Source organism: Mycobacterium simiae (assembly GCF_010727605.1).
Lineage (GTDB): Bacteria > Actinomycetota > Actinomycetes > Mycobacteriales > Mycobacteriaceae > Mycobacterium > Mycobacterium simiae.
The window spans coordinates 1,316,559-2,239,304 of record NZ_AP022568.1 but is presented as its reverse complement, the minus strand read 5'-3'; the positions used below and the strand labels follow the sequence as shown (position 1 = coordinate 2,239,304).

Sequence of the window (922,746 nt, the reverse complement as noted above, 5' to 3'; positions counted from 1 at the left end):
TTCCACTGAAGCTCGGCTAATTGCGCGGCCGTTTCGACGCCTTGGTGCATGGGCCCGATCGGGTGATGGTCGGGCCGTGTCGGCGTCTGCGCAGGCCTTGGCGACTGGACCGCACACGTGGCGAAAAGGCCAGGAACCACGCACTCAGAACACAGCCAACAGTAAGCTTGCTGATACACAATAATAATCACGGCGAGTAAAAATAGAGGCAGATGACTGCACATCGAACCGACATGGCGGCGGTTCGATGAAGTTTGCCAGCGTCTTTTTCTCAGCGCCAACGCCGGGCGATTTGTGTGCGTCTTTTGCGAATGAAGGACAAGGAAGGCGATCTACCGTGGATAACCAGCTGCTTGCACCGACCAGGGTTCTCAGGGATTACCTCTCCGACTCGAGGGTGTGGGAGGATTTCCTCTCACAGGGCGGATTTGTCGAGCGAGATATAGTCGTCGTGGACCCGTTCAAGGCGGGCACCACCTGGACCCAGCGCATCGTCCAGCAAATTCTGCACAACGGCGAGGACCAAGAGGGTGGTCTGTCGGATACGTCTCCGTGGCTCGACTCCAGCTGGGGGGATCACGCGGGGATGCTCAAAGTGTTGAAGGTGCAGCGCGAAGCCGGGTTGCGGCGGGTGATGAAGTCACATCTGCCCGCGGATGCACTTCCGATCGCGCCCGAGGCCCGATATGTGTTCGTGGGTAGGAACGGCAAGGACATCGGAATAAGCTTTCACAACTATCTATACAATTTCTCCGAGCCGACCATGAAGGAAATCAACAAGATTCACGCCGAGTGGTCAGGTGACCCGACACCTCTTGTTATTCCCGAGGACATGCGGAAGTTCTTCGATTGGTGGCTAGACACTAACGGGTGTGAGTGCTGCGATCTCCTCGACATCGTGGAGTCGTGGTGGGCGCTGCGCGACGCGCCGAACGTCTTGCTCCTGCATTACCAACAGCTGAAAAACAACCTGCCCGGCGAAATCGACCGGCTGGCAAGGTTTTTGTCCATCGATCCGGCTTCGCTTCGCATGGACGCCATCGTCGAGCATTGTTCGTTCGACTATATGAGCGCCAGGGCCGAGAAGATGGCGCCATTTGGCGGTGCTCACATGTCCAGCGCCAAGGCCTTCTTTCACAAGGGGCTCAAGCGCGACCACCGCACCGAGTTGACTCCGGCACAAGTCGAGCGATTCGACCGCGTTGCGCTAGCAAAGCTGGGCGCGGAATGCGCTCACTGGCTTGAGACCGGTCAAATGCCTTCCGCGCGCTAAACACCCAGAACGAGTGGGAGCCAATCAAGGACCCAGGGTCTATGGCTGATCGAGCTCTGGCACCCCGTGCTGACCTTGCCATGGATGGTATAGCGGTGCTCTGCATAGGGGCGATTGCGACCCTAGCGCAAGCGAGCGGCTGGTATTACCTGGCTTTCCCTGGACTCGGGGCGATTTCGCACGATGTATTGACCCGCCCCTGGGGGAAGTGGGCGAGCCAGCCGGTGCGACTGATCCTGACACCGGTGTTGGCGGCCGTTGTGGGTACCGGGATTAGCCGGAAACTGCCCTACCATGCGCTGACCATCATGCTTGTCGTGACGGCGTGTCTGGTTCTGCTCAAAGCACTTAAATCACATATGGTTCCGGCCGTTTCGGCCGGCGTACTGCCGATCGTGTTGGATGTCAAAAACTGGCTCTATCCGGCATCGATCGGGCTCGGGCTGGTTGCTCTGAGCGGCATCTTGTTGCCGTGGCGCAGCTACTATCGCCGCAAATACCATGCGTCCTTGCAGGTTTCGGATGTGGACCTCGACGACGTATTCGAAACACGGCCAACCGGGGGAAAATGGATATTACCCTTTTTCCTGTTTCTCGCGGTGATGGCATCGTGCGCAACGGCGTCCGGGCTTCGCTTGATGTTGATTCCGCCGCTCATTGTGATGGCCTACGAGATGTTCGCCCATCCCACTTCGTGTCCCTGGGCCGGAAAACCGTTGGCTCTTCCAGTCGCGTGTGTTCTCATCTCGGGTGCGGGGTTGGTTGCCGTCAGCGTGCAGCCAATTAATGGCATTGCGGCCGGCTTCGACATGGCGTTCGGCATTGTGGTCCTTCGCGTGTTGAAGATTCACATGCCGCCCGCGCTGGCGGTCGGGCTTCTTCCGCTCGTTATCCATTCGCCCGGGATCAGCTATCCGGTCTGCGTGGGTATCGGCACCGCCGCCTTGACGCTCACCTTCCTGCTCTACCGCCGCTGGGTGCTCGCACCGAGGGCTGGCCGTGGGCAATGCCTCGATCGAGTAAGGAGTTCGCGGTGTCCAATGCGCAATTGACCGCCATTGTCTTCGTTTTACTTCTACTCGTCGGACTGGCTCAGTTGCTGGGGTATCTGTTCATCAAGCTTCGCCAGCCGAAAGTGGTGGGAGAAATCCTTGCCGGAGTCGTCGTTGGCCCCGCGCTGCTCGGTCGGCTGCCCTTCATGGCGCAGATCTTCGAAAACGCCAGGCACCCGGGCCACATCTTGACCTTCGTCTATTGGTTAGGGCTGCTGCTGCTGATGTTTCTCTCCGGCAGCGAGATGCAGCAACTCTTCGGTCGCGGCGAGCGCCGCGCGGTGAGTTGGCTCATCGTGGTAGGTACCGGGACGCCGTTTGTGCTGGGGCTGGCATTCGGGCCGCACCTGGTTAGCTCGAGCATGGCGGGTCCACACGGGAATCGCTTGTCGCTCATCATTATTTTGGCAGTCGGTGTCGCGGTCACGTCGGTACCGGTGGTGTCGAAGATCTTCGCTGACCTGAAGATCCTGCACACCCGATTCGCACGGCTCGTTCTCGGCGTTGCCGTGCTCGAAGACATCGTGCTTTGGCTGGCGTTGGCGGTCGCAACTGCCGTCGCCGGAAAGACGACGCTGCAGCCATGGCAGCTGTTTTCGCACCTATTGGTGACGGTCGCCTATTTCGTAGTCGGGCTCACGATCGCTCCGCGAGTCGTCAAACGCGTCAACACGGCCCGCTGGAACGCATTTGCACAGCAGTCGCCCACCGGCTACGTGATTGCCGTCCTGCTCGCCTACTGCGCGGTCGCCGGAGCGCTCGACGTGAACCTGGTCTTCGCGGCATTCCTGGCCGGCTTCGCGGTCGTGCACCGCAAGCGCAAGATCTTCGCCGACGCAGTCGAGGCGATCAGCAAAGTGTCCTTCGCGTTCTTCATCCCCGTCTATTTCGCGGTCGTCGGCCTGAAGCTCGACCTCGTCCGCGGCGTCTCTTTGCCGATGATCGCCGTCTTCATTGTCGGCACCTGCGCGATCAAAGTGATGTCGGTGTCGCTCGCGGGCCGGCTTGCCGGCTTTCGGGGACTCGAACTGATCAACCTCGGCATCACCACCAACGCCCGTGGCGGGCCGGGCATCGTATTGGCCAGTGTCGCTTTCGACACCGGCATCATCAGCTCGAAGTTCTATACAACGCTGGTGATCGCGGCGGTTCTCACGTCGCAACTCGCCGGTGCCTGGCTCGACTACGTGCTACGTAAAGGCTGGTTACTGTTGCGATCCGACGGTCAAGAAATAGCGCCGAGGCTATCGAACGAAGATCTCTCGGCCGCTTGACGCCTCACGAATTCCAGAGTTGTTGTGGATAGCGAAATTTCGCGAGGTCATCGCGAAGTTCGATCAATGATTGATCTTGACGTCAACCGGCTAGCGGGGCACTTCGGCGGCTGGTCGGCTTCGGCCACTCGCCTTGGCGTGCCACTGCGCGGCCTCAGATCGGCGCAATTGTGTTCAATTGAAATCGCTTTGATGCACAGCAAGTTAGCAGCAGATGCCACTGAGGTGATACAGCCAACTGTGCGACTTTGTCGTCCTGGGGCCTCTGGCTTTCTCGCGGCACACGTCGCGGCCGGCCAACTGCCGTGCAGCAACAAGGTCGACTGGCGGGCGAACGAAGGAATTCATGGGGATCAACTACGAAATATCGACTGCTGCTTTATATCCCACTCGTGACGATGGTCCTCGAGCAATTACTTGACGAACTTCGGCCGTCATCGTGTGCTCCCCGCCCACAGCATGCCCGAACCTGCCGACGGTCCAAAGAGTAGTCGCCGAAGCAGTGTCGGTCGAGACAACACAACGGTGAAGATCGTTGCAAAAGCTATTGTTTGGCGAATCTAAGAAGCAACGATGGATGAAGACTGTCTAAAACTTAGCGTCTATGTGGCCGAGCGACGGCGGACTGGCGACGGATTTGTCTCCGATATGCTGCTCGACTTGTACGAACGGTATCGAGTTGCAAACACCATCGTGCTGCGCGGCATTGGCGGCTTCGGGACCGGACGCCACCTCAGAACCGATGAGTCGCTATCGCTGTCCGAGGACCCGCCCGTCCTGGTGGAAGCCGTCGACACCAGCAGCAAGGTCCGGCCACTGCTCGAGGAGGTACTCGCCATCAAACAGCGAGGCCTGGTTACCTTCGAGCGGGCCCGACTGCTGCGCGAGGACATCGGCCGAGTGGAACTCGCAGACCAGTTGCCTGAGGCCGGCAAATTGACGGTCTACATTGGGCGCAAAGAACGCGTCCACGGCGTCCCCGCTTTCGTCGCGATCTGCGACCTGATGTACCAGTGTGGACTCGCCGGCGCGACGGCATTCCTGGGCGTCGACGGCACCGCAAGCGGTCACCGCCAACGGGCGAGATTCTTCAGTCGCAACCCCGAGGTCCCAATGATGGTTGTTGCGGTCGGCTCGCGCGACCTCATCTGCCGGGTATTGCCCGAACTCGGCAGACTGCTTTATCGGCCAGTGATCACCATCGAACGGGTGCGCGTGTGTAAACGTGACGGTCAACTATTTGAACGTCCCCACGCGTTGCCGGAAACCGATGAAGATGGTCTGCCACTCTGGCAGAAGTTGATGATCTACACGTCCGAATCCGCCCACCACAACCGCGTACCGATTCACCGCGCGTTGATCTACCAGCTTCGCAAACGCAAAACGCCCGACGGTGCGACCGCCCTACGCGGAATCTGGGGCTTCCATGGCGATCACCCGCCCCACGGGGACAGATTCTTCTCCCTGAGCCGCCACGTGCCGGTAGTCACCGTCATCATTGACACCCCGGCCAACATCGCCGAATCCTTCGGGGTAGTCGATGAACTCACGCGAGACCACGGACTGGTAACCAGCGAAATGGTGCCCGCGTTGATGTCCGACGAGGACAACCCACCCGGCGGACCCCCTATCGCCAGGCACCACTATTAGCCACGGTGCACTGCCCGCCCTGGGCGCGTGGAGTCTTTAGCTCTGTCCTCCGGATCACGGACGGATTCGCGCCGGGCTTTCGCCGGCGCCGGATTTATGTATAGCATCATACATAAGCCGAAAGGGGCAGCGATGAAGAGTCCACGCGAGCGGATGGTGGTCTCGGCTGCGCTGTTGATCCGGGAACGCGGCGCCCACGCCACCGCGATCTCCGACGTCCTGCAGCACAGCGGCGCCCCGCGCGGGTCGGCCTATCACTACTTTCCGGGCGGCCGTACCCAATTGCTTTGCGAGGCGGTCGACTACGCCGGTGATCACGTCGGCGCCATCATCGCCGGGGCCGACAGCGGACTTGACCTGCTGGATACGTTGATCGAGAAGTACCGGCGTCAACTGCTCGACAGCAATTTCCGTGCGGGTTGCCCGGTCGTGGCGGTTTCCGTCGAATCCGGCTCCGAGCCCGACGGTGCCCGGGAGCGCGAGGGAATGGCCCCGGTGATCGAGCGCGCCGCCGAGGCGTTCGAGCGTTGGACCAACCAGATCACCGGGCGCTTCATCGCCGACGGCATACCGGCCGAGGCCGCCGCCGAACTGTCGGTGCTGACGACCTCGGCGCTCGAGGGTGCCATCGTGTTGGCCCGGGTGCGCCGCGACGTGGCACCCCTGGACATCATCCATCGTCAGTTGCGCACCTCGCTGCTGACAGCTCTGGGAAGGAAACCCTCCGATGGTTGCTGAGTGGCAGTCCACCGCGTGCGTCCTCTGCGAATGCAACTGCGGCATCGTGGTCCAGGTCGAAGACCGCACACTGGCGCGCATCCGCGGCGACAAGAACCATCCCGCGTCGCAGGGGTACACCTGTAACAAGGCGCTGCGGCTGGACCACTATCAGAACAACCGCGCCCGGCTGACCTCCCCGATGCGCCGGCGCGCCGACGGCAGCTACGAAGAGATCGACTGGGACACCGCGATTGTCGAGATCGCCGAGGGCTTCAAGCACATCCGCGACACCTACGGCGGCGACAAGATCTTCTACTACGGCGGTGGCGGTCAGGGCAATCATCTCGGTGGGGCCTACAGCGGCGCCTTCCTCAAGGCGCTGGGGGCGAAGTACCGGTCAAACGCGTTGGCGCAGGAGAAGACCGGCGAAGCATGGGTCGATGCGCAGCTCTACGGCGGCCATACCCGAGGCGAGTTCGAACACGCCGAAGTGTCGGTGTTCGTCGGGAAGAACCCGTGGATGTCGCAGAGTTTTCCGCGAGCCCGGGTGGTGCTCAACGACATCGCCAAGGACCCGAAGCGGTCGATGATCGTCATCGACCCCGTGGTCACCGACACCGCCAAGATGGCCGACTTCCACCTGCGGGTGCGGCCGGGTACCGACGCCTGGTGCCTGGCGGCCATGGCGGCGGTGCTGGTCCAGGAAAACCTCTGCAACGAAGCATTTCTCGCCGAGCACGTGCACGGCGCCGAGGTGGTGCGCGACGCGCTGCGCGACGTCTCGGTGCGTGACTACGCGATGCACTGTGGAGTGGACGAAGAGCTGCTGCGGTCGGCGGCCCGGCGCATAGGCACCGCCCACAGCGTCGCGGTATTCGAAGACCTCGGCGTTCAGCAGGCACCGAATAGCACACTGTGCTCCTACTTGAACAAGCTGCTCTGGATCTTCACCGGCAACTTTGCGAAAAAGGGTGGCCAACACCTGCATTCGTCGGTCGCTCCGTTGTTCAGTACGGTTTCCGGGCGTAGCCCGGTCACCGGAGCCCCCATCATCGCCGGCCTGGTGCCGTCCAATGTGGTGCCCGAGGAGATCCTCACCGACCACCCGGACCGCTTCCGCGCGATGATCGTCGAAAGCGCCAACCCAGCACATTCGGTAGCCGACTCGGCCGCATGCGAAGAGGCGTTCCGGTCGCTGGAGTTGATGGTCGTCGTCGACGTCGCGATGACCGAGACCGCCCGGCTGGCGCACTACGTGCTGCCCGCGGCGTCCCAGTACGAGAAGGTCGAAGCGACGTTCTTCAATTTCGAGTTCCCGCACAACGGTTTTCACCTGCGCCGACCGCTGCTCGAGCCGCTACCCGGCACGCTGCCCGAGCCGGAGATTTGGGCCCGGCTGGTGCATGCGCTGGGCGTCATCGACGACGCGGACCTGCGCCCGCTGCACGAGGCGGCAGCGCAGGGCCGCGCGGCGTTCGCCGAGGCGTTCCTCAACGCAGTGTCCGCCAGTCCGACGATGGCGCGCCTGGTTCCCTACGTGCTCTACCAGACGCTGGGCCCGACGCTGCCCGACGGGCTGGCCGGCGCGGCCGCGGTGTGGGGGCTGGCTCAGAAGGTCGCGATGACCTACCCCGACGCGATGCGGCGGGCCGGCCACGCCGATGGCAACGCACTGTTCGACGCCATCCTGAACAGCCCGTCAGGAGTCACCTTCACCGCGCACAACTACGAGGATGATTTCGCACTGATCACCCACGCCGACCACAAGATCGCCCTCGAAATCCCGGAAATGCTCGTCGATTTGCGCGCACTCGGCGAAGGGCCGCGCCAATTGACCACATCCGAATTTCCCATCGTGCTCTCGGTGGGAGAGCGCCGCGCCTACACCGCCAACGACATATTCCGTGATCCGTCCTGGCGCAAGCGCGACACGGACGGGGCGCTGCGGGTCAGCGTCGAAGATGCCCAGCATCTCGGGCTCGCCGACGGCTGTCGGGCGCGCATCACCACCGCCGCCGGGAGCGCCGAGGCGACCATCGAAATCACCGAGACGATGCTTCCCGGACATGCGGCCCTGCCCAACGGTTTTGGGCTCGACTACGTCGACGACGACGGACAAACCATCGTGCCAGGCGTGGCGCCAAACACGCTGACATCGACCGTCTGGCGGGACTCCTACGCTGGGACGCCGTGGCACAAGCACGTGCCGGCGCGCATCGAAGCGTTGGTGGGAGTCAGTTCCAGATCCTGACCCTACGCTGCGGTTCCAGGAACAACGCGTCGTCCTCGGTCACCTCGAAGGCTTGGTAGAAGGCGTCGACGTTGCGGACCACGCCGTTGCACCGGAACTCCGGCGGCGAATGCGGATCCACGGCGAGTCGCCGGATCGATTCTGCGGTACGGGATTTGGTGCGCCACACCTGGGCCCACCCGTAAAAGACGCGTTGCACGCCGCTGAGGCCGTCGATCACCGGCGCCTCCTCGCCGTGCAGCGACAGCTGGTAGGCCAGCAGGGCGATGGACAGACCGCCCAGGTCGCCGATGTTCTCGCCGACGGTGAAGGCGCCCTGCACATGCGGCGGACCCTGATGGTCCCGCAACTCGCGGGGGACATAGGCCTCGTACTGCTCGATGAGCGCCTTGGTGCGGGCACCGAACTCCCGACGGTCGTTGTCGGTCCACCAGTCGACCAGGTTCCCGTCACCGTCGTATTTGGCGCCCTGGTCGTCAAACCCATGCCCGATCTCGTGTCCGATCACCGCGCCGATACCGCCATAGTTGGCGGCGTCGTCGGCCTGGGGGTCGAAGAACGGCGGCTGCAAAATGGCTGCGGGAAAGACGATCTCATTCATCCCGGGGTTGTAGTACGCGTTGACGGTCTGCGGCGTCATGAACCATTCGTCACGGTCCACCGGTTGTCCGAGCTTGGCCAGCTCGCGGTCGTGGTTGACCGCGTACCCGCGCCGGTAATTGCCGTACAGGTCGTCGCGGTCGATCACCAACGCCGAGTAGTCACGCCACTTCGCTGGGTAGCCCACCTTGGCGGTGAACTTTTCCAGCTTGGTCAGGGCGCGTTCCCGGGTCTGCGGCGTCATCCAGTCCAGGTTGCTGATGCTGATCCGGTAGGCCTCGCGCAGGTTCGCCACCAGCTCGTCGATGCGGGCCTTGGCGTCCGGCGGGAAATGCCGCTCCACATAGAGCTTTCCGACCGCGTCGCCCATCAGGCTCTCGACCAGGGAGACGCCACGCTTCCAGCGGTCCCGGATCTGCTCGGTTCCGGTCAGCAGCCGGCCGTAAAAGTCGAAGTCGGCCGCAACCAGCGCGTCGGTCAGCCAGGCCGCGCGGGCACGGATCAGCCGCCAGCGTGCCCAGCGCTTCCAGTCCGCCAAATCTTCGTCTCGCCACAGCTCACCGAAAGCAGTGAGGTAATCCGGTTGACGCACAACGACTTCCGAGACAGTGTCGACGGTGCCACCCAGTGCGGCGACCCAGCCGGTCCAGTCGAAGCCGGCGCCCTCAGCCTGCAACTCGGCGAAGGTGCGCAGGTTGTAGCTCAACTCGGCGTCGCGGCGTTTGACCACATCCCAATGCGCGGCGGCCAGCTTTGTCTCCAGCGCCACGATGCGGGCCGCGGTGTCGGCGTGATCTGCCGCGGCCCCGCCGTACACCAGGCTGAACATGCGCGCGATGTGCTGGGGATACGCCGCCAGAATTTCGGCGTGCTGCTCGTCGCGGTAATACGACTCGTCGGGCAACCCGAGGCCGGACTGATTGACGTGCACCAGGTAGCGAGTCGAATTCTTGGCGTCGGTGTCCACGTAGACGGCAACGCCACCGCCCACTCCGGTGCGCTGTAGCGCGCCGACAACGGCGGCTAAAGCCGTCGCATCGGCCGCCGCATCGATGGTCGCGAGCTCGTCAAGCAACGGTTGCAGGCCGCGCCGCTCGACGGCGTCTTCGGCGAGGAAGCTGGCGTACAGGTCGCCGATGCGTTGCTCGTCGGTACCGGGCGCCGAGCTGCGCTGGCTCGCTTCGACGATCAGGTCGCGCACCTGCTCTTCGGCCTGGTCGTAGAGCGTGCGGAAGGCGCCGTCGGTGGCCCGGTCGGGGGGAATCTCGTAGTCGGCCAGCCAGCGACCGTTCACATGACCGAACAGGTCGTCTTGGGGACGGGCATTGTCGTCGAGGTAGCTCAGGTCCAGACCGGAGCGGATAGCCGCATACGTCACCCCGCCATCCTTCCATCTTCCGCGTGGCGCCCGCCCGTTGCGCGGCGACCGGCGGGCCCCGAGGTACCCTCGCGCCCATGCCTGAGGGCGACAAGACCCCGTCGGCGACCGGCGACGACGTCATCGACGAGCGGGACGCCGACGCCGCAAGCCAGACTGAGACCCACGGTCGCGGCGAGCCGTGGTTCACGCCGTACGGCGTGGCCTCGACGGTGCTGGCCGTGCTGTGTGTCGCCGCGGTCGTGCTGATCGCGATCATCTGGTCCGGCCACCGCGACGAGGTGGCCGAACGTGGCTACCTCAGCCGGGTCATGCAAACCGCCGCTGACTGGACCGGGGTGTTGATCAACATGAACAGCACCAACGTCGACGCCAGCCTGCAACGGCTGCACGAAGGTACCGTCGGCGAACTCAACACCGACTTCGATGCGACCGTGCAGCCCTACCGGCAGGTGGTGGAGAAGTTGCAGTCCCAAAGCAGCGGGCGGATCGAGGCGGTCGCGGTCGAGACGGTGCACCGCGACCTGGACAGTCAACCGCAGGGCGCACGGCCTCCGAGAGACATAGTCACCACCAAACTGCCGCCGTTCGCCACCCGATCGGATTCGGTGATGGTGGTGGCAACGTCGGTCAGCGAAAACGTCGGCGGCAAGCCGCAGACCGTGCACTGGAACCTACGGCTCGACGTCTCCAACGTCGACGGCAAACTGCTGATCTCTCACCTGGAGTCGATCCGATGAGAAACCTCTGGCGGCTGCTCGCGTTCGACATTGCGGCCCCGCTGGCCGCGATCGGCGCCCTGTTGATGATCGGGGTCATCCTCGACTGGCCACGGTGGTGGGTGGCGGCCTGCACGGTGCTGCTGGTGCTCATCGCCGAGGGCGTGGCAGTCAATTTCTGGCTGCTGCGCCGCGATTCGGTGGCCGTCGGCACCGACGACGACGCACCGGGGCTGCGCCTGGCCGTGGTGTCGTTGTGCACGATCGCCCTGGTGGCCGCCGTCCTGACCGGATACACCCACTGGACCCGCGCGGACCGCGACTTCCGGGACGATTCCCGCGCGGCGGTGCAGGTCGCCACCGGAATGGCCGAGGCGATGGCGTCGTTCACCCCGGCCGCACCGACCAGCTCGATTGACCGGGCCGCGGCGATGATGGTCCCGGAGCGGGCCGACTCGTTCAAGGAGCAATACCAGAAGTCCAGCGCCGATCTGGCCCAGCGCCACGTCAGCGCCGAGGCGTCGACGCTGGCGGCCGGAATCGAGGCGATCGGTCCCACGGCGGCCAGCGTGGCGGTCATCCTGCGGGTCACCCAGAACGTTGCGGGTAAGGCGCCCAGCCGGGCGGCACCCGCGCTGCGGGTGACGCTGACCAAACGCGGCAGCGACTGGCTGGTGTCCGACGTGTTGCCGATCAACGCCCGATAGCAGGCCGCCCCGACTCAGTCCGAGCCGGGCGGCTCAGCGGACTCCGCAGACTCCGAATTGACCTTCGCGAATCGGTCCGAGAGCCGCCGTATCCGAATCATCAGCGACGCCGACGGGCTGACGCTGCCGTTGAGGTAGCTCGCCAACTCCTCAGGCGCCACCCCGATTCGGGCCGCGAATTCCTGCTCGGCCAGCCCGGACCGCTCGATCAGCAGCCCGACGTGGCGAGCCACCTCCGCGCGTTCGTTGGCCTCCAGGTGGGTGCGGGCGCGCTCGAGCACCTCCCACAGCGCCTTCGAGATGCCATACGGGCGGGTGCCCTCGAGGACCTCTTCAACCTGACGGGCGGTGCGGCCGAACGGATCGCGTTTGAGCGCGGCGGCGATCCGCTTCCAGGTGTCGATGTCGCCGCCTTGCAGCGCCGACCGGATCGCCGCCGTTGGCCACACCTCGACCGGCCGATCGAGGTCGGCAAAGCCACGTTCCGCCGCGGGCTGCTGCTGCGGCGGCGGAACCCGGCGTCGGTCGGCTGCCAACGTCACCTCGCCTCCTCCAGCATTGCGACGGCCACGGCTAGGCAGCGCTGCCGGACCTCATCCCAGTCTGCCTTGGCATCAGGCTCCGCGAGATCGTCGGACAGATCAGCGGGATGCGGATCGGCCAGTTGGCGCACCAACTCGGAGGCTATCCGCTGCTGCTTCGGCGGTTGAGAACGGTAGTACCTGTCCATCCCGGACAGCACCACCGCGGCCGTCTCCGGTTCCAAACTATCGACCATGTCCGCAAATTCGGCGTAATCGCGGCTGCTGTTACGGCACATGATCAGGTAGCCCTTCAGGCGCAGCGTTTCGGCGCCGGTCGGAACCTGAAGCCGGTCGCCGGTCGGCAGCTGCACATTGGTGGTCTCGACCGGGCAGCGGCGGGCGTACTCGGGCCGGTCGGCCGCACCCGCGGAGGTTTCCAGCGCGTCGATGGCGACCGACAACCGCCCCCGCCACAGCGTCACAGGGTGCACGGGTCGATCGGCCCACGGCATCGACCGGGCGATGCCGTTGCGCGACGCCAGGCCGTCGACCAGCTTCTTGGCGCCCGACGCCCCCCGTTGATGACCATTGTTGCCGTTCTTGGCCGCATCGGTGCCGACTGCGACTCCGACACCGTCGTCGGTGAGGTTCACCTGGTGCGGAATCTGCCCCGGGCCCTGCCCGCGGACCCCTCCGGCGCCGTTGGCGGTGCGCCCGCAGCCGGTGAAGGCGAGCGGGTCGGGAACGCAGATCGCGTCGGGGGCCAGGTGCTTGAGCTTGGCGGCGGACTTGAGCACCATCCGCACGTCGGCGCTGGGCGCGGTGAGCGCCGAGATGTCGTCGGGGATGACCACCACGTCGGCGAGGTCGACCTCGGGCAGCGGTCGGTCGAAGTCCACCGACGGCAGCAGCCGGGCCAGCCAGCGGGGCAGCCACCAGTTCCATTGGGCGAACATCGCCATCAGCGCGGGCACCAGCACCAGCCGCACGATGGTGGCGTCGACGGCAATCGCGACCGCGCACGCCACCCCGATCTCGGCGACCAGCGGCATACCGGCGAACGCGAAGCCGATGAACACCGCGATCATGATCAGCGCCGCGCTGGTGATGGTGCGCGCGCTGGTGCTCACGCCGTAGGCCACGGCATCGCGGGTGTTGCCGGTGTGCAAGAAGCGTTCCCGAATGCGGGTCAACAGGAAAATCTCGTAATCCATCGACAACCCGAACGTCATCGCCAGCACCAGCGGCGGGACGGTGCTGTCGATCGATGTGATCTGGATGAAGCCGAGGTCCTTCAGCCAGCCCCACTGGAACACCATCACCAGGCTCCCGTAGGCGGCGGCGACCGAGAGCAGCGTCATCAGCACGCCCTTGAACGCCAGGAACACCGAGTGGATGGAGAGCAACAGCATTGCGAACGCGATGAGGGCGACGAACAGCAACACCCACGGCTCGGTCTTGGAGACCCGGTCGTCGAAATCTTTGATCAACGCCGTCGACCCGCCGACGTCGACGTGCGCGGTGCCCTCGGCGGGCACCTTCGGTAGTTGGGCCCGCATCCAGTCGACGGTGTGCCGGGCGCCCAAGTCCTCGGGATCAACCGACAACACCCCGGACAACAGCGCACTGCTGTTGTCGTCGGCGAACTGCACCGGCCCGACCGAGACGATGTTGGGTGCCTGCGTCATGCGCTGCCGGATGGCGGCCAGCGTCTGGCTGTTCTCGGGCGCGGCGGCGGTGCTGTCGGGAAAGGTCACCAGCACCTGAACCGGGCCAAGCGCACCGGGCCCAAGCGCCTGCGACGCGCCGGCGACCCCGGCACGGATCTCGTGTGAGGAGTCGAACTGCCGCAGCAGGCTGTTGCCCAGCACCATCGACGCCGCGGGCGCGGCCATGGCCAGCAGCACCGACGCCGCCAACACCGACGAGATCCAAGGCCGCCGCATCACCGCCCCGACCCAGCGGTTCCAGAACCGGGACTGCGTGCTTTCCGGCCGTCGTGACCAGTGCAGCAGCGCCGAACGCTTGGCCGCGGCACGCCCGAATGTCCCCAGCACCGCGGGGGTCAGGGTGGTGGAGGTCAGCATCGCGACCGCGACAGCCAGAATCGCGCCGGTCGCCATCGATTTCAGCGCCGGGGTATTGATCAGGTAGATGCCGGTGAGGGACGCGACGACCGTCAGGCCGGACAGCACCACCGCCAGCCCCGAGGTGGCCATCGCGGCGTCGACGGCTTCGCGGTGTTCGCGGCCGGCACGCAGTTCCTCGCGGAACCGCATCAGGATGAACAGCGAATAGTCGACCGCGAGCGCAATGCCGAACATCGACACCGTCGACGTCACGAATACCGACATGGTGATGTACGCCGATAAGAAATAGACCAGGCCCATGGTTACCACGACCGTGCACACACCGAGGGCCAGCGGTATCGCCGCGGCAGCCAGCGAGCCGAACACGGCTAGCAAGACGATCAGGATGATCGGCAGGTTCCATCGTTCGGCCGCCGCAATGTCGTGCTTGGTGTTCGCCGCGGCCGCCGCCGACAGCGCACCCTGCCCGATGACATAGAGGCGCACCCGACCTTCGGAGGTCTGGCCGGGCTGGTCGCCGTTGACGCCGACCCGCTGTCGCAGCCGTTTGGCGATGTCGCTGGTGCCCGAGTTACGGCCGTCGAGGCGCAACGACAGCACGTACGGCCGGTCCGGCTGCGGCGGACGCTGGGTGGGATTGGTTTTCTCCGTGACACCAGGAAATTCGCCGGCGATCTGGCGCAGCTGCGCCACGGCGTTGTTCATGTCCTCGTAGCTGGCGTCTGGCCGCGGGGCGGCCACCAGGGCCAGCGACGCCGCACCCTGGTCGTGATATTGCGACTCGAGTTGGTCGTGGACTTTCAGCGATTGCGAACCGGCCACTTCGAAGCCGCCGCCGGTCAGGTTTCCGGACTGCGTCAGGGCCAAATAGATAGCGGGAACCAATGCGAGCAACCAGCCTGCGAAGACCAACCAGCGGTATCTGCGCAGGCTGCGGCTGAGGCGCATCATGAACTGCTGGATTTCAGGCTCCCCGAGTATCTCGCTTACGCGTGGTGGCGACGATACCGCAGCAGGCTGTGCATTAGGTGGGCTTAGCGAATTCGTGAGCAGGGCAGACGGCTCTGTGGCCAACCCGCAGCCAAGTCGTTGCCAACCGGTGATCTACGGGATCCCGGTCACACCCGCTGGCAGGCCACCCGCCCGGATGGCAGGATGACGCTGGGCCAGGCGGGGTCAGGGGAACCCGCAATCCAACGGCCATTCAACGCAGCAGTTTGCCTGGGACCGTGACGACGACGGCGTGAGCAAACCGGGGCAAACCGTGAGGAGTTTTTCGCATGGGGACACGTATTTGGGCCGGGCGGCGCGGGCTTGTCGCGGGACTGATCGCCGCCGCGGTGCCCGCCGCGGCCGTCGCATTGATGGCCGAGCCACCGGCGAGCGGTGCCAACGACCCCTGCGCGGCCAGCGAAGTCGCCCGCACGATCGGGTCGGTGTCCAAGTCGATGGGTGACTACCTGGATTCGCATCCCGAGACCAACCAGTCCATGACGACCATGTTGCAGCAGCAGGCCGGTCCGCAGTCGGTCACCGGACTCAAGACCTACTTCGAGGGAAACCCCAAGGCGGCCACCGATATGGCGTCGATTGCGCAGCCCCTGACCAACCTGTCGATGCAGTGCAAGCTGCCGATCAGCATTCCGCAGGTGATGGGCGTGATGCAGCAGGCGCAGGGTGCCGCGGGCGTACCGGGCGGGCTGCCGGCCGTGCCCGCGTCGCCGGCCGCCGGTCTGGGAACGGCGCCCGGCGTGACCGCGCCGGCACCGTCCGTCGCGGGCGGCACGCTGCCAGGTCCGTCGCGGCAGAACAATGTTGGTTAAGGGGTTGGTTAAGGCGGCTGGTTAAGGCGGCTGGTTAAGGTGCGTCAGGCTGGCTCGCCGGCGGGCCGCGGTTCGGGCGGGGGTAACGGTCCCTGCAGCGCGGCCTGGTCGACGGTCGCGTCGTCCCAGCGCCGCAGTTGCGGCTCGATCGGGGGCAGCGGCCCGGTCGGCGGGTCGTCGTCGGAGGCGCCCGGATTCTCGGTACGGAACATGAAGAAGAACACCACCCAGCCGACCGCGGACATGAGCAGCCAGCTGATCAGGCGGTAGAGCAGCATGGCCGAGATCGCGTTGGGCAACGACATGCCGCTGGACACCAAGCCGGGCACCAGCACTGCCTCGACCACCAGCAGGCCGCCCGGCATCAGGGGGATCGTGCCGACGGCCCGCGCGGCCGCGTAGGCGACCGTCAACCCGGCCACCGATGCGTGATCACCGGCCGCATACGCGGCGAAGGCCAGGCAGGCCACGTCGGCGACCCAGTTGAACATCGACCAACTGAACGCCACCGCCATGTCGCGTCGGCCCAGGCTCACCGACTCCAGCTGCATCAGGATCTCGCGCCACTTGGCCAGGCCTGTGTCGGCGGGCTTGCCGCGCAGCGAGTTGAACCACGACAACACGCGGGTCCCGATGCCCTCGATCAACTCCGGGCGCGACGCGACGGCCTGGGACAGTAACAGCAACGCGACGAACCCGCCGAGTGTGAACAGCAGCGAGAACGGGTTGTTCTTGGCCCCCAGGAAGAAAGCGCCGCCCAGCCCGAGCAGGGCCAAGCCCACCGCCTGCAGCACACCCGACATCACCAGCTGCCAGGACGCCACCACCGTGGAGGCACCCCAAATGCGTTGCTGCCGAAGCAAAAACGTCGCCGACAGCACGGGACCGCCGGGCAGTGTGGTGCTCAGCGAGTTCGCGGCGTAAAAAGCGGCCTCCGAGCGCAGCTGCTTGACGTGCACCCCGGCGGATCTCAGCAGCGTGCGTTGAATCTGGGCGAAGCTGTGCATCGACGCCGCGGCGGCCAGCACGGCGGCGAACAGCCACCACCAGTTGGCCTGGAACAGGCTGGTCCAGGCCTTGGCCAGCTGATGCCAGCCCAGCGAGATTTCGACGGCCAGCACGATCGCGACCAGTGCGAGCACCACCCAGCGCACCCACCAGTATTTGCCCCGCGTGGTCTCGCGGGTGGGCGCGGGTGACGCGCCGTCGCGAGCGAACGCACCGCCGCCCGGCGGGCGGAGGTTGCGAATAGCGTCGCGGTGTGGCACGCGTTTTAGGGTAACCGCGCAGGTGGTGAGGCCCTCAAGGCGCAACTCCGAGCGTGTCGCCGTCGTGACCGGATCGTGCTGACCCGGGCGTTGGGTTCGCCGCGCCACGTAGGCTGACCGGATGCCGGCAAACACCGACGACGCATCGGTCGAACCCCTTGTCCGCAAGACCGCAGCCTGGGCATGGCGTTTGCTGGTGATCCTGGCCGCGGCGGTGGCGTTCCTCTGGGTAGTGGCAAAACTCGAAATCATCGTCGTCCCCGTGCTGCTGGCCCTGATGCTGAGCGCGTTGCTGGTGCCGTCGGTGGACTGGCTGGATCGGCGCGGGCTGCCGCGTGGCGGCGCGGTCGCGTTGGTGCTGCTGGGCGGCTTCGCCCTACTCGGCGGCATTCTCACCTTCGTCGTCACCCAGTTCGTCGTCGGTTTGCCCGATCTGACCGAGCAGGTCAGCCGCAGCATCGACTCCACCCGACGGTGGCTGATCGAAGGGCCGGCGCACCTGCGCAGCGAACAGATCACCAACGCGGGTAACGCTGCGATTCAGGCGCTGCACAACAATCAGTCGAAACTGACGAGCGGGGCGCTGTCCACCGCCGCCACCATCACCGAGCTGCTCACTGCCGCGGTGCTGGTGCTATTCACCCTCATCTTCTTTCTCTACGGCGGCCGCAACATCTTCGCCTACGTGACCAAGATCTTCCCGGTGGGCGTGCGCGACCGGGTCGTCGAAGCCGGTCGCGCCGGGTACGGCTCGCTGATCGGTTATGTCCGGGCTACCTTCCTGGTGGCGCTCACCGACGCCGCCGGGGTCGGCGCTGGGCTGGCCATCATGGGCGTGCCGCTTGCCCTGCCGCTGGCCTCGCTGGTATTCCTCGGTGCGTTCATCCCGCTGATCGGTGCGGTGATCTCCGGGTTGGTGGCCGTGGTGGTGGCGCTGCTGGCCAAGGGCATCGTGTATGCGCTGCTCACGCTGGGGCTGCTGGTCCTGATCAACCAGATCGAGTCGCATCTGCTGCAGCCGCTGGTAATGGGACGCGCCGTGTCCATCCACCCGCTCGGGGTGGTGCTGGCAATCTCCACCGGAGGTGTGCTGGGCGGAATCGTCGGCGCCTTGCTGGCAGTCCCAACGGTCGCCTTCCTCAACAATGCGATCCAGGTGCTGCTAGCCAGGGATCCGGAGGAGGAAGCCGAACAGCTGGGTGAGGACGACGACGGAAGCATGGTCCAGGCCAAGCCCGACCATCCGGAGCAGAACGCCGAGGACTCGGCGGGCCTATAGCCGCCCCTCGCGACGCAGTAGGTCCTGGGCGGATACTCCGCCGCCGGCGCGGCGCCGCGGACGCGAGTTGTCGCCGTTATCGTCCTGCCCGCGCGCGTTTATCTTCTCGGTGGCTGCGTCGTTGTCGTTGCCTTCGGTCCGCGCGACCGGAAGGGCGGTGGTGGGTTCGGCAGGGTCGCCCTTGGGCTGGTGATTCCCCGGCACCGGCATCGCCCGGGTCTGACCGGCCGACGGCGGCGGCGCGGGCGGTGCCGGTGCGGCCGGAGGACGTGCAGCGGTCTCGGAGTTCCCGGGGGCCGCGAAGCGCGTGGTTTTGGCTTCCGTCGGCTGGACCGGCCGCGGCTGGATGCGAGCGGGATGCCCACCGGCGGGCAGTTCCGTCGCGGGCCGAGGCTCTGACGGGCCCGGGCGGATCGCGCGCGACGGCTCCGGCGGCGCGCCGGGATGCGTCGGGTCGTGCGGCGCGCGAGGTTTGGCCGCCACCAGGCTGGCCGCGACCGGCGGCCGGACCGGCCGGCCGTTGACACCGGTGCGCTTGCGCTCGTCGGGCAGATCGATCTCGCCCAGCCCCAGCTTGTTCTGCAGCCGCCGCGCCCACCGGGGAGCCCACCAGCAGTCGTCGCCCAGCAGCTTCATCACCGAGGGCACCAGGAACATCCGCACCACGGTCGCGTCCAGCAGCAGCGCCGCCGCCAAGCCGAACGCCAGGTACTTCATCATGACCAGGTCGGAGAACATGAACGACCCGGCGACCACCGCCAGCACCAGCGCGGCGGCGGTGATCAACCGCCCGGTGGTCGCGGTACCGATACGGATGGCCTCGGCGGTCGACATGCCGCGTTCGCGGGCCTCGACCATGCGGGATACCAGGAACACCTCGTAGTCGGTGGCCAATCCGAAACCCACCGCGACAACGAGGGCAATGAGCACCACCATCAGTGGCGTCGGCGTGAAGTTCAGCACGTTCGAGAAGTGCCCATCGACGAAGATCCAGGTCAGGATGCCCAGAGTGGAGCCGAGCGTCAGCGCGCTCATCAGTGCCGCCTTGATCGGCAACACCACCGAGCCGAATGCCAGGAACATCAGCAACAGGCTGGCGCTGAGCAACAAGACGAGCATCAGCGGCGCCTTGTCGAACAGGCTATGGATGCTGTCCTGCTCCAGCGCGGGCGTTCCGCCGACCAACAGGGTCAGCCCCTTCGGCGGGTTGACCGCTCGCAGCTCCTGAATCTTCTTCTCGGCGTCGTTCTTGTTGACCAGCCCGTTCTGTATCACCCGGACCGTATCGTCTTTGGGCTGCGTGGTGCCGTTCGGACCGGCGACGCAGGGATTGCCGGCGATCGTCGGGCAAGGCCGCTCCTCCCACGTCTTGTCGGTGAAGCCGGTGATCCCCGCGATCCGGTTGCGGATATCGGCGACCTGCTGGTCGGTGACCTTGGTGTGGTTGTTGCCCTGGATCACCACCGTGAGCTGCTCGGTCCGGTATCCGGGGAACCGCTTGTCGAAGTGCTCCTGCGCCAGGCGCACGGCGTTGTCGGGCGGCAGGTATTTCTCGCTCATGCCACCCAGCGACAGGTTGCCCAGCGGGATGACCAGCAGGATCATCCCGACCGCGATCGGGATGGCGAAGGCCAGCGGCCGCTTCATCACCCAGGTGACCAGCTTGCCCCAGAAACCGGCCTCCACCTCTTCGCGGGTCTTCGTCTTCTGCAGCCGGTCGGCGAGCCAGTTGAGGTAGGCCCGCGAATACTTCCAATTCCGCAGGAAGGGCACGCGGAAGGCGGTCCGCACACCCAACGCGTCCACGTGGCGGCCGAGGATGCCCAGGCAGGCCGGCAGCAAGGTGACGGACAGCAGCGCGGCCAGACCCACGGCGGCGAAAATCGCGTAGGTCAGGGAGTGCACAAAGCCTTGCGGTAGCACCAGCAAGCTGGCGCTGCAGGCAATGATCAGCGCCGCAGAGAACACGACCGTACGTCCGGCCGTCATCACGGTGCGCCGCACGGCGGCCTCGGTGTCGTAGCCCTCGGCGATCTCCTCGCGGAATCGGCTCACGATGAACAGCCCGTAGTCGATGGCGATACCGAAACCGATCAGCGAGACCACCGGCTGGGCGAAGAAGTGCACCGGCCCGAAGATGGCGGCAAACCGGAGGATGCCCAACGCACCGGCGATGCTCAGGCCGCCGACGATGACGGGCAGGCCGGCGGCCACGGCGCCGCCGAACACCAAGAACAGCACCACCGTCACCAGCGGGAGCCCCAAATACTCCAGGAGCTTCTGGTCGCTGGCGATGGTGCCGGTCAGGGCGCTGGCAACGGGTTCCAGGCCGGCAAGTTCGACCTTGCCACCGTCGAGCTTCTGCAGGGCGGGTGCGACGGCCTTGTAGTTGTTGAGGATGGTGTCGTCGTCGTCGCCCTTGAGCGGGATGGTGACGAACGTGTATTTGCGGTCCTCGCTGACCATTCCCTTGATCAACGGGTTGGTGCTATCGGGGGCTGCCAGCCAGCCGGCCCAGCCCACAACCTGGTCGGAATGATCGGTCTTGAGCTTGTTGAGTTCACTGACGACTTGGTCGCGCCAGGCCTGGTCGTCAACCGTCTTGCCGTCGGGGGCGGGCAGGGTGGCCACGATGTGGCTGGTTCGGTCGCGGCCGTAGGTCTGGTCGCCGAGGATCGAGGCTTTGACGGACTGGCTGCCGTCGTCGTAGAAACCGCTTTGCGTGACATGCTTACCCAGGCTCATCCCGAAGATGCCGCCGCCAAGGCACAGAGCCACCATGACCCCGATCACGATGTACCGGTAGCGGTACACGGTTCGACCCCACCAGGCGAACACGTAAGCTCCTTACTGGATCACTATCAGCGACCCGCGCGGCGTCTTTCGGTTTTTCAAGCCAGTGTCACACACGCGCGGTCAGTAACGCGGACAGCGGCCGGAACGGCTGCAGCCACGCTCCCTGCTCGGGCAGCGAATCTAGGCCGATCCGCGGCAACGGTTCCCGGAAAACGCCTTCGATGTCTTCCAGGTCAACGAAGTCCAAGGTATCCGACGCTAGCGCCCAACTTGCGTGTTCGCGAAATCCGATCACTTGGACGGGGGTGCTGCCACCGACCCCGGTGCGTGCGATTTCTTCTAGCGGTTGACGGAAGGCCTGCCCGTCGGCGGAGGCCACCACCAGCGCCGCGAGGCCTTCCCGACGGCGTAGCTCGATGTGCTCGAGCATGTCCCGGTCGACATCGCTGTCCTCGTCGATCTTCGGCTTGGCGAAGACCGCGAAGCCCACGTTACGCAACGCGTCCACCCACGGTCGAACGACGTCGGCGCTGCCCGGGGCGATATTGGTGAACACGGTGGCCTCCGGCTCGACGACCATGCCCGGTCGGCTGGCGCTGACCTCCGCGGTGCGCGCCAGCAACCAGCGACCGAGCGCGTCGAAACGCGGCCGCTCCAGCGCGGTGGGACGGCGGCCCAAGATCGAGCCCAGGCCCATGTCGAGGTTGGGGGCATCCCAGACCAGCAGCACGCGCCGCGGCGACGCGTCGAAGTTGACCACGTCGTCGACTGGCGGCGCCGCCGGCGACGCGGCGGCCGCTGCGGCGGTGGTCGCTTCTTCTGCCAGGCTCATACTCATCGTCTTTTCCAAATGAATTCTGAGACAGAGCTACCCACTTCTTGGGCTTTCATCTCGTACTTGGTCGTCGGGCGGGCGATCGAGATCGGCAGCTCGGTGCCGGGCTCGACGCGACATAGCAGGGGTTCGGCGTCGCCGACCTCGGCCATGTGTTCGGCGTAGCCCGGATGGTCAGTCGCGGCGTGCAGGATGCCGCCGGGGACCAAGCGATCGGCGATCAGCCGCGCCGTCCCCGGCTGCAGGAAACGGCGCTTGTGGTGGCGCGCCTTCGGCCAGGGGTCGGGGAAATACAGCCGGACCCCAGTCAGCGACGCCGGCGCGATCAGATGCTGCAGCACGTCGACACCGTTGCCGCGGATCAACCGGATATTGCCCACCTGCGCGCGATCGATCGCGGACAAGAGCTGGGCCAGGCCCCGCTTGTAGACCTCCACCGCGATGACGTCGACGTCGGGTTCGTCCTGCGCCATCGCCAGCGTCGACGTGCCGCTTCCGCATCCGATCTCGAGCACCAGCGGGGCATGTCGGCCGAACCAGGCGGCGGTATCCAGTGCGGCGAATCCGCGGGGGATGTCGGACAGTCCCAAGGTCGGCCACAACCGATCCCAGGTCTCCCGCTGGGCGTCGGACAGATTGGCACGCCGCGAACGGAAGCTCGTGGTGGGCAGGTAGCCGCGTTCTGGGATGCCCGAAGTGGACGGCTCCGGCGTCGCGGCGTCATCAGTGTCCAGGCCGGATCCCACCTCCACCGGTGCATGGGAACAGGTCCCGACGCCGGGTTGCGCATGCATTTGTCCATCGTGGCCCATGAACGCCCGATGTAGCCGCGCCTGGTCCAGATTGATACCCAACAGTTGCTTTCAACTGGTAACAGATAAACAGTGGCTCGCAACAAGATGACGCAAGTGCCACTATTCGGTGGGGGTCATGGGGTCCGGCAAATAGACCGGCGCCGCCGGCGACCCGGCTGTGCGGCGGAACGCAACACCCGACGCACAGGGCCGGCCGACCGGGTCGAATAGGCAGCGAATAGGGCATCGAACAGGCATCGAATAGGCAAGGACATGAAAATAAGGGGCAACCAGCCTTTCGTCGACGAGCTGGGGCGGTTTGCCGCCGAGTGCGCCGACCCGCGGGTGACCGCGATCGCCGCCAGGGCTGCCACGCCGGTGCGGGTGGCGGTTGTCGGCCGATCGGGGGCAGGCCGTGGCACTGTGACCCGCGCCCTGACGCATGCCGCGCGCGGAATCACGGTGACAGCCTCGCCGGTCGATGCCGACCTGCTCGTTCATGTCCTGGCTGAGGTGGTCAAACCCGAGGACGCCGATGCCATCGCCGCCGCTGGGCAGCCGGTGTTGGCCGTCTTAAACAAGGCCGATTTGGTCGGCTCGTTGTCCGGGAGCGACGGTCGCGGGCCGGTTGCCGCCGCCCGAGATCGCTGTGCGCGTCTCGCCGAGCTTGCCGGCGCGCCCGTCCACCCGATGATTGCGTTGCTGGCCGTTGCCGCTTTCGAGGCACTGAACGACAACACGTCGTGGGCGGCGCTGCAGACTCTGGCCGCCTGCTCCGACGCCGCGACGGGCCTAGACGGCTCATTCGCCGGGTTCATGGCGGCCGACAACACGGTGCCGACCGACGCGCGGTATCGCTTACTGGACAATTTGGACATGTTTGGCACGGCGCTGAGCATCGCGGCCGTGCGCCGGGCCGGCACCCCGGCTCAGGTCCGGTCGCTGCTGCGCCGGGTGAGCGGCGTGGACTCGGTCGTCGCGGCGCTGTCGGCCCGGGCGGCCGAACTGTGTTACCGGCGGGTGCTCGAGGCCGTCGCGGAACTCGAGGCGCTGGCCGTCGAGCACACCGGCATCGGGCAGCGCATCTTCGATTTTCTGTCCTGCGACGACGCGGTGATCGCGAGGATGGCGGCGGCGGTCGAGGCGGCCCAGGCATTCGAGCCGACGGCGCCGACGGAGCCGACGGGGCGGGACGAAAGCTCCCGGCTGCGCCGCGCGTGCGCCGCGGACATCACCCGCGGCTCGCTGCGGCGGTCGGCGCACAGCGGGGAGGCCCGGTGAGCGGCAATACGGTGGCTGAGGTGGACGAGCTGGTCGCGGCGATCGGTCCCGAGCTGGACGCACCCGTAATCATTCGGCGCGACGTGGTGCTGGTGACCGGGCCCTGGATGGCGGGGGTGACGGGGGTGGCCACCGTGCTTCACGAGCGACTGCCGGAGCACACCTTCGTCGAATCAGCGGATCTGCGGCCCGGGGAGGCGCCGAAGGCGGTGGTGTTCGTCGTGTCCGCGGCCGCCCAGCTCACCGACTCGGACTGTGCCCTGCTAGCGGCGGCGGCCGAGCACACCGACGTGGTGATACCTGTGGTGTCCAAGATCGACGTGCACCGCGGCTGGTCCGAGATCCTCACCGCCAACCGTCGGGCCCTGGCCGCACACGCGCCGCGATACGCCCAAGTGCCGTGGGTCGGCGTCGCCGCCGTGCCTGAGCTGGGTGACCAACAGGTGGACGAGCTGGTCGGTACGGTCGCCGCGCAACTCGGCGCCTCCGATGTGGAGCGACGAAACCGGCTGCGGGCCTGGGAATCGCGGCTGCAAACGGTCGCGCGGCGGTTCGACCGCGACGCGGACGGCGCCGGGCGGCGAGCCCGGGTCGACGCGCTGCGTGAAGAGCGCAGCACCGCGGTGCGGGAGCGACGGCAAGCGAAATCCGCGCGGACAATTACGCTGCGCAGTCAGATCCAACAGGCCAAGGTGCAGTTGTCGCACCACGGGCTCAACCGATGCTCCGCGATGCGCGGGGAACTGCAGGAGGAGGCCGCGCGGCTGCCCCGTCGGGGCATGGCCGGGTTCGAGGCGCGGGCGCGCGCCCGCGCCGCCGAGGTGGTCACCGAGGTCGCCGAACACACCACCGCGCACCTCGTCGACCTAGCCGCTGGCGTGGACGTGCCGGTGGAGTTGCCGCCGCCCGCCGCACTGTCCACGGATCTGCCGTCAGTCAACGTGGCGTCGCCGCCGTTGAAATCGCGCCGGCAGGAGACCTGGCTGATGCTGCTGCTGGGCGCCGGTTTCGGGGTGGGCGTCGCCGTCGCGCTCGGGCGGCTGGTGGCCGGGGTGGCGCAGCGGCTCAACTCCGCGGTGGAGGTCGTCGGCGGCATCGCGTGCGTGGCCGTAGGGCTGGCCGTCACCTTCCTGGTGGTTAACCTGCGCGCCCTGCTGCATGACCGGGCCTTACTCGACCGCTGGGCGGGGGACCTGACGTCGTCGCTGCGCTCGGTGGTCGAGGAATTGGTCGCGACCCGCGTGCTGGCCGCCGAGTCGCTGCTGACTACCGGGCTGCTGGCCCAAGAAGAGATCGAGAATGCCCAGGTGGCGGAGCGGGTCGGCGCAATCGACACCGAACTGCGTGAGCATGCCATCGCGGCGGCGCGGGCCGCGGCGGCGCGGGACCGGGAGATGCCGACGATTCAGGCCGCGCTGGACGCGGTGCGTGCAGAACTCGGAGAAGCGGGTATCCCCCAGTGCGACGACCCCGCCGACGACGTCGAGGGGCTCGAAATCGCCAGATCGGCTTCGAGGAGCATTTATGACGGCAATCCCTGACCATTCTCGCGGTTCTGAATCGTTGTTGTGAGAAGGCTTATACCCGCCCAGGCCTTCCCCAGCAAGGGGATCACGATAACCTGTATCTAACGCCACCCTGTCAATATCTGTGTGGGCGACTGCATACGCATTCCCCATCTGCCCGCACCTAACGGAGACGAATTCAGGAGAGTTCGATGACCTCAGCGACCATTCCCGGTCTGGACACAGCACCCACCAATCATCGGGGGCTGCTGACGTGGGTACAGGAGGTCGCCGAGCTGACCCAGCCTGATCGGGTTGTGTTCGCCGACGGCTCCGACGAGGAGTTCAACCGGTTGGCCGCCCACCTGGTCGAGGCCGGCACGTTGAAGAAGCTGAACCAGGAAAAGCGGCCCAACTCTTACCTGGCGCTGTCGGACCCGTCGGACGTGGCGCGGGTGGAGTCCCGCACCTTCATCTGCTCCGAGCGTGAGATCGATGCGGGACCGACCAACAACTGGATGGACCCTGCCGAGATGCGGGCCACCATGACCGAGCTGTACCGCGGCTGCATGCGCGGCCGCACCATGTGGGTGGTGCCCTTCTGCATGGGTCCGTTAGGCGCCGCCGACCCCAAGTTGGGGGTCGAGATCACCGACTCCGAGTACGTCGTCCTGTCGATGAAGGTAATGACCCGGATGGGCACGGCGGCGCTGAAGAAGATGGGTGACGACGGATTCTTCGTCAAGGCGCTGCACTCGGTCGGCGCACCGCTGGACGAGGGTCAGGAAGACGTCCCCTGGCCGTGCAACGACACCAAATACATCACCCACTTCCCGGAGACCCGCGAAATCTGGAGCTACGGCTCGGGCTACGGCGGCAACGCGCTGCTGGGCAAGAAGTGTTACTCGCTGCGGATCGCCTCGGCGATGGCCCATGACGAGGGCTGGCTGGCCGAGCACATGCTGATCCTCAAGCTGATCTCCCCGGAGAACAAGGCCTACTACTTCGCCGCGGCGTTCCCGTCGGCATGCGGCAAGACCAATCTCGCGATGCTGCAGCCGACCGTCCCGGGTTGGCGCGCCGAGACTCTCGGTGACGACATCGCCTGGATGCGATTCGGCAAGGACGGCCGGCTCTACGCGGTCAACCCCGAGTTCGGGTTCTTCGGCGTGGCGCCGGGCACCAACTGGAAGTCCAACCCGAACGCGATGCGCACCATGGAGGCGGGCAACACCGTCTTCACCAACGTGGCACTGACCGACGACGGCGACGTGTGGTGGGAAGGCCTGGAAGGCGACCCACAGCACCTCATCGATTGGAAGGGTCGCGATTGGACGCCCGACAGCGGGGAGAAGGCCGCGCACCCCAACTCGCGCTACTGCACCCCGATGTCGCAGTGCCCCATCCTGGCGCCCGAGTGGGATGATCCGCAGGGCGTGCCGATTTCGGGCATCTTGTTCGGTGCCCGCCGCAAGACCACTGTGCCGCTGGTGACGCAGGCACGCGACTGGCAGCACGGTGTCTTCATGGGCGCAACCATGGGCAGCGAGCAGACCGCGGCCGCCGAGGGCAAGGTCGGCACCGTGCGGCGCGACCCGATGGCCATGTTGCCGTTCCTGGGCTACCACGTCGGTGACTACTTCCAGCACTGGATCGACCTGGGCAAGAACTCTGACGAGTCCAAACTGCCAAAGGTGTTCTTCGTCAACTGGTTCCGTCGCGACGAGGAGGGCGGCTTCTTGTGGCCCGGCTTCGGCGAGAACAGCCGGGTGTTGAAGTGGATCGTCGACCGCATCGAGCACAAGGCCGGCGGCCAGGACACCCCGATCGGAATCGTGCCGAGCGCCGAGGACCTGGACTTGGACGGCCTGGACATCGACGGCGACGTGGTGAACAAGGCGTTGGCGGTCAACCCCGCCGAGTGGCGGGAGGAACTGCCGCTGATCGAGGAGTGGTTCGCCTTTGTCGGCGACAAGCTGCCGACCGGCGTCCGCGACGAGTTCGAGGCTCTCAAGCAGCGGCTCTCCGAAGCGAGCTAGGTAAACATTCGATCGGCGCCGGCGTGCAGCACACGCCGGCGCCGATTTTTTGGCGGTGCTACGCCGTTGGCAAACATGCCGCGTCGGAGTCCGACTCCGTGTTTGGAACCGCATGCATCGGTGTATTAGATAGCAACACACCGATGCTGGGAGGCCGACGATGAAGTCTGTGAAGTCCAAGACATCCGCTGCGCTGGCGATAACGGCTGCGGCAGCGGGCCTCCTGTTCACGGGCTGCTCTCCGTCGAAAGTGATCAACACCGGCGGCGACACCAAGTGCAAAGACTTCACCACCCAGGACGAGAAGAAGCAAAACGACGAAGTCAGCAAAATGCTGAAGGACAAGAGCGGCGCCGACCCGAGCAACATCGAAATCTCCGCGACGCGGCTGTCGGCGCAGACCTACTGCCAGACGGTGGGCAAGCCGGATAGCAAGATTTCCGAGGCCCCGCACGGCTGATTCGTCCTTCGGAGGGCGCCGACCAGCGCTAGTTGCACGCCGGCGCGGCGGTGCCGATCATCGAATCGTGATCGTTGATCGGCGTCGTGCACTGGGCGTAGCCGCGGCAGGGTTGCTTGCATCTAGCTGTCACAGCACAGCGGCGGGTTCACGCGAGCCCGAACCGGCGATTGCCTGGCCTTCGGGTGACACTCTCGGTATCGGCTTGGAGGGTTATCCCTATCCGCACCCGGTGCAATATCTCGACGTCACCCACGTCGCGCAGGCGGCATGGATCGATCGCCAGGCTCCGGAGTGGGAACAGCGGGCGCGGTTGGCGTACATGGATATTGCGCCGGAGAACGGGCAGTCACGGGGCACCGTGCTGTTGCTGCACGGGAAGAACTTCTTCGGTGCGTACTGGAAGGGCGTCATCGCGGCGCTGCGCCACCAGGGTTACCGGACCATCGCTCCCGACCTGGTCGGCTGGGGTAAGTCCACCAAGCCCTCGACGTTGACCGCGGAATCGCTGGTGGCACATCTGCGTTCGCTGCTGGATGCGCTCAAGCTGAATTCTGTTGTTGTCGTTGGTCATTCGACGGGCGGACTGGTGGCCATGCAGATGGCCCGGGCGTTGCCCGAGCGGGTGGCCGCGCTAGTGCTGGAGAACCCGATGGGACTCGAGGACTACCGACACGGCCTGACCCGTCAGGTGGGCCATGACGTTTGGGCCAACGACGAACGGTCTTCAACCGTCGATGAGATCAGGCAGTACATCGCGCATTACTTCGTACACAAGGATCCGCAACTCATCGACCCGTTCGTGGCGGTGCGGACGGCCATCGGACGTTCGCCCGAATTCGAGCGCTGGGTGCAGAGCTCGGCGGCGGCCACCGACATGCTGCTCAACCAGCCTGCCGTCGAATTCGTCGCGTCGTTACCCACCCGCACCCTGTTCGTCTGCGGCTTATCCGACCGGACCTATGTGGGCGCGAAGTACACCGCGCCCAACGACCGAGCGACCAAAGGGAATATCGCCGCGCTGGCCCAGGGATTCGCTGCCAGGATGTCCGCCGCCCGTTTCGTGGGGGTGCCCGACACCGGGCACGTGCCGCATCTGGAATCACCGGAGGCGTTCCTTGCGGCCGTGCTGGAATTTCTGCGCTGAGCCCTCTCGACCGGCCAGTTGACACCCGTCAAATTCGGCGGCGGTACAGTCTTCGCATGCAGATCCGCCCCTACCTCGGCGCCGACAAACCGGCGGTCATCCTCTATCCGTCCGGGACGGTCGTCACCTTCGACGACCTCGAGGCGCGGGCTAATCGGCTGGCGCACCGGTTTCGGCAAGCCGGCCTGCGTGAAGGCGACAGCGTCGCGATCCTGATGGAGAACAACGAGCACATCCACGCCGTGATGTGGGCGGCGCGGCGCAGCGGCCTGTACTACGTGCCGATCAACACCCACCTCACCGCGGCCGAGGCGGCCTACATCATCGACAACAGCAACGCCAAGGCGATCGTCGGCTCGGCGGCGCTGCGCGACGCTCTCGCCGGCCTGGCCGAGCACTTGCCCAACGGTCTGCCCGGGCTGCTGCTGATCGCTGGTCCTGTTTCGGAAGGCGACCTGCCGGGCTGGGAGCGCTACCCGGAATGCGTTGCGAATCAACCAGATACCCCGATCGACGACGAAATCGAGGGTGACCTGTTGCAGTATTCGTCGGGCACCACCGGCCGGCCCAAGGGCATCAAACGTCAACTGCCGCACGTGCCACCGGAAGACGCGCCGGGCATGATGTCCGCCCTGGTCAGTTTCTGGTTAGACCCCGACGCGGTATATCTGAGCCCGGCACCGCTGTATCACACCGCGCCGTCAGTGTGGTCGATGACGATCCAGGCCGGCGGCATCACCACGGTCGTCATGGAGAAGTTCGATGCCGAAGGCACCTTGGACGCGATCCAGCGGCACCGGGTCACCCACGGCCAGTTCGTTCCGGCGATGTTCGTCCGGATGCTGAAACTCCCTCAAAAAGTGCGTGATTCGTACGATCTGTCCAGCCTCAAACGGGTGATGCACGCTGCGGCCCCGTGTCCGGTCGAGATCAAAAAACAGATGATGGATTGGTGGGGGCCGATCATCGACGAGTATTACGCCTCCTCCGAAGCGCACGGTTCGACGTTGATCACCGCCGAGGATTGGCTGGCCCATCCCGGGTCGGTGGGTAAACCGATGGCCGGCGCCGTGCACATTCTCGACGAGAACGGCGACGAGCTGGCACCCGGTCAGGCTGGGGAGATCTACTTCGAAGGCGGACAGTCGTTCGAATACCTCAACGATCCAACGAAAACCGCGTCGTCGCGGTCCAAACAGGGATGGGCCACGGTCGGCGACATCGGATACCTCGACGAGGAGGGATACCTCTACCTCACCGACCGCCGCCACCACATGATCATCTCCGGTGGTGTCAACATTTACCCGCAGGAAGCCGAGAATCTTTTGGTGACGCATCCAAAAGTGTTGGACGCCGCGGTGTTCGGCGTGCCCGATGACGAGATGGGGCAGCGGGTGGTGGCGGTCGTTCAGACGGTGGACCCCGCTGGCGCCACCGAAGAGTTCGGTAACGAGCTGATGGCCTGGCTGCGAGAGCGGCTGGCGCACTTCAAATGTCCGCGCTCGATCGCTTTTGAACCGCAGCTACCCCGCACCGACACCGGCAAGCTCTACAAGAACGCCCTGATCGAGAAGTATTCGGTGTGACCGATGCTGCGGGTGGTCGACCTGTCGAACGCGCCGGAGGCCGGCTCCGCCTTGTTGCCGGGCGTGGTCGTCGGCGTGGGCTCTGCCGGTGAACTCGCTCGAAACCAACCATGGTTGGATGCAGTAACTTTCACGCTGAGCGAGGACGACTGCGCCGACCGCCGAGTAGTCACCGTCGAGTCGGTGCCCGCCGCGCTGAGCGAGCTGCGCACTCGATGCGAACGATGGCCGCACGCCAGCAGCGTCTGTGACGACGTGCTGCGCGCCGTGCCATCCGACGCCGCGACACTGGCCGGGGTGGTGACCGAATCGCTTGCCTACTCGACCTTGCAGGCCGGGCCGGAGTTCGCGCGTTGGCTCGCCGAACGCGGCCAGGCCGCGATGCCCGAGATCGCGGACCCCGTGCTCGCGGAGCGCGACGGCGACACCCTACGGATTCGGTTCAACCGGCCGCACCGGCACAACGCCTTTTCTACCGATGCGCGGGCCGCGCTGCTCGAGGCGTTGACCGTCGCGCAGCTGGACCCGTCGGTGACCGCAATTGTATTGAGTGGCAACGGCCCATCGTTCTGCAGCGGCGGCGATCTCGCCGAATTCGGCAGCTTCGCCGACCCGGCGAGCGCGCACTTGGCCCGCACCCGGCACAGTCCTGCCCTGGTGCTCGATGCGCTCACCGCCCGGCTCGGCCGGTCGTGTCGAGCCGAAGTCCACGGCCGCGTGCTGGGCAGCGGGCTCGAGATGGCCGCGTTCTGCGGATGGATTGAGGCGCGGGAAGATTCAGTGTTCGGATTGCCCGAATTGAGCTTGGGGTTGATCCCGGGCGCGGGCGGTACCGTCAGCGTCACACGCCGGATCGGTCGCTGGCGTACCGCCTATCTGGTGCTGTCCGGCCGCACCATCGGTGCCAATACCGCGCTGGACTGGGGCTTGGTGGACGCGATTGGCGTTGGCACGCAACGGATCGCTCAGTAACCCCCGAACGTGGTGGGGGTGGTCGACGGAATGCTTGACACCGCCACCACGGCGATCACGATGTACAAGATTGCGATGATCGCGTATGCCACGGCGCCGGCGATCGCTCCGATGATCGCCCACTTCTTGGCGTTGTTCGACGCGTCCTGCGCTTCGGCCACCCGGCCTTGTGCCCATAATCCGGACACCTTGTTCGAGTAGACAAGCGAGACAATGCCGAACGGAAGGCAGCACAGCACCGTGCACAGAATCGCCCAGACGAGATAATTATCCGGCTCCTGCTGGCCCGGCCAGCCCGTCGGCTGCTGTCCCGGCCACGGGCCCGGCTGCGGCGGTTGGGGCCAGGCGGCCTGCGGCTGCCCCGGCCATTCCGGTTGCTGCGGTTGGCCTTGCCAGTCCGGTGGTGGTGGTTGGCCCTGCCACTCCGGTGAACCTTCGTACGGCCCTGGGGGATAACTCATGGCAGCTACCTTCCTGGCGGTTCCTGCGGTCCGAACAGGTCACTCCCGCGCCGCTCAGCTGGTGCGCAAGTCAGGCAAATATAGCGCACCCGGAGGTGGTCGAGTGCCGAAACGTCGTTTGCTCAGATGCCGCCACGGGCAACCAACTGCCCGGCAATCACATTGCGCTGGATCTCATTCGTGCCTTCGCCGACGATCATCAGCGGGGCGTCGCGGAAGTAGCGCTCGACGTCGTATTCGGTGGAGTATCCGTATCCGCCGTGGATGCGCACCGCGTTCAGGGCGATTTCCATTGCGACTTCGGAGGCGAACAGTTTGGCCATGCCGGCCTCCATGTCACAACGTTCGCCGCTGTCGTAGCGTTCGGCGGCATAACGGGTGAGCTGGCGGGCAGCGGTGAGTTTGGTGGCCATGTCAGCGAGGTAGTTGCCGACGGCCTGGTGCTTCCAGATCGGCTGGCCGAAGCTTTCCCGTTGCTGCGCATAGGCCAACGCGTCCTCCAGGGCGGCGGTCGCTACGCCCAGGGCCCGCGCGGCCACTTGGATGCGGCCCGTCTCGAGGCCCTTCATCATTTGTGAAAAACCGCTGCCCATCCGGTCGCCCAGGACGGCCGAGGTGGGTGCGACATAGTTGTCGAACGACAGTTCGCAGGATTCGACGCCCTTGTAACCCAGCTTGGGCAGATCCCGCGAGATCGTCAGTCCCGGGCCCTGTTCGACGAGCACGACCGAGATTCCCTTGTGCCGCGGCATGGCGTTCGGGTCGGTCTTGCACAGCAGCGCAATCAGTCCGGCGTGACGCGCATTGCTGATCCAGGTCTTGGCGCCGTTGATCACCAGTGCGCCGGAGCCGTCGGGCAGCGCGGTGGTCGACATGTTCTGTAGGTCGGACCCGCCGCCCGGCTCGGTCAGCGCCATCGTGGCGCGCACTTCCCCGGTGGCCATCCGTGGCAGGTAGGCACGCTTTTGCTGCTCGGTGCCAAACAGCGTGAGCAACTTGGCGACCACGGTGTGCCCACCCATGGCGCCGGCCAGGCTCATCCAGCCGCGGGCCAGCTCCTGGGTGACGCGTACGTACCCCGGCATTGACACCGGGGAGCCGCCGTATTCCTCCGGGATGGCCAGGCCGTAGATGCCGATCCGCTTCATCTGTTCAATCCACGCCTCGGGATAGGTGTTGGCGTGCTCGACCTCGCGGACCGTCGGTTTGACCTCGCGGTCGATGAACGCCCGCACCGTGGCGACCAGCATGTCTTCTTCGTCGTTCACCTTCGATCACCCTCCTGCGTTGACGCTGGCGCCGCGCTTCGACCCGCTTCGACCCGCTTCGCCCGGCTTCGCCGCGCTCGCGATCCCCACGGTTGGCTGGTGGCGACCCGCTTCGCCCGGCTTCGCCGCGCTCGCGATCCCCACGAGGTTGGCTGGTGGCGACCCGCTTCGCCCGGCTTCGCCGCGCTCGCGATCCCCACGAGGTTGGCTGGTGGCGACCCGCTTCGCCCGGCTTCGCCGCGCTCGCGATCCCCACGAAGTTGACCCTCGATCAGACAGCCTGCCAGCATGAGGCGTTGTGACAGGTAACGGGTATGCGGGGATTCGTGAGGGCGGTCCGTACTTTGACGACCTTTCGCCGGGCCAAGTCTTCGACTGGGCGCCTGTGGCGACCCTGTCCGCGGGGTTGGCCGCCGCACACCAGGCGATCGTGGGCGACCGGCTACGGCTGGCTCTGGATGCCGACCTGGCTGCCGCGGTGCTCGCCGCGCCGGCGCCGCTGGCGCATCCGGGTCTGGTTTGCGACGTCGCCGTCGGGCAGAGCACGCTGGTCACCCAGCGGGTCAAGGCCAACCTGTTCTACCGCGGGCTGACGTTTCACCGCTTTCCGCTGATCGGTGACTCGCTCTACACCCGTACCGAAGTTGTTGGGTTGCGCGCTAATTCGGTGAAGGCTGGCCGCGCGCCGACGGGTTTGGCCGCGCTGCGGATGACCACGATCGACCAGGCCGACCGATTGGTGCTCGATTTCCACCGCTGCGCCATGCTGCCCGCGAGTCCCGGCTGGATTCCCGACGACGCGCCCGCTGACGACCTGTCGGGGATCGGCGCCGATGCCGCGCCGCCGGCCTCCGATCCGGTTGCGCAGTGGGACGGTGAGGCATTCCGAAAGCGAGTTCCCGCACCGCATTTCGATGTCGGCATGGCCGGCAGGGTGCTGCACAGCACCGGCGACGTCGTCAGCAACGCGCCCGAATTAGCCAGGCTGACCTTGAATATTGCTGCTGCACACCACGATTGGCGGAGCGGTGGCCGCCGCCTGGTATACGGTGGGCACACCATCGGGTTGGCGCTCGCTCAGGCCAACAGGCTGCTGCCGAATCTGGCGACGGTGTTGGGTTGGGAGTCCTGCGACCACACCGGGCCGGTGTATGAGGGCGACACCCTGTACAGCCTGCTGCAGATCGAATCGGCCGAGGCCACCGCGCAAGGTGGGGTGCTGGGACTGCGGTCGCAGGTCTATGCGGTCAGTGACACTGCCGGTGAGCCCGACCGGCAGGTGCTCGACTGGCGGCTGCGCGCCCTGCACTTCTGAGCGGGAGGACAATGGGGCAGGTGAGGCCCAGGTGAGTGACGCGGCGGCGAAGTGGGGGAGCAGCGGGCTGGCCTACCTGACCGGCCTGCCCGACGGTCCCCCCGACTTCTCCCGCGCCGGCGTGCTGATACGCGCCGAACAGGTCGCCGCAGCCGTTGGCGCCCGCTTGGGTGTTCCCGTCGCGGCGCCCACCCTGCTGGCCGGGCGGGCGGCGCTGCTCGGGTTGACCCGCCGCGGGCGTATCGCCGCGGGCGGTAGTACCTGGCTGCTTGCCACCCGAGACGGCTGGTGTGCGGCGACGTTGTCACGCCCGGACGACATCGCCGCCGTCCCCGCCCTGCTCGAGGTCGACGACATCACCGGCGATCCCTGGCCGATGGTGCAGCGCTGGGCCGCAACACGGGTCACGTCCGCGATCACCGACCGCGCGGAGCTGCTCGACATTCCGGCGGCCGGCCTGGGTGAGGTGTCGGCAGTGGCACCGCGAGCGCGCCGGAACAGCGCCCCCGCCGGCCCCCGCGAATTCGCCGACCTACTGGTGGCCGACCTGTCGTCGATGTGGGCCGGCCCGCTGTGTGGGCAGCTGTTGGCTCGCGCTGGCGCGACCGTCGTCAAGGTCGAAAGCCCACGCCGCCCAGACGGCACGCGGCTGGGCAATCGCGAATTCTTCGACTGGATGAACAATGAAAAGCTGTCCTACTGCCTGGATTTCGATACCCAAGCCGACGAGCTGCGGGCACTGCTGACGGTCGCCGACATCGTCATCGAAGGCTCGCGCCCCGCAGCGCTCGCACGCCGCCGGCTGGGTCCGCAACATATTGCGCCGCGATCGGGTCGAATCTGGTTGCGTATCACCGGATACGGCCCGGAATCCACGCGGCCCGCATTCGGTGACGACGCCGCTGTCGCAGGCGGACTGGTGGGGGCCAGTGTCCAGGGCCCGGTGTTCTGCGGCGACGCCATCGCCGATCCGCTGACCGGGCTGGAAGCCACCGCGGCGGTGGCCGAGTCGCTGTTGCGCGGCGGTGGCGAACTGATTGACGTGACGATGGCGGGCACCGCCGGCGCCTACGCTGCCCTGCCCGTCGCGGAACTCGCCGAAGGTTGGCCAGCCACAGTGCCCCAACCCCCGCCGTCGCAGCGCCGGGCCGCCGACCTGGGTGCCGACAACGATGTCGTCCGCCGCACCGTATCCGAAAGGCACCTGCTGCCATGCTGATTCAGCGGGCCATGCTGCTGGACGGGACGGTGACCGATATCCGGGTCGCTGCACGGATCGAGCAGATCGGCACGGACCTGGCTGTTCGTCACGGCGAGACGGTGCTCGACGCACGCGGTGGAACGGTGCTTCCGGGCCTGCATGACCACCACGTACACCTGCGTTCGGCGGCCTCGGCGATCGATTCGATCCACCTGGGGCCACCGGTGGTACGCGTCAAAGACCAACTGGTGCGAGAACTCTCACGGGCAGCTCCAGGCGCCGACGGCTGGATCCGGGCGGTCGGCTATCACGACAGCGTCGCCGGCGAACTGGATCGGGCGGCGCTCGACGCCGTCCTGCCCGACGTCCCGGTCCGGGTCCAGCACCGCAGCGGCGCCCTGTGGATCCTCAACTCCGCCGCGCTGCGCCTGCTCGACATGGCCGACCATCCCGACGGACGCCTGCGCGCCGCGGACCCGTGGTCGCAGGCGCTAGTGCGCCGGCACACCGACCTCACCGAACTGAGCCGGCGCCTCGTCGCGGTCGGCGTCACCGGCGTCACCGACGCCACCCCCGATCTGGACGCCGACGATATGGTCTCGCTGATGATGGCGCACCGGCATGGCGAGTTCCGGCCCCGGGTCTCGTTTCTGGCGCCAGGCAAGAAGATCCTGCACGACGACCAGCTTGACCTGGAAGCGCTCACCGATTGGATCATCGACCGCCACCGCGACGGACAACCGGTCGCCGTGCACTGCGTGACCGCGTCGCAGCTGGTGGTGACGATCGCGGCCCTGCGCGCGGCTGGCACCCACCCGGGGGACCGCATCGAGCACGCTGCCGTGGTTGACGACGACAATCTGGCCGATCTCGCCGATCTCGGTGTCACCGTGGTGACGCAGCCAAATTTCGTCGCCGAGCGCGGCGACCAGTACCTGGCCGAGATCCCAGTCGCCGACCGGCCCGCGCTGTGGCGGGTCGCGTCGCTGCGCAAAGCCAACGTGCGCGTGGCGTTGTCCACCGACGCGCCGTTCGGTCGCTGCGACCCGTGGGCGGCGATGCACGCCGCGGTGCACCGCACCACCCCCAGCGGCACGGTGCTGGGCATCGACGAACGGATCTCGGCGCCAGCGGCTTTGGAGATGTTTCTCGGATGCGCCGATCGGCCCGCGCGCCCCAGGGCGGTCGAGGTCGGGCAGCCGGGTGATCTATGCGTACTGAGCGAGCCGCCCGCGGTAGCGCTGGCCGAGCTCGACGCCGAACTGGTGTCCGCGACCGTCGTCGGCGGCGCCCTCGCCTACGTGGTTGCCTGACGATCGGCCATCGCGCGCCGCAGCACCTCGCACTGGCGGTCGAAAAAGCACTGCGACACACCGGCTTTCGGTGCCACCCGGTCGAAGCCGTGGAAAGCGCCGGGGATGGTGTCGACCTCACAGGGGACTCCGGCACTGCGCAGGCGTTCGGCATAGGCGAGGTCTTCGTCGTGGAACAGGTCGTGGGTGCCCACTCCGATCCACGCCGGTGCCAGCCCGGCGAGGTCGTCGCGGCGGGCCGGGACGGCGACCAGCGGGTCGGCATCCCCTAGATAGGCCGACCACCCGAACTCGTTGCTGCGGCTGTTCCACAGGCGGTAGTCCGGGTTCTCGGGCGTGCGGGAGCTGCGGTCGTCGAGCATCGGGTAGGACAGCAGCTGGAACAGGGGTGCCACCTCGCCGCGGTCCCGGGCCAGCAACGCCAGGGCGGCGGCAAGGCCGCCACCGGCGCTGGCACCGCCGATCGCAACCCGATGGCGGTCCACCACGGGCAGCCCGGCCAACCAGATCAACACCGAATAGCAGTCCTCGAGAGGGACGGGGTACCGATGTTCGGGCGCGAGCCGGTATTCGACCGACGCGACCGTGATCCCCAGCGCGGTGCTGAAGTCGTGGCACACCCGGTCGTCCTGCTTGGCGCTGCCCACCACGTAGCCGCCGCCATGGATCCACACCAGTGCGGGCGCGGGTTCGGTCACGCCGGTCGGGCGGAACAGCCGAACGCCGGCGCCCGACGCCAGGGTGAGCACCTCGGCGTGCCGCGACGCGCCGGCGTTGCGACGCTCGCGCAGCGCTGTCAGCACCCGAATGGTGGACAGGCTGCGCCGACTGACCAGTTGGCGGGGAGCGATGCGCGCTATGCGGCGCAAATCGGGGTGAACGTCGCTGTTCGGCACCGGCTCAGTATCACCGACCGGGAAAACCGTCCATCGGTGGCATCGCTTGTTGTCAGTCATGCATGGGTCCACGCCGCGCCGTCACCATCAATAGGCTGTCCGAAAACATGGAGGCGAAGTGACCACGCTAGTTCCGCGGTTCGTCGACACCGTCCTGGGCAAAATTCACGTCCAAGTCAGCGCGGGGACGGGGCCGGCGGTGCTGATGTGGCCCAGCCTGTTGATGACGGGCGACTTGTGGTCCGCCCAAGCCGACCGTTTCGGCGCCGACAACCGCTTGGTGCTTATCGATCCGCCCGGTCAAGGCAGCAGTGACCGACTCAACGGCATGTTCACCTTCACCGAGTGTGCGCGCTGCGTGGTCGACCTGATGGACGGCCTCGGCATCGAGAGGGCACACTTCGTCGGCAACTCCTGGGGCGGGATGATCGGCGCCACCTTCGCCGCCCTGCATCCGAACCGGCTCGACCGCGCCGTCTTCATGAATTGCACCGTGTCGAAGGTTGGCCTGGCGCAGCGGATGAAATTCGCCGGCATGCTGCAGCTGGCTCGCATGCTCGGCGGCGTCAAGCCACCGCTGACGCGGCAGGTAATCCGCAATTTCGTCGGTCCGACGACGCTTCGAACCCGGCCGGAGGTAGTCGAGGCGTTGCGCGCGAAAGTCGAAGCCGTCAATATGGATTCGGTCAGCTGGGCGGTGCGCAGCGTGGTTCCCGCCCGCCCCGATCAGCATGTGCTCTGCGCGGGGATTACTGCGCCGGTGCTCGTGGTGGCTGGCGCCGAAGACCCAACCTTTCCGGTGGCCGAAACGCGGGCCATGGCCGACTCCATTCCGGGTGCGTCGTTCACCGTGATTGACGGTGCCGCCCACCTGGTGGCGATGGAGGATCCGGCCCGGGTGAACGAACTGCTCGACCAGTTCCTGTTCGGCGGCACCAGCTGAGCCAGCACCGTGCGCCGTCTCAGATCTCGTGCTGGTTTAGCGGAAACGGACGCTGCGCGTGGTTAACGGGCGCGAGAGCGGGGTATCGGTCGGAGTGATTCAATTGCTGGCGCCCCTTCGGTGTCGGTGCGTGGGCCATGCCGAGGCGCGTCCGGGTTGCCCGGTCGGGCAAGACGCGAGGGACGTGAAATGCTGGGGCATCTCTACGATCGGGCGCTGGGTGGCGAGCGATGTTGGATTCGCCACGACGACGGTGAAATTCGGGCGCTGCCAACGCATCGTTGGCTCGGCGCCCGATGTCGTGCGGACGGCGAACCCGTCGACGCCCTTGACGAGGTGTTCGACGAAGCCGTCACCCAGATGTGCGACGGCCCGACCATCGAGCTGGGGTGTGGGCCGGGTCGGTTGGTCGCGCGCCTATTCGAGCGGGGGATCTTCGCGCTCGGCATCGACCGTTCGGCCACTGCCATCCGGTTGGCCGGCCGGGGTGGGGCACCGGCTTTGCTGTGCGACATCTTCGAGCCGCTGCCGGGCATGGGGCGGTGGCAGACGGTGCTGCTGGTCGACGGCAACGTCGGCCTCGGTGGGGACCCGCGGCGGATTCTTGCGCGGGCGGCGGAGTTGCTGCGGCGCGGTGGGCGCTGTGTCGCCGAGTTTGACGCCGACGCCATCGGAATCCGCACGCGCTGGGTTCGTTTGGAATCCGCCTACGACGTGGGACCGTGGTTCCGATGGGCATCGGTAGGGGTGGACAGCGCCGCGGACCTCGCGGCGCAGGTGGGTCTGACGTTGACGAGCGTCCGGATGATCGGCGACCGGGTGGTGGCCAGCTTGACCGCGTCCTGAGCAGCCTGCCGACGCTGTTTCGCAGCCCACTGCGCGGTCCGTGGTTGACGTCGGTGTTCGGCCTGGTCTTGCTTGTCGTATTGCCGATCATCACAATCACCGGCCTGCTGTCCTACATCGCCTATTCGCCGCAACTCGGTCAGGCAATTCCCGCCGACGTGGGGTGGCTGCGGCTGCCGCTGTTCACCTGGCCCACCCGCCCATCCTGGCTGTACCGGCTGACCCAGGGACTGCACGTGGGGCTGGGACTGGTCATCATCCCGGTGGTGCTGGCCAAGCTGTGGTCGGTGATTCCGCGGCTGTTCGTCTGGCCCCCGGCACGGTCGATCGCCCAGCTGCTGGAGCGGCTGTCGCTGACGATGCTCGTCGGCGGCGTCCTGTTCGAGATCATCACCGGCGTATTGAATATCCAGTACGACTACATCTTCGGCTTCAGCTTCTACACCGCGCACTACTTCGGCGCGTGGGTGTTCATCACTGGCTTCCTGATGCACATCGCGATCAAGCTGCCGCGCATGGTGACCGGGCTGCGGTCGCTGTCGCTGCGCGACGTGTTGCGGACCGGCCGCGCTGGTACCCGGCCCGAACCGCCGGACCCCGACGGTCTGGTGGCCATCAACCCGGCCGAACCCACGATGAGCCGCCGCGGCGCCCTGGGGTTGGTCGGCGGCGGGGTGTTGCTGCTTGCGGTGCTGACGGTTGGGCAGACGCTCGGCGGCGCCACCCGTGGCGCCGCGCTGCTGCTGCCGCGCGGCCGGGGCCGGGGTGACTTCCCGGTCAACAAGACCGCCGCGGCCGCCAACATCGACCCCGAAAGTGTCGGCGCGAGTTGGGCTTTGCGGTTGCGCGGCGGGCCGTCGGAGGTGGTGCTGGATCGAGCCAAGTTGGCCGCACTGCCGCAACACACCGCGCGGTTGCCGATCGCCTGCGTGGAAGGCTGGTCCACCGTGCAGACCTGGAGCGGTGTCCGGCTGGTCGATTTGGCCCGCGTCGCGGGCGTACCGGCACCGCGCTCGGCGCGGGTGATATCGCTGCAACGCGGTGGTGCGTTTGGGCTGGCGACGTTGCAGGCCAACCAGGTTGGCGATCCCGACGCGCTGCTGGCGATGCGGGTGAATGGTGCGGACTTGCCGTTGGACCACGGGTATCCGGCCCGCATCATCGTTCCCGCGCTGCCCGGTGTGCACAACACCAAATGGGTGGGCACCATCGAGTTCGAGGCGTGAGATGCAAAGGCGCGCATCACGTTTCACGCATATCTACGGATCGCATCCGCTGCATCTGCTGACCATGGCGTTCGGTTTCGCGCTGCTCGGTTACATTCTGGCCACCTTCGAGCCGGCAACGCTGTGGAACCCGGACAGCTGGTGGCAATCGATCGTGGTGTGGTTTGCCGCCGCCATCGTGGTCCACGACGTGCTGTTCTTCCCGCTCTACGCGCTGGCCGACCGGATGCTGGCCGTGCGGCTTCGGCGAACGCCGGGACGCGAACAGTCAACCACCCTCGCTCGCAACTACATTCGCGTACCGGCTCTGGGTGCCGGGCTGACCTTGCTGATTTTTCTACCCGGCATCATCGAGCAGGGTGCACCCACCTATCAGGCCGCAACCGGACAAACCCAGCAGCCCTTCCTGGGCCGCTGGCTGCTGCTCACCGCGGTGATGTTCGGTGTCAGCGCGCTGAGCTACGCGATCCGGCTCACCGCGGCACGTCGACGTCCCCCGCCAGCGAAGCGTAATGAGTAGGCAAGAGCGGCACATCCGGTGGTCCAGCAAACTGGTTTCCGCCATCTTCGCGACTTCGACGCAAACGTCAGTTTGTCTCGACAACGTGGGGGTACAGTCCCGTACATGACGGCATGGGTTCCGAGCATGACACCCTGTGTGAAGCGATTGCTGCGGGCCCGGCCCGCTGACTATGCGCTGGCATTAAGCGTCGTGGGGGCGTCGCTACCGGTGGTCGGTAAGCACCTCGAACCTTTGGGCGGCATGACCGCGATGGGTGTCTGGGGCGCGCGACACGCGCCGGAGGCGTTTTCCGCCCTGAAGCGGGATTGGCTGACGCCCGGCATCAACGACACACGCCGTCGGGATCGGGAAAGTACGCACGATGTCTCGGTCGCCGCCTTGCGCGGTCTCGTGTCGGCCGCGGATCTGGAACTCGATTGGCCGGCGGCCGACCGGACGCCGCCCATCTGGGAGGCGTTGCGGCAGCGCCGGTACCTGCACCGGCGGGCGGTCCACTACGGCGACCATCCCGCGCAGGTGCTGGATGTGTGGCGGCTCAAGGATCTGCCCGCCCAGCCCGCGCCGGTGCTGATCTTCGTGCCCGGCGGCGCCTGGGTGCACGGCCGCGCCATGATGCAGGGCACCGCGCTGATGTCGCGGCTGGCGGAGCAGGGTTGGGTGTGCCTGGCGATCGACTACCGAGTGGCGCCCTACCATCGCTGGCCCCGGCACATTACCGACGTCAAGACCGCGATCGCCTGGGCTCGCGCCAACGTCGACAAGTTCGGCGGCGACCGCAATTTCGTTGCGGTGGCGGGCTGTTCGGCGGGCGGGCACCTATCCGCGCTGGCGGGCCTGACACCCGACGACGCGGACTTCGCGCGCAAGTTGCCTGAGGGCGCCGACAGCTCCGCGGACGCGGTGGTCGGCATCTACGGCCGTTACGACTGGGAGGACCGCTCCACTGCGGAACGCGAGCGGTTTGTCGAATTCCTGGAGCGCGTGGTGGTCAAGAAGTCGATCGCGCGGCACCCCGCGCTGTATCGCGCGGCATCGCCGATCGCGCGCGTGCACCGCAACGCGCCACCCTTCCTGGTGATCCACGGCAGCAAAGACACCGTCATTCCCGTCGAGCAGGCGCGCAGCTTCGTCGAACGACTCCGCGCGGTCTCGCATTCGACTGTCGGCTACCTGGAATTGCCCGGGGCTGGCCACGGCTTTGACATGGTCGATGGCGAGCGCGCCGGCGTCGCGGCCCACGCCACTTCGCTGTTTCTCAACCAGGTGTATCGCACCAAAACGCAGATCCGGGCAAAAGAAGTTATCTAGCCACGCCCCTGAGTAAGGTCGCTGCTGAGGGGAAGGGGCCAGCGATGAAACGGCTCAGTGGCTGGGACTCGGTGCTGCTGTACAGCGAGACCCCGAACGTGCACATGCACACCATCAAGGTCGCCGTCGTCGAGATCGACCCCGAGCATCGCGATTTCAACATCGACTCGTTCCGTCAGGTGATCGGTGCCCGGCTCAACAAGCTCGAGCCTTTCACCTACCAGCTCGTCGACATTCCGTGGAAGTTCCATCACCCGATGTGGCGCGAGCATTGCGAGGTGGACCTCGACTACCACATTCGCCCGATGCGACTGCGCGAGCCGGGCGGGCGCCGCGAGCTCGACGACGCGATCGGGCAGATCGCCAGCACCCCACTGGATCGCAGCCGCCCGCTGTGGGAGATGTACTTCATCGAAGGGCTGGCCAATAACCGGGTCGCGGTGGTCGGCAAGATTCACCACGCGCTTGCCGACGGCGTCGCGTCGGCCAACCTGATGGCTCGCGGCATGGACCTGCTGCCGACTCCGGAAGGCGGCCCGCAGATCACCGATCCCGCGCCCACCAAGCCGCAGTTGCTGCGTTCGGCGTTCGCCGACCATCTGCGCCAGTTCGCGAAAGTGCCCGGGACCGTGCGCTACACCGCCCGCGGCATCAACCGGGTACGGCGCAGCTCCCGCAAGCTCTCGCCGGAGCTGACCATGCCATTCACCCCGCCGCCCACCTTCATCAATCACCGGATCACGCCGGAACGGCGGTTCGCGACGGCCAGCCTGGCGCTCGCCGACATCAAGGAGACCGGCAAGCGGTGCGGTGGCACCATCAATGACGTGGTGCTAGCGGTGGCCACCGGCGCGTTGCGCACCCTGCTACTGCGCTACGACGGCACGGCCGAACCGCTACTGGCGTCGGTCCCGGCGAGTTTTGACTTCTCCCCGGAACGGATATCGGGCAACTACTTCACGGGGCTGATGGTCGCCTTGCCGGCCGATCTCGACGATCCGCTGGAGCGGTTGCGCGCCTGCCACGACAACGCCGTCTCCGCCAAGGAAGCCTTCCACCTGGTCGGGCCGGAATTGATCAGTCGCTGGTCGGCCTACATGCCCCCGGCGGCCACCGAATCGTTCTTCCGGTGGGCGTCTAGCCGCGACGGCCAGAACAAGGTGCTTAACCTGCCGATCTCGAACGTTCCCGGGCCGCGCGAGCACGGTCGGGTGGGCAGCGCGCTGGTCACCGAGATCTATTCGGTAGGTCCGTTGACGGCCGGCAGCGGCCTCAACATCACGGTGTGGAGTTACGTCGATCAGCTCAACATTTCGGTGCTCACCGACGGCGCGACGGTTAAAGACCCGCACGAGGTCACCGAGGCCATGGTCGCAGACTTCATCGAATTACGAAGGGCTGCAGGGCTTTCCGAAAAGCTAACGGTCGTCGACGCCGCGATGGCACCGGCGTGAGCGGTCGCCGGGACGCCGCACCGCGGCCTTTGGGTAACGTGACTCTCTCCTGATGCCAATGCCATTTCCGCCAGCAGCTACCATCAGTCGGTAGCAGCCCCTGGCTTGCCCCCTGGTTTGCCACGACTACCGAGGAGATGTGCAGCGCCGTGAGCGGAAACGAAGAAGGCGACGAACCCGAGGTCATCGTCGAACAACGCGGCCGGATCCTGCTCATCACGATCAACCGGCCCAAAGCCAAGAACGCGGTCAATGCGGCGGTGGCCAACGGGCTGGCCGCGGCAGTGGACCAGCTCGACGGCGATCCCGGCTTGTCGGTCGGCATCCTGACCGGCGCGGGCGGTTCGTTCTGCGCGGGCATGGACCTCAAGGCGTTCGCACGCGGGGAACTGCCCATCGTCGAGGGCCGCGGCATGGGATTCACCGAGCGTCCACCGGACAAGCCGCTGATCGCGGCCGTCGAGGGTTACGCCCTGGCGGGCGGCACCGAGCTGGCGCTGGCTACCGACCTGATCGTGGCGTCGAAGGATTCCGCCTTCGGGATCCCCGAGGTCAAGCGCGGGCTGGTCGCCGGCGGCGGGGGACTGCTGCGGCTGCCGCAGCGCATTCCGTCGGCCATCGCGATGGAGCTGGCGCTGACCGGCGACAACCTGAGCGCCGAGCGCGCGCACGCGCTGGGGCTGGTGAACGTACTGGCCGAGCCGGGCGGTGCGCTGGACGCCGCGATCGCGCTGGCCGAAAAAATTGCCGCCAACGGGCCGCTGGCGGTGGCCGCGACCAAGCGGATCATCGTCGAGTCACGCGGCTGGAGTCCCGACACCATGTTCGCCGAGCAGAACAAGCTGCTCGGCCCGGTTTTCGCGTCGAACGACGCCAAGGAAGGCGCGATCGCATTCGCCGAGAAGCGTGCGCCGCAGTGGACCGGCACCTGAATCAGCTGTAATACACTATGTTCGTAGAGTTGGGATTTGGGCGCAAACGGGTTGGGATGCAGAGGGATCGAGTATGAGCATTTCGTTGCTTCTCGAGATGGCTGTATCGGCAAACCCCGATCGCACCGCCGTGGTGTCGGGCGACACCCGGTTGACGACGCAGGAACTCGGCGATCTGGCCGACGGCGGCGCGGGCGTCATCGCCGGATCGGGCGCCCAGCACGTGGCCTACGTCGGGGTCGGCGGCGCCATGCTGCCGGTGTTGATCTTCGCCGCGGCGCGCGCCGGGCTAGCGTTCACCCCGCTCAACTACCGGCTGTCCGCCGAGGGCATCCAGACCCTGATCGAGCGGCTGCCCGAACCCCTGGTCGTCGTCGATCCGCGATATCGGGAGATGCTCGGCGACTCCGTTGGCCGGGTGATGGTCGCCGACGACTTCCTGGCGGCGGCCCGCAGCGCCGAGCCCGCGACCGAGTTTCCCGACCCCGAGTCCGTCGCGATCGTGCTGTTCACCTCGGGCACCACATCGCAGCCCAAGGCGGTCGAACTCTCGCACAGCAATCTCACCAGCTATGTCACCGGAACCGTCGAATTCGATTCCGCGGCCGCCGAAGACGCCGCGTTGATCTGTGTGCCGCCGTATCACATCGCCGGTGTCGGTGCCGCGCTGTCGAACCTGTACGCCGGGCGCAAGATGGTCTACCTGCCCAACTTCGACGCCAACGAGTGGGTGCGGTTGATCAACGCCGAGCATGTCACCACCGCGACGCTGGTGCCCACCATGCTGGACCGGGTCGTCACGGTACTGGAAGCCGGCGGCCAGCAGCTGCCGTCGCTGCGCAACCTGGCCTACGGGGGGTCCAAGGTTGGCCTGCCCCTGGTGCGCCGGGCACTCGAGCTGTTGCCCGGGGTGGGCTTTGTCAACGCCTACGGCCTGACCGAGACGAGTTCGACAATCGCGGTGCTCACCCCCGAAGATCACCGTGCCGCGCTCGCGGCGTCGGAGCCCGCGGCCATCCGGCGGTTGGCGTCGGTGGGGCGCCCGGTGCCCGGCATCGAGATCGAGATTCGCGACGAGCAGGGCAACGCGTTGGGCCCCGGGGCGACCGGCGAGCTCTTCGTGCGCGGCGAGCAGGTCTCCGGCCGCTACACCGGGATCGGCTCGGTCCTTGACGAAAATGGTTGGTTCCCAACCAAAGACATCGCGATGCTGGACGACGAAGGCTACCTGTTCATCGGCGGGCGCAGTGACGACACCATCATCCGCGGCGGCGAGAACATCGCGCCCGCCGAACTGGAAGAAGTGCTGGTCGAGCATCCGCATGTGCGGGACGTCGCCGTGGTGGGGGTCGAAGACCCGCAGTGGGGCCAGGCGATCGTGGCCGTGGTGGTGCCCCGGCCCGGCGCTGAGCCCGACCCCGAAGAATTGCGCGCGCACGTCCGCAAGAGTCTGCGTGGCTCGCGTACCCCGGACCGCGTCGTGTTCCGCGACGAGCTGCCAACCACACCCACGGGCAAGGTGCTGCGCCGGGAAATCATCGAAGACCTAGCCGGGTTGCAGGCCGCCCCGGCCGAGCAGTGAGCAGAGGACGAGAAATCATGGTCAAGAACGGAACCCGCCTCGCCAGCCAGGTGTGTGACACCCAGGTCATCGTGGTCAGGAGCGCCGATAGTCTCGACGACCTGCGCTGCGGTGGGGTGCCGATGGTGCCGATCGGCGGGGCACGCTCGGGCGAGCTGGATCCGGCCTTCGCCGAGGGCACGGTGATGGGCAAGCGGTACGTCGATGACGCCGGCGCCGAGGTGCTGGTGACCAAGCCCGGGGCGGGAAGCCTGAGCATCGGCCAGACTCCGCTGACGCTCAAAGAGGTCAAGCCGCTGCCGGCCAGCGACTGAACCGGCTCGGCCTATGCGCTGTCGCTCCTGCCGGGGATGCCGTTGCGGGTGACGAATTCCCGCGCTTTGATCAGGAATTCGAGCTGCTCGCCGACTTGGCTGAGCGGCCGCACCGAACGGGTCGACCGGGACAGCACGATCGCGCCTTCTAGGGCGGAGATCGACATCACCGCCAGCGAGGCGGCATCGTCGTCGTCGAAGCCGTCCTTGACGAACGCCTGCGTCAAGGCCGTGCACCAGCGGCCGAGGATCGTGCCGGCCTCGGCGGTCAGGTCCTGGTCGGTTTCGTCGGCACTGATGGCCGCGGCGACCACCGGGCAGCCGGCGTGAAAGTCGCCGTCGGTCAGCAGGCGCTCCCACAGCTTGATGAACTCGCTGAGCAGTGCCCGGGCACCGCGGTCGGCGGCCTGGTCGACGGTGCCGGTGATGGAATCGCCGGAGTAGCGCAGCGCCTCGCGCAGAATCTGGTTGCGTCCGTCGGGGAAGTGGTAGTACACCGACCCCCGCGGGGCGCCGCTGCGCGAGAGCACCGCGTCGATGGTGACCCCGGCGGCGCCGCGCTCACGCATCACCTCAGCGGCACTGATCAGCATTTTCGTCCGGGTGCCGCCTCGCTTGGGCGGCGCGGCGCCGGGCGCCAGATCGCTTGTGGTCGGCACTGTCGTACCTCCTGGGGCTGAGCTCATGCAGCGTGCTGGTGCCGCGAGACCGGCCAGTGCATGTTACGCGGATTGAACCACAACGACCGGCGTTTCCGGTCGGGTACCTCGCGGGTGAACTGGTAGCCAGCGACGTTGAGCTCGATGATCCACATGGTTTGTCTCCCGGCCTAGTGCTGCACTCATGCGCCGGGGCCGGCGGCTCATGATTATGCTGAGAATCATATAAGACATGGATCTACCAAGCAACTTGTTAGGGCTACTAAACTCGAAGACCACGGAAAACATGTGACGGACGTCATTTACTCGTGGTGAGTTAAAGCTAAGTAGATCGTAAGGATTATGCTCTATTGCATAATACTGGCTTCTGGGTTTGACTGACGTGATGACACACACGTTTAACAGCGACGGCCCTCAGATCCTTCCCCACCTGGCCACCGTGTCCCTGGAACGCGACGGCCACGTTTTGCTGATCGGCCTGAACCGGGCGGCCAAACGCAACTCGTTCGACCGGGCGATGCTTGCCGATCTCTCCCGCGCCTACGCGCTGCTGGAATCCGACGAGTCGCTGCGCGCGGGCGTGCTGTTCGCCCATGGCGACCACTTCACCGCCGGGCTGGACCTGGTCGACGTCGCGCCGGCCATCGCCGCCGGCGAGTCGCCGCTGCCCGACGACGGCCGGGACCCGTGGCGGTTGGCCGGGACATGGACGACGCCGCTGGTCGCGGCCGCACACGGGTGGTGCATGACGCTAGGCATCGAGCTGCTGCTGGCCGCCGACATCCGGATCGCGGCCACGGGCACCCGCTTCACTCAGCTCGAGGTACGGCGCGGGATCTACCCGTTCGGCGGTGCGACGATCCGGCTTCCCCGCGAGGCCGGTTGGGGCAACGCCATGCGCTGGCTACTGACCGGCGACGAGTTCGATGCCGGCGAGGCGCACCGTATCGGGCTGGTCCAGGAGGTGGCCGACGACCCAGCCGCGGCATTGGCCCGAGCGCGCGACATCGCGCACACCATCGCCGAGCGTGCGGCCCCGCTGGGCGTGCGGGCCACGCTGGAGTCGGCGCATCTAGCGCGTACCCAGGGCGAGGCGGCCGCGATCGAGCGACTACGGCCCGTCATCACCGCACTGTTCGCCAGCCAGGACGCCAGCGAGGGTGTGCAGTCGTTCATCGAACGCCGCGACGCAAAGTTTTCCGGCCACTAGGTGTACTAGCCGCGCAGCGACCCCAGTTCTGCGGTCGCAGGCCGCCGAGTGCCCGGCCAGCCGGGCACTGGAAACCGAGAGTGCGGCCAGCCGGGCGTGGGCGTCAGTACACCTAGCCCTCGGTGGTGTAACCCATCGGCATCAGCACACTCTTTTGCTGCGTGAAGTGCTCGACCCCTTCGGGCCCGTTTTCCCGGCCGATGCCGGAGTTCTTGTACCCGCCGAACGGGCAGCACGGGTCGAACGCGTACCAGTTGATGGCGTAGGTCCCGGTACGGATCTTCTCCGCGATCTCGATGCCCTTCGGGACGTCGCTGGTCCACACGCTGCCGGCCAGGCCGTAGGCCGAGTCATTGGCGATCTTGATCGCATCCTCTTCGCTGTCGAAGGGGATGATGCTCAGCACCGGGCCGAAGATCTCCTCCTGGGCGATCGTCATCTTGTTGTCCACGTCGGCGAACACCGTGGGCTGCACGAAGAAGCCGTTGTCTAGGCCCTCGGGCCGGCCACCGCCGCACACCAGCCGCGCGCCCTCTTCGATGCCCTTGGCGATGTAGCCCTCGACGCGGGCGCGCTGCTTCTCCGAAATCAGCGAGCCGATCTGGGCGGCCGGGTCCGACGGCGGGCCGACCGGCAGCGCTTGCACGAATGCGCTGACCGCATCGACGACTTCGTCGTAGCGCGAGCGTGGCGCCAGGATGCGGGTCTGGCCAACGCAGGCCTGGCCGGTGTTCATGATTCCGGAGAACACCAGCATCGGGACGGCGGATGCGAGATCGACGTCCTCGAGGAGGATGGCCGCCGACTTGCCGCCCAGCTCCAGCGTGCACGGCTTGAGCATCTCCGCGGCACGGCGGCCGATCTCCTTGCCGACGGCCGAGCTGCCGGTGAACGTGAACATGTCGACGTCCGGGTTCGACGTCAGGGCCTGGCCGGTCTCGATACCGCCGGGCACCACCGACAGCACCCCCTCGGGCAGGCCGGCTTCGGCGAAGATGTCCGCCAAAGCGTTTGTGGTCAACGGGGTTTCGGCAGCGGGTTTGAGCACCACCGTGCAGCCCGCCAGCAGGGCGGGACCAAGCTTGTTGACGGCCAGGAACAGCGGCACATTCCACGCGACGATCGCACCCACCACGCCGATCGGCTCGCGGTAGACGATGGTCTGGCCGTACGAGCCGTTGCGGATCTCGCGCCACCTGACCTGGTCGACGGCCGGGCCGGCGAAGAAATTCATCGCGCCCATCGAACCCATCCAGTGCATGGTCTCGATGGTGGTCGGCGGCTGGCCGGTCTCCCCGGCGAGCAGCGCGCTGAGCAGTTCCTTGCGTTCCTCCATCAGCTTCACCGCGTTGGCGATGACCGCCGCGCGCTCCTTCGGCGGCGTCGACGGCCAGGGGCCGCTGTCGAACGCGGCACGGGCTGCGGCGACCGCGGCGTCGACGTCGGCCGCCGCGGCCAGCGGCGCCTTGCCGAAGTACTCGCCGGTGGCCGGACAATGCACCTCGATCACCTCGGAAGTCGAGGGCTCCGTCCATTTGCCGCCGATGAAAAGCTTGTCGTATTCGGTCTTGATGTCGGTCATGTTGCGCCGCTCCTCTTAGCCTTTCGGGTCGAGCTGCCCTGCTTATCGTCCGACGGGCATGGCGCCACCCTACCCAAGGTGGACCAAAACGAGAACATGTTTCATTCTCGGGGTGAAAGGACCAGCAGGAGATTGCTGACCAGGAACTCCCGCAACACTGGCACCGACGTCAGCCACCAGGCCCATCGCGGGTGGTAGCGCGGAAATGCGGCCACCAGCGCGCCGGTGTGCGCGGCCCAACTCAGTCCGTCCGCGGCCGACACCGCGAACAACGACGACCCGTAGTCGTTTTTGGCCCGGTGGCCATGTTTGCGGGCGTAGTAGGCGGCGGCGCGGGCGCCGCCCAGATAGTGCGTCAGGCCCATCTCGTGCCCGCCGAATGGACCCAGCCACACGGTGTAGGACAGCACCACCAACCCGCCCGGCTTGGTGACGCGCAGCATCTCGGCGCCGAGTTGCCAGGGCCGCGGCACGTGTTCGGCGACGTTGGACGACAGGCAGATGTCCACTGAGTCGTCGGCGAACGGCAGCGCCATGCCCGACGCGCGGACGAAGGTCTGCGTCGTCGCGGCCCGACCCGGTCCGGCGGCGTGCATCTCACCAGGGTCGGGTTCGACACCGAGGTAGCGGAGCCCGGCGTCGGCGAAGGCTGCCGCGAAATAGCCCGGTCCGCCCCCGACGTCGAGCACGGTCCGGCCGGTCGGCAGTTCGCCGCGGGCGGCCAACCACAGGTCGCCGACCATCGCCGCGGTATCGGCCGCCAGCGTGCGGTAAAAGCGGGCCGGGTCCGCCTGTTCATAGCGAAACTCCGACAACAGCCGCACCGAACGCGACAACGTCGCCCGGCGCGCAAACACGTCAGTGACCGCCACCGGCCACACCCTACGTCGGGCAACGGCTAGGCTGACGATGATGTCTGGTCTGCGCTCGGTACTGCTGTTGTGCTGGCGCGATACCGGCCATCCTCAGGGCGGCGGCAGCGAAACCTATTTGCAGCGCATCGGCGCGCAACTGGCCGCCTCGGGTGTCGCCGTCACCCTGCGTACGGCCCGCTATCCGGGCTCGCTGCGTCGAGAGCTCGTCGACGGCGTGCAGATCCACCGCGCGGGTGGGCGCTACTCGGTCTACGTGTGGGCGCTGCTGGCACTGGCTGCCGCGCGGCTGCGGCTCGGGCCGCTGCGCGCGGTGCGCCCCGACGTAGTGGTCGACGCGCAAAACGGCCTGCCGTTTTGCGCCCGCCTGCTGTTCGGCCGCCGCGTGGTGGTGCTGGTGCACCACTGCCACCGCGAGCAATGGCCGGTTGCCGGGCCGGTGCTCGGCCGGCTGGGCTGGTTCGTCGAGTCGTGGTTGTCGCCGCGGCTGCACCGGCGCAATCAGTACCTGACCGTGTCGCTGCCGTCGGCGCGCGACCTGGTCGCTCTGGGCGTGGACAACGACCGGATCGCGGTGGTGCGCAACGGGCTGGACGAAGCGCCGGCCGTTTCGTTGTCCGGTCCGTGTTCGTCGGTGCCGCGGGTGGTGGTGCTGTCGCGGCTGGTGCCGCACAAGCAGATCGAGGACGCCCTAGAAACGGTCGCCGAGCTGCGACCGCGGTTCGCCGGCCTGCACCTGGACATCGTCGGTGACGGTTGGTGGCGGCAGCGGCTCGTCGACTACGCGCGCAGCCTCGGTATTTGCGAAGCGGTGACGTTCCACGGCCATGTCGACGACGTGACCAAACATCAGCTGCTGCAACGCGCGTGGGTGCACGTGCTGCCCTCACGGAAAGAGGGCTGGGGGCTGGCCGTCGTCGAGGCCGCGCAGCATCGGGTGCCCACGATCGGCTACCGCTCCTCGGGTGGCCTGGCCGACTCGATCGTCGACGGGGTCACCGGAATCTTGGTTGACGACCGTGCCGAGCTGGTGGACCGCCTCGACGAATTGCTGCGCGAGCCGGTGCTGCGTGAGCAGCTCGGCGTCAAGGCACAGACCCGCAGCGGCGAGTTCTCCTGGACGCAAAGCGCCGAGTCGATGCGCACCGTGCTGGAATCCGTACGGGCCGGCGAATTCCTCAGCGGCATGGTCTGATTCGAACGCCCGGCGCCCCGCCTCGCGAAACTCAGTCCGCTGCGACGTCTGTCGGGGCGTTGTCGTCGCCCTGGTTTACGTGGCGCGGCGCACCGCTGTCGCTTGCCCTGCAGCCGCGACGCCGAACCCCGGCGACCAGCGCACCGCCCCCGCCCCCGATCAGTAGCGCCAGCCACGCCAGGTGCGCGATCACGACGGTGTGCCGCCGGGCCGGCGGCACGCCGGCGCCCACGCCGCCGACGCGATACAGCGTGAGGTGCTCGTCGCGGTAGACCGGCGTGAGCGTGCGCAGCGTGCGCGCCGCAGCTCCGAGGTCACCGGCCGTGTCCGCCTCGACGACCAGCCAGCCCACCCCGGCCGGGGCCAGCGCGGACGCGTCGACACCGGAGAGCAGCAGCTGCTGAATTGCCCGGGCGCGGTGGCCCTCCCCGGGCACCACCTGGCCCGAGATCGCCAAGTCGCCGGTGGACAGCACCTCGGCACGCACCCAGCGGGGCAGCGGATCGAGCACCGGGAACGGGCCCGACCACGCGAAGCGCCGCATCGAGCCGGCGGGCAAGACGGCGACCGGCGCGGGCGCGCTGTTGATCTGGGCTGCGACGGCGGCCCACCCGCTCGGGTAGTGCACCGCGGTGACCTTGCCGCCCACGCCCCAGGCCGCATCGGGCAGTACCGCAATCAGCGCCAGACAGCCGGCCAGCGCCGCGGCGACGTCGGCTGGAGCCGGCAGCCACCGGCGCACCGTCACGACCGCGCCCGCCGCGCCCAGCAGATACCCCGGCATCGCCAGCGCCACCCACTTTTGTCCGTCGCGCAGCACACCGAGGCCGGGCGCGGCGTCGACGACCGCGGCCAGCAAGTGCAGGCCGGAATCGGTGGCCAGAGCGGCCGGAAGCAGCACCGCGGCCACCGCCAGCGCCAGCAGTGGCAGGACGGCGCGGCGGCGAAGCACCGTCGGCAGCCCGGTCGCCACCACGCCCAGGAACACCAGCGTCGACACCGCGGCGAATAGCGTGGCCCGCGAACTGGGCACCGCTTCACTGTTCCAGATCCCGCCCAGGCCGGCCAGGCTGCCCAGCGTGCCCAGCCCGGGTTCGGCGCGCGGGGCGAATGCGACCACCCCAGCCGCCGATTCTGGGGCGGCCAACGACGGTCCGGTCGCCGCGGCCACCAGCCATGGCAGCGCGGCTAGCAACGCCGCGCCCAGTACCGCCGCGGCGCACAGCCACCGCGACCGGCCTGCGCCGGGGCCCACCGCGCAGGCCAGGCCCACGGTGGCGGCGAGCATCAGCCCGGTCGGCGTCAGGCCGGCCAGCGCGATCCAGAACGCCAAGGCGAACCACCCGGTGGATGCGGAGCGCAGCCCCAGCACCGCCGTCGCGACCCAGGGCAGACAGCCGTAGCCGACCAGCAGGCTCCAGTGCCCTTGCAAAAGCCGTTCGGCCACATAGGGATTCCAGATCGCCAGGGTGACCGCGACGAACTGACCCGATAGGCCCGCGCAGGGCAGGGCGGTCGCGACGAGCCGCGCCGCGCCCCAACCCGCCAGCCACAGACCAGCGACGAGCAGTGTCTTGACCACAACGCCGCCGTCGATCAGGTGCGAGGCCAGCGCCACCGCGAAATCCTGCGGCGTCGCCCTCGGCGGCGCCGTCAAGCCCAGAGCGGTGTCCGACAGATAGGAGCGTGGGGTGGACACCGCATCGCGCAACAGCACATACCCAGGGCGCAGCAGCGGTCCGGCCACCAGCAAGCTCAGCAGCAGCGCGTAGGCGGGGACCGACCACCACACCGCTCGGCGCTGTGGTGCGGTCACCGTCGGCCCGACCGGTGGCTAGTCCCGATCGGGTGGACTGGGTTCGGGCGGGCCCGGGTCGGGCTCGCCGGGTAGCGGGTCGGCCGCGGGCGGATCGTCGTGCGATTCCGAGCGCTGGGTGGGCAACTTCTCGGTTTCGGCCTCCGCGCCGGGCACCCGTTCCTCCAGCCCACTGCGGCCGAAGAACTCCTCGTCGCCGCGGTCCAGGCCGGGATCGGTCAGCGCGCTCTCGGTCCGCAGACTGAACGAGGCCAGCACGGCGCCACCGATCAAGGCGATCAGGCCGACCGCGGTGAAGGTGATCGGCAGCACCCGCGACCACAGCGCCAGCCGATCACGCTCGTCGCGGGCCGCGTTGACCTGAGATTCCACGGTGTCCTCGTTGGAGGTGACCTTGTAATCGGTCAGCGTCACCTCCGGCTTGAGGGGATCCCGGGCGTAGTAATGATTGGCGTGCTCGGTCTGCTTGACGATGGTGCCCGAGACGGGGTCGACCCAGAACGTCCGCTGCGCCGCGTAGTAGCGGGTCATGGTGATTTGCTCGGCCGGATCCCCGCCCTGCAGGCCCCACATCGCCGCGGACGCCGTGACCTTGCCGTCTTCGTCGCCGGCGTACAACGAGGGGTACTTCACCGGCGCCACCAGCTTGCCGTCGGCGCTATAGCCGATGTTCTGGGTGAACTTGTAGGCGGTCAGACCGTTGACGTCCTCTTCGGCGTCGTAGTTGACGTCGTACGTCTTCTGCGCGATCGGGTCGAAGTACGGATAAGTCTTCTTCTCGGTGTGAAACGGGAACCGGTACGACAGGCCGTCATGGCGCACCGGGATCGATGTGGGCGGGTTCTCGTCGTTCATGGTGCGCGGCTTCTGCACGGCGCCGCCGGTGTGGGTGTCGTCGGACACCGCCAGCGCGGTCTTGCGGTTGAGGGTGACGGTGTCGACGATCGCCAACAGCAGCCCGCTGTCCTTTTGCTTGTCCGTGCGCCGAAGCGTGCTGCCAACCTGCAGCGTGACGACGTCGGCGTTGGCCGGCGACTCGACGCTGACCTGCTGCTGGGATACCAGCGGCACATTCTGGTTGACGACAATATGGTCCCCGGACAGCGACGCCATGTCGATTGCGGTGCCGGTGCCATCGCTGACCAGCGTGGCGTCGATGTTCAGTGGGATCTTCGCGATCCGGCTGGTCGTGTAGGTCGACAACAGCAGCGCGGCGATCAGCAGGGCGGCCCCGAGTCCGATGATTCCGCATGCGGCGAACCGCAACATAACCGCTCGGTTCACGTTGCCGTGCCCTCCTAAGTGCTCGAGGCAAACCCGTTTGACCCTAACAGCACTACCCAGTTCGGCCGGCAACACAGCGCAGGCAGACTGGGATCGTGACCGATGGCCAGCAGGTGGGCGGAACCCGCAGCTTCCTCCCTGCCGTCGAGGGTATGCGTGCGTGCGCGGCCATGGGCGTCGTCGTCACGCATGTGGCCTTCCAGACCGGGCATTCCAGCGGCGTCGACGGCCGGGTCTTCGGGCGCTTCGACCTCGCGGTGGCGGTGTTTTTCGCGCTGTCCGGCTTTCTGCTGTGGCGAGGCCACGCCGGTTCCGCGCGGGGCCTGGCGCCGCCCCCGCCGACTGGTCACTACTTGCGGTCGCGGGTGGTGCGCATCATGCCGGCCTATCTGGTGGCGGTGGTCGTGATCCTCACCCTGCTGCCCGACGCGGATCACGCCAGCCCGACGGTGTGGCTGGCAAACCTGACGCTCACCCAAATCTACGTGCCGCTGACCCTGACCGGCGGCCTGACCCAGATGTGGAGCCTGTCGGTCGAGGTCACCTTTTATCTGGCGCTGCCGGTGCTGGCGCTGCTTGCTCGACAAGTGCCGGTGCGCGCGCGGGTACCGGTGATCGCGGCGCTGGCCGTGCTCAGCTGGGGTTGGGCCTGGCTGCCGTTGTTCACCGGGCAGTCGGCGTCCGGCAACCCGCTGAACTGGCCGCCGGCATTCTTCTCCTGGTTCGCCGCGGGCATGCTGCTCGCCGAGTGGGTGCACGCCCCGATCGGGCCGATCCATCGGCTGGCGCGGCGGCGGTGGCTGATGGCCGGCATCGTGCTGGTGGGCTTCGCGGTCGCGGCGTCCCCGCTGGCGGGGCCGGAGGGGCTGGCGCCCGGTACGGCGGCGCAGTTCGCGGTGAAGACGTCGATGGGCGCGCTGGTCGCGTTCGCGTTGGTTGCCCCGTTGGTGCTGGACCGCCCCGACACCGAGCACCGGATGTTGGGCAATGTCGTGCTGGTCACCCTGGGCCGCTGGTCCTATGGATTGTTCATCTGGCACCTGGCCGCGCTGGCCATGGTGTTCCCGGTCATCGGGACCTTCCCGTTCACCGGCAACATGCCTACGGTGCTGGTGCTGACGCTCATCTTCGGGTTCGCGATCGCGGCGGTGAGCTACGCCCTGGTCGAGGCGCCGTGCCGGCAAGCCTTGCGTCGGTGGGAAAAGCTCGAGAAGCCGGCCGACAGCGCTCGAGTGCTCGATGCGGAGGCCGACGCGATCGCGCCCTAACCGGTGCGGTCCATCCACTGCTCCAGCGCCTGCGCCGAGGGCAGGCCGATGGCTTGCTCGATCTTGGTGAACAGATCGGTTCCGTACTCGACGGTGGACTTGACGAAGTTTCCCAGCGCCGCGAGGTGGATGCCGTCGCTGAGCAGGTAGGCGCTCTCGCCGACCACGGTGACGCGGTTGGGTTGCGCGGTTTCGCGCACAAAGGCTTTGGGCCAGTGGGTGTCTCGGTTCCAGTCGTTGACCAATTCCATCAGCCGGGCACGCTCGCCGGCGTGGTAGTAGCCGGCCGGGCTGACGGTGATCTCCAGAATGTCGGGCCGCACACCGTTGATCCGCAGGCTGACGTGCAGCTTGCCGCCTTCGATGCTGGACAGCACCAGCAGAAACTCCTGCCCGTCGTCGCTGCAGAAGAACCGCAACCCGCGCGAGCGCAGATATTTTTCGATCAGCTCGGTGCTCAATGGCTCGATCTTCATGGCCCTCTCCAGGACTCCGGTCAGCAATCAACCCAATAGTGGTACGCGGGCCTTGGAGGATTCTTGGTGCCGCCGATCGGTGACGGTCAGCTCGCCTCCGCGGCCGGCAGCCGCTCGATGATCTTGGCCCGCACCGCCGAGCGCCTGGCCTTGCCGGCGTCGTCGCGCAGCGGCGTGTCGACGAACTCGATGAAGTCGGGGGTGGGTGGCACCTTGTATCCCGCGAGGTGCTCGCGCAGAAACTGCTGCACCCCCGCGGCGTCCAGGGTGCAGTGCCCGCTCGTCTGCACCAGGACGTAGGGCACCTGGCCCAGATCACCGTTGTTCGGGTCGGGAACGCCAACGACCAAGCAGGACAACACATCCGGATGCGCCGACAGCGCATTCTCGATCTCCGCGGGATAGACATTACGGCCCCCGACGGTGAACATGTCGACCCGTCGGTCCGACAGATACAGGAATCCGTCGTCATCGAAATAGCCGAGATCGCCCAGCGAATCCCACCCGTCGCGGGTTTTGGCGGCGGCGCCGACGTAGCGGTAGGTCGGCGCGCTGCCGGGGCTGGGCCGCATGTAGATCTCGCCGACCACGCCCGGTGGACACGGGTTACCGTCGTCGTCGAGCACCTTCATCTCACCGGTGACGACCACGCCCACCGAACCGCGGTGCGTCAGCCACTGATCGCCGGAGATGAACGTCAGTGCCTGTAATTCGGTGCCGCCGTAGAGTTCCCACACCTTCTCCGGTCCCAGCAGGTCGATCCAGGCCTGCTTGATGGCGGGCGGGCACGGCGCGGCCAGATGCCAGAACCGCCGGATCGACGACAGGTCATAGGCGTGCGGGTTGGCGTGGTAGACGGGCAGCGTCCGCTGCATGATCGTCGGCACCGTCGTCACGAACGTCACGTGGTGATCGGTGATCAGTTGCAGAAAGCGGTGCGGATCGAACCGGCTCATCAGCACCAGGTGGTGGCGCATCAGCAACGCGACCGTGGCGACGGTGAACCCGGTGTTGTGCGACAGCGGCACCGGCACCAAGGTGATGTCGCCCTCCTGAGCTCCCAACGGATAGCCGATGGCCGACGGTATCCGGCTATCACCGCCGGACTCGATCAGTTTGGGCCGCCCGGTGCTACCACCCGACCCCATCGCCTTCCACACCGGCGACACCGCCTCCGGCAACACGGCGTCGGACAGTGCCCGGTCGGGTATGAAACCGGTTGGCACGCTTGGCAATTCGGGATGATCGCGACCCACCAACAGGGTTGGCGGCCGTAACTGAAGCAGACTCGCCAACTCCGCGGCCGGTAACCGCGCGGACAGCGGCTGGGGTACGGCGCCAAGTTTCCAGCACGCCACGACGGCCTGGATCCACTCGATCGAGTTGGGCAACACCATCGTCACGTAGTCGCCGACGCCCACCCCGCGCTCGGCGTAGGCGCGGGCCAGCCGGTTGGTCGAAGCGTCCAGTTCGGCGCGGGTGAGGGTCAACCCGTCGCAGGTGACGGCAGGCTCGTCGGGAGCGCGAGCGGCCAGCGCCGAAATCTGCGTACCGATCGGCGGAACCGGCTCACCTTCGGCCATCTAGTAGGCGCCCGTTCGCTCGAAGATGCGCCGCGGATTGTCGACCAACATGGTGTGGAGCTGCTCGTCGGTGACGCCGCGCTCCTTAAGCGCCGGGATGACGTCGTTGTGGATATGCAGGTAGTGCCAGTTGGGCGCCAGCTGTGGCACCAGCTCTTCGGGCAGTGCGTCGAAGTAGCAGTTCGCGTCGTGGGACAGCACCATCTTGTCGGCGTGCCCACGCTCGCACATCTGCGCCACGATCTTGACCCGCTCCTCAAACGGCGAGATCACGTCGAGACCAAACCGGTCCATCCCGAGGTAGGAGCCGGCCGCGATCAGCTCCTCGAGGTAGCCGACGTCGGTGCTGTCGCCGGAATGCCCGATGACCACACGGGTCAGGTCGACACCTTCTTCGTCGAAGATCTTCTGCTGGTCCAGGCCGCGGCGTAGGCCCGCGTGAGTGTGCGTGGAGATCGGCACTCCGGTGCGTTTGTGCGCCTGCGCGACCGCGCGCAACACTCGCTCGACGCCGGGGGTGATACCCGGCTCGTCGGTAGCGCACTTGAGTATTCCGGCCTTGACGCCGGTGTCGGCGATGCCCTGCTCGATGTCGCGGACGAACATCTCGGTCATGATCTCCGGGCCGTCGAGCATGCCGCCGGGGCCCTCGTAGTGGAACCGGAACGGCACGTCGTTGTAGGTGTAAATCCCGGTCGCCACAACGATATTCAGCTCGGTGGCGGCCGCGACGCGCGCGATGCGCGGAATGTAGCGGCCCAGGCCGATCACGGTGAGGTCGACGATGGTGTCCACGCCGCGGGCCTTCAGCTCATTGAGCCGCGCGATCGCATCGGCGACCCGTTTTTCTTCGTCGCCCCAAGCCTCGGGGTAATTCTGGGCGATCTCAGTGGTCATGATGAACACGTGCTCGTGCATCAGGGTCACGCCGAGGTCGGCCGTGTCGATAGCACCGCGCGCAGTATTGAGTTCGGACACGTCGCTGATGCTAGGCGCGGGCGGTGGTGCTCCAACAGGGGCAATTACCACGACAATGCAAATTTTCCAGCAATCCCCGCATGACGCCCAGACGCCGGGATTAGTGGCGTACCGTCGGCCGCGACCGGTTCGCCGCCCGATTCTTCTCCCGGAGATACCGCCATGTTGCTCAATCCGAATCGTTTGCAACGCCGCTACCCCGACCGCCGCTCGGCGGAGATCATGGCCGCCACCGTGGACTTCTTCGAGTCCCGCGGCAAGGCGCGACTAAAGGCCGACGATCACGAGCGCCGGTGGTACTCCGAATTCCTGGACCACATCGGCCGGGAACACATCTTCGCGTCCCTGCTCACGCCGTCGGAATACGGCACCTCGGCCGACTTGGCCTGCCGCTGGGACACCTACCGGATCAGTGAGTTCGCCGAGATCGTGGGCTTCTACGGGCTGAACTATTGGTATCCATTCCAAGTCACCGCCCTCGGCCTAGGGCCGATCTGGATGAGCGCCAACGAGGACGCCAAGCGCAAGGCCGCCGCGCAGCTTCAGGCCGGTGAGGTGTTCGGCTTCGGGCTGTCCGAGCAGTCCCACGGCGCGGACGTCTATCAGACCGACATGGTGCTGCGGCCCGACGGTCACGGTGGTTGGACGGCCAACGGCGAGAAGTACTACATCGGCAACGCTAATGTCGCGCGGATGGTGTCGACCTTCGGCAAAATCGCCGGGTCGTCGCCGAAGGACGACGAATACGTCTTCTTCGTCGCGGACTCCCAGCACGATCGCTACGAGCTGATCAAGAACGTGGTGAACTCGCAGAACTTCGTCGCCAACTATGCGCTGCGCGACTATCCGGTCGCCGAATCCGATCTGTTGCACCGCGGCCCGGACGCTTTCCATGCCGCGCTCAACACGGTCAACGTGTGCAAGTACAACCTCGGCTGGGGGGCAGTCGGCATGTGCACCCACGCCATGTACGAGGCGATCACCCACGCGTCCAACCGACATCTATACGGAACGGTCGTCACCGACTTCAGCCACGTGCGCAGGCTGCTCACCGACGCCTACGTGCGGTTGATCGCGATGAAGCTGGTCGCCACCCGGGCCTGCGACTACATGCGCAGCGCGTCGGCCAACGATCGCCGCTATCTGCTGTACAGCCCGCTGACCAAGGCGAAGATCACCAGCGAAGGCGAGCGGGTGATCACCGCACTGTGGGACGTGATCGCCGCGAAGGGTGTCGAGAAGGACACCATCTTCGAGGCCATGGCCCGCGAAATCGGTTTGCTGCCAAGGCTTGAGGGCACCGTGCACATCAACATCGGGTTGCTGGCCAAGTTCATGCCCAACTACCTGTTTGCGCCGAATGCCGACTTGCCGGTGATCGGTCGTCGTGACGACGCGGCCGACGACGCGTTCCTGTTCCGGCAGGGCCCGACGGGGGGATTGGGCAAGGTGCACTTCCACGATTGGCGCGCGCCGTTCGACGGCCATGCCCATCTGCCCAACGTGGCGCTGCTGCGCGATCAGATCGACGTGCTGGCCGACATGCTGGCGAGCGCCACGCCGGATCCCGCGCAGCAGAAGGACATTGACTTCGCATTTGGGGTGGGACAGTTGTTCGCCACGGTGCCCTACGCTCAGCTGATCTTGGAAGAGGCCCCGCTATCCGGGTTGGACCAGGGGGGAGCCGAGGCGCTGATCGACGAGATCTTCGCCGTGCTGGTCCGCGACTTCAACAGCTACGCCGTCGCGCTCGGCGACAAGTCCGCCACCACCGAGGCGCAGGCACGCTTCGCGATGCGGATGATCCGTCGTCCCGTGTTCGACCAGGCGCGCTACGACCAGGTCTGGAAGGAACACATCCAGCCGCTCAACGGCGCCTACCAGATGCGGCCGTAGGCCTCGATGCCGCGCTGTCCCGGCGCGGCATCGAACAGCCGGATGACCTGTGCGATCTCCTCAGTTCTGCCGACGACGGGCCAGCGGTCAAGCACCCACAAATGTTAGCCAGCAGGGCCCGCTTCCACCGTTATTCGGCTTCGCTGAGGCGCCAGGATGGAACCCTTGACTGTGGCGCGCCTCACAGTAAGATGACCAGTGGTCATCGAGGCAAGGAGGCCGGATGCCGACGGTCACATGGGCACGCGTCGACCCCGCTCGTCGCACCGCGATCATCGAGGCGGCCGAGGCCGAGTTCGGAGCGCACGGATTCTCCTCCGGCAGCCTCAACGTCATCGCGCGCCGGGCCGGCGTTGCCAAGGGCAGCTTGTTCCAGTACTTCGCCGACAAGCGCGACCTGTTCTCGTTCATCGCCGACATCGGCAGCCAGCGGGTGCGGGTCTACATGGAAGACCTGATTCACAACCTCGATCCGGACCGGCCGTTCTTCGAGTTCCTCACCGAATTGCTCGACGGCTGGGTCGCCTACTACGCCGAGCATCCGCGAGAACGTGCGCTGCACGCCGCGGCCACGCTCGAGGTTGACACCGACGCCCGCATCAGCGTGCGCAGTGTCATTCACCGCCACTACCTAGAGGTGTTGCGGCCCCTGGTGCACACCGCCCAGGTGCGCGGCGACTTGCGCGCGGACGCCGACACCGACGTGCTGCTGTCGCTGCTGCTGCTGATCTTCCCGCATTTGGCGCTGGCGCCGTATATGCGTGGCCTGGACCCCATCCTCGGGCTCGACGAGCCCAGCCCCGAACAGCCGGCCCTGGCCGTGCGAAGGATTGTCGCGGTCCTAGCCGCCGCCTTCGCCGCGCCGGATTCCTCCCCTACCCCAGCCCTGATGAGATCTGAGGAGGTCACATGAACAGGACACGAGTCGCCTCAATGGCCCAGGGCGGCCTCAACTGGAATAGCTTGCCGCTCAAGCTATTTGCCGGTGGCAACGCCAAGTTCTGGAATCCTGCCGACATCGACTTCTCCCGCGACCGGCAGGACTGGGAACGGCTGACCGCCGACGAGCGCCACTACGCGACCCGATTGTGCGCGGAGTTCATCGCGGGCGAGGAATCAGTCACCCAGGACATCCAGCCATTCATGGCTGCCATGCGGGCCGAGGGCCGGCTGGGCGACGAGATGTACCTGACGCAGTTCGCCTTTGAGGAGGCCAAGCACGTCCAGGTGTTCCGCATGTGGCTGGACGCCGTCGGCGTCACCGACGACCTGCACCCGTACATCGACGACGTCCCGAGCTACCGCGCGATCTTCTACGACGAATTGCCGGAGTGCTTGAGCGCGTTGACCGTTGACCCGTCTCCGGCTGCCCAGGTTCGCGCCTCGGTCACCTACAACCACATGGTCGAGGGGATGCTGGCGCTGACCGGCTACTACCTGTGGCACAAGATCTGCGTGGAACGCGGCATCCTGCCGGGCATGCAGGAGCTGATTCGCCGCATCGGCGACGACGAGCGACGCCACATGGCCTGGGGCACTTTTACCTGCCGGCGGCATGTCGCCGCCGACGACGCCAACTGGGGTGTCTTCGAAGCGCGGATGAACGAGCTAATGCCGCTGGGGCTGCGCCTCATCGAAGAGGGCTTTGCCCTCTATGACCCGATGCCGTTCGGCCTGTCGACGGACGACTCCATGCAGTACGCCTCGGACAAGGGCATGCGCCGGTTTGGCACCATCGCCAGCGCTCGGGGCCGGCCGCTCGAGGAGATCGACCTCGACTATTCACCGCTGCAGCTCGAAGACACCTTCGCCGAGGAGGACGAGCGGGTGCTCGCCGGCGCCTCGGCCTAACCGCGGCGGCCGCTGGGCGCGGCGACGCGCTTATCGCCGAGTGTGAGCCTTAATGCACCGAAACCGCCTCGATTGGTGCGTAGGCCACACGCTCGACGACGCGCGCCTGCGACCGCTGCGCGCTCGACGCCCGCTTACTCGACCTTGTTGGCGCCGGCCGCCGAGCCCTCTTCGGACTCCCCGACCCACACGGTCTTGGCGTTGACGAATGCGCGGATGCCCAGGCCGGCGAGTTCGCGGCCGTAGCCGGACCGTTTGATGCCGCCGAAGCCCAGCTCCGGGTAGGACACCGTCATGCCGTTGATGAAGACCTGGCCGGCCTCGATGTCGTCGATGAAGCGAAGCTGCTCGGCCTCGTCGTTGGTCCAGGCGTTGGAGCCCAATCCGAAGGTGGTGGCGTTGGCGATCTCGATCGCTTCGTCGATGTCCTTGGCCCGGTACATCGAGGCCACCGGGCCGAACACCTCTTCGGTGTAGAGCGCCATGTCCTTGGTGATGTCGGTGACCACGGTCGGCGGATAGAACCAACCCGGCCCGTCGATGGGTTTGCCGCCGAGCCGGATTGTGGCGCCCGCTGCGGCCGCGTCGTCGACCTGCTTGGCGATGTCGTCGCGGCCGGACTCGGTGGCCAGCGGGCCCACGTCGGTGTCCGGGTCGGTCGGGTCTCCGACCTTGAGCCCGGCCATCCGCTCGGTGAACTTGTCGACAAACGCGTCGTAGATGTCGGTGTGAACGATGAACCGCTTCGCGGCGATGCAGGACTGGCCGTTGTTTTGCACGCGCGCGGTGACGGCGGTCTTGGCGGCTTCGTCCAGGTTGGCCGACGGCATCACGATGAACGGGTCGCTGCCGCCGAGTTCGAGCACGGTGGGTTTGATCTCGTCGCCAGCGATCGCTGCGACCGACTGCCCGGCCGGCTCACTGCCGGTCAGGGTGGCGGCCGCGACCCGCGGGTCGCGCAGGATGCGCTCGACCGCGCTGGACGAGACCAGCAGCGTCTGGAAGCAGCCGTCTGGGAAGCCGCCGCGGGCGATGACGTCGGCCAGGTAAAGCGCGGACTGCGGCACGTTGGATGCGTGCTTGAGAATGCCGACGTTGCCGGCCATCAGCGCCGGGGCGGCGAACCGCACTGCCTGCCACAGCGGGAAGTTCCACGGCATGATGGCCAGCACCACACCCAGCGGCTGGTAGCGGGTATAGGCCTTTTTCGCCCCGACCTTGTCCGCCTCGGCCGGCTCGTCGGCCAGCAGCTGCTCGGCCTTCTCGGCGTAGTAGCGAAAACCCTTGGCGCACTTCAGCGCTTCGGCCTTCGCCGACTTCAGGGTCTTGCCCATCTCCAGGGTCATCATCGCCGCGACATCGTCGGCCTCTTTTTCCAGCAGGTCGGCGGTCGCATTCGCCCATTCAGCACGCTGGGCGAAAGTGGTGTTGCGGCGGTAATCCTTGAACCGCGCGTACGCCCGCGCGATCGCCGCGTCGATTTCCTCATCGGTTGCAGGGGTAAAAGTCTTGACTGTCTCGCCGGTGGCCGGGTTGATGGTCGCGATTGACACGCTGACATCCTTCCCTTTTGCTGTTTTTTCCCAAGGGGACTGAAACGTTCAACACCTAGCCTGCCACTATCGTTCCCAGGAGGGAGGTGGCAGATGAGCACTGCGGCTCAGCTGATTGTTAAATGCCTGGAGAACGAGGGGGTTACCGTCGTCTTCGGCATCCCCGGCGAGGAGAACATCCGGTTCATCCAGGCGTTGGCGGCATCCGACATCCGCTACATCCTGACCCGGCACGAGCAGGGCGCGGCCTTCATGGCCGAGATGTACGGCCGGGTGACCGGGCGTGCCGGGGTGGTATCCGCGACGCTGGGCCCCGGTGCCATCAACATGCAGCTCGGTGTCGCCGACGCCACCACCAATAGCACCCCGCTGGTCGCCATCTCGGCGCAGGTCGGACAGGACCGCGAATACAAGGAGTCCCACCAGTACGTCGACCTGGTCTCGATGTACGCGCCGATCACCCGATGGTCGGCCCCGGTGCCGACGGCGCGCGCCATACCGGAGATGGTCCGCAAGGCGTTCAAGGTCGCCGAGACGGAACGGCCGGCCGCCGTCTACCTGGCCGTCCCGGAACATATCGACGAGGACGACGCCGAGTACGAGCTGCGGCCGTTGCCGCGCAACGTCGTGCGCGCCGACGCACCGGCGGCCCGTCAGGTGGCCAGGGCCGTCGACATCCTGCGGACCGCCCAACAGCCGGTGTTGTTGGCCGGGCACGGGGCCGCGCGCAGCGACGCGACGGCAGCGTTGGTGCGTTTCGCCGAGAAACTGGGAATCCGAGTGGCCAACACCTTCCACGGCAAGGGTGTGATGCCCGATGACCACCCGAACAGCATCGGGACGCTGGGTTTCATGCGGCACGACTACGTCAACTTCGGGTTCGACAACGCCGACGTGGTGATCGCCGTCGGCTATGAGTTGCAGGAGTTCGACCCGGTCCGGATCAACCCGCAGGCCGACAAGAAGATCATCCACATTCACCGCTTCCCGGCCGAGGTGGACGCGCACTACTCAGTCGACGTCGGCATCATCGGAGATATCAGCGACTCGCTGAACCAACTGGCCGATGCGCTGTCCGGGTGCAGCTTCGACCGCGCCGAGGTGCCGGGATCGGGCCTGCTGGACGAGGAATTCGCGCGTGGGCAACAAGATTCACGTTATCCGCTGGCGCCGCAGCGGGTCGTCGCCGACACCCGGGCAGCGCTGGGCCGCTCCGACGTGGTGCTGGTCGACACGGGTGCGACCAAGATGTGGATGGCCCGGCTGTATCCGACCTTCGAACGCAACACCTGCCTCATCTCAAATGGACTGTCCACCATGGGTTTCGCGCTGCCCGGCGCGCTGGGCGTGAAGCTGGCGCAACCGGAGGTGAAGGTGCTGGCGGTGGTGGGTGATGGCGCCTTTCTGATGAACTCGCAGGAGATCGAGACGGCCGTGCGCGAGAAGATCCCGTTGGTGGTGCTGGTCTGGGAGGACGGCGGATACGGCCTCATCGAGTGGAAGATGGATCTCGAGCTCGGCGAGCATCACTATGTGCGGTTCGACAACCCCGACATCGTCACGTACGCGGAAAGCTTTGGCGCCAAGGGCTATCGGATCAACAGCGCCGACGAGCTGCTGCCCACGCTGCGGGCGGCACTCGACGACGACGGGGTGTCGCTGATCTGCTGCCCGGTGGACTACTCCGAGAACCTGCGGCTCACGGACCGCCTCGGTGAGCTCGATGAAACCCTGTAGCGCTCAGCGGCTTAGGCCCTGGCCGCCAGCACCTTCCGGTCCTCCTCGGCGAAGGTGTCCTCGAGCTGCAGCGGCGAGTCAAGGTCGATCTCGCCGATCCGGATGACCGCGGGCGCTGGAGATGGTGCCGAACCGCCGCATCCCCTTCTCGGCGGCGTACTGTCGAGACTCGACCAGCTGCAAGCCGAACGGGATGTCGTCGCCGTACATCGCGTAGCTTTCCTCGGTGGCCCGCAGCACCGGCGGGATGAGCTTGTTCATCCGCGTTTCGAACGCCTCCCAGTTGGCGTGTGGCCGTTGCAGATCCGGTGCCAAGAGTGGTACCCGGTCAGCGCCATCATGCCCTCGACCACGTGGTTATAGGTTGCCGATGCGCGCACCTGGGCAGTCGGTGACGGGTCAAATACCTCCTCGAAGGCGAACTGCGTCAGGTATATCTCGTCGCCGAGCCGGCCCTCGGTGCCCATGGACGCCATGAACGGTTCGATGTCGTGGGTGACCGCTTCCTGGCCGGCGACGAACTGCGCGCACAGGCGGATGGCGAAGTCACTTCGTCGTCGGTCAGCTGCTCCCAACCCTGCCGTCGAACGGGAGCCTCGCCAACGGCAGAACGCGCGCAACTTGGTACGCAACGTGTTTGCCTGCTGATCGAAGACTTTGCTGCAAGGCTCGATCTACCAGCTGCGAGCCACGGCCTTTCAAACCCCAGGAATAGTAAGAGTTTTCGGTCTTTCGCCGGGGACGGTGCAGCGCACCTCCTCGCGCCCCACGCAAGCTTGGGCTATCTTCGCGTATACGCCTCGTGAAAGCAGCCGCGTGACAACAGATTTTCATCGCCAGCTTCCACCGATTCCTCCTTCGGTGTGTGCGCATGAGTGAAAGGAGAAGCTGTGGGCGCATTGCCGACTGTCGACCTGACTGGGAATCTGGCCGGTGATCTGCATGGGGTGTTGCGCGAGGCCGCGCGACGGGGCCCGTTGGCCAGAGATGAGATGACCGGCGCCGTTGTCGCGCTGCGCCAGCGCGATGTTGAACTGCTGGTGCGTGACAAGCGGCTCAATGGCATCGGCTTGACGCTGTTCGACATGATGGGCATCACCAGCGGGCCATTACGAGATTGGTACGGCCGGTTGATGTTTACCACCGAGGGCGATTACCACCAGCGGATGCGAACACTCGTCGCGCGTGCCTTTACGCCGCGGGCGGTTGCCGCACTGCAGGACGCCGCGGCCGAGCTGGCCGCCGCAGCGATCGGGTCGGCCAGGCGGAGCGGAGATCTGGTTCCCGCCGGTGCGGCCGTGGCGGCCGGACTGACCTGCCGCCTGCTCGGGGTGCCAGCTACCGATGTCCCCTTGTTCGCGCAGTGGGCGGACGCCCTGAGCCCGGTATTCTTCGTGATGACCCCGGACCAGATCGGCAATGCGACGCGCGCGGTCACAGAGTTGCAGAGCTATGTTCACGACCTCACCCGGCGGCGAAGCGGCGACCCCGGATCCGATCTGATTACCGGCCTGCTCGCTGCCGAGGTCGAAGGAGAACGGCTCACCCATGACGAAACGGTCGTGATGATCTCTAATCTCCTTGTAGCAGCGCATGATACAACGGGTAGCCAAATTCCCTGCAGTATCCTGGTCGCCCTGCGGCACCGCGACCAGCTGGACGGCGTGGCGCAAGATCCGACCCGTCTGTCCGCAGTTGCTGCCGAAACAATGCGGATGGAACCCAGTGTCCCGCTGATTCCGCGCACTGCCGTTGCGTCGATCGAGCTTTACGACACTGTGATCCCCGCCGAGGCGATGGTGTTTCCCTGCATTGCCGCGGCTTGTCGCGACGGGTCGGTATGGGAGGATCCCGATCGGTTCTGCCCCGATCGTTTCAGCCGGCCGGGGACCCCCAGACCGCTGAATTTCGGCGCCGGAACGCACTATTGCCTCGGTACCGCGCTTGCGAAGCTCGCGGTGGAAGAGTGCATACGGGCGGTGTTGGCAGAAGTGCCGCCGTTGTACCTGACCGAGGATCCGAGTGCGATACCGTGGCGACAGGTTCTCGGTCGTAGTCCAGCGCGACTCGTGGTTGGTTCCGAACGGCCGACTGTACGCTGAGGAGCTCAGACATGGACAACACCGGCTATCTCGGCCTGTTCGGGGAACCGGGAGCTGCGCTTGCGGAAACGGCGTGGGTTGCCCACGCGAACAACAACCTGACGCCCAACCTCGCGGCATTGAATGCGCGGTTCCTCGACGGGTCGCGTACCGAGCGCTGGTTGCGCATGTCATACGAACCTGGTGCTGGCGCATATAATTTCGCGCAACTCAGCGGCGGGTCCATGGCCGAGATGCTGGATCAGACGGCAACCCACTGCGGCTCGCTGGCGACGGCCTGCCCCTGTCCGACGCTGAGTATGACGGTGACGATCCTGCGCGCGGGCACGGCGAAAAGCTATGTGGCAACGGGGCGGGTCTTGAAGTTGACGAAGACCAACGCCGTGCTGGGCGCGGACCTCGATGACGATTCCGGTCGCCGAATCGCCACGGTGACCGTGGTATCGCAGCTCATCACCGACCTCAGCCGGCTGACCTAACGCAGTGACATCGGCGGAACGTACTGGCCCACCGGCGTGCGGTGCCACCACGCGCGATCGCGTCGCAACTCCGCCACAGTGGTGAACCGGTACTGGTACAACCGCGCACGCACGTATTGCGGCGGGGAGTCGGGGAAGGGGTTGTGCCGCAACAGTCGCAGCGTGGGGCGGTCGTTGCGCAGCAGCCGCTGCAAAAACGGCGCCAGCCACGGTTGGGCGTAACCCGGCGCGATCGCGGCGAACCACATCAGCCAGTCCAGCCGCAGGTGATACGGCGCCCACTGGCGGGGCAGCCGGTCCACCGCGCCGGGCTTGCCCTTGAACTCGTATTCCTTCCACACGGTCTGCGCGGTGATGCTCGGTTCGTCGGTGCCCTCGATCACCACCTCATAGCGGGACCGACCGATAGTACCGAACGCGCCGTAGGTATTGACAAGATGAAAAGCGTTGAACGACATGTTCATTCGCTGCCGCCGCGACAGCATGTTGCGCACCGGCCAATAGGTCAAAAACAGCATGCCGCCGGCAACGGTGGAGACCAGGACGACGAACCACAACGGTGGCGCCGGCCCCGGTGCGTGTCCGGTTATCGGCAACAGCCGCCTTACCGCGGCATCATCGATGGCGCTGAACGCCAGCACGATCGTCACCCAGTTGAGCCAGGCGAAATTGCCGGACAACACCAGCCACAACTGTGTGACGACGACGATGGCGGCGGCCAGACTGGCTATTGGTTGCGGCGCGAACAGACCGAACGGCACCACGAGTTGGGCAAAGTGGTTGCCAGCCACTTCAATTCGGTGAAGCGGTTTGGGCAGGTGGTGGAAGAACCAACTCAGCGGGCCCGGCATCGGCTGGGTCTCGTGGTGGTAGTACAGGCAGGTCAGATCGCGCCAGCAGGGGTCGCCGCGCATCTTGATCAACCCGGCCCCGAACTCGACCCGGAACAGCAGGAGCCGCCCCAGCCACAGCGTCAGCATCGGCGGCGCGACCCGCTCGTTGCCGAGGAAGATCATCAGAAATCCGGTTTCCAGCAACAAAGATTCCCACCCGAACGAATACCAGACTTGTCCGACGTTGACGATCGACAGGTACAGCAGCCACACCGTCGCCCACAGCGCCATCGCCGCCCACAGCGGGGGCAGATCGGCCGCTCCGAGCACAATCGCCGCCGACAACAGCGCACCGAACCAGCACACAGCCGTGCAGAGCCGGTCCGAATAGTGCAGCTGAAAAATGCTGGGTGTCCGCCAAAACGACTGGCCCGCCAGGTACCTGGGCACGGGCAGCATTCCGTCGGCGCCGATCAACGCCCGGAATTGTCGGGCCGCCGCGACGAATGCGATTAGGTAGATGGCCGCGACCCCGCGTTCCAGCACGAATCTGCTCACCCAGTAGTCGGGTGCAGAAAACCATCCCATCGCAAGCACTCCTCGGACGCCCCGAAATGTCAATCGCCGGGTGGCGCGCCTCGCTGCCTGGGCAGCACGACCACCGACGCGGCGACGGCGGCGATCGAAACCAGCGCGAGTAGCTGCACACTCGCAGCATGCCCGGCATAACCGTCGACCGCGCGCCACGGGTGTCGCGACAGTGCCGCCCCGGCCAAGATCAGGCCGCCGGCAGCCGCCGCGACGGTGGCCCGATCGCGCCACCGTTGCCGGTGCCGCAGTGCGTAACGCAGTCCCAGCGCGCCGCCGACCACGACGACGCCGCCTGCCCCGGCGATCAGCGCCCCGGCCGCCGTCACCGCCACCGCGGCCCAGGGGCCCGGGGACCATGGCGTCGCGGGCGCGTCGTCCGCGCATCCCCGCCGGGTGCGCCACCCCGCCAGCAGAGCCAACAGCGGCAGTAGCGCCAGACCGAAGGCCAACCCAACCCGGTACAGCCCGTTGGAGGGGAAGGTCAACGTGATCGTGCCGGGATCTCCGGGGGGCACCACCCAGCCTTGCTGCCAGCCGTTGACGGCCACCGGCGTCAGTCGGTTCCCGTTCCCAGTGCGGGCCACCCAGCCCGGGTTGATACTTTCGGGGATCACCAGGACCCGGGAGACGGCCGAGGCCGGGGCGCGTACCTCGCGGTGATCGGGGCCCCACCCACCGGTTACCGCCGGTGTCGTCGAAACCCCTGCTGCGTTGGGTAAATCGGCGATGCCGGTGGTCAGCAGTTGGGCCCCGTCGACGACGAACTGAGCGCCGGGGCTGATCAAAAATTCCTGTTGGCCGGTCGGTAGGGCAATTGGGTTGCGATCGCACGGCTCGACGGGGACCGGCGCACCGTCGAGCAACATGGCCGCCGTCGTGCGGATCGAGGTGTGCACGAACCGGCCGGCGACCGCGATGACCGGGCCGTGATCGCAGTCGACGAAGATTTCACGCGACCGGTTGCGGGCCGCGTCGGCGGGGGCGACGGGATTGCCGTCACTGCCGAGCACCGCGATCTCGGCCAGGCCGGGCGGCTTGAGCTGGTCGAAGCCCAACGCGTTGCGGTCGATGATGTCCTGCCAGTCCAGCAGGCTGACGGTGACGGTGTCGGTCACCCGCGGGCGCAACGGCAAGGTCTGCGCCCCCTCGTCATCGCCATGCCGCAGTTCGCGCACCTGCGGGCCGTCGCCAAGGTCGACAGCCACCATCGTTGGCCGAGCGGGCAATGTCGACCGGCCCGGCAGCAGCCGCAGCCCGGTGACCTCGGTGGGGCGCGGCAGCGTCAGCCTCAGGGTGGGGGCCGTCTTGTGCTGCACCACCCGCTGTGGCGCGGTCCAGGCCGTCGCCGGGTCGCCGTCGGTGACGGCGAACGCCGAACCGAGGATGTCGACCGTATCGGAATCGCCCTGGGCGCGAACGGTATTCGGCTCGGCGATCAGGTCGGCCAGCCTGGGGCCCTGCCGCGGCCGGACCCATACCCGTGGTGTCACCGACACCGGTGTGGGCACGGTCAGGGTGCGGCTGAAGTTGACCGGCTCCTCCGGGGCCAACGACATCGACGGCGCGCAGCGCACGCTGCCGGCGGCCGCCGCGCAGCCGGGCCGGCCGAGCAATTCCGAGCCGAGGTCCCAGCCCGCCACCGCCGAGCCCGGCGGCGGCCCGGGCACCCGCACGGTGTGGCGCAGGTCGACCGGGTGCGCGAAGCCCGAGGCGTCGTACTGGGTGATCGACAGGTCGGTGATGCCGAACTGCACGCCGCTGGATCCGTCGTCGGTGCCCGCGGCGGTGATCCGCACCCAGGGCGTCTCGCCATAGGGCAGTGCGGTGGTCAGCGGCGTACCGGCCTGGTCGAACCGCAGCGTGGTGCTGCCCGTGGCGGTGTCGATCACGATGCGGCGGACCTGGGAGCCGACGGCGGTTGCGCTGGGGGTCAGGGTGATGGCGGCGTTGGTCACCGGGTGGTCGAAGGTGACCTGCAGCCACTGCCCGACGGCGGCCTGCAGCGCGTTGGTCACCCACGCGGTGGCCGGATCACCGTCGACCGCAGCGGCGGGAGCGGTCGCCGGTGCGACGTCGGGCATAGCGGTGGAGTCCGAGGACGAACTCGACACGGTGATCCGCCCGCCGTTCCACCCGCCGACGACCGGCGCGGCGCCGGGGACCGGGTAGTCCGGTACCCGATTAAAGGTATGCCGGCTGTCGCCGTCGGCTCGCACGGCCGACGAATGCTCGTCGACCCGGCCGTAGTCGGTCTCGCGCGCCACCGGGGTATCGGTCACGGTCACGGCGGCACCGGCGGGCATCGGAAGACCGGCCGCCCGGGCGTCGGCGGTCATCAGCACCGGCCCCAGTGGCGGCTGGCCGAGCAGCCGGCGCCGCTCGTCGAGGCGTAGCAGCACTTCGGGCCCACCGTCGACGCGGGCCAGCCGATCGGTGTCGGCGAAGTAGGGCGCACCGGGCGCGCCCGGTATCACCACCCGGTAGATCTCCACCGCGGGGTAGCGCGGACGCAGTCCGCTGTCGGTGACGAAGCCGGCCAACGCTCCCGGCCCCACGGGGTCGCCGAACTGCGCCACCTTCTGCAGTCGTGGGGACCCGTCGATGGCGCGGTGCACCAGGATCGGGCGGGCCGACCGTGACGAGTTCGGGTCCAAGTCGTTGCGTACTACGACATATGAAATTCCTTGTCGGGCAAGGGTATCCGCGAGACCCGCGGAGGGTAGTCCGGCGGCGAAGAGTCGCTGCACCGAGTCCAGCGCCCGGATGGTCTGCGGCGGTGTCAACGGAATGGAGTCGCGTACGCCCCACGGGCTGCTGCCAAGCACCTGCAGTGGTTCGTCGTGGGTGGTGCCCCAGATCTGGGTGGCGAACGGGGCCCCGGGGGCCACCAGCACGCGGCCGGGGGCAGACCCGCCGGCCTGAGCAGCGTTGTGCGTGGTGAGCCAGTCAGCGGCCTCCTGCCAATACCGCGGGATGGCGCTGAACGTACCCGGTGGCGTGAGCCGGGCGGTCCAGGCCAGTGAGGTGCCGACGGTCAGCCCGGTCAGCACCACCACCGTCACGGCGACGCGTTTGTCGCGCTCGGGATGGGCGAAGGCGTGCAGCCACTGGGACCGGGGCACGCTGCCCGGAAGCGGCACCCGGCCCAGCAGCTCGGCGACACCGAGCACGATCGGGATGCGGATGACCGATTCCAGCTTGTGCACGTTGCGCAGCGGGGCGCCCGCGGCGTCCAAGAACAGCTGCACCTGGTGGGCTAGCGGCGAGCCCAGCCCGCCCGAGTAGCCGACGGCCATCAAGACCACCCCGACGAGCAGCATCGTCACCAGCCGCCCGCGCGCCGGCATGCGCGGGCTGGCCAGCCCGGCCAGGCCCGCGGCGGCGACCAGGCAGGTCGCCAGGATGGCCGCGGATCCGGTTACCAGCGGGGCCCCCGCGGTCGCGTTGGGCGCCACGAACGGGGTCCAGCTGTCGGTCCCCCGCAGCATCTCGACCAGCGAGGACCACTGCGTCGTCACCCCGGAGGATTCGATGAAATCCAGAAACGGAGGGCTGACGTTGCGCAGGAGCACCAGGGCAACCACCCACCACAGCGTGGCCAATACCAGGCTCAGCGCCCACCACCCGGTGTAGCGCCACCACACCCGGTTTGGCCGGTGACACGCCCACCACAGCACGGCCGGCAGGCATCCGGCCAGGGTGGCGATCGCGTTGACCGCACCCATCAGTGCGACGGCCAGCCCGGCCTGAGCGGCCAGTGTGCGCACCGAGCGATTGCTGGTTGCGCGCCCCCCTGATTGGAGCGCCAGGATCGTGGGCAGCAACACCCAGGGCGCCAGCATGATCGGCAAGGTCTCCGAGGAGATCGACCCGAGTGTGGTCAACACCCGCGGGGACAGCGCGAACGCGGTCGCGCCGATAACCCGCGACGTCGGGCTGCCGATGCCCAGCGTCTCGGCGACCCGCAGCACACCCCAAAAGCCGACCGTGAGCAACAACGCCCACCACAGGCGCTGCGTCATCCAGCCCGGCACGCCGAGCAGATGACCGATCAAGAAGAAGGTGCCGTGCGGAAACAGGTAGCCATAGGCCTGGTTCTGGGTTTGCCCGAACGGGAGTTCGCTGTTCCACAGGTTCGTCGCACGCAGCAGGAAGCGCAGCGGGTTCGCGGTGAGGTCCAGTTTGGTGTCGGGCGAGATCTGCCCCGGCGATTGGGCGAACGTCAACGCCAGGGAGATCGCGCCGACCAAGAACAGCCAGCGGCGGGACAGGGGGGTGCCCGACGAGCCCGCGGGGGATTCCGCGGCCGCTTCCGGTAGTGGCGACCCGCTGCGCCGGGCTAGGTCGCTCTTGCGATCACCACGGCCGCGCTGGCGATCGCCGCTAGCTACGGTTGCCGTATTCGACCCGGTTGAGCACTGACGACTGCGGATCGCCCCCGGGTAGTGGCGGCTTCGTGTCCTGTTGCACCATCAGAGTGACCCCGAAGATCGCGGCCGCGCCCAGCAGCAAACCAACCACCACGCTCGCGGCGGCGGGCGCAATGATCCGGTTCATCGGTTACTCCTTGGGTTTGGTGAGTGTCACGCAGGACTACCCAAAGTCAACCTAGCAGAACGGCCGACGCGCCCCGGCTGACAAGTGCGGCCGAGTGATGCCGCGTCACGGCCAGGGGATGCAATGTCCGTGCCAACACCGCTCGCCGTAGTTGACCAGATACGGACCGGTCGGGCTTCGCGTCGCCGGCGCGGCCGGCGGGTGCGTCATGCCGTGGTCCTGGACGGCCAGCGTCACCCCGACGGTCGCGGCGGCTCCGATCATCAAGCCCGCCACCACTCCGGTGGCAGCGGCCAGCGCAAACCCCGTCATTGCTGGCTCCTCCCTTGCCAGTCATTGGGTCCACGGCCAACCTAACCGCCGCCAGCCGCCATGGCGCGTTATATCGCGGCGCCCGGCGCGCCCCCGAGCAGCGGCCCCGGTGGGCCCGCGCCGCGGCGGCTGCTGGCCGTGACAACATGTCCCGATGGTTTTTTCGCGCACCCTGGCCCTGCTGGCAGCCGTATCGACGCTGGTAGCCGCCTGTGGTCACGACGCCGCCCGGCCGCCGGCGTCGACGACGACCAGCAAGCCCGTCGCTGCGCCGCCCGCACCGCCGGTCTGCGGCGACCCGACGGCCAAGCTGTCCAACCGCGACAAGCTGGCCCAGTTGTTGATGGTGGGCGTGAAGAACGCCGACGACGCCCGCGCGGTGGTCAACGGCTACCACGTCGGCGGGATCTTCATCGGTAGTTGGACGGACCTCAGCATCTTCTCGGGGCCGTTGGCCGACATCGCCGGCAACGCCGGGCCGCTGCCGCTGGCGGTCAGCGTCGACGAAGAAGGCGGCCGGGTGTCGCGACTGAAGTCGCTGATCGGTACCGCGCCGTCCCCGAAGGAGCTGGCGCGCACCCAAACCACCGACCAGGTGCGCGCGCAGGCGGCCGAACGCGGCAAGAAGATGCACGACCTGGGCATCACCGTTGACTTCGCACCGGTCGTCGACGTCACCGACGAGCCCGACGACAGTGTGATCGGGGACCGCTCGTTCGGCGACAACCCCAAGACCGTCACCGAATACGCCGGGGCGTACGCGCAGGGGCTGCGCGACGCGGGGGTGCTGCCGGTGCTCAAGCATTTCCCCGGCCACGGCCATGGCTCCGGTGATTCGCACAAGGGCGGGGTCGTTACGCCGCCGCTGCCCGAGCTGATCAACGACGACCTCGTGCCCTATCGGACGCTGGTGACCAACGCCCCGGTCGCCGTGATGATCGGCCATCTGCAGGTGCCCGGACTGACCACCAACGACGAGCCGGCCAGCCTCAGCCCCGCTGCGGTCAAACTGCTGCGCGACGGCACCGGATACGGCGGCCCGCCGTTCAACGGCCCCGTCTTTAGTGACGACCTGTCGAGCATGGCGGCGATCTCGGACCGCTACGGGGTGGCTGAAGCGGTGCTGCGGACCTTGCAGGCCGGCACCGATATCGCGCTGTGGGTGACCACCGACGAGGTGCCCGCGGTGCTGGATCGACTCGAAAAGGCTTTGGCTGCAGGTGAATTGGCGTTGCCGGCGGTGGACCAGTCGCTGCTGCGGGTGGCCACCATGAAGGGACCCGGCCGGGCATGTGAACACTGACCGGCAGGTCAATCGTTACCCTGGAGTCGGATAAGCGGAGCCCATAGGGCTTGAAGGGGCAGAGCGATGGCAGGTGGTACCAAGCGGCTACCGCGCGCCGTACGGGAACAGCAGATGCTCGACGCCGCAGTGCAGATGTTTTCGGTCAACGGCTACCACGAGACCTCGATGGACACCATCGCCGCCGCGGCGGAGATCTCCAAGCCGATGCTGTACCTGTACTACGGCTCGAAAGAGGACTTGTTCGGGGCGTGCCTGAACCGCGAAATGACCCGCTTCATCGAGGCGGTGCGCGCCGACATCGACTTCACCCAAAGCCCACGGGACTTGTTGCGCAACACGATTGGGTCGTTCTTGCGCTATATCGACGCCAACCGGGCGTCCTGGATCGTGATGTACACCCAGGCGATCAGCTCGCAGGCCTTTGCCCACACCGTCCGAGAGGGCCGCGAGCAGATCATCGAGCTGGTCGCGGGTCTGGTGCGGGAAAACAGCCGCACGCCGCGCACCGATGCCGAGCACCAGATGATGGCGGTCGCGCTGGTGGGCGCCGGTGAGGCGATGGCCAATCGGCTGTCCACCGGCGACATCGACGTCGACGAGGCGGCCGAGCTGATGATCGACTTGTTCTGGCATGGGCTGCGCGGCGTGCCCGAGAAGCAGGAAGCCGGCCCGGCCCAGCGGCCCGCGTCCTAACCGGGGGACCGGCGCGGCCCTCGGGGGCTAGATTCGTGCCGTGCGCCGTTCGCCCGTTCGCTCGTCGGGACGCAACGTCGACTTCTGCTGCGCGGTCGTCATAGTCGGATTGTTGGCCGGGTTGGCCGGGTTGTCGACCACGTTTGTGCTGCGCATCGTTTCGCACTTGACCTACAACTACAGTTTCGGCACCCTGCTGGCCGGAGTGACCGGCAGCAGCCCGGTGCGCCGGGTGTTGGGGCCGATGGTGGGCGCCGCGGTTGCGGGTCTGGGATGGTGGCTGCTGCGCCGCCGGGCCCCGGTGCCGCCCCTGGCCGGAACCATCGCCCGGCAGCAGCCGATTCCGCGGCTGTCGTGGAGTGTCGACGCCATGCTGCAGGTGCTGCTGGTCGGTTCGGGGGCGTCGCTGGGGCGCGAAGGGGCGCCGCGCCAATTTGCGGCGGCGCTCGCCGATTTCGGAACCGGATGGTTACGCCGGCTGGATTCCCGCGACCGAGAGATCCTGCTCGCGTGCGCGGCCGGGGCCGGTCTGGGCGCGGTATATGCCGTGCCGCTGGCCGGGGCGTTGTTCTCCGCCCGCATCATGCTCAACACCTGGCATCCGCGCGCACTGGGCGCCGCGTTTCTCACCTCCAGCCTGGCCGTCGCGATCGGTTCGGCCAGCACCGGCGATCATCCCAACCTGGATTGGCCGATCGGGGAGTCCACTTATCTGCTGACCGCGCACGGGCTGCTGGTGGCCCCGTTCGCCCTCGCGGTGGGCCTCGCGTTCAACCGGCTGATGGCGGCGGCGCGGCCCGCGTGCCAGCCGCGCGGCTGGATGCTGATTCCCGCTCTGGCGGCCGCCGGGCTGGTGATGGGCATCTGCTCGCATTGGCGGCCCGAATTGCCCGGCAACGGCCGCAGCATCCTGACCGTCAGCCTCGCCAGCGGGCTCACGCTGTCGGGGGCGGCGGCGATCCTTGCGCTCAAGCCCTTGCTGACCGCCTTGTTTCTGCGGGCCGGCGGCGCCGGCGGGCTGCTCACGCCGTCGCTGGCCACCGGTGCGGCGACGGGTGTGCTGCTGGTGCTGACGATCAACTGGATAACCGGGACAGACCTGCACGTGCCGGCGGTCTCGCTGGCCGGGGCCGCCGGGGTGCTCGCGGTCACCCAGGGCTCGCCGATCTGGGCCGCGATCTTCGTCTGGGAGCTGGCCCGGCCGCCGCTGTGGCTGTTCTTGGTGTTCCTGATGACCTCGACCGGCGCGCACGCGCTGAACAGGCTGCGCAGGGTCGGGGCGCTCAAGCGCGACGAACGAGTCGGCTGACGCGGCGCCTACAGCGGCTCGAGGCTGCCGGTCAGGTGCGGATAACCCTTGGCGATGTGGCGCAACGACAACTCGAAGCGCTGGTCCTTCTCCTCGATGTATAGGCCCGCGGTCGCCGGCAGGATCACCGGCTTGCCGAACCGGACCGAGTACCGCACCGCATCCGGAAGCCGGGCTTCGATGTTCGCCAATACCGCTGCCGCACTGAACATTCCGTGTGCAATGACGGTCGGGAACCCGAACAACTTGGCGGCTATCGGGTTGGTGTGGATCGGGTTGTGATCACCACCGACGACGGCGTAGCGGCGGATCTGGCCCGGGGTGATGCGCAGCACGGCGCTGGGCGGCGGGAGCTTGGGCTGTTTCTGCGGTGGCGGCTTGGGCTCGTCGGACAGGCTGGTGCGCTGTTGGTGCAGGAACGTCGTCACCTGGTGCCAGGCGGTCTCGTTGCCGACAGTGACGTCGGTGACCAGGTCGACCAACAGGCCCTTGCGGTGCTCACGCAAATTCTCCGCACGCACCCGCACACCGACGGTGTCGGTCACCGCGATCGGCCGATACTGCGTGATGTGGTTCTCGGTGTGTACCGAACCCATTGCGGCAAAAGGGAAGTCGAACCCCGTCACCAAAGACATCAGCGCCGGAAAGGTCAACGCGAACGGATAGGTGAGCGGCACGTTGTTGCCGAAGCGCAGGCCGGTGATGGCGGCGTACTCGGCCACGTTGGTCTGGTCGATCGCCAATTCCTCGACGGTCACCGTCCGGCTAGGTAGCTGGTCGGTCCGGGACACCACGGGTAGCGCCCCGGCGGCCGCGCGCAGCATGTTCCGCAGGCCGCTGGGTTGATTCATCGCGTTCTCCTTGAGCTTCGCCGGTACTGTCAGGCGCCCAACATTGCCTGGCCGCAGACGCGAATAACGTTGCCCGTCACCGCGTTTGACGCCGGACTGGCGAAGTAAGCGATGGTCTCGGCGACGTCGACGGGCTGGCCGCCCTGCAGCAGCGAGTTCATCCGGCGGCCCACCTCGCGAGTGGCGAGCGGGATGGCCGCGGTCATCTGCGTCTCGATGAAGCCCGGCGCCACGGCATTGATCGTGATGCCCTTCTCGTAGAGATCCGGTGCCAGCGCCTGGGTCAGCCCGATCATCCCGGCTTTGGTGGTGGCGTAGTTCGTCTGCCCGCGGTTGCCGGCGATGCCGGCCATCGACGACAGGCCGATCACCCGCCCACCTTCGCCGATGCTGCCGTTGGCGACCAGACCCTCGGTAAGACGTTTCGGGGCGAGCAGATTGACCGCCAAGACAGCATCCCAGCGGGCGTCGTCCATATTCGCCAGCAGCTTGTCCCGGGTGATACCGGCGTTGTTGACCAACACGTCGGCGTGGCCGGCGTAGTGGTCGCGCAGGTGCTCGGTGATCTTGTCGACCGCGTCGGCGGCGGTGACGTCAAGCCACAGCGCGGTGCCCCCGACCCGGCTGGCGGTCTCGGCCAGCGTCTCGGCCGCGGATTCCACGTCGATCGCGACGACGCGGGCACCGTCGCGGGCGAACACCTCGGCGATCGTTGCGCCGATGCCGCGCGCGGCGCCGGTGACGATCGCGACCTTGCCGTCCAGCGGCCGGTCCCAGTCGGCCGGCGGGGTCGAATCGGCGGCCCCCAGGTAGAACACCTGACCGTCGACGTACGCCGACTTCGCCGACAGGATGAACCGCATGGTCGATTCCAGGCCTGTGGCGGCCGGTTTGGCGTCCGGCGACAGGTAGACCAGCGCCACGGTGGAACCGTTGCGCAGCTCCTTGCCCAGCGAGCGGGTGAAGCCTTCCAGCGCGCGTTGCGCGATCCGCTCATCGGTGCTGGCGGCGGCGTCAGGGGTGGTGCCGACCACGACGACGCGCGCGCAATGACCCAGGTTGCGCAATAGCGGCGTGAAGAAGTCGTGCAGCGCCTTGAGGCCGTCCGGCGCGGTGATGCCGGTCGCATCGAACACCAGGCCGCCAAACTTGTCGGCCCAGCGGCCGCCGAGGTTGTTGCCGACCACGTCGTAGTCACCGTCCAGCGCGGCCCGCAGCGGCTCGACGATCCGGCCCGGCTGCTCTTGCGGAGCGCCGATCAGCAAAGATCCCGTTAACGGCGGATCACCGGGCGAGTAGCGGCGCAGATTCTCCGGCTGCGGGACCCCGAGTTGCTTCGCGAGGAAGGATCCGGGGCCCGAGTTGACCACTTGCGAGAACAGGTCGGAGGGACGATTGGGAGCCACTGAGCTGCCTTCCGTTGTCTTTCTGAGTCGAACATGTCGGACAAACCAACGGTATCGAGGACGAACTTACTGCAGAGTAAGAACAGTCGGTAGTATGGGTCCCAACGGCCAATCCCCCAACCTGATAACCGGAGATGAACGTGGCCCCTGCAGGTTCTGAGACAACTGACCAAGCAGCTCAGACGAGCTTGAACTCTCGGCGGCGCGTCGCCGTGCTCGGCGGCAATCGCATCCCCTTCGCACGCTCGGACGGCGCCTACGCCGAAGCGTCCAATCAGGACATGTTCACCGCGGCCCTGGGTGGTCTGGTGGATCGATTCGGGTTGAAGGGCGAGCGCCTCGGCGTGGTCGTCGGCGGCGCGGTGCTCAAGCACAGCCGCGATTTCAATCTGATGCGCGAGTGCGTGCTGGGTTCGCAATTGTCTTCGTACACACCGGCTTTCGACATCCAGCAGGCCTGCGGTACTGGCTTGCAGGCGGCTATCGCGGCCGCCGACGGCATCGCCTCCGGCCGTTACGAAGTCGCCGCCGCGGGCGGGGTGGATACCACGTCCGACCCGCCGATCGGCCTGGGCGACAACCTGCGCCGCCAGCTGCTGAAGTTGCGGCGGTCGAAGTCCAACGTGCAGCGGCTCAAGCTAGTCGGCACGCTGCCCGCCACGCTGGGGATCGAGATCCCGGCGAACAGCGAGCCGCGCACCGGTCTGTCGATGGGCGAACATGCCGCCATCACCGCCAAGCAGATGGGCATCAAGCGAGTAGACCAGGACGAACTCGCGGTGGCCAGCCACCAAAACATGGCCGCCGCCTACGACCGCGGCTTCTTCGACGACCTGGTCACTCCCTTCTTGGGCCTGTACCGGGATGACAATCTGCGCGCCAACGCCAGCGTGGAGAAGCTCGCCACGCTGCGCCCGGTCTTCGGTGTGAAGGCTGGCGACGCGACGATGACGGCGGGCAACTCCACCCCGCTGACCGATGGCGCCTCGGTCGCGCTGTTGTCGACCGAGCAGTGGGCGGCCGATCACTCGCTGCCCGTCCTGGCCTACCTGGTCGACGCGGAGACTGCGGCCGTGGACTACGTCAGCGGACGCGACGGGCTGCTGATGGCGCCGACCTATGCGGTGCCGCGGTTGCTGGCCCGCAACGGCCTGAGCTTGCAGGACTTCGACTTCTACGAGATCCACGAAGCCTTCGCGTCGGTGGTGTTGGCGCACCTGCAGGCGTGGGAGTCCGAGGAGTACTGCAAAGAGCGGTTGGGCCTGGACGCCGCGCTGGGCTCGATCGACCGGTCGAAGCTGAACGTCAACGGTTCGTCGCTGGCCGCCGGGCACCCCTTCGCGGCCACCGGCGGACGAATCCTCGCGCAGGCCGCCAAGCAACTCGCCGAGAAGAAGAACGAGGCAAAGAAGGCCGGGGGCCCGCTGCGCGCGCTGATCTCGATCTGTGCCGCCGGTGGTCAGGGTGTGGCGGCGATTTTGGAAGCGTGACCTGGGCGGATATCCAAGCCAGGCCGCCGAGGTCGTGGTGGGGTCGCCGGATGAAGTTTGTCACAGCTGATTAGTAACGGCGGGGGATGGGTAAACGATGAGCGGATTGTCCCGTGTTGTGGTCTGACCCCCCGACCCCGACGGCAACACGGGGCATCCCTGATTCGACCGCCGGTACCGCAGCTACGGGCGTACGGAATAGGCCGCCGCTGGAGTGAGGGGATCCAGCGGCGGTCTTTTCGTTATCCACCACTCGTTATCCGCCACCCATGCAAAATCCCCCGCTTCGACCTGGAACATGGCAGGACGTGGAAGCGGGGGATTTTGCGTGTTGTTGTCGGTGTTGTTGTCGGAGGCTTAGAAAGCGGCCTCGTCCAGCTCCATGATGTCGTTGTCCAGCGTCTCGATCACCTCGCGGGTGCTGGCGAGTAGCGGCAGGAAGTTCTTCGCGAAGAACGACGCCACCGCGATCTTGCCCTCGTAGAACGACCGCTCGGCACCGCTGGCGCCCGCGTCGAGCGCCGCCACGGCGACCGCCGCCTGGCGCTGCAACAGCCAGCCGATCACCAGGTCACCGACGCTCATCAGGAAGCGCACCGAGCCCAGTCCGACCTTGTAGAGGCTGGTGACGTCTTCCTGCGCGGCCATCAGGTAGCCGGTCAGGGTGGCCGCCATGCTCTGTACGTCGGCGAGCGCCTTGGCCAGGTGCTCGCGCTCGGTCTTCAGCCGCCCGTTGCCGGACTCACTGTCGACGAACTTCTGGATCTGCTCGGAGACGTGGGCCAGGGCCACACCCTTGTCGCGGACGATCTTGCGGAAGAAGAAGTCCTGCGCCTGAATGGCGGTGGTGCCTTCGTACAGCGAGTCGATCTTGGCGTCCCGGATGTACTGCTCGATCGGGTAGTCCTGCAGGAAGCCGGAGCCGCCGTAGGTTTGCAGGCTCTCGGTCAGCTTGGCGTAGGCCTGCTCCGAACCGACACCCTTGACGACGGGCAGCATCAGGTCGTTGACCCTGACAGCCAGCTCGGCGTCCACACCGTGGATCGCCTGGGCGACCGCCGCGTCCTGGTAGGTGGAGGTGAACAGGTACAGCGCGCGCAACCCCTCGGCGTAGGCCTTCTGGGTCATCAGCGACCGGCGCACGTCGGGGTGGTGGGTGATGGTCACCCGGGGTGCGGTCTTGTCGGTCATCTGGGTCATGTCGGCGCCTTGCACCCGCTCCTTGGCGTACGCCAGCGCGTTCAGGTAACCGGTCGACAGCGTCGCGATCGCCTTGGTGCCAACCATCATGCGGGCCTGCTCGATGACCTCAAACATCTGCGCGATACCGTTGTGCACCTCGCCGACCAGCCAACCCTTGGCCGGTACACCGTGCTGACCAAACGACAGCTCGCAGGTCGCGGAGACCTTGAGGCCCATCTTGTGCTCGACGTTCGTGACGAAGGCGCCGTTGCGCTCGCCCAGTTCGCCGGTCTCGAAGTCGAACAGGAACTTCGGCACGAAGAACAGGGACAGCCCCTTGGTACCCGGGCCGGCACCCTCCGGGCGGGCCAGCACCAGGTGGAAGATGTTCTCGAACAGGTCACCCGAGTCGGCCGAGGTGATGAACCTCTTGACGCCCTCGATGTGCCAGGAACCGTCCTCCTGCTGCACTGCCTTGGTGCGGCCGGCACCGACGTCCGAGCCGGCGTCCGGCTCGGTCAGCACCATGGTGGAGCCCCAGCCGCGCTCGGCGGCCAGTACGGCCCACTTCTTCTGCTCCTCGGTGCCGAGGTGGTACAGGATGTTGGCGAATCCGGCGCCGCCGGCATACATCCAGACGGCCGGGTTGGCGCCCAGGATGTGCTCGTGCAGCGCCCACAACAGCGCCTTGGGAGCGGGCACACCACCGAGGGCCTCGTCGAGACCGACCCGGTCCCAACCGCCCTCCTGGACGGCGTGCACGGACTTCTTGAACTCCTCCGGCAACGTCACCGAGTGCGTCTCGGGGTCGAACACCGGGGGATTGCGATCACCCTCGACGAACGACTCCGCGATCGGCCCCTCGGCCAGCCGGCTGATCTCGTTCAACATTTCAGTGGCGGTCTCGACATCGAGGTCGCTGTACTCGCCTTGGCCTAGCGCCTTGTCAACGCCCAGCACCTCGAACAGGTTGAATACCTGGTCGCGGACGTTGCTCTTGTAGTGGCTCACAATTCTCCTCCTCGTTGAGAACGCCACGTGTGGTTGGGTACTTGGGCTAAGTTACCCACCAGTAACACCGCTAAAATATCCCGCAGCGTTAGATCCGCGCAAGGGACTGTGACCCAAATTTCATTGCCTAATTAACCAACCGGTTGGCAAGTGCCTGGTCACGACTTCGACGGCTCGTCTACCTGCGGCGATAATGGATGCGTGACGGGCGACGGAAGCGCGGCCGCGGTGCCGGTGGTGGATTTACGGGCCGATGCCCAGCAGCTGCGGGCACGGCTGCGCGAGGCCGCGCACGAGGTGGGCTTCTTCTACCTGATCGGCCACGGCGTCCGCGAGACGCTGACCGAGCGGCTGCTCGAGGCGGCCCGGAGATTGTTCGCACTGCCCGATACCGATAAGGACGCCATGGCTATGGTGGGCAGCCCGCATTTCCGCGGCTACACCCGATTGGGGGGCGAACGGACGCTCGGCCAGGTGGATTGGCGCGAGCAGATTGATATTGGCCCCGAACGTCCCGCCATCGGCGGGCCCGGCAAGCCCGACTACCTCTGGCTGCAGGGGCCCAACCAATGGCCGGCGGCGTTGCCGGAATTCCCGGCGCTCATCGCGGAGTGGGACGCCGCCCTTTCCCAGGTGGCGCGCGCGCTGCTGCGGCACTGGGCCGCCTCGCTGGGCAGTTCACCGGAGGTGTTCGACGAGGCTTTCGCCGGGACGCCGGCCACCCTGATCAAGGTCATCCGCTATCCCGCCCGCGCGGCCAGCCCGCAGGGGGTGGGGGCGCACCGCGACTCCGGGGTCCTCACCCTGCTGCTCGCCGAGCCAGGCAGCAGGGGCCTACAGGTGCGGCGGCGCCCGCCGCACGACGATTGGGTGGACGTGCCGCCAATGGCTGGCGCGTTCATCGTGAACATCGGCGAGCTCCTGGAAGTTGCGACCAGCGGCTACCTGCGCGCCACCGAACACCGGGTCCGGCTCGACGGGCAAACACGTGAACGCATCTCGGTGCCCTACTTCTTCAATCCCCGGCTCGACGCACAGCTGCCGGTGCTGTCGCTGCCGGGCGAACTGGCCGCGCGCGCCGATCAGTCCTGGAATCCGGCCCGCCAGCCGTCCGACCCGATTTTCGCCGTCTACGGGCGCAACGCCTGGAAAAGCAGGCTGCGCGCCCACCCCGACGTCGCCGAAGCCCACGGATACTCGGCAGGTAATGTCACACGAGCGAATTTGTCGTCGGCGACAAGGGGCGAGTGAAGTCCAGTGAACGCATCGAACAAGCTGACCGCTTCGACACTTCGTGAGGCCTTCGGCCACTTTCCGTCCGGCGTCGTCGCGATCGCCGCGGAAGTTTCCGGTGTCCGTGTGGGGTTGGCAGCCAGCACGTTCGTGCCCGTCTCGTTGGATCCGCCGTTGGTGTCGTTCTGCGTACAGAACACGTCGACCACCTGGCCCAAGCTCAAGGACCTGCCGATGCTGGGCATCAGCGTGCTGGGCGAGGAGCACGACGAGGCCGCGCGCACCCTGGCCGCCAAGACCGGTGACCGGTTCGCCGGGCTGGAGACGGTGTCCACCGGCTCCGGGGCGGTGTTCATCAAGGGCACCGGCCTGTGGCTGGAAAGCGCGATCGAGCAACTGATCCCCGCGGGGGATCACACCATCGTGGTGCTACGGGTCAACGAGGTGACTATTGACGCCGAGGTGGCGCCGATTGTTTTCCACCGCAGCGCATTCCGGCGGCTGACGCCGCACTGACACCGGCTGGCGGCTAGCGCCGGAACAGCTTGTTGCCCAGCCAGACGATCGGGTCGTACTTGCGGTCGGCCACCCGCTCTTTCATCGGGATCAGCGCGTTGTCGGTGATCTTGATGTGTTCGGGGCAGACTTCGGTGCAGCACTTAGTGATGTTGCAGAAGCCCAAACCGTGCTGTTCCTGCGCGTCATTGCGACGGTCCCGGGTATCTAGCGGGTGCATCTCGAGTTCGGCGATGCGCATCAAATAGCGCGGTCCGGCGAACGACTTCTTGTTCTCCTCGTGGTCGCGTACCACATGGCAAACGTTCTGGCACAGGAAGCACTCGATGCACTTGCGGAACTCCTGCGAGCGCTGCACGTCCACCTGGGCCATCCGGTACTCGCCCGGCTGCAGCTCCTTGGGGGGCGCGAAAGACGGGATCTCCCTGGCCTTCTCGTAGTTGAACGAAACATCGGTGACCAGATCGCGGATCACCGGGAAGGTCCGCAGCGGGGTGACGGTCACGGTCTCGTCCTCGGCAAACGACGACATCCGGGTCATGCACATCAGCCGTGGCTTGCCATTGATCTCGGCCGAGCAGGATCCGCATTTGCCCGCTTTGCAGTTCCACCGCACCGCGAGGTCCGGTGTCTGCGTCTGCTGCAGCCGATGGATGATGTCGAGCACCACTTCACCCTCGTTGACCTCGACGGTGAAGTTCTCCAGCGCGCCGCCGGTTTCGTCGCCGCGCCACACCCGCATCGTTGCGTCGTAGCTCATTAGCTCTCCATCCTCGTGGTCCGTCCTGGGTGATCGGCCAGTTCTTCGTCAGTGAAGTACTTTTCGAGCTCCGAGACCTCGAATAGCTCCATGAGGTCCGGCCGCATCGGCACCTGATCTTGGCGGGTGATGGTGATCTCGGGAATGACGTCGTCGCCGTTCACGGCGCGGCACACCAACAGGACCTTGCGCCACGCCGAGTCCATCCCGGGGTGGTCGTCGCGGGTGTGTCCGCCGCGGCTCTCGGTGCGCTCCAGCGCCGCCTTGGCGATGCATTCGCTCACCAGCAGCATGTTGCGCAGATCGATGGCCAGGTTCCAGCCGGGGTTGTACTGCCGGTTCCCCTCGACCTTGATGTTCTTGAACCGCTCGCGGAGTTTGACCAGCCGCTCCAGCGCCTCGGTGATCTCCTCCGCCTTGCGGATGATGCCGACGAGGTCGTTCATCGATTGCTGCAGTTCCAGCTGCAGCGTGTACGGGTTCTCGGGGGTGGAGCCGTCGGCGGGTCCGTCGAAGGGCGCCAGTGCGCGCTGCGCGGCCGCCTCGATGGCGGCCTCGCTGACCGACGGCCGGCTGGCCAGGGCGCGGGCGTAGTCGGCGGCGCCCAGTCCGGCACGCCGCCCGAAGACCAGCAGGTCCGACAGCGAGTTGCCGCCGAGCCGGTTGGAGCCGTGCATGCCGCCGGAGCACTCGCCCGCGGCGAACAGGCCGGCGACGGTGGCCGCGCCGGTGTCCGGGTCGACCTCGACACCGCCCATCACGTAGTGACAGGTGGGTCCGACCTCCATGGGCTCCTTGGTGATGTCGACACCGGCCAACTCCATGAACTGGTGGTACATCGACGGCAATCGCCGCTTGATCTCGTCGGGCGTCAACCGGGAGGCGATGTCCAGATACACGCCGCCGTGCGGGGTACCGCGACCCGATTTGACCTCCGAGTTGATCGCGCGGGCGACCTCATCGCGGGGCAGCAGGTCGGGGGTGCGCCGGGCCGAGTCGTTGTCCTTGAGCCACTGGTCGGCCTCTTGCTCGGACTCGGCGTACTGGCCCTTGAACACCGGTGGGATGTAGTCGAACATGAAGCGCTTGCTGTCGGAGTTCTTCAGCACTCCGCCGTCGCCGCGCACACCCTCGGTGACCAGGATCCCCTTTACACTCGGCGGCCACACCATGCCCGTCGGGTGGAACTGGATGAACTCCATGTTGATCAGTGTCGCGCCGGCGCGCAGCGCCAGGGCGTGGCCGTCGCCGGTGTACTCCCAAGAGTTGGAGGTCACCTTGAAGGACTTGCCGATGCCGCCGGTGGCCAGCACCACCGCGGGCGCCTCGAACACGACGAACCGGCCGCTTTCGCGCCAGTAGCCGAAGGCCCCGGCGATCCGCGCCTCGTCTCCGGAGCCGTCCTTGATCAGCTCGGTGATGGCGCATTCGGCGAAGACCTTGATGCGTGCCTCGTAGTCGCCGAGCTCGGCGAAGTCCTCCTGCTGCAGCGAGACGATTTTCTGCTGCATGGTACGGATCAACTCCAACCCGGTGCGGTCACCGACGTGGGCGAGCCGCGGATAGGTGTGTCCACCGAAGTTGCGCTGGCTGATCTTGCCGTCCTTGAGGCGATCGAACAGCGCGCCGTAGGTCTCCAATTCCCAGACGCGGTCCGGCGCCTCTTTGGCGTGCAGTTCGGCCATTCGCCAGTTGTTGAGGAACTTGCCACCTCGCATGGTGTCGCCGAAGTGGGTCTTCCAGTTGTCCTTGGGGTTGGTGTTGCCCATCGACGCGGCGCAGCCGCCCTCGGCCATCACCGTGTGGGCCTTACCGAACAGCGACTTGGTCACCACGGCGACCCGCAGGCCGCGTTCACGCGCTTCGATGACCGCGCGCAAACCCGCGCCGCCGGCACCGATCACTACGACGTCGTAGGAGTGCCGCTCGACCTCAGCCATAAATCCCTCGCTAGCTAAATTCAGATTTTCTTTGAAATGGCAATTCAGCCAACAAATCTCGGGTCATGAATGGCGCCGCTTGCCACCAGTGCGATGTAGAAATCGGTGATCATCAAGGTGCCCAGCGTGATCCACGCGAACAATTTGTGCCGGGTGTTGATGTTGCTGACCTGAGTCCAGATCCAATACCGCACCGGGTGCTTGGAGAAGTGCTTGAGTCGGCCGCCCGTCACGTGCCGGCACGAGTGGCAGGACAGCGTGTAGATCCACAGCATGATGACGTTGCCGAGCAGGATCAGGTTGCCCAGGCCGAACCCGAATCCGCCGGGTCCCTCGTCGGAGTGGAACGCGACGATCGCGTCGTAGGTGTTGATGATCGAGATAATGCCGGCGATGTAGAAGAAGTACCGGTGGGTGTTCTGGATGATCAGCGGGAACCGAGTCTCGCCGGTGTAGTGGACGCGCGGCTCGGCGACCGCGCAGGCGCTGGGCGACTGCCACACCGTGCGGTAGTAGGCACCACGGTAGTAGTAACAGGTCAGCCGGAAGAGCAGCAGAAACGGCAGCGACAGCGCCGCGTACGGCAGCCACCACACGTCGGGTAGAAACTGCGGCCAGATGTCGCCGGCCTCACCGCAGCCCTTACTGACGCACGGGGAGTAGAACGGCGTCAGGTAGTGGTACTTGGGAACGAAGAAGTAGTCCTGCTGAAACGCCCGCGCCGTCGCGTAGATGATGAACGCGGCGAAGCCGAGGTCGATCCGCAACGGCGACATCCACCAGCGATCGGTGCGCAGGGTGCGTTGCTGGATCCTGGCGCGCGTCGGTGAAAAAACTCCAGACGCAGGACGGTTCGCCGTGGGTGCGCTCATCAAGTGTTCCTCTTCGAACGGGCTGTTGAACGAAGCTGTTGGTCGAAGGGTACACAGAGAGGCCCCCCGAATTTTCGGGGGGCTTGGCTGTCAGGATCGGTTGTGGCCGCCGACGCCCTCGTCGTCGACATCGCGCCAAAAATCGCTGTCGTACTGGGTATCGGGAATGGTGATCTTTTCGCCGGAGTGCTGCACCGTGGCGCGGGCCAAGTCCAATTCGGAAACGTCGGCGTCGAGTAATTCGACATCGCTCATGATCCGATCGGCGTCGATGACGATGCGCCGCATGGCCGGGCTGTCGCCGTAGCGTGACCGCAGGGAGCTCACACACCGACGGAGGCCACCGATGAGATCGTGCAGTTCGGCGAGTTCGGTCGTGGTGGTCAAGGGATCTCTCCTAAGGCTGCGGGTGTCACAAATCACAATGTGTTTCTCGATACTATCCACTGCGCACGAATGGTGCCGGACAGACGACTCGCCGGAAAACATGGAGCAAACACCATGGCAGGGCAGACCACCATCGGGTCGCGCGCGGCCGCGTTCCTGGAATTGCATCGGCCCGGGCACCCCGTGGTCCTCCCGACCGTGTGGGATGCCTGGTCGGCGCGTCTGGCCGCCGAGGCCGGTTTTGCCGCCGTGACCGTCGGCAGCCACCCGCTGGCCGACTCGCTTGGCAAATGTGACAACGAAGGTATGTCGTTCGACGATGTACTCGCCGGGGTCGCGCACATCACCGCGGCGGTCGACGTGCCGGTGTCGGTGGACATCGAATCCGGCTACGGCGAAAACCCCCAACGCCTGATCGACGGTCTGCTCGGCGTCGGCGCCGTGGGCCTCAACATCGAAGACACCGTGCACTCCGAGAATCAACGACTGCGATCCGCCCGTGAGCACGCCGATTTCGTCGGGGCATTGCGGGCGGCGGCCGACGCCGCCGGAGTGCACGTGGTGATCAACGCGCGCACCGACCTGTTCCTGCGTAGGGACGGGGACGACGCGGATCGGGTCGAGCGGGCGATCGCGCGGTTGACCGAGGCCGCGGAGGCCGGCGCCGACGTACTGTACCCGGTGGGCCGCCATGACCCGGAGACCTTGCGGCGGTTGGCAACTGGGCTGCCATTGCCGATCAACGCGATCGCACTACCCGATCGCGACGACCCGGCGTCATTTGGACCGCTGGGCGTCGCTCGGATCAGCTTCGGTCCATTCCTGCAGGCCGCGTTGTCCGCCCGGGCCACCGAATTGCTGGCCCGCTGGGGCTGAGTCCTAAATCGGTTCCAGCATGCGATGCGGTCGGCGCAATGCCTGACTGACCTGATCGTCGCGACCCGGATTGCGGGGGCGCCGCGGCGGATGCGTGATCAGATCGGCGACGTCGGGCGTCTCGCCACATCGACCGCAGCGGCCGTCCTGGTCGATGACGCCGTCGCATTCGGCATGCACATACGTTCGCCGCCTGGGCTTTTCCACGTAGTTCTCGTTGCCCCAGTTGATCATTGACCAGAGCACCGGCCACAGCCGATGGCCCTTGGCCGTCAGGGCGTAGTTGGTGTCGTTCTTGGCCAGCACTCCTTGACCGACCAGTAGTGCCAATCGATCGGACAGCACGGCCTTCGGGATGTCGAGGTGATTGCGGAAGTCGCTGAAGCGCCGGACCCCGAAGAAGGCATCGCGCATGATCAACAAGGTCCAGCGCTCGCCGATGATCTCCAAAGACCGGGCAATGGGGCAGTTTTCGCTCGGATATTCACGGGGCAGCGCCACGGTATCATGCTACCCCCTTGTTGGTTCATTCAATGAACTCTATACTCGGCAGCATCGAGTTCATTCACCGAACTATCGCGCCGGGCGCGACGAGGGCGATCCGAGGAGTGCCATGACAAGTAGCGTGAATACAGCCAAGTACGACGTGGTGTCACACAGCCTGAACCGCATCGACGTCGCTACCGGTGTCGAGTTCGACGAGTTCATCGCTGCCTTCGAAGCGGCCGCGCCGGTCGTCGACCGAGGCGTGCTGGACGAAATCGCCAGCCGGGGCGGCAGCTGGGACGACGTGCTCGCGGCGGCGGCGGCCAACGCGCCACACGACCTGATGGTTTACGCGAAGATCGACGTATTGCCGCTCTTTTCCATCGCCGGCCACACCACTAAAGCCGTGGAGTACTTGCTGGGCAACCACACCATCGCCGAGACAATGTTTCGCTACGACCCGAAAGCTATGCTGTACGCGCCATTACGGTTGCTGATCCACGCCGACGCCGACGGCAACGCGGTGTTCTCGATGGATCAGCCCAGCGCCGCGTTCGGCAGCCTGGGCATCACCGAAGTCACCGCGGTCGGCTACAGCTTGGATCGTAAGGTGGCAAACCTGTTGCGGGTGATCGGAATTGACGCCGACGGGGCGTTCCGCTGACGCATTGGGCGCAGCCGGCGGAGCTGGTGGGCTCCGCCGGCTGATTCGTTGTTCGCCCGGCGCTACTTAGTGATCGCGATGCGCTGCGCCTGCGCTCCGGCGTAGGCACCGGCAACGCGCACTGTTAACACACCGGCGTCGTAAGAGGCCGTGATGGCTTCGCTGGTGACGTGCGCGGGCAACTGGAACGAGCGGCGGAACGAGCCGTAGCGGATTTCCCGCACGGTGCGCCCGGCTTGGTCGTCGGAGTGCTCGTCGCGGTGCTCACCGTGGATGACCAGGCGGCCCCGGTCAAGCTCGACGTGGACGTCCTTCTCGACGTCGACGCCGGGCAGCTCCACGCGTACCACCGCGTCGTCGCCGTCCTTGACGACCTCCGCCGCGGGGCTAAAACCGTTGGTCGTGGGCTGGAACCAGTCGGCTGCCGCGGCCGGCCCGAAAAAATCACGTAGCCACCGGTCGGTGTCCCAGGCCGGACGTGACCACAATGCGAGATTGCTCATGTTCGTCTCCTCTTTGCTTCCTTGTGTTTGGTTGTGAATGTGCTGTGCCCGGCTCCATGCCGGCCGGCTATACGGTCAAACTTGAGCGAGCCTCGCTAAAGTTCCACTCGACCGTTCGCCGCCAGAGAACACAAATCACACAGCAAGTTGTGAGGTGTGAGAGGCCCGTCATACGGGCGACACATTGCGCGATTCCTAGTTAATTTCTTGCCTCTAATCTCGTGGCATGACCCCAACACCCCAGACGCGGGAGCAGTGTGCTGCACGTCACTTGGTGGTGGTCGGGCATGGCATGGTCGGCCACCGATTGGTCGAGGCCCTACGTGCCCGTGACGCCGAGGGTGCTTGGCGTATCACCGTTTTGGCCGAGGAAGCCGATGCCGCCTACGACCGCGTCGGACTGACCTCCTACACCGAAACCTGGGACCGCACGCTGTTGGCCTTGCCCGGCAACGACTACGTCGGCGACGAGCGGGTGCAGCTGCTGCTGAACTCGCGCGTCAGCGAAATCGACCGTGCGACAAAGTCGGTGGTGACTGCCGACGGCCAGCGCTACGACTACGACACGCTGGTCCTGGCGACCGGCTCGTACGCCTTTGTCCCGCCGGTGCCCGGTCACGACCTGCCCACATGCCACGTGTACCGAACCCTGGACGACCTCGACAAGATCCGCGCCGCCGCCGAGGCAGCGCGGGCGGCCGGTCACAATTCGGCGGGAGTGGTGATCGGGGGTGGCCTGCTCGGCCTGGAAGCCGCCAACGCGTTGCGGCAGTTCGGATTGCAGACCCACGTCATCGAGATGATGCCCCGACTGATGGCCCAGCAAATCGACGAGGCCGGGGGAGCGCTGCTGGCCAGGATGGTCGCGGAGCTGGGCATCTCGGTGCATGTCGGCACCGGTACCGAATCGATCGAAATCGTCGAAGGCCCCGACGGTTCGGCGTCGACCCGGGTGCGGCTGACCGACGGCGAGGAAATCGACGCCGGCGCGGTGATCTTCGCCGCCGGGATCCGACCACGCGACGAGCTGGCCGCGGCGGCAGGGCTGACCCTCGGTGAGCGCGGCGGCGTTCTCACCGATCTGTCGTGCCGGACAAGCGATCCCGATATCTATGCCATCGGTGAGGTAGCCGCGATCGACGGACGCTGCTACGGCCTGGTCGGACCGGGCTACACCTCGGCCGAGGTGGTGGTGGACCGGCTACTCGGGGGCACCGCGGAGTTCCCCGAGGCGGATCTGTCCACCAAGCTCAAACTGCTCGGCGTGGACGTCGCAAGCTTCGGCGACGCGATGGGCACCACCGAGAACTGCCTCGAGGTCGCGGTCAACGACGCCGTCAATCGGACCTACGCCAAGCTGGTGCTCTCCGACGACGCCAAGACGTTGCTCGGCGGCGTGCTGGTCGGCGACGCGTCCAACTATGGCGTCTTGCGGCCCATGGTCGGCAGCCAGCTGCCCGGCGACCCGCTCGCCCTGATCGCGCCAGAGCAATCCGGCAGCGGTGCCTCGGCTTTGGGCGTCGGGGCGCTCCCGGACTCCGCGCAGATCTGCTCGTGCAACAACGTGACCAAGGGCGATCTCAAATGTGCCATCGCCGACGGCTGTGGCGACGTTCCGTCGCTGAAGTCGTGCACGGCGGCGGGAACCTCGTGCGGATCCTGTGTGCCCCTGCTCAAGCAGCTGTTGGAAGCCGAGGGCGTCGAACAGTCCAAGGCGCTGTGTGAGCACTTCAGCCAGTCGCGCGCGGAACTCTTCGAGATCATCTCCGCCACCGAGATCCGGACGTTCAGCGGCCTGCTGGAGCGGTTCGGTCGCGGAAAGGGTTGCGACATTTGCAAACCCGTGGTCGCCTCGATCCTCGCCTCGACCGGCTCCGACCACATTCTCGACGGCGAGCAGGCCGCACTGCAGGATTCCAACGATCACTTCCTGGCCAACATCCAGAAGAACGGCAGCTACTCTGTGGTGCCGCGAGTGCCCGGCGGCGACATCAAGCCCGAGCACCTGATCCTGATTGGCCAGATCGCGCAGGACTTCGGGCTTTACACGAAGATCACCGGCGGTCAGCGCATCGACATGTTCGGGGCCCGCGTGGACCAGCTGCCGCAAATCTGGAAACGGCTGGTCGACGGCGGCATGGAGTCCGGCCACGCGTACGGCAAGGCGTTGCGCACGGTGAAAAGCTGCGTCGGCACCGATTGGTGCCGCTACGGGCAGCAGGACTCGGTGCAGCTGGCCATCGACCTGGAACTGCGCTACCGGGGCCTGCGCGCACCGCACAAATTGAAAATGGGCGTCTCGGGCTGCGCCCGGGAGTGCGCCGAGGCGCGTAGCAAGGACGTCGGTGTCATCGCGACCGAAAAGGGTTGGAACCTCTACGTCGGCGGCAACGGCGGCATGACGCCCAAGCACGCCCAGTTGCTGGCCAGCGATCTCGACACCGAGACGCTGGTGCGCTACATCGACCGGTTCCTCATGTACTACATCCGCACCGCGGATCGGCTACAGCGCACCGCGCCGTGGGTCGAATCCCTGGACGGCGGCCTCGATCATGTCCGCGAGGTCGTCTGTGCGGACTCCCTGGGTCTGGCCCAGGAATTCGAGGCCGCAATGGAGCGGCATGTGCAGAACTACGAGTGCGAGTGGAAGGGCGTGCTTGAGGATCCCGACAAGCTCTCGCGGTTTGTCTCTTTCGTCAACGCGCCGGACGCAATCGATTCGACCGTGACATTCACCGAGCACGCCGGCCGCAAAATTCCGGTGTCGATCGGGATGCCGCGGGTCCGTTCCTAGAGGCTGGAGGACAAGAGCGATCATGACACTTCTCAACGACGTTCAGGTGTGGACCACCGCGTGCTCCTACGACCACCTCATCCCGGGACGCGGAGTGGGCGTGCTGCTCGATGACGGCTCGCAGGCGGCGCTGTTCCGTTTGGACGACGGATCCCTGCATGCGATCGGAAACATCGACCCGTTCTCCGGTGCGGCCGTGCTTTCCCGCGGCATCGTCGGTGACCGCGCTGGGCGCGCCACCGTGCAATCGCCAATCCTCAAGCAGGCGTTCGCACTCGAGGACGGTTACTGCCTGGACGACCCGCGGGTGTCGGTGCCCGTGTACCAGGTGCGTCTCACCGACGAGCGACAGGTCCAGATCGGGCGTCTGGCCGGCTAGTCGATCTCGCCGACCAGGTACCGCTGCATCGTCGGCCCAATCGCGTCGACGAGCGCATCCACCGACATGGAGTGCAGCGGCTCGGAGCGCACGCCGTAGCGCATGATGCCGAGGCCGACCAACTGCGAAGCGCACAACGACGCACGCACCGCGGCCTTGTCCGCGCCTAGCATTTTCAGCATCGGACCGAAAATCGGCCCAATGAAGGCACTTTGCACGATCTCCGCGGTCTTCGCCATCCCGGTGGAAGCGATAGCGCTGGCCGCAAAGGGACCGCCGCCGGCGGCGTCCCACGTGGTGATCAGCATGTACAAGGTTCGGCGGCCGACCTGGTTGACCCCACCGGTGATGATGCGATCGATGAATTCCGGTGTGCCGAACGGCAACCGCAGCATCTTCGCTACCGGATCAAGGAGCCCACGCGATGGCTCTTCGCGACGGGGCATGTTGCCAGGATCACCCGTGAGCGATCAAAGATCAAGCTTTACCCGTGTCGGCGCGCCCAGCCGGTAGTGGCGCATCGGGTGCCGGGCCGCCACCGGCACCGCTCGGCGGAACCGGTTCGCGATGAGCCCAGACAGCCGGGGATGCGTCCCCAACGGCCGGCTGACCACGTCGGCACCGGAGTCCTCGAGCCGCTCCTGGAACAGGCCGTCGGCAAGCAGGTAAGAGGCGATCACGACGCGGCGTGCGCCCTCGGCCCGGGCCATCACCACGGCCTGGTGGATATCCGGCTCGCCGGTGGCCGCGAAGCCCAGCGTCACCCGCGATCCAGTCAGCGCGGAGAGCAGCGTGGCGGTGGTGTGCAGGTCGCTGTAGGCGATTGGATCCGATGTACCCGCGGCCCCGATGATCACCGAATCTCCTGGACGCCAACCGGATTGAACTAATTGATCTGCGACAATACGAGCGATCTCGCCGCCTGGCCCCAGCGCCGCGGTGACGACGACATCCGGATGTCCGCTGGCCACGACGTGATTGGGCACGTCGGTGCGCACGTGGTAACCGCGGGATAGGAACGCCGGGACCACGATGGCTCGCTGGCCGCCGGCGGCGGAAAGTACCTCACTGGGGGTGGGCCCCAGGACGTCGACGAAGGCGACGCGCACCGTTTTGCCCAGTAGACCGCTCACCCGCGCGGCCAGATCGCCGATCATCGCAACGCCACCCGGCCGACGGGTCCCGTGCGCGGCGAGGATCAGGCTCACGACACACCTGCCTGCTCATCGATTGCCAGCCGGTAGCCGCGCTTGACGACCGTCGCGACAATGTTCTTGTCGCCCAACGCTGTTCGCAGGCGCAATACCGCGGTGTCCACCGCGTGCGGATCGTTGCTGTTGCCCGGCAGCACCCGTAACAGGTCGCCGCGGGCAACGACGTCACCGGGGCGCTGGGCCAGCGCGCGCAGCACCGCCATCCCCGATCCGGACAGCGATTGCACCGACCCGTCGACGAGGACGCAGTTGCCGCGGATCTCGACCACGTGACCGGCGGCCCGCACGGTCGATGATCCCAACAGCGGAAGCTTCTGGGCGATGTGACGGGCCAAGGCACCCAACCGCATTCGTTCCGGCGCCGAGGTCGGAATTCCCTTGCGGTGCAGTGGCTGCGCCGTCACCGGGCCGACGCACATCGCGTGCACCTCGGTGCGTAGCGCCTCGATCACCTGGCCCTCGATGTTCAAGTCGCGGCTGCGTTCCAGGACCGCCGCCGCGGCGGGCGCCGAGGTAAAGCTGACCGCATCGAATTGCCGGCGGGCGATGCCGGCCACCAGTTGATCGAAGTTGCCGCCCATCGGGGTGGACTTCCACCGATACACCCGGATGGGCACCACGTCGGCACCCGCGGCGCGCAGCCCGCCGATGAATTCCGGGAATGGATCCCACGCATCGGCAGCGCCGTGCAGCTGGACCGCGATCCGCTTGCCGGACACGCCGGACTCGAGAAGGTACCGGAGCAGCTCTTGGGAGGATTCAGATTTGGGCGACCACTCCTCGTGCAGGCCGGCGGCACGCAGAGCGCCGGTCGCCTTCGGACCCCGCGCCAGCACGCGCGCCTTGGACAACGAGGTGATCAGTTGGTTGGCTAGTCCCCAGCCCTCAGCGGCGGCCACCCAGCCGCGGAAGCCGATGCCGGTGTGGGCCACCAAAATATCGGGAGGATTCTCGATGACGGCTTCGGTAGTGCTTTGTAACTCTTCATCTTCGGGCAACGCGATCATATTGATCGCGGCGGCGCTGGAGACTTCGGCGCCTTGCCGGCTCAACAACGCACACAGCTCTTCCGACCGGCGCGAAGACGTCACCGCTACCCGGTAACCGGTGAGCGGTGCCGAGTCGGGCCGGTCCATACGACCTGTGTAGGCTCGCGACGTTTCGGCGGTGTTACCCGGCGATTGCTGACGCATTGCTCGCGTTGCGGTGGTCATCACACTCGCGCCGGTTCGGCGTCGAGGACCGGGTTTTTCGTGCTCGGCGCCCCCGCTGGGCGGCGCACATACACCGCCCAGGTCAGCGTCGCGGCCACAATGTAGGAGGCCAGAAACAACCAGTAGGCCGACGTTTCGGTCCCGCTATGCAGGTAGGACTGGCGCAGCGCCAGGTTGATGGCGACGCCCCCGAGCGCCCCGACCGCCGAGCAGATCCCGATCAGCGATCCGGATTTCGCCCGCGACCAGCGTCGGCGTTCGGCCTCACTGACATCCAGGGAACGGCTGCGCGCCTCGAAGACAGAGGGAATCAATTTGAACACCGATCCATTGCCCATGCCGGACAAGACGAATAGCGCCAGGAAGCCGGCGACGGAGCCGACCAGGGCGATGGATGTGGTGCCGCCGTGGCGATCGTCGATCATGCTGAGGCCCACCAGCAGCCCGGCCGCCGCAATCATGCCGGAGAGGACGCCTAGGGTCACTCTGCTGCCACCGCGGCGGTCCGCCAGCCGGCCACCGTAAATCCGCGACAGCGAACCGAACAGCGGTCCGACGAAGGCGATTTCGGCCGCGTGCAGCGACGCGACGGCAGCGCTTTGGCCGTTGGCCTGAAAGTTCACCTGCAACACCTGGCCGAAGGCGAACGAGAACCCGATCCAGGAGCCGAAGGTGCAGATGTAGAGCAGCGAAATCAACCAGGTGTCGCGTTCGAACAAAATCGAGCGCATGTGGTTGAGCTCGATGCCGTGCTCGAGGTTATCCATGAACAGCGCCGCGGCGATACCGACGACGGCCAGCAAGACCAGGTAGCCGGCGCATACCCAGTAGGGGGCTTGGTGTCCCGCGGTGGCCAGGGCCAGCAAGCCGACCAATTGGATTCCCGCGACGCCAAGGTTTCCGATGCCGGCGTTCAAAGCCAGCGCGGTGCCCTTGAGTCGCTGCGGGTAGAAGGCGTTGACATTGGCCAGCGACGCGGCGTAGTTGCCGCCGCCGAGCCCGGTGAGGGCGGCGCATGCCAGATACGGCCACAACGGTAGCCCGGGGTTGGCCAACAACGCGATGGTGCCCACCGTCGGGATCAGTAACACGAACGCGGAGAACATGGTCCAGTTGCGGCCACCGAATCTTGCGATGCCCAGGGTGTAGAAGATTCGGGCGCAGCCGCCGACCAGGGTTGCGACGGCGCCCAACAGTAGCTTGTCGCTGGCGTCGAAGCCGTACACCGACACCGGCATGAACAGCGCCATCACTGACCACAGGGTCCAGATCGAGAAGGCGACATGATCACACGCGATGGTGCACAGCAGATTGCGGCGGGCGATCTTGTTGTTGCCGGCTTCCCAGGCGACGGAATCCTCGGGATTCCAGTCCGTGATCCGGTGCTTACGGCCCATGCGATCTGTACCTTTCGTGGACGGAGCGGTCGAATCGTCTGCGCGTCAAACAGCTCCACCCAGCACGGGAAGAGCTGCGGTGAGTCTGACTCTGAATGCCTCTGAATCCCGTTGTGGCCGCCCTGAATTGAAAGGCCTGCCGCATGTTCTTCCGATGCTCACATTCCGAGCCGAACTCCGTCAACTCATTTCCGCCTATTTCCCCTGTAAGTTGAATCCTAGTTAACTGGCAAAAACCTGAGCAGCATTTGCTGCCGGAAAGCCACAGCTCAGACCGGGTGCGACAGACGTTAGGGGCAGCCCAAGACGAAGTAGTGAGCGACTGCACACTGGGGCCGTGAAAATCAAAGTGAGGTGCAATACATTTCGCGTCAGAAGAGGCCTTCGTCGTTGAAGTCATCGAATGTCATCGAATTGATATCCCACGTTGTGCTATACGTGAGCCAACGCTGCGGCCTCGGTCGGTGTGACCACCTCGACCGGGCGGCGGATGTACACCGCCCACGTCAGGACCGCGGCCGCGACGTAGCACAACATGAAGGCCCAGAACGCCGACGTCGCGGCGCCGCTGTGCAGATACGACTGGCGCAGCGCCAGGTTGACGCCCACCCCGCCCAGGGCGCCGATCGCGCCGGCCACGCCGATCAGCGCGCCGGACATGGAACGTGACCACTGCCGACGCTGTGCCTCGCCGATCTGCAGCGAGTGGCTGCGCGCCTCGAAGATCGACGGGATCATCTTGTACACCGAGCCGTTGCCGATGCCGGACAAGATGAACAGTGCCACAAATCCGATTACGTATCCGACCATTGTCGCCGGTGGTGTCCTTCCGGACCCGTGGCCGCCGAAAGTGCTTGCGGCGATGAGTATTCCAGCGGCGAGGATCATCGAGCAGAAGACGGCAAGTGTGACCCGGCCACCGCCGATCCGGTCGGCCAGCCTACCGCCGTACACGCGCGACAGTGACCCCAACAGCGGGCCCAGAAAGGCGATCTGCGCGGCGTGCAGCGACGCCTGCGCCGTGTTCTCGCCGCCGGCGATGAAGTTCATCTGCAGCACTTGACCGAACGCGAACGAGAAGCCGATGAATGAGCCGAAGGTACCGATGTAAAGCAGCGCGATCACCCAACTGTGCCGCTCGCGCAGCACCGCCCGCATGGTGTCCATCTCGATCCGGTATTGCGGCAGGTTGTCCATGTACAGTGCCGCGCCAACGCCCGCAATCGCCAGCAGCACAAGATAAATCGCGCACACCCAGTATGGCTGGCGGGCGCCCGCGGCCGCGATCACCAGCAGTCCGACCAATTGGATCAGCGGCACACCGAGGTTGCCGCCGCCGGCGTTGACTGCCAGCGCCCAGCCCTTCAGCCGCTGCGGGTAGAACGCGTTGATGTTCGTCATCGACGACGCAAAATTGCCGCCGCCCAAGCCGGCCAGCGCGGCGCAGATCAGATACGGCCACAGCGGCAGACCGGGATGGGCCAGCAGTCCGATGGTGCCGACGGTCGGGATCAGCAGCACCAGCGCCGAGAACACTGTCCAGTTGCGGCCGCCGAATTTCGCGGTGGCAAAGGTGTACGGGAAGCGCAGGCAGGCACCGACGAATGTTGCGATGGCGCCCAGCAAGAACTTGTCGCTGGCGGAGAAGCCGTACACCGACGCCGGCATGAACAAGACCATCACCGACCAGATCGACCAGATCGAGAAACCGATGTGTTCGGCGAACACCGACCAGATCAGGTTGCGGCGGGCAATCTTGTTGTTGCCGGCTTCCCAGGCCGCGGTGTCTTCGGGGTCCCAGTCCGAAAGGACATGCGAACGGCCCAGCGAGATTTTCATGGGACTCCAATCGTCATCGCTCTTGCGATCACGGTAGGAATCCTTTGTTGCCCGGGCGCTGCCCGCAGTGACCCGGGCGTGAATTTCCGCTCACCCGCCCCGCGGTAGCTATGTGAGGGCGCTCAACCGATGTGTCGCACACCACAAGAGCGTGACCGGCTGCGTCGGCGACTCACCGCGTACTCGACGGTGATGTGACGAATCACCGTGCAAATACGGGTATTTCGATCATACCCGGGCTACCAGACGTCGCCCGCACGCCAATCGCACATCAACTCCGCGGACGTGTCCAGACTCGCGGTGATCGGAAGGACGAACAGCGTTTGGTCGTCGTCCGGGGTGCGCACCCGACCGGTCGGGGTCAGCACCGAGGTGGGACCCTGCCACGGCAACCAGCCGCGCGCCGCGTAGAGGTCGCGGGCCGGCACCGACGAACTCAAGGCGCCCAACTGATAGGCGCCGCGCATCACCTGCTCGACCCCGTCCAGCAGGGCGTGCGCCAGTCCCCGACCGCGGTGGTCCTCACGCACCGCGACCCCTTCGACGTAGCCGCAGCGCAGCGCGGTGCCCTGGTAGAACAGTCGACGTTGCACCACTGAGGCGTGTCCGATGATCGCGCCGTGATCCCAGATCAGGGCGTGCATCCCGCCGAGGGTGTGTTCCCAGTCCTGGTCGCTGAAATCGCCTGCGAACGCATCGGTGACCATCCGGTGGATGCGTTCCCGAGTGTCGTTGTCAAGATCGGCGGTATGGACCAGGCGGGCGGTGTGTACCTGGGTGTGCACACCCCATGTCTACCGTCTTATCGCCGCGCCCGCATCAGGAGAGTGCCGCGCCCGCGTGAGCATGGGCTCCGAACGGGCTGCGCGGCCGCGCCCAGTGCAGCCGCACGTGCTGGCCCGCGCGCACCTGGGCGACCTTGTCGACGTCCTCGTCGATTACCACGCCGATGACGGGGTAGCCGCCCGTGATCGGGTGATCTGGGCCCAGGATTACCGGTAATCCGTTGGGCGGCACCTGGATTGCACCTCGGGTGGTGCCTTCGCTGGGCAGCTGCCGATCCGGGGCACGGTATTGCAGAGGGCGGCCCACCAACCGCATCCCGACCCGGTCACTGCGGTCGGATGCCGTCCAGACAGTGTGCACCAGGACGTCGGGATCGACGAACCAGTCGTCGCGTGGTCCCGGCACGACCAGCAGCTCTACGGTCTCGCCGGTGATGGCCGCCACGGGCGCCTGATCGAGCTCGGGGTACTGGTCGGTGTGCGCGCCGACCGGTACCTGGTCACCGGGTGAGAGCGGCGCGGGGCCGATCGCTGCCATCACGTCGTAGCTTCGCGAGCCGAGCACCGGTTCTACGCAGAAACCGCCGCGCACCGCCAGATAGGTTCGCAAACCCGCGCTCGGAGTGCCCAGCGAAATCACGTCGCCGTCTCGGACGTGGTGAATGCTGTTGGTGCCGAACTTGATTCCGTTGACGGACGGGTCGGTATCGGCGCCAGTCACCGCGATGTCGAGGTCGCCGCCGCGTACCCGGGCGGCGAAACCGCCGAACGTCACTTCGATGGTGGCGCGGTCGTCGGGATTGGCGACCAGCCGGTTGGCCAGCTTGTGCGCGCGGCGGTCGGCGGCGCCGGACCGGCCGACGCCGAGGTGGGCCTGGCCCACCCGGCCCAGGTCCTGGACGACGGCGAGCGGTCCAGTGCGCAGGATTTCCAGAGTGGTCATGTTTCCTCCGCTACGCGGCCCGGAATTGAACCCACATGCCGCGCGTCAGCAATGCGGGATTGGGGCGCTGCAGATCCCACAGCACCACGTCGGTGTGGCCGATGAGACGCCAGCCGCCGGGGGATCGGCGGGGATATATCGCGCCGAACTCGCCGGCCAATGCCACCGATCCGGCGGGCACCGAGGTCCGCGGCTCCGAGCGACGCGGTACGTGCAGCCGCGGGTCACCATCGACCAGATAGGCGAAACCCGGTGCGAAGCCAGTGAATCCGACCCGCCACAACGTTGCCGTGTGGGCATTGATGACCTGTGCGGTCGTCAGCCCGGTAAGGGCGGCGACCTCGGCGAGATCCGGGCCGTCATAGACGACGTCGATGACGATGTCGGCGGAGCGTGCGCCGGCAGGCGGCGAGTCCGGGGCGACCCGGAGTTTGCGGAGCCGGTGGCGGACGACGCCCTGATGGCGCGGGCCGTCGAGTTTCACCAGCACCGTGCGGGCGGCGGGGACGATGTCGAGGACCCCGGGCAGCGCCGCCGCACGCAGTGTGTCCACCCATGCCAATACCTCAGCGGTGCTGTCACATTGGACCAGCAGCGCTTGGTCGCCGTAGTCGAGAACGACATGGCCGTCGAGTTCGGCCGGCGGCTCGGTGGGGAGATCCGTCACGCTCATTACTCGACGGTAACTTCGGTATCGGGGCAGGCGAAAGGGGTCCGGCCGGGATTTTCGAGCACTGCCAGAGGTGCCTTACCGAACGCTCAAAGAGCGGTCCCTAACCGAGGATTCTGCTGATCTGTGGCGGCAGTTGATCGGCGACGACCGGGTAGCTCAGCACCGAGGCGAACGCGATCGCACCGGCCTGATCCTTGGTGGTGAAGACGTGCCGGTTCTGCGCGGTCGCCTGCGATCCCGCTATCTCGGGGTCGGCGAGCAGCGCCTTCTGCTGGTCCGGATTCTCGGTCGTCCAGATGAGCACGTCGGCGGAGTCGAGCACCGCTTTGGTCTGATCACGCGGGATGACCGCGCGGTGACCGGTGACGAAGGGCTTGATGCTGTCGGCGATCACCAACCCCATCTGGTTCAGGAAGTCGGTCGGCCAGCCGGCCGCGGTTGCCACCACCGAGCCCTGAAACAGGCTGCCCTGCAACAACAATGCTTTCTTTGTTTGCCATTGCGGGTGGTTCTGGGCGACGGCGGCGAATTGCTTGTCGACGGCGGCGATGAGCGTTTTCATCTGCTCGGCCTGAAACACTGCGGTGCCGATCGCGATGGCCTGGTCTTTCCACGGCTCGAAGAACGCGTCCCCGCCGGACTGGGCGATCGTGGGAGCAATCTCGGACAGCTTCTGGTAGGTGTCGGCGTCCACTCCGGCGTTGATCGCCACGATCAGGTCAGGCTTGAGGCTTGCGATCTGGTCGACGGGAATTCCGTTGTCGAGGTTCAACATCACCGGTTGCGCCCCGGCGAGTTTGGGTTGGGCCCAGGGCCACACACCGAACGGTTGGTCGCCGAACCAGTTGGTCACCGCAATCGGCACGACGCCGACCGCGAGCAAGTCGTCTTGCTCGGTAAAGCCCGCGCTGACCACCCGCTTGGGCGGTGATTTGATGACGGTCTTGCCGAACAGATGGGTGATCGTCACGCCTTCGGCACTGGGGGAGTTCGACGTCTGGCGGGGCGACGAACACCCCGATAGGGGACCCGCCACCCCGGCTGCTGCGGCGGCAGCGGCCAGCTGCAGCAACCCCCGGCGATTCCATCCCTGTCGCATCGCGTGAGAGTATCGCGTCAGCGACGCTGACCTGCAGCGCCGTGCTGATCTACTGCTCAGTCCGACCGCTAACCCCGCTGAGGTTTCTGCCACGGGCTGTAGTCGGCGATCAGCTCCTCCTGTGCGGGGCGCTGGTCGATCGGCACGTGCTGCAGGTTGATCCGGATCCGGTACCAGATGGAGCTCGGCCCGCGCATCCCGTCGACCAGCACGTCGGCCGGCTGTAACCGCTCGGCCGCGGCGGGATGGCGGGCCCGCCAGGCGTCCAGCGCGGCCATCGCCTCGTCTTTGGTCTTGGTCCGGGCAATCTCGATCAGCGGTTTCGACGACTGACGCCGGCCGTCGGGGCGTTTCCCCGAGCGCCGCGGCGCCTTCTCCGGTGGGCCCAGCTCCTCGGCCAGCATCAGCAGGCGATCCAGCTCCCCGGCGGCGGCGTCCATTCCCGCCCACGGGTCGCCGACAGCGGCGAACCGGTCCGGCACGGTGGCGATTGTGAACGCCTCCGGCCTGCAGTCGGCGACTTCGTCCCAATACAGTGGCGTCGAGACCCGGGCGTCGGGAGTGGCCCGCACCGAGTAGGCCGATGCGACCGTGCGGTCCTTGGCGTTCTGATTGAAGTCGACGAACACGCCCTCGCGTTCCTCTTTCCACCAGCGGCTGGTTGCTGCGTCGGGCGCACGCCGCTCGACCTCGCGCGCCACGGTCTGGGCGGCCAGCCGGACCTGACGGAACTCCCAGCGCGGGACGATCCGGGCGTAGATGTGGAAGCCCCGGGAGCCGGACGTCTTCGGCCAGGCCACCAGGCCGTAGTCCTCGAGCACCTCGCGGGCCACCTGGGCGACCTCGACGATTCGTTGCCATTCGACGCCGGGCATCGGGTCCAAATCCACCCGCAGTTCGTCGGGGTGTTCGAGGTCGTCGGCGAGCACCGGATGCGGATTGAGGTCAATGCATCCCAAGTTGATCGCCCAGGCGAGCCCGGCGGCATCGTGGATGACGGCCTCCGCGGCCGAGGTGCCGCGGGCGTAGTGGAGTTCGGCAACGTCGACCCAGTCCGGACGGTTTGCCGGCGCCCGCTTCTGGAACACCGCCTCGGCGGTGATGCCCTTGACGAAGCGCTTCAAGATCATGGGCCGGCCCGCTACTCCGCGCAACGCCCCTTCGGCGACGGCGAGGTAGTAGTGCACCAGGTCCAGCTTGGTGTACGGCCTGGTCTCGCCACGAGCTGCGAACACCACCCGGTCCGGGTGAGTGATCGTGACATCGTGCCCGGCAACCTCCAATGCCACCGGACCGGTCATGGGATCCATCGTAATTCTGGGAAATTTTCTGGCCTCGATGCGACCCGCGTCACATAGGGTGAGGTTATGCCTAACCTTCCTGGCCTTCCCGGGCAAGCCGTTGCCAAGCTTCAGCAGTATGTGGAACGCGGCTCGGCCGAGTTGCATTACGTGCGCAAGATTTTCGAAGCAGGAGCGTTCCGGCTGGAGCCGCCGCAGAACTACGCTGCGTTGGCCTCCGACATCGTTAAATGGGGCGAGTTCGGCATGCTGCCGGCGCTCAACGCACGCCGCCACCCGAACCGCGCGGCATGCATCGACGAAGAGGGGGAGTTCAGCTACCGCGAGCTAGACGAGGCGGCCCACGCGGTGGCGAACGGCTTACTCGAAATGGGCGTCAAGGGCGGCGACGGTGTGGCGATCCTAGCGCGCAACCACCGCTGGTTCTTGATCGCCAACTATGGTGCCGCCCGCGTCGGCGCCCGCATCATCCTGCTCAACAGCGAATTCTCCGGACCGCAGATCAAAGAGGTGTCCGAGCGCGAGGGCGCCAAGGTGGTCATCTACGACGACGAGTACACCAAGGCGGTCAGCAAAGCCGAGCCGGAGCTGGGCAAGTTGCGGGCACTGGGCGTGAACCCGGACAGCGACGAGCCGTCGGGCAGCACCGACGAGACGCTCGCCGACCTGATCAGTCGCAGCAGCAAGGAGCCCGCTCCCAAGGCCAGTAAGCATGCGTCGATCATCATCTTGACCAGCGGCACCACCGGCACCCCGAAGGGCGCCAACCGCAGTACCCCGCCCACCTTGGCGCCCGTCGGCGGCATCCTGTCGCACGTTCCGTTTAAGGCGAACGAGATCACCTCACTGCCGGCGCCGATGTTTCACGCGCTGGGTTATCTGCACGCCACCATCGCGATGTTCTTGGGCTCGACGCTGGTGCTGCGGCGCAAGTTCAAGCCGCCCCTGGTGCTCGAGGACATCGAGAAGCACAAGGTCACCGCGATGGTCGTGGTGCCGGTGATGCTGTCTCGCATCCTGGACGCCATCGAGAAGATGGACAACAAGCCTGATCTGTCCAGCCTGAAGATCGTGTTCGTGTCCGGGTCTCAGCTGGGCGCCGAGCTGGCCACCCGCGCGCTCAAGGACATCGGCCCCGTCATCTACAACATGTACGGCTCGACGGAGATCGCCTTCGCCACCATTGCGCGGCCGGAGGACCTGCAGAAAAACGCGGCGACGGTCGGACCGGTCGTCAAGGGCGTGAAGGTCAAGATCCTCGACGACAACGGCAACGAATTGCCGCAGGGCGACGTGGGACGCATCTTCGTCGGCAATGCCTTCCCATTCGAGGGCTACACCGGCGGTGGCCACAAGCAGATCATCAACGGCCTGATGTCGTCGGGCGACGTCGGATATTTCGACGAGCAGGGTCTGCTCTACGTCAGTGGCCGGGATGACGAGATGATCGTCTCCGGCGGCGAGAACGTCTTCCCCGCTGAAGTCGAAGACCTGATTAGCGGCCACCCCGACGTCGTGGAGGCGACCGCGATCGGTGTGGAGGACAAGGAGTGGGGCCACCGGCTGCGCGCGTTCGTGGTCAAGAAGAGTGACGCCGACCTGGACGAGGACACCATCAAGCACTATGTGCGTGACCACTTGGCCCGGTACAAGGTGCCGCGGGAAGTGGTCTTCCTCGACGAGCTGCCGCGTAACCCGACCGGCAAGATCCTCAAGCGCGAACTGCGCGAGATGCAGATCGACTAGCGGGCGCTAACGCCGTTCTTGAATGGCCCGGATGATCTGATCCGAGAGCTTGGGATCGGCCAGGAGCTGGTCGATCAGCGCGGTGAGCACCTCCTGCCCCGTGACGCGGGCCACGCCGAGCCGGTCGGCGGCCTCGCGTTGCCAGATGTCGAGGGCGCGGTGGGTGCTGGCGGGCAGGTCCACGGTGCGCCGCGTGCGCTGGATCCGCGGTCCCGACGGATCGGCCTTCGCCCGTGAGCGGGCGTCTGCCGCGTCGTCGACGAGTCGTTGGGGGCGGAGCTGACGGAAACCGGTGATGCGTTCGGTCGGTGCCGCGTCTCCCGGGGGCGTCGAGGCGGATACCCGCGGGCGGAACGCTCCGGCGCTGGGCCCGATGTGGCCGGGGTTGAAGCTCACTGGGCGACCGTCCTCCCGTGGGGGCGCCAATCAGTAGATCAGTGCTTTCGTGGCGCGTTGTCTACTGATTGTCTCACTGCGGCCAGCGTAAGTCGCGTCGCTGCAGAAGGAGGTGTTACCACGCCCGGCGGCTCCGTCCCGGCGATCTGACCGGGCAATCTCAGAGATTAGCTGCGTAAATCTTGGCTCCCGGATACGGGACGGCTGACGCGGCCGCAATTCTGGACCTTGACATTCACCGCTATTCCGTTACGGTGACGATGAGCGAGCGACGATAAGTTCTAGATATCAATGTGGGGCGATTTACTGACATGTCCGGTTACTGAGCTCAGTACTTCAGTAAAGGCCAATTTACCTGCATGTATCCCCGCTTCGTCGGATACTGATCTCAGTAGTTGTGGTAATCATGAATTGTGCGAATTAGTAATTGAGGAAATTTATGGCGACGATACTGAGTTACGAAAATACGTAATGCAGTAAATGTCGAGATTGCCAAGAAATTCACAGCAGGAAATATTGCTATTCCCATTGTTTGCCTAGCAATTTATGCGTAGCGTTCGAGATGTCGGGGAACTGAGGTCTCGGAAGGAGCTCACCACAATGTTGTCACTGCGATCGATGTTGTCACTGCGATCGATGCGCGGCGCGGCCGCTGGGGCGGTCGGCGCCGGTGCGATAGCCGGAGCGATGCTGTTCGGCGGTGTCCCCGTGGCGCAGGCCGCGCCAGCCCCCGCTCCCGCCACAACTTTTGAAGCTGTCGGGCCGCACGGGGGCCTACCGCTGGGCCCCGGTCCCGGCTTGCTTCCGGAACGGCCCGGCGGTCACGGCTGGGGCGGCCATGGTTGGGGTCACGGCGGCTGGGGTCGCGGCGGTGGCTGGGGCCATGGTTGGGGTCACGGCGGCTGGGGCCACGGGTGGGGCCACGGCTGGGGTCATGGTTGGGGCCACGTGTGGCGCCCATGGTGGTGAGCCGCCTCGAGCGTGCGGTCGGTTGGCCTCGTCCTGCCAGAGTTATAGGTCGGCCGATCCGCATTTAGGGGGGGAACCCACGCCGGTCTGACGTGCCGAATACGGCCGCAGACCGGCGTGGCCCCCAATTAAGTCGTCCATGCCGACCCGAGACCGGCCTCGGGTCGGCATGGATCTGTTTACGGGTCGCGGGGCAGGCCCAGGAGTCGCTCGGCAATGATGTTCAGTTGCACTTCCGATGTCCCGCCATAGATGGTGGTGGCCCGGCTGGCCAGCAGGTACTGGCCCCACTTGCCGGGTAGTTCGTCGGGATCGCCGATCGCGGCGTCGGTGCCGAACGAGGAGACCGCGAACTCCGCATAGCCCTGGCCGGTGCGCATGGACAACAGCTTGGAGATCGCCGCGGACGGCATGGCGTCAGCGCCGGCCAGCGTGAGCAGCGTCGACCGCAGATTGAGCACCTTCGCCGCGTGGCCCTCGGCGATCAGCTGCCCCGCCCGATTCTGCGCCACCGGATCGAAATGACCGTCGCGAACGAATTCGACGAACTGGGGGAGGGTCGCAAGAAAATTCGCGTCGCTGCTGCCGATCGAGACCCGTTCGGCGGTCAACGTGTTGCGGCTGACCTCCCAGCCCCGGTTCACCTCGCCGAGCACACAGTCGTCCGGTACGAATACGTCGTCGATGTAGACGGTGTTGAACATCGCGTTGCCGGTGAGCTCACGCAGCGGCTTGACTGTGACCCCCGCACTCTTCATGTCCAGCAGGAAGTAGGTGATGCCGTTGTGCTTCGGGGCGTTCGGGTCGGTGCGGGCCAGCAGCGCACCCCACTGCGAGTACTGCGCGGCGGTGGTCCAGATCTTTTGGCCGGTGATGCGCCAGCCGCCGTCGGCGCGAGTTGCCTTCGTGCTGAGTCCGGCCAGGTCCGATCCGGCGCCCGGCTCGGAAAACAGCTGGCACCAAATCATTTCGCCGCGGAAGGTTGACGGCAGGAACCGCTGCTTTTGCTCCTCGGTGCCGAACGCAACGATCGACGGAATGATCCATGCGGCGATGCCGACCTGGGGCCGCTTGACTCGGCCGCTGGCGAATTCCTGCGCGATGATGATCTGCTCGACGGGGCTGGACGCCCGGCCCCACGGCTTGGGTAGATACGGCAGCACCCAGCCGCCCTCGGCGAGCGCCACCGTCCGTGCTTCGCGCTCCATGGCCTTGAGCGCGGCGACTTCCTGGCGGATGTCGTCGCGCAGCTGCTCGGTCTGCGGGTCTAGGTCGATGTCTACCTGCCGCATCCCGGTGGTCGTCGCCGTGTTGACCACCTTCTGGGGGTAGTCCGAGCGGCGGCCGAAGCAGGCGCTCAGCATCAGCGCGCGGCGGTAGTAGACGTTGGTGTCGTGTTCCCAGGTGAAGCCGATGCCGCCGTGGACCTGAATGCAGTCCTGGGTGCACCGCTGCGCGGCCGCCGGCGCCAGCGTCGCGGCTACCGCCGCGGCGAACTCCACCCCGGATGCGACCACGTCCCAGTCGTTTTGGCTGGCCTCGTCGAGCGACCGCGCCGCGTCCCACACCGCCGCGGTGGCCCGCTCGGTGTCGGCGATCATCTCGGCGCACTTGTGCTTGATGGCTTGGAACTGGCCGATCGGCCGGCCAAACTGCTCGCGGATCTTGGCGTACTCGGCGGCGGTATCGGTCGCCCAGCGCGCCACCCCGATCGCCTCGGCCGAGAGCAGCGTGGACATCAGCGCGTATGCGGTGGTCATGGTCAGGCTGCTCAGCAGCACGTCGTCGCCCACTTCGAGCGCCTCGGCGCGCACGTGCGCGATCGGGCGCAGCGGGTCGAGACTTTGCACCGGCTCAATCTCAACCTGATCGGCGTCCAGCACCACCCATTCGTCACCGCTGTCGATCGCGACGGGGAGCACCAGCACCGATGCCTGCGCCGCGGCCGGCACGGCACGTACCTCGCCGCGGATGACCAGCACGTCACCTTTGCGGGTGGCGGTCAGGCCGGAATCCAACGCATAGGCGCCAATGGCCGCGCCGGACGCCAGCTCGGCCAGCACCTTGGCGTTCGGGTCGTGCGCGGCGATCAGCGCGCTAGCGATCGCCGACGGGACGAACGGACCTGGGACGGCGCCGTAGCCGAACTCGGCCAGCACGATGGCCAGTTCGAGCAGGCCGAAACCCTGGCCGCCCACCGACTCGGGCAGGTGAACGCCCGGCAAGCCTTGTTCGGCGGCCGCCTGCCAGTACGGCGGCGGATTCTCGATCGGGGTCTCCATTGCCGCGTGCAGCACCTCTGACGGCGCAACGCGCGCCACTAGAGATCGCACCGAGTCGGCCAGCTCTTGATGCTCAGGATTTATCGCGATCGGCATTGGTCGCCTTCCCATGCGGACGGGGCTCGTTTCGGCCAAGCACCCCCAATCTAATAACTGGTCGGTTGACTGACCACGGGGGTCACCAGGTGTGCCAAGGGCTCGCCGTCGCGCAGGCGGCGGCAGTTCTGGACCGCCTCGATCAAGTAGCGGCGCATCGTGTCGGCCGTGTACCAGGTGACGTGCGGGGTCAGCACCGCGTTGTCCAGCTCGAACAGCGGGTTGTCCGGCGCCACCGGCTCGTCCTCGAACACGTCGAGGCCTGCGGCGGCCAGCCGCCCGTCCCGCAACGCGGCGACGAGGGCCGTTTCGTTGATGATCGCCCCCCGGGAGGTGTTGACCAGTACCGCCCCGGGTTTCATCACCGCGATCGAATCCTCGTCGAGCAGGTGATGTGTCTTTTCCGTCAACGGCAGGTGCAGCGAGACGATGTCGCTGACGGCGAGCAATTCGCGCAGCGGCAGCCAGCCGGGCTGACCGTCGTCGCGGGTGCTGGTGTGCACCACGGTGGCCCCCATCGACGCGACGATCTCACCGACCCGTTTGGCGATGTTGCCGTAGCCGACCAGTCCGACGGTGCAGCCGCCGATGTCGCGAACGGTCTCGCCGAGTTCTGGATCGAGTGGCCAGCCGCGGCCTTGCCGGGTGGCTCGGTCCAGGGCCGGCAATCGGCGCAATGCCGCGAGCATCAGCAGCACCGTGCCCTCGGCCACCGAGGGCGCGTTGGCGCCGGGCATGTTGGCGACCGCGATGCCGAGCTCGATTGCGGCGTCGACGTCGATGGTGTTTACCCCGGCGCCGAGTTTGTGGACTAGCCGCAGTCGGTCACCGCGTCGTAAATCGCCGTCTGACAACGGTCGTAGTACATGCCAGATGACCTCCGCCTCGGGCAGCTCGCGGTAGAAGGTGGCGTCATCGTCGGCGGCACACCACCGGATGTCGAGCCAATCTGCTTCGCCTGCAAGAAATTCGAGAACTTTGTTGCCGGGTACGAAATGCGCGAGAACTCTCAACGCCACCGCTTGCTGATCCACCTGGCGATGGTATCCGCTTGCTCGGTACGCGCGCCGGGGGTGGCGAAGTAGTGGTCGGTGTCGATCGACGTCTGTGATTTGTCGGTACCGGCGAGCGCGTCGTAGATGCGTTGGGCGTCAGACGGAAACACCCCGGTGTCCGCCTCGGCGTTGATGACCAGTGCGGGACATGTGATGCGATTCAGATGTGGTTCGGCCCGAGTTTGCGCCACCCGCAGGCTCCACATGCTCAGCCAGCTGCGCAGCGTGCAGGCCGCCGCGATGCCCTGCGCGGATCGGTTGGCCTTTGCGGGCACGCCCGCGTAGCAAAGGTTAGGCGTCCGCGTGCTGGGCTCGATGCTGGGATCGACCATGCGGGGATCTGCCCAGGTTCGCATCACGGAGAAGGGGCGATCCGAAAACCCGGCGGCGCGAACACGTTTGAGTTCCGTCTCGACCCAGTCGGTAATGGCGTGGTTACGCGCGAGCTGTGCCGAACGGTAGCGGGCGATGAACTCCGCCGGGTACGGCGGGCCGTTGACCTCGTTGAACAAATCGAGGGCCGGATCGCTGGCAACCGGATCGTTCTCGTCGATGACGGCCGCGTCCATCCAGGCGGTCAGCACCTCCGGCCGGCCCGGATGAGCGGCGGTGGCCACGTAGCCATCCGCGGGCGGCAACTCGGTCAGCCCGGCCGCCGGCCGCATGCCCGGCAGCGGAGTCACATTCGGGTCGACCGCCTGCGACTGGTAAGCGGACATCAATGATCCACCGCCTGAATTCCCCAGTAGCACGACGGTATCCACGCCCTGGACCTCCCGCAGCCAGCGCACCCCGACACCGATGTCGACCAGTGCGTGGTCGAGCAGAAAATTCGTCTCGAAGCCGCGAAATCTGGTGTTCCAGCCCAGGAATCCGACGCCGCGGATGGCCATGTAATCGGCGAGATAGTGCTCGGAGAAATCGATTTGGTAGTGCGTGGCGATCATGGCGACCTTCGGCTTGCGTCCCACCCCGCGGTGGTACAAGCCTTGGCACGGATGTCCACCCGCGCCGGCGCGCCCAGCGGTGGGCGACGGCAGGCCGACGAATTCGCGGATGACTCCTGCGTTGCCGCCGGCGCGCATCACGTCAGCGACCTTCCTTCGTATAGATCGCCCGGTAGTAGATGTTGGCGAGAGTCCGGATGCACGCCTGGTCGTCCAGATCGTCGGCATCGGGCCGGCTGAGTTGGACGTAGCAAAACTGGTTGAACATCGCCACGATCGCCTCGGCGATCAGTCGCGGATCGTCGCCCGCACAGTAACCCTTGCGTTGCGCCCGCCGGACCGTCTCGGCGATGAAAGAGGTTGGGATTTCGCATATTTCCGCCCAATACTGGGCGAAATCATTGTTGACCATGGCCAGCTGGGACACGCTGATCACTTCGGCGAGCCGGTTGCGGTAGGTGTGCCAGTGCGCGCTGGCCGCCTCGTGGGCGCGCTGCCGGTTGGACAGTCCGTGTCCGGTGACCGAACGCGCGCGCTCGTTGGCCTCGTCCCGAAAACGCAGCGCCCATTGGCGGACCATCGCCTCTTTGGAGTCGTAGTAGTTGTAGAAGGAGGCCGCCGAACGGCCCGCCTCCGCGGCGATGTCCGCGATGGTGGTGGCGAGAATCCCTTTGCGTGCGACCACGGTTCGCGCGGCGGCATCGATCGCCGCCTGGGTCCGCCGGCCCCGGTGGGTCGGGAACTCGGCCGGTCGACTGTTGGCATCCGCCGTGATCGACACCTGGACTGCCCCCTAGAGCGAAACTGAATCTGATGTTAGATTCAGTTTTGCATCTGGGCAGGCCCACATTCAACGGGGAGCCGCGACATGATCAAGCCGCACAACGTCAACACGACATTTGAACTCGGCGGGATCAACCATGTTGCGCTGGTGTGTTCCGACATGGCCCGCACCGTTGACTTCTACAGCAATGTTCTGGGCATGCCGCTGATCAAATCGCTCGACTTGCCTGGGGGCACGGGGCAGCACTTCTTTTTCGACGCCGGGAACGGCGACTGCGTCGCATTTTTCTGGTTCGCCGACGCGCCAGAGCGGGTGCCCGGTATCTCCTCACCCGCCGCCATTCCCGGGATCGGGGACATCACCAGCGCGGTGAGCACCATGAACCATCTCGCCTTCCACGTACCGGCCGAGAAGTTCGACGCCTACCGGCAGCGGCTGAAGGACAAGGGTGTGCGGGTCGGCCCGATCCTCAATCACGATGAGAGCGAGATGCAAGTGTCCGCGACGGTGCATCCCGGCGTGTACGTGCGCTCATTCTACTTTCACGACCCCGACGGCATCACGCTGGAATTCGCTTGTTGGGTCAAGGAATTCGACGCGACTGATACGTCGGCTGTGCCGAAGACGGCAGCCGAACGTCGGCCCCGGGAGCACGTCGTAGGCTGACCGCAGGACCGTTGCCGAGCCGGGGGTGCATATTGACCGACGGCATTTTGACCGATGAGCAGATCGCGGCGCTGACTCCGGCGCAGCGAAGAGACCTGATCACCCGGCTGGAGGCGCCGCTGCGCGACGTGATCGATCCGGTGCTGCTGGCGCGCATACGCCGGATCCGTCTGGGTCTGATGATCGGAGGCTCGATCGCGATGATTCCCTGGTTGATCTATCTCGCGATGACGCTGCCGGACAGTTACATTGCGCGCAACTGGGTGCTGACCTGGGTGGGATTCGATGTCCTACTGGTCGGATTCATGGTAGCCACAGCGATTTTGGGCTACTTGCGGCGCCGGATCCTCATGTTGGCGGCCTTCACGTCGGGCGTGCTGTTGATCTGCGACGCGTGGTTTGACCTGATGACGGCGGGACCCGACGACATCTGGCTGTCCTTGGTCACCGCGCTGGGCATCGAGGTGCCGTTGGCGGTCTTCATGATTCGCGGCGCGCAACGCATCATGCGCCTCACGATGATGCGACTGTGGCTCCTGGATCCCGGGACGCGGTTGTGGCAGGTGCCGCTGTTTCCCTGACGCCGTAAAGCCGCGGATGGGCCAGCTCGTCGAGTAGCACCGCCAGCTGATCGACGAGTTGGTCCGGGCCCAGCGAAATATCGCCGGCCAGCCAGGCGCTGATCATCTGACCGACGCCGCCGACCGCGAAGTGCGCGCCCGCCTTCATGCTGTTGTTTGCCGGTACCCGCAGCATGTCGCCGGCATGCTGGCCCAGCAGCATGGCGAACAGGGCGGTGGATTCGGCGCGTTTGCGCACGATCACCGGATCGGCGAGCTGGGTGCTGAACAGTAGCCGGCCGATCCGTGCGTCTCCGGCGATGGTGCGCACGACGTTCGCCATACCGGCGCGGGACTGTTCGGGTATCGGCACCGATGCCACCGCGGCCTGTGTTGTGGCGGCCAGCTCGGCGATCACGGAGTCGAACACGGCGCTAACGAATCCGTCTTTGTCGCTGAAGTTCTCGTAGAAGTAGCGGGGGGTCAGATTCGCCCGGGCGCACACGGCGCGCACTGTCACCGCCGCGGTGTCCTGGTCGCCACCGAGCAGGTCCAGGCCGGCGCTAAGCAGCCGGCTGCGGCGTTCGGACAGTCGAATGGCAGCTTCGACGCCTCGGTAACGACGTTCCGTTGAGGGTTCTGCCATGGTCCCATCTTGACACCGCCGCGATGCCCGGACAATATCAGGAAACAATCGTTATCACATTTTGCGCGAGTCCGAGCGTCGAAAGGTATTGCCATGGCGGTCCACGAGGCGGTGCCCCGGCTCATCCCGCATGTCGAGCGTCCGATGGCCGACGCGCCCAGGCCGTTCCCGGCCCGGCGCCCCCGGCGGGTCGCCGAGGACTACGGGCTGATGGGTGTGGCGCTGCTGGCCGGCCCGGCCAACGTGATCATGGAGTTATCGATCCCCGGCGTCGGCCACGGCGTGGCGGAAAGCCGCGTCGAGAGCGGCCGTATCGACCGTCATCCGATCAAACGAGCACGCACCACGTTCACCTACATCGCGGTCGCCAACGCCGGGACCGATGAGCAGAAGGCTGCCTACCGACGCGCGGTGAACAAATCGCATGCGCAGGTGTACTCCACCCCGGACAGCCCGGTGCAGTACAACGCGTTCGATCCCGAACTGCAGCTGTGGGTGGCGGCGTGCATCTACAAGGGCGGCATCGACATCTATCGCACCTTCGTCGGCGAGATGGAGGATGCGGATGCGGACCGCCTGTACCGCGAGGCCATGTCGCTGGCCACCACGTTGCAGGTGCCGGCGGAGATGTGGCCGGCGGATCGGGCGGCGTTCGACAAATACTGGCAAGAGTCGCTGGAGCAGGTGCACATCGACGACACCGTTCGGGAGTTCCTGTATCCGATCGCGGCCGGACGAATCCGCGGCGTCCGGCTGCCACGCCCACTGCAGCGCCGGCTGGACAGCTTTAACCTGTTGATCACCACCGGCTTTCTGCCGCAACGGTTTCGCGACGAAATGCGGTTGCCCTGGGACGCGGACATGCAACGACGCTTCGACCGGCTGATGGCGGTGTTGGCCGGCGTGAACCGGAGGTTGCCGCGGATCCTCCGTCAGTTCCCGTTCAACTGGATGCTCTGGGATCTGGACCGCCGGATCAAAACGGGACGCCCGTTGGTGTAGGCCTCGCGGGGCTGACCGGGCTGGTGCATGCCCCGGCGCCGCCCTCCCCGCGAGCCCCGGCACCCCGGGGGCGGCAACGCGGATATGGCGACGAGTTCATGGAGATGAATGTCGACGTCGATTCGGACTGGGCAGAGCCGACGACGGCGTCAGATCAGGGTGCCGGGGTGCTGGAGTTCGCCGGCACCTCCCGCCGCAAGCTGCGGCGAGGGGACTGATCACCCTCGCCGGGGACGAACTCGGCGTTGGGGCCGGCCTGCGATGATCCCGGGCACCTGGGACGCCGACGCGACCGACGGGTCGGCGTAAGGTCGGTCGCGTGCGTAGTGAAGGTGATACCTGGGACATCACAACGAGTGTGGGTTCGACCGCGCTGTTCGTAGCGACGGCGCGGGCGCTGGAGGCGCAAAAGCCCCAGCCGCTGGCTGTTGATCCATATGCGGAGATCTTCTGCCGTGCCGTCGGCGGTTCCGCGGCCGATGTGTTGGACGGCACGGATCCCGACCATGCGCTCAAGAGCGCCGACTTCGGCGTCCATTTCGTCAACTTCCAGGCGGCCCGTACGAGGTACTTCGACGAGTATTTCCGCCAAGCCGCCGATGCCGGCGTACGTCAGGTGGTGATCTTGGCAGCCGGTCTGGACTCGCGGGCCTACCGGCTGGACTGGCCCGCCGGGACGACCATCTTCGAGCTGGACCGTCCGCAAGTTCTCGAGTTCAAGCGCGAGGTGCTGACCGCCCATGGCGATCGACCGCGCGCCGAGCGCCGCGAGGTTGCGGTCGACCTACGTGATGATTGGCCGCAAGCGCTGCGGGACAGCGGGTTTGATCCCGCCGAGCCTTCCGCGTGGATCGCCGAGGGGCTGCTGATCTATCTGCCGGCCGCGGCTCAGGAACAGCTGTTCACCGGCATCCACAGCCTGGCCGCTCCCGGCAGCCACGTCGCAGTCGAAGACGGCGCGCCGTTGCCGGACGACGTCTTCGAAGCCTCTCTCGAAGAGGAACGTGCAGCTGTCGCGCAGGGCGAAAAGCGCCTGTTCTACCAACTGGTCTACAACGAACAGCACGCCCCGGCCGCTGAATGGTTCGACCAACACGGATGGAACGCCGTGGGTACCCCGTTAGCCGACTATCTGCGCCGGGTCGGCCGCCCGGTTCCCGGGCCCGAGACCGAAGCGGGCCCGATGATCGCCCGCAACACTCTGGTCAGCGCCGTCCGGGCCTGACCGTCCGTCACCTGCGTGCCGCACCCGGACCGTCCGTCCGGGTGCGGAACTTTTCGGGTGGGGCAGCCGACTACTAACTGCCTGCTTGCGGCGCCGCTGTTCAGCGGAGGCGGTCGCCGCGTCCATCCCGATCGGTGAGGAGTCGCCGCAGTGACCGCGCCGGTGTGGATGGTCAGCTCATTGCTGGCGGGTGCGACACCCCACTTCGAGCTCGGGTTGTCGGGCGGTGTGCCTGCGAATTGCGTCGAATATGGCGCAACCCCTGGGATGGGTGCCCGCGCCGTCGTAACGTCAGGACCTGGGGCGGGGGTCCCGGGTTCCCGAAAGCGATCCGAGCAGAGTTTGCCGAGTGCGAAGGGCCTGCGACGGCTGGCGACGAATGCGTCCGGTGGATACCCGTGGGAAGGGACACGCTTGCATGCGGCGCAGCCGTCCGGCAGGTTGCTAATGAAAACCGTTTTCACTAAGCTCTGGCCGACAAGGCGATGGGGTCAAAGTCGGGACGGAAGTGGTAGCCCGATCGTGGGCCAAACATCGTGGTCAGAGGCATCGTGCGGGCGCTCGGGTGGGCTCCGTCACGGGCCCTGAAACCTCGACAGTTAGCTTATGCAATGCTAACTTCAGCAAATTAAGTTAGGGGAGACTATCTTTATGGAAAACAGCGGCCGTGGAACGCGCTGACAGCGGTGTGCTCGCCGTCCCATCCGGCACTTCCCGGGCGGACACCCGAGTCGACGGTGACGTCGTCAGCCGGTTTGCTACCTGCTGCCGGGCCCTGGGCATTGCGGTCTACCAGCGCCGGCGTCCGGCCGACCTGGCCGCCGCCCGCTCCGGGTTCACGGCCCTGACCCGAATTGCCCATGACCAGTGCGACGCCTGGACCGGCCTCGCCGCCGCCGGGGATACGTCCCCGCGGGTGCTCGAAGCGATCGCGCGCACGGCGGCGACGTCGGGCGTGCTGCAGCGGCAGGTCGACCTGGCCCCCGGCGCGCTGGGCTTCCGCTACGACAGCGGTCTCTACCTTCAATTCCGCGCCGCCGTTCCCGACGATTTCCAACTCGCGTATGCCGCGGCCCTGGCCAACACCGGTCGGTTCGCCGACGCGCACGGGATCGTCGCCCGGCTGGCCGACCGCCGGTCGAACTGGCGTGAGGCGCGCTGGATCTCCGTGGTCATCAATTATCGCGCCGAGCGGTGGTCCGATGTGGTCAAGCTGCTGACGCCGATCGTCAACGACTCCGACCTCGACGAGGCTTATACCCACGCCGCCAAGATCACGCTGGGCACCGCGCTGGCCCGGCTGGGCATGTTCGCCCCGGCGTTGTCATACCTCGAAGAACCCGACGGTCCGGTTCAGGTGGCTGCCGTCGACGGCGCACTGGCCAAGGCGCTTGTGCTGCGTGCGCACGTCGACGAGGAGTCCGCGAGCGAAGTCCTGCAGGACTTGTACGCGGCGCATCCCGACAACGAACAAGTCGAACAGGCGTTGTCCGACACCAGCTTTGGAATCGTGACCACCAACGCGGCCCGTATCGAGGCCCGCACCGATCCGTGGGATCCCGACACGGAGCCCAGCGCGGATGACTTCGTCGACCCCGCCGCCCACGAGCGCAAGGCCGTCCTACTGCACGAGGCCGAACGACAGCTCACGGAGTTCATCGGGCTCGACGAGGTGAAGAACCAGGTGGCCCGGCTGAAGAGTTCGGTCGCCATGGAATTGGTGCGCAAGCAGCGTGGACTACAGGTCGCCCAGCGCGCGCACCACCTGGTGTTCGCCGGTCCGCCCGGGACCGGTAAGACCACGATTGCGCGTGTGGTCGCCAAAATCTATTGCGGCCTTGGTCTTTTGAAGCGTGAGAACATTCGGGAAGTGCACCGCGCCGACCTCATCGGTCAGCACATCGGTGAGACCGAGGCCAAGACCAACGCGATCATCGACAGCGCGTTGGACGGTGTCTTGTTCCTCGACGAGGCGTACGCGCTGGTCGCCACGGGCGCCAAGAACGACTTCGGGTTGGTGGCCATCGATACGCTGCTGGCCCGCATGGAAAACGACCGCGACCGGCTGGTGGTGATCATCGCCGGTTATCGGGCGGATCTAGACAAGTTCCTGGACACCAACGAGGGTCTGCGCTCGCGGTTCACCCGCAACATCACCTTTCCCTCCTACACCTCCCACGAGTTGGTCGAGATCGCGCACAAGATGGCCGAACAGCGCGACAGCGTCTTCGAGCCGGCCGCGCTCGACCACATGGAGGCCTTGTTCACCAAGCTGGCGAACTCCACTACGCCCGATGCCAATGGGGTGGAGCGGCGCTGCCTCGACATTGCCGGCAACGGTCGATTTGTCCGCAACATCGTCGAGCGTGCAGAGGAGGAGCGCGAATTCCGGCTGGACCATTCGGAGCAGGCCGGAACCAGTGCGTTCACCGATGAGGAGCTGATGACGATCACCGACGTAGACGTCAGTAATTCCGTCGAGCCGCTGCTGCGCGGCTTGGGCCTCTCGGTGCCGGCATGACCAACCCCGACCCCCACGACGAACGTCGTTCATTCACCTCTCGCACCCCCGCCAACGACAATCCCGACAAGGTCGTCTACCGCCGCGGTTTCGTCACGCGCCACCAGGTGACCGGGTGGCGCTTTGTGATGCGTCGGATCGCCTCGGGAATCGCGTTGCACGACACCAGAATGCTGGTCGACCCGCTGCGCACGCAGTCGCGCGCGGTGCTGATGGGCGCGGTCATTCTGATCACCGGACTGGCGGGCTGCTTCGTGTTCTCGCTGATCCGGCCCAACGGTCAGGCCGGCAACAATGCGGTGCTCGCCGACCGGGAGACCGCCGCGCTGTATGTACGGGTCGGTGACGAGTTGCACCCGGTGCTGAACCTGACCTCGGCCCGCTTGATCGTCGGCAAACCGGTGAATCCGGTCGCGGTGAAAAGCGCGGAGCTGGATCGCTTTCCGCGCGGCAATCTGGTCGGCATACCAGGGGCGCCGGAACGTATGGTGGCCAACGCATCTCGGGACGCGAATTGGACGGTCTGCGATGCGGTGAGCGAAGCCGCCCAAGGCTCGCACGCCGTGCACAGCACCGGGGTCACGGTGATCGCCGGGATCCCCGACAGCAGCGGCTCCCATGCCGCCGCGGTCGCGCCCGGCCAGGCGATGTTGGTCGAGTTCGCCGGCGAGGCCGGCCCCAGCACCTGGCTGTTGTGGGACGGCAAACGCAGCCGCATCGACCTGGGCAATCACGCGATCACTTCCGCGCTGGGGCTGGGCGCCGAGGCGCCCGCGCCGCGGCCCATCGCGGCAGGCTTGTTCAACGCAATTCCCGAAGCGCCGGCGATCACCGCGCCGGGCATCCCGAACGCGGGCGCCCCGGCGGGCTACGCAGTCCCGGCACCGATCGGCGGCGTCGTGACCTCCTATGCCGTCGATCCGGGCGGCGTGCGCTACTACGCGGTGTTACCCGATGGGCTACAACCCATCTCGCCGGTGCTCGCCGCGATTTTGCGCAACACCAATTCCTACGGTCTGGACCAACCGCCGCGGCTCCCCGCCGACGAGGTGGCCAAGCTACCGGTCTCGCGCATGCTGGACACCACCCGCTTCCCCGACCGCCAGGTCACGCTCGTCGACGCGGCCAAAGACCCCGTCACATGTGCGCACTGGAGCAAGCCGGCTGGGGCGGCCAGCAGTTCGCTGACCCTGCTGGCCGGGTCGGCCCTGCCCGTGCCCGACTCGGTGCGCACGGTGAACTTGATTGGCAGCGGCAACCCGGGCGTCGCCACCCGGGTCGCGCTCGCGCCCGGCACCGGCTACTTCGCGCAAACCGTCGGCGGCGGCACGACCTCTCCGGGCACCGGCTCGCTGTTCTGGATCTCCGACGCCGGCGTGCGCTACGGCATCGACAACGAGGCCGAAGGCGCAATGGCTGGTCGCGGCAAAACCGTTGAGGCCCTTGGTCTTACTCCACCACCCGTTCCCATTCCCTGGTCGATACTGTCGCTATTCGCGGCGGGCCCGACGCTATCCCGAGCCGACGCGTTACTCGCGCACGACGGGTTGGCGCCCGACAGCAGGCCCGGCCGTCCGGTGTCGGCCGAAGGAGCACCCCGATGAGTCGACTGATCTTCGAAGCCCGACGACGGCTGGCACCGCCAAGCGTCCGCCAAGGCACCATCACCATCGAGGCCCCGCCCGAGCTACCCCGGGTGATACCGCCGTCGTTTTTGCGCCGGGCGATGCCCTACGTGCTGGTGATCCTGATCGTCGGCATGATCGTCGCGCTGGTCGCCACCGGCATGCGGGTGATTTCTCCGCAGACGTTGTTCTTCCCGTTCGTGTTGTTGCTGGCGGCCACTGCGCTGTATCGCGGCAACGACAACAAGATGCGCACCGAGGAAGTCGACGCCGAACGCGCCGACTACCTGCGGTACCTGTCGGTGGTCCGGGACAACATCCGGACCCAGGCCGCCGCGCAGCGGGCGGCCGCCGAGTGGTCTCATCCCGAGCCGGCCGCGCTGGCTACGGTGCCCGGATCCCGGCGGCAATGGGAACGCGACCCGCACGACCCCGACTTTTTGGTGGTGCGGGCCGGGCGGCACCACGTGCCGCTGGCCACCGCGGTGCGCGTCCAGGACACTGCCGACGAGATCGACCTCGAGCCGGTGTCGCACAGCGCATTACGCAGCCTGCTCGATACCCAGCGCACCGTCCGCGATGTGCCGACGGGAATCGATCTGACCAAGGTCTCGAGGATCACCGTGCTCGGCGAGCCGGACGAGGTGCGCGCGGCGATACGCGCCTGGGTCGCTCAGGCCGTCACCTGGCACGACCCGACGGTGCTCGGGGTGGCGCTGGCGTCCCGGGACTTGGAGAACGACGACTGGTCGTGGCTGAAGTGGTTGGCGCACATCGACGTTCCCGGTGAAGTGGATGGCGTGGGGCCGGCCCGATTCCTGGCCACCGACCCGGACGAGTTGGCGGCTCTGCTGGGGCCCGTGCTGGCCGATCGTCCCGCCTTCGCCGGAGAGCCGACCGACGCGCTACGCCACCTGCTGATCATCGTCGACGACCCGGACTACGACGTGAATGCCTCGGCGCTCGCGCTGGGACGGGCCGGTGTCACGCTCATCCACCGCGGTGCCACCGCGCCGCACCGCGAACAGTATTCGGATCCGGAGAAGCCGATCCTGCGCGTCAGCCAGGGCTGCGGCGCCCTCCAACGGTGGCAGACCGGCGGCTGGCAGCCCTATGTCGACCACGCGGATTCACTCGACGCCGACCAGGCCGCGCACCTGGCCCGTCAGTTGTCGCGGTGGGATTCCAACCCCACCCACACCGGGCTGCGCTCGGCCGCCACCCGGGGTGCGACATTCACCACGCTGCTGGGTATTCCGGACGCTTCGCAACTCGACGTGCCGACGCTGTGGGCCCCGCGCCCCCGCGACGAGGAACTGCGGGTGCCCATCGGAGTCATGGCGACCGGCGAGCCGCTGTACTTCGACCTCAAAGACGAGGCCGAAGGCGGGATGGGTCCGCACGGCCTAATGATCGGCATGACCGGTTCTGGCAAGTCACAGACCTTGATGTCGATTCTCTTGTCGCTGTTGACAACTCATTCGGCCGACCGGCTGATCGTCATCTATGCCGACTTCAAGGGCGAGGCCGGGGCGGACAGCTTTCGAGATTTCCCGCAGGTCGTCGCGGTCATCTCGAACATGGCCGAGAAGAAGTCGCTGGCCGACCGGTTCGCCGACACGCTGCGCGGTGAGGTGGCACGTCGCGAGACGCTGCTGCGGGAGGCCGGCCGCCGGGTTCAGGGCAGTGCCTTCAACTCGGTGGTCGAATACGAGAACGCTCGGGATTCCGGCGCCCCCGGCGCCGAAGATCTGCCGCCCATCCCGACGCTGTTCGTGGTCGCCGACGAGTTCACGCTGATGTTGGCCGATTACCCGGAGTACGCGGAACTATTCGATTACGTGGCACGTAAGGGCCGCTCGTTCCGCATCCACATCCTGTTCGCATCCCAGACGTTGGACGTCGGCAAGATCAAAGACATCGACAAGAACACCTCCTATCGCATCGGGTTGAAGGTGGCCAGTCCCAGCGTTTCTCGCCAGATCATCGGCGTGGACGACGCATATCACATCGAGGCGGGCAAGGAGCACAAGGGCGTCGGCTTCCTGGTTCCCGCTCCTGGTGCGGCGCCGATCAAGTTCCGCAGCACCTACGTCGACGGCATCTACGAGCCACCGCAAACCGCGAAAACGCTTGTGGTGCATTCCGCTCCGCAACCGAAACTGTTCACGGCGGCACGGGTGGAACCCGATCAGGGCACGGTGATCACCGGAGCGGACGAACCGGAGTTCACCGGTCCGCCGCGCAAGCTGATCGCGACCATCGGCGAGCAGCTGGCCGGTTACGGGCCGCGGGCACCGCAGTTGTGGCTACCCCCGCTGGACGAGCCGATTCCGCTGACGACCGTGCTCGAGCACGCCGGCGTTCCGGATCGGCAATGGCGTTGGCCGCTCGGTGAGATCGACCGTCCGTTTGAGATGCGCCGCGACCCGCTGGTGTTCGATGCCACCTCGGCATCGGGCAACATGGTCATCCACGGTGGCGCCAAATCCGGCAAATCATCTGCGCTGCAAACCTTTATCCTGTCGGCCGCCAGCCTGCACTCGCCGCGTGACGTCACGTTCTACTGCCTGGACTACGGCGGTGGACAGTTGCGCGCACTGGCCGATCTAGCGCACGTGGGCAGTGTCGCGTCGCCGCTGGAGCCGGAGCGGATCCGGCGTACCTTCGGTGAGCTCGAGCAGCTGCTGATCGCCCGGCAGCGGCGCGAGGCGTTCCGGGAAAAGCACGGTGCGACCCACGACGACGGTTTCGGTGAGGTGTTCCTGGTCATCGACAACCTCTACGGGTTCGCCCGGGACAACACCGACCAGTTCAACACGCGTAACCCGTTGCTGGCCAAGGTCACCGAACTCGTCAACGTCGGTCTCGCGTACGGCATCCATGTCATCGTGACCACCCCGAGCTGGCTGGAAGTGCCGCTGGCGATGCGCGACGGGCTCGGGCTGCGACTCGAGCTCAAGCTGCACGACGCGCGGGACAGCAATGTGCGGGTGGTCGGGGCGCTGCGTCGCCCGGCCGAGGCCGTCCCGGTCGACCAGCCGGGTCGTGGTTTGACCATGGCCGCCGAGCACTTCCTGTTCGCGGCACCCGAACTGGGCCGGGTGCCCGAGATCAACGCCCGCTACCCGGGTATGGCCGCCCCGCCGGTTCGCCTGCTGCCGACCAACCTGGCGCCCGACGCGCTCGCACCGCTGTACCGCGGGCCCGAAAAGGTCGTCATCGGTCAGCGCGAAGAAGACCTGGCACCGGTGGTGCTCGACTTCGCCGAGAACCCGCTGCTGATGGTCTTCGGTGACGCCAAGGCCGGCAAAACGACGCTGCTACGCCACATCATTCGCACCATCCGGGAGAACTCCACCGCGGAGCAGGTGGCGTTCACGGTGCTCGACCGGCGGCTGCATCTGGTCGAGGAGCCACTGTTCCCGGACAACGAGTACACCGCCAACATCGACCGGATCATCCCCGCGATGCTCGGGTTGTCCAACATCATCGCGTCCCGGCGGCCGCCGGCCGGATTGTCGCCGGCGGAGTTGGCGCACTGGAGCTTCGAGGGCCACACCCATTACCTGATCATCGACGATGTCGACCAGATACCGGACACGCCGGCGATGAGCGGCCCGTACGTCGGGCAGCGGCCTTGGACCAGCCTGATCCCGGAACTCAGCCAAGCCGCCGATCTGGGTCTACGGGTGATCGTCACAGCGCGGGCCACCGGGTCGGGGCACGCGCTGATGACCAGTCCGTTGCTGCGGCGTTTCAACGACTTGCAGGCCACCACGTTGATGCTGGCGGGCAATCCGCAAGACAGCGGCAAGATCCGGGGGCAACGGTTCGGCCGGTTGCCCGCTGGGCGAGGAATTCTCTTGGGGGACAGCGAAAGTCCGACATACGTGCAGCTGGTCAACCCATTGGTTGGCGAGCCCGTTGTCGGCGGAGCCGACGAAGGTTTCGCACGCTGATGAACGTTGGTGCAAGAGCAACAGCAGGACCACAGAAGGAGGGGTTATGACGTTGCGAGTAGTTCCCGAAGGCCTGGCGGCGACGAGTGCCGCGGTCGAGGCGCTGACGGCACGATTGGCGAGCGCGCATGCGGCCGCCGCTCCGGCGATCACCGCGGTGGTGCCGCCGGCGGCCGATCCGGTGTCGTTGACGACGGCCGCCGGGTTCAGTGCCCAGGGCCAGCTGCACTCGGCGGTGGCGGCTCAGGGCGTGGCGGAACTCGGTCGCGCCGGCGTGGGCGTGGGCGAAGGTGGGGCGAGTTATCTGGCGGGTGACGCCGCGGCGGCCGGCAGCTACGGAGCGGCGGGCGCCTGAGCATGACCGCACCTGTCTGGATGGCGTCTCCGCCGGAGGTGCATTCGGCGCTACTGTCGGCGGGTCCAGGGCCGGGGCCGCTGTTAGCGGCGGCCGGTGCGTGGAACGCGCTGAGCGCTGAATACGCCAATGCGGCAGCCGAACTCGGCGGGCTGCTCGGGGAGGTCCAGGCAGGCGCGTGGGAGGGACCCACCGCCGAACAGTATGCCGCCGCCCACGTGCCGTACCTGGCGTGGCTGACGCAGGCCAGCGCCGACAGCGCGGGGATCGCCGCTCAGCACGAGGTGGTGGCCGCGGCCTATACCGGCGCCTTGGCGGCCATGCCGACGCTGGGCGAGCTGGCCGCCAACCACACCGTTCATGGCGTCTTGGTGGCGACGAACTTCTTTGGCATCAACACGATTCCGATCGCCCTCAACGAAGCCGACTATGCGCGGATGTGGGTGCAGGCCGCGGCGACGATGAGCAGCTACCAGATCGTCTCGGAGACGGCGCTGGGATCGGCGCCGCGGGTGGGGCCGGCACCGGCGGTGCTGCGTCCCGGTGAGCAAGCCAATAATTTCTCCACCCTGGCCGCACCCGACGCCGCGGATTCCGGCAATTGGCTGGACAATCTGCTGAGGCAACTACAGGAATTCTTCCAGGGCTTTGCAGACATGATTCAGCAATTCATGGCGGCCCTGGGGCCGTTCTTGGTGGCCAACGGACCGTTGCTCTTCTTCATCGCCTACGAGGCGTTTTTCATCCCATTCGGCTATACGTTCTGGACTTTGGTATTGGCCGCACCGTTGTTGATCCCGTTGATCATCGGCGTTGGCGCCTATCTCTATTTGCAAAACCCGGAGGCTGCTCCGGACCTACCGGCAGAAGTGCCGGTGACAACGGCACCCGCGTCCGGCGGGTCAGCTATGCCGCCAGTGGCGGCCATGGCGCCGACGGCTCCTACGCCCGCGTCGGCCCCGGCCTCGGCACCGGCTCCGGCGGCCAGCGCGCCGGCCGCTTCGGCACCGGCGCCGGTCGCCGGAACCTTCGGTTACGCGGTGGCCATGGGCGCCGATCCCGAAACCGGTTTCGGTCCGACCCTGGGTGGGCGTGGAGGCGCCAAGGCGCCGGCCGCGACCATCCCGGCGGCCGCCGCGGCGGTGCCGGGGCGGGCGGCCGCGGCGCGCCGGCGCCGACGGGCCGCGATGCGCGATCACAGCGACGAGTACGCCGACATGAACGTCGATGTCGACCCGGACTGGGGCGGTGCCGCCGACGAAGACCAGGAACTCGCCGCCGCGATGGCCTCCGGTAGTGCCGCCGGGCGACTGGGCTTCGCCGGCACCGCGCGCCGACAACGCGATCCGCAGGCGTCGGGGCTGACCAAGCTGGCCGGCGATGACTTCGGCAGCGGCCCACGAATGCCGATGGTGCCGGGCACCTGGGATCACAACGGCGATGGCCCGCCGGATCCCGACGAGGCGGGGAAAGGGGGCCCCGAAAGTTAACAGAGCCGTCAGCCGGCTATCAACCGACAGCCGAAACCGTATGCAGCGCAAGAGAAAGGAAATGTTATGAGTCTTCTGGATGCACACATCCCGCAATTGGTGGCCTCGCAATCGGCGTTCAGCGCCAAGGCGGCGCTGATGCGTAGCACCATCAGCGCGGCCGAGCAGGAAGCGATGGCCGCCCAGGCCTTCCACCAGGGCGAGTCTTCCGCGGCGTTCCAGGCCGCGCACGCCCGGTTCGTGGAGATGGCCGCGCGGGTCAACACCCTGCTGGACATCGCGCAAGCCAACCTCGGCGATGCAGCGGGCACTTATGTGGCCGCCGACGCCGCCGCCGCGTCCGGCTACACCTCGTTCTGACCCGACTCCGACAACCGCGAAAGGGCTTGTGATGTCCCAGATTATGTACAACTACCCGGCGATGCTGGGTCACGCCGCCGACATGTCCGGTTACGCCGGCACCATGCAGGGGCTGGGCGCCGACATCGCGACCGAGCAGGCCGCGCTGCAGAACGCATGGCAGGGCGACACCGGTATGACCTACCAGGTTTGGCAGGCGCAGTGGAACCAGGCCATGGAGGCGTTGGTGCGGTCGTACCAGGCGATGGCCAGCACCCACGAGAACAACACGCTGGCCATGTATGCCCGTGACACGGCCGAGGCCGCCAAGTGGGGCGGCTAATCCTTCCTCGATGAGTGCGGAGCCCAACGCCGTCGAGCTGACGGTCGACAACGCGTGGTTTATCGCGGAAACCATTGGGGCGGGCAGCTTCCCCTGGGTTTTAGCGATCACGACGCCGTACCGCGACGCCGCGGAACGCGACGCCTTCTTCCGCGATCAGAAGGACGAGTTGACCGCGATGGGTCTGCTGTCGCCAGAGGGTCGCGTGCACCCGGCGGTCGCGGACTGGATCAGGGTGGTGTGTTTCCCTGACCGATGGCTCGATTTGCGCTACGTGGGCCCCGGCGCGACCAGCGGTTCCGGCGATTTGCTGCGCGGCATCGTCGCGCGGCGCGCCGGCACCAACGGCAGCGTCGCGAAGATCTCCAGGACCGCCAACACCTGCAAAACCGTGGTCGCGTTGCGCACCGCGCAGTTGGTCACGTTCACCGCAATGAACATCGACGACGCCCGTGCGCTGGTCCCGGTGCTCGGGGCCGGGTTGGTGCAGCGGCCGCCGGCGCAGTTCGCGGAGTTCAGCATGCCCGCACGCGTCGGAGCCCGCGCCGACGAACGGCTGCGCTCGGGCGCCGCACTGACTGAAGTCCTTGACTACCTGGGTATTCCGGAATCAGCACGAGCGGTGGTGGAATCGGTGTTTACCGGCCCACGCGCATATGTCGAAATCGTCGCAGGCTGCAATCGCGACGGTCAACACGCCACCACCGAGGTCGGAATGAGCATCGTCGACACTGCCGCGGGCCGGATTCTGGTCAGCCCGTCCCGCGCGTTCGACGGCGAATGGATCTCGACCTTCGCCCCCGGCGCCCCGTTCGCGATCGCCGTTGCGATCGAACACCTGACCGCCTGCCTGCCCGGCGGCCCTTGGTTCCCCAACCAGCGGCTGTCCCGGGACTTGTCCACCCAGTACGCGTAACCACAACCAGATAGCGAGAAAAACACGATGTTCCAGGCCGATTCGAGGGTCCCGTGACCGCCGTTATGCCGATCGTGCGCGTGGCCATCCTCGCGCACAGCAGGCTGACCGAAGTTGCCTTGCCCGCCGAACTACCGCTGCGCGAAATACTGCCTGCAGTACAGCGATTGGTGGTACCGACGAGCCAGAATGGCGACGGTGGCGACCTCGAGGGCGCGGCGCGTGACGGTGCGGTCGCCCAACTGAGTCTGGCACCGATCGGGGGAGCGCCGTTCAGCCTGGATGCCAGCCTCGACACCGTCGGCGTCGTCGACGGAGATTTGCTTGCATTACAGCCTGTTCCGGTAGGTCCGGCCGCTCCCGGCATCGTCGAGGACATCGCCGACGCCGCGATGATCTTTTCGACTTCCCGGCTCAAGCCTTGGGGCATCGACCACATCCGCCGCGGTGCACTGGCCGCGGCGCTCGTAGTGGGGCTGCTGGCGACGGGCCTGGCTGTCACCTATCGGCTGGCAACCGGAGCGCTGACCGGACTCGTTGCGGTCAGCGTGATCGCGGCGCTGGCGGCGATCGCCGGGTTGTTCGGGACGCTGCGCTCGGAACGCACCGGGATGGCGCTGTCGATGGCTGCGCTGGCGCCCATCGGCGCCGCCCTGGCGTTGGCGGTCCCCGGCAAATTTGGTGCGGCCCAGCTGGTACTGGCGGCGGCCGGTGTCACGGCCTGGTCACTGATCGTGTTGATGGTGCCGAGCACCCAGCGGGAGCGGATTGTCGGATTCTTCACCGCAACCACCGTCGTGGGTGCCGGGGTGCTGCTGGCGGCCGGCGCCGAATTGCTTTGGCAGCTACCGCTACTCACGATCGGCTCGGGCCTGATCGTGATGGCGCTGCTGGTGACCATTCAGGCGGCGCAGCTGTCGGCACTGTGGGCGCGTTTCCCGCTGCCGGTCATCCCGGCTCCCGGCGATCCCACGCCCGCGGCGCCGGACCTGCGGCTCCTCGAGGATCTGCCCCGGCGCGTGCGCATCGGTGATGCCCACCAAAACGGTTTCATCGCCGGTGCCGTGCTGCTCAGCGTCCTCGGATCGATCGCGATCACGCTGCGTCCCGAATCGTTGAGCGGTTGGGGCTGGTATGTGGTGGCGGCCACCGCGGCCACCTCGGTGCTGCGTGCCCGAGTGTGGGATTCGGCCGCGTGCAAGGCCTGGCTGCTGGCCCAGCCTTACCTGGTCGCCGGTGTGCTGCTGGTGTGCTATGCCTCGACCGGGCGGTACCTGGCCGCGCTGGTGGCGGCGGTGGTGCTGGTCGTGCTGGTGCTGGCGTGGACCGTGGTGGCGCTGAACCCGAGTATCGCCGCGCCACAGACGTATTCGTTGCCGGTGCGTCGGTTGCTGGGATTTGCCTCGGCCGGTTTGGATGCGTCGCTGATTCCGGTCATCGCCTACCTCGTCGGCCTCTTCGCGTGGGTGCTCAATCGATGATTCGTGCCGGATCCGCCTGGCTTAGCGCGGCTTTGGTTTTCGTCCCGGTCGTTGTTCCGTGGGCTTGCCCATCGGCGTCGGCGATCACCGCGCCGGTAATCGACCCCGCCACGCCACCTCCCAGCGGCGCGGCGGGACCGGTGCAGCCGATGGAACAGCGCGGGCCCTGCGCGACCTCCGGCGTCATCCCAGGCAGCGATCCCACTGCGGTGACACCTAGCCAGGCGGCGCTCAATCTTGGGGCGGCGTGGCAATTTTCCCGCGGCGAGGGTCAGCTGGTGGCGGTGCTGGACAGCGGCGTGCGGCCGGGACCGCGGTTACCCAACGTCGAGGCCGGCGGTGACTTCGTGGAGGCGACCGACGGCCTGACCGATTGCGACGGGCATGGGACGCTGGTCGCCGGGATCGTCGCCGGTCAACCCTCCGATGAGGACGGCTTCTCAGGTGTCGCGCCCGCGGCCCGCGTGCTGTCGATCCGCACCGGGTCGGGCAAGTACTCGCCGCGGACGCCGGGTGGTGATCCGATGGTGGCTCGGGTGTCCCTCGAGGTTGCGACGTTGGGCCGGGCGATCGTGCACGCGGCCGATCTGGGCGCCCGGGTGATCGACGTTTCCCAAGCGACCTGCGTGCCGGCCGATCGGCCCGTTGACCAGGCCGCGCTGGGGGCCGCGATTCGCTATGCGGCGGTGGACAAGGATGCGGTGATCGTGGCGGCCGCGGGCGACCTCGGGTCGGCGGGTTCGTTTGGCGGTGGAATGTCTTGTGAGGCAAACCCGCTCACCGATCTGGGCAATCCTGCGGATGCACGGAACTGGGCCGGCGTCACGTCGGTCTCGACTCCGTCGTGGTGGCAGCCGTACGTGCTGTCGGCGGCGTCACTGACCCCCGATGGCCAGCCGTCGAGGTACACCATGTCGGGGCCGTGGGTGGGTATCGCCGCGCCGGGCGAAAAGATCGTGTCGGTGAGCAACCGCGACGGCGGGGGCCTCGCCAACGGCCTGCCCAACGAGCACCAGCAATTGAATGCGCTCAGCGGCACCGGCTACGCGGCCGGCTATGTGGCGGGCATCGCGGCGCTGGTACGCAGTAAATACCCGGCGATGTCCGCGACCGAGGTGATCCGCCGGATCACCGCGACCGCGCACAACGGCGCCCGCGCACCGTCGAACCTGGTCGGCGCGGGCAGTGTCGACGCCCTGGCCGCGTTGACCTGGGAACTGCCCGCGCGCAGCGGTGCGGACGCGACGCCGGCGAAGCCGGTCGCCGTCCCTCCGGCACCGGCGCCCAAGGACACCACCCCGCGGACCGTCGCGTTCGCCGGGACTGCCGCGCTGGCAGTGCTCGTCGCGGCGGTGGGCGCCGCGGCGGCGATCGCCGCGCGCCGACGGAAGGAGACCACCCCGTGAGTTCGATCCCGATCCCGGGCAGTGCCCGAATTGCCGTGACCGCCTTGGCCGTATTGCCTGCGGCGCTGGCCTACCCCTGGAACTCGAATCGCGATTACTGGCTGCTCGGCATCGCCGCGGTTGCGGTCGTGGCGATGTTCGGCTGGTGGCGCGGCCTGCATTTCACGACCCTTCTGCGGCGCCGGCTAGCCATCATGGGCCGTCGGTCCAACCCAGCCAACGTCCCGGCCGCCGAATCGGCCGTCACCGCGAAAGCAACCGCTGTGGTGCGGATCGGCGCGCCCACCGCGGCCGATGCGGTGTTTCCGCTGGGGCTCCTGGCAAGCTACCTGGACCGCTACGGAATCCGCGCCGACAAGATCCGTATCACCAGCCGCGACAATGCATCCGAGGATTCCCGTCGTGAGACCTGGGTGGCTATCACCCTGTCGGCCGCCGAGAACCTGGCTGCGCTGCAGGCACGTTCGTCGCGCATCCCGCTGCACGAGACCGCCGAGGTCGCGGCGCGGCGGCTCGCGGACCACCTTCGCGAGATCGGCTGGGAAGCCAATGTGGTCAATGCCGACGACGTGCCGCGCTGGCTGACCGCCAACGCCCGCGAGACCTGGCGGGCCGTGCAGCGGGGCAATTCCGATTACGTTGCGGCGTATCAGGTTGCCGTCGACGACGGACTTCCGGCGACATTCGAGGCCATCCGGTCGTACGGGGCCCGACAGACGTGCACCGCCCTGGAAATCGCCCGCCCCCTTTCCTCGCGTGACCAGCTCACGATCGCCGCGTCGTGCGCTTTCCTGACCGATACGCCACCCGGGCTGGCGCTGCCGGTATCCGGGCTGATCCCGCAGCGCGGCAACCAAGGGCCCGCGCTGGCGGCGCTGGATCTGTTGTCCACCGGACGACTCGACGGTCACACCGACTTGCCCGCCGGCCTGCTGGAGAGTCTGGACTGGCCCACTCCGGAGGCGGGCGCCCATCGGGCAGCGCGGCCCCAGGCGGCTAGTTCAGCATGACGCCGTTCAAGAACTCGGTCATCCGCCGCAGATAATCCAGCTGGCTGACGTGCAGAATGTGGCTGCCGGGAAACCAGTGCAGTGCACAGTGATCCCAGTGGTGCCAGAGCATTTCGGCTTGCCCAGGCGGAGCCATCCGGTCGGCGAGACCGGTGATGATCATCCGCCGGTCGGTCGGCACCAGCGGCTGGTAGTTCAGCGGGCAATGGTAAGCAAGCCCGCCGACGAGTTCCTCGCGGCTGATGTCGGACAACTGCAAGCCAAGGCTCACCAGCGTGTTCGCCGGGAACCACTGCTCGAACATCGTCGACGGGGTGACGACCGGACAGTTGGGAATAACGGCCTCGAGCCGATCCTCGACCGAGGCGACCAGCGCGCAGGTATAGCCGCCCAACGAGATACCGGTGAGCGCAACGCGTTCGACACCGGTGTGGCGCAAATAGTCGACCACGGACCGGAAGTCGTGCACGGCCTGGGCCATTGACTCGGCGAATCCGCTCAGCCCGCCGGCGAAGTAGCCGAAACCGCTGAATGGCGAACACTTTTCGGCACGGGATCCGTGAAAGGGCAACGTATACAACAGCACGTCGTAACCCGCTCGGTAGTACCACGGCATCGAGAAGAAACGCCCGTTGGCCAGATACGACGAACCCATGAAACCGTGGATGACGCATAAGGTCGGCCGTGGTCCGTCGTCGTGGCGCCAGTGCTGGGCACGTGCGACGTTGTTGGAGCCCCACGCGCTCCACCGCTCGCGCATCGCCGGATTGATCGCCGTGAAGCTGCTGGGAAATGAAATGTTTTCGACGGTTCCGCGCGCGATCCAGGTCGCGAGCCGTCCCGCCGGTCGCGACGAGACTTGCGGCAATTCGGTAGGAGCCGGGAACGACATCTGCGAGTCATGCTCGGCGGCCAGTTCGGCATAGAAATTCAGGTTGCCGCGCTCGGTGCCGGTGTCGGAGTGCAACTTGGAAAGCAACGACGTGGCCACCACCACCGGCGCTGCCGTCACCGCCAGCAGCGACGAGACCCAGGTACGCAGTGCTACGTCGCCGACCGCTGATGCGAGGACTACTCTGCGTTGGTGCGGCGTCAACGCCGACAGTGGGGGTAGACCGCCTGCGTTGGGGGGAACGTCGGCACCGGGTACGTCGGGAACGGGGATCGGCGGATCGATGGGATCGGTGTCGGTCGCCACGACTGTCGATGCTATCCGGCCGGGCCGCCGGCCCCAGGGGATTTGACCGGATTGTAGGGGGCACTCGGGGAGCGTAGGGGCACCATACGGTAATACGGTTTTGTCTAGATGGCCGACTAGTGGCGGTGTTGATCAGGAGGACCGACATGTGGGATCCAGATGTCTACCTGGCTTTCGCCGACCATCGCAGCCGCCCGTTTTACGATTTGCTCTCGAGGGTGGGGGCCGAGCGGGCACGCCGGGTGGTCGACCTGGGTTGTGGCCCCGGCAACCTGACGAAGTATCTCGAGAAGCGCTGGCCCGGTGCGGTCGTCGAAGCGCTGGACACCTCACCGGCGATGGTTGCGGCCGCCCGGGAACGAGGCATCGACGCGACCGTCGCCGATTTGCGCGATTGGAAGCCGAAACCCGACACCGACGTGGTGGTCAGCAACGCCGCCCTGCACTGGGTCACCGAGCACGCCGACCTGTTGGTCGGGTGGGCCGGTCAACTGCCGGCCGGTTCCTGGATCGCCGTCCAGATCCCGGGCAATTTCGATACGCCGTCACATGGCGCCGTGCGGGCGGTGGCGCGTCGTGAACACTACGCAAAAGCCTTGCGTGACGTGCCTTTTCGCGTGGGCGCGGTGGTTCAGCCGCCGGCGCACTACGCCAACCTGCTGATGGATGCCGGCTGCAAGGTCGACGCGTGGGAGACTACCTACCTGCACCAACTGACCGGGGAGAACCCCGTGCTGGAGTGGATCACCGGCACGGCGCTGGTGCCGGTGCGGGAACGACTGAACGACGAGGACTGGGAGCAGTTCCGCCAAGAACTCATCCCGCTGCTGGACGACGCCTATCCCGCCCGGGCCGACGGCACGACGATCTTCCCGTTCCGGCGGGTCTTCATCGTCGCCGAGGTCGGCGGGACACATCGCGCCGACGGCTAGCGGACTCACTCATTCTTCGACACCGCGGTCGGCGGCGATCGCCGACCGGCTGGTCGGAGCGGTGTGATGGATCTGCAGGTAAGTCTCGGTGTAGCGCTGTGCGATGCGGGTACCGGCGAAATCCGACGGAATCACGTCGCCGGTGCGCTGACGCCAATCGTTAAGGCGGACAGCAAGATCCGCAGCAACTGCGTCCATGCCGGAGTTGCCGTCGGCCAACAGATTAGTGGTCTCGCTGGGATCGGATCGCAGATCGTAGAGTTCACGCTCCGGCCGCGGCGACGTCACGAACGGGGCGATCGCCAGGCCCGAAGGGCTCTCTTCGATATCCCAGGGCAGGTCCAGCAGCGGTCGAGGCACGTAGTTCTCGATGTAACTGTATTCCTTTGTGCGGATTGCCCGAATCGGGTCGAAGGAGTCGTGGTAGGTCTTCATCGTGTACACCTGCTCGCGCACCGGATCGGCCGCGGTACCCGGCGCGAGCAGCGCGTGCGCGTGCGACAGGCCTTCGACGTCGGCCGGCACCTCCAGGCCCAGCAGCTCCAGCAACGTCGGGACAAGGTCGACGCCGCTGAACAACTCGTCGTAGACCCGCACTGGGACGTCCCGACCGGTCGGCGGGCGGATGAGCATGGCGATACCGGTTCCGGCGTCGTACAGCGTGGATTTTGCGCGGGGAAAGGCCGGACCGTGATCGGTGAAGAACACCAGCCAGGTGCTGGAATCCAGCCCGGTTTCGATCAGCGTGTCCAAAATTCGACCGACAGCCGCGTCGGCGGTGGCGATGGCGCCGTAGAAGTCGGCGACGTCACCGCGCACCTCCGGGGTGTCGGGCAGGTAGCCGGGTACATCGACCGCCGTCGGCTCGGCCGGCTGGTACCGGTCGTGCGGGTAGGGGCGGTGAGTCTCGAAAAAGCCCGCGGTCACCAGGAACGGCTGCTGCCCGCGCTGGCCGTCATCGTCGCGCAGCCATTCCTCGACCCGCTCCACGACGTAGTCGCAGTACGAATTCGACACGTCGAACTCGTCGAAGCCCAGCCGCTTAGGATAGGACGTCTCGTGTTGCATGCCGAAAAGGGCGGAATACCAACCTGATTCGGACAGGATTTGCGGCAGAGTGCGGACGCCGGCCCGGTATTCCCAGCCGTGGTGGGCCAGCCCGACCAGCCCGTTGCTCTGCGGATAGCGGCCGGTGAACAACGACCCCCGCGACGGGGTGCACAACGGCGCGGTGGCGTGGGCCCGGGTGAACAGGATGCTCTCGCTGGCGAGCTGGTCCAATCGCGGGCTGGACACGTCCGGGTGACCGTAGACGCCGAGCTGGCGGCCGAGGTCGTGCCAGTGCACTATCAGGACGTTGTCGCCCGTCATTCGCCTCACCCTCTTCACGCTGGTTGCGACGGCGGCGACGATACCGCAGGTAACTGCGAGGACCCCGAGGGCGTTCGGTCAGACGGAGGGGGCCGGCTGGCCCCAGCGGTTCTCGGAGACGAACTCCGAGAGCGGCCGGGCGTAGGCCCAACCGTCGATCTCCAGCGCCGGGCGATCCGGAAATTCGGGTACCGGACCCACGCACAAAATGGCCACCGGCTCGGCGTCGGTCGGCATGCCCAGCAGCTCGGCCAGGGGCAGCGGGTCGAACAGGGACACCCAGCCGACACCAAGCCCTTCGGCGCGGGCGGCCAACCACAGGTTCTGGATCGCGCAGGACACCGACGCGAGGTCCATCTGTGGCAGGGTGCGGCGGCCGAACACGTGGGCGTCTCGCTTGTCGGCCAGTGCCACCACGAATAGCTCGGCGCACTCCAGAATGCCCTCTACCTTGAGCCGCAGAAACTCCGCGCCCCGCGGCCCCAGCGCCTCGGCGGTACGCGGGCGTTCTTCGTCGACGAGCGCGTGGATACGCCGGCGCACCACGTCGTCGGTGATTCGGATGAACCGCCACGGCTGCATCAACCCGACGCTGGGCGCGGCGTGCGCGGCCTGCAGCAGACGCGCTAAGACTTCCTCGGGCACCGTGCAGCCGGGCACGAAGCGGCGCATGTCGCGGCGTTCGGCGATCACCCGGTAGACGACGCGTCGGTCTTGCGGGCTGAACGCATGTTCGTTCACCACGCCATCGGAGAGCCCGCCGGAGAAGAATGGCATCGGTGTCAAATTTAGCAACGATGCAGACCGGCAAACGCGAGCAAGGGAGCGTGTAGTGAAGTATTCCGACGTGCTCGAACAGCTACCCGTTGACCATGGCCCCGGACGTGTGTACGGGCAACCCTACGAAACCACTGACGGTGTCACGGTGATCCCGGTCGAAAGGCCGCTCGGCATCTTCGTCGTGCACGCCGGTCAGGCGTCGTGGGTGCCGGCCGTCGACAAGAACCGCGTCGCGCTGCTCGGCGCGCTCACCGGTGTGTTGACCGGGGTGATTGCCTGCCTGGCGGTGCTGCGTCAGCCGCCGTGGCCGCGCATCACGATCAGGGACTATAGGTAACGCCGACGGCGCGGACGATGCAGTCCGGCGACATGTGGAACGTCAACGAGCGTGCCGGGAGCCCGCTGAGCACATCCGCGGGAATCTCGGCCTTGTAGAGCAGTGAGAGTTCTCCGCTGAACTTCTCGTCGACCCGCGAAACGTCGGCGTGCACCGCCAAGCCGGCTGACGAGATCTCTGCGGTGGCCGCGCCGCCCGGTGCGCTGTCCCAGCGTGCGTCGACGGTCACGCCGGCCAGCTTGGGCAGCATTGACAACGTAGCCAGTATCCGCTGCCTGGTGAATACCAGCGAACCCGTGTAGTAGGCGACGCTGTGCGGTAATCGCACTCCGGGGATGACGCCGCTGAAGCGTCGGGTCACCGCGACGTAGTCGGCGAGATACAGCAGTCCCTCCGCCTCGACCTGAGCATGCAGGTCCTCGGGGAGCTTGCCGATCCCGAGCAGCTTGCGGACGTAGACGGCCATCACGCCAGTATGACGCGAGCCGCCGAATGGTCCAGCGGTGCGCATCCGACGCGTTGCCCGCCCGGCCCCACTGGTATCGCTAGAGGGCATGACCCATCGAAAACGCGTAGCCCTGTTCGTCGCCGCACTGGCCGTGGCGGTCTACGCCGCGATGTGGGCGGGGTTTCGGGCGCAGTGGGGCTGGCTGCACGGGTTCGACTGGTGGTTGCTGAACGCCGCGCACGACGTTGGTGTCAAGCACCCGGTGTGGGTGCGAGTGTGGGCCGGCATTTCCTTTTGGCTCGGGCCGGACCCGCTGCGGCTGCTGGATGCGGCGGTCGCGGTGCTCGCCTTCGTGAGACGCAACGTGCGTGCAGGGGTGCTGCTGGTGGTGTGCGGTCCGCTGAACGGGTTGGTCACGTTGGCGGCCAAGACCCTGGCGGATCGGCCGCGACCGTCGACGATGTTGGTGGTCGTGCCGCAGAGCTCGTTCCCGTCGGGGCACGCGATGGAGACGATGGCCGCAGTGCTCGCGCTGCTGGCGGTGGTGCTGCCGGCGCTGCACCGGGCCACGGGTGCCGTTGCGATCTCGGTGAGTGCGCTGGTGCTGCTTCTGGTCGGGGTCGCGCGGGTGGCCCTGAATGTGCATCACCCATCCGATGTACTGGCCGGTTGGTGCCTTGGCTACCTGTACGCCCTGCTCTGCCTGATCGTGATACGTCCTAAACCATTGGGAACGCTGGCTTTTCGATAATCACGACGCCGTGACCAAACGGGGGCTGAAGCTTTACTTGACCCTGCGCCGGGGGTCACCTGACGATAGACGGTATGCGCCGACTGCTCGTTTCGCTATGCACCGTGGCGTGTTTGGCGTGGGTCTGCGCCGTGCTTGCGCCGACCGCAGGCGCGGCACCGGTCGGGACCGCCGCGGGCACTCCCTGGTTTGCGAATTCGGTTGGCAATGCCACACAGGTGGTTTCGGTTGTCAGCAGCGGCGGCTCGAACGCCACGATGGACATCTACCAGCGCACCGCGGCAGGCTGGCAGGCACTGCGCACCGGTATCCCGACGCACGTCGGTTCGGCGGGCATGGCGCCGCAGGCCAAGAGCGGGGTGCCGGCCACCCCGATGGGCGTGTACAGCCTTGACGCCGCGTTCGGAACCGCGCCGAATCCCGGCACCGGGCTGCCGTATACCCAGGTGGTCGGACCCAACTACTGGTGGAGCGGCGACGACCACAGCCCGACCTTCAACTCCATGCAGGTCTGCCAGAAGGCGCAGTGCCCGTTCAGCACCGCCGACAGCGAGAACCTGCAGATTCCGCAGTACAAGCATGCGGTGGTGATGGGCGTCAACAAGAACAAGACCCCGGGTGGTGGAGCAGCGTTCTTCTTCCACACCACCGATGGACATCCCACCGAGGGCTGTGTGGCGGTCGATGACGCTCAGCTGGTGTCGATCATGAAATGGCTGCGGCCGGGCGCGGTCATCGCGATCACCAAGTAGTCGCCTCAGCCGGCGTCGTTGATGGCGCGGCCAGGCTTGAGCGTGAAGTTCAACCCTTCCAACGACATTGTGGCGTCGTACGTTCGGTCGTAGCCGGTGCCAGAGATCTTCCAGCCGTCTTGGGTGCGCCGGTAGGTGTCGCGATAGAAGGCCGCGCCGATCAGCATGAAGTTGAACTCCGCGACCATGACGCGGTCCTGCAAATACCAACTGCCCGTTGCGGTGTCGCCGTCGACGACGATGTCCGGATGCGTCACCCGATGTTCGGTGATGACGTTGGGGCCTAGCGATGTCCGCATGTAGTCGACGAGGTCGGCGCGATTGGTGAAGTGCAGTTCGTTGCCGAGGGACGGCCCGTAGTCGGCCTTGATGTCCTCGGCTAGGGTGTTCGCGAAGTCGTCCCAGTGTTTGGTGTCCAGCGCGCGCAGGTACCGGTATTTGACATGTTTGATGGCTTCGATATCGGCCAGATCGTCGAGGGTCATTCCGTCATTGCAGCACACGGGCGACCATGTCGATCAGGGCCCGTCGTTCCAGGCTCCAATCGATGACCGTCCCGGTCGCCATCTGGGCCAACACAACACCGCGAAGAGTGGCCCAAATGACTTCGGCCACGCCAGATTTCGCGGGATCATCGGTGATCAGCGCACCGAGTTGCGCGATCGCGGAGTTCATTTCGAGCAGGTGCCGTCGCGACGACTCGCCCAGTCCGCCGCGGGTCGCCAGCAAGATTTCGAACGCCGCCATCGAGGTCGGACTGCTATAGCAACTCCACGCCGTGTCGATGACGACCTCGATGCGCTGTTGCGCCGGAAGCTCGCTGACGTCCGCCGAGGACAGGCTGTCGATCAACCTGTCCACGCCGTCGTCGACCACGGCCATCAGCAGGCCATTGCGATCGCCGAAGTGGTACTGAATGACACCCCAGGTGACGCCGGCGCGTTCGGCCACATGCTTGGCCGTCGCGGCCGCGAAACCCTCCTCCTGGATGCAGCGGACCGTCTCGTCGATGATCCTCGCGCGGGTGTCGTCACCGCGTTTGCGTGGCGCGCTGGTCCGCCGCGTCGGTGTGACCGAGCGGGCCTGGCCTGCGGTAATGTTCATTGTTGACTTTATAACATAGACAGATCTATTTTTGGGACGTGAGCAGCCCCTCGCGATATGCCCGACTGTCCCGCGACCAGCTCGTCGTTCTCGTCCCCGAACTGCTGCTGATTGGGCAGCTGATCGACCGGTCCGGCATGGCTTGGTGCATCTCGTCATTCGGACGCGAGGAGATGGTGCAGATCGCCATCGAAGAGTGGGCGGGCGCCAGCCCGATCTACACCCGGCGCATGCAGCAGGCGCTGAATTACGTCGGCAACGACGTGCCCACCATCTTCAAGGGCCTGCAACTCGACATCGGCGCCCCGCCGCAATTCATGGACTTCCGCTACACCGTGCACGACCGATGGCACGGCGAGTTCCACCTCGACCACTGCGGCGCCTTACTGGACGTGGAACCGATGGGTGAGAAGTACGTGTTCGGGATGTGCCACACCATCGAGGACCCGACTTTCGACGCCACCGCGGTGGCGACCAACCCCCGGGCACAGGTGCGTCCCATCCACCGTCCCCCGCGAACACCGGCAAATCGCCAGCCGCACTGCGCGTGGACCGTCATCATCGACGAGTCCCATCCCGAGGCGCAGAGCATCCCGGCCCTCGACATCATTAGCCAAACCCGCGCTGCCACATGGGAGCTCGAACCCATCGACCCGTCCGGCGAGGGGCAGAAGGACTACTCCGGCCCGTTGATGTCCGATTTCGACTTCGCTGCCTTCTCACACTCGGCGTTGGTCCGGATGGCCGACGAGGTGTGTCTGCAGATGCACCTGCTGTACCTGTCCTTCGCGATCGCGGTGCGGGCGCGGGCCGCCAGTGACGAAGAAGCCCGCGACGTGTGCACCCGCGGCCTAATCGGCATCGCAGGCTTGGCCGCCGAGCGCATTCACCGCGCGCTCAAGCTTCCGGCCGGCGCCGAGGGGGCGCTGCGAGTCCTCGAATTGCACCCGTTGCTGAACCCGGCGGACTACGTTGTGGCCGAGGCCGAATCGAACACACTGCACGTCCACCGCTCGCCGGCACACGACGACGATGCGTGGATCTCGTTGTGCTCACCAGAATCCGTCCAACCGTTGCAGGCGATCGCCACCGCGGTGGAACCGCACCTCGAAGTTCGAGTTAGCGGGACGGCCACCGACTGGACGGCAGAACTGGTCGAAACCGACGTTGCCGCCGCGGAACTGCCAGAGGTTTCGGTGGTCAGAGTCAGTGGCGGGTCGACGTTTCAGTTCGAACCGAGGCGTTCGCTGCCGCTGACCGTGGTCTGAGACAAGGCTATTTGTCAAGGGGTTTTCGGTACCGCTTCGGTGACGCAACCGCATCGAGCGGATACCAATGGCATTGCGAAGCATCGGCTTTCCGCGTGTCCACGACTATCGTTAACGCTGGCCACCGACCCCTATAGACGAAAGTATTCGCTCTATGTACGACCCACTTGGGTTGTCGATCGGGACCACGAACCTGGTCGCTGTGCGTGACGGAAACCCACCGGTTTCACGTCGCGCTGTCCTGACACTTTATCCACACTGCGCGCCGAAAATCGGTCTGCCGGTGGAGGATCCGGATCTCGTCGAACCCGGCGTGCTGATGAGCGGGTTCGTCGAGCGCATCGGAGATTCGGTGGCCTTGGTGTCTAGCGACGGCTCCGCCCACGACCCTGACCTGTTGACGGTCGAAGCGCTGGACGCGATGGTGGCGGCGGCGGGTGCCGACGCGGCGTCCTCGGAGATCTCGATCGCGGTTCCGTCGTATTGGAAACCGAGTACCGCCCAAGCTTTACGCAATGGGTTACGCACCCATCTGGGTTTCGTTCGAAGCGGTATGGCGCCGCGCCTCGTTTCGGACGCGATTGCGTCGTTGACGGCGGCGAACGCCGAGTTGTGCCTTGCCGCAACGGGAGTCGTAGGATTGCTCGACTTCGGTGGGTCGGGCACGTCAGCGACGCTGATAGATCTTGCAGGCGATTTCAAGCCGCTCAGCGCCACCATGCGCTACACCGACTTCTCCGGTGACGAGATCGACCAGGCACTGATGCTGTGCGTCTTCGAGGAGCTGGGGCACGGCAGCGGCATCGACCCGGCCAGCACCGCCGCGGTCGGCCAGCTGGCCAGGCTCAGGGAACAGTGCCGCGCTGCCAAGGAACAGCTATCGTCCCAGATTGCAACGGAATTCGCGGTCGAGCTGGGCGGCCGACGGGCCACGATGAGGCTCACTCGCGACGAGCTGGGTGACCTGATCCAGGACCGGCTGACCGGACTCATCTACGCCTTTGACGATATGTTGTGCCGGCACCGTAAGGGCTGGAGCGACCTGTGTGCGGTGGTCACCGTCGGCGGTGGGGCCAGCATCCCGCTTGTGAACGAACGGCTTTCGGTGCACAGTCGCCGTCCGGTGGTGTCCCCCTCGCAGCCCGCATTTGCGGCCGCGGCCGGGGCGCTGTTGCTCGCCTCCCGCGGGGAAGACATCGACATCCGCACCCGCACCTCGATCGGACTGCTCGCCGCGTCGTCCGGCGGCGACATCACCGAACTGCCTGCCGGAGACCTGCTGGTGATCGACGAGGAGGCTCTCACCGATCGCGAGTTGGCCTGGTCGCAAACTGAATACCCCGGCGATATCCGGGTGCCATACACCCCCGAGGCATTCGACGAGGACAGCAATCCCGCCGGCTGGTCGATGCGCCTCAACGTGATCGACCCACCCCGGGAACGGCCATGGCGCCGGTTGCGGTTGTCCCAGCTGATTGTCGGGATGTCCGCGTTGGTCGCGATGACGGCGATCGGGGGTGTGGCGTACACGCTGACCGGCATCGAGAATCGGCAGGCACCGCCAATACCGTCGGTGGCTCCCGTTCCACTACCGCCGGTCAGCACCTTGGTGCCGAGCCCGGTCGCGCCGCCGCCGACCGCCGTGCCACCACCGCCGACGGCCGCACCGGTGCCCAGCACGGTCGCGCCCCCGCCCGCGCCCCCGCCCTCGCCGCCGGAGCCGCCTCCCTCACCGGAGCCGCCGCCGGTCGTCGTAACCACCCATCCGCCGCCGGTGTACACCACGCACCGTCCACCGCCGCCCGTGCAGACGACGACGACTCCACCGCCGCCGCCTCCGACCACAACGACGACGACGCCTCCGCCGCCGCCGCCCTCGACGACGACGCCGACCACCACCACGGTGCCCATGACCACGCAATGGATCCACGTGCCGCTGCTGCCGGTGCCAATCCCGATCCAGGTGCCGGCCAGCCAGGTTCCGGCAAACCCGGCCCCGCAGTATCCGGCGCCGGTGCAGCAATATCCCGGCGAGTATCCGGGCGGCGGATATGGGGGTGGCTATCCCGGTGGTGGGTATCCGCAAAACCCGTTCCTGGGTCCCGGTTACTAGCAGCGGAGTTCGGCCGACAGCAAAGTCCGTGGCGAATCACCTCGCGCAGGCGCACACTGGGCAGTAACGCTATGCAAGGAGGCCGCGTGGGCGAGTACGGTGCGTTCGGAATTGATCCCGAAGAATTCGACCGGATGATCCGGGAGGGCAGCCAGGGACTGCGCGACGTGTTCGAACGAGTCGGCAGGTTCGCCGCGGGTCCGGGCGCCCGGACCGGGTGGGCGGCGTTCTTCGACGAGGTGTCCCGCCGCCCCCGCTCGACGCCGGAGACCACCGGTGAGGCCGGTGACGGTGTGTGGGCGATCTACACCGTCGACACCGGCGGTGACGCCCGCGTCGAACAGGTATTTGCGACCGAGCTCGACGCGCTGCGCGCCAATAAGGACAACACCGATCCAAAGCGCAAGGTGCGCTTCCTGCCGTACGGCATCGCGGTCAGCGTGCTCGACGACGACTCGCACCAGCCGGAGTAATTCGCCGATCCCAGTCCGTTCCTTCTAGCAGGGAATACGCCTAGGGTCGAGGCGTGATGGCAGCGGCGTCGGTGTGCCAGGTGTGCGGCTCCCAGCCGCGGCCGGGTGCACGCTTTTGCGATGCCTGCGGTTCGCCGCTGACGCCCAGCGCCGAGCCCGCCGAATACAAGCAAGTGACCGTGCTCTTCGCGGATGTGGTGCGGTCCATGGACATTGCGGCAGCGCTGGGCCCCGAGCGGTTGCGTGAGGTGATGACGGACCTGGTCGATCAATCGGCGACCGTGGTCCAGCGCTACGGCGGCACCGTCGACAAGTTCACCGGCGACGGCATCATGGCGCTTTTCGGTGCGCCAATCACGCTGGAAGATCATGCCTTTCGCGCATGTCTGGCGGCATTGGACATCCAGGACGTGGTCCGCGGCCTGGCGGTCGAGGTGGGCCGCCGAGATGGCGTCGACTTGCGGCTGCGGGTCGGGCTGAACTCCGGGCAAGTGATCGCAGGCGAGGTCGGCGCGACCCACTTCGGGTACACGGCGGTGGGCGAGCAGGTCGGTATGGCCCAGCGGATGGAATCGGTGGCGCCGCCCGGCGGCGTGATGCTCAGCGAGTCGACCGCACGGTTGGTGGAGGACCGGGCCGTGCTGGGCGAGCCGGAAACCGTGCACATCAAGGGATTCGCCACCACCGTGCCGGCCCGGCGACTGCTGGCCGCCGATGGCCAGCACCGCCGCAAGGCGCGGCGCCAGTCCCGGCTGGTGGGCCGCCAGGACGAGAAGGACGCCGTCGCACGACTGCTCGAGCAGGCTCGCGGCGGTGCGGGGACGGTGATCACGGTGACGGGCCGCCCGGGTGTCGGAAAGACCCGATTGGTCCGGGAATCGCTGGGTTTGGCGCGCAGCGTGGGCTTCGAGGTATTCGTCACCTACTGCGAATCCCACACTCGCGAAATCCCGTTTCACGTCATCTCGCGGCTGCTTGGGTCCGTCTTCGGTCTCGGCGGGCTCACGCTCGAGGTGGCGCGGGCACGGGTGCGCGCGGCGATCCCGCAGGCGAGCGCCGAGGATCGCATGCTGCTCGATGACCTGCTCGGTATCCGGGACCCGGACGTCCCCTGCCCGGACATCACCCCGGATGCGCGGCGCCGGCGCCTGGTCGAGCTGATCAAGACCGTGTCGCTGGCCCGTACCGAATCCACCATCTACGTCATCGAGGACGTCCAGTGGATCGACACGGTCAGCGAATCGTTACTGGCCGACTTCGCCGCGGCGATACCCGCGATGCGCGCGATGCTGCTCATCGTCTATCGGCCCGAATACCGCGGGCCGCTGGCCAACATCGCGGGCGCACATCGGATCATGCTTGCCCCGTTGGGTGATTCGCATATCGCCGAGTTACTCAAGGAGCTACTGGGGACCGATCCTTCGGTAGCCGGATTGTCGATGGTGGTCGCGGACCGGGCGGGCGGTCTACCGTTCGCCGCCGAGGAAATCGTGCGCGACCTCGCCGAGCGCGGCATACTCGAGGGCGCGCCAGGCAATTACGTGTGCGTGCGCGAAGTGCGCGAAATCCATGTCCCGGCCAGCCTGCAGGGCATCATCGGGGCGCGCATCGATCGGCTCAGCGCGACGGCGAAGCGCACCCTGCACGCCGCGGCCGTGATCGGTGCGCAGTTCGACACCGAGTTATTGAAGTGTCTGCTGGGCCCGGTCGACCTCACGCCGCTGGTCGAGTCGGCGCTCGTCGAGCAGATCGGCTTCACCCCACACGCCACCTACGCGTTCTGTCACCCGCTGATCCAGGCCGTCGCCTACGAATCTCAATTGAAAGTCGACCGAGCGGAATTGCACCGTCGGGTAGCGGCCATCCTGCAGCGAACCTACGGCGAGTTCACCGGCCAGGAGGCCTCGATCGTCGCCACCCAGTACGCGGCGGCGGGGGACCTGCGTGAGGCCTACGAATGGTACATGCAGGCCGGCGCCTGGTACGGCGCGCGCGATATCCGAGCCGCCCGGGCCAGTTGGCAACAGGCGGCACGGTTCGCCGACCTGCTCCCCGATGATCACCCCGACCGGCTGACCATGCGCATCGCGCCGCGAGCATTGCTGTGCGGCAGCGCATTTCAGGTCGGCGGCACGCCCGGCGACACGGGATTCGACGAGTTGCGGGCGCTCACCACGGCGGCCGGTGACAAAAAATCCCTGGCCGTCGGAATGGCCGGCCACATCACCACATTGACGTTCAATTCCCGGCACCACGAAGCGGCAGGCATGGCCATGGAATTCGCGACGCTCGTCGAATCGATCGGCGACCCGGCGATGATCGCGGGGCTGTTCTACGCCGCGGCCCAAGCCAAGTGGGAGGTCGGCGAAGCGACCGAATGTCTGCAGCTGGCGCAGCGCGTCATCGACGTCGCCCACGGCGATCCGACCATGGGAAACTTCGTCATCGGGTCCCCACTGGCCTGGGCCACCACGCTAAAGGGCGCGGCGGGAATGTTTTTGGGACGGCCGGGCTGGCGCCAGGACCTCGATGAGGGCATCGCGATGGCCCGGACCTTCGACCCGACCACTCACCCGTTCGCGCAGCTGTACAAGTACGCGGCCGCGGTGCAGAACGGCGCGGTGCTGCCGACCGCCGACGATGTGGCGCAGGCGGCCGAATCGCTGGACGTCGCGCAACGCTCCGGCGACAACGCCGCGCTGGCCTACGCGCTGGTGAATCGGGCCACCACGCTGATTCACTGCTCTGACGAGAGCGCGGGCGCGGGCTTCGAGTTTCTTACCAGGGCACGCGAAATGCTCGTCGACGAGAAATTGATCGTCGCGATTCGGCGCATGACCGACATCGAAATCGCTTGCCAATACGCCCGATCCGGCGACCTCGACGGCGCCATCGACCTGGCCGACCGAATTGTGGATGCACAGTTCGAAGCCGGCACCATGATCTTCCGGGCGCCCGCGACCACGGCGCTGGTCGAGGCACTGCTGTCGCGGGGCGGCCCCGACGACATCGACGCGGCGCAGCGCGCGGTGGACCGGCTCGCGGCCGTGGTAACCGAGCCCGACTTCGTGCTGCACGAGATCCCGGTGCTGCGGCTACGCGCGCTGCTGGCCCGCGCCCGCGGCGACCAGACCGGCTATCGCCAGTTTCTGCACGGCTTTCGGGCCAGGGCGGCGCAGGCCGGGTTCGAGGGGTACCTGGCGCAGGCCGACGCGATGGTTGCCGACTAGCCCGGCTCAGCCCTGCGCGACGTCGTTGTCGACTCCGGAGTTGGAGATCTTCGGCGCCCCCGAATGGAACGTCACCCGATTACTCATGCCCGAGGCTTCGATGGTGTCGGCCGAGTCGATCGTGATCACGTTCTTCATACCGGACACCGTCAGGCTGGCGCAGTGGCCGGTGATCACAATCGTGTTGTTGATTCCGCTGACGGTCACCGCGTTGTCGTTACACGCGATCGTCTTGTTCTCGTCGATCCCGGAGACGTCCAGCGGTGCGCCAGGAGCGGCGGTGGCCGATGTGGGCGGGCTCGCGCTGCTGGTGCCCGGGGTGCTGGTCGACGACCTCGGGCTGCGCGTCGTCGTTCGGGGTGCGGTGCTCAGCGGCGCCGTGCTGGGCGTGGTGAGTTCGGAGGAGATGATCGACCGGACCCCGGAAAGTTGGTGCGCGGCAAACGCGGCGATGATTCCGGCGATGGCCAGCACGGTGATCACGATGATGGTGCCCACGATCCACCACACCCGACCGATCGATGACGGCTTGTTCACGGGGCCGGCGTACGGGGCGCCGCCGTAGCCGTACACCGACGGGGGCGGCGGTGGTGGCACCGGACCGGGCGGGGGTGGTGGGTAGCCGGGGCCGCCGGCGGGCGGGCCGCCGAGTTCGGACGCGCGCGCCGTGTCGGCCAGCGGGCGCTCCAGGTCCCGAATGCGCTTTTCCGGGTCGTCCTGCGATTCCATGCACAGATGCTCCCACTGCAAGGCCGCAAATGGGTAGTTTCAGCAACGTGCCCGACATGCTGAATCGTCAGATCCTGTTGCGTCGTCGCCCGACCGGGTTGGTCCAGCCTGAAGACACCGAGCTCACCAGCGGTCCGGCACCCGAACCGGCCGACGGCGAAGCGCTGCTGCGAACCACCTATGTGGGGCTCGACGCGGCGGTCCGGACCTGGCTGAACGACCAACCCAGCTACCTACCACCGGTGCAGCTCGGCGAGGTGATCCGAGCGGCCGGGATCGGCGAGGTGGTGGCGTCGCGGTGTGAGGCCTTCGCCGTCGGCGATGTGGTCACCACGTTGACCGGCTTCCAGGAATACGTGATCGTGCGTGACGACGTGTTCAGCACTCCCATCCCCGGCGCGGACGATCAGCTGGCGATCATGTCGGTGTACGGCCCGACGGGTGCCACCGCCTACTTCGGCATGAGCGACATCGGCAGGCCGAAGGAGGGCGAGACGGTGGTTGTCTCGGCGGCCGCGGGCGCCACCGGGTCTGTGGCCGGGCAGATCGCGAAGATCGCCGGGGCGCGGGTGGTGGGCATCGCGGGTGGGCCGCAGAAGTGCCGTGCGGTGGTTGAGGATTTTGGGTTCGACGCGTGCATCGACTACAAGAACGACGACCTGCCCGCCGCGCTCAAACAGCATTGCCCGCGCCGCGTGGACGTCTACTTCGACAACGTCGGCGGCTGGATCCTCGACGCGGTGCTGGGCCGGCTCGCCTCCAATGCACGCGTCGTGCTCTGCGGCGTCATCTCCAGCTACCTGACCGGGGAGCATCCCGGCCCGGCCAACTACGTCAACCTGTTGTCGAAAACCGCACTGATGCAAGGATTCAACGCGCTCGACCAGTGGGGCCGGTTCGACGAAGCCTTCGGCGCACTGCGCCGGTGGGAAGCCGAAGGCCGGCTCAGACACCGGCAGACCATCTTCTCCGGCATCGAGTCGTGCGTGGCGGCCCTCAACGGCTTGTTCACCGGCGCCAACATCGGCAAGACGTTGGTCGAGATCAGCGAGCCGACGTCGCGCTGATGTTGACGCCGAGATTGCCGTGACGGCTGCCGTCGGGGGGAAGCAGGACCGGCCACGGCAATCTCGGCGCACCCGAGGGCCCTACTCCTCGCCGAGGGTGCGGTGTAGTGCCTTCTTGGCTTCGCGCAGCGCGTCGAGAACCTTGGTCCGTGCCGTGGCGAGCTGCTGTTTCTGCTCGTCGGTGCCCGTCCAGGTGATCGTGCGGGCCAGACCCGCGATCTCGAACAGCTCGCGGCGAATCTTGAAGACGTCACCGAACTGACCCGCGCGGGCCAGGAATGCGTGCGCGGTTTCGCTGCTGATACCCCGCCAGGCCAGCAGGTTCTGGCCGAGTTCGGTCAGCGTGGCCACACCGTTGTCGACCGTCACCACGCCGCGGCCGGCCAGCACACCGATCGCCAGCTCCGCGATGTCGTGCCCAGGCGTGATCGCCCCATCGGTCGCATCAGACACCCGCTGCACGATCTGCGCGGCATCGGCCGGTCCGTCGAGCAACAGCGCCGCGGTGACGAACGCGGCACGCTTCAGCGGCGGCTTCCCGCCATGTCCCCAACCATGCCCGCCCAAGCCGTGCCCACCGCCGAAGCCGTGCCCACCGCAGCCGCCGGGGCCCGGACCGCCGAACCCGGGACCACCGAAACCGCCAAAGCCCGGGCCGCCGAATCCGGGACCACCGAAGCCGGGACCTCCGAAACCGCCAGGGCCACCAAAGAATCCACCACCAAACATCCTTGTTTCCTTTCCGATCAAACCATCAACTTCCTTGATACCACCGACGTCGGCAATGTCAACAAAGTTGATGCTCAAGATGGGGGATGGGATACCGGCAGGGTTGACCCCGCCCGGCAAAGACCCGCCGAAGGTGCGCTGGCCAGTGACTCAGCAGCCAATCCTCGCTCCGACTCACCGCCGAGCAGCAAAGCGAACTCGGACAGCTGTTTAATGCAACAGCCGGTGGCACACCTGGCGGGTGACGTGGAAGCCCAGCGGCATGTCCTTCTGGAAAGACCATGCCGACGGCGCCGCGATCCGGCGAGCATTTCCACGGGGTCCTGCCCCGGGGGAAATGCCCGTGGAGTGGGCGCGGGTCTGCTCATGCGTTGGGTGGAGCGTGCGCCGGGGCGCGGCGCATGGTTTTATAACACCGTTTGCGAGAGTAGGCCGCGGGGGGAACCGTGCCGAGCCGGAAACCCCGGCTTTAGCGATTGGTGGTAGGTGCATATGGATCGGCGCAGCATGATGTTGACGACGGGGCTCGGCATGCTGGCGGCGGTCGCGTCGCTGCCGCTCCCAGAGGCCGCGGCACGCCCGTCGGCGCCCAAGGCGCCGCCCTCGGCCGGCCCGAGCGGGCCGTACATCTTCTCCGACGAGTTCGACGGGCCCGCCGGCTCGCCACCCGACCCGGCAAAGTGGACGATCCAGACCTGGCAAGACGACGTCTTCCCGCCCGTCGACGGCATCTATCGCGACGACCGCCAAAACGTGTTCCAGGATGGCCATTCCAACCTCGTCCTGTGTGCCACACACGATTTCCTGACCAACACCTATTACAGCGGCAAGCTGCGCGGCAATTTCCGCAGCATGATCAATCAGACCTGGGAAGCCAAGATCAAGCTCGACTGCTTGTTCCCCGGGCTGTGGCCGTCGTTCTGGGGGGTCAATGAGGACCCGCTGCCCGACGGTGAGGTCGACATCTTCGAGTGGTACGGCAACGGCAACTGGGCGCCCGGCACCACCGTCCACGCTGCATCCAACGGTAAGACCTGGGAAGGCAAATCGATCCCCGGGTTGGTCGACGGAAACTGGCATACCTGGCGAATGCACTGGGGCGAAGAGGGATTCGAGTTCGCCCGGGACGGCGCCGAGTACTTCAAGGTGCCCAACAAGCCCATTCACGTGCATGGGGGCGCGCCCGACGACTTCCGCTGGCCGTTCAACGCTCCCGGCTACTGGATGACGCCGATGTTCACCCTCGCTGTCGGCGGCGTCGGTGCCGGCGACCCGGCCGCGGGCACCTTCCCGGCGGCCATGCTGGTGGACTACATCCGTATTTGGTGACTAGCGCTCGGCCTTGAACACCTGCACCAGGTTGAACTGCCAGCGTTCGACCAGACGGAAGCCCAGATCGTGCGGGACCGCGAAGGCCGGTGTCACGCCGTAGCGCGGGCCGGGCGGCAGCGCCGATCCCCGTTCGTGGGCGGGCATCGACTCGTCGGCCTGGGTAATGATCCAGACGACGTGACAGTGGCTCAGCGGGGCGGCGACCACTTCGGGAATCAGGTTGGTGTCGAACACAGCTTTGCGGTCGGTGGCCCGTTGCCACAGCGTGAGGTCGATCAGCTTGCGGTAGGCGTCGGGGCGGGCCGCCATCAGTGGGCGCATCGGTGCGGGCATGAACGTGACCGTGTCGTTGACCAGTAGGCAATCACCCGCGGACGCTTGGGCGGTGATCAGATCGGCCACCTGGCTGTAGTCCATTCCGTACTTGGCATACGGGTTACGTTGCACCGTTAGGTAATTCGGTGCGGCAGCAATCGCAAATAGCGCGACCAACGCCGGCGCCACCCACGGTTTGGCGGCCAGCGCGGCGATGCAGACCCCCAGTACCAGAGCCAACGCCGGCGCGGTGAAGCTCAGGTATCGCGGTGTGTAAATCGGATGCACCACCGCCGACCACACCACGATCACCGCGGTGGGCACCAGCAGCCACAGACCCGCCAGGGCGAGCAACTGACGTTCTGCGACAACCAGATTGACCGATGTCCAGCGCCACACCACAACGGCCGCCGCAACCACCAGGGCGGACAACACCGCGAACGGCGGACATCGTTCGAAGTATTGCTGCATGCCTACGTCCTCGATCGTTCGGTGCCCGATCGGTGCAACCCAACTGATTTGGTGCACTTGTCCGGCGGCCACTACCAGAAACGGCGCCACCGCGCAGCTAGTCAGAACCGAGGTGAGGACGAATGGAACCACGGTCATGCGGCGGCGCAGGAAGAGGCAGACGAACATCAGGTACACCGGCAACAGCAGCGCAAGATATACGTCGAGCACTATTGAAATTGCTTGGGCGATACCGTAAAACAGCCAGGTCACGAGGCTGTCTCGCCGCACGGCGTACCCGAACAGCACGGTCAGCCACACCGCGGCTGCCATCGAGACGGCATAGGGGCGTGCTTCGATGCCAGCCCACGTTACGCGTGGCAACACCGCACAGAGCAGCCCGGAGATGATTCCCACAGTGCGAGAAGAGAATTGGTTGCCCAGCACCACCACTCCGGCCGCCGCCAAGCCCACTGCCAGGCCACTCGGGGCGCGGGACCAGAACTCGGTGGGCGGGGCGAGCCGGAACCAGCCGTGCATCAGCAGGTAATACAGGCCGTGCACGGCGTCGACGTTACCCAGCATCTGCCACAGCTGGCCCAGGGACCGGCTGTAGGCGGCCGAGATGGTCGCGGCCTCGTCGTACCAGAACGAGGGACGCGCGGCGCCGGTGAGGCTGATGGTGGTGGCCAGCACTGCGACGATCAGCGGGTCCAGGATGCGACGCCGTGACTCGCTCAACACGCCGCTATGTTGCCAGAACCGGCCCGAGACCCGACGGCCGAACCGGCTCGTGTGCGCCGTTAGTTATTCAGCCACACATGCCAGAAACCGTCGGGGCCGAAGCGGCAGGAGTACTGGGTGTACAGGTGGTCGTTGTGGGTCAGCTCGACGTGCGGTGCATCTGCCAGGCAACCGCTCTCGCTGGAGTAGTTGCCCTCAACCTCGACCTCGTCGGCATGGGCCACACCCACCGCAACGGTCATCAGCCCGCCGAGCGCTAGTAAACCTGCCGCAATAACCCTGCTCATACCCGTTATCCCCCGTCGATCGGTCGGTTGCCAGCGAACTATATCGAGTTGCGCGAAGCTCGGGACCGCATTCGCCAGAGTCGTTCCGAGCGCGGTTATTCGAACGTATGATCGAGCGATGGGTCCGCTCGCGTCGATCGGATACAACGGTCAGCCGGTCCGCAGCCCCTTCCGGGTGGTGCGGCCGGCGATCACGGTGCTCATCGACCTGACGGTGTTGTTCCCGCGCCAGCCGCACCGCTCGGGCAGCTACCAGCCCAACGGCCTGCAGCTGCACAAGGTCGTCGAGGGTCGACTGAGCTGCTGGGGCCTATGCGAGCAGGGCGACTGGTGGGGGCTGGTGACCTACCCGATCACCTACGGATCCAGGCAGCGCAGCGTGACGCACTGGATTCCGGCTTGGACGCTGCGCCGAAAAGGCTAGGCCGTCACCCGTTGTGGCGGCGGCGGTTGCAGACGGCGGCCTTGCACGTAGGTGCCGGCGATGGACGTCTCACGGGTTCTCATCAGCAACCTGAACAGCGTCTGGTCCCGGGCCATCCGGGGGTTGTCGGATCGCACGCCCTGCGTGATCACCGCCCGCAGGCTCGGGGTGCGGTTCGGGTCGATGACGACGAAGTCGGCCTCCTTGCCGACGTCGAAGTTGCCGAACCGCTCCTCCATGTCGAGGGCTCGGGCGCCGCCCAGCGTTCCGAGGAACAGCATCTCGGCCGGATGTATCGACACACCCGCGTCACCCGCTTCACTGACGTGCACCTTGAAAGCCGCTGCCAGCACCTGCGGAATGGGCCACTCGTCGCCGCCACCGAAATCCGTTCCCGCGGCGATGTTTGCCCCGGATTCGACGGTCGCGCGCCACGGCATGGTGCCCGAGCCGAGGAACTGTTGCGACACCGGGCAGTGCGCGATGGAGGTGCCCGTCTGCGACATCCGCTCCAACTCGGCGGCCTCGCAGTGCACAGCGTGCGCCATAATGCTGCGTCGCCCCAGCATGCTCGGCCCGCCGAGCTGTGAGCCGGGCAGGAACCTGCCGTCGTAGGTGTCCAGACAGGACTTGACCTGATAGATCTGTTTGGTCGCGGCGATGTCGCCGGCGCCCGGGCGATTGTCCTCGTTGAGGTGGGTGTGGAAGTACACGCCGCGATCTCGTACCGAATCGTAGAGCTCGCCAAGCTTTTTCAGCGTCTCCGCGGTGACCGCGAGCGCGAATCGCGGGACAAGCGCCACCTGGAGCCGCGCCGTCTTCACATCACCGGTGTCAGCGGCGTGCCACTTGTTGATCTCCGCACGGGCGAGCCGAATCGCGTCGTCTTCCGATGTCAGCAACGGCTTGGCCGCATCCGGCCCGACGGTCTGGATACCGCGACCGCTGACGATCCGCAACCCGCGTCGGGCGGTCTCGGCGAACAGCGCGTCCTGCGCTTCGGGAAACGACGATCCGAATACCAGGGCAGCTGTCGTGCCGCTCGCGATGCGTCGGTCGCAGAACTCGACGGCCGCGCGTCGCGCGAACTTCGCATCGGCGAAGCGGGCTTCCGCGGGATAGATGCAGCTGTTCAGCCAGTCCTGCAGCTGCCCGCCGTGGTAAGCGTCGCCGGCAAAGGTCTGCGGGAAATGAACGTGGGTGTCGACGAAGCCGGGCAGCATAAACCCGGGCCGGTGGTCGGTCACCGGCGTCGACCGGTACTTCAGCGGTACGCCGGCCCGGTCGCCGCAGAACGCGATCTTGCCTTCGTCGTCGACGATGAGCGCGCCCTCCGGGATCGACACCAACGCGTGCGCGGATTCAGATAGCAGCGGCGCACCGGCAAGGTGAAAAATGTGCCCAAGGTGAATCCGAGCCACGCGTTCTTCCCCTAATGTTTTCCTCGCGGGTTGCGCTGCAATCACATACAACCACCCTAGGCAGGTTCAACCGCCCGGACAGCAAGCGCGACGCGTTCGATGGCGCGGCACGGAGGTCGACGAGAGGATTGCTTGCCCGTGGCAGGAAGCTGGAGCTCGCTGTTGACGACGCTCATTCCGTTGGCTCTTGTTATCGCAGTCTCGCCGCTGTCAGTCATCCCGGCGGTGCTCGTTCTGCACGCGCCGCAACCCCGGACCGCCGGGCTGGCATTCCTGGGTGGCTGGGTGATGGGGCTGGTGGTGCAGACCGTGTTGTTCGTCGAAGGTTCCGGTGCGCTCGGCGACATGCACAAATCACCGCCGACGTGGGCGTCCTGGCTGCGGGTGGTGTTGGGCTCGGCGCTGATCCTGTTCGGCATCTACCGCTGGGTGACCCGGCATAATCACACCGAGTCGCCGGCCTGGATGCGTTCGTTCTCCACCATGCGGCCCCGGCGCGCGGCGATCACCGGGCTGGTGTTGACCGTGATCCGACTCGAGGTGCTGCTGATGTGTCTGGCGGCCGGTCTGGCCATCGGCACCAGTCACCACGACGACATCGACAAGCTCTCGGCGGGTGTGGTTTTCGTCGCGGTATCCGCATCGACGGTCGCCATCCCGATCCTGGCCTACGCGGCCGCAGGTCATCATCTGGACGAGTTCCTGGAACGCGTTAAGAACTGGATGGAGAAGAACAACGCCGCGATGCTAGCGGTAATCCTGGTGTTGATCGGCCTGATGGTGTTGCACAACGGAATTCGTGCGCTCTGAGCCGGGTTCGGGCGGTGCCGGCTCACCGGTAACCGCCGTCCGCCAGACCGGCCTCTTCCTCGAGACGGTTTGTCTTACCAAAGACCCTGTCGCGCAGCACTTCCCACAGATAAGCCGTGATCATGCGGAGATGCCCTCGGGCAGCCCACTGTTGGGAATGCAACTCCTCGTGATGCAGCACGCGCTCCAGCGCGAGCACGCTCTGCACCGCCCGGCCGGAACGGTCGGTGTACCACGCGTGGCCGGACTCGACGATCTGACGCAGCCGGCCCGCGGCGTCGCCGTCGACCGGAACGTTGACCAGGAAGATGTCACCCCAGGCGGTACCGCCCTGCTGACTGAACAGCCGCCGCAGCCAATTGCCGCCGACACCCATCAGCATGCCGTTCGGCGTGGTGACCAGCCGCCCGCCACCCCGGTCGATGAACCCGACGTCCTCGTCGTAACTCCACCGGTTGGCGGCCTGCCGGTCCACGATCCGACGGACCTCCTCGGGGTGATACGGCGTTTCGGGGAAATCGGTGGGCTGCCCCGTCGTGCGGCCGTAGCCAGTGCCCGCGTTGATGATGTAGGTCATCAACGTCGCGGCGCGCGCGTCGGCGCCGGTGGTGCCCGGTGCCAGCAGGAAGTACGACTTGCCGTGCGGATCGGTGATCTCGGTCGTGTTCTCCAGCACCCCGAAGCTCTGCGGGGTGATCCCGTGGTCCGCGGCGATCGCGGCGGTCACCGCGGCGGGCAGACCGAGGCGTTCGGCGTTGGACAACCACCGCTCGTGGTAGTCCGGTGCCGCGCGCCTGGTCATAGTGCGTCAATTCTTATCAGTCACGTCGCTAGGGTGGAGCGAATGAACTCCGGGCCCTGGCGACGAGCGCGCGGCATCAAGCAAATCACTCGCGGGCTGGGCACCCTGGATCGCGAACTGTTCGTAGCGGTCGCCGAGGCTCCGACCCCGCTGCTCGACACCGTCATGCCACCGCTGACTCGTGCGGCCGATCACTCCAAGCTGTGGTTTGTGATCGCGGGCGCGCTGCTGGCGACCCGCAAACCCGCGGCGCAGCGTGGGGTGACGCGCGGCCTGGTCACCCTCGGTGTCACGAGCCTGTTTACCAACCAGATCGCCAAGCGGGTCCGCCGGCGTCCGCGCCCGCTGTACGACCAGGTGCCGGTGGTTCGGCGCGCCCGTCGTCGCCCGACGTCGAACTCGTTCCCGTCGGGCCATTCGGCCAGTGCGGCCGCGTTCGCCGTCGGCGTGGGCTTGGAGAATCCCCCGGTAGGCTTCGGGTTGGCGTTGCTGGCCGGGCTGGTCGGCTTGTCGCGCGTGGCCACCGGTGCGCACTATCCCGGGGACGTTCTCGCAGGATTCGGCATCGGCGCGGGGATCGCGGTCCTGGGCGGGCGGCTCGTCCCGCCGATCACCGAAACCGCTCTGCCGCAATCGGAACCGCTGCGTGTCGACGCGCCGGAACGGCCTGACGGCGCCGGCGTGGTCCTGGTCGTCAACCCGGAATCGGGCAGCGGCACCGGAGCCCGCGTCGTGGACGAGGTTCGCGCGGCGCTGCCCAGAGCCGAGATCGTCGAACTCGGTCCCGACGACGACCCCGAACAGGCGATGCGCAGCGCCGCCGCCCGGGCCGAAGTGCTCGCGGTGGGCGGCGGCGACGGTACGGTGTCCACCGCCGCAGCGGTCGCTGTCGACGCGGGCCTGCCGCTGGCCGTTTTTCCGGCCGGAACGCTCAACCACTTCGCCAGAGACATCGGCTGCGACACCGTCGGCAAGACGGTCGAGGCCATCCGGCGCGGTAGCGTCGCTTGCGTTGATTTGGTGTGTCTCAACGAAAGTCGGCTGGTGATCAACACCGCCAGCATCGGCGCCTATCCGACCTTCGTGCAGCAGCGCGAGAAGCTGGAAAAGCGGATCGGCAAACCGCTGGCCGGCTTCTACGCGATGCTGCACACACTGCGCAACGACCGACCGGTATGCATCCGCTACGACAACAAGACCCTGCTGACGTCGCTGTTCTTCCTCGGCAACTCGCTCTACCTGCCCACCGGATTTGCACCGTCGCGGCGTAATCGCATGGATGACGGTCTGATCGACGTGCGCATCCTGGAAACCGGTCGCCGATTCGCCACCGTCCGGATCTTGACCGCGCTCGCCCTAGGGCGGCTGCAACGCAGCCCGCTCTACCACGAACTGCAGGTCCCCGAATTCAGCTTCTCGACCGTGGATGGGCCCACGGTCATCGCCCACGACGGCGAGGTCGGCGAGGAGCACCGCGAGGCCAGCTTCACCGCGAAATACCGCATCCTGCCGGTATTTCGACCGCTGCGCTGAGAAACGTTACCCGCCCGCTTGATCGGCCAGCCGATCGAGCCACTCCGCCAGCAACGCGTTTTCGGCCCCGGTCATGCCGTCGATCCCGTAGCCAACACGGCGGCGACGGTCTCTGCGATTGCCGAGCGGGCCGCGGAGCTGATCGGTGGATGATTTGCCGTCGCGCCGTCAGGGTTCCGCGTCGGCGCCCAGGTACGCGTCGGCCCACGCCCCGATGATGCGGCCAGCCCGATGAGCCTGACCGCGCGCGGTCAACAGATGATCGGAACCTTCCAGCGAGACGAAGCTGCGTGGATGACGAGCGAGGCGGAAGATTTCGCTCGCGTTGTCGATGCCGACCGTGTTGTCGGTCGGGGAATGCAGGATTAGCAGCGGCCGGCGCAAGCTTTTGATCTTGTCACGTAGGTCAGCCGCACGAACGTCCTCGACGAATGCGCGCTTGAGCGTCAGGGTGCGACCACCCACCATCCACTCGGCGCTGCCCTCGATCAGGCAACGGTCGACCACTGCGTCGTAATGCTTTTCGACGTGACTGGGGTCCACCGGTGCCGCCACGGTGACCACCGACCGCACCCCCGGAGCTCGCATCGCCGCGGCGATCACCGCCGCCCCGCCCCACGAGTGCCCGACCAGAATGTCGGGCGGCGTGCCGCGGTCGACCATGAACTGGCAGGCCTTGACGATGTCGTCGACCTTGACGGTGAACGACCCGTCGCCCCAGTCTCCCTCGGATCCGCCCAGGCCCAGCGCGTCGAAGCGCAGCATGCCGATGCCGTCGGAGGCCAGCTGCTTGCAAATCCGGGACGCGGCCGGGCTGTCCTTGCCGAGCGTGAAGCCATGTGCGAACACGCCCCAGCCGCGCACCTCGCCGTCGGGAACCTCGATGGCCCCGGCCAGCGTCGCGCGGGTCGAGCCTTGGAACGCCACGCGGTCGCTCATAGGACGATCTAACTATGCGGCGCCGGTCGGTGCTGCCGAGACGACCGCTCGAGTCATACGGGGTATTGGCCGCCGCGGCCCAGGACTTGCCCATACCGCTGTGACGGCTGGGTGATTTTTACCCTCGTCGCCTAGCCAGCATCGCGATTGCCGGCCGGCCCGTCACCCGATGCCGCAGCGACTGGCCGCTAGGCGTGATTGATCCGGCTGTCCGGCAGTCCGTGGCCGCGCTGAGCGGCATGCGCTTTTCCGTTGCCGCGGCGCAGTATTCGCGCAACTGACTTGTGACGCCGTCGTGACGTCACCATTTGGAAACGGCGCGGTGCGGCGCGCGGCGTGTTCTACACGCGCCACTAACAATGGTGGCGGTCGTCGACGGGCGACTTGGCTACGGCTATGTGGTTCTACCGCGCGAATGAAGGAGTTGGACGTTGATGCCGATCTTCGATCGATTCAACATCGGTGTTGTTGCCTGCGCTGGTTTATGCGGTGCCGCCATAGCGTTGAGCCCGGATGCGGTAGCCGTTCCCTATGTAACCGGGGGCGGGGCATGCCTGTACGGACAGGCAGGTGCGGCCGGCGGGGCCCCCGCCGCCGGTGGACCCGCAGCTGCCGGGGGCGCCGCGGCGGCGCCGTGCGCTGCTCCATTGACCGACATGGCCGGTGTTCCGCTGGTGGTTCCGGGCCCGGGGATTGTCCCGGTTCCGGCGGGTGCGCCGCTGATTGCGCTCGGACCGCCGATACCGCCGGTGCCGGTGGTTCCTCCGTTGCCGTTTGCACCTCCGGTGCCGATCGGTGCTCCGCTGCCGTTGGGGGCGCCCTTGGTCGCCCTGGGTGGTGTCGCCGACGGCTTGCCGGTAGCGCCGCTGATCGACATGGCCGGCGCGAAGGATGCGCCGACGGGCCCTCCGCCGACCGGCGGGCCGGTGGATGGGCAGCCGGTTTCGCCTGGACCCTCGCCGGTGCACGGAAACTAATCCCCGTCTGATCGTTGAAGGCCCGCTGGGTTAATCCCCAGCGGGCCTTCGCTATTGCCTTCCCACAAACACTCGCTCCCACATGTCGGCGAGCCGACGGGAGGGCAGAAACAACTGTGCGGCGGTGGTTTACGACGAGGGCAGTTCGTTCGTGTGCTCGCGCACGACCACCGGATCGCCGACGTTGACCGTGTTGTAGTACCACTCGGCGTCTTCGGGGCTCAGGCTGATGCAGCCATGGCTGACATTGTCCAGTCCGAGTGAATTGACGGCCCACGGTGCTGAATGCACGAAGAGGCCGTGGTTGGTGATGCGGACGGCGTAGTCCACCGTGACCAGGTAGCCGTCGGGATCGTTAACGGGAATGCCGACGCTGCTCGAATCCATCTGTACTGAGCGGTCTTTGGACAGCACGGTGTAGGAGCCGACCGGAGTCGGGTACTCGGGCCGGCCCAACGAGGCGGGCAGCACGCCCGGCTCGCCGAAGTGTGGGCGGTGGTGTGGCGCCGGCAATGACTGCGGTGGTCCGGTCTCGACGCCATCGATGCTGACGGTGAAAGTGTGCTCGGCGATGCTGGCGATACCGATGACGGCCGGGCCGGTCTTGATCTGGGTAGGCTGGCCTTCCACAGTGAGCGCAATTGTGCTGTGCGCCGGCCAGTATCGGTCGGGATTCCACCGCACCGTTTTGCTGTCGAGCCACTCGTACTTGCCAGTCATCGGCGGCGTCGACGCGATCTTCAGGGCCTCCTCGGCCGCCGGCCGGTTGGCCACTGGTGCGCGGAAGGTCACCACCACCGGGTGCGCGATACCGACCGCCTGGGTGCTTGTGGGCGACACCGACGCGATCGGGAACGGCGCAATCGACTGGCTGGCCGCGGCCAGTCTCACCTGCTGCGGCGACGACAGGTTCAGCACGGCGGATCCCGCGACCACAGTCGCGCCGATTCCGATGACAGCAACGGCACACCGAATACCCGCGCGCATGACCTCAATTTCCCTTTAACTGACAGAGTTGCAATAGGAATACTAAATGGACGTTGACCTGCGGAAGCGCAAGGGCGCGTTAGCAATTGGTCAAGTGTCGGTCACGATTTGGCTACGGTCCGCCGGTGTGTCAACGTGATGGCGGGGACGCGGAGCGGAGGAGAACGTCATGCCCGGAGGTGGACTGGCAGGGGTCGGGTTGGCCGGCGTCGCTCTGCTCGGCGCGGTGGTGTTTGCGGCCACGGCGCAGGCGGCCGCGCCTCCGGCACCGGGCATCCAGGTCAGCGACGGAATCACCAAGTGCACGACCGGTTTTGCCGCTCAGGGCGGCGACGGTGGCTACTACCTGTTCACCAGTGGCCATTGCAACCATGGTGCGCCGTTTACCTACGACGACAACGTCCCGCTCGGCACCGTCACCTCCAGCGAGGAAGAGGGCGACCGCCGCGACGCCGCGATCATCCATCTCGACCCGGCCGCCGGCGTGCCGGTCGGTGATGTCGCCGGCCAGCGTGTGCACGGCGTGTTGAGTACGAGCCAGATCAAGCCGGGAATGCCGTTCTGCAAACTCGGTGCGATCACCGGCGAAACGTGCGGCGTGGTCAAAGCCATCGACGGGGAAGTCGCCGAGGTAAACGTGTTCGCCCAGCCGGGTGACAGCGGTGGTCCCGGCTACGTCAAGAACGCGGACGGCAGCGTCACCGCGGCCGGCCTGGTCATGTCGACGTCGTTGGCGGGTGACCCCAACATCACCTACTTCGTCATGGTGCAGCCCCTGCTGAGCCGGTGGGGTGTGCACATCCTGGGCTAACGCCGGGGCCGGGAAACGACGGCTACGACGTCACGACGTTCGTTGCGGCGGCCACTCGGCATCGCCGGTTTGGCTGCGCAGGCGATGGAGGGAATCGGAGCCGCTAGGGCCGCAGCCTCCCAATCAATGGATGCGGGCGCTGCCGCCGAGGCCGATCTCCAGCACGCTTCCGGTGATCACGCCCGGATCGGTGACCAGATAGACGACCCCGCGGCTCACGTCCTCGGGTTGCAGCCAAGGTTGTGGGATCGGGTTGGCTTTCGTCATCCGGCGCACCAAGTCGTCGGGGATGTCGTCGGCGATGTCGTCGTCCCCGGCCGGTTGCACCATCGGGGTCTGCGTCGTGGTGGGGCAGACGACGTTGATCGTGATGCCCTCCTTGGCGACCTCCAAGGCGGCGGACTTGGCCAGGCCGATGACCCCCCACTTGGTGGCGTTGTAGGCGGCCAGCTCGGGGATGCCCATCCGTCCGCCCATCGACGAGGTCACCACGATCCGCCCGAACCGCTGCCGGCGCATCATCGGGATGGCCGCGCGCAGGGTGTGAAACGCGCCGGTCAGGTTGGTGTCGACCAGCTGTTGCCACACCACATCGCTGACGTCTTCCAAAAGCCCGGTGCTGACGATTCCGGCGTTGGCGACCACGATGTCGAGGCTGCCCAAGTCGGCGGCCGTCTGCGTGATCGCGGCGTTGACCGCGGCCGCGTCCCGCACGTCCAGCGTGAGCGGCAGACACCGTCGGCCGAGCTCTTCGACCAGCTTCGTCGTCTCCCGTAAGTCATCCTCGGTGCCCAGCGGATACGTCAGCTCCGCCATCGCGGCCGGAGCATCGGCCACGGCGATGTCGGCTCCCTCGGCGGCCAGGGCCAGGGCATGCGAGCGGCCCTGCCCGCGAGCACCGCCAGTGATAAAGGCAACGCGTCCATCCAAAGCACCCATAGTGGGAAAACTACCAGGGGTAATGCGAGAGTCGTCGGCGAGGTCTGTCATGTGAAAGTGTTTGCCAGGGACTATGTTTCGGTGTCTTGGCAAGGGGCCAACCGGGAAAGGTTTGATGCCTGTGTGCTTGGCGGACCGCGTCCCATCCGGCGGCGCCGAAATATCGTGGCTTCGACGTTTTCCTATGCCTCCGACCTGCGATATTGGCAGCGAGAACATCCGACTAACGGATAAAACATTTTCCTGAAAAAAATGCGCTGGGAAAGTCATGATGTTTCACATGGCTGATAAACCCCTGGCCGATGTGGACGTTGTCGTCGTGGGCGCCGGATTTGCCGGCCTGTACGCGGCGTACCGGGTCCGGCGAGCCGGCTATGCAATGCGCATGTTCGAAGCAGGTGACGATATCGGCGGCACCTGGTACTGGAATCGCTATCCCGGCGCCCGGGTCGACATTCCCAGCGTCGACTACATGTACAGCTTCGATTCGGACTGGGCGCGGGATTGGCAGTGGTCGGAGAAGTACGCCACCCAGCCCGAGATTTTGCGGTATCTCAACCATGTCGCCGACAAGCACGACCTGCGCCGCGACATCCAGTTCGGCACTCGCGTCACTTACGCGCACTGGGACGAGGCCCGCTCCCGTTACCGGGTGCACACCGACCGCGGCGACGACCTGGCCTGCCGGCACCTGGTGATGGCGACGGGCTGCCTGTCAGTGCCCAAGGATCTCGACATCCCCGGCGTCGACAAATTCACCGGCGAGGTCTATTTCACCAGTCGCTGGCCGCGTGAGCCCGTCGACTTCACCGGCAAGCGCGTCGCTGTCGTGGGCACCGGGTCGTCGGGAATCCAAACGATCCCGTTGATCGCGGCCCAAGCCGCGGAGCTGGTGGTCTTCCAGCGCACCCCGTGCTTTTCAATCCCCGCCCACAACGGTCCGATCTCGCCGGACAAGCTCGCCCAATTGGCTGACGACGCCGCCTACCGCCAGGCCGCAAAATATTCATTCGGCGGGGTGCCGGTGGAGCGCACGATCACTCCAGCGTTCTCGGTATCCGCCGACGAACGACAGCAGCGTTACGAACGCGCCTGGCAGCGTGGTGAACTGCTGGAGGTGCTCAACCTGTATTCCGATCTGATGAGTAACCCCTTGGCCAACAAGGACTTTGCCGACTTCCTACACGCCAAGATTCGCGACATTGTGCACGATCCCAAGACGGCCGATGCGCTGTGCCCGAAGACCTACCCGGTCGGTGCAAAACGGCTGTGTCTGGACACCGACTATTACGCCACCTTCAACCTGCCACACGTGCGGCTGGTGGATTTGCAAGAGCAGCCGCTTCTCGGCGTTACTGATACCGGAATAACCACGGCTGCTGAGTCTTTCGACTTCGATGCAATTGTCTTCGCGACCGGCTTCGACGCGATCACCGGTGCCGTCGCGGCGATAGACGTTGTCGGCCGTGACGGCCGGACGCTGAAAGACACGTGGCGGCACGGTCCGTGCACCTACCTCGGCCTCATGGTCGAGGGATTCCCCAACCTGTTTTTGATTGCTGGTCCGCAGAGCCCGTCGGTGCTGTCGAACATGGCGGTCTCGATCGAGCAGCACGTCGATTTCGTCGCCGACGCGCTGGCGTATATGCGGGCGCGCGGCTTCGCCCAGATCGAACCAACCGCGCTCGCCCAGGACGGCTGGATGCAACACACCGACGATGCCGCATCGATAACGCTGTTCCCGCAAGCCAATTCGTGGTATGTGGGCGCCAACATCGCGGGCAAGCCGCGTACCTTCATGGCCTACGCCGCCGGGGTCGACTTCTACCGGGTGGCGTGTGAGGAAGTCGTCGCCCGCGACTACCTGGGGTTCGCCCTATCCGGTCCACAGGGTTCGCACTGCCATGACGGCGTGATTCGCCGTCTGCAGCCCGACGTGCAGATGGTTCTCGAGCAGATGGCTCTGCTGAATCCGCCGCCACTGGAGTCCTTGCCGCCCCAGCAGGCCCGTGCATTCATGAACGAGCTGAACGTCGTCCGGCCGCCGGGTCCGGACGTCGGCGAAATTATCGACGGCACCTTGCCGGGCGCGGCGGGTCCACTGGCCTTCCGGCTGTATCGCCCGGCCGGCCCGGGCCCGCACCCGCTCGTCGTCTACTTCCACGGCGGCGGATGGGTGCTCGGCGACCACATCTCGGACGATCCGATGTGCCGGGACCTATGCGTGCGCAGCGACACGCTCATCGTGTCGGCGAACTACCGGCACGCTCCCGAACACCGCTTTCCCACCGCGGTCGACGACGGCTGGGCGGCGGTGCGGTGGATCGCCGAGCACGCCGAAGACCTCGGCGGTATCCCCGGAGCACTGGTGCTGTCGGGATGGAGCGCCGGCGGCGGCATCGCCGCCGTGGTCTGTCAACTGGCCAGGGACACCGGCTGGCCGCTCATCGCCGGCCAGGCGCTGCTCACTCCGGTCGTCGACACCGACCAGACCCGCGGCTCCTACCTCGAGAATGCCGATGGCTACGGTCTGACCGCGCCGCTGATGCGCTGGTTCTTCGACCATTACGCCGACCTGCAAGTGCGCGCCGACCCTAGAATCGCGCCGCTGCGCGCACCGGATCTGTCGGGCCTGCCGCCAGCGATCATCGTCACCGCAGAGTTCGACCCATTGCGCGACGAGGGCGACGCCTATGCCGAGGCGCTCACGGCGGCAGGGGTTCCCACCCGGCATGTGCGGGCCCGTGGGCACACACACCTGTCGGTGAGCATGGTTGACGTGGTGGTCTCCGGCGCCCCGATCCGGGCTCAGATAGCCGACGCACTACGTGGGTTCTTCGTCGCCGATGCGGTCACAAGCGCGGCGGTGCGGACCGCGGGTTAGCTCGCGCCGACCGCCACCACCGGGTTCCGCTCGGCCATCTCGGCGTCTGCTTTGTGATCGTCGATCCGAAGCAGTCGCTACGGCAAGCGGTGTGGCAGTGGGCGACACGCCCGGGCTATCTACTGCTGGAGCTGCCGCCGCTGCTGGAGCTACCGCTGCTACTTTCGCCGCTGCTAGAACTGCTGCTACTGCTCGAACTGCCGCTGCTGCTCTCGCTGCTACTACTGCTCAAGCTGCCACCGCTTTCGCTGCCGCCGGAGCTACTGCCGCTGAGGGAACCGCCACTGCTCTCGCTGCCGCCGGGGCTGCTGCTGAGGGATCCGCCGCTCGGCTCGCTGCCGGAAGGTGCGCTGCCGCCGGAGCTGCTGCTGAGGGATCCGCCGCTCGGCTCGGCGCCGGAAGGTCCGCTGCCGCTTGGTGTTTCGCTACCGCCCGACGGCGGACCGGCGGAAGGCCCGCTGGCGCCGGTCGGCCCGCTACCGCTGGGGGTCTCACTGCCGGTCGTTGATCCGCCGCTCGTGGGCCCACCGGCGCCGGGGGACGCAACGCCGGTGGGGCCACCGCCGGCCGGGTTTTCACTTCCGCTGGAAGGCCCACTGCCGCTTGGAGTTTGACCCCCAGGCGTCGATCCGCCACCCGGCGCGCTCTGGCCAGGGCCAGTGCCGTTCGAGGGCCCGCCACTGGTTGACCCGCCGGTGGTTGGCCCGCCACTCGAAGTGCCGTGGCCTGCGCCGCCGCCCGTGCCTGGCCCAGGGTGGCTCACGGAGCCGCCGCCGTTTGGATTCTGGCCGCTGCCCTGCGTTCCGCCGCCGCCGGAGCTCGGTGGTGGGCTTTGACCCGCGGGTGGCCGGTGCGGCGGCGACTTCGGCGGGGGGACGTGGATCGGCGGCGACGAATGCGGCGGGTCGTCTACAACGGGCGGACTCGCCGGCGGCGCCGGCACGTGAACCGGCGGCACGGGAGCGGTGTCGATCTGCGGAACGAAAACCGGGACGGGCGCGGCCGGCGCAACGGGGACCGGCGCGGCCGGCACTGCGGGGACCGCGACGGGCGGGGCCGCCGGGACGGCGACGGCTGGTGCCGCGGGCGCCGGAGCCACCGGGCGCGGAGCGACCGAAGCAGGACCCAACGGCGCCGGCGCGACCATCTTCAGCGCCACTTCCGGTGCCGGTAGCAGCGCCTGCTGAACCGGGGCGATGATGCCCTTGATCGGCGCGGGCAACGAACTGACCGTCGTGCGCATGCCGACCGACAGGGCAATCTCCAGAGCCAGCGCGGCGCTGAAACCGGCTATTGCCACCGCCGTTCCGACCAGCAGGGCGGGCCGAGAGCGCGGCTCGACCCCATCGGAAGCATTGATGACGGTGGTGGCGGCATCGGCTTCCTCGTCGGCGACGGCGCTGTAGGCGAGGCCGTCATCGCTTAGCTCGGTGTCGGTGATATGCAAATATCCCGGCAGCGCGGACGCGTCGACCGCGCCCGTGCCGGGGTCTTGGGCGTAGGCCATCGCGGTAGTGGGTGACGCGAGCGCATGCGCCGATGCCAGCGCTGCGCCTCGGGCTAGTGCAGTCTCCGGTTCCTCGGGCATGTTCACCACTAGGGACGTGGCCTCGCCCAAACACCGTCCCATTCCGGTGACGTCCACATCGGCGCCGACCACGAACAGGCCGCCTGGTGGAGTTGGCCAGTCGTCAAGATCGGCCACCAACGCCACAAGTTCCGCCGTGACCATCGGCCCCCACTCGGCGTCCAACGGCTCGGTATGGACGTCGTCGACGGAGCCGTCGGCGGTATCCACCACGGCCAACGTCGCGCTATCGGGTTCCACGAAAAGCACTGCGGTGCGCTCGTAACCCATTGCAGCGCCTACAGATTGGGTCAAGGCGGCTGCGGCCACAAACGCCGAGACCAACATGACGTTCTCGATCTTGTGAGCGGCGAGCGCGTCGCGCAGCACCGCAGCCTCGAGTTGGTCGGTGTACGCCACCCCGATGGAGTCCAGTTCGAGGCCAGCACCGGCCGCATCCGCACGGGTGCACTCGATGGCCGTGATCACGCGATCGGCGGTACTCACGGTGGGGGAGTCATCGGCCACGGTGATCGGAAACTCGTTCTCGTCGATCGTGGGGCCGTCGGCGTTTTCGCCCTGCAACATGACCAGGTGAACCGAGGTTGGCGCTACGGAAACTCCGAGCACAATGTCCATTGCCCATGCCTCCCAGTTACGAGGCCCCCTGGGAACCGATCGTGGCTGGGAAAACTGTGCCCGGACCTTGCGGAAGCTAGGTGGAGGCTATGCGTGTCGGCGGTTAGCGCGTCGGTCGCCGCCTCGCCGCGTCAAGGTTGGGATCGGTAGCAACACCTGCGGTGTGGACTCGCCGGGACGAGGTAAATGACCACCCGAGGGAGTTCCCATGAGGATTGCCGCCACGGCAGTTGCCGCTCTTCTGGTCAGCGCAACGCTGACAGCGAGCACCGCCCATGCAGACACGGTGACCGGTCCGCCGCCGGCCCACGGCTATCCGCTGCAGCCACCGCCCGGTCCCGTTGTCGATCCCGATCCGCTGGTAGCGGTGCAGGACTTTCAGCGCCACATCGCCGATCTGCACGACAATTGGGAGACCCTCAGCCCGGGCGAGCGGAATCAGCGGCTGAAGGCTCTACAACAAGAGGCCCCCATGGTCGAGGCCGAGACTCGAAATTTGCCGCCGGGTCAACAGTTGCAGGTCGAGGGCATGCTCTTGTCGGCGATGTTTCAGCTGACCGACCTTCTTCGGCGGATGCAGTAGCACAGACTCAGCTCGTGGAGCCGATGACGGGAATCGAACCCGCGTATTCAGCTTGGGAAGCTGATGTTCTGCCATTGAACTACATCGGCACTACATCGGCGCGGTCGCCGAGGAAAGGCTAGCACCAAGGTGTGCGGCCAGCTCAGATCCCGCCGCGCGGGGCGAGGGAATGCAGTTATTGCGGCAATTTTAAAATGCCCACATTTATTCTTTCGTGATCATGTCGTAATCTGCTTCCCGTGGGTCGACACCGATTAGCCAGGAAGCGACGCAAGTCGCCAGTAGCCCTGGCAGCGCTGCTGGCGACCACGGCAATCTCTTTCGCGGTGGGCGGTGATGTCGGTCCATTAACGGCCCAAGCGGAAGCCAAACCCGTTATTGACGACGCCGAGCCGAGCCGTTTGGAAATCGTGGCGGCCGAAGCGAACCTGCCGCACGGTGCGGCGGGTCTGGGCGCCGCCGACCGGCAGCCGGCCGCGTCGCGCTACCACGTCCGATCCCGGTTCCTGCCGGTCGGGCTCGCCTCCGAACAGGGCCTGCAAGTTCGAACGATCCTGGTGTCCCGAGCGATCAGTGCGCAGTTCCCCGAGATTCACGAAATCGGCGGCGTGCGGCCGGACGCCCTGCCCTGGCATCCCCTCGGCCTGGCGCTCGACGTGATGATCCCCAACCCCGGCAGTGCCCAGGGCATTGCGCTGGGCAACCAGATCGTCGCGTATGTGCTGGGCAACGCGCATCGGTTCGGTATTCAGGACGCAATTTGGCGCGGCGTCTACTACACGCCCGGGGGCGCCCAACCGAGCCGGCTGGGCCATTTCGACCATGTCCACGTCACGACGACCGGCGGCGGCTACCCTCGGGGTGGCGAGATGTATCTCGCCGATTAATCGCGGGACTACGAGCACACCGCAACGGTTAGGCTCGTCGCGTGCTGCTCTCCGATCGTGACCTCAGGGCCGAAATCACCGCCGGTCGGTTGGGCATCGACCCATTCGACGACACCCTGGTGCAGCCGTCCAGCATCGACGTTCGCCTCGACAGCATGTTCCGGGTGTTCAACAACACCCGCTACACCCACATCGACCCCGCCAAGCAGCAGGACGAGCTGACGACGCTGGTCGAACCCGCCGCTGGGGAACCGTTCGTCTTACACCCGGGTGAATTCGTGCTCGGGTCGACCCTCGAACTATTCACCTTGCCCGAGGACCTCGCCGGGCGTCTGGAAGGCAAGTCGTCGCTGGGCCGGCTGGGACTGCTGACGCACTCGACCGCGGGCTTCATCGACCCGGGGTTCACCGGCCACATCACCCTCGAACTGTCGAACGTCGCGAACCTGCCGATCACCCTGTGGCCTGGGATGAAGATCGGACAGTTGTGCATTCTGCGGTTGACCAGCCCCGCCGAGCACCCGTACGGCAGTTCCCGGGTCGGCTCGAAGTATCAGGGTCAGCGGGGCCCGACACCGTCGCGCTCCTACGAGAACTTCATAAGAACCACATAGCTTCGGCTGGGTATCCGCACAGCCTTCCTGCGCAAGTATGGAGTGGTCCGTGGTTGCATCTCCGCCCGGGCTTAGCTTGCCGCGCAATGCTTTTGGAGTGGTTCGTCTTGGATATCGTGCTCGGGGTGTCAATCGCACCGGCTTCGGTCCAGATGATCGTCGTCGAAGGTGAAAACGCCGACGGAGCCGTCGTCGAAGAGGATGGATTCTCACTCCCCGCGCCCGACGACACCCAGCCCACGGCCGTCCCGGATCGGGTGATCTCGGCAATCTTGGGTACCCGGGAGGGCGCTACCGACGCCGGGCTCGAGCTGTCCTCGATCGGTGTGACATGGACCGACCAGCTGCATGCCGCGGTGCTGCGCGACGCGCTGGCCAGCTACAAGCTCGAAAACGTCATGCTGGTCTCGGCGTTCCTGGCGGCCACGGCATTGGGCCAATCCGTCGGCGGCGCAATGGGTTACGAGAGCACCGCCGTCCTCTTTGTGGAACCCGACACTGCCACGTTGGCCGTCGTCGAGACCGCCGACGGATCCATCACCGACGTCTACAAGGAACAGATCGTCGCCGAGTCGTATGGCGAGGCCACCGCGCAACTCACCGGGATGCTGTCCTGGCTAGACGACCGGGACTTCGCCCCAGGCGGGGTGTTCCTGATCGGCTCGGGTGTCGACCTCGGGCCGATCAAGCTCGCGCTGGACTCGGCGACCGCGCTGACGGTCAGCGCACCCGAGGAACCCGAGACCGCACTGGCCCGGGGCGCCGCACTGGCGTCGGCGAACGCGCCGTTGTTCGCCTCATCGACCGCGGCGCTGGCCTACGCCCAGGATCCGGGCACCGGCACCATTGACCCGCACGCCATGCCCGAATACTTTGGCGTCTCCTATCTTCCCGGTGCCGAATCCGGCGACGAGCTGGCCTACAGCCTGGTGCCGGATGAGGATGCCGATGCACCGACCGTCGTCATCGACCCTCGTGATCTTGGCAATCCGGATGACGAGCAGCCACGCCGCAGGCCGATGCTGCTGGTCGGCAGTGGGATGGCCGTGGTGGCCATCACCGCAGTGGTCGCACTTGAGATTGCCCTGGCGATCGGCATTCGCACGACGGATGTGGCCGTCCAGCCCAGTCCGAACCAGAACCTGATCGTGCCGACCCAGCCCGCACCCGCGGCGCCAGCCGTCGAAGCACAGGCACAGCCCAAGATCAGGCTGGAAACACCTGTCGCGGCACCCAAACCGCTCATCCCACAGGTCGCCGCACCACGGCCGCCGGCCCCGCCTCCCGCGGCTCCTCCGCCGTTGCCCGCGGCTCCTCCCGCGATTGCGGGTCCGCCAGTGCCGGTCGCCGTGCCGGTGCCGGTGCCGGTTCCCGTGCCCCCGATTCGCCTGCCTTCGCCGAGCTGGTTGATGAGCCCGCCGGTGGTTCGAGTGCCGCCGCCCGTGGTGGCGCCCCAACCTGTGGTGCCGCCACAACCCGTGGTGTCGCCACCACCCGTGCTGCCGCGACCACCTGTGCTGCCGCAGCCCCCTGTCCACGTCCCGGACCCGCCTTCGCAAGGGCCCGGCGGTGTTCCGCAGTTGCCGCCGCGTCCGACTCCTCCACAGACGGCTCCCGGTAGCCCCGGTGGTGGCCACCTTCCGCCGCCTGGTTCGGGTTCAGGCGGGGCGAATGGTGGTGGTTCGGGTCAGTTGCCGGGTTCGGGTCCGGGTGGTCCGGGTGGTGGGCACAACCCGCCGCCGGGTACGGGTTCCGGCGGCGGCAGCCGTCCGCCCAGTGGTCCGATTGGTGGCGGTGTCGGCGGCGGCAGTCGTCCGCCGAGTGGTCCGATTGGGGGTGGCGGTCGTCCGCCGAGTGGTCCGATCGGCGGTGGTGGTGCGGGCGGTGGCGGTCATGCGCCCAGTGCTCCGATTGGGGGTGGCGGTCGTCCGCCGAGTGGTCCGATTGGTGGCGGTGTCGGCGGTGGCAGTCGTCCGCCGAGTGGTCCGATCGGTGGCGGTGTGGGCGGCGGGGGTCGTCCGCCGAGTGGTCCGATCGGTGGCGGCCATGCGCCTAGTGGTCCGATTGGTGGCGGCGCCGGCGGCGGTCGTCCTCCTAGCGGCCCGATTGGTGGCGGCCATGCGCCCAGCGGTCCCATCGGCGGCGGCCATGCGCCCAGCGGCCCCATCGGTGGTGGGGGCATTGGTGGCGGAGGCGGTTTCGGTGGCGGCCACAGTGGCGGTGGCATCGGCGGAGGTGGTGGCCACAGTGGCGGTGGCATCGGCGGAGGCGGCGGCCACAGCGGCGGGGGCGGCGGCCACCGCTAGCAATTTTCGGCCGACAGGTACTTACCGCGCCTAACGAACCGCGAGTAGGGTCGAATCATCGGGTCAATTTCGAGCCCGCATTGGTCGTGGCGCGAGGGGGGCCCGGCCAAGGTCACGAACATGCCGCCCGCGCGCACGACCGCCGGGCGGCGAACGAACTCAGGGGGAGTTTCGACGCCGTGGTGGGCATCGTGCTGGGCGTGTCAATGGCGCCAACGAAAGTCCGCATGGTCCTTGTCGAAGGGGAGAACGCCGACGGAGTCGCCGTCGACCAGGACGCCTTCGAGGTAGCGGGCGATGCGGCACCGACGAGCGCGCCCGCTCAGGTGATTTCGGCCATCCTGGGGACGCAAGAAGGCGCCGCCGAAGGCGGATTCCAGCTGCTGTCCACCGGGGTTACCTGGACCGATCGCGTCGAAGCCGCATTGCTGCGCGACGCGTTGATCACCCACAAGATGGAGAACGTCATGCTCGTCTCGGCCTTCATGGCCGCGGCAGCACTGACGCAGGCGGTTGGCGACGCCACCCACTACAGGCGGGCGGCACTGCTTTTCGTTGAGCCGTATACCGCCACACTGGCGGTGGTCGATTCCGCCGACGGCTCGATCTCGGACGTCCGCCGCAGGACCTTGGCGGACGACGAAGACCAGGCGGTGGCGCAACTCGCCGAATTGGTGTCATCCGCCGAGCGGCTGGAAACCGAACCGGAGGCGGTGGTAGTCGTCGGTTCTGGCGTCGACATCCCCCTGATCAAACCGGTGTTGGAGACCGCGACATCCCTGGACCTGGCAGTGCCCGACGAACCGGAGACGGCGCTGGCCCGCGGCGCGGCGTTGGCGTCGGCGAACGCGCCGTTGTTCGCCTCCTCCACCGCGGCGCTGGCTTACGCGCTGGACCCCGGCACCGGCGAGGTGGACCCGTTGGCCCTCGCCGGCCCGTCGCTAGGACCGATCCCCGGGTACCTGCCCGACCACCGGGCGGCTGCCGACCCTATCGCTGAGTTTCGTCCGGGACGACCCAACGTTGCCTACAGCGCAGTGCCCGACGAGGACGACGACCCGCAGACCGTCATGGGCGTCGATGAGTCGGTTCAGCGTCGCAGATCCATCCTGCTGGTGAGCAGCACATTGGCGGTCATCTTCATCGCCGCGGTGGTGGCGCTGGAAATTGCGCTGGCCATCAGCATCAGGCCGACCGTCGCCTTGCGGCCCGACCCCAACGAAAACGTCATCGTCCCAGCACATTCCCCGCATCCGCCGCCCGCGGCGTCAGTCCCGAAACCACGGGTTGCGGCGCCCGCACCGGTTGCCGTGCCTCGTCCCCTGCCGGCTCCGGCCCCCGCGGCTCCGCCGGCGCCGGTGATCGTGCCCCCGGTGATAGCACCGCCGGTAATCGTCCCGCACATCCCGGCGCTGCGGCCTCCTGTGCCGCAGGGCCCGTTCGGTCAAGTGCCCGGACCCCGCGGGCCGGTCGGCGGCGGTCGTGGCCCATTTCACGGGCGCGGTCCGTTCGGTGGCCAGGGCCCCTTTGGTGGTGGTCCGTTCGGTGGCCGCGGTCCGTTCGGTGGGCATGGTCCGTTCGGCGGCCATGGGCCGTTTGGTGGTGGTCCGTTCGGCCGGGGTCCGTTCGGCGGGCATGGACCGTTCGGCGGGCACGGATTCGGCGGGTTCGGCGGCCACGGCTTCGGTGGCTTCGGACACCGATGACCGGTTCGCCCCCGGCGAGGCTCACCGGACGCGCGTAAAATCGGCGGCTGGGGGAATACAGGGTGGGGACCCGCGACGTCTCGAGGTAGCCGGAGCCTGCGATGACGGCGATCCCTACGTCACTGTCGAGCAAACGACAATGGAGGGGCATTGGACACCGTATTGGGTGTGTCGATGGCGCCGACGGCAGTCCGGATGGTGCTGGTCGAAGGTGAAAACGGAGACGGCGCCACTGTCGACGAAGACAACTTCGACGTCGCTTCGGACGACGATGCCGCAACGACCACCGCCGCTAATCAAGTAGTCTCCGCGATCCTGGGGACACAGGAAGGCGCGGCCCAAGGTGGCTACCAGCTGACGTCGACCGGCGTCACCTGGACCGACCCCACCGAAGCGGCCGCGCTGCGTGACGCGCTGGCCGCCCACAAGGTCGAGAACGTCATGCTGGTCTCGGCCTTTTTGGCTGCGGCCGCTCTTGCCCAGGCGGTCGGCAACCAGACCAATTACGCGCAGACCGCGCTGCTGTTCATCGAGCCCGACACCGCGACGCTCGCGCTCGTCGACACCGCCGACGGGTCGATCGCCGACGTACACCGCCAGGCCCTGCCCGACGACGACGACGCGGCTGTCGCCCAGCTGGCGACGATGGTCTCGGAGGCCGAGGCGCTCGAAACGCGCCCGGGCGCGGTGTTCGTCGTCGGCTCCGGTGTCGACATCCCGCTGATCAAGCCGGCCCTGGAGGCCGCGACTACGCTTCCGGTCGCAATGCCCGAGGAGCCGGACACCGCGCTGGCCCGCGGAGCGGCGCTGGCGTCGGCGCACGCGCCACTGTTCTCGTCATCCACTGCGGCGCAGGCCTACGCCCAAGACCCGGGCACCGGCGCGATTGACCCGTTCGCCGTTGCCCCCGGCTACTTCGACACCCCAGATTCCGGCGAGGGAGCACTGGCCTACAGCGCCGTTCCCGACGACTACCCCGACGCCTACACCGGCGAGCACGCCGCAGCCACCACGCTGACCGAGTATCGCGACCGCAGGTCGTTCGGACTGGTCGGTAGCATCGTGGCGGCGATCTTCATCGTGGGGGTTGCGGCCCTCGTGGTGTCGCTGGCGGTCGCAATCCGGCCGACGTCGGGTGTGAAACCGGCTCCGAGCCAGAACATCGTCGCCCCGGCCACACCCGCGCCCGCGGCTCCGGCCCCCGCGGCCCCCGCACCCGAGGCGGCCCCCATTCCGGCACCTGCCCCGGCGCCGCAGGCTCCGGCGCCCGAACCGCAGGCTCCGGCGCCCGAACCGCAGGCGCCCGTTGCCGCTCCGGTGCCCGAGGCTCCCGCGCCCGTCCCGGAAGCGCCGGCCCCGATACCCGAGGCGCCCGCACCGGTCCCGGTGCCGGCGGCACCGCCTCCCGCTCCCGTGGCGCCGATCCCGGTTCCCATCCCGCTGCCGATCCCTCCGGTGATCGGCATCCCCGGTGGGCCGATCGGCCCTGGGCCGGGCGGCGGCAACCCCGGTCGTGGCCTGATCCCCGGCGACCCGGGGCGTGGCGGCGACGGTATCCCCGGCGGCGGTCACGGTGGCGGGTTCCCCGGCGGTGGCGGCTTCCCCGGCGGTGGCGGCTTCCCCGGCGGCGGCCATGGTGGCGGCTTCCCGGGTGGCGGTGGTCACGGTGGTTTCGGCGGCGGTCACGGCGGATTCGGCCGCCGGTAGTTTGCGGCCGCCACCCTGTCACCTCCCGTTTGCCTGCCGCTTAGCGCCGCGATGCAGTCAGCTCATCGCGGCCCCCTAGACACGGTGGTATGCGATGCACCGTCTTCGGCACGGGATACCTGGGTGCCACGCACGCAGTCGGGATGGCGCAGCTCGGACACGAAGTCATCGGCGTCGACGTCGACCCCGGAAAAATCGCCAAGCTCGCCGCGGGGGACATTCCCTTTTATGAGCCCGGGCTGCGAGAACTGCTGACCGAAAACCTGGCGGCAGGGCGGCTGCATTTCACCACCGACTACCACGCGGCGGCCGACTTCGCCGACGTGCATTTCCTGGGTGTCGGCACCCCGCAGAAGAAGGGTGAATACGGCGCCGACCTTTCCCATGTGCACGCCGTCATCGACACCCTGGTGCCGTGCCTGACCAGGCCGGCAGTGCTCGTCGGAAAGTCGACGGTGCCGGTGGGCACAGCCGCGGAGCTGAGTCAACGCGCCGCCGCACTGGCGCCGGCGGGCGTGGACGTCGAGGTGGCATGGAACCCTGAGTTCCTCCGCGAAGGGCGCGCGGTCGCCGACACCCTGGAACCGGACCGCATCGTACTTGGCATCCAACCGGATTCGGTGCGCTCGGAGGCCGTCGTCCGCGAGCTGTATGCCCAGCTCCTCGGCGCCGGCGTGCCGTTTCTGGTCACCGATCTGCAGACAGCGGAATTGGTCAAGGTATCGGCCAACGCCTTTCTGGCAACCAAGATCTCATTCATCAACGCGGTTTCCGAGGTATGCGAGGCCGCGGGTGCCGACGTCACGGTGCTGGCCGACGCGCTGGGCTACGACTCGCGGATCGGGCGCAAATTCCTCAATGCCGGACTGGGCTTCGGCGGCGGCTGCCTGCCCAAGGACATCCGGGCGTTCATGGCTCGGGCGGGTGAACTCGGGGCCAATCAGGCGCTGACGTTTCTGCGCGAAGTGGACAGCATCAATATGCGCAGGCGCACCAAAATGGTCGAGCTGGCCACCACGGCGTGCGGCGGCTCCCTGCTGGGCGCCAACATCGCCGTGCTCGGCGCGGCCTTCAAACCCGAGTCCGACGACGTGCGCGACTCACCCGCGCTCAACGTGGCGGGCCAGCTGCAACTCAACGGCGCCGCGGTCAACGTCTACGACCCGAAAGCCCTGGAAAACGCGCGCCGTCTGTTCCCGACGCTGAATTACGCGGTCTCGGTGACCGATGCGTGCGACGGCGCGGACGCGGTGCTGGTCCTGACCGAGTGGCCGGAGTTCACCAGCCTCGACCCAGACGACCTTGCCGACGCGGTTCGGGCCCGGGTCGTCGTCGACGGCCGGAACTGCCTGGACGCGGCGCGCTGGAGTCAGGCGGGCTGGCGGGTGTTCCGGCTCGGCGCCCGGCGGCCCTAACCGGTGGGGCGAGTAGCCTGATCCCGTGGATTACGCGGCAGCATTTCTAGACGAAAACCGTGCGTTTGCGGCACTTTTCGATGGTGTCGACCAGTCCGTCCCGGTGCTGACGTGCCCGGGCTGGAGTGTCAATCAACTGCTGCGGCATGTCGGCCGCGGCGATCGCTGGGCGGCGCAAATCGTGCGGGACCGTCTCGATCAGCCTCTCGATCTGCGCAGCGTCGAAGGGGGCAAACCGCCGCCGGACCCGGCCGACGCGATCTCCTGGCTGCACGGCGGGGCGCAGCTTCTCGTCGACGCCGTCGAACTGTCCGGCGTCGAGACACCGGTGTGGACGTTTCTGGGGGAGCGTCCGGCAAACTGGTGGATTCGCCGCCGGCTGCACGAAGCGGCGGTGCATCGCGCGGATGCGGCCTTCGCCCTGGGCCGCGACTTTGTCCTCCAACCCGACATCGCGGCCGATGGAATCTCGGAGTTCCTTGACCGCATCTCCGTCCAGGCCGGCGCCAACGGGACCCCGCTGCCGCTCGAGGATGGGCGCACCTTGCATTTGCATGCCACCGATCCCGGGCTCGGCGAAACGGGTGAATGGACGGTCCGTGTGTCGGGCGGGCGCATCACCTGGGCACACGAGCATGGCAAGGGCACGTTGGCCGTGCGCGGCGGCGCCACCGAGCTATTGCTCGCCATGACCCGGCGAACCTCGCTTGCCGCAATCGGCATCGAGACGTTCGGCGACGACGCCGTGTGGCAACACTGGGTGGAGTGCACGCCTCTCTGACAACGCCGGGGAAACCGCGTGCTCGAAATCGGGCACACGGTAACTTGCAGAACATGACCACTTCGGAGATCGCCACCGTGCTGGCGTGGCACGACGCGCTCAATGCCGGTGACACCGAGACCCTGGCAACCCTATCCAGCGACGACATCGACCTGGCCGACGCGCACGGTGCCCAACAAGGTCACGAGGCGCTGCGCAGTTGGGCCAACGCCCAGCGCGCCAGCACAGAGCTCGGGCGGATGTATGTGCACGACGGCATCGTCGTCGCCGAGCTAAAGATCGGTGGTGCCGACGACCCCCGCGCGGACTCCGCCAACGCGCTGGCGTTCCGGGTGGTCCACGATCGCGTCACCTCGGTTTTCCGTCACCAGGACCTGGCGTCGGCGCTGGCGGCTACCGAACTGACCGAGGACGACCTCGTCACCTAAGGCATAGGAGCCATACATGCGCGGAATCATTCTGGCCGGCGGCTCGGGCACGCGTCTGCATCCGATCACGATGGGCATCAGCAAGCAGTTGCTGCCGGTGTACGACAAACCGATGATCTACTACCCGCTGTCCACGCTGATGATGGCCGGAATCTGCGACATCTTGGTGATCACCACCCCGCATGACGCGGATGGCTTTAAGCGACTCCTCGGCGACGGCTCGCAATTCGGAATCAACCTCAGCTACGTCCAGCAAGAAAGACCCGACGGCCTTGCCCAGGCTTTTGTCTTGGGCGCCAAGCACATTGGCAACGACTCGGCGGCCTTGGTGTTGGGCGACAACATCTTTTACGGCCCGGGACTGGGTACCAATTTGAGTCGCTTCCAAAAGGTCAGCGGTGGCGCCATCTTCGCTTACTGGGTGGCCAACCCGTCGGCATACGGTGTCGTCGAATTCGGTGACGACGGGATGGCGCTGTCACTGGAGGAGAAACCTGAAACGCCAAAGTCGAAATACGCGGTTCCGGGCCTGTATTTCTACGACAACGAGGTCGTCGAGATCGCCAAGGGATTAAAGAAATCCGAGCGCGGCGAATACGAAATCACTGAGGTCAATCAGATCTACCTCAACCGCGGTCGGCTCTCGGTCGAGGTGCTGGCCCGCGGCACCGCCTGGCTGGACACCGGCACCTTCGACTCGTTGCTGGACGCCAGCGACTACATCCGCACCTTGGAGCGCCGGCAGGGCCTCAAGGTCGGGGTGCCTGAGGAAATCGCGTGGCGGCAGGGGTGGATCACTGACGAGCAGCTGGCCACCCGAGCCAACACCATGCTCAAGTCCGGATACGGTGGTTATCTGCTGGAGCTGATGGAGCGGGGCTGACGCCCTCCGGCCTGGCCAGCACCGCCGCGATCCCCGTCGTCAGCGGAACCGATAGCGCCAGCGCAATTCCGCCGACCGCCGAGCGCACCAGCTCGATGGCCACGTTCTCGCTGATCAGCACATCGCTCAGCGACCGGTTCGCGACGCTGAACAACAACAGCAACGGCAGCGAGCTGCCGGCGTAGGCCAGCACCAGCGTGTACACCGTGCTGGCGATGTGATCGCGCCCCACCCGGATGGCGCTCAGGAAGATCGCCCGCCGCGACGTGTCGCCACCGAGGTGGGCGAGCTCGAAGACCGTCGACGCCTGCGTCACGGTCACGTCGTTGAGGACACCCAGCGATCCGATGATGAATCCGGCGAGCAACAGTCCGCTGATGGACACACTGCCCAGATACGCGCTGACCGCCGAGTTCTGCTCATCCGACAACCCAGTCAGATGCGCCAATTCAATTGCCGCCCAAGATAATCCGGCAGCCAAGAGCAACGACGACAAGGTGCCCAGCAGGGCGGCGCTGGTGCGCAGGCTGACCCCGTGCGCCAGATAGATGACGACATAGAGGATCGTTGCCGACGCCACCAGGGCCACCGGGACCGCGGGTGCCCCGTCGCGCAAAGCGGGTAGCAGGAACGTCACCAGCACCAGAAACGCGACCACGATGCCTACCAGCGCCAGCAGCCCGCGCCACCGTGCGACGGCCACGATGACCACCGCGAAGGCCAGCGCCAGCCCGACCAGCGACCAGCCCCGCTCGAAGTCGTAGAACGCGTAGCTGGTGGCGCCCTGGTCGTCGACCTGGCGGACGACGCGGATGTGGTCGCCGGCCGCGAATTGCGGCTGACCCGGACCTGGGGAGGACTCCAGCAGCGTCGTCGCGCCCGCATTCGGTCCCGAATCGATCGCGACCAGCGTCTCGACACATCGCCCGCTGCCCGGCACTGCCGGTTGCGGCGCCGTGGTGAGGACCTGATTGGCCGACGGGCTGCCGCAGTCCCCCAGCCCGCTGGAGAGCACGTGTGCCCGTTGCGTGCTCACCGCCCCGCCGGTCGCATTCTGATATGGCATCGGGATGTCGACATGCTGGTGGCTGGGCCACAGCAGCGCCGCGCCAGCGAGCACGGCTATCCCGATCACCACCAACAAGCCGACGACGATCTTCGCGGGCAGCGGCCCGAACGGAGAGGGACCTGACGACAGATTGTGCGAGTGCGAGTGAGTCACCCGGTCCACCGTAGAGGCGGCCGGACCCTGGCTATTGTCGGTAGCTGCTCAGGAAGTTGCCCAGCCGGTCGATCGCCGCCGACAGGTCACGCGCCCAAGGCAGCGTCACAATGCGCAGATGATCCGGCGCCGGCCAGTTGAAGCCGGTGCCCTGGGTTACCAGAATCTTCTCCTGCAGCAACAGATCCAGCACCAGCTGCTCGTCGTCGGCGATGTCGTAGACCTCGGGATCCAACCGCGGGAACGCGTACAGCGCACCGTCGGGTTTGACGCAGGACACCCCGGGAATCTCGTTGAGCTTTGTCCACGCGACGTCGCGTTGCTCGAGCAGTCGCCCGCCGGGTAGCACCAAGTCCTCGATGCTCTGGTAGCCGCCGAGCGCGACCTGAATGGCGTGCTGGGCGGGAACGTTGGGACACAGCCGCATGTTGGCCAGCAGGCTGATTCCCTCAATGAAGCTGCTGGCGTGGTCTTTAGGACCGGTGATGGCCAACCAGCCGGCGCGGTAGCCGGCGACCCGGTAGGCCTTCGATAGACCGTTGAAGGTCAGGCACAAGACATCGTGGGCAAGGGTGGCCAGGCTGATGTGCTTGGCATCGCCGTAGAGGATCTTGTCGTAGATTTCGTCGGCGAGCAGCAGCAGCTGGTGCTTGCGCGCCAGCTCGACCAGCTGGGTGAGGACTTCCCGGCTGTAGACGGCGCCGGTGGGGTTGTTCGGGTTGATGACCACCAACGCCTTGGTGCGCTCGGTGATCTTCGATTCCAGGTCGGCGATATCGGGCTGCCAGCCCTGCGTTTCGTCACACAGGTAGTGCACCGGCGTGCCGCCGGCCAGCGAAGTCGAGGCCGTCCACAGCGGGTAGTCCGGGGAGGGAATCAGCACCTGATCACCGTTGTCCAGCAGGGCCTGCAGGGTCATCGTGATCAGCTCGGATACTCCGTTACCCAGGAAGACGTCGTCGACGTCGAAGCGCGGGAAGTCGTCGACCAATTCGTAGCGTGTGACCACTGCGCGGCGGGCCGGCAGGATGCCCTTCGAATCCGAGTAGCCCTGGGCGTAGGGCAGCGCTTGAATCATGTCCCGCATGATCACGTCCGGCGCCTCGAAACCGAACGGGGCAGGGTTACCGATGTTGAGCTTGAGGATGCGGTGGCCCTCAGCCTCCAGCCGCGCCGCGTGCTGATGCACCGGGCCGCGGATTTCATACAGGACGTCCTGCAGTTTGGACGACTGCGCGAAGGTGCGCTGCCGGTGGTGGCCCGACGCACTGTGTACGGGCACCTGGTGAATGGTCACGTCACCCATGGTGCCACCGTCGTCCACTGATTTTTGCTGATAGAGGCCAATCCGTGATCAGCGCTTACCCGGTGGACGAGCGCCGCGGGCAATGCCGAGCCCCTTGACGGGTGCTGCCGGTGCGGCGTCGTCGGCGGCTTCGGTGGCCGGTTTCGGCTTGGCCTCCGCCGGCTGCTCGGCGGGTGCGGGCGCCTCGGTCTTGGGCTCGGTTTCGGTGCTGGCCTTCGCGTCAGCGGCGCTCGCCTTCTTCGCGCCAGGGCGCCTGGCACCGGCGGCGATGCCCAACCCCTTGACGGGTGCGGCCTGCGCCTTGGGCGCTTCATCAGCCTCGGCAGCCTTGGGTGCGGCGGCTGGGGCGCTCTCCGCCTTGGCCTCGGTGGCCGGTGCCGCGGCAGCCGGAGCCGCCGCGGCTTTCTTGGCGCCGGGCCGCTTGGCGCCGGCGGCCAGCCCCAGGCCCTTGGCCGGCGCAGCCTTGGCCTCCGCGGCAGCTTCCGAGGTGGCTGTTGTCGAGGTCGTCGTTGCCGAGGCGGCGGGCGCTTTCTTGGCGCCCGGCTTCTTGGCGCCGCCGGCGATGCCCAGCCCCTTCGCGGGGGCCGGGGCCACCTTGGCGGCGGGTTTCTCCGGCTCCGCGGCCGCCGGCTCGACGGTCTCAGCTGGGGCCTCGGCGGGCGCTTCCGCCGGCGCTTCCGTGACAGCTTCCGTGGGGGCAGTGGCCTTCGGCGGCGTCGGTTCGGCTTTCGCGGCCCGTTGCTGCGCCACCTTTGCGGCGGCACCCTTTTCCGGCAGCGTCGCCTTGTCGTACTCGAGCGATCCCAGCAAGATCTGGGCGACGTCGAGCACTTCCACCCCGCTGCGGCCGGCCTCTTCCTGCCGGTCGTTGACCCCGTCGGTGACCATCACTCGGCAGAACGGGCAGCCGGTCGCGATTGTCGCGGCGTTGGTGGCCAGCGCCTCGTCGACGCGTTCGTGGTTGATGCGCTTGCCGATGTGTTCTTCCATCCACATGCGTGCACCGCCGGCCCCGCAGCAGAAGCTGCGCTCGGCGTGCCGTGGCATCTCGGTGAGGTTGGCCCCCGCGAAGCCGATCAGCTCGCGCGGCGCCTCGTACACCTTGTTGTGCCGGCCCAGGTAGCACGGGTCGTGGTAGGTGATGTCCTGGGAGACGGGCGTGACCGGCACCAGCTTCTGGTCCCGCACCAACCGGTTGAGCAGCTGGGTGTGGTGCAACACGGTGTAGTTGGCGCCCAGTTGGCGGTACTCCTTGCCGAGGGTGTTGAAGCAGTGCGGGCAGGTGACCACGATCTTGCGGTCGACGGTCTCGACGCCCTCAAACACGCCATCCAAGGTCTCGACGGCCTGCTGGGCCAGCTGCTGGAACAGGAACTCGTTGCCGGAGCGGCGGGCCGAGTCGCCGTTGCAGCTCTCCCCGGTGCCGAGCACCAGATACTTGACCCCGGCGATGGCCAGCAGCTCGGCGACGGCCTTGGTGGTCTTTTTGGCCTTGTCGTCATAGGCGCCGGCGCAGCCGACCCAGAACAGGTACTCGAAGCCGTCGAAGCTGTCGACGTCTTCGCCGTAGACCGGGACGTCGAAATCGACCTCGTCGATCCAGTTGGTCCGGTCGCTGGCGTTCTGGCCCCACGGATTGCCTTTGGTCTCAAGGTTTTTGAACAACACCGAGAGCTCCGAGGGGAACTCCGACTCCATCATCACCTGGTAGCGGCGCATGTCGACGATGTGATCGACATGCTCGATGTCGACCGGGCACTGCTCGACGCAGGCGCCGCACGTCACGCACGACCACAGCACGTCGGGGTCGATCACGCCGCGCTGCTCGGCGGTGCCGACCAGCGGTCGGGTGGCCTGCTCCGGGCCGGAGCCCAGCACGCGGCCGAAGCCGGATTCGGGGACGTGGTGTTCTTCGGCGTGCTTCTCACCGCGCAGTTCTTCGCCGAGTCCGCCCTCCGGCGTGGACTCGAGAGGCGTCTCCTTTTCCCCAAGAATGTAGGGCGCCTTGGCCATCCAGTGGTCGCGCAGGTCCATGATGACGAGCTTGGGCGACAGGGGCTTGCCGGTGTTCCAGGCCGGGCACTGCGACTGGCAGCGTCCGCACTCGGTACAGGTGGCGAAGTCGAGGTTGGCCTTCCAGGTGAAGTCCTCGATCTTGCCGCGCCCGAACACGTCGTCCTCGCCGGGATCCTCGAAGTTGATCGGCTTGCCGCCGGACTCCATCGGAAGCAGCGGGCCGAGGCCGTCGGGCAGACGCTTGAAGGTGACGTTGATCGGCGCCAGGAAGATGTGCAGGTGCTTGGAGTGCAGCACGATCAGCAGGAAGATCAGCGCCACCGCGATGTGGGCGAGCAGCGCGAAGGTCTCCACCCACTCGTTGACCGTCGGCCCCAGCGGATGCATCAGCGCGCCCATCGCGTGGGAGAAGAACGCCCCGTGGCCGTACGGGAAGTTGCCGGTGTTGACCGCGGCGCCGCGGAAAATCGCGTAGCTGAAGATGACCAGGAAGATCATGAACAGGATCAGCCAAGCGCCGCCGGTGTGGGAGCCGTAGAAGCGCGACGAACGACCGTACTCCTTTGGCTCACTGCGCAACCGGATGATGGTGAACGTGGTGATGCCCGCCAGCACCGCCAAAGCGATGAAGTCCTGCAAGAAACCCAGCGCGTTCCAGCGGCCGACGATCGGGATGTGGAAGTTGGGCTGGAACAGCGTGCCGTACGCCTCGATGTAGACCGTGATGAGGATGAAGAATCCCCACATGGTGAAGAAGTGGGCTAGGCCGGGGATCGACCATTTGAGCAGCTTGCGCTGACCGAACACCTCGGAGACCTGCGCCCAGATGCGCGAACCGACGTTGTCAGTACGGCCGCTCGCGGGCTGGCCGGCCATGACCAGCCGATACAGCCACCAGACGCGTTTGAGTGCCAACGACACCACAACCGCGGTCAAGCCCAGGCCTAGCACCAGTCTGATGAGCGTCTGTGTGGTCACAGAAGGTCTCTCCCCACGCCTCGTCACCAAGCGAAAATTCGTTCGATCTTCGCTAGCTCATAGTGACATCTGCGCTGCTACCGTCGCGAGAAAGGTTGCCCTAACTCCCGTCGATGCAGGTCGTTGACCAGCGGCTTAGTCGTTCGGAGCCAGCAACGCACGAATCATAGAGAGCATCTCCGAGCGTGACCCGGCACCCAACCGGCGACGGATCCGCGCCACGTGATGCTCGACCGTCTTCGCCGAGATGAACAGTTGCGCGCCGATGTCGCGGTACGGCATACCCAGCAGCAGGAGTTCGGCAACCTCACGTTCGCGCCGCGACAGCTGGGAACCCGACGGCGGCTGCGCCGGCGAAGTGGCGCCGCGCGATTCGTCGCCCGGTGCCGCAGCGGGGGCGTCCTCCGGTGCGGCACCGCCCTTGAGGTCGCGGCCGAGCTGCAGCATCGCACCGGATACCTTGCCGTCGGGTGTCTGCAGCGCCGCCTGCCCGGCCAGCCGGGTCGCGTCGGAGGTCAGGCCGACCTGCGCGAGCGCCCGGGCCGCCGCCCTGACCTCGTCGACGTCGACCTGATTGGCCAGGACCCGCAGCCAGGTACGACCAGCGCCCGACAGGGCGTGGGCCAGTGGGCTGACTCCAGTGGCCGCGCCGAGGGCCTGACCATGCGGCGCGACCAGCTCCGGCGCGTTGGCGAGGATGCCGGCGTGCACGCCCGCCCAATGCAGCGGCGTTGACCACAGCGCCGGATTGCCGAGCGAATCCAGCAGAGTGAACGCCTGCTCCAGAGCATGGCGCAGCCGTTCGACCTGACGCAGGCGGGCGGCTGCCACCCACAACTCGCCCAACGGCAACAGGGCGAACAAATCGATGGAGTACTCGGCGAGCACTTCGATGCCCGCGTACCAATGCTTGTGCAGCGCACCGGTATCCCCGCTGCGACGAGCGATCGCCGTTTGCAGCGCCGCCGCCCAGAGTGCGTCGCGCCGGTACAGCTCGACGGAACCGGCCGCGGTGACGTCCGCGGCAGCCGAGACCAACTGCCCGTCCTGCATTTTGATCCAGCCTGCCAGCAGCATGTGCCGAGACCGGAACACCGCGTCGCCGTCGGCGCGCACGGCCCGACCGATCACGCTGCGGGCGCGGACCGGATCGCCACCGTGTATCGCGGCCAGGGTGACCAGCCCGGCGGGGCTGTCAGGCATGAAGTCAATGGCGGATTGTGCGGTCGCGATGGCCTGGCCGAGTTTCGCGATCGCTACCGGGTAGGGCCGATCCATGGTCAGCAACAATCCCTCGGCGAGACTGCGTGCGGTCCGGGCGGCCATGGTCGGCAGCCCGGAATCGTTGGGCCGCAGAGCATCACGCGCGGCGGCTAGATCACCGGTAGCGGCGAACACCATCGCGGCAGCCGCACCGACGACGGCGTCCGGTTGCGGGCCCAGCCAGCCGAACAGTTCTGCCGCCTGCCCGGCGTTACCCTCGTGGGTCGCGACGCTGGCCGCGATCCGCACCGCTGCGGCGCGTTCGGCGGCATCGGGCGAGCCGAACAGACCGTCGGCCAATGCGGCGGCGGCCGCGCACGCTCCGCTGCGGGCCAGCGCGTCGGCCACGGGCGCGGCCAGTCCCGCGCCTCCGGCATCCAGTGCCGCCCGGTATAACCTCGCCGCTCTTGATGATTCATGTCGTGCATCTGCTGCCTGCCGAGCGAGGAGGGCCGCCAGCCGATCATCTTGCAGCCCGTGTTCGGCCAGTCGCAGCGCGAGCTGTGGCGACATCGTGGACAGGTCGAGTTGTGAATGCAGCAGCGCGCTTTCGACGTCGCGGTGATGGGCATTGCCGACGATCTGCGCCACGGCGCCGTGTACCTGTTGCAGAAACTCCGGGCTGTGCGACGGTTCGACGAGTCCGCCGGCGCGGACGCGATCCACCAATCGGCGCGCATCGGAGGGCGAATATCGAAGTGCCGCAGCGATATCCGCGGAGCCGAGGTCTTGGCTCAGCGACATGATCAGTAGCGTGTCCAGGTATGGTTCGTCGAGCCGGTTCAACCGCGCGATCAGCGCGAAAGTGGCCGCCTCGGCCGCAGGTCGGGTGCTTTGCACGGTCGCGTGCACTAGGAAGGGAAGTCCCGCGGTGCAGCGCATCAGGTCCTCGGTCACAGTGAGCGGTGTCAATGACAGGCGCGGTCGGTCCCGTTCCATCGCCACGGTCAAGTCGCGCAGCTGCGCCTGGGGCTCGGCGGCCAGCACCACGGTGCAGCGCGGGTCGGTGACGCGTGGGGTCAGGGCGAGCAGTTCGGCCTCGGTGAGCAGATGGGCGTCGTCGATCACCACCGCCGCGTCCGGCGGATCGCCGGGTTGCGGAGGACGCGCGATCACGGTCAGCCCGGCGCCGCGCAGCGCGTCGCGGGCAGCCGCCAGCGCGGTGCTTTTGCCGGTGCCGATGCCGCCGCTGATCAGAACCTTCGCCGGGACGGCGGCCGCGGTGGCCAAGGCATCGCACACTTCGTCGGCAATTGCCGTCACATCCCCGGAACGGGCAGCCGCACTCATCTCGCGCACCCCCTGCATTCGGCACCGCTCGGGTTTTCCCACCATAACCGCATTGGTCCCCATCCCCGGGTAGCCATCCCCGTACGTCCACCGATCCCCTAAGTACCCACCCCCTAATCGGCTCCGATCGCGGGTGGGTTGCGCACCGATCACATCGCCTTGCCGAACCGATAGCATCGTGATCGGTGACCGGGCTTTCCCAGCAGGCGGCGGTGCGGGGATCAGGAGGTGTGCGCGGTGGCAAACTCATTGCTCGATTTCGTCATCTCGCTCGTGCGTGACCCCGACGCCGCGGCGCGCTATGCGGCCAACCCCGCGCAAGCTATTGCCGACGCCCATCTCACCGATGTCACCAGCGCCGATGTCAACAACTTGATCCCTGTGGTCACCGACTCGTTGTCGATGACCGCTGCTGGTGGCCCTGCCGCGGGACAGCCGGCCGCCGAACACGGCAACGTCTGGGCAAGCGGTGCGGCTGCCGCCGCTCTGGATGCGTTCACGCCGCATGCCCCGGCCGCGGCGGTCGACTCACACAGCTGGGACGCCCGAGTGATCCACCAACCAGCCGCCCCGGCGTCCGTCACGCCGGCGCCGGACCCGCGTCCGCTCGGGGCCGACCCCCATGAGCTTTCGCCGCAGTTCACTGGTGTTGCCGAGGCGGATATCCCGGTCGACCATGGCGGCTTACCGCCCGACGAACTGAGTCTGTGGGACCACCCGGTCAACCATCAGCATCCCGGCGACCCTCAGCATCACGACTTCGGTCTGCACGGTTAGGCCCACCCGGACAATCCCCGGTTATCCCTCTGACGTGCTGAAACACGGCTAACTAGGGGGTCAGCCGTGTGTCCCTACGCACCCCCTAATCCCCTAATGGCCCCACCCTACAGATCCCGATGTGGTCCTGGCGCATTACGGGTTCAGTCCCCGATTCGGAAGATTGGGCGGCGTCCATACCGTGTAGGACAGGACGCCGGATATCCGGCGAAGGGAATTTCGAAGGGGAATCGATCATGGACCGACTGATCCAATACATCCTGGATCTGTTCCGCGACCCGGACGCGGCGCGCGCTTTCGTCGCCGGTCCGGGACAGGCGATGACCAATGCCGGCCTGATCAATGTGGCTCCGGCGGAGTTCTCATCCGCGCTGGCCAGCGCCGTCCCAGGCGTGCCGCTTGGGGTGGGCGACCCTGTCGTCGGTTTGCAACAGGTGCTGGCCGACCAGTACGGCTACGACCCGGGCTACGGCTATGACGGCTATGACGGCTATGGGGGTTATGACGGTTACGGCGGCTACGACCCCGGCTACGGCTACGGACCGGGTCTGGTCGGCGCCGTGGCTCAGGACGCAGGCGTCCTGGTCGGTGATGCGGTCGCGCCGGTTGTCGACGGCGCCGGCATCGCTCTAGGCCTCGGGAGCGCGATCGCGGGCAATTTCGGTGCGGGCTTGCTCGGTGCGGTCGACGCCGGACTGTACGGCGGGACATATGGCGGGTTTGGCTGGCAGCCCGGATGGGGCGGGTTCGGCCCGGGCACCGGCGAGTGCGGCCCCGGATTCGGGCCCGGCTGGGGAGGCTTCCGTCCGGGCTGGGGCGAGTTCCGGCCCGGTTGGGGATTCCACGAGCACGGGTGGGGACATCCGCGCCCCGGTTGGGATGGCTTCCGGCCTGGTTGGGATGGCTTCCGGCCCGGTTGGGACGGGTTTCGCCCTGCCGCAGGCGAATTCGGTGCGGGGACCGGTTTCGGTGGAGGTTTCGGTGGGGGCTTCGGCGGCGGTATCGGGTTGGGTGTTGATGTCAATGCCGGCCTGGGGCTTGGGTTCGGCGGCGGCGCCCACACTGGCTTCAGCGCCGGCTTCGGCGCCGGTGGGCTCGCGGGCCTGGGTCTGCAGACGGGATTCGGTGGCCGGGCCGGATTGGGTTTGGGCGTAGAGACCGGCGGTCGTGCCGGTTTCGGCGTCGGTGGCGAGGCCGGCTTTGGTGGCGGCGTCGGGCTGTCCGGGGCCGGCGGTCTCGGTGGCCGGGCGGGTCTTGGCGAGGGCGTTGGTTTGCACGCTGGCGGTGGATTTGAGGGGGGCGCTGCAGTGGGTGGCCGCGCCGGGCTCGGCGGCGAAACCGACGCCGGCTTCGGCGGGGGTGCAGCCCTCGGCGGCCGTGCCGGCGGCGGGTTCGGTGCCGCGGGTCAAGCCGGCGGCGGATTCGGGGCCGACGCGGGCGCGGAGGCCGGTGTCGGGTTTGCCGGTGAGGCGGGTGCTGGTTTCGGAGGCCGCAGTGCGGTCGGGGGCGGTTTCGGTGGTGCCTTTGGCGGTGCGGGCCAGGCCGGTGGCCAGGCGGGCGCCGGGTTAGCCGCGCAGAACGTCGGCAACCTCGGTGGCCAGGTGAATCTCGGTGGCCAGGCGGGCGCCGGGTTCGGCGCAGGCGGTCAAGCGGGCGGCGGTTTCGGTGGTGCTTTCGGTGGCGGGGGCCAGGTCGGTGGCCAGGTGAATGTCGGTGGCCAGGCGGGCGCCGGGTTAGCCGCGCAGAACGTCGGGAACCTCGGTGGCCAGGCGAGTCTCGGTGGCCAGGCGGGCGCCGGGTTCGGCGCAGGCGGTCAAGCGGGCGGCGGTTTCGGTGGTGCTCTTGGCGGTGCGGGTCAGGCCGGTGGCCAGGCGAATCTCGGTGGCCAGGTGGGCGGCGGTTTCGGTGGTGCTCTTGGCGGTGCGGGTCAGGCCGGTGGCCAGGCGAATCTCGGTGGCCAGGTGGGCGGCGGTTTCGGTGGTGCTCTTGGCGGTGCGGGCCAGGCCGGTGGCCAGGCGAATCTCGGGGTGGGAGGTAACGCCGCACTGGGTGCCGGCCCGAGCGGTCAAGCGGGGTTGATCGCTAGCGAAGGCGCTGCGCTGAACGGCGCCGCCACTCCTCATGTGGCCGGCCCGCTCGGCGGCATCGGAGTCGGCGGCCAAGGTGGCGCTGCCGCGGCCGGCGGCGCTGGCCTGGGAATTGGTGGTTCACGCGGGACGGCCGCGTTGAGCGGCGAGGGCGGCTTCGGCGGCCACGCAGCCGCTCCCGCGGCGACCCCAGCGGTTGCCGGCGGCGCCGGACTCGGCGGTCACGCTACCGGTGCCGCGGGCGTCGGCGTTGGCGGTGCGGAACTGGGCGGTCATGCCACCGGTGCCGCGGGCGCAGGCGGCGGATTGCCGGGCGGCGCACCCAACGGGGGCATCGCGGCCGGCGGCGCAGCGCACGGCGGCATCATCGGCCAGGACGGCGCCGCGCTCGGGGGTGGCGGTAGCACCGGTGGAGCTGGTGGGATCGCCGGCGGAATCCCGGGTCACGGCCCGGCCGGGCCCGCCGGACACGGACCCACCGGGCAAGGCCCCATCGGCCAGGGGCCGGCCGGAGCGGGGCCGGTCATTCAGGGCGGCGGCGGCGCCGGCGGCTCGGTCGGCGGGCACACGACGACCCCGGGCGCCGGAGGGGGCCACGGCGGCGCGGGCACACCAGTGATCCACGAGCCCGCGCAGCAGGCTCCGGTGCAGCATTCGCCTGCTCCGATCGAGCATTCGCCGGCTCCGGTGCAGCACTCGCCGGCCCCGATCGAACACGCTCCGGTGCAGCACGCGCCCGCGCCGCACAGCCCGTCGGTGTTCGAGGGCACACCCCACGCGCCCGCACCGATGCACGAGCCCGCGCCGCATCCGGCACCGACGCACATCGGCGGCCCGCACGGCTAACGGGTCGACACGGCCAGACGGCGGGGACCTTTTGATCCCCGCCGTTTCGCGCGCATACGGTTAGCGCAGCTGCGAGAAAGTGGGGAAGCGCGGTGACTCAACCGAATGACCCGCGGCGGGTCGGGGTGATCGTCGAGTTGATCGACCACACCATCGCGATCGCCGAACTCAACGATCGCCATGACCTCGCGGAGCGACTGACCCGCGCCCGCGATCGCATCACCGACCCGCAGATCCGGGTGGTGATCGCCGGGCAGCTCAAACAGGGCAAGAGTCAGTTGCTCAATTCACTGCTCAACCTGCCGGTGGCGCGCGTGGGCGACGACGAGGCCACTGTCGTCATCACAGTTGTCAGCCACGGCGACCCGCCGTCGGCCCGGCTGATCGTCGCCGCGGGACCGCACGGCGAACCCGCCGCGGTGGACATCCCGATCGACGACATCAATACCGACCTGCGGCGTGCGCCGCACGCGAACGGTCGCGAAGTGCTGCGCCTCGAAATCGCCGCGCCCAGCCCGCTGCTGCAAGGTGGCCTGGCGTTCATCGACACACCGGGCGTGGGCGGCCACGGCCAACCGCACCTGTCCGCGACACTGGGGCTGCTGCCCGCCGCGGACGCGCTGATCATGGTCAGCGACACCAGCCAAGAGCTGACCGAACCGGAGATGTGGTTTCTCCGGCAGGCGCACCGCATCTGTCCGGTTGCGATCCTGGCCGCCACCAAAATCGACCTCTACCCGCAGTGGCGCGACATCGTCGCCGCCAACACCGCACACCTGCAACGCGCCGGCGTGCCGATACCGGTCCTGCCGGTCTCGTCGTTGCTGCGCAGCCACGCGGTCACGGGTAACGACGCCGAGCTCAACGAGGAATCCAACTTCCCGGCGATCGTCAAATTTCTCAGCGAGAAGGTGCTCTCCCGTGAGACGGACCGGGTGCGCGACGAAGTCATCCGTGAAATCCGTTCGGCTGCACGGCATTTGACCGTAAGTGTGGGCTCGGAATTCGCCGTCGTCAACGACCCCGGCCAGCGGGACCGGCTCGCCGCGGATTTGGAGCGTCGCAAACGCGACGCGCTCGACGCGCTGGAACAGACCGCGCTGTGGCAACAAGTACTCAACGACGGATTCACCGATCTGAGCAACGATGTCGACCACGACTTGCGGGCCCGTTTCCGCACGCTCACCGAAGACATTGAGCGCCAAATTGATGCCTGCGACCCGACGCAACATTGGGCAGAGATCGGTGCCGACGTGGAAGAAGCCGTCGCCACCGCGGTCGGCGACAACTTCGTGTGGGCCTACCAACGGGCCGAACAGCTGGCTGACGACGTCGCCCGGTCGTTCGCCGCCGCGCAATTGGACGCCGTGATGACACCCGAGCTGAGCGCGCGCGCCATGGGTGAGGACTTCGGCCGGCTCAAGTCGCTGCCCGACCTGGACTCCAAACCGGCCGGCAAGGGCCAGAAATTGGTCAGCGGGCTGCGGGGTTCGTATGGCGGTGTGGTGATGATCGGCATGTTGTCCTCGATAGCCGGGCTGGGCCTGTTCAATCCGTTGTCCGTCGGCGCCGGCCTGATTCTGGGCCGGATGGCGTACAAGGAGGACAAGGAGAACCGGCTGCTGCGGGCGCGCGCCGAGGCCAAGACGAACGTGCGACGGTTCGTCGACGACGTCTCGTTCGTGGTGGGCAAGGAATCGCGCGATCGGCTCAGGGACGTCCACCGCACGCTGCGCGACCACTACCGCGGCATCGCCAACGAGATCTCCCGCTCGCTCAACGAGTCGTTGCAATCCACCATCGCCACTGCGCACGTGGAAGAAGCCGAACGCGAAAACAGGGTTCGTGAACTCGAACGGCAGTTGGATATCTTGAAGCAGGTCACCGACAATGTGGACAAACTGACGCCGCAGGTCACCGTAGGACGGGTGTGAGCACTAGCGATCGAGTCCGTGCAATTCTGGGCGGGACCATCCAGGCCTACCGTGGCGAGCCCGCGTTCCGGCATCGGCCCGATGTTTTCTACGAACTGGATCGCATCGGTGCCCGGCTGAACGAACCGATTCGCATCGCGTTGGCCGGCACGCTCAAGGCCGGAAAGTCGACTCTGCTCAACGCTCTGGTCGGACAAGAGGTCGCACCGACCGACGCCACCGAAGCGACCCGGATCGTCACGTGGTACCGACGCGGGCCGACGCCGAAGGTCACCGCGAACCATTGGGGCGGAAGACGTTCCAACGTTCCAATCGGTCGCGGCGGCGGGCCGCACGGCGGGCTGACGTTCGACTTCAGGATGCTCAACCCCGCCGACGTGGCCGACCTGGACGTGGAATGGCCCGCCGAAGAACTCATCGACACCACCATCGTGGACACCCCGGGAACGTCGTCGCTGACCCGGGAGGCCTCGCAGCGCACGCTGAGACTGCTGGTACCGCCCGACGGCGTGCCGCGGGTCGACGCGGTGGTGTTCCTGTTGCGCACCCTCAACGCGGCAGATGTCGCTCTGCTCAAGCAGATTGGGCACCTCGTCGGCGGATCTGCGGGAGCCTTGGGCATTGTGGGGGTGGCGTCCCGGGCCGACGAGATCGGCGCGGGGCGCATCGATGCGATGCTGTCGGCGGCCGACGTGGCCAAGCGATTCACCCGCGAGATGAACCAGACCGGCATCTGCCAGGCGGTGGTGCCGGTGTCAGGGTTACTGGCGTTGACCGCGCGCACGCTGCGGCAAAGCGAGTTCATTGCGCTGCAGAAGCTGGCCGGCGCCGACAAGGCCGAGCTCAGCAAGGCCATGCTCAGCGTCGACCGCTTTGTCCGGGCCGACAGCCCACTGCCCGTCGATGCGGCAACACGCGCCCAGTTGCTGGACCGGTTCGGCATGTTCGGGCTGCGGATCTCACTTGCGGTGCTGGCCAGCGGAGTCGGCGACGCTGCCGGCCTGGCCGACGAATTGCTGGAGCGCAGTGGGCTTGTCGCCCTGCGTGAGGTCATCGATCAGCAGTTCGCGCAACGATCCGACCTGCTCAAGGCGCATACCGCGCTACTGTCGCTGCGCCGGTTCGTCGAGGTGTTCCCGATTGTCGCGACGCCGTACATCATCGCCGATATCGATCCGCTGCTGGCCGACACCCACGCCTTCGAAGAGCTCCGCCTTCTCGGCCAATTATCTTCTCGCCCAACGACGTTGAACGAAGATGAGATCGCGTCACTGCGCCGCATCATTGGCGGATTTGGCACCCGTGCGGCCAGTCGGCTGGGCCTGAGTGACGACACCGACGCCCACGAAGGGCCGCGGGCCGCTTTCGCTGCGGCGCAACGCTGGCGACGCCGCGCCGAGCACCCGCTCAACGACCCGTTCACCACCAGGGCGTGTCGGGCCGCGGTGCGCAGCGCCGAAGCCATGGTCGCCGACTTCGCGGCGCAGGGATACAACATCCAGCCTTAGAAGCGCCGCCATGGCCAGCGTCGCTCCCGCTCGGTCGGCAGTGGCGGCGTGACGGTGGTGGTCGGCGCGGCCGTCGTGGTCGGTGCCACCGTCGTGGTGGTGGTCGGCGGGTTCGTCGTCGTGGGTTCCGCGGTGGTTGTGGTGGTGACGGGCGCCTCGGTCGTGGTGGTGACCGGAGGCTGGGTGGTTGTCGGTGGTGGGGGCGGGGGCGCCGGGGCCGTCGACGGGGCGGGGCTACTGCTCGGCGGCTCGGTCACGGTCACCGTTTCCGGCGCTGGCGTCGGCTGGCTCGGCGTGGTCGGGGCGGGGCCGACCTCGTCGGGGCCCAGCGTCAACGCGAGCACCACGGCTACCAGCACGGCGACACCCGCACCGGCCAGGCTCAGGACCAGCGCGGTGCGCTTGTACCACGGCAGCTGTTCGCGCTCAGCGGCATACGGCTCGTCGTATTCCATTGCGTCGCGGACGTATTGGCCGCTGTGCTCGGGTCCGGTGTAGGGGACGGGCTCGTCCTCGGCGTCGTCCTCCGACCAGGCCAGCGGGCGCTCCTCTTCGATCCGGGCGCCCGGCAGGAATTGAGTCGCGTCCGCAGGCGCGGCGCCGGCCAGCTGGGTCGGGGTCTCGACCGGCGGACTTGTAGGCGCGCTCCCGGCGTGCTGCTGCCCGAAGGCGGCCGCGCCGATCGCGGCGCTGCATCCCGGGCGGGGCGTGGTGTGGATCGGCACCCCGAGACGCGCGGCCAAGCGGGTGGCGAGCAACGGGATGGCGGCGCCGCCGCCGACCATGGCTACGGCGCCCAGCTTCGCAATGTTGTTGTGCCGCAACATGTCTTCAATACCGGAGCTGAACTCATCCAAGGGGCCGGACAGCAGCTGCTCGAACTGGGTACGGGTCAATTCGACGTCTTCGCCGGTGACCGAGGAAAGCGTGGTCACCGATGCCGTCGACAGGTTTTCCTTGGCGTGGCGGCATTGGTCGAGCAGGCGGGCCAGCGATCCCATCCGCGTCGTACTGGCCAGTCCGCCGCTGCTGTCGATCGGCGTGCCATCGCGCAGATGGTCCAAGATCAGCTGGTCGATCGAGTCGCCGGAGAAATCGCGGTACCGGACCGGCGCGGCGATCTGGGCGAAGCCCGACTCGGCGTCGCTGAGCGTCACCGTGGTGCCGCTGGCACCGAAATCGCACAACGCGATCACGCCGCTGGTCGGAAAACTCGGGTCGGCGCGCAGCGCCGTCAGCGCGGCGGTGGCATCGGAGATCAGTGCCGGTGGCACCCCGTTCGGGGCCAGCCCCGGCTGGGCAAAGAACTCTTCGCGCAGCGCCGCCGACTTGTCCTGCGGCCAATACGCGGGAACCGCGATGGTGACCGGTGTGCCGTAGTCGACGGTGCGCGCCATTGCCTCGAGCGCCTCCACGGTCAGCGCGTCACCGAGGTATTTCGTCCCGTCGGCGGCGACCAGAGGCGTTCGGTCCCCGACCCGTTCGACGAAGCCTCGCATCACCAGGCCGGCTTCGGAGGAGGCCGGATTCTCGTCGGGGAGGCCGACCTCGGATGCCCGGTGGTCGAACAGCGTCAGCACCGATCTGCGAGTCACCGGATCGCTGCCCGCGCGGGCGGCGACAAGGTTGGCCACCCCGATCGACAACCCGAGCGACTCGCTCATTTCGCATACCCCTGTGTTCGTCCTAGTTATGACTGTGGGTTCCCGCGAGTCTAGGTGGGAGTCGGTTTCACAGGCCGGGTGGCAACGTGATCTCGGTCGGCAGGCCGGGCAGCGACGGCAGCGTGATCACCGACGGCAGTTGCGGCAGCGGGTAGGTCTCGCCGGATGGCGTGGTCGTGGTGGTGGTCTGGGGTGTGGTCGAGGGCAGCGTCTCCTCGGTGGAGGCCGTGGGCGCATCCGAGGACGGCGTCGGCTCGGTCGATTGCGACGTTGCCGGGGCCGGCGCGTCCTGCGTCGAGCCACTCGTCGGGGGTCGGGTGCTGGTCACGGTGGTGGGTGTCCTGATGAACGAGTCCTGCGGCGGGGTGCCCGCGGCGAGCTGCATGACGCCCCAGACGATCAGCGCGATCAGCACCGCGATGAGCAGGCCCCAGCCGATCAACGCAATCGGTTTGCGCCAGCCCGGTATCGGATCTTCGGGTTCTGGCGGCGCGCCCTGGTCGTCTTCGTCGTAGTTAATGAAAACGGTGGGGTCGTCGTCGACGAAGTGGTCTGTCGGCGCGTGCCTTGCCATGGCCGCCGAGGGTAGCGGTGCGGTGTTGGCCGAGCTGGGTCCCACACGGGCGGCTTCGGATCGGCCGTCAAAGCTTGACTTAATCGCAACCAACTCGTTAGGGCAGTGCGGGGAGGGTGGTGGGCAGCCACGACGGCCAGTGATGCCGGTGTGTGGGTTGCTGGGTGGGCTGCTGCACGACGCTGCTGGTGGTCGGCGCCGCGGTCGTTGTGGTCGCCGTAGTCGCCGTAGTCGCCGTGGTTGGCGGAGTCGCCGTGGTCGGCGGAGTCGTGGTGGACGTCGTGGGCTGCGGCGTCGTAGTGGTGGTTTTGGGTGTGCTCGTTTCACCCTGATCGGCGACGAGCTCAATGATGCCGAAGATGATCAGCCCGATCAGGATCAGCACCATCAGGCCCCACCCGAGGAGCATCACGGGCCGCCGGTACCAGGCGGTGGGTTCGGTTTCGGCATCGAAGGGATCCGGCGGCTGCGGCCCGAGCTCGTCCGGGTCGGGCGGCGGCCCTGGCTGGTCGAGGGGAGGCGGCTGGTTGCCCCTACCGATGTCCCGGTACCTGGTTGGCTCATTGTTGAAGTCGTCTGGTGGGCGTGCCACGGCACCGATCGTACTGATCCGGGTCAGAACGTGTTGACCTTCTCGACGCTGACAAACATCCCGTGCCCAGTGCGGCTGTTGGTGAACTTGGTGCCTGCTTCGGACGCATCAATGGTCCAACCCTGCGCGTCGTAGGTCTTGTAGTCGATCGTCACGGTGGGGATGGCCCCCAGGTTGCCCAATATCCACTGCACAGCGCCGCCGGAGGTGATGTGGACGCCGTTGGCATGCTCGCCGTCTTGCATCGGTGAGTTGGTGAACGGTGCCTCGCACCCGACGCTGTCCTTATTGATCTGGCAACGGGTCATGCCGGACTTCGTCTCGATGAAGACGTAACCGTTCTGGTCAGCAGGCAGCGGTATGGCCCCGGCCGGTGTGGTCGGACTCGGCGGCGCTGTCGGTGGGACGCCGGAGGGATTCGACGGGGGGGCGGCGCTCGGGCGTGGTGTCGGGAATGCGGGTTCGGTCGGTCCGGTGCCCGGTGCGGCAACCGGCCTGCCCTCGATGACGGCGCTACAACCCGACGTCAGTGCGGGACTGGTCAGCACGGCTGCGAGTAGCAGCGAGCCGCCGGCTAGGCCCCGCCGGGCCGTGTGGGATAACCGCACGCGTCGCTCCCGAAGATCTGAGATGTCAGACGTAGATTACGCATGAGGTGGGCACAGCCGCGGTGGCGACGCGCGTTCGAGATGCCGATGATAACGAACTGTAATCGCCGAATCCGGACACGATCTCCGCAGGCCGAGCCAACTCAGAGGCCCAGCAGCCTCTCGGCGTTGCGGTGGCTGATGCGTGCCCGCTCGTCGTCGCTGAGCGGGAGGCTGTCCAGGAAAGCGCGGGCGGCTTTCATCGACCCGAACGGGTAGTCGGCGGAGAACGCCACCCGGTCGATACCCACCTGCGAGACCAGGTTGGCGTAGGTCGCCTCGTTGTTGAAGTTGGCGAAGGTGTAGGTCAGATTTTTCCGCAGGTACGTGCTGACCGGGTGCTTGAGGCCGGTCAGTTCCGGCCTGAGCGTGTTGTCGAACCGCGGCAGCATGAATGGCAACCCCTCGCCCATGTGCCCGATGATGACCTGCAGGTCGGGGTAGTTGTCGAACACACCGCCGAGAATCATCCGCAGGACGTGGGTGCCGGTGTTGATGTGCCAGCCCCATCCCACGGTCGCCAGCGCGAATGTCACCTCGGGGGTGAACCCGGCGTAGCTGGACTCGATGACGCCCGCCGGCGGGATCGTCGGGTGCAGGTAGATGGGGGCCTTCAGCGCCGCAGCGCGATCGAGGATCGGCTCGAAGAAGGGGTCATCGAGGTAGCGCCCCTGGCTGTGCCCGTTGACGACCGCGCCGAGGAAACCGAGCGTACCCATCGCCCGCTCGAGTTCCTCGGCCGCGGCGTCCGGTGCGCTGACCGGCACGGTCGCGAAACCCGCCAGCCGATCGGGGTAGCGCGCGACCGCGGCGGCGAGTTCGTCATTGCATTCTCGAGCCAGCTCAACGGCTTTCGGGCCGTCCAGCTGCTCGACACCGGGTGCTGCCAGCGACAGCACCGCGAGATCGACTTCCCCCTCGTCCATCGCCGCGATGCGGCTGTCACCGAGTTCGGCGATGGCGTCGATCACGCCCGCGCGGGATGCCAGCCAGCTGCCCGGCCCGCGCAGGAACCCGGCGGTGGCGAAATGCTCTTCAAGTGCGATCGTGCGCACGACGTTCCTAGCCCTCCAAGACCCGGCTGGCGGCGGTCCAGTACGGCAGCTCTTCACGCTTGGCGGCCCACCGGATCGTCTTGGTGTAGCCGTATTCCGACAGCGTCTCTTCGGCGTGCTCGCGGCCGAACCCACTGTGCCCGACGCCACCGAAGCCGGTGCCGATGGCAATCCGGACGTAGTTGTTGACGAACACGGCGCCGGCGCGAATCTGCCGGCTCACCCGCAGCGCGCGGTCGCTGTCCTGGGTGAACACCGCCGCAACCAGACCGAACGGCGTGCTGTTGGCGATTCGCACCGCCTCGCCTTCTTCGGAGAACGGGATCAGCGTGACCACCGGCCCGAAGATCTCCTCGCGGGCGATCCGCATACGTGGAGTCACGTCGGAGAGCACGGTCGGTGCGACGTAGAAGCCGTCCGCCAGCCGCGGGTCCTCGGGCAGCGGCGCCTGCGCGGCGATGCGTGCCCCTTCGGCGACGCCGAGCTTGAGGTAATCCAAGACCTGCTTCTGCTGTGCGCGGGTCACCAGCGGGCCGACGTCGGTCGTCGGGTCGGCCCCGTCACCGACCCGCAGCTTGGTCACCGCCTTGCACAGCTTCGCGGCGAACTGGTCGTAGATCTTGTCCTGCACCAGGATTCGCGATGAGGCCGTGCACGCTTCACCCTGATTGAAGAAGCCACCGTCGATCGCGGCCAGCAGCGCCTCGTGCATGTTGGCGTCTTCGAAGACGATCAGCGGGTTCTTTCCGCCCAGCTCCATCAGCGTCGGAGTGAGGTTGGCCGCCGCGTTGCGCATCACCGCGGCGCCGGTGCGGGGTGAGCCCGTGAACGAAACCTTGCCCACCAGCCGGTGTGCGGCGAGGGCCGCCCCCACTTCCCCCTTCCCGGGCACCGCGTGCACCACCCGGTCGGGAAGCACCGACTGGATCAGCTCCACCATGCGCAGCACCACCGAGGGTGTCTGCTCCGGCGGCTTCAGCACGACGGCGTTACCGACGGCCAGCGCCGGAGCGATCTTGCCCGCGGTGTGGATCGGCGGCCAGTTGAACGGCACGATGGCGGCGATCACCCCGTACGGTTCGAGCGTGGTCACGTCCAACACCGTGCCGTGGTCGCGCGCGCCGTTCGGCATCGATTCGACGATGCTGCCGAAGTACTCGAAGATCGAGATCGCCGCTTCCAGGTCGAACTGGCGGGCCTGAGCGATGGGTTTGCCCATTTCCCGCGACTCGAGCATGGCGAGTTCGTCCGCGTGCGCGCGAACGATCTTGGCCATTTCCCGCAGGTAGCCGCCCCGTTCCCGGGCCGGACGCTGCTTCCAGCGCAAGTGAGCCGCGTGCGCTTTGCGTACCGCCTGGTCCACCTCGTTGGGTCCCGCTCCCTGCACCACGGTGATGGTCCGACCGGTCGCAGGGTTCTCGACGACGAACTGGTCGTCGGTGGAGGGGGAGGACCAACGTGTCCTGGTCCTGGTCAAGGCGGGAGCTTGCAGAGTCATTGGCACGTCCAGCAGGTTGGGGGTCGGGTCAAGTCGACGGGCGGGGCAGCACGCTCGACGAGACTGACGCTACGATCACCTGCTGTATCTGGGCCAACGACATGTTCTGATGGCCGTTAGCACGGGCGGTGATAATAGCTGTGTGGAGCTTCGCCATCTTGAATATTTCCTAGCGGTCGCGGATAACCGGAGCTTCACCGAGGCTGCGAAGAAATTGCACGTCGTTCAATCGGGTGTATCGGCGACGATCAAGGCCCTCGAGCGTGAGCTCGGCGCCGAACTGTTCGTCCGCGGTTCGAGTGGGGTAGAGCTGACCGCGGCCGGCGCGGAGTTGCGGCCCCGCGCCCGCGAGACCCTGGACGCCGCCCGCGCGGCCAAAGACGCGGTCAACGCCACCCGCGGTTCGATTCGGGGCACCGTCACGGTGGGGATATTGACCTCGATCAGCGTGATCGACATGCCCACGGTGCTCGCGGAGCTACACACCCGCCACCCCGGCGTGAACGTGCACCTGCGCGCGGCCAGCGCGGGATCGGCCGGCCTGGCCAGCCAACTCCGCGACGGGGACCTCGACGTGGCCTTCCTGGTCTTCACCGGGCCGCCGCCGGCCGATCTGAACGCCCGGCTGGTCGCCGCGGTTCCGCTGCTGCTGGTCGTACCCGCCGATCACCCGCTCGCACAACGAGATTCGGTGGAGCTAGCGGAGCTGGCCGGAATGGCGTTCGTGGACAGCCCGCCCGGATACGGCACCAGGACCGTGATCGACAATGCGTTCACCGCCGCAGGCGTCGAGCGCACTGTCACGGTGGAGGTCGCCGACCTGGGTACGGCCGCGACCTACATCCGCAACGGGCTGGGCATCGGCTTTTTAAGCTGGACCATCCTGGACGAGATCGACGATTTCGGGTTGGCGACGCTGCGCGTCAGCGACTACGACCTGGAATGGCGGCTGTTCGTCACCACCTCGGCAGCCCGGTCGATCAGTGCGGCAACCCGCGTCGTGCTCGACTTGATCGAAGAAGTCGCGTCCCGCTGACTACCCTGCCAGCGCTGTCTCCCCGGGTCCGATCGGCGCGTGCGCGGCAGCTCCGTAGCCGTAGCGTTCGATGAACTCGCCCCAGCGCTCGGTGACGACGGCGCGCTGTTCGGCCGTCATCCGGTAGCTGTTGGTCCGGTAGGTCGCCTTGTCGGCGAGGTAGCTGCGCAGCCGTGGCAGGTACGACTCGAAGTCGCCCAGTTTCAGGTGCTCGTACAGCCCGCACAGCTGGCCCTCGGGGTCAGCGACCAGATCCTCGTAACGAATTTCGTAAAACCTTGACGGGTCGACGATTTTGCGGCCCTCGTCGAGTTTGCGGTAAAGCTCGACGTAGGTGGACAGCACCTTCTCGTCCAGTCCGTCGAACGTCGGTCGCTGCAGCCCGTGCACGCGGGAGAACGCCTTGAAGAGGTTGACGCTCGACGGGAACACGACATACGGATCCCGGACGATGTGGATGAACTTCGCTTGCGGGAAAATGTCTACCAGCACCTTGATCCGGAAACTGTGCGTCGGACTCTTGAGAACCACGGCTTTGCGCCGCCGGAAGTACACCTGCTGAACGAACCGCAGCAGCGTCCGCTTCCACTTCTCCAGCTCCCGCTCGCTGAGCTGGTCCATGTCCAGATAGTGCGAGTCCTGGGTGGGCCGGTTCGGAAACGCGATGGTCAGGTACGGCGACGGCAGGCCGAGCATGCACCAGGCGAATTCGTCTTCCTGCGGATGCGCCAGGCTCAGGTTCATGTTGTCCATGGCTCGATGCTTCGACGTCAGGAACTCGGCGAACCGGGCGAACCGCTCGGTCAGCAGAAAGTGATGCGGCACGATGCATTCGTAGGTCGTGGGACCGGTATGGCGGTCATCGAGGATCAGCATCTCGTGGAGCATGGTGGTTCCGGTGCGCCAATGTCCGACGATGAAGATCGGTGCCTCGGCGACCGTGGTAGTGGCGACCCGCCGATCGAACACGAGGTGCTGCAGCAGGCTCAGCACGGAGTTGACGACACTGAGAATGGTGTAGAGCAGCACGTAGTGCCAGCGGCTCCAATGCACGGCGAAGCGGTTGCGGATCAGCAGACGCGTCCACGCGGTGATGTTGCAACCGAGCCACAGCGGCGCGGCCCACTCATGCCACCACGTGAGTCGCGATGTCGAGGAGACCGGTTTCATGGTCGAAAGCGTCGGCAAGTGGTCACAGCACTGCCCCTTCTACTGAGAAACTTCGTGGGCACATGTGCAAGACGGTGACCGACCGGGGAGGTTCATCCCCGGGGCGCCAATTCACGAAAATGTCATTGCCCCGACACGGCGCATTTGCGGTTGTCGCCGTTGGCCCAGGTAGCGGCCCGCAGAAAAATGCCGCGCTTGGGAACAAGTCCGATGTATCCGTCGTTAAGCTTGGTGACAAGTTGAGTGACCCAGACTCAATACTGGGTTGACAGGTCGGCGCTCGCAAGGGCAGGCTTGAGCGGGGTTCACTCAGCATAGTGGCACCAAAGAAGCTCTACTCAATCAGGAGGAATCACTATGGCTCGTGCGGTCGGTATCGACCTCGGGACCACCAACTCCGTCGTCGCAGTGCTCGAAGGTGGTGACCCCGTCGTCGTCGCCAACTCCGAAGGCTCGCGGACGACGCCATCCATCGTCGCGTTCGCGCGCAACGGCGAGGTACTCGTCGGACAGCCCGCCAAGAACCAGGCCGTCACCAACGTCGACCGCACCATCCGTTCGGTCAAGCGGCACATGGGCACCGACTGGTCCGTCGAGATCGATGGCAAGAAGTACACCGCTCAGGAGATCAGCGCCCGCACTCTGCAGAAGCTGAAGCGGGACGCCGAGGCGTACCTGGGTGAGGACATCACCGACGCGGTCATCACCGTGCCCGCGTACTTCAACGACGCCCAGCGCCAAGCCACCAAGGAGGCCGGCCAGATCGCCGGTCTGAATGTGTTGCGCATCGTCAACGAACCGACCGCGGCCGCGCTGGCTTACGGTCTGGACAAGGGTGAGAAGGAACAGACCATTCTGGTCTTCGACCTCGGTGGTGGCACGTTCGACGTGTCCCTGCTCGAGATCGGCGAAGGGGTTGTCGAGGTTCGCGCCACCAGTGGTGACAACCACCTCGGTGGAGACGACTGGGACGACCGCATCGTCAACTGGCTGGTCGACAAGTTCAAGGGCACCAGCGGAATTGACCTGACCAAGGACAAGATGGCGATGCAGCGGCTGCGTGAGGCCGCGGAGAAGGCCAAGATCGAGCTCTCCAGCTCGCAGAGCACCTCGATCAACCTGCCGTACATCACCGTCGACGCTGACAAGAACCCGTTGTTCCTCGACGAGCAGCTGACCCGCGCCGAGTTCCAGCGGATCACGCAGGATCTGCTGGACCGTACCCGTCAGCCGTTCCAGTCGGTGATCAAGGACGCCGGTATCTCGGTTTCCGAGATCGACCACGTCGTGCTGGTGGGTGGTTCCACCCGGATGCCGGCGGTCACCGATCTGGTCAAGGAGCTCACCGGTGGTAAAGAGCCCAACAAGGGCGTCAACCCCGACGAGGTCGTGGCTGTGGGTGCCGCGCTGCAGGCTGGTGTGTTGAAGGGTGAGGTGAAAGACGTTCTGCTGCTGGATGTTACGCCGCTGAGCCTCGGTATCGAGACCAAGGGTGGCGTGATGACCAAGCTGATCGAGCGCAACACCACGATCCCGACCAAGCGGTCGGAGACCTTCACCACGGCCGACGACAACCAGCCGTCGGTGCAGATCCAGGTCTATCAGGGTGAGCGCGAAATCGCCTCGCACAACAAGCTGCTCGGCAGCTTCGAGCTGACCGGTATCCCGCCGGCCCCGCGTGGCGTCCCGCAGATCGAGGTCACCTTTGACATCGACGCGAACGGCATCGTCCACGTCACCGCCAAAGACAAGGGCACCGGCAAGGAGAACACGATCAAAATCCAGGAGGGCTCCGGCCTGTCCAAGGAGGAGATCGACCGGATGATCAAGGACGCCGAGGCGCACGCCGAGGAGGACCGCAAGCGCCGCGAGGAGGCCGACGTTCGCAACCAGGCCGAGACGCTGGTCTACCAGACGGAGAAGTTCGTCGCCGAACAGCGTGGCGCCGAGGGCGGGTCGAAGGTCCCCGAGGACACCCTGAACAAGGTGGACGCCGCGGTGGCTGAGGCCAAGACGGCATTGGGTGGCACCGACATCTCCGCGATCAAGGCGGCGATGGAGAAGCTGGGCCAGGAGTCTCAGGCGCTGGGCCAGGCGATCTACGAAGCCACCCAGGCGGCCGGGGCGGAGGCCGGCGGTGCGCAGACTGGCGGTTCATCCGCTTCCGCTGACGATGTCGTGGACGCGGAGGTGGTCGACGACGACCGGGAGGCCAAGTGAGCGAAGGCAATCCGCAGGAACCGGTAACCGTGACCGACAAGCGGCGGATTGATCCCGAGACCGGAGAGGTGCGCGATACCCCTCCCAGCCCTGCCACTGCGGGGCCGGGAGGGGCTCGCCCGGCGGAGTCCGCGACGCACTCTGCCCCGGATGACGGCGCCAGCAAGGTCGCCGAGCTGACCGCTGATCTGCAACGGGTGCAAGCCGATTTTGCCAACTACCGCAAGCGGGCGTTGCGGGATCAGCAAGCCGCGGCGGATCGGGCCAAGGCCAGTGTGATCAGCCAATTGCTGGGTGTGCTCGACGATCTCGACCGCGCCCGCTCGCACGGCGATCTGGAATCGGGTCCGCTGAAGTCGGTGGCCGACAAGCTGATGAGCGCGCTGACCGGGCTCGGTCTCGTCGCGTTCGGTGCCGAAGGCGAAGATTTCGACCCGGTGCTGCACGAGGCCGTCCAGCACGAAGGCGACGGCGGCGAGGGCTCCAAACCAGTAATCGGCACGGTCATGCGTCAGGGCTACAAACTGGGCGAGAACGTTTTACGTCACGCTCTGGTCGGCGTCGTCGACACGATCCCGGATGGCAGCGACGCGGCTGCCGCAGCCAAGCCCGCTGACGCCGAATCGGGCGACACGGGCGATAACGCTGCCGCCGCCGGTGAATAAGGCACAGAATCAGGACAACAACGAGAAAGGTGGAAGGGGGTGACGCGACATGGCCCAGCGTGAATGGGTCGAAAAGGACTTCTACAAGGAGCTGGGCGTCTCCTCCGACGCTAGCCCCGAAGAGATCAAGCGCGCCTATCGCAAGCTAGCGCGTGATCTGCACCCGGATGCCAATCCCGACAATCCCGCCGCCGGTGAACGGTTCAAGGCGGTGTCGGAAGCACACAACGTGCTGTCGGACCCGGCTAAGCGCAAGGAGTACGACGAGACCCGCCGGCTGTTCGCCGGCGGGGGCTTCGGCGGTCGGCGGTTTGACACCGGCGGGTTCGGCGGCTTCAACGCCGGCGGCTATGGCAGTGATGGCGCCGAGTTCAACCTGAACGATCTGTTCGACGCCGCGGGCCGCAGCGGGGGTGCCAACATCGGTGACCTCTTCGGCGGCTTGTTCGGACGCGGGGCGGGCGCGCGGCCCAGCCGCCCCCGACGCGGCAATGATCTGGAGACCGAGACTGAGCTGGATTTCGTCGAGGCCGCCAAGGGCGTCGCGATGCCGTTGCGGCTGACCAGCCCGGCACCGTGCACGAATTGCCATGGCAGCGGCGCACGTCCGGGCACTAGCCCGAAGGTATGTCCCACCTGTAACGGGTCCGGGGTGGTCAGCCGCAACCAGGGGGCGTTCGGATTCTCCGAGCCGTGCACCGACTGCCGGGGCAGCGGCTCGATCATCGAGCACCCCTGCGAAGAGTGCAAGGGCACCGGCGTCACCACCCGCACCCGCACCATCAACGTGCGGATTCCGCCGGGAGTCGAAGACGGGCAACGGATCCGGCTACCCGGGCAGGGTGAGGCCGGACTGCGCGGTGCCCCGTCGGGTGACCTGTACGTGACCGTGCATGTGCGACCGGACAAGGTCTTTTCCCGCGACGGTGACGACCTGACGGTGACGGTGCCGGTTAGTTTCAGCGAATTGGCCTTGGGCTCAACACTTTCCGTGCCCACCCTGGACGGAAAGGTCGGCGTCCGGGTGCCCAAGGGCACTGCTGACGGTCGCATCTTGCGGGTGCGTGGGCGTGGTGTGCCCAAGCGCAGCGGCGGGCATGGTGACTTACTGGTCACCGTGAAAGTTGCTGTGCCGCCGAACCTGGAAGGCGCCGCGCAGGAGGCGTTGGAGGCATACGCGGAAGCCGAGCGGGCAAGCGGTTTCAATCCGCGGGCCGGGTGGGCAGGTAACCGCTGATGGCGAAGAACTCCAAGCGCGACGAGGCGCGGACCTTCTTGATCTCGGTGGCGGCCGAACTCGCCGGCATGCACGCTCAGACGTTGCGGACCTACGACCGCCTGGGGTTGGTGACCCCGAGCCGCACTTCCGGTGGCGGCCGGCGTTATTCACAGCACGACGTGGAATTGCTGCGGGAGGTTCAGCGCCTATCGCAGGACGAAGGCGTCAACCTGGCCGGGATCAAGCGCATCATCGAACTGACCAATCAGGTCGAGGCGCTGCAGTCCCGGGTGAAGGAAATGGCCGAGGAGATCGCGGCGTTGCGGGCCAACCAGCGCCGCGAGGTCGCGGTGGTGCCCAAGAGCACGGCGCTGGTGGTGTGGCAGCCACGCAAGGGCCGCTGACCGTCGGGCCCGCCGATCCGCCTGCCGCTGCGCTGCTTTCGATGAACTGCTCCGTCAGGCGACGCGGATGGAGAACTGGGTGATCGCCTGCTCTGCGGGGCATACGCTTCGGTAGTTGCCGCGGCTGAGCGCATCGGTCGGCGCCGTCATCGGCTCGAAGCACACCACGTCCTCGTGCGTCGGGGCGAAGATCTGAGCCGCCGGATAGCCGTACTCGAAGTGCACCTCGAGCCGACGCCCGCCGCCCGACACCGCAAATACGGCACCGTCGCCGACCTGGTCGTAGGCGTCGTCAAAAGCGTTGTCACCCAATAGTTCCCGCGTGGCTGGCTGGTCCAACGCTTGTCCGGTGGGCAGCCCGCGTTCGTCGAGGCTCAAGTGCCGCAGCGGCGGGGTCTCGATGACCCATTGACTGCGGGCCGCTTCCGGCAGTTGCAGGTAGGGGTGGAAGCCGAAGCACAGCGGGACGGCGGTTTCCCCGGTTGCCCTGACGGTGGTCCGCACCGTCAGCGCCCGTTCGACCAGCCGGACAGACACGGTGAGCACATGCGGGTAGGGAAAACTGGCCAGCAGTCGCTCGTCGGCGCCGAAGTCCACCTCGGCGGTGAGCTCGTCGGTGGACTCGCCGACCACGCGCCACCCCGGGTAGGCGGCCAGGGTGCCGTGAATGGGCAGCCCGTTGGGGTCCGCACGCACGCCGTTCTCGCCCGGCGTCAACTGGACAGCCACATTCTCGGCTGTATAAGTGTTGCCGCCCAAGCGGTTCGCCCAGGGATACAGGATCGGTATGCCCATCGTCTTGCCGGCTTTCAGGTAGCCCTCGAGTCCTCGCCGCTGACCGAGTAGCTCGACGCCGTCGTCGGTCAGGGAGATGCCGATCATGCCGGCGTCGGGCACGAACTGTGCGGCCAGGGTGGAAGTGGGGTCGCGCAGGGTCACCACATGCACGCGGTCAGCCTAGCGGCGATCGCAAGCGCGGCGTAGCCGTGCGCGGCGGGTCGGCGCGGTTGGGTTGGGTGGCGATCGCAAGCGCGGCGTAGCCGTGCGCGGCGGGTCGGCGCGATCCAGACCTAGCGGCTCAACGGATCGTGCTGAATGCGCTCCGCCGGAGCGCCTTTGGCCAGTAGGGCATTCTTGGTGGCTCCAACCATGGCCGGCCCGCCGCAGATCAGGATCTGCCGATCGCCCCATCCCCCGTAGCGGGTCACCACGTCGGGCAGCCGGCCGATTTGGTGGACGTGTAGACCGCGCGGCGGTGTCACGTCGGGATAGTCGGCTGCCCAGGCGGGGTCGTTGTTGTATTCCGACACCGGCGAAACCGACAGCCACGGATTGTGAGCGGCGACCTGCCAGAGGGTGGGCAGGTCGTAGAGCTCACAGCGGTAACGCGCGCCGTAGAACAGGTGCACCCGGGGGTTTTCCGCGTACCGGCACAGGTCCATGATCAGCGTCCGCAGCGGTGCCAGGCCGGTGCTGCCGGCGACCATCAGGACGTCACCGCCGCTGCGGTCGACGTGCATCCCGCCGTGCGGACTGGACAGCCGCCAGCGGTCGCCCGGTCGGGTCTCGTTGACGATCGCGGTGCTCACCAACCCGCCGGGGACTTGGCGGACGTGGAACTCGACCCCGCCGTCGGGTTCGGCGGGAATGGCGGGGCTGAGGAATCGCCAGCGCCGTGGGCATTGCGGAACGTGGACGTTGACGTACTGGCCGGGGTGGTAGGGCATGGGCTGGTCCAGTCGCAGTCGGACGACCGCGAGGTCGCGCGAGACCCGATGGTGTTCGATGACGGTGGCGTCCCACCAAGCGGGGCCCTCCTCGGCGTCGGCGGCGCCACTCATTACCCCGGTGATCAGGTTGAGCGACTGGCAGGCCGCGTCGTCGACGGCGTCGGTCCAGGCATCACCGACCTGCCTGCGCAACGCGGTGAGCAGTGCGACCCGCAGCGACTCGTAATGTGTTGGCAGCACTCCATATTTCCGGTGGTCCCGGCCGAGTTGAGCAAGGAAAGCCACCGGCTCCTGAGCGCGCTGCGCTATCAGTTCGCCGTAGACCCAGTGCAGTGCCTGACCGAAAGCTGCTCGCTGCGCGTCCATTTCGGGTGGAAACAGGTCGCGTAGTGAGACGTCCAGGGCGAACCAGTGGGTGTAAAAGTGGTGCACGAGTTCGGGGCCGGAGTGGTCGGGGTCCAAAGCGTCGCGCAGCACTTGCAGCGCATCGGAGTCCTCTAAGCCCACGGAGCCCGATTGTAAGTCGGCAGCCCCCGCCGCCGTCAGCCCTGACCGACGGTGTTCGAGGTTCCGGTGTTGGCGATCTGGGGGGAACCCCAGTGGTAGGTGACCACGTTGCCGGTGCCCGAGATGCTGATCGCGTCGGCGCTGTCGACCGTGACGTGATTGCCTTTGCCGGCGACGCTGATGCTGGTGCAGTGGCCCGTGACGGTGACCGTGTTGGCCGCCCCGCTGACCGACAGGTAGCCGCCGTTGCACGGCACCGTCCGTGTCCTGCCGGACCCGCTGACCTGCAACGTGCCGGCAGCGGGCACGTTTTCGGCCGGGGTGTCGCCGACGAGGTTGGTCCGGAACCCGGCGGCCGCGAATCCGGCCAGGGTCAGCCAGCCGACCACGATGAGCAGCCAGCAGGCCATACCGACCCACAGCCTGGGCCGCAACGCGCCAATCCAATTGCCGGTCCCGTCGCGGTCGAGGTCGTAAGCAAAGGAGGTCACGCATCGGGCCCGCGCCGGATTGCGCTGGTCGGCCAGGATCACCCCGTCGACGTATTCCCGCCCGTGCATCACCAGCTCGCCGCGCTGACCGTCGAGAGTGAAGAACACTTTTGTCTTGGTGTTGGGACCGCTCCAGCGCAGTCGGGTGACGGTCCATTCCCGCGCCATGGGAAGTCGAGCGTTGAAATGCTGTGCGCGGGAAAGCTTCTCCGTACCGGTGACGGTTGCCACGCGACCCCACTCGAGGAGGCCGAGTCGAACCCGCGCGCCGTAGAGGTGAATGGCGTAAATCCCGGCCAGGGTCGCTACCGCGGCGGCGGCGAAGGCGCTCGGCAGTTGCAGCCACAGCGCGATCGGCGCGATCGCGACCAACAACAGCGTCCAGACGTAGCGCCAGCGAAACGGCAGCGCCTCGGCCAGCCGGAAGGCGGCCGGAATCGGCCGGGGCGGCGGCGCGAGCGCGGAGTCGACGCCTCGCTCGTGCAAAGTTCCTCCAAAAACGTAGACTTGAGCGGAACAGACTCAACCTTGACGACGTTGAACAACGCGACAAGCATTTCCCCTATACCCGAATGGAGGTATCTCGGTTGGCCAGCGACTCTTTTAACCCGACCACCAAGACGCAAGCGGCCCTCACGTCAGCCCTACAAGCGGCCAGCGCTGCCGGTAACCCCGAGATCAGGCCCGCGCATTTGCTGCTGGCGCTGCTGACCCAGAACGACGGAATCGCCGCGCCGCTGTTGGAGGCTGTCGGCGTCCAGCCGGCGACCATCCGCGCCGAAACCGAGCGCCTGGTCGAGCGGCTGCCCCAGGCCAGCGGCGCCAGCTCGCAGCCCCAGCTGTCGCGCGAATCGCTAGCCGCCATCACCACTGCCCAGCAGCTGGCCACCGAGATGGACGACGAGTACGTTTCGACCGAGCACCTGCTGGTGGGGCTGGCGACTGGTGACTCCGATGTCGCCAAGCTGCTCACCGGCCACGGCGCCTCGCCGCAGGCCCTGCGGGAGGCCTTCGTTAAGGTCCGCGGCAGCGCCCGAGTCACCAGCCCGGACCCCGAGGCCACCTATCAGGCGCTGGAGAAGTACTCCACCGACCTGACGGCCCGCGCTCGCGAAGGCAAGCTCGACCCCGTCATCGGACGCGACAACGAGATTCGCCGCGTCGTGCAGGTGCTTTCCCGGCGCACCAAGAACAACCCGGTGCTGATCGGTGAACCCGGCGTCGGCAAGACCGCGATCGTCGAGGGCCTGGCCCAGCGCATCGTGGCCGGCGACGTCCCGGAAAGCCTGCGCGACAAGACCGTCATCGCGCTCGACCTCGGCTCGATGGTGGCCGGCGCCAAGTACCGCGGCGAATTCGAGGAACGGCTCAAGGCCGTGCTCGATGACATCAAGAACTCGGCGGGGCAGATCATCACGTTCATCGACGAGCTGCACACCATCGTCGGCGCCGGCGCCACCGGCGAGGGCGCGATGGACGCCGGCAACATGATCAAGCCCATGCTGGCCCGCGGCGAGCTGCGGCTGGTCGGCGCCACCACCCTCGACGAGTACCGCAAATACATCGAGAAGGACGCCGCCCTGGAACGGCGCTTCCAGCAAGTGCTGGTCGGCGAACCGTCAGTGGAGGACACCGTCGGAATCCTGCGCGGGCTGAAGGACCGCTACGAGGTGCACCACGGCGTACGGATCACTGACTCCGCGTTGGTGGCGGCGGCGACGCTGTCCGACCGCTACATCACCGCCCGGTTCCTGCCGGACAAGGCCATCGACCTGGTCGACGAGGCCGCCAGTCGGCTGAAGATGGAGATCGACTCCCGGCCCGTCGAGATCGACGAGGTCGAGCGGCTGGTGCGCCGCCTCGAAATCGAGGAAATGGCACTGGCCAAGGAGGAGGACGAGGCGTCCAAGGAGCGGCTGGAGAAGCTGCGCTCGGAGCTGGCCGATCAGAAGGAGAAGCTGGCCGAGCTGACCACGCGGTGGCAGAACGAGAAGAACGCCATCGACGTCGTCCGCGAACTCAAGGAACAGCTGGAAGTCTTGCGCGGCGAGTCCGAGCGCGCCGAACGCGACGGCGATCTGGCCAAGGCCGCCGAGCTGCGCTACGGGCGCATCCCGGAGGTGGAGAAGAAGCTCGACGCCGCACTGCCGCAGGCGGAGGCGCGCGAGAACGTGATGCTCAAGGAGGAGGTCGGCCCCGACGACATCGCCGACGTGGTATCCGCCTGGACCGGCATCCCTGCCGGCCGGATGCTCGAGGGCGAGACCGCCAAGCTGCTTCGGATGGAGGAGGAGCTGGGCAAGCGCGTCATTGGGCAGAAGAAGGCGGTGACCGCGGTTTCCGACGCGGTGCGGCGTTCCCGGGCCGGGGTCGCCGACCCGAACCGGCCAACCGGGTCGTTTATGTTCCTCGGTCCGACCGGTGTCGGTAAGACCGAGCTGGCCAAGGCGCTGGCGGAGTTCCTGTTCGACGACGAGCGCGCGATGGTCCGCATCGACATGAGCGAGTACGGCGAGAAGCACTCGGTGGCCCGACTGGTCGGCGCCCCGCCCGGTTACATCGGCTACGACCAGGGCGGTCAGTTGACCGAGGCGGTGCGGCGGCGCCCGTACACGGTGATCCTGTTCGACGAGATCGAGAAGGCACACCCCGATGTATTCGACGTGCTGCTGCAGGTACTCGACGAGGGCCGCCTGACCGACGGGCAGGGCCGCACGGTCGACTTCCGCAACACCATCCTCATCTTGACGTCCAACCTCGGGTCGGGCGGCAGCGAGGAGCAGGTGATGGCGGCGGTGCGCTCGGCGTTCAAGCCCGAGTTCATCAACCGGCTCGACGACGTGATCATCTTCGCCGGCCTCGAACCCGGCGAGTTGGTACAGATCGTCGACATCCAGCTGGCCCAGCTGCAAAAGCGGCTGGCGCAGCGCCGCCTCACGCTGGAGGTGTCGCTGCCGGCCAAACAGTGGCTGGCCCAACGCGGCTTCGACCCCGTGTACGGCGCACGGCCGCTGCGCCGGCTGGTCCAGCAGGCCATCGGCGACCAGCTGGCCAAGCTGTTGCTGTCCGGTGACGTCCACGACGGCGACACCGTCCCGGTCAACGTCAGCCCCGACGGCGACAGCCTGATCCTGGGCTGACGCCGGTAGGACCCTGTCGGCGCCGGTCGCCCAGCTCGAAGTCGCGAGTCTGGGCGCCGGCGTCGATTACTGCTTGGAGTCGTTGCCGCGCGGCCGGGTGCGCGAGCGTCTCGCGGAACAGCTGATCTTCGATACGCAAGCCGGACGCCAGCGCTTCGGTGGCCGCGGTGTCGACCGCGCGCTTGGCGTTGGCGATGGCCGCGTTGGGCGCCGAGGCGATGCGCGCCGCCAGCTTGTCGACGAACCGCCGGAGTTGATCTGGCGGCAGCGCCCGATTCAGGTATCCCCAGGATTCGGCGGTCGCGGCGTCGATGTCGGTGCCGCCGAGGATGACTTCGAGTGCTCGGGCGCGGCCGATCAGCCGGGGCAGCCGCTGCGTGCCGCCGCCGCCGGGGATGATCCCGAGCGCGACCTCGGGATGGCCCAGCACTGTCGCGTCGAGCGCGGCAAAGCGCATGTCGAAGGCCATCGCGAACTCGCAGCCACCGCCTCGGCAGACGCCCTCGATGACCGCGATGGTGGCCGTTGGCAGCGTTCGGACCTGCTCGGTCACGGCGTGGAACAGCGATAGCTCCTGGTGCGGGCCGAGGTCCTCGCCGGTCTGGACAGCGGGCAGGTTCAGGATCAACCCGACATCGGCGTGGGCGATGAAGATTTCCGGGTCGGCGGAATCGACGACCAGCACTCGCACCGCGCCGTCGGCGGCGACCTCGCGCGTCAGCCGGTCGATCTCGTGCAGCAGCGGCGCATCCAGCAAATTGATCGGGGGGTTGTCGATCGTCGCCCGGCAAACACCGTCGGCCACGGCGATGCGAATGAGCTGGTAGCCCTCGTAGACCATGCGGGGAACCCTACGCGGATCAGCAAAGCTTAATGTGGTTGTGACCTGGTCGCATTCTCGGTTCCGGTCCGATAGCAGATACGCTACCTAGGATGGTCCCGCTCTGGTTCACGCTCTCCGCGCTGTGCTTCGTCGGTGCGGTGGTGTTGCTGTACGTCGATATCGATCGACGCCGCGGCCGCAGCAGACGGCGTAGATCATGGGCGCGCTCACACGGGTTCGACTTCGAGCGCGAGTCGACCGAGATCCTCAAGCGCTGGAAGCGCGGGGTGATGTCGACGGTGGGCGATGTGCCAGCCCACAACGTCGTGCTGGGCCAAATCCGCGGGGAGGCGGTGTACATCTTCGATCTCGAGGAAGTCGCCACGGTGATCGCACTGCACCGCAAGGTGGGTACCAACGTGGTCGTTGACCTGCGGCTCAAAGGGCTTAAAGAGCCGCGCGAGAGCGACATCTGGCTGCTCGGCGCGATCGGCCCGCGGATGGTGTACTCGACCAACCTGGACGCGGCCCGCCGGGCCTGCGACCGGCGAATGGTCACCTTCGCGCACACCGCGCCGGATTCCGCCGAGATCATGTGGAACGAACAGAACTGGACGCTGGTCGCGATGCCGGTGTCGAGCACTCGCACCGAGTGGGACGAGGGTCTGCGCACCGTGCGCCAGTTCAACGATTTGTTGCGGGTACTGCCGCCGGCGCCCGCCGAAAGCGACGAGCCGGTCGGGCCTCGCACCGCCGCGCCGAGCCGACCGCTGGCCCCGGCCGGCCGTGCCGAGTTGCCGCCCCGTCGTTCCGCGCAGGACGCGTCCGGGCTACTGAGCTCGGATCCGCAGTCCGCCCGCCGCGCCCCGGAGCCGGGACCCCGCGACGAAGGTCGTACCGAAGCAATCCGGCGACCACCGTCGACCGAGCGCAACGGCCAGCAGGCCCCCAACTTCCACCACTGAATCCTGTTGCGCGGCAACGGTAAACATACAAAGGGTGGATAAGGCCGTGTCCGAGTCTGACCGTGCGGAACTGGCCGATCTGGTGCGACGGCTGTCGGTGGTACACGGTCGCGTCACGCTGTCGTCGGGCAAAGAGGCCGACTATTACGTCGACCTGCGCCGTGCCACCCTGCATCACCGGGCCGGCGCGCTGATCGGTGTGCTGATGCGCGAACTCACCGCGGACTGGGATTTCGCCGTCGTCGGCGGCCTGACCCTAGGCGCGGACCCGGTCGCCACCGCGATCATGCACGCGCCCGGCCGCCCGATCGACGCGTTCGTCGTGCGCAAGTCTGTGAAAGCCCATGGCCTGCAACGTCTTATCGAGGGATCCGACGTGTCGGGGCAGCGGGTGCTGGTGGTCGAGGACACCAGCACCACCGGCGGTTCGGCACTGACTGCGGTGCACGCCGTCCACGATGCAGGCGGCGATGTGGTCGGCGTGGCCACCGTGGTCGACCGTGCCACCGGCGCCGCCGAAGCCATCCAGGCCGAGGGACTGCCGTACCGCAGCGTGTTGGGCCTGGCCGATCTGGGGTTGAGCTAGGACCGTCACCGCTATGCGCACTTTCCTTGCGATAGCAGCCTGTCTGGTGGTCTTCCTGGCCGGCTGCTCCGGCCCCGGCCGTGCCGCGGCGCCCTACGGCGCCCAGGCCGCGCGGCTCGGCGAATCGCTGGCCCTGCTGGGCTGGAATATGGCGGTGTCGAACCTGCGCTGGGGCGGCGACTACGTACTGGTCGACGTCGACGCGTCGCCCACGGATCCGAAGGCGCCGCACACCAAGCCCGAGGACATTCGCTTCGGGCTGTACGGCGCGCTCGCCCACCCGATGGAGTCGGACGGGCTGGGCAGCTGTGACACCGCGATGACGACCGTGCACGATATCCCGTCGCCGCTGAAGTCACCGCCGGGCCGGATGACGGGCACCGTGTGCCTCGGCCCGCTGAAGGACCGCAGCCAGGTGCGCGGCGTGTACAGCTACTCGACCCGGGACCGGATTCCCGACACCTCCGCGGCCTACCCGGCGGCCTTCCCGGTCGGACTGATGCCGACCAACGTCAACGACACCGGACTGGTCGTCAAGACCACCAGCCTGTCGGCTTGGCGGGCCGATGGCACGCCGGTGACCCAGGCGCAGCTCGGCGATCCGGGAGCGTTCACTGGCAACGGCTACATGCTGCTGGGGCTGGATGCCGAGGCCGTCGCGGCGCGCTACCGGGACGACTCCGCCCGCCGCGGCGGCCCGATGATGCTGCTCGCGTCGCCGACACTTCCTGCCCCCGGGCTCAACCCCGCCTGTGCGGTGTACGGCTCGTCGGTGCTCATCTTGCCCGAGGCGTCGCGAGACGCGGTGCACGTCTCCGCGTCGTTGTGCACCCAGGGCGAGATCAATCAGGCTTTGCTCTATGCGACGGTGGCGATCGTGGGGACGCACGCCGGGGTGTGGACCCAGCGATGACCGAACCCGGCCCCACGGAATGGGCAGCCCAACCAGCCGCCGGCGTCGGTCCCTGGCAGGGCGACCTTCCCGATGACCCGCGGTTTGATCCAATGTTGTTGCGCGACGGCGACACTCGCAATGTCGTCGACGCTTACCGGTATTGGACCCGGGAGGCGATCATTGCCGACATCGACGGTCGCCGGCATCCGTTGCACATCGCCATCGAGAACTTCGGCTACGACGCCAACATCGGCTCGGTGGTACGCACGGCCAACGCCTTCGCAGTCGACACCGTGCACATCGTGGGGCGGCGTCGCTGGAATCGCCGCGGTGCCATGGTGACTGACCGCTATCAACGGTTGTGCCATCACGACAGCACCGCGGAATTGATGGAGTTCGCGCGGGCCGCGGGTCTGGGTGTAGTCGCGGTGGACAACGTGCCCGGGGCGGCGCGGCTGGAGGAAACCGCGTTGCCGCGGGACTGCCTGCTGGTGTTCGGGCAGGAGGGGCCGGGCATCACCGACGACATTCGATCGGGCGCGGCGATCACGGTGTCGATCGCCCAGTTCGGTTCGACCCGCAGCATCAACGCCGGCGTCGCCGCGGGAATCGCAATGCACGCCTGGATCCGTCAGCACGCAAACCTCGACCGCGCCTGGTAGCCGCGCCCGCTTTCCCGCGCGTGTGCGTTGACGGCGTTGCGTGTGCGCTCACGGGCCCGACACGCCGAGCGAGGCCGCCGCCGGCACACACTCAAATCCACAGGGGCACAGTCGAACAGGAGTTAGGCGTCAGCTCCACAACGTGACGTGAATTTTCGGGCGGAACCGCGTCACGCCCACCCCCGAACCTCGGATCATCGCCTGAATGCAGCGCGGCGTGGTGATGAAGCGGACCAGTTCGGACACCGCCGGCTGTCGCGCCGCCGGCGCCAGCGTCGCCGCACACCATTCGCCCGAGCGGTCCAGGCCGGCGCCGTTGACGTGCACCAGCCGCCCGGCGGCGAGGTCCTTGGCGACCGCGAAGCCGATGGTCACCGTCACGCCACCGACGCGCTGTACCTCTTCCAGCGCGGCGGCATCGCTTTGGAAGATCCGCTGCTGAGATTCCGGAATTGCCAAGTCGCGCAACATGGTTGCAACCTCACCGTCCACGCTGCCCGCCGACGGCCCCAGCATCCACTGCTGCTGGCGCAGCAGTCCCGGCGACGCAACTCCCACGGCCAGTGGACTATTCGGCGCAACCACCGTGATGATCTGATACTTCAGGAACGGCCGCACAAAGATCGACTCGTCCGGGGCGGCCGAACTTTCGCTGGCCGGACCGATCGCGATGTCAACCGCGCGCGACGAGATCAACTCACGGAACCGCCTAGTCGGATGCACGCTCAACTCCACCGACAGGTCATCCGCCCGCGACGAGAACAACTCGATCAGGCCGGGCGCCGCGTGTTCGGCAAACGTCGTCGACGCCGCGATCCGCAACAGCCGGCGGCCATGCGCCGCCTCGGTGACCTCGATGGCGGTTTGCTGTTGCAGGCCCAGGATTTCCACCGCCCTACTGGCCAGTCGCAGCCCGCCCGGCGTGAAGGCCAGCCCTGCACCGGTTCTGGTGAACAGCGGGTCGTCGAGCTCTTTGCGCAGCGCCGCGACATGCATCGAGATTCCGGCGTCGGAAACACCGAGTTCGGCCGCGGCCGCGTGCACCGAACCCAACCGCACCACGGCCGAATAGGCGCGAAGTTGAGCCGGAGTCATGGCAATCAGCCTACGTGGGGCCTAATTTGAAGGGGTGCGCGACGTCCTTGCCCAATTAGCGTCGATTTGGCGTGCTGGTCACACTGCCGGCCTGGCAACGGTCGTGCGGACATTCCGGTCGGCGCCGCGGCTACCCGGCGCCGCGATGGTGGTCGGACCGGACGGATCGGTGACCGGTTCGGTGTCGGGTGGATGCGTGGAGGGCGCCGTCTACGACACCGCCACCGAAGTGGCGCGGACGGGCACACCGAAGCTGGAACGCTTTGGGGTCAGCGACGACGACGCCTTCGCGGTTGGCCTGACATGCGGCGGCATCATCGATATTTTCGTCGAGGCCGTGTCGCAGGCGAGCTTTCCCGAACTCGGCGCGATCGCCGACGACATCGACGCGCATCGTCCGGTGGCGGTCGCGACCGTGATCGCCCACCCCGACCAGAACTGGATCGGCCGCCGGCTCGTCGTCCGTCCGGACGCCGTGGCGGCGTCGCTGGGATCGGCGCGTGCGGACGCCGCGGTCGCCGACGACGCGCGCGGCCTGCTCGCGCTGGGGCGCAGCGAGGTGCTCACCTACGGACCTGACGGACAGCGGCTCGCCGACGGCATGGAGGTCTTCGTCGCCTGCTACGCCCCGCGGCCGCGGATGTTGGTATTCGGCGCCATCGATTTCGCCGCCGCACTGGCGCAACAGGGTGCCTTCCTCGGGTACCGGGTCACCGTATGTGACGCCCGCGCCGTCTTCGCCACACCGGCCCGCTTCCCGGCGGCCGAAGAGGTCGTCGTCGACTGGCCGCACCGCTACCTTGCCGCGCAGGCCGACGCGGGCGCCATCGACGAGAGCACGGTGATTTGCGTGCTCACCCACGACGCGAAGTTCGATGTCCCGGTCCTCGAGGTGGCGCTGCGCCTGCCGCGCGTCGGCTACGTCGGTGCGATGGGCTCGCGTCGCACACACGACGATCGGATGGCGCGGCTGCGGGCGGTGGGGCTGACCGACGCGGAGCTGAGCCGGCTCGCCAGCCCGATCGGACTGGACCTCGGCGCGCGCACGCCCGAGGAGACCGCCGTCTCGATCGTCGCCGACATCATCGCCAGGAGGTGGGGCGGCGGCGGCCGACCACTGGCTCAGTTGCTCGGCCGCATCCACCACGACGTGCCCGACCCGCAGGTCATCGGGGGCTTCGAGGCGACTTCAACGATCGCTTAACTCGCTATTGACGGGCAGGTCAGAGCGGCCGAAACTGATGTTCCCCCTGCCCAGTGAGGTGCGTCACATGCAAGTACCCGGTCCCTTCGAATACGAGCGCGCCACCAGTGTCGACCACGCCATCGGCCTACTCGATCGGCTGGGCGACGGCGCGCGAGTGGTCGCCGGCGGGCACAGCCTGCTGCCGATGATGAAGCTGCGTATCGCCAACCCCGAGTACCTGGTCGACATCAACGACCTCGCGCTCGAACTCGGCTACGTGATCACCGACCCGACCCTGGTCCGCATCGGCGCGATGACCCGCCATCGCGAGCTGCTGGAGTCGGACACCCTGGCCGCCGTCTGCCCGATCTTCCGCGACGCCGAACGGGTGATCGCCGATCCCGTCGTCCGCAACCGCGGCACGCTGGGCGGCTCACTGTGCCAGGCGGATCCGGCCGAAGACCTCTCTACCGTCTGCGAGGCGTTGGACGCGGTGTGCTTGGCCCGCGGCCCGTCGGGCGAACGCGAGATACCGATCGACGACTTCATTGTCGGCCCGTACGAAACCGCGCTGGCATTCAACGAGATGCTTGTCGAGGTTCGTATCCCATTGCGACACAAGACCTCCAGCGCATACGCGAAGGTGGAACGGCGGGTGGGTGACTGGGCGGTGGCAGCGGCGGGCGCGTCGCTGACCCTCGACGGCGCCACGATCGCCGCGGCGCGCCTGGGTTTGACCGCGGTCAACGTGCAGCGCGAGGCACTGGCCGAAGTCGCGGCGTCGCTGGCGGGACAGCCGGCCACCGACGAGGTCTTCGCCGACGCGGGCCGACGTGCCGCGCAGGCCTGCGACCCGGTGACCGATGTCCGCGGCACCGCCGAGTACAAACGGCATTTGGCGTCCGAATTGACCGTCCGAACATTGCGCACCGCCGCCGAACGCGTGCGGGCAGAGGGGAATTGATCATGCAGGTGAACATGACCGTCAACGGCGAACAGGTCGGTGCCGATGTCGAACCCCGACTGTTACTCGTGCACTTCCTGCGCGATCACCTGCGGCTCACCGGAACCCACTGGGGCTGCGACACCAGCAACTGCGGAACCTGTGTCGTCGACGTCGACGGTGTGCCGGTGAAATCGTGCACCATGCTCGCCGTGATGGCATCTGGCCACAGCGTGCGGACGGTGGAGGGGCTGGCCCAGGCAGACGGCACGCTCGACCCGGTGCAGGAAGGCTTCATGCGCTGCCACGGGCTGCAATGCGGTTTCTGCACACCCGGCATGATGATCACCGCCCGCGCCCTGCTGGACCGCGACCCGAACCCCGACGAGGAGACCATTCGGGAAGCGATCTCCGGGCAGATCTGCCGGTGCACCGGCTACACCACGATCGTGCGGTCCATTCAATGGGCGGCGCAGCACAATACCGAGGCGGCGGCGGAGGCGACGTCATGACCACCATTAAAGACGAGGCATCCAGGCCCCCCTCGCCGGAAGACACCGCCGACAACGACCAAAAGCCTTGTGGCTACGGCCGAATGCTGCGCAAGGAGGATCCGCGGTTCATCCGCGGCCGGGGCCGCTACGTCGACGATGTCGTGCTGCCCGGCATGCTGCACCTGGCGATCCTGCGTTCACCGTACGCGCACGCCAGCATCGTCAACATCGATGTCACTGCGGCCCAAGCACATCCGAAGGTGAAGGCGGTCGTTACCGGGGCGGACCTGGCCGCCAAGGGCCTGGCCTGGATGCCGACGCTGTCCAACGACGTGCAGGCCGTGCTGGCCACCGACAAGGTGCGCTTCCAAGGCCAAGAGGTGGCCTTCGTCGTCGCCGAGGACCGGTATTCGGCGCGCGACGCGCTCGAGCTGATCGACGTCGAATACGAACCACTGGAACCCGTCGTCGACGTCCGCCGGGCGCTGGATCCGTCGGCTCCGGTGATCCGCACCGATCTCGACGGCAAGACCGACAACCACTGCTTCGACTGGGAGACCGGCGATGCGGCCGCTACCGAGGCCGCCTTCGCGAAGGCCGACGTGGTGGTCACGCAGGAGATGGTCTACCCGCGGGTGCACCCGGCGCCGATGGAAACCTGCGGTGCGGTAGCTGATTTGGACCCGGTCAGCGGAAAGCTGACATTGTGGTCCACCACCCAGGCGCCGCACGCACACCGGACGCTGTACGCGTTGGTTGCCGGGCTGCCCGAGCACAAGATACAGGTGATCTCGCCCGACATCGGTGGCGGCTTCGGCAACAAGGTGCCGATCTATCCCGGCTACGTCTGCGCCATCGTCGGCTCGCTGCTGCTGGGAAAGCCGGTGAAGTGGATGGAGGACCGCAGCGAGAACCTCACCTCCACCGGCTTCGCGCGCGACTACATCATGGTCGGCGAGATCGCCGCAACCGCCGACGGCAAGATCCTGGCGATCCGGTCCAATGTGCTGGCCGACCACGGCGCGTTCAACGGAACGGCGGCGCCGGTGAAATACCCGGCCGGGTTCTTCGGGGTGTTCACCGGCAGCTACGACATCGAAGCCGCCTACTGTCACATGACCGCGGTCTACACCAACAAGGCGCCCGGTGGGGTCGCCTATGCGTGTTCGTTCCGGATCACCGAGGCGGTGTATTTCGTCGAGCGCCTGGTCGATTGCCTCGCATTCGACCTGAAGATGGATGCCGCGGAGCTGCGGCTGCGAAACCTGCTGCGGCCCGACCAGTTCCCGTACCGAAGCAAGACCGGCTGGACGTATGACTCGGGCGATTACGAGACCACGATGCGCAAGGCCATGGACATGATCGGCTATGAGGCATTGCGCGAGGAACAGACGCGCAGGCGGCAAAACGGTGAGTTGATGGGAATCGGCATGTCCTTCTTCACCGAGGCCGTGGGCGCCGGTCCCCGCAAGGATATGGACATTCTCGGCCTCGGCATGGCCGACGGATGCGAGCTTCGCGTGCATCCGACGGGCAAAGCGGTGGTGCGGCTTTCGGTGCAGACCCAGGGCCAGGGGCACGAGACGACGTTCGCCCAGATCGTCGCCGAGGAACTCGGCATTCCCCCCGACGACATCGACGTGGTACACGGCGACACCGATCAGACACCGTTCGGGCTGGGCACCTACGGCAGCCGGTCCACGCCGGTGTCCGGGGCGGCGGCCGCGCTGGTGGCCCGCAAGGTTCGCGACAAAGCGAAGATCATCGCCTCGGGCATGCTCGAGGTCTCGGTTGCCGACTTGGAATGGGAGAAGGGCTCGTTCCACGTCAAGGGTGACCCCTCGGCGTCGGTGACGATAGCCGACATCGCGATGCGGGCGCACGGCGCCGCTGATCTGCCGGAGGGTCTCGAAGGCGGTCTGGACGCCCAAATCTGCTACAACCCGGAGAACCTGACCTATCCGTACGGCGCGTATTTCTGTGTGGTGGATATCGATCCGGGCACCGCGGTGGTCAAGGTGCGGCGTTTCCTCGCCGTCGACGACTGCGGCACCAGGATCAACCCGATGATCATCGAGGGCCAGGTGCACGGCGGCATCGTCGACGGCATCGGGATGGCGCTGATGGAAATGATTGCGTTCGACGAGGAAGGCAACTGCCTCGGTGGATCGCTGATGGACTATCTGATCCCGACGGCGATGGAGGTTCCGCACCTGGAAACCGGGCACACCGTCACGCCGTCACCGCATCATCCGATCGGCGCGAAGGGCGTCGGCGAGTCGGCCACCGTCGGGTCGCCGCCGGCCGTGGTCAACGCCGTGGTGGATGCGTTGGCGCCGTATGGGGTTCGGCATGCTGATATGCCACTGACACCGTCGCGGGTCTGGGAGGCCATGCAGGGCCGTGCCAGACCGCCGATTTAGCCGGCACGCGATGACGACCATCGGCGAGCGGGCTGAGCAACTGTTGGCGGCACGCACTCCGTTCGTACGCGCTACGGTGGTGCGCGCTCAACAGCCGACCTCGGCGCATGCCGGCGATGAAGCGATTCTGTTGGCGGACGGCACCATTGAAGGCTTTGTCGGCGGCCAGTGCGCGCAGAACTCCGTTCGCAAGGCCGGATTGGGCGCGCTGCAGGCGGGCGAGAGTGTGTTGCTGCGCGTGCTTCCCGACGGTGATGTGCATTTTCCCGAAGCGCCGGGCGCCTGCGTGGTGGTCAACCCGTGCCTGTCCGGTGGCTCGCTGGAGATTTTCCTGACCCCACAGCTGCCGCCCCCGCTGATCCGGGTTTGCGGAGACACGCCGATCGCCGACGCGCTCGTCCAACTCTGCCAAGTGCTCGGGTACGACGCCCGTCGAGAAATCGAAGGTGTGACAGACCTGTCCGATACCGCCGCGGTGGTGATCGCAAGCCACGGCGGTCCGGAGGCCGAAATCGTCCGCACCGCACTGGACAACGGCGTCGGCTACATCGGTCTGGTGGCCAGCACGGTTCGCGGCGCCGCGATCTTGAACGAGCTCGAACTCGGCGAACCCGAACGAGCCCGGATCCACAGCCCCGTCGGATTACCCATCGGCGCCAAGACTCCCGCCGAGATCGCCGTGTCGATTGCCGCCGAGCTCATCGCCGCAATGCGCGACGGTACCCTGACGCGGGTGAGCGTCCCGAACGGCACCGCCCAGACCGAGGCGGTCGATCCGGTCTGCGGCATGACGGTGCCGATCGGACCAGCCACCGAGCACCTGCAACTGGCGGGGACGGACTACTGGTTCTGCTGCCCACGATGTCGCAGCGCATTTTCCGCGGAACACGGCGGCGCATGACCGCGTCTCACGTCACCGGTATCGTGCTCGCCGCCGGCGGATCCCGCAGGCTGGGCAGGCCCAAACAGCTGCTGCCCTACGGAGACACGACTTTGCTAGGGGCCAGCTTGGGGGTTGCCCGCGACGCCGGATTCGACCAGCTCATCGTCACCCTCGGTGGTGCCGCCGACGCGGTGCGGCAGACGGTGTCACTGGACGGCACCCAGGTGGTGACGGTCGACGATTTCGGCACCGGCTGTTCGTCCTCGTTGGTCGCCGCGCTGGCCCGGGTGGCTCCGGACTCCACCGGAATCGTGCTGCTGCTCGGTGATCAGCCCGGCGTCGATCCGGCCACCATACGTCGAGTGATCCGCGAGGCGCCGACCTCAGACCTACTGGTCTGCCGTTACGCCGACGGTATCGGCCATCCATTCTGGTTCAGCCGCAACATCTTTGGTGACCTGGCCCGGTTGCATGGCGACAAGGGAGTCTGGAAGCTCCTGCATTCGGGGCAGCATCAGGTACGCGAGATTTCGGTGGCTGGGCCTGCGCCGCTCGACGTCGACACCTGGGAGGACTACCACCGACTACTGGAATCGGTGCCGTCATGACGTCGGCGGTGTTCGCCAGTCCCGACGACGTCGTGGCTCAATTCGATGCCCAGGATTACCTCCTCGACCCGGGGACCGCATCGGCGATCTATCTGGCCGTGACGCTGGGCCGGCCGTTGCTGCTGGAGGGCGAGCCGGGTGTGGGCAAGACGACAGCAGCGAAAACCCTTGCCGCGGTGCTGAACACGATTATCGTTCGGCTGCAATGCTATGAGGGGTTGAGCGCGCACGAGGCGCTCTACGACTGGAACTACCAACGGCAGTTGCTGTCCATCCGGTTGGCCGAGGCGCGGGGTACCGGCATCGAGGAAGCCGATCTCTACACCGAAGCCTATCTGGTGGATCGGCCCATCCTGCACTGCGTGCGGCACCCCGGACCCACGCCTCCCGTCTTGCTGATCGATGAAATCGACCGCGCTGATGACGAATTCGAAGCCCTGCTGCTGGAGTTCCTCGGTGAGTCCACGGTGACCGTGCCAGAGCTGGGCACCTTTGTCGCCGAGCGTCCGCCGATCGCGGTGCTCACCTCCAACCGCAGCCGCGATCTGCACGATGCGCTGCGTCGGCGCTGCCTGTATCACTGGATCGACTATCCGGAACCGGATCGAGCGGCCGCGATCGTGCGGCGCACCGTACCCGGCGCGACCGCCCCGTTGATCGAGAGCGCGACCCAGTTCGTCCGGCGGGCACGTGATCTCGACCTGGACAAGCCACCCGGGGTGGCCGAGACCATCGACTGGGTCGCCGCCCTGGTGGCACTCGGCGTTGCCGACCTCGTCGACGACTCCGCCGTCATGACCCTGGGCGCGCTCGCCAAGACGCCCGACGACCGCACGCTGATCCGCGATGCGTTCAGTGAATATCCGCACCTGAGAGGACCCGCAGCATGAAGATCGCCAACCAGTTCACCGTCAGCGCACCGATCGACCAAGCCTGGGATGTGCTGTGCGACTTAGAACAGGTGATCCCGTTGATGCCGGGGGCCCAGCTGATCGGCCATGAGGGCGAGGACTATCTCGGCAAGGTCAAAGTCAAGGTCGGGCCGGTGACAAGTGAATTCAGCGGGAAAGTCCGGTTCGTCGAGCAGGACCGTGATCGGCATCGCGCGGTCATCGACGGCAAGGGCAAAGAAGCCCGCGGCACGGGCAACGCGGCTGCCACGGTCACTGCGCAGCTGCAGGAGGACGGCGGGCGCACCAACGTGGTCGTCGACACCGACTTGAAGATCGTCGGCAAGCTGGCCCAGTTCGGCAGCGGCATGCTGCAGCAGGTTTCGGAGAAATTGCTGGGGCAGTTCGTGGAATCCCTGGAGGCCAAGCTGGCCGCCGAAAAGGACGGTGCGCCAGGGGTTCCCGAGTCGGCGGCGGAGGAACCGATTCCGGCGCGCCTGGCGAGCCCGGCCGCGGGCACCCAGCAGCCGCCCGCCGCCGAGCCTGAACCCATCGATCTGCTGCAGCTGGCCGGTGGCGACCAGCTCAAGAAGTACGCCGGCCCGGCGCTGGCCGCGCTGGTCGCGCTGGTGCTGATCTGGGTGCTGCTGCGGCGGCGTTAGCGGCCCGTGGACACCCCATTGCTGTTGCGGGGCGTCGACCGGGCGGCGCTCGCGGCGGCTCTGGTGGCGCGGCTGCGCGATGCAGGGGTATCGGTGTCCGCCAGCGGTCCGGGCGGCTTCGTGCTGGCGTTGCGCACGCTGGCGCCGGACAACACCTCCGCGCTGTACTGGGCGGCACGGTTGACCCTGGTGAATCGGATGGAGGATCTCGCGGCCTTCGACACGGTGTTCGCCGCTGTGTTCGGATTGGAAGACCTCGGCGACACCCGACGTGCCGATGCACAGTTGCCATTGCCGGGTCCGAAAACGCCGGCGGCCGGCACGCTGCGGCCGAGCGGCGGCGGATCGGGTTCGACCCGGCAGCTGCCCTGGGTGACGCGCAGTGTGGCCGCCGCCGACAGTTGCGGCGAATCGAGTGTGCAGGTGCCGGATGTGTTGCCCAGCCGGATTGAGGCGCTGGCGGACCAGCCGTTCGAGCGGTTCGATGCCGAAGACCTCCGCCTGCTCGGCACCTGGCTGGAAGCGACCGTCGCGCGCTGGCCGCGCCGGCGCAGTCTGCGATTCGAGCCGAGTGCCGCGGGTAAGCGGATCGATCTGCGCGCCACCATCAATGCGTCGCGGGAGACCGGCTGGGAGTCGATGGTCTTGGCACGAACCCGGCCGCGCCGTCGGCCCAGACCGGTCGTCCTGGTCTGCGACGTCAGCCGCTCGATGCAACCCTATGCCGCGGTGTATCTGCATTTGATGCGGGCGGTGTTGCGGCAGAGCGGAACTCGGCCCGAGGTATTTGCATTCTCGACATCGTTGACGCGCCTCACCTCGGTGCTCTCGCACCGCTCGGCCGAGGTCGCGCTGCAGCGGGCCAACGCCAAAGTCAGCGACCGCTACGGTGGCACGTCGATCGGCCGCAGTGTGGCCGGGCTGCTATCCCCGCCGCATGGGAACGCGTTGCGCGGCGCCGTGGTGATCATCGCCTCGGACGGCTGGGACAGCGATCCGCCCGAGGCGCTGGCGCGCGCGATGGAGCGACTGCGTCGTCGCGCCGAGTTGCTGGTGTGGCTGAATCCTCGTGCGGCGCATAGTGACTTCCAGCCGCTCGCCGGGTCGATGGCCGCGGCCCTGCCCTACTGCGACCTGTTTCTTCCCGCGCATTCGCTGACCGCGATACGCCAGCTGCTCCTTGCATTGAGCGACCGCTAACTAGCTCCGCGCCCATCAGCGTTCGGAGTGCGCTCCCGGCGTTCAGTGTGTGCTCCCGGCGGCGACACGCCGGGCGAGGTCGCCGTGAGTGCACCCGCAGATCCCTGAACGCACGGCACCGCCGTCACCGGTCCATTGGGCGGACCAATCGAGTGAAAGCGGGCCACGCAGTCGCGAGGCTGGTGTCATCGAAGTTCGCTCAACCAATGGACCGTCGAGCACAGCATGGCCGGCCATTAGAACGCGTCCGGGCCAAATATGTTGTGCTGCAACGGTCCGCAACACAATGAAGGACACGCCATGACATCGCCAAGCAAGCAGCACCCGGTAGTCTTCATCCACGGCCTGTGGATCCACTCCTCGGCCTGGCAGCCGTGGGTCGATCTGTTCGAGCGGCACGGCTACTCGGCGTCCGCGCCGGGCTGGCCCGGTGACAGCGCGACGGTGCTGGAGACGCGCAAAAACGCTGCGGCGCTCAACAACATCGGGATCCCCGAGATCGTCGACCACTACGCGAACCTGATCCGCTGCTACCGGCAGCGACCGATCGTCGTCGGGCATTCCTTTGGAGGTCTGATCGCGCAGCTGCTGCTCGACTCGGGCCTCGCCGTGGCCGCGGCCGGCATCGACCCGGCGCCCATCAAGGGCGTCAAGGTGGTGCCGCTGGCCCAGGTGCGATCGGGCTTCCCGATTCTGGGCCACCCGAGCACCAAGCGTGGTTCGGTGTCGTTGAACCCCAAGCAGTTCCACTACGCCTTCGGTAACACGTTGAGCCGGGAGGAATCCGACGCACTGCACGCCTCGCTCAGCATTCCGGGGCCGGGGCTGCCGCTGTTCCAGGGCGCATCCGCCAACTTCTCCAGCAACTCACCGGCCAAGGTCGACGTGCTCAATACCAACCGCGGCCCCCTGTTGCTGACGTCCGGAACCGACGACCACACCGTTCCACTCAAGGTCACCCGGGCAGCGTATCGGCTGTACCGGAAAGGCCAGTCGGACACCGAGTTCCACCTCTTCCGCGGCCGCGGACACTCGCTGACCATCGACCACGGCTGGAAAGAGGTTGCCGACGTCGTCCTGCAATGGCTCGCCCGAAAAGGGCTGTGACGCGGGTATCCTGCGCAGATGCGGCTGAGCGCAGAGGAATCCGGCGAGCAGCGCACGGTCAGTGACCGGTTGCTGATGATCATGGACGCCGTCGCCACGTCTCCCGGCGAGGTCGGTCTGTCCGAGTTGGTCAGACTGACCGGCATGAAGAAGGCGACCGTGCACCGGCTGGCCACCGACCTGGTGGCCCACCGGATGCTCGAGCGGGGACCCTACGGATACCGGTTGGGACTGCGTCTGTTCGAACTCGGTGCGCACGTTCCCGCATCACGGCGGCTGCGGACCTGTGCGCGACCGTTCATGACCGACTTGGTGACGGCCACCGGCGAGACCGTGCATCTCGGCGTCCTCGACGGCGCCGAGGTGCTCTGCATCGAGAAGCTCACCGGTCGGCGCAGCGCCCCGTCGTCCACGTCCATCGGGTCGTGGCTGCCGGCGTACTGCACGGCGCTGGGCAAGGTGTTGCTGGCCTTTAGCCATGACTCCGTCGTCGAACCGGCCCTGGCCGAACCGTTGGCGAAGAACACCGGTACCACGATCACCGACTGCGGGCAGTTCCTACGTGAGCTGGCCAGGATCAGGGAGGCCGGCGTGGCCTACGACCGCGAGGAATGGGCCGCCGGGACCGTGTGTGTTGCGGCGCCGATCGTCGTCGAAAGCTACGTCGGACGCGACGGGCACCGCGCAGTAGCCGGCCTGTCGGTCACTGGACCGGCGGACCGTTTGCAGCCCGCCCGGGTGGCCTCGGCGGTGCGGACCGCGGCCCTGACCATCAGCCGTTGCCTCGGCCTTCCGCAACTACGGTAAGTGCTCCCCGGCCGGCGCCGCTGTGCGCAGTCAAACCCCCGGCGGCACAGCCACATTGCGGGTGGTGTCCTTGAGGGCAACACCCGAGCGGCCGAGTTGGCGGGCACCGGCGACCAACGCGGCGGCGACGGCCGCGGCCGCGTCGTAGTCCAGGCCGTCGGGGGGATGGATGTTGGAGATGCAGTTGCGGTCGGCGTCGGTGCACCCCGGCGCCGGCCGGTGGGTCAGATAAATGCCCAAACTGTCGGCGAACGACAACCCGGGGCGTTCCCCGATCAGCACGAGAACCGTTGCGACGCCGAGCGCTTGGCCAATGTGATCGCCCAGCGCGACACGCGCCTGCGTGGCGATGACCGGCGGTGCGATGCGATAGCGGCCGTCGAATTGGCGAACCAGCGCATCGATCGTTCCCGTGGCATGCTCGGCCACCGCCCGGGGCGACAGACCGTCAGCCAGCACGAAACCGATGTCCGCGTTGGTCGTTGGCAACCCCGACAGGTCCGCCGGACTGCGGCCCAAGTCGGGCCGGCGCAAGTACTCGCTGCGCGAGGTTGCCCTGCTGGACACCCGCAGCGGCTCGTCGACACCAATTTCATGCAGCCGCTCGACGAGGCCGTCGACGTCGAGTGGATCGTGCACGGCGTCGCGTGCGGCGGCATGGGCGGCCTGAAATTCCAGCACCCGCCGCGTGGGCAGCGAGTTACCGGCCCGCCCCAGCCCGATACGCGCTTGAGTGGTCGCCCGCAGTGGCGCCCAAATATCGTGGCCCGACGGCAGATTCGGGGCGTTCATCGGCCGGCCGCCAGTGCCCGCAGCGGCGATGTCGCCAGGTCGACGGGCAGGATCCGGCCGTCCGCGTCGGCCATGCCCAGGCCGGCCAGCCAGGTTTCGAATTCGGGTGCGGGCCGCAGCCCCAACGCCTTTCGCGCATACAAAACGTCGTGGAAGGACAGGCTCTGGTACCCGAGCATGATGTCGTCGGCGCCGGGAACGGCGATGACGAATGCGGTGCCCGCCGCTCCCAACAGGGTGAGCAACGTGTCCATGTCGTCCTGGTCAGCCTCGGCGTGGTTGGTGTAGCAGACGTCGACGCCCATCGGCAGCCCGAGCAGCTTCCCGCAGAAGTTGTCCTCCAGCCCGGCGCGGATGATCTGCTTGCCGTCATAGAGATACTCCGGGCCGATGAATCCGACCACCGTGTCGATCAGCAACGGCTCCAGCGCCCGGGCTAGCCCGTAGGCTCGCGCCTCTAACGTCTGCTGGTCGACCGGCTGGTTTCCCACCCCGAGGTGGGCGCCTGCTGACAGCGCCGCACCCTGACCCGTTTCCAGGTACATCACGTTGTCGCCGACGGTGCCGCGGCGCAGCGATCGGGCGGCCGCGTTCGCCTCCTGCAGCATCGCGACGCAGGTGCCGAACGCGGCGTTGGCCCCCTCGGTGCCGGCGATCGACTGGAACACCAGGTCGACGGGCGCGCCGCGGTCGATCAATTCCATCGTGGTGGTGACATGGCACAACACACACGATTGGGTGGGAATCGCGAACCGTTGACGAACGTCGTCGAGCAGGTGCAGCAGCTCGGCGGCCGCCTGCGGCGAATCGGTCGCCGGATTGATACCGATCACCGCGTCGCCACAGCCCATCAGCAGACCGTCGAGCATCGCCGCGGCGATGCCGCGCGGGTCGTCGGTGGGGTGGTTGGGCTGCAGCCGGGTGGCCAGCGTGCCCCGCCGCCCGATGGTGGTGCGGAACGCGGCCGTCGCCGTCGCAGCGGCGGCAACCAGGATCAGGTCCTGGTTGCGCATGATCTTTGACACCGCGGCAACCATTTCCGGTGTGAGACCGGGCGAGATCGCGGCAATCCGGGCCGCGCCGTCGTCGCGGGAGGCCGCGTCCAACAGCCAGTCGCGCAGACCGCCCACCGTCAGGTGCGCGATCGCGCCGAAGGCCGCGCGGTCGTGGCCGTCGATGATCAGCCGGGTGACCTCGTCGGTCTCATACGGCACGACCATCTCGTCGAGAAACGTCGGCAGCGGGATGTCGGCCAGTACCCACGCCGCCGCGGCGCGCTCGGCGTCGGATTCGGCGGCGCACCCGGCGAGCTGGTCCCCGGAGCGCAGCGGCGTGGCCTTGGCCAGCACGTCGACCAGTCCGGTAAACGAATGCGTGGTGCCCGCAATGGTTTGCCGGTAGCGCATATTTCAGTATGAGGTGGACGTCAACTTGGCCAACGGTTGGCCGCCCCGGCGTCGCGTCTGCCGCCACGGTGACGACATGCCGCCCCGGGCCGCCCGGGGCACACCCTCACGTCCGCAACTGCACACGCGGAGCCTCAACAACCATGAGGCAGGATCGGCAGGTATGGATCAGCTATGGGCCAACCGGGCGGCCAGCGCCGAAGCCGCTGTTGCCCAACGGCACCTGAAACGACTCTGGGGGTTGCCCGGCACGCAGCTCGGCGTGGTGGCCTGGCCGCCGACCCGGCGCGACCGGCTCTTCGGCACCTGGCACTACTGGTGGCAGGCGCACCTGCTGGACTGCCTGGTCGACGCGCAGCTGCGTGACCCGCAGCCGCGACGGCACGTCAGTATCAACCGTCAGGTCCGATCCCACCGGCTGCGCAACAACTTTCGCTGGACCAACAGCTACTACGACGACATGGCGTGGCTGGCCATCGCGCTGGAGCGGGCCGCCCGGCTAGCCGGCGTCGAGCGCAGCCGTGCCCTGCCCAAACTCGCCGACCAGTTCGTCAAGGCCTGGGTGCCCGAGGACGGTGGGGGCATCCCGTGGCGCAAAGAGGACCAGTTCTTCAACGCGCCGGCCAATGGACCCGCCGGAATCTTTTTGGCGCGCTACGGGGATCACCTCAAGCGCGCCGAGCAAATGGGCGATTGGATCGACCGCACACTAATCGACCCGCAGACCCATCTGGTGTTCGACGGGATCAAGTCCGGCTCTCTAGTCCGTGCCCAGTACACCTACTGTCAGGGCGTCGTGCTGGGGCTGGAAACCGAGCTCGCCGCCCGCACCGGCGCCGAGGTCCGGGGCCGGCACGCCGCACGGGTGCACCGCCTGGTCGCCGCCGTCAACGAACAGATGGCGCCGGCGGGTGTGCTGAAAGGATCCGGCGGCGGTGATGGCGGGCTGTTCGCCGGCATCACCGCCCGTTACCTCGCGCTGGTGGCCACCGCACTACCGGGTGACTCCGCCGAAGACGCCGTCGCCCGCGACACCGCGCGCTCGATCGTGCTCGCGTCGGCGAATTCCGCGTGGGAGTACCGGCAGACCGTCGACGGACTGCCGGTGTTCGGCGCGTTCTGGGATCGCGACGCCGGGGTGCCGACGGCCGCTGGCGCGCAGGCGCAGTTCGTCGAGGGCGCGGTGAATGCGTCGGAGATTCCGGAGCGGGATCTGTCGGTCCAACTGTCGGGGTGGATGCTGATGGAGGCCGCAGGTAAGGTCACCGCCGAATCCTCGCCGCAGAACAGGAGCACGCCGTGAGCAAAGTCCACCCCGACGCGCAGTCGGCTCTTGGAGACCTGCTGAAGGACGGAATCACCATCGCCGCAGGGGGTTTCGGGCTTTGCGGGATACCCGAGAACTTGATCCAGGCGCTGGTGGACAGCGGCGTCAAGGACCTGACGATCGTCGGAAACAACGCCGGGGTCGACGATTTCGGCATGGGTTTGTTGCTGAAGGGGCGACAGGTCAAGAAAGTCATTGCCTCCTACGTAGGAGAAAACAAGGAATTCGAGCGCCAGGTGCTCGCCGGCGAGCTGGACCTGGTGCTGACCCCGCAAGGCACGCTGGCCGAGAAGCTACGCGCCGGCGGCGCAGGGATTCCGGGCTTCTACACCCGCACCGCGTTCGGCACCCAACTCGCCGAAGGCAAGGACATGCGGGTTTTCGACGGCACCGAATACGTGCTGGAGGAAGGCATTCAGGCCGACGTCGCGATCGTCAAGGCCTGGAAGGGTGACAAGGCGGGCAACCTGATCTATCGGAAGACCGCGCGCAACTTCAACCCCATGATCGCGACCTGCGGCACGGTGACCATCGCCGAGGTGGAAGAACTGGTCGAGGTCGGCGAGCTGGATCCCGACCAGATCCACACCCCCGGCATCTACGTCGACCGCATCATTGAGGGGCCCGGCTACCAGAAGCGGATCGAATTCCGCACCACCAGCGGCGGTGCCGCGGCCAAGAAGGACAGCCCCATCCGCGAACTGATGGCCCAACGCGCCGCCAAGGAGCTGCGCGACGGCTACTACGTGAACCTGGGTATCGGTATTCCGACACTGGTGGCCAATTACATCCCCGACGACATCAACGTCACTCTGCAATCGGAGAACGGCCTGCTCGGCATCGGCGCCTATCCGGCCGAGGACGAGGTCGATCCCGACCTGGTCAACGCCGGCAAGCAGACCATCACCACGCTCAAGGGCTCGAGCTTCTTCAGCAGCGCCGACTCGTTCGCGATGATCCGCGGCGGCCACATCGACCTGTCCATCCTCGGCGGCCTCGAGGTAGCCGAGAACGGCGACCTGGCCAACTGGATGGTCCCGGGCCGGATGGTCAAGGGCCCCGGCGGCGCGATGGACCTGGTGTCGGGTGTGAAGCGGGTAATCGTCGTGATGGATCACACCGCCAAGGACGGTAGCCCGAAGATCCTCAAGCAATGCACGCTGCCGCTGACCGGCAAAGGCGTCGTCGACATGATCATCACCGACCTGTGCGTTTTCGACGTCGACCCGCAACGCGGGCTGACCCTCTCCGAACTGCACCCGGGAGTGACGGTCGCCGACGTCCGCGCCAAGACCGGCTGCGATTTCGTCGTGGCAACCCCGCCCGGCGCCTAGCGGCGTCGCGCCAGGTATCCCCGGGTCGCCGCGATCAGCGCCGGCAGCAGCGACACGAACAGGATGACCAGGATGATCTTTTCCAGGTTCTGGTGCACGAACGGCACGTTGCCCAGGAAGTAGCCGGCCACCGTCACGCCGCCGCCCCACAGCACACCGCCGACGATGTCGAAGCCCAGAAACAGCGGGTAACGCATGTAGGACACCCCGGCGACCACCGGTGTGAACGTCCGCACGAACGGCATGAAGCGGGCGAGGATGATCGCGACCGGTCCGTATTTCTCGAAAAACGCGTGCGAATCGGTCACGTAGTGCTGCTTGAAAAAGCGGGAATCTTCCTTCTTGAACAGCGCCGGACCGATCCGGCGGCCGATGAAATACCCGGTCTGATCGCCCAGCACCGCGACCACGGCCACCGCCGGGGCCAGCACCCAGATGTTGAGCGTTCCGTGCGCGGCCAGCAGGCCACCGGTGAACAGCAAAGACTCGCCGGGCAGCAGGGGAAACAGCAGACCGGTCTCGACGAAGACGATGACCAGGATGGTCGGCAGCACCGCGGAGGCGAACAAGCCTTCGGGCCCAATCCAGAACATCGGATCGATGATGTCGGGCATTACAACCACTCAGCCGTCACGGCGGTGCTCATGACGACCCAACATACCGGGGATACGGGGGGCTGCCCGCCGCGCACGCCGAGTTGCGATACTAAGCCGACTCAGTCTTCAGGAGGAACGTCATGCCCATCGCAACCCCCGAGGTCTACGCCGAGATGCTGGCACGCGCCAAGCAGAACGCCTACGCGTTCCCGGCGATCAACTGCACCTCGTCGGAGACCGTCAACGCCGCGATCAAGGGCTTCGCCGACGCCGGCAGCGACGGCATCATTCAGTTCTCCACCGGCGGCGCGGAGTTTGCTTCCGGCCTGGGCATCAAGGACATGGTGACCGGCGCCGTCGCGTTGGCCAAGTTCACCCGCAGCATCGCGGCCAAGTACCCAATCAATGTCGCGCTGCACACCGACCACTGTCCGAAGGACAAACTGGACACCTACGTCCGCCCGCTGCTGGAAATCTCGGCTCAGCGCGTCGCGGCGGGCAAGGACCCACTGTTCCAGTCGCACATGTGGGACGGCTCGGCGGTGCCGCTCGATGAGAACCTCGTCATCGCCAAGGAGCTGCTCAAGGCGGCGGCCGCGGCCAAGATCATCCTGGAGATCGAGATCGGCGTGGTCGGCGGCGAGGAGGACGGCGTCGCCAACGAGATCAACGACAAGCTCTACACCACTCCCGAGGACTTCGAGCAGACGATCGAGGCCCTCGGCGCCGGTGAGCATGGCAAGTACCTGCTGGCCGCGACCTTCGGCAATGTGCACGGCGTGTACAAGCCCGGCAACGTCAAGTTGCGGCCCGACATCCTGGATGAGGGCCAGAAGGTGGCGTCGGCCAAACTGGGTCTGCCCGACGGGTCGAAGCCGTTCGACTTCGTCTTCCATGGCGGGTCGGGTTCGCTGAAGTCGGAGATCGAGGAGGCGTTGCGCTACGGCGTGGTGAAGATGAACGTCGACACCGATACCCAGTACGCGTTCACCCGCCCGATCGCCGCCCACATGTTCACCAACTACGACGGCGTGCTCAAGGTCGACGGTGAGGTGGGCAACAAGAAGGTCTACGACCCGCGCAGCTACCTCAAGAAGGCCGAGGCGTCGATGACCGAGCGCGTGATCGAGGCGTGCAACGACCTGCACTGCGCAGGAAAGTCGCTCGGCACCTAGCCTTCTGCGTCGCCCTCTGCTGCGCCTTCTGCCGCGGGCGCCCGGCTGGCCGTTCGAGCGTGAAGTTAGCTTCACTCTCGGCGCCCAGCGTGAAGATACCTTCACGCTCGGCGGGGCCGAACGCTCGGCGGGGCCGGGGCATCTCGTTCGGCTGGCCGGGCGCTCGGCAGAAGAAAAGGGAGCGCCTAGCCGCTGGGGGACTGGCAGACCTTCCACTGATCGTCGCGGTACTGCAGGTCGAGGCTTCGCGTCGACCGCAGTTGCGGATCGTAGGCCATGAACGTGGTGACGTTGGCCTCGGCGTGCTGGCCGTTGACCACGATCTGGTCGACGCTGGCGATTACCGGGTATTGCTTGGCCGCCGAAACCCGTTGGTACGTCTCGTCCCAGGAACGTTCGTCGTAGTCGACGTACCCGTCGCGGGTAGTGCCGCAGGTGATGCTGCGTAACTGAGTCAGGTCCCCGCGTTGCACGGCGATGTCGAAGTTGTGGATGGCCTGACGCACCAGGTCTTCCTGTGAGACGTGGGAGTGCTTGCCGCGGGTCAGCAGCACGGTGCCCAGGATTGCGATGGCCGCCAGCGCCAACACAATCACGGTGATCGCCAGTACCCAGCCCCAGTTGAAGTTCCGCGACGCGGGACGCGGCTTGTTCCCGTCACGGCCTGGAATAGCTTGTGGCACAGCAGGTTTCGGAGGAAGTGGGGGTTGTCCCGCCGGGCCGGCCGGCCCGGGTGCGGTGTTGAACACTTCGGTCGCCGGCTCGGGAGTGGTGGCGATAATCGCGGTTTCTTTCGCATCGAAGCCGGGCGCGGTAAACCGGCGTTCGCCCTGTTGCCGGTCCGCATCGGTCTCGGGGTCGCCGGTGGGATCGGGTTTGTCGATCACCACGGTCTCGGTCTCAGGGTCGGGCGGAACGAGCGGGTAGGCCTCGGTGGCGTCCTCTTCGGCCTGTTCTGTGCCCGGGTCCTCACCTGGCGGGGTGGTGCCGCGGTTGGGCTCCGGTGGGTTAGGCATGAGTTGGAGCTTAGCGACCCGCGGGGGGACGGCAGAATGGAACTTATGACACCGATGGGTGATCTTCTGGGACCTGATCCGATCCTGCTGCCGGCCGATAGCGAGGCGGAAGCCGAGCTGGCGGCCAACGAGAAGCCGGGCATCGTCGCCGCGGCGCATCCGGCGGCGTCGGTGGCCTGGGCGGCCCTCGCCGAGGAGGCGCTGGCCGAGGACCGGGCCATCACCGCGTACGCATACGCCCGGACCGGTTACCACCGTGGCCTGGACAAGCTGCGTCGCAACGGCTGGAAGGGCTTCGGGCCGGTGCCGTATTCGCACGAACCCAACCGCGGCTTCCTGCGCTGTGTGGCGGCGTTGGCCCGGGCCGCCGACGCGATCGGCGAGGTCGACGAATACGGACGCTGCCTGGACCTGCTCGACGACTGCGACCCGGCGGCGCGCAAGGAGCTGGGGCTCTAGAGCTCTCAGAACTCCTCGGAGCAACGGCTGTCGCCGTTCTCGACCTGGACGGTGGCGTGCTCGAGTCCGCGTTCGTGCAGTACTTCACGGGCGGCGCCGAGCACCTGGGCGGAATCGGCGGCGCTGGTCAAGTGCACGGTGCACATGTCCTTGCCCGGCGACAACGTCCACACATGCAAATCGTGCACTTCGGTGACACCGTCGACGGCGCGCAGCGCCGCCCGCAACTCCTCGACGTCGATGTGGGCGGGCGATGTCTCGGACAGAATCCGCAGCGCCGCGCTCGCGAGCGCGAACGCGCGGGGCAGCACCCAGATCGCGACCAGCACGGCGACCACGACGTCGGCGTACGGCCAATGCGTCGTGACTGTCACGATGCCGGCGATCAGCACGCCGAGGCTGCCGACGATGTCGGCGACGACCTCCATGTAGGCACCCTTGACCGCGAGGCTGCCGGCGGAGTGTGACCGCAACAGCATCGCCACCACGACGTTGGCGGCCACACCGGTGAGTGCGACCACGATCATCGGGACGCCCGGCACCGTTTCCCCGGTGCCGAGCCGGTCGATCGCTTCGATGAGGATGAACACCGCCACGCCGACCAGCAAGGCCGCGTTGGCCACCGCGGTGAAGACCTCGGCGCGGTGCCAGCCGTAGGTGCGGTTGGGGGAGGTGCTGCCGCGGTTGGCCAGCAATACGGCGGTCAGCCCCATGAACACCGCCACCACGTCGGTCAGCATGTGCCCCGCATCGGCCAGCAGCGCAAGGGAATTGATCACCAGGGAGGTGGTCAGCTCTACCGCGAAGAAGGTCGCCAAAATCCCGGCGGCCATGATCATGCGGGGGATCATGCGAGACGCGGCGGCCCCGTCCGAGGCGGGGGTGTGGCTGTGTCCGGCGCCCATGCCGACCAATATATGCGTGGCAATGCATATATTGCAAGGTCAGAACCAGCGACTCCAGAAGCGGGTCAGCGAGTTTCCGGCGTTGGCGAGCAGATGCGGTATCCCGGACAAGTCGAAGAACCAACCCACGATCCCGAACAGCCACTGGTTGATCACCGGAGCCAGCAGCAGGAACAGCAGGATGAACACGCCGTACTGTTTGGCGGGTGCGACGGCGCGCTGGGTGTCGGGGCTCAGATGCGGTTCCAGGGCGTCGTAGCCGTCCAGCCCCGGGATGGGTAACAGGTTCAGCACCACCGCCATGATTTGCAGGAAGCCAAGGAATGCCGCCCCGGCCCACAGCACCCAGTGGTCCGGGTCGAAGAACAGCCGGGTCAGCGTCAGCAACAGCACCGCCAACACCAGGTTGGCCGCCGGGCCGGCCAGGCTGACCAGCGTGCGGCGCGTCGGCGTCATGAACCACGTGCGCACGTACACCGCGGCGCCGGGCAGGCCGATCCCGCCCAGCGCGATGAACACCATCGGCAGCAGCAGCGACAGACCGGGATGGGCATACCGCCGCGGATCCAAGGTCAGATAGCCGCGAACCGCCTCATCGTGATCGCCGAAGCGCCAGGCCGTCACCGCATGGCCGAATTCGTGCAGGCACAGCGAGACCAGCCAGCCGGCGATCACGAAGATGAACACCCCGGCGTAGGCCATCGGGCGCACAGACGTCCCGGCCAGCCAGGCCAACACCCCGCCGACAGCCGTCAGCGCGATCAGCGCCAAGAAGATGGGGCTGGGTCGCACCGACGCGCGCCCGTGTGAGTCCACCGGTCGAAACTACCGGACCAGCAGCCAGCCTTCGACGTGACGGTAGAACGTCGAGCGGCGCGCGGGACGGGGCGCGGCGACCCCGTCCCGGATCACCGCGACGCCGGTGCTGCCCAGCTGGACGGCGCGTCCGGTGATCCACCGCCGCCAGGGCCGGCGAAGCGACGCCCGCAGGCCCGGCATGGCCAGCGTCGGCTCGACGTCCGCACCGGTGACGTCGCCGTCGAACAGAACCGTGTCGTCGACGACGGCTTCGCCACGCAGGCGTTGCCCGTCGGCCGGTGGCCGCCAGCCGGCCCGGCCCACGATCACGGCGCCGGTCTCGTCGCGCACCAGCGTGACCCGCTGGGCCGTGCCGCGCCGGGCGCGGCGCGCCGCGCGCCGACCCGCCGCCGCACGGTAGATCCGTATCGCCCGGGTGCGGCGCGATGGCACGTAGGCGACCTCGACGTCGAGGCGTTCGGCCCGCAGCAGCCGACTCAGCACGGCAGCCAGGTCGGCGTCGGCACCCACCACGACCAGCCGTCGATACGGCCCGACCGCGGCGTCGATGGTGGCGGTGTCGGCCGCCGAATCGGCCTGATGGATCGGCAGCCCCCGCAGCGAACCGGGCAACCGTCGCTCGCCGAACCGCAGCACCGCCACGCTGGACGTGTCGGCGGCGATATTCATGAGCTCCTCACGAGCGGCTGAGATATGGTTGGTCCCCGGCTGGACCACAATAAGCAGGCGCAAACACGCGGGATTGGGTGGGAGCAAGTCATGCCGGCAATCGTCCTCATCGGCGCCCAATGGGGTGACGAGGGCAAAGGTAAGGCCACTGACCTGCTCGGTGGCCGCGTCCAATGGGTGGTGCGTTATCAAGGCGGCAACAACGCCGGACACACGGTCGTCTTGCCGACTGGGGAGAACTTCGCCCTGCACCTGATCCCGTCGGGAGTGTTGACGCCCGGCGTCACCAACGTCATCGGCAACGGCGTGGTGATCGATCCCGGTGTGCTCCTCGACGAGCTCAAGGGGCTGGAGGATCGCGGTGTCGACACCTCAAGGTTGCTGATCTCCGCCGACGCCCACCTGTTGTTGCCGTACCACGTGGCCATTGACAAGGTGACCGAGCGGTACATGGGCAACAAAAAAATCGGCACCACCGGCCGTGGCATCGGGCCCTGCTACCAAGACAAGATCGCCCGGCAAGGCATCCGGGTCGCCGACGTGCTCGACCCCGAGCTGCTTTCGCACAAGGTCGAGGGCGCCCTGGAGCTCAAAAACCAGATCCTGGTCAAGATCTACAACCGCAAGGCCCTGGATCCGCAGCAGGTGGTCGAGGCGCTGTTGGCGCAGGCCGAGGGGTTCAAGCACCGCATCGCCGACACCCGGTTGCTGCTCAACGCGGCGCTCGAGGCCGGTGAGACCGTGCTGCTGGAGGGCTCGCAGGGCACGCTGCTCGACGTCGATCACGGCACCTATCCCTATGTGACGTCATCGAATCCGACGGCGGGCGGCGCGGCCGTCGGCTCTGGCATCGGTCCCACCCGCATCACCACCGTGCTGGGCATCCTCAAGGCCTACACCACGCGGGTGGGCTCGGGTCCGTTCCCGACCGAGTTGTTCGACGAGAACGGCGAATACCTGTCCAAGACCGGCGGCGAGTTCGGCGTGACGACGGGTCGGAGGCGCCGCTGCGGCTGGTTCGACGCCGTCGTCGCCCGCTACGCCACCCGGGTCAACGGCATCACCGATTACTTCCTGACCAAGCTCGACGTGCTGTCCAGTCTGGAGACCGTGCCGGTATGCGTGGGGTACCGCGTCGACGGGGCCCAGACCAGCGAGATGCCGATGACCCAAAGCGATCTATCCCGCGCCGAACCGATCTACGAAGAGCTGCCCGGCTGGTGGGAGGACATCTCCGCAGCGCGCGAGTTCGACGACCTGCCCGCCAAGGCTCGTGATTACGTGCTGCGCGTGGAAGAGCTTGCTGGAGCACATGTTTCGTGCATCGGGGTGGGGCCGGGCCGCGATCAGACCATCGTGCGACGCGACGTGCTGGCGGCTCGCCGGTGACCGACGCCGACGCACGCGAGCTCGACCCCGAATACGAACACCACGGCGGCTTCCCGGAGTACGGGCCGGCCACGCCGGGACCGGGCTTCGGCCGGTTCGTGGCGACCATGCGCCGGCTGCAGGATCTCGCCGTGTCCGCCGACCCGACCGACGACGTCTGGGACGACGCGGCCGATCGCGCCGCCGCCCTGGTGGATCTGTTGAGCCCATTTCAGGCCGCGGTCGAAGGCCAGGCCCCCGCGGGGCGGACGCCTGATCTGCCCGGCATGGGCAGCTTGCTGCTGCCGCCGTGGACGTTGACCCGCTACCAGCCCGACGGTGTCGAAATGACGGGCGAGTTCACTCGGTTTCACGTCGGCGGCAACTATGCGGTGCACGGGGGAGTGCTGCCGCTGCTGTTCGACCACATGTTTGGGATGGTTTCCCACGCCGCGAACCGGCCGATCAGCCGAACGGCTTTCCTGCACGTCGACTACCGCAAGATCACCCCGATCGACGTTCCGTTGCGGGTGAGCGGGCGGGTCACCAGCACCGAGGGTCGCAAGGCGTTCGTCGCCGCGGAGCTGGTCGACGGCGACGGCGTGCTGCTGGCCGAAGCCAACGGTTTGATGGTGCGTTTGCTGCCTGGCCAGCCCTGACCCGCACGCCACATATCCTTAGCTGGTGACTGACGGCGTAACCGAAGGACCCCGCGCGCCCACCGGCACGCCCCGCGTGCTGCTGCTGGGTTCCGACGAACTCAGCCGGGAACTCGCGATCGCCCTGCGGCGCCTCGGCGCGCAGGTGGATGAACATCCCGACGCCGCGACCGACCTGATCGACCGGTTGCGCCCGGATTTCGTGGTGACCGCCACCCCTGCCGTCTCGCCGGCGACCCTGGAGGCCCTCGAAGGCCGCGCGGGCCAGGGCGCCGTCGAGCTGGTACCCAACGCCCGCACCGTGCGGCTGACAAACGACCGTGAGGCGTTGCGGCGGTTGGCCGCCGATCAGTTGGGCCTACCGACCGCGCCGTTCTGGTTCGTCGGATCGGTCGACGAGCTGCGTGCGGTCGCCGCGCACGGCGGATACCCCATGCTGGTGGAGTCCGTGAGCGGGGCCGGCGAGCGATTCGTCGTGTCCCGTCCCGACGAGATCGACGCCGCGTGGCACCGCGTGGTCGGGCAAGACGAGACGCCGCGCGTGCTGGCCGAAACCGTGGTCGAGGTCGAGGTTTGCGTCACGCTGCTCACAATCCGCACCGCGGGCCCCGGTGGGCCGGTGACCGAGTTCTGTTCACCTATCGGGCATCGCCGCGTCGAGCCCGATGTGCTGGAGTCCTGGCAGCCGCAAAAGATGAGCCCCGCCGCGCTCGATGCGGCCAAGTCGATCGCGGCACGCATCGTCAAGGCGCTGGGTGGCCGCGGCGTCTTCGCCGTCGAGCTGATGATTCACGGCGACGAGGTGTACTTTGCCGACATCAGCGCGGTGCTGCCGCAGAGTGCCTGGGTAACCCTGCGCAGTCAGCGGATTTCGGCGATCGAACAGCAGGCCCGCGCGATCCTGGGGCTGCCGGTGGACGCGCTGATGATCTCACCGGCCGCCGCCCGCTCGATCCGTCCGGCGGACACCGCCGCGCTGAACGCCGCGCTGGCGATCCCGGAAAGCGACCTGCGCGTATTCGATCGCGCGCCGGAACCGCGACGGGGGGTGGCGCTGGCCACCGCACCGGACGTGGCGGCCGCACGAGACCGCGCTCGCGATGCGGCCACAGCGGTCTCCGAGGGCCGCCACTAGACTCAATCGGATGAGCTACGCGGGAGACATCACTCCGCTCGAGGCGTGGAAGTTGCTCAGCGACAACCCTCAGGCGGTCCTGGTCGACGTGCGCACCGAGGCCGAATGGCGCTTCGTCGGAGTGCCGGATTTGTCTAGTTTGGGCCGCGACACGGTCTTCATCGAGTGGAACACCTCGACCGGGCACAACGACAACTTCCTGGCCGAACTGAAGGACAAGCTGCCGGCGGAGTCGGGCCCGGTGGTGTTCCTCTGTCGCTCGGGCAACCGCTCGATCGGTGCGGCCGAGACCGCGACCGAGGCGGGCATCGAACCGTCCTACAACATCCTGGACGGCTTCGAGGGCAATCTCGACGCCCACGGACACCGTGGTGAAACTGGTTGGCGGGCAGTCGGATTGCCGTGGAAGCAGCAATGAGCCAGTCGGTCCGCATTCCGAAGGCACTTCCCGACGGGGTTGGCCAAGCCACCATCGGGGTGCGTGGAGGGCTGCTGCGGTCGGCGTTCGACGAAACCGCCGAGGGGATGTTCTTGACCTCCGGCTACGTCTACCCGTCGGCGGCCGAGGCCGAGCAGGCGTTCACCGGCGATATCGACCGCTTTGTGTACTCGCGCTATGGCAACCCCACCGTGTCGATGTTCGAGGAGCGGCTGCGGCTGATCGAGGGCGCACCGGCGGCCTTCGCCACGGCGAGCGGCATGGCCGCGGTGTTCACTTCGTTGGGCGCGCTGCTGGGCGCCGGCGATCGGTTGGTAGCGTCGCGCAGCCTGTTCGGGTCGTGTTTCGTAGTGTGCAACGAGATCCTGCCGCGCTGGGGTGTGGAGGCCGTCTTCGTCGACGGCGACGACCTGTCCCAGTGGGAGCAGGCGCTGTCGGTCCCCACGCAAGCGGTGTTCTTCGAGACGCCGTCCAACCCGATGCAATCGCTGGTGGATATCGCCGCGGTGACCGAGCTGGCGCACGCCGCGGGCGCAAAAGTGGTGCTGGACAATGTGTTTGCCACCCCGCTGCTGCAGCAAGGTTTGCCGCTCGGGGTGGACGTTGTGGTGTATTCCGGCACCAAGCACATCGACGGCCAGGGCCGGGTGCTCGGTGGCGCCATCCTCGGCGACCGGGAGTACATCGACGGCCCGGTGCAAAAGCTGATGCGGCACACCGGCCCGGCGATGAGCGCATTCAACGCCTGGGTGTTGCTGAAAGGCCTTGAGACGCTGGCGGTTCGGGTGGACTACAGCAACTCGTCGGCGCAGCGGATCGCGGAGTTCCTGGAAGACCAGGCCGGCATCAACTGGGTGAAATACCCGTTCCTGGAATCGCATCCGCAGTTCGACCTGGCCAAGCGGCAGATGCGCGGCGGCGGCACGGTGTTGACCTTCGAACTGGACGGTGGCAAAGACCGGGCATTCGAGGTGCTGGACAAGCTGCAGCTGATCGACATCTCGAACAACCTCGGCGACGCGAAATCGCTTGTCACACATCCGGCTACGACGACGCACCGGGCGATGGGGCCGGACGGACGCGCCGCGATCGGACTCGGTGACGGCGTGGTGCGCATTTCTGTCGGTCTGGAGAACACCGACGACCTGATCGCCGATATCGATCAGGCCCTGAGCTAACTGGCGGCTTGCTTTTCGGCTTGTTCGGCTTGGGTCAGTGCCTCTTGGACTTCCATCCAGCTCTGGGTGACTACCCTGGCGTAGATCATCTGGGTGGTGATGGCCATTTGGCTGCGGCCGTCGCCCAGGAAGGTGATGAACCAGGCGACGACGGTGGTGAACCGGTTCTTGAAGCCGACCAGGTAAAGCAGGTGCAGACCCAGCCAGGCCAGCCAGGCGATGAAGCCGCCGAACTCCAGCTTGCCGACCTGGGCGACGGCGCTGAATCGGGAGATGGTGGCCATGCTGCCCTTGTCGAAATAGCTGAACGGCTTGCGGGTGCCCGGGTCGTCGGTGCCCTTGACGATCTCCTTGATTCGGTCGGTCGCATACCGTGCGCCCTGAATCGCGCCCTGGGCCATCCCGGGCACGCCTGCCACCGACATCAGGTCGCCGATGACGAAAACGTTCGGGTGCCCCTTGACGGTCAGGTCGGGCTCGACGACCACCCGTCCGGCCCGGTCGACCTCGGTGCCGTCGGACTGGTCGGCGATGATCCTGCCCAGTGAGCTGGCCTGCACGCCGGCCGCCCACACCTTGCACGCGCATTCGATGCGGCGCTTGGTGCCGTCCTTTTCCTTGATGGTCAGGCCCATGTAGTCCACGTCGTCGACCATCGCGTTGAGCTGAACTTCGACGCCCATCTTTTCCAGCCGGTTTTGCGCCTTGCGGCCTAGCTTCTCACCCATTGGCGGCAACACCGCGGGCGCGGCGTCGAGCAGGATCACCCGGCAGTCGCGGGGCTCGATGGTGCGGAACGCCTGCTTGAGGGTGCGGTGGGCGAGCTCCATGATCTGTCCTGCCACCTCCACACCGGTGGGGCCGGCGCCGACGACGACGAAGGTCAGGCGCCGTTGCCGCTCGGCCGGGTCGTCGGTGACCTCGGCGGCCTCGAACGCGCCGAGGATCCGGCCGCGCAGCTCCAGGGCGTCGTCGATGGTCTTCATGCCGGGCGCGTAGGTCGCGAACTGGTCGTTGCCGAAGTAGGACTGCTGGGCACCGGCCGCCACGATCAGGCTGTCGAACGGCGTCACGGTCTCCATGCCCATCAGCTTCGACGTCACCGTCCTGGCCTTGAGGTCGATGGCGAAGACCTCGCCCAGCAGCACCTGCACGTTCTTTTGCCGTTGCAGCACCAGCCGGGTGGCCGGGGCGATCTCGCCCTCGGACAAGATTCCGGTGGCGACCTGGTAGAGCAGCGGTTGGAACAGGTGGGTGGTCGTCTTCGAGATGAGGACGACGTCGACGTCGGCGCGCTTGAGCGCTTTGGCCGCATTCAGCCCGCCAAATCCGCTACCGATGATGACGACGCGATGGCGCGACATGATTCTCCTTCAGGTCTGCAGATCCCTCTGGCTTTCTCCGTAGCGCATACCCACCCTATGACGTTGCCTCGCGTGGTGTCGCGCGTTCACGGGTCGGCGTGGACCATCGCGGCCTGTGGTGGCGCAGTTGTCGAGCCCGCAAGCCCGCAATTAGCGGTAGTGTTCCCGACAGCATGAAGCATTTCGTCGTCGCGGGACTGACGGGCGGCCTCGCGGTTGGCGCCGTGGTGACGTGCGCACTGCTGACCTTGGCGGCTCCGGCCAGCGCGGGCTGCCAGTTCGGCGGAATCGCGCTCAGCAAGTGCGACGGACCGGTCCAGCCCGACGGGACCTGGCAGCGGTGCGTCGTGTTTCCGCCCGCCCCGGGACGTGACGGCTCCCCGGTTTATGCGGCTAGCACCAATTGCCAGACGTTGGGGCCCGACCAGCACCCGTCGGGTCCGGCTTTCAACGAACCGCCGACTCACATCGATGACTAGCTGTGCCGGCGAACGCTACGTAGCCGGTCACGGCCAGACGGCTGCGCTGCCCTTGTAGTTGGCGTTCAGCGCGGTGCAGAAGTCGGTGTTCGTGCCGGCGAGCAGAACGATGTAGTCGCCGCCCTTGTTGTTGAAAGTTGGTGGCGGGTAAGCCCAACCGCTGTTGCACATCGACGTGGCACTGCCCAGTGAGGGCCGCCGCCAGTTGGACATCTCGCACGCCTTCATGGCATCGGTGTCCGGGTAGGTGCTCTTGGGGATGACCAGCATCGCGCCTCCCCATTGTCCGTCGTTGCGGCGATAGGCACGCGCTCCGAATCCGGCGTTGTTCTTTTGGCATCCCAGCGCCCGCTGCAGCGCCATGAAGGGAGATGCCAGGTCGCGATCGCTGATATTGGCTGCGGCAGCGATGAATTGAGCCGCGTCCTGCCCGTCGGCTTCTTGCACGTTGGGGTCGTTGAGACTTTTGAGTTGCTGCGACAGTTGCGGTGCGGCGCCCGACCCACCGACGACCGGTCCACTATTGCTGGTGGTCAGCGGCGGCAGCGTGCCGGTGGGATCGGCGACGGCCGTGGGCACCGCCAAGGCGCCCAAGGCCAACGTGCATGCAGCGACGAGGTGAATCCGCATCCTTCGACTCCTTCAGTGAGCTGGGGCGACGACCAACGCGTTGAGCACGTGGCGGGTCTGCAGCCGAATGTATTCCTCGACGGTGTAGTTGGGACCGAAGTGCCAGTGTTTGAGCGCCCAGCCGTGGGCGATCAGCATGATGTCATACACAGTCAAATCGACATCGACGGCGCGGAACACCCCGGCGTCGATGCCCGCCTCGATCGTCGCACGAAGCGGTGCGGCGCTGGCTATTTCGAGTTCCTTGAGTTGCGTGCGTTCGGCCGGGCCCAGGGTGCGGGTTTCCCGATAGGTGAGCACTACGCCGTCGAGGTTTTCGTCGACGATCTCGATGTAGCGCCGGATGCCCGCGGCCAACCGCTCGATCGGGTCCGCGCCGGCGGCGTCCATCACCGGCGTCAGCTGATCGCGAAACACATCCAAGATCCGCACGATCGTCGCCAGTAGCAGATCCTCCTTGCCACCAAAGTACTTGTAGATCAAGCCGACGCTGACCTTGGCCTGGGCGGCCAGGTCCTGCATGGACATCTGGTGGAAACCGGTCTTGCCCATCACGGCAACCGCGGCGTCGAGCACCTGGCGGCGCCGCGAGCTGGCCCGGGCCGCACGCACCGCCTCCTCAACGGGCAGGGAGCCGAAATCGCTGACGTCGGCCGTCATCAGATACCCAGATCCTTGGCGATGATCGTCTTCATGATCTCGTTGGTACCGCCGTAAATCGTCTGGATGCGGGCATCGACGAAGGCACGCGAGACGCTGTACTCCCGCATGTAGCCGTATCCGCCGTGCAGCTGCAGGCAGCGGTCGGCGGTGCGGACCTGCAGGTCGGTCGTCCACCATTTCAGCCGGGCCGCCCGCGCCGCGGTGAGTTCGCCGACCAGATGCTGCGCGAGGCAGTCGTCGAGGAAGGTGCGGGCGATGTCGAGCTCGGTGGCCAGCTCGGCCAGCACGAACTGGTTGTGCTGGAAACTGGCGATCGGTGACCCGAAAGCCTTGCGGGCGCGGACATACTCGAGCGTCTCGGCCAGCACGGCTTCGGCGGCGGCCACCGCTCCCACTCCGAGCGCCAGCCGTTCCTGGGGCAGGTTTGCGACCAGCTGATAAAAGCCGCTGCCCTCCTCGCCGAGCAGATTCTGCACCGGCACCCGCATGTCGGTGAAGGTGAGTTCGCTGGTGTCCTGGGCATGTAACCCGATCTTCTCCAGGTTGCGGCCGCGCTCGAAGCCGGGGGTGTCGGCGTCGACCACGAGCAGCGAGAGTCCCTTGTGCCGATCCGGCGACGTGCGCACCGCGACGACGAACAGGTCCCCGCTTTGTCCGTTGGAGATGAACGTCTTGGCGCCGTTGACGACGTAGCAGTCACCGTCGCGCACCGCGGCGGTGCGGATTCCGGCCAGGTCGCTACCCGTCCCGGGCTCGGTCATCGCGACCGCGAGCACCGTTTCACCGGTCACCACGCCGGGCAGCCAGCGTTGCTGCTGGTCGGGTGTGGTCAGATCGGTGAGGTAAGGCAGCACGATGTCGTTTTGCAGCGTGAACGAGATCGCCTCCGCCGCCGCGCCGGCCCGCTGCAATTCGTCGATCACGATCGCGTTGTATCGGAAGTCGTTGACTCCCGCCCCGCCGAACTGTTCGGGGACCGAAAAGCCAAGCAGCCCAAGCTTTCCTGCCTCGACGAACAGCGAGCGGTCCCACTGGCCGTTGCGTTCCCAGGTTTCGTGTGCGGGGGCCACGCGGTGCTGCACGAAATCGCGGACCAGCTCCCGAAACTGCTGATGTTCGGAGGTGTATTCCAGGCGGGTGGCCATCGGCTCTCCTGTCAGCGGAAGGCGTCGCTACCGGTGAAAGCCTGGCCGAGCACCAGCTGGTGCATTTCCGGGGTGCCCTCATAGGTCAGCACCGATTCCAGGTTCACCATGTGCCGGATGACCGGGTATTCCAGCGATATACCATTGCCGCCCAGGATGGTTCGAGCTGTACGGCAAATCTTGATCGCCTCGCGGGTGTTATTGAGTTTGCCGAAGCTGACCTGCTCGGGGCGCAGCCCGACGGTGTCCTTGAGCCGGCCGAGATGCAGCGAAAGTAGCTGTCCCTTGTGCAGTTCGACGGCCATGTCGACCAATTTGGCTTGGGTCAACTGAAAGCCGGCGATCGGACGGCCGAATTGCGTGCGTTGGGTCGCGTAGTCGAGCGCGGCCTGCCACGCCGTGCGTGCCGCGCCCATCGACCCCCAGATGATGCCGTAGCGGGCCTCGGACAGACACGACAACGGTCCGCGCAGGCCCGTCGCCTCGGGCAGCAGGGCGTCGGCGGGTAGCCGCACATCGTCGAGCACCAACTCGCTGGTGATCGACGCCCGCAGCGACAACTTGTGATGAATCGTGTTGGCGGTGAAGCCCGGGGTGCGGGTGGGAACGACGAAACCTCGAATGCCGTCGTCGGTGTTGGCCCACACCACCGCCACGTCGGCGACCGAACCGTTGGTGATCCACAGCTTGCGGCCGTTGAGCACCCAGTCCGCCCCGTCGCGTCGGGCGTGGGTCTTCATCGCGGCGGGATCGGACCCGACGTCCGGCTCGGTGAGCCCGAAGCAGCCGAGCAGCTCGCCGGTGGCCATCCCGGGCAGCCACTGCTGCTTTTGTTCCTCGGAGCCGAAGTTCCAGATTGCGAACATCGCGAGCGATCCCTGCACCGAGACCATCGACCGAATCCCGGAGTCGGCGGCCTCGAGTTCGGTACATGCCAGGCCGTAGTGCACCGCCGACGCGCCGCCACAGCCGTAGCCGTGCAAGTGCATGCCGAGCAGCCCGAGCTCACCGAATTGCTTGGCGAGTTGGCGGACCGGCAGGTCGCCGATCTCGAACCACTCCGCGACGTAGGGCACGACGTGTTCGGCGCAGAATTTTCTGACGGTGTCGCGCACCGCGATCTCGTCGCCGGCCAGCGACGCGTCGAGGCCAAGCGGGTCGTCTCGGTTGAACGCGGGCGCTTTCTGGGAGCTCATCACCTCAGCCTGCCATCGTTGGGCCGCCGCTGTTGTCCGCGGGGCGAGCTGTTCGTGAACGGGGATTCATTCGGGACGAATCTAGGTTCACCCCGCGGTGGGGGTCAAGAATTCGGCCGCCCGGTAGTCTCGCTGCATGCAGCGGCTGGGGTGGCTGGGCTACTTCTTCACGGATGTGTTCTGTGTCTTGCTGTTCTGCGCCGCGGGACGGCGCAGTCACGACGAAGGCCTCAACATCACCGGCATCGCCACGACGGCCTGGCCGTTTCTCACCGGCACCATCGTCGGGTGGCTGGCAGCGCGGGCCTGGCGACGGCCGACCGCGCTGATCCCCGGCGGGGTGGTGATCTGGCTGTGCACCCTGGTGATCGGCATGCTGTTGCGCAAAGCCAGCGGCGCGGGTGTGGCCACGAGTTTCGTCGTGGTCGCCGCGACCGTGACGGCCGTGTTCTTGTTGGGTTGGCGAGCCGGCGTCGGGCTGAGCCAGCAGCGCCGCTCCGACGACGTCTGAGGCCGGATGGCCCGAACAGCCGACGACACCTGGGGCCCCGATAACGGTGTGGGGCTGACCGCGACATTCGGCGCGGCCATGCGGGCCCTGGCGACCAGCGCGGGTCTGATCAACGACCCCCTCGCCGAGGCGTTGGTGCGCGCCGCGGGTGTGCCGTCGTTGGCCCGGATGGTCGACGACCGGCGATACGCCGACGATGGCGCCCACGATGCCGTCACGAGCGATCTGATCACCCTGCTTGGCGTGCAAACCCGGTTCTTCGACGAGTTCCTCGCCGCCGCCGGGCGCGCCGGCATCCGCCAGGTGGTGATCCTGGCCTCCGGGCTGGACACCCGGCCCTACCGGTTGTGGTGGCCGCCGGGGACGACGGTGTACGAACTCGACCAGCCCGACGTCATCGACTTCAAGACCGCCGTGCTGCAGCACCTGCGCGCCGACCTCAATGCACACCGCCGCGCGGTGGGGGTCGATCTGCGGGCAGATTGGTCGACGGCCCTGCGCCGGGTCGGATACGACGTGAGGCAGCCCACGGCGTGGATCGCGGAAACCTTGCTCGGCGGATTGCTGTCTGCCGACGCGCAGAACCGGTTGCTCAACGACGTCACCGCGGCCAGCGCGGTGGGCAGCCGGTTCGCCGCTGATCACTTACCCGGCTGGGCTGCGTGGGATCGGCTCGGTTTGGACGCGGGCCTGGTCGGACTGACGTTTCGCGATGAATTCCACCCTGTGCCGCAGTATTTGGGCGAACAAGGCTGGCAGACCGACGACCGGGACATCGCCGATCTGTTCGCCATGATCGGAATGGGCGCGCGGTGGACTGGCTCCGACGTCGGGGATGCGATTGCGCCCCGTTACGTCACGGCGACGCGATCGGCCGCGCCGCACGGGGTTGGAATGCATTCGCTCGATAGGTGTTAGAGGTGAGGTGAAGGTGAGTCCGCTCCACTTCGTGCCGGCGACGTTGGACGACGCGCTGGCGCAACCGCTGCTCACGGAGCTGGCGCAGGAGTACGCACAGCGGTACGAGCGCGCCGCGCCAGAGGTGTTGGCCTGGCTGAAGGACAACGCCGCCGACGAATTCGCACCACCGGACGGGGGAATGTTGATAGGTCTGCTGGACGGACGGCCGGTCACCGGCGGCGGCTTTCGCCGACTCGACACCGAAACGGCGGAACTCAAACGCGTCTGGACCGACCGCCAACATCGCCGCCGCGGCTATGCGATGGCCTTGCTGGCGGAGCTCGAAGCCGAAATCGCCGCGCGCGGTTACACGAAGATCTACTTGGTGACCGGTGACCGCCAGCCCGAGGCCGAGGAGCTGTACGCGGCCACCGGCTACACCCGGCTGGATGAACCGCTACCCTCCGAAGCCCCGATCTTGCCGATCGCATTCGAAAAGCGCCTCGCATGACCGCGGCGTTGCACTTGGCCGTCGCGCTAGACGGGTACGGGTGGGACCCGCAGGCCTGGCGGGCAACCCTGGCGGCCCAACCCGACACGCCGCCGGTGCTCAGCGGCGGCTACTGGGCCGGCCTTGCGGCGACCGCCGAGCGCGGGCTGCTCGACTTCCTCACCATCGACGACAGCCTGATGCCCCAGCCGGGGCGTCGTGAGCAGATCGACCCCAGGCGGCTGGCCGGCCGCGGCGACGCGGCGTTGGTCGCGGCCCGCATCGCCCCCGTGACCCGACACATCGGTCTGATGCCGGTGGCGACGGTGACCCATACCGAGCCGTTCCACGTCTCCAAAGCAATTGCCACACTGGACTATGTCTCACACGGTCGGGCGGGTTGGCAGCCGAGAGTCAGCTCGACCGCGCACGAGGCCGCGCTGTTCGGTCGGCGCGACGTCGCCGGGGTCGACCTGTTCGCGGAGGCCGTGGATTACGTCGAGGTGGTGCGCCGATTGTGGGACAGCTGGGAGGACGACGCGATCATCCGCGACGTGGCCACCGGCCGCTACGTCGATGTCGACAAACTGCACTACGTCGACTTCGTCGGCAAGTTCTTCTCGGTGAAAGGCCCGTCGATCACACCCCGTCCGCCGCAAGGCCAGCCGGTGGTGGCCGCCCTGGCCCACCTCGGCCCGGTCTACGAATTCGCCGCGGCCAGTGCCGATCTCGTCTTCATCACGCCGAAGGATGACAGCTCACTGCGCGGTATTCTCGGCGAGGTGGTGGCCGCGGGTGGATCCGGGCTGAAGGTCTTCGCCGACGTGGTCGTGTCGTTCGGCGGCGACGGCGACCCCCGCTCCGACGCGCTGAATTTCACCGGAACACCATCGGATCTGGTGGACCTGCTGGTGGGCTGGCAGCGCCTCGGCATTCACGGCGCCCGGCTGCGGCCGGCCGTCAACGCCATCGATCTGCCGGTGATCGTCGACAAGGTGGTACCGCTGTTGCAGCGGGCCGGCCGCTTCCGCACCGCCTACCAGGAAGGCGAGACGCTGCGCTCTCGGCTCGGCTTACCGGTGGCGCCCAACCGCTATGCGGTGGTGAACCGATGAACGCGCCGCTGTCGGTCCTGGACCTCGCGCCGATCAGCGCGGGCAGCGACGCCGCGACGGCGTTGCGCAACACCATCGAGCTCGCTCAACGCGCCGAGGCGTGGGGCTTTCGACGTTACTGGGTCGCCGAGCATCACTTCGTGGCCGTCGCCAGCGCCGCGCCGGCGGTGTTGATCGGCCAGATCGCGTCCGCTACCAACACCATTCAGGTCGGTGCCGCGGCCGTGCAACTGGGTTACACCACCGCCATCGCGGTCGTCGAGAGCTTCGGAATGCTCGAGGCCTTCTATCCCGGGCGCATCGATCTGGGAGTGGGGCGGTCGGGGCAGCGCCACGCCGAACAACACAAGCCGAAGAAGCCGAGGGAACCCCGGCCGCCGCGGGTGTGGCACGAGGTGGACGGCGTCGTCATCCCAACCCCGTTCGATCTGCGCGGGCGGCTCGACCTCGAGCAGGTACAAGCCACCATGGGACTGCTGCAGCAACCGGAGGCGGTGTCGCCGGACTTCGCCGAGCAGGTCGACGACATCCTGGCGCTGCTCGACGGTACGTACCGCGCGGGCAATTGCGACGTGCATGCGGTGCCGGGGGAAGGAAGCGGATTGCGGCCCTGGGTCTTTGGCAGCACCCGCGGCCAAAGCGCACGCGTGGCCGGGGCGCGGGGGTTACCGTTCGTCGCGAGCTACCACATCACGCCGGCGACCGCCCTGGAAGCGATCGAGGCCTACCGCGACACGTTCGTGCCGTCGGCGGCGCTGCAGCGGCCCTACGTGGTGGTGTCGGCGGATATCGTGGTCGCCGACGACACCGCCACCGCCAAACAGCTGGCCGCCGGGTACGGTCACTGGGTCTATTCGATCCGAACGGGTGTCGGCGCCATGCCCTACCCGAAGCCAGAAGATTGCCCGCCGCTGACCGAAGACCAGCTGGACTTGGTAAAAGACCGGGTCGCAACGCAATTCGTGGGCAACGCGGGCGAGGTCGCCGAACGTTTGCAGGCGTTGCAGCGGGTCACCGGGGCCGACGAGTTGGTCATCACCTCGGTAACCCATCGTCACCAGGACCGGCTGCGCTCGCACGAGTTGATCGCGCGGGAGTGGGGGTTGACCGGGTGAACATCCGAGAAGGTCTGCAGCGCAAGCCGATTCATTTGGCCGCCCACTTTCCGGGCGTCAACAACACGACGGTGTGGACCGATCCCAGCGCGGGCAGCCAGATCGAATTCGACTCCTTCGTCCATCTCGCCCGTACCGCCGAACGCGGATTGTTCGACTTCTTCTTTTTGGCCGAGGGGCTGCGGCTGCGCGAGCATCGCGGGCGCATCTACGATCTGGACGTCGTGGGCCGGCCGGACACGTTCACCGTCTTGGCGGCGCTGGCCGGGGTCACCGACCGGATCGGACTGACCGGAACGATCAATACCACCTTCAACGAACCATTCGAGGTGGCAAGGCAATTCGCCACCCTCGACCACCTGTCCGGTGGCCGGTCGGGCTGGAACATCGTCACTTCCTCGGACGCCTTCACCGGCGCGAACTTCCGTCGCGGCGGTTTCCTGAGTCACGCCGACCGATATCGTCGCGCCGAGGAATTCGTCACCGTCGCCCGCGAATTCTGGGACAGCTGGCAGCCCGGTGCGGTGCTGGCCGATGTCGCCGGCGGAACCTTCGTCGACCCGTCCGGTATCCGCGCGGTCGAACATCAGGGACCGCAGTTCGACGTGCGAGGGTTCGCGACCCTGCCGGCCGGCCCGCAGGGGCACCCGGTCCTGCTACAGGCCGGCGACTCCGACGAGGGCCGCGCGTTCGGCGCGAGGTACGCCGACGCGCTGTTCACTTTGCACGGCTCGCTGTCCGACGGCCAGCGCTACTACGCCGACGTCAAGGGTCGGGCCGCAGCAGCTGGCCGAGACCCAAGCCAGCTCAAGGTTTTTCCAGCCGCGACCTTCGTGCTGGGCGATTCCGACGCCGAGGCGCAGGACAAGGCGCGCCACATTCGCCACCAGCAGGTCAGCGGCGCCACGGCGATTGCGATGCTCGAGCAGGTGTGGGGACGTGAGCTCGCCGACCTCGACCCGGACGGTCCGCTGCCCGAGTTTGATCCGGTCGTCGACAGCGACATCACTCAGGGCCGGGTGCGCCACGTCGACCCCGTCGCGGTCGCCAGCCGCTGGCGCGAGCGCGCCGAGGCGGAGAACCTCTCGATCCGCGAGCTGATCATCGCCGTCACCAGCCGCGAGCAGTTCGTCGGCACGGCGAGTCGAATCGCCGACGAGATCGACGACTACATCCAGGCCGACGCCTGCGACGGGTTCATCCTGGTGCCGCATCTGACACCGCACGGACTCGACGAGTTCGTCGACCGCGTGGTGCCACTACTGCAGGAACGCGGGGCCTACCGCAGTGAGTACGGCGGCGAGACGCTGCGAGATCACCTGGGGCTCAGCGAGATCGCGGCGCGTACATGATCACCGCCACGCCGATCAGGCAGACCAATGCTCCGGCGATATCCCAGCGGTCGGGGCGGAACCCGTCAAAAGCCATGCCCCACAACAGGGAGCCGGCCACGAAGATGCCGCCGTACGCGGCCAGAACCCGACCGAAATGGGAGTCGGGCTGCAAGGTGGCGACGAAGCCGTAGCCGCCGAGGGCGATCATGCCCCAGCCCGCCCAGATCCAGCCGCGGTGCTCGCGGATGCCCTGCCACACCAGCCAGGCGCCGCCGATCTCGAACAGCGCCGCCAACACGAACAGTGAAACCGATTTGGCAACCGTCACCGCACGCCCTTTTCTCGGAAGGCCTTTTTCAGTGCCGCATCGGTGGCTTCGCGGATTGGTCCGCGCCACAGCGGGCCATGGCCGGGCGCCAGCACCTCGGTTTCCAACAGTGCCAGCGCTGACAACGTGCGAATGCAGTCCTGCTGGCTGTAACTGAAAATCGCCGGCAGCAGCTGCGGGCCGTCGTGACGGATCAGCGGATGTCCGGTGATTAACGCATCGCCGCTGACCAACACGCCGTCGACCAGATACGAGCAATGACCGTGGGTGTGGCCGGGGCTGAACACGGGTCGCGGATGTCCCGGCAGGGTCGCGGCGATTTCGGACGTCAACGGCTTGGTCGTCGGGATTCCGTCGCGAACAAGGCCGCCGCTACGCACCACGTGCGCGATCCACACCGCCCACCGCGGCCGCCACATGCGTAGCGCCAGATCGGGGACCGACACCTGCTCGAGGTATTCGCGTTTGGCGTGCCCGACTTCGTCGGCGTGGCAGTAGACCGGCGTGCCGTGCTGGCCGGCAAACCAGATGGCCGTTCCGAGGTGGTCGATGTGGGCGTGCGTCAACAGGATGGCGCGCACCTCGCCGGCGCCGTAACCGAGCTGATTCAGCGAGGACAGCACGGCTTCGCGGTCACCGGGGTAGCCGGCGTCGATCAGTAGCACGCCACTGTCGTCGGTCACCAGCGTCCAATTGACGGCTTCACCCTGGACGAGATGCACGGTATCGGTTACTTGGACGAGTTTGGGTGCCGGTCCCATGCGCGCGAGTCTAAGGCGACCGCGGCCGCGGCAAAGCCGGGCGTGGCGCGTTGCGACGCGGACGTCGCGAGTCGCAGCTGACAACATATGGAGTAGAAAGAAACAGTGGCCGAACTGAAGCTTGGATACAAGGCGTCCGCTGAACAATTTGCTCCGCGCGAGCTCGTCGAACTGGCGGTGGCCGCCGAAGCACACGGCATGGACAGCGCCACGGTCAGCGATCATTTCCAGCCGTGGCGGCACGAGGGCGGGCACGCCCCGTTCTCGCTGGCGTGGATGACCGCTGTCGGCGAGCGCACCAAACGACTGCAGCTGGGGACGTCGGTGCTCACCCCGACGTTCCGCTACAACCCTGCCGTCATTGCCCAGGCGTTTGCCACCATGGGCTGTCTCTACCCGGACCGGATCTTCCTCGGTGTCGGCACCGGCGAATCGCTCAACGAGATTGCCACCGGATATGAGGGCGAATGGCCGGAGTTCAAGGAGCGTTACGCCCGGCTCCGCGAATCGGTGCGGCTGATGCGCGAGCTGTGGCTGGGTGACCGGGTCGACTTCGACGGCGAGTACTACCACACCAAGGGCGCCTCCATCTACGACGTGCCCGAGGGTGGCATCCCCATTTACATCGCGGCGGGCGGCCCGCAGGTCGCCAAGTACGCCGGGCGCGCCGGTGACGGCTTCATCTGTACCTCCGGTAAGGGCGAGGAACTGTACAAAGACAAGCTCATTCCCGCCATGAGGGAGGGCGCGCAGGCGGCGGGTAAGAATCCCGACGACATCGACCGGATGATCGAGATCAAGATCTCCTACGACACCGATCCCGACCTCGCCCTGGAGAACTGCCGATTCTGGGCGCCGCTGTCGTTGACGGCCGAACAGAAGACGAGCATCCACGACCCGCTGGAGATGGAGAAAGCCGCCGACGAGTTGCCGATCGAGCAGGTCGCCAAGCGGTGGATCGTCGCCTCGGACCCCGATGAGGCCGTCGAAAAGGTCGGACAGTACGTGCAATGGGGCCTCAACCACTTGGTGTTCCACGCACCCGGACACGATCAGCGCCGGTTCCTCGAACTCTTTGAAAGGGATCTGGCGCCCAGGTTGCGGCGACTTGCCTGACACCGCGCCGACCGCTTCGGCGATCTACATCGCGGCGCCCGAGCCGGAGACCGGCAAATCGACGATCGCGTTGGGTTTGCTGAATCGGTTGACCGCGACGGTCGCCAAAGTTGGTGTGTTCCGGCCGATTACGCGTGCCTCCGGTGGCAGTGGGTCGCCGCAGGAGCGGGATTACATCCTGGAGCTGCTGCTGACCCGCACCACCGCGGGGCTGTCGTACGAACAGTGCGTCGGCGTCGCCTACCAGGAGATCCACGCCGACATCGATACCGCGATCGCCAGCATCGTCGATGCGTATCACGCCATGGCGCAGGCCTGCGACGCCGTGGTGATTGTCGGCAGCGACTACACCGATGTCACTGCGCCCGCTGAACTTTCGGTCAATGCGCGCATCGCGGTCAATCTCGGTGCCCCCGTGCTGCTGGCGGTGCGCGCAAAAGGGCGCTCGGTCGAGCAGATCGCGACGGTCGTTGAGGTGTCCTTGGCCGAACTGGCCGCGCAGCGCGCACACACCGCTGCGGTGGTGGCCAGCCGGTGCGAACCTGCCGAGATCGGAATGGTCGCGGAGGCGCTGGGGAGATTTGATCCACCCAGCTATGTGCTGCCGGACGAACCCCTGCTCTCCGCGCCGACCGTGGAGGAGCTGCGGCAGGCCGTACGCGGGACGTTAGTCAGCGGTGACGCCGAATTGGGCGGCCGTGAGGTGATGGGCGTGCTGGTGGCCGGCATGACGGCCGACCACGTGCTGGAGCGGCTGCGTGACGGCATGGCGGTGATCACCCCTGGCGACCGCTCCGACGTTGTGCTTGCTGCAGCCAGTGCCCATGCGGCCGAAGGGTTTCCATCACTGTCCTGCATCGTGCTCAACGGTGGATTTCAGCTGCATCCCTCGATCGCGGCGCTGGTCGCCGGGCTGCGGCTGCGGCTGCCGATCATCGGAAACGAGCTGGGTACTTACGACACGGCCAGCGCCGCCTTCCTGGCGCGGGGGCGAGTCACGGCCAACTCGCAGCGAAAGATCGACACCGCGGTGGAATTGCTGGAGCGTCACGTCGATATCGCCGATCTTCTTGCCCAGCTTGCCATTCCAATCCCGACAGTGACCACGCCGCAGATGTTCACGCATCGGCTAACCCAGCAGGCCCGCGCCGACCGCAGACACATCGTGCTGCCCGAGGGCGACGACGACCGGATCCTCAAAGCGGCCGGGCGGGTGCTGAAACGGCGCATCGCCGACTTGACGATCCTGGGCGATGAGGGCCGAATCCGGTTGCGTGCGGCCGAACTCGGCGTCGACCTGCACGATGCGAAGATCATCGACCCGTACGACGAGGACCTGTGCCATCAGTTCGCCGGCCAATACGCGGAGCTGCGCAAGGCCAAAGGCGTCACCATCGAGCGGGCCCTCGAGGTCATGCATGACGTCTCATATTTCGGCACCATGCTGGTCTATAACGGCATGGTCGATGGCATGGTCTCCGGTGCCGCTCACACCACGGCACATACGGTGCGCCCAGCGTTCGAGATCATCAGGACCGTCCCGGACGTCTCGACGGTATCCAGCATTTTCCTGATGTGCCTGCCGGACCGGGTGCTCGCCTACGGCGACTGCGCGATCGTCCCGGACCCCACACCCGAACAGCTCGCCGATATCGCGATCAGCTCGGCGCGCACGGCCGCACGGTTCGGCATCGAGCCGAAGGTGGCGATGCTGTCCTATTCCACCGGGGATTCGGGCAGTGGGGCAGACGTCGACAAGGTCAGGACGGCAACGGAATTGGTCCGTGCGCGGCAGCCGCAGCTGTTGGTTGAGGGGCCGATCCAGTATGACGCCGCCATAGAACCGTCGGTGGCCGCCACCAAGCTGCGCGGCTCGCCGGTAGCCGGTCACGCCACGGTGCTGATTTTTCCCGATCTCAACACGGGCAACAACACGTACAAGGCGGTGCAGCGCAGTGCCGGGGCCATCGCGATCGGACCGGTGTTGCAGGGCCTGCGTAAACCGGTGAACGATTTGTCCCGCGGTGCGCTGGTCGAAGACATCGTCAACACGATTGCCATCACCGCAATTCAGGCGCAGGGCGCCAGCGATGACTGAGCGCGCCAATCGTCCGGTGCTGGTGATCAATTCGGGGTCATCATCGTTGAAGTACCAGCTGGTCGAGCCGGCGTCCGGCGTGGCGCAGGCGGGTGGCGGTATCCAGCAGATCGGTGAACCGTCATCTCGGGTGGCCTCCCACGAGGAGGCATTGCGGCTGGCGTTCGAGCAGATGGCCGAATCCGGGGTCGACTTGAGTTCCGGCGCACTGCTGGCCGTCGGACACCGGGTTGTACACGGGGGCAAGGAGTTCTATCGCCCGACACTCATCGACGATGCGCGGATTGCCGACCTCGAGAAGCTCTCACAGCTCGCTCCGCTGCACAATCCGCCCGCGATTCAGGGCATCAAGGTAGCGCGCAAGCTGCTACCGGACGTCGCCCACGTCGCCGTGTTCGACACGGCGTACTTCCACCACCTGCCGCCCGCTGCCGCGACCTATGCGATGGACCGGGACCTGGCCGAGCGGTATCAGATCCGCCGTTACGGGTTTCACGGCACGTCGCACGAATACGTGAGCGCGCGGGCCGCCGCGTTCCTGCATCAACCGTTGGACGAGCTGAATCAGATTGTCCTGCATCTGGGTAACGGCGCCTCGGCCTCGGCGATCGCCGGGGGCCGGCCGGTGGACACGTCGATGGGGCTGACACCGCTGGAGGGGTTGGTGATGGGCACCCGCAGCGGCGACATCGACCCGGGTGTGATCAGCTACCTGTGGCGCACCGCGCACATGGATGTCGATGCGATCGAGTCGATGCTCAACAATCGCTCGGGGGTGTGGGGCTTGGCCGGTGAGCGTGACTTTCGTAAGTTGCGCGCCATGATCGAATCAAGTGATGCCGCAGCACAATTGGCTTACGACGTGTTCATTCACCGGCTGCGCAAGTACATCGGGGCCTACCTCGCGGTGCTGGGCAGTACCGATGTCATCACCTTCACCGGGGGGATCGGTGAAAACGACGCGACGGTGCGGCGCGACGCGATGGCCGGGCTGGAACGGCTGGGCATCGTCCTCGACGAGGGCCGCAATCTGTCGGCAGGCAGCCGCGCGCAGCGGATCTCTGCCGACGACTCGCCGATCGCCGTGCTGATGGTCCCGACGAACGAAGAACTCGCCATCGCCCGCGACTGCGCGAACCTGCTGGCCGGCTAACCCCGCAGCCCCGCCCAGTCGGCCCGCTGCGCCCGTCGGCCCGTCGAGTGTGTATTCCCGGCGTTGAGTGTGCGTTTGGGGTGGGGTGTGTCGGCGTGTCGGCGCCGCACGCCCACACTCAACGCCGCTGTGCATAACGGAATTCACGGTCGCGTTCGCTGTGCCAGGGTTCCCGTCATGTGGGATCTAAGTCAGCCGTTCATCGGCAGTGAAGCGTTGGCGTCGGGCACCCTGAACCGCCATCAACTGCGCACGCGTTACCGCGCGGTGTTTCCCAACGTGTATCTGTCCAGGCACGTCGAGGCGTCGCTGCAGTCACGCATCCTCGCGGCCTGGCTATGGTCGAAACGGCGCGGAATCGTCGCGGGCGCCGCTGCCGCGGCGTTACACGGCAGCAAGTGGGTCCCCGACGGCGTGCCGGTCGAGCTGTTGCACGCCGGTACCCGTACCCCGCGCGGCATAGTGTCGCGCCGGGATACGGTGCTGGACAACGAGATACAGCTGATCGCAGGGGTACAGGTGACCACGCCGGAGCGAACCGCCTATGACATCGGTCGTCGTGGGGCCATCCGCTCGGCGGTAGTCCGGTTGGATGCCCTCGCGCAAGCAACGGGTGTCAAGGTCGACGACGCACTTCGCGTCGCGAACGATCACCCGCGTTCGCCCGGGCTGCGCCGGCTCGAGTCCGCGCTCGAGCTGGTCGACGCGGGCGCTCAATCGCCGCGCGAAAGCTATCTGCGGTTGTTGCTCATCGATGCCGGCCTGCCCCGACCGCAGACCCAGATACCGGTCGTCGGTGTCGACGGCATGCCGGTGGCCTACCTCGACCTGGGCTGGGAGGACTGCATGGTCGCGGTGGAATACGACGGCGACCACCATCAAACGGACCGACGGCAATATCTAAAGGACATTCGCCGGCTGGAAACCCTCGAGCAGTTGGGCTGGACGATTGTGCGGGTGGTGGCCGAAGACCGGCCCGCCGCGATTGTGTGCCGTGTTCGCGATGCCCTGGCCGCTTCGAGTGTGCAGCAACGGTTTTGAATGTGCACGTGCGGCGGCTCCGCCCGGCGTGTCGCCGCCCAGGACGCACGCCGAACGCCCAGGACGCACACCGCCCATCGCAGGGGGCAGCCAGAAGTTAGAAGGTGCTGGTGGGGCGGACCTTATTGGCCATGTCGACCAGCGTGTAGCGATGCCGTTGCGTGGGCGCCACCCGGGCCAGGCTGCGCAACGACGCCTCGACGCCGAGCCGCAACCCGTGCTCGGTAAACGGGAAGCCGAGAATGTGGTTGGTGCTGGCCTGGTTGTCCTGGAGCCAGTCCATCGCCGCGCCCAGGACCAGCGCACGGATCTGCAGCACCCGCGGCTCGGTGGGCGGCAACGCCTCGACCCGGCGTGCGGCGTCGCGGATCTGCTCCTCGGTGATCTCACTGGTCGACCGGCCCGACAGCAAGGTCACTGCGCTGGTCAGCCGGGCGGTGGTGAAATGTCGCGACGTCGGCGGGACCTCGTCCAGCGTGCGCACCGCACGCATCCGATCTCCCGCTGCCGAAAGGGATCTCGCCAACCCGAACGCCGCCGAGATCACACCGTCGTTGGTGCGCCACACCGTTTCGTAGAACTTGTTCACGTCGACGTTGCCGGCCAGCTCGCCGGTGGCGGCCAGCGCCAGCTTCGGCGCCAGCTCGCCGGGGAAGATGTCGAGCACCTCGGTGAAATGCTTGATCGCGGAATCGTAGTCGCCGGTAAGTAATTCGGCGACGGCGCGGAACCAGACCAGCCGCCAGCGCCACCCCACCCGCTCGGCCAGGTCGTCGAGCTTGCGGGTCGCCTTGGCCACGTCGCCGAGGTCGAGTAGCGCGCGGACCTCCATCAGCGGCAGCTCGACGGACTCCGAGACGTCGATGCCCTCGGCGGCCAGCGATCCATGCCGCGCCGCACGCAACGAGTCCAGCGTCTGCACGGGCTGAGACAGCACGGTGGCCTGCAACACCGGGGCGGCGACGTCGGTCGGATCGACCAGCGGCACCGAGAGCGCGGTCACGATCTCGCGGGCGGTCAGCTTTTCTGAATGCACCTGGCCATCGAGATAGACGTCGGTGTGCGCGACCGACAGATCCACGCCGAAGGTGGACCGGCTGGGACTGAACAACGTCGACAACCCGGGGCGCGGCACGCCGGAATCCTGGGCGACGACCTCGCGCAGCACACCCATCAACTGGGTGGACATCTCCTCGGCCGAGGTGAACCGGCGCCGCGGGTCGGGGTCGATGGCCCGGCGCAGCAGCCGGCCGAACGAGTCATAGGTGGACAGCACCGGATCGTCTTCGGGTAGCCCGTCGACGTAGCGTCCGTTGCGCGTGCGCAGGTTCAGGGTCAACGCAGCCAGCGTGCGTCCCACCGTGTAGATGTCGGTGGCGATGGTCGGCCCGGTGCGCACAATCTCCGGCGCCTGGTAGCCCGGTGTGCCGTAGAGGTAGCCGAACGAGTTCACCCGCGAGACGGCGCCCAGGTCGATCAACTTCAGCTGCTCTTCGGTGAGCATGATGTTCTCCGGCTTGAGGTCGTTGTAGACCAAGCCGATCGAATGCAGATAACTCAACGCGGGCAGGATCTCCAGCAGGTAGGCGATGGCCTCCGCGACGGGCAGCTTCTTGTCCTTCTTGCCCCGCTTGAGCGACCGACCGCCGATGTACTCCATGACGATGTAGCCGACCGGGTCGCCGTGCCGATCGGTGTGCTCGACGAAGTTGAAGATCTGCACAATCTGCGGGTGGACGACCTCGGCCAGGAATTGCCGTTCGGCCATCGCGATCGCCTGCGCCTCCGCGTCACCCGAATGGACCAGGCCTTTGAGCACCACCGGCCGGTCGTTGACGTTGTGGTCGACGGCCAGGTACACCCAGCCCAGCCCGCCGTGCGCGATGCACCCCTTGACCTCGTATTGGTTGGCGACGATGTCTCCGGCGTTCAGTTGCGGCAAGAACGAATACGGGCTGCCGCACGACGGGCACTTGCCCTCCGAAGCGCCCTTACCCTCGGGGCCCGTCCGCCCCACCGGCTTGCCGCAGTTCCAGCAGAATCGTTTGCTCTCCGGCACCACCGGATTGGTCATTAGGGCTTCGAGCGGATCGATGTCGCGCACCCGCGGGATCTCCACCAGCCCGCCACCGAGCTGCCTGGTGGGCGGTAGCACCCGGGTCGCGACGGTCATCCGGTCTTGCGGTTCGGTGTTCAGGCTGCCCAGCGTGATGTGCGGCAGGTCGTCGTCGTCGTCCCAGTCGGGACGAAACAGCGCCTGGGTGGCGTGCACGCGGCCGGTGGTCGCACCGGTCTGTGCGTCCTGGGTGCCGGGATCGGTGTCCTCGGCGTCGTGGTCGGCTTCAGACATCAGTCCACATACCTCGGTACCGGGGGCGCCGGGGCCGGACCCAGCACGGTTAACCACTTGCGGTACAACGTGTTCCAGGTTCCGTCGCGGCGGATGCGCTCCAGGGTGCCGTTGACGAACCGGACGAGTCCCGTGTTGTCTAAAGTGATCCCGATCCCGTAGGGCTGGGTGGCCATGTTCGGTCCGACGATGTGCAGGTAGGGGTCTTCCTCGACCAGACCGGCAAGAATCGAGTCGTCGGTACTCACGGCGTCGATCTCGCGCTGCTGCATGGCGACCAGGCAGTCCGCCCAGTTGACGACCGAGACGACGATCGGCGGCGGGTCGATCTGGCGGATCCGGTGCAACGACGTGGTGCCCCGGGCCACGCAGACCCGCTTGCCGGACAGGTCGCTCACCTTGACGATGGGGGAATCACGCGGAGCCAGGATGCGCTGGTTGGCGTCGAGGTAGACGGTGGAGAAGTTGACCACCTTCCGACGCTCGCAGGTGATGGTCATCGTCTTGACGACGACGTCGACCGCGGACTGCTGCAAGGCGGTGACGCGCTCGTCGGACGACAGGATCCGGTACTCGACATGCGACGGTGCACCGAAGATGTCCCGCGCGATCTCCCCGGCGATATCCACGTCGAAGCCGGTGATCTCGCCGGTGATCGGGTCGCGGAAGCTGAACAGGTTGCTGCCGATGTCGAGGCCGACGATCAACCGGCCGCGGGCGCGAATGTTGGCCACGGCAGCGTCGGCTTCGGCCTTGGTGGCGAAGGGCCGCAGGCTGGCGGTGGCGTCGCAGTCCTCCTGGGCGGCGGCGTCCGGCGGCAGCGGCGGCGCGGGCGGCAGTTGCTGCATGCCGACCGGGGTGGGCGGCGGCAGCGTGGGCGCGGTGGCCACAGTCAGCGATTCGGTGTGCCCACAACCTGCCAGCAACACCGCCGTGCCGAGCGCGGCACACGCCCGGCGGGTCCTGGGCAGGCGGTTCATTATCGATACTCTTTCAGCCGCGGCCACAGGCCCAGCGCGACGGCGATGGCAGCGCCGAGGCTGAGCACCACACCGCCGACCTGGGCGCCGGACAGCCCGCTGCGCGCGTTGACCACGTCGTTGCGCAGATGGGTACGGCTTTGGGTCATGGCCTTGCCCAGCTGATCCTCGAGCTTGTCGAACGCCGGGGTGGAGTCGTCTTCGGCGCTGCCCAGCGCGATCTGGGTGGCAGCACGGTAGTTACCGACCGAGATGTAGGAGTTGATGCGGTCGTTGGCCTGCCGCCACCGGACCAGCAGCTCGTCGGCACCTTGCAGGTCGGCCTTGTCCACGGCGTCGTTGCGGGCCATGTAGTGGTCGATCTGCTCGTGCATGTAGTCGATGCGCTGGTAGAACGACTGCTTGCGAATCTGTTCGTCGCCGCGGCGAATCAGCGACAGCGTTTCGTCGGCGCGGGCTTGCTGGGCGGTGATCGCCACGTTGGTCACGGTCTTCAGCGACGCGGCCGCCGTGTCCTTTGCGCTTCGACTGGCGGTCGTGGAGATTGTCAGCGCGGTTCCAACCCAGACCACCATGACGAGAATACCGAGCGCCCCGACCACCAGGCCGGGGTTGATTCGGCGCCGGGTCCGCCGGGCCAGCCAGCGATGCGAGAACAGACCGAAAGCCACCGTGGTGGCGACAACCAGGATCACCGGGGCCGGAAAATGCGTCGACGCAGTGGTTTCCGTATCCACTCGCTCCGAGGTCGCCCGATACAACTGCGCGGCGTCGGGCAGGATCGTCGACTGCATCAGGCCGGAGGCTTCCGAGAGGTACGACGAGCCCACCGGGTTGCCCTCCCGGTTGTTGGTCCGGGCGATCTCGATCAAGCCGGTATACACGGCCAGCTCGGCGTTGATCTTGCCGAGCAACTGCACCAAGGGTTCGTCGGTTAGCCCGCTCGACGCCCTGGTCACCGCCACCGCTGCATCGGTAATGGCTTGCTCGTAGCGCAGCCGCACCGGCCACGGCTCGGCCTGGGCGATGAACGCGGTGGCCGCGGCGGCGTCGGCCACCGACAGCGTGGTGTACAGCCGGCCGGCCGCGAATGCCAACGGCTCGGTGTGGTTGAGCACGGTGGTCAGCACTTGCTGGCGGTGGTTGATTGTCGTCGACGTCGCGAAGGCGCTCAACACGCCGAGCGCCGCCAGCACGATGCCGATGGTGAGGATACGGCCGGGGGTCGTCGAGATGAACCACCAGCGGGGGTGGGCCGGTTCGCCCGGCGACCGCGACCCCAGCGGCTCGGTCGACGGGTGCGCCAGCTCAACCGTCACGTCTGTTCAGACCTCATCTTTCGGCCACCGGAGTGTGCTGTTTCAACGTGTATAAGCGAATTCTAAGAGCATGTTGGGACAGATGGGGGGAGGCGGACCCAATTTCGATGATTGCCTGCATATCCTGAACGCGTGCAAGGCGACGGTGACGGATGGGTGATATCCGATAGCGGCGCCCACTACTGGGGTCGGTACGGCGCGGCCGGTCTGCTATTGCGGGCGCCCCGACCCGACGGCACCCCGGCGGTGTTGCTGCAACACCGGGCGGTGTGGAGCCATCAGGGCGGGACCTGGGGTTTGCCGGGTGGTGCCCGGGACAGTCACGAGACCCCCGAGGAAACTGCGGTTCGCGAGGCCCACGAGGAGGCGGGTCTGCCGGCTGAGCGCCTGACGGTGCGGGCCACCGTCGTCACCGCCGAGGTCGCCGGTCCCGGCGGTACCCACTGGAGCTACACCACCGTCGTCGCCGATGCCGGCGAGTTGCTGCACACGGTGCCCAACCGGGAGAGCGCCGAAATGCGCTGGGTCGCCGAGGACGATGTGGCTGAGCTGCCGCTGCATCCTGGCTTCGCGGCGAGCTGGCAGCGGCTGCGCACCGCGCAGGCTCGGCTGCCACTGGACCACGCCGACGAACGGCGTCAGCAGCTGCCGCGCACCCTCGAGATCGAAGCCGGCGTCTTCGTGTGGTGCATGCCCGGTGACGCCGCTGAGCCACCCGCGCAGCTGAGCCCGCGGATCAGCTCGCTGCTAGCAGCGCTGACCTGAGCTGTTGGGCCGCCGCCCGCGGGTCTTCGGCCGCGGTGATCGCCCGCACCACCACGATCCGCCTGGCACCGGCCTCCAGCACCTCGGGCAGCCGTTGCGTGTCGATGCCGCCGATCGCGAACCACGGCTTGTCGCTGCCGCGGCCGGAGTCTCGTTGCGCGGCGGCGCGCAGCAGTCCCAGACCGGGTGCGGTCCGGCCGGGTTTGGTGGGCGTCGGCCAGCACGGCCCCACGCAGAAATAGTCGACGTCGCTGTCCATGCCGACTTGGGCCGACGCGACCTGGTCTTCGTCATGGGTGGACAGGCCGATCAGTGTCTCCGGTCCCGCGATGTCACGGGCCACGGCCGGTGGCAGGTCACCCTGACCCAGGTGCAGAACGTCGGCGCCGGCGGCGCGGGCGATGTCGGCGCGATCGTTGACGGCGAACAGGGCGCCGTGCCGGCGGGCCGCGTCGGCGAGGATCTCGCAGGCGGCCAACTCGTCGCGGGCTTCGAGCGGTCCGAACTGCTGCTCGCCGATTGATCCCTTGTCACGCAGTTGAATGATGTCGACTCCGCCGGCCACCGCGGCATCGGCGAACTCGGCCAAATCGCCGCGTTCGCGTCGCGCGTCGGTACACAGATAAAGTCTGGCGGAAGTCAGTCGGGTCAAACGCGGATGCACACCGTGACGCTAGCGCGCTAGCGTAGTACCCGAACAACTAGAGACACGGGAGTCCCGGGTGATCGCGGGGCTGAGAGTGGGCACAACCGGGTCGCCGGACCTGCCCTTACCGTCACACCTGATCCGGATCATGCCGGCGAAGGGAGCTGAGGATGATTTCAGGCGAACACACGCTGGCCGTCATCGGCGGCGGCGTCATCGGGCTGTCGGTGGCGCGACGGGCGGCGCAGGCGGGATGGTCCGTGCGCGTGCACCGCACGGGGGTGCGGGGCGCGTCATGGGTCGCTGGCGGCATGCTGGCGCCGCACAGCGAGGGCTGGCCCGGCGAAGAACACTTGCTGCGCTTGGGTCTGGAGTCGCTGCGGCTGTGGCACGAGGGCGGCTACCTCGATGGGCTGCCGCCAGGCGTGATCACCGCGCGGGAGTCGCTGGTGGTTGCTGTCGACCGGGCCGATGTCGCCGACCTGCGCACGGTCGCGGAGTGGCTGGATGGGCAGGGCCATCCGGTGATCTGGGAATCGGCGGCCCGTGACGTCGAACCGCTGCTGGCGCAAGGCATCCGACACGGTTTTCGGGCGCCCACCGAAATGGCCGTGGACAACCGTGCAGTGGTGGATGCGCTGGAGGCGGACTGTGAGCGTCTCGGCGTCAGGTGGGCGCCGCCGGCCGACGACCTGTCGCGGGTGCAGGGCGACGCGGTGGTGATTGCCAACGGCATCGACGCGCCGACGCTGTGGCCGGGCCTGGCGGTGCACCCGGTCAAGGGCGAGGTGCTGCGGCTGCGTTGGCGAAAGGGTTGTATGCCGCTGCTGCGCAGAGTTGTTCGCGCCCGCGTGCACGGACGCCAGGTCTACGTGGTGCCGCGCCCGGACGGGGTGGTGGTCGGTGCGACGCAGTATGAGCACGGCCGCGACACCGCCCCGGTGGTGTCCGGGGTGCGCGACCTGTTGGACGACGCGTGTGCGGTGGTGCCGGCGCTGGGCGAGTACGAGTTGGCCGAATGCGCGGCGGGGCTGCGCCCGATGACACCGGATAATCTGCCGGTCGTACGACGCCTGGACGACCGCACGCTAGTGGCGGCGGGGCACGGGCGGTCGGGCTTCCTGCTGGCGCCGTGGACCGCCGAACAGATCCTCGCCGAGCTTGCTCCGGTCGGAGCGGCCTCATGATCGTCACGGTCAACGAACAGCCGGTCGAGGTCGACGCGCAGACCACGGTCGCCGGGCTGCTGCAATCGATGGGCTTCCCGGAACGGGGCATCGCTGTGGCAGTGGATGACGCGGTGATTCCGCGATCCAGTTGGACGACAACACTTTCCGATGGTGCTCGGCTTGAGATAGTGACGGCGGTGCAGGGTGGCTGATTCCAAACTGACGATCGCGGACCGCACGTTCGCATCGCGACTGATCATGGGGACCGGGGGAGCGACGAACCTGGCGGTGCTGGAGGCCGCGCTGGTCGCCTCGGGCACTGAGCTGACCACGGTCGCGATGCGCCGCGTCGACGCCGCCGGCGGTACCGGGCTGCTCGATCTGCTCAACCGGCTCAACATCACCCCGCTGCCCAACACCGCGGGGTGCCGCAGCGCCGCCGAAGCGGTGCTCACCGCCCAGCTGGCGCGTGAGGCCCTCGACACCAACTGGGTCAAACTCGAGGTGATCGCCGACGAGCGCACCCTGCTGCCCGACGCGGTCGAATTGGTCCGGGCGGCAGAGCAATTGGTCGACGACGGATTCACCGTGCTGCCGTACACCAACGACGATCCGGCACTGGCTCGCCGCCTCGAAGACACCGGCTGCGCGGCGGTGATGCCGTTGGGCTCGCCGATCGGAACGGGTTTGGGGATCACCAACCCGCACAACATCGAGATGATCGTCGCGCGGGCCGGGATCCCGGTGGTACTCGACGCCGGCATCGGAACCGCAAGTGACGCCGCGCTGGCGATGGAGCTGGGCTGCGACGCCGTGCTCTTGGCCAGCGCCGTGACCCGGGCTGCCGATCCTCCCGCAATGGCCGCCGCCATGGCGGCCGCAGTCACCGCCGGCCACCTGGCCCGAGGCGCCGGACGGATCCCGAAGCGGTTCTGGGCGCAAGCGTCCAGTCCCCAGCGCTGAAACCCCGCCGGCGATGACCGAACCGACGCGGCATCCGGAGAGACCAGCGAAACGATATGTAGCACTTGGCAGTTCGATGGCCGCGGGTCCGGGCATCCGGCCGCAGGCACCGGACGCGCCACGATGGTCGGGCCGATCGGCCCGCAACTATCCGCATCTGGTCGCCGAGCGACTGAACTTCGCGCTGGCCGATGTGACATTCTCCGGCGCGACCACCGCGCACATCCTCGCTGAACGCCAACACGATGCGCCGCCGCAGATCACCGCGCTGGACGGATCGGAAGACTTGGTCACCGTCACGATCGGCGGCAACGACGTCGGTTACGTCCCGCTGCTCATGGCGGCGGCGCTGCCGCGGCCGGCTCGGCGGCTACCCGTGCTGGGCGGCCGGATAGCCGGACTGCTCGACCGTGACGCGCGTGATCGGGAACTGGCGGACGTATTCGACTCGCTGTGCGCGATCGGAAACGCGGTGCGCCACCGCGCTCCCCACGCCCGTGTCTTGTTCGTCGATTACCTGACGATGTTGCCGCCGGCGGGAATCGCCGCACCCCCGCTGTCGGACGCCGATGCCGACATCGGCCGCTACGTCGCCGGCGCCCTGGAAGCGCTCACCGCCCGAGCGGCCACGGCAACTGGTTGCGAGGTGGTCGCGGCGGCCGCCGCGAGCCGAGATCACCACGCCTGGTCGGCCGAGCCTTGGACGACTACACCGGCGAAATTCGTTGTGCCGCTGCCGGGTAGGCCCGCGCCGCTACATCCCAACGCCGCGGGGATGCGCGCGGTCGCCGATCTAGTTATGGACCAGCTGGAACACCTCGGCGGTTAGTTGCCCGGACGGGACACGGTCAGGCGTTGGCCTGCCACCACTTGTACAGCGTCGGGACGTCAGCCTTGGAAAAGACGGACCCCAAGACGTTCTTGCCGTCGACGGTCCACAGCACCAGGCTGACCCCCTTGTAGGTTCCGCATGCCATCTGGCCTCCGGCCTGCTCGGAGCTGCCTTGATGCCAGGGGCCCGGTGCCGAGGTCCCGCTGCCACTGCACGACGCGAGCGTCACGTCTTTGAGGTTGGTGGCGTACGCGCCGCTCAGATCGTTACCGCTTTTGAAGAGCTGGTAGACCGCCGACGCCGGTCCGCTCGAATCGGGGTTTTGCCCGCAGTGCAGCTCCGCAATTTCCGCACCCGTCAATTCTGCCGACTCGCAATTGTTCAGGCCGTAGCCTTTGGCGAGGGAACTGGCCAATGTATTGACGTCGGATGAACTGCCGGTGGTATCCGCCGTCGCGGTTGCGATACCCAGGCAGCAAAGGCCGGTGGCGAAGGTGCCGACCGTCGCGACTCGCAGAGTCTTAGTGAAGTAAGGCATCGTCAACTCCTGAAAATAGTTGAACCGCTCAGCGGGCCGCGCTGACGATATTCGTGTTGTGAGAATGATCGTAGGGATAAACCCTCCGGACGCAACCCATTCCGTCGAATACCATTTACATCGGCATCATTTGGTGGTGGGTCAGCCGTTATTTCGCCACCATTGGTAAAGCGAGGGGACGTCGGCGCCGGCTGCGCGGATCACGCCCAGTACGTTCTTGGCGGCGTTGGTCCAGATGATCTCGGCATGGTTCTGGAAGGTTCCACACGCGACATACCCCGCGCTGGTGGTCGAGCTGCCCTGATGCCACGGCGCGGGGGAGGGCTTGTCCGCGCAATTGCTCAAGGCATCGCCGCCGATGAGGGCATTGAACGAGCTGGTCAAGTCGTCGTCGCCGAACAAGAAATACTTGGCCAGGATCGGTCCGCTCGGGTCGGGGCTCTGCCCGCACTGCAGGTAAGCCAGTGCGCCGCGCGGAACCGGCTGGGCAGTGCAGTTATTGAGCCCGTATCCCTTCGACAACGCCCCGGCCAACGTGTTGATGTCCGCCGCGCTGCCGGCGCTGGGATCCGCCGCCGCGGGTCCGGCTGCCGCCAAACCCGTCACGAGTGCGGCCGTCACCACCTTGGCCAGGTAACCCATTCCTCGACTGTAGGGCGACGGTAGGGCGATCGAAGAGCTTTCGCCCCGGTCATCTAAATCAATCCGTTGGAAATTGTCCTTATAAGCACCTTTTTAACGAGCCCATGGTTGTTGCGGTTTCGGATTCAAACCGCACGTGGACAGCCGAGTTGGTGCGGAATGTCGGTCGCGGCCAACGGGCTGCCACGGCAGTGTGATCAAGCCCGCAGGCCCGGCGAAAAAGGAATTTTTCCGACTTGTCGCCCCCGCGTCTTAGCTCCGGTATGGTAAGCACCGTTTCACGCCAGCTAACTTCTCGGGACTGGAGTATCTATGACTGCTCAACCGCCGCCTCCCGGTTATCCGCCGCAGCAGCCGCCCGCCGGGCAAGCACCGGATAACTACTTGGTGTGGTCGATTTTGGCGACGCTGTTTTGCTGTCTGCCATTGGGCATCGTTGCCATCGTCAAATCCTCTCAGGTGAGCGGGTTGTGGGCACAGGGCCAGTACGCCGAGGCGCAGGCGGCCGCCGATGCCGCCAAGAAGTGGGTGAAGTGGTCGGTCATCGCCGCAGTCGTCGGCGCCGTCCTCTACGCGATCGTGCTGGGAATCATCGCCCTGACCGCCGACACCTCGACATCTGCCGCGCTGGCCGCGATGCGCTGAAAACCGGGCTACGCTCGCGGTTATGCGCCAGGGGCAGGTTTCGGTGGGACTCGGCGCCCCGCTGATGGTCGCCGCGTCCGCCACGCTGGTGTGCGCCGCCATCTGGGTGGGTGATCCGACCACACCGGGTGGGCCGCTGCCGGTATGTCCGACCAAAGCGCTGCTCGGTATTGATTGTCCCGGCTGCGGCAGCATGCGCATGCTGTATTCGCTGCTGCACGGCGACCTGCTGGGCGCCGCCAGGTTCAATGCGTTGGGCCTGGCGGCGGTCGCGCTGCTGGTATGGGCGTATGCGGTGTGGACCTACGGTCGTGTCACGGGCCGGCGAATCCGAAGCTGGCAGCACCAGCGCTGGTCAGCCGCGGTGGTGCTGTCGTTGGTCGCGGTTTGGTTTGTGGTGCGCAACATTCCGTTTGCCCCATTCAGCGGCCTGTATGTCTAAAGCGTCTAACCTTAGGCGCGATGGTCAACAAATCCCGAACGTTGGCGGCGCTGCTTGCCGCGGTCGCCGTCGGCGCGGTGTCCAGCGGCTGCTTCCACCGGTCGGCGACCTCGCAGCCGGCCGGCGATCCGGCGGCGGTCGAGTTCGCGGGGGCGCTGCACAACAAGGTCACCGCCGACGCGATGATGGCGCATCTGACGAAGCTGCAAGACATCGCCAGCGCTAATAACGGTACCCGGGCGGTCGGCACCCCCGGTTACGAAGCCAGCATTGACTACATTGCAACGACGTTGCGCAACAGTGGTTTTGACGTGCAAACCCCAGAGTTTTCGGCGCGCGTCTTTCATGCCGAGAAGCCGACGGTTACGGTCGGTGGCAACACCGTCGAGGCGCGTGCCCTCGAGTACAGCCTGGGCACCGGACCCGACGGGGTGAGCGGACCGCTGCTGGTGGTGTCCGCGGGCAACGGCCTGGGCTGCGCGGCGTCGGACTACGACAACGTGGCCATCAAGGGCGCGGTCGCGCTGGTCGATCGCGGCACCTGCCCGTTCGCCCAGAAAGAGGCGGCCGCGGCACAGCGCGGCGCCGTCGCGATGATCATCGCCGACAACGTCGACGAGGAACACATGGGCGGGACCCTCGGGGCGAACACCGACGTGAAGATCCCCGTCCTGGGCGTGACCAAGTCGCTCGGCATTGCGCTGAAAGCTCGGCCGGGTCCGACCAGTATCAAGCTGGACGCGCACAGCCAGGAATTCAAAGCCCGCAACGTCATCGCACAGACCAAGACGGGATCGACCAACGATGTGGTGATGGCGGGTGCCCACGTCGACAGCGTTCCCGAGGGGCCGGGAATCAACGACAACGGTTCCGGCGTGGCCGCGGTCTTGGAAACCGCCGTGCAACTGGGGAACTCACCGCAGGTGCACAACGCGGTGCGGTTCGGCTTCTGGGGCGCCGAAGAACTGGGCCTGATCGGATCGCGCAACTACGTCGAATCGCTGAACCTCGACGACCTCAAACACATTGCGCTGTACCTGAATTTCGACATGCTGGCCTCCCCGAACCCCGGCTATTTCACCTATGACGGGGACCAGTCCCTGCCGTCCGAGGCCCGGGGCCAGCCGGTGGTGCCCGAAGGCTCGGCCGGCATCGAACGCACGTTCGTCGGCTACCTGAAGTCGGCGGGCAAGGTCGCCCAGGACACCTCCTTCGACGGGCGTTCGGACTACGACGGCTTCACGTTGGCCGGCATTCCGGCGGGCGGGTTGTTCTCCGGCGCGGAGAACAAGAAGTCAGTCGAGCAGGCTAAATTGTGGGGCGGGACGGCCGACGAGCCGTTCGATCCCAACTATCACAAGAAGACCGACACCCTCGACCACATCGACCGCACCGCATTAAGCATCAACGGCGCCGGCGTCGCGTATGTGGTGGCGCTGTATGCCCAGGACCTCAACGGGCGAAACGGAGTTCCCGTCCTCGAGGACCGCACCCGGCACGTGCTCGCAAAGCCATGATCCGCCGGTTGAGCTCGACACTGATATTGATCGGGCTGCTGGCGGGCTGCACGTCGCCACGTTCGGCGCTGCCCGCGGCGGCACCCGATCTGGGTCGTGGCCTGGCCGCGAAGGTCACCGCGGACGGCATGTTCGTTCACCTGCGCGCACTGCAGGACATCGCCAACGCCAACAAGGGCAACCGTGCCGAGGGAACGCCGGGTTACGATGCCAGCGTCGACTACGTCGCAAAGACCCTGCGTGGCAAGGGGTTCGACGTGGCCACGCCCCAGTTCGACCGGCTATACGCGGTGTCGCCGGGCAAGCCGTCGCTGACCATCGCCGGCAGTAACTATTCGGTCGACCAGGCCTCGCTACTGGTCCGGACGCCACCCGGCGGTCTGACCGGCCAGCCGGTGCGCCCCCGGCAACCGTCGGGCTGTGCGGCGGGCGATTATCCGGCCACGCTGCCGGCCGGAGCGATCGCCGTCGTCGACGACGCGCACTGCTCGGTGGTCGACAAGCAGACCAGCGCGAAGGCCAAGGGTGCGGCGGCGTTGATCGTGGTCAGCGCACCCAACGGTCAGGGCGCCCCGCCGACCCTCTTCAACCCCGGCTACTTCAAGCAGTTGACGATGCCCGTGGCCGTAGTTGGCAGCTACGGCGGCAGTGCGCTGGCGCGTAGCACCGCGCCGGTCCACCTGGTGCTCGATGCCGAGAACCTCAAGGTCACCTCACGGAACGTGCTGGCGCAGACCAAGACCGGCTCGACCAAGGACGTCATCGTGGTCGGCGCCCATCTGGACGGACCGCGCACCGGGCCAGGCATCAACGACAACGGATCCGGCGTGGCCGCAGTGCTGGAAACCGCGTTACAGCTGGGCCCGTTGGCGCCGGTGAACAACGCGGTGCGCTTCGTGTTCTGGGGGGCCGACGAGGATGGCCTCAACGGGGTGCTGGACTACGTGTTCGGCCTCAACGAGCAGCAACTCAACGACATCGCGATGTACCTGAACTTCAACCTGCTCGGTTCGCCCAACGCCGGCTTCTTCACCGACGACGGCGATCAATCCGGTCCGCCTGGACAGGGAGTCTCGTTCGGCGATGTGCCCGAAGGGTCGGCCGGCATCGAACGCACCTTGTCCGGTTATCTGAACCTGGCCGGCAAGCGTCCCGCCGATATGCCGTTGGGCATCCGAACCGACTACCACCCTTTCATGATCGCCGGCGTACCGATCGGCGGGATGAGCACCGGTGCGTCGCAGCCGAAAACCACTGTGCAGGCCCGCTTATGGGGTGGCCAGGTCGGAGTGGGGTTCGATCCCAACTTTCAGAGCCCGCGTGACACGATCGACAACGTCAACCGGGAAGCATTGGCCGTCATGGGTTCTGGCGTGGCGTTTGCGGTGGGCAGTTACGCGGAGTCGATCACCGGCGTCAACGGGGTGCCGCCCCACGACAAACGACACCGGACGCGCGTCCCGTAGTGATGTTTGCTGGGTCTTGAAATTCCTGCTCCGCCCGTCATCCAGCGGATCTAGAATGAGAACCCTTTGATGCTGCCGTGCAGCCGGTCGGGATGAGGTGGTCATGATGAACCGCGGACAGAATCGACGTCGGCCCCACGGCGGCTTCGCCCGCAGCGCCCCGCGTTCGCTGCGGGCGGCAATCGCCTGTGTTGCCACGGGGCTCGTGGTCGCCGGTTGTACCACGGTCCTCGAGGGCCGGGCGCTGTCGATGCTCAACGACCCGTTCCACGTGGGGGATCTGCCCGCTACCAACGGCCCCAGCGGACCTCGCCCGAACGGTCCCGCGACCACCGGCACCGTCGTCAACACCGACAACGGTGCGATCGACAAGTTGTCGTTGCTGTCGATCAATGACATCGAGGATTACTGGCAATCGGCGTACAGCCAGTCGTTGAAAGGGACCTTTCTACCCGTCGGCAAGCTAGTCTCCTACGACTCCAACGATCCGGACAGCCCCATCGTCTGTCACAACGAGACCTACAAGCTCGTCAACGCGTTCTTCACGTCCCGCTGCAACCTGATCGCTTGGGACCGCGGCGTGTTCATGCCGGTGGCCCGACGCTATTTCGGCGACATGTCCGTCACCGGTGTGTTGGCGCACGAGTTCGGACATGCTTTGCAGCAGATGGCCAAACTGGTGACGAAAAGGGACCTGACCATTGTTCGTGAACAGCAGGCCGACTGCTTCGCGGGTGTCTACCTCAATTGGGTGGCCTCCGGCAAGTCGCCCCGTTTCACGCTGAGCACCGCCGACGGGCTCGATCACGTACTGGCCGGCATCATCACCACTCGGGACCCGGTGATGGATGCTGACACCGAAAACGATGACGAGCACGGTTCGGCACTGGATCGCGTCAGCGCCTTTCAAATGGGCTTCATTACGGGCGCTTCGGCCTGTGCCGGGATCAACAAGCAGGAGATCGATCAGCGCCGGGGTGATTTGCCGAAGGCGTTGCAAACCGACCCGAACGGCGATCCGGAGACCGGCGAGGTGCCGATCAACCAAGACACCCTTTCGACGTTGATGGAGTTGCTCGGCAAGGTGTTCTCGCCCAAGAACCCACCCACGCTGTCCTTCACGACACAGGGCTGCCCGGACGCCAAGGCCAGCCCGCCAGCGTCGTATTGCCCCGCCACCAACACGATCATGGTGGACCTGCCCGGACTTGCCGCGGTCGGGAAAGTCTCGGACGAGAATGAACACACGCTGCCGCAGGGTGACGACACCGCCCTGTCGATCGTGATGTCGAGATACGCGCTTGCGGTACAGCATGAACGAGGTCTGCCGATGCAAAGCCCGTGGACCGCGCTGCGCACCGCCTGCCTCACCGGGGTCGTGCACCGCAAGATGGCCGAGCCGATCGAGACTCCCTCGCACAAAGAGCTTTTATTGACCGCCGGCGATCTCGATGAGGCGGTCGCCGGTTTGCTCACCAACCACATGGTCGCCAGCGACGCCGACGGGACCAGCGTGCCGGCGGGTTTCACGCGCATCGCCGCCTTCCGGGGTGGGGTGACCGGCAACATCGACGCGTGCTACTCCCGTTATCCGGGCTGAGGCGTAAAGTATGGGCCACTCGAGCCGAGGAGGCGTCCGTGACGGAAGAACCGCCTAGCTACCCGCCACCCCACGATTCGGGTTATCCCCCGCCGAATCAGGGCTATTCGCCGGGACAGGGCTATCCGCCCCCGCCGGGGCCGAGTTACCCTCCGCCGCCCGGCTACCCACCCCCGCAGGGGTCGATCTACCCCCCGGCCGCGGGCACCAACGGCATGGCGATCGCCTCGCTGGTGTGCTCGTTGTTGGGCTGGATCTGCGGTGTCGGCCCCATCTTGGGCATCATCTTCGGCGTTCTTGCGCTCGGCAAGATCAAAGAGACCGGGCAGGGCGGCCGCGGACTGGCCATTGCCGGCATCGCCATCGGCTCGGTGCTGATCGTGTTGTTGACTATCGGCGGGATCCTCCGTGCGTTAGGCGAATTCGAGCACCAAGACCTCGGGGCACCCGCGCCGACGGTGCTCACCGTCGACGCGGTGCCCACGGCATCTCTGGCGCCGGCTCTGGCCGCCTGAAGGATTGGCGCTCAGCCGATCTCGGTGAGACGCGGCAGTAACTCGTCGCCGAAGCGGCGGATATAGCCGACCGGGTCGGGCTCGCCCGGCATGGGACCGACGTTGATCATCTCGATGCCCAGCTCGGCGTAGCCTTCCACCGTTTCCAGGTAGCCGTCCACATCTAGGAATGGGTCAGCAAGAACACTGACGGTTTTGCGGATTTCGCCGGCGTCTCGGCCCACCGCGTCGCAGTGCCGATTGAGTACGTCGATTTTGTGTCGCAGACCGTCAATCTCGGGAACCAGGCTGTTCCAGATGTCGGCATACTGTGCGACCAGCCGCAGCGTCTTCTGCTCACCGTCACCGCCGATCAGGATGGGCGGGCGCCGGATGGGTTGCGGCTCGCAGATGGTCTCGGCCAGCCGGTAGTGCTTGCCCTCGTAGGGCCCGTTGTCCTCGCTCCACATCTGTTTGCAGATTCGCAGCGTCTCCTCGAGCATCTCGAACCGCTCACGTAGTGGGGGATAGGGGATGCCCAGCGCCGCGTGCTCGCGGTCGTACCAGGCGGCACCGAGGCCTAGCAGCGCGCGGCCTTGGGACAGCACATCGAGCGTGGTGACGGTCTTGGCCAGCACACCGGGGTGGCGGTAGGTCACGCCGGTGACCAGTAGCGCCAGATCGATCGTATCCGTTTGCCCGGCAAGGAAACCCAACGACGTGTAGCCCTCGAGGAATGGATCCTCGGCGGGCCGTCCGGTGTTCTCCATCTGGAGAAAATGGTCGGCCAGGGTGAACAGCGTCGCACCCGCGTGCTCGGCCGCTTTGGCGGCGTCGGCCAGCGTCGGCGCCAGCCTTGCCGTGTCGCCGGGCAGAAAATCGATAAAGTGAACGCCTGCTTCCATTGCGATGTATGCCCTTTCACGTTTCTGTCAGTCGTTCAAGGAGGGTCAACGCGGCGATGATGGTGCGACGTTCGGACTCGGAGTAACGGTCCTGTAGGGCGCGTGCCAGCCACTCTTCGCGCACTTGACGGTCGCTCTCGGCGCGCTTACGACCTGCCCTGGTGAGTGAAACCACCTGGCGCCGCCCATCTTCGGGATCGGGTTTGCGCTCGATGAATCCACGTTGGTCCAGGGCGGTCAGGATGGTTGCCATCGATTGCGGCCGTACTCGTTCGGCACCGGCCAGCGCGCTGGCCGATGACGCCCCGTCTTTCCAGAGCCGGGTGAGCACCGCCGTCTGCGACGGGGTCAAGTCGTTGCGGACCTCCACGTCTCTGAGCCGACGTCGTAGGCGGCTGAACACCACTCGGATATCTCGAGCGGCCGTTACGGCGGACTCGGTGATGCCATCCATGCGGCCAGTCTAAATTAGACAGTCAAAACTGTCCAGTTTTAACTGTCTAAATCGCCGGTACGCACCGGGGCGGGTGCCGCGGCAGTCATCGGCACAAAGTGCTGCCGTGGACCGCAACGCTATCGGCCATTCCTGACGGCTATTGCAACAACCGCAGTGCCGCATCGACCGCGAGCGCGGGCACATCGAGGACCTTGGACCGCAGACCGTGTCGCGCACCGGTGATTTCGACGACCTCGACCGGTGCGGCGATCAGCGCCGCGGCGTCGCGGACCTCGGCGGGCGTGCCGAACGGGTCGGCGGTGCCGTGGGCGAACACGGTAGGCACCTGGATGTCAGGCAAGTGTTCGGTGCGTGGACGCTCCGGCTTCCCGGGCGGATGAACCGGGTAGGAGAACAGCGTCAAGACGTCGACGCGCGGCGAGTCCGATTCGGCGACCACCATCGAGGTCTGCCGTCCTCCATAGGAATGCCCGCCGACGATCAACGGACCGTCAGCCAGGCCGCGGCAGACGGTGATCGCCTCGACAATCCCCGCGCGGTCGCCGGCCGCCGAACCCGACGGCGGACCTTTGGGGCGGCGCCGCCGGTAGGGCAGGTTATAGCGGATCGCCAGCCAGCCGCGGCGGGCCCATTCGTCGCAAATCTGCTGTAGCAGTGCCGAATCCCGATCACCTCCGGCACCATGGGTGAGCGCGACGACGCCGCGTGCCACGTCGTCGGGTGGGTGCGCGATGCCCGCGATCGGGTCGAGGTTCATGCGCCCGTCAGCCGGAACAATGGTGAGACAGGGCCGTGGCCCCGGCCGAGCGGGTAAGCGGCGCGCAAGCATTCGGTAACCCAACGCTTGGCGAACGCGACGGCGTCGGGCACAGTGAACCCGTGGGCCAACGCACAGGCGGCCGCGGCGGCCAGCGTGTCACCGCCACCGTGGTCGTTGTGGGTGGCTATCCGCTCCGCGTCGAACTCGTGGAAGTCGGCGCCGTCATACAGCAAGTCGCAGCTGCGGTCCGACGAGCGCAGGTGGCCGCCCTTCACCAGGACCCACTGAGGTCCCAGCGCATGGAGTGCCTTCGCGGCGGCGCGCTGGGAGTCGGCATCCACCACGTCGATGCCGACCAGCAGTCGCACCTCGTCGAGGTTCGGCGTCACCAGCGTGGCCAACGGAAAGAGTTGGCCACGCAGCGAATCCAGCGCCGCCGGAGCCATCAGTGCGTCGCCGTGCATGGACGCCGCGACCGGGTCGACAACCAGCGGGGCCGTTAACCCGAGCCGGCGCCAGGTGGCGGCCACGGTGTCGATGATGCGTGGCGAAGCCAGCATCCCCGTCTTGGCGGCCTGGATCCCGATGTCGGTGACCACCGCTTCGATCTGGCCGGCGACGACGTCTTCGGGAACCTCGTGAAAGGACTTGACGCCCAACGTGTTCTGCACCGTGACCGCAGTGACCGCGATGCAGGCGTGCACGGCCAGCATCGCGATCGTGCGCATGTCGGCCTGGATGCCCGCGCCGCCCCCGGAGTCCGACCCGGCGATCGACAGCACTCGCGCCGGCGTGCTGCCCGGCGGCGGCACAGGTAACCCCGGAGGCGAAAACCTCACTGCGCCAGCGGTAGATACACCCGGTTACCCTGCTCGGCGAACTCGCGAGACTTCTCCGCCATGCCCTCCGACATCGCCGCCTCGATTGCTTCCTCGCTGTCCAGCCCGTGCTTGGCCGCATAGTCGCGGACATCCTGGGTGATGCGCATGGAGCAGAACTTCGGCCCGCACATCGAGCAGAAGTGCGCCGTCTTGGCGGGTTCGGCCGGCAGCGTCTCGTCGTGGTATTCCCGCGCCGTGTCGGGATCCAGGGACAGCGCGAACTGGTCGTTCCACCGGAACTCGAAGCGCGCCTGCGACAACGCGTTGTCACGATCCTGGGCGTGCGGGTGCCCCTTGGCCAGATCCCCTGCATGCGCGGCAATCTTGTAGGCGATCACGCCGTCCTTGACGTCCTTGCGATCCGGCAGCCCCAGGTGCTCCTTGGGCGTCACGTAGCAGAGCATCGCGGTACCGGCCTGGGCGATGATCGCCGCGCCGATCGCCGAGGTGATGTGGTCGTAGGCCGGGGCGATGTCGGTGGCCAGCGGGCCCAGTGTGTAGAACGGCGCTTCCTCGCACCATTCCTCTTCCAGTCGCACGTTCTCCACGATCTTGTGCATCGGAACGTGCCCGGGACCTTCGATCATCACCTGCACGCCATGGGATTTCGCGATCTTCGTCAACTCACCCAGGGTGCGCAGTTCGGCGAACTGGGCGGCGTCGTTGGCGTCGGCGATCGAGCCGGGCCGCAATCCGTCGCCGAGAGAGAAGGTGACGTCATAGCGCGCGAAGATCTCGCAGAGCTCGTCAAAGTTGGTGTACAGGAAGGATTCCTGGTGATGGGCCAGGCACCACGCGGCCATGATCGAACCGCCACGCGACACGATACCGGTGACACGTTTGGCGGTCAGCGGCACATAACGCAGCAGCACACCGGCGTGCACGGTCATGTAGTCCACGCCCTGCTCGCACTGCTCGATCACGGTGTCGCGGTAGAGCTCCCAGGTCAGTTCGGTCGGGTCACCCTTGGTCTTTTCCAACGCCTGGTAGATCGGCACCGTTCCGACCGGCACCGGCGAATTGCGCAGGATCCACTCGCGCGTCTCGTGGATGTTCTTGCCGGTGGACAGGTCCATGATGGTGTCGGCACCCCACCGGGTGGCCCACACCATCTTGTCGACCTCTTCGGCAATCGACGACGTCACCGCCGAGTTCCCGATGTTCGCGTTGACCTTGGTTGCGAACGCCTTGCCGATGATCATCGGCTCGATCTCGGGGTGGTTGTGGTTGGCGGGGATGACCGCACGTCCGCGGGCGACCTCGTCGCGCACCAACTCGGCAGGCATCCCCTCGCGCGCGGCGATGAACGCCATCTCCGCGGTGATCTCACCGGCGCGGGCGCGTTGCAGCTGGGTGCCGCGGTCACGCACCAGCCCCGCCCGCGGTGGCAGCCCGGCCGTCAGATCGATGGTGGCGTTCGGATCGGTGTACGGCCCCGAGGTGTCGTACAAGTCGAAGTCCTCGCCGGTGGACAGGTGCACTCTGCGCAGCGGAACGCGCAGTGTGACTCCATCGGGCCCGTCGATCTCGCGGTAGGCCTTACTGCTGCCCGCGATCGGTCCGGTAGTCACGGACGGTGCAGTGGTTTCTGACAAGGTGTCGGTCACTTTCATCTCCCTACGCCGGCATTATCCGGTCAGGTTCGTACGGTCGACGGCCCCGAGCCGTCCTCTCAGCACACTCGGCGTGCGCTCCCGCGCCTGTTTACTTTTGGTGTGGCTGGATAGCCCGCACCGACGTTACCCCCACCGCGGCCGGATCGCGCCGCACGGGGAGACCCGAGCGGTCCAAATTACGAAAAGATGCCGGGCCCTGCGAGCCGAAAAAGTTGCTGAGTCGCGCATCCCCGGCCGGTGGATCCGTTGCGGTGGGATGATGGGGCGCGTGCAGCAGCCCAAGAAAACGGGCGCCGCGGTCGCCGACGCCGCGCTCCCGTGCCTCAACGTCGGCGGCTTTCGGTTCTGGTTTGACGGCGAACGCTGGGAGTGGTCCGACGAGGTCGCTCGGATGCACGGGTACGAACCCGGCGCGGTGCGCCCGACGACACAACTGATGTTGTCCCACAAGCACCCCGATGACCGTGAGCACGTCCGCGATTTGCTGCACCACGCGTTGCATTCCGGAGGGTCATTTTCGAGCCGACACCGCTTTGTCGACACAGCGGGTGGCGTACACGAGGCGATCGTGGTGGCCGATCGGATTTTGGACGACGCTGGGGCGGTGCTGGGGACCGCGGGCTACTACATCGATCTGACGGCCACTTTCGACGAGGCTCGTCAGGAGAACCGCCAGGAAGGGTTCGACGAAGCGTTGCAGGATCTGTTCGAGCACCGCGCGGCTATCGAGCAGGCCAAGGGCGTGCTGATGGCCGTCTACCGGCTCAGTCCGGAACAGGCTTTCCGGGTTTTGCAGTGGCGCTCACAAGTGACCAACACCAAATTGCGCACCCTGGCCAAGCAACTGGTCGGCGAGGTCAGCACCTTGCCGCCGTTGGCGACGCAGATCCAGGGCGAGTTCGACCATCTGCTGCTGACGATTCACGAGCGCATCCTCACTGAGAGGGGTTAAGCCTCTTCCATCGCCTCGCCGAGCTCCTCGATCAGTTTGTTGTGGTGATTGCTGGCCAGCAGGTGCCCGGTTGCGATGACCAGCGCCACCGGCCAGTCGATCAGTTCGAGCGCGGCCAGTGCGGCCAGACCGCCGTAGTATGCCAGCTGTTCGGGACGCGGGATCTCGGTCTGACCGACCAACGGCAGCTTCACGACGAAGGTTTCGCCTTCGCGGATTTTCTGTACGGCGTCGCGCTGAGATGTCGTGCGCCGCGTTTTCTTTTCCGCCATCATTTGCCTTTCAGTAACGAAGGGTTTGCCAACCCGCCGGGTGACTTGGTCACCGTCGGACCTATGGCGCCCAAGCCGACGACCGACACCCTGGCCGATCCAATCGTTGCGTCACTTGCTTCGGTGCTGAGCGTGCCGTTGTTCGAACTCTATGCATTGCTGTGGCGGGTAGGGATTGTCGAGATCGTGGGACCTGATCACCGGCATCGCAGACCTCCGCGGTTCTCGGCCCGGTCGGCTTCGCGGCCGCACGGACAGTTATGTCCTGACCCGTCCGCACACGTTTCAAAGCGGCCTCGTCGGCCGCAACCCGCGTCGGCGTAGCCGCGTCCAATCAGTTGGTGCTGCGCAAGTCGGTGGCGCCAGCCCGACGGCCGGTCGCCTTCTTTGCCGGCGATTTGGCGGCGGATTTGCGCGGGGTGACCTTTTGCGGGGTCGGCTGGCTAGGCACCGGTGTCAGGCTGGCTTTCGGCGGTGCCCCGTTGCCCCGATTCAACCGGTGCAACACCAGTGCGCCGCCGCCCACCGCCAACAGCACCGGCCAATCGATCAACCCGGTTACCCCGAGCGCACCGATGGCCAACGCGGCCGCCGGCGTCGAGTGACTGCCCGAGTTGATACCGCGTTTGATGCCCTCCGCGGCTCCGGTGACGCCACCGACAATTCCGTTGACTGCCGCACCCCCGACGGCGCCAGCGGCGGCGGTGGTGGCTTCTGCCGCGCGATTGACCGTTTTCCCCACGCTGCGGACTGCCCCGCCAACGACACCCATAATGACTCCCTGGTTTTCCGGTCGCATTCATTGCGGAACGCGTAGCAACATGTATACCCGCCGAACGGGAAGTAAAGGCGGCGACAACAAATTGTTCACGCTTCTAACACGCGAAATGCTGCCACGTTCGAAACGTGCAGACAATGCGTAGCAGCCGCTTTATTCGGGAGCCAGGTCGACCAAAACCGGGGCGTGATCGCTGGGCGCCTTCCCTTTGCGTTCTTCCCGCACGATCTGCGCGTCCACGACCCGGCTGGCCAACGCCGGTGAGGCGAGGATGAAGTCGATGCGCATACCTTGCTTCTTCGGGAACCGCAGTTGGGTGTAGTCCCAATAGGTGTAGACGCCCGGGCCGGGCGTGAAAGGCCGCACCACATCGGCGAATTGCGCGTCGACAATGGCATTGAACGCCCGACGTTCGGGTTCGGAAACGTGCGTGGCACCGACGAAGAATTCGGTGCTCCACACGTCGTCGTCGGTCGGGGCGATGTTCCAGTCGCCGACCAACGCGATCTGGGCGGATGGATCGTCGTGCAACCATGCGGCCGCCGTATCACGCAGGGCAGCAAGCCAATTCAGCTTGTATGTGTAGTGCGGATCGGCCAGTGTGCGGCCGTTGGGCACGTACAGGCTCCACACCCGGACCCCGCCGCAGGTGGCCCCCAAAGCCCGCGCCTCGGCGACGGCCTCCACCTCCGGCTTGCTGCTCCAGGTCGGCTGGCCGTCGAACCCGATCTCAACGTCGTCCAGGCCGATGCGCGATGCAATGGCCACGCCGTTCCATTGATTGAAGCCGACGTGGGCCACCTCGTAGCCCACTTCCAGGAATGGCAGCGCAGGGAATTGACCGTCGGCGCATTTCGTCTCTTGCATGGCGAGCACATCGACGTCGGCGCGACCGAGCCAGTCGATGACGCGGTCGACGCGACTGCGAATTGAGTTGACGTTCCAGGTCGCCAGTCGCACCCGGGGTGAAGCCGGAGGCTGGGAGTCGCCGCTATTAATCGTGCCGTCGGGCATGGCTAGACGCTATCCCAGCCGCGTCGGCGGGGGTCGAAGTAGCGGCGGCCGTGGTGCAGTCGGAAACCCAGACGTTGCGCCAAGCCCGCTGCGACGGTGTCGTTCTCGGCGACTTCGACGAAGCCGCGGGTGGCGCCGCGCCGCGCCCCGGTCGCCAGTGCGGCTTCGCACCGGCGCGCCGCCGACTCGTCGGTGAGCCCCGATACGGAGAGTCCCACCCATCGGATGCCGTCCGGCGCGTCAGCCACCGCCGCATGCTCGGCGTCGTGCGGCGCCGTGTCGTTCGGGATTGGTGGGTTGGCGGCGAGGTCGCGCACCAACACCCGCTCGGCGGCGACGTCCGCCACTCCCGGCGGCAACACCAGCAAGCGGTCGGGGATGGCCAGCCACGGGTCGCGTCCCCGCTGCTCGTACCAGTCGACGATCGCCGGAACCGAGCTGAGCCGGGCGGAAAGCTCAAGGGGCACAGCTGAATTGCGGGTCAGGCTGATGTCGTCACCGGCTCGCAGCAGCCACCCGTCGAGCCAGGCACGTTCACCGCCGCCCCGGGCACTCGCGGCGACGTGCTCGAGCGCGCGGATCGCCGACGTGCGGATTGGCGTATCGGTCAGCACCCGAAGCGCCACCGCATCGTCGGCCGCGAACTCGACGATGGCGCCGGTCTTCGTCTGCAGGCGCACCCTCGGACCGACCGCCACCAGGTGGCCGACCGCGTCCGTCAACGGCGGAATCGATCCGGCGGGACGCCGGTAGCGAACCGTCACCCTGGTGCCGGGGTCCGGCCACGAGATCATCAGTGACCGAACGGATCCGGTCCGTCACCGGGTTTCCAGGACAGCCCGGGCACACCCCAGCCGTGTGATTTGACGGCTCGCTTCGCCGCGCGCGCGTGCCGGCCGATGAGACGGTCCAGGTAGAGGAAGCCATCCAAGTGGCCGGTCTCGTGCTGCAACATCCGGGCGAACAAACCGGTGCCCTCGATGGTGATTGGCATGCCGTCGGCGTCCAGACCGGTGACCCGCGCCCAGGTGGCTCGGCCGGTCGGGAACGACTCGCCCGGAACGGACAGACAACCCTCGTCGTCATCACCAGGGTCGGGCATGGTCTCGGGGATTTCCGAAGTCTCCAGAATCGGATTGATGACCACGCCGCGGCGGCGCTGGGTCGCGCCGCGATCGTCGGGGCAGTCGTAGACGAACAGTCGCAGTCCGTGTCCAATTTGATTGGCGGCCAGACCGACGCCGTGGGCGGCGTCCATCGTGTCGTACATGTCCTTGATCAGTCCGGCCAGATCTGCCGGCAGCGAACCGTCGGCATCGACGTGCACAGGTGTCGTCGAGGTGTGCAAGACGGGATCGCCCACGATGCGAATGGGAACGACGGCCATGGTCGGCTAGCTTAAGCCCGCCGACGATGCGCGCCGCAAGGCGGCGGGTTGAGGAGGGGGGCAATTGGGCAAGCCCGCCGACGATGCGCGCCGCAAGGCGGCGGGTTGAGGAGGGGGGCAATTGGGCAAGCCCGCCGACGATGCGCGCTGCAAGGCGGCGGGTTGAGGAGGGGGGCAATTGGGCAAGCCCGCCGACGATGCGCGCTGCAAGGCGGCGGGTTGAGGAGGGGGGCTGTGGGGGTACCTCCCAGCCGCGAAGTGGCGAGGGGCGCGGGGGAGAAGAGAGGGCCGCGACGCAAGCTATGAAGCCAATCGGCCGACTCGCGGGTCTGGATGACGACTTGAGGGTTCGCGGCGTGATTCAATATTCGCCGAAACATGCCCCTAGGTAAGTCAAGTCATGCGAGCAACAGGGAATTCGGCGGAAGGGTCCAGGGGAAGCGATATGGACAGCGCCATGGCGCGGGCAAATCGATCGGGGGACGATGCTGAGATCGCCGATGGGCTGACCCGACGCGAACACGACATATTGGCCTTTGAACGGCAATGGTGGAAGTTCGCCGGTGTCAAGGAAGACGCGATCAAAGAGCTGTTCTCGATGTCGGCAACCCGGTATTACCAGGTGCTCAACGCGTTGGTGGATCGGCCCGAGGCGCTGGCCGCCGACCCGATGCTGGTGAAACGGCTACGGCGGCTACGTGCCAGCCGGCAGAAGGCGCGCGCCGCCCGGCGCCTCGGCTTCGAGGTGACCTGAGTAGCTACAGTAGGGCTCGATGAAAGAGCGCGTGCCCGACTCGACGGGGCTCCCACTGCGGGCCATGGTGATGGTGCTGCTGTTCCTCGGCGTCATCTTCTTACTGCTCGGTTGGCAGGCGCTGAGCTCGTCGGGTAAGTCCGACGACGACTCGGCCTCGGCTGGCTCGAGCGTGACCAGTTCCGCCAGCGCCACGCCGGCGACCTCGACGAGCCCGAAGCCCGCCACCCAGGCCGAGGTGCACGTGTACAACATCTCCGGCAAGGACGGCGTCGCCGGGCGTACCGCGGACCAACTCAAGGCCGCCGGCTTCAAAGTCGTCGACGTGGGGAACATGTCGCTGCCCGACGTGACGGTGACGACCGTGTACTTCACCGACGCCGAGGGTGAGCACGCCACCGCCGACGCGGTGGGCAAGAACCTGGGGGCCGCCGTCGAACCACGCATCCCCGCCCTTTCCGGTGAGCCGCCCGGCGTCATCGTCGTGGTGACGGGCTGACTCACAGACACGCGCCGGGTTAGGCTTCCGCTATGCCTAAGCCCGCCGGTCACCGCAAGGTCGTTGTCGCCACTCTCTCCGCGGCCAGTGTCGCCGCTGCGTTGAGTGCGTGCTCGTCGCCCCAACACGCGTCCTCGGTGCCGGGCACCACGCCGTCCATCTGGACGGGATCGCCCGCGCCGTCGGGATCCGCGGCGGCCGAGGGTGCCAGCGCCGGCAAGCCGAGTATCACCACCCGCCTGCGCGCGCCGGACGGCACCCAGGTCGCGACCGCAATGTTCGACTTCAGCAACGGCTACGCCACGATCACGATCGCCACGACCGGGGCAGGCGGGATCACGCCAGGCTTCCACGGCGTGCACATCCACAAAGTCGGCAAATGCGAACCTAATTCGGTTGCCCCCACCGGCGGCGCGCCCGGCGACTTCCTGTCTGCCGGCGGTCATTACCAGGCGCCTGGCCACACCACCGAACCCGAAAGCGGCGACCTCACCTCGCTACAGGTGCGCAAGGACGGAACCGGTCAGCTGGTGACCACCACGGACGCTTTCACGATGGAAGACCTGTTGAGCGGTGAAAAGACCGCCATCATCATCCACGCCGGCGCCGATAATTTCGGCAATATCCCACCGGAGCGCTACAACCAGACCCTCGGCGGCACACCGGGTCCCGACTCGATGACGATGAGCACCGGAGACTCCGGCAAGCGAGTTGCGTGCGGTGTCATTGGTGCCGGGTAGCAGGGCCAGCTCGCACATCGGTTTCACCCGCTCGCCGCGGCCAACCCTCGGTGTGGAATGGGAGTTCGCGCTTGTCGACGCGCAGACCCGCGACCTGAGCAACGAGGCCACCGCCGTCATCGCCGAGATCGGCGAAAACCCGCGCGTTCACAAGGAATTACTGCGCAACACGGTCGAGGTGGTCAGCGGCATCTGTGACAGCACGGGACAGGCGATGGAGGATCTGCGCGAAACTTTGGGTCCGGCACGCCAAATCGTGCGTGACCGCGGCATGGAGCTGTTCTGTGCCGGTGCGCACCCGTTCGCCCAGTGGACCACCCAGAAGCTCACCGACGCACCCCGGTATGCCGAGCTGATCAAGCGCACCCAATGGTGGGGCCGGCAGATGCTGATCTGGGGTGTGCATGTGCACGTGGGAATCTCCTCGGCGCACAAGGTGATGCCGATCATGACGTCACTGCTGCAGTACTACCCCCACCTGCTGGCCCTGTCGGCGTCGTCGCCATGGTGGACCGGGGTGGACACCGGCTACGCCAGCAACCGGGCCATGATGTTTCAGCAGTTGCCCACGGCCGGATTGCCGTTCCAGTTTCAGACCTGGGCCGAATTCGAAGGGTTCGTCTACGACCAGAAGAAGACCGGCATCATTGACCACGTCGACGAAGTCCGTTGGGACATCAGGCCTTCGCCGCGGCTGGGCACCATCGAGGTTCGGGTCTGCGACGGGGTTTCCAACCTGCACGAGCTCAGTGCGCTGGTCGCGTTGACGCATTGCCTGGTGGTAGACCTGGACCGCCGTCTGGAAGCCGACGAGTCGCTGCCGACCATGCCGCCGTGGCACAACCAGGAGAACAAGTGGCGCGCGGCGCGCTATGGTCTGGACGCGGTGATCATCCTGGACGCCGACAGCAACGAGCGCCTGGTCACCGAGGATCTCGCCGACGTGCTGACCCGGCTGGAGCCAGTCGCCAAGTCCCTGCACTGCAGCGAGGAACTGGCCGCGGTGGAAGGCATCTGGCGCGACGGCGCCTCCTATCAGCGACAGCGGCGGGTGGCCGAAGAGCACGACGGCGATCTGCGCGCAGTCGTCGACGCGTTGGTAGGCGAGTTGGACATCTAGGTTGGTGTGATGGCGGATCCGGAAACGATTGAGCTGGCGATGTTTCCGCTGGAGGTGGCACTGCTGCCGAATCAGGATCTGCCGCTGCGAATTTTCGAACCGCGCTATGTTGCGCTGGTGCGGCACTGCCTCGACACCGGCGAACCGTTCGGCGTCGTCCTGATCTCCCGCGGCTGGGAGGTCGGTGGTGGTGACGAGCGTTGCGATGTGGGCGTGCTGTGCCGCATCGATGAATGCATCGATGCGGGCGCCGAGCGCTATGCGCTGCGCTGCCGAACCGGCGAACGAATCCGAGTGTGCGAGTGGCTGCCCGACGAGCCCTACCCGAGGGCGTCGGTACGCCGGTGGCCCGATGAGGACGGCGATCCGGTCACCCAGGCCCAGCTTGCCGACGTCGAGGACAAGATGATGGCATTGTTCGAGCGCATCGCCGAGTCGCGCGGCGCCGTGCTGCCGGACCGCGATGTGGTCCTGGGCCCGGGCCACCCCGACGCGGGACAGCGGCTGTTCGCCTTGGCATCTCGCATTCCGATCGGAGTGGCCGACCGCTATGCCGTGCTGTCGGCGCCGTCGGCGACGGCCCGGCTGGCGGCACTGCGCGAGGCGGTCGACACGGTCGCCGAGATGGTGGAGTTCCAGCTGTCGGAATAGCGGTGTGCTTTTATAGGGCATCGATTGGGTGACTGGACGGTTGAGTGAAAGTACATCTGCAGGTCAACGGATCGCCGACGGGCGCCTCGGCGAGTGCAGCCGAAATCGCGGCAACCGGTGCCGATGGGCTGTTCACCTTCGAAGGCCAGCACGACGTCTTCTTTCCGCTGCTCGTCGCCGCCCGGGAGACCAGCCTCGAGCTGATGACCAACGTCGCGATCGCCGGCCCGCGCAGCCCGCTGCACCTGGCCCACGCCGCCTACGACTTGCAGGTCTTCAGCGGTGGCAGGTTCCGGCTCGGGCTGGGTTCGCAGATCAAGGCCCACATCGAAAAGCGTTACGGCAGCACATGGGACCGGCCGGCCGCACGCATGGCCGAGACCATCGCGGCGATCAAAGCGATCTTCGCGGCGTGGGAAGGCCAGGCCGCGTTGAACTTTCGCGGGGAGTTTTATACCCACACCCTGATGGCGCCCAACTTCAATCCGGGCCCCAACCCCTTCGGGCCGCCGCCGGTGCTGATGGGTGCGCTGGGACCGATCATGACGCGCACCGCCGCCGAAGTCGCCGACGGGCTACTCGTCATGCCGTTCAACAGCGCCCGGCACTTCGCCGAACGTACCCTACCCGCCATCGGCGAAGGACTGCGCCGCGCGGGCCGGCCCGCCACCGACTTCGACCTGATCGCCCAGGTCATGGTGGCGGTCGGCAGCACCGAATCCGACCTGAGCGCGGCCGTCAACGGCGTCGCGTCGTTGATCGCGTTCTACGGCTCGACACCGGCGTACCTGCCGGTCCTCGAGGCCGAGGGCTGGGCGGAGCTGCAGCCCGAACTCAACGCGCTGTCCAAACAGGCGCGTTTCTCCGAGATGCGCGCCCTGATCACCGAGGAGATGGTCACCCGCATCGGTATCGTCGGCTCACCCGATGACTGCGCCAAGCAGATCGCCGAACGGTTCGGCGACCACGTCGACGAAATCTGTTGCTATTTTCCGGGATACACGCCGCCGAGCGCCGACATCGCCGCCCTGATCGACGCCTTGCAGCACAGCCCGGCACGCCGATGAGCACCTCGCCAGCCAGTCCCGTACTGGTCGAGGTCGACGGGGGCGTGGCACTACTCACCCTGAACCGGCCCGCTCACCTCAACGCGTACACCGCCGCGATGGGCGACCAGCTGAGCCAGGCCTACCGGGAATGCGACGACGACGATGACGTCCGCGCGATCGTGGTCACCGGGGCAGGCCGGGCCTTCTGCGCCGGTGCCGACTTCGCTGGCGGTGCAACACCATTCGACCGGCCGGACGACGATGCCGCATTCTCGGCCGCGCCGATCGATCCGCCGGCCTTCGAGCTGCGTACACCGGTGATCGCCGCGCTCAATGGACACGCCATCGGCATCGGACTGACCATCGCGCTGCAGGCGGATATCCGTATCGCCGCCCAAGACGCGAAATACGGTGTGGTGCAGGTGCGTCGCGGGGTGATAGCCGACTGCATGGCGCACTGGACGCTGACCCACCTGACCAATCTCGGCGTGGCGGCCGAGGTTTTGCTCACCGGCCGTACGTTCGATGGGGACGAGGCGGTGCGCCTCGGCATTGCCAACCGGGCACTGCCCGCCGCGGATGTGCTCGGTCACGCGCTTGCGCTGGCCGGCGACATCGCGGTCAACGTGGCCCCGATGTCGGCCGCGTTGTCCAAGCGGCTGTTATGGGACAGTGCGATTCGCGGCTACACGCCGTGCCAGGTGGCATCGCTAGAAACCCAGCTGCACCACCGCGTGCTGGGGACGCCCGACTCCCGGGAAGGGACCGCCGCCTTCGTCGAGAAGCGCACGCCGCGGTTCGGCGCCCGGGTGTCCCAGGACTGGACGGACCTGCCGGAGCCGTGAGGCTCAGGCCCGCCGCGCACACAGTTGTTCGGAAAGTTCCCAGAAGTCGGCCGCGCGCTGCTCGTCACATGCGTACGGGGCGACGGCGCGGCTGATCGCGCAGTCCTCGAGGTAGAGCGCACCGCGACCGGCCAGCGCCGGGTTGACCGCGGCCCACGACAAGTCGATTCCCTCGACGACCTGCAGGGCACTGCGACGTTGGCTCACCGGGTCATCGTCACGGCGCGCTCGACCAGCCGCGGGGCCACGATCCGATGCAGCGGCCCGACCATGGCCCACACCGCGCGTGCCCCGCCGTGGCGGTAATGCACGCGAGTGGTGAGCGTGGCGCGCAGGTCGTCCTCGCGGCGCAACGTCAACTCACCGCGCATCAACGGCCCGCTGGTGGTCAGCACGATCTCGTCGTGATCCGAATGCACGATCGGCCAGCCGATGAGTTGTTCGGGGCAGGACGGCGGAGCCGGGCGGAATCTCAGGATGTGCCGGTGAATCCACCGCACGATGCCACCGCCCGGCTGGCTTTTCAGCGCGTCCCGGAACATTTGTTCGGCGGGGCGGTCGTCGCCATACCGGATGGGGACCTCGAAGACGTCCGTGTAGTCCGATGCTGGCTTGCCGCTGTCCAGCGGCTCGGACTGTAATGCTGCCGCAACGTGTTTCAGCGTTGCGCGGGTCACCACCCGGTGCGCGCCGGTGCCGATGACGATGCTCCGATAGATCTTGCCGTGCAGGCCGGGAAAGGCGGCCCACGTCACCGCGCGCAGCCGGGTGCGGCCGTCGGCCTCGGGTTCCAGCTCGAACACCCACCGGTATACCGCGAACGGGTGCCGGCCCTTCAGTGCGAGCCGTTCGGCAGTGCGTGCTTCGTCGAGGACGAAGCCGAGTGGCACGGTGGACGGGTCATGCGGGTCGCGACAGATCACGCGCAGCAGCGCCGACCACGTGTCGGCGCGATCGGCGGCGACGGTTATGGCATGCTCATCGATATAGGGTAATCGTTCCATATAGAAGGACTGTACTAGATCATGGCGCCACCACGGAAGCATGAAACCGACGTGATTCTCGACGCCGCTCGTTCGCTGGTGCTCAACGGCGGACCGCGCGCGGCCAGCGTCGCCGCGATCGCGAAATCCAGTGGTGCACCGGCCGGCACGCTGTATCACCGGTTCGGTAACCGCGACGGCATTCTGGCGGCAGCGTGGCTGCGTGCCTTACAGCGATTCCAGGCCGGGGCGATGGCAGTGGAGTCCCACCCCCCGCGCGAGGCCGCGGTCGCGATGGCGGTATCCGCGATCAGCTTCGCCCGAGCTCAGCCCGAGGACGCGCGGCTGTTGTTGACGATCCGCCCGGGGGACCTGTTCGATGAGGTCCCCGACGCCGAATTTCAGCAGACAGTCGCGGCGATGAACGCCCCGTTGCTCGAGCGGGTCGCTGACCTAGCCCGAAAACTTTACGGCCGCAGAGATTCCCGCAATGTCGACGCCGTCTTGCGCGCGGTCTCCGACCTGCCCTATGCCGTCGTGCGGCGCCACGCCCACGACGATCCGATGCCGTCGTGGCTGGAGGCCGACGTCGCGGCGACGGTGCGGGCGATGCTAGAGAGTTTCGGCAAACGCCCGTAGCGAGTCCACCTGAACGGGGTCCAACGATGGTCGCACCGCCGTGCGGGCAGCCTCGAGGTCGGCGGCGGTCACGTGGGCCGCATCGATCGACCGGCGCATCGCGGTCAGCGCCGCCTCGCGCAGCAGGGCCACGCAGTCGGCAGCGCTGAAGCCGTCGAGTTCGGCCGCGATGTCGTCCAGGTCGACGTCGGCGCTCAGCGGAATGGATTTGGCCGCGGTGCGCAGGATCTCGCGCCGCGCGGCGGCATCGGGTGGTTCCACAAACACCCGGCGCTCCAACCGGCCGGGACGCAGCAGCGCAGGGTCGATCAAGTCGGGCCGGTTGGTGGCACCCAACACGACGACATCGCGCAATGGGTCGATGCCGTCGAGCTCAGTCAGCAGCGCCGCCACCACCCGGTCGGTGACGCCGGAGTCGAAACTCTGCCCGCGCCGCGGCGCGAGTGCATCGACTTCGTCGAGGAACACCAGCGACGGCGCCGAATCCCGTGCGCGGCGGAACAACTCGCGCACCGCCTTCTCCGAGGCGCCCACCCACTTGTCCATCAGCTCCGAACCTTTGACCGCGTGCACACTGAGCTGCCCGGTGCTGGCCAGTGCGCGGACCACGAACGTCTTGCCGCAGCCGGGCGGTCCGTACAGCAGTACGCCGCGCGGCGGATCCACCCCCAGGCGCGCGAACGTGTCGGGATGCTGCAACGGCCACAGCACCGCCTCGGTGAGTGCCTGCTTGGCCTCGGCCATGTCGCCGACGTCGTCGAGTGTCACATTGCCGACCGTCAGCTCCTCGCTGGCCGAGCGGGACAGCGGCCGGATGACGCTGAGCGCACCGACCAAATCGTCCTGGTTCAGCTTGGGGGCCGCTCCGTCGGCGCTGGCCCGCGACGCCGCCCGCAGCGCCGCCTCGCGCACCAGGGCAGCGAGATCAGCGGCCACGAAACCCGGTGTGCGACTGCTGATTTCATCGAGGTCCAGTGCATCCGTCGGGGCGGATTTGAGCAGCGTCTCGAGCAGCGCCTTGCGGGTGGCGCCGTCAGGCAGCGTCAGGCCGAGTTCGCGGTCGCACAGCTCGGGGGACCGCAGGCGCGGATCGACGTGGTCCGGCCGCGCGGAGGTGGCGATCAGCGCCACGCCGTCGGTGGCTACCGCGTTGCGCAACTCGGCCAGGATCAGCGCCGCCACCGGCTCGGCGGTCTCCGGCAGCAGCGCGTCGACGTCGGTGATCAGCAGCACGCCGCCGCCGTTACGCACCGCCGTCACCGCGGCGGCCACTGTCTTGAGCCGGTCCTCGGCTGCCAGCGCACCCGCCTCCGGGCCGTCAAGCTCGACCAGCCGGCGCCCCGCGCACACCGCGCGCACCATCGTCGTCTTGCCGACCCCGGCCGGACCCGACACCAGCACACCCAAATTCGTGGTGGCGCCAAGGGTTTTCAGCAGGTGCGGTTCGTCGAGGGCCAGCTTGAGCCACTCGGCCAGCTTGCCGGCCTGCACTTGCGAACCCCGAAGATCGTCGACATGAATCGCCGGGTCGGCGATGCCGACCCGTTCGGCCCGGGCCGTCGCGACACCGGCGGCCGGCACCACCCCGTCGCCCCAGGTGACCAGGGAGTTGGGCTGCACGCTCACCGGTCCGTCGGGGTCCACACCGGTGACAGTGAGCAGTTCCGAGGTCCAGCTGATTCCGACCGACGCGGCCAGCGCCCGGCTGGCCGCCGACGTTGAGGTGCCGGGGCCGAGGTCGCGCGGCAGCAGCGACACCGCGTCACCCACCGTCATCACCTTGCCGAGCAGCGCCTGCCGCAGCGTCGCCGGGCTGATCGACTGGGTGGCAAGCGTAGAGCCGCTCAGCGTCACCGATCGCGCGCCGTACACCGTGACGGCGCTGACAATCACCGCGGTGCCCTCGCGCAGCCCCGCGTTGGACAACGTCACGTCGTCGAGCAGCACGGTACTGACCGGGATGTCCCGGTCAGCCAGCCCGGCCACTGCGGCAGTGCTGCGCGATCCGGTCAGCGATACCGCATCCCACTCCCGAATGCCAAGAGCCGCAAGGGCATTCGGATGCATCCTGACGACACCGCGGCGCGAGTCGACGGCTGAGGTATTCAGCCGGGCGGTCAGCGTCAGCTGCCCGGGCCGCGCGGCGGTCATGGGAATCGCCCACCGGGCTTACGCAGCCCCAGCCGCGTGACCGACCGCCCGCCGGGTCTGCCGAGGCGGACGATTGGCCGTCGGCTCGGTTGCGCCCGCCTATTGGCACGCCGGACTGCGCGCCGCTGCTCGGGCTTTTCGTCCCACACCTCGGGGTGCGCGGCCAGCCAGCGCTGGTTGCGCACCGCGAAGGGGACGTGACACAGGTAGGCGATGATGATCACCCAGATCAGGACGTAGGGGGCCAGCACCGCCGCCGCCGCGCAGATCGCGAGCAGCGCCAGCAGCGGGGCCGCCCAGTTGGGTGGAACCGCGGCCGCGTGCATCTTGCGCATCGGGATCTTGCTGATCAGCAGGATCGAGGTCCCGGCGATCCAGATGCACAGGAACAGCGGTGCGGACCACCAGCCGTCACCGAACTGCAGCTTGAGCCCAATCAGGCCGATCATCGACACCGCGCCGGCCGGCGCCGGCATCCCGACGAAGAACTCGCGCGCATAGGCCGGCTGGGTCCCGTCGTCCTGCAGCGCGTTGAACCGCGCCAGCCGCAACACCACGCACACGGCATAGAGCAGCACCGCGACCCAGCCCACCGGTGAGGTCGACAGCAGCGTCACGTAGAGCACGATGGCCGGGGTTACCCCGAAGTTCACCGCGTCGGCCAGCGAGTCGATCTCCTCGCCCAGCCGCGACTGGGCGTCCAAGATGCGGGCGACCCGACCGTCCAATCCGTCCAGGATGGCCGCGGCGGCGATCAACGCCATCGCTGCTTTGGGTTGGTGCTCGAGCGCGAACTTGATCGAGGTCAAGCCCGCGCAGATCGACAGCACCGTCATCGCGCTGGGCAGGATTTGCAGATTGACCGCGCGGCCGCGGATCCTGTTGGTCATCGCAGATCCGCCAACACGGTCTCGCCCGCCACGGCGCGCTGGCCGAGGCGGACGATCGGGTTGGTCCCCGCCGGCAGGTAGGTGTCGAGCCGGGAGCCGAACCGGATCAGGCCGTAGGTGTCGCCGATCGACAGCTTGTCCCCCACGCGCGCGTTGCACACAATGCGGCGGGCGACCAGTCCGGCGATCTGGACCGCGACCACTTCGGCGCCGCTGTCGGTTCGGATTCGCACGCTGGTGCGCTCGTTGTCGTGGCTGGCCGAGGGCAGGTCGGCAGATCCGAAGCGGCCCGGTCGGTGCTGCACGGCGAGCACCTCGCCGCTGACCGGGGCGCGCTGTACGTGCGCGTCGAAGACGGACAAGAAGATGCTGACCCGGGGCAGCGGCGCGTCGCCCATGCTCAGCTCCGCCGGCGGCGCCGCCGAGTCGACGAGGCAGACCAAGCCGTCGGCGGGTGCGACGACCACGCCGGGCCGGGTGGGCGGAACCCGCGGCGGGTGCCGGAAAAACGCCGCACATGCACCCGCGGCCAGCAGGCCCGTTCGCCGCGGCCAGCGATGGTTGCGACCGAGGACGGCGAGAGCCAGGCCGACCGAGATGAACGGCAGCCCCGCGGGATGCACCGGCGGAACGGTCTCGCGCAGCAACTCGAACATGTGCCGAGGGCTGACAGTCGGGCCCTGGTAAGACTGGCCGTCGTCATCAACGGAAGGACGGGGGCGTCGTGCCACCCGCGTCATCTTACGGAGCTTCGGCGGCGCGCTGGTTCGTCCCGGGCCACAGCGGGAAAGATTTACTCACACGACCAAGGGGGCCCTGATTTCGATGCACTCGCAAACGCGCGCCCTGCCGGCGGCTCGGCTGCGGCGCGCGAAAATCACCGTCACCGTCGTCTTCACCGCCCATGCGGTGCTCGCCGCGGCCTGGGTCGCCTATATCCCGCTGGTCAAGGCCGAGCTCGACTTGTCCGACGCGGCGCTGGGTTGGGCGCTGTTCGGCACGCCGTTCGGCTCGGTCGCAGCGATGATCTGCTGCCGGTGGGCGCTGCCGCGGTGGGGCAGCCAGCGCTGCGTGCCCGTCACGCTGGTCGGCTACGCCGTTGCCGGCACGACGATTGGGCTGGCCACCTCCGGACGCTCACTATTCCTGGCGCTCGCGGTGTGGGGTGCTTTTCAGGGTGCGCTTGACGTCGCGATGAACACCCAGGCCGCCACCGTCGAACGGCTTGCCGCCGCGCCGATCATGTCGCGCTTCCACGGCATGTGGAGCGTCGGGGGGTTGCTCGGAGCCGGCGCCGGGGCGGCCTGCGTCGGGGCCGGTGTCGGCCTTACCCCGCTGCTGGTGGGCGTGGCGGTGGCGGTTGTGGTCGCCGTGGCACCGTTCATCCGGTACTTGGTCGCCGACCGGGCGGACACCGCCGCCGAAGAGCACGGCGCCCCGCGCTCGGGTCGGTCGCCGGCCGTTGCCGTGCTGGCCGCGGTGGCGTTCGCGTCGTTCCTGACCGAGGGCGCCGCGGCCGATTGGTCGGCGAACTACTCACGCAATGTCCTCGGCACCGGCGCCGGTACGGCCGCGCTGAGTTACGCCGGCTACAGCCTGCTCATGGTGGTCACCCGGTTGGGGGCCACCCGGCTGCAGGCCCGCTTTGCCGCCCGGCGGCTGCTGCCCGCGCTGGCCGTATTCGCGGCGATCGCGATGAGCGTCACGCTGCTGCTGGCCAATCCCGCCGTGACGGTGATCGGTTTCGCCTGCCTCGGCGCGGGGCTGGCGCTGCTGGTGCCCACCGCGTTCAGCGCCGCCTACTCGGTAGGAAACGGGGGCTCCGCGATCGCCGTCGTCGCCGCCAGCGGCTGGCTCGGGTACCTGCTCGGGCCGCCGCTGATCGGTCATCTCGCCCAGTGGTTCGGCCTGTCCACGGCCTTGGTGACGATCCCGGTCATGGTGACCGTCGCCGCGGTCGCGATCCGGTGCAGTACCGCTTTCGACGCCGCGGACGAGTTCCACCGGGCGACTTAGGTCAAGTCCCAGACCGGCAGTTCGGTCCCGGCCTGCACCTCCACCACGTCCTCGGGAATGTCCAACAATCCGTTCGCCGACGCCAGCCACCGCAAATGATGCGACGCCGGGGGACCGTAACTGACCACGCTGCCCGTCTCGGTGTCGAGGATCGCGCGACGGAACTGGCGCTTGCCGGGCGGCGAGGTGAGCGATTCGGCCAGCACCGCGCGACGATGCCTACGGTGTGCATCCGGTAGCCCCATCGCCGTGCGCAGCGCCGGGCGGATGAACACCTCGAAGGACACCAGCGCGCTGACCGGGTTACCGGGCAGAGTGACGATCGTCGTGCCGGCGACCCGACCTACCCCCTGCGGCATGCCCGGTTGCATTGCGACCTTGACGAATTCGACCCCTTCACCGCCTTGCACGCCGTCTGGGCCGAACGCGTCCTTGACGACCTCGTAGGCCCCGGCGCTGACGCCGCCGCTGGTGATGATCAGATCGACCCCGTTATCGCTGGCGTGCTGTTCGAGGAGCGAGCTGAACTGAGTGACGTCGTCCTCGGCGGTCGCGACGGCGACCACCTCCGCGCCCGCCTCCCGGACGGCTCCGGCCAACATGACCGAGTTGGACTCGTAAATCTGCCCGGGTTGCAGCGGCGTGCCGGGGGCCACCAGTTCGCTCCCCGTCGAGATCACCAGCACCCGCTGCCGCGGAATCACCGGCAGCTCCGCCAATCCCAGCGCCGCGGCCAGGCCCAGCACCGCCGGCGTCACGACCTGGCCCTTGCGCAGCACGGTGCTGCCCGCGGCCACGTCTTCGCCGGCGCGTCGGATGTGTTTGCCGGGGAGTGCGCTCTGGTGGATCGTCACCGAATGCAGACCGCCGTCGGTATTCTCCACCGGCACAATGCCCGTCGCACCGGCCGGCACCGGCGCGCCCGTCATGATCCGATGCGCGGTCGCGGGCTGCAGCGTCAACCGATCGGTGCGCCCGGCCGGAATGTCTTCGGCCACCGGCAACACCACCGGGTGCTCCGGTGTGGCGTCCGCGGTGTCCTCGGCACGCACCGCGTAACCGTCCATCGCGGAGTTGTCGAATACCGGCAGCGACATCGGGGCCACCACGTCGGCGGCCAGCACCAGCCCCTGCGCCGCCGACAGCGACGCCGTGCCGGCCGGACGGGCCGTGATCATTGCCGCTACGACGCGCTGATGTTCCTCGACTGACCGCACCCGGCCATTATCGGCCCTGCCGGATTCCGGGCTCGACGCCGGTGAGTACTTGGGGCGGAGTCAGATCCAGTAGTTGTCGTGCCGGACGAACCACGCGCTGCGTTCGTCGTCGGTCATGTCGGCCAGCGCACCGAGGCCCTCGAAGTACGTCTCACGCGGGGCTCCCGGCGCGAACAGCATCAGGATCGACGCCGGTTCGTCGGCCTCGTTGTGAAAGCCGTGGATGCCGCCCGGCGGGACGTAGAGAAAGTCACCCGGGCCGCCGTCGGTCCACTCCGTGCCGTCGTAGAGCTTCATCCTCCCGGAGAGCACGAAGAACGCCTCGGACATGGCTCGGTGAAAGTGCGCCGGCGGACCGCCGCCGGCCGGGGCGATGTCGACCCGGTAGAGGCCGTAGTCGCCGTCGGTGGCCTGCTGGTTTGCCAGGTAGTGATACGCGACGCCGTTGGCGGCGTAGTCCGGGGGCGAGTCGGCTCTTTTCAGCCATGCGCTGACCTCGGGCTGGTCGGCGGTGTAGCGGGGCGGGGGATACGGGGGCACGACCAGGGACATGAGGTCAGTGTCCCCTACTTGCTGTGTGGCTAAGAGTCCGCTGCGGCTGCGCGCGCCCGGGAGACCTCGATCGCGCTGTCAGGCCGGGGCGATTCCTGTGCATATGCTTCGCGTCAGCTGCAGCGCCGGCGGCGGGTTTGGCGGGTGCTCCTACTGCCGGGAAAGGGGTTTCATGGCCGAATTGGGGCTTGGGTCGCGACCCACCATTGTGCTTGTGCACGGAGCCTGGCATGGAAGCTGGGTGTGGGAAATCGTGGTCCCCCGTTTGACGGGGCGGGGCTGGCGAATCCGAACCGTCGAGCTGCCCACCACCGGGGAACGCCCGGGCCGCTTCGGCCTCGCCGAGGATGCCGAAGCCGTCGGCCGATGCATCCTCGACGTGCGTGGTCCGGTCGTCGTGGTGGCCCATTCCTACGCGGGCGTAGTCGTCTCCCAAGGCGCGGCCAATCTGCCCAGCGTGCGGCACCTGGTGTACGTGTGCGCATTCCAGCTCGACGTTGGGGAGTCGCTGCTCGAGGCGGTCGGCGGACAACCACCGCCGTGGTGGGTGATCGACGGCGATGTCATCACGCTCGATGATCCGGGGCTGCAGTTCTTCAACGATCTGGCTCCCGAGGATGCCGCGCGGGCGATCGCCCGACTTCGGCCGTTCAGTTTGAAGCCCGTCACGCAAACCTTGACCGCCGCCGCGTGGCATACCGTCCCCTCGACATACGTCATGTGCGACAACGATGTCGCGTTCGCGACGGGGCAGGAAATCTTTGCTGCCCGAGCCGCCCACGTCCGGCGGTTGCCGTCCGGACATTCCCCGTTTTTCTCCGTGCCACACGAGTTGAGTGACCTCATCGAGGAGGCGGCCACCGGTGCATCAGCATCTTGAAAAGGCTTGTCGCACAACGGCACCAACAGGCCTGCGCGGGCTCTGCCGCCGGACGGTTAGCATCGCGTAGGTGGAGGCCCCCGGCGAGGTGCGTGAACAGGCGCGCGTGCAGCGGCTCGTCGACGCCCAGAACAAGGCCGCCAAGCTGTTCGACGAGATCGACCAGCGCGCCATGATCCGCCCCGGCGTCGGAGAGAAGCAACTATCCGACGAAATCCACGACCTGGCCGCGGCGATGTTCGGCGTCACCCGACACTGGCACCGGCGCATCGTGCGCGCCGGCGAGAACACGCTGCAGCCGTTCAAAGAACATCCGCCGGACCGGGTGATCGCCGCCGACGACATCGTCTTCCTCGATCTCGGACCGATCTTCGAGGAGTGGGAGGCTGACTTCGGTCGCACGTTCGTGCTGGGCAATGATCCCGCCAAACACGCAGTGCGGGAAGCACTTCCGCGGGTATGGCAAGCCGGGCGCGATTATTTCGGCGAGCAACCGAGCGTAACTGGTGCGCAGTTGTACGACCACGTGGTCGGCGTGGCCCGCGCCGCGGGTTTCGAGTGGGGCAGCCCCATCGCCGGCCACCTGGTCGGCGAGTTCCCGCACAAGAAGATCGTCGGCGACGGCGTCCAGTGGTACATCACGCCCGGCTCGAACAAGCCGCTGCGGCGCGACGACGCCGCCGGGCGGCCGTGCCACTGGATCCTGGAGATCCATCTGGTCGACCGCCCGCGCGGTTTTGGCGGGTTCTACGAACAGCTGCTCGACCTCGCCTAGTGCAGCGGGTCGGCATGAACGCGCCTAGTCGAACGGGTACGTCACCCCGGTGAGCTCCTCGGAGACTGTCCACAACCGGCGCTGCGCGTCAACGTCGTGTGACTTGTCGCTGGACGCAACGACTTTGGGATAACCCCGCTGCTCGGCGAAGCCGCCGGGGCCGTAATACTGCGCGCCCAGGACGCCGGGGTCGGTCGCGGCCCGCAGCGTGGGCAACGCGCCCATGGCCGCGCTTTGGAACAAGGGCTCGAGTACCGTCGCCACCAGCTTCAGCGGTGTGGACAGGTTGCGGGTCAACTCGCTGCGCGATCCGCCGGGGTGGGCCGCCGCCGCGATCGTCGTCCCGTGCGGCGCCAGCCGTCGTTGCAATTCGTAGGTGAACATCAGGTTGGCCAGCTTGGCCTGCCCGTACGCGCCGACGCGGCTGTAACTGCGTTCCCACTGCAGGTCGTCGAAGTGGATGTCGGCCTGAATGCGGTGGCCGACGCTGCTGACGGTCACGACACGCGACCCCGCGACCGGCAGCAACCGGTCCAGCAGCAGGCCGGTGAGGGCGAAATGACCGAGGTGGTTGGTGCCGAACTGCAGCTCGAAGCCGTCCTTAGTGATCCCTTTCGGCGTCCACATCACGCCCGCGTTGTTGATCAACAGATCGATGCGGTCATGCGCGGTGCGCAGCGCCTCGGCGGCCGACCGGACCGACGCGAGCGACGCCAGGTCGAGCTCTTGCAGAGCAACATCGGCGCCGGGACTCTGGCGGGTGATCCGGGAGACGGCGTCTTTGCCTTTGTCCAGGTTGCGGACGGCGAGCACCACGTGCGCGCCCCGCTCGGCCAGCGCCAAAGCGGTCTCATAACCCAGGCCGGTGTTGGCACCGGTGATGACGGCGACTCGGCCCGACTGGTCGGGGATGTCTGCTGCGGTCCATTTGGCCATGAAGGCCTCCTTGAACTAGTAGAGTAAACGGGGCGATCGCTCCGGTTGGCTCCAACTATACGGAACGCACGCCCCGGTTTGTCAACCACGAAGGGGTGAACAGATGACGCAGCCCGGACGTCGGCTGCGGGCCGACGCGGCACGCAACCGGGCGCGGCTGTTGGAAGTCGCCTACGACACCTTCGCGGCCGAGGGGCTGTCGGTCCCCATCGACGAGATCGCCCGGCGTGCCGGCGTCGGGGCCGGCACCGTCTACCGGCATTTTCCGACCAAGGAAGCGCTGTTTCAGGCGGTAATCGAGGACCGCATGCAGCGCCTGGTCGATGACGGGCATGCCCTGCTGCAGTCCGTCGGACCCGGCGAGGCACTGTTCGCTTACCTGCGCTCGCTGGTATTGCAGTGGGGCGCGGCGGACCGCGGGTTGGTCGATGCGCTGGCCGGCTTCGGTATCGACATCACCACCGCCGCGCCAGAGGCCGAGGGCGCCTTTCTGGCCATGCTCGACGAGCTGCTGCGGGCGGCGCAGGACGCGGGCACAGCGCGGCCGGATGTCAGCGTGCGAGAGGTGAAGACGATCATGGTCGGATGTCAAGCGATGGAGGCCTATAACTCCGAGTTGGCCGAGCGGGTGACCGATCTCGTCGTGGATGGCTTACGTGCTGGGCGATAGCGGGGTGGGCTTCTTGCACTCGGCATAGGCGAGTGCTAAGAATGACGTTGGCACTCGCGATGGGCGAGTGCTAGGTCGGGACGGTGAGACCAGTCCGGTCGTCCGTCGCGGGCACTGCGCCCGGCCAGCGTAAGTAACGGGGTCGCCCTGGTGACCCGTCATCCCCAATCCGGAGGAATCACTTCGCAATGGCCAAGACAATTGCGTACGACGAAGAGGCCCGTCGCGGCCTCGAGCGGGGCTTGAACAGCCTCGCCGACGCGGTAAAGGTGACGTTGGGTCCCAAGGGCCGCAACGTCGTGCTGGAGAAGAAGTGGGGCGCTCCCACGATCACCAACGATGGTGTGTCCATCGCCAAGGAGATCGAGCTGGAGGACCCCTACGAGAAGATCGGCGCTGAGCTGGTCAAGGAAGTCGCCAAGAAGACCGACGACGTCGCCGGTGACGGCACCACGACGGCCACCGTGCTCGCTCAGGCGCTCGTCAAGGAGGGCCTGCGCAACGTGGCGGCCGGCGCCAACCCGCTGGGCCTCAAGCGCGGCATCGAGAAGGCCGTCGAAAAGGTCACCGAGACGCTGCTGAAGTCGGCCAAGGATGTCGAGACCAAGGACCAGATCGCTGCCACCGCCGCGATTTCCGCGGGCGACCAGTCGATCGGCGACCTGATCGCCGAGGCGATGGACAAGGTCGGCAACGAGGGCGTCATCACCGTCGAGGAGTCCAACACCTTCGGGCTGCAGCTCGAGCTCACCGAGGGTATGCGCTTCGACAAGGGCTACATCTCGGGCTACTTCGTCACCGACGCCGAGCGTCAGGAAGCCGTCCTGGAGGACCCGTTCATCCTGCTGGTCAGCTCCAAGGTGTCGACGGTCAAGGACCTGCTGCCGCTGCTGGAGAAGGTCATCCAGGCCGGCAAGCCGCTGCTGATCATCGCCGAGGACGTCGAGGGCGAGGCGCTGAGCACCCTGGTCGTCAACAAGATCCGTGGCACCTTCAAGTCGGTGGCCGTCAAGGCTCCCGGCTTCGGTGACCGCCGCAAGGCGATGCTGCAGGACATGGCGATCCTCACCGGTGGTCAGGTCATCAGCGAGGAGGTCGGCCTGACCCTGGAGAACGCCGACATCTCGCTGCTCGGCAAGGCCCGCAAGGTCGTCATCACCAAGGACGAGACCACCATCGTCGAGGGCGCCGGTGACACCGACGCCATCGCCGGCCGGGTGGCGCAGATCCGCGCCGAGATCGAGAACAGCGACTCCGACTACGACCGCGAGAAGCTGCAGGAGCGTCTGGCCAAGCTGGCCGGCGGTGTTGCGGTGATCAAGGCCGGGGCCGCCACCGAGGTGGAGCTCAAGGAGCGCAAGCACCGCATCGAGGACGCGGTCCGCAACGCCAAGGCGGCTGTCGAGGAGGGCATCGTCGCCGGTGGTGGCGTGGCCCTGCTGCAGGCGGCTCCCGCCCTGGACGACCTCGGCCTGACCGGCGACGAGGCCACCGGTGCCAACATCGTCCGCGTGGCGCTGTCGGCTCCGCTGAAGCAGATCGCCTTCAACTCCGGGCTGGAGCCCGGCGTTGTCGCCGAGAAGGTCACCAACTCGCCCGCCGGCACCGGCCTGAACGCCGCCACCGGCGAGTACGAGGACCTGCTCAAGGCCGGCGTTGCCGACCCGGTCAAGGTCACCCGTTCGGCGCTGCAGAACGCGGCGTCCATCGCGGGCCTGTTCCTGACCACCGAGGCCGTCGTTGCCGACAAGCCGGAGAAGGCCGCGGCTCCCGCCGGCGACCCGACCGGTGGCATGGGCGGCATGGACTTCTAAGTCCCTAGCGAAAAGCCCGGCCTGCGTCACGCAGGCCGGGCTTTTCGTGTCGCCATCGCGCCGAGTGTGGGGCATAGGTACGTCCACACCCCGAAATCGGTGCACAGGCCCCACAGTCGGCGCATACGCCGCGGGCGCATGGCCGGCGAATATGGCGCCATGGAGGTATTTCTCGGCAGCGAGGCGCTGCGGCGCGGTGCGGTCACCCGCAGCCAATTGCGCACGCGGTACCGGTCGGTATTCCGCGACGTGTACATCGTCAAGGACGCCGAACTCACCGCGGCGGTCAAAGCGCGCGCCGCGTGGCTGTCGACCGGCGCCACGTTGTGCGGCCTGTCCGCCGCCGCGGTGCTCGGCACGAAATGGCTCGACGCGACCGCCTCCGCAGAGATCGTGCGCGACAACCGGCATGGCCAGGCCGGCATCGTGGTGCACGGCTACCAACTGCTCGACGATGAGGTGCGGGCATGCCGTGGCATGCGCCTTACCACCGCGGCCCGAACGGGTTTCGACATCGGTCGTACCCGGCCCGTCGCCAAGTCGGTCCCGATCCTCGACGCGTTGCTCAACGCGACGGGTACCAAACCCGCCGACGTCGGCCTGATCGCCGATCGGCACCCGGGCGCACGCGGTGCCCGCCGGCTGCGGGCTGCTTTGCAGCTCGCCGACGGCGGTGCCGAGTCGCCGCCGGAGACCAGGGTGCGGCTGTTGTTAGTCGGCGCCGGACTGCCGAAACCGCAGACCCAGATCGAATTTCGCGACCTGGGCATCCGCGTGGACATGGGGTGGCGGGAGTGGAAGCTCGCGGTCGAATACGACGGCATCCAGCACTGGGAGAACCGATATCAGCGGTCGTGGGACATCGAGCGCATTGCGCGATTGGAGGCCGCAGGCTGGGCGGTGGTCAGGGTCAGCGCCGAGATGTTGTCCCGGCCGGACGTCATCATCCGGCGCGTGCAGGACAAGCTTCGCGAGCGTGGGGCCTATGGACGAATTGGCGGCCCTTGCCGTGCGTAGGGCCCACACTCGGCGACTCAGGCCGGAAGACTGAACACGACGCAATCGTGCAGGCAGCCCTTGGCCGCCGAGGGCGAGTCGGCATTGCGGTGCAACAGGGCGCGGGTCGGCGCAACCTGCAGCCCGACCGTCTCGCCGTCGGACTCACCGACCTCGGCCTGGCCGTCCACGATCAGTGAATAGCCATCTGGTTCGGCCGGCGGCCACAGCAGGGTGACTTCGCCACGTCGAGCCAGGTTTTCGCGGGTGCGGCCGCCGATCAGTCCGACGTCGAGCGACGACCCGCGCAGCTGTGGCTCCACTGTCACGGTGTGCACGCGGTAGTCGTCGTCGGCGGTGATCAGGTACGCGAACCGGAAATCCGGCAAGGCGGCGGCCAGCCGCTCGAGGTCCACCCGCTTCTTGGTGCGCATACTGTCGAGGATAGGCCGTGCCCGGCCGGCGTCAGCTCGGCAAACCCGCCCCGCCTTCGCCCGGCGTCGCGCTGAAGGCGGCGTTGGCCAGCGCCGGGTTGAGCAGGCCCGGCTGGATGGCGGCCGGGTTGAACCCGGTGCCCGCAGTGGCCGAGTTGAGCAGACCCGCCTGCAAATTGGTCGCGCCCACCCCGCCCGTGACGTAGTGGCCGGAGCCGAGCATGCCCGCATCGGGGCCGCCGTGGCTCACCACACTGACCGGCCCGACCTCCGCGAAGCCCGTACCGGAACTGTCCCAATGCAACAGTCCGCCCGTTTGACTGTCCGCCAGCCACGATCCGACGTGGCCGCCGGTGTGGTCCAGGCCGGCTCCCGCACTCAGGTGCTGCGCCAGATTGCCCGTCCCGGCGTGCGGCGCGAAATTGAGGTCGCCGTTGCTGAACTGCACACCGAGGTTCTGCATTACGTTCTGCCAGGGCGCCAGCTGTTCGGCGGCCGCCGACGCGTCGGCGTGATACCCCGACATCGCAGCCACATCCGTCGCCCACATCTGCTCGTAGGCCGACTCGATGTCCATGATCGTCGGCGCGTTCTGGCCCAGATGGTTCGTCGAGGCCAACGCGCGCACCAGGGCCCGATTGGCCGAGACCACCGCCGGTTGCACCGTCGCCGACAGGGCCGTCTCGAATGCGCCCGCGATGGCCGACGCCTGGCTGGACGTCGCCTCCGCCTGAGCCGCCGCGGCCCGGAGCCAGCTCACGTACTGGGTCGCGACGGCCAGCATCGCCGCCGCCGACGGGCCATGCCAGGCGCCGTTGGCCAAGTCCGTGGCCACAGAGAGAAACGACGACGCGGACGAGGACAGGTTTTCGGCAAGCCCGTCCCACGCCTCCGCAGCAGCATGCAGCGGCGCCGATCCAGGACCGGCGTAGATGAGAGCCGAATTGATCTCTGGCGGCAAACACGCAAAATGCGGGCTCGTCACTGCAATAACTTAACCGGGGCGGGCCTGCCTTCGTGGCGTTATGGGGTGGGCGCGGGCGCGCTTCGGCGGCCGCGCACCAACTTTCCGGGACGGGCGTCGGTGGGTTTCCCATCCTCGGCGATGACTTCACCGGACACGATCGTGGCCACATATCCGTCGGCGGTCTGATCCAGCCGGCGCCCGCCGGCAGGCAGGTCGTAACTGATCACCGGCTTGTGCAACCGCAATCGGTCGTGGTCAATCACATTGAGGTCGGCCTTGTACCCGACGGCGATGCGGCCACGGTCGGCCAGCCCGGCGACGCGAGCCGGAACCGACGTCAGCTCGCGGACGGCCTCAGCCACCGAAAAACGCCCGGACGCCCGATCGCGGGCCCAGTGTGACAGAAAGAACGTCGAATAGCTGGCGTCGCAGATCATCCCGTAGTGCGCCCCGCCGTCGCCGAGGCCCAGCACGACGTCGTCCCGGTGCAGCAGTTGTCCCACGGTGTCGAGCGAGTTGCGTTCCATGTTGCTGGTCGCGACCAGCAGCATGGCCCTGCCGTCGTCGTCGAGCAGCCGGTCGTATGCCTCTTCCATCGGGTCCACCCCCCGCGCCCGGGCGCGAGCCCCAATGCTGTCGGCGGGGTCGGGTTCGTAGTTGGGGTTATCGCCCAGCGGGAAGATCCAATCCCACATCTGCGCGACGTAGAGAATCGGGTGCCCCTCGCCCGGCTTGTCGGCCAGGATGCGGGCGCGGACTTCGGGTTTGCGCATCTCGGCCACCCGCTCGGCCAGCGGCAGATGCGCGATCTGCTGATAGCTGGGGTAGAGCACGAAGGGGTTGGCGGTCAGCTGCAGCCCGATGATCAAGCCGATCGGACGGGGTAGCAGCTGCGCGGTGAATCGGAGCGCTCCCGCATTTTGATTGGCCTTCTCGACCATGTTGATCGCGTCCGGCCAGGTCGGGTCGCCGGCGTTAGCGACGACGAGCGTGAAGGTGACCGGCAGCCCGGCGTCTTCGGCGACGTCGAACACCGTCTGCAGCACCGGCTGGTAACCGCCCGCCGGAATGTCGGGAACGAATTGCAGCAACCCGCCTCCACCATCGACGACGCCCTTGGCGATCTCCGCGATCTCCTCCCGGGCCGCGTCATAACTCGGTATGGGAGAACCACTTTCGGTCTTGTGAATGGTCAGCCGAGACGACGCGAATCCCAGCGCGCCGACCTGGATGGCCTCCTTGGCCAGCGCCCGCATCTTCGCGAGGTCCTCGGCGGTGGCCGGCTCCCGGTCGGCGCCACGCTGGCCCATCACGTAGACCCGCAGCGGTGAGTGAGGCAGGTAGGCGGCCACGTCGATGTCACGCTTGCCCGCCTCGAGTGTGTCGAGGTATTCCGGGAAGGTCTCCCAGCTCCACGGCAGGCCGTCGGTCATCACCACACCGGGGATGTCCTCGACGCCGGCCATCACGTCGACGAGCACGTCGTGGTCTTCCTGGCGGCACGGCGCGAATCCGACGCCGCAGTTGCCCATCACGACCGTGGTCACCCCGTGCGCCGACGACGGTGTCAGGCGGTCCGACCAGATGGACTGCCCGTCATAGTGCGTGTGCAGATCCACGAAACCGGGCGTGACCAATAGGCCGGTCGCGTCGATCTCGCGCTCCGCGGAGGCGCCATCGAGAGGGCCGGCGGTGCCGTCGCGGGCCTCGACGGCGACTATGACCCCGCCGGTTACCCCGACGTCGCCGACAAACGGCTCACCCCCCAGCCCGTCGACGATGGTGCCGTTGCGAATCAGGAGGTCATAGCTCATCTAATCAATCTACGACCGCACCCGTGCTCACGCCACGATCGGTTCACGAAGCGATCGTGGCGGCCTGACGGCGCCGACGCGCGTCGCACCGGCCTCGTAGTGTCGTTGGTATGTCAGATACCGACGCCGCCGCCCGCGAGCTGCTCCGCGATGCGTTCACCCGCTTGATCGAACATGTCGATGAACTCACCGATGGACTGACCGACGAGGTGTCCAACTACCGTCCGACCCCCGAGGCCAACACCATCGCCTGGTTGCTCTGGCACAGCGCTCGGGTGCAGGACATCCAGCTGGCGGACATCGCCGATGTCGAGGAGGTGTGGACCCGCGACGGCTGGGTGGACCGCTTCGGCCTCGACCTGCCGCGACGCGACACCGGCTACGGGCACAGCGCCGCGGACGTCGCCAAGGTGCGCGCATCCGCCGACCTGCTGGCCGGCTATTACCGCGCGGTGCACAAGTTCACCTGCGAGTACGTCGCCACGGTGACTGCGGCGGAGCTGGCTCGCGTCGTCGATACCAATTGGGACCCGCCGGTCACCGCCAGCGCCCGGATAGTCAGCATCATCGACGATTGCGCCCAGCACCTCGGCCAGGCCGCTTACCTGCGGGGCATCGCGCCGTAGATTGGGCCGGTGCGGTTCCTCGCGACGCTGCTGCTGTGGCTGATCACCACGCTGGCGTTGGCGGTCGCGGTGCCGGCGGTATGGGCGCAACGAAATCTGGTCAACGAGGACGGCTACGCCGCGCTGGCCCAGCGCGCGGCGACCGATCCCGCCCTGCAGTCTGCGATGGCCGGCGAACTCACCAGCCGGGCGATGACGCTGATCGCCGAGCACGGCAGCGGACGCTATTTGGTCGATAGCGCGCAAATACGTGATGCCGCTGCCACTTTCACGGCCGGACCCGCGTTCCCGCCGCTGTTCGCGACGGCCAACCGTGCCGCGCACCGCTGGTTGTTCGACCGAGAGGACTCCGGCGACTCCTGGGCCATCGACGTGGCTCCGATGCTCAATGACACTGCGTTCCAACAGATCCTGAGCGATCACAACGTGGACGTCCCCGCGACACTGACCGTCCCACTGACCGCGTCGATACCGCATTCGCTGCGGCAGGGCTCACTGCACCGGGTCGCCCAGTGGGGCCCCTGGGCGAGCCGGGGCGTGGCCGGGCTGTGCGGGGTGTGCGCCCTGCTGATGTTGCTGGCGGCCCGGCGCCGCGGTAAGGCGATGAGCAGCCTCGGTGTCTCGGCGCTGCTCGTCGGCGCGGCCGGCTGGGTGGGCACCGAGGTCGGTACCCGTTACCTCAACGCGGCGCTGGATCGCAGCACGGGCGATGTTCGCCAGATCGCCGACGTGATGGTGCGCCACGCGGAAACGGCTCTGCGCCAATGGCTCAACATGACGCTGGCCGCCGGCGCGGCGCTGGTGGTACTCGGCGTGGTCCTCGCCGTGCTGGGCAGCCTGGTGCAGAAAGCCTCGTGACGAAGCCTCAGCTCAATGGCAGGGCAGCCAGGATGGGTGTGGTCGGCTGCGGGGATCCGGCGCCGGGCTCGAGGGTGAACGCGAGCGTCGTTGACTTTCCGAGGTTGGTCAGGGTCGCCGTGGTCGACGGCGACACCGCCGCGTTGCCCATCGTCCCGGCCGACGTCGGGCCCTTGGCGTCGATCAACCACAGCTGATACACCGAGCCCGGCGACGGCGGCGCCACGTTGTTAAGCACCAGCACACCGGCGTTGCGGTCACGCGAGAACACCACCGTGGCCGTGCCGTTGGCCAGCGGGCGTGACACGGTCTGCACGTCCGGGGCCGCGATCACTTGCTCGGCAACGGAGGGCGGCGACGCGGGGCGCAGCACCGCCTGCACCCCCAACGCCGTCAGCCCCGCCACGATCGCGGCCGCTACCGACACCAATGCGGTTGTGCGCCAACTATGTTCCCGCTTTGCTGGGGTGGCCGCGGCGCGCGCCAGTACGGCCGCCCGCAGCCGCGTCGGCGGTTCGACGCTGGTCGCAGCCGACACGACGGCCATGGTTTCCCGGACGGCGCGAACCTCGTCGGCGAAGGCGGCCGCAACCGGTGCCGGCGCGGCCGCGACTTGCCGGTCGATGTCGGCGCGCTCCGCATCGGACACGGCGTGCAACGCGTACGGCGCGGCCAGTTCGAGCAGCTCGAAGTCATTGGGAGCGGTCATGCCACGTCCAAGCAGTTACGCAGCCCGCGCAGCGCGTCGCGGATGCGGGATTTGATCGTCGACAGGTTGGCCGCCAACCGGTGCGATACCTCGACATAGGTCAGGCCGCCGTAGTAAGCCAGCTCGATGCATTGACGTTGCGCATCGGTCAGCGAGCCCAGGCAGTCGGCGACCCGACGACGTTCGTCACCCGCGATCGCCGAATCGGCGACCACGTCGCTGGCGGTGTCCACAGTGGCCGCGCCGTAACGCGATTCTCGGCGGCTGCCGGCTTGCTCGGAGCGCACCCGGTCGATGGCCCGGCGGTGCGCCATGGTCAGCAGCCAGGACAGTGCGGAGCCCCGGGCGGGGTCGTACTCCGACGCGGAGCGCCACACCTCGAGATAAATCTCCTGGGTGGTCTCCTCGCTGTAGCCGGCGTCGCGCAGTACACGAATCACCAACCCGAACACCCGGCTCTTGGTGAGGTCGTAGACCGCGGCGAATGCCTCGGTGTCCCCGCGCGCTACTTGTCGCAGCAACACGTCCAAGTCGCTGCTCAGTTGCGGCAATCCCGTCATTGTTTAGTAGCCCATCGCTCCCCGTCGCGCCGGCCCGGGCCGCCGTTATCGACGGACCGGTCATCTGACTAGGGCTAAACACCGGGGTCAGCACCACTATTCCGGATCGCGGATGACTACCCGAAAGTGAACGAGAACACCTGCAGACCTTTGCTCACCTGCATGTCGAGTTGATCGCGATGGGCGCCGTCGTCGCCGACGATCTGATGCAGCGTGGGAACACCGCCGATCGGCGTGGTGGTCGTTTGTCCGTCCCGGGTGACGGTGAGGGTGCCGGTACCGCCGACGACGACATAGACGGCCTTGCCCGTGTAGTTGAGCCGAATGGCGGCGTCGTCGCCTTCGGCGGTGGCGCCCTGATCGTCCAGCGTCCACCGGCCACGCAAAGCGAATTTGTCGTTCGGAACTTGCGGCGGGAAGCTGAACGTTGCGGTGCCCGCCGCGTAGCTGCCGTCGCCGCCGTAGTTGCCGGACTTGTCCGGCGCCAGGTAGGTCTCGGGGGTGAGCCTGGTCGTCGGAGTGGTGTCGACGCCGTTCACAGCCCCGGGTAACCGGACATTGGGGTTGGCATCGACCAGTAACTGCCGGATGAACTTCTCGGTGTTGTTGTAGTCGCCCTCACCGAAGCTGGTGTGTCGGATGGTCCCGTTGGCATCGATCAGGTATTCCGCCGGCCAGTACTGATTGTTGAAGGCGTTCCAGGTGGCGTAGTCGTTGTCCAGCGCGATCGGATAGTCGATGTGCAGTCCGGCGGCCCCGCTGGCCACATTTTCGGGAACTCGTTCGAAGGCGTACTCCGGGGTGTGCACCCCGATGACGACCAATCCGCTGTCCCGATACCGGTCGTACCAACCGACCACATGCGGGATGGCGCGCTGGCAATTGATGCACGAGTACGCCCAGAAGTCGATCAGCACCACCTTGCCCCGCAGCGACGCACCGTCCAGCGGCTTGCCGCCCGGGGTATTGAGCCAGCCGGTGATCCCGGTGAGGGCGGGCGCCTGCCCGCACTGCTCGAGGTCGGCAGAACCGTTGCTGCAGTTGGAGATCATGCCGTTGCTCGTCATGCCCTGGTCGAGCTGCAGAATGCTGCCGGCAGTGGTCCGCGGTGCGCTGCTGGGTATCAGCGAGCGCTGGATTTCCTCGGCGCCGAGCCGGTTCTGCATCGCCGTGGTGTAGTCGGGCACGGCGCGCTGCAGCATGGCCGGCAGGTTGAACACCAACGCCACCGCGAGCACGATCATCGTGACGCCGCCGGCGATCTGGACCAGGCGCTGCCGCCGGCGGAAGGCCGCGACGCGTTCGGAGACCTGACGTCCGGCTAGCGCGAAGGCCAACAGCGGCAACGCATTCCCGAGCGCGAACGTTGCGGTCAGCACGACGGTGGAGGGGCCGAGCGACGCCGTGCCGCCGGCGACCACGATCGCGGCCAGTACCGGACCCGCGCAGGGCACATACAACGCTCCCAACGCCAGCCCTAGGCCGAAACCATCTGCGTTGCGGCCGAATTGACGCTGGGGCAGGGCCGCGAACGGCCGCTCGATCAGATGTTGCAGCGGTGGGAAGATCAACCCCAGGCCGATCAGGACCAGCACCACTAGCGCAGCCCACCGGATGGCGTCCTGCGGCAGATGCAACGCCGACAGCAGCGCTGACCCGATCAGCGTGGCCACGCTGAAACTGCACACCAGTCCGGCGATCACCAGATAGGGGCGCATCGCCGAATTCAAGCCGCGAGAGGCGGCCCGGTCGCTGTCCATGCCGGACAGGAAGATCACCGGAAGCACCGGCAGGATGCACGGCGAGATGCCGGTGATCAAGCCGCCGAGAAAACCGATGAGCGCAATGGTGTGCATACAGGTGGTATTCGCAGCCGTGGGGGTTTCGGATGGGATGTCGAAGACTGTGATTTACACGGTAACCGCGTCTGCCGTCCGGGGTAGCGCACGCACGACATCCAGCGTTGCCGGCGGACCGGGAACCGGGCGCGGGCGGGAGCGAACGCGAAGCGGCCACCAGAACCAGCGCCCCAGCAGGGCGGCGATGGCGGGAGTGATGAACGCGCGCACGATCAGCGTGTCGAACAGCAGGCCCAGACCGATGGTCGTGCCCAGTTGGCCGATCACGCGCAGATCGCTGACGACCATGGACGCCATCGTGAAGGCGAACACCAGGCCGGCGTTGGTGACCACCCTGCCGGTACCGCCCATCGAACGGATGATGCCGGTTTTCAGCCCGGCATGGATCTCCTGTCGGAATCGGGACACCAGCAGCAGGTTGTAGTCCGAGCCCACGGCCAGCAACACAATCACCGACATAGCGAGCACCGACCAATGCAGTTGGAAGCCCAGGAGATGCTGCCAGACCAAGACGGACAGGCCGAAGGAAGCGCCGAGGGAAAACGCCACGGTGCCCACGATGACGGCGGCGGCGACGAATGCCCGGGTGAGGATGAGCATGATGACGAAAATGAGGCAGAGCGCACATACTCCGGCGATTATCAGGTCGTAGTTGGCGCCATCGGAAATGTCTTTGAAGACCGCGGCCGTGCCCGCCAGGTAGATCTTGGCATCCTCGAGCGGCGTTCCCTTCAACGACTCCTGCGCCGCCATGCGTATCGCGTCGATGCTCGCGATCCCCGCGGCTGTGGCGGGGTCGCTGCGATGCAAAATGATGAAGCGGGCCGCGTGACCGTTGGGCGACAGGAACGTCCTCATCGCGCGCTGAAAGTTCTTGTTGGAGAACACCTCCGGTGGTAGATAGAACGAGTCGTCGTTCTTGGAGGCGTCAAAAGCATGCCCCATGGCCATCGCGTCTTGGCTCATCTCGTCCATCTGAGCGAAGATCCCGGACATGGTGCTGTGCATGGTCAGGATGGTGGTCCGCATGTTCACCATGGTGCTGATCATCGTGGGTATCTGGGCGAGCAGCTGCGGCATCAACCGGTCCAGATCAGACACGTCACCGGAAAGAGCAGTTAATTTCTCGGTGATCTGGTCGACACCGTCGAGCGCGTTGAACACTGATCCCAGCGACGTGCACAGCGGAATGTCGTAACAGTGCTTGTCCCAGTAGAAGTAGCTGCGGATGGGACGCCAGAAATCTTCGAAATTCGCGATGTTGTCCCGCAATTGGTTGGTGACGTCCACCATTTCGTGGGTGACGCCGTTCATGTCGTGGGTCGCCGTCGCAATCTGGGCGGTAATGGCATACACCCGCTGCATGGCATCGATGGATTGCTGTAGATCGTCGGCTTCCGTCAAGAGGTCGTTCATCCGGTCCCGCTGGTACTTCATGGTTTGCAGCTGGCTGGCGTTTTGCATGCTCAGCTGAAACGGTATCGAGGTATGGTCCATCGTTGTTCCGTCGGGCCTTGTAATGCCTTGTACCCGAGCAATTCCCGGAACCCGGAAGATGCCCTTGGCCAGTCTGTCCAATACCAGTGAGTCGGTAGGGTTGCGCAGATCATGATCCGCCTCGATCAGCAAAATTTCGGGCTTGAGCCGGGCCTGGGAGAAATGGCGGTCGGCCGCCGCGAATCCTTGGTTGGCGGGCAGGGTCGTCGGCAGAAACGCGCGGTCGTTGTAGCTGGCGGTGTACCCGGGCAGCGTGACCAAGCCGATGAGGGCCACCGCGCAGGACGCGGCGAGAATCGGTAGCGGCCAGCGCACCACCACGGTGCCCACCCGTCGCCATCGGCGAGGTTCGATTGCTCTTTTCGGGTCGAACAACCCGAACCGGCTGCCGACGGTCAAGACGGCCGGCCCCAGCGTGAGTGCGACGACGACCGCGACGATCATGCCCACCGCGCAGGGCAGGCCCATGGTGTTGAAATACGGAAGTCGAGCGAAGGCCAGGCAAAAAGTGGCCCCGACAATCGTCAGGCCGGAACCGGCGATCACGTGAGCGGTGCCGCGATAGGTTGTGTAGAAAGCGGTTTCGGGGTCTTCGCCGGACTGCCGGGCCTCTTGGTAGCGTCCGATGAGAAATATCCCGTAGTCGGTTCCGGCGGCGATGGCCAGCGACGTGAGCAGGCTGACCGCGAACGTGGTGAGCCCGATCGAAGTGTTGTGCCCGAGCACCGCGACGGCCGCACGGGCCGCAATTGTTTCGACACCGACCGTCATCAGCAGCAGCACGACGGTGACGATGGAGCGGTAGACGAGCAGCAACACAATGGTAATCACCACGACGCTGGCGACGATCATCTTCAGCATCGACTGGTCGCCGCTTTGATGCATGTCGGTAGCGATCACCGATGCGCCGGTGATCCATACGGTGACGCCGGCCGGTGCGGTCATGCCGTTGACGATCTTGCGGACCGACTCGATGGATTCGCTGGCCAATCGCTCGCCGCGATCTCCGGCGAGATTCACCTCGACGTAGGCGGCTTTACCGTCGTTACTCTGTACGCCCGAGGCGGTTAGCGGATCGCCCCACAAGTCTGGAACGCTTCGCACATATCGGGTTTCGGCGCGCAGCTTAGCGACCAATCGGTCGTAGTACTTGTGGGCGTCGTTCCCGAGGGGGTCCTTGCCCTCGAGCACGATCATCGCCGAATTGTCGGAGTCGCCCTCGTGGAAGACCTTGCCGATGCGCCGCATCGCCTCGTAAGACGGTGCATCGCTGGGGCTCAGGGCGACGGCACGTTCCTGGCCGACCTCTTCGAGGGATGGAACCGAGACGCTCAGGACGACAACCAATGCGACCCAACCCAAGATGATGGGTACCGCAAACCGGTGGATCATCCTGGCCACACGCGGACGCTCTCGTGGCATCGACACGGCGGGATCGACGGCGGCGTGCGCGCTCACGCGGACTTCACCAGGCAGAAGGTATAGGCGTTGACCTCGTGGGAAATGCGCTCGGCTTTGACCTCGCCGTCGATTGTGATCCGGCAGCCGATGCTGTCGCTATTACCTTGCGCGATAAGGTCTCCCAGCGCGCCCGGCTTGGTCATCGTGATGCGCAACGACCACGGTAGCGGCGTCCTATCAAGGCGCTGGGGATCGGAGTTGACGTCGAAATAGCTGATGTCGGCCAGTGTTCCGGTCGTACCGAAAATCTCGTAAACCATCGACTTGGGCTTGAGCAGCTGGGCACCAGCGAGATTGCCACCGGCGTACGACTCCGGCGCCCGCGGGCCGAAGTGACTGTGGACGCGGTACACCACGAGGCCGCCGACGACGAGCACCGTTGTGACGACCAACGGAATCCACAGCCGCGACATGATCCTGAAAATCGCACAACCCCTTCATCGATTGCCGCGACGCAGAGAGCGTCAGAATAGCTAAGGCTTACCTAATAAGCCTCGATCAGTCTAGGGTCGCGGTCCGCGCGCTTCCATTCCGGGTCGCTGTGATGCACGTTACTTTTCCGCGCTAACACCCAGGCCAGTGGCGTGTCGGAAAGAACATACTGTGCGTTATTCAAATCACATGATGTGCGTTACGCTCCGTTCGTGGCGCAACTCACGTTTCAACGCGCCCGCACGGAGGAAAACAAGCGCCGCCGGTCGGCGGCACTCGTGGAGGCCGCGCGCTCGGTGGCACGCGAAACCGGTGTCGCGTCGGTAACGCTAACCGCCGTCGCCGGGCGCGCCGGGATTCACTACTCGGCGGTGCGCCGTTACTTCACCTCACACAAGGAAGTTCTGTTGCATCTGGCCGCCGAAGGTTGGGTGCGATGGTCGGGTGCGGTGTGCGAGGAGCTGGCCGAGCCGGGCCCGATGTCGCCGGCGCGCGTCGCCGAGGCGTTGGCCAGCGGGCTGGCCGCCGACCCGTTGTTCTGTGATCTGCTCGCTAACCTGCACCTGCATCTCGAGCATGAGGTCGAGGTCGAACGAGTCCTCGACATCCGGCAGACGATCTCGGCCGCCGCGCTGGCATTGGCCGACGCCATCGAAGGTGCGCTGCCCGGCCTCGGCCGCTCCGGCGCATTCGACAGCTTGATCGCCGCCTATTCGTTGGCTGCCGCGTTCTGGCAGATCGCCAATCCGCCGCAGCGGCTTGCCGACCAGCCGGGGTCCATCCCGCCCGAGTGGAACATCGATTTTCCCTCCGCTCTTACCCGGGTACTCACTGCCACCTGCATTGGTCTGCTAGCCGAATCGCCCTCAGCGGCCAAGGATTCGGTACGTGCACATCCGGGGCGGTCACCGCACCGCACTGCTGACAGCAATTAGCCCCGGGCTGAGCCGGGGCTAATTCGCGAGGATCAAGGATGAGGATCAAGGATGAGGATCGAGGACTTGATCGAGGACTTGCTTGAGGACTAGGCCCAGTTCCAGACGGACATGTCCCCGGGCGGGTACTGCGTGCAAATGTCGGTGGACTTGGCGACGACGCCCTTGTTGTTGAAGAAGATCTTCATGTGGTTGGGCCAGGCCACCCACAGCGGGTCGGAGACCGGGGCGTAGAAGTTCTCCGAATAGCCGCGGCGGTCCTGCGGCGCCAGGGAGAAGAACCAGTGCGCCTTGTCGATCGTCGCCTGCTGGACGTTCGGGTGGTTGTTGAAGTCGATCATGTACCGCTGGTAGTACACCGGGCTGGTGTCGCGGGTAGCCGCGAGGATCTGCTCGGCGTCGCAGGTCGTGTTGATCATCCGCCGGGGGATGGGGAAGTCTTCCGTGGAGTCGGCGACCGCGGTCTGCGGGAAGGCCACAGCGGCCATAGCGAGGGCAACGGAGACAGCGCCTGCGCGCAGGAAGGAACTGAGCCGAGACATAGCGATAACGGTAGCACTTCAATCGGCGCGCGGGCGAGTCTCGGCCAACTTTTTAGTACGTCTTATTAGCTATCGCCATCAGGGGCGATGACGTGCGACGGATCGGGGCGCAGCTGGGGTGGTGCCTGGCTGTAGTCGCCGAAGGGGCCGTCGCGCCGCTGCACGGCCGCCCGCACCCCCTGAGTTTCGGCGGTGTGGATGAAGTCCAGGGCCTCCGGGGTGTTGCGCATCAGGCCGTCGAGAATGCCGCCCAGCGTCTGGGTGGAAGCCAACCCCATGTTCTCGTAGGCCTGGTTGACGATCAGTTTCTGCGCCTGCAACTGCGACAACGGAATCTGCGCTAGCTCGGCGGCGATCTCGGCGACGCGAGCCTCCAGCCGGTCGAACGGCACCGCCTCGTTGATCAACTCGATCTCGGCGGCCTGCACGCCGGTCAACGGCCGGCCCGTCAGCGAATGCCACTTGGCCTTGGCCAGGCTCAGCCGGTACAGCCACATGCCGGTCAGATAGGCCCCCCACATCCGGCTGTACGGCGTCCCTATCACCGCGTCTTCGCTGGCGACCACGATGTCGGCGCACAGCGCGTAGTCACTGGCGCCGCCGACGCACCAGCCGTGCACTTGGGCAATCACCGGCTTGGATGCCCGCCAGATTGCCATGAACTTCTGCGTCGGTCCGGTCTCGCGGGCGCTGACCATCGCAAAGTCCTTGCCGGGATCCCACTTGCCGCCGGTCATCATGGACTCGCCCCAGTGCTGGAAGCCGCCACCAAAGTCGTAGCCGCCGGAGAAGGCGCGCCCTGCGCCGCGCAGCACGATGACCTTGATCGCCTGGTCCCGCTCGGCCAAGCCGATCGCGGCCTCGATCTCGTCGGGCATCGGCGGGACGATCGTGTTGAGGTGCTCGGGGCGGTTCAGGGTGATGGTGGCGACCGGTCCGGTGGTCCGGTAGAGCAGGGTCTGGAAGCCGGACCCGGTACGCGACGTGGATGCTGGCATGTTCCAAGTGTGAGCCCCACGTGTGGGCTAACGCTCTTCGCCGGGCGGGTCGGGCTCGCGATTCTCCGGACTCGACGCGTAGATCCGATCGCCGATCTTGAGGTAAGGCGTGGTCAGATAGGCCGTCAGCACGACGATGCCGCCGAAGATCAACGTCGTCATCACGCCGTTCGGCCACAGCTGGCCCGTGCCGAACGCGAAGAAGAGGATGCCCAGCGCCGAGGTGCCCCAGTAGAAGTACCGCCCCTTGCGCCGTTCGGCGATGAACCGAAAGCGGGACTGGGCCCAACCGGCGATGATCAGGACCAGTCCCGCCACGACCAAACCGAGTTCGATGATGTCGAGGATCTTCACGCTTGGCCTCCCAGGGTGCGCCACAGGAACGAATAGCTCAGGGCCGCCTTGAACGCGGCCTGCTCGTTGTCGGCCGCGCCGGCATGTCCGCCCTCGATGTTCTCGTACAACCACACCGGGTGGCCGGCCGCCTGCAGCGCGGCCACCATCTTGCGGGCGTGCCCAGGATGCACTCGGTCGTCGCGCGTCGACGTGGTGAACAGCACCGGCGGGTACCGGCGGCTCGCCGAAATGTTCTGGTACGGAGAATATTTGGAGATGAATTCCCAGTCATCCGGGTTGTCCGGGTCACCGTACTCGGCGACCCACGACGCGCCGGCCAGCAACAGGTGGTAGCGCTTCATGTCCAGCAGCGGCACATCGCAGACCAGGGCACCGAACTTCTCCGGATATTTGGTCAGCATGATGCCCATCAGCAGTCCGCCGTTGCTGCCGCCCTGCGCTCCGAGCTGCCCCACCGTCGTGATGCCGCGTGCTACCAGATCGTCTGCCACCGCGGCGAAATCCTCGTCGACCTTGTGCCGGTTCTCCCGCATCGCCTGGGTATGCCAGCCCGGCCCGTATTCGCCGCCGCCGCGGATGTTGGCCATCGCATAGGTGCCGCCACGGGCCAGCCACAGCCGGCCCAACACCCCGCTGTAGCCGGGTGTCCGGGAGGACTCGAAACCCCCGTAGCCGCCAAGCAGGGTGGGCCCGGGCTGGGCGGCGTCTCGCGAACGCACCACGAAATACGGGATCAAGGTTCCGTCCCTGGACGGCACGAAATACTGCTGCACATCCAGGTTCTCGGCGTCGAAAAACGCCGGAGCGGACTTGATCTGCTCGAGTTGGCGGGCATCGGTGCCACGCAACAGCCGCGATGGGGTGTCGAATCCGCTTGAATCCAGGAAGAACTCTTCACCGGTGTCGTCGGCGGCAACGACGACCGTGTTGGTCGCCGGGGGTATCCCGGCAACGACTTCGCGCCGCCACGTTTCGGGCGTGACCATTTCGACCCGGCTGACCACATCGGCCAACGTCACCAGCAAGAGTCGGTCCCGGGTCCACGCGCTCTGATGCAGGCAAGTGTGCTCGTCGGGTTCAAACACGACCCGTAGATCTCTTGTACCGCTGAGGAATTCGTCATACTTGGCGGCCAGCAGGGAGCCGGCTCGGTAGGTGTCGGCGGCAACGGTCCAATCGCTGCGCAACTCGATCAGCAACCACTCACGGTGTACCGACACGCTCGCGTCGGTGGGAACATCGACGCGGAGCAACTCCGAGCCGCGGACTTCGTAGATCTCGGAATTCCAGAAATCGATCGAGCGGCCGGCGAAGCAGCGTTGAAAGCCCGGGGTGCGGTCGACGCTGGCCGACACGCTGACGTCGCTGCGCGTTCCCTCGAAGACGATCTCGGCCTCCTCGACGGGGGTGCCGCGGCGCCACCGTTTGACGATCCGCGGATAACCGGATTCGGTCAGCGAGCCGGGACCGAAGTCGGTGCCCACCAATACCGTGTCCGGATCGGCCCACCCGATGTCGGACTTGGCCTCGGCAAGCGTGAAGCCGTCGGCCCCGGCGTCAATGAACCGCCGTGTTGCCATGTCGAATTCGCGCACGATCACCGCATCCGAGCCGCCGCGCGACAGCTTGACCAGCGCGCGGGTGAACTCCGGGTCGAGCACTGTGGCACCGGCCCACACCCACTTCTGTCCGTCGGCGCGACCCAGGGCGTCCACGTCGATCAGCACGTCCCAGTCGGGCGAGTTGGTGCGGTAGCTGTCCAGCGTGGTGCGCCGCCACAGCCCGCGGGGGTTGCGCGCATCGCGCCAGAAGTTGTACAGGTACTCACCCCGGCGACGGACGTAGGGGATCCGGGCATCGGTGTCGAGAACTTCCCGCGCCTCGGTGCGCATCCGCTCGAAGTCGTCGTCGCAGAACTCGGTCAGGGTGGGTTCGTTGCGTGCCCGTACCCAATCCAGCGCTTTGTCGCCGGTGACATCCTCCAGCCATAGGTAGGGGTCGTCTTGCTCGCGATTCGCGGGTGCGGCAACCTCTGCTGTCATGGAAGCCATTGTGGCCCAGCGGTAGTGTGAGCTGTAGCACAACAGTCGTGCACGAGCCGAACAAGGAGCCGAGAAGATGACCGTTTTCGCACGTCCAGGTGCCGCCGGCGCGCTGATGTCGTACGAGTCGCGGTACGACAATTTCATCGGCGGTCAGTGGGTCGCGCCCGCCCAGGGCCGGTACTTCGAGAACCCGACACCGGTGACCGGCCAAACGTTCTGCGAAGTGGCGCGCTCGGACGAGGCCGACGTCGACAAGGCGCTCGACGCCGCGCACGCGGCCGCCCCCGGCTGGGGCAAGGCCTCCCCGACCGAGCGGGCGGCGGTGCTGAACAAGATCGCCGATCGCATCGAGGCGAACAGGGACGCGTTGGCGGTGGCCGAGGTGTGGGACAACGGCAAGCCGATCCGGGAGGCGCTCGCGGCCGATATCCCGCTGGCCGCCGACCATTTCCGCTACTTCGCCGCAGCGATCCGCGCCCAGGAGGGCTCGCTGTCGCAGATCAACGAGGACACCGTCGCCTATCACTTCCACGAGCCGCTCGGCGTCGTCGGGCAGATCATCCCGTGGAACTTCCCCATCCTGATGGGCGCCTGGAAACTGGCCCCGGCGCTGGCCGCCGGGAACACGGTGGTGCTCAAGCCCGCCGAGCAGACCCCGGCGTCAATCCTGTACCTGATGTCGCTGATCGGCGATGTGATCCCGCCGGGCGTGGTGAACATCGTCAGCGGATTCGGCGTCGAGGCCGGCAAGCCGCTGGCGTCCAGTGACCGGATTGCCAAGGTCTCGTTCACGGGGGAAACCACTACGGGCCGGCTGATCATGCAGTACGCCTCGCAGAACCTGATCCCGGTCACCCTCGAACTCGGCGGAAAGAGCCCGAACATCTTCTTTTCCGACGTGATGGCGGCCAACGACAACTTCCAGGACAAGGCGCTGGAGGGCTTCACCATGTTCGCCCTCAATCAGGGCGAGGTCTGCACCTGCCCGTCGCGCAGCCTGATCCAGTCCGACATTCACGACGAGTTTTTGGAGCTCGCCGCGATCCGCACCAAGGCCGTCCGCCAGGGCGACCCGTTGGACAGCGAGACCATGCTGGGCTCGCAGGCGTCCAACGATCAGCTGGAAAAGATCTTGTCCTACATCGAGATCGGCAAGGGGGAGGGCGCCAAGGTCGTCACCGGCGGTGAGCGCGCGGAGCTCGGCGGCGATTTGTCCGGCGGCTACTACGTGCAGCCCACGATCTTCTCCGGCAACAACAAGATGCGCATCTTCCAGGAAGAGATTTTTGGGCCGGTGGTGGCGGTGACGTCGTTCAGCGACTTCGCCGACGCGATGGGTATCGCCAACGACACCCTCTACGGTCTGGGCGCCGGGGTGTGGAGCCGTGACGGCAACACCGCCTACCGAGCCGGGCGTGAGATCAAGGCTGGCCGGGTGTGGGTGAACTGCTACCACGCCTACCCGCCGCACGCGGCGTTCGGCGGCTACAAGCAGTCCGGATTCGGCCGCGAAACCCACAAGATGGCGCTCGAGCACTACCAGCAGACCAAGAACCTGCTGGTGTCCTACGCGGACAAGGCGCAGGGCTTCTTCTGATGTGCACCGGCGTCGTCGTCACCGCCGCGGCCGCCGATTTGCTGGGCCGGCTCCAAGAGCGGCACGGCCGGGTGATGTTTCACCAGTCCGGTGGCTGCTGCGACGGGTCGTCGCCGATGTGTTACCCGGTTGGCGACTTCGTCGTGGGTGACCGCGACGTCCTGCTCGGGATCCTCGACGTGGGGTCCGAGGGTGTCGAGGTGTGGATTTCGGGCCCGCAGTACCAGGTCTGGAAGCACACCCAGCTGGTCATCGACGTGGTGCCCGGTCGGGGTGGCGGGTTCAGCCTGGAGGCTCCCGAAGGCGTGCGGTTTCTCAGTCGTGGGCGCGTCTTCACCGACGAGGAAAAGGCCCAGCTAGAGACCGAATCGGTGATTACCGGGGCAGGCTACGAGCGGGGTGAGCGCCCCCTGGTTCGCGGTCCGGTGATTGACCCCGTGATTGATGAAGCCGTGCCGGAAACGTGCCCGCCTCGTATTCCGTGACTCAGTAACCTCGATGAGGTGATCCCTTTACCGCGTCCCTGGCTGCTGGCCAGCGCGATGCTGGTAGGCACCGCGGTCGGCCTGCTGGTCGGTGTGGCGCTGACCGTGCTGATTCACACCCCGGTGCGCCCCGATGTGGTGATCGCACTGGTCGTCGGGCTGCCCAGCGTGATGGGGTTGCTGACCATCCTGTTCTCCGGGCGCCGCTGGGTCACGATGCTGGGCACGTTCATCCTGGCGCTGGGTCCCGGCTGGTTCGGGGTGCTGGTGGCCATCGAGGTGACCGCCCATGGCTGACAAGGACGCTGAACAGGGCCCGGCCGGCAACCCAGGCACCGAGCCGTTCGTCCCCGACTTCGACTCCGAGGACACCGGCACGCAAGGATTCGTCCCAGATTTCGACGACACGGGCGCACAGCCGATACCCATCGTCGCCGAGCGTCGGGAAGCCGCGAAGTACACGGCCGAGCCGGACAAACCCGACGTCGCGGCTGCTGCCGAACGGGACGCCGCGCCAACGGAGGTCGAGTCGGTCGGCACGTCGGTGCAGTCGGTCACCGTGCCGGGCCGCTACCAGTACCTGAAGTGGTGGAAGCTGGCGCTGGTGCTCCTCGGCACCTGGGCGGTCACCGCCGAGGTGGGCCTGAGTCTGTTTTATTGGTGGTACCACACCATCGACAAGGCGGCGCCGGTGTTCATGACCCTGGTCTATGTGGTCGCGTGCGTGGTCGGCGCGGTAATGCTGGCGATGGTGCAGGGCAGGCCACTGGTCGCGGCGCTGTCCATCGCGGTGCTGTCCGGGCCGTTCGGTTCGCTGCTCGCCGCGGCGCCGCTGTACGGCTACTACTACTGCGCGCGGGTCGGCCCGCCAGTAAGTCACTGCGTGATCGGCGTCATCCCGTATTGACCGACCGGCCAGGGTAGCCGGGGCCTAGGCGGGCCACGGTGTCGTGCAGCGAGAAGTCGCCGCCCACTAATGTGGGCTCGTGACTTCTCACTATGACGTTGTTGTCCTCGGAGCCGGTCCCGGCGGCTATGTCGCAGCCATCCGCGCCGCGCAGCTGGGCCTGAACACCGCAGTCGTCGAACCGAAGTATTGGGGCGGCGTGTGCCTCAACGTCGGCTGCATCCCATCCAAGGCGCTGCTGCGTAACGCCGAACTCGTGCACATCTTCACCAAGGACGCCAAGACCTTCGGCATGAGCGGCGAGGTGTCCTTCGACTATGGGGTGGCCTTCGATCGCAGCCGCAAGGTGGCCGAGGGTCGCGTCGCCGGCGTGCACTTCCTGATGAAGAAGAACAAGATCACCGAGATCCACGGCTACGGACGGTTCACCGACCCGCACACGCTGTCGGTCGAGCTCAATGACGGTGGCACCGACACCGTCACGTTCGACAACGCCATCATCGCCACGGGCAGCAGTACCCGCCTGGTTCCCGGTACCTCGCTGTCGGAAAACGTGGTCACCTACGAAGAACTGATCATGTCCCGCGAATTGCCGCAGTCGATTGTCATCGCCGGCTGCGGGGCGATCGGCATGGAGTTCGGCTACGTGCTGAAGAACTACGGCGTCGACGTCACCGTCGTCGAGTTCTTGCCGCGGGCGCTGCCCAACGAGGACGCCGAGGTCTCCAAAGAGGTCGAGAAACAGTTCAAGAAACTCGGCGTCAAGATCCTCCTCGGAACCAAGGTGGAATCGATCACCGACGAGGGGTCCGTGGTCCGGGTCGCGGTCAGCAAGGACGGTAAGTCCGAGGAACTCAAGGCCGAAAAGGTGTTGCAGGCCATCGGTTTTGCACCCAACGTGGAGGGCTACGGGCTGGACAAGGCCGGTGTCGCGCTCACCGATCGCCGCGCCATCGGGATCACCGATTACATGCGCACCAACGTCGAGCACATCTACGCGATCGGCGACGTCACCGGCAAGCTGCAGCTCGCGCATGTGGCCGAGGCCCAGGGCGTGGTGGCGGCCGAAACCATCGCCGGCGCAGAGACTTTGGCGCTCGGCGACTACCGAATGTTGCCGCGCGCCACCTTCTGCCAGCCGAATGTCGCGAGCTTCGGGCTCACCGAGGAGCAAGCCCGCGAGGAAGGCTACGACGTCGTGGTGGCCAAATTTCCGTTCACCGCCAACGCCAAAGCACACGGAGTGGGCGATCCCAGTGGCTTCGTCAAGCTGATCGCCGACGCCAAGTACGGCGAGTTGATCGGCGGCCACCTGGTCGGCCACGACGTGTCCGAGCTGCTGCCCGAGCTGACGCTGGCGCAGAAGTGGGATCTGACGGCCACCGAGCTGGCCCGCAACGTGCACACCCACCCGACCATGTCCGAGGCGCTGCAGGAATGCTTCCACGGCCTGATCGGCCACATGATCAACTTCTGAGCCGGTAGATGCTGCGCGGCGAGACCATCCTCGGTGCCCTCGGTGGCGCCGTGACCGGCTATGTGCTGTGGCTGATTGCGATTTCGGTCGTTGGCGACAACGCGACAGCCGGGCACTGGGCCCCGTTGCTGCTGCTGGCGTCGGTGCTGCTGGGCGTCGGGGCCGCGATCTTCGGTTGGCAACTGCGGCGGCGGGGCAAGTACCTGTGGGCGGCGTTCGCGTTCGACTTGCCGATACTGCCGGTGATTTTGACGCTGGCCGTGCTGGTCGACGTGCTCGCCTGAGGTCTTAGCGCGGGTTGTCCAGTTCGATGTTCAGCGCGCTGATCGTTGCCGCGAGTCCGTCGTATTGTGTTGCGAGCAAGCAGAATTCGATCAGACGGCGGCGGTCGAGATGCATGGCCAGCTGTTGCCAGGTGGCGTCGCTGATGGAGCGATTGTTGATCAGTTCGTCGGTCGCGTTGAGCAGCGCCTGCTGACGCGCGCTCAGGATCACGCGGGGGCCGTCACCGGCGGGAGCGTCGGGCCAGGCGAAGATCGCCTCCTGCACCTGCGCGTCCAGACCGAACTGGCGGCCCATCCGCCGATGGTGCTGCAGTTCGTATTCGCTCCCGCGCAAGTGCGCGACGCGCAAGATCACCAATTCGGTGTCGACCCGCGGCAGCCGGCCGCGCAGCAGCCGCCCCCCGTACAGCGACCACGCCCAGAACAGGCCTTGGCGTTGACCGAGCGTGGTGAACAGATGCATCTCCGGCGCGGAGACGGTGCGGGCGGCCAGCTTCGCCAACACCCAGTTGACCGGCCCCAGCCGGCGCAACTTGGTGGACGACGGAATGCGGGCGACCTGGCCCGCATGCTCGCTCACGGCTGCTTCACCAGGTACGGCGACACCGTGCTGCGGTGTTCGTCGAGATCGAGTGCGCGACCGAGCGCCGGGAAGGCCCGCTGCGGACAGTTATCGCGTTCGCAGACACGGCAACCCGCGCCGATGGGGGTGGCCGCAAGGTGGTTGCCGGACAAATCGAGTCCTTCCGAGTAGACGAGCCGGTGCGCGTGCCGCAGTTCGCAGCCCAGCCCGATCGCGAAGGTTTTACCCGGCTGACCATACCGGGCGGCGCGGCGTTCGACGGTACGCGCCACCCACAGGTAGTTGCGGCCGTCGGGCATCTGGGCAATCTGCACCGAGATCTTGCCGGGGTTGGCGAAGGTCTCGTACACATTCCATAACGGGCAGGTCCCGCCGCTCGAGGAGAAGTGAAAACCGGTGGCGGACTGGCGTTTTGACATGTTGCCAGCCCGATCCACCCGAACGAAGGAGAACGGCACCCCTCGCATCGAGGGCCGCTGCATCGTCGAAAGCCGGTGCGCGATGGTCTCGTAGCTCACCGAATAGAACGCCGAGAGCCGTTCGACGTCGTACCGGAAGTTCTCGGCGACGTCGTGGAACTGACCGTAGGGCAGCACTGCGGCCGCGGCGAAGTAGTTCGCCAGACCCAACCGCGCCAACGTGTGCGACTCGGGACTGGTGAACTTGCCGTCCGCGACCATGGTGTCGATCAGGTCGCCGAACTCGAGGTAGGCCAATTCGGCGGCCATCTTGAACACCTGCTGACCCAACGAAAGGTGGTTGCTGATCTCCAGCGTCTTGGTCTTCGCGTCGTAACGGTGCAGCACGGTGTCACCGAGATCGACCCGCCGATTGATGTGCACGCCGTGCACCTCGGTGAGACGGCGGGTCAGCTCGCGGGCCAGGTCGCCCTGGTTGAGCCGAGTGTGGACAGTGAGGTCCTCGGCCGCGGTGTCCAGCTCGTGCAGGTAGTTCTGCCGCTCATAGAAGTAGTCGCGGACCTCTTCGTGCGGCATGGTGATCGAGCCGCTACCGCTGCCGTCGGAATAGCGCTCCTCGGTGGCCGCGGCCAGCTGGGCTGTGGTGAGCCGGTAGCGCCGGTGCAGGTTGACCACCGCGCGGGCCAGTCCGGGATGGGCGTTGACCATGTCGGCGACCTCGGATGGATCGACGTTGATGCCCAAGTCGCGATCCATCGTCACCTCCCGCAACTCGGCGACCAGCCGAGTGTCGTCCTGGGAGGCGAAAAACGTCGCATCCACGCCGAACAGTTCGGTGATGCGCAGCAGCACAGCCACCGTCAGCGGCCGCACGTCGTGTTCGATCTGGTTGAGGTAGCTCGGCGAGATCTCCAGCATTTGGGCCAGGGCGGCCTGGGAGAGCCCGCGCTCGTTGCGCAGTTGGCGAACCCGTGACCCAACGTACGTTTTCGACATTCACCGAGCCTACCTGCGATGCCAAGGCTCACTTAGCAGACTTGGCAAAGCGCTGCGGACCTGGCACGCGTTTGGCGTTTCGGCGTCTCGTTGGCATGATGCGCACGAAGCCCAATGTGAAGGTCAACGGGGGAGCGAAGTCGTGAGCCTGGACAAATCAATGATGCCGGTGCCCGACGGCCACCCCGACGTGTTCGACCGCGAATGGCCGCTGCGCGTCGGCGACATCGACCGCACCGGCCGGCTGCGGCTGGATGCCGCATGCCGGCACATCCAGGACATCGGCCAGGATCAGCTGCGCGAGATGGGCTTCGAGGAAACCCACCCACTGTGGATCGTCCGGCGGACCATGCTCGATTTGCTACAGCCCATCGAGTTCCAGGACATGCTGCGGTGTCGACGGTGGTGTTCGGGCACCTCGAATCGGTGGTGCGAGATGCGGGTGCGCATCGATGGGCGCAAGGGCGGGCTGATCGAGTCGGAGGCCTTCTGGATCAACATCAACCGGGAAACCCAGATGCCGTCGCGCATCTCCGACGACTTCCTCGCCGGGCTGCACAAGACGACGTCGGTGGACCGGCTGCGGTGGCAGGGCTATCTCAAGCCGGGCGGCCGCGACCTGCGAACCGGAGCCGCGGAGATCCACGAGTTCCCGGTCCGGGTGACCGATATCGACCTGTTCGACCACATGAACAACTCGGTGTACTGGAGTGTCATCGAGGACTATCTGGCGTCGCATCTCGCGCTGATGGCCCGGCCGCTGCGCATCACGATCGAGCACGAGGCGCCGGTGGCGCTGGGCGACAAGCTGGAGATCATCTCGCATATCCATCCCGCCGGAACGACCGACCAATTCGGGCCCGGGCTCGTCGATCGGCCTGTTACAACGCTCACATATGCGGTCGGTGACGAGACCAAAGCGGTCGCCGCGCTCTTCAACCTCTAACAGGACAAGCGTCCCGTTAAATTATGGGTTGACCTGCGGATTCTGGTTACTGATCGGTAGCTTCTGAACCGGTTCAGTTACCCCCGATCTTCGCAATCTTCGCAACATCGACGCGACGTCGTGGCCGAAATTGGCAATGAAAATGGGTGGACCTGCATCAACACCCTGTGTCATCGTCGGTTAAGCATACGAGTGAAGTTGAGCCTCAGTCATCGCAAGACGCGCGGTCCCGGCTCAAAAAGAACCATAAGGAGCAAGCCCAATGTCTGATGTTGGCACCCCGAGAAGCGCCGAGCAGATCCAGCACGACTGGGACACCAACCCGCGCTGGAAGGCGATCAGCCGTACCTACACCGCCGAGGACGTGGTGGCCCTGCAGGGCAGCGTCGTCGAGGAGAGCACGCTGGCCCGGCGTGGCGCGGAGGTCCTCTGGAAGCAGCTGCACGAGCTCGAGTTCGTCAACGCGCTGGGCGCGCTGACCGGCAACCAGGCCGTGCAGCAGGTCCGCGCCGGCCTGAAGGCCATCTACCTGTCGGGTTGGCAGGTCGCCGGCGACGCCAACCTGGCCGGCCACACCTACCCCGACCAGAGCCTGTACCCGGCCAACTCGGTGCCGCAGGTGGTGCGCCGGATCAACAACGCGCTGCTGCGTGCCGACCAGATCGCCAAGGTCGAGGGCGACACCTCGGTGGAGAACTGGCTGGCCCCGATTGTCGCCGACGGCGAGGCCGGCTTCGGTGGCGCGCTCAACGTCTATGAGCTGCAGAAGGCGATGATCGCCGCGGGTATCGCCGGTTCGCACTGGGAGGACCAGCTGGCCTCGGAGAAGAAGTGCGGCCACCTGGGCGGCAAGGTGTTGATCCCGACCAGCCAGCACATCCGGACCCTGACCTCGGCGCGCCTGGCCTCCGACGTCGCCGACGTGCCGACCGTGGTCATCTCCCGCACCGACGCCGAGGCGGCGACCCTGATCACGTCCGATGTCGACGAGCGCGACCAGCCGTTCATCACCGGCGAGCGGACCAAGGAGGGCTTCTACCGTGTCCGCAACGGCCTGGAGCCCTCCATCGCGCGTGCCAAGGCCTACGCGCCGTACTCCGACCTGATCTGGATGGAGACCGGCACCCCGGACCTCGAGCTCGCGGCCAAGTTCGCCGAAGGCGTCAAGGCCGAGTTCCCGGACCAGATGCTGGCCTACAACTGCTCGCCGTCGTTCAACTGGAAGAAGCACCTGGACGACGCGACCATCGCGAAGTTCCAGAAGGAGCTGGCCGCGATGGGCTACAAGTTCCAGTTCATCACGCTGGCCGGCTTCCACGCCCTCAACTACGCGATGTTCGATCTGGCCTACGGCTACGCCCGCAACCAGATGAGCGCCTACGTGGAGCTGCAGGAGCGCGAGTTCGACGCCGAGGAGCGCGGCTACACCGCGACCAAGCACCAGCGCGAGGTCGGTGCCGGTTACTTCGACCGCATCGCCACCACGGTCGACCCCACCTCGTCGACGACCGCGCTGGCCGGCTCCACCGAAGAGGGCCAGTTCCACTGACCGTGCGGTAAGCCGGTGACGAGGCGCGGCCGTAGGCTGGCCCGCCGTCATCGAAGGTGCAGCTATTGCGAGATTCCGACCGGATCTTCGCATGGAGTGCACGTTCGGAGCAGTGAAGATCGGCTGAAGTAGCATAGGCCCCGCCCGGCGATCCCGGGCGGGGCCTATTGCGGTCCACGACAACACAATGGAGAAACAGTGAGCGACACAGGTATTGCGCGCGTAGGAGTTGTCGGCGCCGGGCAGATGGGATCCGGGATCGCCGAAGTCTCCGTCCGCGCCGGCGTCGCCGTCACCGTGTACGAGACCACCGACGCCCTCGTCGCCGCGGGGCGAAACCGCATTGTGAAGTCGCTGGAGCGAGGCGTAAGCGCGGGCAAGGTGACCGAGCGCGAGCGGGACCGTGCGCTCAGCCAGCTCACCTTCACCACCGACCTGACAGACCTTGCCGACCGGCAGCTCGTCGTCGAGGCGATCGTCGAGGACGAGGCCGTCAAGGCCACGGTCTTTGCCAAGCTCGACGAGATGATCACCGATCCGGATGCGGTGCTGGCGTCGAATACCTCCAGCATCCCGATCATGAAGCTCGCCGCGGCCACCAAGAATCCGCAGCGGGTGCTGGGCCTGCACTTCTTCAACCCCGTCCCGGTGCTGCCGCTGGTAGAACTGGTCAGCACGCTGGTCACCGACGAGGCAGCCGCGGCGCGCACCGAGGAGTTTGCCAGCGGTGTGCTCGGCAAGCGGGTGGTGCGCTGTTCGGACCGATCCGGGTTCGTCGTCAACGCCCTGCTGGTGCCCTACCTGCTGTCGGCGATCCGGATGGTGGAGTCCGGGTTCGCCACCGTCGAGGACGTGGATAAGGCGGTCGTCGCCGGGCTGTCGCACCCGATGGGGCCGCTGCGGCTATCCGACCTGGTTGGGCTGGACACCCTCAAGCTAATCGCCGACAAGATGTACGAGGAATTCAAGGAGCCGCACTACGGTCCGCCGCCGCTGCTGTTGCGGATGGTCGAGGCCGGCATACTGGGCAAGAAATCCGGCCGGGGCTTCTACACCTACTGAGACACCCGCGCGGCACAACTTCAGTTATGTGGCATTTACTTCGTTTTTTGGATACCATCCTCGCGATCAGTCGAGGGAAGGTAGCCACCCGAGCATGGCGCAGTTAAGACCGTATTACGAAGAATCGCAATCGATTTACGACGTTTCCGACGAATTTTTCGCTCTATTTCTAGACCCGACAATGGGCTACACGTGCGCGTATTTCGAACGCGACGACATGACGCTGGAAGAGGCGCAGAACGCCAAGTTCGACTTGGCCCTGGGCAAGCTCAACCTCGAACCGGGGATGACGCTGCTCGACATCGGGTGCGGCTGGGGCGGCGCGCTAGTGCGCGCGGTGGAGAAGTTCGACGTCAACGTCATCGGAATCACGTTGAGCCGCAACCAGTTCGAGTACAGCAAGAAAAGGTTGTCCACCATCCCGACCGACCGCACCGTGGAGGTGCGGCTGCAGGGCTGGGAGGAATTCGAGGATCGAGTCGACCGTATCGTCACCATCGGGGCGTTCGAAGCGTTCAAGATGGAGCGCTACGCTGCCTTCTTCGACCGGATGTACAACGTCCTGCCCGACGATGGTCGCATGCTGCTGCACACGATTCTGACGTACACCCAGCAGCAGCAGCTCGAGCGGGGCGTGAGCATCACGATGAGCGACGTGCGCTTTATGCGGTTCATCGGCACCGAGATCTTCCCTGGTGGCCAATTGCCCGCGCAGGAGGACATTTTCAAGTTCGGCGAGGCAGCCGGATTTTCGATCGAACGAGTTCAGTTACTGCAAGAGCATTACGCGCGGACGCTGAACATCTGGGCCGCCAATCTCGAGGCCAACAAAGAAAAGGCCATCGCCATCCAATCCAAAGAGGTTTACGACCGTTATATGCACTATTTGACGGGATGCGAGAAGTTCTTCATCAAGGGCATCAGTAATGTGGGGCAATTCACCCTGGTGAAATGACGAGACCCCGGCCGCAATGCCGGGGCCTCGGTCGGTGGCGAAATCGCGCTGGTTACTTTTCCAGCGTGAACTGGTCGACGTCGGTGTACCCCTGGCGGAATAGCTTTGCGCAGCCGGTCAGGTACTTCATGTAGCGGTCGTAGACCTTCTCGGATTGGATCGCGACGGCCGTGTCCCGGTTCGCTTCCAGCGCGGCCGCCCACATGTCCAAGGTTCGGGCGTAGTGCAGCTGCAGCGACTGAATCCGGGTGAGCTTAAATCCGGCGTCGGAAGCGTGCTCTTCGACCAATGCGGGAGTGGGCAGCCAGCCGCCCGGGAAAATCTCGGCCAGGATGAATTGGGTGAAATGAACGACTTCGTGCGTCAACGGTAGACCCTTGGCCCGGGCCTCCTTGAACGACGGACGCACGATGGTGTGCAGCATCATCACGCCGTCGGCCGGCAGTACCGAGTACGCCATCTCGAAAAAGCGTGCCCACCGGGCCCGGCCGAAGTGCTCGAAAGCACCGATTGACACGATCCGGTCGACCGGCTCGTCGAACTTCTCCCAGCCCTCCAACAGCACTCGGCGGGTGCGGTCGGTGTCCAGTTGGTCGAACGACTTCTGCACGTGTTCGGCCTGGTTCTCGGACAGGGTCAGCCCGACGACATTGACGTCGTACTTCTCGATGGCGCGGCGCAGGGTGGCGCCCCAGCCGCAGCCGATGTCGAGGAGCGTCATCCCAGGCTCGAGCCGCAGCTTGGACAATGACAGATCGATCTTGGCGAGCTGAGCCTCTTCGAGTGTCATGTCATCACGCTCGAAGTATGCGCAGCTGTAGGTCTGTGAGGGGTCCAGAAAGAGCCGGAAGAAGTCGTCCGACAGGTCGTAGTGCGCTTGCACGTTGCCGAAGTGGGGCGTGAGCTGCACGGCCATAACGAAAGAAGCCTTTCTGTTTCCCGGAGGTGCGGGGCCGACTGGTCGGGGTTGCCCATGCACCTCCGGCGCATGCCCCTGCATGCTAGCGGTTTCCGCTGGCACATGCCGTATGCTGCGGGCCACACCTAGGGTCACACGGCGCCTGCCAAAAGCACAAAACGGCAGCCTGCCGGGTTGTCTACGAGTCTCGCGGCGGCACGATCGGCGACGGGTGCGGCTCGGCGCGGAATTTCTCCAAGGATCCGCCTACCTCGACGATTCCGCACAACGCGTTCCAGCTGAGCATGGTGAGGTAGTCGATCAGTTCGTCTCGGGTCATGCGCGGGTTGGACATCCACGAGTGAGTGGCCAATTGCACACCGCCGACGATCAGGTAAGACCACGGCTCGGCGCCGCCGGTGTCCATCCCGGCCTGCACCATGCGCCGGCGCATCATCACCGCGATCATCCGGGCGATGATCCGCTCGGAGTCGGCGATCACCTTGCTCTTGCTGGCCGAGCTGTTCGCCATCACGAACCGATACGGCTCCGGCTCGTTGGCCACGGTGTCGACGTAGACGCGGATGACTTCACGGGTCAGGTCGATTCCGTCGAGGTTCGACGTCAATGCCGCGGCCATGTTCGGAATCAGCGTGGTCTGGGCAAACCGCATCATCACGGCCGTCGTCAAGTCATTTTTGTCGACGAAATATCGGTACAAAACCGTTTTGGAAACGCCGATCTCCGCGGCGATCTCATCCATGCTCAAGTAGCGGCCGTGTCTGCGAATCGCGTCGATCGTTCCATCAACCAGCTCGTTGCGACGCTCCACCTTGTGTTGGTGCCAACGCCTCTTACGACCGTCCGTCTTGACGATTACTGCCGGGATTTGCTCTGCCACTATCGACGATTCCCATTCACTAGAACGCTGTCGATAATACGGCGTAGCGGGTACAGATGGCGGACGGGACGGCCATCGGAAACCAGGTCGGCAGCGGCGTCGTAACACGAACTGGCCCAATCGATACATGATGGTGTGGTGGCACATAGACCCTCGTCGAGAGCCGACGCACCGAGCCCTGCCGCGGGTCGGGCGCAGCCGGCCCCGCCACCGGCCCCGCGGACGTCGTTCGCGGAGTCGTTCGCTGGCGCCGATCCGGAGGCGGACGCGCAGCGGCGGGTAGCGCTGCGCCGCATGAAGTTGGTCGCGCTGAGCTTCCTGATCGGCGCCACCGGCGTGTTCCTCGCGTGCCGCTGGGCGCAGGCGCACGGCGGCGTCGGCGCCTGGGTCGGTTACGTCGGCGCGGCCGCGGAAGCGGGGATGGTCGGCGCGCTGGCCGACTGGTTCGCGGTGACGGCGCTGTTCAAGCATCCGTTGGGGATACCGATCCCGCACACCGCGATCATCCGGCGCAAGAAAGACCAGCTCGGCGAGGGGCTGGGCACGTTCGTGCGGGAGAACTTCCTGTCCCCGGAGGTGGTGGAGACCAAGCTGCGCGACGCTCAGGTGCCCGGCCGGCTCGGCAAGTGGTTGTCGGACACCTCCCACGCCGAGCGGGTCGCCGGCGAAACCGCCACCGTGCTCCGCGTGCTCGTCGAATTGCTGCGGGACGAAGATGTCCAGCAGGTGATCGACCGGATGATCGTGCGCCGCATCGCCGAGCCGCAGTGGGGCCCGCCGGCGGGCCGGGTGCTGGCGACGCTGCTCGCCGAGAACCGTCAGGAGGCGCTCATCCAACTACTCGCCGACCGCGCCTTCCAGTGGTCGCTGAACGCGGGCGAAATCATTCAACGGGTGGTGGAACGCGACTCACCGACGTGGTCGCCGCGCTTCGTCGACCACCTTGTCGGGGATCGCATCCATCGCGAACTGATGGACTTCACCGACAAGGTGCGCCGCAACCCCGACCACGAACTGCGCCGTTCGGCAACCCGCTTTCTGTTCGAATTCGCCGACGATCTGCAACACGACCCGGACACCATCGCGCGTGCTGACGCGATCAAAGAGCAGCTGATGGCGCGCGACGAGATCGCCCATGCCGCCGCGACGGCGTGGAAGACGCTGAAGCGGTTGGTGCTCGAGGGCGTCGACGATCCGTCCTCGGCGCTGCGTACTCGCATCGCGGACGCCGTCGTTCGCATCGGTGAGTCGTTACGCGACGACGCCGAGCTTCGCGACAAGGTCGACAACTGGATCGTGCGGGCCGCTCAGCACCTGGTTTCGCAGTATGGCGTCGAGATCACGGCGATCATCACCGACACCATCGAGCGGTGGGACGCCGAGGAGGCAAGCCGCCGCATCGAACTGCATGTGGGCCGCGACCTACAGTTCATTCGCATCAACGGCACCGTGGTGGGCTCGCTGGCCGGGTTGGTGATTTACACGGTCGCGCAGCTCTTTTTCTAGGGGTGCTAACTAGTGCTTGCAAATGCAAGCACATGTCCGTACGCTGCATACCTGTCAAGGTTTGCCCACGGACTAAGGGAGCGCGTAATGCCGCCGGAGGAGACTCTCTCCGCGAAGGTGTCCACTGCGGCCTCCGACATGGCCTCCGACATCGGCAGTTTCATCCGCAGCCAGCGTGAACTCGCCCAGGTGTCGGTGCGGCAACTCGCCGAACTTGCCGGCGTCAGCAACCCCTACCTGAGCCAGGTCGAGCGCGGACTCCGCAAACCGTCCGCAGACGTGCTCAGCCAGATCGCGAAAGCGTTGCGGGTCTCCGCGGAGGTCCTCTATGTGCGGGCCGGAATCCTCGAGCCCAGCGACAAGAGCCAAGTGCGCGACGCCATCATTACCGACACCGCGATCACCGAGCGGCAAAAGCAGATCCTGCTCGATATCTACGCATCCTTTGCCCAGCAAAACGAAGCCACCCACGAGGAGTTTCCCCCCGAATCCGACAGCCAAGAGTGAGCTAGCCGCTCCCGAGCGCAGCGCTCGCGCTGATATCCACTCGATCGTCAACCCGACCCGACCAACCAGGAGGTTCCCGGCAAGTCGCGTGCCACGTCAATACCCGGGTCTTGACTACTCCCCAATGGGGGAGCCGACGCTTGCCCCGACTTCCCAACCGAACTTCACAAACCTCAGCCCGACAACCAACCATGAAAGGAAAAACCATGGCTGACAATCCGAACATCGAAGAACTGCGGGCGCCGTTGCTCGCGGCCCTGGGAGCCGCTGACCTGGCCCTGGCCACCGTGAACGAACTCATCGGCAACCTGCGTGAGCGGGCCGAAGACACCCGCACCGACACCCGCACCCGCGTCGAGGAGAGTCGCGCCCGGATCGCCAAGCTGCAGGAAGACCTGCCCGAGCAGTTCACCGAGCTGCGTGAGCGCTTTACCGCCGAGGAGCTGCGCAAGGCCGCCGAGGGCTACCTGGAGGCCGCGACCACCCGGTACAACGAGCTGGTCGATCGGGGCGAGGCGGCGCTGCAGCGGCTGCGCAGCCAGCGGCCGTTCGAGGAGACCACGGCGCGTGCCGAGGGCTACGTCGACCAGGCCGTCGAGCTGACCCAGGAGGCGCTGGGCACCGTGGCGTCCCAGACCCGCGCGGTCGGCGAGCGTGCCGCCAAGCTGGTCGGCATCGAGCTGCCCCGCAAGGCGGAGGGGGCCTCCAAGGCGGTGGCCAAGAAGGCTCCGGCCAAGAAGGCCCCAGCCAAGAAGGCCCCAGCCAAGAAGGCTCCGGCGAAGAAGGCCGCGGCCAAGAAGGTCACCCAGAAGTAGTTCGAGGTCCGAGTTGCCCTCCGGGGCAACTCGGATTCGACGGACATGACGCAACCCGCATACCCTTGAGCGGTGAGCCAAGCCGTGAATACCGTCATGTGGGTCTTGCAGATCGGCGTCCTGGTCATGACGGTGTACGCGTTCGTACATGCCGCGATGCAGCGGGCTGACGCCTACACCGCCGCGGACAAGTTGACCAAGCCGGTGTGGCTGGTGATTCTGGGCGGGGCCGTCGCGTTGACGTCCATCCTGGGCTTTATTTTCGGGGTGCTCGGGATGGCCATCGCGGCCTGCGCGGCGGGTGTCTATCTGGTCGACGTGCGGCCAAAGCTGCTGGAAATTCAGGGCAAGTCGCGCTGACACGGTGAAGGTCCTGATCGCCGTGCCGGCGGCTGTCGCGTTGCTCGGCGGGGCCCTTGTTGCGGGCTCGCAGCCCGGGGTTGCGTCGGCCCAGCCCGGCGCGATCAGCCCGGCCGATCCCGGCTACCGCCCCCCATTCGTCGACCACACCGAGTGGGCTTCCGAGTGGTCCCAGTCGGCACACCGGACGAGCCTGCGGGTCTTTCCGACGCCGTCCGGGCGGTTGGCCTCGACCCACCCGGGTACCGCGGCCGCCGCCGACGAAGCCTGGTCCGAGGTGGTGACGATGGCGCCGGACGCCGACACCCCCGGCATGCGGGCGCAGTTCATCTGTCATTGGGAGTTCGCCGAGACGGCCCAGCCCGGCAAGACCAGCTGGAATCTCGAGCCGTGGCGCCCCGTCGTCGACGATGCCGAGATGGTCGCGTCCGGCTGCAACCCGGGCGGCCCGGAGGAAGCCCTCTGATGGCCCCTCTGATGGCACTGAGCCGCACACAGTTGGCGGGTCTGGTCGATCACACCTTGCTCAAACCCGAGGCCACCGACGCCGACGTGACCGCTGTGGTCGACGAAGCCGTCGACCTGGGTGTCTACGCGGTGTGTGTCTCGGCGTCGATGGTGCCGGTCGCCGCGGCTACCCCGGGCGTGCGCGTCGCGACGGTGGCCGGCTTCCCGTCGGGCAAGCACACATCGGCGATCAAGGCGCAGGAGGCCGCCGCGGCGGTGGCATCCGGCGCAATCGAAGTCGACATGGTGATCGACGTCGGCGCCGCGCTGGCCGGGCAGCTCGGGGCGGTTCATTCCGACATCGCGACGGTGCGCGCCGCGATACCCGCCGCGGTGCTCAAAGTGATCGTGGAATCGGCTGTCCTGCTGGGTGATTCGGACGGGCGCACGCTTACCGAAGTATGCCGTGTCGCCGAGGACGCCGGCGCCGACTTCGTCAAAACCTCGACCGGATTTCACCCCGCCGGTGGTGCGTCGGTCCGCGCCGTCGCCCTGATGGCCCAAACCGTCGGCGGTCGGCTCGGGGTCAAGGCCAGCGGCGGAATCCGTACCGCGGCCGACGCCGTCGCGATGGTGCAGGCCGGTGCCACCCGCCTGGGGCTGTCCGGCACCCGGGCAGTTCTGGACGGACTCGGCTAGCGGCTCCCCTTACAGGTTCGCGAAGCAGGAGTCGTTGTTGTCCCCGGCGGGGATGGTCGCATTGCGGGTGGAGAAGTGGCTCGTCACCCCGGAGTCGGTCACCTGCACGCTGTCGGCGTGAATTCCCAACGGGTAGTTGGCGGTCAGCTTCTGCGTGTAGCTATCCAACGTCGACTGCACGCTTTCCCGGGGCATGGTGAAGCCGAGCGCGTTGAAGCTCTGGATCTGCAGCTGGATGCCGTTACCGGACACCACCGGCTTGGTCGTGATGTTGTCCAACATCCCCTTGAGCTCGATGGTGCCGTCGCTGGGATGCGTGGTCACGCTGTTGGTGACGAAGGGGCCCAGCACCGGGATGGCGTTCTGCACCGATTGTTTGATGCCGTCGCTGGTCCAGGTGATGGTCGCGTCGAGCGCGCCGATGGTGCCCTTGGAGTTGGCCGTCTTGTCGAGCTTCACGTCTTTGATGCTGATGTCGATCTTCATGGCCTTGGCGTCGCGGATCTGGTTGCCCGCCGTCGACACCGAGATGTTGGTGAAGTGCTTCGTCGCGAGCTGCCACAGCAGCAGCGGCGCGACGCCGAACGACGCCGTCGCCTGATCCTGAACCTCGCACGCGACCGCCTGGGCGACCTTGTTGTTGGCGACGTGGCGCGCGTACAGCTCCCCGCCGATCAGGCTCGCGATCAGCAGCGACACCACGATGACGCAGATCAGGACGATGGCCAGCGGGTCGCGCAGCCGTTTCTTCTTCGTCGCCGGGGCCGGCTCTTCGCTGGGGGCGGCGAGGCTCTGGGTGGGCGGCGCGGGGGGTGGCGGGTAGCCGCCGTGCTGGCTGTCCAAACCGCCCGGGCGCTGGCCCGCAGCTGCTGCCGGTGGGGCGGGCGGTGGCGTGGCACGGGGCGCACTCAACCGCTCGGTCGGGCGTTCAGTCGGTGGGCCGAACGGGGTCTGATTGCCGGGACGCGCCCACGACGACGGGCCCTCGCCGGGTGGTCCTTGCGGGTTCGTCACCCAACCGATTCTGCCCTATCGCCACGAGCAAAGTCCGCTTGGTTGCGCAGCACCGCGATGTTCTCTCGGGCCTTGGCGACCTCGTCGACGTCGATGTCGGCGACCACCAGCTGCGGGTCGGCGCCTGCGGCGGCGATCACTTCGCCGAAGGGAGAGGCCACCAGGCTGCCGCCCACCCCGGTCGGCGCGCTGGACGCGGATCCCGAGTCGGCCAGTGTGTCACCGGGATCGGCCTGGCCGGCCGCGGCGACGTAACTCATCGAGTCCAGCGCGCGGGCGCGGGCCAGTAACGTCCACTGGTCGAGTTTTCCGGGACCAGACCCCCAGGATGCGCAGACGGCTATGAGCTGGGCGCCGCGGCGGGCCAGTTCGGTGTAGAGCTGCGGGAAGCGGATGTCGTAGCAAACGGTCAGGCCCACCCCCACCCCGTCGACCGTGATGACCACCGGTTCCCGGCCGGGCGCGACCGTGCGCGATTCGGTGAAGCCGAACGCGTCGTAGAGATGGATCTTGTCGTAATGGGTGTCCGGCTGGTTGGGGGTGCCCGGCCCGGCCGCGATCAGGGTGTTGGTGACGCGGCCGTCGCCGGAGGGGGTGAACATGCCGGCGACCACCGTGATGCCCGCGTCGGAGGCGATCCGTCGGACACCGTCCGCCCAGGGTCCGTCGATGGACTCGGCGATCGGTTTCAGCGGCACCCCGAACCGGCACATCGTCGCCTCGGGGAACACGACCAGCGCCGCGCCGGCGTCCGCGGCGCGGGAAGTGTAGTCGCGCACCTGCTGCAGATTCGCGGCCGGATCGCTGCCACTGAGCATTTGGGCCAACGCGATTCGCATGTCCGCCAGCTTAGGCGTGGGCACGAAGCGGGCAGATGCCACGCGCATCGAAGTGCGCGGATCACGCGTGATGGGTGATCCATTCGGTGGTGAAGCGTTGCTCCCGGCTCACCAGCTCGGCCAGGTGGGTGCCGATGATCTTCTCCACCTTGCCGCCGATCAGCGGGATCCGGACCTGGATCGTGGCGCGGTAGGTCAGGCGGGCGCCGCCGCCGCCGATCGGGCAGAGCTCGGCGGTCCCGGCCACGTGCACCGGGGTGTCCACGATCGAGCCCTTGATCGACGCCGTGGCGATGCCGTCGCTGACCGCGCCCCATCGTTCTTCGCGCCGGAACAGCAGATCGCCCCGGTGCAACTGGGTGACCATGGCCGGCAAGTTGTCGCTGCGCACGTGCTGCAGCGTCACCACCTCGATGGTGCCGTCGTCCCCGGAGTCGCCGCCGACCCGAAGCGACTCCAGCCGAGCCTCGTCGACCGGGATGTCGGCCAGCCGGGCGTGCCAGTAGGCCGCCGCGGCGAAGGCACGATGCAGCTCCTCGACACTGTCCGCATAGTCGGCGGACAAGTCGAATGAGCGTGGCATAGCAGGTCAGGCTACCGTTACGGGCCATGAAACCGAGCGAGGCCGGATCGCTCTTCGCCGGTGCACACGTCGCCGAGGCGGTGTCGTTGGCCCCGTTGACCACGTTGCGGGTGGGGCCGGTCGCGCGCCGCCTGATCACTTGCACCAGCAGCGAACAGGTCGTCGCGGTTTTGGGCGCGCTGGACGCGGCCAGCGGGGCGGGCGACGCCGGACCGGTGTTGGTGTTTGCCGGCGGATCCAATCTGGTGATCGCCGACGACCTGACTGACCTGACCGCGGTGCGGCTGGACACCCGCGGCATCACCATCGAGGCCAACGTGGTGCGCGCCGAAGCCGGCGCGGTGTGGGACGACGTCGTGGTCGCGGCCATCGAACACGGACTGGGTGGGCTGGAATGCCTCTCCGGCATTCCCGGATCCGCCGGGGCGACCCCGGTGCAGAACGTGGGTGCCTACGGGGCGGAGGTCGCCGACACGATCACCCGGGTCCGGGTGCTGGATCGCCGCACCGGCGCGGCGCGCTGGGTCGCCGGCGCCGAGCTGGGTTTCGGCTATCGCACCAGCGTGTTCAAGCGGACCCCGCAGGTATCGGCCGTGGTTTTGGAGGTGGAGTTCGCGCTGGACGCGTCGGGCCGCAGCGCGCCGTTGCGCTACGGCGAGCTGACCGCGGCGCTCAACGCGACGAGCGGCGACCGGGCCGACCCCCGGGCGGTGCGGGACGCGGTGCTGGCGTTGCGCACCCGCAAGGGCATGGTGCTCGACTCGACCGACCCCGACACCTGGAGCGTGGGCTCGTTTTTCACCAATCCGGTTGTCGCCCCCGCGGTTTACCAATCGCTGGCCGGGCGGGTCGACGGCCCGGTGCCGCACTACCCGGCCCCGGCCGGGGTCAAGCTGGCCGCCGGCTGGCTGGTGGAACACGCGGGCTTCGGCAAGGGCTATCCCGACGACTCGACGGCCCCGTGTCGGTTGTCCACCAAGCACGCGCTTGCTCTGACCAACCGCGGCAACGCCTCCACCGCGGACGTGATCGCGCTGGCCCGCACCATCCGCGACGGCGTGCGCGACGTGTTTGGCATCACACTGGAACCCGAACCTGTGCTGCTCGGTTGCGGGTTGGACAGCTAAATCGCGCCCGGCCGGGCGCTTTCCCTACTTGTCGTGGCGCGGAGGATGTCGCCGCGACCGGTATCTTTTAATGTCGTGAGCACATCCGATGAGCGGCCGCCGATGAACCGGCGGCTGGCCCTGACGGCCCTGGGGCTGGGTGTGTTCGCGCCGAGTGTGCTGGCCGCCTGCAGCGGCACCGCGGCCAAACAGGCGGAGAAGAGCAAAGAGCAGTCGGCGCCGAACCTGAAGTACCAGCCCGCCGACAACGCGACCGATGTGGTTCCCATTGCGCCGATCAGCGTCTCGGTCACCGATGGCTGGTTCCAGAAGGTGGCGTTGACGAACTCGTCGGGCAAGGTCGTCGCCGGGGCATTCAATTCCGACCGCACGGTCTACACCACCACCGAGCCGCTGGGCTACGACACCAGCTATAGCTGGAGCGGGTCGGTCGTCGGCCACGACGGCAAAACTGTCCCGGTCACGGGCAAATTCGCCACGGTCGCGCCGGCCAAGAAGATCGACGGCGGCTTCCAGCTGGCCGACGGGCAGACGGTCGGCGTCGCCGCGCCGATCATCATCCAGTTCGACGCGCCGATCAGCGACAAGGCGGCGGTCGAGAAGGCGCTGACCGTCACCACCAACCCGCCGGTGGAGGGCAGTTGGGCCTGGCTGCCCGACGAGCAGCAGGGCGCCCGCATCCACTACCGCCCCCGCGAGTACTACCCGGCGGGCACGACCGTCAACGTCGACGCCAAGTTCTATGGGCTGCCGTTCGGTGACGGCGCCTACGGCCTGCAGGACATGTCGCTGAAGATCCAGATCGGCCGGCGCCAGGTGGTCAAGGCCGAGGTGTCCTCGCATCGGATGCAGGTCGTCACCGATGCCGGCGTGATCATGGACTTCCCGTGCAGCTACGGCGAGGCCGACAAGGCCCGCAACGTGACCCGCAACGGCATCCACGTGGTCACCGAGAAGTACGCCGACTTCTACATGTCCAACCCCGCGGCCGGCTACAGCCACGTGCACGAACGCTGGGCGGTGCGAATCTCCAACAACGGCGAGTTCATTCACGCCAATCCGGCGAGTTCCGGCGCGCAGGGCAACACCAACGTCACCAATGGCTGCATCAACCTGTCCACCGAGGACGCCGCGCAGTACTACAGCTCGGCGATCTACGGCGATCCGGTCGAGGTGACCGGGAGCTCGATCCAGTTGTCCTATTCCGACGGCGACATCTGGGACTGGGCCGTGGACTGGGACACTTGGGTGGCCATGTCGGCGTTGCCGCCGCCGAGCGCGCATCCGCCGGCCAGCCAGATCCCGGTGACCGCTCCGGTCACCCCGTCGACAGCCCCGAGCCTGTCGGGAACTCCGACCACCACCACCACGACGACGTCGTCGTCCCCTAGCCCCGGCGGTTGAACCGCACGGCGTTGGCCTGATCCCGCGGCCTGAGCACGATCAGGTCCAGGTCGACGTGTGGCGGCCGGGACGCCACGAACCCGATCACCTCCGCGACGTCGGCCGCCGTCAGCGGCGTGATGCCGGCGTACACCGCATCCGCGCGCTGCTGGTCGCCGTCGAAGCGCACCAGTGAAAACTCGGTTTCGACTGCGCCGGGAGCGATTTCGGTGAGCCGCACCGGTTTTCCGAGAAGCTCCCCGCGCAGCGTGCGGTGCACGGCGGCCTGGGCGTGCTTGGCCGACGTGTAGCCGGCGCCGCCGTCGTAGACCTCCAGCGCGGCCCCCGAGGTGACGGTGATGATCAGGCCGTCACCGGAGTCGATCAGCTTGGGCAGCAGCGCGCGGGTGACCCGCAGCGTGCCCAGCACATTGGTCTCCCACATCCAGCGCCAATGCTCGACGTCGGCTTCGGCGACCGGCGCCAGCCCGCGAGCACCGCCGGCATTGTTAACTAGTACGTCGACCCGACCCACTGCCGCTGCCAGCGTTTGCACGGCCACCTCGTCTGTGACGTCGGCCACAATTGCGCTACCGTCGATCTCTTTCGCCAGGGCATTGATTCGGTCCGCGCGTCGCGCCACCGCAACCACATGAAACCCAAGGGCAGCAAGGGATCTCGCGGTTGCTGCACCGATGCCGGAACTGGCGCCGGTGACTACCGCCACCCGTTGATTCGCGTTAGCAACACTCACTGAGCCAACTCTAATAAACGTGCTAAATTCCTGGTGTGCTCCACAGCGCCCAGTTCAACAACACGGCCGCGTGTCTTTGCGCGGCATGTGCGTGTTGTTGCCGCGCACTTTGCCGCGCCTGAACCCAAACACAGGTTGTGGCCAAGACCGGCCATTTGGAACTCGGACAAAGGACGCTCGTGCGCTCGACTTCTCTCACCCACACCCATCATTCGCCCAGCCGCCAGGGCCAGCTGAGGCTGCACCGGCAAATTCTGCCGCCGGCGCTGCACATTTCGGACTCGGCCGCGGCCTCGGTATTCCGGGCGGTCCGGCTGCGCGGCCCGGTCGGCCGCGACGTCATCGCCGGAGTCACCTCGCTCTCCATCGCTACGGTCAACCGCCAGGTCATTGCCCTGCTTGACGCCGGCCTGCTCCGCGAACGCGCCGACCTGGCGGTCTCCGGGGCCATCGGACGCCCGCGCGTACCCGTGGAAATCAACCACGAACCCTTCGTGACGCTGGGCATCCACATCGGTGCCCGAACGACCAGCATCGTGGCGACCGACCTGTTCGGCCGCACGCTCGACACCGTCGAGACCCCGACTCCGCTCAGTCCACCGGCTGCCGCGCTGACAACGCTGGCCGAGAGCGCTACCCGCTACCTGAGGCGCTGGCATCGACGCCGGCCATTGTGGGTGGGTGTGGCTATCGGCGGGACCGTCGACGGTGCCACCGGACACGTCGACCACCCGCGGTTGGGCTGGCGGCAAGCGCCAGTGGGGCCGGTGCTGGCCGACGCGCTGGGCCTGCCGGTATCGGTGGCCTCCCACGTCGACGCCATGGCCGGAGCCGAACTGCTGCTCGGCATGCGGCGATTCGCGCCCAGCTCGCCGACCAGCCTGTACGTCTACGCCCGCGAGACCGTGGGATACGCCCTGGTGATCGGTGGGCGGGTGCACTGCCCCTCCAGCGGCCCCGGCACCATCGCAGGGTTGCCGGCGCACTCCGAGCTCCTTGGCGGCACCGGCCAGCTGGAGTCCACCGTCAGCGATGAGGCCGTCCTGGCGGCGGCTCGCCGGCTCCGCATCCTGCCGGCCGCGCCGGCGGGCCGGCCCAACGGCGCCACCACCGGCATCACCGATCTGATCCGCCTGGCCCGGGCGGGCAACCGGCAGTCGCAGGATCTGCTGGCGGAGCGGGCCCGGGTGCTCGGCGAGGCGGTCGCGTTGCTGCGTGACCTGCTCAACCCCGACGAGCTGGTGGTGGGTGGCCAGGCCTTCACCGAGTATCCGGAGGCGATGGAGCAGGTGGAGTCGGCATTCGCGGCGCGTTCGGTGCTGGCGCCGCGGGACATCCGAGTGACCGCCTTCGGCAACCGGGTGCAGGAGGCCGGGGCCGGCATCGTGTCGCTGGGCGGCCTGTACGTCGACCCGATGGGTGCGATGCGCCGCGCCGGGGTGATCGGATCCCGGGTCCCCGAAATCGTCCCGGAATCGTCCGCCTGACACGGACAGCCGCGCCGCGCGCGTGGGCTGCCGCTCGAGCCGTGCTGTAAAGATGAAAGAGTGCGGCACGACGAGGTCCTCCGAAACAATCCGCGCCGGGTCGCGCTGTTAGCAGTGCACACGTCCCCCCTGGCGCAGCCCGGCACCGGCGACGCCGGCGGGATGAATGTGTACGTGCTGCAAAGTGCATTGCACCTAGCCAGGCGGGGTATCGAGGTCGAAATCTTTACCCGTGCCACCGCCTCGGCCGACCCGCCGGTCGTGGAGGTTGAGCCCGGCGTGCTGGTACGCAACGTGGTGGCGGGGCCGTTCGAGGGCCTGGACAAATACGATCTGCCCACCCAGCTGTGTGCGTTCGCGGCCGGGGTGCTGCGCGCCGAAGCGTCGCATGACGCCGGTTACTACGACATCGTGCACTCGCACTACTGGCTCTCCGGGCAGGTCGGCTGGCTGGCCCGGGACCGGTGGGCGGTGCCGCTGGTGCACACCGCGCACACCCTTGCGGCGGTGAAAAACGCGGCACTGGCCGTCGGCGACTCGCCCGAGCCTCCGCTGCGCGCGGTGGGTGAGCAGCAGGTGGTGGACGAGGCGGACCGGCTGATCGTCAACACCGACGACGAGGCGCAGCAATTAATCTCGATTCACCACGCGAACCCCGAGGCGATCGACGTCGTTCATCCCGGCGTGGACCTGCAGGTGTTCCGCCCCGGTGATCGCCGCGCCGCCCGGGCTGCGCTGGGGTTTGCGCTCGACGAACCGATCGTCGCGTTCGTCGGACGCATCCAACCGCTGAAAGCACCCGACATCGTGCTGCGGGCGGCGGCGAAACTGCCGGGGGTGCGGATCGTGGTCGCCGGTGGGCCGTCGGGCAGCGGTTTAGCAACCCCGGACGGGCTGGTGCGCCTGGCCGGCGACCTCGGCATCACGGATCGGGTGACATTCCTGCCGCCGCAGTCCCGCGAGGCCCTCGCCACCCTGTTTCACGCCGCGAATCTTGTTGCGGTGCCCAGCTATTCGGAGTCGTTCGGTTTGGTCGCCGTGGAGGCGCAGGCCTGTGGCACGCCGGTGGTGGCCGCCGCGGTCGGGGGCTTGCCGGTGGCCGTGCGCGACGGCGTCACCGGCTCGCTGGTGACCGGTCACGACGTCGACGACTGGGCGCAGGCGCTCGACGAAGTGCTGGCCCTGGACGGTACCCCGCGAGGTAAGGCGATGAGCCGGGCCGCCGCGGCGCACGCCGCGACGTTCTCCTGGGAGAACACCACCGACTCGCTGCTGGCCAGTTACCGGCGGGCCATCGGCGATTTCGGCACCGCCCGGCAGCGCCGGGTCAGCGTGACGCTGGATCGTGCGGCGGCGCGCAAACCACGCCGGTGGACTCCGCGCCAGGGGGTCGGCGCATGAGCCGCAGAAGCCGCAGCCACCGCATGTTCGACGAGGCGCCGCGATGCGGCCTGGAGCGGCGCTAGTGACGGCGGCGGTCCAACAGGTGATTGAGCGGGCCCTACAGGCCAGCGATCTGACGTATTCGAAACATCAAGGGGCACATGGGGGTTTGCCCGGCCTGGTCGTGGAGCTGCCCGGCGAGCGCAGGCTCAAGACCAACACCATCTTGAGCATCGGTGAGCACTCGGTGCGCGTCGAGGCGTTCGTGTGCCGAAAGCCCGACGAAAATCACGAGGGCGTCTACCGGTTCCTGTTAAAGCGCAATCGACGGCTCTACGGCGTCGCGTACACACTCGACAACGTCGGCGACATCTATCTGGTGGGGCGGATGTCGCTGGCATCGGTAGACGCCGAGGAGATCGACCGCGTGCTCGGGCAGGTCCTGGAAGCGGTGGACTCGGACTTCAACACCTTGCTGGAACTAGGCTTTCGGTCCTCGATCCAAAAAGAGTGGGACTGGCGCGTCTCGCGGGGGGAGTCGCTGAAGAATCTGGAAGCTTTCACCCACCTGATCGAGGATGACGACCGTTAGTTGATGCGTGAGAGACTGACCGCATGGCTGACACCGCGACGCTGGTATTACTTCGCCACGGCGAGAGCGAATGGAACTCGCTGAACCTGTTCACCGGATGGGTCGACGTCGGCCTCACCGAGAAGGGCCGGGCCGAGGCGGTGCGTAGCGGCGAGCTGCTGACCGAACACAATTTGCTGCCCGACGTGCTGTATACGTCGTTGTTGCGCCGCGCGATCACCACGGCCCACCTGGCGCTGGATACCGCGGATCGGCTATGGATCCCGGTACATCGCAGCTGGCGGCTCAACGAGCGCCACTATGGCGCATTGCAAGGCCTGGACAAGGCCGAAACCAAGGCGCGCTACGGCGACGACCAATTCATGGCCTGGCGGCGCAGTTACGACACTCCGCCGCCGCCCATCGAGAAGGGCAGCAAATACAGCCAGGACGCCGACCCGCGTTATGCCGACATCGGCGGCGGCCCGCTCACCGAATGCCTGGCCGACGTGGTGGTGCGGTTCCTGCCCTACTTCACCGACGTCATCGTCCCGGATCTGCGGGTCGGGCGGACGGTGCTGATCGTCGCGCACGGAAACTCGCTGCGGGCGCTGGTCAAGCACCTCGATCAGATTTCCGACGAACAGATCCCCGGGCTGAACATTCCCACCGGCATTCCGCTGCGCTACGACCTGGACGCCGACCTGCGTCCGGTGGTGCCGGGCGGTACCTATCTCGACCCGGATGCGGCCGCCGCCGGCGCGGCCGCGGTAGCCAACCAGGGTAGCCGGTAGGCTTCGACCAGCGGCATCGCCGACCGCCGGCGTTGCGCGGGAATCACTCGTTAGCCAAACATCGCGTGAACGGCGGTAGAACACCTGTTACGCAAGTTGTGACTTGTCCGATTTTGGCCTCGTTCCGCTAGGGCTGCGTTCACCAGATTTGTAGGATTTCGTTCGTGACCGTGTTCTCGGCGCTGTTGCTGGCCGGGGTCTTGTCAGTGCTTGCGCTGGCCGTTGGTGTGGCGGCCGGCACTCGATTGTCCGCACGGGTGGTGCGCCGCAGGCAGCGAGCGACGACCGAATCGACCGGTATCACCGTCGCAGAGATGCTGCAGCAAATCGTCACGCTGATGCCGTTAGGCGCGGCTGTGGTGGATTCCCATCGCGACGTGGTCTACCTCAACCAACGGGCCAAGGAATTGGGCCTGGTGCGCGACCGCCAGCTCGACGACGAAGCGTGGGACGCGGCGCAGCTGGCGCTCGACGGCGAGGAGATTGAGTTCGATCTGCAACCCGCCAAACGTGCCGCCGCCGGCCGGTCGGGGATTTCGGTACATGGGCAGGCCCGGCTGCTCAGCGAGGAAGACCGCAGGTTCGCGGTGGTCTTTGTGCACGACCAATCCGACTATGCGCGTATGGAGGCGACCAGGCGCGACTTCGTGGCCAATGTCAGCCACGAACTCAAGACCCCGGTCGGTGCCATGGCCCTGCTCGCCGAGGCATTGTTGGCGTCGGCGGACGACTCCGAAACCGTGCGCCGGTTCGCCGAAAAGGTACTCATCGAGGCAAACCGGCTGGGGGACATGGTTGCCGAGCTCATCGAGCTGTCCAGGCTGCAGGGTGCGGAACGGTTGCCCAATGTCACCGCTGTCGACGTCGATACCGTTGTATCCGAAGCGATCGCGCGGCACAAGGTGGCAGCCGACAATGCCAAGATCGAGGTTCGCACCGACGCGCCTACGGGGTTGCGGGTGCTGGGGGACCAAACACTGTTGGTGACGGCGCTGGCCAATTTGGTCTCCAATGCGATCGCCTATTCGCCTGCGGGCTCGCCGGTGTCGATCAGCCGCCGCCGCCGCGGCGACAACATCGAGATTGCGGTCACCGACCGCGGAATCGGGATTGCGTTAGAGGACCAGGAGCGAGTCTTCGAGCGGTTTTTCCGGGGGGACAAGGCGCGTTCGCGAGCCACCGGCGGCAGTGGGCTGGGGTTGGCGATCGTCAAACACGTTGCCGCCAATCACGACGGCAGCATCGGCGTGTGGAGCAAGCCGGGAACCGGGTCGACGTTCACGTTGTCCATCCCGGCTTATCGCGACAGCGCCGGCGACGAAGAACCCGAGCAACCCCGGGCTCGCGAGGCGCGGCCCAGCAGGTCCCAACGAGAGGAAGAACTGAGTCGATGACCCGCGTGCATGACGAGGCAAGGCGAAAAGGTGAGGAGCACCCCCGATGACCAGCGTGCTGATCGTGGAAGACGAGGAGTCGCTGGCCGACCCGCTCGCTTTTCTGCTTCGCAAGGAGGGCTTTGAGGCCACCGTGGTGACCGATGGGCAGGCGGCGCTCGCCGAGTTCGACCGGGCCGGCGCCGACATCGTGCTGCTGGATCTGATGCTGCCCGGCATGTCCGGCACCGACGTGTGTAAGCAGCTGCGGTCGCGCTCCGGCGTGCCGGTGATCATGGTGACAGCCCGCGACAGTGAGATCGACAAGGTGGTCGGCCTGGAGCTGGGCGCCGACGACTACGTGACCAAGCCGTATTCGGCTCGCGAGCTCATCGCGCGGATTCGGGCGGTGCTGCGCCGGGGCGGCGACGACGACTCCGAGATCAGCGACGGCGTTTTGGAGTCCGGGCCGGTGCGGATGGACGTGGAGCGGCACGTGGTGTCGGTCAACGGTGACACAATTACTTTGCCGCTCAAGGAATTTGATCTACTCGAATATCTGATGCGCAACAGTGGCCGGGTGCTCACCCGGGGGCAGCTGATCGATCGGGTCTGGGGCGCTGATTACGTCGGGGACACCAAGACGCTCGACGTCCACGTCAAGCGGCTGCGATCCAAGATCGAAGCCGACCCCGCCAATCCGGTGCACCTGGTGACCGTGCGCGGGCTGGGCTACAAGCTCGAAGGCTAGGCGGCTCAGCGCGCGCCGACCACCTCACCGGCCACCGCCAATGCCAGCGCCATGATCGACAGCTGCGGATTCACCTCCGGGCAGCTGGGCAGGATCGACGCATCGGCCACCCACACACCGTCGACGCCGCGGAGCCGTCCGCACTGATCGACGGGGCAAGCCTGCGGGTCGGCGCCGGCGGCCGCCGTACCGGTCGGGTGAAAGGCGGCCAGGTGCAGGCGTCGCGGGTCGCTGCGGCTCAGCGCCTCACGCAACGCGGGCAGCGACGCCACGGTCATCGCCCCGGGTAAGCCGGTGAGCACCTCAACGGCTCCTGCCGCGAACAAGAGTCGGCCCATGGCCTCGACCGCGATCGTCAGCTTGGCGAGGTCTGCCCGGGCGATGTTGTAGCGCATCACCGGTTGGCCGCGCACCGAGGAAACGGAGCCGACCCCGCGATCGGCGATCATGGCGCCGAACGTCGCGACTTGAGGCGCTCGGTCGAGCCACCTGAGCAGCTGGGCGCCGTACCCGGGGTAGATCATCGAGCCCATGCCGGGTGGTGTCGAGGTGGCTTCGATCAGCACCCCGTCCGACTCGTGAAACTGGTGCACGGCGGCGCTCTGCAGTACGCCGCGCCAGGCTAGGACGTCGTCGTCGAATCGGCCCGCGAGCACCGTCGCGGGATGCAGCGCAAGGTTTCGCCCAAGGCGCGGGTGCGCGCCAAGCCCGCTGCGGCGCAACAGAACCGGTGTTTCGGTAGCGCCGGCCGACACGACGACGGTGTCGGCGAGGATGTCGATCGCGGTGCCGTCGGGTCGACGGGCCCGCACACCGCGGGCGCGACCGTCGTGGTGCAGCACCCGCTCGACGCGGGCCCGCGTAATGATCCGCGCACCCGCGGCGCAGGCCTGCGGCAGCGCATTGAGGTGCACGCCGAACTTGGCGTTGCGCGGGCAGCCGATCGCGCATTGGCAACAGCCCCCGCATCCCGGTGCATTGCGGGGGATGGGCGCGGCGTCCCAGCCCAGTGTTGCCGCGGCGTCCAGCAGTAGGTGTCCGTTGCGGCCCATGATCTGCAGAGGCACCGGCGCAACCTGCAGGGTGCGCTCGACTTCTTCGAGATGCGGGGTCAGCCGGTCCGGGTCGGCCAGGGCGAGACCGTATTGGCCGTACCAGCGACGTTGCACGGAATCCGGTGGGCGGAAACATGTTCCGGAGTTCACCACGGTGGTGCCGCCGACTGCCCGACCGATGGGCGTGATGATGGAGGGGCGGCCCAGCGCGACGGTGGCGCCGGCGCCGCGGTACAGCCCGGCGTAGCGGTCCATCGGGTGCGTGGTGCGGAATTCCGCGACTGTCCACCGGCGTCCCTCCTCGAGGACCACGGTGTCCAGGCCGGCTCGCGCCAGGGTGCGGGCCACCATGGCCCCGCCGGCGCCGGATCCGACGATCACCGCATCGGCGGTGATGACAGAGCGGCTATCGGCCGACGAAATGACCGTCAACGGCGCGTCGGGTCGTGCCGAATCTCGTGCCTGGGCACGCGAAAGTAATTCTGGTGCAAAGGTATCGGCGCCGTTGGCGAGCAACACGATAGCCTTAAAGGCTTCGATGGCGACTCCGGCGTCCAGGCTGAGCCCGCCGAGTCGGTGCAGCACTTGATCGCGCCGGCCGGGGTCGAGGCGCGACAGCGGACGACCGGTGGTGAGGTAGCTCGCCGCGTTCACGCCCAGCAGTCCGGCCCGCACCGCCAGCCGTGTCGTGGCGGGCAACTGGGTGAGATAGCGCTCGACGCGGTCGGCCAGTTGACTCGATGGCGGGCCGCCGTGTTCCTCGGGCAGCAGCGCGCTGCCGAACGCGAACAACGCCGACCGCGCCCGGCTCATAGCAAACGCCCGAGCCGGCGGCCCCATTTGATGAAGAACGGGTAGGTCGCGAAGATGCCTCCGGCCACCGCGTGCAGCTTCCAGCCGGCCGGTTCGGTGGCGACGCCGAAAACCCCGCTGTTCCACATGAAGTCGCGACCGTTGCGGGCACGGAACGGCCGCCACAGCACGCCCAGTCCGGGCACGTTGTGGTACAGCCCGAACGATCCGCCGAAGAAGACCCCGAGCGTGGCGGCTTCGGCGACATCGCGGCGATCCGCTGGCAGTTGCCGCTCGATCAACATCCCGGACACCACCAGTAGGGGCGGGTCTAGAAGAAAGCTCACATCGGGATCCTTTCGTTGATTTCGGGTGCCTCGTGGCCACGCAGCCCCACTTCGGCGTGGCCGGTGCCCAGTGCCGTCCACCGGCGGTCGTCGATCTCGACATAGACGTCAGCCTGCTCGGTGTTGGTGCACACCGCCGCGCCGCCGTCGGGGTCGGTGTAACCCAGGCTCACGCAACGCTGCGGCGGCTGGTCGACGCGGATGAGTACCCGGCTACGGCCGATCCGCCCTTCCAGCTGCCAGTGCTGCAGCCCCAGCGTCGTGCGCATCCGAATCGAGGGCAAAATGCTTGCGGGCCAATCCTTTCCGTCAATTCGGAAGCGGACGAAAGCGAGCGGCGGGAGTCGTCGCAGCCCCGGCTTGTGGGACACCGCGGTGACTACCTCCAGGACATCGCCGCCGCCGAGGTCGGCATGAATCCAGCCCCAGCGTTTGGCATTGCCGTGTCCGTAGATGTGTGCAACGCCGCCGCGCCACCCCTCGATCGGCGCGGCGGCGTCGTCGATGGTCACCGACCCGGTGAAGTCGGCGGTGGGCGCGAGGACGACCTGGGCGCCGGGCAGCAGGTCGCGTTCCCAGACCGGCCGGGGGAATGTCCACAACGGCGCGCCGGTGTCCTTCCAGGACAGGTCCCAGGCCAGCGCCCCGGCCCGTCCGACCAGTGTTTCGGGTGCGACGCGGACACCGGCCGCATCGAACCACGCGCCGGTGGCGGGTTGGACCGGCTCGGGGCCGAAACGCTCGGTGTAGGGGGAGCCGTCGGCCGGAAACCAGGTGGCCCAGCCGTGGGCATAGGGGGCGCGGTCGCCGGTCGGTGCGACCGTCTCGCAATGGATCCACAGTCCCGCGCGGGTCCGCGGGTCCGACAGGGTGGCGTACCAGACCTCCAGCCGGCCTGCCTGCCCCTGCCAGCGTGGGGCCGCCGCCGATCGATCCGCGTCGTCCACAGCCTCGCCTCCACCACATTGTCGGTTCCGTCCACTATATTGGTTGATCCAATGAACCAGTCAAATGTGCTGCAGCCGCCAGACCGCCAACGGGTGGACGAGCAGATCACCGCCTCGATCGCCGACGCCATCCTCGACGGTGCGTTTCCGCCGGGCTCGGCGCTGCCGCCGGAACGCGAGCTGGCCGAGCAGCTCGGCGTCAACCGCACGTCGTTGCGGCAGGGTCTGGCCCGGCTGCAGCAGATGGGCCTGATCGAGGCGCGCCACGGCAGCGGCAATGTGGTGCGCGACCCGCAAGAGCTGACGCATCCGGCGGTGGTCGAGGCGCTGATCCGCAGATTGGGCCCCGAGTTCCTGGTCGAGCTGCTCGAGATCCGCGCCGCGCTCGGCCCGCTGATCGGCCGTTTGGCGGCGCAACGGTCCGGGCCCGAAGGTGACGAGGCGTTACGGGACGCGTTGGCAGCGGTGCGCGACGCCCGCGGCGCCGGGGCACTACAAGCTGCCGACCTGGCCTACTTCCGCGTGCTCATCCACGGCACGCGCAACCGTGCCCTGGGCTTGCTCTACCGCTGGGTGGACGACGCCTTCGGCGGCCGGGAACACGAACTCACCCGCGCCTACGACGATCCGGAACCCGTGCTGGCCGACCTGGGGGAGATCACCGAGGCGGTACTGGCGCGCGACGCCGCCGCGGCTGCCGCGGCCGTCCAGACATACCTGACGGCCAGCGGGCTGCGCATGGTCGCGGCCTACCGCTCGCAGGCCACCTGACGAAACGTTTGGCTACTCGGCGATGCGGGTGGCCGGGTGCACGGCGATCAAGCCTAATTGGCTGCGGCGCTTGCACATTGCCGCCAGTTCGGCGTACGCCTTGGCGCCGAGCAGTTCGGCCAGTTCGTCGGCCAGGCTTTCCCACACCTGCTTGGCCCCGACATGTGCACCCGGGTCACCCGTGCAGTACCAGTGCAAGTCGGCGCCACCGGAACCCCAGCCGCGCCGGTCGTATTCGGTGACCCAGGTCTTGAGGATCTCGGTGCCGTCGGGCCGGGTGATCCACTCCTGGCTGCGCCGGATCGGCAGTTGCCAGCAGACATCGGGTTTCATCGTCAGGGGCGGCACGCCCAACTTGAGCGCCTTGCTGTGCAGCGCGCAGCCGATGCCGCCGGCAAACCCCGGCCGGTTCAAGAAGATGCACGCTTGTTTGTATTTGCGGGTGCGATACGCCGGTTCGCCGTCGTGCTCGTCGAGTTCGAGGTAGCCCTTGCGGCCCAAGCCTTTTTCGCGAAATTGCCAGTCGTCGTCGGTGAGCTGTTTGACGGCGTCGTCCAACCGGGCGCGGTCGTCGTCGTCGGACAAAAAGGCGCCGTGCGAGCAACATCCGTCATCTGGGCGTCCGGCCACCGTGCCGCGGCAGGCCGGCGTGCCGAACACACAGGTCCAGCGGGACAGTAGCCAGGTGAGATCGGCCGCGATGAGGTGCTCGGGGTTGTCCGGATCGAAGAACTCCACCCATTCACGGGCAAAATCCAACTCCACTTCTTGCCCTGGCTGCGGGTGCGAATTCGGCACGGATGCAACGTTAGACCAAAATTCCCGGCGGCAGAGCCGCAGACACTCGCCGCCCTGGACATCGCCGATGTGCTGTTCCTGACCGGGGCGCAACCCGGTCCGTGTCGCTGTCCCGCTAGTTTTGTTTTCGTGCGATTAGGCGTGCTTGACGTGGGCAGCAACACGGTGCATCTGTTGGTGGTCGATGCCCACCGCGGGGGGCACCCGACGCCGATGAGTTCGACGAAGGCCACTCTGCGGTTGGCCGAGGCCACCGATAGCTCCGGCAAGATCACCAAGCGCGGTGCCGAGAAACTGATCTCCACCATCGACGAGTTCGCCAAAATCGCGCTCAGCTCCGGGTGCGCCGAGCTGATGGCGTTTGCCACCTCGGCCGTCCGCGACGCCGAGAACTCCGACGAGGTACTCAGCCGGGTCCGCAAGGAGACCGGTGTCGAGCTGCGGGTACTGACCGGCGTGGACGAGTCGCGGCTGACCTTCCTGGCGGTGCGCCGCTGGTACGGCTGGAGCGCCGGGCGAATCATCAACCTCGACATCGGCGGCGGCTCGTTAGAGCTATCCAGCGGCGTCGACGAGGAACCCGAAGTCGCGCTGTCGCTGCCGCTGGGCGCGGGCCGGTTGACTCGGGAGTGGCTGCCCGACGACCCGCCGGGCCGGCGCCGGGTGGCGATGCTGCGCGACTGGCTGGACGCCGAGCTGGCCGACGCCAGCGTGGCCGTGCTGGAGGCCGGCGGACCCGACCTCGCGGTGGCGACGTCGAAGACGTTCCGGTCGTTGGCGCGGCTCACGGGCGCGGCACCGTCGGCCGCCGGACCACGGGTGAAACGGACACTGACGGCCAACGGCCTCAGGCAACTCATATCTTTCATCTCTAGGATGACCACCGCTGACCGGGCCGAATTGGAAGGAGTGAGCGCCGAGCGCGCACCGCAGATCGTGGCGGGTGCGTTGGTGGCGGAGGCGAGCATGCGAGCGCTGGCGATCGACACGGTGGACATCTGCCCGTGGGCATTACGGGAAGGTCTCATCTTGCGCAAGCTCGACAGCGAAGCCGACGGAACCGCCCTCGTGGAGACCTCGGTGCGCAATGCTGGAGGCCAGGCAGATCGGAACACCAACCGATCGAGAGGCGACAAACCATGACCGGACCAGACTCCGAGACCGAGAGCCCCGGCACTCGGCCGATTTCTGTGGCCGAACTATTGGCCCGGAACGGAACGATTGGCGCCCCGGCGGTCACCCGGCGGCGCCGTCGTCGCCGCGGCGACAGCGACGCGGTCACCGTCGCGGAATTGACCGGCGAGATTCCCGTCATCCGGGACGACGAGCACGCCGACGCCGAACCGGCCGAGGTTGCCGAACGCGAGGCCAAAACCGACGCGCCCGCCGACGACGGAGTGGCTGAGCCGGGCCCCGACGAACAGTCCATGGCCGCGTCGCGCCCGGAAACCGAGCCGCGTTGGCCCAAATCACCCCCGCAGTCCCCGCACCTTGGACCCGAGCGCAGCGCCTATCCACGGCCCGTCCGTCGCGATGCCAAGCCGGCGGCCGAGCGCACCCGTCCGGTGGCGTCGTCGTCCGGAGCCGAGGGCATGAGCCCTGACCCGCTCGAGCAGTACGCCGACATGCCGGTGGATGTCATGGACTCCGATGTGCGCGAGGCCGAGCCTGCGACCGAGGATTCCGCCTACGTGCGGTCCTATCTGCAGGGCTCGGATTCCACTTTGTTCGGGGGGCAGACCCTCGCCGACGAAGTAGCCCGCCGCCGCGGCGACGAGCGGGAGGGAGCCGACGCGGCCGCGCTGGCCGCCGCGGCTGCCGATGAGCCCGCCACCGACGCTGCCGAGGAGGACCAGCCCGTCGCCGAGACCGCACGGTCGGGGCAGTCGGCTGAAGCCTCCAGCCGCCTCGAAGCGCTGTGGCGCGGCAGTCTGATCGTCTTCCAGTCGATCCTGGCCGTCGCGTTCGGTGCGGGACTGTTTATCGCGTTCGACCAACTGTGGCGGTGGAACAGCCTGGTGGCGCTGGTGTTATCGGTGCTGGTCATCCTCGGTCTGGTGGCCGGTGTGCGGGTGGTCCGCAAGACCGAGGACATCGCCAGCACGCTGATCGCGGTCGCGGTCGGGGCGCTGATCACCCTGGGACCGCTGGCCCTGTCCATGCAAACCGGCTAGGCGCCACCGCCCACAGTGCGCCCCGCGATCAAAGTTGGCCTGTCCACGGCGTCGGTCTACCCGCTCAGAGCCGAGGCGGCGTTCGAGTATGCGGCCAGGCTCGGCTACGACGGCGTCGAGTTGATGGTGTGGAGCGAGTCGGTCAGCCAGGACATCGGTGCCGTACTGAAGCTATCCCGGCGCTACCAGGTGCCGGTGCTTTCGGTGCACGCGCCGTGCCTGTTGATTTCGCAACGCGTGTGGGGATCCAACCCGATTCCGAAGCTGGAACGCAGCGTGCGCGCCGCCGAGGAGCTCGGCGCCCAAACCGTCGTCGTGCATCCACCGTTTCGCTGGCAACGGCGTTACGCCGAGGGATTCAGCCAGCAGGTGCGGTCGCTGGAGGCCTCCAGCGACGTGATGGTGGCCGTGGAGAACATGTTCCCGTTCCGGGCGGACCGATTTTTCGGTGCCGACCAATCGCGGGAGCGGATGCGCCGCCGCGGCGGCGGCCCGGGGCCGGCAATCTCGGCGTTCTCGCCGTCCTTCGACCCGCTGGACGGTAACCACGCGCACTACACACTGGACCTGTCGCACACCTCGACCGCGGGCAGCGACGCGCTGGACATGGCGCAGCGGATGGGGACCGGTTTAGTGCATCTGCATCTGTGCGACGGCAGCGGTCGGCCTTCCGACGAGCATCTGGTGCCCGGGCGCGGCACCCAGCCGACAGCGGAGGTGTGCCAGCGGCTGGCCGCCGGTCATTTCGCCGGCCATGTCATCCTCGAGGTGTCCACGTCCAGCGCGCGCTCGGCCAACGAGCGTGAGGCCATGCTTGCCGAGTCGCTGCAATTCGCTCGCACGCATCTGCTGCGATGACCGTGCCGCTACCGCCCAGGAGATCATGACCGCGTTATTCACCGCCGCGATGAGCCTGCGGGAGGCCGAGCCGGGTATTTACCAGGGCGAACTCGACAAGCGCTGGACCATCGGTCCCAAGGTGCATGGCGGCGCGATGCTCGCCCTGTGCGCCAACGCCGCCCGGCACGCCTGTGCCGAGGCCGGCCACGAACCCGTGGCGGTGTCGGCGAGCTTCTTGTGGGCGCCCGACCCGGGGCCGATGCGGTTGGTCACCGCGCTGCGCAAGCGTGGCCGGCGGATCAGCGTCGTCGACGTCGAGCTCGTCCAGGGCGACCGCACCGCCGTCCATGCGGTGGTCAATCTCGGTGCCCCAGAACACTTTTCGTCGAACGGCGCGGCGGCGCCGCTGCTGACGGCGAACCCGGTGGCGGATCTGATGGCGCCGGAACCGCCCGACGACATCGAACCGATCGGTCCGGGCCATCCGCTGGCCGGCCTGGTGCATCTGGGTGAGGGCTGCGACGTGCGGCCGCTGCTGTCCACGATGGGGCCCAGCACCGACGGGCGGCCGCCGGTGCTGCAGATGTGGGCGCGGCCCCGCGGCGTGGCTCCCGACGGGCTTTTCGCGCTGATGTGCGGGGATCTGTCCGCACCGGTGACCTTCGCCGTGGAGCGCACCGGCTGGGCGCCGACGATCCAGCTCACCGCGTTCTTGCGGGCGCTGCCGGCCGATGGCTGGCTGCGCGTGATCTGCACCTGCCTCGAGATCGGGCACGACTGGTTCGACGAAGACCACATCGTCGTCGACAGCTTGGGCCGGCTCGTCGTCCAGTCACGACAGCTCGCCCTGGTGCCCGCGCCGCGGTAACGCGCGCAGGCGCGGTCTGCGATGCTTTCTCCCGTGGCGAGAATCGCGATTATTGGCGGCGGCAGCATGGGCGAGGCGTTGCTCTCGGGTCTGCTGCGAGCGGGGCGGCAAGTCAAGGACTTGGTGGTGGCCGAGCGGGTGTCCGAACGGGCGAAGTACCTCGCCGACACCTACGCGGTTTGGGTGACCTCGTCGCCCGCCGACGCCGCCGAGAACGCGGCGTTCGTCGTGGTCGCGGTGAAGCCCGCCGATGTCGATGCGCTGACGACCGAGCTGTCCAAAGCCGCCGGCGCCGCGGAAGACGGCAGCGGGGAACAGGTCTTCGTCACCGTCGCGGCCGGGGTCACACTCGCCTACTTCGAGTCCAAACTGCCGGCCGGCACGCCGGTGGTGCGGGCGATGCCCAACGCGGCGGCGGTGGTGGGAGCCGGGGTGACCGCCCTGGCCAAGGGCCGGTTCGTCACTGCACCACAGCTCGAGGAGGTCTCGACGCTGTTCGGTGCGGTCGGTGGCGTGCTGACCGTGCCCGAGTCGCAGATGGACGCGGTGACCGCGGTGTCGGGTTCCGGCCCGGCCTATTTCTTCCTGCTGGTCGAGGCGCTGGTGGACGCGGGCGTCGCGGCGGGCCTGAGCCGGGAGGTCGCCACGGACCTGGCGGCGCAAACGATGGCCGGGTCGGCGGCGCTGCTGTTGGAACGGCTGGACCAGGAGTCGGGGGCGGCCAAGGGGGAAGCATTGGGCGGGCAGGCCGACACCACCGCCGCGCGGTTGCGCGCCACCGTGACATCACCTGGCGGTACGACCGCCGCTGCGCTGCGCGAACTCGAACGAGGGGGTTTACGGATTGCCGTCGATGCCGCCGTCCAGGCCGCCAAAAAGCGCTCTGAGCAGCTAAGAATTACATCGGAGTAATTGAAGAATTTTGAACTGATTGTCTCTCACCAGTACCAGTAACCCCACTAGTCCCGCTATTCTCCTTTTTGTATGCCCGTGTGGGTGCCAGCGGAGGGGAAGCCGCTGGCATTGCGCGGGCCTGACACGATTGGGTAGCGATGACGTCTACGAACGGGCCATCGGCGCGAGATTCCGCAGGTAAGGCGGCTTCTGTCGATAGCCAGCAGTCCAGGACACAATTTCTCACCGTCGCCGAGGTGGCGGCCCTGATGCGGGTCTCCAAGATGACGGTCTACCGCTTGGTGCACAACGGTGAGCTGCCGGCGGTGCGCGTGGGCCGGTCGTTCCGGGTCCATGCCAAGGCCGTCCACGACATGCTGGAGACGTCCTACTTCGACGCCGGCTAGTCGCCAGCGCTGCGAGCCGCGTTGCTCGTCGGGCGTTCGACGTCTGACGCGACGCCGGTTTGGTATTGCAGGTGGCCGGTTGGGTAAAGTGTCCGGGTCAAGTCATATAGCGGTCCCGGGTGAGATAGCGGAGTTCATGGGTTCAGTAATCAAGAAGCGGCGCAAGCGTATGTCGAAGAAGAAGCACCGCAAGCTGCTGCGTCGCACGCGGGTGCAACGCAGAAAACTTGGCAAGTAACTTCCGCTTAGCCGCAGTCTTTTTCTCACCGATAGCCACGCGGTATTAGCGCTGCGGGTCGTGTCGGCCGTTAGTCTGTTCGAGTGGATTCGTCGAGCGGGGGCGGCGCCGGAACGGGCGACAACGCGGATGACACCATGCACTACCCCAAAGTGGTGTTGGTGACTGGTGCATGCCGGTTTCTCGGCGGCTACCTGACGGCACGGCTGGCGCAGAATCCGATGATCAAAACCGTCATCGCCGTGGACGCCATTGCGCCGAGTAAGGACATGCTTCGCCGCATGGGGCGGGCCGAGTTCGTCCGTGCCGACATCCGAAACCCCTTCATAGGCAAAGTGATTCGCAACGGGGATGTGGACACCGTGGTGCACGCCGCGGCCGCCTCGTATGCGCCCCGCTCCGGTGGTTCGGCGGCGCTGAAGGAACTCAACGTGATGGGTGCGATGCAGCTTTTCGCGGCCTGTCAGAAAGCGCCCTCGGTCCGACGCGTGGTGCTGAAGTCGACGTCTGAGGTCTACGGGTCGAGCCCGCACGACCCGGTGATGTTCACCGAGGACAGCAGCAGTCGACGTCCGCTGCGCGGCGGCTTCGCCAAGGACTCCCTCGACATCGAGGGCTACGTGCGCGGGCTGGGCCGCCGCCGGCCCGACGTCGCGGTGACGATTTTGCGGCTGGCCAACATGATTGGGCCGGCGATGGACACGACGCTGTCCCGGTATCTGGCCGGGCCGCTGGTGCCGACGATGTTCGGCCGGGACGCGCGGCTGCAGTTGCTGCACGAGCAGGACGCGTTGGGCGCGCTGGAGCGTGCCGCGATGGCCGGCAAGGCCGGCACCTTCAACATCGGTGCCGACGGAGTTCTCATGCTGTCTCAGGCGATTCGTCGCGCGGGCCGGATTCCGTTGCCGGTGCCCGGTTTCGGCGTGTGGGCGCTCGATTCGCTAAGACGGGCTAACCGCTACACTGAGATCGATCGCGAGCAATTCAATTACCTGAGTTATGGCCGCGTGATGGACACCTCCAGGATGCGCTCGGAGCTCGGCTACCAGCCAAAATGGACGACGGCGGAGGCGTTCGATGACTACGTTCGTGGTCGTGGGCTCACTCCCATAATCGACCCTGATCGGGTACGCTCCTTGGAAGGTCGCGCCATAGCCTTAGCACAGCGCTGGGGTAGCCGAAATCCAATTCCATGGAGTGGGGTCAGGTAGATATCGTGGCGGGTGAAACCAGAGCGAATGTCATTCCACTGCATAGCAATAGGGGTCGGGTAGCGGCTCGTCGGAGAGCCGATCAGCGTGCCGAAGCTTCGCGTCAGCATCCGTCGTTGCTGTCGGATCCGCACGGTCGTGCCTCGGCCGAACAGATCGCCGCGGTGGTCCGCGAGATCGACGAGCACCGCCGCGCCGCGGGCACCGGGCCGTCGGCCGACGCGCCACTCAACGAGTTTGCTCAACAAGTCGCCGCGGTTGCCGGCTTCTTTCGTAAGCGGTTGACGGGCGATTACAGCGTCGACGAGTTCGGGTTCGATCCGCATTTCAACAACGCCATCGTTCGTCCGTTGCTGCGCTTCTTTTTCAAGTCGTGGTTCCGGGTCGAGGTGAGCGGCATCGAGAACCTACCCAGTGAGGGCGCCGCGCTGCTGGTGGCCAATCACGCTGGGGTGCTGCCGTTCGACGGCCTGATGCTGTCGGTGGCGGTGCACGACGAGCATCCCGCGCACCGGGACATGCGGCTGCTGGCCGCCGACATGGTGTTCGACCTCCCGCTGATCGGTGAGGCGGCCCGCAAGGCGGGCCACACCATGGCGTGCACGACCGACGCGCACCGGCTGTTGGCCGCGGGGGAACTCACCGCAGTCTTCCCGGAAGGGTACAAGGGGCTGGGCAAGCGCTTCGAGGACCGCTACCGGCTGCAGCGGTTCGGTCGCGGCGGCTTCGTGACGGCGGCGCTGCGGACCAAGGCGCCGATCATCCCGTGCTCGATCATCGGGTCCGAAGAGATCTACCCGATGATCGCCGACGTGAAGTTGCTGGCGCGGCTGTTCGGTCTGCCCTACTTCCCGGTGACCCCGCTGTTCCCATTGGCCGGTCCGGCCGGTCTGGTGCCGTTGCCGTCGAAGTGGCGCATCGCGTTCGGCGAACCGATCTACACCGACGACTATGCGGCGTCGGACGCCGACGACCCGATGGTCACTTTCGAGTTGACCGATCAGGTGCGCGAGACGATCCAGCAGACCCTCTACCGACTGCTCGCCGGGCGGCGCAACATCTTCCTGGGCTGAGGTCTTCGTTTCCGGGCTGGCGACGTTTTCGTTCAGCGGCCGGATAAGCAGAAACGCCCCGAGCCGATGGCCCGGGGCGTTTGCATGCACGACCTATTTGACCAACGTGAACTGGCAGACGTTCGTGTAGCCGTCGCGGAACAAATCGGAGCAGCCCCGCAAGTACTTCAGGTAGATGTCGTAGGTGTCTTGCCCCTTCAGGGCAATCGCCTCTTCCTTATGTGCCTCGAGTGCGTCGGCCCAAGCCGTCAGCGTCGGGACGTAGTTCTTACCGATGAAGTGGTGCCGCTCAATCTTGAAACCCGCATCCGTGGCGTATTTGTCGACCAGGTCGACCTGCGGCAGCTTTCCACCGGGATAGATCTCTTTCAAGATGAAACTGATGAACCGCAGCAGCGTCATGTTCACCTTGAGGCCCATTGCGTTGCCCTCTTCACGGGTGGGGACCACGATCGAGTGCAGCAGCATGCGGCCGTCGTCGGGCAGCAGGTCGTAGTACTTCTTGAAGAAGGTGGCGTACCGCTCGTACCCGGCGTCGCCGGCGCCGTCGGCGAAATGCTCGAACGCACCCAGGGACACGATGCGGTCGATCGGTTCGTCGGGGAACTCCTCCCAGCCCTGGATCCGGACCTCTTTGCGGCGGGGGCTATCCATCTTTTCGAACTCCGCCACGCAGTGGGCGTACTGGTTCTCGCTGAGCGTCAACCCGATGACGTTGACGTCGTACTCGGCCACCGCGTGGCGCATTGTCGAGCCCCAGCCGCTGCCGATGTCAAGCAGCGTCATGCCGGGCTCGAGGTTGAGCTTGTCCAGGGCGAGTTTGCGCTTGGCGTACTGCGCCTCTTCCAATGTCTTGGTGAGGTTGTTGGGGTCCGGGTTCTCGTCGAAGTAACCGCAGCTATACGTCATCGACGGATCAAGCCAGAGTTTGAAGAACTCGTTCGACTTGTCGTAATGGGACCGGACCGCTGCTACCGGTGGCTTCAGCTGGGTGCCACCTGATTCCCCCTGTGACGTCATTGAATCGACCCTACTTTCCGGCAGATATGGATGCAATTGCGGCGACGGTTGCTTCAGCGCCGGCTTCTTGGTGTGCCGCCTCGCCCAGCATCGTGACGGTGCTAGTGATGAGCGGCTTCCCGTCGGCATCCGTGATCTCACTGCGGATCTCCGCGATGACGGTGCCGTGGGACTCGATTACCGAGTCTAGGTAGGTGTCGAAATGCAATCTATCGTGAGCCAGGATCGGGCGGTGAAAGCGGAACTTCTGATCTCGGTGCAGAACCCGGGCAATATTGATCGGGATGCTGAACTTGGTGAAGATGTCCAGCTGCACGCGCCGTCCGGCGATCGCGAGGAAGGTCAGTGGAGCCACCACAGCCGGGTAGCCGGCCGCTGCGGCCGCCTCCTCGCTGAAGTGCGTCGGGTGGTCGTCTTTCACCGCGGCCGCGAACTCGCGGATCTTTTCGCGTCCCACCTCGAAGTAGTCGGGTGCTCGGTAATGGCTACCGATGAGTCCTTCGGCGCCTTCTGGAGTTGTCATGCTTTTGCCGCTCTCCATTCGAATTGTTGCTCAGCGGCGCAGCCTATCAGCGTGATTGCCGCCGAGAGGCCAGCGCAGCCAGTGCACCACCCGCGGCGCCGAGTGCCAGCGCCGAGGGCACCCCGATCCGCGCCGCCTTGCGGGCGGTCCGAAAATCGCGGATCTCCCAGCCTCGTTCGCGAGCCAGGCTGCGCAGCCGCGCGTCGGGATTGATCGCGACCGCGGTGCCGACCAGCGACAGCATCGGCACGTCGTTGTAGCTGTCGGAATAGGCGGTGCAGCGCTTGAGGTTGAGGCCCTCACGGATCGCCAGCGACCGCACGGCGTGCGCTTTACCGGGCCCGTGCAGGATGTCGCCGACCAGCCGGCCGGTGAAGATGCCGTCGACGGACTCGGCGACCGTTCCCAGCGCCCCTGTCAGGCCGAGTCGACGGGCGATGGTCGCGGCGAGCTCGTACGGTGTGGCCGTGATCAGCCACACCTGCTGCCCGGCGTCCAGGTGCATTTGGGTGAGTTCGCGGGTTCCCGCCCAGATCTTGTCGGCGATGATTTCGTCGTAGATCTCCTCACCGAGGGCGACCAGCTCGTCGACCGAGCGGCCTTCGATGAAGGTCAGTGCCTTGCGCCGGCCGGCGGCGACGTCGTTGCTGTTCTCCTTGCCGAGGAGCTGAAACTTGGCCTGCGCGTAGATGAATCCCAGCACGTCGCGGTATGTGAAGTAGTTGCGGGCAGCCAGACCACGTCCGAAGTGCACCGCCGAGGAACCCTGCACCAGCGTGTTGTCCACGTCGAAGAAGGCGGCGGCGGTCAGGTCGATGGGCGGTTGCGGGCGGCCCTCGGTCGATTCCTGCAGGCCTTCGAGGGCGCGGGCCGCGCTGGCATTGGCCGCCACCGACTCCAAGTCGACGCGAACGGCGGGATCTGCGCCGTTGGACCCACCCGACTCAGAGGAAGTCATCGCCACACCTCCAAAATCGCCGTGCCGCCCGGTGGCCGGTTGCCGACCGCTATCAACCCTATCCGCCAGATCAGGCCGGTAGCGTCACACCTCTGGCATGGAGCGATGTCACCACGGATGTTCGCTTGCGTGGGCACATGCACGGATGCGAAACAGCCTGTCGGACACAAGGTTCGGCGCGCTTCGCGTGCATCCGGGCTCATTGCGTAAACGCCGCACGGGGCGAGACGTCCGGTCTATGGCTCGGGGGAACCCCAATATTTTACTGCGTTTGCATTCTCGAGCGCGATCAACGCTTCGCAGCTAATAGCCGCCGATGCGTCGCAAAACAGTTCGTCAATACGAGCGCGGTTATCGCGGAGCCAAGCCGCTGCATCCCGCCTAATTTCATTTCCAGAGAGATATCTCCAGCGGTACGCGTTTAGTAGCCGACTGCGGCTACTTGGTCCATTCAAGCCAGTTGGTGGCGGGCAATACCTAGTGCAAATTTAGCGATTCTTCGGGTCATACTCGGTACCCGAAATGTCGTCCCAAAACTTAGGCGAGATTTCCTTGATCTTATCCTCAGGAGCGATAGCATCCACTTCGCGCTGAAACTGGTCGAATGCTTCTCGTGCGCGTGCCAGCTCTACGTCCGTAGGCGGGCTCACGCCGGCTTCCTCTGGTGTAGAAAAAATTTTCCCGGCGATTTTCTCGCTCATCGTGTAGTCTCCTGCCGTTCGTTCCTGCACTGGCCAAATGTTCTGTCTAGCGCTCAATCATTTCGATAATCGTCCGACCCGTCTGTGGATCGACGGTCTTGCTTACAACGTAGAACTTTGTGCCGGGCGGAAATAAAATCTCCTGCTCGCCGGGATAGGTTGAGAAAGATGATACATCTCGTCCGGTGGTCGAGAAAATTCTGAACTCGGCGTTCCCGGCGAATGCTGGGCCCTCTGCAACGGCACGCAGAGTTGTCGTACTCGTAAAAGCGGGCTCGGTAATCACTTGGCCAGGTAGATACCGGTCGAGCACGTCCGCCGGTACATTCGTGCCGCGAATGACCGGGCCTTCGTAAGGCGGAAGCTTTTCGAGCGCTCGAGTTACCGCGTCAACACGCGCCTGTTGAGATGCGTCCAATACGTCGATCCTAAGAGCGTTATTCAGGTCTCGGTAGCCAAGCCCAGTGTAGTCGCCGAGTGCCGACTGATCGTCCAAGTCAAGGGCGCTAGTCGGTAATGGATTGTTACCGTCGCCGGGTTGGTGGGGCATGCCGTCCGCAGGCGATTTCCCGTCACCCGGCCCGTGCTCGCCTGGTTCGCCGCCGTGGGGCTTGCCGCCATGGGGGAGTGCCTCGCCGGGGGCACCACCACCTGTAGGCAGAGACGGCGCCGATGGCAGATGTGGCGTTGTAGGCAGGTGAGGCGCTGACGGCAGGTGAGGCGCTGACGGCAGGTGAGGCGCGGCGGCCGTCGGCGCGTGGCCCGACACCGGCCCGTGTGGTGCATGCGGGGCTTCACCGGGAACGGCGACCGCTGGTTTGCCCGCTGAATTCGGCGGCGCCGCTGCTGGTTTCGGCGTTTCACCGACCGGCGGCTTGGGCTCGGTGGGGCTGTGCGGCAGTGGCGCACCGGCTGGCGCGGGGCCCGGTTTTGGCGGTGGCGCGGGGCTGCCGGGCTCCGGCGGCTTAACACCGGGCGCCGCAGGCGGCTTAGCGACCTCCGGTGGCTTCACCGCCGGCGGGTCGGGCAGCTTCGGCAGCGGCGGCGCCTTCAGGTCCTTGAGCGCGTCGAGGGCGGTGCGACTCTTGGTGCCAAGCTTGCTGAGCGGCCCGCCGGGCAGGGCCAGCGTGAGACCGTCGAACACCGTCCGGCCGAGGGCGCCGGCCGGGTCGGTTGCCCACTGGTCCCAGTGCGAGACGTCCTTGCCGAGTGTCTTCCACGACTGCAACACCCCGGGCCCACCGTCCGGGCCCAAGCCGACGAGCGGTGCGGCACCAAGGGCCGTGCTGTTGATGTCGTGGAAGTAGCCCATCGGGTCGAGCACCAGCCGCACCTGGCTGATGTCGTAGAGCCCCTTGATGAAACCGCCGGCCTCGGAGGCGAACTCTTTGGTGCCGTGCCCGACTAGGTCGACGAAGTGCCCGACGGCCGTGGTGTGGAGGAACTGATCCCATTGCTTGGCGGCGTAGTTGGCCATCGTGCTGGCGATCGTGGTGGCCTCGGCGAGCGTCGACGCGATCTCGGCTTCCAGCGCCTCGACCTCGGCCCTGAAGTTGTCGATCACCGTGCGGATGTCCTCGGCGATCTTCTTGATCTCGTCTTCGTCTTGGTCGGTCAAAATGTCCCAGACCTCTTTGACCCCGGTCAGGGGATCGCAGATGCGAGACAGCAGATCCAGAATCGCCGCGTGGACCTTGTCGATCTTGGCCGCGTAGCCGTTGAGTTGGGTCGCGACTTGCTGGCACTGCTGCACCACGCCGGTGGTGCTGCTGTAGGCGTCGGCAAATGCGCGGTCAATGGCCGCACCCTCCGGAATCTGTTGTGCGCGAATAACCCCCATCGGGGTGCCGGTTCCGAGGATCTCGCCGATCCCGAATTGCGTGCCCGCCGCATTCCAGGCCGCGGCCGCCGTGCGCAACTTCGCCGAATCGCCGTTGGGCCAGATCATTCCGATGTAGGGGGCCACCCAACCCCAGCCCGCTGGGGCGTCGTCGCTGCTGCCCACCGCGGACGGTGCCGGCCCGGCCGAAACCAATCCCGGCGGCGACGGTGGTGCAAGCGGGGTGCCACCGCCGCCGATGTTGGACATCGCCTCGGCCAGCGCGTAGTTGTGCGCCGACATCCGCACGCCGGCTCCGAGGCTGCCCAATCCGTTTCGGGTCGCCGCCATGGCCTCGATGAGCTTGGCCGCCGCCCTGTCGTAGCTGCGACCGAGCGCCGCGCCGGCGGGATCGTCGCCAGCCATCCCGGCGCATCCCGACAGGACCGACGTCAGCGTCGCCATCACCGCGGCCAATCCGTCGGCGGCCGTGACCACCTCGGTACCCGCTGCGTCGAGAGCCGCCGGGTCGACTCCCAGGGGGGCCATTAGCTCACGACCACATCGCCAGGTTCGTTGCCACCGCGCCGGTGTAGTTGTCGTGGGCCCCGGCGCCCGCCGCCTGCAACTGAGCCAACGCCGCGCGCATCATCGCTTCGCCGCGGGCCCAATGTTGATGCGCTTCCGCGTGCGCCGACGCCGCCTCACCCGACCACGTCGCGTGCAAATTGCTTACCAGAGAGTCGATTTCGGTGATCATGCTCTCGGCATACCGCTGAAAGTCCGCCATCCGCTGCACGGCGTCGGCCAGGGCCTCGGGGTCCACGCGGAACGCATCAGACATCGTGCACCTGCCGGATGGCTTGCGCAGAAACAGCTTCGGTGCGCTGAAAACCTTGACCGGCGTGCGCTACCGCCGCCGCCAGGATCGACAAACCCGCCTCGACCTCGGTTGCCCCGCGATGCCACAGCTGCCACGCCGCGCAGTAGGCGTGCCCCGAGCCGCCCTGCCAGCCACCGAGCATCTCGCCGACCTGCCCGTCCAGCGCGGCCAGCCGCACCCGCAGGTCTTCCGCGCCACCGAGCAGCGCCTGGGCAAAGCCCTGCATCATCGTCGGGTCGACACGCAGATCGTTCTCGCCAGCCATAGCCGCAACTTATTGAGAACCGCGCCCGCCCACAATTCACCCTCAGCCGCCCAGACCGCACCTCGCCGCTGCCACACTGGTGCCATGACCCGCCCGAAGGTGCAGCTGCTGACCCGTCAGGGGTGCACCCTCTGCGCGCGGGCCTACGCGCGGCTGGCCGAGCTGGCCGGCGAACTCGACTTCGACCTCTCCAGCACCGACGTCGACGCCGCGGCGGCGGCCGGCGACCCCGGCCTACGCGCCGAGTTCGGCGACCGGCTGCCGGTCGTCCTGCTGGACGGTCGGGAGCACAGCTATTGGGAGATCGACGAGCCGCGGCTGCGCGCCGACCTCGCCCGTTGACGCCGCGGGCCGGGTGCGTTGTGGTCGCGGACTCAATATTTGGTAGCCCACCGAATAAACGTTTACCGTAGACAGCAGTTTGTTGTCTGGAGTAGCGAGGGAGCTGGCCAGGTGATGCTGCCGTGAGCATCCTGCTCTTCGGGGTTTCGCACCGTAGTGCGCCGGTCTCCGTCCTGGAACAACTCAGTATCGACGAATCCGATCGCAACAAGATCATCGAGCGCGTGCTGCAGTCGCCGCTGGTCACCGAGGCCATGGTGCTCTCGACATGCAATCGGGTCGAGGTCTACGCCGTCGTCGACGCGTTCCACGGCGGTTTGGCGGTCATCGGTCAGGTGCTCTCCGATTACTCCGGCATGTCGATGGCCGACCTCACCAAGTACGCCTATGTGCGCTACAGCGAGGCCGCGGTCGAGCACCTGTTCGCCGTCGCCAGCGGTCTGGACTCCGCGGTGGTCGGCGAGCAGCAGGTGCTGGGTCAGGTACGCCGTGCCTACACCGCCGCCGAGGCGAACCGCACCGTCGGGCGGGTACTGCACGAGTTGGCGCAACGCGCGCTGTCGGTGGGCAAGCGGGTGCATTCCGAAACGGCCATCGACTCCGCCGGCGTCTCGGTGGTCTCGGTCGCCCTGGGCATGGCCGACCGCAAGGTAGGCGGGCTGACCGGCAAGACGGCGGTGGTCGTGGGGGCCGGGTCGATGGGCGCGCTGTCGGCGACCCACCTGATTCGGGCCGGCGTCGACCACATCCTGGTGGTCAACCGATCGTTGGCCCGGGGGCAACGGCTGGTCCGCAAGATCCGCGACGCGGGGGTGCGGGCTCAGGCGCTGACCCTGGACCGGCTGGCCGACGCGCTGGCCGACGCCGACATCGTGGTCAGCTGTACGGGCGCCGTGAGTCCCGTCGTGTCACTGGCCGACGTGCACCACGCGCTGGCCGCCGCGCAGCGCGACGAAGCGCGTCGCCCGCTGCTGATCTGCGACCTGGGCATGCCGCGCGATGTCGACCCTGCCGTGGCCGGGCTGCCCGGCGTGTGGGTCGTCGACGTCGAACGCATTCAACATGAACCCGCCGCGCACGCCGCCGCGGGCGACGTCGACCAGGCACGCCACATCGTGGCCGCCGAGGTGGCCGCCTACCTGGCGGGGCAGCGGATGGCCGAGGTGACCCCGACGGTGACGGCGTTGCGCCAGCGCGCCGCCGACGTCGTCGAAGCCGAACTGCTGCGGCTGGAAAACCGGCTCCCGGGTCTGGAAAGCGCCCAGCGCGAGGAGGTGGCGCGCACCGTCCGCCGGGTGGTCGACAAACTGCTGCACGCGCCCACGGTCCGCATCAAGCAACTCGCCAGCGCTCCCGGCGGCGACAGCTACGCCGAGGCCCTGCGGGAATTGTTCGAACTCGACCAGACCGCCATCGACTCCGTAGCCGCCGTCGCCGCGGGCGAATTGCCAGCAGTGCCAATGGGATTCGACGCCGGCACGCAGCAATCCGCCGAGTAACCGATTGGCGCACGTGATCCGTATCGGCACGCGGGGCAGCCTGTTGGCCACCACCCAGGCTTCCGGCGTCAGGGACGCACTCATCGCCAACGGCCACCCCGCCGAGTTGGTGATCATCAGCACGGCCGGCGACCGGTCGTCGGCTCCCATCGAAACTCTCGGCGTGGGAGCCTTCACCACCGCGCTGCGCGAGGCCATCCAGGATGGCCGCGTCGACGCCGCCGTGCACTCGCATAAGGATTTGCCCACCGCCGACGATCCGAGGTTCACGATCGCGGCGATACCGCCGCGCAACGACCCTCGCGACGCCCTGGTGGCCCGCGACGGAATGGTGCTCGGTGAGTTGCCGGCGGGCGCGCTGGTGGGCACATCGTCCCCGCGACGGGCCGCACAGCTTAGAGCATTGGGTCTCGGTTTGGAAATCCGCCCCCTACGAGGCAACCTAGATACCAGGTTGAACAGGGTAAGCAGTGGTGATCTTGACGCCGTCGTGGTGGCCCGAGCCGGACTGGCTCGACTGGGCCGCCTCGCGGATGTCACCGAGACGCTAGAGCCGGTGCAAATGTTGCCAGCACCGGCTCAGGGTGCGCTCGCCGTCGAATGCCGCGCCGAAGACGGTCGGCTCGCGGCGGTGCTGGCGGAGCTGGACCACGCGGAGACGCGCGCGGCGATCACCGCAGAGCGAGCCTTGTTGGCCGAATTGGAGGCCGGCTGTTCCGCACCGGTGGGGGCGATCGCCGAGGTGGTCGAGTCCATCGATGAGGACGGGCGGGTCTTCGATGAGCTGTCGCTGCGCGGCTGTGTGGCGGCGCTGGACGGGTCCGACGTGATCCGTGCGTCCGGCATCGGCGCCCCCGAGCGGGCCCGAGAACTGGGGCTCTCGGTGGCTGCGGAGCTATTGGAGTTGGGCGCCGGGGAGCTGATTGGCCAAGCGCGGCGCGATCCCGCGCACGAGAACTGAACGACCTCAAAAGGATGACTTGGGAGCGACAATGACGACGCGAGGGCGCAAGCCGAGACCGGGCCGCATCACGTTCGTGGGTTCCGGCCCGGGTGACCCGGGATTGTTGACCACGCGGGCGGCCACCGTGCTGGCCAACGCGGCCTTGGTATTCACCGATCCCGACGTGCCCGAGCCGGTGCTGGCGCTGATCGGTACGGACTTGCCGCCCGTGTCGGGCCCGGCGCCTGCCGACCCGCCGGTGGGGCCCACCGAGGGCTCAACCGATGGCGACGCACCGTCGACCGCACCCGCGGTGCTGTCCGGCGGTGCCGACGTCCGTCCGGCGCTGGGTGAGCCCGCCGAGGTGGCCAAGACGCTGACGGCCGAGGCCCGTGCGGGGGTCGACGTGGTGCGCCTGGTGGCCGGTGATCCGCTGACGCTCGACGCGGTGATCAGCGAGGTGAACGCCGTCGCGCGGACCCACCTGCATGTCGAGATCGTCCCGGGGCTGGCGCCGACCAGCGCGGTGCCGACCTACGCGGGTCTGCCGCTGGGTTCCTCGCACACGGTGGCCGATGTGCGCGACCCGAATGTGGATTGGGAGGCACTGGCGGCGGCTCCCGGACCGTTGATCCTGCAGGCCACCCCGACGCATCTGGCCGAGGCGGCCCGCACCCTGATCGAGCACGAATTGTCCGAGGCGACGCCGTGCGTGGTGACCGCGCAGGGCACCACCTGTCAGCAGCGGTCGGTCGAAACGACGTTGCAGGGGCTGACCGATCCGGCCGTCGTGGCCGGTGCCGGCGACCCGGCCGGCCCGTTGACCGGGCCGCTGGTGGTGACCATCGGCAAGACGGTGAACAGCCGGTCGAAGCTGAACTGGTGGGAGAGTCGAGCCCTGTACGGCTGGACCGTGCTGGTGCCGCGCACCAAGGACCAGGCCGGCGAGATGAGCGAGCGGCTGACGTCCTACGGCGCGCTGCCGGTGGAAGTGCCGACCATCGCCGTCGAACCCCCACGCAGCCCCGCCCAGATGGAGCGTGCCGTCAAGGGACTGGTCGACGGCCGGTTCCAGTGGGTCGTGTTCACCTCGACCAACGCGGTGCGTGCGGTGTGGGAGAAGTTCGGCGAGTTCGGTCTGGACGCCCGCGCATTCTCCGGTGTGAAGATCGCCTGTGTCGGTGAGTCGACGGCTGACCGGGTCCGGGCGTTCGGGATCAGCCCCGAGCTGGTGCCGGCCGGCGAGCAGTCCTCGCTGGGACTGCTCGACGACTTCCCGCCCTACGACAGCATTTTCGACCCGGTCAACCGGGTGCTGCTGCCGCGCGCCGACATCGCCACCGAGACGCTGGCCGAGGGGCTGCGTGAGCGCGGCTGGGAGATCGAGGATGTCACCGCCTACCGGACGGTGCGCGCGGCACCGCCGCCAGCAGCCACCCGTGAAATGATCAAGACGGGCGGCTTCGACGCGGTGTGCTTCACCTCTAGCTCGACGGTGCGCAACCTGGTCGGCATTGCCGGTAAACCTCACGCGCGCACCATCATTGCTTGCATCGGCCCCAAGACCGCGGAGACCGCGGCTGAATTCGGGCTACGGGTGGATGTGCAGCCCGAGACGGCGGCCATTGGCCCGCTGGTCGACGCCCTGGCCGAGCACGCTGCGCGGTTGCGCGCCGAGGGAGCGCTGCCACCGCCACGTAAGAAGAGCCGCAGGCGCTAACCGATGGCGTACCCGCGCCAGCGGCCGCGCCGGCTGCGCTCCACCCCCGCCCTGCGTCGCCTGGTCGCGCAAACGTCTTTGGAGCCAAGGCATCTGGTGCTCCCGATCTTCGTTGCCGACGGCATCGACGAGCCGCGACCGATCCCGTCCATGCCGGGCGTGGTGCAGCACACCCGCGATTCGCTGCGCCACGCCGCCGCCGACGCGGTGGCCGCGGGGGTGGGCGGACTGATGTTGTTCGGTGTGCCGTGCGACGAAGACAAGGATGCCGCCGGTTCGGCGGGCACCGACCCGGACGGCATTCTCAACGTGGCACTTCGCGATCTGGCCAAGGATCTCGGTGACGCGACGGTGTTGATGGCCGACACCTGCCTCGACGAGTTCACCGATCACGGTCACTGCGGCGTGCTCGACGCCCGGGGTCGCGTCGACAATGACGCGACTTTGAGCCGTTACGTGAAACTAGCTGTGGCACAAGCGGAATCCGGTGCCCACGTGGTGGGCCCGAGCGGGATGATGGACGGCCAGGTCGGGGCCATTCGCGACGGCCTGGACGCCGCCGGCTATGCCGACGTGGTGATCCTGGCCTATGCAGCGAAGTTCGCGTCGGCTTTCTACGGCCCGTTCCGGGAAGCGGTGAGCTCGAGCCTGTCCGGCGATCGTCGGACCTACCAACAGGAACCCGGCAATGCCCGCGAAGCGTTGCGCGAGATCGAATTAGATATCGACGAGGGTGCCGACATCATCATGGTCAAACCCGCACTCGGGTATCTCGACGTGCTGGCCGCTGCGGCGGACGTGTCGCCGGTCCCGGTGGCCGCGTACCAAGTGTCGGGCGAATACGCAATGATTTGTGCTGCGGCACAGAATAATTGGATCGACGGACGAGCGGCGGCACTGGAATCGCTGATCAGCATCCGCCGCGCCGGCGCCGACATCGTGCTCAGCTATTGGGCCGCCGACGCGGCGGGTTGGCTTTCCTGACGGCCGCATCGGCGGTAACAATCACGGGATGAGGCTCCAATGACCACAGCCAAAGACGTCAACGCCAGGCCGCTGTTCTACGAACCCGGCGCCAGCTGGCTGTGGGTGCTGTCGGGCCCGGCCGCGGCGGCGGCGATGATCCTGATCGAAGTGTGGAGCGGCGCCCCGATATCGCTGTGGGTGCCGGCCATCTTCTTGGTAATGGTGTCAGCGTTCATCTCGCTGCAGGTGAAGGCCGCGCGGATCCACGTGTCGGTCGAACTGACTCCCGACGCGCTGCGCCAGGGCACCGAGACGCTGCTGGTGCGCGAGATCGTCAAGGTCTTCCCGGAACCGAAGAATCCGGCCAATTCGGACAAGGAACTGGCCAAGTGGCAGACGTCGCGGGCGCTCGGCGAACTGTTCGGCGTCCCCCGTGGCCGGACCGGTATCGGCCTGAAGCTCACCGAGGGGCGCACGGCGCAGGCGTGGGCCAAACGCCACCGCCAACTGCGTGACGCGCTCACCCCACTGGTGCAGGAACGCGTGGAGCCGGCCCGATCGGACGTCGCCGATCTCGACCGACACGACGACGACGGGGCGCAGCTGTGAGCGCCCGCATACGAGCTCTGCTCGAGCTGGGCCTGGCCGGTGTGGCGCTGGTCGGCGTCGGGGTCTGCTGGCTGCACGCGCGCCACACCGTCGCCGTCGCGCCCGTTACCGATGGGCAGCCGTCGACCACGGCGCTGGTGTACAACCCGCAGCTACTGCTGCTGGCCATGCTGTTAGCGATGACCGCTGCGGTGTTGGCCGTCCTCGGGACCGCCCGATTGCGGCGCGCCCGCGCCGCTACGCCGACTTCCTGATCAGCGGCAACGCCAAACGGCGGCGGAAGACCACGGCGTCGGCGAGGTCGCCGAAGGCCTCGGGTACCGAACCCACCGCCGGGAGCACGCACTCGCCGTCGCTGTCGGTCAGCTGCGCGACCACTTCGGGACCCGCGACCAAGGTCCACTGCACCCCAGCCCGGCGGCAGTCCTCGTCGAATGTGGACAGCAGCGACAACCCCGCGCCGGCGAAATGCTCAGTGTCGCTGATGTCCAGGACGACGGGGTTGTCCCCGACGAGGAAACGGCGAAGGCAGGCGCCGACCCGATCGACGTTGGCGGCGTCGACTTCACCTCGGACGGTCACCACCGTCGCGAGGTGCCGGCAGTGGGCGCGGACCTGGGCGCCACCGCAGTCAAGACTGCCGTTTCCCTGTCGAGCCGAAATTGCCATCGTCATCAAGGCCCCCATTTCTGGCGAAGGCCGACACGACGCCGACCGAAGCTAACTCCTACGGTGCCCCCGAAACCTAAGGGGACCGGAAGCCGCCTCTAACTGTTTGCTAAAAAGCTGGCCACCCTGAAGCTGGGCCGGCAACGACGCGGCCACGCCGTCGCCGTGACACCATCGGGACCGCCACGCTGTTAGGCTGCTCTGGCTGCCGGTTGCGAGTCGGGGGGCTTGTGATAGGGCGAAATGCCCGGTCAGCCGGTGAGAAGCGAAAGAAACTGCAGAGTCCACACCCGAAAGAAAGCCCTGTGCCCAGCCGAGAGACCACGGGCGAGATCAAAGGCGAGATCAAGGCCCTGACGGGACTCCGCATCGTCGCCGCCGTGTGGGTCGTGCTGTTTCACTTCCGGCCGATGCTCAGCGACATCTCGCCCGATTTCCGGGAAAGCCTCGCGCCGGTACTCAACTGCGGCGCGCAGGGCGTCGACCTGTTCTTCATCCTCAGCGGGTTCGTGTTGACGTGGAACTACCTGGACCGGATGGGCCGGTCCTGGTCGACGCGGGCCACCCTGCACTTCTTGTGGTTGCGGCTGGCCCGGGTGTGGCCGGTGTACCTGGTGACCCTGCACCTGGCGGCCCTGTTGGTGATCCTGTCGCTGCACGTGGGACACGTCCCGCTGCCCGAAGCCAGCGATCTCACCGCTATCAGCTATGTGCGTCAGGTGTTGCTCGTGCAGTTGTGGTTCGAGCCGTTCTTCGACGGGACCAGCTGGGATGGGCCGGCCTGGTCGATCAGCGCGGAATGGCTGGCCTACCTGCTGTTCGGCGTGCTGGCGCTGGTGGTGTTCCGGATGAAGCTGGCAACCCGGGCGCGGACTCTGATGTGGCTGGCTGTGGCGGCCTCGCTGCCGCCGGTGGTGCTGCTGTTGGCCAGCGGGCACTTTTACACCCCGTGGAGCTGGCTGCCGCGGATCGTGACGCAGTTCGCCGCGGGCGCGCTGGCCTGCGCGGCCGTCCGCCGATTACGGCTGACCGAGCGTGGCCGCCACATCGCCGGCTACGTCTCCCTGCTGCTGGTGGCCGCGGTCGTGGGCGTCCTGTACTGGTTCAGCACCCACCCGATCAGCGGTGTCGTGGAGAACGACAGCGGCGGGGTGGTCGACGTGCTGTTCATTCCGCTGGTGATCACGCTGGCGGTCGGCCTGGGCAGCCTGCCGAGGCTGCTGGCCACCCGGGTGATGGTCTACGGCGGGCAGATCTCGTTCTGCCTGTACATGGTGCACGAGCTGGTGCACACCACGTGGGGATGGGCGGTCGAGCAGTTCGAACTCAAGCCCTGGGAGTCCGACTCGCCCTGGAAGTGGAACATTCTCGGCCTCATCGTGATCGCTCTGACGCTGTCCAGCCTGCTGTACCACGTCGTCGAGGAGCCGGCCCGACGCTGGATGCGCCGGATGGTCGATGTCCGGCCCGCGAATCCGCCGACCGAGTCCGGGGAACCGGCCAAGGTGCGTCCCATCGACGGCGGGCTGGACTCGGTCTCCGCCCGCGCGGTGTGATCACGGCCTCATTTCCCTGACGAATCATGCTGTGCCCCACGACCTCTCGGGGCCGTATTCGGCTGTGGTAGGCGCGTCGCACTGGTAGTTTGTCCTGTGCTGATCGCGTTGCATCACAGCGAAACCGGGGACAGGGGGAGGCACGCGTGAGTCGACTGGCCGCGTTCGCCGTGAATCTCGCCCTGGTGGCCGCGATGATCGGGGCCGTGACGCACCACCCGGGTACGCGCGGCTACGACGTCGTTACGCGGGGCTCGCGGCTTTCCCACATCGCGGTGGTCGGCGACTCCTACACCACCGGCACTGACTTGGGCGGCCTGGGACCGAAGGCATGGACCGCGCTGACCTGGCAGGCACTCACCAAGCGGGGGATGCAGATCGCCCCCGACGTCGCGGCCGAGGGCCGGGCCGGTTACGTCGTGCCCGGCGACCACGGCAGCATCTTCGAAGACCTCACCGCGCGGGTGGCCAAGTCCGAGGATGTGCTGGTGGTGTTCTTCGGCTCCCGCAACGACCAGGGCTCCGATCTCGGCCTACTGGCCGGACGGGTCCGCGACACCTTCACCCTGGCCCGCATCCTGGCTCCGTCAGCGCGATTCCTGGTGATCGGTCCGCCCTGGCCGACCGCCGACGTGCCCGCCGACATCCTGCAGATTCGCGACGTACTGAACTCCGAGGCGCACGCCGCGGGAGCGGCGTTCGCCGACCCGATCAGCGCGCGGTGGTTCGTCGACCGTCCCGACCTGATCGGACCGGACGGGGTGCACCCCAACGACGCTGGACATCGATACATGGCCGACAAGATCGCACCGCTGATTCGCACCCAACTGCTCACCTAGCACAGCAGCGAGATTTTCGCCGACCTGGCCGTCAAAGCATCAGTCGCGCAACGGATTTCGCGTCAACAAAGGCGCTAGTCTTCGGCGTGCCGCTCGTAGTCCCACTGTTCCAGGCGTGCTTGCAGGTGCATCAACCCAATTCCGGCGACTGGCGTAACAGCCGCGATGCAGACCAGCAACAGCGGGGACATTTCAAACCTCCAAAACCCTTTCATTCCTAACACGTTCGGTTTTCCCGTGGGGTTCATTTGCAAAGAAAGTCATCGCAACGTCATCCGTCCGTTATGGCCTGATCGACCAGTGCACCCAGCACCGGTGCGAGCAGTTGTGCGTATTCGGTTGTGACGTGGTTGTCGTCCCGAAACACCAGGGTGTTACCGATGATTACCGGGCAGCGCTGCGCGGTGCAGAACAGGTCGGTGAGGTCGGCATAGTGGCCGCCGTTCCCGGTGGTCGCCGTCCGCTCCGCGGCGATGCCGCCGTCGTTGACCGCGACCGACCGGCCCGGTGCACACGCGGCGGCGTCGTCCAGATGCCCGGACAGGCAGGTGGGCACTGGGGCTTGCGGGTCCGGGGCCGGACCGAGGACCAGCACGGTCGCCCCGGAGCGGCGCAGCTGCCCCACGGTGCGGCCCAATGTGTCGATCCACGCCGGATCGTAGGACGCGAAACCGAAATCGTCGCCGTAGCGCCGACTCATGTCCAACACCACCAGGCGTGGATGTTCGGTGGCTACCCGGGCCAGCACCTGGCCGCGCCACTGTTCGCACTCGGTGTACTCGCGCCCCAGATACGGGCTGTCGATGGGCAGGTCCTGCACCGGACAGGTCACCTTGGCCATCGTCTCCAGTCGCCAATGCCGCTGCTCGGCCACCTGCTGCAGGGCCGGGTTCCACATCGCCGCGTGCGAATCACCAATCAGGGCAACCGTTGTCGGCGAACCGATGTCGCCCGCCGCGCACTCGGCTTGGCCGATGTCGCGCCAGGACCGCACACAGCCGTTGACAAACACGGCGGCCTTGTCGCCCGGTGCCGCGGCGAGCGGCGGGTCCAGGTTGGCTGGTACGGCATGCAGGTCCGCCCCCGCCGCGACGGCACCGCGCACCTGCGCGAAGGCCTGCTGCACGACGGCCTCGCGCGGATCGGCGGCGTGCGGATTGGCTGACGGCAGCGCCAAAATGGTGGCTTTCGAGGCGGCCGGGCCGTGACCGACCGGAACCGGAATTAGCGTCAGCAACACCATGCATGCCGACGCGGTGACCGCGCTGGCGACCCCGGCGACGATCAAACTCGCCTTCGCCGAGCGGCGCAGGGCCGCGGCGAACCGGCCGGGATTCTCCACCAGATGGAAGGTCACCACCGCGAGGCCGGCAGAAACGGCGGTCGCGGCCAACCGGGCCGGTAAGCCGGCCGGGTCGCCCAACAGCTGCGGCATCAGCAACAGCACCGGCCAGTGCCACAAATACCAGGAGTAGGACACCCGCCCGACGGCGCGCATCGACGGCCGGCACAGCAGGCGGCCGACACCTAGGCTGCCGGTCGCGCTTCCGGCCCCGATCACCAGCGCGGTGCCCAACACGGGCAGCAGCGCCGCGGTTCCGGGATAGGGAGTGGCCGGTCCCAGCTGGGTGCAGGTCAGCCCGATCAGCGCCAGGCCGCCCCACCCGACGATCGCCGCCGGCAGCAGCGGCAGCCGCCGCCACTGCTGGATCGACAGCGCCACCAGGCCGCCGGCGGCCAGCTCCCACGCGCGGGTGGGCAGCGAGAAGAACGCCCACGGCGGGGAGGTGCGGGTGCACAGCACAGCCGCCGTCAGCGAGGCGGCGGCGACCGACGCCAGCACCATCGCGTACGGCCACGCCCGCGCCTGGGAATCGGGCCTGGAATCGGGCCTGGAATCGGGATTGGAATCGGGATTGGAATCGGGATTGGCGGCGCGGCGCACCCGACCGACCAGCCAGGCGGTCACGATGATCAGCACCGGCCACACCAGATAGAACTGTTCCTCCACGCCGAGCGACCAGTAGTGCTGGAACGGCGACGGCACGCCCGCGGTCAGGTAATCGGTGCCCTGGATGGCGAACCGGTAGTTGCCGACGTAAAGCGCGCTAGCGATGCCGTCGAGGAAGACGTCGCGCGCTTGCAGCGGCGGCAGCACGGCGGCCGCCACGACAGCGGTCAGCACGGCGACGGTAGCGGCGGCCGGCATCAGGCGGCGGGCGCGGGCACCGTAAAAGCGGCCCAGCGCAACGGTATTTGAGGTGCTGACCTCGCGCCAGAGCAGACCGGTAATGAGGAAGCCGGAGATCACGAAGAAGACGTCGACGCCGATGAAACCGCCACCGGTGCCGGGCACGCCCGCGTGATAGAGCACCACGGCCATCACCGCGACCGCCCGCAAACCCTCGATGTCCGGGCGGAAGCCGCGTCGCGGTATGTGTCGGTTGGGACTACCACCCGCTTCCGGGGGCGGGTTGGCGATGGTTTCCTGCCGGACTGCCATGCCTTTGTTGGGGTGCCTCCGCTAGGTTGCCAGCCAGGAAAGCTCGCCGGGTAATTGCAAACGCCACCACGTCATGTCATGGCCGCCGACCGTGAAGCTTACCGCCGGAGGCGTTTTGAGTTGGCTCACGAATTGGCGTGTCGCCGGATAGAAACGGTCGAATGTGCCGCAGTCCACCCGCAGCGGAATCTGTGACAGCGCGGGCAGACCCATCACGCTGTTCGTCATCCAGTCCTCTTCGCTGTCAAACGCTTTGGGTGCGCAGTCGGCGTAGGAGGTGTACAGCGCCGGGCTGATCGCGCAGATCCCCGCGGTCCGCGACGGCCCCAGCTTGGCGCCCAGGTGCAGGGCTCCGTAGCCGCCCATGGACCAGCCCATGAAGCCCACCCGGGAGGTGTCTAGGCCCATCGATCCCAGCATCGGCAGCAGCTCGTCGAGGACCATCGCGCCGGAGTCGGTGCCGTCGGCCCGCTTGTGCCAGTAGGAGTCGCTGCCGCCGTCGACGCCGACCACTGCGAACGGCGGCTTGCCCTCCTTGACCAGCCGGGCCAGCGCGTCCTCGACACCGCAGTCGAGCATCATGTTCGCGTCGCCGTCCTTGCCGTGCAGCGCGATCACGGGGCGCAGCAATCCGCTCTGCGAGGTGTGACCGGGGGGCAGCGCGATCACCCAGTTGGTCTGCACACCGCCGCGCGCCTTGGAGTTGAACGACCCGGTGAGTCGGCTGGGCAGATTGCTGCTCGCGGTCGACGGTTCGAATGGGGACGGCAACGGCGCCGCTTGGGGTGCGAGCGGGTCCAGCCAGGCGCTCAAAGCCCACGCGCCCGCGGCCGCGACGCTGGCACTGGCGCCCATTCGCAGCACCGCGCGGCGGTTGAGATCAGGCACGACGTGATAATGCCGGCCGCGCCGCACTTTGTTGACCCCGTCGCGAAGTTTGGAAGGGCATTGTGATGCGGCAGTCATCGCGCGGTTACGCACGCCCTCCGCCCGCGCCCGCCGGGTATGCGGATGGAATCTGGCAGGTTTCAACCCTCGCACGCCGCCTCGGGCTTCGGCACGCTGGACCTTTCGTGCACGGCTTGTAAGAGCGAAAGAGGATTTGGATGAGCTTGTCGTTTCACTGGTTTCTGCCGACGTACGGGGATTCCCGAAACCTCGTCGCGGGCGGGCACGGCACCGCGATGCACGGCGACCGGCCCGCGACTCTGCGCTACCTGCACCAGATTTGCGCCGCCGCCGAAGACAACGGTTTCCAGGCCGTACTCACCCCGACCGGATTGTGGTGTGAGGACGCCTGGCTGACGACGGCGACGCTGATCGAGCGCACCGAAACCCTGAAGTTTTTGGTCGCGTTTCGCCCCGGGTTGCTCAGCCCCACCCTGGCCGCCCAGATGGCCGGCACCTTCCAGCGGCACTCACAGGGACGGCTGCTGCTCAACGTCGTCACCGGTGGCGAACCCCACGAGCAGCGGGCGTACGGCGACTTCCTGGACAAGCAAGCGCGATACGCCCGCACCGCCGAGTTCTTGGATGTGGTGCGCCAGCTGTGGACCGCCAAAGAGCCGGTGACGTTCGCCGGTGAGTACATCCACGTCGAGGGCGCGCAGCTCAACAACCCGCCCGACCCGGTGCCCGCGGTGTTCTTCGGCGGCTCGTCCGGATCGGCCGGGCCGGTGGCGGCCAAGTACGCCGACGTCTACCTCACCTGGGGTGAACCGTTGGCGGCGGTCGGCGAGAAGCTGGACTGGATTCGCGGGCTGGCCGCCCAAGCCGGCCCTGCCGGCCGGACGCTGCAGTTCGGTTTGCGCATCCACGTGATCAGCCGGCCCACCGCCGCGGAGGCGTGGGCGGAGGCTGACCGCCTGCTCGCGGCCATCGACCCCGCGGATATCGAGCGGGTACAGAGCAGCCTGGCGCGCAGTGAATCCGAGGGGCAGCGTCGCATGCTGGACCTGCACGGCGGCAAGAGCGGCGAGCTTCTCGTCGCCCCCAACCTGTGGGCCGGTGTCGGCCTGGTACGCGGCGGCGCGGGCACCGCCCTGGTCGGGTCGCACGAAGAGGTGGCCGAGCGGCTGATCGAATACGCCGGCCTCGGCATCGACCACTTCATCCTGTCCGGCTACCCGCACCTGGAAGAGGCGTATTGGTTCGGCGAAGGCGTGCTGCCGCTGCTGGAACGCCGGGGCGTATGGAAGCACCCCAACCGCAAGTCCCAGCCGGCGGCGGCGACGCCGTTCGCGGCCGCGTCGGCGCAGTAGTCGTGGCGACAACCCTGCCCGCTGGGGCCGGAGCGGCGGGCGAGGCCGCAGCGGAGGCCGCCGACGAGTCCGACGAAGACCGCCGTCGGCGCCTGCGCACCGTCGTCGCGGCCAGCCTGCTGGGCACCACCGTCGAGTGGTACGACTTTTTCCTCTACGCGACCGCCGCCGGCCTGGTGTTCAACAAGGTGTTCTTTCCCGACGCCAGTTCTCTGATCGGCACACTGCTGGCGTTTGCGACGTTCGCGGTCGGATTCGTGATGCGGCCCATCGGCGGCCTGGTGTTCGGGCACATCGGGGACCGCATCGGGCGCAAGCGCAGCCTCGCGTTGACCATGCTGATCATGGGTGGGGCGACGGCGCTGATCGGGGCGCTACCGACGGCCGCCCAGATCGGGGCCTGGGCGCCGGTCCTGTTGCTGGCGCTGCGGGTGCTGCAGGGCTTCGCGCTCGGCGGTGAGTGGGGCGGCGCGGTGCTGCTGGCCGTCGAACACAGCCCCGGCGACCGGCGCGGCCGCTACGGCGCCATCCCGCAGGTCGGCCTGGCGCTGGGGCTGGCGTTGGGCACCGGCATCTTCGCGGTTCTGCAGGTGACCCTGGGGCCGGCGCGGTTTCTGGCGTACGGCTGGCGCATCGGCTTCCTGCTCAGCATCGTGCTGGTGGTGATCGGCGTGCTGGTGCGCCTGCGGGTGGACGAGACCCCGGCGTTTCGACAGCTGCGCGACCTGGAGGCCGCGGCCACCGTGCCGATCCGCGACATCGTCCGCGAACCCCGTTCCCGGCGAAACACGGTGCTGGGACTGCTGTCTCGCTGGGCCGAGGGCTCGGCGTTCAACACCTGGGGGGTCTTCGCGATCAGCTATGCCACCGGCGCGCTGGGCTTCAACAAGGTGTCGGTGCTGATCGTGGTGACCATCGCCGCCCTGCTGATGGCGGTGCTGCTGCCGGTGTCGGGAGCGCTGACCGATCGCTACGGCGCCCGCCGGGTGTATCTGGCTGGCGTCGCCCTGTACGGGGTCGCGGCGTTCCCGGCGTTCGCCTTGTTCGGCACCAGGAACCTGCTCTGGTTCGGGCTGGCGATGGTCTTGGTGTTCGGCGTCGTGCACGCGCTGTTCTACGGGGCGCAGGGCACCCTGTACTCGTCGCTGTATCCCACCGGCACCCGTTATACCGGCTTGTCGTTCGTCTACCAGTTCTCCGGGGTGTACGCCTCCGGGGTCACTCCGATGATCCTGACCGCGCTGATCGCGGCCGTCGGCGGTGCGCCGTGGCTGGCGTGCGGGTATCTGGTGGCGACGGCGGTGATCAGCGTGATCGCCACGGCGCTGATCCGCGACGCGGACCTGTACTTCTGACCTAGCGGCCGGTTGCTGCCGAGGGTGAACCCGGCTAGCGTCCGGGGATGTCGCGCACGCCGGGCCCAGCCGCCGAGGCCCAGGACCCGAGCGCGCGGTCGGTGTCCGATCATCAACTGCGCCAAGGACTTTCACAGCGGCAGCTGAGCATGATCGCGCTCGGCGGGGTGATCGGCGCCGGGTTGTTCGTCGGGTCCGGGGTGGTGATCGGCGATACCGGGCCGGCCGCGTTTCTGACCTACGCGCTGTGCGGCGTACTGGTCGTGCTGGTGATGCGGATGCTGGGCGAGATGGCGGCCGCGAACCCGTCGACCGGTTCATTCGCCGACTACGCGGGCGCGGCGCTGGGCGGCTGGGCCGGGTTTTCGGTGGGCTGGCTGTATTGGTACTTCTGGGTGATCGTCGTCGGGTTCGAGGCCGTCGCCGGCGGCAAGGTCCTCAACTACTGGTTCCACGCCCCGCTGTGGGTGTTGTCGCTGTGCCTGATGGTGTTGATGACGGCGACGAATCTGTTCTCGGTGACCTCGTTCGGCGAGTTCGAATTCTGGTTCGCCGGAATCAAAGTCGCGACCATCGCGGTCTTCCTCGGCGTCGGCACGGTGTTCGTGCTCGGGCTGTGGCCCGGCCACGGCGGCGGGTTCGCCAACCTGACCGCCCACGGCGGCTTCTTTTCCAACGGCGTCGGCGCCGTCTTCGCCGCGATCGTCGTGGTGATCTTCTCCATGGTGGGTGCGGAGATCGTCACCGTCGCCGCGGCCGAGAGCCGCGACCCCGTGCGGGCCGTGCAGCGGGCGACCAGGTCGGTGGTCGCACGGATCGGGATTTTCTTCGTCGGTTCGGTGTTCCTGCTCGTCGCGATGCTGCCGTGGAATTCGGTGGAACCGGGCGCCTCGCCGTACGTCGCCGCGTTCAAGCAGCTGGGGCTGCCCGGTGCGGATCAGGTGATGAATGCGGTCGTGCTGACCGCGGTGCTGTCCTGCCTGAACTCCGGCCTCTACACGGCCTCACGCATGCTGTTCGTCCTCGCCGACCGGCACGAGGCGCCGCTGCGGCTGGTCAAACTCAGCCGCCGCGGGGTGCCGCACCTTGCCATCTTGGGCTCGTCGGCGATCGGGTTCCTCTGCGTCATCATGGCGTGGCTGGCGCCGCACACGGTGTTTCTCTTCCTGCTCAACTCCTCGGGCGCAATCATCTTGTTCGTCTACTGGCTGATCGCGCTGTCGCAAATTCTGCTGCGCCGCCGCACCCCGACCGCGCAGCTGCGGGTGAAGATGTGGTTTTTCCCGGTGCTGTCGATCCTCACGCTGGCCGGCATCACCGCGGTGCTGGTGGGAATGGCGTTCGACTCCTCGGCACGCAGCCAGCTGTGGCTGAGTCTGCTGTCGTGGGCAGTGGTGCTGGCGATCTACGTCCTCATCCACCGCCGCCGCCGGGGCCGAGCCGGTTAACCCGTCTTTGTGAAGAGCGCCGCCTGCTCGAACGGCAGCCGGGCGAACACCCTGCGCACCCCGTTGCTCACCTGCGCGGCGGCTTCGTCGCGGCTGACGATCTGCGGGGCGGAAATGCCGAACGTCTTGCCGTGGCGGCGCATCTGCCCGCCGCCCGCCGCCTTGAGGTTCTTCAGCCAGTCCCGGTCGGGACCGTAGGTCAGCAGCACCGCGATTGCGGGCTTGCCGTCGACGGTGGCGTCGAACGCACTCACCGGGGTGCGGAAGTGCTTGCCGGACTTTCGTCCGGTGTGCTCGATGATGGCGTACGCGGGGGCCCAGCCGGCCCACAGCCGTTGAATCGGGTTGGTGACGTGCCGGTTGAACCGGGCCAGCCGCTGCGGAAGTTGCATAATCTCATCCAACTCGTCCGGCGCGGGTGACATCAAGATGCGGCGTCGAGTCTTACACCCTGTAGTTGGTCGCCTCGCTGAGGCTGGAACACTGGTCGCATGGCTAGCAGTGACCAGGCAATCGCCCGCACCCGGGGCGCGGTGACGGCGTCGGCGCAGCTCTTCTCCGACGCATGCGCGGTCATCCCCGGTGGCGTGAACTCGCCGGTGCGGGCCTTCACCGCGGTCGGCGGGACGCCGCGCTTCATCACCGAGGCGAAGGGCTGCTGGCTCACCGACGCCGACGGCAACCGCTACGTCGACCTGGTCTGCTCGTGGGGACCCATGATCCTCGGCCACGCGCACCCGGCCGTGGTCGATGCCGTCACCCGGGCGGCCGCGACGGGATTGTCGTTCGGGGCGCCGACGCCGCGGGAGACCGAGCTGGCCACCGCGATCATCGACCGGGTCGCCCCGGTCGAGCTGCTTCGCTTCGTGAACTCTGGCACCGAGGCCACCATGAGCGCGGTGCGGCTGGCTCGCGGTTTCACCGGCCGGGCCAAGATCATCAAGTTCTCCGGTTGCTACCACGGGCACGTAGACGCGCTGCTCGCCGACGCGGGCTCCGGGGTGGCGACGCTGGGTTTGTGTGACGATGCGTCGCGCCCGGCTCCGCCGGGGTTGCGATCGCCACGGGGTCTGCCGTCTACGCCCGGCGTCACCGGCGCCGCCGCGGCCGACACCATCGTGTTGCCCTACAACAACATTGACACGGTCCGGGAGACCTTCGCCCAGTTCGGCGATCAGATCGCCGCGGTGATCACCGAGGCCAGCCCCGGCAACATGGGTGTCGTCCCGCCGGCACCGGGCTACAACGCGGCGTTGCGTGCGATCACCGCCGAGCACGGCGCGCTGCTGATCATCGACGAAGTGATGACGGGCTTCCGGGTCAGCCGAAGTGGTTGGTACGGAATCGATCCGGTCGCCGCCGACCTGTTCACCTTCGGCAAGGTGATGAGCGGCGGGCTGCCGGCCGCCGCGTTCGGTGGACGGGCCGAGGTGATGGAACGGCTGGCACCGCTGGGGCCGGTGTATCAGGCCGGCACGCTGTCCGGGAACCCCGTCGCGATGGCCGCCGGTCTGGCCACGCTGCGCGCCGCCGATGACGCCGGCTACGCCACGCTGAACGCCAACGCCGACCGACTCGCCGGGCTGTTCACTGAATCGCTGACCAATGCCAGTGTGCCGCACCAGATTTCGCGGGCCGGCAACATGCTCAGTGTGTTCTTCACCGACACCCCGGTCACCGACTTCGCCTCCGCGCGCGCCAGCCAGACCTGGCGTTATCCGCCGTTCTTCCACGCCCTGCTGGACGCGGGCGTGTACCCGCCGTGCAGCGCCTTCGAGGCGTGGTTCGTCTCGACCGCCCTCGACGACACCGCGTTCGAGCGCATCGCGGAGGCGCTGCCCGGCGCCGCCCGCGCGGCCGCCAGCGCCACCGAGGCGAAGTCCTGATGGCCGAACAAACCCGCGTGCACGTGATGCGGCACGGCGAAGTGCACAATCCCGACGGCATCCTCTACGGGCGGCTGCCTGGGTTCCACCTGTCCGAGCGGGGCAGGGCGCAGGCGCAGGCGGTGGCCGACGCGCTGGCCGGGCGCGACATCGTCGCGGTCATCGCCTCCCCCCTGCAGCGGGCCCAGGAGACCGCCGCGCCCATCGCGGACAAGCACGGGCTGACCATCGACACCGATCCCGATCTGATCGAATCGGCGAACTTCTTCGAGGGCCGCCGGGTCAGCCCCGGCGACGGGGCGTGGCGGGACCCGCGGGTGTGGTGGCAGCTGCGCAACCCGCTGCGACCGTCCTGGGGGGAGCCCTACCGTGAGATCGCCGACCGGATGGCGACCGCGGTGGACAAGGCCCGCGCCCGCGGCGCCGGCCACGAAGTGGTGTGCGTCAGCCACCAACTGCCGGTGTGGACGCTGCGGCTGCACCTGACCGGCCGCCGGCTATGGCACGATCCGCGGCGACGCGAATGCGACCTCGCCTCGCTGACCACCCTGGTCTACGAGGGCGACCGGCTGGTGGACGTCGAATACTCCCGACCGGCGCCATGAGCCGACGGTGGCCGGTGCTCGCCGGGGCGGTGTTGGCGATCTCCGGATTGCTGACCGGCTGCTCGGCCGGTCACGACGCCGTCGCCCAGGGCGGCACCTTCGAATTCGTCTCGCCCGGCGGCAAGACCGACATCCGTTACGACCCGCCCGCCAGCCGCGGCCGGCCCGGGCCGCTGTCTGGGCCCGACCTGGCCGACCCGTCGCACACGCTGTCGTTGGATGACCCGATCTTCGCGGGCAACGTCGTCGTCATCAACGTTTGGGGACAGTGGTGCGGACCGTGCCGCGCCGAGGTCACCCAATTGCAGCAGGCCTACGACGCCACCCGGGGCTCCGGGGCGTCGTTTCTGGGCATCGACGTCCGCGACAACAACCGGCAGGCCGCCCTGGACTTCGTCAACGATCGCGCCGTGACCTACCCGTCGATCTACGACCCGGCCATGCGCACACTGATCGCCTTCGGCGGCAAATACCCCACCACCGTCATCCCGTCCACGCTGGTGCTGGATCGGCAACACCGGGTGGCGGCGGTATTTCTGCGCGAGCTGCTGGCCTCCGACCTGCAGCCCGTCGTGCAGGGGTTGACCCGGGAGGCACCGCCGGGCCTGAAGACCTCGGAACAGCCGGGTTCGTCGCGATGACCGGGTTCGCGCACACCGCGGCCGCCGGGCCGTTGCTGCTGGCGCTGGGCGCCTGCGTGCTGGCGGGCCTGGTGTCTTTCGCCTCGCCGTGCGTGGTGCCGCTGGTGCCCGGCTATCTGTCGTATCTGGCCGCGGTGGTAGGTGTCGGCGAGCAGCCGGAACACGGTGTGGTCGAAGCTGTGCCGGCGGGCCGGTGGCGAGTCGCGGGGTCGGCGCTGCTGTTCGTCGCCGGCTTCACCGCGGTGTTCGTGCTGGGGACCGTGGCCGTGCTCGGCATGACGACGACGCTGATCACCAACCAGCTGCTGCTGCAGCGGGTCGGGGGCGTGCTGACCATCGTGATGGGGCTGGTGTTCGTCGGTCTGATCCCGGTCCTGCAGCGCCAGCTCCGGTTCAGCCCGCAGCAGCTGACGACCGTCGCCGGGGCCCCGGTGCTGGGCGCGGTGTTCGCGCTCGGCTGGACGCCGTGCCTGGGGCCGACGCTGACCGGCGTGGTCACCGTGGCCTCGGCGACTGAGGGGGCGAACATCGCTCGCGGGATTCTGCTGGTGATCGCCTACTGCCTGGGGTTGGGCATCCCGTTCGTGCTGCTGGCGTTCGGTTCGGCGCGAGCGGTCGCCGGGCTGGGCTGGCTGCGACGGCACAGCCGAAGCATCCAGGTCTTCGGCGGTGCGCTGCTGATCGCGGTCGGCGTGCTGCTGGTCACCGGGGTGTGGAACGACTTCATCTCCTGGGTACGCGACGCCTTCGTGTCGGACGTGAGGTTGCCGATTTGATCCCGCTGGCACTGGCGTACCTGCGTAACACCTGGCGCGCGTTGACCTCGATGGGCACCGCGTTGGTGCTGCTGTGCCTGCTGGCGCTCGGCGCGATTCCCGGCGCGTTGTTGCCGCAGCGCAGCCTCAACGCCGGCAAGGTCGATGAGTACCTGGCCGCGCATCCGACGATCGGGCCCTGGCTGGATCGGGTGCAGGCCTTCGAGGTGTTCTCCAGCTTCTGGTTCACCGCCATCTACGTGCTGCTGTTCGTCTCGCTGGTCGGCTGCCTGACCCCGCGGATGCTCGAGCATGCCCGCAGCCTGCGGGCCACCCCCGTCGCCGCCCCCCGCAATCTGGCTCGGCTGCCCAAGCACGCCGAGGCGACGCTGACGCGGGCCGACGAGGCTGACCTGAATGCCGTCGCCAACACGATCGCCGGGCGGCTGCACGGTTGGCGCACCGCGATCCGCCACCACGGCGGCACCGAAACGGTCCCCGAAACTGTCCCCGAAACTGTCGAGGTGTCGGCCGAGAAGGGCTACCTGCGCGAGTTCGGCAACATCGTCTTCCATTTCTCGCTGCTGGGCCTGCTGGTCGCGGTGGCCGTCGGCAAGCTGTTCGGTTACGAGGGCAACGTGATCGTCATCGCCGACGGCGGCCCGGGGTTCTGTTCGGCCTCGCCGGCCGCGTTCGACTCGTTCCGCGCCGGCAACACCGTCGACGGTACATCGCTGCATCCAATCTGCTTGCGGGTCAACAATTTTCAGTCGCACTACCTGCCGTCCGGGCAGGCCACGTCGTTTGCGGCCGACATCGACTACCAGGACGGCGCCGACCTGGCCGCGGGCACTTGGCGGCCGTACCGCCTCGAGGTCAACCACCCGCTGCGGGTCGGCGGTGACCGGGTGTACCTGCAGGGGCACGGCTATGCGCCCAGCTTCACCGTCACCTTCCCCGACGGGCAGCAACGGACCTCGACCGTGCAGTGGCGGCCCGACAACCCGCAGACCCTGCTCTCCTCCGGTGTGGTGCGCATCGACCCGCCTGCCGGCAGCTACCCGAGCGCGGCCGAGCGTCGCCAACACGAGATCGCGATCCAGGGGCTGCTGGCACCCACCGAGCAACTGGACGGCACCCTGCTGTCGTCGCGGTTCCCGGCGCTGAACAACCCCGCGGTGGCCATCGACATCTACCGGGGCGACACCGGCCTGGATACCGGGCGCCCGCAGTCGCTGTTCACCCTCGACCACCGGCTGATCGAGCAGGGCCGGCTGACCAAGGAGAAGCGGGTGAACCTGCGTGCCGGCCAACAGGTGCGGCTCGACCAGGGTCCGGCCGCGGGCACCGTCATCCGCTTCGACGGGGCCGTGCCGTTCGTCAACCTGCAGGTCTCCCACGATCCAGGTCAGGTGTGGGTGCTGGTCTTCGCGATCACGATGATGGCCGGCCTGCTGGTGTCACTGCTGGTGCGTCGGCGCCGAATATGGGTCCGCCTGACCGCGGTCCCGGCAGGCGGGGCGGACGTCCCCGCAGCGGCTCCCGGTACGGTGAACGTCGAGCTGGGCGGTTTGGCCCGCACCGACAACTCCGGGTGGGGCGACGAGTTCGAGAAACTCACCGCACGCTTGTTGACCGGCCTCGACTCCGGCGCAGGCCGGGCCGACGACCCAGCGTCCCGAAGGAGCTCTCAGGTGGACGTCACATGAACACGCTGCACGTCAACATCGGCCTGGCGCGCTACTCCGATTGGGCGTTCACCTCGGCGGTGGTGGCGCTGGTGGTCGCGCTGCTGCTGTTGGCGTTCGAGCTGGCTTACGTCGGCGGCCGGCGGGCGGACAGCCGGGCGCGGGTCCTGGCCGGCGGAGTCAGCGCCGACAGTGCCATCCCCGGCATTGTCGACGACGGCTCGGGACGGCCGCTCGACGAACGCGTTGGTCGGGCCGGGCTGGCGGTCGCATACCTCGGCATCGGCCTGCTGTTCATCTGCCTGGTGCTGCGCGGCCTGGCCACCATGCGGGTGCCGTGGGGCAACATGTACGAGTTCATCAACCTCACCTGCCTGTGCGGCTTGATCGCCGGCGCGGTTGTGCTGCGCCGTCCGCAATTTCGGCCGCTGTGGGTGTTCCTGCTGCTGCCGGTGCTGATCCTGCTTACCGTCTCCGGTCGCTGGCTCTACACCAACGCCGCGCCCGTGATGCCGGCCTTGCAGTCCTATTGGCTGCCCATCCACGTCTCGGTGGTCAGTCTGGGCTCCGGCGTCTTTCTGGTCGCCGGTGTCGCCAGCATCCTGTTCTTGCTGCGCACCTCCCCGCTCGGGGAACCGGCCGCCGACGACGAACCCGAGCGTCCCCTGGGCCGGCTGGTGCGGCGGTTGCCCGACGCGCAGACCCTGGACCGCATCGCCTACCGGACCACTATCTTCGCGTTCCCGGTGTTCGGGTTCGGGGTGATCTTCGGGGCCATCTGGGCCGAGGAGGCCTGGGGCCGGTACTGGGGCTGGGACCCCAAGGAAACGGTGTCTTTCATCGCGTGGGTGGTCTACGCGGCATACCTGCACGCCCGGTCGACCGCGGGCTGGCGGGACCGCAAGGCCGCCTGGATCAACGTGGTCGGATTCGTGGCGATGGTCTTCAATCTGTTCTTCGTTAACCTGGTCACCGTGGGCCTGCATTCGTATGCCGGCGTGGGCTGACGATTCTGGAAGCGACACCGCAACGAGGGGGAATGCACGTGTCTGAGCAATCCAATAGCGGCGTGGGGGCGCCCGAACATCCGACGACGGAGCTGTCGCCGCAGGAGTCCGCGCCGCACCCCGGCAACGCGGCGGCCAATCCCGGCGCCGACGCACCGACGCGGGCCTTCGCCGGATTCCGAACCGAGCGTCGGGGCCCCGCGACCGAGCGGCGCGAAGCGCTGCCCGCGCCGCCGCCGGGCGGGATGCCGCCGTGGGATTCCACCCCGGTGACCGGCATCCCGCGCGTCGATCCGACCGCCTACGGCGCGTACTACAACGGTCGGGCCGAGGCTGCGCCCCAAGCGCCCCAAGCCCCGTACCGCCCCGAGCACCTGCCGCACACGCCGTACCCGGAGCTGTCCACCGGCATGCTGCTGCGGCCGATCAAGCCGCCGCCATCGGAAGGCTGGCGCCGGTTGGTCTACGTGCTGTCCGGCCGGACCATCAACCTGGGTGAGAGCCCGCGGGCCGCCCGGCAGAACAACTTGGTGGCGCAGGTCAACCGGCCGCTGCGCGGCTCCTACCGCGTCGCGGTGATCTCGCTGAAGGGCGGCGTCGGCAAGACCACCATCGCGGCCGCGTTGGGCGCCACGTTCGCCGCCATCCGGGGTGACCGGGTGGTGGCCGTCGACGCCAACCCGGACCGCGGCACGCTGAGCCAGAAGATCCCGCTCGAGACCGCCGCCACCGTGCGCCAGTTATTACAGGACGCCGGCACCGTCGAGCGCTACAGCGACGTACGGCGCTACACCTCGAAGGGGCCCAGCGGTCTGGAAATCCTGGCTTCCGACAGCGATCCGGCCGTCTCGAAGGCATTTGACGCCGATGACTACAGCCGGGTCCTGGGCATCCTAGAGCGCTATTACGGTCTGGTGATCACCGACTGTGGACCGGGTTTGCTGCACTCGGCGATGTCGTCGGTGCTGGAGAACGCCGATGCTCTGATCGTGGTGAGTTCGGGCTCGATCGACGGCGCGCGCAGCGCGTCGGCGACGCTGGACTGGCTGGACGCCCACGGCCACGAAACGCTGGTCCGTAACTCGATCGCGGTTATCAACGCGGTGCGGCCGCGCACCGGCAAGGTCGACATGAACAAGGTCGTCGATCATTTCTCGCGGCGCTGCCGCGCGGTGCGGTTGGTGCCCTACGACGCCCATCTCGACGAGGGCGCCGAGATCCATGTCGATCAGTTGCGGCGCGAAACGCGGGAGGCCTTCACCGCGCTGGCTGCCGCTGTGGCAGAAGGCTTTCCGGGAGAACAGCCCAATTTAGGGGTCGCATAGCCGGCATAACCGCGATCAGTACGGGTTGTTGTCGCCGTTTCCCAACCGGCGCAGGAAGTCTGGATCGTCGTCGGGTCCGATGACACGCGTCTTCGGCCGCTGGGCCTGCGATCGCGCCGCGCGCCAGCCAACGTAGATCAGCGTCCCTAAAACCAGGACGACCACCAGGTAGAGCACTAAACACCTCCTTTGAGCGAATATACTCGCGCCGTAGGCTCGTGCTGTGTCAGAAGAGCCGAGCGACAACAGCACTGGGGACAGCGCACCAGATCACGTTCGGGATCGCGTCCTGATCGACGTCTTGCTTTACGCCGGGGCGCGGTTGCTCTTGGCGGTGGTACTGACCGGAGTGATTTATCTCGCGGCGCAATTGTTGGGGGTCACTCCGTTCCCCGTTGTCGTCGCGGCGTTGTTCGCGTTGATCATCGCGATGCCGTTGGGTATCTGGGTCTTCACGCCGCTGCGGCAGCGGGCCACCGCCTCGTTGGCCGTCGCCGGCGAGCGGCGTCGCAGCGAACGTGAACAGCTGCGGGCCCGGTTGCGCGGCGAGGACGCAGCAAAGTCCGGAGACGATTCCGATGCGAACTGAGCTCAGCCGTTGGGCATCCGCACGACCTGTGCGGCGTAGCTGAGCCCCGCACCGTAACCGATCAGCAGCGCGAGATCGCCGGGCTTGGACGCCCCGGTGTCCAGCAGTTCGGCCATCGCCAGCGGTATGGAAGCCGCGGACGTGTTTCCGGTGTGCTCAATGTCGTTGGCGACGATCGCGTCCGCCCGCAGGTCGAGATTTTTGGCCAGCACTTCGTTGATGCGCGCGTTGGCCTGATGCGGGATGAACACGTCGATCTGGTCGGACCTGACGCCCGCGGCGTCCATCGCCTGACGCCCGACTTTGCCCATTTCGAATGCGGCCCAACGGAAGACCGCGCTGCCCTCCAGCCGCAGGAACGGGCGCGGGCCGGTTGGGTTCTCGGTGTAGGCGATCCAGTCGATGTCCTGGCGGATGGCCAACGCTTGCTCGCCGTCGCTGCCCCAGACCGTCGGCCCGATTCCTTGCTCGGCCGTCTGGCCGACCACGACCGCCGCGGCGCCGTCGGCGAAGATGAAGCAGTTGCTGCGGTCGAGCATGTCCACGGTCGGGGAGAGTTTTTCCGAACCGATCACCAGCATCTTGGCGACACTGCCGCCGCGAATCATGTCGGCGGCGACGCCAACCGCATAACCGAAGCCGGCGCAGCCGGCCGAGACGTCGAATGCGGGCACGCCGGCGGTGCCCAGGGCCGACGCGACCGCGGGGGCGCTGGCGGGCGTCTGCAGAAACTGGGTGCTGGTCGCCACGATGACGCCGTCGATGTCGCCGGCCGACAGCTCCGCGCGTGCTAGCGCCTGCCGGCTGGCCTCGATCGCCATCGACGCGACCGATTCGTCGCGGGCGGCGAAGCGGCGCGTCTTGATGCCGGTGCGGCTGTAGATCCATTCATCGGAGGAGTCGATGTTCTGGCACAGCTCCTCGTTGGTGACGACCCGCTCCGGGCGGTATGCGCCGACGCTGAGCAGTCCGATGTTGCTGGGTCCGCTGGCCGCGGCGGCGATCTGCTGCATAACGCTCCTCGCTCGGAGTCATCCCGCTATGGATGTAAGGGGGGCCACATCCGACGCTAACGCTTGTTGTCACAATTCGCGGAGGTCTTCGCGAACGAGGGCCGTGCGTGAGCTTCCCGGCGGCCGCTTTCAGCGGGTGTGCGTGCACGGCGACGACACGCCGAGCGAGCTCACCCGCAGCGCACATTGAACGCCAGGACTGCACACCGAACGCCAGGACCGCACACCGAACGAGGCCGGCTGCGCCTCAGCGCCCCAGCGTCAGCGCCGCTGCGACCGCGACCGCCCACACCAGCATCGTCAGGCCGGTATCACGCAGCACCGGGATGAGCTCTGGACCGCTTCGGCCGGATCGCACCGGCCGGGCCGCGCGCACGGCCAACGGCGTGGCGATCAACCCGACCTCGCACCATGGCGTCGCCAGCATCAGCACCAACGTCAATGCCCCGGCGGTAGCCAGCAGGCCTTGGTAGAACAGCCGAGTGCGGGCGTCGCCGAGACGGACCGCGAGCGTGATCTTCTGCGCCTGCGTGTCGGTCGGGATGTCGCGCAGGTTGTTGGCGACCAGGACCGACGACGACAGCGCGCCCGTCGCCACCGCCAGCGTCAGCCCTACCCAGTCCACCCGCAGCGCCTGGGTGTACTGCGTGCCCAGCACGGCGACCAGGCCGAAGAACACGAACACCGCGACCTCGCCAAAACCGGCGTAGCCGTAGGGGCGCGACCCGCCGGTGTACAACCAGGCGCCGGCGAGGCAGACCACCCCGACCGCGATCAGCCACGGCGCCGACAGCAGCGCCAACGCCAGACCCGACACCGCGCCGACGGCAAGCGCGCACACTGCGGCCGTGAGCACCGATCGCGGCGTGGCCAGCCGCGAGCCGACCAGCCGTGCCGGCCCAGTCCGGACGTCATCGGTGCCCCGAACACCGTCGGAGTAGTCGTTGGCGTAGTTGACGCCGACGGTCAGCGCGAGCGCGACGGCCAACGCCAGCAAGGCTTTCCACCACACGGCGGACTGCAGCCACGCTGCGGCCCCGGTGCCCGCCACCACCGGTGCGACCGCGTTGGGCAGCGTCCGCGGCCGGGCACCTGAGATCCACTGCGCAAAATTGGCCACCAGGGCATCCTGCCCTATGCACCACAATGGGCGGATGCCCGCCGGTGACGAGGTAAAGCGGAGCGATGCGGGGCCACCTCCCGCGTGCGGGGGAGAGGAGCGGCAACACAGATGCTCGCGGTGATCGGCGGCAGTGGCTTCTACACGTTCTTCGATTCCGACGTCCGCGACGTCGCGGTGGACACCCCCTACGGGGCGCCCGCCGCTCCCATCACGCTGGGCACCATCGGCGACCACGAGGTCGCATTCCTGCCGCGGCACGGCGCCCGGCACGAATACTCGGCGCACACCGTGCCCTACCGCGCCAACATGTGGGCGCTGCGCGCCCTGGGCGTCCGACGGATCTTCGCGCCGTGCGCGGTGGGCAGCCTCAAACCCGCCTACGGGCCGGGCACCGTGGTGGTACCCGATCAATTGGTGGATCGCACCAAGGGCCGCGCCGACACCTACTTCGATTCCGGTGCCATCCACGTCGACTTCGCCGACCCGTACTGCCCGACCTTGCGGTCGGCGGCCGCCGGGCTGCCTGACGTGGTCGACGGCGGCACCATGGTGGTGATCCAGGGGCCGCGGTTTTCCACCCGCGCCGAAAGCCAATGGTTCGCCGCGGCAGGTTTCGCGTTGGTCAACATGACCGGGTATCCCGAGGCAGTACTGGCTCGCGAACTCGAAATGTGCTATGCAGCAATCGCTTTGGTGACCGATCTGGACGCCGGTGTCAGCGCCGGCGAGGGGGTGAAGACGGTGGATGTGCTGGTGCAATTCGAGAAGAACATCGAGGCGTTCAAGAAGTTGGTGCGCGACGCGATCGGCCGAGTGGCCACCGAGCGCGGCTGCACGCACTGCCTGGCGCACACCGGGGTGACGCTGCCGATCGAGCTGCCATGAGGGTGCTGCTGACCGGCGCGGCCGGCTTCATCGGCTCGCGGGTCAACGCGGCGCTGCACGCAGCCGGTCACGAGGTGATCGGTGTCGACATGTTGCTGCCGGCCGCCCACGGCCCAAAATCGGTGCTACCGAAGGGATGCCATCGGGTCGACATCCGCGACGGCGAAGCGCTGGCCCCGCTGCTGGACGGCGTCGACCTGGTGTGTCACCAGGCCGCGATGGTGGGCGCCGGCGTCGACGCGGCCGACGCCCCCGCCTACGGCGGCCACAACGACTACGGCACCACGGTGTTGCTGGCGCAGATGTTCGCCGCCGGAGTGCAACGACTGGTGCTGGCGTCGTCGATGGTGGTCTACGGGCAGGGCCGATATCACTGTCCCGCACACGGATTGGTGGAACCGCTGCCGCGGCGGCGGGCGGATCTCGACGCCGGGACGTTCGAGCATCGCTGCCCACTCGGCGGCGAGGAGCTGTCCTGGCGGCTGGTCGACGAGGACGCCGCCCTGCGCCCGCGCAGCCTGTATGCGGCCAGCAAGACGGCCCAGGAACACTACGCCTTGGCCTGGTCGGAGTCGGCGGGCGGCTCGGTGGTGGCGTTGCGCTACCACAATGTCTACGGTCCCGGTATGCCGCGCGACACCCCCTACTCCGGGGTGGCGGCGATCTTTCGGTCCTCGTTGGAAAAGGGAGAATCGCCAAGGGTTTTCGAGGACGGCGGCCAGATGCGCGACTTCGTCCACGTCGACGACGTCGCCGCCGCTAACCTGGCGGCCGTCGCGCACGTGTCGGCGGCGGGTGGGCCCGGCTTCACCGCGGTCAACGTCTGCTCGGGGCGGCCCATCTCGATCCTCGACGTGGCCGCCGCCCTATGCGAGGCGCGCGCGGAGGCGCTGTCCCCGGTGATCACCGGGCAGTATCGCAGCGGCGACGTGCGTCATATTGTCGCTGATCCGGCACGTGCGGCCGAGGTGCTGGGTTTTCGCGCCGCAATCGATCCGCGCGACGGCTTACGGGATTTCGCGTTCGCTGCGCTGCGCTAGCGGGCTAAGACGGGTCCTGCGGGGGCCGGTAGATCTGCGGCTTGCTGAGGGGAATCTGCTGGGTGGCCGAGTCGTCGCCGCGGAAAATCCTTGGGGCGCCGGTCAGTTGCGGTATCACCGTGGTGGGCGATTCGCCGGTGTGAATGCGGGTCGTCGGCGCATCGGCGTTCTGCGCGGCGGCGCGTCGGCGAGCGGCCCGGCGGCGCCGGCGCAGCCGGGTGAAGTGTCCGGTGATGATCGCCGCCGCCAGGATAAACAGCGCCAGCGCGGACAGTGCCACGTCGAACGTGCTGGTGATCTGCTGCGCAAGGTCGTTTCCGTAAACCGGGTGCTGCGTGGCGTTGGGCGGTTCGGCGAACCGCGGCGCCAGCACCACACCCACAATGACCCGCGAAATGCTCAGTGCAGCAACAAGTCCGCATAGCGTCGTGATCGTTCTGGCGGCAACCGAGGCGTCGCGCAGTTTGGTTCGCAGCCACAGCGCCAGCGCCGCGGTGGCCGCGTCGAACACGGCCAGCACCACCGTGTCGTAGCGCGAATAGGGGTAGTTCAGGCTGGTCGCGACGGCGAGGTCGGTGATCCGCATGGCCACCGACCCCAGGCCCCATACGGCGATGAGCAGCAAGCCGGTTCGGGCCGCCGCGCGCCACGCGGTCTCCTCGGCCGACACGGTGCCGGCTCGGGCGAACAGGGTGCGGGGCACGAAAATGGCGGCGACCGCCGCCCAGGCCAGGTAGCCCTCGAATCCGACACCCGCGGTAGAGGTGTTTTGCGCGATGCCGTGGAACGCGTCGATGTCGCGGCCCACGGGCAGGAGCCAGACGATGATGCCGCCCACCAGCGCCGAGGCGCCCAACGCGATCGTCGCCAACCGCGATGCTCGCGTGTTCTGCAGCAGCCATCTGGAAGCGACCAGCACGGCGATCAAGGCCACCAGGCCGTAGACCACCGCCGTCGCGATGACGGCGATGTTCTGGGTTCCGAACCCGGCCGAACTACCCGTGTCGCTCAGCGCGTACTTGATGCGCCAGAACAGGGTGAAACCAACGCTGAGCACCGCGGCCAGCATCGAGGCGTAGCCGATGACGCGCGCCGCCCGGTGGCGGCCGTTCGCGCCGTCGCCGTCCGGAACCGCCCGGCCGTCAGCCGACTGCGCGCTCAGCAGCGCGCCGGCAACGCCGGCCCAGGCGCCCGGGCCGACACCGCCCGGCACGGTCACGGTGCCACCGAAACGGACGGTCTGGACCACGTCGAACCCGACGAACCCGAGCACCAGCAGCAAATAAGGAACGTTGAGCGCGAACCGCAGCCCGCGGCCCGGCGACCCGGAACCGGGCAAAGCGATGGCAATCAGCGACAGCACCGTCACGGCGATCAGCACCGCGAACAGCGTCCCGTTGCTGTCGGGAATCCCGAGACCGAAGTACAGGTTCCACGGCAGCAGCGTCGCGATGACAAGCAGGACGGCGGCGGTCAGGTCGGCCACCACGTTGCGTGTGCCGGGCCGGCCCGCGGTCTGCGGGCCCGGAGCGGGCGCCGCGCCCCTGATGGGGCCGGTCGGCGGCTCGGCGCTGCTCTGGCTCACGGTTCCCCCCGGGTATCGAGGACGGTTACTGGCGGCACACTTTCGCGTCTGTGGCGGGGGAACCCCCTGCCGAGGCGACGTCGTTGCTTACTTGGAAACATAATCTCCGTTCGGGCGGCGCGGGAGTGGCGGAGAACGAGGGTCGCCCGAATGATGGTTACTGCCGACGGTATCGAAGTGTAATGATGCCGGGACATGCTGGTTCCGGGGTGGCCAGCCGAAGGAGAGCACGGATGGACGTCGTTCTGGGGGTTGCCGTCACGGGACCCGTTGCCCGCTTGGCGCTTGTCGGAGCGGGTACAGACGGCAGTGACGTGATCGACCAGTCCGTCGTCGATCTGGCTAACAACCCCGTCGAACAGCTAACAGAGACCGTGGTTGGCACGAATCGGCTGTTAGCGAACGAGAACCACCGATTGGTCGGCACCCGGGTGTGCTGGACCGATCATCCCGCCGCCGACCAGCTGCGCCAGGCGCTGGAGGATTCCGGTGTGCACAACGTTGGGCTGCTGTCGCAGTCGCAGGCGGTCACTGCCCTGATGCGTGCGGCCGGCCGCTCCGGCGGTGTGCTGGTCGTCGACGACAACACGGCGACACTGTCGGTGGTGGGGGAGGGAGACCCGGACGCGCCGCCCACGATGCTGGCTCAGGAGGCGCTCGCCGGTGACGCCGCCGGCACGCTCGACACCATGATGGCCCAGCTCGGCGGGCACCCGGACGCTCCGAGCGACGTGTATCTGGTGGGCGCTGGGCCGGATCTGGCCGGGGTGGCCGGCCAGCTTTCCGATGCGACCACGCGGGTGCGGATTCCCGAGGATCCCACGTTTGCGCTCGCCCGTGGTGCCGCGCTGGCGGCCGCGCCGGTGTCCGGTGATGCCACCGCGATGGCCCCGGCGGCCGCGCTCACCGGCGACGAGACCGCGATGGCCCCGGCGGCCGGGCTCACCGGCGACGAGACCGCGATGGCCCCCGCCGGCTTCGACGACCCCGGCGCAGCGGACCAACAGCTGGCCTATTCGCTGGCCGACGACGCGGACGATCTGCTTCCCGGCGAGTTGGACGAGTTCGACGACTACTACGACGACGATCCGAACGCCGAGACCGGCCCGCTGAAGCTCAGCCGGCGATCGTTGCTGGTGGGCAATGCCGTGGTGGCATTCGCCGTCATCGGCGTCGCGTCGCTGGCGGTCGCCGTGGTCGTCGCCGTGCGGCCGACAGCCAGCCAGCAGCCGGTGATCGGGCACCAGAACGCCGCGCCGGGCAAGTTCATGCCGCTGCTGCCGACGCAGCAGCAGGCGCCGGTGCCCCCGCCCCCGCCGGAGGCGCCGAACGCGGGGTATCAGGGCGGTTTCATTCCAGCCCCGGCCGTTGCGCCGGCCCCCGCCGCGCCCGCCGCGCCCGTTCCGGTCAACCCGGTGGCGCCGGGCCCCGGTCTGGTGCCCAACCCGAATGGGCCGATCCCGATTCCCGTCCCGATCATCGTTCCGTTCCCGGGATGGCGGCCGCAGCCACCGCCCTACGTGCCGCCATACACGCCGCCGACCACACCCACGCTGCCCACGACAACCACCACGCCGACCAACACGCCGACGACTACGCAGAACACGCCGACGACGACGGTAGCGCCGACCACCGCCCCCTCGACGACCGTCCCCTCGACGACGGTTGCGCCGACCACCGTCCCCTCGACGACGGTTGCGCCGAGCACCGTCGCCCCGACGACCGTGGCGCCGAGCACCGTCGCCCCGACGACCGTGGCACCGACGAAACAGCCGACCCAACAACCCACCCAACAGCAGCAGACCGTGGCCCCGAAGCCGCCGACGCAACAGCAGCAAACCGTGGCCCCGAAACCACCGACCGTGCAGCAGACCGCCCCGAAGCCCGTCGTACCGAGGTTGCCGTCCGGTGGGGGCGGTAGTGGCAGCGGCAGCGGCCGCTCCTCGTCCGGATTCTGACCGCGCGGCTACCGGAATGGCTGACGAACTGGTCACGGTGGTGCTGCCGTGCCTGAACGAGGAGGAGTCGCTGCCGGCGGTGCTGGCGGCCATCCCGGCCGGGTATCGGGCGCTGGTCGTCGACAACAACAGCACCGATGACACCGCGCGAGTCGCCGCCGAGTTCGGCGCCGACGTGGTCGCCGAACCGCGCCCCGGGTACGGATCAGCGGTGCATGCCGGCGTGGTCGCCGCGTCGACGCCGATCGTGGCGGTCATCGACGCCGACGGCTCGATGGATCCGGGCGATCTGCCGCGGCTGGTCGCGGCGCTCGAGCAGGGCGCGGAGCTGGCCGTCGGCCGGCGTCGACCCGTCGCCGGTCTGCACTGGCCGTGGGTCGCCCGGGTGGGCACCGTGGTGATGAGTTGGCGACTGCGCACCCGCCATCGCCTGCCGGTCCACGACATTGCACCGATGCGGGTGGCCCGTCGGGACGCCCTGCTGCGGCTGGGGGTGGCCGACCGGCGGTCGGGCTATCCGCTCGAACTGCTGGTGCGCGCCGCGGCCGCCGGCTGGCGCGTGGTCGAACTCGACGTCAGCTACGGCCCCCGCACCGGCGGCAAGTCCAAGGTCAGCGGTTCGCTGCGGGGCAGCATCACCGCCATTCTGGATTTTTGGAAGGTGATTTCGTGACCGATCTTCCGGTGACGCTGCTGGTCGTGGCCAAGGCGCCGCAGCCCGGCTTGGCGAAGACCCGGCTGGCCGCGACGGTCGGCGAGCGGGTCGCCGCCGACATCGCCGCAGCCGCCCTACTGGACACGCTGGACGCGGTGGCCGCCGCCCCGGTTGCGGCCCGGGTCGTCGCGCTCACCGGTGACCTCAATGCGGGGGCCGCCGCGGCGGCGATCCGGCAGCGGCTGTCGTCCTTCCGGGTGATCGGCCAGCGCGGTGCCGGCTTCGCCGAGCGGCTCGCCAACGCGCACCTCGACGCCTCGGACGGCCGCCCGGTGCTGCAGATCGGAATGGACACCCCGCAGGTGACCGCCGACCTGCTGGCCGCCTGCGCGCGACGGCTACTGCGCTCGCCGGCCGTGCTCGGGCTCGCCGACGACGGCGGCTGGTGGGTGCTTGGCGTGCAGGATGCGGCCATGGCCGAATGCCTGCGCACCGTGCCGATGTCGCAACCCGACACCGGCGAACTCACCCGAAAAGCGTTGCGCGACAACGGCATCGACGTCGTCGATGTGCAGCGACTGGCCGACTTCGACGTCGCCGACGACGTGGCCGTGGTGCGACCGGCGTGCCGACCGGCCAGCAGGTTCGCTCGAGTCACCCGAAGCGCCGGACTCTAGCGGCGCGCCGTGAGAAGCACCGCGCGCCCGGCGACTCCGACGACGAATACCGCGAGCCCGGCGACCGCGGATTCCCACGGCAGCGTCGCGACCAGCACCAGACACCCCGCCAGGCCGCAGATGTTCACCGCACGGCGCCGACGCAGCGTGACGGCGGCGGCGTTGGCGATCGCGTAGTAAATCAGCACCCCGAACGACGAGAAACCGATCACCCCACGCAGATCGACCATGCTCACCAGCGCGCAGACCACCACGCCGATCGCGATCTCGGCGTGGTGCGGCACCCGGTGCTCCGGGTGGACGGCGGCCAGCCAGGCGGGCAGGTCGCGATGCCGGGCCATCGCCAGCATGGTGCGCCCGAGCCCGGCGATCAGTGCTAGCAGGGCACCCATGCTGGCCAGCGCGGCACCCGCCGATATCACCGGCACCAGGGCCGGATGGCCGGCCGCCCGGACCGCCTCGGCCAGCGGCGCGGCGGCGCGCGCGAGCCGATCCGGTCCGACGGCCAGCAGCGCGGTGACGCCGACGACCGCATACAGCACCACCGCGATCGCCAGGGCGATGGTAATCGCGCGGGGGATGGTCCGCGCCGGATCGCGGACCTCTTCACCCATCGTCGCGATGCGCGCATACCCGGCGAAGGCAAAGAACATCAGGCCGGCCGATTGCAGCACGCCGTACACGGAGCCGGTCCGCCATGCCCCGCTTAGCTGCGACGGGTCGTGCTTGCCCGCCACGATGCCGACCACGACGGCGGCCAACGCAATCATGGTGCACACCAACAATATTCGGGCCAGCAGTGCGGTCTTGGTGACCCCGCGATAGTTCAGGGTGGTCAGCACCGCCACCGCGGCGACCGCGACCGCGCGCTGCATCCATACCGGCGCCCCGGGCACCGCATACGCGGCGACGGTCAACGCCATGGCCGCGCAGGAGGCCGTCTTGCCAATCACGAATCCCCATCCCGCGATAAAGCCCCACCACGGGCCGAGGCGCTCACGCCCGTAGATGTACGTCCCGCCCGATGTCGGATAAACCGCGGCCAGTTGCGCCGACGACATGGCGTTGCAGTACGCGATGACCGCCGCCAGCCCCAACCCGATCAGCAGGCCGGCGCCGGCCGCCCGCGCGGCGGGCCCGAACGCGGCGAACACGCCGGCGCCGATCATCGAGCCCAGTCCGATCACGACCGCGTCGGTCGTATCGAGCCGACGCGCCAGTTCCGGTTGTTTTGTCATCCCCGCCTACCAGTGCGTGACCATCACGGTGTTCACCAGCAGCGCCCCGGTGGCGTTGACCGCCAGCCACAGCCGGTGTGACCGCACCGGCAGCAGCGCGGGCGCGGCGGTGAGCCAGAGGGTGAACGGCAGCCAGATCCGCTCCACCTCGGCCTTACTGAGCATGCTCAAGTCGGCGCACGCGATGGCCGCCAACATCGCGAGTAGCAGCAGGTGGAACCCACAGCGGCGGCGGACGGCAGCGACGTCGAACACCCGGGTGAGGCCCGCGACACCGCCGAGGCCGATCGCGCACACCACGCAGGCCAGATTAGCCCACCACCAGTAACCAAACGGCCGGTCGTGCGCGATGCCCTGCCAATAGCGTTGCTGCACAAGGGTATAGCCGTCGAACCAGGAAAACCCGGCGACCGCGAACACCACCGCCACCCCGACGGCGGACAGCACGGCCGGGCCCAGCGCCCGCAGCGCCACCCGAAAGTCGTTCGCTGACACCAGCACCGCCACCGCGGCGAAGCCCATCAGTACCAGGCCGTAGCTGAGGAAGATTCCCCAGCCCAGCAGCAGCCCCGCGGCGGCGGCCACCAGCGCGGGAAACCGGACCCTTCGGTGCACCGCCACCGCTAGCAACGCGATGCCCCAGGCGGCGACACCGGCGAAGTAGCCGTCGGCCGAGACCGCCACCCAGATCGCGGTCGGCGCGATCGCGACGAACGGCGCGGCCCGTCGCGCGGTCGGCTCGTCGGCCAGGGCGCGGATGGCGATCAGCATGGCTGCCGCCGCACTGGACCCGGCCAGCAGGCACAGCAGCCCCGCCCAGGCGCCGCCGTGCAGGCCGATGCGGTCCAGCCACACGAACGTCAGCAGCGCGCCGGGTGGGTGTCCGGACACGTGGGTGATCCACGAGTTCGGTTGGTAATCCAGGATCCGGCTGGCAAACGTTCGCACCGCCGCTGGTATGTCGGTGATGCTGGGCACCTGGGTCACATACTCGTCCCGGGTGGTCAACCGGCCCGCGAAGCCGCGTTGCCAGCCGTCGATCATCGCCAGCGCGAACGCCCACCCGCAGGCCATGGCCCAGCTGCCCAACGTCAGTGTTCGCCACGAAAGTCGTTGGGCGACAGCGGGTCCCCACATGACGGCGGCGACGGCGAGCAGTATTGCCGGTATGGTGCCCCAGCTGGCGTGCAGCTCCCAGGCGGCGAACAACGGCTCGGCGACGGCGTGGGTGACGAAGCGTTCCGGGCCGAGGTCCAGCCGCGGCCGGACACCAATGTTCAGCGCGGGCAGCACGACCGCGGTCGCCACCACGACGGCGGCGGCCACGGCGGCCAGCAACTCGCGACGGGCAACCCTCACGGTTGGGGGGCCCGTCGATCGGTGTCGAACCGGCGTACCAACGACATTCGGTCCACCTTGCCGATGCCGCGACGCGGCAGCACGTCGACGATGTGCAGTTCCCGCGGTGCGGCCGTGGCGGCTAGCGTGCGCGTCACCTGTTCGCGCAGCGCGTCCAGCGTCGGCGCCGGGTAACCGTCGCGCACCACGATCGCCGCGACCACCCGCTGACCTAGCCGGTCGTCGGCGACACCGAAGACCGCACAGTCGCCGACGGCCGGGTGGCTGCTCAGCGCGGCTTCGACTGGCTGCGGCAGCACCGTCAATCCGCCCGTGCTGATCGCGTCGTCGGCGCGGCCGAGCACGGTGAGCACACCCCGCTCGTCCAGCGCCCCCACATCCTGGGTGCAAAACCAGCCCGGCTCGGCGAACGGGTCGGGATCGACCGGATTGCGATAGCCGTTGGCCAGTGTCGCGCCGCCGATCACGATGCGTCCGTCCTCTTGCACCCGCACCCGCACGCCGTCCAGCGGAACACCGTCGTAAACGCAACCACCCGCCGTCTCGCTCATCCCGTAGCTGCGCACCACCGCGATCCCCGCGTCGGCCGCGGCATCCAGCACCGGTTGCGGAGCAGGTCCGCCGCCCAGCAGTACCGCGTCCAATTCGGCGAGCGCATCCGCGGCGGCGCGATCATCGAGCGCCTTGGCCAGCTGGGTGGCCACCAGCGACGCGTACCGTCGGCCTGCGCCTAATTTCGCTATGGCGCTTGGCAATTCGGTGACATCGAACCCGGCGGTGACGTCCAGCTCGGCGGGTGTGCAGCCGGCCAGCAGGCTGCGCACCAGCACCTGGATCCCGGCGATGTGATAGGGCGGTAACGCCAGCAACCAGCCACCCGGTCCACCGAGCCGCTCATGGGTGGCCGTGGCGCTGGCCGTCAGGGCCGCGGCACTGAGTAAGGCGCCCTTGGGAATTCCGGTGGTGCCCGACGTTGTCGCGACCAGGGCCACGTCGTCGTCGATGGTTTCGCCGATACCCAAGGCCGCCAGCTCGGCTACCGAATCCGGAGGTGCCGCAACGAAAGCCGGATCCCGGCCGGAGAGCACCCGCTCCAGCGCGGGCAACAGCACTGCGGCGGCGGAGCCGGGTGAGACGCGAAGGGCACGCAGAACGGCTATGCGTGTGCTCCACCGTTGAGTTCGTCGTGCTCGTCGCCGTGTGGATCGTCCAGCGGCCAGCCCTGGGTGGCCAGCCGGGTCCGCACCCGCTCGATGTCCTCCTCGGACGGCAGCTCGTCGGTGAGCTTGCTGATCATCACGCCGATGTCGATCTTGTCGAAGTCGCCCCGCAACATCAGCTCGTTGGCGACGAGCTTGACCTCGTCGTTGGACAAACGGTTAGCCAGCAGTGCCAGCAGAGCAAAGGTATCCGTCGGCGGGACGCCTTCCGGGTAGCCCGCGCGCAACCACGACACAACCGAGCTGAGAAATCGGTTCACCAAGATCAACTCCGCCCAAGGGCTCGGTAGTTGTTATACGTCTACCTGATGCTACTTAAGCTTGGCGCCCAGGAATGGGTAGCCGGTGTGGTGGGCGATGAAATCGCGGGCGATGTAGAGCACCCCGATGATGATCACCGCGACCACCACCGCGTAGATCAGCCAGGCCAACCCCGCCAGCACGGGGTTGCGCGGGGTCGTGGTGCCGTCGGCGGCGGCGCCGCCGGCACCGAGTGCCTGCAGCCGGATGCCGAGCGCGAACAGGCCCGGCAGCGCAGCCCCGGCAAGCATGCTGAAGACCAGGATTTTCAGCGTCGCTTCATAGTTGAACCAGTCGCCCAGGCTGCCCATCACAGCTGCCCCACGCTCACGTCGTCGGAGCTGGCAGCGGACCCCACCTTGGCGTCACCGTCGCCGGGCGGCCGCTTGACGTCCGAACCGTCGAGGCCGGCGGTCAGGTTGCCTTCCCACTCGGCGTTGACGTTGTGGTGGTCGACCTTGGTCCGGCGCGACCGCAGGTAGATCACGGTGGAGACCGCGATCAGCAACCCGAAGCCGACGATGGCGCCGGGGTAGCCGCCGATGAGGTGGACGATCCAGTAGGTGATCGCCCCGACCAGCCCGGCCAGCGGAAGCGTGACCAGCCACGCCACCCCCATCCGGCCGGCCACGCCCCAGCGGACCTCGCCGCCGGGCTTGCCCAACCCGCTGCCCATCACCGATCCGGTGCAGACCTGGGTGGTCGACAGCGCGTAGCCGAAGTGGGCGGAAAGCAGAATGACTGCGGCCGAGGAGGATTCGGCGGCCATGCCCTGCGGCGACTGAATCTCGACCAGGCCCTTGCCCAGCGTGCGGATGATCCGCCAGCCGCCCAGGTAGGTGCCGGTGGCCATGGCCAGCGCGCACGCCACGATGACCCACAGCGGCGGTACCGCCGCGCTCTTGCTGACCGAGCCGTAGGACATCAGGGCCAGGAAGATGATGCCCATCGTCTTTTGGGCGTCGTTGGTGCCGTGCGCCAGCGAAACCAGCGACGCCGACCCGATCTGGCCGCGGCGGAAGCCGGCCTCGGTGCGCTCCCGCCTCAGGCTGCGGGTGATCCGGTACACCAGCCAGGTCGCTACGGCGCCGACCGCGATGGCCAGAAACACCGACACCACCGCCGGGATGATGGCCTTGGACATGACGCCCTTCCAGATCACCCCGTGCGCGCCGACGGCGGCGATGGTGGCGCCGATGATGCCGCCGATCAACGCATGCGACGAGCTGGAGGGGATGCCGAGCAGCCAGGTCAGCAGGTTCCACACGACACCGCCGACCAGGCCCGCGAACACGAGTTCCAGGGTGACCACGCTGGAGTCGATGAGGCCCTTGGCGATCGTGGCCGCGACGGTGGTGGACAGGAACGCGCCGACGAGGTTGAGCGCCGCGGACAGTGCGACAGCTGTTTTGGGCTTGAGGGCACCGCTGGCGATGGACGTCGCCATGGCGTTGGCGGTGTCGTGGAAGCCGTTGGTGAAATCGAAAGCGAGTGCGGTGACGACGACGATCACCAAGAGGAACAGTTGTATGTCCACAGCGCCTGATTCTGGTGGTAGAAGGAATCTATTGTCGAATGCACACGGAGCAAAAACGCAGGTTGGCCACGACTCGTCGACTGATGTTACCTGTCAGTTAACCCGATTTTTCCTGTAGTTCATTTCGGGTGTCGCGGCGCAACGGGTGCTCCGGCGGCACCTCGACGAAGATCAACGTCAGGCCGTCCGGATCGGCCACATGCATCTCTTTCAACCCCCAGGGCTCACGCCGTGCTGCGCGGGCGATTTGCACCCCGCGGCCCGCGAGCTCGGCCTGGGTGGCCTCGAGGTCGCGGACCTGCAACCACAGCGCGCCGGGAAAGACTGCCTGGCCCGGGTCGGGTTCGCTGTATCCTGCCAACTCCAGCAGCGACTGGCCCGCGAAAAAGACTGTGCCAGCGCCATAATCACGCCAAATCGCCAGCCCTATCTTGTCACGGTAGAAGGTTAGCGATCGCTGATAGTCCGACGGGCGCAGCAGCATCCGGCTGGCCAGGATCTCCATACCGTCGTGTCTACCACGCGGGGGCTCAGTTATCGGTTGCTCGGTTGGGCTGCAGGCTCTGGCGTTGCATGACGGCGTTGACCCAGCGGGGCCCGAAGGTGTCCAGGGCCTTGGCCGCGATCGCCATCCGCGGGGCGACGCGCACCGGGCGGGTGCGGGCGGCGGTGATCATCCATGTGGCGGCCTCCTCGGACGTCAACGCCGGCATCCCTTGGTAGGCCTTCGTCGGCGCGATCATCGGGGTGGCGACCAGCGGGTAGTACAGCGTCGTGGAGTGCACGCCGCGCGGGCCCCATTCGGTCTCGACGACCCGGCTGACCATCGACAGCGCAGCCTTGGACGCGTTGTACACCGCGAACAGCGGCGATGCCTCCGACAGCACGCCCCAGGTCGAGACGTTGATGATGTGCCCGTCGCCACGCTCGATCATCCCGGGGGCAAGGCCGCGAATCAGCCGCAACGGCGCGTAATAGTTGAGCACCATGGTCCGCTCGACGTCGTGCCAGCGTTCCAGCGACTCCGCCAGCGGCCGGCGGATGGACCGGCCGGCGTTGTTGATCAAAATGTCGACCCCGCCGAGGCGATTCTGGACGTCGGCCACCAGCGCGTCGATCGCCCCCATGTCGGACAGATCACACGGTATCGCTATCGCGTCGTTGCCCGCGGCGGTGATCCGGTCGGCGAGCGTGTCCAGCAACTCCGCGCGGCGGGCGACCACCACCACCGTGGCCCCGTGCCGGGCGAATTGCTCGGCGGCGGCCTCGCCGATACCGGACGACGCCCCGGTGAGCAGGATGCGCTGGCCGGCGAGCTGGACCGGTTTCATCGCCGGCCGGTTGACCAGAATTTGCGGCGACATGGGTGGTCGCATGGTGGCCAGCACCAACTGATCGGTAAGCCGGCGAAGGGGACTCTTACTCACGGGAGGCGAGTCTAGGTGGGGGCGCTAGAAGTACCGGGGGAATGGGCTCCAGTCCGGGGCGCGCTTCTCCAGGAACGCGTCGCGGCCCTCGACGGCCTCGTCGGTCATGTACGCCAACCGGGTCGCCTCCCCGGCGAACAACTGCTGGCCCACCAGGCCGTCGTCGAGCAGGTTGAACGCGAACTTGAGCATCCGTTGCGCCTGCGGCGACTTGGCATTGATCTCGGCCGCCCACTGGATGGCGACCCGCTCCAGCTCGGCATGGTCGACGACCTCGTTGACCGCACCCATGTGGTGCATCTGCTCGGCGGTGTACGGGCGGCCCAGGAAGAAGATCTCCCGGGCGAACTTCTGGCCGACCTGACGGGCCAAATAGGCGCTACCGTAGCCGCCGTCGAAGCTGCCGACGTCGGCGTCGGTCTGCTTGAAGCGGGCGTGCTCGCGGCTGGCTAGGGTCAGGTCGCACACCACGTGCAGGCTGTGCCCCCCGCCGGCCGCCCAGCCGTTGACCAGGCAGATCACCACCTTGGGCATGAACCGGATCAGCCGCTGCACCTCGAGGATGTGCAGCCGGCCGGCGCGGGCCACGTCGACGGTGTCGGCGGTTTCGCCGCTGGCGTATTGGTACCCGCTGCGCCCGCGGATGCGCTGGTCGCCGCCCGAGCAGAACGCCCACCCGCCATCCTTGGGCGAGGGCCCATTGCCGGTCAGCAGCACCACACCCACATCGGGTGACATCCGCGCGTGGTCGAGCACCCGGTACAACTCGTCAACGGTGTGCGGCCGAAAGGCATTGCGCACCTCCGGGCGGTCGAACGCCACCCGCACCGTGGCGTCGGTGACGTGGCGGTGGTAGGTGATGTCGGTCAGGTCGCCGAAGCCGTCGACGATACGCCACCGTGAAGGGTCAAACGGGTTGTCGGTCAATGGTTTTGAACTCCTAATCCAAGGGATCGAATCGGAATACGGCGCAACGGCCGGCCAGTGCCTCGAACTCTTCGGGCCTTCCGTCCTTAACCAGTCCGGACCGCTTCATGAAGCCGACCCCGGTGGGCACCTCGGTCGGAAACGCCCGCAACAGCGGCTTGGCGTCCTCGGCAGACAGTTCCACCATCCGGACCCGCTCCGTCGTACGCCCGCGCCGCAGCGTGACTTCGCCTGCGGCCCTTACGTTTTTGACCCAGTCCGCGCCGGGGAAGCCACCAACTACGTAGCGCCGGCCGTCGACGGTCATCGGGGTTATCGGGGTGGACCGGGGAACGCCGGAGTTGCGACCGGGCACGGTCAGCACGACCGGGCTTTCACCGCCGAAACTGATACCCAGCTTCGACATCTGGATGAAGAGTTTGTTCGCCGGCTTGAGCCACCACGGGGGTTTGGCGTGCGGCGTCGACCCGTCGGGCGTACCCATGCCTGAAACAGTAGTCAGGTTTGCGGCGCCTCCAAGAAGGGTTCGACACCGTTCACCCATAAATCGGCACCGGGTGTGGTGACGGCGTCCAGGCGGGCGATCGCCTCGGCGCTCAGCGTGACGTCGGCCGCACCGATGTTCTCCTCGAGGTGGGCGATCGACCGGGTGCCGGGAATCAGCAACGTGTTCGGGGTGTGAGCCAGCAACCACGCCAGCCCCACCTGGGCACCGGTGACGCCCAACTCGCCGGCGATCTCCACCACCACCTGGTTGTCGGCGACCTTCGGAAATCCCGGGAACGCCGAGCCGAGCGGGAAGTATGGCACCCAGGCGATGCCCTCGGCGTTGCAGACATCGACCATCTCTTCCTGGGAGCGGTCCAGCAGGCTGTAGGCGTTCTGCACGCAGACGATGCCGGCCGGCAGCGCTCGCCGCAGCACGTCGAACGGCACACTGCTGATGCCGATCCCGCCGATCTTGCCCTCGTCGCGCAGCGCGATCATCTCGGCGAGCTGGTCGTCGAGGCCGACGATCTGGTCGCCCTCGGCGGCCATACCGATCCCGACGTCGAGCCGGCGCAGGTTGACCACCGGCACGCGGTCCAGGCCGAGCTGGCGCAGGTCGTCTTCGACGGCCGCGCGTAGCTCAGCGGGTCGCTGCGCGGGCGCGAGTGGGATGGGTTGCCCGCCGGTGAAGCGGGCGCCGACCTTGCTGACGATGACGAGGTCGTCAGGGTATGGAGCTAGCGCCGCACGGATCCGCCGGTTCACCTCGCCGGGGCCGTAGAACGACGCGGTGTCGATGTGGTTGACGCCGAGTTCGATCGCCCGACGCAGCACCGCGGCCGCGTCGTCTGGCGACGGCTCGAGGAGTTGCATGGCGCCGTAGCCCATGCGGGCGACGGTGGCCGTGCCCAGGCGCCCGGTACCGCCGGGCAGTGGTTTGTCGGTCATGGTGCTCCTTGGTTTGTGACACACTGGAGAAATGCGGAGGACCCTCCGTTTTTGAGCGTAGCAGAACCGGAGGAGCCTCCGCATGGCCGTAAGGTCCGATGCCCGGCGCAACCGCGAGCGGCTGCTGCACGCGGCCGCCGCGGCATTCACCGCGAACGGCGCATCGGCCTCGCTCGAATCGATCGCCCGCGACGCGGGTGTGGGAATCGGAACGCTCTACCGCCATTTCCCCAACCGGGAAGCCCTCGTCGAGGCGGTCTACCAGGCCGAGCTTGCCGAGGTGGCCGCGGCCGCCGGGCAGCTGCTCAAGCGGCATCCGCCCAAAATTGCGCTGCGACGGTGGATGGACCGCTACGCGAGCTTCGTCGCCGCCAAACGCGGCATGGCCGAGTCCTTGCAGGCGATCTTCGCTTCGGGTGCTATTGCCCCCAGCCAGACTCGCGACAGCATCGTCGGCGCCGTCCAGCTGCTGTTACAAGCCGGTGCGGAAGACGCGACGCTGCGCGCCGATGTGCAGGCCGACGACGTGGTGTCCAGCCTAATCGGCATCTTCCTGGTCAGCGGTACGCCGGAGCAGACCGGACGCATGCTCGACCTGCTGGTCGCCGGCGTGACTCGCTGACGCCCACCCGCCGAGCGTGAAGTTATCTTCACGTTCGGGCGCGAGCGTGAAGCTACCTTCACGCTCGCGGGCATTCCCTACCCGACCGAGCGGGCGGCGCCCTCCCAGAACTGGGCGCGGACGGCCTTCTTGTCCGGCTTGCCCAGCCCGGTCAACGGCAGCGATTCGGCGATCACCACTCGCTTCGGCGACTGCACCGAGCCCTTGCGGTCCTTGACCGCGGCCTGAATCTCGGCGGTCATCGCCTCGATGGCGGCCTCGTCGCGCGGCGCGTCGGCGCGCAGCACCACCACCGCGGTGACGGCTTCGCCCCACTTCTCGTCGGGCGCGCCGACCACACACACCTGGGCGACGGCCGGGTGCTCGGCGACGACGTCCTCGACCTCGCGGGGAAACACGTTGAAGCCGCCGGTGACGATCATGTCCTTGACCCGGTCGACGATGAAGTAGAAGCCGTCCTCGTCCTCGCGGGCCATGTCGCCGGTGTGTAGCCAGCCGTCTTTGAACGTCTTCGCCGTCTCCTCGGGCAGGTTCCAATAGCCGCCCGCCAGCAGCGGCCCGCTGACGCAGATCTCGCCCGGCTCGCCTTGCGGCACCGGTTGGCCGTCCTCGCCCAGCAGTGCCACCCGCGCGAACAGTGTCGGACGCCCGCAGGAGGAGAGCCGCTTCTCGTCGTGCTCGCCCTTGGCCAGATAAGTGATGGCCATCGGCGCTTCGGACTGCCCGTAGTTCTGGGCGAAGATCTGGCCGAAGCGGCGGATCGCCTCGGCCAGCCGCACCGGGTTGATCGCTGAGGCGCCGTAGTAGACGGTCTGAAGCGAGGAGAGGTCGCGCGTATGCGAATCGGGATGGTCCATCAGCGCATACAACATCGACGGCACCAGGAAGGTAGCCGTAATGCGCTTCTCCTCAACGGTTTTCAGCACCTCGGCTGGATCGAACTTGGGTAGCACATGCATTTCGCCGCCCTTGATCAGGGTGGGGAGGAAGTACGCCGCTCCCGCGTGCGAGAGCGGGGTGATCATCAAAAACCGCGGGTTCTCCGGCCATTCCCATTCGCTGAGCTGGATCTGGGTCATCGACGAGATCGACTGCGCGGTGCCCATCACGCCCTTGGGCTTACCGGTGGTGCCCCCTGTGTAGGTCAATCCGATGACCTGATCCGGCGGCAGCTCGGCGGCCTCTAGGGGTGCCGGGTCGTACTTGGCCGCCTCGGCCGCCAGGTCGACGACGTGTGCCCGCGCGCCCTGCAGCTGCTCGGGCACCGGGCCGATGGTCAGGATCTGCTGCAGCCCCGGCACTTTGTCCAGCAGGGTCAGCGCGCGTTCGACGAACATCGGGTTGGGGTCGATGATCAGCGAGCTGATCCCGGCGTCGTTGAGCACGTAGGCGTGATCGTCCAGCGACCCCAGCGGGTGCAGCGCGGTGCGCCGGTAGCCGCGGGTCTGGCCCGCGCCGATGATCAGCAACACCTCGGGCCGGTTGAGTGACAGCAGACCGACGGCGACACCGGTGCCGGCGCCGAGCGCCTCGAAGGCCTGGATGTACTGGCTGATGCGCTCGGCCATTTGACCGCCGGTCAGGGTGGTGTCGCCGAGAAATAGGACGGGCTTGGTCTTGTGGCGCTTGAGCGCGCCCACCAACAGATGGCCGTTATGGGTCGGATTGCGCAGCAGGTCGTCCGTCATGGGGCAAGACTAGAACGTGTTGCAATTTTGGTCAGCCGCACCCTCCATAACGCCACGCGCCACTAGCTGGTGGGTGGGCGACCCGCTTCGACCGGCTGCGCCGCTCTCGCGATCGCCACTACGATCCCTCACCATGGGGCAGGCAGATCTCGTCGTTACCGGAACCGTCCTGACCGTCGACCAGGCGAAGCCCACCGCTGAGGCGCTTGCCGTCGCCGATGGCCGCATCGTCGCAGTCGGAACCCGTGCCGAGGTGGCCGTCCTCGCCGGCCCCGACACCCAGACCGTCGATGTCGGCGACGGCTGCGTGATGCCGGGATTCGTTGAGGCACACGGTCATCCGCTGATGGAGGCAGTCGCGTTGTCGGATCGCCTCGTCGACATCCGGCCGGTCACCATGCGCAGCGCCGACGACGTCGTGGCCGCCATCGGTTCCGAGGTGGCGCGGCGCGGATCCGACGGCGCCTACCTCAACGGCTGGGACCCGTTGCTGCAGAACGGTCTTCCGGAGCCGACGCTGAGCTGGCTCGACCACATCGCGCCCGATGGCCCGCTGGTGATCATTCACAACTCCGGGCACAAGGCGTACTTCAACTCGCGCGCCGCCCAGCTTCACGGACTCACCCGCGACACCCCGGACCCGAAGGGCGCCAAGTTCGGTCGCGACGCCGCAGGCGAACTCGACGGCACCGCGGAGGAAACCGGCGCGGTATTCCCGCTGCTGAGCGGTGCCATCGACTTCGCCGACTACCCGCGGATGCTGCTCGCCGAGTGTGCCCGGCTCAACCGCGCCGGCCTGACGACCTGTTCGGAAATGGCCTTCGACCCCGGCTTCCGGCCGATGGTCGAACAGCTGCGCTCGCAGCTCACGGTACGGCTGCGCACCTACGAAATCTCCAACCCGCAGATGCGTACCGACGCCACCCCCGGGCAAGGCGACGACCTGCTGCGCCAGGTCGGCATCAAGATCTGGGTCGACGGCTCGCCCTGGATCGGCAACATCGATCTGTCGTTTCCTTACCTGGACACCGAGGCCACCCGGATCATCGGCGTCGCCCCGGGCTCGTGTGGTTGCGCCAACTACACCGCCGAGCAGCTGCACGAAATCGTCGGGGCGTACTTCCCGCTGGGCTGGCCGATGGCCTGCCACGTACAGGGTGACGCCGGGGTGGACACCATCCTCGACGTCTACGAACAGGCACTGAAAGCCCATCCGCGCGACGACCACCGGCTGCGGCTCGAGCACGTCGGCGCCATCCGGCCCGAACAGCTGCAGCGCGCCGCCGACCTCGGCGTGACCTGCAGCATCTTCGTCGACCAGATCCACTACTGGGGCGACGTCATCGTCGACGGCCTGTTCGGCGAGGAGCGCGGAACCCGTTGGATGCCAGCCGGATCCGCCGTGGCCACCGGAATGCGGATTTCGTTGCACAACGACCCTCCCGTCACGCCGGAGGAGCCGCTGCGCAACATCAGCGTGGCGGTGACCCGCACCGCGCCCAGCGGCCGGGTACTCGGCCCGCAGGAACGGCTGACCGTCGAGCAGGCGATCCGCGCCCAGACCATCGATGCCGCATGGCAGCTGTTCTCCGACGACGTGGTCGGGTCGATCGAGGTCGGCAAGTACGCGGATCTGGTGGTGCTGTCGGCCGACCCGCGCACGGTGCCGCCCGAGCAGATCGCCGATCTTGACGTCTGGGCGACGTATCTGGCCGGGCGCCGGGTCTACGGCCGGTGAGGCCGCCGCCGCTCGACGAACTGCTGGACCGCCTGCACGTGGTGGCGCTGCCGATGCGGGTGCGGTTCCGCGGCATCACCACCCGGGAAGTCGCGCTGATCGAGGGCCCGGCGGGGTGGGGGGAGTTCGGGGCGTTCGTCGAATACCTGCCCCCCGAGGCCGCGCACTGGCTGGCGTCGGGCATCGAGGCCGCCTACCGGCCGCCGCCGCCGGTGCGTCGCGAGCGCATCCCGATCAACGCGACGGTGCCGGCCGTGCCCGCCGACCGGGTCGCCGAGGTGCTCGCCCGCTTTCCCGGGGCCGCGACCGCGAAGGTGAAGGTGGCCGAGCCCGGCCAGACGCTGGCCGACGACGTCGCCCGGGTCAACGCGGTGCGCGCGCTGCTGCCGACGGTGCGGGTAGACGCCAACGGCGGCTGGACGGTGGCGCAGGCCGTGCGGGCCACCGCCGCCCTGACCGCCGACGGGCCGCTGGAATACCTCGAACAGCCCTGCGCCACGGTCGCCGAGCTCGCGCGATTACGCCGGCACCCGCAGATGCCGGATGTGCCGATCGCCGCCGACGAGAGCATCCGCAAGGCCGACGATCCGCTGGCCGTGGTCCGCTCCGGCGCCGCCGACATCGCGGTGCTCAAAGTGGCTCCGCTGGGCGGCATTTCGGCGCTGTTGGACATTGCCGCGCAGATCGACATCCCGGTGGTGATCTCCAGTGCGCTGGACTCGGCGGTCGGCATCGCCACCGGCCTGACCGCGGCGGCCGCCCTGCCGCAGCTGCGGCACGCCTGCGGGCTGGGCACCGGCGGCCTGTTTGTCGAGGATGTCGCCGACGTGGCTGCCCCGGTCGACGGCAACCTGGCCGTCGGACCGGTGACGCCCGACCCGGCGCGGCTGCAGACGCTGGCGGCACCGCCCGCGCGGCGGCAGTGGTGGATCGACCGGGTCACGGCCTGTCATTCGCTCCTTGTACCGTCGTGCGAGTGATCAACCTGGCCTACGACGACCGCGGCAGCGGTGAGCCCGTGGTCTTCATCGCCGGCAGCGGCGGTCCCGGGCGCACCTGGTTGCCGCATCAGGTTCCCGCTTTCGTGTCGGCGGGATATCGCGTGATCACCTTCGACAACCGGGGGATCGGCGCCACCGAGAACGCCGACGGGTTCACCACGCAGACCATGGTCGCCGACACCGCAGCGCTGATCGAATCGCTGAACGCGGCCCCGGCCCGCATCGTCGGGGTGTCGATGGGCGCCTTCATCGCCCAGGAGCTGATGGTGGCCCGGCCCGAGCTGGTGACCGCCGCGGTGCTGATGGCCACCCGCGGCCGATTGGACCGTGCCCGGCAGGGCTTTCATGACGGCGAGGTCCAGCTGCACACGTCGAACATCCAGCTTCCGCCCGCGTATGAGGCGAAAGTGCGGGTGCTGGAAAGCTTTTCGCGCAAGACGATCAACGACGACCTGCTCGTGGCGGACTGGATCACGATGTTCCGGACCTGGCCCGTCAAGCGCACTCCCGGGCTGCGGACTCAGCTGAGCGTCTCGCCGCAGACCAACCGGCTCGCGGCCTACCGTGCCATCACCACACCGGTGTTGGTGATGGGCTTCGCCGACGATGTGATCACACCGCCGCACCTGGGCCGCGAGGTCGCCGACGCCATGCCCAATGGTCGCTACGTACAGATTCCCGACACCGGCCACCTTGGCTTTTTGGAGCGGCCCGAGGCGGTCAACAGCGTGGCGCTGAAGTTCTTTGCCGACGTCAAGACCTAGTTGACCGGGCGGGCTGTGACACCCTGTAGGAGTGAACCCCTCGACGACACAGGCCCGCGTCGTCGTTGACGAGCTGATTCGCGGCGGTGTCCGCGACGTAGTGCTGTGCCCCGGCTCGCGGAACGCGCCGCTGGCGTTCGCGCTGCAGGACGCCGACCGGTCCGGCCGGATCCGGTTGCACGTGCGCATCGACGAGCGCACCGCCGGCTTCTTGGCCATCGGCCTGTCGATCGCCGCCGGCGCGCCGGTCTGCGTCGCGATGACCTCGGGCACCGCCGTCGCCAACCTCGGCCCGGCCGTGGTGGAAGCCAACTATGCGCGGGTACCGCTGATCGTGCTGTCGGCGAACCGGCCCTATGAACTGCTCGGCACCGGGGCTAACCAGACCATGGAGCAGCTCGGTTATTTCGGCACCCAGGTGCGTGCCACGATCAGCCTCGGCCTGGCCGAGGACGCGCCCGAGCGGCTGGACGCACTGAACGCGACCTGGCGCTCGGCCACCTGCCGGGTATTGGCGGCGGCGACCGGTTCGCGCACCGCCAACGCCGGCCCGGTGCAGTTCGACATCCCATTGCGTGAGCCTCTGGTGCCGGATCCTGAGCCGCCTGGCGCCGGCACGCCGCCGGGGCGGCCCGGCGACTTGCCATGGACCTTCACACCCCCGGTGGTCTTCGACCAGCCGCTGGAAATCGACCTGACGCCCGACACCGTCGTCATCGCGGGGCACGGCGCGGGTGTGCATCCCAACCTCGCGCAGTTGCCGACGGTCGCCGAACCGACGGCGCCCCCGGCCGCCAACCCGCTGCACCCGCTGGCCCTGACGCTGCTGCGCCCGAAGCAGGTGATCATGCAGGGCCGTCCGACGCTGCATCGCCCCGTGTCGACGTTGCTGGCCGACCCAAAGGTACCGGCGTACGCGCTGACCACCGGCCCGCGCTGGCCGGACGTCTCGGGGAACTCCCAGGCCACCGGGACCCGGGCGGTGACCATCGGAACGCCGAACCCGGCGTGGCTGCTGCGCTGCTCCGAGATGAACCAGCACGCACTGGCGGCGGTCCGCTGTCAGCTGGCGGCGCACCCGTTGACCACCGGGCTGCACGTGGCCGCGGCCGTGGCCGACGCGCTGCGCCCGGGTGATCAGCTGGTGCTCGGGGCGTCGAATCCGGTGCGAGACGCCGCCCTGGTGGGCTTGTCCGCTCACGGCATCCGGGTGCGATCCAACCGCGGCGTCGCCGGCATCGACGGCACCGTGTCCACCGCCATCGGGGCGGCTCTGGCGTACGAGGACGCCCAGGCGCGCAACGGCACCACTGAGAGCCGGGCCCGCACTGTTGCGCTGATCGGTGACCTCACGTTCGTTCATGACAGTTCCGGACTGCTGATCGGCCCGACCGAACCGACACCCCGGCAGCTGACCATCGTGGTCTCCAACGACAACGGCGGCGGCATCTTCGAACTGCTCGAACAAGGCGACCCGCGATTCTCCGACGTGTCATCGCGGATATTCGGCACCCCGCACGACGTCGACGTCGGAGCGCTGTGCCGGGCCTATCACGTCGACAGTCGCCAGATCGAGGTTGGGGAACTGCACGCGGCGCTGGACGAACCCAGCACCGGGATGCGGGTGCTGGAGGTCAAGGCGGACCGGTCGTCGCTGCGCGGTCTGCATGCCGCCATCAAGGCCGCCTTGTGAAGTCGGCAAAAACATTGCTGCGCATCTTGATCCACGGTCGCAGTGATGTACCCCCGACGAGTCCGGTGCGAATAGCGCTGCGATTCACCAGGATTGCAGTGCTGATCATCGCCGGACTGGTAACACTGCAGTCGGTGTTGCTGGTCGCCGGGGCGTGGCGCAACGACCTTGCGATTCAGCACAACATGGGTGTGGCGCAGGCGGAGGTGCTCAGCGCCGGTCCGCGCCGCTCCACAATTGAATTCGTCACACCGGAGCGGGTGACTTATCGGCCCGAGCTCGGCGTGCTGTATCCGTCCGAATTGGCCACGGGTATGCGGATTTACGTGGAATACAACAAGAATGACCCCAATCTGGTTCGGGTGCAGCACCGCAACGCGGCATTGGCGATCATCCCGGCCGGGTCGATCGCGGTGGTCAGTTGGCTGGTTGCGGTGGTCGTGCTGGTGGTCCTGGCGCTGGTGGACAGGCGTCTGGACCGCCGCGGGGCGGCGCGAGTCGGGGCCAGCGCAGCCGCATAACGGGTACCAGCAAATTTCGTGCCCCGTATGCCGTCCGGCAACCTCGGAGACAGTCGGCGCTGACACGATGACCTTGTGCGCGTTGCGATAGTCGCAGAATCATTTCTGCCGCAGGTCAACGGTGTCAGTAATTCTGTCGTCCGAGTGCTGGAGCATTTGCGCCGAACCGGCCACGAAGCTTTGGTGATCGCCCCCGACACCCCGCCCGGTGAACCTCCCGCCGAGCGGATCCACGACGGCATCCGGGTGCACCGGGTGCCGTCTCGAATGTTCCCCAAGGTGACGACGCTGCCGCTCGGTGTGCCGCGGCCCCGACTGCTCAAGGTGCTGCGCGGCTTCCAGCCCGATGTGATCCACCTGGCGTCACCGGCGTTGCTCGGCTACGGCGGGGTGCGCGCCGCCCGGCTGCTCGGCGTGCCGACGGTGGCCGTCTACCAAACCGACGTACCGGGTTTCGCCGAGAGCTACGGCATCGGTGTCACCACTCGCACGGCGTGGGCGTGGTTCCGGCATCTGCACCGGCTCGCCGACCGTACCCTGGCGCCGTCCACTTCCACAGTGGAATCCCTTGTCGCCCACCGTATCCCGCGGGTATATCACTGGGCTCGCGGGGTCGACATCATGGGGTACGCGCCGTCGGCGCGGGACGAGGCGCTGCGACGGCACTGGTCCCCGGAGGGTAAACCGATCGTCGGTTTCGTGGGCCGGCTGGCGCCGGAGAAGCACGTGGAACGGTTGGCCGGGCTGGCGGCCGCCGGTGACGTGCAAGTGGTGATCGTCGGTGACGGAGTCGACCAACGCAAACTCCAATCGGCAATGCCTTCAGCGGTTTTCACCGGAGCCAAGTATGGGCCGGAGCTCGCTGCCGCGTACGCCAGCATGGACGTCTTCGTGCACACCGGCGAGCACGAGACGTTCTGCCAGGTCGTCCAGGAAGCGCTGGCCTCGGGATTGCCGGTGATTGCGCCGGACGCCGGCGGGCCGCGCGACCTCGTCACCCCCTGGCGCACCGGATTATTGTTGGCAGTCAACGACTTCGAGCGGCGGCTACCCGAATCGGTGGCGCACCTGCTGCAGGAGCGGCCGCGCTACTCACAAGCTGCCCGGCGCAGCGTTCTCGCCCGCACCTGGCCAGCCATCTGTGACGAGTTGCTCGGCCACTACGCGGCCGTACAGTCTCCCGCCGCCAGAGCGCGTAGCGCCCAACGACGCTACGCGCAAGGCGAGTGAGGTCACGGCCCCCGATGCTAACCCTGTGCCAGCTCCGAAATCGGTTGCCACTGCTCCCAGGTGCGTAGCCGGTTCTCGTAGTCGGCCTTCGCCGTCTTCAGTGGCGAGCTGCCGAAGAATACCCGCAGTGGCGGTTGCTCGGCGTCCACGATTTTCAGTATCGCGGCCCCCGACGCATGCGGGTTGCCCGGTGCCGACCAGCGGCTGCGGCGTTCGCTCTCGGCCGTGGCGCGTACCTCGTCGTAGGCGGGCAACGGGTCGGAGTGCTTGGATGACGCGCCGGACCAGTCGGTGTCGTAGCCGGCCGGTTCGATCAGCGTGACGTGCACACCGAACGACGCCACTTCCCGGGCCAACGCTTGGGAGAACCCTTCCAGCGCCCACTTGGAGGCGTGGTAGATACCGAGCTGCGCAAACGCCGTGATACCGCCGATCGACGACACCTGGATGATGTGTCCGCTGCCCTGTTTGCGCAGGTAGGGCAGTGCGGCCTGAGTGATCCACAGCGCACCGAACACGTTGGTCTCGATCTGGTCGCGCGCCTCTTGCTCCGACAGCTCTTCGACGAACCCGAAGTGGCCGTAGCCGGCGTTGTTCACCACGACGTCCAACCGGCCGAAGTGGTCGTAAGCCTGCTTGACGGCCGCGAAGTCGGCGGCACGGTCGGTGACGTCCAGCCGGATCGGAAGCAGGGCGTCGCCGTACTTCGTGGCCAAGTCATCCAGTGTGGCCGTGTCGCGCGCGGTCGCGGCCACCTTGTCGCCCCGCTCCAATGCCGCTGAGGTCCATTCCCGCCCGAAGCCACGTGATGTACCGGTGATAAACCAAACTTTTTCGCTCACGCCGTTATAGAACACCGCTGACTTCCGACCATTCCCGAAGCCGCGAGATTCAGCCGGGTAGCGTCGTTGTCGTGAGTCGAGCGGCCTTGGACAAGAATCCCCGGGAGGTCGCGTCGATGTTCGACGGTGTCGCCCGCCGCTACGACCTGACCAACACGGTGCTGTCGTTGGGGCAAGACCGATATTGGCGGCGAGCCACCCGGTCTGCGCTGCGGATCGGGGCCGGCCACAAGGTGCTCGACCTGGCCGCGGGCACCGCGGTGTCCACCGTCGAACTGGCGAACTCCGGGGCGTGGTGCGTGGCGGCGGATTTCTCGGTCGGGATGCTCGCCGCGGGCGGCGCACGCAAAGTGCCCAAGGTTGCCGGTGATGCCACCAAGTTGCCGTTCGGCGACGGCGTATTCGACGCCGTCACAATCAGTTTCGGTTTGCGCAACGTCGCCGACCCGCAGGCGGGGCTGCGCGAGATGGCCCGGGTCACCCGGCCCGGCGGCCGGCTGGTGGTGTGCGAATTCGCCACGCCCAGCAACGCCGTGTTTGCCACGGCCTACAAGGAATACCTGATGCGGGCGTTACCGCGGGTGGCGCGGGCGGTATCGAGCAATCCCGACGCCTACGTCTATCTGGCCGAGTCGATCAGGGCATGGCCTGACCAGGCGCAGCTGGCCGCGCAGATCGCGGAAGCGGGATGGTCGGGCGTGCGCTGGCGCAACCTGACCGGCGGCATCGTGGCCCTGCATGCGGGCCACAAGCCGCTGCGGTGATCCCTTAGTTCGGGTGGGTACCGGCCGCCTGGACGACGCCGATCTGGTCCGGGCAGTAGTGGTCGACGGCCGCGCCGAGGAACTGGAACGCCTGCCCCTGGCTGGTGCCACGCGGCAGGTTGCGCTGGATGAAGGTGGCCGACTGGTACGCGTCGTGGTCCACACCCCGCCCCAACCGGTCGCAGGTGATCTTGCCCAGCCAGGCGAGCTGGTCCTGCGGCTGGTAGATGCCGAACCCGTTGACGGTTTGCTTGAACGGGGCGTCATAGTCGCTGGGCGGCGACGGCGTCCTCAGTGGCGTCGGGGCCGGAGGCGGCAGCGGCGGCGTCGTCGGGTCGGCCAGTGCCGGCATCGCCAGCGAAATAGCGGCCGCCGCGGTGGCGACGCCTGCAAGCAGCTTGGTTCCCCTCATTAGCCGGACTATACACCGCGGCAACGACTGGGTCTCGGGGATGATCAGTCCCGATGGGCGAGCAACAGCCACGCGCTGACCGACTTCAAACCGTTGGGTTCGTCCCGCAGTCCGACGAACGGCATTTCGGGAACACCGTCCGGCAACTTTGCGTGGATACGGGCCGGCCGGATCTCGTCGACCACCCAGTGGTCGGACACCGCGTCGCGCAGTTCGTCGGCGGTCACCGCATTGATCGGGCCGTCCGGTGCGCCCGCCTTGTCGAAGACGAGCGCGAAGTAGGACGCGCCCGGCGCGGCGGCCCGGCTGATCGATCGCTGATAGCCCTCGCGCGCCTCGACCGGAATGGAGTGGAACAAGGTGCTGTCGACGATGGTGCCGAAACGGCCTTCCGATCCGGGCGGGTACCCGGTGAACGTGCTGATATCGGCGACCTCGAAGGTGGCGTTGGCCAGTCCCCGCCGGGCTGCCTCGCGGCGGGCCAGGTCGATCGCGGTGGGTGACAGGTCCAGGCCCACCGTGGTCATGCCGCGTTCGGCCAGCGCCAGGGAGATGGCGGCCTCCCCGCAGCCCACGTCGAGCACGTCGCCGTGGAACTTGCCCTGCTCGATCAGCGCGGCCAGCTCGGGCTGGGGGGCGCCGATGCTCCAGGGCGGACGCGCGCCGTCGCCGAACTGGGCGGATTCCCCACGGTAGGCCGCTTCGAACTCGAAATCAGTTGGCTGAGTCATGCCATTAGATATATCAAGCGGCCTGATCTATGTCAATGAGGTTGATATAGGTGGGGTGCGTCACTTGGACTCAAAAACCAGTTCAGCTGAACGGGGTTCGCCGATCGATGAACCGGGACAGCCGTCCGGCACCGCGCCAAGCCCGCGCCAACCGATCGGTGTCCTCGTCGGTGACCAGGTTCGCCATCACCCGCACGGCGATGGTCATCAATGTGGTGGAGCGCATGGCGACCGGTCCGGCCGTCGGCAGGAAGCGCTGGAACGTCAGCAGCAGTGCCAGCCGGCGTGCGACGGAGAACCCGCGGCCGTAGTGATCCTGCAGCAGCGACGGCCATAGCCCGGACACGTCGTGGGCGTCCAGCACCTCGGCGGCCAGTCGGCCGGTCTCCAGCCCGTAGTCGATGCCTTCGCCGTTCAGCGGGTTCACGCAGGCGGCAGCGTCGCCGATCAACATCCAGTTCGGCCCGGCGACACCGGAGACCGCGCCGCCCATCGGCAGCAGCGCCGACGAGATGGCCCGCGGTGTACCGGTAAAGCCCCACTCCTGTCGGCGCAGGTCGGTGTAATAGGAGATCAGCGGCCGCAATGCCAGGTCGGCCGGGCGCTTCGACGTCGAAAGCGCTCCCACGCCGATGTTCACCTCGCCGTTGCCGAGCGGGAAGATCCAGCCGTAGCCGGGCAGCACGGCGCCGTCGGGGGAGCGCAGTTCCAGATGCGACGTGAGCCACGGATCTTCGCTGCGCGCGGTGGTCAGATACCCGCGGGCCGCGACGCCGTACACCGTGTCCTGATGCCAGCGGCGGCCCAGCTTGCGGCCCAGTGGCGAGCGGGCCCCGTCGGCCACGATCAGGCGGCGGCAGCGCATCTCGGTGCCGTCGGACAACACCACCGAGGTCACTCGTCTGGACGAGTCATGGTGCACACCAACGGCTTTGGTCCCGAGCAACATTCGGGCGCCGGACTCTTCGGCGACTTTGCGGATGCGGTCGTCCAGCTCGACGCGGGCCACCGCGCTGCCGGTCGACGGGAACGACGGACCGGGCCAGTCGACCTCTAGCTCCCCGCCGAACCCGCTCATCCGCAGGCCGCGGTGCCGGATGCGGGTATCCAGCCAGGCGCCCAGCCCGAGCCGCTCCAATTCGGCGACCGCACGGGGCGTCAGCCCGTCGCCACACGGCTTGTCGCGCGGAAAGCTGGCGGAGTCGACGACCAACACGTCGCGGCCCGCGCGGGCAGCCCATGCGGCCGCCGCTGAACCCGCCGGTCCGGCGCCCACCACCACCAGGTCGGCGCCGGAGGCCTTGGTGTCGGGCGGCGTGTCCACGCCCACCAGTATGTTGGTCGCGTGAGTACTCCGGCGACGGTGGTGGCGGGCATCGACTTCGGCGATGCCACGTTTGCCGCGACGGTGCGCGACGGTGTGGCAAAGATCGAGCGGCTCATGGATACCGAGTTGCGCAGCGCCGACGCGATCATGACCGATTCGCTGATGCACCTTTTCAAGGCGGGCGGTAAGCGGTTTCGGCCGTTGTTCACCGTGTTGTCCGCGCAGATCGGGCCGGACCCGGACGCGGCGGAGGTGACGATCGCAGGTGCGGTCATCGAGCTGGTACATCTGGCGACGCTGTATCACGACGACGTAATGGACGAGGCGGAGGTCCGCCGTGGCGCCCAGACCGCCAACGTGCGCTGGAGCAACAACGTCGCGATCCTGGCCGGTGACTACCTTTTCGCCACGGCCTCACGGCTGGTGTCCCGGCTGGGACCGGAGGCGGTACGACTGATCGCGGAAACGTTCGCGCAGCTGGTGACAGGGCAGATGCGGGAGACCCGCGGCATGGACAAACACGTCCCCGGCGCGGATCCGATCGAGCACTACCTGAAGGTGGTGTACGAGAAGACGGCCTGCCTGATCTCGGCCGCCGGTGAGTTCGGGGCGATGTTCTCTGGCGCCGACGACGATCAGGTGGCGCGGCTGGCCCGGCTCGGCGGCATCGTGGGCACCGCGTTTCAGATCTCCGACGACATCATCGACATCGACAGCGACTCGCACGAGTCGGGCAAGGTGCCCGGCACCGACATTCGCGAAGGCGTGCACACCCTGCCGATGGTCTACGCACTGCAGCAGCCTGGCCCGGACGGCGATCGCCTGCGCGAGCTGCTGTCCGGGCCGGTGGAAGACGACGATGCGGTGACCGAGGCGCTGACGCTGCTGCGCGCGTCGCCGGGCATGGTGCAGGCCAAGGACTTTCTGGCGCAGTACGCGGCCAAGGCCCACCACGAGCTGGGGCTTTTGCCCGATGTGCCGGGCCGGCGGGCGCTGCAGACGCTGGTCGACTTCACGATCAGCCGCCACGGCTAGCTGTCGCGGAACCCGAAGGGCCAGTCCGGTCGTTGGATTGACAAGAGTCAAGCTATGCACAAGGTCTCCACGTCTTTTCAAGGAGGGAACCCGTGACCTGGCATCCACATGCCAACCGGCTGAAGACCTTCCTGCTGTTGGCCGGCATGTCCGCGCTGATCGTGTTCGTGGGTTCGCTGTTCGGTCGGACGGCGATGTTCTTGGCGTTGATGTTCGCCATCGGGATGAACGTCTACACGTACTACAACAGCGACAAGCTGGCCTTGCGGGCGATGCACGCTCAGCCGGTGTCCGAGCTACAGGCGCCGATGATCTACCGGATCGTGCGTGAACTGGCCACCGCCGCGCACCAGCCGATGCCCCGGCTCTACATCAGCGATACCAACGCGCCCAACGCGTTCGCCACCGGGCGCAACCCGCGGAACGCCGCGGTGTGCTGCACGACCGGCATACTGGACATCCTCAACGAGCGCGAGCTACGCGCGGTGCTCGGTCACGAGCTGTCGCACGTCTACAACCGCGACATCCTGATCTCGTGCGTGGCCGGTGCGCTGGCCGGGGTGATCACCGCGTTGGCCAATATGGCGATGTGGGCCGGGATGTTCGGCGGCAACCGCGACGGCGAGAATCCCTTTGCGCTGCTGCTGGTTTCGCTGCTGGGCCCGATCGCCGCGACGGTGGTGCGACTGGCGGTGTCGCGTTCGCGGGAGTACCAGGCCGACGAGTCGGGTGCCGTGTTGACCGGCGACCCGCTGGCGTTGGCGTCGGCGCTGCGCAAGATCTCCGGTGGGGTGCAAGCGGCGCCGCTGCCGCCTGAGCCACAGTTGGCCAGCCAGGCCCATTTGATGATCGCCAACCCGTTCCGAGCGGGTGAGCGGATCGGTTCACTGTTCTCGACGCACCCCCCGATCGAGGACCGGATCCGGCGGCTGGAGGCGATGGCGCGCGGGTAATGCTCCCGCCGCGTGGGCTCAGGGCTTTCCGTGCGCGCTCGCGGCGGGACGTCCCGGCGTGTCGGCGCCCTGAGCCCACTCTCGGCGCCGGCAATGCACGCGCGTTGCACAGCAGTGACCGCGAATTGCCTGGCCGCGCGGACTTATTCGGACCGGACTAGAACCCGGAGCCGTGCACCTCGTGCCCGGGGACTTCGGCGATCAGCCCTCGGTACGCCTCCTCCACCGACGATCCGTGGTTGATCACCGCGTCGACTTCGCGGGCGATCGGCATGTTCAGCCCGAATTCGTTGGCGAATTCCATGATCACGCTGGCGGCCTTGACCCCCTCGGCTACCTGGTTCATCGAGGCGATGATCTCGTCGATCGGCTTGCCGGCGCCGAGCTGCTCACCGACGTGACGGTTGCGGCTGCGCTGGCTGGTACAGGTGACGATCAAATCGCCCAACCCAGCCAGCCCCGGGAACGTTTCGGGGTGTCCGCCCAGCGCCACACCCAGCTTCGTCATCTCACGTAGCGCGCGGGCGATCACCAGCGCCCGGGTGTTTTCCCCGATGCCCAGCGAATAGCCCATCCCTACGGCAATCGCGTAGACGTTTTTCAGCGCGCCGGCCATCTCGACGCCAATCACGTCGTCGGTCGTGTAGACCCGAAACCGCCGGGTGCGGAACAGCCCCGACAGCCGGGTGGCCAGATGCTGGTCCGGCATCGCCAGCACTGCCGCGGCGGCATACCCCTCGCCGACTTCGCGGGCGATGTTGGGGCCGGCCAGGATGCCGGCGGGGTGGCCGGGCAGGACTTCCTCGATGATCTGCGACATGCGCATGTTGGTGCCCTGCTCGAGCCCCTTGACCAGAGAGACCACCGGCACCCACGGCCGCAGTTCCTTACCCAACTCGGCGAGCACGCCGCGGAATCCGTGCGAGGGCACCCCCATCACGACGACGTCGGCACAGTTGGCGGCCTCGGCGAAGTCGGTGGTCGCGCGCAACGTTTCACTCAGCTCGACCTCGCTGCCAAGGTAGCGGGTATTGCGGTGCCGCTCGTTGATGTCGTCGGCTGTCTCGGCCGAACGCACCCATTGCAATGTCGGTCCCCGGCGCGCGCAGATGGACGCCACCGTGGTTCCCCAGGAACCACCGCCAAAGACAACGACTTTGGGTTCACGTGTTTGGGCTGCCATAGCGTCAGCGTATTGCCGTCACCCCGGATTTCGTAGCAGTTTGGGCGGTGCGGTCCACGCCGCGCTAGCCCGCCACTGGAGCTCGGTCGGTGGCATGGCCGAACTTCATCGCCTCGTCGATGCGGTCGAACCGGTAATCGACGGCATCGGCAAGGTAGTTCTGCCGCACATTCCACGGCCGCCTGGTACCCGATTTGGGCAGCTGATGTACCGAACGCTTGACGTAGCCGGCCGCGATGTCCCAAGCCGGTTTCTCGTCCATCGGCTCCCCGCCCAGATGCGGGTAGGCATGGGTGTAGCCGTGAGAAGTCATGTGCTCCAACAGTTTCGCGGTGGCTCGGGCGGTGATGTCGGCGCGCAGCGTCCAGGAGGCGTTCGTGTAGCCGACGCACCAGAACAGATTCGGCACGTCCTCGAGCATGTGCGCCTTGTAGACGAAACGCTCACGGTGGTCGATCTTTTCGCCGTCCACGCTGATCGTGGCACCACCCAGCGCCTGCAGCTGCAGGCCGGTCGCGGTGACGATGATGTCGGCGTCGAGGTGTCCGCCGGACCGCAGCGCGATGCCGGTGGCATCGAAGTGGTCGATCTCGTCGGTGACGACGCCGGCGCGGCCCTGCGTGATCGAGTTGTACAGGTCGGCGTCGGGAATCAGGCACATCCGCTGGTCCCACGGGTTGTATCGCGGTTTGAAGTGGACGTCGACCTCGTAACCCTCGGGCAGGCTATCGATCGCCTTGCGTCGCAGCAGCCACCTGATCGCGCCCGGCAGCTTGCGGGACAAGAAGAAGAACACGGCCTCGGTCAGGGCGCTGTACGTCCGGATGGCGAGATGGGAAGCCCTGCGGGGCAACAGGAACCGCATCACTGCGGCGAATTTGCTGTACTTGGACGCCGCGACCAAGTAGGTCGGGGAACGCTGCAGCATGGTGACCTTGGCGGCCCGGGCCGACAGCGAAGGCAGCAGGGTGACCGCGGTCGCGCCGCTGCCGATCACGACGATCGTCTTACCGGCGTAGTCCAGGTCCTGCGGCCAATGTTGGGGGTGCACGACGGTGCCGCGGAACTGCTCGATGGCCGGGAAGTCCGGGGTGTAGCCCTCGTCGTAGTTGTAGTAGCCGGACGCAAAAAACACGAACCGGCTGCGGTAGATCGTGCTGGTGTCGCCTTGGTCGACGGTGATGGTCCAGGTGTCGGTGGCCGAATCCCAATCCGCGGAACGGACATAGTTGTTGAACCGGATGTGGCGATCGATGCCGTATTTGTGTGCCGTGGCGGCGAGGTACTCACGAATGTGCGCGCCATCGGCGACGCCTTCCTTGCGGGTCCAGGGTTCGAAGGGAAACGACAGCGTGAAGATGCTGCTGTCGGATCGCACGCCGGGATAGCGAAACAGGTCCCACGTGCCGCCGATCTGCTCGCGTCGCTCCAGGACGGCGTAGGTCATGCGCGGATTGCGCTCAGCGATGCGGTAGGCCGCGCCGATGCCGGATATTCCGGCCCCGACGATGACGACGTCGAAGTAACCGGCCTCGGCTGGGGGCTGGCCTATCGCTTCCTGGGGCGTCACGGTCATCGTGAACCTCGCTTGCGGCAACTAGTGACGAGTCTCATGTGGTACTCGTCACTACCTTAGGCACCCCACCGGTTGGTGGGCCAACAGGGCCTCAGCGGTAATTGACGAACTGCAGCGCCACGTCCAGGTCCGAGCTGCGCAGCAGCGCTTGGACGGCCTGCAGGTCGTCCCGTTTTTTGCTAGTGACGCGAATCTCGTCGCCCTGGATCTGAGTTTTGACGGTCTTGGGGCCCTCGTCCCGAATGAGTTTGGTGATCTTCTTGGCGTTTTCGCTGTCGATGCCCTGCTTGAGCGTTCCGGTGACCTTGAAGGTCTTGCCCGAGGCCTGCGGTTCGCCGGCGTCGAAAGCCTTCATCGAGATGTCGCGGCGGATCAGCTTCTCCTTGAACACGTCGACGGCCGCCTTGACGCGCTCCTCGGTGGAGGAAGTCAGCTCGACGGCGTCGTCGCCCTTCCACGCGATCTTGGTGTCGGTGCCGCGAAAGTCGAAGCGGGTGGCCAGTTCCTTGGCTGCCTGGTTGAGCGCGTTGTCCACCTCTTGCCGATCGAACTTGCTGACGATGTCGAACGATGAGTCCGCCATGCGTTCGCCCTCCCTCTTGCTTCTCGCGTTGCTCCTAGCCGTTTGTGAAATGTCTACCCGGTCGTTGTACCCTGCTAGGCGGCAGGTTGCCCGAGCGGCCAATGGGAGCGGACTGTAAATCCGTCGGCTTACGCCTACACTGGTTCGAATCCAGTACCTGCCACCACAGTTCAGGTTCGATATCAACCGCCGGTCTCGGCGACGGCCTTGCCGAGCGCCCGCCTGGCAGCCAGTCGTTCCAGCGCGGCGGGGGATGTCCCGGAATGACGCCTGCTGACGACGGCGAACACCTCGTCCTGCAGCGCCTTGCCCAGCTGGACCGCTGCCGCCCACCGCGCTGAGCACCGCCAGGCGTTGGCCGGGGTGAGTCCGCCACGGTCGACCAGCCCGATCCAGGCGATCACGTTGGGGATCCAGAATCCCGCACGAAAATGATGGTCGGGCCGAGCGCCCTGGCCACGCAGTTGTCGTCGAGCGCGAAGCGCGAGACCATGCCGACGGCCATGCTGCGTTTTGGAAGCACGTTCTCGTCGCGCGCAGCGCATTCGGCAGATTAGGTCCCGCGGACCACGTCAGCCACCCGTCGGCACCTCCGCGAAGCCCGGCACTCCCGCGTCGGCAACGGAGTTGAATCGAATGCGGGTGACGAGGCGCTCGTTGATCTCGTCGATCGCTCGCCGCGGCAGGGCGGTGACATCGAAGTTCTCGCGTATGCGTGCGGGGTTGACGGATCCCGTCAGCACAGCGCTGCCGCGCTGAATTCCCCAGGCCAACAACACTTGTGCGGGAGTCTTTCCGAAGCGACGAGCGATGTCGACGATCAGCGGGTCGTCGAGCAGGCGCGGCTGCAGGGCGTGGCCCAGCGACGCGAACGCCAGCAGGATGATGTCCTGCGCGTTGCACAATTCATGCAGCTCCCACTGCGGGTGGTAGGGATGTGATTCGACCTCCACCACCGCCGGCTTGATTCGGGACGTTTCGAGAATCCGCCGGGTGCCGTCGGCGTCGATATCAGATAGGCCGATCGCTGCGGTAAGTCCTTCGTCGACAAGGTTTTCCATTGCGGCCCAGGTCTGGGGCAGCGTCACTCCGGCGTCGTAAATGACGGCCCCGTGCACATCACGCGGATCTTGGTCATCGCCGGGTCGAAACGCGAAGGGTGTGTGCACCAGGTACAGGTCGACGGCGTCGAGGCCGAGTCGGTTCAGGCTGGCCTGCAGCGCAGGCCGGACCCGTTCCGGGCGGTGGTTGTTGTTCCACAGTTTGGTGGTCACAAACAGGTCGTCACGGCGGACGACGCCCGCGGCGAACAGCTCCTTGAGCGCGGCGCCGACCTCGGCCTCGTTGCGGTACCGCTCGGCGGCGTCGAGGTGGCGGAACCCCACTTCGACCGCCGTCTTGACCGTTTCCCGCGTCTTGCGGTTATCGGAGAGCGATGTGCCGAGCCCGAGCGCCGGCATCTTTCTGCCGTTGTTCAACACGAACTTATGCTGGTATAGCTTCTCGACGTTTTCCATTTCGTGCGACCTCCTTGTTGGTCAAAAACCCTTGGTGTCACCGTGTTTCGCCAGCTGGTCGACGGCCTCGGCGGTCGTCCAGACGGCACTGGCGAGGAATCGGAAGTTCACCAACGCGGCTAGGTAACCGTCGCCTTCGGGTAGGCGGGGACCCGCGGTCGCATCCTTGACGACAGCGACCTCAAAGCCCTGTTCGATGAGCTCACGCAGGTGGCCTTCCACACACAGGTTGGCCGCCATGCCCGCCAGCACCACCTGGCTGATGCCGCGCTTGCGCAGCTGCAGCACGAGGTCGTTGGATTCGGGGCCGACGATCTTGTGCGGAGAGGCGATCACCGTCCGGCCGTCGTGAATGTGGTCGCGGTAGTCGGGCAGAAAATCGGCGCCGGAGTCGGCGAAACCGTCCGTGGTGTAAGCACCCCGGCGTTCGAACATCCCGGCATCGCGCATGAACTGTTCGAGCGGATCGCCGAAGCGCCACTGCCGGTCGGTTGGATAGAAGTAGTGCGGTGACACCACGACGGTGATTCCGGCGTCCTTCGCCGCGTCGAATAGTTCGCCAAGGTGGGCGACGGTGTTGTTGTCGCGGACACTGGCGCCGAACACCGGCCACGAGGCCCCGTCGGGGCTCAGGAAGTCGATCTGCGGGTCGGTGACGACCAGGGCGGCACGGTCGTGATTGAGCACGAAGCTAGGCCGCGGGAGCCCGGGATGCTGCGGTTCGGCGTAGCTGGCTTGGTCTGTCATCGCGGCCTCCAATCGACTGACCACCAATATAGATGACCAGTCGTCTATAAATCAAGGCGCGAACGCTCCGACGTCTCCATCGCATCGAGATCAGCGCAGCAGGGCCGGCACGGTGACGGTCTCAAACCGGTCGTACGGGGCGCGACTGCGGGTCACCTTCCCGCGCAGGGCCGCACCCTCCCATGCCTCGATGAGCAGCGAGGCCAGTTCGGCCGCATCGAGGTCCGACCGGACTCCACCCGAGGTGTCGCCCTGGCCGGCGCTCACGCATGTCGTGAGCGCTGCGTCCCAGCGGCCGAGTATCCGCACGAGCTCGGCGCGCACCCGTTCGCTGGCGCCGCCGAGCTCGAGCGAGAGGTTGCCGACCAGGCAGCCGAGCAGAAATTCGCCTGCCTCGTGTTCGTCAGCGAGGGCGTGGAAGAAGCGAGTGATGCGCTCTTCCGCCGACCCGTCGGAGTCCAGCATTGGCAGCAGCCGTGTTTCGATGTCGGACCAGTAGTGCTCGAGAATCGCTGCGGCGAAGGCTTCTTTGCTGGGGAAGTACGCGTAGAACGAGCCCTTCGGCACCCCGGCAGCGTCGGTGATGTCCTTGACGCCGCTCGCCGCGAAGCCGCGCGCGTGTACCAGGTCCAGCCCGGCCGCCAGCAGTCGGCGGCGTACGTCGGGATTGGGCGGCCGGGGCATGCCGACGATTTTAGTCGACCGGTCGCCTATCTACCACGTATGGCTAGCTACGCGCCCCCGGCCCCTGCACCACCAGGCCCATGCAATTACTGCGGCAGCGGATCCGGTGAATGATCCGTCCGACGGTGTCCCCACGAGAGGAGTACTGGTACCAGACCAGGGCGTCGGCCAGGCCGTCGCATTTGCGACATTTCTCGGTTTCACGTTTGTACATTGGCGTCCTCCATCCTAGGAAAGGGGGAATCGTCCAACGTTGGGCGACTTGCATTCAAAATTACCTCAGCACTATTCGGGGGGCCGTTTCCCGCGCCGAGAGTTATTCAATTTAAAACCGTACGCGACATCCACGCAGCTCAGCCGCAACATAACCGATACATGGCCGTCGGAAAGGCTGGTCGAACCACGGCAATTCCGGTCGCTGCCCCGAGAGCCAGTTCAGAACCAGGGGCCGGGATAATGGCCGTCCTGGTCTTGCACCATAACGATTTCCTTGCACTCACCGCCCGCGGTGGTTTCCCCCCGACAGACCAGCGTCCAACCCGAAATCCGCTCGAAGGGCCGGATGTTCCAATTCGTCGCGACGGGATCGGGCGCCGGCAGCGCCAGCACCGAGAACGTCTGTCCGGCGTTGGTGATGTAGAGGTGGTCGTCGAAGAAGGCCATCTTGGCGATCGGTAGCTTCTTGGCTTCCTCGCGGTCCTTGAGCAGGTCCCAGTGCTGGGTGCGCAGGTTCCAGACGCCGAAACCGAACTGCGAGTCGGCCGAGTCGCGGCCGTCGACGAACAGCTTGCCGTCCGACAAGGTGGCGGCCAACCCGCCGCCGGAGATTCGGTCGGAGTCGCCGAACTTGATCGGGGTCTTGGAGTTCAGGTCCACAAAGATGGTCGACACCGCGGTGGGGGAGTCTCGATGAGTGATCTGTACGAGTCTGTCTGGCCCGTCGGATAATTCGGCATCGACGGTGACGACGTCGTTGTCCTGATAGATCACCTCTCCGGACGGGCGGCGCAGCTCCGCGCCAGATGTCTTGCTGCCCTGGGTGTTTCGGTGAAACGACAGCACGTCCTGCCAAACATGCGCGGGTTCGGGGTCATTCCACGCCGCGGACAAATCGGTGATCGCAAGCAGGACTGTCCGCGGTGGCGATGCGTCGGCATGTCCGTCGGTGTAGGCGTTGAGCCACGCTGCGCCGGACGTCGTTGCGCCCAAACGCCATTGCTTTGAATCGGTGAATTGCAACTCCGGGGTGGGCGGCTGGAGGTCTTTGGTCACCGCCGGCTGCCCGGTCTTGAAGTCGATGGCGTAGCCGGTGGTCTTGTGCACCTCGGGTGCGGGGGGCTGCGCGGTCTTGACCGTGGTGACCACATAGACGACCTTGAGGTCTTCCGCGGTGCCCGACAGCGCGCACATGGCGCCGGTGAGTTGCTCGTCGGTCGGAAGCGCCGGCAGCGCCGGCGCGACATATTGACCGGTTCTGGTGTCGAAGATTTTGGGTCGGATCTCGTCGAACGCGGATTTGCCGGGATGGAAGTCCTCCGGGCAGCCGAAGTAGGCCGTCCCGCCGTAGCTTTTCCAGTCCTTCTGCAGCGGGCCGGTGATCGGCGGCGGGGGCGGCACGGAACTAGTGGTGGTCCCGGCCGCGGAGGCCGTGGAAGTTGATGTGGTCGGCGTCGCAGCGGGGGCGACGCCGTCTCCGAACAGGAGGCCACCACCAGGCACGCGGCGGTTCCGAGCAGGGCGAACCCGGATGCGGACAGACTTCGCCCCTGGAACACGCGCATCAGCAAACCCCCGTTAACTTCGTGTAACCAACGAGCGTAAAGTCGCCCCGCCGCAGCCGCGACTCGTGCGGTTATCGCCGCACGTCGAATTCGATGGGCACGCTCGTCGGCCCGCTCAAGCTCACCATCGGCTTCCACGGCACCGGCCCGACGATGCGCGGATCGACCAGCCGCTGCGACAACACGGTCAGCGCCTCCGCGAGCTCGCGGCGGGCCAGGTTGGCGCCCAGGCAGTAGTGAACGCCCCCACCGAACGTCAGAATCGGCGGAACCCCTTCGCGGGTGATGTCCACCCGGTGCGGCTCGTCGTACACCTCGGGATCGCGGTTGGCCGCGGCGGTGTTCACCAGCACCATAGTGCCGGCGGGAAAGAGGTAGCCGTCGAGCTCGGCATCCTCGACCACCAGCCGCAGCGTTTGACACGCGATCGGCGAATGCCGCATGGTCTCCTCGACCGCGCGCATGGCCAGTTCGGGCCTTTTCCGGAGCAGGTCCCACTGCTCGGTGTGCTCGCACAGGACCTGCACCGAGGCGCCGACCTGGTTGCGGGTGGTGTCCGTACCGGCCAACAGCAGACCGCCGGCCAGCATGCGCAGCTCGGCGGCGTTGAGACGGTCCCCGTCGTCCTCGGCGCGGATCAGGTCGGACAACAGGTCGTCGGTCAGGCTGTGCCGGCGACGGGCGACCATCCCGTCCACGTAATCGTCGAGTTCGGCCCACGCCCGCATGACGCCGGGCTGCAGTTCAGTGATGTCGGCATCGAAACTGAAGGCTTTGAAAATCTCGTCGGCCCACCGCGAGAACTGCTGCCAATCCTGGCGCGGCGCGCCCAACAGTGCACAGATGATCGGGACAGGATAGGGACGCGCGATGTCGGTCACGACGTCGCAGCGCCCGGCATCGGCGACCTGGTCGACGAGCTCGTTCATCAGTGCGGTCATGGTGTCGTGCAGGCGCAAGGTCGCCTTGGGAGTGAATGCCTTGGCGGTCAGGCTTCGCAACCGGTGGTGGGCATCGCCTTCCAGACACAGCAGGCTGTCGACCACCTTGTCCCACAATGGGCCCGACGTGATGCCCTGGACGAGCAGGTTGATGCCGGGCGGAATCTGAAACCGGGTATCCCGCAGGACCGTCCGCACCAGGTGGTAGGAGAGGAGTTCGGGTCCGTACGGCCCCAGTGCGATCGAGGCCTGTCGCTGTGCCGCTTCGATGCGTGGGTAAATCTGCGCGGGAGTTTCGCCGGCCTCGTACTGCAGCGCCGGAAGGTCGGCGTCGAAAACGCTTGGGGGAGCGGTACCGACGGCCATGGCGGTCTCCTTAGCCCGGAATCCGCAGCGCGCGAACGCCGGTAGACAACTTCCAGACAATGTATGGCCATGAGGTACGGGTGTCAACGAGGCGCGACCCGAGACGGGTACCGTCGATCGACGGCCGGTCTTGGGGCGGATGCCTCATGTGTACATCCGCCCGAGGGCCGACACTGTCGGCATGGTGGTTTTCGACGCGGCGTCGCGCGCGGCTCCGGTGGTCCCAAAGCAACCGTGGGACAAGGTGTTAACCGAAGGTCATGCACCCCTGGTCCGGGCCCGGCGGATCTTTCGCTATCTGCCGTCGGCCCCGCGTTGCAAGGTGTGCAACAACCCGTTCGGCGGGCCGGTCGGACGCGCCTTCGCCGCGGCCGGGTTCAGCCCGTCACGCAAGAACCCCAACTTGTGCAGCCGGTGCTGCGACGCGCTTCCCCCCGGTGGTGCCGAGGTCGACGTGGCGGTGCTGTTCGCCGACGTACGCGGTTCCACCGCGCTGGGCCGGTGTCGCGACGCAGCGGAGTTCGCCGGGCTGCTCAACCGGTTCTACGCGGCCGCCACGCAGACTCTGCTTGGCCAGGACGCGGTGATCGACAAGCTGATCGGCGACGAGGTCATGGCGATCTTTGTGCGCGGAATCAGCGGACCGCGGTATCGGCAGCGCGCCGTTCTGGCGGGGATGGAACTGCTCCGCGCCGTTGGCTACGGACGGGCCGAGCGGCCCTGGGTGCAGGTGGGCGTCGCGGTCAACGCGGGGGTCGCCTACGTCGGCAATGTCGGGGAAGCGGTGGTCGATTTCACCGCGCTGGGCGATCCGGTGAACCTGTCGGCCCGGATGCAACAGCAGGCCGCCGCCGGGGAATTGCTCGTCGCGTCTGGAGTGGCCGACGACCTGATGGCCGGGGCGCCACGCCGTCGTTTGCAACTGCGTGGATACGACCGGCCTGTCGAGACGTTTGCCCTGCGGGTATGAATTGCATTGCCTACCAGACCAATTCGTCCCCCGCCGTCAACACATCGGCGCGGCGCAGTTCCGTCAACTCCGGCGCCGGTGGATGCGCTCCTGGTAGATCACGAATGGCGAACCGGTGCCAGCGCGCCGACCGCCAATGGGCATACACCCAAAACGAAGTGTTCGGCTACTTGCCGTGGGGATCGCTGGCGTTGAGGGCCGCGACGACTTTGTCGTAGTCACCGCGCGCCTCGCCGTACCGCAGAAACTTCACACGCTCCACCTGAATCTCGTTGGCGTCCGGATCCTTCTCGAGCAACCCCATGACTTCGTCGAGGAACTCGTCGAGTGGCATCGCGGCATCGTTGTCGCGTTGCCCTGGCATCAGATCCGTTTGCACCGACGGCGGCTGGAGCTCCTTGACCTCGACCGTGGAGCCCGCCAATTGCAGCCGCAGCGATTCACTGAGCATGTGGATCGCGGCCTTCGACGCGTTGTAACTCGGGGTCGCCCGCAGCGGCGCGAAGGCCAGTCCTGATGAGACGGTGACGATGGTGGCGGCCGGCTGCTGCTGCAGATGCTCCACGAACGCGGCGATGAGGCGGATAGGTCCCAGCACATTGGTGGTGATTGTCGATTCGGCGGTCGCGAGGAATGTGTCGGGGCGATGCCAGTCTTCGACCTTCATGATCCCCGCCATGGCGATCAGAACGTTGAGGTCCGGATGGCGCGCCAGTACCTCCTCGGCGGCCGACCGAATGCTTGCGGCGTCGGCGGTATCGATCCGCACCGTGTCGAGCCCGGGATGCTCTGCGGTGATCTGGTCGAGCAATTCGGTTCTGCGGCCCCCGACGATGATGGTGTTGCCCTTTGCCTGCAGGCGCAAGGCCAGCGCCAAGCCAATCCCACTGGTCGAGCCGGGAATGAAGATGGTGTTGCCGGTGATCTCCATGGGCGCGCCTTTCGTCGTGTACCTAGAGCTTGCCGACCGATCGGATGCCGCACCAGTTCTCAGTTCGCTGGCGAGTTGCTCTGCTGGTGGGCCTCGCGTGCGCCGAGGCTGATCGCCGCGGTGATGACCGCCCGGTCGATCTGGCGTAGCGCGTGGATCGCGGTGAGACAACGCGCGGTCGCGGGATGCGGCGGCTGGTCCAGTGGCCGGCCGATGTCGCCGGGATGGCGGGCCAGCGCCTCGGCGGCATCGAGCGCGTCGGTGGTGGAGTCCACCGTCGCGGGGCCGGTCCCCTCGATGGCGGTGAGTAGGGCGTCGATGTTGCGACGAGTCTGCCCGGCGGCCGCGCCGAAGGCTCTGGCCATTCCGGGGGCCATTTCGGGGGCCATTTCGGGGGCCATTTCGGGGGCCATTTCGGCAGCCAGTTCGCGGGCCGCTTCGGCGGGATCGCGGTAGCGCTCACTGCTGCGGGCCAGGCTTCGGCCGTAGCGATCGCATGCGGTGAAGATCCGTAGGCCGCGCCGTATGGTGCGGCGACCAGCCAGCCCCGCCACACCGGCCAGCAATGGCTTGGCGGTAATCCGGAACTGCTGCAAACTCCGGTCGAGCTGGCGTGCTTGCTCGGTGGGGCCGATGGTCTCCTCCCCACCGAACATCGTGGCGGTGGAGATCTCGATCAGCGCGGACAGCGCCTGCAGGAAGGCGCGGGTGTCTTCGCGGATGGCGGTTCTGGTATTCGTCGGCAACACCAGGATGGCCACCGCGACGCCGATCACGGCGCCGATCGCGGTCTCCTCGATCCGCAACATGAGTACGGCGGGAGAGAACTGACCGAGCAAGCCGTACAGCAGCGCCAGCATCGTGGTAATCCAGAACGTCATCAGGCTGTAGGTAACGGTCATGAAGTAGAAGGCGCAAAACAGGCAGACGAAGATGGCCACCAGCGCGGCGGTCTTGTCACCGGCAAACAGGGTGGCGGCCAGCATGCCGCACGGCACGCCGAGTGCCGTGCCCAGCATCCGCTGCCAGCCCTTGGTCAGCGTTTCCCCCCAGGAGTTGGTGCCGGCAAAGATCACGAACGCCGCGATCACCGCCCAAAACCAGCGGGCCGGCGACACCAGCTCGCCGGTCACGATCGCCAACGCCGCGGCGATCGTCACCTGGATCGCCTGTCGAGTGGTCGACGACAGGCCGCCGTCTGGTTGCTTGGCTTGCTCTTCCGGGTCGTGCTCGTGGGGATTGGTCTCCGCGTCGTGTGGGTCGGTTTCGGGCGGTGGGGCGTCGACCGTGGCGCGCTCGACGATGGCCCGGACTTCGGCGGTCGCGTTGGCGGCATTGATGATCGCCAGCGCAAGGCGCCGTACCGCGGTGTCCGCCGGGTGGTCGGCCGAGGTGGGCGGGGACTGCCGGTCGAGGACCACCTGCGCCAGCCCGGCTGCCTGCTGCAGACCGGTGAGCGACGGGATCCGAATCGACCGGGCGAGCTGGGTGAGCGCGTCGACCAATTCGAGGCGGGTGCCGACCGGAATCGCGCCTGGGTCGGTGGCGGCGATGGACGCCGCCTGCCGACCGGCATTGGCGACCCATTCAATGGCCAGTTCGGCGTCGAAGAGCCACGGCGCCAGCTGCTGGCTGGTCACGCCGGGCCACAGCACGGCCGGGTCGGCCTTGTCTTCGATCTGGGTCTGCACCATCAGCGCGGTTTCGTTGAGCCGGATGGTGCGGGCCCGCATGTGGCGCCGTCGCCGTTCGTCGAGGCGGCCGGTCCGAACTGCTTCGGCGGTCGTGTCGACGACGATCGCCATCCGCGCGCGCAGCGCCCGAATGGTGTCCCGCAGGACGCTTTCGGGATCGTCGGGCAGCACATAGGTGCTCATCACATAGGTGCACACCGTGCCCACCACGACGGCGCCGATCATCCACGGCAACTCGGAAACGTTGGCGCGCAGATACAGCGTGAAGAAGTAGGCCATGAACGCGACCATGCCGAGTGCCCGGCCCCGAGGCCCGTACCGGCGGATGTAGACCGCGACGAAGACGACCGCGATAAAGACGGCGTCGGCGGCGATGTAGTGCGGCGCCAGCAGCGTCGCGGCGATGATCGATAGTGCCCCGGGCAGCGGTAGCAAAGCCATTGTGATCCGCTGTCGTCGCGGGTCAGGCTCGTTGACGGAGCGGGCCGCGATCATGGTGATCACCACACCCAGCAGGGCAACGGTCAGCGGCTGGCCGGTTACCCGGGTGAGCACGAACAGCAACGCCAGCGAGCATGCCAGGGCCGCGGTCGTCCGAGTCGCCATCCGAAGCCGCAGCAGGCCCGGATCGGATCCGATCCACCAGTTTCGCGCCCGCTCGTAGCGTGCCCGAACGGCGCCGCCCAGGCCGGCGCTGCCGGGACCAAGATTGTCTCGCCGGCTACCGCCGAGGCTGCGGTCACGGACTTGCCGTCCAGCCGACACTGGCTACCGCCTCTCTTTCGCTCACCCTATGGCCCGGGCCGATCGGGCTCATCTCGGCTTCGGCGTCGAGCCCGAATACCAGGCCACTTGTTGTTAAAATGCCTGTATAGCTGTAACGTAACGACTATGGCAGGGGCCATCTGCGCGGTGTGTCAGGAAAGCTTTTTCGGGCGCTCGGACGCGGTGTACTGCTCTTCCGCATGCCGTCAGAAGGCGCATCGGGCGCGAACCGCCAGACGGATCACGATGCTGCGGCAACGCTCGATGCGGGTGTCCCGGCCGTCGGTGATCACCGCTAGGGAATGTCGATTGCTGCACGACGAGGTTGCGTTGTCCATTCGGCGCGCGCAAGCGCAGATCGACCGGTCGCGCGAACTGTGCCGAGTGTCCGAAGAGCGGCTGCGCCACCGCGTGGCTGGGCCAACCAGCTGGCCTTCGGCGGATTCCGGTGTAGCCCCGACCGCATCGAAGCGTGCACCATGGCTTGGGAACTAGACGGGCAAACCGAGGCCGTAGAGCAGGCCCTCACCGGCGGAGCAGCGGAATCGGTCGGCTGGTTCCGGTTCCACTTCGAAGACCAACGCTGGGAATGGTCCGAGCATGTGCAGCGGCTACACGGCTACGAACCGGGCACGGTGACGCCGACCACCGAGCTCGTGTTGTCCCACAAGCATCCCGCGGACCGCGGCAAGGTGACCGCGACGATCAACGAAATGGTGGCCAATCGACAGGCGTTCAGCACGCGCCACCGCATCGTCGATACCCGTGGTGTGGTCCACCACGTTGTCGTCGTGGGTGACCAGATCTGCGACGACAACGGAGAGGTCATCGGCACCCACGGCTTCTACGTGGACGTCACCCCCCAGACCAAACGGCCTGCCGAGGAGGCGATCACCGCCAAGGTCGCCGCAATCGCGGAGCGGCGCGGTTTGATCGATCAGACCAAAGGCATGTTGATGCTCGTCTATGGCATCGACGACACGGCCGCATTCAATCTGCTCAAATCGCTGTCCCAAGTGCGCAACATCAAGCTGGCGTTGCTGGCCCAGCAGATAGCCCATGACTTCTGCCAGCTGAGCGCACAGGGCATCGCTGCGCGCATCGCATTCGACGAGCTGTTGCTCACCGCGCATGAGCGTCTTTCCGACCCGATCGGGGACTCGCAGAGCACGCCGGCCTGACCGCGGAGCGACCAGGCTAGTCTTCGACATCGTGACGGCGCCGACACGGGCGAAGCTGGCCGACGGCCGCGACCTGTTGTTCTTCGCGCTGCCCGGACACCGTCCGACACCGGTCGCCGATCGCAGACCCCTGCCGCCGCGCCAACCGGACCAGTCGCAGCTGCGGTTTGACCGGGCCACGGGGCAGTGGGTGATCATTGCGGCGTTGCGTCAAGACCGCACCTACAAGCCACCCCCCGACCAGTGCCCACTGTGTCCGGGACCGACCGGCCGCACCAGTGAGATTCCGGCGCCGGACTACGACGTCGTCGTGTTCGAAAATCGCTTTCCCAGCCTGTGTGGCACCGGCCTGCCGGTGGGGGCACCGCCCGGTACCGGTTTCGCCAGCGCGCCCGGGCATGGACGGACCGAGGTGATCTGCTTCTCCAGCAACCACACCGGGTCGTTCGCGCAGCTACCGCTGCCGCATGCCCGGCTGGTCGTCGACGCGTGGCGGCACCGCACCGCCGACCTGATGGCCGCACCGGGCATCGAGCAGGTGTTTTGTTTCGAGAACCGTGGCGAGGAGATCGGGGTGACTCTGACCCATCCGCACGGCCAGATCTACGGCTATCCGTACTTGACGCCCCGCACCGCGGCAATGCTGGCGCAGGCTGACACACATCGAATGCGCAACGGCGACAACCTCTTTGCCAGGCTGTTAGAGCAGGAGGTGGCCGACGGCAGCCGCATCGTCACCCGTAATGAGTTGTTCACGGCGTTCGTGCCGTTCGCGGCGCGCTGGCCGGTCGAGGTCCATATTTACCCAAACAGGTTCGTGCACAACCTCATTGAATTAGACGATGCCGAGCTCAACGCGTTCGCTCAGATTTATCTCGACGTGCTGGGCAGGTTCGACCGGATGTATTCGGCCGATGTCGGTGCCCTGCCCTACATGTCGGCACTGCATCAGTTCGCCGACACCGAGGCTCAGGCCGAGGGGTACTTCCATGTCGAGCTGATGTCGATCCGGCGCGGCGCCACCAAGTTGAAGTACCTGGCGGCCTCCGAATCGGCGATGGACGCGTTCATCAGCGACGTCACACCGGAAAGTGTGGCCGAACGGCTGCGGAGACTGCGGTGACGGTCCGTTACGCCGCCCCGGGACGGATCAACCTGATAGGGGAGCACACCGACTACAACCTCGGGTTCGCACTGCCGATCGCGTTGCCGCAACGGACGGTGGTGACTTTCACACCCGAGGACACCGACGCAATCACGGTGCGCAGCGATCGCGCAGACGGTGTGGTCCGCATCCCGCTGACCACCGTCCCCGGCGAAGTCCCCGACTGGGCAGGATATGTGGCCGGGGTTGTGTGGGCGCTCGGCCGAGCCGGGCACCCGCTGCGGGGCGGCGCGATGTCGATCACCAGCACGGTGGAAATGGGATCGGGCCTGTCGTCGTCGGCGGCGCTGGAATGCGCGGTGTTGGGTGCGCTCACTGCTGCCCTGGGGATTTCTATCGACCGCACCGGGCAGGCGCGGTTGGCCCAGCGCGCCGAGAATGAATACGTCGGTGCGCCAACGGGTTTGCTCGACCAGTTGGCGGCGCTGTACGGGCAGTCCGCGACCGCGCTGCTAATCGACTTTCGCGATGTCACCGTCGAACCGGTCATCTTCGACCCGGACGCGGCCGGGGTTGCGCTGCTGCTGATCGACTCCCGCGCCCGGCACCGGCACGCCGGCGGCCAATACGCCGCGCGGCGCGCGTCGTGCGAGCGGGCGGCGGCGGATCTGTGGGCGTCGTCGCTGCGGGAGGTCCAGGACCGCGGCACCGCGGTGCTGTCCGCGGTCAACGATGCGGTCGACCTCCGGCGCGCACGCCACGTGCTGACCGAGAACCAGCGGGTTCTCGATTTCGTTGCTGCGCTGCGTGCTTCGGACTTCACCGCGGCCGGACGGCTGATGACGGACTCGCACGTGTCCATGCGCGACGACTTCGAGATCACCACCGAGCAGCTCGACCTGATCGTCGACACCGCCGTCGTGGCCGGGGCATTGGGTGCCCGGATGACCGGCGGCGGCTTCGGGGGGTCGGCGATCGCACTGGTGCCTGACGCCCGGACCGAGGCGGTGGCCGCCGCCGTGCGACGGGCGTTGGGTGAGAACGGGTTCGACGAGCCGGCGGTCAGCCGAACCCGAGCGGCCGCGGGCGCGGGACTGCAGGAGCCGGCGATCGGTTAGCCGACCGGGGTCAGCCGGATCGCCGCCAACTGCATCCGATCGACCGCCTCGCCGAATTCATCCATCGTGGGGATGCGCCGGTCGCGGAATTTCAACCCGATCATGGTTTGCGCGCGCCGCACGCCATACGATTCGGCGCACCGGTGATAGAGGTCGGCGACGATGGCGCGGTCGCGGATGAGTTCGCCGTGCATCGCAGTCGTCTTGCCGCCGTAGCTAACCTGCGCGGGGGCGCCATCGCGAAAGTTCTGCTTCCAGGCCGCGCCGGTCAGCGCATACAGTTCGTTGTCGATGAGATGGGCGCTGACCGGAAGTGTGAACGGCCGCCCCGATTTTCGCCCGGTGAAGCTCAACACCATCAGCTGCTTGCGCGCCGGGCCGGCCAGCGGAGTGCGCAGCAGCAAGCCGAGCACCGGGTTGACAAGCTTGAGCAGGGCCGACGGGGGATGGCCGGCCTCGATCGCGTACGGCTGTTCTGCCATGCAAACACGGTACGGCCGCCGGCCGGTTTGGGCGATCTTTTCGCGCTGTAGCTATGGCGCTAGACCATGTCGTTGTCGGTCAGCCAGCGCATCACCGGCCAGCCGATGAACACCGGCAGCCAGCAGGTCAGCACCCGGTAGAGCAGTACCGAGGGAACCCCGACCGCGGCGGGTACACCGAACGCGGCCAGACCACCGATCAGCGCGGCCTCCACCGCCCCCACCCCGCCGGGCGTCGGCGCGGCCGAGGCCAGCGTGCCGCCGACCATCGTCACCACCGTGCAGGTAACGAACGTTGCGCCGCCGCCAAAGGCCTGGACGCTGGCCCACAATGCCAGCGCCGCGCCGAGAGTTGTTCCGGCACAACCGAGCAGGATTAGTCCGAGACGTCTGGGCTCGCGGACCAGTTCGACGAGATCGCCGGTGACCTCCTCCAGTCGCGGACGTACCGCCGTGGACAACCAGCCCCTCAGCTTCGGCACAAACAGGAAGGTGCCGACGATGCCCAGCGCCACACCCGCGATCAGGTACAGGACGGTGGCGCCGGGAACGAAATGCGAGAGGTCCATCGACGCGCCCGCCACGGTGCTGAACAGGACCAGCAACACCAGGTGCATGATCACCTGGACCGACTGCTGCAGCGCCACCGCGGCGGTGGCTCGCATGACCGATAGACCGCCCTTCTGCAGGATCCGGGTGCTCAGCGCCAGCCCGCCCACCCCGGCCGGAGTGGTGGTGGCGGCAAAGGTGTTGGCGACCTGTGCAATCGACAGCTTCCAGAAGTTCACCGTGCCGTCGGTGCAAGCCCACAACGCTGCGGCGGCGCCCACGTAGGTCGACGCCGAAATCACCACACCCAGCAGCGCCCACCACCAGTTCGCCGTTCGCAGTTCAGAAAAGAACGTCGGCACGGTGCTGATGAACGGATACGCGACGTAGACCAGCGCGCCCAGCAGCACCATTTGCACGACTTGGCTGCGGGTGAACCGGGTGATCGTCTGCTTCTCGATTTGATCGGCACCCGTCTGTGATTTGACTTCGCCGCGGGCGGCGGAGATGACGGCGGACGCATCGCCGACCGACTTCCGAACACGTTTGGGCACAGCCGATTTGGTGAGACGTCGCGACGCGGTCAAAATCGCGTCCTTGCCGAACGTGTCGATCGCCGCCCGCACCGCCGCCTTCGCGTCGTACAAGGCAGTCGTGGTCACCAGCAGTTGGGCCAGGTCGGACTGGAGCTGGGCCTCGGTGGCGCCGTACTCGGCATTGCCGAACCCGCCGAACAACACCGTCCCGTCGTCGACGGTGATCTCGTGGCAGCGTAGATCGCCGTGCGAAATCTGATAGTTGTGCAGCTTTCGCAGCGATTCCCACACCCGAACGACGGGCGTCGTCTTCGTGCATTCGTCGAGCGGAATCCCCCGAATCGGCTTGTGCGCGTAGAGAGTCCAGCCACGATCCAGGGCCGCGAAAGCGACCGTCGAGGTGTTGGCCACGCCCACCTCGTTGATCGCGATGGCCATCAGCGCGCGATGTTCCACGGCGCGGCGCATCGAGGCCTGCAGGGGCGCGGTTTCCGCATCGCGCAGCCGCAGCTTGCGCCAGAGCTCGCGCAGCGCGCCGCCGCTGCGCTGGTGCGGCCCATACAGCTCGATCGCGGCCGTCGAATCCGGATCCCCCGAATCCGTCGAGAGCACAATCGGACCGGGCCCGGCGGGGCGGACCACCATCAGCCGCGACACGATGAAGCCGCGCTTGGCCATCGCGCGGACCGCTCCGACGAGCGGTACTTCCAGCGCCGGCGTGCCGACCACCAGCACCACCAGCGCGCCGACAAACCATCCCACCGCCAGCCCAACCAGGGAGCGGGCCGGAACTATGGCGCTGATGACTAGGTGGATCGGCACGAACGCGAGCAGCAACGCCCACCACCAGTGCCGCCAGCGGGCGGGCAGCCACGGGCCGGACACGGTCAGCACCGCGGCCAGCATCGCGATCCAGCGCGGGTCGTCCAGGAATTGAGCGGGCAGCGTGCTCAACCGATCCGAGACGTCGAAGTGCCATCGGGGCGCCGCGAGCCGGTTGCTGCTGATCGACAACGGCAGTGCCGCGAGAAACGCGGCGGCCCCGTAGGCGCCCAAAAGTTTCCACTGTCGAGCGACGATCAAGCCGATCAGGATCATGAACGGCAGCGCCAGAATCGCGAATCCGTACAGCAGATAGACCAGATCGGATTGCGTCGGGGTCAAGACGCCGACAATCCGCGAAATGGATTTCTCCAGCCGAACCCAGCTGGTGCGGGTGACGAGTGAGCCGGTGATGACCGTGGCAAGAAACACGGTCGCCAAAGCCAGCCGCAGGATGTCGTTGGTGCGCCGGTTCACCGGTTGCAGCAAGTTGCCGGAAACGCTGATGTCGCGCCCGTCAACTCGCATGCGAAAGATCCTTCGGGTCGCGGCCGCGGGGTTAGCGGCCCGCCGACAACTTAACCGGATACCTCCCGGTAGGGGGCCACAACCTCGCGAGTCGGCCGCCCGTGGACACAGCTGGCGGACAGCTCGCTCACGTAAGGTCGGCCAGGACGGGGCGCCGACCGGGGAGGAATTGAGCGTGGCCAGAACCGATAACGACAGCTGGGAGATCACCGAAAGCGTGGGGGCGACGGCGTTGGGCGTCGCGGCATCCCGTGCGGCGGAGACCGAAAGCGAAAATCCGCTGATTCGCGATCCGTTCGCGCGGATCTTCCTCGATGCTGCCGGCGACGGCGTATGGAATTGGTATTCCGCGCCGCAGCTGCCTGCCGAGGTGCTTGAAAGCGAACCCCTGCTGGCCCAGCAGATGCAGGCGATGGTCGGTTATATGGCTTCCCGGACGGCCTTTTTCGATTCGTTTTTCCTCGACGCGACGACCTCGGGGATCAAGCAGGCGGTGATCCTCGCGGCTGGCCTGGACGCCCGGTCCTGGCGGCTGCCGTGGCCGGACGGCACGACGGTCTACGAGCTCGACCAGCCCAGGGTGCTGGATTTCAAATCCGCCACGTTGGCCGAACATGGCGCCGAACCTGCCTGTCAGCGGGTCGCGGTGCCGGTGGACTTACGCCACGATTGGCCGACGGCGTTGCGGGAGGCCGGTTTCGACGCCTCGGCGCCCAGTGTCTGGTCGGCGGAGGGTCTCCTCCCTTATCTGCCGGCCGTCGCCCAGGAGTTACTGTTCGAACGTATCCAGGGGCTCACTGTCGTCGGCAGCCGGATCGGTGTCGAGGCGTTGGGACCGAAGTTCCTCGACCCCGAGGCCCGCGCCCGCCGCCGCGCCCGGATGGACCGAGTGCGCGACGTCATCGCGAAGATCGATCCGCGCCGCGAGGTTCCCAGCACCGACGAGTTGTGGTACTTCGAGGAGCGCGAGGACGTGGGCGACTGGTTGGCCCGCCACGACTGGAACGTGACGGTCACCCCCTCGTTGGAACTGATGGCCGGATACGGCCGCTCCGCCGCCGAGGAGGTCGCCGACGACGTTCCCGCGAACTTGTTCGTCGCGGCCCAGCGGGTGGCCTAACGCCGGCCCGCGAAAACCGTTGTGGTGACGAACGACGACCAACGACAGCGAGCAACGACGGGCGACAAGGAGCACGATGGAAACCTGGGACGCGATCTGCGCGCGGCGCAATGTCCGGCAGTACAAACCCGATCCGGTGTCGCAGGACGACCTGAACCGGATAGCCGAGGCCGGATGGCGGGCGCCGTCAGCGAAAAACCGCCAACCATGGGACTTCGTGATCGTCACCGACCCGGGACAGCTGCGGGAGCTGTCCACGGTCTGGCGGGGAGCGGGACACATCGCGTCGGCTCCGGCGGCGATCGTGTTGGTCGTGCCGGTCCCCCCGGACGAACGCAGACTGGTGACCGACAACTATGACGTCGGCCAGGCGACCATGGCGATGATGCTCGCCGCCACCGACCTCGGGATCGGCACCGGTCACTCGTCGGTGGGAGACCAGGAGAAGGCACGCGCGATTCTCGGGGTGCCGGATGATCACCTGGTTGCCTTCATGCTCGGCGTCGGCTATCCGGCCGATCGTCCGCTGGCGCCGGTCCGCAAGCCGGACCGGCGGCCGTTCGGCGAGGTCGTCCATCACGGCCGGTGGTGACGGTCACCGCCGGTCCGGGGTTACAACGCGCCTTGTCACGGTGATCGGGCCGGCGCAGGGCGGATGCCGCATGCTTGACCCATGAACAGAAACGAGATCACCGAACAGATTGTCGTTGCGCGCCTGGCGCGGGGCCTTACCTGGCAGGAGCTGGCCGACGCCATCGACCGGCCGGTGATGTGGACCACCTCGGCGTTGCTGGGGCAGCATCCGATTCCGCCGGAACTGGGCAAGCAGCTGGTCGAAATGCTCGGTCTGGACCAGTCGCTGGTGCCGGTGCTGGCCGCCCCGCCCATGCGCGGGGGGCTTCCCACGGCGGTGCCGACCGACCCGACCATTTACCGCTTCTACGAAGCGCTTCAGGTGTACGGTGGCGCCATCAAAGAACTGATCCACGAGCAGTTCGGCGACGGCATCATGAGCGCCATCAACTTCAGCGTCGACCTGCAGAAGAAGCCGCACCCGTCCGGTGACCGCGTCGTGGTGACCTTCGACGGCAAATACCTTGCCTACGATTGGGTTTCCGCAGAGGAGTAATGGCCAAAGCAAAGCCCGCGGATCTCGTTCTCTCCGGCGGCGGCGTGAAGTTCATCGGTCTGGTGGGCGCCATCGTCGCACTGATGAATGCCGGGTATTCGTTTCCGCGGGTGTCGGGCGTGTCGGCCGGGTCGGTGGTCGGTGCCATCCTGGCCGCCGCATCCAAGGGCGATCAGCTGACCAGCCAGGAGGTCAAGGAGCTCGCCCTCTCGGCGCCGCTGCGCAAATGGCGCGACGCGGGTCGCGTTCCCCTGCTCGGTGCCGCCTGGGGGCTTGTCCGTGACACCAGCATGTTTCGCGGTGACGCCGCCCACGACTGGATTCGCAGCGAGCTGAAGAACCTGGGGGTCACCCACTTCGGGGATCTGGTCCTGGACGAAAACACGTTGCCCGAGGGGCGACGGCACAAGCTGGTGGTGACGGTCGCCGACGTGACCGCGGCCCAGTTGGTGCGGCTGCCCTGGGACTATCGCCGGCTGTACGGGCTGGACCCCGACGACCAGCTGGTCGCCGACGCGGTGCGCGCGTCGATGGCGATCCCATTCTTCTATCCGCCGGTCAAACTGACCGGGGCGACGGGGACGCCGTCGATGCTCGTCGACGGGGGCGTGCTGTCGAACTTTCCGATCGACACGTTCGACCGATTCGACGGAAAGCCGCCGCGCTGGCCGACATTCGGGATCACCGTTCTGCCGCGGCTCAACGAGGGTTTCAGCGCGGTGATGCCCGCACTGAAACCCCTACGGTTGTTCGAGCAGACCGCGTTGCTGGAAAGCCTGCTCACCACCATGCTGACCGGACACGACCAGACCCACCTCAACCAGCCGTGGGTCGCCGCCCGCGCGATCGCGGTCGAGTCCACCGATGTGGGTGTGCTGGACTTCGACATCGGAATCGATCGCCTTGAGGCGCTGTATGAAAAGGGCCACCAGGCGGCGCAGGAATTCCTGGCGACTTGGAATTGGTCGGCCTATCTCAAGCGGTTCCGCTGGGCGGTCTGACGACGGCGAGGCAAGGTGAAGTGACGAGTGCTCGCGATCGTGCCAAACTTCGTGGTGGAGGAGGCGACGGGGAGGTGAGGCGGTTGCTCCGGCAACCGCCATCGCCTCCTCCTTCAGGGGTCTTAGCTGGAAGGCATGCGGCGCGAGTTCTCTGAGCAGCATGGCCCGCTTACAGATCGAACTCGGCCTCGATGCCGTCGATTCCGGCGCGCAGCGCCTTGAGGGTGTCGGCGCGGGCGCGCAATTTCGTTGCGGCATGCGCGTGCTGGTGCAGGCCGGCGAATTCCTGCGCGGCCTCCTCGGCGCGGCTGACCACCATCTCCGGCAACACGATCTCGTCGACAAACCCTGCGGCCAGGGCGGTTTCGCCGAAGAAGGTCTTGGCCAGGCCGGTGGCCTGCTGATACGCCGACGGCGTCAGCCGCAGCTTCATGATCTCTAGGGCCGCGTAGGGGATGGTCATGCCGATCGCCACCTCGTTGGCCTGAATGTTGTAGGCGTGGGCGGCCACCCGGTGGTCGCCGGAGGACAGCAGGAACGACCCCATCGCGATGGCATGTCCGGTGCAGGCGATCACGACCGGTTTCGGGTAGGACAGCAGACGATACGACAATTCGAAGCCGCCGCGCAGCATGTCGATTGCGGGTTGCACCTCGCCGGAAGTCAGGATCTTCAGGTCGAATCCGCCGCTGAACACCCGCTCGTTGCCGGTCAGTACCAGCGCGCCGACGCTGTCGCTGTCGGCCTGGTCGATCGCCTCGTTGATGGCCGCTTGCATGGTGGGACCCAACGCGTTGACTTTGCCATCGTCCATCCTGATGACCGCGATGGCATCCTTGCGGCTGTAGGTGACCGGACCGCTCATGGGTTACTCCTTCGCGACGGGCAGCGAAGTCGATTGAATCAGATCGGCAAACGGTGAGCCCGCGGGGCCGGATGTACCGGGGGCGTCAGACCTGCCGGGCGCGGTGATTGGCGGCATCCGTGCCGGGACCGCCCCAGCGCAGGCCGACATCGGTCGGTGCATCTTGCTGCCGAATGCGCCAGCGGTCCTGAGTTTCGGCCACCGCGTTGTTGATTCGCTCGATCTCGGTGCGGAACACGTCGGCCCGCGTTTCCTTGCTGGCGTAGTGGAAGTACGTCAGCAGGCTGCGGAGCAGTTCCAGCTTCTGTTTCTCCCGCTTGGCGAGATCGTGCGTGGTCATCAATTCGATTCGCTGAACGGGCGGCAGGGCGTCCCAGTCCAGGACGACGTCGGTTTGCAACTGCGGACGTTCGCGCTGCCAGAACCGCCAGCCCCGCGGCGCGTCGGGGCGGTCGAAGTACGTCACCGTCCCGGTGAAGCGAGATTCGATGCCGCCGCCGATTTCGGCGCGGTCAAGCGCCGAATCCCACACCAAACGCCATTCCTGGCCGGGCGCGAGTACCGGTATTTCGCTGGGCAGTTGCAATTCGACGACTTCGGCGTAACCGTCGCTGGAATTCTCGTACTCGGCCACCGTCGGTGGATTCGGGAAAGAAAAACGGACGTTGTAGGCGGCGGTCTTGCCGAAATTCCGGACTACCAGCTCGATCACATGCCAATCCGCGGCATGCGGTTCCATCAGCACGCCGACGTGGGGACGAGATTGCTCGGCGGCCAATTGTCGGCTGCGGCCGAGCTGGTGGTTGATGACGACCAGAGCGATGATGCCGAGCACGATGGCCGCCCAGGCGGCCCACGCCAACCAGGTGCTGGACTCAACGTTGGTGACCCCGTGCCAAGTGCCCTGGATCCACCCGGTTGAACCCATGTGACTCCATCCCTCCGCTCATATGGCAGCGATGTGCACCCGAAATTCTGCTGGCACGGGTGCCGAAGCGCAATGACTCCCGCGCTCAGGGCAGCCCATCCGGCCCTCAGCCGCCCATCAACATTCGCCACTGCTCGAGGCTGGTGGCCCGATACACGTAATTGGAGCGCGTGACCTCGGCCAGCGATGCGCTCGGTTCGACGGAATACCAGTGCCCGGGGAACACCGTCGGATCACCGGGAAGCGCGGCCAGCTGCTGCAGGCTGCGGTACATCTCGTCGGAATCGCCACCCGGAAAGTCGGTGCGCCCGCAGCCCTCCAGGAACAGGGTGTCACCGGCGACCAGCCGTCCGTCGAGGAGAAAACACTGGCTGCCCGGCGTGTGCCCCGGCGTGTGCAGCAGCTCGATCTCGATGTCGCCGATGCTGAGCTTGTCGCCGTGCTCATGGGTGGTCAGGTCGCCTATCGCAATCCCCGTAACTCGCGAAACCCAAAGCGCTTCATGGGTATTCACATGCACCGGCACACTTACCCGCTCCAACAGCTCGGCCAGGCCATTGAGTTCGAAGCCCATCATCGACCCGCCGACATGGTCAGGGTGGTGATGGGTCACCAGGACCCCGGACAAGTGCATGCCGTCGGCCTCCAGCGTGTCGACGAGTTCACCGGCCGCATACGCCGGGTCGACCACAACGCAATCCCCGCTCTGACGGTCTCCGATCAGGTAGGCGAAGTTGCGCATCTGGGTCGCGAACGGGTCGCCGACGGCGAAATCGCGTCCCGCGAGAAGCTGCCGGAAATAGAGTCGGTCCGCTGACGAATCTGGCACCCGCTCAGCCTATGACCCGGTCGATTAGTCGCACATGCCGGGCGCATATCGGCCCGTCAACCGCGTTTCTGGGCAAGATTAGGCGGGTTTGCCGTGGGTATTGTTTGTGCATGCTGAAAAAGGTCGAGATCGAGATCGATGACGATCTGGTCCAGGAGGCAATCCGCCGGTATCACGTGGCAGACGCGCGCGAGGCGATCCATCTTGCGCTGCGCATGCTGCTCGATGGCAACGCGGACGGCGAGCAAGCCGACATCTACGACGAGTTCAGCGACCTCAGCGCCTGGCAACGGCGCCGCAACGGCGACCCGGGGTGACGGTTTGGTGCCGTCGCGCGTGGCGCTGTACCCTCTTTTAGGCCCGAGGCACGACTGATCGCTACGGGTTCCAGGCCCCCTTAGCTCAGTCGGTAGAGCGTTTCCATGGTAAGGAAAAGGTCAACGGTTCGATTCCGTTAGGGGGCTCGGCGGACGCCGAGCAGGCGGGCGGCGCGTACCAGAGGCGATGTAGCTCAGTCGGTTAGAGCGAACGACTCATAATCGTTAGGTCGCCGGTTCGAGTCCGGCCATCGCTACAACACAACAATGTGCATTTGTGAGAGAGAACAGACATGGCTTCCAGTACGGATGTGCGGCCGAAGATCACTTTGGCCTGTGAGGTGTGCAAGCACCGCAACTACATCACGAAGAAGAACCGCCGCAACGATCCGGACCGGCTCGAGCTGAAGAAGTTCTGCCCGAACTGCGGCAAGCACCAGGCGCACCGCGAGACGCGCTAATTTGCTTCGACCGTTATGACGACATTCACCAGGTAGGTTTTGAAGCCGTGCCGTTGACCAAGGACATCGTCGGGATGCACTACCGCTACCCCGACTACTACGAGGTGGAGCGGGAAAAGATCCGCGAGTACGCGACGGCCGTGCAGAACGACGACCCCTCGTTTTTCGACGAAGGGGCGGCCGCCGAGCTTGGGCACAAGGGCCTGCTGGCCCCGCTGACATTTTGCTGTGTGTTCGGCTACCAGGCGCAGTCGGCGTTCTTCAAAAGCGCCAACATCACGGTGCACGACGCGCAAATCGTGCAGGTCGACCAGGTGCTGAAGTACTTCAAACCCATGGTGGCCGGTGACCGTCTCTATTGCGACGTGTACGTCGACTCCATGCGCGTTTCGCACGGGACCCAGATCATCGTGACCAAGAACGTGATCACCGACGAAGCGGGTGACATCGTGCAGGAGACCTACACGACCCTGGCGGGCCGTGCCGGCGAGGATGGAGAAGAGGGATTTTCTGATGCCACTGCGTGAGTTCAGCTCGGTGAAGGTGGGTGACCAGCTTCCGGAGAAGACGTACCCGCTGACGCGCCAGGACCTGGTGAACTACGCGGGGGTGTCCGGCGACCTGAACCCCATCCACTGGGACGACGAGATCGCCAAGGTCGTCGGCCTGGACACTGCGATCGCCCACGGCATGCTGACCATGGGCATCGGTGGCGGCTACGTCACCTCGTGGGTCGGCGACCCGGGCGCGGTCACCGAATACAACGTCCGCTTCACCGCCGTGGTGCCGGTGCCCAACGACGGCAAGGGCGCGGAGCTGGTGTTCAGCGGGCGAGTGAAGTCGTTGGATCCCGAGACTAAGTCGGTGACCATCGCGCTCACCGCCACCACCGGCGGCAAGAAGATCTTCGGACGGGCCATCGCCTCGGCCAAGCTGGCGTAAACGATGGCGCTCAAGACCGATATCCGCGGCATGGTCTGGCGGTATCCGGACTACTTCGTCGTCGGGCGGGAGCAGCTCCGCGAGTTCGCCCGCGCCATCAAGTGCGATCATCCGGCGCACTACGACGAGGCCGCCGCGGCCGAGCTGGGCTATGACGCCATCATCGCCCCGCCGACCCTGGTCACGATCTTTGCCAAGTACGTGCAGCTGGATTTTTTCCGACACGTCGACCTGGGCATGGAGAACCTGGTGATCGTCCAGGTCGAACAGCGGTTCGTGTTCTACCGGCCGATCAAGGCCGGCGACAAGCTGTGGGGTCGGATGGACATCGAGTCCGTCGTCGAGCGTTTCGGGGCCGACATCGTCGTTACCAAGAACATCTGCACCAACGACGAAGGCGAGGTCGTCATGGAGGCCTACACCACGTTGGTGGGTCAATACCGGGAAGAAACGGACGACGAAACCATCAAGCTCAGATGGGACCACGAATCCGGCCAGGTCGTCAGAACCGCGTAATTAGTATCTGACTCCCGTGCCGATGTACACTCGGACCTCGGGGTTTTCCCATTACAGCGCGCTGTCCGTAGGTTCGGCGATCACCGAACGGGGAGCGCGCGTGTCATGTAGGCCCCGGTAGGTAAGCGCAGGTTGGCCTGCCAACCGCGAAGGGGCGTAGCTCAACTGGCAGAGCAGCGGTCTCCAAAACCGCAGGTTGCAGGTTCAAGTCCTGTCGCCCCTGCAGAAGGCAACGAAGATCGTGCCATGCTGGACACAGAACGGCGTGTCCGAAGAGCTCGGCACGAATCAATGAGATAGCTAGCGAACAAAGGAGCATGCGGTGAGCGACGAGGGCCCCGGTATCGGTGCTGCCAACGACGCTGCACGCGACGACGGCGAGACCGACGCCCCCGCGAGCGGCGGTCGGACGGCCGTGGTGACCAAACCGCAGCGCCCGACCGGAAAACGGTCCCGGCAGCGTGTGGTCGATAGCGACGACGGCGAGTCCGCGGACGACGTTGAGGCCGCAGAGGAGTCCACCCAGACAACCTCGGCTAAGAAGTCGGCCAAGAAGGCTGACAAAAAGACCAAGCAGCCGAAGAAGTCCGGGGACCGGACGGCCAATCCCTTCGTTTTCGTCTTCAACTACCTCAAGCAGGTCGTTGCGGAGATGCGGAAGGTGATCTGGCCGAACCGCAAGCAGATGCTCACCTACACCTCGGTGGTGCTGATATTCCTCGCATTCATGGTGGCGCTGGTCGGCCTGTCTGATTTCGGCCTGACCAAGCTGGCCCTGCTGGTGTTCGGCTGAGCTTCGTAAGCGATAGAGAGGACTGAAAACCGTGACTACCTTCGACGGTGACACGTCCGCGGGTGAAGCGGTCGACGCGGAAGAGACGGCCGACGTGTCTGAGGTTTCTGAGGTCTCTGAAGCCTCCAAGGCTTCCGATGGCCCGGACGCCGAGGCCGACGCCGCGCCCGCCGAGCCGGATGAGGAAGTCGACCCGGCCGCCGCCCTGAAGGCCGAGCTGCGCAGCAAGCCCGGCGACTGGTATGTCATCCACTCCTACGCCGGCTACGAGAATAAGGTGAAGGCCAACCTCGAGACCCGGGTGCAGAACCTAGACGTGGGCGACTACATCTTCCAGGTCGAGGTGCCCACCGAAGAGGTGACCGAGATCAAGAACGGCCAGCGCAAGCAGGTCAACCGCAAGGTGCTGCCCGGCTACATCCTGGTGCGTATGGATCTGACCGACGACTCGTGGGCCGCGGTGCGCAACACCCCCGGTGTGACGGGATTCGTCGGGGCGACGTCGCGTCCGTCGGCGCTTCGGCTGGACGACGTGGTGAAGTTCTTGTTGCCGCCGGGTTCAGCAAAGAAACCGGTCAAGGGCGCGGCCGCGGCCGCTACCACCACCGAAACCGGTGGTCTGGAACGCCCGGTGGTCGAGGTGGACTACGAGGTCGGCGAGTCGGTGACGGTCATGGACGGTCCGTTTGCCACGCTGCCGGCCACGATCAACGAGGTCAACGCCGAACAGCAGAAGCTCAAGGTGCTGGTGTCGATCTTCGGCCGCGAAACTCCGGTGGAACTCACCTTTACCCAAGTCTCCAAGATCTAGCCGGCCGGTCCGTTCGCGGCACGGCTGGGCGCATAACCAGGAAGGAACGTAGGAATCTCATGGCCCCGAAGAAGAAGGTCGTTGGGCTGATCAAGCTCCAAATCGTGGCGGGACAGGCGAACCCGGCGCCGCCGGTGGGGCCCGCGCTCGGCCAGCACGGTGTCAACATCATGGAGTTCTGCAAGGCATACAACGCCGCGACGGAAAACCAGCGCGGCAACGTGATCCCGGTGGAGATCACGGTTTACGAGGATCGCAGCTTCACCTTCGCGCTCAAGACACCGCCCGCCGCCAAGCTGCTGCTCAAGGCCGCCGGGGTGGGCAAGGGTTCGGCCGAGCCGCACAAGAACAAGGTCGCCAAGGTGACGTGGGACCAGGTGCGCGAAATCGCCGAGACCAAGAAGACCGACCTCAACGCCAACGACATCGACGCCGCCGCCAAGATCATCGCCGGTACCGCCCGGTCGATGGGCATCACCGTCGAGTAGCCCGGCACAACTTCACCGCCCCAACCGTGGGAGGGCCAGCTTCGGCCCGCTTCGCAACCACGACCCAACACCAGATTGGATGAGTAAGTGAGCAAGAACAGCAAGGCATACCGCGCCGCCGCGGAGAAGGTGGACCGCAACAACCTGTACAGCCCGCTCGAGGCGGCCAGGCTGGCCAAGGAGACGGCATCGACCAAGCAGGACGCGACCGTGGAGGTGGCGATCCGGCTGGGTGTCGATCCACGCAAAGCCGACCAGATGGTCCGCGGCACGGTCAACCTGCCGCACGGCACCGGCAAGACGGCCCGCGTCGCGGTGTTCGCCGTGGGTGACAAGGCCGAGCAGGCGCAGGCCGCCGGCGCCGACATCGTCGGCAGCGACGACCTGATCGAGAAGATTCAGGGCGGCTGGCTGGAATTCGATGCTGCGATCGCGACGCCGGACCAGATGGCTAAGGTCGGTCGTATTGCCCGCGTGCTGGGTCCCCGCGGCCTGATGCCCAACCCCAAGACCGGCACCGTGACTCCCGACGTCGCCAAGGCTGTCTCCGACATCAAGGGCGGCAAGATCAACTTCCGTGTCGACAAGCAGGCCAACCTGCACTTTGTGATCGGCAAGGCATCGTTCGACGAGAAGAACCTCGCCGAGAACTACGGGGCCGCGATCGACGAGGTGCTGCGGCTCAAGCCGTCGTCGTCCAAGGGCCGCTACCTGAAGAAGGTCACCGTGTCGACGACGACGGGCCCGGGGATTCCGGTCGACCCGTCGGTCACCCGCAACTTCACGGAGGAGTAGCGATCCGGCGCCAACGGCGCCGGTGAGCGGATCCGACCATCGGGTTGCCGGGAGTAGCGATCCGGCGTCAACGGCGCCGGTGAGCGGATCCGACCATCGGGTTGCCGGGAGTAGCGATCCGGCGTCAACGGCGCCGGTGAGCGGATCCGACCATCGGGTTGCCGGGAGTAGCGATCCGGCGTCAACGGCGCCGGTGAGCGGATCCGACCATCGGGTTGCCGGGAGTAGCGATCCGGCGTCAACGGCGCCGGTGAGCGGATCCGACCATCGGGTTGCCGGGAGTAGCGATCCGGCGTCAACGGCGCCGGTGAGCGGATCCGACCATCGGGTTGCCAGGAGTAATGCGTCGAGCGTCGACTTGTCGGGTGTTTAGCCGCGAAATCGGCGCCACGACTCGACGTTGGCCGTAGCTAGCCGCCGCACTCGGCGATCCGTCGCCGCAAGAAGTCGCGCCCTGGTTCGGACCCGTTGGACTGCAAAGCTTTTCGATACCAGGTGAGCGCTTCGTCGCGCTGTCCCGCGCGTCGCAGCAAGTCGGCTCGCAATGTCGCGACGAGGTTCGAGCGGCTCAGTCGGGGATCGCGCGCAACCTCGTCCAGTGCGGCAAGCCCGGCCGCGGCGCCGTCCCGGAAGCCGATCGCCAACGCGCGGTTAGCGCCCGCCACCGGCGAACCCGTCAACGCCACCAGTCGGTCGTAGGCCAGGCAGATCGTGGGCCAATCGGTTTGCTCCCACGACGGAGCCGTCGCGTGCAGGGCGGCGATCACCGCCTGGGGCAGATACGGGCCGGCGGAACCTTCGGCTCGGCGCAACCGATCCAGTCCGCGGGCGATCCGGCCCCGGTCCCAACGACGCCGGTCCTGCTCTTCCAGTGGCACCAGCATTCCGTTGTCGTCCATCCGCGTCGCCCGCCTGGAGTCATGCAACAACGTCAACGCGGCCAATGCGTGTGCTTCCTGCTCGTCGGGCATCAAGGCGCACAGCTCACCGGCCAGCCGGACGCCTTCGTCACACAGTTCGTCGCGAATCGCCGAAGTGCCCGCGGTTGACCAATATCCCTCGGTGAAAACCGAGTAGATGCAACCCAATACGTGCGGTGTTCGCTCCGCCAACAGTTCCGCCGGCGGCACCCGTAGCGGGATGTTGGCGTGGCGAATCTTGTTCTTGGCCCGCGTGATTCGTTGACCGATAGCGGCCTCCGTCTGCAGCAGGGCGCGCGCGATCTCGGAAACGGTCAAACCGGACACCAGCCGCAGCGTCAACGCCAGCTGCGATTGCCGGTCCAGTGCCGGATGAGCACAGGTGAACATCATCCGCAGCTCGTCGTCGCGAACCGGATGAGGATCGGTGCGCTCGGTGCGAGCCCTGATGTCGTCCACGAAAGCGGCGAATTCCTTTCCGGGACGGATGGATTCGCGGCGGAGCCGGTCCCGGGCGCGGTTACGTGCGACGGTCGTCAGCCATCCGCCGGGATTGTCGGGCACACCGTCGCGCGGCCAGCTGCGCAGCGCCTCGGCGCAGGCCTCCTGGACGGCGTCCTCGGCGACGGTGAGGTCACCCGACCACCGGGCGAGTGCGGCGACGGCCGGGCCCCATTCCCGGCGGAAGACGCCGTCCAGGTTGGTCATTGCGGGCGGTCAGAGTCCAGAGACTCCAGCGAGTTGGCGCAGCTGCACCGTGGAAGCGGGAATCATCGACGCGATCTTGACGGCCTCGTCGCGGTCCGCGGCGTCGAGCAGGTAGATGCCGGTGGCGATTTCGGCGCCCTCCACGTACGGTCCGTCGGTGATCAGGACTTCCCCGTCGCGTACCCGGACGGTCGTTGCCGTGGTCCGATCGTGCAAAGCGGCCCCACCGATCACCCGCTCGCCGGCGGCCGCATGCAGCTCGGCATGCTTCGCCGCGACCGCCTCCCACTCCGGGGTGCCCGGGGTGTGCGCGGATTCGGGCGGTTCCAGCAGCAACGCGAGCCAGTCGGTGCCGGTGAGGGGCCGCGACGGCGCGATCGAGTGGACCACCGGCCACAGTTCCACCGCGCCGAACTCGGCCAGCGGAATGTCGCGTGCCAGTGCCAGCGCCTCGTCGAGGTTTTCCGCTTCCAGCAGGTAGTAGCCGCAGGCCACCTCGGCGGACTCGGCGAAGGGACCGTCGGTGACCACCGGCGCGTCCGGGCCGCCGCTGATGACCACCGCGTCGGCCGCGGGGACCAGCGCATCTCCGGCCTTGATCGCCGCGCCGGCCTTGGCGTGGAATTCCTGCCAGGCCGCCATCGCGGTCGCTGGATCGTCGGCCGTGCGGTCTTGCTCTCTGCTGATCAACAAGGCGAAGTACTGCATGTCTGGTCACCCTCCTGGTAGTGAGCGAAGCCCCATGCTCCACTCTCTACCTATCCGACGAACGACGTAGCATCGATCCGACAGCGGAGCAGGCTCAGATCGAGGCACCCGGCTTCAGGTAGGTCACCAGGCTGCAGTCCAGCATCTCCTCGGTGAAGTAATGCTCGCAGCCGCGCAGGTACTTCATGTACCGCTGGTAGACCTCTTCGGAGGTGACCTCGATGGCCTTGTCCCGGTTGGACTCCAGGGTGTCACCCCAGATGTGCAGCGTCTTGATGTAGTGTGTACGAAGCGAAAGTGGTTGCGGGACAACGAATCCAGCCTTCTCGCCGTGCTCCACCATCATGCCGGTGGTCGGCAGCCGGCCACCCGGGAAGATCTCGGTGACGATGAACTTGATGAAACGGGCCGTCTCGAAGGTCAGTTTCTTGCCGCGCGCGGCCAGCTCGTAGGGGTGGTAGCTGACACTGCTCTGCACGGTCATCCGACCGTCCTCGGGCATGATGTCGAAACACCGCTTGAAGAAGTCGTCGTAGTTCTCGTGCCCGAAGTGTTCGAACGCCTCGATCGAGACGATGCGGTCGACCGGCTCGCTGAAATCTTCCCAGTTCTGCAGCCGCACCTCGCGCGAGCGGCTGCTGTCGATTTCGGCCAGCACCTGCTCACAGCGGGCGTGTTGGTTCTTGGACAGCGTCAGGCCGATCACGTTGACGTCGAACCGCTCGACCGCCCGCCGCATGGTGGTGCCCCAACCGCAACCGATGTCCAGCAACGTCATGCCCGGCTCGAGGTCGAGTTTTTCCAGGTTGAGGTCGATCTTGGCGTATTGGGCTTGCTCGAGGGTGAGCTCCGGCGGCTCGAAGTACGCGCAGCTGTACGTCCGGGTGGGGTCCTGGAACAGGGCGAAGAAGTCGTCGGACACGTCATAGTGGGCCTGAATGTCCTCAGACCGCGTCCTGATCTTCGTCGAGCCGGTCGGTTGCTCAGCCATTGTCGTCTACTTCTCCTGAATTCGCTGCCTCAAACGCACTGCCCACCATCGGCCCGATGGCCAGCAACCATACTCGATTTAACTGGGCCGCTTAACCGGCCGCTGGGCCACCCGCGCCTCATCCCGCATTGCCCAAGCAACAGAGTCTACTTTCCGGGTCTACTTTTCCAGGTCTACTTTTCCAGGTCTACTTTGCCAACGTGAACTGGTTGCAGTCGACATAGCCCGTCCGGAATGCCCCGGCGCAGCCGGTCAGGAACTTCATGTACCGCTCGTACATTTCCTCGGACTGGATTTCGATCGCCTGGTCCTTGTGCGCGCGCAAGGCCTCGGCCCACAGGTCCAGGGTGTGCGCGAAGTCCGACTGCAGCGACTGGATGTGCGCCACATCGAAATCCGCTCTGGCACAGTGATCCTCGACCTTTTCAATGGACGGTAGCCGGCCCCCGGGGAAGATGTCGGTCAGGATGAATCGGATGAACTTGGCCATCTCGATCGTCACCGGGATGCCGCGCTCGGTCATCTGTGTCGGATGCAACGCGGTGATGGAGTGCAGCAGCATGACACCGTCCGACGGCATGGCGTTATAGGCGAAGTGGAAGAAGTCGTCGTAGCGGTCGAAGCCGAAGTGCTCGAGCGCCTCGATGATGACGATGCGGTCGACGTGCTCGGTGAAGTCGGCCCAGTCGCTCAGCAATGCCCGGTGCGAGCGGCCCGAGTCGATCGTGTCCAGTACCTGCTGACAGTAGGCGTACTGATTCTTGGACAGGGTCAACCCGACGACGTTGACGTCGTACTTCTCGACGGCGCGCTTCATCACCGAACCCCAGCCGCAGCCGATGTCGAGCAGAGTCATCCCCGGCTCCAGGCCCAACTTGTCCAGCGTCATGTCGACCTTGGCGATCTGGGCTTCTTGCAGCGTCATGTTCTCCCGCGGAAAGTACGCGCAGCTGTACGTGCGGGTTGGGTCGACGAACAGGGCGAAGAACTCGTTGGACAGGTCGTAATGTGCTCGGACGTCGTCGATAGTGGATCGGGTGCGTGTGGCGCCCGCTGAACGTCTTGACATTGTGTCCCCCCGAATGGACAGGCGCCCCGGGCGAGGCGGCCATCCGGGGGACCCTACCCGCGGACGGGCGTATCTCTCGCATTTGAGGTGGAGAGCCACTGGGTTTTCTCAATCGGCGGATTTCGCCAGCTATCAGTCTGGCGACCTGATCGCTACTTCTCCAGGGTGAATTGGTTGACGTCGATGTACCCGACGCGGAACGCGTTGGCGCAGCCGGTCAGATACTTCATGTACCGCTCGTAGACCTCTTCGGACTGGATCTCGATGGCCTCGTCGCGGTGCGCTTCGAGCGCGGCCGCCCACAAGTCGAGAGTTCGCGCGTAGTGGGGTTGCAGCGATTGGCGCCGCGTCAGCGTGAAACCGTGCTTCGAGGAGTGCTCCTCCACCTTCTCGATGGACGGCAACCGGCCACCCGGGAAGATCTCGGTGACGATGAACTTGATGAACCGGGCCATCTCGAAGGTCAGCGGTATGCCACGTTCGACGATCTGCGGCCCGGTCAACCCGGTGATCGTGTGTAGCAGCATCACCCCATCGTCCGGCAGGGCGCTGTGGGCCATGGTGAAGAAGTCGTCGTAGCGGTCGTGGCCGAAGTGCTCGAACGCCCCGATGGATACGATGCGGTCGACCGGCTCGTCGAACTCTTCCCATCCGGCCAGCAAAACCCGTGCGCTGCGCGGACTTTCGAGCTGATCGAAGAACTTCTGGACGTGGGCGGCCTGGTTCTTCGACAACGTCAAACCGACCACGTTCACGTCGTACTTCTCGACCGCGCGCCGCATGGTGGCTCCCCATCCGCAGCCGACGTCGAGCAGGGTCATCCCGGGCTGCAGCCCGAGCTTGCCCAGCGCCAGATCGATCTTGGCCAACTGGGCTTCTTCTAGCGTCATGTCGTCGCGCTCGAAGTACGCGCAACTGTAGGTCTGGGTGGGATCCAGGAACAGGCGGAAGAAGTCGTCAGACAGGTCGTAGTGTGCCTGCACGTCCTCGAAGTGCGGAGTCAGTTTGCGAGCCATAACGATGTGCCTTCCTGCCGAAGCGCACCTAAAGATACCCCGCGCGCGGCCGGGGACCGGTGTATCGATCCGGCCGGTGGTACCGGCCCGATCACTTGACCAAGGTGAACTGGTTGACGTCGACGTAACCCTCCCGGAACTTGTCGGCGCAGCCGGTCAGGTACTTCATGTACCGCTCGTAGACCTCTTCGGATTGCAGCGCGACGGCGTCATCCCGGCGCGCTTGCAGCGCCGCGGCCCACAGGTCCAGCGTCCGGGCGTAGTGCGGCTGCAGCGACTGGCGGCGGGTCAGCGTGAAACCCGCCTGATCCGCGTGGTCGGCGACCGTCTGGATCTTGGGTAGCCGGCCGCCCGGGAAGATCTCCCGCTGGATGAAGATGATGAAACGCAGCAGGTCGATCGAGATCGGCAAGCCGCGATCGATGCATTCCTGTTTGGTCAGATCGGTGATCGTGTGCAGCAGCATGACCCCGTCGCTGGGCAACACGTGGTAGGCCATCTTGAAGAAGTCGCCGTAACGCTCAGGGCCGAAGTGCTCGAACGCGCCGATCGACACGATGCGGTCGACGGGCTCGTCGAACTCTTCCCACCCGGCCAGCAGCACCCGCCTGCTGCGGGGGCTTTTGATCGACTCGAACGACTTCTGCACATGCGCTGCTTGGTTTTTCGACAACGTCAGGCCGATCACGTTGACGTCGTATTTCTCGATGGCGCGGCGCATGGTGGCTCCCCAGCCGCACCCGACGTCGAGCAGGGTCATCCCCGGCCGAAGCCCCAGCTTGCCCAGCGACAGATCGATCTTGGCGAGCTGTGCCTCTTCCAGCGTCATGTCATCGCGCTCGAAGTACGCGCAACTGTAGGTCTGACTGGGATCCAGGAACAGCCGATAGAAGTCGTCGGACAGGTCGTAGTGAGCCTGAACGTCGGCGAAGTACGGTTCCAACTTTTGAGCCATGAGTGTTATGCCCTCCCCACCGAACCCACTCACTTGTCCCCCGTGCCCGAGCTGGGCGAATTCATTATCCAGCTTTACCGATTTCACGGAGGGTAAAACGACGCAGTTCAACGCCCCCGATGTGCCGGGCGTGTCGCCTACTTGGTCAACGTGAACTGGGCGACGTTGGAGATGCCCTTGCGGAAGAGGTTCGCGCAGCCGGTCAGGTAGCGCATGAACCGGTCGTAGACTTCTTCGGACTGGATGGCGATGGCGCGTTCGCGGTTGGCTTCCAGGTTCGCCGCCCAGATGTCCAAGGTCCGCGCGTAGTGCGGCTGCAGATACTGAGTGTGCTCGAGGGTGAAGCCGCTGTTGCGGGAGTAGTCGACAATGTCGGGTTCACCGCACATCTGCCCGCCAGGGAAGATCTCCTTCCCGAGGAAGTGCAGGAAACGCAGGTCGGACATCGTGATCGGGATGCCGTGCTCTTTCCAGTAGGACTGCGGGTGCGTGAAGATGCTGTGCATCAGCATCCGGCTGCCCTCGGGCAAGGTTTCGTAAGCCCAATCCCAGAACGCGGGCCAACGCTCCTTCTTGAACGCGTCGAAGGCTTCGAAGCTGATGATCCGGTCGACACGCTCATCGAACTCTTCCCAGCCCTGCAGCCGTGCCTCGGCACGCCGGTTGGTGGGAATGGCGGCCAGTCGGTCCCTGGTGCGCGCGTAGTGGTTTTTGCTGAGGGTGATGCCGATGACGTTGACGTCGTACTTCTCGAGCGCCCGGACAACGGCTCCGCCCCAACCACATCCGACGTCGAGCAGTGTCATGCCCGGCTCCAGATTCAGCTTGCCCAGGCCGAGATCGAGCTTGGCGAGCTGCGCCTCTTCCAGCGTCATATCGTCGCGTTCGAAATACGCACATGTGTAGACCATGTTGGGGTCCAAGAACAACGCGAAGAAGTCGTCCGAAATGTCGTATGTCGCCTGCGACTCTTCGTAATACGGCTTCAGCTTCGCCACTTCCACGTCCTCCCAATATCCAAAGCTACAACGCTGCGAGACCTCGCACGAATCCTGTGTCGACCGGAAATCGCCGGGGCGCCTGCTCGACTCCGGTCTTAGCTTGCTTCGGCAAAGTTGCCCGTCAGAACACCGATGACGGAGTCCCACAGCTGCTGTGGCAGATCATGTCCCATTCCGTCGAATAACACCAATCGGGCCCCGCTTATTGCCCGCGCGATCGCCCGTGCGCCCATGGGGCGCATCAGTTTGTCGGCCCGGCCGTGAATGACAACCGTGGGTGCCACGATGCGGCGATTGTGATGCACCAAACTGCCGCTGCCCAGGATTGCGCTGAATTGTCCGGCGACCCCCTGCGGATAGTAGTTGCGGTCATACCCCTCGGCTGCTTCGGCGCGCACCTGCTCGTCGGGTATGCGGTAGCCGGGGCTGCCGATGATCCGGCTCACCCGGACAGCGTTGTCGAGGATCACGTCGCGTGGCGCGCCCGGCGGGGGACCCTTGATCAGCGACAGCAGCGCGCGTGGCGCCGGCGGCGGCAGGAACGCCGCGTTGTTGCTGGAGAAGATGATCCCGAGGGATCTGGTTCGTTCGGCGAACCGTGCGGCGAAGACTTGCGCGATCATGCCGCCCATTGACGCGCCGACGATGTGCGCCTGGTCGATGCCCAGGTGGTTGAGCACCGCGGCGGCGTCGTCGGCCATGTCCTCGAGCGTGTACGTCGCCTTGCTCGGCAGTCCCAGCCACGACCGCAGCAACCGGGTGAGCAGGGGCTGTCCGACGCTGCGACGCTCGGTCTTGTCGGACAGGCCCACATCCCGGTTGTCGTAACGGATCACACGCAAACCTTGACTGACCAGCTTCTGGCAGAACTCGGTGCGCCACAGCAGCAACTGCGCACCGAGCCCCATGATCAGCAGCACCGGCGGGGCGTCGATATCCCCCATGTCCTCGTAGTAGATCTTCAGATCAGGGCCGTCGGCCGCCGTCGCGGAACTCGCGTAGCCTGTGCGGATCTCCACTGGTCGCCCTTAGACCTCGACGTCGGTGGAATGTTCGCGGCTGACCTCGACCATAAAGTTGGCGAAGTACCCGGTGAGCTGTGGGTCCGACATCATCTGCCACTTCGGGGCAAGCAGCTTCATGTACCGCTCGACGTAGAGGAACTGCTTGCCGATCAGCACCAGCTCGCGCGGTAGTTTGACGTCGTAAGCGTCGGCCAGCGCCGACAGCTGCCGTCCGATGTCGGCGTAGGACATGTCACCTAACGTCTGCATGGTCAGCGGGGTGGCGAATTTCTCCAGGTCCTTGGCGGCCTGGGCCTCGGGCTTCATGGTGCCGACGGCACCCATCAGCACAACAATCTTGCCGGCCGCGGCGTGGTCCTTCTTGACCAGCAGCGCGTATACCAGTTCGCGCAGCAGCCAGCGGGTGCGCGGGTCAATGCGCCCCATGATGCCGAAGTCGAAGAACACGATGCGGCCCTGGTCGTCCACGTACAGGTTGCCCGCGTGCAGGTCCCCGTGGAACAGCCCGTGCCGCAGCCCGCCCTCGAACAGTGAGAACAGCAGCGCCTTGACCAGTTCGGTGCCGTCGAACCCGGCCTTGCGGATCGCGGCGACGTCGTCGATACGAATGCCCTGCACCCGCTCCATCGTCAGCACCCGGTCGCTGGTGAAGTCCCAGTGCACCGTCGGCACCCGGATGTTCTTTCCCAGCGGGGACACGTGCAAATGCGAAACCCACGCTTCCATCGACTGCGCCTCGAGGCGAAAGTTCAGCTCCTCGGCCAAATTAGCGGCGAAATCCGCCACCACGTCCTGCGCCGAGAGCCGACGGCCCAGCTTGGCCAATTCGACCGCTTGGGCGAAACGCTTGAGGATCTGCAGGTCGGCGGCGACGCGGCGGCGGATGCCGGGGCGCTGGATCTTCACGACCACCTTTTCGCCGCTGTGCAGCGTGGCGTAGTGCACCTGGGCGATGGACGCCGACGCGAACGGTGTTTCGTCCCATTCGGCGAACAGGTCGGCCGGGTCAGCGCCCAACTCCTCGACGAACAGCTTGTGTACCTCGTCGGAGTTTGCCGGCGGCACCCGGTCGAGCAGGCCACGGAATTCGCGGGACAGTGATTCGCCGAACGCGCCGGGGCTCGAGGCGATGATCTGTCCGAACTTGACGTACGTGGGGCCCAGGTCGGCGAACGTTTGGGGCAGCTGCTTGATCACTTTGTGTTGCCACGGCCCTTTGCCCGGCAGCTTGGTGAGGACGCGAGCGGCGGAACGAGTGACCTGCCAACCAGTGACGGCGACCCGAGCCGCTTCGAGCGGCAACGGCACCCGGTCCAGCCTGGCCACCTCTCGGTGTTTGGTAGAAGCCATCCCAGCAGTCTGCCAAATTCGAGTACGCAAGAACCAATTCGTCGTTCGGTGAACAGGCGATTTGGTGGCCTCTTGGTGGTGTCCGGCACTCCGTTCAGCCGTTTTCAATCCTTTTTGAATCTTTTTCCCAAGGCGCGACCCAGCCCTCGATCGCCCAGCCTTCAAGCCCGGCGATCAGCTCGTACATGGTGGCTCCGTCGAGGGTTTCCCGAATGATGTCGGCGTGCCCGGCATGCCGTGCCAGTTCGTTGATGACATGCAAGATGACCCAGCGCACCGACCAGGCGTCCTGATCCTGCGGGAAATACGGGACGTCGCGCGGCACGGGTACCGGGGCGTCGAGGTCGGCCGCGTCCACCAGTCGCAGCGACCGCGCGTTCTGTTCGGCGAATGCCCGCAGCAGCCCGTCGAGCGTCTCGTCGGGCCGCATCACGTGTTGGTCGGCGAATTCGCGGGCAATGGCGTCGGGCGGCCGGGTGTCTTTCGGCGGTGCCGTTGGCGCGGCCGCCACCCGGGTCATCCAGCTGCGCTGCATGCGCGTCACGTGCTTGACCAGCCCGCCGATCGACAGCGCGCTGGCCGCTGGCGACGACCGGGCCTGCGCGTCGGTGAGGCCGTAGCAGACCGCGAAATACGAGCTTTGGTGGAAGGCGAGGTATTCGCGCAGGGCGCTGCGCTCGTCGGCCACCGGTGGGGCGAGTGCGGGCATGGGCCGTTCTCCTAACGTCCGGTCAGCTGCAGCTAAAAGGCTCGCAGGCAAGCGATCTCGTCGTCGGTCAGGCCGTCTAGGCGTGGGCGTAGCTGGTGGCTTCGGTGCCAGTCCAGTTGATCGGCCAGGTCCGCGCTGAGGTCCGCCGTTGCACCGAGCTTTCCAGCAAGCGGGAAAGTTTTACAGGTCAGCAACGTAAAGTGCGGGGATGCAGCTGATTTCGGCGAGCTCGACCGAACTGTTCGTCGGGCCGCCGGACACGCCGTCACAACTGGCCAGGGTCGAGGTTTCCGGCGTTGCGGAGCCGACGCCGATACGCATCGACGGGGACGGCCTGAGCGGACAGGCGCTCGCGGCAGTGGGCGCCAAGGTGGTCGAGGTGCCGGTGACGGTGCGGGCGCCGGTGGTCGGTCAACGGCGCGGCGCCCGGGTACACGCCGGCGAGGCGTTCGAATTCGCCTTCGAGTTCGTGGTAGCCGAGCCCGGCTGGACGATGTTCATGGTCAGCCACTTCCACTACGACCCGGTGTGGTGGAACACCCAGGGCGCCTATACCAGCGAGTGGACCGAAGACCCACCCGGCCGGGCGCGGCAGACCAACGGTTTCGAATTGGTGCACGCGCATCTGGAGATGGCCCGCCGCGAGCCCGAGTACAAGTTCGTACTGGCCGAGGTGGATTACCTCAAGCCCTACTGGGACGCCCATCCCGAGGATCGTGCCGACCTGCGCCGATTCCTCGCCGAAGGGCGTGTCGAGGTGATGGGTGGGACGTACAACGAGCCCAACACCAACCTGACCAGCCCGGAGACAACCATTCGAAACCTGGTGCACGGCATTGGGTTTCAGCGTCATGTGCTGGGCGCCGAGCCGGCCACGGCGTGGCAGCTCGACGTGTTCGGCCACGACCCGCAGTTTCCTGGGATGGCCGCCGACGCGGGGCTGACGTCGAGTTCCTGGGCCCGCGGGCCGCACCACCAGTGGGGTCCCGCGCACAGCGCGGCCGGTCTGGGCGGGATGCAGTTCTGTAGCGAATTCGAATGGATTTCCCCGTCCGGCGCAGGCCTGCTCACCCATTACATGCCGGCGCATTATTCGGCGGGCTGGTGGATGGATTCGGCGGCGTCGCTGGATGAGGCCGAGGAGGCCACCCGGGTCCTGTTCGAAGACCTCAAGCAGGTGGCGCTGACCCGCAACGTGCTACTGCCGGTCGGCACGGACTACACCCCGCCGAACAAGTGGGTCACCGCCATCCATCGGGACTGGGCCGCGCGCTACACGTGGCCGCGGTTCGTGTGCGGGCTGCCTCGGGAGTTCTTCGCCGCGGTGCGCGCCGAGCTGGACCTGCGCGGGGCGCTGCCGTCGCCGCAGACCCGCGACATGAACCCGATCTACACCGGCAAAGACGTGTCCTACATCGACACCAAGCAGGCCAACCGGGCCGCCGAGCAGGCGGTGCTCGATGCCGAGCGTTATGCGGTGTTCGCGGCGTTGGTCACCGGCGCCCCCTATCCGCACGCCGCCCTGGCCAAGGCCTGGGTGCAACTGGCCTACGGCGCACACCACGACGCGATCACCGGCTCGGAATCCGACCAGGTCTACCTGGATCTGTTGACAGGCTGGCGCGACGCGTGGGAGTTGGGCCGCGAGATTCGCGACAACTCGCTTTCCGTGCTGTCCGGCGCCGTCGATGCGGCGGCCGGCGACGTGGTGGTGTGGAACTCGCTGACGCAGCGGCGCACGGACGTCGTCACCGCGCGGGTGGATCCGCCGCTGCGGGCCGGGGTGCGAGTGCTGGACAACGACGGTGCGGAGCTGCCCGCGCTGATCGAGCATGACGGGCGTTCGGTCAGCTGGCTGGCCCGCGACGTTGCTTCGCTGGGCTGGCGGGCCTATCGGCTGCAGCCGACCGACAGTGCCACGGGCAGCGCGGGCGGGTGGGAGCCGATGGCGGGGTGCGCGATCGGCAACGCGCACTACCGGCTGACGGTCGATCCTGAGCGCGGCGGAGCGGTGGCCTCGTTGCGCCGCGTTGGTCGCGAGTGGATCGCGCCCGGACAGCTGGGCAACGAGCTCGCCGTCTACCAGGAGTACCCGGCACACCCGGAGCAAGGGGAGGGACCCTGGCATCTGCTGCCCCAGGGGCCGGTGGTGTGTTCGTCGGAATCCGCGGCACGGGTACAGGCCTATTGCGGGCCGCTCGGCCAGCGGCTGGTGGTGCGCGGTCGCATCGGCGAAATACTTTGCTACACACAGACTTTGACACTGTGGGACGGAGTGGGCCGGGTCGACTGCCGCACCACCATCGACGAGTTCACCGGCGCGGACCAGTTGCTGCGGCTGCGCTGGTCGTGCCCGGTGCCGGGCGCCATGCCGGTCAGCGAGGTGGGGGACGCCGTCGTCGGCCGAGGCTTCGCGTTGTTGCACGACGGGTCGTGTTCCGTCGACACCGCGCAGCAGCCGTGGACGCTGGACAATCCGGCCTACAGCTGGTTCGGTCTGTCGTCGGCGGCGCGAATCAGGCTGGGAAACAACAACATCCGGGCGATATCCGTGGCTGAGGTGGTTGTCCCGTCGGAAGCGTCGTCCGCGCCGTTGGCGCGTGAGCTGATGGTTGGGCTGGTGCGTGCCGGCGTCACGGCCACCTGTGGCGACGCCGATAAACCGCGCTACGGCAACCTCGCCGTCGACTCCAACCTGCCCGATGTCCGTATCGCGGTGGGCGGCCCCGACCGCAATGCGTTCACCAACGCGGTGTTGGCCGATTCGCAGTACGCGAACGAACTCGACCGTCAGCTGGCCGCGACGGGCCGGGCCAGGGTGTGGGTGCCCGCCGCCGACGCCTTGCGGCCGTTGGCCGCGGTGTGGGTGCCAGGCGCCGACCTGCGCGCCGAGCGGGCGCTGCCGGTGCTGGTCCTCGCCGGGGTCGACGACGACCGTCTGGCCGCCGAAATCGCCTCTGTGATAGCCGATCTCGAGGACGCCGAAATCGTCGTCAGCCAGCGGAGCGCCTCGGGTACGGAGAACTTCGAGGCTCGCACCGTCGCGCTGTTCAACCGTGGCGTGCCCAGCTTCGCCGTCGAGACCGACGGGACGTTGCATACCGCGCTGTTGCGGTCCTGCACGGGCTGGCCCTCGGGCACCTGGATCGACGATCCGCGCCGCACCGCACCCGACGGCTCCAACTTTCAGCTGCAGCACTGGACGCATCATTTCGACTACGCGCTGGTGTGCGACGACGGCGATTGGCGGCAAGCCGAAATCCCGGCGCGCAGCGCGCAGTTCTCCCATCCGCTGCGCGCGGTGCAGCACGGCGGACGGCGGGGGTCGTGGGCCCCGGCGGGGTCGCTGCTGCACGTCGAACCCGCCGGCGCCGTGCAGCTCGGGGCGCTCAAGGCGGCCGGGAACCCGCTGACCGCCGGCAAGACCGAACCCGTCGATCCCGCCGCGGTAGCCCTGCGGCTGGTGGAGACGACCGGTTCGCGCACCAGGGTCTCGATTGGCTCGACGATCGGCACGTTGGACGTCACCGGCCTCGCCGACCTGCTCGAGAGGCCGCGGGCGGCTGCGCAATCGATCGAGCTGCAGGGCTACCAGGTCGCGACCGTGCTGGCTCGGCTGGACATTTCCAAGACGTTCGATCACGCCGGCGCGCTGGGGCCGGAAGCCGAAGCCGCCCAACCGCTTTACGCCCGCTATTGGCTGCATAATCGTGGCCCCGCGCCGCTGGGCGGGCTCCCGGCCGTCGCCCATTTGCACCCGCAGCGAACGACCGTCTCACCCGGCGGTGTGGCAACGTTGCGGCTCACCGCGGCCAGTGATTGCACCGACGCAAAACTGACCGGCACCGTCGCGCTGCTGAGCCCCGACGGCTGGTCGACGACGCCCACCGAATTGCCGTTCGCGTTGGACCCGGGCGAGCATCGGGAAACCGTTGTATCCCTTGCCGTTCCAATCGATACGGAATCCGGACTGTACCCGGTGCGGGCGCAGCTGCGCATCCGCGGGCGTGACGTGCCGCCGGCGTGGCGCCAGACCGTCGAGGATGTCTGCGTCGTGGAAGTCGATGCAGGCCGACCGACAGAGTTGACTTACCTCATCGACGGGCCCGACGCGATCGCGCTGCGGGCCGGGGAGGTCGGGCGGCTGGCCGTGACGCTGGGCAGTAACGCCGGCGCGGATTTGTCGCTGGAGGCCCATCTGATCAGCCCGTGGGGCACCTGGGGGTGGATCGGGCCGCCTGCGCTCGGCGCGGTGCTGCCCGCCCGCGGCGCCATCGAGCTCGGCTTCGACGTCTGCCCGCCGGCATGGCTGACACCCGGCCGGTGGTGGGCCCTGGTCAGGATCGGTTGCGCCGGCCGGTTGATCTACTCGCCGGCAGTCACGGTGACCGTGACATGAGCGTCCCGTGGGTGGCCACCGTCGCGGGCGCACCCGTGCCGATCGAGGATCTCGACGCGGCCGAGGTGCGGTTGCGCAACGGTCCGCGCGCGGCCGCGCTCCCGGCCCGCGGAACCAGCGAGGGCCGGCAACTGCGGCGGTGGCTGACCCAGCTCTTGGTGACCGAACGCGTCGTCGCCGCCGAGGCCGCGGCGCGGGGATTGACCGGGCAGCACGCGCCGACCGAGCCGCAGGTGCTGCCCGACCTGACCGCCCGGCTGGAGATCGGCAGTGTGGCCGCGGCAGTGCTGGCCGATCCGCGGGCGCGGGCGCTATATGTCGAGGTGACCGGCGCGGTCGAGATCTGCGACGACGACGTCGCCGCCTACCACGCCCGCAATCCGCTGCGGTTCGCCGAGTCGCGCCCCGGCGTCGACGGTTGGCGCGCGCCGCCGCAGGCGGCCCCGCCGCTGGCCCAGGTTCGACCCGCGATCGCCGGACACCTGCTGGGCGCCGGGCGGCGTCGCGCCTTCCGGTTGTGGCTGGACGCACGACGCGCCGAGCTCGTCGAGCTCGCCGCGGGCTACGAACATCCCGGCGACCCCCGCCAACCCGACAACACCCATCGGCACTGAGCGGTCATGCTTACTCTCTGTCTTGACATCGGTGGAACGAAAATCGCTGCGGGCCTTGCTGACTCGAAAGGTGTATTGGTGCACACCATCACCCGTCGCACTCCGCCGGGCGGCTCGGCCGAACAGGTCTGGGACGTCGTCGGCGCCGTGATTGCCGATGCGTTGAGGTCAGCCGGCGGTACCGTCGCCGCCGTGGGGGTTGCGTCGGCCGGGCCGATCGACCTGCGCCGCGGAACCGTCGCCCCGATCAACATCCCCGGCTGGCGAGGTTTTCCGTTGCGGGACCGGGTCGCGGCGGCGGTGCCCGGCGTGCCGGTAAGACTGGGCGGCGACGGTGTCTGCATGGCGCTCGGCGAGCACTGGCACGGCGCCGGCCGCGGTGCGGGCTTTCTGCTGGCCATGGTGGTGTCGACGGGTGTGGGCGGCGGGTTGGTGCTGGGCGGCGCCCCCTACACCGGGCGCAGCGGCAACGCGGGGCACGTCGGTCATGTGGTGGTCGAGCAGCACGGCGAGCCGTGCACCTGCGGTGGCCGCGGCTGCGTCGAGACGGTTGCGGCCGGGCCGGCGCTGGTGCGCTGGGCCCGTGCCCACGGCTGGTCCGCACCGCCCGGGGCCGATGCCGGCGACCTGGCCACCGCGGCGGGGGCCGGTGATGACATCGCGCTGCGGGCGTTCGCGCGCGGTGCCACCGGGCTGGCGGCGATGATCGCCTCGGTGGCGGCGGTGTGCGACCTAGACCTGGTCGTTATCGGCGGAGGCGTGGCCAAATCCGGCCGACTACTCTTCGACCCGCTGCGTACGGCCCTGAACAATTACGTCGGCCTGGACTACCTGACCGGCCTGCGGGTAGTGCCAGCCGTGTTGGGCGCACAGGCCGGGCTGGTCGGCGCGGCCCGGCTGGCGGGCCTCTAGCTAGCGGCCACCCCAGCTCGGCCGTTTTGGTTGAGCAGGGCGTGTCAGGCTATCCTGGTCGCGATCCACCGAAGACCGTCGGTCACCGAGCAATCGGTCGAAGGTCCGGGAACATCCCGGCGGCCCGCGCAGGAGGACGAGGCAGTATCGCCGGCGCGTGCGCCGGCCGTTTTCACGCCCCGTGCCGCTTCCTGCGCCGGGGCGTTCGTCGTTCCTCGGGCGATCGCAGACAACACGTGCAACCGTGACTTTCACCGAGGAGGTATGCATGGCCAAAGCCGACAAGGCCACCGCCGTTGCCGACATCGCCGAGCAATTCAGCGCCTCAACCGCGACCGTGATCACCGAGTACCGCGGGCTGACGGTCGCCAACCTGGCCGAGCTGCGCCGCTCGCTGGCGGGCTCGGCCACCTACACCGTGGCCAAGAACACGCTGATCAAGCGCGCGGCAACGGAGGCCGGCATCGAGGGACTCGACGAGCTCTTCGTCGGCCCGACGGCCATCGCCTTCGTCAGGGGCGAGCCCGTGGACGCCGCCAAAGCCATCAAGACCTTCGCCAGGGAGAACAAGGCGCTGGTCATCAAGGGCGGCTACATGGACGGTCACCCCCTGACGGTGGCCGAGGTCGAGCGCATCGCCGACCTGGATTCGCGCGAGGTGCTGCTGGCCAAGCTGGCCGGCGCCATGAAGGGCAACCTGGCCAAGGCGGCCGGGCTGTTCAACGCGCCGGCTTCGCAGATGGCTCGCCTGGCCGCGGCCCTGCAGGAGAAGAAGGCTTCCGAACCGGCCCCGGCGCCGGCTGCTGAAGCGGCACCCGCCGCAGCAACCGCTTCGGAAGAAGCCGCTTCGGAAGCTCCGGCCGAGACCCCGGCTGACGCCGAATAATCCCAAACCCCCAATCAGGAAGGACCCACACCATGGCAAAAATTTCTACCGACGACCTGCTTGACGCGTTCAAGGAAATGACCCTGCTCGAGCTCTCCGACTTCGTGAAGAAGTTCGAGGAGACCTTCGAGGTCACCGCGGCCGCTCCGGTCGCCGTCGCCGCCGCCGGTGGCGGTGGTGCTGCCGGCGGCGGTGCCGCCGAGGCCGCCGAGGAGCAGTCGGAGTTCGACGTCATCCTCGAGTCCGCCGGCGACAAGAAGATCGGCGTGATCAAGGTGGTTCGCGAGATCGTCTCCGGCTTGGGCCTCAAGGAGGCCAAGGACCTGGTCGACGGTGCTCCCAAGCCGCTGCTGGAGAAGGTCGCCAAGGAAGCCGCCGACGAGGCCAAGAGCAAGCTCGAGGCCGCCGGCGCCACCGTCACCGTCAAGTAGTTCGCTTCGCACGAAACCCCCGGGGACACCTAATAGCAGGAGTCCCGGGGGTTTCGTTGCGCTTAGGCCGCAACCGCGGACTTCAGTGACTGAGCGACGTGCTCCGATGAATCACCCAGTGCGACAAGCAAATTCGAGGTCATGGCGCTGAGAACGGGGGCGACGGCCGAGCCGTCGTCACCGTAGTAGCCGGCGAGTTCGAGCATGACGAACCCGTGGATCAACGCCCAGAACTGCGCCGCGGTGGCCACCACGGCCGCATCGTCGTCCGCCAGCCCGACGGTGATCCGTCCGGCCGCCATGCACCGGTGCACGCCGCGCACCACGTGCGCGAAGCTTTGATAGCGCTCTTCGATTTCGGCCACCGTCAGGGTCAGCACGTTGTGTGCGGGCGCGTTGATGCCGTGTGCGCTAGTGCTGCCGAACATCAGTCGATACATGTGCGGCCGCTCGATCGCGTAGCGGCGGTAGGCGGCGCCGACGCGGAACAGGTCGGCGACCGGATCCTCGGATTGCGGCAGCGTCAGCGCCGCGTCGAACTGGCGCAACCCCTCCTCGGCGACCGCCGCGATCAACGACCGCATGCCGCCGAAATGGGTGTACAGCGACATCGTCGAGGTTCCTGCGGCGCTGGCCACCTTGCGGGTCTGCAGGGCGTCGGGCCCGTCGTTATCGAGCAGGTGCACCGCCGCATGCAGCATTTCGTCGCGAACGCTGCGCTGAATCTCCGAAGTCATCTCGTCAATCTTCTCTCGCAGATCTCTAGCAGATTCTTGCCATTGTCGTAGTGCTGGCGTAGCGTGCAAATAACGCTGAAATATCAATGTTATAGGAGCTCAGCCATGACTTCCACCCAGAGCGCGACAGTCCGCAACCCCTATCTCGAGGACTTCCTGGCTCCGGTGAGCGCCGAGGTGACCGCGACGGACCTGCGCGTCACCGGGCAGATCCCGGAACACCTGAACGGCCGCTACCTGCGCAACGGCCCAAACCCGGCCGCCGAGGTCGACCCGGCGATCTACCACTGGTTCAGCGGCGACGCGATGGTGCACGGCGTCGCGCTGCGCGACGGCAAGGCGTGCTGGTACCGCAACCGATGGGTCCGCACGCCGCCCGTCCGCGCTGCCCTGGGGGAACCGCAGCCCGCGGGACTCAACCCGCGGGCCGGCATGTTGTCGGCGGGACCCAACACCAACGTCCTCACCCATGCGGGGCGAACACTGGCGCTCGTCGAAGGCGGTGGTGCCAACTACGAACTCACCGATGGGCTGGACACGGTCGGGCCGTGCGACTTCGACGGGACGCTGTTCGGTGGGTACACCGCCCATCCGCACCGGGATCCGCACAGCGGCGAGCTGCACGCCGTGTCCTACTCCTTCGGGCGCGGGCGCACCGTGCAGTACTCGGTGATCGACACCGCCGGTCGTGCGCGCCGCACCGTTGACATCGAGGTGACCGGATCGCCGATGATGCACGACTTCTCGCTGACCGATAAATATGTGGTCATTTATGACCTACCGGTGACGTTCGACCCCATGCAGGTGGCGCCGGCCAACGTCCCGCGCTGGCTCAGCGCGCCGGCCCGTTTGGTGGTGGAGTCGGTGCTCGGCCGGGTCCGTATCCCCAGCCCGCTGATGGCGGCGATCAACAACAACCGCCGGCCCATGCATCGAATGCCCTACAGCTGGAAGGACGATTACCCGGCGCGCATCGGGGTGATGCCCCGCGAGTCGCACGGCACCGGCAAGGCCGCCGTGCGGTGGTTCGACATCGAGCCCTGCTACGTCTACCACCCCCTCAACGCTTACTCGGAGCAGCGTGCCGGGGCGGAGGTGCTGGTGCTGGACGTCGTCCGGTACTCGCGGATGTTCGACCGGGATTTGCGCGGACCCGGCGACAGCCGTCCGGTGCTGGACCGCTGGACCATCAATCTGACCACCGGGGCGGTTGCCACCGAGTGCCGCGACGACCGGCCGCAGGAGTTCCCGCGCATCGACGAAAGCGTGTTGGGCAGTCGGCACCGGTTCGGCTATGCCGTGGGCCTTGACGGCGGCTACTTGTCCGGCGGTGCGACCGAGATGACCAGCGCGCTCTACAAGCACGACTACGCGACTGGATCCAGCATGGTTGCTGCGCTCGAGCCGAGCCTTTTGCTCGGCGAGATGTCCTTTGTCCCGAATCCGGCGTCTGCCACGGGCACGCGCGCCGAGGATGACGGCGTGCTGATCGGTTACGGCTATCACCGAGGTCGCGATGAAGGGCAATTACTGTTGCTCGACGCCCAAACGCTCGAGTCGATTGCCACGGTCCATCTGCCCCAGCGCGTACCGATGGGCTTCCACGGCAATTGGGCTCCCACCCCGTGACCCCTTTACCGCCGCTGTGATGACCGTTAGCCTGCGAACAAGGGTGGGGTCTCGAGTCCGCTAATTTTTCGCTCCGGTGCTGTACAACCAGTGCTGTGCGGATAAGAGCGTGCGCTACAGTGACTCAAGCCACACAAAGGGGCAGGTGGCAGCACGTGTCGACGGAAGGATTCCCATGGGCGTCGCTATCGAGGTCAGCGGTCTGACCAAGTCCTTCGGATCCTCCAGGATTTGGGAAGACGTGACCCTGGATATCCCGGCCGGGGAGGTCAGCGTTTTGCTGGGCCCGTCGGGAACCGGTAAATCGGTGTTCTTGAAATCCCTGATCGGCCTCCTTCGTCCGGAGCGTGGCTCGATTGTCATCGACGGCACCGACATCATTGAGTGCTCGGCCAAGGAGCTCTACGAGATTCGGACTCTCTTCGGCGTGCTGTTCCAGGACGGCGCGTTATTCGGGTCGATGAACCTCTATGACAACACCGCTTTCCCGCTGCGCGAGCACACCAAAAAGAAGGAAAGCGAGATCCGTGACATCGTCATGGAGAAGCTGGAGCTGGTCGGTCTCGGCGGAGACGAGAAGAAATTCCCCGGCGAGATCTCCGGTGGTATGCGCAAGCGTGCCGGCCTGGCCCGCGCCCTGGTGCTGGACCCGCAGATCATCCTGTGTGACGAGCCCGACTCCGGTCTGGACCCGGTCCGTACCGCCTACCTGAGCCAGCTGATCCTGGACATCAACGCCCAGATCGACGCGACCATCCTGATCGTCACGCACAACATCAACATCGCGCGCACCGTGCCGGACAACATCGGCATGTTGTTCCGCAAGCACCTGGTCATGTTCGGCCCCCGCGAGGTCCTGCTCACCAGCGACGAGCCCGTTGTGCGCCAGTTCCTCAACGGCCGCCGCATCGGACCGATCGGCATGTCCGAAGAGAAGGACGAGGCGACCATGGCCGAAGAGCAGGCGCTGCTCGACCAGGGCCACCACGCTGGCGGCACCGAAGAGATCGAGGGGGTGCCGCCGCAGATCACGGCGACGCCGGGGATGCCGGAGCGCAAGGGTGTGGCTCGCCGCCAGGCCCGCGTGCGAGAGATGTTGCACACGCTGCCCAAGAAGGCGCAGGCGGCCATCCTCGACGACCTCGAGGGCACCCACCGATACCAGGCGCACGAGTTCGGCGACTAATCCCCACCGCCAGATCGATCCGCCAGATACCGCCGCTGGACGGCTCGGGTTCTCGTCGCGCGCGCCGAAAAGTGCCGGAATCTGGGGCCACGAGATTTCCTCACAACTTGCGGTGCGTTCCTCTTGACGACAAGGGCGTGGACAGGTCAATCTGTTGGGCAGCATGTACCCACGGGACACTCGAGATGCCTGCCAGCGCCGATACTCCCTGAATGGGTAGTTGAGGAATGCGTGCGCCTGCGCTATTGTTGGACGTTGCGCTGGCTACTTCCTGCCCACCCTCACCCGCCACTTGACACCGTGGTCCTTAGCCTGAGCCCCTTCCTGCAGCTCAGCTATTTAGTTGCGCGCGTGAGGATTGGGTAGATCGTTCGCCGGCATAACCGACACAATTCGCGGCGAACAGGTCCGGTGGCCCGGTCCTCGTGAGTCGCACGAGGTGCTGGAAGGATGCATCTTGGCAGATTCTCGCCAGAGCAAGACGGACTCCTCTAGTTCTAACAACTCCGTGCCCGGAGCACCTGACCGAGTTTCTTTCGCCAAGCTCCGCGAACCGCTCGAGGTTCCGGGGCTTCTCGACGTGCAGACCGACTCCTTTGAGTGGTTGATCGGCTCGCCGCGTTGGCGCGAGACCGCCGCCGCTCGCGGCGAGCTCAACCCGGTTGGTGGTCTCGAAGAGGTGTTGTACGAGCTGTCGCCGATCGAGGACTTCTCCGGCTCGATGTCGCTGTCGTTCTCCGACCCCCGCTTCGACGAAGTCAAGGCGCCGGTGGACGAGTGCAAAGACAAGGACATGACGTACGCGGCACCGCTGTTCGTCACGGCCGAGTTCATCAACAACAACACCGGTGAGATCAAGAGCCAGACGGTCTTCATGGGTGATTTCCCGATGATGACCGAAAAGGGCACGTTCATCATCAATGGGACCGAGCGCGTCGTGGTCAGCCAGCTGGTCCGCTCGCCGGGTGTGTACTTCGACGAGACGATCGACAAGTCGACCGAGAAGCTGCTGCACAGCGTCAAGGTGATCCCGAGCCGTGGCGCTTGGCTGGAGTTCGACGTCGACAAGCGCGACACCGTCGGTGTGCGCATCGACCGTAAGCGTCGTCAGCCGGTCACGGTGCTGCTCAAGGCGCTGGGCTGGACGAACGAGCAGATCACGGAGCGGTTCGGCTTCTCCGAGATCATGATGTCGACGCTGGAGAAGGACAACACCGCCGGCACCGATGAGGCGCTGCTGGACATCTATCGCAAGCTGCGTCCGGGCGAGCCGCCGACCAAGGAGTCCGCGCAGACCCTGCTGGAGAACCTGTTCTTCAAGGAGAAGCGCTACGACCTGGCCCGCGTCGGCCGCTACAAGGTCAACAAGAAGCTGGGGCTGCACGCCGGCGAGCCGATCACGTCGTCGACGTTGACCGAGGAAGACGTCGTCGCCACCATCGAGTACCTGGTGCGCCTGCACGAGGGCCAGCCGACGATGACGGTTCCGGGCGGCGTCGAGGTGCCGGTGGAAACCGACGACATCGACCACTTCGGCAATCGGCGGCTGCGCACCGTGGGCGAACTGATCCAGAACCAGATCCGGGTCGGCATGTCGCGCATGGAGCGTGTTGTCCGTGAGCGGATGACCACTCAGGACGTCGAGGCCATCACGCCGCAGACCCTGATCAACATCCGTCCGGTTGTGGCGGCGATCAAGGAGTTCTTCGGCACCAGCCAGCTCTCGCAGTTCATGGACCAGAACAACCCGCTGTCAGGTCTCACCCACAAGCGCCGGTTGTCGGCGCTGGGGCCGGGCGGTCTGTCCCGTGAGCGGGCGGGCCTCGAGGTCCGCGACGTGCACCCGTCGCACTACGGCCGGATGTGTCCGATCGAGACCCCCGAGGGTCCAAACATCGGTCTGATCGGGTCGCTGTCGGTGTACGCGCGGGTCAACCCGTTCGGGTTCATCGAGACGCCGTACCGCAAGGTTGTCGACGGTGTGGTCACCGACGAGATCGAGTACCTGACCGCCGACGAGGAGGACCGCCACGTGGTGGCGCAGGCCAACTCGCCGATTGACGCCGACGGCCGCTTCGAAGAGTCGCGCGTGCTGGTTCGCCGTAAGGCGGGCGAGGTCGAGTACGTGCCGTCGTCCGAGGTGGACTACATGGACGTGTCGCCGCGCCAGATGGTGTCGGTGGCGACCGCGATGATCCCGTTCCTCGAGCACGATGACGCCAACCGTGCCCTGATGGGTGCCAACATGCAGCGCCAGGCGGTTCCGCTGGTACGCAGCGAGGCCCCGCTGGTCGGCACCGGGATGGAGCTGCGCGCCGCGATCGACGCCGGCGACGTCGTCGTCGCCGACAAGTCCGGGGTGATCGAGGAGGTGTCCGCCGACTACATCACCGTGATGGCCGACGACGGCACCCGGCACACCTACCGGATGCGCAAGTTCGCCCGGTCCAACCATGGCACCTGTGCCAACCAGTCGCCGATCGTCGACGCGGGCGACCGCGTCGAGGCCGGCCAGGTCATCGCCGACGGTCCCTGCACCCAAAACGGTGAGATGGCCCTGGGCAAGAACCTGCTGGTGGCGATCATGCCGTGGGAGGGCCACAACTACGAGGACGCGATCATCCTGTCCAACCGGCTGGTTGAAGAGGACGTGCTCACCTCGATCCACATCGAAGAGCACGAGATCGACGCCCGCGACACCAAGCTGGGCGCCGAGGAGATCACCCGGGACATCCCGAACGTCTCCGACGAGGTGCTGGCGGACCTGGACGAGCGGGGCATCGTGCGCATCGGCGCCGAGGTTCGCGACGGCGACATCCTGGTCGGCAAGGTCACCCCGAAGGGTGAGACCGAGCTGACTCCGGAGGAGCGGCTGCTGCGGGCGATCTTCGGCGAGAAGGCCCGCGAAGTCCGCGACACCTCGCTGAAGGTGCCGCACGGCGAGTCCGGCAAGGTGATCGGCATCCGCGTGTTCTCCCGCGAGGACGACGACGAGCTGCCGGCCGGTGTCAACGAGCTAGTCCGGGTCTACGTGGCCCAGAAGCGCAAGATCTCCGATGGTGACAAGCTGGCCGGACGGCACGGCAACAAGGGCGTCATCGGCAAGATCCTGCCGGTCGAGGACATGCCGTTCCTGCCGGACGGCACCCCGGTGGACATCATCCTGAACACCCACGGTGTGCCGCGACGGATGAACATCGGCCAGATCTTGGAAACCCACCTCGGGTGGGTCGCCAAGGCCGGCTGGAACATCGAGGGCACGCCCGACTGGGCGCAGAACCTGCCGGAGCAGTTGCGGCACGCTCAGCCGGACCAGATCGTGTCGACTCCGGTGTTCGACGGCGCCAAGGAGGAGGAACTGCAGGGTCTGCTCGGATCGACGCTGCCCAACCGGGACGGCGACGTGATGGTGGACGCCGACGGCAAGGCGGTGCTGTTCGACGGCCGCAGTGGCGAGCCGTTCCCATACCCGGTGACCGTTGGCTACATGTACATCATGAAGCTGCACCACCTGGTGGACGACAAGATCCACGCTCGCTCCACCGGTCCGTACTCGATGATCACTCAGCAGCCGCTGGGTGGTAAGGCGCAGTTCGGTGGGCAGCGGTTCGGTGAGATGGAGTGCTGGGCCATGCAGGCCTACGGTGCCGCGTACACGCTGCAGGAGTTGTTGACCATCAAGTCAGACGACACCGTCGGTCGGGTCAAGGTGTACGAGGCGATCGTCAAGGGCGAGAACATCCCCGAGCCGGGCATCCCCGAGTCGTTCAAGGTGCTGCTCAAGGAGCTGCAGTCGCTGTGCCTCAACGTCGAGGTGCTCTCTTCCGACGGCGCGGCGATCGAGCTGCGCGAAGGCGAAGACGAGGATCTTGAGCGGGCAGCAGCCAACCTGGGAATCAACTTGTCGCGCAACGAATCTGCGTCCGTCGAGGATCTCGCTTAGCGGACCTGGCATTAAATCGTTACTAAACCCGCAAGGGGAAAGGGAGTTACGTGCTCGACGTCAACTTCTTCGATGAACTCCGTATCGGTTTGGCGACCGCGGAGGACATCAGGCAATGGTCTTACGGCGAGGTCAAGAAGCCGGAGACGATCAACTACCGCACGCTGAAGCCGGAGAAGGACGGCCTGTTCTGCGAGAAGATCTTCGGACCGACTCGCGACTGGGAGTGCTACTGCGGCAAGTACAAGCGCGTGCGCTTCAAGGGCATCATCTGTGAGCGCTGTGGCGTCGAGGTGACTCGCGCCAAGGTGCGTCGCGAGCGGATGGGCCACATCGAGCTGGCCGCGCCGGTCACGCACATCTGGTACTTCAAGGGTGTGCCCAGCCGGTTGGGCTATCTGCTGGATCTGGCGCCGAAGGATCTCGAGAAGATCATCTACTTTGCGGCCTATGTGATCACGTCGGTCGACGAGGAGATGCGGCACAACGAGCTCTCCACGCTCGAGGCCGAAATGGTGGTGGAGCGCAAGGGTGTTGAGGACCAGCGCGACGCCGACCTGGAGGCCCGCGCCCAGAAGCTAGAGGCCGACCTGGCCGAGCTGGAGGCCGAGGGCGCGAAAGCCGATGCGCGACGCAAGGTTCGGGATAGCGGTGAGCGCGAGATGCGTCAGATCCGCGACCGCGCCCAGCGCGAGCTGGACCGGCTGGAGGACATCTGGACGACGTTCACCAAGCTGGCTCCCAAGCAGCTGATCGTCGACGAGAACCTCTACCGCGAGCTGGTCGACCGCTACGGCGAGTACTTCACCGGTGCCATGGGTGCGGAGTCGATCCAGAAGTTGATCGAGAACTTCGACATCGACGCCGAGGCCGAGATCCTGCGGGACGTCATCCGCAATGGCAAGGGGCAGAAGAAGCTTCGTGCATTGAAGCGGCTGAAGGTTGTCGCGGCGTTCCAGCAGTCGGGCAACTCGCCGATGGGCATGGTGCTCGACGCGGTGCCGGTGATCCCGCCGGAGCTGCGCCCGATGGTGCAGCTCGACGGTGGCCGGTTCGCGACCAGCGACCTCAACGACCTGTACCGCCGCGTGATCAACCGCAACAACCGCCTCAAGAGGCTGATCGACCTCGGCGCGCCCGAGATCATCGTCAACAACGAGAAGCGGATGCTGCAGGAGTCCGTCGACGCGCTGTTCGACAACGGCCGTCGCGGCCGTCCGGTCACCGGGCCGGGTAACCGTCCGCTCAAGTCGCTGTCGGATCTGCTCAAGGGTAAGCAGGGCCGATTCCGGCAGAACCTGCTCGGTAAGCGTGTCGACTACTCGGGCCGTTCGGTCATCGTGGTCGGTCCGCAGCTCAAGCTGCATCAGTGCGGTCTGCCCAAGCTGATGGCGCTGGAGCTGTTCAAGCCGTTCGTGATGAAGCGGCTGGTCGACCTCAACCACGCGCAGAACATCAAGAGTGCCAAGCGCATGGTCGAGCGTCAGCGTCCCCAGGTGTGGGACGTGCTCGAAGAGGTCATCGCCGAGCACCCGGTGCTGCTGAACCGCGCACCCACCCTGCACCGCCTCGGTATCCAGGCTTTCGAGCCGATGCTGGTGGAGGGCAAGGCGATTCAGCTGCACCCGCTGGTGTGTGAGGCGTTCAACGCCGACTTCGACGGTGACCAGATGGCCGTGCACCTGCCGCTGAGTGCCGAGGCGCAGGCCGAGGCTCGCATCCTGATGCTGTCGAGTAACAACATCTTGTCGCCCGCATCCGGCCGTCCGCTTGCCATGCCGCGACTGGACATGGTGACCGGTCTGTACTACCTGACCACCGAGGTGGCCGGCGCCCAAGGCGAATACCAGCCGGCGGCCAAGGACCAGCCGGAGGTAGGCGTGTACTCCTCGCCGGCCGAAGCCATCATGGCGTCGGACCGCGGCGTGTTGTCGGTGCGGGCCAAGATCAAGGTGCGGTTGACGCAGCTGCGTCCGCCGGCCGAGATCGAGGCCGAGCTCTTCGGCCAAAACGGTTGGCAGCCAGGCGATGCCTGGATGGCCGAGACGACCCTGGGCCGGGTGCTGTTCAATGAGCTGCTGCCGCTTGGCTACCCGTTCGTGAACAAGCAGATGCACAAGAAGGTGCAGGCCTCGATCATCAACGATCTGGCCGAGCGCTACCCGATGATCGTCGTCGCGCAGACGGTGGACAAGCTGAAGGACGCCGGTTTCTACTGGGCGACCCGCAGCGGTGTCACGGTCTCGATGGCCGACGTGTTGGTGCCGCCGCGCAAGAAGGAGATCCTCGACCACTACGAGGACCGTGCCGACAAGGTCGAAAAGCAGTTCCAGCGTGGTGCTTTGAACCATGACGAGCGCAACGAGGCGCTGGTGGAGATCTGGAAGGAAGCCACCGACGAGGTCGGTAAGGCGCTGCGCGAGCACTACCCCAGCGACAACCCGATCATCACGATCGTCGACTCGGGCGCTACGGGTAACTTCACCCAGACGCGCACGCTGGCCGGCATGAAGGGTCTGGTGACCAACCCGAAGGGTGAGTTCATCCCGCGTCCGGTCAAGTCGTCGTTCCGCGAGGGCCTGACGGTGCTGGAGTACTTCATCAACACCCACGGTGCTCGAAAGGGCTTGGCGGACACCGCGTTGCGTACCGCCGACTCTGGGTACCTGACCCGTCGTCTGGTGGACGTGTCGCAGGACGTCATCGTGCGCGAGCACGACTGCCAGACCGAGCGCGGCATCATCGTCGAGCTGGCCGAGCGTCAGCCCGACGGAAGCCTGATCCGTGACCCGTACATCGAAACATCGGCGTATGCACGGACTTTGGGTGCCGACGCGGTCGACGAGGCGGGCAACGTCGTGGTCGCTCGCGGCGAAGACCTGGGTGACCCGGAGATCGAGGCGCTGCTGGCCGCGGGCATCACATCGGTCAAGGTGCGTTCGGTGCTGACCTGCACCACCGGTACCGGGGTGTGCGCGACCTGCTACGGACGTTCGATGGCGACCGGCAAGCTGGTCGACATCGGTGAGGCCGTCGGCATCGTGGCCGCGCAGTCCATCGGTGAGCCCGGCACGCAGCTGACGATGCGTACCTTCCACCAGGGTGGTGTCGGTGAGGACATCACCGGTGGTCTGCCGCGGGTGCAGGAGCTGTTCGAGGCCCGGGTGCCGCGAGGCAAGGCGCCGATCGCCGACGTCACCGGGCGGGTCCAGCTCGAGGACGGCGAGCGCTTCTACAAGATCACCATCGTTCCCGACGACGGCGGCGAGGAAGTCGTCTACGACAAGCTCTCCAAGCGGCAGCGGCTGCGTGTGTTCAAGCACGAAGACGGTTCCGAACGAGTGCTGTCCGACGGCGACCACGTCGAGGTGGGCCAGCAGTTGATGGAAGGCTCGGCCGACCCGCACGAGGTGTTGCGCGTCCAGGGCCCGCGCGAGGTGCAGATCCACCTGGTCCGCGAGGTCCAGGAGGTTTACCGGGCGCAGGGTGTGTCGATCCACGACAAGCACATCGAGGTGATCGTGCGCCAGATGTTGCGCCGGGTCACCATCATCGATTCGGGCGCCACGGAGTTCCTGCCCGGTTCGCTGATCGACCGTGCGGAGTTCGAGGCGGAGAACCGCCGTGTGGTGGCCGAGGGCGGCGAGCCCGCGGCCGGCCGTCCGGTGCTGATGGGGATCACGAAGGCGAGCCTCGCCACCGACTCGTGGCTGAGTGCGGCGTCGTTCCAGGAGACCACGCGAGTGCTGACCGATGCGGCGATCAACTGCCGCAGCGACAAGCTCAACGGTCTGAAGGAGAACGTGATCATCGGAAAGCTGATCCCGGCCGGTACCGGAATCAACCGGTACCGCAACATCCAGGTGCAGCCGACCGAGGAAGCCCGGGCGGCGGCGTACACGATCCCGTCCTACGAGGATCAGTACTACAGCCCGGACTTCGGGCAGGCCACCGGTGCCGCGGTTCCGCTGGACGACTACGGCTACAGCGACTACCGGTAATTACCGACGGAAAAAGCCCCGGGATTTCCCCGGGGCTTTTTCCGTGCGTTCCACTCGAACTGGACAACGCCACGGTCCCGCGTCGCACCGCCTCACTAGACTGGCCGACGTGCTCATCGGTTCGCATGTCCGCAATGACGACCCGCTGGCCGCCGCGCAAGCCGACGGCGCCGACATCGTGCAGTTCTTCCTCAGCAACCCGCAGAGTTGGAAAAAGCCGAAACCCCGCGACGACGCGCAGGTGCTGAAGGCGTCGACCACACCGCTGTACGTGCACGCGCCGTACCTGATCAACGTCGCCTCGGCCAACAACCGCGTCCGCATCCCGTCGCGCAAGATCTTGCAGGACACCTGCGACGCCGCCGCGGAAATCAACGCGACGGCGGTCATCGTGCACGGCGGCCACGCCGACGACAACGACATGGAGGCCGGCTTCGAGCGGTGGGTCAAGGCACTGGATTATCTGGACACCGACGTCCCGGTGTACCTGGAAAACACCGCCGGCGGCGACCACGCCATGGCGCGCTACTTCGACACCATCGGCAGGTTGTGGGATCACATTGGCGACAAGGGAATTGGCTTTTGCCTGGACACCTGTCACGCCTGGGCCGCCGGTGAGGCGCTGATCGACGCGGTCGACCGGATCAAGGCGCTGACCGGGCGCATCGACTTGGTGCACTGCAACGACTCGCGCGACGCTGCGGGGTCGGGCGCTGACCGGCACGCCAACTTCGGCACCGGCAAAATCGATCCCGACCTGCTGGTGGCGGTGGTCGAGGCCGCCGGCGCGCCGGTGATCTGTGAGACCGCCGACGAAGGACGCAAAGACGACATCGCCTTCCTGCGGGAGCGCGTCACCGGCTGAGCCCGACACACCGGTCGTATTACACCTCTTGTGCGGTTGTTGGAAAACTGTAATATGAGTGGCATGTCAGATACGCATGTCGTCACCAACCAGGTCCCGCCGCTGGAGAACTACAACCCCGCATCCGCCGCCGTGCTCACCGAGGCGCTGATCCGCGAGGGCGGGCAGTGGGGACTCGACGAGGTCAATCAAGTTGGGGCGCTGGCGGGAACCCGCGAGGCACAGCGGTGGGGCGAGCTGGCCGACCGCCATCGGCCCGTGCTGCACACCCACGACAAGTACGGGTACCGCGTCGACGAGGTGGAGTACGACCCGGCTTACCACGAACTGATGCGCGCGGCCATCGCCCACGGGCTGCACGCCGCACCCTGGGCCGACGACCGGCCCGGTGCGCATGTCGTGCGCGCCGCCAAGATGTCGGTGTGGAACATCGAGCCGGGCCACACCTGCCCCATTTCCATGACCTACGCCGTGGTGCCGGCGCTGCGCTACAACCCCGACCTGGCGACTGTGTACGAGCCGCTGCTCACCGGCCGCGAGTACGACCCGGAGCTCAAGCTGGCCACCACGAAAGTCGGCATCACCGCGGGCATGTCGATGACCGAAAAGCAGGGCGGGTCCGACGTGCGCGCCGGCACCACCCAGGCGACGCCCAATTCCGATGGCAGCTACAGCTTGACTGGTCACAAATGGTTCACCTCGGCGCCGATGTGCGACATTTTCTTGGTTCTCGCGCAGGCCCCGGGCGGACTGTCGTGCTTCATGCTGCCGCGGATCCTGCCCGACGGCAGCCGCAACAGGATGTTCCTGCAGCGCCTCAAGGACAAGCTGGGCAACCACGCCAACGCGTCGAGCGAGGTGGAATACGACGGCGCCACCGCCTGGCTGGTGGGCGAGGAGGGTCGCGGCGTGCCGACCATCATCGAGATGGTCAACCTGACCCGGCTGGACTGCACCCTGGGCAGCGCCACCAGCATGCGCACCGGCCTGACCCGAGCGATCCATCACGCCCAGCACCGAAAGGCCTTCGGCGCCTACCTGATTGACCAGCCGCTGATGCGCAACGTGCTGGCGGACCTGGCCGTTGAGGCCGAGGCGGCGACGATCGTCGCGATGCGGATGGCCGGCGCCACCGACAAGGCGTTGCGCGGCGACCAAAGGGAAACGCTGCTGCGCCGCATCGGCCTGGCGGCCAGCAAGTACTGGGTGTGCAAGCGCGCCACGCCGCACGCCGCCGAAGCGCTGGAATGCTTGGGCGGCAACGGCTATGTCGAGGATTCCGGTATGCCACGGCTGTTCCGCGAGGCCCCGCTGATGGGCATCTGGGAAGGCTCCGGCAATGTCAGCGCGCTGGACACCTTGCGTGCCATGGCAACTCGTCCGGAATGCGTCGAGGTGCTGTTTGCCGAACTCGATGAGAGCACCGGTCAGGACCCGCGGTTGCGCCGCCACGTCGACCAGCTGCGCGCAGACCTGAGCGACCTGGACACCATCCAATACCGGGCGCGCAAGGTCGCCGAAGACATCTGCCTAGCGTTGCAGGGTTCGCTGCTGGTCCGTCATGGCCACCCCGCGGTCGCCGAGGCGTTCCTGGCCACCAGGCTGGGCGGTCACTGGGGTGGTGCGTTCGGCACCATGCCGACCGGACTGGATCTGGCGCCCATCCTGGAGCGTTCTCTGGTCAAGGGCTGAGCCGTCACGTGACCCACGCGATCAGGCCGGTCGACTTCGACAACCTCAAGACGATGACCTACGAGGTCACCAGTCGGGTTGCGCGGATCACCTTCAACCGGCCGGAGAAGGGTAACGCGATCGTCGCGGACACTCCGCTCGAGCTCTCCGCACTGGTCGAGCGGGCCGACCTCGATCCCGATGTGCACGTCATCCTCGTGTCCGGTCGCGGCGAAGGGTTTTGCGCGGGATTCGACCTGTCCGCCTACGCCGACGGCACCGGCTCGGCCGGCGGGACCGGCGCCTACGCGGGCAGCGTGCTCGACGGCAAGACCCAGGCGATCAATCATCTGCCAAACCAGCCGTGGGACCCAATGATCGACTATCAGATGATGAGCCGATTCGTGCGCGGGTTCTCCAGCCTGATGCACGCCGACAAGCCGACCGTGGTCAAGATCCACGGGTACTGCGTGGCCGGGGGCACCGACATCGCACTGCATGCCGACCAGGTGATAGCCGCCGCGGACGCCAAGATCGGTTACCCGCCCACTCGGGTATGGGGCGTCCCGGCCGCGGGCCTGTGGGCGCATCGGCTGGGCGACCAACGCGCCAAACGCCTGCTGTTCACGGGTGATTCCATCACCGGCGCGCAGGCCGCCGAATGGGGCCTAGCCGTCGAGGCGCCAGATGCCAAAGATCTCGACGAGCGCACCGAACGGCTGGTGGAGCGGATTGCGGCGGTGCCGGTCAACCAGCTGATCATGGTGAAACTCGCGCTGAATTCCGCTCTGCTGCAACAGGGTGTGGCGACCAGCCGGATGGTCAGCACGGTGTTCGACGGCATCGCCCGCCACACCCCGGAGGGGCACGACTTCGTCGCGGACTCGGTCGAACACGGCTTCCGTGAAGCGGTGCGCCACCGCGACGAGCCGTTCGGCGATCACGGCCGACGTACCTCCGGGGTGTAGGCATGGCCAACATGACGGCCCGCTCGGTGGTGCTCAGTGTCCTGCTAGGCGCTCATCCGGCGTGGGCGACCGCGAGTGACCTGATCAGGCTGACCGCCGATTTCGGCATCAAGGAGACCACCCTGCGGGTTGCGCTGACCCGCATGGTCGGCGCCGGGGATCTGATCCGCTCGGCCGACGGCTACCGCCTCTCGGATCGGCTGCTGGCGCGCCAGCGCCGCCAGGACGAGGCGATGCGGCCCCGGACCCGTCCCTGGCGCGGCGACTGGCATGTCGTGATCGTCACCAGCGTGGGCACCGACGCTCGAACCCGTGCCACGCAGCGAAACAGCATGTACCGCAAGCGTTTCGGAGAATTACGCGAGGGTGTGTGGATGCGGCCGGACAACCTCGACCTCGACCTCGAACCCGATGTCGCCGACCGGGTCCGGGTGCTCACCGCACGCGACGACGCACCCGAGCAGCTGGCCGCCCAGCTGTGGGACTTGCCCGGCTGGGCAGCCGAGGGGCGCCGCCTGCTGGGCGAGATGGCCGACGCCACCGACATTCCGGGGCGTTTCGTGGTGGCCGCCGCGATTGTGCGTCACCTGCTCACCGACCCGATGCTGCCGACCGAACTGCTGCCCGACGACTGGCCGGGTGCGCCGCTGCGCGCCGTCTACCACGACTTCGCGACCAAGCTGCTCGCGCGACGCGATACAACTCAACTCCTGGAGGCGACATGAGTGATGCGGTGCGGGTAGAGCGCGACGGCCCGGTGACGACGGTGATTCTGAGCCGGCCCGAGGCGCGCAACGCGGTGAACGGCCCGACGGCGATCGCGCTGTACACGGCCTTAGCCGATTTCGACCGCGACGATTCCGCCTCGGTGGCGGTGTTGTGGGGCGAGGGCGGAACCTTCTGTGCGGGAGCCGATTTGAAGGCATTCGGCACGCCGCAGGCCAATGAGGTGCACCGGACGGGCCCGGGCCCGATGGGCCCGTCGCGGATGGTGTTGTCCAAGCCGGTGATCGCCGCGGTGAGCGGCTATGCCGTCGCGGGCGGTCTGGAGTTGGCCATCTGGTGCGACCTCCGGGTGGCCGAGGAAGACGCCGTCTTCGGCGTGTTCTGCCGGCGCTGGGGGGTGCCGCTGATCGACGGCGGCACCGTGCGGCTGCCGCGGCTGATCGGCCAGAGCCGGGCGTTGGACCTGATCCTCACCGGCCGGGCGGTCAAGGCCGACGAAGCCTTGGCGATGGGGTTGGCCAATCGGGTGGTTCCGAAAGGTCAAGCGCGACAAGCGGCCGAACAGCTGGCGGCCGAGCTGGCAGCCCTCCCGCAGCAGTGTTTGCGGGCCGATCGGCTGTCGGCGCTGCATCAGTGGGGGCTGCCCGAGTCCGCGGCGCTCGATCAAGAGTTCGCCAGCATCGCCAAGGTTGCCGCGGAAGCCAACGAGGGAGCGGGCCGCTTCGCCGCCGGCGCCGGTCGGCACGGAGCATCGGCGACGTAGCCGGTCAGCTGCCCTTGCTGATGGTGTTGCCGGAGCCGAGGTTGTCCACTTTGGGATCGCCGTCCTTGTAGGTGATGGTGTTGTCCAGGCCCAGCACCGTGATCCGAGTGTCGACCTTGTCGATGGTGATCTTGTTGTTCGCGCCGCCGACGCTCACCGTCGCGCAGGTTCCGGTGACCGTCAGCGTGTTGTTGGAACCGGCCACGTTCAGCGACTTACCGGCGGCGCAGTCGAGTGTGGCCGTGGTGCCCATCGACCCGTAGTTCAGGGTGTTGCCGATTTCGACTGAGGCGGTGGTGCTTTCGCCACTCGGCCCGGTTGTTGTCACGGCCGCACCGGTCGTCGTCGTGGTGGTGGTTGAGGTGCTCTTCGTCGTCGTGCCGCCCGGCGGGTTGGCGGTCGAACTGCAGCCGGCCAGCGCGGCGGCCGCGACGGCCGGCGCCAGGGTGAGCGCCGCGAATCTAATCGAACGGTCGCTGATGTGGACGCGCATGTTCCCTCCTCGCTGCGGCACCTACAGGTCAGGCGGGCACCTGCTGCAGGCGATTGGTCATTCCCAGTTCGCGACCGCGGTCCCACAGGATTGGCGATCCATTGTGAAAGAAGACCGTCTGGTCGTAGCCATACACCGTGATGTCGTGGGTGACGGAGTCGGCGATGACCGTGTTGCCCGACCCCATGACCGTCACCGCCCAGCAGTTGCCCAACGCACTGACGGAATTGCGGGTGCCGTTGACGATCAGCGTCCCGTCGTTGCAGTCGATGGTTTGCTCGCTGCCCTCACCGATGATGTGGGTATCGCCGTTTTTGGCCTGCGCGGTCGGCGGCGGCGCCCCGGGTGCGGCTGTGATCGCGATGACACAGGTTGCAAGCGACCCGGCGGCGGTTCTCCAGCGCATCGCGAGCCCCCTTCGCATCTGCCGGTATCTGCTGGACTGAGCCCGGACTAGTCCGGGATTAGCCTACGTGTATTGGCCTGCGCGATGGCAAATAATTCTGGCCGGGGCCACCCAGGGTCCACCCGGGGGTCAACCGTGACCGGTCCTGATCTGCCCACGTCTATTGGCGGCTCCGTCAACTAGAGTCGTTAGTTGATATTCCCTCATCACCGCGTCGAAGGGCGTCGCCATGGCAGTCCACCCGGAACCACCGTCGGTGGCTGGGCGCGCGCGGACGGCGAGGTCTCCCTCCAGGCCGGCCAAGCTGAGCCGCGATGGCATCGTCGACGGCGCGCTGACGTTTCTGGACCGGGAAGGCTGGGACTCGCTGACCATCAACGCGTTGGCTACGCAATTGGGCACCAAGGGGCCGTCGCTCTACAACCACGTCGACAGCCTGGAAGACCTGCGCCGCGCCGTGCGGATCCGTGTCATCGACGACATCATCACGATGCTCAACCGGGTGGGGGAGGGGCGCTCTCGCGACGATGCGGTGCTGGTCATGGCCGGCGCTTACCGCAGTTATGCCCACCACCATCCCGGGCGGTACTCGGCATTCACCCGGATGCCGCTGGGCGGTGATGACCCCGAATACACCTCGGCCACCCGCGCGGCGGCCGCACCCGTGATCGCCGTGCTGTCCTCCTACGGTCTGGACGGCGAGGAGGCCTTCTATGCAGCGCTCGAGTTCTGGTCCGCGTTGCATGGGTTCGTCCTGCTGGAAATGACAGGTGTGATGGACGACATCGACACCGATGCGCTGTTCACCGACATGGTGTTGCGACTGGCGACGGGGTTGGACCGGCGAAGTACGCAGGCTGGGTCTTGACGCGAATCGGGGCCGAAATAACGGCCGTGCGGGCGGGGGGTGTTCCGGCGGTTGACGGGGTCCCAGACTCGCTTTGACCTGCCAGACCGGCGCCGGGTATTGTGGTAGCTCGTGCCTGGCGGCTTACGGCGCCTGACGTAAGGAAGTGAATGCCGGGCTAATTCGTATGTCCACCACGCATCGGATTTATTCGGTGCTCAGCGCGTGCGACACACCCGGCCGCGGGGTACGTCAGGTTCTCCGGGGCGGGGGATAACTGCAGTACAGAGACTTAAGAAGACCTCGAACACAGAAAGCCGGTAGATGCCAACCATTCAGCAGCTGGTCCGCAAGGGTCGCCGCGACAAGGTCGCCAAGGTCAAGACCGCGGCCCTGAAGGGCAGCCCGCAGCGTCGTGGCGTGTGCACCCGCGTGTACACCACCACCCCGAAGAAGCCGAACTCGGCGCTTCGGAAGGTCGCGCGTGTGAAGCTGACGAGCCAGGTCGAGGTCACCGCCTACATCCCCGGCGAGGGGCACAACCTGCAGGAGCACTCCATGGTGCTGGTGCGTGGCGGCCGGGTGAAGGACCTGCCGGGCGTGCGCTACAAGATCATCCGCGGGTCGCTCGACACCCAGGGTGTCAAAAATCGCAAGCAGGCTCGCAGCCGTTACGGCGCCAAGAAGGAGAAGAGCTAATGCCGCGCAAGGGGCCCGCGCCGAAGCGTCCGCTGGTCAACGACCCGGTCTACGGATCGCAGCTGGTCACCCAGTTGGTAAACAAAGTCCTGCTGCAGGGGAAGAAATCACTGGCTGAGCGCATTGTTTATGGTGCGCTCGAACAGGCCCGCGACAAGACCGGCACGGATCCGGTGATCACGCTCAAGCGGGCATTGGACAACGTCAAACCAGCCCTGGAGGTGCGCAGCCGCCGCGTCGGTGGTGCCACCTACCAGGTGCCCGTCGAGGTGCGGCCGGATCGGTCCACCACCTTGGCGCTGCGTTGGCTGGTCAGCTTCTCGCGGCAGCGCCGGGAGAAGACGATGATCGAGCGGCTGGCGAACGAGATCCTGGATGCCAGCAATGGCCTCGGGGCTTCCGTCAAGCGGCGGGAAGACACCCACAAGATGGCCGAGGCCAACCGCGCCTTTGCGCACTATCGCTGGTAGGGCCCGAAACGGCGCCGACCGGCAGTGCGGCCGGGCGTAACCGACAGCGAACTAACTACGCAATCGAAAGAGTGGGAAGACTTCTGTGGCACAGAAGGACGTGCTGACCGACCTGACCAAGGTCCGCAATATCGGCATCATGGCGCATATCGACGCCGGCAAGACGACGACGACTGAGCGCATCCTCTACTACACCGGCATCAGCTACAAGATCGGTGAGGTGCACGACGGCGCCGCCACCATGGACTGGATGGAGCAGGAGCAGGAGCGGGGTATCACGATCACCTCGGCCGCGACCACCTGCTTCTGGAACGACAACCAGATCAACATCATCGACACGCCCGGGCACGTCGACTTCACCGTCGAGGTGGAGCGCAGCCTGCGCGTGCTCGACGGTGCCGTTGCCGTGTTCGACGGCAAGGAGGGTGTGGAGCCGCAATCCGAGCAGGTGTGGCGCCAGGCCGACAAGTACGACGTCCCGCGCATCTGCTTCGTCAACAAGATGGACAAGATCGGCGCCGACTTCTACTTCTCGGTGAAGACGATGGAAGACCGGTTGGGCGCCAACGTCATCCCGATCCAGCTGCCCGTCGGCTCCGAGGGTGACTTCGAAGGCGTCGTCGACCTCGTCGAGATGAAAGCGAAGGTCTGGAGTGCCGAGGCCAAGCTCGGGGAGAAGTACGACGTTGTCGACATTCCCGCGGAGCTGCAGGAGAAGGCCGAGGAGTACCGCACCAAGCTGCTCGAGGCCGTCGCCGAGACCGACGAGGCGTTGCTGGACAAGTACCTCGGCGGCGAAGAGCTCACGGTCGCCGAGATCAAGGCCGCCATTCGCAAGCTGACCATCAGCTCGGAGGCCTACCCGGTGCTCTGCGGCAGCGCGTTCAAGAACAAGGGCGTGCAGCCGATGCTGGACGCGGTCATCGACTACCTGCCCTCGCCGCTGGACGTGCCGCCGGCCGTCGGCCATGCGCCCGGCAAGGAGGACGTCGAGGTCATCCGCAAGCCGTCGACCGACGAACCGTTCTCGGCGTTGGCTTTCAAGGTCGCCACGCATCCGTTCTTCGGCAAGCTGACCTATGTTCGCGTCTACTCGGGCAAGGTCGACTCCGGCAGCCAGGTGATCAACGCCACCAAGGGCAAGAAGGAGCGGCTGGGCAAGCTGTTCCAGATGCACTCCAACAAGGAGAACCCGGTGGAGACGGCCTCGGCGGGTCACATCTATGCGGTGATCGGCCTGAAGGACACCACCACCGGCGACACCCTGAGCGACCCGAACGACCAGGTCGTGTTGGAGTCCATGACCTTCCCCGACCCGGTCATCGAGGTGGCCATCGAGCCCAAGACGAAGAGCGACCAGGAGAAGCTGTCGCTGTCGATCCAGAAGCTCGCCGAGGAAGACCCGACCTTCAAGGTGCATCTGGACTCCGAGACCGGCCAGACCGTCATCGGCGGGATGGGCGAGCTGCACCTGGACATCCTGGTCGACCGGATGCGCCGCGAGTTCAAGGTCGAGGCCAACGTCGGTAAGCCGCAGGTGGCGTACAAGGAGACCATCAAGCGGTCCGTGCAGAACGTCGAGTTCACCCACAAGAAGCAGACGGGTGGCTCGGGTCAGTTCGCGAAGGTGATCATCAACCTCGAGCCGTTCACCGGTGAAGACGGTGCAACCTACGAGTTCGAGAACAAGGTCACCGGTGGGCGCATCCCCAGGGAGTACATCCCGTCGGTGGACGCGGGTGCCCAGGACGCCATGCAGTACGGCGTGCTGGCCGGCTACCCGCTGGTGAACCTGAAGGTCACCTTGCTCGACGGTGCCTACCACGAGGTTGACTCCTCGGAAATGGCGTTCAAGATCGCAGGTTCACAGGTGCTGAAAAAGGCTGCGCAGCAAGCCCAGCCGGTGATCCTCGAGCCGATCATGGCGGTCGAAGTGACCACACCCGAGGACTACATGGGTGACGTGATCGGTGACCTGAACTCCCGCCGTGGCCAAATCCAGGCCATGGAGGAGCGGGCTGGTGCGCGCGTCGTTCGGGCGCACGTGCCGCTGTCGGAGATGTTCGGCTACGTCGGCGACCTGCGGTCCAAGACTCAAGGCCGGGCGAACTACTCCATGGTGTTCGACTCGTACGCCGAAGTCCCGGCGAACGTGTCGAAGGAGATCATCGCGAAGGCGACGGGCGAGTGAGTGTCAATTCACGAGCTCGGAGGCGAGCAATCGTCGAAAGCGAAGGCGACGGGCGAGTGAGTGTCAATTCACGAGCTCGGAGGCGAGCAATCGTCGAAAGCGAAGGCGACGGGCGAGTGAGCGGTCAACGCCGGCTCACCCGTACCGAGCCAAGCGGTGATCGGTAAGACGCCGGGGAGTAACCTGGCCCGGTCACTACCGCGGCACAGCTGAAAACATCAAAACTGCTTTTCACAAAGCACCAACACAGTCGGAGGACACAACAGTGGCGAAGGCGAAGTTTGAAAGGACCAAGCCCCACGTCAACATCGGGACCATTGGTCACGTTGACCACGGCAAGACCACACTGACCGCGGCGATCACCAAGGTTCTGCACGACAAGTACCCGGACCTGAACGAGTCGCGCGCGTTCGACCAGATCGACAACGCGCCCGAGGAGCGTCAGCGCGGTATCACGATCAACATCTCCCACGTGGAGTACCAGACCGAGAAGCGGCACTACGCACACGTCGACGCCCCGGGGCACGCCGACTACATCAAGAACATGATCACCGGCGCCGCCCAGATGGACGGTGCGATCCTGGTGGTCGCCGCCACCGACGGCCCGATGCCGCAGACGCGTGAGCACGTGCTGCTCGCCCGTCAGGTGGGTGTGCCGTACATCCTGGTCGCCCTGAACAAGGCCGACGCCGTCGACGACGAGGAGCTGCTCGAGCTCGTCGAGCTGGAGGTCCGCGAGCTGCTGGCCGCTCAGGAGTTCGACGAGGAGGCCCCGGTGATCCGGGTGTCGGCGCTGAAGGCGCTCGAGGGCGACGCGAAGTGGGTCGCCTCCGTCGAGGAGCTGATGGACGCGGTTGACGAGTCGATCCCGGACCCGGTCCGCGAGACCGACAAGCCGTTCCTGATGCCGGTCGAGGACGTGTTCACGATCACCGGTCGTGGCACCGTGGTCACCGGCCGTGTCGAGCGCGGCATGATCAACGTCAACGAGGAAGTCGAGATCGTCGGCATCCGCCCGACCAGCACCAAGACCACGGTCACCGGCGTGGAAATGTTCCGCAAGCTGCTCGACCAGGGCCAGGCCGGCGACAACGTCGGTTTGCTGCTGCGTGGTATCAAGCGTGAGGACGTCGAGCGTGGCCAGGTTGTCACCAAGCCCGGCACCACCACCCCGCACACCGAGTTCGAGGGCCAGGTCTACATCCTGTCCAAGGACGAGGGCGGTCGGCACACGCCGTTCTTCAACAACTACCGTCCGCAGTTCTACTTCCGTACCACGGACGTGACTGGGGTGGTGACGTTGCCGGAGGGCACCGAAATGGTAATGCCTGGCGACAACACCAACATCTCGGTCAAGTTGATCCAGCCCGTCGCGATGGACGAGGGTCTGCGATTCGCGATTCGTGAGGGTGGCCGCACCGTCGGCGCCGGCCGGGTCGTCAAGATCAACAAGTAGGGTTACCGGCTCGAGAGTCGACGCAAGGCCCGGACCGCCGTTTTCGGCAGTCCGGGCCTTGTGCATTGGCGACGTGGAAGCTGCATTCCTGATCAGCGAAATTCCGGTAAGATCTGCTTGTCCAGTCTGAAATTGACGGTCGGGGAACTTGACCGTCTGGGCTTGGCCGGGAGGTTCGGATGTCGTACGTGAATGCGACGCCGGAGTATGTGGCGGCCGCGGCATCAGACCTGGCGAAAATCGGCACCGCGATCAATTACGCCAACTCGGCCGCGGCGGGTGCCACCCAAGTGGTTCAGGCCGCCGGTGCGGACGCCGTGTCGACGAGTATTGCGCAGTTGTTCGGCGCGCACGCCCAGGCCTACCAGGCGATCAGCGCCCAGGCGGCGCTGTTCCACGAGCAGTTCGTGCAGCTGATGAGCGGTGGCGCGACGCAGTACGCCGACACCGAGGTGGTCAACGCCGCGCCGCTGCAGGCCGCCGCGCAACCCGTACTGGGCGCGTCCAACGCTGCGACTCACGCGCTGAGCGCGCAGCAACCGTTGATTGGCGCTGCGGCACAAGCGGGTTCGGTGGCGTCGGGGGTACCGGCGGCGGCGGCCGCGCCAGCAGCGGCCGCGGCGCCGAGCGGGGTCGCGGCAAGCGCGGCGCCCGCGGCGGCGACCGTTACCCCGATGGCTGCGACCACGGCGTCGGTCGCGGCTGCTCCGGCCGGTTCGGTTGGCCCGGCCAACTCGGCCAATCCGTCTGGGACCGCGGTGACGCCGGCGCACACCGCCCCGTATGCGCCGGCCGCGACTACGGCGGTGGCATCCGCTGCCCCCGACGCGTCGGGCCCGCTCGGCGCCTCGGCCGCGCCGGTAAGCGCGGAAGCTGCGGGATTGTCGTCGGCCACCATGCTTCCGGCGGCCATGCGGCCGGCATCGAACACTCCGGCCACGCCCTCCCCGGCAAACTCGCCCAAGGAGCAACCACCCGCCCCGCGTCGCTGAGGGCGTCCCTAGCGCCGTTTGCCCCTACCGGGCGCGCGGTGGCGTTAATCTGACACGAACTTCCCAGCAAAGCGAGGAGAAAAACGTGTTAGCGCGCTACCTGAAGACCCAGTTGGTGGTTTTGCTGTGCGGCGGTTTGGTCGGACCGATCTTCCTGGTCGTCTACTTCACCCTCGGCCTGGGCGACTTGCTGCAATGGATGTTCTACGTCGGCCTGCTCATCACGGTGGCCGACGTCCTGATCGCGCTCGCGCTGACCAACTACGGCGCCAAGTCGGCGGCCAAGTCGGCGTTGCTGGAGCAGCACGGCGTGCTGGCCCTTGCGCAGATCACCGGGCTCACCGAAACAGGAACCCGGATCAATGATCAGCCGCTGGTGAAGGTGGACCTGTACATCTCGGGTCCCGGGTTCACGCCGTTCAACACCCAGGACCGGGTAGTCGCCAGCGTGACCAGATTGGGCAACCTCACCGCACGCAAGCTGGTTGTCCTGCTCGACCCGGCCACGCAGGAATACCAAATCGACTGGGAGCGAAGCGCTTTGGTGAACGGGCTGGTGCCCGCCCAGTTTACGGTGGCCGAGGACAACAGGACCTACGATCTCAGCGGGCAGGCCGGCCCGCTGATGGAGATCCTGCAGCTGCTCAAGGCCAACAACATTCCGCTGAACCGAATGGTCGACGTTCGGTCGAACCCGGCGCTGCGCGAACAGATTCACGCCGTGGTACGCCGTGCGGCCGAGCAGGCACCGGCGGCGCAGGGCGCACCGGCCGGTGCAACCTCGGTCGTCACGCCGCCGCAGCCGTCCATCAGCGAGCGACTTCAGCAGCTCGAGACCTTGCGTGCCAGCGGCGCTTTGACCGACGAGGAGTACAACGCCCGGCGCACCCAGATCATCTCGGAGATTTGAGCCGCGGCGTCATCGAGCCGAATGAGAACACCGCAATTCCGCTGCTAGCCTGTGATGCGGCGAAAGGGGCGTGTGTGTCGGGACGCGACGGATCACTACAGGGGCGGGTGGCTTTCATCACCGGCGCCGCCCGAGCGCAAGGTCGCGCGCACGCGGTACGCCTGGCCGCCGCCGGTGCCGACATCATCGCGCTCGACATCTGTGCTCCGGCGTCGAGCACCGTGACGTACACGCCGGCTACACCCGAGGATCTCAACGAGACCGTGCGCCTGGTAGAGGCTGCGGGCCGCAAGGTGCTGGCCCGGGAAGTCGACATCCGTGACGACGCCGCACTACGTCAGTTGGTGGCCGATGGTGTCGAGCAGTTCGGGCGCCTCGACATCCTGGTGGCCAACGCCGGCGTGTTGAGCTGGGGTCGCGTCTGGGAGCTGACCGATGAGCAATGGGACACCGTCATCGGCATCAACCTGACCGGAACTTGGCGCACCCTGCGCGCGGTGGTGCCCGCGATGATCGAGGCGGGCAACGGCGGGTCCATCGTCGTGGTGAGCTCGTCGGCCGGAATAAAGGCCACGCCCGGCAACGGTCACTACTCCGCCAGCAAGCACGGTCTGACCGCTCTGACCAACACCCTGGCGCTCGAGCTCGGCGAATACGACATCCGGGTCAACTCCATCCACCCGTACTCGATCGACACGCCGATGATCGAGCCCGAGGCCATGATGGAGGTCTTTGCCAAGCACCCCAGCTTCGTGCACAGCTTCCCGCCAATGCCTTTGCAGCCCAACGGCTTCATGTCGCCCGACGAGGTTGCCGACGTCGTCGTGTGGCTGGCGGGTGACGGTGCCGGTACGGTCACCGGAGCGCAGATCCCGGTTGATAAGGGCGCCCTAAAGTACTGATCGTGCAGCGTGCTAAGAACTCCACGTGAGCAATAACGGAATCGTGATCGTCGGGGGCGGGCTGGCCGCCGCCCGCACAGCCGAGCAATTGCGTCGATCCGAATACGCCGGACCCGTCACCATCGTCAGCGACGAGGTGCATCTGCCCTACGACCGTCCGCCGTTGTCCAAAGAAGTGCTGCGCAACGAGGTCGACGACGTCGCGCTCAAGCCGCGCGAATTCTACGACGAGAAGAACATCACGCTGCGCCTAGGCGTGGCAGCCACCGCCCTGGACACCACCGCGCAGACGCTCACCCTTTCCGACGGGACCGTGCTGGGCTACGACGAGCTGGTGATCGCGACGGGCCTGATCCCGCGACGCATTCCGGCGTTCCCCGACCTCGAGGGAATCCGCGTGCTGCGCTCGTTCGACGAGAGCCTGGCGCTGCGCGAGCACGCCGGCAAGGCGCAGCACGCCGTCGTGGTCGGCGCGGGCTTCATCGGTTGCGAGGTCGCCGCCAGCCTGCGCGGCCGCGGTGTCGACGTCGTGCTGGTGGAGCCGCAACCGACGCCGCTGGCGTCGGTACTCGGCGAGCAAATCGGCGAACTGGTGACGCGGCTGCATCGCGCCGAGGGTGTGGACGTGCGCACCGGTGTCAGCGTGGCCGAGGTGCGCGGTGTGGACCGGGTCGAGACCGTGGTGCTCACCGACGGCACCGAAATAGCGACCGACCTGGTGGTCGTCGGCATTGGGTCGCGGCCGGCCACGGATTGGCTGGACGGTAGCGGCATCGAGGTGGACGACGGGGTCGTCTGTGACGAGGCCGGCCGCACCAGCGCGCCGAACGTGTGGGCGCTGGGCGACGTGGCTTCCTGGCGCGACGCGACGGGACATCAAGCGCGCGTGGAGCATTGGAGTAACGTCGCCGATCAGGCTCGGGTTGTGGTGCCCGCTATGCTGGGCCAGGACGTGCCCGAGGTGACGGTGGTGCCGTACTTCTGGAGTGACCAGTACGACGTGAAGATCCAGTGCCTGGGCGAGCCGGAAGCAACCGACGTCGTCCATCTGGTCGAGGACGACGGTCGGAAGTTTCTGGCCTACTACGAGCGTGACGGGATGGTGGTCGGCGTGGTTGGTGGCGGGATGCCCGGCAAAGTGATGAAGGCACGCAGCAAGATTGCCGCCGCGGCCCCCATTTCCGAACTGCTGGGCTGACCCGAGATGCCGCGAGTCGCGATACTCGACGACTATGCCGGCGTGGCCCTTGATCTCGCGGACTGGTCCGCGGTGCAGAGCCGGGCCGAGGTCACGGTATTCGACCGGCACCTGTCCGAAGCGGAGGCGGCGGAGGTGTTGCGCCCGTTCGATGTGATCTGTACCGTGCGCGAGCGAATGGCGTTGCCGCGCACGCTGATCGAGCGGCTGCCCAACCTGAAGCTGATCACCATCGTCGGCCGAAGCCTACCGAACCTCGACATGGCCGCCGCGACGGAACACCACGTCCTGGTTGCTCATTCGGACTTCAGCCATCCCCGGTTCGGCCGGGTCCGCGATGCCACGCCGGAATTCGCATGGGGTTTGATGATCGCGACGGTACGCAACCTGGCCGACGAGCATGCGCGGATGCGGCAGGGCGGTTGGCAGAGCAGCGTCGGCGTGACGCTTTCCGGCAAGACGCTCGGGCTGCTCGGTCTGGGCAGGATCGGCAAGCGAATGGCCGAGTACGCGCAGGTGTTCGGTATGGAAGTCGTTGCGTGGAGCCAGAATCTCACCGAGGAGACGGCATCGGCCGCCGGTGTGCGCCGGGTCGAAAAGGCGGCTCTATTCGAATCGTCGGATGTGGTCTCCATCCATGTGGTGCTCTCCGACCGGACGCGGGGTTTGGTCGGCGCGCCCGAACTGGCCCTGATGCGCCCGCACGCCTACCTGATCAACACTTCGAGGGGACCGATCGTCGACGAGGCGGCGCTAATCGCCGCGCTGCAAACCGGGCGCATCGCCGGGGCCGGCATCGACGTCTTCGACGTTGAACCGCCCGACCCCGAGCATCCGCTGCGGCGATTGCGGAATGTCACGCTGTCACCGCACCTCGGCTACGTCACGCGTGAAACGCTGGCCGCTTTCTACGGTGAGAGCATCGAGGCCGTGCTGGCCTGGCTGGACGGGACACCGATTCGGATCGCCAACCCGGAGGCGGCCGCCTAGAATTGGGCGAACCCCGACTATCGCCAATGCACCGGGGCGCCGTGGGCGTGGCACTCGCCCAGCACCGCCGAGTCGCCGCCGGGCCAGCGTCGGGCGCGGACCAGGAACCTGAGCGCACCGTCGGTCCCGCGGGCCGGCTCCATCGTCACGTGGGCGAACGGCGCGGCGGTGTGGGCCCGGGCGCCCAACGCGTCCACCCCGACACGCACGCGGCGGCGTTGCTCCTCGGACAGGTATTGCCAGGTGATCGAGTGCCACAGCACCGTCAAGGTGCTGTCGGCCAGAGTCATGCCGGCGACCGCGTCGGCCGCCGTTTGCCGCACCAACTGCGCCGGTACCGCGCGGGCGACGGCGATCGCGCCGCGCAATCGCGCTAGCCGGGCGGCCTGGTCGGGCCAGACGTAGCTGAGCGCGGTCAGTTCCCCGTCGTCACCGGTGACGTCGACCGGTGCGATGTCGTATCCGTGTCGCGCCACGATCCGCACGTCGCCGGGTGGCGGCAGCTGGTCGTGCCACGCGTCGTCGATGACGACCGGTGACGTGGCCGGCCCCCACTGCCCGCCGCCGTAGCGGTAGTGGTAGCGATCGGCCCGCAAGTTGAGTCCGGCGCTGCATCCAATTTCGAAAAGCCGTATGGGTAGCCGGGTTTGGTGATTCACCCGCAGCAGGGCGCCGATCAGCGCTGCCGAGCGGCCGACCTCGTTGGTCTGCGGCGGATGACCCAGGGCGGCGCGCAGGGTATCCGCATGTTCGCTAGCGATGGCCGTGATCTCGGGCCAGGCCCGGTCAGCGTCCCAGCTGCCGCCGGTGCTGGGGTACCAACGGCGCAACGCCGATGCCCGGCCGTCGAGCACCAGGCGATGCAGACCGCCCAGCAGTCGCAACGGCACCGCCGCGCCGGACGAGTCGTCTTCGTGGCCGGACAGGATCGCCGCGAAGATACCGCCGTGCTCGACGTCGGAGGCCACCAGTTCGAACAGGTCGTCGTACATCGCGGAGCCCGAGGCGCCGCAGAATCGTCCCTGCGATCGCAGCGTGTGCAGCAGATGCTCGTTGGTCATGGTCATATTTCCAGGCTCTCCAGTCCCGCGCCGACGACGTCAAAGGCATTGCCGAGCGCCATGGGCAGGGGAACGGATTCGTCGCGCAGCCAATGCTCGTAGGCCGATAACGCCACCCCGAGCATTGTCCAGGCGACGGTCTGCGGAGCCAGGTCGGTGGTCTTCGCCCCCGAGCGCCGCGCGACGAACTCCGCGATCACCGCACGCCAGCCGGCATACATCGTCATCGAGTATGCCTGCAATTCCGCGGTCTGCAGGATGACGCGCATCCGCTTGCGGTGCCGGAGGGTTTCGGAGTCGTCAAAGGTGTTGAAAGACAACAGGGCATCCCGTAGCGCGGTGCCCAGCGGCACCCGCGGACCGACCGTGTCCAGCAGCTGCCGCAGGTGTGCGAGGTGAACGTCGAACTCCCCCCAGAGGATGGCATTCTTGGACGCGTAATAGCGGAACAACGTTCGTCGCGAGATGCCGGCAGCCTGCGCGACATCGTCGACGCTCACCTCGGCGAATCCTCTGGCGGTGAACAGGTCGATGGCGACGTCGGTGATGTGCTGGGGCGAGGTGGAGCGGCGCCGGCCCACTCGCGGATGCGGAAGCGTCAAACCTGCCCTTCCATTTCGGCACTCGATGCCATATTCTGGCGTCGATTGTGACAACATCGATCACCCTTGTCGATACCCCAGGAGAGGCAACGCATATGGACCGCGAGACCGAGACCGAGACCGAACTCGTCACCGAGACTCTGGTTGAAGAGGTGTCCATCGACGGAATGTGCGGGGTCTACTGACCGTGCCCGCGCCCGCGCAGGCTCGGGCGGCGGAAAGCCGGTTCGACCCTGATCGCGGTTGGCGATTGCACCCGCAGGTCGCGGTTCGACCGGAACCGTTTGGCGCGCTGCTGTATCACTTTGGTACTCGCAAGCTCTCTTTTCTGAAGAACCGCACCATCCTTGCCGTGGTGCAATCGCTGCCCGACCACCCCGATGTCCAGTCGGCGCTGCGTGCCGCCGGCATCGACGACCGCGCGCAGGCACCGTACCTACACGCGCTGAGTGTGCTGGTCGATTCCCGCATGCTGGTGCCCCAGGAGGACCATCTATGACAACGGCGGCCCCGGTACCCCGGCTTGTCGAACAGTTCGAGCACGGGCTGGACGCGCCCATCTGCCTGACGTGGGAGCTCACCTACGCGTGCAACCTGGCTTGCGTGCACTGCCTATCCTCTTCGGGCAAGCGCGATCCACGAGAGTTGTCGACCCGCCAGTGTAAGGACATCATCGACGAGCTGGAACGCATGCAGGTGTTCTACGTAAACATTGGCGGTGGGGAACCCACAGTGCGCCAAGACTTTTGGGAGCTCGTCGACTATGCCACCGAGCACCACGTCGGCGTGAAGTTTTCGACGAACGGGGTCCGCATCACCGCGGACGTCGCCACGCGACTGGCGTCCAGCGATTACGTGGACGTGCAGATCTCACTGGACGGCGCGACGGCCGAGGTCAACGACGCCGTCCGGGGGCCCGGCTCGTTCGCCATGGCGGTGCGTGCCTTGGAGAATCTGGCCGCGGCCGGATTCAAAGACGCCAAGATCTCCGTCGTCGTCACCCGGCACAACGTTGACCAGCTCGATGAATTCGCCGCCCTGGCGAGCCGTTACGGTGCCACGCTGCGAATCACTCGGTTGCGCCCCTCGGGTCGCGGCGCGGACGTCTGGGAAGACCTACACCCGACCGCGGTCCAGCAGGTGCAGCTGTACGACTGGCTGGTCGCCAAGGGGGAGCGGGTGCTCACCGGCGACTCCTTCTTCCATCTGGCGCCGCTGGGGTCCTCCGGCGCGCTGGCCGGTCTGAACATGTGTGGAGCCGGCCGGGTGGTGTGCTTGATCGACCCGGTGGGCGACGTCTACGCTTGCCCGTTCGCGATCCATGACCGGTTCCTGGCCGGAAATGTGTTGGCTGACGGCGGATTCGACAATGTGTGGAAGAATGCTCCACTGTTCCGTGAGTTGCGCGAACCGCAATCGGCGGGTGCCTGTGGCAGTTGCGGGCATTACGACAGCTGCCGCGGTGGCTGCATGGCCGCCAAGTTTTTCACCGGCCTGCCGATGGATGGGCCCGATCCCGAATGTGTGCAGGGGCACAGCGCGGCGGCGCTGGCCCGCGACCGGGAAACACCGCGCCCGCGCGCCGACCACTCGCGTGGGCAGCGAGCCCGCCAACCGGTGCCGTTGACCCTGTCGGTGCGGCCGCCGCAACAGCCGCCGGCACGGCTGTGCAACGAAAGCCCGGTGTAGCAGTGGCCGACGAGTGGTTCGAGACGGTTGCGATTGCGCAGCAGCGCGCCAAGCGGCGTCTGCCGAAATCCGTTTATTCGGCCCTGATTGCGGCAAGCGAAAAGGGAATTACGGTCTCCGACAACGTCGAAGCTTTCGGTGAGCTCGGTTTCGCGCCGCACGTCGTGGGTGCTCTGGAAAAGCGCGAATTGGCGACCACTGTTATGGGGCAAGACATTTCCATGCCGGTGCTGATTTCGCCGACCGGTGTGCAGGCGGTGCACCCGGATGGCGAGGTTGCTGTGGCACGCGCCGCCGCGGCACGGGGAACGGCTATGGGACTGTCCTCGTTTGCCAGCAAGCCGATCGAGGAAGTCATCGCCGCAAACCCCAAGCTGTTCTTCCAGGTGTACTGGCTGGGTGGGCGTGACGCGATCGCGCAACGGGTGGAGCGTGCCCGCGCGGCCGGTGCGGTCGGCCTGATCGTCACCACCGATTGGTCGTTCTCGCACGGACGCGACTGGGGTAGTCCGAAGATCCCCGAAGAGATGAACCTGCGGACCATCTTGAGGTTGTCTCCTGAGGCGGTGTTCAAACCGCGGTGGTTTCTGAAGTGGGCGAAGACCATGCGTCCGCCGACGTTGTCGGTGCCCAACCAGGCCCGCCGCGGCGAACCAGGCCCGCCCTTCTTCGCCGCCTACGGGGAGTGGATGGGCACTCCCCCGCCGACGTGGGACGACATCGCGTGGCTGCGCGAGCTGTGGGGCGGTCCGTTTATGCTCAAGGGAGTCATGCGGGTCGATGACGCGAAAAGGGCTGTAGACGCCGGGGTTTCGGCGATCTCGGTGTCGAATCACGGCGGCAACAATCTGGACGGGACGCCGGCGTCGATCCGCGCGCTGGCCCCGGTGGCGGCGGCAGTCGGCGACCAGATCGAGGTGTTGCTGGATGGCGGGGTTCGGCGCGGCAGCGATGTGGTGAAAGCGGTGGCCCTGGGGGCGCGGGCGGTGATGATCGGCCGTGCCTATCTGTGGGGGCTGGCGGCGAATGGTCAGGCCGGTGTCGAGAACGTGCTCGACGTGCTGCGCGGCGGTATCGACTCGGCGCTCATGGGGCTGGGGCATGCCTCGGTTCACGACCTTGGTCCACACGACATTCTGGTGCCGGACGGCTTCACCCGGGCGCTCGGTGTGCCTGCGGGCGGGCAGGCATAGTCCGAGGGGGCTGACCGGCCAAATGTGGGTAAATCGGGCCGCTTAGCCATCTATCGAGCCGGACCGGCGCGAATTCGCGATTGCCAGCGAAAATCGACGTGTGCGACAATTTTGGTACGCGCGTGGCAACCGTGACGAACGAGGAGACTTTCGGCGCTTCGGTGAACGGGCCAGAAAAAAAATAACTTTGAAGGCACAACAATTGGTGCACGCCAGGTGAATTCGTCCTACCATCACCGAGTGCCCGTACTCGGCGAATTAGGAGCTGCGACGTCGAGCGACCTATTGGGTATCTCGGCGTCGATTTTGATCCCGCTGGGTTCCACCGAGCAACATGGCCCGCACCTGCCGTTGGATACCGATACCCGGATCGCGACAGCGGTCGCCCGGGCAATCGGAGCGGCGTGCGTGGCCGAGCTGAGGCAGGCGTGGTCGGTGGCGCCGGCCATCGCCTACGGCGCCAGCGGCGAGCACCAGAGTTTCCCGGGCACGATCTCCCTCGGCACCGACGCCCTGACCGTGTTGCTCGTCGAGTACGGCCGGTCGGCCTCCTGTTGGGCGCGGCGACTCGTCTTCGTCAACGGTCACGGCGGTAACACCGACGCGTTGCGGTCGGCGGTCGCCACCCTGCGCGCCGAAGGCCGTGACGCCGCCTGGTGCCCCTGCGCCACGGTCGGCGGCGACGCCCACGCCGGTCACACCGAAACCTCGGTGCTGCTGCACATCTCGCCGTCCGACGTGCTGACCGACCGGTGGTTGGCCGGGAACCCCGCGCCGCTACCCGAATTGCTGCCCACGATGCGCAGCGGGGGAGTCGCCGCGGTCAGTCCGGTGGGCGTCTTGGGCGACCCGACCACCGCCACCGCGGTCGAGGGCGAGCGCATCTTCACGGAGATGGTGGCCGGCGGTGTGCGTCGAATCGGGCGCTGGTCGCCCGGGCCGGACGGAATGCTGACATGAGCTCGCCCCGATTACCGGACGGGTTCGCCGTCCAGGTGGACCGCCGCGTGCGGGTGCTCGGCGACGGGTCGGCCCTGCTGGGCGGATCGCCGACTCGGCTGCTCAAGCTCGCGCCGGCCGCCCAGGACATGATCTCTGACGGCCGGCTGAAGGTGCGCGACGAAGTCAGCGCTGCGCTCGCCCGCACCCTCCTGGACGCCACCGTCGCACATCCGCGCCCCGCGGGTGGCCCGTCGCACCGTGACGTCACCGTGGTAATCCCGGTGCGCGACAACGTTTCTGGCGTGCGACGCCTGCTGAACTCGCTGCGTGGCCTGCGGGTGATCGTGGTGGATGACGGTTCCCTGACACCCATTCGCCCCGAAGACTTCGCGGGCACGCACTGCGACATCGAGGTGTTGCACCACCCCCGCAGCCGGGGTCCAGCCGCGGCGCGCAACACCGGCCTGGCGGCGTGCACCACCGACTTTGTGGCGTTCCTGGACTCCGACGTGGCGCCGCGGCGCGGCTGGCTCGAAGCCCTTCTCGGTCACTTCTGCGACCCCACCGTGGCGCTGGTGGCGCCGCGCATCGTGGGCCTGGCGCACAGCGAGAATGTGGTGGCGCGATACGAGGCGGTGCACTCCTCGCTGGACCTCGGGCAGCGCGAGGCGCCGGTGTTGCCGCATAGCACCGTCTCCTACGTCCCGAGCGCGGCGATCATCTGTCGCCGTGCGGCGCTGTGCGAGGTCGGTGGGTTCGACGAGACCATGCAGTCCGGCGAGGACGTCGACCTGTGCTGGCGGCTCATCGAAGCCGGTGCCCGGCTGCGCTACGAGCCGATTGCGCTCGTCGCCCACGACCACCGCACCCAACTGCGGGATTGGCTTGCGCGCAAGGCATTCTACGGTGGTTCTGCGGCGCCGCTGTCGGTGCGCCACCCAGACAAGACGGCCCCGGTGGTGATCTCCGGCTGGGCCTTGATGGCCTGGATACTGATGGCCCTGGGCACCAGCCTGTCCCAGCTGACGTCGATCCTGATCGCGTTGCTGACCGGTCGGCGCATCGCCAACGCCATGCGGGGCACCGAGACCTCGTTCACCGACGTGCTGGTGATCGCGGCGCGCGGCTTGTGGTCGGCCGCCCTGCAGCTCGCTTCGGCCATCTGCCGGCACTACTGGCCGGTGGCACTGGTTGCGGCGATCCTGTCGCGTCACTGTCGGCGCGTCGTGGTGGTCGCGGCGGTAATGGACGGCGTGGTGGACTGGCTCCGCCGCCGGGACGCGACCAGTGACGACGCCGAGCCGATCGGACTGCTGACCTATCTGCTGCTCAAACGCGTCGACGACCTGGCCTACGGGTTGGGGCTGTGGTGGGGCGTGGTGCGTGAGCGCAACCTACGCGCGCTCAAACCGCAGATCCGTAGCTAGCCGCCGCCTTGACCGTGCACAGCGATGTGCTGATCGTCGGCGCCGGAAGTGCCGGATCTGTTGTTGCCGAACAGCTTTCCGCCGATCCCCGCTGCGCGGTGACCGTCCTCGAAGCCGGTCCCGCGCTCGACGATCCGGCGCTGCTGGCGCAGACTACCAACGGGCTGCAGCTACCGATCGGTTCTCGCAGCCCGCTGGTGCAGCGCTATCAGACCAGGCTCACCGATCATCCGGTCCGTGCGGCATCGATCGTGCGCGGTGCGACGATCGGCGGATCCGGAGCAGTCAATGGCGGATATTTCTGTCGTGGCTTGCCACAGGACTTCGACGGGGCCGGCATACCAGGCTGGGCGTGGTCCGACGTCGCCGACCATTTCCGGGCGATCGAGACAGACCTGGACTTCACCGGGCCCGCCCACGGCGACGCAGGACCGATACTTGTTCGCCGGACACACGAAATGACTGGCACCACAGAATGTTTCATCGATGCGGCGCGCGGTGCCGGGTTTTCCTGGATCGCCGATCTCAATGATTGTGGACCGCAGTTGATTCCAGGTGTCGGGGCGGTACCACTCAATATCGTCGACGGGGTGCGGATTGGCTCGGGTGCGGCGTTTCTGCTTCGGGCCCGCGGCAGAGCAAACCTGACCGTGCTGGCCCGAACGCGGGCGCTGCGACTGCGGTTCAACCGGACCGCGGCGGTGGGCGTCGACGCGGTGGGTCCGGACGGTCCCATGACATGCATTGCCGATCGAATCATCTTGTGCGCCGGTGCCATTGAATCGGCGCATCTGCTGATGTTGTCGGGTATCGGAGACGAGGCGATGTTGCGGTCACTCGGCGTGCCGGTGGTGATGCCGCTGCCGGTGGGCGTGTCGTGTAGTGACCACCCCGAATGGGTGCTGCCCACCGACTGGACGGTCGTCGCGGGGCGGCCGGTGCTCGAGGTGGTTCTCAATACCGCCGACGATGTCGAGATCAGGCCGTACACCGGTGGTTTTGTCGCAATGACGGGTGACGGCGCCGCGGGTCATCCCGACTGGCCGCACATCGGCGTGGCGCTGATGCGGCCGCGGGCCCGGGGCCGCGTCCGGCTGGTGTCGGCCGATGCGGCGGTGCCCCCGCGCATTGAGCATCGCTACGACAGCGAGCCCGAGGATGTCGAGGCCCTGCGGCGAGGCAGTGAGTTGGCCCGCGAATTGGCGTGCGCGGCAACCTATGTCGGAGATCCGGTGTGGGCCACCTCGCAACACCTATGTGCCAGCGCACCGATGGGTATCGACGGCGACCCGCGCGCCGTCGTGGACCCGCGGTGCCGGGTGTGGGGGATTGACAATCTTTGGGTGATCGATGGGTCGATCCTGCCCACGGTCACCAGTCGCGGACCGCACGCGAGCATCGTGATGCTCGGGCATCGCGCGGCGCAGTTCATCCACTGACCGGACCCCGGCCGCTAGCCCCGGCGCGCCAGCGCACGGCGCACCGGGCGCAGCTGTTTGCCGTCGCGTCCGGGAGCCCACAGCCCAATCAGAACCGAGATGACGCCCACGATCACCGCCATCACGATCGTCGAGGCATGCATGGCGGTCAGGAACGCGGTCTTGCTAACCTCGGCCAGCTTGGCACCCTGTGGCCCGAGTTGGCCGGCCACCTCGACAGCCTTGGCCAGCGAGTCGGTGGCGGGTCCGCGCACCTGCGCGGGGAAGGTCGCCAATTGCGGTGCCAGCTCGTGTGAATACCGGCCGGCCAGGATCGAACCGGCCACGGCGATACCCAGGGCGCCGCCCATCTCCCGCGAGGTGTCGTTCACCGCGGAAGCGACGCCCTGCTTTTCGTCGGGTACCGCACCCATGATGGCCGACGTCGTCGGCGCCGTACAGATTCCGATTCCGGTTGCCAGAATCAAGGTCGGCCAAGCGAATTGAGGGTATGTGGAATGCAGGGTCAGGCCGGACAGGCACGCGAAGCCGACCGCCATCAGCCCCGTCCCGATGAACAGCACCAGCCGCAAACCAAGTTTGGGCACGTACCAGAACGACAGCGCTGAGAAGATGCCCAGCGGCACCATGAACGGGCCGAACGCAATTGCCGTCGTCAAGGGCGAGTAGCCCATGATCTGCTGCACATACTGCATGCCGATGTAAAAGAAGCCGAACGTCGCGCCGAACAGCACGACGATGGCTGCCACCCCGGTGGCGAAGTTGGGGTCGGCGAACAGCCGAACATCGAGAAGTGGTTGTTTGCAGCGGAATTCGACCACCCCGAACAGCGCGGCGATAATCGCCCCCCCGACCAGCCCGCCCCACACCAGGGGATCGTCCCAGCCTCGGTTGGGGGCCTCCAAGATCGCGGCGACCGCAATCGCTACCGCGACGCCGATCAGGACGGCGCCCACCGAATCGATCCGCGGAGCGGTCCGGTCGCGCGACGGCGCGACGCTGCACGCCAGGGCGAAGATCAGCAGCCCGGCAAGTCCGAGTGACCAGAAAATCGCGTGCCAATCCCAAAATCGCAGCAGCACACCGGAACCGATCAATCCCAACACGCCGCCGGAGCCGGCGGTACCGGCCCAGATGCCGACCGCCTTCATGCGTTGGTCTTTCGGATAGGCCACGGTCAACAGCGATAACGTCGCTGGCATGACGAAGGCAGCACCGATTCCGGCCACCGCACGTCCCGCGATGATCTGGGTGGGGCTATGCAAGATTGCCGGTGTCGCGGAGCCGAGCGCGAATACCGCTAGGCCGGTCAGCAGGGCGCCCCGCCGACCGTACCGGTCGCCGACCGCGCCGGCCGGCAGCAGCAGACAGGCCAGCGCCACGGTGTAGCCGTCGACGATCCAATTCAATTGCGACTGCGTTGCCGAGGTGGCCACCGCGAGATCGCCCAGTGCCGTGTTCAGTGCCGTCATCGATGCGACGACCAGGGCGACACCCATGCAAGCGACCGTCAACGTCCAGCCTCGCGCTCGAGGGCTACCGCCGATACCGACCGCATCAGTACGCTGTTCAGGCCGGACCTGGACAGCGGCGACATCGACCATGAGTTCGCCTCCCTTCGGGGGCGTGCAGAGATTTGAGACCAATAGTCTCGTTGATAGACGGATAGTCTTGGCTCTAAACAGGGAGGTGGGTCACAATCACCGGGGAGAGCACCGACCCTCGGCCCGCGCGGTCCCGGGCTCGTTTGCTGGAGGCCGCAGCGGCGCTGTTGCGCTCCGGGGGTCCCAGTGCGGTGACCGTCGAAGCGGTGACTCGCACCGCCAACGTCGCGCGGGCGACCCTGTATCGCCATTTTCCCAGTGGCAACGATTTGCTGGCCGCGGCGTTCAACAGCCTCATCCCGCCGTCGCCGATGCCGCCGCAGGAGGGTTCGCTGCGGGATCGGCTGGTTGCCATGGTGCTGGAGCAGGCCGACGCCGTGGCGCAGGCACCGGCGGTGATGACCGCGATGTCCTGGCTGGCGCTCGGCCGTGACCTGGAAGGTTTACCGGAGCCTGACCACGCGCGTACCGCCGACAGTCCGGCCATCACCACCCTGCGTGAGCGCATCGCCCAGCAATACGCGGCGCCGTTCGACGCGCTGTTCGACAGCCCGGAAGCCGCCGAGCTTGGCGAGGTGGACCGCTCCCGGGCCATCGCCTTGCTGATCGGTCCGCTGGTACTGGGCCGGCTGTCGACGCTGCCGGACTTCGACTACCGCGAATGTGCTCTCGCGGCGGTCGACGGGTTCCTGCACGTGCAGCGGACCCAGCGGCGCGCCACCGCCGCGAGCATCGAATCCGCGGGCGCCTGAGGGCCAGACCCCGCGCGGTGAATCTCGGCGCCTTTGAGCAGGCGGGTGCACCGATGACGCGGATCTGGCGGTTGTCCGGACGGCTGGGCCGCGCCCGGGTAGTCAGGTGGTGATCTGCGCGAGGGCGGCCAGCTTGTCCAGTTCACGTAGTGCATCGGATTCCGGCAGGGTCGGCAGCAGGAACGCGGCCTCCTCGACGCCGGCGGCGGCGTAGTCGGCCAAAGCGTCGGGATCTGCGGGGGCGCCGAACATCGTGATCGGGATGTCGGGCCGGCCGTTGTCGGTCATGAACTGACGTGCCCGCGCGATCTCGTCGGCAGGCAGCGGAGGAGGCAGCCAACCGTCCCCGACGTCGCAAAGGCGTTGCAGCGCGGCGCGACTGGATCCACCGATGTAGATGGGTGGATTTGGCCGTTGGAGCGGTTTCGGCCAGGAGAAACTCGGACCGAAATCGACGAATTCGCCGTGGAACTCCGCTATGTCGTTAGTCCATATCTGTCGTAGCGCGCGGATCTGCTCGTCGGTCTTAGCGCCCCGGGTCGCGGGATCGACACCGCAGTGCCGCATCTCGTGCCGATTCCAGCCCACGCCGACGCCGACCTTGAGTCGCCCACCGGAGAGCAGGTCGAGGCTGGCGACTTCCTTGGCCGTATAGAACACATCGCGCTGCGCCAACAAGAGCACCCCGGTCATCAACACCAGATCTTGTGTCGCCGTGGCGGCGGCGGTCAACACCACGAAGGGATCCAGGGTGCGGTAGTACTCGCGGCCCGGCGTGCCCGCGTCGGGGAACGGTTCTTCATAGGCGACGGGCATGTGGGAGTGCTCCGGAACGATCAGGGAGCCAAACCCTCGCTCTTCGACCGCCATGGCGAGTGCGCCCGGAGAAATGCTCTCGTCGGTGACGAAGGTAGTGATGGCATGTTTCATGCGCGGACTCGTTTCCCTTCGGGGCGGCTGCTAACGCAGCGAGTAACGAATTGGCAGACGTTTCAGCCCGCCGACGAACGTAGTGGCGAGCAGTTCCGGTTCCCCGTTCAGCTCAATGGATTTCAACCGCGGCAACAGTTCGGTGAAGAACCCATTCAGCTCCATCCGGGCCAGCGCCGCACCCAAGCAGAAGTGAACGCCGTGACCGAATGCCAAGTGCTTGTTCGGCTGTCGCCCGATGTCGAAGCGGAACGGATCGTCGAACACTTCCTCGTCGCGGTTGGCCGAGACGTAGGACAGGTACACCGACTCGCCCTTGGCGATCGGCACGCCGCGCACCACGGTGTCGGCCGTCGCGGTGCGCATGAAGTCCTTCACCGGCGTCACCCAGCGGATCATTTCCTCCGCTGCCAGCGGCATCAGTCCCAAATCCTCGGTCAGTCGCTGACGTTGGTCGGGGTTTTCGATCAGCGCCCGCAGGCCCCCGGCGATCGTCGAACTGGTGGTGTCGTGGCCGGCGGTGGCGACGATCGTGTAATACGACGCGGCGTCGATGTCGGACAAAGGTTCGCCGTCGATTGTGGCGTTGGCGATCGCGGAGGCCAGGTCTTGGGTGGGATGTTCGCGCCGCGACGCGGTGAGCGCGGTGAAGTAGGCGAGTAGATCCTGTATCACCTCCAGGTGCGCTGAGGGCGTACTGCCACGCTGGCGATCGGCGTCGTTGACGCCGAACAGCTCCTGCGTGAGCGCGAGCATGCGGGGGAAGTCCGACTCCGGCAGGCCCAGCAGTGACAGGATCACGTACAGCGGAAAGTTCACGGCGACTTCCTGCACGAAGTCGCATTCGGTGCCCGCGGCCGCCATCTTGTCGACGTAGACCTTGGCCAACTCGGTGACGCGGAGTTGCAGCGCCCGCATCGCCTTGGGTGCGAACCAGTCGGCGCCGATCGCGCGGAACGCGCGGTGGTCCGGGCCGTCCATGTGGATCAGGGTGCGCAGACCCGCGCCGGCGTCCAGTTGGGCGTTGTTTAGGGCATCGGTCTCGGCGGCGACGAGGATCGGCCGGGGCTGGTTGGTGAACAGGTCGTGGGCGCGCTCGATCTCGGTGATGTCGGCGTGCTTGGTGATTGCCCAGAACGGGGAGTAGGGCGGGCGATCGACCAGCGACACCGGCGCGTGTGCGCGTAAGTGGGTCAACGCGGCGTGCAACTGCGCTTCATCGGTGTAGGCCATGGGGTCGGCGAGCGCCTGTGCGGCGGCATCGATAATCGGTGTGTTCACAGCCGCCCCCGTCCGATTTGGCTCGGATCCGAACGTATGTACCCCGCGCCGATCCGCGAAGGACCGCCATCCTCACAGCTGTGTGAAATCCCCTATCGAGCCTGGTAGCCGAATATTGGGTGCGATTCGAACTGGAATTTTGAACCAGCCACGATGTAGGGCATACTGTTCGGGTTGCCTTGAGCCGGGTTTACGCCTGGCCGGGCATGCGACCAGCGCCCAAACGGGCGCGTCCGGTCCCATCCTTGGAGCGACTATTTTGGCCTTCAAAACGGCCGCCCCAAGGCTGTGTGCGGGTGACACGCCCGACCGCGGGGGCCGGTGGACCACGACAGGTAAACAGCGGCGCAGTATCCGGCGCGGCGCTCGTTCGGCCCAGACGGGCCGAGTCGAGTCGGCATGCCGGGGGCACTGGTGACACGGAGACCAAGCCCGATTCATCGGGCTTCAACAGGAGTGAGGGTAGGAGAAGCGTGGCGGGACAGAAGATCCGCATCAGGCTTAAGGCCTACGACCATGAGGCCATCGACGCCTCGGCGCGCAAGATCGTCGAGACCGTCGTCCGTACTGGTGCCAGCGTCGTAGGGCCGGTGCCGCTGCCGACCGAAAAGAATGTGTATTGCGTCATCCGCTCGCCGCACAAGTACAAGGACTCGCGGGAGCACTTCGAGATGCGCACCCACAAGCGGCTGATCGACATTCTTGATCCGACGCCGAAGACCGTTGACGCCTTGATGCGCATCGATCTGCCGGCCAGCGTCGACGTCAACATCCAGTAGGAGATCCAGATCTAATGGCGAGAAAAGGCATTCTGGGTACCAAGCTGGGCATGACGCAGGTGTTCGACGAGAACAACCGGGTCGTGCCGGTGACCGTGGTCAAGGCGGGGCCCAATGTAGTGACGCGCATCCGCACCCCGGAGCGCGACGGATACAGCGCCGTGCAGGTGGCCTACGGCGAGATCAGTCCGCGTAAAGTCACCAAGCCCGTCACAGGCCAGTACGCCGCCGCGGGTATCAACCCCCGCCGTTATCTGGCCGAGTTGCGCCTGGACAACCCGGACGCGGCGGCCGAATACGAGGTCGGCCAGGAACTGACGGCCGAGATCTTCGCCGACGGCGCCTATGTCGACGTCACCGGCACCTCCAAGGGCAAGGGTTTCGCCGGCACCATGAAGCGCCACGGTTTCCGTGGCCAGGGCGCCAGCCACGGCGCTCAGGCGGTGCACCGTCGTCCGGGATCCATCGGCGGCTGCGCGACGCCCGCGCGAGTGTTCAAGGGCACCCGGATGGCGGGCCGGATGGGCAACGACCGTGTCACCGTGCAGAACCTGGTGGTGCACAAGGTCGATGCCGAAAACGGCGTGCTGTTGATCAAGGGTGCGGTCCCCGGACGCACCGGTGGACTCGTTGTGGTCCGCACGGCGATCAAACGAGGTGAGAAGTAATGGCTGCCCTGACAATTCAGGTCAAGACTCCGGACGGCAACGTCGACGGTTCCGTCGAGCTGCCCGCCGAGTTGTTCGATGCACCGGCCAATATCGCGTTGATGCACCAGGTGGTCACGGCGCAGCGGGCCGCGGCTCGCCAGGGCACGCACTCGACCAAGACGCGCGGCGAGGTCAGTGGTGGTGGCCGCAAGCCGTACCGCCAGAAGGGCACCGGCCGCGCCCGGCAGGGTTCGACGCGTGCCCCCCAGTTCACCGGCGGTGGCACCGTGCACGGTCCCAAGCCGCGTGACTACAGCCAGCGCACGCCGAAGAAGATGATCGCGGCGGCGCTGCGCGGGGCGCTGTCCGACCGGGCCCGCAACGGCCGCATCCACGCGGTCACCGAGCTGGTGTCTGGTCAGACCCCGTCGACCAAGAGCGCCAAGGCATTTCTGAGCACGCTGACCGACCGCAAGCAGGTGCTGGTCGTCATCGGCCGCACGGACGAGGCCGGCCAGAAGAGCGTGCGCAACCTGCCCGGCGTGCACATCCTTTCGCCCGATCAGCTCAACACCTATGACGTGTTGCGCTCCGACGACGTGGTGTTCAGCGTTGAGGCGCTGCGCGCTTACATCGCCGCGGCGACGGGCACCGCTGACAACACCGATGTGGAGGTTTCGGCCTGATGGCGACCGTCACTGACCCACGCGACATCATCCTGGCTCCGGTCATCTCGGAGAAGTCTTACGGACTGCTCGACGACAACGTGTACACCTTCGTGGTGCACCCCGATTCGAACAAGACGCAGATCAAGATCGCTATCGAAAAGATCTTCTCCGTCAAGGTCGCATCGGTGAACACCGCGAACCGGCAGGGCAAGCGGAAGCGCACCCGGACCGGTTTCGGCACGCGCAAGAGCACCAAGCGCGCGATCGTCACCCTGGCCCCGGGCAGCAAGCCGATTGATCTGTTCGGAGCACCGGCCCCGTAGCCGAGTGCGAGCGAGAGAAAGATCTGATTAGACATGGCAATTCGCAAATACAAGCCGACGACCCCGGGTCGCCGTGGTGCGAGTGTGTCCGACTTCGCCGAGATCACGCGTACGGAGCCGGAGAAGTCCCTGGTGCGCCCGCTGCACGGTCATGGTGGACGTAACGCGCACGGCCGCATCACCACTCGCCACAAGGGCGGTGGCCACAAGCGCGCATACCGGGTCATCGACTTCCGGCGTAACGACAAGGACGGCGTCAACGCCAAGGTCGCGCACATCGAGTACGACCCAAACCGCACCGCCAACATCGCGCTGTTGCATTTCTTCGACGGCGAGAAGCGTTACATCATTGCCCCGCTTGGTCTTTCGCAGGGCGACGTGGTCGAGTCCGGCGCCAACGCCGACATCAAGCCGGGTAACAACCTGCCGCTGCGCAACATCCCGGCCGGTACGTTGGTGCACGCGGTCGAGTTGCGGCCGGGCGGTGGTGCCAAGATGGCGCGTTCGGCCGGCGCGAGCATTCAGCTGCTCGGAAAAGAGGGCAGCTACGCGTCGCTGCGTATGCCCAGCGGTGAGATCCGCCGCGTCGACGTGCGCTGCCGCGCCACCGTCGGCGAGGTGGGCAACGCCGAGCAGGCGAACATCAACTGGGGCAAGGCCGGTCGCATGCGTTGGAAGGGCAAGCGTCCGACCGTCCGCGGTGTTGTGATGAACCCGGTGGACCACCCGCACGGTGGTGGTGAGGGTAAGACCTCCGGTGGTCGTCACCCGGTCAGCCCGTGGGGTAAGCCCGAGGGCCGCACCCGTCAGCCGAACAAGGCCAGCAACAAGCTCATCGTCCGACGCCGGCGCACCGGCAAGAAGCACGGTCGCTAGGAAGTCGAGGAGTAACAGATGCCACGCAGCCTGAAGAAGGGTCCGTTCGTCGACGACCACCTGCTGAAGAAGGTGGACGCCCAGAACGAGAAGAACACCAAGCAGGTCATCAAGACCTGGTCACGTCGTTCGACGATCATCCCCGATTTCATCGGTCACACCTTCGCGGTGCACGACGGCCGCAAGCACGTCCCGGTGTTCGTCACCGAGGCCATGGTCGGCCACAAGCTCGGTGAGTTCGCGCCGACGCGCACCTTCAAGGGGCACATCAAGGACGATCGGAAGGCCAAACGGCGATGACCTCAACTGAATTTCCATCGGCGACGGCCAAGGCACGGTTCGTGCGGGTGTCGCCGACCAAGGCGCGCCGGGTGATCAACCTGGTCCGGGGCAAGTCGGTCACCGACGCCCTCGACATCTTGCGCTGGGCGCCGCAGGCCGCCAGCGAGCCGGTCGCCAAGGTGATCGCCAGCGCCGCGGCCAACGCGCAGAACAACGACGGCCTGGACCCCTCGACGCTGGTGGTAGCCACGGTCTACGCCGACGAGGGACCGACCGCCAAGCGTATCCGTCCGCGCGCCCAGGGCCGCGCGTTCCGGATTCGCCGGCGCACCAGCCACATCACCGTGGTCGTGGAGAGCCGCCCGAGCAAGGACCAGCAGTCGTCGAAGTCGTCACGGACCCGCCGCGCCGAGGGCAGCAAGGCCGCCGCCAAGGCCCCCGCGAAGAAGGCGGCGACCAAGGCCGGATCTGGTTCGCCGGCCAAGAAAGCGGCCAGCAAGGCACCCGCGAAGAAAGCGGAGCCCAAGACCGAAGCCAAGACGTCTGAGACTGCTGAAGCGAAGGGAGGCTCAGACTAGTGGGCCAGAAGATCAATCCGCACGGCTTCCGGCTGGGGATTACCACTGACTGGAAGTCTCGCTGGTACGCCGATAAGCAGTACGCCGACTACGTCAAGGAAGACGTGTCGATCCGTCGGCTGCTGTCCACCGGTCTGGAGCGCGCCGGGATCGCCGACGTCGAAATCGAGCGCACCCGCGACCGGGTCCGCGTCGACATCCATACCGCGCGTCCGGGTATCGTCATCGGCCGCCGCGGCACCGAGGCGGACCGGATTCGCGCCGACCTGGAGAAGCTGACCGGCAAGCAGGTCCAGCTGAACATCCTCGAGGTCAAAAACCCGGAGTCGCAAGCACAATTGGTGGCACAGGGTGTCGCCGAGCAGCTCAGCAACCGGGTGGCGTTTCGCCGCGCGATGCGCAAGGCCATCCAGTCGGCGATGCGCCAGCCCAACGTCAAGGGCATCCGGGTGCAATGCTCGGGCCGCCTCGGCGGTGCTGAGATGAGCCGCTCGGAGTTCTACCGCGAGGGCCGGGTACCGCTGCACACGCTGCGCGCCGACATCGACTACGGCCTCTACGAGGCCAAGACCACCTTCGGCCGGATCGGTGTGAAGGTGTGGATCTACAAGGGTGACATCGTGGGAGGCAAGCGCGAATTGGCCGCTGCCGCACCCGCGGCCGCCGATCGTCCACGCCGCGAACGGCCGTCGGGCACCCGCCCACGCCGCAGCGGTGCGTCGGGAACCACAGCCACCAGCACCGAGGCCGGCCGCGCGGCAGGCGCCGCGGAGGGCACTGCAGGCACCGAAACCACGGCGACCGCCGCGGCCGAGGGTGCTCCGGCCCCCGAACCGCAGAGCACGGAGAGCTGAATCATGTTGATTCCCCGCAGAGTTAAGCACCGTAAGCAACACCATCCCCGCCAGCGCGGTATTGCCAGCGGCGGCACGGCGGTGAACTTCGGCGACTACGGCATCCAGGCCTTGGAGCACGCCTACGTCACCAACCGGCAGATCGAGTCCGCTCGTATCGCGATCAACCGGCACATCAAGCGTGGCGGCAAGGTGTGGATCAACGTCTTCCCTGACCGTCCGCTGACCAAGAAGCCCGCCGAAACCCGGATGGGTTCGGGTAAGGGTTCCCCGGAGTGGTGGGTCGTGAACGTGAAGCCGGGCCGGGTGCTGTTCGAGCTCAGTTACCCCAACGAGCAGACCGCACGGGAGGCTCTCACCCGGGCCATCCACAAGCTCCCGATCAAGGCACGCATCATCACCCGAGAGGATCAGTTCTGATGGCAGTGGGTATTTCGCCTGGCGAACTGCGCGAGCTTACCGAAGAGGAGCTCACCGACCGCCTGCGTGAATCCAAGGAGGAGCTGTTCAACCTGCGTTTCCAGATGGCGACGGGGCAGCTCAACAACAACCGCCGGCTACGCACGGTGCGTCGCGAGATCGCCCGTGTGTACACCGTGCTGCGTGAACGAGAACTGGGCCTGGCATCTGGTCCCGAGGGTCCCGACGGAAACAAGGAATCGTGATGGCAGAAGCTAAAGCCACCTCGAAGGCCGCGCAGGACGGCGCTTCGAAAGAGAAGGGCCCCAAGCGCACTCCGGCCAACCCGAAGACTCGCGGCCGTCGCAAGACGCGCATCGGCTACGTGGTGAGCGACAAGATGCAGAAGACCATCGTGGTCGAACTGGAAGACCGGACGCGCCACTCGCTGTACGGCAAGATCATCCGGACGACCAAGAAGGTCAAGGCGCACGACGAGGACAGCGTCGCCGGGATCGGTGATCGTGTCGCACTGATGGAGACCCGTCCGATGTCGGCCACCAAGCGGTGGCGGCTCGTCGAGGTACTGGAGAAGGCCAAGTAGTCCCCGAGCATCGAACGCCCGAGACCGGAAGGACTCGGGCGTTTTGCTTTGGCGATCCGAGGGTAACGGCAGGGCGAAAAGAGATCGGAATATTCGTCGCGGCGTTACGCTCGGCGCATGTCTGCTGACGGGCGCGAATTTCAAGGCAAGATCGAGCTGGATATCCGCGATTCGGAGCCGGACTGGGGTCCGTATGCGGCGCCGACGGCTCCGCAGGGCGCGCCGAACATTTTGTATCTGGTGTGGGACGACACCGGCATCGCGACTTGGGACTGCTTTGGTGGTCTGGTGCAGATGCCGGCGATGTCGCGGATCGCCGAGCGTGGCGTTCGGCTGTCCCAGTTTCATACCACCGCGCTGTGTTCCCCGACTCGTGCCTCGCTGTTGACCGGCCGCAACGCCACCACGGTGGGGATGGCCACCATCGAGGAGTTCACCGAGGGATTCCCGAACTGCAACGGCCGCATCCCGACCGATACCGCGCTGATCTCAGAAGTCCTCGCCGAACGCGGCTACAACACCTACTGCGTCGGCAAGTGGCACCTCACCCCACTCGAAGAGTGCAGCATGGCCTCGACGAAGCGGAACTGGCCGACCTCGCGCGGCTTCGAACGGTTCTACGGGTTCACCGGTGGTGAGACCGACCAGTGGTACCCCGACCTGATGTATGACAACCACCCGGTAAATCCGCCCGGTACCCCCGAAGAGGGCTACCACCTGTCAAAAGATCTGGCCGACAAGGCAATTGAGTTCATCCGCGATGCGAAGGTGATCGCGCCGGACAAGCCGTGGTTTAGCTATGTCTGCCCGGGTGCCGGGCACGCACCGCATCACGTTTTCAAGGAGTGGGCCGACAAGTACGCCGGCAAGTTCGACATGGGCTATGAGCGCTACCGCGAGATCGTGCTGGAAAAGCAGAAATCGATGGGGATCGTGCCGCCGCAGACCGAACTGTCGCCGGTGAACCCCTATCTGGACGTGCAAGGTCCCAACGGCGAGCCGTGGCCGCTGCAGGATACGGTGCGGCCCTGGGACTCGTTGAGCGACGAAGAGACGAAATTGTTCGCCCGGATGGCTGAGGTGTTCGCCGGGTTCCTGAGTTACACCGATGCCCAGATCGGGCGGATCCTCGACTATTTGGAGGAGTCCGGCCAGCTGGACAACACCATTGTCGTGGTGATCTCCGACAACGGTGCCAGCGGGGAGGGCGGCCCGAACGGCTCGGTGAACGAGGGCAAGTTCTTCAACGGCTACATCGATACCGTCGAGGAAAGCATGAAGCTCTTCGATCAGCTCGGCGGCCCACAGACCTACAACCACTACCCGATCGGCTGGGCGATGGCGTTCAACACGCCCTACAAGCTCTACAAGCGCTACGCCTCGCACGAGGGCGGCATCGCCGACTCCGCCATCATTTCCTGGCCGAACGGGATCGCGGCGCGTGGCGAGGTTCGCGACAACTATGTCAACGTCTGCGATATCACCCCGACCATCTATGACCTGCTGGACATGACGCCGCCGGAGATGGTCAAGGGAATCGCGCAAAAACCGTTGGACGGCGTGAGTTTCAAAGCGGCTCTTGCCGATCCGAACGCCGACACCGGGAAACGGACCCAGTTCTACACGATGCTGGGCACCCGCGGCATCTGGCACGAAGGATGGTTCGCCAACACCGTGCACGCCGCCAGTCCGGCGGGGTGGTCGAACTTCGACGCCGACCGCTGGGAACTGTTCCACATCGAAGCCGACCGCAGCCAATGCCACGACTTGGCCAGCGAGCACCCGGAGAAGCTGGAAGAGCTCAAGGCGCTGTGGTTTTCCGAAGCCGCCAAGTACAACGGGCTGCCACTGGGCGATCTGAATCTCATGGAGACGTTGACCCGGTTCCGGCCGCACCTGGCGGGGGATCGGAGCAGCTACGTCTACTACCCGGACTGCGCGGACGTCGGGATCGGCGCCGCCGCCGAAATTCGTGGTCGCTCATTCGCCGTGCTGGCCGACGTGACCGTGGACACCACCGGGGCCGAAGGGGTGCTGTTCAAGCAGGGCGGCGCACACGGCGGGCACGTGCTGTTCATCCAGGACGGCCGCTTGCACTACGTCTACAACTTCCTCGGCGAGCGCCAGCAACTGGTCTCGTCTTCCGGCACAGTGCCATTGGGCAGACACCTGTTCGGCGTCAGCTACGCGCGGACCGGGACAGTGCCGAACAGCCACACCCCGCTCGGGGACGTCAAGCTGTTTGTCGACGGCGAGGTGGTCGGCGCGCTGGCGGAGGTGATCACGCACCCGGGCACGTTCGGGCTGGCGGGTGCGGGCATCACCGTCGGCCGCAACGGTGGCTCCGGCGTATCCAGCCGTTACAAGGCGCCTTTCACCTTCACCGGCGGCAACATCGCTGCGGTCACCGTCGACTTGTCCGGTCGGCCTTACATTGACGTGGAAGCAGAACTTGCGCTTGCCTTTTCGCGTGACTGAGCGCGCCGGGCGAACCGCGTCGGGTGCCGCGGGTGTGATGTGCGTTCTGGCATGCGTTGCGGTCGGTTGCGGAAAGCCCGTGGATGGCAAGGACATTCGCACCGATACAGCGTCGTCCACGACGGCGACGGCGACCATCTCGGGCGCACCACGCAGATCCGACCCCGCCGAGCCGGTACCAGGCGTCGAAACCACCCTGCCCGACCACATTCCGCCGAACGCGCTGGTGTGCTTCCCACCGACTGGGCCAAGCGGCCGGATGACCCCCGCTTCGGTGCCGGATCCGGTGGCGCCCAAGCTGACCGTGGCCATCCCCGATGGCTGGAACTCGGCCCCCGGCACCGATGCGGTGGCGTTGACCGCCACGGGCCCCAGCGGCTTATCGCTGCGGGTAACCATCACTGCGACCGACCTCGAACCCGGTGGGGCGTTTCTTCGCTATGGTGCCGATCTGCGCTCCGCTGAGCCAGGCGTGCAGGACACCGTCACCGGGGCGCAGTTCTGCGGCTACAGCAGTCAACTGCTCAGCGGCACTATCGGCGGGCCCGCCGGCGTTGCCTTCGCCGACCGGATCGCCCATATCTGGACCAACACCAAGGTCTACCTGGTGGCCGTCCATGTGCAGGGGCCGGCGGGCGCACCGGGCTTCGATGCGGCGAAATCTACGGCGATGCAGCAATTCGCGGTCGTTATCCCGTGAAATCACCGGCACGACTGTTAGCATCTGGCCGTACCTAAGCAGACAGCAAACTCGTCCAACGTGTGTGGTGGTGTCCGATGACCGTACAAGCTCCGCCGCTGCCGCCGTCGCCGCCCGAGGCGCGGGGACGGCAAATCGCGATCGCCTTCGGGATTCTCGTAGCCATCGTGAGCGTCTACGTGTTGTCCCTGATCGCGGTGCACCTGTTGGCCAAGTCGGCGCCGCCGCTGCCTGCGGTGGACTTCAGCAAGGTCGAGGCTGAGGACAGTGTGGTGCAGGTGAGTCTGAGCGAGCTGAAGACCGTGGCCAATCGACTCACGGTGAATGTGCTTGTGTATCCCAAGGATTCGCTGTACGACAAGAATTTTGGCGTGCTGACCACCGACGCGGCGGTGCGGTTGTACCCCGACAACGATCTTGGTGACCTGCAATACCCGGTCGGAAAGGCCCCGGCACAGGTCTCCACCACGATCGAAGCGCGCGGCGACCCCGGCAATTGGCCGTTCGACACGTACAAGACGCAAGTGATCGCGGCCGATGTGTTCACCGGGACCGGCCCCAACCGCGAAAAGGTACCCGCCCGTGTGGAAGTCACCGGGAAGCTGGACGGCTGGGACGCCAGCGTCACCCGCGTTCACGACCCTGACGACCAGGATCCCAATGTGATGGACAACGTGGTCATCACCCTGCACCGGGCTAAGGGGCCGCTGATCTTCGACGTCGGCGTGATCCTCGTGCTCATCGCCTTGCCGATTTTGGCGTTGTGGGTCGCCATTCCCATGGCTTTGGGCAGGACGTCATTCCTGCCGCCGTTCATCACCTGGTACGGCGCAATGCTGTTCGCGATCGTGCCGCTGCGCAACATCTTGCCGGGCAGCCCGCCCTACGGCTCGTGGATCGATCAGGCCGTCGTGCTGTGGGTGCTGATCGGCCTGGTGACCGCGATGACGATATTCATCACCGCGTGGTGGCGGCATCGAGATCGAAAGTCGCCGAAGAAAACCTGAAGGCGGTCAGGCCGGCACGAGGTTACCCGGCATTCGCTATCGGCGTCGAGGTGATGGCGTCGATTGCGCTGAACACCCGCGACTGGAACTCGGGTGGCAACGGGATATAGCCGTTCCTGTCCAGGTCGGCCTGGCCTGGACCGACGGCGGCCTGCAGGAAGGCCTTCACCGCCTGGCCGACACTGGGGTCGGGGTATTTCGAACAGACGATTTCGTAGGTGACCATCACGATCGGATAGAGGTCGGGCTGGGTGGGGTTGTAAAAGGACGAGGTATCGAGCACCAGGTCGTTGCCCTTGCCGGTGATCTTCGCGTTGGCGATGGTCCTTCCGACGGTGTCGACGCCAATACGTACCGGGCGCAACGATTTCCGGCTCGCGGAGGTCTTGATTTGGGCGGCGAACAGTCCTTCCTGCAGCGCGAACGACAATTCGTTGTAGGAAATCGCGCCCTCGGTGTTCTTCACCTCTGCGGAGGTGCCGATGTTGCCGTACGCGCTGGTGCCGACCCCGCCGTTGAACACTTTGCCGCCGCCGCGGTCCCAGGCACCTGAGGACGCGGCCTGCAGATACGCCTGAAAGTGGGCGCTGGTCCCGGACGGGTCCGCTCGATAGACGACGTGAATGTTTTCCGGGGGCATCGACGCGTTGAGCGCGGTGATGGCGGGATCGTCCCACCGGGTGATGCTGCCGTTGAAGATCCTGGCCAGCGTGGGCGCATCGAGCACCAGCGAATCGATGGCGTTGATGTTGTAGGTGATTGCGATCGGGCCAAAGACCACCGGCAGGTTCCACGCATCGGCACCATTGCAACGCTGTTTGGCCGCCGCGTATTGCTCGTCGGTCAGCGGCAAGTCGGATCCGGCGAAATCGCTCCTGCCCGAGAGGAAGTCGCTGACACCGGAGCCCGACCCGTTAGCGGTGTAGGAAAGGTTTTGGCCCGTGCAAGCGTTCGAGTAAGCGTCGATGAATTTCCGCATGGCATTTGCCTGGGCGGTCGAGCCGCTGGCGGAGATTTGTTGTTTGCCGCCACAATCGACTCTGGATCCATGGGCATAGGGCAGGGCGGTGTGCGATGGGGTGCCGCAGCCCGCGAGTATCAGTGTGCTCGCGGCGAGCACGTGCTTGATGGCGACCCGTCGGTGATGCTTCCCGCGGCGTTTTTTCCTCGGGATTGGGTGGGGCACCCTACCGCCAGATGTCGACACACGTCGACAATTACAGCTATCGCGGCGACCCGTAAAGAAACATCAGGTGAATTGCCGACTTCGAGTGGGCAATCGGAAGCCGACCGGTCGGGAGCTTGCCACCAGGGATTCGCTGGTTCGTCGATCGCCGGCTGCCGCCGCGCGTTAACGCCGACTTGCCGGCAGATGAAAATAGCGCCTCTGGCATGGGATTTCGCCGCGCCGACAGCGCCGAAATTCGTACCATCTGGCCGTGTCGTCCCTATCCGATGGATTTAGCCGGCGAGTTGCTGAGCGGAACCAATGACCACCGAAACAGCGGCGGCCCCGGCGCCACCGAGCCCGGATCGGCGGCGAACGTCGGGAGCCCGTGGTGTCTTTGGCTATCTCAACAGGCACCGGCCGCACATCTCACTCGCCGCGCTCGTTCTGGCCGTTGTCATCGGCGCCTATATCTTTTCGTTGTTCGGCGTCCACTACCTGCAGCGGTCAGCGGGTCCGTTGCCGCCGCTGGATTTGAGCCAAGGTGGCGGCAACGACACGATCGTGCAGTTGCGGCTCGACGACCTCAAAACGACCGGCAATCGACTCAAGGTTGACGTGCTGGTTTATCCGCCGGACTCGTTGTACGACAAGAGATTCGACGTACTCAACACCGACGTCGCGGTCCGCCTGTACCCAACGAGCGACCTCGGCGATCTGCAGTTCCCGGCCGGCAAGGCCGCGGCTCAGGTGGAAACCATTATCGAAGCCCACGGCGATCCCGCCAACTGGCCTTTCGACACCTACACGACCGAGAAGATCTCCGCCGACACCCTTATTGGTTCCGGTGACCGCCGCAAGAAGCTGCCGGCCCGGGTCGAGGTCACCGGCGGGCTGGACGGTTGGGACGTCAAGGTAGAGCGGGTGGACGAGACCAGCGCCGTGAGCTCGCGCGTCCCCGACGACGCTGCGTTGGTCATCACCATGAAGCGCGCCAAGGGCCCGCTGGTGTTCGACCTGTTCATCTGCGTGGTACTGGTCACGCTGCCCACCTTGGCGCTGTTGGTGGCCATCCCGATGGTGCTGGGCAAGAGAAAATTCGTGCCACCGTTCGGTACCTGGTACGCCGCGATGCTGTTCGCGATCGCCCCGCTGCGCAACATCCTGCCCGGCTCGCCGCCGCCGGGATCCTGGATCGACCAGGCGGTAGTGCAATGGGTGCTGATCGCGTTGGTGGTGGCGATGAGCCTGTACATCATTGCTTGGGTCCGGCAGGGCGACGGACTCCCGGATAGCTCGGCTGCTTCGCGGTAACTCGTCGGCACCCCGTGGCATAATCGAACTTATGTTCGAATCGCTGGAATCGGCGGTCGCCGAGTTCGACGAGCTCTTTGAGCGGCGTTACCCGTCGACGACGCCGGAGTCGGCGGCGCTGCTCGAGCGCGTCTCGTGCTTCTCGCGAACCGAGAACCGTTCGGCGGCAGCGCAATTGGCGGCGATCGGGGAGTTGTTCGCTCATCGGTTGTCGCGGTGCGGGGAGTCCGAGGAGTGGGCGGTAGATACCGAGGCGGCCGTGGCCGCCGAGGTGGCGGCCGAGCTGCGGATCAGTCAGGGATTGGCGGCCAGTCGGGTCCGGTATGCGCGGGCACTACGCGAGCGGCTGCCACGCGTGGCGGAGGTATTCGCTGCCGGGGACATCGACTTTCGGATGGTGCAGACGCTGGTGTATCGCACCGACCTGCTCACCGACGCCGACGTGCTGGCGGTCGTGGACGCACAGTTGGCGGCCACGGTGGCGCGCTGGCCCGCGCTGACCCCCGCCCGGTTGGCGGCGCAGGTGGACAAGGTGGTGGCCCGGGCCGACGCGGATGCGGTGCGTCGACGCCGTAACCGCGCGGCGGGCCGGGAGGTGTGGATCGGTGAGATGGGCGACGGCTTGGCCCGCGTCGAGGGCGTGATGTTCGGTCCGGATGCTGCCGCGCTGGATACGCGCCTGGACGCGATGGCGGCCACCGTCTGTGCGCAGGATCCGCGCACCCGCGAGCAGCGCCGGGCGGATGCGTTGGGCGCGCTCGCGGCCGGGGCGGATCGGCTGGGGTGCCGGTGTGGGCGCGCCGAGTGCGCGGCTGGCACCCAGCGCGCGGCCGCTCCGCTGGTCATCCACGTGATCGCCGAGCAGTCCACCGTGTCCGGCCAGGGCGGCGCGCCGGGCTACCAGCTCGGCGCGCAGGGATTGATTCCGGCCGAGCTGGTCGCCGAATTGGCCGCCGCGGCCAAACACGTGCCGCTGATTCACCCCGCCGATGCCGCACCGGAGCCCGGCTATGTGCCCTCGGCGGCGCTGGCTGATTTCGTGCGGTGCCGCGATCTGACCTGCCGCTGGCCGGGCTGCGAGTGCCCGGCGGTGGCCTGCGATATCGACCGCACCGTTCCGTACAGCGCCGGCGGGCCCACGCACGCGAGCAATCTCAAGTGCTATTGCCGCACCCATCATTTGGTGAAAACGTTCTGGGGCTGGGCCGAAAAGCAGCTGCCCGACGGCACCCTGATCCTGACCTCCCCGGCCGGTCGCACCCACGTGACCACGCCGGGCAGCGCCCTGCTGTTCCCCAGCCTGTGCCGGGCCACCGGGGCCATCGCGGCCGCCGAAGTCGACGTGCCGCTGGACTACTGCGCCGACCGCACCGCCATGATGCCCCGCCGGCGTCGGACTCGCTCCCAAGACCGCACCACCCGCGTCGCCGTCGAACGCCGAAAAAATCGAGAGTCCCGCACCGCCCGGCGCGCCCCCGTACCGCACCACCCCGGCCCGGCCCCACCCGAGGGCGACGACGAACCACCGCCCTTCTAGGTGGAGGAATGCTCCATGCCCACATCAGGCCTACACCCGGGCCGTTTTCGGTTCGGCCGCGAATTTGGCGCTGAGCAGCTCGTCACCTAGACTCTAGGGGTTGCCTTGGGCAGACCTCGGCCGGTGTGAGTCGGCCCCGCGTGCCCTTCGGTGACAAAGACCGCGCACGTCAGGTTGGTGGGCTTCGCCTGTTGGAGCCTTGCCGAGGCGTTTCCTGCCGTGCACACGTGAACTCAGTCAGGAGATCGAGTGATTCAGCAGGAATCGCGGCTGAAGGTCGCCGACAACACCGGCGCCAAGGAGATCTTGTGCATCCGGGTGCTCGGTGGTTCGTCGCGACGTTACGCCGGCATCGGTGATGTCATCGTCGCCACCGTGAAAGACGCCATCCCCGGCGGCAACGTCAAGCGGGGTGATGTCGTCAAGGCCGTCGTGGTGCGCACCGTCAAGGAGCGCCGGCGTCCCGACGGCAGCTACATCAAGTTCGACGAGAACGCCGCGGTGATCATCAAGCCAGACAACGACCCGCGTGGAACTCGCATCTTCGGGCCGGTGGGGCGCGAACTGCGCGAGAAGCGATTCATGAAGATCATCTCGCTGGCTCCGGAGGTTTTGTAAATGAAGGTCAAGAAGGACGACACCGTCCTGGTGATCGCGGGTAAGGACAAGGGCGCCAAAGGCAAGGTGCTGAAGGTCTACCCCGACCGCAATCGGGTGCTGGTCGAGGGTGTCAACGCGATCAAGAAGCACACCGCCATTTCGACCAACCAGCGCGGCGCGCGGTCGGGCGGGATTGTCACGCAGGAAGCGCCGATCGACGCCTCCAATGTCATGGTCGTCGACTCCGACGGCAAGCCGACCCGCGTCGGGTACCGGATCGACGAGGAAACCGGCAAGCGCGTCCGCATCTCGAAGCGCAACGGCAAGGACATCTAGCATGACTACCGCAGAAAAGATTCAGCCGCGCCTGAAAGAGCGCTACCGCAACGAGATTCGCGATGCGCTCAACAAGGAGTTCGGCTACCGCAACGTCATGCAGATCCCGACGGTGACCAAGGTCGTCGTCAACATGGGGGTCGGCGACGCCGCTCGCGATGCCAAGCTGATCAACGGCGCCGTCAGCGACTTGGCGCTGATCACCGGGCAGCGACCCGAAATTCGGAAGGCCCGCAAGTCCATCGCGCAGTTCAAGCTGCGCGAGGGCATGCCGATCGGCGCCCGGGTGACGCTGCGTGGCGACCGCATGTGGGAGTTCCTCGACCGGCTGACGTCGATCGCGTTGCCGCGTATTCGTGACTTCCGCGGGCTTTCGCCCAAGCAGTTCGACGGTGTCGGCAACTACACCTTCGGCCTGTCCGAGCAGTCGGTGTTCCACGAGATCGACGTGGACAAGATCGACCGGGTTCGCGGCATGGACATCAACGTCGTCACCTCGGCGACAACCGACGACGAAGGACGAGCGCTGTTGCGGGCCCTCGGCTTTCCGTTCAAGGAGAACTGAGCATGGCAAAGAAGGCACTGGTCAACAAGGCCGCGCGCAAGCCGAAGTTCGCTGTGCGCGGCTACACGCGCTGCAACAAATGTGGCCGCCCGCGCGCGGTCTTCCGCAAATTCGGCCTGTGCCGGATCTGCTTGCGCGAGATGGCGCACGCGGGCGAGCTGCCCGGCGTGCAGAAGAGCAGCTGGTAACAGCCGAGATCCCAGGACCAACCCAGAACAGGTGCGCGACAGGCCCGAACCGGGAACCATCGCGAGGAAGGTTATAGACGCTGTCATGACAATGACGATGCAGAGCGCAGCGATGAAGAGGAGTGGCGCTCGATGACAATGACGGACCCGATCGCAGACTTCTTGACACGTCTGCGCAACGCCAACTCGGCGTACCACGACGAGGTGACCCTGCCTCACTCGAAGATCAAGGCGAACATCGCCCAGATCCTCAAAAGCGAGGGTTACATCAGCGATTTCCGCACCGAAGACGCTCGGGTCGGCAAGTCGCTGGTCGTTCAGCTCAAGTACGGCCCGAGCCGGGAACGCAGCATCGCCGGCCTGCGCCGGGTGTCTAAGCCCGGTCTGCGCGTGTATGCGAAATCCACCAATCTGCCGCGAGTGCTCGGTGGTCTGGGCGTGGCGATCATCTCGACCTCCTCGGGCCTGCTCACCGACCGTCAGGCAGCCAGACAGGGCGTGGGCGGCGAAGTCCTCGCGTACGTGTGGTAGGCGGGGAGAGGTAACGGAAAAGACTATGTCGCGCATTGGTAAGAAGCCGATTCCGGTTCCCGCAGGAGTCGACGTCACGATCGACGGCCAGAAGGTCTCGGTGAAGGGCCCCAAGGGCACCCTCGACCTGACCGTGGCAGAGCCCATCACGGTAGAGCGCAGCGAAGACGGCGCCATCGTGGTCAACCGTCCCAACGACGAGCGGGAAAGCCGTTCGTTGCACGGGCTGTCGCGGACGCTGGTCTCCAACCTGGTCACCGGCGTCACGCAGGGTTACACCACCAAGATGGAAATATTCGGCGTCGGCTACCGGGTACAGCTCAAGGGCTCCAACCTCGAGTTCGCGCTCGGGTACAGCCATCCCGTCGTGATCGAAGCCCCGGAGGGCATCACCTTCGCGGTCGAGACGCCGACGAAGTTCAGTGTCACCGGAATCGACAAGCAAAAGGTCGGCCAGATTTCGGCGAACATCCGTCGTCTGCGCCGCCCGGACCCGTACAAGGGCAAGGGCGTGCGCTACGAGGGTGAGCAGGTCCGCCGCAAGGTCGGAAAGACAGGTAAGTAGTCATGGCGCAAAAGCAAGCTACCGCCGAACGTAAGCCGGTGGGGCAGAGCGTATCTGCAACTCGCCGGGTCTCTCGGCTGCGTCGGCACGCCCGCCTGCGTAAGAAGATCTCGGGCACCCCGCAGCGCCCGCGGTTGGTGGTGAACCGCTCCGCACGGCATATCCACGTCCAACTGGTCAACGACGAGAACGGCACCACGGTGGCCGCCGCTTCGTCGATCGAGGCCGACGTGCGTGGCCTGGACGGGGACAAGAAATCCCGCAGCGTGCGGGTCGGCCAGTTGATCGCCGAGCGCGCAAAGGCCGCCGGCATCGACAGCGTGGTGTTCGACCGTGGCGGATACACCTACGGCGGACGGATCGCGGCCCTGGCGGATGCCGCCCGCGAGAACGGATTGAAATTCTGATGACAACTGGAAGGACCGCATAATGGCGGAGCAGTCCGCTGGAGGCCAAGGCGCTCCGGACAGCCGCGACGGCCGCGATTCCCGCGATTCCCGTGACGGCCGGGGTCGGCGCGACGGCGGCCGTGGCCGCGACCGCGACGGCGACAAGAGCAACTATCTCGAGCGGGTCGTTGCCATCAATCGTGTTTCCAAGGTGGTCAAGGGTGGTCGGCGATTCAGCTTCACCGCCCTGGTCATCGTGGGTGACGGCGCCGGCATGGTCGGCGTCGGCTACGGCAAGGCCAAGGAGGTTCCGGCCGCGATCGCCAAGGGTGTGGAAGAGGCACGTAAGGGCTTCTTCCGGGTCCCGCTGATCGGCGGAACTATCACGCACCCGGTGCAGGGCGAGGCGGCCGCCGGGGTGGTGCTGCTCCGCCCGGCCAGCCCGGGTACCGGTGTGATCGCCGGTGGGGCGGCCCGTGCCGTGCTGGAATGCGCTGGGGTGCACGACATCCTGGCCAAGTCGCTGGGCAGCGACAACGCGATCAACGTGGTGCACGCCACGGTGGCCGCGCTCAAGTTGCTGCAGCGCCCGGAGGAGGTGGCCGCACGCCGCGGTCTGCCGATCGAGGATGTCGCCCCCGCCGGGATGCTCAAGGCACGACGTGAAAGCGAAGCGCTGGCTGCAACTGCCGCGCGCGAGGGAACGGCACAGTAATGAGCCAGTTGAAAATCACCCAGGTGCGCAGCACCATCGGTGCCCGCTGGAAGCAGCGTGAGAGCCTGCGCACCTTGGGCCTGCGACGGATTCGCCATTCGGTGGTTCGCGAGGACAACCCACAGACCCGCGGGCTGATCGCCGTGGTGAGCCACCTCGTCGAGGTGGAGTCGGCGCCTGAAGGGAAAACACAGTGACCATCAAGCTGCACGACCTCAAGCCCGCTCCCGGGTCGAAGACGCCGCGGACCCGCGTCGGTCGCGGCGAGGGATCCAAGGGTAAGACCGCCGGTCGCGGTACCAAGGGCACCAAGGCACGCAAGAACGTGCCGACCACCTTCGAGGGTGGTCAGATGCCGATCCACATGCGGCTGCCCAAGCTCAAGGGATTCAAGAACCGATTCCGCACCGAGTACGAGATCGTCAATGTCGGTGACATCGCCCGGCTGTTCCCCGAAGGCGGTGCCATCGGCATCGCGGAACTGGTCGCCAAGGGTGCGGTCCGCAAGAACTCGTTGGTGAAGGTCCTGGGCGACGGCGACCTGACCGTCAAGGTCGAGGTGTCCGCGCACAAGTTCAGCGGCAGCGCCCGCGAGAAGATCACCGCCGCCGGCGGCTCGGCCACCGAGGTCTCCTAACCTTTTCAGGCGTTCCAGCACGGTATCCGCGCGAATGCGCGCGGGTGCCGTGCTTTCGTCGTATTAGCGCGTAATGCGTTAGCAGGCACCGTTATCGCACCCCGACCTTGACGACGCCGCGGCCATAGGATAGCGTTCGTTATATAACGTTAGTTATCCAATACCCCTCGGGAAAGGTGATCGCAATGGTCAGCACACAAGCGAAGGAGTTCGCCGACTTCTTCGGGGCCCTGAGTGCCCGCTCCGCCAACCCCAACTTCGAGCTGGGCACGGTACGCGACGTCATCGAGACGATGCATGTCGCGACCACCGAGCCCGAGGGCGTCAGCTACGCCGAAGTGGACGCCGGGGGTGTGCAGGCGCTGTGGTGCATTCCCGCCGACAGCGACCCGAATCGGGTGCTGCTGCACAACCACATGGGCGGCACCGTCGTTGCCTCGATGTACTCCGACCGCAAGGCCGCGGCACACATTGCGAAGGCAGCGGGCGCCCGGGCGCTGGTGCTTAACTTCCGGCGGTCACCCGAGCACAAGTTCCCGGCCCAGATCGAAGATGTACGCGCTGCCTACGACTGGCTACTGCAGCAGGGCTATCAGCCGGAAAACATTGCCAGCGTTGGCCATTCGATCGGCGGCAATTTCGCGGTTGGGCTGGCCATCGCACTGCGCGACGAGGGCGCCGCGATGCCGGGGGCGATCGTATCCATATCCCCGTGGGTCGACCTGACGCTGAGCAACGAAACCTACACCAGCAACGGTGAGCGCGATCGACTGCTATCGCGTCCGCTCGCGGAGTTCTTCCGGTCGTGCTGGCTGGATGGCACCGGGGTCAGCCCCAACGACCCGCGGGTGAGTCTGATCGATGCGGACCTCTCTGGCCTGCCGCCGATGGCGGTGTTCTGGGGCAGCGACGAGGTGCTTGCCGGCGAGGACGCGGAGTTCGCCCGTCGCGCCGAGGCCGCCGGCACCGAGGTGCTGGCGCGCGAGGTCGAGGCCGGGCAACACTCCTTCATCATCGGTGCCGGCTGGGTGCCTGAGGTCGACGATGCGATCGCCGAGATCGGCAAGTGGCTGACAACCAAACTCGGACGCTGATCAATTCAGCCGTGGAATAACCTCTGCGGCAAGGCGTTCCATCTGTTCGCGATTCTCCGGCACGTCGAGGCCCAGGGGATTGAGCAGCAGCGTCTGCGCGCCCGCGGCGATCACTTCTTTGAGCCCACGGGCGACGTCGTCGGGTGTGCCCGACACCGGAAAGGTTTCCACGCCGGGCATCTGGCCGTAGAGGCGGCGCAGGCCGTCGAGTACCCGCTCGCGAGCGCGGGCCGCATCGTCGTCGATCATCAGGTAGACGCGTTTCCTGATCGGGAAGTGCGCCGGATCCTTGCCCTGCTCGGCGAGTTCACGACGGACGATGGGGACCGTGGCGGCGAACGCTTCGGTGCTCGACGCGCCTGCGCCCATGTAGGCGTCACCATGGCGCACCGCCCGGGCCAGCGCCTTGGGCGCCATCCCGCCGAACCAGATCGGCGGGTGCGGCCGCTGTATCGGCTTGGGCTGGAACGGTAGGTCGTCGACGTCGCGGAACCGGCCATGGAAGTTCACCGTCGGGTCGTCGGACCACGCCGCCTTCATCAATGTCAGCCCCTCGGTGAAATATGAGATGAAGGTGTCTTTTTCGACACCGAAGGCGGCGAGCGACGGACCGCCGCGACCCGGTGCGACCCCGACGTCGAGCCGGCCGTGGCTAATCCGATCGAGCGTGGTTACCGCGGAGGCCAACTGCAGTGGCTCGTGTTGGGACGTCACCAGCACCGCCACCCCCAGCCGCAGCCGTTCCGTGTACGCCGCGCAGAAGGACAGCAGCTCCAGCGGTGCGAGCAGTGGTGCCCGGCCGATGGTCTGCTCGAGCGTCCAGATTCCCTCGAAGCCGAGTTCCTCGGACCGCTCCACGAAGGAGCGCAGCCCCGCGCGGTCGAAGTCGTGGTAGTCGAACTGGGGGATGGCGATCGAAAAATCCACCCGCTCACCCTACGGGCGTTCATCGGTACGCTGCAGAGCATGTTCGCCTTTTTGCCCTCGCTGCCCGGAGTCGACGACGTACGCGCCCTGGCCGAGCGCGTCGACACCGTCCGCCACCACGGCGTCCCGAACGGCTGCGTGCTCGAACTCAACCTGCGCTCGGTGCCGCCCGAGACATCGGGATTCGACCCGCTGGCACTGGTCACCGGGGCGGAGCGTCCGCTGGCGCTGCGCGAGGCCGTCACCGCCGTCCACCGCGCGGCCGAAGACTCCCGGGTCGCCGGGCTCATCGCGCGTGTGCAGCTCTCGGCCGCCCCGCCCGCGGCGGTCCAGGAGTTGCGCGAGGCAATCGTGGCCTTCAGCGCCGTCAAGCCGTCGCTGGCGTGGGCCGAGACCTACCCGGGCACGCTGTCCTATTACCTTGCCTCGGCTTTCGGCGAGGTCTGGATGCAGCCCTCGGGCAGCGTCGGGCTCATCGGCTTTGCCAGCAACGCCAATTTTCTGCGCACCGCGCTCGACAAGGCGGGCATCGACGCCGAATTTGTGGCCAGGGGTGAATACAAGTCCGCGGCAAACGTTTTCACCGAGCACGGCTTCACCGAGGCCCACCGCGAAGCCGTAACCCGGATGCTGGAGAGCCTGCAAGACCAGGTGTGGCGTGCGATCGCCGAGTCACGCAGCATCGACGTCGCCGCGCTGGACACCCTGGCCGACCGGGCCCCCCTGTTGCGTGAGGACGCCGTGGCTTCCGGCCTGGTCGACCGGATCGGCTTCCGCGACCAGGCTCATACCAGGATCGCGGAATTGGTCGGCGTGGAAGGAGTTTCGGCGGACCACGCCGAGAGCGACCCGGAAAAGCTTGCGCCGCGGCTCACTCTGGCGCGCTACGCCGCTGCGGCCCGGCCTCGGCTGGTGCCACCGGCGCCGTCGCTTCCGGGCCGCCGGTCCAAGCCGACCCTTGCGGTCATCACGCTGCAGGGCCCGATCGTCACCGGGCGCGGCGGGCCGCAGCTGCTGCCGTTCGGTCACTCGGCTGTCGGCGGTGACACCATTGCCGCCGCGCTGCGGGAGGCGGCCGGCGACGACTCGGTCTCGGCGATCGTGCTGCGCATCGACAGCCCCGGCGGATCGGTCACGGCGTCGGAAACCATTTGGCGCGAGGTGGCGCGGGCACGTGAAGGCGGCAAGCCGGTCGTCGCGTCGATGGGTTCGGTGGCGGCGTCCGGGGGTTACTACGCGGCGATGGCCGCCGACGTGATCGTGGCCAACCCGGCCACCATCACCGGCTCGATCGGGGTGATCACCGGCAAGCTGGTGTTCCGCGATCTCAAGGAGCGGCTGGGCATCGTGTCAGATGCGGTGCGCACCAACGCGAATGCCGACGCCTGGTCGACCGATGTGCCGTTCACGGCGCAGCAGCGAGCCGACCGGGAAGCCGAAGCGGACCTGATCTACGCCGATTTCGTCGAACGCGTCGCGCAGGGCCGCAGGCGCAGCACCGAGGACGTCGACGCCGTCGCTCGGGGACGGGTGTGGACAGGCGCCGACGCGCTCGAGCGGGGCCTGGTCGACGAACTCGGTGGCCTGCGTACCGCGGTGCGCCGCGCCAAGATCCTCGCCGGCCTGAACGAGGACGCCGACGTGCGCATCGTCAGCTACCCCGGATCGTCGCTGCTGAACCTGGTGCGGCCGCGGGCGTCCTCCCAGCCGGCCGCCGCGTCGCTGCCGGACGCCCTGGGCGTGTTGATCGGCCGCACGGTCGCCACGATCATGCAAAACCTCGAGGAAGCGGTCAACGGCGCCAGCGTGCTGTGGCTGGGGGAGTCGCGCTTCTAACCGGCCTCTGTTGAACCTGCGTCGGCGAACCGGCCGCTGATGAAGATGATCTCGCCGAGCGGGTCGTCGTGCTCTGGCGGCGGAACGTCGATGCCGTGCTGCTCGAACAGCTCCGTGCGCGTCACGCCCTGGGCCTTCCAGCCTTTGGCGCTCAGGTAGTCGACCACATGGCTGCGCTCCCCGGCGTACACCAGCGATGCCATGTCGATGTCCACCCCGTGGTCCCGGAACGAGTTGGACATCTCCCGGACCTTTTCCGCGTCGAAATCGACTATGCCAGGCACGAATTCGGTGGCTATCGTGCTGCCGGGGGCACTGAGCGAGGTGATGTTGTCGAACAATCGGTCCTGAGCTTCCGGTGGAAGGTAGATCAGCAACCCTTCGGCCAGCCAGGCGGACGGCGCGGCCGGGTCGAATCCAGCGGCCCGCAACGCCGTCGGCCAGTCGGCACGCAGGTCGATCGGGATGGCGCGCCGAGTGGCCGTCGGCTGAGCGCCGATGCCGGCCAAAGTGGTTGTCTTGAACTCGATCACCTGCGGTTGGTCGACTTCGTAGACCACGGTCGACGCGGGCCAGTCCAACCGGTAGGCGCGGGAGTCCAATCCGGAGGCCAAAATCACCACCTGACGCACGCCGCCGGCGACGGCATCGCCCAAGTAGTCGTCGAAGTACCTGGTGCGCACCGCTATTCCGTCGACCATCGCCCGCATGCGGACCGGGGTGACATTCTCGATCGCGGAGAAATCGAGCTCGCCATCCATCATCTTGGTGAAGAAATCCAGGCCCACCGCACGCACCAACGGCGCGGCGAACGGGTCGCTGATCAAACCACGAGGGTCGTTGGACGCCATGGCGCGGCCGGCCGCGACCATGGTTGCGGTGGCGCCCACGCTGGACGCGAGGTCCCAGTTGTCGTCGTGCGCACGGGGCATGAGACGACTTTAACCGGGCGTTATTTCAGGGTTGCGGCGACATAGCTCATGTCGCCGAAGACCGCCGTCAGCTCGTCCTCGGGGAACCGGAATCCGTTGTGCGCGTACAACTCCTTGGTCGAATGCGCCGTCACGTCCCAGTTGTGGGTCGTCAGGTAGTCGACGACGACGTTGCGCTCACCCCGATAGAACAGATCGGACGCATCGAGGTTGAACCCGTAACTTTGCCAGCGTTCGCTGATGCGCCGCAGCCGCTCGTCGGAGAACGCGTTGGGGTCGGACACGTGCTCGGTGGCCAGCCTGCTACCGGGTGCCGACAGCGCCGTGATGTTGTCGAACAACCTGTCCTGCGCCTCGGGCGGCAGGTACGGCAGCAGCCCTTCCGCGCTCCAGGCGGTGGGCCGCGTCACGTCGAAACCGGACTTCCGCAACGCCGCCGGCCAATCGTCGCGCAGGTCGATGCCGATGGTGCGGCGTTCGGCGGTGGGAGCGGCGCCGAGGCCGGCCAGTGTGTCGGTCTTGAACGCGATGACCTGTGGCTGGTCCACCTCGTAGACCACCGTGCCCGCCGGCCAGGCCAAGCGGTAGGCCCGGGTGTCCAGGCCGGATGCCAGGATCACCGCCTGCCGGATGCCCGCCCTCGTCGCGTCGGCGAAGAAGTCATCGAAAAACCTGGTACGAACGGTGATCTGCTCGCTGTGCGCCTTGCGGTTGAGCAGGGCATCGTCTTTGAGGTCCTCGACATCGATGTCGCCGTCGAGGATGCGGACAAACGGTTCGAGCCCGACCGCCCGAACGAGGGGATCGGCCAGCGGATCATCCAGGAGCGGCTCGGGCCCCTGCGAGGCCACCGCGCGGGAGGCGGCCACCATGGTGGCCGTGGCTCCCACGCTGCTGGCCAGGTCCCAGCTGTCGCCCTCGCTCCGTCCGGTCCGGGTGCTCATTTTGCCTTCTTCTGCAGGATGCCGCTGGTGTAGAGCATCTCGCCCATCCGCATGTCGTCGTCCTCGATCGGCGCAAACCCGTTCTCCGCGAACAACTCCTGGATGTTGCTGCTATTCAGCGCCCATCCCCGCTCGGTGAGATAGGGGACCACCTCGTTACGATCGCCGAGGTAAACGAGCCCCGCCATGTCGAGGTCGAAGCCGTGGGCGCGCCAGCGCTCGGCAATGCTCTGCATACGCTCTCGGAGCTTGTCCTCTTCCCCCGGCTCGGGGTTCGGTACGCTCTCGGTTGCCACCCGACTACCCGACGCGCTGAGCGCGGTGATGGTGTCCAGCAGCCGGTCCTGTGCCTCCGGCGGCAGGTAGCCGAGCAGGCCCTCGGCGCTCCATGCCGCGGGCTGGGACGGGTCGAAGCCCGCCATGCGCAGTGCGGTTGGCCAGTCGTCGCGCAGGTCGATGGCAACTACCCGACGATCGGCGGTCGGCTCGACGCCCAGATCGCGTAGGGCCCGGGTCTTGAACTCGATCACCTGCGGTTGGTCCACCTCGTAAACGACCGTGCCGGCGGGCCAGGCCAGCCGGTAGGCGCGGGAATCCAGCCCGGACGCCAGGATCACGACCTGCCGGATCCCGGCTTCGGTCGCGTCGATGAAGAACTCGTCGAAGAACTTGGTGCGCACGGCCATGTTGTCGGCCATGCGCGACATCGCGCCGGCCGATCCGGCGGACCCGTCGTGCACGTCGTTCAGCTCGGCCGGGTCCAGTTCGCCGCTGGCCAGCCGGGAGAGCAGGTCGACGCCGACGGCCTTGACCAACGGTTCCGCGAACGGGTCGCTGATCAGGGGCCGCTCGGCCCGGGTGGCGATCGCGCGCGCCGCGGCGACCATAGTGGCCGTCACCCCGACGCTGGACGCCAGGTCCCAGCTGTCGCCGTCGTATCTGATGGAGCTGGTGGAAGTCATGGGTGCCCCCTGCTGATGTACTTAGCTTAACTTTGCTAATACTTAGTCAATATAACAAGACTCCACCACTGTACGCTTCCCGCTGGCACACCCCGAGTTCACGGAAATCAGCTGGGGCCCGGGCCGCGCAAGGTCGCGATCGACCAGCGCTAAACCGGCCGGGTGGCCTGATAGTAGGTGAGCTGGCCGACGATCCGCTGCCGCGTGGTGGCGAGTTCGGTGCAGTCCAACCCCGCCGAGCGCAGTAATCGGGGTATCCCGTCACCCAGGTTGCCGGCCATGTGGTGGTTGCGCCGGATGAGCCGCGCCAGCACCCCGCCGCTTGCGGTGTGGCCGCCGATGTCGACCAGGTGTAGCCGGCCCCCCGGACGTAGTACCCGAAATATCTCCGCCGCCGCCGCCGGTTTCGCGTCGTCGCTGATGTGATGCAGCATCATTGACGACAGCACCCGGTCGAACTCCGCGTCGGCGTATGGAAGCCGTTCGGCGTAGCCGAGTTCAAAACGGATGCCGGGAATTCGGTCCGCCTTTCGCTGCGCGACCGCCAAGATCCGCGGATCCGGGTCGCACCCGATCACCTCCGCCGCGGGATGCGATCGCTTGACGGTAATCGAGAGATTACCTGTGCCACAGCCGATTTCCAGGACTCGGTGACCGTCGGTGATTTCCGCCTGGGCGACCAGGCGGCGGTAAACGTTGTTGAGGCCCATTAGCCGGGCGATCAGATCATAGGCGGGCAGAAACGCATCGTGACCGGTGGCCGGCAAGTAGTCATGTGGATGATGTTTCGTCATACCAACAATGGTGAACCACTGTCACGCACTATAATTGGCTAATTATCGCCGATAGTAGGACTATCTTTGGCAGTATGGCACAGGTACCTAGGCTGGTCGGCCACCGCGGCGGCGTTCCCGTCTACCGATACCGGACCGATCCGGAGACCGAACCGGTCTCGGTGCAGCGTCATACCGGCGACATCGTCGGGCACGGCCGCCATATCCACGACTTTCCGGCGCTGTGGTACGCCCCGGCGGCGGGCCTGGTGTACGTGGCGGCGCCCGGCGAGGTGCTGGATGCCGGCCAGTTGGCGAACCTGCAGGACGGCATCGCGGTGTTCTTCGACCCCACCGCGCTGGGTGAGGACGCCCGGTCCCCCTGGCCGGCGTGGCGCGGGCACCCACTGCTCTTCCCGTTCCTGCACGGCCATTCGGGTGGAGTCTTGCGCCTACAGATTCCCGCGGAGCGCCAACCCGTGTGGGACAACGCGATCCGGTCGATCGAAGCCGAGCTCACCGCGCGCAGCGAGGGGCATCGGCAGGCGGCCCTGGCATACCTGACCCTGTTGCTGATCGACCTCGCCCGACTGGCCCGGGATGTGGTCGCCGAGCTGCGACGCAGCGGGGAACCACTGTTGGCCGATGTGTTCGACGTGATCGACCGGCGATATGCCGCGGCCCTGTCGTTGCGAGATGTGGCGGCCGCGGTCGGCATGACGCCGGGGCATCTCACCACGGTGGTACGCCGGCGCACCGGGCGCACCGTGCAGGAGTGGATCATCGAGCGTCGCATGACCGAGGCACGCACCCTGCTGGCGGAGACCGACTTGCCGATCGCCGAAATTGCCCGCCGGGTTGGGGTATTCGATCCCGGCTTCTTCAGCCGGCAATTCGCTCGCGTGCACGGCATGTCGCCGCGCACATGGCGGGGTAGCCGGCTGAGCCAGGGTTCCGCCTAGCGCGGCTCTGGCACACTGGCAGCCGTGGGGCACAGCTGTCTGATCGGCATCGACATCGGGACCAGCGCGGTCAAGGCGATACTGATCGATACCGACGGCAACCTGCTTGCCGATTACCTACGCCCGCTGGTGATGTCGCGACCGTCGGCGCGTCACGCCGAACAGGATCCGGCCGCTTGGATGGACGGTGTGCTGGCGGCGCTGACGGAGTTCGCATCGGGGCATGACCTGTCGGGACTCGCGGGGATCGGCATCACTTCGCAGGTGAACACGCATGTCTTCGCCGGATCAGACGGTGCGGCGCTGCTGCCCGCGATCACGTGGCAAGACACCCGCTGCGCGGCCGACGCCGCAACGCTGGCCGCGCACATCGACGCCGAGCAGCAACGAACATGGTTCGGCACACCGGTTCCGATCGACGCGAGTCATGCGTTGTCCAGGTTGGCGCACGTGGCGCGCGTGCATCCCGATGTCTATGCGAAGACGCGATATGTCCTGCTGCCCAAGGACTATTGCGTGATGCGTCTGACCGGGTCAGTCTTCTCCGATGCGATTTCCGCCGTTCGCCTGGCTCGTGGGCAAGGTTATGTAACCGACTTACTAGCCCTGGTGCCACGGGCGCACGACCTATTGCCCGAGCTACGCGACTTTCATTACGTGGCAGGACATGTGCGTCACGGGATGCCTTGCGCCGGAACGCCTGTGGTGGTCGGCACCATGGATGCCTGGGCAGGTATGTTCGGCTCCGGTGTACTGCACGACGGTGCGGCCATGTATCAGAGCGGAACCAGCGAGATCTTGGGCATCATCTCACCGACCGTCAATCCCACGCCGGGGGTGGTGGTGTTCCCCCCGTACGACGACATCGTCCTGCATGCCGCGCCAACCCAGTCGGGAGGTGCTGCGGTGCAATGGGTTTCGCGCCTGCTGAGCGTCCCGACCGGTCGGTTGTCCGCACTTGCGGCCAACACCGAACCGGGACCATCCATCCCGTTGTTCCTGCCGCATCTCGAGGGCGAACGTGCCCCGATCTGGGACGCCGGCTCCCGGGGAGCGTTCGCGGGGATTGATTCCACCGTCGGCGCCGCAGAGACCGCGCGCAGCGTGATGGAAGGGGTTGCCTTCTCGGCGCGGTGGGCTTTTCAGGCACTGCAGCAGTCGTCGAATGTGGTTCTGGCGCAGGCGAACATCAGCGGTGGCGGCTCCCGTTCGGACATCTGGTGTCAAATCCGCGCCGATACGCTCGGCTTTGCCCTCAAGCGCACCGCGGTGTCGGACGCCGCGGTGCTCGGCGCGGCGCTATTGGCCGGCGTGGGGACCGAGGTGGTGGGCTGCGTGGCCGCCGCGGTGCGCGAGTTCGTCAGGTTTGACCGCACTTTCGAGCCGCAGACCGCCCATCGGGACTACTACGACGAAAAGTTCGCACGTTTCCAGTCGCTGTACCGCGCGTTGCGGCCCATCATTTGACGGCTTTGCCGCGCGGTCTTAGAGCTTGTCGACGTCCAGCCACTCATCGACGTCGAATCGGTCGGCCACGGCCCGGATCGTTGCACCACCGTGGCCCGGGTAGTGGGCGGGCACTACGGCGGCACGGGCCGCGGCGGCCTCGGTGAAGACCCGGCGCCGGGTGGCCGCGGCAGCCGGGGCATCCACATCGAAGGCGCACGGGTCGTCGGGGCGGCGGATTTGGAGTGGGCTATGGGTGATGTCGCCCACGAAGACTGCCGGGGCGCCCGCGTCCAGCCACAGCACCGAGGAGCCTGGGGTGTGTCCGGGAGCCGATCGCAGCCGCAGCGACGGGCTGACCTGGTAGTCGTCCGACCATTGGACGAGCTGACCGGCCGCCTCGACGGGCGCCACGCTGTCGGCGAACACCAGCTGATCACCGTGCTGCTGGGCGGCTTGCGCCTCAGTGCGCGGCGACCGCCGCGCCGCCGGGCCGTCGGGGGAGAAGTACCGGTAGTCGGCGGCGGGAGCCAGATATCGCGCATTGGGGAACGTTGGTACCCAAACCCCGTTGTCCAACAGCGTGTTCCAACCGACGTGATCGGAGTGAACGTGGGTGTTGATCACCACATCGACGGCGCCGGGGTCGATGCCCGCCGACGCCCAGGCGGCCAAGAATCCGGTGGCCAGGTGATCCAGCGCCGGGATGTGGGGGCGTTGGCGATCGTTGCCGACGCCGGTGTCCACCACAACGGTCAGCCCGTCCACCTCGATCACCCAGCTCTGCACCGCAATGCGCCACTTGTCGGTGTCGGGGTCGAAGAAGTCGGGCACCAACAGGTCGGCGTGCGCTTGCCAGCCCGACGGCGGGGTGTTGGCGAAAGACCGTGTGCCCAGCTGGAACTGAAACTCCACGATGCGCGTCACCATCGCGCGGCCCAGCTGGACCCGGCTCATAGCGGATTGGCCCGCAGGTAACTGTAGACGCCCGCGAAGTTGTGGTTCACCTCGTCGGGAATCGGCACCGGGCCACCGAGAACCCTGGCGCCCCAAACGATTTGAGCAGTCCGCTCCACCAGTGCGGTGATATGCAGGACCTTGTCGGGTCGGGGCCCTACCGCCACCAGGCCGTGATTGGCGATCAAGGCCGCGCCGCGGTCTTCCAGCGCCCTGACCGCGTTGATACCGACCTCCGGAGTGCCCGACGCCGCATAATCGGTGCACCGGACGTCGCCGCCGCAATAGACCGCGAATTCGTCGATGCAGGCCGGGATCGGCTGACGGGCGACGGCGAACATCGTCGCCCACACCGGATGACTGTGAATGACGCTGCCGATATCGGCGAATGCCTGATAACAAGCCAGGTGCAACTGCATCTCCGAAGACGGCGCCCGCCCCTGCGCCGCGTGCTGTACCGCGCCGTCGGGGTCGACGAGGACCAGATCCTCGATCGCCATGTCGCGGTAGTCGACCGAGGACGGCGTGATGACGATGTTGCCGTCGGGGCGTCGCGCCGAAATGTTGCCGGCGGTTCCCTCGACCAGGCCTCGCCGCAGCATGTCCTTGGCCGCCGCCAGCACCGCGGTCGCCGCGTTGTCGACGGATGTCACGGACGTCATGGGCCGAGCACCTCCGGATTGAGGATATGGGCGGGCGTGTTGCCGGACAGCAACGCCTCCAGATCGTCGGCGACCATCTGTGCCTGCCGGGCCTCAGTGTTCCACGTGGCCCCGCCGATGTGCGGGGTCAGCACCACGTTGGGCATACCGGCCAGCGGGTGATCCGTGGGCAGCCATTCGCCGACGAAGTGGTCGAGTCCGGCCGCGGCGACCTTGCCGCTGCGCAACGCATCGACGAGGGCATCGGTGTCGTGCAGCTGGGCCCGAGCGGTGTTGAGGAAGACCACCCCGTCCCGCATGGCCGCGAACTGCGCGGCGCCGATCATGCCGGCGGTGTCCTCGGTGACCGGCGCGTGCAGCGAGACGACGTCGGACTCGGCCAGCAGGTCATCGAGGTCGTGGTGGGCCTCGTCGTGGTAGGGGTCGTGGGCGACGACCCGCACGCCCAGCCCGGTCAGCCGCCATCGCAGCGCCCGGCCGACCGCGCCCAGGCCCACCAATCCCGCGGTGCGCCCGGCGATTTCCCACCCGCGGAACCGCTGGTAGGGGATGCTGCCGTCGCGAAACATGTTGCCGCTGCGGACATCCGCGTCGGCGGTCACCAGCTGACGGGTAACGGCCAAGAGCAGGGCCACCGTCAACTCGGCCACCGCGTCGGCGTTGCGCGCCGGGGTGTTCAGCACCGGGATGCCTGCGGCGGTGGCCCCGGCGATGTCGACGTTGTTGGGGTCGCCGCGGGTAGCTGCGATCGCCCGCAACCGCCGTGCCAGCACCGGGCCGCGCACCGAGTCACTCTCCACCACAACGATGTCGGCGCCTTCGCTGTCGATCCGCTCGGCCAACTGCTCGGGACTGTAGATCCGCAGCGGGGCCTGGCCCATCTCACTTATCCAGGGGTCATAGACCACGTCGGCCAGCTGCTGCAATTTGGCGAATCCCGGACCGCGTAATGGGGCCGTCACCAGGGCGCGTGGTGGTGTCACGAATGCCAATGCTGGCGTACGGTGACGCCAGTGTCACGTAATGGCGTCACGATCGGCATCGACATCGGCACCACCGCGGTCAAGGCGGTTGCTGCCGACGCCGATGGCCGAGTGACGGCACGGGCGCGCATCCCGCACCAGGTGCGGGTGCCGACGCCCGACCGGCTCGAGCATGACGCCGAGGAGGCATGGCGGCGTGGCACGTTGGCGGCCCTGGACCGACTGCACCGGCTGCTGCCCGGCCCGCAGGTGCGCGCCGTCGCAGTGTCGGCCATGGTGCCCTCGCTGACGGCCGTCGATTCGGCGGGCCGGCCGCTGGCGCCCGGGCTGCTCTACGGCGACGAGCGTGGCCGGGTGGCGGGCGACCAGCCGGTCCCGGCGTTGGGCGAGGCCGCCGAATTTTTGCGCTGGATGGCCGCCGAAGTACCCGGCGCGGCCGGATACTGGCCCGCGCCGGCGGTGGCCAACCATGCCCTGACGGGCGACGCGGTGCTCGACTTCGCCACCGCGGCCACCTCATTCCCGCTGTTCGACGGGACCGGTTGGGACCCGGCGGCCTGCGCCGAGCGCGGCGCCGCCGTCACACAGATGCCGCAAGTGCAGACGATCGGGGCGGCGGCAGGGCAGGTGCGTGGCACCGGTGCAGTGCTGGGGGTGGGCGCGGTCGATGCCCTGTGTGAGCAGATGGTGTCGGGTGCCGATCGAGACGGCGACGCCCTGGTCATGTGCGGCACCACGCTGATCGTGTGGGTGACCGTCCCCGAGGCGCGCCACGTGCCGGGGTTATGGACCATCCCGCACACCACGGCTGGCAAGAGCCTGATCGGCGGCGCCAGCAACGCCGGTGGACTGTTCCTCGGCTGGGTCGATCGCGTCATCGCCCCGGGCACGCCCGGCGCCCTGGATCCACACCGGGTGCCGGTCTGGTCGCCCTACATCCGCGGCGAACGCACCCCCTTCCACGACCCGCACCGGCGGGCCGTCCTCGACGCGGTCGACCTCACCCACGACGGCACCGCGCTGCGCAGGGCCGCCTACGAAGCCTCCGGTTTCGTGGTCCGTCAGCTCATCGAACTCAGCGGTGCGCCGGTCTCGCGCATCGTGGCCACCGGTGGCGGCACCCGCCTGGCGCCATGGATGCAGGCCATCGCCGATGCCACCGGCCGGCCGGTGACGGTATCCGGGGTGCCCGAGGGCGCGGCGCTGGGGGCGGCCTTTCTGGGCCGGATGGCGGCCGGCCTGGAAACGTCGATCATCGACGCCGGCCGCTGGGCCTGCACGGACCGCGTCGTCGACCCCGACCCCGCGTGGGTGGGCTCGGTCGAGGGCCGGTACCGGCGCTTCCTGGCGCTGGGCGAGCAATCATGCCGGCCGCCGCCATGAGATCTGGCGCGCTAATGTCCGCGGCGTTCTAGGCTGGTGCAATGACTGACCAGGATCGCAAAGCCGCCCGCCGAGAGATCGCCGACGCGTTGTTGAAAGCGCTTGAACGCCGGCACGAAATCGCCGATCTGGTGGTGGAGTCGGAGAGCAAGGAAGCCGCGGTCGACGGGATCGTCAAGCTCCTCGACACCTCCCACCTCGCCGCGGAAGCGGTGATGGGGATGTCCTTCGAGCAGCTCACCATCGACTCGCGACGCAAGATTCTTGCCGAACTCGAGGACCTGAACAAGCAGCTGAGTTTCACCCTCGGCGAGCGGCCGGCGAGCTCGGGGGACAACCTCGAGCTACGGCCGTTCTCCGCCACCGCGGACCGCGACCTGTTCGCCGTCCGCACCCAGGACATCGGCTTCGCCGGTGATGGATCGGGCGGGCCCGCAGGCAATCTCGACGACGAGATCCGGGCAGCGCTGCGCCGCGTCGACGACGAGGAGGCCGCCTGGTTCGTCGCCGTGGATTCCGGCGAGAAGGTCGGAATGGTGTTCGGTGAGCTGGTCCGCGGGGAGGTCGACGTCCGCATCTGGATTCACCCCGACCACCGGAAGAAGGGTTACGGCACGGCGGCGCTGCGCAAGTCTCGCTCGGAGCTGGCGTGGTGCTTTCCCGCCGTGCCGTTGGTGGTGCGCGCCCCCGCGGCCAAACCGGCCTGATCGCGGGGTTATCGCAGCACGGCGGTGACGGCGATGCTGTTCTGCAGCGATTCCATGCTCTCCCCCGGCGACACAGACAGACCCGCCTCGGCGAACATGTCGGCGCGGGTACAGGTGGAAACCGTCCAGCCCTGCGCGCTCAGGTAGTCCGCGGCCGGGGTGCGCTCGCCGTAGTAGACGAGTGCCGACACGTCGACATCGAGACCCAACCGACCCCAGCGGTTGGCCATCGCTTTCGCGCGTCGTTCCAACAGCGGCATGCTGCCGTCGCGATGGTATTCGGTCGCCAGCCGGCTGCCCGGCGCGCTGACCGCGGTGATCGCGTCGAAAAGTCGGTCCTGCGCTTCCGGCGGCAGATACATCAGCAGTCCTTCGGCGCTCCACGCCGTGGGCTTGTCCGCGTCGAAGCCGTTGCGGTGCAACGCACTTACCCAATCATCGCGAAGGTCGACGGCAACCGTCCGGCGCTGCGCGGTGGGTTCGGCGCCCAGATTCGCCAGCGTCGTGGTCTTGAATTCGACGACCGCCGGCTGATCGACTTCGTACACGACGGTGCCCGCGGGCCAGGCCAACCGGTAGGCTCGCGAGTCCAGGCCCGCGGCCAAGATGACGGCCTGGCGCACCCCCGCGGCAGCGGCGGTGAGAAAGAAGTCGTCGAAATGGCGCGTTCGCACGGCCATCATGTTGACCATCCGCCGCAGGTTGTATTCCGCTTCCGGGTCGACCTCGGGGTCGATATCGCCACTGTTGTCGGTGATCTCGCCGTCCAGCACGCCGATGAAGAAATCCTTGCCCACCGCGCGGACCAGTGGGTCGGCGAACGGATCGTCGATCAGCGCGTCGGCCCGCTTGCTGGCCAGAGCCCGGGCGGCGGCCACCCAGGTCGCTGTCGCGCCCACGCTCGAGGCCAGGTCCCAGGTGTCTTGGTCGGTGCGCGTCACGATCGACTCCCTAACGTTGCCGTCACATATCTGATGTCACCGAAAGCCGCCGCGGAGGGGTCAGCGGGAAATTCGAAACCGTTGTGCGCGTACATCTCCGGCGTGGTCCGGACCGTGGTTTCCCAGCCCAGCTGGTCGAGGTAGGCCACCACGTCATTGCGTTCGCCGTCGTAGACGAGTTCCGACCAGTTCAGGTCCAGTCCCATGCGGCGCCAACGCTCACTGAGCTCACGGCCTCGCTTGCGCACCCGGTCGGGAATGTCGGGAACGTAGCCGGTGCCGATCCGGCTGCCGGTGCACGACAGCGCGGTGATGTTGTCGAACAGCCGATCCTGGGCGTCCGGCGGCAGATAGCCCAGCAGTCCTTCGGCGATCCACGCGGTCGGTTGGGCTGAGTCGAATCCGTTGGCGCGCAAAGCAGTTGGCCAGTCGTCGCGCAGGTCCACCGCCACCGCCCGGCGCTCCGCTATCGGTGCGGCACCCAGCTCGGCCAATGTCCGGGTCTTGAAATCGATCACTTTCGGCTGGTCGATTTCGTAAAGCACGGTCCCCGGCGGCCACGGCAACCGGTAGCCGCGGGTATCGAGCCCGGACGCGAGGATGACCGCTTGGCGCAGTCCGGCTCCGACGGCCTCGAGGAAGAAGTCGTCGAAGTAGCGCGTTCGCACGGCCATGCCCTCGCTGAGGCGCTGCGGGCTGAAGGCGGGATCATCGTCGGGCGTTTCGAGTTCGCCGTTCATCATGCGGATGAATGCCTGCACGCCGACGGCGTTGACCAGTGGCTCGGCGAACGGATCGTCGATCAGCGGATTGGGGCCTTTGGACGCCATGGCCCGGCGGGCGGCCACCGCGGTGGCGGTGGCTCCCACGCTGGACGCCAAATCCCACGTGTCGCCATCAAATCGCTTGGTATCGCTGCTCTCGGTGGTCATGCGACGGCCCTAACGCAGCGTCGCGGTGACGGAGACGATGTTGCGCAGCTGGGTCTCGCGATCGGACAACTCGCGGCCGTAATCGGTGAACAGTTCGCGCCGGGGCCGGGAGCTCACCTGCCAGCCGTGCTCGGTCAGATACTCCACCACGTTGCTGCGCTCGCCGTCGAAGAACAACCCGGACAGGTCGACGTCGCAGCCCAACTTCGCCCACCGCTGGTTGAACTCCTGGGCCCGTTCGGACATCGTCGTGTCGTTGTCGGGGTGGTATTCGGTGGCCAGCTTGCTGCCCGGGGCGGACAGTGCGGTGATGTTGTCGAACAGCCGGTCCTGCGCCTCGGGCGGCAGGTACATGAGCAGCCCCTCGGCGCTCCACGACGTCGGTTGGCTCACGTCGAATCCGCTGTTGCGCAACGCCGCGGGCCAGTCGTCGCGCAGGTCGACGCTGACGGTGCGCCGGTCGGTGGCCGGCGCGGCACCCAGGCGCGCCATTGTGGCGGTCTTGAACTCGATGACTTGGGGTTGATCGACTTCGTACACCACGCCGCCGTTCGGCCAGGACAACCGGTATGCGCGCGCGTCGAGACCGGCGGCCAGGATCACCGCCTGGCGGATCCCGTCCCGGGCCGCATTGAGGAAGAAGTCATCGAAAAAGCGGGTGCGCACCGCGATCGAGTCCGTCTCCAACTGGAGGTCCCCGTCGCCATCCTCGGGCTCGTCTGCGGCGCTGATCTCACCGTCGACGACGCGCCGGAAGAAGTCGAGCCCGACCGCCCGCACCAGGGGAGCGGCGAACGGGTCGTTGATGATCGGATTCGCGTCGTTGCTGGCCACCGCGCGTGCAGCCGCGACCATGGTTGCCGTGGCGCCGACGCTGGAAGCCAAATCCCAACTGTCTTGATCAGTCCGTGTCATGGTGCACTCTTTCCGTCTGCTGGTTTCCGTCCGCTGGTCGCCGCACGTCGACGCCGCTCTCGACGCTCATATTGATACTTAGCAAATGCAACGAGCCATCAAAACTCTACGCCTCATGGCTGTCGGCTTTCTGAATTTTTTCCGACCCTTTCGGTACTGCCCCAGGCCGCCCATTTAAGGATTCGGTCTCACCAGCTGTTAGTCTCGTACACGATTTGACGCGTGACGCCGTACGTCCTGGCCTGCGGGTGTTGAGCGCGCGTACTGCAGGATGACCCCCGGCCGCGCAGGAGGATAGAGTGCTTTCGGCTTTCATCTCGTCGCTGCGAACAGTCGACTTGAGACGGAAGATTCTTTTCACGCTCGGCATCGTCGTGCTGTATCGCCTGGGCGCCGCACTTCCGTCGCCCGGGGTGAACTTTCCGAACGTTCAGCAGTGCATCAAAGAAGCCAGCGGCGGCGAGGCCGGGCAGATCTATTCGTTGATCAATCTGTTCTCCGGGGGCGCGCTGCTCAAGCTCACGGTGTTCGCGGTGGGCGTCATGCCCTACATCACCGCCAGCATCATCGTGCAGTTGCTCACCGTGGTGATCCCGCGGTTCGAGGAATTGCGCAAGGAGGGTCAGTCCGGCCAGGCCAAGATGACCCAGTACACCCGGTACCTGGCGATCGCGCTGGCCATCCTGCAGGCCACCAGCATCGTGGCGCTGGCGGCCAATGGCGGCCTGCTACAGGGGTGCTCGCTAGACATCATCGCCGATCAGAGCATCTTCACCCTGGTCGTCATCGTGTTGGTGATGACCAGCGGGGCGGCGCTGGTCATGTGGATGGGCGAGCTGATCACCGAGCGCGGCATCGGCAACGGCATGTCCCTGCTCATCTTCGTAGGTATCGCCGCACGCATCCCGGCGGAAGGCAAGACCATTCTGGACAGCCGCGGCGGCATGATCTTCGCCGCCGTCTGTGCGGCCGCGCTGATCATCATCGTCGGCGTCGTGTTCGTCGAGCAGGGCCAGCGCCGGATCCCGGTGCAGTACGCCAAGCGCATGGTGGGTCGACGCATGTACGGCGGCACCTCGACCTACCTGCCGCTCAAGGTCAACCAGGCCGGCGTTATCCCCGTCATCTTCGCCTCGTCGTTGATCTACATCCCGCACCTCATCACGCAGCTGATCCGCAGCGGCAGCGGCGGCGTGGGCAACAGCTGGTGGGACAAATTCGTCGGCACCTATCTGTCCGACCCGAGCGACCCGGTCTACATCGCCATCTACTTCGGCCTGATCATTTTCTTCACGTACTTCTACGTGTCGATCACCTTCAACCCCGACGAGCGTGCCGATGAGATGAAGAAGTTCGGCGGCTTCATCCCTGGCATCCGTCCTGGTAAGCCCACTGCCGACTATCTGCGCTATGTGCTGAGCAGGATCACGCTCCCCGGCTCGATCTACCTCGGGGCGATCGCGGTGCTGCCGAACCTGTTCCTGCAGATCGGGAACGCTGGAGCGGTACAAAACCTGCCATTCGGCGGCACCGCAGTGCTGATCATGATCGGTGTCGGGTTGGATACGGTCAAACAGATCGAGAGTCAGCTCATGCAGCGCAACTACGAAGGGTTCCTTAAGTGAGAGTCGTATTGCTGGGCCCGCCGGGGGCAGGCAAGGGCACGCAGTCGGAGAAGCTCAGCGAGAAGCTCGGGATTCCGCAGATCTCCACCGGGGACCTCTTTCGCAGCAATATCGGGCAGGGCACCAAGCTGGGCCTGGAGGCCAAGCGGTACCTGGACGCCGGCGACTTGGTGCCCTCCGAGCTGACCAATCAGCTCGTCGACGACCGGCTGGACGAACCGGACGTGGCGAACGGTTTCATCCTGGACGGCTACCCGCGCTCGATCGAGCAGGCCAAAGCGCTGCATGAGATGCTGGCCCGCCGCGGCACCGACATCGACGCGGTGCTGGAGTTCCGGGTGTCCGAAGACGAATTGCTGCACCGGCTCAAGGGCCGCGGCCGCGCCGACGACACCGACGAGGTCATCCTCAACCGGATGAAGATCTACCGGGACGAAACCGCCCCGCTGCTCGAGTACTACCGCGACCAGCTCAAGACCGTCGACGCCATCGGTGCGGTGGATGAGGTATTCGCCCGCGCGCTGCGGGCGCTGGGCAAGTAGCGATGAACCCGCTGGCGCGGTTGCGGAGCCGCAAGGTGGTGCCGCAGCGCAGCGCCGGCGAACTCGACGCGATGGCCGCGGCGGGCGCCGTGGTCGCCGCCGCCCTGCAGGCCGTGCAGGCCGCGGCCGCTTCCGGCAGCTCCACGTTGGGGTTGGACCAAATCGCCGAGACGGTGATCCGGGAGGCCGGCGCGACCCCGTCGTTTCTGGGATATCACGGCTATCCGGCGTCGATCTGTGCGTCCGTCAACGACCGGGTGGTGCACGGCATTCCGTCCGCCGCCGAGATCCTCGTGCCCGGTGACCTCGTATCGATCGACTGCGGCGCGATCCTGGACGGCTGGCACGGCGATGCGGCCATCACCTTCGGCGTCGGTGCCCTCGACCCGGCCGACGCGGCGCTGTCCGCGGCGACCAGGGAATCCCTGGAGGCCGGAATCGCGGCGATGATCCCCGGTAACCGGCTGACCGACGTCTCGCACGCCATCGAATTGGGAACCCGGGCGGCCGCGGTGCGGCACGGTCGCAGCTTCGGGATCGTCGAAGGGTACGGCGGTCACGGCATCGGCCGGCAGATGCACATGGACCCGTTCCTGCCCAACGAGGGATCGCCGGGCCGCGGACCGCTGCTCGCCGTCGGGTCGGTGCTGGCCATCGAGCCGATGCTGACCCTGGGGACGGGCAAAACCCGGGTTCTCGACGACGACTGGACGGTCACCACCACCGACGGATCCCGGGCCGCGCATTGGGAGCACACCGTGGCCGTCACCGAGGACGGACCCCGCATCCTCACGCTGCGCTAGACCTCGAACTAAACCGCTACTCAACTCGTGTCTATGGGCAGGAGGTGGTCGAGTGGCACGGGGTGCTGAGACTCGCCCGGCATCGGGTGCCGGGGAGGCTGCGTTGATGAAGGCGCTCTACGACGAGCACGCCGCGGTGCTGTGGCGCTACGCGCTGCGGTTGACCGGCGACCGAAGCCACGCCGAGGATGTCGTCCAGGAAACGTTGCTGCGCGCATGGCAACACCCGGAGGTCGTCGGCGACACGGAGCGGTCGGCGCGTGCCTGGTTGTTCACCGTGGCCCGGAACATGATCATCGACGACCGGCGCAGTGCGCGCTATCGCAACGTGGTCGGCTCGCTCGACGAAGAGGGGGCCCCGGAACAAGCGACGCCCGATGAGGTCAATGCGGCGCTGGACCGGCTGCTGATCGCCGAAGCGATGACGCAATTGTCCGCGGAACACCGGGCCGTCATCGAGCGGTCCTACTACCGCGGATGGACCACGGCGCAGATTGCTGCAGACCTCGAGATAGCCGAGGGAACTGTGAAGTCCCGACTACACTATGCCGTGCGGGCTTTGCGGCTCACTCTGCAGGAACTCGGAGTTACGAGATGACAGTCCCCCCACCCATCTGTGTGGTCATCGGCTCCGAATGCTTAAAGGGTGAATGGAGATGGATGAAATGAAAACGCCGCTACGCGGCTTGGGTCCGCCCGGCGACAACGAGGTCTTTGGTCTGATCATGGGTGATAACCACCGCTACGCGATGTGGGATGCCGCATACGTGCTGGGGTCGTTGTCCTCGGCCGACCGCCGCGAATTCGAGGCGCACATGGCCCAGTGTTCGGCATGCCGGGAGGCCGTCGCCGAGCTCAGTGGGGTGCCGGCCCTGCTGTCACAGCTTGACCGTGAAGAGGTGGCCGCAATGGGCCAGTCCGGAGCCGCCGCAGCGGCGCCGCCGGAGTTGTTGCCGTCGTTGCTGGCGAAGGTGGCTTGGCGGCGGCGCCGCGCCCGAATAATCACCTGGGTGGCATCGTCGGCCGCGGCCGCCGTGCTGGCGGTCGGCGTGTTCCTTGGTTTCCAGGGCATCCAGGGCCACTTCTCGTCGCCGACGCCCACGCAGCCCGTGGCCCAGTCGTCGGAGATGGCGCAGGTGGGTACCACCATGCTGGCGTCGACGGTGCAGTTGTCCAGCCAGCATTGGGGCACTGCCATCAACCTGAAGTGTGTCTGCCTGGCTCCGCCGTATGCGCACCATGACACGCTGGCGATGGTTGTGGTGGGTCGCGACGGCAGCAAGACACGGTTGGCGACCTGGGTGGCCGAACCCGGCCATACCGCGATGCCCGCCGCGAGCATTTCGACACCACTCGAGCAGATCGCTGCCGTGCAGGTGGTGGCGGCCGACAGCGGCGAGGTTCTGCTGGAACGCTCGCTGTAAGCCCCGGCAGGTGAACCACCGGCTCACCTGACTCGTGTCAAAGGCATCGTCTCAATCGAACTTAGGTGAGCAGATGCCTCGGAAGTACCGGGCTGTTGACCACATCGTCGAATATCTCGCGTCGATCGGCGCGAATCATATCTTCGGAGTGGACGGCGCCAACATCGAAGATCTTTACGACGCAGCATATTTCCACGCCGGCGTCACTGCGGTACTGGCCAAGCACGAATTCTCGGCGGCCACCATGGCCGACGGGTACAGCCGCAGCGGCGCCGGCCTGGGGGTGGTCGCCGCGACATCGGGCGGCGGTGCGCTGAATCTTGTAGCGGGCCTTGGCGAGTCGTTCGCCAGCCGGGTACCGGTGCTGGCATTGGTCGGTCAGACACCGACCTCCCTGGACGGTCGGGGCAGCTTCCAAGACACCAGCGGCTGCAACGGCGCCCTTGACGTCCAGGCGGTGTTCTCCGCGGTATCGGTGCACACCGAACGGGTGCTACGGCCGGCCGAGATCGGCGCCGCATTGTCCCGGGCCGTTGCCGCGGCACGCACCGGAGGCCCCGCAGTATTGTTGCTTCCCAAGGATATTCAGCAAGCACAGGTCTGCGCCGGGGCCATGCCAGCAGCCACGACCGCCGACCCGCGGCCGATCGGAAATCCGCATCCGATCGTGGGTTTGCTGCGCGACGCCGGCGGAACGATCACGATCATCGCGGGCGAACAGGTGGCGCGCGACGACGCTCGCGTTGAACTCGAACAGCTGCGCGCGGTCTTGCGTGCCCGGGTCGCGACCGTGCCGGACGCCAAAGATGCCTCGGGCACACCGGGATTCGGCCGGTCGTCGGCGCTCGGGGTGACCGGCGTGATGGGCCACCCGGGCGTCGTCGAAGCGATCGCCGCCAGCGCCGTGTGCCTGGTGGTCGGCACCCGGCTGCCGGTCACCGCCCGGGCCGGTCTCGACGAAGCCTTGGCGGCGGTGCGCACCGTCTCTATCGGCTCCGCGCGGCCGTACATCCCCTGCGCGCACGTGCACACCGAGGATCTGCGCGCCACGTTGCGAATGCTGACCCACGCCCTGTCCGGGAGCGGACGGCCAACGAGTGTAAGGGTTCCCGATGTCGTGCGACACTCGGAGCTGACGCCGCCGACCTGCGTCGGTACCGGTGTGCGCTACCGCGACGCGATGGCGGTGCTCGACGAAGTGCTGCCCGACGGCGCCGACATCGTGGTCGACGCGGGCAACACCGGTGCCTCCGCGGTGCACTACCTGTCGCCGCGGCGCGGCGGCAGGTTCACGGTCGCGTTGGGTATGGGCGGCATGGGCTACAGCTTCGGTGCCGGGATTGGAATGGCATTCGGGCGAGCCAACACCGGCCGATCGGATGGGCGTACCGTCGTGGTCGCCGGTGACGGCGCATTCTTCATGCACGGCATGGAGGTGCATACCGCGGTGCAGTACCGGCTGCCGGTGACCTTCGTGCTGTTCAACAACAACGCGCACGCCATGTGCGTGACGCGCGAGCAGCTGTACTACGACAGCGTGTACAGCTACAACCGTTTCCGACCCAGTCAGCTCGGTGCCGGGCTGGCCGCCATGTTCCCCGGCCTGATGTCGATGGACGTCAGCGACCGCAAAGGCCTCGCCAACGCCGTGCGCACGGCCCTCGAGGTCGACGGGCCGGCGGTGATCAGCGTCGAGTGCGCCGCCGACGAGATCCCGCCGTTCGCACCCTTCCTCACCGGAACGTCCGAATCCGGTGCAGCGAGCCAAATTTCGACGGTTAAGGAGAGATACCCCAATGTCGCTGCCAGCGCTTGAAGATATTCCGGACGTCATCGACGGGGTCACCCGCATCGAAACCTCGCCGCGGGAGAAGGTCACACCGGTGATCATGGACATGATGCGTTCGGTGTACCCGCACGATCAGGTCTTCGGTGAATACTGCACCGTCAACGATTACATCGACTGCCCCCCGGACGAGCTTTACCAGTACCTGTCCGACACCCGCAGCCTCGAGGAGTGGACGTACAGCCTGCGCGGGTTCACCCCGACCGAAGAACCGGGTTTGTGGCTGGCGTACGACCGGCTCGGCTCGGAGACCGAGATCTACACCCGCACCGTCGCCAATCCCGTGGCCCGCACCGTCGATTATCACTGCGCATGGGATCAGGGCAAGCACCTGTGGATGATCTATCTGATGCGCGTCATCGATGCACAGGTGGTGCTGAACAAGCCGGGTTCGGTTGTGCTGTGGACGAATTGCCATCACCCGTTCTACGACAACAATCCTTACCCGGAAACCGCCCCGCCGCAGCGACCGGTGTGGGTGGGCGACTTCTGGGACATGTTCGGAGCCGGACATCTGCTGGAGATGAAGAACCTCAAGGCAATCGCCGAGTACCGCCACCGCAATGGTCTCTCGGTCACCCCCGACTGGATGAAATGAGCACACCATGGGCACACCAAGCGTTAGCCTGATCGACGTCTCCACCTATCTGCCCGGGCCGCCGATCCCCGCGGACTACTACGCTCAGTTCGCCGAAACCGACGACCTTCGGGACAACGTCATGTTCCGGGCGCCGAAGTTCCGTCACCACGTCGGACCGCAGGAAAGCTCCATCGACATGATCGAACGTGCGGTTGCGGGCCTGATCGAACGGCACGGGCACGACGTCGTCGAAGGTGCGGACGTCCTGATCACCCACACGCAGGTGCCCGACATGGCGTTTTACGGGCAGGGCGGCGGCATTGCGCACCGGCTCGGTTTACGGCCGTCGTGGGTACTCGACCTGAACAATGGTGGGTGTGCGGCATTTGTGTTGGCGCTCAACGTGGCTCGTAAGCTACTGGCGTCGGGCGAGGGACGTACGGCGCTGATCGCCGTCGCGCAGAACGCGGCCGGCCAGTTCTTCGACCAGCCCACGATTCGCCGCAAGGCGCAATCGGCGGTCCCCGGCGACGGTGCCGCCGTCGGGTTGGTCACCATCAGCGACCAATCACCGATCCTGGACGTCGAGTGCCGCACCTACGGTGAGTACGCCGGGGAGATGACGCTGTCCTTCGACCCGCCCCGCAAGTGGTGGCAGGCCGGCCCCGGTGAGGGAAGCATCGGTTTCACCGAAAGCAAGATCACCAAGGTGCTGGCCCGCGGGAACCGGCAGGTGCCCGAGGTGGCGCTCGCTGTTTGCGACCGGATCGGCTTGCCCGCCAAGGACATCGACGTGTTGGTCACCAATCAGCCTAACCGGGCGTTCCTGCGGAATTGGCGGGACGCGCTCGAGGTGCCCGCGCAACGTCACGCCGACACGTTTGACGAATGTGGCAACCTGTTCGGCGCCGGCATCCCGATCAACCTCGACCGCGCGATCTGCAACGGCCAGCTCAAGTCCGGCGAGGTGGTGCTGATGGCCGGTTTTGCCCATGCCGGTGATTTCGCCGGCGCCGCGGCGGTGCGGTGGGGTGGCCGAGGGTGATGCGGCCCACCCTGAGTTCGGTTGCCGCCGAGGCTGATGACGTGTTTCCCCACGCGACCGATCCACTTGCCCTGTCGCTGAACGAGAATCCGTTCCCGCCGCTGCCCGCGGTACGGTCGGTGCTGGTGCGGTCGATCGATGCGGCCAACCGCTATCCGGAGTTTCTGCCCGAGCGGTTACGCAGCGTGATCGCGGGCCGCATCGGGGTGCCCGCGGACCAGGTGGTGCTCGGCGCGGGCGCGACGGGAGTGGTGCTGCAAGCCTTGCAGGCGTTGACCGTTCCGGGTGACACGATGGTGATGTCGACACCCACCTTCGACGGCTACCCGATCATCGCGCGGATGGCGCGGCTGAAGGCGGTGAGCGTGCCGCTCGACAAGGGCGGCCACAACCACTTCAACCGGCTGGCCGATGCGGCCGCTACCGCCCGGGTGGTGGTGGTGTGCCGACCGCACAACCCCACCGGGACCCTGGAACCGGTGGCGCACCTGCTGCGGTTCCTGCGCCGAGTACCGCCAGACACCGTCGTGCTGCTCGACGAGGCGTACATCGAGTTCGCCGCGTCAGACCACTGGATCGATATCGCGGCGCTGATACCGCGATTCCCGAACGTGGTGGTGGTACGGACATTCTCCAAGGCATACGGTTTGGCCGGGCTGCGGATCGGCTACGGCGTGGCGGCGCCGCAGCTGGCCGAAATGTTGTGGTCCCAGCAGCTGCCGTTCGGCATCGCGCTGACCAGCCTGCCCGCCGTGGTCGCCTCCTACGATGCCGAAGATGAACTGCAGCAACGCATCCAGTGGATCACCTCGGAGCGGCGTTACCTGCGGATGCGGCTGTCCGCGCTGGGCATCTACACCACCGACGCACACGCGAACTTCATGTATCTGCCGGCGATGGGCCAGCGCTGGAGTGAGACGTTCGCCGGCACCGGGCTGCGGGTGCGCTGCTACCCGGACGGCGGTGCCCGCATCACCGTGGCCAGCCGCGAATCCACGCTGGCGGTGCTGGCCGCGGTGAGCAAATAATCACCGGCCGAAACGAGCAGGTCGCCCCGCTCCGGGCGCAAGTGCGGTAAGAAAAAGCGTGTGGCGGTAGACAAGAAGCGTGACCCGATAGCCGCCGCACGGACCAACTGGGAGCGTGCGGGCTGGGGTGATGTCTCGCAGGGCATGGTCGCGGTGACATCAGTGATGCGTGCACACCAGATCCTGCTGGCCCGGGTGGAGGCGGCGCTACGCCCGTACGATCTGAGCTTCTCGCGTTACGAGCTGTTGCGGCTACTCGCATTCAGCCGGACCGGCGCGCTGCCGATCACCAAGGCCTCCGACCGGCTGCAGGTCCACGTGACCAGCGTGACCCACGCGATCCGCCGGCTCGAGGCCGACGGGCTGGTGCAGCGTGTGCCGCACCCCACCGACGGCCGCACCACGCTGGTGCAGATCACCGAGCTCGGCCGATCCACGGTGGAGGACGCCACCGTCACGCTCAACGAACAGGTATTCGCCGACATCGGCATGGACGTCGACGAGTCGCGGGCCCTGGTCTCCTCGATCGAAACGTTGCGCCGCAACGCCGGCGACTTTTAGCTCTCGGCTCTCACTTGCGCAGCGCCTCGATGACGGCGCTGAAGTCCAAGGCGGCGTGCGAGACATCGGACGCGACGAACTCGGCATAGATTTCGGCGGCGTGCTTGCCCAGCGGGACGGCCGAACCCGTCGAGGACACCGCGTCCATCGCCAGCCCCAGATCCTTGTTCATCAGCGCGGCCGCGAAGCCGGGCCTGAAGGCATGGTTGGCCGGTGAGGCCGGAACCGGGCCCGGCACAGGGCAATTGGTGTGCACGGCCCAGCAGTTGCCGGTTGCCCCGGTGATCACGTCGAATAGCGACTGCGCCGAGAGCCCGAGCTTCTCCGCGAGCACGAACGCCTCGCCGATCGCGATCTGTTGCACCGCCAGCACCATGTTGTTGCAGACCTTGGCGGCCTGCCCGGCCCCGGCGCCACCGCAGTGAATGATCTTGCCCGCCATGGGTTCCAGGACGGGGCGGGCGCGTTGCACCACGTCTTCGTCGCCGCCCACCATGAACGCGAGCGTCCCGGCGACTGCACCCTTCACACCGCCGGAGACCGGGGCGTCCAGCTGGACCACGCCCTGCGACTCGGCCTGCGCGTGTACCTCGCGGGCGTCGTTGACCGAGATGGTGGAGCTGTCGATGAACAACGCGCCCGGACGCGCCGAGGGCAGCACCTCGGCGTAGCAGCGCTTGACCAGATCGCCGTTGGGCAGCATGGTAATGACGACGTCCGCGCCGGTGACTGCATCGCCGGCGCTGTCGAATCCGGTGACGCCGTCGGCGACGGCGGCGGCCAGCGCCGCGGGCACCGGATCGAATCCGCGCACCGCATGGTTGGCGGCGACGAGATTGGCTGCCATCGGTGCGCCCATGTTGCCCAGCCCCAGGAACGCGACCGTCAAATGCTCCGTCATCTCGGCCCTTCTACGCGTCGGCGCGGAACCGGGCGGACTCGGCTCGGCCGATGACCACCCGCATGATTTCGTTGGTCCCTTCCAGGATGCGGTGCACGCGAAGATCTCGAACGATCTTTTCCAGACCGTACTCGCGCAGGTAGCCATAGCCGCCGTGCAATTGCAGGGCCTTGTCCGCGACGTCGAAGCAGGTGTCGGTGACATAGCGTTTTGCCATGGCGCACAGCTCAACCTTGTCCGGGTCGTCGGTGTCCAGCGCATTGGCCGCGCGCCACAACATCAGTCGCGAGGTTTGCAGGCCGGTCGCCATGTCGGCCAGGGCGAAGCGGATGGTGGGCTCGTCGAGCAGTGCTGAGCCGAACGCCTGGCGATCGCGCACATAGGCCCCGGCCTTGTCGAAGGCGGCTTGCGCGCCGCCCAGCGAGCAGGCCGCGATGTTGAGCCGGCCACCGTTGAGGCCGTTCATCGCGATGCCGAATCCCGCCCCTTCGCCCTCGGCGCCGCCGAGCATCGCGCGGGCAGGAACCCGCACGCCCTCCAGAATGACCTGCGCGGTCGGTTGCGCGTGCCAGCCCATCTTCTGCTCGGGTGGGCCGAAACTCAGCCCTGGAGTGCCTTTTTCGACGATGAACGCCGAAATGCCGCGCGGGCCGGGGTTTTCTGGGCCCCCGGTCCTGGCCATCACCACGTAGACGTCCGAGGCGCCCGCTCCGGAGATGAACTGCTTGACACCGTCGAGTACGTAATCGGCGTCTTTTCCCGGACCCTGCTTGACGGCACGGGTGCTCAGCGCGGCGGCGTCGGACCCGGCGCCGGGTTCGGTCAGGCAGTAGCTGGCGATGACCTCCATCGGCGCCAGCCGCGGAATCCATTCCTTGCGTTGCTCAGCGGTACCGAAGGTGTCGATCATCCAGGCACACATGTTGTGGATGGACAGGAACGCCGCGGTGGTGGGATCGGCGATCGCCAGTTGCTCGAAGATCCGGACACCGTCGAGCCGGCGCAGCCCGCTGCCGCCGACGTCTTCGCGGCAGTAGATCGCCGCCATGCCCAGCTCGGCAGCCTCGCGCAAGATGTCGGTCGGGAAATGCGCGTCGGTGTCCCATTCCAGGGCGTACGGGGCAAGGCGTTTGGCGGCGAACGCGGCCGCCGTTTCGGAAATGACCCGTTCCTCGTCGTTGAGGGTGAACATGGGCTAATCCATTGTCGGAATGACGAACTCGGCGCCGTCCTTGATGCCCGATGGCCACCGTGAGGTCACCGTCTTGACCTTGGTGTAGAACTGGATCGAGGCCGGGCCGTGCTGGTTGAGGTCGCCGAATCCGGAGCGTTTCCAACCGCCGAAGGTGTGGTAGGCGACCGGGACCGGGATCGGCACGTTGACGCCGACCATGCCGACCTGTACCCGGGAGACGAAGTCGCGTGCGGCGTCACCGTCGCGGGTGAAGATCGCGACGCCGTTGCCGTATTCGTGTTCGGACGGTAACCGCAGCGCCTCTTCGTAGTCGCGGGCCCGCACGATGCACAACACCGGACCGAAGATCTCGTCGGTGTAGATGGACATGTCGGGGGTGACGTGGTCGAACAGGGTCGGTCCGATGAAGAAGCCGCCCTCGAGATTGGCGTCACCGAAGGTGAGGTCGTCGCTGCGCCGGTCGCGCCCGTCGATCACGATTTCGGCGCCGGCGGCCACACCCTGGTCGATGTAATTGCGCACCCGGGCCACCGCGGCCTCGGTGACCAGCGGACCATAGTCGGCCTTGGGGTCCAAACTGTGTCCCACGCGCAGGTTGTTGATCCGCTCAACGAGCCTGGCGCGCAAGCGTTCCGCGGTTTGCTCGCCGACGGGCACCGCGACGCTGATCGCCATGCAGCGCTCGCCCGCGCTGCCGTAGCCGGCGCCGATCAGCGCGTCGACGGCCTGATCCAGGTCGGCGTCGGGCATCACGATCATGTGGTTCTTGGCACCGCCGAAACACTGTGACCGTTTGTCGTTGGCCGCGGCGGTCGCATAGATGTAGTGGGCGATGTCGGAACTGCCGACGAACCCGACCGCCTGGATGTCGGGGTGGTGCAGGATCGCGTCGACCGCTTCCTTGTCGCCGTGCACGACCTGGAACACACCCGGCGGCAGGCCGGCCTCGCAGAATAGCTCGGCCAGCCGCACCGGGACCGACGGGTCGCGCTCGCTGGGCTTCAACACGAAGGCGTTTCCACAGGCCAACGCGGGACCGGCCTTCCACAACGGGATCATGGCCGGGAAGTTGAACGGGGTGATGCCTGCGACCACGCCCAACGGTTGGCGCAGCGAGTAGACGTCGATGCCCGGGCCGGCGCCCTCGCTGTATTCCCCCTTGAGCAGATGCGGAATCCCGACGGCGAACTCGATGACCTCGATGCCGCGCTGGATGTCGCCGCGCGAATCGGCAACGGTCTTGCCGTGCTCGAGGGACAACAGCTCGGCCAGTTCATCGACATTCTGGTTCACCAGGTCGATGAACTTCATCATCACGCGGGCACGGCGCTGGGGATTCGTTGCAGCCCAACCCGTTTGGGCCTCGACCGCGGAGGCGACCGCGGCGTCGACGTCGGCTGACGACGCCATCGGGACTTTCGCCTGCACCGCACCGGTGCTGGGGTTGAAGACGTCGGCGGTGCGGCCGGATTGGCCGGCGACGCGCTTACCATCGATGAAGTGCGGGATCTGCGTGGTCATGGGTTGCCCTCGGGGTATGTGTTCGCGTAAGCGAGCGGATACTTGGATATCCTAGTAACCGGTTTACTCGGTTGCAAGGTGAGCTGACTGGCGGTGGCGGCGCGGGCTAGCGTTGAGCCCGGTATGCAGAATATCGAGGCGGACTACCTCGTCATCGGCGCGGGTGCCATGGGCATGGCGTTCCTGGACACGCTGGTCACAGAGACTTCAGCGACGCGGGCCCGCGTCGTGGTAGTGGATCGCAACGATGCTCCCGGCGGGCATTGGAATGCCGCCTACCCCTTCGTCAGGTTGCACCAGCCGTCGGCGTTTTACGGTGTCAGCTCGCTTCGGCTGGGCCGCGACACCGTCGACCGCACCGGCTGGAATGAGGGACTCTACGAGCTGGCGAGCGCCGGGGAGGTTCGCGGCTACTACGACCACGTCATGCGTCGGCAGCTGTTGCCGACCGGGCGGGTGGAGTACTTCCCGAACAGCGAATACCTCGGGGCGGGCCGCTTCGTCACGCCGGCCGGCGAGGAGTACACCGTCCGCGTCGCACACCGCATCGTCGACGCGACCTACCTGGGCGTCACCGTGCCCGCAATGCGTCCGCCGCCCTACCCGGTCGCGCCCGGCATCGCCTGCATTCCCCCCAACGACCTGCCCGGCAGCCCCGCCTACGACCGCTACGTCATCGTCGGTGCCGGCAAGACCGGCATCGACACCTGCCTGTGGCTGCTGGGTCGCGGCATCGAGCCGGAACGACTGACCTGGATAATGCCGCGCGATTCCTGGTTATTGGATCGAGCGACCATGCAGCCGGGTCCGATGTTCGCCGACCGCATCAAGGCCGCCTTCATCGCGCAACTGCGGGCCATCCGGGACGCCACGTCGCCCGACGATTTGCTCACCCGCCTCGAAGACGCCGGCACCCTGCTGCGGCTCGATCCGGACGTCCGGCCGACCATGTACCGCTGCGCCACCGTCACCCGCGCCGAACTGGACCAACTGCGGCGCATCGACGACATCGTCCGGTGCGGCCATTTGCTGCGGGTTCAGCGCCGCCAGCTGGTTCTCGAAGGCGGCGTACGGCGGATGGACGACCGCACTCTTTTCCTCGATTGCAGCGCCGATGGTGCCGAAAAGCGCCCTGCCACACCCATTTTCGAAGCCGCCCGGATCACGTTGCAAAGCGTGCGGGGCTGCCAGCAGGTGTTCAGCGCGGCGCTGACCGCTCACGTGGAGGCGGCCTATGCCGATGACGACGTCAGGAATCGGCTGTGTGTAGCGCTGCCGCATCCCGACACCGACTTCGACTGGTTGCATCTGGCGCGGGCCGACTACGCCAACCAACTGCGCTGGTTTGACGATCCGGAACTGACCGCATGGCTGTCCGACTGCCGGTTGGACCTGTTCGGTCAGCTGGTCGGTCAGTTACTTCCGCCCGCCTCGGCGAAACCCCGGGTACGGCAGCGGATGCTGCGCGTCGCGACGTCGGTGTTGACGGCCACCGCCGCGAAGCTCGACGAGCTGATCGGCACCTCAGCCGGCAAACCCTGACCTTCGCTGTAACCCAGGAGGATATTCATTGGGTGGAGGAGGCAGGTGACGCCACACAACCACCCAACCGATGACCCGCCGGGCCCGCGGCCATTGCGTGCGGTGCCCGACAGCCGTCACGATGACGGCTACGCCGACTGGGCGGCGGTGTATCAGGACAACGCGGCCTGGGTGTACCGAACGCTGTTTGCCCGGGTGGGTAATCGGGCCGACGCCGAGGACCTCACCGCCGAGGTGTTCCTGGCCGCGCTGCGGCCGCTGCGGCTGACCGCCAGCGTCGGCGAGGTGCGGTCCTACCTACGGGCCACCGCGCGCACGGTGCTGGCCGCGCATTGGCGCGAGACGATGGGTCGCGAAATCACCTCGATCGAGGACATCGAGCAACCGCCCGACAGTCCGGACGCGATCAGTACCGCCCCGGCGCGGGTGGCCCGGGTGCTGCAAACCCTCCCGGACCGCTATCGTCAGATCTTGGAATTGCGTTTCCTGCAGGGTAATTCGATCAAAGACTCCGCCGTGGAGCTGGGCATCAGCGTTGCCAATGCCAAAGTGCTGCAGCATCGTGCTCTGCGACTGGCGGCGCAGGTCAACGATGGGGGCCCGTCATGAACGCGCGAGGGATGCGCCGCTACGTCGACGATTTGCTGCGGGGCCGCCGCCCCAAATCGTTCGCGCCCGATGATTTCGAAGCCGCCCAGATTCGCACCGCGATCGAGTTGCGTGCGGCCCGCAGCGGTCCCGACGCGGCGGCGTCGCCGCGCCCGGAGTTCCTCGACGACTTGCAACGGCGCCTCGCCGAGCAGCTGGGCGAGACGCCGCAGCGCCCGGCGCCGACGGTGAACACGACGCGCCGTCAGGTCATCGTCGGTACCTCGGCCGCGGCCGCCGCCGCCGTGACGGCAATCTCCATCGATCGCGCGGTGACCGGGAGCGGCACCGAGGGCCCCGCGGTCGCGGCGGAGCTGAAGCCCAACGACGGAAGCTGGCAGCGAGTCGCGGCCAGTGCGGATGTGCCGGACGGCCGCATGCGTGCGTTCGATCTCGGGGCGGTCAGCGGATTCGTCCGTCGCGTCGACGGCCAGGTGCAGGCGGTCTCCGGGGTGTGCACGCATCAGGGATGCCGGTTGTGGTTCGATGCCCCCGACGACCGGTTGCGTTGCCCGTGCCATTCGACGTCGTTTTCTCCCACCGGGGAAGTGCTCACCCATCAACTGCCAATCTCACCAAAACCGCTGCCTAAGTTGATGGTTCGCGAGGCCGACGGTGTCGTCGAGGTGTTCGCGCCGCCGCACCCCGAACAGCCGACCTAAGCGGTGTAACCCCCGGCGCTATCTGTTGGCATGAAGATCGCCACGCTTAGCAAACATTCGGTCGCGGTGGCGACCGTGGGGCTGGTGGTAACGGGGTGCTCGGCTTCCAGGCCCGCCGCCGGTGCGCACGACACCATGCCGATGATGTCCATGTCGGTCACCGCGCCGGCCGCCCCGGTCAGCGGTGACCAGGTCGCCATCGACGGTTTCGCGTTTGTACCCGCCGCGTTGACCGTCAAGGCGGGCACCTCCGTCACCTGGACCAACCGTGACGAAGAACCCCACACGGTGGCCGCCACCGACGGCGCATTCCACTCGCCGGGTATGGGGACGGGGGCCACCTTCACCCACACCTTCGCCACCGCAGGCACTTTCGACTACGTCTGTTCGATCCACCCGATGATGCACGGCACCGTGGTGGTGACCGCGTGAACCGCACTGATGGTCCCGCTCATCCGATGAGCCGGCGTCAGCTGATGCGCCACACGGCATGGTTCGGCGCGGCGGTCGGGTTCGCGGTGGCGGGCGGCGAGGTCATCTCGCACGCCGCCGGAGCCTCGGTTTCCGCGCCGGCGCGCCAGCGGCCAGCGCTGCGCTTCGCTCAGGTCAGCGACAGCCACTTGGGTTTCACGGGTACGGCCAACCCGGACGTGTCCGGGTCCTTCGGCCACGCCATCGACCAGATCAACAACCTGGGCTACACACCCGATTTCGTCATCCACACCGGCGACCTCACCCATCTGTCCACTCCCGAGCAGTTCGACCAGGTGCACCAGATGATGAACGGGCTGCGGACACCACACGTGTTCACCGTGCCCGGAGAGCACGATTCGATCGACGATGCCGGCCAGAAGTACCGGAAGGCCTTCGGTTCGGGGTCGGTAGGGGACGGGTGGTACAGCTTCGATATCGCCGGAGTCCATGTGATTGCGTTGGTCAACACCCTGAACCTGCGCAAGCTCGGTCACCTCGGGGTCGACCAACTGGAGTTCGTTCGCAAAGATGTCGCGGGGCTGTCCGGTGATACGCCGATCATCGTGTTCAGCCACATCCCGTTGTTCGCGATGTACCCGGACTGGGGCTGGGGCACCGACGACGCGACCCAGGCGCTGAGCTACCTGCGTCGGTTCGCGTCCGTGACGTGTATCAACGGGCATGTGCACCAATTGTTCTCCAAGACGGAAGGCAACGTGTCGTTCTACAGCGGGACGACGACCGCCTACCCGCTGCCACATCCCGGCGACGGACCCGCGCCCAAGCCGATCACGCTGCCGGCCGGCAAGCTGCACGACGCACTGGGCATCCGCGAGGTCAGCTACACCAAGGGCGAGACGGCGCTGGCGCTGAAAGAACAGCGGCTGCAATGAACATCGTGATCCGCGCTGGTTATGCGGCGTCCTTGCTGAGCAGCTCCGCCATCCATGGCTACCTGTATATCCATGGTTACCAACATATTCCGACGATCGGTACCGCCTTTCTGGTCCAGGCCAGTGTCGCGTTCGCGTTGGCGCCGCTGATCCTGCTGGGCGGTCCTTGGTGGTTGCGCTGGGCGGCGGCTGGCACCGCCGGCGGATCACTGATCGCCTTCGGGCTCTCCAGGGCAGGCGGGTTTCTCGGCTTCGCCGAGAGTGGTTGGGCCCCTTCGCCTTATGCGGCGATCAGCGTCGGCGCCGAAGTTCTGACGCTGTTGCTGTGGGGATTTGACGGCTACCGCGCTGGTTTCAGGCCGGGCTGGCGGCGAGTTCGGGGCCGCGCCAGCGCCGTCTGAGCCGAGATTTGAACGCCTGTGCCGGCCGTTCGATCAGAAACCAGCTGAGCGCGGCCAGCGGCAGCGTGGTCAGCGTCGCGATGATCGCGAATAGAAGCGGATTCAGATGTCCGAGGCCGCCGATGATCAGCAACTGCTGGATTGGGAACGCGTAAATGTAGGTGCCATAGGACAGATCGGTCGGCAACCTCAGATACTCGTTGTGAGTGAGGGCGCCGGAAACAATGAGAACATACGCCAACGGCAGGGCGCCGACCAGGCGGTAGTCAGGTAGCAGGCTCGAAGCGGCGACCGCCACAACACTGCCCGCGACGAACGACCATCGAGCGGGAATCGCGTCCTTCCACTGGTACATGACGGCACCGGCGGCAAACATGACGGCGAAGCGCGCGATGCACTGCGCATTGCTCCACGTCCCCGGAAATGTCATGGGCGGCAAGGATGCCGCCAGACCTACCGCCAGTGCCAACACCACCACGGACGTCCACCGGCGCCGGCCCAGCCCCACCAGGCCGAGCACGACAACAGCGGCATAGCACAGCACCTCGTAGATCAGGGTCCACAGCGAACCGTTCCACACACCCGGATACGGAATCCCGGTCGGTGTACCACCCACATCGAACTTGAGTAGCGCCACGGCGCTGTTGCCCAGCACGTACTCGAACGGCGCACTCGACATCAGCAGCCCCGCGCCCGATCCGCCCTGCAACGTCACACCAATTGGGGCGATGACAAACGCGGTCACCACCAGGCAGACATACAGGCCGGGCAGGATGCGCAGAGCCCGAGCGACGACATAGTCGCGGACCCGCGGGTTGTTGAGCCAACTCGCGGTGATCAGGAATCCCGAGATCGCGAAGAAGCCGTCGACGCCCAGCCCGAACAGCAATCGCCGCACCGGACCAGACGGCGGCAGCACGCCCGTGAGTGCGAACGAATGCCACAGGATCACTTCGCCGGCCATCGCGAGGCGCAACGCATTTAGCGCGTTGCTGCGCGGATCGAATACCTGCCCGAGCTTCATACCCGTCCGGACTCCTGGCGTTATGCCGTTCTAGTTAATCAGGTCCGGCTGGCGTAGGCGAGTTCGGCGTCGGCAGGCTTGCGTTTGACCTTCCGGTTGAGCCGGACTCGCAGTGATCGCGCGGGCTTTTCGATCAGGAACCAGCTCAGCGCGGCCAGCGGCAGCGTAGCGGCCGTGGCGACGACGAAGAACAACACCGGGTGCAACGCAGCCAAACCGCAGATCACCAGCAATTGCTGGACCGGAAATGCGTAAATGTAGGCGCCGTAAGACAAGTCGGTGCGCAACCGCAGTCGTTCGTGCCGGAGCAGCGAACCCGACACGATGATCGCGTAGGCCAGCGGCAGTGCGCCGATCACCCGGTAATCGGGCAGCAGGCTTGAGGCAACGACAATGAGCACGCTCACCGCCACCAGCGACCAGCGAGCCGGAATGACGTCTCGCCACAGATACATCACCGCGCCGGCCGAAAACATGATCGCGAAGCGAACCGCGAGTTGCAGGTTGGTCCACGGCCCGGGGTAGGTCAGCGGCGGCAACAGGATTGCCGCGACGATCCCCAGTGCCAGCGCCCCGACCGGAAGCCAGCGGCGATTTGCCAGTCCAACCAGGCCGATCCCCGCGACGATGAGATAGCAGAGCACCTCCCACACGAGGGTCCACACCGATCCGTTCCACACCCCGTGCTCCGGAACTCCGCGCGGTGTTCCGGCGATATCCAGCGCCAGCGTCGACAGCAGGGTGCTGTTCTTCACGACGTATTCGATTGGCGCGCTGGAAAACAGCAGCTTCCCGGCATGACCGCCCTGGATGGCCACACCGAGCGGGGCGATCACGAACGCGGTCACTGCCAAGCACGCCCAGAGTCCGGGCAGGATGCGCAGTGCCCGGGCCAGCAGATAGTCACGCAGATTCGGGTCGCGCAGCCAACTGGAGGTGATCAGAAACCCGGAAAGCGCGAAGAACCCGTCGACTCCGGTTGAAAAAAGCAGCTGAAGAATCGGTTTGGCCGACACACCGTGACCCGTGATGGGAAAGGAGTGCCACAGGATCACCTCCGCCGCCAGCAGCAACCGCCACGCGTTCAGCGCATTATGTCGCGGATCGAATGCCCGCCCGAGTGTTATCCGCGTTGCACGCGTGGTTCCCAACCCCATGTGGCGCAATCATATCCGCTGCCGACCGTCGTGCCTGGTGACGCGGAGCTGCACCGCCCGTCGGCCACGCGCGCAGCAACGCCGACGATCACCCGGCGCGGTCGGCTTCGGAGAGCTCAGAGCCCCTCCACTTCCGTTTCAGTCGAGCCTTCAGCGACTGTGAGGGCTTTTCTATCAGAAACCAGCTGAGCGCTGACAGCGGCACCACGGCGGCCGTCGAGAGACCGGCGAAGGCGAACACCGGCAGTGTTGCGAGCCCACAACTTGCCAGCAACTGTTGCATCGGGAACGCGTAAATGTAGACGCCGTAAGACAAGTCCGTCCGCAGCCGCAAGCGCTGTTTGTGAATCATCACCGCGGCGACGACGACGGCGTAGGCCAGGGGCAGCGCCGCAACCACCCGGTAGTCCGGCAGCACCGCGGCAGCGACGACGACGACGACCACACTGACCGCGACGAGCGACCAGCGAGCCGGAATGGCGTCGCGCCACTGATACATCACGGCGCCGGCCGCGAACATGATGGCCGACCGCACCGCGAGCTGCGGGACGGTCCACACGCCCGGGAAGGTCAACGGCGGTACGAACAGTGCCCCGATCACGGCCGCCGCCAAGATCATCGGTGATACCCAGCGCCGATTCGCCAGTCCGGCCAAACCGATGCCGGCCACCGCGAGATAGCACAGCAACTCCCAGATCAGTGACCACAGCGACGCGTTCCAGCCGCCGTCGGCGAACGGAACCCCGACCGGTGTGTCACCGACATTGTGGTGCAGATACGCGACCGCACTGTTTTTCAGCACATACTCGATCGGCGCGGACGATGTCAGCAGCTCCCCGGCCGAACCGCCGTTGACCGCCAGATTGAGCGGGGCGAACACGAATGCGGTGACGATCAGGCAGACGTAGAAACCCGGCAGAATGCGCAGCGCCCGCGCGGTCAGGAAATCGCGGAGTTTCGGGTCGTTGACCCAACTGGCGGTGATGAGGAATCCCGAAATCGCGAAGAACCCGTCGACGCCCACCGAAAAGAGAAGCTGCAGCAGCAGATGTGGCGGCGTGCGGCCGGTGACCGGCCACGAATGGAAAACCATCACCTCGGCAGCCAGCCCCAGCCGAAACAGATTGAGTGCGTTGTTGCGGGGGTCGAACACCTGCGCTAGCTTCATGAGCCCTTATCTGTATTGTCGTGTCCCCCGGGGCGTCGGCCATAGTAGTCGGCGCGATCGAAAAGCCCGCGCCGGTGCGGTCGGCGGCAACACTACGCGGTGCCCGCGATCGGTCGCCTCGGATGCTCGATGACGGGATCGATGACGGTGGCCCCCAGCTTGCCATCCGCTAGAGCGGGCGACGTGTGCTTCAAGCGTGATTTGAGCGACAGCGCGCTTCTCGACCTGGAACCAGCTCAGCGCGGCCAGCGGCAAGGTGGACAGCGCCGCGAGCAAGGTGAACTCAACTGGGGGCAGGAAGCCGGGTCCGCAAATGACGAGCAATTGCTCAGCCGTGATGAGCTGGTCGAATGGGGGGAAGCAACGTACGGCCGGTGAGCGGCCAAGCGTGTTCCCAGATCACGCCCGTCGCCAGAATCAGCCGCCAGGTATTGAGCGCATTGTTTCGGGGATCGAACACTTGCGCGAGTTTCTGACCCAAGTTCAATGGCCCGAACCCCCCGTCGGCCCGTCGGCCCGTCGGCGACCGGCCGCTGGTGGTCAGCCTTGGCCGCGGAGCTCCGCAACGAACTGCTGGGTCTCTTCCCAGCTCGGCAGCAGCCCGGCCGCGCGCACTTCGTCGAAACTCGGTGCGGCGGCGTCGCGGTCGGACAGGCTCGGCGCGGCACCGTCGACCAGCGGCCAGTCGATGCCCAAGGCCGGATCAGTTGCACAGATGGTGTGCTCGCGCCGCGGGTTGTATTCCGCCGAGCACAGGTACACGACCGTCGAGTTGTCCTGCAGCGCAAGAAAACCGTGCCCCAGGCCCTCGGAGAGGTAAATCGTGCGACGGTCCACGTCGTCGAGCAGGACCGAGTCCCACTGCCCGAACGTCGGCGACCCGACCCGGATGTCGACGACCACGTCGAACACCGCACCACGAACGCACGTCACGTACTTGGCCTGGCTGGGCGGCAGCTGGGCGAAGTGCAGACCCCGCAGCACCCCGGCCGCCGACACCGAGCAATTCGCCTGCTGCACATTCAGCGGGTGACCCGCGAAGTCGCGGAACCCGCGGTCGGTGAGCCATTCGAAGAACATGCCGCGGGCGTCGCCGTGAATCTTCGGTGTGATTTCCCAGGCGCCAGGAACTTTGAGTTCGCGAACTTGCACGTCACTGACCCCGTTGTTGGTAGCGCTCTTCGGCGGCGTCTTTTAATGGGCGCCACCAGGATTCGTTGGCCCGATACCAGTCGATGGTTTCGCTCAGTCCCTCTTCGAAATCGGTGTGCTTTGGCGCCCAATGCAATTCGTCGTACAGCAGCGACGGGTCGATCGCGTAGCGCAGGTCGTGGCCGACGCGGTCGGTGACGTGGTCGAAGTCGTCGGGATCGCGTCCCATCAGGGCAAGCAGGGTGCGCAGCACGGTCAGGTTGTCGCGTTCGCCCTCGGCGGAGATCAGGTAGGTCTGGCCGATCTGGCCCTTATCCAGGATCTGCCAGACCGCGCTGTTGTGGTCGTCGACGTGGATCCAGTCGCGGACGTTGGCGCCGGTGCCGTACAGCTTGCACCGCCGGCCGGTGAGCACGTTGGTGATCTGACGCGGGATGAACTTCTCGATGTGCTGATACGGCCCGTAATTGTTGGAGCAATTGGACAGGGTCGCGCGCACCCCGTACGACCGCACCCAGGCCCGGACCAGCATGTCGGCCGCGGCCTTGGTCGCCGAGTAGGGGCTCGACGGGTTGTAGGGCGTGGACTCGGTGAACCGTTGTGGGTCGTCGAGCTCCAGGTCGCCGTAGACCTCGTCGGTGGAGATGTGGTGCAGCCGCACGCGATGGTGGCGCACCGCCTCGAGGATGGTGTAGGTCCCGACCACATTCGTGTGCAGGAACGGCTCGGGATCGTCCAGCGCGTTGTCGACGTGGCTCTCGGCGGCGAAGTGCACGACGGCGTCGGACTCGGCGACCAGCCGGGACACCAGCTCGGCGTTGGTGATGTCGCCCTCGACCAGCGTGATGGCGGTGTCGACGTCGGCCAGCGATTCCCGCCGCCCCGCGTAGGTCAGCGCGTCGAGCACCGTAACGGAAACGTCGGGACGTTCACGTACGGTGCTGTGCACGAAGTTCGCGCCGATGAAACCGGCGCCACCGGTGACCAGCAGCCGCATGGTCAAACCCTAACCGAGGGCCTCGGTCAGCCGGCGGGGGTTAGCCCCAGTGGCCCGGCCAGTTCGCTCAGGGCTGGCAACAACGTCTTCTCGTCACGGCCGCCCAGCACCTGGATCGCCACATGATCGGCGCCGGCCTCGAGGTGCTCGTTGAGGCGTTTGACGATCTGCTCGGGCGTGCCGTAGGCGACCACCGCGTCGATCAGCTTGTCGCTGCCCGGCTTGCGCACGTCGTTCTCGGTGAACCCCAGCCGCAGCCAGTTGTTGACGTAGTTGCTCAGGCCCAGATAGAACTCGACGACCTCACGCCCGGCGGCGCGCGCCTCGTCGCGGTCGGTGGTCAGCACCACCTTGTGCTCCGGCGCCAAGAACACCGAGTTGCCGAGCTGCTCACGCGCCTTGGCGGTGTGCTCCGGCGTGGTCAGGTAGGGATGCGCCCCGGCGCTACGCTCGGCCGAGAGCTGCAACACCTTGGGGCCGAGTGCGGCCAGCACCCGCCGGCTGGTCGGTACCAGCGCCTCGTCGAGGACATCCAGGTAACCGGTCAGCGCGGCGTACGGCTTGAGGTATTCCTGCGTGTGCTCGGGATGGCCGACGCCGATACCGAGCAAAAACCTTCCCGGATGCGCAGTTTCGATGCGGTGAAAGGATTCGGCGACCGGTGCCGCCGGGGCGCTCCAGATGTTGACGATCCCGGTGGCCAGCTGCAGCGTGCTCGAGCGCGCCAGGGCCGGTTCCACCCACGCCAGCTCGGCATCCGGTGATCCGCCCACCCAGGCGGCGCCGTATCCCAGCGCTTCGATCCCGGCAGCGAGTTCGGGCGTGATCGAGCGGGTAGCCAGCCAGGCTCCGTATCGCCCCAGGTCGGGCTTGTGCGTTGCCGCGTCGTTCATCGGGGTTCCCCTCCGCAGTTGGTCACGAACCGTTCAGTCCAAGTGGGCCCGCCAGCGCGGCCAGGGCCGAGATCAGGTTTTCATCTTTGGTGAGGACCTGCACGGGCACATGATCGGCACCCGCGGCGAGGTGCTCTTTGAGCCGCGCCGCGATCGCCTCGGGCGTCCCGTAGGCCACCACCGCGTCAATCAGACGGTCAGAACCCGGCGCGACGACTTCGTCGTCGCCGAAACCCGACCGTTTCCAACTGTTGCGGTAGTTGGCCAGCTTGAAGTACATATCCAACGCTTGGCGTCCGATGGCGCGTGCCTGGTCGGCTCCCTCTTTGTCCGGGGTGGTCAGCACGGCCTTGTGCTCGGGCGCCAAAAACGCGCCGTCGCCGAGCAGCTGGCGCGCCTGGGCGGTGTGCTCGGGGGTGGTCAGGTACGGATGAGCGCCCGCACTGCGCTGCGCCGAAAGTTGCAGCACCCGTGGGCCCAGCGCCGCCACCACCCGGCGATGGGTCGGCACACCGTACTCGTCGAGCCGGTCCAGATAGTCGACCAGCGCGTCGAAGGGCTTGCGGTACTCGCTGATCATTTCGCGGTGACCGACGCCGATGCCCAGCAGGAAGCGCCCCGGATAGGCCTTGTCGATGCGGTGGAACGACTCTGAGACGGCCCCGGCCTCCGCGGTCCAGATGTTCACGATGCCGGTGGCCACCTGCAAGGTACTGGTCGCTTCCAGGATGGGCTCGACCCACGTCAGTTCGGCGGGCGGCGAGCCACCCACCCAGACTGCTCCGTAGCCGAGCGCCTCGATTTCTTTGGCTTGGTGCGGCGTCACCCCACGGCCGAAAACTCCGAACGGGCCGAGGTCGGGTTTGGCTGCGGGCGCGCTGGCATGAGTGTCGGTCATGACGTCTCCAACCCCGCCGGGCGGGGAGGCTATTCCACCTAGGCCGGGCGGCCCCGATTCATTCGGGATCGGCCCCGTCCAAACCGTCGTCCAGCTCGTCGTCCGGGGCGACATCGGCGACGGGCGGTGCCTCAAGCGGCAGCATCACGATGAATCGCGTGTCGCCGGGCACGGATTCCACCCGCAAATCCCCGCGGTGTTTTTTCACGACGATGTTGAACGCGAGGTCCAGCCCCAGTCCGGTGCCCTCGCCGAACGGTTTGGTGGTGAAGAACGGCTCGAAGATCTGTTCCCGGATCTCCGGGGGGATTCCGGGTCCGGTGTCGCAGATCTCGACCCTGGCCATGTTCTCGTTGAAGCGGCAGGTGCGCACCGTCAGTGTGCCGCCGGTATCGCGCATGGCTGCGAGTGCGTTGTCGATGATGTTCGTCCACACCTGGTTGAGATCGGCTGGATAGCAAGGGATTTCCGGAAGCGATTTGTCGAAGTCCTTGACCAGGGTGATGGCCTTGTCGCCGCCGCTGCCGTCCTTGGACAACCGGTCGGCGAACATCACCAGTGTGCTGTAGAGCAGGTCGTGCACATTGGCCACCTGGAACGGGGCCCGATCCATCTGCGAATACTGCTTGGCATCGGCGACCAGCGCCGAAATCCGTTTGCTGGCTTCCAGGATCTGGTTCATCAGCAATTCGCTTTCGATGGTGTAGTTGATCCATCCAATGGCCTGGTCCAGTGAGGTCGACGCGAGTTGCTCGGTGACCGCCGAAATCCGTTCCAGCGCATCGGTATCGATGCCGCCCTCGACGAAAGTCGGCGCAATGTCCCACCCGCCCTCGATGCCGTGGTCCTCCAGCCAGTCGGCGACCGCATCCTCACGGTCCGAGGTCTCCAGCGCGCTCAAATGCTGCCCTGCGGACTTGGCGACCTGTTCGGCAACCCGCTCCTGCAACCGCACCAAGGCGCTGAGCGCCTCGGGGCTCACCGTTCCATCGGCCAGCATTGCCAGTTTGTGCCGCATGTTGGCCACGCGTTCGCGTAGATCCGAGGCGGCCCGCGAGATCGCAGCGGCGGGGTTGTTGAGCTGGTGAGTCAGCCCCGCCGATAGCCGGCCCAGCGCCAGCAGCTTCTCCCGGTTGTCGATGATGCGGCGGGTGCGGTCAGTGCCGACCGCAATCCCGTCGAGCAGGTGTACCGCCATCGGGAATTGGTCCTTCATGAACTGCGCGAACACCGGCGCGTCCATGACGAAGAACCGCGACGGCTTGGTCACGTGGACCGACGCGTCGTAGGTCTTTTGCTCCCCGCCGGTGAACGCGCGCCAGGCGCCGCAGTACACCCCGCGCTGCGAGGTGCGGTTGGTTTCGATGTCCTGGCCGCCGGAGAGCTTGGACATGGTCAGCTCGCCCTCGAGCAGCACGTAGAAACAGGTCGCCGGTTCCCCTTCGACACAGATGGGTCCCGGCTGATAGTCCTGGATGTGCCCGGCGGCGCACAGCACCGCGAGCTGGTCGTCGGTGAGGGCCTCGAACAGAAACAGGCTGCGCAGTTCGTCGGGCTCACACGGGGTGGTGATGGTCATGCGGTGCGGCCCCCTTCTACGACTCAGCCAGGTAGCGGTGGACGAGCATCACCGCCATCGATCCCTCACCGACGGCGGCCGCCACCCGTTTCGCGGATGCGGCGCGGACGTCGCCGGTGGCGAACACACCCGGCACGCTGGTCTCCAGGTGGTGCGGCGGGCGGTCCAGCGTCCAGCCGCACACGTTGCGCAGATCGGGCCCGGTGAGGATGAAACCGTGGTCGTCGCGGGCGAGCACCCCGTCCAGCCAGTCGGTGCGCGGCGCGGCCCCGATGAAGATGAACATCCGGCCGCAGGTGACCTCCTCGGTCACCTCGGTGCGGTTGTTGACCAGCGTCAGCTTTTCCAGGTGGCCGTCGCCGCTGGCGCGCTTGACTTCGGTGCAGGTCAGCACGTTGATCTTGGGGTTGGCCTCGATCTGCTGGATCAGGTAGTAGGACATCGAGGCCTCCAGCGACGGGGCGCGGACGACGATGTTGACCGATTTTGCGGTCCGCGACAAATACATCGCGGCCTGACCGGCCGAGTTGGCGCCGCCGATCACGTACACCTCTTCGCCTTCGCAGTCCGGGGCGACGGAGACGGCGGCGCCGTAATAGACGCCGCAGCCGGTCAGCTCGGTGCAGCCGTCGGCGGCCAGCTGACGGTAGGAGACCCCGGTGGCCAGGATGACCGCGTGCGCGTCGACCGAGCCGCCGTCGGCGAAGCGAACGGTGCGTTTGGCTCCGTTCACCTCGAGCGCGACCGCAGTGCGGGCGGTAATCAGTTCGGCGCCGAACTTCTCGGCCTGCCGCCGCGCGCGCTCGGCCAGCTGCCCGCCCGACACCCCGTCCGGGAAGCCCAGATAGTTCTCGATCCGTGAGCTCTGCCCCGCCTGACCGCCCGTCGCGGTGCGTTCGATGAGCACGGTGCGGAGTCCCTCGGAGGCGCCGTACACCGCGGCGGCCAGACCCGCGGGCCCACCGCCGATCACGATCAGGTCGTAAAACTCCTGCGAGGGCGTGGTGGTCAGGCCCAGCTTGTCGGCCAGTTCGGCGTCGGTCGGTTCCACCAGCGGGTCGCCGCGTTCGGTGACGACGACGGGCAGCCGGCGGCTGTCCGTGCCGGCGGCGTTGAGCAACCGTTCGCCGTCGGGTTCGTCAGCCATGTACCAGGAATAGTGCAGCCCGTTGCGGGCCAGGAAGTCGCGAACCTCCCAGGACCGCGCCGACCACCGATGTCCGATCACCTTGGTGTGCGGGACCGGGTGTTCCGGTGCCGCCCGCCACGCCTCCAGCAGTGCGTCGACGACGGGGTAGAGCTTTTCCTCCGGCGGATCCCACGGCTTGAGCAGGTAGTGATCGAGGTCGACCACGTTGATCGCGTCGATCGCGGCGTGTGTGTCGGCGTAGGCGGTCAGCAGGATCCGCCGCGCCAGCGGGTAGAGGTCCATGGCCTGCTCGAGAAATTCGATGCCGGTCATCTGCGGCATCCGGTAGTCGGCGATCAGCGTCGCGACCGTCTCGCCGCGCAGCTTGAGTTGCTTGAGGACGTCGAGCGCTTCTTGACCCGATTCCGCGCGGACGATCCGGTGCTCCTCGCCGTATTTGCGGCGCAAATCGCGGGCGACCGCTCGGGAGACCGAGGGATCGTCGTCGACGGTCAATATCACGGGTTTGCGCGACAGTGCGGCGCCATCCAGGGGACTTGTCATCGCGCTTCAGTATGCGCTTGCCCGGCGTAGTGTGAAGAGTCGAGATGGCCGCTGTTCAGGGCCGTGATCGCGGATTTTGGTGATGCCGTCAAAACGGGTACCATGGACCGACGGTGCGCCATCCGCGCCGGCTTTTTTGTGTGACCGTTCCCGAGGAATTTCCTGTCACCGGCTCACGTTTGGAAAGTCGGTGTGAATGCTGCGCCGTTGTTGGCGCAGACGAGAACGAAACCAAAAGACGAGGATTTGACGAGTAGTTATGGCCAAGAAGGATGGCGCCATCGAGGTCGAGGGCCGCGTGGTCGAGCCTCTGCCCAATGCGATGTTCCGCATTGAGCTGGAGAACGGTCACAAGGTGCTTGCCCACATCAGCGGCAAGATGCGGCAGCACTACATCCGCATCCTGCCCGAGGACCGGGTGGTCGTGGAGCTTTCGCCCTATGACCTGTCCCGGGGCCGCATTGTGTACCGGTACAAATGACCAATCAACAGACGAGAACAGGATCGAAAAGCCGTGAAGGTCAACCCCAGCGTGAAGCCGATTTGCGACAAGTGCAGGGTGATCCGTCGGCACGGGCGGGTCATGGTGATCTGCTCCGATCCGCGCCACAAGCAGCGTCAGGGCTAGCCCCATTGGCGCCACGGACGTGGCTGCCACAACTTAGTCACAACTGAATTAGTCACAACTGAATGCAGACCTCCCAGCACCACTGAGCGGATACGCCGTTCATCCACGCCCGGACGGAGGCCGGGCCCCGACTGATCGGGAACGGGCTGGGAACAGACCTCCGCTTAGAAAAAGAGGAAACGCCACCTATGGCTCGACTAGTAGGCGTCGATCTGCCGCGGGACAAGCGGATGGAGATCGCGCTGACCTATATCTTCGGCGTCGGCCGGACTCGTTCGAACGAGATTCTGGCAGCGACCGGGATCGACAAGGACCTGCGCACCAGGGACCTGACCGACGACCAGCTGACCCATCTGCGCGACTACATCGAGGCCAACCTCAAGGTCGAGGGTGACCTGCGCCGCGAGGTACAGGCAGACATCCGTCGCAAGATCGAGATCGGCTGCTACCAGGGTCTGCGGCACCGCCGCGGACTGCCGGTGCGTGGCCAGCGCACCAAGACCAATGCGCGCACCCGCAAGGGTCCCAAGCGCACCATCGCCGGCAAGAAGAAGGCCAGGTAATCGCCCATGCCACCAGCCAAGAAGGCAGCCGCGTCGGGCCCCAAGAAGGGGCAGAAGACTCGCAAGCGGGAAAAGAAGAACATCCCGCACGGCGCCGCGCACATCAAGAGCACGTTCAACAACACGATCGTGAGCATCACCGACCCGCAGGGCAACGTCATCGCCTGGGCGTCGTCGGGCCACGTCGGCTTCAAGGGCTCCCGCAAATCGACTCCGTTCGCCGCGCAGCTGGCCGCCGAGAACGCCGCCCGCAAGGCACAGGAGCACGGCGTGCGCAAGGTCGACGTGTTCGTGAAGGGCCCGGGCTCGGGCCGGGAGACCGCGATCCGCTCGCTGCAGGCCGCGGGCCTGGAGGTCGGCGCGATCTCCGACGTCACCCCGCAGCCGCACAACGGCTGCCGGCCGCCGAAGCGCAGAAGGGTCTAGGAGGAGAACCATGGCTCGTTACACCGGACCCATCACCCGCAAGTCGCGCCGGCTGCGCACCGACCTGGTCGGCGGCGACCAGGCGTTCGAGAAGCGCCCCTACCCGCCCGGCCAGCACGGTCGCGCCCGCATCAAGGAAAGCGAATACCTGCTGCAGTTGCAGGAGAAGCAGAAGGCCCGCTTCACCTACGGCGTGATGGAAAAGCAGTTCCGCCGCTACTACGAGGAGGCCGTGCGACAGCCCGGCAAGACCGGTGAGGAGCTGCTGCGCATCCTGGAGAGCCGGCTGGACAACGTCGTGTACCGCGCCGGACTGGCGCGGACCCGCCGGATGGCGCGCCAGCTGGTCACGCACGGGCACTTCACCGTCAACGGCGTGCGCGTCGACGTCCCGAGCTACCGGGTCTCGCAGTACGACATCATCGACGTGCGCGACAACTCGCTGAACACCGTGCCGTTCCAGATCGCGCGCGAGACCGCGGGCGATCGCCCGGTTCCCAGCTGGCTGCAGGTAGTGGGGGAGCGGCAGCGCATCCTGATCCACCAGCTTCCCGAGCGCGCCCAGATCGACGTCCCGCTCACCGAGCAGTTGATCGTCGAGTACTACTCGAAGTAACAGACTTCCGGTGCGGCGGCCGCCGCCACCGGAAACCCTTGCGGCGATCGCAAGCTCGGCCAAGCCGGGCGAAGCGGGTCGACGCGAGAACCAAACGGCATCAAATAGCGGGTGCCGAGAAGGAGAAGAAGAAACACCATGCTGATCTCTCAGCGACCCACACTGTCCGAGGAACTCCTCACCGACAGCCGGTCCCAGTTCGTCATCGAGCCACTGGAGCCGGGATTTGGTTACACCCTGGGCAATTCGCTGCGGCGCACGTTGCTGTCCTCGATCCCCGGCGCGGCCGTCACCAGCATTCGCATCGACGGCGTACTGCACGAGTTCACCACCGTGCCCGGCGTCAAGGAGGATGTCACCGACATCATCCTGAACCTCAAGGGCCTGGTCGTGTCCTCCGAGGAGGACGAGCCGGTGACCATGTACCTGCGCAAGCAGGGTCCGGGTGAGGTCACCGCAGGTGACATCGTGCCGCCCGCGGGGGTCACCGTGCACAACCCGGCCATGCACATCGCGACGCTGAACGACAAGGGCAAGCTCGAGGTCGAGCTCGTCGTCGAGCGCGGCCGCGGCTACGTGCCGGCCGTGCAGAACCGGGCGTCCGGTGCCGAAATCGGCCGTATTCCAGTCGATTCCATCTACTCGCCGGTGCTCAAGGTGACCTACAAGGTGGACGCGACCCGTGTCGAGCAGCGCACCGACTTCGACAAGCTGATCCTGGACGTCGAGACCAAGAGCTCGATCACCCCGCGCGACGCCCTGGCGTCGGCCGGTAAGACCTTGGTCGAATTGTTCGGCTTGGCGCGCGAACTCAACGTCGAGGCCGAAGGTATCGAGATCGGGCCGTCGCCGGCCGAGGCCGACCACATCGCGTCGTTCGCGCTGCCCATCGACGATCTGGACCTGACCGTGCGGTCCTACAACTGCCTCAAGCGCGAGGGTGTGCACACCGTCGGCGAGCTGGTCAGCCGCACCGAATCCGACCTGCTCGACATCCGCAACTTCGGGCAGAAGTCCATCGACGAGGTCAAGGTCAAGCTGCACCAGCTGGGCCTGTCCCTCAAGGACAGCCCGCCGAGCTTCGACCCGTCGGAGGTCGCGGGCTACGACGTCGCCACCGGCACCTGGTCCACCGAGGCTGCCTACGACGACCAGGACTACGCCGAAACCGAACAGCTCTAACCGGGCAATTCAATACGAGTCCGTCCCGGTCCTACCTGATACGGGGGCCGGCCCCACTTAGGAGATAGTCGCAATGCCCAAGCCCACCAAGGGACCTCGCCTCGGCGGGTCGTCGTCGCACCAGAAGGCGCTGCTGGCCAACCTGGCCACGTCGCTGTTCGAGCACGGCCGGATCAAGACGACCGAGCCGAAGGCGAGGGCATTGCGGCCCTACGCAGAGAAGCTGATCACCCACGCCAAAAAGGGCACGCTGCACAACCGTCGCGAGGTCATGAAGAAGATCCGCGACAAGGAGGTCGTGCACACCCTTTTCGCGGAGATCGGGCCGTTCTTCGCCGATCGCGACGGGGGCTACACCCGCATCATCAAGGTCGAGCCGCGCAAGGGCGACAACGCCCCGATGGCGGTGATCGAGCTGGTGCAGGAAAAGACCGTGACGTCGGAGGCGGACCGGGCGCGCCGGGTCAAGGCTTCGAAGACGGCGCCCGCGGCCGAGGCGCCGGTGGCGGCCGCTGCAGCGCCGCAGGCCGCGGTCGAGCCGGCGGCGGCCGAGGGGCCGACGGCCGAGGAAGCCGCGACCGCCGAAACGCCGGAACCTGCCGCCGAGGCCGCGGAACAGGCCGATGAGCCCGAGGCGCAAGCCGCCGACAAGGCCGCCGACGAGGGTGACGAGTCCACCGACAAGTAGCGAAGACGTCCGTCTCCGGCTCGACATCGCCTACGACGGAACCGATTTCGCGGGCTGGGCAACGCAGGCCGGGCAGCGCACTGTCGCCGGTGTGATCGACGAGGCGCTGACGACGGTGTTCCGCACGCCGGTCAAGTTGTGGGCGGCCGGGCGCACCGATACCGGAGTACATGCCACTGGTCAGGTGGCCCATGTCGATGTGCCCGCCGCTGCCCTGCCGAACGCCTACCCCCGATCGCCGCGGCCCGGCGATCCGGAATTCCTGCCGCTGCTGCGTCGCCTCGGTCGCTTCCTGCCCACCGATGTCCGGGTGCTGCAAATCCGCCGCGCCCCGGCGGGTTTCGACGCCCGATTTTCGGCACTGCGGCGCCACTACGAGTACCGGTTGTCGACCGCGCCCTACGGTGTCGAGCCGCATCGAGCGCGCTACCTCACCGCCTGGCCGCGGGAACTCGACGTCGACGCGATGGGCGCCGCGGCGCAGCAGCTCGTCGGATTGCACGACTTCGCGGCCTTCTGCCGGCATCGGCCCGGTGCCACCACTATTCGGGATTTACAGCGGCTGGAGTGGTCCCGGGATGGGCATCTGATCACCGCGCACGTCACCGCCGACGCGTTCTGCTGGCAGATGGTGCGCTCGCTGGTCGGGGCGCTGCTGGCCGTCGGCGAACATCGCCGCACCGGACAGTGGTGTCGTGAATTGCTCGACGCGCCAGCACGATCCAGCGATTTCGCAGCCGCCCCGGCGCAAGGCCTGACATTGGTGGGCGTCGACTATCCGCCCGACGACGAGCTGGCGTCGCGCATTCTGATCACCCGCGACCTGCGCACCCGCTAGCGCCGGCCGGCTCAGTCCAGCAGGTGTTCGGAGCGTTTGTCGGTGGACGCGCACAGCGAACAGACGTAGGCGCCGTGGTTAGGGCAGGCCAGCATGTCGGGGCGCTCGAACGTGTGATTGCAGACGTGACAAGCCAATTCGTCGGCGGCGGGGTTGCCGTGCTCGTCGTAGATGGGCAGGTCGATGCCGTCGTGGGTGCGCCGCAGGTAGTACTTGCCCCGTGTCGCGATAGCCAGCACCGGCGGCATCACCAGCGCGACGACGATGGCCACCAGCGGCGAGTAGGGCCGCAGCGGCTCGCCCAGGCCGCCGAAGAACGCCAGGATCGACAGGCCCGCGGCCAACAGCATCGAGCCGAAGCCGACCGGGTTGATCGCGTACAGCATGCCGCGGCGGAATTCCGGCGCCTTGGGCGAGAGCCCCAGCAGGTACTTGTTGAACACAATGTCGGACGCCACCGACACCACCCAAGCCATACCGCAGTTAGCGTAGAAACCCAGAATGGTGTTGAGGAAGTCAAACATGTTGGCTTCCATCAGGATCAGCGCAATCGTCAGGTTGACGCCGAGGAAGACGACGCGGCCGGGGTAGGTCTTGGTCACGCGAGTGAACGAGTTCGTCCAGGCCAGCGAACCCGAATAGGCGTTAGTCACATTGATTTTCACCTGGCTGAGCACCACCAGGGTCACGGCCAGCGTCAGCGCCAGCCAGTCCGGCATGAAATTGGTGTAGATCTCCTTGAATTGGTGCACCGGCTGATTGGCGATCGACAGCGAACCGGCCAGGTGAAAGATCAAGTACACGGCCAAAAAAAGCCCGACGATCTGTTTGATCGCGCCGAACAGCACCCAGCCGGGGCCGGCCAACAGCACCCAGGTCCACCAGCTGCGGGAGTTCTGCGGGGTGCGGGGCGGCATGAACCGCAGATAGTCGATCTGCTCGGCGATCTGCGCGATCAGCGACAGGCACACCCCCGCAGCCATCAGCGCCGGACCCGCCTGCACGCCGCCGCGGCCCTGCCTGCCGGTGTAGGAGAAGAACTCGCCGACCGATTCGGGATGGCTGGTCACCAGATAGATGAACGGCGCGACCATCAGCAGCAGCCACAACGGCGTGGTCCAAAGTTGAAGCTGGGAAAGCACTTTCATGCCGTAGATCACCAGCGGAAAGATGACCAGCGTGGAGCACGCATACCCGAGCCACAGCGGGATGTGCAGGCCCAGCTGCAGACCCTGCGCCATGATCGAACCCTCGAGCGCGAAGAAGATGAAGGTGAACGTCGCAAAGATCACGTTGGTCACCACGGAGCCGTAGTAGCCGAAGCCGCTGCCGCGGGTGATCAGATCCAGGTCGATGTTGTAGCGCGCGGCGTAGTAGGCCACCGGCAGACCGGTCGCGACGATGACCGCGGCGAAGATCCCGATGCCGCACAGCGCGTTGGCGGTTCCGTAGCTGATGCCGAGGTTGGCACCGATTGCAAAGTCGGCCAGATACGCGATGCCGCCGAGTGCGGAGATCCCCACCACCGCGGTGGACCATCGCCGGTAACTACGGGGCGCAAAGCGCAGGGTGTAATCTTCGAGCGTTTCCCGGGCGGCCGGCGATTTGTCGACGTCGGTCCCGACGGCAGTCGTCACTTATAAAGTGTCCGGTGGCGCCCAGACCACCGCCACTCGGGGAACCTGGGAATTGGCTGTGCGCGAGTGACTTCCGCTACAGCTTGCTGGCCGCGAAGGCGGCGGCCTGATCCACCAGCCCGGAGTCGATGTAGGACGGCTGCAGATGCGAAGCCCACACCGCCTTGCCGGTGCCCGAACAGATCGGGTCGCCGGGCGCGCACTCCTCGATCGTCTTACCGGCGAAGGCGGGGCTGAAGCCGGGGACCGGGCCAAGCACACGCTGGGTGCCGTTGCCGAACAGTGCCACCGCCGCGACGTGTTGGTCCACGCCGGGCGGCAGCGGGTTCTTGAACCCGAAGGACGGCTGTGTGACCGCGACTACCAGGTCGGCGGCCACGGCTCCCAGCGAGTAGCCGCCCAGCACCTCACGGGTGTTCGGACAATGCTTGGCCATGTACTGGACGTGGGCGCTCATGTCGTTGGCGCCCTTGGCCGGATCGACGTCGGCGGGGTAGTTGACTCCGTACACGCCCAGCGGCAGCTGCGTCTTGCTGCGCAGCGAGTTCGCGAAGGCGTCGCCGACCAGCCCGGCGCCGGGCGGTTCCTCGCGGCCGCGGGCGAACACCACCTCGGCGCCCGGACATGCCGGTGCCGCGGAGGCCGCCGGAATCGAAACAACCCCGGGACCGATCATCATCAGCGCCGCGAGCAATGTCTTACCGAACGGACTAACCCCCATGAGCTGATGGTACGCATTCTTCCGCGGAATTAGTGAACGGCCGTGATCACTCCGCGATGCCAGTGTGACCGCACGGTTGCCTGGCTAAATTTTGCCGGCGACGAAATGTGCTGCCTGATTGGTCAATCCGGGCACGTAGCTCAGGTGGGCCTGCCAGGAGTTGCCGGCCGAGCAGATCGGGTCGCCGCGGTTGCACAGGTCGATGATCTTGCCGCCGAATCCCGGGCTGATCGCACTCATCAGTCCGCCGGCGCGTCCCGACGGGTTTCCGAACAGGGCGACCGCGGCGACGTGGTCGGCGGCCGTCGCCGGCAGCGGCTGACGGAAGCCGAGCGCGGATATCGGTGCGGCGGTGACGATGTCGACGACGGCGGCGCCCTGAGAATAGCCGCCGAGTACCAGCTTGGTGCCGGGGCAGTCGCCGGCCATGTGCTGGAGGTGGGCGCTGGCGTCGTTCGCTCCGTCGGCGGCGGCCAAGAAGTCGTCGTTGGCGGGATAGTTGACCCCGTACGCCCCCACGCTGCGCCGTGTCTGGCGGCGCAACGCGTCGATGAAGGCCCCGCCGACCTTCCCCACACCGGGCGGCTCATTGGTGCCGCGGGCAAACACCACTTCGACGCCCGGGCAGGCCGCCACGGCGCGCGGAATCGCCGGAACCCCGAACAGCATTGCGGCCGCCGCGAGCAATGCAGCAGCCGCGAAAAGGGAAATGTTATGTGCCCGTGATCTTTTCACGGCAAGGCTCATGCCGCGATGGTACGGGCTATCGTCGGCGTGTTAGTGAACCGCGGCAACCACGTCGGTCTGCGGTGCGCTGGGGCCGGGGACCGACGGCGCGGGCGAGGGCGGGACGTAGCTCGGCGTTAGCGGGCCCGGCGACTGCGGATTCGGCAGCACGGGGCCCGGCGCCTGGCCGGGAGTCGGCGCTTGGCCGGGCGCTGTCGGCCCGTAACCGGGGGCCTGCGGTCCGCTGCCCGGCAGCGACGGTCCGTAGCCGGGCACCGACTGGCCGGTGCCGAGCAGCCGGGCGGCGACGAACGCGGCGGCCTGCGTGGTGTAGACGGGTACGTAACCCTCGGTGTGGCCGCTCCACTCGTTGCCGGGACCGGCGTGGCAGATCGGATCGTTGGGGTTGCACAGGTCGATGGCCTTGGAGCCGAGCAGCGCGCTCTGGCTGGGCAGCGTGCCGCCGGCACGGTCGGCCACGTCACCGAAAGTGGCGACGGCAGCGATGTTGTTGGCGTACTGCGCGGGCAGGCTGTTGCCCCAGGTGATGCCGCCGATCGGGACACCGGCCACAATGTCCATCACCGACGCGCCTTGGGAGTAGCCGCCCAGCACGATCTTGGTGTTCGGGCACGTCTCCACGCTCTTCTTCACGCGGTCGATGGTGTCGTTGGCGCCGTCCCCGCCATGCAGCTGCAACTTGCTGGCGGCGTAGTTCACGCCGTAAGGCAGGATGTTCAGCCCGGTCTGCTGGCGCAGCGAGTCGACGAAGGCGTCACCGACGCGGCCCAGGCCGGGCGGCTCGTTGGTGCCCCGGGCAAAGATGACCTCGACGTCGGGACAGTCGAAGGCGTGTGCGACCGGGGACGCACTCGGCGTGGCGAGTAGGCCCGCGGCCATGACCAGTGCGGCTGCGCCGCCAGCCACGGTGCGGGGAAAATTCATCCGCCAATGCTACCCAAATTGTGACCTGATCAAACCTGCGCGGCTGTGGATAACCGGCGGCGGGCCCGTCGTCCGGCGCTTTAGCGTGGCGAACGAGGGAGGTCATGACCCAGCAGCCGACAACCTGGGCGCACATCAGCGGTTATCGCTTTCTGCTGCGCCGCCTCGAACGCGCGCTGCTGCGCGGGCAGACGGGCGCCTCCGGCGAACCGCTGCGGTCAGGTACGGCTCCGCTCACGATCGGCGGTGTTCTCGCGCTCATCACGGCAGCCGGTTTTGCATTGCTGGGTGTACTGCAGCCCGAACCGCGGCTCGATCACGCCCGCATTGTCATGGGTAACCACACCGGAGCGCTGTACGTGCGAGTCGGCGACAGCTGGCACCCGGTGCTCAATCTGGCCTCTGCGCGGTTGATCGCCCAAACCGACGCCGACCCGCTGCCGGTGCGCGACGCCGCGATGCGACGCACCAAACGTGGCCCACTGTTAGGGATTCCGGGCGCGCCCGCGTCTCTTGGCGCGCCGCTGTCGGTCGACGACGCCGACTGGGCGATCTGCGACACGGGCGGGGTTACGACGGTCGTGGTCGGGGCGAGCGGGAATACCGCGGCCCGACGCCTGGCCCGGGATCAGGCCGTGCTGGTCAGCGCCGGCACGGGCCCGCCCGCCTACCTGCTCTACAACGGGCAGCGGGCGGTGGTGGACCTCGCGGATACCGCGGTGGTGCGCGCATTGCGGCTGGAGGGGCAGGTGCCGATCGCCGTGTCGCAGGCCTTGTTGAACGCGGTGCCGGAGGTTCCGCCGATCACCATGCCCCACGTTCGGAATGCGGGCAGCCGGGCGGCGAGTCCGTCCGGTTTCCCGGTCGGCAGTGTGTTGCGTCTCACCCGCGGTGACGGTGACGAGTTTTACGCGGTGCTGGACACCGGGGTGCAGCGGATCGGCCAAGTCGCCGCGGATCTGCTGCGTTTCGGCGACTCGCGGGGCAGCGCGCAGATCGCCCGGGTGACGCCGGACGCGCTCCGTGGTGCGCAGATCGTGGACACGCTGCCGGTGGCGACATTCCCCGACCGTGCGCCTCAGTCCGTCGACGCCGGCCTGGGCGGCACCGGCCTCGCCGTGTGCGTGCGGACCCGCCGCACATCGGGCGACTCATCGGGCGAGGTGGTATTCGTCATTGGCCGCGGTGTGCCACTGCCGCCCGGGCAGGCGCCGGTGACGCTCGCGCAAGCCGACGGCACGGGTCCGGCCCTCGACGGCGTCTACCTGCCGCCCGGCCGGACCGCCTACGTCCGCGGCGGCAGCGCCCCGGGGACGCGATACCTCGTCACCGACACGGGCGTGCGGTTCCCAGTCCCTGACGACGACGCGGCACACGATCTCGGTCTGCCGGCACAGCCTGTGGCGGTGCCCTGGCCGATGCTCGCGGTGCTGCCCTGCGGCCCGGAACTGAGCAGGGCGAACGCATCAGTCGCCCGTGACGTGCTCACGGCTCCCCGGTGAGCGACGCCGGCGTTTGGCTGCCCCGAAGAACAGCACGCACAAGGCAGCGATCACGCATAAGGCCGTGCCACGCAGCGCGGTGTCCCGGGACCGCGGATCGGTCGGCCTCGATCCGGTCCGGGGCGGCGCGGCGCCCGGTGCCTGGGCCGGCGCTGGTTTCACGATGTTGCCGGGCGAGCCCGAATCGGAGCTCACGGCCGCGAGGATGTCGACGGCGCCGTTGCCCACCACCGGATTCCAGCCCGTGGGCGGGTGACGTGCGGTCGTTTCGATGCGCTGCATCACCTGCCGTGCCGTCAAGGCCGGAAACCGGGCCCGGATCAGCGCGGCCAGCCCACTGACAACCGGAGCGGCATAACTGGTTCCCGACAGCGGAGCCGACGTCAGCGAAGTGACCCCCTCGCCGACCGCGGCGACATCCACCCACGGGCCCGCCAGGCTGAAGGCCGACGGTGTTCCGTCCGCGCTCACCGACCCGACGGTCAGCACGTAATCGTCGTACCAAGCCGGACTCACCGCGACGGAGCTGGTTTCCCAGTTCGCATCCGGCCGCTGCGGCGGACACTGCCCGGTGCCGCCGGTATTTCCCGCTGCGGCCACGACAACGGCATTTTTGACGTCGACGGCGTACGCCAGCGCAGCGCCCAGGGCCCGGTCGTCAAGCGCGGACGTTGCCGGCACGCACGCCACCGACGAAATGTTGATCACCGAGGCGCCGAGGTCGGCGGCGGTGCGGACGGCGCTCGCCATGGTATTGACGTCGCCCATCCCAACGTGGGACGCATCGTTGGCCGGGGCGAATTTCGCGCTGGACTGCCGGATGCTGATCAGTGTGACGTCGGGTGCTAGGCCGCTGAAGGCATCCACCCTGGAAACGTCTGTCGCGGCAATGATTCCGGCGACCAGAGTTCCGTGTGCGTCGCAATCCTGGGTGCCGTCACCGGTGAACACGTAGTCGCCACCGGGCACCACATCGGGCAGCCGGGGATGTCGCGACACACCGGTGTCGATGACCGCGACGCGTTGGCCCGCCCCGCGGCTGAGCTGCCAGACGCGGGGCAGCTCCAGATCCGCGCGTTGCGTCGGGGGCGGGCCCGGCGCACCGGCCAGCATCGCGCAGACCTCGCGCTGCACCGTCGGCCGCGGCGGCACGGGCCGGGCCGGCTTGGGCAACATCCGGTCGTCGATTCCCGGTGGCGAAACCGCGTGCGCGGAAGGCATTCCCACGGGCCAGCACACGGCGAGCGCGAATGCCGACACGAGCCGCACGACGACCGAGGTGGTCAGCCCCATCGCAGCTGCAAGCCGCGCGCGGTGTCGTAGCATCCGCAGATCCAGCAGGCCAACGGCACCGTCCCGATCAGGACCACACACTCGAACAACTCGACGGCCTTTCGCGCCAGGGGCGACATCGGGCGGTGCGGTGCGACGAACCCGAGATAGCACGCCGCGGCCACTAACAACGCCGTCGCCGCGACTAGCCACGGACCGTGCCCAGATAGCCGAATCATCGTGCACGCGAATGTCGTTGAGATCGTTACCGTCGCACTGACCGCGCAGACCAAAGAGCTCCCGCCGCTGGCGGAATCGGCGCGCAGCAGCAGGAGCACGCCAGCCGCGGTGGCCAATGCGAGGCAGTCAAGCCGTGGCGCGCCGGCCAGCACGGTGACCACGGCGCCGAGCGCCGTAGCCGCCGAGAATGCGGCCCGCAGGCTAGCCAACCACCCGTCGGCGCGCCTCACCGCCAATCTCAATTCGGTGTCCGCAGTCGGCGGGCGGTGCGGTGACAAACCGGCTAAGGCGATCGCGGCACGGCCCGAGGTGGCAAGCAGGCCCAGCGATACCGCCGTAGCCGCGGCGCCGACCGCATGTGTAGGGGCGCCCGTGACCACACCGCCCAACGCCGCGGCGGCAACCACGGCCGAAAAACACGACACCGCGGTCAACGTGACGACGGCACCCGCGACGACGCGCATCGTCAGGACCGCCGCGACCATGCCCGCCGTCGCCGCCAACAGCACGTTGGGGACGCCCGGGGCGCCGGGCACGCCGAGAAGCCCGGCGGTCGCGGCCAACGCGATCCCGATCAGGCTCAGCGTGAGTCCGGCCATCGCATCCCGGTTGGCGCGCTGCGCAATCACCGCGGCGGCGACGGCGATGACGGCGACCAGTGCCGTACTCACCGCGGTCATGCCGTGGAAGCCGAAGGCGTTGCCGTTCAGTGTGTTTGCCACGAGTAGCAGGATCCCCGTTCCGGTGAGTCCGCCGGCGCAGATTGCCACGGTGAGCCGCATCCTCGGCGACGGCGCCGATTTCCCGTTGCACCGCAGCTCTGCCACCGCATCGGCGACGTCGTGGTAACGCACCATGGGTGGCGGCGGCTCAGATGTGGTCAGTACCAAGACATCTCCATCACGGACCCCGTTCTGCAGCAAAGTTTTCGACGGGTCCAGCGCCGCTGCGCCGGGCACGGCCAGCCGGTCGCGTCGGCCGGGGAGCTCGTTGATGCCCTGGGCAGTGAGGATGTCGACGATGGGCGGGACCAGGGCGGCAATCGGCATCGCGGAAGGCAGCGCGACATCCACCACGGCGCTCCCGGCGTGCACGGAAACGCGGCGCAGTCCCGGATCGGATACAGACATCGTCAGCCTTTCCAGTTTCGGATGACGGGAGACTAGCGCGAATCCGGTTTACGTGATTTCGGTTGTGCACAGGTGAATTGCGCGCCATGTGGGTGCTGCCTACGGTCGTCGCGCAGTGGGAGGCCAGCGATGACTCAGGATTTCGTGCCGGCGGTGCGGCAACCGCCGCCGGTTTCGACCGACGACGTCGTCATCGCCGCGCCGCCGGAGCTGTCTAGCCTGCCCACTCGCAGGCTGCTCCTGCGAGTGGTGCCGGTCGGCATGTCCGTCGTGGCGCTCGCGGTCATGGCGGTGAGCTTCTTCTCCGGCTCGACCGTCGCCCACAACCCCGCGTATTTGGTCTTCCCATTGATGATGCTGGTGTCGATGGTGCTGACGGCGATCACGCAAGGCGGCCACGGGCCGGGGCGCCAGCTGGACGCGGCCCGCCACGATTATCTAGAATACCTGCGTGCGCTGCGCGCCACGGTGGCCGAAACCGCTGCGGCGCAACGGGAATCACTGCAATGGAGCCATCCGGGTCCCGCCACGCTATGGACGTTGGTCGGCGGCCCGCGAACGTGGGCGAGGCGGGCGGGAGACGCCGATTTCGCGGTGGTTCGCGTCGGCGTCGGCCCGCGTCCGCTTTCGACGCGGTTGGTAGGCCCCGAGATGCAACCGGGGGGACGGGCGGATCCGGTGACTGTCGCGGCCGCGCACCGCTTCGTGGACACCTACGCGACACTCGCGCAGGCGCCCGTCACCGTGGACTTGACCGCGATCAGGGATCTGACCGTCGCCGGCGATCCGGCCGAAGCCCGCGGATTACTGCGCGCGATGCTGTGTCAGTTGGCGGTGCTGCACCCACCGGACCAACTCTGGATCGTCGGTGTGGTCTGGCCGGGCAACCGGGAGTACTGGGATTGGTTGAAGTGGTTGCCCCACAATGCGCACCCGGGCGCGCACGATGCGGTCGGTGCGCTCCGCATGGTCTACCGGAGCCCAGCCGCGGCGCACGGCGCGCTGGCCCAGGCTGCGCCGCCGGTACGCATAGTGATGATCTACGACGCCATCTACGACGACGAGCAAATCGTCGAATGCCCTGGCGTTGCGGCGTTCCCGACTACCACCGTCATTCAACTCAGACCGGGTCGCGCCGGCTCGCCCGTGACGATCGAGCACAACGGCGTGCCCATCACGGTGTCGGCACCCGACCGGATGGACCCGCTCGACGCGGTGATATGCGCTCGGCGGCTGGCCGGATTCCGGCTTGACGCCGCGGCTTTGCCGACCGCGCGGGCCGGCTGGCCGGACCTGGCCGGCATCGACGACATTGCTCGATTCGACCCACGCGCGCTGTGGGACCGGCAGGACCGAGGCGACAGGCTGCGCGCACCGCTGGGATACACGCTCGACGGAGCGGCCCTCGAGCTGGACATCAAGGAGGCCGCCGAGCACGGCATGGGGCCGCACGGCCTTTGCGTGGGTGCCACCGGGTCCGGGAAGTCGGAGCTGCTGCGTACGGTCGCGCTCGGCATGATGGCCCGCAATCCACCGTCGGTACTCAACCTGTTGCTGGTCGACTTCAAGGGCGGCGCCACATTTCTCGACCTGGCATCGGCACCGCATGTCGCCGCGGTCATCACCAATCTCTCGCAGGACGCACCGCTGGTCGCCCGGATGCGCGATGCACTGGGTGGGGAGATCAACCGTCGACAACAGCTGCTACGCACGGCGGGCTGTGCCAGTGTGGCGGCATACGAGCAGGCCCGCCACACCGGCTCCGGCCGGCCTGCGTTGCCGGCGCTGTTCATCATCGTCGACGAGTTCTCCGAATTATTGAGCCAGCAACCGGATTTCGCCGACACATTCGTCGCGATCGGCCGACTCGGCCGGTCGTTGGGCATGCATCTATTGCTGGCCAGCCAGCGCCTCGATGAGGGCCGGCTGCGGGGATTGGAGGCTCACCTCTCCTACCGCGTGTGCCTGAAGACCCTGTCGGCCAGCGAGTCCCGAATCGTGCTGGGCACCACCGATGCGTACCAGTTGCCGAACACGCCCGGGGTGGGACTGTTGCGGGTGGGAAGCGGTGAGCTGATTGGCTTCCACACCGCATTCGTGTCGGGACCGGCGCAACCGGGCCCGCCTCCGCTGGTCGCCTCCCGTGCTGGGCCGGCATCGGTGCGGGTGTTCACCACGGAAGCGGTTGGTCCGGTGGCGGGGGTCGGCGAACCGGAGGCGGTGCTGCCCAGCGTGCTGCGCGGGGTACTGGACCGGCTGGCCGGGCACGGGCCGTCCGCCCACCAAGTCTGGCTCCCGCCACTGGGTTCGGCGCCGCCGCTGGACGGCCTGCTGCGCGACGCGGGTGGGTTGCGAGTGTCCATCGGAATCATTGACCGGCCGTTCGACCAATGCCGAACACCGCTGACGGTGGACCTGTCCGGCGCCGGGGGCAATGCCGCGATCGTCGGCGCGCCGCGATCCGGCAAATCAACGGCGATGCGGACCCTGATCACGGCGCTGGCCGCCAGCCACGACCCGGGCCAGGTGCAGTTCTATTGCCTGGACTTCGGCGGTGGCGCGCTGACGGTGTTGCGCAGCCTGCCGCACGTGGGCGCCGTCGCCGGCCGGGCCGAAACCCAGCTCGCCGTGCGCATGATCGCCGAACTCGAATCCATCGTGCGCAGCCGCGCGGCGTCGCAACTCGCCTGCGCTGCCCGCGGCCAGATTCGAGTCGGCCATATCTTTCTGGTGGTCGACGGCTGGGCGGGCCTGCGTCATGACTTACCGGCCCTCGAAGAGCCCATCATTGCCCTTGCCGGTCAAGGACTCTCGTTCGGTGTGCACGTGCTGCTCTCGGCGCTGCGCTGGGCAGAGATCAGGCCGGCGCTGAAAGATCAGCTCGGCACCCGCATCGAATTGCGGCTCGGCGATCCCGCTGATTCGGAGATCGATCGCAGGCGTGCACACGAGGTGCCTCGCGACCGACCGGGTCGGGGTCTGTCCCAGGACGGGCTGCACATGGTCATCTCCCCGCCGATCGAGGCAAGCGTGTTTGCGTCCCGTGCGGACGGTCTGGCGGCGCCGTCCATACCGCTGCTGCCCACCCACGTCGACCAAGACGAGGTCCTGCGGCGCGCGGACGCGGCGGCCGTGGCCCAGATCCTGCTCGGTGTCGAAGAGCGTCAGCTGCGTCCGATCGCAGTCGACCTCGAGCGGAATTCGCACCTCGTGATCCTCGGGGAGAACGAATGCGGAAAGACCGCGACATTGCGGACCGTGTGCCGCGAGATCGTTCGGACCGCGACGCCGGAACGGGCGCGGCTGTGCATCGTCGACTATCGGCGCAGCCTGCTCGGCGTGGTCGAGTCGGAACATCTCGACGGCTACGCCATGTCACCGGCGGCGCTGCGGGCACTGCTTCCCGGCTTGCTCGACACATTGCAGCGGCGGATGCCGCCGGAAAAGGTCAGCCCGGCACAGCTGCGGGCGCGATCTTGGTGGTCGGGGCCGGATGTCTACCTCGTGATCGACGACTACGACCTGGTCGCCGCACCGACCGGGAACCCGCTGCTCGACCTGCTCGAATACCTGCCACACGCAAGGGATCTCGGCTTACATGTGATCGTGGCACGGCGCAGCGGGGGTGCGGCACGCGGATTGTTCGAGCCGCTCTTGGCGGGCCTGATCGAATTCGGTTGCGTCGGACTGATGATGAGCGCCGGTCCCGACGACGGCACCCTGTTGGGATCGAGTCGACCGGTGCGGCTGCCCGCCGGGCGGGCCGTGCTGGTTGCTCGCGGCGGCGACGAAGCGGTACTGCAAGTGGGCTGGACGCCGACGCCATGAGCGGGCACCGCACCGTGATCGCGACAGGACCGGGGTCGATCCGTCGATTATGTTGCGCCACAACGACAACCGCGGACTATGGCCACATTGCGTTGACTGCGATCGACGACCGGACGGCGTTGGTGCGAGGACGCGCGGTCCGCGTCGATGACCTGTGGCGTTCTACGCTGCGTTCGCTGCGCTGCGGGGACATCGGGGGGCAAGTGCTTTACCCGTCGTGGTGGCCGTCGGCGCGCATCGATGTGGTGGCGGCGGCCGCGGCGGTCCTGGGCGACGACGTCGAGCTGCGTCCGCGATCGTGGCTACTCGAGCGGGCATCGAGTGCGCGGGCAGCGGTGCTGGTGGAGATCGCCGAGCAGTTGGTGGCCATCACGTTCGGCGCCGTCGTCGCCGTACCGCGCATCGGAGCGCGCGGCGCAGTTGCGGACGAGATCGTACGACGAATCGACGAAATAGGTTCCGTCGCAGCGACAATCCTGATCGATGTGCCCAGTGCGGTGTCCGGTGCGGCGACGCTCGCGGCAATGATCGGCGACCGAGTGCGCCAACACGGCGGCACGCCGGTCGAAATCGACGACGCCGGAATGGCACGGCTGGCGTCGGCGGCGGGCCGCAGGACTCCGGCCGAGTCGCCCCACCCGCCTGCCACCACCGGCACCGGCGCCGGGACCGGCGCTGAGACCGGCCCTGAGACCGGCACTGAGACCGGCACTGAGACCGGCACTGGGACCGGCACTGGGACCGGCACCGTGCGACAGCGGGTTCGGCTGCTGGGCTGGCTGTCCGCCGCGGTGGTGTTGCTGGCGGCGGCCGTGCCGGCGATGACGACCCTCGGGCACCGCGGCGTGGTCACCGAGGATGCGGCGACGGCCGTCCTGGTGGAGGGCCGGGTGGCGGTGAGCGTGCCCGCGGACTGGCTGGTGCAGCGCGTGGTCGCGGGTCCGGGCTCGGCGCGGGTGCAGGTCAGCTCCCCGTCGGACCTTGAAGTGGCGTTGCACATCACTCAGTCGGCGATCGCCGACGCCGCGCTCAGCGCCACCGCCGAGCAGCTGCGGCGTGCGATCGACGCGGAGCCGGCCGGGGTGTTCGTGGACTTCAACCCCGCCGGGATCAGCGCCGGGCGACCCGCGGTCCTGTACCGAGAAGTGCGCGCCAGCCATCACGTGCGGTGGACGGTGCTGGTCGATGGCCCGCTGCGGATCAGCATCGGCTGCCAGAGCAGGCCCGGCGCCGAGTGGGCCGTCGGGCCGGCGTGTGAGCAGGCGGTGCGCACCGCGCACACCCTCGGATGAGGTGGAGCGAAAAATCGTGGGAACCGACCGGCGGCGGGTGGAGTCGTACTGGGTGTCAGCAGAAAGGGGAGAAGGTGGCTACACCGCTGGGCACCAACGCGCTGAGCGCCGACTTTGATTTGATGCGCTCCGTCGCAAGCACGACCGACGCTCGCAATGAGGAGATCCGGGCGATGTTGCAGGCCTTCATCGGCCGGATGAACAGCGTGCCCCCGTCGGTGTGGGGCGGTCTTGCCGCGGCGCGGTTCAAAGAAGTGGTGGATCGCTGGAACGCGGAGTCGCTGCGGCTCTACCGGGTGCTGCACACGATCGCCGAGACGATACGGCACAACGAGGCCGTGCTACAGGAGGCCGGTCAGCAGCATGCCCAGCAGATTGCCGCAGCCGGCGGGAACTTGTGAGGAGCGCTTCGGTGGATCCCGTGCTTGCGTACAACTTCGGCGAAATCGAGCACTCGGTGCGCCAGGAGATTCACACCACGTCAGCGCGCTTCAACGCCGCGCTGGACGAGCTGAGGTCACAGATCGCCCCGCTGCAACAGCTATGGACCCGCGAAGCGGCGGCGGCCTACCAGGCCGAACAGCTGCAATGGCACCAGGCGGCCACCGCGTTGAACGAGATCCTGGCCGACCTGGGCAACGCGGTGCGCGACGGCGCACAAGAGGTGGCCAGCGCCGACCGCAGGGCGGCCGGCCTCTGGGCCAGGTAGCCCAACCATGAGCAACTGTGTGGTCCCGGCGGAAAGGAGAGCTGTCGGGACCACACAGTGATTTTGACCTGCGGGGACGCGGGTCGGTAAGCTGCTCCGTTGGCGTGCGGTACGCCGGGGACTCGGGTCAACGTCGGTCGCCGAGACCAAACCCCAACCGTGTACGTCTGACCGGCACCCGGCTCGAACCGGGATCCGACCCCGAGCTGAAGGGCTCGCAAAGAGAAAGTGGTAAGCGCTGTGCCCACCTACGCGCCCAAGGCGGGTGACACCACGCGGTCGTGGTACGTCATCGACGCCACGGACGTAGTGCTTGGCCGTCTTGCCGTCGCGGCAGCCACCCTGCTGCGCGGTAAGCACAAGCCGACGTTCGCCCCCAATGTCGACGGCGGCGACTACGTCATCGTCATTAACGCCGACAAGGTCGCCCTGTCCGGCGACAAACTGCAGAGCAAGCTGGCCTACAGCCACTCGGGGTATCCCGGCGGTCTGCGCAAGCGCACGATCGGTGAGCTGCTGGAAAAGCACCCCACCCGCGTAGTCGAGAACGCGATCGTCGGCATGCTCCCGCACAACAAGCTCAGCCGCCAGATCCAGCGCAAACTCCACGTCTACGCCGGCCCGCAGCACCCGCACGCGGCGCAGCAGCCGGTTCCGTACGAGATCAAGCAGGTGGCCCAGTGACCGAACCCAACTTGGAAAGCGTTGAGGAAACCAGCGCGGACGCGACCGAGGTGACCGCCGAGGCCGTGACCGACGAGACCCCGGCCGAGCCCCCCGCTCAGGCTTCGGCGGAGGCCCCGGCGGCGCAGCCCAGCGCCCCGATCCTGCTCGATCGGCCCATCCAGACCGTCGGCCGCCGTAAGGAGGCCGTGGTGCGGGTGCGCCTGGTGCCCGGCACCGGCAAGTTCAACCTCAACGGCCGCAGCCTGGAGGACTACTTCCCGAACAAGGTGCACCAGCAGCTGATCAAGGCCCCGCTGGTGACCGTCGACCGAGCCGAGACCTTCGACGTTTACGCGCTGCTGCACGGCGGCGGCCCGTCGGGTCAGGCCGGGGCGCTGCGGCTAGGCATCGCCCGGGCGCTGATCCTGGCCCAGCCCGAGGACCGGCCCCCGCTGAAGAAGGCCGGCTTCCTCACCCGTGACCCGCGTGCCACCGAGCGCAAGAAGTACGGCCTGAAGAAGGCCCGCAAGGCACCGCAGTACAGCAAGCGCTGATCCGCGATCACCTTCTGGCCGCGACCGCGCATCGCCCGCGCGTCTTTCTCCGCCACCTTCGGCGTGTCGTCGCGCAAACATGCGCGGTTGCGGTCACAAAGGTAGATGCACTTTGTGCGCGTGACGTCACTGTGAGAGGTTTGTCCGATGGGTCGACTATTCGGCACCGACGGTGTACGCGGAGTCGCCAATCGCGAACTGACCGCTGAGCTGGCACTTTCGCTGGGCGTCGCCGCCGCGCGACGCCTGGCCGCGCCGGGAAAGCCCGGCCGCCACGTCGCCGTCATCGGCCGCGATCCCCGGGCCAGTGGCGAGATGCTGGAAGCCGCGGTGATCGCCGGCGTCACCAGCCAGGGGGTCGACGCGTTGCGGGTGGGGATCCTGCCCACTCCCGCGGTGGCCTACCTGACCGGCGCCTATGACGCCGACTTCGGCGTGATGATTTCCGCCTCGCACAACCCGATGCCCGACAACGGCATCAAGATCTTCGGCCCCGGCGGCCGCAAGCTCGACGACGACACCGAGGACCAGATCGAACAGCTGGTCGCCGCCGGTCCGGGACTGCGCCCGGTCGGCGCCGCGCTGGGCCGGGTCCTGGACGCCGAGGATGCCGTCGACCGCTACCTGCGCCACGTCGGCAAGGCCAGCACGCAGCCGCTCGACGGCCTGTCCGTGGTCGTGGACTGCGCGCACGGCGCCGCCTTCTCAGCCGCACCCCGCGCCTACCGCGCCGCCGGCGCCCGGGTCATCGCGATCAACGCCGAGCCCAACGGGCTCAACATCAACGACCGTTGCGGCTCCACCCACCTGGACTCGCTGCGCGCCGCGGTGCTGGCGCACGGCGCCGACCTGGGCCTGGCGCACGACGGGGACGCCGACCGTTGCCTGGCGCTGGACGCCAAGGGCGAGCTGGTCGACGGCGACGCCATCATGGTGGTGCTCGCGCTGGCGATGCAGGAGTCCGGCGAGCTGACCTCCAACACCTTGGTCACCACTGTGATGAGCAACCTGGGGTTGCATCAGGCCATGCGGTCGGCGGGCGTCACCGTCCGCACCACCGGCGTCGGTGACCGCTACGTTCTCGAGGAGCTGCGCGCCGGCGACTACAGTCTGGGCGGCGAGCAATCCGGTCATATCGTGATGCCCGCGCTGGGTTCCACCGGCGACGGCATCGTCACCGGGCTGCGGCTGATGACGCGAATGGTGCAGACGGGCCTGCCGCTGGCCGACCTCGCTTCGAAGATGAAGTCGTTCCCGCAGGTGTTGATCAACGTCGAGGTGGCCGACAAGGCTGCGGCGGCGACTGCGCCCGCGGTGCGCACCGCACTCGACGCGGCCGAGGCCGAGCTCGGCGACACCGGACGAATTCTGTTGCGCCCCTCGGGAACCGAGCCGATGATCAGGGTCATGGTGGAGGCACCCGAGGAGGACACCGCGCAACGGCTGGCCAGCCGCGTCGCCGAAGCCGTCAGCGCGCAGGGCTGATCCTTTTCCGCCGGAACCCCGACGCGCCCCGCGGCGTCGGATAAGGCATGGGGATACGAAACGCGGCTTTTGACCGCACCGAAATCGACGTCGCCGCGGTGCACCGGGTCGCGGATCAGATGCGGGCCGCCGCCGAACTGGTCGACCGCGCCGTGTGTGATCACTTGGCGGCGTTGACTTTTAGCGGAGCGACGGCCGGGCGGGCATACACCGCCCGTGGCGATGCCTTGCGGGCCGAATTGGAACGGCTGGCCGCGCAGTTGTCGCAATGGTCGCGGGCCTCGGTCGCCATCGCCGTCGCGCTGCGCTCGGGGGCCGAACGCTACGTCGACGCCGAACGGTATGCCGCGGCGCGGATCGCCTGACGCGTGGCCGACCGATTCGACGTCGTCGGGCGTCTGGCCGAGGGGCGCGTCGCCATCGAGCACACCCAGGCCTACGTGCGCGCCTGCCACGTGCTGGGCTACCAACACCCCGATTTGACCGCGCACCCCGCGCAGCTGCGCGACTGGTTCGACAGCGAGGACGGAATGAATCTGCTTGCGCTGGACCGTGATTGCGGGCAGCTGCGGGCGGCGGGCCAGGCCGTGGGGGAAGGGCTGCGGATTGCCCAGGGCCAGATCGGCGAGTTGACCGCGGCGTGGACGGGCCCCGGCAGCGAGGCCGCGGCGGCGTTCCTGCGTCGGCACTGCGATGCCGCGGCGGCCGTCGCCAACGAAGTGCGGGCCGCCGCGCAGCGGTGCGAATCGCTGCGCGACAACCTGTGGCATCTGCTCGACTCCAAGGTGGGCACCGCCATTGTTATCGACGATCGATCGCGGCTGCAGCGGACGTCGTGGTTGGCCGCCGCGGCGGTGGTGACGTCCGGGACCCCCGAGCGCTCGACCGCCGAAGAGACCGTCCGCGCGCAGCTAATGCCATACGTGGACAACGACATTCGCGGTGACTGGCTGGCGGCGATGCGTTCGTCGTTGACCGCGTTCGGGGCGGCGTACGACATGGTGAACGATCGGATGGCCGCCGCGCCGGCGACGCTGTTCGAATTCCCGGGCGATCTCGGGCCCACCACCTTGCCGTCTGCGCTGCCGCCGAGCGCCCCGCCGCTACCGCCGGGTATTCCGGCCGCGCCGGTGCTGGCGAGTGCCCCGGCCGCGACGCTGCCCGCCGCGACGCTTCCCGGGCCGGCGGCGGCTGCGGACCCGGCCCCGGTGGCGGCCATCCCGGCCGCGCCGACCAGCCCTGTCGCGCCACCGCTGCCCGACCCGGGCGTCGCCTTGGGCGATGCCGGCGGCCTGGGGTCCCCAGGCCTGGGGTCTGCAGGCCTGGGGTCCGCAGGCTCGGGCGGCCTGGGCGATGGCCTGAGCGGCTTGGGGGGTTTGGCGAACCGGATCGTCGATGCGCTGAGTGGTCTGCTCGGTCCGGCTGCCGACGGGTTCGACGACCCGTCGGGTTTCGGCGATGCGGCGGGGAACGACCCGTTCGGCGAGGACGCCGACGAGGAGCCCTTCCAACCCGACGACGAACACGACGAGCCGGACAAGTCGAAAGACGTCGCGGAGCAAGGACCGGCGCCCGATCCCGCACCCGCCGAGCTGCCAGCCGAGCTGCCAGCCGACGCGCCAGCCGACCTGCCAGCCCCGCCGGGCCCGGAGCCCGCTGCGGTCCCGGTGCCACCGGCCGACGCGCCGGCGGTCACGCCCGCGCCAGCGACCGGCGGATCCACCCCCTGCGAGATCGCTGCAGACCAGGTGCCGCAGGCCGGCCAGTGAGACCTCAGGCGTTCCGCAGCTGCAGCACTTCCTCGACGAAGCTGTTGGCTTCACCGGTGTCGCTGGCCGCCGGGCTGACCAGCAGCGTCGTCACACCGGACGCTGCGAAGGCCGCGATGCGCTCCTGCACGAAGCCGCGCGGGCCGATCAGCGACATGCCGCGCACCAGCTCGTCGGGCACCAGGTCGATCGCCTCGCGCTTGCGACCGGCCAGGTACAGCTCCTGGATCGTGTCCGCGACCTCGCCATAGCCGTACCGGGTCGCCAGGTTGTGATAGAAGTTGCGACCCTTGGCGCCCATGCCGCCGATATAGAGGGCAAGTTGCGGCTTCACCCACGCCAGCCGGTCCTCGACGTTGTCGCCGATGGCCAGCGATGCGTGCACCATGACGTCCAGCGGTCCCAGCGCCGGATCCCGCTTGGCGGTACCGGCGGCCAGTGCTTCGCCCCACACGGAGTCGGCCTTCTCGGGCAGGTAGAACACCGGCTGCCAGCCCTCGGCGATTTCGGCGGTCAGTTCGACGTTCTTCGGCCCCAGTGCGGCGATCGTTACCGGAATGCGTTCGCGCACAGGGTGATTGATGAGCTGCAGCGGCTTACCCAAACCCGTCCCGCGGTCGGCGGGCAGCGGCAGCTGGTAGTACTTGCCGTCGTATTGCACCCGCTCGCGGCGCCACACCTTCCGGCAGATGTCCACGATCTCGCGGGTGCGGCCGATCGGCGCGTCGAACTCGACGCCGTGAAAGCCCTCCATCACCTGCGGGCCGGACGTACCGATGCCCAGCCGGAACCGGCCGTCGGACACGAAGTCCAGACCCGCGGCCGTCATCGCCAGCAGCGAGGGCGTGCGGATATAGATGGGAAACACCCCTGAGGCCAGTTCCACGGTGGTCGTCTTGGCGGCCAGGTAGCCGAGCTGGCTGACGGCGTCGAACGAATACGCTTCGGCCACCACGGCGATGTCGATGCCGGCCTTTTCCAGGTCGACAATGCGGTCGACGGCCTCGTGGAAGCCGCCCGAATAGTCCAAAGCGATTCCGATGCGCATGAACGACACTTAATCACGCCGGAACAAGCGCCCCGTGCCGGGGCAGCAACCCTCGGATCTAGCTGTCCGTCAGCTTGTGGAGGTGCCGGTCCAGTACTCGGCGAAGCGCTGACCGTCCGCGGTCAAGCGCAAGATGTCGTTGCCGGTGAAGGAGACCGGCCCCTCGGGGCCGCGGCCTGAACCGACCCATCGGGCGGCGACGAAATCGCCGTCTCGCAGCGGCCCGACTGCAACGCTAAACGTCAAGTCGGACAGCATGTTTCGAGTCTGATCGATGATCTGCTGAAGTTCGTCGGGCCCGTGGACGTCACGGCCGGGCCAGTGACCCACGAAATCCGGGCTGACGATCTCGGCCGCGATCGGTTCACCGGCCCACAGTTCGGCGATCCACCGTTGGTACAGAGAGTTCATCACTTCAATAGTGCGACGATCTTTTCCTCGACGGCAACCGCCGGCTGGGCGGCGTCGACGGCAGCGGTCTTGGGCAGCACCACATCTGGATCGGCGAAGTCGCGGTAGGTCTTGTCGCCGGCCAGTGTGGCGAGCAGATAGCCGGTCAGCAGCGCGCGCACCGTTCGTTGCGTGCGGCGGTGGGGCCCCGGCAGCCCCAGCACCGACGCCAGCCGCCGGCCCTCGCCCAGCCCACCGGCCTTGCCCTTGGCCACGATCCGCAGCGTGGCGCTGACCCAGGCGTGGGAAAGCGCCACAGCATTGGCATTCAACGCCTTCGCATCTCCCGGCGCGGTCAGGATTAGACCCGGCACCGTCAGCGACGCGGCCGGCTCCTCGGCCGGGGGAGCCGTGACGGTCGGAAACACCGCCACCGCCGCGGCCAACGCCGTCGGCATGCCGGCCGCGGCGAACACCGCCGCCGACGCGCCGAACCCGTGGCCGACCACCCCGAGCTTGGCGGGGTGCACGCTGATGTTGCCCGGTCCCAGCCGCACGCCCGCGACGATGTCCAAGGTGGTGCCCAGGTCGGAAGCCAAGTTGAGCACCGACGGCGCCAGGCCCCGCTCGGTGTCGGGCGCCCCCGCCACGATGCCCCACGAGGCCAGATGCTCCAACAGACCCGCGTAGCGGACCGTGCCGCTGAGCCAGTCGTGCCCGAAGGCGATGCCCGGCAAATTCAGGCCGGATTCCGGCGTGTACACCACCCCCGGTAACCCGGCAAACGCCAGATCACCCCGCAAAACCTGGTGCGGTCCCCGGCGGCTGAGGGCGGCGACGAGCTTGCGGATGCGGGCCACCAGACGACGTTAGCGGGGATGGGTCCAGTGAGTCCACGCGGCACCGTCCCAGTACCGCTGTCGGGGCCCGCCGGGATCCGGGTACCAGCCTGGCGGCGGGCCGACCGGGCGAGGCGCGGCGGTCGGCGTCGGGGCCTGCGTGGCCAGCGTCCGGACCTGCCGGATCCCCGTGTAGTTGGACACCAGGGCGATCGGGTTCATCAGCAACAGCGACAGCAGGCCCCACCATCCGGCCAGCAGACAGTGCACCTGCGCATGCCGGTAGGCCTGCTCACACTGTTCGAGCGTGCCGGTGAAGGTGTAGCTGCGCTGGTGCCACAAAATCAGCGCGCCGGTGTGGTGGTGGAGCCGGACGGAGAAGCGGCGGTACGGGTCGGGCGGAGAACCGGTCAATGGCGGCCTTTCGCGCAGGTGGGCGGCCTCACCATACCGGCACCGGCGGGCGTGTGCTCAGGTCGACATTCGAGTCAAAACCCGCCGTCAAGGCACGCTAAGGGCCCTTGCTGGCCCACGTGAGCACGCCAAACCCCTCGCGGCGGGCTGGCCGGGACGCACCGCTGCACTACCCTTGTCACAATGTGCGGAATCGTCGGCTACGTCGGGCAGGCCCCTGCCTGCCAGGTCGTCATGGACGCGCTGCGCCGCATGGAATACCGGGGCTACGATTCGTCCGGCGTCGCCCTCGTCGACGGTACGGGCCGGCTCACCGTGCGCCGGCGCGCCGGCCGGCTGGAAAATCTGGACAAAGCGGTGGCCGAGATGGCGCCGGAGGACCTGGGCGGCACCACCGGCCTCGGCCACACCCGCTGGGCCACCCACGGTCGCCCCACTGATCGCAACGCCCACCCGCACCGCGACGCCGCCGGCAAGATCGCCGTCGTGCACAACGGCATCATCGAAAACTTCGCCACGCTGCGCCAGGAACTGGAGGCGGCCGGCGTCGAGTTCGCCAGCGACACCGACACCGAGGTCGCCGTGCACCTGGTCGCGCGGGCGTACCACCACGGGCCGACCGCGGGCGACTTCACCGCCTCGGTGCTGTCGGTGCTGCGCCGCCTGGAGGGCCACTTCACCCTGGTGTTCGCCAACGCCGACGAGCCCGGCACCATTCTGGCCGCCCGGCGGTCGACCCCGCTGGTGGTTGGCGTCGGGGACGGTGAGATGTTCGTCGGCTCCGACGTCGCCGCCTTCATCCCGCACACCCGGCGTGCTGTCGAACTCGGCCAGGACCAGTGCGTCGTGCTGACCGCCGACGGCTATCGGATCACCGACTTCGACGGCACCGATGTGACCGCGAGCGCCCGACTTTTCCATATCGACTGGGACCTGGCCGCCGCGGAAAAGGGCGGCTACGAGTACTTCATGCTCAAAGAGATCGCCGAACAACCCACCGCCGTGGCAGATACGCTGCTGGGTCACTTCGTCAACGGCCGCATCGTGCTCGACGAACAACGGCTCGCCGATCAGGAACTGCGCGAGATCGACAAGGTCTTCGTCGTTGCCTGCGGCACCGCCTATCACTCCGGGCTGCTGGCCAAGTACGCGATCGAGCACTGGACGCGGCTGCCGGTGGAGGTCGAATTGGCCAGCGAATTCCGGTACCGGGACCCGGTTCTGGACCGCAGCACGCTGGTAGTGGCCATCTCGCAGTCCGGTGAGACCGCGGACACTTTGGAAGCCGTCCGGCACGCCAAGGCGCAGAAGGCCAAGGTGCTGGCAATCTGTAACACCAACGGGTCGCAGATCCCGCGCGAGTGCGATGCGGTGCTCTACACTCGCGCCGGCCCGGAAATCGGGGTGGCCTCCACCAAGACGTTCCTGGCCCAGATCACCGCCAACTATCTGGTCGGGCTGGCGCTGGCGCAGGCCCGCGGCACCAAATACCCCGACGAGGTCGAGCGCGAATACCGGGAGCTGGAAGCGATGCCGGAGCTGGTGTCTCGGGTGCTTGCCACCATCGAACCGGTGTCGGCGCTGGGCCACCGGTTCGCGCAATCCTCGACGGTGCTGTTCCTGGGGCGCCACGTCGGCTATCCGGTGGCATTGGAAGGCGCGCTGAAACTCAAAGAGCTCGCCTACATGCACGCCGAGGGCTTTGCCGCCGGCGAGCTCAAGCACGGCCCGATCGCACTGATCGAGGACGACCTGCCGGTCATCGTCGTCATGCCGTCGCCCAAGGGATCGGCCACGCTGCACGCCAAGCTGATGTCGAACATTCGGGAGATTCAGACCCGCGGCGCGGTGACGATCGTCATCGCCGAAGAAGGCGACGACACCGTGCGGCCCTACGCCGACCACCTCATCGAAATCCCTTCGGTATCAACACTTCTGCAGCCGCTGCTGTCGACCATCCCGCTGCAGGTTTTCGCCGCGGCGGTGGCCCAGGCGCGCGGATACGACGTCGACAAACCGCGAAACCTGGCGAAGTCGGTCACCGTTGAGTAGACGGCGCACGAGGTTCGGCATCGCCGGTGTCGTGCTGCTCGTCGCCGCTTATCTCGCCTCGATCGCCCTGTACGTCAGCAGCGGCATGGGTCACCGCAATGTCGTCGTCCGCGGGTTCACAGCCCCCGATGTGCCCAAGGTGACCATCGACGTGCAAGAAATCCAGACGATCAACAGCCTGCTGGTCGCCAACGTGCACGTGGCACCCGGGCCCGACATGCTGGATCGGCAAACCCACAACCTCAAAGAAGACCTCACCATTTCGGTCACCTCGGCGGTGACCGCCAGCAAGCGCACCTGGCCCAAAGGCACCCTGCCCGACGTGTTCCGCGTATCCCTGGCCGTGGTCGGCGAAGTCGCGGAATGGCCCTTCGATGAATACCGTTCGGGACCCATCACCGCCGAACTGCTCTCCGGCGCCGGCAATGTGCGGCTGGCCGCGACGGTGACGTTGGTCGATCGCATCCTGGCCTGGGACATCGATGTGAATCGCGTCGATGAAGCCGATCTGCTCAGCCCCTACCAGGTGTATGCGGCCCGATCGCCGAGCACCGTGGCGTTCGGGGTGGTCGTTCTCGGCGTGCTGATCGCGCTGGCCGTCTTCGCCATGTTCGTGGCCGTACAGACGGTGCGCGACCGACGGCCATTCCAGCCGCCGATGACGACGTGGTACGCGGCGATGCTGTTCGCGGTGATGCCGCTGCGCACCGCGCTGCCCGACGCGCCCCCCTTCGGAAGCTGGATCGATATCACGATCGTGCTGTGGGTGATCGTCGTTCTGGTGATCTCCATGGGCCTCTACATTTCTTGCTGGTGGCGGCATCTGCGGTTGCAGCCCGTGACGGTTGGCGCACCCGACGCGCCGGTGGGCGACAGATAACAGAACACCCGGACAAGCCAACCCATCTTTACTATCTTTGTCCGGGAACGGATCTCGGACACAGTCAGCGCGGAGGCAACCTTGTCGAACGGCAACGCAACAGGTCGGTCCGTCAAATTCTCCGTCCTGGCCGCAGTGGTCCTCTTCGTTGCCGCGTACATCACCACAGTTGCGCTGTATTCCCGATCCGGTTGCGGCTGCCCGGTGCAACTGACCGCGGGCGCCACGGCCGCCGACGGCACCACGGTGACCATCGACTTCCTCGAGTTGCACGCGATGCAGGGCGCGCTGAACGCCAACGTCACGATCACGCCCGGGCCCGGGCTGCTCGATCCGGTCAGCCGCGGCCTCAACTCCGACCTGGCCGTCGTGGTGCACTCCGCGGTGACGCCGAGCAAACGCACCTGGACGAAGGGGATGCTGCCGGGCGACTATCCCGTCCCGCTGACCATCGGTGGTGACCCGTCGAAATGGCCGCTCGATCACTATCGTTCGGGACCCATCACGGTCGACCTCATCTACGGCTCCGAGCCGGCACCCGAACAAGTGCCGGTCAAATTCGTCGACAGGGTCTCCGGCTGGAAACTGTCCGTCGCCGGCACCGGCCATCCGAACTCGCCCTACCGCGTCTCCATGACCCGCTCGCCCAGCACCGCGGCGTTCGCCGCCGTCCTGGTCGCGGTGCTGATCGCGCTCGCCACGGTCGGCGCGTTCGTCGCAATCCAGACCGCCCGCAACCGCCGCAAGTTCCAGCCCCCGATGACGACCTGGTACGCCGCGATGCTCTTCGCGGTGCTACCGCTGCGCAACGCGTTGCCCGACGTGCCCCCGATCGGATCCTGGGTCGACATCACGGTCACGCTGTGGGTCATCGTCACGTTGGTGTTGTCGATGCTGCTCTACGTCTACTGCTGGTGGCGGCATCTGCGACCCGAGCCCGAACGACCCGAACCCGCACGAGCCGAACCCGAAAAGGTGGCCTGACCGTTTGCCGGCGCCGTCGGGCATGCGAAGGTTGACGCCGTGGCGAATGCATCGGTGGGGGCGCGTTTACGGAGCCTGGCGCTCGCGGTTTGGCATTACGTCAGCGGTGCCCCGCTAACCTACGGCTGGCTGGCCGTCCTGCTGATCACGACGATCATTGCGCATCAGCTCCCGGGCCGCGAACTGCACTCGGTATTGCTGCACCGGTCCACCAACATTCACGAATTGGCCACCGACCCGCTCACCGTGCTGTTTTCCAGCCTGCTGTGGATCGACGGCAAGAGTCTGGAACCCTATCTGCTGTTGTTCACCCTGTTTCTCGCCCCGGTTGAGCATTGGCTCGGCCACCTGAAGTGGCTCACCATCGGATTGACCGGCCACATCTTGTCGACCTATATCAGCGAAAGCGTGCTGTACTTCGCGATCGAGGAACATGATGCCTCGGAACGACTGGTGCACTCCCGCGATATCGGGGTCAGCTATTTCCTCGTCGCCATCATGGCGGTGCTGACCTATCGCATCGAGCGGCCATGGCGCTGGCTGTATCTTGGTGTGCTGCTGGTCATCTTCGGCTTTCCGCTGCTCACCATGACCCGGCATGGCCTGGACTTCACCGCGATAGGTCATTTCACGTCGATCCTCATCGGGCTGTGTTTCTATCCGATGGTCCGGGGCGAACAAGACCGGCAATGGAGTCCGGCGCGGGCGCGGGCGGCCTTCCGGCGCTTCCGGTATCGCGGCGAGTTGCCCAGCTGACCCGCGGCCCGTCCGGGATCGCGGATTTGCATGGCCGGGGGCTCGATATGGCACGCTACGCGCTGACCGGTGATCGCACTCGCAGTATGGAAGGCTGACACGATGGGGCAGGTGCGCGAGATCTACGGCGCATCGTTGTCGCCGGACGCCACGGCATTCGCCCACATCGTCGACGACGGGGGTTATCCTCGCGCCGTACAACGCTTTTTGCGTGGCTGGCGGGCCAGCTCTTCGCGGGATGTGGAGCTGCCGGTCGAGGGTCCGGTCTCCCGGGTGATGCACTCCCCGGACGGCCAATGGCTGGCCTGTCAGGTGACGCTGGACGGCAGCGGTTCGCGCAGCCAGATCTGGGTCGTCACTACCGATCCCGACGATCGCATGGCGTGGCGCATCGACCACCAAGAGGCCGGCACCGCGGAACTGATCGCGTGGGACGGAACCCAAGTCGCGGCGATCCTGACGGGCGAGGACGGCGTGGGACGCTCGTGCCTGATCGATCCCACCGACGGCCGGCACGTCGTGCTGGACAGTCGATCCGGCGGCCGGCTGGTCGATGCCTGGGGTGGTGCGGCGCTGATCCGGGTGGGGCCGCGCGGCTACCACGAGATGATCATGTTGTTCGGGCAGACCGAAATCGCTTTACTGCCTTCCGATCCCGGATCCACCACATCCGAGGGGATCATCCTCGACGACCACCAGCCGCGCCGCCTCCGGTACGGGCTCAGCGGTGAGCTGACGAAGCTGTACAACCCGGGCACCGGTGCCGACGGGTACGTACGCGCCTTGATCCGCAGCGACAACGGTTGCGAGTACGCCCGGTTGCTGGAGGTCACCGTCACGTTGGACGGCGTCAAGTATTCGGTGGTGGCCGAACGGCCCGACTGTGAACTGGCCGAGTTCGCGGTCAGCGACGACCTGTCGACCGTCGCGTTGTTGTGGAACCTGCAGGGCTGCAGCGAATTACAGATTCTCGAATACACCGATTACACGCTGGCCGAGCCGATTCCGTTACCCGGGCCGGTCGCCGGGGAGTTGTCGATCAGCGCCGGCGGCTCGATGGTCGCGATGACCGTGGAGGGGCCGGCCATGCCCCGAACCGTCGAATTGGTGGACCCGCGTTCGCGGGAATGGGAACCCATCGATACCCAACGCGACCGCGGTGCAGCGGTTCCCGAGGTTTTCGCCGAGCCGCAGACGATCACCGCCCGCGACGGGCTGGACCTCAATGCCTGGCTGTACCGGCCGATGTGCCCCGACGGTGCGGCGGGTGCGGTCGTGTTCCTGCACGGCGGCCCGGAGGGTCAAGCCCGGCCCGGCTACAACGACATCTTCTCCCGACTGGTCACCGACGGGTTCCTGGTGCTGGCGCCGAATGTCCGCGGCTCGGGCGGATTCGGCCGCAGTTTCCTGCACGCCGACGACAAGGAAAAGCGCTTCGCCGCGATCGACGACGTCGCCGACTGCGTGCGCTTCCTGCTGGACAGCGGGGTTGCCGATCCGGGCCGAATCGCCTGCGCGGGCTGGTCCTACGGCGGCTACCTGACCCAGGCGGCCCTGACGTTTCATCCCGGCCTGTTCGCCGCGGGAGTCAGCATCTGCGGGATGAGCGACCTGACCACGTTCTACCGCAACACCGAACCATGGATCGCCGACTCCGCCTACCCCGAGTACGGCCACCCGGTCGGCGACCGTGAACTGCTCGAGCAGCTGTCACCGCTGCGGCGGGTCGAGTCGCTGGTCGCCCCGCTGTTGGTGGTGCACGGGGCGCACGACACCAACGTCCCGGTCAGCGAATCCGAACAGATCGTCGACGCGCTGCGCCGAGCCGGCCGCGACGTGCGCTACCTGCTGTTCGCCGACGACGGACACGAGATCGTCAAGCGCGAAAATCGCGCGGCGCTGGCCGCCGCGATGAGCCAATGGCTGACCAGATCCTTCGACGCCGCGGCATCTATACCGCCGCTGCGCGCGGTCGGCGAAACCGGCAACGGCTAGGCCCGCGTTGCGGTCACGTATTGCAGTGAGGTGAGCGTGGCTTCCGCGTCGGGGTTGGCCGCGGGCCGCGGCGGCAGCGAAACACCGTAATTGGCAGCCAGTTCCGGCACTGTGGTGGCGGTGGTCGACCAGCCGTGCGACCGGAGGTAGACGGCCACGTCGTTGCGGTCGCCGCCATACCAGAGGTCGGTCATCTCGATGTCGAAGCCGTGCTCGCGCCACTGCTCGGTGACCTGGCGAATCCGTTCGGCCATCGCCGCGACGGCGTCGTCGGCGCCCTGCACGTTCTCGGTGGCCAACTGGCTGCCCGGCGCGCTGAGCTCAGTGATGTTGTCCAGCAGGCGATCCTGCGCGTCCGGCGGCAGGAACGGCAGCAGGCCCTCGGCGCTCCACGCGGTGGGTTTGCCGGGGTCCAGGCCCGCAGTGCGCAGCGCGGCCGGCCAATCGTGGCGCAGGTCGACGGCCACCGCCCGCCGCTCGGCCGTCGGCGCGGCACCCAGCTCAGCCATGGCCGCGGTCTTGAACTCGATGACTTGGGACTGGTCGATTTCGAAGACCGTGGTGCCGGCCGGCCAGGGCAGCCGGTAGGCGCGCGCGTCCAGTCCGGACGCCAAGATCACCGCTTGCCGGATTCCGGCGGCGGCCGCGGTGACGAAGAAGTCGTCGAAGAACCGGGTGCGCAGGCCCATCATGTCGGCCATGCCCAGCATCCCGAAGTCACCGTTGTCATCGACCGCGGCGGGATCCAGCTCGCCGCTGGCGAGGCGGGTGAAAAAATCGATGCCGACCGCGCGCACCAATGGTTCCGCGAACGGGTCGTTGATCAGCGGCTGGGGCGCCCGCGTTGCCAGCGCGCGTCCCACCGCCACGCCGGTTGCCGTGGCCCCCACGCCGTTTCCCAGGTCCCAGGTGTCGTCATCGGATCGCGCCATCGGCCCCTCCCGTTCCCGTCATGCGTCTTGTGCGTCTTAGGCGTCGCGTCTTCCAAATGTACGGACCACTCCTTAACGACCGCTGTGCGCGAATACAACGTTGCATGGAATGCTGCATTCGATGCGGAATTACTACTCCGTGGCAGCGATCCGCGACGCCGAAGCGCCGTTGTTGGCCAGCCTGCCCGACGGTGCCTTGATGAAGCGTGCGGCGTTCGGGCTGGCCACCGAGATTCTCAACGAGCTGACCGAGCGCACCGGCGGCGTCGTGGGCCGGCGGGTGTGTGCGGTCGTCGGCTCCGGTGACAACGGCGGTGACGCGCTGTGGGCGGCGACCTTTCTGCTGCGGCGCGGCGCCGCCGCCGACGCGGTGCTGCTCAACCCGGACCGCGCCCACCGCAAGGGGCTGGCCGCGTTCCGCAAGGCCGGCGGACGCATCGTGGAAAAGGTCGCGGCAACAACCGATCTCGTCATCGACGGCGTGGTCGGCATTTCGGGGTCCGGGCCACTGCGGCCCGCGGCCGCCGAGGTATTCGCCGCGGCGATAAGGCCGGACGGCGCCGAGATCCCAGTGGTCGCCGTCGACATCCCCAGCGGCATCGACGTGGCGACCGGCGCGGTCACCGGGCCTGCGGTGCACGCCACGCTCACGGTCACCTTCGGCGGCCTCAAACCGGTGCACGCGCTGGCCGACTGCGGTCGGGTCGCGCTGATCGACATCGGCCTGGCTCTGCCCGACACCGACACGCTCGGCTTCGAGGCCGCCGACGTCGTCGCGCGCTGGCCGGTGCCCGGTCCGCACGACGACAAGTACACCCAGGGCGTGACCGGCATCCTGGCCGGCTCGTCAACCTATCCGGGCGCGGCCGTGCTGTGCACCGGTGCCGCGGTCGCGGCCACCTCCGGCATGGTCCGCTACGCGGGCAGCGGCCACAGCCAGGTTCTCGCGGCATGGCCCGAGGTCATCGCCACACCCACCCCCGCGGCGGCCGGCCGGGTGCAGGCCTGGGTCGTGGGGCCGGGGTTGGGCACCGACGATGTCGGCGCCGCCGCGCTGTGGTTCGCACTCGACACCGATCTGCCGGTCCTCGTCGACGCCGACGGGTTGACCATCCTGGCGGCCCATCCCGACCTGGTCGCCAATCGGAAGGCGCCGACGCTGCTGACACCGCACGCCGGTGAGTTCGCCCGGTTGGCGGGTAATCCGCCGGGCGACGACCGGGTGGGCGCCTGCCGCAAACTGGCCGACGCGCTGGGCGTCACCGTGCTGCTCAAGGGCAATGTCACCGTCATCGCCGACCCCGGCGGACCGGTCTATCTCAACCCGGCCGGTCAGTCCTGGGCCGCGACGGCCGGCTCCGGCGACGTGCTGTCCGGGATGATCGGCGCGTTGCTGGCATCCGGGTTGCCCGCCGCCGAGGCCGCCGCGGCCGGGGCGTTCGTGCACGCGCGCGCGGCGGCGCTGTCGGCCGCCGACCCGGGGCCGGGCGAGGCCCCGACGTCGGCGTCACGCATCGTGCCGCACATCCGCGCCGCCCTGGCTGCTCTCTAGGAAGGATTTCCGCATGCCCCAACACCCGTCCATGCCGGCCCATTCGATTACTCCCGCCTACACCGGTCGGCTGTTCACCGCGCCGGTGCCGGCGCTGCGGCTGCCCGACGAGTCGATGGATCCCGAAGCCGCGTACCGCTTCATTCACGACGAACTGATGCTGGACGGCAGTTCGCGGCTGAACTTGGCCACCTTCGTCACCACCTGGATGGATCCGGAGGCCGGGCGGCTGATGGCCGAGACGTTCGACAAGAACATGATCGACAAGGACGAATACCCCGCCACCGCGGCCATCGAGCAGCGCTGCGTCTGCATGGTGGCCGACCTGTTCCACGCCGAGGGCCTGCGCGACGACGACCCGAGCAGCGCCGTCGGGGTGTCCACCATCGGCTCCAGCGAGGCCGTCATGCTGGGCGGCCTGGCGATGAAGTGGCGGTGGCGGCAGCAGGTCGGCTCTGCAAAAAACGGCTGGAAGGGCCGCACCCCGAACCTGGTGATGGGCGCCAACGTCCAGGTCGTCTGGGAGAAGTTCTGCCGCTACTTCGACGTCGAACCGCGGTACCTGCCGATGGAGGAGGGGCGTTACGTCATCACCCCCGAACAAGTCGTCGACGCCGTCGACGAGGACACCATCGGCGTGGTCGCCATCCTGGGCACCACCTATACCGGCGAGCTGGAACCCATCGCCGACATCTGCGCCGCCCTGGACAAGCTCGCCGCACAAGGCGGTGTGGACGTTCCGGTGCATGTCGATGCCGCCAGCGGCGGCTTTGTGGTGCCCTTCCTGCACCCCGAGCTGAAATGGGACTTCCGGCTGCCGCGGGTGGTGTCGATCAACGTCAGCGGCCACAAATACGGGCTGACTTACCCCGGCGTCGGGTTCGTCGTGTGGCGCAGCAAGGAGTACCTGCCCGAGGAACTGGTGTTCCACGTGAACTACCTGGGCGGGGACATGCCGACGTTCACGCTGAACTTCTCCCGCCCGGGCAACCAGGTGGTGGGTCAGTACTACAACTTCCTGCGGCTGGGCCGCGAGGGCTACACCCAGGTGATGCAGACGTTGTCGTCGACGGCACGCTGGCTGGGCGAACAGCTGCGGACCGGCGAGCACTGCGAGCTGATCTCCGACGGCTCGGCGATCCCGGTGGTGGCGTTCCGGCTGGCCCGTGGCCTGGGCTATACCGAATTCGACGTCTCCCACGAGCTGCGCGGCTTCGGCTGGCAGGTGCCCGCCTACACGATGCCGGACAACGCCACCAACGTGTCCGTGCTGCGCGTGGTGGTGCGCGAAGGGCTATCGGCCGACCTGGCCCGCGCGTTGCACGACGACGCCCGCAGCGCGCTGGCGTCCCTGGACAAACTCAAGCCGGGCGGCCACTACCGTGCGGAGCACTTCGCGCACTGACGGCGGCCGGGCGCGCACGGTTTTCGGTGTGCGCTCACGGTGGGCCGGCCCGGCGTGTCGCCACCCTGGCCGCACACTGCGCCATGCCGTAACCCGTCCTCTGGGACAATGGCGGCCGTGGCAGCTACCCCGCTATCCCTTGCACCCGGCGTCGTCGCCCAGGCCGTCGTGGACCTCGGGGCGATCGCACACAACGTACGGGTACTGCGGGAGCACGCCGGCTCAGCCCAGGTGATGGCCGTCGTCAAAGCCGACGGCTACGGTCACGGAGCGGTCCCAGTGGCGCGCGCGGCGCTGGCGGCCGGTGCCGCCGAACTGGGTGTGGCCACCGTCGACGAGGCGCTGGCACTGCGTGCGGCCGGCATCACCGCGCCGGTGCTGGCTTGGCTGCACCCGCCGGGCATCGACTTCGGGCCGGCGCTGCTGGCCGACGTCGAGATTGCGGTGTCCGCGGTGCGTCAACTCGACGAGCTGCTGGACGCCGTGCGCCGTACCGGACGAACCGCCACGGTGAGCGTCAAGGTGGACACCGGGCTGAACCGCAACGGGGTGCCCCCGGCCCACTATCCGGCGATGCTGACCGCATTGCGCCGGGCCCGCGCCGAGGACGCCGTGCGGGTGCGCGCGCTCATGTCGCACATGGTGTTCGCCGACCAGCCGGACAACACGATCAACGACGTTCAACGCAGCCGCTTCAGCGAGATGCTGACCGCCGCACGCAACCAGGGCCTGCGATTCGAGATCGCCCACCTGTCCAACTCGTCGGCGACGATGTCGCGCCCCGACCTGGCCTTCGACATGGTGCGGCCCGGTATCGCGGTGTACGGCCTGAGTCCCGTCCCCGAACGCGGTGACATGGGACTGCTACCGGCCATGACCGTGAAATGTGCTGTGGCGTTGGTGAAGTCGGTTCGTGCCGGCGAAGGCGTATCGTATGCGCATACCTGGGTCGCCGAGCGCGACACCACGGTGGCGCTGCTGCCGATCGGTTACGCCGACGGGATCTTCAGGTCCCTGGGCGGGCGGCTCGAGGTCTTGATCAACGGCCGGCGTCGCCCCGGTGTCGGACGGATCTGCATGGACCAATTCCTCGTCGACCTGGGCCCCGGTCACCTCGACGTGACGGAGGGCGACGAGGCGATCCTGTTCGGTCCCGGCGTCAACGGCGAACCCACCGCGCAGGATTGGGCCGATCTGCTCGGCACCATCCACTACGAAGTGGTGACCAGTCCACGGGGACGGATCACCCGGACCTACCGCGAGGCCGAAACTGTTGAGCGATGAGGAGATTCGCCGGCGACACGGGGGAAGGACGTGGCTTGCCGGGGGTGCGGGGCTGACCGCGGTCGCGACCATCGTCGGCGCCTCGGTGCGCCGGTCGATGACGCAACGCGTCAGCCTCGTCGAAGACCCGTACGCCGGTGAGGATTTCGACCGGATGCACAGCGACCGCAGCTACGTGGTGACCACGCGCGACGGGGTGCCACTGGCGGTGCGGGAGGTCGGGCCGGTGGACGCGCCGCTGACGATGGTGTTCGTGCACGGCTTCTGCCTACGAATGGGCGCTTTCTACTTCCAGCGCAAGCGGCTCGCCGAGAAGTGGGGACCGCGCGTGCGGATGATCTTCTACGATCAGCGCGGGCACGGCCGGTCCGGGGAAGCCTCACCGGAGACCTATACCCTGACCCAGCTCGGGCAGGATCTGCAGAGCGTGCTGGCCGAGGTCGCTCCGCGCGGCGTCATCATCCTGGTCGGTCACTCGATGGGTGGGATGACGGTGTTGTCGCATGCCCGGCAATACCCCGAGCATTACGGCACCCGGATCGTCGGTGCGGCGCTGATTTCCACGGCCGCCGAAGGGGTGACCCGGTCACCGTTGGGTGAGATTCTGAAAAACCCTGCGGTGGAAGCATTTCGGTTCACCGCACGGTCGGCTCCCAAACTCATGCACCGCGGTCGCAACGTGTCGCGCTCGCTCATCGGCCCGGTGCTGCGAGCCGCCTCCTATAGCGATCTGCAGGTCAGCCGGAGTCTGGACGCGTTCTCCCAGCGAATGATGAACGCCACCCCGATTCCGACACTGGTGGGGTTTATGCGGGCGCTGGAAGAGCACGACGAAACCGCCGGATTGTGGACGCTGCTGAGAATCCCGACGCTGATCGCCTGCGGCGACCACGATCTGATCACGCCGGACGAATACTCGCGGAAGATGGCGGCTTCGCTGCCGCAATCCGAGCTGGTCATCGTCCACGGGGCCAGTCACCTTGCGCTGCTGGATAAACCCGAGGCGATCAACGAGGGTCTGGTCCGGCTGGTCAACCGCGCCAGCCCGGGCCGGATGACGCTGTGGTACCGCCGGATGCAGCATCGGTGGCGGCGCCGTGGTTGACCAGCGAGCACCGTTGAGTTCCGGGTCGGGCACGGCCACCTGCGAGCGCGTCGAGGACACCATTGCCCTCGGGGCGCAGCTGGGCCGGGAGCTGCGCGCCGGCGACGTCGTCGTGCTGTCCGGCCCGCTCGGGGCGGGAAAAACGGTGCTGGCCAAGGGAATCGCCGAGGCGATGGACGTCGACGGTCCGGTCACCTCGCCCACCTACGTGCTGGCCCGGGTACACCCGCCGCGCCGGGCGAATGCGCCGGCGATGATTCACGTCGACGTCTATCGGCTGCTGGACCACCGGGGCGCCGACCTGCTCGGTGAGCTCGATTCGCTGGATCTGGACACCGACCTCGAGGATGCGGTCGTCGTGGTGGAGTGGGGCGAGGGCCTGGCCGAACGCCTGGCCGAACGCCATCTCGATATCCGGCTGGAGCGGCTCAGCCACTCCGACGTCCGGATTGCGACCTGGCGGTGGGCGCACACGTGAATCTGCTGCTTGCCTTGGACACCTCCACCCCGGCCGTGACCGCAGGTGTGGTCCGCCACGACGGCGCGGCGTGCACCGTGCTGGCCCAGCGCGTCACCGTCGACGCCCGCGCCCACGCCGAACGACTCACGCCCAACGCGCTGGGCGCATTGGCCGACGCCGGGCTGAGGATGGCCGACCTGGACGCTGTCGTGGTGGGCTGCGGCCCCGGACCGTTCACCGGCCTGCGGGCGGGGATGGCCACGGCTGCCGCGTACGGTCATGCGCTGGACATCCCGGTGCACGGCGTGTGCAGCCTGGACGCCATCGGCGTGCTGACCCCCGGCGAAACCCTGGTCGTCACCGACGCCCGTCGGCGCGAAATCTATTGGGCCCGTTACCGAGACGGAGTCCGCGTGGCGGGCCCGGCCGTCAACGCCCCCGCCGACGTCGACCCCGGTGCGGCCCGGGCCGTCGCCGGTTCACCGGAGCACGCCGCGCTGTTCGGCTTGCCCGTGTGCGAGCCCGTCCATCCCACCCCGGCCGGGCTGGTGGCCGCGGCGCCGGACTGGTCGGCTGAACCCGCGCCGCTGGTGGCCTTGTATCTGCGCCGGCCCGACGCGAAGCCGTTGGCGGCCCGGCAATGACCGCCGGCGGCCAGGCCGTGACGTTCGGTGCGCTGACCCGGGCCGACGCGCAGCGCTGCGCGCAGCTGGAAGCGCTGCTGTTCGACGGTGACGACCCGTGGCCGGCTGCCGCGTTCAACCGCGAATTGGCCAGCCCCCACCACCATTACGTGGCGGCGCGGATCGCCGACACACTGGTCGGCTACGCCGGGATCGCCAAGCTGGGCCGCAAACCGCCGTTCGAGTACGAGGTGCACACCATCGGTGTCGACCCCCAATACCAGGGCCGCGGCATCGGCCGGCGCTTGCTCGAGGACCTGCTGAAGTTCGCCGACGGCGGTGTCGTCTACCTGGAGGTCCGCACCGACAACGAGGCGGCCATCGCGCTGTACCGCAGCGTCGGCTTCGAGCAGATCGGCCTGCGCAAGCGCTACTACCGGGTCAGCGGCGCGGACGCCTACACGATGCGGCGGGAGGCCCAGTGACATGACCGCGACCACCATTCTGGCGATCGAAACCTCTTGCGACGAAACCGGAGTCGGCATCGCCCGGCTGCACTGCGACGGCACCATCACCCTGCTGGCCGACGAGGTCGCCTCCAGCGTCGACGAGCACGTGCGGTTCGGCGGGGTGGTCCCCGAGATCGCGTCGCGGGCACATCTGGAGGCGATCGGCCCGGCCATGCGTCGGGCGCTGGCCGCCGCGGGTGTGCACAAGCCCGACGTCGTCGCGGCCACCATCGGGCCCGGCCTGGCCGGCGCCCTATTGGTGGGAGTGGCGGCGGCTAAAGCATATTCGGCCGCGTGGGGGGTGCCCTTCTACGCGGTGAACCATCTCGGCGGGCATCTGGCCGCCGACGTGTACGAACACGGCCCGCTGCCCGAGTGCGTGGCACTGCTGGTCTCCGGTGGGCACACCCACCTGCTGCATGTGCGCTCGCTCGGCGCACCGATCGTCGAGCTGGGCAGTACCGTCGACGACGCCGCGGGTGAGGCCTACGACAAGGTGGCCCGGCTGCTGGGGCTGGGGTATCCGGGCGGCAAGGTGCTCGACGAGCTGGCCCGCACCCGCGGTCCCGGCGCCGCGGAGATCCCCGCCTTCCCGCGGGGCATGACCGGTCCCGCCGATGACCAGTACGCGTTCAGCTTCTCCGGCCTCAAGACGGCGGTGGCGCGGTATGTGGAAAGCCACCCCGATGCGGATACCGCCGACATCGCCGCCGGGTTCCAGGAGGCGGTCGCCGACGTGCTGACCCGCAAGGCGGTGCGCGCCGCCACCGAGCTCGGCGTGGGGACCCTGCTGATCGCGGGGGGAGTGGCGGCCAACTCGCGGCTGCGGGAGCTGGCCACCCAGCGCTGCGACCAGGCGAAGTTGAAGCTGCGGATCCCCAGTCCCCGGCTTTGCACCGACAACGGCGCGATGATCGCCTCGTTCGCCGCGCACCTGGTGGCGGCGGGCGCGCCGCCGTCGCCGTTGGACGTGCCCAGCGACCCGGGGCTACCGGTGGTAAAAGCCCAGGTGAGCTGAGCTCACCCGGGAAAAATCAGGGAAGCAGCGGGGCGGCCTTGAGTGCTAGCACTCTCGTGTATAGAGTGCTAGGTGGCAATCGGGCTATCCCCTGTGTCGGCACCCGCGACGACGGCCCAAGGGCATGACCGAATGCCGAATCATCTGGTAACTGGACGGTTCGGGCAAGCCTGGATCGACCGCCAACACCAGTCCGGGCGATCGCCCGGACCCGATCCAATAAGTGGAGGCTCCAATCGTGGCGAAGGTGAACATCAAGCCACTCGAGGACAAGATTCTCGTGCAGGCCAACGAGGCTGAGACCACGACCGCATCCGGTCTGGTCATTCCTGACACCGCCAAGGAGAAGCCGCAAGAAGGCACCGTCGTCGCAGTCGGCCCCGGCCGGTGGGACGAGGATGGCGACAAGCGGATCCCGCTGGACGTGTCGGAGGGCGACACCGTCATCTACAGCAAGTACGGCGGCACCGAGATCAAGTACAACGGCGAGGAGTACCTGATCCTGTCGGCACGCGACGTGCTGGCTGTCGTTTCCAAGTAAGAACCGTGTTCCGCCCCGGCGATCCCCGTGCGACAGGCACGGGTGATTACCGGGGCGGCATGCGTTCACGGGCGTGTAAAGGATCCTGATGAGCAAGCTGATTGAGTACGACGAAACCGCGCGTCGCGCAATGGAAGTGGGCGTTAACAAGCTCGCCGACGCGGTGCGCGTCACGCTGGGCCCGCGCGGCCGGCATGTGGTGCTGGCCAAGGCCTTTGGTGGTCCGGTGATCACCAACGACGGCGTCACCGTGGCGCGGGAGATCGACCTGGAAGACCCGTTCGAGAACTTGGGTGCCCAGCTGGTGAAGTCGGTGGCGACTAAAACCAACGACGTCGCCGGCGACGGCACCACCACCGCCACCGTACTGGCGCAGGCGCTGGTCAAGAGCGGCCTGCGCATGGTCGCCGCCGGTGCCAACCCGATCGCCCTGGGGGCCGGCATCAGCAAGGCCGCGGATGCGGTGTCCGAAGCGCTGCTGGCCGCGGCCACCCCGGTGGCCGGCCGCGATGGTATCGCTCAGATCGCGACGGTGTCCTCGCGCGACGAGCAGATCGGTGCGCTGGTCGGCGAGGGTATGGACAAGGTTGGCGCCGACGGCGTCGTCAGCGTCGAAGAATCGTCCACGCTGAACACCGAGCTGGAGTTCACCGAGGGCGTCGGCTTCGACAAGGGTTTCCTGTCGGCCTACTTCGTGACGGACTTCGACTCGCAGGAGGCGGTCCTCGACGACCCGCTGATCCTGTTGCACCAGGAGAAGATCAGCTCGCTGCCCGACCTGCTGCCGATGCTGGAGAAGATCGCCGAAACGGGCAAGCCGCTGCTGATCGTCGCCGAGGACGTCGAGGGTGAGGCGCTGGCGACGCTGGTCGTCAACTCGATCCGCAAGACGCTCAAGGCGGTCGCGGTGAAGTCGCCGTTCTTCGGTGACCGTCGCAAGGCCTTCCTCGAAGATCTGGCGATCGTGACGGGCGGCCAGGTGGTCAACCCCGACGCCGGCTTGGTGCTGCGCGAGGTGGGCACCGACGTGCTGGGCTCCGCGCGCCGCGTGGTGGTCAGCAAGGACGACACCATCATCGTCGACGGCGGTGGCTCCAAGGATGCGGTCGAGAAGCGCGTCAAGCAGCTGCGGGCCGAGATCGAGGCCAGCGACTCCGATTGGGATCGGGAAAAGCTGCAGGAGCGGGTGGCCAAGCTGGCCGGTGGTGTTGCCGTGATCAAGGTGGGCGCGGCCACCGAGACGGCGCTCAAAGAGCGCAAGGAAAGCGTCGAGGACGCTGTCGCCGCCGCGAAGGCCGCGGTGGAAGAGGGCATCGTGGCGGGTGGCGGATCGGCACTCATCCAGGCCGGCAAGTCGCTCACCGACCTTCGTGCCTCGCTGAGCGGCGATGAGGCGGCGGGCGTCGACGTCTTCGCCGAGGCGCTCACCGCGCCGCTGTACTGGATCGCTACCAACGCCGGGCTGGACGGTGCGGTCGCGGTCAGCAAGGTCAGGGAGCTGGATGCGGGTCACGGCCTGAACGCGGCGACGCTGCAGTACGGCGACCTGATCGGCGCCGGCGTCATCGACCCGGTCAAGGTCACCCGGTCGGCGGTGCTCAACGCGGCCTCGGTGGCCCGCATGGTGCTGACCACCGAGACGGCTGTCGTCGACAAGCCGGCCAAGGAGGACGACGACCACGGCCACGGTCATCACCACCACCACTGAGTGCGGTTGTGCGCAACACCCCCGGTCCTTCGGCCGGGGGTGTTTGCGTTGTGGCGGAGACTGACCCCGACCGCGCCGGTTGTTAAGCTCGCCGCACCACGACGTAGGGGGCACGAGCGTGAGCTATCCGCAGCAGTGGCCACCGCAGTATCCGCGGCAGTATCCGCAGCCGTGGTCGCCGCAGTATCCGCAGCCGTGGTCGCCGCCGGGACCGTATCCCCCGCGGCGCAAGACCAATCGCGCCCTGATCGTTGTGCTTGTTATCGCGGCGACGGTCGTTCTCATACCTGCGGCCATAGTCGGGTTTTTCGTGGTGCGCGACCTGGCGCACGACGGTCTCGACGGTCGCGGCGGCACCAGCAAGGCAACCTCCCTCTCGAGCTTCGACGTGGTCTGCGATCGCGGATCGATCAGCAACGCCGCCGCGTACGGTAAGCCGTACAAGATCGCCGCGTTCGCTCGCAACGAGCGGCCTAACCCAATGAGCCGGGTGACATCCGACCACTGGACCGAACTGATGCTGGACTCCCGTGCCGACTACCGGGTGAATCCCAACGATTACACCTCGGTGAATGTTGTTGCGTGCCTTACCCACAAATCCGGAACTGAAGTGAAGTCACTGTCGTGCGACTTCAAAACTGACGATGGCGACCGCGTGACGGTCGACTACTTCGCGGTGCAGTACGACATCGAACTCCGCGAGGCGAGGACCGGTAAGCACCTCGAGCAACTCGGTACCGTAGCCGGTCCCGCCGCCAGCTGTCCGTTCTTGATTTGGGTGAACAAGCACGACCGCAAGGTGTACGCCGAACCAGACCACGCGGCGGTCGATGCCAAGCTCGCCGAATTCGCGGACAGGTGACAATCGCGGCTCGAGCAGGATCGCGCGAATCGCCGGAATCCGGTATGCGATCAAGTCCGGTGGCGGCGGACACCCGCCAGGGATACTGATGTGCGACGTCCCGCTTGCCGAGTACCTCTGGCAATCCTGTGCCACGACGCGGCGATTCCATACCATTTCGGCTGCCCGGGGTGTTTTGTTTCAGGAATGAATCACATCTGGCAGTGGGTGTGGGATCGGTATGCAACGAAGTACTCGTGGGCGCTCTGCGCGATCATGTTCGCCGTCGTGCTGCCGGCCTACCTCATGTTGTCGTTTATCGTCGTTGCCCACGAGAAGTCCGATCGCTACGTCGAGGCCGCAGCGGTCACCGTCGCCGCCGGGCCGCTGCTGGCCTACATGTACTTCCTTCCCGGCTTGGGCCGGCTCCACCTTGTCGAGCAATGGGCAGCCGGTCATGACGTCGATCGGGCGGACGCGCTGGACGCCACTTATGTCACCGCGCGGGGCGCGGTCGCCCGCGGCTTGGTAAGCAACGTGTTTGGGCTCGCCCTGGTGTTTGTCATTGTCGCTGCGCTCGCGGGGGCGGGCGGGTGGCGCCTGGCCCAGTACGGGATTGTGGGTGCCTGTTTAGCAGCTGCTGCCCAATTGATCGGTTTGCACAGCTTCGTCGAAGGGGCGCTGCGACCGGCCCGGGTCGCCATCGCCGGCGACACCGGCATCGGTGACTCCCTGCCCCGCTCCCGACCGACGTTTGCGGCATGGTCGAAGATTTCCATGCTCGCGGTGGCGTTCGGCTTTTCGGTCGGGGGCGCGTTGCTGGGCTCCGCGTTCAGTCGGGTCGGTGAAAATCCCATGCTCGCTGTTTTGTTGGGGTGTGTGGCGCTGGGCTTCGCGGTGCCGATCAGCGTCGGTGCCGGGTTCGCGCCGTCCCTGCAGCCGATTCGCGATCTGGCCGAGGGCACGAAACGCGTTGCGGCAGGGGACTACAGCCGACGGTTGCCGGTGGTTCAGGACGATGACCTTGGCGTGCTGGCGGCGTCGTTCAATCGCATGCAGGCGGGTTTGGCTGAGCGGCAACGGCTTCAGGCGGCGTTCGGCACCTATGTCGATCCGGGGTTGGCGGCACGGCTGCTCGAACAGGGTGACGACGTGTTCAGCGGGGAGCGCCGGGAGGTGACCGTGATGTTCATCGATATTCGTGATTTCACGCCGTTCGCCGAGGCGCATTCCGCCGAGGACACTGTCACCCGCCTCAACACGTTGTTCGAGATCGTCGTGCCCGCCGTCGTCGGCGCGGGTGGGCACGTCAACAAGTTTCTCGGCGATGGAGCTTTGGCGGTATTCGGCGCTCCCAACGACCTGCCCGCTCACGCCGACGCCGCGGTGCATGCGGCCGGGCTGATCCATCGTCTGGTGGCCGAACGGTTCGGCGGTGAGCTTCGGATCGGCATCGGCATTAACACCGGTGTGGTGATTGCGGGCACCATCGGTGGCGCGGCCAAGCTGGAGTTCACCCTGATCGGCGACGCCGTCAACGTCGCGGCGCGGGTCGAGCAGCTCACCAAGATCACCGGCGACTCGATCCTGCTCACCGAGCACACCGTCGACGCCCTGACCTCGCGACCGCCGCTCATCGACCGGGGATCTCATCTGCTCAAAGGTAAGTCCGCCGCGGTCAATGTCTTCGGGCTCGGTTAGACGGGTGGTGTCCGGGCGCAGCCGGCGATTCCCGCATTCGAAGCCGGCGGAATGCAATCGCCTGCGCGTGTCGTTGCACCCAGGCATGACCATTCGACTCGGATTGCAGATTCCCAGCTTCACCTACGGCAGGCCCGTCGCCGAACTCTTTCCCGCGGTCATAGCGCAGGCCAGGGAAGCCGAGGCGGCCGGATTCGACACCGTGCTGCTGATGGACCACTTCTACCAGCTGCCCACCCTGGGTGAGCCCGACGAACCAATGCTGGAGGCTTATACCGCGCTGGGCGCGCTGGCCACCACCGTCGAGGGGGTGCAGCTGTCCACCCTCGTCACCGGCAACACCTACCGCAACCCGACCCTGCTGGCCAAGGTGATCACGACGCTGGATGTGATCAGCGCCGGGCGGGCCATCCTCGGTATCGGGGCGGGCTGGTTCGAGCTGGAGCACCGTCAGTTGGGGTTCGACTTCGATACGTTCACCGAGCGGTTCGAAAAGCTAGAGGAGGCGCTGCCGATCATCGTCGGCATGCTGCACGGCGAGCGGCCCAGCTTCTCCGGCAAGTGGTATCGCACCGAGAACGCCATCAATGAGCCGCGCTACCGCGACCACATCCCGATCATGCTCGGCGGCAGCGGTGAGAAGAAGACGTTCGGGTTGGCCGCGCGCTATGCCGACCACCTCAACCTGCTCGCCAGCATCGACGAGTTGCCGCACAAGTTGGCGGTGCTGAAGGAACGCTGTGCCGAAATCGACCGCGACCCAGCGACTTTGGAGACCAGCACCCTGTTGACGGTGGTGCTCGACGGCTTTGGCCCGACCCGGGACCTGGGTGAGGCGCAGGGCGGCCGGCGGGTTGCCGGCACGCCCGAGCAGGTCGCCGATGAAATCAAACGCAGGGTGTTCGACGTCGGAATCGACGGTGTGATCGTCAACCTACCGAGTCACGGTTACACACCGGGAGTCATCACCGCGGTAGGCGAGGTTCTTCGACCACTCGTCGGCGCCTAGTCACCCCAGTGAGGTGCTGACCCGAACCTCGGACGTCAGGGTCTGATGGACGGGGCACCGCTCGGCGATGAGCAACAACCGGTCCCGTTGCTCATCGTCGAGCTCGCCGGTCAATTCGAGGTGCCGCTCGATACGGTCGATCCAGCCATTCGTGGTTTCACAGTCGGCGCAGTCTTTGGCGTGAATTCTCCAGTGGCGCAACGTGACTCGAATCCTTTCGAGCGGCCACCCTTTGCGGTTCGCGTACATCCGCACCGTCATGGACGTGCAAGTGCCCAGCGCGGCCAGCAGCAGATCGTACGGTGTCGGCCCGGCGTCGTCGCCGGTCGGCGCCGGCTCGTCGGCAATCAGCTGATGGTGTCCGGCGGTGATCTGTTGGATGTAGGTCCCAGTGCCCGTCTCCGCGACGATTACCGTGCCCTCCGACGACGCGTCGTCGTGGCCGCTCTGGTGTATGGTCATGACTCTTTGTACTCCGCTAGGGTGAGTCGCTATGTCGCCGAGAGCGAGTGACAGCGAGGGCCTGCTGGCCGCGCACAGCGCGATCCGCGCCTTTTGGGAGCAGGAAGGCGCACGCTACGACCACAAGGACGCCCATGGCATCTTCTCCGAGGACGAACATCGCCGGTGGACCACGGCCTTGGGCGCGATCCCGCCGTCGTCGCGGGCCCGGCACTTCATCTGGACCTTGCTCGAACCCGAAAAGGCATTCGCCGAATGGCGCCGCGTCCTGGCGCCCGGCGGAACCCTGATTGCCGACTGTTCCCTGAACACCCGCGTTGCGCTCCACCATTACTCCGACGACGTCGCGGCAGCGCTGCCATTCAGCGCGATCGATGACCCCGCACCGGTCGCGGACGCATTGCGCGCGGTGGGATTCAGTGCAGTCGACGTCGAAATCGTCAGTGGCGACGAGCAGCGCCGGCGCGCTGTGCTGCGGGCCAAGGCGTAAGCGCATGGCCCAGGACTACCGAGCCCTGTACGAGGCTTACCTCAGGTGCTGTAACGACCACGATTTCGACGGCATGGCGACCTTTTATGCGCCGTCCATCCGGGTCAATGACGCCCCGATGGATCCCAATGCCGTTGCCGCGCAATTTGAGCCGATAGTTTCCGCATTTCCGGACTGGCATTGGGAGATGCGGCATATCGTCGTCGACACCGACTACATCGCGGTCCACTTCACCGTCACCGGCACTCATCGCGGCACCTTCCAGGGCATCGAGGCAACCGGTCGCCGAGTGAGCATCCCCGAGTTCACCCTCTATCGCGTCGTCGACGGCAAGTTCGCCGATGTCTGGGACCTCGCCGATATGGCCGCGCTGCTCCGGCAGATCAGCTCTTAGCCCGCACCCGGCGGGAGGCTGGGCGCAGTGGTCGCCGTCGTGGTCAGCAAGGACGACGTGGTTGGGGTGACCGTGACGGTGCTGGTGCTGGTGGACGGCGGTGGTACGACGGCCGTGGTGGTCACCGTGGTGACGCTGCTCGTCGTCGTGGTGGACGTCGTCGTGGTGGACGACGTCGTGGCCGAACCCGAGGCCGCGGCGATCACACCGCAGGCGATTCGCTTGCTCTCACCGGTGGACCCCGCGGTCAGATCCTCCGCGGTTTGGTGGACCACGAGCGAGGAACCCGAACTGTTCCGCAGGTCGGCGGCCGTCACCAAGTTCGTGGTGGTCACGAGTTTCGCCGAGCCGTCGGACCGCACCTGCAAAGCGGTCAGGTCGCCGCTGGCGGGGAAGCCGGTGTGGTCCGGCGCCTGGTACACGCTTCCGGCCGATTCGAAGTCCGACGGCTCACATTTCCCGACCGCGTGGATCATCAGTCCGTGAAAACCGGGGCTGAGCACCTGGTTGGGTCCGGCCTCGACCGTGATCGTGGCGTAGCCGTTCGCGAAGTCGATGGTGGCGGTGCCGACCTGGGTTCCGTCGGCACTTTTCAACTGAGTCGTCATCCGCTCGGCTCCGGGTGGAGCACTTGACGATCCTGACGTGCCGGCCTGGTTGCCCTGCTGATTCGCGCAGGCCGCCAATGGTGCGATGGTTGCGGTCAGAGCCGCGAACGCGAAGGATACGCCCTTGTTCATAGGCCCGAACTACCCGCGCTGAGCATTGCCGAAACGAGAGGTGGTGGGCCGAGGCCCGCGCGGCCCGGTCAGATATCGGCGGTCGTTATACGAGGGGACTGACGCGATCGGTGATACCGAGCAGCGCCTTGCCGTAAATTTCAGCGCCGATCACACTGTCGAGCCCCGCGTGCCGGGCGGCAGTGTTGGCATCCCGCCAGATCCGCTGCAGCGGGTTCACACCGGCGAATGCCGCAGATCCGTGCACGTTCACCAAAACGTGTAGCGCTCGGATCACGTACTGCGCCGCCATACTACTTTGCGCCCGAAACGCCGCTCGCTCAACAGCACTGGGCGACGTTCGCGCTTGGGCCGCGCCTTGGGCAATCCGGGCGATCTCACCAGCGTGCAGTTCGGCAGTGCGCAGCTTGAGTGCGGCATCCGCAACTTGCAGCTGTACACCGACCGAATCAGCTTGACGATCGTAAATCGTGTAACGAATGGGCTTGGTGTCGGCTTTCGCGATGACGAGCTCCAGCGCCGCCCGGCCCATGCCCAGCAGGGGCCCAAGAATTCCGACGAGCGCGACGGGCGGGTATGTAAGTCGGTAGATGTCCTCGTCATTGACGCTCGACGCGGTGCCGTCGACCAAGCTGGCAAGCTCGATCATCCGATGTTCAGGAACGAAGATGTCTTTGGCGACAAAGGTATTGCTCCCGGTGCCGCACATCCCCACCGTTTCCCAGGTTTGCTCGACAGTGAGGTCTCGGGCAGGCACCAGACACCAAAACGGCGTGGCGGGACGCTCCGGTGAATCAGCCAGTGTGGCGACGATTGCGGCCCAGTCGGCGTAATCGGCACCAGAGGCGTAACTCCATCGCCCGCTGACGAGCAGACCTTCGGTTACCCGTCGCGCGGCGACTTCGGTTGTGCCGCCGGCGATCCGGCTGTCTGGGTTGGCTCCGAAGATTTCCTGCTGTGCGGATTCCGCTAGGTGGGCCGCCATCCACGCGCCCGTCGCCGCGACGCCGACAAGCCACGCGGCGGAGCCGTCTCCGATGCCAAGCGCTCGGGTGATCGCAAGTGTCGATTGCAGATCGATCGGTGCACCGCCGTACCGCGCCGGCTTGAGCAGACGGAACAGACCCGACTCGGTGAGACCGTCGATGACTTCCGGGGCGACGCGGCGCTGCTTCTCGCCGGCCGCCGCGTGCTGACGCAGTAGGCCCTGCAGCGCTTCGGCACGTGTCACTAAATCATCAGCACTGCAGGGTAATTGATGGCCCTTTGCCGACATCCTGATCCCTCCACGAGTGCTTCGGTACTGTGCGGGGCGGTCGTGGTTCACCATTGCTGGACGGTCGGGCGTACGACGACCTCGTTGACCGCAACAGAATCGGACTGCTCAATTGCGAAGACGATGGCATTGGCCACCGCGGCTGGCGGGATTGCGTGCGCATAGATGGTGCGAATCGCATCTCGCTGGTCGCCGGTTGTCTTGTCCTCCATGCCGGTGGCCACTGCGCCGGGCATGACGGACGTCACCCGGATGCCGTACTCGGCGAGTTCCCCGCGAATGCCTTCGCTGAAAGCACGCACGGCGAACTTCGACGCTGAATGCACCGCACCGCCCGGAAATACCTTCAGGCCGTGGACCGAACCTAGAGTCACCACGTGGCCCGACCGTTGCTGCAGAAACACCGGGAGCGCCGCGGCGATGCCCCACATCATGCCTTTGATGTTGAGGTCAATGGTGTGATCCCACTCGTCGGTGTCAAGTTCGATTGCCCTTTTCAGCACCATGATTCCGGTCGCGTTGATCAGAATGTCCAGGCGGCCGAAGTCATCCACGACGGTTTCGACGAGTCTGCGCATCGCGTCGAGTAACCGCACATCGGCGAAGTAGGCCCGCACGGTATGGCGCTGCGAGGTCAACTCCGCGGCCGCTGTGTCGAGCCGCTCCGCATCGATGTCTGCGAGCGCGACGCACGCGCCGCGCGCCGCCAGCGTCCCGGCCGTCGCCCTACCGATACCGCCCCCGCCACCCAGAATCAGCGCGGTCTTACCGTCAAGGCCGTCAGGCACGATCGACCGAAATCGCTGTCACGGTGCCCGGCATTAACACGTGCAACCTGTCGAGCAGACCCCGTCGGGCGAAGGCTTCTGAAACAAGGGCGACATCTTGAGTCAGATGTTCCCAGCCGTCGACGTGTACCGGTACGACGACGGGTGAGCCAAGGATCTCGGCGGCACGGGCTGCCTGCTCTGCGCTCATCGTCAGGTAGGCATCCATCAAGGGACTGCGGGCTCGGCCGGCGAACAACACGGCGATGTCGATCGGGCCCGCGTGATCACACACGTCGCGCACCACGCTCATCGAGGCGTTGTCACCACTGACGTAGACCGTGGGTAGCCCGTCACCGGAGATGACGAACCCGCGTACTTCACCTGTCAGATGCGCTGTGCCGCGGGGTCCGTGCTGTGCGGAGACGCCAGTGATTCTCAAGTCCCGGCCGTCGGGACGCACCAGCAGGTGGTGGCGCCACAGCGGCAACTCGCGGACGTTGCCGCCGAGCCGCTGCGCGGCGGCCGCAGTGCTCAGCACCAAGGGCATTCGATCGAGCAGTTTGCGACCCGCCCGATCGAGATTGTCCGGATGTTGGTCGTGAGACAACAGCACGGCGTCGATGTCGCCCAGATCTTCAACGGCTACAGCGGGATTGCGTGTCTTGATCAAGTTCCGCGTACCGATCATGTGATCACCAGGTGGGTCGAAGGTTGGGTCGGTCAGCAACCTCAACCCGCCCAGCTCCAAGACAACAGTCGGGCCACCGATCAGTTGTATTGTGGTCGCCGCTTTCGAAGGAGCTGACGCCGCAGACGTTTTGGATACGGTCATGACCCCATAGTCCGGCACCGGCGGCCTGCCGGTGAGTACCGTGGCGGCGAAGTATCGATTGATTTCGGCCAGCCAGGCGAGCTGACAACTTTAAGTGGTGCGCTCGCGCTCGCGTTGCAGTCGGTAGTGCTGTGGGCTGATTCCGAGGTGGCGGTAAAAGTGGCGGCGCAGCGACAAGCCGCTTGCGAATCCCGAGCGGCGAGCGACGTCCTCGATGGGTTCGCCGGTGTCTTCCAGTAGCTGTTGGGCGCGAAACAGTCGTTGCCAGCCCAACCACTGCATGGCAGACATGCCCGCAATATCGCGGAAATGCCGGTCAAAGGTTCGCCGGCTCATTCGTGCCCGTCGCGCCAGCTCGGGTGCGCCCAACGGCTCGGTGATGTGGTCCATCGCAAACGCCATGACATCGGAGAGCCTCGCGGACAAACCGGTATTCGACGGCGTCGTGTAGAGAAGCTGCGGTCGCGTTCCAGCGCGGCGGGGTGCCATGATCATTCGCGCTGCGATCGTCGCGGCGGTTTGCCGGCCCCAGATTCGCTCGACAAGATGAAGGCAAGCGTCTAAGGCTGCACCTGTCCCGGCCGCGGTGACCACGTCCCCGTCGTCGGCGAATAGGGCATCTCCGTCGATCCTGACCCGTGGATACATCGCGGCCAACGTAGGTGCATGCAACCAGTGCACGACGGCTCTTCGACCATCGAGAATGCCGGTGGCAGCAAGGACGAAACCTCCCAGGCAGAAACTTACGACGATGGCGCCATCGGCGTGTGCCGCGCGGATAGCTGCCAAGGCCCGCTCGGGCGGGCGCTCGGCAGGATCGCGCCAACTGGGCAGCACGATAATCGATGCCTCAGCGAGTACATCGAGCCCAAATGGCGGCTCGACGATCAGGTCGCCCGTCGTCGTCAAAGGGCCCTCCTCACCGGCGACGACGAGCAACCTGAATGGCGGCACATCGGGGGCCGCCTTCTCTGCTCCGAAAACGCTGAGCGGGACCGCTGTCTCAAACATCGGAGCCCGATCGAAGTGCAGCACGGCGACGGTGGCAGGGTCTCGAGTCATGTTGAGGCCCTTTGCTTCTCAAGGCCCGCCTGGGCCGATGGGCCGCGGCCGTGGAATCCGGCTCGGTAGGCCTGCGGACTTACGCCCATCGCCCGGCGGAATGCAGGCCGCAGCGAGACGCCGCTGGATAGTCCGACCTGACGGGCGATCGCGTCGATAGTCAGATCCGTCTCCTCGAGCAGGTGTTGGGTTCGCAGCAGTCGTTGATGAAGCAACCATTGAATCGGCGAGAGTCCAGTGGCCGCGCGGAAGTGGCGGTCGAGGGTGCGACGACTCAACGCAAATTCCTTTGCCAGACAATCGATGTCGACCTTTTGGTCCAGGTTGCCGACGAGATATTCCATGATCTCGCTTACGCGGGCGCCGTCGCTTCCATCCCGCAGCGCCCCGGGAACGCATTGCGCCTGCTCACCCGAACGCTGCGGCGGGATTGCCATCCGGCCCGCGATTGCCGCGGCAGCGGTCATGCCCCAGAATCGAGCGACCAGGTGTATGCAGGCGTCCAACCCCGCCGCGCCGCCGGCGCTGGTGACGATGTCCCCGTCGTCCACGTATAGCACCGCGGGATCAACCCGTACCTTGGGATAACGCGCGGCCAGCTCGGGTGCGTACCGCGAATGTGTCACGGCGCGGCGGCCGTCCAGCAACCCCGTCGCCGCAACCACGAACGTTCCCAGACACAGTCCGACAACGATTGCTCCGTCACCGTGGGCGGCACGGATAGCCTCCGCCGTTGCTTCTGGCAGCGGTTCGTCTGCGGCGCGCCAGGTGGGTATGACGACGATGCCAGCATCGTCAAGGCCGTTGCGGCCGTGCTGGGTATGGATTTTCACGCCGCCCGTGCTGATTACGGGCTCCCCGTCGGCCGCGATCGTCCGCAACGAAAACCTGGGTGCTCCGCTATCGGATCGGTCCATACCGAACACACTGATCGGCACGGACATCTCGAAGAGGGAGGCGCCGCCGAACATCAGCACCGCGACGTTTATCGGGTTGCGCGGCATTGAACCTCCACATTCCAGGGATGTCCGTCAGGCGGGGGCTGACGGCCGCGTGCGTCTAATCGTAGATCCGGGCGGGATGGGGCCGGTACGGGTGCGTTCACGCGCCTGGTTTGACACACGCCCGCAGTGTGCTGAGAACCGGCGGTACGAGAAAGCTCTAAGAAGGCACTTCTACGCTCGGATCCGGCCAATCGTCCGGGCCGATCCGAATCCCTATAGGCCGGCGGCGGCGGCGAATACCGTGAGCTCCCGCTCGATATCGGATCCTGCTGGCTGATAAACGATTTCGGTGATGCCCTGCGCGGCCAGGCCGGCGATCTTCTCGGACAATTCCGCGGCGGTACCGGTCAGCGCCATCGAAGTCGCGAACGAAATCACGTCGGCAACATGCGGCTGGTCACGGGGGTTGGCCTTGACCAGATGCCCTTCGTGGATCGCGAAGTGCCGCTCGTCTTCGGGGTGGGCCTCCACTAATTCGCGCCAGTTCTGTCCACCGGGCACGGCATCGACCGCGGCGGCGCCACCGCGCTCGTACAGCGCGTGATAGATCACCACGGCACCGGGGCCCGCCGCGTCGACGGCACGCGGCGAGGTCAATTCCTCACCCTCATCGAGCACCGTGCCGAAGCACAGCAGCGCCCGCCAGTCGGACACCTGCGTGGCATCCGGCTGTGGTACCGCCGCGGAGAAGACGCCGTCGCCTAGCTCGGCCGCGACCGCCAGCCCCTTCGGGCCGTCGGCGCCGATCAGCACGGGCACCGATATCGGGCGTCTGGCTCCGAAGCCGGGTAGCTGCAACATCTTGATCTTGGCCCCGTCCCACTCCGCCGTTTCGCCGTCCAGCAGGGTCCGCAAGCACCGTACGTACTCGGCAACCCGCCGCCACGGCATCGCTCGCTGGCCTAGTGCCATGCGGCCGGTATACCCGGAGCCGATCGCCACCGCGACGCGCCCCGGCGCTAGGTCTTCCAGCTCGGCGATCGCGGCGGCGTTGACCATCGGATGCCGCAAGCTGGGGACGAGGACACCGGGCCCGATGCCGATGCGCGAGGTGCGCTCCGCACACCGGGTCAGGATCATCCACACATCGGGGTACAGGGCCGGAGAGTCGTACAGCCAAGCCCGCTTGTACTGCAAGGCTTCGGCCAGCGCGACATGGGCCGGTGTGTTCGACGACGTCGCGAACGCACACGAGATGTCCACATCCAAACTCTAGTGAGCCGCAACGGACAACGTACAACGGCGACGCCAGAGTCGGTCGAATTTGGCTCAGGCCGAGCGGCGGATGCGGCCGATGTCTCCCTTGAGCAGCATGTCGCGCTCGGATTCGGACAGGCCACCCCAGACGCCGTACGGTTCTCCGACATCGAGGGCGTGGGAGCGGCACTGCTGGATCACCGGGCACTGCCGGCACATCTCCTTGGCGCGCTGCTCCCGCTGCATGCGGGCGCGGCCGCGCTCCCCGTCGGGATGAAAGAACATCGACGAGTCAACGCCCCGGCACAGTCCCTGCAGTTGCCAGCTCCAGATGTCGGCGTTGGGCCCAGGTAGCTGCTCAGGCTGTGGCATGGTTAGTTCCCTCTCTGCACGGCGCGCCCAACAAGGTCGGGTTCGCAAAGTGAGTGTGCAACTGATTTAAGGGTGGCGTCACCGATGACTACCCGTCATCGCTAGAACTTAGGGGCGCTGATGAATTTCCGTCAATAGCCGTTTAGTGCGGCAAAGTATCTGGCATTAGAGCAGAATTAACTTTGCGTTCATCTGCCACGCATTTCGCGTAGGAGAACCGTGCTACCAGGCACTTGACGCCAGCCAGATTTCCCAGCTCAGGACAGGAGCGCCAGGATCCGCCATTTAGTACAGACCCGATCGTGATTAACAATTCGGTAACACCGACAGCACGAACTGTTTACTACTATCACCGTGATTGAAACCGGTTGCACTTCGATGATTGAGCCGACCCTGCGGACGGCGGCATTCGGCGCTGCGCCGGGGCGCTGGCCCCTGCCGACGGCGACCACGCCCGACCAGCTTTGGTTGCGGGCCGTCGCGGCCGGCGGGCAGGGCCGGTATGGCAGCGCGTACCGCGACCTCGCGGCGGTGCGCAGCAGCGCGTCGACCGGGCGGCTGGTGTCACTGGCCCACAGCACGCACGGTTCGTTCCTGCGTCAGCTCGGTTGGCATGCGCGGGCACGGGGATGGGACGGGCGCGCCCTGGCGCTGGCGGGCCCCGATGCCGAAGCCCGCGCCGACGCCATGATCGGTTTGGCGGCCGATGCATTGGGCGTCGGCCGGTTCGGTGTCGCGGCAACGTTGTTGTCCCGCGCGGATTCGATCCTGGCGGAGCCGGCGCTGCCCGACCGGTTGCCGGTCCGCCGGCGCTGGGTGGGCGCCGAGTTGGCGATGGCACGCGGCGACGGCGGCGCCGCCGTCCGGGCCGCCGAGGAGGCGGTCGCACTGGCCGGGGCCATGGCCCCCGCCTCGGAGCGCCACCGCGTCAAGAGCGACGTCGTGCTGGCCGCCGCGCTCTGTAGTGCCGGGGCCGTCGAGCGGGCCCGCGCGGTTGCGGAGGCGGCCCTGGACGCAGCGGGCCGGTCGGGACTCATTCCGCTGCGATGGGCGGTCGCTTGCTTGCTAATCGATATCCAAAGCGTCACATTTTCGCCACCGGCGCTGACCCAAATTCGGGATATCTGCGCAGGCCAGGTGCGGCGCGCCGGGGGAACGTGGCTTTCCACTTGAAACCGGTTGAGCCCGTTATTGTCATTGCGTGAGTTAGCCCCCGCGATGTGCCCGCTTTGTAACGTTGGAGATACCGCCGTCGATGACAATTCAAGCGGAACGTCTCGACGCTGTGGTTGCCGAAGCCGTAGCGGGAGACGGAAACGCCCTACGCGAGGTGCTGGAGACCATCCGCCCGATTGTGGTGCGATATTGCCGAGCGCGAGTCGGCACGGTCGAGCGGGGCGGCATGTCGGCCGACGATGTGGCTCAGGAGGTGTGCTTGGCGACGTTGACAGCACTGCCGCGCTACCGCGATCGCGGCCGCCCCTTTCTGGCGTTCCTCTACGGCATTGCGGCCCACAAGGTGGCCGACGCCCACCGCGCCGCCGGACGCGATCTTGCTTATCCCTCCGAATCCGTGCCCGAGCGCTGGTCGCCCGAGGCAGGCCCCGAGCAGCGGGCCATTGAAGCCGATTCGGTCAGCCGCATGAATGAATTGCTCGAAATCCTGCCTGCCAAGCAGCGCGAAATTCTTATTCTCCGCGTCGTCGTCGGTCTCTCCGCTGAAGAGACCGCCGCCGCCGTCGGCGCCACACCGGGCGCCGTCCGGGTGGCTCAGCACCGGGCCTTACAGCGGCTCAAATCCGAGATGGTTGCGGCGGGGGATTATGCCTGAATTTGGTTTCACTGATCGACCGGGGCTGGACGAGCTGAGCCGCACCGATCTGCTCCTCAACGCGCTCGCCGAACGGCAGCCCGTCGACGTCGAGGATCCCAACGAGGACGCGCTGGCCACCCTGCTCGGGGATTGGCGCGATGACCTCAGGTGGCCGCCGGCCAGCGCACTGGTGTCACCGGAGGAGGCGGTCGGTGCGCTACGCGCCGGAATGCTCGAGCGCAGGCGTAGCCGGCGCAGCCTCGCCACGATCGGATCGGTGGCCGCGACGCTGCTCGTCCTCAGCGGATTCGGGGCCATGGTGGTGGAGGCCCGCCCGGGCGGGACGCTGTACGGCCTGCACTCGATGTTCTTCGACGAGCCCACCGCAAGCCAGAGCCAGATCATGTTGTCGGCCAAGGCCGACCTGGCGAAGGTGCAGCAGCTCATCGACAAGGGGCAGTGGACGCAGGCCGAGGACCAGCTGGCCGAGGTCAGCAGCACCGTGCAGTCGATGAACGACAGCGCTGGCCGCAAAGAATTGTTGGACGAGATCGATCTGCTGAACGCGAAAGTCGATTCGCGCGATCCGAATGCGACCCTGCCCCCGGCCGCGCCGCCCAGCCCCGCCGCACTGCCGGCACCGCAGTCGCAGGCGCCACAGGCACCCTCGATCGCGGAGTCGCCGGATGGAATCAGTCCGAGCGCAACCGTTTCGGCGCCCAGCCCAGCGCCGAGTCCGGCCGCCGGCCATCATCACCACCACCGGGCGTCAATCTCCCCGGGCGGCACGCCCTAACGGGCGGCGCTCAGCAGCTAGCGGGCCCTAGCGGCGGTGAAAGCCGTCGGCGTCCGACGTCGCCTCGTTCAGCGATGCGTCGGCGTATCCCCGGCAATAATCCCAGGTGACGTAGGCGTCGGGCTCCGGGTCGTAGGCGGGCTCGTGGGGGCGGACGGTGCCGTCGATCAGCAGTTGCAGCAGGTTCGCCCGCAACATGTCCCAGTCGTGATAGTGGTCCTGCTGGCACTCGTCGCAGCAGACCACAAGTCCGCGAATTCCCTTGTGCGCCAACAGAGCTTCATAGACGGCGAGGTCGGCGAGGTCGGCCTCTACGGCCATCCGTTCTTGCTGATCCAGGGGTTGGCCGGGTTCGACGGCATCCAGCGCCGCCGACGGGTCACACGGGTCGTCCGCAAAAGGGTCGGGTGGCAAACCCGGCGGGAGGTGGTCACGCACGCCCCTAGCCTACGCAGGCGGGCCGTGGTAACGCCAGCAGGGAAACCTGCACGGGCCGGGTTCGGATTGGGCCGGGCGGCGCGCCAGCACGTGCGACTGCTTCCCGTCCGGGACCGATAGGATGGCATTCTCGCTCCGCGCGCGTATGGAGGGTTTCACCGATGTCCCGTGGCACATCTCATCTGGACGACAGCTCCGACCTGGTCGCCAGTCCCTACTTGCGCGACCCCCATATTCGAGGTCTGGCGGACGACCGAGTGCCGACCGGCGGCGATAACCCGCACAAGGTCGCGATGCTGGGCCTGACCTACGACGACGTGTTGTTGCTGCCGGCGGCGTCCGACGTGGTTCCCGCCACAGCCGACACCTCCAGCCAGCTAACCAAGAAGATCCGGCTGAAGGTGCCGCTGGTCAGCTCGGCGATGGACACCGTCACCGAATCGCGGATGGCCATCGCGATGGCCCGAGCGGGCGGCATGGGCGTGCTGCACCGCAACCTGCCGGTGGCCGAACAAGCTGGCCAGGTCGAGATGGTGAAGCGCTCCGAGGCCGGCATGGTCACCGACCCGGTCACCTGCCGTCCGGACAACACGCTGGCCCAGGTCGACGCGCTGTGCGCCCGGTTCCGGATCTCCGGCCTGCCGGTGGTCGACGACTCCGGCGCGCTCGTTGGCATCATCACCAACCGCGACATGCGGTTCGAGGTCGACCAGACCCGGCCGGTCTCCGAGGTCATGACCAAGGCGCCGCTGATCACCGCGCGCGAGGGCGTCACCGCCGACGCGGCGCTGGGGCTGTTGCGGCGCAACAAGATCGAGAAGCTTCCCGTGGTCGACGGCCACGGCCGGCTCACCGGGCTGATCACCGTCAAGGACTTCGTCAAGACCGAGCAACACCCGCTGGCCACCAAGGACAGCGACGGCCGGCTGCTGGTCGGCGCTGCCGTCGGTGTCGGCGGCGACGCGTGGGTGCGCGCGATGATGCTGGTCGACGCCGGTGTCGACGTGCTGATCGTCGACACCGCGCACGCGCACAACCGCACCGTGCTCGACATGGTCGGCAAACTCAAGGCCGAGGTCGGCGAGAAGGTCGAGGTGATCGGCGGTAACGTCGCCACCCGCGCCGCCGCCGTGGCGCTCGTCGAGGCGGGCGCCGACGCCGTGAAGGTCGGCGTCGGCCCGGGCTCGATCTGCACCACCCGCGTGGTGGCCGGTGTCGGCGCACCCCAGATCACGGCGATCCTGGAGGCCGTCGCGGCCTGCGGGCCGGCCGGTGTGCCGGTCATCGCCGACGGTGGTCTGCAGTATTCCGGCGACATCGCCAAGGCGCTGGCGGCCGGCGCGTCGACGGCCATGCTGGGCTCGCTGCTGGCCGGGACTGCCGAGGCCCCGGGCGAGTTGATCTTCGTCAACGGGAAGCAATTCAAGAGCTACCGCGGCATGGGGTCGCTGGGCGCCATGGCGGGCAGGGGCTCGGGCGGGCAGGGCAAGTCGTACTCCAAGGACCGCTACTTCGCCGACGACGCGCTCTCCGAGGACAAGCTGGTGCCCGAGGGGATCGAGGGCCGGGTGCCGTTCCGCGGGCCGTTGTCGTCGGTGATCCACCAGCTGACCGGCGGGCTGCGCGCGGCGATGGGCTACACCGGCTCGCCCACCATCGAGGTGCTGCAGCAGGCGCAGTTCGTGCGGATCACGCCGGCTGGACTCAAAGAGAGCCACCCGCACGACGTGACGATGACCGTCGAAGCACCCAATTACTACGCGCGGTGAACAGCGAACTGGCAATGGTCGAAATCGGGATGGGCCGCGTCGCCCGTCGTACCTACGAGCTCAGCGAAGTCAGCATCGTGCCGTCCCGGCGCACCCGCTCGTCGCAGGACGTGTCGACGGCCTGGCAGCTGGACGCCTATCGGTTCGAGATCCCGGTGGTGGCACACCCGACGGATGCGCTGGTGTCACCGGAGTTCGCGATCGAGCTGGGCCGGCTCGGCGGGCTGGGCGTGCTCAACGGCGAGGGACTGATCGGTCGGCACGCCGACGTCGAGGCCAAGATCGCGCAGCTGGTGGAGGCGGCCGAGAAGGAGCCCGAACCGTCGGCGTCGATCCGGCTGCTGCAGGAGCTGCACGCCGCACCGCTCAACCCGGACCTCCTGGGCGCCGCCGTCGCCCGCATCCGCGAGGCGGGCGTGACCACCGCGGTACGGGTCAGCCCGCAAAACGCCCAGGCGCTGACCCCGGTGTTGCTGCAGGCCGGCATCGACCTGCTGGTCATTCAGGGCACCATCGTGTCGGCCGAGCGCGTCGCCAGCAATTGTGAGCCGCTCAACCTCAAGACCTTCATCTCCGAGCTCGACGTTCCGGTGGTCGCCGGCGGGGTGCTCGATCACCGCACCGCGCTGCACCTGATGCGTACCGGCGCGGCCGGCGTCATCGTCGGCTACGGCTCCACCCGCGGCGTCACCACCAGCGACGAGGTGCTGGGTATCAGCGTGGCGATGGCCACCGCGATCGCCGACGCCGCGGCCGCACGCCGGGAATACCTCGACGAGACCGGCGGCCGCTATGTGCACGTGCTGGCCGATGGGGACATCCACACCTCGGGCGAGCTGGCCAAGGCCATCGCTTGCGGCGCCGACGCGGTGGTGCTGGGTACGCCGCTGGCGGAAAGCCACGAAGCCCTCGGCGGCGGCTGGTTCTGGCCGGCGGCGGCGGCGCACCCATCGCTGCCGCGCGGCGCGCTGCTGCAGATCGCCGTCGGTGAGCGACCGCCGCTGGAGCGGGTGCTGGGCGGGCCGTCCGACGATCCGTTCGGCAGCCTGAACCTGGTCGGCGGTCTGCGCCGGTCGATGGCCAAGGCCGGCTACTGCGACCTCAAGGAATTCCAGAAGGTCGGTCTCAGCGTCGGCATTTAGCACTGGTTTGCTACCGGCCGGTAAGTTCATACTGGTGGGGATGAAGCCAGATTTCGACGTCCTGATCATTGGTTCGGGGTTCGGGGGCAGTGTCAGTGCGCTGCGGTTGACCGAAAAGGGTTATCGCGTAGGCGTACTGGAGGCCGGTCGGCGCTTTGCCGACGAAGATTTTGCGAAGACGTCGTGGAATTTGCGCAAGTTTCTGTGGGCGCCCAGGTTGGGCTGCTACGGCATCCAGCGCATCCATCCCCTGCGCGACGTGTTGATTTTGGCCGGCGCCGGGGTGGGCGGCGGATCGCTGAACTACGCGAACACGCTCTACGTGCCGCCGGAGCCGTTCTTCGCCGACTCGCAGTGGGCGGGCATTACCGACTGGCGTTCGGAGCTGATGCCGCACTATGAGCAGGCCAAGCGAATGCTGGGTGTGGTCACGAATCCGACCTTCACCGACGCCGATCGCATCATCAAGGAAGTTGCCGACGAAATGGGGTGCGGCGACACCTTCGTGCCCACCCCGGTCGGGGTGTTCTTCGGTCCGGACGGGGCCAAGACGCCGGGGAAGAAGGTGCCCGACCCGTACTTCGGCGGCGTCGGGCCGGAGCGCACCGGCTGCTTGGAATGCGGCTGCTGCATGACCGGGTGCCGCTACGGTGCCAAGAACACCCTGCTGAAGAACTACCTGGGCCTCGCCGAATCTGCCGGGGCGCAAGTGATTCCGATGACAACAGTCAAGGGTTTCGAGCAGCGCCCGGACGGGCTGTGGCAGGTGCGCACCGTGCGCACCGGCAGCTGGGTGCGCCGCGACCGGCGCACCTTCACCGCGTCGTATCTCATCCTGGCCGCCGGTACGTGGGGCACGCAGCATCTGCTGTTCAAGATGCGCGACAAGGGCAAGCTGCCGCGGCTGTCGCAGCGGCTGGGCGTGCTCACCCGCACCAACTCGGAGTCAATCGTCGGTGCGGGACGGCTGGAGGTTTCGCCGGATCTGAACCTCACGCACGGCGTGGCGATCACGTCGTCGATCCATCCGACGGCGGACACCCACATCGAACCGGTGCGCTACGGCAAAGGCTCGAACGCGATGGGCCTGCTGCAGACATTGATGACCGACGGACCAGGGCCCGAAGGCCCCGATGAGAACTATGTGCCCCGCTGGCGGCAACTGCTCGACGCCGCCGGCGAGGACCCGCGCAAGATGCTGCGGCTGCTCAATCCCCGGCAGTGGAGCGAGCGGACCATGATCGCGCTGGTCATGCAGCACCTGGACAACTCGATCACCACCTTCACCAAGCGCGGCAGGCTGGGCATCCGCTGGTACTCCAGCAAGCAGGGCCACGGCCAGCCGAACCCGTCGTGGATCCCGGTCGGCAACGAGGTCACCCGCCGCATCGCCGCCAAGATCGACGGCGTCGCGGGTGGCACCTGGGGCGAGCTGTTCAATATCCCGCTGACCGCCCACTTCCTGGGCGGCGCGGTGATCGGTGACAGCCCCGAGCGCGGGGTGATCGACCCCTACCATCGGGTCTACGGTTATCCCTCGCTGCTGGTCGTGGATGGCGCCGCGATCTCGGCAAACTTGGGTGTCAACCCGTCGCTGTCCATCACCGCGCAGGCCGAGCGCGCGGCCTCGCTGTGGCCGAACAAGGGCGAGGTCGATCAGCGGCCGCTGCAGGGCGACGAGTATCGCCGGCTGGAGCCGATCCCCCCGCACCACCCGGTGGTGCCGGCGGAGGCGCCGGGCGCGCTGCGCTGGTTGCCGATCAACCACATCAACTCGACGGCGGACGCCAGTTGACGAGCGCCGGCGCTAGCTGGCGATCACCTCGAGGGGCGCGCCGCTGACCACCCGGCTGCGTTCGCCGTGCACGTTGACCGGCACGTCGCCCATCAGGGTGACCCGGTGCATCAGCCGCGGCTGCCCGTCGTAGTCGTCGATCGCCCGGTGCTGGGTGGCGCGGTTGTCCCAGATGGCCACGTCGCCTGCCTCCCAATTCCAGCGAATAGTGTTCTCCGGCTTGGTGATTCGCCGCTGCAACAATTCCAGCAGGGTGCTCGATTCGTGGCTGTCCAAGCCGACGAAGCTGCGCACGAACTCGCCGGCCAGCAGGGTGCGCTCGCCAGTCTCCGGGTGTACCCGCACCACCGGGTGCTCGGTCTGGAAGTCCTGCTTTTCGAACGCTTGGCGGAATGTCCGCTGCGCGTCGCTCATCGCCCGGACGGCCTCGGTGCTCACGTAGTCGTAGCGGTTGCTGTGCAGCGCCCAGAGGTTCTCGGCGAGGCACTGCAGCGGCTCGGGCAGATCCTGATATGCCGCTGCGGTCGACGCCCACAGCGTCGAGCCGCCGTAGCTGGGCAGGGTGACGGCGCGCAGGATCGAGGCCGCCGGGTAGTTCGCGGCGAAGGTGACGTCGGTGTGCCAGCGGTTGGCCGTGCCGTACTCGGAGTTGATCGGCGTGATGACCGGCGCGTGCTCGGCGGCCAGCATCGACGCCGCCGGGTGCCCGACGGGGGTGCCGAGCAGTCCGCCGAAGGCGAGCTGCTGCTGGTCGTCGAGGTGGTGCTGATCGCGGAAGAAGATGACCTTGTGTGTCAGCAGGGCCTGATGGATCTTTTCGACGACGCCCGGGGCGAGGTCGCCGCCGAGGCGCACCCCGTCGATGCGGGCGCCGATGCGGCTGCCGAGTTTGGTCACGGTGATCTGGTCTGTCATGGCTGTCGTCCTTGCCCGAAGTTTTGTAGTCAGTTGACTATGGTCTCGAGTGTAGTCGGACGTCTACAGCGCGGCAAGGGCCCGCGGTCAGTGGTCCGATGCGCGCTGGGTGAGCTTGTGCCGGTGGGTCGGCGCGCAGCCCGGCGGTTGCGGCGGCGCCGGCAGCAGGGCCTTGCGCGGCCGAACCGCGAACGTCGTCGGCGCGTCCGTCTTGAGCAGGACCTCCTCGCCCGCGTGCCGGATGCTGAGCTCACCGCCGGCGCCGTCGGTCAGGGTGTAGGTGACGTCGGTGTGGTTGGCGTCGACCATCAGTCGGAAGTCGCGCCAGCGCACCCGGAACCGCAGCCGCGAGATGCCGTCGGGCAGGGCGGGATCGATTTCCAGGATGCCTTCGTCGTCGCGCAACCCGCCGAACCCCGCGACGATCGCCATCCACGCCCCGGCCAGCGACGCCATGTGCAATCCGTCGCGGGTGTTGGAATGCAGGTCGCGCAGGTCGATCAGCGCGGCCTCGTAGGCGTAGTCGTGCGCCAGCTCCAAATGGCCGACCTCCGCACACATCACGGCCTGACAGCAGGCCGACAGCGAGGAGTCGCGCACCGTGCGCCGTTCGTAGTAGTCCACGTTGCGGGCCTTCTGCTCGGGCGTGAAGGCGTGGCTTTGCCACTGCATCGCCAGCACCAGGTCGGCCTGCTTGATCACCTGCGCCGGGTAGAGCCGCACGTACGGCTCGTGCAGCAGCAGCGGATAGTTGTGCCGGTTCTCGAAGTCCCACTCCGCGAACTTGGTGAAGCCCTCGCACTGCTGGTGCACACCGAGTTGCTCGTCGTAGGGGATGTTGACCGCGTCGGCCGCGTCGCGCCAGGACGACGTCTCCTCGTTGGTGACGCCGAACGCCTCGGCCTTTTCCGGGTGGCGATTGCAGGCATCCGCGGCGACCACCAGGTTGTGGGCGGCCATCAGGTTGGTGAAGACGTTGTCGCGCACGATCGCGGTGTACTCGTCGGGACCGGTGACGCCGTCGATGTGCCAGACACCGTGGCGGTCATGGTGCCCGAGCGACATCCACAGCCGGGCCGTCTCGATCAGCACCTGCAGGCCGCACTCCTCTTCCAGCGACTGGTCACCGGTGACGACGCGGTAGCGCTCGAAGGCCATCGCAATATCGGCGTTGATGTGGAAGGCCGCGGTGCCGGCCGGCCAATAGCCGGAGCACTCCTGGCCGCGAATGGTGCGCCACGGGAAGCTGATTCCTTTGAGGCCGAGCTCGCTCGCCCGCTCCCGCGCCAGCTCCATCGTCGAGGCCCGCCACCGCAGCGAATCGGCGACCGCGTGCGGCAGCGTGTAGGTGAGCACCGGAAGCACGAAACCCTCGGTGTCCCAGAAGGCGTGGCCGTCGTATCCGGTGCCGGTGAGGCCCTTGCTCGGGATGGCGCGCCGCTCGGCCCGGGCGCTGGCCTGCAACAGGTGAAACAGCCCGAACCGCACCGCTTGCTGGGATTCCGAGTCGCCCTCGACCTCGACGTCCGCGTTGTCCCAGAAGTCGTCGAGGTACTTGCGCTGCGACTCCAGCAGCCCCTTCCAGCCGCTGTATCTGGCGCTGTGCAGCGCGGCGGCGACCTGGTCGCGCAGCGCTGGCCGCGAGCGCTGGCTGGACCAGCCATAAGCCAGGTATTTGACCAAGCGCAGTTTCTGGCCGGGCCGCAGGCCGCAGATCACGGTGGTCCGGGCCAGGTCGGCCCGGGCGTCGGTGTTGATCTCGACCCGCCCTGGCACGTCCACTTCATGGTCCATTCCGGCGGCCATCATCAACGCGCTGGCCCGGGTGCGATGCATCAGCAGCGCCCCGCACTCGGTCTCCTCGTGGTCGACCGCCTCCAGCGGGTTGTCCAGGATGGCCGCCACCCGCGGGTCGGCCGACGTCCTCGGCTGGTCCTCGTTGGTGACCAGTTCGGATTGCACTGTGACACGGACGAATTCGCCGACCGCTTCCACGACGTACTCGATGGCGGCGACGCTGCGATGGGACAGCGAGACCAGCCGGGTGGAGGTCACCTTGACCTCCTTGCCGGCGGGGGACGCCCAGTGCGCGTCGCGCACCAGCGTCCCGGCTTTGAGGTCCAGGCACCGCTCGTGCGAGATGAGCTTGCCGTACCGCACGTCGAAGGGCTCGTCCTCGACGAACAGGCGGATGATCTTGCCGTTGGTGACGTCGACGACGGTCTGGCCGGCCTCCGGGTAGCCGTAACCAGCCTCGGCATAGGGCAACGGACGGATCTCGTAGAACGAGTTGAGGTAGGTGCCGGGCAGGCCGTGCGGCTCGCCTTCGTCGAGGTTGCCGCGTAACCCGATGTGCCCGTTGGACAATGCGAAGATCGACTCGGACTGGGCGATCAGGTTCAGGTCCAGTCGGGTCTCACGGACCGCCCACGGTTCGACCGGGAACGCATCCTGGGTGATCATGCCGTCACCTCGTTTGTAGTGCCCAGCAGTTCGGCGAGGTCGGTCACCACGATGTCGGCGCCGTGGCGGCGCAAATCCTCGGCCTGGCCCACGCGATCGACGCCCACCACGTAACCGAAGTTGCCGGCACGACCGGCCGCCACCCCCGACAGCGCATCCTCGAACACCGCGGCCGCGGCGGGTGCGACGCCGAGTAGCTGCGCGCCCCGTAGATAGGAGTCCGGGGCGGGTTTGCCCTTGATGTGCTCCTCCCGCAGGGTCACGCCGTCCACCCGCTGCTGGATGAAGTGGTCAAGTCCGGTGATCTCGAGCACCTCGCGAGTGTTTGCGCTCGACGACACCACGGCGATGCCCAGGCCGGCCGTCGAGGCGGCCTGCAAGTAGCGCCGCGATCCGTCGAACACCTCGACCCCGTCCTTCTCGAGGACCTGCTGGAACATGTCGTTCTTGCGGTTGCCCAGCCCGTAAACGGTTTCGTGGTCGCCGGAGTCGTCGGGATTGCCATCCGGCAGTTCGATTCCTCGGCTCTGCAGAAACGACCGGACCCCGTCCTCGCGTTTCTTGCCGTCGACGTAAGTCCGGTAGTCCGCACCGGCATCGAAGGGCACGAACGTCTCCCCGGTGCGCTGGGCTCGCTGCGACAAATAGGCGTCGAACATGGCCTTCCAGGCCTTGGTGTGCACGCTTGCGGTGTCGGTGAGCACGCCGTCGAGGTCGAACAGGCAAGCGTGCACCGTCTCTGGCAGACCCAGCACAGAGGATCCTCACTGTCGGGAGTAGTCGGGCGCTACCCACTCCACCATGCTTGGTCGGATGCCGCCAGAAAACGGCGGTGATGTTCAACTCGCCCGGGCGACGCCTTGAATGACCCGCAGCCGTCCATCCCCCACCGCCGCGGTCAGATTTTCGACCTTGCGTGCAAAGTCGGCTACGAAGGTGTGCAGGCCGAGTGGGTTGGCCGGCTGAGCCAGCAGGGCTTGCATGATCGCGCCCGCCTGGTCGGTCAGGTCGTTCCAGACATCGACAGCGAAACCGGACGACTCGACGACACGACGCAGCTCCTCAGGGCTGACCAGATGACTCTGATCCGGTGTCTGCGCCCACGGTACCGGATAGTCGAGTTCACCCGGTACGCCAATAGCGATGTCCCACAGGGCGAGTCGGCCGCCGGTTACCAGTACCCGGTGGGCTTCGGAGTACAGGCGTTGTTTGTCGGCGACATTCATCTGAACGTGCTGGCTGACGGCGACGTCGAAGCTGCCCGCCTCGAATCCGAGTGCGGTGACGTCGCCCTGATGGACAGTTATCCGGTTGTCCAGGCCGACGAGCCGGTTGAGCCAGCGCTGGGTTTCGCAGTATTCGTCGGTGAGGTCGACGGCGGTGACCGTGCAGCCGAAGCGGTCGGCGACGTAACGCGCGGTGCCGCCGATCCCACTGCCCGCGTCGAGCACCCGGCTGTCCTCGGTGATTCCGGCAAGGTCCATCAATTGGCTGGTCGCGATGCGGCCCATGGTGTGGAAGTCCTCGAGCATGGCCAGGTCGGCGGGCACCAGGTGGGCGAGGTCTTTTCCGGCCGCGCGCAATGCCTGCTCGATGTGGGGCTGTGACAGGCCGGTCGAGTACTGAGTCATGCGCTCTGCCTTTCCAATTCACGCGCCGGGAGTAATGCTGCGACCACGATCGCCGCGCCCAGCGCGATGCCCGCGCACACCAGCGACCCCACTTGCAGGCCATCCAAGAACGCGTGGTTGACGGCGTCGCGAACTTTCCCGGCGTGCTCGGCGGGTAGCTGCTCGATAACCTTGTGCGCCACCGCCATTGAGCTGCGCATCGCGGAGCTGACGCCGGCCGGCAGTGCGGCGAGCTCGGACGCCGATGCGAGCTGTGCGGAATACACCGACGCGAAGACGCTGCCCACGATCGCGACGCCCAGGGTGCCGCCGAGCTCACGCGTGGTGTCGTTGACCGCGGAGCCGATCCCGGCCTTGTCGGCGGGCAGCGATCCCATGATCGCCTCCGTGGCCGGCGAAAACGTCAGACCCAGGCCGCCGCCGAGCAACAGCATCTGGGTGGCGATCTGCTCGTACGGCGTTGCCGCATCGGCCGTCGACGCCCATGCCAGCCCCGCCGCGAACACGGCCAACCCGCCGGCGACGACGGCGGTGGTCCCGATCCGCTCTACCAACCGCGGGCCCAGGATGCTGGCCACCGCGATCGATAGGGCCACCGGCAGTAATCGGACGCCGCTGTCAAAAGGGCTGTACTCCTTGATGAATTGGAAGTACTGGGTGATCACAAAGATGAACCCGAACAACGTCAAAAATCCGGCGGTTACCGCCAGGCTGCCGCCGGAGAACCGGCGGTTGGCGAACACCGCGACATCCAGCATCGGGTGCGAGCTGCGCTGCTCGACCCAGGCGAATCCGGCCAGCAAGGCGGCGGCCGTTGAGAAGCCGATGACGGCGCGAGTACTAGTCCACCCCCACGACGGCGCCTCGATGACGGTGTAGACCAGCGCCGTGACACCGGCGGCGGACAGCAGCAGCCCGGGTAGGTCGACACGGGGGGCGGCCGGGTCGCGGGATGTCGGTACGAAAAGCGCGGCGCCGATGATGGCCAGTACCGCGATCGGAATGTTCACCATGAAGATCGCGCCCCACCAGAAGTGCTCGAGCAGCCAGCCGCCGCTGATCGGGCCCACGGCCACGCCGACCCCGACCATTGCCGCCCAGCCGCCTATCGCCTTGGCGCGGGGCACCGGGTCGGTGAAGATGTTGGTGATCAACCCCAGCGTCGTCGGGAAGATCAGCGCCGCACCCACCCCCATGGCGGCACGTGCGGCGATGAGTTGGTCCGCGGAATTCGACTGCGCCGCAAGGGCTGAGGTAATGGCGAACAGGGCGAGTCCGCAGTTGAGCCAGCCTCGTCTGCCATACCGGTCGCTGAGGCTGCCGGCCGACAGCAGTAGCCCGGACATGACCAGGGTGTAGGCATCGACGATCCACTGCAGTTGTGCGTTGTCGGCGTCGAGTTCTCGCGACAACGTGGGCAGGGCGACGTTGACGATGGTGGCGTCGACGCTGATGACGAAGACGCCCAGGCAGATGACGGCGAGTGCCGCGGTCTTATGCATAGACGAGACGCTAAAGTCAACAGACAAAGAAATCAAGTACTAGATGGAAAAAAGCGTCTGATGCTGGTAGCTTGGTCGCGTGCGGACCCGCAATTACAACCAGAACTGCCCGATCGCGCGCGGACTTGACGTCCTAGGGGAGCGGTGGACGTTGCTGATCCTGCGCGAGCTGGTTGGCGGGCCCCGCCGCTATGGCGACCTACGCGCCGAATTGCCCGGCATCGCAACAAATTTGCTTGCCGAGCGACTCAAGGAGCTGCAAGACGACGGGCTCGTCGAACGGACCGATTTACCGGCACCGATCGCGCGAACGGTCTACACCCTCAGCGACGTGGGCTGGCGGCGAGTGCTGCCCATCCTGCAAACTGTCGCATGGTTCGGCCTGGATCGATTGGATCCGATCGGCGACGGCCCCGCGTCGCCGCTGAACGGGTTTCTCGCCGGCATCCTGCTCGGCTTCGATTCCGGGCAGGCGGCGGGCCTGGAGGTGACGGTCCGGGCCGAGATCGACGGCCGCCGCTTCGACTTCGCGGTTACCCACTGTCGTCTGGCCGGTGCGCGTGGCGAACCCGCGGTGACGATCACCGCCCGCGCGATAGATCTGGTCACCGCCCGTTTGGCGACAAGTGAGGCCAGGCGCAAGGCGGCGCTGCGGCGTGTCGGCTTCGACGGACACCAGCGTGACATCGACGCCGTGCGGGCGGTGTTTTCGTTGTGAGCCTCAGTCCAGGGGTTCGAGGTTCGACGACGAGAAGCTCGTACAGCTCGGGGGCGTGATACGTCCACAGGACATCGCCCGAAAGTAGCTGGACCGGAGCGCTGCACGGCATGCTCACGGCCAGGTGCTGGGCGTACAGCACGCATACTTCAGTTCGTCGGCCCTGAAACGCTACGCCAACACCCGATTCGGCATCGCACAGCCGAACGACCTGTTGTGACCGTGGCAAAGTGTGACCCGGCCCGGGCAGCCATCGCCAGCCACTAAGCTGGCTGCCGTGGAAGCACCCTCGCCGCGCCCCGTATTGGTGGTCGACTTCGGCGCGCAGTACGCGCAGTTGATCGCCCGCCGCGTTCGTGAAGCGCGGGTCTTTTCCGAAGTCATCCCGCACACCGCATCGATCGAAGAGATCAAGGCCCGGGATCCGATCGCGCTGGTGCTTTCCGGCGGGCCGGCCAGTGTGTACACCGAGGGGGCCCCGCAATTGGACCCCGCCGTGTTCGACCTCGACGTGCCGGTGTTCGGCATCTGCTACGGATTTCAGGCGATGGCCCAAGCCCTCGGCGGGACGGTCGCCCACACCGGCACCAGCGAGTTCGGTCGCACCGAGTTGAAAGTTCTTGGCGGCGAACTGCACTCGGGGCTGCCGGCGACGCAGCCGGTCTGGATGAGCCACGGTGACGCCGTCACGGCGGCGCCCGAGGGGTTCGACGTGGTGGCCAGCAGCCCGGGTGCGGCGGTCGCCGGCTTCGAGAATCGGGCCCGGCGCCTGGCCGGGGTGCAGTATCACCCGGAAGTGATGCACAGCCCGCACGGGCAACAGGTGCTCAGCCGATTCCTGCACGACTTCGCCGGTCTCGGTGCCGAATGGACGGCCGCCAACATCGCCGACGCGCTGGTGGAGCAGGTGCGCGCCCAGATCGGGGACGGCCACGCGATCTGCGGGTTGTCCGGCGGGGTGGATTCCGCGGTCGCCGCGGCGCTGGTGCAGCGGGCCATCGGCGACCGACTGACCTGCGTGTTCGTCGACCACGGACTGCTGCGCGCCGGTGAGCGGGCGCAGGTGCAGCGCGATTTCGTGGCCGCCACCGGCGCCAACCTGGTTACCGTCGACGCGGCCGACACGTTCCTGCAGGCGCTGTCCGGGGTGACCAATCCGGAAGGCAAGCGCAAGATCATCGGCCGTCAGTTCATCCGGGCCTTCGAAGGCGCGGTGCGAGACATCTTGAGCGACACCGGGTCCTCTGATAAACAAGTCGAATTCCTGGTGCAGGGCACGCTGTATCCGGACGTGGTGGAATCCGGCGGGGGCAGCGGAACCGCGAACATCAAGAGTCACCACAACGTCGGTGGTCTGCCCGACGATTTGAAGTTCAAGCTCGTCGAGCCGCTGCGGCTGTTGTTCAAGGACGAGGTGCGCGCGGTCGGGCGGGAGTTGGGGCTGCCGGAGGAAATTGTTGCGCGGCAACCATTTCCGGGTCCGGGCTTGGGCATCCGGATCGTCGGGGAGGTCACCGCGGCACGGCTGGACACGTTGCGGCGCGCCGACTCGATCGCCCGCGAGGAACTCACCGCCGCCGGCCTGGACAACATGATCTGGCAGTGCCCGGTGGTGTTGCTGGGCGAGGTGCGTTCGGTCGGTGTGCAGGGCGACGGCCGCACCTACGGGCATCCGATCGTGCTGCGGCCGGTGTCCAGCGAGGACGCGATGACCGCCGACTGGACCAGGGTGCCCTACGAGGTGCTGGAACGCATCTCGACCCGCATCACCAACGAGGTACGCGAAGTCAACCGCGTGGTGCTGGACATCACCAGCAAGCCGCCCGGCACCATCGAGTGGGAATAGCTTTCAGCTACTCTACGAATTCACTTGTGCCATCGAGGATCTCGGCCGCATCCCAGTTGCCGCCGGCCGCACTGATCAACGCTCGGGCGAGTTCGCGATCACCTCGCTTGGCGACCAGAATCAGGGTGTGGTCGGTCGCGGTGACCGATCCGCCGCGCAGTCGGGTGCGGGCCGTCGGGTCGGCGGTCAGCGCATCACCGAGGCGCGCGATGTCGACATCGGGGACGGTGATGAGAACCGCGTTGGAATCCGGCCCCTGGTAGTCGAAGGACAACACGGATTGCTGGTCGAACTGGCTGCGCAGCGCTTCGCCGGCGCGGTGCAGGGCGGATGCGTCGGTGCTGCACAGATGAAATTCGCGCGACCGCTCGAAGTCGAGTCGCTGCAGTGCGCCGGACCAGTACACGCCGTCGAGCGGGGTGGACCCCGTCACCGCGACGCCGGTGCGGACGATCGTCGCGTCGGCCTGCAGCTCGAACAGGGGATCGGTGTTGTCGGCGACGAAGAGCTCCGCGGGATGGCAGGGGTCGGCGTTGCTCGACGCCGGACAGACGCTACAAAAAAGCACCAGGAGCCCCACCAGCACCGATCGCATAAAACAGCCTCTCACGTTTCTTGACGGTTGTCGGAGGGTGGGTGTTTACTCCAACATGAATCGAACATACATTCGAAAATGTCGGGTAAACGCTGGTAGGAGGCTTATATGACGGCGGCTGTCGCCTCCGGCCAGGATCGCGCTCAGCAGCTCGACTCGTTGCGCCGGCAGATCGCGGTGTTATCTGGGAAATCGTCCGGGGCGGTCGTAGCCCGCTGTGATGAGTTGTTGCCGGAATCGGAATCTCAACTGCCGATCCCGGCCTGGTTGGCCGAGGCGCTTCCCGTCCCGTTGCCCCGGGGGACGGTGGCGGTGCTGTCTGGAGCGCGGTCGCTGCTGCTGAGCATGGTCGCCGCTGTCACGGCGGCTGGCGGAAACGCGGCCATCGTCGGCCAGCCGGAGATGGGGCTGCTGGCCGCGGTGGAGATGGGAGCGGATCTGAGCCGGCTCGCGGTGATACCGGATCCCGGCACCGACCCGGTGGAGGTCGCCGCGGTACTCATCGACGGCATGGATCTAGTGGTGCTCGGCCTGGGCGGCCGCCGGGTATCGCTGACCCGGGCGCGGGCGGTGGTGGCGAGGGCCCGCACCAAGGGCTGCACCTTGCTGGTCACCGACGGCGACTGGCAGGGGGCGCCGACCCGGTTGGAGGCCCGGGTCTGCGGCTACGACATCACGGCCGGTAACCGGGGCACCCCGGTCTGCGGATTCGGACGCATCAGCGGAGTGCGGTTGCAGGTCAGCGGGGTGTGTGCGGGAAGACGGGTGATCGGCCGGACGCGAACCGGGTGAATTCGGATGTCTTCGCGGGTGCTGGCCGTCTGGTGCATGGATTGGCCCGCGGTCGCGGCGGCGGTAGCGGCGGGCCTGTCCGTGACCGATCCGATCGCGGTCACGCTGGCCAACCGAGTGATCGCCTGCTCCGCCGCGGCCCGGGCGGCCGGGGTGCGGCGGGGACTGCGACGCCGGGAGGCGGCGGCAAGGTGCCCACAACTGCACGTGGCCACCGCCGACGCCGACCGCGACGCCCGCTTTTTCGAAGGGGTGATTACGGCGGTCGACGATCTGGTGCCCCGCGCCGAGGTGCTGCGGCCCGGGCTCCTGGTGTTGCCGGTGCGCGGAGCGGCCCGCTATTTCGGATCCGAGGAGCAGGCAGCCGAGCGGTTGATCGACGCGGTGTCTGTGAGTTCGGTAGCCGGTGCCGAGTGCCAGGTCGGGATCGCAGATCAGCTGCCCACCGCCGTCTTGGCCGCCCGTGCGGGTCGTATCATCCCGGCGGGCGGAGATGCGAAGTTCCTGTCGGCGCTGTCGATCCGGCAGTTGGCCACCGAGCCGAGCCTGTCCAGCCCGGGACGAGAAGAGCTCACGGACCTGTTGTGGCGCTTGGGGATTCGTACCCTCGGGCAGTTCGCCGCCTTGTCCTCGACCGACGTGGCGTCCCGATTCGGCGCGGATGGGGTCAGCGCGCACCGGCTCGCCCGCGGTGAACCCGGGCGGGGACCCGCCGGGCGGGAACCGCCGCCCGAACTCGAGGCGGTGCTGGATTGCGATCCGCCGATCGACCGGGTCGACGCGGCCGCCTTCGCCGGGCGCTCGCTGGCCGGCACGCTGCATCAGATGTTGATGGCCGCCGGCGTGGGATGCACCCGGCTGTCCATCCACGCCGTCACCGCCAACGGCGAAGAACTGAACCGGGTGTGGCGATGCGCGGAGCCGTTGACCGAGGACGCCACCGCCGATCGGGTGCGCTGGCAACTGGATGGGTGGTTGAGCAGCCGGACCGGTCGTGCCCGGCCCACCGCCCCGGTGACCTCGCTGCGGCTGCGGGCGGTGGAGGTGGTCTCCGCCGAGGCGCTGCAGCTGCCGCTATGGGGTGGCCTCGGCGAAGAGGACAGGCTGCGGGCGCGCCGCGCGCTGGTGCGAGTACAAGGCCTGCTTGGCCCGGAAGCGGTGCGGGTACCGGTGCTGTCCGGCGGTCGCGGCCCGGCCGAACGCATCACGCTGACCCCGCTGGGTGACGAGCCGGTGCCGCATGCCGACCCGGGGTTGCCGTGGCCCGGTCAGCTGCCGGACCCGGCACCGGCGGTACTGCTCGACGATCCAGTGGAATTGCTTGACGCGCAGGGTAATCCGGTACGGGTAACCGTCCGGGGAATGTTCTCCGCCGATCCCGCACGGCTGGTCGTCCGCGGCCAGCGCGACCCGCTGCGCTGGTGGACCGGACCGTGGCCGGTCGACGAGCGATGGTGGGATGACCGGCCGCAGCCCGGTCACGGGGGAGGTCGCACCGCCCGTGCTCAGGTGCTGCTGGAAAGCGAGCGTGCGCTGTTGCTGTGCTATCGGCAAAGGAGGTGGTATTTGGAAGGAAGCTACGAGTGAGGCTGCTTAGTACCGGCCGAACGCCACCGCGACGTTGTGGCCACCGAACCCGAACGAGTTGTTGATCGCGTAGCGGTAGTTACCGGGTCGTGGCTGACCCGCCACCACATCCAGGTCGATCTGGGGATCGAGGTTTTCCAGGTTCAGCGTCGGCGGGATCACCTGGTCCCGCAGTGCCAGCACGGTCAGGATCGACTCCACCGCGCCGACCGCGCCCACCGAGTGGCCCAGCGCCGCTTTGGGGGCGTACACCGCCGCCTTGTTGCTGCCCAGCGCGTTGTTGATGGCCTTGGCCTCAGCCAGGTCGCCCACCGAGGTGCCGGTGGCGTGGGCGTTGACGTGGTCGATGTCGTCGGGCGTGAGCCCCGCCAGCTGAATCGCCCGGCTCATCGCATGCCCCGCGCGTGCGCCGTTGGGGTCCGGCGCCACCATGTGGAAGCCGTCCGAGGTGATGCTTGCGCCCATGATGCGGGCCAAAATGTTGGCGCCACGGGCCTTGGCGTGCTCCTCGGTCTCGATCACCATCAGCGCGCCGGCCTCGCCGAACACAAAGCCGGTCCGGTCCCTGTCGAACGGGCGGCATGCGCCGGCCGGGTCGTCGTTCTTGGTCGACATCACGATGCGCATCTGGGCGAACGCCGCGATGGCCACCGCCTCGATCCGCACCTCCACGCCGCCGCAGATGGCGACGTCGGCCTCGCCCAGCACGATGTTGCGCCAGGCCTGCGCAATGCCCTCCGAACCGGACGCGCACGCCGATATCGGTGTGATCACGCCGGCCCGGGCGCGACGTTCCAGCCCGATCGCCAGGGCGGGCCCGTCGGGCATGTACTTCGACACCGCCAGCGGAGAGACGGCGTTCTTGCCGCGTGCGCGCAGATCGTCGTAGCTGAACACGATCTGCTCGGCCGAACCCAAGCCGGTGCCGACGGAGACCAGTAGCCGGTTGGGGTCCACGTCCGGCGAACCGGCATTCTCCCAGACGCGACGACTCAAGACGGTGGCGATCTTCTGCAGCCACCCCATCCGGTGCCGCTCGGCCCGGGTCAGCCCTTGGTCGAAATCTTCCAGCAGGTGCCCGCCGATGCGCACCGGCAGGTCATAGTGTTCGACGAACGAGTCATGCAGATGACGGATTCCGCTTTGCCTGTCCAGCAATAACTTCCAAGTGCTCTCCGCATCCGTTGCCAGCGCAGTCGTCATCGCAATGCCGGTGACCACGACATTCGGAAGTGCTTTCCCCGTAACCAGCTCTGTCATTGCGAAGGTCCTTCCTGCTGACTAACGCAAACCTCGCCCCGTTACGCCACTATTCCACAGCCCCGGCGACCCGCCGTGCGAATGGTCCCACACGTTCGATGAACCGATCAAAAAACGCCCCGGCGTCGACGCGAACACCGATGCGCGCGTTTGGTTCTCGGCGCCCGGACCAGTCGGTCACCGTCATCCCGCGGGTCAGGGTCCCGGCCAGCTCGACCTCCACCCGCCCCATCCGGGTCGCGACGAGCTCGGGGTCCAGTGCGATTGCCGCCGCCAACGGGTCGTGCAGGTGCGCGAGATAGCCATGGCCGTTGTCGCAATAGCCTTCCAGATAAAACCGCAGCGCGTCTTCGATCACCCGGATCACCGGGTTGGACGCCGTCGATCGGGTTCCGCGTTCGTCCTGCGCGCTCATCATGGTCGTCGTCGATTCCGCCGCGGCGGCCAACCTGGCCAGGATCTCCGGTGTGATCGCGACGGTGCGCGTCAGGTCCAGGCCGCACAAAATTGGAAGTTGTTGTGGTTCAAGGGTTTCTGCCGACCATGCCTGGAAAACCCGATCGGCGGCCTCGGGATCGACGCTGATGTTCCATTCCGCCACCGCGGTGGTGTTACCGACGTGGTCGTAGGACCCGCCCATGATCACCAGCCGGCGTAACAACGTTGGCAGCGCGGGCTCCAAGCACAGCGCCAACGCCAGGTTGGTCAACGGGCCGGTCGCCAAGCCGATCAGCTCACCGGGCAACGCGCGGGCGGCACGCACCCAGGCGGTCGCCGAGTCGTAGTCGGTCAGCCCGATGTCGCTGGGCGGCAGGTCGGCATACCCCAAGCCGCGCGGCCCGTGCACTTTCGAGGGGGTCCGCAGCGGGCCGGTCAGCGTCTCCTCGCTTCCCTTCGACACCGGGATGCCGGTGGCGTGGCACAGTTCGAGCAGACCCAAGTTGTTGGCGCAAACCTGTTGTACGCCAACGTTTCCACCGGTCGAGGCGATGCCGACCAAATCTGCGTCCGGGCTGGCCAGCAGGTAGATCAGGGCCAACGCGTCATCGACACCGGTATCGACGTCGATGAAGACCGGTGCCTTACGACCGGCGCCCGTCGTCACCAATGAATCCCGGGCACCAACCGGACCGCCTTCCGGACCGGCCGGGGCACTGCGATGCGGCCGACGGCTCGGACCGGGCGTTTGGGCCGTCTGGGGACCGGTACCGGCGCTGCCGCGGCGTCATTTTGGGTCTCCGCCGGCACCACACCCAACGCAGCCGCGGAATCGGGGTAGCCGAGATACACCTGATGCAGAATTCGCCGCGACGTCTTGGGCAACAGGTAGTTGCCGGCCTCGGCGAGCGTGCCCAGCGGGGTGTCGATGCGAGCCGGCTTCTCGACCAAGCCGCGCACCACCATGGCCGCCGCCCGTTCGGGGCTGATCGGTGCGACCGGGTTGAGCCGTTGTGACGGCGCAATCATCGGCGTCTTGACCAGCGGCATGTGGATATTGGTGAACGTGATGTGGTCGGACAGCATCTCGGAGGCCACCACGTCGGAGAACGCGTCCAGCGCCGCCTTGGTCGGCAGATACGAGCTGTATTTCGGATTGCGGGCCAGCACCCCCGCGCTGGACACGTTGACGACGTGACCGAACCGGCGCTCCCGCCAGTGCGGCAGCAACGCCAGCACCATCCGCACCGCGCCGAAGTAATTGACCGCCATCACCCGCTCGTAGTCGTGCAACCGGTCGGTGGAGTTGATCACCGAGCGCCGAATCGAACGCCCGGCGTTGTTCACCAGGTAGTCGACGTGGTCAAAGCGGCCCAGGATGTCTTTGATGGTGTGCTCCACCGACACCGAGTCGGTGACGTCGCACGTGAAGGCGTGGGCCTGACCGCCATTGGCGCGGATCTCGGCGACCAGCTCGTCGAGCGCACAGCCGTTGCGCGCCAGGGCGAAAACGGTTGCGCCCCGCTCGGCGACCGCGATCGCCGAGGCCCGTCCGATCCCGCTGGAGGCGCCGGTGATGATCACGTGCCTGCCCCGCAGGGCGCCGGCCGGATCGTCGCGGCGAGCCCGGTCGGGGTCGAGCTGCTCGGCCCAGTACCGCCACAGCTTGGGTGCGTAAGTGGCGAACTCGGGAACCTCGATACCGGTGCCGCGCAAGGCTTCCCGGGTGTTGTCGCTGACGAACGTCGGCGCCAGGTCCACCAAGTCCAGAACCTCGGCGGGAATCCCCAACTGGATGGCCGCCATGTCGCGCAGCACCCTGGCCCGCCCGCGGACCTTCAGCACCGGGGCGGCTACCGCCCGCGGCAGCGACCCGCGCAGCGCGGGCAGCCCGGCCGTCTTGGCCACCCCGCGGTAAATACCGCGCAGCCCAATGGTTTGCGGCGAAGTCAGATGGAACGTCTGACCATCGCGGCCGTCGGAGTGCATCAACTCGACCAGCGCGTCGACCACGTAGTCGACCGGGACGATGTTGGTCCGGCCGGTGTCGGGCAGCAGGATCGGAGTCAACGACGGCAGCATCGCCAGCTTGGCCAGGATGCCGAAGAAGTAATACGGGCCGTCGATCTTGTCCATCTCGCCGGTGCGCGAGTCGCCGACCACCACCGCCGGGCGGTAGATCCGGTAGCGCAACCCGGGTGTGGACCGCACCAGCAGTTCGGCCTCGAACTTGGTCTGGTGGTACGCGGTGGGCAGCCGCTGGCCGACGTCGAAATCGTCTTCGGTGTATTCGCCCCGGAAGTCGCCGGCCACGGCGATCGACGACACGTGGTGGACCGTCGCGTCCACCCGCTGCGCCAGCGCGACGACCGCGCGGGTGCCCTCGACGTTCGCCGCCCGCTGCTCGGCCTCGCCGGCGGTGACGTCGTAGATCGCCGCGCAGTGCACCAGATGGTCGACCCGGCCCAGCTCGGCGAGCGCCTCGTCGGTCAGCTCCAGCCCGACCAGATCGCCGACCAGCGGTTTGGCCCGTTCCCCCCACTCGGCGGCAAGACGTTCGAAGCGCCCCAGTGACTGCCGCCGGACCAGGACCCAGACCTGCGCATCGGGCCAGGTGTTCAACAACCGGGATACGACGCGGCGCCCAATAAACCCGGTACCGCCGGTAACGATATACCGCATGGAGCCATGGTAGCGGGGTTCAGCTGAAGTTGCGGATCCCGTCCCAGTCGACCAGCGTCCACCCGTTGGTCGGGTTGCCGGTCACCACCACGCGGCCGATGTTGGGCAGCGGATGGCTGGTCAGCAGGCTCGTCTTGCCGTTCTTGGTGTTCATCAGGGTCCACGTCATGATCGCGGCGCCCTGGGAGAACACCACCGGCTTGCTGTGGCCGCTGCCGTAGATCTTGTTGACAGCGGCGGTGAACTGGTCGTTGAACTGTTTGCCGCTGATCGAGCCCGGGATGCTGTTGCCGACGTCGCCGTTGATCCAATCCACCGGCGCCAGCAGGTATGTTGCGCCCGACATCGGTTCCGGTTTGCCGTTGTACCAGCCGGCGTTCAGCGATTGCACGCCGTTGAGGATCTCGACCTGTTTGCCGAGCTCGCCGGCCAACGGTCCGGCGGTCTGCTGGGCCTCGGCCATCGCGGAGGCGTAGACGGCGTCGAAGTCGTTGCGGCCGCTCTGGTGCGCCACCTGCTGGGCCTGGCCCTTGCCCTCGGCGGTGAGTCCGGGGCCGGGCGGGTCGGTATTGATCACGCCGTCGGCTTCGGCTTGAGTCTGGGCGTTGCGGATGAAGGTCACCGTGATCGAGCGTGCCTGTGTCGAACCGCCGCAGGCACCGACGACGAGTGTTGCGGCGAGTATGGCCACCAACTTCGAGGCATTTCCGACCTTGCGCGTCCCCATGGCGATAGCCTGCCCTGCCGGGCGCCCCCGGGGGAAGGGTTTGCAATGGTTGGGTGCAGAAAAGCTTGATTCTTCAAGATTGAGGAGACTCGTATGGCGATTGACCCGACTGCCATCGGCGCAGTGACCGAGCCGATGTTGTTCGAGTGGACCGATCGGGACACCATGCTGTACGCCCTCGGTGTCGGGGCGGGGCTCGAAGACTTGTCGTTCACCACCGAGAACAGCCACGACATCTCCCAGCAGGTCCTACCCACCTACGCCGTGATCTGCTGCCCGGCTTTCGGTGCGGCCGGCAAGATCGGAAAGTTCAACTGGGCCATGCTGTTACACGGTTCGCAAGGCATCCGGCTGCACGCGCCGCTGCCGCCGGCGGGCAAGCTGTCCGTGGTCACCGAGGTCGCCGATCTGCAGGACAAGGGGGAGGGTAAGAACGCGATCGTCATGCTGCGCGGCCGCGGCACCGACCCGGATTCGGGCCAGCTGATCGCCGAGACGCTGACCACGCTGGTGCTGCGCGGCGAGGGCGGGTTCGGCGGGCAGCCGGGGCAGCGTCCCATCGCGCCGGAATTCCCCGACCGCGAGCCCGACGCTCGGATCGCGCTGCCCACCCGCGAGGATCAGGCGCTGATCTACCGGCTCTCCGGGGACCGCAACCCGCTGCACAGCGACCCGTGGTTCGCCCGCGAGCTGGCCGGTTTTCCCAAGCCGATCCTGCACGGCCTGTGCACCTACGGGGTGTCCGGCCGTGCGCTGGTCGCCGAGCTCGGCAAGGGGGTGGCGGCCAACATCGTCTCGATCGACTCGCGCTTCACCTCGCCGGTGTTCCCCGGTGAGACGTTGACGACGTTGATCTGGCGTACCGAGCCGGGCAGGGCAGTGTTTCGCACCGAAGCTTCCGGAGCCGACGGCGCCGAGCCGCGAGTCGTGCTCGACGACGGTGCGGTGGAGTACACCGAGAGCTAGCCGGCCTCGGCCAGCTGCCGGGCCAGCCGGTCGACGAATTCGGCGACGCGGGCCGGGCTGTCCAGCGCGTAGACCGCGGCGGTTGCCCGGTCGCCGTCGTCGTCGTGCCGCACCAGGATCGGAATGCCCGCATCCGCGCCTCGGCGCGGCAGGCGCACCGCGTCGAACGCGTCCTCGTCGGTGATGTCGTCGCCAAGGTAGACCGGGGTCAGCTCCGCTGCGCCGGCCAAATGATCGATCACCCAGCGCAGGGTTTTGCCCTTGTCCCAGTCGACGTCGGGGCGCAGTTCGATGACCTCGCGGCCGGTGGTCACCCGCAGCGCGTCGCGACGGCCCGCGGCGCGCACGGCGGCCGCCACCTCACCGACGCGGTCGCGCGCCGCATTGCGGTAGTGCACCGCAACGCCAAAACGCTTGTGCTCCACCACGACTCCGGGAATGGCGCCGAGCCGGTCGCGCAGCTGGGCGGCCGCCTGCGCCAGCACCGGCACCGCCGCGGACGCGGCCTCGTTCTGGTGGTGGGTTCCATCGGGAGCGGTCAGTTCGAATCCGTGGCTGCCGGCGTACCAGATGCCCGGCAGCCCGACCCGCGTCGTCACGTCGGCCAGGTCGCGGCCGGACAGGATTGCCACCGGACAGCGGGCGGCCAGCCGCTGCAGCGCCGCCCCGGCCCCGGCGACCAGGTGCGCCGCGTCCGGATCGTCGACGATGTCCGACAGCGTGCCGTCGAAGTCGAAGAACACCGCCGGGTGTCTGGTGTCCAGGTCGCCGTCGAGCAGCTGGGTTGCGTCGGCGAGCTGGGACATGCGCCGGTCGCCGGTGCGGACGGTGACGTCGCCGAGATGCTGCGCGTCGATCACCAACGCGAACCCACTATCGCGAGCGGCCGCGGCTGTCGCCTCGCTGGCGGCCACGACGACGCAGCGTCCGGTCCGAATGCCAGTCATGTCGTCGGCCGGAGCGAAGGTGCCCGCGGCGACACCGGCGTCGCGCAATTGCGCGACCAACGCGGCCGGAATGGCCAGTGCGGGATCGAACAGCACCGCGTCGTGACGGCGCGGGTCGATGGTCAGCGGCTCCGGGTTGGGCACGAATCCACCTTCTCACGGTGGGTGTCCCCGTCCGGGCCGGGTCAGTGCCGGGCTCGCGCGGTCGGATGGGTCGGCGGCACGCCGCGCGGCTGCGCGCCGGCCCGGCGCTTGCGGCGATCGCTGCTGAACAACAGGACGGAGTCCTGGCTGAGCGCCGTCAAACGCGCCATCTCCCGTTCGATTCCAGCGGCGACCTGCTGGAGTTCCGGCGCCGCGTCGTATTCGGCGGTGATCCCAAAAATCAGCTCGTCGCCGTAGCTGAGCACCGCGACTCCGCTGGGCAGCTGCGAGGCCGTCGGCGGGATCGGCAGCAGGCGTTCCACCGTGGCGCCCATCAGCGCCAACCGGTGTCGCGGGCCGGGGGTGTTGGTCGCCAGCATCACCACGCCGGGCTGCGGCAACCGGCTCAGCACCAGATGAAACATCTTGACGCACAGGGCAACCGGCACCAAGCCGGTGGCCAGATCGACGATGCTGCTGTTCTGGACGGCCGGTTTGTTCAGGCTGCTGTGCACGATCCGCAGCCGCTGAACCGGGTCGGCGTGTTCGACGGGGAGGTAGGGCAGCTTTCCCGCAATGTCGTCGGCCCTGTCCAGGGTGCGCACCGAGCTCGGCCGGGGCTGTTCGCCGCGATGCAGCAGCATCGCCCGGAAACCCTCGGTAATCGCGGCGAGCGCGACGTCGTTGGTGGTCACCCGGAACTTGCCGCACACCGCGTCCACCGCGGCCAGCGGAACACGCACGGTGCCGTAGCGGCGCATCGTGACCACCGGGGCGGTCGACGACATCCGCGCCGCCGACCAGACGCTGTCGGTCAGGTTATTGGTGACCGCCAGGGCCGACTCCAGGGCCAGCTCCAGCGCATCGGCCCAGCCCCGCTTGCGTGCTGGTGCCGGATCAGGTTGGGGGACAGACGGATTGGCAAACATCCCGGCGTCGGCGTCATCGCAAAGCCGGGTCAACAGATGCGCCGCCGGGATGGTCTCGGCGAGGAGGTAGTGGACCTTGACCAGGATCGCCCACTTACCCCTCAGCCCCTCGACGACCCAGCATTCCCACGGCGGTCGGTCCGAGTCCAGGGGCCGTTCCAGGGCGTGGGCGATCACCCGGGACAGGTCGGCTTCGGCACCGGGGTGGGCAACCGCGACCCGATGCAGGTGATGGGTGAGGTCGAACTCCGGGTCGTCGGCCCACTGCCCGGCGCCGCTGAGCGGGTGCGTGTGCAACACCTGCGTGCATCGTGGTATCGCGATAATGCGTTCTGCCAAAAGGTCTTTGAGTCGACCGAAGTTGGGGGTCGGGCCGTCGACGATGGCGACCGCACCGGTCACCATGCTCGCCTGCCGATCGGGATCCGCCGCCGCGCGCCAGCCCGTATCCAGTGCCGCTGTCAGCTGTACCATCTGCAGTTCCCGCCCGTCGTCGGCTCCGTACCAGTATCTGTCGCGGCGGTGCGATCGCGGTAGGTCCTAGTCCGTTAAGACTGTGTTTAGAAGGTGAAGGCCGGTTTAACAACCGCTTCGACAACCGTGCACGTAATCGAACACACATTCGATAGACTGTTCGGATGGGTTTCAGCAACGAGCCGCGGAGTTGGGCGGAAATGGAGCGGTTGCTCGACAGCAAACCGCGGCACGCCGGCACGCCGATTGCCGAGGAGCCTGCGCCGGAGGCCCCTTGGTCGCGCAAGCGCGGAACGTACGAACCGCCGACGCAACAGCGTGGTCGTTCTGCCGCTGCGCATTGCGTTCCCTACGCCGAGCTGCACGCACATTCGGCGTACAGCTTCCTGGACGGGGCCAGCACACCCGAAGAGATGGTGGAGGAGGCCGCCCGGCTGGGTCTGCGTGCGCTGGCGCTGACCGACCACAACGGTCTGTACGGCGCCGTCCGGTTCGCCGAGGCCGCGGCCGAACTCGACGTTCCTACCGTGTTCGGTGCCGAGCTGTCGCTGTCCTCGGTTCCCCGCACCGAGACGCCGGACCCGCCCGGCCCGCATCTGCTGGTGCTGGCCCGGGGCCCGGAAGGCTACCGGCGGCTGTCGCGACAGCTGGCTGCGGCCCACCTGGCCGGCGGTGAGAAGGGCAAGTTGCGCTTCGACATCGACACGCTGACCGAGGTCGCCGGTGGGCACTGGCACATCTTGACCGGCTGCCGCAAGGGCCATGTCCGCCAAGCTCTTTCCGAGGGCGGTCCATCGGCGGCGGAGCGGGCGCTGGCCGATCTGGTGGACCGGTTCGGCGCCCAGCGGGTCAGCGTCGAGTTGACCCACCATGGTCAGCCTCTCGACGACGAACGCAACGCGGTGCTGGCCGGGATCGCGCCGCGCTTCGGGGTCGGCGTGGTCGCCACCACCGGGGCGCATTTCGCGGGGCCGTCGCGGCGGCGGCTGGCCATGGCGATGGGCGCGATTCGGGCCCGGCAGTCGCTGGATTCGGCCGCCGGGTGGTTGGCTCCGCTGGGTGGCTCGCACCTGCGATCCGGTGCGGAGATGGCCCGGCTGTTCGCGCAGGTGTCTGGTGGGGGCCGTGACGCGGTGGCCGCCGCCGCCGAGCTCGGCGAGCAGTGTGCGTTCGGGTTGGCGCTGATCGCGCCGCAGTTGCCGCCGTTCGACGTGCCCACCGGACACACCGAAGACAGCTGGCTGCGGCAATTGACGATGGCGGGGGCGCGGGAACGCTATGGGCCGCCGGAGAGCGCGCCACGCGCGTACGCCCAGATTGAACGTGAGTTGAAAGTCATTGCGCAGCTGACCTTTCCGGGCTATTTCCTGGTGGTGCACGATATCGCCCGGTTTTGCCGCCAGAACAACATCCTGTGTCAGGGCAGGGGATCGGCGGCCAACTCCGCGGTCTGTTACGCCCTCGGTGTCACCGCGGTCGATCCGGTGGTCAACGAGCTGTTGTTCGAGCGTTTCCTGTCGCCCGCCCGCGACGGTCCGCCCGACATCGACATGGACATCGAGTCGGATCAGCGCGAAAAGGTCATCCAGTACGTCTACGACAAATACGGTCGCGACTACGCCGCTCAGGTCGCCAACGTCATCACCTACCGTGGAAAGATCGCGGTGCGCGACATGGCCCGCGCCCTGGGCTTCTCGCAAGGGCAGCAGGACGCGTGGAGCAAGCAGGTCAACCACTGGAACGGGCTTGCCGACTCGCCCGATGTCGAAGGCATCCCCGAGCAGGTGGTCGACCTGGCCAACCAGATCCGGAACCTGCCGCGACACATGGGGATTCATTCCGGTGGCATGGTGATCTGTGACCGTCCGATCGCCGACGTGTGTCCCGTGGAATGGGCTCGAATGGCGAATCGCAGTGTCCTGCAGTGGGACAAAGACGACTGTGCGGCCATCGGTTTGGTGAAGTTCGACCTGCTCGGGCTGGGCATGCTCTCGGCGCTGCATTACGCGATAGATCTGGTCGCCGAACACAAGGGCATCGAGGTCGATCTGGCTCGCCTCGACCTCTCCGAGCCGGCGGTCTACGAGATGCTGTCCCGCGCCGATTCCGTCGGGGTGTTCCAGGTGGAGTCGCGCGCTCAGATGGCGACGTTGCCCCGGTTGAAGCCGCGGGTGTTCTACGACTTGGTGGTCGAGGTTGCGCTGATCCGTCCCGGGCCCATCCAGGGTGGATCGGTGCATCCCTACATCCGGCGGCGCAACGGAATCGACCCAGTCTGCTATGACCACCCATCCATGGCCCCGGCCCTGCGAAAGACGTTGGGAGTGCCCTTGTTTCAAGAGCAACTGATGCAGCTGGCGGTCGACTGCGCCGGCTTCTCCGCCGCCGAGGCCGACCAGTTGCGCCGCGCCATGGGATCCAAGCGTTCGGCCGAGCGGATGCGACGGCTACGTGACCGGTTCTACGACGGCATGCGCAGATTACATGGCGCCACCGACGAGGTGATCGACCGGACCTACGAAAAGCTAGAAGCGTTCGCCAATTTCGGCTTCCCGGAAAGCCATGCGCTGTCCTTCGCTTCGTTGGTGTTCTACTCATCCTGGTTCAAGCTGCACCACCCGGCCGCGTTCTGCGCGGCGCTGCTGCGGGCACAACCGATGGGTTTCTATTCACCCCAGTCGCTGGTGGCCGACGCGCGCCGGCACGGCGTGCGGGTCCACGGCCCCGACGTCAACGCCAGCCTGACGCATGCCACCCTCGAGAATGCCGGCACCGAGGTTCGGCTCGGGCTGGGGGCGGTCCGCCATATCGGCGACGACCTCGCCGACCAGTTGGTCGAGGAGCGAAAGGCTCACGGCCCCTTTGACTCTCTGCTCGACCTGACCACCCGGATCCAGCTTTCGGTGCCACAGACCGAAGCGCTGGCGACGGCGGGAGCACTGGGCTGTTTCGGGGTGTCGCGACGCGAGGCGTTGTGGGCGGCCGGGGCCGCTGCCACGCAACGCCCGGACCGGTTACCCGGGGTGGGTTCGTCATCCCATGTCCCGGCGCTGCCGGGGATGAGCGATCTGGAGCTGGCCGCCGCCGACGTGTGGGCCACCGGGATCTCCCCGGACAGCTACCCGACCCAGTTCCTGCGGGCTGACCTGGACGCGATGGGCGTGGTACCCGCCGCGGCGCTGCTGGGTGTGCCCGACGGCGATCGGGTACTGATCGCCGGCGCGGTGACCCACCGACAACGGCCCGGCACGGCGCAAGGAGTGACGTTTATCAACCTCGAGGATGAAACCGGGATGGTCAACGTGCTCTGTACCCCCGCGGTGTGGGCCCGGCACCGCAAACTGGCCAACACCGCCCCGGCGATGCTGGTGCGCGGCCAGGTCCAAAACGCCAGCGGCGCAGTTACTGTTGTGGCCGAGCGACTGGGCCGCATCACCCTGGCCGTCGGCTCCAGATCCCGGGACTTCCGCTAGAAATCCAATGTTGCAACGCACCGACAATCCGCGTCGTAAGCTCGGCTCATCGCTTGGAATCGGTTGTTTGACTGCAGTTTCAGGGGAGGCGGAAATGATGTTCAAGGCCACTCGCCGCGGTATTGCACTAGTGGGTTGTGCTGCGGCGGTTGTTCTTTCCCCCGCCGTTGCCAGTGCCGATCCGCCCGACCCGCATCAGCCGGACATGACAAAGGGCTACTGCCCGGGCGGTCGATGGGGCTACGGCAGCCTAGCGGTATGTGACGGAGACAAGTACCCCGACGGGTCGTACTGGCACCAGTGGATGAAAACCTGGATCGCCGGGCCCCAGTTCTACTACGACTGCGTCAGCGGCGACGAACCTCTCCCGGCTCCGCCACCGCCCGGCGGCTGCGCCGGCGCGATCCCGACCGACCAACCGGCCCCGCCCCCCGCAAACTGATCCCGGCGAGACGACCGAGAAGTTGCTGCCCACGCCTCGGACATCAACCACGCCCAGCCGGGCGACCCGGTCACGGCGGCCGCGGCAATCGTCGACATCGCGTCGGCCGCCGAGCCGCCGGTGCATCTACTGCTCGGCTCGGACTGCGTCGCCGCGGCGGAAGCCAAGATCGCGGACCTGCAGGCCGACATCGACGCTTGGCGGGCCGTCTCGCTGTCCACCGACCACCATGACTAGCTTGCAGGCGTCGTCCAGATTCGGGTCGGGGTGATCGCCAGCCTGGTGCTGAACGCTTCCATCGACATGCCCGAGTTCGCCTCCAATTCCTCGGCAAGCACCCGGTATTTCGCCCAGTAGGCGGCGTCATCGCGGCAACTCACATCGGTCGCGTCGATTGTCGCGGTTCCACCGACGACGACGATGCCACCACCGTTGCCGTCGGAGTCCAGGTTCAGGCTGACCTCGGGATGCCGCCTGACATGGCCGACTTTCGCGGACTGGGGCAGCGTGTAGATCGTCAGCTTGCTGCCGTCGAAGTAGAACCAGACCAGCCGGGGAATCGGTTGGCCCGATTTGGCCACCGTCGTCAGCCAGCCGAAGTTGTCGGAGCGAAGCCTGCCGGAAACTTCTTGTGTCAGTTCGACTGTCATAGCCAAATGTAACCTCCAATCATGACCCTGGATCTGTCCGTCGATGAACTGCTGACGACCACCCGCTCGGTGCGCAAACGCCTCGACTTCGACAAGCCGGTGCCCCGCGAAGTCCTGATGGAATGTCTCGAGCTGGCATTGCAGGCGCCGACCGGCTCCAATTCGCAGGGCTGGCAGTGGGTATTCGTCGAAGATGCCGACAAGAAGAAGGCGATCGCCGACATCTACCTGACGCATGCGCGCGACTACCTCACCTCGCCGACGCGCGAATATCCCGAGGGGGACACCCGCGGTGAGCGGATGCCCAAGGTCAAGGACTCCGCGCTGTATCTCGCCGAGCACATGCACGAGGCGCCGGTGCTGTTGATCCCCTGCCTGGAAGGCCGCGAAGAGAACTCACCGATCGGGGCGGTGTCGTTCTGGGCGTCGCTGTTCCCTGCGGTGTGGAGCTTCTGCCTGGCGCTGCGCTCCCGCGGCCTGGGATCCTGCTGGACGACCCTGCACCTGCTCGGCGACGGCGAGCGCAAAGCGGCCGAGGTGCTCGGCATTCCCTACGACCGGTACAGCCAGGGCGGACTGTTCCCGATCGGCTACACCAAGGGCACCGATTTCCGTCCCGCCAAGCGGCTGCCCGCCGACCAGCTGACGCACTGGAATACCTGGTAGGCGCTACGTCGACCCCGGGTAGCCGTGCTGGCGCCAGGCCTCGTAGACGGCAATCGCCGCGGCGTTGGACAGGTTCAGCGAACGCCGGCCCGCCAGCATCGGGATGCGCACCTGCCGGGTGACGTGCGTGTCGGCCAGGATCGCGGCGTCCAGTCCCTCGGGTTCCGGGCCGAACATCAACACGTCGCCGGGCTGGAAGTCGACGTCGGCAAACACGGTCGGCGCGTGCGCGGTGAATGCGAATACCCGCGCGGGCAACACCGCATCCCACGCGTGCTGCAACGTCGGGTGCACCGTCACCGACGCCAGGTCGTGGTAGTCCAAGCCGGCCCGGCGCAGCTTCGGTTCGGACAGGTCGAAGCCCAGCGGCTCGACCAGATGCAGTTCGGCGCCGGTGGCCGCGGCCGTCCGGATCGCGTTGCCGGTATTGGGCGGGATCCGGGGCGACACGAACATCAGCTTGAACACAACGCGATAATGGTCGCATGGTCGAGCAGAGCATCTGGATGCAGAAGGTCGCTGCCGATCCGGGACATTCGCACTGGTATATCGAACGGTTCCGCGCCATGGCCCGCGCCGGCGACGACCTGGTCGGTGAGGCGCGGCTGGTGGACGCGATGGCTCCCCGCGGGGCACGCATCCTCGACGCCGGATGCGGTCCCGGCCGGGTGGGCGGCTACCTGGCCACGGTCGGTCACGAGGTGGTCGGTGTCGACGTCGACCCGGCGCTGATCGCGGCGGCCGAACAGGACTATCCCGGCCCGCGCTGGGTGGTCGGCGACCTCGCCGAACTCGACCTGCCCGCGCGCGGCATCGCCGAACCGTTCGACATCATCGTCTCGGCCGGCAACGTGATGGCGTTTCTGGCGCCGAGCACCCGGGGCCGGGTGCTGAGCCGGCTCCGGGCCCACCTCGCCGACGACGGTCGCGCGGCGATCGGGTTCGGCGCGGGCCGCGATTACGAGTTCACCGAATTCCTTGCCCACGCTGCGGCGGCCGGTCTGACCCCCGACCTGCTGCTGTCCACCTGGGATCTGCGGCCGTTCACCGCCGACTCGGACTTTCTCGTCGCGATTCTGCGGCCGGCGTAGCCCGGTGCTATCTGGTCAGTAACGATCCTGGTGACGCGGGCCGCGGGCTGTCATACTCGTCGAATTGCCACGCGTTTACCGCTCGCGCGTCGCGGCGTGGGGGAAGCGGAACAAAAGCAGGAAAGCTCATGAGCCTCTCGTTTGATCGGGCGCGCAGTGCCGGCGCAGCCGACGGCCGCGCAGCCGCCGCATGACCATGTTCAACCGCCCGGCCGGCCCGGTCGAGGCGGCACCCACCGAAATCGCTGCGGCCCCGGGCAGTTCGGGGGCCACGGCGAAACGCCCGCCGGCCTGGTCGCCGAGTAACTGGCCGGTCCGGTGGAAGGTCCTTGCCATTGTGCTGGTTCCGCTGATCTTGGCCGGGCTGTTCGGGGGGCTGCGGGTTAAGGACGCGATGGCCAGCTCCAGCGGTTTACGGTTGGCCGCTGCCCGCGCCGACATGCTGCCGGCGCTCACGAAATACATGTCGGCGCTCGACGTCGCGTTGTTGGCGGGCTCCACCGGCCGCGATGTCGTCGGCGCGAAGAAGAATTACGACGCGCGCAAGGGCGAGCTGCAGACCCGGCTGGAGGACACCGACGTCACCCCCGACGTCCGGGCGGGCGTCCGCACGCTGCTGGACGGCGGTCAATCGCTGCTGGACAAGGTGGCCGACAACAGCCTCGGTTTGCGCGACCGGGTGACCACCTACGCGCCGCTGCTGTTGACGGCCGAGGACGTCATCAACGCCTCGGTACGGGTGGACGATGCGCAGATCCGTGCCCAGGCACAGGGATTGAGCCGCGCGGTCGGTGCCCGCGGTCAGATGACGATGCAGGAGATCCTGGTCACCCGCGGCGCCGAGCTGCCCGAACCGCAGCTGCGCACGTCGATGATGACCCTGGCCGGCACCGAGCCGTCGACGCTGTTCGGCATGAGCCAAGTGCTCGGGGCGGGCTCGCCGGACAGCAAGACCCTGCAGCAGCAGATGGTGACCCGGATGGCGATCATGTCTGACCCGGCCAGCACGCTCGTCGACAATCCAGACCTGCTGCGTTCGATTCAGGCTACCGACGGGATCGCCGAGCGGGTCATCGCCGACGCCACCGCCTCGGTGACCAAGGCCGTGCACAGCCAAGCCGACGCACGGCGCGCCGCCGCGATCCGGGACGGCGTCCTGGTGTTGGCCGCCATCGCGGTCGCCCTGATCATCGTGTTGTTGATGGCGCGCGCGCTGGTGGTGCCGCTGCGGGTGCTGCGCGACGGCGCGCTCAAGGTCGCCCACACCGATCTCGAGGAGGAGATCGCCCGGGTCAAAGCCGGTGGCGCCGAACCGGTTCCGGCTCCGTTGCCCGTCTACACCACCGAGGAGATCGGCCAGGTCGCGCACGCGGTGGACGAGCTGCACACCCAGGCGCTGCTGCTGGCCGGTGACGAGGCACGGCTGCGTCTACTGGTCAACGACATGTTCGAGACCATGTCCCGGCGCAGCCGGTCACTGGTCGATCAGCAACTGTCACTCATCGATCGCCTGGAGCGCAACGAAGAGGACCCCGAGCGCCTGGACAGCCTGTTCCGGCTGGATCATCTGGCCGCGCGGTTGCGCCGCAACAGCGCCAACCTGTTGGTGCTCGCCGGTGCGCAGCTCGCCCGCGACCAGCGTGCGCCGGTGCCGCTGTCCACTGTGATCAACGCGGCCGTTTCCGAGGTGGAGGATTACCGCCGCGTCCAGATCGCCGAATTGCCCGACTGCCGGCTTGTCGGCGCGGTCGCCGGTGGTGTCATCCATCTGTTGGCCGAGCTGATCGACAACGCCCTGCGCTACTCGCCGCCGACGAGCTTTGCCCGGATTTCGGCGGCACGCGGCCGGCAGGACCCGCACGGCGTGGTGCTGCGGATCGCGGACTCCGGGCTGGGCATGAACGACGCCGATCGACGGATGGCCAACATGCGGCTGCAAGCCGGCGGCGAGGTGACTCCCGAGAATGCCCGGCATATGGGGCTTTTCGTGGTGGGGCGGATCGCCGCGCGGCACGGTATCCGGGTCGGGTTGCGCGGGCCGGCGCCGAATGAGGGGCAAGGCACGACCGCCGAGATCTATCTGCCGGCCGCGGTGCTGGCGGGCCCGGCCGACGGACCGACCGGGGTGCCGGCGCGAGACCGGATGCGGGCGGTCTCGTCACCCAGCGCCAAACTCGCTAGCGCGGTGGCCGCGCCGCCGCAGGCGACAGGTGGCGCGGCGGCCCCGCCCGCGCCGCTCGCCGCGCGTGCCAGCCAGACGCCGCCGGTCACGTTGTTGCCGCGGCGCAACCCGGGTTCCAGCGGCATCACCGACGTTCCCGCCCCGCCCGCCGCGCAGGAACCGCCCCGGCGCCGGCGCGAGCTGCCCACGCCGTGGTGGGAGCAGGACAGCGCCGCACGACCCGAGCCGGAGTCCCCGCCGCCGGCCGCGCCGACGGCCCCGGCCCCGAAGGCCCCGACCCCCACCGTGTCGGACACGTCGGCGTTTTTTGCCGCGCGGCCGCGAGTCCAGCCCGGCGATACCGCCCGGCCCGTAGACGCCGCCCCGGCCGCTGCGTCCGGCGGCGCGGCGAGCGACGACGTGATCTACCGACGGATGCTCTCGGAAATGATGGGCGACCCGCACGACCTGGTCGACAGCCCCGACCTGGACTGGAAATCGGTGTGGGACCGCGGCTGGTCGCTGGCCGCGGAGGCCGAGAACAAGCCCGTCGAGGAGCGCACCGCCGACCACGGCCTGCCGGTCCGCGCCCCCGGCGCCCGGCTGGTACCGGGGGCCGCCCGCGGCGCGAGCGGCGAGGAGGAGCACCCCGACCCCGACGACGAGGGTTCCCTCGTAGGATCGAACGGCGGGCTGCACGCGGCCCGCGACCCCGAGGCGGTTCGCGCCTCGTTCAGTAGCCACTTCAGCGGCGTGCACAGCGCCCGGTCGCACGCTCGTCACTCGAGTCAAGGAACCGAACAGGAATGACCCAGTAATGACCGGGCCCGGCAGCTCCCTGGACTGGCTGGTGACGAAGTTCGCCCGCGAGGTTCCCGGTGTCGCGCACGCGCTGCTGGTGTCCGTCGACGGTCTGCCCATCGCCGCCAGCGAGCGGCTACCGCGGGAACGCGCCGACCAGCTGGCCGCGGTGGCCTCCGGGCTGGCCAGTCTGGCCACCGGCGCCGCGCAGCTGTTCGAGGGCGGTCCGGTGCTGCAATCGGTGATCGAAATGCAGAACGGCTACTTGTTGTTGATGCGGGTCGGTGACGGGTCGCATCTGGCGACCCTGGCGGAGACGCAGTGTGACATCGGTCAGGTCGGCTACGAGATGGCCATGCTCGTCGAACAAGTGGGCGGCGTCGTGCAGTCTGTTCGCCGCTCGGTGCCCGAGCGCTCGTGAGCCACGATGGACAGACGCGAATCCGGGCCGCCCGCACGTGAGGCGAGTCTGGTCCGCCCATACACGCTGACGGCGGGACGGACCCACGCCAAGGTCGACATTCCGCTGGAAGCGCCGGTGCAGACGTTGCAGGCCGGGCTGTCGCTGCGGTGGCCGCCCGACGACACGAGAGGCAAGATCATCCAACTGTGCGTCACAAGACCATCCGTCGCCGAGATTTCGGCCCGGCTCGATCTGCCGGTCGGCGTCGCCCGCGTCCTGGTCGGGGACCTGGTGCTGTCCGGCTACCTGCGGGTGCATCGGACGTTGACCGACGCCTCGACCCGCGATGAGCGCCACGAACTCATAGGAAGGACGCTGCGTGGTCTCAAGGCACTCTGATTCCGGTGCGACCGCCTCCACCAAAATCGTCATCGCGGGTGGGTTCGGCGCCGGAAAGACCACGTTCGTCGGCGCTGTGTCCGAGATCATGCCGTTGCGCACCGAGGAGATCGTCACCGACGCCTCGGCCGGTGTCGACATGCTGGAGGCCACGCCCGACAAGCGAACCACCACGGTCGCAATGGATTTCGGCCGGATCACGCTGGACCGCGATCTGGTGCTCTACCTGTTCGGTACCCCGGGCCAGCGGCGATTCTGGTTCATGTGGGACGACCTGGTGCGCGGCGCCATCGGCGCGATCGTCCTGGTCGATTGCCGTCGGCTGCAGGACAGCTTCGCCGCGGTCGACTTCTTCGAGCACCGCAACCTACCGTTCCTGATCGCGGTCAACCAATTCGACGGTGCGCCAAGGTATCCCGTGCATGCGGTGCGCGAGGCGCTGGCCCTGCCCCGGCACATTCCGGTGATCAACGTCGATGCCAGGGACCGCAGGTCGGCGACCGACGCGCTGATCGCGGTGAGTGAATACGCCCTGCACCGCCTGTCGGCGTGACCGCGCCGCCTGCCTGGGTCGATCGCGAGTTCACCGACCACGATTTCCGGGACGAGGATTTGAGCCGGTTGCACACAGAACGGGTCGTGTTCAGCGAATGCGATTTCAGCGGCGCGAACCTTGCCGAGTCCCAACACCGCGCATCGGCCTTTCGCAACTGCAAGTTCGAGCGAACTACGCTGTGGCACAGCACCTTTGCGCAGTGCAGCATGCTCGGTTCGGTGTTCGTGCAATGTCGGCTGCGGCCGATCAGCTTTGACGAGGTGGATTTCACCCTTGCGGTGCTCGGCGGCAACGACCTACGCGGCGTCGACTTGAGCGGTTGCCGGCTGCGAGAGACCAGCCTGGTAGAGACCGATCTGCGCAAGGCGGTACTGCGCGGTGCCGACCTGTCCGGTGCCCGGACCGCCGCAACCCGGCTGGACGACGCCGACCTGCGCGGCGCGGTGGCCGATCTGGCATTGTGGCGCACCGCCGCGCTCACCGGTGCGCGGGTGGACGTCCCACAGGCCATGGCCTTCGCTGTCGCGCACGGTTTACGCCTGGACGCCTAGCCGCTAGCCGGGCCGGTCAGCGGCGCAGCCGGATGCGCCACCACACCACGACTGCATAGCCCGCCGAGAGCGCCGCGAGCATGCCCATGTCGAGCAGCCATGCGGCGTCGGTGTGTGACCAGTGGTTGTCCTTAGGGCCGATCGGCACCAGCGTCCGAAGATCGACCGTGGCCGCCGACGCCGCGTAGCCCCAGCGCGACGGCATGGCCCAGGACATCTGGTCGAGCACGAGCCGGCCGGTCACCGGGACCATGCCGCCGGCCAGCACCAGCTGCAGCATCAGTGAGACCACCAACAGCGGCATGATCTGTTCGTTGGAGCGGGCGATCGACGACAACGCCAACCCCAGAATCGCCGAGGCCACACAGGTGGCCGCGACGGTGACAAACAGCTCCAGACCCGGACTGCCCAGCAGTAGCGCCGGCCGGGTGGGTGCGCCCTTACCGATCAGCACGATGCCGGTCGCGATCGCCGCCTGGAGGACCGCGAACGCGCAGAACACGGCGATCTTGGCGCTCAGGTAGGCCCCGGTCGACAGGCCGACCGCCTGTTCACGCTGAAAGATGGCACGCTCGCCGATCAGATCGCGGATCGTCAGCGCGGTACCCATGAACACCGCGGCGATCGACAACAAGGTCAGGATCTGCGCGGCCTCGTCCGGTGTCTCACCGGCCGGATCCGCGACACCGAACCCAGTGTTGCCGGGAACCGTCAGCGACAGCGCGCCCAGGATGAACGGCAACAATGCCAGGAATGTGAAATACGCGCGATCGGACAGGATGAGCCGAACCTGGCGGCGCCCGATCGTCGAAAACTGCCGCACCATGCTGGTGCGCGACGGCGCGCCCAGATCGGCCGGCGTCGCGGCGCGCGTCGGCTGCGTGCGGTCCTGGCGCTGCAGGAAACGCCGGTTCGCCTCGTCGGGGTCGGCGCCCACCCGGGCGAAGATCTGGGCCCAATTGGTGGTGCCCATGGCGTCCCCGATCTGGCCGGGCGGGCCCAGGAACGCGATTTTGCCGCCCGGTGCCAGCAACAGGACCTGATCGCAGACGTCGAGGTAGGTCAGCGAGTGGGTGACCACCAGCACGACCCGGCCGGCATCGGCCAGCTGCCGCAGCATGGTCATGACCTGTAGATCCAGCGCGGGATCCAACCCCGACGTCGGCTCGTCGAGGATCAGCAGCGACGGCCCGGTGAGCAGTTCCAGGGCCACCGAGGCGCGTTTGCGCTGTCCGCCGGAGAGCTTGTCGACGCGGGTGTCGGCGTGCGCCGTCAGCCCGAGCTCGTCGAGCACCTGCGCCACCACCCGGTCGCGGTCGGCCTTGCTGGTGTCGGGTGGCAGCCGCAGCTCGGCGGCGTAGCCCAGCGCCTGGTTCACGGTCAGCTGACGGTGCACGACGTCGTCCTGAGGGACCATCCCGATCCGGCTGCGCAGCGAAGCGTACGCGGTGTGAATGTTGTGGCCCTCGAACATGACCTCGCCGGAGGTCGGCGTGCTGTACCCGGCGATCAGTCGCGACAGCGTTGACTTTCCGGCGCCGGACCCGCCGATGATCGCGGTCAGCGTGCCGGGCCGGGCCGTGAGCGAGATCTGCTGCAGCAGCTCCTTCCCGTTGACGGCGAATCCGACGTTGCCCACCTCGAGGCCGCCGGCGCGTGTCGCGGGCTCTTGGCGGCGGGCCAGCAGGCCGCCGGTGAACACCAGGTCGACGTTGCCGATCGTGACGACGTAGCCCTCGTCGAGCAGTGCCTGCGCTACCCGCACGCCGTTGACGAATGTCCCGTTGATGCTGTTGGCGTCGCGGATCTCGATGCCGGCCGGCGTCGACTCCAGGAAGGCGTGTTTGCGCGAGGCCAGCACGTCGTGAATGACGATGTCGTTGTCGAGCGCACGACCGATCCAGGCGGTGCCGGCCTGCCGGCCCGCTTCGGGCCCGAGCAATTTCAGCACCGTGCTGGGCAACGGCGAGACGTCGCTGCCGGGTGGTGCCGCCTGCGCGGCGTCCGTCGGGACGGCCCGGGTCGCGATGGTCGGTTCGACGATCGGCACCGCGGTGGTGTGCAGCGCGTCGGTGGGCCGATGTCGGTGTCCGCGGCGCGGCACCAGCGTCGGGATCGCTTGCGATGTCGGCGGCAGCAGGCCGACCGCGCCCCGATGCCGGCCGATCGAGAAGACGATCCTCGGACCGTCGGGCGCGCCCAGGGCGACGGCCTGGCCGTCTCGGATGTCGATGGCCGGCACCCGGCGGCCGTCGACGAAAATGCCGTTGCGTGAGTTGTTGTCGACGCCCACCCAGCCGCCGCGCTCGAAGCGGAGCAGCAGGTGCGCCCGAGTGACCAGGGGGTGTGCCACCCGCACATCGGCCCGCACATCGCTGCCGACCACGACTTCGCCACCCGGGGCGAAACTCAATTCGGACCGGTGAGATCTGACGGTCAACACCGATTGCGCAGGGCTACTTGTCAATTAGCGTCGTCTCAGCCGGATCTTCCACCACACGATCGCGCTATAGGTTACGCACAGCACCCCGAGCATGGCCATGTCGAACAACATGATGTGTTTCGAGTGCTGCCAGATGGGGTCGTCCGTGGGGATTTGCTTGACCTTGACCAGCGCCGGAAAGTCGATCGAGGACGCGGCCGCCGCGTAGCCCCAGCGTGCCGGTGTCAGCCACGCCAGCTCCTCCAGACCTGGGCGCTGGTAGACCGGGATCATTCCGCCGGCCAGCACCAACTGGCTCATGATTGAGACCACCAGCAGCGGCATGATCTGCTCATTTGACTGCGCGAAGGCGGACAGCAGTAGCCCGAAAATCGCCGACGCCACGCACGCTCCCGCCACGGTGACGAACAACGACACCGTCGGGTCGCCGAAGAACAACGCCGGCTGGGTTGGCGCCCCTTTGCCGAGCCGCACGATAAACACCGCGATCGCGGCCTGCAGGGTCGCGAAGATGCAGAACACCGTGATCTTGGCCAACAAGTAGGCCCCGGTAGACAGGCCGACGGCCTGCTCGCGGCGGAAGATCGCGCGCTCGCCGATGAGGTCGCGGATGGTTAGGGCCGTGCCCATGAAGATGGCGCCGATGTTCAACAGCACCATGATGTACTGCGGTTGGGTTGGCGCCAGACCGAGCGGGTCCGCGGGCCCAAGACCAGGTTTGGGGCCCTTGACGGTCAGGGACAGCGCGCCAATCAGGAACGGCAGCACCGCCAGGAAGATGGTGTAGCCGCGGTCGGAGAGGACCAGACGCACTTGACGCCGGGCGATCGTCGATACCTGCCGGCGCAGGTCGGTCGGCGGTGGGTCGCCCAAGTCCGCGGGGCTTTCGGGAGCCGGCGGCTGCGACGACTGTTGGTTGCGCTCCTTGAAGCGGCGATTGGCCTCGTCGGGATCGGCACCGACACTGGCGAAGATGTCGGCCCAGTTGCGGGTGCCCATGGCGGCTTCCACCTGGTCCGGCGGGCCCTGAAACGCGGTCTTACCACCAGGTGCCATCAGCAGGATCTGGTCGCAGACGTCCAGGTAGGAGACCGAGTGGGTGACCACCAGAACCACGCGCCCTGCGTCGGCGAGCAGGCGCAGCATCAGCATCACCTGGCGGTCTAGCGCCGGGTCCAGACCCGAGGTCGGCTCGTCGAGCAGCAGCAGCGACGGCTGGGTCAGCAGTTCCAGTGCGACGGAGGCGCGTTTGCGTTGTCCGCCGGACAACTTGTCGACGCGCGTGTCGGCGTGCTTGGTCATCTCCAGCTCTTCGAGCACCTGAGCGACCACTTGGGCGCGTTCTGCCTTGCTGGTGTCCGGCGGCAGCCGCAGCTCGGCGGCGTAACCGAGCGCCTGGTTGACCGTCAGCTGACGGTGTACGACGTCGTCCTGCGGGACCATGCCGATCCTGCTGCGCAGCGACGCGTAATCGGTGTGGATGTTGTGACCCTCGAAGGTCACCGAACCGGAGCTTGGGCTGGTGTATCCGGCGATCACCCGGGACAGCGTGGTCTTGCCGGCACCGGAGCCCCCGATGATGGCCGTCAACGTGCCGGGTCGGGCGGTCAGCGAGATGTGGTCGAGCAGCTGTTTTCCGTGGTCGACGGTGTAGCAGACCGAGTTCACTTCCAGACCCCCGGAGCGCGTCGCGGCTTCGGTACGCCGGACCAGCGTGTCGCGCGTGAAGACGAGGTCGACATTTCCGATGGTGACGACGTCGCCCTCGGTGATTACTGCCGAGCCGACGCGGACGCCGTTGACGAAGGTCCCGTTGACGCTGTGCGCGTCGCGGATCTCGGTGCCCAGCGGTGTCTGGATCAGAAACGCGTGATGGCGCGAGGCCAGGACGTCCTGGATGACGATGTCGTTGTCGGTGGCCCGGCCGATCGTTTGGGCGCCGGCCGGCTTCTCGATGGCGCCGGACCGCGACGGTAACAGTGCCTGGAACATCTTCGTCGCGAGGTTGCTCACCTCCGGCGCTTTGGCCTCGGCGACGACGGGGGACACCTGGGTTTGCGGGGCCGCGGGCATGGGCCTGGGCGGCGGGGCGAGCGGTGGGGGCGCGCTCGGTCGCGCGACCGACGTCGGATACACGGGGTGGGCCGGCGGCGCGGGGCGCGGGCCGGGCGGCACCGGGTGCGCAGCCGGTCCGCCGGGACGCGGCCGGGGTGGCTGAGGTGGCGGGGCGCCCCAGGCCGGCGCACGACCGTGTGGCGGAGCCGCGACCGGGGGGCCCGGCTGCCCGGACGCCTGTGCCGACGGCCATGCCGCGTGCTGGGCGGCGACCGGGATGCCCATCGACTCGGTTCGCGGCGGCCGTCCGGCCATGCCCTGGTGGCGTCCGACTTCGAAGGTCAGCAGCGGGCCGTCCGGGTTTCCGATGTTGATGCTCTGCCCGTCATGGATGTCCACCACCGGCACTCGCCTGCCGTTGGCGAAGGTGCCGTTGAGCGAACCGTTGTCGATCGCTAGCCAGCGCCCCTGGTCGAAGCGCAGCAGCAGGTGGGCGCGCGAAATCAGGGGATGTGTGATGCGCATGTCGGCACGCAAATCGCGGCCCACCACCACGTCGTGACCTGCTGCGAAGGTGCGTTCCGACCCGTCGTGCCGGACCGTCAACGTCGGCGGGGCTGGTGCATTCATCGCCACAACTGTAGCCCGTGGACCTGTTTCGGCATTTGCACGATTGCGGCATGCCGGGCGGCTTACGGTGCCGGGGTCACACTTTGTCGGGGGCTCCGGTGACCACGCAATGGGTCCGGCTGTAGATGGTTGGCATGCATCGATTGCAGTGCGTACACGCCGAATGCACGTTGTGTTGCGCACCGTCGGCCGCGAGGCGGTTGATCAGATCCGGCTCGGCGAGCAGGGCCCGGGCCATCGCGACGAATTCGAATCCCTCGGCCATCGCCAAATCCATCGTCTCGCGGTTGGAGATGCCGCCCAGCAGGATTAGCGGCATCTTGAGTTCGGCCCGGAACAGCTTGGCGTCGCGGAGCAGGTACGCCTCGCGGTACGGGTATTCGCGCAGAAACTTGGTGCCCGTCATGCGCATACCCCAGCTCAGCGGCGGCTTGAAGGCTCCGGCGAACTCCTTGAGCGGGGCGTCGCCGCGGAACAGGTACATCGGGTTGACCAGCGAGCTGCCCGCTGTCAGTTCGATCGCGTCCAGGCCGCCGTCTTCCTCGAGCCATTTCGCGGTGGTCACCGACTCGTCGGTGTTGATCCCGCCGCGCACGCCGTCGGCCATGTTGAGTTTGGCGGTGACCGCGATCGGCGTCCCTTCTTTGTCCACCGCGCGGCGCACGGCCATCACGATGCCGCGCGCGACCTTGGCCCGGTTCTGCAGCGATCCGCCGAACTCGTCGTCGCGACGGTTGATCAGCGGGGACAAGAATGAACTCGCCAGATAGTTGTGACCCAGGTGGATTTCGACGGCGTCGAAGCCGGCTTCCATCGCGAACCGGGCCGCGTCGGCGTGCGCGGCGATGACATCGGTGATGTCGTCGCGAGTGGCCTTGCGGGCGAAGCGCATTCCGATCGGGTTGAAAAAGCGGACCGGTGCCAGCGCCTTGGCCTTGTTGGATTTGGCGTTGGCCACCGGGCCCGCGTGGCCGATCTGTGCACTCACCGCCGCGCCTTCGGCGTGCACGGCATCGGTGAGCCGGCGCAACCCGGGTACCGCCTCGGGCCGCATCCACAGTCCGTTGCCCTCGGTGCGTCCGCCGGGGGATACGGCACAGTAGGCGACGGTCGTCATGCCGACTCCGCCCGCGGCCGGCAGCCGGTGGTATTCGATCAGGTCGTCGCTGACCAGGGCGCCGGGTGTACGTGCCTCGAACGTCGCCGACTTGATGACGCGGTTGCGCAGCGTGATCGGGCCGAGCTTGGCGGGACTGAATACGTCCGGCCCAGTGGGCTGGTCAGAGGGCATGCCAGCAGAGTAAACCCTGGACATGGAAGCTCGAGATGGAACTCGACATGGAACCCGACATGGAAGACTGTGGGACGTGCGCGCAACCACTCTGGACGGCAAGGCCACCCGCGACGAGATCTTCGTCGACCTCAAGGAGCGAGTGGCGGCGCTGACCGCGGCGGGGCGTACCCCTGGGCTGGGCACGATTCTGGTCGGCGACGATCCGGGGTCGCAGGCCTACGTTCGGGGAAAGCATGCGGACTGCGCGAAGGTAGGCATTACCTCGATCCGCCGCGATCTGCCTGCCGACATCTCGACGGCCAAGCTGAACGAGACGATCGACGAGCTGAACGCCAACCCGGAGTGCACGGGCTACATCGTGCAGTTGCCGCTGCCCAAGCATCTCGACGAGAACGCCGCGCTGGAACGCATCGACCCGGGCAAGGATGCCGACGGGCTGCATCCCACCAACCTGGGCCGGCTGGTGCTCAACAATCCGGCGCCGCTGCCATGCACGCCGCGCGGCATCGTGCACCTGCTGCGCCGCTATGACGTCGACATTGCCGGCGCGCACGTGGTCGTTATCGGTCGCGGCGTCACGGTCGGCCGGCCGTTGGGCCTGCTGTTGACGCGGCGCTCAGAGAACGCGACGGTCACCTTGTGCCACACCGGAACTCGTGACCTGCCCGCGCTGACCAGGCAGGCCGACATCATCGTCGCCGCCGTCGGTGTGCCGCATATGCTGACCGCTGACATGGTGCGAGCAGGTGCGGCGGTGCTCGACGTCGGTGTCAGCCGGGTGGACGGCAAGCTCGCCGGCGATGTGCACCCGGACGTGTGGGACGTCGCCGCTTACGTTTCGCCAAACCCCGGCGGCGTTGGCCCGCTTACCCGGGCTTTTCTGCTGACTAACGTGGTCGAGTTGGCCGAGCGGGAATGAGTTCGGCGAAGAGTGCCGCCAAAGCCCAGTGGCCGATCATGCTGGTTGGGTTGATCTTCGTCACGGCTTTCGTTTTGGTGGGGGCCAATTTCTGGCGTCGTGGCTCGCTGTTGATCGGCATTGCGGTCGGCGTGGCCGCGGTTCTGCGGTTGCTGCTGCCCGAGGATCGTGCCGGCCTGTTGTCGGTGCGCAGCAAGGGAATTGACTTCATGACGACCGCGACGGTCGGGGCGGCGATGGTCTACATCGCCTGGACGATCGATCCGCTGGGTACCGGCTAAATTCCCGGCCCGGTGATCTGCGGCAACCCAGCGGTGTTGCCGCCCACCATGTTGGGCATGCCGCCCGGCACGTTCGGGATCCCGCCCGGCATGTTCGGGATCCCGCCGGGCATGTTGGGCATGCCGCCCGGCATGTTCGGGATCCCGCCGGGCATGTTGGGCATGTTGCCGCTGGCCAAGTTGGCCATCATGTCCGGGCAGTAGGTCTGGATCGCGATCGTGGTGAAGACCTGGGCCATCTGCGGTGACATGCCCTGCCGTCTGATGTTCGCCACGGCGCCGGCGAAGCTGCCGCCCGGCTGGGCCAGCATCGGGCAGATGGACTCGCCCACGGCCATCGCGTTTCCCGGTTGGCCGAAGTCGACGCCGGCGTGGTTGAGCGCATCGATGAAGTTGTCGTCGGTGTTGGCGTCCGCGTCGGCCGGTGCACCCAGCGCCGCCGCCACGGCCAACAGGCTCGCGACCGCGGTCAGCAGGCGAATCGTCAAGGGCTGATACCGAAACACCCAGAGCCAACCGTGCGCAGCAGCAACTGCTTTCATGACAGCTTCCCCATCTGTCGCAGAGTGCTCTCATCGGCACTCAAATCACTTAGGAAAGACTGATCGATGGCGATCACGTTTACGACACGGACAGGTCAAGGTTCGCACACTTTGCGTTTCGCGAGCGCGACGATTCCGAGACATCGGTTAATGCGCGTAAACCGTTATGGGCGTTCGCCGATCGCGTATCGGCCAATCGAGGCCACACTGTGATCTGACACAGGCTGCGGCGCCGGACATTTTCGTGAGGGATGGTTAAGAATCCCGCGCATGGATCATGGCATCTCGCGTCAAACGTTTCTCCGCGGTGCCGTTTCAGCGCTGGCGGCGGGCGCGGTGTTCGGCACCGCACGGGCCGGCGCAGACCCGGGAGCTGCGGCCGCCAGCTGGAATGGTCTGGCCTCCACCATCGGTGGCAGCGTGCTGCTGCCGGCCAGCGGCGCCCAATTCTCCTCGCGCAAGCAAGTATTCAACTCGTTCTACAACAATTCCACCCCGGCAGCGATCGTCGCGGTTTCGTCGCAGGCCGATGTCCAAAAGGCGCTTGCTTTCGCGTCGGCCAACAAGCTCAAAGTCGCGCCGCGCGGCGGTGGGCACTCCTACATTGGCGCCTCGAGCGCGAACGGCGTGATGATGCTCGACTTGCGCGGACTCCCGGGTGGCCCGACGCTCGACGGCGGCAACGTCACGGCGTCGCCCGCGACCAATCTGTGGGCGATACATCAGACCTGTGCCGGCGCGGGTCGCGGCGTTCCTACCGGCAGTTGCCCAACGGTCGGTGTCGGTGGGCTGACGCTCGGCGGCGGCATCGGCGCGGATTCGCGGCACGCCGGCCTCGCCTGCGACGCATTGCAATCGGCCACGGTGGTGCTGCCCAGTGGCGACGTCGTCACCGCGTCGGCTAGTGACCATCCGGATCTGTTCTGGGCGTTACGCGGTGGCGGCGGTGGCAATGTGGGCGTGACCACATCGATGACGTTTGCGACCTTCCCGACCGGTGACACCGACATCGTCCGCCTCGACTTCGCGCCGTCCTCGGCCGTTCAGGTCCTGGTCGGTTGGCAGAACTGGTTGAACGACGCCGATCGAAATGCCTGGGCCATGGTCGATCTCGCGGTCGGAGGCGCTCAGCCCGATTGTCATATTCTGGCGACCTGTCCAGCCGGGGGCGCGGCCGGGATGGCCGACGCGCTCAAGGCCGCAATCGGCTTGCAGCCCACCGCGGTCAGCAACAAGACGATGAACCGCATGGACCTGGTGACGTATCTGGCCGGCGGCAGCTCGACGTCTCCGCCTCGCGGCTTCGTCGCCGGGTCCGATGTGATCACGACAGTGAATTCGGCTGCGGCGCATGCCATTGCCACCGCGATCGGGCAATGGCCCGCGTCCGCCGGGCAGGCTTCGTTGCTGGTGGATCCGCTGGGTGGTGCGATCGCCGATGTGGCTCCGGCGGACTCGACCTTCCCGTGGCGCAAGCAATCGGCGGTGCTGCAGTGGTATGTCGAGCCATCCGCCAATCAGGTCGCGGCGGCCACGCAGTGGCTGAGCGCTGCACACCAAGCGGTGCAACAGTTTTCGGTGGGCGGTTATGTCAACTACTTGGAGCCAAACACCGCGGCGTCACGCTATTTCGGCTCGAATCTAGCGCAGTTGAACAGCGTGCGACAGAAGTACGATCCGAACCAGATCATGTACTCCGGCCTGAAGTTCTAGATCCGCACCGGCTGGATCAGCGGCCCAGCAGTCGATTCCGTTGCTCGATGTACTCGTCGTCGGAGATCAGCCCTTCATCGCGCAACCGCGCGAAATCGCGTATCTCCGCAGCGATTCCGGTGACCACCGTCCGCGGCTCGTTCTCGGCGGCAGCGTCGTCGACCTCGCTGGCCTGGCGTGCGATCGCCGGCGCGCCGTGCTGGTCCCGACTTCGCGGGCCGAAGCCCTCGCGGATGGCTCGTCCAGCGGTGCCCGCCATGGCCATCTCACCGAAGGTGCTTTCCACGTTGAACCCCGCAGCCTGTGGTGCGACGGCGGCCGGTGCGGCCGGTAACGCCAGCGCGATCGGGCGCACCGCCGGTGTTGCGGACACCCAAGTGGGCGGCACCGACAGCCTGCCGACGGCGTCGGCCTCGCCCAACCCGGCGGACACCCCGCGGGACACGACATCCGGCGGGGTTGCCGAGACAGGCGGAGTCACGCTCTTGACCACGGCCTCGGGCCCGGCACCCGCGGCGTCCCAGCCGCTGACGATGTCGTCGGTGTGTATACCGGTCTGCGCGCCGACTAGGTCGATCGGAAGGGATATTGCCCCCAGCGGCGACATGGGCGCGTCGAGCCCGTAGGCGATCGCGTCGGCGCCCAGGTCCACCAGGTCCAGCGGCGATGACACGCCAAGTGACGAGCCCGCGTCGGACAGTGCCTGCGGTACCGCGAACAGCGACTGCGAGGCTGGCACCTCAGCGGCCTGCGCCACCGCGTTCGACTGGCCGGTCAGTCCGCCCGGACTGGTGTTCTGCTGCGGCGGGCTATACGGCGTCAGCTGCGTAGCCGCCGCCGCTGAGCCCGCGTATCCGTACATCGCCGCCGCGTCTTGTGCCCACATCTCGCCATATTCGGCTTCCGTCGCGGCGATCTGCGGCGTGTTCTGTCCCAACACATTCGTGGCCACCAACGCCATCAGCAGGCTGCGGTTCGCGGCTACCTCCGACGGCGGGACTGTCGCGGCGTAAGCCGTTTCGTAGGCCGAAACGGCGGCCATGGCTTGACCGGCCGTCTGGTCGGCCTGTGCCGCGGCCCTGCTCATCCACGTCAGGTAGGTGGTCGCGGCGCCGGCCATCATCGCCGAGGAGGGACCCAGCCACTGCCCTGAGGTAAGTCCTGAGACCACCGCTTGGTAGGAGTTGACCGTCGAATACAGTTCCGTGGCAAGGTCTTCCCATGCCTGCGCAGCGGCTAGCATCGGCGCGGACCCGGGCCCTGCATACATGCGGCCGGAATTCACCTCCGGCGGGAGCGCCCCGAAGCCGATCACTTGCCACACCCATTCGAGCGCAAAGAAACCCCCTTAAAGCATTCGAATAGTGCTGTGCGTTAGGCAGATTGACGCTTCACCTGGTACTCGCCGTTCGGGCACAGGCCGCCGTCCGTCGACGGCTGTCCCTTGCGCAGGGTCGCCAGCAGTTCCCGGTACGGGCCGACCAGGTAGACGGTGTCCCCGGCGTTGAGCCGGGCATCGCGGCGCGGATGCAGCTGAACCGGAGCGTCGTCACGGGTGATTGCGATCACCCGGGTCTGCGTGGAGACCTCGAACATCTGCAGCCCGTCGAGTTCACTGCCGGCTTGCACGCGCATACTGCCGACCAAGAACGACCGGTTTCCGACTGAGAACGTCCCCAGCACTTGCAGACCCATCGCGGCGCCGATGAACCACGGCGCGGCCAATTCGACGGTGGAGCGCACGTTTTCGAAGCCGAACCGGTGGGCAACGGCAGACCCGAGATCGTGGTCGTACACCCGTAACACCAACGGGACCTCGCTCCACCGGTTGCCGGTGGCTGATTCCTGGGCGGCCAGCATCTCGCGGATCACGATGCCGGTCTCGATGTTGACCATGTCGTCACGAGTCAGCACCGCCACGGCACGAGCGGTCTGGACACGAGCGGCTTCCAGTGTCTGTCGCAACGTGGCGTCTCCGAATATCACCGGTACGTCGAGTTCGTCCATCGTCGACAAGAAGGGGTTGGTCTGGTCGCGCTCGATCACCGCGACGTCGTAGCCCTCGGTGATCAAGTCGCTGACGACCCGAATGCCCAGGGCGCTGAGCCCGACGACAATGATGTGGTTGCGCAGGTGCCGTGCCCGCGGCCGTCCGGACGACCAGACGAACCGACGTGAGAGCATGACGTCGGCGACGAACGACACCAGCAGGGCGGTGGTGGTCACGCCGCCCAGCATCAACATGGCGGCGTAGAACCGAAGCCAGGTCGGTTGCTTGGCGAAGCTGAAGTCTCCGTATCCGGTGGTCGTGATCGTCTCGTTGGTGAAGTAGAACGCGTCGACCCAGGACATCCCGGGGTGTGTGTAGGAGAAGTGCAGCAGCGTGGTCGACCCGACGATCAATATCCCCAGGGCCACGATCACCGGATAGAACGCGGGGTTCACGTCACTGGACAAGGTGCGCACCGCGTTGACCACCCGGCGCAACCGGGACTGCCGGGACCGGGTTCTGGTGTGGCTGGGGACTTTGATCCCGGCGGTGATCAGGTCGCTTTTCGTGCCGATCATGGCCGTCCAGTCGCCCGCGCTGACTCGCATGTCACGGCCTGGGCAGACGACCACTTCGCCGGCGTTGAACGTGTTGTCGCCTTTGACGATGGCGACCGGGTCGAGGTCCCCGTAGATCTCCCGCAATGTCGCGTCGTAGGGCGCCTCGGCGCCGAACACCACGAACTGCGTACCGGCGGCCTGGAACGGGTGCGTGGTACGGGCCAGACATGCCTCGACGACCGCCGGTGCTGCGAGGTCGGCAACGCCAAGAATCGCGCTGGGCCCGTCGTCGGCGGCGACCGCTTCCCGCAGCACATCATTGGCCAGTCGAGCCACGACCCGAATGTCCGGGTTGGCCTTTCTGGCCAACAGCGCGATCTCGAGATTGGTGGCATCGTCGACCCCGGCGCAGACGATGGCCGACGCGTGGACGACTCCGGCCTTGACGAGCTCGGTTTTGACACGGGCGCCGGCGAGGTCGGAATCGAGGAGTCTGGCAACGCTTGCGCCCGCCCTTTTGAGCTCCTCGATGATCGTGGTCGCCAGCGCGTCATCACCGCTGACGATGACGCACTGGTGCATGAGTTCTGGCTCCTCCGCGACATCGTGAACTGGTCCAACAGCTCCAGTGGATTTGGCCGATCGTAACAGCCCTTGAATCACCGTGAGCTGCATCGCAATTCGCCGCCACCATAACGATTGCATCACGAATTCCACCAAATATACAGTGCCACAACGTATTTGATGAAGTCCGGCCCGCTCCGCGCGCAAGCGCTGAGGTCGCTGGTTATCCACGACGCGAACACTTTGCTGGGAATTACCTGATTTGTCGATCGCCGCTCAGCGGCACTCGTGCTACCGACATATCGACGGGTTCCTGCGGGTTTGTCGCCCGTACGGATTGCTTTGTTGCGTGCAGATGACCTTCTTCAAATGTCCTGGCAATATCGCTGGCAACTTGCTGTGTGTTTGCGGACTTGTTCGGCCTGCGTCGTCAAGTAGGGGAGCGACACGGCGTCGTCGAGCAGCTACGCTTTCGCCGAGTCGGTCGAATTGGGGATAAGGAATTTGGCTTGTGACAACACCTTTGGATGCTGAGCACAGAACATGGTCGTCGTTCTCCGACGTGTGTAAGCGTGGATTTCTCGGCAGACCACTGATCACCGATCAGCTGCAGCACGAGAAGTTATCCAATCCAGTTGCACTGGGCGTGCTTTCGCCCGATGCGATCTCATCGACTGCCTATGGCTCCGAACAGATCATGATCGAGCTATTGCCGGCTGCTGGAATGGCGGCTTTCGCATTGCTGCTCCCCATCACCGGCGTCATCCTGTTGATCCTGGTGCTGGTATCCGCGTCGTATCGCCAAGTGGTCATGGTCTACACGAGGGCGGGCGGTTCCTATGTCGTTGCGCGGGAGAACTTCGGTCCACGGGTGGCTCAAATTGCCGCCGCGGCGCTGCTGATTGACTACGTGGTGACCGTCGCGGTGCAATGCGCCGCCGGGACCGTCGCGGTGGTCTCGGCCATACCGGCACTGGGCCCGTACAGCTTGGAGATCACGGTGGGCGTCGTGCTGATGATGTGCTTCGCCAACCTTCGTGGGCTGCGGGAAGCCGGCGTTCGATTCGCAGTACCGACCTATGCCTTCACGGCGATGGTGTCGCTGACGATCGTCGCGGGACTGGTGCGCGAATTCATCGGCAATTTGCCGACATACGATCCGCAACAGATGACCGGTGTGGTGCCGGTCCATCAAGGTGGTGGCATCATCATGGGCGCAACCTTGTTGATCGTGCTGCGCGCGTTCGCCAACGGCGGTTCTTCGCTGACCGGTGTGGAAGCAATCTCCAACACGGTCAACAGTCTGCGCCAGCCCGAAGGTGTCAATGCCCGTCGGGTGATGACCGTGATGGCCTGCATGCTCGGGTTCTTGCTCGCGGGTGTGGCGTGGTTGACCCACGTCACGCACGCGGCACCCTATGTCGACGGTTATCCGTCGATGTTGTCCGAAATCGCCAGGGCGGTATTCGGGCACGGCGTGATCGGCCAAGTCCTGTATTTCTTGCTACAGGCATCTACCGCGGCGATCCTCTACACCGGCGGCAATACCAGCTTCAACGGATTCCCCGCATTGGCCAGTTTCGTTGCCGAAGATCGCTTCATGCCAAGGCCTTTGATGAAACGCGGTCACCGGTTGGTGTTCTCCAACGGGATTCTGACCCTCACCGCGTTGGCGGTGGCACTGCTCCTGATCACCGGCGGCTCCGTCGATGCGCTGGTGCCGTTCTACGCAATCGGCGTATTCACCGGGTTCTCGATGGCCGGCTACGGCATGACCAAGCACTATTGGACCGATCGCGGATCGGGCTGGCGAGGCAAACTTGCGGTCAACCTATCGGCAGGGATGCTATCGACGATCGTGGTCGGGATCTTCGCCGTGGCGAAGTTCACCGAAGGCGCGTGGCTGATCGTCGTCGTGTTCCCGCTGCTGGTCTTCGCGTTGATGCGGCTCAACCAGAAGTATCGCGCCGAGGCGGCCGTGCTGGAGGTGTCGCACGCCAAAACCCCAGTGTTCGCCCGGTATACGCGGCACCGAGTACTGGTTTTCGTCGATACCGTCGACCTCGCCGAAATCGAAGCGCTGCGCTACGCGAACGGGCTGCACGCCGACGACCTGACCGCGGTGCATTTCATGCTCGACGCCATGAGGGCCGAACGGCTACGGCAGCGTTGGGAGCACTTCGATCACCACACGCCGTTGCGCGTGGTCGATTGTCCGGACCGTCATTTAGCCAGGGCCGCACACGATTTGGTTTTCCGAGTACTCGACGATCACCCTGACACCAAGATCACGGTATTGCTGCCGCGGCGAACCTACTCGCCGCTGGTTGGCCGGCTCTTGCACGACCGCACGGCGGACAAGATCGCGCGCGCCGTCAGCCGCATCCCGGGTGCGACGGCCCAGATCGTGCCCTACGACATCGAGTCCCGGATTGCCGAAGTCACCCGGGTCTTGTGAATCCCAATCCCAGGAGGGGAGCCGCCGTGACGACCACGACCACGACCACGACCACGACGACGACAACGTCGACGACAACGATCCCCGGAATGCCGCTTTCCGTTGCCGATCGATGCAAGCGGATCTTTCTCGGAAGGCCGCTGACGACCGATCAGTTGGAGTCGGAGCGGTTATCCAACCGCGTTGCGCTGGGGGCTCTTTCACCCGATGCGATCTCCTCGACCGCCTACGGCCCGGAGCAGATCATGATAGAGCTCTTGCCGGCGGCGGGAATGGCCGCGTTCGCGTTGCTGTTGCCGATCACCGGTGTGATTCTGGTGATCTTGGCACTGGTGTCGGCGTCGTACCGGCAGGTCGTCATGACCTATGCGCGATCCGGCGGTTCCTACACCGTCGCGCGGGAGAACTTCGGCCCACGGGTGGCGCAGGTCGCTGCCGCGGCGCTGCTGATCGATTACGTCGTTACCGTGGCGGTACAACCCGCTGCCGCCACCGTTGCGGTAGTCTCTGCGGTTCCGGCTCTGCGTCCCTACCACCTGGAAATCACGCTGGCCGCGGTGGTGTTGATTTGCCTGGTCAACCTGCGCGGATTGCGTCGATCGGGCCGGGCATTTGCGCTGTCCACCTACGCCTTCGTCGCGATGATCACGATCACGATCCTGACCGGACTGACTCGTGAAATCGTGTGGGGATTGCCCAGATACGACCCACAGCACATTGCCGGAGCAGTGCCGGTCCACCAGGGCAGCGGATTGGTAATGGGCGCGACAGTGTTGATTGTGTTGCGCGCGTTCGCCAATGGCGGCGCGTCACTGACCGGTATCGAGGCGGTTTCCAACAGTGTCGATGCGTTACAGAAGCCGGAAGGCATCAACGCGCGCCGGATCATCACACTGATGGCGTGCATCCTGGGCTTCTTGCTGGCGGGTGTTGCCTGGCTTGCGCACGTCACGCACGCCGTGCCGTACCTGGATGAATACCCGTCGATGTTGTCCGAAATCGCCCACGCGGTCTTCGGCAACGGCGTGTTCGGCCACCTGTTGTACTTCCTGGTGCAGGCGTCCACCGCGGCCATTCTGTTCACGGGCTGCAACACCAGCTTCAACGGCTTTCCCGCGCTGGCGAGTTTCGTCGCCGAGGACCGCTTCCTGCCGCGACCGTTGACCAAGCGCGGCCATCGGCTGGTGTTCTCCAATGGCATCCTGCTACTGGCCGGGCTGGCACTGACACTGTTGGTGATTACCGAGGCAAAGGTCAGCCACCTGGTGCCGTTCTTCGCAATCGGTGTGTTCACCGGATTCTCGATGGCCGGCTACGGCATGGCGAAATACCATCTGACGCAACGCGGATCGGGCTGGCGGCGCAAGCTGCTCGTGAATTTGTCCGCCGGAATCCTGTCGACGGTCGTCGTGGGGATTTTCGCGGTAGCCAAGTTCACCGAAGGTGCGTGGCTCGTCGTTGTGGTGTTTCCGGTGCTGGTCTTCGGCCTGATGAGGCTGAACCGAAAATATCGTGCCGAGGCTTCCGTGCTGGAGATGTCGCACGGCAAAGACATCGACCTGGATCGGCATCCGCGACTTCGGGTGCTGGTTTTCGTCGATTCCGTCGACCTCGCCGAAGTCGAGGCGTTGCGCCTGGGGTACGGGCTGCACGCGGACGACTTGACGGCGGTGCACTTCGTAATCGACGTGGACCGTGCCATGGAACTCCGTGCACGCTGGGAACGCTTCGAACACGACACGCCGCTGTGGTTGATCAACTGCCCGGACCGGCACTTGAGTCGTGCCGCATTCGATCTGGTCTGCCGGGTGCTCAGCGATCACCAGGACAGCAAGGTGACGGTACTGCTGCCGCGCCGCACTTTTTCACCGTTGCTCGGCCGGCTACTGCACGACCGCACCGCGGACAAGATGGCGCGCGCCGTCAGTCGCATCAGGGGTGCGACGGCGATCATCGTGCCTTACGATATCGAGTCCCGGATCGCCCGAGTGGCACCCAAAGGCCTTGCGCCTCAGGAAGCCAACGTCGCCCGGATGCACACGGTGACATAAGGCATCGCCAACCCGGTCGAATTGGCCAGCGCCGGATGCGTAGCCAGCAGGTTGCGTACCTGCTCCAGGGTTTGGGTGCGCACCTCGGTGGGCGACGTGATGCAGTAGCTGCGCGATGCCACCAAATCGATCAACGCTTGCGGCGTGAGGTAATTCGTCCATTCGACCTGATGACGTTCGGGCTCGGCGAACGGCGGCGGCAACTTCACGTCGAACCGGCGACCGTCACCGTCGCTGCCGATAATCTGACCGAGCTCACGCACCCAGCCGAGTCGCTCGTCGCGGGTGTTCCACACCAGACCCAGTCGCCCGCCGGGCCGCAACACGCGGGCCACCTCGGGAATCGCTCGCTCCGGATCGACCCAGTGCCAGGCTTGGGCGACCAGAACCGCGTCAACGCTGTTGTCCTCCAACGGAATCTCTTCCGCGGTACCTAGCAGCGCGCGAGTCTCGGGAAGCGAAGCGCTCAGCACTTCGAGCATGTCCGGAATCGGGTCCACGGCCACCACCTCCAGGCCGCGTTCGACCAGCCGGGTGGTCAGCTTGCCGGTACCCGCCCCCAAGTCGAGTACCTGGCGCGCGCCGCGCGGCAACAGCCAGTCGATGGCCTCGGGCGGATAGGATGGCCGTCCACGCTCATAGGCTGCGGCCGCCGAACCGAACGACAAGGAGCGGTCGTGCCGAGAGCGGGTCACCTCCGACACGCACCTTCATTCGCGGCCAGATCCAGTGTCTTACGGATCAATTCACCCACCGCCTCGGTCTCCACCAAAAAACCGTCGTGCCCGCAGATGGAATCGACAACATGAAGCCCGGTGCAGCCCGGCAGCAGGTCGGCCAACTCTTGCTGCAGCCGCAACGGGTAGAGCCGGTCGGATTTGATCCCACCGACCACGGCTGGTACCGGGCACCTGCCCAGCGCCTTCTTCAGCCCGCCCCGGCCGCGCCCGGCGTCGTGGCTGTTCAACGCTTCGGTCAGAGTCACGTAACTGCCGGCATCGAAACGGGCCAAGATCTTGGCGCCCTGATGTTCCAGGTAGCTCTGCACGGCGTAGCGTCCACCGTCCGCTGGATCCTCGCCGCTTTGGCTGTGATTGGCGAATCGGGTGTCGAGCTCGACCTCGCCGCGGTAGGTCAGGTGAGCGAATCGGCGGGCGATGGCCAGGCCCGCATCCGGGAACCGCCCGGTGCCGTGGTAGTCGCCACCGAGCCAGTTCGGGTCGGCCTTGATCGCCGCGATCTGGGTGGTCTGAGTGCCGATCTGGTCCGCGGTGGCACGCGCACCGACGGCCAGCAGCAATCCGGCCCGAACGCGTTCGGGGTGGCCGACCATCCATTCCAAAGCCCGTGCGCCGCCCATGGATCCGCCGACCACGGCCGCGACCTGACTGATGCCGAGCGCCTCCAGCGTGGCGATATCCGCCTCGACCTGGTCGCGCACGGTGATCAGCGGAAACCGTGAACCCCACGGCTTCCCGTCTGGGGCAAGCGAACTCGGCCCGGTGGAGCCACGGCAGCCACCCAGCACGTTGGTGGCCACCGCACACCATCGGCTGGTGTCGATCGGTGCGCCCGGCCCCGCGATGCCGTCCCACCAGCCGGGAGTGGGATGCCCGGGTCCGGCCGGCCCGGTGATGTGGGAATCGCCGGTGAGAGCGTGTAAGACCACGACCACGTTGTCGCGGGTCGGTGACAGCTCGCCCCAGCGTTGGACCGCGATACAGACATCGTCGATGACCGCGCCGCTCTCGGTGGTCAGCGAGCCGATGTCGACCAGACCGATCTCGCCTTCGGCTGGCAGCGTTTGGGTGGGGACGTCGGAAATCGTCATGGCACTGTCCCTCGCGTCCTCAGAAAGCCGCCACGGCCTGCGGGTCGGAGCTTTTCGGGACTGCCGCGAACCCGAGCTCCAGGTCGGCCAGGATGTCGTCGATGCCCTCGATGCCGACGGCCAGTCGCACCAGCCCCGGCGTGACGCCGGTGCTGAGCTGCTCGGCGGGACTCAGCTGGGCGTGGGTGGTCGATGCCGGGTGAATCACCAACGACCGCACATCGCCGATGTTGGCGACGTGGCTGTGCAGTTGCAGCGCGTTCACGAACGCCCGCCCGGCTTCCAGACCGCCGGCCAGTTCAAACGCCAGGACAGCTCCGGTTCCCTTGGGCGCCAGCTTCTTTGCCCGCTCATGCCACGGCGAGCGGGGCAGGCCCGGGTAGTTCACCGACAGCACACCGTCATGACCCTCCAGGAATTCGGCCACCCGTTGGGCATTGGCGACGTGCCGCTCGATCCGCAGGCTCAACGTCTCCAGACCTTGGGCCACCAGGAACGCGTTGAACGGGGAGGCCGCAGACCCGAGGTCGCGCAGCAACTGCACGCGCGCCTTGAGCGCGTAGGCCGGCGGTCCCAGCTCGGCGTAGACCACGCCGTGGTAGCTCGGGTCGGGTGTGGTGAACCCGGGAAAGCGGCCCCGCGTCCAGTCGAACGTGCCGCCGTCGACGATGACGCCGGCGATCGCCGATCCGTGACCGCCCAAGTACTTCGTCGCCGAGTGCACCACGACGTCGGCGCCCTGAGCCAACGGCTGGATCAGGTACGGCGTGGCGATGGTGTTGTCGACGATCAATGGGATGCCGTTGGCATGGGCAACCCCGGCGACTCCGGGCGTATCCAGAATGTCGATCTGCGGGTTGGAGATCGTCTCGGCGAAGAAGGCCTTGGTGTTGGGCCGCACCGCGGACTGCCACGCGTCCAGATCGTCGGGATCCTCGACAAAGGTGACCTCGACGCCGAGCTTGGCCAGCGAGTAGTGGAACAGGTTGTAGGTGCCGCCGTACAGGCGCGCACTGGACACGATGTGATCCCCGGCACAGGCCAGGTTCAAGATGGCGAACGTCTCAGCGGCCTGACCGGAGCTCAGGAACAGCGCGGCGACGCCGCCCTCGAGCGCGGCGATGCGTTGTTCGACGACATCGGTGGTCGGGTTGCCGATCCGGGTGTAGATGTTGCCCGGCACCTCGAGCCCGAACAGGGCGGCGGCGTGGGCGGTGTCGTCGAAGACGTACGACGTGGTCTGGTAGATCGGCAGGGCCCGGGCCTTGGTGGTCGGGTCGGGCTGCTGGCCCGCGTGCACCTGCTTGGTCTCGAACGACCAGTGCGCCGTCGGATCCGTCTCGGAATTGGTGTTGTCGGAGCTCACCCTAAGTTTCCCTGTCTACTCAGGGGTCCGTCACGGCGGACCCGCGCTTGCCGGATAGCCGGTGCTGTGGCTACTCAACCTGGTCATCACCCGGGGCACCCCACCGCGGTTGGAGGGTTGCCGGCCAGCAAGCCGGGGCTTGATGCTGGCGCTCATGACCAATACGGAGACTATCTTACTGCGTCGACATCGTGCCAACTCGTGCTTGATAACGTGGCAGCAAGAACGCTGAGACCCCCCAATAATCTACGTCGGGAGATTGACCGTGAGCGCCGACAAGCCGACCGTCATCTACACACTGACCGACGAGGCGCCGTTGCTGGCGACCTACGCCTTCCTGCCGATCGTGCGGGCCTTCGCCGAACCGGCGGGGATCGAGATCAAGACCAGCGACATCTCGGTGGCGGCGCGTATTCTCGCCGAATTCCCCGAGGATTTGACCGACGAGCAGCGGGTCCCGGACAACCTGGCCGAGCTGGGGCGGCTGACCAAGCTGGCCGACACCAACATCATCAAGTTGCCGAATATCAGCGCCTCGGTACCCCAACTGGTCGCCGCCATCAAGGAACTGCAGGACAAGGGCTACAAGCTCCCGGACTTCCCGCACAGTCCTAAGACTAAAGAGGAAAAGGAAATTCGCGAGCGCTACGCCAAATGCCTTGGCAGCGCGGTCAACCCGGTGCTGCGGCAGGGCAACTCGGACCGGCGCGCGCCCAAGGCGGTCAAGGAGTACGCGCGCAAGCATCCGCACAGCATGGCGGAATGGTCGCAGGCGTCGCGCACCCATGTTGCGACCATGAAGCACGGCGACTTCTACCACGGCGAGAAGTCGATGACGCTGGACCGCGGGCGCAACGTGAAGATGGAGCTGGAGACCAAGGACGGCAAGGTCGTCACGCTCAAGCCTGTGGTGTCGCTGCGTGAGGGCGACATCATCGACAGCATGTTCATGAGCAAGAAGGCCCTGGTCGAGTTCTACGAGGAACAGATGCAGGACGCCTACGAGACCGGCGTGATGTTCTCACTGCACGTCAAGGCGACCATGATGAAGGTCTCGCACCCGATCGTGTTCGGCCACGCGGTCAAGGTCTTCTACAAGGACGCGTTCGCCAAGCACCAGGCGCTCTTCGACGAGCTCGGCGTCAACGTCGACAACGGACTGGTCGACCTCTACGCCAAGATCGAGTCGCTGCCGGCGTCGCTGCACGATGAGATCATCCGCGACCTGCACGCCTGCCACGAACACCGCCCCGAGCTGGCCATGGTCGATTCGGCCAAGGGCATCACCAACTTTCACTCGCCCAGCGATGTGATCGTCGATGCGTCGATGCCCGCGATGATCCGCGCCGGCGGCAAGATGTACGGCGCCGACGGCCGGCAGAAGGACACCAAGGCCGTCAACCCCGAGTCGACCTTCTCCCGGATCTACCAGGAGATCATCAACTTCTGTAAGACGAACGGCCAATTCGACCCGACCACAATGGGCACCGTCCCCAACGTCGGTCTGATGGCCCAGCAGGCCGAGGAGTACGGCTCGCACGACAAGACATTCGAGATTCCCGAGGACGGCGTCGCCAACATCATCGACCTCGACACCGGGGACGTCCTGCTCACCCAGAACGTGGAAACCGGTGACATCTGGCGCATGCCGATCGTGCGGGACGAAGCCATCCGCGACTGGGTCAAGCTCGCCGTGACCCGGGCCCGTAACTCGGGCATGACGGTGGTGTTCTGGCTGGACACCGAACGGCCGCACGAGGTCGAGCTGCGCAAGAAGGTCAAGGCCTATCTGAAAGAGCACGACACCGAGGGCCTGGAGATCCAGATCATGCCGCAGGTGTGGGCCATGCGGTACACGATCGAGCGCGCGGTGCGCGGGCAGGACACTATTGCCGCGACCGGAAACATCCTGCGGGACTACCTCACCGACCTGTTCCCGATCCTCGAGCTGGGCACCAGCGCCAAGATGCTGTCCATCGTGCCGTTGATGGCCGGCGGCGGGATGTACGAAACCGGTGCGGGCGGCTCGGCCCCCAAGCATGTCCACCAGCTCGTCGAGGAAAATCATCTGCGCTGGGATTCCCTGGGTGAATTCCTGGCTCTGGGAGCATGTTTCGACGACATCGGCATCAAGACCGACAACCCCCGCGCGAAGCTGCTCGGCAGGACCCTGGACTCGGCGATCGGCAAGCTGTTGGACAACAACAAGAGTCCGTCGCGCAAGACCGGCGAACTCGACAATCGTGGCAGCCAGTTCTACCTGGCGCTGTATTGGGCCCAGGAACTCGCCGCCCAGGACGAGGACAAGGAGTTGCGCGATCGGTTCACCGCGCTGGCCGACTCGCTGAGCGAGAACGAGGACACCATCGTCGCCGAACTGGCGGCGGTGCAAGGCAAGCCGGCCGACATCGGCGGCTACTACTACCCGGACCCGGATAAGACGACGGCCGTGATGCGGCCGAGCAAGACGCTCAACGAGGCACTGGCGAAGGGCTGACGCGCCAGTCTAAGTTGCCGGCGGATCGGCGACCTGGACCGGGCGGACGCACTCGTCGAGGAAGTCCACGATGACTTTCGTCACCCGTTCGGCAGCTTCGAACATCGGCACGTGCCCGACGCCGTCGAGCTCGGTGACCCGATGGCCCTCCGGCAGATGGCGGATGAAATGCCGGCTGAACCTGGGCGACGGGATCACCCGGTCTTTTTCGCAAATCACCAGGTGCGCCGGGACGGCGTTGAGCGCGAGCTCGCGCAGGCCGGGCATCAACAAGGCCTTGACCAGCAGCTGGACGTAGGCGGGGCAGTGGGCCGCGTCGTCGATGATGTCGGCGAGTTTGCGCTCGCTGACGCCGTCCGGGGTGGCGCTGATCGCGTAGGTGGCCAACCGGCGGCTGAACGGTAGCTGCAGCACCCGCGGGCCCAACAGAAAAGCGAACGCCAGCAGCGGGATGGCCAGCACGAACTTGCCGATGACCTCGAATTTTGCCGGGCTCCAGCGGGTCCAGCCGCCGGCCGGCGCGATGCCGATGATGCTGCGGGCCCGGCCGCGCCGTTCGAGTTCGAACGCGACCCAGCCCCCCAGCGAGTTGCCCACGATGTGGGCGGTGTCCCAGCCCAGCTCGTCCATCTGCCGCTCGACGTGGTCGGCCAGCACCTCGGAGCTCAGAAACCAGGTACCGGCCGGCGGCCCGCCGTTGTGACCCGCCATTGTCGGGGCGAACACCTCGAAGCGTCCGGTGTCGGCCAGCTGCTGGGCGACGTCTTCCCAGACAATTTGCGAGAGCAGGAACGGATGCAGCAGCAAGACCGGCTCTCCGGAACCCAGATGGATCGGCGCGCGAGTGCTCATGTAGGCGACATTAAATGCGGTACCGCCGGTACCGCAAGCAAGGCCGTGCCGGGAAATTCGGGCGTGAAAAGATCGACACATCATGAGCACCACTACCGGACCCAGCCGGATTTTCTCCGGCGTGCAGCCCACCTCTGACTCGCTACACCTCGGCAACGCGCTGGGCGCGATCACCCAGTGGGTCGCGCTGCAGGAGGACTACGACGCGTTCTTCTGCGTGGTGGACCTGCACGCCATCACCATCCCGCAAGACCCCGAGGCGCTGCGCCGCCGCACGCTGGTCACCGCGGCCCAGTATCTGGCGCTGGGCATCGATCCCGCCCGCAGCACCATCTTCGTGCAGAGCCATGTCCCGGCCCACACCCAGCTGGCCTGGGTGCTGGGCTGCTTCACCGGATTCGGGCAGGCGTCGCGGATGACGCAATTCAAGGACAAGTCGCTGCGCCAGGGCAGCGACTCGACCACGGTCGGCCTGTTCACCTACCCGGTGCTGCAGGCCGCCGATGTGCTGGCCTACGACACCGATCTGGTGCCGGTGGGCGAGGATCAGCGCCAGCACCTCGAGCTGGCCCGCGACATCGCCGAACGGTTCAACTCCCGCTTCCCGGACACCTTCGTCGTGCCCGACATGCTCATCCCCAAGGCCACCGCCAAAATCTACGACCTTGCCGATCCGGGGTCCAAGATGAGCAAATCGGCGGCCACCGATGCCGGACTGATCAACCTGCTCGACGATCCGGCCAAGTCCGCCAAGAAGATTCGTTCGGCCGTGACCGACAGCGAGCGGGAAATCCGCTTCGATACCGAGGCTAAGCCGGGAGTGTCGAACCTGCTGACCATTCAATCGGCGGTGACCGGCATCGACATCGACAAGCTCGTCGACGGCTACGCCGGGCGCGGTTACGGTGACCTGAAGAAGGACACCGCCGAGGCGGTGGTCGAATTCGTCGCCCCGATCAAGGCGCGAGTCGACGAATTGACGGCCGACATCGCCGAATTGGAGGCAGTGCTGGCGGCCGGCGCCGAGCGCGCCGAGGACGTGGCCGGAAAAACGGTCCAGCGGGTTTACCATCGGCTGGGGTTTCTGCCGCAACGGAGGTAAGGCCCGTTTCTCACCTGGGAGCCGCCGCCATGAATGAACCGGCCAAGCCGGGATTCATTGACCGATTGCGCGCCCGGTTCGGCTGGCTCGACCACGTGATACGGGCCTACACCCATTTCGGTGCGCGCAACGGCGGGTTTTTGGCGGCCGGTCTCACCTACTACACGATCTTCGCGCTATTCCCTTTGCTGATGGTCACATTCGCCCTCGTCGGTTTTGTGTTGTCGCGCGATCCGGCGCTGATCGACACGATCAGCAACCACATCCGCGGCACGGTCTCCGGCACGCTGGGTCAGCAGTTGGTGGATCTGATGAACTCGGCGATCGAGGCGCGCGCATCGGTCGGCATCATCGGGCTGATCACCGCGGCCTGGGCCGGTCTGGGCTGGATGTCCCACATGCGCGGCGCCGTGACCACCATGTGGTGGGATGAGCAATACGATTCGGCGGGGTTTGTGCGCAACAAGATCTCCGATCTGATCGCGATGGTCGGCACGTTCGCGGTCATCGTCGTCACGCTGGCACTCACCGCCCTCGGGCACGCGGCGCCGATGCGTGCTTTGCTGAGATGGCTTGGTATACCCACTTTCTCGGTATTCGGCGAGATCTTTCGGGTGGTTTCGATAGCCGTGTCGCTGCTGGTGTCGTGGTTGTTGTTCACCTGGCTGATCGGCCGGCTACCGCGGCACAAGGTCAACCTGGCCGACGCGGCGCGGGCCGGCTTGCTGGCGGCGATCGGCTTCGAGTTGTTCAAGCAGGTGGGGTCGATCTATTTGCGTGTCGTGCTGCGCAGTCCGGCGGGAGCTGCCTTTGGCCCGGTGCTGGGTTTGATGGTGTTCGCTTACATCACCGGCTATCTGGTGCTTTTCGCCACCGCCTGGGCGGCCACCGTGTCCGGGGATCCGCGGCGAGCGCACACCCCGCCGCCGGAGCCGGCGATCATCGCCCCGCGGGTGTTGCTGGACGAGGGAATCACCACCCGCCAGACGCTGACCGCGATGGCGATGGGAGCCGTTGGTGCGCTGGCCCTGTCCCGGGTGACCCGTCGGCTCCGTTAACGCCAGTTGCCGCGCACCATCACCGCGGTGACCCGCAGCTCGCGGTCCAGCACTACCAGATCGGCAGCGTAGCCGTCGCGCAGTGCGCCGACCCGGTCGAGGCCGAGCGCCCGCGCCGGTGTCGCCGACGTCATCCGTACCGCGTCGGCCAGCGCGGCGTCGGGGTCCGGGCCGGTCTGGGCCACTGCGCGAAAGAGCCGATCCATGGTGGCGGTGCTGCCCGCGATCGTCGACGTCGAACTGACCCGCGCCACACCGGAGTCCACCTCGATGGGGACGGCGCCGAGCCGGTACGCTCCGTCTGCGCAGCCGGCCGCGGCAATGGCGTCGGTGATCAGCGCGACGCGGTCGGGGCCGGCGGTCCGGATGACGGCACCCACCATGGCGGGATGCACGTGCACGCCGTCGGCGATCACTTCGACGGTGACGTCGGGATGCTCGAGCAGCGCGAGCACGGGGCCCGGGTCGCGGTGGTGCAGGGAGGGCATTGCGTTGAACAGATGCGTGCCGACCGTGGCGCCCAGCGCGATCGCCTGCTGGGTCTGCTCGTAGTTGGCGGCGGTATGCCCCACGGCCACAACCACACCCGCGTCAACGAAACGGCGGATCGCCTCGGCGCTGCCGCGGCGTTCGGGGGCCAGCGTGACCATGCGGATCGTTCCCGCGCCGGCGGTCAGGACGTCGTCGAGCTCGCCGGGAGCGGGGTCGCGCATCTGGGTGGCGTCGTGGGCGCCGCACCGCGCCGCGGACAGCCACGGCCCCTCCAGATGAATGCCCGCGACGACGCCCGCGCGGGTCGCGTCGGCAAGGGCGCGGACTCCGGCGATCAGCTCCTCGGGCGAGGCGGTGACCAGGCTGGCCAGCGTCGTGGTAGTCCCGTGCCGTAGGTGAAACGTGGCGGCATCGGCTACCTGCTCGGCGTCCAGGTAGGAGGCGCCACCGCCGCCGTGCACATGCATGTCGATAAACCCTGGCACCACAAGGCAATCCGTGAAATCGTGGTCGGGCGGGCCCGGTGCCGCACCGTCTCCGCAGCCACGGACCCGTCCGTCGGCGACCCCTATCCAGCCGGGTCGGCAGATCCGGCCGTGCAGGGCCACGGCGTCGGCGCGAATCAGGGGCATGGCTCCTCCCAACGTCCACCGTTTTCCCAGAAGTGCCTGATCTCCTCGAGCTGGCGTCCTTTTGTCTCCGGGGCGTACCGGTAGACAAAGCCGAACGCCGCGACGGCCAGCGCGCCGAACACCGTGAAAGTCCCTGCGCCACCGAGTGAATGCAGCATGGTCAGGAAGACTGCCGCGACGATCGCATTGGCCAGCAGGTTAGCGGTGAGCATGGTGCTCGACCCGAGGGAGCGCAGCCGGGTGGGAAAGCTCTCGCTGGCATACACCCAGCCCAGGGAACCGAAACCCAGTGTGTAGCCGACGATGAACAGCAGGATGCCGGCGAACCCGAGGATCGCGCCGCCGAAGCCACGACCGAACACGAGCGTCAGCACCAGATCTGCGACGATCATCATCGCGATGCCGCACAACAGGATTGGCCGCCGTCCCACCCGATCGACCAGGGTCAGTGCCGCGCCCACCGCGGCCAGCCCGGCAACTTGCACCAGTGCCGGCAGAGCCAGCAGCGCGAAATTGCCGGTGAATCCCATGGCCTCGAAGATGCGGGGGCTGTAGTAGATGATCGCGTTGATGCCGGTGATCTGGATCAGGAAGCCGAGGGTGACCACGAACACGGTGGCCCGCAAGTACGGTGGCCGCAGCATCTCGGAGATGCCGCCTTTGAAACCCGGGGAGCCTTCGCGCGCGGCACGGCCGATTTCGGCGAGTTCCGCATCGGCGTCCGCGGCGGGCTCGACCCGCAGCAGCGCACGGCGGGCGTCCTCGACCCGCCCCTTCATCAGATACCACCGCGCGGTGTCGGGAAGTCGAATTGCCAACGGCACTAACAATAGTGCCGGCGCGGCGGCCAGTCCCAGCATCCACCGCCAGCTGTGCGTACCGGCCAGCAGGTAACCGGCGAGGTATCCGAGGATCAGCCCGCTGACGATGGCCAGCTGGTAGGTGGTCAGCAGCGCGCCGCGCACCGCCGGCGGCGCCGACTCCGCCACGTAGACCGGGACGACCACCACCATCACGCCGATGGTCAGCCCCAGCAACAGCCGCGCGGCCAGCAGCATCGGCAGGGCGACCGAGAACGCGCCGAGCAACGCGAAGACCGCATAGCCGACCAGGATCAGCACCAGCGACCGTTGCCGACCGATCGCGTTGGCCAGCACGCCGGCGCCGAGCGCGCCCGCGATCTGGCCGATCACGGCCATCGTCGTCAGCAGCTCTTGCTGGCCGGTCGTGAGCCCGAAATCCTCGGTGACGAACAGCTGCGCGCCCGCGATGATGGACAGGTCGTACCCGTAGCTGAGACCGACGCTGGCGCCGGTCAGCCCAACGCGCGCCCCCGCAATCAACGGTGCTGGTGTTGGGGCCGCCGGTTCATTGACCGCGCGACCATGATCAATGCGAACACGATGATGGCGCCGATGATGCCCACACCCACCCGCACCGGCAACGCGTCAGCCGCCGGCAGTAGGTTGGCCGCCTGGGCGCCATTAGCGCGGCGATCAGCAGCGCTGTCCTGCTTGGGAATCAGCGACGGGTCGGGTTCGATCAGCCCACCGATCTGCGTGCCCTGCGGGGTGGCGAAGCCGTAGTCCAGCAGGTGCGCCGCCTGCTCCCACGGGGCGATCGGCTGCCGGGTGCCGTGCAGCAGCACCGCGACCAGCCGGCGGCCGTCGTGGTTGGCCGCGCCGACGAACGTCTGGCCGGCGTCGTCGGTGTAGCCGGTCTTGCCGCCCAGCGCTCCCGGATACTTGTAGAGCAGCTGGTTGTCGTTTTCCAGCTCGTAGCCCGGGTGGTCGCCGTGGCCGGGGAAGTCGAAGGTCCGGGTTGCGACGATGTCGGCGAAAGTCGGGTTCTGCCAGGCATATCGGTAGAACAGGCCGATGTCGTAGGCCGAGGTGCTCATGCCGGGCCCGTCCAGCCCCGACGGCGTGGCCACCCGGGTGTCGCGGCCGCCGAGCTTAGCGGCCAGCACGTTGATCTTCTCCAGCGCCTGCTGCATCCCGCCCAGCTGCATGGCCAGCGCGTGCGCCGCGTCGTTGCCGGAGTGCATCAGCAGTCCGTGCAGCAGCTGGTTGACCGTATAGACCCCGCCATCGTCGACGCCCACCTTGGTGCCCTCGGCGGCCGCGTCATCCGAGGTTCCCGTCACCGACTTGTTCAGCGGCAGCGCGTTGAGCGCCGCCATCGCGATCAGCACCTTGATGATGCTGGCGGGGCGATGCCGCCCGTGCGGGTCCTTGGCGGCGAGCACCGCCCCGGTGTCCAGGTCCGCGACCAGCCAGGCCTCCGCGGAGATGTCGGTGGGTAGCGGTGGAGTGTCCGGCGCGGTGACGATGCCGCAACTGGACAGGGCGTCACCGCCCACCGGCTTGGGTGGCACGGCCAGCGGAATGGGCGGATCACCGGCTTGCGGGGCCTCCGAGGAGTCGACCGCGGGCGGGGTGTTGACGCGGTACGGGCAACTGGGTGCCCCGGCGTCGGGTCCCGGGTTGGGCTCCGCGAGCGCGGCCGGCGCGCCCGACACGGCCGGGGCGGCGGCCACAAAAAGGGCCACTGCCAGGCATGATGCAGAACGTGAGAGGCTCATCAACTGTGCAGACTAGGCGATGGGGCGCCCAATCCGCGGGAGCCGCGCTGTGACTACTGGGGCAGATGTTACGACTGTCGTGTTCCCGGCGGCCGTCTCTGCGACGCACTACGCTGGCAGGGGTCAATAGCCGGCGACGTCGGAAAGGGTGCGCGATTCCAAACGAGCGATTGTGGTCGAAGTGGCGGCGCAACCGCGGCGGCAGCGACGGAGCGGGTAGCGCGCCGCGGTCGCTCGAACAGCTGTTCAAGCAGGTGGAGAAATCGACTCAGGTGCGCCGCACCGGGCTCGACAAGGTCCTGGCCGAGCTGCAGATGCACCGCGACGCCACCACCGACCCCGAGGCGCGTTCCGCGCTTGCCTGGCTGTGCAACTCGCTGTCGCGGTTCGTGAACAACCCCAGCGCGGCGCACGCGCGCCAGCTGGTGATGGCCACCGGCACCGCTAAAGCCGCGCTGCATCGTTGAGGTCGCGGCCGCTGCGCCCCGGCTTCGCCGGGTCTAGAACCGCTGCCAAACCTCGCTGAGCACGCCACGCAGGATCGACTCGATCGTGTCGAACTCGGCCTGACCGCTGATCAGCGGCGGCGCCAGCTGAATGACCGAATCCCCACGGTCGTCGGTGCGGCAATACAACCCGGCCTCGAAAAGCGCCTTCGACACCTGGCCCAACAGGGCTCGGCGTTCGTCGTCGGTAAACGTCTGCTTGGTGGCCTGGTCCTGCACCAGCTCGATGCCGTAGAAATATCCCTCGCCGCGGACGTCGCCGACGATTGGCAGGTCGTAGAGCTTCTCCAAGGTTGTCCGGAAGGCCGGCGCGTTGGTCTTGACGTGGTCGGTGATTCCCTCGCGCTCGAAGATGTCGAGGTTGGCCAACCCGACCGCCGCCGAAACAGGATGGCCGCCAAAGGTATACCCGTGCGGGAACATCGTCGCGCCGTCGTTGAACGGCTCGAACAATCGCTCGCTGGCGATCATCGCACCGATCGGCGAGTACCCCGACGTCATGCCCTTGGCGCAGGTGATCATGTCGGGTACGTAGCCGATGTCGTCACAGGCAAACATCGAGCCGATCCGGCCGAAGGCACAGATCACCTCGTCGGAGACCAGCAGCACGTCGTACTCGTCGCAGATCTCGCGAACCCGCTCGAAATAGCCTGGGGGAGCGGTGATGCTGCCGCCGGCGTTTTGCACCGGTTCCAAGAACACCGCCGCCACGGTCGACGGTCCCTCGAACTCGATTGCCTCGGCGATGCGGTCGGCGGCCCACTTGCCGAAGGCTTTGGCGTCGGTGTTGAACGGTTCCGGCGCGCGGTAGAAGTTCGTATTGGGCACCCGGAAGCCGCCGGGGGTCACCGGCTCGAACGGCTCCTTGAAGCGCGGCAACCCGGTGATCGCCAGCGCGCCCTGCGTGGTGCCGTGGTAGGCGACCGCACGCGAAATCACTTTGTGTTTCCCGGGTTTGCCGGTGAGCTTGAAATACTGCTTGGCGACTTTCCATGCGGTCTCGACAGCCTCGGTGCCGCCGGTGGTGAAAAAGACCCGGTTCAGGTCGCCGGGGGCGTAGTGCGCCAATCGCTCGGCGAGCTCGATCGCGGTCGGGGTGGCGTAGCCCCACACCGGGAAGAACGCCAACGTGCTCGCCTGCCGGGCCGCGGCCTCGGCCAGTTCGGTGCGGCCGTGGCCGACCTGGACGGTGAACAACCCGGATAGCCCGTCCAGGTAGCTCTTGCCGCGGTCATCGTAGATCGTGACGCCCTCGCCGCGCGTGATGATCGGCGGCGTGAATTCTGGGCCGTGCCGGGTGAAGTGCAGCCAAAGGTTGTCAGTCATCGTGCTCTCGAGCCTAGTGCTGGATCGAAATCACTTGACTAGTATCCCCGCGTCCACACACAGCGTCGTGCCGGTGATGTAGCGACCCGACCCGGCGCACAGATAGAGCATCGCCTCGGTGACGTCCTCGACGGGGATCAGCGAAACCGGCAGCAGGTTGCTGAGCATCGTCGCTAGTTCGGGGTGCTCGCCGAGAAATGCTCCGGCGGCCTGGTTCTGGATCATCGGCGTCGCCACCGCGGTCGGATGGACGGAGTTCACCCGAATCTCCTTCTCCGCCAATGTGGTGGCGTAATAGCGCATCAATCCGATGGCGCCGTGTTTGGCGGCCGTGTAGCCAGCCAGCCCGGGGTTGTGCGCCTCGAAACTGGCGCCGAGCGATTTGAAACCCGCCGCCGAGCTGGTGATCACGATGGCCCCGCCGTCGCCGTGCCGGAGCAGATGAGGCAGGGCGGCCTCGATCGTCGAGTAGACGCCGTTGAGCATGATGTCGATCGCCTCATTGAATGCACTCGCCGTCGGCCGAGCGAGTCCGATACCGGGCATGACTCCGGCGTTCGCGAGGACGAAGTCCAGCCGGCCGAGTTCGGCCACCGCGTCGGCCAGCACCGCCTGCAGCCGGGCGACATCGCGGACGTCGGCCTGGGCGGCGACGATCCGACGGCCGGTCTTCTCCACCAGGTTGACCGTCTCGTCCAGATCCTCGGGGCAGCTCATCGGGTAGGCGACGGTGTCGAGTTGCCGACAGATATCCACCGCGATGATGTCCGCGCCCTCCTCGGCGAATCGGACGGCGTGTGCGCGGCCCTGACCGCGCGCGGCACCGGTAATGAACGCCACTTTGTCAGCTAGTCGCCCCGTCATGCCTCCACTGTGCTGGCACGGACGGGATGCGGGTTGTGCATGCCTGCACGGAGGTTGCCCGACTGCGCATAGGCTCTGGGCATGGCCTCGACACAGGTCAGCGATTTCGAGGAGCTGCGGCCGCACCTGATGGCCGTCGCCTACCGGCTGATGGGCACGGTGTTCGATGCCGAGGACATCGTCCAGGAGGCCTGGCTGCGCTGGGACAAGCAGGATGCGCCGATCACCGACTTGCGGGCCTGGCTGACCACCGTGGTCAGCCGATTGGGGCTGGACCGGCTCCGGTCGGCCGCCCACCGGCGCGAGACATACACGGGCAACTGGTTGCCAGAGCCGGTGGTCACCGGCCTCGACCGCGCCGATCCGCTCAACGCCGTGGTGGCCGACGAGGATGCCCGGTTCGCGGCGATGGTGGTCCTAGAGCGGCTGTCACCGGATCAGCGGGTCGCGTTCGTGTTGCACGACGGGTTCTCGCTGCCGTTCTCGGAGGTGGCCGAGGTGCTGGGCACCACCGAAGTAGCCGCGCGGCAACTGGCTTCGCGGGCCCGCAAGGCGGTCGCGGCCGACCCGCCGCCGCGGCCTGACCCGTCGCACAACGAGGTGGTCGGCCGGCTGTTGGCCGCCATGTCGGAAGGCGACCTGGACACTGTGGTGTCGCTGCTGCATCCCGACGTCACGTTCACCGGCGACTCGAACGGCAAGGCGCCGACGGCTGTCCAGGTCATCCACGGAGCTGACAAGGTGGTCCGCTTCATGCTCGGTCTGGCACAACGGTATGGCCCTTCGATGTATACGGCGTATGAATTAGGTTTGGTCAACGGCGAACTCGGCATCTACACCGCCGGCTGCCCCGCCAGCGAGGGATACCGACATATGCTGCCGCGAATCACCGCCGTCACCGTGCGCGACGGAAAGGTCTGCGCGCTATGGGATATCGCCAACCCGGATAAGTTCACCGGGTCTCCGCTGCGAAAAGGCTGATAGGACTTACCTATTACGGCGCGAGCCGGAAACCGTCCCGGGCTCCCTACAATCGGGGTGGTGCCGGACCCTACGACGGCGTATTCGGAAAATCTCCATGCCGCACTGTGGCGTTCTGCCGCCGCCGAGGTACTCGGCGGCACCGCCGGCCGCACAGCCGATCTCGACTGGGCCGCCAACCCCACACTGGCCGGCATCGATCGGCATGTTCGGGCGCTGGAATCCGGCCGTCCGGTCCGCCGGCCGCGCCGTGCCGGGCCCGCCCACCGGGATCCGGACATCATCGCCTACCTCTCCGAACTTCACCAGCGGCTCGCGCACTCGCGGCTGAACGATGATCCCGTGCTGACGGCCGAACTTCGCCAGCAGCTCAGCACCTTTGCGCGCCAGGACTCGGCGCTAGATCAGCTGGGGGAGAAGTACTTTGAGTACTACGCCGAGTATCCGTACCACCTACCCGGCGCCCCGGCCTACCGCTGCTGGCAAGCACCGGAGGCAGGAAACGGCGATGTCGACTTCGGGTTGATCGAATGGCGGCTGCCCGCCGACGCGACGATCGCCGTCGTCGGTGACGTCGGCACCGGCACCGACCTGGCGGCGGCGACGCTGGTTGCCGCGCTGTCGTTTCGGCCGGACGCGATTCTGCACCTTGGAGACGTCTACTACTCGGGAACCGCCTTCGAGTTCGACCACCGCTTTGTCGGGTTGTTCGAGTCGGTGTTCACCGCGACCGGCCACCGCGCACCGATATTCGGGGTGCCGGGCAATCACGAGTACTTCACCGGCGCGCACGCCTACCTCGCGGCGCTGGACGGCCCAGCGTTGCGGATGACACCGGACCAGCGCCAGCGAGCCAGCTATTTCGCGCTGCGCTCGGCCGACGACGGGTGGCAGTTCCTGGGAATGGATACCGGCTTCTACGGCCACACCATCAGCATGCCCATCGAGGCGCAGCGGGCGGTGCTTGCGGTACTGCACCGCCGCCACCCCGAAATTCCGCTTGATCCCGATTCACCCGCGGTCACGTTGTCGGTGCCGCAGCCAGCGATGGTGCGGTTGCGCGACGACGAAGTCGACTGGCACATTCGGCACGCGACCTCGTTTCCCGGTCGCTCGGTGTTGTTGTCCCACCATCAGCTGTACTCGGCGCGATGGGAGGTCGGGCGCGCACAACGGCAACAGGCCGCCGGCGGCGGTGGCATCCGCCCCGATCCGACCGATCTCCACCGCGGCTGGGTCGACACCGACCTGTGGCGTCAGGTCGGCCCGCTGTTCGGGCAGCACGTGGCGGCGTGGTTCTGGGGCCACGAGCACAACCTCGGGATCTTCGCCGACGACTATGTACCGCCCGGCTGGCCGGCGGACCTCGGCGCCGACGCGGCGACCTTGCGGACGCTGCCGAAGGGGCGTTGCTGCGGCCACGCGGCGATACCGGTCAACGTCCGCGACCGACCCTATGCCGTCGACTTTCCGGTACCCCTTAAGCGGCCGGACCTCCAGCTCGGCCGGCACGAAGACTTCTATCACCGGGGTTTCCAGATCCTGAACCTGAACGGAGCCGGAAAACCGATGGCCGCCAGGTATTTTCAGGTGGCGCGGCTGGATCCCACGCCGCAGCTGATCCACCAGGAGAGCATCGCCTGAGTGGCCGGCTATCCGGTCGCCCACGGAATGCGGCAGCTATCACCGGAATTGAAGCCCTGCTCGGTGATGCCCAGCGCGGAGTTCATCCGGGCCCGCATGTTCTCCAGCCCGATCTGATACGTCAGCTCGATCACCCCGGCATCGCCGAAACGAGCCCGCAGACCTTCGACCTGTTCGTCGGTGACGGTGTGCGGGTCGGTGGTCAGCGCGTCGGCGTAGGCGATGGCGGCGCGCTCGTCGTCGGTGAATGCCGCGGAGGTGGCGTAGTCGTCGATCTCCTGGAGCCGCTGGATGTCCAGGCCGTCCAGGCGCTGCAACATGGCTCCGAAGTCCACGCACCAGGAACAGCCGATCGCGCGGGCAGTCCAGAACACCGCGAGCTCGCGCACGCTGGCGGGCAGCGTCCGGCAGGCCCGCTCGACCATCGTCTCGTGCACGGCACCGGCGACCAGCAGCTTGCGATGATGTGCGGTCACGGCGAACGGTTCGGGAACCTGGCCGAAGCGGCGTTTGGCGAATCGGTACATGGCCCGGGTCATCAGGCCGGCGCGTTGGGGCGGTAGGGGCTCGATGCGAGTTTTCTGTGTCATACCCCTCAGACGACGCGGTGTGGGCGAGTGTGACCAGAACTTGTCAAGAATCCTCCAAGAATCTCCGCCGAGGGTGTGCTCATGACGTATTGCTTCTTTGACGAGCCACCTCGACTGGAGGACATCGAACCGGCGACCCACACCGAGGTGCTGGTGTCCGAAGCGCGCCTGGACCAGGGACGGATGCGGGCCGCGATCGAAGCCGTCTTCGCCGCTCACCCCGATCTCGGCACCGTGTTCGAATCACGGCTCAACGTGTGGATGACGCGACCCGGGGGCGGCTGGTCGTGGGGCGTGGAGCCGCCCGGCGGCAGCGTGGCGGACGTGGTCGCGCGGCAGCTCGCCAGCTTCGATATGCACACCGGCCGGTTGTTCGCGGCGTCCCTGCTGCCCGGTGATCCCGACCGGGTGGTGCTCACCGCCAGTCGGTTGTGCATCGACGAGCAGGCCTGGTTGCTGGTGGTCGGCGATGTCCTGCTCGAGTACAACGCCGGCACGCTCAGCGCGAGAACATCAGCGCGCGCTTGACCTCTTGGATTGCCTTGGTTACCTGAATGCCGCGCGGGCAGGACTCCGTGCAGTTGAACGTGGTGCGACAGCGCCAAACGCCGTCGACCTCGTTGAGGATGTCCAGGCGTTCACCGGCGGCCTCGTCGCGGCTGTCGAAGATGAACCGGTGGGCGTTGACGATCGCGGCCGGCCCGAAGTAGGTGCCTTCGCTCCAGAACACCGGGCAGCTGGTGGTGCAGCACGCGCAGAGGATGCACTTGGTGGTGTCGTCGTAGCGGGCCCGGTCGGTCGGGCTCTGAATGCGTTCCCGGGTCGGCGGGTTGCCGGTCGTGATCAGGTAAGGCTTGATAGCACGGTAGGCGTCGAAGAACGGCTCCATGTCAACCACCAGGTCCTTCTCCACGGGCAACCCGCGAATCGGCTCGACCGTGATGGTGAGCGCCTTGCCCGGCCCCTTCCCGTTCTTCTGGGTGGGCAGCAGGTCGCGCATCAGCACCTTGCACGCCAGCCGGTTCACGCCGTTGATCCGCATCGCGTCCGAGCCGCACACGCCGTGCGCGCAGGAGCGCCGGAAGGTCAGCGTGCCGTCCAGGTACCCCTTGATGTAGATCAGCAGGTTCAGCAACCGGTCGCTGGGCAGGCAGGGCACCCGAAAGCTTTGCCAGCCACCGGTTTCGGCGAACGCGTCAGGGTCGTCGGGGTTGAACCGTGCGATCTTCAGGGTCACCATCACGGCGCCGTCCGGGATCGGGGGCAGCGGCGGCTCGCCGGGCAAGGCCTCTGGTGCGTCCGGTGCTTCTACCGACATCAGTACTTCCGCTCCTTGGGTTCGTAGCGCGTCTGCACGACGGGTTTGAAGTCCAGCGCGATGTCACTCAACAACTCGCTGCCCTGCTTGTAGGCCATCGTGTGGCGCATGTAGTTCACGTCGTCGCGGTTGGGGTAGTCCTCGCGGGCGTGGCCGCCGCGGGACTCCTTGCGATTCAGCGCACCGACCACGGTGACTTCGGCCAACTCCAACAGGAAGCCCAGTTCGATGGCCTCGAGCAAGTCGCTGTTGAAACGTTTCCCCTTGTCGTGCACGGTGATTCGGGAATAGCGCTCTTTGAGCGCATGGATGTCGGTGAGCGCCTGCTTGAGCGTCTCCTCGGTACGGAACACCGCGGCGTTGTTGTCCATCGTCTGCTGCAGCGCGCCGCGGATATCGGCGACGCGTTCGTTGCCGTGTTCGCTCAAGATGTCGGCCACCCAGCCGACCACCATCGACTCCGGATTCGGCGGCATGTCGACGAAGTCGTGACCTTGGGCGTAACTGGCCGCGGCGATGCCGGCGCGGCGGCCGAAGACGTTGATGTCCAACAGCGAATTGGTGCCCAGCCGGTTGGCGCCGTGCACCGACACGCAGGCGCACTCACCGGCCGCGTACAAGCCCGGGACGGTAGAGGTGTTGTCGCGCAACACTTGTCCGGTGACGGTGGTGGGGATACCGCCCATCACGTAGTGACACGTCGGGTAGACCGGCACCAGCTCCTTGACCGGGTCCACACCCAGGTAGGTGCGGGCGAACTCGGTGATGTCCGGCAGCTTGGACTCCAGCACGTCCTCGCCGAGGTGGCGCACGTCGATGTAGACGTAGTCCTTGTGCGGTCCGGCGCCGCGACCCTCCAGAACCTCCAGAACCATTGAGCGAGCGACGATGTCGCGGGGCGCCAGGTCGACGATCGTCGGGGCGTAACGCTCCATGAAGCGCTCACCCTCACCGTTGAGCAACCGGCCGCCCTCGCCGCGCACGGCCTCGGAGATCAAGATGCCCAGGCCGGCCAGGCCGGTGGGGTGGAACTGGTGAAATTCCATGTCCTCCAACGGAAGTCCCTTACGGAAGACAATGCCGATGCCGTCGCCGGTCAGGGTGTGCGCGTTGGACGTGGTCTTGTACATCCGGCCCGAGCCGCCGGTGGCCAGCACCACGGCCTTGGCGTGGAAGACGTGGATGCGCCCGGTGGCCAGCTCGTAGGCGACCACCCCGGTGGCGACCGGGCCGCCCGGGGTTTGGGTGAGGACCAGATCGAGCGCATAGAACTCGTTGAAGAACTGCACGTCGTGCTTGACGCAGTTTTGGTACAGCGTCTGCAGGATCATGTGGCCGGTGCGGTCCGCGGCATAGCAGGCCCGGCGCACCGGGGCCTTACCGTGGTCGCGGGTGTGGCCGCCGAACCGGCGCTGATCGATGCGGCCCTCGGGGGTGCGGTTGAACGGCATCCCCATCTTTTCCAGGTCGAGCACCGCGTCGATGGCTTCCTTGCACATGATCTCGACGGCATCCTGGTCGGCAAGATAGTCACCGCCCTTGACGGTGTCGAAGGTGTGCCATTCCCAGTTGTCGTCTTCGACGTTGGCCAGCGCGGCGCACATGCCGCCCTGGGCGGCGCCGGTGTGGCTACGGGTGGGGTAGAGCTTGGTCAATACAGCGGTGCGAACCCGCGGCCCGGCCTCGACGGCGGCCCGCATGCCGGCGCCGCCCGCCCCGACGATCACCACGTCGTATCGGTGTTGCTGGATCACGGGTTAGCCTCCGATATTCGGGTCGAACGTCACCAGCACGTAGGTACCCAGCACCAACGTGAAGCCCATCGACAGCAGCAGCAGGCTGTTCAGCCAGAACCGGGTGCTGTCCTTGCGGCTGTAGTCGTCGATGATGGTGCGCAGGCCGTTACCGCCATGCAGTTGGGCCAGCCACAGCAGCGCCAGGTCCCAGAATTGCCAGAACGGCGACGCCCACCGCTGCGCCACGTAGTTGAAGTCGATCCGGTAGACGCCGTTGTCCCACATCAGCATGATGAACAGGTGCCCGATCGCCAGAAATATCAGGGCGATCCCGGAGAACCGCATGAACAGCCACGCGAACTTCTCGAAGTTGGGAATGCCGGCTCGGCGGCGCGGGGAGCGCGGGTTGTCCAGGCTGGGCGGGCGATCGTGGCTGCGTTGCAGAACCGGCGCCGCCTCGCCCCGCTGGTATTGAGGCCCGAGTTGAAGGTCGGGGCTGCTCATCGGAAGTGCTCCATCATGTGAATGCCGATGGTCACCGCGGCCGGCACCATGACCAACAGGTAGATGACGGCGATGATCCACAACATCGTCTTCTGATGCCGCGGTCCCTCCGACCAGAAGTCGATCAGGATGACGCGGATCCCGTTGAGCGCGTGGAAAAGCACCGCGGCGACCAACCCGAACTCCATCAGGCCGACGATCGGGGTCTTGTAGGTCTGGATCACCTCGTTGTAGGCCTGCGGGCTGACCCGGACCAGGGCGGTGTCCAAGACGTGGACAAATAGGAAGAAGAAGATCGTTGCGCCGGAGATGCGATGCAGCACCCACGACCACATGCCCGGATCTCCCCGATACAGGGTCCGAGGTGGCCGCCGTTTGCGTACTGACTCCGGTGACGGTGTCGGTGATGCGGAATCTGCGGTTGTCGCCTGTGTGCTCAAACCAGTCCTTAAATCGTCTGCGAAAGTAAGGCCGGGAAACTGAGCTTAGTCCGGTAACGATGCGTCCGGTACCGGATAAGACCATCTGAGACCGGCGCTTTCGTGCCACCGCTAGGGTTGTTTATCTCGATCTGAACCCAACGGTGACTGGGATTGGAAGATGGCTGCTATCGACTGGAATATGCTGCGGGACAAAGCCATACAGGCAGCGGCGGGGGCCTATGCGCCGTATTCTCAATTCCCCGTCGGGGCGGCCGCTTTGGTCGACGACGGACGGGTGGTTATCGGCTGCAATGTGGAAAATGTCTCATATGGCCTGGGTCTCTGTGCCGAATGCGGAGTGGTGTCTGCCCTGCATACGACGGGTGGCGGCCGGTTGACCGCCCTGGTGTGTGTTGACTCACGCGGCGCGTTGCTGATGCCGTGCGGGCGCTGTCGGCAGGTATTGCTGGAGCACGGCGGCCGCGACTTGCTGATCGCGCATCCGGCCGGGCCGCGCCGGCTCGTCGAGTTGCTTCCCGATCCGTTCGACGGCGACGACTTGGCCCGGGGGCGTCCTTGAGCGACATCGCTTTCGACGCGCCGACGATCATCCGGACCAAGCGCGACGGCGGCCGGCTCTCGGATGCGGCGATCGACTGGGTCATCGATGCCTTCACCGACGGCCGCGTCGCCGACGAACAGATGGCCGCGCTGTTGATGGCGATCTTTTGGCGCGGGCTGGACCACGGTGAGCTCGCCCGCTGGACGGTGGCGATGCTGGCGTCGGGTGAGCGACTGGATTTCACTGGGTTGAGCTCGGGCGGTAGGCCGCTGATGACGGTGGACAAACACTCCACCGGTGGTGTCGGCGACAAGACCACGCTGGTACTGGTGCCCGTCGTCGCGGCCTGCGGTGCCGCGGTGCCGAAGGTCTCCGGCCGCGGGCTGGGCCATACCGGCGGCACGCTGGACAAGCTGGAATCCATCGCGGGTTTCACCGCAGAGGTCTCCATTGGTCAAGTGCGCCAACAGCTTTGCGACATTGGCGCGGCGATATTCGCCGCCGGGGAGTTGGCGCCGGCCGACAAGAAGATCTACGCGCTGCGGGACATCACCTCGACCGTCGACTCGCTGCCGCTGATCGCCAGCTCGGTGATGAGCAAGAAACTGGCCGAGGGCGTCGGCGCGCTGGTGCTCGACGTCAAGGTCGGTTCGGGTGCGTTGTTACCGGAGTCGCAATGCCGCGAACTCGCTCGGACCATGGTGGAGTTGGGCGCGGCGCATGGTGTGCCTACCCGCGCGGTGCTCACCGACATGGAGTGCCCGCTGGGCGCCGCCGTCGGCAACGCGCTCGAGGTTGACGAGGCGCTGGCGGTGCTGGCCGGCGGCGGGCCGGCCGACGTCGTGGAGCTGACCGTGCGGTTGGCCGCCGAGATGCTGTCGCTGGCCGGCATCGACGGCCGCGATCCCGCCGAGACGCTGCGCGACGGCACCGCGATGGACCTATTCCGCCGGCTGGTCGCCGCGCAGGGTGGCGATTTATCCGTACCGTTGCCAATCGGATCGCATTCGGAAACCGTGCTTGCCGCGCGGAGCGGCACAATGGGGACTATCGACGCTATGGCAGTGGGGTTGACGGCTTGGCGACTCGGTGCGGGCAGGTCCCGGCCGGGTGGCGGTGTGCAACCCGGCGCCGGCGTCCGGATTCACCGGCGTCCGGGTGAGCCCGTCGCGGCCGGTGAGCCGTTGTTCACCCTCTACACCCAGACCCCCGAACGCTTCGCCGCCGCGCTGGCCGAGCTGGACGGCGGCTTCAGCGTCGGTGACAGCGCTCCGGCGGCGCGGCCGCTGATCTTGGATCGGATCGGCGCATGATCGCTCCTCTGGAGTTACGGCAGATCGAGAAGGCGCCCAAGGCGCTGCTGCACGACCACCTCGACGGGGGACTGCGCCCGTCGACCGTGCTCGACATCGCGGGCCAGATCGGTTACGACGAGCTGCCTGCCACCGAGGCCGACGAGCTGGCGACGTGGTTTCGCACCCGGTCGCACAGCGGTTCGCTGGAGCGGTATCTGGAGCCGTTCTCGCACACCGTGGCCGTCATGCAGACGCCGGAGGCGTTGTATCGGGTGGCCTACGAGTGTGTCGAAGATCTGGCCGCCGATGCCGTGGTCTACGCCGAGATAAGGTTCGCTCCGGAGCTGCACATCAACCGCGGGTTGTCCTTCGACGAGGTGGTAGATGCCGTGTTGGAGGGCATTGCCGCCGGTGAGAAAGCGGCCGCTGCGGCCGCACGTCCGATCGTCGTGCGGCTACTGGTCACCGCGATGCGCCACGCCGCGTTGTCCCGGGAGATCGCCGAGTTGGCGATCCGGTTCCGGGATCGGGGCGTGGTCGGGTTCGACATTGCCGGGGCCGAGGCGGGCAACCCGCCCACGCGACACCTCGATGCCTTCGAGTACATGCGAGATCACAACGCGCGGTTCACTATTCACGCCGGAGAGGCATTCGGGCTGCCCTCCATTCACGAGGCCATTGCGTTCTGCGGCGCCGATCGGCTGGGCCACGGGGTACGCATCGTCGACGACATCGAAGTTGTCGAGGGGCGCGTGCGGCTAGGCAGGCTGGCATCGATACTGCGGGACAAGCGAATTCCGCTGGAGCTGTGTCCGAGCTCGAATGTGCAGACCGGCGCGGTCAAGAGCATCGCCGATCATCCATTCGACCTCCTGGCCAGGGCCCGATTCCGGGTCACCGTCAACACCGACAACCGGCTGATGAGTGACACCACGATGAGCCTCGAAATGCACCGCCTGGTAGAGGCTTTCGGCTACGGCTGGGCAGACTTGGAGCGGTTCACCATCAACGCGATGAAGTCGGCGTTCATTCCGTTCGACGAGCGGCTGGCCCTCATCGACGAGGTGATCAAGCCCCGCTATGCGGTGCTGATCGGTTAGTACGCGGCGGTTCGCCGTCAGATGTGGCCCATTCCCATACCGCCCATTGCGGGTGTGTCGATGTGTGGTGCCTCCATCGGCGGGGGAGCAATCGGCTCCATCGGCGGGGGCGCGGGAGCGATCGGGTCGATCGGCGGGGGAGCGGGAGCGATCGGGTCGATCGGCGGGGGAGCGGGAGCGATCGGTGGGGGCGGGGGTGGCGCGAAAGGCCCTCCGGCACAGACCGGGTCGGCGGGCATGCTGATGCACGCGGTATCTGCCGGGCCGGTGGGAGCTCCGGGCGGGGCGGGCGCGGGCCGTGGCGCATAGGGACCGCCCTGACAAATAGCGTCGGCGGGCACCATTATGCATTTGGGATCGTCTGGACCAGTGGGTGTGTCATCCGCGTTCGCGCGAACCGTCGCAGCCATCGGCGCTACCGCGATGAGCGCCCCGACCAGAGCAAATTTCGCGATCGCGTTCCGGACGCCCCCGGTAGTACATCCGTCCATCCGTCCCCCCAGGTTGCTATCTACCTACTTAAACACGCTTACTTCCCTTTGCGGAAGGGTCAATTTTTCTCAAGACTGGGGTAGCTGACGCGCCGGGGGACGCTAGAAGGGCGGCGGTTCGTCGTCGGGCGGAGCCGCGGCGAGTAAAGCGGCCCAACGCTTTTGGCGCGCTTCGCGCCTGCTTCGGTTGTCCCGGCGCTCGGTGGCAATGTTCGCGGCGCGGTTCTGGGTGCGGGTGCGCGTTCGCCTCGGCATGGCGCCGCTCCCCGTGACGCACCGCCGGTCTGACGTAGCAGCCACGGGCGCCGCAACGTCGCCGGTTGGCACGCACAGGGCAGGGAAGAGCAACGCGCTGCCGGGTGTGGTGACGTAGGTGGATCCGCCGGGCAGCGTCCAGATGACCGTGCCGTCGGGCAGTTGCCGGTCCCGCCAGCCCCAAAAAGTCTTGAGCAGATGGTGTTGTCGGCATAGACATTTGAGATTCGACGGGTGGGTCGCGCCACCGTTGCCGTGCGGGACGGTGTGGTCGATGTCGCAGGCGGTGGCGGGCCGATCGCAACCCGGAGCCCGGCAGGTGAGGTCGCGCGCGCGGACGAAGTCGCTCAGCGCTCGCGACGGCACATAGCCCGATTCCGCCACCGTCGGCACCGTCAGTGGTTGCAGCTTCGCCGTTTTGGCCAGTTCCCGAACGACCTCGGCGGGAATGATGCCGTCGCCGTACAGAAAACCGGAGCCGGCACCGGACCCGTCGACGGCGGCGCGGTCGGCGACCACATGAATGACGACCGAGGTGGGCCGCTTCGGCGCGCAACCGGCCGGGCAGTCGGCCCGGCCGCATCCGCACGTCAGACGGTCGTCGCCGGCCGCGAGTGCGCCCAACGCATCGGCGCGCAGCTGCCCGACAGTGCGCGGATCGTCATCGCACACCGTTTTGGCGAGCTCGTCGAGCCGGGCGTCGAGCGCTTGCCCCGTGGTCGCGAACACCGAGCCGTTGATCAATGCTGTGCCGGCTTCCATCGGCGTGACCTCAAAGAAGCGGTCCGCCGTGAAGTCGCGCGATCGGCGCACGGCGTCGCGGTCGATCTTGGCGACCACGCGGTCGATCTCAGTCGCGAGCCTCCAACTGGTCATCGACGGCCAGCGCGGCGCCTTGATCGCCAGTTGGGCATCCACGACGGCCAGGGCGTCGGCATCGACGACCAGGTCGGTGCGAAAGACGATGGTACGAAACAACCGGAAATCGATATCGCCCGCCCGGAAAACGGCGGCTACGGCGGGAAGTCGCTCCAGCATGGCCCGGGCGTAGCGCAGGTTGCTGTGGCCCATCGCCACGCTCGTGCCGAGAGTGGCGGCGACTTCGGCCGCCACTGCATCGCTGGTGTCCGCCGCCCACTGGGCGCGCTCGCCGTGCTCGGCCGTCCGCAGTCGGAACAGCTCTCCAGTGGCGAGCAGGCGGGCCGCCGCGGCCTGGGCCTCCGCGCGTGCGGCGGCACCGATCTGGGTGAGCAAAGACTGAGCATCGAACATGTGTTCGAGTATGCCACTGGATACCGACAGGTAGCTTTGGTTGATGGTCACACTGCGCGTGGAGCGAACGATCGAAGCGTCTCCGGAGAGGGTCTTCGATTGGCTTGCGGATCCGGTCAACCTCACCACCGCGCCGCTGATTCTCAAAGCCGCTTGGCGGAAGGATTCGGCACCCCCGGGCGTGGGAGCGGTGCGGGAGGTGGTTGCTGCGGGAGCGTGGTTGCGCGAGGAGATTACCGCCTACGACGCGCCCCGAAGCTACTCCTACCGCGTCGTCCGATCATTGCCGGCGAGCGAACACGAGGGCGGCACGATCGCGGTGTCTCCATCGGGCTCCGCGGCCCACGTCGAATGGACGACGAGCTATACGGTTCCGGTGCGCGGCGGCGGCAAGCTGACCGAGCGCCTCACGGCGCCCGTGTTCCGATCCAGCTTCGACGCGATTCTCGCGGCCTGCGCGAAGGCGCTCGCCGGCTGATTCCAGGAGTTCTGCCAAACGGTCTGAGCCGTCAGAAGGTGTCGACGGCGAGGCCGATGGCGCGCACGGTGCTGGCGAGATGGGCGTGCACGGCTTGCAGCGCCCGCGGCAGATCGGCGTCGCGCACGGCTTCGGCGATGGCGAAGTGCTCCTGCAGGATCGTCGACACCCGGTTGGGGTCGCGCAGCGCCGATTCGCCGGTCATCCGCATCTGACGGTCGCGCAGCGTCGAATAGAAATTCGACAAAATCCCGTTGCCGGACTCCTCCAGGGTGAGGGCGTGGAAGGCCCGGTCGGCGTCGAGGAACTCCCGCCAGTCGTTCGTGGTGGTGGCGGTGCGCTGACGTTGCAGCTCGCCCGTCAGCCGCTCGAACAGCGCCGCACACACCGCCGGTCCGCGGCCGACCACCTTCTTGGCGGCGTGTTGCTCGAGCAGCAGCCGGGCCTCGATGACCGCGCGGACCTCGTCGGGTGACACCGGTACCACCAGCGCCCCACGCTGCGGATACAGCCGCAGCAACCCCTCGGCCTCCATTCGCAGAAACGCCTCGCGTACCGGAGTTCGGGACATGCCCAGCGCACTGGCAATGTCCCCCTCGCTGATCAGCTCCCCGCCGGGAAACGCGCCGGTCAGGACTTGGTTCTTCACGTACTCCAAGGCCCGATCCTTGGCAGTCGGAGCCACCGCACCTCCTGTAGCTGAGTCGTATCTCACGTGTGTGCATGACGGTACACGAGGTCATGATTGACTCTGAGATACAAGATAGATACGATTCAAACACGAGATGCATTCGAGTTAGGAGATGCGCAATGTCTACTTCGAAGCGGGCCCATACGATGCCCGTGAACCTGGACCCAACCATGCCCGCACCCATGACTGACGTGTCCGAATTCGGATTCGAGGGCCGGTTCGTCGACTGGGCGGACGATGCCCGCTACTTCGAGTACTCCAAGGCCGCGAACCCGATTGGCTCCGGACATGTCCCGCCCATGCCGATTACCCAGTTCGGACCCGATGTCTACCTGGATCAGCCGACCGGTGTGGTTCCGCTGGATTTGTCGACCGACCTGGGCGTCGAGACCGGGGCCGCTACCAGCCCGGCGTTGCTGGCCAACTTCGTGCGAATCCGCGCCGGGGAGCAGATCGACACCAGCCCGAACGCCACCTCGCAGCTGTACTACGTGCTGTTCGGTCACGGCTTCGCCGCGGTCAACGGCCAGCTGGTCAAGTGGGAGAAGGGCGACTTCTTGACCCTGCCCGCCGGCGCCAGCTCGGTGTTCTACGCCGACTCAGAAGCGGCCATGTACTGGGTGCACGACGAGCCGCTGCTGCGGTACCTGGGCGCCGAAGCACGCGAGCCGAGGTTCCGGGCCACCAAGTTCCGCCGCGTCGACGCTGTCGCGAAGCTGGAGGAGATTGCCGCGCGGCCCGGCGCCAACGACAAGAGCCGGGTGAGCGTGCTGCTGGCCAACGAGAACCAGGAGCAGACGCTGACCATCACTCACGTCCTGTGGGCGATGTTCGGGGTGCTGCCGCCCAACCAGGAACAGCGTCCGCACCGGCACCAGTCTGTCGCGCTGGACCTCATCCTGGATGCGCCACCGAGTGGCTGCTACACGCTGCTGGGCACCCGCCTCGACGAGCGCGGCAACATCATCGACCCCATCCGGGTGGACTGGCAGGCCGGCGGGGCCTTCACCACACCACCGGGAATGTGGCACGCCCACTACAACGAGACCGACTACCCGGCGCACCTGATTCCGGTTCAGGACGCGGGCCTGCAGACTCACCTGCGCAGCCTGGACATCAAGTTCACCCAGCGCCGCGACCTCGTCGCCGGCTGAGCCGGGCGCTGTGCGTCGTGCCCGGTTGACGAATACTGTGGCGAGACATGACGTTGCCCCTGCTGGGTCCGGTGTCGCTCACGGGCTTTCAGAACGGCTGGTTCTTCCTCTTCCTGCTGGCCGTACTGCTGCTGGCTGGGCTGTATGCGGTCCAGCAGTTCGCCCGTAGGCGCCGGGTCCTGCGATTCGCCAACATGGAGGTGCTGGAGCGGGTCGCACCAGCCCGGCTAAGCCGGTGGCGGCACGTGCCGACGATCCTGCTCGTCGTGTCCTTGGTCTTGCTCACCACCGCGATGGCCGGGCCGACGACCAATGTTCGAATCCCCCTGAACCGTGCCGTGGTGATGCTGGTGATCGACGTCTCCGAGTCGATGGCCGCCACCGATGTCACTCCCAACCGGCTGGCCGCCGCGAAGGAGGCCGGTAAGCAGTTCGCCGACGAGCTGACACCGGCCATCAACCTCGGCCTGGTGGCATTCGCGGCCAACGCCACGCTGCTGGTCTCCCCGACGACGAACCGGGGCGCGGTCAAAGCGGCCATCGACGGGTTGCAGCCCGCCCCGAAGACCGCCACGGGCGAGGGCCTTTTCACCGCGCTGCAGGCGATCGCCACGGTTGGGGCGGTGATGGGTGGCGGTGCCGGTCCGCCGCCGGCGCGCATCGTGCTCGAGTCCGACGGTGCCGAAAACGTTCCGCTGGACCCCAACGCGCCGCAGGGCGCGTTCACCGCGGCCCGCGCGGCCAAGGGTGCGGGCGTGCAGATCTCGACGATCTCGTTCGGCACACCCGACGGCACGGTGGAGTATCAGGGCGCGACGATCCCCGTTCCGGTCGACGATCAGACGCTGCAAGAGATCTGCAAGATCACCGACGGCCAGGCGTTCCATGCCGACAGCCTGCAGTCGCTCAAGGAGGTGTACTCCACGCTGCAGCGTCAGATCGGCTACGAGACCGTGAAGGGCGACGCCAGCCTGGCGTGGGTACTACTCGGGACGGTCGTGATGGCCGGCGCAGTCTTGGCCGGTCTGCTCCTGAACCGTCGGCTGCCGGCGTGAGTGGGGCTCAGGTTGGCAACCGACGGTTGATCAGCAGCGCCAGCGCCGTGGCGACCAGCGCGGTGAAAAAGCCCAGCCGCAGCCAGCCGGCCCCGCCCGGCCCGGGCACCGTGCGATAGCCGATCTCGTTCTGGATGTCCTTGTAGTTCTTGTCGAGCTCGTCGAGGTTGGACGCGGTGTAGGCCTGGCCGCCGGCGAGCTGGGCGACCCTCTTCATCTGGTCCGTCGACACCGGAACCTTGATCTGCGCCCCGTCCAGGCTGATGTTGCCGTTGGGCGTGCCAAACGAGATCGTCGAGATCGGCACGCCCTGATCCTTGGCCAGCCGCGCCGAGGTATAGACGCCGTCGTGCGGATCGCTGGGATCGGTCGGCCGGTTCTCCCCGCCGTCGGACAGCAGCACGATGCGGGCCGGCGGCGGGGTGTCCCCGCCGGACTGGTTGGTCGCCTCGATGGCGTGCAGCGCCGTGTAAATGGCCTCGCCGGTGGCCGTGCCGTCACCGACTTGCAGCTTCTGCAGAGCGTCGATGGTGGCCTGATGTTGCGGCGTCGGCGGGACCAGCAGGTACGGGGTTCCGGCGAACCCGACCAGCCCGAGGTTGATGCCGGGCGTCAGCTGCGCGGCGAACTTGCTGGCGGCCTGCTCGGCGGCCCGGAGCCGGTCTGGCTCGACGTCGGTGGCCCGCATCGACTGGGACATGTCGATCACCAGCATCACGACGGCGCGGTTGCGGGGAATGCGCATGTCATGGGTGGGTGTGCCCAGCGCGATGGTCAGCAGCGCCAGGCTGAGCACCGCGACCGCTATCGGCAGATGCCGCCAAATCGATTGCGGGACCTCGGCTTCGGTGAAGCGGCGCAGCCGATGCCGACGCCGCGACTGGACCAGCGCGTAGACCACCAGCAGTGCCAGCGGAATCAAACCGAACAGCAACAGCGCCGGACGTTGAAAGCCGTAGAGCGGCAGCGGTCCGATCAGGGGAAGCGACACCCGCTAGTAAAGATGAGTACCAGGTGCCCGTCAAACGGTCGCTATTCGCGCCGCAGTCGCGACTCGACGAACTTCTCCAAGTTCTCCCATTCCCGCACCGCCGCGGCGTACGGCGCCGCGGGCTCGTCCACCGAGCCCGGCTCCAGCACATGGGCCACCAGCTTGCCCAGCGGCTTGTCCGGCTCCAGCGCCTTGTCGACCGTGCTCTCCTCGGAGTAGTCGCCGACGTCGCGCAGCAGCTCAACGGCCAAATCGAGCTGGTCGCGATCCACCGCGTCGGGACCGTCGGCGATGTCCTCGGCCAGCCCGCTCAGGACGTAGATGTTCTCGTCGGTGACCTGCACGACCAGCGATCCGTCCGTCGCGGCGGTGCGGATGTCGTCGTAAGTGCTCAGATCCGACAGGTCGTGGTCGTGCTCGTCGGCCAGGTAGCGCGCCAGGGCCCGCTCGGAGGTGAACACGCTGATCCGCCCGTTGCGGCCCAGGAAGATGGGCCGATCGTCGAGGTAGCAGCGCAGCGTGTAGAACGTGCCCGAGCTCGTCATGATCCGGACGGGGTCGATACCGACCTCGACCCAGAAGTCCTCGTCGCCGCCCAGCACGACGGTGTCGCCGGGAGCGCGGGCGTCCGTCTCCTCGTCGGCGTCTTCGGTGTCGGTTTCGGTCTCATCTTCAGCGTCGTTCTCGGTTTCGTCGGCGGGTTCGTCGTCGGACTCCGCCGTCTCGTCCGCGGCTTCCTGCTCGGTTTCTGCCGCGGGCTCTTCTAGCTCCTCCTCCAACTCGGCTGCGGCCTTCTTCGACGCCGTCTGGTCAACCTCGGGAATGCTGATGATCTCTTCGACGGCGGTGAGCACGTCATCCCAACTGCGGTCGATGATCTCGCCGATCGCATGCCAACGCTTCTCGCCCGCCTTGCCGGTGAAATGGTCGATGCCCCCGGCCACGGTGCCCAGGCTGGGGTTGCCGTTGAAGAACTTCGACACGGCCGCCAGCTCACACACCGAGCCGATCGACGACACGATCGCCAACGCGCCCGCCAACGCGTTCACCGACTCCTCGGTCGGCTTCTCGGCCACCAACTCCTCGATCGCGACCAGGTCGAACTGCCGGTCCTCGGTCGGTTCGAAACCGTGCGCATGCGCCGCGGTCAGCTTGTCCCACGCCGGGTGATCGACCAGATCGTTGTCAGTGTCGGTACGCACGAACGCAACGAGATCGGCAATGGACTCGAAGGCGAACAGGTCCTCGTCCTTGCCCAGAAACGCCTCCCACTCGTCGCCCGAGTCGCGCCAGCGCGGCGCCCACACCGTGTACCGGTCACCCTCGGACAAGCTCAGGCGGATGGGGACGAGGTCAGCAGCCATGCGGCACAGAATAGCGACGACCGGCGGACCCGCCCGGTCCGGTGGCGGCTATCCCGCCCAGATGCTGGCAATCGCGGGGGCGTTTGCCGCGTTGCCCGTCTTCGGCAGCCCGTACATCTGCTCGATGGTGGACAGCAGGTTGTAGTGGCTCATCGGTTCGCTGTAGTTGCCCGGCTGCACATGCGCGCCGTAGATGATCGTCGGGATCTGGTTGCGGCTGCCGGACCCATCGTCCTCGTCCCAGGTCACGATCAGCAGGCTGTTGTTGGCCACCGCCCAGTTGGCGTATCCGGACAGCTGTCGGTTCAGCCAGGCATCGCCCTGGGCGATAGATCCGTCGTGCATGTTGTTGTCGTTGTTGGGGATGACGAACGCCACCGTGGGCAGGGCAGCGTAATTGCCCTGGGGGAACGCGGAGAACGGCAGCGAGTTCGCCGGCGGCACATTGGTGAAGTTGGCCCACGGTACGTGCTTGCGGGCGTACTTGCCGGCGCTGCACGCCGGGGAGCCAACGGCCGGTAGATCCTCGGCATAGCCGACGAATGTGTAACCGGCGCTTAGCAATTCGGAGCCGAGGTTGGGTGCGTTGCCGGCGTTGATGGGACAGGAGTCCTTGGTCACGCCGAACGTATTGCCGGCGAAGAGGGCCAGGTAGTTGGGCTCGCTGGGATGTGTTTCGGCATACGACTGGATCATATTGGCGCCATGGCTGGCAAGGGCATTGATAAACGGGTTCTGCGGGCTGCCGATGATGCGTCCCTCAGAACGGTTCTCCTCCACCACGATTACGATGTGCGCAGGCCGCGGCAGCGCCGCCGCCGCCGTCACCCGCGGAGCCAGCGGGGTCGCCGCCAGCCACGTCAGCACGACCGCGGCGACCAACCTTGCGGGACTTGGAATCTCGCGAAACACCCGGGGAGCATACGAGCCCTCGCACGGCACGGGACGCAGGCGCGCGTGCGTGTCAGCGGCACTTTAGGCAACTGACGTCGGATCGTTATATACGCTCGGACGCATGGACGTCCGCGTGATCGACCATCCGTTGGCCGCCGCCCGGCTGACGGTGTTGCGCGACGAACGCACCGATGCCGCCGGGTTTCGGGCCGCACTGCGTGAGCTGACGCTGATGCTGGTCTACGAGGCCACCCGGGACGCGGCCACGGCGCCGGTCCGGATCCGGACGCCCTTGGCCGAGACGTCCGGCACCCGACTGGTCAACCCGCCGCTGCTGGTGCCGGTGTTGCGGGCCGGCCTCGGCATGATCGACGAGGCCCACGCGGCGATCCCGGAGGCGCAGGTCGGCTTCGTCGGCGTGGCCCGCGACGAGGAAACCCGCGAGCCGTTCCCGTACCTGGAATCGCTGCCTGACACGCTGGGGCAGCGACCGGTGATGGTGCTCGACCCGATGCTGGCCACCGGCGGGTCGATGCGGTACACGATCGAACTGCTGCAGTGCCGCGGCGCGACGGATATCAGCGTGCTCTGCGTTGTGGCCGCGCCGGAAGGGCTTGCGGCAGTTGAGGAAATCGCGCCGCATACCCGGGTGTTCACGGCCGCGGTGGACAAAGGACTCAACAAGTCGGCGTTCATCGTGCCCGGCCTCGGCGATGCCGGCGATCGCCAGTTCGGACCGCGCGCCATCACCAGTGTTCCACCGAAGCAGCCAACTCGGCGCGCAGCGCGACAGCGTAAGTCCGGGAAGACGTCAGGTCGACCGTAGGTGAACAGCGAATCTCCAAGTAGTACTTCAACTTCGGTTCGGTACCGGAAGGGCGCACCACCACCCTGATCGAGGTGTCGTCGTCGCCGCCGGTGAAAATCAGCGCGTCGGCGATGTCGGTGACCGATGCGGCGAACCCGGCCAGCTGACTCGGCGGACGGGCCCGCATTCGCTGCATGATCGCGCCGGCCTCGGCGCTGTCGGCGACCCGACGCGACACCGCGCCGACCTCATGCACACCGTATCGGCGAGCGAGATCGTCCAGTGCGTCGGTGAACGAGCGGCCTGCCGCCTGCATTGCCGCGACCAGATCGCACACCAGTACCGCGGCGCTGATGCCGTCTTTGTCCCGCACCGCCGCCGGGTCGACGCAGTGGCCGATCGCTTCTTCATAGGCGTAGACCAGCCGTCCGCCCGGCACGCCGGCATCGGCTCGCGCCAGCCATTTGAAACCGGTGAGCGTCTCGACGTGGGTGGCGCCGTAGTGGGCGGCGATCGCGGCCAGCATCCGCGAGGACACCACGGTGCTGGCGACCACCGCGGTGCCTGGTTGTGCCTCCCGGGACAGAATGTAATCGCCTAACAGCCAACCAGTTTCGTCACCGGACAGCATCCGCCACCCGGAATCGGTGGGGATGCCCACCGCGCAGCGGTCGGCGTCAGGATCCAGCGCGATCGCCACGTCGGCGTCGACATCCGCGGCCAGGGTCAGCAGCGCGTCGGTGGCGCCGGGCTCCTCGGGGTTGGGGAACGCGACGGTCGGGAAGTCGGGGTCCGGTGCGAACTGGGCACCGACGGTGTGCACCTGCCCGAACCCGGCCCGGTGCAGCGCCTCGACCGCCACCGCACCGCCGACGCCGTGCAGCGCGGTGAGCGCCACCCGCACCGAGCCGGTGGCCCGCCGGACCGTCGCCGCCCGTCGCAGGTAACGCTCGACGACGTCGGTGTCCTGGGGCGCCGCCGGCTTTCGCGGGATCCGTTCGACGGGAGGTGCTGCGGCCATCGCGGTTTCGATCTCGGTGTCGGTGGGCGCAACGATCTGGATACCGCCGTCGAAGTACACCTTGTAACCGTTGTCGGTCGCCGGGTTGTGTGAGGCCGTGATCTGGATACCGGCGGCGGCGCCTGTGTCGCGCACCGCAAACGCCACCACCGGCGTGGGTACCGGTCCCCGCAATTGGAGCACCGAAAACCCCTCGGCGGCAAGCACTTCCGCGGTCACCGCGGCGAAGGCCGCCGAGCCGTGCCGGGCGTCACGCCCGACGATCACCAGCGACCCAGCCGATCCACCTGCGGCGAGCACCTGCGCCACCGCCCACGTCGCCCGCGACACCACCGCGACGTTCATGGCGTCCGGACCCTCCCGAACCGGACCGCGCAGTCCGGCGGTGCCGAACTTGAGCGGTTGCCTCACAAGAGCATTCTGCTAGATCCGCTCGATGATCGAGGCCAGCAGTGCCCCGATCCGGGCCGCCGAGGCCGCCCCGGCCGCCATGACGTCGGCGTGGCTCAGCGGAGCGCCGCTGATTCCGGCCGCCAGGTTGGTCACCAGCGAGATGCCCAGCACCTCGGCGCCGGCCGCGCGGGCCGCGATCGTCTCGTGCACCGTCGACATCCCGACCAGGTCCGCACCCAACGTCTGCAGCATCCGAATCTCGGCGGGCGTCTCGTAATGCGGGCCGGGCAACCCGGCATACACGCCTTCGGTCAGTTCGGGGTCGGCGTGGCGGGCCAGCCGGCGCAGCCGCGATGCGTAGGCGTCGGTCAGATCGACGAACTGGGCACCGACCAGGGGAGAGCGCGCGGTCAGGTTCAGGTGATCGCTGATCAGCACGGGTTGGCCGACCCGCATGTCGGTGCGCAAACCGCCGGCCGCGTTGGTCAGCACGACGATGCCCGCCCCCGCCGCGCAGGCCGTCCGCACCGGGTGCACGACGTGACTGAGGTCATGGCCCTCGTAGGCGTGCACCCGCCCGGCCAGGACCATCACCCGGTGGTCGCCGATGCGCACTGACAACAGCTCACCGGGGTGGCCGGCCGCGCGCGGCGGTGCGAAGCCGGGCAGCTCGGCCTGCGCCAGCACGACGGTGGCCCGACCCAGCTCGGCAAGCGCAGGCGACCAGCCCGAACCAAGCACGATTGCTACGTCGTGGCGATCCACGCCGGTACGCTCCCGGATGACCTGCGCCGCCTGACGAGCAATCCGCATATCCCCGGGTGCAACGTCGGTCACACTGAACGAGCTTAGCTTCGCTATGTATGCCAATATCTCCCGCATGAGCCTTGGAAGACGGCCGATCGTTGGCCTCGTCGTTGCAATCGCGGTCGCGGTGACCGCGGTCATCGGCGGCCCCGCAACGACGGCGCGAGCCGATTGTCCCAACGTCCAACTGATTTTCGTCCGCGGAACCAACGAGCCGCCCGGCCTTGGTCTCGTCGGCGATGCGCTCTTTGCCGCGTTGCAACCCGCCCTGGGCAACCGCGCCTTCGACAACTACGCGGTGAACTATCCGGCCAGCTACAACTTCCTGCAGACCGGGGACGGCGCCAACGACGCACGCGATCACATCGCCGCGATGGTCGACCAATGCCCGGCCACCCATCTGATTCTCGGCGGCTTTTCGCAGGGCGCCGCCGCGGTGTCGATGCTGGCCGGAGTGCCGCCGCTGGGCAACACCGTCGGTGAGTTCGGGTCGGCTCCGGCGCTGGACCCCGGCCTGGCCAACAAGGTCCGGGCGGTAGCCGTGTTCGGCAATCCCGGCAACCGATTCGACACCCCGCTGTCGACGACGGGGCAGTTCGCTGGCCGCGCCATCGATCTGTGCAGCCCCGGTGACCCGGTCTGCGTCGTCGGCGGCCGCGACCGGGATGCGCACCACAACTACTCGGTACCGCCCTACCCCGACCAGGCGGCAAACTTCATCGCCGGACGGGTGTAGCGACCATCGGGGCGGTCGGGGGCGGTCCGGAGCGGCGTGGTTCGGTGAGATAATCCGAGGATGCCCACCCACTCCGCATTGGACAGCGTCGAGAACGCGGTACGGCGGCGTGGTGCCGACCTTGTCGAGTTGTCGCACGCGATCCATGCCGAGCCCGAGCTCGCGTTCGCCGAGCACCGCAGCTGCGCCAAGACGCAGGCGCTGGTGGCCGAGCGTGGCTTCGAAGTCACCAAGGCCGCCGGTGGCCTGGACACCGCGTTCCGCGCCGATTTCGGCAGCGGGCCGCTGGTCGTCGGCGTCTGCGCCGAGTACGACGCCCTGCCCGGCATCGGACACGCCTGCGGCCACAACATCATCGCGGCGTCCGCGGTCGGAACAGCGCTGGCGCTGGCTGAGGTCGCCGACGAGCTGGGCCTGACGGTGGCCCTGATCGGCACCCCCGCCGAGGAGGCCGGCGGGGGTAAAGCCCTGCTGCTGCAGGCCGGAACCTTCGACGATGTCGCTGCGGCCGTGATGCTGCATCCCGGCCCCACCGACATCGCCGCCGCACGCTCACTGGCCCTGTCCGAGGTGACGGTCGACTATCGGGGCAAGGAGTCGCATGCGGCCGTCGCGCCGTTTCTGGGCGTCAACGCCGCCGACGCGGTCACCGTCGCGCAGGTCGCGATCGGCCTGTTGCGTCAGCAACTGGCCCCGGGGCAGCTGGTTCACGGCATCGTCACCAACGGCGGACAGGCGGTCAACGTCATCCCCGGCAACGCGACGCTGCAGTACGCGATGCGCGCACCCGAAATTGACTCGTTGCGCGCGCTGGAAGGCAGGACGTACGCCTGCTTCGCCGCGGGTGCGCTGGCCACCGGGTGCGAATACGAAATCGACACGCCGTCACCGGCCTACGCGGAGCTCAAGCCCGACGACTGGCTGGCCGAGATCTGCCGCGAGGAGATGCGCCGCCTCGGCCGCGAGCCGATCGCACCTGAGTACGAGAAGACGTTGCCGATGGGCAGCACCGACATGGGCAACGTCACGCACGTATTGCCGGGCATTCACCCGGTGATCGGCCTCGACGCCGGCGGCGCCACCGTGCACCAGCGCGCCTTCACCGCGGCCGCCGCGGGGCCCAGCGCCGACCGCGCGGTGATCGAGGGCGCCGTCATGCTGGCGCGCACGGTCGTGCACCTTGCCCAGGACGGCACCGAGCGCGACCGGGTGCTGGCGGCGGCGCAACGTCGGGCCCGCACATGAGCCTGGTCGACACCGCCGAGTCCTGGCTGGCGGCCCATTACGACGATCTGATCGAGTGGCGCCGGCACATCCACCGCTATCCGGAGTTGGGGCGCCAGGAGTACGCCACCACGCAGTTCGTCGCCGAGCGATTGGCCGACGCGGGGCTCAACCCCAAGGTGCTACCCGGCGGCACCGGCCTGACTTGTGATTTTGGTCCGGAGGATCGGCCCCGGATCGCGCTGCGGGCCGACATGGATGCACTGCCGATGGCCGAGCGGACCGGCGCCCCCTACGCCTCCACCATGGCCGGCGTCGCACACGCCTGCGGGCACGATGCGCACACCGCGGTCCTGCTCGGGACCGCGCTGGCGCTGACGTCGGTGCCGGAACTCCCGGTCGGGGTGCGCCTGATCTTTCAGGCCGCCGAGGAGTTGATGCCCGGCGGCGCGATCGACGCGATCGCCGCTGGAGCGCTGATCGGGGTCTCGCGGATCTTCGCCCTGCACTGCGATCCGCGGCTGGAGGTCGGCAAGGTCGCGGTGCGGCAGGGTCCGATCACCTCGGCCGCGGACCACGTCCGGATCGCGCTGTACTCGCCCGGTGGGCACACCTCGCGCCCGCATCTGACCGCGGACCTGGTGTACGGGCTCGGCACGCTGATCACCGGGGTGCCCGGGGTGCTGTCGCGGCGCCTCGACCCGCGCAACGGCACCGTCCTGGTGTGGGGTGCGGTCAACGCCGGCAATGCCGCCAACGCCATCCCGCAAAGCGGTGAGCTGGCCGGCACCGTGCGCACCGCGAGCCGGCACACCTGGCTCGAGCTCGAGGAGATCATCCGCCAGGCCGTCGATGCGCTGCTCGCCCCGTTGGGTATCGAACACACCATGGAGTACCGGCGCGGCGTTCCCCCGGTGGTTAACGAGGAGATCTCGACTCGCATCCTCACCCACGCGATCGAGGCCGTCGGCCCGGACGCGCTGGCCGACACCCGCCAGTCGGGCGGCGGCGAGGACTTCTCCTGGTATCTCGAGGAGATCCCCGGCGCGATGGCGCGATTGGGCGTGTGGTCGGGGGAGGGCCCGCAGCTGGACCTGCACCAGCCGACGTTCGACCTCGACGAGCGGGCGCTGGGGATCGGGCTGCGGGTGATGGTCAACATCGTCGAGCAGTCCGCGATGTTCCCCGATCCCTAGCCGGTGTCAGCTCGTGGTGCCCGGGCCGATGTTGCTGGACGGTCGCGTCCGCAGGTCGTGCACGTATTCCGGTGGTGCGCCCGCGATTTCGGCGGCCTCGGCCATCACGCCCAGGTAGCGCGCCGACGGCAGGCCGCCCTCCCAGGCGTCGAGCACGTAGAGCCAGGCCAGCACCGGGTCGGTGGTGGTGTCCGACGACAAACGCTCCACCCGGCATCTGATCTTCTTGTGGATCCCGAACTCGGAGCCCTCCCAGTGATCCAGGCTCATCTCGTCGGCCGGCGTCATGTCGTATAGCACAACGAACACCTTGGAGTCGGGATCTTCTACGACGGTGGCCAGTGCGCCTTCCCAGCCGATGTCCTCACCGCCGAAGGTCAGCCGCCACCCGTGCAACCAGCCCGTTCCCGCCATCGGGGAGTGCGGTGCGCGCTGCTGCATCTGCTCGGGATGCATGTTCGATCCGTAAGCGGCGTAGAGCGGCACGCAGAAAGCTTAGACGCCGGACGTCCATACGGTATTCATCCGCACGCTCCCCGTGGCCCTTGGCTAGGTTGGTCACGTGGTGACCCGCATCGTGATCCTCGGTGGAGGCCCGGCCGGTTACGAAGCCGCGCTGGTAGCCGCCACTTTGTCTGCTGAACACCCCGATACCACCGACGTCACCGTCGTCGACTCCGAAGGCATCGGCGGGGCGGCGGTCCTGGATGACTGTGTGCCGTCCAAGACGTTCATCGCCTCGACCTGGCTGCGCACTGAACTGCGCCGGGCGCCCCGGCTGGGCTTCGACATCGACATCGACGACGCCAAGATCTCATTGCCGCAGATCCACAAGCGGGTCAAGACGCTGGCCGCCGAACAGTCCGCGGACATCACCGCTCAGCTGCTCGCCCAGGGCGTGCACGTGGTGCGGGGTCGCGGTGAACTGGTCGACGCGACCCCGGGCCTGGCCCGGCACCGCATCAAGGCCACCGCCGTCGACGGGACGGTCACCGAGCACGATGCCGACGTCGTCCTGATCGCCACCGGCGCCAGCCCACGGGTGCTGCCGTCCGCCCAACCCGACGGCGAACGCATCTTGACCTGGCGCGACCTCTACGCGCTGCAGAGCTTGCCCGAGCACCTGGTGGTGGTGGGCTCGGGGGTCACCGGCGCCGAATTCGTGCACGCCTACACCGAGCTCGGCGTGCCGGTGACCGTGGTGGCCAGCCGCGACCGGGTGCTGCCCTACGAGGATGCCGACGCCGCGCTGGTCCTGGAAGAGGCGTTCGCCGAACGCGGCGTCCGGCTGGTCAAAAACGCTCGGGCACAATCGGTCACCCGCACCGGCGATGGTGTGCTGGTCACCCTGGCCGACGGGCGCACCGTCGAGGGCAGCCACGCCCTGATGACGATCGGATCGGTCCCCAACACCGCCGGCCTGGGCCTGGAACGGGTCGGCATCGAGTTGGGCCGGGGCGGCTACCTGACCGTCGACCGAGTCTCGCGGACCTCGGTGCCCGGCATCTACGCCGCCGGCGACTGCACCGGCCTGCTGCTGTTGGCGTCCGTCGCGGCCATGCAGGGCCGCATCGCGATGTATCACGCCCTGGGTGAGGGAGTCAGCCCGATCCGGCTGCGCACGGTCGCCGCGACGGTGTTCACCCGGCCCGAGATCGCCGCCGTGGGCGTGCCGCAATCGATGATCGACGACGGTTCGGTGCCCGCCCGGACCATCATGTTGCCGTTGCGGACCAATGCGCGGGCGAAGATGTCGGGGCTGCAGCAGGGCTTCGTCAAGATGTTCTGCCGCAGGTCCACCGGGGTCGTCATCGGCGGCGTGGTGGTGGCGCCGATTGCCTCGGAGTTGATCCTGCCGATCGCGGTGGCGGTGCAAAACCGCATCACGGTCAACGAGCTGGCGCAGACGCTGGCGGTCTACCCGTCGCTGTCCGGTTCCATTACCGAGGCCGCGCGCCGGCTGATGGCCCACGACGATCTGGACTGAGGACAGGCCGTCCGCCGTCCGACGAACTAGCCTTGGTGGTGCCCCGCCTACTGACGAGTAACCGACAGGAGCCCGTTGCCGTGACTGACCCGTTGTCCACGTTGGGACCGCAGCAGCGCGCGGCCGCCTGGGAGCGGCTCGGATCTGAGCAGTTCGACGTTGTCGTGATCGGCGGCGGTGTGGTCGGTTCCGGCTGCGCGCTGGATGCCGCCACCCGCGGGCTCAAGGTCGCGCAGGTCGAGGCGCGCGATCTGGCCTCGGGTACCTCCAGCCGGTCGTCGAAGATGTTCCACGGTGGGCTGCGCTACCTCGAACAGCTGGAGTTCGGGTTGGTGCGCGAGGCGCTCTACGAGCGCGAACTCTCACTGACTACGTTGGCGCCGCATCTGGTCAAGCCGCTGCCGTTTCTGTTCCCGCTGACGCATCGGTGGTGGGAGCGTCCGTACACCGCGGCGGGCATTTTCCTTTACGACAGCCTGGGCGGCGCGAAATCGGTTCCCGCGCAAAAGCATTTGACGCGCGCCGGCGCATTACGACTAAGTCCTGGGTTAAAACGATCGTCCTTGATCGGGGGCATCCGCTACTACGACACCGTCGTCGACGACGCCCGGCACACGATGACCGTTGCGCGCACCGCGGCGCACTACGGGGCGGTGGTGCGGTGTTCGACCCAAGTGGTTGCGCTGTTGCGCGAGGGGGACCGGGTGATCGGGGTTCGGGTCCGTGATTCCGAGGACGGCTCGGTCGCCGAGGTCCGCGGTCACGTCGTGGTCAACGCGACCGGGGTGTGGACCGACGAGATCCAGGCATTGTCCAAGCAACGCGGGCGGTTTCAGGTGCGCGCTTCCAAGGGCGTGCACGTGGTGGTGCCGCGGGATCGGATCGTCAGCGACGTGGCCATCATCCTGCGCACCGAGAAGTCGGTGATGTTCGTGATCCCGTGGGGTGGCCACTGGATCATCGGCACCACCGATACCGACTGGAATCTCGACCTGGCGCACCCGGCCGCCACCAAGGCCGACATCGACTACATCCTCGGCACCGTGAATACCGTGCTGGCAACGCCGCTTACGCACGCCGACATCGACGGCGTGTACGCGGGACTGCGACCGCTGCTGGCCGGGGAGAGCGAAGAGACCTCGAAGTTGTCCCGGGAGCACGCGGTCGCGGTGCCCGCGCCCGGCCTGGTGGCCATTGCCGGCGGCAAGTACACCACCTATCGGGTGATGGCCGCCGACGCGATCGACACCGCCGCTCAGTTCGTGCCGGCCCGGGTCGCGCCGTCGATCACCGAGAAGGTCGGCTTGCTGGGCGCCGAGGGGTACTTCGCCCTGATCAATCAGGTCGAACACGTCGGCGAGCTGGTGGGCCTGCATCCGTACCGGGTGCGCCATCTGCTGGACCGCTACGGCTCGTTGATGGACGACGTGCTGGCTCTGGCCGCCGACCGTCCCGAACTGCTCACCCCGATCACCGAGGCGCCCGGATACCTGAAGGTGGAAGCCCTCTACGCCGTCACCGCCGAGGGGGCGCTGCATCTCGAGGACATCCTGGCCCGCCGGATGCGCATCTCGATCGAGTACTCGCACCGCGGCGTCGACTGCGCTCGGGAGGTGGCCGACATCGTGGCGCCGGTGCTGGGCTGGAGCGCTACGGATGTGCAGCGTGAGGTCGCCAACTACACGGCGCGGGTGGAGGCCGAGATCCTGTCGCAGGCGCAGCCCGACGATGTGTCGGCCGACGAATTGCGGGCCAGCGCGCCCGAAGCGCGGGCCGAGATCCTCGAGCCGGTCCCGCTCAATTGAGAGCCGCGCCGCTCCCGGTGCGTGACGGCTTGGGGCCCGCGCGGGTACGGCTGCGCGGCGGGGTAGTGCTGGCCGAGCTCGCCGCCCGGTTCGGCGAGCCAGCCCGGGACCGGGTGCTGGCCGGGGAGGTGGTTGATGCCGACGGCGCGGTAATCGACGAAAAGACGGTATTGCCAGCCGGTTCCAGCGTCTACCTGTACCGCGACCTACCCGACGAGGTGCCCGTCCCCGGGGTGATGCCGGTGCTGTATCGCGACGACGACATCGTGGTCGTGGACAAGCCGCACTTTTTGGCCACCATGCCGCGCGGCAGGCACGTCGCGCAGACCGCACTGGTGCGGCTGCGCCGCGAGCTGGAGTTGCCGGAGCTGAGTCCGGCGCACCGGCTCGACCGGCTGACGGCCGGGGTGCTGCTGTTCACCACCCGGCGCGAGGTGCGCGGCGCCTACCAAAGCCTGTTCGCGCGCGGTCTAGTGCGTAAGACCTACCTGGCCCGGGCTGCCGTCGACCCGTTCGTGGCGCTGCCGCGGGTTATCCGCAACCGCATCGTCAAACGCCGCGGCCAGCTGCAGGCGGTCACCGAGCCCGGTCTCCCGAACGCGCAGACGCTGGTCGAGCTGTTGTCGGCCGACGGCCTTTACCGGTTGACGCCGCGCACCGGGCGAACCCACCAACTGCGCCTGCACATGGCGTCGCTTGGGTTGTCAATCATCGGTGATCCGTTGTATCCCAACGTGATCGACATCCCCGCCGACGACTTCAGCACTCCGCTGCGGTTGCTGGCTCAACGAATCGAGTTCGTCGACCCGCTGACCGGGTCGTGCCGCGACTTCGTCAGCGGGCGCGACGTGCCGTAGCTGTTTGGCTGCGCCGGGCCCGGGTAAGCCGACGCGGTGGACATCACCGTGACGTTCGTCGGCAACGCGACCACGCTGATCGGTGCGGGCGGACTGACTCTGTTGACCGACCCCAACTTCCTGCATCGCGGCCAGCACGCGTACCTCGGCTACGGCCTGGTGTCCAAACGCTTGAAGGAACCGGCGTTGAGCATCGACGAACTGCCGCCGATCGACGCGGTCGTGTTGTCGCACCTACATGGCGACCACTGGGACCGGGTCAGCCAGAAACGGCTGGACCATAGCCTGCCGATCATCACCACACCACACGCCGCCAAAAGGCTGCGCCACCGCGGATTCGCTGGTGCACAAGGTCTTTCGACGTGGCAGCAGCACAGCGTCGGCAACGGCGGCGTCTCCGTGACGATCACCTCGATGCCGGGCCGGCACGCGCCCGTCTGGGGTCACCGGCTGCTCCCGCCGGTGATGGGTACGATGCTGGAATTTGCTTCCGTCGACGGCGCAACGCGGCGACGGCTCTACATATCCGGTGACACGTTGTTGATCGACGAGCTCAAAGCCATTCCGGCGCATTTCCATTCGATCGACGCCGGCCTGCTACACCTGGGCGGAACCCGACTGCCCGCCGGCCGGCACCTACCCTGGGGCCTGACCGTCACCATGGATGGTCGCCAAGGCGCCGAGCTGGCGGCAATGCTCACGCTGCCGAAGGTCATTCCGGTCCACTTCGACGACTACGGCGTGTTCGCCTCACCCCTGGCGGACTTCGTCCGGGAGATGGCGGAGCGCGGGTTGGCCGACCGCGTCATCGAGCTGCGCCGCGGCGCAGCGATAACTCTGTGACGCGGCCGGGCAGCCGGCGGCGGTCGTTATGGCAGCTGCCGGGTTTCGGCGTCCAGGATGCCTTGGGCGATTCGATCCGCCGATGTGGAGTTGGCAAGTTGGGGCGGGGCCCCGCAGGTACACGAAAACTGGTCAAACAACGGGTTGGCGCTCGCCGGCGCTGCAAGCCCGACCGTGGCAGCGAAAAGGACGACGCCACTGATAGTTATTTTCGCGATCATTTACAAGCCTCCGTTTGTTCACCTGGCGTTCAACTTTACACTCAGGCGGAGGCTAAAAAGATCACAACTTGCCGACGACTATGCCTGCGGCTTCAGATCCTGCGCGGGCGGCATGTATTTCGGGCAGTAGGACCGGATCGCCGCGCCGACGAAAAAGCCGGCGTCGTAGTCGGGCAGGCTGCTGCTGTTCATCACGTCGACGACCACTTCGTTCGGCGACATGCCTTGTTGGAGGTACTCACACACCTTTTTCGCTGCACTGATCGCGGCAGGGACCGAATCGTGGGTGATGCCGTCGGAGATCAGCAGCTGAATGAATTTGTCGTCGTTGGCATCCGCGTGCGCGGCAGGAGCCAACCCTGCTCCGAGCGCACCAAGCGACGCGGCGATCGCCACGACAATTCGAGTGCCCGACGGCATGTTGAGGGTGCCGGACTTGCCAATTTTCACGCGTCTAATCATCTCGCATCACGCGATAGTTGCCAACGCGAACGAATCTGAAGAACGGATGAACACGTTGGTTTTCAGCGCCACCTCGGGTATGGGTGGCCCGTCCCGACCGATCCGTCGGCGCAGTAGGTAATTTGTGCCCATGCCGTACCCGAGATGGTTGTTGCCGGCTCTGCTGGCGATCTGTCTTGCCGGCTGCGGCGTGCAGCATGTGTCGGCGGCCGCGCCTCGCGATTTGCCGGGGACGTTCCGTTCCGGCGGCATAGATCGGACTTTCGTGGTCCATGTGCCACCCGGCGATCCGATCGGCTTGGTGCTCAGCCTGCACGGGGGCGGCGGCAGTGGTAAGGGGCAGCGCGGTTTGACCGACTTCGACTCCGTCGCCGACAACCACAACCTGCTGGTCGTTTATCCGGACGGGTACGACAAGAGCTGGGCGGACGGGCGTGGCGCGTCACCCGCGGATCGCCGGCACATTGACGATGTCGGATTTTTGGCTGGCCTGGCCGAAAAGCTGCGCAACGACTACAACATCGCGCCGGGCCACGTCTATGTGACGGGAATGTCCAACGGCGGCTTCATGTCCAACCGGCTGGCTTGTGATCGCGCTGATGTTTTCTCCGCGATCGCACCGGTGGCCGGCACGTTGGGGGTGGGTGTGACATGCAATCCCTCCCAGCCGGTTTCGGTGTGGGAGGCGCACGGGACCGCCGACCCGTTGGTGCACTTCAACGGCGGGGACGTCCGGGGTCGCGGCGGGCTGAGTCACTCGATCTCGGTCGAAGCCATGGTGGCGAAGTGGCGGTCGGCCGACGGGTGCCAGGGTGACCCGATCGCAACGGTGTTGCCTAATGTCGGGGACGGCACTGTCGTGCACCGGTTCGATTCGACGGGGTGCGCGGCAGGCACCGAGGTGGTTTTCTATCAGATCGACAAGGGTGGGCACACCTGGCCGGGCGGGAAGCAGTATCTGCCGAAACAGGTCATCGGACCGACGACCCGCGCGCTGGACGGCTCGGAAGCGATTGCGCAGTTTTTCCTGGCGCACGGCCGCGACTAGCCCACTTCAGCGCTGACACGACGGGCACCAGTAGGCGATCCGTTGGCCGGTGTCGTCGACGACGATGCGGGCGCCGCAGCGACGGCACGCCTGTCCGGCCCGGCCATAGACCCACAGCTGCTGACCCGGGCGGGTGTCGCCGGTGGTGCAGCGATTCCAGCGAAAACGGTTGGCCCACAGCATATCCCGGGCCCGGGCGACCAGACGCCGAGGGTTGGCGACCGCGCTGACCGGCGCGGTGGGCAGATGCCCTGCGATGAAGCACAATTCGTTGCAGTAAACATTGCCCACGCCGGCCAGCACGCGCTGGTCGAGCAGAGCTTGGGCAAGCGGCCGGTCCGGTTGTGCGGTCAGGTTGGCCGCGGCCAGCTCGGCGTTCCAGTCGGGCCCGAGCAGGTCCGGCCCCAGGTGTGCGACGGCCTGGCCGTCGTGTTCGCGGTCGAGCACCTCCAGTACGGCTAGGTCGATGCCAACGGCGCCAATATCGTTGGCTTCCAAGATGATGCGAGCCCGGTGATCCACCCGTGCCGGCCGATTCCCGACCCGCCAGCTGCCGTCCATCTTCAGGTGCGAGTGAATGCTGGCCTGGCCCACTCGGATGAACAGGTGCTTGCCGCGGCTGAGCACCTCGTCGACGACGTGGCCGGTGAGGTCGACGGTGGCGAACTGCGGTACCCGGATGTCGCAGCGGGTCAGGGTCTGCCCGCACAGATGCTTGCGCAGTACCGCCGCGGTGTGCCAGACCGTGTCACCCTCGGGCATGGTGCTTCGCCGTGGTCATCGCAGCCGCATTCCGCGTGGTGTGCGAGCGAAGCCGGCCTCGGAGAGGGCAACGGCTACCGGGCTCGTCCCGCCGGCGGGTTGCAGCGCCGGCACGCCGTTGATGCGTTCGACCAGAATCGATTCGACGCGCCGGGCGGTGACTAGGTCGGCCAACGCCTGGGCGGCGGCGTGGTGGGCGTCCGCGTCGTCGGTGAAGGTGAGCAATGTCCGCCCGCCGCGTTCCAGGAACCACGCCAGCCGGCCGTCGACCAGTGCGACCAGCGCGCCGGCCTTGCGGCCCGGGCGTGCGCCTTCCTCCGATGTCGGCCACGGCAACGCGGCGCCGTACGGGTTCGCCGGGTCGGCGGCGGCCAACACGACCGCCCGGTATTCGGGCCGCTCCGGATCGATCCCGTCGCCGTAGCCGCGGAGCCGGTCGACGGTCGAGGCGACCGCGAATTGGGCGCCGCCCAGCGATTCGACGAAGTATCCGCGCTGGCATCGTCCGGCCTCTTCGAAGGTGCTCAGCACCTTGTACAGGGTGGCGAATCCGCCCGGCACGTTTTCGGCGGCGACTGCACCGCGGGTCAGCACGCCGTGCCGGTTCAGCAGCAACTCGGCTTGATAGTGGGCACGCAGGGTGGAGTCCGGCTCCGGCGCGGGCAGTGCCGACCAGCGGCCGGCCACGGTGGGGTCGCTGGTCCGGGTTTGCGGATGCGCGACGCTGTAGCGGCTCAGCCGCGGCGCCCGGCGGGTGCGGTGCGCGGGGGCCGAACGCTTGCGCGCGCCGGTGCCGGCCAGCAGCGCGCGCACCGGGGCGAAGGTGTCGCCGGTGATCCATCCAGCCCAAATCAATTGCCACAGAGCATCTTTCAGTGTGCTCTCGGAGAGGCCGGGGGCGAGTTGCCGGAAGAAGTACGCGCCGCCGCCGGCAAGGGTGTCCAGGATGGCGCGATGGGCGTCGGTGAAATCGATTTCGTCCGGTGCTGTGCGGGTCAGCGGGGCGGAATCGCTGGCGTGCAACGCGATCCAGCCGTCACTGCCCGAGATCGACCCGGCGCCTGACCAGGTGACTTCCCCGGCCGCCAGCAGCTCGTCGAGCATCGCCGGCGAGTAGTCGCGCACCCGCGGTGCCAGCACCAGCGGCTCGAGCGCCGACGCCGGTATCCGGGCGCCGGCCAGCTGATCGATCACGGACAACAGCCCGTCCAGGCCGCTGGCGCTGCCCAGGTGATGCCACGCCGGCAGGAATCGCCCATAGGCGGCCGTGCTCACCGGCTCGACCTGGGCGCGCAGTGCGGCCAGCGACCGCCGGCGCAGGATCCGTAGCACGTCGGCGTCGCACCACTGCTCGCCGCCGACCCCGCCGGACACCCCGGCCGGCTCGACGGCGACAAAGTCGCCGCGCACCAGCCGGGCCCCGGGCCCTGCTGAGCCGGCCAACCGGGCCAGCACGTCGGCCGTGACCCGCAGCCCCAAACCGAACCGTGCGGCCGCCTCGGCGGTAGTGAACGGCGTGCGGGTGCGGGCGTAACGGCCCAGCAGCTCACCCAGCGGGTCGGCCACCTGCTCGGTGAACGTGGCCGGGACGCCCGGCGGGACGGGCGCACCGACGCCGTCGCGCAGCCGGCCGATGTCCTCGATGGCTACCCACCAGGTGCGGCCGGCGAACGAGACGGTCAGCGCGCGCCGGGCGGCGCGCAGACCTTCCAGCCAGCCGCCGATGTCGGTGCCGTCGGCGGTGGCTGCGCGCTCGGCGATCTCGTCTTCGGTCAGCGGGCCCAGCAGCCGCAGCAGGTCGGCGACGGCCTCGGCATCCCGGGCGGCGCGGTCGGCGGACAAATGCTGGAGCTGGCGGCCGGTCGTGCTCACTACGTCGGGGTCGAGCAGCTCACGCAGTTCCACCCGGCCCAGCAGCTCGGCCAGCAGTGAGCTGTCCAGCGACAGGGCCGCCGCGCGGCGCTCGGCCAGCGGTGAGTCGCCCTCGTACATGAACGCGCCGACGTAGCCGAAAAGCAGCGAGGCGGCGAACGGTGACGGCTTGGCCGTCTCGGCCTCGAGCACCCGTACCCGGCGGTTGGCGATGCCGGTCATCAGATCGACCAAGGCGGGCACGTCGTACACATCCTGCAGGCATTCCCGGACCGTTTCCAGCACGATCGGGAAGTCCGGATATTTGCGCGCTACGTCCAGCAATTGGGCGGCGCGCTGGCGCTGGTGCCACAGTGGCGAGCGGCGCCCGGGGTGGCGGCGGGGCAGCAGCAGCGCGCGGGCCGCGCATTCCCGGAACCGCGAGGCGAACAATGCCGAGCCGCCCACTTCGGCGGTGACGATCGGGTCGATCTCGTCGGCGTCGAAAACGAAAAGTTCTGCACCGTTGGGCGTTTCGTCCAGAGTGTCGGGTAGGTGCACCACGATGCCGTCGTCGGAGGCGGTCGGCTTCTCGTCGATGCCGTAGCGTTCGGCCAGTCGCCGGCCCACCGCCAACGCCAGCGGCCCGTGCACGCGCAGGCCGTACGGGGAGTGCAGGATCACCCGCCAGTCGCCCAACTCGTCGCGGAATCGCTCCACCACCAAGGTGGTATCGGTGGGCACGGTCCCAGTAGCGCTGCGCTGGTCGTCGAGTAACACCCACAGGTTATCCGCCGCGTAGTCATTGAATCCCAGCTCAGCGCAACGGCGTTCGAACTCTTCGCGACCCAGGCCGGCCAGTTCGCCGGTGAACGCGCCCAGCGCGGCGCCCAGTTCCGCGGGCCGGCCCACGTCGTCGCCACGCCAGAACGGTAACCGTGCCGGGAGTCCCGGTGCTGGGATCACCAGCACTCGGTCGTGGGTGATCTCGGTGATCCGCCAGCTGGTGGCTCCCAACGAGATCACGTCACCGGGCCGCGACTCGTAAACCATTTCCTCGTCGAGTTCGCCCACCCGCGAGGGCTTTTCGGCCTCGCTGGCCAGGTAGACGGTGAACATGCCGCGGTCCGGGATGGCGCCGCCGGAGGTGACCGCCAGCCGCTGCGCGCCGGGCCGCGCGGTCAGCGTGCCGGCTTCGCGATCGTAGACCAGCCGCGGCCGCAGCTCGGAGAATTCGGTGGACGGATACTTACCGGACAGCAGATCCAGGGTCGCCTCGAAGACGCTGCGCGGCAAGGTCGCGAATGGGGCGCTGCGGCGCACCGTTTCGAACCACCGGTCGGCATCGAGCGGCTCTAGCGCGGCCGCCGCGACGGTCTGCTGCGCAAGGATGTCGAGCGGATTGGTGGGTACCCGCATCGTCTCGATCTGACCGGTCAGCATGCGTTGCACGCTGACCGCACAACTGATCAGGTCGGTGCGGTGCTTGGGAAACAGCACCCCGCGCGAAACCTCACCGACCTGGTGACCGGCCCGTCCGATGCGCTGCAGGCCGCTGGCCACCGACGGCGGAGCCTCCACCTGGATCACCAGATCGACGGCCCCCATGTCGATGCCCAACTCCAGGCTCGACGTCGCCACAACCGCCTTGAGCAGCCCGTGTTTGAGGTCCTCTTCGACCAGGGCGCGCTGCTCCTTGCTGACCGACCCATGGTGAGCGCGAGCCAGCACCGTGTCGGCGCCGTAGGTCTGGCCACTGCCCATGATGTGTGCCGGCGCCCCGCCGGGCACCTGGCGGTTGGCTTGTGCGGAGAGTTCGACGCCGCTGCGTTCGGCGTGAATTTCGTTGAGCCGCGCGGTAAGTCGCTCGGCCAGGCGTCGCGAGTTGGCGAACACGATGGTCGAGCCGTGCGCCTCGATCAGATCGACAAGCCGGGATTCGACATCGGGCCAGATTGTGTTGTCGGTCAGGTTGGCCATGTCGGGCACCGGCACCTGCACGGTGAGCTCAAAGCGCTTGGCCGACGGCGGCGCCACTATCGTGGTGGGAGCCGGTCCGGACAGGAAACGAGCCAGCTCCTCGGGTGGACGCACGGTCGCGGACAATCCGATGCGCTGCGCGGGCGGCCCGTCTCGCAGCGCGTCCAACCGCTCCAGGGACACCGCCAGGTGTGCCCCGCGCTTACCGGCCGCGATGGCGTGAATCTCGTCGACGATCACCGTCTGCACTCCGGCCAAGGTCTCGCGCGCGGCCGATGTCAGCATCAAGAACAGCGACTCCGGGGTCGTGATCAGCACGTCGGGAGGCGAATTGACGAGCTGGCGGCGGCGCTGCGGCGGGGTGTCACCGGAACGGACGCCGACGCTGATCTCCGGCGGGGGCAGGCCGTGGCGTTCGGCGATGCGGGTCAAACCGGCCAGCGGGGTGCGCAGGTTGCGCTCGACATCGACCGCCAGCGCCTTGAGCGGCGAGACGTACAGCACGCGTGTGCCGGCCGGGCGTTCGCCCGCCGCGGCGAGACTGTCCAACGCCCACAGGAACGCCGCCAGGGTCTTGCCGGAGCCGGTTGGCGCGATGACCAGCGTGTTATTGCCGTCCGCGATGGCCTGCCAGGCCGCAGCTTGCGCGGTGGTGGGAGCGGAGAAGGTGCTGCCGAACCACTCGCGCGTGATCGCGCTGAACTTCTCAAGTGCTTCGGTGCCCACCTAGCCATGGTGCCAACAGGCACCGACAAAGTCCTGTGCCAACAGGCACCGACAAAGTCCTGTGCCAACAGGCACCGACAAAGTCCTATGCCAACAGGCACCGACAAAATCCTATTGCGGTCCTATTGCGGTTGATGCCGAGCGGTCGCCATCGCGTGCGCGAGTTCCGGCGGAATTTCGGGTACCCGGGTGATCGCGTCGAGCAGCGTATGCGCGCACGCATCGGCCAGTCGCTCGGCGCTCACCGTTGGGTCCATGATGCGCTGGCGGCACAGTTCGAACGTGAACGCGATCCAGCCGTTGAGGATGACGCGCAGGTGCCGCTCGACGTCCGGCTCGATCTTGGCCCCGGGAACCTTGGCGACGACCTCGTGGATGCGCGTCATGATGAGTTCCAACTGACGGTTCTTGGCATCGTCTTCGACGCCCAGCAGGTCGGGGTCGGAGCGGCCCATGCCGACGTATGCCGCCCAGGCGGCCTCCGGATTCTGCTCGTGGTAGGCCATGTAGGCCAGCACGCCCATCCGCGCCTCTTCGAACATGGTCAGTCCGGCGACGGGCTGCTTGTTGGTGGCCTCGTACAGCCGGTCGGCCTCGTCCTTGACGACTGCGGCGAAGAAGGACCGCTTGTCGGGGAAATAGTGGTACATCAGGGCACGGGAAACACCGGCTCGCTCGGCGATCTCGTCGATGCGGACTTCGTCGTAAGGCCGCTTCCCAAAGACCTCCGCACCCAGAGCGAGCAGTTCGGCGCGTCGATCCTCGGGGGACAACCGCCTCCTAGCCGTTGGCATGTGTCAGATAGTACCCAGCGACGATGAGAAGCAATTCGTACTTCGTTTATCTCGACTCCACCCGGGAATTTCAGTAACTAATTAGGCGTCGCGGACGAAACACCAAACGGACTCGGTATGCGGGAGGTTTCTCAGATGCCACAAGCCGATGAGCGATCACGTGGTGATCGCCTGGGCCACGAAGACTCGGAGGTGCGCGCCGCCATCCGCTTCGCCGTCCTGGCTGCGGCCGCGGCAGTCGGTTTCATCGTGCTGGCCGCCCTGTGGGTCAGCACGTGTCCGGGCACCGGAGTAGACACTGCGGCTTGCGGTGCGCCACAGCGAACTCTGTTGGCGTTCGGCGGGCCGGTGATCCTCTTGCTGGCCGGATTGTGGGCGTTCCTGCGGACCTACCGGGTCTGGCGCAGTGCGGGGACGTGGTGGGGCTGGCACGGCGCCGGCTGGTTTCTGCTGACCCTGATGATCATCACCGTTTCGATGGGGGTTCCGGCCATTGCCGGTCCGGTGCTAGCGCTGTAACAATTGATAGGCGCGACCCTAGGAGCTGCCATGGGAGACACCTATCACGACCCCGTCGACCATTTACGAACAACGCGGCCCCTCGCCGGTGAATCGTTGATCGATGTGCTGCATTGGCCGGGTTACCTGATGGTGGTGGCCGGCGTCATCGGAGTGTGCGGCAGCCTCGCGGCCTTCGGCAGCGGACACCAGCACGAGGGCATGACCGTCGGGGTCTCCGGGATCCTGGTGATGGTTGTCGGCTTGGTCTGGCTGGTCGTCGAGCACCGGCGGGTCCGCCGGATCTTCAACGAGTGGTACCTCGAACACCCCGATGTGAGCAGGCAGCGTCCCGCCAGCTGACCCCGCGAGACCGGCGGAAATTCGTAGGTTATGGGTCCGACCTAGTGGGTATCAGGTCTAGACCATGATCAGTGCCTGCGGGGTGTCTGGGCTAAGCGGTCGGCGCATCGACGGGGTCACGAGGTCGGGTTCGCCGCTCCTAGGAGGTGCCTGCTTAGCCAGTGACATCCCGGGCGGCGATCATGGCTAACCGGGTTGCCGGTAGCGTCCTTAGGTGCGCTCGATGCGAGGGGTAGTGTGAGTCAAACTTTGCCGGGAGACCCTATGACCGAGGGTGGTTTGCGCCCTGACAAGCGTCAACGCGGCCACAGGGCCGTCGAACTGCATGTTGCTGCACGGCTGGAGAATCTGGCGATGCTGCGCACGCTGGTGGGTGCGATCGGTACCTATGAAGACCTGGACTTCGACGCGGTGGCGGATCTGCGACTCGCAGTCGACGAGGTGTGCACCCGGTTGATCCGGTCGGCGACCGCGGACGCGACGCTCGTCGTGGTGGTCGACCCGCGCGAGAACGAGCTGGTGGTGGAGGCGTCCGCGGCATGCGATACCCACGATGTGGTATCGCCCGGCAGCTTCAGCTGGCATGTGCTGACGTCGCTGGCCGACGACGTCCAGACGTTCCATGACGGCCGCGAACCCAACGAAACCGGCAGTGTTTTCGGCATCACGCTGACAGCGCGACGGGCGGCCGCTGGCCGGTGACAGCGCAAGCTGACGGCGGTTCGGGTTCGCGCCCTAACGAATACGCCGACGTTCCGGACATGTTCCGTGAGCTGGCGAGCATTTCTCCGGACTCGGCGGAATTCCAGCGTCAACGGGACAAGATCGTCGAGCGGTGTTTGCCGCTGGCCGATCACATCGCCCGTCGATTCGAAGGCCGCGGCGAGCCTCGCGACGACTTGGTGCAAGTCGCCCGGGTGGGGCTGGTCAACGCCGTGGTGCGATTCGACGTCGAGACGGGCTCGGACTTCGTGTCGTTCGCGGTGCCGACGATCATGGGCGAGGTTCGCCGGCACTTTCGGGACAACAGTTGGTCGGTCAAGGTGCCGCGGCGGCTCAAGGAGCTACATCTGCGGCTCGGTAGCGCCACTGCCGATTTGTCCCAGCGCCTGGGCCGGGCGCCGACCGCCACCGAACTGGCGGCCGAGCTCGACATGGACCGCGCCGAGGTCGTCGAGGGCCTGGTCGCCGGCAGCTCCTACAACACGTTGTCTATCGACAGCGGCGGGGGAGGCGGCGACGATGACGACGTCCGCGCCATCGCCGACACGCTGGGCGACGTCGACGCCAGCATCGACCGGATCGAGGATCGGGAGGCGCTGCGACCGTTGCTGGAAAGCTTGCCCGAGCGCGAACGAACCGTGTTGGTGCTCCGGTTCTTCGAGTCGATGACCCAAACGCAGATCGCCGAACGGGTCGGCATCTCGCAGATGCACGTGTCCCGGCTGCTGGCGAAGTCGCTATCGCGGCTCCGTGACCAGCTGGAGTAGCGGGCGAGCCAGACCGCCGCTTGCCCACGCGGTCTCCTTCAGCAGCGGCTCGTCGAATGCCGTCGTGACCGGTAGGGTGCCGTCGGGGTCGCAGACCCGCAATAACCGCTCGACCGCAGTGCTGGGCACCATGGCCCAGTTCAGCTGCGCCGCAGAGCACCCCACGTTGATCCGGTGCAGCGCTGAAAAGCCTGCTGTGCCAATGAATTGCAACCGACGCAGATCAAGGATCAGGCGCGTCGCTCGCCGGGCGTTGCGCTCGACGTAGACGACGAGCTGATCGGAGTTCGCGGCATCGAGTTCGCCGTCGACGGTGATTACGGTGCCGGCCTTGCTCCAGCTGGCGCTGAATTGCGCCGTTCGGCAGTGCTGCCAGGATTGAGCCACAGACATTGCTTCACTCCCTCAGCCGAGGATGGGTGCTGTGGGCGGTGCCAGCGCTGAAGCGATGCGGTGGGGAATTCACCTTCCGCGCGGCACTGACATCGTCCGGGCGGCTGTGAACTCAACCTGCCAAGCACCCTACTCCCGGTGCGGGCGAAGCAACACTGTTCTTAGCTGATTCCCAGGATTGCCTGGCTGGTCAGCTACTTGATTTCGGCGAGCACCGTGCCTTGGGTGATGGCCGCACCGGCCTCGACGGCTAGACCGGTGATGGTGCCCTCTTTGTGCGCGGTGACCGGGTTCTCCATCTTCATCGCCTCGAGGACCACGACCAGGTCACCGACCGCCACCTGCTGACCCTCCTCGACCGCGACCTTGACCACGGTGCCCTGCATGGGTGCGGTGACCGCGTCGCCGGAAGCGGCCGCGCCGGCGTGCCCGCCCCGCTTTCGCGGCTTCGGCTTCTTGCGGATGACACCAGCAGGGTCGGCGGCGCCACCATTGGACAGCGCCAGATCGCCCGGCAGCGACACCTCGAGCCGGCGGCCGTTGACCTCGACCACGACCTTCTGTCGCGGCCTGGTCTCCTCCTCGTCGAGCGCTTCGCCGGCGGTGAACGGCTCGATGGTGTTGTCCCACTCCGTCTCAATCCAGCGGGTGTGCACCGCAAAACTGTTGCCGTCGCCGATGAAGGCGGGGTCCCTGATCACGGCCCGGTGGAACGGGATGACGGTGGCCAGGCCTTCGACGTGGAACTCGTCGAGGGCGCGGCGGGAGCGGGCCAGCGCCTCCTCGCGGGTGGCCCCGTAGACGATCAGCTTGGACAGCATGGAGTCGAATTGGCCGCCGATCACCGAACCTGCCTCCACGCCGGAGTCCAGCCGGACCCCGGGGCCGGTGGGGATGTCGTAGCGGGTGACCGGACCGGGCGCGGGCAAGAAGCCGCGTCCGGCGTCCTCGCCGTTGATCCGGAACTCGATCGCATGGCCGCGCGGCGTCGGGTCCTCGGTGAGGTCGAGCTTCTCGCCGTTGGCGATCTTGAACTGTTGCAGCACCAGGTCGATGCCCGCGGTCTCCTCGGTGACGGGGTGCTCGACCTGAAGGCGGGTGTTCACCTCAAGGAAGGAGATCAGCCCGTCCTGGCCGACCAGGTACTCGACGGTTCCGGCGCCGTAGTAACCGGCTTCCTTGCAGATGCGCTTGGCGGACTCGTGGATCTCCTTGCGCTGCGCGTCGGTGAGGAACGGTGCGGGCGCTTCTTCGACCAGCTTCTGGAACCGGCGCTGCAGCGAGCAGTCCCGGGTCCCGGCGACGATGACGTTGCCGTGCTGGTCGGCGATCACCTGTGCTTCCACGTGCCGGGGCTTGTCCAGGTAGCGCTCGACGAAGCACTCACCGCGGCCGAACGCGGCGACGGCCTCACGGGTGGCCGACTCGAACAGCTCGGGGATTTCCTCGAGGGTGCGGGCCACCTTCATACCGCGGCCACCACCACCGAAGGCGGCCTTGATTGCGACGGGGACGCCGTATTCCTTGGCGAATGCGACCACTTCGTCGGCGTCCTTGACCGGGTCCGGGGTTCCCGGCACCAGCGGCGCCTGCGCGCGGGCCGCGATGTGACGAGCGGTCACCTTGTCACCGAGATCGCGGATGGACTGCGGACTGGGCCCGATCCAGATCAAGCCGGCGTCGAGGACCGCCTGGGCGAAGTCGGCGTTCTCCGACAGGAACCCGTACCCGGGGTGGACGGCGTTAGCCCCCGATTTCGCCGCGGCGTCGAGCAGCTTGCCGAAGTCCAGGTAGGACTCCGCGGACGTCTGGCCCCCCAGGGCGAACGCTTCGTCGGCCAGCCGCACGTGCGGCGCGTCGGCGTCGGGTTCGGCATACACCGCCACGCTGGACAGACCCGCATCGCGGGCCGCGCGGATCACCCGGACAGCAATTTCGCCGCGGTTGGCGACGAGCACCTTGGAGATCCTTGAGCTGGCGTGACTGGCCACTGCGCCTCCTGTTTGCGCCTATCTAGCAGAGATTGATCTGCGTGCGTCTCTAAGAGAATTTCTTACAACGATTTTCGGGGAAGTCTAAGCGCCGCGCCGCCGGGCCGATGAGGCGGTGCCGGGTTTTGGGCATTACTCCGTGGTAGCTCGCAGGTGCCGTTTGATGCGGGCCAGCATCGCCGACATGCCACGCAGCCGCAGCGGGCTGATCAACGCGGCCAGCCCCAACTCGGTGTAGAAGTCCTCGGGCACGGCCAGGATGTCGGCGGCGGGTTGTTCGTCGAGGCCGGCGGCCAGGATCGACGCGAATCCGCGGGTGGTGGGCGCCTCGGCGGGAGCGCTGAAGTACAACCGCACCCGATTCGGGTCGGCCGCGTCGACGTGCAGGAACAGTGGTGACTGGCATTCGGGGACGGGCTCCATCGCCGCTTCGGCCAGGTCGTCGGGCAGCTCCGGCAGCTCGTCGGCGAACTCCAGCAGCAGCTTCAGCTTGTCCTGGCCCTGAACTTCGGCGAAGTCCGACACCACCTCGGCCAGCGGCGCGGGCAGGCTCATCAGACCGGGACGGCTCCCGGGCTCTCGCCCGCGACGATGGGCACCCGCACTGTGTTGCCCCACTCGGTCCAGGATCCGTCGTAGTTGCGGACGCCGGCTTTGCCCAGCAAGTAGGTGAGGACGAACCAGGTGTGGCTGGAACGTTCGCCGATGCGGCAGTAGACCACCGGGTTGTCGTCCGATTGGAGGAAGCCGTAGATTTCCTCGAGCTCCTCGCGACTGCGAAACCGTCCGCTCTCGTCGACCGCTTTGCCCCACGGGATCGATTGGGCGGTGGGGATGTGGCCGGCGCGCAGCGCTCCCTCTTCGGGGTAGTCGGGCATGTGTGTGCGCTTGCCGGTGTACTCGTCGGGGGAGCGGACGTCGATCAGCGGCTCGCTGCCCAGGATGCCTAGCACGTCGTCCTTGAAGGCGCGGATGGGTGCGTCGTTGCGTACGACGACGGGGTAGCCGGTGGAAGTTTTCGTCGGCACCTCCAGGCTGGTGTCGCGCCGCTCCGACAGCCAGAGGTCGCGCCCTCCGTTGAGCAGCCGCACGTCGGGGTGGCCGAACAACGTGAAGACCCACAGCGCGTAGGCCGCCCACCAGTTGCTCTTGTCGCCGTAGATCACCACGGTGTCGTCGCGCGAGATGCCTTTGCGGTCCATCAGTTCGGCGAATTGCTCCCCGGTGATGTAGTCACGGACCCGCGGATCGTTGAGGTCGGTATGCCAGTCGATCTTGACAGCGCCGGGGATGTGGCCGACGTCGTAGAGCAGGACGTCTTCGTCGGATTCGACGATGGCCAGGCCGGGTGAGCCCATGTGGCCGGAGAGCCAGTCGGCGGTGACAAGCCGTTCGGGGTGGGCATACTGCGTCAGGGTTGCGCTGGGGTCGGGGGGAAGCGGCACGGGTCAAAGCCTACCGTCAGGCTTGCGGGCGCAGCCCTGGCCGGGTTTAGCGGGCCGGGCGGTTGTCGGCCCACAGGGCCGCGATCGACAGGCCCACGCGGCGCAGCAGTGCGCGGGTCAGGGGCAGTCCGAGTCCGATCACGGCCGACGGGTCGCCCTCGACGCCGTCGATGAACCATCCGCCCAGGCCGTCCAGGGTGAACCCGCCGGCGACTCGCAACGACTCGCCGTCGGCCAGGTAGGCCTCCAGGTCTTCGCGTAGCGGCATCCCGAAATGCACTGTGGTGACTGAATTTTGCACTGCTGAGTCGGTAATCGCGTTGTCCTGCAACCGAATTACGCAATGCCCGGTATACAGTTCTCCGGACCGCCCGGCCATCGACTCCCACAGGTCGCGCGCCGCGGCGGTTGATTCCGGTTTGCCGCAGAGCTGGCCGTCGAGGTAGAGCATCGAATCACAGCCGATGACAACACAATCCGCTGCGACGCCGCGATCGAGTTCGGCGGCGACTTGTTCGGCCTTGGCCCGGGCTAGCGCGCACACCACCTCGCCGGGGCCCGATTTTGGCGAAAGGTCGGCGATGAGGCGTTCTTCGTCGACGCCGGAGACGACGACAAGTGGCTCAATCCCGGCCTGGCGCAAGACTTTCCGACGGCCGGTGGAGGCCGACCCGAGCACGACGCGGGTCATCGCCGCATGTGTACGCGTTCCTGCAGGGTGATTCGCTGATAATTGCTGATTGCGTAGCGCAGCCTGTCGACCGGAAGCCCCCAGCGGGTGCTCTCGGACGGCGGCTGCGCGGGCGTGCCCCCGACGCTGCCCAACACCGTCATCAGCGCGGCCAGCTCCGCGTCGGTGGGATCGCCCCGCAGGATCTGAATGTGCGGCTCGTGCGGTTGGCCGGCGGCGGGCTCGTCGTTCGCCGGGGCCGAACCGTTGGTCTGGCTCATAGCGGAATGTTCCCGTGCTTCTTCGGTGGCAGGTGGGAGATCTTGCGTTCCATCAGCCGCAGCGCCGTGGCGATGTAGCCGCGCGTGTGCGAGGGCGGGATGACGGAGTCCACGTATCCGCGCTCGGCGGCGACGTAGGGATTCACCAGCGTGTCCTCGTACTCCTGCTGCAACTGCAACCGCAGCGCGTCGACGTCCTTACCTTCGGCTGCGGCCTGCTTGAGCTGTTGGCGATAGACGAAGCCGACGGCGCCGGAGGCGCCCATCACCGCGATCTGCGCGGTCGGCCAGGCCAGGTTGACGTCGCAGCCCATGTCCTTGGAACCCATCACGCAGTAGGCGCCGCCGTAGGCCTTGCGAGTGATAACCGTGATCTTGGGGACGGTGGCCTCGCCGTATGCGTACAGCAACTTCGCCCCGCGTCGGATGATGCCGTTGTACTCCTGGCCGGTGCCCGGCAGGAAGCCCGGGACGTCGACCAGCATGATGATCGGAATGTTGAAGCAGTCGCAGGTGCGCACGAACCGGGCGGCCTTCTCCGAGGCATTGATGTCCAGGCAGCCGGCGAACTGGGTGGGCTGGTTGGCCACGATGCCCACTGGGCGGCCGTCGATGCGCCCGAATCCGACGACGATGTTCTGCGCGTAACCGCCCTGGATTTCCAGGAACTCGTCGTCGTCGAGGATCCGGGTGATCACCTCGTGCATGTCGTAGGGCTGGTTCGGCGAGTCCGGGATCAGCGTGTCCAGCTCGAGGTCCTCCTCGGTGAGGTTGTCCTCGATCGGACCCTCCGGAATCGGAACGGCGTAGCGCGGCGGGTCGGTGAAGTTGTTGGGCGGCAGGTAGCTGAGCAGATCGCGGACCCACTCGAACGCGTCCTGCTCACCGGAGGCGACATAGTGCAGCGTGCCCGACTTGGCCATGTGGGTGTGCGCGCCGCCGAGTTCCTCCATGGTGACGTCCTCGCCGGTGACCGTCTTGATGACGTCGGGTCCGGTGATGAACATCTGGCTGGTCTGGTCGACCATGACGACGAAGTCGGTCAGGGCGGGCGAGTAGACGTGCCCGCCGGCCGCGGCCCCCATGATCAGCGAGATCTGCGGGATGACGCCGGAGGCCAGGATGTTGTTGCGGAAGATGCGGCTGTACAGGCCGAGCGAGACCACACCCTCCTGGATGCGCGCGCCGGCGCCGTCGTTGATGCCGATCAGCGGGCGGCCGGTCTTGATGGCCAGGTCCTGGACTTTGACAATCTTCTCGCCGTAGACCTCGCCAAGGCTGCCGCCGAACACCGTGGCGTCCTGGCTGAAGATGCAGACGTCGCGTCCGTCGATGGTGCCGTAGCCGGTGATCACGCCGTCGCCGAGGGGGCGGTTGTTTTCCAGGCCGAAGTTTTTACTGCGGTGCCTGGCCAGCGCGTCGAGCTCGACGAACGAGTCCTCATCGAGCAGGGCGAGGATGCGCTCGCGAGCGGTCAGCTTCCCCTTGGCGTGCACCTTCTCGACGGCCTCCTCGCCGACCGGGTGCAGCGACTCTTCGCGGCGCCGGTGCAACTCGGCCAGCTTGCCTGCGGTGGTGTGGATGTCGATGGTGTGCTCAGCTGCGGGCTCCGCGGTATGAGCCGAGGAGTCGGTAACGCTTGTCATGGGAGTCGAGCTTAGCGGCGCGGTAGTCTCCGCTGATGGACGCCCGCCCGGTGGGAATTGCCGACTGGGCGCACGAGTGTGACGTCCTCGTGGCGGGCTCGGGCGGCGGCGGGGTTACCGGGGCTTACACCGCGGCGCGTGAGGGTCTGGACGTGCTGCTGGTCGAGGCCACAAACAAGTTTGGTGGAACCACCGCGTATTCGGGCGGCGGTGGAGTGTGGTTTCCGTGCAACCCGGTGTTGGTCCGGGCCGGTAACTGGGGCGGTGTCGAGGACACCATCGAGGACGCGCTGACCTACTACCACGCCGTGGTCGGTGATCGCACGCCCCGCGACCTGCAGGAAACCTATGTCCGGCGCGGCGCGGCACTGATCGAATACCTCGAGCAGGACTCGCGGCTGAAATTCGTGCCGCTGCCCTGGCCCGACTACTACGGGAAGGCGCCCAAGGCGCGTCTGGACGGTCAGCGCCACATCGCCGCCAAGCCGCTGGCGGTGGCGGCCGCGCCGGAATTGCGTGACCAAATCCGGGGACCGTTGGACACCGATCGACTCGGCGCGCCGACGCCCGCGGACTACTTTCTCGGTGGCCGCGCCCTGATCGCTCGATTCCTCAAGGCCGTCGGCCAGTACCCGAACGCGTCGCTGCAGCGAGACACCGCCCTGGTCGAGCTGGTGCTGTCGGATGAGCCGGAAAGGCGGGTCACCGGCGCGATTGTGGAGGCCGAGGGGAAACGTCGGGCCATCCGTACCCGTCGGGGCGTGCTGCTGGCGGCCGGCGGCTTCGAAGCCAACGACGACCTGCGCCGCCGCTATGGGGTGCCCGGCGACGCGCGAGACACCATGGGCGGGCCGGGCAGTCGCGGCCTGGCACTGCAGGCCGGCATCGCCGTGGGTGCCGACACCGATCTGCTGGATCAGGCCTGGTGGTCACCGGGCATGACGCATCCCGACGGTCGCTCGGCGTTTGCGCTGTGGTTCACCGGCGGCATTTTCGTCAACCAGGACGGCAACCGGTTCGTCAACGAGTCGCAGGCCTACGACCGGGCCGGCCGGGAGATCATCAGGCAACTGCAGGGCGGCTCACTCACGTTGCCGTACTGGTTGATTTACGACGACAAAGAGGGCGAGGTGCCGCCGGTCAAGGCGCCCAACGTCAGCATCGTCGAAACCGAGAAGTATGTGGCGGCCGGCCTGTGGCACTCCGCGGACACGCTGGCGGAACTGGCCGCCAAGATCGGCGTCGGGGCCGGGCAGCTGGCGGCAACGGTGGCCCGGTTCAACGAGTTCGCGGCCGCCGGCGTCGACGACGACTTCGGCAGGGGCGACGAGGCCTTCGACCGCGCGTTCTCCGGCGGCGCCTCGCCCCTGGTCCCCCTCGACCGCCCGCCGTATCACGCCGCCGCGTTCGGCCTCTCCGATCTGGGTACCAAGGGCGGCCTGCGGACCGACACCGCGGCGCGGGTCCTGGACAGCTCGGGGCACCCCATTGCCGGCCTGTATGCGGCGGGCAACACGATGGCCGCGCCCAGTGGGACCGCTTACCCCGGGGGCGGCAACCCGATCGGGACCAGCATGTTGTTCAGCCACCTGGCTGTGCTGGACATGTGCGACCGTCACGGATGATGCTACCGGCGTTCTAGGCTGGGCCCGGTGACCGACCGCGATCAATTCCGCATTCCGTTGAACGCCGCCGCCTTGCGCGCCGAGTTGATCGGGACCGGATTGGGGTGGCGGCGGCTCGATGTCGTCGAGCAGACCGGCTCCACCAACGCCGATTTGCTGGCCCGCGCGGCCAGCGGCACCGACATCGCGGGAGCGGTCCTCATCGCCGAGCACCAGACGGCGGGCCGCGGCCGGCACGGCCGCGGCTGGTCGGCTTCGCCGCGGGCACAGATCACCATGTCGGTCGCGGTCAGTGTCGTCGACGTCCCGGTGACCGGCTGGGGCTGGCTGCCCTTGGCCACCGGCGTGGCGGTGGTCGACGCGGTGACCCCGCTGCTGCAGGAAGTCGGGGTGTCGCTGGGACTGAAATGGCCCAACGATGTGCTGGCCGGCGGGGGCGAACGCGCCGGGAAGCTGGCCGGAATTCTGGCCGAGGTAGCACGCCCGGTCGTGGTAATTGGCTTGGGGCTCAACGTAACTCAGTCACCTGACGAGGTCGACGGGCCGGGCGCGACCTCACTGTTCGACCTCGGCGTTCGCGCCCCCGACCGGGAACGGCTGGTGGGGTCGGTGCTGCGCGAGCTCGGCGGCCGGATCGTGGCGTGGCAGGCCGCGCGCGGGGCCGATTGGCAGTTGGCGGCCGACTACCGCGCGCGCAGCCTGACCCTCGGAACGAAGGTGCGCGCTGCGCTGCCCGGTGGCAAGGAGATCGTCGGGATCGCCAGCGCGATCGACGACCACGGCCGGCTGTGCTTGGAGAGCAAGGGCGAGACCGTCGTCGTTTCCGCCGGTGACGTCGTGCATTTGCGGGGCTAATGTCACCCCATGAGTTATCCCGACAACGCCCTGGCCGCCGGTGAACAGGTCGTCATCCATCGGCACCCGCACTGGAAGCGGCTGATCTGGCCGGTCGTGGTCTTCCTGCTGGCGACGGGGCTGGCAGCGTTCGGGTCCGGTTACGTCAACTCGACGCATTGGGAACAAACGGCCAAGAACATCGTCCACGGCGTGATCTGGGGGATCTGGTTGTTGGCCGTCGGTTGGCTGACGCTATGGCCGTTCTTGAGTTGGCTCACGACTCATTTCGTCGTCACCAACCGCCGGGTGATGTATCGCCACGGATTGCTGACCCGCAGCGGGATTGATATCCCGCTGGCTCGGATTAATAGCGTGGAATTCCGGGACAAGATTTGGGAGCGGATGTTTCGCACCGGGACGCTGATTATCGAGTCGGCGTCACAAGATCCGTTGGAGTTCTATAACATTCCACGGCTGCGCGAGGTGCACGCGCTGCTGTATCACGAAGTCTTCGACACCCTGGGGTCCGAGGAGTCGCCCAGCTGAGCCGACCGGCTCAGCTCCATACGTCGGCTGGCCCGGTTCCGCCAGGCCCGCAGTAGCGTCACGTTGCCGTCCTCGATCTCGTCTTCGAAGACTTCGGCGATGCCGCCGGCGGTAAGCGCGGACTCGAGTGCCTTGTCGGGGTTGCGGGCGAACTGGTCAGGGAAGACCCAGCGCCGAAATGCCCAGAAGCGGAACGCCATCTGCAGCAGATTGCCGATGATGTAGGCGGAGATGAAGTCGGCGATGTTCTCGACGGTCAGCGAGACCGTCGGCTCGCGCAGCTGCAGGACATAGCTGGAAATCCATAGCGGAGCCATGCTCAGCAGCACCCCGACGCCGCTAAAGGCGAAGAACAGCAGCGCCTCGTGGTGACGCTCGCGGCCGCCGCGGTCACGGAAGCTCCACTCGCGGTTGAGCACATAGGAAGCGATGACCGCGACGATGCCCGCGATGACCTTGGCCGTCACCGGCTTGGTCTCCAGGATTGTCAGCTTGAGGGTGTAGAAAATGGCCGAGTCGATGATGAACGTGGTGCCGCCGACGATGGCAAATTTGATGAATTCGTGGTGGCGCTGCGCATAGGGCTGAAAGGCCTCGGGCAAGCGCGCGATTGTGGCATCGGCGAAGGACACAACACGTGAGTCTACGTAGAGACGCGAAAACGGCGCAAAATGGTACCTACCATTTTTGCGTCGCGGCCGGTCAACACGCCACCGCGGGTAGTCGTGACACCATGATGGCCGTGCCGAATACACGCCCGCCGGAAGCCGCCCCCGTCGTAGCCATGGTCGGTGGCGGCCAACTGGCCCGGATGACCCACCAGGCCGCGATCGCGCTGGGACAGCGACTGCGCGTGTTGGCCACGTCAGCCGACGAGGCCGCCGCGCAGGTCAGCCCCGATGTGGTGATCGGTTTGCATACCGACCTCGACGACCTGCGTCGGGTGGCGGAGGGCGCCGACGTGCTGACGTTCGATCACGAGCACGTCCCGACGGAGCTGCTGGAGAAGCTGGTCGCCGACGGTGTCAATGTGGCGCCGCCGCCGCAGGCCTTGGTCCATGCCCAGGACAAGCTCGTCATGCGCCGTCGGCTAGAGGCCCTGGGCGCCGCCGTCCCGCGCTATGTGGGCCTGGATTCCCTCTCGCAACTCGCCGAGGTCGATGCCTTCGTGCGGCGCCTGGGCGCGACGGATGACACCCCGTTGGTGGTCAAGGCCGCGCGTGGCGGGTACGACGGCCGCGGCGTGCGGCTGGCCCGCGATCTGGCCGACGCCCGCGCGATCACCCGCGACTACCTGGCCCAGGGCGTGCCGGTGGTGCTCGAGGAAAAAGTGCAACTGCGACGCGAGCTGGCCGCGCTGGTGGCGCGGTCGCCGTTCGGCCAGGGTGCGGCATGGCCGGTCGTCGAGACGGTGCAAAAGGACGGCATCTGCGTCCAGGTGATCGCGCCCGCGTCGAATCTGCCCGAGCACGCCGCCGTGGCCGCCCAGCAGCTGGCACTGCGGCTGGCCGCCGAACTCGGCGTGGTCGGGGTGTTCGCGGTCGAGCTGTTTGACACGGTGGACGGCGCCCTGCTGGTCAACGAGCTTGCGATGCGGCCGCACAACTCCGGGCATTGGACCATGGACGGGTCGCGGACCAGCCAGTTCGAGCAGCATCTGCGGGCGGTGCTGGATTACCCGCTCGGCGACACCGACGCGATCGCTCCGGTGACGGTGATGGTCAACGTGCTGGGCGCCGCGCAACGGCCGCAGATGACCCTGGACGAGCGGCTGCACCACCTGTACGCGCGGATGCCCGACGCGCGGGTGCATCTGTACGGCAAGGCCGAGCGCCCCGGGCGCAAGGTCGGGCACATCAATTTCCTGGGCGGCGACCCTGCGGAACTACCGCAGCTGCGTGAACGCGCTGAGCTGGCGGCACACTGGTTGGCGCATGGACAGTGGATGGACGGATGGGACCCGCATGAGGAGCGGCGCTTATGACTGACAAACCTCGCGTCGGGGTGATCATGGGCAGCGACAGCGACTGGTCGGTAATGCAGGACGCTGCCGAGGCGCTCGCTGAATTCGACGTTCCGGCTGAGGTTCGGGTGGTCTCGGCGCACCGCACCCCGGACGTGATGTTCGACTACGCGCGGGCCGCGGCCGACCGCGGCATCGAGGTGATCATCGCGGGCGCCGGGGGCGCGGCACATCTGCCCGGCATGGTGGCGTCCGCGACACCGCTGCCGGTCATCGGGGTGCCGGTGCCGTTGGCCCGGCTGGACGGGCTCGACTCGTTGCTGTCGATCGTGCAAATGCCCGCGGGTGTGCCGGTCGCCACGGTCTCGATCGGCGGCGCCCGCAACGCCGGCCTGCTGGCGGTGCGGATTCTCGGGTCCGCGGATCCTGCGCTGCGGGCCCGGATGGTCGCCTTTCAGGACCAGCTGGCCGAGAGTGTGCGAGCCAAGGATGCGGCCCTGCAGGAGCTTCGAGGTAAAGTTACCCACGAGTAGCAAGGAAATGAGGAGGCTCTCGACATGGCTGGATGGGCCGGAACCCCGGATTTTGATCTGTTCCAGTTGCCTGAGGAGCACCAGGAGTTGCGGGCCGCAATCCGGGCGCTGGCGGAGAAGGAAATCGCCCCGCATGCCGCTGATGTGGATGAGAACTCCCGCTTTCCGCAGGAGGCGCTGGACGCGTTGACCGTGTCGGGCTTCAACGCCGTGCACGTGCCCGAGGAATACGGCGGCCAGGGCGCTGACTCGGTGGCGGCCTGCATCGTCATCGAGGAGGTCGCCCGTGTCGACACCTCAGCGTCGCTGATCCCGGCGGTGAACAAGCTCGGCACCATGGGTTTGATTTTGCGCGGCTCCGACGAGCTCAAGAAGCAGGTGCTGCCCTCGATCGCGGATGGCAGCGCGATGGCGTCCTACGCGCTGAGCGAGCGCGAGGCCGGCAGCGACGCGGCCGCAATGCGCACGCGGGCCAAGGCCGATGGCGACGACTGGATCCTCAACGGCGCCAAGTGCTGGATCACCAACGGCGGCAAGTCGACCTGGTACACCGTGATGGCGGTGACCGATCCCGACAAAGGCGCCAACGGCATCTCGTCGTTCATGGTGCACAAGGACGACGAGGGCTTCACCGTGGGCCCGAAGGAACGCAAGCTGGGCATCAAAGGCTCACCGACTACCGAGCTGTACTTCGAGAACTGCCGCATCCCGGGTGACCGGATCATCGGCGAACCCGGAACCGGCTTCAAGACGGCGCTGGCCACCCTGGACCACACCCGTCCCACGATCGGCGCTCAGGCGGTGGGGATCGCGCAGGGCGCGGTGGACGCTGCCGTCGCCTACACCAAGGATCGCAAGCAGTTCGGCCGTCCGATCAGCGACAACCAGGGCGTGCAGTTCATGCTGGCGGACATGGCGATGAAGGTGGAGGCCGCCCGGCTGATGGTCTACAGCGCCGCCGCGCGGGCCGAACGGGGCGAATCGAATCTGGGCTTCATCTCGGCGGCATCGAAGTGCTTTGCCTCCGACGTCGCGATGGAGGTCACCACCGACGCTGTGCAGCTGTTCGGGGGCGCCGGCTACACCATCGACTTCCCGGTCGAGCGGATGATGCGCGACGCCAAGATCACCCAAATCTATGAGGGCACCAATCAGATTCAGCGCGTGGTGATGTCGCGGGCACTGCTGCGCTGATCTCTTGCCGGGGTCGTTGAACTTGAAAGTCAGCTCGACTAATAAGATCAATAGTTCACGCACCATCAGCCGTTCGGGGATGTAGCGGCCGCGTGGCACGAGATGAGCAAGGCACGACTGCGGCAAGGGGTGCGGAATGCTGAGCCCAGTCACGCCGGCGGCGCATTCGCAAACGTTGTCGTTGCTCCTGGTCGAAGATGATCGGGCCGATGCGGTGCTGGTCGAAGACCTGATCGCCGACGCGGTCGACGACATCCGGGTGATTTGGGCGCAGTCGATGGCGCACGCCGAGCGCGAGCTGGCCGCGGCCCGCCCCGACTGCGTGTTGCTGGATCTGAACTTGCCGGATGCCAACGGTATTGACGCGCTCAACCGCATCGCCGAACGCGACGCGACCGTGCCGATCGTTGTGTTGACCGGTCTCAATGACGAGAACTTCGGCGCGTCGGCGGTCGCGGCCGGAGCACAGGATTACCTGGTCAAAGGGCGCGTCGAACCCGAAATGCTGCGCCGCGCGCTGCTTTACGCGATCGAGCGCAAACGGGTCGAGCTAATCGCCGCCGATTTGCACGCGACTCAGCTCCGGGCGCGCGAGAACGCCCTGCTGGAGCGGGGTCTGCTGCCCTCGCCGCTGCTGCTGGAAAACCCGGGCGTCGACATCGTCGCCAGGTATCGGCCGAGTCGCGCGGACGCGCTACTGTGCGGTGACTTCTATGACGTCGTGCAGACCCCGGATCGGGTGGTCCACGTTTTGATCGGGGATGTCGCGGGGCATGGCCCGCATGAAGCCGCCTTGGGTGCCGCGTTGCGAATCGCCTGGCGTGCACTGACATTCGCCGGCGTACGGGCAGGTGAACTCATGCGCCAGCTCGAGCGGGTGCTGCATGCCGAACGCAGCGGCAACGGCATCTTTGCGACCGTCCTGTCCCTTGAGATTGCGCCGGACAGCCCGCGCCTGTCGGTGATCCGGGCCGGTCACCCCGGTATGTTGCGGCAAGGCGCGCAGACCGTGGAGTGGGTGGAGCCGCCGGCGGGACCGGCGCTGGGCCTGCGTGCCGACGACTGGCCGCTGCACGAGCTGGAATTGCCGGTGGGGGAGGGACTGCTACTGCTCACCGACGGACTCTTCGAAGGATATTCCGGAACTGGCAACGAGCGCCTTGGGGAGGATGGCTTGCTGGGACTTGCGCGTAACTACCCTGGTCTACCCGGGTCGGCATTCGTCGACGCGCTCATCGACGGTGCCGAGGAGCTCGCCCAGCCGCGCGGTGGCCTCACCGACGACATCGCGGTGGTACGAGTGGAGCGGACCGCGCCGTGAGCACCGGTTCGCAGCTGCGCGCTCAGCTCACGGTCCGGGGCTGGCTGTTCCTGGTGCTGCTCAGCATGGGGGTGCTGGTGCTCGCCGGTGCGCTGGCCGGTGCGGCGTTGCTGAACCGCACCGACGATGTGGCGCGGGGCCTGAGCGAGGAGATCCAGCCGGCGCGGGTGGCGGCTTTCCAGTTGCAGGCGGCGCTGCGTGATCAGGAGACCGGCGTGCGCGGCTACGTGATCGCCGCGGACCGGCAATTTCTCACGCCGTACTACGACGGGCAGCACGCCGAACGCGCGGCGGCCGACGAGCTACGACGGCTGCTGGGCCAGCGCATCGAGCTGCTCAACGATTTGGACGCAATCGAGCGGGCCGCCAACGACTGGCGGGTCAGCTCTGCTGAGCCGTTGATCGCCAACGTGACCCCCAACTCGCCGGGCGTCGCCAACAGCAGGGTTGCCGATCGTGGCAAAGTCGAATTCGACAAGCTGCGTGGGCTTTTCGATTCGCAGAACTCGGACCTTGCTGCGGCATCCGCGCAAGCCGTCGACGAATTGAAGGATGTCACCGCCTGGCGTGACCGGGTGCTGGGCGCGGTGGTGCTGGTGTTCTTCGGTCTGGCGATCACGCTTGGTGTGTTGACCCGAGCGGCGATCACCCGGCCGCTGGCGGCGCTGGCGGCGTCGTGCCGGCGGATCACCGAGGGCAGCTTCACGGAGTCCATCTCACTTACCCAGGGGCCTAAGGACATTCGTGACATGGCCGTCGACGTCGAGAACATGCGGCAACGCATCGTGTCAGCGCTCGACATCTCACGGGCCGCCGAAGCGCGCCTGGATGAGCAGACGATCGAGCTCAAGCGCTCCAACGCCGAACTCGAGCAGTTCGCCTATGTCGCCTCGCATGATCTACAGGAACCGCTGCGCAAGGTCGCCTCCTTCTGCCAGTTACTCGAGAAGCGCTATGCCGACAAACTCGACGAGCGAGGCATCGAGTACATCAACTACGCGGTCGACGGTGCCAAACGCATGCAGGTGCTGATCAGCGACCTGCTGAGCTTTTCCCGGGTCGGCCGGGTGGGCAGCAAGCAAACCGAGGTCGACCTGGATGCGACGCTGGACGCGGCTGTGGCCAACTTGGAAGCCGCCATCGAGGAATCGAATACCGAGATCGTGCGGCCCGGCCGGCCCTTGCCCCGGGTTGTCGGGGACCCCACCCTGCTGACCATGTTGTGGCAGAACTTGATTGGCAACGCGATCAAATTCCGCAGCGTCGAACGACCGCCGCGCGTCGTGATCGACTGCGAGTCGCGGCCCGATACCAACCAATGGCTGCTGACCGTGTCGGACAACGGCATTGGCATCGCCGAGGAGTTCACCGAAAAGGTGTTCATCATCTTCCAGCGGTTGCACGGCCGGGAGGTATATCCGGGCACCGGCGTCGGGCTGGCGCTGGTGAAGAAGATCGTCGAGTACCACGACGGCACGGTGCGCATCGATACGGCCTACACCGAAGGAACCCGGTTCGAGTTCACCCTTCCTGTGAGCCCGAACGTTACCCAACCGACCGCTCTGGAAGGAGCTCATCAGTGACACCGGCCAGCAGGGCGATCGAAATCCTCCTCGTCGAAGACGACCCGGGCGATGAACTCATCACTCGAGAAGCGCTGGAACACAACAAATTCCAAAACCGGCTGCACGTCGCGCACGACGGCGAAGAGGGTTTGAACTTCCTCTACCGACGTGGTGAATTCGAGGACGCCCCGCGGCCCGATCTGATCCTGCTGGACCTGAACCTGCCGAAATACGACGGGCGCCAGCTGCTGGAAAAGGTCAAGTCCGACGCTGACCTGTCCCGCATCCCGGTGGTGGTCCTCACCACCTCGTCAGCCGAGGAAGACATTCTGCGCAGCTACAAGTTGCACGCGAACGCCTACGTGGCCAAGCCCGTCGATCTCGACCAGTTCATCAATGCGGTACGCCAGATCGACGAGTTCTTCCTGCAGGTCGTCCGGCTGCCGGGCGTGTAAGGCGAGCCAGGGCTGCCACGAGCGCGCCAGCTACCGGACCGACTCCTCGGCGCACACGATGCCGCGCGGGGTGACCTCGTACACCCGGGTGGTCGGGATGTCGAAGAAGATGCCGACCACCTGCAAGTCGCCGGATTTGACCGGTTCCGCCACGATGCGGTGGCGGGTAAGCCTTTCCAGCTGAATCGCGACGTTGACCACGCTGAGCTGATCGACCTCGGAGTAGCCGACGGCTTCCGCGCTCCGGCGGGCCGGATGGTGGTCGCGATAGGCGGCCAGGCTTTCGCTGGCGTATTCGAGCCATTGCCCCATGGATGTGTTCGCGCGGTCGATGCTGTCGTCGATGAGCACCTTCATCGCGGCGCACTGCGAATGTCCGCAGATCACCACCGATCGCACGCCCAACTGGCCGACGGCGAATTCCAGTGCAGCGTCGACGGATCGGTCGTCGGTGTCGGTCGGCACCAAGTTGCCGAAATTTCGGACGGTGTAGAGATCGCCAGGGCCGCTGGCGGTAATGACGTTCGGCAGGATGCGCGAGTCGGCACACGTCAGGAAAAGCGCATACGGGTCGTGTGAACCCTTGAGCCCGGAAATGTGGTGATGCAGAACGGCAGCGCCGTTTCGGTGATACTCGTCGATGCGGTCGAGGATGGATGCGTCGCCGGCACCGACAAGGCGGGCACGCGCGGACTTCCACGGGACCAGCCCGATCGGGTCCGAGGCGAAGTGGCGCTTCGGCGGGTGCGCATGGGCTTCACGCAACGTTGCGGCGGTCGTCTCGACGATGGCCACGACACCACCCCGGGCCTCATGGGCGCGTTTCCAATCTTCGATGGCCTCGGAGACGGAGTCGTCGATGTAATCCGCGTTCAGGTTCAACGTCACCTCGGATCCCTGAGGAACCGATGCCAGCGCCTTTGTCAGGCGGGGCAACAGTAAAAAGCTGAGTGTGCCGTCGATGTCGATCCGCCACTGCGTGGACTGCTCGTCTCCGACTGGCTGCACCACGACCGGCGCGCGGATCACCCGGACCAGCAGGAAGACGATCGCGACGGCCAGTCCGATGGCCACCCCCTCAAGGAGGTTGAGAAAGACCACGGACACGATTGTGATCGCGTATATCGCGAAATTGCCTGTCCGCCAAGCTAACTGGATATGGGCTAGCTTAACCAGTTGGGCGCCGATCACGATCAGCAGTCCAGCCAGTGCGGCCTTGGGGATGAGCTCCACCAGATTGGTGAACAGCGAGGCGAACACCAGGATCCACACACCGTGCAGCACCGCCGACATCCGGGTGCGAGCACCGGCGGCCACGTTGGCCGAGCTGCGCACGATGACGCCGGTGACGGGCAGCCCGCCCAGCAGTCCGGACATCACGTTCGCGGTGCCCTGACCGATGATCTCCCGATCGAAGTTGGTTCGCGGGCCGTCGTGCAGTTTGTCCACACCGACCGCGCACAGCAGCGATTCGACGCTGGCGATCAGTGCGATTGTCAGCACACCCACGATGATGTCGTTGGCCTCTTCGATCCACGGCTTGCCTTTGGGTGACGCGCTCCCGATGTGCGGCAGACCGAGGGCATCGAAGAAGTTGCCCGACAGTGAGATTCGATCGGTATCGAGGCCCGCGGCGATTGCGAGTGTCGTGGCCACCACGATAGCGACCAGCGGAGCGGGGACCATCCGAACTTTGGCGGGTAGTCGAGACCATGCCAACAAGATGACGATGACCGTCGCGCCGGTGATCACCTCGTGCAGTTCGTGGTGCAAGATGCCGCTGGGCAACGCGATGAGGTTCTGCCATGCCGAACTGTGGGACGATCCGCCCAGCAGGACGTGAATCTGTTGCAGCATGATTGTGATACCGATGCCTGCCAGCATCGCGTGCACCACCACCGGGGCGATGGCCAGCGCTGCGCGAGCCATTCGGCTCAGCCCGAACCCGATCTGCAGTGCCCCCGCCGCGACCGTCATCACGCACAGCATCGAAAAGCCGAGATCGTCGATCAGCCCGGCGACCACGACGGTCAGGCCAGCGGCGGGGCCGCTGACTTGAACTGAGGACCCGCCGAGTGCGCCGGCGACGATGCCGCCGACGACCGCGGCGATCAGACCTGCGGCCAGCGGGGCGCCGGAGGCGATTGCGATACCCAGCGAAAGGGGTAGAGCCACAAGGAAGACGACAAGCGAGGCGGGCACGTCGTGCCGCAGATTTTGCAGCAGCGACGGGCCTTTGGCTGCTGTTGCGACATTCGTGACAGACGCATTCATAGGTCGACTCCTCCGGCTGAAGAAACCCTTTATGACCGGTAGAACGCCGCGTGTCAATGCGAGGTTACCGGCCCCCAGAACCGCGGCAAGACATATCAGCAAACGGCAAGACATTGCGCCGCCTGCGGCTAGTTCGTGTGAGAAAGCTTTCTCCGCTCGTCGGAAGGTCTCGACAAACGCCTAGGTATTCATCGACAACTCAAAGAAAGCCAGGTGTTGGCACAGTGACAACCGCATCTGTCATTGGCAATTCAAAGAGAATCCCGCGCGGGAATCACGACTCGGTCAGATACGTGTTGTTGTGCTCGCCGGTCGCGGGTGGGGGGTCGGCGGCCGCCGCGGCGAAGCTGGAATAGCGCGCCGGTGTGCGGATCACGGTGATTTCATCGTCGCCGCTGCCCACCGTGAGTGCGAGCTCGTTCTCGGCGAACAACGGGGTTGCGACGACCTGCTTCCAGGTGTAGGCCAGGCAGGCCATCAGGCCACCCGCTTGCAGCAGTTCGACCCATTCGGCGGCGGTCTTGGTGGCCAGCGCCGACTCGAGTTCCTCAGTCAGCTCCGGGTAGTTGATCGCGCGGGAACGCTGGTCGATGAACCGCTCGTCTTCGTGCAGGTCGGGCCGCCCGATGATCTCGCACAACTTCGCCCAATGCTTGGGCACATACGCGCTGATCACCAGATACCCGTCCGCGGCCTTGAAGGCGTCCGATGGCTGGGTGGCGAAGCCGACACCCTTGCGCTTCTTGGTCGTCGGCGCCGCCTCCCGCCTGGGGTTGGGCTGCTCGCCGGACTTGTTCAGGTGGATCGTGAGCTGGCTGGCTTGCAACCCGACCGCGACGTCGTACATCGCGACGCGCACGACGTCGGCCACGCCGTGACGTTCCCGGTTGAGCAGTGCGGCCAACACCGCTTGTGCCAGCACGTGACCGCTGGCCGCATCGACGAGCTGGAACGGGATGATCTGCGGCTTCCCGCTCGGCGTGGGCATGCCGGTGGTCATGCCCGCTTCCGCGGCGACCATCAGATCGACCCCCGGCCTGCTGCCGTGCGGACCATTGCCTCCGTAAGCGGAGAGGCGTGCGTAGATCAGTTTCGGGTTGCGGGCTCTTAAATCTTCGGGACCCAAGCCCATCCGCTCCATGACGCCGGGTCGGAACCCCTCGAGCACCACATCCGCGGTGTCGACCAGCCGCAGGATCTGTTGCTTGGCTGCATCGTCGGTCAGATCCACCGCCACCGACTTTTTTCCGCGGTTATGCGGCCAGAACAGCGTGGGCAGCGGTGGGCGGCCGGGCAGCACCGCGACGATTTGCCGGGCGGCTTCCCCGCCGGGTGCCTCGACCTTGATCACCTCGGCGCCGAGATCGGCCATGACCTGCCCGGCCAGCGGGCCGGCGATGTTCTGTGTGAAGTCGAGTACCCGGTAACCGTCTAGCGGCTTGGGTGGCTGGTCGTTTGGCATGGTGGCCCTCCTTAGCCTGCCTTGCGCAGCACCGCGCTGCAGTAATAGTTCTTGGCGAACGGGGCGTCGTCACCATCGGGTTGTTGCGGTAATCCGTTGTGGGCCAACAATTCGTTCAGCGGGGTACACGCGGGCTGCCAGCCGAGGGTGTGCAGGTAGTCGGCGACGTCGTTGCGTTCCCCAGGGAAGCCCAGATCGTCCAGTGCGATATCGAGCCCATGATCCCGCCAGCGCCGGCTGGCCCTGTTCAGCGCGTTCTGATTCGAGCCGGTGTTCATGAACACCTCGGCCACCAGCTGACTGCCTTCGGCTGATAGCGCGGTGATGTTGTCCAGCAGGCGGTCCTGGGCGGCCGGCGGCAGGAACCCGAGTAACCCTTCCGCAGCCCATGCGGCGGGCTTGCCGGTATCGAACCCGGCCTGCTGAAGCGCCGATGGCCAGTCGTGGCGCAGGTCGACCGAAACGGCTCGAATCTCGGCGGTGGGCGCAGCGCCCAGCGCTTCGATCGTCGCGGTCTTGAACTCGATGACCTCCGGCTGGTCGATCTCGAAGATGATCGTTCCCGGCGCCCATGGCAGTCGATATCCGCGCGCGTCCAGGCCGGAAGCCAGGATGACGATTTGGCGGATGTGAGCCGCGTCGTCCTGGGCTTTCGCGAAGAACGTGTCGATATAGCGGGTGCGCGCCGCCAGCAAGTCGGTCATGCGCTGCATGCCCCACGGGGCGCCGGGCTCGTCGACGTCGGTGGTGTCGATGTCGCCGTTGGCCCATCGGGTGAAAAAGTCGACCCCCACGGCGCGCACCAGCGGCTCGGCGAACGGATCATCGATGAGTCGGTCCTTGGTGGCCCGTGCCCGTCCGGCGGCAACCATGGTGGCGGTGGCCCCCACGCTCGTCGCCAAATTCCAGGTGTCATTGTCGCTTCGCGCCACGGACGCATCCTTTCCGGTTCGTACTGGTTAGACGGATAACGATACGGTCCGCGCGCTGCTCGGCGTTGCCCGGTGGGTGCTTTTAGGGGCACCGGTTCACGCCCGAGGCGCTTATCACCATTGCGTTTGCGAAAGTGCTTCTATGCCAGCACTTTTAGCCAGCGCCCATGGCGCGATCGTCACGCGGGTCGCTGAGAGTCAAACCCGCTCAGCTGTGAGGACAGGCATCGTTGTCAGTGTCGCGGCGCGCCCAAAATCCGCGGTGGAGCCGCGCTAATGTGAAGGGGCATCGCCTTGGTCGTCTTAGATTGGTCGTCTTAGAGATGCGGCGTGGGCCGGTCCGGCCTGGCGTCGCGAAGGGGGTTATGCACGTGGTCCTTTCAGTGATTCCGCCAGCACTCGAAGCTTTCGCTGCCACCAATGCCGCTGCCGGAGAGGCGATCTCGTCCTCGGGTTCTGCCGATGCTGGCGGAATGCTGGCTGCGGCGGCCGCTGCGCTGGGTCCGATAGGCGCAAGCTATCTAGCCGCCTACGCACCGGCCCAGGCCAACAATTTGGCAGCCACCCTGCAGCTGGGGCGGGTGCATGCAGGCATCGGGGCGGCGACGCAGGCCGCCAACGCGTCTTTCGTAGTCGCCGACGAATTGTGACATTGGGCAGGTATGCCAGTAATCAAACAAGCGGCGTCGCCACCCCCGGTCACGCCCATATCTTCAACTGTGCCAAGCCATCAATCGGCGCAGACCTCGCCCGGGGCCGACCCGGGGCCGATCATCAACGCGAGTGAATCCGACCTCGGCGATTACCTGAATCAGCCGGTGCAGAACATCCTGGCGCAGCTAGGTGTGCCGCCGTTGCCGCAACCTGCGCCGCCGTCGGATGCGCCCCCACCCGCTGCACCGCCTCCCGGCGCAACGGGCAACCAAATGACCGGCATGTTGACCAGCCTGTTGACTCAGATGATCCAGCCCGTCACGGATGCTCTGGGGATGCTGGGACCCGGTGTGTTTTCGAATCTGGATCCGTCCCAGATGCTGAGCGGCATTTCGAACACGCTCGGCTCGGCGGCGCAACTGGTGCAGCCGGCCATGGCCAACGTCGCCGGCGCCTGGCAAGGGGACGCCGCGACCGCGGCCATGGCCCAAACCAGTGCCGCACTGACCGATGGCACCCAAGTATCCAGTCAGGCAACCGCTTTGAGCAACAGCTTGTCCACGGCAGCAGCCAGTGTGCAGCAGGCACAGTCGCAGCTCATCGCGATCCTGAATCAGTTTTCGGCGACCATCGCGGCGATCGGGCCAAACATCATCTTCCCGTGGGGAATTGCCCAGGCAATCGCGGCCGCGAATCAGGCGGTCACGATGTCCACCGCCGTGATGACCGAATTGCAGGGCAGCCTGGGCACTGAATCGGCTAACACCACCGCGGTCGGAGCTCCGGTGTCGTTGAGTTCGGCGCGGATAACGGGCCCGGGACTTGCCACGGCAGGTACTCCGTCGTCGGCGGCGACCGCCGTATCGGGGCTGGGCACCAACCTCCTTGCAGCACCAGGTGCGGCAGCCAGCGCTCCCGCCGCCGCGGGCTCCGCACCTGCGTCGGCGTTCACCCCCCTGGTGCAGGCGGTTGCCATGCCCGCCATGGAAGGCGTCGGCGCGGCAACGAGTGCCATGCAAGGCGCCGGTGCCGGTGCCGGTGTTCCGACGCCGTCGGGGGCTCCTGGAGCTTCCGGTGGGCCGTCCGGCCTTAACCCAGGCGCGGGAAGGTCTGGCGCCGGAGGGGGCGGAGGCGCGGGTATCGTTCCGCCGAGCGGAGTTCCGTTGGAAACCATCCAGTCGCGGTTGTCGTCGGCGCCGACCGTTCCGGTGACTGATGCGGCCCCCGAAGCGATGAGTGCCGGTGCGTTGTCGCCACCGCCCATGAGCGGAGCCCCGATGATGGGTGGTGCACCAATGGCGGGCGGCGCCCGGGCCAGCGCGGGGCGCAGCCACACTGCCGCGGCATTCCTGCATACCTCTGACCAAGGCGATGAGATCGTCGGCGATCTCGGCAGCGTTGCCCCGGCTGTGATCGGACAGCCGGAAACAGTCGCCAGCCCGGACATCGAATTGAGGATTTAAGTAAGGAGTTTCGCTATGACAAGCTCAGCTGAATTGCGGATGCAGCCCGAGGAAGTGGCCGACGCGACCCGGCAACTGGACCAATTGGCGGCCCGCGCCGAAAAACTGATGCAGAACGAAGCGGCGAACCTGACCACCGTGGCTCCGGCGCGCGACGAGGTGTCCCGCCGGGTCGCTTCGACTCTCAACGAAGTTCACTCGTCGTTCGGCAAGTCGACCGATCAGGCAACAAAAGAGATCCGGCAGGTGGCCGCGACATTGCGGGCGCACACCGACAACGTGGTGGCAGCCGAACAAGACTTCGCTGTTTGATACGGTGCCGTCCCCTCAGCTCGGAAAGGAGGTCTAGGCATGGGATTTACCAATGTCGCATGGGAATCGCGCAGTGCAGAGCAGCTTGCCCGCGACCTCGCCGACGGACCCGGTCCGATGTCGGTCGGGCAGGCTGGTGCCGCCTGGGTGCGAGTCGCCGACGAATGGGCAAGCATTTCCGAGGACTACAACAAAATTGTTGACAAGATCAAGGGCGCGTTCGCCAGCCGTGGGGCCGATGCGGCGGCCCGCAAACTCGAAGCGTTCGGCGAATGGCTGCAGTCGATCAGCCTGAGCGCGGCCGGTAATGGGCAGCGCGCCGAGGAGGCGGCCGTTGCCTACAGTGTTGCGGTGCTTGGCATGCCGAGCATCTCCGAGGCCGTCGAGGCGCAGACAGCCCATGACGTCATGACGTCGCTCGCCGCGTACAACGGGGCGATCCTCAACGGGCAATTCGCCGAGCTCGATCAGGCGGTGACAACCCATCAGGTGAGCGCTTCGGCGGCGATGTACGGATACGAGGAGGCGTGTGAGGCGCTCGCCGCGCCGTGGGACCAGCCGCCTCCGCCCGCGGTGTGTGACGGTGGCGCGCTGAAGGCCGAGCAGCAGGCGCACGCCGACGAACACGCCGGCAGCGTCGGAGCCCACAGCGCCGCAGCGGGCTTGGCGCCGCCTCCGCTGGCACCGTTTCGCGCAACCGAGGTCAGGTCGACTAGCGCCACCAAGACGTCGCGCACCAGCGGGTCGGTCGCCGGGTTGTCAGGTACTGCTCCGATGGGCACCGGATACGGCCCGATGGCCGCCCTCGGACGCGGGGCCAACTCCCGCGAGCACCAATCATCGTTGGTCACCACCCTCGACGACGGTGGTGAGAGCGGCGCCGGCCTGTCCGAGGACAACCCCTCGTGGCTGCCGGCGGCGCAACGCAGCGATGCGCCGTTCGTGGTGTCGCACGCGAGTTGGGGTCCGGATTCCTCCTTGTTCGACGAACTCGTGGCGCCCGGCGAGCCGGAACCGCCCCAGTTTGCCGATGCGCCCGAACCGACACTGGAGCAGGTCTCCGATCGCTGGGTTTCACCACCGGTGATCGGTGTCGACAAGGGGCTGACGCTGTGACCACAGCCCTCGCGAATCGGCTGACGCTGACTGAGGATCAACTCCGGGTGGCGGCGCTGCGCGTCGGCGTCCACGACCTTCCGGCTGTTCTGCCGCCGCGACCGCGGCACGGCACAGTGGACGTGCGTGCTGCGGCATTCCGGCAGGCCTCGCGAGAGTTGTTGTCGCGCAAGCTATTCACCCTAGACGGTGTGCACCCCGACTTGCCGCCGGTGCTGCAGGCACTGGAGCGTCCCGATCGGGCGCTGGTGATGCGGATGGTGACGCCCGATGGTATAGCGCGGGTGAGTGTGGTGCGGCGCGGGTCGCTCTGCGTGCTCGCGCGTCGGATCGGAGCCGAGATCCAGTTGCGAATGATCGGGCACGGCACCGAGTTAGGCGATGCAACGCTGGCGCTTCGAGCGGAACTACCACCGGGCCGACCGGCGGACATTCTGCCTGTCGGGGCGCCGCTGCAGATGATGTCGGAATGTTTGACCGGCACCCATGACGCCCTGGCACTGGCGGACCGGATTCGTGCTCTGGGGGCCGACTCCGACGCCGCGATGCTGCTGGGGTCCGCAATGGCATCGCGTCAAGCATTCGTCGAGATTGTCTATTCCGCACTGGCCGATTACGAAGACCGGATTTCACGCGGTCCGGCCGCGGTGGCGGTGTTCTACACCAAACGTGGGCGCATCATCGGTGCGCCGAGCGCATCTCCGACAGGGGAACTGTGGACCACCCTCAAACCGGGTTCCGACCATGTCTTCGGTCAAGCGATCGGACAACTCGTCGGACTCGCCGAGGAGGGGTGGGCGGCTTGCGGTGGGGGCGCAATTTAGCACCCAACGCGCGCGTCGCCGCACGGGCAAAAAACATCCGAATGAGAAAGGGAACGGCACGAGGCAATGACACTTGCACTTACGCAGGCTGAGGCACAGTCGAAAATCCAGCAAATTGAAGACGCTCGCAATCAGGCGGTCGCGACGCTGCAGAAGATCGAAGACAGCCAGCAGCAGATGCTCAGTTCTGCCTGGCAGGGCGGCAGCGCAACAACTTACGGCCAGACCTCGGCCACGCAGAACGAGGACATTAATCAAATAATCAGCAACCTCAACCAGATCGTAGAAACCGCTTCAGCGCAAATCCGCTCTGTGGCAAATCTGGACAACGGCTAAAGGAGTAACAAACGATGACCAGCGACCACATTCAATACAACTTCGCGGCCAACAATGCTTCTCTGGATGACTTGACGAGTATGGTCAGCGGGATTCAGGAAGTCCGGTCTGACATCAACAATCTCTTCAGCGTGCTAGCCACCGTGTACGAGGGCGCCGGCGCGGATGCTCTGAGTCAGGCGCATCAGAATTTGGACGCGATGCTGGACGACGTGCTGAACAACATGGCCGTCTCGCAGCAGCAGGCGCAGGCGCAACAGGCTGCCATGCAGGCGCTGGACGCTCAAAACGCAGCAGCATTCTGAGATTGCCGGGGAGCCCGGGCTCGTCTTCGACGAGTCCGGGCATCCAGGCTTTGAACGATAAGGATTGGCGCAACTGATGGCGAGCAGCGGTTCCACGAATAGCGGTTCCACGAACGGCGGTTCCACGAATAGCGGTTCCACGAACGGCGGTTCCACGAATAGCGGTTCCACGAATGGCGGTTCCACGAACGGCGGCGGGACCGATATCAGTTCATTGAACAGCGGGCTCACGGACTTACAGAAGAATGGCCCGGTCGACCTGAAACTGTCCACTCAGACGCGCGATGCATACCTCAACATCGTCAAGACCTTTCACGACGCGCTCAACACACAGCTGACGACCATCAAGAATCTCCCGAATTTGGGCGACCCTGGCGCGCTTGGATCGGCGATCCAAACCAAGAACAATCTAGCGCTCGATATTTCCGGGCTCGATGGCATCGAACAATCGGTCAACCAGTACTTGTCATATCTTCAACAGTTTTCGGCAACAGTGAAGGCGGCCTGCGACCGCCTAACCGGAGCCGGCTAGTCTGGGGCGCCGCGTAGTTATGTCACACCATAAAAAGCCACCGCCTCTTACCGCCGAACAAATCAATGATCTCATCAACTCCGGCAAAGATGCGCAGAATACACCGGGCGCCAATTGGGGGGTTTGGGAGACTCTGACGAATAGCGATGTCACGTCCCTCGCCATCGCGCAGAACGAACTGCAAAGTATTAGCGGGACCACGGCGAACCCGGCCAGCGTCGACATCGAGGACTTCGGTGCCGTCTCCTTCGAGGACATGTGGCAGGCCTTCAGCAACGCTTCGGGCACCTTAGACAACAACAGCGGCAACACTTTACAACAGGTCGCCAGCAATATTCTCGAGGCGTCGCAAGCGTTTCAGCAACAACTCGCCCAGCAAGAAGCCAAGAACGAGTGGGTCGGCAAAACGCACGATGCCGCGATACAGAACATCACCGCGTCGCTGCCAGACGTGGCGAATATTTCCTCTGGAGCCAATGCGCTGGGGCTCCTGATCAACGCCTTCTCCCACACGGTTTTTCAGACGCAATGGTATCTCGATGAGAATATCAACGGCTATCGAACCTCGATAGATCGTTGGCCGAACGAAGTCGACGAGATCAACAACGTCTACGACTCGTTTGCACAAGACGTGATGAATACGGTTTACGCACCGAACATCTCGAGTATCGCCAGTAACAATCCCGGCTTCGCTACGCCGACCAACGACCCGGCGCCGCCACCGGATCCCGGCCCGGGGGGCGGCGATTCCGGCGGCGGCAACGGTTCCGGTGATGGGAAAGGCGCGAATAACACGCCACCCCCACCGCCACCGCCTCCCCCACCACCGCCTGTACCGCCACCGCAAAACCTGACCACCACACCTCCACCCGGTGATCCGAACGCGGGCCCGCCCCCGCCGTCCGGCGGCCTGAATGGCACACCACCGCCGTTGACCGACTTGAACACCGCGCCGCCGCCGTTGACGAACCTGGCTGCTTCGGTGCCGCCGCCGTTGACTGGGTTGAACACCACGGCGCCGCCGCCGTTGAGTGACCTAAACACCACGGCACCGCCGGGCTCGGATGGTCTTGGCCCGTCCGGTGATAGCGGAATTATCGATCCCTCGGGTGATCCGACGGGGAGCTCCGGAGACTTCCCCCTGCCGAACACGACGCCGCCGAATACCGCCGCACTTACCAGCGCTCTCAATGGATCTGGCGATGATCCGTCGCTGAACGACGTCGGCAGTACCGATCCGTTTAGCAGCGGCGCAGATCCGGGCGCAGGTTCCGGCGATTTCGTTACGCCCACCGGCACCGGGATTGCTAACCCGTTCAGCGGTTCCAGTAACCCCCTCGGTGCCCCGGCCAATCCATCTGGTGGCTTCGCCGGCTCCGGTGGTTCGGCTGGTTCCGGCGGATCGGGGTTGGGCAGCGGGTTGAGCCAAGCGGCGCAAGGGCTCGAGGAACCACTGCAGCAGGCGTTGGGGGCGGGGCGGAACCAGGGCGGCATGCCCGGTGCTGGCCTGCCCGGTGCTGGCCTGCCCGGCGGGAAGGACCTCGATGCGCTCGGCAGGCCGGGCCCGGGTGCCGGCCATGAAGGAGGCGGTGGCGCCGGCATCGGATCTCATGGGCGCGACACGTTGTCGCCTGCCGGTGCGCCGGTGGCGGCCGCGACTAAGGGAACCGAATTCCCGGGCTCGTCGGCGCGTGCCGGTGGTCCGTTGGGCGCCGGCACTTCGCCTGGGGGCACACCGCCGGGTGGCGGTGGCGGGGGGCAACGCGGGCCCGGCGGCAAGGAGCACAAGGCCAATAAAGCGCTGCGCCGCAAGAAGAATGGTGAACTCGTCCTCGGTGAGGTCGACGCCGTCGTCCCAGTGATCGGTGACGACGGTCCAGACGAGCCCGAGCCTACGCAGCGGACCCCGACTCCACCGGCGCCGTCGGTGCCTAGACCGCTGGCGGTCAGCTACACGCGCCGGACGGCGTCCGAGCAACGCACCGAGGTCGGGCGGTGACATCGCTTCAGTCGGTTGCCGTCCTGCGGCCCAGTCCGCGCCCGCTGGTGGATACCGAAGTGGCCCCGGATTGCCACTGGCGCGCCATCTGCGAGCATCCTGGGAGCACGCCTGCGGACATGGCTGTGCAAGCCGGCAAGGCAGCGCTCGCGGCCGCCGACGTCGACGTGGATCGCGTGCATTGGCTCGTGCACGCCGGCATCGGGCCCCAAGGCAGCCAGGGTTGGCCTGTCCATCACTACATCCAAAACGGCATCGTCGGATGCCATGGCAATGCGCTGGAGATGAAGCAAAATTGCGCCGGTGGACTCACTTCGTGGCTATTGGCTGCACGATTGCTCGATGACGCCGGCTACTCGCTGTGTACCGGTGCCGACAACTGGTCTTGGACCGATCGCTTTGTGAACTCGAGAACCGTTGGCGGCGAGCCCTTGTCGGATGTGTCCTACGCTACGGTCATCTCACGCGAGGCGGGCTTCGCCAAGCTGATGGGTAGTGGCACCGCGAGCTATCCGGCCGTTGCCGACGACTGGCGGATTCACGAAAAATATTGGGAAAATACCAATGCCGACGACTTTCATCGTGCGTACGCTCGCGCGACGGAGGCGCGTTCGCTCGACTCGATGCGTCAATCGTTTCGTATGTTCCTCTGCGCGATACGGGCGGCGCTGGCTGAGGCAAAGTTGAGCCCGCAGTATGTCACGCATTTCGTGCCACAAGGCTCAGACAGCGGACAACCCTTTCAGTCACTGGCGAACCTGATTGGGCTGCCCTGGGCGGAAGAGCTTCATCAGCACAACCTTGATCACGGCTATCTGGGTGTGAGCACGCAAGCGGACGGGCTGATCTGGTTGGCACAGACCGGTAGCCTGAGGGCGGATTCAATCGTCCTGCTGCTGGCCGTCGAATACGAGCTCAGCGCAACCGCGATAGTCCTGAGACTGATACGGGCCCCGCGCGTGTCCAGCGACGGCATAATTCAGGTGATCGCATGAGCGGGGTCCTGGCTGATCGGGTCGGAACCATCGATCTGGTGGACTTGAACGCGATCAGCCAGTTTTACGGCCGCGATTTCATGCCCTATCCCTTCATGTTCACCCGAGGTCCGCGTTTCGCCACTCGGGACGAGGCCTTGTCCTATACCAGCGCAGTGCCGGACCGGTTCAATCACGGCGATCTGAGTATTTTTATGGAGTGCATGGTCGCCTACGAGTCCGCAGACATCAGGGTGGAGTGCCACGTTCAATTCATACCGGCCGATTCGCCGAGCCAGCGCTTGATAGCTTATCGGTCAGGGCATCTGGGCTTCTTTGCTGAGCAGCGACCTGGCGACGATCTGGTCGATGTGTATTCGCTGTCACCCTATGATTTGGGCACGGCCATTGCCGACGCGGTATCGTTGACTCAGCCCGGAATCCACCCGGAAATCGTGATACCGGAATACATTCCACGAGGCCAAGCCGAGTTCGACGGCGGCGCCTTCGTGGTGCAGCACAAGGCGGCCTCGACGAGAGAGGCCATCATTCCGGCCAGTGCAGTGTCGGCCTATTCGACAATCCAAAGTCATTGGCGCCCAACCCGTAGGTGGGGGCTCGACCGCGGAAAGCGAGCCTTGGTATGGGTGCGGGTCATTGACGACGGCGACTACATCTATGCACCGGACAACTCTCACGCACGGCCCATGACGAAACCGTTGTTGACCGAGCAGATCAACCGGCTCATCGCCGATGATGTGGCAATACTTCGGGAGTTCCGGCGTGGCTAGCTGGAGGTCGACCTGCGATTTGGAACCCACTGTGCGAAGGAGCAATTCACGTGAGTAACGATGCCGCGAGTCAGGATTTCAGCCACGTTCTGTCGTTGGTGCAGGAGCAGATGCGAGATCTGTCCGTCATGCAGCAACGACGGGCGGCCCTCACCGCCACAGCCACCGCGGCCGATGGAACTGTCGAGATAACCGTCGATGCGCAACGGATGGTGACAAAGACGGTCATAGACGAGTCGTATCTGGACGAGTTCGAACTCGCCGATCTGGGCGGCTACATCACGACTGCGGCGCAAGATGCTGCACGTGAGATCGAACGAAAGTCAGCCGGCCTCCTTACACCATTAACCCAACGGCGCCAAGAAATTTCGTCCTTTTCAGGCCTTGTCCCGGACTCACCCGACTTCGCCGAGTTGCTATCCAGCCTGACCGAAATGGCGCCGCCGCCCATCCGTTCCGACGACGGCGGCGACGAAGGGCTGGACGACCAATCGTCTTACCCGACCGTGAGGAGATAACCGATGGGCGACTCACTTAATGTCGACATCGGTTTGCTGCAGACGGCAGCCGCGAATGTCGCCGACGTCAGCTCCGAGATGCGTCAAGTGCTTTCCACGCTGCAGGGGCAGCTGGCGGCGCTCGGGTCACCATGGGGCAACGACTCGGCCGGTAATCAGTTCGCCAACGGTCCCACCGGTTACGTCGCGCAAGTCGACCAGGTCGACGAGTCCATCGACGCCACGATCCAACAGCTCGACAGCCTTTCACAGTCGCTGAACTCGGCGGCCAGCAACTTCGAGCATCAGGACCAGCAGCCGGCCGGGACGGGAAATATGTTGGCGAGCATCGGCTCCGGCTCGGGAGGTTCGGGTGGCTCGGGAGGTTCGGGTGGCGGAAACGTACTTCTGAGTACGGGTTCGGTTCAGCTTGAGTCGGCTGCCCTGGAACGGTCAATCTCGGCTGAAATTCCTGCCGCGGCGGCTATTGCGGCCCAGCCGAGTATTCCGGCCCAGCCTGCCGTGCTGGCGGAGGGAGCCGTCCCGGGGCAGGTCGTACCGGCTCAGCCGGTTCTCCCCGCGCAGCCAGTCATTCCGGCCCAGCCGAGTGTTCCGGCCCAGCCTGCCGTGCTGGCGGAGGGAGCCGTCCCGGGGCAGGTCGTACCGGCTCAGCCGGTTCTCCCCGCGCAGCCAGTCATTCCGGCCCAGCCGAGTGTTCCGGCCCAGCCTGCCGTGCCGGTCGCCACAACTTCGCTGTCGAATTGGGGCAGCCCGGGCCAAGTCCTGTCCGCCGTCTCGGCTGAGCCCGCCGTTCCAGTGCCGCAGGCCGTCGCGGGCCAGACCTGGCCGGCACAGCCCGCTGTCCCGGCACAGCCCGCTGTCCCGGCTCAGCCCGCGGCCGCGGCAGGGAGTGTATCGGCGGGTGCTGTGCCCTGGGCCAACACGTATACGCCCGCAGCCGGTTCCGGTGCACTGATCGAGCTCGCGGAACAGTTGGCTGAACCGGCCGGGGAAGGGCTCAGCGCGGTGATGGAGGCGACCCAACGCGGAGGGTCGACGAATTCCGCTACGCCCCTGGACACGCCGAGACCGGGAACAGCGCCCGCTGACCCTGCGACCTGACCCCGAGCAATCGAGAGCCGTGGAACTGACGCACCGGACCATTACGCATGGGAATTGAGATTCCTCCCGGCCTGCAGTGGGTCGCGTACCTAGCGGGTGAGAAATGGCCGAAGGGCGACGAAACGGCCATGTTCCAAATCAGCGACGATTGGACTGCGGCGTCACAACAGATGCTGGACGTGGTCCCGAAACTGCAACAGGCTCAATCCCAAGCCGCGTCTGCAGTGACCGGGCAGACCGCCGACGGCGTCGCGGCGCAGTTTCAGTCGCTGCTATCCGGCGATACCTCGATCCAGAACCTCGCGAATTCCATGGCTGCCCTGGGCAGTTTGGCAAAAGAAACCGGCGCGCAGATCCAATACACCAAACTGCAGATTCTGAGCACGCTGGCTATCGCGGCCGCCGAGATCGCCTACGCTCTATCCGCAGTCGATTGGACTTTCTTTGCCTCGCTGGCGTGGATCCCGCCGATAGAGGCGATCACCATCGCGGTGGTGGAAGAGCTGGCGGCGCAACTGGTGAGGCGATTGATCGCTGCTCTAGCAGAGACGCTGACCATGACTGGTCTGCGTCAATTGCTCAAGGACGCCGCGGTCGGCGCGGCGGTGGGGACGGCCATCGGATTCGTTCAGGATCTGGCCATCGAGGTTTACCAGATCAAGGAGGGCGTGCGCAGCGGTATCGACTGGGGACAAGTGGGCGAAATCGCCATTGGTGCCGTGGTGGGTGGGGCGGCGGGTGCCGTTGCACATGGTCTGTTGTCGCACGCCATTGGCGATTCATCGACCATCGTCGGGAAGGTCGTCAAGGGCGGTGTCACTCACTTCGGGGTCGGTGCGATCAGCAATGTCGCGGGCGCCGTCGCCACCGGCGGTGGCCTCGACGCCGACGACATCTTTGGCGGGGCCGGTGCCGGGGGAATCTCGGGCGGGATCCACGGTGCAAAGGAGCATCCGGATGAGCACGGCGGAAGTGACAGTGATTCCGACACTGGTTCCGACACCGACACATTGGTGGGCGATGACGAGGACGATGCCAGCATCAAAACTCTGAGCGGGCCGAATTTCGCTGCACCGCCCACCGACACCGACCACGAACTCGAGACGAAAAACTTTGGGCCGGAAGGCGATTCAGATGTCCCCGCAGGTTTATCCGAGAACGGAACCAACGGGCGTCCACCGGCTATTGACGACAGCCCCACGCGATCGGCAGCGCCATCGAACGGCAGCGCGTCGACCGACCCCGGCCCGACGGATGCGGTGCCGTCCGCCGCCAACGGGTCGTCGACCGCGCAGGGCCAAAATGGGTTGTCGGGCAACGGATCCGGCACCCAGAGCGGTGCGCGGCAGTCCCACGCCGAATCGGTGTCTGGTAGCGGCAACGCCCCCCAGGGGCAGGGGCGCGGTTCCAGCTCGATTGATGCCGTTCAGCCGAATTCCGGCAACGCGACGAAATCGTCGTCGACACTAACCGGTGCAGGAGACGCAACGAGTCAGCACAATCCAGCCAACCGCGGCTCGGGATCCGCCTCCGCGAGCGCGCCTCGGACGGCGGTGGCGTCGTCGGCGGTAGGCACGACTGAAGGCGCGGGCGGCGCCCGGTCGCCCCGTTCGGGCAGTAACACTGGCGCATCTCGCCCGAGCCTGGCTGGGGCGGCGAAGGACCATTCCGGGGGTGGTGCGAGCGTCGCCCGCGGCCCGGTGTCGGGCCCGCCGGTGATTGCCCGGACCACGGACAGTTCTGCGGTCGACAACGCGGGGACCCGGGAAGGCCGTAGCGGCGCCGACGACGAGTCGGTGAGCACCGCCGGCGGCACCGGGCAAGCCACGGCGTCGACCAGATCCGGCGAACCCGGCGAGTCCCCAACGTCGCACCCCGCATTCGACACGCCTCATGACAACGATCTAACTCCGGAACCCGCTCCGGCACAGTCAGATCCAGGTATCACGCACGAGAACAGACCGGCGGACAACGCGCTCCGGGTGGACGACGCGCCACCGGCCGGGTCCGACCACGAGGGCGGCATTCAACAACCGGACATGCAGCCGGACGTCACGGGGTCGATTGGTGATCCGCCGGCGGCGCTGCACCAACCGTCGGAGATGTCCGTCGCCGACAGGACCGGGTCCGCTACTGCCGACCCTGCGGCTATCGGGGACACCGGAGCCGCGGCCGAATCGCCTACGCGGTCAACGCTATCCGCCGTCGGCAACCCAGAAGCCACCGACGCCGCCAAAGACGCGGCGCATCCGGTGCCAGCGGAACATCCCAGTCAGGCCTCCGCGAGCAGTTCCGCTGGTTCCACCGAATCGCGCTCGAATGGTGATGCAGTCGCCCGGCGGGCCGACGACGTCGCCACACGCTCAGTTAAACCACGGGAACTTTTACACGGCCTGCCACCCAGAGATGGCGCGTCGCCTACTCGCTCGCGCGCGGGCAGCGAAGGCGGCGAACATTCCGCACCGCACGAGTCGAAGGGTACTTCGCTTGCGCACGATCAACCAGAACAGCCACTCGCGCTGCGGTTGCGAGGTGGTGCGGGCGAAGGCAACCGCTTCAGACAGCTACTCAACAAACATGCCCGACGTGTCTTCGGTTCTGACCACCAGCACGTGGACAGCAACGAGCTGGTCGATGGTCTGAAGGACAAGGCTCGACAGGTGCAGGCGGATCGGGACGGCCGGGCGCGGCCGCACCCGCACGACGGGTTCGGCTTAGATCTGTTCGGCCTGCGCGAACCCAGCCCCACGCCACCGCACTTGCAGGGCGTGAAGTTGGCCGAGGTTCCCACCGCTGAGCTCGGCGGCCATATCCACGCGCTGGATATGGCCAGACGCGCGGACGATCCGCCCCCGCATGAGTTGGGAATATGGTCGGAGCGGGCACCCTCCGACGGCAACTGGTTCCAGGGTAGCCGTGGCCATTGGCCACGCGACCGGTTGCCCGATCCGCTCGAGATGCCGAAGGTTTTCCACTCGATCTGGTTGGGCGGTTCGGTGACCGACGGCCGCAAAACAACTGACCTGGTTCGCCGCAACCTCGAAAGGCTCAGCAAGGTAGGCCAACGTGAGGGATTGCGGGTGGTCTTGTGGACAGACGTTACCCGCGCCGAATTCGAGCGTCCCGGCAGCGACGCCGCGCGGATGCTGTCCTGGGCCCGGCGTCACAATGTCATCCTGCTGAGCCCGAATGAAGTCTTCCACCGCGACGAGCCGATGACCCTAGCCGGGGAATACCGTTTGGAAAACTCCAAGGGGACGGCGGCCGGGTATACGGCGGCCAGCGACATTCTCCGCTTGGAAATCTTGCACCGGTTCGGTGGTATCTACACTGACCACGACAATCAGGTGCGGCGCCTGGACGGCCTACGAAATCTGCTGGGGGCACCGGGTTTTGCCCTGCATTCTGGTGGCGGCTCGATACCGAACAACTCCGCTCTGCTCGCAGCGCGGGGGCACCCATTCGTAAAACGGTATCTGGAGAGAATCAAGACCAATTACCAAAGGTTTCAGGATCAACTACATCCGAATGTGCACGACTTCGTCGCGAACACGCCTCAGGCACACCACGAAACGTATGTCCGCAACCCTGCACTGGCCATTCGGCGGCGCTCAGTCATCGAGCGAACCGGCCCCCTCAACTTCAGCGAGGTTGCTGGTTCATTCAACCTGCACGACGTGGACGTGCCACGCATCCGTAGTGATCAGCTCTCCGTGGGATCCGCGCACACCTGGCTCAGCACCAAGCCGCGCCGATTTACTCCCGAGCAGGCCCCTAAAGTGCTCGAACATGCCGTTAGCGGCCTGATTTGGGATCTGCGTAATCGACGAGGCGACCTGAATCTCGCGGCGGTCGCGCCACTCATCGAGGGACTGCCCGATCCGGCCGCTGGGTGGCAAGCCGTCGTCAGCTTCATGCACAGCGTGCCCGAGTTACGTCAGCAGGTGCGCACGGTGACATATGCCTATCTGCAGCCGAAGTCGAGCGTGCCGATCATTGGTGATCGCCTTCGAGTCCGTCGGCTGGATCTGCCGGGGTCGGTTCTGAGTACATTCGGGTTGCCCGAGGACGGGCGCATCACCGACCTGAAAGGAACCTGGCGGCGGGCGGCCTTTTCCGCTGCCGTCGAATCCGGGGAATGGGGCACAGCCGCCAGAGCAACGTTATCTGGGAATACCCGATCGCTGTCCGGGGATACCCGGTCGATCTCCCTCGCAGGATTGCGGGACCACGATACCGATAGCGATGAGGTGTTACACGGTCTGGCCGACAATGATTTGGTCGCGCTGGACCAGCCAAGCGATTCCGACCGACCGTCCGCGCCACGGGAGGAGCGGGCGGACCAGTCCGGGCCGTTGCCCGAGCCTCGGGGTGCTGGACGATCATCCTCTTTCCCCCACTCGCACAGGTCAATTGACGATATCCGGGAATGGATCGGCGACGTCAACAACGATGGCGATGCCACGGTTGCGCCCGCCGGGCCACGACTAGCGAACTGTGCTCCCGCGACAATTGTGGTGCATGACCAATTGTCGGGCATAGCCAGCTTCCGGCGCGCCTACGTGGGCGGATTGCTCGGCGACCGTAGGCAGACTCATGAACTGACCCGTGATGAGCTCGCCGCGGCGACTGGCCTGCCTTTCACGGAGAGTAATCCTGACGAAATCGCCGATCGCCTGGTGGGTGATGGACCGGGCGCGCACACCGTGGTGGCCGTCAAGTACCGAAACGGCCAGCAGCACAGTTTCAATGCCTTCTTCGACGGCACACAGGTTCACGCCTTGGATGGACAGCACGGCACGATCACACACTGGCCGCCGCACTTGGATCGCGTCGACAATCCCGTTGACCAATGGTTCATGGGGACACGGTCTGACGCCGCCTCGGGCACGGGTGCCATTCAACACGACGCCGCCGAGACGCCGGCGTCACCTGCCCCGTTGCAGGGGCTGCATCCGGCCGCTGCTGCCAAATCTGGTGCGGCCCCCGAGCGAACGGGATCCGCGCACGCACAACACGCCGGCCCAAATCCTCCGCAGCACAACGACACCGATGCGGCTGGCGAGACGACGCATGGTCCGGCCTCCCGGTTGCGCGGCGGCTCCACCGGAGCCGCCGATCTGTTCGGAAGTCTGAGGTACCACGCCGACCGGGTGCTGCGGCCGCGGGTCGATAGCGAGGAGAGCAGTGAACTCATAACCGATCTGGACGCGCAGGCCGATCGTATCCAGACGGAGCGGGCGCGAGGCCAGCGTCGGCCGGCAAGCGCCGAGGATCGCTTCGGCCCCGACCCGTTCGGCTTGCGCGATCCCGCGCCGACGCCGGAAGTCCTGCGCAACGTGCGTCTGGCCGACGTGTCGACCGAGGAACTGGGCAGTCATCTTCGCTCACTGGATCTCGCAGGTACCGGTGAGGACAAGGAACCGAGCCACGATCAAATCTGGTCCGAGCAGGCGCCGCCCGACGGAAAGTGGTGGTGGCCGGAGGATCTCCCCGAGGGTTCCGACCCGTTGCCGGATCTGCCACCGCTGCCGGAGCGGCTGGAGATGCCCAAACTGGTGCACTCCATTTGGCTGGGTGGCCCGCTGACTGATGGTCGCGGCGCGACCGAGGAAATACGCCGCAATCTGGAGGAGCTCAGCAGCAAAGCTCAAACCCAGGGCATGCAGGTGGCGTTGTGGACCGACGTTACCCGTGCAGAATTCGAAAAGAACACGGGCGATGTTGCAGCAATGCGCGATTGGGCGCGCAGCCACAACATCTTTTTGCTTAACACCGATGAGGTGTTCCATGGCGGTGAGCCCATGCGCCTGGACACCGAATACCGGCTGGAGACGGGGAAGGGCACCCCCGCCGGATTCACCGCCGCGAGCGATATTTTGCGGTTGGAAATCCTCTACCGCTTCGGCGGCATTTACACCGACGGAGACAATAGGGTCTACGACCTCGCAGGATTGCGCGGCCACCTCCGCGCTCCCGGGTTCGCCGCACATGGCACGCCGCCCAACCTGAATAATTCGGCACTGCTGGCAGCGCGCAAGCACCCGTTCGTTGCAAGCCTGCTCGATACGATCGCTGACAACTACCGACTCCGTCAGGACGAATTGCAGGCACACAACCATGTGACTATCAATTCTCGCCGCCAACACGCCGATCATTACGTTGGGCGAATGGCCCTCAGGCGGCGCTCTGTTACTGAGCGCACGGGCCCAACCAACCTAGAGCCGGCCAGAGAGCGGCTTGGCCTCACCGAAGTCGTCCCGCGTATCCGCGAGGACAAGATTCAAATGGCCAGCGCTAAAACATGGCTCAGAGACAGCGTGCGGCGTTATCCGCCCGAGAAGACTTCGTGGGTGTTGCAACACGCGATCAGCGGATTGATTTGGGATCTTCGCAATCGGCGCGGTGACCTCAACCTTGTTGCGGTGGCGCCCCTGATCGAAGGCCTGTCGAATCCCGCTGCAGGATGGGAGGCCGTGGTGGGGTACATCCACCGGATCCCGCAATTGCGGCTGCAGGTGCAGTCGGTCACCTATTCACACATCGAATACGACGATTCCGCGGTGGAACACCTCGGCCGCGACCGAGAGCTTGAACTGCCCCAATCGGTGCGAGACATGCTCGGGCTCCCACCGCATGGGCAAGCCTCGGATGTGCCGGGAGTGTGGCGGCGGGCCGCGTTCGGAACCCAAGTCGGCTCTCCCGATTGGTCATATCTCACCGTCGACTTCCCGTCGGGTGAACGCCAGCACTTCACACCGAATTTGGAAGTCGACGCGCTGGTTGCCCACCTGCGTAACCTCGGTGACCAGTGGGATGTGGAAGTGTCGGTCGAGGGCGGTGGCGCCGCGGTGTTCAACAACGCGGGTATGGACAGGGCAACCGCCGTGCGGCAGTACCTCGAGCCTCTCATTGGTAACACGGGGATCAAATGGAATGATCCAACCAGCCGGGGGCCGGGACCGACCAAATCACCGGTACCGCCGGAGGTTCTCGAGAATCGTCGTCAGGTCGTCGTCTCGTGGAAGGCGAAACCGACTGGGCCGGCGGGAGAAATTTTCTCCGAGGACGAGCTCGACGAAGGGCATCGGACCCGCGGATCACGCGGTCTGTTTGCCGACACTTTGCGACGGCTACGCCGCGGATGGTCTGGTGGACCGTCGGATTCGTCCCGGCCGGCGGTGTTCGCGCCCTCCGCCGGACCGGGGACGGGCTATGTCGCAGAGCAGTTCGATGCTACGGATCTCGATGATGTGTTCAATTGGCGCACAGGGCCGGCCGACGATTCCCGCGACGACCTGCTGCGTGGCCTGCCCGGCGACGATCAGGACACGCCAAAAGCTGAACCCGGCCCGAAGGAAACGCCCGCCGTCGCGCTGCAGCCTTCGCCGCCTGCTGATCACGTTCCCGCGGGCGCGCTACCCGCGCCGGAGGGACAAAACGAGATTGCGGACGTCGATCGGTCGCTAACCCTGGACCGCAACCCAGATCAATTGCCGACCGACAGGGCTGCCACGACCGCTGAAGCGCGGGCTGTCGAGACAGCGCCCAAAGCGAGCGGCGCCGGCGTCATGGGGGATCTGGCAGCGCAGAAGCCGGCCCGGGAGGACCTGGTTGCAGCGCCCGGCGTGTCCGTGTCCGAAGACCGGCCACGCGAGCTGCCCGACGTCGCCACTTCAGTGGATGCCCGTGCGCCGAAGGTCGACGAAGCGGATGCTATTCCGCCGAAAGCTGAGGAATCCAAACCCCTTCCGCCCAAAGCTGAGGAGCCGGCTCCGGTTCCGCCCAAAGCTGAAGAACCCAAGCCTGACCCGCAACTACCCGCTCGGATCGGAAACAATCTGGTTCTCGGCGGTATCGATGTGGTCGAACAATTCCATTCTGCTGATGAGGGACTCAGACACATCGAGCAGCTGGTACGCCGCTTTGGCGGTGCCGAGGCATGGGAAGCGAACCGAGAGCAAATCACCGCGATCTTCTCCGACGACAGTCTGCGGTCGAAGGTTCCCGGCATGCTGCGTGGTGGCCAAACCCCCTCCTACACAGTCAGGCTCGCGTTCGGCCGCACGTTGACTATTGGGTTCCGGGTCGATGGTGCGTCCGAGGAGTCCGAACTTCACTTCAAGGAGTCGATCGATAAGTACGAGTTCGAGCACACCTCGGATCCCACCAATATTGTCGGCTCGTTCGACGAGCGCCGGGGTGTGCTCTACGCAGGTGTCCAGGGCAGCCTTTCGCACCCTGCGGCCAGCGACAGCGCCGCGATCATCGGGTCCCGGACTCATGATTCGTCGTTACGAAGCCAGCGGGCGGATCGGCAGATCAGCGGCGGCCAGACGGCCGAGCCCGGTACCCGCTTTCACGGAACCATCAAGGCGGCCATCGACTACCGACTCAGCAGCGACCCCGGTACAGTCCACACTCACGAGCTCAGCTATCACACGCAGGTGGTTGTTCCGACCCGGGACGTCACCGATCGACGTGTCACGGTAGAACCGGCACCGGGAGAGGCAACCACTACCCCGGCGTCTGAACCTGGTGGCCCGCCGAAGGTGTTGGCCACTCACGCGCTGACCGGTTCGGACATCGTGACCAACTTTCGGCTGCTGCCCGACGATCCGCCTCCTCACGCGCCGCGACCAGAGACCCCGGCGCGGGGCCCGAGTCCTGAGGCGATCGCCGATTTTGTCAACGGCGCGAGCATGCGGCGGGCGTTCGAGAAGGCCTACGGCAAGCTGGCCCAACAAGCGATCGACGAAACTATCGGCTGGCTCACGATCGAACAGTTGCAGGCCAACTTGCACGGCATGAGCAACAAGCAACCACTGGTTCTCGAGTTCGAAGGTCTCCCCGGGGCGCGGCTGGAGGTGCATGCGTTTGTCGAGCCGCTCGGCACTCCGTCCAGCAGTCGAGCGGCGGCCGAGGGCTCGGGCGGCAACAAGACCCCGATGATGCGCGCCACCGGCAAGACCAAAGAGACCGAGTTCCATTACGGCACGGAAACCGACACCTCTGCGGTGCATCAGGACGCGGTTACGTGGTCGGCCCAGGTACCTACGCCCGGCCGGTTCCGGGGCCAAGGCGGTTCCGATGCGGGTCAGGTGGAGGGCGGCTTGGACGGCGCTTTCACTCGTTCGCGGGCACATAACGAGACGGACAGCCATCAGTTCCGGGTCCGAAACACGTTGAAGAATCCAGCACCAGGGCAGGCCTGGGAGGGGCAGGTCCGGCTTCGCTTCGAGATGCATTCGCGGGATGCGGTGTCGCCGTCCGGGCTCGACGCACCGTTCAAGGGTGCGGTGCACGAAACCCGCGGCCGCTTCGACGTAATTATGGAGCAATTCGAAAGCAGCCCGACCCAGGACTACATAGGCACGACCGTGTGGGCACCGCCCAGCCGGATCTGGGGCGAAGGCCCGTCGACCGAACGAAATTCGGTCGCCAAGTCACCCTGGTGGCGACTAGGCACAGGCGGGCGCCACAGCGTTACCGACGCCGCGGGTACGGCAAAACCCGCGTATCAGCCGGCGCCGCCCGTGATCCACCGCGGTGCGGGCAAGGGAGATACCGTGCCGCTGCGGGGCCTGGGGAGCATGGATCGAGTTACCAATTTAGACTTGAGCGGCTTTCACGGAATGCTAGATACCATGGGACGCCGGGCATTTGGTAACGACTGGAAGAACGTCCGATCGGATGTTTCCGCTTGGTACCACCTCAACCGCGTGCGTAGTTCGCTTCCCGGAATGACCCAGCACAGCCCGTTGACTCGTACGCAGTTGTCCGGGCGCGGCTCGAAGGCCAAAGCCGCGCTGACTGCCGACTTCGAGCGCCTGACCTTCCGTAGGGTAATCAACACGCTATCCAGCCCCAGTACGGAGATCACTCAGGGCAAGGCCAGCACCACCGATCGGGGCCGGCAGACATCGGTGCAGGGTGCACTTGGTGGGCGCGGCGGTGAGGTCGAGGGCAGCAAGGTCTTGGGCGAGGTGATAGCTGGCGTAAACCGCACCGTCCGTGACGGCGAGCGCGTACGCGACCAGGAACGCGTCGCTGTGGCAACCAAATTCGACCAGCCGATGGCCATTTTCGAAGGATGGGTGCGAATCGACGGAACCATGACCGGCTCGAAGGCGACCGTGCACGAGTCCGGTCTTTTCCCGGTTGAGATCGCGATACCCCTCACCGAGCTCCAGGGCTCCCGACAACACGACTCTGTGTTGCCGCCCACCTTCACCCGGGACGCCCCTACGGGGTTCATTGACCACCCACGCAACAAGCCGGCCGCCGAATCGGCCCAGCCGGCGGCCGAACCGGTCAGGCAAGTCCCCGAACCGGTCCAGCCGGCGGCCGAACCGGTCAGGCAAGACACCGAGGCATCCGTCGCCCGTGCGAAGTCCGACCGCCGTCGCGAAATCAGTTATGTCGTCGACAGAGACGCCAGGGACAATCTAGATGCCTTTCCGATGATGGAAAGTCCGGCCGACGAGGCCGCCCCTACCCTTCCAGTGACGGGTGGTTCAGCGCCGGCCCGCCGGGACACTTTCGACAGCACGCTCAGCGATCAAAGCCGCTTCGAAGGCGGAATCAACCGCGCAGAGACCTTCGACAGCACGACGCCCCTATTGCCGAAACAACAAGGGACGGTGGACAACACGGCCTCCACGCGCACCTTGCTCACCGACGTCGCCGACGGTGCGGTCCCGACTTCTCCTCCCCGGATCGAGCGCCAACCGCTCGACTGGACTGCTCCGCCCAAGGTGACCGGGCCCCGCCCGCCCGATCACGCCTTCCAGGAAGGCTGGCATCCCTCCGATATGCTCGTCGGTGTCGACCCCGCGAGTGGTCTGGTGGAAGCAATCCGCCAGGACCTGACGCCAGCGCTCGGCGACTCCTTGGATCACGCGATGACGGGCCTGTCGGATCAGTTCGGCCCGAGCGTGTTGCTTGCCCGGCTCACTCACGAGTCCGGCCGGGAGTGGCTCCACGACGTTCCCGTGCCGGGCGGAAAAATCCGCGTCAAGGTTCGGCCAGTACGCGCGGGTGACCGTGACGATTTCGAATTCATCGGTACTGCAAGGAAATTCGAGACGGACCTGTCGATCGAGTCGCAGTCATCAACGGCGCGCATCCACGGCGACATCCTGCGTGCGGTCAAAGGCGGACGGATTCAGATTCCGATCCCGCACGGTTCAGTGAGTGTCCAGGTAACCCATACCACCTCGGTGCGCCCGAAAGGCGGTGCGGTCGAGCGATCCGAGCACGGTTCGGGTCAGCCGAGGGCTGTCGACTTCCCGAGCTCCACCGGGGAATCCGAGAATCGTATCCCGCAACGAGTGCGGACGACCGAGGAACATCAGTTGTTCCGGCAGCCAATCCATTTCGAGATCACCTACGAGCATCACGGCGTTTCCGGCACTCGCTTGAAAGGCCTACCCGAAGCGCCCCAACCGGTTCGGCTCGGCGGTGTCTTTTCGTACCCCAAGTCCGCCCCAACCGCGACCAAGACCGAGTCCACCGGTCGAGAGCCAGGCGGCGCCGGTCCGTCGGAGCGGCAGCCTCCGCGCCTCAAGGCGGAGCAGACGGTCGTGAAGATCCGCCCGCACGCGGGACCTGGCCCGAGGATTGCCAGCGAGCGCTCCGCCGGTGAGGATCACGTGGCGACTCATATCCTTGATTCCCTGATGGCTCAGGGTAAATCAGTATTCGGGGCCAACTGGCCCAAGGTGCGTGCCGAGCTTGCCGAACACGTGAGGACGATGGCAGTCCAACGCGACCTTGGCCATTACAGTCGCGGCGGTACGCAGGAGATTCGCTTGAAGTCGGTGCCCGGCACCGTCGTGCTCAGTGGCCACCTCGACACCTTCGATATCGCCGACTCGAAGGCCACCACCGAGTTCTATAGCGGCGGCCAACAATCCCATACCGCGGGTGTGTCAGATTCTAAAGTCAGCAATTGGCAGGGCTACGTGCAAGCGCAGGGCGACATTCTGCCCACCGGTGACACCGTCAATCTCTCTGCGCTGGGCCGTCTAAGCGGCGGCATCGGCACAGAGACAACCAACACGCACACAGAAAGCTCGGCGACCGGCACTGTGTTCCGTCAAAAGGTCCCGACCCGGACCCACGTCGGCACGGCCACCATTGCGGCGACAATGACGTACACGCCGAGCTGGCATCAGTTCGGTGACCAGCCCGCCCAAGGTGTGGCGGCCGCCCACGTCGAGTTCACCACGCGCGAAGGAGCGGGCGACGACCCGCCCCCCGCAACGCTCGCTCCGCGAGATCGGATCGTCACCAATGGCACTGGTGGGCCGAGCCCCGGCCTCAGTCGGGATAGCATTGTTCGCGCAATTACCGATGGAGAGAACTTTCGCGCGCGGACACTCGAGAACCTGAAGCGGGTACCGGTTCCCAAAGTCAGCGAGCATGTCAAGCACCTGACCGATAGTCGTGTGGTCGGCAAGTTAGCCGCGATGACCCGGATTACCGGCGGCGAAGAAGTTGAACTCTTTCGCCAAGGGACGGTGCGCATCACCGGCCGCGCGGAGGTACATGGGCTCGAGTTCGACAAGCTCGAGCGCACAGGCGGGAACGCCTATGTGCTCAATGACGTCAACCGTGGGCGGCAGAATCAGCCGGCCGATACGCGTGAACGCGGAGCACGCCTTCTGTTCGGACCGCATGTGCGTTTTCCTGGCTTCCAGGCCACCCTGCTCGGCGGCGGAGGCGCCACGGGTCGTGAACGACATGCCCCGATCTTCGGTCAAAACGCTAGAGTCGCCGCCAACGCGAAATTCCCTCGCTCCCACGCAGTTTTCAACGCCACCACCCGTATCACCTTGACGGTGCACTACGACGGCGCCAAACACGAGCTTCCCGGAATCGATGTTCACGGGCCGATCTTGATCCCCGAGGCGGAGACTCGTCCCGTCGACGCGCCGTCGCGCCGCGAAGCAGATCAAATGCCTCTGGAGAGCAAGCCGGTTTCGTTGCCGCCCAAGCCGCCTGGGCCTGATTCGGCATCCGATGCCAAAGCGTCCTCATCGGCGCGTCGGGGTGATGAGGTGGAGCCGGGCGGCGGTGCCGTCGACCTCCCCACCAGCGACACGATGGTTACCGGCGAATCAAACCGGCCGACCAACACGACGACTCAAAGATTCGAAGGCGAGCACCTCGCCTTATCGGGAGATGGCCCGAGACGCGAAGATGCATCGGGCGAATTCGTGCCCGCGGCCGCCGCGCCTACGGAGATGGAATCTCGAAACGACCATGCCGCCGGAGGCGAGGACGCACCACGGCGGTTAGGGAACCCGGCCGTCACCGAGGCGGCGCAGCGTCGGCCGCTGACCGATGATGGCGGTGTTCGGCCTCACCCGGTTTCCGGCCCGCATCCCGACCCGACCCACGACGCGCCGGTGGATTCATCGCCTGTCGCTGATGAGAATGACGACCCGCCTGCGCCGTTGGATCGATTTCAGGCGGGTGTCGCAGACGACTCTCCTGCGGTTATTGATCGTGGGCCGGGTCAGCACCCCGGTGTGGTGTCGCATGGGGGTGTGACGACGCCGTTTGATGCGTGGAATGGGTTGGTTGAGCGTGATCCTGGTTGGGCGAATGATCTTTTGACGGCGGCGAGGTCGAAGTTTGTTGGTTATGACTTGGGTGGGTTTGATGATGCGATCAGGGCGGCCTATGGGCGGCTCAGCGATGCTGAGCGGGGGCGGAATTTAGAACTTGTTGCCGAGTATTTGCATACGGCTGTGTTGGATCCTGATGGTGGGTGGGGTGTTTCGGGGGGTGCCCGGGGTTCGGGTCGTGGTGAGCAGGGCAATGCCGAGGCTGGGCCGTCGCGTCCGCGGGTTGTTCAGGATCGGTCGCAGCATGTGGGGGTGGCGGGGCTAGATGGTGGCCAGTTCGGTGAGCTGGTGGGTGAGGTTAATCGGCTTCGGGCTGATGAGGGACTTGACGATGTGCATGAGTCGGCGATTGAGCGGGTGGTTTCCTCAGTAGAGGGTGTGGATTTCGGGCGTGGGCCTGAGGAGTTGGCTCGGGCAATTGTGGTGGGCCTTGACGATGCGCCGCCGCCGGTTACGGGGGGTGAGGCTGGTTTTGTGATCGGTAGGGTTGGGGAGCTTTTGCAGGGTCGGGGGCGGGTGCCGGCTGATGCGGGGTTAGTGGAGAACGCGCATGCGGCGTTGACGAATGCGCAGCGGTGGAGTAGTCCGGCGCATCGGGCTGAACTCATCGCGGGGATCTTGGAACCGGTGCAGCCGGTGGCCGCGCATTCCGGCGGTCATAGCCCGTCGCGGTCTTTTGCGAATCCGACACCAGCGACCCGTCACGCCCCCGGCTTGCCCGTGGCACGCACCACCGAACCCCCCGCAGACACCCACCATCCAACAACCACCCCCCACACACAAACACCCGCCCCACCAACGAAGTCCAAACGGGCTCTGGGTAAACAACGGGCTGATGCGATTGATCCGCCTCCGGCCAAACGACCCAAATCGGATCACCCGGCTGGTGACCCGCCGGCATCGTCCTCGAGCAGACAGCCCGACATGACGGCGGAAACCTTCCTAAGCATGTTGAAAAAGCGCATAGCCGAGCCGAAACTGTCGGCGGCAGCCATCGCGAGGGAATTCATCCCGCAACAGGGGGCAAATGGCGCCGAGTGGGTGCGGGACAAAGGCTGGGGCAGGACTCGGTTGAATCTGCCGGGGCGGTTGGCTCAGGCGCCGGACTATCCGGAACACCGCCAGGAGATCCAGCGACTGCTGAACGAAAGCAAGATATATTCCTCGGAATTACCCGAACCAAAGACTCAGCAGAAATACACCGCCGAGCAGCTAGTGAAGGTTCTGCGGGCGTTCGTCCAGCTACGCGCCGAGGGATACAGCGGCCAATTCAACCACGCGTTGGAAGCCAGGACGGGAGTTCCGAGCAGGCAAATCCTTACCTGGATTCGTGCGGACGGTAGCCCTACCGGGCGGACGAATTATGGCAGCCTGCCCGGATATGCGGAGCAGCGCGAAAACTTGAGGAGCGCCTTCCGCGAACTGGGCCACGATGCGACCAATAATTTGCCCGAGACAGCGGGGCCCACACGATCCCCGATGACGGCCGAAATCGTGGCCTTCGCATTGGAACGGTTAGCGCGGAATCCACATACAACTCTGACGGATATCGCAGCTGAGCATGGCCGCGTCGGTCCGACGGCGTTGAGCCAGTACGTTACTGCGGGTTCTGGGGAGCTGCGCAACGTGAGTGGGTTGACGGCAATGCCCGACTATGACGAGTGGCGCGAGTCGATTGTGGCGTCGTTACGCGCATTGGACCTGGATGAACAGGCCGACAATCTGCCCATCATGATGCGGGCAACTGATTTTCTCGATGCGTTTAGCAGGAGCCGCTCGCAGGTCGCCAATGCCATCGGCCTGATGCGCAACGACCACACCTTGTCGGCGAGGGCGGCAGCCCGGCAGGCCGGCGCCCCGGTGGTGGCGTTCGAGGTAGCCGTCGAAGCGAGCCGGAACGGACCCAGGGTCCGTAACCAAGACGGCGTCGAGGCCCGCCTGCACCATCTGCGGCCGAGTCAGCGCGCCGGCCTCACCGCGGCGCTTGACAGGCTCAACAGTCAAGTGGCCGGCGACGATACGCGCCACGGGCGTTTGACGGCGGTGTCCGTCGGGGGTAGCAGGTGGGATCCGGAGCGGGTATTCCTCGTCGAAAATGAGGCGGTATCGGGGGCCACCCGGTCGCAGTTGGGCGATCTGTACGAAGATAACCGCGCACTGGTGCGCGGTCCGCGTTCCTATGCCGACGATCGTGGAGTCCAGGTGTTGCGCTGGATGTCTACGGCGCTGCGAGAACACTTCGCGGAATCGGGCGAAGTCCAGGCCTACTTTGACCGTGAGCAACAAACGATTTACGTGTCATCGAACACCAACGCGGGCAACAGGCAAATTCGCGACGCCCTCGAGCAACCGGATCTATCAAATCTGTGGAACGAGAACGCCATCGAGGAAGATCGGCGCACCACCGACGAGGACGCGGCGGCGCGCGCTACTCGTCACCAACGCAAACTGCGAGATGCGCTGACGAGCTTGAACAATCACGACGACGAAGTAAGTCGTGAAATTCTGCAGGCGATCCGGGAACGACGCTTCGTGGTTCCTACCGAGTCCTACAACGAAGGGCATGGGCGCACTTTGGATCTGCACGCCGAGCGCCGCATCTACGAGATGCTGCGAGCCAACAATCGCACAATGGACCTGACATTGCTAGCGGGAACGATGCGTGCCTGTGGCGACTGTGCCGATGCGTTAGGTTTCGATGACGCTCGGCCGCGCGGGCCGTTCTGGCGGAGCCGTGCGGCGGGTGCATTCCTCAACACTGAGGCAACTATCGCGAGAAACAGCCGCGACGGTGTTCCCAGCCACGTCACCGGCACACGTCGGGGTCGCGTGACCAACAAATACAACACCGAGAGCGACTCAGATCACCGGGACAACGCTCCTAAGAAGCACCGCAAACGCAAATGATGGACGTACGCGACCGTCAACGAGTTTCGTACGGCCAGGCTTGACGTGAAAACCTCTCCGACACGGCACCGGCCAGTCCGAAATACGCCCGCCGCGTAGCGGGTTTGAGCAAACCGAAGTCGAATTCGGCTCCCTCGGCTAAATGCGGTTCAAACGGGATGATGTGCGTCGACCGGCACCTTGCCTCGAAGTGCTCGACCACTTTGTCCAACTTCAGCGCCGCCGCACCACGCTTGGGTTTGGTCAACACCACGTGGGCTTCGCGCACCAATGCGCCGTGGCCGTGCTGGGCCAGCCAATCCAGCGTCGCCGACGCGCTGCGTGCTGCGTCGATAGCCGGAAAGCTCACCAGCACAATCACATTGGCCAAATCCAGCACGCCGGCCATCGCTGAGTGCATGATACCGGTACCGCAATCGGTGAGGATGATGTTGTAGTAGTGCCGCAGAGTGTCGACAGTGCGCCGGTAATCGGTTTCGCCGAACACCTCGGCCACCGCGGGATCCTGCTCGCTGGCAAGCACCTCGAGCCGGCTGGGCGCCATTCGGGTGTGGTTGCGAACATCCGCATAGCGCCTGATGTTTCGGTCCCGCAAGAGATCACGCACGGTGGACGATGTCGACGTGTCGGGGACCCTTTCGGCCAGTGTGCCGCGATCCGGATTGGCGTCGATGGCGATGACGCGGTCGGTGCGTACCGTTGCCAGCGCCGAGCCCAAACCCAATGTGGTGGTTGTTTTGCCGACGCCGCCCTTGATGGAGAGCACCGCGATCCGGAAATCGCCGACGATCGGCCGACGGATCTGCTCGAACAGTGCGTCGCGTTCGCGCTGGCTGCGCGAAAGTCCGGGATTGAGCCGCCGACCGGTGATGGTGTACACGGCTCGACGCCAGCCCGATGTCGGCGCATTCCGATCGCGATTGATGATTTGGGCCTCGTCAAGCGAGGGCGCGAGCAGGAATGGGTGCGGTTCAGCACCATCCGCGCGCGTTGTTGCATGCCGGGCCAATTGTTCTTGTGGTGCTCGCACCTGCCCGGGCGCGGGCATCCGTGGCGGTGGTGCCTGCCACCCGGGTGGGGGCAACGGAGGCAGACCGGGCGGCCACCCGGGGGCCGGCGGCAGTGGCGGCCAGGGCTCCGCGTCCGGTGGCGGATCGTGGGCGAGTGCGTCCTCGTGATTTGTTGGTGATCGGGTCGCCATCGACGGCGCTGGACTGTCGGGAATCGACTCGAATTCGATGTCCATCGGAGAGGCCGCCGACTGCCAGGGCGGCGGCGCCATACGCTTTGGCGCCGCCGGCTTTAGCGGTTCGGCGCCGCCCTGGTCATGGGCTTCGGCAACGCTCTCGTCGTAGCCTTCGGCAGCGTACTCGTCGTGGCCTTCGGCAGCGTACTCGTCGTGACCTTCGGCAACGTACTCGTCATGGGCTTCAGCACCCGCCATCGGCGGCGGTTCCGGTTCCACTTCAGCTGGGCGTGCGAGAAAATCGTCGTCGCCGCCACGGAATGCGTTATCCGATTCCGGTTGCGGCCTTTGTTGTTGCGTGCGCTGGGCTGCCACCCGAGCCAGCAGCCGTGCGGCCCTTGCTTCGATCTCGTCAAACTCGTCCGGCATCTCTTCGAATCCGTTGCTCACTCGTGGTCCCTACTCCGGCTCTTGGCCACCGTCAGGGCGACCGCTGCAAGTGCTGCGCAGGAAGCGACCACCACCAGCGAGATGTCACGCGCTCGGGTGTCGCTCTTACTCAATCTGGGAGGACCACTAATAGGGCGGCCCGCAAGGGGATCCGGCATATCTCGGGCCGGGGGCAGGTCGGCCGTCAGGGCAGCCACCGGGTCGATCACACCGTAGCCCGTTGCGGCATTAGGACCGGTCTGCGGTGTCTGGGCGGTCCGCTTGATCCGCGTCATGACTTCGCCGGCCGTCATCGTGGGAAAGCGGGCGCGGACCAGGGCGACGAGGCCCGAGACCAACGGAGCGGCGAAGCTTGTGCCATTGACCGGCACCAGGCCGCGCTGCGGATCCTGCCACGCGTTCATCAGCCCAGGGCCATTGGGGCTCAACGAAATCAATTGTTCGCCGGGTGCGGCCAGGCTTACCCATGGACCGTGTAAGGAGAAGTCACTGGGTTGTCCATTCGGTGCGACCGCGGCGACGGCGAGAACATACTCGCGAAACCATGCGGGGCTGGCAACCGTACGCACCGAATTCCACGCGTCCGCTAAGGGAAGGTTGGGGTCGCGCACCTCGTTCTGTGCGCTGCACAGGCCCTGCGTGCTGACGTTACCGGCGGCCGCGACCACCACGACGTTGCGCTCGAATGCGTACCGGACGGCTTGCCCGACCGCGGCATCGTCTAAGCCGCCGCCAACCGGAGCGCATGCCGTCTCCGAAAGATTGATGACCGTCGCACCCATGTCCACTGCATGCACGATGGCCAACGCCAGCGTCCGAGTGTTCCCGTAACCGGGTGACACCGCATTCGGGTCGCCTTGCGCAGACCCCGTTCCTTTGACCGAGTACAAGTCACTGTTCTGGCGGATCGACAAGATGGCGGCATCGGGTGCTACGCCGGCAAAGGCGTCGTCGGGACTCGGTGCCGCGGCGATCAGACCGGCAACCAAGGTTCCATGCGCGTCGCAGTCCACCAACCCGTCTGACGATGACACGTAGTCGCCGCCGGCTTCCAGCGCATGTAGTCGCGGGTTGGGGGCCACACCGGTATCGATGACCGCAACCTTCTGTCCTGTTCCGCGCGAAAACCTCCACGCACTAGTGTAATTGAGCATTACGTCGGCGCTGGGGCGAAGCTCGAGCCGAGTGCCCGGCGACAGCGTGCCCACGCCGCAGGCGGTTTTCTGCTCGGTCGGGTCCGGTGGTGCGACGGCCCCGGGGAGCGGGTCCCCGGGCGGTATCGGCGGCGGCCCGATGGCCGCTGCCCGTGCCGGCGCAAGAATCGGCACCACGGCAATTAGCAGGACGGTGAGCAGCCGCGCCCAACGACTCATCCGATGCCCAACCGTTCGTAACCACCGACTGCCCATGTCGCCAGCGGGATCAACGCCGCGGTGATCAGGTAGGTCAGGTACGCGGACACGGTGTTCGGCCACGCGCGCAGTCGGCGGGCCGAAGCACTTGTGCCGATGACGACGAGCACCATGGTCGCTGCCAACAGAACCCCCCACGCGACCAGTGGCATCGGCGGGCTACCGCCCCGCGCCTGCGCGCAACTCAGGACGGCCAACGCAATGGCCGGTATCGCCAACCCGGCTTTCTCCTCCGCATTAACCGGATGCCGACTGTAAAGCCCCAGAGCCGCCGCGCAGCTCAACGCGAAAACGAAGGCAGGCCAGTGCACCGGGGCGTACTCGAGCACGGCTAGCGTCCCGAGACCGGCGCTGACGGCCAGTCCGGTGTAGATCGCGGAACGGGTCAGGGTCGCCGCCCGAAGACCAGCCCAAATGCCCTCCGCGCCAGGGGGTATGGCGCTGCCGTCGGGCGTGGAATCTCGCCCGGACGCGTCGCGACGAGAACGGCGGAGATCCAGCCTGCGGACCGCGAGGCAGCCCAGGGTCGCGACCGATGCCAGTCCGGCGCCCGCCAGGTCGGCGCGCACGCCCGCGGCCCACACCGTCAGCGCGAGTCCGGTGAGGCCGAAAGTCACTCCCGCCGCGAGGTACCCCCAGTGGCCGATGCCGATGACGCGATGCAGCGTTGCAGATAGTGCCACCATGATTACGCAGCCCGCAGTCCACCCATAGCCATCCAGCCCATGCAGCCCCACCCATACGACCGCCGCCGCGATCGGCAGGACCGCCCACCCCAGTGCTGTTGCTATATCGGACTGTTGATAGGAGCGGTGGGCCAGCGTAGCTGCACCGACGAGCACAATCGCCACCGCCGCCGCTAATCCCACCGTGGCAGCACGATTCACGGCCGGCACGTCGCTGAGCAGAAAGTAGACCCATACCCCTGAGGCCAGATGTACACCGAGGAACGCCATCCAGCGCGCCGCGGCGGCATCCCATGCGGGGTGGCCGGATTTGTTCAAGCGCGCGGCCGCGTCCACCACGTCGTCATGCAGTGTCGGAGGGATCAACGCACGCCGCGCGGTGAGCCGCAACAGCGTGCCCTCGGTGACATCGGCATCCCGCAATGTATCGGCCGGTGACAGCGGCGTCGTGCTGCCGAAACGGGTCAGCACCCAAACATTGTGCTTGGCCTCGTTGGCGAACGGATCATCGGAGGCGCCAGACTGGGCCGCCGCGTCGTCCAGCGTGCGCTTTAAAAGCTCCGGAGTCAGGGCAGCGATCGGCACATCGAGCGGCAGCACTACGTCAGCCTGGATTTTGTTGCACAGCACCGATACTCGCACCTGTGAGGATGCGGCGGAGACGAGCTGGCCCGGCGCTGTCTGCGGTGTCGTGGTCATAGGTCGGGCATTCCGGACAGCTGGATCACGTCGCTTTTCAATGTGCGCGAGATGAGCATGCCTCGACCGGGTGGCATCTGCTGGGCCTTGTATCCGAACAGCGCACCCTCTTCCTTGGTGCCGCTCATCACCAGCGCGTTGCACGAAAGATCCTTGAGTCGCCCGATGACCGGATCCATGATGGCACGTGCTGCACCGCCGATGCGACGCGCGACGACGACACGAAGCCCGATGTCCCGGGCCTGGGGGAAGTATTCGACTATCGGGCCCAGCGGGTGATTGAGCGAGCCACCGGGAATCAGGTCATAGTCGTCAATCAACACGTGAATGTCGGGGCCTTGCCACCACGAGCGGTCTTTGAGTTGCTGCTGGGTGATGTCGCTCGGTGGCAACCGATCTTTCAACGAGGCGGCCAACGCCGTCATCAGCTCGGTGCAGGATTGTGCCGCGGTCGCGTACCCGCCGAGGTAATCGTTGTCGACGACGCCGAGCAGCGTGCGCCGAAAGTCGACGAGGACGATCTTGCAGTCCTGCGGTGAGGTGTTTTCCATCAACCCCTCGGCCATGTTGCGCAGCAGACCAGTCTTACCGCATTCGCTGTCCCCGAGCACGACGAAGTGCGGTTGCGCGTTGAAATCGACTACCACCGGGGCCAGCTCGGTTTCGTTGATGCCGATGGCGACCTTCGACTTGCCCAACATGCCAGCGCGTTTGGCGGCATCGACGACCTCGGTGCGGTCGACGCTGTGCGGGAGCATACGCACCGGCGGGGCCTGCCGGTCACCATACGCTTCACCCACGGCCGCGCAGGAGTTCGCCACCCCAGTGGGCAGATCCTCGATGTTGGAGCTGGAGTCCAGGCGAGGCAACCCGATCAGAATGTGCAGCCGGCCGGGGCTCATGCCGCGCCCGGGTCGGCCTATCGGAACCAGTTCAGCCCATTTGCGGCCGATGTCGCTGTCGACCGGGTCGCCCATTCGCAACTCGATGCGGGTACCCAGCATGTCTTTGACAGCCGGCCGGATCTCCATCCACCGGCTGGCCGTCACCGCGAGATGGACCCCGTACGAAAGGCCACCGATTGCGATCGCTTGCAGGGCGGATTCAAGCATATCGAAGTCGCTTCGTATCGTGGCCCAGCCATCGACTACCAGTACTACGTCGCCAAACTTATCTTGGCTCAGCGGGTCTCGAGCCGCCACGTCCGGGGGGAGACCGGCCAGTTGGGCCTTACGCTGGCGGAAATCGCGCATCGATTCGATGCCCAGGTCCCTGAATCGAACCTCGCGTTCCCGTAGCAGGCCACTGATTTCCGCTACGGTGCGGCGAATCCGGTCGGCGTCCATGCGCCCCGCGACGCTGCCGACGTGCGGCAGGCTCACCAGGCTGCCCAACGTGCCGCCTCCGAAATCGAGGCAATAGAACTGCAACTGCTCCGGGGTGTGGGTGGCTGCCGCGGCCATGATCATGGTGCGGATCGCCGTCGACTTGCCCGATTGCGGACCACCCACCACCGCGACATTGCCCTGGGCGCCGGAGAGATCGATCACCAACGCGTCACGTCGCTGGTCGTAGGGGCGATCCACCACGCCTATGGGTAGCCAGAGCCCGCCGGTGAGGTTTCCCGGGTGACTCCACTCTGTTTGGGGCAACAAAAGGTTGACGGCGGGGCTGGCGTCCAGGGGCGGCAGCCATACTTCGTGGGCGCGCCGGCCATGGCCCCGCAGCCTGCCGACCACCACGTCGAGCAGGGTGGTCTTGGTCGGACCCGTCGCCGCGTCTTGCCCGGGCTCACTGTCGGGCTCGTCGACAGGCTCGACGGGGACTGGGTCCTTGTCGACCGGGGTCGCGGTGAACAGCTTGGTTGCTTGCGCACCGAGACGTGAGCTCCGCCCGCCCCGTGCCGACGGGCGGGGGCTGACGTACTCGCCGGAGACGTAGGACGCGTTGAACCGGATGGGCTCGTCGGCGTCGCACTTCAGGAAACCCGAACCGGGAACGCTGGGCAGGTGATAGGCGTCGGGGACGCCAAGTACGCTGCGTGACTCGCCCGCCGAGAACGTCTTCAGGCCGATCCGGTACGACAGATGGGAGTCGAGTCCCCGCAGCTTCCCCTCTTCCAACCGCTGCGACGCCAGCAACAGGTGGATATGTAACGAGCGCCCGAGCCGGCCGATCATGACGAAGAGTTCGGCGAAATCCGGTTTCTGCGAGAGTAACTCGGAGAATTCGTCGACAACGATAAACAGCGCCGGCAGGGGATCGAGTTCGGCACCATTGGCCCTGGCCCGCTGGTACTCGGTGACGTTGGGGAAGTTGCCCGCCGAGCGCAGCAGCTCTTGTCGCCGGTTCATCTCGCCGGCCAACGCATCGCGCATTCGGTCGACCATCGTCAACTCGTCTTCGAGGTTGGTAATGATCGCCGCGATGTGTGGGGCGCCGTCGAGACCGAGAAACGTTGCCCCACCCTTGAAGTCGACGAGGACCAGGTTCAGTGCCTCGGGTGAGTGGGAAGTGATCATCGCCAGCACCAACGTGCGCAGGAATTCGGACTTGCCCGAGCCGGTCGCGCCGATGCACAGACCGTGCGGACCCATCCCGCCCTCGGCGGATTCTTTGATGTCCAGCTCCAGCGGGTTGCCGGCGGGCGTGAAACCGACGGGTACGCGCAGACGGCTGCGTGGCGTGGTTTGGCGCCACACTTCCTCCGGAACGATCGCCGCCGCGTCCGGAATCCCCAGTAGCGCCATCAGCCCGGGATCGCTTGCCCGGGAATCTGATTCGAGACTCACGATATGAGCCGCGCCGCCGAGCTGGTAGCGGCTGAATGCCCGGGCGGTGGCCTCGGCCTCGGCAAGAGTGAGGCGGTCCGGGGTGGCGAAACGCTCGGTACCGGCCGCCGTGCGGGCGCCGACATCGTCGTTTTCTACGACCAGTTGCAGCCCGCGTCGTGACATCGGCCCGTCCCGAGGGCCGTTGAGGTCCAGAATCGTGACACTGTCCAGCCCGGCGTCGGTCAGCAACCGTTCATCGCCGGTGACATGGCCATCGTCGATGACGATGACGAGCTGTTTGAGACCCTGGGTCGGCTGGCCGTTGCGGGTGAACCGCCCTCGTTCGGAGAGGTCGCCTGCCAGCGAACTCTCCAGCAGCTCCAGCGACGGGTAGAGCATCCGCAGCGCGCCGCATCCGTCCCGCGCAGACGCGTGTTGCACCTGCGGAAGCCATTTCGTCCAGTTCCAGCTCGGGCTGTCCGGATCGGCAGTCACGACAGCGATCTGTAGGTGGTCGGGGCCGTGAAAGGCGCAGAGCTCCAAGACCATCGAGCGCACCAGCTGCTGGCTGAGTTGGCGGTCGCCTTCGAAGCTGACCGCCGGGAAGGCACGAAGCGAAATCCCGGTCGGTAAGGCGTGCACCACCGAGTGGGCGGTGACGAAGCGTCGCAGGGCATTGGTCGATACCGGTTCCAGGTCTTCGGGCGGTCCGGTCTCCGGGGCCACCAGTCGTGTGGCCAGCCGGTGTGTGCCGACGCCGACTCGCACGTGACAGAAGTCGTGGTCGGTTGGTCGGCGTTCCCACATGCGGCGGGTGCCGGCGACGTCGATCAGGGTCCGGGGGTCGGGATGGCTCCACTCCAGTGCGGCGCGCTGGGCTTCGCCGGTTTCTTCGGCATCGTCGCGCAGGCCCGCGAGATAGCTGAAAAAGTCCTTGCGTTCCTCGTCGAGTTCGGCCGCGGCCTTGCCCGGCTTGCCGCCACCGCCCAAGAACATGCCCGCCACCGAGGTGACCATCATCATCGGGAAGATCAGGAACATCGGGTTGCGAGTGACATCGCGCCCGCCCACCGTGATCATCAGCGCGATCATCCCGACACTCGCGACGACCATCATCAGCGGCATCAGCTTGGTCAACAAGCTGCCGGGAATGATGCGCGGCACTTCAGGTGGCGACTGCAGCGCGACTTCACCACCGGGCATGCGTGGTGGTGCGACGCGCAAGCGCCGGACGAATCCTTGCCTAGCCAAGCGACGTTCTCCTGAATCTGCGGCCGCCCTCGGGCCTGATCGAGATTCAAAGGTATTGTCAGACCGCATGGTTGGCGAGGGGAGGCTTTGCCAATGACGTTACCGTCTCAGGTGTCGAAGTTACCGTCGGCGGCATCGACGTTGGGCTCCGAATCGGACGACGAGCAGGACCTCAGCCGGATCACCGTGGTCGTCGGCGGGCTGCTGATCGACGTCGGTGTACCCGGCGCCGTCAGTGCCGCGGAGGTCATCACCGATGTCATCGATTTAGCCAACGACCGGCTTGCCGAGCGGGGCGGCAGCGTCGAGGAATTCGACAATCCCGAGGGCAAGTGGACATTTGCGCGTCTAACCGGTGAGCTGATCGACCCGAATCGATCGTTAGCTGCGGCCGACGTGTACGACGGCGAGCTGCTGTTGATCCGGGAGATCGGCGCTCGAGAACCCTGCGCTCTCGTCGACCAGCTGGTCAGCCCCCCGGAATCCGAAGACAACGCGAGATGTCGCTTAGCTGAGCAATTTTCGGCGACGGGATGGTCAGGATGGTCGATGGCCGGCCTCGCGCTGGCGGTAGCGACCGGAGTATTGGTTCGCGGACGGTTTCTCGCGCCGTCGGTCGCCGGCGTGCCGGTCGCCGCCGCCATGGCGTTAGCGGCCGGATTCGGATGTGTCCTGGCGTCCGCGGTGATGCAGTTGCGGTCGGTCGACGCACGCAAGTGCACAGTGCTCACTATCGTCGCACTGCCGTTGATCTTCTGCGGTTCGCTACAAGTGGTTCCCCAGGCGCGTGGAGTCCAAGCCCTGCCCGCCGCGCTAGCGCTGACAGCATTGGTCGCGTTGTTGCGGCTACTGGCTTCCGGACGAGCCCGATCTCTCTTCACTGCTGTCATCGGGTTGGCGGTATTCGGTGCTCCGGCGGCCATCGCGCCGCTGCTGATAGGTGCGTCTCCACGCTCGGTAGGTGCGGTTTTGGCGACCGTCGCGGTGCTCGCCGTGTACCTGGCGCCCAGGGCTACGATCGTGTTGTCGCGATTGCCCGTGCCACGTGTTCCCACCGCGGGCGAACCCCTCGATGACATAGAAACGCAGGGCGGCACCGCCGTGGAAGGCGTCAATGCCGTCGGCAAGCAGGTCATTCCCACCGAACAAGGCCTGACGGAGCGAGTTCGGCGGGCACGAGACCTGCTCACTGGATTGGTCGCGGCGGCCGCGATGGCGGCTATCGCCGGGTGTTACTTGGCTCTTGGCGTTGACCACGGATTATATTGGCACGGATCACTTTTCGCGGTAACCGTGGCAACGGTGCTGTGTTTGCGCGGCCGCGGTCATCACGACCTGGCCCAGTCGGCGGTGTTGATCGGCGGTGGCCTGACGATTGCACTGATCGTCATCGTCAAAACAGCGACGTTAGTTGACGGCGGGGGTGTCAAGGCCGCCGTTGCGTTGGCCCTGTTGACACTGTTGCTGCTGGCCTGCGGGCTGATCGCGCCCGGGCGGGAGTTTTCACCCGTGCTCCGCCGTCAGGTGGAGGTGATCGAATACATCGCCATCGCGCTGGTCTTTCCGCTGATGTGCTGGATCGTTGGCCTGTACACGTTCTTTCGTCAAATCCGAATCTGAGGCGCTATTGCTTGGGCGGTGTAATCGCATGCCCGGCCGCATCGGCGGCTATCCCGTCGTGGGCGATCAACGCGGCCTGTTGCGATAATTCGGGTCCGGCTGGCAGCAGTGCCAGGATGGCCCAGGGGGCAGGCTGCGCTGTGGCGTCAGAACTTCCGGGCATTTTCACGCCGGTGATACCTAACGCCGCGGCGGCCGATTTGTCGACGATATGGAAGCGCACGCCCAAGTCATCGACGTAGAAGAACTGCCCCGTAGCCCGGCTGTCCACCTGACTTCCGGTCGCTTGGACGTATTCGCCGGTGCCGGGTCGGAGATAGACGTTGTCGAGTCCGGGACCGCCACCGTCGGCGCTGGCCAAGCGCACGGGCTGCGCATCGTTGGGCAGCGGCAACCGATTTCCGACGAGCAGACGAGTGGTTGCCACAGCGGCGGAGTTGTTGCGTTGCCAGGACATACACAAAACCGGGTGTGACTCGATGCGCACAAATCGCGATTGGGCAGTTGGGTAATGGTCCACTGGCAAAATGTGCACGACAGGCACAGCGTTCACCAGGGCGGGTGAAATGCTGGGCGGTTCGGCCGTTGTCGGTGCTTGCGGATTGCCGTAGCGGATGATGTCCGCGGTCATGGGGGAGATGGGTTGCAGTCCCTGGCGCAACAACACGTATAGCTGCTCACCATGTGAATCAACGGTTTTGAGGATCGAGCCCACTCGGTAATTCGGGGCCAGATACTCAGCCGGCTCCCCGAGGCCTTCGATCGCGATCGGCACGATAGATTCGACCAACGGGAAAGAATTGATTAACCCCGGTGAAACTTCCCGGATCTCGCCGTCAGGCAGGCGCAAGGCGTTGCGCAGCGTCGCATCGCTGGGGTTGATCGCGGCCCGCACACCGTTGTATACGAGATAGGTGGTGGCGCCGGTCCTGGTCAGGATCATCTGGTCGGGTGAGGCCACCTGAATTTCGTCATTGACTACGGGGTCATTGGCCAGCACGGTGGTCTCGATAGCGGGGGTGCGTGACGGCTCGGTCGCCGACGGTGGTTGAGTAGAGTCGCATACCGTCCACGATGATGTCGTCATGTCGTCGCCGCGGTTGATGCTGCCGGGGGCTCCGACGATGCCGACCACCGGGCCCAACGGAACCGTATTGAGGAACTTATCGTCCACTTCCTTTGGCGTATCGCTCTTCCCAACGATCAACCGGGCAGAAGCAAGATTGAGGACCGGATGCAGATGATCGCCGATCCGCACAAACATGGTGCCATTCGATTTGGCGACCATAATCGTCGAGTCGCCGAAGTTAGGTGTTGGCCGAAAGAACGCAAGAACACCCGCGCCCCCGGCGATTAGGACCGCGATGACCACACCGATTATCAGCGCGCGCATCTGCCCACGCATGGGGTCGTGGATCATCCGGGAGTCGGCCCGGATCAGTGCATGTTCCATTCGTCGCAGGAGAAGTCGATACCCGTTGACTTGCGCACGAGTGGTGACTGGTGCGGGCATGCCGGCCCCGATCAGCGTTCGATGGAATGCTTGGTGAGAAGTCAGCTTACCCGGTCGTGCAGTGGCAGGATGACCGGCGAAATCAGTTGTCGCGCAGACAGGGAACGACGCAGTGACACGACTTGCCGATAGCGGTGCCGCGGCAAAGCAGCGGCGCATGCCCGCACTGCGGTCAACGCCGGGCATCGCTGCCCAGCGCGTCCTCCCGCTCTCAACTCTGTTGACCGCTCAGCTATTGATCGCCGCCGGACTGGCCGTCGCGTTGTTGCTGCGAAAGCCGGGCTGGTACGGCGTGGTCGTCGGCCTCGGCGTGGCGGTGATGATGCTGCTCATCAGAGTCCGAGGACTGGTGCTGGCACGCTGGGTCTTCGAGTGGTTGGGCTTCCACTATGAACGACACCGTCGTAAGCGACGCACACAGCTGGATGAGCCGTTCGACACCGAACTGCCCGATGGTTCGCGAATCGGCTTCTGCTGGGACGGAAAACGCCTGACATCGCTGGTGCGCCTGGTGCCGGATCCGGCGGTGATGACGGTCATGGAACCCGCGATGACGTTGTCGGCGCAAGCGGTTTCGGTGCGTACGCTGGCCGACTGCTTGCGGCAGTACGACATCACCGTGGATTCCATCGACGTGATCAGTCAGGGCGCTCGACTGCACGATCGCGGCCAGGTCGGAGCGGTGTACGACGCGGTGCTGGGACCCTTGCCCGCGGTCGCTCAGCGATCGGCGTGGGTGGCGGTGCGCATGGATCCGGCGCTGTGCCCGCAAGCCGTGCGTCACCGGGGCGGCGGCTGGTCGGGGACGGTGCGTACCGCCGCGACTGCTACCCGCCGCATCGCCAACCGGCTGTCCGACGCCGGGTTTGGCACTCAGATCATGACGGCCGGTGAAATCGCCGAGACCACGCTGGAACTCTCGCACGGGCTGGAAACCAGCGCATTGGACGAATCGTGGTCTGCGTGCGGTAAAGACCGCCTCCAGATGCGCAGCTTCGTGGTCAAGCCGTCGACATTCACTCACGCTGGCTTGGGTGCGCTGTGGACCGTGCCGAGCGACTCGACAACGATCTGCGTTTCGCTGCGTCGCGGCACCCGCGACGATCTGCTCTGGCTCCGCGGTCTGGTGCGCTTCGACACCTCCGGACGGGCCCGGCCGCGGCCCCGCGAACTCGGCCCGCTGCCGGGCCGACAATATGCCGCGTTGGTGTGCGGCCTTCCGGTGCCATCGCCGCGACGGGCGATATCGGAGTGGGTCGCCGCGCAAAGCAGTGACGCGGTCGATGATCTCGAGGTCCCCGCCGCGGGCTGCGGACAGGTGATCGGGGCAGACGAATACGGGCGAGCTCTGGCGCTGCCGTTATTCGGCCCCGGGGTCAACCGGGTAGAACTGTGTGGGACTCTGCATCTGGCACAACAGGTCGTCCTGCGCTCGATGGCGTTGGGTGCCAGGGTGAACGTCCACACGCTGCGACCGGCAGCTTGGCAGACGATGATGGATCAGATCGCTGATCCGAATCTGTTGTGTGTCAACGAACATAACACCGACGCGGGCCGCGTCGGGTCGAGCCGCCGCTACCGTGTCGAGATGTTCGACGGCACCGGCGAACAAATGAGCCACGACCGGGTGACAACAATCATCGTCAGGCCCTCGCACGCCCAGCCGAGGACGGGTGCCGATGTGACGCTGCAATTACTCGACCGCGATCAAGATCTGGTCCGGGTGGGTACCCCGTCGGCGTCGGCCATGGTGACGATGGTGGCCACCCATGACGAAATGCGTTACATCAACTCGTCGTTGGACGTAGCCGACTGAGTGCACGAGCAGGGAGCAGCAATGACCGAGAATTGGCGATCGGCGGAGTCTGATTCGCTGACCGCACCCTCCGATGCGATAAGTCGGTCGATGTGGGCCGTCGTTGCCGTGCTTGGCCTGGCGGCCATTGCCGTCTGCCTGTGTTCGCCCGAACCGCTTGGTTACCCGGTGCGGTTCAGTATGTTGGCGGCCGTGGTTGCCGCGGTCGGTCTGCTGCCCCGCCAAATGCTACGGGGATGGGTCGTCGTCGCGCTCGCGGCCACGGGTTGCGCCGACGCGTTGGCCGGCGCGATCAAAGCAACCCAGGCCGGGTGGCCGATGATCGTGATCACAGTGCTGAACTCGTTGCAGTCCGTGCTTGCTGTGGCCGCCTTGCTGCGCGAAATCAGGACCTCGAAACCTGGGCCACCCGCCCGCATTTCGGAACAATCGGCCTACGCTCGCCTAGTCTCGGCCTACCAGTCGTATGCGACGCAGTATCAGCTGTTCGCCGCACAATACGGCTCCACCGAACAGGTCGAGGCTGACGCGACCGCCGATGTGCATGCCAGTTCCAAACAACAGTCATTGGAGGCAATGCAGGCGAGATACGCCCGCCACGGCATTACGGGGGCCGTGCGCCAGTCGCCCGGCGTAGTCACGCCGCCGATGGTGGCACCGGCAGTTGACTACGGGGTGAACCACGCTGCACCGCAAAACTATGCGAATCGCCAGTACCGCTGGGACGGGTCGGGAAGCGGGGTCGAGCAGTCCAGCCCTTAGGGCGGTCCACCCGTTCAGACGGCTACCCGTGAGACCTATGCCCAAAGTGGTCTGCCACCGACGCGGCGAGCTCCATGTATTGGTGTCGAACCTTACGACTCAGCAGATCTAGCGAGATCTCACCCCCTTCGGCGAGGTGTGGATCGTAGGGGATGACGAATAGCGAACTGACTCGGGACTGAAAATGCTGGACCAACTGTTCGACGTCGATCGGCATGGCTCCCGGCCGCGCCGAACTCAACACGACCCGGGCCTCGGGCACCAAATCGGCGTAGCCGTGGTGTTGCAGCCAATCGAGCGTCGCCAGCGCGCTGCGGGCGGAGTCGATCGCCGGTGAGGCAACCACCACCAGGGCATCGGCGACATCGAGCACGCCGCGAGTGGCCGAGTGTGTCAAACCGGTGCCGCAGTCGGCGAGGATGATGTTGTAAAAGCGGTCCAGGATCTGGTGCACGGCGCGGTAGTCGTCTTCGGAAAATGCTTCTGAAACCGCGGGATCCTGTTCCGACGCTAGAATCTCCAAACGGCTGGGACTTTGCGAGGTGTGCCGTCGCATCTCGGGGTAGCGCAGGATTTCGCCATCGGCCAACAGATCGCGCACCGTTGAATGGGTTTGATTGGGACCCCGTTGGGCCAATGTCCCGAGATCCGGATTCGCGTCCACCGCGATCACCCGATCACCTCGCAGTGACGCAAACGTGGCACCGAGCCCGAATGTGGTCGTCGTCTTGCCGACGCCGCCCTTCAGGGATAGCACGGCGATGCTGTACGAGCCTCGCACCGGATGGTTGACGCGGTCGGCCAACGCGCGCCAGTTGGCTTCGGCCGCGGACTCGCCGACGTTCAATCGTCCACCGGTGATCCGGTGCAACTCCTTACGCCATCCGCGTCGGGGTACCGCTCTCGACGGCCTCGTCAGCCCCAATTCGTCGGCAGGCGGAACACGTACGGACTGCTGCCACGTCGGTTCGTCCGGGACGGGTGCGGTGAAATCCGTGTCCGCCATCGCGTGTCGCCCGGTCATCGTTGTGTTCGCGTCGGTCAGCTCGCCTCGGTTGATCACGCAATCTCCCAATCGTCAATGCAAATTCAGCGTCTGCAGGATGCCGTTCAACGCCGCTTTCATGTCGCTTCCCTCGATGCGCATCAGGGCGTCCTCGTTGAAGCCTTCCGAAGTGGCGTCAAGGCTTTCCGTGAGGCGGTAGGCTCGCTCTTCCTCGGCGGCCTCGATCGCGTTGCGGACAAATCGTCCGTTGCCGGCCAAATCTATGCTCTTTCGGATCTTTCCGTCCTGGTCGGTGGATTCCTCGGCACACAGCCGCGTGCACACCGTCACTAGTTCGTCATAGGCGGCGGGCGTCAATTCGGAGTCCCGGCCCTTGGCGATGAGCCGCCCGATGTCGCCGAGTTCGGTGGGGCTGTACGACGGGAATCGAATGCGCTTGGTAAACCGGGAAGCGAGACCCTCGTTGGACGCCAGGAATCGGTCGATCTCGGCGTCGTAGCCGGCGATGATGACCACCAGGCGGTCGCGGTCGTTTTCCATCCGAGCCAGCAACGTGTCCACCGCTTCGCGGCCGAACGCGTCACCGCCGGACAGTCCGGTCTGAATCAGCGTGTAGGCCTCGTCGATGAACAGCACCCCGCCCATCGCGGTGTCGATCAGTGCGTCGGTCTTGATGGCGGTGCTACCCAGATGCTGGCCGACGAAATCTTGGCGTTTGGCTTCGACGACGGATAGTGATTCCAGAAGTCCAAGCCCGCAATAAGTTTTGGCAACCACCCGGGCCACGGTGGTCTTACCGGTCCCGGGCGGACCGGTAAACGCCAGGTGAAGGCTGCGCGAGCCCGTGCTCAATCCCTTGTCCTCGCGCATCTTCGCAAGCTGCACTGCCGAGCGAAGTTTCGCCACCTGCAACTTGACTTCTTCCAGGCCGATTTGACGGTCCAGTTCCTGCTGCGCCTCCCGCAGGTGCTCGTGACCGCGTTCGGTCTGCTCTTCGGCCTCGCGGGCCGTATTGGTCGAGGCACTGCTCGGGTCCCATTTGTCGGCACGGGACTCGACGACTTCCTTCGTCGTAATCACGAGTCGATACTTCGGGTCTTGCAGGGCCGCGTAGTTTGCCTCGAAACCCGGCTCTTCGCTGTAGATTCGCTCGAAGATCTTGCGAGCGTCGGGCTCGTTGCCCATTTCGCGCAGGGTGAGGCCCTTGGTGAACTCCGCGGCGCGGCGGGCCGCCGGGATCGGGCCCTCCAGCGCTTCATCAAGCCGGCGCAGCCCTTCGCCGAACAGCCCCATTTGGGCGCAGGCCGAGCCGACCATGAGGTGCGCGCCCGCCGCGATGTAATCGTCAGTGAATGACGCCGAGTTCGCCAGGGCGGTCAGCACATCGGGCCAACGCTGCGTTGTGAAATGCAGGATCCCGCGCATGTAGGCACAGATTTCCGCTGCCGCGGCGTCGCGCAGCACCGCCTCGGAGGAGTCGAGCTCGTCCAGTGCCCGTTCGGCTTCGTCATAATCCTGGCCCTGGATCAGGCTCGCCACGTAGGCCAGCGTGACCTCGGTCTGCGAGCTGAGTGTGTAGTCCACGTAAAGGCCGGTCTCAAAGCGTCCGCAAAGCGCGCGCGGGGCCAAGCCCAACCGCCGCTGCTCACGGCCGAGCAGCCTGCTGGTGTGGTACAGGTTGTGGATGACCTCGGCGGTGGTTTCGCCGGTGGCCGCTCGGCCGAGCCAGGCGTCACACATCTGCGGGTCATATTCGGTTGCTCGCTTGAACGCCAAGGTCGCGTATTGCAGATCGGGTTCGACTTCGAGACCGTCGATCGGGATGCCGAGAGAGAGTACTCCCGCATCGAAGACGCGCTGCGCGTTCCTGTTGTCACCACTCATCGGTGCCCCCAACTCCCTTTCGTCCGGCCACTGCTCGGGAAACAGTGACTCGGGACCGCGTCGACGTTTGCCCGTGAGCTCGTTACAGCGGGGATGTCTGTGATTGTACTAAGCTGCGGGGCATAGGTTTTCGACGCTATCGCGAGGACACCCACGATGGATAGACCGCTGAGTTGCCACAGTGGTGGGATCGCGGTTCGCACCACAGAGCGCGGATTGCCGATCGCGCTCAAGCTGGATCAGCGCGAGTTATCGAAACCGCCAGGGCAATTGGCGCGTGACATTCTGTTGCTGTGTCAGCTTTCCGCCCGTCGTATGCAGGTCGCACGCCGCCGCGATCTGGTCGCTCGTGGTGTTGATCCGAGCGTCATTCGTGGCCTTGATCTCAGTACCTTCGAGGCATTGGCCGACGCCGAAGCCGAACTTCGCGGAGCCGACGACGACAGTGCTCCCGACACGTGGATGACTCGGATTTGACCGGCGGGCTGGCGGATTCACTGCTCGCGCGCATCGGGCGGCAGCGGGATTTGATCCAAGCTTTGGATCAGCACTGCAAGTCGATCTCGGTCCGTGTCACGAGTCGGTGCAAGGCGGTGAGTGTGGAAGTCAACGGCCAGGGTGAGATGACGGGATTGTGGCTGGGAGACAACGCCTACCACAACGGATCTGGAGCCTTGGCGAAGTTGATCGTCGATACCGCGGCTGCCGCGGCGAAGACGGCGACCGACCGGCAGACCTATCTGATCAAGGAGTTCACCGAACGCATGACCGCGTTGCAGCGCACGCCGCTCACGCGCAGCGACGGCACAACCTTTCAACCGGGTTAGGATGCGGTCAAATTGATAACGACCGCCCGCTCCAAGATCGCGGGATGCGCCAGCGCGGACGGATGGCGCAGCATGTACTGGACGTCGGTATAGAGTTCGGCGAGATCACGGTCGGTCAGCGTGGCGCGGGCTATCTGGTCGTGGGTCCATCGCTGCATGCGTGTGGCCTCGGCGATCGTCGCGCCGGTCAGGAAATCCAGCCGTGCACGGTCGCCGCCGGTCGACAACTGCCACGCCGCGTCCACGACCACCTGTTGCAGCCGGAAGAAAGGCTGCGCGGCGGAGTCGAAGTCGCCGGCATCGGACAGATACGTCGATAGGCACGACGCGTGTAGCGCTGCCGAGGACATGCCCTGTCCGTAGACGGGATTGAAGGACGCCACCGAGTCGCCGACACAGACCAGCCGCGCCGGAAAGTTGGTCAGCTCGGTGAAATGCCGCCGCCTGCTCTCGGTCTGGTGGTAAGTGGTGACCTCGCGGCACAGCTGTCCGGCTGTCACGGTCGCGAAGACGGGTTCGAGCTGCTTGCACTTGGCCAGGAAATCGTCGAGTGTGTGGCCGGGCTGCTCGGAGCCGCAGCCGATCAAACAGACTACCCATCGACCGCTCTCGACCCTGGCGGCTGCCGCGATGCTGACCCCATCTACCTCGTTGCCCGGGCTGAAGATGGACAACCAGCCGTCGACTTGCAGAGTCGCCGATTCCTCCGGGGATTCGAAGATGGCCGTCGCGTAATGAATGGGCAGGGCGAGGCGTTCCAGTCGTGGGCGGTCAAAGCCGGCCTCCTCGACCCAACGGGAGATCCGGCTGGACCGGCCCGTCGCGTCGACCACGAAGTCGGCTTGGCAGACGCCGACACCTGCTCGGTCGACGAACTCGACGCCGGTCACCGCGCCGTCCCGATAACGCAATCCGGTTGCCTGGGCGCGCTTGACGGAGATGTTGGCCCGTGCCAGCACTTCGCTACGCACAACCGTTTCGAGCAGCGGCCGCGTCGCGCTGAGCATTTCGTACTGCCGGTAAGGCGGCACCGTGGGCTGGCCGTCGAGTGACTTGACGTCGGACGTGATCCGGTTGGCCCCGCGCGCGACCGCCTGATCGGTGAATCCCGGCAGCCACCGGTCCAACCATTGGCCGCCGGCGGGCAGTAGCACGTGGAGCTGATGTCCCTGAGGCACGCCTGGTCGCGAGGACTGTTCGCTCAGTTCGTCGCGCTCCACGATCACCACCTGGCGACAGAAGTCAGCAAGCGTCCTGGCAGCAAGCAGCCCCGCGACGCTGCCGCCGAGCACACAACCGGTGTCGAAAAGGATTCGCGGGTGGGCGGGCGGATCGGCGTTGACGAGGTGGTCGAACACGACACTCGCGGCGGGCGGCATCAGTTCAGCTCCGCCGGTTGGCTCGGCCAGATCGTTGATATCCGATGTGTGGCAAGCATCTTGGCTCCCAACGTGCCGTGGTTGGTCCTGCCTACCTGACGGTATCCATCCAGGGGTGTCGCGACCAGCACGATGGCATGAGCGTTATCGATGCAGCCCATCGCATCTGCTGATCCGGGCGGGAACGGCAATCAACCAGCTGAGTGCTTTTGGCTCCCAGTCTGTTCGAGCGAGTGCTCAGTCCAGGCGGTAGCGAATGAGCCGGGAACTGTTGGCAACCACGGCCACCGATGACGCGTTGTGCAGGATCGCGGCCAGCACGGGGGACAGCGCCCCGCCCGCGCCGATGATCAGCCCGGCGGCGTTGACCGCAATCGACATGCCGTAGTTCTCCCGGATCACGTCGACCGCGCGGGCGCCCAGGTCGCGCACATCGAGCAGGCGATGCAGGTCGTCGTTGGCCAGCGCCACATCGGCGGTTTCCACGGCGACGTCGGTGCCGGCCAATCCCATCGCGATCCCGATGTCGGCGGCCGCCAGCGCCGGAGCGTCGTTGATGCCGTCGCCGACCATGCCGACGATGTAGCCCTGGCTCTGCAGGTCTCGCACCACCTCGAGCTTGTCTTCCGGTAGGACCTCGGCACGCCACTCGTCGATCCCGAGCTCGTCGGCGACCACCTGGGCGATGTCCGGGTGGTCCCCGGTGAGCATGACAACGCGGCGAATCCCGTTGGCGCGCAATTCGCTCAGTACCTTGGCGGCCTCGGGCCGAACTTCGTCGCGCAGGCTGATCAGGCCCACGAGCGTCCCGTCCACCGCCAGCAACAGTGGCGTCTCGGCCTGGCGGCGCAACTTGGCGACCCAGTCCTTTGCCTTCTTGGAGACCTTGACGTTTTCGGATTGCAGCAGCGAAGGGCTGCCCAGCAGCAGGGTGCGGCCGTCGGCCCAGGTCCGCATGCCCAAACCGACGAGCACCTCGCATTCCTCGTGCGGGGGGATGCTGATGTGCCGCTCCTCGGTCGAGCGGATCACCGCCTCGGCCAACGGGTGCCGGGAATGGATCTCTGAGCTGGCGGCATACGCCAGCACTTGCTCGGGTTCCCAGTCCTTATGCATGGCAACGATATTCGTCACCACCGGGCGTCCGACGGTCAGCGTCCCGGTTTTGTCGAAGACGATCGCGTCGACTCGGCCTGCCTGCTCGAGATGGGAACCGCCCTTGATCAGGATGCCGCGGCGCGCACCGTTGCCGATTGCGGCACTGATCGCGGTCGGGGTGGCCAATCCCACCGCGCAGGGGCAGGCGATCAACAGCATTGTCATCGCGCGTCGGACGTCGCCGGTGACCGCCAGCGTGATCGCTGAGACGATGAACGACGTGGGAACGAAACGGCGGGAGAAGTTTTCGCCGACGGTCTGGATGGGCGCGCGATCGTGCTGCGCTTCTTCGACTCGAGTGATGATCCGGCCGATGGTGGTTTGGTTGCCGACGGCCTGGGCACGGACCACCAGCCGTCCGCGCACCACCACCGAACCGGCGTGCACATGGGTGCCCACGCCGACGCTCACCGGCAGGTTCTCGCCGGTGATGGCGGACTGGTTGACCACGGCCTCACCGTCGACCACCTCGCCGTCTACCGGGATGGCCACGTGATCGTGCACTATCACTTCATCGCCGATCTGCACGGTATCGATCGGCACCTGGACCTCGGTGCCGGCATCCGGTCCTTCGGTCAGCCGGACCCAGGCCGTGTCCTGGCTGCCGCGCAGCAGCTCCGAGATCGCCCGCCGGGTACGCCGCAACGTCAGATCTTGCAGATACTCCCCGATATTGAGCAGCCACAGCACGGTGAGCGCGACGACGTTCTCACGCAGTATCAGGCTCGCCACCGTCGCGGCAGAGACCAGTGCGTCCGTACCGGCCTTGCCGGAGCGCAACGAGCGCAGCGCGCCACGCAGAAACGGGTAGCCGGTGAAGATTGTGACCCCGGTGGCGACCACCCGGCCGCTGGGGCCGAGGAGCGGGGGTCGAGCGAACACGTAACGACGCACGCCGAGCAGGCCGAGCGCGACACCGCCGATCACCATGCGCAGCACATCGGAGTTGCGGATCTCCGACGAATGCGGATCGCGAGCCGGGATCAGTTCCGCAGCAACGTATTCGGCGCTATTGATGGCAGCAAGCACCGCCGACCGGTCGCACCGGCGCGGCGAATACCAGATGACGACCGATCCGGTGCGCGGGTAGGCGTGTACGGCGCGCACACCGGTCTGCTGGGCGACGGCCTCCTCGACGGCGACCGCGCGGCGCGGGTCGGAGCGGACCCAGTCGACGGCCACCCGCATCCGGCCAGCGGCGTCGGAAAGTATTGTCAGCGATGATTCTTCGGCGATTGCGATGTCTTCAACGATCGCGAGGCTCATGAACGGCGATCAGTGCTCGTGATCGTGGGCTTCGCCGACCGTCGGTGTCGGCGCCTCTTCGCCGATGCGCTCGCGGGCCTCGGCCATCACGTCGGCGAGCTTGAGCCGCGCTGACTCAGCGGCCGTTTCCGCCTTGCGAGTGCCGCGCAGACCCAGCTCCGCGGTCGCCACCGCGGTCTGGTGCAGCGGCGCCTTGGCCACGGCTTTGCGTACCACCTCGTAGGCCGTCACGCCGACCAGACCCGTGACAACCGCGCTCGCCGCCTTCGCAAGGAGCCCATATACCGCCATCGACTGGTCCTTTCTCCACCGGGCGCGCGAAGTCTCTGGTCTGTGGTCTGGTGTTGACGCGCCGTCCAACCCATGCTTGCACGAAATTAACATTGATGTATTGCGATATCAAGATGTGTTATTCGAGGACGCGGGTGACCTTCTCGGTCTCCACCCGGCGCGCCAGCATGGCCGGATCGGGGTTGGCGACCTGCACCAACGAGGCCCCGACCGCCATGATCGCCAGCAGCCCCTCGATTAATTCGCCGGGCTCTGTCCAGCTCGCGCTGCAGAGCACGCGATCTTCGGCCGTCAAACCCCGTGCCGCCGCCGAGCTTTCGCAGTCAGCCAGCACTTCCTCGACCGAGCGCCCGGCCAGCGCCGGGCCAGGGCGGCGCTCGGCGATGATGTGGTCGCCATGCACCCGCACCGCGGTGGCGTAGTCGGTGACGCCGATCGGCAGGTCGGGTGCGGGGCGCCCGAACGGATCCAGCGACAGCACCGCGACCTCACCACCCGGTGCGACCGCCGCGTCGGCCTCGTCCAGCCGCTCGGCGGTGCACAGCGCCAGGTCGGCCGGCCCGGTCAGGACCGCCTCGGCGCCGATCCACCACACCCCGAACAAGACCGCGGCGGTCTGCCAGTGTGCGGGTAGCAGGATCGCGACTCGGCTGCCCGGTCCCGCGCCCAGCTCGTCGCGCAACAGGTTGCCGGTTTTTGCGGCCCAGTTGGCCAGGGTTACCGCGGACAGTTCGATGCGCTCGCCGGTGGCATCGTCGTAGTAGGTGATGCGCGGGCCCACCGGATCGGCCCGCAGCATCGGATCGAGGATCGCTTCGGACAGCGTGCTCAGTTGATGCACTCCGGCTTGTCGCTACCGGCGGTCAAGATTGGCGACGGCGGTGGCACATTCGGGTCGGTGGCCGACTGGTCCGTCACTCGGGCCGGTGCGGTGGTCGAGCCGGACAGACCCGACCCGGGACCGGTGTAGTCGTTGGCGAGCACCACCCGCACCGATCCCGGCGCCAGCGACGCATCCGGAACGACCGGCAATCCGCCCAGTTCCTTGGAGATCTGCTGCGCCCCCATGTCGTCGGGCTTGTTGGCTCGCACCTGGCTGGCCTTCACGTGACCGCCGTCGTTGTTGCCCACGGGGCCGGTGCTGAAACCTTTGGAACTCAACACATCCGAGACCGCCGCCGCCAATCCGTTGATGTCGGTGTCGTTGACGACACTGGCGGTGGTCTTGGCGGGGGTGTAGGCGATCTCTTCGGTCTTGCCTTGATCCTGCTCGTGCAACAGGCCGGCCACCCAGTCCTGAACCTGGTGCGGGTCGACCCGGACGACGCTTTGCATGCCGTCGTCGCTCCAGCCGGCGCCGTCGAGCACCGGGATGGTGGCGAATGCGACGTTGCCGCCGGCCAGTTTCTGCAGCTGCTGGACGAAATCCATGACGTCCCAGCCCTGCGAGAGCACCACCGAGCGTTGTACCGCGGCTTGCAGTCGCTTCATCGTGGCCGGGCTGGACAGGGTCTGACCGGAGATGACGCGGTGAGCCAGGGAAGCCATCACGACCTGCTGGCGCACCACCCGGTCCAAGTCGCCGCGCGGCAGTTCGTGGCGCTGACGGACGAAGCTCAGCGCCTCGGCCCCGTCCAGGCGCTGCGGGCCGGCCGGGAAGTCGGCACCCGAAAGCGGCTCGTAGACCGCGTCTTTGAGGCACACATCCACGCCGCCGAGCGCGTCGGTGATCAACGCGAAACCGAGCAGCCCGATCTCGGCGTAGTGATCGACCGTGACGCCGGTGAGATCGGCGACGGTCTTGATCAATGCTTCACGCCCGGCCTCGGTCCCTTGCATGGCGGCGTCCTCGGCCGAATCCCCGGCTTTGACCAGGTTGGCCCGCTTGGCCTCCCGGGTCTGACCGTAGACCCCGTTGATTTTCGTCTTGCCCAAGCCCGGGGCAGTCACGTAGGAGTCACGCGGAATCGAGATCGCGGTGGCCGACTTCCCGTTGTTCGGTATCCGGACCAGGATGATGGTGTCGGTGTTGGTGGCTTCCTCATCGCCCGCCCGCAGTGTCTGAAGTTCCTCGGCCGTCAACGGGTTGCCGTGCGCGTCGGTGCGGCTATCGAGGCCGACCAGCAGGATGTCTATCGCGCCATCGTCGGCGCCGTGACCCAACGAGGGTGCCGTCATATGGAAGATGCCATCTTCGAACGCCCGCACGTTGTTCCAGGCCACGCCGGTGCCAATAACGACGGCGACGGCTAGCACAGTGGCAACAACACGAACCACACGTTGCACAGGCATCACATTAGGTTACTTGCGGCACACTCGCTTCCCCAGTATCCAACCCCGGCGTGCCCGGGCGTGGCCCCGGCTTTCCGGGGCATGCCAAACTCGAACCATGTCGGGCAGGATCGTCATCACCGGAGCCGGTGGGCAGCTGGGCGGTTGTCTGGCCGCTCGAGCCACTGAACAAGGCCGCAATGTCCTGGCCCAGACGTCCGCGCAATGGGACATCACCGACCCGGAGGCTGCCGAGGCGATCGTGAAACCCGGCGACGTCATCGTCAATTGCGCCGCATACACCAATGTCGACGGCGCCGAAAGCGACGCAGCAAGGGCCTATGCGGTCAACGAGGCCGCCCCCGGACACATCGCCCGGGCCTGCGCGCGTGTCGGCGCCCGGCTCGTCCACGTCTCGACGGACTTCGTGTTCGCCGGTGACTTCGGCGGAGCCGAGCCTCGCCCGTACGAACCGAGCGACGAGACCTCACCGCGCGGGGTGTACGCATGCAGCAAGCGGGCCGGCGAGGTCGCCGCGCTGACGGCACTGCCGGACGCCGCCCACTGCGCCGTGGTCCGCGCCGCCTGGGTCTACACCGGCGGCGACGGGAACGACTTCGTCGCGGTGATGCGCAGGCTCGCGGCCGGAGACGGCCCGATCAAGGTCGTCGACGACCAGGTCGGCTCGCCGACCTACGTCGCCGACCTGGCGGCCGCATTGCTGCAGATCGTCGACGATGACGTGCCCGGCCCGATCCTGCACGCCGCCAACGAGGGCGTCGTTTCCCGATTCGAGCTGGCCCGGGCGGTGTTCGAGGAGTGCGGCGGCGACCCCGAACGGGTGAACCCGGTGAGCACCGCCGAGTTCCCGCGTCCGGCGCCACGCCCGACCTACTCCGCGCTGTCCAGCAGGGAGTCGGCGGCGGCAGGCATGACGCCGCTAAGGCCGTGGCGCCCCGCACTTGTCGCCGCACTCGCCGCGTCGGACGGCGCAGTCGCGGCCGCTCGACGGATAACCTCTACGCGTGACTGACGTCCTGCCGGTCGTGACGGTGACCTACTCGCCGGGCCACCACCTCGAACGTTTTCTCGCGTCGTTGTCGCACGCCACCGGGCGTCCGGTGAGCGTGTTGCTGGCCGACAACGGTTCCACGGACGGCACCCCGCAAGCGGCGGTGGAACGCTACCCGAACGTGCGGTTGTTCGACACCGGCGCCAACCTCGGTTACGGAACGGCGGTCAATCGCGCGATCGAGCACCTGTCCGAGCGGGGAGAAATCGATGACTGGGTGTTGGTGGCCAACCCGGATGTGCAGTGGGGTCCGGACAGCATCGACGCCCTGCTGGACGCGGCGAACCGGTGGCCGCAGGCCGGCGCGCTGGGGCCGCTGATTCGGGATCCCGACGGATCCGTCTACCCGTCGGCGCGCCACTTGCCCAGTCTGATCCGCGGCGGCATGCACGCCGTGGTCGGACCGTTCTGGAAGACCAATCCCTGGACGGCGGCCTACCGCCAGGAGCGGCTGGAGCCCAGCGAGCGCCCGGTGGGCTGGCTTTCCGGATCGTGCCTGCTGCTGCGCCGCTCGGCGTTCGGCCAGATCGGCGGATTCGATGAGCGCTACTTCATGTACATGGAGGACGTCGACCTCGGCGACCGGCTCGGCAAGGCCGGCTGGCTCAACATCTACGTACCCTCAGCCGAAGTGCTGCACCACAAGGGGCACTCCACCGGACACGACCCGGGGAGTCATCTGGCCGCACACCACCGCAGTACCTATATCTTTCTGGCCGACCGGCACACCGGTTGGTGGCTGGCCCCGCTGCGCTGGACGTTGCGGGCATCGCTGGCGTTGCGCTCCCGGCTGATGGTGCGTAGCTCGCGTCGGCAGCGGGCCGGGAAACCGGCAGAAGGGCGGCGCTGAATGGCACTCTCCTCGGTCGATGCGGTGATCCTGGTCGGCGGCAAAGGCACCCGATTGCGGCCGCTGACCCTGTCCGCGCCCAAGCCGATGCTGCCCACCGCGGGGGTTCCATTTCTCACGCACATGCTGTCGCGGATCGCCGCGACCGGTGTCCAACACGTCATCTTGAGCACCTCCTACAAGGCTGCGGTGTTCGAAGCGGAATTCGGTGACGGGTCGCAACTGGGCCTGGAAATCGACTACGTCACCGAAGAGGAGCCGCTGGGCACCGGCGGCGGTATCGCCAACATCGCCGACAGGCTGCGGCACGACACCGCGATGGTGTTCAACGGCGATGTGCTTTCCGGCGCCGACCTTTCCGCGCTGGTCGAGTCGCACCGGACCCACGAGGCCGACGTCACGTTGCACCTGGTGCGTGTCGGTGACCCGCGCGCGTTCGGTTGCGTACCCACCGACGAGAAGAATCGCGTGCTGGCCTTTCTGGAGAAGACCGAGGATCCGCCGACCGATCAAATCAACGCGGGCACCTACGTTTTCGAGCGCAAAATCATCGAGCGGATCCCGCGGGGCCGGCCGGTCTCGGTGGAACGCGAGGTATTCCCGTCGCTGCTCTCCGACCCCGACGTCAAGATATGCGGCTACGTCGATGCCAGCTATTGGCGGGACATGGGCACCCCCGACGACTTCGTCCGCGGCTCCTCGGACCTGGTGCGCGGTATCGTCACCTCCCCGGCCCTGGGCGGTCATCATGGCGAGAGATTGGTGCACGAGGGTGCGGCGGTGTCGCCCGGCGCAGTGTTGATCGGCGGCACCGTCGTCGGGCGCGGCGCCGAGATCGGGCCCGGGGTGCGATTAGACGGCGCGGTGATCTTCGACGGCGTCAAGATCGAGGCCGGCAGCGTGATCGAGCGCTCGATCGTCGGCTTCGGTGCCCGCATCGGTCCACGCGCGCTGATCCGCGACGGGGTCATCGGCGACGGCGCCGACATCGGTGCCCGCTGCGAGCTGCTGCGTGGAGCCCGGGTGTGGCCGGGCGTCGCCATTCCCGACGGCGGGATCCGCTACTCGAGCGACGTCTAGCCGCCGCCCCGACACGACGCCGTAGTCACGCTCGACGGGTGGCCTGCGAGACCAGCTGGGCAAGCGCATAATCCGTGCCCGCCGGCAGGGCGTCGACCGGCCACCAACGTAAGTCTTCGGACTCCGCACTGATCGCGATCTGTGCGCCCGGCGGTGCGTGGGCGACGAATTGCAGATCCAGGTGCCTGGTCGGAACCCCCAGCGAGCAGGTGACCGGGTGGACGTGAATTGCCGCCAGTTCAGCCTCGATTCGCAGATCGGGGACACCGGATTCTTCGACGGCCTCGCGGAGCGCCGCGGCCACGACGTCAGGATCGTCGTCATCGCAGTGGCCGCCGAGCTGCACCCAGCGGCGTAGCCGGCGGTGCAGCGTCAGCAGCGCCTGAGTGCCGGTGTGGTCGAGCACGATCGCCGACGCGGTGACATGGCCGGGTGCGCAGTCGCGGCGGCAGGCATCAGGGCGAGCGAGCACGAAGGCCAGCACGGCATGACGCAACGAGTCCTGGGCCGCGTCGGGCGCGCACCAGTCGGTGAGCATCGAGATCGCGGAGTCGCGGATGCTCATCGGGCACCGCGCCGGGCCCGGCGATCGCGCAACGTGTGCCACGCCGCCCGACACTGCGACACGGTGTCCGGCGACCAGCCCAGCCCGTCGATCAAGACGCGACGGTCGACGACGTCGAGCGCCTTCTCGATCTCGTTGGCCTTCAACAGCTGGTCGACATCCGCGACCAGGTCGGCGCCCGCCCGGGCCGGCGGGGGAATGGGCAGCTGCTCGGCTTCCCGCGGCTCCAGTTCCAAGATGCCCCCACCATAACTGCGGCCCACGATCTCGGCGAACGCGAACGTCGCGCTGTTGTGAAACACCGCGGCCAGGGCGGACGGGTCCACGCTGTGGTCGACCCGCACCCGATGCACGGTGTCGGTGCTAGTCGCCGCCGCGGCGTTGACGGTCAACCGGGGGGCCAGGTGGATTTGGCGGAGCAGGAACAGGTCCGGGACCCACATCGACGGGGTGCGCCACCACGGCGTGCGGATCGAGCATTTGTAGCCGCGGTGCACGCCCGCTATCTCGCCGTCGTCGATGTGGGCGGCCAGCGCGGCATCAGTCGGGTGGTCCGGGGCGTCCAGCAGCCAGGTCCGGTGCCCGGACGCGACATCGGTTGCACGGCAATCGCTGTCGTAGATCAGGCCGGACAGTTGATTACTGCGCGACACCAGGGGAACGCAGTGCGGCCGCAGCCCCAACGCGTTGGCCTGTGCATCGGTGAAGGTGAAGAAGCTGTTACGGCCGGTCACGATTCCGACGTCGACATCGGCAATCGTCCCGAGCCGGGTCAGGGCGTCGGAGCGCTTCAGCGTACGCAGCAGTTCGATCGCGGGCGGGCCCAGAAAGTACTTGGTCCACTTCTCCTGCTCGTGCAGCAGTGCGGGCGCGGACGCCACGTCCAGCTGCGCGTCGGCAAGCGCATCGGCGTCGGGGAGATGGATCGTGCGAATCCGCGCCGGCCCCGCGCCGGCCACCCCGCAGAACAACACGACTTCCTGCAGAATGCCGTCGAACACCAGGTCCCGAAATGTGATCAGAGTGATTTCGCGGTACCGGCTGAGCAGAAATTCGCGCAATTGTGCGGCGTAACCGACTTGCAGTAATTCGGCAGGCAGTACCAGACCCACCCGTCCACCGTCGCGGACCGACACCGTGCTGGCCACCACGAAGGGTACCCAGGCGTTGGTCAACCGGCTCGGCCGCAGTCCCTCCTGACGCAGCAGTTCCAGGGCCGAATCACGTTGCGCGGCTGGCCAATTCCCAAACCGTATGTAGGGTGGATTGCCGGCGACCCCGTCCCAGCCGGCGTCGTCGTCGGCCAGCCATTGAAACAGGTTCGCAGTGTCCACCGCGGCGAACACTCGCGACTTCGCGGCCTCCCCGGCCAGCAGTTCCACCCCCCGCACCCGGTCGCTCAGCGCGGCCAGCTCACGCAGGATGCGTCCGTCGCCGCAGGACGGCTCGAGGACGCGTGGTCCGGCCTGCAGCACCCAGCGTGCCAGGAATCGCGCCACCGGCACGGGCGTGTAGTAGCCACCGCGGACCTTGTCGGCCGAGGCGGCCGCCTTGCCCGCGAACCTCTTCACCGGGTCAGTATTACTTGCGGATCAGCAGATCCCCAGGATTCACGGGATTGCGTAGGCCGTCGGCGCGCGCTTCTTCGGAGGCGTATCCGATCGCGATGGCGCCCAACGGCTCCCAATCGGGCCGTAGGCCGAGTTCGTCGCGCACCAGGTCGGCGGCGAAGATCGTCGAGCCGATCCAGCAACTGCCTACGCCCCGCACGGCCAGAGCGACCAGCAACGCCTGCACGGCCGCACCGACCGCGACCGTGAACATGGTGTGCTCGGCCGCGGTGCGTGCGGCGTCGGGATAGGAATGCGCGCCGTCGGGCACTAAGAACGGGATGACCACTTCGGGTGCGTCGTAGAGGATCTGACCGCGTGCCACCCGCCGGTCGATCGCGTCGGTGGGCTTGCCGTCGCCGGAAAGGTCGCTACGCCACTTGTCCTTCATGCGATCGAGCAGCCGCGTTCGGGTGGCCTGGGTGTGCAACCAGATGAACCGCACCGGCCGGGTGTGGTGGGGCGCGGGTGCGGTGAGTGCCTCGGCGACGGCCGCCTCGATCAGCTCCGGCGGCACCGGCTCCCGGCTGAACTGGCGCACCGATTTGCGCAACAGCTGCGCCTGCCGGCGGCCCATGTCGATGGCTTCGGCGGTGCCCAGCCAGAACAGATCCTCGGCACCGGGCCGCAGCAGCTGGCGGGCGGTGCTGCCGTCGTCGGCGACGTTGAGCCCCCGCACCACGGCCACCGGCATGGCGGTCAGCTTCCCTTTGACCAGATCGGCCGCCGCCGCCACTTCATCGGCCACCGCGATCTCGGTGACCACCAGTTCATTGCCGTGCTCGTCGACCGCACCCGAATATCCATGCAGCACAGCCAAACCGGAAGCGCCGATCGCCGCGTCGATCTGACCGTTGCGCCAGGCCCGGCCCATCGTGTCGGTGAGCACCACCGCGACGTTGACGCCGAGCTGCTCGCGCAGCGCGGCCCGCAGGCGGGCGGCGCTGCCGTCCGGGTCAATCGGCAGCAGCGCGAGTTCGGTTCGGCCGACGTTGGATCCGTCCACCCCGGCGGCGGCCTGAATCAATCCCAGCCGGTTCTCGGTGATCAGCGTGCGGCCCTTGCGGGCCAGCACCCGTACCGCCTCGGCGTCGACCAGCTTGCGCCGGAGCGCGTCGCGTTCGTCCGGGTCCTCAGGCGCCGCCACCAGCCGGCCCTCGCATTTGGAGACCACCTTGCTGGTGACCACCACGACGTCGCCGTCGCGCAGCCACGGCGCACCCGCCGCCACCGCCGCAGCGAGATCGTCGCCGGGACGGAACTCGGGGAGTCCGGTGACGGGCAGGATCTCGATCGCCGCGGCGGTGCCATGCTCTCGCGGACCGGTCACGCCGCCACACCCGCAACATCGAGTCCGGCGCGCACCATCTGTGCCGTCGCGTGCGGATCGCTCATCAACAGCGGCACCGCGCGCACCGCGACGCCGTCGATGTCGGCAACGTCGCCCTCGTGGATCAACCAGCAGTCCAGGATGCCGGTGCCGGCGCGGGCGCCGAAATGCCGGCCCACGGCCTCGGCGGTGGATTCCACGCCGATCACCTCGAGGCAGGCATCCGCCATGCCGCGCAACGGCTTTCCGCCGATGATCGGCGAATAGCCGACGACGGGAGCTGCCGCCGCCCGCAGCGCGCCGCGAATACCGGGCACGGCCAGGATCGCGCCGACGCTCACCACTGGATTCGACGGCGCCAGCATGATGATGTCGGCTTCGCCGATGGCCTGCACCGCTTCGGTTGTGGCGCTGGCCGTTTCGGCGCCAACGAACGCGAAGCTGTGGGTCGGCACCTTGGCTCGATAGCGCACCCACCACTCCTGGAAGTGGATCGCGCGGCGGCTGTCGTCGGCGGGATCGGTGATCACCACATGCGTTTCGCAGCGGTCGTCGCTGGCGGGCACCAACTGCGCGCCGGGCCGCCACCGGTCGCACAGCGCGGTGGTGATCTGCGACAGCGGGTAGCCGGCGTTGAGCATCTGGGTGCGTACCAAGTGCGTGCCCAAATCCCGATCACCGAGTTGGAACCAATCCGGCTGCACCCCGTAACGCGCCAATTCCTCTTTGGCGTGCCAGGTTTCGTTGCGGTGCCCCCACCCCCGCTCGGGATCGACACCTCCACCTAAGGTATACATGCAAGTGTCCAAGTCCGGACAAACCCGAACTCCATGGATCCAGGCATCGTCGCCGATGTTCACCACCGCGGTCAGCTCGTGGCCGGAATCTTGTTCGTCGGTGGCGAACTGACCCAGACCGAGGAACTGTTGAACACCCAGCAGAAACCGGGCGCCGCCGACTCCGCCGACCAGAACGGTGACCTTCACACCGGACGACAGTACCGTTCGGTCACAGTGGGCCGGGTTGTTGTGATGAAGGTTGTGATGAACACGCCGACGGCTCGCGATAACAGAAACGCCGGAAATTGATCACGAGATGGTATGGAAAATCGCCGTAACGCTTGACCCGGCAGATTAACCCGTGTCTAATCACATCAGTGTCATTTCCCGGTTGGCCGGCCGGTTCCGGTGTCGCAGACCGAGATTCGATCACTTGTTCGAATGTCTGTCACATCAGAACAGCGGAAGTCATCCACTCTCCCAAAATGAAGCTGAGGAGGCGTACGACGCATGTCTTACGAACACCTACGGGGCGTCATACCTAGCACTGAGCGCGCCACGATCAGCTCCGCGCCGGCCCCAATCATCCGGCCGCACTTGACCGTGGTTCCTGACGCGCCAGCCGCATTCGAGCCCGAGCCGTTGCCGGAGCCCACCCCCGACCAATGGCAGGACCGTGCCCTGTGCGCGCAGACCGATCCCGAGGCCTTCTTCCCGGAGAAGGGCGGGTCCACCCGCGAGGCCAAGAAGATCTGCCTGGGGTGCGAGGTACGCCATGAATGCCTCGAGTACGCGCTGGCCCATGACGAGCGCTTCGGCATCTGGGGTGGACTCTCCGAGCGGGAGCGCCGCCGCCTCAAGCGCGGCATCATCTGAGCACTGAGTATTTGTGTTATTCGTCGTCGATCGTCGGGTCGATGACGGTAGGTTCGACGTCGAGATAGATCGCCACCTGGGCCACCAGTATTTCATGCAATAACTCGCCGAGTTCGACCGAATCTTTAGCGCGCCGCTCAATGGGCTTACGAAACAACACAATTCGCGCTCGTGTTGCGTTGCCGCGCACATCCACACCGGCCGGGATCAACCGAGCTAACGCGATCGGCCCGTCGGCCACCACCTCCGGTGGCCACTGCACGCTGTCCGGATCCTTCGCGGCGATCCGCGGAATCTCATCGACCGCCACATCGAGGTCGGACACCCGCGACTGCCACCGCCGCTCGATCGGCTCGTAGGCCTCCAGCACCGCCATGTCGAAACGCTCGGCCCGGCTGCGCCATCCCGGCACCGTCGGCGGCAGCAAAGGACCGCGCATATCGCGGCCGCGCCGAGTTGCCCGGTGTGCAGCCGCGCGGCCCGCCGGTCGTCCGTTGCGCGGGAAACTGCGCCAATCGCCCACGCGCCGATGGTAACGGTTGGACATCGCGGCCCGAGCGGTTGCGCGTGTCCGCGCTTCGGCGGCGTTTCCGCACGATAGCCTTTCGGACGTGAACGTTCCCCGTCGCTGCTGTCGGCCCGGGTGCCCGCATTACGCCGTGGCGACTTTGACGTTCGTGTACTCGGACTCGACGGCGGTCGTAGGACCGCTGGCGACCGCGCGCGAACCGCATTCGTGGGACTTGTGCGTCGGTCACGCGGGCCGAATCACCGCACCCCGCGGGTGGGATCTGGTCCGCCACGCTGGGCCGCTCAACTACGAGCCCACCAATCCCGACGAGGACGACTTGGTCGCCCTGGCCGACGCGGTGCGCGAACGCGGCTCGGGTCAGGGGGCGCTGCCGTACGCCGGCGCGACCGGCACACCGTTGAACGGCTTTGCCCCCGATCCCCATCTCCATCCCACCGGCACCCAGGCCACTGCGCCGAGCAGCACCGTGTACGCCGCACCCGAGAAACGGTCCGGACGCCGGCGCGGTCATCTTCGGGTGTTGCCCGATCCTTCGGACTAGCACGACGCCGGGGCCGATAGGCTGACGCTAAAAGGCCAATCATTCCCCGGCGTCAGGAGGCCCCGCATGTCTCGGCCCGCGGCGACCGTCCACCGAGTCATCAAGGCGTATGACGTTCGCGGACTGGTCGGCGAAGAGATCGACGAGTCGCTGGTCGCCGATGTCGGCGCCGCGTTCGCCGCGCTGATGCGCGGGGAAGGCGCGACCCGCGTGGCGATCGGTCACGACATGCGGGACAGTTCGCCGTCGCTGGCGGCCGCCTTCGCCACCGGCGTCACCGGACAAGGCCTAGACGTCGTGCGGATCGGGCTGGCGTCTACCGATCAGCTGTATTTCGCCTCCGGTTTGCTGGACTGCCCCGGCGCGATGTTCACCGCCAGCCACAATCCCGCCGCCTACAACGGCATCAAGCTCTGCCGGGCCGGCGCGAAACCCGTCGGAGCGGACAGCGGGCTGAAGGTCATCACCGAGGATCTGATCACCGGAGTCGCAACCTATGACGGCGACCGCGGGACCGTCACCGACCGCGACGTGCTCGCCGACTACGGCGCGTTTCTGCGTTCGCTGGTGCAGACCGCCGGACTGCGTCCGCTGCGGGTAGCGGTGGACGCCGGCAACGGCATGGCCGGCCACACCGCACCGGCGGTGCTGGGCACGATCGACTCGATCACCTTGTTGCCGTTGTATTTCGAGCTGGACGGTTCGTTCCCCAATCACGAGGCCAACCCGCTGGATCCGGCCAATCTGCTGGACTTGCAGCGCTATGTGCGTGAGTCCGGGGCCGACATCGGGTTGGCTTTCGACGGCGACGCCGACCGCTGCTTCGTGGTCGACGAGCGCGGCCTGCCGGTGTCCCCGTCGACGGTGACGAGCCTGGTGGCCGCCCGCGAACTGGGCCGGGAGATCGGTGCTACCGTCATCCACAATTTGATCACCTCGCGAGCGGTGCCCGAACTGGTCGCCGAGCGCGGCGGCACACCGCTGCGGTCGCGGGTCGGGCACTCCTATATCAAGGCGCTGATGGCCGAGACCGGCGCGATCTTCGGCGGCGAGCATTCGGCACACTACTATTTCCGTGACTTCTGGGGCGCCGACTCGGGCATGCTGGCGGCGCTATACGTGCTGGCCGCCCTGGGCGAGCAGGACCGGCCGCTGTCGGAGCTGACCGCGGACTACCAGCGCTACGAGTCCTCCGGTGAACTCAACTTCCGGGTAGACGACGCCGCACTATGCGTGGACGCGGTGTTGAGGTCCTTCGGTAGCCGCATCCACTCCATCGATCACATGGACGGGGTGACAGTGGATTTGGGCAACGGCAGCTGGTTCAATCTGCGTACCTCCAACACCGAGCCGTTGCTGCGGCTCAACGCGGAGGGGCGCACCGCCGAAGACGTGGAGGCGATGATCGCCCACATCAGTGCCGAGATCACCGCGCAAGTGCGGGCGGACGAGAGCGTGCCGTGAACGCCACCCGGGCGATCGATTTCGAAGACACCGACGGCTTACTCGCCGCCGATCGACAAGGCTCGCTAAGGGCCGCGTCATCGGCGGGCGCACAGGTGCGCGCCGTTGCCGCGGCCGCCGAGGAAGGCGACCTGAACTCGTTGCGCACCGAAGACCGACCCCGCAGCGTGATCTGGGTGGCCGGCCGCGGGACGGCCGAGACGGCCGGCGCCGTGTTGGCCGCGACGCAGGGCGGCGCGGCGGCGGCACCGATCGCAATGCTCTCCGAGGCCCCGCCCTGGGTTGGGGCACTGGACGTGTTGGTCATCGCCGGTGACGACCCCGGCGATCCGGCTTTGGTCAGTGCCGCCGCGACCGGGGTGCGCCGCGGCGCACGGGTCGTCGTCGTCGCCCCGTACGAAGGCCCGTTGCGGGATGCCACGGCCGGCCGGGCCGCGGTGCTGGCGCCGCGGCTGTGGCTTCCCGACGAGTTCGGCCTGTGTCGATACCTGGCCGCCGGCCTGGCCACGCTGCAGGCGGTGGACCCTCGGCTGGACATCGACATCCCGGCACTGGCCGACGAACTGGACGCCGAAGCGCTGCGTAACAGCGCGGGCCGGGAGCTGTTCACCAACCCGGCCAAGACCTTGGCCTCGCGCCTCCTCAATCACCAAGTCGCACTGGCCGGTGACGACGCGGCGACGCTGGCGCTGGCCCGGCACGGCAGCTCGGTGCTGCTGCGCCTTGCGCATCAGGTGGTCGCCGCGACGGGGCTGGCCGATGCGGTGCTGGCGCTGCGCGAATCGGCGGTCGGTGACGGTCCGTCGTCGGTGGATGCCTTGTTCCACGACGAGGAGATCGACGGACCGCTGCCGCAACGGCTGCGGGTGCTCGCCCTGACGCTGACCGGGGATCGGACCGTGGCTGCCGCACGAGTCGCCGGACTCGACGACGTCTACCTGGTCACGGCCGAAGACGTGCCCGAGGAACCCGGCACCACGGAGGGTCTGGCCGCTGACCGCGAGCCGGGCGGAGCCGGGCCCGCCGAGCAGCAACTGGCAGTATTGGCCGTTCGGCTGGAAATGGCAGCCGTTTATTTGAGACTGGTACGGGGATAGATAGACAAGTGGAATTGCTTCGCGGTGTGGTGCGCACGTACGCCTGGGGGTCGCGGACCGACATCGCCGAATTCACCGGGCGTCCCGTCCCCGCGGCCCACCCGGAGGCCGAGCTGTGGTTCGGCGCGCATCCGGGTGACCCGGCCTGGTTGGAAACCGAGACGGGCGACGTCTCGTTGCTCGAGGCGGTGACCGCCGACCCGGAGGGGCAGCTCGGCTCCGCCTCACGTGACAGATTCGGCGACGTGCTGCCGTTCCTGGTCAAGGTGCTCGCAGCCGACGAACCGTTGTCGTTGCAGGCACATCCGAGCGCCGAGCAGGCCATCGAGGGCTACCTGCGCGAGGAGAAGCTGGGCATCCCGGTCAACTCGCCGGTCCGCAACTACCGCGACACCTCGCACAAGCCCGAACTGTTGGTGGCACTTCACTCATTCGAGGCGCTCGCCGGTTTTCGTCAGTCCGCCCGCACCATCGACCTGCTGCGCGCGCTGGCCGTGACCGACCTCGATCCCTACATCGAATTGCTGAACGACCAGTCCGACGCCGATGGCCTGCGGGCGCTGTTCACCACCTGGATCACCGCGCCACAGCCCGATATCGACGTGCTGGTGTCCGCCGTGATCGACGGCGCCATCAACTACGTCAGCTCCGGCGCAACGGAATTCGCGGCCGAAGCCAAGACGGTACTCGAACTTGGCGAGCGCTACCCCGGAGACGCCGGGGTGCTGGCCTCGCTGCTGCTGAACCGGATCAGCCTGGCCGCGGGGGAGGCGCTGTTCATCCCGGCCGGCAATCTGCACACCTACTTGCGCGGATTTGCCGTCGAGGTGATGGCGAACTCCGACAACGTGTTACGCGGCGGGCTGACCCCCAAGCACGTCGACGTGCCCGAGTTGCTGCGGGTGCTGGACTTCGCGCCCACCGCCGAGAAGCAGCTGCGGCCGCAGATCCGCCGAGATGAGTTGGCGGTTGTCTACGACACGCCGGCCGACGAGTTCGCGGTCGCGCTGCTGACCCTCGACGGTGAGCATCTGGGCCACGAAGTCGACGCCCGGTCGGGCGGCGACGGCCCGCAGATCCTGTTGTGCGCCGAGGGCGCTGCCACGGTGCACGGGAAATCTGGTTCGCTCGAGTTGCGGCGCGGCATGGCGGCCTGGGTCGCGGCCGACGACGGGCCGGTCGGGTTGGTGGCACATGAGCCCGCCAAGGTGTTCAGGGCGACCGTGGGTCTGTGACGGCCGGTTTCGGTGTGGTGGCGGCGCGCCGCGACTCCCGGCGTTCGCCCAGCCACAGCCGCAGGTTGTGGGTCATCGCGCGGCCGATGATCCGCGGCGGCGGAACCATATAGAGGCTGTCCAGCAGCGAGAACCGACGCAGAAACCATTCGGCGAGAACGGGTTCGGTTTCGGCGGCGCCGAGGAATTGGTCGAACAGGGCCCCCGACGGACGCCACCACCATGGGATCGGCCCCGGCGTGCCGGCGTGGTGGAAGGTGACATCGCCGATCGCGTTCATCGTCCACACCGGAAAGGTGGTCTTGGCGGTAGCCCGGTTCAGCACACCAGCCAGGTCTTGCTCCGGGGATTGCAAGGCCCGCCGCAGATGGCCGGCCTGCAGCGACGTCATGGTCATGCCCTGTCCGAACGTGGGATTGAAACTAGCCACGGCGTCGCCGAACGGCACGATCCCGGCCGGGAAACGGTCCAGCTTGTCGTACCGGCGCCATCGGCTGGCTGGAAAGGCGTGAAATGCCGGCGCGCCAAGGGGTTCGGCCCGATTGAGGGCGTCGGTGAAATGCGCTGGCAACAGCTCGATGGCCAGCGCAACCATCTCCGGGAACGTCGTCGGCGGCTTGACGTTGGCCACACCGAACGTGGTCAGCACCCACGTGCCGTCCTCGTAGCACAGCATCCCCATCCCGAGTGACTTGTCGTGCGAGGCGCCGACCACCACCACTTTTTCGGCGATCAGTCCCTCCGGGATCCGGAACTGGTGACTGGCGTAGTTGATGCCGATGTCCATCGTCTGCTCGACTGGGCGGTGAAATCCCCACTGCTGCAACCACACCGGCAGTCGGGTGCCGCGACCGGCCGCGTCGACGACGAGGTCGGCGGGCACGAACTCCGGTTCGGCTGCGCCGTCAGCGGGATCCAGCAGGACGCCGGTGACTCGCTGGCGTCGCGGGTCGAATCGTGGTTCGGCCACCGAGCGCCGGGCCAGGGTGACGTTGTCGATATCGCGGACGCGGTTGCGCAGCTGCCACTCCAGATGTGGCCGGCTGGGCACGTAAGCGGTGAATTCGTCGCGTAGCGTGTGCCCCGTTCCCAACACATGGCCGGCCGCGCCGAGGTGGATGCAATCCGGCCGGTTTTCCAGCATCGGCACCCCGGCGGCCACCATGTCCGTGAGTAGGCCGGGAAACAACGTGTCGAACTCCGTGGCCCCCCGGGCCATCAGCAGATGCAGATGCCGATCCTGCGGAATCGTCGCCCGGTGTGCCGGCATGTCCGGCAGTTCGTCGCGCTCGTAGACGCTGACGCGGGAATACCGCTCCGAGAGCACCTTTGCCGCGCTCAATCCAGCGATGCTGGCTCCGATTACCACGGCGTGATCCCGCGCCTCTGGGGAGTCCGGCATTACCGCAGAGTACCCAGTACTGTGCGGTCCAACGGCTTCCAACGAGAGGGCGACAGATGGCCAATAGGTGGCGTACCAAATCGGTCGAACAGTCGATCGAGGACACCGATGAGCCCGACACGCGACTGCGCAAGGACCTCACTTGGTGGGACCTGATGGTGTTCGGCGTCGCCGTGGTGATCGGTGCCGGAATCTTCACGGTCACCGCGTCGACCGCCGGCGATATCACCGGACCGGCGATCTGGATTTCGTTCCTCATCGCCGCGGTCACCTGCGCGCTGGCCGCGTTGTGCTACGCCGAATTCGCCTCGACGTTGCCCGTTGCGGGCAGCGCCTACACGTTCTCCTACGCTACCTTCGGGGAGTTTTTGGCCTGGATCATCGGCTGGAACCTGTTGCTGGAATTGGCAATCGGTGCCGCAGTGGTGTCCAAAGGCTGGTCGAGTTACTTGGGGACAGTGTTCGGTTTCGCCGGCGGCACGGTCGCGCTGGGCTCGTTGAGCTTTGACTGGGGTGCGCTGGTGATCATCGCGGTGGTGGCGACGCTGGTCGCGGTGGGCACCAAGGTGTCCTCCCGGGTCTCCGCGGTGATCACCACCATCAAGGTGGCAGTGGTGATCTTCGTGGTGGTGGTCGGCGCCTTCTACATCAAGGGCGTCAACTACTCACCGTTCATTCCGAAGCCGGAGGCCGGCCACGAGGCCAGCGGGGTCAACCAGTCCGTGCTCTCCCTGCTGACCGGGGCGCACAGCAGTCATTACGGCTGGTACGGGGTGCTGGCCGGGGCGTCGATCGTGTTCTTCGCGTTCATCGGATTCGACATCGTCGCGACGATGGCCGAAGAGACCAAGCAGCCCCAGCGCGACGTCCCGCGCGGGATCCTGGCGTCGTTGGCGATCGTGACCGTCCTCTACGTGGCGGTCTCGGTGGTGCTGTCCGGGATGGTCTCCTACACGCAACTCAAGTCGAGGCCCGGCGGCAAACCCGCCAACTTGGCCACGGCCTTCACCGCGAACGGGATTCATTGGGCGAGCAAGATCATCGCCATCGGAGCGCTGGCCGGGCTGACCACCGTGGTGATGGTGCTGGTGCTCGGGCAGTGCCGGGTGCTGTTCGCGATGGCCCGCGACGGCCTGTTGCCGCGATCGCTGGCCAAGACCAGTTCGCGCGGGACGCCGATCCGGATCACCGTGCTGGTCGCGATCGTGATCGCGGCAACCGCGTCGGTGTTTCCGATCAGCAAGCTCGAGGAGATGGTCAACGTGGGGACGTTGTTCGCGTTCGTCCTGGTGTCTGCCGGCGTCATCGTGCTGCGCCGCACCCGGCCGGACCTGGAGCGCGGATTCCGGGCGCCGTGGGTGCCCGCGCTTCCGATCGCCTCGATCTGTGCCTGTGTATGGCTGATGGTGAACCTCAGCGCACTGACCTGGGTCCGGTTCGGGGTGTGGTTGGTGGTGGGGACGGCCATTTACCTGGGCTACGGGTACCGCAATTCGGTGCAGGGCCGACGAGAGGCCGCACAACCGACCTGATTGGTTTACAAATAATGGCTCTGTGTCTAGACATGAGACGAAGAAGTCGATATTGTCAAACTCAGCGTGGCAAGACTCACAGGAGGTTTGGCAAGTGACCACCCAGATCCAGGCGCACCAGCGGTCCGATACACCGGTCTGGCGTGACAAGAAGCGTCGACTTTGGCTGATGGGGCTGATCGCGCCCACGGCGCTGTTCGTGATGTTGCCGCTGGTCTGGGCTATCAACAAGCTGGGCTGGCACGGCGCGGCGCAGCTGCCCATGTGGATCGGTCCGCTGCTGGTCTACGTCTTGCTGCCGATTCTCGACCTGCGCTTCGGGCCTGACGGGCAAAACCCGCCCGACGAGGTGATGGAACAGCTGGAAAACGACAAGTACTACCGCTACTGCACCTACGTGTACATCCCGTTCCAGTACCTCAGCGTGGTGCTGGGGGCCTACCTTTTCACCGCGTCGGACCTGCACTGGCTGGGCTTCCCGGAGTCCTCCGGCGGATTGAGCTGGGCCGGCAAGTTGGGCCTGGCGCTGTCGGTCGGCGTCCTCGGCGGCGTGGGTATCAACACCGCCCACGAGATGGGGCACAAGAAGGACGCGCTCGAGCGGTGGCTGTCCAAGATCACGCTGGCCCAGACCTGCTACGGTCACTTCTTCATCGAGCACAACCGCGGCCACCACGTGCGGGTCGCCACCCCGGAAGACCCGGCATCGGCCCGGTTCGGCGAGACGTTCTGGGAGTTTCTGCCGCGCAGCGTGTTCGGCAGCCTGCGTTCGTCGCTGCAGTTGGAGGCCCAACGCATCCGGCGACAGGGCAACAGCCCGTGGCATCCCAAAACGTATCTGTCCAACGACGTGCTCAACGCGTGGCTGATGTCGGTCGTGCTGTGGGGGGTGCTGATCGCGGCGTTCGGCCCGAGCCTGATTCCGTTCATCGTCATCCAGGCCGTCTTCGGCTTCAGCCTGCTGGAAGCGGTCAACTATCTCGAGCACTACGGCCTGCTGCGGCAACGGGTCGACGCGCCTTCTGGAAAGGCTCGCTACGAGCGCTGCACGCCGGCGCACAGCTGGAACTCCGACCACGTCGTCACTAATTTGTTCCTCTACCACCTGCAGCGGCACAGCGATCATCACGCCAACCCCACCCGCCGCTACCAGACACTGCGCAGCATGGACGGGGCGCCCAACCTGCCCAGCGGCTATGCGTCGATGATCTCGCTGACCTACTTCCCACCGTTGTGGCGCAAGGTGATGGACCATCGGGTACTGGCGCACTACGACGGCGACATCACCAAGGTCAACATCCAGCCGCGGCTGCGCGAGCGGATGCTGGCGCGTTACGGGACAGCTCCGGCGGGCGCGGCATGACCGTCTACCGTTGCCCGGGCTGCGACTACGTCTACGACGAAGCGAAGGGCGCTCCGCGGGAAGGCTTTCCCGCGGGCACGCCGTTCAGCGAAGTCCCCGACAACTGGTGTTGCCCCGACTGCGCCGTTCGCGAAAAAGTCGATTTCGAGCCCGACGATGAGATAGGAGTGAACCAATGAGCGACTACAAACTTTTCGTCTGCGTGCAATGCGGCTTCGAGTATGACGAGGCCAAAGGCTGGCCCGAGGACGGCATCGCCCCGGGCACCCGGTGGGACGACATCCCCGACGACTGGAGTTGCCCGGATTGTGGCGCGGCGAAATCCGACTTCGAAATGATCGAGGTCGCTCGATCCTGAGCGACGCAGCAGCTAATGTCGCGCCTGTGAAGCGGATTCCCTACGCCGAGGCGTCGCGGGTCCTGCTTCGTGACTCGGTCCTGGACGCGATGCGCGATTTGCTGTTGACCCGGGACTGGTCGGCGATCACGCTCGCCGACGTCGCGAAGGCCGCCGGCATCAGCCGGCAGACCATCTACAACGAGTTCGGCTCCCGGCAGGGCCTGGCCCAGGGTTATGCCCTGCGGCTGGCAGATCGCCTGGTGGACAGTGTGCACGCGGCGCTGGACGCCAACGTCGGTCAGATCTACGAGGCGTTTCTGCAGGGTTTTCGGGCGTTCTTCGCCGAGTCGGCGTCGGATCCGCTGGTGATCTCGCTGCTTACCGGCGTCGCCAAGCCCGACCTGCTGCAGCTCATCACCACCGACAGCGCGCCGATTATCACCCGCGCATCCGAACGGCTGACGCTGGCGTTCATCACAACGTGGGTGGCCACCAGCGATGAGGACGCGGGTGTGCTGGCGCGGGCGATCGTGCGGCTCGCGTTGAGCTACGTCTCGATGCCACCGGAGGCCGATCACGACGTGGCGCGCGACCTCGCCCGGTTGATGACGCCGTTCGCGGAGCGCCACGGCGTCGTGAACGTCTCCTGACCTGCGGGGCCCAGCGGACCCCGAAAGGCCAACGACTACAGTGGCGGAAGAGCGTACCCAAGCTAACTAAGCCGCGTATTGCGCTCAATACCCTTGAGCCCCCTTTGAGCTGCAGAAGGAACAGACACGCCATGACTCTGACGCCCGACGTTCGTAACGGCATCGACTTCAAGGTCGCCGACCTGTCGCTCGCAGAATTCGGCCGCAAGGAACTCGACCTGGCCGAGTACGAAATGCCTGGCCTGATGCAGCTGCGTCGGGAGTACGCCGAGGTGCAACCCCTGAAGGGCGCCCGCATCTCGGGCTCGCTGCACATGACCGTGCAGACCGCGGTGCTGATCGAGACGCTGACCTCGCTGGGCGCCGAGGTGCGCTGGGCGTCCTGCAACATCTTCTCCACCCAGGACCACGCGGCCGCGGCGGTCGTCGTCGGCCCGCACGGCACACCGGAAGAGCCGAAGGGCGTGCCGGTGTTCGCATGGAAGGGCGAGACCCTCGAGGAGTACTGGTGGGCCGCCGAGCAGATGCTGACCTGGCCAGACCCGGACAAGCCGGCCAACATGATCCTGGACGACGGCGGCGACGCCACCATGATGGTGCTGCGCGGGATGCAGTACGAGAAGGCCGGCGTGGTCCCGCCCGCCGAGGAGGACGACCCCGCCGAATGGAAGGTCTTCCTGGGCGTGCTGCGGAACCGCTTCGAGAACGACAAGACGAAGTGGACCAAAATCGCCGAGTCCGTCAAGGGCGTCACCGAGGAAACCACCACGGGCGTGCTGCGGCTCTACCAGTTCGCCGCCGCGGGTGACCTGGCCTTCCCGGCGATCAACGTCAACGACTCGGTCACCAAGTCCAAGTTCGACAACAAGTACGGCACCCGGCACTCGCTGATCGACGGCATCAACCGCGGCACCGACGCGCTGATCGGCGGGAAGAGCGTGCTGATCTGCGGTTACGGCGACGTGGGCAAGGGCTGCGCCGAGGCCGCCAAGGGTCAGGGTGCCCGCGTCACCGTCACCGAGATCGACCCGATCAACGCCTTGCAGGCGTTGATGGAGGGCTTCGACGTCAAGACCGTGGAGGAAGCGATCGGGGAGGCCGACATCGTCGTGACCGCCACCGGCAACAAGGACATCATCTCCCTCGAGCACATGAAGGCGATGAAGGACCACGCCATCCTGGGCAACATCGGCCACTTCGACAACGAGATCGACATGGCCGCGTTGGAGCGCTCCGGTGCGACGAAGCTGAACATCAAGCCGCAGGTCGACCTGTGGACGTTCAAGGAGACCGGCAAGTCGATCATCGTGCTGTCCGAGGGCCGGCTGTTGAACCTGGGCAATGCCACCGGGCACCCGTCGTTCGTGATGAGCAATAGCTTCGCCAACCAGACGATCGCCCAGATCGAGCTGTGGACCAAGAACGACGAGTACGACAACGAGGTCTACCGGCTGCCCAAGCACCTCGACGAGAAGGTGGCGCGCATCCACGTCGAGGCGCTCGGCGGTCAGCTGACCAAGCTGACCAAGGAGCAGGCCGAGTACCTGGGCGTCGACGTCGAAGGCCCCTACAAGCCGGACCACTACCGGTACTGACCGCAGCGTGGTCGCGGGCTAGGCTCCCGCTGATGGTCGCCGTCCTGCTCAGGCCGTTGCGGCCTGCATCGTCGGAAGGCGCGCCGTGCTGATCGCGATCGAGGGCGTCGACGGCTCGGGCAAGCGGACGCTGACCGAGGGGTTGCGGCTGGCGTTCGAGGCCGCCGGCAAGTCGGTGGCGTGTATGGCCTTCCCGCGGTACGGCCAGTCGATCACCGCCGACATCGCGGCCGAGGCGCTGCACGGCGAGCACGGGGACCTGGCGTCGTCGGTCTACGCGATGGCGATGCTCTTCGCGCTGGACCGCGCCGCCGCCCTCGACGACCTCCAAGCCCTGCGCCGCGGCCATGACGTGCTGATTCTGGACCGCTACGTCGCCTCGAACGCCGCCTACAGCGCCGCGCGCCTACACCAGGATGCGGCCGGGGACGCGGCGGCCTGGGTATATGCCCTGGAGTTCGAGCGGCTCGGACTGCCCGCTCCCGAGGTCCAGGTGCTACTCGGGGTCTCCGCGGAACTGGCCGGCCGGCGGGCCCGAGGCCGCGCCGAGTCCGATCCGGGTCGCCCGCGGGACAGCTATGAACGCGACGACGGGTTGCAGCAGCGCACCGGTGCCGTGTACGCCGGGCTGGCATCGGCAGGGTGGGGCGGGCGCTGGTTGGTTGTCGGAGAAGACGTCGATCCCGCCCGGTTGGCTAGCGATTTGATGGCCGAATAGCACAAATTTGTCACGATCCGGCCTTATTGGAGAAGAAACGCCCGTGTGGCGCCCGAGTTTTGTCCCGATCGGGTGACACCATGGACTCCATGAGGCAAAGGATTTTGGTCGTCGACGACGACGCTTCGCTCGCGGAGATGCTGACCATCGTTCTGCGCGGGGAGGGCTTCGACACTGCGGTCATCGGCGATGGCACGCAGGCTCTGACCGCCGTGCGCGAACTGCGGCCCGACCTGGTGTTGCTGGACCTGATGCTGCCCGGCATGAACGGCATCGACGTGTGCCGCGTGCTACGCGCCGACTCCGGCGTTCCGATCGTCATGCTGACGGCCAAGACCGACACTGTGGACGTGGTGCTGGGCCTGGAGTCGGGCGCCGACGACTACATCATGAAGCCGTTCAAGCCGAAGGAGCTGGTGGCCCGGGTGCGGGCACGGCTGCGGCGCAACGACGACGAGCCGGCCGAGATGCTCTCGATCGCCGACGTCGAGATCGATGTGCCAGCCCACAAGGTCACCCGCAACGGCGAGCAGATCTCGCTGACGCCGCTGGAGTTCGACCTGTTGGTCGCGTTGGCGCGTAAACCACGCCAGGTGTTTACTCGAGATGTGCTGCTCGAACAGGTGTGGGGATACCGTCACCCAGCGGACACTCGCTTGGTGAACGTGCACGTCCAGCGCCTGCGGGCCAAGGTCGAAAAGGACCCGGAGAACCCGACCGTGGTGTTGACCGTTCGAGGAGTGGGATACAAGGCCGGACCTCCGTGATCCGGGAGCGCTATTGATCGCCGGCGAGGATGCAGGACGCAGCGGTGCTGAGGAGTTGCGGCATTGATGTGGTGGGGCTCGCGGCGACGTATTCACGGTCATCGCTGGGGTCGCACGGGTCCCGTGACGCGGGGCATGAGTGCGCTGAGCCGGGCCGTCGGCGTTGCCTGGCGCAGATCATTGCAACTGCGGGTGGTAGCGCTGACGTTGGGCCTGTCGCTGGCGGTGATCCTGGCGCTGGGCTTCGTGCTGACCAGCCAGGTCACCAATCGTGTGCTTGACGTCAAGGTCAAGGCGGGTATCGAGCAGATCGAACGCGCCCGCACCACGGTCGGCGGCATTGTCAACGGCGAGGAGAGCCGATCGCTGGACAGCAGCCTCCAGCTGGCTCGCAACACCCTGACGTCGAAAACAGATCCCACCTCGGGTCCCGGCCTGGCCGGGGCGTTCGACGTGGTTCTAATGGTGCCGGGCGACGGTCCGCGCGCGGCGACCGCGGCCGGACCGGTGGATCAGGTGCCTGCCGCGCTGCGGGGGTTCGTCAAGGCGGGGCAGGCGGCCTACCAGTACGCGACGGTGCACACCGAGGGTTTCTCGGGGCCGGCGCTAATCGTCGGCACGCCGGCTTCGTCGCAGGTCGCGAATCTGGAGCTGTACCTCATCTTCCCGTTGGCCAGCGAGCAGGCAACCATCATGCTGGTGCGCGGCACGATGATCACCGGCGGCACGGTGTTGCTGGTGTTGTTGGCCGGCATCGCGCTGCTGGTCTCCCGCCAGGTGGTGGTGCCGGTGCGGTCGGCGTCGCGCATCGCGGAGCGGTTCGCCGAGGGGCACCTGTCCGAACGCATGCCGGTGCGCGGCGAGGACGACATGGCCCGGCTGGCGGTGTCGTTCAACGATATGGCCGAGAGCCTGTCCCGCCAGATCACCCAGCTCGAGGAGTTCGGCAACCTACAGCGCCGGTTTACCTCCGACGTCAGCCATGAGCTGCGGACCCCGCTGACCACCGTGCGGATGGCCGCCGACCTGATCTACGACCACAGTGAGGACCTCGACCCGACGCTGCAACGCTCGACCGAGCTGATGGTCAACGAGTTGGATCGGTTCGAGACGCTGCTCAACGATCTGCTGGAAATTTCCCGGCACGACGCTGGCGTCGCCGAATTGTCTGTGGAAGCAGTCGATTTGCGTACCACGGTGCAAAGCGCGCTGAGCAACGTCGGTCACCTGGCCGAAGACGCCGGGATCGAGCTGCTCGTCGACATGCCCGCCGAAGAGGTGATCGCCGAGGTCGATCCGCGGCGGGTGGAACGGATCCTGCGCAACCTGATCGCCAATGCCATTGACCATGCCGAGCACAAGCCGGTGCGCATCCGGATGGGCGCCGACGAGGACACCGTCGCCGTCACGGTGCGCGATTTCGGAGTGGGGTTGCGGCCCGGCGAGGAAAAGCTGGTGTTCAGCCGGTTTTGGCGGTCGGACCCGTCGCGGGTGCGCCGCTCCGGCGGCACCGGGCTGGGCTTGGCGATCAGCGTGGAGGATGCGCGATTGCACCAGGGCCGGCTGGAGGCGTGGGGCGAACCCGGTCAGGGCGCCTGTTTCCGGCTGACGCTGCCACTGGTTCGTGGTCACAAGGTCACCACCAGCCCGTTGCCGATGAAACCGATTCCGCAGCCGGCCGCGGCGGCCGACGCGCCCGGTCCGCCGACGGGCAAGGAGCGTCCGCGCCCGCGCGAACACGCCGAGCGGAGCGGGTGATGCGGACACTGGATTGCCCGGCTTCTCAGCGGGCCGTTTCGGCCCGCATCGTCGTCGGGCGGAAGCTGGATTGCCCGGCTTCTCAGCGGGCCGTTTCGGCCCGCATCGTCGTCGGGCGGAAGCTTCTCATCGCGTTGCTCGCGGTGCTGCTCGCCATGCCGCTGGGGGGTTGTGCCGGCGTGCCGAGTACGTCGGCCCCCCAAGCGATCGGCACCGTCGAGCGGCCCGCCCCGTCGAATCTGCCGAAACCGACCCCCGGCATGGATCCCGACGTGTTGCTGCGCGAATTCCTCAAAGCCACGGCCGATCCCGCCAACCGGCATCTGGCGGCGCGGCAGTTTCTCACCCAGTCGGCCTCCAACTCGTGGGACGATGCCGGTAGCTCACTGCTGATCGACCATGTAGTGTTCGTCGAAACCCGTGGTGCCGAACGGGTTTCGGCGACCATGCGGGCCGACATCCTGGGTTCGCTGTCCGACGTCGGGGTTTTCGAGACAGCCGAGGGTGTGCTGCCGGACCCCGGCCCGATCGAGTTGGTCAAGACGCCCGGCGGCTGGCGAATCGACAAACTGCCCAACGGCGTGTTCCTGGACTGGCAACAGTTCCAGGCGACCTACAAGCGCAACACCCTGTACTTCGCCGACCCGACCGGCAAGACGGTAGTGCCCGATCCGCGCTATGTCGCGGTCGCCGATCACGACCAGTTGGCCACCGAACTGATCTCGAAGCTGCTGGCCGGGCCGCGGCCGGAGATGGCGCACACCGTGCGTAACCTGCTCGCGCCGCCGCTGCGGCTGCGTGGGCCGGTGACCCGCGCCGACGGCGGCAAGAGCGGGGTCGGGCGCGGTTACGGCGGCGCGCGCATCGATCTGCAGAAGCTGTCGACCACCGATCCGCACAGCAGGCAATTGCTTGCCGCGCAAATCATTTGGACGCTGGCCCGAGCCGACATCCGCGGCCCATACGTGATCAACGCCGACGGGGCGCCGCTGGATGACCGATTCGCCGAGGGCTGGACCACTTCCGACGTCGCGGCCACCGACCCCGGCGTGGCCGACGGTGCCGGTGCCGGGCTGCATGCGCTGGTTAACGGGTCGCTGGTGGGTTTGGACGGGCAACGGGCCAGTACGGTACCCGGTGCCTTCGGCCGGATGGGAGACCAGACGCTGGCCGCGCTATCGCGCAGCGGGCGGCAGGTGGCATCGGTGGTGACCCTGCACCGCGGCGCCCCCGACATGGCGGAGTCGCTGTGGATCGGTGATCTCGGCGGCGAGGCGGTGCAATCCGCCGACGGACACAGCCTGACGCGTCCGAGCTGGGCCCTAGACGACGCGGTCTGGGTAGTGGTGGACGGCAACAACGTGCTGCGTGCCATTCAGGAACCGGCATCCGGGCAGCCTGCCCGGCTGCCCGTGGATTCCGGGGCGGTGGCAAGTAAATTCCCGGGACCGATCACCGACCTGCAGCTCTCCCGCGACGGCACCCGGGCGGCGATGGTGATCGGCGGCGAGGTCATCCTCGCCGGCGTGGAGCAGACCCAGGCGGGGCAGTATGCGCTGACCTACCCCCGCCGGTTGGGTTTCGGCCTGGGCAACACCGTGGTGTCCCTGTACTGGCGAACCGGTGACGACATCGTGGTGACGCGCAACGACATTGCGCATCCGGTGTCTTACGTCAACCTCGACGGGGTGAACTCCGACGCGCCGGCCCACGGCCTGCAGATCCCGCTGACGGCGATCGCCGCCAACCCGTCGACCATCTACGTGGCCGCACCGCAAGGCGTGCTGCAATATTCGGCGTCCGCCCCGGAAAGCCAGCAAAGCTGGTCGGAGGTACCGGGATTGACGGTGACCAGCGCCGCTCCGGTGTTACCGGGCTGAGCCTTTCGTCGCGATATGCACGGCGACCTCGCCACCGCTCAGCGTGATCGGCCTGGCCGCCGGTTGCAGCCCGGCATCGCGCAGCAGTCCGGCGGTATCGCTCGGCGTCCGGGTTGGGCAGTGACTGAGAGTCCCGAAGTACAGCTCGTTGAGCGCGGCGAATTGGCTTGTGTGATGCCCTTTTTCCGGCCGCGCCGGCTCAATCACCGCGAACACGCCGCGCGGCCGCAGCGTGCGTCCCAACCGGCGGAACAGCTGGGTGTTCTCCGTTGCGCTGAAGTGCCGGCCAAGGTCGCAGAGCAGCACCAGGTCGCAGCGATCGACCCCGAAATCGTGTAGCAGTGCGTCGGCCTCGAGGTGCACGATGCGATCGTCCAACTCCCCGGCCGCCGGCGGTAGCACGGGCCCGCCGACCTTGGGTGCTCCCAGCACCAGCGACCGCAACCGAGGATAACGCCGGCACAGTGCAACCGAGTAATGCCCACGTGAATCACCGACGTCGATCATGTCGGTGGCCCCATCGGGCATCGGGAGAACCTCGGCGACCTCGTGGGCCGTCAGGCGGGCCAGCGACCGCATGGACCGCAGGTACTGCGCCCACTGGGTACCCGTCATGGTCTGGTGCAATTCGAGCGGAATTCCGGTGCGCACATAGTCTTCGACATGGGCCATAAGCTCCCATTCGTCGTAGGCGAACAGCACCACGTCGACGATCGACGAGGGGCTGTCCGCGAGCAGCCAGGTGCGCGCGGATGGCGTCAACGCGAAGCGGCCCTCGCGGTAAAGCAGGTACCCCGACCCGGCCAGCGCCAGCAGCAGTTGTTGGGTTGCGGTCGCGTCGGTTCCGCATCGATCTGCGACCTCGGTGACCGTGGCGGCGCCATTGGCCAACGACTCGAACACGCCCAGCCTGGTTGCGGCCATGACCGCGCGGGCCCGGCCCAAGGCAAAGTGGGTCTCGAATAACGGTAACGGAAGCTGTTGGGACGCTACTGCTTTCCATTCCGACGGGTCGTCCGGAACCGGGCCGATGTGCATGTCAGAACTGCCGCCCAATAACATTGGCGGGCGGAATGTTCGGGTTGCTGTTGAAGACATTGTCAGGGTCGTACTTGGCCTTGAGGGTCGCCAATCGCTCGTACTTGCCGTTGCGATAGGCGTCACGCACCCGGCTGTCGTCGTCATGAGCCAGGAAATTTGTGTAGATGCCGCCGCTGTGCCAGGCGGAGGTAGCCGCGAAAGTCTCTCGCGCCCAATCAATGTGGGGCTGGCCCTCGTCGCCCGGCTGCCATCGGGTGATGATGTTGAGGAAATGGTCGGCGTTGCGATCCGGAAACGCGGTGTCGTCTTCGGCCAGCCAGTCTTGGGCGCCATGCTGATAAGCAAGCTCGAGTGCCGAGATCCCTGCGGGCAGCCGCCGCGCTGACTCGATCAGCGCCGCGATGCAGTCGCCGGTCAGTTCGCCAAGATAGCTACCCTTGGTGTAGTTGCATGCGCCGGCACCGAGTAGCTCGTCGTTGAGCGATTGCAGCTCGAGGAACGGCATCGCCGATAGTCCGGTGAACACCGGCGGCGCGGCGCTCCATAGATCCTGATTGACGGCGTCGGCGTCGGCGACATCGCCGGTCCACACGCTGACCAGCACGCACACCGGCGCGTTGACCAAGTCGTCGGGCACTCCGGGCTCGGTGAACGCGCGTCGCAGATAAAGGGTCACCTTGAGGTCGTCTGGAGCGTGGCGCATCGTGTGGTCGTAATGTGCGATCGCGTCGGCCGCGTCCTTCAGGCGATACATCGCGATTCCTACCGGAATATGGTGGGCGACAGGATGTGTCGCGAACACGAAGTCGGTGACGACGCCGAAGTTGGTGCCCGCTCCGCGCAGGCCCCAATGCAGATCAGGGTTGTCGTCGGCGCTGGCGGTGACCATGCTGCCGTCGGCCAGCACGACTCGGGCCGACAACAGGCTGTCGCAGGTCAGCCCGTGCTTACGGGACAGCCAGCCGACACCGCCACCGAGCGCGAGACCGGCCACACCCGTTTGCGACATGACCCCGGCTGGCGTGGCAAGGCCGTGTACCTGCGTCGCCCGGTCCAGGTCGGCGAGCAGGCAGCCGGGGCCGACCCGTACGGTTCTGGCCTCGGGGTCGACGGCCACGTTGCCCATCCGGCCGAGGTCGATCACGACTCCATCGTCGATCATGGAATGCCCAGCAACGCTGTGTCCGCCGCCCTTGACGGTGAGCGCAACGCCGTGCTCGCGAGCAAACGCGATCGCGGCGGCGACGTCGTCATCGGTCTGGCACCGGACGATCAACGCGGGGTAGCGATCGATCATTGCGTTCCAGATGCGGCGCGCATCCGTATAGTCCCGATGTCGACAATCGACGATGTCACCAGTTAGCTGAGTGCTCAAGGCAGCAAGCTGGCGGTCCGAAAAGCGCTGAGTAAGAACGGGTTCAGCGCGGACCATAGGCACACTTCCGGTCTCGATGTTGGGTTCGCTCGACACGAGCGCCAGGCTAGACCGTAGAGATGAGTTCATGCTGCGGCTAGCCTAAATACGCGGGCGTTTGGCCGGATTGCGCACAGCCAGTAGGCGCGATGGCCAGGACAAACTGCGCAACATTAGCTTGTTGGTGTGGGAGGCGTGAACGGGGCCCGATGCGTTGGATGTCGGGTAGGAAGGCGACCGGGTGAGTGGATCAGCGGCAGCGGACATTTCGGGTGTCCATCAGTGGATGCAGACGAATGCGTTCGAGGACTTCGCCGTGGTCTGCTGCGGCCGGCTGCACATGGATCTGCTGACCGATCCCGACGAGTTCGCGATGACCCGTCGATTGGCTCGGGTCGGTGCCGTGACGGTGACCGATGTGGCTGCAGGTTCCGAGTTTGCCGTGGATGCCAACGATGTGTGCGGTAGCTACCGCATCGTGATGGCGCGGGCGGGCCGCATCGAGGGCTCCTACCGCGGCCTGTCGTTCGCGGTGCTGCCCGGGATGACCGCCGTGTTCCCGCCCGAGGGGCAATGCGCGGCGCGATGGAGCGCCGACAGCAGATTCATCTCCTTCAAAATCGCACGCTCTGCCGTCGACGACGCACTCAGCGACGCATTGGGCTGGCAGGTGATGTCCGCGCCGGACTTTGTGCCAGTGCTGCCATCCAATACCCCGATGACCCGGACCTGGATCAACATGGTGGCGCTGTTCAAGGATCAAGTCTTTCGGCCGGATAGCCTGCTGAATCAGCCACTCGTCGGATTGCCGTTCGTCGACAGCCTGGTGCGCGGGTTCCTCCTAGCCGCCGAACATCGCCACCGCGACGCGCTGGCCCAGGACGCCAGGATGATTGCGCCTCGCGCGATTCGCGCCGCGATCGAGATCATCGAAGAGGAGGCACACCTGCCTCTGACGCTGTCTTCGATCGCCGCGCGCAGTCACATCAGCGTCCGGACTCTCCAGCAAGGATTTCAGCGCCACCTGAAAACATCGCCAATGGCGTATCTGCGTGAGGTCCGACTGCGGCGCGCGCATCAGGCACTGCTCAGCGCGGACCCATCGACGGTGACGGTTGCTTCAATCGCATACCGGTGGGGCTTCACCAACCTCGGTCGCTTCGCCGCGGCGCACTCCGCGCGCTACCGCGAGACACCAACTGAGACGTTGCGGCGCAGGACGTTTCATCGACTCACTGTCGAAGAGCGACCACACATCAGGACGCTGAGGCGGTGACGGTAAGCGAGGGCGCGTGGGCCTCGGCGCGGTCTGTGGACGACTTCCCCGGGTTGCGCGCGGCCAGCTCCCACGAGGTGGCCTCGGAGACGCTGGGTCGCAACTCATAGGACGGTACGAATCGTCCGTTCGGTACGTAAACTGTCCAGCCTGCGGCGCGCTGTGGATAGGCGTCTTACCTTGGCCCACATAGCATTATCGTTGTGGCAAGTCCCACGGCGGTCGCCCTTACCCCCATTTTGTTGGTGGTGGCTGTGCTGTGGTGGGAGACGACGGGTTCCGACGGCCTGACGTTCGACAAGAAGCCACGCAACGATACTGCTCCGCCTGCCACCGTATCGGCCGTGCCCGAAGCCGTGCCAGAAGTCCTGCCCGACGCGGGTATTTCGGCGCTGTCGTCGCAGTACACCGATGTGCACCGGGCGTTGATCGGCTGCGGAATATTCAGCAGGACAAGGCCCGAGATTGTGACGGCCTTGTCCGAGGAGTTGGTGCCCGAGCGCTTCGGACCCGGAAGGGTTATGGGCGCGCATAGCGCCATCGGCGGATGCCTGTACCTGGTCGTCTCCGGCAAAGTCAAGGTGTCTTACCAGCGATACGCGGACCGCGAAATCGTGCTGATGCTGCTTGGTCCGGCGGAAATCTTCGGCACTTTAACACTTTTCGACGCTGGGCGACAAGACATGACAATGACCACTCTCACCGACGTGGTGGCGGTCTCGATAACCCGCGAACGGCTCTCGATGTGGATGAGGGAGCGCCCGGAGGTCTGCGAGCAACTGCTGCGTCTGTTCGCGCGATGGGTCAAGGCGATGACGAACTCGTTGAGCGACTTGGTCTTCGCCGACGAGCAGGGTCGGGTTGCGAGCCGATTGTTGCTGCTCAAACAACGATTCGGCCACCAGGACGGCGAGGTGGTGCGGGTGGAGAATGACCTCTCGCTCGAGGATTTCGCGCACCTGGCCGGGGTGGATCCGGAAAGAGTCGCGGCAACGCTGCGCGGATTCGAGGCCAACGGCTGGATTCGTCTAGAGCGGCGCGGCATCGTCATCGTCGACGGTCATGCACTGAGTCAGCTACGGCAGGTGAGTACCGGGGGGAGTTAATAATGTTTGACCGATTTGCGTTGGCAGATTTAAGTGTTCGGGTGCTTGGTGCGCCGATGGCGGGTGGGCCGTCGACACCGTCGCTGGCAGCTGCCATATCCGAAGGTGGTGGTTTGGGCTTTCTGGCCGCAGGGCTGCAGTCCGCCGAGGAAATGGCCGACTCGATCCTCGCTGCGCGACGGCTGACCTCCGGTCCTATCGGGGTGAATCTCTTTGTCCCGCAACGGTCCGGAGCCACCGTCGAGGAGCTGGGCGCGTTCGCCGCGGCGCTCGAGGACGACGCCGACTTCTACGGTGTAGCGCTGGGTGAACCGCGTGGCGATGACGATGAGTGGGAGTCCAAGCTCGAGGTGCTGTGCGATCTGCGTCCAGAAGTGGTTTCCTTCACGTTCGGGTCACCGAACGAGTCGGAGTATCGGCGGCTCGGCGACGCCGGCATTTTGACGCTGGCCACGGTAACCACCGTGCACGAAGCGGTCCTCGCGGTCAGTTTCGGTGCGGACGGAGTCATTGCGCAGGGCCCCGACGCGGGCGGTCACCGAGCCACCTTCGACGCGCGCGCTACGCCGCCGGGCGAACCGCTCGACGATCTGGTATCGGCCCTGGCCGCATGCTTCGACTGTCCCATCATCGCGGCGGGGGGCCTGACAACCGCGGCGGCCGTGCGGCGGATGCGCGCTGCGGGAGCCGCCGCGGTCCAGGTCGGCACGGCGTTCCTGCTAGCTGATGAAGCCGGGACCAACCCGGTGCACCGCGCGGCGTTACGCGATCCGCAGTTCAGCCAAACCGTGCTCACGCGAGCCTTCACCGGCCGGTATGGGCGCGCATTGCGCAACCGATTCGTCGACAGGCACGACGCGCACGCAATTTTCGGGTTTCCCCAGGTCGCCATGATCACCGGCCCGATCCAGGCCGCGGCGGTCAAGCTGGGTGATCCGCAGGCTGTCGGCATGTGGGCGGGTACGGCGTACCGCCACGCGCGGACCGGTCCGGCCATCGACATCGTGCGGCAACTGGCCGGCTGACAGCCGGTTTTGTCGGCACCGGCCGCCACACTTGCGGTGTGCTCGACTTGATCCTGCCGCTGGAATGCGGCGGTTGCGGGATGCCGGCGACGCCCTGGTGCGACGCCTGTGCTCGGCAGTTCGTGGTCAAGCCGGACGAACCGCATCTGATCACACCACGCATCGACCCGGGGGTGCCGGTGTTCGCCCTCGGGCGCTACGGCGGTGCCAGACGGAGGGCGATCTTGGCGATGAAGGAGCACGGGCGTAGGGACCTCGTCACCCCGCTGGCCCGGGCGCTGGCCCTCGGCGTGCACCGGCTGCTGGCCTGGGGCATCGTCGAAACCCCGCTGACGGTCGTGCCCGCGCCGACGCGGCGCTGCGCCGCGCGCCGGCGCGGCGGCGACCCTGTCTCCCGGGTCGCCACCGCCGCGGTGGGCCGCCATCCGGGCGTCACGGTCCGTCCGGCATTGCGACTCAAGGCGCTCAGCCGTGACTCGGTGGGTCTGGACCCGGCCGCGCGCGAGCGAAACGTCGCGGGCCGGGTGCTGCTGCGCGGCCCGCGACCACACAACGAAGTTTTGCTCGTTGACGACGTCGTGACCACCGGTGCCACCCTGCATGAGTCGGTGCGGGTGCTGACCGCCGGCGGCGTACCGGTGGCCGCCGTGCTGGCCCTGGCGGCGGCCTGATCCGCGAATCGGCCGCAAACCCGTGAAACAGCCAAGAAGGTGTGAAGAACTCGCTACGGACTCATCAAATCGGTGGCACGGCGAGGCGAACACGAGCTAACGTCGAGGACAACGTTCAAGAACTCTTCGGAACTCAACTGGTTCCGACTCTCGGGTCCGTGATTTGCAGGCCGAGACGCCATGTGCGGAGGGGGTGAGCATTCGACACCTAGCACCGGCGGGCTGCCTGCGGTGGTGACTGTTCTGACACCAACCCCCAACCCCGTCGGCGCATGTTCAACACAGCCGGCACGCTGGCGCGTGCGACGCGAAAGAGAAATGAGTTGTCACGTATGTCAAGACTTACCGTGGATTCCACTCAGCTTCTGGACGAGCCGCCGGTCGGCGCGGACACCCAGGAACCGACCACCACCGCCGAGGTCGTCTTCAAGGGCCGTAACGTCGAGATTCCCGACCACTTCCGGGTGTACGTCTCGCAGAAACTCGCCCGGCTGGAACGCTTCGACAAAACCATCTACCTCTTCGACGTCGAACTCAAGCACGAACGCAACCGCCGCCAACGTAAGTCCTGTCAGCGCGTGGAGATCACCGCGCGGGGCCGTGGGCCGGTAGTCCGGGGCGAGGCGTGCGCCGACAGCTTCTACGCCGCGCTCGAGTCCGCGGTGGTGCGCTTGGAAAGTCGCCTGCGCCGCGGCAAGGACCGCCGCAAGGTGCATTACGGCGAGAAGACCCCCGTTTCGCTGGCCGAGGCGACCGCAGTGGTCCCGCCGGACACAGCCTTTGACACAGCAGCAGCCGACTCCACCACCGCGGATGCCCACCAGCATGATGCCGCCGACGACCATCAACCGGGCCGAGTGGTGCGCACCAAGGAGCACCAGGCCACCCCGATGTCGGTCGACGATGCGCTCTACGAGATGGAACTCGTCGGGCACGATTTCTTCTTGTTCTACGACAAGCAGAGCGAGCGTCCATCGGTGGTCTACCGCCGCCACGCCTACGACTACGGACTGATCAGGCTGGCCTGAGGATCGCTGGGTCGACGGTCAGCACGGGACCGTCCCCTACCATGGGAGTCGCTTAATACGAGAAGACTCCCACCAAACAGGGGAACATCCCAAAAGGGGACAACACCGTGCTGACAAAGCTGCTGCGCCTCGGTGAAGGTCGCATGGTCAAGCGCCTCAAGCGGGTGGCCGACTATGTCAACACCTTGTCCGACGACGTCGAAAAGCTCACCGACGCCGAGCTGCGGGCCAAGACCGACGAGTTCCGCAAACGCCTCACCGACGGCGAGGATCTCGATGACCTGCTGCCCGAGGCGTTTGCGGTGGCCCGCGAAGCCGCCTGGCGCGTGCTGGATCAGCGGCCGTTCGACGTTCAGGTGATGGGTGCCGCGGCCCTGCACCTGGGCAATGTTGCCGAGATGAAGACCGGTGAAGGCAAGACCCTGACCTGTGTGTTGCCTGCCTACCTCAACGCGCTGGCCGGCAAGGGCGTGCATGTCGTCACTGTCAACGACTACCTGGCCAAACGCGACAGCGAATGGATGGGCCGAGTGCATCGTTTCCTCGGGCTGCAGGTCGGAGTGATCCTGGCCAACATGACCCCCGATGAACGACGGGTCGCCTACAACGCCGACGTCACCTACGGCACCAATAACGAGTTCGGGTTCGACTACCTGCGCGACAACATGGCGCACTCGCTGGACGACCTGGTGCAGCGCGGCCACAACTTCGCCATCGTGGACGAGGTCGACTCCATCCTGATCGACGAGGCCCGGACCCCGCTGATCATCTCCGGGCCCGCCGACGGCGCCTCCAACTGGTACCTCGAATTCGCGCGACTGGCCCCGCTGATGGAAAAGGACGTCCACTACGAGGTGGACCTGCGTAAGCGCACCGTCGGCGTGCACGAGAAGGGTGTGGAGTTCGTCGAGGACCAGCTCGGCATCGACAACCTCTACGAGGCCGCCAACTCGCCGCTGGTCAGTTACCTCAACAACGCGCTGAAGGCCAAGGAGCTGTTCCATCGCGACAAGGACTACATCGTCCGCGACGGCGAGGTGCTGATTGTCGATGAGTTCACCGGCCGCGTGCTGATCGGCCGCCGCTACAACGAGGGCATGCACCAGGCCATCGAGGCCAAGGAGCACGTCGAGATCAAGGCCGAGAACCAAACGTTGGCCACCATCACGCTGCAGAACTACTTCCGGCTCTACGACAAGCTGGCCGGCATGACCGGTACCGCCCAGACCGAGGCGGCCGAGCTGCACGAGATCTACAAGCTCGGCGTGGTGCCCATCCCGACGAATAAGCCGATGATTCGCACCGACCAGTCCGACCTCATCTACAAAACCGAGGAAGCCAAGTACATCGCGGTCGTCGACGACGTCGTCGAACGCTACGAAAAGGGTCAGCCGGTGTTGATCGGGACCACCAGCGTCGAGCGTTCGGAATACCTGTCCCGGCAGTTCCAGAAGCGCCGGATTCCACACAACGTGCTCAACGCCAAGTACCACGAGCAAGAGGCGGGCATCATCGCCGTCGCCGGCCGCCGCGGCGGGGTCACCGTGGCCACCAACATGGCCGGCCGCGGGACCGACATCGTGCTGGGCGGCAACGTGGACTTCCTGACCGACCAGCGGTTGCGTGAGCGCGGGCTGGATCCGGTGGAGACGCCGGACGAGTACGAAGCGGCCTGGCACGAGGAGTTGCCGAAGGTCAAGGAGGAGGCCGCCACGGAGGCTGCGGAGGTGATCGAGGCCGGCGGCCTGTATGTGCTGGGCACCGAACGGCACGAGTCGCGCCGCATCGACAACCAGCTGCGCGGGCGTTCCGGTCGGCAGGGCGACCCGGGCGAATCGCGCTTCTACCTGTCACTCGGCGACGAGCTGATGCGGCGCTTCAACGGAGCCGCGCTGGAGGCGATGCTCAACCGGCTCAACCTGCCCGACGACGTCCCCATCGAGGCCAAGATGGTCACCCGGGCGATCAAGAGCGCCCAGACCCAGGTCGAGCAGCAGAACTTCGAGGTCCGCAAGAACGTCCTGAAATACGACGAGGTGATGAACCAGCAGCGCAAGGTGGTTTACGCCGAGCGCCGCCGCATCCTGGAAGGCGAGAACCTCAAGGAGCAGGCCCTGGACATGGTGCGTGACGTCATCACCGCCTACGTCGACGGCGCGACGACCGAAGGCTACGCCGAGGATTGGGACTTGGACGCGTTGTGGACGGCGCTCAAGACGCTCTACCCGGTCGGGATCGAGCATCAGAGCCTCACCCACCACGACGACGACTCCGAACGCGACGACCTCACCCGCGAGGAGCTACTCGAGGCGCTCATCAATGATGCCGAACGTGCCTATGCCGCAAGGGAAGCCGAGCTGGAGGAGCTCGCCGGCGAGGGTGCGATGCGGCAACTGGAACGCAACGTGTTGCTCAACGTGATCGATCGCAAGTGGCGCGAACACCTCTACGAGATGGACTATCTCAAGGAGGGCATCGGATTGCGCGCGATGGCGCAGCGTGATCCGCTGGTCGAGTACCAGCGTGAGGGTTACGACATGTTCATGGCGATGCTCGACGGCATGAAAGAGGAGTCGGTCGGCTTCTTATTCAACGTCACCGTGGAGGCGGTGCCGCCGCCCCAGGTCGGCCCGATGGAAACTCCGGAGGGGTTGACGGAATTGGGCGCGACGGCCCCCGAGCAGCAGCACGACAGCTCAGGCGCGGCACCCGCCGCGCCGCGGGAACCGGCGCCAAGCACCTTGCGCGCCAAGGGCATCGAGAACGACGCGCCCGCGCTGACGTATTCCGGGCCGGCCGAGGATGGTTCGGCCGAGGTGCAGCGCAACGGTGGCGGGGCGCAGAAGACTTCGGCCGGAGTACCTGCCGGCGCGAGTCGACGTGAGCGCCGCGCCGCCGCACGACAGCAGGGGCGCGGGGCCAAGCCGCCGAAGTCGGTCAAGAAGCGTTAAGGCTGCGCGGAGCGCACGCTGCTGGGTGCAATCCCGTAGTGCCGGGAGAACACCCGGCTGAAGTGCGGCGGGCTGACGAAGCCCCACCGCTTGGCGATATCGCTGACCGGATCGTCGGTGTTGAGCAGGTCGGCGTAGCAGCGAGCCAGCCGGCGGGACCGGATGTGCGCGGCGATAGGCACGTCCAGCGTCTGCAACACGTAATACAGCGTGCGCACCGAAACATAATGCGCCGCAGCGATTGTCGCTGGGCTCAGCTCCGGGTCGCGGAGATTTTCCTCGATGTACCAGAGCACTCGTTCACGCAGGTCGCCCAGATGTCCGCCGGTCAGCCCCGCCGGTAGTGAGCCGCCAATATCGGCCACCATCTGGATCACCAGGGCCGTCGCTTTGGCGGTGGCATCTGGGGTCAATGTCGTCACGGTATCGCTGAGCACGGACAACAGATCGAACAGCGACTTCACGCCGGCCAGCTGACGGCCGTGCGCCACCCGCGCGGTACCTGGGCGGTGCAGCGCGGGCAGCAGCGCGACCGCCAGGACTCGGGGGAGTACCAACGTCTGCGTCCGCGTCGTCTCGGTGATCTCATAGGTGCCCACGAAATCGCCGTCCCACACCATGAGGTCGCCGGGGCCGCAGGTGAGGATCTCGTCGCACTGGCGAAGGTGCATGCGGCCGGCGATCAGGTACTGCAAATCGACGACGTCGCGTGCGGAGGTTTCCCGCCGCGCCGTGCGGGTGCCGGCCTGCGGCGGCATCACCTCGTCGACGAGCCACATCTGCCCAAGGGGTTGCTCGCGTATCGTCGTCGGAATCTGTTGTGACTCAACGTCGGCGGTGATACTCGGGAACACTGGGTAGCGGCAGCGGACCAGGTCGGAGAAGGCATCGAGTTCGCCAGCGAGATCCAGGGGTGCGGTGAACTCAGCGGTCATATGACTTCGAGCTCCATGCCAAAATGATTCCGCCGCAACGGCGGACTATCAACACAATAGGCGCACAAAAGAGGACACCGGGCGCGCGATCCCGATGGCGACGAATTGAGGCATCAGCCTCATGCGGTGTTCCGCAGCCGCGGCGCAGCATCGGTACATGAACACCTCGCTCACACCCGCCGACGCCGCGTCGGTGGTCTTGCGCAACCCCACCCTGCCTGCCGGCGACGACGAACGTTTCGTCGGCTTCGGGGTTTTGGGGCTGCCCTTCGCCAGCGGGCACTACCTCGCCCTGCGCTGTATACCCGGTGCATCGTTCGCCCCTGGCTACCGTTCGGTGTGGCATCGCGACGCCGCCGGCGTCTGGACCTTCTATGCGACCAACTCCGGGGAACGCAGTTGTGCCCGCTATTTCAGCGCGGCCACCGCGCAAGACGCGGTGCAATGCGCCATCGACGTCGCATGGCCCACCCCGTGGTCACTGTACGTCGGGATCGCCGGCGTCCTGGAATGGCATCTCGACCTCGGCTGCACCGCGTCGACAGGGCTGATGAGCGGAGTCGGCTCACGGTTGCCCGCGCGAGCATGGACCAATCGGTTGGTGTTAGGCACCCTGGGCCGGGCCGCCGGGCCGATGCTGCGGGCCGGCCGGGTCCGGTTGGCCGGACGGGTTCCGAACGGTCAGCGATTCATGATCGCGCCCAAGCAATTCTGGGCGGTGACCCGTTCGCACGCGGTCTGGCGCGGCGAGGATCTGGGTGAGGTGCGACCGCTGCCCGAGCAGGCCCGCCTCACTGACTTCTGGGGGCCGCAACGCGGATTCTTCGTGACCGGGGGCGGACGTTTGGAGGCGTTCAACCCCACGCGGCACCGCACCGTGCAACGCACTATCGCAATCGGCTGACGCCGCGGCGATTAGCTGGGCACAATGAACTCCATGTCGGAGCCACAGTTACCGACGCGCGCCGAGTTGCTGGCGGCGCTGTCGGTGGCGATCGACCTCGGTCTGGGCCAACCCGCCGAGCACATGCTGCGCGCGGCGATGATCGCGACCCGGCTCGCTGATCGGCTGGGACTGACCGCCGCGCAACGAGATTGCGTCTACTACACCACGCTGATCATGTGGATCGGCTGCCATGCCGACTCCCATGAATACGCGCGTTGGTTCGGCGACGACATCGCCGTCCGGCACGACTCCTATCTGGTCGACTGGTCGGGACTGCCGTACTGGCGGTTCCTGCTGGACAATATCGGTCGCGGCCAGCCGTTGACGCAGCGGCTGGCCACCATGGCGACCCTGTTCGCCAACGCCCGTGGTCAGCTGTCCCGGTTGATTCACTCACATTGCACTTCTGCGGCGCTGCTGGCCGACCGGATCGGTCTGGGCCCGGACGTGCAGGCCGCGCTCGGGTTCGCGTTCGAACGCTACGACGGGGGTGGTTTGCCCGCCGGCGCGCACGGCGAACAGATCCCGATACAGATGCGGGTAGCTCAACTCGCCGAGATGGTCGAAGTGCACCACCGCACCTACGGTGTTGAAGGCGCGGTCGCCATGGCGCGCAGCCGCCGGGGCGGCCAGTTCGACGCGACGGTCGTCGACACGTTCACCGGATATGCCGAGGCGATTCTGGCCGGCCCGGCTCCGGGCGACGCCTGGACCGCGGCGCTGCGTGAGGCCCCCGATCGTCAGCACCGGCTGGACGACGACGCGCTCGACGCACTGCTCGTGGCGTTCGGCGACTTCGTCGACCTCAAGTGCCCATTCACCCTTGGGCATTCGCGCGCGGTGGCCGGGCTCGCCGGCGCTGCGGCAAAGCTGGTCGGGCTTGACCCCGACGCGGTGGATATGACCCGGCGCGCCGGCCACGTTCACGATTTGGGCCGCATCGGCGTGTCGAACCAAATCTGGTCCAAGCCAGGGTTGTTGACAGGCGGCGAATTCGAACGGGTACGCCTGCATCCCTACCTGACAGTACGGATTCTCAACCAGGTCCACGGACTGGGCCGGCTGGCCGAAATCGCCGGCAATCACCACGAATGCCTGGACGGGTCGGGTTATCCACGCGGATTGAGCGAGACCGCGCTCGGCCTGCCCGACCGCATTGTGGCTGCGGCGGTGAGTTACCAATCCGGTTGCGAGCCAAGGCCGTATCGCTGCGAGTTGTCTCCCGGCTCGGCGGCGCAGCGCCTGCGCGATCGGGTGCGAGCCGGCGAGCTCGATCCGGCCGCCGCCGAAGCGGTGCTGCACGCGGCCGGACAGTCGACGCAGCGGCCCAAGCCACGTCCGGATGGCCTGACACCACGCGAGGTCGAGGTGCTGCGCCTGGTGGCGCGCGGGGCGTCCAACAAGGAGATCGCAGCGGCTTTAGTGATCAGTGAGAAGACGGCGCGCAACCATGTCGAGCGGACCTACGCCAAGATCGGCGTTTCAAATCGCATCGGCGCCAGCATGTATGCGCTGCAACAAGGTTTGTCGATTCCGGACCGAAATTGAGGCAGCTGCCCCATTCCGCAATCGGCAAATCGGTGGAGAATCTAGCCATGAGTCGATATCTGGCGATCTGTTACGGGGCAGTGGCTTATCTGCTGTTCCTGGTGTCGTTTGTGTATGCGATCGGCTTTGTGGGCAATATCTTTGTGCCCCGCAGTGTCGATCGCGCGATCTCTGCGCCCGGGTGGCAAGCGGTGTTGATCGATGTGGTGCTGCTTGGTGTTTTTGCGCTGCAGCACAGTGCCATGGCGCGGCCCGCGTTCAAGCGGTGGTGGACGCGATGGGTGCCCGCCTCGATCGAACGCAGTACCTATGTGGTCCTCTCGAGTGCCGCGCTGTTGCTGCTCTACTGGCAGTGGCGGACGTTGCCGACCATCGTTTGGGAGGTGAACCTGCCGGCGGTGCGGGCGGCGCTGTGGGTGTTGTTCGGGATCGGCTGGGTCACCGTGTTCGTCGCGTCCTTCATGGTCAGCCACCTCGACCTGTTCGGCTTGCGCCAGGTCTACCTGGCCTGGCAGGGAAAACCATACCGCGACTTGGACTTTCGTGTTCGGTACCTGTACCGGCTGGTGCGCCACCCGCTCATGCTGGGCTTCCTGATCGCGTTCTGGGCGGCGCCCACGATGACGGTCGGGCATCTGCTGTTCAGTGTCGCCACAACGGGTTACATCCTGATCGCGCTGCAACTCGAGGAGCACGACCTGATCGCGTCGCTGGGCGATCAGTACCGCGCCTACCGCGGCGAGGTTCCGGCACTGCTGCCCTGGCCGCGCCGGCACCGGGGCACGACCGCGAACCAGCACTAGGCCGGGGCGCGGCGCGTCAACCGATGTGCAGGGCCACCACCTGCCACCGTGTTGCGCCACCGGTGGGCAGCGCCTCGACCCGCGCGGCGATGGCATGGGTGCGATCTCCGCGGCTGTAGCAGCCGAACACCTCGGCGGCGGTGTCGCGATCCGGGTGTCCCGCCGGTTGCAGCCGCATCCGGCGCAGCACCGCCGCGCCCCGCTGTCCGGGTGCCGACCGGCTGATCGCCAGCACCGAGTCGACCAGGGCGGGCACCAGCAGCGGACGTAGCTGAGCTGCCGGGCGTCGATGGTCGATGACCTCCAGCACCCGCCGCAGCGCGGCGTCGGCGAACATGGCCGCCTGGCGCATGGCCGCCGAGCGAGTCGGCGATTGTTCCGGTTGCCGGACGGCGCGCCCGCTGTACGGACGGCGCGGCCCATGACCGGGCCGCCGCGGCAGGGGCAATTGGCGACACGCGATCGCGATTCGCGACATCTCCCGCATGGGCGGCTCGTACTCGACGACGGGCACCACGTCGAAAGGATCTACGGGCACGAGGACACTCTCCAACTCATCGGTAACAAGCGGTCTGCAGGAGAGTGACAGACAATTGATTTTCAATTGCCGGTCATCATCGCACAATTCGACATCGCGCGTACCCGCGCCGCGTTGCCTCTTGGCGAATGATTACGGTGGGCGGGAACATCGGGAATCGCGAGGGATGACGAGGAGGCCAGGCCCGCAATGGTGACCCGGTTGTCCCCTTCGGACGCATCCTTCTACCGGCTGGAGAACACCGCGACCCCGATGTACGTCGGATCGCTGTCCATCTTGCAGCGGCCCCGCACCGGACTCAGTTACGAGACGCTGCTCGCCACGGTGGAACGCCGGCTGCCGCAGATACCTCGCTACCGCCAGAAGGTCCGCGAAGTGAAGGTCGGCATGGCCCGGCCGGTGTGGATCGACGACGCCGATTTCGACATCACCTACCACGTGCGGCGCTCGGCGCTGCCCTCGCCCGGCAGCGACGAGCAGCTGCACGAGTTGATCGCCCGGCTTGCCGCCCGGCCCCTGGACAAGACCCGACCGCTGTGGGAGATGTACCTGGTCGAAGGGTTGGCGAAGAACCGGGTCGCGCTTTACACCAAGTCGCACCAGGCGCTGATCAACGGGATGACCGCGCTGGAGATCGGCCACGTGATCGCCGATCGAACCCGGCAACCACCGCCGTTTCCGGAAGACATCTGGATCCCGGAACGTGAGCCAGGCCCCACCCGGCTGCTGCTGGGCGCGCTCGCCGACTGGGTGGTGTTGCCGGGCGCTCAGCTGCAGGCCGTGGGTTCCGCGGTGGCTGGCCTGGCGACGAACTACGGCGAGCTGCTCAACGCGGGCCAACGCGTCGTCGACATCGCCCGCACCGTCGCGCGCGGCACCGCCCCGCACAGCCTGCTCAACGCCAAAGTTTCCCGGCACCGGCGGTTCACGGTGGCCCGCGGGCGTCTCGAGGATTACCGCACGGTACGGGCTCGGTATGACTGCGACATCAACGATGTGGTGCTGGCCGTGGTGACCGGCGCGCTCGGCAACTGGTTGATGTCGCGCGGCGAAACGGTGCGCTCCAGCGCCACCATCCGCGCGATGGCTCCGCTGTCGGTCTATGCCGACGGCCAGCATGACTCGACCGGGCCGGGCCAGATGATGGGGCAGGTCACCCCGTTCCTGGTCGACCTGCCGGTCGGGGAAGGCAACGCCGTGGTGCGGCTCTCGCAGATCGCCCACGCCACCGAATCGAATCCGTCGGCCGCCCGCCTGGTCGACGCCCGGACCATCGTCACGCTGTCGGGCTTCGCGCCGCCCACCCTGCATGCGATGGGGATCCGGGTGGCCACCAGCTTCTCGGCGCGCTCGTTCAACTTGCTGATCACCAATGCGCCGGGGGCCCAGTCGCAGATGTACATCGCCGGTGCCAAGCTGCTGGAAACGTACGCGGTGCCGCCGCTGCTGCACAATCAGATACTGGCAATCGGCGTGACGTCTTATCACGGCACGCTGTATTTCGGAATCAACGCCGACCGCGATGCAATGAGCGACGTCGATCTGCTGCCCGGGCTGTTGGCCCAGGCGCTCGAAGAGCTGCTCGATGCGTCCCGTTAGCTACTGGCATTGAAAATCATTGAAAATTGCTGGGGGGATATATGATTCGTTGCTGTGACCACCTCTAACGACGGCGCGCCGGTGAAGGTGAAGAAAAAGAAATCGGCCGCATCGAACGGGCCAAAGATTTCCGATGGCGTCTACGAGGCCGAATTATTCAGGCTGCAAACGGAATTCGTGAAGCTTCAGGAGTGGGTGCGGCATTCTGGCGCGCGAATCGTGGTGATTTTCGAAGGCCGTGACGCCGCGGGCAAGGGTGGGGCCATCAAACGGATCACCGAATACCTCAGCCCCCGCATCGCCCACATCGCCGCGTTGCCGGTGCCCACCGAGCGGGAGCGCGGCCAGTGGTATTACCAGCGCTATATCGCCCATCTACCCGCTAAGGGCGAAATCGTATTGTTCGATCGGTCGTGGTACAACCGCGCCGGCATCGAGAAAGTCATGGGATTCTGTACGCCGCAGGAACATGCCCTGTTCTTGCGACAGACCCCGATATTCGAGCAGATGTTGATCGATGACGGGATCCTGCTGCGTAAGTATTGGTTTTCGGTTTCCGAGGCCGAGCAGCTACGGCGTTTCAAGGCGCGACGCAACGACCCGGTCCGACGCTGGAAACTCTCCACGATGGACCTGGAATCGGTGTACCGGTGGGAGGATTACTCGCGCGCCAAAGACGAGATGATGGTGCACACCGACACGCCGGCCAGCCCGTGGTACGTCGTCGAATCCGACATCAAGAAGCACGCCCGTCTGAACATGATGAATCATCTGCTGTCCAGCATCGAGTACTACGACGTCGAAGAGCCGAAGGTCGACTTGCCCGAACGTCCGGTGGTGACCGGCAACTACCAGCGCCCACCACGCGAGTTGTCGAGGTACGTCGACGATTACGCGGCTACCTTGATTGCGCGTTAGCCATGGGCGCGGACGCACTGCAGGTCTATATCCCTGCCACCCTGGCGATGCTGCAGCGGTTGGTCACCGAGGGTTCCCTCCGACCGGTCAACGGCACCGCGTTCGCGGTGACACCGGCCCTGCGGGAGGCCTACGCCGAGGGCGACGACGATGAGCTTGCCGAGGTGGCATTGCGCGAGGCCGCGTTGGCCTCGCTGCGCCTGTTGGCCGCTGATGAAAGCGGTGTTGGCGGCACCGACGAGGCGGGCCGGGTCGGCCGGAGACGTCGCGCCGTGCTGGCCGCCGAGGTCGACCTGGGCGACTCCGGGGCCACGTTGCGACCCGATCTCGACGACGCTGTGGTCCGGCTCGCCGGGCCCGTCGCGCTGGACCGGGTGATCGCCGCCTATGTGGACACCGCCGACGCCGAACCGGCGGTACTGAAGGCGATCGAGGCCATCGACGCCGCAGACCTGGGCGACGAGGATGCTGAGCTGATCGTCGGCGATGCGCAAGACCACGATCTGGCTTGGTACGCCAACCAGGAATTGCCGTTCCTGCTCGAGCTGCTGTGACCGGCGTGTGTGACGCAATCGGGCTGTCCAGCCCTGGATGAGCCCTGGCTACGGTACCGTAACTTACGGTACCGTAGCCTTTGTTATGGGCAAGAAATACCAAGCACTCAGCGCGAATGTCGTCGACACCGCCCGACCCAGTGTCGCGGGTGCCGAGCGGCATCCCGGATGGCATGCGCTGCGCAAACTCGCCGCGCGGATCACGACGCCGCTGTTGCCCGACGATTACCTGCATCTGGCCAATCCGCTATGGTCCGCGCGGGAATTGCGCGGCCGCGTCGTTGCGGTCCGGCGCGAGACCGAGGACTCGGCGACCCTGGTGATCAAGCCCGGCTGGGGTTTCAGCTTCGACTATGAGCCGGGTCAGTACATCGGGATCGGCCTGTTGGTCGACGGCCGCTGGCGCTGGCGGTCGTATTCACTGACGTCCAGCCCGGTGGCGCGGTCCGGATCCGGGCGCAAGCGCACGGTGACCATCAGCGTCAAGGCGATGCCGGAGGGGTTCCTGTCCACTCACCTAGTGGCGGGCGTGGCGCCCGGGACGATCGTGCGCCTGGCGGCGCCGCAGGGCAATTTCGTGCTGCCGGACCCGGCGCCGCCGGCGATCCTGTTCTTGACGGCCGGGTCGGGCATCACTCCGGTCATGTCGATGTTGCGAACCCTGGTGCGCCGCAATCAGATTGGCGATATCCGGCACGTGCACTCGGCGCCTTGTGCGGCCGAGGTGATGTTCGGCGCCGAGCTGACCGACCTTGCCTCGGCGCATCCCGGGTACCGGCTGCAGTTGCGCGAGACCCGCACGCAGGGCCGTCTTGACCTCGGGCGTCTCGACGACGCGGTGCCGGACTGGCGCGACCGTCAAACCTGGGCCTGCGGTCCGGAGGGCATGCTCGCGCAGGCCGAGAAGGTGTGGGCGAGCGCCAACCTCAGCGACCGGCTGCACCTCGAGCGGTTCGCGGTGGCCAAGGCCGCGCCGGCCGGAACGGGCGGCGCCGTGACGTTTGCACGAAGTGGACGTACGGTGGCCGCCGATGCCGCCACGTCCCTGATGGACGCGGGGGAGGGCGCCGGGGTGCAGATGCCGTTCGGCTGCCGGATGGGTATCTGCCAGTCGTGCGTGGTACCCCTGGTGGAAGGCCACGTCCGGGACCTGCGCACGGGGCAGGAACACGAGCCGGGCAGTCGAGTGCAGACGTGCGTATCGGCCGCGTCCGGCGATTGTGTGCTCGACATTTAAAGGTTACTCCTAGGTAACCTACGGAGTCGTAGGTTACGATAGCGTAGGTATTGACCGCAGATCGAAACGCCGGGAGGTGAGAACGATGGCGATCACAGACGTCGATGCATTCGCGCATCTGTCGGACGCTGATATCGAAGCCCTGGCCGTTGAGCTGGATGCCATCCGCCAAGACGTGGAGGATTCCCGCGGCGAGCGGGACGCGCGCTACATTCGTCGCACCATCGCGACGCAGCGTGCGCTGGAGGTGACCGGACGATTGCTGCTGGCCGCGAGTTCGCGGCGCTCGGCATGGTGGGCCGGAACCGTGACCCTGGGCGTGGCCAAGATCATCGAGAACATGGAGATCGGCCACAACGTCATGCACGGCCAGTGGGACTGGATGAACGATCCGGAGATCCACTCCTCAACCTGGGAGTGGGACATGAGCGGGTCGTCGAAGCATTGGCGCTACACCCACAACTTTGTGCACCACAAGTACACGAACATCCTCGGGATGGACGACGACGTCGGCTACGGCATGCTTCGCGTCACCCGCGATCAGCGTTGGCGCCGGTACAACGCCCTCAACTTGCTGTGGAACACCTTGCTTGCCATTGGCTTCGAATGGGGAGTTGCGCTGCAGCACTTGGAGATCGGCAAGATCATCAAGGGCCGGCTGGACCGCGACGAGCGCCGCCGCCGGTTGCGGGAATTCGGCGGCAAGGCCGGGCGCCAGGTGGTCAAGGACTATGTCGCGTTCCCGGCCCTGACGTCGTTGTCGCCCGGTGCGACCTACACGTCGACGTTGAAGGCCAACGCGCTGGCCAACGTCATCCGCAGCGTGTGGGCCAACGCGGTGATCTTCTGTGGCCATTTCCCGGACGGCGCGGAGAAATTCACCAAGACCGACATGGTCGGCGAAACCAAGGGTCAGTGGTATTTGCGGCAGATGTTGGGTAGCGCCAACTTCGACGCCGGGCCGACGTTGCGGTTCATGAGCGGCAACCTGTGCCATCAGATCGAGCATCACCTGTATCCGGATCTGCCCAGCAACCGACTGCACGAGATCTCGGTGCGGGTGCGCGAGGTGTGTGACAAGTACGATTTGCCTTACACCACAGGGTCTTTCCTGGTGCAGTACGGAAAGACGTGGCGCACACTGGCCAAGCTGTCGCTACCCAACAAGTACTTGCGCGACGATGCCGACAACGCGCCGGAGACCCGCAGCGAGCGGATGTTTGCTCCGCTTGGGCCGGGGTTCGCGGGCACCGACCCCGCCACCGGGCGTCGGCGCGGGTTGAGGACCGCGATCGCCGCCGTTCGCGGGTGGCGACGCGCCCACACGACGAGCCGACCCGAGCAACTTGCGGCCTAACGCGGCGACCGACGCGGATAATTAAATTAGTCCTCAACAAGTGTTCATGGCATCGTCGTTACCGTGTGTTGCGGTCAATGGCTGCAGTGCAGGAAGGTAAAACGATGGCGATCACCGACGTTGACGTGTTCGCGCACCTCACGACCGCCGACATCGAAGGACTGGCCGTCGAACTCGACGCCATTCGCCGCGACGTCGAAGGGTCACGCGGTGAGCGGGACGCCCGTTACATCCGGCGTGCGATCGCCGTACAACGCGGGCTGGAAGTGGCGGGCCGGCTGCTGCTGGCCGCGAGTTCGCGGCGCTCGGCATGGTGGGCCGGTACCGCGACCCTCGCGGTGGCCAAGATCATCGAGAACATGGAGATCGGCCACAACGTCATGCACGGCCAGTGGGACTGGATGAACGACCCGGAAATCCACTCCTCCACCTGGGAGTGGGACATGCTTTCCACGTCGCGGCACTGGCGCCACACCCACAACTTCGTGCACCACAAGTACACCAACATCCTCGACATGGACCACGACGTCGGCTACGACATGGTGCGGGTCACCCGTGACCAGCCCTGGAGGCGGCGCGACAGCTTCAATCTGGTGATCAACGCCTTGCTGGCCCTCGCCTTCGAGTGGGGAATAGCGTTGCGACATTTGGAAATTCGTGAAATATTCCGCGGCGACGCGACGGAGCGGGATGCGGCTCGGATGCGGCTGCGGGAATTCGGCGGCAAAGCCGGACGCCAGGTGGTCAAGGACTATCTCGCATTTCCGGCGTTGACGTCGTTGTCGCCGGGCGCCACCTACACGTCGACACTGCGAGCCAACGCGCTGGCCAACGTGATTCGCAACGTGTGGGCGAACGCGGTGATCTTCTGTGGTCATTTCCCGGACGGCGCGGAGAAATTCACCAAGACCGATCTGGTCGGCGAAACCAAGGGTCAGTGGTATTTGCGGCAGATGTTGGGTAGCGCCAACTTCGACGCCGGGCCGACGTTGCGGTTCATGAGCGGCAACCTGTGCCATCAGATCGAGCATCACCTGTATCCGGATCTGCCCAGCAACCGACTGCACGAGATTTCGGTGCGGGTGCGCGAGGTGTGTGACAAGTACGACTTGCCTTACACCACAGGGTCTTTGCTGGTGCAGTACGGAAAGACGTGGCGCACACTGGCCAAGCTGTCGCTGCCCAACAAGTATTTGCGCGACGATTCCGATAACGCGCCGGAGACCCGCAGCGAGCGGATGTTCGCCGGACTGGAGCCCGGTTTCGCGGGGGCGGATCCGCTGACCGGTCGGCGGCGCGGTCTCAAGACCGCCATTGCCACGGTGCAAGGATGGCGCCGCGACCGGCACGCGACGAAGAAAGCCGCGCGTGCACGCAAGGACGCCAAGCTGGCGGCCTAGATCGTCCGCGGAACACGGCCAGCGTCGCGGCCGCGCGGAAAATTATGGATGCATCGTCCGCGATCGGCTGACGGTCCGTCGGATCGCTAGCCGTACCAGCTAACGCAGCGGGCGCACTGCGCTTGGCGGACAAGGCAATGCGGCCCGCGTAGGGCTACTCTCGGACACATGCTCGCTGCGTTTGGATTCGAAAACCTGGGTGTCGTCGTCGGGGACATGTTCTTCGTCGACCCGGCACCGAACGAAGGCCAGGAGACTCCCGAACGGGGTGTCCGGCTGGAACTGCGCGTTGTCGACCGGGCCGAGCCTCACGGGTCGATCTACGCCGGCATCCCGATCGCGTTCAATCGCCCCGTGTGGCGGGTGGATCTGTTCGGATCGACCGAGAGTCCGCCGGGGACGCTGGACCGGGCTCATCACCACCCACGGTTCGACGGCTGGGAGCCGGGGCGCCGCAACTTCGTCCCCGAACTATCCGCCGATCCGGTGTCGTGGCTGGCCGATCAGTTGGCAGATCCGGCCGCTGTGCTGGACCGCGCAGGGGTGAATCCCGATGATGTCAGCGAAGCCGACAAGGCCGGTCTCGCCGCGGCGGCACCGGACATCGTCGCCGCGGTGAAACGCATGCTCGACGGGGTGCGGGACGGGCAGTTGGCCCCCGAGCCGGCCGAGCCCGTAGCCGCGGCACGTACCGGCTGGCTCTGAATCGTCTCGGCGGTGCGCCTATGGGCGGCTTAGCTGTTGCTGGACAAGACGTTGTTGACGGGCATCGTCCGGGCCGGGCCGTGATCAGTTCGATGGCGTGAGGGTGGACCGAACCAGTCCGGTGAGGATCATGTCGAGCCCTAAGTCGAATCTTTTGTCGCGATCGCCGGTGAGGATTGCGATCAGGTCGTCTGCGTCAGCTGGCCGGTGGTGGCCGTTGTCAGCGATCTGCGCTACGAGTGCGTCCCACTCATGGGTTTCTTTGAGTTCGAGGTAGGCCTGTTCGTCGATGACGAATCCTGTTGTGTAGGACCGTAACAATGCTGCGAGCTGGCCTGGACTGTGTGTGGGTACGGTCACCGACTGGAGCAGGGTCCGCAGCGTCGCGGACAGGTTGAGTGTGGCAGCCCAGGGCGCGTAGGAGCCGGCGATGATGCGGCCGCCGTCCCGAAACGCCAGCATCGCTCGTCGCATTCGTTGGCAGCAATCTTTCACCTGTTGGGTCGATGGATGGGCAGTGTCGATGTCGGAAAGGTCGATCGTGGCGTAGATCGCATCTGCCATCGCTCGTTTCAGGTCTTGGCGGTCACGAAAGTGCTTGTAGAGCGCTCCCGGAGTGACATCTGCTTCGGCCGCCAGTCGGCGCATGGTCAGCGCATCAAGCCCGTTGTCGGCGACGTACTGGTGAGCCAGCGCCACCAGCGAGTCGCGAGTTAAGCCACGTTTGACCATCGCTGATCAGCGTAGATCGCTGGTGTTGACGCTGCCGCGTGTCACCCCTAACGTTCTGGTAAACACTGTTTACCAGAGTGGGAGGGTGAATGTCTGAACACGCGGTGCTAATCGCCGGTGCCGGTCCGACCGGGTTGATGCTGGCCGGTGAGCTGGCACTGGCCGGCGTCGACGTCGCGGTGTTCGAACGGCGAACCGATCGCGATCTGGTGGGTTCTCGCGCCGGGGGCATGACGCCACGAACCATCGAGGTGCTCGACCAACGCGGCATTGCCGATCGGTTCCTCTCCGAGGGAGTGGTTGGCCACAACGGCCATTACTCAGGCATCTTCTTCGACGTGTCTGACCTGCCGACCCGATACAACTTCGGGCTGGCGCTGTTGCAGTACCGCGTCGAAATGATCCTCGCCGAGTGGGTCGCCGAGCTGGGCGTCGCGATCCACTACCGGTGCGAGGTGGCCGGTTTCACCCAAGACCCCTCCGGCGTCGAGGTCACGCTGGCGGACGGGACACGTCGGCAGGGTGCCTTCCTTGTCGGCTGTGACGGCGGCCGCAGCCTGATCCGCAAGACATCCGGGATCTCCTTCCCCGGATGGGATCCGTCGACCAGCTGCCTGGTCGCCGATGTCGAGCTGACCGACGAGCCACCCTGGGGCCTGCATCGCAACGGCGAGTTTCACTCGTTCTTCAAATTCGACGGCGAAGACACCATCCGGGTGATGGTTACCGAACCCCAGATCGTGAACACCCACGACCCGACTCTGGCCGACATCAGCAAGGCGCTCATCGCGGCACGCGGGACCGACTACGGGTTGCGCAGTGCCACTTGGATTTCCCGGTTCACCGACACAACCCGACAGGCCGCTACATACCGTGACCGACGCGTCTTACTTGCCGGCGACGCTGCACACGTCCACTTCCCGATCGGTGGGCAAGGCCTCAACACCGGAATCCAGGACGCCGTGAACCTCGGGTGGAAGCTGGGCCAAGTCATCAACGGCACATCCAGTGACAGACTCCTGGACACCTTCCACGCCGAACGGCATCCTGTGGCCGCCCGCGTGCTGCACAACACCCTGGCCCAAACGGCCCTCAACAGCCCTGGCGTACGCATCGATGCACTCCGCGACACGATCTCGGAACTACTCGCCATGGACGAACCACGCACGCGGATCGCCGCGATGATGTGCGGCTTAGACATCCGCTATGACCTCGGCGCAGGGCATCCGCTACTAGGGCTCCGAGTGCCCGACCTCGACCTGACCACACCCGACGGCGACACTCGGCTGTTCACGCTGCTGCACAGCGCCCGCGGGATACTCCTGACGTTTGGTCAGCCCCCGGCTCTTGACGTCACTCGCTGGGCACACCGTGTCTCGGTGGTCCACGCGCAGGCGGCTGAAAGCTGGACGCTGCCGGTGTTCGGTGAAGTATCCGCCCCCAGAGCCGTATTGGTCCGACCCGACGGCTACGTCGCCTGGGCGGGCGATGGCGCCGCCAACGGGCTAGAGCACGCACTCAACGAGTGGTTCACATAGTCCGTCTGCCCAACCGACAGCCGCCCCTCCCGTCCTCCCCCCGGCGCTACTTGCCACGAATCTCCGCATCACGAAAAGCGAGTCCACCATGTCCCATCGCAACGCTCCACTGTCCCCAGAAGGCCGTCGACGTCTCGTGCAGCGATGCCAGGACCGCCCGATTGCACACGTCGCAGCCGAGATGGGCATCTCACGGTCTTGTGCATCGAAGTGGGTCAACCGCTACCGCCACTACGGAGAACTCACACTCCAGGATCGATCGTCAACGCCGCACCGCAAGCCAACAGCCAAGTCAGCTGAAATCATCGACAGGATCGAACACCTGCGACGCACACGAAAATGGTCTGCCAGTCGAATCGCCTTCGAACTCAACGAGGATGGCATCATGATCAGCCGCCGCACCGTGACCCGCTACCTGGCCCACCTAGGGCTGAACCGGCGACGATTCATCGACCCCAACGGGGAGACTAACCGTCGGCCACGACCGATCATCGCCAAACGCCCCGGGCACCATATCCACCTCGACGTAAAGAAAGTCGGGCGGATCCCAGACGGCGGCGGCTGGCGCGTCCACGGGCGCGGCAGCGATCACGCACGTGCGGTGGCCCGACGAAAAGCCGGCGGCGCACGCGGCGGCTACGTCTTTCTGCACTCTGCCATCGACGGCTATTCCCGGCTCGCCTACACCGAAGCGCTTCAAGACGAAAAGGCGACTACCGCTGTAGGTTTCATGCATCGCGCACGAGCATGGTTTACTGCGCACGGCATCACCACGTTCGAGCGCATCATCACCGACAACGGTGCTTGCTACCGGGCCGAGGCCTTCGGCCGTGCGATGCTCGGCACCCGCCACCAGCGAATCACGCCCTACACACCCCGTCACAACGGAAAAGTGGAGCGCTACAACCGAATCCTCGCAGAAGAGCTCCTCTACGCGCAGCCCTGGCTATCAGAACACCAACGCGCCGAAGCTCTCGCGATCTGGAACGTGCACTACAACTATCACCGACCTCACGGCACGCTCGGCGGACAACCACCAGCAGCTGTCTTCACGCACGGCGTTACCAACGTCATGGCCTCATACACTTAGCCCAGCCGTTCGATGATGGTGGCGTTGGCCATGCCGCCGCCTTCACACATCGTCTGCAGCCCGTAGCGTCCGCCGCGCTGCTCGAGGGCGTTGACCAGGGTGGTCATGATGCGGGCACCGCTCGCACCCAACGGGTGCCCGATGGCGATGGCCCCACCGTTGACATTGGTCTTGCCCAGATCAGCTCCGGTGTCGTGGGCCCAGGCACTGTCGACTTTGGGCAGCAAGGCTGTCGGAATGATAGGAGACTCCGCTGCTCACCGACGTATCGGCTACGCATCCGAATGGGAATCGATTGTGGCCGAGGCAAAAGATGTGGATATCCGGATCTTTCTCAATCCGCCTCTTCGAGCGGCGTGTGCAGGCCACCAACTCCTGATCCAGGGATCCCTGCCCCTCCACCGCCGATACCTCCCCCGCCGAAGCCTGGTTTGGGCGGCGCGGCAGGTGGGGGTGGGGGTGGCTCGACGGGGCGCGACGGAGCAAGGGGGGGTGGGGGACCTTCAGGCGGTGGGCCGACTCTGCCCGATCTGGGTGGCGGCGATCCCTCCCTGTGGGTCGGAAGATCGTCTATTCCGACGTTTCTCCACTGATCAAACTTTTCCGCGTGGGGGTTGTAGTGCCAATGGGAGTAGTGGCGAGGACTTTGGCCATCGTCGTATCAGCCCTTCTGCCTCGACTGCCGCGACAGCCAGAACCTCACCATCGACCACACACCCCAAGCCTGGCAGCGCATCGCAGACGGCTACCGGCCTACGCTCGGATGGTTCGCCGATGGGTTACTCGTCGTCTGCTGCATCGCCTGCAACCAGCGCCGAGGAGCAGCACGCGGGGCGAACGTCATCAGGCAAGACTGACCGTTTCATCAAATCGGGAAACATCATCGCAGTTCAGAGGGCCGCATTCCCAACGCTTTTCGACCCTGGGGGACGGTCCCAACAGCGCCGACGAGGGGACGACTCGTGCTAAGCGCAGAGAGAGTTACTCTCGGGGCCGCTTTTTACGAACCAACATTCGTTCGATGTCGTTGAAATAGAGTGTCTCGTGCTTCGGACTGTGCGTGCTGAAAGGCGATTCCGTCGGTAGTGGTGAATTGAGTTCTCCCAGGTAGATTTCGCGGTACGGCTCTTCGTCGAACACGTACTTTCCGTCTTTGTAGCTGTCCGTCGTATGGATTCCATCCTCGATGCCCACAACAAGCTTCCAACGGTAATCCCGAGGGTCTAGAAGTATGTCGCCCGGTCGTATCGCGGAGACGAACGCGGGTTCGTCCTCGTCCGTCAGCACGTAGTGCTTGCGCCTGATTACTGAGCGGTCTTCGTGCACGCCAGCCGCCTCAAGCCAGTTCGATTCGGCGCGATACGTAAACGCATATTTATCTCCGAAAGACATTTCGTCATAGATGCGTTCGGTGCGCCAGGCTATTACGCCGCCCAATGATTCTGACGGCTCTATCCGCGACACCGTGATCCAGCAGCGACGAGATGGGTCGTAGATGTGGTCGCCAACTTCGACTTCGGGCGGGTCTACTTCCTCGCGCTGGTCTTCGGGAACCTCGTCAATCACGTTTGGAGTGTTTCATGCCTGCTGGGCCGAAACCAGCAACCGACCCGAGTCCACTGCCTTTCGACTGCGATGCAGTTGGCGTGGAACGGTTCGCGGCATTCTGCAAAGAGTTCCTGATTTACACCGAAGGGTCATGGCGTCGGCACGGCCTTCACGCTGCGGTCGTGGCAGATCGAGATGTTGCGCCCGATCCTGGACCCAGACCCTCGCCCATCGGTAGCCGGGATCATGTGCCCGCGCGGTACCGGCAAGACGGCGCTGATGGCCGCCGTTGGCCTCTACGAATTGTTCATTGGTCCGGATGGCAACGAGATCCCGATCGTGGCTGTGGACGAGCGTCAAGCCGGTTTAACACTCAAGCCTGCGATCCGCATGGTCGAGCTGAACCCGGCCCTTTCATCTCGCTGCCATATCTACATGGATCGCATCGTGATCCCGGCCAAGGGCAGCTCGCTGACCGCGTTACCGGCTGAGGCCAAGCGGCTTGAGGGTCTGGGGACTTGGACGTTGGCTCTGGCCGACGAGGTCGGGGTGATCTCCCCAGACACCTGGCAGACCTTGCTGCTGGGCCTGGGCAAGCTGCCAGGCGCAACAGCCATCGGGATCGGCACACCGCCGAACAGCTCTACGTCAGTGCTGTTAGACATGCGCGCACATGCGCACGAACACCCTGACGATCCGACATTTGCGTGGGTGGAGTTCAGCGCCGATGACTTCCAGCATCATCCGGCGTCGTGTGAGCACTGCTGGGAGTTGGCTTGCCCGAGTTTGGACGACTTCCTGACCCGTGAGTCCATGCACGCCTTGCTGGCGCAGACAACTGAGGGAAATTTCCGCCGGTCGCGTCTGTGCCAGGTGGTCTCGGAGAACTCCAACCCATTCATCCCGGCTGACGTGTGGGAAGGCCTGGGTACTGGCTTGTCGGTCCCCGATGGTGTCGACGTGGTTATCGCGCTTGACGGGTCTCACGGTGGCCGCGATTCCGATGCCACAGCGTTGGTTGTCGGAACAGTCAGCCCGAAACCACATTTCGATGTCCTGGCAGTGTGGGAGAACACCGACGGCAGTGCTGGCTACAGGATTGACGTGCTGGCCGTCGAAGATGCGAGCCGGCAGGCCTGCGCACGATGGAACGTCAAAGAGATTGTGGCCGACCCGTTTAGGTGGACGCGCTCTCTGCAAGTGTTAGCTGCCGAGGGGTTGAGGGTTTCGGAGTTCCCGTGGTCGCCGAGTCGCACCACGAAGGCCACCACAGCTCTGCACGCGGCGGCGATGGCCGGGCAGTTCACTCATTCCGGTGACGAGACCCTGACCCGGCATGTGATGGCCGCGACGGTGATTGAAAGCGACGGCGGCCTGCGTATCGGCAAGGTCAGCCGCAAGCGCAATGCGGCCAAGATCGACTGCGCTGCAGCGCTTCTGATGTGCCATTCCAGGTGCTCTTGGCTGGGCACCCGCAAGAAGAAACGGACGGTTAGTTTCGCGTGACAAACGCCCACGGTGATCTTTTGGTTGAGCTGTTACAGCACCTGGACAGTGGTGCGCATCGCCGCCACGAACTGAACCTGTATTACCAAGGGGAGCAGCCGCTAGCTTTCCTGAGCCCCGAGGCGCGGCAAGCACTGGACAAGCGGTTTGGTCGTATCACCGCCAACATCCCTCGTTTGGCGGTGACGAGTTTAGCTGAGCAGCTTCTCATTTCGGGCGTGGCTGGTGATCCTGATTCGTGGCAGGACTTCCTAAGCAACGATTTGGACCAGCTGAGCGGCGTGGCGCATCGTGAGGCCTTGGCCGTTGGTCAGTCGTTCGTGATCGTTTGGGCAGACGCCATCGGCAGCCCGCGCGCCACAGTGGAATCCGCCGAGCAGGTAGCGGTGAAGCGCGACCCGGTGACCCGCGAGTTCACCGCTGCCGTCAAGCGGGTCAGGACGAAGACCACAACCGAAGCATGGTTGTACTTGCCCGACGAGGTGCAGCACTGGCGCGCCCCGTCGCCGGGAGCCGCGACCGCTGGCTTCAACCTGGTGGAGTCCGTCCCCAACCCGCTCGGCGTCGTGCCCGTAGTGCCGTTGACAAATTCGGGCCGCTTGCTCGATCACGACGGCCGCTCGGAGATCGAAGATCTCAAGCCACTGGTGGATGGACTGACCAAGACTCTGGCCGACCTAGATGACGACGGCAACCCGGTTGCGGACCCCGAAACAGGCGAGCCCGTCATGGACACGGTCAACCCGATCCCTGAGGGCAACCGCGCCATGATCTCAGAAGCACCTGAGGCGAAGTTTGGCCAGCTGCCCGGTGCGGACTTGGCGGGGTTCAAGACATCCGTCGACATCTGGGTCCAGATGATCATGGCCGTGTCGGCATTGCCTGCACACATGATCGGCATCTCGACCTCGAATCCCGCTACAGCGGAGGCCATCCGGGCAGCGGAGGCCGGATTGACCGCCAAGGTGATTGCGCGCCAGCTGACGTTCGGGCGGGCCTGGGAGCAGGTTGCACGTCTGATGGTGGCCGTCCGAAGCGGTGTTGATCCAACCGGGGTGACCATCCGCGTGGTCTGGGCCGATGCCTCGACGCGCTCGACCGCCGCTGAGGCCGACGCTGCAGTCAAGCTGTTCCAGGCAGGAATCCTGTCGCGTCGCACCACGCTGGCCCGCATGGGATTCAGCGAGGACGAGATCACCGCAGAGCTGAACCAAGCTGAGTTCGACGCGCGGATCGGCGCTGACATCCGCTTGGGGCGCTACGTAAGCGATTTGATCGCAACCGCCTAGACCAGACCCGTTCGTCCGCGTACGGGCCATATAGGCGGCATTCTAACCCCTTTCAGGAGACGCAGTCATGCCCGATGCTGACGCAGCCTTAGAAACCACCGAGTCCGACGAGGCGGCAGTGCACACGCCCGCAGCCGAACTAGACGAGGCTCGCGCCGAATCCGATGCCGAGCCAGAGTCTTTCGACCGGCCCTATGTCGAGAAGCTCCGCAAGGAGTCAGCCGGATACCGGGACCGCGCCAAGACAGCCGAGGCCCGTGCGGATGCGCTCGCCCGCGCCCTATTCACTGCCCGTGTCGCTGCAACCGGCAGGCTTGCTGACGCAACAGACCTCGCGTTCGACGTCGAGGCTCTAGACGATGCCGAGAAGCTCTCCACTGCAATCGATTCACTACTGAACGGCAAGCCACATCTCAAGTCGCGCAAGCCAACTGGGAGTGTCGGACAGGGCGTCAAGGGCGAGAACACGGACGAGTTCAGCCTGCTGCGTCAACTCGGAGCCAACGTCTGATTTCCGTTTTACCTGATAGACTGTAGATAGGCGAAAGGGTCTGGTGCCCTGCCTATTTCACATTCGGGCTTGATGCCCATTCCCGCGTACGTCCTGGTGGCGACGATTCAAATTTCGTTGTTCACCAAGGACATTCGTAGTGACCATTCAGACCCCTTCGGGCAATTCCACGCTGCTCGCCAGCCAGGTATCCAGCCTGCTCATCCAGCCATTGGAGCAGGCATCGACGTTCCTAGCTGCTGGCCCGCAAATTATCGATTCCGCTTCACCCGTGCGTATCCCACGCATTGTTTCGGGTACCAGTGCAGCCTTCGTGGCAGCCGGTGCCCAGATCACTGACAGCAATGCAACTTTCGACGAGGTTCAGTTGCTGCCGTCCACGCTCAAGGGCATCAAGACCCTGACCAAGGTCAGCAACGAGCTGGTCCGTCAGAGCGTCGTAGGTCTTGAGGCCGTGCTGCGCACCCGTCTCGTGACCGACGTGGCCAACGTTCTCGACGCCGCGCTATGGGACGGGGCGGGGACCAGCTCGACCATCAAGGGCGTCCTGCAGGCCGAATCGCGACCGGCGATCTGGACTTGACCGACCCCGACTCCCTGATTGACGGTCTCGCAACTGCTCAGGGCAACAAGGTAACTCCGACTCACTGGGTGATGACCCCGGCATCGTTCGCGGCGATCCGGAAGGTGAAGGTCGGTACCAGCGACAAGTGGTACGTCATCGACCCGCAGACCATCCAGAACGACACCGCCCTACAGCTTCTCGGCTTGCCGGTCATCATCACCGACAACATCCCCGACGTGTCCAGCAAGGCCCGCGTGGCGCTGGTCGACTTCAGCAAGATTGTCGTCGCCCGCGACATCGACGCTGATGTTGCGATCCTGGACCAGACGTGGGGTGACTACGACACTGTGGGCATCCGCCCCGTCTCGCGCTGGGATGTCGCGTTACTGCAGTCCCACGCCGTCACGCTGCTCACTGTTCCCGCGAGCTAACCATGGCCGCGCCAAGGTATTTCGACCTTGGCGAGCTGTTGGGACAGAACGTCGGCTCCCATGAGGGCGACGCCGTCCTGACCATCATCACCGCGATGGCCCGGTCGTACACACGCGGGCGCGGCTTCACGGCTGGCGTACCCAACGACGAGATCCGCGCGGTGATCCTCACGGCAGCAGCACGCTTGTACTCCAACAGGACCGGTCTGCTCTACGACGAGGTTGAAGGTCCATCGCAGATCTCCTACCGCTCAGCCTTCAGCGGCTGGACTGTTGCAGAACTCTTCGTGCTCGACCGGTACCGAGTGAGGGCAATGTGACAGTCGGCGTCGTCTACCGCCCGCTGGCGCGCAACGAACACGGCGACCCGATCGACGCCGACGGCAACGTTGTCCACGCTGACGACGCACCCTACGGCGAGATCGACGTGATCAGTGGCGGCACAAGCGGATCAACCCGCACCACCTACCCGCTGACCAACCTGCGCGGCGACGTGGTCTCAACCGAAGGCATGCTCGGCTGGCGAACCGACTCACGCATCCAGCTCCAAGCCGGTGACACAGTTGTTGCGGATGGCCAGAAGTTGAAAGTGATCGGCCCCCGCCTGTGGGGACGTGACCACGCACTGACAGGTCGACCGGCCCGCTGGAATTGGATTGCAGTCCAAGCCAACTAAGACTTGCTCCCCGTGGTTGTCGCCGAACGCGGAGCAACCAACCAACACCGTTGATGTAGCGCCACTTGGCGCGCGGGCGTGATGAACCCGGCCATGCCTCAACGGTAGGCGGGACGGTTCACCCCGCCACCCGGCCCGTGTTCCTTTCTTGAACGGTGGGGAGCACGGGCCACCAAACACTTGGCGGAGTGCGCAGTCCCATCATGGCTGCACCGAACGACCTCACGGCTAATTCCTAGCCGTGGGGTCGTTTTGTTGTTGCGGGGTGAAGGATTTCCATCATCTACCGGCGATGCGAAATCGCCGCTACCGTCACGCGCATGGTGAACACCGTCATTGAAGAGGAGTTGGCGAAAAGCTGGATCTGGCTGAAGGTTAAAGCGCTCGAATGGGAACCACCGCGCGCGGGGAAGGTGCCTAGTGGTTGCCTGCGCTGTCTGAAGAATCCTCCGCACTCTCCTCTTCCTGCTGAAGAGGCGGATACAAGTCGCGATAGGCATCAATGATTTCGCCGCCCTCGTCATTAGTCATCGGCATAGGTCCAAGACCACAGTTGGCTCTGTACCTGTTCATAACGATCATTCCGTAAGCCAGTATGGCGATTAGGTAGTCCCTGAGCTGTTCCAGGCTGATCGAAACCAGTTGTCCTTGAGTGAAGCCAAGTTGTGGGGCTTGCCGCACAAACTTGAGGTCCGCTACCCCTGCCTTGTGCGCCCACACATTCCTGATCATTTGCGCGTTGTAGACGTTGTCCTTGATCACCTTCGGAACTTGCCCGCCAAGCCCCAGAAGTTCTACAAGTTCTTCAAACCTCTTGGTGCCTGCTTTCGTGCCTACGAAGGCCTGCATCGCCTGGTAGACGTTATCAAGCTTTTCGTCTTCGGGCGCAAGAAGTTCAGCAACGGGGACCTTGACTTTGTCGAAATCTTTGTTGGCAAGGATAGACATGTCGGCCTGCAGGACAGCTTTCGAGAAGTCTTCAAGATAAGCTTCCAACGCACTCCACGACGCAACCAGAACCAGGGCGTGGCGAAGTGCGTCGTCACGATTCAAATCCAGTACCGCAGCGTACTTTTCAGGCGGAAGTCCGGCTTTTTCGACCCGCTGCTTTAGAAGCCATGTCACACCCTTGGAAACGAGGCCCCCCACCACGCCGCCGACGATATTCATAAGGATCGTCAGCATGAAGAAGCCAAACGTCTCAACGGCCTGTGCTGCAGCTGTCTCCTGCCATTCTTCTTCTGTCATGCGGTTCCACGCCCCTTCTGCTGTGGTCGCGATGCTGGCATGGTAGCCACCTGGTGCGACATTTTCGTGCTATTCCGCCAATGGCGGCGCTCAGGTAGCTACCATCTGCGGCGTGGCCAATCCTGCTCAGCTGCTTCTCGATCAATTCCGTAGGTGGCGCAACGCTCCAGCTCGACCCAATCAGCGGCCACCCGCAGTCAAAGAAGTGCGAAGCCCAGAACAGGAAGACTTCCAAGCGCACAGATTGGCCGTGAAACAGCTTGAGGCAATCGATCAGCTGCTGGATGAAATGAACGCCGCCAAGGCAGATGTCAGCGTCTACCGCAGGTACTTCCCGCACTGGTGCAGAGCGGTGTTCGTCTTTCCGCATGGCTGGGAGGCTCAAGTGACCGAAGACCTGCCTGATGGCATCCTCGACCATCTTCAGAACTTGGCCGAAATGCTGCGTTACTACGTGCCGACAGTGACACCCGACGGATTGGCCGCGCTCGGGAACTATGTTGCGACGGTCAAGGCAGCACTAGAGGATGACGGTTCGATTCCCGACCCCCTTCGCATCCACGTACTCGAAGTCATCGAGCACCTCTCGTGGTGTGTAGAGAAGTACGACGACGTTGGGGATTTCCTCCTTGCCGAAGCCGTCGAGCGTCTTGCGGCAACTGTCATTCGCGCAGCTGCGGGCAGCGCGGATAAGGGCAAATGGAGGACGGTCATGGACACGTTTATCTGGCCGTTCACAGTGAACGTCATGGCTGCGATACCAGGCCAAGCCCTCACGATGCTTGCCCTGGGATGAGGCCCGTGGAAACGATGAACCCCCGCGCCAAACCGCAATGGCACGGGGGCTCTGAAGCCGACGGGCATTCCTACCCCAGCCGTTCGATGATGGTGGCGTTGGCCATGCCGCCGCCTTCACACATCGTCTGCAGCCCGTAGCGTCCGCCGCGCTGCTCGAGGGCGTTGACCAGGGTGGTCATGATGCGGGCACCGCTCGCACCCAACGGGTGCCCGATGGCGATGGCCCCACCGTTGACGTTGGTCTTGCCCAGATCGGCTCCGGTGTCGTGGGCCCACTCAAGTGTCGGGTTTAGGGTGCTAAAGTCCGACGATGGACGCGGTGATCTACGCCCGCCTCTGACCAAAGCCGATCCTTAACCCACTGCTCAAGCCGCTGCCTAACTTTCCTGTTGGTTGGGACCATGCACAATGCTCTCAGATTGGTGCGACCTTGCCTACAGAACTATGCGCCGTTAGCAGGAGCTTCATCAACGGGTCTCTCGTCCCAGAGGCCTAATTCTCTCCGACATGCGGTTACGGCATCACGCAACCTTTTCGGCTCATGCTTTGATATGCGGGTACACCGATCCAGGGTAGGCTGCGGAACAACAGATGATAGACGCGGCCCACGCGCAACTTTCGACGTATCGGGACGTTTGTGCAAATCGCTTGATGTCTGGTGGCGTTTGGCCTTGCTGTCGCCATCGCAAGTACTGCAGAACATGGCATCGTCGGCCACTGTGGTCGTTCTGATAGTTCAATGCCTCGCTCTATGGTGTGCCTTAGGCAATTGCCTCTGGCTAGTACCAAGAGACGATGTGAGAACGAAGAGCTGGGTCGACGTCAACGTCCTGCCTGGTCTTCGATTCTGCCCAGCTTGAGGGATCTATGTCGTCAACCGTACCTGAACGGATAACCACCAATAGTTCTTCGTCAGTGCATGATTGACTCAGCCCGTCGGTGTCTATCGGACTCGGATCGTCGGAACAGGCGTCGACAACTAGCCGACTTCTTTCCGATAGTTGGGCATCATAGAAGGTGACAGGTGAAGATTCTAAGCTGCACTCTGTGAGGACAAACTCCGATCTATTCACGTTGAGATAAGGAAAATGCAGCGGCGTACGTACGAAGTTTTGTCGTTGAAAACCAAAGAATCCACCTGCGTCTATTCCTACGTCATTTAAATGTATCTTGGAGTCGGTGAGCATTGGGCTGGGTATTTTGTTATGTATACCAGATGCTAGAAAGACGCGCCCTCCACTCCCAATTCGCATTCCACTAAAGTACATAGAAGAATCCGTTAAGGTCGCGCTTCGTATTGCGATCTTGGATTCGGTCACATGACATCGGCTGAAGGCCAAGCTCGATTTGTTAACATCCGCTCTCCATATCTCAAGCTTGCTGTTCTTGGTCATATTAATTTCCATAAACGAGAAGTCAGCGCCGTCGAGATCAAGGCCCGAGACAGTAACTTCGGTTTCTTCCATGCTGGACGCATAGAACTTGATTCCACCAATGATGTCTGCTGACAGATCTATCTCGGTATCTTTGAAGTCGCAGATCTCGAATCCACAACTGCCGGAAATCGTGGTAAAAAAGAAGCTTAATTTGGAATCTAAGAATTTCGATCCACTAAAGTCGATCTCGCCATATAAGAGGGCTTCGCCGAAGTCAAAGTAGCAATCATAAAAATGAGTACCTGCGAAACTCGGCGAATCGAGTACCGCACCGCTTAGGTTGAAATTATGTCCAAACCATGGTGTGTCAGCATTAGAATTAAGGTGCTCGACAATGACGCGGATGATGGTTGATCGAACTTGGTGCTCTTCGCTGGGGTCGAGCATCGATGTTTCGAGTAATGCCGATCGCCATGCTTCGCGTCCAGACGGGCGATAGTCTCTCTCTTTTATACCGTCGATTGGGGGATCGTTGAGTGGTTTGTGTGGCATCCTCAGATATGCGCACAGCACATCGATACAAGTCTGTCGACCGCTTTCCCAATCGTCCGCCAAGCTAGCGAGGGCGTAAATCCCCGCCAGTCGCACCGCGGATCGTTCTGAGCCCAATAGCTCACTGGCCTTCGAAAATCGCTCGGCGTACATCTTCTGGTGTTCACGACGCGCTGCTGATTCCTCGCGCTGATGCTGCGCCTCACCCAACCGCTGTTTTCTGTACGCGACGACTAAAGCAACTATCCCGCCTACACCGGCGACAATCGTCAGAGACAGTTTCAGCAGATCGAGAAAAACCTCGGTCGGTATTTCGTTGGCATTGCGTGCGACACGAGGTCTGCCAAGCGCTTGCCACCCCGCGAACATCGAGCCAGCTGCCAAGCCCAGACCGAGCAGAAGCCAGAAAGCGATCTGCCATCCGAAGCCGATGCCAATGGCCTTCGCTGGCTTGGCGCGCTCGTTGATCGGTTCTTCACGCTTGCCGAATCGCACGCCAAAAAGCTACAGGCGGAATGTGACATGGACGACGAACTAGCGAGTGAATCGCCGAACAACGCCTTCCCTGGTTTTGTCAGCCCAGCCGCTCGGCGATGCCGACGGCGAATTGCGCCATCGATGCACGTCCGCTCAAGGATGCCCAACTTGCCTATTGTCTATGCCCCCTCCGGTCAAGCGCAGGAAGGGTAGCAAGGGCAACCAACTCATCGCCCGAGCTCGCGTCCCCAGTCCACGACCCAGGCCAGAACAACGGGCAGACATAGATGTAAGTGCCAGGTGGATGCCCTCGTGGACTCACAGCTGCCGCGGTATCGACGTGCCTAGACGAGGCGCCACTTATCCCGTTCAAGACGGTTGACTTCTTCGTCAAGCATGTTGGGGAGTTCGCCAATGCGATCAGCCAGGGGTCGCTCGGTCAATGTGTCGATCTGCGTCAACGTCGCTGGGGACAGCTCACGCTTAAGGGTGCGAAACCAGGGCTTCGTAAACACGTTGACGTAGTCGGGAGACGGCACCCCAGCGTCGATGTACTCCTCGCGGGCGGGCCGTCCGGTGATGCTGTCACCAAGCGACAGTGGTTTTCGGTAGTGCACCCGTTTGCCGTCGCGCGGTTTGGCTTCTCTCAGTTCGGTGACGCCTGCTCGCCACTCTGTGATCCGCTGTACCCGACTCTCTCGCCGTAGCCGTCGCTGCTCGATACCCCAGTTAGCCCGCGGGGCGATAAGTGAGCTGATCGTCCCTGTGATGGCACCGGTCAGTAGGCCTGCACCACCGCCTATGAACGCGACTGTAACCTCTGATGTCACCGCCCCAGTGTCCCCTGCAGCAGGTGCGCAGATTCACGAAGACACACCCGAAGGTGACCAGCTATCAGTAGCGATTGCCTTGCCTGGCCCTAACGCAATGCCTGTAACCAGGCCTTATGGATTAAAGCGCCTGTATCTACGGCCCGCGGTTACAGCCCCTGTATCTAGGACTTATCTATTGCAAGACCTATGTCGATCGATTGCAGCAGTAGTGCGGTGATAAGGGTGCTAATCTATAGTCAAATCAACTAGACAAAACTAGACAGAACTAAATAAAAACCGCGATGCAAGCTTTACAGAGGAAGCAAGGGTTGGTCCGCGACCCGGCGAAGAGTACTTGGACCTTCCCTTGCTCGAACGGTTTGCCACCTGCGTACGCCAGGTAACGCGCCGATGCCGAATCGCCGTCGCTCCGACCGCGTGAACAAACGCGGTCGGCGGTTCATTCGCCTGTGACCATCATAACGGTTGCGGGCGAATTTTCTGTTTTCACTGGACGTTTTGTTTTGGCGGACGTATCGCGAACGGCTTTTTGCAGGTCAAGCCTTTTTCGCATCCCTGGTATTCCGCAGCTGTCCTTAACTCAACCGCTCAATGATGGTGGCGTTGGCCATGCCACCGCCCTCACACATCGTCTGCAGGCCGTAGCGGAGGCCGCGCTGTTCGAGGGCGTTGACCATCGTGGTCGTGATGCGGGCACCGCTGGCGCCCAACGGGTGTCCGATCGCGATAGCGCCGCCGTTGACGTTGGTCCGCTCAAGGATGCCAGTCTGCTCCCTATCTACATCCTTCGCCCACGCCAGCACAACGGGCGCAAAGGCCTCGTTCACCTCGAACAGGTCGATGTCCGCCAGCGTCAGACCGGCCTTGGATAGCACTTTTTCGGTCGCCGGGATGACGCCGGTCAGCATGTAGAGCGGGTCGTCGCCCACCACGGTCGTGGTGTGAATCCGCACCAGCGGGCGCAATCCCAGCTTCTTGGCGACTTCACTGGTCGTGATCAGCACGGCGGCGCTGCCGTCGGAGAGCGGCGAGGAGTTACCCGGTGTTATTTCCCAATTGATTTGCGGGAAACGGTCTTTCATCTCGTCGCTGTAGAACGCCGGTTGCAGCGTGGCGAGGGTCTCCACGGTGGTGGCCGGCCGAATGATCTCGTCGGTGCGTAGCCCGGCGATCGGGATCAGCTCGTTTTCGAATAGGCCGTCCTTGGTGGCGCGGGCGGCCTTGTCGTGGCTGCCCGCCGAGAACTCGTCGAGCTGTGTGCGCGAGAAGCCCCACTTCGCCGCGATGAGTTCGGCGCTGATGCCCTGCGGCACCAGCCCTTCGGGGTAGCGCGCGGCCATACCGGCGCCGAACGGGTCGCTGCCCGGCAACAGCTGGGTGCCCATCGGCACGCGGCTCATCGACTCCACGCCCGCGGCGATCACCAAGTCGTAGGCGCCGGCGATGACGCCCTGGGCCGCGAAACTGATCGCCTGCTGGCTGCTGCCGCATTGACGGTCGATCGTGACACCGGGAACCGACTCGGGAAAACCGGCGCCCAGCAAAGCATTACGCGCGATATTCACCGACTGATCGCCGACCTGGGTGACGGCACCGGCGATGACGTCGTCGATTTCGGCGGGGTCCACTCCGGTGCGCGCCACGAGTTCGCGCAGACTGTGTGCCAGTAGGTCGACGGGCAGCACGTCGTGCAGGGCGCCGCTGGCCTTGCCCTTGCCGATGGGCGTGCGCACGGCACCGACGATTACGGCATCGCGGCCCGCAGACGAGAAACCGGTCATGACTCCTCCTTGAGTCCTCAGCAGAGCTCTAAGTACAGCTCGGTATACCCAGCAAAACGCCTAGGTATACTAAAATCAACCCAGACGGGAGGTGATCTAGATGACATTCCTGCAAGGCGTCCTGGCGGACCGGGAGGCTTGGTCGGCCGTCGGCCAGTGTGCGATCGAGAAGACGATGGCGGTCGTCGGCACCAAATCGGCAATGCTGATCATGCGCGAGGCCTACTACGGCACCACGCGGTTCGACGACTTCGCGCGTCGGGTCGGCATTACCAAGGCGGCCACGTCGGCGCGGCTGGCCGAGTTGGTTGACCTTGGGCTGCTAGCGCGCCGGCCCTATCAGGAGCCGGGTCAACGCAGCCGGGAGGAATACGTGCTGACACAGGCCGGCATCGATTTCATGCCCGTGGTCTGGGCCCTGTTCGAGTGGGGACGACAACATCTGTCGGTTCGCAACCGGCTGCGGCTGACGCACCTGAACTGCGGCGCCGAGGCCAGCGTCGAGATCAGGTGCACCGAAGGCCATTTGGTACCGCCCGACGAGCTCGGCATGCGGCTGGCTAAGTCTCCCTGAGCGCGCAGAGCAGTCGTCGCGCCGCCTGGACCCGCCGCGCCGCGGGTCCGGTGAGTGTGTCCAGTGCGCATTCTGGGTCGGCCGGCGGTCCCATGTGCCCGCACCCGCGCGGACAGTTTTGCACGGTGTCCGCGAGATCGGAGAACGCCATCATCACGTCGTCGGGTTGGATGTGGGCCAGGCCGAAGGAGCGGATGCCGGGGGTGTCGATCACCCAGCCGCCGCCGGCCCGCGTCGGATCCAGGGGCAGCGCGACCGACTGTGTCGACGTGTGCCGGCCGCGACCGATGTCGGTCACTTCGCCGACGGCCCGATCCGCTTCGGGCACAAGGCGATTCACCAATGTCGACTTGCCCACCCCGGAATGTCCGAGCAACACGGTGATCTTGCCGGCGAGCAGGTCCGCCACCGCCAGCAGGGGATCGTCGCGGCCGGCAGCAACGACGGTCAGGTCCAGATCGGCGAACTGCTTGGCGAACGGCTCGGGCGGAGCGAGGTCGGTCTTCGTCAGGCACACAATCGGGGTCAGTCCGCCAGCGTAGGCCGCAATCAGCGCCCGGTCGACCAGTCCGGTGCGCGGTGGCGGGTCGGCCAGAGCGACCACAATGAGCAGTTGATCGGCGTTGGCGACCACTACGCGTTCGGTGGGATCGGTGTCATCGGCGGTGCGCCGCAACACCGTTCGCCGCGGGCCACGACGCACGATGCGGGCCAGGGTGTCCGCGCGCCCGGACAGATCACCGACCACGTCGACGTCGTCGCCGACCACGATCGGGGTGCGGCCGAGCTCACGGGCCCGCATGGCGGTGACCCGGTGTTCGGGGCGGCCGCCCAACACACACCCCCAGCGGCCGCGGTCGACGCTGACCACCATCGCGGCCTGGGCGTCCGCATGCTCAGGACGGGTTTTGGTCCGGGGTCGTGAGCCCCGGCCGGATCGGACCTTGACGTCGGATTCGTCGTAGTCGCCCGGTTTCAATCGCTGGACCCCAGCATGTGCGCCCAGAGCTGTGGGAACTCGGGCAGCGTCTTGGAGGTGGCGCCGATGTCGTCGATTTGGACTCCGGCCACGCGCAGCCCGACGATGGCACCGGCCATCGCCATTCGATGGTCGGCGTATGCGCGCCAGCCGCCGGGGTGCAGCGGCGTCGCGGTGATCACCAGTCCGTCGGCCGTCTCTTGGCAGTCGCCGCCCAGGCCGTTGATTTCCGCGCTCAGTGCGGCGAGGCGGTCGGTCTCATGGCCGCGCAGGTGCGCAATGCCGGTCAGCCGGGAAACCGACCCCGGATTCGCCAACGCGGCCAGTGCGGCCACCGACGGGGTGAGTTCACCGACGTCGCGCAGATCGACGTCGAATCCGTCGAAGCCGCTGCAACCGTGCACTTCCAGATATGAATCCGTATGCGTGACAACAGCATTCAGCTTGCCCAGCACGTCGAGGATGTCACCGGCAGGTTGGACGCTGGCCGCCGGCCATCCGGTGATGCGCACGCTACCGCCGGTGACCACTGCCGCGGCCAGGAACGGAACGGCGTTGGTGAGATCGGGTTCGACGTCCCAGCGTCGGGCCGTGACGACACCGGGACGCACCCGCCATTGGTTGGGCACCGAATCGTCGAGATCGACGCCCGCCTGCCGCAGCATCACCGTCGTCATCGCGATATGCGGTGCGGACGGCAGCGACGCGCCGGTGTGGACGACGGTCAATCCGTTGCGAAACGACGCCCCGCACAACAACAGGCCGGACACGAACTGCGACGACGCCGACGCGTCGATCGCCACCGTGCCGCCGGCGACCGTTCCGCTGCCCAGCACGCGGAACGGCAGGCCCGTGCCCTCGATCGGGACGCCCAGCTCACGCAGGGCGTCTAGGAGTGGCGCGATCGGCCGGGCGCGGGCCTGCTCGTCGCCGTCGAATACCACCGGGGTGTCGGCCAGGGCGGCCAACGCCGGAACGAACCGCAGCACCGTGCCGGCCAGGCCGCAGTCCACGCGGGCGCCCGCGGTGGGGTTGAGCCGGCCGCTGACTTGCAGTTCCGAACCGTCCCCGTCGACATGCAGCCCGAGCGTGGCGAGCGCACCGATCATCAAGTCGGTGTCGCGGCTACGCAATGCGCCGCCGATGGTCGAGGTGCCCTGGCCTTGCGCGCTGGACAGTCCGGCCAGCACCAACGCCCGGTTGGTCTGCGATTTCGAGCCGGGAACGGTGACGGTCGCGTGCACCGGTTCCGGCGCGGTGGGGGCCGTCCAGGGCTCGGTGTTCACGGCTTCATCCTGCCGTGTCGGCGGGTGTCGTGGATAGCGGGCACCATGGAAGTTATGTGTGGACGGTTTGCGGTGACGACGGATCCGGCCCTGCTGGCCCAGAAGATCAAGGCGATCGATGAGGCCACTGGTACCTCCGAGCGGGCCGGGCAGCCGAATTACAACGTTGCTCCCACGGCCGATATCGCGACGGTGGTGTCCCGCCACAGCGAGCCGGACGACGAGCCGACCCGCCGGGTGCGGCTGATGCGGTGGGGGCTGATTCCGCCGTGGGTCAAGGCGGCCCCGGACGGCGCGCCCGACTCGAAGGGACCGCTGTTGATCAACGCGAGGGCCGACAAGGTGGCCAGTTCGCCGGCTTTCCGCGGGTCGGCGAAGAGCAAGCGCTGCCTGGTGCCGATGGACGGCTGGTACGAGTGGCGGGCGAATCCGGAGGATGCCGCCGGGAAGAAGACCGCCAAGACGCCGTTCTTCCTACACCGCGAGGACGGCGATCTGCTCTTCATGGCCGGGCTGTGGTCGGTGTGGAAGCCCGATAAGGAGGCGGACCCGCTGCTGAGCTGCACGATCATCACCACCGATGCCGTCGGCGAGCTGGCCGCGGTCCACGATCGGATGCCGCTCATCCTCGCCGAGCGCGACTGGGACGCCTGGTTGAATCCCGACAATCCACTGGACGACCGCCTGCTGGCGCAGCCGCCGGATGTGCGCGGCATCGAGCTGCGCCAGGTGTCGAGGCTGGTGAACAGCGTGCGCAACAACGGGCCGGAGCTGCTCGAGCCGGCCGAACCGGAGCCCGAACAGATCACGTTGCTCTAGATCTCAGGCGACTCGGCTGATTGCCGGCGTCTCTGGCCGCTATTGCGCCGCTTGGTGGGATGGGTGCGCCAGAACTACAAGGCACACAAGAAATCTCACCAGAGTGCAACCACCGCGAAAGCCACCCAAAACCGGACACAACAACACGGGAGTAACGCTGGAGTTTCGAACGAATCCCGGCGGGTAGCCCTGCTCAACAGATTGGTACTGAAAACGCCGGTATCAATTTCGCTATGGGCGTTGCATTCAAGCACGTCACGACTCGACCGCCTCCAAAGGAGACTCGAAATGACTACCAGTAATCCCGCAACAACTCGCCGAACCGACGTGACAACTGCCGACCCGCAGCCGGCAAGGCTCAACACCCGGCGCGGAGCCGAGACGAAACCTTTCTACCGCACAACAGAATTCATCGTCTTTGTCCTTGCGACAGCCGCGGTGTTGCTGGCCTCCTACCTCGTCAAGGCGACGGACGGACACCTGGACTACTTCCAAGCCGACAAGGCATGGCTGTACGTGGTCATCCTCAGTGTTGGCTACATGGTGAGCCGGGGGCTGGCGAAGTCCGGTAGCCGCCATCGCGACGACGCCTGAGGACACCGGCCGCAGCTAACATGCGTGTGTGACCGGTTCCTACACCCACACATTCGAAGAGATCAAAGACCGCCCGGTCGCCGTGATCGGGGCGGGAACCTTGGGCCGGCGCATCGCACTGATGTTCGCGACCCGCGGCGGCGCCGTGCGCCTCTACGCGCGGCGGGCTGAACAGCGCGACGAGGCAACACAATACGTCGTTGCGACGCTGCCGCGGGTCGTGGCGGACCGAGGGTCCGGTGAGGTCGGCGTCGTCAGCGCGACAGGGTCGCTCGACGAGGCGCTGGACGGCGCATGGTTGGCTGTGGAGTCGGTGCCCGAGCGGCTCGATATCAAGATCCCCCTGTGGGGCGAAATCGACCAAGCCGCCCCTCCGGACACCATCTTCGGCACCAACTCGTCGTCCCTGCCGTCACGGCTGATGAGCGAAAGTATCAGGGACGCAACGCGTTTCTGCAATACGCACTTCTACATGCCACCGGATATCAACGCCGTGGAGTTGATGTCGAACGGTCAGACCGACCGCGGCGTGCTCGACACGCTGCTGACCGTGCTGCCCGAGTTCGGCGTCCAGCCCTTCGAAGCGCGCAAGGAAAGCACCGGATTCATCTTCAACCGCATTTGGGCCGCCATCAAGCGTGAGTCGCTGGCAGTGGTCGCCGAGGGTGTCGCCCGCCCGGAGGATATCGACGGAATGTTCAAGCTGGCTTTGGGCGTGTCGGTCGGCCCGTTCCAGATGATGGATTTGGTCGGCCTGGACGTCGTCCTGGACATCGAGAACCACTACGCCGCCCAGTTTCCGCAGCTCCCGCAGCACGTGCGCGATCTGCTGCAGTCGTACGTCGACGCGGGCAAGCTCGGAATCAAGACCGGCGAAGGCTTCTACAGCTATTAGTTGCTCAGAACGAGGCGCCAATTGCCCGCAGCGGTGCGGTCCGGCACGCACCAGAAATTGTTCCAGCCGCCCGGGGTGCTGGCTTTGACACCCGGACCAGCATCCTGGCACGCCTCCCGCGTCGGGTAGCTGCCCTCGGTCTGAATGGTGTCGGCGTTGCCGATACCCACGCCGACCGTCATCAATCCCGCGCCCGCCAGCACACCGGCGGCGACAAGTCGCTTCATGTTCATGGCCTCACGTTAAGCCTTGTCAGGCGGCTGCATGGTGGTTTTCGCTACGATGTTCCAGCCCGCTGTAGCGACACTGCGGTGGCGATGGCCTCCAGCAGCGGGGTGAGTTGCTCGGCGTTGCTGAGGGTGCGGTCCCCGCGCCGTCGTCTGGGCGGCGAGCAGCGCGAGGTCGGCGGTGTCGGGCTGTAGATGGGCGATTGCGTCGCGAGTCAACGCATTGATCCGCCCGACGAACGCCTGGATCGTCCCGGCCAGGGCCGCCGATCGCGCACCCCGGCCACATACCCGCACGGGTCCACCGTCATCACGCGATCCCACGCGGCGAGTCGATGTCGACCCAATCGGCATCCGGGCGGATGGCGTTGATGTCCGGACCCACGTTGAACAGAAAATCAGAGTCACTGCAAGCCGTTTCGGCAACGATGCCGGTTGCCCCGACGGCCATGACCGGAACCTGTCGCTGCCACCCGCGCGCCCCCACGCATATTGACTTTGCATCTCGGGCTGTAGAGGATCGCGGTTCATGGCTGGGATTCACGGGCAGCGGCCGGGGGTTGCGGTCGGCACGGATGACGGTCGGGCCATCCCGTGCCGAAAACCATTGGGAGAAGGCCTGGCTCACCGGATTCGATCACCGAATTGAGGACCGACCCATGAACACCATCAGCTTCGACTTCACCGGCACCCATGTCCTCGTGACCGGAGGCACCCGAGGCATCGGTCACGCGATCGCCACCGAATTCGCCAAAGCGGGTGCTGCCGTCACGGTGACCGGCACCCGCGGGACGCCCGACGAGTACCCCGAGATAGACCTGAGCGCATTCAGCTACCGCCAGTGCCGGATTCAGGACCCCGAAGCGGTCGACGCGCTGGCCGAATCCTTGGGGGAGCTGGACGTCCTGATCAACAACGCCGGCGGTCCGTATCCCGCCGGGGATGAATATGACCCGGACGGCTACGTGGCGTCGGTGACACAGAACATGTTGGGCCCCATGCGATTGACCATGCGCTGTCATGAGAATTTGAAGTCGAGCCAGGCGCCGGGCGGGGCGAGCGTCGTGAGCGTCGTCTCGATGTCCGCATTCCGTTCGGCGGTCTTCGTCCCGGGCTACGCCTCGTCGAAAATGGGCTTGTTGGCGTTGACGATGAACCTCGCTCGCCGCTGGGCCAACGACTCCATCCGCGTCAACGCCATCGCGCCCGGACTCATCGACACGAGAATGACCCGTCCCGCCATGGGAATTCCCGAGGTGATGGACGCCGAAATCGGGTTTCACACACCGCTGGGTCGCCCCGGAACACCTCGGGACTGTGCCGGCGCGGCGCTGTTCCTGTGCACCGACGCTGCCTCGTACATCACCGGCAGCACCATCGCCGTCGACGGCGGATACCTGACGGTCTGAATGACTTCTTAACAGGCCCGCGCGGTTAGCCGTGACCCAAGTACGCCAGCGCGAGCGCGGCGGCGTTGGCGCCACACATGCCATGGGCGCCCGGGCCCGGCGGCGTCGCCGCCGAACAGATGTACATGCCTGGCACTCCAGCGCAGTAGGGCGACAACGTGATTCGCGGCCCGAACGTCAGCTGGCGAATATCCTTCGCCCCGGTCATGATGTCGCCGCCGGCGTAGTTCGCATTGAATGTGGCCAGCTGTGTGGTGCTACGCACGGCCTGCCCGACGATGCGGTCACGGAAGCCAGGGGCGAACCGCTCGATCTGCGCGATGATCGCTTTCGTCGCGTCGCCGGTATAGCCGTTGGGGACGTGCGCGTAACTCCACACCGGATGGATGTCGCCCACCGACCGCTGCGGATCGGCGAGATACTGCTGGCCGACCAGCACGAACGGCCGCGCGGGCATGCGCCCGGCGTGCACATCGCGTTCGGCCGCGGCGAGCTCGGCGTAGTTGCCGACCACATGCACGGTGCCCGCCCGATGTGCGTCGGGATTGGTCCACGGCACCCCACCCTCGACCGCGAAGTCGACCTTGAACGCACCGGGGCCACGCCGAAACCTGGTGAATGCCGCGGCAATTCGGCGCGGCAGTCGATCGCCGAGAATGCCGGCGACCGCGCTGGGCGCCAGGTCGAACATGGTGACGTCCGCCGGCGGCAGCTGGGCGGAGTTCTGGACCCGCACGCCGGTTTCGATGGTGCCGCCCAGGTCGGTCAGCAGCATCACCATCGCGTTGGCGATGGACTGCGACCCGCCTTGCGCCACCGCCCAGCCGTGCCGGTGGCCGGCGGTGATGATGCCCATCCCGATTGCCGAGGTCATCGGGTAGTGCAGCGGCCGGAAGGCGTGCGCCGCAACACCTCCGAACAACGCCCGGCCCGCCTCGGTACGGAATAGCCGCGCGAACGTCGACCCGGGCAGCAGCGTGGGCACACCGAAACGGGCCAGCGTCAGCGGGTGACGTGGGATGCGCAGCAGCGGGCCCATGATGTCGTCGCTGAGCGCATCGAAATGCGCGGCGGGGTAGCCGAACACCAGGCGCCACCGCGGGCCATCGAGACCCAGGCCCGCCGCGGTGTGCGGCACCGACCGGTGCAGCACACCGGCACCGCCGCCATCGAGGGGATGGACGCAATCGATCTCCGGCCAGCGCCACGACAGTCCGTACCGCTGCAGATTGAAGCGGCCCAGGAATGGCGAGCCGACGGCCATCGGGTGAATCGCCGAACAATGGTCGTGCAGCAGGCCGGGAACAATGGCCTCGGAACTGCGGGTGCCGCCGCCCACCGCGTCGGCGGCCTCGAGCACGGTGACCTGCACTCCCTTGGCGGCCAAACAAATGGCGGCGGCCAGTCCGTTGGGTCCACTGCCGACCACCACTGCGGTACTCATCGTCCTGTGCACGTTACCGGGGGCGTTTTGAATACTTGTCCGTGATGCGCAATTGTGCCGCCGCGGACATAGCCTTTTCATCAAAAGTGGCTAATCATATGAGGATGACTATTCGCGACGACGACACCGTTTTCGAAGGTCCGCTTCGGCAACTTGCCAACAGTGCCTGGCAAGTGCTCCTCCTCACCGGCGTCCTGGCGATCGCGCTGGGCGTCATCGTGCTGGCCTGGCCCGGCCGGACGCTGTTCGTGGCCGGCGTCCTATTCGGCATCTACCTGGTATTTTCCGGAATCGGCTATGTGTTCGCCGCGTTCGGCACGCATGCCGGGGTTGCGATGCGGGTGTTCACCTTCATCACCGGCATCGTGTCGCTGATCCTGGGATTCTTCTGCTTCCGTGAGGAATTCGAGGCGGTGACACTGCTCGCGATCTGGATCGGCATCAGTTGGCTGTTCCGCGGGATGACGTTGTTGGCCGCGGCCCTGTCGCTAGACCACATGCCCGGCCGCGGCTGGCAGGTGCTGTCCGGGTTGATCATCGTGATCGGCGGCGCTGTGTTGATCATCTCGCCATTGCGGTCCATTGCCGTCCTCGCGCTGGTCGCCGGCTGCTGGCTGATCGCCATCGGCATCGTCGACGTGGTCAGCGCGCTGCAAGTTCGCAGCCGGACGAAGGCCGCCTGAGCCGCGGCACCGAATCCGGTACAGCAGGCAACGCCGGTCGCTGTGCGGCCGGCGTTGCCTGCTGCGCTCGGTAGCGTTCGCTGAAGTGCAGCTGCGGCCGTCGGATAGACTGACGGACGAAATTCGACCAGACATACCGCAAAGCCGTTTAAATCTCACTGTCGAAGGTTGTGCCTTTTGTCCTCCAAGAAAAGCGAAACTCCGGAATTGCAACCGCATTTCGAGGACGTCCAGGCACACTATGACCTGTCTGATGATTTCTTTGCGCTCTTCCTGGATCCCACCCGCACCTACAGCTGCGCGTATTTCGAGCGCGACGACATGTCGCTGGAAGAGGCGCAGTACGCGAAGGTCGACCTGTCGCTGGGCAAACTCGGGCTGCAACCCGGCATGACGTTGTTGGACATCGGCTGCGGATGGGGCACCACAATCGTGCGCGCCCTCGAGCGTTACGACGTCAACGTCGTCGGCCTGACCTTGAGCCGCAACCAGCAGGCGCACGTCCAGCGGCGGCTGGACAGCCATCCGTCGGCGCGCACCAAGCGGGTACTGCTGCAGGGCTGGGAACAATTCGACGACAAGGTCGACCGCATTGTGTCGATCGGGGCCTTCGAGCACTTCGGGCGCGACCGCTACGACGAGTTTTTCAAGACCGCCTACGCGGCGCTGCCGGACGACGGGGTGATGATGCTGCACACCATCATCAAGCCCAGCGACGAGGAATTCGCCGAACGCGGACTGCCCATCACCATGACCAAGATCCGCTTCATGAAATTCATCATGGACGAGATCTTCCCGGGCGGTGACCTGCCCAACGCCAAATCCGTCGAAGAACACGCCCGGCGCGCGGGTTTCACCGTCCAACTGGTCCAGCCGTTGCGTCTGCACTACGCCCGCACTCTGGACCTTTGGGCGGGCGCCCTGGAGGCGGCCCGCGACGAGGCCATCGCGATCCAGTCGCAGGAGGTCTACGACCGGTACATGAAGTACCTGACCGGATGCGCCGACCTGTTCCGCGAGGGCTACACCGACGTCGCGCAGTTCACCCTCAGCAAAGGCGTCAGCGACAGCCTCGCCCAAAGCTAGGCGCGCAGGTCCGCCGTCACCGCGCCGGTGAGGCGGATCAGGTCCTGCGGGGCCACCGCGACATCCCAACCGCGCCGACCGGCGCTGCAGAACATCTGCTGCCAGCCAAGCGCGCTGCAGTCGACCACCGTCGGCAGCGGCTTGCGCTGACCAAACGGTGACACCGCCCCGACCACGTAGCCGGTGGCCCGCTGGACCAGCGCAGGGTCGGCCATCGATGCTTTCGGCACGCCGAGCGCGGCCGCGGCGGCCTTCAGCGAGAGCCGCGCGGCAGCCGGCACGACCGCCACCGCCAGCCCGTCGGGCACCGCGATCACCAAGGTCTTATAGATCTGCCCTGGCGCCACGCCGGCGGGCGTGAGCGCCTTGACGGCCTCCACCCCGAACGAATTCTCCCGTGGATCGTGGCCGAACTTGACCACCTCGTGCGGCACGCCGGCTCTGGTCAGCGCCGCCAATGCCGGCGTCGCGGCCATGGCACCCGCCTTAGGGGCCCGAATATCCCGGCGGGTTGACGCCGTCCACCCAGAAGTCGACGCCGAGTTGCCCGCCCGGCACGCAGTTGTACACCGACAGGTCGGTGACGCCGGAGTCCAGTAAGACGTCCTCGCACAGCAGCATGTTGCCGGTGAATTCCTTCGACGGCTTGGTCAAGATGACGTAGGCCGCATCGGCGTAGATCTCCGGCTTGCGGGCGCGTCCCATCGCTTCGTCGCCGCCCAGCAGGTTCTGCACCGCAGCGGTGGCCACCAGCGTGCGCGGCCACAGCGTGTTGGACGCAATGCCCTCCTCGCGCATCTCCTCGGCGATGCCGAGCGCGCACAGAGTCATGCCGAACTTGGCCATCATGTACGCCGTCGGTTTCAGCCACTCCTTGCCGAGCAGCACCGGCGGGGACAGCGTCAGGATGTGCGGGTTCTCCCGACCTTTGAGATGCGGGATGCACGCCCGCGACACGGCGTAGGTGCCGCGTACCTGGATGCCGTTCATCAGGTCGAAGCGCTTCATCGGCACCTCGGTGATGGACCCCAGGTTGATTGCCGAGGCGTTATTGACGCAGATGTCGATGCCGCCGAACTGCTCGACGGTCTTTGCCACCGCGGATTCGACGGAATCCGGGTCGCGGACGTCTCCCACAATGGGCAGGGCCTGGCCGCCGGCCTCTTCGAGCTCCTTGGCGGCGGTGTACACCGTGCCCGGCAGCTTGGGGTGCGGCTCCGCGGTTTTGGCGATCAGGGCGACGTTGGCCCCGTCTTGAGCGGCGCGTTTGGCAATGGCCAAGCCGATACCGCGGCTGGCGCCGGAGATGAACATGGTTTTGCCACTAAGAGACATGGCGTCACAGTAACGTCCGGCGGATGTGCATTGAACCGCGGGTGAATCGCGCGACGGCCCCGATCTCGACGAGACGGGAAATAGCAGATCGGCCCCAGCTGTTGACTGTGACGGTCTGAGAACACGTGTCAGCGACCCGGGCAGAACTCGTCGGTCGCAGCCTTTAGATTGGGAGGGGTACTCGGTGTCAACGGCGACGTGCCTGCTAGGCCCACCACGCAGGGACGAGCAGTTGGCTCGCTTCTTTGCGAGTCAGTTGCCGCCGACGGCGAAGCCGGGCGGCGCTGCAACAGAAGGGACCGTGTTGATCGAGATGGCCGACTTCGAGAATGGCCCAGACGCAGTAACCGGTTCCGACCACGTCGAGACGGCGGAAAAGCCGGTTGAAGCGCCCCTTGACCAGGCCGAAGAGACCGACGAGGAACTCACCGCGCGGTTCGAGCGCGACGCGATTCCGTTGCTGGATCAGCTCTACGGTGGCGCGCTGCGGATGACGCGCAATCCCGCAGACGCCGAGGACCTGCTGCAAGAAACGATGGTCAAGGCCTACGCCGGCTTCCGCTCGTTCCGCGCGGGCACCAACCTCAAGGCATGGCTGTACCGGATCCTGACCAACACCTACATCAACAGCTACCGCAAGAAGCAGCGTCAGCCTGCGGAGTATCCGACCGAAGAGATCACCGATTGGCAGTTGGCGTCCAACGCTGAGCATTCCTCCACCGGGCTGCGGTCGGCCGAGGTCGAGGCGCTGGAAGCGTTGCCGGACACCGAGATCAAGGCGGCCCTGCAGGCCCTGCCGGAAGAGTTCCGGATGGCGGTGTACTACGCCGACGTCGAGGGTTTCCCGTACAAGGAGATCGCCGAAATCATGGACACGCCCATCGGGACCGTCATGTCGCGGCTGCACCGCGGCAGGCGGCAGCTGCGCGGCCTGCTCGCCGATGTCGCCAAGGACCGTGGTTTCACCCGGGGGCAACAGACGCACGAGGAGGTGTCGTCATGAGCGAGTTGTCGCCCGCCGGCCCCTCGGCGGGCCCGCAGACGCCGCGCACCAAGGCCGAATGCGCGGAACTGATCGCCGAGGTGTGGACGCTGCTCGACGGCGAGTGCACGCCCGAGAAGCATGAAAAGCTCAAGCGCCACCTCGACGAATGCCCACCGTGTCTGCGGTTGTTCGGAATCGAGGAACAGTTCAAGGCGCTGATCGCGACCAAATGCAGCGGAGAAAAGGCGCCGGAGGGCCTCCGGGAACGCCTGCGACTGGAGATACGCCGCACCACGATCATCCGCGACGTCGAGTCATAACGGGCCCGCGCGGCCCGCGACGGCTAGGAGTTGGGCCGCTTGCCGTGGTTGGCCTTGCTGTGCTTGCGATCACGCTTCTTACGGCCGCGCTTGGCCATGGGGGAACCTCCGTCGTTGGTCCATGATTCGGGCGCGGGGCACCCGCCAGATTGCCCCCCATTGTCGCATGGCCTGGCGCCGCCGATTTCGCCCACCGGTGCCAGCCCGGTGTTCGGCGATCGCCGATGATGTTGTGGTTCGATATACATGAGCTTGATGCAAGCCCGGACCAGTCAGCATGCGGAATGGCCGAGACAGTGGGGTGAAGATGGCCGAGGATGTTCGTGCCGAGATCGTGGCGAGCGTGCTCGAAGTGGTTGTCAACGAAGGCGACCAGATCGGCAAGGGCGACGTCGTGGTGCTGCTGGAGTCGATGAAGATGGAGATTCCGGTCCTGGCCGAAGTCGACGGCACGGTCAGCAAGGTGAGTGTGTCGGTGGGCGACGTCATCCAGGCGGGCGACCTCATCGCCGTGATCAGCTAACGCTGGTCAGCTCACACCTACCGCCGTTCGACGACGCGGGAGTAGTTGATGTCCACTCTCGGTGATCTGCTGGCCGAGCACACGATGTTGCCCGGCAATGCGGTCGATCACCTGCACGCCGTGGTCGGGGAGTGGCAGCTGCTGGCCGATTTGTCGTTCGCCGACTACCTGATGTGGGTACGCCGCGACGACGGTGTGCTGGTGTGCGTGGCGCAATGCCGGCCGAACACCGCGCCGACCGTCTTGCAGGCCGATTCGGTGGGCAGCGTCGTGCCGGCCGAGCGGCTACCGCTGGTCGCCGAGACCTTCTCCTCAGGCGTCGCGCATCGGGAAACCGCTGCGGCCCAACACGATTCGTGGCAACTGCCCGGGCCGCACGTCGCGGCATCCCCGGTGCGCTACGCGGACCGGGTGGTCGCCGCGCTCACTCAGCACCAAACTGCGCTGACGGCCCAGGAAAACTCCGGGCACCTGGAGACCGCCTACCGCGAATGTGCCGCCGATTTGGTCAACATGCTCTCCGAAGGCACTTTTCCCGATGTGCGAGATGTCGCGATGTCGCGATCCACGCCGCGCGTGGGTGACGGGTTCATCCGGCTCGACGTGGACGGCGTGGTCGCCTACGCCAGTCCCAATGCGCTGTCGGCGTATCACCGGATGGGATTGACCAGCGAGCTCGAGGGCCACAACTTGATCCGGATCACCCGACCGTTGATCTCGGATTCGTTCGAGGCACAAGAGATGGCCGAGCATGTGCAAGATTTGCTGGCCGGTGGCAAGAGCATGCGCATGGAGGTCGACGCCGGCGGCGCCACCGTGCTGCTGCGCACCCTGCCCTTGGTGGTACACGGTGCCAGCAAGGGTGCCGCCGTGTTGATTCGCGACGTGACCGAGGTGAAGCGGCGGGACCGGGCGCTGATCTCCAAGGACGCCACCATCCGGGAGATCCACCACCGGGTGAAGAACAATCTGCAGACCGTGGCCGCGTTGCTGCGACTGCAGGCCCGCCGCACGGCCAACGCCGAAGGCCGCGAGGCGCTGATCGAATCGGTACGCCGGGTGTCGTCGATCGCGCTGGTCCACGACGCGCTGTCGATGTCGGTGGACGAGCAGGTGAACCTCGACGAGGTCATCGACCGGATCCTGCCAATCATGAACGACGTGGCCTCGGTAGACCGTCCGATCCGCATCAACCGGGTCGGCGATCTGGGCGTACTGGACTCCGATCGCGCCACGGCGCTGATCATGGTGATCACCGAGCTGGTGCAGAACGCGATCGAGCACGCGTTTGATCCCGCCGTCCAGGAGGGGGCGGTGACGATAAGCGCCGAACGTTCGGCGCGCTGGCTGGACGTCGTGGTGCACGACGACGGCCGGGGCCTGCCCGAAGGGTTCAGCCTGGAAAAATCCGACAGCCTGGGTCTACAGATCGTCCGCACGCTGGTGGCCGCGGAGCTGGACGGCACGCTGGGCATGCGCAAGGCGCCACACGGCGGCACCGACGTCGTGCTGCGGGTGCCGATCGGCCGCCGGTCCAGGTTGTTGCTGTGAGGAGCCCACGCAACAGCGCGGCCCCGGCATTTGCCGGGGCCGCGCTGTTGGAAACTGCGTCAGACTCCGCTGCGGGCCTTCGTCCGAGCGTTGCGGCGCTTCAGCGCGCGCCGCTCGTCTTCGCTCATACCGCCCCACACGCCCGAGTCCTGACCTGTGTTCAGCGCCCAGCCAAGGCACTCTGTGGTCACCGGGCACCGATTGCAGACCAGTTTCGCGTCAGCGATCTGCGCGAGTGCCGGACCACTGTTCCCTACCGGGAAGAACAGTTCCGGATCCTCGTCGCGACAGACCGCCTTGTGGCGCCAATCCATAAGTAGTTACTCCTCACTATGTGCGCAGCAGCGCGCACTCGCGTTATTCTGTCGGCTCTTAACGCTTGCATGAGTAAGGGTCCGTCGGGCACCCCCACAAAATCTCTGCATGCAACCTTTCGATCGTTTCACAGGCTCAACAGATGTCAATAGGATTAGTTCGCTCGTGGGGTATCTCACTTTGGTCACGGTCACTTTGAGCCCTTGACCCGTTGTACTACGCTCGCGGCGGCCGCCGCCGCCCCGACGACCGGCTGTATCAGCGTTTCGGCAGCTCAGATGCGGGTATTTGGTGGCGGCGCGGCGACCGGGAGCACCTCGCGCACCGCCCGGAACGTCATGGAATCCCGTCGCCCCAAATACTCCCCGTCGTACTGGCTGGCGACCGGTCCGTCGGCGCACGTGATTCGCAGGCACGCCGCGTCGTCGTCGCGGACGAGTTGTTTGGCGTCCGGATCGGGGCGTTTGGCGAGAATCTGTCGCAATAATTTCAGCGTCGGAATTACCTTCATGCTGGTGACCGCGAACACCCCCAGACCCGATTCGAAGCTGCAGCCCGGGTTGGTGACCATTGGACGGCTGTTGCTATAGGTCCATGGGGTCGTGTTTGACACCCAGGCGAACTGCACACCGGACACTGGATCACGGTCGGGCAGCTCGAGGGTCATGCTGGGGGCGCGGCGGCTGTAGCCCACCGTGATGGGCACCGCCACCCGCCAATACCGCAACGGCGTGACCTTGACGCCCTTGTTGCGCTGGGCCTCCACCGCCGCCACCACCTCGGCGTCGACGCCCATGCCCGCGTTGATCACCGCCCACTGCTCGCCGCAGTCGATCAGGCTGATGCGGCGCCAGGTCTGATGCGTGCGGTAATCGTCGATTAGCTGGATCAGCTGATTGGTGGCCGCAACCGGGTCCCGGGAGATCCCGAGCGAGCGCGCCAACACATTCGCCGACCCCCCCGGCACCACCGCGACGGCGGGCAGGTGGCTGGGCCGCGGCGAGCCCGGGCGGCCCAGCAAACCGTTGACAACCCCGCTGACCGTACCGTCGCCGCCATGCACCACGACGAGGTCCACACCGTCCTCGACGGCGGCCTGACCCAACTCCGTCCCGTGGCCGTGGTGGTTGGTGTGCTCGACGGTGAGCTCAAGGCGGCTCTTGAGCGCGTGGGCCAACAGATCACGGGCGGCCGGGGTGGTGGAAGTTGCTGCTGGGTTCACGATCAGCACGGCGCGCATGATGTACGAGCTTATGCGGCACGGTTATGGGCCCGCTGTGGGAACCTCCGGCTCGCGGCGTCCTGCGCCGACCTGACTACGCTGACGCTGTGAATCGCGCCTGCAGCAGACCGGCCAATCCGCCGCCGTCCGCCGTCCGCGGCGCGGGGTTCATCGTTGCAGCCCAGGGCCTGGCGGCGCTGGCGATGGCGGCAATCCTGGTGGTGCGGGCAATCGCGGGGGCCGACCAGCGGATCGTCAACGGCCTCGGCACCGCGGTGTGGTTTTTGCTGATCGGCGGTGTGGTGCTGAACGCGGGACGGGCATTGGTGATCGGTCGGCGCTGGGGCCGCGGGCTTGCCGTGTTCACCCAGCTGCTGCTGTTGCCGGTGGCCTGGTATCTCGCCGTCGGTTCGCACCGGCCGGCCATCGGCATCCCCGTTGCTGTGGTGGCGTCGACGGCGCTGGCCTTGTTGTTCAGTCCGTCGGCGCTGCGCTGGGCCGCCGCCGACGATCAGCGCGGTCCGGCCAGCTCGGCGAGCGCCGACCCGGACAGCCGGTAGGTGGTCCACTCGTCCTGCGGTTGTGCGCCAACGCCGTCGTAGAGCGTGATCGCGTCGACGTTCCAGTTCAGCACCGCCCAGGACAGCCGCGTGTAGCCGCTGTCGACGCATTCACCGGCCAAGGTCGCAAGCAGCCGGCGGGCCAGGCCGCGGCGACGAAATTCGTTGCGCACGAACAGGTCCTCCAGGTAAATGCCGCCGACACCGTCCCAGGTGGAGAAGTTGACGAACCACAGCGCCATCGCCGCAATCGCGCCGTCGACCTCGGCGACGTGCGCGTGTACAATCGGACTGCTGCCGAAAAGAGCTGTGCGAATTTGCTTTTCGCTGACCGTGCACTGATCGGCGGCGTGTTCGAATTCGGCCAACGCGTGGATCATATCGGTGATGTCGGCGGCGTCCGCGGGTATGGCGCGGCGGATAGTCTCGCTCACTGCTCAACTCCTAGTGCGGTGAGTATCGTGGCGAATTTTGTTGTGGTTTCCCTTACTTCATCGTCGGGATCCGATTCCGCGACGATGCCGCCACCGGCGCGGGCCGTCGCGGTCCGGCGATCCGCCGACAACTGTGCACAGCGGATGGACACCACCCAATAGCCGTCGCCCGCGGCATCGCAGCAGCCTACCGCCCCGGCGTAGAAACCACGATCGCCCTCCAGTTCGGCGATGAGCTCGGATGCTGCCTTGGTCGGCACTCCGCCGACAGCCGGGGTCGGGTGTAACGCCAGCGCGAGATCGATTGCGGTGGTTGAGATATCGCGCAGGCGGCCGCTGATCGGGGTGCATAGATGCCAGACCGCCGCGGTGCAGCTCAGCTGCGGTTCGGCCGCGATGGTCAGGTCGCTGCACAGTGGGTCCAGCGCGGCGCGCATCGTGTCGATGACTAGCTGATGTTCGTGGCGGTCCTTGGCGGAGGCGGTCAGCGCGGCGGCGTTGGCGGCGTCACGTTCGGGGTCGGCCGCGCGCGGGGCCGACCCGGCGAACGGCTGGCACGTCACCCGATCGCCGACGCGCGCGACCAGCAGCTCCGGGCTGGCCCCCACCAGCGCTGTGCCCGCGTAATCCATACCCGCAGCACTCAAGTCGACCAAGTAACTGTAGGACGCGGGGTCGTTGGCGACGAGGCGGCGCAGGATGGTGCGACCGTCCAGCGCCCCGTCGGCGCTCAGCCGCAACGCGCGCGCCAACACCACCTTGCGCAGTGTGCCGCCCCGTGCGGTCAGCGCGTCGCGGGCCCGGCTGATCCGGGCGCGGTAGTCGGCCGCCGGCGGCATGGCGGCCGCGATGCGTACCGGGGGCAGCGGACCCGTTGGCCAGTCGGGCGGCGTATCGCCGCGACGCACGGCCTCCGGCACCATCAGGGCCGCCGGCTTTTCAAGGTCGAAAGGCAAGGCGCCCACGACAATTGGAGCCGCACCAGACGTCAATGCGCCGCGCGCCGCCGGCAGGTCGGGATAGCGCGCCCGCACACCTTCGCCGATCAAGGTGCCACGCGGGCCGCACAGCGCGAACGGCGGCTCAGGGGTCGGCTGCTCGGGCTTCACACCGTCTGACCGGTCAGCCCGAGGGCGAGCAGCTCCCGTATCCCGTGCTCGAAGCCGCACACCGCCACCGAGGCCGTGCGCATACCGAATCGTCGACCCTCCACCAGCGGTAACTCGACCCAGCGGGTGATCACCGCACGGGAGAAGTGGCCGTGGCTGACGAATACTACGTCGCGCGATTCCAGTTGCGGCAGCGCCATAGCGATCGCCCGATCGGCGCGATCGCTGACCTGGGCGACGCTCTCACCGCCGGGACAGCCGTGCGTCCACACCAGCCAATCGGGGACGCTCTCCCGGATTTGTTCGGTTGTGCGGCCTTCGTATTCGCCGTAGTCCCACTCGGCGAGCAGCGGGGACACCTCGTCCGGCGTTAATCCCGCCAACTCCGCGGTGACCACGGCGCGTTGCCGCGGGCTGCTGACCACCAGCGGGTTGTGCAGGCTCAAACCGCTGAGCACCCCGCCCGCCAGCTTGGCCTGGGTCCGGCCGGCCTCGGTGAGGTCAATCTCGGTGGTGCCGGTGTGCTGGCCCGACAACGACCATTCGGTTTCGCCGTGCCGAAGCAGGAGCAGGCGATGGTTGTGCAGGCCCATGTCGATTGATTCTGCCTGACGCGTTGCCGGATCCCGCGAGGGAAGTCCTGAGCAACAGGTACCGAACGTGCCAGGATGGCAAGTGTGAGTGAGACGCGAGTACTGGCGGTGGCCAACCAAAAGGGCGGAGTCGCCAAGACAACGACGGTTGCTTCGCTGGGCGCCGCGCTGACCGAAAGCGGCCGCCGAGTGTTGCTCGTCGACCTGGACCCGCAGGGCTGTCTGACGTTCTCGCTCGGGCAGGATCCCGACAAGCTGCCGGTGTCGGTGCACGAGGTGCTGCTCGGTGACGTCGAGCCGGGCGCCGCACTCGTCGCCACGATCGAGGGAATGACGCTGCTGCCGGCCAACATTGACCTGGCTGGCGCCGAGGCGATGCTGCTGATGCGGGCCGGCCGCGAGTATGCGCTCAAACGCGCGCTGGCCAAGGTCGCCGACCAATTCGACGTGGTCGTCATCGACTGCCCACCGTCGCTGGGCGTGCTCACCCTCAACGGCCTGACGGCCGCCGATGAGGTGATCGTGCCGCTGCAGTGTGAGACGCTGGCGCATCGCGGCGTCGGCCAATTCCTGCGCACGGTCGCCGACGTCCAGCAGATCACCAACCCGGACCTGCGGCTACTGGGCGCATTGCCGACGTTGTACGACTCGCGCACCACCCACACCCGCGACGTGCTGCTCGACGTCGCCGACCGCTACAACTTGCCGGTGCTGGCGCCGCCGATCCCACGCACCGTGCGCTTCGCCGAGGCCAGCGCGTCGGGCTCGTCGGTGATGTCGGGCCGCAAGAACAAGGGCGCGGTGGCCTATTCGGACCTGGCCCGGGCGTTGATCAAGCACTGGAAGACCGGGAAACCGCTGCCGACGTTCGCCGTCGACGCGTAAGTCGGCCCAGGCGCAGGTCAGCGCCTTTCGGCGTGCGTCGATGGCGTTGGGTGTGCGGTCGCGGTGCAAGGGCCCGGGGCGTGTCGCCGCCAACAGTCCACATTCAACGCCGCCGGCCCACGGGCGACGCATTAACCGCTGGGTGTTCAGCCCAGCCCTACCACTGAGTCGCCCCGCTGCTCAAACACTCTCGAACCGGACACGGCCGGCACCACCGGGGTGTCGGTCGGCGTTCGGTGCACGGGAATGTAGCGCTCGTTGGCACCGGTGACGGGGTCATAGACGCCGATCGCGCCGGTCACGGGGACCAACAGCTTGCCCGCCATCATGGTGCCGGGCCCCAGCGGAACGGTCTGCGGGCCCGCGGCGATGGTGTAGCGCAGGGTCAGGCTGCTGGCCTCGAAGACCAGCACGGAATCGCCGGTCCACCAGGTCACCAGGTTGCCGGCCTGCGACACCACCGACTTCGACGGCACCTTCGGCAGCAGCGTGCTACCGACGGTGGTGCCGGTTTCGTCGATCACCTCGACGCGCGGCTGCGTGCCGGAAACACCGGGCAGGTACACAGCCGTGTTGCTCTGCCAGACGGTCAGGACCTGCGCACCAGAGTTCGGCCCCAGCCTGGGCTCGGCGACGAAATGTTGCTGGGGCTCGTCGTCTTCCTTTCCCGGACGCAGCAACGCCAGCCGTAGGTCTGCCTGGTTCGCGCAGGTCTCCAGCACCGAGACGGCCAGCGAGCTGGCCGCCCCCGAGTGCAGCGTGCATCCGGAATGCAGCCCGCGCGCCGACGGCTTCACCCGGGCGTCGGTCTCGCCGTAGGCCAGCATCCGGACCATGTCCGAGCGCCACAGCTCCAAGCGGGTGTCGCCGACCGACAACACCGTGGTGCCGTCCGACGACAGGTGCACCTGCGGGTCGGCATAGCTGCTGCGGGCGGGGCCGCGCCGGCCGGTGGACCCGTCGATAGTGCTGACCTGTCCGCAGCCGCGGTCGTCACGGTAGACCGCGACGGCGTAGTGATACACCCAGGACAGGCCGCACAACGCGGTATCACGCGCATAGCTCCAACGCGTCTGACCGGTGCCGGGATCCCGCCCGGTCACCTCGCGTCCCTCGGCGGTGACTACCGTTCCGCCCACGATCACGGGGGCCGTGCTGGCGGAGCTGTCGGCGGTCCACAGCTGCTTGAGGCTGCCCGGCACCTCGCGGGCCAGGCTCGGGTTGGGCGCCGGCGTCGCGGCGGGCCGGCTGATCGTCGCCCGGGCATCGCTGGTCCACCAGATCAGTGCCGCGGTGACCACCACAACAACCGCGATTGCCGCGGCGGCCAACAGATCGCCCTTCGTGCGGCGTTCGGGTTTGACCATGCCTGGGCTGTCGGTCAGTTGGCTTGCGCGGCGGCTTCTGCGGGCTTGCGGCGACGGCGACGACGGCTCTTCCCGCCGCCGTTGGTTCCGGCGCTGCCGTTCGGCGACGCCGCACCGGTCGGTGTCTCGGCGGCTACGCCGTCGCCCTCAGCGGCCGGGCCGTTGCTGCCGTCCGGGTGACCAGTCACGGGCTGGCCGCCGCGGGTGCGCCGTCGGCGATTTCCCGAACGGGTCCGCGCGGGCCGCTCCGATGTCGAGGTGCGCTGCTCGGTCTCGCGCCGCTTGACCGGCGATTTGCGTGGCGTGCCGACGGTGCCGCTGGCGTCGGCGGGAATACCCAACTCGGTATAGAGATGCGGCGAACTGGAGTACGTCTCGGCTGGGTCGGGAGACCCCAGGTTCAGGGCTTTGTCGATCCCGGCCCATCGGGGCAGTTCATCCCAGTCGACCAGGGTCACGGCGATACCGGTCTTGCCGGCGCGACCGGTACGGCCGATGCGGTGCACGTAGGCCTGCTCGTCCTCGGGGATCTGGTAGTTGATGACGTGCGTGATGTCGTCGATGTCGATACCGCGGGCGGCCACATCGGTCGCCACCAGCACGTCGACATCACCGGCCCGGAACGCCTTGAGCGCCTTTTCGCGGGCGATCTGCCCGAGATCGCCGTGCACGGCACCGACCTTGAACCCGCGCTCGGCCAATTCGTCGGCCACCTTCTGTGCGGTGCGCTTGGTACGGGTGAAAATCATTGTCGCGCCGCGGCCCTCGGCCTGCAGCACCCGGCTGACCAGTTCCACCTTGTCCAGCGCGTGGGCGCGGTAGACGAACTGCTCGGTGGTGTCGTGCGTGGCCGCCGAGTGCGGGGCCTCGGCCCGGATGTGGGTGGGTTGGTCCATGAACGTGCGGGCCAGGGTGATGATCGGATCCGGCATGGTCGCCGAGAACAGCATTGACTGCCGGTCGGCCGGGATCTGGCGCAGGATGCGCTCGATGTCGGGCAAAAAGCCTAGGTCGAGCATCTCGTCGGCCTCGTCGAGGACCAGCACCGACAGCCCACCGAGCTGCAGGTGGCCCTGCTGGGCCAGGTCGAGCAGGCGACCCGGGGTGCCCACCACGACGTCGGCGCCGGCGCGCAGCGCGTCGATCTGCGGCTCGTAAGCACGTCCGCCGTAGATCGACACCACCGACAGCGGGCGATCGTCCTCGGCGATCAAGTATTTGGCGGCGGCGGCCAGGTCCTCGGTGACCTGCAGGCAGAGTTCCCGGGTGGGGACTACGACCAGCGCGCGGGGCGTGCCGTTGAGGGGTCGCACCCCGACGCCGTTGGTGATGCGCTGCAGCAGGGGGACGCCGAAGGCCAAGGTTTTGCCCATCCCGGTGCGGGCCTGGCCGATGACGTCGTCGCCGGCCAGCGCCATCGGCAGGGTCAGCTCTTGGATGGCGAACGCGTGCTCGATGCCCTTTTCGGCCAACGCTCGGACGATTTCGTCGCGGACGCCGAGTTGAGCGAAAGTGGGTTCAGTTTTGCTTGTGAGTGCGGTCATGCGTAGGTGAGGTACCTTTCGGTGACTATTCGATTGGGTCGGTTTTCTGTCGCGGTCACGCGCGCACGAATTCCGACTCCCAAGTCGCCGAGTCGCTGGTCCCCGCTGAATTCAGGCGGGCCAACTGTGCACGCACATTTCGCCGATAGCGGCGGCAGAAAGAAATACAGCCACTATCTATCTGCATGATAGCTGGTCGACAGCTGCAACCCATCCTCGCACCAGTCCGCCGACTACAGTGATGCCCATGACTTCGGCCTCCTCTGCCGACCAAGTGGACGATCCGGCTTCCCCAGGAATCAGCGCGGATCACCCCGGCATCAACGAACTGTTGGCAGTGCTCGCCTATGGCGAGGTGGCCGCCTTCTACCGGCTGACCGACGAGGCCCGCATGGCTCCTGACCTGCGGGGACGCATCTCGATGGCGAGCATGGCGGCCGCCGAGATGATGCATTACGAGTTGCTGCGCGATGCCCTGGAAAGCCGCGGTGTCGACGTGGTTTCGGCGATGTCGCGGTACGTGTCGGCGTTGGAGAACTACCACCGATTGACGATGCCCAGCACCTGGCTGGAAGCGTTGGTGAAGACCTATGTCGGCGACGCGCTGGCCGCCGATTTGTACCTCGAGATCGCCGATACGCTGCCCGACGAGGTCGCCGATGTGGTGCGGGCGGCGTTGTCCGAAACCGGGCACTCGCAGTTCGTCGTCGCCGAGGTCCGCGCCGCGGTCACCGCCAGCGGCAAACAGCGCAGCCGGCTGGCGCTGTGGGCTCGCCGACTGTTCGGTGAGGCGATCACCCAGGCCCAGTATTTGCTGGCCGACCACGATGAGCTGGTCGACTTGGTGGTATCAGGCGCGGGTGGGCTGGGCGCGCTCAGCGCGTTCTTCGAACGCATGCAGCAAACCCACGACCGACGGATGCGCGAGCTGGGTCTGAGCTGAGGCTCAGCCGTGATCGCGGACGCGGCGCAGCTGTTCGCAGCGGGTCACGGCCATCGGACTTAGCGCGTGCAGGTCGCCAGGTTCGAGTTGTTGGCCGACGCCACCTCTACCTTGCCCTCGGCATTGACGATCGCGCAGTTGAGCCGGCCCACGATGCTGGTAGCGACGACGGAACGGGTCGTCACCCCGGGGTTCAGGACCACCACTTTGGTCCACGGCAGCGACACGTTGAACTCGGTCTGAGGGTAGCCGCGAGCATCGGTGTAGACGACGTTGACGAGGTCGAGCAGTTGCTTCGTTCCGGTCACGCTGTAATACACGGTGTTGGGATTCACTGCGGCCCTTGGTGGTACGACCACGGGAGGCGGGGAGACCAGCGGCGGCACGGTCGGGGCCGCGCTCGGCGTAGTCAGGGTCGTGACGGTCTCCGGCGGTAGCTGCCCAGCGACGGAGGTGCTCGGCGACGGGCTGCGCGAAGCGGTCGGCGTGCTGGAGCTCCGCGGCGCGGACGTCAGGGTCGTGGGAGCCGGAGCCACCGTGCCCTTCGTCGAGGCACTGTCGCCGCTGTTGATGATGACCGCGGTCGCGATGGCACCGATCGCGATGATTGCGCCCAGCAGTGCGACGGCCGGTCGCCAGCTGCCGACGGGCCACAGCAGCTCCCTGTATTCGTCGTATTCGTCGTCGACGTAATCGTCTTCGTCGTAGCCATCATCCCCGTAGCCGTCGTAATCGGCTCCGGCGTAGGCGTCGTCGTCGGGGTAGTCGTGGACGCGGCCACGGACTAGGCCGGGACGATCATCAAGCGTGTTTCTGATGGTGCCGATGTTACTGACGTGAAAGCGCCGGCATCGGCGCCGAACGGCCGCCTTGACCTAGCTGAGAACGAATCGTTATCGGCCGTTAGAAACGGTTTCGCTTACCGCGAACTCGCGCCGGTGGCCGGGGCACCGGTCGCGTCCACTAGCCTGCAGCTGACACGCCTGCGACGGAAGAACTACGGAAGGGGCCATCGTGGAGGTCAAGGTCGGTATCACGGACAGCCCGCGCGAGCTGGTCTTCGCCAGCGCACAGACGCCCACCGAGGTGGAAGATGCCGTGAACGCCGCACTGCGTGAGGGCTCGGGCCTGCTCAGCCTCAGCGACGAGAAGGGCCGACGCTACCTGATCCAGACCGCCAAGATCGCCTACGTCGAGATCGGTGCCGCCGACAGCCGCCGAGTTGGCTTCGGCATCGGCCTGGGCGCCGAGGCGAAGCCGAGCGGAAAGACCCGCTAAGAGCGGGTGAGCGGCACGTGGGACAACCCACCCCACGCGAACGCGACAGTGCCGTCGACGGCGTCCGACTTGGAGATCGGGCGATCTGAGTCCAGCCAGTAACGGGCGCAGTCGACACTGATGCCGACCAGACCCACCGCGATCATCCGGGCGCGGTGGGGGTCCAGGCCCGAGTCGGCGCTGATCAGCGCGAATACCGCATCGATGCACGATTCGGTGGCCGCGCGCACCTGCGCGGCGACCTCAGGCTCGGTGACGTAGTCGTTTTCAAAGATCAGCCGGTAGCCCTGGCTGTCGTGCTCGATGAAGTCGAAGAACGCCTGGACCGCCGCATGCAACCGCTGCCGGTTGTCGGTCGTGGTGCTCAGGGCGTTCTGCACACCCGACACCAAATTGTCGACGTGCCGGTTGAGCACCGCCAGATACAGCTCCAACTTGCTCGAAAAGTGTTGGTACAGAACGGGTTTGCTAACTCCTGCCCGATCGGCGATCTCGTCCATGCCGGCCGCGTGATAGCCGTGGTCGACGAAGACGTCGCTGGCCACGATCAGCAACTGGCCGCGACGCTCGTCGCGCGGCAACCGGTTACCCCGCCGGTTTGCATTCGCAATGCCGTCACTGGGCCGTCCGCGGTCACCCGATCTGACAGCACGCCGTGCCGCCGACTTGGCGAGATCGCTCACTTGGTCCTCATTTGGATCGTGGCGACCAGCCATCCAACAGGCTGGCCGCGCTTCGCTCGTCGCACAGACATTACTACCCATCATGTGCCCACGACCGGCATCGCCGCCGTCGACGCAGGCGGAACGGGTGTTGTCGGGCGCGCCAGGGGCGCCCGAGCACGCGGCTGTGCCATCCTGGGGCAATGACGTCCGAGCCGCCAACGCACGGCCCCGGTCGGGTGCCCGTGCTGCGCGACGAGTGGCGGGAGCCCCTTCGCGCGCTGCGCGACCCCATCGCCGCGGGTCCCGGACGGGCGCGCGCCGACCGGGAGCGGCCCCGGCGTTGGCGCAAGCAAACCTGGCTGGGCCGGTTCGTGTCGACCTACGGTTGGCGCGCCTACGCGCTGCCCGTGTTGGTGGTGCTCACCGCGGTCGTCATCTATCAGACGGTGACCGGCGTCGGCGAGCCCAAACCGACCGAGGTCAAACCCATTCAGGGCCCGCCGGCGATCGGCGCGACGGGCACGGCCATTCTCGACGCGCCGCCGCGCGGCCTGGCCACCTTCGACGCCAACCTGCCGGCCGGGACGTTGCCGGACGGCGGGCCGTTCACCGAAGCCGGCGACAAGACGTGGCGCATTGTGCCAGGCACCACGCCGCAGATCGGGCAGGGCACCGCGAAGGTCTTCAAGTACAGCGTCGAGGTCGAGAACGGTCTGGATCCCGCAATGTTCGGCGGTGACGATGCATTCGCGACCATGGTCGATCAGACGCTGGCCAACCCCAAGGGTTGGACGCACAATCCGCAGTTCGCCTTCGTCAGGATCGACGGGTCCAACGGGGCCAAGCCCGATTTCCGGATTTCGCTGGTATCCCCGGTCACGGTGCGCGAGGGCTGCGGCTACGAGTTCCGGCTGGAGACCTCCTGCTACAACCCCGTCTACGGGCCCGACCGCCAGGCGCGGGTGTTCATCAACGAAGCGCGCTGGGTGCGCGGGGCGGTGCCCTTCGAAGGGGATATCGGCTCGTACCGGCAGTACGTCGTCAACCACGAGGTCGGCCACGCCATCGGTTACGTGCGTCACGAGCCGTGCGACAAGCAGGGCGCATTGGCTCCGGTGATGATGCAGCAGACGTTCTCGACCTCCAACGACGACGGCGCCCAGTTCGACCCCGAAAGTGTCAAGGCCGACGGGAAGGTCTGCCGCCCCAATCCCTGGCCGTATCCCATCGCCTAGCTGCGGCGACGCGTTGAGTGGAAGCAACGCCCGGGGTAGCGGCGTTTACTTCTCTTAGTGAGTCGCGCAGTTGACCGAGGAGATGTTCGGTGTCCGCATCGTTGCCGCCATTGGTAGAGCCCGCCGGCGAGCTGAGCCGCGACGAAGTCGCCCGGTACAGCCGCCACCTGATCATCCCCGACGTGGGCGTTGACGGGCAGAAGCGGCTGAAGAATGCCCGGGTGTTGGTGATCGGCGCCGGCGGCTTGGGCGCGCCCGCGTTGTTGTACCTGGCCGCGGCCGGAGTTGGGACGATCGGCATCGTCGACTTCGACGTCGTTGACGAATCGAACCTGCAGCGCCAGATCATTCATGGGGTGGCCGATGTCGGGCGCCCCAAGGCCCAGTCGGCGCGCGACTCGATCCACGCGATCAATCCGCTGGTCGATGTGCGGCTGCACGAGTTCCGGCTGGAGGCGGACAACGCCGTGGACCTGTTCGCGCAATACGACGTGATCATGGATGGCACCGACAACTTCGCCACCCGCTATCTGGTCAACGACGCCGCGGCGCTGGCCGGCAAGCCCTACGTGTGGGGCTCGATCTACCGCTTCGAGGGGCAGGTCTCGGTGTTCTGGGAGGACGCCCCCGACGGGCTGGGCCTGAACTATCGCGACCTCTACCCGGAGCCGCCGCCGCCGGGCATGGTGCCGTCGTGCGCCGAAGGAGGCGTGCTGGGCATCATCTGTGCGTCCATCGCGTCGGTGATGGGCACCGAAGTGATCAAGCTGATCACCGGCATCGGCGAATCGCTGCTGGGCAGGTTGATGATCTACGACGCGCTGGAGATGAGCTATCGCACGATCAGGATTCGCAAGGATCCGTCGACGCCCAAGATCACCGAGCTAATCGACTACCAGGGATTCTGCGGCGCGGTTTCTGAGGACGCGGCCGAGGCGACCAGTGACTCCACCATCACCCCTCAGGAACTGCGCGAGCTGCTGGACTCGGGCAAGAAGCTGGCTCTGATCGACGTGCGGGAGCCGGTCGAGTGGGACATCAACCACATCGACGGCGCGCAGCTGATTCCGAAGTCATTGCTCAATTCCGGTGAGGGCCTGGCGAAGCTGCCGCATGACCGTCAGGCGGTGCTGTATTGCAAGACCGGCGTGCGCTCGGCCGAAGCACTGGCCGCGGTGAAAAAGGCCGGCTTCTCGGATGCCGTCCACTTGCAGGGCGGGATCGTGGCGTGGGCTCAGCAGATGCAACCCGACATGGTGATGTACTGACGCGCATCGTCGCCCGGCTGGGCTGGATTGCCGCCCCCGCCCCCTCGGTGCTGCGCACCTGGGGGTGCCCCCACAGCGCGTCCGTACTGACGCGCATCGTCGCCCGGCTAGGCTGGATTGCCGCCCTCGCCCCCTCGGTGCTGCGCACCTGGGGGTGCCCCCACAGCGCGTCCGTAATGACGCGCATCGTCGCCCGGCTAGGCTGGATTGCCGCCCTCCTCAGCGCGTCGTAATGACGCGCATCGTCGCCCGGCTAGGCTAACCCGCGTGAGTGTCGAACCGCCGCCAGAGCATGTGCTTTCGGCATTCGGTTTGGCCGGGGTTAAGCCCATCGCCCTGGGTGCCAGTTGGGAGGGCGGCTGGCGGTGCGGGGAAGTCGTCCTCTCCGTCGTGGCCGACCACGCCCGCGCCGCTTGGTCGGCGCGGGTTCGCGAGACGCTGTTCGTCGACGGCGTGCGACTGGCCCGTCCAGTCCGCTCGACCGACGGCCGATACGTCGTCTCGGGTTGGCGTGCCGACACCTTCGTCGCCGGCA

Annotated in this window: 861 protein-coding genes, 5 tRNA genes, 13 pseudogenes and 2 riboswitches (1 of these 881 cut by a window edge); of the genes and pseudogenes, 516 read left to right on the top strand and 363 right to left on the bottom strand. The window is 66.7% G+C overall.

What is annotated here, in order from left to right; genetic code table 11:
• The first annotated feature begins 337 nt into the window (after positions 1-337).
• The 6 genes from G6N33_RS10370 (at position 338) to G6N33_RS10345 (ending at position 8,220) form a co-directional block, all read left to right on the top strand.
• A complete protein-coding gene (locus G6N33_RS10370) occupies positions 338-1,273 on the top strand; it encodes a sulfotransferase domain-containing protein (protein WP_231382537.1) in 936 nt (311 codons plus the stop codon).
• 41 nt (positions 1,274-1,314) lie between these two features.
• The gene (locus G6N33_RS10365) at positions 1,315-2,325 is read left to right on the top strand and encodes a hypothetical protein (protein ID WP_044509415.1); all 1,011 of its coding nucleotides are present in this window, start codon (positions 1,315-1,317) and stop codon (positions 2,323-2,325) included.
• A complete protein-coding gene (locus G6N33_RS10360) occupies positions 2,307-3,599 on the top strand; it encodes a cation:proton antiporter (RefSeq protein WP_044509416.1) in 1,293 nt (430 codons plus the stop codon). Before G6N33_RS10365 ends, G6N33_RS10360 begins: the two co-directional genes overlap by 19 nt.
• A gap of 573 nt (positions 3,600-4,172) precedes the next feature.
• Positions 4,173-5,249, top strand: a complete 1,077-nt coding sequence (locus tag G6N33_RS10355) for a DUF190 domain-containing protein (protein ID WP_044509417.1) — start codon at positions 4,173-4,175, stop codon at positions 5,247-5,249.
• Positions 5,250-5,381: 132 nt separating this feature from the next.
• Positions 5,382-5,987, top strand: a complete 606-nt coding sequence (locus tag G6N33_RS10350) for a TetR/AcrR family transcriptional regulator (RefSeq protein WP_044509418.1) — start codon at positions 5,382-5,384, stop codon at positions 5,985-5,987.
• On the top strand, positions 5,977-8,220 hold the full coding sequence (locus G6N33_RS10345; protein ID WP_044509419.1) for a molybdopterin-dependent oxidoreductase: 2,244 nt from the start codon (positions 5,977-5,979) through the stop codon (positions 8,218-8,220). The genes G6N33_RS10350 and G6N33_RS10345 overlap by 11 nt, the downstream gene beginning before the upstream one ends.
• Here the strand turns inward: G6N33_RS10345 and G6N33_RS10340 are convergent.
• Complete coding sequence (locus G6N33_RS10340) at positions 8,204-10,198, bottom strand: M13 family metallopeptidase (RefSeq protein WP_044509420.1); 1,995 nt, start codon at positions 10,196-10,198, stop codon at positions 8,204-8,206. The genes G6N33_RS10345 and G6N33_RS10340 overlap by 17 nt on opposite strands.
• A gap of 77 nt (positions 10,199-10,275) precedes the next feature.
• On the opposite strand from G6N33_RS10340, the gene G6N33_RS10335 reads away from it, so the two are divergent.
• Together G6N33_RS10335 and G6N33_RS10330 are read left to right on the top strand one after the other, a co-directional pair.
• Complete coding sequence (locus G6N33_RS10335) at positions 10,276-10,938, top strand: hypothetical protein (RefSeq protein ID WP_044509421.1); 663 nt, start codon at positions 10,276-10,278, stop codon at positions 10,936-10,938.
• Complete coding sequence (locus G6N33_RS10330) at positions 10,935-11,624, top strand: membrane protein (protein ID WP_044509422.1); 690 nt, start codon at positions 10,935-10,937, stop codon at positions 11,622-11,624. The genes G6N33_RS10335 and G6N33_RS10330 overlap by 4 nt, the downstream gene beginning before the upstream one ends.
• A gap of 14 nt (positions 11,625-11,638) precedes the next feature.
• On the opposite strand, the gene G6N33_RS10325 is transcribed toward G6N33_RS10330, so the two are convergent.
• The gene (locus tag G6N33_RS10325; RefSeq protein WP_044509423.1) at positions 11,639-12,166 is read right to left on the bottom strand and encodes a helix-turn-helix domain-containing protein; all 528 of its coding nucleotides are present in this window, start codon (positions 12,164-12,166) and stop codon (positions 11,639-11,641) included.
• Complete coding sequence (locus G6N33_RS10320) at positions 12,163-15,189, bottom strand: MMPL family transporter (protein WP_044509424.1); 3,027 nt, start codon at positions 15,187-15,189, stop codon at positions 12,163-12,165. Before G6N33_RS10320 ends, G6N33_RS10325 begins: the two co-directional genes overlap by 4 nt.
• A gap of 329 nt (positions 15,190-15,518) precedes the next feature.
• Between G6N33_RS10320 and G6N33_RS10315 the strand changes: the two genes are divergently transcribed.
• Complete coding sequence (locus tag G6N33_RS10315; protein ID WP_101528402.1) at positions 15,519-16,061, top strand: hemophore; 543 nt, start codon at positions 15,519-15,521, stop codon at positions 16,059-16,061.
• A 44-nt stretch (positions 16,062-16,105) separates the two neighbouring features.
• Here G6N33_RS10315 and G6N33_RS10310 read toward each other — a convergent pair whose 3' ends face one another.
• Positions 16,106-17,329 carry a lysylphosphatidylglycerol synthase transmembrane domain-containing protein gene (locus G6N33_RS10310; RefSeq protein WP_101528411.1) on the bottom strand — a complete coding sequence of 408 codons (1,224 nt, stop codon included), beginning with the start codon at positions 17,327-17,329 and terminating at the stop codon, positions 16,106-16,108.
• 121 nt (positions 17,330-17,450) lie between these two features.
• On the opposite strand from G6N33_RS10310, the gene G6N33_RS10305 reads away from it, so the two are divergent.
• Positions 17,451-18,608: an AI-2E family transporter gene (locus tag G6N33_RS10305; RefSeq protein WP_044509425.1), complete on the top strand. Its 1,158-nt coding sequence runs from the start codon at positions 17,451-17,453 to the stop codon at positions 18,606-18,608.
• Here G6N33_RS10305 and G6N33_RS10300 read toward each other — a convergent pair.
• The 3 genes from G6N33_RS10300 to trmB all read right to left on the bottom strand — a co-directional run bounded on the left by G6N33_RS10300 (position 18,603) and on the right by trmB (position 23,051).
• Positions 18,603-21,446: an MMPL family transporter gene (locus tag G6N33_RS10300; protein ID WP_081662154.1), complete on the bottom strand. Its 2,844-nt coding sequence runs from the start codon at positions 21,444-21,446 to the stop codon at positions 18,603-18,605. The genes G6N33_RS10305 and G6N33_RS10300 overlap by 6 nt on opposite strands.
• A 64-nt stretch (positions 21,447-21,510) precedes the next feature.
• Positions 21,511-22,236 (bottom strand): PIN domain-containing protein, encoded by a 726-nt coding sequence (locus G6N33_RS10295; RefSeq protein WP_044509426.1) that lies wholly within the window; start codon positions 22,234-22,236, stop codon positions 21,511-21,513.
• A 2-nt stretch (positions 22,237-22,238) separates the two neighbouring features.
• A complete protein-coding gene (trmB, locus tag G6N33_RS10290; RefSeq protein ID WP_101528412.1) occupies positions 22,239-23,051 on the bottom strand; it encodes a tRNA (guanosine(46)-N7)-methyltransferase TrmB in 813 nt (270 codons plus the stop codon).
• 255 nt (positions 23,052-23,306) lie between these two features.
• On the opposite strand from trmB, the gene G6N33_RS10285 reads away from it, so the two are divergent.
• The 7 genes from G6N33_RS10285 (at position 23,307) to G6N33_RS10255 (ending at position 32,023) form a co-directional block, all read left to right on the top strand.
• Complete coding sequence (locus G6N33_RS10285; RefSeq protein ID WP_101528403.1) at positions 23,307-24,314, top strand: P-loop NTPase family protein; 1,008 nt, start codon at positions 23,307-23,309, stop codon at positions 24,312-24,314.
• Positions 24,311-25,855 carry a hypothetical protein gene (locus tag G6N33_RS10280; protein ID WP_044512716.1) on the top strand — a complete coding sequence of 515 codons (1,545 nt, stop codon included), beginning with the start codon at positions 24,311-24,313 and terminating at the stop codon, positions 25,853-25,855. Before G6N33_RS10285 ends, G6N33_RS10280 begins: the two co-directional genes overlap by 4 nt.
• A 176-nt stretch (positions 25,856-26,031) precedes the next feature.
• Entirely contained in the window at positions 26,032-27,858 is a 1,827-nt protein-coding gene (locus G6N33_RS10275; RefSeq protein ID WP_044509428.1) for a phosphoenolpyruvate carboxykinase (GTP), read from the top strand.
• A gap of 160 nt (positions 27,859-28,018) precedes the next feature.
• The gene (locus G6N33_RS10270; RefSeq protein WP_044509429.1) at positions 28,019-28,318 is read left to right on the top strand and encodes a hypothetical protein; all 300 of its coding nucleotides are present in this window, start codon (positions 28,019-28,021) and stop codon (positions 28,316-28,318) included.
• A 232-nt stretch (positions 28,319-28,550) separates the two neighbouring features.
• Complete coding sequence (locus G6N33_RS10265) at positions 28,551-29,465, top strand: alpha/beta fold hydrolase (protein WP_155945924.1); 915 nt, start codon at positions 28,551-28,553, stop codon at positions 29,463-29,465.
• A gap of 56 nt (positions 29,466-29,521) precedes the next feature.
• Positions 29,522-31,051 carry a fatty-acid--CoA ligase FadD4 gene (gene fadD4 / locus G6N33_RS10260; protein WP_044509430.1) on the top strand — a complete coding sequence of 510 codons (1,530 nt, stop codon included), beginning with the start codon at positions 29,522-29,524 and terminating at the stop codon, positions 31,049-31,051.
• Between the two features lie 3 nt (positions 31,052-31,054).
• The gene (locus tag G6N33_RS10255; protein WP_044509431.1) at positions 31,055-32,023 is read left to right on the top strand and encodes an enoyl-CoA hydratase/isomerase family protein; all 969 of its coding nucleotides are present in this window, start codon (positions 31,055-31,057) and stop codon (positions 32,021-32,023) included.
• On the opposite strand, the gene G6N33_RS10250 is transcribed toward G6N33_RS10255, so the two are convergent.
• A complete protein-coding gene (locus G6N33_RS10250; RefSeq protein ID WP_044509432.1) occupies positions 32,017-32,484 on the bottom strand; it encodes a CD225/dispanin family protein in 468 nt (155 codons plus the stop codon). The genes G6N33_RS10255 and G6N33_RS10250 overlap by 7 nt on opposite strands.
• Positions 32,485-32,606: 122 nt before the next feature.
• Positions 32,607-33,752 carry an acyl-CoA dehydrogenase family protein gene (locus G6N33_RS10245; RefSeq protein ID WP_044509433.1) on the bottom strand — a complete coding sequence of 382 codons (1,146 nt, stop codon included), beginning with the start codon at positions 33,750-33,752 and terminating at the stop codon, positions 32,607-32,609.
• Positions 33,753-34,050: 298 nt separating this feature from the next.
• Here G6N33_RS10245 and G6N33_RS10240 point away from each other — a divergent pair, with 298 nt between their 5' ends.
• From G6N33_RS10240 to G6N33_RS10230, 3 genes are read left to right on the top strand one after another with little or no spacing between them, the layout of a single operon-like run.
• A complete protein-coding gene (locus tag G6N33_RS10240) occupies positions 34,051-35,067 on the top strand; it encodes a hotdog family protein (protein ID WP_044509434.1) in 1,017 nt (338 codons plus the stop codon).
• Positions 35,068-35,098: 31 nt separating this feature from the next.
• Positions 35,099-36,286: a CoA transferase gene (locus G6N33_RS10235; RefSeq protein ID WP_044509435.1), complete on the top strand. Its 1,188-nt coding sequence runs from the start codon at positions 35,099-35,101 to the stop codon at positions 36,284-36,286.
• Complete coding sequence (locus tag G6N33_RS10230; RefSeq protein WP_044509436.1) at positions 36,280-37,581, top strand: amidohydrolase family protein; 1,302 nt, start codon at positions 36,280-36,282, stop codon at positions 37,579-37,581. Before G6N33_RS10235 ends, G6N33_RS10230 begins: the two co-directional genes overlap by 7 nt.
• On the opposite strand, the gene G6N33_RS10225 is transcribed toward G6N33_RS10230, so the two are convergent.
• Positions 37,566-38,477, bottom strand: coding sequence for an alpha/beta hydrolase (locus G6N33_RS10225; RefSeq protein ID WP_044512719.1), 912 nt, complete (start codon positions 38,475-38,477; stop codon positions 37,566-37,568). The genes G6N33_RS10230 and G6N33_RS10225 overlap by 16 nt on opposite strands.
• Before the next feature lie 205 nt (positions 38,478-38,682).
• Between G6N33_RS10225 and G6N33_RS10220 the strand changes: the two genes are divergently transcribed.
• The 9 genes from G6N33_RS10220 (at position 38,683) to G6N33_RS10180 (ending at position 47,605) form a co-directional block, all read left to right on the top strand.
• The gene (locus tag G6N33_RS10220) at positions 38,683-39,420 is read left to right on the top strand and encodes an alpha/beta fold hydrolase (RefSeq protein ID WP_044512721.1); all 738 of its coding nucleotides are present in this window, start codon (positions 38,683-38,685) and stop codon (positions 39,418-39,420) included.
• Positions 39,421-39,609: 189 nt separating this feature from the next.
• Positions 39,610-40,266, top strand: a complete 657-nt coding sequence (locus G6N33_RS10215; protein ID WP_044512723.1) for a methyltransferase domain-containing protein — start codon at positions 39,610-39,612, stop codon at positions 40,264-40,266.
• A complete protein-coding gene (locus G6N33_RS10210; protein WP_044512725.1) occupies positions 40,263-41,492 on the top strand; it encodes a molybdopterin-dependent oxidoreductase in 1,230 nt (409 codons plus the stop codon). Before G6N33_RS10215 ends, G6N33_RS10210 begins: the two co-directional genes overlap by 4 nt.
• Position 41,493: 1 nt before the next feature.
• Positions 41,494-42,012 (top strand): hypothetical protein, encoded by a 519-nt coding sequence (locus tag G6N33_RS10205; protein ID WP_044509437.1) that lies wholly within the window; start codon positions 41,494-41,496, stop codon positions 42,010-42,012.
• Positions 42,013-42,117: 105 nt separating this feature from the next.
• Positions 42,118-43,323, top strand: a complete 1,206-nt coding sequence (locus G6N33_RS10200) for an alpha/beta hydrolase (RefSeq protein WP_044509438.1) — start codon at positions 42,118-42,120, stop codon at positions 43,321-43,323.
• 44 nt (positions 43,324-43,367) lie between these two features.
• Positions 43,368-44,777, top strand: coding sequence for a WS/DGAT/MGAT family O-acyltransferase (locus G6N33_RS10195; protein ID WP_044509439.1), 1,410 nt, complete (start codon positions 43,368-43,370; stop codon positions 44,775-44,777).
• Between the two features lie 149 nt (positions 44,778-44,926).
• The gene (locus G6N33_RS10190; protein WP_408632774.1) at positions 44,927-45,709 is read left to right on the top strand and encodes a crotonase/enoyl-CoA hydratase family protein; all 783 of its coding nucleotides are present in this window, start codon (positions 44,927-44,929) and stop codon (positions 45,707-45,709) included.
• Between the two features lie 73 nt (positions 45,710-45,782).
• Entirely contained in the window at positions 45,783-47,291 is a 1,509-nt protein-coding gene (locus tag G6N33_RS10185; RefSeq protein WP_044509441.1) for a class I adenylate-forming enzyme family protein, read from the top strand.
• Between the two features lie 17 nt (positions 47,292-47,308).
• Positions 47,309-47,605 (top strand): hypothetical protein, encoded by a 297-nt coding sequence (locus G6N33_RS10180; RefSeq protein WP_044509442.1) that lies wholly within the window; start codon positions 47,309-47,311, stop codon positions 47,603-47,605.
• Positions 47,606-47,616: 11 nt separating this feature from the next.
• Here G6N33_RS10180 and G6N33_RS10175 read toward each other — a convergent pair whose 3' ends face one another.
• The gene (locus G6N33_RS10175) at positions 47,617-48,291 is read right to left on the bottom strand and encodes a TetR/AcrR family transcriptional regulator (RefSeq protein WP_179962680.1); all 675 of its coding nucleotides are present in this window, start codon (positions 48,289-48,291) and stop codon (positions 47,617-47,619) included.
• Positions 48,288-48,419 carry a hypothetical protein gene (locus tag G6N33_RS27735; RefSeq protein ID WP_269473952.1) on the bottom strand — a complete coding sequence of 44 codons (132 nt, stop codon included), beginning with the start codon at positions 48,417-48,419 and terminating at the stop codon, positions 48,288-48,290. Before G6N33_RS27735 ends, G6N33_RS10175 begins: the two co-directional genes overlap by 4 nt.
• 230 nt (positions 48,420-48,649) lie before the next feature.
• Between G6N33_RS27735 and G6N33_RS10170 the strand changes: the two genes are divergently transcribed.
• The gene (locus G6N33_RS10170; RefSeq protein WP_044509443.1) at positions 48,650-49,474 is read left to right on the top strand and encodes a crotonase/enoyl-CoA hydratase family protein; all 825 of its coding nucleotides are present in this window, start codon (positions 48,650-48,652) and stop codon (positions 49,472-49,474) included.
• Positions 49,475-49,586: 112 nt separating this feature from the next.
• Here G6N33_RS10170 and G6N33_RS10165 read toward each other — a convergent pair whose 3' ends face one another.
• Positions 49,587-51,056, bottom strand: a complete 1,470-nt coding sequence (locus G6N33_RS10165) for an aldehyde dehydrogenase (RefSeq protein ID WP_044509444.1) — start codon at positions 51,054-51,056, stop codon at positions 49,587-49,589.
• Positions 51,057-51,157: 101 nt separating this feature from the next.
• Positions 51,158-51,928, bottom strand: a complete 771-nt coding sequence (locus tag G6N33_RS10160; protein WP_101528460.1) for a class I SAM-dependent methyltransferase — start codon at positions 51,926-51,928, stop codon at positions 51,158-51,160.
• A 40-nt stretch (positions 51,929-51,968) separates the two neighbouring features.
• Here G6N33_RS10160 and G6N33_RS10155 point away from each other — a divergent pair, with 40 nt between their 5' ends.
• Positions 51,969-53,123, top strand: coding sequence for a glycosyltransferase family 4 protein (locus G6N33_RS10155; protein ID WP_044512733.1), 1,155 nt, complete (start codon positions 51,969-51,971; stop codon positions 53,121-53,123).
• A 31-nt stretch (positions 53,124-53,154) separates the two neighbouring features.
• Here G6N33_RS10155 and G6N33_RS10150 read toward each other — a convergent pair whose 3' ends face one another.
• Complete coding sequence (locus tag G6N33_RS10150; protein WP_232069476.1) at positions 53,155-54,915, bottom strand: hypothetical protein; 1,761 nt, start codon at positions 54,913-54,915, stop codon at positions 53,155-53,157.
• A gap of 42 nt (positions 54,916-54,957) precedes the next feature.
• Complete coding sequence (locus G6N33_RS10145; protein ID WP_163771505.1) at positions 54,958-56,223, bottom strand: DUF3068 domain-containing protein; 1,266 nt, start codon at positions 56,221-56,223, stop codon at positions 54,958-54,960.
• A 152-nt stretch (positions 56,224-56,375) separates the two neighbouring features.
• Between G6N33_RS10145 and G6N33_RS10140 the strand changes: the two genes are divergently transcribed.
• Positions 56,376-57,491, top strand: coding sequence for an acyltransferase family protein (locus G6N33_RS10140; protein WP_081662378.1), 1,116 nt, complete (start codon positions 56,376-56,378; stop codon positions 57,489-57,491).
• Here G6N33_RS10140 and G6N33_RS10135 read toward each other — a convergent pair.
• The 3 genes from G6N33_RS10135 to G6N33_RS10125 all read right to left on the bottom strand — a co-directional run bounded on the left by G6N33_RS10135 (position 57,488) and on the right by G6N33_RS10125 (position 60,528).
• Complete coding sequence (locus G6N33_RS10135; protein WP_044509447.1) at positions 57,488-57,967, bottom strand: type III secretion system chaperone family protein; 480 nt, start codon at positions 57,965-57,967, stop codon at positions 57,488-57,490. The genes G6N33_RS10140 and G6N33_RS10135 overlap by 4 nt on opposite strands.
• Before the next feature lie 86 nt (positions 57,968-58,053).
• Positions 58,054-59,550: an AMP-binding protein gene (locus G6N33_RS10130; RefSeq protein WP_044509448.1), complete on the bottom strand. Its 1,497-nt coding sequence runs from the start codon at positions 59,548-59,550 to the stop codon at positions 58,054-58,056.
• Entirely contained in the window at positions 59,551-60,528 is a 978-nt protein-coding gene (locus G6N33_RS10125) for a phosphotriesterase family protein (RefSeq protein ID WP_044509449.1), read from the bottom strand.
• Positions 60,529-60,690: 162 nt separating this feature from the next.
• Here G6N33_RS10125 and G6N33_RS10120 point away from each other — a divergent pair, with 162 nt between their 5' ends.
• The 3 genes from G6N33_RS10120 to G6N33_RS10110 all read left to right on the top strand — a co-directional run bounded on the left by G6N33_RS10120 (position 60,691) and on the right by G6N33_RS10110 (position 64,275).
• Positions 60,691-62,424 (top strand): acyl-CoA dehydrogenase, encoded by a 1,734-nt coding sequence (locus tag G6N33_RS10120; RefSeq protein ID WP_044509450.1) that lies wholly within the window; start codon positions 60,691-60,693, stop codon positions 62,422-62,424.
• Between the two features lie 223 nt (positions 62,425-62,647).
• Positions 62,648-63,337 carry a TetR/AcrR family transcriptional regulator gene (locus G6N33_RS10115; RefSeq protein WP_044509451.1) on the top strand — a complete coding sequence of 230 codons (690 nt, stop codon included), beginning with the start codon at positions 62,648-62,650 and terminating at the stop codon, positions 63,335-63,337.
• Entirely contained in the window at positions 63,334-64,275 is a 942-nt protein-coding gene (locus G6N33_RS10110; RefSeq protein WP_044509452.1) for a R2-like ligand-binding oxidase, read from the top strand. The genes G6N33_RS10115 and G6N33_RS10110 overlap by 4 nt, the downstream gene beginning before the upstream one ends.
• A 134-nt stretch (positions 64,276-64,409) precedes the next feature.
• Here the strand turns inward: G6N33_RS10110 and G6N33_RS10105 are convergent, their stop codons facing one another.
• Entirely contained in the window at positions 64,410-65,828 is a 1,419-nt protein-coding gene (locus G6N33_RS10105; protein WP_044509454.1) for an NADP-dependent succinic semialdehyde dehydrogenase, read from the bottom strand.
• 93 nt (positions 65,829-65,921) lie between these two features.
• Here G6N33_RS10105 and G6N33_RS10100 point away from each other — a divergent pair, with 93 nt between their 5' ends.
• Positions 65,922-67,565 (top strand): acetolactate synthase large subunit, encoded by a 1,644-nt coding sequence (locus tag G6N33_RS10100; RefSeq protein WP_044509455.1) that lies wholly within the window; start codon positions 65,922-65,924, stop codon positions 67,563-67,565.
• A gap of 11 nt (positions 67,566-67,576) precedes the next feature.
• Here the strand turns inward: G6N33_RS10100 and G6N33_RS10095 are convergent.
• Positions 67,577-68,148, bottom strand: a pseudogene (locus tag G6N33_RS10095) (R2-like ligand-binding oxidase); the annotation flags it as partial.
• 307 nt (positions 68,149-68,455) lie between these two features.
• Between G6N33_RS10095 and G6N33_RS10090 the strand changes: the two are divergent.
• Positions 68,456-69,667 (top strand): cytochrome P450, encoded by a 1,212-nt coding sequence (locus G6N33_RS10090; protein ID WP_044509456.1) that lies wholly within the window; start codon positions 68,456-68,458, stop codon positions 69,665-69,667.
• An 11-nt stretch (positions 69,668-69,678) separates the two neighbouring features.
• The gene (locus tag G6N33_RS10085) at positions 69,679-70,146 is read left to right on the top strand and encodes a PaaI family thioesterase (RefSeq protein WP_044509457.1); all 468 of its coding nucleotides are present in this window, start codon (positions 69,679-69,681) and stop codon (positions 70,144-70,146) included.
• Here G6N33_RS10085 and G6N33_RS10080 read toward each other — a convergent pair.
• The 4 genes from G6N33_RS10080 to G6N33_RS10065 all read right to left on the bottom strand — a co-directional run bounded on the left by G6N33_RS10080 (position 70,143) and on the right by G6N33_RS10065 (position 76,439).
• A complete protein-coding gene (locus G6N33_RS10080; protein ID WP_044509458.1) occupies positions 70,143-71,567 on the bottom strand; it encodes a lipase maturation factor family protein in 1,425 nt (474 codons plus the stop codon). The genes G6N33_RS10085 and G6N33_RS10080 overlap by 4 nt on opposite strands.
• Positions 71,568-71,596: 29 nt before the next feature.
• Positions 71,597-75,841 carry an alpha-(1->3)-arabinofuranosyltransferase gene (locus tag G6N33_RS10075; protein WP_101528454.1) on the bottom strand — a complete coding sequence of 1,415 codons (4,245 nt, stop codon included), beginning with the start codon at positions 75,839-75,841 and terminating at the stop codon, positions 71,597-71,599.
• 112 nt (positions 75,842-75,953) lie between these two features.
• Entirely contained in the window at positions 75,954-76,127 is a 174-nt protein-coding gene (locus tag G6N33_RS10070; RefSeq protein ID WP_066947240.1) for a DUF2613 domain-containing protein, read from the bottom strand.
• A 105-nt stretch (positions 76,128-76,232) separates the two neighbouring features.
• A complete protein-coding gene (locus G6N33_RS10065) occupies positions 76,233-76,439 on the bottom strand; it encodes a DUF2613 family protein (protein ID WP_044509460.1) in 207 nt (68 codons plus the stop codon).
• 154 nt (positions 76,440-76,593) lie between these two features.
• Here G6N33_RS10065 and G6N33_RS10060 point away from each other — a divergent pair, with 154 nt between their 5' ends.
• From G6N33_RS10060 to G6N33_RS10050, 3 genes are all read left to right on the top strand, one after another.
• Positions 76,594-77,742 carry a glycoside hydrolase family 3 N-terminal domain-containing protein gene (locus G6N33_RS10060; protein ID WP_044509461.1) on the top strand — a complete coding sequence of 383 codons (1,149 nt, stop codon included), beginning with the start codon at positions 76,594-76,596 and terminating at the stop codon, positions 77,740-77,742.
• 66 nt (positions 77,743-77,808) lie between these two features.
• A complete protein-coding gene (locus G6N33_RS10055; RefSeq protein ID WP_061558018.1) occupies positions 77,809-78,438 on the top strand; it encodes a TetR/AcrR family transcriptional regulator in 630 nt (209 codons plus the stop codon).
• 40 nt (positions 78,439-78,478) lie between these two features.
• Complete coding sequence (locus tag G6N33_RS10050) at positions 78,479-79,747, top strand: chloride channel protein (RefSeq protein ID WP_044509463.1); 1,269 nt, start codon at positions 78,479-78,481, stop codon at positions 79,745-79,747.
• Positions 79,748-79,755: 8 nt separating this feature from the next.
• On the opposite strand, the gene G6N33_RS10045 is transcribed toward G6N33_RS10050, so the two are convergent.
• Together G6N33_RS10045 and G6N33_RS10040 are read right to left on the bottom strand one after the other, a co-directional pair.
• Positions 79,756-80,598, bottom strand: a complete 843-nt coding sequence (locus tag G6N33_RS10045) for a MaoC/PaaZ C-terminal domain-containing protein (protein WP_044509464.1) — start codon at positions 80,596-80,598, stop codon at positions 79,756-79,758.
• A 29-nt stretch (positions 80,599-80,627) separates the two neighbouring features.
• Positions 80,628-82,004, bottom strand: coding sequence for a 3-oxoacyl-ACP reductase (locus G6N33_RS10040; RefSeq protein ID WP_101528453.1), 1,377 nt, complete (start codon positions 82,002-82,004; stop codon positions 80,628-80,630).
• A 134-nt stretch (positions 82,005-82,138) separates the two neighbouring features.
• Between G6N33_RS10040 and G6N33_RS10035 the strand changes: the two genes are divergently transcribed.
• Positions 82,139-83,494 carry an acetyl-CoA C-acetyltransferase gene (locus G6N33_RS10035; protein ID WP_044509465.1) on the top strand — a complete coding sequence of 452 codons (1,356 nt, stop codon included), beginning with the start codon at positions 82,139-82,141 and terminating at the stop codon, positions 83,492-83,494.
• A 357-nt stretch (positions 83,495-83,851) separates the two neighbouring features.
• Here the strand turns inward: G6N33_RS10035 and G6N33_RS10030 are convergent, their stop codons facing one another.
• Positions 83,852-85,687, bottom strand: coding sequence for an acyl-CoA dehydrogenase (locus G6N33_RS10030; protein WP_101528452.1), 1,836 nt, complete (start codon positions 85,685-85,687; stop codon positions 83,852-83,854).
• Between the two features lie 201 nt (positions 85,688-85,888).
• On the opposite strand from G6N33_RS10030, the gene G6N33_RS10025 reads away from it, so the two are divergent.
• Positions 85,889-86,938, top strand: coding sequence for an isopenicillin N synthase family dioxygenase (locus tag G6N33_RS10025; protein ID WP_232069467.1), 1,050 nt, complete (start codon positions 85,889-85,891; stop codon positions 86,936-86,938).
• Between the two features lie 6 nt (positions 86,939-86,944).
• Positions 86,945-87,436, top strand: a complete 492-nt coding sequence (locus G6N33_RS10020) for a flavin reductase family protein (RefSeq protein WP_044509466.1) — start codon at positions 86,945-86,947, stop codon at positions 87,434-87,436.
• Between the two features lie 13 nt (positions 87,437-87,449).
• On the opposite strand, the gene G6N33_RS10015 is transcribed toward G6N33_RS10020, so the two are convergent.
• From G6N33_RS10015 to G6N33_RS10000, 4 genes are all read right to left on the bottom strand, one after another.
• Positions 87,450-88,196, bottom strand: a complete 747-nt coding sequence (locus tag G6N33_RS10015; RefSeq protein WP_044509467.1) for a succinate dehydrogenase/fumarate reductase iron-sulfur subunit — start codon at positions 88,194-88,196, stop codon at positions 87,450-87,452.
• Positions 88,196-90,136, bottom strand: coding sequence for a fumarate reductase/succinate dehydrogenase flavoprotein subunit (locus G6N33_RS10010; RefSeq protein ID WP_101528451.1), 1,941 nt, complete (start codon positions 90,134-90,136; stop codon positions 88,196-88,198). Before G6N33_RS10010 ends, G6N33_RS10015 begins: the two co-directional genes overlap by 1 nt.
• A 44-nt stretch (positions 90,137-90,180) precedes the next feature.
• Positions 90,181-91,008, bottom strand: a complete 828-nt coding sequence (locus tag G6N33_RS10005) for a hypothetical protein (protein WP_044509471.1) — start codon at positions 91,006-91,008, stop codon at positions 90,181-90,183.
• 90 nt (positions 91,009-91,098) lie between these two features.
• Positions 91,099-91,395: a hypothetical protein gene (locus tag G6N33_RS10000; protein ID WP_044509472.1), complete on the bottom strand. Its 297-nt coding sequence runs from the start codon at positions 91,393-91,395 to the stop codon at positions 91,099-91,101.
• A 114-nt stretch (positions 91,396-91,509) separates the two neighbouring features.
• Between G6N33_RS10000 and G6N33_RS09995 the strand changes: the two genes are divergently transcribed.
• Positions 91,510-92,271: an isocitrate lyase/PEP mutase family protein gene (locus tag G6N33_RS09995; RefSeq protein ID WP_044512737.1), complete on the top strand. Its 762-nt coding sequence runs from the start codon at positions 91,510-91,512 to the stop codon at positions 92,269-92,271.
• Positions 92,272-92,274: 3 nt separating this feature from the next.
• Here G6N33_RS09995 and G6N33_RS09990 read toward each other — a convergent pair whose 3' ends face one another.
• A complete protein-coding gene (locus G6N33_RS09990; protein ID WP_044509473.1) occupies positions 92,275-92,772 on the bottom strand; it encodes a winged helix-turn-helix transcriptional regulator in 498 nt (165 codons plus the stop codon).
• 112 nt (positions 92,773-92,884) lie between these two features.
• Between G6N33_RS09990 and G6N33_RS09985 the strand changes: the two genes are divergently transcribed.
• Entirely contained in the window at positions 92,885-93,421 is a 537-nt protein-coding gene (locus tag G6N33_RS09985; protein ID WP_049919119.1) for a hypothetical protein, read from the top strand.
• Positions 93,422-93,483: 62 nt separating this feature from the next.
• Here G6N33_RS09985 and G6N33_RS09980 read toward each other — a convergent pair whose 3' ends face one another.
• A complete protein-coding gene (locus G6N33_RS09980) occupies positions 93,484-93,924 on the bottom strand; it encodes an Hsp20/alpha crystallin family protein (RefSeq protein ID WP_044509474.1) in 441 nt (146 codons plus the stop codon).
• A 226-nt stretch (positions 93,925-94,150) separates the two neighbouring features.
• On the opposite strand from G6N33_RS09980, the gene nirB reads away from it, so the two are divergent.
• Both nirB and nirD read left to right on the top strand, forming a co-directional pair.
• Entirely contained in the window at positions 94,151-96,718 is a 2,568-nt protein-coding gene (gene nirB, locus G6N33_RS09975) for a nitrite reductase large subunit NirB (protein WP_081662156.1), read from the top strand.
• Between the two features lie 22 nt (positions 96,719-96,740).
• Positions 96,741-97,097: a nitrite reductase small subunit NirD gene (gene nirD / locus G6N33_RS09970; protein WP_044509476.1), complete on the top strand. Its 357-nt coding sequence runs from the start codon at positions 96,741-96,743 to the stop codon at positions 97,095-97,097.
• Here nirD and G6N33_RS09965 read toward each other — a convergent pair.
• The 10 genes from G6N33_RS09965 to G6N33_RS09920 all read right to left on the bottom strand — a co-directional run bounded on the left by G6N33_RS09965 (position 97,094) and on the right by G6N33_RS09920 (position 107,571).
• Positions 97,094-97,543: a TetR/AcrR family transcriptional regulator gene (locus tag G6N33_RS09965; protein ID WP_044509477.1), complete on the bottom strand. Its 450-nt coding sequence runs from the start codon at positions 97,541-97,543 to the stop codon at positions 97,094-97,096. The two genes, nirD and G6N33_RS09965, sit on opposite strands and share 4 nt — an antisense overlap.
• A 24-nt stretch (positions 97,544-97,567) precedes the next feature.
• Positions 97,568-98,305 (bottom strand): sirohydrochlorin chelatase, encoded by a 738-nt coding sequence (locus tag G6N33_RS09960; protein WP_044509478.1) that lies wholly within the window; start codon positions 98,303-98,305, stop codon positions 97,568-97,570.
• Positions 98,302-99,447: a uroporphyrinogen-III synthase gene (locus tag G6N33_RS09955; RefSeq protein WP_044509479.1), complete on the bottom strand. Its 1,146-nt coding sequence runs from the start codon at positions 99,445-99,447 to the stop codon at positions 98,302-98,304. The genes G6N33_RS09960 and G6N33_RS09955 overlap by 4 nt, the downstream gene beginning before the upstream one ends.
• Positions 99,448-99,524: 77 nt before the next feature.
• A complete protein-coding gene (locus G6N33_RS09950) occupies positions 99,525-100,922 on the bottom strand; it encodes a nitrate/nitrite transporter (protein WP_044509480.1) in 1,398 nt (465 codons plus the stop codon).
• Positions 100,923-101,354: 432 nt separating this feature from the next.
• Positions 101,355-102,749 carry a nitrate/nitrite transporter gene (locus G6N33_RS09945; RefSeq protein ID WP_101528458.1) on the bottom strand — a complete coding sequence of 465 codons (1,395 nt, stop codon included), beginning with the start codon at positions 102,747-102,749 and terminating at the stop codon, positions 101,355-101,357.
• Positions 102,750-103,000: 251 nt separating this feature from the next.
• Positions 103,001-103,546, bottom strand: coding sequence for a GNAT family N-acetyltransferase (locus tag G6N33_RS09940; protein WP_044509482.1), 546 nt, complete (start codon positions 103,544-103,546; stop codon positions 103,001-103,003).
• A 34-nt stretch (positions 103,547-103,580) separates the two neighbouring features.
• On the bottom strand, positions 103,581-104,489 hold the full coding sequence (locus G6N33_RS09935) for a 5-oxoprolinase/urea amidolyase family protein (protein WP_044509483.1): 909 nt from the start codon (positions 104,487-104,489) through the stop codon (positions 103,581-103,583).
• Between the two features lie 10 nt (positions 104,490-104,499).
• Positions 104,500-105,162 carry a 5-oxoprolinase subunit B family protein gene (locus G6N33_RS09930; protein ID WP_044509484.1) on the bottom strand — a complete coding sequence of 221 codons (663 nt, stop codon included), beginning with the start codon at positions 105,160-105,162 and terminating at the stop codon, positions 104,500-104,502.
• Positions 105,163-105,262: 100 nt separating this feature from the next.
• Entirely contained in the window at positions 105,263-106,261 is a 999-nt protein-coding gene (locus G6N33_RS09925) for an ABC transporter substrate-binding protein (protein ID WP_101528449.1), read from the bottom strand.
• Between the two features lie 68 nt (positions 106,262-106,329).
• Complete coding sequence (locus G6N33_RS09920) at positions 106,330-107,571, bottom strand: DNA polymerase domain-containing protein (protein ID WP_101528448.1); 1,242 nt, start codon at positions 107,569-107,571, stop codon at positions 106,330-106,332.
• A 57-nt stretch (positions 107,572-107,628) separates the two neighbouring features.
• On the opposite strand from G6N33_RS09920, the gene fadD2 reads away from it, so the two are divergent.
• Complete coding sequence (gene fadD2 / locus G6N33_RS09915; protein ID WP_044509485.1) at positions 107,629-109,308, top strand: long-chain-fatty-acid--CoA ligase FadD2; 1,680 nt, start codon at positions 107,629-107,631, stop codon at positions 109,306-109,308.
• Between the two features lie 6 nt (positions 109,309-109,314).
• On the opposite strand, the gene G6N33_RS09910 is transcribed toward fadD2, so the two are convergent.
• Positions 109,315-109,704: a hypothetical protein gene (locus tag G6N33_RS09910; RefSeq protein WP_044509486.1), complete on the bottom strand. Its 390-nt coding sequence runs from the start codon at positions 109,702-109,704 to the stop codon at positions 109,315-109,317.
• Positions 109,705-110,304: 600 nt separating this feature from the next.
• On the opposite strand from G6N33_RS09910, the gene G6N33_RS09905 reads away from it, so the two are divergent.
• The gene (locus G6N33_RS09905; protein WP_139813608.1) at positions 110,305-110,673 is read left to right on the top strand and encodes a hypothetical protein; all 369 of its coding nucleotides are present in this window, start codon (positions 110,305-110,307) and stop codon (positions 110,671-110,673) included.
• Positions 110,674-110,852: 179 nt separating this feature from the next.
• Here G6N33_RS09905 and G6N33_RS09900 read toward each other — a convergent pair whose 3' ends face one another.
• The 4 genes from G6N33_RS09900 to G6N33_RS09885 are packed head-to-tail and all read right to left on the bottom strand — an operon-like array spanning position 110,853 to position 115,828.
• Entirely contained in the window at positions 110,853-113,051 is a 2,199-nt protein-coding gene (locus G6N33_RS09900) for an acyl-CoA dehydrogenase (RefSeq protein WP_101528446.1), read from the bottom strand.
• 50 nt (positions 113,052-113,101) lie between these two features.
• On the bottom strand, positions 113,102-114,085 hold the full coding sequence (locus G6N33_RS09895) for a 2-hydroxyacid dehydrogenase (RefSeq protein WP_044509489.1): 984 nt from the start codon (positions 114,083-114,085) through the stop codon (positions 113,102-113,104).
• Positions 114,061-115,191, bottom strand: a complete 1,131-nt coding sequence (locus G6N33_RS09890) for an alpha/beta hydrolase (RefSeq protein WP_044512743.1) — start codon at positions 115,189-115,191, stop codon at positions 114,061-114,063. Before G6N33_RS09890 ends, G6N33_RS09895 begins: the two co-directional genes overlap by 25 nt.
• Positions 115,192-115,195: 4 nt before the next feature.
• Positions 115,196-115,828, bottom strand: a complete 633-nt coding sequence (locus tag G6N33_RS09885; RefSeq protein ID WP_101528457.1) for a TetR/AcrR family transcriptional regulator — start codon at positions 115,826-115,828, stop codon at positions 115,196-115,198.
• A 93-nt stretch (positions 115,829-115,921) separates the two neighbouring features.
• Here G6N33_RS09885 and G6N33_RS09880 point away from each other — a divergent pair, with 93 nt between their 5' ends.
• Positions 115,922-116,503 (top strand): VOC family protein, encoded by a 582-nt coding sequence (locus G6N33_RS09880; protein WP_044509492.1) that lies wholly within the window; start codon positions 115,922-115,924, stop codon positions 116,501-116,503.
• Positions 116,504-116,535: 32 nt separating this feature from the next.
• A complete protein-coding gene (locus tag G6N33_RS09875; RefSeq protein WP_101528445.1) occupies positions 116,536-117,084 on the top strand; it encodes a hypothetical protein in 549 nt (182 codons plus the stop codon).
• Here G6N33_RS09875 and G6N33_RS09870 read toward each other — a convergent pair.
• A complete protein-coding gene (locus tag G6N33_RS09870) occupies positions 117,017-117,709 on the bottom strand; it encodes a TetR/AcrR family transcriptional regulator (protein ID WP_044509494.1) in 693 nt (230 codons plus the stop codon). The two genes, G6N33_RS09875 and G6N33_RS09870, sit on opposite strands and share 68 nt — an antisense overlap.
• A gap of 93 nt (positions 117,710-117,802) precedes the next feature.
• Here G6N33_RS09870 and G6N33_RS09865 point away from each other — a divergent pair, with 93 nt between their 5' ends.
• The 13 genes from G6N33_RS09865 (at position 117,803) to eccE (G6N33_RS09805) (ending at position 135,384) form a co-directional block, all read left to right on the top strand.
• Positions 117,803-118,711, top strand: coding sequence for an oxygenase MpaB family protein (locus G6N33_RS09865; RefSeq protein ID WP_101528444.1), 909 nt, complete (start codon positions 117,803-117,805; stop codon positions 118,709-118,711).
• 319 nt (positions 118,712-119,030) lie between these two features.
• Positions 119,031-119,936 (top strand): class I SAM-dependent methyltransferase, encoded by a 906-nt coding sequence (locus G6N33_RS09860; RefSeq protein WP_044509496.1) that lies wholly within the window; start codon positions 119,031-119,033, stop codon positions 119,934-119,936.
• Between the two features lie 667 nt (positions 119,937-120,603).
• Positions 120,604-122,457 (top strand): type VII secretion AAA-ATPase EccA, encoded by a 1,854-nt coding sequence (gene eccA, locus G6N33_RS09855; protein WP_044509497.1) that lies wholly within the window; start codon positions 120,604-120,606, stop codon positions 122,455-122,457.
• The gene (gene eccB / locus G6N33_RS09850; protein ID WP_044509498.1) at positions 122,454-124,061 is read left to right on the top strand and encodes a type VII secretion protein EccB; all 1,608 of its coding nucleotides are present in this window, start codon (positions 122,454-122,456) and stop codon (positions 124,059-124,061) included. The genes eccA (G6N33_RS09855) and eccB (G6N33_RS09850) overlap by 4 nt, the downstream gene beginning before the upstream one ends.
• Positions 124,058-128,044: a type VII secretion protein EccC gene (locus G6N33_RS09845; protein ID WP_044509499.1), complete on the top strand. Its 3,987-nt coding sequence runs from the start codon at positions 124,058-124,060 to the stop codon at positions 128,042-128,044. The genes eccB (G6N33_RS09850) and G6N33_RS09845 overlap by 4 nt, the downstream gene beginning before the upstream one ends.
• 46 nt (positions 128,045-128,090) lie before the next feature.
• Positions 128,091-128,399 carry a PE family protein gene (locus G6N33_RS09840; protein ID WP_044509500.1) on the top strand — a complete coding sequence of 103 codons (309 nt, stop codon included), beginning with the start codon at positions 128,091-128,093 and terminating at the stop codon, positions 128,397-128,399.
• Positions 128,400-128,401: 2 nt separating this feature from the next.
• Entirely contained in the window at positions 128,402-129,889 is a 1,488-nt protein-coding gene (locus tag G6N33_RS09835; protein WP_170310404.1) for a PPE family protein, read from the top strand.
• Positions 129,890-129,955: 66 nt separating this feature from the next.
• Positions 129,956-130,249, top strand: coding sequence for a type VII secretion system protein EsxG (gene esxG / locus G6N33_RS09830; protein ID WP_044509502.1), 294 nt, complete (start codon positions 129,956-129,958; stop codon positions 130,247-130,249).
• Between the two features lie 31 nt (positions 130,250-130,280).
• Positions 130,281-130,571 carry a WXG100 family type VII secretion target gene (locus G6N33_RS09825; RefSeq protein ID WP_044509503.1) on the top strand — a complete coding sequence of 97 codons (291 nt, stop codon included), beginning with the start codon at positions 130,281-130,283 and terminating at the stop codon, positions 130,569-130,571.
• A gap of 10 nt (positions 130,572-130,581) precedes the next feature.
• The gene (locus G6N33_RS09820; protein WP_044509504.1) at positions 130,582-131,487 is read left to right on the top strand and encodes an ESX secretion-associated protein EspG; all 906 of its coding nucleotides are present in this window, start codon (positions 130,582-130,584) and stop codon (positions 131,485-131,487) included.
• Between the two features lie 65 nt (positions 131,488-131,552).
• Positions 131,553-132,968 carry a type VII secretion integral membrane protein EccD gene (eccD, locus tag G6N33_RS09815; RefSeq protein WP_101528443.1) on the top strand — a complete coding sequence of 472 codons (1,416 nt, stop codon included), beginning with the start codon at positions 131,553-131,555 and terminating at the stop codon, positions 132,966-132,968.
• Positions 132,965-134,374: a type VII secretion-associated serine protease mycosin gene (gene mycP, locus G6N33_RS09810; RefSeq protein ID WP_101528442.1), complete on the top strand. Its 1,410-nt coding sequence runs from the start codon at positions 132,965-132,967 to the stop codon at positions 134,372-134,374. The genes eccD (G6N33_RS09815) and mycP (G6N33_RS09810) overlap by 4 nt, the downstream gene beginning before the upstream one ends.
• Positions 134,371-135,384, top strand: coding sequence for a type VII secretion protein EccE (gene eccE, locus G6N33_RS09805; protein WP_044509508.1), 1,014 nt, complete (start codon positions 134,371-134,373; stop codon positions 135,382-135,384). The genes mycP (G6N33_RS09810) and eccE (G6N33_RS09805) overlap by 4 nt, the downstream gene beginning before the upstream one ends.
• Here eccE (G6N33_RS09805) and G6N33_RS09800 read toward each other — a convergent pair.
• Positions 135,371-136,582, bottom strand: coding sequence for an alpha/beta hydrolase family protein (locus G6N33_RS09800; RefSeq protein WP_044509509.1), 1,212 nt, complete (start codon positions 136,580-136,582; stop codon positions 135,371-135,373). The genes eccE (G6N33_RS09805) and G6N33_RS09800 overlap by 14 nt on opposite strands.
• Before the next feature lie 146 nt (positions 136,583-136,728).
• On the opposite strand from G6N33_RS09800, the gene G6N33_RS09795 reads away from it, so the two are divergent.
• Positions 136,729-137,514, top strand: coding sequence for a trans-aconitate 2-methyltransferase (locus G6N33_RS09795; protein ID WP_044509510.1), 786 nt, complete (start codon positions 136,729-136,731; stop codon positions 137,512-137,514).
• A gap of 9 nt (positions 137,515-137,523) precedes the next feature.
• On the opposite strand, the gene G6N33_RS09790 is transcribed toward G6N33_RS09795, so the two are convergent.
• Positions 137,524-138,885, bottom strand: coding sequence for a sulfatase family protein (locus G6N33_RS09790; RefSeq protein ID WP_101528441.1), 1,362 nt, complete (start codon positions 138,883-138,885; stop codon positions 137,524-137,526).
• 78 nt (positions 138,886-138,963) lie between these two features.
• A complete protein-coding gene (gene bluB, locus G6N33_RS09785; RefSeq protein WP_044509512.1) occupies positions 138,964-139,662 on the bottom strand; it encodes a 5,6-dimethylbenzimidazole synthase in 699 nt (232 codons plus the stop codon).
• 55 nt (positions 139,663-139,717) lie between these two features.
• On the opposite strand from bluB, the gene G6N33_RS09780 reads away from it, so the two are divergent.
• The gene (locus tag G6N33_RS09780) at positions 139,718-140,002 is read left to right on the top strand and encodes a hypothetical protein (RefSeq protein WP_044509513.1); all 285 of its coding nucleotides are present in this window, start codon (positions 139,718-139,720) and stop codon (positions 140,000-140,002) included.
• Here the strand turns inward: G6N33_RS09780 and G6N33_RS09775 are convergent.
• Positions 139,986-140,468 carry a hypothetical protein gene (locus tag G6N33_RS09775; RefSeq protein WP_044509514.1) on the bottom strand — a complete coding sequence of 161 codons (483 nt, stop codon included), beginning with the start codon at positions 140,466-140,468 and terminating at the stop codon, positions 139,986-139,988. The genes G6N33_RS09780 and G6N33_RS09775 overlap by 17 nt on opposite strands.
• Before the next feature lie 88 nt (positions 140,469-140,556).
• On the opposite strand from G6N33_RS09775, the gene G6N33_RS09770 reads away from it, so the two are divergent.
• Positions 140,557-141,201: a phosphatase PAP2 family protein gene (locus G6N33_RS09770; protein ID WP_044509515.1), complete on the top strand. Its 645-nt coding sequence runs from the start codon at positions 140,557-140,559 to the stop codon at positions 141,199-141,201.
• Between the two features lie 74 nt (positions 141,202-141,275).
• Positions 141,276-141,953, top strand: coding sequence for a L,D-transpeptidase family protein (locus G6N33_RS09765; RefSeq protein ID WP_044509516.1), 678 nt, complete (start codon positions 141,276-141,278; stop codon positions 141,951-141,953).
• A 5-nt stretch (positions 141,954-141,958) separates the two neighbouring features.
• On the opposite strand, the gene G6N33_RS09760 is transcribed toward G6N33_RS09765, so the two are convergent.
• The gene (locus G6N33_RS09760) at positions 141,959-142,438 is read right to left on the bottom strand and encodes a nuclear transport factor 2 family protein (RefSeq protein WP_408632773.1); all 480 of its coding nucleotides are present in this window, start codon (positions 142,436-142,438) and stop codon (positions 141,959-141,961) included.
• Between the two features lie 4 nt (positions 142,439-142,442).
• Positions 142,443-143,057 (bottom strand): TetR/AcrR family transcriptional regulator, encoded by a 615-nt coding sequence (locus G6N33_RS09755; RefSeq protein ID WP_044509518.1) that lies wholly within the window; start codon positions 143,055-143,057, stop codon positions 142,443-142,445.
• 38 nt (positions 143,058-143,095) lie between these two features.
• Between G6N33_RS09755 and G6N33_RS09750 the strand changes: the two genes are divergently transcribed.
• The 4 genes from G6N33_RS09750 (at position 143,096) to G6N33_RS09735 (ending at position 150,141) form a co-directional block, all read left to right on the top strand.
• On the top strand, positions 143,096-144,325 hold the full coding sequence (locus G6N33_RS09750) for a hypothetical protein (protein WP_044509519.1): 1,230 nt from the start codon (positions 143,096-143,098) through the stop codon (positions 144,323-144,325).
• A gap of 154 nt (positions 144,326-144,479) precedes the next feature.
• Positions 144,480-146,438, top strand: a complete 1,959-nt coding sequence (locus G6N33_RS09745; RefSeq protein ID WP_163771502.1) for an Hsp70 family protein — start codon at positions 144,480-144,482, stop codon at positions 146,436-146,438.
• A gap of 86 nt (positions 146,439-146,524) precedes the next feature.
• On the top strand, positions 146,525-146,911 hold the full coding sequence (locus tag G6N33_RS09740) for a hypothetical protein (protein WP_044509521.1): 387 nt from the start codon (positions 146,525-146,527) through the stop codon (positions 146,909-146,911).
• A gap of 56 nt (positions 146,912-146,967) precedes the next feature.
• The gene (locus tag G6N33_RS09735) at positions 146,968-150,141 is read left to right on the top strand and encodes an adenylate/guanylate cyclase domain-containing protein (RefSeq protein ID WP_179962708.1); all 3,174 of its coding nucleotides are present in this window, start codon (positions 146,968-146,970) and stop codon (positions 150,139-150,141) included.
• Positions 150,142-150,147: 6 nt separating this feature from the next.
• On the opposite strand, the gene G6N33_RS09730 is transcribed toward G6N33_RS09735, so the two are convergent.
• Positions 150,148-150,870, bottom strand: coding sequence for a DUF3060 domain-containing protein (locus tag G6N33_RS09730; RefSeq protein ID WP_163771500.1), 723 nt, complete (start codon positions 150,868-150,870; stop codon positions 150,148-150,150).
• Positions 150,871-150,917: 47 nt separating this feature from the next.
• Between G6N33_RS09730 and G6N33_RS09725 the strand changes: the two genes are divergently transcribed.
• Positions 150,918-151,937: an NADP-dependent oxidoreductase gene (locus G6N33_RS09725; protein WP_101528675.1), complete on the top strand. Its 1,020-nt coding sequence runs from the start codon at positions 150,918-150,920 to the stop codon at positions 151,935-151,937.
• Positions 151,938-152,018: 81 nt separating this feature from the next.
• Here G6N33_RS09725 and G6N33_RS27050 read toward each other — a convergent pair whose 3' ends face one another.
• On the bottom strand, positions 152,019-152,666 hold the full coding sequence (locus G6N33_RS27050) for a hypothetical protein (protein ID WP_044512753.1): 648 nt from the start codon (positions 152,664-152,666) through the stop codon (positions 152,019-152,021).
• 492 nt (positions 152,667-153,158) lie between these two features.
• Between G6N33_RS27050 and G6N33_RS09715 the strand changes: the two genes are divergently transcribed.
• A complete protein-coding gene (locus G6N33_RS09715; RefSeq protein WP_044509523.1) occupies positions 153,159-153,995 on the top strand; it encodes a glycoside hydrolase family 16 protein in 837 nt (278 codons plus the stop codon).
• On the opposite strand, the gene G6N33_RS09710 is transcribed toward G6N33_RS09715, so the two are convergent.
• Together G6N33_RS09710 and G6N33_RS09705 are read right to left on the bottom strand one after the other, a co-directional pair.
• The gene (locus G6N33_RS09710) at positions 153,996-155,507 is read right to left on the bottom strand and encodes a glycosyltransferase family 39 protein (RefSeq protein ID WP_044509524.1); all 1,512 of its coding nucleotides are present in this window, start codon (positions 155,505-155,507) and stop codon (positions 153,996-153,998) included.
• A gap of 59 nt (positions 155,508-155,566) precedes the next feature.
• Positions 155,567-155,794, bottom strand: a complete 228-nt coding sequence (locus G6N33_RS09705; protein WP_044509525.1) for a hypothetical protein — start codon at positions 155,792-155,794, stop codon at positions 155,567-155,569.
• 118 nt (positions 155,795-155,912) lie between these two features.
• Between G6N33_RS09705 and G6N33_RS09700 the strand changes: the two genes are divergently transcribed.
• Positions 155,913-156,218, top strand: coding sequence for a hypothetical protein (locus tag G6N33_RS09700; protein ID WP_044509526.1), 306 nt, complete (start codon positions 155,913-155,915; stop codon positions 156,216-156,218).
• Here G6N33_RS09700 and G6N33_RS09695 read toward each other — a convergent pair.
• Entirely contained in the window at positions 156,215-157,639 is a 1,425-nt protein-coding gene (locus G6N33_RS09695) for an amidohydrolase family protein (RefSeq protein ID WP_044509527.1), read from the bottom strand. The two genes, G6N33_RS09700 and G6N33_RS09695, sit on opposite strands and share 4 nt — an antisense overlap.
• Before the next feature lie 138 nt (positions 157,640-157,777).
• Between G6N33_RS09695 and G6N33_RS09690 the strand changes: the two genes are divergently transcribed.
• Positions 157,778-158,449: a GAP family protein gene (locus G6N33_RS09690; RefSeq protein ID WP_044509528.1), complete on the top strand. Its 672-nt coding sequence runs from the start codon at positions 157,778-157,780 to the stop codon at positions 158,447-158,449.
• Between the two features lie 22 nt (positions 158,450-158,471).
• Here G6N33_RS09690 and G6N33_RS09685 read toward each other — a convergent pair whose 3' ends face one another.
• Complete coding sequence (locus G6N33_RS09685) at positions 158,472-159,251, bottom strand: hypothetical protein (RefSeq protein ID WP_044509529.1); 780 nt, start codon at positions 159,249-159,251, stop codon at positions 158,472-158,474.
• A gap of 42 nt (positions 159,252-159,293) precedes the next feature.
• Between G6N33_RS09685 and G6N33_RS09680 the strand changes: the two genes are divergently transcribed.
• Positions 159,294-160,784 (top strand): bifunctional phosphatase PAP2/diacylglycerol kinase family protein, encoded by a 1,491-nt coding sequence (locus tag G6N33_RS09680; protein WP_044509530.1) that lies wholly within the window; start codon positions 159,294-159,296, stop codon positions 160,782-160,784.
• 168 nt (positions 160,785-160,952) lie between these two features.
• On the opposite strand, the gene G6N33_RS09675 is transcribed toward G6N33_RS09680, so the two are convergent.
• Positions 160,953-161,723, bottom strand: coding sequence for an alpha/beta hydrolase family protein (locus tag G6N33_RS09675; protein ID WP_044509531.1), 771 nt, complete (start codon positions 161,721-161,723; stop codon positions 160,953-160,955).
• Between the two features lie 434 nt (positions 161,724-162,157).
• Here G6N33_RS09675 and G6N33_RS09670 point away from each other — a divergent pair, with 434 nt between their 5' ends.
• Positions 162,158-162,700, top strand: a complete 543-nt coding sequence (locus tag G6N33_RS09670) for a hypothetical protein (protein ID WP_044509532.1) — start codon at positions 162,158-162,160, stop codon at positions 162,698-162,700.
• A 129-nt stretch (positions 162,701-162,829) separates the two neighbouring features.
• Here the strand turns inward: G6N33_RS09670 and G6N33_RS09665 are convergent, their stop codons facing one another.
• The gene (locus G6N33_RS09665; RefSeq protein WP_044509533.1) at positions 162,830-163,687 is read right to left on the bottom strand and encodes a L,D-transpeptidase; all 858 of its coding nucleotides are present in this window, start codon (positions 163,685-163,687) and stop codon (positions 162,830-162,832) included.
• A gap of 169 nt (positions 163,688-163,856) precedes the next feature.
• Between G6N33_RS09665 and G6N33_RS09660 the strand changes: the two genes are divergently transcribed.
• On the top strand, positions 163,857-164,498 hold the full coding sequence (locus G6N33_RS09660; protein ID WP_044509534.1) for a S1 family peptidase: 642 nt from the start codon (positions 163,857-163,859) through the stop codon (positions 164,496-164,498).
• 123 nt (positions 164,499-164,621) lie between these two features.
• Here the strand turns inward: G6N33_RS09660 and G6N33_RS09655 are convergent, their stop codons facing one another.
• Positions 164,622-165,437: a mycofactocin-coupled SDR family oxidoreductase gene (locus G6N33_RS09655; protein WP_044509536.1), complete on the bottom strand. Its 816-nt coding sequence runs from the start codon at positions 165,435-165,437 to the stop codon at positions 164,622-164,624.
• Positions 165,438-165,717: 280 nt separating this feature from the next.
• Between G6N33_RS09655 and G6N33_RS09650 the strand changes: the two genes are divergently transcribed.
• Positions 165,718-168,321, top strand: a complete 2,604-nt coding sequence (locus tag G6N33_RS09650; protein ID WP_101528673.1) for a flavin-containing monooxygenase — start codon at positions 165,718-165,720, stop codon at positions 168,319-168,321.
• Positions 168,322-168,436: 115 nt separating this feature from the next.
• Here the strand turns inward: G6N33_RS09650 and G6N33_RS09645 are convergent, their stop codons facing one another.
• Entirely contained in the window at positions 168,437-170,527 is a 2,091-nt protein-coding gene (locus G6N33_RS09645) for a DUF7159 family protein (protein ID WP_163771499.1), read from the bottom strand.
• A 208-nt stretch (positions 170,528-170,735) separates the two neighbouring features.
• Between G6N33_RS09645 and G6N33_RS09640 the strand changes: the two genes are divergently transcribed.
• A complete protein-coding gene (locus G6N33_RS09640) occupies positions 170,736-171,110 on the top strand; it encodes a hypothetical protein (protein WP_044509539.1) in 375 nt (124 codons plus the stop codon).
• Positions 171,111-171,125: 15 nt separating this feature from the next.
• On the opposite strand, the gene G6N33_RS09635 is transcribed toward G6N33_RS09640, so the two are convergent.
• Positions 171,126-171,199 (bottom strand) — tRNA-Gly (locus tag G6N33_RS09635).
• Between the two features lie 150 nt (positions 171,200-171,349).
• Here G6N33_RS09635 and G6N33_RS09630 point away from each other — a divergent pair.
• The 9 genes from G6N33_RS09630 (at position 171,350) to rfbA (ending at position 181,837) form a co-directional block, all read left to right on the top strand.
• Positions 171,350-171,997: a hypothetical protein gene (locus G6N33_RS09630; RefSeq protein ID WP_081662159.1), complete on the top strand. Its 648-nt coding sequence runs from the start codon at positions 171,350-171,352 to the stop codon at positions 171,995-171,997.
• Positions 171,998-172,038: 41 nt separating this feature from the next.
• Positions 172,039-172,611, top strand: a complete 573-nt coding sequence (gene dcd, locus G6N33_RS09625; protein WP_044509540.1) for a dCTP deaminase — start codon at positions 172,039-172,041, stop codon at positions 172,609-172,611.
• A gap of 86 nt (positions 172,612-172,697) precedes the next feature.
• The gene (locus tag G6N33_RS09620) at positions 172,698-174,917 is read left to right on the top strand and encodes a DUF7159 family protein (RefSeq protein ID WP_163771497.1); all 2,220 of its coding nucleotides are present in this window, start codon (positions 172,698-172,700) and stop codon (positions 174,915-174,917) included.
• A 179-nt stretch (positions 174,918-175,096) separates the two neighbouring features.
• Positions 175,097-176,623 carry a DUF7159 family protein gene (locus G6N33_RS09615; protein ID WP_081662160.1) on the top strand — a complete coding sequence of 509 codons (1,527 nt, stop codon included), beginning with the start codon at positions 175,097-175,099 and terminating at the stop codon, positions 176,621-176,623.
• 150 nt (positions 176,624-176,773) lie between these two features.
• Positions 176,774-178,330 carry a DUF7159 family protein gene (locus G6N33_RS09610; RefSeq protein WP_170310403.1) on the top strand — a complete coding sequence of 519 codons (1,557 nt, stop codon included), beginning with the start codon at positions 176,774-176,776 and terminating at the stop codon, positions 178,328-178,330.
• Between the two features lie 89 nt (positions 178,331-178,419).
• On the top strand, positions 178,420-179,745 hold the full coding sequence (locus G6N33_RS09605; RefSeq protein ID WP_101528433.1) for a UDP-glucose dehydrogenase family protein: 1,326 nt from the start codon (positions 178,420-178,422) through the stop codon (positions 179,743-179,745).
• 25 nt (positions 179,746-179,770) lie between these two features.
• Positions 179,771-180,526 carry a maleylpyruvate isomerase family mycothiol-dependent enzyme gene (locus G6N33_RS09600; RefSeq protein ID WP_044509542.1) on the top strand — a complete coding sequence of 252 codons (756 nt, stop codon included), beginning with the start codon at positions 179,771-179,773 and terminating at the stop codon, positions 180,524-180,526.
• 53 nt (positions 180,527-180,579) lie between these two features.
• Positions 180,580-180,954, top strand: a complete 375-nt coding sequence (locus G6N33_RS09595; RefSeq protein WP_044509543.1) for a nuclear transport factor 2 family protein — start codon at positions 180,580-180,582, stop codon at positions 180,952-180,954.
• Between the two features lie 16 nt (positions 180,955-180,970).
• Positions 180,971-181,837, top strand: a complete 867-nt coding sequence (rfbA, locus tag G6N33_RS09590; RefSeq protein ID WP_044509544.1) for a glucose-1-phosphate thymidylyltransferase RfbA — start codon at positions 180,971-180,973, stop codon at positions 181,835-181,837.
• On the opposite strand, the gene G6N33_RS09585 is transcribed toward rfbA, so the two are convergent.
• The 4 genes from G6N33_RS09585 to iniR all read right to left on the bottom strand — a co-directional run bounded on the left by G6N33_RS09585 (position 181,788) and on the right by iniR (position 189,912).
• Positions 181,788-183,059 (bottom strand): YibE/F family protein, encoded by a 1,272-nt coding sequence (locus G6N33_RS09585; protein ID WP_044512761.1) that lies wholly within the window; start codon positions 183,057-183,059, stop codon positions 181,788-181,790. The two genes, rfbA and G6N33_RS09585, sit on opposite strands and share 50 nt — an antisense overlap.
• A 31-nt stretch (positions 183,060-183,090) precedes the next feature.
• The gene (locus G6N33_RS09580) at positions 183,091-184,383 is read right to left on the bottom strand and encodes a pyridoxal phosphate-dependent aminotransferase (protein WP_044509545.1); all 1,293 of its coding nucleotides are present in this window, start codon (positions 184,381-184,383) and stop codon (positions 183,091-183,093) included.
• A gap of 30 nt (positions 184,384-184,413) precedes the next feature.
• Positions 184,414-187,359 (bottom strand): heterodisulfide reductase-related iron-sulfur binding cluster, encoded by a 2,946-nt coding sequence (locus G6N33_RS09575; protein WP_044509546.1) that lies wholly within the window; start codon positions 187,357-187,359, stop codon positions 184,414-184,416.
• 135 nt (positions 187,360-187,494) lie between these two features.
• Positions 187,495-189,912, bottom strand: coding sequence for an isoniazid response ATPase/transcriptional regulator IniR (gene iniR, locus G6N33_RS09570; RefSeq protein ID WP_101528439.1), 2,418 nt, complete (start codon positions 189,910-189,912; stop codon positions 187,495-187,497).
• Positions 189,913-190,149: 237 nt separating this feature from the next.
• On the opposite strand from iniR, the gene G6N33_RS09565 reads away from it, so the two are divergent.
• The 4 genes from G6N33_RS09565 (at position 190,150) to iniC (ending at position 197,064) form a co-directional block, all read left to right on the top strand.
• Positions 190,150-190,689: an Rv0340 family IniB-related protein gene (locus tag G6N33_RS09565; RefSeq protein ID WP_044512764.1), complete on the top strand. Its 540-nt coding sequence runs from the start codon at positions 190,150-190,152 to the stop codon at positions 190,687-190,689.
• A gap of 236 nt (positions 190,690-190,925) precedes the next feature.
• Positions 190,926-193,622 (top strand): IniB N-terminal domain-containing protein, encoded by a 2,697-nt coding sequence (locus tag G6N33_RS27730; RefSeq protein WP_163771495.1) that lies wholly within the window; start codon positions 190,926-190,928, stop codon positions 193,620-193,622.
• Between the two features lie 92 nt (positions 193,623-193,714).
• On the top strand, positions 193,715-195,556 hold the full coding sequence (locus G6N33_RS09555) for a dynamin-like GTPase family protein (RefSeq protein WP_101528429.1): 1,842 nt from the start codon (positions 193,715-193,717) through the stop codon (positions 195,554-195,556).
• A complete protein-coding gene (gene iniC / locus G6N33_RS09550; protein ID WP_044509551.1) occupies positions 195,553-197,064 on the top strand; it encodes an isoniazid-induced dynamin-like GTPase IniC in 1,512 nt (503 codons plus the stop codon). Before G6N33_RS09555 ends, iniC begins: the two co-directional genes overlap by 4 nt.
• Here the strand turns inward: iniC and G6N33_RS09545 are convergent.
• The 6 genes from G6N33_RS09545 to G6N33_RS09520 form a co-directional block, all read right to left on the bottom strand.
• Entirely contained in the window at positions 197,061-198,728 is a 1,668-nt protein-coding gene (locus G6N33_RS09545; RefSeq protein ID WP_044509552.1) for an Hsp70 family protein, read from the bottom strand. The two genes, iniC and G6N33_RS09545, sit on opposite strands and share 4 nt — an antisense overlap.
• Positions 198,729-198,795: 67 nt before the next feature.
• Entirely contained in the window at positions 198,796-199,302 is a 507-nt protein-coding gene (locus G6N33_RS09540) for a hypothetical protein (protein WP_044512765.1), read from the bottom strand.
• Between the two features lie 97 nt (positions 199,303-199,399).
• Complete coding sequence (locus tag G6N33_RS09535) at positions 199,400-199,894, bottom strand: hypothetical protein (protein ID WP_044509553.1); 495 nt, start codon at positions 199,892-199,894, stop codon at positions 199,400-199,402.
• Between the two features lie 23 nt (positions 199,895-199,917).
• Positions 199,918-200,502, bottom strand: coding sequence for a hypothetical protein (locus G6N33_RS09530; protein WP_044509554.1), 585 nt, complete (start codon positions 200,500-200,502; stop codon positions 199,918-199,920).
• 143 nt (positions 200,503-200,645) lie between these two features.
• On the bottom strand, positions 200,646-201,596 hold the full coding sequence (locus G6N33_RS09525; protein ID WP_044509555.1) for an amidohydrolase family protein: 951 nt from the start codon (positions 201,594-201,596) through the stop codon (positions 200,646-200,648).
• Positions 201,597-201,603: 7 nt separating this feature from the next.
• A complete protein-coding gene (locus G6N33_RS09520) occupies positions 201,604-203,073 on the bottom strand; it encodes an aldehyde dehydrogenase family protein (RefSeq protein WP_231382540.1) in 1,470 nt (489 codons plus the stop codon).
• 163 nt (positions 203,074-203,236) lie between these two features.
• On the opposite strand from G6N33_RS09520, the gene G6N33_RS09515 reads away from it, so the two are divergent.
• Positions 203,237-204,130, top strand: a complete 894-nt coding sequence (locus G6N33_RS09515) for a LysR family transcriptional regulator (RefSeq protein ID WP_044509557.1) — start codon at positions 203,237-203,239, stop codon at positions 204,128-204,130.
• Here G6N33_RS09515 and G6N33_RS09510 read toward each other — a convergent pair whose 3' ends face one another.
• Entirely contained in the window at positions 204,131-205,300 is a 1,170-nt protein-coding gene (locus tag G6N33_RS09510) for a sulfotransferase family protein (RefSeq protein ID WP_044509558.1), read from the bottom strand. It lies immediately after the preceding gene.
• A gap of 357 nt (positions 205,301-205,657) precedes the next feature.
• On the opposite strand from G6N33_RS09510, the gene dnaK reads away from it, so the two are divergent.
• Genes dnaK through G6N33_RS09490 form a run of 4 tightly spaced genes read left to right on the top strand, consistent with a single transcriptional unit; the run spans position 205,658 to position 209,808 of the window.
• Positions 205,658-207,520, top strand: a complete 1,863-nt coding sequence (dnaK, locus tag G6N33_RS09505; protein ID WP_044509559.1) for a molecular chaperone DnaK — start codon at positions 205,658-205,660, stop codon at positions 207,518-207,520.
• Entirely contained in the window at positions 207,517-208,185 is a 669-nt protein-coding gene (gene grpE, locus G6N33_RS09500) for a nucleotide exchange factor GrpE (RefSeq protein WP_044509560.1), read from the top strand. The genes dnaK and grpE overlap by 4 nt, the downstream gene beginning before the upstream one ends.
• Before the next feature lie 49 nt (positions 208,186-208,234).
• Positions 208,235-209,422, top strand: coding sequence for a molecular chaperone DnaJ (gene dnaJ, locus G6N33_RS09495; RefSeq protein WP_044509561.1), 1,188 nt, complete (start codon positions 208,235-208,237; stop codon positions 209,420-209,422).
• A complete protein-coding gene (locus G6N33_RS09490; protein ID WP_044509562.1) occupies positions 209,422-209,808 on the top strand; it encodes a heat shock protein transcriptional repressor HspR in 387 nt (128 codons plus the stop codon). The genes dnaJ and G6N33_RS09490 overlap by 1 nt, the downstream gene beginning before the upstream one ends.
• Positions 209,809-209,862: 54 nt before the next feature.
• Here the strand turns inward: G6N33_RS09490 and G6N33_RS09485 are convergent, their stop codons facing one another.
• The 3 genes from G6N33_RS09485 to G6N33_RS27425 all read right to left on the bottom strand — a co-directional run bounded on the left by G6N33_RS09485 (position 209,863) and on the right by G6N33_RS27425 (position 213,022).
• Positions 209,863-210,756, bottom strand: a complete 894-nt coding sequence (locus G6N33_RS09485) for an aldose 1-epimerase (protein ID WP_044509563.1) — start codon at positions 210,754-210,756, stop codon at positions 209,863-209,865.
• A gap of 122 nt (positions 210,757-210,878) precedes the next feature.
• Entirely contained in the window at positions 210,879-212,045 is a 1,167-nt protein-coding gene (locus tag G6N33_RS09480; protein ID WP_101528427.1) for an FAD-binding oxidoreductase, read from the bottom strand.
• A gap of 35 nt (positions 212,046-212,080) precedes the next feature.
• Positions 212,081-213,022: a DUF3060 domain-containing protein gene (locus tag G6N33_RS27425; protein ID WP_231382541.1), complete on the bottom strand. Its 942-nt coding sequence runs from the start codon at positions 213,020-213,022 to the stop codon at positions 212,081-212,083.
• Between the two features lie 101 nt (positions 213,023-213,123).
• On the opposite strand from G6N33_RS27425, the gene clpB reads away from it, so the two are divergent.
• Positions 213,124-215,676 (top strand): ATP-dependent chaperone ClpB, encoded by a 2,553-nt coding sequence (gene clpB / locus G6N33_RS09470; protein WP_084950295.1) that lies wholly within the window; start codon positions 213,124-213,126, stop codon positions 215,674-215,676.
• Here the strand turns inward: clpB and G6N33_RS09465 are convergent.
• Positions 215,642-216,517, bottom strand: coding sequence for an enoyl-CoA hydratase/isomerase family protein (locus G6N33_RS09465; RefSeq protein ID WP_044509565.1), 876 nt, complete (start codon positions 216,515-216,517; stop codon positions 215,642-215,644). The two genes, clpB and G6N33_RS09465, sit on opposite strands and share 35 nt — an antisense overlap.
• Before the next feature lie 92 nt (positions 216,518-216,609).
• Between G6N33_RS09465 and ttfA the strand changes: the two genes are divergently transcribed.
• The 4 genes from ttfA to G6N33_RS09445 are packed head-to-tail and all read left to right on the top strand — an operon-like array spanning position 216,610 to position 219,607.
• The gene (ttfA, locus tag G6N33_RS09460) at positions 216,610-217,464 is read left to right on the top strand and encodes a trehalose monomycolate transport factor TtfA (RefSeq protein ID WP_044509566.1); all 855 of its coding nucleotides are present in this window, start codon (positions 216,610-216,612) and stop codon (positions 217,462-217,464) included.
• Between the two features lie 46 nt (positions 217,465-217,510).
• Positions 217,511-218,050 (top strand): orotate phosphoribosyltransferase, encoded by a 540-nt coding sequence (pyrE, locus tag G6N33_RS09455; RefSeq protein WP_044512768.1) that lies wholly within the window; start codon positions 217,511-217,513, stop codon positions 218,048-218,050.
• 13 nt (positions 218,051-218,063) lie between these two features.
• On the top strand, positions 218,064-218,963 hold the full coding sequence (locus tag G6N33_RS09450) for a hypothetical protein (protein ID WP_044509567.1): 900 nt from the start codon (positions 218,064-218,066) through the stop codon (positions 218,961-218,963).
• Positions 218,960-219,607, top strand: coding sequence for a TrmH family RNA methyltransferase (locus G6N33_RS09445; protein WP_044509568.1), 648 nt, complete (start codon positions 218,960-218,962; stop codon positions 219,605-219,607). The genes G6N33_RS09450 and G6N33_RS09445 overlap by 4 nt, the downstream gene beginning before the upstream one ends.
• A 129-nt stretch (positions 219,608-219,736) precedes the next feature.
• Here the strand turns inward: G6N33_RS09445 and G6N33_RS09440 are convergent, their stop codons facing one another.
• Positions 219,737-220,702: a LysR family transcriptional regulator gene (locus G6N33_RS09440; protein ID WP_044509569.1), complete on the bottom strand. Its 966-nt coding sequence runs from the start codon at positions 220,700-220,702 to the stop codon at positions 219,737-219,739.
• A 34-nt stretch (positions 220,703-220,736) separates the two neighbouring features.
• Here G6N33_RS09440 and G6N33_RS09435 point away from each other — a divergent pair, with 34 nt between their 5' ends.
• From G6N33_RS09435 to G6N33_RS09385, 11 genes and pseudogenes are all read left to right on the top strand, one after another.
• Positions 220,737-221,906, top strand: a complete 1,170-nt coding sequence (locus G6N33_RS09435) for an XdhC family protein (protein ID WP_044509570.1) — start codon at positions 220,737-220,739, stop codon at positions 221,904-221,906.
• 67 nt (positions 221,907-221,973) lie between these two features.
• The gene (locus G6N33_RS09430) at positions 221,974-222,852 is read left to right on the top strand and encodes an FAD binding domain-containing protein (RefSeq protein WP_101528438.1); all 879 of its coding nucleotides are present in this window, start codon (positions 221,974-221,976) and stop codon (positions 222,850-222,852) included.
• A gap of 2 nt (positions 222,853-222,854) precedes the next feature.
• Positions 222,855-223,343, top strand: a complete 489-nt coding sequence (locus G6N33_RS09425; RefSeq protein WP_101528426.1) for a (2Fe-2S)-binding protein — start codon at positions 222,855-222,857, stop codon at positions 223,341-223,343.
• On the top strand, positions 223,340-225,748 hold the full coding sequence (locus G6N33_RS09420) for an aerobic carbon-monoxide dehydrogenase large subunit (protein ID WP_101528437.1): 2,409 nt from the start codon (positions 223,340-223,342) through the stop codon (positions 225,746-225,748). Before G6N33_RS09425 ends, G6N33_RS09420 begins: the two co-directional genes overlap by 4 nt.
• A 10-nt stretch (positions 225,749-225,758) precedes the next feature.
• A pseudogene (locus G6N33_RS09415) lies at positions 225,759-226,469 on the top strand (XdhC family protein); the annotation flags it as partial.
• 176 nt (positions 226,470-226,645) lie between these two features.
• Positions 226,646-227,239, top strand: a complete 594-nt coding sequence (locus G6N33_RS09410) for a nucleotidyltransferase family protein (RefSeq protein ID WP_044509575.1) — start codon at positions 226,646-226,648, stop codon at positions 227,237-227,239.
• Entirely contained in the window at positions 227,236-228,129 is an 894-nt protein-coding gene (locus tag G6N33_RS09405; protein WP_044509576.1) for an AAA family ATPase, read from the top strand. Before G6N33_RS09410 ends, G6N33_RS09405 begins: the two co-directional genes overlap by 4 nt.
• Complete coding sequence (locus tag G6N33_RS09400; RefSeq protein ID WP_044509577.1) at positions 228,126-228,791, top strand: SRPBCC family protein; 666 nt, start codon at positions 228,126-228,128, stop codon at positions 228,789-228,791. The genes G6N33_RS09405 and G6N33_RS09400 overlap by 4 nt, the downstream gene beginning before the upstream one ends.
• A 6-nt stretch (positions 228,792-228,797) precedes the next feature.
• A complete protein-coding gene (locus G6N33_RS09395) occupies positions 228,798-229,991 on the top strand; it encodes a vWA domain-containing protein (protein WP_044509578.1) in 1,194 nt (397 codons plus the stop codon).
• A gap of 300 nt (positions 229,992-230,291) precedes the next feature.
• Positions 230,292-231,098, top strand: coding sequence for an alpha/beta hydrolase (locus G6N33_RS09390; RefSeq protein ID WP_044509579.1), 807 nt, complete (start codon positions 230,292-230,294; stop codon positions 231,096-231,098).
• Between the two features lie 18 nt (positions 231,099-231,116).
• Positions 231,117-231,905, top strand: a complete 789-nt coding sequence (locus tag G6N33_RS09385; RefSeq protein ID WP_044509580.1) for an IclR family transcriptional regulator — start codon at positions 231,117-231,119, stop codon at positions 231,903-231,905.
• Between the two features lie 30 nt (positions 231,906-231,935).
• On the opposite strand, the gene eutC is transcribed toward G6N33_RS09385, so the two are convergent.
• Both eutC and G6N33_RS09375 read right to left on the bottom strand, forming a co-directional pair.
• The gene (gene eutC, locus G6N33_RS09380) at positions 231,936-232,697 is read right to left on the bottom strand and encodes an ethanolamine ammonia-lyase subunit EutC (RefSeq protein WP_101528425.1); all 762 of its coding nucleotides are present in this window, start codon (positions 232,695-232,697) and stop codon (positions 231,936-231,938) included.
• Positions 232,694-234,103: an ethanolamine ammonia-lyase subunit EutB gene (locus tag G6N33_RS09375; protein WP_044509582.1), complete on the bottom strand. Its 1,410-nt coding sequence runs from the start codon at positions 234,101-234,103 to the stop codon at positions 232,694-232,696. Before G6N33_RS09375 ends, eutC begins: the two co-directional genes overlap by 4 nt.
• A gap of 163 nt (positions 234,104-234,266) precedes the next feature.
• Here G6N33_RS09375 and G6N33_RS09370 point away from each other — a divergent pair, with 163 nt between their 5' ends.
• Positions 234,267-235,406 (top strand): glycoside hydrolase family 76 protein, encoded by a 1,140-nt coding sequence (locus G6N33_RS09370; RefSeq protein WP_044509583.1) that lies wholly within the window; start codon positions 234,267-234,269, stop codon positions 235,404-235,406.
• Positions 235,403-236,764, top strand: coding sequence for a 3-oxoacid CoA-transferase (locus G6N33_RS27725; protein ID WP_101528424.1), 1,362 nt, complete (start codon positions 235,403-235,405; stop codon positions 236,762-236,764). The genes G6N33_RS09370 and G6N33_RS27725 overlap by 4 nt, the downstream gene beginning before the upstream one ends.
• Here the strand turns inward: G6N33_RS27725 and G6N33_RS09360 are convergent.
• Positions 236,761-237,378, bottom strand: a complete 618-nt coding sequence (locus tag G6N33_RS09360) for a DedA family protein (RefSeq protein ID WP_044509584.1) — start codon at positions 237,376-237,378, stop codon at positions 236,761-236,763. The two genes, G6N33_RS27725 and G6N33_RS09360, sit on opposite strands and share 4 nt — an antisense overlap.
• A 122-nt stretch (positions 237,379-237,500) precedes the next feature.
• Between G6N33_RS09360 and fbaA the strand changes: the two genes are divergently transcribed.
• Positions 237,501-238,535, top strand: a complete 1,035-nt coding sequence (gene fbaA / locus G6N33_RS09355) for a class II fructose-bisphosphate aldolase (protein WP_044509585.1) — start codon at positions 237,501-237,503, stop codon at positions 238,533-238,535.
• Between the two features lie 185 nt (positions 238,536-238,720).
• Here the strand turns inward: fbaA and G6N33_RS09350 are convergent, their stop codons facing one another.
• Positions 238,721-239,551, bottom strand: coding sequence for an Rv0361 family membrane protein (locus G6N33_RS09350; protein WP_044509586.1), 831 nt, complete (start codon positions 239,549-239,551; stop codon positions 238,721-238,723).
• 45 nt (positions 239,552-239,596) lie between these two features.
• On the opposite strand from G6N33_RS09350, the gene G6N33_RS09345 reads away from it, so the two are divergent.
• Positions 239,597-240,010, top strand: coding sequence for a DUF3151 domain-containing protein (locus tag G6N33_RS09345; protein ID WP_044509587.1), 414 nt, complete (start codon positions 239,597-239,599; stop codon positions 240,008-240,010).
• Between the two features lie 5 nt (positions 240,011-240,015).
• Here G6N33_RS09345 and G6N33_RS09340 read toward each other — a convergent pair whose 3' ends face one another.
• Genes G6N33_RS09340 through G6N33_RS09330 form a run of 3 tightly spaced genes read right to left on the bottom strand, consistent with a single transcriptional unit; the run spans position 240,016 to position 242,403 of the window.
• Positions 240,016-240,915 (bottom strand): cation diffusion facilitator family transporter, encoded by a 900-nt coding sequence (locus G6N33_RS09340; protein ID WP_044509588.1) that lies wholly within the window; start codon positions 240,913-240,915, stop codon positions 240,016-240,018.
• Between the two features lie 39 nt (positions 240,916-240,954).
• Entirely contained in the window at positions 240,955-241,731 is a 777-nt protein-coding gene (locus tag G6N33_RS09335) for a site-2 protease family protein (protein ID WP_044509589.1), read from the bottom strand.
• Between the two features lie 9 nt (positions 241,732-241,740).
• Entirely contained in the window at positions 241,741-242,403 is a 663-nt protein-coding gene (locus tag G6N33_RS09330) for a peptidase M50 (RefSeq protein ID WP_101528423.1), read from the bottom strand.
• Positions 242,404-242,493: 90 nt separating this feature from the next.
• Here G6N33_RS09330 and G6N33_RS09325 point away from each other — a divergent pair, with 90 nt between their 5' ends.
• From G6N33_RS09325 to G6N33_RS09305, 5 genes are read left to right on the top strand one after another with little or no spacing between them, the layout of a single operon-like run.
• Entirely contained in the window at positions 242,494-243,792 is a 1,299-nt protein-coding gene (locus G6N33_RS09325; RefSeq protein ID WP_044512772.1) for an adenylosuccinate synthase, read from the top strand.
• Entirely contained in the window at positions 243,789-244,430 is a 642-nt protein-coding gene (locus tag G6N33_RS09320) for a PaaI family thioesterase (RefSeq protein ID WP_044509590.1), read from the top strand. The genes G6N33_RS09325 and G6N33_RS09320 overlap by 4 nt, the downstream gene beginning before the upstream one ends.
• A 25-nt stretch (positions 244,431-244,455) precedes the next feature.
• Positions 244,456-245,565, top strand: a complete 1,110-nt coding sequence (locus G6N33_RS09315; RefSeq protein WP_044509591.1) for an ATP-grasp domain-containing protein — start codon at positions 244,456-244,458, stop codon at positions 245,563-245,565.
• A 10-nt stretch (positions 245,566-245,575) separates the two neighbouring features.
• A complete protein-coding gene (locus tag G6N33_RS09310; protein WP_044509592.1) occupies positions 245,576-245,983 on the top strand; it encodes a rhodanese-like domain-containing protein in 408 nt (135 codons plus the stop codon).
• Positions 245,980-247,182, top strand: coding sequence for an O-succinylhomoserine sulfhydrylase (locus tag G6N33_RS09305; protein ID WP_044509593.1), 1,203 nt, complete (start codon positions 245,980-245,982; stop codon positions 247,180-247,182). Before G6N33_RS09310 ends, G6N33_RS09305 begins: the two co-directional genes overlap by 4 nt.
• Here the strand turns inward: G6N33_RS09305 and G6N33_RS09300 are convergent.
• Positions 247,179-248,546: an NAD(P)/FAD-dependent oxidoreductase gene (locus G6N33_RS09300; protein WP_044509594.1), complete on the bottom strand. Its 1,368-nt coding sequence runs from the start codon at positions 248,544-248,546 to the stop codon at positions 247,179-247,181. The two genes, G6N33_RS09305 and G6N33_RS09300, sit on opposite strands and share 4 nt — an antisense overlap.
• 173 nt (positions 248,547-248,719) lie before the next feature.
• Between G6N33_RS09300 and G6N33_RS09295 the strand changes: the two genes are divergently transcribed.
• A complete protein-coding gene (locus G6N33_RS09295; protein WP_044509595.1) occupies positions 248,720-249,025 on the top strand; it encodes a CDGP domain-containing protein in 306 nt (101 codons plus the stop codon).
• 27 nt (positions 249,026-249,052) lie between these two features.
• Here the strand turns inward: G6N33_RS09295 and G6N33_RS09290 are convergent, their stop codons facing one another.
• The 4 genes from G6N33_RS09290 to G6N33_RS09275 are packed head-to-tail and all read right to left on the bottom strand — an operon-like array spanning position 249,053 to position 252,659.
• The gene (locus tag G6N33_RS09290; RefSeq protein ID WP_044509596.1) at positions 249,053-249,655 is read right to left on the bottom strand and encodes a hypothetical protein; all 603 of its coding nucleotides are present in this window, start codon (positions 249,653-249,655) and stop codon (positions 249,053-249,055) included.
• Between the two features lie 12 nt (positions 249,656-249,667).
• Entirely contained in the window at positions 249,668-250,315 is a 648-nt protein-coding gene (locus tag G6N33_RS09285; protein ID WP_044509598.1) for a TetR/AcrR family transcriptional regulator, read from the bottom strand.
• Positions 250,315-251,463: an acyl-CoA dehydrogenase family protein gene (locus G6N33_RS09280; RefSeq protein WP_044509599.1), complete on the bottom strand. Its 1,149-nt coding sequence runs from the start codon at positions 251,461-251,463 to the stop codon at positions 250,315-250,317. Before G6N33_RS09280 ends, G6N33_RS09285 begins: the two co-directional genes overlap by 1 nt.
• Before the next feature lie 11 nt (positions 251,464-251,474).
• A complete protein-coding gene (locus tag G6N33_RS09275; protein ID WP_044509600.1) occupies positions 251,475-252,659 on the bottom strand; it encodes an acyl-CoA dehydrogenase in 1,185 nt (394 codons plus the stop codon).
• Between the two features lie 136 nt (positions 252,660-252,795).
• Here G6N33_RS09275 and G6N33_RS09270 point away from each other — a divergent pair, with 136 nt between their 5' ends.
• Genes G6N33_RS09270 through G6N33_RS09245 form a run of 6 tightly spaced genes read left to right on the top strand, consistent with a single transcriptional unit; the run spans position 252,796 to position 258,142 of the window.
• Positions 252,796-253,170: a DUF3054 domain-containing protein gene (locus G6N33_RS09270; RefSeq protein WP_044509601.1), complete on the top strand. Its 375-nt coding sequence runs from the start codon at positions 252,796-252,798 to the stop codon at positions 253,168-253,170.
• 6 nt (positions 253,171-253,176) lie between these two features.
• Positions 253,177-254,088: an SAM-dependent methyltransferase gene (locus G6N33_RS09265; RefSeq protein WP_044509602.1), complete on the top strand. Its 912-nt coding sequence runs from the start codon at positions 253,177-253,179 to the stop codon at positions 254,086-254,088.
• 13 nt (positions 254,089-254,101) lie between these two features.
• Complete coding sequence (locus tag G6N33_RS09260; RefSeq protein WP_231382542.1) at positions 254,102-254,581, top strand: GNAT family N-acetyltransferase; 480 nt, start codon at positions 254,102-254,104, stop codon at positions 254,579-254,581.
• Entirely contained in the window at positions 254,578-255,675 is a 1,098-nt protein-coding gene (locus G6N33_RS09255; RefSeq protein ID WP_044509603.1) for an LLM class flavin-dependent oxidoreductase, read from the top strand. The genes G6N33_RS09260 and G6N33_RS09255 overlap by 4 nt, the downstream gene beginning before the upstream one ends.
• The gene (locus G6N33_RS09250; RefSeq protein ID WP_044509604.1) at positions 255,672-256,790 is read left to right on the top strand and encodes an LLM class flavin-dependent oxidoreductase; all 1,119 of its coding nucleotides are present in this window, start codon (positions 255,672-255,674) and stop codon (positions 256,788-256,790) included. The genes G6N33_RS09255 and G6N33_RS09250 overlap by 4 nt, the downstream gene beginning before the upstream one ends.
• Positions 256,787-258,142, top strand: a complete 1,356-nt coding sequence (locus G6N33_RS09245; protein WP_101528421.1) for an NtaA/DmoA family FMN-dependent monooxygenase — start codon at positions 256,787-256,789, stop codon at positions 258,140-258,142. Before G6N33_RS09250 ends, G6N33_RS09245 begins: the two co-directional genes overlap by 4 nt.
• On the opposite strand, the gene G6N33_RS09240 is transcribed toward G6N33_RS09245, so the two are convergent.
• Entirely contained in the window at positions 258,117-258,452 is a 336-nt protein-coding gene (locus G6N33_RS09240) for a YnfA family protein (protein ID WP_044509605.1), read from the bottom strand. The genes G6N33_RS09245 and G6N33_RS09240 overlap by 26 nt on opposite strands.
• Positions 258,449-259,213 carry an MBL fold metallo-hydrolase gene (locus tag G6N33_RS09235; protein WP_101528420.1) on the bottom strand — a complete coding sequence of 255 codons (765 nt, stop codon included), beginning with the start codon at positions 259,211-259,213 and terminating at the stop codon, positions 258,449-258,451. Before G6N33_RS09235 ends, G6N33_RS09240 begins: the two co-directional genes overlap by 4 nt.
• Before the next feature lie 105 nt (positions 259,214-259,318).
• Here G6N33_RS09235 and fgd point away from each other — a divergent pair, with 105 nt between their 5' ends.
• From fgd to G6N33_RS09215, 4 genes are all read left to right on the top strand, one after another.
• Positions 259,319-260,329, top strand: coding sequence for a glucose-6-phosphate dehydrogenase (coenzyme-F420) (fgd, locus tag G6N33_RS27410; RefSeq protein ID WP_044509607.1), 1,011 nt, complete (start codon positions 259,319-259,321; stop codon positions 260,327-260,329).
• Entirely contained in the window at positions 260,322-262,427 is a 2,106-nt protein-coding gene (gene pta / locus G6N33_RS09225) for a phosphate acetyltransferase (protein ID WP_044509608.1), read from the top strand. Before fgd ends, pta begins: the two co-directional genes overlap by 8 nt.
• Positions 262,420-263,580 carry an acetate kinase gene (locus G6N33_RS09220; RefSeq protein WP_044509609.1) on the top strand — a complete coding sequence of 387 codons (1,161 nt, stop codon included), beginning with the start codon at positions 262,420-262,422 and terminating at the stop codon, positions 263,578-263,580. Before pta ends, G6N33_RS09220 begins: the two co-directional genes overlap by 8 nt.
• Positions 263,581-263,757: 177 nt before the next feature.
• Positions 263,758-264,621, top strand: a complete 864-nt coding sequence (locus G6N33_RS09215) for a hypothetical protein (RefSeq protein ID WP_044509610.1) — start codon at positions 263,758-263,760, stop codon at positions 264,619-264,621.
• A gap of 97 nt (positions 264,622-264,718) precedes the next feature.
• On the opposite strand, the gene G6N33_RS09210 is transcribed toward G6N33_RS09215, so the two are convergent.
• Genes G6N33_RS09210 through glnX form a run of 3 tightly spaced genes read right to left on the bottom strand, consistent with a single transcriptional unit; the run spans position 264,719 to position 269,270 of the window.
• A complete protein-coding gene (locus tag G6N33_RS09210) occupies positions 264,719-266,971 on the bottom strand; it encodes a serine/threonine-protein kinase PknG (protein ID WP_101528419.1) in 2,253 nt (750 codons plus the stop codon).
• The gene (locus G6N33_RS09205; RefSeq protein ID WP_101528418.1) at positions 266,971-267,951 is read right to left on the bottom strand and encodes a glutamate ABC transporter substrate-binding protein; all 981 of its coding nucleotides are present in this window, start codon (positions 267,949-267,951) and stop codon (positions 266,971-266,973) included. Before G6N33_RS09205 ends, G6N33_RS09210 begins: the two co-directional genes overlap by 1 nt.
• The gene (glnX, locus tag G6N33_RS09200) at positions 267,951-269,270 is read right to left on the bottom strand and encodes a protein kinase G-activating protein GlnX (RefSeq protein ID WP_044509611.1); all 1,320 of its coding nucleotides are present in this window, start codon (positions 269,268-269,270) and stop codon (positions 267,951-267,953) included. Before glnX ends, G6N33_RS09205 begins: the two co-directional genes overlap by 1 nt.
• A gap of 132 nt (positions 269,271-269,402) precedes the next feature.
• On the opposite strand from glnX, the gene G6N33_RS09195 reads away from it, so the two are divergent.
• A complete protein-coding gene (locus G6N33_RS09195) occupies positions 269,403-270,035 on the top strand; it encodes an NUDIX hydrolase (protein ID WP_044509612.1) in 633 nt (210 codons plus the stop codon).
• On the opposite strand, the gene thiE is transcribed toward G6N33_RS09195, so the two are convergent.
• A complete protein-coding gene (gene thiE, locus G6N33_RS09190) occupies positions 270,007-270,699 on the bottom strand; it encodes a thiamine phosphate synthase (protein WP_044509613.1) in 693 nt (230 codons plus the stop codon). The two genes, G6N33_RS09195 and thiE, sit on opposite strands and share 29 nt — an antisense overlap.
• Positions 270,700-270,851: 152 nt before the next feature.
• Here thiE and thiO point away from each other — a divergent pair, with 152 nt between their 5' ends.
• From thiO to G6N33_RS09170, 4 genes are all read left to right on the top strand, one after another.
• Positions 270,852-271,868 (top strand): glycine oxidase ThiO, encoded by a 1,017-nt coding sequence (gene thiO / locus G6N33_RS09185; RefSeq protein ID WP_044509614.1) that lies wholly within the window; start codon positions 270,852-270,854, stop codon positions 271,866-271,868.
• Complete coding sequence (gene thiS / locus G6N33_RS09180; protein WP_044509615.1) at positions 271,865-272,062, top strand: sulfur carrier protein ThiS; 198 nt, start codon at positions 271,865-271,867, stop codon at positions 272,060-272,062. The genes thiO and thiS overlap by 4 nt, the downstream gene beginning before the upstream one ends.
• Positions 272,055-272,813 (top strand): thiazole synthase, encoded by a 759-nt coding sequence (thiG, locus tag G6N33_RS09175; protein ID WP_044509616.1) that lies wholly within the window; start codon positions 272,055-272,057, stop codon positions 272,811-272,813. The genes thiS and thiG overlap by 8 nt, the downstream gene beginning before the upstream one ends.
• A gap of 76 nt (positions 272,814-272,889) precedes the next feature.
• Positions 272,890-273,642: an SGNH/GDSL hydrolase family protein gene (locus G6N33_RS09170; RefSeq protein ID WP_081662162.1), complete on the top strand. Its 753-nt coding sequence runs from the start codon at positions 272,890-272,892 to the stop codon at positions 273,640-273,642.
• 19 nt (positions 273,643-273,661) lie between these two features.
• Here G6N33_RS09170 and G6N33_RS09165 read toward each other — a convergent pair whose 3' ends face one another.
• Positions 273,662-274,183: a hypothetical protein gene (locus G6N33_RS09165; protein WP_044509618.1), complete on the bottom strand. Its 522-nt coding sequence runs from the start codon at positions 274,181-274,183 to the stop codon at positions 273,662-273,664.
• Between the two features lie 141 nt (positions 274,184-274,324).
• Positions 274,325-274,825 (bottom strand): hypothetical protein, encoded by a 501-nt coding sequence (locus tag G6N33_RS09160; protein WP_044509619.1) that lies wholly within the window; start codon positions 274,823-274,825, stop codon positions 274,325-274,327.
• Between the two features lie 312 nt (positions 274,826-275,137).
• Here G6N33_RS09160 and G6N33_RS09155 point away from each other — a divergent pair, with 312 nt between their 5' ends.
• The 6 genes from G6N33_RS09155 (at position 275,138) to G6N33_RS09130 (ending at position 281,010) form a co-directional block, all read left to right on the top strand.
• Positions 275,138-275,470 carry a CD225/dispanin family protein gene (locus G6N33_RS09155; RefSeq protein ID WP_044509620.1) on the top strand — a complete coding sequence of 111 codons (333 nt, stop codon included), beginning with the start codon at positions 275,138-275,140 and terminating at the stop codon, positions 275,468-275,470.
• Between the two features lie 22 nt (positions 275,471-275,492).
• Positions 275,493-275,912 (top strand): DUF2752 domain-containing protein, encoded by a 420-nt coding sequence (locus tag G6N33_RS09150; RefSeq protein ID WP_231382543.1) that lies wholly within the window; start codon positions 275,493-275,495, stop codon positions 275,910-275,912.
• 20 nt (positions 275,913-275,932) lie between these two features.
• A complete protein-coding gene (locus G6N33_RS09145; protein ID WP_044509621.1) occupies positions 275,933-277,429 on the top strand; it encodes a M28 family metallopeptidase in 1,497 nt (498 codons plus the stop codon).
• On the top strand, positions 277,426-278,895 hold the full coding sequence (locus G6N33_RS09140; protein ID WP_044509622.1) for a M28 family peptidase: 1,470 nt from the start codon (positions 277,426-277,428) through the stop codon (positions 278,893-278,895). Before G6N33_RS09145 ends, G6N33_RS09140 begins: the two co-directional genes overlap by 4 nt.
• Before the next feature lie 103 nt (positions 278,896-278,998).
• Positions 278,999-280,495, top strand: a complete 1,497-nt coding sequence (locus tag G6N33_RS09135) for a neutral zinc metallopeptidase (RefSeq protein ID WP_408632772.1) — start codon at positions 278,999-279,001, stop codon at positions 280,493-280,495.
• 38 nt (positions 280,496-280,533) lie between these two features.
• On the top strand, positions 280,534-281,010 hold the full coding sequence (locus G6N33_RS09130; RefSeq protein ID WP_231382544.1) for a DUF4190 domain-containing protein: 477 nt from the start codon (positions 280,534-280,536) through the stop codon (positions 281,008-281,010).
• Between the two features lie 11 nt (positions 281,011-281,021).
• Here G6N33_RS09130 and G6N33_RS09125 read toward each other — a convergent pair whose 3' ends face one another.
• The 5 genes from G6N33_RS09125 to thiC form a co-directional block, all read right to left on the bottom strand.
• Positions 281,022-281,894, bottom strand: a complete 873-nt coding sequence (locus tag G6N33_RS09125; protein WP_044509623.1) for an LLM class F420-dependent oxidoreductase — start codon at positions 281,892-281,894, stop codon at positions 281,022-281,024.
• A 16-nt stretch (positions 281,895-281,910) separates the two neighbouring features.
• Positions 281,911-282,348, bottom strand: coding sequence for a MarR family winged helix-turn-helix transcriptional regulator (locus tag G6N33_RS09120; protein WP_044509624.1), 438 nt, complete (start codon positions 282,346-282,348; stop codon positions 281,911-281,913).
• 139 nt (positions 282,349-282,487) lie between these two features.
• Positions 282,488-283,108, bottom strand: a complete 621-nt coding sequence (locus tag G6N33_RS09115) for an alpha/beta hydrolase family protein (RefSeq protein ID WP_044509625.1) — start codon at positions 283,106-283,108, stop codon at positions 282,488-282,490.
• On the bottom strand, positions 283,105-283,950 hold the full coding sequence (thiD, locus tag G6N33_RS09110) for a bifunctional hydroxymethylpyrimidine kinase/phosphomethylpyrimidine kinase (RefSeq protein WP_044509626.1): 846 nt from the start codon (positions 283,948-283,950) through the stop codon (positions 283,105-283,107). The genes G6N33_RS09115 and thiD overlap by 4 nt, the downstream gene beginning before the upstream one ends.
• Entirely contained in the window at positions 283,947-285,605 is a 1,659-nt protein-coding gene (gene thiC, locus G6N33_RS09105) for a phosphomethylpyrimidine synthase ThiC (protein WP_408632771.1), read from the bottom strand. Before thiC ends, thiD begins: the two co-directional genes overlap by 4 nt.
• Positions 285,590-285,700: riboswitch (TPP riboswitch) on the bottom strand. (Overlaps the previous gene by 16 nt.)
• A 164-nt stretch (positions 285,701-285,864) precedes the next feature.
• On the opposite strand from thiC, the gene G6N33_RS09100 reads away from it, so the two are divergent.
• A complete protein-coding gene (locus G6N33_RS09100; protein WP_081662163.1) occupies positions 285,865-286,560 on the top strand; it encodes a PAS and ANTAR domain-containing protein in 696 nt (231 codons plus the stop codon).
• Here G6N33_RS09100 and G6N33_RS09095 read toward each other — a convergent pair.
• Entirely contained in the window at positions 286,557-286,832 is a 276-nt protein-coding gene (locus tag G6N33_RS09095; protein WP_101528435.1) for a hypothetical protein, read from the bottom strand. The genes G6N33_RS09100 and G6N33_RS09095 overlap by 4 nt on opposite strands.
• Before the next feature lie 63 nt (positions 286,833-286,895).
• Here G6N33_RS09095 and G6N33_RS27985 point away from each other — a divergent pair, with 63 nt between their 5' ends.
• Positions 286,896-287,156, top strand: a complete 261-nt coding sequence (locus G6N33_RS27985) for an Rv1535 domain-containing protein (protein ID WP_081662164.1) — start codon at positions 286,896-286,898, stop codon at positions 287,154-287,156.
• Between the two features lie 10 nt (positions 287,157-287,166).
• Here the strand turns inward: G6N33_RS27985 and G6N33_RS09090 are convergent, their stop codons facing one another.
• From G6N33_RS09090 to G6N33_RS09075, 4 genes are all read right to left on the bottom strand, one after another.
• On the bottom strand, positions 287,167-287,604 hold the full coding sequence (locus G6N33_RS09090) for a hypothetical protein (protein ID WP_044509628.1): 438 nt from the start codon (positions 287,602-287,604) through the stop codon (positions 287,167-287,169).
• Positions 287,605-287,763: 159 nt separating this feature from the next.
• Entirely contained in the window at positions 287,764-288,570 is an 807-nt protein-coding gene (locus G6N33_RS09085) for an exodeoxyribonuclease III (RefSeq protein WP_179962706.1), read from the bottom strand.
• Between the two features lie 56 nt (positions 288,571-288,626).
• Positions 288,627-289,418 (bottom strand): GNAT family N-acetyltransferase, cg3035/Rv0428c family, encoded by a 792-nt coding sequence (locus tag G6N33_RS09080; RefSeq protein WP_101528414.1) that lies wholly within the window; start codon positions 289,416-289,418, stop codon positions 288,627-288,629.
• Positions 289,418-290,011, bottom strand: coding sequence for a peptide deformylase (locus tag G6N33_RS09075; RefSeq protein WP_044509630.1), 594 nt, complete (start codon positions 290,009-290,011; stop codon positions 289,418-289,420). The genes G6N33_RS09080 and G6N33_RS09075 overlap by 1 nt, the downstream gene beginning before the upstream one ends.
• 445 nt (positions 290,012-290,456) lie before the next feature.
• Here G6N33_RS09075 and G6N33_RS09070 point away from each other — a divergent pair, with 445 nt between their 5' ends.
• From G6N33_RS09070 to G6N33_RS09040, 7 genes are read left to right on the top strand one after another with little or no spacing between them, the layout of a single operon-like run.
• Positions 290,457-290,765, top strand: a complete 309-nt coding sequence (locus G6N33_RS09070) for a DUF3263 domain-containing protein (RefSeq protein ID WP_003873790.1) — start codon at positions 290,457-290,459, stop codon at positions 290,763-290,765.
• 19 nt (positions 290,766-290,784) lie between these two features.
• On the top strand, positions 290,785-291,264 hold the full coding sequence (locus G6N33_RS09065; RefSeq protein WP_044509631.1) for a LytR C-terminal domain-containing protein: 480 nt from the start codon (positions 290,785-290,787) through the stop codon (positions 291,262-291,264).
• A gap of 32 nt (positions 291,265-291,296) precedes the next feature.
• A complete protein-coding gene (sodC, locus tag G6N33_RS09060) occupies positions 291,297-292,004 on the top strand; it encodes a superoxide dismutase[Cu-Zn] (RefSeq protein WP_044509632.1) in 708 nt (235 codons plus the stop codon).
• Positions 291,985-293,124, top strand: a complete 1,140-nt coding sequence (locus G6N33_RS09055) for a glutamate--cysteine ligase (RefSeq protein ID WP_179962678.1) — start codon at positions 291,985-291,987, stop codon at positions 293,122-293,124. The genes sodC and G6N33_RS09055 overlap by 20 nt, the downstream gene beginning before the upstream one ends.
• 9 nt (positions 293,125-293,133) lie before the next feature.
• Positions 293,134-293,775, top strand: a complete 642-nt coding sequence (locus tag G6N33_RS09050; protein WP_044512784.1) for an LON peptidase substrate-binding domain-containing protein — start codon at positions 293,134-293,136, stop codon at positions 293,773-293,775.
• A gap of 44 nt (positions 293,776-293,819) precedes the next feature.
• Positions 293,820-294,842 (top strand): TIGR03617 family F420-dependent LLM class oxidoreductase, encoded by a 1,023-nt coding sequence (locus G6N33_RS09045; protein WP_044509634.1) that lies wholly within the window; start codon positions 293,820-293,822, stop codon positions 294,840-294,842.
• Positions 294,839-295,669: an enoyl-CoA hydratase/isomerase family protein gene (locus tag G6N33_RS09040; protein WP_044509635.1), complete on the top strand. Its 831-nt coding sequence runs from the start codon at positions 294,839-294,841 to the stop codon at positions 295,667-295,669. Before G6N33_RS09045 ends, G6N33_RS09040 begins: the two co-directional genes overlap by 4 nt.
• 3 nt (positions 295,670-295,672) lie before the next feature.
• On the opposite strand, the gene G6N33_RS09035 is transcribed toward G6N33_RS09040, so the two are convergent.
• Positions 295,673-295,876 (bottom strand): hypothetical protein, encoded by a 204-nt coding sequence (locus G6N33_RS09035; RefSeq protein ID WP_044509636.1) that lies wholly within the window; start codon positions 295,874-295,876, stop codon positions 295,673-295,675.
• Positions 295,873-296,673: a DUF2867 domain-containing protein gene (locus G6N33_RS09030; protein ID WP_044509637.1), complete on the bottom strand. Its 801-nt coding sequence runs from the start codon at positions 296,671-296,673 to the stop codon at positions 295,873-295,875. The genes G6N33_RS09035 and G6N33_RS09030 overlap by 4 nt, the downstream gene beginning before the upstream one ends.
• Before the next feature lie 21 nt (positions 296,674-296,694).
• Here G6N33_RS09030 and G6N33_RS09025 point away from each other — a divergent pair, with 21 nt between their 5' ends.
• Positions 296,695-297,291: a TetR/AcrR family transcriptional regulator gene (locus G6N33_RS09025; protein WP_044509638.1), complete on the top strand. Its 597-nt coding sequence runs from the start codon at positions 296,695-296,697 to the stop codon at positions 297,289-297,291.
• Here G6N33_RS09025 and G6N33_RS09020 read toward each other — a convergent pair.
• Genes G6N33_RS09020 through G6N33_RS09010 form a run of 3 tightly spaced genes read right to left on the bottom strand, consistent with a single transcriptional unit; the run spans position 297,265 to position 301,063 of the window.
• Positions 297,265-299,442, bottom strand: a complete 2,178-nt coding sequence (locus tag G6N33_RS09020) for an AAA family ATPase (protein ID WP_044509639.1) — start codon at positions 299,440-299,442, stop codon at positions 297,265-297,267. The genes G6N33_RS09025 and G6N33_RS09020 overlap by 27 nt on opposite strands.
• Complete coding sequence (gene pssA / locus G6N33_RS09015; RefSeq protein ID WP_044509640.1) at positions 299,439-300,332, bottom strand: CDP-diacylglycerol--serine O-phosphatidyltransferase; 894 nt, start codon at positions 300,330-300,332, stop codon at positions 299,439-299,441. The genes G6N33_RS09020 and pssA overlap by 4 nt, the downstream gene beginning before the upstream one ends.
• Positions 300,329-301,063, bottom strand: coding sequence for a phosphatidylserine decarboxylase (locus G6N33_RS09010; protein WP_408632770.1), 735 nt, complete (start codon positions 301,061-301,063; stop codon positions 300,329-300,331). Before G6N33_RS09010 ends, pssA begins: the two co-directional genes overlap by 4 nt.
• A 94-nt stretch (positions 301,064-301,157) precedes the next feature.
• Here G6N33_RS09010 and G6N33_RS09005 point away from each other — a divergent pair, with 94 nt between their 5' ends.
• Entirely contained in the window at positions 301,158-302,348 is a 1,191-nt protein-coding gene (locus G6N33_RS09005; RefSeq protein WP_044509641.1) for an MFS transporter, read from the top strand.
• Here the strand turns inward: G6N33_RS09005 and moeA are convergent.
• Positions 302,345-303,565: a molybdopterin molybdotransferase MoeA gene (moeA, locus tag G6N33_RS09000; RefSeq protein ID WP_044509642.1), complete on the bottom strand. Its 1,221-nt coding sequence runs from the start codon at positions 303,563-303,565 to the stop codon at positions 302,345-302,347. The two genes, G6N33_RS09005 and moeA, sit on opposite strands and share 4 nt — an antisense overlap.
• Positions 303,566-303,625: 60 nt before the next feature.
• Positions 303,626-304,117 (bottom strand): cupin domain-containing protein, encoded by a 492-nt coding sequence (locus G6N33_RS08995; RefSeq protein ID WP_044509643.1) that lies wholly within the window; start codon positions 304,115-304,117, stop codon positions 303,626-303,628.
• Between the two features lie 172 nt (positions 304,118-304,289).
• Here G6N33_RS08995 and G6N33_RS08990 point away from each other — a divergent pair, with 172 nt between their 5' ends.
• Both G6N33_RS08990 and G6N33_RS08985 read left to right on the top strand, forming a co-directional pair.
• A complete protein-coding gene (locus tag G6N33_RS08990) occupies positions 304,290-304,997 on the top strand; it encodes an alpha/beta hydrolase (protein WP_044509644.1) in 708 nt (235 codons plus the stop codon).
• A 70-nt stretch (positions 304,998-305,067) separates the two neighbouring features.
• Complete coding sequence (locus tag G6N33_RS08985; RefSeq protein ID WP_101528185.1) at positions 305,068-305,772, top strand: M24 family metallopeptidase; 705 nt, start codon at positions 305,068-305,070, stop codon at positions 305,770-305,772.
• A gap of 24 nt (positions 305,773-305,796) precedes the next feature.
• On the opposite strand, the gene G6N33_RS08980 is transcribed toward G6N33_RS08985, so the two are convergent.
• Entirely contained in the window at positions 305,797-306,708 is a 912-nt protein-coding gene (locus tag G6N33_RS08980; RefSeq protein ID WP_044509645.1) for an SDR family NAD(P)-dependent oxidoreductase, read from the bottom strand.
• A gap of 103 nt (positions 306,709-306,811) precedes the next feature.
• Here G6N33_RS08980 and G6N33_RS08975 point away from each other — a divergent pair, with 103 nt between their 5' ends.
• The 3 genes from G6N33_RS08975 to G6N33_RS08965 all read left to right on the top strand — a co-directional run bounded on the left by G6N33_RS08975 (position 306,812) and on the right by G6N33_RS08965 (position 310,209).
• Complete coding sequence (locus G6N33_RS08975) at positions 306,812-307,378, top strand: TetR/AcrR family transcriptional regulator (protein WP_044509646.1); 567 nt, start codon at positions 306,812-306,814, stop codon at positions 307,376-307,378.
• A 188-nt stretch (positions 307,379-307,566) separates the two neighbouring features.
• Complete coding sequence (groL, locus tag G6N33_RS08970; RefSeq protein ID WP_044509647.1) at positions 307,567-309,192, top strand: chaperonin GroEL; 1,626 nt, start codon at positions 307,567-307,569, stop codon at positions 309,190-309,192.
• Between the two features lie 159 nt (positions 309,193-309,351).
• Positions 309,352-310,209, top strand: a complete 858-nt coding sequence (locus G6N33_RS08965; RefSeq protein WP_044512788.1) for an endonuclease domain-containing protein — start codon at positions 309,352-309,354, stop codon at positions 310,207-310,209.
• 17 nt (positions 310,210-310,226) lie between these two features.
• On the opposite strand, the gene G6N33_RS08960 is transcribed toward G6N33_RS08965, so the two are convergent.
• Genes G6N33_RS08960 through G6N33_RS08950 form a run of 3 tightly spaced genes read right to left on the bottom strand, consistent with a single transcriptional unit; the run spans position 310,227 to position 313,403 of the window.
• Positions 310,227-310,622 carry a hypothetical protein gene (locus G6N33_RS08960; protein WP_044509648.1) on the bottom strand — a complete coding sequence of 132 codons (396 nt, stop codon included), beginning with the start codon at positions 310,620-310,622 and terminating at the stop codon, positions 310,227-310,229.
• A 31-nt stretch (positions 310,623-310,653) separates the two neighbouring features.
• A complete protein-coding gene (locus tag G6N33_RS08955; protein WP_101528186.1) occupies positions 310,654-311,607 on the bottom strand; it encodes a PPE family protein in 954 nt (317 codons plus the stop codon).
• Between the two features lie 38 nt (positions 311,608-311,645).
• Positions 311,646-313,403: an N-acyl-D-amino-acid deacylase family protein gene (locus G6N33_RS08950; RefSeq protein ID WP_101528187.1), complete on the bottom strand. Its 1,758-nt coding sequence runs from the start codon at positions 313,401-313,403 to the stop codon at positions 311,646-311,648.
• Positions 313,404-313,513: 110 nt separating this feature from the next.
• Between G6N33_RS08950 and G6N33_RS08945 the strand changes: the two genes are divergently transcribed.
• Together G6N33_RS08945 and G6N33_RS08940 are read left to right on the top strand one after the other, a co-directional pair.
• Positions 313,514-314,029, top strand: a complete 516-nt coding sequence (locus G6N33_RS08945) for a mycothiol transferase (RefSeq protein WP_044509650.1) — start codon at positions 313,514-313,516, stop codon at positions 314,027-314,029.
• Positions 314,030-314,038: 9 nt separating this feature from the next.
• Positions 314,039-314,887, top strand: coding sequence for a hypothetical protein (locus tag G6N33_RS08940; protein ID WP_044509651.1), 849 nt, complete (start codon positions 314,039-314,041; stop codon positions 314,885-314,887).
• Between the two features lie 7 nt (positions 314,888-314,894).
• On the opposite strand, the gene G6N33_RS08935 is transcribed toward G6N33_RS08940, so the two are convergent.
• From G6N33_RS08935 to G6N33_RS08915, 5 genes are all read right to left on the bottom strand, one after another.
• Entirely contained in the window at positions 314,895-315,596 is a 702-nt protein-coding gene (locus tag G6N33_RS08935; protein ID WP_044509652.1) for an anti-sigma factor, read from the bottom strand.
• Positions 315,593-316,156 carry a sigma-70 family RNA polymerase sigma factor gene (locus G6N33_RS08930; RefSeq protein ID WP_044509653.1) on the bottom strand — a complete coding sequence of 188 codons (564 nt, stop codon included), beginning with the start codon at positions 316,154-316,156 and terminating at the stop codon, positions 315,593-315,595. The genes G6N33_RS08935 and G6N33_RS08930 overlap by 4 nt, the downstream gene beginning before the upstream one ends.
• Positions 316,157-316,272: 116 nt before the next feature.
• Positions 316,273-318,012 (bottom strand): cytochrome c biogenesis protein DipZ, encoded by a 1,740-nt coding sequence (locus G6N33_RS08925; protein WP_044509654.1) that lies wholly within the window; start codon positions 318,010-318,012, stop codon positions 316,273-316,275.
• Between the two features lie 54 nt (positions 318,013-318,066).
• On the bottom strand, positions 318,067-320,934 hold the full coding sequence (locus G6N33_RS08920) for an MMPL/RND family transporter (protein ID WP_044512790.1): 2,868 nt from the start codon (positions 320,932-320,934) through the stop codon (positions 318,067-318,069).
• Between the two features lie 32 nt (positions 320,935-320,966).
• Positions 320,967-321,386, bottom strand: coding sequence for an MmpS family transport accessory protein (locus G6N33_RS08915; RefSeq protein ID WP_044509655.1), 420 nt, complete (start codon positions 321,384-321,386; stop codon positions 320,967-320,969).
• Positions 321,387-321,599: 213 nt separating this feature from the next.
• Here G6N33_RS08915 and G6N33_RS08910 point away from each other — a divergent pair, with 213 nt between their 5' ends.
• Positions 321,600-322,340 carry a TetR family transcriptional regulator gene (locus G6N33_RS08910; RefSeq protein ID WP_081662167.1) on the top strand — a complete coding sequence of 247 codons (741 nt, stop codon included), beginning with the start codon at positions 321,600-321,602 and terminating at the stop codon, positions 322,338-322,340.
• A gap of 89 nt (positions 322,341-322,429) precedes the next feature.
• Here G6N33_RS08910 and G6N33_RS08905 read toward each other — a convergent pair whose 3' ends face one another.
• The 4 genes from G6N33_RS08905 to G6N33_RS08890 form a co-directional block, all read right to left on the bottom strand.
• A complete protein-coding gene (locus G6N33_RS08905; RefSeq protein ID WP_044509656.1) occupies positions 322,430-322,882 on the bottom strand; it encodes a DUF5078 domain-containing protein in 453 nt (150 codons plus the stop codon).
• A 65-nt stretch (positions 322,883-322,947) separates the two neighbouring features.
• On the bottom strand, positions 322,948-323,880 hold the full coding sequence (locus G6N33_RS08900; RefSeq protein ID WP_044509657.1) for a crotonase/enoyl-CoA hydratase family protein: 933 nt from the start codon (positions 323,878-323,880) through the stop codon (positions 322,948-322,950).
• A gap of 27 nt (positions 323,881-323,907) precedes the next feature.
• A complete protein-coding gene (locus G6N33_RS08895; protein ID WP_179962705.1) occupies positions 323,908-324,228 on the bottom strand; it encodes a hypothetical protein in 321 nt (106 codons plus the stop codon).
• Positions 324,229-324,230: 2 nt separating this feature from the next.
• The gene (locus G6N33_RS08890; RefSeq protein WP_101528188.1) at positions 324,231-326,288 is read right to left on the bottom strand and encodes a prolyl oligopeptidase family serine peptidase; all 2,058 of its coding nucleotides are present in this window, start codon (positions 326,286-326,288) and stop codon (positions 324,231-324,233) included.
• Positions 326,289-326,355: 67 nt separating this feature from the next.
• Between G6N33_RS08890 and exaC the strand changes: the two genes are divergently transcribed.
• The 6 genes from exaC (at position 326,356) to G6N33_RS08860 (ending at position 331,032) form a co-directional block, all read left to right on the top strand.
• The gene (gene exaC / locus G6N33_RS08885; RefSeq protein ID WP_101528189.1) at positions 326,356-327,879 is read left to right on the top strand and encodes an acetaldehyde dehydrogenase ExaC; all 1,524 of its coding nucleotides are present in this window, start codon (positions 326,356-326,358) and stop codon (positions 327,877-327,879) included.
• On the top strand, positions 327,879-328,364 hold the full coding sequence (locus G6N33_RS08880) for a DUF779 domain-containing protein (protein ID WP_044509660.1): 486 nt from the start codon (positions 327,879-327,881) through the stop codon (positions 328,362-328,364). The genes exaC and G6N33_RS08880 overlap by 1 nt, the downstream gene beginning before the upstream one ends.
• Before the next feature lie 18 nt (positions 328,365-328,382).
• Positions 328,383-328,661 carry a putative holin gene (locus tag G6N33_RS08875; protein WP_044509661.1) on the top strand — a complete coding sequence of 93 codons (279 nt, stop codon included), beginning with the start codon at positions 328,383-328,385 and terminating at the stop codon, positions 328,659-328,661.
• The gene (locus tag G6N33_RS08870; RefSeq protein ID WP_044509662.1) at positions 328,654-329,271 is read left to right on the top strand and encodes a hypothetical protein; all 618 of its coding nucleotides are present in this window, start codon (positions 328,654-328,656) and stop codon (positions 329,269-329,271) included. The genes G6N33_RS08875 and G6N33_RS08870 overlap by 8 nt, the downstream gene beginning before the upstream one ends.
• Before the next feature lie 79 nt (positions 329,272-329,350).
• Entirely contained in the window at positions 329,351-330,748 is a 1,398-nt protein-coding gene (lpdA, locus tag G6N33_RS08865; protein ID WP_101528190.1) for a dihydrolipoyl dehydrogenase, read from the top strand.
• Between the two features lie 8 nt (positions 330,749-330,756).
• Entirely contained in the window at positions 330,757-331,032 is a 276-nt protein-coding gene (locus tag G6N33_RS08860) for a hypothetical protein (protein ID WP_044509663.1), read from the top strand.
• Positions 331,033-331,036: 4 nt separating this feature from the next.
• Here G6N33_RS08860 and G6N33_RS08855 read toward each other — a convergent pair whose 3' ends face one another.
• Positions 331,037-331,612, bottom strand: a complete 576-nt coding sequence (locus tag G6N33_RS08855; protein ID WP_061558202.1) for a carboxymuconolactone decarboxylase family protein — start codon at positions 331,610-331,612, stop codon at positions 331,037-331,039.
• The gene (gene ramB / locus G6N33_RS08850; RefSeq protein WP_044509666.1) at positions 331,609-333,030 is read right to left on the bottom strand and encodes an acetate metabolism transcriptional regulator RamB; all 1,422 of its coding nucleotides are present in this window, start codon (positions 333,028-333,030) and stop codon (positions 331,609-331,611) included. The genes G6N33_RS08855 and ramB overlap by 4 nt, the downstream gene beginning before the upstream one ends.
• 142 nt (positions 333,031-333,172) lie before the next feature.
• Here ramB and G6N33_RS08845 point away from each other — a divergent pair, with 142 nt between their 5' ends.
• The 4 genes from G6N33_RS08845 to G6N33_RS08830 all read left to right on the top strand — a co-directional run bounded on the left by G6N33_RS08845 (position 333,173) and on the right by G6N33_RS08830 (position 337,542).
• On the top strand, positions 333,173-333,976 hold the full coding sequence (locus G6N33_RS08845; RefSeq protein WP_044509667.1) for an acyl-[acyl-carrier-protein] thioesterase: 804 nt from the start codon (positions 333,173-333,175) through the stop codon (positions 333,974-333,976).
• Between the two features lie 262 nt (positions 333,977-334,238).
• The gene (aceA, locus tag G6N33_RS08840; RefSeq protein ID WP_044509668.1) at positions 334,239-335,525 is read left to right on the top strand and encodes an isocitrate lyase; all 1,287 of its coding nucleotides are present in this window, start codon (positions 334,239-334,241) and stop codon (positions 335,523-335,525) included.
• A gap of 246 nt (positions 335,526-335,771) precedes the next feature.
• On the top strand, positions 335,772-336,587 hold the full coding sequence (locus tag G6N33_RS08835) for a 3-hydroxybutyryl-CoA dehydrogenase (RefSeq protein ID WP_456299197.1): 816 nt from the start codon (positions 335,772-335,774) through the stop codon (positions 336,585-336,587).
• Between the two features lie 94 nt (positions 336,588-336,681).
• Complete coding sequence (locus tag G6N33_RS08830) at positions 336,682-337,542, top strand: cyclopropane mycolic acid synthase family methyltransferase (protein WP_044509670.1); 861 nt, start codon at positions 336,682-336,684, stop codon at positions 337,540-337,542.
• A gap of 52 nt (positions 337,543-337,594) precedes the next feature.
• Here the strand turns inward: G6N33_RS08830 and pcaA are convergent, their stop codons facing one another.
• Both pcaA and G6N33_RS08820 read right to left on the bottom strand, forming a co-directional pair.
• A complete protein-coding gene (pcaA, locus tag G6N33_RS08825; protein ID WP_044509671.1) occupies positions 337,595-338,458 on the bottom strand; it encodes a cyclopropane mycolic acid synthase PcaA in 864 nt (287 codons plus the stop codon).
• 181 nt (positions 338,459-338,639) lie between these two features.
• Positions 338,640-339,341, bottom strand: a complete 702-nt coding sequence (locus G6N33_RS08820; protein ID WP_044509672.1) for a TetR/AcrR family transcriptional regulator — start codon at positions 339,339-339,341, stop codon at positions 338,640-338,642.
• Positions 339,342-339,476: 135 nt separating this feature from the next.
• Here G6N33_RS08820 and G6N33_RS08815 point away from each other — a divergent pair, with 135 nt between their 5' ends.
• The 6 genes from G6N33_RS08815 to deoC all read left to right on the top strand — a co-directional run bounded on the left by G6N33_RS08815 (position 339,477) and on the right by deoC (position 343,675).
• Positions 339,477-340,847 (top strand): DUF445 domain-containing protein, encoded by a 1,371-nt coding sequence (locus tag G6N33_RS08815; RefSeq protein ID WP_179962677.1) that lies wholly within the window; start codon positions 339,477-339,479, stop codon positions 340,845-340,847.
• Between the two features lie 87 nt (positions 340,848-340,934).
• Positions 340,935-341,354, top strand: coding sequence for a helix-turn-helix domain-containing protein (locus tag G6N33_RS08810; RefSeq protein WP_044509673.1), 420 nt, complete (start codon positions 340,935-340,937; stop codon positions 341,352-341,354).
• 206 nt (positions 341,355-341,560) lie between these two features.
• On the top strand, positions 341,561-342,169 hold the full coding sequence (gene hbhA, locus G6N33_RS08805) for a heparin-binding hemagglutinin HbhA (protein WP_044512795.1): 609 nt from the start codon (positions 341,561-341,563) through the stop codon (positions 342,167-342,169).
• Positions 342,170-342,265: 96 nt separating this feature from the next.
• A complete protein-coding gene (locus G6N33_RS08800; protein WP_044512797.1) occupies positions 342,266-342,529 on the top strand; it encodes a DUF2516 family protein in 264 nt (87 codons plus the stop codon).
• A 4-nt stretch (positions 342,530-342,533) separates the two neighbouring features.
• On the top strand, positions 342,534-342,995 hold the full coding sequence (locus G6N33_RS08795; RefSeq protein ID WP_044509674.1) for a DUF2599 domain-containing protein: 462 nt from the start codon (positions 342,534-342,536) through the stop codon (positions 342,993-342,995).
• A gap of 11 nt (positions 342,996-343,006) precedes the next feature.
• On the top strand, positions 343,007-343,675 hold the full coding sequence (deoC, locus tag G6N33_RS08790) for a deoxyribose-phosphate aldolase (RefSeq protein WP_044509675.1): 669 nt from the start codon (positions 343,007-343,009) through the stop codon (positions 343,673-343,675).
• Between the two features lie 9 nt (positions 343,676-343,684).
• On the opposite strand, the gene G6N33_RS08785 is transcribed toward deoC, so the two are convergent.
• The 3 genes from G6N33_RS08785 to G6N33_RS08775 all read right to left on the bottom strand — a co-directional run bounded on the left by G6N33_RS08785 (position 343,685) and on the right by G6N33_RS08775 (position 346,111).
• The gene (locus G6N33_RS08785; protein WP_044509676.1) at positions 343,685-344,689 is read right to left on the bottom strand and encodes an LmeA family phospholipid-binding protein; all 1,005 of its coding nucleotides are present in this window, start codon (positions 344,687-344,689) and stop codon (positions 343,685-343,687) included.
• On the bottom strand, positions 344,686-345,528 hold the full coding sequence (locus tag G6N33_RS08780; RefSeq protein ID WP_101528204.1) for a carbon-nitrogen hydrolase family protein: 843 nt from the start codon (positions 345,526-345,528) through the stop codon (positions 344,686-344,688). Before G6N33_RS08780 ends, G6N33_RS08785 begins: the two co-directional genes overlap by 4 nt.
• 61 nt (positions 345,529-345,589) lie before the next feature.
• Positions 345,590-346,111: a DUF2505 domain-containing protein gene (locus tag G6N33_RS08775; RefSeq protein WP_044509677.1), complete on the bottom strand. Its 522-nt coding sequence runs from the start codon at positions 346,109-346,111 to the stop codon at positions 345,590-345,592.
• 26 nt (positions 346,112-346,137) lie between these two features.
• Between G6N33_RS08775 and G6N33_RS08770 the strand changes: the two genes are divergently transcribed.
• On the top strand, positions 346,138-347,238 hold the full coding sequence (locus G6N33_RS08770; protein WP_044509678.1) for a UDP-N-acetylmuramate dehydrogenase: 1,101 nt from the start codon (positions 346,138-346,140) through the stop codon (positions 347,236-347,238).
• Between the two features lie 33 nt (positions 347,239-347,271).
• Positions 347,272-348,642 (top strand): L,D-transpeptidase, encoded by a 1,371-nt coding sequence (locus G6N33_RS08765; RefSeq protein ID WP_408632769.1) that lies wholly within the window; start codon positions 347,272-347,274, stop codon positions 348,640-348,642.
• Here the strand turns inward: G6N33_RS08765 and G6N33_RS08760 are convergent.
• The gene (locus G6N33_RS08760; protein WP_044509680.1) at positions 348,626-349,375 is read right to left on the bottom strand and encodes an SDR family oxidoreductase; all 750 of its coding nucleotides are present in this window, start codon (positions 349,373-349,375) and stop codon (positions 348,626-348,628) included. The two genes, G6N33_RS08765 and G6N33_RS08760, sit on opposite strands and share 17 nt — an antisense overlap.
• Before the next feature lie 179 nt (positions 349,376-349,554).
• Between G6N33_RS08760 and G6N33_RS08755 the strand changes: the two genes are divergently transcribed.
• The 6 genes from G6N33_RS08755 (at position 349,555) to regX (ending at position 355,734) form a co-directional block, all read left to right on the top strand.
• Positions 349,555-350,862 carry an ROK family transcriptional regulator gene (locus G6N33_RS08755; RefSeq protein WP_044512798.1) on the top strand — a complete coding sequence of 436 codons (1,308 nt, stop codon included), beginning with the start codon at positions 349,555-349,557 and terminating at the stop codon, positions 350,860-350,862.
• 60 nt (positions 350,863-350,922) lie between these two features.
• Positions 350,923-352,263 carry a D-inositol-3-phosphate glycosyltransferase gene (gene mshA, locus G6N33_RS08750; RefSeq protein ID WP_044509681.1) on the top strand — a complete coding sequence of 447 codons (1,341 nt, stop codon included), beginning with the start codon at positions 350,923-350,925 and terminating at the stop codon, positions 352,261-352,263.
• A gap of 43 nt (positions 352,264-352,306) precedes the next feature.
• The gene (locus G6N33_RS08745; RefSeq protein WP_044509682.1) at positions 352,307-352,837 is read left to right on the top strand and encodes a type III secretion system chaperone family protein; all 531 of its coding nucleotides are present in this window, start codon (positions 352,307-352,309) and stop codon (positions 352,835-352,837) included.
• Positions 352,838-352,860: 23 nt separating this feature from the next.
• Entirely contained in the window at positions 352,861-353,610 is a 750-nt protein-coding gene (locus tag G6N33_RS08740; RefSeq protein WP_044509683.1) for a phosphoglyceromutase, read from the top strand.
• A gap of 164 nt (positions 353,611-353,774) precedes the next feature.
• The gene (locus G6N33_RS08735) at positions 353,775-355,004 is read left to right on the top strand and encodes a sensor histidine kinase (protein WP_101528191.1); all 1,230 of its coding nucleotides are present in this window, start codon (positions 353,775-353,777) and stop codon (positions 355,002-355,004) included.
• A 46-nt stretch (positions 355,005-355,050) separates the two neighbouring features.
• A complete protein-coding gene (gene regX / locus G6N33_RS08730) occupies positions 355,051-355,734 on the top strand; it encodes a two-component sensory transduction protein RegX (protein ID WP_044509684.1) in 684 nt (227 codons plus the stop codon).
• A 5-nt stretch (positions 355,735-355,739) separates the two neighbouring features.
• Here the strand turns inward: regX and G6N33_RS08725 are convergent, their stop codons facing one another.
• Genes G6N33_RS08725 through G6N33_RS08715 form a run of 3 tightly spaced genes read right to left on the bottom strand, consistent with a single transcriptional unit; the run spans position 355,740 to position 358,875 of the window.
• On the bottom strand, positions 355,740-357,602 hold the full coding sequence (locus tag G6N33_RS08725; protein ID WP_044509685.1) for a GMC family oxidoreductase: 1,863 nt from the start codon (positions 357,600-357,602) through the stop codon (positions 355,740-355,742).
• The gene (locus tag G6N33_RS08720; protein ID WP_044509686.1) at positions 357,599-357,928 is read right to left on the bottom strand and encodes a hypothetical protein; all 330 of its coding nucleotides are present in this window, start codon (positions 357,926-357,928) and stop codon (positions 357,599-357,601) included. The genes G6N33_RS08725 and G6N33_RS08720 overlap by 4 nt, the downstream gene beginning before the upstream one ends.
• Positions 357,925-358,875: a hypothetical protein gene (locus tag G6N33_RS08715; protein ID WP_044509687.1), complete on the bottom strand. Its 951-nt coding sequence runs from the start codon at positions 358,873-358,875 to the stop codon at positions 357,925-357,927. The genes G6N33_RS08720 and G6N33_RS08715 overlap by 4 nt, the downstream gene beginning before the upstream one ends.
• Before the next feature lie 51 nt (positions 358,876-358,926).
• On the opposite strand from G6N33_RS08715, the gene G6N33_RS08710 reads away from it, so the two are divergent.
• A complete protein-coding gene (locus G6N33_RS08710; RefSeq protein WP_179962676.1) occupies positions 358,927-359,646 on the top strand; it encodes a FadR/GntR family transcriptional regulator in 720 nt (239 codons plus the stop codon).
• Between the two features lie 12 nt (positions 359,647-359,658).
• On the opposite strand, the gene G6N33_RS08705 is transcribed toward G6N33_RS08710, so the two are convergent.
• On the bottom strand, positions 359,659-360,444 hold the full coding sequence (locus G6N33_RS08705) for a hypothetical protein (protein ID WP_179962675.1): 786 nt from the start codon (positions 360,442-360,444) through the stop codon (positions 359,659-359,661).
• A gap of 129 nt (positions 360,445-360,573) precedes the next feature.
• On the opposite strand from G6N33_RS08705, the gene G6N33_RS08700 reads away from it, so the two are divergent.
• The 9 genes from G6N33_RS08700 to G6N33_RS08660 all read left to right on the top strand — a co-directional run bounded on the left by G6N33_RS08700 (position 360,574) and on the right by G6N33_RS08660 (position 368,149).
• Positions 360,574-361,587, top strand: coding sequence for a Ppx/GppA family phosphatase (locus tag G6N33_RS08700; protein ID WP_044509689.1), 1,014 nt, complete (start codon positions 360,574-360,576; stop codon positions 361,585-361,587).
• The gene (locus tag G6N33_RS08695) at positions 361,584-362,618 is read left to right on the top strand and encodes a hypothetical protein (protein ID WP_044509690.1); all 1,035 of its coding nucleotides are present in this window, start codon (positions 361,584-361,586) and stop codon (positions 362,616-362,618) included. Before G6N33_RS08700 ends, G6N33_RS08695 begins: the two co-directional genes overlap by 4 nt.
• Positions 362,619-362,633: 15 nt before the next feature.
• Positions 362,634-363,476 carry a sugar phosphate isomerase/epimerase family protein gene (locus G6N33_RS08690; protein WP_044509691.1) on the top strand — a complete coding sequence of 281 codons (843 nt, stop codon included), beginning with the start codon at positions 362,634-362,636 and terminating at the stop codon, positions 363,474-363,476.
• 25 nt (positions 363,477-363,501) lie between these two features.
• Positions 363,502-364,326, top strand: a complete 825-nt coding sequence (locus G6N33_RS08685) for a thioesterase family protein (protein WP_101528192.1) — start codon at positions 363,502-363,504, stop codon at positions 364,324-364,326.
• 33 nt (positions 364,327-364,359) lie between these two features.
• Positions 364,360-365,238, top strand: coding sequence for a pyrroline-5-carboxylate reductase (gene proC, locus G6N33_RS08680; protein ID WP_179962674.1), 879 nt, complete (start codon positions 364,360-364,362; stop codon positions 365,236-365,238).
• Between the two features lie 140 nt (positions 365,239-365,378).
• Positions 365,379-365,627 (top strand): cell division/environmental response transcriptional regulator, encoded by a 249-nt coding sequence (locus G6N33_RS08675; RefSeq protein ID WP_044509693.1) that lies wholly within the window; start codon positions 365,379-365,381, stop codon positions 365,625-365,627.
• Between the two features lie 136 nt (positions 365,628-365,763).
• Positions 365,764-365,865, top strand: a complete 102-nt coding sequence (locus tag G6N33_RS08670; protein WP_003402602.1) for a 30S ribosomal protein bS22 — start codon at positions 365,764-365,766, stop codon at positions 365,863-365,865.
• Positions 365,866-365,948: 83 nt separating this feature from the next.
• Positions 365,949-367,076: an SDR family oxidoreductase gene (locus G6N33_RS08665; RefSeq protein WP_044509694.1), complete on the top strand. Its 1,128-nt coding sequence runs from the start codon at positions 365,949-365,951 to the stop codon at positions 367,074-367,076.
• The gene (locus G6N33_RS08660) at positions 367,058-368,149 is read left to right on the top strand and encodes a lysophospholipid acyltransferase family protein (RefSeq protein WP_101528193.1); all 1,092 of its coding nucleotides are present in this window, start codon (positions 367,058-367,060) and stop codon (positions 368,147-368,149) included. Before G6N33_RS08665 ends, G6N33_RS08660 begins: the two co-directional genes overlap by 19 nt.
• Before the next feature lie 93 nt (positions 368,150-368,242).
• On the opposite strand, the gene G6N33_RS08655 is transcribed toward G6N33_RS08660, so the two are convergent.
• From G6N33_RS08655 to G6N33_RS08625, 7 genes are all read right to left on the bottom strand, one after another.
• Complete coding sequence (locus G6N33_RS08655) at positions 368,243-369,169, bottom strand: cyclopropane mycolic acid synthase family methyltransferase (protein WP_084950117.1); 927 nt, start codon at positions 369,167-369,169, stop codon at positions 368,243-368,245.
• Positions 369,170-369,179: 10 nt separating this feature from the next.
• On the bottom strand, positions 369,180-369,692 hold the full coding sequence (locus G6N33_RS08650; protein ID WP_044509695.1) for an FAS1-like dehydratase domain-containing protein: 513 nt from the start codon (positions 369,690-369,692) through the stop codon (positions 369,180-369,182).
• A 46-nt stretch (positions 369,693-369,738) separates the two neighbouring features.
• A complete protein-coding gene (locus tag G6N33_RS08645) occupies positions 369,739-370,650 on the bottom strand; it encodes an HAD family hydrolase (protein WP_044509696.1) in 912 nt (303 codons plus the stop codon).
• Between the two features lie 488 nt (positions 370,651-371,138).
• Positions 371,139-371,351 carry a hypothetical protein gene (locus tag G6N33_RS08640; RefSeq protein WP_044512809.1) on the bottom strand — a complete coding sequence of 71 codons (213 nt, stop codon included), beginning with the start codon at positions 371,349-371,351 and terminating at the stop codon, positions 371,139-371,141.
• 46 nt (positions 371,352-371,397) lie between these two features.
• Positions 371,398-373,719: an ADP-ribosyltransferase gene (locus G6N33_RS08635; RefSeq protein ID WP_044509697.1), complete on the bottom strand. Its 2,322-nt coding sequence runs from the start codon at positions 373,717-373,719 to the stop codon at positions 371,398-371,400.
• Between the two features lie 4 nt (positions 373,720-373,723).
• Positions 373,724-374,014: a WXG100 family type VII secretion target gene (locus tag G6N33_RS08630; protein WP_044509698.1), complete on the bottom strand. Its 291-nt coding sequence runs from the start codon at positions 374,012-374,014 to the stop codon at positions 373,724-373,726.
• Complete coding sequence (locus tag G6N33_RS08625) at positions 374,007-374,318, bottom strand: WXG100 family type VII secretion target (RefSeq protein ID WP_044509699.1); 312 nt, start codon at positions 374,316-374,318, stop codon at positions 374,007-374,009. Before G6N33_RS08625 ends, G6N33_RS08630 begins: the two co-directional genes overlap by 8 nt.
• Before the next feature lie 84 nt (positions 374,319-374,402).
• Between G6N33_RS08625 and G6N33_RS08620 the strand changes: the two genes are divergently transcribed.
• The 7 genes from G6N33_RS08620 (at position 374,403) to G6N33_RS08590 (ending at position 380,651) form a co-directional block, all read left to right on the top strand.
• A complete protein-coding gene (locus G6N33_RS08620; protein WP_044509700.1) occupies positions 374,403-374,660 on the top strand; it encodes a glutaredoxin family protein in 258 nt (85 codons plus the stop codon).
• A 122-nt stretch (positions 374,661-374,782) separates the two neighbouring features.
• Positions 374,783-376,159: a glutamyl-tRNA reductase gene (locus tag G6N33_RS08615; protein ID WP_044509701.1), complete on the top strand. Its 1,377-nt coding sequence runs from the start codon at positions 374,783-374,785 to the stop codon at positions 376,157-376,159.
• Positions 376,160-376,172: 13 nt separating this feature from the next.
• Positions 376,173-377,120 (top strand): hydroxymethylbilane synthase, encoded by a 948-nt coding sequence (gene hemC / locus G6N33_RS08610; RefSeq protein ID WP_044512810.1) that lies wholly within the window; start codon positions 376,173-376,175, stop codon positions 377,118-377,120.
• Positions 377,121-377,151: 31 nt separating this feature from the next.
• The gene (locus G6N33_RS08605) at positions 377,152-378,822 is read left to right on the top strand and encodes a bifunctional uroporphyrinogen-III C-methyltransferase/uroporphyrinogen-III synthase (RefSeq protein WP_044509702.1); all 1,671 of its coding nucleotides are present in this window, start codon (positions 377,152-377,154) and stop codon (positions 378,820-378,822) included.
• Between the two features lie 3 nt (positions 378,823-378,825).
• Entirely contained in the window at positions 378,826-379,806 is a 981-nt protein-coding gene (gene hemB, locus G6N33_RS08600; RefSeq protein WP_044509704.1) for a porphobilinogen synthase, read from the top strand.
• 39 nt (positions 379,807-379,845) lie between these two features.
• Complete coding sequence (locus G6N33_RS08595; RefSeq protein WP_044509705.1) at positions 379,846-380,397, top strand: DUF3093 family protein; 552 nt, start codon at positions 379,846-379,848, stop codon at positions 380,395-380,397.
• Positions 380,394-380,651 carry a hypothetical protein gene (locus G6N33_RS08590; RefSeq protein WP_044509706.1) on the top strand — a complete coding sequence of 86 codons (258 nt, stop codon included), beginning with the start codon at positions 380,394-380,396 and terminating at the stop codon, positions 380,649-380,651. Before G6N33_RS08595 ends, G6N33_RS08590 begins: the two co-directional genes overlap by 4 nt.
• Here the strand turns inward: G6N33_RS08590 and G6N33_RS08585 are convergent.
• Positions 380,635-381,072, bottom strand: coding sequence for an STAS domain-containing protein (locus tag G6N33_RS08585; RefSeq protein ID WP_044512812.1), 438 nt, complete (start codon positions 381,070-381,072; stop codon positions 380,635-380,637). The two genes, G6N33_RS08590 and G6N33_RS08585, sit on opposite strands and share 17 nt — an antisense overlap.
• A 299-nt stretch (positions 381,073-381,371) precedes the next feature.
• On the opposite strand from G6N33_RS08585, the gene G6N33_RS08580 reads away from it, so the two are divergent.
• Together G6N33_RS08580 and G6N33_RS08575 are read left to right on the top strand one after the other, a co-directional pair.
• The gene (locus tag G6N33_RS08580; protein ID WP_044509707.1) at positions 381,372-382,622 is read left to right on the top strand and encodes an acyltransferase family protein; all 1,251 of its coding nucleotides are present in this window, start codon (positions 381,372-381,374) and stop codon (positions 382,620-382,622) included.
• A 146-nt stretch (positions 382,623-382,768) separates the two neighbouring features.
• Positions 382,769-383,461 carry an Rv0518 family GDSL lipase gene (locus G6N33_RS08575; protein WP_044509708.1) on the top strand — a complete coding sequence of 231 codons (693 nt, stop codon included), beginning with the start codon at positions 382,769-382,771 and terminating at the stop codon, positions 383,459-383,461.
• Between the two features lie 271 nt (positions 383,462-383,732).
• Here the strand turns inward: G6N33_RS08575 and G6N33_RS08570 are convergent, their stop codons facing one another.
• Both G6N33_RS08570 and G6N33_RS08565 read right to left on the bottom strand, forming a co-directional pair.
• Complete coding sequence (locus tag G6N33_RS08570) at positions 383,733-385,844, bottom strand: acyltransferase family protein (RefSeq protein ID WP_408632791.1); 2,112 nt, start codon at positions 385,842-385,844, stop codon at positions 383,733-383,735.
• A gap of 141 nt (positions 385,845-385,985) precedes the next feature.
• Complete coding sequence (locus G6N33_RS08565) at positions 385,986-386,819, bottom strand: alpha/beta hydrolase (protein WP_232069473.1); 834 nt, start codon at positions 386,817-386,819, stop codon at positions 385,986-385,988.
• A 251-nt stretch (positions 386,820-387,070) separates the two neighbouring features.
• Between G6N33_RS08565 and G6N33_RS08560 the strand changes: the two genes are divergently transcribed.
• The 3 genes from G6N33_RS08560 (at position 387,071) to G6N33_RS08550 (ending at position 391,028) form a co-directional block, all read left to right on the top strand.
• Entirely contained in the window at positions 387,071-388,225 is a 1,155-nt protein-coding gene (locus G6N33_RS08560) for an LLM class flavin-dependent oxidoreductase (protein WP_044509709.1), read from the top strand.
• Between the two features lie 2 nt (positions 388,226-388,227).
• Complete coding sequence (locus tag G6N33_RS08555) at positions 388,228-389,580, top strand: MFS transporter (protein ID WP_044512815.1); 1,353 nt, start codon at positions 388,228-388,230, stop codon at positions 389,578-389,580.
• Between the two features lie 149 nt (positions 389,581-389,729).
• Positions 389,730-391,028 carry an amino acid permease gene (locus tag G6N33_RS08550; RefSeq protein ID WP_044512818.1) on the top strand — a complete coding sequence of 433 codons (1,299 nt, stop codon included), beginning with the start codon at positions 389,730-389,732 and terminating at the stop codon, positions 391,026-391,028.
• Here the strand turns inward: G6N33_RS08550 and G6N33_RS08545 are convergent.
• Entirely contained in the window at positions 391,025-391,420 is a 396-nt protein-coding gene (locus G6N33_RS08545; RefSeq protein WP_044512819.1) for a nitroreductase family deazaflavin-dependent oxidoreductase, read from the bottom strand. The genes G6N33_RS08550 and G6N33_RS08545 overlap by 4 nt on opposite strands.
• 99 nt (positions 391,421-391,519) lie before the next feature.
• Here G6N33_RS08545 and hemL point away from each other — a divergent pair, with 99 nt between their 5' ends.
• Genes hemL through G6N33_RS08510 form a run of 7 tightly spaced genes read left to right on the top strand, consistent with a single transcriptional unit; the run spans position 391,520 to position 398,935 of the window.
• Positions 391,520-392,914, top strand: a complete 1,395-nt coding sequence (gene hemL / locus G6N33_RS08540) for a glutamate-1-semialdehyde 2,1-aminomutase (protein WP_044509711.1) — start codon at positions 391,520-391,522, stop codon at positions 392,912-392,914.
• A complete protein-coding gene (locus G6N33_RS08535; protein ID WP_044509713.1) occupies positions 392,914-393,519 on the top strand; it encodes a histidine phosphatase family protein in 606 nt (201 codons plus the stop codon). Before hemL ends, G6N33_RS08535 begins: the two co-directional genes overlap by 1 nt.
• The gene (locus tag G6N33_RS08530; RefSeq protein WP_044509714.1) at positions 393,516-394,160 is read left to right on the top strand and encodes a TlpA disulfide reductase family protein; all 645 of its coding nucleotides are present in this window, start codon (positions 393,516-393,518) and stop codon (positions 394,158-394,160) included. The genes G6N33_RS08535 and G6N33_RS08530 overlap by 4 nt, the downstream gene beginning before the upstream one ends.
• Positions 394,157-394,936 (top strand): cytochrome c biogenesis CcdA family protein, encoded by a 780-nt coding sequence (locus G6N33_RS08525; protein ID WP_044509715.1) that lies wholly within the window; start codon positions 394,157-394,159, stop codon positions 394,934-394,936. Before G6N33_RS08530 ends, G6N33_RS08525 begins: the two co-directional genes overlap by 4 nt.
• Positions 394,937-394,986: 50 nt before the next feature.
• The gene (locus G6N33_RS08520; protein WP_081662386.1) at positions 394,987-396,624 is read left to right on the top strand and encodes a cytochrome c biogenesis protein ResB; all 1,638 of its coding nucleotides are present in this window, start codon (positions 394,987-394,989) and stop codon (positions 396,622-396,624) included.
• Positions 396,621-397,610: a c-type cytochrome biogenesis protein CcsB gene (gene ccsB / locus G6N33_RS08515; RefSeq protein ID WP_044509716.1), complete on the top strand. Its 990-nt coding sequence runs from the start codon at positions 396,621-396,623 to the stop codon at positions 397,608-397,610. The genes G6N33_RS08520 and ccsB overlap by 4 nt, the downstream gene beginning before the upstream one ends.
• Before the next feature lie 32 nt (positions 397,611-397,642).
• On the top strand, positions 397,643-398,935 hold the full coding sequence (locus tag G6N33_RS08510) for a MinD/ParA family ATP-binding protein (RefSeq protein ID WP_044509717.1): 1,293 nt from the start codon (positions 397,643-397,645) through the stop codon (positions 398,933-398,935).
• A 15-nt stretch (positions 398,936-398,950) separates the two neighbouring features.
• Here the strand turns inward: G6N33_RS08510 and G6N33_RS08505 are convergent, their stop codons facing one another.
• Complete coding sequence (locus G6N33_RS08505; RefSeq protein WP_101528195.1) at positions 398,951-399,112, bottom strand: hypothetical protein; 162 nt, start codon at positions 399,110-399,112, stop codon at positions 398,951-398,953.
• A 46-nt stretch (positions 399,113-399,158) separates the two neighbouring features.
• Between G6N33_RS08505 and G6N33_RS08500 the strand changes: the two genes are divergently transcribed.
• Positions 399,159-399,524 carry a DUF4229 domain-containing protein gene (locus tag G6N33_RS08500; RefSeq protein ID WP_044509718.1) on the top strand — a complete coding sequence of 122 codons (366 nt, stop codon included), beginning with the start codon at positions 399,159-399,161 and terminating at the stop codon, positions 399,522-399,524.
• Positions 399,525-399,526: 2 nt separating this feature from the next.
• On the opposite strand, the gene fabH is transcribed toward G6N33_RS08500, so the two are convergent.
• Both fabH and G6N33_RS08490 read right to left on the bottom strand, forming a co-directional pair.
• On the bottom strand, positions 399,527-400,537 hold the full coding sequence (gene fabH, locus G6N33_RS08495; RefSeq protein WP_044509719.1) for a beta-ketoacyl-ACP synthase III: 1,011 nt from the start codon (positions 400,535-400,537) through the stop codon (positions 399,527-399,529).
• A gap of 247 nt (positions 400,538-400,784) precedes the next feature.
• Entirely contained in the window at positions 400,785-401,657 is an 873-nt protein-coding gene (locus G6N33_RS08490) for a 1,4-dihydroxy-2-naphthoate polyprenyltransferase (RefSeq protein WP_044509720.1), read from the bottom strand.
• Positions 401,658-401,768: 111 nt separating this feature from the next.
• Here G6N33_RS08490 and G6N33_RS08485 point away from each other — a divergent pair, with 111 nt between their 5' ends.
• Together G6N33_RS08485 and G6N33_RS08480 are read left to right on the top strand one after the other, a co-directional pair.
• Complete coding sequence (locus tag G6N33_RS08485) at positions 401,769-402,545, top strand: S-methyl-5'-thioadenosine phosphorylase (protein ID WP_044509721.1); 777 nt, start codon at positions 401,769-401,771, stop codon at positions 402,543-402,545.
• Positions 402,542-403,585 carry an NAD-dependent epimerase/dehydratase family protein gene (locus tag G6N33_RS08480; RefSeq protein WP_044509723.1) on the top strand — a complete coding sequence of 348 codons (1,044 nt, stop codon included), beginning with the start codon at positions 402,542-402,544 and terminating at the stop codon, positions 403,583-403,585. The genes G6N33_RS08485 and G6N33_RS08480 overlap by 4 nt, the downstream gene beginning before the upstream one ends.
• A 4-nt stretch (positions 403,586-403,589) precedes the next feature.
• On the opposite strand, the gene G6N33_RS08475 is transcribed toward G6N33_RS08480, so the two are convergent.
• A complete protein-coding gene (locus tag G6N33_RS08475) occupies positions 403,590-405,134 on the bottom strand; it encodes a DUF7937 domain-containing protein (protein ID WP_179962703.1) in 1,545 nt (514 codons plus the stop codon).
• A 269-nt stretch (positions 405,135-405,403) separates the two neighbouring features.
• Here G6N33_RS08475 and G6N33_RS08470 point away from each other — a divergent pair, with 269 nt between their 5' ends.
• Genes G6N33_RS08470 through G6N33_RS08460 form a run of 3 tightly spaced genes read left to right on the top strand, consistent with a single transcriptional unit; the run spans position 405,404 to position 408,460 of the window.
• Positions 405,404-407,128 (top strand): hypothetical protein, encoded by a 1,725-nt coding sequence (locus tag G6N33_RS08470; protein ID WP_044509725.1) that lies wholly within the window; start codon positions 405,404-405,406, stop codon positions 407,126-407,128.
• Positions 407,129-407,144: 16 nt separating this feature from the next.
• On the top strand, positions 407,145-407,801 hold the full coding sequence (locus tag G6N33_RS08465; protein ID WP_044509726.1) for a glycosyltransferase family 2 protein: 657 nt from the start codon (positions 407,145-407,147) through the stop codon (positions 407,799-407,801).
• Entirely contained in the window at positions 407,798-408,460 is a 663-nt protein-coding gene (locus G6N33_RS08460) for a TIGR04282 family arsenosugar biosynthesis glycosyltransferase (protein ID WP_044509727.1), read from the top strand. The genes G6N33_RS08465 and G6N33_RS08460 overlap by 4 nt, the downstream gene beginning before the upstream one ends.
• On the opposite strand, the gene G6N33_RS08455 is transcribed toward G6N33_RS08460, so the two are convergent.
• The 11 genes from G6N33_RS08455 to G6N33_RS08405 all read right to left on the bottom strand — a co-directional run bounded on the left by G6N33_RS08455 (position 408,457) and on the right by G6N33_RS08405 (position 417,905).
• Complete coding sequence (locus tag G6N33_RS08455) at positions 408,457-409,698, bottom strand: APC family permease (protein ID WP_101528197.1); 1,242 nt, start codon at positions 409,696-409,698, stop codon at positions 408,457-408,459. The two genes, G6N33_RS08460 and G6N33_RS08455, sit on opposite strands and share 4 nt — an antisense overlap.
• A gap of 6 nt (positions 409,699-409,704) precedes the next feature.
• Complete coding sequence (locus G6N33_RS08450; RefSeq protein WP_044509729.1) at positions 409,705-411,057, bottom strand: hypothetical protein; 1,353 nt, start codon at positions 411,055-411,057, stop codon at positions 409,705-409,707.
• Positions 411,054-412,145 (bottom strand): o-succinylbenzoate--CoA ligase, encoded by a 1,092-nt coding sequence (menE, locus tag G6N33_RS08445; protein ID WP_231382693.1) that lies wholly within the window; start codon positions 412,143-412,145, stop codon positions 411,054-411,056. Before menE ends, G6N33_RS08450 begins: the two co-directional genes overlap by 4 nt.
• 68 nt (positions 412,146-412,213) lie before the next feature.
• Complete coding sequence (locus G6N33_RS08440; protein WP_044509731.1) at positions 412,214-412,537, bottom strand: DUF3349 domain-containing protein; 324 nt, start codon at positions 412,535-412,537, stop codon at positions 412,214-412,216.
• A gap of 51 nt (positions 412,538-412,588) precedes the next feature.
• Entirely contained in the window at positions 412,589-412,888 is a 300-nt protein-coding gene (locus G6N33_RS08435) for a hypothetical protein (protein ID WP_044509732.1), read from the bottom strand.
• Positions 412,888-414,114, bottom strand: a complete 1,227-nt coding sequence (locus G6N33_RS08430) for an inorganic phosphate transporter (protein ID WP_044509733.1) — start codon at positions 414,112-414,114, stop codon at positions 412,888-412,890. Before G6N33_RS08430 ends, G6N33_RS08435 begins: the two co-directional genes overlap by 1 nt.
• Before the next feature lie 97 nt (positions 414,115-414,211).
• Positions 414,212-414,619, bottom strand: a complete 408-nt coding sequence (locus tag G6N33_RS08425; RefSeq protein WP_044509735.1) for a VOC family protein — start codon at positions 414,617-414,619, stop codon at positions 414,212-414,214.
• A 25-nt stretch (positions 414,620-414,644) separates the two neighbouring features.
• Entirely contained in the window at positions 414,645-415,541 is an 897-nt protein-coding gene (locus G6N33_RS08420) for an SDR family oxidoreductase (RefSeq protein WP_044509736.1), read from the bottom strand.
• A 24-nt stretch (positions 415,542-415,565) separates the two neighbouring features.
• The gene (locus G6N33_RS08415) at positions 415,566-416,468 is read right to left on the bottom strand and encodes a 1,4-dihydroxy-2-naphthoyl-CoA synthase (protein ID WP_101528199.1); all 903 of its coding nucleotides are present in this window, start codon (positions 416,466-416,468) and stop codon (positions 415,566-415,568) included.
• 13 nt (positions 416,469-416,481) lie between these two features.
• Positions 416,482-416,952, bottom strand: a complete 471-nt coding sequence (locus G6N33_RS08410; protein ID WP_044509737.1) for a nitroreductase family deazaflavin-dependent oxidoreductase — start codon at positions 416,950-416,952, stop codon at positions 416,482-416,484.
• Between the two features lie 14 nt (positions 416,953-416,966).
• Positions 416,967-417,905 carry an aldo/keto reductase gene (locus tag G6N33_RS08405; RefSeq protein ID WP_044509738.1) on the bottom strand — a complete coding sequence of 313 codons (939 nt, stop codon included), beginning with the start codon at positions 417,903-417,905 and terminating at the stop codon, positions 416,967-416,969.
• A gap of 82 nt (positions 417,906-417,987) precedes the next feature.
• Here G6N33_RS08405 and G6N33_RS08400 point away from each other — a divergent pair, with 82 nt between their 5' ends.
• Complete coding sequence (locus G6N33_RS08400) at positions 417,988-418,527, top strand: TetR/AcrR family transcriptional regulator (RefSeq protein ID WP_044509739.1); 540 nt, start codon at positions 417,988-417,990, stop codon at positions 418,525-418,527.
• A gap of 77 nt (positions 418,528-418,604) precedes the next feature.
• On the opposite strand, the gene fadD8 is transcribed toward G6N33_RS08400, so the two are convergent.
• Positions 418,605-420,215, bottom strand: a complete 1,611-nt coding sequence (fadD8, locus tag G6N33_RS08395) for a fatty-acid--CoA ligase FadD8 (RefSeq protein WP_101528200.1) — start codon at positions 420,213-420,215, stop codon at positions 418,605-418,607.
• A gap of 133 nt (positions 420,216-420,348) precedes the next feature.
• On the opposite strand from fadD8, the gene G6N33_RS08390 reads away from it, so the two are divergent.
• The 6 genes from G6N33_RS08390 (at position 420,349) to G6N33_RS08365 (ending at position 427,162) form a co-directional block, all read left to right on the top strand.
• Positions 420,349-421,953, top strand: a complete 1,605-nt coding sequence (locus G6N33_RS08390) for an amidohydrolase (protein WP_044509741.1) — start codon at positions 420,349-420,351, stop codon at positions 421,951-421,953.
• 53 nt (positions 421,954-422,006) lie between these two features.
• Positions 422,007-422,933 carry an o-succinylbenzoate synthase gene (locus G6N33_RS08385; RefSeq protein ID WP_044512824.1) on the top strand — a complete coding sequence of 309 codons (927 nt, stop codon included), beginning with the start codon at positions 422,007-422,009 and terminating at the stop codon, positions 422,931-422,933.
• Positions 422,930-423,718 carry an alpha/beta fold hydrolase gene (locus G6N33_RS08380; protein ID WP_044509742.1) on the top strand — a complete coding sequence of 263 codons (789 nt, stop codon included), beginning with the start codon at positions 422,930-422,932 and terminating at the stop codon, positions 423,716-423,718. Before G6N33_RS08385 ends, G6N33_RS08380 begins: the two co-directional genes overlap by 4 nt.
• Positions 423,719-423,749: 31 nt before the next feature.
• Complete coding sequence (menD, locus tag G6N33_RS08375; RefSeq protein WP_044509744.1) at positions 423,750-425,411, top strand: 2-succinyl-5-enolpyruvyl-6-hydroxy-3-cyclohexene-1-carboxylic-acid synthase; 1,662 nt, start codon at positions 423,750-423,752, stop codon at positions 425,409-425,411.
• Positions 425,408-425,932, top strand: coding sequence for a DUF3592 domain-containing protein (locus G6N33_RS08370; protein WP_044509745.1), 525 nt, complete (start codon positions 425,408-425,410; stop codon positions 425,930-425,932). The genes menD and G6N33_RS08370 overlap by 4 nt, the downstream gene beginning before the upstream one ends.
• A gap of 75 nt (positions 425,933-426,007) precedes the next feature.
• Positions 426,008-427,162: a glycosyltransferase family 4 protein gene (locus G6N33_RS08365; RefSeq protein WP_044509746.1), complete on the top strand. Its 1,155-nt coding sequence runs from the start codon at positions 426,008-426,010 to the stop codon at positions 427,160-427,162.
• A 17-nt stretch (positions 427,163-427,179) separates the two neighbouring features.
• On the opposite strand, the gene G6N33_RS08360 is transcribed toward G6N33_RS08365, so the two are convergent.
• Positions 427,180-428,004 carry an SDR family oxidoreductase gene (locus G6N33_RS08360; protein ID WP_044512825.1) on the bottom strand — a complete coding sequence of 275 codons (825 nt, stop codon included), beginning with the start codon at positions 428,002-428,004 and terminating at the stop codon, positions 427,180-427,182.
• 71 nt (positions 428,005-428,075) lie between these two features.
• Between G6N33_RS08360 and G6N33_RS08355 the strand changes: the two genes are divergently transcribed.
• Positions 428,076-428,768: a demethylmenaquinone methyltransferase gene (locus G6N33_RS08355; protein WP_044509747.1), complete on the top strand. Its 693-nt coding sequence runs from the start codon at positions 428,076-428,078 to the stop codon at positions 428,766-428,768.
• A gap of 4 nt (positions 428,769-428,772) precedes the next feature.
• Here the strand turns inward: G6N33_RS08355 and G6N33_RS08350 are convergent, their stop codons facing one another.
• The 3 genes from G6N33_RS08350 to menJ form a co-directional block, all read right to left on the bottom strand.
• Positions 428,773-429,180 (bottom strand): DUF732 domain-containing protein, encoded by a 408-nt coding sequence (locus G6N33_RS08350; RefSeq protein ID WP_044509748.1) that lies wholly within the window; start codon positions 429,178-429,180, stop codon positions 428,773-428,775.
• Between the two features lie 44 nt (positions 429,181-429,224).
• Positions 429,225-429,911 (bottom strand): class I SAM-dependent methyltransferase, encoded by a 687-nt coding sequence (locus tag G6N33_RS08345; RefSeq protein WP_044509749.1) that lies wholly within the window; start codon positions 429,909-429,911, stop codon positions 429,225-429,227.
• Positions 429,912-429,993: 82 nt separating this feature from the next.
• Positions 429,994-431,235, bottom strand: a complete 1,242-nt coding sequence (gene menJ, locus G6N33_RS08340; protein ID WP_044512827.1) for a menaquinone reductase — start codon at positions 431,233-431,235, stop codon at positions 429,994-429,996.
• 21 nt (positions 431,236-431,256) lie between these two features.
• Here menJ and grcC1 point away from each other — a divergent pair, with 21 nt between their 5' ends.
• Together grcC1 and htpX are read left to right on the top strand one after the other, a co-directional pair.
• Positions 431,257-432,273, top strand: a complete 1,017-nt coding sequence (gene grcC1 / locus G6N33_RS08335) for a nonaprenyl/(2E,6E)-farnesyl/geranylgeranyl diphosphat synthase (RefSeq protein ID WP_044509750.1) — start codon at positions 431,257-431,259, stop codon at positions 432,271-432,273.
• A 92-nt stretch (positions 432,274-432,365) separates the two neighbouring features.
• Entirely contained in the window at positions 432,366-433,226 is an 861-nt protein-coding gene (gene htpX, locus G6N33_RS08330; protein WP_044509751.1) for a zinc metalloprotease HtpX, read from the top strand.
• Positions 433,227-433,383: 157 nt separating this feature from the next.
• Here htpX and G6N33_RS08325 read toward each other — a convergent pair whose 3' ends face one another.
• The 3 genes from G6N33_RS08325 to G6N33_RS08315 form a co-directional block, all read right to left on the bottom strand.
• Positions 433,384-434,409 (bottom strand): NAD(P)H-dependent glycerol-3-phosphate dehydrogenase, encoded by a 1,026-nt coding sequence (locus G6N33_RS08325; RefSeq protein ID WP_044509752.1) that lies wholly within the window; start codon positions 434,407-434,409, stop codon positions 433,384-433,386.
• Between the two features lie 64 nt (positions 434,410-434,473).
• Complete coding sequence (locus G6N33_RS08320; protein WP_044509753.1) at positions 434,474-435,985, bottom strand: flavin-containing monooxygenase; 1,512 nt, start codon at positions 435,983-435,985, stop codon at positions 434,474-434,476.
• A 91-nt stretch (positions 435,986-436,076) separates the two neighbouring features.
• Positions 436,077-436,568, bottom strand: coding sequence for a YajQ family cyclic di-GMP-binding protein (locus G6N33_RS08315; RefSeq protein ID WP_044509754.1), 492 nt, complete (start codon positions 436,566-436,568; stop codon positions 436,077-436,079).
• Between the two features lie 80 nt (positions 436,569-436,648).
• Between G6N33_RS08315 and G6N33_RS08310 the strand changes: the two genes are divergently transcribed.
• Positions 436,649-436,734: transfer RNA gene (locus G6N33_RS08310), tRNA-Tyr, on the top strand.
• Between the two features lie 16 nt (positions 436,735-436,750).
• Here the strand turns inward: G6N33_RS08310 and G6N33_RS08305 are convergent.
• The 7 genes from G6N33_RS08305 to G6N33_RS08275 all read right to left on the bottom strand — a co-directional run bounded on the left by G6N33_RS08305 (position 436,751) and on the right by G6N33_RS08275 (position 442,604).
• A complete protein-coding gene (locus G6N33_RS08305) occupies positions 436,751-436,972 on the bottom strand; it encodes a hypothetical protein (RefSeq protein WP_044509755.1) in 222 nt (73 codons plus the stop codon).
• Positions 436,973-437,140: 168 nt separating this feature from the next.
• On the bottom strand, positions 437,141-438,085 hold the full coding sequence (locus G6N33_RS08300) for an aldo/keto reductase (RefSeq protein WP_044509756.1): 945 nt from the start codon (positions 438,083-438,085) through the stop codon (positions 437,141-437,143).
• Between the two features lie 21 nt (positions 438,086-438,106).
• The gene (locus tag G6N33_RS08295; protein ID WP_044509757.1) at positions 438,107-438,832 is read right to left on the bottom strand and encodes a cysteine hydrolase; all 726 of its coding nucleotides are present in this window, start codon (positions 438,830-438,832) and stop codon (positions 438,107-438,109) included.
• Positions 438,833-438,922: 90 nt separating this feature from the next.
• Positions 438,923-439,516, bottom strand: coding sequence for a TetR/AcrR family transcriptional regulator (locus G6N33_RS08290; protein WP_044509758.1), 594 nt, complete (start codon positions 439,514-439,516; stop codon positions 438,923-438,925).
• Between the two features lie 43 nt (positions 439,517-439,559).
• On the bottom strand, positions 439,560-439,730 hold the full coding sequence (locus tag G6N33_RS08285; RefSeq protein ID WP_155945930.1) for a hypothetical protein: 171 nt from the start codon (positions 439,728-439,730) through the stop codon (positions 439,560-439,562).
• A 221-nt stretch (positions 439,731-439,951) separates the two neighbouring features.
• Positions 439,952-441,133 (bottom strand): hypothetical protein, encoded by a 1,182-nt coding sequence (locus tag G6N33_RS08280; protein WP_231382546.1) that lies wholly within the window; start codon positions 441,131-441,133, stop codon positions 439,952-439,954.
• 235 nt (positions 441,134-441,368) lie between these two features.
• Complete coding sequence (locus tag G6N33_RS08275) at positions 441,369-442,604, bottom strand: cytochrome P450 (RefSeq protein ID WP_044509759.1); 1,236 nt, start codon at positions 442,602-442,604, stop codon at positions 441,369-441,371.
• Positions 442,605-442,785: 181 nt separating this feature from the next.
• Here G6N33_RS08275 and G6N33_RS08270 point away from each other — a divergent pair, with 181 nt between their 5' ends.
• A complete protein-coding gene (locus tag G6N33_RS08270) occupies positions 442,786-443,574 on the top strand; it encodes an adenylate/guanylate cyclase domain-containing protein (protein WP_044512830.1) in 789 nt (262 codons plus the stop codon).
• A 166-nt stretch (positions 443,575-443,740) separates the two neighbouring features.
• Here G6N33_RS08270 and G6N33_RS08265 read toward each other — a convergent pair whose 3' ends face one another.
• The gene (locus G6N33_RS08265) at positions 443,741-444,505 is read right to left on the bottom strand and encodes an SDR family oxidoreductase (RefSeq protein ID WP_044509760.1); all 765 of its coding nucleotides are present in this window, start codon (positions 444,503-444,505) and stop codon (positions 443,741-443,743) included.
• Positions 444,506-444,564: 59 nt separating this feature from the next.
• Positions 444,565-446,805, bottom strand: coding sequence for an FUSC family protein (locus G6N33_RS08260; RefSeq protein ID WP_101528211.1), 2,241 nt, complete (start codon positions 446,803-446,805; stop codon positions 444,565-444,567).
• 638 nt (positions 446,806-447,443) lie between these two features.
• Between G6N33_RS08260 and G6N33_RS08255 the strand changes: the two genes are divergently transcribed.
• From G6N33_RS08255 to G6N33_RS08245, 3 genes are read left to right on the top strand one after another with little or no spacing between them, the layout of a single operon-like run.
• On the top strand, positions 447,444-448,145 hold the full coding sequence (locus G6N33_RS08255; protein ID WP_044509762.1) for a PAS and ANTAR domain-containing protein: 702 nt from the start codon (positions 447,444-447,446) through the stop codon (positions 448,143-448,145).
• A complete protein-coding gene (gene galT, locus G6N33_RS08250) occupies positions 448,096-449,268 on the top strand; it encodes a galactose-1-phosphate uridylyltransferase (protein ID WP_044509763.1) in 1,173 nt (390 codons plus the stop codon). The genes G6N33_RS08255 and galT overlap by 50 nt, the downstream gene beginning before the upstream one ends.
• The gene (locus tag G6N33_RS08245) at positions 449,265-450,368 is read left to right on the top strand and encodes a galactokinase (protein ID WP_044509764.1); all 1,104 of its coding nucleotides are present in this window, start codon (positions 449,265-449,267) and stop codon (positions 450,366-450,368) included. The genes galT and G6N33_RS08245 overlap by 4 nt, the downstream gene beginning before the upstream one ends.
• Here the strand turns inward: G6N33_RS08245 and G6N33_RS08240 are convergent.
• The gene (locus G6N33_RS08240; protein WP_044509765.1) at positions 450,365-450,850 is read right to left on the bottom strand and encodes a hypothetical protein; all 486 of its coding nucleotides are present in this window, start codon (positions 450,848-450,850) and stop codon (positions 450,365-450,367) included. The genes G6N33_RS08245 and G6N33_RS08240 overlap by 4 nt on opposite strands.
• Before the next feature lie 59 nt (positions 450,851-450,909).
• Positions 450,910-453,285 (bottom strand): lysylphosphatidylglycerol synthase transmembrane domain-containing protein, encoded by a 2,376-nt coding sequence (locus G6N33_RS08235; protein WP_101528202.1) that lies wholly within the window; start codon positions 453,283-453,285, stop codon positions 450,910-450,912.
• A 175-nt stretch (positions 453,286-453,460) separates the two neighbouring features.
• On the opposite strand from G6N33_RS08235, the gene G6N33_RS08230 reads away from it, so the two are divergent.
• The 4 genes from G6N33_RS08230 to G6N33_RS08215 all read left to right on the top strand — a co-directional run bounded on the left by G6N33_RS08230 (position 453,461) and on the right by G6N33_RS08215 (position 456,535).
• Positions 453,461-454,405: a class I SAM-dependent methyltransferase gene (locus tag G6N33_RS08230; RefSeq protein ID WP_044509768.1), complete on the top strand. Its 945-nt coding sequence runs from the start codon at positions 453,461-453,463 to the stop codon at positions 454,403-454,405.
• 76 nt (positions 454,406-454,481) lie between these two features.
• The gene (locus tag G6N33_RS08225; RefSeq protein WP_044509769.1) at positions 454,482-454,997 is read left to right on the top strand and encodes a nitroreductase family protein; all 516 of its coding nucleotides are present in this window, start codon (positions 454,482-454,484) and stop codon (positions 454,995-454,997) included.
• An 81-nt stretch (positions 454,998-455,078) separates the two neighbouring features.
• Positions 455,079-455,534, top strand: a complete 456-nt coding sequence (cynS, locus tag G6N33_RS08220) for a cyanase (protein WP_044509770.1) — start codon at positions 455,079-455,081, stop codon at positions 455,532-455,534.
• Positions 455,534-456,535: a patatin-like phospholipase family protein gene (locus G6N33_RS08215; RefSeq protein ID WP_044509771.1), complete on the top strand. Its 1,002-nt coding sequence runs from the start codon at positions 455,534-455,536 to the stop codon at positions 456,533-456,535. Before cynS ends, G6N33_RS08215 begins: the two co-directional genes overlap by 1 nt.
• A gap of 169 nt (positions 456,536-456,704) precedes the next feature.
• Here G6N33_RS08215 and G6N33_RS08210 read toward each other — a convergent pair whose 3' ends face one another.
• The 3 genes from G6N33_RS08210 to G6N33_RS08200 all read right to left on the bottom strand — a co-directional run bounded on the left by G6N33_RS08210 (position 456,705) and on the right by G6N33_RS08200 (position 459,157).
• Positions 456,705-457,400 carry a crotonase/enoyl-CoA hydratase family protein gene (locus G6N33_RS08210; protein WP_044509772.1) on the bottom strand — a complete coding sequence of 232 codons (696 nt, stop codon included), beginning with the start codon at positions 457,398-457,400 and terminating at the stop codon, positions 456,705-456,707.
• An 85-nt stretch (positions 457,401-457,485) separates the two neighbouring features.
• Complete coding sequence (locus G6N33_RS08205; protein WP_044509773.1) at positions 457,486-458,328, bottom strand: hypothetical protein; 843 nt, start codon at positions 458,326-458,328, stop codon at positions 457,486-457,488.
• 106 nt (positions 458,329-458,434) lie between these two features.
• On the bottom strand, positions 458,435-459,157 hold the full coding sequence (locus G6N33_RS08200) for an MBL fold metallo-hydrolase (protein WP_044509774.1): 723 nt from the start codon (positions 459,155-459,157) through the stop codon (positions 458,435-458,437).
• Positions 459,158-459,267: 110 nt separating this feature from the next.
• Between G6N33_RS08200 and G6N33_RS08195 the strand changes: the two genes are divergently transcribed.
• From G6N33_RS08195 to rplA, 12 genes are all read left to right on the top strand, one after another.
• Positions 459,268-459,474, top strand: coding sequence for a type II toxin-antitoxin system VapB family antitoxin (locus G6N33_RS08195; protein ID WP_044509775.1), 207 nt, complete (start codon positions 459,268-459,270; stop codon positions 459,472-459,474).
• Positions 459,475-459,548: 74 nt separating this feature from the next.
• Positions 459,549-459,621, top strand: a tRNA-Thr gene (locus G6N33_RS08190).
• 36 nt (positions 459,622-459,657) lie between these two features.
• Positions 459,658-459,731: transfer RNA gene (locus tag G6N33_RS08185), tRNA-Met, on the top strand.
• Positions 459,732-459,767: 36 nt separating this feature from the next.
• Positions 459,768-459,935, top strand: coding sequence for a 50S ribosomal protein L33 (rpmG, locus tag G6N33_RS08180; protein WP_003898538.1), 168 nt, complete (start codon positions 459,768-459,770; stop codon positions 459,933-459,935).
• 47 nt (positions 459,936-459,982) lie between these two features.
• Positions 459,983-460,462: a (3R)-hydroxyacyl-ACP dehydratase subunit HadA gene (gene hadA, locus G6N33_RS08175; protein WP_044509776.1), complete on the top strand. Its 480-nt coding sequence runs from the start codon at positions 459,983-459,985 to the stop codon at positions 460,460-460,462.
• Positions 460,449-460,877, top strand: a complete 429-nt coding sequence (hadB, locus tag G6N33_RS08170) for a (3R)-hydroxyacyl-ACP dehydratase subunit HadB (RefSeq protein ID WP_044509777.1) — start codon at positions 460,449-460,451, stop codon at positions 460,875-460,877. Before hadA ends, hadB begins: the two co-directional genes overlap by 14 nt.
• Before the next feature lie 3 nt (positions 460,878-460,880).
• Positions 460,881-461,393 carry a (3R)-hydroxyacyl-ACP dehydratase subunit HadC gene (gene hadC / locus G6N33_RS08165; RefSeq protein WP_044509778.1) on the top strand — a complete coding sequence of 171 codons (513 nt, stop codon included), beginning with the start codon at positions 460,881-460,883 and terminating at the stop codon, positions 461,391-461,393.
• Between the two features lie 150 nt (positions 461,394-461,543).
• Positions 461,544-461,616 (top strand) — tRNA-Trp (locus tag G6N33_RS08160).
• A gap of 99 nt (positions 461,617-461,715) precedes the next feature.
• Positions 461,716-462,186, top strand: coding sequence for a preprotein translocase subunit SecE (secE, locus tag G6N33_RS08155; RefSeq protein ID WP_044509779.1), 471 nt, complete (start codon positions 461,716-461,718; stop codon positions 462,184-462,186).
• 31 nt (positions 462,187-462,217) lie between these two features.
• Positions 462,218-462,997 (top strand): transcription termination/antitermination protein NusG, encoded by a 780-nt coding sequence (nusG, locus tag G6N33_RS08150; RefSeq protein WP_044509780.1) that lies wholly within the window; start codon positions 462,218-462,220, stop codon positions 462,995-462,997.
• 59 nt (positions 462,998-463,056) lie between these two features.
• Positions 463,057-463,485, top strand: a complete 429-nt coding sequence (rplK, locus tag G6N33_RS08145) for a 50S ribosomal protein L11 (protein ID WP_044509781.1) — start codon at positions 463,057-463,059, stop codon at positions 463,483-463,485.
• Positions 463,486-463,572: 87 nt separating this feature from the next.
• Complete coding sequence (rplA, locus tag G6N33_RS08140; RefSeq protein WP_044509782.1) at positions 463,573-464,280, top strand: 50S ribosomal protein L1; 708 nt, start codon at positions 463,573-463,575, stop codon at positions 464,278-464,280.
• A 410-nt stretch (positions 464,281-464,690) separates the two neighbouring features.
• Here rplA and G6N33_RS08135 read toward each other — a convergent pair whose 3' ends face one another.
• The 11 genes and pseudogenes from G6N33_RS08135 to G6N33_RS27405 all read right to left on the bottom strand — a co-directional run.
• The gene (locus tag G6N33_RS08135; RefSeq protein ID WP_044509783.1) at positions 464,691-465,908 is read right to left on the bottom strand and encodes an RNA polymerase sigma factor; all 1,218 of its coding nucleotides are present in this window, start codon (positions 465,906-465,908) and stop codon (positions 464,691-464,693) included.
• Between the two features lie 9 nt (positions 465,909-465,917).
• A complete protein-coding gene (locus tag G6N33_RS08130; RefSeq protein WP_044509784.1) occupies positions 465,918-466,616 on the bottom strand; it encodes a YciI family protein in 699 nt (232 codons plus the stop codon).
• 94 nt (positions 466,617-466,710) lie between these two features.
• Positions 466,711-467,607, bottom strand: a complete 897-nt coding sequence (gene mmaA4, locus G6N33_RS08125) for a hydroxymycolate synthase MmaA4 (protein WP_044509785.1) — start codon at positions 467,605-467,607, stop codon at positions 466,711-466,713.
• 187 nt (positions 467,608-467,794) lie between these two features.
• On the bottom strand, positions 467,795-468,676 hold the full coding sequence (locus tag G6N33_RS08120; protein WP_044509786.1) for a cyclopropane mycolic acid synthase family methyltransferase: 882 nt from the start codon (positions 468,674-468,676) through the stop codon (positions 467,795-467,797).
• Between the two features lie 152 nt (positions 468,677-468,828).
• Complete coding sequence (mmaA2, locus tag G6N33_RS08115) at positions 468,829-469,692, bottom strand: cyclopropane mycolic acid synthase MmaA2 (RefSeq protein WP_044509787.1); 864 nt, start codon at positions 469,690-469,692, stop codon at positions 468,829-468,831.
• Between the two features lie 91 nt (positions 469,693-469,783).
• Positions 469,784-470,647, bottom strand: a complete 864-nt coding sequence (locus G6N33_RS08110) for a cyclopropane mycolic acid synthase family methyltransferase (protein WP_044509788.1) — start codon at positions 470,645-470,647, stop codon at positions 469,784-469,786.
• 137 nt (positions 470,648-470,784) lie between these two features.
• Positions 470,785-471,645, bottom strand: coding sequence for a cyclopropane mycolic acid synthase family methyltransferase (locus G6N33_RS08105; RefSeq protein WP_044512833.1), 861 nt, complete (start codon positions 471,643-471,645; stop codon positions 470,785-470,787).
• A 98-nt stretch (positions 471,646-471,743) separates the two neighbouring features.
• Positions 471,744-472,592: an alpha/beta hydrolase gene (locus G6N33_RS08100; protein WP_408632790.1), complete on the bottom strand. Its 849-nt coding sequence runs from the start codon at positions 472,590-472,592 to the stop codon at positions 471,744-471,746.
• A gap of 84 nt (positions 472,593-472,676) precedes the next feature.
• The gene (locus G6N33_RS08095) at positions 472,677-474,023 is read right to left on the bottom strand and encodes an ABC1 kinase family protein (RefSeq protein ID WP_179962673.1); all 1,347 of its coding nucleotides are present in this window, start codon (positions 474,021-474,023) and stop codon (positions 472,677-472,679) included.
• A gap of 94 nt (positions 474,024-474,117) precedes the next feature.
• Positions 474,118-474,711 (bottom strand): DinB family protein, encoded by a 594-nt coding sequence (locus tag G6N33_RS08090; protein WP_044512835.1) that lies wholly within the window; start codon positions 474,709-474,711, stop codon positions 474,118-474,120.
• Between the two features lie 77 nt (positions 474,712-474,788).
• Positions 474,789-474,860: pseudogene (locus tag G6N33_RS27405) on the bottom strand (DinB family protein); the annotation flags it as partial.
• A gap of 80 nt (positions 474,861-474,940) precedes the next feature.
• On the opposite strand from G6N33_RS27405, the gene G6N33_RS08085 reads away from it, so the two are divergent.
• From G6N33_RS08085 to rplL, 5 genes are all read left to right on the top strand, one after another.
• Positions 474,941-479,131, top strand: a complete 4,191-nt coding sequence (locus G6N33_RS08085) for a glycoside hydrolase family 38 N-terminal domain-containing protein (RefSeq protein ID WP_101528775.1) — start codon at positions 474,941-474,943, stop codon at positions 479,129-479,131.
• Positions 479,128-479,745, top strand: coding sequence for a DUF7158 domain-containing protein (locus tag G6N33_RS08080; RefSeq protein WP_044509791.1), 618 nt, complete (start codon positions 479,128-479,130; stop codon positions 479,743-479,745). The genes G6N33_RS08085 and G6N33_RS08080 overlap by 4 nt, the downstream gene beginning before the upstream one ends.
• A gap of 6 nt (positions 479,746-479,751) precedes the next feature.
• On the top strand, positions 479,752-480,657 hold the full coding sequence (locus tag G6N33_RS08075) for an ROK family protein (protein WP_101528774.1): 906 nt from the start codon (positions 479,752-479,754) through the stop codon (positions 480,655-480,657).
• 268 nt (positions 480,658-480,925) lie between these two features.
• Complete coding sequence (gene rplJ / locus G6N33_RS08070; RefSeq protein ID WP_044512836.1) at positions 480,926-481,543, top strand: 50S ribosomal protein L10; 618 nt, start codon at positions 480,926-480,928, stop codon at positions 481,541-481,543.
• Between the two features lie 32 nt (positions 481,544-481,575).
• Complete coding sequence (gene rplL, locus G6N33_RS08065) at positions 481,576-481,974, top strand: 50S ribosomal protein L7/L12 (RefSeq protein WP_044509792.1); 399 nt, start codon at positions 481,576-481,578, stop codon at positions 481,972-481,974.
• Positions 481,975-482,036: 62 nt separating this feature from the next.
• Here the strand turns inward: rplL and G6N33_RS08060 are convergent, their stop codons facing one another.
• Complete coding sequence (locus G6N33_RS08060) at positions 482,037-482,711, bottom strand: TetR/AcrR family transcriptional regulator (RefSeq protein ID WP_044509793.1); 675 nt, start codon at positions 482,709-482,711, stop codon at positions 482,037-482,039.
• 105 nt (positions 482,712-482,816) lie between these two features.
• Here G6N33_RS08060 and G6N33_RS08055 point away from each other — a divergent pair, with 105 nt between their 5' ends.
• The 9 genes from G6N33_RS08055 to G6N33_RS08015 all read left to right on the top strand — a co-directional run bounded on the left by G6N33_RS08055 (position 482,817) and on the right by G6N33_RS08015 (position 498,463).
• Positions 482,817-484,340: a carotenoid oxygenase family protein gene (locus tag G6N33_RS08055; protein WP_044509794.1), complete on the top strand. Its 1,524-nt coding sequence runs from the start codon at positions 482,817-482,819 to the stop codon at positions 484,338-484,340.
• A 175-nt stretch (positions 484,341-484,515) separates the two neighbouring features.
• The gene (locus G6N33_RS08050) at positions 484,516-485,526 is read left to right on the top strand and encodes an ABC transporter ATP-binding protein (protein WP_044509795.1); all 1,011 of its coding nucleotides are present in this window, start codon (positions 484,516-484,518) and stop codon (positions 485,524-485,526) included.
• Positions 485,527-485,983: 457 nt separating this feature from the next.
• Positions 485,984-489,469, top strand: coding sequence for a DNA-directed RNA polymerase subunit beta (rpoB, locus tag G6N33_RS08045; RefSeq protein WP_408632768.1), 3,486 nt, complete (start codon positions 485,984-485,986; stop codon positions 489,467-489,469).
• A gap of 50 nt (positions 489,470-489,519) precedes the next feature.
• The gene (locus G6N33_RS08040; RefSeq protein ID WP_044509797.1) at positions 489,520-493,470 is read left to right on the top strand and encodes a DNA-directed RNA polymerase subunit beta'; all 3,951 of its coding nucleotides are present in this window, start codon (positions 489,520-489,522) and stop codon (positions 493,468-493,470) included.
• 109 nt (positions 493,471-493,579) lie between these two features.
• Positions 493,580-494,335: a deoxyribonuclease IV gene (locus G6N33_RS08035; protein WP_044509798.1), complete on the top strand. Its 756-nt coding sequence runs from the start codon at positions 493,580-493,582 to the stop codon at positions 494,333-494,335.
• 63 nt (positions 494,336-494,398) lie between these two features.
• Entirely contained in the window at positions 494,399-496,027 is a 1,629-nt protein-coding gene (locus tag G6N33_RS08030) for an acyl-CoA dehydrogenase family protein (RefSeq protein ID WP_101528773.1), read from the top strand.
• Between the two features lie 8 nt (positions 496,028-496,035).
• Positions 496,036-496,974 (top strand): crotonase/enoyl-CoA hydratase family protein, encoded by a 939-nt coding sequence (locus G6N33_RS08025; protein WP_044509800.1) that lies wholly within the window; start codon positions 496,036-496,038, stop codon positions 496,972-496,974.
• A gap of 2 nt (positions 496,975-496,976) precedes the next feature.
• Positions 496,977-497,699 carry a PaaX family transcriptional regulator C-terminal domain-containing protein gene (locus G6N33_RS08020; RefSeq protein WP_044509801.1) on the top strand — a complete coding sequence of 241 codons (723 nt, stop codon included), beginning with the start codon at positions 496,977-496,979 and terminating at the stop codon, positions 497,697-497,699.
• Positions 497,696-498,463 (top strand): crotonase/enoyl-CoA hydratase family protein, encoded by a 768-nt coding sequence (locus G6N33_RS08015; protein WP_044509802.1) that lies wholly within the window; start codon positions 497,696-497,698, stop codon positions 498,461-498,463. Before G6N33_RS08020 ends, G6N33_RS08015 begins: the two co-directional genes overlap by 4 nt.
• A 4-nt stretch (positions 498,464-498,467) precedes the next feature.
• On the opposite strand, the gene G6N33_RS08010 is transcribed toward G6N33_RS08015, so the two are convergent.
• Positions 498,468-498,956, bottom strand: a complete 489-nt coding sequence (locus G6N33_RS08010; RefSeq protein WP_044509803.1) for a DUF3060 domain-containing protein — start codon at positions 498,954-498,956, stop codon at positions 498,468-498,470.
• A 28-nt stretch (positions 498,957-498,984) separates the two neighbouring features.
• Positions 498,985-499,362 carry a DUF3060 domain-containing protein gene (locus G6N33_RS08005; RefSeq protein WP_044509804.1) on the bottom strand — a complete coding sequence of 126 codons (378 nt, stop codon included), beginning with the start codon at positions 499,360-499,362 and terminating at the stop codon, positions 498,985-498,987.
• 229 nt (positions 499,363-499,591) lie between these two features.
• Here G6N33_RS08005 and G6N33_RS08000 point away from each other — a divergent pair, with 229 nt between their 5' ends.
• From G6N33_RS08000 to G6N33_RS07955, 10 genes are all read left to right on the top strand, one after another.
• Positions 499,592-500,230: a TetR/AcrR family transcriptional regulator gene (locus G6N33_RS08000; RefSeq protein ID WP_044509805.1), complete on the top strand. Its 639-nt coding sequence runs from the start codon at positions 499,592-499,594 to the stop codon at positions 500,228-500,230.
• A 303-nt stretch (positions 500,231-500,533) separates the two neighbouring features.
• Positions 500,534-500,908, top strand: coding sequence for a 30S ribosomal protein S12 (gene rpsL / locus G6N33_RS07995; protein ID WP_007767794.1), 375 nt, complete (start codon positions 500,534-500,536; stop codon positions 500,906-500,908).
• On the top strand, positions 500,908-501,378 hold the full coding sequence (gene rpsG / locus G6N33_RS07990) for a 30S ribosomal protein S7 (protein WP_044509806.1): 471 nt from the start codon (positions 500,908-500,910) through the stop codon (positions 501,376-501,378). Before rpsL ends, rpsG begins: the two co-directional genes overlap by 1 nt.
• 85 nt (positions 501,379-501,463) lie before the next feature.
• The gene (gene fusA / locus G6N33_RS07985; RefSeq protein WP_081662175.1) at positions 501,464-503,569 is read left to right on the top strand and encodes an elongation factor G; all 2,106 of its coding nucleotides are present in this window, start codon (positions 501,464-501,466) and stop codon (positions 503,567-503,569) included.
• Between the two features lie 265 nt (positions 503,570-503,834).
• Entirely contained in the window at positions 503,835-505,025 is a 1,191-nt protein-coding gene (gene tuf, locus G6N33_RS07980; protein ID WP_044509807.1) for an elongation factor Tu, read from the top strand.
• Positions 505,026-505,204: 179 nt separating this feature from the next.
• Positions 505,205-506,017 (top strand): PE family protein, encoded by an 813-nt coding sequence (locus G6N33_RS27185; protein ID WP_179962672.1) that lies wholly within the window; start codon positions 505,205-505,207, stop codon positions 506,015-506,017.
• Between the two features lie 85 nt (positions 506,018-506,102).
• Positions 506,103-506,927 (top strand): SHOCT domain-containing protein, encoded by an 825-nt coding sequence (locus G6N33_RS07970; protein WP_044509808.1) that lies wholly within the window; start codon positions 506,103-506,105, stop codon positions 506,925-506,927.
• A 74-nt stretch (positions 506,928-507,001) separates the two neighbouring features.
• A complete protein-coding gene (locus G6N33_RS07965) occupies positions 507,002-507,829 on the top strand; it encodes a mycofactocin-coupled SDR family oxidoreductase (protein ID WP_044509809.1) in 828 nt (275 codons plus the stop codon).
• Between the two features lie 25 nt (positions 507,830-507,854).
• A complete protein-coding gene (locus tag G6N33_RS07960; RefSeq protein WP_044509810.1) occupies positions 507,855-509,027 on the top strand; it encodes an NAD(P)/FAD-dependent oxidoreductase in 1,173 nt (390 codons plus the stop codon).
• A 6-nt stretch (positions 509,028-509,033) separates the two neighbouring features.
• Complete coding sequence (locus tag G6N33_RS07955) at positions 509,034-510,017, top strand: D-2-hydroxyacid dehydrogenase family protein (RefSeq protein ID WP_044509811.1); 984 nt, start codon at positions 509,034-509,036, stop codon at positions 510,015-510,017.
• Between the two features lie 17 nt (positions 510,018-510,034).
• Here the strand turns inward: G6N33_RS07955 and G6N33_RS07950 are convergent, their stop codons facing one another.
• Complete coding sequence (locus G6N33_RS07950) at positions 510,035-511,084, bottom strand: DUF2332 domain-containing protein (RefSeq protein WP_231382547.1); 1,050 nt, start codon at positions 511,082-511,084, stop codon at positions 510,035-510,037.
• Positions 511,081-511,680: a mycofactocin system transcriptional regulator gene (mftR, locus tag G6N33_RS07945; RefSeq protein ID WP_044509812.1), complete on the bottom strand. Its 600-nt coding sequence runs from the start codon at positions 511,678-511,680 to the stop codon at positions 511,081-511,083. Before mftR ends, G6N33_RS07950 begins: the two co-directional genes overlap by 4 nt.
• 95 nt (positions 511,681-511,775) lie before the next feature.
• Here mftR and mftA point away from each other — a divergent pair, with 95 nt between their 5' ends.
• The 7 genes from mftA (at position 511,776) to mftG (ending at position 518,370) form a co-directional block, all read left to right on the top strand.
• Positions 511,776-511,865 carry a mycofactocin precursor MftA gene (mftA, locus tag G6N33_RS07940; protein ID WP_044509813.1) on the top strand — a complete coding sequence of 30 codons (90 nt, stop codon included), beginning with the start codon at positions 511,776-511,778 and terminating at the stop codon, positions 511,863-511,865.
• On the top strand, positions 511,850-512,179 hold the full coding sequence (gene mftB, locus G6N33_RS07935) for a mycofactocin biosynthesis chaperone MftB (protein ID WP_196806409.1): 330 nt from the start codon (positions 511,850-511,852) through the stop codon (positions 512,177-512,179). Before mftA ends, mftB begins: the two co-directional genes overlap by 16 nt.
• Positions 512,176-513,369, top strand: a complete 1,194-nt coding sequence (gene mftC, locus G6N33_RS07930; RefSeq protein ID WP_044509815.1) for a mycofactocin radical SAM maturase — start codon at positions 512,176-512,178, stop codon at positions 513,367-513,369. Before mftB ends, mftC begins: the two co-directional genes overlap by 4 nt.
• A 2-nt stretch (positions 513,370-513,371) precedes the next feature.
• Positions 513,372-514,562: a pre-mycofactocin synthase MftD gene (mftD, locus tag G6N33_RS07925; protein WP_044509816.1), complete on the top strand. Its 1,191-nt coding sequence runs from the start codon at positions 513,372-513,374 to the stop codon at positions 514,560-514,562.
• Positions 514,563-514,778: 216 nt separating this feature from the next.
• On the top strand, positions 514,779-515,522 hold the full coding sequence (gene mftE / locus G6N33_RS07920) for a mycofactocin biosynthesis peptidyl-dipeptidase MftE (protein WP_044509817.1): 744 nt from the start codon (positions 514,779-514,781) through the stop codon (positions 515,520-515,522).
• Positions 515,519-516,931: a mycofactocin biosynthesis glycosyltransferase MftF gene (gene mftF, locus G6N33_RS07915; RefSeq protein ID WP_044509818.1), complete on the top strand. Its 1,413-nt coding sequence runs from the start codon at positions 515,519-515,521 to the stop codon at positions 516,929-516,931. Before mftE ends, mftF begins: the two co-directional genes overlap by 4 nt.
• Positions 516,932-516,939: 8 nt before the next feature.
• Positions 516,940-518,370 carry a mycofactocin dehydrogenase MftG gene (gene mftG, locus G6N33_RS07910; RefSeq protein ID WP_179962671.1) on the top strand — a complete coding sequence of 477 codons (1,431 nt, stop codon included), beginning with the start codon at positions 516,940-516,942 and terminating at the stop codon, positions 518,368-518,370.
• A 14-nt stretch (positions 518,371-518,384) separates the two neighbouring features.
• Here the strand turns inward: mftG and G6N33_RS07905 are convergent, their stop codons facing one another.
• Positions 518,385-519,869 (bottom strand): MFS transporter, encoded by a 1,485-nt coding sequence (locus G6N33_RS07905; RefSeq protein ID WP_231382548.1) that lies wholly within the window; start codon positions 519,867-519,869, stop codon positions 518,385-518,387.
• A gap of 296 nt (positions 519,870-520,165) precedes the next feature.
• Between G6N33_RS07905 and G6N33_RS07900 the strand changes: the two genes are divergently transcribed.
• Positions 520,166-520,726 carry a TetR family transcriptional regulator gene (locus tag G6N33_RS07900; protein ID WP_231382549.1) on the top strand — a complete coding sequence of 187 codons (561 nt, stop codon included), beginning with the start codon at positions 520,166-520,168 and terminating at the stop codon, positions 520,724-520,726.
• Positions 520,727-520,828: 102 nt separating this feature from the next.
• On the opposite strand, the gene G6N33_RS07895 is transcribed toward G6N33_RS07900, so the two are convergent.
• Both G6N33_RS07895 and G6N33_RS07890 read right to left on the bottom strand, forming a co-directional pair.
• Positions 520,829-521,656: an LLM class F420-dependent oxidoreductase gene (locus G6N33_RS07895; protein ID WP_044509821.1), complete on the bottom strand. Its 828-nt coding sequence runs from the start codon at positions 521,654-521,656 to the stop codon at positions 520,829-520,831.
• Positions 521,657-521,686: 30 nt separating this feature from the next.
• Positions 521,687-522,922: a cytochrome P450 gene (locus tag G6N33_RS07890; RefSeq protein WP_044512842.1), complete on the bottom strand. Its 1,236-nt coding sequence runs from the start codon at positions 522,920-522,922 to the stop codon at positions 521,687-521,689.
• 488 nt (positions 522,923-523,410) lie between these two features.
• Between G6N33_RS07890 and rpsJ the strand changes: the two genes are divergently transcribed.
• From rpsJ to G6N33_RS07820, 14 genes are all read left to right on the top strand, one after another.
• On the top strand, positions 523,411-523,716 hold the full coding sequence (gene rpsJ / locus G6N33_RS07885; protein ID WP_003873519.1) for a 30S ribosomal protein S10: 306 nt from the start codon (positions 523,411-523,413) through the stop codon (positions 523,714-523,716).
• A 14-nt stretch (positions 523,717-523,730) separates the two neighbouring features.
• Positions 523,731-524,384, top strand: a complete 654-nt coding sequence (rplC, locus tag G6N33_RS07880) for a 50S ribosomal protein L3 (protein WP_044509822.1) — start codon at positions 523,731-523,733, stop codon at positions 524,382-524,384.
• Positions 524,384-525,052 carry a 50S ribosomal protein L4 gene (rplD, locus tag G6N33_RS07875; RefSeq protein ID WP_044509823.1) on the top strand — a complete coding sequence of 223 codons (669 nt, stop codon included), beginning with the start codon at positions 524,384-524,386 and terminating at the stop codon, positions 525,050-525,052. The genes rplC and rplD overlap by 1 nt, the downstream gene beginning before the upstream one ends.
• The gene (gene rplW / locus G6N33_RS07870) at positions 525,052-525,357 is read left to right on the top strand and encodes a 50S ribosomal protein L23 (protein WP_044509824.1); all 306 of its coding nucleotides are present in this window, start codon (positions 525,052-525,054) and stop codon (positions 525,355-525,357) included. The genes rplD and rplW overlap by 1 nt, the downstream gene beginning before the upstream one ends.
• Before the next feature lie 33 nt (positions 525,358-525,390).
• Entirely contained in the window at positions 525,391-526,233 is an 843-nt protein-coding gene (gene rplB / locus G6N33_RS07865; RefSeq protein ID WP_044509825.1) for a 50S ribosomal protein L2, read from the top strand.
• 18 nt (positions 526,234-526,251) lie between these two features.
• On the top strand, positions 526,252-526,533 hold the full coding sequence (rpsS, locus tag G6N33_RS07860; RefSeq protein ID WP_007167837.1) for a 30S ribosomal protein S19: 282 nt from the start codon (positions 526,252-526,254) through the stop codon (positions 526,531-526,533).
• Complete coding sequence (rplV, locus tag G6N33_RS07855; RefSeq protein WP_101528772.1) at positions 526,530-527,093, top strand: 50S ribosomal protein L22; 564 nt, start codon at positions 526,530-526,532, stop codon at positions 527,091-527,093. Before rpsS ends, rplV begins: the two co-directional genes overlap by 4 nt.
• On the top strand, positions 527,093-527,947 hold the full coding sequence (rpsC, locus tag G6N33_RS07850) for a 30S ribosomal protein S3 (RefSeq protein ID WP_044509827.1): 855 nt from the start codon (positions 527,093-527,095) through the stop codon (positions 527,945-527,947). Before rplV ends, rpsC begins: the two co-directional genes overlap by 1 nt.
• Positions 527,948-527,950: 3 nt before the next feature.
• A complete protein-coding gene (gene rplP, locus G6N33_RS07845) occupies positions 527,951-528,367 on the top strand; it encodes a 50S ribosomal protein L16 (RefSeq protein WP_044509828.1) in 417 nt (138 codons plus the stop codon).
• A complete protein-coding gene (gene rpmC / locus G6N33_RS07840) occupies positions 528,367-528,612 on the top strand; it encodes a 50S ribosomal protein L29 (protein ID WP_044509829.1) in 246 nt (81 codons plus the stop codon). The genes rplP and rpmC overlap by 1 nt, the downstream gene beginning before the upstream one ends.
• Positions 528,612-528,950, top strand: coding sequence for a 30S ribosomal protein S17 (rpsQ, locus tag G6N33_RS07835; RefSeq protein ID WP_044509830.1), 339 nt, complete (start codon positions 528,612-528,614; stop codon positions 528,948-528,950). Before rpmC ends, rpsQ begins: the two co-directional genes overlap by 1 nt.
• 117 nt (positions 528,951-529,067) lie before the next feature.
• On the top strand, positions 529,068-531,428 hold the full coding sequence (locus G6N33_RS07830; protein ID WP_044509831.1) for an arylsulfatase: 2,361 nt from the start codon (positions 529,068-529,070) through the stop codon (positions 531,426-531,428).
• Complete coding sequence (locus tag G6N33_RS27400; protein WP_231382550.1) at positions 531,421-532,128, top strand: hypothetical protein; 708 nt, start codon at positions 531,421-531,423, stop codon at positions 532,126-532,128. Before G6N33_RS07830 ends, G6N33_RS27400 begins: the two co-directional genes overlap by 8 nt.
• 77 nt (positions 532,129-532,205) lie before the next feature.
• Positions 532,206-533,135 (top strand): DUF4436 domain-containing protein, encoded by a 930-nt coding sequence (locus G6N33_RS07820; RefSeq protein WP_044509832.1) that lies wholly within the window; start codon positions 532,206-532,208, stop codon positions 533,133-533,135.
• Positions 533,136-533,157: 22 nt separating this feature from the next.
• Here the strand turns inward: G6N33_RS07820 and pstS are convergent, their stop codons facing one another.
• A complete protein-coding gene (gene pstS / locus G6N33_RS07815) occupies positions 533,158-534,309 on the bottom strand; it encodes a phosphate ABC transporter substrate-binding protein PstS (protein ID WP_044512847.1) in 1,152 nt (383 codons plus the stop codon).
• 315 nt (positions 534,310-534,624) lie between these two features.
• Between pstS and G6N33_RS07810 the strand changes: the two genes are divergently transcribed.
• The 13 genes from G6N33_RS07810 to G6N33_RS07750 all read left to right on the top strand — a co-directional run bounded on the left by G6N33_RS07810 (position 534,625) and on the right by G6N33_RS07750 (position 542,774).
• Positions 534,625-535,617 (top strand): DUF4436 domain-containing protein, encoded by a 993-nt coding sequence (locus tag G6N33_RS07810; RefSeq protein ID WP_044509833.1) that lies wholly within the window; start codon positions 534,625-534,627, stop codon positions 535,615-535,617.
• A 31-nt stretch (positions 535,618-535,648) separates the two neighbouring features.
• The gene (locus tag G6N33_RS07805; protein WP_101528771.1) at positions 535,649-537,154 is read left to right on the top strand and encodes an HNH endonuclease signature motif containing protein; all 1,506 of its coding nucleotides are present in this window, start codon (positions 535,649-535,651) and stop codon (positions 537,152-537,154) included.
• A gap of 249 nt (positions 537,155-537,403) precedes the next feature.
• The gene (gene rplN / locus G6N33_RS07800; protein ID WP_003403649.1) at positions 537,404-537,772 is read left to right on the top strand and encodes a 50S ribosomal protein L14; all 369 of its coding nucleotides are present in this window, start codon (positions 537,404-537,406) and stop codon (positions 537,770-537,772) included.
• Entirely contained in the window at positions 537,773-538,090 is a 318-nt protein-coding gene (gene rplX, locus G6N33_RS07795; protein ID WP_044509834.1) for a 50S ribosomal protein L24, read from the top strand.
• 1 nt (position 538,091) lies between these two features.
• A complete protein-coding gene (gene rplE / locus G6N33_RS07790) occupies positions 538,092-538,655 on the top strand; it encodes a 50S ribosomal protein L5 (RefSeq protein ID WP_044509835.1) in 564 nt (187 codons plus the stop codon).
• A 2-nt stretch (positions 538,656-538,657) separates the two neighbouring features.
• Entirely contained in the window at positions 538,658-538,843 is a 186-nt protein-coding gene (locus tag G6N33_RS07785; RefSeq protein ID WP_003873499.1) for a type Z 30S ribosomal protein S14, read from the top strand.
• A gap of 132 nt (positions 538,844-538,975) precedes the next feature.
• On the top strand, positions 538,976-539,374 hold the full coding sequence (gene rpsH / locus G6N33_RS07780; protein WP_044509836.1) for a 30S ribosomal protein S8: 399 nt from the start codon (positions 538,976-538,978) through the stop codon (positions 539,372-539,374).
• Positions 539,375-539,399: 25 nt separating this feature from the next.
• The gene (gene rplF, locus G6N33_RS07775; protein WP_044509837.1) at positions 539,400-539,939 is read left to right on the top strand and encodes a 50S ribosomal protein L6; all 540 of its coding nucleotides are present in this window, start codon (positions 539,400-539,402) and stop codon (positions 539,937-539,939) included.
• A 38-nt stretch (positions 539,940-539,977) separates the two neighbouring features.
• Positions 539,978-540,346, top strand: a complete 369-nt coding sequence (gene rplR, locus G6N33_RS07770; protein WP_101528781.1) for a 50S ribosomal protein L18 — start codon at positions 539,978-539,980, stop codon at positions 540,344-540,346.
• 22 nt (positions 540,347-540,368) lie between these two features.
• Positions 540,369-541,043, top strand: a complete 675-nt coding sequence (rpsE, locus tag G6N33_RS07765) for a 30S ribosomal protein S5 (protein ID WP_044509839.1) — start codon at positions 540,369-540,371, stop codon at positions 541,041-541,043.
• Positions 541,043-541,240, top strand: a complete 198-nt coding sequence (gene rpmD, locus G6N33_RS07760) for a 50S ribosomal protein L30 (RefSeq protein WP_044509840.1) — start codon at positions 541,043-541,045, stop codon at positions 541,238-541,240. Before rpsE ends, rpmD begins: the two co-directional genes overlap by 1 nt.
• On the top strand, positions 541,237-541,680 hold the full coding sequence (rplO, locus tag G6N33_RS07755) for a 50S ribosomal protein L15 (protein WP_044509841.1): 444 nt from the start codon (positions 541,237-541,239) through the stop codon (positions 541,678-541,680). The genes rpmD and rplO overlap by 4 nt, the downstream gene beginning before the upstream one ends.
• Before the next feature lie 185 nt (positions 541,681-541,865).
• Positions 541,866-542,774 carry an alpha/beta hydrolase gene (locus tag G6N33_RS07750; RefSeq protein WP_044509842.1) on the top strand — a complete coding sequence of 303 codons (909 nt, stop codon included), beginning with the start codon at positions 541,866-541,868 and terminating at the stop codon, positions 542,772-542,774.
• Here the strand turns inward: G6N33_RS07750 and G6N33_RS07745 are convergent, their stop codons facing one another.
• Positions 542,775-543,701, bottom strand: a complete 927-nt coding sequence (locus G6N33_RS07745; RefSeq protein ID WP_044509843.1) for an LLM class flavin-dependent oxidoreductase — start codon at positions 543,699-543,701, stop codon at positions 542,775-542,777.
• Between the two features lie 39 nt (positions 543,702-543,740).
• Between G6N33_RS07745 and sppA the strand changes: the two genes are divergently transcribed.
• Positions 543,741-545,537 (top strand): signal peptide peptidase SppA, encoded by a 1,797-nt coding sequence (gene sppA / locus G6N33_RS07740; RefSeq protein ID WP_101528770.1) that lies wholly within the window; start codon positions 543,741-543,743, stop codon positions 545,535-545,537.
• Here sppA and G6N33_RS07730 read toward each other — a convergent pair.
• The 4 genes from G6N33_RS07730 to G6N33_RS07715 form a co-directional block, all read right to left on the bottom strand.
• Positions 545,534-546,469, bottom strand: coding sequence for a class I SAM-dependent methyltransferase (locus G6N33_RS07730; protein WP_044509845.1), 936 nt, complete (start codon positions 546,467-546,469; stop codon positions 545,534-545,536). The two genes, sppA and G6N33_RS07730, sit on opposite strands and share 4 nt — an antisense overlap.
• 20 nt (positions 546,470-546,489) lie before the next feature.
• Entirely contained in the window at positions 546,490-547,413 is a 924-nt protein-coding gene (locus tag G6N33_RS07725) for a class I SAM-dependent methyltransferase (protein ID WP_044509846.1), read from the bottom strand.
• Positions 547,410-548,375 carry a class I SAM-dependent methyltransferase gene (locus tag G6N33_RS07720; RefSeq protein ID WP_044509847.1) on the bottom strand — a complete coding sequence of 322 codons (966 nt, stop codon included), beginning with the start codon at positions 548,373-548,375 and terminating at the stop codon, positions 547,410-547,412. The genes G6N33_RS07725 and G6N33_RS07720 overlap by 4 nt, the downstream gene beginning before the upstream one ends.
• 149 nt (positions 548,376-548,524) lie before the next feature.
• Complete coding sequence (locus G6N33_RS07715) at positions 548,525-549,169, bottom strand: class I SAM-dependent methyltransferase (RefSeq protein ID WP_044509848.1); 645 nt, start codon at positions 549,167-549,169, stop codon at positions 548,525-548,527.
• A gap of 74 nt (positions 549,170-549,243) precedes the next feature.
• Between G6N33_RS07715 and G6N33_RS07710 the strand changes: the two genes are divergently transcribed.
• Positions 549,244-550,110 (top strand): helix-turn-helix transcriptional regulator, encoded by an 867-nt coding sequence (locus G6N33_RS07710; RefSeq protein WP_044509849.1) that lies wholly within the window; start codon positions 549,244-549,246, stop codon positions 550,108-550,110.
• Between the two features lie 24 nt (positions 550,111-550,134).
• Positions 550,135-551,577: a xylulokinase gene (locus tag G6N33_RS07705; protein ID WP_044509850.1), complete on the top strand. Its 1,443-nt coding sequence runs from the start codon at positions 550,135-550,137 to the stop codon at positions 551,575-551,577.
• Between the two features lie 18 nt (positions 551,578-551,595).
• Here G6N33_RS07705 and G6N33_RS07700 read toward each other — a convergent pair whose 3' ends face one another.
• The 3 genes from G6N33_RS07700 to G6N33_RS07690 are packed head-to-tail and all read right to left on the bottom strand — an operon-like array spanning position 551,596 to position 554,158.
• Positions 551,596-552,513, bottom strand: a complete 918-nt coding sequence (locus G6N33_RS07700; RefSeq protein ID WP_044509851.1) for an MBL fold metallo-hydrolase — start codon at positions 552,511-552,513, stop codon at positions 551,596-551,598.
• Positions 552,510-553,175, bottom strand: a complete 666-nt coding sequence (locus tag G6N33_RS07695) for an L-fuculose-phosphate aldolase (RefSeq protein ID WP_101528768.1) — start codon at positions 553,173-553,175, stop codon at positions 552,510-552,512. The genes G6N33_RS07700 and G6N33_RS07695 overlap by 4 nt, the downstream gene beginning before the upstream one ends.
• Positions 553,172-554,158 carry an NAD(P)-dependent oxidoreductase gene (locus tag G6N33_RS07690; RefSeq protein ID WP_044509853.1) on the bottom strand — a complete coding sequence of 329 codons (987 nt, stop codon included), beginning with the start codon at positions 554,156-554,158 and terminating at the stop codon, positions 553,172-553,174. The genes G6N33_RS07695 and G6N33_RS07690 overlap by 4 nt, the downstream gene beginning before the upstream one ends.
• A 30-nt stretch (positions 554,159-554,188) precedes the next feature.
• Here G6N33_RS07690 and G6N33_RS07685 point away from each other — a divergent pair, with 30 nt between their 5' ends.
• Together G6N33_RS07685 and G6N33_RS07680 are read left to right on the top strand one after the other, a co-directional pair.
• Complete coding sequence (locus G6N33_RS07685; protein WP_101528767.1) at positions 554,189-555,541, top strand: xylulokinase; 1,353 nt, start codon at positions 554,189-554,191, stop codon at positions 555,539-555,541.
• Between the two features lie 41 nt (positions 555,542-555,582).
• The gene (locus G6N33_RS07680) at positions 555,583-556,248 is read left to right on the top strand and encodes a GNAT family N-acetyltransferase (protein WP_044509855.1); all 666 of its coding nucleotides are present in this window, start codon (positions 555,583-555,585) and stop codon (positions 556,246-556,248) included.
• An 8-nt stretch (positions 556,249-556,256) separates the two neighbouring features.
• Here the strand turns inward: G6N33_RS07680 and G6N33_RS07675 are convergent, their stop codons facing one another.
• Genes G6N33_RS07675 through G6N33_RS07665 form a run of 3 tightly spaced genes read right to left on the bottom strand, consistent with a single transcriptional unit; the run spans position 556,257 to position 559,036 of the window.
• The gene (locus G6N33_RS07675) at positions 556,257-557,189 is read right to left on the bottom strand and encodes a class I SAM-dependent methyltransferase (RefSeq protein WP_044509856.1); all 933 of its coding nucleotides are present in this window, start codon (positions 557,187-557,189) and stop codon (positions 556,257-556,259) included.
• Positions 557,186-558,121, bottom strand: a complete 936-nt coding sequence (locus G6N33_RS07670; protein WP_044509857.1) for a class I SAM-dependent methyltransferase — start codon at positions 558,119-558,121, stop codon at positions 557,186-557,188. Before G6N33_RS07670 ends, G6N33_RS07675 begins: the two co-directional genes overlap by 4 nt.
• Before the next feature lie 9 nt (positions 558,122-558,130).
• The gene (locus tag G6N33_RS07665; RefSeq protein ID WP_044509858.1) at positions 558,131-559,036 is read right to left on the bottom strand and encodes a class I SAM-dependent methyltransferase; all 906 of its coding nucleotides are present in this window, start codon (positions 559,034-559,036) and stop codon (positions 558,131-558,133) included.
• 299 nt (positions 559,037-559,335) lie between these two features.
• Between G6N33_RS07665 and secY the strand changes: the two genes are divergently transcribed.
• The 10 genes from secY (at position 559,336) to G6N33_RS07615 (ending at position 568,490) form a co-directional block, all read left to right on the top strand.
• Complete coding sequence (gene secY / locus G6N33_RS07660; RefSeq protein WP_044509859.1) at positions 559,336-560,661, top strand: preprotein translocase subunit SecY; 1,326 nt, start codon at positions 559,336-559,338, stop codon at positions 560,659-560,661.
• Positions 560,658-561,203 (top strand): adenylate kinase, encoded by a 546-nt coding sequence (locus G6N33_RS07655; protein ID WP_101528766.1) that lies wholly within the window; start codon positions 560,658-560,660, stop codon positions 561,201-561,203. Before secY ends, G6N33_RS07655 begins: the two co-directional genes overlap by 4 nt.
• Positions 561,204-561,205: 2 nt before the next feature.
• Positions 561,206-562,006 (top strand): type I methionyl aminopeptidase, encoded by an 801-nt coding sequence (gene map / locus G6N33_RS07650; protein ID WP_044509861.1) that lies wholly within the window; start codon positions 561,206-561,208, stop codon positions 562,004-562,006.
• A gap of 106 nt (positions 562,007-562,112) precedes the next feature.
• Positions 562,113-562,604, top strand: coding sequence for a sigma-70 family RNA polymerase sigma factor (locus G6N33_RS07645; protein WP_044509862.1), 492 nt, complete (start codon positions 562,113-562,115; stop codon positions 562,602-562,604).
• 58 nt (positions 562,605-562,662) lie between these two features.
• Positions 562,663-563,430 (top strand): anti-sigma factor family protein, encoded by a 768-nt coding sequence (locus G6N33_RS07640; RefSeq protein ID WP_081662390.1) that lies wholly within the window; start codon positions 562,663-562,665, stop codon positions 563,428-563,430.
• 73 nt (positions 563,431-563,503) lie between these two features.
• A complete protein-coding gene (locus tag G6N33_RS07635; protein ID WP_044509863.1) occupies positions 563,504-565,246 on the top strand; it encodes a thiamine pyrophosphate-binding protein in 1,743 nt (580 codons plus the stop codon).
• On the top strand, positions 565,227-565,874 hold the full coding sequence (locus tag G6N33_RS07630) for a hypothetical protein (RefSeq protein ID WP_044509864.1): 648 nt from the start codon (positions 565,227-565,229) through the stop codon (positions 565,872-565,874). The genes G6N33_RS07635 and G6N33_RS07630 overlap by 20 nt, the downstream gene beginning before the upstream one ends.
• 7 nt (positions 565,875-565,881) lie before the next feature.
• Positions 565,882-566,901, top strand: coding sequence for a 3-oxoacyl-ACP synthase III family protein (locus G6N33_RS07625; protein ID WP_044509865.1), 1,020 nt, complete (start codon positions 565,882-565,884; stop codon positions 566,899-566,901).
• Positions 566,901-567,929: a pyridoxal phosphate-dependent aminotransferase gene (locus G6N33_RS07620; RefSeq protein WP_044512852.1), complete on the top strand. Its 1,029-nt coding sequence runs from the start codon at positions 566,901-566,903 to the stop codon at positions 567,927-567,929. The genes G6N33_RS07625 and G6N33_RS07620 overlap by 1 nt, the downstream gene beginning before the upstream one ends.
• 60 nt (positions 567,930-567,989) lie before the next feature.
• Positions 567,990-568,490 carry a MarR family winged helix-turn-helix transcriptional regulator gene (locus tag G6N33_RS07615; RefSeq protein ID WP_044509866.1) on the top strand — a complete coding sequence of 167 codons (501 nt, stop codon included), beginning with the start codon at positions 567,990-567,992 and terminating at the stop codon, positions 568,488-568,490.
• Positions 568,491-568,500: 10 nt separating this feature from the next.
• Here G6N33_RS07615 and mmsB read toward each other — a convergent pair whose 3' ends face one another.
• Genes mmsB through G6N33_RS07600 form a run of 3 tightly spaced genes read right to left on the bottom strand, consistent with a single transcriptional unit; the run spans position 568,501 to position 572,107 of the window.
• Positions 568,501-569,391: a 3-hydroxyisobutyrate dehydrogenase gene (gene mmsB, locus G6N33_RS07610; RefSeq protein WP_044509867.1), complete on the bottom strand. Its 891-nt coding sequence runs from the start codon at positions 569,389-569,391 to the stop codon at positions 568,501-568,503.
• A 10-nt stretch (positions 569,392-569,401) separates the two neighbouring features.
• Positions 569,402-570,583 (bottom strand): acyl-CoA dehydrogenase family protein, encoded by a 1,182-nt coding sequence (locus tag G6N33_RS07605; protein WP_044509868.1) that lies wholly within the window; start codon positions 570,581-570,583, stop codon positions 569,402-569,404.
• 3 nt (positions 570,584-570,586) lie between these two features.
• On the bottom strand, positions 570,587-572,107 hold the full coding sequence (locus tag G6N33_RS07600) for a CoA-acylating methylmalonate-semialdehyde dehydrogenase (RefSeq protein ID WP_044509869.1): 1,521 nt from the start codon (positions 572,105-572,107) through the stop codon (positions 570,587-570,589).
• Between the two features lie 123 nt (positions 572,108-572,230).
• Between G6N33_RS07600 and G6N33_RS07595 the strand changes: the two genes are divergently transcribed.
• Genes G6N33_RS07595 through G6N33_RS07570 form a run of 6 tightly spaced genes read left to right on the top strand, consistent with a single transcriptional unit; the run spans position 572,231 to position 576,727 of the window.
• Positions 572,231-573,649 (top strand): NAD(P)/FAD-dependent oxidoreductase, encoded by a 1,419-nt coding sequence (locus G6N33_RS07595; RefSeq protein WP_101528765.1) that lies wholly within the window; start codon positions 572,231-572,233, stop codon positions 573,647-573,649.
• Between the two features lie 45 nt (positions 573,650-573,694).
• Positions 573,695-574,258, top strand: a complete 564-nt coding sequence (locus G6N33_RS07590) for an RNA polymerase sigma factor (protein WP_081662179.1) — start codon at positions 573,695-573,697, stop codon at positions 574,256-574,258.
• Positions 574,255-574,959 carry a Rieske (2Fe-2S) protein gene (locus G6N33_RS07585; RefSeq protein WP_044509871.1) on the top strand — a complete coding sequence of 235 codons (705 nt, stop codon included), beginning with the start codon at positions 574,255-574,257 and terminating at the stop codon, positions 574,957-574,959. The genes G6N33_RS07590 and G6N33_RS07585 overlap by 4 nt, the downstream gene beginning before the upstream one ends.
• A 30-nt stretch (positions 574,960-574,989) precedes the next feature.
• Positions 574,990-575,391 (top strand): cupredoxin domain-containing protein, encoded by a 402-nt coding sequence (locus G6N33_RS07580; RefSeq protein ID WP_044509872.1) that lies wholly within the window; start codon positions 574,990-574,992, stop codon positions 575,389-575,391.
• Positions 575,392-575,417: 26 nt separating this feature from the next.
• Positions 575,418-576,326: a metallophosphoesterase family protein gene (locus G6N33_RS07575; protein ID WP_044509873.1), complete on the top strand. Its 909-nt coding sequence runs from the start codon at positions 575,418-575,420 to the stop codon at positions 576,324-576,326.
• Positions 576,323-576,727, top strand: a complete 405-nt coding sequence (locus tag G6N33_RS07570) for a hypothetical protein (RefSeq protein WP_231382552.1) — start codon at positions 576,323-576,325, stop codon at positions 576,725-576,727. The genes G6N33_RS07575 and G6N33_RS07570 overlap by 4 nt, the downstream gene beginning before the upstream one ends.
• Here the strand turns inward: G6N33_RS07570 and G6N33_RS07565 are convergent.
• The 3 genes from G6N33_RS07565 to G6N33_RS07555 form a co-directional block, all read right to left on the bottom strand.
• On the bottom strand, positions 576,681-577,751 hold the full coding sequence (locus G6N33_RS07565) for an acyltransferase family protein (RefSeq protein WP_044509874.1): 1,071 nt from the start codon (positions 577,749-577,751) through the stop codon (positions 576,681-576,683). The two genes, G6N33_RS07570 and G6N33_RS07565, sit on opposite strands and share 47 nt — an antisense overlap.
• Positions 577,752-577,789: 38 nt before the next feature.
• A complete protein-coding gene (locus G6N33_RS07560) occupies positions 577,790-578,878 on the bottom strand; it encodes an acyltransferase family protein (RefSeq protein WP_044512856.1) in 1,089 nt (362 codons plus the stop codon).
• 118 nt (positions 578,879-578,996) lie between these two features.
• Positions 578,997-580,076, bottom strand: a complete 1,080-nt coding sequence (locus tag G6N33_RS07555) for an acyltransferase family protein (RefSeq protein WP_044509875.1) — start codon at positions 580,074-580,076, stop codon at positions 578,997-578,999.
• A 129-nt stretch (positions 580,077-580,205) separates the two neighbouring features.
• Between G6N33_RS07555 and G6N33_RS27850 the strand changes: the two genes are divergently transcribed.
• The gene (locus G6N33_RS27850; protein WP_044509876.1) at positions 580,206-580,454 is read left to right on the top strand and encodes a hypothetical protein; all 249 of its coding nucleotides are present in this window, start codon (positions 580,206-580,208) and stop codon (positions 580,452-580,454) included.
• Positions 580,455-580,616: 162 nt separating this feature from the next.
• Here G6N33_RS27850 and rfbC read toward each other — a convergent pair whose 3' ends face one another.
• From rfbC to G6N33_RS07520, 6 genes are read right to left on the bottom strand one after another with little or no spacing between them, the layout of a single operon-like run.
• Entirely contained in the window at positions 580,617-581,228 is a 612-nt protein-coding gene (rfbC, locus tag G6N33_RS07545) for a dTDP-4-dehydrorhamnose 3,5-epimerase (RefSeq protein ID WP_044509877.1), read from the bottom strand.
• A 1-nt stretch (position 581,229) separates the two neighbouring features.
• A complete protein-coding gene (rfbB, locus tag G6N33_RS07540; RefSeq protein WP_044509878.1) occupies positions 581,230-582,225 on the bottom strand; it encodes a dTDP-glucose 4,6-dehydratase in 996 nt (331 codons plus the stop codon).
• 26 nt (positions 582,226-582,251) lie between these two features.
• Positions 582,252-583,118 carry an LLM class F420-dependent oxidoreductase gene (locus tag G6N33_RS07535; RefSeq protein WP_044509879.1) on the bottom strand — a complete coding sequence of 289 codons (867 nt, stop codon included), beginning with the start codon at positions 583,116-583,118 and terminating at the stop codon, positions 582,252-582,254.
• Positions 583,119-583,140: 22 nt separating this feature from the next.
• Positions 583,141-584,016 carry an LLM class F420-dependent oxidoreductase gene (locus tag G6N33_RS07530; RefSeq protein WP_044509880.1) on the bottom strand — a complete coding sequence of 292 codons (876 nt, stop codon included), beginning with the start codon at positions 584,014-584,016 and terminating at the stop codon, positions 583,141-583,143.
• A 58-nt stretch (positions 584,017-584,074) separates the two neighbouring features.
• Entirely contained in the window at positions 584,075-585,595 is a 1,521-nt protein-coding gene (locus G6N33_RS07525; protein ID WP_044509881.1) for an ATP-binding protein, read from the bottom strand.
• A 16-nt stretch (positions 585,596-585,611) separates the two neighbouring features.
• The gene (locus G6N33_RS07520) at positions 585,612-587,288 is read right to left on the bottom strand and encodes an FAD-dependent oxidoreductase (RefSeq protein WP_044509882.1); all 1,677 of its coding nucleotides are present in this window, start codon (positions 587,286-587,288) and stop codon (positions 585,612-585,614) included.
• A 259-nt stretch (positions 587,289-587,547) separates the two neighbouring features.
• Between G6N33_RS07520 and infA the strand changes: the two genes are divergently transcribed.
• The 8 genes from infA (at position 587,548) to truA (ending at position 592,229) form a co-directional block, all read left to right on the top strand.
• Positions 587,548-587,769: a translation initiation factor IF-1 gene (gene infA, locus G6N33_RS07515; protein ID WP_003418601.1), complete on the top strand. Its 222-nt coding sequence runs from the start codon at positions 587,548-587,550 to the stop codon at positions 587,767-587,769.
• A gap of 33 nt (positions 587,770-587,802) precedes the next feature.
• A complete protein-coding gene (rpmJ, locus tag G6N33_RS07510; RefSeq protein WP_003879483.1) occupies positions 587,803-587,916 on the top strand; it encodes a 50S ribosomal protein L36 in 114 nt (37 codons plus the stop codon).
• Between the two features lie 188 nt (positions 587,917-588,104).
• Positions 588,105-588,479, top strand: coding sequence for a 30S ribosomal protein S13 (gene rpsM / locus G6N33_RS07505; RefSeq protein WP_007167900.1), 375 nt, complete (start codon positions 588,105-588,107; stop codon positions 588,477-588,479).
• 6 nt (positions 588,480-588,485) lie between these two features.
• The gene (rpsK, locus tag G6N33_RS07500) at positions 588,486-588,905 is read left to right on the top strand and encodes a 30S ribosomal protein S11 (RefSeq protein WP_044509883.1); all 420 of its coding nucleotides are present in this window, start codon (positions 588,486-588,488) and stop codon (positions 588,903-588,905) included.
• Between the two features lie 10 nt (positions 588,906-588,915).
• A complete protein-coding gene (rpsD, locus tag G6N33_RS07495) occupies positions 588,916-589,521 on the top strand; it encodes a 30S ribosomal protein S4 (protein WP_044509884.1) in 606 nt (201 codons plus the stop codon).
• Between the two features lie 138 nt (positions 589,522-589,659).
• The gene (locus tag G6N33_RS07490; RefSeq protein ID WP_044509885.1) at positions 589,660-590,703 is read left to right on the top strand and encodes a DNA-directed RNA polymerase subunit alpha; all 1,044 of its coding nucleotides are present in this window, start codon (positions 589,660-589,662) and stop codon (positions 590,701-590,703) included.
• A 73-nt stretch (positions 590,704-590,776) separates the two neighbouring features.
• Positions 590,777-591,391, top strand: a complete 615-nt coding sequence (rplQ, locus tag G6N33_RS07485) for a 50S ribosomal protein L17 (protein ID WP_163771491.1) — start codon at positions 590,777-590,779, stop codon at positions 591,389-591,391.
• Positions 591,327-592,229 carry a tRNA pseudouridine(38-40) synthase TruA gene (truA, locus tag G6N33_RS07480; RefSeq protein WP_081662180.1) on the top strand — a complete coding sequence of 301 codons (903 nt, stop codon included), beginning with the start codon at positions 591,327-591,329 and terminating at the stop codon, positions 592,227-592,229. The genes rplQ and truA overlap by 65 nt, the downstream gene beginning before the upstream one ends.
• A gap of 11 nt (positions 592,230-592,240) precedes the next feature.
• Here truA and G6N33_RS07475 read toward each other — a convergent pair whose 3' ends face one another.
• The 4 genes from G6N33_RS07475 to G6N33_RS07460 all read right to left on the bottom strand — a co-directional run bounded on the left by G6N33_RS07475 (position 592,241) and on the right by G6N33_RS07460 (position 596,258).
• Entirely contained in the window at positions 592,241-593,866 is a 1,626-nt protein-coding gene (locus G6N33_RS07475) for a purine-cytosine permease family protein (RefSeq protein WP_044509888.1), read from the bottom strand.
• 76 nt (positions 593,867-593,942) lie between these two features.
• Positions 593,943-594,587 (bottom strand): cutinase family protein, encoded by a 645-nt coding sequence (locus G6N33_RS07470; protein WP_101528763.1) that lies wholly within the window; start codon positions 594,585-594,587, stop codon positions 593,943-593,945.
• An 84-nt stretch (positions 594,588-594,671) separates the two neighbouring features.
• Positions 594,672-595,334: a cutinase family protein gene (locus G6N33_RS07465; RefSeq protein ID WP_044509891.1), complete on the bottom strand. Its 663-nt coding sequence runs from the start codon at positions 595,332-595,334 to the stop codon at positions 594,672-594,674.
• A 30-nt stretch (positions 595,335-595,364) separates the two neighbouring features.
• Positions 595,365-596,258, bottom strand: a complete 894-nt coding sequence (locus tag G6N33_RS07460) for a cutinase family protein (RefSeq protein ID WP_044509892.1) — start codon at positions 596,256-596,258, stop codon at positions 595,365-595,367.
• A gap of 104 nt (positions 596,259-596,362) precedes the next feature.
• On the opposite strand from G6N33_RS07460, the gene eccB (G6N33_RS07455) reads away from it, so the two are divergent.
• Positions 596,363-597,760 carry a type VII secretion protein EccB gene (gene eccB / locus G6N33_RS07455; RefSeq protein ID WP_101528762.1) on the top strand — a complete coding sequence of 466 codons (1,398 nt, stop codon included), beginning with the start codon at positions 596,363-596,365 and terminating at the stop codon, positions 597,758-597,760.
• Here eccB (G6N33_RS07455) and mycP (G6N33_RS07450) read toward each other — a convergent pair.
• Positions 597,725-599,053: a type VII secretion-associated serine protease mycosin gene (gene mycP / locus G6N33_RS07450; RefSeq protein ID WP_044509893.1), complete on the bottom strand. Its 1,329-nt coding sequence runs from the start codon at positions 599,051-599,053 to the stop codon at positions 597,725-597,727. The two genes, eccB (G6N33_RS07455) and mycP (G6N33_RS07450), sit on opposite strands and share 36 nt — an antisense overlap.
• Complete coding sequence (gene eccD / locus G6N33_RS07445) at positions 599,044-600,402, bottom strand: type VII secretion integral membrane protein EccD (protein ID WP_101528761.1); 1,359 nt, start codon at positions 600,400-600,402, stop codon at positions 599,044-599,046. Before eccD (G6N33_RS07445) ends, mycP (G6N33_RS07450) begins: the two co-directional genes overlap by 10 nt.
• Positions 600,403-600,531: 129 nt before the next feature.
• On the opposite strand from eccD (G6N33_RS07445), the gene G6N33_RS07440 reads away from it, so the two are divergent.
• The 9 genes from G6N33_RS07440 to G6N33_RS07400 all read left to right on the top strand — a co-directional run bounded on the left by G6N33_RS07440 (position 600,532) and on the right by G6N33_RS07400 (position 610,705).
• Positions 600,532-604,230, top strand: a complete 3,699-nt coding sequence (locus tag G6N33_RS07440) for a type VII secretion protein EccC (protein WP_044509895.1) — start codon at positions 600,532-600,534, stop codon at positions 604,228-604,230.
• Positions 604,231-604,322: 92 nt separating this feature from the next.
• The gene (locus tag G6N33_RS07435) at positions 604,323-605,522 is read left to right on the top strand and encodes a type VII secretion-associated protein (RefSeq protein ID WP_408632767.1); all 1,200 of its coding nucleotides are present in this window, start codon (positions 604,323-604,325) and stop codon (positions 605,520-605,522) included.
• Between the two features lie 122 nt (positions 605,523-605,644).
• Positions 605,645-605,923, top strand: coding sequence for a WXG100 family type VII secretion target (locus G6N33_RS07430; RefSeq protein WP_456299196.1), 279 nt, complete (start codon positions 605,645-605,647; stop codon positions 605,921-605,923).
• 11 nt (positions 605,924-605,934) lie between these two features.
• Positions 605,935-606,231: a WXG100 family type VII secretion target gene (locus tag G6N33_RS07425; protein WP_044509898.1), complete on the top strand. Its 297-nt coding sequence runs from the start codon at positions 605,935-605,937 to the stop codon at positions 606,229-606,231.
• A 240-nt stretch (positions 606,232-606,471) separates the two neighbouring features.
• Entirely contained in the window at positions 606,472-606,915 is a 444-nt protein-coding gene (gene rplM / locus G6N33_RS07420) for a 50S ribosomal protein L13 (RefSeq protein ID WP_044509899.1), read from the top strand.
• A 65-nt stretch (positions 606,916-606,980) separates the two neighbouring features.
• On the top strand, positions 606,981-607,451 hold the full coding sequence (gene rpsI / locus G6N33_RS07415; RefSeq protein WP_163771764.1) for a 30S ribosomal protein S9: 471 nt from the start codon (positions 606,981-606,983) through the stop codon (positions 607,449-607,451).
• A gap of 147 nt (positions 607,452-607,598) precedes the next feature.
• Positions 607,599-608,936: a phosphoglucosamine mutase gene (gene glmM / locus G6N33_RS07410; RefSeq protein ID WP_101528760.1), complete on the top strand. Its 1,338-nt coding sequence runs from the start codon at positions 607,599-607,601 to the stop codon at positions 608,934-608,936.
• Between the two features lie 47 nt (positions 608,937-608,983).
• Positions 608,984-609,301 (top strand): type VII secretion target, encoded by a 318-nt coding sequence (locus G6N33_RS07405; protein WP_044509903.1) that lies wholly within the window; start codon positions 608,984-608,986, stop codon positions 609,299-609,301.
• 3 nt (positions 609,302-609,304) lie between these two features.
• Positions 609,305-610,705, top strand: a complete 1,401-nt coding sequence (locus G6N33_RS07400; RefSeq protein ID WP_101528759.1) for a hypothetical protein — start codon at positions 609,305-609,307, stop codon at positions 610,703-610,705.
• A gap of 4 nt (positions 610,706-610,709) precedes the next feature.
• Here G6N33_RS07400 and G6N33_RS07395 read toward each other — a convergent pair whose 3' ends face one another.
• The 4 genes from G6N33_RS07395 to G6N33_RS07380 form a co-directional block, all read right to left on the bottom strand.
• A complete protein-coding gene (locus G6N33_RS07395) occupies positions 610,710-611,753 on the bottom strand; it encodes an LLM class F420-dependent oxidoreductase (RefSeq protein WP_044509904.1) in 1,044 nt (347 codons plus the stop codon).
• 69 nt (positions 611,754-611,822) lie between these two features.
• Entirely contained in the window at positions 611,823-612,164 is a 342-nt protein-coding gene (locus tag G6N33_RS07390; protein ID WP_044509905.1) for an ester cyclase, read from the bottom strand.
• Positions 612,164-613,003, bottom strand: a complete 840-nt coding sequence (locus G6N33_RS07385) for a dienelactone hydrolase family protein (protein WP_101528758.1) — start codon at positions 613,001-613,003, stop codon at positions 612,164-612,166. Before G6N33_RS07385 ends, G6N33_RS07390 begins: the two co-directional genes overlap by 1 nt.
• A gap of 9 nt (positions 613,004-613,012) precedes the next feature.
• Positions 613,013-613,396 (bottom strand): DUF2510 domain-containing protein, encoded by a 384-nt coding sequence (locus G6N33_RS07380; protein ID WP_232069466.1) that lies wholly within the window; start codon positions 613,394-613,396, stop codon positions 613,013-613,015.
• Between the two features lie 183 nt (positions 613,397-613,579).
• On the opposite strand from G6N33_RS07380, the gene glmS reads away from it, so the two are divergent.
• The 5 genes from glmS (at position 613,580) to G6N33_RS07355 (ending at position 620,063) form a co-directional block, all read left to right on the top strand.
• Positions 613,580-615,448, top strand: coding sequence for a glutamine--fructose-6-phosphate transaminase (isomerizing) (glmS, locus tag G6N33_RS07375; protein WP_101528756.1), 1,869 nt, complete (start codon positions 613,580-613,582; stop codon positions 615,446-615,448).
• Entirely contained in the window at positions 615,441-616,328 is an 888-nt protein-coding gene (locus G6N33_RS07370; protein ID WP_044509908.1) for a DUF4436 domain-containing protein, read from the top strand. The genes glmS and G6N33_RS07370 overlap by 8 nt, the downstream gene beginning before the upstream one ends.
• Before the next feature lie 135 nt (positions 616,329-616,463).
• Positions 616,464-617,312 (top strand): DUF4436 domain-containing protein, encoded by an 849-nt coding sequence (locus G6N33_RS07365; RefSeq protein WP_231382553.1) that lies wholly within the window; start codon positions 616,464-616,466, stop codon positions 617,310-617,312.
• Positions 617,313-617,351: 39 nt separating this feature from the next.
• Positions 617,352-618,068 carry a rhomboid-like protein gene (locus G6N33_RS07360; RefSeq protein WP_044509909.1) on the top strand — a complete coding sequence of 239 codons (717 nt, stop codon included), beginning with the start codon at positions 617,352-617,354 and terminating at the stop codon, positions 618,066-618,068.
• Positions 618,069-618,170: 102 nt separating this feature from the next.
• Complete coding sequence (locus G6N33_RS07355; RefSeq protein ID WP_049919401.1) at positions 618,171-620,063, top strand: alpha/beta hydrolase family protein; 1,893 nt, start codon at positions 618,171-618,173, stop codon at positions 620,061-620,063.
• Here the strand turns inward: G6N33_RS07355 and G6N33_RS07350 are convergent.
• On the bottom strand, positions 620,060-620,995 hold the full coding sequence (locus G6N33_RS07350) for a class I SAM-dependent methyltransferase (protein WP_044509911.1): 936 nt from the start codon (positions 620,993-620,995) through the stop codon (positions 620,060-620,062). The two genes, G6N33_RS07355 and G6N33_RS07350, sit on opposite strands and share 4 nt — an antisense overlap.
• 121 nt (positions 620,996-621,116) lie before the next feature.
• On the opposite strand from G6N33_RS07350, the gene G6N33_RS07345 reads away from it, so the two are divergent.
• From G6N33_RS07345 to G6N33_RS07285, 13 genes are all read left to right on the top strand, one after another.
• Positions 621,117-622,547: an NAD(P)H-hydrate dehydratase gene (locus G6N33_RS07345; protein ID WP_101528777.1), complete on the top strand. Its 1,431-nt coding sequence runs from the start codon at positions 621,117-621,119 to the stop codon at positions 622,545-622,547.
• A gap of 13 nt (positions 622,548-622,560) precedes the next feature.
• Positions 622,561-623,952, top strand: a complete 1,392-nt coding sequence (locus tag G6N33_RS07340) for a glutamate decarboxylase (protein ID WP_044509912.1) — start codon at positions 622,561-622,563, stop codon at positions 623,950-623,952.
• A 117-nt stretch (positions 623,953-624,069) separates the two neighbouring features.
• Positions 624,070-625,236 carry an alanine racemase gene (alr, locus tag G6N33_RS07335; protein ID WP_179962670.1) on the top strand — a complete coding sequence of 389 codons (1,167 nt, stop codon included), beginning with the start codon at positions 624,070-624,072 and terminating at the stop codon, positions 625,234-625,236.
• Positions 625,226-626,341, top strand: coding sequence for an alpha/beta fold hydrolase (locus G6N33_RS07330; RefSeq protein WP_101528754.1), 1,116 nt, complete (start codon positions 625,226-625,228; stop codon positions 626,339-626,341). The genes alr and G6N33_RS07330 overlap by 11 nt, the downstream gene beginning before the upstream one ends.
• Positions 626,334-626,819, top strand: coding sequence for a tRNA (adenosine(37)-N6)-threonylcarbamoyltransferase complex ATPase subunit type 1 TsaE (gene tsaE, locus G6N33_RS07325; protein ID WP_231382554.1), 486 nt, complete (start codon positions 626,334-626,336; stop codon positions 626,817-626,819). Before G6N33_RS07330 ends, tsaE begins: the two co-directional genes overlap by 8 nt.
• Positions 626,816-627,445, top strand: a complete 630-nt coding sequence (tsaB, locus tag G6N33_RS07320; RefSeq protein ID WP_044512865.1) for a tRNA (adenosine(37)-N6)-threonylcarbamoyltransferase complex dimerization subunit type 1 TsaB — start codon at positions 626,816-626,818, stop codon at positions 627,443-627,445. The genes tsaE and tsaB overlap by 4 nt, the downstream gene beginning before the upstream one ends.
• Positions 627,442-627,909, top strand: a complete 468-nt coding sequence (gene rimI / locus G6N33_RS07315) for a ribosomal protein S18-alanine N-acetyltransferase (protein ID WP_044509915.1) — start codon at positions 627,442-627,444, stop codon at positions 627,907-627,909. Before tsaB ends, rimI begins: the two co-directional genes overlap by 4 nt.
• A 1-nt stretch (position 627,910) precedes the next feature.
• Positions 627,911-628,951 (top strand): tRNA (adenosine(37)-N6)-threonylcarbamoyltransferase complex transferase subunit TsaD, encoded by a 1,041-nt coding sequence (gene tsaD / locus G6N33_RS07310; protein WP_044509916.1) that lies wholly within the window; start codon positions 627,911-627,913, stop codon positions 628,949-628,951.
• Between the two features lie 238 nt (positions 628,952-629,189).
• Positions 629,190-629,492 (top strand): co-chaperone GroES, encoded by a 303-nt coding sequence (groES, locus tag G6N33_RS07305; RefSeq protein ID WP_044512867.1) that lies wholly within the window; start codon positions 629,190-629,192, stop codon positions 629,490-629,492.
• Between the two features lie 88 nt (positions 629,493-629,580).
• A complete protein-coding gene (groL, locus tag G6N33_RS07300) occupies positions 629,581-631,200 on the top strand; it encodes a chaperonin GroEL (protein ID WP_044509917.1) in 1,620 nt (539 codons plus the stop codon).
• Positions 631,201-631,318: 118 nt separating this feature from the next.
• Entirely contained in the window at positions 631,319-632,062 is a 744-nt protein-coding gene (locus tag G6N33_RS27390) for a hypothetical protein (RefSeq protein ID WP_231382555.1), read from the top strand.
• A 186-nt stretch (positions 632,063-632,248) separates the two neighbouring features.
• Complete coding sequence (locus G6N33_RS07290; RefSeq protein WP_101528753.1) at positions 632,249-633,742, top strand: adenylate/guanylate cyclase domain-containing protein; 1,494 nt, start codon at positions 632,249-632,251, stop codon at positions 633,740-633,742.
• 85 nt (positions 633,743-633,827) lie between these two features.
• Positions 633,828-634,751 (top strand): LLM class F420-dependent oxidoreductase, encoded by a 924-nt coding sequence (locus tag G6N33_RS07285; protein ID WP_044509918.1) that lies wholly within the window; start codon positions 633,828-633,830, stop codon positions 634,749-634,751.
• Here G6N33_RS07285 and G6N33_RS07280 read toward each other — a convergent pair whose 3' ends face one another.
• Complete coding sequence (locus G6N33_RS07280) at positions 634,752-635,213, bottom strand: OsmC family protein (protein WP_044509919.1); 462 nt, start codon at positions 635,211-635,213, stop codon at positions 634,752-634,754. It abuts the gene before it with no gap.
• A gap of 31 nt (positions 635,214-635,244) precedes the next feature.
• Here G6N33_RS07280 and G6N33_RS07275 point away from each other — a divergent pair, with 31 nt between their 5' ends.
• Together G6N33_RS07275 and G6N33_RS07270 are read left to right on the top strand one after the other, a co-directional pair.
• Positions 635,245-635,703 carry a class I SAM-dependent methyltransferase gene (locus G6N33_RS07275; protein ID WP_044509920.1) on the top strand — a complete coding sequence of 153 codons (459 nt, stop codon included), beginning with the start codon at positions 635,245-635,247 and terminating at the stop codon, positions 635,701-635,703.
• Between the two features lie 4 nt (positions 635,704-635,707).
• Positions 635,708-636,097 (top strand): ester cyclase, encoded by a 390-nt coding sequence (locus tag G6N33_RS07270; protein ID WP_044509921.1) that lies wholly within the window; start codon positions 635,708-635,710, stop codon positions 636,095-636,097.
• Here G6N33_RS07270 and G6N33_RS07265 read toward each other — a convergent pair.
• From G6N33_RS07265 to G6N33_RS07230, 8 genes are all read right to left on the bottom strand, one after another.
• On the bottom strand, positions 636,094-636,837 hold the full coding sequence (locus tag G6N33_RS07265; RefSeq protein WP_044509922.1) for a superoxide dismutase family protein: 744 nt from the start codon (positions 636,835-636,837) through the stop codon (positions 636,094-636,096). The two genes, G6N33_RS07270 and G6N33_RS07265, sit on opposite strands and share 4 nt — an antisense overlap.
• An 85-nt stretch (positions 636,838-636,922) precedes the next feature.
• A complete protein-coding gene (locus G6N33_RS07260) occupies positions 636,923-638,068 on the bottom strand; it encodes an acyl-CoA dehydrogenase family protein (RefSeq protein ID WP_049919163.1) in 1,146 nt (381 codons plus the stop codon).
• 92 nt (positions 638,069-638,160) lie between these two features.
• A complete protein-coding gene (locus tag G6N33_RS07255) occupies positions 638,161-638,901 on the bottom strand; it encodes an SDR family oxidoreductase (RefSeq protein WP_044509924.1) in 741 nt (246 codons plus the stop codon).
• The gene (locus tag G6N33_RS07250; protein ID WP_044512870.1) at positions 638,894-639,715 is read right to left on the bottom strand and encodes an MBL fold metallo-hydrolase; all 822 of its coding nucleotides are present in this window, start codon (positions 639,713-639,715) and stop codon (positions 638,894-638,896) included. Before G6N33_RS07250 ends, G6N33_RS07255 begins: the two co-directional genes overlap by 8 nt.
• A gap of 90 nt (positions 639,716-639,805) precedes the next feature.
• Positions 639,806-640,777, bottom strand: coding sequence for a GlxA family transcriptional regulator (locus G6N33_RS07245; protein ID WP_044509925.1), 972 nt, complete (start codon positions 640,775-640,777; stop codon positions 639,806-639,808).
• The gene (locus G6N33_RS07240; protein WP_049919165.1) at positions 640,774-641,781 is read right to left on the bottom strand and encodes a GlxA family transcriptional regulator; all 1,008 of its coding nucleotides are present in this window, start codon (positions 641,779-641,781) and stop codon (positions 640,774-640,776) included. Before G6N33_RS07240 ends, G6N33_RS07245 begins: the two co-directional genes overlap by 4 nt.
• 213 nt (positions 641,782-641,994) lie before the next feature.
• A complete protein-coding gene (locus tag G6N33_RS07235; RefSeq protein WP_044509926.1) occupies positions 641,995-642,984 on the bottom strand; it encodes an LLM class flavin-dependent oxidoreductase in 990 nt (329 codons plus the stop codon).
• Between the two features lie 66 nt (positions 642,985-643,050).
• Positions 643,051-643,350 (bottom strand): WhiB family transcriptional regulator, encoded by a 300-nt coding sequence (locus G6N33_RS07230; RefSeq protein ID WP_044509927.1) that lies wholly within the window; start codon positions 643,348-643,350, stop codon positions 643,051-643,053.
• 378 nt (positions 643,351-643,728) lie between these two features.
• Here G6N33_RS07230 and G6N33_RS07225 point away from each other — a divergent pair, with 378 nt between their 5' ends.
• From G6N33_RS07225 to G6N33_RS07215, 3 genes are all read left to right on the top strand, one after another.
• Positions 643,729-644,523, top strand: a complete 795-nt coding sequence (locus tag G6N33_RS07225; protein ID WP_101528752.1) for a hypothetical protein — start codon at positions 643,729-643,731, stop codon at positions 644,521-644,523.
• An 82-nt stretch (positions 644,524-644,605) separates the two neighbouring features.
• Positions 644,606-645,181, top strand: coding sequence for a sigma-70 family RNA polymerase sigma factor (locus tag G6N33_RS07220; RefSeq protein WP_044509928.1), 576 nt, complete (start codon positions 644,606-644,608; stop codon positions 645,179-645,181).
• A complete protein-coding gene (locus tag G6N33_RS07215; protein ID WP_044509929.1) occupies positions 645,174-645,959 on the top strand; it encodes an anti-sigma-D factor RsdA in 786 nt (261 codons plus the stop codon). The genes G6N33_RS07220 and G6N33_RS07215 overlap by 8 nt, the downstream gene beginning before the upstream one ends.
• Before the next feature lie 27 nt (positions 645,960-645,986).
• Here the strand turns inward: G6N33_RS07215 and G6N33_RS07210 are convergent, their stop codons facing one another.
• A complete protein-coding gene (locus G6N33_RS07210; protein WP_044509930.1) occupies positions 645,987-646,397 on the bottom strand; it encodes a DUF5319 domain-containing protein in 411 nt (136 codons plus the stop codon).
• A gap of 161 nt (positions 646,398-646,558) precedes the next feature.
• On the opposite strand from G6N33_RS07210, the gene guaB reads away from it, so the two are divergent.
• Genes guaB through G6N33_RS07195 form a run of 3 tightly spaced genes read left to right on the top strand, consistent with a single transcriptional unit; the run spans position 646,559 to position 651,103 of the window.
• On the top strand, positions 646,559-648,166 hold the full coding sequence (gene guaB / locus G6N33_RS07205; RefSeq protein ID WP_044509931.1) for an IMP dehydrogenase: 1,608 nt from the start codon (positions 646,559-646,561) through the stop codon (positions 648,164-648,166).
• A 14-nt stretch (positions 648,167-648,180) separates the two neighbouring features.
• Positions 648,181-649,308, top strand: coding sequence for a GuaB3 family IMP dehydrogenase-related protein (locus G6N33_RS07200; RefSeq protein ID WP_044512875.1), 1,128 nt, complete (start codon positions 648,181-648,183; stop codon positions 649,306-649,308).
• Between the two features lie 40 nt (positions 649,309-649,348).
• Positions 649,349-651,103, top strand: coding sequence for a GMC oxidoreductase (locus G6N33_RS07195; RefSeq protein WP_044509932.1), 1,755 nt, complete (start codon positions 649,349-649,351; stop codon positions 651,101-651,103).
• Positions 651,104-651,115: 12 nt separating this feature from the next.
• Here the strand turns inward: G6N33_RS07195 and G6N33_RS07190 are convergent, their stop codons facing one another.
• From G6N33_RS07190 to G6N33_RS07170, 5 genes and pseudogenes are all read right to left on the bottom strand, one after another.
• Positions 651,116-652,018: a TauD/TfdA dioxygenase family protein gene (locus G6N33_RS07190; protein WP_044509933.1), complete on the bottom strand. Its 903-nt coding sequence runs from the start codon at positions 652,016-652,018 to the stop codon at positions 651,116-651,118.
• A gap of 87 nt (positions 652,019-652,105) precedes the next feature.
• Positions 652,106-654,481 carry a glycoside hydrolase family 65 protein gene (locus tag G6N33_RS07185; RefSeq protein WP_044509934.1) on the bottom strand — a complete coding sequence of 792 codons (2,376 nt, stop codon included), beginning with the start codon at positions 654,479-654,481 and terminating at the stop codon, positions 652,106-652,108.
• Positions 654,478-655,284, bottom strand: a pseudogene (locus tag G6N33_RS07180) (beta-phosphoglucomutase family hydrolase). Before G6N33_RS07180 ends, G6N33_RS07185 begins: the two are co-directional and overlap by 4 nt.
• Before the next feature lie 36 nt (positions 655,285-655,320).
• The gene (locus G6N33_RS07175; protein WP_044509936.1) at positions 655,321-656,112 is read right to left on the bottom strand and encodes a class I SAM-dependent methyltransferase; all 792 of its coding nucleotides are present in this window, start codon (positions 656,110-656,112) and stop codon (positions 655,321-655,323) included.
• A complete protein-coding gene (locus G6N33_RS07170; RefSeq protein WP_044509937.1) occupies positions 656,109-657,614 on the bottom strand; it encodes a DHA2 family efflux MFS transporter permease subunit in 1,506 nt (501 codons plus the stop codon). The genes G6N33_RS07175 and G6N33_RS07170 overlap by 4 nt, the downstream gene beginning before the upstream one ends.
• A gap of 79 nt (positions 657,615-657,693) precedes the next feature.
• On the opposite strand from G6N33_RS07170, the gene G6N33_RS07165 reads away from it, so the two are divergent.
• Positions 657,694-658,332, top strand: coding sequence for a winged helix-turn-helix transcriptional regulator (locus G6N33_RS07165; RefSeq protein WP_044509938.1), 639 nt, complete (start codon positions 657,694-657,696; stop codon positions 658,330-658,332).
• A 277-nt stretch (positions 658,333-658,609) separates the two neighbouring features.
• The gene (guaA, locus tag G6N33_RS07160; RefSeq protein WP_044509939.1) at positions 658,610-660,178 is read left to right on the top strand and encodes a glutamine-hydrolyzing GMP synthase; all 1,569 of its coding nucleotides are present in this window, start codon (positions 658,610-658,612) and stop codon (positions 660,176-660,178) included.
• Between the two features lie 7 nt (positions 660,179-660,185).
• Here guaA and G6N33_RS07155 read toward each other — a convergent pair whose 3' ends face one another.
• A complete protein-coding gene (locus tag G6N33_RS07155; protein WP_408632766.1) occupies positions 660,186-660,773 on the bottom strand; it encodes a hypothetical protein in 588 nt (195 codons plus the stop codon).
• Positions 660,774-660,881: 108 nt separating this feature from the next.
• Between G6N33_RS07155 and G6N33_RS07150 the strand changes: the two genes are divergently transcribed.
• Together G6N33_RS07150 and G6N33_RS07145 are read left to right on the top strand one after the other, a co-directional pair.
• Positions 660,882-661,565 (top strand): hypothetical protein, encoded by a 684-nt coding sequence (locus G6N33_RS07150; RefSeq protein ID WP_044509940.1) that lies wholly within the window; start codon positions 660,882-660,884, stop codon positions 661,563-661,565.
• Positions 661,566-663,152 carry a DNA polymerase Y family protein gene (locus G6N33_RS07145; protein ID WP_163771763.1) on the top strand — a complete coding sequence of 529 codons (1,587 nt, stop codon included), beginning with the start codon at positions 661,566-661,568 and terminating at the stop codon, positions 663,150-663,152.
• 6 nt (positions 663,153-663,158) lie between these two features.
• Here the strand turns inward: G6N33_RS07145 and kasB are convergent, their stop codons facing one another.
• The 4 genes from kasB to G6N33_RS07125 are packed head-to-tail and all read right to left on the bottom strand — an operon-like array spanning position 663,159 to position 668,259.
• Positions 663,159-664,412, bottom strand: a complete 1,254-nt coding sequence (kasB, locus tag G6N33_RS07140; RefSeq protein WP_044509941.1) for a 3-oxoacyl-ACP synthase KasB — start codon at positions 664,410-664,412, stop codon at positions 663,159-663,161.
• Between the two features lie 49 nt (positions 664,413-664,461).
• Positions 664,462-665,517, bottom strand: coding sequence for a nucleoside hydrolase (locus tag G6N33_RS07135; protein ID WP_044509942.1), 1,056 nt, complete (start codon positions 665,515-665,517; stop codon positions 664,462-664,464).
• Complete coding sequence (locus G6N33_RS07130; RefSeq protein ID WP_044509943.1) at positions 665,514-667,532, bottom strand: SDR family oxidoreductase; 2,019 nt, start codon at positions 667,530-667,532, stop codon at positions 665,514-665,516. The genes G6N33_RS07135 and G6N33_RS07130 overlap by 4 nt, the downstream gene beginning before the upstream one ends.
• A 19-nt stretch (positions 667,533-667,551) precedes the next feature.
• Positions 667,552-668,259: a histidine phosphatase family protein gene (locus G6N33_RS07125; RefSeq protein WP_044509944.1), complete on the bottom strand. Its 708-nt coding sequence runs from the start codon at positions 668,257-668,259 to the stop codon at positions 667,552-667,554.
• A 93-nt stretch (positions 668,260-668,352) separates the two neighbouring features.
• On the opposite strand from G6N33_RS07125, the gene G6N33_RS07120 reads away from it, so the two are divergent.
• The gene (locus G6N33_RS07120) at positions 668,353-669,225 is read left to right on the top strand and encodes a MaoC/PaaZ C-terminal domain-containing protein (protein WP_044509945.1); all 873 of its coding nucleotides are present in this window, start codon (positions 668,353-668,355) and stop codon (positions 669,223-669,225) included.
• Here G6N33_RS07120 and otsB read toward each other — a convergent pair.
• Both otsB and G6N33_RS07110 read right to left on the bottom strand, forming a co-directional pair.
• Positions 669,222-670,316 (bottom strand): trehalose-phosphatase, encoded by a 1,095-nt coding sequence (otsB, locus tag G6N33_RS07115; RefSeq protein ID WP_044509946.1) that lies wholly within the window; start codon positions 670,314-670,316, stop codon positions 669,222-669,224. The genes G6N33_RS07120 and otsB overlap by 4 nt on opposite strands.
• 41 nt (positions 670,317-670,357) lie before the next feature.
• Positions 670,358-671,719, bottom strand: a complete 1,362-nt coding sequence (locus tag G6N33_RS07110; RefSeq protein ID WP_044509947.1) for a wax ester/triacylglycerol synthase domain-containing protein — start codon at positions 671,717-671,719, stop codon at positions 670,358-670,360.
• A 164-nt stretch (positions 671,720-671,883) separates the two neighbouring features.
• Between G6N33_RS07110 and G6N33_RS07105 the strand changes: the two genes are divergently transcribed.
• Together G6N33_RS07105 and G6N33_RS07100 are read left to right on the top strand one after the other, a co-directional pair.
• The gene (locus tag G6N33_RS07105; protein ID WP_101528749.1) at positions 671,884-675,192 is read left to right on the top strand and encodes an error-prone DNA polymerase; all 3,309 of its coding nucleotides are present in this window, start codon (positions 671,884-671,886) and stop codon (positions 675,190-675,192) included.
• Between the two features lie 94 nt (positions 675,193-675,286).
• Positions 675,287-675,634 carry a hypothetical protein gene (locus G6N33_RS07100; RefSeq protein ID WP_044509949.1) on the top strand — a complete coding sequence of 116 codons (348 nt, stop codon included), beginning with the start codon at positions 675,287-675,289 and terminating at the stop codon, positions 675,632-675,634.
• Between the two features lie 233 nt (positions 675,635-675,867).
• Here the strand turns inward: G6N33_RS07100 and G6N33_RS07095 are convergent, their stop codons facing one another.
• Complete coding sequence (locus G6N33_RS07095) at positions 675,868-676,284, bottom strand: TIGR03667 family PPOX class F420-dependent oxidoreductase (RefSeq protein WP_044509950.1); 417 nt, start codon at positions 676,282-676,284, stop codon at positions 675,868-675,870.
• Positions 676,285-676,305: 21 nt separating this feature from the next.
• Here G6N33_RS07095 and G6N33_RS07090 point away from each other — a divergent pair, with 21 nt between their 5' ends.
• The gene (locus G6N33_RS07090; protein WP_044509951.1) at positions 676,306-676,950 is read left to right on the top strand and encodes a nitroreductase family protein; all 645 of its coding nucleotides are present in this window, start codon (positions 676,306-676,308) and stop codon (positions 676,948-676,950) included.
• Positions 676,951-676,953: 3 nt separating this feature from the next.
• On the opposite strand, the gene G6N33_RS07085 is transcribed toward G6N33_RS07090, so the two are convergent.
• Positions 676,954-677,418, bottom strand: a complete 465-nt coding sequence (locus tag G6N33_RS07085; protein WP_044509952.1) for a tRNA (cytidine(34)-2'-O)-methyltransferase — start codon at positions 677,416-677,418, stop codon at positions 676,954-676,956.
• Between the two features lie 17 nt (positions 677,419-677,435).
• Here G6N33_RS07085 and G6N33_RS07080 point away from each other — a divergent pair, with 17 nt between their 5' ends.
• The 6 genes from G6N33_RS07080 to G6N33_RS07055 all read left to right on the top strand — a co-directional run bounded on the left by G6N33_RS07080 (position 677,436) and on the right by G6N33_RS07055 (position 682,912).
• Complete coding sequence (locus tag G6N33_RS07080; protein ID WP_044509953.1) at positions 677,436-678,041, top strand: class I SAM-dependent methyltransferase; 606 nt, start codon at positions 677,436-677,438, stop codon at positions 678,039-678,041.
• 190 nt (positions 678,042-678,231) lie between these two features.
• Positions 678,232-681,012: a HAMP domain-containing sensor histidine kinase gene (locus G6N33_RS07075; protein WP_163771488.1), complete on the top strand. Its 2,781-nt coding sequence runs from the start codon at positions 678,232-678,234 to the stop codon at positions 681,010-681,012.
• A 7-nt stretch (positions 681,013-681,019) separates the two neighbouring features.
• Positions 681,020-681,424, top strand: coding sequence for a serine protease inhibitor (locus G6N33_RS07070; RefSeq protein ID WP_061558437.1), 405 nt, complete (start codon positions 681,020-681,022; stop codon positions 681,422-681,424).
• A 6-nt stretch (positions 681,425-681,430) separates the two neighbouring features.
• A complete protein-coding gene (locus G6N33_RS07065; protein WP_044509954.1) occupies positions 681,431-681,805 on the top strand; it encodes a DUF742 domain-containing protein in 375 nt (124 codons plus the stop codon).
• Complete coding sequence (locus tag G6N33_RS07060; protein WP_044509955.1) at positions 681,786-682,358, top strand: GTP-binding protein; 573 nt, start codon at positions 681,786-681,788, stop codon at positions 682,356-682,358. The genes G6N33_RS07065 and G6N33_RS07060 overlap by 20 nt, the downstream gene beginning before the upstream one ends.
• Positions 682,355-682,912 (top strand): pentapeptide repeat-containing protein, encoded by a 558-nt coding sequence (locus tag G6N33_RS07055; RefSeq protein WP_044509956.1) that lies wholly within the window; start codon positions 682,355-682,357, stop codon positions 682,910-682,912. Before G6N33_RS07060 ends, G6N33_RS07055 begins: the two co-directional genes overlap by 4 nt.
• 16 nt (positions 682,913-682,928) lie before the next feature.
• On the opposite strand, the gene G6N33_RS07050 is transcribed toward G6N33_RS07055, so the two are convergent.
• From G6N33_RS07050 to G6N33_RS07040, 3 genes are all read right to left on the bottom strand, one after another.
• Complete coding sequence (locus tag G6N33_RS07050; RefSeq protein WP_044509957.1) at positions 682,929-685,355, bottom strand: ATP-binding cassette domain-containing protein; 2,427 nt, start codon at positions 685,353-685,355, stop codon at positions 682,929-682,931.
• 24 nt (positions 685,356-685,379) lie between these two features.
• Positions 685,380-688,040, bottom strand: a complete 2,661-nt coding sequence (locus tag G6N33_RS07045; protein ID WP_163771487.1) for an ATP-binding cassette domain-containing protein — start codon at positions 688,038-688,040, stop codon at positions 685,380-685,382.
• Between the two features lie 76 nt (positions 688,041-688,116).
• Positions 688,117-689,331 carry an NADH:flavin oxidoreductase gene (locus tag G6N33_RS07040; protein ID WP_044509959.1) on the bottom strand — a complete coding sequence of 405 codons (1,215 nt, stop codon included), beginning with the start codon at positions 689,329-689,331 and terminating at the stop codon, positions 688,117-688,119.
• A gap of 76 nt (positions 689,332-689,407) precedes the next feature.
• Here G6N33_RS07040 and G6N33_RS07035 point away from each other — a divergent pair, with 76 nt between their 5' ends.
• Both G6N33_RS07035 and G6N33_RS07030 read left to right on the top strand, forming a co-directional pair.
• A complete protein-coding gene (locus G6N33_RS07035) occupies positions 689,408-690,253 on the top strand; it encodes a bifunctional methylenetetrahydrofolate dehydrogenase/methenyltetrahydrofolate cyclohydrolase (protein ID WP_044509960.1) in 846 nt (281 codons plus the stop codon).
• On the top strand, positions 690,250-690,534 hold the full coding sequence (locus G6N33_RS07030; RefSeq protein WP_044509961.1) for a DUF3017 domain-containing protein: 285 nt from the start codon (positions 690,250-690,252) through the stop codon (positions 690,532-690,534). The genes G6N33_RS07035 and G6N33_RS07030 overlap by 4 nt, the downstream gene beginning before the upstream one ends.
• On the opposite strand, the gene G6N33_RS07025 is transcribed toward G6N33_RS07030, so the two are convergent.
• The gene (locus tag G6N33_RS07025) at positions 690,531-691,076 is read right to left on the bottom strand and encodes a DUF732 domain-containing protein (protein ID WP_044509962.1); all 546 of its coding nucleotides are present in this window, start codon (positions 691,074-691,076) and stop codon (positions 690,531-690,533) included. The genes G6N33_RS07030 and G6N33_RS07025 overlap by 4 nt on opposite strands.
• 270 nt (positions 691,077-691,346) lie before the next feature.
• Here G6N33_RS07025 and G6N33_RS07020 point away from each other — a divergent pair, with 270 nt between their 5' ends.
• Entirely contained in the window at positions 691,347-692,789 is a 1,443-nt protein-coding gene (locus tag G6N33_RS07020; RefSeq protein WP_044509963.1) for an FAD-dependent oxidoreductase, read from the top strand.
• 16 nt (positions 692,790-692,805) lie between these two features.
• Here the strand turns inward: G6N33_RS07020 and G6N33_RS07015 are convergent, their stop codons facing one another.
• Together G6N33_RS07015 and G6N33_RS07010 are read right to left on the bottom strand one after the other, a co-directional pair.
• Entirely contained in the window at positions 692,806-694,101 is a 1,296-nt protein-coding gene (locus G6N33_RS07015; RefSeq protein WP_044512882.1) for a PPE family protein, SVP subgroup, read from the bottom strand.
• 62 nt (positions 694,102-694,163) lie between these two features.
• Complete coding sequence (locus G6N33_RS07010) at positions 694,164-695,921, bottom strand: NAD-binding protein (RefSeq protein WP_044512883.1); 1,758 nt, start codon at positions 695,919-695,921, stop codon at positions 694,164-694,166.
• Positions 695,922-696,426: 505 nt separating this feature from the next.
• On the opposite strand from G6N33_RS07010, the gene G6N33_RS07005 reads away from it, so the two are divergent.
• A complete protein-coding gene (locus tag G6N33_RS07005) occupies positions 696,427-698,361 on the top strand; it encodes an APC family permease (protein WP_081662184.1) in 1,935 nt (644 codons plus the stop codon).
• A gap of 89 nt (positions 698,362-698,450) precedes the next feature.
• Complete coding sequence (locus tag G6N33_RS07000; protein WP_081662185.1) at positions 698,451-700,412, top strand: APC family permease; 1,962 nt, start codon at positions 698,451-698,453, stop codon at positions 700,410-700,412.
• Here G6N33_RS07000 and G6N33_RS06995 read toward each other — a convergent pair.
• Genes G6N33_RS06995 through G6N33_RS06985 form a run of 3 tightly spaced genes read right to left on the bottom strand, consistent with a single transcriptional unit; the run spans position 700,373 to position 703,609 of the window.
• Complete coding sequence (locus G6N33_RS06995; RefSeq protein WP_044512888.1) at positions 700,373-701,107, bottom strand: class I SAM-dependent methyltransferase; 735 nt, start codon at positions 701,105-701,107, stop codon at positions 700,373-700,375. The two genes, G6N33_RS07000 and G6N33_RS06995, sit on opposite strands and share 40 nt — an antisense overlap.
• The gene (metX, locus tag G6N33_RS06990; protein ID WP_044509964.1) at positions 701,104-702,243 is read right to left on the bottom strand and encodes a homoserine O-acetyltransferase MetX; all 1,140 of its coding nucleotides are present in this window, start codon (positions 702,241-702,243) and stop codon (positions 701,104-701,106) included. Before metX ends, G6N33_RS06995 begins: the two co-directional genes overlap by 4 nt.
• A 19-nt stretch (positions 702,244-702,262) precedes the next feature.
• Entirely contained in the window at positions 702,263-703,609 is a 1,347-nt protein-coding gene (locus G6N33_RS06985) for a bifunctional o-acetylhomoserine/o-acetylserine sulfhydrylase (protein ID WP_101528620.1), read from the bottom strand.
• Between the two features lie 38 nt (positions 703,610-703,647).
• Positions 703,648-703,769: riboswitch (SAM riboswitch) on the bottom strand.
• 105 nt (positions 703,770-703,874) lie between these two features.
• On the opposite strand from G6N33_RS06985, the gene G6N33_RS06980 reads away from it, so the two are divergent.
• A complete protein-coding gene (locus G6N33_RS06980) occupies positions 703,875-706,106 on the top strand; it encodes an NADP-dependent isocitrate dehydrogenase (protein ID WP_044509966.1) in 2,232 nt (743 codons plus the stop codon).
• A 9-nt stretch (positions 706,107-706,115) separates the two neighbouring features.
• Here the strand turns inward: G6N33_RS06980 and G6N33_RS06975 are convergent, their stop codons facing one another.
• On the bottom strand, positions 706,116-706,958 hold the full coding sequence (locus G6N33_RS06975) for an alpha/beta fold hydrolase (RefSeq protein WP_101528619.1): 843 nt from the start codon (positions 706,956-706,958) through the stop codon (positions 706,116-706,118).
• 82 nt (positions 706,959-707,040) lie between these two features.
• On the opposite strand from G6N33_RS06975, the gene trpS reads away from it, so the two are divergent.
• Both trpS and yhjD read left to right on the top strand, forming a co-directional pair.
• Positions 707,041-708,060 (top strand): tryptophan--tRNA ligase, encoded by a 1,020-nt coding sequence (gene trpS / locus G6N33_RS06970; protein ID WP_044509967.1) that lies wholly within the window; start codon positions 707,041-707,043, stop codon positions 708,058-708,060.
• Between the two features lie 29 nt (positions 708,061-708,089).
• Positions 708,090-709,118, top strand: coding sequence for an inner membrane protein YhjD (gene yhjD, locus G6N33_RS06965; protein ID WP_044509968.1), 1,029 nt, complete (start codon positions 708,090-708,092; stop codon positions 709,116-709,118).
• On the opposite strand, the gene nagA is transcribed toward yhjD, so the two are convergent.
• The 3 genes from nagA to G6N33_RS06950 are packed head-to-tail and all read right to left on the bottom strand — an operon-like array spanning position 709,115 to position 712,826.
• A complete protein-coding gene (gene nagA, locus G6N33_RS06960; RefSeq protein WP_044509969.1) occupies positions 709,115-710,242 on the bottom strand; it encodes an N-acetylglucosamine-6-phosphate deacetylase in 1,128 nt (375 codons plus the stop codon). The genes yhjD and nagA overlap by 4 nt on opposite strands.
• Positions 710,233-711,585 carry a sugar porter family MFS transporter gene (locus G6N33_RS06955; protein ID WP_044509970.1) on the bottom strand — a complete coding sequence of 451 codons (1,353 nt, stop codon included), beginning with the start codon at positions 711,583-711,585 and terminating at the stop codon, positions 710,233-710,235. Before G6N33_RS06955 ends, nagA begins: the two co-directional genes overlap by 10 nt.
• Complete coding sequence (locus G6N33_RS06950; protein ID WP_044509971.1) at positions 711,582-712,826, bottom strand: D-alanyl-D-alanine carboxypeptidase family protein; 1,245 nt, start codon at positions 712,824-712,826, stop codon at positions 711,582-711,584. The genes G6N33_RS06955 and G6N33_RS06950 overlap by 4 nt, the downstream gene beginning before the upstream one ends.
• 170 nt (positions 712,827-712,996) lie before the next feature.
• On the opposite strand from G6N33_RS06950, the gene G6N33_RS06945 reads away from it, so the two are divergent.
• The gene (locus tag G6N33_RS06945; RefSeq protein WP_044509972.1) at positions 712,997-713,293 is read left to right on the top strand and encodes a hypothetical protein; all 297 of its coding nucleotides are present in this window, start codon (positions 712,997-712,999) and stop codon (positions 713,291-713,293) included.
• Between the two features lie 33 nt (positions 713,294-713,326).
• On the opposite strand, the gene G6N33_RS06940 is transcribed toward G6N33_RS06945, so the two are convergent.
• Positions 713,327-714,658, bottom strand: a complete 1,332-nt coding sequence (locus tag G6N33_RS06940) for an aspartate aminotransferase family protein (protein WP_044509973.1) — start codon at positions 714,656-714,658, stop codon at positions 713,327-713,329.
• A gap of 30 nt (positions 714,659-714,688) precedes the next feature.
• Positions 714,689-715,522: a mycofactocin-coupled SDR family oxidoreductase gene (locus tag G6N33_RS06935; RefSeq protein WP_044509974.1), complete on the bottom strand. Its 834-nt coding sequence runs from the start codon at positions 715,520-715,522 to the stop codon at positions 714,689-714,691.
• 81 nt (positions 715,523-715,603) lie between these two features.
• On the opposite strand from G6N33_RS06935, the gene G6N33_RS06930 reads away from it, so the two are divergent.
• A complete protein-coding gene (locus G6N33_RS06930) occupies positions 715,604-716,503 on the top strand; it encodes a sigma-70 family RNA polymerase sigma factor (protein ID WP_044509975.1) in 900 nt (299 codons plus the stop codon).
• Positions 716,504-716,563: 60 nt separating this feature from the next.
• Positions 716,564-718,147 carry a metallophosphoesterase family protein gene (locus tag G6N33_RS06925; protein ID WP_044512891.1) on the top strand — a complete coding sequence of 528 codons (1,584 nt, stop codon included), beginning with the start codon at positions 716,564-716,566 and terminating at the stop codon, positions 718,145-718,147.
• Positions 718,148-718,155: 8 nt separating this feature from the next.
• Here the strand turns inward: G6N33_RS06925 and G6N33_RS06920 are convergent.
• A pseudogene (locus tag G6N33_RS06920) lies at positions 718,156-718,770 on the bottom strand (carboxymuconolactone decarboxylase family protein); the annotation flags it as partial.
• 48 nt (positions 718,771-718,818) lie between these two features.
• Between G6N33_RS06920 and G6N33_RS06915 the strand changes: the two are divergent.
• On the top strand, positions 718,819-719,265 hold the full coding sequence (locus G6N33_RS06915; RefSeq protein WP_044509977.1) for a condensation domain-containing protein: 447 nt from the start codon (positions 718,819-718,821) through the stop codon (positions 719,263-719,265).
• On the opposite strand, the gene G6N33_RS06910 is transcribed toward G6N33_RS06915, so the two are convergent.
• Genes G6N33_RS06910 through sdhC form a run of 4 tightly spaced genes read right to left on the bottom strand, consistent with a single transcriptional unit; the run spans position 719,237 to position 722,630 of the window.
• Complete coding sequence (locus tag G6N33_RS06910; RefSeq protein ID WP_044509978.1) at positions 719,237-720,055, bottom strand: succinate dehydrogenase iron-sulfur subunit; 819 nt, start codon at positions 720,053-720,055, stop codon at positions 719,237-719,239. The genes G6N33_RS06915 and G6N33_RS06910 overlap by 29 nt on opposite strands.
• Positions 720,055-721,809 carry a succinate dehydrogenase flavoprotein subunit gene (gene sdhA / locus G6N33_RS06905; RefSeq protein ID WP_044509979.1) on the bottom strand — a complete coding sequence of 585 codons (1,755 nt, stop codon included), beginning with the start codon at positions 721,807-721,809 and terminating at the stop codon, positions 720,055-720,057. Before sdhA ends, G6N33_RS06910 begins: the two co-directional genes overlap by 1 nt.
• Positions 721,810-721,812: 3 nt before the next feature.
• Complete coding sequence (locus G6N33_RS06900) at positions 721,813-722,295, bottom strand: succinate dehydrogenase hydrophobic membrane anchor subunit (RefSeq protein WP_044509980.1); 483 nt, start codon at positions 722,293-722,295, stop codon at positions 721,813-721,815.
• The gene (gene sdhC, locus G6N33_RS06895; RefSeq protein ID WP_044509981.1) at positions 722,292-722,630 is read right to left on the bottom strand and encodes a succinate dehydrogenase, cytochrome b556 subunit; all 339 of its coding nucleotides are present in this window, start codon (positions 722,628-722,630) and stop codon (positions 722,292-722,294) included. Before sdhC ends, G6N33_RS06900 begins: the two co-directional genes overlap by 4 nt.
• A gap of 265 nt (positions 722,631-722,895) precedes the next feature.
• On the opposite strand from sdhC, the gene G6N33_RS06890 reads away from it, so the two are divergent.
• The 3 genes from G6N33_RS06890 to G6N33_RS06880 are packed head-to-tail and all read left to right on the top strand — an operon-like array spanning position 722,896 to position 725,674.
• Complete coding sequence (locus G6N33_RS06890; RefSeq protein WP_044509982.1) at positions 722,896-723,297, top strand: cytidine deaminase; 402 nt, start codon at positions 722,896-722,898, stop codon at positions 723,295-723,297.
• A complete protein-coding gene (locus G6N33_RS06885) occupies positions 723,294-724,592 on the top strand; it encodes a thymidine phosphorylase (protein ID WP_044509983.1) in 1,299 nt (432 codons plus the stop codon). The genes G6N33_RS06890 and G6N33_RS06885 overlap by 4 nt, the downstream gene beginning before the upstream one ends.
• Entirely contained in the window at positions 724,589-725,674 is a 1,086-nt protein-coding gene (locus tag G6N33_RS06880) for an adenosine deaminase (protein WP_044509984.1), read from the top strand. Before G6N33_RS06885 ends, G6N33_RS06880 begins: the two co-directional genes overlap by 4 nt.
• Positions 725,675-725,691: 17 nt before the next feature.
• Here G6N33_RS06880 and G6N33_RS27175 read toward each other — a convergent pair whose 3' ends face one another.
• Both G6N33_RS27175 and G6N33_RS06870 read right to left on the bottom strand, forming a co-directional pair.
• Positions 725,692-725,913: a hypothetical protein gene (locus G6N33_RS27175; RefSeq protein WP_163771485.1), complete on the bottom strand. Its 222-nt coding sequence runs from the start codon at positions 725,911-725,913 to the stop codon at positions 725,692-725,694.
• A 354-nt stretch (positions 725,914-726,267) separates the two neighbouring features.
• Complete coding sequence (locus tag G6N33_RS06870) at positions 726,268-727,692, bottom strand: HNH endonuclease signature motif containing protein (protein ID WP_044512893.1); 1,425 nt, start codon at positions 727,690-727,692, stop codon at positions 726,268-726,270.
• 43 nt (positions 727,693-727,735) lie between these two features.
• On the opposite strand from G6N33_RS06870, the gene G6N33_RS06865 reads away from it, so the two are divergent.
• Positions 727,736-728,170, top strand: a complete 435-nt coding sequence (locus tag G6N33_RS06865) for an SRPBCC family protein (protein ID WP_044509985.1) — start codon at positions 727,736-727,738, stop codon at positions 728,168-728,170.
• Between the two features lie 31 nt (positions 728,171-728,201).
• Here the strand turns inward: G6N33_RS06865 and G6N33_RS06860 are convergent, their stop codons facing one another.
• Positions 728,202-728,855 carry a GntR family transcriptional regulator gene (locus G6N33_RS06860; RefSeq protein WP_049919173.1) on the bottom strand — a complete coding sequence of 218 codons (654 nt, stop codon included), beginning with the start codon at positions 728,853-728,855 and terminating at the stop codon, positions 728,202-728,204.
• A 152-nt stretch (positions 728,856-729,007) separates the two neighbouring features.
• On the opposite strand from G6N33_RS06860, the gene G6N33_RS06855 reads away from it, so the two are divergent.
• Together G6N33_RS06855 and G6N33_RS06850 are read left to right on the top strand one after the other, a co-directional pair.
• Complete coding sequence (locus G6N33_RS06855; protein WP_044509987.1) at positions 729,008-730,015, top strand: cupin domain-containing protein; 1,008 nt, start codon at positions 729,008-729,010, stop codon at positions 730,013-730,015.
• A 47-nt stretch (positions 730,016-730,062) separates the two neighbouring features.
• Complete coding sequence (locus G6N33_RS06850; RefSeq protein ID WP_044509988.1) at positions 730,063-731,070, top strand: VWA domain-containing protein; 1,008 nt, start codon at positions 730,063-730,065, stop codon at positions 731,068-731,070.
• Between the two features lie 7 nt (positions 731,071-731,077).
• On the opposite strand, the gene G6N33_RS06845 is transcribed toward G6N33_RS06850, so the two are convergent.
• The 3 genes from G6N33_RS06845 to G6N33_RS06835 are packed head-to-tail and all read right to left on the bottom strand — an operon-like array spanning position 731,078 to position 734,307.
• A complete protein-coding gene (locus G6N33_RS06845) occupies positions 731,078-732,061 on the bottom strand; it encodes a VWA domain-containing protein (RefSeq protein WP_044509989.1) in 984 nt (327 codons plus the stop codon).
• Positions 732,062-732,102: 41 nt separating this feature from the next.
• On the bottom strand, positions 732,103-733,425 hold the full coding sequence (gene satS, locus G6N33_RS06840) for a protein export chaperone SatS (RefSeq protein WP_044509990.1): 1,323 nt from the start codon (positions 733,423-733,425) through the stop codon (positions 732,103-732,105).
• Between the two features lie 48 nt (positions 733,426-733,473).
• On the bottom strand, positions 733,474-734,307 hold the full coding sequence (locus tag G6N33_RS06835; protein WP_081662189.1) for an alkaline phosphatase family protein: 834 nt from the start codon (positions 734,305-734,307) through the stop codon (positions 733,474-733,476).
• Between the two features lie 133 nt (positions 734,308-734,440).
• Here G6N33_RS06835 and upp point away from each other — a divergent pair, with 133 nt between their 5' ends.
• Positions 734,441-735,145: a uracil phosphoribosyltransferase gene (gene upp, locus G6N33_RS06830; protein ID WP_044509991.1), complete on the top strand. Its 705-nt coding sequence runs from the start codon at positions 734,441-734,443 to the stop codon at positions 735,143-735,145.
• Here the strand turns inward: upp and G6N33_RS06825 are convergent.
• Together G6N33_RS06825 and G6N33_RS06820 are read right to left on the bottom strand one after the other, a co-directional pair.
• Positions 735,066-736,553 (bottom strand): annotated as a pseudogene (locus tag G6N33_RS06825) (phospho-sugar mutase); the annotation flags it as partial. The gene upp and the pseudogene G6N33_RS06825 sit on opposite strands and share 80 nt — an antisense overlap.
• Before the next feature lie 18 nt (positions 736,554-736,571).
• Positions 736,572-737,354, bottom strand: coding sequence for a purine-nucleoside phosphorylase (locus G6N33_RS06820; protein WP_101528535.1), 783 nt, complete (start codon positions 737,352-737,354; stop codon positions 736,572-736,574).
• Between the two features lie 67 nt (positions 737,355-737,421).
• Here G6N33_RS06820 and G6N33_RS06815 point away from each other — a divergent pair, with 67 nt between their 5' ends.
• From G6N33_RS06815 to G6N33_RS06805, 3 genes are read left to right on the top strand one after another with little or no spacing between them, the layout of a single operon-like run.
• The gene (locus G6N33_RS06815) at positions 737,422-738,084 is read left to right on the top strand and encodes a cutinase family protein (protein WP_044512898.1); all 663 of its coding nucleotides are present in this window, start codon (positions 737,422-737,424) and stop codon (positions 738,082-738,084) included.
• 60 nt (positions 738,085-738,144) lie between these two features.
• A complete protein-coding gene (locus tag G6N33_RS06810; protein WP_101528534.1) occupies positions 738,145-739,329 on the top strand; it encodes a M20 family metallopeptidase in 1,185 nt (394 codons plus the stop codon).
• Positions 739,326-740,504 (top strand): amidohydrolase, encoded by a 1,179-nt coding sequence (locus tag G6N33_RS06805; protein ID WP_044509993.1) that lies wholly within the window; start codon positions 739,326-739,328, stop codon positions 740,502-740,504. Before G6N33_RS06810 ends, G6N33_RS06805 begins: the two co-directional genes overlap by 4 nt.
• A gap of 6 nt (positions 740,505-740,510) precedes the next feature.
• Here the strand turns inward: G6N33_RS06805 and G6N33_RS06800 are convergent, their stop codons facing one another.
• Positions 740,511-740,990 carry a gamma-glutamylcyclotransferase gene (locus G6N33_RS06800; RefSeq protein WP_044509994.1) on the bottom strand — a complete coding sequence of 160 codons (480 nt, stop codon included), beginning with the start codon at positions 740,988-740,990 and terminating at the stop codon, positions 740,511-740,513.
• Positions 740,991-741,066: 76 nt separating this feature from the next.
• On the opposite strand from G6N33_RS06800, the pseudogene G6N33_RS06795 reads away from it, so the two are divergent.
• From G6N33_RS06795 to G6N33_RS06780, 4 genes and pseudogenes are all read left to right on the top strand, one after another.
• A pseudogene (locus tag G6N33_RS06795) lies at positions 741,067-742,553 on the top strand (NAD(P)H-quinone dehydrogenase); the annotation flags it as partial.
• The gene (locus G6N33_RS06790) at positions 742,542-744,296 is read left to right on the top strand and encodes a glycerol-3-phosphate dehydrogenase/oxidase (protein ID WP_044512900.1); all 1,755 of its coding nucleotides are present in this window, start codon (positions 742,542-742,544) and stop codon (positions 744,294-744,296) included. The pseudogene G6N33_RS06795 and the gene G6N33_RS06790, both read left to right, overlap by 12 nt.
• Positions 744,293-745,153 (top strand): pseudouridine synthase, encoded by an 861-nt coding sequence (locus tag G6N33_RS06785; RefSeq protein WP_081662190.1) that lies wholly within the window; start codon positions 744,293-744,295, stop codon positions 745,151-745,153. Before G6N33_RS06790 ends, G6N33_RS06785 begins: the two co-directional genes overlap by 4 nt.
• Before the next feature lie 36 nt (positions 745,154-745,189).
• A complete protein-coding gene (locus tag G6N33_RS06780; RefSeq protein WP_044509997.1) occupies positions 745,190-745,996 on the top strand; it encodes an MBL fold metallo-hydrolase in 807 nt (268 codons plus the stop codon).
• Between the two features lie 299 nt (positions 745,997-746,295).
• On the opposite strand, the gene G6N33_RS06775 is transcribed toward G6N33_RS06780, so the two are convergent.
• Positions 746,296-746,613, bottom strand: a complete 318-nt coding sequence (locus G6N33_RS06775) for a DUF732 domain-containing protein (protein WP_231382559.1) — start codon at positions 746,611-746,613, stop codon at positions 746,296-746,298.
• A gap of 196 nt (positions 746,614-746,809) precedes the next feature.
• Here G6N33_RS06775 and G6N33_RS06770 point away from each other — a divergent pair, with 196 nt between their 5' ends.
• Positions 746,810-747,727, top strand: coding sequence for an extracellular catalytic domain type 1 short-chain-length polyhydroxyalkanoate depolymerase (locus G6N33_RS06770; RefSeq protein WP_044509999.1), 918 nt, complete (start codon positions 746,810-746,812; stop codon positions 747,725-747,727).
• Between the two features lie 6 nt (positions 747,728-747,733).
• Here G6N33_RS06770 and nei2 read toward each other — a convergent pair whose 3' ends face one another.
• The 3 genes from nei2 to G6N33_RS06755 all read right to left on the bottom strand — a co-directional run bounded on the left by nei2 (position 747,734) and on the right by G6N33_RS06755 (position 753,840).
• Positions 747,734-748,489, bottom strand: coding sequence for an endonuclease VIII Nei2 (gene nei2, locus G6N33_RS06765; RefSeq protein WP_044510000.1), 756 nt, complete (start codon positions 748,487-748,489; stop codon positions 747,734-747,736).
• A 15-nt stretch (positions 748,490-748,504) separates the two neighbouring features.
• Complete coding sequence (locus G6N33_RS06760) at positions 748,505-753,046, bottom strand: ATP-dependent helicase (RefSeq protein WP_101528533.1); 4,542 nt, start codon at positions 753,044-753,046, stop codon at positions 748,505-748,507.
• Between the two features lie 122 nt (positions 753,047-753,168).
• On the bottom strand, positions 753,169-753,840 hold the full coding sequence (locus tag G6N33_RS06755; RefSeq protein ID WP_044510002.1) for a TetR/AcrR family transcriptional regulator: 672 nt from the start codon (positions 753,838-753,840) through the stop codon (positions 753,169-753,171).
• A 135-nt stretch (positions 753,841-753,975) separates the two neighbouring features.
• Here G6N33_RS06755 and G6N33_RS06750 point away from each other — a divergent pair, with 135 nt between their 5' ends.
• The 4 genes from G6N33_RS06750 to G6N33_RS06735 all read left to right on the top strand — a co-directional run bounded on the left by G6N33_RS06750 (position 753,976) and on the right by G6N33_RS06735 (position 756,191).
• Entirely contained in the window at positions 753,976-754,359 is a 384-nt protein-coding gene (locus tag G6N33_RS06750; RefSeq protein WP_044510003.1) for a hypothetical protein, read from the top strand.
• A gap of 30 nt (positions 754,360-754,389) precedes the next feature.
• The gene (usfY, locus tag G6N33_RS06745) at positions 754,390-754,701 is read left to right on the top strand and encodes a protein UsfY (protein WP_044510004.1); all 312 of its coding nucleotides are present in this window, start codon (positions 754,390-754,392) and stop codon (positions 754,699-754,701) included.
• 264 nt (positions 754,702-754,965) lie between these two features.
• Positions 754,966-755,403, top strand: a complete 438-nt coding sequence (locus G6N33_RS06740; protein ID WP_044510005.1) for an anti-sigma factor — start codon at positions 754,966-754,968, stop codon at positions 755,401-755,403.
• Positions 755,400-756,191, top strand: coding sequence for an RNA polymerase sigma factor SigF (locus G6N33_RS06735; RefSeq protein WP_044510006.1), 792 nt, complete (start codon positions 755,400-755,402; stop codon positions 756,189-756,191). Before G6N33_RS06740 ends, G6N33_RS06735 begins: the two co-directional genes overlap by 4 nt.
• Here the strand turns inward: G6N33_RS06735 and G6N33_RS06730 are convergent.
• The 7 genes from G6N33_RS06730 to G6N33_RS06700 form a co-directional block, all read right to left on the bottom strand.
• Complete coding sequence (locus G6N33_RS06730) at positions 756,162-756,584, bottom strand: STAS domain-containing protein (RefSeq protein WP_044510007.1); 423 nt, start codon at positions 756,582-756,584, stop codon at positions 756,162-756,164. The two genes, G6N33_RS06735 and G6N33_RS06730, sit on opposite strands and share 30 nt — an antisense overlap.
• Positions 756,585-756,778: 194 nt before the next feature.
• Entirely contained in the window at positions 756,779-758,575 is a 1,797-nt protein-coding gene (locus G6N33_RS06725; protein WP_044510008.1) for an acetyl/propionyl/methylcrotonyl-CoA carboxylase subunit alpha, read from the bottom strand.
• Positions 758,576-758,707: 132 nt separating this feature from the next.
• Positions 758,708-759,130, bottom strand: a complete 423-nt coding sequence (locus tag G6N33_RS06720) for a SufE family protein (protein WP_044510009.1) — start codon at positions 759,128-759,130, stop codon at positions 758,708-758,710.
• Positions 759,130-760,020: a sulfurtransferase gene (locus G6N33_RS06715; protein ID WP_044510010.1), complete on the bottom strand. Its 891-nt coding sequence runs from the start codon at positions 760,018-760,020 to the stop codon at positions 759,130-759,132. Before G6N33_RS06715 ends, G6N33_RS06720 begins: the two co-directional genes overlap by 1 nt.
• A gap of 46 nt (positions 760,021-760,066) precedes the next feature.
• Positions 760,067-760,711 carry a Maf family protein gene (locus tag G6N33_RS06710; RefSeq protein WP_044510011.1) on the bottom strand — a complete coding sequence of 215 codons (645 nt, stop codon included), beginning with the start codon at positions 760,709-760,711 and terminating at the stop codon, positions 760,067-760,069.
• Positions 760,708-760,971: an acyl-CoA carboxylase subunit epsilon gene (locus G6N33_RS06705; protein ID WP_044510012.1), complete on the bottom strand. Its 264-nt coding sequence runs from the start codon at positions 760,969-760,971 to the stop codon at positions 760,708-760,710. The genes G6N33_RS06710 and G6N33_RS06705 overlap by 4 nt, the downstream gene beginning before the upstream one ends.
• The gene (locus tag G6N33_RS06700; protein ID WP_044510013.1) at positions 760,968-762,617 is read right to left on the bottom strand and encodes an acyl-CoA carboxylase subunit beta; all 1,650 of its coding nucleotides are present in this window, start codon (positions 762,615-762,617) and stop codon (positions 760,968-760,970) included. The genes G6N33_RS06705 and G6N33_RS06700 overlap by 4 nt, the downstream gene beginning before the upstream one ends.
• Positions 762,618-762,652: 35 nt before the next feature.
• Here G6N33_RS06700 and G6N33_RS06695 point away from each other — a divergent pair, with 35 nt between their 5' ends.
• Genes G6N33_RS06695 through G6N33_RS06685 form a run of 3 tightly spaced genes read left to right on the top strand, consistent with a single transcriptional unit; the run spans position 762,653 to position 765,625 of the window.
• Positions 762,653-764,242: an FAD-binding protein gene (locus G6N33_RS06695; RefSeq protein ID WP_044510014.1), complete on the top strand. Its 1,590-nt coding sequence runs from the start codon at positions 762,653-762,655 to the stop codon at positions 764,240-764,242.
• 27 nt (positions 764,243-764,269) lie between these two features.
• The gene (locus G6N33_RS06690) at positions 764,270-765,097 is read left to right on the top strand and encodes a biotin--[acetyl-CoA-carboxylase] ligase (RefSeq protein WP_101528532.1); all 828 of its coding nucleotides are present in this window, start codon (positions 764,270-764,272) and stop codon (positions 765,095-765,097) included.
• Between the two features lie 9 nt (positions 765,098-765,106).
• Positions 765,107-765,625, top strand: coding sequence for a PH domain-containing protein (locus G6N33_RS06685; RefSeq protein ID WP_044510016.1), 519 nt, complete (start codon positions 765,107-765,109; stop codon positions 765,623-765,625).
• Here G6N33_RS06685 and G6N33_RS06680 read toward each other — a convergent pair.
• Positions 765,580-766,257: a GtrA family protein gene (locus tag G6N33_RS06680; protein ID WP_044510017.1), complete on the bottom strand. Its 678-nt coding sequence runs from the start codon at positions 766,255-766,257 to the stop codon at positions 765,580-765,582. The two genes, G6N33_RS06685 and G6N33_RS06680, sit on opposite strands and share 46 nt — an antisense overlap.
• 101 nt (positions 766,258-766,358) lie before the next feature.
• On the opposite strand from G6N33_RS06680, the gene G6N33_RS06675 reads away from it, so the two are divergent.
• The 6 genes from G6N33_RS06675 to G6N33_RS06650 all read left to right on the top strand — a co-directional run bounded on the left by G6N33_RS06675 (position 766,359) and on the right by G6N33_RS06650 (position 772,656).
• Entirely contained in the window at positions 766,359-767,609 is a 1,251-nt protein-coding gene (locus tag G6N33_RS06675) for a 5-(carboxyamino)imidazole ribonucleotide synthase (RefSeq protein WP_044510018.1), read from the top strand.
• Positions 767,606-768,121 carry a 5-(carboxyamino)imidazole ribonucleotide mutase gene (purE, locus tag G6N33_RS06670; RefSeq protein WP_044510019.1) on the top strand — a complete coding sequence of 172 codons (516 nt, stop codon included), beginning with the start codon at positions 767,606-767,608 and terminating at the stop codon, positions 768,119-768,121. The genes G6N33_RS06675 and purE overlap by 4 nt, the downstream gene beginning before the upstream one ends.
• 24 nt (positions 768,122-768,145) lie before the next feature.
• Entirely contained in the window at positions 768,146-769,315 is a 1,170-nt protein-coding gene (locus tag G6N33_RS06665; protein WP_044510020.1) for an acyl-CoA dehydrogenase, read from the top strand.
• A gap of 136 nt (positions 769,316-769,451) precedes the next feature.
• Positions 769,452-770,636 (top strand): PP2C family protein-serine/threonine phosphatase, encoded by a 1,185-nt coding sequence (locus G6N33_RS06660; RefSeq protein ID WP_044510021.1) that lies wholly within the window; start codon positions 769,452-769,454, stop codon positions 770,634-770,636.
• Positions 770,637-770,701: 65 nt separating this feature from the next.
• The gene (locus tag G6N33_RS06655; protein ID WP_081662393.1) at positions 770,702-772,219 is read left to right on the top strand and encodes a sensor histidine kinase; all 1,518 of its coding nucleotides are present in this window, start codon (positions 770,702-770,704) and stop codon (positions 772,217-772,219) included.
• Positions 772,216-772,656, top strand: coding sequence for a response regulator (locus G6N33_RS06650; RefSeq protein WP_044510023.1), 441 nt, complete (start codon positions 772,216-772,218; stop codon positions 772,654-772,656). The genes G6N33_RS06655 and G6N33_RS06650 overlap by 4 nt, the downstream gene beginning before the upstream one ends.
• Before the next feature lie 30 nt (positions 772,657-772,686).
• On the opposite strand, the gene G6N33_RS06645 is transcribed toward G6N33_RS06650, so the two are convergent.
• From G6N33_RS06645 to G6N33_RS06635, 3 genes are all read right to left on the bottom strand, one after another.
• Positions 772,687-774,930 (bottom strand): SulP family inorganic anion transporter, encoded by a 2,244-nt coding sequence (locus G6N33_RS06645; protein WP_044510024.1) that lies wholly within the window; start codon positions 774,928-774,930, stop codon positions 772,687-772,689.
• A gap of 274 nt (positions 774,931-775,204) precedes the next feature.
• Complete coding sequence (locus tag G6N33_RS06640; RefSeq protein ID WP_044510025.1) at positions 775,205-776,392, bottom strand: CoA transferase; 1,188 nt, start codon at positions 776,390-776,392, stop codon at positions 775,205-775,207.
• A gap of 11 nt (positions 776,393-776,403) precedes the next feature.
• Positions 776,404-777,324 (bottom strand): class I SAM-dependent methyltransferase, encoded by a 921-nt coding sequence (locus tag G6N33_RS06635; RefSeq protein WP_044510026.1) that lies wholly within the window; start codon positions 777,322-777,324, stop codon positions 776,404-776,406.
• 365 nt (positions 777,325-777,689) lie between these two features.
• Between G6N33_RS06635 and G6N33_RS06630 the strand changes: the two genes are divergently transcribed.
• From G6N33_RS06630 to G6N33_RS06565, 14 genes are all read left to right on the top strand, one after another.
• Positions 777,690-777,974, top strand: coding sequence for a hypothetical protein (locus G6N33_RS06630; protein ID WP_049919175.1), 285 nt, complete (start codon positions 777,690-777,692; stop codon positions 777,972-777,974).
• Positions 777,975-778,043: 69 nt separating this feature from the next.
• Positions 778,044-779,441: a WXG100 family type VII secretion target gene (locus G6N33_RS06625; RefSeq protein ID WP_044510028.1), complete on the top strand. Its 1,398-nt coding sequence runs from the start codon at positions 778,044-778,046 to the stop codon at positions 779,439-779,441.
• Between the two features lie 15 nt (positions 779,442-779,456).
• On the top strand, positions 779,457-779,753 hold the full coding sequence (locus tag G6N33_RS06620) for a PE domain-containing protein (protein WP_081662191.1): 297 nt from the start codon (positions 779,457-779,459) through the stop codon (positions 779,751-779,753).
• Positions 779,754-779,792: 39 nt separating this feature from the next.
• Positions 779,793-780,869, top strand: a complete 1,077-nt coding sequence (locus G6N33_RS06615) for a PPE domain-containing protein (protein WP_044510030.1) — start codon at positions 779,793-779,795, stop codon at positions 780,867-780,869.
• The gene (locus G6N33_RS06610) at positions 780,866-781,693 is read left to right on the top strand and encodes an ESX secretion-associated protein EspG (protein WP_044510031.1); all 828 of its coding nucleotides are present in this window, start codon (positions 780,866-780,868) and stop codon (positions 781,691-781,693) included. The genes G6N33_RS06615 and G6N33_RS06610 overlap by 4 nt, the downstream gene beginning before the upstream one ends.
• Before the next feature lie 66 nt (positions 781,694-781,759).
• A complete protein-coding gene (locus G6N33_RS06605) occupies positions 781,760-782,029 on the top strand; it encodes a hypothetical protein (protein ID WP_044510032.1) in 270 nt (89 codons plus the stop codon).
• A 14-nt stretch (positions 782,030-782,043) separates the two neighbouring features.
• A complete protein-coding gene (locus G6N33_RS06600) occupies positions 782,044-782,334 on the top strand; it encodes a hypothetical protein (RefSeq protein WP_044510033.1) in 291 nt (96 codons plus the stop codon).
• A 76-nt stretch (positions 782,335-782,410) separates the two neighbouring features.
• Positions 782,411-782,866 carry a hypothetical protein gene (locus G6N33_RS06595; protein WP_163771419.1) on the top strand — a complete coding sequence of 152 codons (456 nt, stop codon included), beginning with the start codon at positions 782,411-782,413 and terminating at the stop codon, positions 782,864-782,866.
• Positions 782,867-782,885: 19 nt separating this feature from the next.
• Positions 782,886-784,865 carry a hypothetical protein gene (locus G6N33_RS06590; RefSeq protein WP_044510035.1) on the top strand — a complete coding sequence of 660 codons (1,980 nt, stop codon included), beginning with the start codon at positions 782,886-782,888 and terminating at the stop codon, positions 784,863-784,865.
• Positions 784,862-785,860: a hypothetical protein gene (locus G6N33_RS06585; protein ID WP_155945933.1), complete on the top strand. Its 999-nt coding sequence runs from the start codon at positions 784,862-784,864 to the stop codon at positions 785,858-785,860. Before G6N33_RS06590 ends, G6N33_RS06585 begins: the two co-directional genes overlap by 4 nt.
• Positions 785,857-786,630: a hypothetical protein gene (locus G6N33_RS06580; RefSeq protein ID WP_101528481.1), complete on the top strand. Its 774-nt coding sequence runs from the start codon at positions 785,857-785,859 to the stop codon at positions 786,628-786,630. The genes G6N33_RS06585 and G6N33_RS06580 overlap by 4 nt, the downstream gene beginning before the upstream one ends.
• 50 nt (positions 786,631-786,680) lie before the next feature.
• Complete coding sequence (locus G6N33_RS06575) at positions 786,681-787,148, top strand: YbaB/EbfC family nucleoid-associated protein (RefSeq protein WP_044510038.1); 468 nt, start codon at positions 786,681-786,683, stop codon at positions 787,146-787,148.
• Positions 787,149-787,151: 3 nt separating this feature from the next.
• The gene (locus tag G6N33_RS06570; protein ID WP_101528480.1) at positions 787,152-788,249 is read left to right on the top strand and encodes a WXG100 family type VII secretion target; all 1,098 of its coding nucleotides are present in this window, start codon (positions 787,152-787,154) and stop codon (positions 788,247-788,249) included.
• Between the two features lie 47 nt (positions 788,250-788,296).
• Positions 788,297-804,793, top strand: a complete 16,497-nt coding sequence (locus G6N33_RS06565; protein WP_163771483.1) for a WXG100-like domain-containing protein — start codon at positions 788,297-788,299, stop codon at positions 804,791-804,793.
• 16 nt (positions 804,794-804,809) lie between these two features.
• Here the strand turns inward: G6N33_RS06565 and G6N33_RS27845 are convergent.
• From G6N33_RS27845 to eccCa, 4 genes and pseudogenes are all read right to left on the bottom strand, one after another.
• Positions 804,810-806,084, bottom strand: a pseudogene (locus G6N33_RS27845) (nucleotide-binding protein); the annotation flags it as partial.
• A gap of 341 nt (positions 806,085-806,425) precedes the next feature.
• On the bottom strand, positions 806,426-807,802 hold the full coding sequence (gene mycP / locus G6N33_RS06555; protein WP_044510041.1) for a type VII secretion-associated serine protease mycosin: 1,377 nt from the start codon (positions 807,800-807,802) through the stop codon (positions 806,426-806,428).
• Positions 807,799-809,226 carry a type VII secretion integral membrane protein EccD gene (eccD, locus tag G6N33_RS06550; protein WP_044510042.1) on the bottom strand — a complete coding sequence of 476 codons (1,428 nt, stop codon included), beginning with the start codon at positions 809,224-809,226 and terminating at the stop codon, positions 807,799-807,801. The genes mycP (G6N33_RS06555) and eccD (G6N33_RS06550) overlap by 4 nt, the downstream gene beginning before the upstream one ends.
• Positions 809,223-813,251, bottom strand: a complete 4,029-nt coding sequence (eccCa, locus tag G6N33_RS06545; RefSeq protein ID WP_179962668.1) for a type VII secretion protein EccCa — start codon at positions 813,249-813,251, stop codon at positions 809,223-809,225. Before eccCa ends, eccD (G6N33_RS06550) begins: the two co-directional genes overlap by 4 nt.
• A gap of 93 nt (positions 813,252-813,344) precedes the next feature.
• Here eccCa and eccD (G6N33_RS06540) point away from each other — a divergent pair, with 93 nt between their 5' ends.
• Positions 813,345-814,871, top strand: a complete 1,527-nt coding sequence (gene eccD / locus G6N33_RS06540) for a type VII secretion integral membrane protein EccD (RefSeq protein ID WP_044510044.1) — start codon at positions 813,345-813,347, stop codon at positions 814,869-814,871.
• Between the two features lie 4 nt (positions 814,872-814,875).
• On the opposite strand, the gene eccB (G6N33_RS06535) is transcribed toward eccD (G6N33_RS06540), so the two are convergent.
• Positions 814,876-816,324, bottom strand: a complete 1,449-nt coding sequence (eccB, locus tag G6N33_RS06535; protein ID WP_231382560.1) for a type VII secretion protein EccB — start codon at positions 816,322-816,324, stop codon at positions 814,876-814,878.
• A gap of 217 nt (positions 816,325-816,541) precedes the next feature.
• Here eccB (G6N33_RS06535) and eccE (G6N33_RS06530) point away from each other — a divergent pair, with 217 nt between their 5' ends.
• Complete coding sequence (eccE, locus tag G6N33_RS06530; protein ID WP_049919177.1) at positions 816,542-818,200, top strand: type VII secretion protein EccE; 1,659 nt, start codon at positions 816,542-816,544, stop codon at positions 818,198-818,200.
• Between the two features lie 21 nt (positions 818,201-818,221).
• Positions 818,222-818,962 (top strand): DUF5336 domain-containing protein, encoded by a 741-nt coding sequence (locus G6N33_RS06525; protein ID WP_049919178.1) that lies wholly within the window; start codon positions 818,222-818,224, stop codon positions 818,960-818,962.
• A 22-nt stretch (positions 818,963-818,984) separates the two neighbouring features.
• Here the strand turns inward: G6N33_RS06525 and G6N33_RS06520 are convergent.
• A pseudogene (locus tag G6N33_RS06520) lies at positions 818,985-819,959 on the bottom strand (nucleotide-binding protein); the annotation flags it as partial.
• Positions 819,960-820,040: 81 nt separating this feature from the next.
• Positions 820,041-821,852, bottom strand: coding sequence for a type VII secretion AAA-ATPase EccA (gene eccA, locus G6N33_RS06515; protein ID WP_044510047.1), 1,812 nt, complete (start codon positions 821,850-821,852; stop codon positions 820,041-820,043).
• Between the two features lie 216 nt (positions 821,853-822,068).
• Here eccA (G6N33_RS06515) and G6N33_RS06510 point away from each other — a divergent pair, with 216 nt between their 5' ends.
• Together G6N33_RS06510 and G6N33_RS06505 are read left to right on the top strand one after the other, a co-directional pair.
• On the top strand, positions 822,069-822,329 hold the full coding sequence (locus tag G6N33_RS06510) for a hypothetical protein (RefSeq protein WP_231382562.1): 261 nt from the start codon (positions 822,069-822,071) through the stop codon (positions 822,327-822,329).
• Complete coding sequence (locus G6N33_RS06505; protein WP_231382563.1) at positions 822,311-822,679, top strand: YbaB/EbfC family nucleoid-associated protein; 369 nt, start codon at positions 822,311-822,313, stop codon at positions 822,677-822,679. Before G6N33_RS06510 ends, G6N33_RS06505 begins: the two co-directional genes overlap by 19 nt.
• Here G6N33_RS06505 and G6N33_RS06500 read toward each other — a convergent pair.
• From G6N33_RS06500 to G6N33_RS06480, 5 genes are all read right to left on the bottom strand, one after another.
• On the bottom strand, positions 822,676-824,058 hold the full coding sequence (locus tag G6N33_RS06500) for an NAD(P)/FAD-dependent oxidoreductase (RefSeq protein ID WP_044510049.1): 1,383 nt from the start codon (positions 824,056-824,058) through the stop codon (positions 822,676-822,678). The two genes, G6N33_RS06505 and G6N33_RS06500, sit on opposite strands and share 4 nt — an antisense overlap.
• Positions 824,059-824,295: 237 nt before the next feature.
• On the bottom strand, positions 824,296-826,482 hold the full coding sequence (gene ctpC / locus G6N33_RS06495) for a manganese-exporting P-type ATPase CtpC (protein ID WP_044510050.1): 2,187 nt from the start codon (positions 826,480-826,482) through the stop codon (positions 824,296-824,298).
• A gap of 9 nt (positions 826,483-826,491) precedes the next feature.
• Complete coding sequence (locus G6N33_RS06490) at positions 826,492-826,773, bottom strand: DUF1490 family protein (RefSeq protein WP_044510051.1); 282 nt, start codon at positions 826,771-826,773, stop codon at positions 826,492-826,494.
• 118 nt (positions 826,774-826,891) lie between these two features.
• On the bottom strand, positions 826,892-827,614 hold the full coding sequence (locus G6N33_RS06485) for a TIGR03089 family protein (protein WP_196806414.1): 723 nt from the start codon (positions 827,612-827,614) through the stop codon (positions 826,892-826,894).
• Positions 827,602-829,068 (bottom strand): LCP family protein, encoded by a 1,467-nt coding sequence (locus G6N33_RS06480; RefSeq protein WP_408632765.1) that lies wholly within the window; start codon positions 829,066-829,068, stop codon positions 827,602-827,604. Before G6N33_RS06480 ends, G6N33_RS06485 begins: the two co-directional genes overlap by 13 nt.
• Positions 829,069-829,162: 94 nt before the next feature.
• Between G6N33_RS06480 and rfbD the strand changes: the two genes are divergently transcribed.
• Genes rfbD through manB form a run of 3 tightly spaced genes read left to right on the top strand, consistent with a single transcriptional unit; the run spans position 829,163 to position 832,046 of the window.
• Positions 829,163-830,077 carry a dTDP-4-dehydrorhamnose reductase gene (gene rfbD / locus G6N33_RS06475; RefSeq protein ID WP_044510053.1) on the top strand — a complete coding sequence of 305 codons (915 nt, stop codon included), beginning with the start codon at positions 829,163-829,165 and terminating at the stop codon, positions 830,075-830,077.
• Entirely contained in the window at positions 830,070-830,966 is an 897-nt protein-coding gene (locus tag G6N33_RS06470; protein ID WP_044510054.1) for a glycosyltransferase family 2 protein, read from the top strand. Before rfbD ends, G6N33_RS06470 begins: the two co-directional genes overlap by 8 nt.
• Complete coding sequence (gene manB, locus G6N33_RS06465) at positions 830,967-832,046, top strand: mannose-1-phosphate guanylyltransferase (RefSeq protein ID WP_044510055.1); 1,080 nt, start codon at positions 830,967-830,969, stop codon at positions 832,044-832,046.
• 25 nt (positions 832,047-832,071) lie between these two features.
• Here the strand turns inward: manB and G6N33_RS06460 are convergent, their stop codons facing one another.
• The 4 genes from G6N33_RS06460 to cofD are packed head-to-tail and all read right to left on the bottom strand — an operon-like array spanning position 832,072 to position 836,537.
• On the bottom strand, positions 832,072-832,611 hold the full coding sequence (locus G6N33_RS06460; RefSeq protein WP_044512913.1) for an NUDIX domain-containing protein: 540 nt from the start codon (positions 832,609-832,611) through the stop codon (positions 832,072-832,074).
• Positions 832,608-834,182, bottom strand: a complete 1,575-nt coding sequence (locus G6N33_RS06455) for an Eco57I restriction-modification methylase domain-containing protein (RefSeq protein ID WP_044510056.1) — start codon at positions 834,180-834,182, stop codon at positions 832,608-832,610. The genes G6N33_RS06460 and G6N33_RS06455 overlap by 4 nt, the downstream gene beginning before the upstream one ends.
• A gap of 10 nt (positions 834,183-834,192) precedes the next feature.
• Positions 834,193-835,551 carry a coenzyme F420-0:L-glutamate ligase gene (locus tag G6N33_RS06450; RefSeq protein WP_044510057.1) on the bottom strand — a complete coding sequence of 453 codons (1,359 nt, stop codon included), beginning with the start codon at positions 835,549-835,551 and terminating at the stop codon, positions 834,193-834,195.
• Entirely contained in the window at positions 835,548-836,537 is a 990-nt protein-coding gene (gene cofD, locus G6N33_RS06445; protein WP_044510058.1) for a 2-phospho-L-lactate transferase, read from the bottom strand. The genes G6N33_RS06450 and cofD overlap by 4 nt, the downstream gene beginning before the upstream one ends.
• 303 nt (positions 836,538-836,840) lie before the next feature.
• Here cofD and G6N33_RS06440 point away from each other — a divergent pair, with 303 nt between their 5' ends.
• Positions 836,841-837,206, top strand: a complete 366-nt coding sequence (locus G6N33_RS06440; RefSeq protein ID WP_044510059.1) for a WhiB family transcriptional regulator — start codon at positions 836,841-836,843, stop codon at positions 837,204-837,206.
• A 16-nt stretch (positions 837,207-837,222) separates the two neighbouring features.
• Here the strand turns inward: G6N33_RS06440 and G6N33_RS06435 are convergent, their stop codons facing one another.
• Complete coding sequence (locus G6N33_RS06435) at positions 837,223-837,645, bottom strand: metallopeptidase family protein (protein WP_044512914.1); 423 nt, start codon at positions 837,643-837,645, stop codon at positions 837,223-837,225.
• A 172-nt stretch (positions 837,646-837,817) separates the two neighbouring features.
• On the opposite strand from G6N33_RS06435, the gene G6N33_RS06430 reads away from it, so the two are divergent.
• The 4 genes from G6N33_RS06430 (at position 837,818) to manA (ending at position 842,075) form a co-directional block, all read left to right on the top strand.
• Positions 837,818-838,279 carry a DUF3499 domain-containing protein gene (locus G6N33_RS06430; RefSeq protein ID WP_176234669.1) on the top strand — a complete coding sequence of 154 codons (462 nt, stop codon included), beginning with the start codon at positions 837,818-837,820 and terminating at the stop codon, positions 838,277-838,279.
• 66 nt (positions 838,280-838,345) lie between these two features.
• On the top strand, positions 838,346-839,743 hold the full coding sequence (locus G6N33_RS06425; RefSeq protein ID WP_044510060.1) for a phosphomannomutase/phosphoglucomutase: 1,398 nt from the start codon (positions 838,346-838,348) through the stop codon (positions 839,741-839,743).
• Positions 839,740-840,840 carry a hypothetical protein gene (locus G6N33_RS06420; protein ID WP_044510061.1) on the top strand — a complete coding sequence of 367 codons (1,101 nt, stop codon included), beginning with the start codon at positions 839,740-839,742 and terminating at the stop codon, positions 840,838-840,840. The genes G6N33_RS06425 and G6N33_RS06420 overlap by 4 nt, the downstream gene beginning before the upstream one ends.
• Before the next feature lie 8 nt (positions 840,841-840,848).
• The gene (manA, locus tag G6N33_RS06415) at positions 840,849-842,075 is read left to right on the top strand and encodes a mannose-6-phosphate isomerase, class I (protein WP_044510062.1); all 1,227 of its coding nucleotides are present in this window, start codon (positions 840,849-840,851) and stop codon (positions 842,073-842,075) included.
• On the opposite strand, the gene G6N33_RS06410 is transcribed toward manA, so the two are convergent.
• A complete protein-coding gene (locus tag G6N33_RS06410; RefSeq protein ID WP_101528485.1) occupies positions 842,053-843,444 on the bottom strand; it encodes an FAD-dependent oxidoreductase in 1,392 nt (463 codons plus the stop codon). The two genes, manA and G6N33_RS06410, sit on opposite strands and share 23 nt — an antisense overlap.
• 89 nt (positions 843,445-843,533) lie before the next feature.
• Between G6N33_RS06410 and G6N33_RS06405 the strand changes: the two genes are divergently transcribed.
• From G6N33_RS06405 to lpqB, 10 genes are all read left to right on the top strand, one after another.
• Positions 843,534-845,009, top strand: coding sequence for an amino acid permease (locus tag G6N33_RS06405; RefSeq protein WP_044510064.1), 1,476 nt, complete (start codon positions 843,534-843,536; stop codon positions 845,007-845,009).
• A 94-nt stretch (positions 845,010-845,103) separates the two neighbouring features.
• Complete coding sequence (locus tag G6N33_RS06400) at positions 845,104-846,372, top strand: alkane 1-monooxygenase (protein ID WP_044510065.1); 1,269 nt, start codon at positions 845,104-845,106, stop codon at positions 846,370-846,372.
• The gene (locus tag G6N33_RS06395; RefSeq protein WP_044510066.1) at positions 846,369-846,551 is read left to right on the top strand and encodes a rubredoxin; all 183 of its coding nucleotides are present in this window, start codon (positions 846,369-846,371) and stop codon (positions 846,549-846,551) included. The genes G6N33_RS06400 and G6N33_RS06395 overlap by 4 nt, the downstream gene beginning before the upstream one ends.
• Entirely contained in the window at positions 846,548-846,730 is a 183-nt protein-coding gene (locus tag G6N33_RS06390; RefSeq protein ID WP_044510067.1) for a rubredoxin, read from the top strand. Before G6N33_RS06395 ends, G6N33_RS06390 begins: the two co-directional genes overlap by 4 nt.
• Positions 846,727-847,362, top strand: coding sequence for a TetR family transcriptional regulator AlkX (gene alkX / locus G6N33_RS06385; RefSeq protein WP_101528483.1), 636 nt, complete (start codon positions 846,727-846,729; stop codon positions 847,360-847,362). The genes G6N33_RS06390 and alkX overlap by 4 nt, the downstream gene beginning before the upstream one ends.
• A 131-nt stretch (positions 847,363-847,493) precedes the next feature.
• Complete coding sequence (ahcY, locus tag G6N33_RS06380; protein ID WP_044510069.1) at positions 847,494-848,957, top strand: adenosylhomocysteinase; 1,464 nt, start codon at positions 847,494-847,496, stop codon at positions 848,955-848,957.
• Between the two features lie 85 nt (positions 848,958-849,042).
• Positions 849,043-849,675 carry a dTMP kinase gene (locus G6N33_RS06375; protein WP_044510070.1) on the top strand — a complete coding sequence of 211 codons (633 nt, stop codon included), beginning with the start codon at positions 849,043-849,045 and terminating at the stop codon, positions 849,673-849,675.
• 80 nt (positions 849,676-849,755) lie between these two features.
• Entirely contained in the window at positions 849,756-850,442 is a 687-nt protein-coding gene (gene mtrA, locus G6N33_RS06370; RefSeq protein WP_007168097.1) for a two-component system response regulator MtrA, read from the top strand.
• A gap of 66 nt (positions 850,443-850,508) precedes the next feature.
• Entirely contained in the window at positions 850,509-852,200 is a 1,692-nt protein-coding gene (gene mtrB, locus G6N33_RS06365) for an MtrAB system histidine kinase MtrB (RefSeq protein ID WP_044510071.1), read from the top strand.
• A gap of 155 nt (positions 852,201-852,355) precedes the next feature.
• Complete coding sequence (lpqB, locus tag G6N33_RS06360) at positions 852,356-854,080, top strand: MtrAB system accessory lipoprotein LpqB (RefSeq protein ID WP_044512916.1); 1,725 nt, start codon at positions 852,356-852,358, stop codon at positions 854,078-854,080.
• Here the strand turns inward: lpqB and G6N33_RS06355 are convergent.
• On the bottom strand, positions 854,069-855,118 hold the full coding sequence (locus tag G6N33_RS06355) for a methyltransferase family protein (RefSeq protein ID WP_044510072.1): 1,050 nt from the start codon (positions 855,116-855,118) through the stop codon (positions 854,069-854,071). The genes lpqB and G6N33_RS06355 overlap by 12 nt on opposite strands.
• Before the next feature lies 1 nt (position 855,119).
• Positions 855,120-856,418: an FAD-binding oxidoreductase gene (locus G6N33_RS06350; RefSeq protein ID WP_049919183.1), complete on the bottom strand. Its 1,299-nt coding sequence runs from the start codon at positions 856,416-856,418 to the stop codon at positions 855,120-855,122.
• 358 nt (positions 856,419-856,776) lie between these two features.
• Between G6N33_RS06350 and G6N33_RS06345 the strand changes: the two genes are divergently transcribed.
• The 6 genes from G6N33_RS06345 to secA all read left to right on the top strand — a co-directional run bounded on the left by G6N33_RS06345 (position 856,777) and on the right by secA (position 864,592).
• Positions 856,777-857,811 (top strand): AraC family transcriptional regulator, encoded by a 1,035-nt coding sequence (locus G6N33_RS06345; protein WP_155945935.1) that lies wholly within the window; start codon positions 856,777-856,779, stop codon positions 857,809-857,811.
• A 203-nt stretch (positions 857,812-858,014) separates the two neighbouring features.
• Positions 858,015-858,917, top strand: a complete 903-nt coding sequence (locus G6N33_RS06340; protein ID WP_049919186.1) for a Crp/Fnr family transcriptional regulator — start codon at positions 858,015-858,017, stop codon at positions 858,915-858,917.
• A gap of 2 nt (positions 858,918-858,919) precedes the next feature.
• On the top strand, positions 858,920-859,942 hold the full coding sequence (locus tag G6N33_RS06335; protein WP_179962666.1) for a nitronate monooxygenase: 1,023 nt from the start codon (positions 858,920-858,922) through the stop codon (positions 859,940-859,942).
• 38 nt (positions 859,943-859,980) lie between these two features.
• The gene (locus G6N33_RS06330; protein WP_101528478.1) at positions 859,981-860,613 is read left to right on the top strand and encodes a ComF family protein; all 633 of its coding nucleotides are present in this window, start codon (positions 859,981-859,983) and stop codon (positions 860,611-860,613) included.
• Between the two features lie 347 nt (positions 860,614-860,960).
• Positions 860,961-861,641 (top strand): ribosome hibernation-promoting factor, HPF/YfiA family, encoded by a 681-nt coding sequence (hpf, locus tag G6N33_RS06325; protein ID WP_408632788.1) that lies wholly within the window; start codon positions 860,961-860,963, stop codon positions 861,639-861,641.
• A gap of 107 nt (positions 861,642-861,748) precedes the next feature.
• The gene (gene secA / locus G6N33_RS06320; RefSeq protein ID WP_044510077.1) at positions 861,749-864,592 is read left to right on the top strand and encodes a preprotein translocase subunit SecA; all 2,844 of its coding nucleotides are present in this window, start codon (positions 861,749-861,751) and stop codon (positions 864,590-864,592) included.
• Here the strand turns inward: secA and G6N33_RS06315 are convergent.
• Complete coding sequence (locus G6N33_RS06315; RefSeq protein ID WP_049919188.1) at positions 864,589-865,527, bottom strand: helix-turn-helix domain-containing protein; 939 nt, start codon at positions 865,525-865,527, stop codon at positions 864,589-864,591. The two genes, secA and G6N33_RS06315, sit on opposite strands and share 4 nt — an antisense overlap.
• A gap of 157 nt (positions 865,528-865,684) precedes the next feature.
• On the opposite strand from G6N33_RS06315, the gene G6N33_RS06310 reads away from it, so the two are divergent.
• The 3 genes from G6N33_RS06310 to mddA are packed head-to-tail and all read left to right on the top strand — an operon-like array spanning position 865,685 to position 868,824.
• Positions 865,685-866,431, top strand: coding sequence for a hypothetical protein (locus G6N33_RS06310; protein ID WP_044510078.1), 747 nt, complete (start codon positions 865,685-865,687; stop codon positions 866,429-866,431).
• A 33-nt stretch (positions 866,432-866,464) separates the two neighbouring features.
• Positions 866,465-868,021, top strand: coding sequence for an HD domain-containing phosphohydrolase (locus G6N33_RS06305; protein ID WP_044512924.1), 1,557 nt, complete (start codon positions 866,465-866,467; stop codon positions 868,019-868,021).
• Between the two features lie 47 nt (positions 868,022-868,068).
• Positions 868,069-868,824 (top strand): methanethiol S-methyltransferase, encoded by a 756-nt coding sequence (mddA, locus tag G6N33_RS06300; protein ID WP_044510079.1) that lies wholly within the window; start codon positions 868,069-868,071, stop codon positions 868,822-868,824.
• Positions 868,825-868,840: 16 nt separating this feature from the next.
• Here mddA and G6N33_RS06295 read toward each other — a convergent pair whose 3' ends face one another.
• Complete coding sequence (locus tag G6N33_RS06295) at positions 868,841-869,338, bottom strand: Rv3235 family protein (protein ID WP_044512925.1); 498 nt, start codon at positions 869,336-869,338, stop codon at positions 868,841-868,843.
• 213 nt (positions 869,339-869,551) lie between these two features.
• Here G6N33_RS06295 and G6N33_RS27170 point away from each other — a divergent pair, with 213 nt between their 5' ends.
• The 7 genes from G6N33_RS27170 (at position 869,552) to G6N33_RS06255 (ending at position 877,132) form a co-directional block, all read left to right on the top strand.
• The gene (locus G6N33_RS27170) at positions 869,552-870,961 is read left to right on the top strand and encodes a WS/DGAT/MGAT family O-acyltransferase (protein WP_044510080.1); all 1,410 of its coding nucleotides are present in this window, start codon (positions 869,552-869,554) and stop codon (positions 870,959-870,961) included.
• Positions 870,962-871,015: 54 nt separating this feature from the next.
• The gene (ppk2, locus tag G6N33_RS06280) at positions 871,016-871,879 is read left to right on the top strand and encodes a polyphosphate kinase 2 (protein ID WP_044510081.1); all 864 of its coding nucleotides are present in this window, start codon (positions 871,016-871,018) and stop codon (positions 871,877-871,879) included.
• A gap of 2 nt (positions 871,880-871,881) precedes the next feature.
• A complete protein-coding gene (locus G6N33_RS06275) occupies positions 871,882-872,433 on the top strand; it encodes a DUF6912 family protein (RefSeq protein ID WP_044510082.1) in 552 nt (183 codons plus the stop codon).
• Between the two features lie 85 nt (positions 872,434-872,518).
• On the top strand, positions 872,519-873,670 hold the full coding sequence (locus G6N33_RS06270) for a ferredoxin reductase (protein WP_044510083.1): 1,152 nt from the start codon (positions 872,519-872,521) through the stop codon (positions 873,668-873,670).
• Positions 873,671-873,755: 85 nt separating this feature from the next.
• Complete coding sequence (locus tag G6N33_RS06265) at positions 873,756-875,027, top strand: fatty acid desaturase family protein (protein WP_044510084.1); 1,272 nt, start codon at positions 873,756-873,758, stop codon at positions 875,025-875,027.
• Positions 875,028-875,131: 104 nt separating this feature from the next.
• Positions 875,132-876,427: a fatty acid desaturase family protein gene (locus G6N33_RS06260; protein WP_044512927.1), complete on the top strand. Its 1,296-nt coding sequence runs from the start codon at positions 875,132-875,134 to the stop codon at positions 876,425-876,427.
• Positions 876,428-876,595: 168 nt separating this feature from the next.
• Positions 876,596-877,132, top strand: coding sequence for a hypothetical protein (locus G6N33_RS06255; RefSeq protein ID WP_044510085.1), 537 nt, complete (start codon positions 876,596-876,598; stop codon positions 877,130-877,132).
• A gap of 84 nt (positions 877,133-877,216) precedes the next feature.
• Here G6N33_RS06255 and G6N33_RS06250 read toward each other — a convergent pair whose 3' ends face one another.
• Positions 877,217-877,864: a TetR/AcrR family transcriptional regulator gene (locus G6N33_RS06250; RefSeq protein ID WP_044510086.1), complete on the bottom strand. Its 648-nt coding sequence runs from the start codon at positions 877,862-877,864 to the stop codon at positions 877,217-877,219.
• Positions 877,865-877,953: 89 nt separating this feature from the next.
• Here G6N33_RS06250 and G6N33_RS06245 point away from each other — a divergent pair, with 89 nt between their 5' ends.
• Both G6N33_RS06245 and G6N33_RS06240 read left to right on the top strand, forming a co-directional pair.
• On the top strand, positions 877,954-879,402 hold the full coding sequence (locus tag G6N33_RS06245) for an FAD-dependent monooxygenase (protein WP_044510087.1): 1,449 nt from the start codon (positions 877,954-877,956) through the stop codon (positions 879,400-879,402).
• Between the two features lie 88 nt (positions 879,403-879,490).
• On the top strand, positions 879,491-880,492 hold the full coding sequence (locus G6N33_RS06240; RefSeq protein ID WP_044510088.1) for an IS481 family transposase: 1,002 nt from the start codon (positions 879,491-879,493) through the stop codon (positions 880,490-880,492).
• On the opposite strand, the pseudogene G6N33_RS06235 reads toward G6N33_RS06240, so the two are convergent.
• Together G6N33_RS06235 and G6N33_RS06230 are read right to left on the bottom strand one after the other, a co-directional pair.
• A pseudogene (locus G6N33_RS06235) lies at positions 880,489-880,698 on the bottom strand (steroid 3-ketoacyl-CoA thiolase); the annotation flags it as partial. The gene G6N33_RS06240 and the pseudogene G6N33_RS06235 sit on opposite strands and share 4 nt — an antisense overlap.
• 775 nt (positions 880,699-881,473) lie before the next feature.
• Entirely contained in the window at positions 881,474-882,058 is a 585-nt protein-coding gene (locus tag G6N33_RS06230; RefSeq protein WP_044510090.1) for a hypothetical protein, read from the bottom strand.
• A gap of 261 nt (positions 882,059-882,319) precedes the next feature.
• Here G6N33_RS06230 and G6N33_RS06225 point away from each other — a divergent pair, with 261 nt between their 5' ends.
• The 6 genes and pseudogenes from G6N33_RS06225 to G6N33_RS06200 all read left to right on the top strand — a co-directional run bounded on the left by G6N33_RS06225 (position 882,320) and on the right by G6N33_RS06200 (position 887,018).
• Positions 882,320-883,546 carry a terminase gene (locus tag G6N33_RS06225; RefSeq protein WP_331271342.1) on the top strand — a complete coding sequence of 409 codons (1,227 nt, stop codon included), beginning with the start codon at positions 882,320-882,322 and terminating at the stop codon, positions 883,544-883,546.
• Positions 883,543-884,835 carry a phage portal protein gene (locus G6N33_RS06220; RefSeq protein WP_044510091.1) on the top strand — a complete coding sequence of 431 codons (1,293 nt, stop codon included), beginning with the start codon at positions 883,543-883,545 and terminating at the stop codon, positions 884,833-884,835. The genes G6N33_RS06225 and G6N33_RS06220 overlap by 4 nt, the downstream gene beginning before the upstream one ends.
• 67 nt (positions 884,836-884,902) lie before the next feature.
• Positions 884,903-885,346 carry a hypothetical protein gene (locus tag G6N33_RS06215; RefSeq protein WP_049919191.1) on the top strand — a complete coding sequence of 148 codons (444 nt, stop codon included), beginning with the start codon at positions 884,903-884,905 and terminating at the stop codon, positions 885,344-885,346.
• 139 nt (positions 885,347-885,485) lie between these two features.
• Positions 885,486-886,342, top strand: a pseudogene (locus tag G6N33_RS06210) (phage major capsid protein).
• A gap of 2 nt (positions 886,343-886,344) precedes the next feature.
• Positions 886,345-886,662, top strand: a complete 318-nt coding sequence (locus G6N33_RS06205) for a hypothetical protein (protein ID WP_044510092.1) — start codon at positions 886,345-886,347, stop codon at positions 886,660-886,662.
• Complete coding sequence (locus G6N33_RS06200) at positions 886,659-887,018, top strand: hypothetical protein (protein WP_044510093.1); 360 nt, start codon at positions 886,659-886,661, stop codon at positions 887,016-887,018. The genes G6N33_RS06205 and G6N33_RS06200 overlap by 4 nt, the downstream gene beginning before the upstream one ends.
• 417 nt (positions 887,019-887,435) lie before the next feature.
• Here G6N33_RS06200 and G6N33_RS06195 read toward each other — a convergent pair whose 3' ends face one another.
• Positions 887,436-888,266: a hypothetical protein gene (locus tag G6N33_RS06195; RefSeq protein WP_044510094.1), complete on the bottom strand. Its 831-nt coding sequence runs from the start codon at positions 888,264-888,266 to the stop codon at positions 887,436-887,438.
• Positions 888,267-888,378: 112 nt separating this feature from the next.
• On the opposite strand from G6N33_RS06195, the gene G6N33_RS06190 reads away from it, so the two are divergent.
• On the top strand, positions 888,379-889,062 hold the full coding sequence (locus tag G6N33_RS06190) for a hypothetical protein (protein ID WP_155945936.1): 684 nt from the start codon (positions 888,379-888,381) through the stop codon (positions 889,060-889,062).
• Positions 889,063-889,132: 70 nt separating this feature from the next.
• On the opposite strand, the pseudogene G6N33_RS06185 reads toward G6N33_RS06190, so the two are convergent.
• The 4 genes and pseudogenes from G6N33_RS06185 to G6N33_RS06170 all read right to left on the bottom strand — a co-directional run.
• Positions 889,133-889,345: pseudogene (locus G6N33_RS06185) on the bottom strand (steroid 3-ketoacyl-CoA thiolase); the annotation flags it as partial.
• 498 nt (positions 889,346-889,843) lie between these two features.
• Entirely contained in the window at positions 889,844-891,487 is a 1,644-nt protein-coding gene (locus tag G6N33_RS06180; protein WP_155945937.1) for a pentapeptide repeat-containing protein, read from the bottom strand.
• Positions 891,488-891,813: 326 nt separating this feature from the next.
• Positions 891,814-892,299, bottom strand: coding sequence for a hypothetical protein (locus G6N33_RS06175; protein ID WP_155945938.1), 486 nt, complete (start codon positions 892,297-892,299; stop codon positions 891,814-891,816).
• A gap of 578 nt (positions 892,300-892,877) precedes the next feature.
• Positions 892,878-894,083, bottom strand: a complete 1,206-nt coding sequence (locus G6N33_RS06170) for a thiolase family protein (protein WP_044510098.1) — start codon at positions 894,081-894,083, stop codon at positions 892,878-892,880.
• Between the two features lie 100 nt (positions 894,084-894,183).
• On the opposite strand from G6N33_RS06170, the gene G6N33_RS06165 reads away from it, so the two are divergent.
• Positions 894,184-894,657, top strand: a complete 474-nt coding sequence (locus G6N33_RS06165) for a winged helix-turn-helix transcriptional regulator (RefSeq protein ID WP_044510099.1) — start codon at positions 894,184-894,186, stop codon at positions 894,655-894,657.
• On the opposite strand, the gene rsgA is transcribed toward G6N33_RS06165, so the two are convergent.
• Together rsgA and aroA are read right to left on the bottom strand one after the other, a co-directional pair.
• Positions 894,644-895,636, bottom strand: a complete 993-nt coding sequence (rsgA, locus tag G6N33_RS06160; RefSeq protein ID WP_044510100.1) for a ribosome small subunit-dependent GTPase A — start codon at positions 895,634-895,636, stop codon at positions 894,644-894,646. The two genes, G6N33_RS06165 and rsgA, sit on opposite strands and share 14 nt — an antisense overlap.
• Positions 895,633-896,922, bottom strand: coding sequence for a 3-phosphoshikimate 1-carboxyvinyltransferase (aroA, locus tag G6N33_RS06155; RefSeq protein ID WP_044510101.1), 1,290 nt, complete (start codon positions 896,920-896,922; stop codon positions 895,633-895,635). The genes rsgA and aroA overlap by 4 nt, the downstream gene beginning before the upstream one ends.
• 54 nt (positions 896,923-896,976) lie before the next feature.
• Between aroA and G6N33_RS06150 the strand changes: the two genes are divergently transcribed.
• The 3 genes from G6N33_RS06150 (at position 896,977) to G6N33_RS06140 (ending at position 899,230) form a co-directional block, all read left to right on the top strand.
• Positions 896,977-897,741, top strand: a complete 765-nt coding sequence (locus G6N33_RS06150; RefSeq protein WP_044510102.1) for an SOS response-associated peptidase — start codon at positions 896,977-896,979, stop codon at positions 897,739-897,741.
• A gap of 288 nt (positions 897,742-898,029) precedes the next feature.
• Positions 898,030-898,335 (top strand): hypothetical protein, encoded by a 306-nt coding sequence (locus G6N33_RS06145; protein WP_044510103.1) that lies wholly within the window; start codon positions 898,030-898,032, stop codon positions 898,333-898,335.
• 28 nt (positions 898,336-898,363) lie between these two features.
• On the top strand, positions 898,364-899,230 hold the full coding sequence (locus G6N33_RS06140; protein WP_044510104.1) for a 3-hydroxyacyl-CoA dehydrogenase family protein: 867 nt from the start codon (positions 898,364-898,366) through the stop codon (positions 899,228-899,230).
• On the opposite strand, the gene G6N33_RS06135 is transcribed toward G6N33_RS06140, so the two are convergent.
• The 3 genes and pseudogenes from G6N33_RS06135 to G6N33_RS06125 form a co-directional block, all read right to left on the bottom strand.
• Positions 899,227-899,463: a hypothetical protein gene (locus G6N33_RS06135; protein ID WP_044510105.1), complete on the bottom strand. Its 237-nt coding sequence runs from the start codon at positions 899,461-899,463 to the stop codon at positions 899,227-899,229. The two genes, G6N33_RS06140 and G6N33_RS06135, sit on opposite strands and share 4 nt — an antisense overlap.
• Positions 899,464-899,507: 44 nt before the next feature.
• Positions 899,508-899,733, bottom strand: a pseudogene (locus tag G6N33_RS06130) (TetR/AcrR family transcriptional regulator); the annotation flags it as partial.
• 34 nt (positions 899,734-899,767) lie between these two features.
• A complete protein-coding gene (locus G6N33_RS06125) occupies positions 899,768-899,908 on the bottom strand; it encodes a hypothetical protein (protein WP_155945939.1) in 141 nt (46 codons plus the stop codon).
• Between the two features lie 208 nt (positions 899,909-900,116).
• Between G6N33_RS06125 and G6N33_RS06120 the strand changes: the two genes are divergently transcribed.
• Complete coding sequence (locus G6N33_RS06120; protein WP_044512931.1) at positions 900,117-900,866, top strand: SDR family NAD(P)-dependent oxidoreductase; 750 nt, start codon at positions 900,117-900,119, stop codon at positions 900,864-900,866.
• Between the two features lie 25 nt (positions 900,867-900,891).
• Here the strand turns inward: G6N33_RS06120 and G6N33_RS06115 are convergent, their stop codons facing one another.
• Positions 900,892-902,310, bottom strand: coding sequence for a phytoene desaturase family protein (locus tag G6N33_RS06115; RefSeq protein ID WP_044510106.1), 1,419 nt, complete (start codon positions 902,308-902,310; stop codon positions 900,892-900,894).
• Between the two features lie 104 nt (positions 902,311-902,414).
• On the opposite strand from G6N33_RS06115, the gene G6N33_RS06110 reads away from it, so the two are divergent.
• The gene (locus G6N33_RS06110) at positions 902,415-902,993 is read left to right on the top strand and encodes an HdeD family acid-resistance protein (RefSeq protein WP_231382565.1); all 579 of its coding nucleotides are present in this window, start codon (positions 902,415-902,417) and stop codon (positions 902,991-902,993) included.
• Positions 902,994-903,170: 177 nt separating this feature from the next.
• Positions 903,171-904,079 carry a cyclopropane mycolic acid synthase family methyltransferase gene (locus G6N33_RS06105; RefSeq protein WP_044510108.1) on the top strand — a complete coding sequence of 303 codons (909 nt, stop codon included), beginning with the start codon at positions 903,171-903,173 and terminating at the stop codon, positions 904,077-904,079.
• Here the strand turns inward: G6N33_RS06105 and G6N33_RS06100 are convergent.
• Complete coding sequence (locus G6N33_RS06100) at positions 904,076-904,555, bottom strand: YbaK/EbsC family protein (protein ID WP_044510109.1); 480 nt, start codon at positions 904,553-904,555, stop codon at positions 904,076-904,078. The genes G6N33_RS06105 and G6N33_RS06100 overlap by 4 nt on opposite strands.
• Positions 904,556-904,565: 10 nt before the next feature.
• Complete coding sequence (locus G6N33_RS06095; RefSeq protein ID WP_044510110.1) at positions 904,566-905,414, bottom strand: SDR family oxidoreductase; 849 nt, start codon at positions 905,412-905,414, stop codon at positions 904,566-904,568.
• A gap of 313 nt (positions 905,415-905,727) precedes the next feature.
• Between G6N33_RS06095 and G6N33_RS06090 the strand changes: the two genes are divergently transcribed.
• Together G6N33_RS06090 and rsrA are read left to right on the top strand one after the other, a co-directional pair.
• Entirely contained in the window at positions 905,728-906,417 is a 690-nt protein-coding gene (locus G6N33_RS06090) for a sigma-70 family RNA polymerase sigma factor (protein WP_044512932.1), read from the top strand.
• Positions 906,414-906,719, top strand: a complete 306-nt coding sequence (gene rsrA, locus G6N33_RS06085) for a mycothiol system anti-sigma-R factor (RefSeq protein ID WP_044510111.1) — start codon at positions 906,414-906,416, stop codon at positions 906,717-906,719. Before G6N33_RS06090 ends, rsrA begins: the two co-directional genes overlap by 4 nt.
• A gap of 23 nt (positions 906,720-906,742) precedes the next feature.
• On the opposite strand, the gene G6N33_RS27980 is transcribed toward rsrA, so the two are convergent.
• On the bottom strand, positions 906,743-906,817 hold the full coding sequence (locus G6N33_RS27980) for a 50S ribosomal protein bL37 (protein ID WP_085976515.1): 75 nt from the start codon (positions 906,815-906,817) through the stop codon (positions 906,743-906,745).
• A gap of 209 nt (positions 906,818-907,026) precedes the next feature.
• On the opposite strand from G6N33_RS27980, the gene G6N33_RS06080 reads away from it, so the two are divergent.
• Both G6N33_RS06080 and G6N33_RS06075 read left to right on the top strand, forming a co-directional pair.
• Positions 907,027-907,242 carry a biotin/lipoyl-binding carrier protein gene (locus G6N33_RS06080; protein WP_044512934.1) on the top strand — a complete coding sequence of 72 codons (216 nt, stop codon included), beginning with the start codon at positions 907,027-907,029 and terminating at the stop codon, positions 907,240-907,242.
• 48 nt (positions 907,243-907,290) lie between these two features.
• Complete coding sequence (locus G6N33_RS06075; RefSeq protein ID WP_044510112.1) at positions 907,291-908,793, top strand: sensor histidine kinase; 1,503 nt, start codon at positions 907,291-907,293, stop codon at positions 908,791-908,793.
• 59 nt (positions 908,794-908,852) lie between these two features.
• Here G6N33_RS06075 and whiB1 read toward each other — a convergent pair whose 3' ends face one another.
• Both whiB1 and G6N33_RS06065 read right to left on the bottom strand, forming a co-directional pair.
• Entirely contained in the window at positions 908,853-909,107 is a 255-nt protein-coding gene (gene whiB1, locus G6N33_RS06070) for a transcriptional regulator WhiB1 (RefSeq protein WP_003874607.1), read from the bottom strand.
• Positions 909,108-909,382: 275 nt separating this feature from the next.
• Positions 909,383-910,348 carry a diacylglycerol/lipid kinase family protein gene (locus G6N33_RS06065; RefSeq protein WP_044510113.1) on the bottom strand — a complete coding sequence of 322 codons (966 nt, stop codon included), beginning with the start codon at positions 910,346-910,348 and terminating at the stop codon, positions 909,383-909,385.
• Positions 910,349-910,437: 89 nt separating this feature from the next.
• Between G6N33_RS06065 and G6N33_RS06060 the strand changes: the two genes are divergently transcribed.
• Positions 910,438-910,890, top strand: a complete 453-nt coding sequence (locus tag G6N33_RS06060) for a hypothetical protein (protein WP_044510114.1) — start codon at positions 910,438-910,440, stop codon at positions 910,888-910,890.
• Here G6N33_RS06060 and G6N33_RS06055 read toward each other — a convergent pair.
• Genes G6N33_RS06055 through G6N33_RS06045 form a run of 3 tightly spaced genes read right to left on the bottom strand, consistent with a single transcriptional unit; the run spans position 910,842 to position 913,026 of the window.
• Positions 910,842-911,324 (bottom strand): GNAT family N-acetyltransferase, encoded by a 483-nt coding sequence (locus G6N33_RS06055; RefSeq protein ID WP_044510115.1) that lies wholly within the window; start codon positions 911,322-911,324, stop codon positions 910,842-910,844. The genes G6N33_RS06060 and G6N33_RS06055 overlap by 49 nt on opposite strands.
• Positions 911,321-912,433, bottom strand: coding sequence for an isochorismate synthase (locus tag G6N33_RS06050; RefSeq protein ID WP_044510116.1), 1,113 nt, complete (start codon positions 912,431-912,433; stop codon positions 911,321-911,323). The genes G6N33_RS06055 and G6N33_RS06050 overlap by 4 nt, the downstream gene beginning before the upstream one ends.
• On the bottom strand, positions 912,430-913,026 hold the full coding sequence (locus tag G6N33_RS06045; RefSeq protein ID WP_044510117.1) for an acid phosphatase: 597 nt from the start codon (positions 913,024-913,026) through the stop codon (positions 912,430-912,432). Before G6N33_RS06045 ends, G6N33_RS06050 begins: the two co-directional genes overlap by 4 nt.
• Before the next feature lie 84 nt (positions 913,027-913,110).
• Between G6N33_RS06045 and G6N33_RS06040 the strand changes: the two genes are divergently transcribed.
• Positions 913,111-913,911: a ParA family protein gene (locus G6N33_RS06040; protein ID WP_101528597.1), complete on the top strand. Its 801-nt coding sequence runs from the start codon at positions 913,111-913,113 to the stop codon at positions 913,909-913,911.
• Positions 913,912-914,057: 146 nt separating this feature from the next.
• On the opposite strand, the gene G6N33_RS06035 is transcribed toward G6N33_RS06040, so the two are convergent.
• Both G6N33_RS06035 and G6N33_RS06030 read right to left on the bottom strand, forming a co-directional pair.
• Positions 914,058-915,278: an Rv3212 family protein gene (locus G6N33_RS06035; protein ID WP_101528596.1), complete on the bottom strand. Its 1,221-nt coding sequence runs from the start codon at positions 915,276-915,278 to the stop codon at positions 914,058-914,060.
• Between the two features lie 14 nt (positions 915,279-915,292).
• Positions 915,293-916,822: a DEAD/DEAH box helicase gene (locus G6N33_RS06030; RefSeq protein WP_044510121.1), complete on the bottom strand. Its 1,530-nt coding sequence runs from the start codon at positions 916,820-916,822 to the stop codon at positions 915,293-915,295.
• A 247-nt stretch (positions 916,823-917,069) separates the two neighbouring features.
• Here G6N33_RS06030 and G6N33_RS06025 point away from each other — a divergent pair, with 247 nt between their 5' ends.
• Positions 917,070-917,765, top strand: coding sequence for a ferritin-like fold-containing protein (locus tag G6N33_RS06025; protein WP_044510122.1), 696 nt, complete (start codon positions 917,070-917,072; stop codon positions 917,763-917,765).
• Between the two features lie 59 nt (positions 917,766-917,824).
• Here G6N33_RS06025 and G6N33_RS06020 read toward each other — a convergent pair whose 3' ends face one another.
• Positions 917,825-918,592 carry an MmpS family transport accessory protein gene (locus G6N33_RS06020; protein WP_081662198.1) on the bottom strand — a complete coding sequence of 256 codons (768 nt, stop codon included), beginning with the start codon at positions 918,590-918,592 and terminating at the stop codon, positions 917,825-917,827.
• Positions 918,593-918,779: 187 nt separating this feature from the next.
• Between G6N33_RS06020 and G6N33_RS06015 the strand changes: the two genes are divergently transcribed.
• Positions 918,780-919,043 (top strand): DUF3107 domain-containing protein, encoded by a 264-nt coding sequence (locus tag G6N33_RS06015; RefSeq protein ID WP_044510124.1) that lies wholly within the window; start codon positions 918,780-918,782, stop codon positions 919,041-919,043.
• On the opposite strand, the gene G6N33_RS06010 is transcribed toward G6N33_RS06015, so the two are convergent.
• On the bottom strand, positions 919,040-919,726 hold the full coding sequence (locus tag G6N33_RS06010) for a TetR/AcrR family transcriptional regulator (protein WP_044512936.1): 687 nt from the start codon (positions 919,724-919,726) through the stop codon (positions 919,040-919,042). The two genes, G6N33_RS06015 and G6N33_RS06010, sit on opposite strands and share 4 nt — an antisense overlap.
• A gap of 182 nt (positions 919,727-919,908) precedes the next feature.
• Between G6N33_RS06010 and G6N33_RS06005 the strand changes: the two genes are divergently transcribed.
• The 4 genes from G6N33_RS06005 to G6N33_RS05990 all read left to right on the top strand — a co-directional run.
• Positions 919,909-920,943: a DUF3152 domain-containing protein gene (locus G6N33_RS06005; protein WP_081662199.1), complete on the top strand. Its 1,035-nt coding sequence runs from the start codon at positions 919,909-919,911 to the stop codon at positions 920,941-920,943.
• A gap of 89 nt (positions 920,944-921,032) precedes the next feature.
• On the top strand, positions 921,033-922,211 hold the full coding sequence (gene moeZ / locus G6N33_RS06000) for an adenylyltransferase/sulfurtransferase MoeZ (protein ID WP_044510126.1): 1,179 nt from the start codon (positions 921,033-921,035) through the stop codon (positions 922,209-922,211).
• Positions 922,172-922,444, top strand: coding sequence for a hypothetical protein (locus tag G6N33_RS05995; RefSeq protein ID WP_163771479.1), 273 nt, complete (start codon positions 922,172-922,174; stop codon positions 922,442-922,444). Before moeZ ends, G6N33_RS05995 begins: the two co-directional genes overlap by 40 nt.
• Positions 922,445-922,478: 34 nt before the next feature.
• Positions 922,479-922,746, top strand: the 5' portion of a protein-coding gene (locus tag G6N33_RS05990; protein ID WP_044510127.1) for a TIGR02569 family protein. 587 nt of this gene lie beyond the right edge of the window; only the first 268 of its 855 coding nucleotides appear in the window; its start codon is at positions 922,479-922,481; the stop codon falls past the right edge of the window.

Coding starts and splice junctions, on each gene's coding strand:
- G6N33_RS07010 (WP_044512883.1), bottom strand. CDS start 695,921: ATGCACCAGTGCGTCATCGTCAGCGGTGATGACGCGCTGGCGACCACG.
- G6N33_RS09065 (WP_044509631.1), top strand. CDS start 290,785: ATGAAAGAGCGCGTGCCCGACTCGACGGGGCTCCCACTGCGGGCCATG.
- G6N33_RS08110 (WP_044509788.1), bottom strand. CDS start 470,647: ATGGCTCAAAAGTTGGAACCGTACTTCGCCGACGTTCAGGCTCACTAC.
- G6N33_RS09705 (WP_044509525.1), bottom strand. CDS start 155,794: ATGAGCAGGGTTATTGCGGCAGGTTTACTAGCGCTCGGCGGGCTGATG.
- G6N33_RS08525 (WP_044509715.1), top strand. CDS start 394,157: ATGACCGGGTTCGCGCACACCGCGGCCGCCGGGCCGTTGCTGCTGGCG.
- G6N33_RS06395 (WP_044510066.1), top strand. CDS start 846,369: ATGACCGTCTACCGTTGCCCGGGCTGCGACTACGTCTACGACGAAGCG.
- G6N33_RS09425 (WP_101528426.1), top strand. CDS start 222,855: ATGCAGGTGAACATGACCGTCAACGGCGAACAGGTCGGTGCCGATGTC.
- G6N33_RS08530 (WP_044509714.1), top strand. CDS start 393,516: ATGAGCCGACGGTGGCCGGTGCTCGCCGGGGCGGTGTTGGCGATCTCC.
- rplF (WP_044509837.1), top strand. CDS start 539,400: ATGTCGCGCATTGGTAAGAAGCCGATTCCGGTTCCCGCAGGAGTCGAC.
- G6N33_RS07810 (WP_044509833.1), top strand. CDS start 534,625: ATGACCACCGAAACAGCGGCGGCCCCGGCGCCACCGAGCCCGGATCGG.
- G6N33_RS08470 (WP_044509725.1), top strand. CDS start 405,404: ATGGACGTCGTTCTGGGGGTTGCCGTCACGGGACCCGTTGCCCGCTTG.
- G6N33_RS07340 (WP_044509912.1), top strand. CDS start 622,561: ATGCCCCAACACCCGTCCATGCCGGCCCATTCGATTACTCCCGCCTAC.
- G6N33_RS08835 (WP_456299197.1), top strand. CDS start 335,772: ATGGGATCCGGGATCGCCGAAGTCTCCGTCCGCGCCGGCGTCGCCGTC.
- G6N33_RS09595 (WP_044509543.1), top strand. CDS start 180,580: ATGACCACTTCGGAGATCGCCACCGTGCTGGCGTGGCACGACGCGCTC.
- G6N33_RS08075 (WP_101528774.1), top strand. CDS start 479,752: ATGCTTACTCTCTGTCTTGACATCGGTGGAACGAAAATCGCTGCGGGC.
- G6N33_RS10345 (WP_044509419.1), top strand. CDS start 5,977: ATGGTTGCTGAGTGGCAGTCCACCGCGTGCGTCCTCTGCGAATGCAAC.
- glmM (WP_101528760.1), top strand. CDS start 607,599: ATGGGTCGACTATTCGGCACCGACGGTGTACGCGGAGTCGCCAATCGC.
- G6N33_RS09640 (WP_044509539.1), top strand. CDS start 170,736: ATGAGGATTGCCGCCACGGCAGTTGCCGCTCTTCTGGTCAGCGCAACG.
- G6N33_RS27170 (WP_044510080.1), top strand. CDS start 869,552: ATGGTGACCCGGTTGTCCCCTTCGGACGCATCCTTCTACCGGCTGGAG.
- usfY (WP_044510004.1), top strand. CDS start 754,390: ATGGGAGACACCTATCACGACCCCGTCGACCATTTACGAACAACGCGG.
- G6N33_RS06315 (WP_049919188.1), bottom strand. CDS start 865,527: ATGACCGCTGAGTTCACCGCACCCCTGGATCTCGCTGGCGAACTCGAT.
- G6N33_RS07020 (WP_044509963.1), top strand. CDS start 691,347: ATGGATCATGGCATCTCGCGTCAAACGTTTCTCCGCGGTGCCGTTTCA.
- G6N33_RS10175 (WP_179962680.1), bottom strand. CDS start 48,291: ATGAGCTCAGCCCCAGGAGGTACGACAGTGCCGACCACAAGCGATCTG.
- G6N33_RS27185 (WP_179962672.1), top strand. CDS start 505,205: ATGTCGTACGTGAATGCGACGCCGGAGTATGTGGCGGCCGCGGCATCA.
- G6N33_RS06460 (WP_044512913.1), bottom strand. CDS start 832,611: ATGAGCATCCGCGACTCCGCGATCTCGATGCTCACCGACTGGTGCGCG.
- G6N33_RS08740 (WP_044509683.1), top strand. CDS start 352,861: ATGGCTGACACCGCGACGCTGGTATTACTTCGCCACGGCGAGAGCGAA.
- G6N33_RS07245 (WP_044509925.1), bottom strand. CDS start 640,777: ATGACTCGAGACCCTGCCACCGTCGCCGTGCTGCACTTCGATCGGGCT.
- G6N33_RS09620 (WP_163771497.1), top strand. CDS start 172,698: ATGCTTTTGGAGTGGTTCGTCTTGGATATCGTGCTCGGGGTGTCAATC.
- rplX (WP_044509834.1), top strand. CDS start 537,773: ATGAAGGTCAAGAAGGACGACACCGTCCTGGTGATCGCGGGTAAGGAC.
- mftA (WP_044509813.1), top strand. CDS start 511,776: ATGGACCGCGAGACCGAGACCGAGACCGAACTCGTCACCGAGACTCTG.
- G6N33_RS08650 (WP_044509695.1), bottom strand. CDS start 369,692: ATGACAACTCCAGAAGGCGCCGAAGGACTCATCGGTAGCCATTACCGA.
- G6N33_RS09160 (WP_044509619.1), bottom strand. CDS start 274,825: ATGGGTTACCTGGCCAAGGTGGTGACGGCCGCACTCGTGACGGGTTTG.
- G6N33_RS07750 (WP_044509842.1), top strand. CDS start 541,866: ATGGTCAGCACACAAGCGAAGGAGTTCGCCGACTTCTTCGGGGCCCTG.
- G6N33_RS08005 (WP_044509804.1), bottom strand. CDS start 499,362: ATGCGCTGGAGAACCGCCGCCGGGTCGCTTGCAACCTGTGTCATCGCG.
- hbhA (WP_044512795.1), top strand. CDS start 341,561: ATGGCTGACAATCCGAACATCGAAGAACTGCGGGCGCCGTTGCTCGCG.
- rplQ (WP_163771491.1), top strand. CDS start 590,777: ATGCCCAAGCCCACCAAGGGACCTCGCCTCGGCGGGTCGTCGTCGCAC.
- G6N33_RS09100 (WP_081662163.1), top strand. CDS start 285,865: ATGATGGGGCGCGTGCAGCAGCCCAAGAAAACGGGCGCCGCGGTCGCC.
- G6N33_RS07405 (WP_044509903.1), top strand. CDS start 608,984: ATGGGGATACGAAACGCGGCTTTTGACCGCACCGAAATCGACGTCGCC.
- G6N33_RS08595 (WP_044509705.1), top strand. CDS start 379,846: ATGACCACAGCCAAAGACGTCAACGCCAGGCCGCTGTTCTACGAACCC.
- trpS (WP_044509967.1), top strand. CDS start 707,041: ATGAGCACCACTACCGGACCCAGCCGGATTTTCTCCGGCGTGCAGCCC.
- G6N33_RS06855 (WP_044509987.1), top strand. CDS start 729,008: ATGCCCGTGAACCTGGACCCAACCATGCCCGCACCCATGACTGACGTG.
- G6N33_RS06260 (WP_044512927.1), top strand. CDS start 875,132: ATGGCGATCACCGACGTTGACGTGTTCGCGCACCTCACGACCGCCGAC.
- G6N33_RS09680 (WP_044509530.1), top strand. CDS start 159,294: ATGAACTCCGGGCCCTGGCGACGAGCGCGCGGCATCAAGCAAATCACT.
- G6N33_RS06310 (WP_044510078.1), top strand. CDS start 865,685: ATGAACACCTCGCTCACACCCGCCGACGCCGCGTCGGTGGTCTTGCGC.
- G6N33_RS08965 (WP_044512788.1), top strand. CDS start 309,352: ATGGAGGTATTTCTCGGCAGCGAGGCGCTGCGGCGCGGTGCGGTCACC.
- G6N33_RS09745 (WP_163771502.1), top strand. CDS start 144,480: ATGTACGACCCACTTGGGTTGTCGATCGGGACCACGAACCTGGTCGCT.
- dnaK (WP_044509559.1), top strand. CDS start 205,658: ATGGCTCGTGCGGTCGGTATCGACCTCGGGACCACCAACTCCGTCGTC.
- G6N33_RS08630 (WP_044509698.1), bottom strand. CDS start 374,014: ATGTCTGATGCGTTCCGCGTGGACCCCGAGGCCCTGGCCGACGCCGTG.
- rplV (WP_101528772.1), top strand. CDS start 526,530: ATGACCTCAACTGAATTTCCATCGGCGACGGCCAAGGCACGGTTCGTG.
- infA (WP_003418601.1), top strand. CDS start 587,548: ATGGCCAAGAAGGATGGCGCCATCGAGGTCGAGGGCCGCGTGGTCGAG.
- G6N33_RS06820 (WP_101528535.1), bottom strand. CDS start 737,354: ATGCGGATTGCTCGTCAGGCGGCGCAGGTCATCCGGGAGCGTACCGGC.
- groL (WP_044509917.1), top strand. CDS start 629,581: ATGAGCAAGCTGATTGAGTACGACGAAACCGCGCGTCGCGCAATGGAA.
- G6N33_RS09400 (WP_044509577.1), top strand. CDS start 228,126: ATGAAGATCGCCAACCAGTTCACCGTCAGCGCACCGATCGACCAAGCC.
- rpsD (WP_044509884.1), top strand. CDS start 588,916: ATGGCTCGTTACACCGGACCCATCACCCGCAAGTCGCGCCGGCTGCGC.
- G6N33_RS06950 (WP_044509971.1), bottom strand. CDS start 712,826: ATGAGCCTCTCACGTTCTGCATCATGCCTGGCAGTGGCCCTTTTTGTG.
- G6N33_RS08120 (WP_044509786.1), bottom strand. CDS start 468,676: ATGTCAAGACGTTCAGCGGGCGCCACACGCACCCGATCCACTATCGAC.
- G6N33_RS07175 (WP_044509936.1), bottom strand. CDS start 656,112: ATGACTCAGTACTCGACCGGCCTGTCACAGCCCCACATCGAGCAGGCA.
- G6N33_RS10365 (WP_044509415.1), top strand. CDS start 1,315: ATGGCTGATCGAGCTCTGGCACCCCGTGCTGACCTTGCCATGGATGGT.
- G6N33_RS10220 (WP_044512721.1), top strand. CDS start 38,683: ATGTGGCCCAGCCTGTTGATGACGGGCGACTTGTGGTCCGCCCAAGCC.
- G6N33_RS07130 (WP_044509943.1), bottom strand. CDS start 667,532: ATGCGGTATATCGTTACCGGCGGTACCGGGTTTATTGGGCGCCGCGTC.
- G6N33_RS06630 (WP_049919175.1), top strand. CDS start 777,690: ATGCACGTGGTCCTTTCAGTGATTCCGCCAGCACTCGAAGCTTTCGCT.
- satS (WP_044509990.1), bottom strand. CDS start 733,425: ATGGCTGCTGACCTCGTCCCCATCCGCCTGAGCTTGTCCGAGGGTGAC.
- G6N33_RS07025 (WP_044509962.1), bottom strand. CDS start 691,076: ATGAAAGCAGTTGCTGCTGCGCACGGTTGGCTCTGGGTGTTTCGGTAT.
- G6N33_RS09330 (WP_101528423.1), bottom strand. CDS start 242,403: ATGAATATCGCCGCCGACACGTCCAGCGTGGCGGTGCTGCGGTTCGGC.
- G6N33_RS06100 (WP_044510109.1), bottom strand. CDS start 904,555: ATGGCCGCGACGCCGGCATTGGCGGCGCTGACCAGAGCCGGCGTGCCG.
- G6N33_RS08215 (WP_044509771.1), top strand. CDS start 455,534: ATGGCCAAAGCAAAGCCCGCGGATCTCGTTCTCTCCGGCGGCGGCGTG.
- G6N33_RS07040 (WP_044509959.1), bottom strand. CDS start 689,331: ATGCCCTCTGACCAGCCCACTGGGCCGGACGTATTCAGTCCCGCCAAG.
- G6N33_RS09890 (WP_044512743.1), bottom strand. CDS start 115,191: ATGCGCGCCGGCGGCAACGCAGGAGTCATCCGCGAATTCGTCGGCCTG.
- nirD (WP_044509476.1), top strand. CDS start 96,741: ATGACACTTCTCAACGACGTTCAGGTGTGGACCACCGCGTGCTCCTAC.
- G6N33_RS09950 (WP_044509480.1), bottom strand. CDS start 100,922: ATGGGCCGTAAGCACCGGATCACGGACTGGAATCCCGAGGATTCCGTC.
- G6N33_RS09450 (WP_044509567.1), top strand. CDS start 218,064: ATGCGCACTTTCCTTGCGATAGCAGCCTGTCTGGTGGTCTTCCTGGCC.
- G6N33_RS09790 (WP_101528441.1), bottom strand. CDS start 138,885: ATGACGGGCGACAACGTCCTGATAGTGCACTGGCACGACCTCGGCCGC.
- G6N33_RS10320 (WP_044509424.1), bottom strand. CDS start 15,189: ATGATGCGCCTCAGCCGCAGCCTGCGCAGATACCGCTGGTTGGTCTTC.
- G6N33_RS06110 (WP_231382565.1), top strand. CDS start 902,415: ATGACTATTCGCGACGACGACACCGTTTTCGAAGGTCCGCTTCGGCAA.
- G6N33_RS10120 (WP_044509450.1), top strand. CDS start 60,691: ATGTTGCTCAATCCGAATCGTTTGCAACGCCGCTACCCCGACCGCCGC.
- G6N33_RS06620 (WP_081662191.1), top strand. CDS start 779,457: ATGACAAGCTCAGCTGAATTGCGGATGCAGCCCGAGGAAGTGGCCGAC.
- G6N33_RS08685 (WP_101528192.1), top strand. CDS start 363,502: ATGACCGCGTTATTCACCGCCGCGATGAGCCTGCGGGAGGCCGAGCCG.
- G6N33_RS06355 (WP_044510072.1), bottom strand. CDS start 855,118: ATGCACATCGGCCCGGTTCCGGACGACCCGTCGGAATGGAAAGCAGTA.
- G6N33_RS09115 (WP_044509625.1), bottom strand. CDS start 283,108: ATGAACCTCGACCCGATCGCGGGCATCGCGCACCCACCCGACGACGTG.
- G6N33_RS07065 (WP_044509954.1), top strand. CDS start 681,431: ATGGACAGACGCGAATCCGGGCCGCCCGCACGTGAGGCGAGTCTGGTC.
- G6N33_RS06850 (WP_044509988.1), top strand. CDS start 730,063: ATGACGTTGCCCCTGCTGGGTCCGGTGTCGCTCACGGGCTTTCAGAAC.
- G6N33_RS07110 (WP_044509947.1), bottom strand. CDS start 671,719: ATGGTACAGCTGACAGCGGCACTGGATACGGGCTGGCGCGCGGCGGCG.
- G6N33_RS07905 (WP_231382548.1), bottom strand. CDS start 519,869: ATGGGTGTCGCCCTGGTCGTCGCATCGATGACGGCACTGAACACGGCA.
- G6N33_RS06165 (WP_044510099.1), top strand. CDS start 894,184: ATGACATTCCTGCAAGGCGTCCTGGCGGACCGGGAGGCTTGGTCGGCC.
- G6N33_RS09290 (WP_044509596.1), bottom strand. CDS start 249,655: ATGCGGATTCACCTCGTCGCTGCATGCACGTTGGCCTTGGGCGCCTTG.
- hadB (WP_044509777.1), top strand. CDS start 460,449: ATGCCACTGCGTGAGTTCAGCTCGGTGAAGGTGGGTGACCAGCTTCCG.
- G6N33_RS08410 (WP_044509737.1), bottom strand. CDS start 416,952: ATGGGTACGCCCGACGGGTCGACGCCGCACGCCAAACCCCCGTGGTGG.
- G6N33_RS08485 (WP_044509721.1), top strand. CDS start 401,769: ATGCTCGCGGTGATCGGCGGCAGTGGCTTCTACACGTTCTTCGATTCC.
- G6N33_RS08455 (WP_101528197.1), bottom strand. CDS start 409,698: ATGACAAAACAACCGGAACTGGCGCGTCGGCTCGATACGACCGACGCG.
- G6N33_RS06695 (WP_044510014.1), top strand. CDS start 762,653: ATGGACGCCCGCCCGGTGGGAATTGCCGACTGGGCGCACGAGTGTGAC.
- G6N33_RS08745 (WP_044509682.1), top strand. CDS start 352,307: ATGCGGCCTGGAGCGGCGCTAGTGACGGCGGCGGTCCAACAGGTGATT.
- G6N33_RS08260 (WP_101528211.1), bottom strand. CDS start 446,805: ATGGCGACTCGGACGACCGCGGCCCTGGCATGCTCGCTGGCGTTGCTG.
- G6N33_RS09155 (WP_044509620.1), top strand. CDS start 275,138: ATGACTGCTCAACCGCCGCCTCCCGGTTATCCGCCGCAGCAGCCGCCC.
- G6N33_RS07345 (WP_101528777.1), top strand. CDS start 621,117: ATGCGGAATTACTACTCCGTGGCAGCGATCCGCGACGCCGAAGCGCCG.
- G6N33_RS09420 (WP_101528437.1), top strand. CDS start 223,340: ATGACCACCATTAAAGACGAGGCATCCAGGCCCCCCTCGCCGGAAGAC.
- G6N33_RS06135 (WP_044510105.1), bottom strand. CDS start 899,463: ATGAACATGAAGCGACTTGTCGCCGCCGGTGTGCTGGCGGGCGCGGGA.
- G6N33_RS09845 (WP_044509499.1), top strand. CDS start 124,058: ATGAGTCGACTGATCTTCGAAGCCCGACGACGGCTGGCACCGCCAAGC.
- G6N33_RS06440 (WP_044510059.1), top strand. CDS start 836,841: ATGTCTTACGAACACCTACGGGGCGTCATACCTAGCACTGAGCGCGCC.
- mmaA4 (WP_044509785.1), bottom strand. CDS start 467,607: ATGGCTGAGCAACCGACCGGCTCGACGAAGATCAGGACGCGGTCTGAG.
- cynS (WP_044509770.1), top strand. CDS start 455,079: ATGAACAGAAACGAGATCACCGAACAGATTGTCGTTGCGCGCCTGGCG.
- G6N33_RS08235 (WP_101528202.1), bottom strand. CDS start 453,285: ATGCGAGTTGACGGGCGCGACATCAGCGTTTCCGGCAACTTGCTGCAA.
- rpsL (WP_007767794.1), top strand. CDS start 500,534: ATGCCAACCATTCAGCAGCTGGTCCGCAAGGGTCGCCGCGACAAGGTC.
- G6N33_RS07200 (WP_044512875.1), top strand. CDS start 648,181: ATGGTCGAAATCGGGATGGGCCGCGTCGCCCGTCGTACCTACGAGCTC.
- G6N33_RS08550 (WP_044512818.1), top strand. CDS start 389,730: ATGATCGCGCTCGGCGGGGTGATCGGCGCCGGGTTGTTCGTCGGGTCC.
- G6N33_RS08585 (WP_044512812.1), bottom strand. CDS start 381,072: ATGACGATGGCAATTTCGGCTCGACAGGGAAACGGCAGTCTTGACTGC.
- fabH (WP_044509719.1), bottom strand. CDS start 400,537: ATGCAGCAGATCGCCGCCGCGGCCAGCGGACCCAGCAACATCGGACTG.
- G6N33_RS08830 (WP_044509670.1), top strand. CDS start 336,682: ATGGCGCAGTTAAGACCGTATTACGAAGAATCGCAATCGATTTACGAC.
- pssA (WP_044509640.1), bottom strand. CDS start 300,332: ATGACCAACAGGATCCGCGGCCGCGCGGTCAATCTGCAAATCCTGCCC.
- G6N33_RS06590 (WP_044510035.1), top strand. CDS start 782,886: ATGTCACACCATAAAAAGCCACCGCCTCTTACCGCCGAACAAATCAAT.
- G6N33_RS10060 (WP_044509461.1), top strand. CDS start 76,594: ATGGTTTTTTCGCGCACCCTGGCCCTGCTGGCAGCCGTATCGACGCTG.
- G6N33_RS10100 (WP_044509455.1), top strand. CDS start 65,922: ATGAGCACTGCGGCTCAGCTGATTGTTAAATGCCTGGAGAACGAGGGG.
- G6N33_RS06080 (WP_044512934.1), top strand. CDS start 907,027: ATGGCCGAGGATGTTCGTGCCGAGATCGTGGCGAGCGTGCTCGAAGTG.
- G6N33_RS07275 (WP_044509920.1), top strand. CDS start 635,245: ATGTCGCCGAGAGCGAGTGACAGCGAGGGCCTGCTGGCCGCGCACAGC.
- G6N33_RS10130 (WP_044509448.1), bottom strand. CDS start 59,550: ATGGCCGAAGGTGAGCCGGTTCCGCCGATCGGTACGCAGATTTCGGCG.
- rsrA (WP_044510111.1), top strand. CDS start 906,414: ATGAGCGAGTTGTCGCCCGCCGGCCCCTCGGCGGGCCCGCAGACGCCG.
- G6N33_RS07220 (WP_044509928.1), top strand. CDS start 644,606: ATGACAATTCAAGCGGAACGTCTCGACGCTGTGGTTGCCGAAGCCGTA.
- G6N33_RS06655 (WP_081662393.1), top strand. CDS start 770,702: ATGGGGGTGCTGGTGCTCGCCGGTGCGCTGGCCGGTGCGGCGTTGCTG.
- G6N33_RS10305 (WP_044509425.1), top strand. CDS start 17,451: ATGCCGGCAAACACCGACGACGCATCGGTCGAACCCCTTGTCCGCAAG.
- tsaD (WP_044509916.1), top strand. CDS start 627,911: ATGACCGCGACCACCATTCTGGCGATCGAAACCTCTTGCGACGAAACC.
- G6N33_RS10195 (WP_044509439.1), top strand. CDS start 43,368: ATGAAACGGCTCAGTGGCTGGGACTCGGTGCTGCTGTACAGCGAGACC.
- G6N33_RS09305 (WP_044509593.1), top strand. CDS start 245,980: ATGAGCCAGTCGGTCCGCATTCCGAAGGCACTTCCCGACGGGGTTGGC.
- G6N33_RS06035 (WP_101528596.1), bottom strand. CDS start 915,278: ATGGTCAAACCCGAACGCCGCACGAAGGGCGATCTGTTGGCCGCCGCG.
- G6N33_RS06890 (WP_044509982.1), top strand. CDS start 722,896: ATGGCTGCTATCGACTGGAATATGCTGCGGGACAAAGCCATACAGGCA.
- G6N33_RS06195 (WP_044510094.1), bottom strand. CDS start 888,266: ATGACAGAAGAAGAATGGCAGGAGACAGCTGCAGCACAGGCCGTTGAG.
- rfbB (WP_044509878.1), bottom strand. CDS start 582,225: ATGCGGCTGCTGGTCACCGGTGGCGCCGGTTTCATCGGCGCGAACTTC.
- G6N33_RS07670 (WP_044509857.1), bottom strand. CDS start 558,121: ATGACCACCGAGAGCAGCGATACCAAGCGATTTGATGGCGACACGTGG.
- G6N33_RS08020 (WP_044509801.1), top strand. CDS start 496,977: ATGGCCAACATGACGGCCCGCTCGGTGGTGCTCAGTGTCCTGCTAGGC.
- hemB (WP_044509704.1), top strand. CDS start 378,826: ATGGCGTACCCGCGCCAGCGGCCGCGCCGGCTGCGCTCCACCCCCGCC.
- G6N33_RS06595 (WP_163771419.1), top strand. CDS start 782,411: ATGGCGAGCAGCGGTTCCACGAATAGCGGTTCCACGAACGGCGGTTCC.
- eutC (WP_101528425.1), bottom strand. CDS start 232,697: ATGAACGCCCCGAATCTGCCGTCGGGCCACGATATTTGGGCGCCACTG.
- rpmG (WP_003898538.1), top strand. CDS start 459,768: ATGGCTTCCAGTACGGATGTGCGGCCGAAGATCACTTTGGCCTGTGAG.
- G6N33_RS09140 (WP_044509622.1), top strand. CDS start 277,426: ATGATCCGCCGGTTGAGCTCGACACTGATATTGATCGGGCTGCTGGCG.
- G6N33_RS08135 (WP_044509783.1), bottom strand. CDS start 465,908: ATGACCAACCTGGACGGCGTCTTCCGCCGGGAATGGGGCCCGGCCGTC.
- eccB (WP_101528762.1), top strand. CDS start 596,363: ATGACCCAGCAGCCGACAACCTGGGCGCACATCAGCGGTTATCGCTTT.
- rplJ (WP_044512836.1), top strand. CDS start 480,926: ATGGCCAAAGCCGACAAGGCCACCGCCGTTGCCGACATCGCCGAGCAA.
- G6N33_RS09285 (WP_044509598.1), bottom strand. CDS start 250,315: ATGACGGCCGACGTCAGCGATTTCGGCTCCCTGCCCGTTGAGGAGGCG.
- G6N33_RS06640 (WP_044510025.1), bottom strand. CDS start 776,392: ATGCCAAACGACCAGCCACCCAAGCCGCTAGACGGTTACCGGGTACTC.
- G6N33_RS09735 (WP_179962708.1), top strand. CDS start 146,968: ATGGCAGCGGCGTCGGTGTGCCAGGTGTGCGGCTCCCAGCCGCGGCCG.
- rpmC (WP_044509829.1), top strand. CDS start 528,367: ATGGCAGTGGGTATTTCGCCTGGCGAACTGCGCGAGCTTACCGAAGAG.
- G6N33_RS06755 (WP_044510002.1), bottom strand. CDS start 753,840: ATGCCAACGGCTAGGAGGCGGTTGTCCCCCGAGGATCGACGCGCCGAA.
- rpsQ (WP_044509830.1), top strand. CDS start 528,612: ATGGCAGAAGCTAAAGCCACCTCGAAGGCCGCGCAGGACGGCGCTTCG.
- G6N33_RS08240 (WP_044509765.1), bottom strand. CDS start 450,850: ATGGCAGAACAGCCGTACGCGATCGAGGCCGGCCATCCCCCGTCGGCC.
- G6N33_RS07525 (WP_044509881.1), bottom strand. CDS start 585,595: ATGACCATCACCACCCCGTGTGAGCCCGACGAACTGCGCAGCCTGTTT.
- G6N33_RS07150 (WP_044509940.1), top strand. CDS start 660,882: ATGACGGCGGCTGTCGCCTCCGGCCAGGATCGCGCTCAGCAGCTCGAC.
- G6N33_RS09210 (WP_101528419.1), bottom strand. CDS start 266,971: ATGTCTGAAGCCGACCACGACGCCGAGGACACCGATCCCGGCACCCAG.
- G6N33_RS06170 (WP_044510098.1), bottom strand. CDS start 894,083: ATGACCGGTTTCTCGTCTGCGGGCCGCGATGCCGTAATCGTCGGTGCC.
- G6N33_RS09660 (WP_044509534.1), top strand. CDS start 163,857: ATGCCCGGAGGTGGACTGGCAGGGGTCGGGTTGGCCGGCGTCGCTCTG.
- G6N33_RS07955 (WP_044509811.1), top strand. CDS start 509,034: ATGCCGCGAGTCGCGATACTCGACGACTATGCCGGCGTGGCCCTTGAT.
- G6N33_RS09005 (WP_044509641.1), top strand. CDS start 301,158: ATGCACTCGCAAACGCGCGCCCTGCCGGCGGCTCGGCTGCGGCGCGCG.
- mmaA2 (WP_044509787.1), bottom strand. CDS start 469,692: ATGGCTCGCAAACTGACTCCGCACTTCGAGGACGTGCAGGCACACTAC.
- G6N33_RS07585 (WP_044509871.1), top strand. CDS start 574,255: ATGAACGCGCGAGGGATGCGCCGCTACGTCGACGATTTGCTGCGGGGC.
- G6N33_RS07285 (WP_044509918.1), top strand. CDS start 633,828: ATGACCATTCGACTCGGATTGCAGATTCCCAGCTTCACCTACGGCAGG.
- glmS (WP_101528756.1), top strand. CDS start 613,580: ATGTGCGGAATCGTCGGCTACGTCGGGCAGGCCCCTGCCTGCCAGGTC.
- G6N33_RS07095 (WP_044509950.1), bottom strand. CDS start 676,284: ATGACAGTCGAACTGACACAAGAAGTTTCCGGCAGGCTTCGCTCCGAC.
- G6N33_RS09250 (WP_044509604.1), top strand. CDS start 255,672: ATGAACGCGCCGCTGTCGGTCCTGGACCTCGCGCCGATCAGCGCGGGC.
- G6N33_RS09215 (WP_044509610.1), top strand. CDS start 263,758: ATGTGGGATCTAAGTCAGCCGTTCATCGGCAGTGAAGCGTTGGCGTCG.
- G6N33_RS09820 (WP_044509504.1), top strand. CDS start 130,582: ATGAGTGCGGAGCCCAACGCCGTCGAGCTGACGGTCGACAACGCGTGG.
- guaB (WP_044509931.1), top strand. CDS start 646,559: ATGTCCCGTGGCACATCTCATCTGGACGACAGCTCCGACCTGGTCGCC.
- G6N33_RS08560 (WP_044509709.1), top strand. CDS start 387,071: ATGAGCTTGTCGTTTCACTGGTTTCTGCCGACGTACGGGGATTCCCGA.
- G6N33_RS06305 (WP_044512924.1), top strand. CDS start 866,465: ATGTCGGAGCCACAGTTACCGACGCGCGCCGAGTTGCTGGCGGCGCTG.
- rfbA (WP_044509544.1), top strand. CDS start 180,971: ATGCGCGGAATCATTCTGGCCGGCGGCTCGGGCACGCGTCTGCATCCG.
- rplL (WP_044509792.1), top strand. CDS start 481,576: ATGGCAAAAATTTCTACCGACGACCTGCTTGACGCGTTCAAGGAAATG.
- G6N33_RS06065 (WP_044510113.1), bottom strand. CDS start 910,348: ATGCGCGCCGTGCTGATCGTGAACCCAGCAGCAACTTCCACCACCCCG.
- G6N33_RS07105 (WP_101528749.1), top strand. CDS start 671,884: ATGGGTTTCAGCAACGAGCCGCGGAGTTGGGCGGAAATGGAGCGGTTG.
- pcaA (WP_044509671.1), bottom strand. CDS start 338,458: ATGGCCGTGCAGCTCACGCCCCACTTCGGCAACGTGCAAGCGCACTAC.
- kasB (WP_044509941.1), bottom strand. CDS start 664,412: ATGACAGAGCTGGTTACGGGGAAAGCACTTCCGAATGTCGTGGTCACC.
- G6N33_RS09905 (WP_139813608.1), top strand. CDS start 110,305: ATGTTGTCACTGCGATCGATGTTGTCACTGCGATCGATGCGCGGCGCG.
- G6N33_RS06270 (WP_044510083.1), top strand. CDS start 872,519: ATGGGCAAGAAATACCAAGCACTCAGCGCGAATGTCGTCGACACCGCC.
- G6N33_RS07355 (WP_049919401.1), top strand. CDS start 618,171: ATGGGGCAGGTGCGCGAGATCTACGGCGCATCGTTGTCGCCGGACGCC.
- G6N33_RS09220 (WP_044509609.1), top strand. CDS start 262,420: ATGACTGAGCGCGCCAATCGTCCGGTGCTGGTGATCAATTCGGGGTCA.
- G6N33_RS08660 (WP_101528193.1), top strand. CDS start 367,058: ATGGAGTGGGGTCAGGTAGATATCGTGGCGGGTGAAACCAGAGCGAAT.
- G6N33_RS09385 (WP_044509580.1), top strand. CDS start 231,117: ATGCGGCTGAGCGCAGAGGAATCCGGCGAGCAGCGCACGGTCAGTGAC.
- G6N33_RS09670 (WP_044509532.1), top strand. CDS start 162,158: ATGCCGATCTTCGATCGATTCAACATCGGTGTTGTTGCCTGCGCTGGT.
- G6N33_RS09040 (WP_044509635.1), top strand. CDS start 294,839: ATGAGCACCTCGCCAGCCAGTCCCGTACTGGTCGAGGTCGACGGGGGC.
- eccB (WP_231382560.1), bottom strand. CDS start 816,324: ATGGAACATGCACTGATCCGGGCCGACTCCCGGATGATCCACGACCCC.
- G6N33_RS07805 (WP_101528771.1), top strand. CDS start 535,649: ATGTTCGAATCGCTGGAATCGGCGGTCGCCGAGTTCGACGAGCTCTTT.
- G6N33_RS09310 (WP_044509592.1), top strand. CDS start 245,576: ATGAGCTACGCGGGAGACATCACTCCGCTCGAGGCGTGGAAGTTGCTC.
- mftC (WP_044509815.1), top strand. CDS start 512,176: ATGACAACGGCGGCCCCGGTACCCCGGCTTGTCGAACAGTTCGAGCAC.
- G6N33_RS06275 (WP_044510082.1), top strand. CDS start 871,882: ATGGGCGCGGACGCACTGCAGGTCTATATCCCTGCCACCCTGGCGATG.
- lpqB (WP_044512916.1), top strand. CDS start 852,356: ATGCCGCTGGGGGGTTGTGCCGGCGTGCCGAGTACGTCGGCCCCCCAA.
- G6N33_RS09765 (WP_044509516.1), top strand. CDS start 141,276: ATGCGCCGACTGCTCGTTTCGCTATGCACCGTGGCGTGTTTGGCGTGG.
- G6N33_RS07075 (WP_163771488.1), top strand. CDS start 678,232: ATGACCATGTTCAACCGCCCGGCCGGCCCGGTCGAGGCGGCACCCACC.
- G6N33_RS09925 (WP_101528449.1), bottom strand. CDS start 106,261: ATGCGACAGGGATGGAATCGCCGGGGGTTGCTGCAGCTGGCCGCTGCC.
- hemL (WP_044509711.1), top strand. CDS start 391,520: ATGGCTAGCAGTGACCAGGCAATCGCCCGCACCCGGGGCGCGGTGACG.
- G6N33_RS08520 (WP_081662386.1), top strand. CDS start 394,987: ATGGGCACCGCGTTGGTGCTGCTGTGCCTGCTGGCGCTCGGCGCGATT.
- G6N33_RS06125 (WP_155945939.1), bottom strand. CDS start 899,908: ATGGCCGTCGGGGCAACCGGCATCGTTGCCGAAACGGCTTGCAGTGAC.
- G6N33_RS10170 (WP_044509443.1), top strand. CDS start 48,650: ATGACACACACGTTTAACAGCGACGGCCCTCAGATCCTTCCCCACCTG.
- G6N33_RS06490 (WP_044510051.1), bottom strand. CDS start 826,773: ATGGCGGTATATGGGCTCCTTGCGAAGGCGGCGAGCGCGGTTGTCACG.
- G6N33_RS07725 (WP_044509846.1), bottom strand. CDS start 547,413: ATGAGCACCCGGACCGGACGGAGCGAGGGCGACAGCTGGGACCTGGCC.
- G6N33_RS08570 (WP_408632791.1), bottom strand. CDS start 385,844: ATGGCCGTGGTGCTCTATCACGCGGGCGTGCCCGGCACCGGTGGCGGT.
- G6N33_RS06700 (WP_044510013.1), bottom strand. CDS start 762,617: ATGACAAGCGTTACCGACTCCTCGGCTCATACCGCGGAGCCCGCAGCT.
- G6N33_RS06025 (WP_044510122.1), top strand. CDS start 917,070: ATGACTTCGGCCTCCTCTGCCGACCAAGTGGACGATCCGGCTTCCCCA.
- G6N33_RS09865 (WP_101528444.1), top strand. CDS start 117,803: ATGGCGGTCCACGAGGCGGTGCCCCGGCTCATCCCGCATGTCGAGCGT.
- G6N33_RS10335 (WP_044509421.1), top strand. CDS start 10,276: ATGCCTGAGGGCGACAAGACCCCGTCGGCGACCGGCGACGACGTCATC.
- G6N33_RS07785 (WP_003873499.1), top strand. CDS start 538,658: ATGGCAAAGAAGGCACTGGTCAACAAGGCCGCGCGCAAGCCGAAGTTC.
- G6N33_RS06580 (WP_101528481.1), top strand. CDS start 785,857: ATGAGCGGGGTCCTGGCTGATCGGGTCGGAACCATCGATCTGGTGGAC.
- fbaA (WP_044509585.1), top strand. CDS start 237,501: ATGCCCATCGCAACCCCCGAGGTCTACGCCGAGATGCTGGCACGCGCC.
- G6N33_RS09675 (WP_044509531.1), bottom strand. CDS start 161,723: ATGAGCGACCGCGTGGCGTTCCAAGGCTCGACCCGCGCGACGCTGGCC.
- G6N33_RS07265 (WP_044509922.1), bottom strand. CDS start 636,837: ATGAACAAGGGCGTATCCTTCGCGTTCGCGGCTCTGACCGCAACCATC.
- G6N33_RS07710 (WP_044509849.1), top strand. CDS start 549,244: ATGGCACAGGTACCTAGGCTGGTCGGCCACCGCGGCGGCGTTCCCGTC.
- G6N33_RS07575 (WP_044509873.1), top strand. CDS start 575,418: ATGAGCCGGCGTCAGCTGATGCGCCACACGGCATGGTTCGGCGCGGCG.
- iniR (WP_101528439.1), bottom strand. CDS start 189,912: ATGAGTGCGGCTGCCCGTTCCGGGGATGTGACGGCAATTGCCGACGAA.
- G6N33_RS10275 (WP_044509428.1), top strand. CDS start 26,032: ATGACCTCAGCGACCATTCCCGGTCTGGACACAGCACCCACCAATCAT.
- G6N33_RS09095 (WP_101528435.1), bottom strand. CDS start 286,832: ATGGCGGAAAAGAAAACGCGGCGCACGACATCTCAGCGCGACGCCGTA.
- G6N33_RS10215 (WP_044512723.1), top strand. CDS start 39,610: ATGCTGGGGCATCTCTACGATCGGGCGCTGGGTGGCGAGCGATGTTGG.
- G6N33_RS09935 (WP_044509483.1), bottom strand. CDS start 104,489: ATGACCACTCTGGAAATCCTGCGCACTGGACCGCTCGCCGTCGTCCAG.
- rimI (WP_044509915.1), top strand. CDS start 627,442: ATGACCGCCGGCGGCCAGGCCGTGACGTTCGGTGCGCTGACCCGGGCC.
- G6N33_RS08880 (WP_044509660.1), top strand. CDS start 327,879: ATGTGCACCGGCGTCGTCGTCACCGCCGCGGCCGCCGATTTGCTGGGC.
- G6N33_RS08990 (WP_044509644.1), top strand. CDS start 304,290: ATGGCCGAATTGGGGCTTGGGTCGCGACCCACCATTGTGCTTGTGCAC.
- G6N33_RS10080 (WP_044509458.1), bottom strand. CDS start 71,567: ATGGGATGGTTTTCTGCACCCGACTACTGGGTGAGCAGATTCGTGCTG.
- G6N33_RS06615 (WP_044510030.1), top strand. CDS start 779,793: ATGGGATTTACCAATGTCGCATGGGAATCGCGCAGTGCAGAGCAGCTT.
- G6N33_RS09145 (WP_044509621.1), top strand. CDS start 275,933: ATGGTCAACAAATCCCGAACGTTGGCGGCGCTGCTTGCCGCGGTCGCC.
- eccD (WP_101528443.1), top strand. CDS start 131,553: ATGCCGATCGTGCGCGTGGCCATCCTCGCGCACAGCAGGCTGACCGAA.
- G6N33_RS08975 (WP_044509646.1), top strand. CDS start 306,812: ATGACGCAGCCCGGACGTCGGCTGCGGGCCGACGCGGCACGCAACCGG.
- G6N33_RS10165 (WP_044509444.1), bottom strand. CDS start 51,056: ATGACCGACATCAAGACCGAATACGACAAGCTTTTCATCGGCGGCAAA.
- G6N33_RS07700 (WP_044509851.1), bottom strand. CDS start 552,513: ATGAGCCGGGTCCAGCTGGGCCGCGCGATGGTGACGCGCATCGTGGAG.
- G6N33_RS06675 (WP_044510018.1), top strand. CDS start 766,359: ATGATGGCCGTGCCGAATACACGCCCGCCGGAAGCCGCCCCCGTCGTA.
- rfbD (WP_044510053.1), top strand. CDS start 829,163: ATGTCGGGCAGGATCGTCATCACCGGAGCCGGTGGGCAGCTGGGCGGT.
- G6N33_RS08950 (WP_101528187.1), bottom strand. CDS start 313,403: ATGAGCTATGACCTCCTGATTCGCAACGGCACCATCGTCGACGGGCTG.
- G6N33_RS10295 (WP_044509426.1), bottom strand. CDS start 22,236: ATGAGCCTGGCAGAAGAAGCGACCACCGCCGCAGCGGCCGCCGCGTCG.
- G6N33_RS09030 (WP_044509637.1), bottom strand. CDS start 296,673: ATGGAACGATTACCCTATATCGATGAGCATGCCATAACCGTCGCCGCC.
- G6N33_RS08915 (WP_044509655.1), bottom strand. CDS start 321,386: ATGTCGCGGCTGTGGATTCCGTTGGTCGTCACAACGGTGCTCGTCGTC.
- aceA (WP_044509668.1), top strand. CDS start 334,239: ATGTCTGATGTTGGCACCCCGAGAAGCGCCGAGCAGATCCAGCACGAC.
- G6N33_RS08635 (WP_044509697.1), bottom strand. CDS start 373,719: ATGGCCCCCCTGGGAGTCGACCCGGCGGCTCTCGACGCAGCGGGTACC.
- G6N33_RS09150 (WP_231382543.1), top strand. CDS start 275,493: ATGCGCCAGGGGCAGGTTTCGGTGGGACTCGGCGCCCCGCTGATGGTC.
- G6N33_RS09840 (WP_044509500.1), top strand. CDS start 128,091: ATGACGTTGCGAGTAGTTCCCGAAGGCCTGGCGGCGACGAGTGCCGCG.
- G6N33_RS07070 (WP_061558437.1), top strand. CDS start 681,020: ATGACCGGGCCCGGCAGCTCCCTGGACTGGCTGGTGACGAAGTTCGCC.
- G6N33_RS09685 (WP_044509529.1), bottom strand. CDS start 159,251: ATGACCAGGCGCGCGGCACCGGACTACCACGAGCGGTGGTTGTCCAAC.
- G6N33_RS10140 (WP_081662378.1), top strand. CDS start 56,376: ATGCGTGCGTGCGCGGCCATGGGCGTCGTCGTCACGCATGTGGCCTTC.
- thiS (WP_044509615.1), top strand. CDS start 271,865: ATGATCGTCACGGTCAACGAACAGCCGGTCGAGGTCGACGCGCAGACC.
- G6N33_RS08625 (WP_044509699.1), bottom strand. CDS start 374,318: ATGGCTGGCGAGAACGATCTGCGTGTCGACCCGACGATGATGCAGGGC.
- G6N33_RS08810 (WP_044509673.1), top strand. CDS start 340,935: ATGCCGCCGGAGGAGACTCTCTCCGCGAAGGTGTCCACTGCGGCCTCC.
- G6N33_RS08510 (WP_044509717.1), top strand. CDS start 397,643: ATGCACGTGTCTGAGCAATCCAATAGCGGCGTGGGGGCGCCCGAACAT.
- G6N33_RS09445 (WP_044509568.1), top strand. CDS start 218,960: ATGACCGAACCCGGCCCCACGGAATGGGCAGCCCAACCAGCCGCCGGC.
- G6N33_RS09755 (WP_044509518.1), bottom strand. CDS start 143,057: ATGAACATTACCGCAGGCCAGGCCCGCTCGGTCACACCGACGCGGCGG.
- G6N33_RS08320 (WP_044509753.1), bottom strand. CDS start 435,985: ATGACCGTGACGCCCCAGGAAGCGATAGGCCAGCCCCCAGCCGAGGCC.
- G6N33_RS10110 (WP_044509452.1), top strand. CDS start 63,334: ATGAACAGGACACGAGTCGCCTCAATGGCCCAGGGCGGCCTCAACTGG.
- G6N33_RS09090 (WP_044509628.1), bottom strand. CDS start 287,604: ATGGGTGTCGTTGGCGGGGCAGTCCGCAGCGTGGGGAAAACGGTCAAT.
- G6N33_RS07580 (WP_044509872.1), top strand. CDS start 574,990: ATGAAGATCGCCACGCTTAGCAAACATTCGGTCGCGGTGGCGACCGTG.
- G6N33_RS06240 (WP_044510088.1), top strand. CDS start 879,491: ATGTCCCATCGCAACGCTCCACTGTCCCCAGAAGGCCGTCGACGTCTC.
- G6N33_RS08620 (WP_044509700.1), top strand. CDS start 374,403: ATGACCCGCCCGAAGGTGCAGCTGCTGACCCGTCAGGGGTGCACCCTC.
- G6N33_RS09410 (WP_044509575.1), top strand. CDS start 226,646: ATGACCGCGTCTCACGTCACCGGTATCGTGCTCGCCGCCGGCGGATCC.
- G6N33_RS07280 (WP_044509919.1), bottom strand. CDS start 635,213: ATGACCATACACCAGAGCGGCCACGACGACGCGTCGTCGGAGGGCACG.
- nagA (WP_044509969.1), bottom strand. CDS start 710,242: ATGCCCCTGATTCGCGCCGACGCCGTGGCCCTGCACGGCCGGATCTGC.
- G6N33_RS08995 (WP_044509643.1), bottom strand. CDS start 304,117: ATGTCCCTGGTCGTGCCCCCGTATCCCCCGCCCCGCTACACCGCCGAC.
- metX (WP_044509964.1), bottom strand. CDS start 702,243: ATGACGATTTCCGACGTCCCCACCCAAACGCTGCCAGCCGAAGGCGAG.
- G6N33_RS10255 (WP_044509431.1), top strand. CDS start 31,055: ATGCTGCGGGTGGTCGACCTGTCGAACGCGCCGGAGGCCGGCTCCGCC.
- G6N33_RS06805 (WP_044509993.1), top strand. CDS start 739,326: ATGAGCCTGGTCGACACCGCCGAGTCCTGGCTGGCGGCCCATTACGAC.
- G6N33_RS10065 (WP_044509460.1), bottom strand. CDS start 76,439: ATGACGGGGTTTGCGCTGGCCGCTGCCACCGGAGTGGTGGCGGGCTTG.
- G6N33_RS06335 (WP_179962666.1), top strand. CDS start 858,920: ATGTTTGACCGATTTGCGTTGGCAGATTTAAGTGTTCGGGTGCTTGGT.
- G6N33_RS06090 (WP_044512932.1), top strand. CDS start 905,728: ATGGCCGACTTCGAGAATGGCCCAGACGCAGTAACCGGTTCCGACCAC.
- G6N33_RS10185 (WP_044509441.1), top strand. CDS start 45,783: ATGAGCATTTCGTTGCTTCTCGAGATGGCTGTATCGGCAAACCCCGAT.
- G6N33_RS06095 (WP_044510110.1), bottom strand. CDS start 905,414: ATGTCTCTTAGTGGCAAAACCATGTTCATCTCCGGCGCCAGCCGCGGT.
- G6N33_RS06660 (WP_044510021.1), top strand. CDS start 769,452: ATGCTGAGCCCAGTCACGCCGGCGGCGCATTCGCAAACGTTGTCGTTG.
- G6N33_RS07470 (WP_101528763.1), bottom strand. CDS start 594,587: ATGGGGGTTAGTCCGTTCGGTAAGACATTGCTCGCGGCGCTGATGATG.
- G6N33_RS06030 (WP_044510121.1), bottom strand. CDS start 916,822: ATGACCGCACTCACAAGCAAAACTGAACCCACTTTCGCTCAACTCGGC.
- G6N33_RS08670 (WP_003402602.1), top strand. CDS start 365,764: ATGGGTTCAGTAATCAAGAAGCGGCGCAAGCGTATGTCGAAGAAGAAG.
- G6N33_RS07430 (WP_456299196.1), top strand. CDS start 605,645: ATGCGCTCCGTCGCAAGCACGACCGACGCTCGCAATGAGGAGATCCGG.
- G6N33_RS07565 (WP_044509874.1), bottom strand. CDS start 577,751: ATGAAGCTCGGGCAGGTATTCGATCCGCGCAGCAACGCGCTAAATGCG.
- G6N33_RS06685 (WP_044510016.1), top strand. CDS start 765,107: ATGAGTTATCCCGACAACGCCCTGGCCGCCGGTGAACAGGTCGTCATC.
- thiO (WP_044509614.1), top strand. CDS start 270,852: ATGATTTCAGGCGAACACACGCTGGCCGTCATCGGCGGCGGCGTCATC.
- G6N33_RS08725 (WP_044509685.1), bottom strand. CDS start 357,602: ATGAGCCGGGCGCGGTCGGCGTTGTTCGCGTTCGGCAGCGCGCTGCTG.
- G6N33_RS07120 (WP_044509945.1), top strand. CDS start 668,353: ATGGCGATTGACCCGACTGCCATCGGCGCAGTGACCGAGCCGATGTTG.
- G6N33_RS08285 (WP_155945930.1), bottom strand. CDS start 439,730: ATGTACAAACGTGAAACCGAGAAATGTCGCAAATGCGACGGCCTGGCC.
- G6N33_RS09545 (WP_044509552.1), bottom strand. CDS start 198,728: ATGAGCGAGTCGCTCGGGTTGTCGATCGGGGTGGCCAACCTTGTCGCC.
- G6N33_RS07635 (WP_044509863.1), top strand. CDS start 563,504: ATGCCTCGGAAGTACCGGGCTGTTGACCACATCGTCGAATATCTCGCG.
- G6N33_RS08080 (WP_044509791.1), top strand. CDS start 479,128: ATGAGCGTCCCGTGGGTGGCCACCGTCGCGGGCGCACCCGTGCCGATC.
- G6N33_RS06915 (WP_044509977.1), top strand. CDS start 718,819: ATGACGTATTGCTTCTTTGACGAGCCACCTCGACTGGAGGACATCGAA.
- G6N33_RS09390 (WP_044509579.1), top strand. CDS start 230,292: ATGACATCGCCAAGCAAGCAGCACCCGGTAGTCTTCATCCACGGCCTG.
- groL (WP_044509647.1), top strand. CDS start 307,567: ATGGCCAAGACAATTGCGTACGACGAAGAGGCCCGTCGCGGCCTCGAG.
- G6N33_RS09135 (WP_408632772.1), top strand. CDS start 278,999: ATGATGAACCGCGGACAGAATCGACGTCGGCCCCACGGCGGCTTCGCC.
- G6N33_RS07395 (WP_044509904.1), bottom strand. CDS start 611,753: ATGCGCATCGGAATCGCTTTGGACTATTCGGGCGGCTTCCACGAGGCC.
- G6N33_RS08870 (WP_044509662.1), top strand. CDS start 328,654: ATGGCTGACAAGGACGCTGAACAGGGCCCGGCCGGCAACCCAGGCACC.
- G6N33_RS07695 (WP_101528768.1), bottom strand. CDS start 553,175: ATGACGTCCGTGACATCCGTCGACAACGCGGCGACCGCGGTGCTGGCG.
- G6N33_RS09350 (WP_044509586.1), bottom strand. CDS start 239,551: ATGCCTAACCCACCGGAGCCCAACCGCGGCACCACCCCGCCAGGTGAG.
- rpsE (WP_044509839.1), top strand. CDS start 540,369: ATGGCGGAGCAGTCCGCTGGAGGCCAAGGCGCTCCGGACAGCCGCGAC.
- thiC (WP_408632771.1), bottom strand. CDS start 285,605: ATGAAAGTGACCGACACCTTGTCAGAAACCACTGCACCGTCCGTGACT.
- G6N33_RS10085 (WP_044509457.1), top strand. CDS start 69,679: ATGGACAACACCGGCTATCTCGGCCTGTTCGGGGAACCGGGAGCTGCG.
- G6N33_RS09835 (WP_170310404.1), top strand. CDS start 128,402: ATGACCGCACCTGTCTGGATGGCGTCTCCGCCGGAGGTGCATTCGGCG.
- G6N33_RS08945 (WP_044509650.1), top strand. CDS start 313,514: ATGTCAGATACCGACGCCGCCGCCCGCGAGCTGCTCCGCGATGCGTTC.
- G6N33_RS07080 (WP_044509953.1), top strand. CDS start 677,436: ATGGTCGAGCAGAGCATCTGGATGCAGAAGGTCGCTGCCGATCCGGGA.
- G6N33_RS06975 (WP_101528619.1), bottom strand. CDS start 706,958: ATGAGCACTCGCGCGCCGATCCATCTGGGTTCCGGAGAGCCGGTCTTG.
- ramB (WP_044509666.1), bottom strand. CDS start 333,030: ATGTCGAAAACGTACGTTGGGTCACGGGTTCGCCAACTGCGCAACGAG.
- G6N33_RS27735 (WP_269473952.1), bottom strand. CDS start 48,419: ATGTGGATCATCGAGCTCAACGTCGCTGGCTACCAGTTCACCCGCGAG.
- fadD8 (WP_101528200.1), bottom strand. CDS start 420,215: ATGACGGACGACCTGCTGCGCAATCCGACCCATAACGGCCATCTGTTG.
- G6N33_RS10250 (WP_044509432.1), bottom strand. CDS start 32,484: ATGAGTTATCCCCCAGGGCCGTACGAAGGTTCACCGGAGTGGCAGGGC.
- G6N33_RS09465 (WP_044509565.1), bottom strand. CDS start 216,517: ATGGTCTACGAGGGCTACCAGCTCATTCGCATCGCCGTGGCCGACGGT.
- G6N33_RS10015 (WP_044509467.1), bottom strand. CDS start 88,196: ATGAGCTACGACGCAACGATGCGGGTGTGGCGCGGCGACGAAACCGGC.
- ccsB (WP_044509716.1), top strand. CDS start 396,621: ATGAACACGCTGCACGTCAACATCGGCCTGGCGCGCTACTCCGATTGG.
- G6N33_RS07240 (WP_049919165.1), bottom strand. CDS start 641,781: ATGCCGCGCAACCCGATAAACGTCGCGGTGCTGATGTTCGGCGGCGCC.
- mycP (WP_044510041.1), bottom strand. CDS start 807,802: ATGAGTCGTTGGGCGCGGCTGCTCACCGTCCTGCTAATTGCCGTGGTG.
- G6N33_RS09270 (WP_044509601.1), top strand. CDS start 252,796: ATGCAGCGGCTGGGGTGGCTGGGCTACTTCTTCACGGATGTGTTCTGT.
- G6N33_RS06865 (WP_044509985.1), top strand. CDS start 727,736: ATGGTCACACTGCGCGTGGAGCGAACGATCGAAGCGTCTCCGGAGAGG.
- G6N33_RS10330 (WP_044509422.1), top strand. CDS start 10,935: ATGAGAAACCTCTGGCGGCTGCTCGCGTTCGACATTGCGGCCCCGCTG.
- G6N33_RS07225 (WP_101528752.1), top strand. CDS start 643,729: ATGATTGAGCCGACCCTGCGGACGGCGGCATTCGGCGCTGCGCCGGGG.
- G6N33_RS07715 (WP_044509848.1), bottom strand. CDS start 549,169: ATGACGAAACATCATCCACATGACTACTTGCCGGCCACCGGTCACGAT.
- rpsS (WP_007167837.1), top strand. CDS start 526,252: ATGCCACGCAGCCTGAAGAAGGGTCCGTTCGTCGACGACCACCTGCTG.
- eccD (WP_044510042.1), bottom strand. CDS start 809,226: ATGACCACGACACCGCAGACAGCGCCGGGCCAGCTCGTCTCCGCCGCA.
- G6N33_RS07030 (WP_044509961.1), top strand. CDS start 690,250: ATGAGTTCGGCGAAGAGTGCCGCCAAAGCCCAGTGGCCGATCATGCTG.
- G6N33_RS08710 (WP_179962676.1), top strand. CDS start 358,927: ATGAACCAGTCAAATGTGCTGCAGCCGCCAGACCGCCAACGGGTGGAC.
- G6N33_RS10355 (WP_044509417.1), top strand. CDS start 4,173: ATGGATGAAGACTGTCTAAAACTTAGCGTCTATGTGGCCGAGCGACGG.
- G6N33_RS09050 (WP_044512784.1), top strand. CDS start 293,134: ATGGCGGATCCGGAAACGATTGAGCTGGCGATGTTTCCGCTGGAGGTG.
- G6N33_RS10285 (WP_101528403.1), top strand. CDS start 23,307: ATGAAAATAAGGGGCAACCAGCCTTTCGTCGACGAGCTGGGGCGGTTT.
- eccE (WP_049919177.1), top strand. CDS start 816,542: ATGCCCGCACTGCGGTCAACGCCGGGCATCGCTGCCCAGCGCGTCCTC.
- ahcY (WP_044510069.1), top strand. CDS start 847,494: ATGACTCTGACGCCCGACGTTCGTAACGGCATCGACTTCAAGGTCGCC.
- G6N33_RS09900 (WP_101528446.1), bottom strand. CDS start 113,051: ATGCCGATCGCGATAAATCCTGAGCATCAAGAGCTGGCCGACTCGGTG.
- G6N33_RS06405 (WP_044510064.1), top strand. CDS start 843,534: ATGGCCAATAGGTGGCGTACCAAATCGGTCGAACAGTCGATCGAGGAC.
- G6N33_RS09920 (WP_101528448.1), bottom strand. CDS start 107,571: ATGGATCCCATGACCGGTCCGGTGGCATTGGAGGTTGCCGGGCACGAT.
- G6N33_RS27175 (WP_163771485.1), bottom strand. CDS start 725,913: ATGCCCGCCGACCCGGTCTGTGCCGGAGGGCCTTTCGCGCCACCCCCG.
- G6N33_RS07045 (WP_163771487.1), bottom strand. CDS start 688,040: ATGAATGCACCAGCCCCGCCGACGTTGACGGTCCGGCACGACGGGTCG.
- G6N33_RS06740 (WP_044510005.1), top strand. CDS start 754,966: ATGACCGAGGGTGGTTTGCGCCCTGACAAGCGTCAACGCGGCCACAGG.
- G6N33_RS09490 (WP_044509562.1), top strand. CDS start 209,422: ATGGCGAAGAACTCCAAGCGCGACGAGGCGCGGACCTTCTTGATCTCG.
- G6N33_RS06265 (WP_044510084.1), top strand. CDS start 873,756: ATGGCGATCACAGACGTCGATGCATTCGCGCATCTGTCGGACGCTGAT.
- G6N33_RS07490 (WP_044509885.1), top strand. CDS start 589,660: ATGCTGATCTCTCAGCGACCCACACTGTCCGAGGAACTCCTCACCGAC.
- purE (WP_044510019.1), top strand. CDS start 767,606: ATGACTGACAAACCTCGCGTCGGGGTGATCATGGGCAGCGACAGCGAC.
- G6N33_RS07625 (WP_044509865.1), top strand. CDS start 565,882: ATGGGCACACCAAGCGTTAGCCTGATCGACGTCTCCACCTATCTGCCC.
- G6N33_RS10035 (WP_044509465.1), top strand. CDS start 82,139: ATGAACGTGGCCCCTGCAGGTTCTGAGACAACTGACCAAGCAGCTCAG.
- G6N33_RS06245 (WP_044510087.1), top strand. CDS start 877,954: ATGTCTGAACACGCGGTGCTAATCGCCGGTGCCGGTCCGACCGGGTTG.
- G6N33_RS07830 (WP_044509831.1), top strand. CDS start 529,068: ATGTCTGCTGACGGGCGCGAATTTCAAGGCAAGATCGAGCTGGATATC.
- G6N33_RS07555 (WP_044509875.1), bottom strand. CDS start 580,076: ATGAAGCTAGCGCAGGTGTTCGACCCCCGCAACAACGCACTCAATCTG.
- G6N33_RS08315 (WP_044509754.1), bottom strand. CDS start 436,568: ATGGCGGACTCATCGTTCGACATCGTCAGCAAGTTCGATCGGCAAGAG.
- G6N33_RS08350 (WP_044509748.1), bottom strand. CDS start 429,180: ATGAGGGGAACCAAGCTGCTTGCAGGCGTCGCCACCGCGGCGGCCGCT.
- G6N33_RS07155 (WP_408632766.1), bottom strand. CDS start 660,773: ATGCGATCGGTGCTGGTGGGGCTCCTGGTGCTTTTTTGTAGCGTCTGT.
- hadC (WP_044509778.1), top strand. CDS start 460,881: ATGGCGCTCAAGACCGATATCCGCGGCATGGTCTGGCGGTATCCGGAC.
- G6N33_RS08695 (WP_044509690.1), top strand. CDS start 361,584: ATGACCGGACCAGACTCCGAGACCGAGAGCCCCGGCACTCGGCCGATT.
- G6N33_RS10010 (WP_101528451.1), bottom strand. CDS start 90,136: ATGGCTGAGGTCGAGCGGCACTCCTACGACGTCGTAGTGATCGGTGCC.
- G6N33_RS09345 (WP_044509587.1), top strand. CDS start 239,597: ATGACACCGATGGGTGATCTTCTGGGACCTGATCCGATCCTGCTGCCG.
- trmB (WP_101528412.1), bottom strand. CDS start 23,051: ATGGGCCACGATGGACAAATGCATGCGCAACCCGGCGTCGGGACCTGT.
- deoC (WP_044509675.1), top strand. CDS start 343,007: ATGGCACTGAGCCGCACACAGTTGGCGGGTCTGGTCGATCACACCTTG.
- G6N33_RS09125 (WP_044509623.1), bottom strand. CDS start 281,894: ATGGAAGCAGGCGTTCACTTTATCGATTTTCTGCCCGGCGACACGGCA.
- G6N33_RS07895 (WP_044509821.1), bottom strand. CDS start 521,656: ATGAAACATGCCATCACTACCTTCGTCACCGACGAGAGCATTTCTCCG.
- G6N33_RS07720 (WP_044509847.1), bottom strand. CDS start 548,375: ATGACTTCCACCAGCTCCATCAGATACGACGGCGACAGCTGGGACCTG.
- G6N33_RS09235 (WP_101528420.1), bottom strand. CDS start 259,213: ATGGGACCGGCACCCAAACTCGTCCAAGTAACCGATACCGTGCATCTC.
- sodC (WP_044509632.1), top strand. CDS start 291,297: ATGCCTAAGCCCGCCGGTCACCGCAAGGTCGTTGTCGCCACTCTCTCC.
- G6N33_RS07170 (WP_044509937.1), bottom strand. CDS start 657,614: ATGCATAAGACCGCGGCACTCGCCGTCATCTGCCTGGGCGTCTTCGTC.
- map (WP_044509861.1), top strand. CDS start 561,206: ATGAACCCGCTGGCGCGGTTGCGGAGCCGCAAGGTGGTGCCGCAGCGC.
- G6N33_RS08900 (WP_044509657.1), bottom strand. CDS start 323,880: ATGCCAGCATCCACGTCGCGTACCGGGTCCGGCTTCCAGACCCTGCTC.
- G6N33_RS09730 (WP_163771500.1), bottom strand. CDS start 150,870: ATGGAATCGCAGGACGACCCGGAAAAGCGCATTCGGGACCTGGAGCGC.
- G6N33_RS09995 (WP_044512737.1), top strand. CDS start 91,510: ATGGCAGGGCAGACCACCATCGGGTCGCGCGCGGCCGCGTTCCTGGAA.
- G6N33_RS08015 (WP_044509802.1), top strand. CDS start 497,696: ATGAGTGATGCGGTGCGGGTAGAGCGCGACGGCCCGGTGACGACGGTG.
- G6N33_RS06710 (WP_044510011.1), bottom strand. CDS start 760,711: ATGACCCGCGTCGTGCTCGGGTCGGCCTCCACCGGCCGTCGGAAAGTC.
- nei2 (WP_044510000.1), bottom strand. CDS start 748,489: ATGCCCGAGGGTGACACGGTCTGGCACACCGCGGCGGTACTGCGCAAG.
- G6N33_RS07640 (WP_081662390.1), top strand. CDS start 562,663: ATGGATGAAATGAAAACGCCGCTACGCGGCTTGGGTCCGCCCGGCGAC.
- G6N33_RS09980 (WP_044509474.1), bottom strand. CDS start 93,924: ATGAGCAATCTCGCATTGTGGTCACGTCCGGCCTGGGACACCGACCGG.
- rplD (WP_044509823.1), top strand. CDS start 524,384: ATGGCTGCCCTGACAATTCAGGTCAAGACTCCGGACGGCAACGTCGAC.
- galT (WP_044509763.1), top strand. CDS start 448,096: ATGAGCGTCTTTCCGACCCGATCGGGGACTCGCAGAGCACGCCGGCCT.
- G6N33_RS09280 (WP_044509599.1), bottom strand. CDS start 251,463: ATGGCCACCCGCCTGGAATACACCTCCGAACATCAGCAGTTTCGGGAG.
- G6N33_RS09370 (WP_044509583.1), top strand. CDS start 234,267: ATGGATCAGCTATGGGCCAACCGGGCGGCCAGCGCCGAAGCCGCTGTT.
- sppA (WP_101528770.1), top strand. CDS start 543,741: ATGTTCGCCTTTTTGCCCTCGCTGCCCGGAGTCGACGACGTACGCGCC.
- G6N33_RS27730 (WP_163771495.1), top strand. CDS start 190,926: ATGGACCGACTGATCCAATACATCCTGGATCTGTTCCGCGACCCGGAC.
- G6N33_RS07195 (WP_044509932.1), top strand. CDS start 649,349: ATGAAGCCAGATTTCGACGTCCTGATCATTGGTTCGGGGTTCGGGGGC.
- G6N33_RS07465 (WP_044509891.1), bottom strand. CDS start 595,334: ATGAGCCTTGCCGTGAAAAGATCACGGGCACATAACATTTCCCTTTTC.
- G6N33_RS07595 (WP_101528765.1), top strand. CDS start 572,231: ATGCAGAATATCGAGGCGGACTACCTCGTCATCGGCGCGGGTGCCATG.
- G6N33_RS09340 (WP_044509588.1), bottom strand. CDS start 240,915: ATGGGCGCCGGACACAGCCACACCCCCGCCTCGGACGGGGCCGCCGCG.
- rplK (WP_044509781.1), top strand. CDS start 463,057: ATGGCCCCGAAGAAGAAGGTCGTTGGGCTGATCAAGCTCCAAATCGTG.
- G6N33_RS09440 (WP_044509569.1), bottom strand. CDS start 220,702: ATGACTCCGGCTCAACTTCGCGCCTATTCGGCCGTGGTGCGGTTGGGT.
- G6N33_RS07570 (WP_231382552.1), top strand. CDS start 576,323: ATGAACATCGTGATCCGCGCTGGTTATGCGGCGTCCTTGCTGAGCAGC.
- nirB (WP_081662156.1), top strand. CDS start 94,151: ATGACCCCAACACCCCAGACGCGGGAGCAGTGTGCTGCACGTCACTTG.
- G6N33_RS07520 (WP_044509882.1), bottom strand. CDS start 587,288: ATGACAAGTCCCCTGGATGGCGCCGCACTGTCGCGCAAACCCGTGATA.
- G6N33_RS09120 (WP_044509624.1), bottom strand. CDS start 282,348: ATGGATGGCATCACCGAGTCCGCCGTAACGGCCGCTCGAGATATCCGA.
- G6N33_RS08780 (WP_101528204.1), bottom strand. CDS start 345,528: ATGCGAATCGCGTTGGCCCAAATGCTCAGTGGCAGCGATCCGGCCGCG.
- G6N33_RS07100 (WP_044509949.1), top strand. CDS start 675,287: ATGATGTTCAAGGCCACTCGCCGCGGTATTGCACTAGTGGGTTGTGCT.
- G6N33_RS08535 (WP_044509713.1), top strand. CDS start 392,914: ATGGCCGAACAAACCCGCGTGCACGTGATGCGGCACGGCGAAGTGCAC.
- G6N33_RS09360 (WP_044509584.1), bottom strand. CDS start 237,378: ATGCCCGACATCATCGATCCGATGTTCTGGATTGGGCCCGAAGGCTTG.
- G6N33_RS06045 (WP_044510117.1), bottom strand. CDS start 913,026: ATGGGCCTGCACAACCATCGCCTGCTCCTGCTTCGGCACGGCGAAACC.
- G6N33_RS06730 (WP_044510007.1), bottom strand. CDS start 756,584: ATGTCTGTGGCTCAATCCTGGCAGCACTGCCGAACGGCGCAATTCAGC.
- G6N33_RS08980 (WP_044509645.1), bottom strand. CDS start 306,708: ATGGCCAAATGGACCGCAGCAGACATCCCCGACCAGTCGGGCCGAGTC.
- rpsK (WP_044509883.1), top strand. CDS start 588,486: ATGCCACCAGCCAAGAAGGCAGCCGCGTCGGGCCCCAAGAAGGGGCAG.
- G6N33_RS08345 (WP_044509749.1), bottom strand. CDS start 429,911: ATGACTCAGCCAACTGATTTCGAGTTCGAAGCGGCCTACCGTGGGGAA.
- eccD (WP_101528761.1), bottom strand. CDS start 600,402: ATGTCTGTATCCGATCCGGGACTGCGCCGCGTTTCCGTGCACGCCGGG.
- G6N33_RS08390 (WP_044509741.1), top strand. CDS start 420,349: ATGGGGCAGGCAGATCTCGTCGTTACCGGAACCGTCCTGACCGTCGAC.
- G6N33_RS08800 (WP_044512797.1), top strand. CDS start 342,266: ATGTGGGTCTTGCAGATCGGCGTCCTGGTCATGACGGTGTACGCGTTC.
- G6N33_RS07270 (WP_044509921.1), top strand. CDS start 635,708: ATGGCCCAGGACTACCGAGCCCTGTACGAGGCTTACCTCAGGTGCTGT.
- G6N33_RS06900 (WP_044509980.1), bottom strand. CDS start 722,295: ATGAGCAGCCCCGACCTTCAACTCGGGCCTCAATACCAGCGGGGCGAG.
- G6N33_RS09700 (WP_044509526.1), top strand. CDS start 155,913: ATGGGTCCGCTCGCGTCGATCGGATACAACGGTCAGCCGGTCCGCAGC.
- G6N33_RS07125 (WP_044509944.1), bottom strand. CDS start 668,259: ATGGGGACGCGCAAGGTCGGAAATGCCTCGAAGTTGGTGGCCATACTC.
- rplW (WP_044509824.1), top strand. CDS start 525,052: ATGGCGACCGTCACTGACCCACGCGACATCATCCTGGCTCCGGTCATC.
- rpsG (WP_044509806.1), top strand. CDS start 500,908: ATGCCGCGCAAGGGGCCCGCGCCGAAGCGTCCGCTGGTCAACGACCCG.
- G6N33_RS07350 (WP_044509911.1), bottom strand. CDS start 620,995: ATGGCGCGATCCGATGACGACACCTGGGACCTGGGAAACGGCGTGGGG.
- G6N33_RS09665 (WP_044509533.1), bottom strand. CDS start 163,687: ATGCGCGCGGGTATTCGGTGTGCCGTTGCTGTCATCGGAATCGGCGCG.
- G6N33_RS09650 (WP_101528673.1), top strand. CDS start 165,718: ATGGCTGATAAACCCCTGGCCGATGTGGACGTTGTCGTCGTGGGCGCC.
- ttfA (WP_044509566.1), top strand. CDS start 216,610: ATGGTCCCGCTCTGGTTCACGCTCTCCGCGCTGTGCTTCGTCGGTGCG.
- G6N33_RS07665 (WP_044509858.1), bottom strand. CDS start 559,036: ATGACACGGACTGATCAAGACAGTTGGGATTTGGCTTCCAGCGTCGGC.
- G6N33_RS09880 (WP_044509492.1), top strand. CDS start 115,922: ATGATCAAGCCGCACAACGTCAACACGACATTTGAACTCGGCGGGATC.
- G6N33_RS10115 (WP_044509451.1), top strand. CDS start 62,648: ATGCCGACGGTCACATGGGCACGCGTCGACCCCGCTCGTCGCACCGCG.
- G6N33_RS06075 (WP_044510112.1), top strand. CDS start 907,291: ATGTCCACTCTCGGTGATCTGCTGGCCGAGCACACGATGTTGCCCGGC.
- G6N33_RS06720 (WP_044510009.1), bottom strand. CDS start 759,130: ATGAGCCTGCCCGCGCCGCTGGCCGAGGTGGTGTCGGACTTCGCCGAA.
- G6N33_RS07460 (WP_044509892.1), bottom strand. CDS start 596,258: ATGAATTTTCCCCGCACCGTGGCTGGCGGCGCAGCCGCACTGGTCATG.
- G6N33_RS06880 (WP_044509984.1), top strand. CDS start 724,589: ATGATCGCTCCTCTGGAGTTACGGCAGATCGAGAAGGCGCCCAAGGCG.
- G6N33_RS06665 (WP_044510020.1), top strand. CDS start 768,146: ATGGCTGGATGGGCCGGAACCCCGGATTTTGATCTGTTCCAGTTGCCT.
- G6N33_RS10350 (WP_044509418.1), top strand. CDS start 5,382: ATGAAGAGTCCACGCGAGCGGATGGTGGTCTCGGCTGCGCTGTTGATC.
- G6N33_RS10200 (WP_044509438.1), top strand. CDS start 42,118: ATGACGGCATGGGTTCCGAGCATGACACCCTGTGTGAAGCGATTGCTG.
- G6N33_RS07730 (WP_044509845.1), bottom strand. CDS start 546,469: ATGCCCCGTGCGCACGACGACAACTGGGACCTCGCGTCCAGCGTGGGC.
- G6N33_RS06600 (WP_044510033.1), top strand. CDS start 782,044: ATGACCAGCGACCACATTCAATACAACTTCGCGGCCAACAATGCTTCT.
- G6N33_RS07390 (WP_044509905.1), bottom strand. CDS start 612,164: ATGAACTCTCTGTACCAACGGTGGATCGCCGAACTGTGGGCCGGTGAA.
- G6N33_RS07185 (WP_044509934.1), bottom strand. CDS start 654,481: ATGATCACCCAGGATGCGTTCCCGGTCGAACCGTGGGCGGTCCGTGAG.
- mftF (WP_044509818.1), top strand. CDS start 515,519: ATGAGCTCGCCCCGATTACCGGACGGGTTCGCCGTCCAGGTGGACCGC.
- G6N33_RS08405 (WP_044509738.1), bottom strand. CDS start 417,905: ATGACCGACAAACCACTGCCCGGCGGTACCGGGCGCCTGGGCACGGCC.
- G6N33_RS08050 (WP_044509795.1), top strand. CDS start 484,516: ATGGGCGTCGCTATCGAGGTCAGCGGTCTGACCAAGTCCTTCGGATCC.
- G6N33_RS07215 (WP_044509929.1), top strand. CDS start 645,174: ATGCCTGAATTTGGTTTCACTGATCGACCGGGGCTGGACGAGCTGAGC.
- G6N33_RS06250 (WP_044510086.1), bottom strand. CDS start 877,864: ATGGTCAAACGTGGCTTAACTCGCGACTCGCTGGTGGCGCTGGCTCAC.
- G6N33_RS08960 (WP_044509648.1), bottom strand. CDS start 310,622: ATGCGCACCAAGAAGCGGGTGGACCTCGAGCGGCTGGCCGCCGCCTTG.
- G6N33_RS27985 (WP_081662164.1), top strand. CDS start 286,896: ATGGCGCCCAAGCCGACGACCGACACCCTGGCCGATCCAATCGTTGCG.
- G6N33_RS08605 (WP_044509702.1), top strand. CDS start 377,152: ATGACGACGCGAGGGCGCAAGCCGAGACCGGGCCGCATCACGTTCGTG.
- sdhC (WP_044509981.1), bottom strand. CDS start 722,630: ATGTGGTCGTGGGTGCTGCATCGCATCTCCGGCGCAACGATCTTCTTC.
- rplE (WP_044509835.1), top strand. CDS start 538,092: ATGACTACCGCAGAAAAGATTCAGCCGCGCCTGAAAGAGCGCTACCGC.
- G6N33_RS08935 (WP_044509652.1), bottom strand. CDS start 315,596: ATGACCGCTCCCAATGACTTCGAGCTGCTCGAACTGGCCGCGCCGTAC.
- bluB (WP_044509512.1), bottom strand. CDS start 139,662: ATGCCATTCTTCTCCGGCGGGCTCTCCGATGGCGTGGTGAACGAACAT.
- G6N33_RS10205 (WP_044509437.1), top strand. CDS start 41,494: ATGCAAAGGCGCGCATCACGTTTCACGCATATCTACGGATCGCATCCG.
- G6N33_RS09265 (WP_044509602.1), top strand. CDS start 253,177: ATGGCCCGAACAGCCGACGACACCTGGGGCCCCGATAACGGTGTGGGG.
- G6N33_RS06225 (WP_331271342.1), top strand. CDS start 882,320: ATGGCCGCCGTTGGCCTCTACGAATTGTTCATTGGTCCGGATGGCAAC.
- G6N33_RS07950 (WP_231382547.1), bottom strand. CDS start 511,084: ATGACCATGACCAACGAGCATCTGCTGCACACGCTGCGATCGCAGGGA.
- G6N33_RS09715 (WP_044509523.1), top strand. CDS start 153,159: ATGGATCGGCGCAGCATGATGTTGACGACGGGGCTCGGCATGCTGGCG.
- G6N33_RS09985 (WP_049919119.1), top strand. CDS start 92,885: ATGACAAGTAGCGTGAATACAGCCAAGTACGACGTGGTGTCACACAGC.
- G6N33_RS09075 (WP_044509630.1), bottom strand. CDS start 290,011: ATGGCCGTCGTTCCCATTCGCATCGTGGGCGATCCCGTCTTGCACACC.
- G6N33_RS06390 (WP_044510067.1), top strand. CDS start 846,548: ATGAGCGACTACAAACTTTTCGTCTGCGTGCAATGCGGCTTCGAGTAT.
- G6N33_RS09540 (WP_044512765.1), bottom strand. CDS start 199,302: ATGGCAAGGCACGCGCCGACAGACCACTTCGTCGACGACGACCCCACC.
- G6N33_RS09325 (WP_044512772.1), top strand. CDS start 242,494: ATGCCGGCAATCGTCCTCATCGGCGCCCAATGGGGTGACGAGGGCAAA.
- rpmD (WP_044509840.1), top strand. CDS start 541,043: ATGAGCCAGTTGAAAATCACCCAGGTGCGCAGCACCATCGGTGCCCGC.
- G6N33_RS08480 (WP_044509723.1), top strand. CDS start 402,542: ATGAGGGTGCTGCTGACCGGCGCGGCCGGCTTCATCGGCTCGCGGGTC.
- G6N33_RS08400 (WP_044509739.1), top strand. CDS start 417,988: ATGGCCGTAAGGTCCGATGCCCGGCGCAACCGCGAGCGGCTGCTGCAC.
- G6N33_RS10055 (WP_061558018.1), top strand. CDS start 77,809: ATGGCAGGTGGTACCAAGCGGCTACCGCGCGCCGTACGGGAACAGCAG.
- G6N33_RS07620 (WP_044512852.1), top strand. CDS start 566,901: ATGCGGCCCACCCTGAGTTCGGTTGCCGCCGAGGCTGATGACGTGTTT.
- G6N33_RS06115 (WP_044510106.1), bottom strand. CDS start 902,310: ATGAGTACCGCAGTGGTGGTCGGCAGTGGACCCAACGGACTGGCCGCC.
- G6N33_RS08060 (WP_044509793.1), bottom strand. CDS start 482,711: ATGACTTCGGAGATTCAGCGCAGCGTTCGCGACGAAATGCTGCATGCG.
- G6N33_RS06145 (WP_044510103.1), top strand. CDS start 898,030: ATGACTACCAGTAATCCCGCAACAACTCGCCGAACCGACGTGACAACT.
- G6N33_RS08325 (WP_044509752.1), bottom strand. CDS start 434,409: ATGGCAGCCCAAACACGTGAACCCAAAGTCGTTGTCTTTGGCGGTGGT.
- G6N33_RS08210 (WP_044509772.1), bottom strand. CDS start 457,400: ATGAGCGGTCCGGTCACCTACAGCCGCAAGGATGCCATCGCGGTCATC.
- G6N33_RS07250 (WP_044512870.1), bottom strand. CDS start 639,715: ATGACCGTATCCAAAACGTCTGCGGCGTCAGCTCCTTCGAAAGCGGCG.
- G6N33_RS10315 (WP_101528402.1), top strand. CDS start 15,519: ATGGGGACACGTATTTGGGCCGGGCGGCGCGGGCTTGTCGCGGGACTG.
- G6N33_RS08000 (WP_044509805.1), top strand. CDS start 499,592: ATGGCAGTCCACCCGGAACCACCGTCGGTGGCTGGGCGCGCGCGGACG.
- G6N33_RS09795 (WP_044509510.1), top strand. CDS start 136,729: ATGTGGGATCCAGATGTCTACCTGGCTTTCGCCGACCATCGCAGCCGC.
- G6N33_RS06205 (WP_044510092.1), top strand. CDS start 886,345: ATGGCCGCGCCAAGGTATTTCGACCTTGGCGAGCTGTTGGGACAGAAC.
- G6N33_RS09020 (WP_044509639.1), bottom strand. CDS start 299,442: ATGACCGCCGCGCGGCCCGGGCAGCTGACGCTGACCGCCCGGCTGAAT.
- G6N33_RS08225 (WP_044509769.1), top strand. CDS start 454,482: ATGGAAACCTGGGACGCGATCTGCGCGCGGCGCAATGTCCGGCAGTAC.
- G6N33_RS06930 (WP_044509975.1), top strand. CDS start 715,604: ATGGCCTCGACACAGGTCAGCGATTTCGAGGAGCTGCGGCCGCACCTG.
- upp (WP_044509991.1), top strand. CDS start 734,441: ATGGACGTCCGCGTGATCGACCATCCGTTGGCCGCCGCCCGGCTGACG.
- G6N33_RS06935 (WP_044509974.1), bottom strand. CDS start 715,522: ATGACGGGGCGACTAGCTGACAAAGTGGCGTTCATTACCGGTGCCGCG.
- G6N33_RS09775 (WP_044509514.1), bottom strand. CDS start 140,468: ATGGCCGTCTACGTCCGCAAGCTGCTCGGGATCGGCAAGCTCCCCGAG.
- G6N33_RS06150 (WP_044510102.1), top strand. CDS start 896,977: ATGTGTGGACGGTTTGCGGTGACGACGGATCCGGCCCTGCTGGCCCAG.
- G6N33_RS08095 (WP_179962673.1), bottom strand. CDS start 474,023: ATGGCTTCTACCAAACACCGAGAGGTGGCCAGGCTGGACCGGGTGCCG.
- G6N33_RS06770 (WP_044509999.1), top strand. CDS start 746,810: ATGCCGTACCCGAGATGGTTGTTGCCGGCTCTGCTGGCGATCTGTCTT.
- mtrB (WP_044510071.1), top strand. CDS start 850,509: ATGTGGTGGGGCTCGCGGCGACGTATTCACGGTCATCGCTGGGGTCGC.
- rplC (WP_044509822.1), top strand. CDS start 523,731: ATGGCGAGAAAAGGCATTCTGGGTACCAAGCTGGGCATGACGCAGGTG.
- G6N33_RS07605 (WP_044509868.1), bottom strand. CDS start 570,583: ATGTTCACCCTCAACGACGAGGAACGGGTCATTTCCGAAACGGCGGCC.
- G6N33_RS08775 (WP_044509677.1), bottom strand. CDS start 346,111: ATGCCACGCTCATTCGACTTGTCCGCCGACTATGCGGACAGTGTCGAG.
- G6N33_RS08860 (WP_044509663.1), top strand. CDS start 330,757: ATGCTGCGCGGCGAGACCATCCTCGGTGCCCTCGGTGGCGCCGTGACC.
- dnaJ (WP_044509561.1), top strand. CDS start 208,235: ATGGCCCAGCGTGAATGGGTCGAAAAGGACTTCTACAAGGAGCTGGGC.
- G6N33_RS10005 (WP_044509471.1), bottom strand. CDS start 91,008: ATGAGCGCACCCACGGCGAACCGTCCTGCGTCTGGAGTTTTTTCACCG.
- G6N33_RS08565 (WP_232069473.1), bottom strand. CDS start 386,819: ATGGGCGCCAGTGCCAGCGTCGCGGCCGCGGGCGCGTGGGCTTTGAGC.
- G6N33_RS07440 (WP_044509895.1), top strand. CDS start 600,532: ATGACTCAGGATTTCGTGCCGGCGGTGCGGCAACCGCCGCCGGTTTCG.
- manB (WP_044510055.1), top strand. CDS start 830,967: ATGGCACTCTCCTCGGTCGATGCGGTGATCCTGGTCGGCGGCAAAGGC.
- yhjD (WP_044509968.1), top strand. CDS start 708,090: ATGAATGAACCGGCCAAGCCGGGATTCATTGACCGATTGCGCGCCCGG.
- G6N33_RS06870 (WP_044512893.1), bottom strand. CDS start 727,692: ATGTTCGATGCTCAGTCTTTGCTCACCCAGATCGGTGCCGCCGCACGC.
- G6N33_RS07680 (WP_044509855.1), top strand. CDS start 555,583: ATGACTGACCAGGATCGCAAAGCCGCCCGCCGAGAGATCGCCGACGCG.
- G6N33_RS10180 (WP_044509442.1), top strand. CDS start 47,309: ATGGTCAAGAACGGAACCCGCCTCGCCAGCCAGGTGTGTGACACCCAG.
- G6N33_RS09655 (WP_044509536.1), bottom strand. CDS start 165,437: ATGGGTGCTTTGGATGGACGCGTTGCCTTTATCACTGGCGGTGCTCGC.
- G6N33_RS06120 (WP_044512931.1), top strand. CDS start 900,117: ATGAACACCATCAGCTTCGACTTCACCGGCACCCATGTCCTCGTGACC.
- G6N33_RS07820 (WP_044509832.1), top strand. CDS start 532,206: ATGACCGTACAAGCTCCGCCGCTGCCGCCGTCGCCGCCCGAGGCGCGG.
- G6N33_RS10045 (WP_044509464.1), bottom strand. CDS start 80,598: ATGAATCAACCCAGCGGCCTGCGGAACATGCTGCGCGCGGCCGCCGGG.
- G6N33_RS06525 (WP_049919178.1), top strand. CDS start 818,222: ATGACCGAGAATTGGCGATCGGCGGAGTCTGATTCGCTGACCGCACCC.
- G6N33_RS09080 (WP_101528414.1), bottom strand. CDS start 289,418: ATGATCTCGTGGCCGGACCCCGGCACCAGGGTGACGGTTCGCTACCGG.
- G6N33_RS09070 (WP_003873790.1), top strand. CDS start 290,457: ATGGACAGCGCCATGGCGCGGGCAAATCGATCGGGGGACGATGCTGAG.
- G6N33_RS08195 (WP_044509775.1), top strand. CDS start 459,268: ATGCTGAAAAAGGTCGAGATCGAGATCGATGACGATCTGGTCCAGGAG.
- G6N33_RS08270 (WP_044512830.1), top strand. CDS start 442,786: ATGGTGGTTTTCGACGCGGCGTCGCGCGCGGCTCCGGTGGTCCCAAAG.
- G6N33_RS06570 (WP_101528480.1), top strand. CDS start 787,152: ATGGGCGACTCACTTAATGTCGACATCGGTTTGCTGCAGACGGCAGCC.
- rplP (WP_044509828.1), top strand. CDS start 527,951: ATGTTGATTCCCCGCAGAGTTAAGCACCGTAAGCAACACCATCCCCGC.
- G6N33_RS09165 (WP_044509618.1), bottom strand. CDS start 274,183: ATGCCTTACTTCACTAAGACTCTGCGAGTCGCGACGGTCGGCACCTTC.
- G6N33_RS07530 (WP_044509880.1), bottom strand. CDS start 584,016: ATGACCGACACTCATGCCAGCGCGCCCGCAGCCAAACCCGACCTCGGC.
- G6N33_RS09770 (WP_044509515.1), top strand. CDS start 140,557: ATGACCCATCGAAAACGCGTAGCCCTGTTCGTCGCCGCACTGGCCGTG.
- G6N33_RS08465 (WP_044509726.1), top strand. CDS start 407,145: ATGGCTGACGAACTGGTCACGGTGGTGCTGCCGTGCCTGAACGAGGAG.
- G6N33_RS10270 (WP_044509429.1), top strand. CDS start 28,019: ATGAAGTCTGTGAAGTCCAAGACATCCGCTGCGCTGGCGATAACGGCT.
- mddA (WP_044510079.1), top strand. CDS start 868,069: ATGAGTCGATATCTGGCGATCTGTTACGGGGCAGTGGCTTATCTGCTG.
- G6N33_RS09295 (WP_044509595.1), top strand. CDS start 248,720: ATGAAGCATTTCGTCGTCGCGGGACTGACGGGCGGCCTCGCGGTTGGC.
- G6N33_RS07000 (WP_081662185.1), top strand. CDS start 698,451: ATGCCGCTTTCCGTTGCCGATCGATGCAAGCGGATCTTTCTCGGAAGG.
- G6N33_RS07230 (WP_044509927.1), bottom strand. CDS start 643,350: ATGCCACAGCCTGAGCAGCTACCTGGGCCCAACGCCGACATCTGGAGC.
- G6N33_RS09760 (WP_408632773.1), bottom strand. CDS start 142,438: ATGACCCTCGACGATCTGGCCGATATCGAAGCCATCAAACATGTCAAA.
- G6N33_RS08130 (WP_044509784.1), bottom strand. CDS start 466,616: ATGCAGTACTTCGCCTTGTTGATCAGCAGAGAGCAAGACCGCACGGCC.
- G6N33_RS09255 (WP_044509603.1), top strand. CDS start 254,578: ATGACCGCGGCGTTGCACTTGGCCGTCGCGCTAGACGGGTACGGGTGG.
- G6N33_RS08385 (WP_044512824.1), top strand. CDS start 422,007: ATGCGGGTGCGGTTCCGCGGCATCACCACCCGGGAAGTCGCGCTGATC.
- G6N33_RS08055 (WP_044509794.1), top strand. CDS start 482,817: ATGACTTCCACCCAGAGCGCGACAGTCCGCAACCCCTATCTCGAGGAC.
- G6N33_RS06565 (WP_163771483.1), top strand. CDS start 788,297: ATGGGAATTGAGATTCCTCCCGGCCTGCAGTGGGTCGCGTACCTAGCG.
- G6N33_RS08920 (WP_044512790.1), bottom strand. CDS start 320,934: ATGCCACGAGAGCGTCCGCGTGTGGCCAGGATGATCCACCGGTTTGCG.
- fadD2 (WP_044509485.1), top strand. CDS start 107,629: ATGCCTAACCTTCCTGGCCTTCCCGGGCAAGCCGTTGCCAAGCTTCAG.
- G6N33_RS07645 (WP_044509862.1), top strand. CDS start 562,113: ATGAAGGCGCTCTACGACGAGCACGCCGCGGTGCTGTGGCGCTACGCG.
- G6N33_RS08255 (WP_044509762.1), top strand. CDS start 447,444: ATGGCTTGGGAACTAGACGGGCAAACCGAGGCCGTAGAGCAGGCCCTC.
- G6N33_RS09375 (WP_044509582.1), bottom strand. CDS start 234,103: ATGCGCTACCGGCAAACCATTGCGGGCACCACGCATTCGTTTACCGGA.
- eccD (WP_044510044.1), top strand. CDS start 813,345: ATGACGTTACCGTCTCAGGTGTCGAAGTTACCGTCGGCGGCATCGACG.
- G6N33_RS07535 (WP_044509879.1), bottom strand. CDS start 583,118: ATGAACGACGCGGCAACGCACAAGCCCGACCTGGGGCGATACGGAGCC.
- G6N33_RS08030 (WP_101528773.1), top strand. CDS start 494,399: ATGTCAGATACGCATGTCGTCACCAACCAGGTCCCGCCGCTGGAGAAC.
- G6N33_RS08930 (WP_044509653.1), bottom strand. CDS start 316,156: ATGACGGGATTGCCGCAACTGAGCAGCGACTTGGACGTGTTGCTGCGA.
- truA (WP_081662180.1), top strand. CDS start 591,327: ATGAGCCCGAGGCGCAAGCCGCCGACAAGGCCGCCGACGAGGGTGACG.
- G6N33_RS08010 (WP_044509803.1), bottom strand. CDS start 498,956: ATGCGCGTCCACATCAGCGACCGTTCGATTAGATTCGCGGCGCTCACC.
- G6N33_RS06255 (WP_044510085.1), top strand. CDS start 876,596: ATGCTCGCTGCGTTTGGATTCGAAAACCTGGGTGTCGTCGTCGGGGAC.
- mycP (WP_044509893.1), bottom strand. CDS start 599,053: ATGGGGCTGACCACCTCGGTCGTCGTGCGGCTCGTGTCGGCATTCGCG.
- G6N33_RS10070 (WP_066947240.1), bottom strand. CDS start 76,127: ATGAACCGGATCATTGCGCCCGCCGCCGCGAGCGTGGTGGTTGGTTTG.
- G6N33_RS09025 (WP_044509638.1), top strand. CDS start 296,695: ATGGCGCCACCACGGAAGCATGAAACCGACGTGATTCTCGACGCCGCT.
- G6N33_RS10230 (WP_044509436.1), top strand. CDS start 36,280: ATGCTGATTCAGCGGGCCATGCTGCTGGACGGGACGGTGACCGATATC.
- G6N33_RS06425 (WP_044510060.1), top strand. CDS start 838,346: ATGTCTCGGCCCGCGGCGACCGTCCACCGAGTCATCAAGGCGTATGAC.
- G6N33_RS06810 (WP_101528534.1), top strand. CDS start 738,145: ATGCCCACCCACTCCGCATTGGACAGCGTCGAGAACGCGGTACGGCGG.
- G6N33_RS08890 (WP_101528188.1), bottom strand. CDS start 326,288: ATGGCTTCCATGACAGCAGAGGTTGCCGCACCCGCGAATCGCGAGCAA.
- G6N33_RS09205 (WP_101528418.1), bottom strand. CDS start 267,951: ATGAACCGCCTGCCCAGGACCCGCCGGGCGTGTGCCGCGCTCGGCACG.
- G6N33_RS08425 (WP_044509735.1), bottom strand. CDS start 414,619: ATGGAGATCCTGGCCAGCCGGATGCTGCTGCGCCCGTCGGACTATCAG.
- G6N33_RS08435 (WP_044509732.1), bottom strand. CDS start 412,888: ATGGGCAGCCTGGGCGACTGGTTCAACTATGAAGCGACGCTGAAAATC.
- G6N33_RS08640 (WP_044512809.1), bottom strand. CDS start 371,351: ATGAGCGAGAAAATCGCCGGGAAAATTTTTTCTACACCAGAGGAAGCC.
- G6N33_RS09430 (WP_101528438.1), top strand. CDS start 221,974: ATGCAAGTACCCGGTCCCTTCGAATACGAGCGCGCCACCAGTGTCGAC.
- whiB1 (WP_003874607.1), bottom strand. CDS start 909,107: ATGGATTGGCGCCACAAGGCGGTCTGTCGCGACGAGGATCCGGAACTG.
- G6N33_RS06500 (WP_044510049.1), bottom strand. CDS start 824,058: ATGCCGCCCGCCGCGAGTGTCGTGTTCGACCACCTCGTCAACGCCGAT.
- G6N33_RS06910 (WP_044509978.1), bottom strand. CDS start 720,055: ATGTCGGTAGAAGCACCGGACGCACCAGAGGCCTTGCCCGGCGAGCCG.
- fadD4 (WP_044509430.1), top strand. CDS start 29,522: ATGCAGATCCGCCCCTACCTCGGCGCCGACAAACCGGCGGTCATCCTC.
- G6N33_RS07090 (WP_044509951.1), top strand. CDS start 676,306: ATGACCCTGGATCTGTCCGTCGATGAACTGCTGACGACCACCCGCTCG.
- G6N33_RS08925 (WP_044509654.1), bottom strand. CDS start 318,012: ATGCACACCATTGCGCTCATCGGTTTTCTCGGCGGCTTGATCACCGGC.
- eccB (WP_044509498.1), top strand. CDS start 122,454: ATGACCAACCCCGACCCCCACGACGAACGTCGTTCATTCACCTCTCGC.
- G6N33_RS09955 (WP_044509479.1), bottom strand. CDS start 99,447: ATGGACCGGCCCGACTCGGCACCGCTCACCGGTTACCGGGTAGCGGTG.
- G6N33_RS06605 (WP_044510032.1), top strand. CDS start 781,760: ATGACACTTGCACTTACGCAGGCTGAGGCACAGTCGAAAATCCAGCAA.
- G6N33_RS09300 (WP_044509594.1), bottom strand. CDS start 248,546: ATGTCGCGCCATCGCGTCGTCATCATCGGTAGCGGATTTGGCGGGCTG.
- mmsB (WP_044509867.1), bottom strand. CDS start 569,391: ATGACGGAGCATTTGACGGTCGCGTTCCTGGGGCTGGGCAACATGGGC.
- exaC (WP_101528189.1), top strand. CDS start 326,356: ATGACCGTTTTCGCACGTCCAGGTGCCGCCGGCGCGCTGATGTCGTAC.
- G6N33_RS09405 (WP_044509576.1), top strand. CDS start 227,236: ATGACGTCGGCGGTGTTCGCCAGTCCCGACGACGTCGTGGCTCAATTC.
- G6N33_RS07190 (WP_044509933.1), bottom strand. CDS start 652,018: ATGACAGACCAGATCACCGTGACCAAACTCGGCAGCCGCATCGGCGCC.
- esxG (WP_044509502.1), top strand. CDS start 129,956: ATGAGTCTTCTGGATGCACACATCCCGCAATTGGTGGCCTCGCAATCG.
- G6N33_RS08770 (WP_044509678.1), top strand. CDS start 346,138: ATGAAACCGAGCGAGGCCGGATCGCTCTTCGCCGGTGCACACGTCGCC.
- G6N33_RS06815 (WP_044512898.1), top strand. CDS start 737,422: ATGAGCCTTGGAAGACGGCCGATCGTTGGCCTCGTCGTTGCAATCGCG.
- G6N33_RS09275 (WP_044509600.1), bottom strand. CDS start 252,659: ATGAGCTCCCAGAAAGCGCCCGCGTTCAACCGAGACGACCCGCTTGGC.
- rpsM (WP_007167900.1), top strand. CDS start 588,105: ATGGCTCGACTAGTAGGCGTCGATCTGCCGCGGGACAAGCGGATGGAG.
- G6N33_RS10135 (WP_044509447.1), bottom strand. CDS start 57,967: ATGAAGATCGAGCCATTGAGCACCGAGCTGATCGAAAAATATCTGCGC.
- G6N33_RS08545 (WP_044512819.1), bottom strand. CDS start 391,420: ATGCAACTTCCGCAGCGGCTGGCCCGGTTCAACCGGCACGTCACCAAC.
- G6N33_RS08290 (WP_044509758.1), bottom strand. CDS start 439,516: ATGCCCCGGCCGCCCAATCCCGACGTACGCCGCCGACTGCTGGCGGCC.
- regX (WP_044509684.1), top strand. CDS start 355,051: ATGACCAGCGTGCTGATCGTGGAAGACGAGGAGTCGCTGGCCGACCCG.
- G6N33_RS09825 (WP_044509503.1), top strand. CDS start 130,281: ATGTCCCAGATTATGTACAACTACCCGGCGATGCTGGGTCACGCCGCC.
- G6N33_RS07630 (WP_044509864.1), top strand. CDS start 565,227: ATGTCGCTGCCAGCGCTTGAAGATATTCCGGACGTCATCGACGGGGTC.
- G6N33_RS27850 (WP_044509876.1), top strand. CDS start 580,206: ATGACGGGATCGATGACGGTGGCCCCCAGCTTGCCATCCGCTAGAGCG.
- G6N33_RS10155 (WP_044512733.1), top strand. CDS start 51,969: ATGTCTGGTCTGCGCTCGGTACTGCTGTTGTGCTGGCGCGATACCGGC.
- G6N33_RS09170 (WP_081662162.1), top strand. CDS start 272,890: ATGGCCGCGGGTCCGGGCATCCGGCCGCAGGCACCGGACGCGCCACGA.
- G6N33_RS08675 (WP_044509693.1), top strand. CDS start 365,379: ATGACGTCTACGAACGGGCCATCGGCGCGAGATTCCGCAGGTAAGGCG.
- G6N33_RS06645 (WP_044510024.1), bottom strand. CDS start 774,930: ATGAATGCGTCTGTCACGAATGTCGCAACAGCAGCCAAAGGCCCGTCG.
- mtrA (WP_007168097.1), top strand. CDS start 849,756: ATGGACTCCATGAGGCAAAGGATTTTGGTCGTCGACGACGACGCTTCG.
- G6N33_RS09965 (WP_044509477.1), bottom strand. CDS start 97,543: ATGCCCCGTCGCGAAGAGCCATCGCGTGGGCTCCTTGATCCGGTAGCG.
- G6N33_RS08100 (WP_408632790.1), bottom strand. CDS start 472,592: ATGGGGGATATCGACGCCCCGCCGGTGCTGCTGATCATGGGGCTCGGT.
- G6N33_RS06350 (WP_049919183.1), bottom strand. CDS start 856,418: ATGATCGATCGCTACCCCGCGTTGATCGTCCGGTGCCAGACCGATGAC.
- ctpC (WP_044510050.1), bottom strand. CDS start 826,482: ATGAGCCTCGCGATCGTTGAAGACATCGCAATCGCCGAAGAATCATCG.
- G6N33_RS06435 (WP_044512914.1), bottom strand. CDS start 837,645: ATGCGCGGTCCTTTGCTGCCGCCGACGGTGCCGGGATGGCGCAGCCGG.
- G6N33_RS09870 (WP_044509494.1), bottom strand. CDS start 117,709: ATGGCAGAACCCTCAACGGAACGTCGTTACCGAGGCGTCGAAGCTGCC.
- G6N33_RS06705 (WP_044510012.1), bottom strand. CDS start 760,971: ATGAGCCAGACCAACGGTTCGGCCCCGGCGAACGACGAGCCCGCCGCC.
- rpsH (WP_044509836.1), top strand. CDS start 538,976: ATGACAATGACGGACCCGATCGCAGACTTCTTGACACGTCTGCGCAAC.
- G6N33_RS08275 (WP_044509759.1), bottom strand. CDS start 442,604: ATGGCCGTCGGTACCGCTCCCCCAAGCGTTTTCGACGCCGACCTTCCG.
- G6N33_RS08295 (WP_044509757.1), bottom strand. CDS start 438,832: ATGACAGACCAAGCCAGCTACGCCGAACCGCAGCATCCCGGGCTCCCG.
- G6N33_RS08265 (WP_044509760.1), bottom strand. CDS start 444,505: ATGGAGATCACCGGCAACACCATCTTCATTCCCGGCTCGACCAGTGGG.
- G6N33_RS09645 (WP_163771499.1), bottom strand. CDS start 170,527: ATGGACATTGTGCTCGGAGTTTCCGTAGCGCCAACCTCGGTTCACCTG.
- G6N33_RS09605 (WP_101528433.1), top strand. CDS start 178,420: ATGCGATGCACCGTCTTCGGCACGGGATACCTGGGTGCCACGCACGCA.
- G6N33_RS09930 (WP_044509484.1), bottom strand. CDS start 105,162: ATGAGCGTGACGGATCTCCCCACCGAGCCGCCGGCCGAACTCGACGGC.
- G6N33_RS06005 (WP_081662199.1), top strand. CDS start 919,909: ATGACGTCCGAGCCGCCAACGCACGGCCCCGGTCGGGTGCCCGTGCTG.
- mycP (WP_101528442.1), top strand. CDS start 132,965: ATGATTCGTGCCGGATCCGCCTGGCTTAGCGCGGCTTTGGTTTTCGTC.
- G6N33_RS08905 (WP_044509656.1), bottom strand. CDS start 322,882: ATGTCTCGGCTCAGTTCCTTCCTGCGCGCAGGCGCTGTCTCCGTTGCC.
- G6N33_RS08300 (WP_044509756.1), bottom strand. CDS start 438,085: ATGGAAAACGTCGAGAAGCTATACCAGCATAAGTTCGTGTTGAACAAC.
- G6N33_RS09510 (WP_044509558.1), bottom strand. CDS start 205,300: ATGAAACCGGTCTCCTCGACATCGCGACTCACGTGGTGGCATGAGTGG.
- G6N33_RS08655 (WP_084950117.1), bottom strand. CDS start 369,169: ATGACGTCACAGGGGGAATCAGGTGGCACCCAGCTGAAGCCACCGGTA.
- G6N33_RS08205 (WP_044509773.1), bottom strand. CDS start 458,328: ATGGGTTCAACCGGGTGGATCCAGGGCACTTGGCACGGGGTCACCAAC.
- eccA (WP_044510047.1), bottom strand. CDS start 821,852: ATGAGTGGTGACAACAGGAACGCGCAGCGCGTCTTCGATGCGGGAGTA.
- G6N33_RS07600 (WP_044509869.1), bottom strand. CDS start 572,107: ATGACCACGCAGATCCCGCACTTCATCGATGGTAAGCGCGTCGCCGGC.
- G6N33_RS06215 (WP_049919191.1), top strand. CDS start 884,903: ATGCCCGATGCTGACGCAGCCTTAGAAACCACCGAGTCCGACGAGGCG.
- G6N33_RS06940 (WP_044509973.1), bottom strand. CDS start 714,658: ATGACTGACAACCTTTGGCTGCACTTCACCCGGCACGGCCCAGAATTC.
- G6N33_RS07290 (WP_101528753.1), top strand. CDS start 632,249: ATGAATCACATCTGGCAGTGGGTGTGGGATCGGTATGCAACGAAGTAC.
- rplB (WP_044509825.1), top strand. CDS start 525,391: ATGGCAATTCGCAAATACAAGCCGACGACCCCGGGTCGCCGTGGTGCG.
- G6N33_RS08645 (WP_044509696.1), bottom strand. CDS start 370,650: ATGACTTCCTCTGAGTCGGGTGGGTCCAACGGCGCAGATCCCGCCGTT.
- G6N33_RS27050 (WP_044512753.1), bottom strand. CDS start 152,666: ATGTTTGGTGGTGGATTCTTTGGTGGCCCTGGCGGTTTCGGAGGTCCC.
- G6N33_RS06750 (WP_044510003.1), top strand. CDS start 753,976: ATGCCACAAGCCGATGAGCGATCACGTGGTGATCGCCTGGGCCACGAA.
- G6N33_RS08085 (WP_101528775.1), top strand. CDS start 474,941: ATGCAGCTGATTTCGGCGAGCTCGACCGAACTGTTCGTCGGGCCGCCG.